Raw genomic sequence first — 922,746 nt, forward strand, 5'->3', positions numbered from 1 at the left:
ATGGAAATCGCCGACATGCCGAAGCCCAGCATCTCCAGGTCGGGCATGGTGGTGTACCCCTGGAAGTTGCGGTGCAGCCGATCGCGCGACAAGGCCTGGGCCAGCGGATCGCTCGGCTTGGCGAAGTGGTCCATGCCGATCGCCACGTACCCGGCCGCGGCGAGCGACTCGACGGTTTGCTGCAGGATTTCGAACTTTTGTTCGGGCCTGGGCAGATCGCTCTCGCGAATCAGCTTCTGGTGCGGCTTCAGCCAGGGCATGTAGGCGAAATTGAAAAGCGCGATTCGCTCGGGGGCCAGGTCGATGACCGCATCGAGGGTGTGTTTGAAACTCCCGGGCGTCTGCAGCGGCAGCCCGTAGATCAGGTCCATGTTCACCCCGGCCTGGGAAAGGGTTCGCCACGACTGCAGCAGGCTGGTGACCTTTTCCAGCGAGAGCCGGCGATTGATCGCTTTTTGGACCTTGGGATCGAAATCCTGAATGCCCATGCTGATGCGGTTGAAACCGAGGTCGTGACAGTGTTCCAGGCGCGCCTCGTCCAGCAGGCGCGGATCCACCTCGATCGAGATCTCGGCCTCGGGCTGAATCACGAACCGCCGCCGCAGGGTCGTCATGAGGGCTTGTAATTGTTGGGGGCCGGCATAGTTGGGCGTGCCGCCGCCGAAATGGAGCTGAAATACCCGTCGATCTCCGCGCAACCACTCCGAAGTCAAATCTATCTCGCGCTGGATCACGGCGATATGGTCGGCGATCTGGTCCGGCTTGCGGCTCACGCGCATGTTGCAGCCGCAGTACCAGCAGAGCTGGTGGCAAAAAGGGACGTGCACGTAGAGCGAAAGACCTTTTTCGGTATCGCAACGCTGGCCGAGGTGCTCGAGCACCTGGTCACCCTGAACGCCGTCGTGAAACTGAACGGCGGTAGGATAGGAGGTGTAGCGGGGACCCGCCTTGTCGTAGCGCTGAATGAGATCCCAATCCCAGGAGGTGGGGCCGGTCCCGGCGGCAGGCTGGGACGCGTTGACTTCTTGAAGGGTTTGCATATGCCGGGTGCCTCGCTTCGGTGCCGTTCGCACAAAAAAAACGGACCTCCCCAATCGTTAACCGCAGGTAGTCTCAAGTACTGCGAATTGGAAAGGCCCGGAAACCAAGGTTCTTCTCCCCGAAGGACATCCCGTTGGCAAGGAAACCCTACGGAACGGGCGTCTTAGGGAATCAGTGGTTACTCTGGGAACTGGCGCTCAGAAGAGACGAAATCCTGTGTGTGGGGGTCAGTCTCTACGTCTTTCCGACCGCCAATTACCGGGGTGCCACTAGTCGCGTTCGCTACACGGGCGACGTGTTTCGCTAGGGCAAGTTCGACGCCAAAATGGCAAAGCTTTGAATTACAGAAACTTACAATCGCCAGCCGGTTTTTTCGGGAGACCCGAAAGAAGCGATCTGAGAAATATTCCGCAAATCACCTCATGTCACTGCGAAATAGTTCGCAGTCACTCCCCAAAATATCGAAAAGTTCCGCAGGTCGCGCGGTCACGAAGGTCCGCGGCCCAGCAGACCGGCTCTCGCGAAGGGGCCCGCCAGTCTGCGGAATTTTCCCCAACTCGGCCGTTAGAACCGGCCGATCTTCCCGATTTCGGGTTCGAAACGCCCGCAAATCGGCGATCGACGCGCCTTTCGGGCGGTTCCGGGACAGGTTCTTCTTGAAGGGAAGCGATTGCATGGAGATAATACGAGATCAGCTCCCTTTCCGGCTTTCTACCTGATTGTAGATGGGTTTCCCCCAACATCCACGTTTCGAAAAGACCGCCTTTCGCGGCCCGTTCTCCCCTATTCGAACGCCTCTCGATGAAACGCACAGGAGTCATCCTCATTGATACTTTCGGTTGAAGACGTTTCCAAGACCTTTGGTGCCACCAAAGCCGTGAAACAGGTGAGCTTTTCCATACCCGAAGGCCGGATCTGCGGCTTTCTGGGACCCAACGGCGCCGGCAAGACCACCCTGATCCGCATGATCATGGACATCTACAAACCCGACGTGGGCACGGTCACGCTGGGGAAGGGCCTCGAAGACGCGAAGCGCAAAAACCATATCGGGTACCTGCCCGAGGAGCGCGGTCTCTACACGAAGACCAAAGTGCGCGAGACCCTGCTGTACTTCGCGCGCCTGAAGGGCCTCGATGCGGCCAAGGCCAGTGAGAACACCGATTACTTTTTGGATCGCCTGGGTATGACACCCGTGGCCGACACCCAAATCGAAAAACTGAGCAAGGGCAACCAACAGAAGATCCAGTTCATTTCCGCGATCGTCTCGCGCCCGCGCCTCCTGATTCTGGACGAACCCTTTTCGGGCCTGGACCCGGTCAACGTGAGACTGGTCTCGGAAGTGATCCGCGAGCTGCGGCAATCGGGCATCTCGATCGTGCTGTCGACCCATCAAATGGGTCAGGCGGAGACCTTTTGCGAGCAGATCTTTCTGTTCAACAAGGGAGAGCTCATTCTTTCGGGCGAGCTGGAACCCATCATCCAACAGAACAGCGGCGGATCCCTGATCGTGGAAACGGAACGGGAACTGGCCGCTTGCGATCTGTTCGACATCCTGGAACGGGAAGAACGCCGGACCAAGATCGAACTCAAACCCGACATTACCACCCAGGACCTGCTGCACTGGCTGGCGTGGCAGTCGGCCGGCCTGATCTCGCTGCAGCCCTACCGCGTACCCCTGGCCGATATCTTCATTCGTGAGGTCGCCGCCCATGGCTGATTTTGCCAAAGTTGCCACCGTCGCCAAGCGCGAGTACCTCATTCAGGTCCGCCGCTGGAGTTTTTGGTTGTTTACCCTCGGCATGCCGATCTTTTTCCTGCTGATCGGCGTGGTGATGTTCGCCATCGCCTTCTTCTCGATGCGCTCCCATATGAGCGGCGAAGGACCGGAGATACCGCGAGTGATCGGCGTCGTCGATCCGGCCACCTTGATCGACCTGGACACGCTCAACGCCCAGGAAATCGAGGAGAACAGCAGGGACGAACTTTCGGGGATCACCGCCTTGGTCCTGGAAGAATTCGAACTGCCGGAAACCATGGTTCAGGGCGCGACCGATGCCCTGGCCGCCTCCGGCTTGGGCGATGCCTTTCAATACAAGCCGATTGCCGACCTGGAAACCGGCAAGACGGCGCTCCGCGAGAAGGAGATGCGGGCCCTGCTGGTGCTCTCCCCTTCGTTCCGCGAAGATTTCGAAGCCCAGCTCTGGCGGTTGGACGAAGAAACCGCCAAACCCGTCTCGCTTCACGACGTGGAACAGCAACTGAGCCGCAAGTTCCTGCTCGAACATTTCGGGGAAGACGAAATCGCACATATCCTCGAGCCGCTGGACGAAGTGAAACGCACCTACGTTCAAGAACCCGAGCCGGAGGAGGAAGAGGAAGACGAACGAGCGCTGACCATCAGCCAGATCTCGATCGGTACGACTTACATGATGGCCTTGATGCTGTTGGTCCTCACCTCGACGGATCGCCTGCTGCGCGGCCTGGTGGAGGAGAAACAGAACCGCGTCATCGAGATCCTGCTGTCGTCGGTCACCGCCGATCAACTCATGGGCGGCAAGGTCCTCGGCCTGGGCGGGCTGGCCTTCACCCAGTTCGGCGTGTGGATGCTGATGGGCTTCATTCCGGGCGCCCTGTTGTTGCGATCCTTCGATATCGGTATCTTGTCGATGATCGGGTTCTCGCTGTACTTCGTGTTGGGCTACCTCCTGATCGCCACCCTGATTCTGGGCTTCGGTTCGTTGGTCAACACCTACCAGGAAGCGAGTCAATGGACCTTGATCATCGTGCTGGGCTTCATCTGCCCGATGTACGCCATCCCGCTGCTCATCAACGATCCCAGTGCCCTGACCGGACGCATCCTGACCTTCATTCCCTTCACGTCGCCCATCATGGCCGTCTTCCGGCTGGGCGCGGACCAGTTGCCCCTGTGGGAAGCCGCCGCCAGCCTGATCGTCCTGGCCCTGTCCATCGTCGTGGCGTTGAAGGTATGCGGCAAAATTTTTCGTCTCGGCATCCTGCTCACCGGGAAGCCACCCAACCCGGCACGCCTGTTCAAACTCCTGAGAGATGCCTAGGCATCGGCGGTGACCGCACCACCGTCCTCCGCGCGCAAATCTACATCAAGGAACCCAGAACCCATGCGTATCGGCGATTCCCTTTTTCACGCGTATCGACCCGCAACCGAAGCGGAAGGTGAGCGATGGCTCGCGGAACAGCCTTGCGCGGCCTGCGATCGCGCCGAACCCGACGCGATCGTCGAAAAGGGCGGCATGCTGAAACTCGGCAAACTGCTGTACTTCGAAGCGGTGAAGGAGTGTCCCTGCGGTTTCGCCAATCGGCTGTTCCTTCACGCCAACGACATGCTCCGAGCACGAGGCGACAGCGGGATCAAGTCCACCGCCGAGGCGTTCCGAAGCGTGTGCGATGCAGGGCTGGTGGAACCGGCCGAGCTACACGAATCGATCACCGATATCATGCTGGCGGTCTTTCGCAAGGATCCGGATTGCGCCCTGACCCGTGCGGTCACCTGCACCCAACGACTCCCCAAACACCCGATGGCCTGGTACAACCTGGGTTGGCTCTACGGTGAACTGGGCCGGATCTACGAGGCCATCGCCTGTTACGGGATCTGCCTGGACCTGGATCCCGAGCTGTTGGACGCCTGGTACAACCAAGCGGTCATGTCGGCCAAGCTGGGCTACGCCTCGATGGCGGTCAACCAATTGGGTCAGGTGGAAATGCTGGCGGAGAAAAAGGGGACGCCGATTCCGGGCCTGCAGAAACTTCTGGCCGATACGATCACGCCGCTGGCCTCCGAACCGGGCCGCTTCGGGCAAATCCTGATCGTGGAAAACGAATGGTCGCGCGAAATGAACATCAAGGCCCAAGGACAGGGCGGCAGTTACCGCACGCCCCCGGCCGCCAGCGTGAACCCCGAACTTCCCGAGGGACCGGGCCCGGTGCCCAACAGCTTTTTCAATATCGCCTGGTTCCTGCCGGCACTGACCGCACCGAAAGGCCGCGGGCTCTTCCTGGGCATGGGTCCCTGCGCGGGGCCGGTGGGTTTGCTGGCGAATTTCCCGGATCTACAGATCGATGCGGTGGAGGCCTGTCCGAACGTAATGGCCATGGCACGCCAGTGGTTCCCCCTCGTGGGCCACTACGAAACGACGGGCCGCTTGAAACTGATCGAGGCCGAGGCCGGCGCCTTTCTCGACGGTTTCGATCGGGAAACCCGCTACGATTTCGTGGTGTTCGACCTGTTCGACGGCGAGATGCGAACGCCGCAGGTGCTCGACGAACCGAGATTGCGCCGCCTGATCACCGCCTGTGACTCGATCTGGATGAATTTGATCGGCCGCGCCGTCGACGAGGAGATCAAGCAGACGGCCGAGCTGTTCGAACGCTGCGGGCTCCCCTGGCAATACCTGGCCTGTACCCTGCCCGATCACCTGATTCGCCTGACCCCGGCCAACTGGATCGCGGGCACCCGAACCGTCGATTCCGAATCGCTGAAATCCTTCGTTCCCTTCGCGGACGCCCCCGATCACGAATCGCTGCACCTGTTCCGCGCCCACTACGCGCTGTTGGGTGAATGGGTGGGCAATCGCGACATGTTGGACCTGATTCGCGCCTAGGCTCGACCGCCCGGCACCGGCATCTTTCAGCGGTCTTGCGGGCAGCCGGCCGAACGACGGTGCCGACCGGTGATCCTCTTTTTTCTGTGCTATAAAAGATGGCCAAATCACATGGAAACCAGGGAGCTCACTGTTGCGGCGAACACCCGACGATGCGGAACCGGGCCACCACACGAAACGGCTCGAAATGGAAAAATCCCGACTGGAGGCGATGATCCGAAAACTGGGTGAGGGCATCGTCCTGGTCGACGAGACCCACCGCATCGCCTTCGCCAACCCACGGTTTGCCGACATGTTGGGCGTGCCCTTCGAAAGCCTGGCCAACCACCCGACTTTGGACACGCTTCTCCCCCGCGATCAATGGCCGTCAGCCCTGCGCGACGTCGCCCAGCCTTCCGATGATCCGCAACCGGAGGAACGCCAATTGACCCGTGTGGACGGCTCAACCTTTTGGGTCTCCATCACCGCCACGGCCTTTCGCGTTCCCGGCCAAGAATCGGTCGGGACGCTCTGTATGTTTACCGATGTGAACGGCCGCAAACACCGCGAAGAGTACCTGGACCTGTTGATCGACATTTTCAACCGGTCGGCCGGTCCCGAGTTCTTCACCGACGTCACCCGCAAGCTGGCCAGGGCCTTCGGGGTCAGTATTTCCTTCATCACCGAATGCCTCGGCGATACCCGATCCGTGCGCACCATCGCGTTCTGGCAAAACGGCGCGCCCCAGAAAAACCGGGTGTACGACTTGAAGGATACCGCCTGCGAGGCGGTGGTCGGCCGCAGCCCGGTCTACTACGGGTCCCTGGTTCAGCAGCTCTTCCCCAAGGATCGCGAGCTCGAGGCGGCCGGCATCGAGAGCTACGTCGGCGTGCCGCTGACCGACAGCCGGGGCACCTCGCTGGGTCATTTCGCCTTGATGGACACCCAGCCGTTCCCCAACCGAACGGCGCTGCTGGACACACTCGAAATGATCGGTACCCGCATCGCTTCCGAAATCGAACGCAACCAGACGGAAGCCCAACTGCGCCACCAAAACGAGCGGCTGAGAGAAGAGATCAAGGCGCGCCAGCGGGCCGTGTCCACGGCTAATTACTATCGCGACGAGATCACGTCCTCCTACGACGTGCACACCATGATCGGCGAGAGCCCCGCCTTTCGCAAGGTGCTCGACAGCATTCGCCTCGTGTCGGGCACCGACGTGACGGTCCTGGTCACCGGTGAAACCGGTACCGGCAAGGAATTGGTCGCACGAGCCATTCACGAGGCCAGTCCTCGGGCTGGCAAACCGCTGATCAAGGTCAACTGTGCCGCACTCCCCCAGGAACTGATCGAGGACGAGCTGTTCGGCCACGAGAAAGGCGCCTTCACCCACGCCCAGGGCCAGCGCAAGGGCCGCTTCGAGCTGGCGGATCAGGGCACGCTGTTCCTGGACGAAATCGGAGAACTGAGCCTGGCGGCCCAGGCCAAGCTCCTGCGCGTGCTCCAGGAAAAAGAGTTCGAACGGGTGGGTGGCAGCAAGTCGATCAAGGTCGACGTACGCCTGATCGCGGCCACCAACCGCGATTTGGCGGCCATGGTTCGCGAAGGCGGTTTCCGGGACGATCTGTTCTATCGGCTCGAGGTCTTCCCGCTGCACATTCCTCCGCTCCGGGAGCGGATGGAAGACATCGAGCCACTGGCGCACTTCTTTCTCCGGCGTTTCGCCCGCAGCCTGGGCAAGGAATTCACGGGTATCGACGAGACGTCGCTGCACATGCTGCGAAACGCCTCCTGGCCCGGGAACATCCGCGAGCTGGAAAACCTGGTTCACCGCTCGGCGATTCTCTCGCCAGGCCCGTCGCTGCAGATCGCGGTGCCGATTCGGGAGGCCCCCGAGAAGGCGTCGACCTTGGATGCGGTGGTTCGGAACCACATCGTGTCGGTGCTGAATCGCGTCGATTGGCAGGTCGAGGGCTCCGACGGCGGGGCGAGCATTTTGGGCATGAATCCCAGCACGCTGCGCTCCAAGATCAAGAAACTGGGAATCTCCCGTCCCGGTCATTGAGGAAGCATCGCCCCAAAACCGCCCGCAAGCAGGCAAGCGACATCGAAACGGCGGTTCGCGGAATCATGAAGAGGGTTCAGGCTTCGTCCGTTTCGGCGCGCAGGCATGCCGCCCAAGTTCGCGCGTAACTTCCCAACGGGACCAGCAATCCGTACAGCTCCGCACCCAGGTCCGTCAGCTTGTACCCATCGGCGCACCGCTCGATCAGCAAGGCCTCCCGCAACTCCTTCAACCTTCGGTTCAAAATCGTCGGGGAAATGGTTTCACAGCGGGTTTGCAGTTCCCGAAAGGTACAGGGCCCTTCGCTCAGCCTCCAGAGAATGCCCATGCCCCAGCGGCGACCCAGCAAGTCGAACAACGCCATGATCGGCGCGCCGGAACGGGATCCGCGCACCGGACGCCCCGGTGTGGGAATCGCCATGTTTTCCTCCTTTACCCATTGCTACATTTAATGTAGCATAGCCGCTACAAGAAGTGTAGCACGCCTTCGGGAGGAGTCGGTGGACCAATCAGATCATCAACCACGGGTGGCGGCCGGCGTGGCTTTCGGCTTGACGACCGCCGCCATTTGGGGCGCCTGGCCGGTACTTTCCGGCTTTTCCATCGCTCGGGTTCTCAACGCCTATGACATTGCCGCCCTCCGCTTCGGGATTTCCGGCCTGCTTTTGGTTCCCTACTTGTGGCGCCACAAGTCGCCAGGCGTGGCACCCATCCACCTGGCGGCCATGGTCTGTGGTGCCGGCGCGCCCTACGTCCTGGCCTGCGTCTGGGGGCTCGGTCTGGCGCCGGCCGGTCATTTCGGCGTCATCACGCCGAGTTGCATGTTGACCTTTTCCAGCCTCGCGGCCTGGCTTCTGATGGGCGACCGCCCCACCCGTGTCCGCATTCTCGGGTGGTTGGCCATCCTGCTGGGCGTGGTCATGGTCGGGCTTCGCGGATTGACCAGCGGGGAGCCCTCGATGTGGCTCGGCGACCTGATCTTCATGGTCTGCGGCATGTGTTGGGCAACCTATACCGTCACCTTCAAAGCCTGTGGACTCAAGCCCCTGCATGCAACGGCGCTGGTCAGTGTGATTTCGATGGTGATCTACCTGCCCTTTTATTTCGGGCTGGGCTTGGGCAACCTGGGTCGGGCCCCCATCGAGGAAGTGATGGCCCAAGGCGTGTTTCAAGGCGTGTTGTCCGCCATCGTGGCGTTGGTGTGTTACAACAAGGCGGTTTCGATCCTGGGCGTCAGTCGCGGTTCCGTGTTCGGGGCCTTGGTCCCCGCCATCGCCCTGCTGTTGGCGATTCCCGTCCTCGGTGAGATCCCCAATGTGATCGAGGTCTCGGGCCTGGTTCTGGTCTCCGTGGGCATGGTGCTGGTCTTGGGGCTGGTGCCGCGTTTTCTCACGGCTCGTCGCAGTCCTGCCGGATAGGCGGCACGCGACACGCGCCAATCCTGCGGAGGAAAAAGTACCGGGATGACGTCTTTTGGAACCCTTCCCGGAATCCGCCTGGCCCGGTGATCGGCGATTTCAGGTGTGGATCCACTGGGTACGGTCAGGGGCTCGGGTTAGCGACCACTCCGCTCGAGGACTTACCCCAGAACTCGGTGCGTGGGTATCCCAGCCGAAATCGCCAAGTAGGTGAATGTGCCTTTCAAGACCCCGCCGTGAAATAAAACGGGCCCGCCGCGCTATATCGCGGATCCGGCAGCCAACCTGGTCAACAAACGCTGAAGAAATAACCTAACCAACTTCGTTAAAACGGGTTACATACGCTCTATCACACTGGTATCTCCCTTGCTCAACGGACGCGAGGCGAAGGAACTTCACCAAATTTTTTGGGAGATACACATGAGATCGATTCTTCTGGCCACGGTCATCCTGACCATGACGGCCATGGCGCCCCATGCCGATCTATCCGATCGAACCTACGACACCTGGGTGACCGACCGAGGCGAAATCTCACTGCCTCGGGATTTCCGCAAGGATTTCGCCCATCTGGGAAGCTGGTTCGTTCCCGAAGGTGACGCCTCGGGTTTTCACGACGTCTACACCCAACCCGAAGCCGTGGCCCACTACCGCAAGACGGGCACCTTTCCCGACGGTGCCGTCATCGTCAAGGAATTGCGGGCCAACTCCGGCAAACCCATGACCACCGGCCATCCGGAATGGGCCAACGATACGCTGAAGCAGTGGTTCGTGATGGTCAAGGACGGGAAGAACCGTTTTCCTGGCAACGCGAGCTGGGGCGACGGCTGGGGTTGGGCCCTGTTTCAGCCAGGCAAGAAGGGAAACCAATCCACCAATTACAAAAGCGATTGCCTCGGCTGCCACATCCCGGCAAAGGCCACGGATTGGATTTACGTAGAGGGCTACCCCACCCTTTCGGGCAACTGATCGGCGCGACTCGGACCCACGAAGGGCCTGATCGACCACCAACCCGGGCCGCGTTCCTGCACCGTCAGGGACGCATCCCGAAGCGCATATCACATTTTAGGAGAGGATCATGACAGTACAGACCCAAGAGACCCAAGTTCGCGACATCGCCCAACTGCACGAGCAATTGATCGATTACTTGAAGCAAGGCAAATTTGCCGAAGGCATCGAGGACTTCTACGCCCACGACGTGGTCGCCCAAGAGAACGGGAACCCCAGTCGCACGGGACGGGACGCCTTGGCCGCGGCCGAAAAGGAGTACCTGGCCGGCGTAACCCGCTACGACGGGATCGAGGTCTTCAACAAGCTGGTGCGCGACGATGGGGACGGCAATGGGCTGGTCATCTACGAATGCGCCATGAAGTGGCACCACCGTGATGGCGGCGAGGTCCACGTCCAGCAGGCGGTGGTCGAACACTGGCGCGACGCCAAGATTCAAAACATTCGGTTCTACGGCACCTTCATTCCCTGATTCGGCGTTTGAATTCACTTCGGGGCGCGGTCAATCCGCGCCCTTTTTTATGACGCAGGACCTTTCGATCGCTTCGACTGGTTGAGTAGGCGGGCTCGCCGCCTATGCTAGGTCGGCAGGCCTTACCGGCTCTGCCCAACGCCCCTCTCCCGATGCGGGAACTGTGGGCTTTACGGCTTCGTTGGCGCGCGGCCAGGGGGGTGACTGGCTTCGCTCTTTTTCGTAAGTTATTGTTGTTGCTTGGCTTGCTTCGATTGGTCGGCCCAGCGGGCCAACCTCCTTTCCGGGTCCCTGCCGCAAGATCCTCGCATGGATCGCCGAGGTGTACCGCGTCGAGGAAGAGGCTCGCGTTCAAAGCATGGACGATCAGGCACGCCTGCACCACCATCAAGCCTACAGCACGGTCCCGATGAACACCCTGTTCGCCTATCTGACAACGCTCCTGTCGGAGCGGAGGGTGGAGCCTGCCAATGGCTTGGGTAAGGCTGCGATCTACATCCTCAAGCGCAAGGAGTCGCTTACGCGTCTCCTGAACGTCCCCGGTGTGCCGCTGGATTCCAACGCCGTCGAGCGGGCCCTCAAGTGTGCCGTCGTCATTCGCAAAAACTCCCTGTTCTACCACAACGAAGTCAGTGCCTATCGGGCCGGGACGCTCATGACCCTCGCCGGTTCCTGTGTCGCTGTCGGCCGCGATCCCATCTCGTGCATGACCGCTTTGGTAGAGAACCGCAATGCCGTCGCCACGGCACCCGAGGACTGGCTCCCCTGGCGCCTGCCCGCCGCTCAGCTCGAAACGCTCGGTTGCTGGACCCGGCGCCATTCCGGCGCATAGCCGGCCGGCCGGGGATCGCCGTGGTAGAGCAACACCTGGAGATCGCGCGCCGAAACCTGCCCGCCACCTTCAACCGGCCACCATTTCAGTTTCCCACGCGAAGGACGCCTGTAGCACAGCCAGAATCCGGTGCCGTCATATAATGTTGAGCTCAACATTATACGATGGAACCGGGCTGTGTCTTCTCTACAAGCGTCTGGAAACGGGACAGTTCACGAATCTTTGGGATCCCGATCAGCCGCAGCGACTCTCGACGATGGAGTTGAGATTGTTAATCGAGGGAGCAGAACTCAAAGGGAAGTTGCCATTGACGCCGCCGGAGTTTGAGATATTGAAAAAATGTGAATTAATGGATATTGCATGATTTACCTATTTTAATGAATTCGATCATGCGGTAGTATTGCCTCATGATCAAAGAGGACGTTCTCGACTTTGTCGCCAAACAACCCGAACTCGCCAAGAAAGTGGTGCGCAGCCTCGAATCCGAGGTGGTTCGCCTGCAAAAGAAGTTGGCCAAGGCCACCGGCTACGACGGGGAAACCGGTCTTCTGGAAGAGGTCGCCGAGTGGTTGGTGGCGCGGGAACATGAGAACGAAATCCTGAAGGATAAGCTGTACGGCCGTTCCGCCGAGCCCCATCCCCATTCCGATAGTGCCGACCCTTCGCCCAAAGCTAAGTCGCCTTCCAAAAGGTCGCGCAAAAAGCCCCCAAATTCCGGTCGCCGTAAACACAGCGACGAGCTCCCTGTCGAAACCGAAGATTACACGCTGTCCAGCAGCCCTTGCGACCATCCCGCAGAGGCACCTGCCGACAGCCCTTGCCCTTGCGGATGTGCGCAACCCTTGAAACCCATGGGTCAGGCCGAAGTGACCTATCAGCTCGATTACAAACCCGCCCAATTCATCGTTCGCCGAGTGCGCCGCTGGAAGTACAGCGGGCCTTGCGGCACCATCCTCACCGCGCCGGGCCGCACCACCCTGGTCGACAAGGGTCCATACGGAATCGACCTTGCCGCCGAGATCTGCGTCCGCAAATATCATGATCACATGCCGTTCGAGCGACTCGCTCGGGCTTTTGCCCGCGATGGGTTCGCCATAGCGACCAGTACCATGTGGAACCAGTCGCGGCATGTCGCCGACGTGCTGAGCGACGTCTATGAGGCGATTCGTCGCGACATCGAGTCAGGATTCTTGAGGCATGCAGACGAAACGCGATGGCGGATCATCGAAGGGGTCGACAACAAGACCCAATACGTCTGGCTGTTCCGCAATCAGAACCACGCGTTTTTCACGGTCGAGGACACGCGCTCCGGCGAGGTGCCACGGCGCGTCATGGGCGGTGCCGCCGGGGCTCTGGTCGCCGATGATTATGCGGGGTACAACGCATTGGTTTTCGAAAACGAACTCCTGCGTGTACAGTGCTGCGCGCATACACGCCGGCGCTTTTATGACATCCGCGAATACTACCCGGCTGTCGAGATCTTCTTGGATCTGGTTGCCGATCTATACCGCCTGGATCGCGCGTTTCGCGCTGGAGCCCTTCAGACGGCCAAGCAACGTCGGCGTCTTTGCGAACCCATCATCAAAGCCATCGATGCGTGGCGAAAAAGCCAGACCTGCCTGCCGAAATCCAAAATGGGCCAGGCCCTGGCCTACATGAACGACAACTGGAACGGGCTGACGGCATTTCTGGATGATCCGGAATTGCCGCTGGATAACAATCCCGCCGAAAACGCCCTACGCCAGATCGTACTGGGTAGAAAGAACTTCATGTTCAACCGCTCGAAAGAGGTTGCGCGTGTGACAGCGATTCTGTACACCATTTGCGTTTCGTGCGCGATATGCGGGGTCAACCCCAAAGGCTATATCCGAGAGACCGTGTTGCGGATTCGCAACTGCCGTGGCTTCCAGCTTCCCATAGAGTTTGCCAATCAACGCGAACACTGCGACCTCATCTAAGCAAATCCGATCGCCGCGTCCAGTTCCGCTACCTTACCATCGACGACCTCGTCTCGCGGAGACGTGGTCAATGGTGGGTTTACGATTATTTTGATCAGAGCCAGCCTGGATATCCGCCAGTCTCGGGGTGCAACAGCTAGTCATCGCCATTGTTTCGGGAGGGTCTGTCAGGAAGCTCAAATTAATGGTCAAAGCCTCTCGCGATACGTTTGTCTAAATTCTTTGACGGAGTTTTTTGTTCGGTCACTCCTGGTGGTAAATGGTCGTGCGGGCGGTTGCGGTGACGTTTCGAATACTCGGTCGTTAAATTGGAGTCTCAAAAAAAACGGTTGAGATTTTGGAGGCGTAATTCAGATAATCATTTTTTTGTAAAATGGCTAATTGATCACTAGGGTATCTATTTTTGTTGTGTTTAATAGAGATGGTTAGTTAAGTAGGTCCGTGTAGTATGTGAGCTAGGGTGATAGAAAGCTGTCTGTTGCTATTGCGTTGCGAATTAAATTATCAAAGCTGTTTAAGCACATTTTGGTATTTTGGTATATTTCATCAAGGTAGTCTGGATTCATGTCTATTCTTTCTCCATGGGCGATTTTGTTTCTGTTCCCAAGCAGAACTTCGTTAATAAAAATTCTCTTGGTCTCTAAAGCGTTAGGGTCAACACCGATTACGCATGAAATATCTTGGAGAACTTCAAAGGATAAGTTTGATTTAGTGTCAATGATATCTGGGCTAAGAGAGAACTTGCACTGCGACGAAGTGCTAAGGTCTTGGTTGATCAAATGAGCCCTTTGTTCTAGGTTAATCGAAGTATTTTTTAATATATGTAGGATGTGTGCCGTTTTTATTTCTTCCGAGACCTTGGCAATCCTCAGTGACTTATTCGTTAGGTATGTTAAAAAATAACGAGAGCCATCTTTTACATATCCTTCCCAGTGGGCGTAGAAACATAAAACTGCTGCTCTTGCATGGTAATAACCATGGATACTTGGGTGGCTCTTGGGAACAAGCTGACAAAAAAAAGACATCTCCTTTTTTCGCCAAGAATAACTTGTGTCAAGTTTTTTAATAAGCTCTTCTTTACTGCGGATTTTCACTTTTAAACGCCTCTCTGCCTAGTGGCACAATTTTGGGCATCCGTTGAGGGGCGCGGTAACCAGAGCCAGTGTTTTTGATGAAAATTTGATTTCCCCAGACCTCTTTTACTCTGCTTTCGATTTGATCGGCTTGAACCAAGCTTTTATTTTCAATATTGTACCCAATGCCAAGAGCAACACACTCAAAACCTGAAAGCAAAAATCCACCTAGAAATTTATCCTTCTCAGAGCTATACCTCCGAAACGAATCAGATGATGTAGCACTGTTCAGGATAGAAAAAGTGTCCGAAAAGACCCGATATTCCTCTTGTATAATATTTAGCGAGTCGTCTCTTTGAGCAAGTTCAATCATCTTCTCTGTGACGAATTCGCTAACATCGCGAATGGCACGAAAATCATCAATATCCATTTGCCTGAAAATGACAAATCTCAATACCAGTTCTAAATCATATTGCTCTGCAAGTGCCTTGTCTGTCAAACTAGTGCAGTCTTTAAAGTCATCATAGTCAGCCATTTTTCTTAAGTTTCGATATAAATCAGGATTCATACGAACCAAAAGACAATTCCTGACTTCCTGGTCTGACAACGGGCTCCCTCCAGTATTGAGTCTTTGAAATAATTCGTATTTACTTGATTTGTCGCTTTCTTTTAGAATTATACTGACAGGAAGTTTTGCCCTTTTGATAAAAAGCCTCTCTGTTTGGGAAAACGCATTAAAAGGTTCCTGATCCTCATCCTGTTGCCATGTCTTGTTCTCGAGGGATGGAAGGTACTTGGTCGCTCCTAGTATTAAAGGTTTAACCTTGCCACCATTTTCATCTCTTAAGACTCCAGCAAATTCATAAATTGTAGACAGTCTCTGTAGCCCATCTACAACGTCCCAGACTCCATCGCTTCTTTGGGAAACAAAGATTTGAGGAAGGGGAATACCTAGTAAAATAGATTCAATCAAGCGAGACTTCTGCTCATTTGACCACCTGAAAAATCGTTGGAACTCAGGATGCACATCGATTTCATCATTCTCATATAGGTTTAACCACTCACCTATTGACATTGAGTAGTCATCAGTTTTAATTTCTGCTCGACCTTTTTCGATTTCTTCTCGTAGACTCACGTGCTTTCTCCCGAAAGGACTTTTGGCCATGGTATCACACTTGTACGCTGCTCCAATCGTACACTCTAGGGCACGTCTCTGGATTTCTGGTGGGTTGCCGTGCGCCGAAAAACGCACGTTAAATGACGTGATGAACTAGATGTAAGTTGTGCAAACGCTTTCAGCACCATCATTCTCTTACAAAGCCATCTCAGAATCAAATTTTCGAAGACTCATTGAATTCGAGGGCTTTTGATTCCAAGCCAGAAACAGTCATTATGAGGTTTTTTCACTCGAATAAGAGCCCTAACGGTCGGTACCCATCAGATCGCTTCTCTAGCCAACCCACCCCCAAAAAAAATCGGCCTAATCAGTGTGGGTCGTTCGCTTCACCGAAGAGCACCTGGGCACTAGACTCTCTGAAGGCTTCGATCTTTTTGAATTTCCCTGGCCTGATTGCTTGCTGAATTCTGTATTTAGCAACCAGCCCGAATCAAACGCGGGCGATCAAGCCCTTGGAGGTGGTTGTGCAGAAATATTCCGACGCGATGACCCCGGACGAAATCAAGGCCGAAGTTGGCGAAATTCTTATCCGTGGCTATTTGAGGTACCGCCTTGGCATTTTGCCTAGTGAGGATCGAGGCGAAGCGTGCATCGCGCATCAAGCCAGCCTAGCACCCGCGCAAAGCCAACCGGATGCCTTGTCGCAGGTTTGTAAACCCCAGAAAAGACTTGCTGCACGTTGATAAATAAGGCTCCATGGTCCTACCAAAAAAAACGTTAAACAAAATAAGGAGAGATATTTAGAATGCCTGACCTTAAAGAGCAGATTGAAAAGCTCGAAGAAATGACCGGCCCGGAACTAAAAGCAGCATACATGGCCGTATTTAAAGAGCGGCCACATTCGCACCGGCACCAGTGGCTCAAGAACCGAATTGCCTGGGGCATCCAGGCAAAGACTGAGAAAGGCATTTCGAAGCGGTTCATTAAACACGGACTCGAAAACGCCGACTTGTCGGAGCTGAGGGCGACAGCACCGCGAACAACGTAAGCGCTTATTGCGTCGCGTCGGGCTCTGCAGGGCTCGTGTTGGGTTCTGGAGCGCATGTTGGCAAGAGGCGTGCGATTTCTGCGTCGGTTTCGGCGGTAGGCAGGCGCTCGAACAATTGCTTTAAATAGGCGTACGGCTCCCAACCATTTAATTTTGCCGTCTCAACGATGCTATATATCCGCGCGCTCGCCTGAGCCCCTTCCGGGCTGCCGCTGAACAGCCACGCTTTTCGGCCAATCACGTAGGGACGAATGGCGTTTTCTACCAAAGCCGTGCTCATGGGGACCTCCGCGCGGTCCAAGAACAGGTCCAGTTTGTGCCATTGACCCAGCGCATAATGAATCGCCTTTCCCAGGAGGCTCTTGGGTGGGACGCGGCCTGCTAAATGATCCAACCAAGCTTTGAACGCGCCAATCTTCGGTCGCAACTTTTGATCGCGCATGACCAACAGCTCTGTGGCCGAGTAGCCCTTCTCCCTGGCCTTGCGTTCGAGTTCGTACATCTCGCCAATGAGCTTCAGGGCTTCATCCGCTTTGCCTGTTTTTCCGTCTTTGCCTTTTCGTCCCAAGGCTTTGCGGACGTCTGCGAACTTGCGGCGAACATGGTCCCAGTCGCCGGCATGCACCACCCCAGGTGCGCGACCCAAAAAGTCGTAGCCGGCATAGCCATCGGTTTGGACCGTGCCTTGAAATCCCTCCAGCAATCGGGCCGCCACTGAGCCCGATCGACTTGGATCATAATGAAACAAAACGATGAGTGTATCCGGTGGTCCACCGCGAATCACCCACATGAACGACTTCGTGGTGTTCTCTTTGCCGGGTTCGTTGAGGACTTGAACCGTGGTTTCATCCATCTGGAGCCAGGTGTGCTGCCTTGCCTGGGCAAGTAGCAGTTCCCACATCCGTTCCAAGCGGTTGCCTACATGGCGTGCCCAGTTACACATGGTTGCTCGTCCCAGCTTCACACCCAACCGACCCATGAGACGTTCCACCCGGTAGAACGGCAGGCCGTCCACGAATTTGGAGGCGATCACGAAGGCCAGCAGACCGGGTCCTGCCATACTGCCGCGAATCAGGCGCGGCGCGCGCGGCGCAGACCTGATCGGAGCCTCCAGGACCTCGTCGGCCTGCTTGCAAGGCGCACAGCCGTAGCTGTAGTGATGGTGTTCGACGACTTTGGCGACCGCAGGCTCGTACTCCAGCTCGCACGTGACATCCTTGCCGATCACGGTCATTTCTTCGCCGCAGCAGGTGCACTGCCGGTCTTCCGGGGGGAGTTCGTGCTTGTGAATTTCCCGCGGCAGGTGGTCCGGGAAGGGTTGTGGCCCGCGCTTTTTGCGACGCTTGTAGGTGATCGTCTCGCGCACATCATCATCCGAGGCAGACTCGGCGTCGGCGGGCTTCTCGTCAGCTTCAAGCGCATCCAGGTCGAACAACGCCTGCTGGCCGACCAACTGGCTCATGCGTTCGCTCTTGGGCCCAAACGCCTTGGCCTTTACAACCTTAGCTGCTCTTCCAGAAGTCCGATATGCTGGTCCAACGCCGCGATTTGCGCGTCCTTGCGGGCGAGCGCCTGCTGGAGTGCTTCGTTTTGTTCTGCGAGCGATACGGCGGCGTTGTTCATGATCCTTAGCCTAGCACAACCTACTAAAAACCAGAAGGCTACGTTGGCGATCCAAGGCCTTGATCTGCGGATTAGGTGCATGTCGTATACTGCAAGGTTTCGTGGGCCTGGTGGATATCCAAACCCTCCAGCAGCCAGGTGAGTTCGCGCTGGCCGATTTGAAGGACCTCGAGTTCGTTGGCGGGCCAACGAAACCGTTGAGCTTCCAGCCGTTTCATCCACAGGCAAAAACCAGAGGGCGACCAGTAGAGAATCTTCACGAGCGTGCGACTGCGGTTGCTGAACACGAATAGATCACCGGAAAAGAGCTGTCCCCCGAGTTCCTGCTCGACCAACAGGGCAAGCCCGTTGATCGCTTTGCGCATATCGGCGGCATCCAGAGCCAGAAACACGCGAGCGTCAGTGCGTACATGCCACATTATCGACCTCCCAGGACGTCCAAAATCGCGGCCAAGAGAGTGACATCGCTGCCCGACCCGATATCAAGGATGTAGCCGTGAGCGTGGAGGCGGATGGGTTCTCGGCTCTCCGAGGCGGCGCTGGATTCTTTTTCCATTTTGATGGGGACGAGCCGAAGTCCGCGACGAGGCTCGGTTTCATAAATGCGTCGCTTCCAATATTGACATTGCGGCAGCGCCAAGCCCTGTTGACGACAGTAGGCCGACTGATTTAATCCAGACGCCTGCCAGTCTTCAATGCGCGCCTGCCACAGCTCTCGTTTCTGGGCACGAGCTTCAGATAGATTATGCATGGGAACACCTCCGTTTCGAGATGCCTCACTATCTCAATCCCGCTTCACAGTGCCTACCCGCGACGGATTAAGCGCTTACTTTTTACTCACCGCGTGCCGTCACAATACTTGATAGCGGGTAAACGCCCACTACATTCACAGGCTGGTATCGAATCTGTGGTTTCATTCCCAAATTCTGAGAGAAAGTTGGGCAATCGGGTGAGGCATTTTCTTTTTGGCCTTTTCCAAAAAAGGGTCACGGTGCAAGAGGTTGCCGCATCCTCAAGTATTCTCAAGAACTAGGCCACTGCGACCTGTAGCGCAGACGACGGATATGCTTCCAAACCGAACCAGCAGTGGCTGGTGCAGCAAGGCGTACAAACGAATTCGTTCAGCGGTGCCAAGGGAAAGAAGATTGCAGGCGAGGAAGCGTGGGAAAGCAAACTCTACCGCCAAGCGCGGCGGATGCGACCTTTGGTGGAGGGGTTGATCGGCCAATTGAAAGCGCTGTCTGGATTTGGGCTGGTATGGCGGAGAGGATTGGAAGCGGTGAGGGCGGAGCTGACAGGCAAAGCGATCGTCAATAACCTCTACCGGTTACAGCAACTGACTCACCCTTACCAGTTCCGAATAACTATATTATATACAGCATTTTAGATCGAAGCCCCCTGCTCGATCCACATAATGGCCAACTCAGCATAATTGCGCATATCCGTCGCACCCAGGGCGAGGTAGATACGGGGGTGTTTTTCAATCCGCCACATGAATCCCTCTTACTCGAAGGGTGACCACCAACTGTCTCAACCGAATCGGGCTGATCTCGATGGGGACTTCCAAGATCAAGTGACCTATGTGGATTTTGATCGAGACCTCCGATGCTGGCGCTTTCGGAAGCGGGGTCACATCGGGATCGTCGGGCTCCTCGATAGGGACGAAACGGAGTTTGGCATCGGATTCCCGGGATTCAGCCAATCGTCACTTCCAGTAGCGGAAGGTGGGGAGCTTCAGCCTAACCCGCTCACAATAGGCGCGCTGAGTGAGGCCGGATTCGTCTTGCCGCGCCATGTGCCTTTGCCAGTATTCGTGCTTGGGCAGCGCTTCGGAGGGGCATGATCCCCAAGAGCTTGGCGGGGCCAGGCTTGTTGGCCGACGTGATCACCGTGAAATTTGCCAATGTGATTCCATTTTATCGCCACGAAAAACGCCTAGGCCGGCTGGGCATCGAGCTGTTGAGAACGGCAATGGGCCAATGGGCCAAAAATGTGGCGGATCGCTGCCGGCCCCCAGGAAGTGACGGGAATTAAGGCTTTAACAATCCTTGCCCCTGCCGAAAACTCCGTAGTATTGTTGCAGGGAAAGCGCCAAGGGGCACATGCCTGGACAGGCTGGGTGAAGCCATAAGGTAATTATTTATTTTGGTCATTAAGAAATACGGACTAAAGGACAGAAGTTAAGATGAAATGGATCTGGTTGGGTTTGTTTTTTTTGCTCGTTTTGGGGATATTTTTTTCTCGAAACATTGATAAAAAGCCGGACACTTCCGCCGCGGTCCCCTATACCCCGTTGCGTGAGATCAGGAATGAAACGAATCGATGGTCCAAAGAGCGACGGATTGCCTTTCCGCCCTCATTTACTTGGAAGGACGAGAGGTTTCATCGGGTGGTGAAGAGGGTGTGGGTAACCATCCCCCATCATAGGGTGAATCTGTCCTTATATACGCCTGAGGAATTTGCCCGGATTCGCGAGCACACTGTCCTCCAGGCCGCTCTGGACTATCATGAACAGGATAAGGTGGATTGTGTGGTCGCCGTACTTTTAGACGTGAAACCCGAGCTCGTGGACAACGTGATAACGTACAGCGGCGACTTCGTGGATAACTGGGATGCCGGCATCATCAAGGTAGTATACTCTCCGGACGGTGGCGGGGAGAGTGGAAAAGACAAGCTCAGTAACGGTATCTTTTCAGTGGAAATGGGCCCTATCAGGCCACCCAACGAATAAACGAGCATACCCCACTCGCCGAGTGAATCTGGTCATCCCTCGAAGGAATAAGAAAAGTAGTCGAGAGAAAAGCAGAAACAAGATTTCAGGTTAGTACATTCGTCGAATGTACCTTTCGATGTTGCTCAAATGCCTGAATCGAGGGTTCCTAGAATTTCCTGTTGACGCTCCCCCGAACGAACCCGGGAATTGCTTGGTAAAGGACCCTGGGTTCGTCTGTTGAGTAGGGTGCTCAAAGGCGGACCCGGCACCGGCACAAATAGATCGAACATATGAAAATGCCAGCTTACCGAAACACGGGAGCTCAGGCATGGCCAAACAACGGTGCCGTGGATGTCGTTGCTACTTCCATCGACGTCCCCAAAACCCCAATCAACGCTTCTGCAGCAAGTCTGAATGTCAACGACAACGCAAATCATACTGGCAAAAAGAAAAACGGAAGTCTGATCCTGACTACCGCTCCAATGATCGCGAAAGCCAACCTGTGTGGCGGGCTCGAAACCCCGACTATTGGCGCCGCCGCCAACGCCGGAAACGCGCACCGGCGGTGCTGTCGCCAGCCGCCAAGCCCCGCATGCGAACCGGAGCAGGCCCAGAGCCCCGCCACGCTCGCAGTGAGGACGTGTCAACGCCGCAAATCACTGTGAATATTCAGGTTCTGGGACAGCATAGGGAAAAATCATGTGTCGCCGAGGACGCGTTAAAGCGCCAACCCACTGAAGGTGAACACCTTATACGGGTCCACGTGGGCCACTTATACGGTGTCAATGAGGACTGGTGCCCATTCCTGACCGCAAGGTTTAGCCTGGCACCCATGACTGCCACCAAACCCCTTCACCGCGAATTGGAACCCCATCAACTGCAGCGGCCCTTCGCTCGCCACCGGATTTTCGATGGGGCAATCACCGATGCGCTTGCCCGTGATCTTGATCGCCGAGGCCAACTTGTCCCGGTCTCGGTGGCTCAGGATGCCGACGGCAAGCTGGTGTTGCGGGACGGCTACCGACCGGGTGGCTGCACGCGACAAACTGCGCCGTGACACGGTGCAGTGCGAAATCTGGCCAGGAGACCCAACCCAAGGGCTGTTGTCCCTGCTGATGCGGATGAGTGGCCGCTGCTGGGATGCACTCGAAGAAGACCTGACCCTGCTCAATCTCCACGAAGAACGGGGCCTGACTCCGGAAGCGATTGCGCAGCACACCGGCCGTAGCCAGAGCTGGGTGCGGAGCCGGTTGCGGTTGGTCTCGGAGGTCCCCGAGGAAGGCCGCACGGCAGTGATGCAGAGACGGCTTTCCCCCTGGGTGGCCGTTCGGGTGATCGCGCCGTTGGCCCAAACCAATCCCGCGCACGCGATCCAAGTCATCGAAGCGACGGCCAAGCATCGGCTCAGCAGCCGCAAGTGGCGGGATTGGTTCGAAGCCTACCGGAGTGCCAATCAGGTGGTGCGACAGCGTTTGGTCGACCAGCCGCGACTGTGGATCGAAGTCAAGCGAGAACGCGCGCTGGCTCGTGAAAGTCGCGAACTCGCCGAGGGACCCGAGGGCAAGTGGCGGACGACCTGTCGCCGTCTCACAAGTGGCCTTCGGGGTTTGCGTCAGCAACTGCCGAGTCTGTGCCGGGGCCTGGACCCTATGTGTCAGGACAGTTGTCGCCTAGCTTGGGCTAGATCTCTCAGTTTGAGAAGGAAGGCCGGATTTCGTACAGAGAAAGGCCGCACTTCCACAAATGTTACCCTCATATATCAAAATGAGTGAAGCGGGTTTTGACTGGATGGGAATCAGGTTGGTGACGTTGTTTCCTTGGAAACCGGCTCTCCATGTAAACAAAAGGTAAAACCAGCCGGCGTTCTGTAAAACCGGACCCGTTTTCAATTTTCAGCCCCAATGTCGCATATAGGTCGCAAAATAGGATTTCTCCCAAATTTCCTTCTGATATACATTGTTTAAATCAAACTACTTGAGCAATGCGGGTTGTCTTAATAGTAGCTCCACCTCCTGACCTTACGCCCCTCTCGCGATGCGGGGACTTTTGGCTTTTCGGCCTCGGTGGCGTGCAGCCAGGGGGGGTGATCGGCTTCGCTTTTTTGCGTAATTGGTTGTTGTTGCTCGGGTTGCTTCGAAGCGTCGGCCCAGCGGGCCAACCTACCAGCCTTACGCCCCTCTCACGATGCGGGGACTTTGGGCTTTTCGACTTCGAATTGGGGTCGTGAGGGAGACTCTGCGCTTCGCTCTTTGGTGTAATTTACTGTAGTTGCATGGGTTGCTTCGATTGGTGGAGCAAGCTGCTCCACCTACAGGCCTTCCGCCACTTACACACGCACGGGCACTTCGAGCCCCTTTCCTTCGGCGTGCCCGGCCAACCGTTCGAAGGGCCTGAGCCGGAGTGCCGAACATCACCCAATCTTGGCAAGCAAGGTGCGGAGCTGGTCCCGCTCCTCCTCGGTCAACTCGGAAAGCATGCGCTCTTCCGTGTCCACGTGGGAAACGACCAACTCCTCCGCGAGCGCGAAGCCTTCTTCCGTCAGCACGATCTTGAGGCCGCGGCGATCGTCTGGGTCCGAGGTGCGCTGGATCAATCCCCGCTTCTCCAAACGATCGAGTCGGTTGGTCATCGCCGAGGTGGACAGCATGATCTCCTTGGCCAATGCCGAGGGGGATAGAGATCGGCCAGGACCCTGGCGGCGAAGGGTCAGGATTACGTCGAATCCGGCGAGGTCCAGCCCGCAACCGGCCAGGTTGGCCTGCACGCCGAGACGCAAGCGCTCACCGGCACGCCAAACCTCGCCGCACACCGCCATCGGGGTCGGATCGATGTCGGGTCGCTCGCGACGCCACTGCGCGAGGATGGACGCCATGGGGGCACCGGAAGGCGCCCGATGTGAAGATTTCGGTTTTTTAGCTTGACTCATGAAAAGCACCAACCTAGATTATCCGACATCGAGTATTTCGATATCGAATTATCTGTCTTTCAAATATCCCACCCAAAGATATACCGAATCACACGCCGTGTAAAGGAGCCCATCATGATGACCACCCGTACCCCGGATCACCCCATTGCACCCATCTTCCTCGATCGCTGGTCGCCGCGCGCCTTCTCTCCCGAGCCAATCCCCCCGCGGGATCTCTTCACCATGCTCGAAGCGGCCCGCTGGGCGCCCTCGGCCTACAACGTCCAGCCCTGGCGGTTTCTGTACTCGATCCGGGGCGATGCGCACTGGCAGCAGTACCTGTCGTTGCTGGATACCTTCAATGTGGGCTGGGCCCGCCACGCCTCCGCCCTGGTGTTCGTCCTCTCGGATACCGTCATGCCGGGAAATGGTCGACGGGAGCCCAAGAGGTCCCGAACGAACAGCTTCGATGCCGGCGCGGCCTGGGCCCAACTCGCCCTTCAGGCGACGTCACTTGGTTATCAGGCCCATGCGATGGGCGGCATCGACTTCGCCCGATCACAGACCGATCTCGCGGTGCCCGACCACTATCGTATCGAGATAGCGGTGGCCATCGGAAAACCCGCGGATCCTTCGGTCTTGCCCGAGCCACTGCGCGCCCGGGAACGACCCAGCCAACGACTTCCGGTCCAAGAGATCGCCTTTGCCGGCGCCTTTCCACAGCAAGCGTTCCCGTGAACGCCAAAACGCCTTCGACGTGGCGCGGCGCATCCGACCGCATCTCGAAACAAGACACATAACCCACCACAACCAAACCATCCATGCCGAGCCGCCCATCGTTCCCAATCCGATTGCAGCCAAGAAAAGGAGTTCCCCACGATGTCGACCCTCACCCTGCAACGAACAGGTCCCACTCGATTCAGCGCGGCGGGGAACCCCGCGGTCCTCCTCCTCACCACGGGCACCCTGATCGGTTTCAACTTCCCGCTGGGGAAAATCGCCGGTGAAGCGGGCATCTCGCCCCTCGTCTGGGCGATGCTCGTGTCTCTGGGCGCATCCGGCGTGTTGCTTCCCATCCTGTCGGTCCAGCGCCGCCTGACGATGCCCAACCTCCGAATGGTGCGTTACATCGTCATTTCGGGCCTCGTGTCGTTCGTGATCCCCAACCTGCTGCTGTTCAGCGTCATTCCGAAAACCGGCGCAGGCTATACGGGCCTCATGTTCGCCCTCTCGCCCGTGTTCACGCTGACGTTGGCGGTTCTGTGCGGCTTGGAACGGCCAGACCGAATGGGGCTGTGGGGCATCGCGTTCGGATTGATTGGTGCGGCGACGGTGAGCCTGACGCGCGGCTCCGCCGCGGGTGCGCCCCCCACACTTTGGTTGGTCGCCGCCCTGCTCGTGCCGCTTCTGCTGGCCTGCGGCAACATCTACCGCACCTGGGACTGGCCGGACGGCGCCCAGCCCGACGTCCTGGCCTTCTGGAGCCACGCCTTCGCGGTTGTGGTCTTCGCCACACTCTCCCTGGCTTTCAACGCATCGCTTCCCTTGGCGGAACTGGCCTCGTCTCCCCTGGCCGCCCTGGCGCAGATGGCCGTGGCCGGCGCCACCTTTCCCGTCTTCTTCCGGTTGCAGCAACGGGGCGGGCCCGTGTTGCTGAGCCAAATCGGATACGTCGCGGCCGCCGTCGGCCTCATCGCCGCCACCCTCCTCCTCGGCGAGCACTATGGCACCGTGACCTGGATCGGCGCGGGCATCGTCGCCCTCGGCATCGGCATCACCGTCACCTCTCAATGGACTGAGGCTTGATTCCCCATTTTTTGCGAATCCGCATCGCCGTTCCGAGGTTTCGGTTGGTTCGCCCGAAACCAAAACAACATGCCGCCGGCGGAAATGGGACCGGTCGCACCCGCTGTCAACGGCCATGAACCTGGTCCTGCAATCGGTCCGGTTCGATCTCCACCACTTGACTCTCGTGTTTCCGTCATTAATTATTGGTTAATCAAAATTCTCTGTCATTGAATGATTCAAGCATTCCTCGAGGGCTCATGAACCATCCATCCTCCGACGGCTCTTTTCCAAACGCTCCCGAACCCACACGACAGCAGAGGAATGAAGCGCTCTTCCACCGCCTCAATGCGGAGAATCCCCGGGCCTTGGGGCACAGCCTGGAGAAGCTGGCCGCGAAAGAATATCCAACGGCCCCGCTGCAAAGTCCGTCGGGGCAAACAGGCCTTCCCCAAGCCGAAACGAAAGATTCAGCCGCGCCGCACCAGCAAATGCGACAGGCGTTGGTCACGCCCGATGCCGGTTTTTCTCCGAGATCGGCCACAAGAGAAACGACGGAGCTCGCTTTGGACTCGCTCTGCGGTCCCTTTCGCATCATCGACAAGCTGGGCGAAGGCGGCATGGGTTCGGTTTACCTGGCCGTCAGGGATGAGTTCCCCGACCTGAAAGTGGCCTTGAAAACCCTTTCTTCCTGGAATCCGCAGTCGAGATCCCGCTTCCAAAGAGAATGTCACATCCTTTCCGGCCTCAAACACGCCGGAATCGCCCATCTCATGGACGCCGGCGTCCTGCCCAACGGTCAACCCTGGTTGGCCATGGAGTACGTCCAGGGTGAAACGCTCGATGTCTGGCTGCGGCAAAACCAACCCGGCCTGAAGGAACGGTTGGCCCTGTTCCTAAAGATTTGCGACGCCATGAGCCATGCCCATCAACAAATGGTCATCCACCGCGATGTAAAACCCGGCAACATCATCATCCAACCCAATGGCAACCCCAAACTCCTGGACTTCGGCATTGCGGCGACCCTCGACCCGGATACCGGCGAACAGGCCATGATCACGGGCCAACTCGAAACGAGGTTGACGCCTCAATACGCCTCGCCAGAACAGATCAGCAGCAAACGACTCAGTGCTGCATCCGACGTCTACAGCCTGGGAGTGGTCCTCTACGAATTATTGACAGGGGCGCTTCCCTACCACCTCGAATCGGCCGATCCGTTCGAAATATACCGAATCATCAACGAGGCACATATCGTTCGGCCCAGTAAGCTGCGCGGGCAATCAGGTGGAACCACCGGCAAGTTTACCCAACAACTGCGCGGCGACCTGGATATCATCACGCTCAAGGCCTTGGAGCGCGACCCGGACCGCCGTTACTCCAGCGTTGAGGCCTTGGCCTCGGACCTGCGACTTTTCCTTCTCGGCCTGCCCATCAGGGCGCGCCCGGCCACGAACCGCTATCGCCTGCGCAAATTTTTGCGACGCCATCCTTGGCCGGTGGGGGTGGCCTTCGGTTTGGTCTTTTTCCTCTCCTATTTTGCGATTTATGCCCGACACCAAAGCGCACAAACCGCCCGGCAACGCGACTTGGCCGAAAGCCGGCTCGAGACCTCCGAACGCATGACCCAGTTTCTCGTCTCGATGTTCGAACAGGTGGATCCCGACTTGGCCCGCAACCGAGAGGTCAGCGCGCTGGAAGTCATGGAAAACGGGCGCCGCCAGATTGGAACGGGCCTGGCCGACGACCCTCGGGTTCAGGTATTGCTGATGACGACCATGGCTCGCGTCTATCGTTCACTGGGCCATTACGAGCCATCGCGCGACTTGCTGACCGAAGCTGTCGACAAAGGCGATCCCGACCAAGCGTTCCTTTCTCGATTGGAGCTGATCAGCACCCTTCAAAGCGCCGGTGATTACGACGCGGCCCAGCGACAATTGGCGATCGTCGAAACCGAAGGCCTCCCGGCAGACGACCTCCTGAACCAAACCCGACTGGATCACAGTCGCGGCAAAATGTGGTTCCTGCGTGGCCAATACCAAGATGCCAAGGAGGCCTTCGCCGAGGCCGCCGCCAACATCGACCTGCTGCCGGTGGCGGAACGGTCGCTGCTCCTCAGCGACCGCGCCGAATTGCAGTTGGAACTGGGCCACTACGAACAGGCCATCGAGCAACAAAAACAACTGCTGACCTTGCGCCAGGAACTCTACGGCGAGCAGCATTCCCAAGTGGCCGAAACACTGGCCGACCTGAGCATGATCTACACGGAAATGGATCAGTACGATCAGGCCGAAGCCTATATGAACCAGTCGGAAGAGATCTATCGTCAGATCTTTGGCGAGCGACATCCGCACCTGGTCAATTGCTTGCTGCGACGGGGATTGCTGGCCCGCCTCAAGGGAGAATCCGACCCCGCCGCCGAACATCTGAGAGAGGCCCAGGCCCTGGCCCGCGACCTGTTGGGCGAAGACCATCCCGTTACCGCCAATGTCCTCAACCATCTCGCGATCCTGCACCGCTTCACGGGCGACTACGAGGCGAGTGAAACGCTCTTGAAACAAGCGCTGGACATTCGCCGGCGGGTGCTTGGTGCAGATCACCCCCAGGTGGCGCTATGCCTCGATAGCCTCGCCTACTTGATGCTGGACAGGGACGACCTGGCGGCCGCGGAAGCCATGTTGCGACGCGCCCTCGAAATCAAGATCGCCCGGCTCGGTGAAAAACATCCCGCCGTGGCGGACTCGATCGAGGCCCTGGCCCAGGTGTACTCATCGAAAAACGACTTCAAGGAAGCCGAACCGCTGCTCCGCAAGGCGCTCGGCATCAAGATGCAAGTCATGGGAGAGAACCACAGGGTCGTGACGACGATGCTCAACAACCTGGCAAGCATCCTTCAGGACCGCGGTGATTTCGATGCCGCCGAGCCGCTCTACCGCCGCGCTTTGGCCAATACCAAAGAAACCCTGGGAGAAGAGCATCTCTACGTGGCGATCTACCAAAGCAACCTCGCAGGGTTGTTGCGCGACAAGGGCAATCATGCCGAAGCCCAAACCCTCTACCGCGAAGCGCTCCGTTTGATCCGCACCCAAATGGGCGAAGATCACCCCTATGTTCCCACTGCGATCAACAATTTGGCCAAGGTCCTTCATTACCGCGGCGATTTCGTCGGTGCCGAATCCCTGTTCCGCGAAGCACTTGCCAAAAGTATCGATTCCTTGGGCGAAGACCATACCCAGGCAGGGGCGTTGTCAGGCAACCTGGGCACCCTGCTCGTGGACACCGGCGACTACGCAGGTGCCAAACCCCTACTGCACAAAGCCTTGGAGATTCTCCAAGAAAAGCTTGGCCCCCGACACCGCAAGGTCAACCTAACCCTCTTGTTTTTGGGGCACCTGGCGAGGCGCGAAGGAAACCTGGATCGATCGGAACGATACTATCGCCAGGTACTCGAGTCCTACGAAGCGGTGGAGCCGGAAAACCGCCCGAATTTGGCTTCGGAACACATGGCGCTTGCCAGGCTCTATTTCCTGGGCGACCGCTTGGACGCGGCCCGAGCCCATCTCGAGAAGGCCGAAGCCGAGGTGGGCAAGTTACAACACGACAGTCCCCAGGCCGGCATTTGGTTTTTGCGAGCCCGCCTCCTGCGAAAAGAGGAGGAAAACGCGCAAGCTCAGGCCCTGTTGCACCAGGCACTGCAGCAAAGGCGCGAGCGCTTGGGAGACAGGCACCCGCTGGTCGCCGAGGTCCTCCTGGAACTGGCCCAGGTTTTGACGGCGACCGGACGACCCGACGAAGCCTGGCCCCTGGTGGACCAGGCTGCCGTGGCCTTGGCCTCGCTGCCGGCGGAACACGAATCCCACCAGGTGCTTTCCTCGGTCAAAGGTCTCATTCTGTTCGAACAGGGCAACGAAGCAGAGGGCGAAGAGCTGATGCGCGCGGCCCATCGCGCGCTTACGCAACACATGGGTGAGACCCATTACCTAACTCTGGCAGCGCAACGACGGATGCAGGCAAGGCGACCCTGAGCCAGGCCGCGAAGGACTCTTCATGTGACCACGCGCCTTTCACGCATGTTCGATTCGCTGGGTTCCCGGCCAACCCGACATCCTCGGGCCATGATCCACAGTGGGCCCGCACCTCGATTTCCGACGGGCCAACGGCACGTCAGACCAAGGCGAGCACTACAAGGCGTTCATTCACCGCAACACCCTGGTCGGCGGCAGCTCCTGGCTGCGTTTCATGGGTGCGGAACCCTACGTCGTCGAAGCCAACGTCATCAAGGGTGACAGCCTGACGCGCTGGGACCTGGCTTTCCAAGCGGGCGAGGTCTCCAGCGCGGTGGAGCCAAGGGACGCCGGCGTGACCGACGACGCGGGCAACCTGGCGGGTACCTACCGCGACCAGAGCCGGGGAACCCACGGCCACGAGGCCTTTCCCGTCGAGACCTCCTGCTACCTGGTCCCGCAGCCGGATTGGCTACGATCCTCGAGCACCGATCTCGCCGGTGCGGTAAGCGTTCTGGATTTCGTAAGCGTCTTCCAGGGACACTGCTCCTGCTGACGAAAAGCCACACCCGCTTCCCCCGGCATCCCTTCCCGGCAAAAGCCAGAGGCCCGACACCGGTTGGACCCCAGCCGAGCCGAATGAAAGTCCGGGAAGAAGGGACCCAAAGGGTTACCTTCGCCCCGGCACTCACAGCTCTCGATTGTTGTTTTTAGGGTTTCAGACGGTGACCAAGCGCAATCGTGGCCCCCACCTGCCCTTGATGGATCGAGTGGATGAAATCCGGTGCAATTTCGCCCAGCTCGCCTCCCAGGAAAAACGAGACTTCTGGAGGTAGGGAGACGAAGAGATGGATTTCGAAGTCACCCAACTCGTTCAGGAGCCGCAGCAAACATTGCCCAAGTGCCCGAGCCAAGCCGATTGCGATCTCGGGACAAGCAGCCTCATGTCGATCTATTTGTCCTCTTGGAAGCACAAAAGTGTAGGAGTCAAATTCGAGCCCCATCGCCAATCCCAATTTCTTCGGGTTCGAGGGCCGCCGGAGTGCCACGAAGACCGCTGCTCGATCTGTCGGTTCGTCCGCTCGCATGGTGACGATATCGCTGCCCATCGGAGAGGCCGGCCCTAGGCTGATGATATCCTCTTTGTCGTGGATTTCCTTTTCTCGTAGAAAGACCCGTTTGGGTACATCTCGGAACAGGAAACCCGTGGTCAGCCAAATCGAAGGTACGGAAATCCCAGAAACGAAGAGCGACAATCGAGCATGCTCGTCTCGTCGTTTGTATGCAATCAGCTCGTCGACCAGGTCTAACGGGCCCGAAAGACCCTTTTCCGCTCCGCCAAGCCTTGGTGTGAAGAAATCGGGGCAGATCAATCGCTCGGGATCGAAGTGCGGGCCGGGTGGCAGGCGCGATGGCTTTCCTGCTATCTGAAAATGAAGATGTTGCCTATCGCGGAAGAGTTGAGCGTGATCTGGATCGAGAAACAACACGGGATTGGCCCAAGCAAGGGTGTTGGGCGATCGATTGAGGATGGCTACACGAGACTCCCGAACCGCCTCGTCAATCGCGTCCCCACATCCAATTCGACGGAAGAACACCCGGGAAAAGGTCCGCGCGGCATCGTAGCTGATCTGGTATTGCATGGCCACCACAGCGGGGGTGCCGCCAAGGACCATATTCCGTGCCACGCCATTGAAGGGATTGTACCCATCTCCATACTGTAGTCTGGCGCCTTCACAGGAAATCAGGTTCACCAATCGTGGCGCGTGATAGGGATCGTCACACATGTTGGCCAAACGGGCACCGGTTACGTAATCACTCCTTCCCTCCTCATCTTCGAAGCAAAGCGACCATTCTCCCGTTTTGCCATCGACCCCGCCATGCCCGATAAATTGGAGAACGTGAACGGGTCGTTCCTTGAGATGGTCGCGCAAGTTTTGGGCGGTGGGTGGCTCGAGAAAATGGAGGTTGGCGATTTCGGAAGGTACCGCCTCTCGTAATTCCCGCTTGAACCGATCCGCACCGAAACAGTCCTCATCCGAAGGCTCAGCAATTATGGCCAAGATTTCGAGACGCGTCGGTAGCTCTTGCACCTGCCGAAACGACTGACGATGAGGATTGGCGCGAACGATTGCATGGTTGGTCCGCGCAAGGGGATGGGTGTCACGGGGGCGCCACATCAATTCCCAGGGCAGCTTATCCACATCCAGGAGATCGGGATTATATGGGTCGATCCGAAAGCAAAACAGAACCTGTTGATTTTCGGCCAGAATCCGGTCTACGAATTGATGAGCTTCATCCTGGAATATACTGGAGTAAAGCATCCAGCCAATGATTCGCTGCCTTCCACTGGGGGTATTGCAAAGAGAGCGAAACTCGCTCACAGAATGCAAGCCTATTCGCTCGGCGATTTCCACGAACCATGGCCCCAAATCTTCCTCTGCTTTCGGCTCGATTCCTCGAGCATCGGGTGAAAAATGCTTCATGCCTAGATGGGGCAGGATTGTTTGCAATTCACGGATCAGGAACGGTGGCTGAAAAGGCCGGATCAGGGTCTTACCATCGGCACTCAAGTGAACAGAGAGTGCGCTATTTGATTCCTTTTGAATTTCGATCACGACTTGCAGAGCTTTCATTTTCCCACCTCGTTACTACAGTCCATAAGGCAACAATCACAATCCCGAGGAGCTTGCCGCACCCATCCATGGGCCTGAAAGCTCTTCGGAAAAATGAGGGAACAATCACCGGTGTGACCCAACTCGCATCAGAGCCCACCTCCCTACACGAATTCCTAGAAGGGAAAACCACCACTATGAATCCCGCAGCTCGAAACAAGGACGATAGTCGTTGGTTTCTGTCACCCACTCGTAAGTATGGACGGCACCCACGTTGGGTAATTGCTGGCCGATTAGAATTGCGAATCCAGGTGGCCCGACGAGGAAGAAGTGAATCTTGGAATTCGGGTACCTTTTTCTGGTTTCGTCCAGTTCGTCGACAATGGCCACGGCCATGCGATGAGGTTCATCGCGATGCCGCCCCGTCAATGCGTTGTGGCTAGTACCACCAGTCGGTTCGTAGTATCGGGATACGCTCACCTCGATACCATTGTGATTGATCCAATTTTCGATCCCGGTCCTGACCGTATCGATCGCCCGCGAAACACACACGGCAACCACAACATCGCCATTCTCGTTTTCTTGGCTTTCAAATTGGCGACAGTCCCAAGCCTCCGGAAGTCCACGCTGCCGTTTCCGCGGTCCAACCCACACTTCCTTCGTATAAGGATCGACGACTTCGAGCTCATAGCCAGAATTGCGGCCAAATTGAAAGCCCAAGGCCAGCGCCATGGAAAGGTGGCAATGGGGAACTATTCGAATCCTGTGACCGGCCCAATATTTGTTGATTCCCTTGCATAAAGTTCGTAGAGCGGGTTTTAGGAAGCGATCGCACTGCGTAGGATTCGGCGGTTGGTTTTGAGTATCGCCGAAATCGACGGTCCAATCGAGGATCAGATCCAAGGCATGCCCCCGCAGCGCGGGTCCGCCACGTGTGGCTGCGCCCAGGCGTAGCACTCCTCCGGAAGGGTTCGTCTCCTTCAAAGTATGTAGAAACGAAGCGAAAACATCGTCAGCGGCCCGATCCAACTCGGCGAGCATGCGACCGTCTTTCATTTTTCTGGGGTCGATCACCGCGCCTGCGCGGTTGCTGACTTCCAACCCCATGTTGGTTCCCGGCTCATCCAATACTGTTCGAATCGTCTCGAGATCGTCGCGAAATACGGGAACGATTCCCAAGCTCGGATTTCGGCGGGCCGCACTCAATGCATCTTCCAACTCCCGATCACGAACCCATTCGCTTCGCGCAGCTTCTTGGCTCAAATAAAACACGAAGCCCGCGGCCTCTTCACAAGCTTTTCCGATTTCATGGGCGGTGACGCGGCCGCGCAGAAGGTTGTCTCGATCCCGCCAAAGAGGGATGCCACGGCGGCGAAGCGCCAGCTCGAACAGTTCAACCTCCCCGCTATCCTTGTGCGAGTAACTGAGAAACACAGATTTCGTATTCCTGACGTTCATCTCCATCTCCTGTATATGTTGTCGAGGTTTCGGCTGAGGGCAGAATGATCCCAATCCCGAAAAAAGTGCTTCGAGAAAAAGGGGTTGGTCATGATTGGCGAACTGGGTGCGGTTCAATTTTGGAGAAGAGGCGGATCCCTATGGAAACAACCGAGTCACCGACGGTCGAGTTTCTTTTTCAGGTCTAGCAGGGTGGCCATGTCGCCAGGTTTGATTTGGGTGGCTCGAACCTCCGGTTTGGATGGAGGCCTTTTGCGAACGGTGTGTGTCCCGCCGCTTGATTCTTGATCCCTTCGCAGCTTATCCCGCACCAGCAACATGCGACCCGTCCAGCCGAAAAGCCGGCAGAGATCCTGGTATTCCAGGTCGTCTCGATTCAAGACCTCGACCAGAACCTTGACGGCGAGACTGTATTGATTGCGAAACCGCGTACTGCGATCAAGATGCCCACCCACCCCCTTTCCAACCAATATCAGCGTTTTGATCAGTTTGGCTTTTTCTTCAGCAACGTCTTCTCCACCACTGGCGACGAACTCGGAGACAATCGAAAGCAAAAGATTTCGCGACACCAAGGTATCGCGAGAGTGAAGCCTCTCGGCCAATTGTGCGGCCTCTCGGACCAAAGCCGGTCGCGACATGGTCATGGCGCACTTCCTTGGTGGCTGGTAAGCTGGTTCACTATTTCCAAGGTCTGCTTGAATTGATGGTGCCATGCGGTGCCCATTGCCGAAATGATCCAGGACCTACAGCGTTCCCGACACTCTGTTTGGCCAAGGAATTCACGCTGGTGACCCAGGGTTCTCAACGTGTGCGGTACGAGACGCATCGCGCCGTGACCATCGTACTTGGCCCCGCCCAATCTTAGAGGAGCCACCATGTTCAACGACTTGTCGAATCCCATGACCAGCAACAGGCGCCCCAGTTCTTCGGGCAAAACATTCCGCAGTTGCATGGTTCCGCAAAAAGAACCGCGATAGAAGACGCGGGTCAGCATTTTGACGGGTTGGCCACGCGGAGTCGGGTAGTTGGCTGGCCGGCTGTCGTAGAGCCGAAACGCCTTTTGTTTTTGCATGTCGGAATGGCTCCACGGCATGGGTACCTGAGAAACGATCCGAGAGATTTCTCCCTTGGGAACCGCGTCTGTGAAGCTCACCCTACCCTGAACTCCCATGGTGCCGAAGAGGCCACAGGCTTCGCAGTATTGCCCCCGACAGGATTTGCCAGCGAAGGTGATGCAAGACTGTGAGAGCAATTCGTATCGACCACGCACCGCACCCTTGATGCCGGACCCGGGAATGACCGGCTCCCGGTTCCTGCGAGCCACGCCTTGGGCCACGCTTTTTGGCTGGTCGGTGAGTTCCAACCGGCCATTGCCAGGAGAGACCAAACCATCGCCAAGCGACTCATACATGAATTCCAATAGCCCCGAGATGGCATCTTCCCGAAACACGTCGTGGGAGGGAATATCTTCCCGACGATCAGGTCCGGCTTCAGAAGGGCGGCTAATATGAACGATGCCCATGTCACTTCCTCCTGGCTTCCAGAAATTCGGTCAACGCTTTTCGGGTCAAACGATTGAACAGATCATCGACTGCCACTCCACGGTATTTCACCATGCGGAAAAAACCGCGATTTTCCTCCTCGGCCGCATTGCCACAATCCATTTCATCGCAGTCCGGTAGATGATAGGTACGGCGGTTCTTCCCTCGATTTCCAACCCCTCTGAGTTTCCCGATTTCACGATCGAGAAATCGAAACGAAACGGACCAATCATCCAAGCGAACCGTGCCCATGCCGCGAGATTTGCAGCCGCCAATTTGGTAAAAGCCCGCATCCAGATCCTGTAGGGCTTGGCCGATCAGGCCCACCTGCCACAGGGAAAAATTCTCGCCGCTCAAACGCACGCCGAACTTGCCGTCGACGACCACTTCCGAGTCGTAGAGCACGCCCTGCACGGCCGAACCGTTCTTTCGACTGATGCCGACACCCGTGCGAACCTCGGTCCGATTGGCGGCTTCGAAGCCATCCACGGTGGGAAGGGCATCTCCAATTCGAAAACGACCGGCCATGTTTAGGCTGCCGAATGTGAAGCAGGCCGGGCACTGTCCGCCCAGGTCGGCTCCCGGTCGGTTACGTCCCTCTCGATGGTCCCGGCAACCACAAGCGTTCCGCTCATTCGGACGGGTCGGATCGCAGACGTGCAATCCATGAGTCCTCAGTAGCCGCTCGCAATGGGCGCGCACCACCCCCTTCAATCCGGATCCGGCCAAGAATACCGTTTCCCGGCCTCCTTGCCGGGTACGTTGAAAGGTGACATCGGCAATGCCAGGTTCGAGATTGGACCTTTGGGTACGCACAATAATGGGGCCCAGAGGTTTTAGGGTGAAATCGATGGTCACTCCGTTTTGAAAATCGGTGAACATGGCGCTACATCCTTTCCGAAGTCGAAGCAAACGCCTCGCGCAGTTTGGTGAGGTGGAGGTCGAAGGTTTCGGTGACGGAAGTAAACGCCTTCGAGTCGCTGGGTGGAAGTCCAGCCAAAATGTCCCGAGCCGTTTGATCCACCAGCGATGCCACCGAGACAGCGACCCATCCCAAACCGCGGGCTTTCTTGCCCCCCAAGAGAAGGAACCCTTCATCCAGCATCCAGAGGCTCTGAGCGATCAGGCCGATTTCGACATCGGAGGGATTGAGCATGCGAATCCGGCCTTCAAACACGGCTCCGGCCTGCACCACTTCCTTGTCGAACTTGCCGGCACCGCGCACGGTGCGTGTCTCGCGATCGATGGCAACGCCGTCGCGAATTTCGAGACGACATTGGCTGGGATCCACACTCATGAGATCCGAAAACTGGACCCGCGAACCGTAACTCGCACCAGACGCCACACCGAACAAGCGCTCCACCAAATCCAGCTCCTCCCACAATTCGTGAAAGGTCTCGAGATCGTAGGAACCACGAGGTCCATCTCCGCGCTCACGCGTGTTCCTATGTTCCGGATAACTCGCCTGCCCCAAACCGACACACAAGGATTCGATCCCAGCCCGTAAAACGCCGCGCAACGAGGATCCGGGAATCATGGCACATCCCTCGGCATCGCGAATCACGGGCAGATCGCTGCCCGAAAGGCCCTGATTCTTTCCCGCACCGATATGCAACCCGCTACGGGTGGTGATCCGCAGTTTGAAGTGAACGATTCTGCCGATTGCAGCGTGGTGACGTCCCACATTCGACGCTTGTCGGTTCATCGACGACCTCCCTTCCCGCGCCCACGCCCGTGCGACGATTTGTCTCGCATAGATTCGGATACGAATACATAGCGTCGAATCATGTAGCCGCAAAAGTGCTGGAACGCATAGCTTCGCGTTTCGGGCGTGTTGGCCTCGGCTGCCACCAGTGCCTTCTCGATGTCGCCGAATCTCTGAATCACCTTCTCATGAATGGGCTCCCAAAATTGTCCCGTTTCCTTTCTCGCTGCCTGGTAGTCGAGGTAGTTTTTCAAAACCAGGCGTTCAGATTCCTCGGTCGTGATCTGAAGTAAATTTTGTAACTGGGATTTCTGGTTGCGATGACCTTTCGCTCTGTCGATGATTTCCTCGGCCCATCCAACCATTTCCCGTTTCAGCTCCGGTTCCAACCGTACAGTCACGATGACACCTCCTCGAATAATTCGAATCTTCCACAACCGCTCTCGGTCGCTTTTCCGATACCGTTTCGCACCACGGGCAACGCCTCTGTAACCAAGGTTTCCAAGGCCTGGGGCTCGATCTCGTAGACGTAGACACTGCCCGCGGCAATGGCGGAGAAAAGCGTCTTCTGAGGACCTTCATTCGCGGTGCGCGCGTTTTTTGGTTTCTGGTTGTAGCCACCGACGACTTCACGGCTCACAAATTGAGTTGTCAATCTGGCTTCGGGCCAGCGGTGCAAGGGGTGCTGCTCGGAACCTTCTGAAACGAATGCACTACGCGCCACCAGAGCCAAGAGCATCCGCGGATTTGCGATTTTGGCCTTGTCCAAACCGACTTTGTCGGCCAGTTGGCCGCAGCGCTTGCGGACCCGCTTGGTGAGCCGGCGAACCTGGCCGGCCGGATCTCCAAATGGTGCATCGCCTAGGAACACCAGTGATATCGCCATGCGGCCCATGCCATGCGCGCGCCCGGCTCCGATGTACACCGGCACCTCGGTCACCTTGGCGAGAAGCCGAGCCGACGAAGGTCGAAGCCCTGAGATGGTGGCGCGAAAGGAAACACGCCTCTCCGATTCTCTCGTTCCGAACGGGTTTTCCATCCATGGCTCCACCTGTTCCTTGGTGAATAATTGGTGATTTTCGGCAGTGCCTGAAAAGCGATTGAGTGACACTCGGGTTCGCGCCCGTCGAACGATACCGTGTGCGCGGCGAGCTGGCAGCGAATCGGGCCGGTATCGATCCCAAGTTGGGGCCAGCCATCGACCACGACCCTTCAGTTCCCTGTTCACAAATACTCTGGCCAGTTCGTCCACCAAAAAATCCCTGGCTAGGTTGACACCGGAACGACTCGAGACACGCAGCTCTCGGACGGTTGCGGGACGAATGCTCGGTTCATGGTCCAAATCCCCCTGGGTCGGATCGACGAGCGGCAACGCATCACCAAAACGAGCCGGATCCTGCAAAAAGAGTTGTGTGAATTCATCCGATTCTGCTGTGGTCCGTTTCCCGTCGAGCAGAGCCCAGGCAATGGCTCCCCGCAAAGTCGAACCATGAATGAAAGTATGGGTCGCGTGGTGGTTCCCAATGGGCCTGCCTTTGCCGAAACAGGCAGGTTCCAACATGGTACAGGTGATCAGAGCCCGCGAGCTGGTCGAGGGATCGTTGCGGTATCCCCTATCCGACCAATGGTTGACCCTGTTCGAGGATTCCTCTGCGTCGATCCAATGGATGGTGACTTGCCCGCCGCCCGTGCCCTTGCTTCCACCGATGGCACCGGTCGAAGTGACCGCGGCTCGCAAAATGCGCAATTCATCATTGGTCAACCCCTCGTGTTCCAACGTGGCACGAAACAGCAGTGGTTCGCGCGATGCTCCGACCTCATGGTTGAAGAACAACTTGCGTGTTTCGGCACTGCCGGTGTAGGCGTCCAGCGTTACGCCGGCACGCGTCCGCATACGCGCCGCAGCCTCTTTGGGATCGACGGGAAGCGCATCCGTAAAACGGAGCCGCCCCTGATGGGAGTTCTCCAAATCACCGTCAACTGGGCTATTTCCAAAGAGTCGCGCCACCAGATCGGTGGGGTGCGACGGCTCGGCGTCCGCTGCAGCCATTTTGTCGAAAGACTCGGATCCCCCTATGTCTGCGGCCCGAATCAGAGGTGGACTGATGTCAAGTCCAGCCCCCCGCAACAGCGCTTCCGTTTGGATACGAATCGCACCACGCAGGGCCGTTCCAGGGATGTAAGGCACATCCAAACCTTGGATCCGGCGGTGAATCGTGGTGCGGTTCGCTTCGCCATCGGCACACTTTCCCCCGGCAATCATCAGGAATCCGTGCAATTCAATGTCGAGCTGGACCATGGTTGACTCCTTTCCGAGTTGCTTCGTTCGTGAGGAAGGGCAGCAATTGCACGACATCGCCGACCCAGGTTCCCCACGCGTTTTCACCCAAATGAGGCTGTCGGCTGACCAGGAAGCTCTCCAAATCGGCGAAACCTTCACGATCGAATCCCCTTGCTTCGAACAGAGCGGAATAGCTAGATCGATTTCGGGCGATTTGATAGCAGGCGTAATTCAGGAAAACGTCTTTTCCATCCGCAGTCCCTTTTTGCAACCCAACCAATTGAGATTTGGACAACTTCGAAAGTCCATGGCGCACCATGTCGATGCATTGGCCAAATTCATCCAGGGTGTAGGGGCGATTCGTGCCAAAGAAATGCGGGTCGGCCGTGCGCGTGGCCATGTTTCGAGTCGCGTCGAAATCGTGACCGAAAAAGCCGTCATTGGTGACGACCTCGAAGTCCAGGGCTGAGATACAGGCATCGGGTTGGGCGTAGTAGCGCCGTTTGGCACTCGCTTGAAGGGACCTGGCCAAGTCGTATTGGTAACGAACGGGATATTTGCTGTTGCACAGGACCAACCCGATGCCAACCGATAGCCCTTCGATGCCATTCCTTCGCAGCAGCCCGCGCAGGGTAGAAGAAGTATGATCTGTCAACCATGCAGGAATCTGGCAACAGACGTCCACGGCCATCTCGGCGGGAAGCATCCAGATTTTCTCGTCACCGCCCCCTAACAGGCTCAAGGGAAGTGAATTACCAGCTCGTTCTTCTCCTTTTTGATGGGCGAAGTATGATTTGACGCGCTGATCCACCTTTTCGAATAATTCGGCCACCGCAAGAGCCGCATCCCGGATCTCTCGAAGGCATTCGAGTTTGCCGAAGAAACGACCCATCGCGTTGCCGTCCGCATAGATAAACCCGATATATTGCGGTTTTCCGCCCAAGGAATCTTCCGGATCGAGCAGGTCATTGACACTCACGCCCCGAATGCTCCTGGCACCTACGACATAGCGACGGTGGCACGGCCCACAGAGGCTGCCCTCGTATTTTTCGGTAACCTCGACCTCGCCGGCTCGGAGCCCGCAAGATTTGCAACGCGCCACTTTTCCCATCACCGGAGGAGCGTTCATCCCACTGCGGTTCTTGAGCGAACGGAGCTGGTCCTGGAGGCGTGCCATGAGCGCCTGTGTTCCTGAAACGAGGCGATAATCACCTTCGGAACGAAGGGTCGCTGGTTCACCTACAAAATCGAGCGGTGACACTTCCAAAAAAGTGGTCGTCACCGAGAGTGCGCTCGCGGTGGTCTCGGCGAACAGTTTCTCGATTTGGCTGCATATCGTTTCGGGGAGGGTGGAGCCCAGGGGGTTCGGCACCAAAAGCAGCCCCTCACCTCCGCTGGAGAACACCACGTATCGCCCGAAATGCGGGTGATTCTGGATATGTTCGTTGAGTCCTTTGAGCAATTCGGAAGCGCCACAGAGGATCGGGGGACTGTAGGACTCGAAAACATAGCCTCCGATGCGGTCCGCATCGAAACGGATCAATGCGAGGGGTCGGGAATGGTTCCACGCTTTCATGGCCTGACGCAAACCGGTGCGTGACCCCTGTCCGGTGACGACCGCATCGACCCACGCATCCGGGATTTCGGAAAGGTCGAGCCCTTCGGATAGGGATCGACGCACGAGGTAGGGCAAATCACCGGAACGATCGTTTGTGCTCGGTTTCATAACGTATCCTTTCCATCGCTGAAATCGTGCTGGAGCGATGTTTTGAATAACAAAAGGCCGTTCAACCAAGCGGGTTCATTCTTTTTTGGATTTTTTTCTAATTTACAGAAAAGCAGGTGCCACTGCGCAAGCAACTCACCCACAGTCGACCAACGCGGTGGATCCAGGTAGCCATCACCCAGTTCATTTGCCGCAGAAGTCGTTGAGAATCGCCATACCTGAACCGAAGCGGGTCGCTTGCGAGCGCGCGCCTTCAGCGGATGGGGCTGTACTTGGCCGCCAGCTCCGACCGACCGGTTGCCTGGTAGAGCTCGGCCAACGTCTCGCCGATCTTCTCGCGGAAGGGACCCGCCATCGGCACCGCCTCCAGGCCTCGGTGCACCTCGACCAGGAGTGACTCCGCCTCCTCGAAACGTCCCAATCGGTAGTAACACTGTCCCTTCAGCCCCTTGAGCTTGAGCACGCGGTAATGCGTCGGTGGGTAGATCTTTTCGAGCAAGGGCAGGGTGCGTTCCATCACTTGCTGCGCCTCGGACATGCGGCCGTGATCCAACAACATCTGGGCCAGCGAGGTTCGGAAGACCTGCGTCATCGGATGCGCCTCCCCCAGCAGCTCGACCTGGCGTCGCAGGGCTTCGCGTTGGATCCGCACCGCCTCCGCCACATCGCCGGAAACCCAGTGGCAATTGGCCAGCCCGGAGTAGACGTGAATCAACGCGGCGTTGCGGGTGGCGCCGATCCGCTCGCCGATGTCGATGGCCCGCTGAAAGTATTGAATGGCGCCGTCCATGTCCCGCTTTCTCAGCGCCATCGCACCGAGCGAATTGAGGGAGTTGATCAAGGCGGGATGATCGGGACCCAATACCCGCTCGCGAATCGCCAAGACGCGATCCATGTCCGCCAACGCCTTGTCGATTTGGCCCATGTGGTAATAGGCCAGGCCCCGGTTGGAGAGGGCCGAGATGACGGTGGGATGATCCAGGCCATGGATCTTCTCGACGACCTCGAATGCCTCGGCCAAAAACCGCGTGCCTTCCTCGAATCGCTGAGTGTCCATGTAGAGTTCTCCCAGGTTGTTCAGCACCCCGGCCGTCTTCATGTTGGCCTCGCCCAACGATACCCGAAAGGAGGCGAGCGCACTGCGCATCAGGCGTTCGGCTTCCTCGTATTGACCGCGCTCCGACAAGATGGTGGCCAGGTTGTTTTGGGCGGTCGCGCGCTCGGGATGGTGCTCGGGAAACAAGGTCTCCCCGATCGCCAATGCCTCGCGATAGGCGGATTCGGCGCGGTCCAGGTCGTTCAACTGGCGGTAGGTCAGGCCCTTCTGGTTCAACATCGAGACAAAACCGGGGTGTCGGCTCATCCCCGCGGCCCGATAGATTTCGAGGCCGCGGTCGAATCGCTCGATGGCCTCGTCGCGACGGGTCAGGGCGTTGAGAACCTTCCCCACGACCATCATCGCCTCGGCCACGGGGATCGCCTCGGGCCCCAGGTGGGTGCGCCGCAACGTCAACACTTCCTCCGCCAAAACGAGGGCTTCCTCGTATTCGGCTACCTCCCGCAAATAATAGTTTCGGGTCGCCAGCAGGTCCGCGACCTGAAGCGGATCGGCGATCTCGCCCGCACGCACCCACCGAACCAGGGTTTGGGTCAGCCGATCGGCCTCTTCGAAGTGACCGAGCTTGCACTGGATACTGGCGAGCTCCGCGATCGATTGGGCCAGCTCGGGGGGCGGTGCAGCCTGCGACTCCTGGTACTGGCGCCATTCGCGCAGCGACGCCTCGGCCTCCCCATACCGACCCAAGGCATGATGAACCTTGCCCAGCACCGCCAACATGTTGGCGCGCACATCGGGCTGATCGGCCAATTCGGTCTGGATCGTCCGCTGACCGCGCTCCAACAGCTCCCGTGCCGTAACCTCGCGGCCCTGCGAGATTTCGGGATCGGAGGTCTCGAACAGGCCGATGAGAAAATCGGAGATCTGACGGTTGGTCTCTTTTTCGCGCCGAGCGATGTCGCGCTCGTTGCGGGCCTGGTTCCAAAGCGCCGTCATGGCCAGTGCAAACCCCAGGATCAACAGCAAAAAACTGCCGCCGACACCGGCCAAGACCCGGTTGCGCCGCAGAAACCGATCGGTCCGGTACCGAAGGGTCCGGGAACGCGCCGCGACGGGTTCTTGTGCCAAGAAGTGGCGCAGATCCTGGGCGAAGGCCTCGACGGAGGCGTAGCGATCCGCCGGTGATTTGGCCAAGGCCTTGGCCAGCACGCAGTCGAGATCTCCCTGGAGATAGGTCTTCAGCTTTTTGGGCGTGGTGCTCCTGGCCGCGGCAACCTGGGCCGAGACGGTGCATTGGCTGGCGGGCTGGGGCTCGCTCGTGGCCAGGGTGCGAAACATGTCGAACGTCGGCTGACCGGTGATCTCGATGGGCCTGGCCCCCGTGAGCAGCCGGTAAAGCAGACCGCCCAGCGCGTAGATATCGGTCGCCACCGTGATGCGACCCCCCAGCAACTGTTCCGGAGCGGCGAATTCGGGCGTCATCAACTTGTCGACGACGCTGGTTTCCTGGGCCTGGCGATCCCCCAAGACCCGCGCGATCCCGAAGTCAAGCAACTTGGCCCGGCCGTCGGCCGTGACGAGGATGTTGGTGGGCTTGATGTCGCGATGGATGACCAGGTTGGCGTGGGCGTATTGCACCGCGTCGCAGATCTGCAGGAACAGTGTCAGCCGTTGGCGGGGGGAGAGCCGGTGCTCGTCGGCATAGACGTGGAGCGGGAGCGCATCCAGGTACTCCATGATGAAGTAGGGCAGACCGTCTTGTGTGATTCCGCTGTCGTAGAGCGCGGCGATGTGAGGGTGATCGAGCCGGCCCAAAATCGACAGCTCTCCGCGGAACAACTCGATGTCCCGGTCGGTGTGGAGGCCGTGGGCCATGAGCTTGAGCGCCACCTGGCGAGAATACTGACCGTCGTCGCGCTCGGCCAGGTAGACCCGGCCCATCCCCCCGCGACCCAGCTCCGCGATGGTGCGGTAGGGACCGAATCGACGGCCGATGCGTTCGCCCTCGTCTTCGCCGAACAGGGCCGCCATTTCCGATTGCACCATCTGGGTGATCTCGAGGTAGGCGTCGGCGGTGGTGTTGAGCCGCAACAGGTCCTCGACGGCATGGCGCACGAGCGGTTGGTCCTTGCAGACCTCGTCCAGGAAAGCGACCCGATCGGCCGGATCCCGGTCCAGCGCCCGCTCCAGGATCGGATTCACCTTGGCCAAGAGTTCCAGATCCATATGCGTGGTCCCTCCCGATTGTCGTGGCGACGCCGGTACCGCGGTATTCGCTCATGATAAGGATAATCCCGGCCACACGACCACGTCGCTGGAGAAAGGACACCATTCGTCGTCGCAAGTGGGAGAAGAAAACCGAGCCCGCCCCGCGGCAGGTCGGCGCACCGTCGGCCCTGTGCCCTACCCTTCCTACCTGCTACGTAGTGACACCGCAACAGTTACAGGTGTGTTTGCCGGAGTGACGATCGGCCGCAGGGAACCTCGGTAAAACCGGCGCATCGGCCCGTAACCCGCCTGGCCAAGTTTATATAACGTGCTCATTAACAACAGATTAACGCGGCCATATCGGTTTCACCGGCGAATGGCGTATTTGTTGCCCAAAGCGGTTACCAGAGACCGCCTCATTGGCAGCCGGTTGGCCTTGTCGGTCAAAACCCCGAGTACGATGTGCTGCCTCGATTCCTGGTCACCCCAATTACATGTGAGGAGACTTCCCCTATGCAGATACATGAAGAAAACCAGTTGTTTCTCACTGCCATCACACGACTCGACGCCAATCTCGCCAACCATATCAGGCAATTGAACTGGGGTCATCTCAACAGTTTTCCTCGAGAGATTCGATGGAAATTTTGCTCGACCCTGAACAAGAATATCTGGGAAGAGGCCATATATTCTCGGACCTTGATCGATTTGGATCCAAGTTGTGGCCTTTCCAGCCAGGTCATCGCCGCGATTAAAAAGCGGGGCCATGAGTTTTTCTACGGCGAGAACTGCCTCTTCAAAGAAGACAACCTCGCCCATCTCGCGCGACTGCAGCCCGGCGATCGTTGGCGGTTCATTCGTCTTCTGGTTCCCTGGGGGCTGGATGGAACGTCCAATGGTTTCGAAATGATCAAAACGACGCTGTCCTTGAGTAATCTCAGGAGCGCCTTTCATGTACACCTGGATGTCCCAAGTCGGTTGGAATCCTTCAAAGGTACCCTGACGCGAATCATGAGAGAGGTACGCGGTCGCCATGACACCGCGATCCAGCAGGAGATGGAAAGCAAGAAGGCCCAGAACAACCTCGCCAGACACATGGTGGTCGGGATTCTCGGCTCGGTCTTCCCCAATTTCGTGACGATTCCGTTGCTGCACGTGCTCAATGCGCATTCCGGTCAGTGGTTCAAAACGTCGGGCAAAGATTCGACCGAAGAGGGACTCAACATCGAAGCCGATGGCAAAGGTGGATATAAGTTGGTCGCCAAGCCCAACACACCGGGAAAAGGAGATCACGGCACAGCTACCGGGCAAATTCTCGCCGAGGGTTGGACACGGACATTCAATGCTTCGGCCGGCGTGGTGGTTGCCCCGTTTCACGAACGGCTTCAAAAGAAAATACAGGACGGTTTTGCCTCGTGGGAAAAACACGGTGCCGGCAATCAGGACATTTTCAACAACCTGGAAATGCTTTCCGAGCGCATCATCGTGGCAATCGCCGATGCCTACGCGGAAGCGACGCGCGAATACCTGGACCAATGGGAAAACGATGCATTTCTGGCCCAAGAGCTGTGTGAGCGGGTGGTGATGGTCAACGATTACAACGGCCACACCAATCCATATGGGATGGACCTGGCCTCGACCATGCTGGGCTACATCAAAAGAAACCCCGACAATTACATGCCTCCGCCCATCGAAATTCCCCGGCTGGACGCTGAACAGATCGCCGTCATCACGGACTCGCTAAAAAAGCTGATCCTGTGGCAATGGTTCCGGGAAAACCGATTCTATTTCGTGCATCGCGGTGGGGACATCCGCGATCCCTATGATCTGGAGGCGAAGCACGAAATTGGAAGCGGTCCCCTGTACAAATATTTGCAGGAGCTGAACATCGTCGAGCCGAGAGAGAGCTACGTACTTCGCCGACCCGGAAAAAGCCGCGATCATTACGAACACGATTTCCTGCAAAGAAACCCTGCAGGTGAGCGCGAAGAGGTGCCGCTTCGGACGGGGCACCGAAACATGGGAGACCATTCCACCAAGGATCTGCTCAGCGAATGGGCCTCCCGAAAAAGTATCGGAACTTTCTATCTCCAAAACGCATTACAACATTTAGTGCCAAGCAGTGTTTCCCCCGAAGCGCGAACGTTGATCGTCAGGCAGAGCCGGAGAGTTCACCACGGCGTATGATCCGCTCGAACCCTGCAGACCGGGGCGGACACCACCGACCCGGTACCGAACCGGGTATCGCTCATGAGGCACTTGACGCACAGAATCATGTATAATGACAGGTTTGCGCGCCTTCGCCGTGCGGTCAGTTCAGTGTCAGGGGTTCTCATGAGCGAGCAGGTCCAACCCACATTCGCCTTTCACACCATGGGTTGCAAACTCAATTACTACGACTCGGAGGTCATGGCTTCCGAACTCCAGGGCGCGGGCTTCAGCCGTTGCCGCGAATGGATGGACGCCGACCTGGTGATCCTCAACACCTGCACCGTCACCAACAAGAGCGATGCGGAATCGCGCAACCTGATCCGCAAGTTCCGCAAGAACAACCCGAACGGGTTCCTGGTGGTCACCGGCTGCTACGCCCAGGCCAAAACCGACGACCTTCGCGCCATGGAAGAGATCGACCTGGTGACCACCAACGTCGACAAATACAATGTGGCCCCGATCGTCTCGGCCTACCGCGGCGCGGGCCGGGTATCCGAAGAACCGCACGACATCATGGAAAAACGGCCCGCCGAGTTTCGCCTGCTGGACCGCTTCGAGGCCAAGACCCGCGCTTTCGTCAAGATCCAGGACGGCTGCAATCTGCGCTGCGCCTACTGCATCATTCCCTACGTGCGCGGCAACAATCGCTCGATTCCGATTCCCGACGTGCTCTCCCAGTTCCGCCTGTTGGCCGAAAACGGCATTCGCGAGGTGGTCCTGACCGGCATCCACATCGGCACCTGGGGCCGCGATTTCCGCCCGCGCAAACACGTGACCGACCTGCTGCGGGCCTTCGAGGAAACCGACCTGGACCTGTGGGTACGCATCTCCTCGCTGGACTCGCCCGAGATCCCCGACGAGATGATCGACCTGATCGCGGCCAGCGAACGCATCGTCCCCCACCTGCACATCCCGCTTCAGGCCGGCGACGACCGCACCCTGCGCCGCATGCGCCGCATCTACAAGACCGGGCAGTACCGCGACCGGGTGGAAAAACTGCGCGAGGCCATGCCCGACATCTGTCTCGGTGCGGACGTCATCGTCGGCTTCCCTGGCGAAACCGAGGAGGAGTTCGAGAGCACGGTCGCCTTCCTCGAATCGATTCCCATGGACTACCTGCACGTCTTCCCGTACTCCAACCGCACCGGCACCGCCGCCTCGAAATTCGGCGAACAGGTCAACGGCCGCATCTCGCGCAATCGAGGGCGCCTGCTGCGGGAATTCTCGGAACGGCGCAAACGCGAGCACTACGCGCGACACGTGGGTCAGACCCGCCAAGCCATCGTGGTCAACAAACCGCTCGGCGGACGAACGCGGTCGGCCCTGACCGACAACTACATCGAGGTACCGCTCGATGCGCCCGAATCGCTGGTCGGTCAGCGCGTGGAAGTCACCATCGGCAAGGAAGTCCTGAACCGCTGGGACGCACCGATCCCCTGGGCGGTCTAGGAGATGCCTCGACAATCGGGGCTCGCCGTGGGCTGAGACCTCGCCCCGGTTGCCACGGCCTGCCAAGCCCGCTAAAGTAATTTTTGTGTACGCGTACACTTTATAAGTCGCGTCACCACCACCCACATCACGAGGCGCCATGGATCGCCGCTGGCTCAACCTGCTGTTCACCTTTTTGTTGCTGATGATCGCGGTGCTGTTTTGGCACCTGTTCGTCTACGCCAAGACGACCGCCGCCGCCAGTCTGATCATCAACATCCTCAAACCCCTGAACATTCTGCTGTTCTTGGTGTTGTTCTTCGTCATCTCGCGCAACCTGGTCAAGCTGTACCTGGGCCGCAAATCGCGCACCACCGGCTTTCGCCTGCGCACCAAGCTGATCCTGTCGATCCTGCCACTCACCCTGGCGCCCGGCCTGATCATCTTCTTCCTGGCCACCCGCTTTCTGGACGACATCCTGGTCAACCTGGTCATCGACACCAACGTGGGCAAAATCATCAACAACAGCGAAGCCCTGAGTCGCGAGTACCTGGCCGAAATCCAGAAACTCCACCTCAAACACGGGCCCAAGATCCTTCAGCTCCATCGCGAGGGCGGCGAGCGCGACATCCGCACCTATTTGGACGACTTCTCGCTGCAGGGTGCCGAACTGTACCGCGACGGTTCGCTGGAAAGCCGGGTGTTCGCCAGCGACTTCCCGCCGGACCTACAAATCCGCGCGGAGGAAACGGCGGGGCCCGACCGCTTTTTCGATATCGAGCACATCGATGCCGGCCTGGACGAAAACGAGCAACGCCAGGAGCCGGCCCTCTACCGCGACGGCCTGCTGATCACGCGCTTTCGCCATGTGGAAGGCAACCGGGCGGTGCACCTGGTCTACAGCAAGCAGACCCCGTTCACCGCGCGATTCCTCTATATCCGCGACAGCTACGCCTTCCTGCGCCACTCCCAAAAGGAAACCGACGAAGTGCGCGGCCTCAACAATTCCATCCTGCTGGTCACCACCATGGTCGTCATCTTCCTGGGGATCTGGATCGGCATGGCCTTCTCCAAGAACTTCATGTCGGCGTTCAACGTGCTCATCAGTGCCGCAGAAAAGGTCAGCAGCGGCAACCTGGACACCCAAATCACGCTGCAAACCGGGGACGAGCTGGACAACGTCGCCGGCGCCTTCAACTCCATGACCCGCACGCTGAAACGCAATCGCGAGGAACTGCAACAGAAGACCACGGATTTGGAGGCGATCAACGCCGAGCTGCACGGGCACATCCAATACAGCCAAACCATTTTGGAGAAATCCAGTGCGGGCCTGATGTCCACGGACGAACACGGCAAGGTGCAAACCTTCAATCCGGCCGCCTGCGACATCCTCGACGTGGCGCAACTGGTCGAGGGTACGCTGCTTTCCGAGGTCCTGGACGACAAGCGCCATCGGGCCCTGCTGGATCGCTGGCACGAGCACCAGAACAAAGCGTTCGCCACGGTGACCGCCCAGTTGGAAATCCCGGATCGGCATCACCTGAAACACAACACCGTGTCGGTCACCATCGTGGCCCTCAAGAACGAAAAGACCCGTTACGGCTCGCTCCTGGTCCTGGAAGACCTGACCCAGTTGGTCAACGCCCAGAAGGTGGCGGCCTGGCGCGAGGTGGCCAAGCGCATCGCCCACGAGATCAAGAACCCGCTCACGCCGATCCAGTTGAGCATTCAACGCATCCAGCGCAAGGCCGAGCAGGACAAACCCGATCTCAAGAAGGCGATCGCCTCGGCCTACGAAACGATCATGAGCGAAACCAATTTGCTCAAGGACCTGGTGAACGAGTTTTCCACCTTCGCCAAACTGCCCAGTCCGGTAAAGAAGGACACCCGCCTCGAAGAGCTGATCCGCAGCGTCTGTGAAACCTACGATCCGGTCTATCCCGATTTGAACGTGGTGCCCGACCTGCCCGGGGACGGCCCGGTGGAGATGCGTTGCGACGCGGCCCAGATCCGCCAGGTCCTCAACAACCTGATCCAAAACGCCGCACAGGCCTCCAGGGAACCCGGTGACATTCGCGTCTGTCTGCGTCGCAACGGGCGGACCGTCACGCTCAGCGTCATCGACCAGGGTGTCGGGGTGCCCGCCCACGACAAGGACAAGCTCTTCATTCCCTATTTCTCCAAATCACCCAAGGGCACCGGGCTGGGGCTGGCGATCGTCAAACGCATCGTCGAAGACCACGACGGGTCCATTCGCATCGAGGACAACCAGCCGCGCGGCACGCGCATGATCATCGATCTCCCCGTGGTGTAGAAGCGCGAATCGGGCATCGCCGGCGGGTGGGTGCAAAACATCGGCGCATGCTCGATTTCGGGGTGGTCGAGAGGTTTACACTCGTGGTATAAACGGTGTTCTGTGCGTTCGACCAAGTTCGACGCCACTTGATAAGGAAAAAAGGGAGATTCCGCATGGCTAATTACACGGGACCCAAAGCGCGCATGATGCGCCGGTTCCAAGAAGTATATTTCCGGTCACCGAAGTATCACGGCATCCAGGAGCGTCGTCCGAACCCTCCGGGTCAGCATGGTCCCAAAACGCGTCGCGGCAAAAAGTCCGAGTTTGGTAAGCGTTTGGAAGAGAAGCAGAAGCTTCGCTTCCGCTACAACATTCTCGAGAAACAAATGCGCCGTTACGTCAAACGCGCCTTCAACAGCAAGGGCGTTTCCGGTCACGTATTGCTTCAACTGTTGGAGCGCCGTCTGGACAACATGGTTTACCGTCTCGGCTTCGCCAGCACCATTTGGGCTGCACGCCAGTTGGTGAATCACGGTCACGTCCTCATCAACGGCAAGAAGGTCGACATTCCTTCTTATGAAGTTCGCGTCGACGAGGTCATCAGCCTCAAAGAAAAAATGACGCAGAACGCGCAGATCCAACAGTCCCTGGACTACTGCCCGATCTCCATGGTTCCGCCGTACATCGAGTCCGACCGCGAAAAATTTGCCGGTAAGCTGGTAGCGATTCCCGAACGCGACCAGATCCCGGAAAAAATCGACGAACAACTGATCGTCGAATACTACTCCAAGTACGTGTAATTCCACATCTTCTACTTTTTTCCGAATACGCTTTACAAAAAGCGCGGCTGCATGAAAGGGATCCGAATCCGGATCCCTTTTTTTCGTTCTTTTTGGAGGGAGATATCTCCATAGGAGCGGGGATCTTTATCGTAGGATTTTTTATTACCACCGAGTTCGCAGAGTTCACGGAGAAAAGCACCAAGACTGGGGAAAACGACATCACCCAAGCGGGAAAAAGGCTCGGGCGGTTTCCATGAAGCTCACCGAGGAGTCGAACCAGAAGGCCATAAGCCATAAACCATTTAAATCATGACGTTTAAAAAGCGCCAAGGTCACTCGCAAACATTCAGTCTATTTTTTTCATAAGTTCAGCGCTATGAACAAAAGTCTGTATAATTTTCTGAAAACCCAAACTTAAAATACTATTAGTTCATAACCAAACAATTTACATTAAATACGGTATCACTCCGTTTCCTCTGTGACCTCAGTGGTGAAAATCCGCAGTCACACCAGCCTGAATGGAACCCCGTCATTCTGCTTAGGCCAGGTCGGGATCCACCGGAGGTGCCGCCATGGTGCCTTGGTGGAAGCACATTTGCCAGGAACCCTCGCCGGATTTGCGCCAAACCGAACTGCGCAGCGAAACCCGAACCTCTCCCGATGGCGACCGCCGCGTGCAGCGATAGGTGGTCAACACCACGTTTTCCGCCAAGCGCTTGGCGATGAAGTCGCTGATGAAACGGGCGACACCCGGTTCTTCCTCTTCCGACACCACGTCGTCGATGATTTCCGCCCGTTGCCACACCCGCCCGGAACTGCCGAACTCCACGAAATCCTCCGCCAGCAGTGCGCCGAGCCTGGCCGCCGAACCACGAACCTCCGAAACCAAATGGCTCTCTTCCAACTTCCGTATTTCCGCGGTTACATCCATATCCACAACACCTGAACTCAAAATGGTGGGCACCCGTCGTCCCTTTCACCGCGACCTTTCACTCATAAAAAGACCGAAGCGCGACAGTTCCCACCAATATATTTAATTTCAACAAGTTACGCAATGCCTAAGGGTTTTACCGAAAACGCTCGACAAATTCCTCGCACAGCCTGGCGCGGTACTCCATGGCCAGGCCGCCGGCATAGGAACTGATCCCCATCGGACGCACCACACCGCCCATGGTCTGGATCGCGGTAAAACGATCCACCCAGACGCGAGGCAACGCTTCCATGTCCAGAACCGTTTCGTCGCCCCATACGTTCGGTTTCAACTTTTCCAGTTGGGCTTCCTTGGAAAGCAGGAAGTTCAGGGTGACCAGGGCACCGGCCACGGCATGGGAATCGCGGGCGACACTGAGGTAATGGGCACACTGGGCCGCAGGACAGGGCCAGACCCGACACTCGCTGGATTGCGGGAATTCGCCGCGCAAAATATGGCCCTGTGCCTCGGACAGGTTTCCGGCGAGTGTGATGTCGACCTCGCCACGGGCGTACAGGTCGTGAAGTTCCGCCATGTTCTTGGGGAACATGCGCCCTTCCTGCCACAAAAACGGCTTCAATTCCTCGAAGAAGTGCCACATCTTGTCGCTCACGGCCTCGTAACGATCGGCATCGAAGTCACCGGATACCGCGGGCGGACCGCCGGCCATATCGACCAGCCAGGCGTGCATCAGGCGCATGCCCAGTGGGCTCGTGTCGAAGGTGAACCGGCCGGGATTGGCGCGAATCCAGGCGGCCAGCTCGGCGCGCCCCGAGGGGGGCTCCGGAACCCGGTCGCGGTTGTACACCATGGTCAGGTGACCGTGCCCCCAAGGCACCGCGTAGCCGTTCATCGCATTCTGGCAATCGAGCTTCTTCAGGTACTGCGGCCAGTTGATCAGGGCCGCGTTGGGTAACTTGGTACCGATCGGGCCGCCCAACACATCTCGTTCCTTGAGGTAGCGGAAGGTATCGACGCTGGTCCAAAGCAGGTCCGCCTCGATACGGGCACCCTCTCCGCGACTGCGCGCCAGCAGGGCCTCGCGCAAATCGAACGCGTCGTGCCGAGTAATCTCCAAACGCACCCCGTAGCGCGTCTTCATTTGAGGCGCGACAAACTCTTCCAAATACCGAATCACCTGCCGATCGCTGCGCCACACGCTGAAGCGAACGACCTGCCCCAAAGCCTCCGCCTCGATCTCCTCCCACATCATGGCATGTACCGATTTGGGTTTGGGGTCGACGGGTTCGCGAGCACATCTGGGTAGCATGCCGCTCAATGTCAAAAGGAACACGATGAAAAGGTGTTTTTTCATGAAATCACTTGAATACAGGGCGTTTTGGCAGACGCCACCGGGCCTTCTCCGTCCGGCCCATGGGCGAGCGTCGTTTCTACTTTGCCATAACATTGACCATGGGAGCAGCATTCCCACCATTCTCAGGTTTCCGGTATTGACGACTAAAAGCCGGTTAAGCAGCTACAAGCATTTGCCTTACAGAAACCGCCTTGGCAGTTGAGCTTGAACCGCAGGCCGCCGTCAAGGCTCGGTCGGGCCCGAAACGCCGGTGTGAGGACCGGGCTGGCGACCCATCGCTTCACGCGCTTCGAGCGCAATGAAGCCGGGTTCGTTCCGACCGATCAATCCGCGGTCCCGTCGCGCCGGGCGCGATAGGTCAGGTGCAGCTCGCCATCGACGTTCTGGCAGTCCTCGAGCACCCAATCGGCGCGCGGCACCAAACGCGGCCCACGACACAGGCTGGGCGCATCGATACCGCCCAAAACCACCGGCGCCAAGGTCAGGTAGAAGCGATCCACCAGGCCCCGCGACAACAACGCGTGAACCATGGTCCCCCCGCCCTCGGCGAGCACGCGCCGAATGCCGGCTTCGTACATGCGGGCGAGTCCAAATCGCAGGGCATCCTCCGATCCCGATTCGAACCAGGCGAGACCGAGGCCCTCCATCCGGGCACGAGTCGCCTCGTCGACGCGTTCGGTCAGGATGAACATCTCCTGTTGGCGCTCCGAAAAGTAACGGCTGTCCCAGGGCAGATTCAGGGAGCGGGTCAGGATGGCCACGGCGGGATGGGGCGGCTTGCCCTGCGCCGCGCGCGCGGCGGCCAGCTCCGGCGTCCGGATCAAAGGCGCCAATTCCTCTTGGCGCACGGTGTTGGCCCCCACCAAGAGCGCGTCCGATTCGGCACGCAGCCGGAACAGTTTTTCCCGATCGAATCGCGACGTGAAATTGGGCGCGGCACCCTCGTGTTCGGCAATCTTGCCATCGAGGGAAGTGGCCAGGCACAAATCGAGGCGAGGTCGCGGCGGATGGGTGTCAGGCATCGGCGGTCACTCCCGGCTGCACCACGTCGCTGTGGTGTTGGGGCAGATCGACCTGGGTTTCACGGGGCCGAGGCGGGCCCTTCTTTCCACAGGCGAGGGTCGACAAGGCGATGACGAGTAGAAGGAGCCCGAATTTTTTGTTCATTTCGACCTTTCGTGGCATATCGGCGATGGATCGGCCCATTCGAGCCGTGGTCGAACCCGTGCATCCAAAAGCGTACGGGAGACCGCGGGACAAACACCCGAAGGACCGCTGGCGGAAGTGCGCAGGAATCGAACCCACCGTTCCAGAGCACCTCTGAAACCCACGGTTTTGAAGACCGCGGATGGCACCAGCCACCGCCCACTTCCACCCCAGATCTTAGCCAGTCTGTTCGCAGATACAATGGTTTTTTGTAGTTGCATGCCTTCACCGCCGGTCACCCGGCCGTCACCCGGTTGGCGGAGCGCAACGGCACGGGTCGCCCTTCGGAGCCACCGTTTTCGATCCCATCGGGACCGCCTGCACCTGAAACGCCGCCCAAACCGAATCCGTCCAGCGTGCACGCAACCCACAAGGGCAAGAGCGACAGCCAACGGCAGATCTTCGGCCTCCCCGGACAACGGGACCGATCATTCGTCCGAATCCTGGCAAGCTCATCGAAACGCCACGCAGGGCAACGGATATGTTTCTCCGAAGTATGCGTGTCCCGCGAGAGACCGGGGGTGCATCGCGCTAACGTGGGCACCGCAACCAAAAAAGGGCTCCGCAAGGGAGCCCCGTTTGGGTTGGTCGATGGTACCGATCAGGGTTGCGGGTTGAGTCCCAGCACCTCGGTGCCTTGTTTGAACACGATGTCGCGCGGGATGCCGGCGGTGGCCACGCGCGCCAGATCGTTTTTCAGGTCATCGGAAATGTGGCCCTTCTCTTTAAACCACTGGGTGACGCCTTCGTAATCGCCGTCACCCTGCAGCTTGAGGATCTTCTGGCTCAGGGCCGCGACGGCTGCCGGCATTTTTTCGAAATCGACCTTGTAGGTGTTGGTTTGCGCATCGCGCATGATGGCACCCTGCTCCATGAAGAAGTGGAAGCGCAGCATGTTGGCCTGGCCATGGGCGCTGGCGCCGCCAAACCGCATCGACCGGAAGATGCCGGCCACGAAGGTGACGTAGTAGTCCTTGATGTCGCCTTCCAGCTCGCCTTTCTTCAGCAATTCGCCGATCATGTACAGGCCGAGAATGTCCGCCTTGCCTTCCTCGATCGGGGAACTCTTCTCTTTGAGTGCTTCGCGCACGGTGCCCTTGCCGTCGATGGTGTTCTTGATCCCCAGGCCGTGGGCCACTTCGTGGAACATGGTATTGGCGAAAAAGGCATCGAAGGTGATGTGGTTGCGCTGGCCTTCGTCGATCAGCACGTCGGCCAGGGGGACCAGGATCTTGTCGAACTTGGCGCGCATCGCGTTCTTGAGTTGCAGGCGGCGCGTGCCTTTCTCGAGCTGAACCCGTTCGTCGTTGGGCAGGTTGATCGCGATCGTCTTCGACCCGGCGTTGCAGTCACCGGCGTAGTAGACCACGTCGTAGGCGTTGAGGTCGGAGTCGGTTCCCGGCTTTTCCTTCTTATAGGCGGCCTCGACCGGAATGCCGGCCTGCAGTTCGGGCAGCAGCGCCGCGTACTTCTCGAGGCGCTTGCTCCACTCCATGTCCTTGACCAGGATGTAGGCCTCGTGCGCCGATTTGTAGTTGAACAGCTTGTCTTCGTAGTTTTCGATCGGGCCGACCACGAAATCGATGGCATTGGTCTTCATGTCCATCCAGGCCATGTCCGAGGCCAGGTAGTCGTCGGTGCGCAACGCCTCGGCCCGCAGGGTCAGGTACTGCTTCAGGCCGGCATCCTCGGCCAGTGCGGCGGCCTCGTCGAGCTTGGCCGCGGCCATCTCGATGTCTTGCTTGAAGAATTCGCGGTAGGGAATCGCGTACAGGCTGCCGTCTTCCTTGCGACGTACCATGGTGTACTGACCGCGGACGGCTTCGTCGGCCTGTTCCACTTCTTCCTTGGTGACGTCGGCGGGATAGAACATGGCGCCGTCCGGTTTCGGACCCACGCCGGGCAGGAAGGGTTCGTTTTCCATGAGACGATCCCAGGGGCCGTAGTTGATTTCGGCGAAGCGACGGACGTCGGGATCCTCGATGCTTTCGAGCAGTTGCTGTTTGTCGCCGTAGGATTGGGCCCAAAACAGGCGATCCATGATTTTGGCGACATCCACCAGAAGCGGAATCATCTTGCGCTGGTTCTCGGTGAGTTTCGCGACATCGGTCGTGAGCGTGACCTCGATGTACATGTTCTTGCGCTCCGCGCTCAAGCCTTCGGTGGACTTGGTTTTCGATGCCGTGTCGGATGCGGGTTGGGTCTGGTCGTCCGTCCCGGACGTCTGGCCGCCCCCTTGATTACACGCGAGCGCAAGACACAGCAACACGAGCAGGGTCAATCGGTAGATCATATTTTGCCTCAAGTTAAGCTCCTCAAAACCTCAGGTGGGATACATTGATGGGTCGCGATCGTACGGAGACCAATCCACATGCTGTCTTTTGACCATCCCCGGTGACGCGGCGATGGGGTTGGGGGTCTCTGGGCAGAGAAATGAAGACACGGGCTCACACCAGGTGAACCGTGAGGTACGATCGGGACCGTTTTGGCAAAAGACGCCTCATTCTACAACAGCGGGGGGCCGCTTTTCGAAAAATTCGAAAAGCGGCCCCCCACGCCGTCAGGTATCAGGCTTCAGGTTTCAGGTAGATTTCTGGCGGGCTGGGTGATAGGGACGGTACTGGAAGACGAGCAAGCGATGAGCTGGTAGCGTGTGTTCCATCATTGCGTGCTACACCCAAACCGAAAGGGAAGGACTACCGACTCGGATCAGGGCAGATTTCGATATGGCCCACACGCCAGAAATCGCGAATCTCCAGCCAAGAAGGACCACATTCCCGCTCAGCTTGGGATCCATCGCTCCGTACGGTCGGAACGGCATAGACGTCCAAGTCGATCAGACCCGCTGTCGCGTTCCCAGGTACATCCAGGGTAATCGCCAAGGTGATGTCCTCGACCCAACCGTAATCGAGGTACAAGACCTCCGCGTTCCGGGCAAGAATCAAGTCGCCGACTCGTATCGTCCCTGCCTCCAGATCGGCGAAGGGGACGCTAAACCGGCCAGATAGGTGCCTCAACGCGTCAGGGGCCAAAAGAACCGTCCCCTCGCGACCGGATATCTCGGAAGCATCGAGCATCTGGCCGTTTTCGTCGGTCAGCACACGAAAACCAAACTCGGCTCCGGGTGGTGCTGTAAATCCAAAACGCGAGTCCCGGTCAGCTCCTCTTCTTTGATCGCACTGGATTTCGGTTTCATAGCGATTTTGGACACGCACCACCCCGCTCTGGTCACCGGGGCAGACAGGGACCGAGAGAAATGGAGAAAGCTCCGGCGACAAGGTACAATTTCCTTGGACACCGCGAGCGATAAAGATGTCATGACTTGCAAAGAGGGGGTAGAGGGAGCCACCGGCGATCTGACTCGGGTTCGCCAGCGTCGTAGGGTCCACATCCCTGTCTTGGAAGGCGCTCATTCGGATGTTGAGGCCACTGAGATCTTGTTGGGCGGGAAGTCCCTCCAAGTTCGATTGGCTCAAGTCCACACAGCACAGCGTCGAAACGGCATTCCCGGTATCGGAACCGGTGCTCGCAGGCTCACGGGTGGCGAAGGGTAGGTTGGACCGACCGTTCTCGAAATCTTCCAGGTATCGATCTCGAGACTCCTCCGCCGAAATCCCGATCAAGAAAGAAACCTCGGAGCCTGGGCTCGGGGCTTCGATGCCGATTCCGGTTTCGATCCATAGCCGAGTGGATCTCTGAATGCGCAACCACACGGTATCTTCTCCCGCGACCCATCGCAAGATCGAGAGGGTGTCGGTCGGGGCCACCACCCTTTCGATGATGCCACCTTGCTGGTTACCGAAATGGATTGGCAGGTAGATGGGTCGGTTTACCCGACCTTGTGACGGAACGTTCATGTCGACCAGGGTCTTGCCCAGCCGTGCACCGTGGTCGAGCCGAAGTTTCAGATAGACGGGGTTGGCGGGATCGACATGGGGGAAATCGTCTCTCGTCACGGTAAAAAACAGAATCCCCGCTTCCTCGCAGCTCCAGCCCAAAGTAATGGGGTTCACGGTGGTTCGGGTTTCGAGTGTCGCGAACAACGGTAGGGTCGAGAAGAGAAAGGCGACGAACAGCCGAGAACGACTCGAGACTTTGGATTTATCCGACCCCGGAATTGGAGCCCCATCCGTCGAGGAGGTTCGAAGATGGCTCATGCCGTTGGCATGCCGCCTCGGCGTGGCGTTCTCAACACAAAAACGCGTGCGACGCTTCACGGGCACACCTCGTACGGCGCCACCACACCATTGGCGCGATTGACCCAGGTGACCCAATCGAGAACCCCGGACGAGCCGTTCACCCAACGTTGCGTCGTCGACCCGAAAAACCAGTCGCCCTGCGGCCCGTAACGCAGAGTCCCACCGCCCTCGGACCAACGGTCGGTGAGTGAGGCGAGATCGCCGCACACCGCAATATCGAAATCGTTCAAGCGATTGTGCGACAAGTCCAGCGCGTGATCGCCGCCACTGCCGAGAAAAGGATGAGTGACGAAGGCCGACACTTCCTCGAGACAATTACCGGCCAGGTTGACCCGAGCCAATTCGGTCAGGCCGTCCAGGTCGGGTAAGATGCGGATCAGGTTTTGGGCCGCGTCCAGTTCGCGCAGGGCGCGAAAGGATTGAACACCGGTGAGATCGACGATGTCGAACGCCGATACGTCCAGGCGCTCGATGCGGTCGGCCTCCGCCAAACTGAGCTGCCCGTCCCGGTCCTGATCGAACTCGGCCAGGACGCGTTCGCGCAATGCGGGGTCCGGCATCGAAACGAAGCCGCAGGCCAGGAAGCCGCCTGGCGACCATTCTCGAATCAGAGGCTGACTCAGCAGCGGGCCACAGAAGAGAGCCTGATCCGGACCGGAAAAATCGGGGTCCGGATCGGCGTTGTCGTCGCGATTGGATGGCCGCACGATCACCCTGACCACCACATCGGTGGCCGGCTGGTCGCCATCGGTCCAAATGGCAAGGTCAAGCCTTGCGTTTTGCAGCCCGGAAGTTCCCGCGCCCGTGGTGGCCACCTCCGCCGTGCGGCTGAACAGACGATCACCCAGGGTGAACAGACTGTTGGCCTCGGCATAGGCCTGGCTGGTTTCGAGGTCCACCTGCAGGGCTCGGGGGTCGACGAGCACGGTGTCGGGCCGGCCGGATTCGGCGACGGCATCCACGGGTTCACCGTCCTGCAACAAGATCGGGAAGCCGTAATCGCTTTGGCTGGGCAGATGGACGGCAAAGGTAGAGCCGCGATGGAACCCCCACGGCGAAGCGCAGCCCGCCAGCAGATCCATGTGGTTCTCCAAGCGATACAAGCCGTCGGGATTGGCTTGATCCGGACAGAGCGATACCTGCGTGGGGGTGGTTGGCATTGCATCGAAGGTACACCCGACGTTCAATTCCCGCGCTGTGCCGATAACCGTATCATTTGAAAATGCAACAGGGGTCCATGTCCCCAAGAAAATGTCCGAAGTATTATGGGCCGTGGTAATGCCAACCGTTTCGGAATTGTAGGTGTTCGGCAAGAATTGGAGTTGGCTCAGTGAGGGCGGTGCCGGTTCCGGTTGCAGGCTGCTTTGGGTGACATCCACGCAGATCTGGGTCGAGACCGCATCCGCCCGCGTTCTGCCCTCGGGATCGCGAGTGGGTGCCGGTAAATTGGCCCTGCCCTCTGCATACAGAGGTTGATACAGGGCCCAATATTGAGAGGCCGCAATGCCCAAAGAAAACGACATGGTTTGAAAGCGGGTCGGCGGCTCGGTTCCGCCACCAGTTTGGATCCATTCGCTGCTCGAGGACTGGACGCGCAGCCAGATTTCGCCTTCACCGGCAACCCAACGAACGATGGAGAGGGTTCCCGGAGGGGCGGCGATTTGATCGGTCACGGCGCCGCTCGTGAGGAACAACGGCAAGAAAATGGGACGATGAACGCGACCGTTCTCCGGGTCGTCGATATCGACCAGCGTGTGACTGAGCACCACGTTCCGGATGATGCGAAGTCTTAGGTAGACGGGGTTCGCGACATCGGCATCCGCGAAATCGTCCCAGGTCACGGTAAACAAAAGCGGGGAAGCCTGGTTGTGTCGATTGTCCATATACAAATCCGGGATTTGGCCCCTGATCTCGATGGCCGCCAACCCTGCCTGGCTTCCGAAACAAATCAGGGCCATCACGGCCAAACGTCGCCAGGACAAACAAAGAGAACCCACATCTATCGCACGCCTCGACCGTTGTCCGGTCCCTGCCGCAGAAATCGGGATGGTCGTTTGCAAGTCCGTAGAAGTCTCCGACATGTGAAAAAATCGCGTTGCGCTCATGGACAGAACTCCTTGGCCCAATAGGGAAATAGGATCCAAAAATCGCCGTATTGGATGGTGCCGTCTCTTCGCCAGTCGCCAGGGCAGGTCACTCCGTCGGGGCAGCGCCCCTCATCCGTGATCACCTGGACCAGATCCAACACGCTGGTTGGGGCATTGCCAGACAACGAGGGCGGAATGCAGCCCAAATCCATGGAGGCCACCAAACCGTCGGCGATGCCGCGACCGAGGCTCGGTTCTCCTGGGAAAAGGGGATGGGTTTCGGGTAGGGCGCTCGAACCGGCTATGTAATAGGTGTCATCTCCGTCCCAGACGGCACTATTAACCCAGGTACCCGCAGGAACCGAACCTGCGTAGATCAAGTCGGACAGGTCGGCGCGTAGGTGGGTCAGGATTGATGGAAACGTTAAAAAACCACAGTTAGAGGGAAAGGGTACACCCGGTGTGAATTGTGGATTACAACCATCGGCACGGCCGACCAAGAGAATGCGATCTTCCCGGCCCATGAGGAGGTTCGCATCGGCATATTCACTCAATACGATGCTTCCCAGATAGGTACCCCTTGTGATTTCCGATCCGTTCGGATCTATTTTGCCCACGTAGGTGTGAAAGAAGCTGTAGGGGTGTCCCTGGCTGAAGGCCGCAGCACTTGCGGGGAGCTCGGTCGTTGCCGTTCGAATCGCCAGCACGGGTCGATCGTTGCGGTCCAAAGCCATGGCCTTCAAGACGTCGTGCTCCGATCCCCCCAAATAGGTGGCGAAGCGCAGGGACCCGTCAGAGATGGAAACCTTGGCCAGGAAACCGTCGCAATCCCCGTTGTAGCTTTCGTCGAAGACACCCGACGTTACCGGGAAATCCGTCGAGCAAGTGACACCTCCCACGTAGAGCCCTCCCTGAGCGTCCAAGGCCAGGTCGTGCGATGCATCGTCCTCGCTGCCGCCCAGGTAGGAGCCGAACTCGAACTCGGTGCCATCGGCACTGAGGGCGCACAGGTAGACTTCGCCGGCTTCTCCCTCGAACGCCGAATCGAAGGCGTTGGCCGTGGTCGGCAGGCCCCGTTGGCTGGTGCCGCCGGTCAGCCAGGTTCGGCCGCTCGGATCCACAGCCAGAGCGCGTGGTTCAAATCCGAAGCTATCGGGATCGTTGCCCGGGGGGAGGTAGGTGCTGAAGCCAAGCGTGCCTGTCACGGGATCGATTTTGGCCGAGAATCCAGCACGTGGGTGTTGCAAAGTGGAAAAGGCGGCATCGGCGGTCACGGGGAAATCGATCGAAGCGGTGGAACCGGCGAGATACAGGGTGCCACGATCGTCTAAATCGATGCCCGCGACTTTTTCGTCCAGGGTTCCGCCCAAAAAGGTGGTGAACAGCGGCTCACCCGTCGTGGGGTCGAAACGCATCACGAATGCTTCCACGCTTCGTGCGAGAAAGGTAGGGTCGGGTGCATGGTCGCTGACCGGAAAGAAGGCCGAATCGGTCAAACCAGCCGCGATCAACATACCGGATGCGTCCTGTTCGAGGTCTACGATGGTGTCCCAACCAGATTGATCCAGAAAGGTGCTGTAGCCCAGCGTTCCTCGAACCACATCCACATGACTGACAAATCCCGAACTGCTGCCTTCCAGAAACAAATCCTCGGCATCGTCGGTCACCGGAAAGTCGCGTGATGCGGTGCCACCCGCGAGAATCACCTGGCCGGAACCCAATGCGGCGATGCCTGCCGGATCATCCGCGTTCACGCCCCCCAGGTAGGAGGCGTAGTCGACATGTTTGACCGCGGGATCCCACCGTGCGAACCAGATGTCTTCTCCACCGTCCCTCTGGGATTGAACGCTGTTGGCGGTGACCGGAAAGTCGTCGGACTCACTGGTTCCGCAAAGCCATAGCCGACCACCTACGTCCCGGTGCAGGTCCTGTATCCCGTCATTTCTCGAACCCCCCAGAAAGGTGCCGTGAATCAGTGCGTCTCCGTCTCCCGATAGCTGCATGAGAAACCCATCCGAAATCCCGGAAAGCTGCTGTCCGAGTGCATCCGTAGTCGTCGGGAAATTCGGTGACCTGGTGGTTCCCACCACGAATAGGCCTTCTCGATTGACGATCAGGTTGCCCGGAACCTCTTCGTCCCATCCTCCAAAGTAGGTCATCCAGAGGAAGCGATGTTCTGCGGGAGAAAATTTCGCGAGAAACCCGTCGGTGCCTCCCAGTGCGTCTTCGGACAGGACGCCAAAAGTGGTGGGTAGATCGTGTGAACGGGTGCTGCCCAAGACGACCAGGTTCTCCGCTTCGTCGAGAGCCAACGCCACGCCATGGTCGTTCGAGATGCCACCCAAGAAGGTGCTGTATTGGAGATCCGTAAAATCTTTGTCGAAAATCGCCAAAAAGGCGTCCCGGCTGCCGTTGAAAGTCCCATCGAACGCGTCGTCGGTCACGGGAAAGTCTTCTCGCTGGGTCCAACCGGTGAGTGCGATTCGGCCATCTGCCAACTCGAGAATGTCGAGAGCCAGGTGTTCGGTCCAGCTTTCGCCCTCTTCGCCCGTGTAGGTGCCGGCCACGGATCTGCCGGTCTCTCCATCGAGGCGGCCTATGTAAAAATCCCCGCTACCCGAGCGGGTGTCGTAACCGCCGCTCGCGGTGGGGTGCTCTCCAAAAAAGAGACTGGTGGAGAAAATGGGATCCCCATCGGATGTAAGCGTCAGAGCGGTTCCTTCGCTGCCGACCAACCCGGAAAAACGGGAAGAAAAGACCAAGCGCCGCTCTTGGGTGTCCCATTTGGATAGGGTGACCGATTCCCAAGTGCCCGCGGTCGCCAGGAAGAAGCAGTACCTGTCCCCATCGCACACCATGTTCTGAATGGGATCGGGCGAGCCATGACCTCCGAACAGATGCAACCAGTTCAAGCCGAAGTCGATGTCCCAGCCCGTTTCGGGATCGCCACCCTCCACCCGCACGACGGCGTAGCGACCCTCTTGCACCTCGAAAGACAGTTTCAATTCGGTGCGTGCCGTGCCGCTTCCTTGCCATGCGCGTGGCTTCGGAATGACCAGGCGGCGACTTTCGAACGTGGCCTCCAAAGAGCCTTCAGCGTTCGATTTCAGCGCTTCGGCGCCCAGATCGAAGGCCCAGGATCGACCGGTAGTGCCGGGTCGGACTCGCCATTTCTGATACAAGCGATTGTCGCGTATTTCGAAGGTGACATCCACTCCCGGCCAGACTTGTTCGAACACCAACCCCTGGTGAGGGACCAATCCGGTCCGCCAGCGTTCGCGGGGACCGGAATAGAAATTCACCAAACCGGCTCCGGGAAAAACGACGTTCGGCGACATGCTTTTTGAGCGTTTTTCGGAGGCAATTGGTCGCCAAAGGACTCGATTCTCCACCTCGTTACGTCTCGTTGCCTCGCTCTCGATATAGAGCCCATCGCTGAGGATCCGGATCGGGCGATCCGTCAAGCCGAGCAACAGCGCTTCGGCACGTTCGTTGGGGAAAAGGTGGTGCCCGGATTTCGCCTCATCTCGATTGTCGAGGAAGAATACCGGTAACCCGTGCAGATTCGGTTCCCACTCAGAATAACCGAGCACTAGGTAGCCTGATTGAACCCAAAGCACAAAGGGAATAGCTAGAACACGAAGCTGAAACATCGTCATACAAACACCAAACAGAGTCATTTCAAGGTTTATAAGACTCTTATTTGACGAATAAAACCATCAAAAAGCATTCAACTCAACCGGTTTTTCCAGCTTAATCTCGTTCAGGCACGATCATTCCTGCAGACTCTGGCCGATCTGTTGAAACTCGTCCGGCATCGTGTTCGCCTAGGGAAAGGTGTCGACCAGTCGCCCAGAATCGACATGACACTGGTGCCGCGACCCGTCTGGGGAATCCGAGCCAACACTTTTTGTAGTGAACCGTCCATTGCCTGGATCGAGAACGGTTGGCTATACCCCCGGTCCCAGATACCGCCGGGCCTGCGGCCCGGCTACCTCATCTTGAGGACCAGCAACGTGACGTCGTCTTGCGGGGGCTGGCCCTGGGCCCATCGATTCCCGGATTCGATCAGCGCCTCCAGCGCTTCCTGGGGCGCCTTGGAGGCCACCCGCGAGAAGGCCTCGGCCACCGCGCCCGGACCCAGGATTTCGTCTCGGGGATCGAACATCTCCTCCAACCCGTCGCTCATCATCAACACCGTATCGCCCGGATTCAACGTGACGCTCACCTGATCGTAATTCGCCTCGAGCCCCGTCCCCAACGGCAAGCCCTGCAGCTCCAGGGTTTCGAGCGAATCGGTCGCGGCGCGATAGACCAGGGGGAACGGCATGCCGGCCGAAGACAGGGTCAGCCGGTTCTGATCCAACTCGGCGAAGGTCATCGCCATGTAGAGCCCCTCGAAGCCCATGGACGCCAGCCCGTCGGATGCGCGGTAGAGAAAATCGCGCGGTGTGTCGCGACCGGCGAGCGCGATGAACTGGCTCTTTGCCGCCGTGACCATGGTGCCCGCGTGCAGGCCGTGCCCGGTCGCGTCACCCAACGCGATCCACAGCCGCTGCGCGCCCTCGGCCTTGAAATCGTAGTAATCGCCGCCGACCTCGGTGGCCGGCTTCATGAACACCGCCAGGTCGACCTGGGCCATGCGCGGTATCTCCGCCGGCAACATCGACAACTGGAGCCGCCGCGCCTCCGCCAACTCGCGACTCTTGCGCGCGTTTTCGGCTTCCAGCAGCACCCGCTCCCGCTCCTGACGCAGGTTCTTCTCGGTCAACCGCTTCATGTAGAGGTGCAGGTTCACCCGCGAAATCAGCTCGCTCCGGCTGATCGGCTTGGTCAGAAAATCGTTGGCACCGGCGCTGAAACCGGTCACCAGATCGGAAACCTGGTTCTTGGCGGTGAGGAAAATGACCGGCACCTGGCGCACGGAAAACGAACCCCGAATGACGCGGCACACTTCGTAACCGGACATGCGCGGCATCATGATGTCCAACAACACCAGGTCGAACGGCGGGTGTTCGTCCACCAGTTCCAGCGCCTCGCGGCCGGAGGTCGCCTGAACCACCTGGTAATTGGCCAGGGTCAGTTGGTTCACCAACACCTGACGGTTGACCGCTTCGTCGTCGACCACCAGGATCGTGAATTCACCCGCGATCGGCGGAATCGTCTTCTCCTTCGGCGTGTCGTCCTGTTCGAGCGGTCGCAACAGCGAGGTGGATCGATCGCGATCGTACGTGGCCGGCTGCGCCTCCCGGTTCCCGCTGAAGGTGCCGGGCTTCTGGCTGATCGGCAGCGAGAACCCGAAGGTGGCCCCCTCCCCTTTCTGGGAATGAACCCAGACCTTGCCGCCGTGCAACTCCACCAGGCGCTTGACGATGGCCAGCCCCAAGCCGGTCCCGCCGTATTCCCGTTCGATCGACCCCTCGGCCTGCTCGAACGATTCGAAGATGTGTTGGTGCTTCTCCGGCTCGATGCCGATGCCCGTATCGCGCACGTGGATCTCGACCATGTCGGGTCGTTCCTTGTCGCGCACCGCCTCCACCCGAACCCAGCCGCGCTCGGTGAACTTGATCGCGTTGCCGACCAGGTTGATCATGATCTGCTGCAACCGATTCTCGTCGGCCCACACGGCCGGGGTTTCGGGCGGAACCTCGTTGATCAGCTCCAGCTTCTTGCCGTGCACCAACGGCGTGGCGATGCGCAACACCACATCCGTCAGGACCTGAAAGTCGACCGGCGTGCGTTGGAGTTCCAAATCGCGGTTGCGCAGCTTGGAGAAATCGAGGATGTCGTTGACCAGCGACGCCAACCGCCGACTACTGGAGGAGATCATGCTCAAGTCCTGGCGAGCCTTCTCCGGGAGTGGCCCGGCCACGCCGCTTTTGAGCGATTCGGCCAAGCCGATGATGCCGTGCAACGGCGTGCGCAGCTCGTGGGACGTGTTCGCCAGGAATTCGTTCTTCAGGCGATCCAACTGCGACAGCGCCAGGTTCTGCTCGCGCAACGTGGTCGCGTTGGCGTGGAGCTGTTCCCGAGCCTGGCGAATCGACTGCACCATGTTGTTGAAGTTGTCCGAAAGGAAGCCGATCTCGTCGAAGGCGTGAATCGGGACCCGCACGTCCCATTCACCGTGGTTCACCTGACGCACGCCGGTGAGCAGGTTGTCCAGTGGCCGAACCACGGCGTTTTGCAGCAGGTGCGGGAACAGCAGCAGCAGGACGGTCGTGAAGATCACCATCGCCAACGCCTGGCGCGAGCTGCCGTGATTCATGAAACGCCGAAAGTGGAGGTGGCTGAAGCCCACCTCGTAGATGCGTTGCCCGTGAAGGAAGCGATAGCAGAAGTAGTGGTCCGCCAGATTGACCAGATGGAGATCGGCCATGCGCTCCTCGCGCCGCATCAGCGTGGAAAGCGTGCGGGCGGCCTGGACTTCGGCCTCGCTGCCGGCGAGGTCACTGGAGAATCCCTGCAGAAACCGCAGGTTCAGCCGCCAGTACCAGTTCATCCGCGTCATGGTCTCGCGATCCCAACGCCGCAACTGTTCCAGATCGAAGTGTTTGTCCGGTGCCGCGAACACTTCGTAATCGTCGAGATAGCCGTCCTGTACGTGCGAGCGGGAAACCACGTAGCTCACCGTTTTCGGCAAGATGTCGGGCCGCTCCTCGATGACGGCACGGTGACTGGCGGCCACGTCCTCCAGGCGATCCGAGCGATAGATGCCGAAAGTCTCGCTCCAGGTCAGGTACCCCATGAAGGTGATGGTGGTGAGCAGCAGGAGCAGCGTGATGCCCACCAGCTTGTCCAGGAAGCTGGTCTGCTCGGGAATGTAATTAATATAGATAATGAAGAACACCGAGAACAGCAACAGGGTCATCACGATGAAGATGAAGCTCTGTTGTGCCTGGGAGATGATGCGGAACTGAACCATGAGCTGGGTCGGCCACATGAACAGGCCGATGAAAAACGCAACGAAAAACGCCCGGACGGATTTGCCGTGACGGGTGTGGGGAAACACGCAGCGGGCCAGCGCCGACCGACCGCCGTTTCGCGGTTCGAGGATGAGCATCTTGCGCACCCAGATGACCAGGAACCACAGGTACTGAGCCAGGCGAATCACTTGGACGTAGAGCAACGACACCAGGACCTTGCTGAAATCCTGGACCCAACCGTCGGCGTCCAGGTGCACGGCGTTGGGGATCAACACGGCGATCACGAGCGCATTGAGACCCGTCACCACCAGAACGACGTTGGATTCCACCGGGTGGTCGTTGCGTGGAAAGCGATAGGCGAACTGGATGAGCAGGGTCAGGATGATGTCGAGGAAAAAGAGCAGGTAGACGCCGAACCGAGTCCAGGACGCTCGCACGCTCAGCATGACGAAGGCGTCCGCCATGACGAGGGTGAACAGGCCGAAAACCAGCGTCAACAGCCAGGTGCTGGCAGTCTTGTGCTTGATGCGGAGCAGGAAGATGGTCAGGACGCTTCCCAGGAGGATCGCGGCCAGGCTGGCGACCGAATTGTAGGAGAGCAGCAATTCCATACAGGGCTCCGCAAAAAACTGGAACAAATTCTAGCCCGCATCGGACCAGAATTGTAGCTCGTTCGATGGGGCGGACTCGGAGGGGACGATCCACTAAGGAGCAGGGCGAGAACACCGCCTCCCGGTGGCGTTTCCAAGCCCAATCTGGCCGGTTTTCCAGGGCAAAAACATTTCCACTACTGATCACACGGAGATCACTGACATATAACTCACTGAATATCAACCAGCTACACGGATCGTTCAAGTCATGGTGCCCTGGAGCGCTCGATGGGAATCACGCGGCACCAAATCCAAAGCCGTGACCCTGCCCAGAGCCAACATCGCACTGAAGAAGCCGAACCGAACGACCCAAAACCTGGACAGACATCCTACCGGTATCCCGCCCATCGATCTGGAACGGGCTTCCTTGTTTCCCGAACTCCCGACCCGGAGCTCGAGCGGTGCGGCCACTTCTTGGATCGTGAAAATAAAAAAAAAGTAGGCGAACTCACGGTTTCATCTTATTTTTCGCGCGACATCAACCCTCCTCGCCTGACTCGATTTTTCGAGATTTATGGCCAATCCACCGCGCAACGGTTGGCTTTCGAGGCGATTCTCTCACTGCGGAAAGAGGCGTTTCGATGAAAAATGTCGCAATTACGACACAGCAATGGTCGGTCTCGAAACAACGGAACCAAACGGCTGCTCCGATAATCCTGTCAACCGAGTTCGCTCGGAAAATCTAACAGGAGGTACTCCCCATGATCAAGAAAGTCAAACAACGTCGTTGGGAAAAAGCTCTCGCTCCCAATGGTAACCACCACACTCACACCACCGCTGCGACCACCAGCCGCATCGCGTGGAAGTGAATCCTGAGCATTGAGGGTCGGCGCTGACGGCGACGCCCTCTTCACGCTCTCGACCACCGTGGCTCCAGAAGGGGTCACGGTGGTTTTCTTCGATCCCATGCCCAAACACAAGGAGCCGCCATGTCCCCTGCAACCCTTCCCACCACACCTCCTCAAGCAACGTTTCCCATCCTGCAGACCCTCGAACTACGCCGCCTCGAGGAGCACCGCACCCTGGTGCTGACACCCGACGACGCGATGTTCGAAGTGGACATGGAACCAGAGGCTCTGCGCGAGCTCCTGAAACTCTGTGACGGCACGCGAACCATCGATCAGATCGCGGAAGCGTCGGGTAGCCCGGCGGACTTCGTCGAGGTCATCGACATTCTACTGGAATCGGGCGCGCTGTCGATCACAGCCGCCGACGAACAGGCGGCCGCACCGCGCATCGAAGCGCCGATCGATCGAACCCTTTCGCCCAATACCGAAACCCGCCTGCTCCTCTGCGGCGATGAGCGACTGATCTCCATCTGTCGATCCCTCAACCTAGGCAAGGGCTTCGCGGAAGTCACCGTGATCGATCGCGAGCACCTGCGCCACGATCTCGACAACCTGGACCCCGAACGCGATCTCCCGCTCGTGCTCGAGCCCCATCTGGATGCCGCCTTCCTCGCCGAGATCGACGCGGCCTGCGCCGAACGCGGCCTGTCCTGGTCGCAGTTCCATCTCGATCGCGGCAAAGCCTGGCTGGGCCCCATCGTGATCCCGGGCCGCACCGCCGATTACCGGGACCTGATCGATCGACGCATGTGCTGTTCCGACAACGAAACCCTGTTCGCCGCGGAAATGAGCCTGCCCATCTACCCCAACCCGGATTGCCGACCGGTCCCCTCCCCGCCGGCCCTGGTCTGGTCACTCAGCCGGTTTTTCGAAGAAATCGAGCGCTGGCGCACGGGCCAGCCTTGCCGCCTGTACAGCACCGAATTGTCCGCCGACTTTCCGAATCGCGCCTTTTCGGAGTCCGCCATTTTGCCGATGCCCCATCGCCGCCTGGGTCAAGCGTTTCTGACCAGCTCCGACCGCTCCGGCGCCACCCTGGTCAACGACCGAACCGGCGTCGTCGTGCGCCACATCGACGTGGTCCATCACGAATCGGTACCCGAAACGCTGGTCACCGTGCAGGCCCACGTCTCCAACATCGCCCGCAAGTATCCCTGCGCCAACGACGTCATCGTGGGCGGCTCCAGCTTCAGCGATCCCCTGCAGGCGAAGCTGTCCTCGCTGGGTGAGGCCATCGAACGCTACTGCGGCAACTACATCCCCGGCGAAGAGACCCGCCGCGCCTCCTACCGGCAACTCGCCGCGGCCGGAGAGCACGCCATCGACCCGGAAAGCCTGATCCTGTTCGACGAAGCCATGTACCGCGAGCCGGGCTGCCCGATGATCCCGTTCAGCCGCGACCTGGAGGTGCTCTGGGTGCGCGGCCGTTCGCTGACGCGCAACGCGCCGGCCTGGCTGCCCGTGAGCCTGGTCTACGTGAACTGGCACACGGGCCTGCCAGGAGAGCCGATCACCAATTATTACTGGTTCCCGGGCATCGCCGCGGGCGTCAACCTGGACCACGCGCTGGTTTCGGGCCTCGAGGAAATCATCGAGCGCGACATCACCATGATCTGGTGGATGAACGCCCAACCGCTGCCGTCGATGATCCCGACCCCCGAGATGGAAGCGCTGTGGCGGGGACGACCGACAGAAATGGGCCAGCGTCCCTGGCTGATCCACCTGGACAACGAGTTCGACGTACCCGTCATCGCCGGTGTCCTCGAAAACACCGTCGAAGGCTATTTCAACATCGGGTTCGGGTGCCGGCCCGATCCGGTCGAAGCGGCCTTCAAGGCCTGGTCGGAAGCGCTCACGCTGCAGGAAGGCAGCCGCGACATGGACGACCCCAACGGCCTTTTGCGGACGTCGGTGGAAGAGTGGGGCCTGATCGACGTGCCCTACAAGCCCTGGCGTGCCGATCGCCGCTACCTGGACGACTACCGCGCGGACTTCCGCGACGTGAGCGATTTGCTCCAACAGCAGCAGGTCAATTTGGACCCGCGCTGCCTGGAGCGTGCGCGGGCCTTTGTCGACACCCCGCGATCCCGCCCGTTCTCGAGCCTGCCCAGCCTGCCCGACCGCTCGCTGCAAACCCTGCAGAAGCGGGTCGAATCCCGCGGCTACGAGATCTTCTACAAGGACATCACCACCGCCGACGTGGACCTGATGGGCCTGAAAGCGGCCCGCGTCATCGTACCGGGCCTGGTGCCAAACACCTCGGCCGCCTTCCCGCCGTTGGGCGGCGAGCGACTGCGCATGGCGCCGGTCGACATGGGCTGGCGCGAACGTCCGCTCTCCCCGGAGGAGCTCAACTACACACCACTACCCCACGCCTGAACCCGCATCGCGTGATCTCGCGATCCTGGAGACCCACATGATGTTACAACGCGATTTACTCGGGCTTGCGGCCCGCCAACGCAAAGGCCTAGCCCTGTGCGTGTTGCTTGGCTCGGCCGTCTCGGCGGCGGGTGTCGGCCAGGGGGTGTTGATTGCTTCGGGCATCAAGCGCATTCTGGAAGGCGCGCCCTTCGAGGCACTCCACGTCACCCTGGCGGGCATCCTGGTCCTGGTCGTGACCCGCGCCGCGCTGCTGTGGTGGCGCCGCCTGCGGGAAATGAGGGTGGCCGCGGCCATCAAACACGACCTTCGCGGCCGACTCTTCCGCCATCTGTTGAAACTGGGGCCAGGCTATCTGCAGCGGACCCACAGCGGCAAGGTCCAGGCGACCATGGTCGACGGCGTGGAAGCGCTGGAGGGTTACTTCGGCGCCTACGTGCCCCAATTCTTCGTCACGCTGGTGGTCTCCACCTCGATCCTCGCCTGGATCACGGCCATCGATCCGGCCGTCGGTGGCCTGGTGTTGGCCGCCCTGCTGATCGCCGCCTTCGCACCCAAACTGTGGGAGCGCTGGTTGGGCGACTACGGCGCGAGCCACTGGTCGGCCTACGAGGCGCTGAACACGCGGTTCGTGGACGCGATGCAGGGGATGACGACGCTCAAGGCGTTCAACGCGGCCGAACGGCGGGGCGCGAGCCTGCGTGCGGAGAGCCACCGCCTCTACAAGGCGACGATGGCCCAATTGGCGGTATCGATGCTGAGCACCGGCGTGGTGGGCCTCGCCAAGCGCGCCGGGACGGCCCTGGCCCTGGCCCTCGGTTCCGTTCGTTTGCTGCAGGGCGCCCTGACGCCCGCCGAACTGCTGCTGTTGCTGTTCCTGACGAGCGAGTGTCTCAGCCCCTTGGCCGAACTGGACGCGGCTTGGCACCAAGGGTACATGGGCATTTCGGCATCGGCGGGCATTTTCGCCATCCTCCGAGCCGAACCGGAGATTCCCTCGCCACCCGGCGCCTCGCTCACCGCCAGTCCCATGCTCGATCCCCACCGCGCGCCGGCCATCTCGCTGTCGGAGGTTTCGTTCCAATACGAACCGGGTCGCCCCGCGCTGGATCGGTTGAGCCTCACCCTGGCGCCCGGCGAGACGACCGCCATCGTCGGGCCGTCGGGCTCGGGGAAGAGCACCATCGTCGCCCTGTTGTTGCGGTTCTTCGACCCCAACCACGGCACCATCACCATCGAAGGTCACGATCTGCGCGACCTGAACCCGGACGAGCTCCGCCGCCGCATCGCGGTAGTCCACCAGGACACCTACCTGTTCCACGGCACCATCGCCGAGAACCTGAGACTCGGTCGGCCCGATGCCAATCCGGTCGATCTGGAGGAGGCGGCCCGAGCGGCCGGCGCCCATGACTTTATCTGCCATCTGCCCCAGGGTTACCAGACCCTGGTCGGCGAGCGTGGATTGACCCTTTCCGGCGGCGAACGCCAGCGGCTGGCGATCGCGCGCGCGCTGCTCCAGGATGCACCGATCCTGATCCTCGACGAGGCGACGGCCAACCTGGACGCCGCCAACGAGGCGACCATCCACGAAGCCCTGCAGCGTCTGCGACAGGGGCGTACGACCTTGGTCATCGCCCATCGCCTGAACACCGTCGCCCACGCGGACCGCATCGCGGTGTTGGCACAGGGCCGCATCGAAGAGATCGGAACCGCCCAAGACCTGCTCGACGAAGGCGGCGCCTTCGCCCGCATGGCCGCCCTCCAGGAGGTGAGTGCATGAGCGACGCCACGGCCGATACATCCGCTCCATCCCTCGCGGCCACGCCGGGACGCCTGCGCGACACGCTGCGTTTGCTCGCGGTGCTGCAAGGCAAGGGCTCGATCCTCGCGCTCGGCATTTTTGTCGGGGTGCTCAACCAAACCTCCGTCATCGCCTGCGCCGGTGTCGGCACCTACATCGTCGGCGCCGCCATCACCGGAACCCCCTACGAGCGATGGCAGCCGGCCCTGTGGACGTTGATCGGCCTGGTCGCCGCTTCGGCGCTCCTGGCATGGCTGGAAATGTGGCTCTCCCACGATTTCGCCTACCGCGTCTTGGCCGATTTGCGCAATCGCGTGTACGACGCCCTGGCCCGCCTGGCGCCCTTCTCTTCGGCTCGCGACCGATCCGGCAACACGACCGCGACCGCCATGTCCGACGTGGAAACGCTGGAATGGTTCTACGCCCATACCCTGGGTTCGCTGGTGGTCAGCACCCTGGTACCCGCCGCGGTCCTGCTGGCCTTGGGCTGGTTCCTGCCGGTTCTGTCCCTGCTGCTGGCACCGCTGGTCTTGGCGGTCGGCTTGGTGCCCGCGCTGCTTCAGGCCCGTGCCCGCCAACAGGGCGCGGCCCTGCGCCACAAGGTCGCCCAGGTTCACGCCGAAGTCATCGACGCCGTCCAGGGCTTGCGCGAGCTGGTCGTTTTCGGCGCCGGCGGCACCCGAGGCGAGCGACTCGACCGGGTCGGACACAACCTGATCGCGGACCAGATCGCCTACGGCAAACGCGCGGGCCTGGAACGCGCCATCGCCGGTGGCCTCACCGCCCTCGGCATGTTGATCGCCCTGGCGGCCAGTGCGTCCGCCGTCTCGCGAGGCGCCCTGGACCCGGAACTCTTTCCCGTCGCCGTCATCCTGGCGGGTGCGGTCTTTGGCCCGGTCGCCGGCCTGAGTGCCAACTTCGGCAACCTCGGCGCCATCGCCTCCGCCGCCGAGCGCGTCTTTTCCCTGATTCAACGCCCTTCACTGGTCACCGATCTAGGCACCCACCCCCTGGAGCTCGCCGAGCCACCCGCAATCGAGGTCGCCGATCTGTGCTTCCACTACCCGGAGGTTCCGGAGGCGGCCCTCAGCGACGTGTCGTTTGTCCTCCAACCCGGTGAGAACCTCGCCGTGGTGGGCCATTCGGGTGCGGGAAAATCGACGCTGACCCACCTGTTGATGCGGTTTTACGACCCAAATCGCGGCACCATCCACATGAACGGCATCGATGTACGGGAAGTCCCGGTCGAATCGTTGCGCCGCCAGATCGCCTGGGTGCCCCAGGACCTGTTCCTCTTCAACGACTCGATCGAAAAAAACATCGCGCTGGCCCGCCCCGGTGCGTCGCGCGAAGCGGTCATCGAAGCCGCCCGTCTGGCGATGGCCCACGAATTCATCGAGGCCCTGCCCAACGGCTACGCGACCACCGTGGGCGAGCGCGGCGTGCAGCTCAGCGGCGGCCAGCGCCAACGCCTGGCCCTCGCACGGGCCTTTCTCCTGGATGCACCAGTCCTGATTCTCGACGAGGCGGTTTCCAGCCTGGACAGCGAAAACGAAGCGCGGGTCCAAGCGGCATTGAACCAGCTCCGCCGCAACCGAACGACCCTGACGATCGCCCACCGCCTCTCGACCATCCTCACGGCCGACCGCATTCTGCTGCTGGATCGCGGCCGGGTGGTCGGCCAGGGCAGCCACCAGGACCTGTTGGCGCGCTGCCCGGCCTACCGTGACCTGATCGCCGGCCAGCACGACGGCAACCTGGGCGACGGCGTTTCCGGCCGCGTCCATCAACACGATTCGACGGAGTCCCTTTCATGACCACAACGACCTTCGAACCCCATGCCATGCCCCGCCTCGACCACTTGGAGATCCGCGGCGCGGGCGAGGACACCTGTACGGTGACCACCTCCGCCGGCGACCAGTACGAAGTGGCGATGCCGGCCGCCGACCTCGCGGCCCTGCTGCGCACCTGCGACGGCAGCCACACCCTGGACGATATCCTCGAAAACCAAGAGGACGGCGACGCGCTCCGCGAAGTGATATCGGCGTTGCAGGCGGCCGAGCCCGCCGATCGGGGCGACGCCGACCCCTGCGGGCAAGCCACGATCCTGCTCACCGGCGAAGGCGCTTTCTTCCCACTCGCCCAAACGATGACGAGCCATTTCGGCACGGTCGTGCAGGTTCCGGAAGCGCGACTTGGCGACGAGCTGGAACGCCTCGGCACGGACCATCTCTGGGTCGTCGCGTTCTTCTCCGCCGTCGATCGCGGGCGCATGGAATCCATCGAGGAGACGTGTTTCGACGCCGGGGTTCCCTGGCTCCCCTTCCACCTTGACCGCGGCCACGGGTGGCTGGGCCCCCTAGTCATTCCCGGCTCCACCGCCGATATCCGCGATCTCTTCGGCCGACGTCGTTGTACCGGCGACGAAGTGGAAGAGGCCCTGCTCTACCCGGCCGTACCCTGGTCCACCGAGCCGGGCAATCCCTGGCCGGACTTCTCCAACCAAGCCGTCGCCTGGATGGTGGCGCTGCTCTTTGGCGAACTCGAGGCCGAGATTCGCGGGCAGACCTGTCGTCTCCTCAGTTGCGAGCTGGAAGTGGATCCGAAGCGCTACAGAACCCGACAGCGCCCGTTCCTGCCCCTGCCGACCCGTGTCCCGAAACGCTTTCGCAGCAGTTGCGACCATCCCCGCGAACAGTTGGTGGGCAACCGCGCCGGGATCGTGCTCGACCTCCACCGCGTCGATCACCACCCCGATTTTCCCAGCGAGCTGATCACCATTCGGGCCCACAACGCCGATCTCTCGCGAATCTACCCCTGGGGCAACGATCTCTTCGTCGGCGGCAGTGCCTTCGGGAACGGCGAGGCGGCGGCCGGCGCGGCACTGGGCGAAGCCCTGGAACGCTATTGCGGCAACTGCCTGCCCGGCGTGGATACCGTCGTCGATTCCTACTCGGAATTGACGGCCAAGGGTCGTCATGCCCTGGATCCCGGACGCCTGAGCCTGCACAGCGAGGCCATGCTGGCCGAACCGGGCTGCCCGTTCGTGCCCTTCACCCGCGATCTGCCCGTTCGCTGGGTGTCGGGCCATTCCCTGACCCACGATCGACACACCCTGCTGCCGCTCTCGCTGGTCTACGCCAATTGGCTGGACGGCGAGTTCGCCGACGATCCCGTCACCAACTACCTGTACACGCCAGGGATGGCGGCCGGCCAAAATCTCGAACAGGCACTCGTGGGCGCGGTCCGCGAGCTGGTGGAGCGCGACATCACCATGACCTGGTGGCTTCACGCCCATCCCCTGCCCCGCGTGGCGATCCCGTCCGAGCTTCGCGACCGGCTCACCGGCCCGAGCCGGGAAACCGATTTGCGCTACGGCTTGATTCACCTGGACAACGAATTCCAGATCCCGGTGATGGCGGGCGTGGTCATCGACGAAGCGTCCAGCCTGGTCAGCATCGGATTCGGCTGCCGACCGGAACCCCTGGCCGCGGCCGAGAAGGCCCTGACCGAAGCCCTGACCCTGCTGGAGGGCAGCTACGACCTGCTGAAACCCGACAGCACTTTACGAAAATCGGCCGAGGAGTGGGGTCTGCTTCACGTGAATTACAAACCCTGGCGCGCCGATCGCCAGTACCTGGACTCGTTTCGTCCGGACTTCCGCGACCTGAGCGACCTCATGTTGCAGCCTCAACTCTATCTGGATCCGCGTGCCCTGGACCGCATTCGTCCCTTGATCGAGACCCCGGTCACCCGCGAACTCGGGGACCTGCCGTCCCTCCCCGACGACCGCTTCGAAACCTATCGCGAACGCATCGAGAGCCGTGGATTCGAGTTGCTGTACGCCGACATCACCTCGCCCGACGTGGCGCTCACGCCTTTCAAGGTCGTGCGCGTGCTGATTCCCGGCCTGGTTCCCAACATGCCCGCCGCGTTTCCGGCCTACGGAGGCCGGCGCCTTTACGAACTGCCGGTCCAACTCGGCTGGAGCGACCAGCCCCTGCGCGAGGACCAATTGAACACCTTCCCCATGCCGCACGCCTGAGCCGCGGCCCCCTACTTTCGCCGAAATCGGCATCACTCAAGGAGATTGCTTTGCGACGCCCGAGGACCTTCACGCACCTTACCTTCATCACGACCCTTCTACTCGTCACGCTTTGGACCAACCTGCTCGCCCAGGAACCGGCCTCGACCGAAGCGGCATCGGATTCGGACAAACCTGCCATTTCCGAATCGGTGGTCGTCACGGCGAGCCGCACGGAACAAACCCTGGAAGAGCTCGCCGCCGCCGTCACCCTGATCGACCGCGAGGACCTGCGGACCAAGGCCAGCCAGCTCGCCGGTGACGAGCTGCAGGGTATCGCCGGCGTGTTCCAGCGCCGCGAGGAAGCGGCCAACAACTTCATGCACGTCGTGTTTCGCGGGCTGACCGGCAACCACGGCAACGATACCTTCCTGGCGTTGGTCGACGGCATTCCCTTCGTTTCGGCCCATGAAGAAGTGCTGCTCGCGGAGGTCCCCTTCGGCGCCGTCGATCGCGTCGAGGTGGTTCGCGGACCGGTCTCGGCCCTCTACGGACGCGGCAGCCTGTCGGGCGCCGTCAACTACCTGACCCGCGACCCCGGCCCCGAGCGGCGCTACCGGCTCGGCCTCAGCGGCGGCAGCTACGGCTACGCCAAGCCCCATCTCAGCGTGGATCTGCCCCTGGCCGATGGCCGGCACCAGCTCGTCATCGACGGCTACCGCCAGGAGAACGACGGTTGGCGCGACCGCACCGAAGGCCAGGCGACCAATCTCTTCGTCAAGGATCACATCGCGCTCTCGGAACGCGCTTCCCTGACGCTCTGGCTGAACGCCCACGACGGCGACCAGGAGGCCGGCGGCGTGATTCCGATCCTGCCCAACGGCGACATCCCCGAAGTCGCGGGTGGACGCGAGGGATTTCTCGGCTACGGTCCCAACGAGTACCAACGCGAAACGCTCATGGCGGCGGCCAGGCACCGTTTGGCCATCAACGATAACCTTATGCTTATCAGCACGTTACACTACCGCCGCATTCAGGACGACAACGACCTGGCTTTCTACGATCCCTTTGGGTTCCAACCCGAGAACAACATCCTGCGCGTCAACGGGTTCGCCAACGATCGCGACACCCGTGTCTTCTTCGTGGAACCGCAATTGAGCTGGCAATCCGGTCGCCACAACCTGATCGCCGGCGCCACCCACGAGCAGGTAGACCTGACCGAAACCGACTGGTGGACCGGCCAGAACGGATTCGACGAGGAAACCTTCAACTACCACTTCTATGAAATCAACATCGACTACACCACGGGCGAAGTCATCAACCGCGACCATCCGTTGTGGGCCGACCGCAACGAAACCTACCGCGGCGATTCGCGCAACAGCTTCACGGCCTTCTTCGTCCAGGACCAATGGCAATTGAGCGAAGACACCACCGTGACGCTCGGTGCGCGCTGGGACCGCTTCGAACGCGATGCGACCATCGCCAGCGACGTGGATTTCGACGGCGTGATCGACGACAACGCGCCCATCGTCGATTCCGAAACCCACGTGAGTCCCAAACTCTCGATCGTTCATTTCTGGAAGCCGAACCTGAGCACCTATTTCAGCTACGGCCAGGGTTTCAACTCCAACTTCGGGGCGGTCTGGCAATGGGATCCCAGCCTCTACCAACGCGGCTCCGAGGTGAAGCCGTCGCGCGTGGACAACTACGACCTGGGCATCAAGGGCCATATCGGTGACCATATCTGGATTGGCGCCACCTTGTTCCATCTCTCCCAGCGCGATCGCCTGGTGTTCCTTTCCAACCCGGCCGGCCAGTTGCAGGCCTCGACCGCCGACCGCTTTCAGAGCCAGGGGCTCGAATGGGAGTCGCGGTTCCACCTCGTGCCCGGCTGGAGTGGCTACCTCACCTACACCTACACGGATGCGGAGTGGGAGGACTACCAGGTCAGGGGCGTCGATTACACCGGCAACCGTCCCACCGGGGTGCCCGAACACATGGGTTCGCTCGGGTTGCGCGGCAGCTTGGCACCCCGTTTGACCCTGGACCTGTGGTCGGATTACGCGGATGACTACATGGTCACGTTGGGCAACGATTTCGAAGGCGGCGGCTACACGCTGGTCCACGGCGGCCTGACCTACCGGCTGCCCGGCGATCGGGGCACGGTCACCTTGACCGGCAAAAACCTGCTGGACGAAACCTACGACAACCTGTTCGGCAGTCAGGTGCCGCTCAACGCCTATCCGGGATCGCCGATTCGGGCGCAGCTCGATATTCGCCTGGAATTCTGAGCGGTGGAGACCGGTCCGAAAAACTACTTGAAATGAAATCGCATTATCAATTAAGCTTTCAAAAACGATAATTCGGTCTCATCAGATATCACCTCAGCATCTTATCAAGGGTACACAACATGCTCGAAGCAAAGAACCTCTCCAAAAACTACGGCCACTACACGGCCCTTTCCCAGCTCAACCTTTCCATCGAAGCCGGTGAGGTTTTTTGCCTTTTGGGCGCCAACGGTGCCGGCAAGACCACCACCATCCACCTCTTTCTCAACTTCATCGAACCCAGTGAGGGCGAGGCCAGGGTCAACGGCCGCAGTGTCGTCGACGCCCCTCACCTGGCTCGGGCCGAGTTGGCCTACATTCCCGAGCGGGTCAACGTCTACGACCAACTCACCGGTGTCGAGAACCTGGACTTCTTCGCCCAACTGGGCGGTCAACGCCACGGTCGGAGCGAGCTCCTCGATTACCTCTCCCAGGTAGGGCTTCCGGCCCGAGCGGCCTACCAACGGGTCGCCACCTATTCGAAGGGCATGCGCCAGAAGGTGTGCCTGGCCATCGCCCTCGCCAAACAGGCGCGAGCGCTGTTGTTGGACGAACCCACCTCGGGGCTCGATCCCAAGGCCGCCAACGAGTTCATCCAATTGCTGGGCGACCTCGCCGAGCGCGGTGTGGCCATTTTGATGGCCACCCACGACCTGTTCCGGGCGCGCGAGGTCGGCCACCGCGTCGGCATCATGAAGCAGGGACACCTCCTGGAAACGGTGCCGACGTCATCCATCTCGGCCACCGATCTGGAAAAACTGTACTTGCAGCACATGCACGATTGAGGAGGCAGCGGTGAACACCATCACGACCATCGTGAAACGCGAATACCGCGAGTTCTGGCGGCGAGGCCTGCTGCGCTGGCTCCTGCTTCCGGTCTTGGCCCTGTTGGTCATGGCGACGTTGGTGGGTTTCCAACGCCACCATCGCTACCAGGCCGAAATGGCGGCGGGTACCGAGCTCTCCCGCCAGCATTGGGAAAACCAGGGGGAAAAGAACCCCCACAGTGCGGCGCACTACGGCATCTATCTGTTCAAGCCGCTCAACGCCCTGTCGTTTTTCGACTTTGGCGTCAACCCCTACACCGGTTCGGTCTTTTTCCTCGAAGCCCACTACCGCAGCAACGCGGCGTTCGCGGCCATCAACGACCGTTCCACCCTCGGCCGCTTCGGCATTTTCAGCCCCGCCTTCCTGTTGGCCTTCATCGCCCCGTTGTTGATCATTTTTTTCGGTCACGCCTCGGTCAGCGGCGAACGCCGACGCGGCACGCTGGATTTGGTAGCCGCGACCGGATCATCGCCCCGACATTGGCTTTTGGGCAAGTGGTTGGCCACGATGTCCCTGATTCCGCCGCTGGTGTTGACGGTCTTGGCCACCGCGGTCATCGCCGCGGCGATCCACGGCCCCATCCCCAGCGAAAGTTGGTGGCGGCTGGCGGGACTGGCACTGTTGTATGCGGTGTACCTGGGTGTCTTCGCCAACCTGAGCCTGATCGCCTCGGCACTCACCAAGCATTCGGGCGCCTCGCTGATGCTGCTGGTGGCGTTTTGGATCGGGTCGGGGCTGGCCCTCCCGCGTCTGGCGGCGAGCACTTCCGAACAACTTCACCCAACGCCCAATCAGGTCCAGTTCGAAAAGCTGATGAGCGAAGAGAAGAAAGCCGGCCTGCCCGGCGACGGCGACAAACAAGCACGCACGGAAAAATTGAAAGAGGAAACCCTGGCTTCCTACGGCGTCGACAAGCTGGAGGACCTCCCCATCAACTTCAATGCCCTGGCCATGCAAGCGGATGAAGAATATTCGGATCGCGTTTTCGACAAACACTATCGCGAGCTGTTCACGATTCATGCGAACCAGGACCGGATCCATCGGCTCTTTTCGCTCTTGTCGCCGACCCTTGCCGTGCGGCTGTCCTCGATGGCTCTGGCCGGCACCAGTCCCGAGGATCACCGCCATTTCAGCGGGCAGGCCGAGATCTATCGACGCGAATTCGTGGCCCTGCTCAACCACAACATGATGGTGCACTCGAAAACCGGAGATTGGGGCTACAAGGCCGATGGGGAATTGTGGCACGCCATGCCGACCTTCAAGTCTCAGCCCATGGACCCGCGCTTTCAAGCCGCTCGGTTCGGTAACCACGGCGCCATCCTGGCCTTTTGGTTCCTGATCAGCACGGCCCTGCTGCTGGGCTGGTTGCCGCGACGCGTCTTCCGTAGATCGACCGGATCGGGCCCGATTCGCGAACCACATGCCACGGATCCCAAACCCGCGCACGGAGAGGTCACCACCCCATGTTGAGATTGTTCATCCGCTTCGAGCTGCGAAGCCAATTGCGCGACATACGCTTCTACCTGGCGGCCCTGGCGTTTTTCGGCCTGTTTCTCGCCGCGGCCATCCACCAGCAAAAAACCCTCGACGCGACGCGTGCGCAGATCGCCACATCCCAAGCCGAGCGACGGGAAACCTTCGAAAAGAACCACGAGGCACTGCTCGCGGTGGAACGCGGTGAGGAATCCTACGACAGTTTGTGGGACGACCCGCGCGGGTACTACCTCTGGCACAAGACCGCCGCCGACTATCCGCTGCCGCCCCAGGCCTTCCTGTCCATCGGTCAGCGGGACCTCTTCGCACCGACCAACGGCATCGGCATTTACAGCGATGCCCAGGCGGGCGGCAACCCCATCGCCAACCCCGTGCCCCTATCCTTCGGCGGCTTCGACCCGGCTTTCGTATTCGTGTTCCTGTTGCCGCTGTTGATCTTGGCCGGCAACTACCACACGATCTCGCGAGATCGAGAGAGCGGGGTCGCCGCGCTGCTGTACAGCCAGCCGATCGACCCGTTGCGCGGCTATGCCCTGCGTGCCCTAACCCGCTTCGCGCTCTACCTCGTCGTGGTCGGCGCGACCTTGCTGGTGACCGCCGTCGCGACCGGCACGCTCGGCGCCTTCTCGCCAAAGCTCCTGTTGGGCCTGCTGTTCGGTGCGGGCCTGTACATGGGCTTCTGGTTTCTGCTGGCGTTTTGGGTCGATCTGCGCAGCGGTGATTCCCAACGCAACGCCCTGGTGCTCCTGACCGCGTATCTCCTGTTGGCCGTGCTGGTCCCGACGGGGGTGAGTTCGGCGGCCGAGTTCCTGTTCCCGACGCCCACCCGAATCACCCTGGTTTCCCAAGCGAGAACCGCGGCGGCCGAAGCCCAAAAGCGGGGCGACGAATTGCTGGCCGATTACCTCCGCGACCACCCACAGCTCACCCAGGATCCCAACGCATCGGCCGAATCGGCCCACGCTGGGTTCTTCACCTACTACCAGCGCATGTTCGCCGCCAACCGAGCCGTGGCACACGACATGGAACCGGCCCGCGCCCAATTCGACGAACGCCTGGCCCGCCAGCGCCGCATCGAGGCGATGCTATCGGTCCTGTCCCCGATCGTCGTGGCAAGGGCGAGCCTGGACGAAGTGGCCGGGGTCTCGGACAGCCACTTCCGATCCTATGCGCGGACGATCGCCCAATTCAGTCACGACTGGCGCGAATTCTTCGCCGCCAAGGCCTTCCGCCAAGAGTTGATCGGGTCGGCGGATCTGGCCACCCTGCCACAATTCCAGCTCCCCACCATGCGCGTGCTGCCGGCGAGCTGGATCGCCGTGGGTACCTTGCTCTGCGCCAATGTCCTGTTGCTCTTCGCCATCCTGTGGCGGGGACGACGCAAAGGCGCACAGGGTCCCGATGCCGGTTCCATCGTTCCCGAACCCAAGGAGGTTTGACATGATGCCGCGATTCTATAAAGGCCAGGTTGCCATGCTCCTGCTGTGCGCGATTCTCGCGGGTGTGATCGGCATGGGCCACGCCATGGCCGGCGGCCCGAAACTGATCCAGACCGGCAGTTTGGGCGGTGAGGACGACGATTGGTCGTTCACCGGAGGGACCCAAATGGCGGTGGACTCGGCCGGAGACCTGTACGTCTTGGATCCGGGCAATTACCGGGTCCTCCGGTTCGACAGCGATTGGCGCTTGAAGAAAGAGTTCGGTCGCCAGGGCAACGGGCCCGGCGAATTCGAGGAACCCAAATCGATCCAGATCACCCCAGAGGGACACATCGCGGTTTTCGATTCGACCCTGAAGCGCCTGACGCTGTTCGATGGCGAGGGCAAAGTATTGAAAACCAAGCGCTTGGAATCGAGCATCGTGGCGGTGTACCGCTCGGTCGTGCTGGACGGCGGCAAAGCGGCCTTCATCAGCGCCAAATCCAGCCAGGGCAAACCGATCTACGACCTCTCGATCTACGATGCCGACATGGCCGAGCAGATCTCGTTGGTGCGTTTGAAGGTGGATCCGCTCGATTGGTCGAAGGCCAACGAGACCGCGTTCTGGGTGGATTTCCTGCGCGAACGCATGGAGCTGTTCGCGGGCGGCATCCCGGTGTTGGGCAGCCTGAACGAGCGCGTGTTGGTGTACGGGCGCGCCAATCAATACCAATTGACCTTTGCCGACGGCGAGGGCAATTCGGTACGGCACATTTCGCGCGACCTGAAACCCAAACCCTTCACGGAGGAAATGAAGCGTGCGGCGTTCGAAGGGATCTGGGTGCAGCTCTGCGCGGATCCGTTCTTGGCGACGCGCCTGACCCAATCCGTATTCGAATCGGCCATTCGCAAGGCGGACATCCCGCCCGCGCTGCCCATGATCCACGCCATCGTCCGGCTCGAATCGGGCATCGGCGTGCTGGCCAATTACCACCCGGTCGACCACACCGGCGTCTTTGACCTGTTCGACGCCCAGGGTCGCCACCTCGCAAGTTGCGATTGGAAAGGTTCGGTACTCCAGATGATCGGTGCGGGGAGGCGCGTTTACACGGTGGGTTTCGATGCCGACGACAACATGGTGATCCGACGGTACCGTTTCGACGACGCCGGGTTCCCCACCCGTTGACCGCGCCTCGGAGGGAGATCGAATCGATGTTGGTCGGCTTCACGGTAGGAGATGCGTGTGGCGACGGCCGCGTCGTGTTTCGATTCAGCGGCTCGAGCCAGGCGTTGACCGCCATGCTGCAGGCCTTGAACGATGCGGGCCTGGCCTTTCAGGTCCACGCGGATCCCGATCCGGCGTGGCACCTGCTGCGGGTACTCGAGAAGAATGGACCGATTCCGACCCGCGAGAACTGGTCGGCCTGGAACCGCGACGGTCACACCGGAATGTACGCCAAGGCGCTGGCCTCCGGCGCCCGTTGGGTGTTCAGCGATCCCCTGGCCGTACCTGATCTGATCGACGCGTTGCAGGGGCTGGCCCCCGACGGCCCCATCCCGGAACGGGCCGATCCCCTGCGCGAAATTCGCCAGTACCACCGCGGCGAGCGCCTGTTCATCGAGCAGGAAAGCGTAGTGGAGATTTCGCGCGGCATCGTGCGCTGCACCACCCTGCATTCGGACGGGCACGAGGTGGTCACGGGTTTTTTCGGGCCGGGAGATTTCCTGTTCAGCCACCACGCGGCCCATTGCCATTCGGAAATGACGGCGCATACGCCGTTGGCGGTATCGCTATTGCCGTGGAAGACCGTGGTTTCGGTGCCGCATTTTCACGCCCGCCTGCGCGATCGGCTGTGTTTCATGGAGGCCTGGAGCGCCATGCAGGCGCGTCCGGCGATGCTCGACCGATTGCTGGGCATCCTGGAGGTATTGGCCAGCCGTTTTTCGGTGGTCCAACACGGCGAGCGGGTCTTTCGCATCAAGATCACCCACGAGCAGTTGGCCAGCGCGATCGGCGCGAATCGGACGACCGTCACGCGCCTGCTGGGCGACCTGCGCAAGTCAGGCAGGCTGGCGACGCGGAAAACGGCGGGCGGCGAGTTCTACGTCATGAAACAGCGCACGCCGGACGTGGATGCCGACGCCGGTTGAGCGGAGGAGGCTCGTGCTGCCCAGCATGGTTTTGGGGCGAGCGGTTTTTTTCACCACCGAGGTCGCGGAGGTCCCGGAGTAATCAGGGGTGGTAAGCCCGCTGGATTTTCTCGTCGAAGCGATCCATGTGAGGAGTTCCCGAATGTATTGAGGGTCGAAACCGCAGTAGGTTGGCCGGCCCGGCCGACTTTTCGAAGCAATTCATCCGCGCAGTTTCCGCATACCGAGAGCGCCGTTATGTATGGCCGGTAAGGCTGGCCCGGAAGGAAATCGATCATCGAGAGATCCATAGATTCGGCCTGTCAGCATCATTCGTTTACCGCTCGGTTTTGCGAAAAGCCCGGATCACTTCGGAAAGTCGGGCTGGCACCCCAAATGACCTCGACGACGCCTTTCTCGCGATGCAGCGACTATGAACTCAGCAACTTTGGTGGGTTGGGAGGAAACCTCCTTCGATCCTTGTTGCAATAGGCTGTAGTTACGTGAGTCGCCCCGAATTGCCAACCGGGCCGACCAAGTTACCGTGACGCCCGCAACACATTGCGAAGCTCCTGCTTCCATTGGCGTTTCGCTCTTTTAATTTTCGTATCCTGCAACCTTGATCGCTTCGGAATGTGCGACCAGCGGTCGCACCTACCTGGCACGACGCCTCCCTTACAAATGCGGGAACTCCAGGCAAAGGTCTCCGGGACCTCCGCGACCTCAGTGGTAGAAATTCCCAGTGGGAAGGCGCTCTCCAGCTAACCAGGACACCCCGGCTCCGAACCATTCGGAACCGGGGTTTGTGGAAATATCCGCGGCGGGACCACATCCCATCAATGCGCCGGAGCCGGCTCCTCCATCCCCAAGGGGATCAAGTCCAGCCCGGCCTCGGTCTGCCACAGCGAATAGACCTTCCCGTCGTGGGTGAGGAGCGCCGGTTGATCCACCAAACCCTTGGCGCGCCTCACCGTCGCAGCGGCCCGCCAGGTTCTGCCGCCGTCGTGGGAATCGCGGCGCAGGAGCGCCACTTCACCCGCATCGACCCGATCGTCGAGGTACACGAGCACCGTGGTGCCGCCCACCTCGGCCAGGTCCGGGTGGCGCGGCATGTGTCCCTCGATGACCAGGGGCCCATCGTGCAGCACCCCGTCGCGGTCGAAGACTCCCACCAATAGGCGTGGTTGCGCCTGTTGCATGGTGTACCACGCCGCGTGGGTTCGATGTCGCCGGCTCGCCAACAGCGCCGGTCCCTGGTGTGGGCAGCCCTGGATGCGCCAGCCGTCCTCGTGCGCGCGTCGCCACACCAACTCCTTGCCGTCCGCCACCAGGCGTCCGATGCCGTGATCGCGCACGTTGTCGCCGAAGATGTGGCGCCACATCAGGATCGGACGCTGGTCGGCGTCGAAGGCCATCGCCAACCGGCAACACTGGCAGGTGCCCTGAACCCATCGCCAGTTCGGGGCGAAATGGGCGCCGCCGTCTTTGGAGACCGTGCCGTAGATGCTGGAGGCCACCAGCTCGCGACCCTCCTTGCGGGCCTGTACCCGGTCGCGTCCATCCAGCCAGGCCAGGTAGAGGTGGCCCTGCTGGTTGAGCGCCATGACCGCGAACGCGTGGCCCGTGACATCCACGTCGTCGTTGAGGCGACGCGGTGCCTCGAAGCTCTGGCCACCGTCCAGAGAGCGGGAGAACATCAGGTTGCCCGACCAACGAGTCGGCAGTTTGCGGGTGTAGCACACGAAGACCCGACCCCGAGCGTCGACCGCGATCTTGGGACGGTTCTCCCCGCGCGCCGAAATGGGGCCGTCGTCGCGGTTCACCCTCACGGCGGGACCATAGCTCTTGCCCAGATCCGCGGACTGGGTCACGAAAACCCCACCGTCCTGCTCGAACACCACCCAGAGCCGACCCTTGGTGTCGAACGTCGCACTGGGCGTCTGCCCCACGTGGGGATTGGGCGTTTGGCCGTGAAGGGATGCGGCCGCACGGGGTTGGTCGACGGACGTTTCCATCGCGTGTTGGTGGCCGCCGAACGAGAGCGACCACACCAGGCAAAGAGCCCATGCCATCGGCGTACCCATGTGCATCACTCCCAAACGTAGCGCAGGCTGGCGGTGAAGCTCCGCGGTCGGCCCGGCGCGTATTCGGCGCCGCGGAACCGGTTGTAGGAGGCGCGCTCCGCGTAGCGCGCGTCGGCCACGTTGCGAACGGCGACGTTCAGGCGAAAGCCGTTCGAAAGCTGGTAGGCCCAACGCATATCGAGCAGATCGTGGCCGTCGTACTTGTGGCTGTTGGCGGGATCCATGAAATAGCTGCCCAGTTTGCGCCATTCGCCGCTGAACTGGTGGCCCGGCAGGACATCGGGTTTGAAGGTCATGACCAGATTCCCGATGAACCGCGGCGCGAATTCCATTTCGTTCCCGCTGTAGCCGGTGGTTTCGCTGAGATCCCAGGTATCGTATTCGTGTTTGGCATAGGATGCCGCGACGCCCAGCGAGATCTGACCCGTGATTTGGGCCTGGACATCCATTTCGACGCCTTGGTGCGAGGTGCGACCCGCGTTCACCGAGTTCCGAAAACCCGTTTCGGGATCCTCGTAGCGAAGAATGTCGTCCCGTTTGATAAGGCGATATCCCGCGAGCTGGAACGAGACCTTTTCGCCCCAGGCGCCGCGCAGGCCGAGGTCGCTGTTGGCGGCCTTGACCGGATCCAGTCCCAGTGTGTCGTGGGTCGAACCCTGGCGGAAAAGCTGGCCTTCGGATGGTGCGCGGAACGCGTGCCGGTGGGAGGCGAACAGGTTGAGGTTGGGACGCAACCGCCAGGTGACACCGAACTTGGGACTCAGGTGATCGAAATCGAGATCGGTGTTTTCGGGTCGGCGCCACCGGCCGCTCTGGGTGGGCGCCAGATCGGTCTCGTAGTCGTAGGCCATGTGGTCGTAGCGAAGACCGACCGAGAAGCCCAGGTTCTCCACGGGCGCGAATTCAGCCTGGACGTAGCTCGACATGCCGGTGAAAGTGACGTCGTAGTCGTAGAGCCGCTCCTCCACCGAGTAGTCGGTGAAGATGCGTCCTTCGCGAACCACGTCCAGGCGATGCTCGACCCGGTTACCGGGGCTGTTGTCGAAGTCCGCTCCGACGGAGATCTTGGTGTCCCAACGGCTCCAGGCGTAGGCGTACTTGACCAGGGCCCCGATGGAGTCGTTCTCGACCTCGTAGATGGTGGGATCGTAGGTGAGCGCCCAGTTGGGCAGCAGCTCCATGCTGTTGACCCGGGCGAAGGGAATCAGGCTCAGCACACCGCCGGCAACGAGGGTTTCCACGTTGACCGACAGGCGCAATGCTTCCACGTCCCGAAGCGAGATCGGGGTGTAGTTGATTTCCGGGCGATGGAGATAGTCTTCTTCGCTGATCGCCGAGGAGCCGGCCGTTGTTTGATCGATCTTGGAATAGGCGGCCAAGGCACGAACGGAGGTTCGGGCGAAGATACGCTCCCACTGAAGGGTGGCCGACTTGCGTTCGTAGTCGGTGTGATCGCGCCAACCATCGGATTCGGTGACGTTCACGTCGACCAGCAGACCGTTCCCCGCAATGCGATCCCCAATGGAAAACAGGCCGCGGCGCCAGGCGTTGTCTCCACCTTCGAGCGTGGCCTCGGCGCTGCGTTGCAACGGTGTGCGGCGGGTGTTCACCTGAACCACGCCACCGATAGCATCGCTGCCGTGAAGCGCGCTGCCCGGGCCTTTGATGACCTCGATGCTTTCGGCCATGGGTACGTTCACCTCGTAGAGCGCGTTGTGGTTGAAGAATCCGGTGGAGCGGGTGGGCACGCCGTTTTCCAGGTAGAGGTACACGGGGTTCGTGGTGAGTGGCTGGCGGATCGCGGTCATATGGCCTTCACCGCCGGTGATGTTGACCCAGGCACCGGAAATCCGGCCCAGCATTTCCGAGGGATGCAGCGGCTGGACCTCGGCGATCGCTTCCCGTTCGACGGCGTCGACCGCCAACGGGACTTGCCACCGCTCCCGCGCATCACGCGTGGCGGCGACCACCATTTGCTCGAGCACCGAGGGTTGCGTCTCGCTACCGGGGCCCACGGAGCCCAAGCTCAGAACCAGGGTCTCGCCGGCGGAAGGGGCGACGGAAAACGCCTGGCGATGACCCTCGTGGGCGACCTCCACCCTGCTGTCACCAGACAACTTGCCACTTAGGCGAAATCGGCCGTCTCGATCGGTATGGGTGGTTTGGAGCCGTTCGCCTCGCAACGTGACGCGAGCATGGGCGGCCGGGTGCCCGTCGGGACCCAACACGCGGCCCACGACCTGATCGGGAGCGGCTGAAGCGGCGGCTGGTTCGCCGGCCTGGATGAAGGATACCGGGATGAGGAAAGGGATCGATAAAAACAAGATCGAGCAAGCCAGAATGCGGCTGGCGCGCGACATGGCGCGAGTCGAAGCGCAGGCCTCCGCCAAATCGAAAACAAATGGGAACATGACATCACTCCTGTGTTCGGTTCACCAATGAGAAAATAAAAATTGAGATCCAAATCCAACGAGCGCGAACGGACGCAGGGCATCGCGCGCCCGTTGGGCACGAGGATTCCGGCCGGACGGGACCGGAATGGATGAAAAGCATGGTGATGGACCGCGGCGTGACGCTCGCGCTGCGATTCAAGTACCGGTTCCGTGGCGAATCGGTCGACGAAACGGGGGCCTGCAACCCGGTGTGGGGCGAAGGGAGATCGACAGCCCGGAAACGTCCATCCAAGAACGGATCGAGAACCATCGCTCCAGGGCTTCGCCTGGGCGCGTGGACGCAGGGACCTCCTCACGGTTCGAACGGATCGAGGTCGTCTCGCCTGAATCGGCGCTAAAACGATGCGGGCGTCAGAAACCGAAAATCCCGTCGAAACGAGCGTTCCTGGCCGCGGTCAGGCGTGATCGATGGGCACCTTGTCGGGTGGGTCGAGCGCCGGAGACGCCCAGCGATGGGCGGGGTGCCGCAGATAGTCGGGCCCACCGGCATTCTCTGGGCGAAGCCGGGGTTTGACGAGGTTGGGCACGGAGATATCGAACCCCACCAAAAGCGCCGTGCGTTCCTGGGGTCCGCGACACATGTCGCTCAAGGCCATATCGGGCGCACCTTCGGCGTCGTCCGAGGCGGGTTCCGACGCCTGGGGAAAGCAGCAACAATTGACCTTGCACTTGGCCTCGTCGCACCCACAATCGTGAGATTCACAAGCCCACCCCGAACTGGGCGGCTCGAGAACCTCGAACAGCAGGATCGGCGGGGTCGCGGAAAGGCATACAAGCAACAATCCCAGCAGCTTGGCAAGGAAAGCGAGATAAACCGGGCACTTCTTTTCGTTGCGTATTCCCGAGAGCATTTTCGACTCCACGCCAGCTTTATAGCACAATTGAGCGCGGAAGGAGGTCAGTACTTCATCCATGACGACCAGATGGGTGGCACCAGGGCATGGGACAAGGCTCAGTCCCTCTTCGGATGAGCTTGGGGGTGTTCAAACCGCCCCACGATGACGTCAAGTTTCCATTCTCACAATTCAACCTATTCTCTCATATGTTCATATTTTCAAGATTAAGAAAAAACATTGTTTTCACAACTTCACAATTTTCTCACCTCGCTCATCATGACCGGCACTATTTAAAATACACCCTCTTACCACTGGCACCATTTCCCCAACCCTGCACTCTTTCCTATCATATGAATTTAAAACATATTAGTTTTATTGCATTTATCACACTCACAAACATCTATTACTGAATATTGAAAAATTTTTAATGATTTTTATAAGCCTTCCCGATTAACCAAAAACATAGTCTCAAAATCAGTGCATTGTGTAAGTGGTGTGTGGTTTGGTACCAATCCGTTCAAAACCCAATACAGAGTTAGTTACCGGTAATTTAATGTTTTTGATTAAACTGCCTCTGTCTTTTTCAACCATACAACCATACTCGAATTTATCCAGATTCTCCCATTTCCTTGTACTGGAGCCGGAGATCCAGGATACCCGTTGCAAACAGGTGTGATGGGCAACCGAACCTTGGTTCGAAAATGACAAATTGATCCCCAAGAGTAGCTGCCATCGCCACGGTGAGATTCGGTAGTCGAAAAGGGGTGTGTGGGAACGCCCGGGAGGACGGCGATGAAGAGATTTTGGTTGATCCCCATGAGCATTTTGTTCGTTGCGAGTTTTGCAGAGGATGACCCGGACAACTTAATGCAAATGAGCTTGGAAGCTCTCCTGGATATGGAAATCACGACCGCCTCGAAAAAGGCCCAGAGCCTATCGGAGGCTCCAGCCGTCGTGAGCGTTTTCACCAAGGAACAATTGGCGCGCCTGGAGTTACGCAAACTTTCGGATTTCCTGGCATATGTGCCCGGCTTGGCCACGTTGGACACCTACTGGAAACCGGATATTGCGGTAGTGCGAGGGGTGCGCCCGACCGTCTACAACGACAAAGTCTTGATGTTGATCAACGGCGTGCCGGATTACGACGCCGCCAGCATGGAGTTCTTTTTGGACTCGATCCCGATCATCGCCGTGGAGCGAATCGAAGTAATTCGCGGTCCCGGCTCCACGCTCTACGGCACCAACGCCTTTGCCGGCGTGATCAACATCATCACCCGCCAAGACGACGAGAAGTCGTTTTACGCCACAGCCGGTTCCTTCAAGGCACAGGAAGTCGGGGGATACATTTCCGGCAAGGCCGGTGCGTTGAACGCGACACTGGCAGTGGAAATGCGCAACGACGAAGGGTATCGCAAATCTGACGTTATCGACGAATCGGGCGCGCTCGGCAGCATCACCTACGAACGCGACATCGAGAATGTGTTCCTGGACCTCGCCTATCGACAAACGAGAGTCTCCTTTGGCCATTCCTTCCAGCACTTCGGGAAATTCGGTCCCGCCCCCCGCCATGCCTGGGGTGAAAACGGCGACTCTGCCGGTGGGAAGGCCAGCCATCGGAAGTTCTTCGCCAACTTCCAATACGAGCACGCGATCGGCAAGCTTCAGTCCAAGTGGGTGCTGCACTACGACGATACGGACAAACAAACGGCGACCGGGGCCTTTGGCGCCGTCTATGTGGCCCTGGGCGCAATCGAGCCCGAGCAGGAACCGGAGACGGCCTATTACCGTTTCGGCGGCGAAACCCTCCAGGCGGAATGGCAGGGCCAATACACCTGGAAGTCTCTCAATTTCACGGGTGGTTTGGTTACCGAACGGCGCAAGGTGGTCAACTTGGGTGACATGGCCGATGGGTTGAACGGCAACCTCATCGCGCGAGGTTCCACCGAAGAGCTACCCTTTACGATTTCCGATTCGGGCGCTTATCTGCAGTTGGACGGAAAAACGGGAAAACTCGGCTATGTGGCCGGTGTTCGGGTGACGCGGCTGGGCATCGACGAGGAGACTTACTCGACCCCGCGCGGCGGTTTGGTCTACAACTTCGGATTCAACGCCGTCAAGCTTCTGTACGGCGAGGCGTTTCGTTCGCCAGGCCCCCACGAGCAGTATTATCGCGTCCCCGCTCTGATCTATGGTCCCGACCTTTTCGGCCGCTCTTTGAAACCCGAACGGATTCGCACCGCGGAACTCGCTTGGGATGCCAAGATCGGCGAGCGTCTCAAACTTCGCGTCAACGCCTTCGATACCGAAATTCTGGACCTCATCGGCCGGCGTGACTCCACCGCGGAAGAACGCGACATTCTGGGGAACAACGCCAAGGTATACGACAATTTAGGCACGCAGGAGACGCAGGGTCTCGAATTGGAGCTGCAAGGCTATCCCGCCGCGGCTGGTTTCGATTCGTACTTTGTCAACCTGTCCTACACCCAGGGCGAAGAGAACGACGGCAGCGATATCGCCTTCCTCGCCGACCTTTTGGCAAGTGCGGGTTTTCATTTTCGAACCTCATCGTTTTCCAAACTCTCTGTCTTTGGTCGCTATGTGGGCGAACGCGAGGGCCACATGACGGATGGTACCTTTGTCAGCGTCGACGACTACGCCTTGATGGACCTAACTTTCAGTTATTTTGTGGGCGACTCCATCACGCTGTCTCTCGGCGCCCACAATGTGTTCGACAAGATCTACACCTACCCCGAATTCGTGCGTCGGCGCATGGAAACCATACCCGGCGGGCCTGGCCGCACCATTCAGGTCACCGGTACCTATCGCTTCTGATCGCACTTTCGGCATATCGATCGTTCGTGCCCGGCCATCCAGGGAACGGCCGTCGTGGCCGGCTTCGTTGGGGTGGAGGACGCGCAACCGGCTCTCGAATCGATTCGGGGTGACGGTCAGCGCCTCCAAACCCAAGGGGCCCAGATCTTTCGCCAAAATACAAAACAAAAAAGCGTCAAATTTACGTTTTCCCTACAACAAAACGCGCGCAACTTCCGCCACTACTCATATGCGCGCCCTTTGGCTTCGCGCTTCGTCGTCACACCCCGAGACCCTTTTCACGTCACAGTGACCGCCCACCCGTCAGCCCCACTCGTGGGGAACGTGCGCACGGGGCGACACTGCGAGGTGGGCGACAACCGCGGCGGAGACCAGGGACAGGCCGGACCCGGTCGGTGAAGCATCCCTTCCCGATCGCGGTGCTCGGTCCCAACCATGAATCGTATCGTTCGAACGTCTAACGTATCCCCGACCTCAACCCACAAAGGAACAACGCATGATCGGCCGTTTCGCGCGAATGCGCGACGTCCACGGCCAGGCCCTTCGTGCGCCGCCATCGGCATATCGCCGACGCCCCCGAAGTGTGCCTTCCCATGCGCTTCGTTCGCACCATCTATGATTTTTTATGATTTTTAGGGAGAATGCATCGATGCACCACTGTGAAAACAAGCGTTCCCGAGCTTCCATCACGCGCCAATGGATCTGGGTGACGGCTGCCATCTTGGCGGTCGCCTCCCAAGTGCCGGCTGCAGCGCAGCCCGGATTCGAAGACTACTACTTCGACAGCCCCCTGCGACATTACCAGGGCGATGTCAGAACGCTGTATTTCAACGATCCCAAGGGATTCCGCGCGACCTACCTACCCAAAACGAGAATCCCCCTGAACACCGAAGACTACTTCGGGATTTGGAACTACCTGAACCACAAGGACTCTTGGCCGCGGTCGGGCGACCCCCTGATCCCCTACGACAACCATTCCCGCAAGAAAACCTATGTCACCGATCAGGGTAACCCCCATGACGCGGTGGACTGGTTGGTCAGCTTTCGCAACTGGGGCCAAAACGAAGTGATCAATCCCTTCCCTCGCGGTGCCGTCGTCGAGGTGACCTCGGTCAACGACGTCAACCCCGACATTCCGGACAACTGGAGTGCCGGCAACAGCTTGGACCTGGTTTGTTATCTCGACGGCGATGCCACCAACCAGAGTTCCTTCAACAAGTACCAAGTCTCGTTCTGGCACCTGAAGCAGCACTCCGTGTTGGTCCAACCCGGAGATTTCGTCCAGTTCGGTCAGGTTTTGGCCCAAGTCGGCAACAGTGGCTTGACCGGGTTGGAAGTCACCCACATCCACACGAGATACATCCACTACGGCACACGCCTCGATCCCTTCAAAGGCCGCTGGAACAAGAACATCCAGGAATCGCTGTTGTTCGATCAGGCCTGGGTCGAGCACAAGACCAACTACCACACCACCGAGAACCGCAAGCACCTCACCCTCAACGACGCCTTTTCCGTGGAAATGCCCAATCGCTCCTGGAACACCTACGTGTTCAAGGCCTTTTCCGAAATCGAGGCGATCCGGGTGGGCGACGGTCAGGGTGGCATCGAACCCGGTTACGACGTGCTCGCCAACCCCAACCTGAGAGATTTGAACCGCAAGACCTCGAACTTCATCGACAACGACGGGAAACGCCACACCTTGTACGAGGTGAGCTTCCGCTGGTACCAGGACGCCCACCCCTCGGTCATCGACAAGGACATCGAATTCCTGATCGAAACCCCGGACGGTGAACGCAGCAATCGCGTCTTCGTCGTGGTTCGCGACTGACACCGGCACCCGTGCCCGGAAGATCGGGCACGGGTGTTTCGATCGGAAGGTGTCAGTGACCGGCGAAATCTTCGGTCATGCCGGGCTTGTCGTGCATGGCGAACTTGTTCACGATGGTCGCGCTCGCTTCGGTGAGCCCGATGATCTCCGGTTCGATGCCTTCCCTGCGGAACTTCATCACGACCTTGTCCAGGGCGCCGACGGCGGTGATGTCCCAAAAGTGCGCTTGGGTGAGGTCGATGACCACCTTGTCCAGCGACTCCTTGAAGTCGAAGAAGGCCACGAACTTGTCGGCCGAGGCGAAAAACACCTGGCCGATGACGCGATAGGTGCGAACCGTGCCGCATTCGCTCAGGGTGGAGCTGACATCTTTGGTGTGGGCCACCTTGTTGACGAAGAACACCGCCGCGAGCAGCACGCCGATGAACACGCCATAGGCCAGGTTGTGGGTGGCGATCACCACGAGCACGGTCGTCACCATGACCACGCTGCTGCTGGTGGGATGTTTCTTCAGGTTGCGCAACGACTCCCAGTTGAAGGTACCGATCGAGACCATGATCATGACCGAAACCAGCGCGGCCATGGGAATCCTGGCCACCCAATCGCCGAGGAACACTACCATGATCAACAACATGATCCCGGCCGAGAAGGAAGAAAGCCGCTGGCGGCCACCGGATTTGACGTTGATGACGGACTGTCCGATCATGGCGCACCCGGCCATGCCGCCCAGCAGGCCGGCGGTGATGTTGGCGATGCCCTGACCGGTGCACTCGCGGTTTTTATCACTGGGGGTGTTGGTCATGTCGTCGACGATCGTCGCCGTCATCAGCGACTCCAGCAGCCCGACCACGGCCAGGGAGGCCGAATAGGGAAAAATGATGCTCAGGGTTTTCAGGTCGAGCGGTACGTTCGGGAACAGAAAGACCGGCAGGGTGTCGGGAAGTGCGCCCAGGTGACCGACGGTGCGGATGTCCAGATTCATGGTGATGGCGGCCAGGGTCATGACGATGATGGTGACGAGGGGCGAGGGAATCGCCTTGGTCAGCCGGGGGAACAGGTAGATGATCGCAAGGCCGCAGGCGGTCATGGCGTAGACGTGCCAGGTCACCCCGGTGAGTTCCGGTAACTGCGCCATGAAGATCAGAATGGCGAGAGCGTTGACGAAGCCCGTCACCACCGAACGCGAGACGAAGCGCATCAGGGAGCCGAGTTTGAGGAAACCGGCGGCGATTTGCAGGACGCCGGTCAGGATGGTCGCGGCCAGCAGGTATTGCAGTCCGTGTTGTTTGACGAGGGTGACCATCAGGAGCGCCATGGCGCCGGTGGCGCCCGAAATCATGCCGGGCCGGCCGCCGAACAGGGCGACCGTGACGGCGAGACAGAACGCGGAATAGAGGCCAACTTTGGGATCGACCCCGGCGATGACCGAGAAGGCGATCGCCTCCGGAATCAGGGCCAGGGCCACGACCAGGCCGGCGAGCAAATCGCCTCGGGTATTGCTGAACCAACTATTGCGCAGAGAAACAAACATCGATCATCCTTGGGGCGTAGAGGTGCCGTCCGATAACGGTGGTGGCGGAGAGAAAAGTCCGCCTGCCGATCGCTCCCATGACTCCGGCCGCCCCTTTGGCGGCTCGGTCTTCGAGAAAACGGCTGACGGGCGACTCGACTTCGAGTCGCCGTGCCGGGTGGCGTCGGGTGACGTTTATCGAAACGGTGTCGCTGAATTTTGTGGCCTCGACGCGGGGGTCGAAAAAGGCACAAGCGCGGATCCTAACACAGAGGCTTGCGGATTCGGCAATCCCTTTTTCGATCAGCGTGAAGGAAAATGCGTTCTTTTACTTATTTGTTTCCAATCTTTACACGAAGCGGTAGGGGCGAAGTCGCGGCTGTCGCCAAAGACCGCGGCTCGCCGCGCGGAATGATGGCGCCCGGGTGAATCCTCCACGGTTCAAGCCGTTTACACGTGACTGTCCCCCACATGCTCCGCCCACATGGCCACATGCTCCCCACCTCATCGCTTTCGGGTGACCGATCTCCGGGTGACCCACGCGTTTCAGCGTGATCGCCGCCTTCCTGGATTTCGGTCTCCCCGGGTTTTCGATTTTTTTCACAAAAAAACAACCCACTTCGCCCCTGATTCCCAATCAGGTCGTATCCATCATAATTCAAGCGACTTACACGTGACTGTCCCCTCCCCCGTGCCCTACCCAGCCACCTGGGTCGTCACCTCACTTTCTGGGCCGGGTGCTAGGGGCTTCCAGAATCATTGCTACAATGAGGAACTCTTCATCATGGAGCGCATGCGATGGAACCCCGGCCTTGGTACACCTACATACTTTTATCCAGCGACGGACACTACGTGGTTTCCCACACGGAGGATCTGGAACGCGTCGAGAAAAACCCACGCGACGGCATCCCACCCGGAGAGGTCGGCATGGGTGCAGCCTCCTACCAACTCGTCTTCGTGGAGCCCGCCCGCAACAAGCCGGCCGCGGTGTTTCGCGAAGCTCAGATCAGGCGATTGCCCGGTGCCAAGTTTCGGGCACTCATCGAGACACGCCCCTATCGGCGACCTGATCCGGAACCCGAAGTGCCGGCACCAAAAGCACCTCCGCAGGCCGAACGCCGCGTCTGGACCCGCGAGGACGTGGCGAGGCTGCAGGCCGAATTGACCGAATATTGTCACGCCTCGACCTTCGAAGAACAGGTCATCGGTCGCATCTCGGGAGTCTTGGAGCAAATGCGCAGCGCCTATCGCCAGCAGGCCGACCTGTTCGACGCCGCGCAGATCGAGCAACTCAAGCTTTGGGGCCACCGTATGGACCTGCTCACCCGGTTTTTGGAGTTGGTCGAGGATTTTGATTTGATTTCCGACCGAGCCGATTTCAACGACGCGGTCACCGAGCTGAAGGAGATTCAATCGGAATTTGCGGGCATGAAGCTGGAGCAACGCATCGCCAGGGAAATGCGCGCCCTCCAACAACAACTCCCCCGAATCCAGGCCCAGACGCGGAACAAAGGGCTCGCCGCAATCGAACGCCAAGCGCCAAAGTGCAAGAATAACCACCCGATGACCCTTCGTCAGGGCCCGGATAATTGGTTCTGGGGTTGCAGCAAGTTCCCCAACTGCCGGGAAACGCAGGAACTGAGTGAAGAACAACAAATCCAACTCGCGCAGTTGAATGGGTAGTGGCCCACGAGCCGCGTTCAGCCCCTTCGGCGATGGCGCCCCGGCAAAAGGCGCCGTGGTTCGGTCCCGAAATGATCGGCTCTCACGAGCCGGGGTTCGACGAGGATGAACGAGTCCTTTGGAGAGACATCATGCATACCGAAGGCGCGCCCTACGCCGTTCGTCGTTTTTCCCACGGCAAGGGCCAAGCCTGTGTCGAAATGTCCCGAGTCACGCTACCGAATCGAGCCTATCCCCTGCACATCCACCAGGCCTTCTCGATGGCCCTGGTCATCCGGGAACCGCAACTGTTCCAGGTGCGGACAGGACTCCAGGAAGCGCCCATCGGCAGCGTCATGTTCGCCAATCCCTGGGAGCCCCACCGCAACGTGGCCCAGGGGCCCGGCGGCGTGGCGTTTTTTTCGGTTCAATTCGGCAGCGAGGCGCTCGGATTTCGATCCTGGGGACGCGAGCCTTACTTTTCGCGGGCGGTGGTCCTCGACCCTGAATTGGCCCGACGCATGCTGGCCTTGTTCGACGTGTTGGATCGTCCGGATCGAACCTCGCAACGGGATGCGCGATTCTCGGACATCCTGGATTACCTGCACCTGCGCCAATACCTGAAGTCGCGCGGTTCACGGGCCAAAAGTGGGTCGAACTGTTTGGGTCGCTCCCTGGCCCTGATTCAGAACCACGATCACCGCATCCTGAGCCTTGCAGAGCTCGCCGCCCACGTGGATCGAAACCCCGAGTACCTGTGCCGGGCGTTTCGCAAACACCTGGGCATGGCGCCCCATCAGCTTCAGACCAGCGGCAAGGTCAGCAAGGCACGCGCGCTGCTGCTTCAAGGCCACAAGCCGGCGGAGGTCGCCTACGACCTGGACTTCTCGGACCAAAGCCACCTCATTCGCTGTTTCAAACGGGTGTTCGGCATCACCCCCGGCCAATTTCAAAAATCGGTCAATTTCGTCCAATACGCCTGACCGAAACGGGTACAGAATCGACGCGAATTCGATTCCAACATACGAGGTGTCTTCATGATCATTTTGGAAACGGAACGGCTGCTGTTGCGACCCTGGCGGCCGGAAGACTTCGAAGCGTTCGCCACCTATCTCGAGGAGGAGCGCTGGGCCAAATTCATCGGTGGTCCCTGTGGGAGAAGTGAGGCGTGGCGGCGTTTCGCGGCCATCGTCGGTCATTGGGTCCTGAGGGGTTACGGTTTTTGGGCCCTCGAAGAGAAACAGACGGGCGATTTCGTGGGTTCCGCCGGCTTGTGGTTCCCCGAAGGGTGGCCGGAACTGGAAGTCGGCTATTGGCTCATGCCGGAAAAGCACGGCCGCGGGTACGCCACCGAGGCGGCCGCCAAATCGCGGTCCTACGCCTTTCAGGTCATGAAGAGAGATACCCTGGTCAGTTACATCGCCCCCGACAACCAGGCCTCGATCGCCGTCGCCCTTCGCTTGGGCGCGGTTCACGAGGAAACGATCGAGTTGGACCGGTGCGGCGTTCACCGGGTCTACCGGCACCCGAGACCGGACGGCGGGTTTCTGAAGCCCTGATTCACCTGGCCGCCCGAGCGGTTTCCCCCTGTTTCTCGGGTCATTCCGGCTTTGTTTCGTTCGTGTCCCCCCAAGTGGTTCGTGGCGTGGTTGCTCTTTCTCCACGAATCACGCGGAGGGCACGAATGAGCGCCCTCTTCGGATCGCCGCGATCGGAGAATCAAAACTGCAGGAAGGCCTTGAGGTAAAAGGACCGGCGTTCATCCAGGAACTGGAGGGGATCGGTGCTCCGCGTGTTGGGCAACGCGTTTCGACGGTCGAACAGGTTCCTTCCGGACAGGACGATCTCGAGGTCGCCCGAAGCGATTCCCAGGTCCCGAATTCCGAGGTGGAAATGGACTTCGCGAAAATCGTCCAATTCGAAAATCGATTCGCCGCCCGAAGCATCGACCGCCCGGGTACTGGTATTCCAGGCGAGTCGGCCCTGCAGCGAGGCATAGAAGCGCCTGTCCGGTGACCAGGTCACTCCGGTAAAGCACTTGTATTCAGCCACATTCAACAATTTCTCCGAGGAGCGATCCTCGGTCCAGGCGGCGTTCACATAGCCGGTCCATTTCCGGTGCTCCCAGGTGTTGCGCCACTCGATACCGCGTTTGCGCGTCACATCGGTCGCATTGATGAACGAACCCGAGCTGGTGGAAATGATGTCCCCGGTCTGGTCGTTGTTCCAGAACACCAGACTGCCCACCAACCGCGACGGCACCACATAGGAAAAGGTGAGCTCGGTGGTCTCCATCTCGATCGGCGCCAGGCCGTCGCTATCGTTGAGTTCGAAAATCGTGGGCTCGCGGAAGGCCTCGCCGAAGTTGAGCCGCACCCCGTGGAGGTCGGTGAACTGCCACCTCAAACTGGCTCGAATGTTGGTGATGGAACCATAGGTGTTGTGATCGTCCAGGCGCCCCCCTACCAGCAATTAGAGCCGCTCGTTCATCAACGCTTGTTGCGACTGGACAAAGACGGCATTCTTGGTCTGGTTCAGCACGTCGTCGGAAAAATCGGGCGGCAGGTCGGGATTGGGAAACAAGGTCGGGTTCTCGGTGATGTTGAGCGAAACCGGATCGCCGCTTTCGAGTTCCCGTCGCTGAAGCCCGAAAATCAGGTAGTTCTTCAAAGCGGGTAGTTCCCAATCGACCTGCAGGGTGTAGTTCGTCAGGCGCGAGTCCTCCACGTTGAACACGTGGTTGTCCGGCAGCGGCACGGGATCGAGCGCCAGTTCCTCGTCGTCGGGATCGAGGATGAAGTTGATGAAGTCATCTTCGTGTAAATAGTGGTATTCCAGGTGAATCAGCAGTTCGTTGTGGGGCGCGTAGTCGTAACTGAAATAGTAGTGTTCCTGTTCCCGCCGATCGTGAAACCCCTCGAAATGCACCAGGTTCTGTTCCTGACCGCCACCGTCCTGATTCTTGAAAAACAGGAATCCGCTTTGAAAATGGTGGGCGAGGCTGGGCTGGTAATCTAAATCGATACTGATTTGCGTGCCCTGATCGGGGTCCACATAACGCAGGCCGCGGTCGCGGAAATCCTGCCGTACCTCGCGGTTGACGGGTGAGAACGCATCGGTGAGGGTGAAGTCCGACCCATGGCTGCGCTCGTGCCGGAACAACGAGGCCGCGGCCGCGAATTGCCATGGCCCGCCCAGGTAGTTTCCCAAAAAGCTGACTTCGCGTCGATCGCCCTCGCCGACCGCGGCGGTGACCTGATAGTCCTTGCCGTCGGTTTCCGGCGAGGTGGTGATGATGTTGATGATGCCCACAAAGGCATCTGCCCCGTACAGCGCCGAAGCCGGACCGGAAATGATTTCGATCTGACGCACGTTGTTGAGCATGAACTGATTGGAATTGAAGGCTTCCCCCGTCCACGGCACATTGGTTTCGCGACCGTTGACCAGCAGTTTGGTCTGGGCGAAGTTGGAGGCGTTGCCCCGCTGTCCTCCCTGCAGCCAGGAACCGGGAAACACCCATTCGACACCGATGATGTGCTTGAGCACGTCCTTGAGATCGCGGTAGTTGTAGCGCTTGATCTCTTCGATGGTCACCACGTCGATGGTGGCCGGAGCCTGAACGACCTTTTCCAAACGGCGGGTCGCGGAGATGACTTCGAGCGTGAGCAGATCCTCGAGACAGGTATCGAACTCTTCGTCCGCGAAGGGCTCCTCCTGCGCCAGGACAGGAAGAAGGAGCAGCCAGGTGAAAAGCAATGGTGCGTCAATGGCTCTCCTCAACACATCGCGGCTCCTAACGCCTTGCGGAATCAAAAATACCAATCCGCGGCTCTTCTCACATAACGCATGAATGGCGAGCCAAGGGATCGACCGGTGACGAGCCCGCCCTGAAACTGAAAACAGGGGCCCAATTGAGCTATTCCCTTCCGAGCGATCCGCCGGAGGCACCTTCGCGCCCAGGCAGCCTTGTTGGGTGACGGTTGATCAGGTGATTTGCTCGTGCCCGCCAAAACCGAATCATCGCCGACGCCCGGGACGGGATTCTGGAGGAACACACATTTGCGTCTCAGGTGCCTGGCTTCAGCAATACCAATATCTGCATGTATTTAACTCAAACCTGCCACCTGAGGGCCGCTACCGATCTGCATTCGGTGCCGGGTCGATTCAAGCGCGACATCGAAAAAAATCATCGTTTTCGGGCAGAGACTAAATATCCGTGTCGGAAAAAAATACGAGCAGCTTTAATCGACTGCGATCACCATCCATTTTCTATGCCGCCACCCTCGCGCCAGGGCTAGGCTTTTTCCGGATGGCCGGTGGATCCCGAACCAATTTCGAGCCTACTTTTTCGGAAGAATCGGCCGTCACCAAGCCCCAACGACCTGACCATCGACTTCGGTGATGGGTACCCTGTGAATTCGTTGTAGGGGAAAGTACGAATTTCCAGGTATTTCACTCATATCCATGCAACGGTGTTTCACGCCGTTTTCAATTGATTCCTATGTACCACTCCTTTCTCAATGCCTCAATCAACCTGAAAGGTGGTTTTTCAATGCTTTTAAGCTTGCTTGTCCTGCTCGGATCGATGAGCGTGAATGCTCCCATCGAGCGCTCCGAGCCGCTGGTGTTCAGCTATTCCCGGCAACCCACGGCTCACAAACGATCTCACCTGACCCTACCGGCGTTCCCCACGCCGCAAGGGGTGCACGACCTTCGCCTCAAACCGTTTCGCGTCTGGAAAAAGGACGCCGTCATCGAGGTGTTCCACCACACCGGGAAACGCAGGAGCGCGGCTCCGCAACACCGCTTTTTTTGGGGTGAGACCCCCGAGGGCCAATTGGTGTTCCTTGCTCGTCGTCCCGGGGGCACCTACCAGGGTTTCATCCGCTCGGCCAAGGGCTTCATGGGTGTTCAGTGGCGCAATGGCCGGCTTTCCTACGGCAAAGCCTCCGCTCGGCCGTTCGAATGTCGTTCCGGCGCATTGGCGGGACCCGCAATCGATGGCGCGGCCAAATCGGCCGCAGCCGTGAAGACCGATGACCAGGGCACGGCGGTGATCGATCTGGCCTTGGAAACCGATACCGATCTCTTTCAACGATTCGGCTCCGAAGAAACCATGACGGCGGCCGTCGCCGAAAGTGTGGCCGCCATTAGTGCCATCTACCAACGCGATTTCAATGCGGAACTGCGCATCGTCTACCTCGCCGCCTATCCGCAGGAGGATCCCTGGGAATACAGCGGCATCGAGGAAGTGCAGGCCCACTGGAACGATCCCGCCAACGGCAAGAGCGACATCCAGCGAACCCTGACCCACCTGTTCTCGGCCCAGGGTTCCTACGGCGTCGGGTTCATCGACGTGCTCTGCAACACGACCTGGGGTTACGGCCGCAGCTCGTTCTACGGCTCCTTCTTCGAGGATCCCAACGATACCTCCGACATTTTCCTGGTAGCCCACGAACTGGGTCACAACCACGGCAGTCCCCATACGCACGACTACCTGCCGCCCATCGATCGCTGCCCCACCTTTACCGGTGAGCTGCCCGAGGAGGGCGGCACGATCATGAGTTACTGCTTCATGCAGACCGCGGGCGTGGAGATCCTGGAGTTTCACGAGCGGGTCAGGGACCACGTGCGCGGGCGCATCGCGGCGCGGTCCTGCATCCCTCGTCGACAGGCGCCGATTGCCTTCGCCGATCCGGCGTTCAAGCAGGCATTGGTGGCGGATTACGACGACAATGGCGACGGGGAGATCGACATCACCGAAGCCGAAGCGATCACGGAGCTGGATGTTTCGGGCAGAAACATCACCGACCTGACCGGGTTGCGCTATCTGGTGAACCTGACGACCCTCGACGCCGCCGACAACGAGATCTCTTCGATTCCCGAATGGTTCTCGGCCAAACTGCACACGCTGGATTTGCGCGACAACCCGTTGGCGGCCTCCAATTGCGGCCGCCTGGCCAGTCTGCAAGCGCGTGCGTGGACCGCCTTGACGCTCGAGCCGGTCAAAGAAGGCGGCGACCTCACCTGCGCCGAACAGTTCATCTTCTTTGAAGACAACATTTTACACATGGCCGTTCTCGAGTCGGCCGATGCCGACCAGAACGGCGACCTGGACATGTTGGAAGCGGCCCGAATCACCTCCCTCGATCTTTCCGGACGGGCCATTTCGGACTTGACCGGCATCGACCGCCTGCCGAACCTGACGGTCCTCGACGCCGCCGAAAACAACCTGACGCGATTGCCGGCCATGCCGCCAAGGCTGATGAGGCTGAGCCTCGAGAAAAACCAACTGACGGATATCCAAGCCATCGAAGCACTGCGTCATCTCGGAAGCCTGAACGTGGCGGAGAATCGGCTCACCGCATTGCCGCGCATCAATCACCTGCTTTATTTGGAGCATTTGGACGCCAGCGGGAACCGACTCACTTCGGTGCCCGATCTGGTCGGGGAAGGCTTGGGGCTGACCAGTCTGAACCTGTCCGGAAACCTGCTCAGCGAGCTGCCCGAATTGCCGAAGTTGGTGTTCAACCTGAACCTTTCGGACAACATGCTGACCCGAATCCCCGATATCGGCCCGCTCAACTACACCCATGCGCAATCGGTGGATATCTCCCACAACCAACTGGACGAACATAACTGCACGTTGATCGCGACGCTGCTTGAACGGGACATGGCCTTTTTCCAGTTCCTGCCGCAGCGACCGGGTTTCGATCTGGACTGCCACCAGGCGGCGCGCCTGCCCGCCCAGGTGCGGTCCCTGCCTTGGGTGGTCTACAACGACCGATTCCAAAGCACGATCACGGTATGGAACGCTTCGGAAGAACCCCAACGCGTGGTGCTGCGGGCGGCCGGCGACGGCGGTGACGTCCTGAACGGCTTGGATCTCGACGCCCGCGAGCAACGCACCCTCAGCGCGGGCGACCTGTTCCCCGGCAGTGACCGCTACAGCCTGCACCTGCACGCCTACACGGTCGACGTGCATCTTTCCGCCCAAACCGCCAACGTGGCGGGCCCCTCGGCCGGCGCGGTCGGGGCCGTCAACGGCAGCAGCTTCAGCGCCATGACCAACAAAATCGCGTTCACCGGATTGGCGGGCACGGCGGTCGCGGTGGTGACGGTGGCCAATGCGACGGACGACGCCCAAACGCCGGTCAGCCTGGAACTGCGCGGGCCCGACGGCCGCATGGTCGGCGAACGGACGGTGACGCTCACCGGTGCGCGCCCCCATCCGGTGGTCATTCCGGCGACCTTCCCCGAGGCGATGGGCATGGACACGCTCTCGCTGATCGCGCGGGCTCCCGAGTACGCCCGGATCTGCGGCAGCCATTTCCGCTTCGAAGGTTGGGCCGAGCTGGCCATGACCACGGCACAGCCCTACTTCAGTTCCCCCTGGCTCTACGTGGCGCCGTTGGGGGCCGATCGCGCCGGCAGCGAGATCCACCTGTTCAATGCCGAGAACCGCAATGCGGCCTTCGAAATCACGGCCTTCTCGACCCAGGGTGGCGAGCCTCGGGTCATGGAGCGAGCGGTGGTCGCCAAGGGCTCCACCGTGATTCGGCCCGACGTCGACTTCCCCATGGAAGGGCCCATCACGCTGGTGGTGCAGGGTGGCGGCGCCTGTTTCGGATCGCTTCTGGTCCGCGACGCACGTGGCTCCGGCGGCCACTCACCGGCCATGTTGGCCCTGCCCAACGGCTTCGATACCGGCCCCTTCGCCCAATTCATCGACTTGGGTGAGGCCGAGAACACGGTGCTCCATTTTGCGCCCCTGTACCCGGAAAACCCGTTCGAGCTGACTTTGGAGTTGTTTGCGGCCGACGGCAGCAGCTTGGAAGTCAAGACCCTGCCCATGGAGGGTAACGGTGCCGGAGAATGGAAACTCTCCGAACTCTTCGAGACCGAAGATCTCACCGGTGCCATCCTCCTGCTCGATACCCCGGACACTCGGTTCTCGACCTACTTGCGCAAGTACGGCGAAAACGGACGTTCCTCGTTGCGCGGTCCTCAGTTCCCCTGATCGCCTGTGATCCCAAATTCGAACCGGCGGGGCGGCCTACGGCGTGCCCCGCCTTTCTTGTACAGCGAGCCTATTTCGCAGAAATCAAGCTGTGTTGGGTGCGCCACGGGCCCGGGAGCTGGTGGAGGGCTCGGGGGAGTGCTCGGTGACAGGTACGCACAACACCTTTCGATCGAGTCATTTATGGGGGACTGTCCCCACCTCCCCCAAATCCAAACCGGCGGGGCGGCCTACGGCGTGCCCCGCCTTTCCTTGTACAGCGAGCCTATTTCGCAGAAATCAAGCTGTGTTGGGTGCGCCACGGGCCCGGGGGCTGGTGGGGGGCTCGGGGGGGTGCTCGGTGACAGGTACACACAACACCTTTCGATCGAGTTATTTATGGGGGACTGTCCCCGCCTCCCCTGGCTACTCGGGCATGGGAAGATCGGGAAACGGGTTCTGGAGCTGTGCCCAGGCCCTGCTGTCAGCGGAGGCGAGGTGGTCGTCGAGCAGGCACGCATTGAGGCGGGCGCGCAAGACCGCTTCGTCCACCTTCTGGCCGATAAAGACGATTTGCTGGGGCGCTCGGGGACAGGTACGCACAACACCTTTCGATCGAGTTATTTATGGGGGACTGTCCCCGCCTCCCCTGGCTACTCGGGCATGGGAAGATCGGGAAACGGGTTCTGGAGCTGTGCCCAGGCCCTGCTGTCAGCGGAGGCGAGGTGGTCGTCGAGCAGGCACGCATTGAGGCGGGCGCGCAAGACCGCTTCGTCCACCTTCTGGCCGATAAAGACGATTTGCTGGACGCGATCCCCAAAGCGCGGATGCCAGCCCGGTTGCTCGTCCGGGCGCTGCCCCTTCGGGTGCGGCCAGTGCTCGCGGGGCATGGCCGCCCACCACATCCCGGCGGGATTCACTTTTCTGACGCCGCCGGCTTGAGCGAACTCGTAGGCAATCCGGTGGTCGGCGGCGACCCAGAAGAACCCCTTGGAGCGCAGCACACCGTGCCAGTTTTCACGATCGTGGAGGAATCCCCAAAGCTTATCGGCGTCGAAGGGGTGCGCCGTCTGATAGGTGAAGCTCGAAATCCCATAGGCCTCGGTTTCGGGCGTGTGCTCGCCTTGCATCTCTCGAATCCAACCGGCGGAACTCTCCGCCTTCTCGTAGTCGAACAGGCCCGTATCGAGCACGTACTCGAGCGGGACCTGTCCTAGGGTTGACTTCAGGATCTTCGCGCCAGGATTGAGCGCTTTGACGATGGCCTCGACCTCGAGTGCCTGATCGCCGTTTACGAGATCGAGCTTGTTGAGCACGATGACGTCGGCGAACTCGATCTGGTCGATAAGCAGGTCGGTCACCGTACGGTGGTCTTCTTCGCCTAGCGACTCGCCCCGGTCTTTCAACCTCTCGGCGGCGTTGTAGTCCCGCAGAAAGCTGGCCGTATCCACGACCGTGACCATGGTGTCCAGGCGCGAAACCTGGCTGAGACTCACCCCATTCTCGTCTTCGAAGGTAAAGGTTTGCGCAACCGGAATCGGCTCGGAAATCCCGGTGGACTCGATGAGCAGATAGTCGAAGCGCCCCTCCTGCGCGAGTCGTGAAACTTCGGCGAGCAGGTCGTCTCGCAGCGTGCAGCAGATGCAACCATTGGACATCTCGACCAGCTTCTCCTCGGTTCGGCTGAGCTGGGCGCCACCGCGTTCGACCAGGGCGGCGTCGATGTTGACCTCGCTCATATCATTCACGATGACCGCGACGCGGCGCCCCTCCCGATTGTTGAGCACCTGGTTGAGCAGCGTGGTCTTTCCCGCCCCGAGGAAACCCGACAAAACGGTAACGGGAAGGCGTGGATGATTGTTGGCAACGGCGTTAGGGTTCGCGTTCATGTTCGTCCTCGTCTGTTTCATTCTCAGCTTCGTTCCAGGATGCACGGATCCAGCGGCGGTACCGTCGATACGGCCTCAGCCGATGACGTAGAAACTCCGCGGCCGCGTGCACAAGCAGGATGCACTTGCAAGCCAATTGCAAAAACCATATATGCAAGTGGATTGCATATGCAAGTGGTTTCTTCTAAACTTCACGAGTAGACTTCTTTCCGAGTGGAGATCCGTCATGAGTCTCACCAAGGACGAGGCACGAAAGCTATTGCACGAGAGCGCCCTAAGGGTCACCGCCCCTCGACTGGCGGTGCTCCGCGTGCTCGCGGAAGCCCAGAACCCGCTTTCGCACACCGAGATGCTCGAACGCCTTGGCGAGACGGATTGGGACCCGACGACGATCTATCGCAACCTCATAAAACTCCGTGACGCCGGTGTCGCCACGGTGGTCAGCCGCGTCGAAGGCATTGATCGCTACGCGCTCGCCGGCGCGGGAGAGGACGGCCATCGTCACCCGCACTTCGTCTGCGAGGACTGTGGCCGCGTCGCTTGCCTGCCTGCGGAGCTCGCGGCACCGATGTCGATGGACGGTCCCTGGGCGACATCGATCCAAAAAGCGACGATCCAACTCCGAGGAGCGTGCCCCGACTGCCTCGAGCGCGCTTGCGAAGCTCCTCGATGAGCTAGAACAAATCGAGCAAATCGGCAAATCGGGGACAGGCACCCACAAGATCTTCAGATCAACGCGTTTATGAGTGACTGTCCCCACGGTTCTCTTCCTCGAAATCAAGTTGAGCGCACGCTCCGTTTTTGCGGCATTCTCTTGAAACGAATCCGCATGGAGTTCCCCAATGCCGAGAGATTCGCCGCGCCCAGTAGGTACATCCGCCGGATGTACTTGTCGAAGCGACCCAACTGAGGTGTTCCCGCATGCTATGAGTGTGCCTGGAGACAGGCACCCACAAAACCTCCCCTGGAAACAGGCACCCACAAGATCTTCAGATCAATGCATTTATGGGTGACTGTCCCCACCGGTCCTCGTTTTCGAATGGATCTTGGTTGGAGATTTCTCTGCGCGTTTCGGCGAACTGGAATACGCACTTGTGCCGGCCATCCTTACCCGGCCTCGCCATCCACGTTTCACAAGGAGCACACCTTGATCCTGCGTTTCTCACACGACGGCCTCCGTCTTTTCCCCCGTTCCCGCGGGTGGTCCCGCATCCTCCAACTCCTGACGCTCGCCATGATGGCCCTGGTCGCCCTGCCGGCTGCCGCCCAGCAGAAAGAGGGCTTTTTTCGCGACGTCCTCATCAACTCCGGCTATGGCCTGGGGTCCGGCAGTCCCCGTGACATCGCGGTGGCCGAGGGATACTCGGTACAATCGATGGCAACCCCGTTTCAGCACCAGATTCCCGAGCAAAACGCCTTTTTGGGCGGCTCCAGCATCGACACCAACGGCGGCCTGCTGTATCCCGACGGCTCGCCTCGATTCGCCCTGGCCTACAGCACCGGCGGCGATGCCCATGTATTCTGGACCAACTCCTCGGGGCACAATCATTGGGACACCTTCTACTGGAACGGCGGCAGCTACGGCGGGTCCTGTGCCGGCGCGTTCCTCACGGACAGTGGCTACATGAACATCTTCTCGGGTGACGTGTTGCCGACCGCCGCTTTGGGAAGCCATGTACCCGAGGATCACACGCTTCCTTCCGATTCGCCACTCCTGCAGTACGATCAGTTCGACGGTTTGACCAGCTTCTCCGGAATTGATCACCAGGGCGGCGCCTACATCCGCAATCCCGGCGATGGCGGCGTGCCGAGCGATGCCGAAGTCCTGCTCCGCTACGCCTCGCCCGGCTTTCCGGGTTATCAGCTCCCCAGCGTCTGGGCCCATCAGGACACCATCGGCGGAGCTCCCTCCAGCGGGCGGCAGGTCGTGACCGGCAGCCACCCCGAGTGGACGACTTCCGGTGAGATGGGTCACCGCATCGCAGCGGCCATGATCCACTACGCGATCGACGGCAACCTCACGCCAACCGTCAAGCACCAACTGCAAAACAACCAAACCCTCAGCATCGTGCAGGACACCAATCCCCACCGCCCGGAGCCGGTGCACAACCGATTCACTAAAATCGGCGACAAGCAGTACCACCATTTCAAGGTCGAGGTCCCCGCCAACCACGGTGGCTTCCTCACCATCGATCTCGATGAACGCCTGGACGTCAACGACAACCATGCCTACCACCTGAACCTCTACGCCCGGCAAGGGAACGATCTGGCGTTCGACAGCAACACCCAGCACAAGAACGTGATCGCCACCGGCAGCAAGAGCCTGTGTATTCCACTCCCCGAGGGCGCCTCCACCTGGCATGTCAGCGTCGAATGCGCCACGACCGTCGAACCCCTTCCGGGTGGCCGCGGCTACAGCGGCCCGACCCACGTACTCAACGGCGTCGGCTACGACATTCGCGCATCCTGGAACGGCACGACGCAAAGCCTAAGCCTCGTCCAACCGGACGGCGACATTTTCGAGTCCGGTCAAACGGTGCCAATCTCCTGGGATCACCAAGGCCTCGACACGGCCCTGGTCGCCCTTTCGCTGACCTATCCCAGTGGCGCCGAAATCCTGCTCGCCGAGGGCATCCCCGCCGCCAACCAGTCCTTTTCCTGGGACATTCCCGCCAACGCGGCTCAAGGCGTCTACACCGTCGAGATCACCACCCGGATCTGCGGCCAAACCGTTTCCGATCAGGCCTGGTTAACCGTCGAGGACGATCTCCCGGCAGAGGGCTATCTGGACCTGACCGACGCCACCAACATCTGCTACGGCGATGGGCTCGAGTTTCGCGTCGACTGGGAAACCAATCTGGAAGCGGGCACCATCCTCTTGGAAACCTACATCAACGGGCACCTGCACACATCCGATCTGGTGCCCAACACCGGCAGCTACCAACGCAGCTTCTACTACCGGTTCATCGTCACCTCGGCCGAGGTTCGCATCGGCAGCGCCAGTGTGGGCGATTCGTTCGCCGTCGACCACACGCCTGGCTCCTGTAAGTCCAGCCTCGGTCGCTGAGGAATAACGACGCCACGTCGGGCAACTTTAGGGACAGGCACCCACAAAACCCTTTGATCGAAGCATTTATGGGTGACTGTCCCCACCAAAGTGGATTTCGCGACAAACGGAAGACTGACGGGAACCTGTCCCGAATCGATCGTCAATATGGATGGGAACCCGCCCCGGGTCGCGCTGAAGGTGCGACCGGACGTCACTTTGGACCACCATTGATTTAGAACGCGGGCCACTGGCCCGCCACCAGCGGGCACCCCGGAGGGGTGACACAGTACAGCGAAGGGTGAGGTGCCGTTGAGGCACCGTAACCCTGGTCGTTGGGAGTCCCCGGTCCCCAGCCCTGTAGGGGCGGCTCCGCGAAGCGTCATCGGGAGTGACGCCCTGTCGGGAAGAGGAGGCTCCGGTCAGGACCAACGGAGGTGGTGTGAACGCCGGTGGGGCTTCGTAGCCCCGCTCCTTCAGAGCTCGATGGGGGAACTCCAGGCAACCAGGGTTACGCCGCCGTCCCGGCGTCTCACCCTTCGCTGTATTGTGTCGTCCCTTCAGGACGCCTGCTGGTGGCGCGCCTTCGGCACGCGTTTTAAATAAGTTGTGGACCAAACATGGGGTTGCTGCGCCCGCGGCCATCCCTCCAGGATTGGCCGCGAACGGCACGCATCCGGGCAGGGGTCCAGGTTCGGGAGCACGGTGGGCCAGACATGGGTCGCTGCGCCCGCGGCCATCCATACAGAATTGGCCGCGAACGGCACGCATCCAGGCAGGGGTCAAGGTTCGGGTGTTCAATGGATCCTGGATTTCGCGACAAACGGAAGACTGACGGGAACCTATCCCGAATCGATCGTCAATATGGATGGGTACCCGCCCCGGGTCGCGCTGAAGGTGCGACCGGACGTCACTTTGGACCACCATTGATTTAGAACGCGGGCCTCTGGCCCGCCACCAGCGGGCACCCCGGAGGGGTGACACAGTACAGCGAAGGGTGAGGTGCCGTTGAGGCACCGTAACCCTGGTTGTTGGGAGTCCCCGGTCTCCAGCCCTGTAGGGGCGGCTCCGCGAAGCGTCATCGGGGGTGACGCCCTGTCGGGAAGAGGGGGCTCCGGTCAGGACCAACGGAGGTGGTGTGAACGCCGATGGGGCTTCGTAGCCCCGCTCCTTCAGAGCTCGATGGGGGAACTCCAGACAACCAGGGTTACGCCGCCGTCCCGGCGTCTCACCCTTCGCTGTATTGTGTCGTCCCTTCAGGACGCCTGCTGGTGGCGCGCCTTCGGCACGCGTTTTAAATAAGTTGTGGACCAAACATGGGGTCGCTGCGCCCGCGGCCATCCTCCAGGATTGGCCGCGAACGGCGCGCATCCAGGCAGGGTCCCCAATCCGGGTGTCACACGGATGCTGGCGCGATCCCGCGATGGGCGCGCACATTTTTCCTATAAAACATGTCCGTGTTGGGTGTAAAATGTCGTGTAATAGACGTCTTGATTGAGGCTGTGTGTGTTTGTGAGACGTCTTGTTTGCCAACCCAACGGAATCCGCCGCACCCCCGCCTGTCTCATCTCCCCATCGACCGCAGATCACCTGGCGCTCCCTTTTTTGAGTGACGATCCGACGAACAGGCCGTCGTGCCAACCGCGAGATCACCGAGTCCGGAACCCAACGGAAACCCGCCTCTTCGAAACGAGCAGTGAGTGCCACGATGACCGAACGACCCGCCGACCCCGGTAGGCCGGACCCCGGTAGGCCGGACCCCGGATGGCCGGACCCCGATGGGTTGGGCTCCGAACCGCGTCCCGAACATGACACCCTTCGGCTCCTTCACTTCGTGCAGGCCCGGGATCCCGAGGCGCTGGCCCAATGGATGACGGCCTTCGGCGCGGTGAACGCCAGCGCGGCGAACGCCAGCCGCGCCGAGGCGCCGGTTCCGGAAGACGCCCGACCCCAGGATGCGAAACCGGAAGGGCGGCTCGAAGAAGCACCTCCCGTCGATGGGTTTCACAGCCAGGCGGCGTTGGGGCCCGGGGCGGTGTGCGGTCCCTTCCGCATCGAACGGAAGTTGGGTCGCGGCGGCATGGGCAACGTCTACCTGGCCACGCGCGCCGACGACCTCGATCTCCAGGTCGCGCTCAAGACCCTCCACTCATGGAACCCCAAGATGATGTCGCTCTTCCGCAAGGAGTGCAAAATCCTCTCGGGCCTGCGCCACGTCAACATCGCCCACCTGATCGACGCCGGCACCTTGCCCTCCGGTCAGCCCTGGCTGGCGATGGAGTACGTGGCCGGTCAAACGCTCGACGCCTACCTGGCACGCCACGACCTCGACCTCGGGGATCGCCTGCGCCTCTTCCTGAAGATCTGCGACGCGTTGAGTCACGCCCACCAACAGATGGTGATCCACCGCGATCTCAAGCCGCGCAACATCATGGTCGGCCCCGACGGCGAACCCAAGCTGCTCGATTTCGGCATCGCGGCCGTGCTCAACCCCGACACGGGCGAGCAGCGAACCGTCACCGCGCTCTCCACCCCGATGATGACCCCCGAATACGCCTCCCCCGAGCAGGTTAACGGCCAGCGGCTGAGTGCCACGGCGGACGTCTACAGCCTGGGCATCCTGTTCTACGAAATGCTGACGGGCCAACGGCCCTACCGCCTCAATCCCCGCAACTTGGCGCGTGTGATGCGGGCGGTCAACGAGGCTCCCATCACCAAACCCAGCCGGATGCGCGGCGCGGACGGCGAGACCACGGGCCGGTTCACGCGTCAACTGCGGGGCGACCTGGACACCATCGCGCTCAAGGCCTTGGAGCGGGACCCCAAGCGCCGTTACGCCAGCGTGGAGGCCTTCGCCGCCGACGTGCGCGCCTACCTGCGGGGGCTTCCGATCGAGGCCCGCCCCGCCACCACCCTCTACCGCTTCCGCAAATTCGTCCTGCGCAACCCGTGGCCGTTGTCGCTGATCACGGGCGTCGTGTCGTTCCTCGTCCTGTTCTCGGCCTACGCCGCACACCAGCAATCGGTCATTTCGCGGGAGAAGCGCACGGCCGAGCACGTCACCGACTTCCTGGTCTCCATGTTCGAGCAGACCGACCCCAACCTTTCCAAGAACCGTGAAGTGAGCGCGTTCGAGGTCATGGAGAACGGCCGCCGCCAGCTCGAAACGGGCCTGCTGGACCAGCCGGAAGTCGAGGTCCGCCTGAAGACGACGATGGGCAAGGTGTACAACGCCCTGGGCCACCACGAGCAGGCCCAGGAGCTGTTCGAAGGCGCGGTGACGAAGGGCGATCCGAGCGGGAAGGAAGCGTTCCTCACCGAGCTGGAACTGATTCGCACGCTTCAGCTCCGCGGAAAGTACGATGCGGCCCAGGCCCACCTGGACGCGCTGGCTGGGAGCACAGGAGTGACGGCGGAGGAGGGGGATCAATCCCGGCTGGCCCATGCCCAGGGGCGACAGTGGTTCCTCAAGGGCAACTACGTCAAGGCGACCGCCGCGTTCGAAGAAGCCGAAGCGGGACTCCCCAGCCGATCGATGGAGGAACGGTTCGTATACCTCCAAGAGCGAGCGGAGCTGGAGTCCGGTTTGGGGAACTACGACAATGCCGTAGCCGAGCTGGAAAGCCTCCTGGCACTGCAACAAGAACGCTATGGTACCCATCATCTGGAAATAGCCAAGACATACCAGAACTTGGGTCTTCAATATATCGAAAAGGGAGATTACGAAAATGCCGAATTAAATCTCGATCTTGCAGAAGCGAATGCGAGTCAATTAGTCGATAAATATCATCCAATTCTGTTAAAAATGAAAATGAACCGAGCGATGTTGCTCAGAGATAAAGGTGAATTTTATGCTGCGGGACGGCTGTTGCAAGAAGCTCTATTAATCGCTCGAGAAGAAAATGGCCGCAAACATCTGCTGGTCGGTGAGTGCAAGATGTTGTTATCTGGTATACTGCTTCATTTGGGAAGTGGCCAAACTGCTGAAGAACTGGCAAGAGAAGCCCTATCTACGTTTCAAGACATATATGGTGATTTTCATCCTAGGGTCTCTGAAGGATTAGCAGATTTAGCGAGACTATTAAGACGAAACGGACATTTTTATGAGGCTAAATCTATTATAATGAAAGCTATGGAGATTGATAAGGTAATATTTGAGAGAGGCCACCCTCACACCACTCATCGACTTGATTCTCTTGCAAGAATTCATATAGCGACGAGAGATTACGAAAAAGCATTGCCGCTCTTGAAAAACGCGATAGAAATTCAGCGCAATGCTTTTGGCAAATATCATCCGCATATAATTATACGGTTTAACAATTTAGCGACGTGTTATAGCAAAATTTATAAATTTAGTGAAGCTGGGGTGGCTTTTGATGAGGCCCTTGGAGTCATAGATGAATTGTCATTGGAAAACCATCCTCACTCCGTAGTTGTTTACAATAATATATCTCATTCAAATTTTAAAAATGGATTCTATAAAATGGCCGAGAAGGAATTCCGTAGAACTTTAACTCTTAGAATGGGGATTTTCCATCAAAACCACGTAGATATTGGTAAATCTTTGAGGAATTTAGGGAGGGCGTTGCATGCCCAAGGAAAGTACCTCGAAGCCGATGAGTCATTGCAGCACGCTCTTTCTCTGTTTTTAAAGACATTGGGTGAAAATCACTTGTTAGTTATGAGCTGCAACAAATTCATAGGAGATTATTACATCTCAGTCGGAAAGCTCGAAGAAGCAACCCAACACTACCGCACCTCGATGCAGCTCGCCACCGAACTACTACCCCAAGACCACGACGACCGTTTATTCATCCAATCAGCTCTCGCAGGCTCGCTCCTCAAACTCGGTCAACTGGATGAGGCACGAACCCTCCTCGATCAGGCCAAAAACCAGGCGCAATCTACCCAGGATCGACTCCTGCTCCCGGAGATCGGCCACCAGCGAGCCCGCCTCCTCCGACTGGAAGGGCTTCCCCAACACGCCGAAACCCTGCTTCGCGAGGTGCTCGCCAAACGTCGCGAGGTGCTTCGTCCCAAACATCCCTTGATCGCCGATGCGCTGATCGATCTCGCCGATGTCCTGGCCGATCTGGGCTGCGACGAAGAGGCGCTGCCACTGATCGAAGAGACCGCCGCGATCTACGCCGACTGCCTGCCGCCGGAGCACGAGTTCCATCGTGTCGCGGACTCCATCAAAGGGCAGATCCTCCGAGACCTTGGCGATTCCCAAAAAGCCAGAGCCCTGCTCGGTGATGCCTACCGCGCCATTGCCGACCGCCTAGGCGAAGACCACTACCTCACCCACGAGGCGGCGAACCGGTTGACGCAAGGCCGCAAGGATTGACGAACGAGCCAGTCGTAAGCGAATTACACGAACCAAAGGATTTCCACGGAATGATCCTCGAAGTGCCACCGGTCGCTCAAAAAATCGGGAACACGGGATCCGAGGATGATTTAAAAATTCGTGTCAATCTGTGTGATCCGTGGACAGATTTTTGAGGCCAAAGAGGAGCCAAGAGCGACACTCCGAGGGGACAGGCACGCATAATACTTTTCAATCAAGATACTTATAGATGACTATCCCTCTCAAAAAGTCGGCCCGGCGGGCCAACCTACTGCAAGGACGCCTCTTCCACAAATGCGGGAACTCCCGAGCGATTCGCTGCGATTCGTTTCCGACCCGGGAACCCTGTGGTCGCCCAACCAACCCCTCCTCCCCAATCTCTACGATCTCCTTGTTCCAAAGCCCCTTGGAGTGCCGGAATGCGGTTTCCGGCAATGCGCGAGAGACAGACACCCTCCGAGCGGATTCATTACAACCGGAAAGCGACACTCCGGGGGGACAGGCACGCATAATACTTTTCAATCAAGATACTTATAGATGACTATCCCTCTCAAAAAGTCGGCCCGGCGGGCCAACCTACTGCAAGGACGCCTCTTCCACAAATGCGGGAACTCCCGAGCGATTCGCTGCGATTCGTTTCCGACCCGGGAACCCTGTGGTCGCCCAACCAACCCCTCCTCCCCAATCTCTGCGATCTCCTTGTTCCAAAGCCCCTTGGAGTGGCGGAATGCGGTTTCCGGTAATGCCCGAGAGACAGACACCCTCCGAGCGGATTCATTACAACCGGGAATCCTGAATCGCCTTGACCGTCATGAAGAAGTTGTGGCGGAGCAGATGGTACACGTCACCGGGCCCGATCTTGTTCTTGGTCCTTTTCCAATTCTCGAATTGTCGCAGTTCCTCCGGCGCCAACTCATGGTCGCCCATCAGGAACTTGATCTCGCCGATGACGATCAGGGATATGTGGTACACGTCATCGGGGGTGATTCGATCCATCTGGGTGTAGTCTTCGAAGACGATGGGATCGTAATTCCGTTCCTTTCGATAGTGTTTCCCGATTTGGTGGTACAGGGTGCTCTGGAACGCGAAGATGTGGCGAGGCTTGACGTCGGGCGCGCCCTTGGCGCGGAAGACGAAGGCTTCCGGCGTTCCCCGCTTGCCCGTCACGAACTGGCGCAGAATGGGGTAGACCTCCCGAAAATTGAGCGCGAAGACCCGCTCGGGCGTGCCCCAGTTTACGGTGACGCCGCGCTTCGCCGCGAGCTGACGAAAACGCGCCGAAAGGTGCTGCAATCGATGGAACACATCGCTGGGAACCTTGGCCGACCGCGGACCCGCATCGGTGCGGTAAAAGCCCTTGGCCTGCATGGCGTCACGCAGGTGCCCCAGCAGCTCGAAAACGTCGTCGGGAGAGATGGACCTGGCCTCCTTGGCGTTGGCGGCATCGAGAACGGAGGCCTCGATGGAACCTGGAAACAGGGTCTCGAATTCGGACAAGGTACCCATCGCCTTTTGGAACACATTGCGGGGCTTGATGTTATGGGTCAAGTAGTCGATCGATTTGGGTTGGGGCAACTGGTATGCCTGCGCTACGGAGCTCTTCAGCGACTGGGCCAAGTAATACACGTCCGTCGGCGTGGCGGCCACCACCGGAACCGACATCGCCAAGGCACTCGCGAGCAACATCCATCTCGAATAAGGGCGCATGGAAGACTCCTTCGGCTGACGTCTATCGGGTCGGCCGGTAGTTCCAGGTCAGCAGGCCTTGCACGAACCAGAAATCGGCATCGGTGTCGCGGCCGCGCACACTTAGATAATCGCCGGCCAGGAAGCGGCTGTACCCCAGGGCCACCGTAAGCTTTTTCGGCAGAATGGGGAAAGAAAGGGTGAAATCCACCTCGTCACCGGCGTGATCCTCGTTGGCCTCGGGCCCCACGACCGGTGTGTAAAGCGGTGCCAAACCCGCGCTGTACCAGGCATCCTGGTCGGATTCCACCAGACTGAAACGATGCCAGGCCAAACGCCACTGGAGATTCCGCGGGAAGCGACCCTTTAGCGTGACTTCCCAGTTTTCGAGATTCGGTAACCCGAAAAAATCCATATAGCCGTAGTTGGCATGGTTCAGGGGATACAGGTTGTCGAACGTTTCGTGGTCTCCGTCCAGGGCATCGCCATCGCCGGAGGCCTGGATGTAGGCCACACCGATTTGGGAAAGCCCTTTCGTGGCAAAAGCATAGGTTCCGGCCAGCACGAAGGCGTGGGCTTGGTGATCCAACCCGTTGTAATCGCCGAACTGCTGCGATCCTTGAAGGTCCCAGGTCACCGGGCCGAACTTTTTGGTCAACCGTCCACCCAGGTTCCACACCTCGTCGTCGAGTTCGTCCTGTCTCCGATGGAACAGGAACAGCTCGTAGGAGCCTTGGTCGATCGTGGCCTTGTCGGTGAAGTACAGCGCGTAGAATTCGCTGTCGAAGTAGCGGTTGCCCACCCGGGCCCAATCGTTGGGATCGTCTGGGTTCACGGTCACGGGCTGTGACGCGATCACGTCCAGGGACCGCGCCTTGGGATCGCCGATGGTGAACCGAACGCCGTCGAACACCCGCGCCGTATTGGCCCACTCCAACGAGGCCACCAACCGTTTGTCGCCCAGGTTGAACTTCTGCCGTCCCACCTTGAGCCCCAGCCGTTCGCCGATCCGCCAGAACAGGTAGCCCTGGTGAACATCCAACTCGTCCACGAAGAAATTGGGCGTGACCTCTTCTCGCACGGCGGGAACCCCGGGATCGTCCTCGCCATGAACCCTGGCGTCCTGAAGTTCGAGAAAGGCGTAGCTGCCCCCCTCTCCCAACCGAACCTTGCCGGCAAGCCGTAGTCGGGTGAGCCCATAGGATTGGGAACCCTCCAGAAAATTGAAATCCTGTTTGTCCTCGTAACGCAGGCGCAGGTGGATTCCGATTTCGTAAGGCGCCGAATCCGCGGCCAAACAGGGAACCGGCGGCACACTCAACCATGCGAGCGTGACGGCCGACAGGACGATCATTCGCGCCAGGGCGCTTCGTTTCTGAGACATATCCGAACCTCGGTCATTGGGATGAAGGAAAAAACTGGATCGCGATCGATGGATGAAAGGTATTCCGGCACAACGGGTTGGAGCGACACAATTCAGGTCAGTTTGAATTTCTGGACGATTTGGCGCATGTCCACCGCGATCTGGGTCACGCTGGTGAGCTGCTCGTCGATCCGGATCAGGGCCTCTGAATTGGTTTGGACACTTCCGTCGATTTCACGGATGTTGTCCACCAGGTTCTGGTAGGACATCGACACGTGGGACAGCGACTCGGTAATGACCGCCGATCCCGATTTCGCTTCCAGAATGTTCTGGGCGATAAGGTGATTGGATTCGGTCGCCTGCTTGACCGACGTATCCATTTCCTCCGTCATATGGGAAATCTCCTGAAGACTGGAAAAGATGCCCTGGTTGGCCTCGACCGCATTGGCCATCTCCTCCTGAATGCGGGTCACCAGGCCGGCGATGTTGGCCGCCGCGTGGTTGGTCTGATTGGAGAGCGCCTTGACCTCGGTCGCCACCACATTGAAGCCGCGACCCGCCTCTCCTGCACGAGCGGCCTCGATGGCGGCATTCAGGGCCAACAACTTGATCTGCTCGGAAATATCCTGAATGAGGTGGACGACGCGTTCGATATCGGTCGCCGACTTGCCCAGGGAATCGATGGTGTCACTACCTCGCCGCCCCACCTCGTGGGCCCGCCGCGCCAGCATGGAAGCGCGGTCGGCGCGGTCCGAGACCTCCGTCATCAGTTGGGAAACCTGCGAGGCCGAAGACGAGACGGCGGTCATGGTGACATTGAACTCTTCCACGCTGGCCGAAATGTTCGACATCTGGTTCTCGACACTGGCGCTGGCCCTCGTCAGGCCGTCCGACGATTGCCCCAAAACCTGAACGGAGCCGGTCAGCGTTCCTCGGCTTTCCGCCATGTCCTCGAAGGACTGGGCCAGGGTTTCGGAATTCACGTGAATGCTTTGAATGATGTCCTTCAATTGGGTGATGAAGGCGTTGAACCAGTAGCCCATGCGTCCGGGTTCGTCCTTGCGCGACGCGTCCAATCGCACGGTCAGGTCGCCTTGCCCGTGGGCCAGGTCTTCGAAGGCCACCACGCTCTTCTTCAACGGGTCGATGACCGCACGGCCCAGCAGGAAACAACCCACACACACGATGCCAAACGCGAACAGGAGGCTCAGCCCCAATCTCGTGAACGAACCCTGGATCGAATGTCGAATCGCTTCGCCGGCTTCCCGTTTCATTTTGGAACTGGTGCGGTTGATGGTCTCGAAGGCTCGGATGGCCGGTTCGTTGTCCACGATGATCAGAAAATCGATGTCGCGCGGCATCACCCGATTCTCGTGCAGCGCCGACGCCATGACGAAGCCTTCCTGAAACGCCAGGATCACCTGGCGCAGATCCTCGAGCGCGCGGTTCTCGTCCGCGGTGAGGTTGCCCAGTTTCCGATAGTCTTCCAGAACCCCCAGCGCTTGGCTCAAGTTGGCTTCGCAAGCCGTTCGGCTGCGCGCGTCACCGCGCAGGATGTAGTTCTTGAGATGGTGGATGGCACCGCCGAAACCGAGGCTGCGGTCCAACTCCAACAGGTAGACCTCGCGTTGGGCCACGGTTCGATCGTAGCGTTCCCACTCCCTGGCGATCGGCGAGAGACCGACCCACATCAACCAGTACATCACCAGGAAGACGATTCCCACGAAGGTGGCGAACAACGTGAATTTGAGACCGATCGGAATGTCCGCGACACGAAAAATCATGGCAAAACCAATGACCAAGCAAATTTAATTCAAATAACTCTATTTTTGAGAAAGCATGGAAATCTCATCGGTCAGGGTGCTGAATAGTTTAAAACTGAGGCATCGCGGCTCAGCTACGGGAAAATGGCCGGATACCGCCGAAAACAGCCTGTTTCGGGCGGTATCCGTAGGACCGATTCACAGTTGGGGCGTGGCGATTCGGGGCAATTCCAGCAACCGTCCCTCCAGCATGACGCCCTCGATGTTTCGCAGCGCGTCCAGGTCTTCGAGAGGGTTGGCACCCAACAAGAGCAGATCGGCCCGTCGTCCTTCGCGAACCTGGCCAAATTCCTCGCCCTTCCGCAAGGCCCGTGCGGCGTGCCAGGTGGCCGCCATCAAGACGTCTTCGTTGCTGAAGCCCAGCGATTTGAAGTGTTTCATTTCATCCAGCATCGAGGTACCCGGCGCGATGAAGGGTCCGGCGCTGGCACTGACGAGGAACGCCACCTTCTCCTCGTGCAGGATTCGGCACAGGCGCCGATAGTCGGCCACCCGTTTCTCGAAGGCGGCTCGCTTGGCCAGGAAGTCCTCACCGCCCTTGCGCGCCTTCTCCGTGTATTCTTGCTGGTAGGCCGTCCAGTCCGCTTGGACCTGGGGCGGCAAGCCCGTGAGCGGCCTTTGTTTGGCGAAATCTTCCCCGCGCATCATCGGGATGTGGATCAGGTAGAAGTCCAAGGTCGGGCAAAAAAACACTTGGTTCTCCCGCATGCGTCGCGCCAATTTACGAACCCCTTGCTCGCCCTCCTTTTCGAGCAGCGTATCGAGGGTCAGGGGATGCTCGACGGTGCGTTGACCCAGGGCCACGGTTCGGTGAGGACCGACTTCCGGCATGATGTGCCCGGTGACATCGAGGCCGAGCTTTCGCGTCGTTTCCATCAGGGACCGGTATTGTTCGAACTCGATACCCGAAAGCACTTTCAGGAAATCGTACCCGGCACGGGCGTAACGCTCTGCCAGAACGTCGAGATCGGCGGTTGCCGCCTGATCGCGGTGGAACGGCGGAGCCGCCAGCACCAGATGGGGCCCCAAACGCTCGCCGCCGAGTACCTCCGCACGCCACGCCAACTGACGCGGATGCCCGCGCATCGATCGCACGGTGGTCACTCCGGCGGCAAGGCAACGAGCGAAATAGTCGTCGAGGTCCCAACTCTCTGCGCTGCCGTTGGGCAGGTGGGCGTGCATGTCCACCAATCCCGGCATCAACACCTTGCCACTTCCCTCGATGACGCGCGCACCCGTGTTCGTTCGATTCGGGTCGTGCGGCACCATCGCACGAATGCGACCGCCTTCGACGATCACGTCCATGCCCGCATTCAAACCCGTGCCGTCCATGGGAAGGACGTCGACATTTCGAAACAGAACGGGATTCGCGACCACCGTGGGAGAACCCGCCTCCATCGCGCACCACAAACCGATCAACACAAAAAATCCAAACATTACCAATTCTCCCGTTAACATTATTTTTTTCAAATCTCGAACCAGGCCCCGGTGTTGTGGCAAAACACAGAAAACCCCATGGCCTGCCGTCAGGGGCCTTCGGGGACGCGCCCAAGGGTCCCCCGCCCTCCCCCTTTTGCCCGTCTCCTCCGTCCCACGATCGATCTCGAAGCCCGCACGCGGTCGATCCAGAACGCGTCGCACGGCCGAAGCGTTTGCGGCGCACCAGGACGCAGGGTGAAAACGGCTCGCGATCACGGGTTCATCCAAGAGCGACTTCCGCCATGGTAGAAGGACCGATGGGTGCGGTAGGCCAAGGATTTGTGTGCGAATGCCGGCATTTATTTAGGAAATGTCATGGTTTTTTGAAGGGGTCGAGCCGACCGCTCGCCGGCATGGTCCCCAAGCGAAGCCCCGAGCCCCGGGTTGGAAGGGATCGGAACCAACTCGCCAGGTCCCACCAGATCCCCGACGAAACGAAAAGAAGGGAAGCCGCCCGAATTCAAGAACCAACGAAAGAGAGGAAAATACACGATCAGGCGTCAAAGAAAAAGCGAGAAAGGCGCATTTTATTATTCCAATTTAGTGATTTATGTTATCGTTAACATAAATCATTTCCCACATCTCATCAAAAACCATATCCAAAATGTATTATTTCCAGTATTTACACCATATTTTCGAGCAAACATCGCGAGTGATAGCGGTCACATCATTTTTTTCCGCTTTCTTCTTTAATCAACCCACGACGCGTTACCGCGGATTCGCCTTTCTTATCACCTTCATCACCTTCTTCATTCGATTCGGCGATTTTTTCCACTTCCTCGGTTTCGCTCATTGTCCACGTTTCCATTCGGCAGATCCATCTACGTCAAGTCAGGTTCATCGCTCGCGTTTGCCTCGCCTCATCCTCTCGTGGAGGCGGGGGCTCCGATGTCCGGTTTCCTCCCTCGGATCAGGGCTGCCACCGAATTCACTGCGCCCTTCAAAATGCCAACCCCCCACATCTAGATGTCTTGTCGCCTTCACCGGTCTTCGCTCGTGCCCGGTGGGCCGAAGCGGCATTGGTACCGCTTCGTTCGATCGATGATCTAGAGTCATGTTCTACCCGCGTTGTCCGTGTCCCGTCGGACACGGTTCCATCCCCTTACCCCAGGATGGGCCGACCGATTGGGCACGCGAACGGGTTTCGGGATATCCATTTCGCTTCTCGACAAGTTGCTTGCACCCGAAATTCGTTCATCGACAGACATGGCCCCGAGTGGCGAATCGCTCCCCAGGGCGCGCCGTTCAACCCACTTTCGTTTCCATGAAGGAGACGAGCCAGCCGGGTGGTGATTCGGGCCCGATGCCCGACCCCGCCCCAACCACGGACGACAGGAAACCTCCGAACCGACTTGCCCGGTAGCCCCGCGCTCGGCGAGCGAGTATCACCCCTGCCTGCACCGAGGTTTCCCGCGCACGTCCCGCAGCAACCCACCGGCTATAACCTCAAATCCTTCTTCGGGTCCGCCCTGCCCGGGCGGTCGAGGCCGGTGTTTGCCCAAAAACGGCGACGGATACCCACAGGAGCCCCGCAGATCCCACAGGATCTCCTGCCGCGTCGAGCGATTGAGGAACACGAACAAGTCGAAGGATTTGCACAAGTGACTCGTAGTTGAGGAGAGATACGATGACCACCCAGCTTTCCGGTGCCCCATCCCGGGCCTTCCGGAAAAACCAACGGCAACCAGAAGGACCTGGCCAGAGGAGGCAACAAGGTCTGCAAACCGGTGCCACCCCCTTTAAATTTGTTTTGATGACTTGGATGATTTTCGGGTTCTGCACCATGGCCCTGGCCGATTTCGGCATCCGTGCGACCAGTCCCACCAGCGGCGTCATCTTCTTTCAAGATCAGGGCTGGACGGGCTCTTGGAATTACATCTGTTTGGGCGATAACTGTGTATCCGGCTCACTGGTCGACGGTTATTGGGAACGCCCGATTGCCAACCTGGCCAGCGGCAACACCTATCAAATCCAGCTCAAGGTTCAAGACAACGCCAGCGGGCAGTACATCTCGCCCATGGAACCAGTCACGTTCGAATTCGGCGCGACCCCCAACGAGCCGCCTACCGTCACCGTGGTTCCGCCCTCCGGCGCGGTGACTGCGGGCGAATCCTTCACGGTGACCGCAAACGCTTCCGACAGTGACGGTTCGGTTGCCTCGGTCAGGCTGTACGCAACCCCGCCCAACGGTAGCGAAATCGACCTGGGAAGCGACACGGCGGCACCCTACTCCTGGACGATCGACAACGCGCAAGCCGGCACCTACCAGCTCCGCGCGGTCGCCACCGACGACGACGGCGCCACGGGCGAGGACACGGCTTCCGTGACCGTCAACGGGACGGGCAACAATCCCCCCACGGTCAGCATCGACGACATCTCCGGCAGCTTGGAAGTGGGCGGCACCATGACCGTCACGGCCTCCGCCGCCGATTCCGACGGCAAGGTCGCCTCCGCGGAACTGTTCTACACCGAGCCGGGCAGCGGTAAAACGAGTGCCGGCTCGCTGGTCGACACCCCCTTCACCTGGACCCTGTCGAGCCTGGTCGAAGGCGCCTACGCGCTACGCGTGGTGGCCACCGACGACGAAGGCGCCGTCGCCGAAGCACGCGACACCGTCGTCGTGGAAGGACCCGACGTCCCACCCACCGACGATTTCGGCGTGGAAACCCTGAACGCGAACACGGCACGCTACTGGTTCAAGGCCCAACCGGAGTGGCCCACCTCGGGCACCTTCTACAACTGTAAGGACCTGGAAAACGACTGTTACCCGGCCGAACTGAACAACGGTCGCTGGGAACGGGTGCACACCAACCTGACTCGAGGTCAAACCTACACCGCACAACTGAAGGTTCCCGGCATGAGCGCCGACGATTTCCCCCGCTACACCTTCACCTTCGGCGGCACCGGCGGCGACGGCGGCGACGGTGGTGACGGCGGTGATGGCGGCGATGGTGGTGACGGCGGCGATGGCGGCGACGGCGATCCCAATTTCGACCACCTGGATTGGACCTCCAACTCCCAGACCAATCACAATGTCGGTCCCCCGCCGCGCGCCAATCCTCCGGCCGCCCTGCGGACCCCGATCAACGGCGCCGCGCCCACCTCCCACGGTTTCGCGTTCGATCTCGCGGGCGACCAACTGACTTGGCGCTGGGGTCCCCAAATCATCAAGGCCCCGGGCGACGCCAACCTGGAATGCTGGTGTTCCGATGACGACAACGCGACGTTCAAAGGCATCAAGGTCGTGAACGGCCAAGCCACGATTCCATGCTCCGGGGAATACACCTACTTCTTCCGCTTCGAGCACCCCACGCATTCGCTGAACAACAATCCGGCGCACCGCTGGCTCTGGACGGGTCTCTTCACCACCGAGGGCCAACGCGTGGATCCGCACAACTACCCCTCCTTCACGGACGGGTCCGCCAACTGGATGCGTTTCCGCCACCCGGTATCCCATGACGGAACGACCGCGGCCATCCTCGACGCCCAGCACAACAACGACCTGCTGCGCAACCTCGACCGATACACCATCTGGGTCGATGACGAGCCCGGCAACGTGCAGTTGCGCTGGCAGATCGACGGCAGCGTGCTGCGGGTCGAATCCATGCGCAACACGGCAGGCGGCCCCAACGGCCAGCAGTTCTTCGCCCTGACCCAGAATCCCGGGTTCGACGGCGCGTACAGCTACGGCCAGGTCATCGCCTTCGAAGTCACCGCCGTCGCCGGCACCACCGGCGCCCAGACCTACAACGACTTCTCCTACTACACCGTGGGTCTCGGCTGGGGCAACTTCGGCGACCCGCGCCTGAATCCGGCCGGCAAGGCCTCCACCACCATGGTGCTCTCCGATGCCGGTGCCTATTCCGACCTGGAATACAACGCCATCTTCACCCAACCCTTCACCACGATCCACACCGAGGATCAGGTCGACGACTTCATCCTGGGCCACCACCTCTTCCACGGCATCGATCCCAACAAGCAGGGCTCGACCGATTTCGACGAAGTCAAGATCGGCGAATTCTCCTGCGGCGGCTGCCACTTCCGCGACGGCCGCGGTTCGGAACTCGTGGATACGCCCAACGGCCAACGCCTGCCGCCGCCCACGTTCGGCGTCAAGCTCCTGGAGATGATCGAGGGGCGCGAGGCCGGTTTCTCCTGGGACGGCTCGGCACCCACGGTCGCCCAACAGGTGCGTAACGCGCTGGTGAACGACCACAAAGTGGATCCGGACAAATTGCCCGGTCGCGTGCTGGAACTGATGACCACCTACACCGAACTGTTGACCGTACCCGCCCGTGACCCGGGCAGCTACGACCGTCCCGGCGTGGCCGAAGGCGATGTGTTGTTCAACGAAATCGGCTGCGGTGACTGCCACACGCCGGTGCAACGGACCCGCGGCGATGCGCCGACCCACCTGCGCAACCTGACCATCCGTCCCTACACCGACATGAAGACGTGGGACCTGGGCAAGGGCGACTTCCGCACCCCGCCGCTGTGGGGCCTGGGTCACAACATCCGCATGCTCGAGAAGAACGGTCGCGCGTTGTTGTTCCTGCACGACGCCAGTGCCTCCTCCGTCGCCGGAGCGATTCAGCAACACGGCGGCCAGGGCGCGGTGGTTCGCGACAACTTCAACAACCTGAGCGCCACCGAAAAGCAGAACCTGATCAATTTCGTGAGGTCGCTCTGATTCGACGCCCATCCCACGTCGGGGGATCTTCCAACGCGGAGAGACGCCGATTGGATGGGCCCACACCCGAAAACATCGCCCGGATCCCGAGGGGCACCTCTTCCCCGTCGGTCCAGGATCCGGGCACCCACTTCCTCTCGTGCAACATCACCCCTTGAAGCGTTGCATGTCACTCCAAGGCCTGGGCACGGCTCGGGCGACTCCGTGAAGTTCGCCCGAGCCATTTTTTGCCGAAGCCCTTCTTTGCGCCTGACCCAATCCCAGTCTCCTTCATTGCGCGGCAACGGCGTCGCGTGATTTCTCCAGACCTTTGGCCTGGCTCGACGAGTCGCAAGACCCGCGCGAGTCGGGCATTTTTTTGTTTGGTGGAGGGCATGTCTCCGGTGACGCGGGTGACTAACTCGGAGGTGTCGCGCACGACCAGGCTCGGTTCTGGAGCCGAGGAACTTTTTCACCACAGAGTCGTTGCCCAGGCCGGGGCCTGGGTTTCAGGTCAGAAACTAATCGAAGCGAATCGCATAGGTGTGCCCGCATCTACGAAAGGGGCGTCGTGCACGGCCGGTATGGCCCGGTAGGTGCGCCGGCCTTACCGGCCCTGCCATACCGGCCCTGCCATACCGGCCGTGCCATACCGGCCGTGCCCGCCGCACATTTTGAAGCCGGCTGTTTTAATCGCGCCGACCCTCGAAAATAGGTTGGAACTCCTCGCCTGGATTACTTCGACTAGTTCATCCGGCGGGCTTACCGCCCCTGATGCCCCTACCTGGCACGACGAATCTCTCCGCATTCGGGCGCTCCAAACGCAGCTTGTTCCAACAGATATTTTTAGCGTTACCTTCGAGCTTTACAGAGTTTGTTACATAATGAGGTCACGGAGCCCACCGAGAGGGAGCCGAACTCAGCCACCCAATGTTCTCCCAGGACGGCTGCTCGGACCCCAGGACCAGGAAGAGCGCATTCTATCGAATAAAAACCAAAATGCCGTGGCCGCCACCGACCTAAATTCATTGGTTGAACTTCCCTATCCGATCCTTCAGACATAACGCAAAGCCACCACTGGCAGGAGTCCATTCGTGCTCACCAACGCCATTTGCTTGCTTTCCCTTTATCTGATGTGGCAAATCGACCCGCTCAAACAAGACCCCCACGGCGAGCCACCCATCCAAAACGAGCTTTCGTTGGAAGACCTGCTGGAGCTGCGTGTGTCGGTCGCCTCCATCGAAGCGGAAGGCATCCTGGAAACCCCGGCGGTGGTCTCGCGCTACGAGGCCGAAGACATGCGCCGAATCGGTCTCACCACCCTGCGCGAAATGCTGTCCCTGATTCCCGGCCTGGTTCCGATCGACACCGAAATCGGCACCACCTCCCTGATGCTTCGCGGATTGGCCGAGTTCTTCAACCAGAAGATCCTGTTCCTCCTGAACGGGGTTCCCTACTGGCAACCCAGCCACGGAGACAACCCACTGTGGGGGATCCCGCTCGAGGCAGTCAGCCACGTGGAGGTCATTCGGGGGCCGGGTGCCGTGCTGTACGGCACCAACGCCACGGCCGGTGTGGTCAATATCGTGTTGGAAGAGATCGACGGCGGCCGGGCGAGCGCGACCCTGGGTAGCCACGCCCAACGAGAGCTGGGGTTCGCCTACGGCGGGGTGCCGCGCAGCCTGTCACAGACGAGGTACACCGTGGCGGGATCCTGGCGCGACGAAAAGGGCTATGCCGGCTTGTTCGAGAATCGGCCTCCTCCGCCCTTTTTCCCACCTGGATCCCCGTCGCGCGGAACCCTCGAGCGTTTTCACCATGCCAAATCGCTGCTGGCCCGCATGCAGATCGGCCGGACCGACTTCCTCGCCCACGCCTTCACCTCCTCCTCCAGTGGCCTTGCCGGTCCGGCCACGCCGATCAATCGTGCGGAGCTCCAATACGAGGGTTACCTGCTTCACGTCGCGCATCGCTGGTCGCGCACCACGTACGATCTGACGCTTTTCGGCGACTACAACAACTTTTTCCTGAAGATCCCCACCGACAATCTGATCGACGGCCGCTACCACGCCATCCAGGAGTTCTCGAACGACGGGAGAGACAACGCCCGTGGCCGGCTCGGCGCCCAGGTCAACCTGAACCTGAACGACTCGCTCGACTGGTTCAGCGGTATCGACTACGAACACCGGGAATCGGGCGAATACGGCAACACCCCCGCCGATCCGGCCCGGGATCGATTGGTCACCATGACGCCGCAACACCATGACGAACTCGCGCTCTACTCGCAACTGGACTGGAACACGGAACGTTGGCGGTTGGTGGTGGGCGCCCGCGCCACCCATCACGAGCGCATCGGCTGGAGAACCCAGCCGCGCATGGCCCTGATTTACCGGCCGACCACCGTGCACTCGTTCAAACTGCTCTACGGCGAGGGGTTCAACACGCCGAATTTCGTGCAAACCTCGCTCGTCATTCCCAACGTCGTTCTGGGCAACCCCGACCTGGTTCCGGAAACCGTGGCGACCTTCGACCTGGCCTATACCTACGCCACCTCCCATGCGCTCTTCGTGGCCAACATCTACCGATTCGAGGGCAGCGATTTCATCGTGCGTACGCCGCTGCCCGATCGAAGAGAGAGCATGTACCTCAACGCGCGGTCCTTCCACCGTACGGGCGGCGAGCTGGATTTCCAGTTCTCCTACCGAAAGTTCAAGACGATGGCGAGCGCAGCGTACAACGATGCCGGCAACCGCGAACTCGCCGACGACCCGACCGCCCTGTTCTCGCCACGATGGAACGGCTCGCTCGGCGTTCGCTATCGGCTGGGAGAACGCCATCACCTGGGCCTGTCCGCCCGGTACGTGGGCCCACAGGACACCGCATCGGACTACACCCTGGTCCATGCCGCCTACAGTTTCAGCTATCGGGGCTTTCACACGTCTCTCGTGGGCGGCAACCTGCTGGACCAAACGCCGCTGCACGCCGATATCGCCAATCAGGCCCGCGACCGCCTCAGCCCGAACGGCGACCCCTCCCCGTTCGGTCGCATCTCGTTCCGCATCGTGCTCGACGCGTTCGGTCGTTGATGCAGGCCGCGACTCGGCAGGGCAGGGCCGCTCCTTTTGCGGCCGACTCGTCTGCTGTGGTGGGTGTCGTCTCGGGTTTTCGATTTCTTCGAGCTGTCTCGCTTCGATTGGTTGAGCAGGCTGCTCAACCTACAGACATTACACCACTTATGTTCGTTCAGGGACTTCAGAACTGGGCTTTTCGATGATGTTTTGGTCGGATCGAGGCCATGCCTTTACCGGTCAACATTTCAGGTTCAGGTTCAGGTTCGCATCTGCGATTCCATCCAACTTTGGTCGGACATTTTGCGGTGGTGGGTGTCGTCTCGGGTTTTCGATTTCTTCGAGCTGTTTCGCTTCGATTGGTTGAGCAGGCTGCTCAACCTACAGGTATTACACCACTTATGTTCATTCGGGGACTTCAGAACCGGGTTCTTCGATGGTGATTCGGTCCAATCGCGGCCATGCCTTCCCCGGTCAGCGTTTCGGGTTCAGGGTCGTACCTGCGATTCTATCCACCCTTGGTCAGTGAATAAGCTTGGACAAAATCCGGACACGGGAGATTTTTGCGGTTCGTCAGCGGGCCAAATTCCGATGCAAACAAAGTTGTCAAGTTTGTTTTTTGTGACGTAGATCTCATAATACACCTTCAATCTATCCGGTATCGAGGTCTCAATGAAAGGAAAACCACGGTCGAATACACCGCTTCGACGCAAATAACTTTGGCTTCCTCAATGATTTATCGACCGGATGGTGGCACCGGGCGATCCAGGTTCAATGGTCTGTCTGCCTTCATCAGAATGTCATCACTTGGAAAAAACATAGACAACATCTTGACAGAACCAGTCAACCGTCGTAATTTGAGCATCGAGTTCAACGACACAACTTTTCGGCACGCGTGCACCGACCATGGAAACCATCCCTGACGAAGATGGTTTCCCGGCTCTCTTTGACTTGATCTTGGCGAGGCTACACTCTCAATCACTTCGCCCTGTCGTTACAGGGCACCGAAAGGAGCGTACTCATGTGGAAATCGAGCGCTTTCTGTACTGCGCTAGGACTCCTGGCTCTCTCGTTCTCATCACACGTTCGGGCTCAAGACGACATCGTGGATACCGCGGCAGCCGCCGGTGACTTCACCACCCTCTTGCAGGCGGCCGAAGCGGCTGGACTCGTGGATGCCCTGCGGGGTGACGGCCCACTCACGGTCTTCGCACCCACGGACGACGCCTTTGCGGCGCTTCCCGACGGAACGCTGGACGCCTTGCTGGCGGACACCGATGCGTTGGCCAACGTGCTGCTCTACCACGTCGTTTCGGGCCAGGTACTGGCGGCAGACGTGGTGACCCTGGACACGGTGGAAATGCTCAATGGCGACACGGTCACGATTACCGCGAACGACGACGGCGTCAAGATCAACGATGCCAACGTGGTGGCGACCGACATCCTCGCCTCGAACGGCGTCATTCACGTGATTGACGCGGTACTCATTCCGCCCACTCAGACCCAGGACGACATTGTGGATACGGCCGCCGCCGCCGGTGACTTCACCACCCTCCTGCAAGCGGCCGAAGCGGCCGGGCTCGTGGATGCCTTGCGGGGTGACGGCCCGCTCACGGTCTTCGCCCCCACGGACGACGCCTTCGCGGCACTGCCCGCGGGCACGCTGGATGCCCTGCTGGCGGATCCCGAGGCATTGGCCGACATACTGCTCTACCACGTCGTCTCGGGCCAGGTGCTGGCAGCGGACGTGGTGAGCCTGGACACGGTGGAAATGCTCAATGGCGACACGGCCACGATCACCGCGAACGACGACGGTGTCAAAATCAACGACGCCAACGTGGTGGCCACCGACATCTTGGCCTCGAACGGGGTGATCCACGTGATCGATGGGGTACTCATTCCGCCCGAAGATCCCGGTAGCGACCTGCCCGGCACCCAATACCGCGTGACGATCACCAACCTGACGCGCGGCCAGGTCTTCTCCCCCCCGATCGCCGTGGTCCACGCCGACGACATCTCCCTGTTCCAATTGGGCCAGCCCGCTTCCGGCACGCTGCGCACCATGGCCGAAGATGGAAACGCCCAACCGCTCGCCGACGAGCTGGCCCCGCTCGATCTCGTCTACGACGTACAGGTCGCCTCCGATCCGCTGCCTCCAGGCCAGTCCGTCATGATTCGGGTCACTGCGGCCGGTCGCTACAACTACATCAGCGTGGCCGGCATGCTGGTCAGCACCAACGACGCCTTTTTCGCAGCCGAAATTCGGCGCCCGGCCAGCTTCGACAACTACGTCAAGCAGGCCGGCGACCATCGTGCCATGGCGCACGCCCTGGCCTACGATGCGGGAACCGAAGCCAACTCAGAGAGTTGCGACTTCATTCCGGGACCACCCTGTGGCTCTGGCGGCGCTCCCGATCCCGGCGGTGCCGAAGGCTACGTGTACGTGAGCAACGGCATCCACGGCATCGGTGGCCTGGACCGTGCCACCTACGATTGGCGCGGCCCCGTCGCCCTCGTGACAGTGGAACGCATGGACTGAACACCACCCCCACCACCAGGGCCTTCTTCGGAGGGCCCTTTTTTCGTTTCGGCCCCTAGCCTTTGCGGATCTCGAAGCAGTGGTGGATGCGCTTGTTGCGCGCGAAATCCTGCGGAATCGTCTCTCGCGAGATATCCTTCACCGACAAACCCGCACCGCTCAGTTTGTCTTTGTTCAACTTGAACGATTTCAGATTGTTGGAGAAAAACAGCACGCCGCCAGGAGCCAACAGTTCGGCCGCCCGGGTCACCAGGAACACGTGGTCGCGCTGCACGTCCAACACCCGATCCATCTTCTTGGAATTGGAGAAGCTGGGCGGATCCAGGAAAATTACGTCGTAGGAGCCCTTGGCGCTTTGGAGCCAATTCATGCAGTCGGCCCGCAGAAACCTGTGCCGGGCACCGCCCAAACGATTCAAGGCCATGTTGCGCTCGGCCCAGTTGAGGTAGGTGTTGGACATGTCGATCGTCAAGGTCTCCCTGGCCCCGCCGGCGGCGGCATAGACGGTCGCGGTCCCCGTGTAGGCGAACAGGTTCAGGAACCGCTTGCCGTCGCACAATTCGCGAATCCGCGCCCGGATCGGCCGATGATCCAGAAACAGGCCCGTATCGAGGTATTGGTGCAGGTCGACCCAAAAGTGCAGGCCGTTTTCGACGATCTCGATCGGCGGCCCCTTCTCTTCCTGTGCCTGGTACTGGTTGTTCCCCTTCTGGCGCTCGCGTGTCTTGAGAAACACCCGATCGCGCGGGATCCCCACCACCTCGGGCGCCACCAGCACCATTTCCATCCAACGACGCTCGGCCTTGGCGGCCGGGATCTGGGCCGGTGCACGGTATTCCTGGATCAGCAGGTAATCGCCGTAGCGGTCGATGCAGGCGTTGTACTCGGGCAGGTCGGCATCGTAGATTCGGTAGCAACCGACCCCTTCCCGAGCGGCCCATTTGCCGATCTGTTTGAGATTCTTCTTGAGACGGTTCCGGACCATGGCCGCGCCTTCGGAAATCGGAAGACTGCCGCCGTCGTGCAGCGCCAGGCTCTCCTGGCGGCTGGGTCCCTCGTTGTCGGCCCGAATCGCGATCCGCAACATCTGGCAGGGAATGGTGCCGTTGTAGAGCTTGTAGACGCGATGCGCCCGCAGCCCCGTTTGCTTGCCCAGACCGCCGTGGGCCGTGAGCATCGCCGCCGACCATCCCGGAAACCGGGTCTTGAGCACGTGTCCCAACCTCGTGTAGAGCATCACCAATTCCGGCAACTCACCCAGGCGCGCGCCATAGGGCGGATTGGTGACCACCAGGCCGGAGGCGTTGCCGTCGAAGGGTTCGTCCGGCCAGTCGTGCAGATCCCGGCGCTCGACCTCGATGCGGCCGGCCAGACCCGCCCGAGCGATGTTGGCCCGTGCGGCGTACATCGCGTCGCGCGATCGATCGAAGCCGAGGATCGGCGCTTCGAACTTCGCGAGGCCCGCTTCGCGTCGCGCCTCGGCCTCCTCGCGCAATTCGGTCCAAACGCGCGGCTGGAAGCCCAGCCAGGCAGTGGGCACCTTCTGGTCGTGCAGCAACCCCGGCGCGATGTCCGCCGCCATCATGGCACCTTCGATCAAAAAGGTCCCGGACCCGCACAGGGGATCGATCAGGGCCCCGCCCTCCGCGGCGATTTCCGGCCATTGGGCCCGTTGCAAAATGGACGCGGCCAGGTTTTCCTTCAGGGGGGCCAGGCCGCCTTCGGGCCGGTAACCACGCCGGTGCAGGCTACCTCCCAAATCGATGCTCAGCGTGCAACGGTCGCGCTTGATGACCATGTGCAGCCGCACATCGGGGTGCTGTCGATCCACCGAAGGACGCCGATGAAGGCGTGCGCGGAATTGATCGACGACCGCATCCTTCACCCGCTGGGCCGCGAACTGGGCGTGGCCGATGCGCGAGGCACTGACCACCGGCTCGATCGAAAAAGTGTGGGCGAGGTCCATCTGTGCCGTCCAGTTGACGAGCTTGGCACCGGCATAGAGCTGATCGGGATCGCGGGCCTCGAACTCGGTCAACGGCCGCAACAGCCGTCCGCAGAGGCGCGACCACAGCAGGATGCGATAGGCCGTGGGCACATCGGCCAAAAACGAGACGCCGGCCTTGGTCAAACGAACCTCTCGTGCCCCGAAGCCCCGCAACTCCTCGGCAAGTTGCTCCTCGAGCCCCTTGGGCACCAAGGCAAAATAAGCATGCATGCACGATCTCCTTCGCGAATCACTCTACCGGCGGCAGGGGCGGGTTATCCTTGTACTTCGTGACGATGCGGTCATAGGTGCCGTCCTTTTTCAAGGTGTCCAGCGCGTATTGCCAGGATTCGACGACGGCTTGGGGCGTCTTTTTATTGAAGGCGATGTACATCTCGTTGCGGGCGATCGCCACCAACGGTTTGATCGACGTCACATCCAACCCGTTCATCTTGGCGCGAAACATCAATTCCCACTCGCTTCCGGTGGTCAACTCCAACCGGCCGTACACCAATTTGCGGTAATTGTTGAAGCTCAGGGGATGCGGCACCAGGTTGGTGAACTCCAATTGGCGGAGCAACAGCTCGGCCGAGCCACCGGAAAGCACACCGATCGATGACGCACGCCGCATCGCATCGAGATCCGGATATTTTTCGGCGTCTTCCACCCGTCCGAAGACGACGGATTCGAACGAGATCAGCGGACCGACCCACTTGAAATCGTTCTCGCGGGATTTGCGGCGCGTCACCGAGAACAACACGTGACCCGATTTGGTCTTGGTGTTGTGATAGGCACGCTTGAAGGGAACCAACTGAATCGAACACGGCTGGTTCGTCTTTTGGAGAATGGAGCACACGATGTCGGCCGAAATGCCGACCACCCGATCGCCAACCATATAACTGAAGGGCGGAAACTCCTCCGCCATGACGGTCAGGGTGCCGGCCGGTTGTTGGGTGGCGGCGACATCCGAAGGATGGGGACCCGTGACACCGTCTTCCACGACGATGGCGATTTCCGCACGAGGTTGTGGTGGTTCCGCCGCCATACTCCATGGGAGAAGAAAGAGGGCAAAACAGAGACCCATCAAGCCGTAGGTTCGTTGGTGGTTGCACCGGAGCGCTTGGATTGCGACCATTTTTTCGCCAGTTTTTGTCCTTGCTTGAGCTGCTCCACATAATAGGATCTGACTTTTTGCGGCTCGAATGTAAGAAAGGTACCACCCGAGGCAAAATGTTGCAAGAAGACCATGCCCAGGGCGTAAGTCGCGGCACCGGAGGTCACTGGCATGGACACGCCGACCGCCCACAAACCCAGTCCCGGTGCGACTTTGAGTGCCGATGAAACGACGGCGGTACCAACCGCGATCCCGCCCACCGTCCCGGTCAGGGAACCGATGAAGGAGAGCGCGGCCTGATTGCGGTAGTCGATTCGGTAAATCTCGGCGATGCGTTTGAGCATGCGGGTCTGAATCACCCAGACCGCGGCCAGGTCGAGCAGCGGTACGGGCAGAAAACTGATCCCCATGGACGCGAGTACGTGTTTTTGGATGGTCACCTCGGCACGCAGGTCCCGCTCCCGCAGCACGCGTTCGCGATCCTGCCAATCGGATGCCTGGGGCGCGGGTCCCGGCGCCTCGGCGCGAGCCGAAGCGTCGGCGGTCTTCTCCTGCGGCGCGGAACCCGTATCGAGGGGCGTGGCCGCATCGGTTTCGCTTTTCTTCCCTCTCGCCGTCTTGGTCTTGGCACGCTTCGCGGTCGCTTTGGCGGTCTTCGTCGAACGGGTCTTGCCGCGCCCGGTCGCGGACTTTTTGGGGGCGGCCGTAGTGCCGGATTTTCGCTTTGACGCGGTGCGGTCGCGGGGTTCGGTCGCGGCCTCGACCGGTTGCGGTTCGGCCTTGGTCACATCCGAAGCGGCGGGCTCGGGTGATGCCACATCCTGTTTCGCCGCCGTTGAAGGCTGCACCACCGGCGCCTCGACATCGGCCGATTCACCCATCGCGGATTCGTCTTCCGGCATTTCGTAGAGGCGACGTCGCTTGCGACGTACCTTGGGGGCGGGTTTGACGGAAGGGGTTTCCTCTTTGGAAGCAGCCGCTTCGCCACCGGGCGCGCCGGGCCCGGATTCTTGCGGCGTGCTCGGCTTTTCGGCATCCTGGGAACGGGGCTCATCACCGTTGGGAAACATGGCTGTTACCTCAATTCATCTCGATCGGATTTCACGCCAGGGTCAGTGCGGGGAAGGCAGAAAGAGGACGGTCGAGGATTCGGTCGAACAGGCCGCCACCTCAGCGATCGATGCCGAGCAGGTGACGAACCAGCGCATCGTAGTCTTCGCGCGCAGAGCTCTTGCGAGCGTGAGCGAACACCGTTTCGCCGCGCGCCAGGGATTTCGAGAATTCGGTGGTCACCCGGATATGGACCGGTACCGCGTAGTTCGCATAGGGGCCCGCCAGTTTTTCGATGGTCTGGGCCGCCAGTTTTTCACGTCGATCGTAGCGGGAGAACAGGACCTTGACGATCGGATGGGGCAGGCTGTAGGTCTCGCAAATGGCTTCGATCTCTCCCAGGGTCAGGTCGAGTCCCTTGAAGGAGAACGGATCGCCCGCCACGGGAATGACGATGACGTTCGCGGCGCATATCGAACTGATCACGGCGGTGCCCAGCGAGGGCGGGCAGTCGATCAGCACCAGGTCGAACCCCTCGTGCTTCAATTGTTCGCACACGCCGCGAACGGCGCGTTTCTGGTGTTTTGGATTGGTGAGGCTGGCATCCAGCAGGCCGTTTTCCAATGAGGAGGGCAACAACCACAGGTGATCGTCGATCTTTTTCAGGGAGCCCGGAAGCATGTCCGCGGGTTTGGCCCAGATGTCGTAAAAGATGGGTTCGTCTTCTTCCGGCAAGGAGTCGAATGCCATCGAGGCCGAGGCCTGCGAGTCCAAATCGAGCACACAGGTGCGGAACCCGTATTGAGCGGCCCGCGTGGCGATGGTGATGGTGCTGGTGGTCTTGCCCACCCCGCCCTTGAGGTTGATATGCGCCAGAATGCCGAAATCGTAGGAGACGCCGCGTCGCGACAGCTCGGCCCGCACGGCTTCCGGCCTCACCCCGAAACCGCGCCCGCCCATGTCGATCAGGCCGTCGTCGGATATCCGTTTGCGAAGGCGCGCGGCAGGCTCGCCCGTGATCTGGGCCAGTTCGGTAAGCGTCAACACATAACGCGGCAATGAGTTGGTTCTCGCATCCATGGCAACCATCTGGAGGTGTCCGGCACGCATGCCGGCTCACGGAAAAATTGGTGGGGAGATCTGAAGGCATGTTAGCAGGTTCGGATCTGTGGGGAAAGGCTTTGTCCCGGGTCTCGGCAATCGGGTCGGGGGCGCGTTTTTCATCATGGTGTCGCCGCTCGCACCGGTGGGTCTCGGGATTGAGACGAAACAAGACGTGCGGGTACTCCATGTCGGTTCGTTTCAGAACTGCCGCGGACCAGCGTGGTGGGCGGCCAGCTTGGTTTCGGGATGGAAACAACGCCATCTGAGTCGTTTCGAAGAGCCCGCACATGCGTAAGCGACGTAAAGCGTGTAAGTGGAGCAGGGCCGGTATGGCAGCTTGCCTTACCGGCCCTGCTCCACCATTCGAAGCGACTGAGCAAAGATCGAACTCGATCATCGAGAGATCTAGAGGCCCGACTTATTTGCTTCGCTCTTTTACCACTTGTTCTTGCGGAACCTGAGTCGCTTCGACGTGTCGGCCCAGCGGGCATACCGCCCGTGACCAACCTGTAGGATGGATGCGGGCGCAGCGACCCATGTTTGGCGCATTGTGTTCCCGAACCTGAACCCCTGCCTGGATGTGCGCCGTTCGCGGCCAATCCTGAAGGGATGGCCGACCCCATGTTTGGCCCACAACTTATTTAAAACGCGTGCCGAAGGCGCGCCACCAGCAGGCGTCCTGGAGGGACGACACAATACAGCGAAGGGTGAGACGCCGGGACGGCGGCGTAACCCTGGTTCCATGGAGTTCCCCCATCGAGCTCTGAAGGAGCGGGGCTACGAAGCCCCACCGGCGTTCACACCACCTCCGATGACTCTCCGCAGAGCCGACGGGTTGGGATAGACGTCACCCCCGATGACGCTTCGCGGAGCCGCCCCTACAGGGCTGGGGGCCGGGGACTCCCAACAACCAGGGTTACGGTGCCTCAACGGCACCTCACCCTTCGCTGTACTGTGTCACCCCTCCGGGGTGCCCGCTGGTGGCGGGCCGGAGGCCCGCGTTCTAAATCAATGGTGGTCCAAAGTGACGTCCGGTCGCACCTTCAGCGCGACCCGGGGCGGGTTCCCATCCATATTGACGATCGATTCGGGACAGGTTCCCGTCAGCCTTCCGTTTGTCGCGTAAATCCAGGATCCATTGAACACCCGAACCTTGACCCCTGCCTGGATGCACGCCGTTCGCGGCCAAACCTACAGCCGCGCCGACCCTCAAAACATGCGGGAACTCCTCGCATGGATCACTTCGAAATGTTCATCCGGCGGGGTGATTACGTGAAAGAAACCAGGCCCGCAACTCCCGGGTTCCAGACCCGCTTTCCGGTCATGCCGCGGGTCGCCGACGCAAGGCGGCAAGGACTTTCAATTCAGGGCGGTCGTGCTAGAATCGGGTTTATTTTTCGGAACCCCCGCCCTTTTCAATCCAGTGGTCCTCCCCACCGACAGTGGCCCCCCCCACTCAAATTTCCCCCCACAAGGCAGGCTCCTGATGACCGCATATGACATTCGTCCCTTTAAAAAAGTACTCGTGGCCAATCGGTCCGAAATCGCCATTCGCATTTTCCGGGCCTGTACCGAACTCGGAATCCAGACGGTCGCCATCTATGCCGACGAAGACCGCCTCAGTCTGCACCGCTACAAGGCCGACGAGGCCTACCTGATCGGCAAGAGCAAATCCGCGGTGGACGCCTACCTCGACATCGAAGGCATCGTCAATCTCGCCTTGGAGAAGGATGTGGACGCGATCCACCCCGGCTACGGGTTTTTGGCCGAAAACGCCGAACTGGCGCGCGCCTGCAAGCAGGCCGGTATCGTCTTCGTCGGGCCCCCCGCCGAGGTGCTCGAAGCACTGGGCGACAAGGTCAAGGCTCGGGCCATCGCCCAACGCGCCAAGGTCCCCGTGATCCCCGGCACCAAGGACGCCGTCAAGACCGACCAGGATGCGCTGCTGTTCGCCAAGAAGCACGGCTTTCCCCTGATCATCAAAGCCGCCCACGGTGGCGGCGGACGCGGCATGACCATCGTGCAAAACCGCGAGGAACTGCTCGACGCCATCGCCCGCTCGCGTTCGGAAGCCAGCAAGGCATTCGGCTCGCCCAAGGTCTTCATCGAACGCTACCTGGAACGGCCGAAACACATCGAAGTCCAAGTCATGGCGGACGCCTACGGCAACATGGTCCACCTGTTCGAGCGCGACTGCTCGATCCAGCGCCGCCACCAGAAGGTGATCGAGATCGCGCCCTCGCGCAGCATCAAACCGGCCGTCAAGGATCGCCTCTACCGCGACGCCCTGTCCATCTGCCGCGAGGTGGGCTACGTCAACGCCGGCACCGTCGAGTTTCTGGTCGACAAAAACGGCAAACACTACTTCATCGAGGTCAACCCACGCATTCAGGTCGAACACACGATCACGGAGATCATCACCGGCCGCGATATCGTGCAGACCCAGCTTCGCGTGGCCGAGGGTTACTCGCTGGACCACGACACCATTCGCATTCCCGGCCAAGAGAAGGTCAAGAAAAGCGGCTACGCCATTCAGTTGCGCATCACCGCCGAGGATCCCACCCAGAACTTCGCGCCCACCACCGGAAAGCTGACCGCCTTCCGGGCCGGCGAAGGGTTCGGGATTCGCCTGGACGCGGGCAACGGGTTCGAAGGTGCGGTCATCAGCCCGCACTACGATTCGCTGCTGATCAAACTGTGTAGCTGGTCGCTGGATTTCGACCTGGCCGTAACCAAGGCCCTGCGGGCGATTCGCGAGTTCCGCATCCGAGGCGTGCGCACCAACCTGCCGTTTCTGGAGAACGTGGTCGACCACGAGCGCTTCCGCAGCGGCGATCTTGACACGCGCTTCATCGACGATCACCCGGAACTGATGCGCTTCAAGCCGCGCAAGAACCGCGCGAACAAATTGCTGCGCTACTTGGGCGATCTGGCCGTGAACGGCTACGAGGGCATCGCCGCCTGCGACAAGCCGGTCCGGCTGAACAGCCCGCCGATCCCGTCGGTGCCGAAGACGGCACCCGCGGAGACAGCGGCCTACGAAGTCTTTCGAGAGCAAGGGGCTACGGGCTTATCAAAATGGTTACTTGAACAAAAACGATTGCTGATCACCGATACCACCACCCGCGACGCCCACCAGTCGTTGTTCGCCACCCGCCTGCGCAGCTACGACATGTTCGCCGCGGCCCACGCCACCGGGCACCTGTTGCCCGAACTCTTCTCGATGGAGATGTGGGGCGGCGCGACCTTCGACGTGTCGATGCGGTTCCTCAAGGAATGCCCCTGGGAGCGCCTGACCCGTCTGCGCAAGCTGCTGCCCGGCACCCTGTTGCAAATGCTGTTGCGGTCGGGCAACGCCGTCGGCTACACCAACTACCCCGACAACGTGGTCAATCGCTTCATCAAGGTATCGGCGGAGAAGGGCATCGACGTGTTCCGCATCTTCGATTGCCTCAACTGGGTCGAGAGCATGAAGCCCTGTATCGCGGCGGTGGCCGAGACCGGCAAGATCGCCGAAGCCGCGGTCTGCTACACGGGCGACGTGTCCGACACCAAGCGCGAAAAATTCAACCTGGCCTATTACCTTCAAAAAGCCAAGGAGTTGGAGGCTGCCGGCTGCCACATCTTGGCGATCAAGGACATGGCCGGCCTGTTGAAGCCGCGGGCGGCCTACATGCTGGTGGACGCGCTGAAGAACGCGCTCCAGATCCCGGTCCACCTCCACACCCACGACACCAGCGGCAACGGTATCGCCACCTTGCTGGAAGCCACGCGGGCCGGCGTGGACATCGTCGACACCGCCCTCAGCTCGATGTCGGGCACGACCTCGCAACCGTCGATGAACGCGCTGGTCACGGCGCTCTACGGTACGGAACGCGAGACGGGCATTCGCAACGCCTCGATCCAACAACTGGCCGACTACTGGGAAGTCGCCCGCGAAGCCTACGCCCCGTTCGAATGCGGCCTCAAGGCCGGTACCGCGGAGGTCTACCGCCACGAAATCCCCGGCGGTCAGTATTCGAACCTGCGGCCACAGGCCATCGCCCTGGGATTGGGACATCGCTGGAACGACATCAAGGTCATGTACCGCACGGTCAACGACATGCTGGGCGAGGTCATCAAGGTGACGCCCTCGTCCAAGGCGGTCGGCGACATGGCGCTCTTCATGGTGCAGAACGACCTGACTCCCCAGGCCGTGCTGGATCACGGCAAGGAAATGGCCTTCCCCGAATCCTTCGTGAACCTGATGAAGGGCATGATGGGCCAACCGGACGGCGGGTTCCCGGCCAAACTACAGAAAGCGGTCCTCAAGGACGAGCAGCCGATCACCTGTCGGCCAGGCCAACTGCTGGAGGATTTCGACTTCGATGCGGCGGCGCAAACCCTGGAGAAAAAGTTCGGGCGCTCCTTCAAGGAAACCGAACTCGTCAGCTATTCGCTTTACCCGCAGGTATTTACCGAATACATCCAATTTGTGAACGAGTACGGTGACCTCTCGGTACTCGATACGCCGACCTTTTTCTACGGGCTGGACGTGGACCAGGAAAAAGCGATCGCCATCGAAGAGGGCAAGACCCTGATCCTCAAACTGCTGGCACGCAGCGAGCCGCACGAGGACGGGTTCCGCGAGTTGTTCTTCGAACTGAACGGACGGCCGCGCAACGTGATGGTGCTGGACAAGGCCACGGGCATCGAGGTCAAGACCAACGAGAAGGCGGACCCCGACAACCCGAAACACGTGGCCGCACCCATGAGCGGCAAGGTGACGGAACTGCACGTAGCCCAGGGCGAGAAGGTCAGCGAAGGCCAGAAGCTGATGACGACCGAAGCGATGAAGATGCTGAACGTGATCGTCGCGCCGCGCGGCGGCAAGATCAAGCGCCTGCCCGTTGCGGAGGGGATGCAACTCGGTCCGGGCGACCTGGTGGCCGAGATCGGTTGAATCGCATGAGTGGCCGGCACCTGGGCGTTCGCGACGTGGGCGCGCCCAGGTCGCCGGTGCATCAAAAGCGGGTCTTGACGGGGCGTGAACCCGACGCGTGGTCGCCGGGTACGGCAATCGAGTATGTCCACGAATCACGCGAATGAACACGAATCCTCGGGAGCCCTTTGGGAGAGGTTCGGGGACACTCGGGTAAAGCCCTTTGATTTATTACCTTATGACCCGTTTTCCCCCAAGGGTGTCCTTTCGTGTGGGACCCATCGGGACCTGTCCAGTCGTGTCTTCCGTGTGATTCGTGGACAGTGTTTCTTGCTCGAACACATCGCCTCTTCCCGATGCGACCAAAACTGGGCAAGGGTCTTGGGAAGTGTCATAATGGGGCGCGTTTCAACCCGAGGACCTGTTCGGGAACCACCCAAACGGTGCGATGTACGGCGTCGCACCCGCATACTTTGGATTCAAGTCACCGACCCCAGTGGGGTCACGAGAGGAGTTTTCATGCTGCTGGCAATCGATGTGGGTAACACCAATACGGTCATCGGCCTGTTTCGGGGTTCGGATTTGGTGCATTCCTGGCGGCTCACCACCGCGCCCCAGCAAACCGTCGACGAATACGGCATTCTGTTCCGCAACCTGTTCGAACCGGCCGGCTTCCAGGCCAGCGAGGTTTCCCGGGCGATCATTTCCTGCGTCGTCCCCCCCCTACAGGAGACCCTGCGCACCATGTGCGCTTCCTATTTCGACATCACCGCACTGGTCGTCGGTCCCGGCATCAAGACCGGTATCGCCCTGCAGGTGGACCACCCCCAGGAGGTGGGTGCGGATCGCATCGTCAACGCGATCGCGGCCTTCAAACTCTACGGTGGTCCCGCGATCGTGGTGGACTTCGGCACCGCCACCACCTTCGATCCGATCGGCGAGAACGGCGCCTTTCTCGGCGGCGCCATCGCCCCCGGAGTCAACATCTCGGCCGAAGCACTCTACAAAGCGGCGGCCAAACTGCCGCGCGTGGAAATCCAGAAACCCAAACGGGTAATCGGCAAAAACACGGTGGAAAACATTCAATCGGGCCTGTTCTTCGGGTACGTGGGCCTGGTCGACGGCATCCTCTCGGCCATGAAGCAGGAGATGGGCAAGGAACCGGCGGTCGTGGCCACCGGCGGCCTGGGCGAGACCTTCTGCCGCAACTCGAACCACATCCAGCACTACAACGCCAATCTCACGCTGGTCGGGCTCCAACTCCTGGCGGAAAAGAACTTCTGACGCCGGCACTTAGATTCCGCCCCCGCGGCCTCCACGACCTCGGCAGCGAACATCCATCAACCGCGTTTGCACGCATCCATAGGGAGGCCCCGTTCCCCCGACCGCTTTGGAGAAAACCGACATGATCAAGTTCTTTCGCAGTAAAAAGAGTCCCGACAAGGCATCGAACCCCGGCGAATCGCCATCCGACCTGCCCAATACCGATCCCAGGCCCCGCCACTACACCTTCGGGCATTTGGTGATTCCACAAATTTCGATGCGCGACCCGATGACCTTCTTTGCCGCCCTGCGCATGGACACCCGCAATTTTCTCCAATATCTCTGCGACGTGAACGACGACATCACGAAGAAGGAAAAGGACCCCTTTTTCATTGCGCCGGACGACATCGAGGTGCGACCCACCAGCATTCAGCCCTTCCCCTGCGTGCTGCTTAAATTGCCGGAGCCGAAGTTCCCGGTGGAGGTCCATTTCGTGGCGGTCGTGCTGAAAGTGGCGCCTGGCATGGCGAGCGAAGCGCACCTTCAACAGGGTGAGAAACCGCCGATCCGGATTTTCACTTTGGAAAAAGCCCTGCCGGACCAGGCGGAAAGCGAGACTGTCCTGGGCGAGTGGCACGACGAGGCCCACCTGAACCACGGCCCCGGTCCGGCTCCCGTCGCCGATGACTTTCTCCACCGGGTGGCCGCCCTGATGGTTTCCGAGTAGACGCCCTTCGCACCCAATGGCGCGATCGCCATCCGGCGGTGCATCCGAGACTTAACCTTTGTATGGGGTTGAGCTATGCTGACGCCAACGAGCATACGATCATTCATGCAACACGAGGTATTTTCCATCGATGCGTCACACGATCCGACATTTTTTCACCACGAGCCCCAAGGTCAATCAGGGCCCTTCCCGTCACGTTCTCACCCAGATCACCACCTTGCTCTGCTTCGGCCTGTTCGCGATCTCGCTGCCGCTCACCGGCCAGGATCAGGCACCCGATGCGGCCAACGCCGACCAGGGCCGCGTGCAGACCACCACCCTCGCGTACGGCGCCGACCCGAACATCAAGATCGTGTTCAAGGGGCGCGCGGGGAATTTGGAGTTGAACCACAGCGGTGAGGCCGGCACCGGGAAAACCGTGACCGATTACCAAAAGGGTTCCGGATACTCCGATTACGACCGCGAACGACAAACCCTGAAGTGGGAAACGCGCATTCCCTACACCCTCAACCGCCTCTCCAAGCACATCCAGAAAACGGCGCCCTACATGCGCGCCGAGCTGCCCCAAGGCGCGGAGCTCGATTTTCAGTTGCGCATCAACTCCTTGGGTTACGGGTCCCTGAACTTTACCGATCTCAACATCAACCGCTTTCGCTGCAACGTCTCCTACGGCGACGTGGACATCTCGTTCCCCACCGAGAACCGCTCGATCGTGCGCGGCCAGGCCAAATTCCGCATGTTGGCCGGTGACTTGGAACTGAACCAGTTGGGCAACCTGAAAGCGGACAAGATCAAGATCAACGGCGGCGTGGGCGAATTGTTTGTCGATTTCGGTCCGAAAATCTATCTGGAGACCGAGGTCAACCTGGACATGGACATCGGCAACACCGAGCTGATCTTCCCCAAGGGCACCCACGTGCGCATTCGCGGGACCTCGCGGGACTTGAGCCCGTTCGACATGGTAAAGAAAGAGGAATACTGGGAACCGCGGGTGTTCCACCCCTCCAGTCCGGTATTGAACATCAAGGCCAAAGGGCCCCTCGGGGACCTGGTCATCACCTGGAAGTGAGGCTGGGTGCGGCGGTGCGCCACGCCGACGTGCGTGCACCTTCCCGCAAAGCACCTTTTTCCGAGCGCGGTGTCGCGGTAAGATGGGGCCTTTCGCCGGCCGGATCGCACACTCCGGCCCACTCCCCCCTTGGAGCCGCCCCTTGACGTCGAAACCCAAAACGGAACAGGTCGAAACCCGCGAATCGCTGAAGACGGTCATCATCGGCCTCATCCTTTCGGTGGTCCTGCGCCTGATCTACGCCAGTTGCCGCAAACGGTTCGTGAACCCGGAACACCTGACCCGCTACCTCGACGGCGACCAGCCGGCCTTGATCGCCGCCTGGCACAACCGCAACCTGATGGCGGCATTCGCCTATCTGGCCCACCGCCGCAAGGGCCGGCAGATCGTGCCGTTGGCCAGTGCTTCGCGCGACGGGGGCATGGCCACGTGGGCCATGCGCGGCCTGGGCATCCGCTGCGCGCGCGGCTCGTCCAGTCGCGGGGGGTTCGCGGCGCTGAAGACGCTGATGCGCGAACTCAAGGCCGGCAACGACGTGGCCATCACGCCCGATGGCCCGCGCGGTCCCGTCTACAGCATTCAGGGCGGCGTCATTACCGCGGCAAAAATGACCCAGGCACCGATCGTCCCGTTTTCGTGGCAGGCATCCAAACGCAAGGAACTCGGGTCCTGGGACCGCATGATCGTGCCGCGGCCCTTTTCGACCCTGGTGTTCGTCTATGGCGAGCCGCTGGAGGTGCCGCGCAATTGTCCCGCGGTGGAGATCGAGAACTACGCCGAGGAATTGCGGCGTCGCATGTTGGCCCTCAACGATCAGGCCGAAGCGGCGCTGTCGGGTTCGTGACGAGGGGCTGGCCAATCGCCCTGCGGGGATGGTCTCCGTTCCGGGCCAATCCTGGAGGCATGGACCTACCGACCATGCATGTCGGGTGAACCGTCTGGTCGGGATGATTGGCGTCGGGTGAACCGCCATGTTGTTACGATTGACACGGAGGAAACCGCCATGCGGGGATGGTCTCTGTTCCGGGCCAATCCTGGTGGGATGGCCAAACCGAATGTTTGGATGGGCACCGGACGCGGCCAATCCGGGAGGGATGGCAAAACCGAATGTTTGGATGGGCACCGTTCGCGGCCAATCCTGAAGGGATGGCCAACCGAATGTTTGGATGGGCACCGGACGCGGCCAATCCTGGAGGGATGGCCAACCGAATGTTTGGATGGCTATACATAAAAACGCGTGCCGTAGGCACGCCACCAGCGGGCGTCCTGAAGGGACGACACAATACAGCGAAGGGTTAAGGAGGCAGCGCCGACGCAACCCTGGTTGTTGGGGGTTCCCGATCCCCAGCCCCAACGGGGCGGAACGATGCGGGCCGTCGCGGAGTTGACGTCACCTTCGAGGAGCCCTTCGCAGAGCCGCCCCTCCAGGGCTGGATGCGGGAACCCCAGGCAACCAGGGTTGCGTCGCCTACGGCTCCTTAACCGGATCGCCGGACCGCCTTCGCTGTAATGTATGACCCTTACAGGGTCCCTGCTGGTGGCGGGCCAGAGGCCCGCGTTTTTATCAACAGTGGTCCAAACATGGGTTTGGCCATCCCTCCAGAATTGGCCGCGAACGGAGACCATCCGACCATTCGGCCGTCGCCGACTTCAGGTTTCGCCGCCAGCGGTGACCATCCCCGCTGACTCCCCCTGCCTACACACATCCCTCAGGGGACGTGCGATCCATCGAACCGGACGGGTCGCGAGTCGCCGAAACCCCTACGGGTTACGTCATTTACGCCGCATCGCAAAAGTACCTTGACGCCGCGCGACGAGGTCATCGTTCTTTGATGCTGCCTTCATCAATTCCTCACGATGGGTTTGGATACTTGCCTCGTTTCACCGGCTCTCCCCCGTTTGCGTCTCCGTCGATCGAATGCCACCTTCGTGGCGATCGCCCACACGGCTGAAGCCCGCATCGCGAGGCGCAATCACATCCTCGAATCAGGAGGGCGTCCGTCCAACGGGTCCGGCCCGCATCGCGAGGCCGAGCACGACCGTTCGACGTGCTGCGACCATGCGTGATGCCCCACCAGGGACTGCCGAAACCAAAGATTCGTTCCACTCGGAGATTGACCTATGAGATACCTCTGGCTCACGGCCGTCTTTTGCTCGCTCGGCACCGCTTCGGCCCTGGCCGGCAACGCCGTTTCCCTCGAAGTGCTGGGTACCTACGCCACCGGAACCTTCGATGAGGGTGCCGCCGAAATCGGTGCATTCGACCCCGCCACCGACCGCCTCTTCGTCGTCAACGGAGACACCGCCGCCATCGATGTCCTGGATCTCAGCGATCCCAACCAGCCGACCTTGCTGTTCTCCATCGATGTGACGCCCTACGGCGACCAGGCCAACAGCGTCGCCGTCCACGACGGGACCGTGGCCGCCGCGGTCGAAGCGGATCCCGCCACCGACCCCGGCAAGGCCGTCTTTTTCGACACTTCCGGTCAATTCATCAGTCAGGTGACCGTGGGCGCGCTGCCCGACATGCTGACCTTCACGCCCGACGGCACCAAGCTCGTCGTCGCCAACGAAGGTGAACCGAACGACGACGTCGATGTGGATCCGGAAGGCTCCATCAGCATCGTCGACCTGAGCGGCGGCATCGCCTCCCTGGACGATGGGGACGTGTCCACCGCCGGTTTCACCGCATTCAACGGCCAGACCCTCGATCCCAGCATCCGCGTGTTCGTGCCCGGAGCCACCGTCGCCCAGGATCTGGAGCCGGAGTACATCGCGATCTCGGCGAACTCGCAGACCGCCTGGGTCGTCCTCCAGGAAAACAACGCCCTGGCCGTGGTCAACCTGAACACCGCCACGGTGACCTCCCTGATCGGTTTGGGCTTCAAGGATCACAGCCAAGCGGGCAACGAGCTGGATCCCAGTAATCGCGACAGCGGCATCGACATCGCCAACTGGCCCGTATTCGGCATGTTTCAACCGGACGCCATCGCCGCCTTCGGCCACAACGGCACGACCTACCTGATTACCGCCAACGAAGGCGACAGCCGGGATTACGACGGTTTCAGCGAAGAGGAGCGGATCAAGGACATCACCCTGGATCCCACGGCCTTCCCCAACGCCGCCGCACTCCAGGAAGACGAGAACCTGGGTCGCCTGAACATCACCACGACCCTGGGTGACACGGACAACGACAACGATTTCGACGAGCTCTACGCCTACGGTGCGCGTTCGTTCTCGATTTGGAACGGCAGCACCGGCGCGCTGGTCTACGACTCGGGCGCCGACCTGGAACGGATGATCGCCGCCGAGCTGCCCACCGAATTCAACTCGAACAACGACGAGAACGACTCGTTCGACGCGCGCAGCGACGACAAGGGCCCCGAGCCCGAGGGCGTCACGGTCGGCCAAATCGCGGACACCAACTACGCCTTCGTCGGTCTGGAGCGGATCGGTGGCGTCGCGATGTACGACCTGAGCGATCCCACCGCCCCGGTCCTGGTGGACTACTTGAACAACCGCGACTTCACGGGCGACGCCGAACAGGGCACGGCGGGCGATCTCGGCCCCGAGGGCTTGACCTTCATCGCCCCGGCCGACAGCCCCACGCTGAAGCCGCTGTTGGCGGTGATGAACGAGGTGAGCGGCACGACCACGCTGTTCGAAGTGGGCCTGGATTGCGAGACGCCGCAAATCGCGGATGTGGCGCCGATCGGTCACACCGGCATCGTGATTACCGGTAGCTACGACTGCACCTACGACGTGCGCCTGACCGATGCCGACGGCACCGTGCGTGTCGTGCCGGTGTTGATCGGCAGCGACGGCACCGCCACCCTGAACGAGACGATCACGCCCGACCTGTTGATCGAGGTGGGCCCGTCCGGAACCGGCGTGTTCGTCGGATCGGTTCAGGCTGTCCCGACCCTGGGTGCATGGGGCCTGATGGCGCTGGTCGCCGCGATGATGACGGCGGCGCTGGTCGCCCGCCGCAAACGCACGGCCTGATCTTCGATCGGCCCCCCGTTTCCCGAAGCCCGCATCCTACGATGCGGGCTTTTTTCGTTTTGGGCGGGGATTCCCCCCGGGACGCCGTTTCAGGCCGGCGCCGACCCGATCACTCGCTCTGGTGGGCCTTTTCCCGCACACCCAGGGCTTCGAGAATCAGCTTCTCCTGAACCACGCGGTGGTTGGCCGCACTGCCCGTCGCCGGACTGGCCGCCTCCTGACGCGATACACAGGCCAAGGGATGGGTTCCGTTCCCCACGATCTCGTGGCCGAACCGCAACTTGAGGAAGGGCCAGGCACCCATGTTGTGCGGCTCCTCCTGAACCCAGACCACCGGCGTGTCCGGCTTGTAACGGGCCAGCTCGTCGTTCAGCATCTGGTGTGGGAACGGATAGTACTGTTCGAGCCGCAAGATCGCGACGTTGCGCAGGTCGTGCTTTTCACGCGCTTCCTCCAGCTCGTAGTAGACCTTGCCGCTGCACAACAGAATGCGATCCACCTGGTCGGGATCGCTGAAGGCATCGCCGATCAGCCGCAGGAAACTGCCGCCCGCCAAATCTTCCAGGCGCGACGTGGCCCGCGGATGGCGCAGCAAACTCTTGGGCGACATCATGACCAACGGCTTGCGCCAGGACCGCTTGACCTGGCGGCGCAGGCAGTGGAACAACTGGGCGGGCGTCGTCAGATTCACGACCTGAATGTTGTCGTCGGCCGCGAGCATCAGGAACCGCTCGAGACGGGCACTGCTGTGTTCCGGCCCCTGGCCTTCGAACCCATGGGGAAGGAACAGGCACAATCCGCTGAGTCGGCGCCACTTCTCTTCCGAACTGGTGATGAACTGATCGATGATGACCTGGGCCACGTTGCTGAAATCGCCAAACTGGGCTTCCCAGATGGTCAGGCCGTCGGGCGTGTCCAGGCTGAACCCGTATTCGAAGCCCAACACGGCGACCTCGCTGAGCGGACTGTTGAAGATCGCGAAGTAATTTTCTTCCCCCGCGAATTGGGAAAGCGGCGTGTACAGTTCGCCCGACTTGGCGTCGTGCAGCACGGCATGGCGGTGACTGAACGTCCCGCGCTCGGCGTCCTGACCGGTGACCCGCACCTTGTAACCCTCTTTCAGCAAGGATGCCAAGGCGAGCGCTTCTCCCACCCCCCAATTGAGGTTGGCGTTGCCCTCGGCCATCTCCTGCTGTTGTTTCAGGAACCGCTTGATCTTGCTGTGCGGGGTGAAGGTCTCGGGGAGCTGGGTGAGCTGCAACAGGGTCTGCCGCAACTCCTTCAGATCGAAGCGGGTGTCCACATCGGGGACCTCCGCTTCGAGACCGCCGCGATAGGGCTGCCACAACCCCTGGCCCATACCGATCTCTTCGTATTTCTCGTCCGGATCCTCGGCACGCGCGAACTCCGCCTCCAACCGCATCTTCGATTCCTGCGCGATGCGATCGGCCTCTTCGGCCGTCAACCCGCCCAGCTTGAGCAGGTTCTTCACGTAGGCCTCGCGCACCGTGGGCCGCCGCTTGATGTTCTGGTACATCAACGGTTGGGTGAAGACCGGATCGTCGCCCTCGTTGTGGCCGTATTTGCGGTAGCTGTACATGTCGATGACGATGTCCTTCTGGAACTCCTTGCGGAAATCCATGGCGATGCGAATCGCCCGTGCCACCGCGTCCGGATCCTCGCCGTTCACGTGGAAGATGGGGATTTGCAGCATGCGCGCGACGTCCGTGGCGTATTGGGTCGACCGGCCATCGTCGGGATCGGTGGTGAACCCGATCTGGTTGTTGAGAATGATGTGCACGGTACCGCCCGTGCGGTAGCCGCGCAGTTCACTGAGGTTCAACATCTCCTGAACGACGCCCTGGCCGGCGAAGGCCGCATCGCCGTGGATGAGCAACGGCAGGGCACGCGCCCGCTCCAAATCCCGGTAGCGATCCTGTTTGGCGCGGGCCCGACCGAGCACGACCGGTCCCACGAATTCCAGGTGGCTGGGGTTGAAACACAACGACAGGTGAACCTGCTTGCCGCTGGCGTTGATGTGATCGCTGCCGTAACCCAGGTGATACTTCACGTCGCCGCGGCCGCCGTGGGTGTCCGGGCTCTGATCCTTGAATTCGCGAAACACCTGGCTGGCCGGCTTGCCCATGATGTTGACCAGCACGTTGAGACGCCCGCGGTGGGCCATGCCGATGATAACCTCGTCCAGCCCGTGATCGCCGGCTTCCTCGATGGCGTTCTCCAGCAGCGGGATCAGGCTCTCGGCCCCTTCCAGGGAGAACCGCTTGGCACCGACGAACTTGCGGTGCAGGAAGTTCTCGAACGTTTCGGCGTCGGTCAGCTTCTTGAGAATGTGTTTCTGCTCTTCCAGCGAGAGCTGGGTGCGGAGGGCGGGATCCTCCATGCGCAGCCGGATCCATTCCTGAATGCCCAGGTCGTCCACGTGCATGTACTGGACGCCAATGGACCGGCAATAGGTCTCCTCGAGGTGGGTGATGATGTCGCGCAGTGAACGGCTGACCGAGGCCTGACCGATCTTGACGGTGAGTTTGAGATCCAGGTCCTTTTCGCGGAAACCGTAGTGTTCCAACGTCAACTCGGGATGTTCCATCTGGTCCAACAACCCGAGCGGGTCGATATGGGCCTTGACGTGGCCGCGTTCGCGATAGGCGTTGACCAGACGGTCGGCGGCTTCCTGACGGAATGCGGCGTCGCGCAGGCGGGCGGCCAACAGGTGCACCAGACCGAGATCCAAACTGCTGCGTTCCTTCATTAATTTATAAAGGTCCACGCGGGGCACGTGCAGCAGCACACACGGGCTGGCGGCCTTCATGGTGGCCGACCGAGGCCGATCGTCGAATACGGCCAACTCGCCAATCATCTCGCCCTTTTCCAAATAGTTGAGAATCACACCGCCCTTGATGATGGCGACCCGGCCCTCGATGATGTAGAAGAAATCGTTGGCGGCCTGTCCCTTCTGGGAAATGATGCCGTCGGTGTCGAATCGGACGAGCTGGGTAATGCTCGCGACGAGGCGCAAATCCTCGGCCGAAACCAATTCGAAGAGCGGAACCTGGTTGAGATAGGCCAGCACCTGGTCGGATTCGGCGAGCCGGGCACGCTCCCGTTCCTCGTGGACCCCGAGCGAGACCGCGGGTCCACTGGCCGCGGCGTCCGGTGCCGACGCGGCCCGAACCGTGGTGGTGGGCGATGGGGCCTGGGCCACGCCGGCGGCATGGCCCCCGGCGGGAACAGCGACGGACACCTCGCTTTCGGCCTGAAAGAAGTCTCGCCATCTGGGATCGACACTGGCCGGGTCCTGTTGGTACTGCTGATAGAGGGCTTCCACGAACACGAGGTTTTGGCTGTAAAACGGAAAGTCTGTCACTGCAATGAACTCCCACGCATATCAGAAATTGTTCTCCGCCGAGAAGGAGAAAAGGGTCCTATCAGTTTTTGCAAGGGGAAATGGTTTTAAGGTGCTTGAAGTATAGCGAATGGGCCACCAAATATCAACGAAGCCGAGTCGTCGGACGGCCGGGATTCACGCATTGCCACAGTCTCCGCCGGCCCCGCTGGAAATCGCGGACGCCGGACCGCCGGATCACCGACCGCCGCAATGCGCATGGCGGGATTCTAGCCGGTGGCGATTCGCGAAAAGATGATACAGAACATGGTCCTTCCCCTTTTTCACACGTGGCACGCGAATCTGGCGGTCAGGGCCCGATCCGATCGGGATCGGGGACCGGCCAGGCGCGAACCCGGGTGGCGCCGCCGATCTCATCGGCACCCAGGAGGACGGTTCCGTCTTCGCTGAAGCTCAAACCGGCCGGTGGCGTGTCCTTGCAGACGAAGCGCCGAAACGGCTGGCCGCGCTCCAGATGCCACAACTGGAGGGTGGCCTCCCCTGAGCCCGAAGCTTGGGAAGACACGGCGATCAGCGGGCGCCAGGGATGAACCGCCACGGTGATGGCCGCTTCGGTGGGTAGGGCCCGCACCAGTTTCGCGGAGTCACTCTCCCAGACCTGGATGCCGTGGGCGTCGTCGACCGTGACCAGGAAGGCGCCGGTGGGATCGAACACCATGTCGCGCAACCCACGCGGTGAAGCCGACAGGGCCTTGCCCTGGTTGAGATCCCACTTTTCGTTCATGCCCCAGTTGGGCCAAATCGCCAAATTGCGGTCGGTAGCGGCTACGCCGCGCCGATCGAAGGTGGTGCTTGCGGTGGCGATGCGTTCCTCGCGCAGGCTGTAGGCCACGTCCACCAGAACCGCATCGCCCTGATCCTGGGCAGGGTCTCCGCCGAACCGGCCGATCACGGTGCCGTCCTGACTGTCGTGCAGGTTGAAACCGGCGCTGTGACCGGTGGCGAAGAAATTGCCGCGAGGCGACCAACGCGGTGCCAACGCCCGCTTATCGGGAAGAGAAAGGTCGATTTGGAACAGGGGCGTGACGGGATAGATCTCGCGCGGTTCGGTATCGTAGGGCGGGACTTCCAATTGCCACAGTTGGAGTTGGTGGTCTTCGCCGAGGGTGAGCAGCCGGTTGCCCCGATCGTTGACCCAGGCGCCGGTGAGTGGCTGGTCGACGGTCACGTCGAAACGAAGAAAGGCATCGGTCTCACCGATCGGCAATTGGAGCACGCGAAGGCCGCGTCGGGACGCGTCCTGGAACTGAACCGTACTGAAATGCTGAATCCAGCAGGACCAATCGGTCAAGGGGTGCTCGTGTAGGGCGGCAACTTGTCGCGGCAGCAGCGGATGACGGGTGACTTTGCCGCCCATGGGTCGCATCAGCAGGGCCGCTTCCTTGCCGATCAGCGGGAACCCTCGGCCGAGCCGCGCCACGTGGGTGACGGTCACGTCCCGCCAGGAGCCCAGTGTTGGGATGGGCGGGGCCTGGGCGGCGAGCGGCGAACCCTGGACCATCGCGGCCGTCAGCAGCACGGCGGGCAGCGCGCGGCGGAAGCGACGGCCCACGCGCCGGATCAGGATGCCGAAACGGCGGAGCGAATCGAGAACGAGGGTGGGGATGGAAGACATGCGACCTCTGCATCGAAAACATGGCGTCGAAGCGTGCCCGGCTACGCGCGCATGTACCTTAACCTAGGCAACCTAAGGTGTCCACCAAAAGCAGGAAAGGTGTCCACTAAAAACACGAAAACACACGAAATGGATACTTTCGACATTCCCTGCCCAGTGATTCGATCGCTTCTTCGGAGGGTTCATTTTTTACCACAGAGGGCACAGAGAACACTGAGAAAGCAGAGTTAAAACATTATTATCATACTAACACAGGTCATTTTCGCTCCTATTCGATACATAGATATTCTCTTTATCTTTTAATGACAGGGAGATTCTTGCGACAACTAAGAAAAAAGTTCATAATTATTAGCGCATCAATAAATGCACACACCTCAAACCTGCCGAAAGTTCTTCCTCTATCCAGAAAAACCAAGTAGTACATTACCCCTAGGAGCCTTTCTGCTTCCTCTACGAACCAGGAAGAATCACACCTTTCTGGCTCATCTTTGATTATAAAAATTTACCCAAGACCTACAAGAGTCACACAAAATAAAAAGCCATTCTTGATCACTGGATATTACATCATTCAACCTGATTATATCACCAAAGAACACAGGAGCTATTTGCCCGAATCAACAAAAAGGGAAAATACTTTCACATAGTGGTTTACAGTTCAATAATAATTATAAATCTTCCATGTCCGCCTCGGTGAACTCTGTGAGCTCTTATGTAACAAACTCTGTAAAGCTCGAAGATAAAGATATAAACCTAAAAAGGCGGATGTGCGGGGAGTTCGTCGAAAAATGTCGGCCCGGCGGGCCAACTTACTGCAACGACGCCCCTCTCACAAATGCGGGAACTCCCAAACGATTCGCTTCGATTAGTTACCCACCTGAAACCCGGTGGTCCGGCAATCCGGCCCCCGGCCTGGGCAACGACTCCGTGGTAAAAAAACTAACACATAAACGGCCCTGCAACTATTGAGAAACCCTTCCCAAAGACCACTCGGCTGTTTCCTTCCGTTTTTGGGGAGATTTCGTCTTCTCGGTCACTCTGTAATTTTTCCCATATTGGAACCGACCAATTCCCCTTATCCGAACGGACGGCGAGGGACACCCATCTTCGCAATGTGTTTTTTTCGTGTTCTTTCGTGTATTTAGTGGACAGTTTTTGGTGGACAGGCCCGGTTGTGATCCGCCACCAGGTCGAGGACCGTCAGCTCCGGCCAGCGCGCCACGCGCTCCGCGATCTGTTCTCCCAACAAACAAAAGAAATCCACGTAAAACGCGTCCCACAGGTTCTGACCCACCACGCGATGGCCCTCCCCGGTCAGGTGGATACAGTCGCTATTGAAGAAGCGCATCGCCGGCCGGGGGCTGGGCAGGTCCAGGCGGCCCGGCGGCACCAACGCACCCGGCTCGATATCCAACTCGGGAAAGCCGTAGGTGAACTGCATCAACCCCAGGTGCACCACCAGGTGAACCCGCGATCGCCCTTCGAACGCCAGCCGCGCCCGTTCCGTGAAATCGGTTTGCAACTGGTTCAATTGCAATGAGCTGGGCTCGCCCATGTCGTCGTGGAGCGGCCCACAGAAAAAATCGGCCGCACCCTCGAAATTGGGATAGTCGTAGAGGCTGACGAGCACCACGATGTCGGGGTCCGCGGCGAGGATGTGGTCGATCACCGTCTCCACATCGCCCAGCACCCGGGCGAACAACTGCTCCTCTTCTTCCATGCTCAGGCCCGTATGCCAACCGCCACCCGAGGCGCCGGCCAGGATGTCGTTGCCACCCACCGTCAATTGGACCACCTGCAGGTCGGCCAGCCGCGCCAACTCGCCGTCGATGACCGCCAATCGGTCCGGGGCGGCCCATTCGGCCGCGGTGGTGCCGGCCTCCGCCGTCTGGGCACCCTCTTCGACGATGTCCGGCCGGCCGTTCTCGGCGAAGGTGGTCCGCATGGTGCGGTCCTGCCACATGAAATCGGCCCACGAATCGCCCACCATCAACACCCGCACCAGCGGGTCGCCACCGGCAAGCACCGGGAGTAACCATCCCAGCAACAGAAAAAAGATCGTGCGAACGCGAGCGAACACCACCGAGGCGACCTCCCTGGAATTCGGTGGACGATCCTCCAGCCGCCGATCACGTCGGTGGGATCGCCATCGGTTCAGGCTCGGGGTCGCCACCGTCACGATGCGACCCGTCCCTGAACCCGTGCCGGACCTGGCCCGGCGGGGTTCGGCATCACTCCTGGAAGAACGCGACGCCCAGGGCACCCTCGCCCAGTTGATAGCCGGCCACGGGACCGATGGTGCGCAGCGGCACCTTGCTGGTACTGAGCCGGCGACCCAATTCCAGCCGCAACGCTTCGCCCTGCTGACGGTTGCGCACGTGACCCAGGGACATGTGGAGCCCCGCTTTCAGGTCGATGCGGCGTTCCACCTGATCGGCGAGCACCGTCAAGGCGCTTTCCTTGCGGTCCAACCGCTGGACGACCTCGAATTCGAGCCCGTTCCAGTACATGATGCACTGGCCCTTCTTGGCCAGAAAGCCGCGCTCGGCGTTGACCACGAAAATCATGTGCAGTTGGGAAATGGCGTTGATCAGGCGCTCTTCGATGACTTCGGCCTGATGCCCTTCCTCGGCCAACTGCGCGGCGTAACGAACCAACAGGCCCAATCCCAGCGAAAAGCTGTGGCTGTTGATGGTGGTGGTTTCGTTGGCCAACAAGCTCTTGCCGTTGAGACCGGTAGCCTGGAGCTTGGTGACGTTGCCCTGGACCGTTTCGAACAAGGGCCCGACACTGGAGGCCATGGTGATCGCCAGACAATCGTGATTGGGCAACAAGCCCACGTACCGATCGAGGATCTCGTCGTTGGGAGGCGCCACGAGTTCGAGCGTTTCCAATTGTTTGGGTTTTTTGGTGTAAATCACGGACTCGGTTTGGGGATCCATCACGTCGAAGGTCTCCCCGCCCAGCTTGAGCGCGACGTTGAAGCTCACCACGCCCAAATCGTAGAGTTCCTCCTTGGGCAGGTCACAGGACACATCGGTCAAGATCTTGACGGGCTTGTGCTCGGTGACCAGTTCGATCAGGCCGCGCTCGAGGAAGGTGTGAAGGTACTCGTAACAAACCACATCTGGAAGATTGAGGCGATCGACGTAGGTCCCGATACGGGGGTATTTCTTGATGATCTCCAGAGCGGCGCGTACCTCGGGCTTGAAGTTGGTTTGGCTCAATACCTCCGGGTTGGCGATCCGCACGCGGAAATTGGCGTTGGGGAGTTTGTGCCAGTTGGCCATCAACTTCTCGTTGGAAACGCGTGCCTCTTCGAGCAGTTCATCCAGTTCGCCGTCGATCGAATGCTCGAGGATCTGACTGTCGGCCTGAAAATGGAACGCGGCTTCGGCGATGCGCAGGAGGCGAAACAGGGCCTTTTTGCCGAGGGTGATGCCGTGACGGGCGTGCACGATCTGGCCGTCGCGCAGGTGGATCTCCATCAGGAGCTGGCCGTCGATCGTGATGCAGCCGGAACTGTGCTCGTCCGACAACTGCATGATCAGATCCACGATCTTGAGTTTGGCCAATTGGCCCGAGATCCCCGCCGACGTCTTCTTGATGGCGCGACGATGGAGGTTCACGGTCTCCTTGACGCGGCGCAGCAGGGTGTTGGGATCGGTATCCTTGGGCATGTAATCGGCGGCGCCCAGCTTCATCACCATTTCCGTATCGGCATCGCTGGGATGACTGGTCACCACCATGACGGGAATCTTGTTGAGCGTACTCGCACTCTTGACGGTTTGAATGAGGTTGTCCGCATCCCCATCCGGCAAGTGCATGTCGCAAATGATCAAATCGAAGTCCCCCACACGCAGGGCCGCCAACCCTTCTTTCAAATTGGATACGGGCATCACCTCGTAACCATTGGAAAACAACAGGATAACCATCTTCTTTTTATCTTCGAAATGGTTATCCAGATAAAGGATGTGTGGAATCGGCATTGACCCCCCTTTCACTAGGATGTGGAAGTAGCAGGGACATTCTACTATGTTCCAGGTAAAGCTCGAATGCGTTTTTTTGGATATGACCCAATAAATGCGAGACTTAGGAAAGTTCGAGGTTAATTGTCAAGTCGATCGGTACGTGAATCCCCAAGGAACGGGGCGCTCACCGCGGGGGGCGAGGACACTCGGTCGAGACGGCTCGCGGCGCGGCGTCAGCGGCACCCCACCCCCTTCGCTCAGGGCGCGTCGCCAGTGGGAAACACCAGGCTCACCCGCGTGCCCCGCCCGGGGCCTTCGCTCTCCAGGTGAATCGAACCCGAGAGGGCCCGCATGGCGTTGGCGCAATAGTGCAGACCCATGCCCAACTTGCCGTTCTTGGTGGAAAAGCCCTGGGTGAACGCGCGCCGCAACCCCTCGTCGTCGAACCCGACGCCGTTGTCGCTGACCACGATTTTCACCGTAGCGGCTTCGCGACCGGTGAGGATCTCGATGCGGCCGTTGTCGATCAGCGCCGCCTCGATCGCCTCCCAGGCGTTTTTCAGCAACGACAACAGGATGCGCTTGAACTTGATGGCGTCCAGCGGCACCCGCGGCACAGGGCTCAGTTGGGTCACCAACCGCGCCGGCAGGTTCTCCAACAAAATGCGTTCTTCCTTCAGAATCGCGCGAATCAGGTCGTTGACGTCTTCCGGTTCGGCCAGGCCCGCACTGGGCTCGGCGTGCTTGCGCTGCTCGGCGAGCACGCTTTGGAGGGCCGACACGTGCTCGGCCATGCTTCGGGTCTCCTCCAACAACTTACCCTCGCGCTCCTCCATCAGGCGGTGAATCAGGAACAGGGCCTCGGAGATCCGGGCCGCGCGCGGATCGCTCGAAATCGTTCTCAGGTCCAGGTCGTCCACCAATTTATGGGTTTTCCCCAAGACGTCCAATCCGCGGTTTTGATTGAGCTGATGCTCCAACACGTCCACCGAGGTGCGCACGCTGTTGAGCACGTTGCCGGCGTTGTGCACCACTTCCACCGCGATCTCGGCCATGCCGGCACGGTGGGCCGTCTCGATCAGTTCCTTGCGCGACCGCACCAGTTGATCGATGATCTGGGCCTTGTTGACGGCGGACTCGGCATGGGCCCGGAACCGCGAGAGCTGCGCCAGGTCCAGATCGAGGAAGGCCTCGGGATCCTCGTGATGGTGAAATACCAGCACGGCGCCCAGCCGACCCTCCTCCGGCGCACCCGCGGTCGACATGGCGACGGCCACCACCGCCGCGGGAACCGAGAAGGAACCCAACCGCGGCACGGGGCCGCGTCGATCCGGCTCGCTCAGGAACACGCCTGGCATCGGCTCGGACAGCAGGGCCAGGTACCCGCGCGTCAATTGCGCGAACGACAGGCAGGTGGACTCGGGCGAGGCGATGCCAGGCGTGGTCGCCTCGGGATTGTCCGTCTGCAGCAATTCGAACCCGTCGGTCTGGGGTCGGTAGACCAGGCACAGCGCCACCTCGGCGGCCCGGATGAGGCGCATGCCCTGAACCAGCATGGCCGACAGCAGATCGTCGAAGTGGACCTTGCGGTTCATGGCCGCCACGATCGTATCCAGGGTCTCCAGTTCGCGGTTCTGATCGGCCATCAGCCGATTCTTCTCGGCCAGCTCGGCCGTTCGCTCGCGGACCTTCTGTTCCAGGTCGCGGTTCAGGTCGCGCAACATCAGGTGCATGCGCACGCGCGCCAGCAACTCGCCCTTCTGAATGGGTTTGGCGAGGTAGTCGTTGGCCCCGCTCTCGAAGCCCAGCACCAGGTCGGTGACCCGGTTCTTGGCGGTCAGGAAGATGACGGGAAGCTGGTAGGCGTCGTAGCGGGCGCGCAGGGTTTGGCAAAAGGTGAATCCGGACTGGCGCGGCATCATCACGTCCAACAACACCAGATCGAAAGGACCGACCGCGGCGTTTTCGCCCTGTTCGGTCGCGGCGCGATCGATCTCGTCCTGCGCGGCGAACGCATCGGCCACGAGGGTGAGTTGAAAGCCGTGCGGGGCCAGGTAGGCGCGCAGCACCTCGCGGTTCACCGGTTCGTCGTCCACCACCAGCACGCGGTACCCGGCCGTCGACACCACTTCCGAATCGAGCTCGGGCTCCGGCAGGACGTCCAACCCCGGCGTGGCCACCACGTGCGACACCTGCTCCGCTTCCGCCCGAGGTGCCGAATCCTCGTCACGCACCTCGCCGCGAAACACCGGCAGGGTGAAATGAAAGGTGGAGCCGACGCCCACTTCCGACTCGACCCAGATCCGGCCCTCGTGCAGCTCCACCAGCCGACGCGACACCGCCAAACCCAGACCGGTGCCGCCGTATTGGCGGGCGGTCGAGGCATCGGCCTGTTCGAAGGAACTGAAGATGCGGTCGCGGTGTTCCTCGGCGATGCCGATGCCGGTGTCGCACACGCTGACGCGGACCATGTCCCCCTCCGGTTCGGCCGAAATCGTAACGGACCCCTCGTGGGTGAACTTGAGGGCGTTGCCCACCAGATTGTGAAGAATCTGGATGACGCGATTTTCGTCGGCCCACACCATCATGCGATCGCCCGGGATGCGGTTGGCCAGGACCAGATCGGGTTTGGCCTTCAGGGCGGAGCTCAGTCGCACCACGATGTCGGTCAGCGCCTTGAGGTCCACCGGACCGCACGAGAGCGTCAGGTTGCGGTTTTTGAGGCGGGAGAAATCGAGAATGTCGTCCACCAAATGGTTGAGTCGCTTGGCACTGGAAACGATCAGGCCCAGGTAATCCTTGGCGGGATCGGGCATGCTGCCGGCGATGCCGTCGCCCAGCGATTCGGCGAGGCCCACGATGCCGTTGAGCGGCGTGCGCAATTCGTGGGAGGTATTGGCCAGGAACTCGTCCTTGAGCTGATCGACCTGCTTCAGCCGCTCGTTCACCGCACGCTCGTAGGCCAGCTTGCGGCGCTGCCCGCGCACGTAGAAGCCCACCAACCCCAGCAGGGCCAACCCGTAGGCGGTATAGGCCCACCACGTTTTCCACGGTGGCGGCAGGATGTCGATCGTCACCGAAGCGCCATCGCGATTCCAAACGCCGTCCTTGTTGGCGGCGATGACGCGGAACCGGTAGCGGCCCGCGTCCAGGTTGGTATAGGTCGCAAACCGGCGCCTGGCATCGGTTTCGGCCCAGTCGCCATCGAAGCCTTCCAACTTGTAGCGATAACGGTTGGCGACGGCGTCGGCATAGTGCAGCGCGGCAAAGTTGAAACCGAACACGCTCTGGCGGTGGTCGAGTTCGATGTGGGTGGTGAAGTCGATCGGCAGGTCGAGCGGCGAGGGCCGTTGGGGCGTGGACGGCGCGACACTGCGGTTGAGCACCAGGAAATCGACCAGCACCACCTGCGGCGGATAGGGATCCTTGGTGATGCGTTCGGGATGGAAGATGTTGAGGCCGTTGGTGCCGCCGATCATCATCTCCCCGTTGGGGGTCTTCCAGTAGGCGCTCAAGTTGAATTCGTTGCCCTGCAGGCCGTCGCTGGGGTCGAACAGGCGAACGGCGCCGGTTTCGGGATTCATGCGCACGACGCCCTTGTTGGTCGTGAGCCAGAGCGGGCCGCCCTCTTCGCTGAGGATGCCGAGAATGGTGTCGTTGGGCAATCCGTCGCCGCGACCGAACCGCAGGAAGCCGGTCTCTTCCGCGTTCATCAGGTTCAGCCCGCTCAGCGTGCCCACCCACATCCGGCCCCGCCCATCCACGTGCAGGGCCGTGACGTAGCTGTGGCTCAGGGTCTCGGCCCGATCGGCACGGTGAAGATAGCTGGTGAAGCGCTCGGTCTCCGGGTCGTAGCGATTCAGGCCCCCGTCGGTACCGACCCACAGCCGGTCGCGATCGTCGCGCATCAGGACACTCACCGAGTCGGAACTGATCGACCCTTCGACCTGGGGATCGTGGCGGAAGTGGGTGAACCGGCCGCTGTCCGGATCGCGTCGATCCAAACCATGACCGAAGTGTCCGACCCAAAGGTGGTCCTGGGCGTCGTCGAGCATGGTGAAGGGGTAGTGCCCGCTCAGGGCGTGGGGGTCGTTTTCATCCGGCAGAATCCGCTCGAAGCGGAACCGGTCGCGATCCACCAGGCGATTGATTCCGCAGTAGGTGGCGATCCAAATGTCGCCTGTTTCGGTTTGGTGAATGTCGTGCACGATTTCGCTGCACAGGGTGTTCGAACGATCGGGGTCGTGGCGCAGGTGCAACACGGCATCGGTGGCGCGATCGACCAGGGTCACCCCCGCGTTCTCGGTGCCGATCCACAGCAACCCGGACCGATCTTCCATGATGGCGCGCACATCACTGCCGCTGAGCGAATCGTTGCGGTCGGGCAAATGCTTGTAGTGCTGGAACTGGGTGCTGCGCGGATTGAAAAAGCCGATGCCGCCGCCCATGGTGCCGAACCAGAGAATGCCCGTGCGATCCTGGCAGATATCCCAAATGACGTTGTCGCAAATGCTTTCGGGATCGGCTCGATCGTGTTTGAACACCTCGAACGTCTCTTCGCGGCGATCGAATCGATTGAGGCCGCCATCCCAGGTACCGACCCACAAGTCGCCGTTGCGGGCCTCGTGAATCGAGAGCACGAAATCGATGCTCAGGCTGTCCATGCGTTGGGGATCGTGGCGAAAGGTCTTGAACGTCTCGGTCAGGGGATCGAACCGGTTCAAACCGCCGGTCGCGGTCCCGACCCAAATGATCCCCTTGGAATCCTCCATCAACGACCACACCCGGTTGCAGGCGAGGCTCGTGGGATCGCCGGGATCGTGGTGGAACCGGCGAATCCTTTGGCGGTCGGCGCTCAAGACGTCGAGACCGCGATTGGTGGCAATCCAGATTCGGCCCTCGCGGTCCTCCATCAGGTCGTGTACCCAGTTGTCGCTCAGGGTCCGGCCCGCGGGTCCCTCGACCACGAATCGGCTAAAACTGCCGTCGGCGTTCATGCGGTTGAGACCGCCGTTTCGCGTGCCGAGCCACAGCCGCCCGTCGCGATCCTCGAGCAACGTGTGGACATTGGCGCCGCCGATGCCGTCCTCGCGAGCGGGGTCGGGAAGGTAGTGTCGAAAGCGGCGTTGGATCGGGTCGTAGCGGTTGAGACCGCCGCTCCGGGTGCCGATCCAGATGGCGCCCTCGCGATCCTCGAGCAGGCACCAGATCCAGTCGTCGGAAATCGAATCGGGGTCGTCGGCCTGGCTGAGAAAGACCTGGAAGGCAAAGCCGTCGAAGCGATTCAAGCCGTCCTGGGTGCCCATCCACATGAAGCCGTAGCGGTCTTGGATCACCGAGTTGACGAACCCCTGCGAGAGGCCCTGGCGCTGGTTGAGGTTCTGGAAGCGCAGACTGCGAACCTGGCCCCAGGCGTGGCCGCCCGCCAGGATGGTCGCGGTCAGGAGCCAGCCGAACAGGGGCCATACGGCGGATCTCCGGTACAAGCTCTCGTGCCGATGCGACACACATCCCCCCAGGACTTCATCCACACCCGCCGGATCGCGAAACCGGCGGCCCCTTTCATGGTAAGACTCGGTTACCGAAACCAGCGACCCTCGCGTAAATTCGGACACCTCGGTCATCAATCATGGTTTTCATGGATTTATGAGTTACGAAGATCGACTGTTCAATTGATCGAGATCTGGGCGGGAAACCTTTATTCGGGGAGGCGTGAAAGCGCATTTCGCGCCACGAAACATCAGAATCTGTCCACTAAATACACGAAAAAACACGAAAGGGATACTGCCAGCATGGCCTGCCCAGTGTGGCGCCGCGTCACGGGCGACATTTGAAGACTTGTCCACGGATCACACAGATTCACACGAATTCGGACACAGCCATTCCGTTCGAGGCCTATTGCGTTGTTTCTCCCGGACCGGAACAAAAGCCCAGATGATTTAAAATCACAAAAAAATCACATAAACTATTGATATTTTTAATGTTAAATCTACCTCAGAGTACCTGTCGTGTGCCACCTATGGGTCCTGTCTATTCGTGCCAATCGGTGTGATTCGTGGACAAAAAGAATGTCGATCGCGATCCACCGCGGGGAGGAACCGATCCCTTCCCAGGTAGCTCGAGATTTTTCGTGGTTCTAGAAAACGTCCACTAAATACACGAAAAAACACGAAAGGGATACTGCCAGCATGGCCTCCCCAGTGTGGCGCCGCGTCACGGGCGACATTTGAAGACTTGTCCACGGATCACACAGATTCACACGAATTCGGACACAGCCATTCCGTTCGAGGCCTATTGGGTTGTTTTTCCCGGACCGGAACAAAAGCCCAGATTTTTTAAAATTACAAAAAAATCACATAAACTATTGATATTTTTAATGTTAAACCTTCCTCAGAGTACCCGTCGTGTGCCACCTATGGGTCCTGTCTATTCGTGTCAATCGGTGTGATTCGTGGACAAAAAGAATGTCGATCGCGATCCACCGCGGGGAAGAACCGATCCCTTCCCAGGTAGCTCGAGATTTTTCGTGGCTTCTCATGTCTTTCGTAGACAAAATCACGAAAAGACACGAACAAGACATTCCCAGCAGGTCCTTTCTAGTGACCCGATGGCCTCTTCATGGGATCCGGGAACACATTCTGTTGTTCATCGGTCCGTTAGCTCTCAGAACGAATACGTTGCCGAAAAGGCCGACGGGTTCGGTTCCCGTGTGGCGTTTTTGATAGAGATCCCCTGGATCGATCGGGTTTCCAACGCAAGCTGCAATCGGCATTCAGGTATCAGATTTCAGCCAATCACCTTCGAACAAGTATCTTGCTGAAGCCCGACACCTGATATCGTGCCCATCCAGCCGAACCATCTTGGGAGCCACGAGCGTTTCGTTTCTGGATGGGCACTATACTATTCATGTCAAGATGTAACCGACTGAGAAACAGGTAAATGTGCCCCTGAACCCCCTCATGGAAGTGTCCGGTTCACTGGGCAGGCCATGCCGGGCCTCTCTTTTTCGTGTTTTTTCGTGTATTTCGTGGACAAGGTAGGTGGCCCCCTTTTTGTGGACGGTGATTGGCCCCTACGGGATTGTGATATCCTTCCTGCGTTCGTTCCCCGTTTCCCCATTCCGGTCGATGCGACCTGTACCTTTCGGAGTCTTCGATGAACGCCACCCTCCCCTCCTTTTCCCCAAGTCAAGCGGAAGCACTGGCGGCCCGACATTACCGCCTCGAAGGGACCGCGACCCGTCTCGTGAGCTACGCCGATCAAAATTTCCTGATGCGCGACGCACAGGACGCCAAGACCGTCCTGAAAGTCTCGGCGGGCGACCAGGAACGCCGCGAATTGGATTTTCAACACCGAATGCTCGACCACCTGGCGCGCGAGGCGCCGGATCTGCAAGTCCCGCGACTGGTGCCCAGCCAGGAAGGCGAGGACCTGGTTCTCGTCCAGGGCGATGTCGGCGGTGCCTACTGGATGCGGCTGGTCACCTTTCTGCCCGGCCGCCTGATGGCCGACGTCGAACCCAAGAACCCCGCCTTGTTCACCAATCTGGGCCGCTTCTTCGGCCGAATGGACAAGGCCCTGGAGCCCTTCCGCCACGAAGCGATGCACCGCGAGCTGGCGTGGGACCTGGCGCGGGGCGAGACCACCTGTTCGGCGGGCCTGGACTACCTCACCGATCCCGAACGGCGCGCCCTGATCGAAAACCACCTGGCCCGGTATCGCAGCCAAACGGCGCCGTTCCTCCCCCACCTGCGCCGCAGCGTCATTCACAACGACGGCAACGACCACAACCTGCTGGTCGACGGCGATCTCATCATCGGGGTCATCGATTTCGGCGATGCGGTGTTCAGCCACACGGTCAACGAGCTGGCGATCGTCTGTGCCTACGCGATGCTCGGTCACGAGGATCCGCTGAAAACGGCGGCGCTGGTCGTGGGCGGCTACCACCAGGCCCATCCGTTGACCGACCTGGAACTGCGGGTCCTGTTCGACCTGATCCTCCTGCGCTTCTGCACCAGCCTGTGCCAATCGGCGCGCTCGCTGGCCGCCAACCCCGAGAACACCTATTTGGGGGTTCACGCCGAGCCGATGTGGCAATCCCTGGCCGAACTCGCCACGATCCCCCCCGGTCTGGCCGAAGCGCGCTTTCGCCACGCCTGCGGGCTGGAGCCCTGCCCCCTGAACCACCGCATCGTCGCGCGGCTGGCACAACGCGCCGGCAGCTTCGCCCCGGTACTGGGTGACGGGCTCGACGCGGCCCCCCGCACGGTCTTCGACCTGCGCCATCGCGGCACCGATTACGGCAGCGCCGAGGACCGTGTCGATACGGAGCGGTTCAGCCGCTTTCTGTTCGACCTCATGGCGATGCGCGGCACGCCGGTCGGCCTGGGCCGCTACAACGAGGACCGCGACCTCTACTGCGATCCCGATTACGACGTCCGCAATTCCGCCCGCCGGACGGTCCACCTGGGCGTGGACCTGTACGTGGCACCGGGGCGCACGGTGACCGCGCCGTTGGCGGGAACCGTTCATTCCTTGCGGGACAACGCGGCCCCCGGCGATTACGGACCGACCCTGATTCTCGCGCACGATCTGGGCGAGGGCCTGACCTGTTACACCCTGTACGGCCATCTCCAACGCGAATCGCTGAACGGCGTGACGCCAGGCGATGCGGTGGCCCAGGGCGATCCCATCGCGAAGGTGGGCGACCAGGACGAGAACGGGAGCTGGCCACCCCATCTGCATTTTCAGGTCCTTTGCGACCCGTTCGATTACGAAGGCGACTATCCGGGCATCGCGCGGGTCGACCAGCGCGACATCTGGCTCAGCCTGTGCCCCGATCCCAACCTGATTCTGGGACTTCCCGAATTGAGCACGCGCGATGCGCGGCCGGTGTCGGAGGCCATCCTGGCCAAACGACGCGCCCAAGTGGGTTACAACCTGAGTATCAGCTACCGCAAGCCGCTGCACATCGTGAAGGGTGAAGGGACCTGGCTGTTCGATGCCGACGGTCGCCGCTACCTGGACATGGTCAACAACGTCTGCCACGTGGGCCACTGTCATCCGCACGTGGTCGCCGCGGCGCAACGCCAGATCGCGACCCTGAACACCAACACGCGCTACCTGCACCAGAACCTGGTGGCCTACGCGGAGCGGTTGACGGCGACCTTGCCCGACCCGCTTTCGGTCTGCTTCTTCACCTGCACCGGTTCGGAGGCCAACGACCTGGCCCTGCGCCTGGCGCGCACTCACACGGGCGGTCGCGAGGTCTTGATCGTGGATGCCGCCTACCACGGGCACACCAACGCACTGATCGAGATGAGCCCCTACAAGTACGAGGGCCCGGGCGGCTTCGACAAGGTGGGTCACATCCACAAACTGCCGATGCCCGACGGCTATCGCGGCCCCATCAAGCACGACGACCCGAACTGCGGTCCGCGTTACGCGGCGTTCGCCGAGGCGATGCTGCACGACATGCGCGAACGGGGTGTGCAACCGGCCGGTGTGTTCACCGAGTCGCTGCTGGGCTGCGGCGGTCAGATCGTGCTGCCCCCCGGTTACCTGACCGAGCTGTACCGGCTGGTGCGCGCGGCGGGCGGCGTCTGTGTGGCGGACGAGGTCCAAGTAGGCTTCGGCCGCGTGGGCGAGCGGTTCTGGGGCTTCGAAACCCAGGACGTGGTGCCGGATATCGTGACGCTCGGGAAACCGATCGGCAACGGGCACCCGATGGCCGCGGTGGTCACCACGCCGGAAATCGCCGCCAGCTTCAACAACGGTATGGAGTACTTCAATACCTTCGGCGGCAACCCGGTCAGTTGCGCGATCGGCATGGCGGTGCTGGACGTGATCGAGAACGAGGGCCTTCAGCGCTACGCGGCGGAGGTGGGCGGCTACCTCAAAGCGGGCCTCGAATCGCTGAAGACGCGCCACGGCTTGATCGGCGAGGTGCGCGGCAAGGGCCTGTTCCTCGGGGTCGAGCTGGTGCGCGACCACGAGACACTGGAGCCGGCCGACACGGAAGCCAGCCAGATCATCGAGGCGATGAAGGACCGGGGCGTGCTGTTGAGCACGGACGGTCCGCTGCACAACGTGCTGAAGATCAAACCACCGCTGGCATTCGGCTACGCGGAGGCGGATCTGGCGCTCACCCACCTGGATGAGGTGTTGTCGAGTATGATCGGTTGAGGTAGTGTTTCATCCCTTGTGACGGTTACTGCGGTTTTCTACCACTGAGATCACGGAGGTCCTGGAGTATTACTGTATTTTTAAAAGTATATTGAGTTATATAGTCTTTTGTTCTCTGTTTTTCGCTTCCTTTTGTATCCTCGGTGGAACCGAGCAGAGTGAAGCCTCAGCCGGCAAACCAAGAGAAAGCAACATACATCTATAGAGTTAGGTCTCGGTCTAAACAACTAGACGCCAAACCCTCATAATAAAATAAACTCGCTCCTTGGTTAGACCATTGAGCGAGTTTTTAAAATACTTTTCCGTTCAGGTGCAAAGATCCATACCAAAATTACAGTAACAGATTCCTTATTTCAAAGCACCTGACTCCTCTTCTCAAGCTCATCTCTTTTTTTCTTTTCGGTTTTCTTTTCCAAGTTTAGGTCAGAAATCGTTTGAACCAGTTTTCCATGATCGATTTTCCAAATTGATCCGTCGGCAAGTCGGGCTCGTTCTACGAAAACGACACCAACGAGCATGATTACAGTTTCATTCTGAGAGTCATCCCAAGTCATTTTTTCAGTGACTTGTTGACCCGAGCTCAGAAAGACCCATTTATCTCCATAATAACCAGAGATTAACTCACCAAAAGGATTGAATCCTAAAAGTTTAAGTCGATAAGCATGTATATCCGTCTTAGTTTTCAAGGAAAACTTGCCAATAAGCAGAGCCGATCGATCCGTGCATAGGATTCGATATTCAGCATCGACGATTTTAATTGGGCAATCTTCTGGATTAACAATAAAAAGCTTCCTAGTCATCTTGGAACCTTTGTTCCGAACGGGCCATGATTTAACTTCAAAACCGCCAACTGTCACTTCTCGCATTGGGTAACTAGCAACGACAAGGAATATCACAGCAATCATATCTCTTCTCCAACACGCATCTGATTCTTCATTCAACAACTAGTTCACGGATTTTTTGAATAATATTTTGATATTCAACAATTTCTTCACTGAATTGCTCAATTAATTTCATATCGTTCTGTTCACCCGGCGTTAAAACCATAGAAATGAGATCTCCGATTTTTGTACCCCTCTTGTAGAGACGAACCTGTTCATGCTGAAAGGAAGGTAAATCCATGGGAACATGGCCTAAGCCAATACCTGCAAGCGCATCACTTATTTCCTTTCGGATGCGTACGCCTAGTTTGGCCACGCCGTGGGCATTCCTGAGCTGCTCCATTGAAAACGTCTGAATATTTCCATTTTTTTCAACATCATTTTTGATTTTTTCCCAATTCATTTCCATTCTCCTTTTTCCACATCTAGTACTCTAATTCGGATCAACCAGGTCATTCAAATAATCAAAAAACTAATTTTTCTTAAGTATATCCACATACCTGAAATGGAGAATTGATCGTTTTGCGATCTTGCGGGCCTGGAATGGTTAAATCGTCTGCCATCGTGACTCCTCAATGAGTTGCTTTCTTGTCCCTAGAACCCTGCGGTTCTACTTCCCTATGCGAAAAAGCGGAAAACATTGAATCAACGCACTTCACTCCAATTCGTTCGGCACGCGCAAACACCAGGTACCTCGGCGCCCCCTCCGTATGAGGCGTGTCCCTCCAAAAACTCCATGCCGTTCTTCCCTTTTGGGGATACACCGTCTCCTCAGCCGTGTCGTGCCGCTCTCCGTGACCTCCGGGAACTCGGTGGTAAAAATAAACTTATGCCCAACCAACCCCGCACCGACGGAGCCCCCCTCAAAACGTTGTAAAATGTCACGTTTCTGCAATGTCTTGTATCTAAAAACCGAGAGGTTGATCTTCTCCACATTTGTTCCAAATTTTCCGGATATCCTTCATCTCATAACGATGGGCATCAAACCCATCAGCCGCCGTTTTTCCCGCGGCTGCACGCACACCAGGCTCCGAAACCCGAGATCCTCTCCGGGCGCGATCTTTTCCCGTCCAATTCGGGTTTCCCCCAAAACACAAGCCCTCCGGTGCCGCGATCGTCGATCGTGGCGACCGGGCCAAGACGAACCTGCCCACTCGTGGGCGAAAGGATGAAAAACCATGTGTGAACACCAGGATCGCGTCAACCAATGGCTGTCGTCCTACAGCGGCGACGCCTTCGAAGCCCTTCGATTGGAAGAAGACGGCAGTTGCTCCCTCCATACCGATCAGGGTTTGGAATTGAGTCTCCACCTGCTGCCAGGCCATGTGGAACTCTATATCAACATCACCCTGAGCGCCTGTAACCTGGAGAACCGGGCCCAATTCTTCGAACAAGCCCTGACCCTCAACCACTACCAACATGACATGCACGGTGGCGCCATCGCCTTCGATCCCCAAACCTCGGAACTGGTGTTCAGCAGCACCATGACCATCGAAGGCGCCGAATTCGATGACTTCGATCGTGAACTGATGTGCCGCATCGAGGTCGCCGTCCGCCTGCGCGAACACCTGCAATCCCAACAACAACGTGCCGCGCAACCGGCACCGGTCTATGCCGATGGGGGCAACCAACCCGAGCGGATTTCGCCCGCCGGTGCGGCACCCACCTACGCCGAAAACAACCTCGCCTTCTTCATGAACATGGCCTGAGACACCGCAACCAGGCATCACTCCATCGACCGTTCCCGATCGGAGTTCGATCCCATACCCAGGAGGTTCCAACCCCAACATCCTTGCATGCCACGGAAACGGGTTTTGTACCGGCGACCGCCAGCGCCGGCCCACACCCGAGTGGAGCGATATCGTGTACGAACGCCCGCGTGCCACGACACGCATTTGGGCACCCCTCCCGATAGCTCCGCTGCGATTTCCTCTAGATGCTTCGACACCATGTCGGCCAGGTACACACATCGCTTCAACATGCAGGAGTGCACATTATGTCAGTAAGTAGAAGACAATCGGTCGACGGTGCCTCGTCGGCCCAGCTATCGAGTGCCGCACAGAAAAAAGGCCGAGCCGGCTTAAACAAAGGCCAAAAGAAAGGGGGATCTCAACCCAAAGAACACGTAGAGGCTTCCGTGGCGAACGCAGTGCCAAAAAGGGGTGCAAAGCTCGCCAAAGCTCGCAAAAAGGGCGTCGATCCCAAAGCTTCGGCAAAAGGCGCAAAAGCCCCAAAGGGCAAAAGAGCCAAAGGTGCCAAAAAAGCGCCGATCCAGGTCCACAAAGAGCGCATCAACAAGCGCATGCAGGTCGTTCAGTTCCGCGTCGACACGGTCAGCGAACAGGTCCTCGACAACAGCATCGACAGCCTGAGGAAAAAAGCGGATATCGTGTTCGACGCCTTTGCCGACCTCGTTCAGGACAACATGGTCGACAACCGCCCACACACCGTGAAGGTGTTCACCCTACCCGAATTCTTTTGGAGCAAGTTCGGCGACTTTTTGGATGAAGATACCCAAACCCAGTTGCTCGACTACATTCAAGATAAAGCGCAAAACGAGATATTCGAGAACTCGGTATTTGTCCTGGGAACCATGGTCGTCCAGACCGCACCAAATGCCCTGAGCAAACTCGAACGAGCCGACATCCGCGAGATCGAACGCGAACTGGGTCTGGAAGACGACGCCTTGATCGAGGAATTCGAAAGCGCCACCACGCTTTCGGAAGAAGACTATGCGAGACCCGACAACCCCCAGCGAAAACAGTTGGCCATGGTGGGCCATGTCTTCAATGCCAAATTGAAGAACCGCGATGCGTTCGACATGACCGCCGACGAAATGAAAGATGCCGAAATCGACCGCGGCGCCCTTCTCCAAGATTCCGCCAAAATGGTGAAGTTTTCACTGGAAAATCAGGTGGCGCTGACCAAGTCGTTCGGAATCCTGGCCAATGACCAGTTCACCAGGGCCGATTATCAGGCCTTCATCACCGCCGTGACCGATGAAAACGACGCCGAAGCGATACAGTTACTGACAAAAGCATTGTCACCGTTCGTCGAGGCCGGAGACGTCGCAAAATTCCAGAGGCAAGACCTCATGGCATTCAAGAAACTGTTCCAAGACGCCGGTACCTTTGCCAAACTCAAATCGAAGATCAAATTTTTCGGCAAACACGTGGCGCCATTCACCATGAGCGCCAGAGAAAAAAGTGACCACGCGCTGGGTGTGAAACGGGTGGATCAGGATCATCGCGATGCCCTGTCGGTCGATTACGACAACACCGACGTCAAAAACGTCCACAACCGGGCCTTGGTGATCGATGGTGGCAAGGAAGGCAAATTCAAGTTGATGGAAAAAGCGACCATGTCCGATATCGACATGCCCCACTACAATGAGGACGCCCACGAGGGAAGCGGATTCGACCGACACCTTAAAAAAGGGTTTCCCCATCACATGGCCAAATCGGGCCTGCTCGGTTCCCACCCCAATGAAGACCTGCCGCAAACGTTGCAACGCTCGAAGTCGGCGAACATCACCCCGCAAGATTATCAATTCGATTCCGAAAAAACGGGCGTGAGCATCGGGGTCGCCATTTGCAAGGATTACAGCAGTGAATGGTATTCGCAATTCGTGGACAGTGGCTTGAAAGCATCCCAGAAACCAGACCTCGGCGCCATAATTTCGGGTGGTGTCAAAGAATCGGACGTTCGGTCGAAATTCATCCGAAGCAGAAGCGCGGTCTCCATCAACGACGGTCACTCGGGCGATGCCGCCGTACGCGAGCTCAGCGGAAACAAGAAGTCCCTGAAACCCAAAGACGATTTCATCTTGAATCGCTCGGAAACAGGGTATGAGATCTTGATCAATACCGAAGCCCAACGACCCGAAAAGCTCCCCATCGGAAAAGTCCAAGGGTATTCGGTGGAAGTGGGTTTCACCATGCACTTGGAGGATGGCGCGGCCTCGGATGACGAGTCCTACACCGAGGAAACCAACAGCGGCACCGTCAGTCTGCTCATGGAACAGATCAAACCCCTACAGGCGCAAATCGCCGCAATCGATGAAAAACAAAAAGCCATCGGAGACCTGGTTCACGACCTCAATACGCGCAGGGAGCCGGCTCTAGCCGAAATCAACCAAAACCAGGGGTTACTCCTTGACGTCAATGGAGGCCAACCCTTTGAGTCCGTAGAAAAAGCCCGAAAGGGCCTCAATGCCTTTCGAGACAAACTCGAAAGCAGCAAACCCGAAGTCCAACTCCAAGATCTCATTGGCAAAGTCAACCATCTACTCAAACCGGAACGCCAATTCCAGGCCTTTGTATAAGCACGAACGGACCCGAAGCCCGCGCTTCGGGTCCGTTTTGCGTTACCAGCTCAGCGCGGCGCCGCTCTGGTACTCCAGCACGCGCGTCTCGAAGAAGTTCTTCTCCTTCTTGAGATCGATGATTTCGCTCATCCAGGGGAAGGGATTGACTGCGCCCGGATACAGCTCGTTCAGGCCGATCTGGCGACAGCGGCGATTGGCGATGTAGCGCAAAAAGCCGCCGAACATGTCGGCGTTGAGGCCCAAGACGCCGCGCGGCATGGTGTCCACCGCGTAGGCCTGCTCCAGCGCCACCGCCTGATCGATCATCTCCAGCACCTCTGCCTGCAGCCCATCGGTCCACAGTTGCGGATTCTCCTGACGGATCTGGTTGATGACGTCGATGCCGAAGTTGAGGTGCATGCTCTCGTCGCGCAGGATGTACTGGAATTGCTCGGCCGTGCCCACCATGCGGTTCTGGCGGCCAAACGACAGGATCTGCACGAACCCCACGTAGAAGAAGATCCCCTCGGTAAGTACGTAGAAGCCGATCAGGTTGCGCAACAGCTCGCGGTCGGTCTTCTCGGTGCCGGTGCGGAAGTTGGGATCGGCCAGCGCCTCGGTGAATTGCAGGCTGAAGGCGGCCTTGCGATGCACCGAGGGAATCTCGCGGTACATGTTGAAGACTTCGGCTTCGTCGAGGCCCAAACTCTGGATGACGTACTGGTAGGCGTGGGTGTGCAGCGCTTCCTCGAACGCCTGGCGCAGCAGGTACTGGCGACACTCGGGATTGGTGATGTGGCGGTAGACGGCCAGGACCAGGTTGTTGGCGACCAGCGAGTCGGCGGTGGAGAAGTAGCCCAGGCCGCGTTTGATGATGGTGCGCTCGTCGTCGCTGAGCCCGTCGGGCCGCTGCCAAAGGGCCACGTCGGCGGACATGTCGATTTCCTGGGGCATCCAGTGGTTGTTGCAGGCGGCCAGGTACTTGTCCCAGGCCCAGGTGTATTTGAACGGGATCAACTGGTTCAGGTCGGAGCGGCAGTTGATCATGCGCTTGTCTTCCACCCGCAGGCGGCCGGCGCCCAGGGCCACCTGTTCCAAGCCGGTGGCGCCGCCCTGGGCGATCTCGGGTGGCGGCGGGGTAGCCACCGCGGCGGTCGAGGCTGGACGGGGGGCGGGGTTAGGCATGCGGGCGGACGGCGGGCGTTCGGTCGGGGTCGGGTCGTTCCAATTCAGCATATTTTTCTCCTGTGGAACCGCTTTGGTTTGGTTCGGACGTGCGGTGATCGCCCGGGTCGAGGTTTGAGTTTCAGATGATGGTGCAGGCTGGCCAGGACGACGGCCTCGAGCAGGCGAGGCGACCCTCTTTGGATTCGGGTCCTGCCGAGGTGGATCGCTTCGAAGCGTCGGGCCGGCGGCCCAACCTACCGCCTCGACGTCCCTCTTTGGATCCGGGTACCACCGAGATGGATCGCTTCGAAGGGTCGCCCCCTGCCCCGTCGCCTATCCCGGGTAGCCTGGGACGTCATCGCTCACTGGCAGGCATCGCAGTCGGGGTCGTCGATACTGCAGACCTCGACCGCGTTCAGCGTGGCCTGCTCGACCGTCGCCTTCTCGGCATGGGTCGCGCCCATCGAACGCAGGTAGTAGGTCGTTTTCAGACCGCGTCGCCAGGCCAGCCGGTACATCTCGTCCAGCATGCGACCCGAGGGTCGGTCCAGGTACAGGTTCAGCGATTGCGATTGGTCCAACCACTTCTGACGGCGGGCGCCCGCCTCGATCAACCACCGCACCTCGATCTCGAAAGCGGTCGCGAAGCGGCGCTTGAGCTCCTGGGGAATGCGCTCGATCGGTTCGAGGCAGCCCTCGTGGTACTTGAGATCGGCGACCATGGTCTCGTCCCACAAGCCCAGCGCCGCCAGCTCGGCCACCAGGTGCGGGTTCACCACGGTGAAATCACCGGACATGTTGGCCTTGACGAACAGGTGCCGGTAGGTCGGTTCGATCGACTGGGACACGCCGCAAATATTGGAGATCGTGGCGGTTGGCGCAATGGCCAGGCAGTTGGAGTGGCGCATGCCGTGACGTTCGATCAAGGCTCGGATCGGCGCCCAGTCCAGGTGCATCGTGCGATCCACCTCCAAAAAGCCGCCGCGCTCCTGCTCGAGCAACGCCAGGGAATCGATCGGCAGAATGCCGCGCGACCACAGCGAGCCCTCGTAGCTGGGGTAACGCCCGCGCTCGGCCGCCAACATCGCGGAGGCCTCGAAGGCGTAGTAGCTGACGGCCTCCATCGATTGGTCGGCGAAGGTCACCGCGCCCTCGGAATCGTAGGGCAGTCCCAGCCGATAGAGTGCGTCCTGGAAGCCCATGATCCCCAGGCCCACCGGACGGTGGCGCAGGTTGGCGTTGCGCGCGGCGGCCACGGTGTAGTGGTTGATGTCGATGACGTTGTCCAGCATGCGCATGGCGGTGTGCACGGTCTCGCGCAGCCGGTCGTGGTCGATGGTGCCGTCGCGCAGGTGGTCCACCAGGTTGACCGAGCCCAGGTTGCAGACGGCGATCTCGTCGGCCGAGGTGTTGAGCGTGATTTCGGTGCACAGGTTGGAGTTGTGGATGACGCCCACGTGTTGCTGGGGCGAGCGGGCGTTGCAGGCGTCCTTGAAGGTGATCCAGGGGTGGCCCGTCTCGAACAGCATCGTCAGCATCTTACGCCACAGGCGCCAGGCCGGCATGCGCCGGAACACGCGAATCTCGCCGCGGTCGGCGCGCGCCTCGGCGGCTCGGTAACGCTCCTCGAAGTCCCGGCCGAAGCTCTCGTGGAGGTCGGGCACCTCGTCGGGCGAGAACAGGGTCCAATCGCCCTCCTCGCTCAGGCGCTTGAGGAACAGGTCGGGCACCCAGACGGCGGTGTTCATGTCGTGGGTGCGGCGGCGATCGTCGCCGGTGTTCTTGCGCAGTTCCAAAAAGTCCTCGATATCCACGTGCCAGACTTCCAGGTAGGCGCAGACCGCGCCCTTGCGCTTGCCGCCCTGGTTGACGGCGACGGCGGTGTCGTTGGCGACCTTGAGGAAGGGCACCACGCCCAGGGACTTGCCGTTGGTGCCCTTGATGTGGGCGCCCATGCCGCGCACCGGCGTCCAGTCGTTGCCGATCCCGCCCGCGAACTTGGAGAGCAGGGCGTTGTCGCGGATGCCGTCGTAGATGCGGCCCAGATCGTCGCCGATGGTGGTCAGGAAACAGGAGGAAAGTTGGGGATACCGCGTCCCGCTGTTGAACAGGGTCGGGGTGGAGCACATGAACCGGAAGGTGGACAGCAAATGGTAGAACTCGATCGCTTTGGCCTCGCGGTCCACTTCTTCGAGGGCCAGCCCCATGGCGACGCGCATGAAGAAGATCTGGGGCATCTCGCCGCGCAGGTCCTCGTGCTGGAGGAAGTAGCGATCGTAGAGTGTCTGCAGGCCCAGGTAGGTGAACAGGTCGTCGCGATCGGCGACCAACGCCTCACCCAGCCGCGCCAAATCGAACTGCGCCAGTCGCGGATCGAGCAGGTCCACCTCGATTCCGCGCGTCACGAACGCGACCAACGCCTGGCCATAATCGAAGGGTCGGTCCAGCACGGCGTTGCGCCGCGCCGTTTGGGACACGCCGAACAGGCGCACTTCGCGAATCAGGCGCATGCGCAGGAGCCGCGCGGCGACGAGGTTGTACCGCGGCTGGCGTTCGATCTCTGCGCGCGCGGCGAAGACCAGTGCCTGGTAGACCTCGGCGGTGGTGGCGCCGTCGTAGAGCGTGGCCAGCCCTTCCTTCAGCACGGCTTCGGCGTCGACGTCCTCGATCCCGGCACAGGCTCCGCGTACCAAGGCACGCCACTCGGCTGGGTTCATGGGTAGCCGGCGACCCAGTTCGTCCTGGAGCCACAGGCCGGTCTCGGCGTCGGCGGCGCCGTCCACGCGCGCCCGTTCTTCGGCACGTGCCTCGCGATACAGGACATAGGCGCGGGCGACCTTGTACTCTTCGGCCCGCATCAGCACCAGTTCCACCTGATCCTGGATCTCTTCCACGTGGATCTTGGCACCGGCGGCCTTGTGGCGGGTGACGGCCGCCGCCACCTGCGCGGCCAGTTCCGGCACGCGGCGGTGCATGCGTTCGTTCTCGGCGGCGGCATCGCCGTGCACGGCCAGGAAGGCCTTGGCCAGGGCGCGTTCGATCTTGGCGGGGTCCCACGCGGTGAGGCCGCCATCGCGGCGGATGACCTCGAAATCGGTGGTGCGCGGGTTCGGCTGCTGTTGGTTTTCGCTGATCTGCACGGTGGGGTTCACGCATCACCTCCCGCGTTGACGGCGACCGGGCGGCCCTGGTGGTTGAGCGCGACGAGCACGAAATGGCCGCGGGCACACAGGGTGCGGTCGGTGGACAGGGTGTCCTCGGAGAAGAGTTGGGTTTCGACCCGAATCGAGGAACGGCCAATGCCGGCAATTCGCGCGCGGACCTCCACCAGGTGGCCGACCTTGACCGGCGCGAGGAAGGTCACGTCCTCGGCCGAGACGGTGACCACGTGGCGGCGCGCCTCGCGGGTGGCGACCACGAAGGCGGCCTTGTCCATGAGCTGCATGACCTGTCCGCCGAACAGGGTGCTGTAGTGGTTGGCCTTCTCGGGGAAGACCATTTCGAACATCGAGAGCCAGTCGCGATCGGGGACCGGCGTTTGCGGAGACCGAGATTCCGTTTCTACCTGCACAGAGGCACCTCCCAAAAAATGAGGTGCCGAGCCGTCTCGGGGAAAAAACACCACGGGTCGGCCGGGAACATTCGGGCGGCCCGATTTCGTCGATGTTTTCCGAACGCCTTTGACGCGAAGGCTCGGACACCAGCCGCGGCGGCGGATCGCGTGAGGCGATCGGCGCGCGACTCGATTCCGGCAGGTCTTCGGACTCATGGGCGCGACCCCGTGGGGTCTCCTACCAGCCGTAGCTTCCCAGCGCCGTTGCGCCAGTGCCTCTCGAACGGCTTTCGTTCCCAAATACCGCTGCGCGACAGTCCCGGAATCTCACCGGGTTCCCTATTCACGTGTTCGCCGAACAGAAGCATTCGACGAATCAAAACCGAAATCTGCCCCAATATAATGCGGCCCACCTCCGGGGTCAACACAAGATATGGGTTTACGGAGAAATAACACGGTGAAGCGGTGTCCCCCATGCGGTTGCGTGGCGGGGAGGTTTCGGGTTTGCGGGGCGGGGGCTGGGGGTCGCGGTTTTTTTTACCACGGAGTTCGCGGAGGGCAAGGTGCCGGCGTCGATGAGGTGGGCGATGTTGACGTGGCGCAGGCCCGAGAGGATTTTGCACTCCTTGCGGAAGAGCGACATCATCTTGGGGTTCCATGAATGGAGGGTCTTGAGCGCGACCTGGAGATCGAGGTCGTCGGAGCGCGTGGCCAGGTAGACGTTGCCCATGCCGCCGCGACCCAACTTCCGTTCGATGCGGAAGGGACCGCACACCGCCCCGGGCCCCAACGCCGCCTGGCTGTGAAACCCATCGGCTGGGGGGGTTTCTTCGAGCCGCGCTTCCGGTTTCGCATCCTGGGGTCGGGCGTCTTCCGGAACCGGCGCCTCGGCGCGGCTGGCGTTCGCCGCGCCGCCGTTCACCGCGCCGAAGGCCGTCATCCATTGGGCCAGCGCCTCGGGATCCCGGGCCTGCACGAAGTGAAGGAGCCGAAGGGCGTCATGTTCGGGACGCGGTTCGGAGCCCAACCCATCGGGGTCCGGCCATCCGGGGTCCGGCCTACCGGGGTCGGCGGGTCGTTCGGTCATCGTGACACTCACTGCTCGTTTCGAAGAGGAGGGTTTCCGTTGGGTTCCGGGCTCGGTGATCTCGCGGTTGGCACGACGGCCTGTTCGTCGGATCGTCACTCAAAAAAGGAGCGCCAGGTGATCTGCGGTCGATGGCGAAATGAGACAGGCGGGGGTGCGGCGGGTTCCGTTGGGTTGGCAAACAAGACGTCTCACAAACACGCATAGCCTCAAACGAGACGTCTATTACACGACATTTACACCCGACACGGACATGTTTTATAGGGAAAATGTGCGCACCCATCGCCGGGTCGCGCCAGCATCCATGTGACACCCGGATTGGGGACCCTGCCTGGATGGGCGCCGTTCCCGGCCAATCCTGTAGGATGTCCGCGGGCGCAGCGGCCGTATGCTTGGACCACGATTTGATTAAAACGCGGGCCTTTGGTGCGCCACAAGCAGGGGCCTTGAAGGGACGACACAATACAGCGAAGGCGGTCCGTTGTTCCGGTGATGGACATTGTCCACGATCAACCGGATGCTTGGATGTGCACCGTTCGCGGCCAATCCTGGAGGGATGGCCAACGGAATGCCTGGACCACAACTTATTTAAAACGCGGGCCAACGGCCCGCCACCAGCAGGGACCCTGTAAGGGTCACACAATACAGCGAAGGGTGAGACGCCGGGACGGCGGCGTAACCCTGGTTGCCTGGAGTTCCCCCATCGAGCTCTGAAGGAGCGGGGCTACGAAGCCCCACCGGCGTTCACACCACCTCCGTTTGGTCCTGACCGGAGCCCCCTCTTCCCGACAGGGCGTCACCCCCGATGACCCTTCGCGGAGCCGCCCCTACAGGGCTGGGGACCGGGGACTCCCAACAACCAGGGTTACGGTGCCTCAGCGGCACCTCACCCTTCGCTGTACTGTGTCACCCCTCCGGGGTGCCCGCTGGTGGCGGGCCCGAGGCCCGCGTTCTAAATAAATGGTGGTCCAAAGTGACGTCCGGTCGCACCTTCAGCGCGACCCGGGGCGAGTTCCCATCCATATTGACGATCGATTCGGGACAGGTTCCCGTCAGCCTTCCGTTTGTCGCGAAATCCAGCATCCATTGAACACCCGAACATGGACCCCTGCCTGGATGGGCGCCGGTCCCGGCCAATCCTGAAGTGATGGATGCGGCCGCAGCGACCCATGTCTGGCCCACCCTGCTCCCGAACCTGGACCCCTGCCTGGATGTGCGCCGTTCGCGGCCAATCCTGAAGGGATGGCCGCGGGCGCAGCGACCCCATGTTTGGCCCACAATTTGATGAAAACGCGGGCCAACGGCCCGCCACCAGCGGGCACCCCGGAGGGGTGATACATTACAGCGAAGGGTTAAGGAGGCAACGCCGACGCAACCCTGGTTGTTCGAGGTTCCCGAACCCCAGCCCTGTAGGGGCGGCTCCGCGAAGCGTCATCGGGGGTGACGCCCTTTCGGGAAGAGGGGGCTCCCTCCTGGACCATAGGAGGTGGCGTGAATTCCGATAGCTTCATAGCCCCGCTCCTTCAGAGCTCGATGCGGGAACTCCAGGCAACCAGGGTTGCGTCGGCTCCGCCTCCTTAACCCTTCGCTGAAATGTGTCGTCCCTTCAGGACGCCTGCTGGTGGCGGGCCAGAGGCCCGCGTTTTTACATATGGTGGGCCAAACATGCGGTTGCTGCGCCCGCGGCCATCCCTCCAGGATTGGCCGCGAACAATCACCATCCAAGCATTCGGTTGACCACCAACAACGATCATCCCGGGTGGCGTCGGATTCGGGTGTGGGTCCCGATCCGATATCCGTATGTGTGGAACATGTGACGTCCGCTCGCACCTTCAGCGAGACCCGCAGCAGGTTCATGTCCATCGTGGCGTTCGATTTGGGACAGGTTCCCGTCGGCCTTCCGTTTGGCCGCCAACAAGCACCATCCAAGCATTCGGTCGACCACCCACAACGATCATCCCGGGTGGCGTCGTATTCGGCTGTGGGTCCCGATGCGATATCCGAATTTGCGGCATATGTGACGTCCGCTCGCACCTCCTGCACGACCCGGGACGGGTCCCCGTCCATCGGGACGTCCGCTCGCACCTTCCGCACGATCCTCGGCAGTGAGGCGACGCAACCGCCGATTCCCCCCCCGACACAATGGTTTCGAAGCACCACGACAGCCCTTCCCCACGACCCGTGACGGCGCGAATCCCGCCCAACGCCGAAGGCCCCGAAAAAAAACCGCGCAAGCCTCTTGGCACCCCCTTCCCCGTTTGTTAGAGTTCAAGCTAAGAACCTTGCTCCAACAGGTTTTCCGGCGCACTTGGGCTTCGCAATCACTACCTCACGCGGCCGGTGCCGGGCCCCTTTCCACGCGGCTCCCCTTCCCGCTGGAAAACTCGGTATGCGCCGACATCTCGTGTGCCGAGGCGTCCTTGCGCCGTTCGGCGCGGTTCTCGGGATTTCCCAATCCAATCCAAACCGCATCGAGGTACGACCATTGGCCCCTAGATCCGGTCATCCGCTCAGCCCCAACCAACGCGACGTCTGGTTCGATCAGTTGCGTTACCCGGATAGCACGCTTTACAACCAAGGCGGATTGATCCACATCGAGGGACCCCTCAAACCCTCGGTCCTGCGCCGCTCCCTCAAGCGTCAGTTACGCGATCACGACTGCTTCCAACTGGGCTTCCGCACCACCCGCTCCGGCCAACCACGCCAAGCGCCGATGGAACCGGAAAAGATCTCGCTGCCCGTCGTCGACCTGGCCGACGAAGGCCACTTTCAGGAAGCGCTCCACCAACGGGCCCAGCCGCTCTTCGACCAACCGTTCGATCTCGCCAAACCCCCACTCTGCCGGTTCATGCTGTTCCGCGAATCGGCCCAGAGCCACCACCTGCTGGTCGTCTTTCACCACCTGATCATGGACGGCTACGGCATCTTCCTCTTCGTGCAGCGCCTGTTCGACACCTACCGCATCATGCAGCGCCACCAAAAGCTGGATCTCCCGAAACCACCGCCCTTCCTGGGCCGCAAGGACGGCCCCCGGCCCGATCGCGCGGAAAAGAGCGAACAGTTTTGGCACGACCGCCTGAAGGAATTGCCGCCGCCCCTGCAGCCGCACCGTCGAAACATGCCCGCGCCCGCCGCCACCCAAGCCGACCTGAACGCCGGCATCCAGGAGCAAACCCTGCCGCGCTTCCTGCTCCTGCGCCTGGAACACGTGGCCCGCATTCACCGGCTCGGCATCTTCCCGATGTTCCTGACCGCCTACTCGGCCTGTCTGCACCACTGCTTCGGCGGCAACCGCACCCCGATCGGCGTCTCGCTGCTGAACCGGTCCGGCAAAAACGCCAAACAGACGCTCGGGCACTTCGTCGACACCTCGCTCGTCCTGCCCCACCTGGATGTGAACCAGCCGTTTTCGGCCTGCTGCGCGGCCATCATGCGCGAACTGCGCTCGGTCTACCGGCACCACGCACTGCCCTTCGCCGCCCTGGCCCAGATGGGCGCCGCCATGGACCGCGATCGGCTGTTCGACGCCTCCTTCAGCTACGAAACCCCGGGCTTCCCGCACAGCTACGGCAAACTGCGCCTGGACTACAAGGCCCTGCTGACCCGCCAACTCCAGCACCCGATCCACCTGAGCGTGCGCAATTACCGCGAGGACCGGGACCTGCCGGTCTACCTGGAATACCAGACCCACTTCATGGACGCGTTCGCCGCCCGGGAATTCGCCAGCCTGTTCTGCAAGGTCCTCACCCAAGCCAGCGAACACCCCGAACGCACCCCGGCCCGCATGCTCGCGGAAATCCGGCGCGAAGATCCGCGCCCCGCCCACTGGTCCGGCCTCGACGCGCCAACCCTGCCGCCGATCACCACCATTCCGCGCCTGTTCCAGCACCGCGCCACCGAACACCCGGACCACCTGGCCCTGATCGCCGGCGAGCAATCGCTGACCTACGGCGCCCTGTTCGACCGGGCCTCGCGCCTGGCGGCCCTGATCGCGACCCACTTCGGCGTTCGTCGCGGCGAAGTGGTCCCAATCCTGACCGATCACCCGGAAACCATGTTGACCGCCATGTTCGCCGTGCTCCAGGCCGGCGCGGCCTTCCTCCCACTGAACCCCAACGACCCGCCCGGCCGGCGGCGGCGCGTCCTGCAACAGTGCGGCGCCCACCTGATCCTCTGCGACGGGGAGAACCAGACCCGGATCGCGATGGAATCCGACCTGGAACCGGTGCGGGCCGACCGCCTCCCGGAACAGGTGCCGCGCGCGCCGATCCGCGCCGTCTCGCCCGACGACGCGGCCTACGTGATCTTCACCTCCGGCACCACCGGCCGGCCGAAAGGCGTCATCGTGCCCCACGGGGCGGTGGTCAACCTGGCCACCCAGTTCCTCAAGGCCGACCTGGCCGATTGGCCCAATCCCCAGAACATGGCGGTCATGGACGCCTTCTTTTTCGACGCCGCCTTTCACTCGCTCTTCGGCGCCCTGCTGCACGGCCACACCCTGCACGTCATCCCGCGCGAGATGGCCGCCCATCCGGATCAGGTCGCGGGCTTCCTGGAAAAGCACCAGATCGACGGCATCAACCTGGCGCCGCGCCTGCTGCGCGCCCTCTACGCCCACGCCGACATGACCGGCAAGACCTTGCCGCGCTCCTTCATCGATACCGGCACCGAGCCGCTGGAACACGAGGACGTGACCCTCGTGTTCGACGAGCCCGCCCGGGCCGCCCTGCGCCTGACCAACTACTACGGCCCCACGGAAGCCTGCGTCGAGGTGACCCGCTTCCCGATGATCGCCGAAACCCTGGCCCGCCTCGACGAGGTGCCCATCGGCCGTCCCAACGGCGGCATTCAGGTCCTGATCCTCGACGAACACATGGACTGGGCCCCGCCCGGCTTCGCCGGCGAGATCTACATCGGCGGGCCCTGCCTGGCGCGGGGCTACCTCGGCAGCTCGGCCCTGACCGCGGCGCGCTTCGTGCCGCATCCCTTCCGCCAGGGACAGCGACTCTACCGCACGGGCGACCGCGGGCGCTGGCTCGAGGACGGGAACCTGGCCTTCATGGGTCGCATCGACCTCCAACTCAAGCTGCGCGGCTACCGCATCGAACCGGCCGAGATCGAATACCACCTGAAGCGCCAGCCCGAGGTCAAACGGGCGGTCGTCGGCCTGCACACCCAGGATCGCGAGGAGCCCGTCCTGGTGGCTTGGCTCGAAGCACAGGGCGAGCTGGACACCCACGCGCTGCGGGCCCGCCTGACGCGCGTCCTGCCCCACTACATGATGCCCAGCCACCTGGTGACGCTGGAAGCGTTGCCCGAAACGCCGGGCGGGGCGGTGGACCGGGCCGCGCTGCCCGATCCCGTCGAGGCCGGCAAGGACCAGCGCGAAAAACGCAAGGGACGCACGCCCCGCAACGATCTCGAACGGTTGCTGGTCCGGATTTGGAGCCACGCGCTGGACCAACCCGAGATCGGCATCCACGACAACTTCTTCGCCCTCGGGGGCCAGAGCCTGACCGCGGCGCGGGTGCTCGCCGATCTGCGCGAGGAAGGCCTGAACCCCCATTTTCGCGACATGTTCGACTACCCGACCGTGGCGTCGCTGGCCGGCTATTTGCGCGACCACGTGGGCACGCCCGCACCACGCATGGAATCGGCTCCGGTCACCGAGTCCTATCCCCTCTCCCATGGCCAGGAACGGCTTTGGCTGCTGCACCAGACCGAACCGCACCCGGCCGCCTACAACATGGCCGGCGCCATCCTGCTGGAAGGTCCGCTGGACGTGGCCGCCTTGGGCGAGTCGATCTCGCTGTTGTTCCAACGCCACCAGGTCCTGCGCACGGCGATCCTCGCCGGCGGTACCGAACCGCGTCAGGTGCTGTTGCCCGTGCCCGAGAACCCGTTGCGCCTGCGCGACCTGCGCGAACGTTCCAACCCGATGGATTCGGCGCGACGGGCCGCGCTACGCGAGGCGATGATCACCTTCGACCTGGAACTGAGTGTGCCGTTCCACGCGCTGCTGCTGCAATTGAGCGAGGAAACCAACGTGCTGGTGCTCAACCTGCACCACATCGCCGGCGACGGGGAATCGCTGAAAGTCCTGATGCGCGACCTGGCCGCGGGCTATACGACCCAGACGGAAAACGACAATTTCGCCCTGGCCGATCCCGGCGTGCAATACCGGGACTTCGCGGTCTGGCAGCGGGGCGGTGCCAAAAGTGCCGCCTGGGATGCCGCCGCGGCCTTCTGGTCCAAGCACCTGGGCGACCCACCCGAACCGCTGTTGCTCCCGCTGGACCGACCGCGCCCACCGGTGCGCACCGCGGCCGGCGCCCGCCTGCGCCGCTCGCTGGGCAACGCGGCCGCGGTCGCCATCGACAGCCTCGCCCGCAGCGGGGCGACCACGCATTTCAGCGTCCTGGTGGCGCTGACCCAGGCCTTCCTCTACCGGCTCTGCGGCCAGGACGACCTCTGCCTCGGCACCCTGGTCTCGGGCCGCAACCATCCCGACGTGGGCGAAACCGTCGGGTTCTTCGTCAACACGGTGGTCCTGCGCGACCACGTGTGCGGCACGGCCCCGCTGTCGGTGCGCATCGCCCGCGCCACGGCGACCGTCACCAACGCTTTCGAGCACGGCGACTACCCGTTCGACCTGGTCGTGGGCGGCGTTTCCGCACCACGCGATCCGTCGCACCACCCGCTGTTCGACGTGCTGATCACGCTCGATACCGAAGACCCACCGGTTCCCGAGCTGCCGGGCATCCTCGCCACGCCGCTCGAGCTCTCGCCGCCGCTTTCCAAGTTCGACCTGTCCTTCGAGTTCCACCTCAACGAGAGCGGACTCGCCCTGGAGCTGGCCTACAACGCCGACCTCTTCGACGTGCCGACGATCGAACTGCTGGTCGCGCGCTTCGACCTGATGGCTCAGCGCTGGATCGAACGCCCCGAAACGCCGCTCTGTCGGCTGGACCTGCTCACCGAGGAAGAGCACCGCGCGCTGCACATTCCGCCACTGGAACCGCCAATGGCCGGCCGCGACCTGATCAGCCAATTCCGCGAACGAGTCCGCGCCGAACCCGAGCTGCCGGCACTGGTCTTCCGCGAACGGGTCACCACCCAGGCGGAACTGGAAAAAACGGCATCGCGCATCTGTGCCGCGTTGCAACAGGAACACGAGGTGAACCCGGGCGACGTGGTCGTCCTGGCGGCCGAGCGGGATCCGCGCATGATCGCGGCCATGCTCGGCGTACTCCAATGTGGCGCGGCCTATTGTTGGCTGGATCGCGACCAGCCCGCCAAACGCCGGGCCGCACTGCTGGAGGCGTCGGGCGCCCGACTGTGGATCGGGCTGCCGGAGACCATGACGCCCGCGGGCGACCCGGCCGGGGTCACCGCGGTCTCGGTGGACGTCCTGATCGCCACCGGTCGATCGAAGACCGCCCGCCAGGTGCCGCTCGCGCCCGACCTGCCCGCCTACCTGATCTTCACCTCCGGCTCGACCGGCGACCCCAAGCCGCTGTTCATCCCGCACCGCGCCGTCGGTGCCCTGGTCGCCACCACCCGCGACAGGCTGCCCGGGCGCAGCACGACGCCGGTGAATCTGGCCTGCTCCGGCGCCCTGATCTTCGATGCCACGGTCCACGAAATCTACCTGAGCCTGCTGATGGGGCACACCCTCTTCCTGGTGCCGGAGGAAATCGCCGGCGAACCCCACCTGCTGCTGACCTACCTGGAAACCCACCCCATTCAAATGATCGGCCTGACGCCAACCCTGCTCACGGCACTCATCGACGCCGGTCTCGGCCTGCGCCCGCTGACCATGGAACACTTGATCCTCGGTGGCGAGCCCCTCTCGCCGGAACAGGTGGGCCGGCTGCGCGAGCGACCGCACGCGGCGGCGATCGGCATCACCAACGCCTACGGTCCGACCGAAGCCTGTGTCGACGCCACCCACTACGTGCTGCCGCCGGGCCCGCCCGAAGAGGGTCCGGTACCGATCGGCACGCCGCTCGACCACGCGCGCGTCGTGCTGCGCGACCGCGACGGGAACCCGGTCCCCCCGGGCTTCACCGGCGAGCTCTGCATCGGCGGAGTGGGCCTGGCCCTCGGTTACCAGGACATGCCCGCCAAGACCGCGCACGCCTTTCGGCCCGACCCCTACCTCTCCGGCAGCCGCCTCTACCACTCGGGCGATCGCGCACGGCTGAGGCGGGACGGGAACTTGATGTTCCTCGGTCGCGGCGACGACCAGGTCAAGGTTCGCGGGTACCGCATCGAGTGCGGCGAGGTGGAGGCCGCCCTGAAAAAGCTGCCGGCGGTGCAGGAGGCCCTGGTCCTGCCGCGAGCCTCCCAAAGCGCCGGCACGGTGCTGGTGGCCTACCTGCGTGTCGACGGCGCCCGCGCCGGCGGCCTGCGCCAGGAACTGGCCCGCCTGCTGCCCACCTACATGCTGCCGGCCCACATGGTCCTGTTGGAATCGTTTCCGCGCACGGCCACCGGCAAGCTGGACCGCAACGCCCTGCCCGATCCACACGGCGCCGCGGCCACCTCGGCCGCGCAGCACGAGCCGCCCCACGACGGCTTGGAACGCGTACTGGCGGACCTGTGGCGCGAGGTTCTGGGTCACACCCGCATCGGCCGCCACGACAACTTCTTCGAGCTGGGCGGTCACAGCCTGAGCGCCACCCGCCTGGCCACCGCCATCCACCGCCGCTTGGACACCCGGCCCAGCGCCCGCGACATCTTCGAACACCCCACCATCGCCGCCCTGGCCAGCTACCTGTGCGAGCGCGAACCCACCCTGTTCCATGCGATTCCACGCCAACCGGAAGCACCCAACTACCCGGTCTCGCACGCCCAGAAACGCGTCTGGGTCGCGCGCCAGATGGCCGGCGATTCGGCCGCCTACAACATGCCGGAAAGTTACTGGCTGGATGGCCCGTTGGACCGCGACGCCCTGGTCACGGCCTTCGGCGAGCTCTACCGCCGCCACGAGGTGCTGCGCACCACCTTCACCTTCGTCCAGAACGAGGTCCGCCAGGTGATCGGCGAAGAGGAAGAACCGCCATTCACGCTGGTCGACCTGCGCGGCAGTCGCGATCCGGACGGGGCCGCGCTGCGCCTGGCCCAGGGAGAAACCCGCACGCCCTTCGACCTGGAAAAGGAACCGCCGATTCGGCTGATGCTGATTCGCGTCGCCGACCACCGTCACCTGCTGATGGTCAACCTGCACCACATCGCCGTGGACGGCTGGTCGGCCCGCATCTTCTGGCAATCGCTGGGCGAGATCTACCAGGCCGTGCTGCAAAAGGACCCCATGCCGCCGGGCCCGCCGCTGCAATACCGCGACTACACCGCCTGGCAGCACGAGCTGCTTTCCGGCTCGACCCTCGACAGCCACCGTCAGTACTGGCGCCGCCACCTGGCGGGCGACCTGCCCGTCCTGCAGTTCCCCACCGACGCACCGCGTCCCGCGTTGCGCACCTACCAGGGCGCCGAACAGCGCATCCATCTCAGCGCGGAAACCACGCGTGGCCTGCACAAGCTGGCACGCAGCCATGCCACTACGCCGTTCGCGGTCCTGGCCGCCACCGTGTTCACCCTGCTCTACCGCTACACCGGGCAACGGGATCTGATCTGCGGCATGACCGTCGCCGGTCGCCGCCACGCCGACCTGGACCGGCTCATCGGCCTGTTCCTCAACACCCTGCCGCTGCGCTGCCAGCCGGAAGGGCGCCAGCCGTTCGTGGAACTGCTCGCCGACGTGCGCGACACGCTCAACGATGCGTTGGAACACCAGGACTACCCGATCGACCTGTTGATCGAGGATCTCGGCGTGCGGACCGACCCGTCGCGCTCGCCGCTGTTCGACGTGCTGCTGGTCATGCAGAACCAACAGGACCAGGGCCCCAATTTCCCGGGCATCAGCGCCGAATCGCTGCCGCAGCCCAAAGGCGAAGCCAAGTTCGACCTCTCGTTCTATTTCCGCGAGGACAAAGGCCGCATGGGCATGGCCCTCGAATACAACGTGGAACTCTTCGACCAAGAGCGCATGCAGCGCCTGGCGGGTCACTTCCAGCGCCTGATCAACACCGCCGTGCGCGACCCCAAAACACCGCTGTGCCGCTTGCCGATGCTGGGCAATGCCGAACGGCACCGCTTGCTCGGCGGGTTCAACCAAACCTCGGTCCCCTTCGACAACGGCTACACCCTGAGCGAGGCCTTCAGTGCCTGCGCGGCCCTGTTCCCGGACCGGCCGGCCCTGGTCTTCGCGGGCCGCACCCACGGCTACGGCGAACTGGACGCGGTCACCAACAGCGTGGCCCGTGCCCTGAGCCAACAGCAGGCCGTGGCGCCGGGCGATTTCGTGGCGGTCTTCACCCGTCGTTCGGATTGGACGATCATCGCCATCCTCGGCGTGCTCAAGGCCGGCGCCGCCTACCTGGCGCTCGACCCCGGTCAACCGCCGGCCCGCTCGGCCTACATGGTCCGCAATGCCGGATGTAAGTTGGTCCTGAGCGACGGCACGCCCCTGCCCGCGGATCTGCTGGAAACCAACATGCGTACCGTGGACCTGCGGACGATCACGGCCGAGCCCGAGCACCTGCCCATGAAGGCCCCCTCGACCGCCCCCGCCTACGTGATCTACACCTCCGGCTCGACCGGCAAGCCCAAGGGCGTCATCGTCAGCCACCGCTCGGTCATGAACCTGGTGGCCGGCCTGGAAAACGAAATCTACGGGCATCACCGCCAACACCTGCACGAGGCCCTGATCGCGCCCTTCATCTTCGACGCCTCGGTCCAGCAGATCTTCGGTGCGCTGTTGCTGTGCCACACGCTGCACGTCATCGACGAGGAGACGCGGCGCGACCCGTCCACGCTGTGCGCCTACCTCGGGCGCCACCACATCGGCATCTTCGACGTCACGCCCGGCATGTTCCGCGCCCTGCTCGAACACGATTTCGGCAACCGCCGCACCGACCTGCGCCACATCACCATCGGCGCGGAAGAGGTCTCCACCGACCTGGTCGCCACCTGGCTCAACCGACCCAACAGCGGCGGTGTGCGGTTCACCAACACGTACGGGCCCACCGAGGCCACGGTCGAGTGCCTGACCCACACCCTGGCCCCGGACGAATCGCTCCAGGGTTCGTCGATTCCGATCGGCCTGCCCATGGCCAATACCCGTGTCTACCTGCTCGATCGCGACGGCGACCTGGTGCCCACCGGCGTGCCCGGCGAGATCTGCATCGCCGGCGAAGGCCTGGCGATGGGTTACCTGAACCAACCGGCCACCACCGCCGACGCCTTCCGACCTAACCCCTTCGAGGCCGGAGAACGGATCTACCACACCGGCGACCTGGGCATTCGCCGGCCCGACGGCGTGATCCAGTTCCTCGGGCGTCGCGACGATCAGGTCAAGATCCACGGCTACCGCATCGAGTGCGGTGAAATCGAGCAGGCCCTGCTGCGCCATCCGGACATTCGCGGCGCGCTGGTGCTCGCCAAGGCCTGGACCGGCACGGATACGGAGCTCGCAGCCTACCTGCTGGGCCCGGAACTGCCCACCAGCGAGCTGCGCGAGCACCTGGCCCGCTTCCTACCCGCCTACATGATTCCGCGCTACCTGGTCTTCATGGAGCGCTTCCCCCTGAACGCCAGCGACAAGATCGACCGCACCGCCCTGCCCGATCCGCTGATCCACGGCCGCCCCTCCTCGGCCGGCGCCATCGCTCCGCGCGACCCGCTGGAGTCGCGCCTGAGCGACCTGTGGCGCAAGGTGCTGCACATCCCGGAAAAGGCGGCGCTGGGCATTCACGACAACTTCTTCGAACGCGGCGGCCACAGCCTGACCGCGACACGGCTGGCGAGCGGCATCCACCAGGTACTCAGCGTGGCGCTGCCGCTGCGGGTGCTGTTCCAGGCGCCCACCATCGCCGAGCAGGCGGCGGTGATCCGCAAGCAGGAGCGCAGCGCCTTCGAACCGATCAAACCAGCACCCACCGCCGCGCACTACCCGCTGTCCCACGCGCAAAAGCGCCTGTGGCTGCTGCACCAGATCGAGAAGAACCCGATCGCCTACAACATTCCGGCCTTCACCCTGCTCAAGGGCGATCTGGACGTGTCGGCCCTGCGCCAGGCGTTCTTCAAATTGTTCCAGCGCCACGAAACGCTGCGCACCCATTTCGACATGGTGGACGAAGAACCCCGCCAATTCGTGCACCCCAGCCTGCCGTTGCCGTTCTCGCAACTGGACCTGAGCGACCTGCACGATCCGGAACTGGTGGCCGACGGCTACGCCCGCAAGGAGGCCACCACCCCGTTCGACCTGCGCCAGGGACCGCTGATGCGGATCGTCCTGCTGACGCTGGGCCTCAGACGCCACCTGCTGCTGGTGACCATGCACCACATCATCGCCGACGGCTGGTCGCTGGGCGTCTGGCTGAAGGAACTGGTGACCTACTACGAGGCGGCACGCGCGGGCCGATTCCCCCGGCTGCGTTCCCTGAAAATCCAATACCGCGACTACGCCATCTGGCAGAATCACCGCCTCGCCGGCGGCTTTTTCGAGCGCCAGCGCGCCTATTGGCACAAGCGCCTCGCCCCACCGATGGAACCGCTCGAGATGCCCACCGCCAAGCCCCGCCCGCGCGAACCGGGTTTCAACGGGTCCAAGGTCCACTTCCAGCTCGATCCGCCCCTGTTGGAAGGCCTGCACGAACTGGCCGGCCGTCACGGCGCATCGCTGTACATGGCGCTGGTGGCACTGGTCAAGGTGTTGCTCTACCGCTACACGGGCCAGTCGGAGATCCGCATCGGTTCGCCGATCGCGGGCCGCAATCACGCCGACCTGGAACACCAAATCGGCTTTTTCGCCAATACCCTGGTCCTGCGCGATTTCCTCAACGGCGACGACACCTTCGAGCAGGTACTCGGCTCGGTGCGCGAGACGACGACCGAAGCCTACGACCACCAGGACTACCCCTTCGACCTCCTGGTGGAGGAGTTGGCGACCGAGCGGGACCTGTCGCGTTCGCCGCTGTTCGACGTGTTGTTGGTGCTGCAGAACAACGAACTGGAAGCCGAGGATCCACCCGGCCTGACGCTCAAGCCGTTCGACGTCGACGCCACCGTCGCCAAGTTCGATTTGCTGTTCGATTTCCGCGAGGGCCCCACCGGCCTCGACATCACGTTGGAGTACAACAGCGATCTCTTCACCCGACCGGGGATGTTCCGCCTCGTGTCGCACCTGCTGGAGCTGACCAAGAGCCTGCTGTCCCATCCGCGTCGCCCGATTGCCCGGTTGGGCATGTTGACCCAGCTCGACCGCATCCAGCTCATGTCCACCTTCTGCCCGGACCAGCAGACCTTCTCCCAGACCGAGAGCGTCATCGAGCTGTTCGAGGGCGCGGCCTCGCGCATGTTCCGCCACACGGCGCTGGTCCACGGCGACACGAAATGGACCTATCACCAGCTCAACCAGGCGGTCAACCAGTGGGCCCACCAACTGCGCGAGGTGCATCGCGTCAAGCCGGGCGACGTGGTGGGCGTGCTGCCCAACCGCGATCCCTGGGCGGTGGTCGCCATGCTGGCGGTGCTCAAGTCCGGCGCGATCTACCTGCCGATCGATCCCGAGAACCCGACGACGCGCCGGGCCGCGATCATCGTGGACGCGGGCTGTACCCTGCTCCTGATCGGCAGCGGCCAGGACCTGCCGGAGCTGGCGATGGCCCCGCCGGCCTTCGCCATCGAGCGCCTGCCCGAGGCGTCCAAAATCAACCCCCAGGTGGTCAGCGTCCAGGAGGATCCGGCCTACATCGTCTACACCAGCGGATCGACGGGCTCGCCGAAAGGGGTGGTGGGCACCCACCGCTGCCTCTACAACCTGATGCAATGGCAACGAACCAGCCACCGAACCATGCGCGAAGCACGGACGCTGCAGTACGCGGCACTGGGTTTCGACGTGGCCGTTCAGGAGATGCTGTTCACCCTGATCACCGGCGGCGAACTGCACCTGATCGACGACGAGATGCGCTACGACATCGATCGCCTGACGCACTACATCGCCCAGCACGAGATCGAATCGCTCACCATGCCGTATTCGGTGCTCAACCTGTTGTTGCACGAGACCGCCGAGCTGGACAAGTTGGCCTCGCTGCGGCACGTCATCACCTCGGGCGAGCAGCCCTACCTGACCAAGGGCATCCGGCGCTTTTTGGCGTCCCAACCCGAAGCCCAGCTCCACAATCAGTACGGACCCAGCGAAACCCACGTGGTGACCTCGTTCACGGTCAACCACGAAAGCGAGATCGAGGGCCGCATTCCGCTGGGCCGCCCGGTCAGCAATACGCGGGTGTACGTCATGGACCGCTACGGCCAGGTCTTGCCGATCGGCTGCTACGGTGAACTGTGGATCGGCGGCGCCAACGTGGGCCTGGGGTACGTCAACCAGCCCGAACTGACCGATCGGCGCTTCGTGGCCCGCGACGACCTGCCCGACACCATGCTCTACCGCTCGGGCGACATCGGCCGCTGGAACGAGGACGGGCACCTGGAATTCGTGGGTCGCGAAGACGAGCAGGTCAAGTTGCGCGGCTTCCGCGTGGAAAGCAACGAGGTGCGGCGGGCGATGAAGGCCCACGCCTCGATTCAGGCAGCGGCGATCGCGATCTGGCACAACGACCACCAGGAGCCGGTACTGGCGGGTTACTACGTCGCCGAGCCGGCAGTCTCGCCGGAGGCGTTGCGGTCGTTCGTGGCGCGCCTGCTGCCGAGTTACATGGTCCCCAGTCACATGATTCCTTTGGAAAAGATTCCACTCACCCGCAACGGCAAGCTCGACAACGCGGCACTGCCCCGACCGGCCGCACTGGACCGCGACCTGGCCCGCCCGTTCCAAATGCCGCGCGACCGGTTGGAACGCGAGCTGGCCACGGTCTGGGCCGGGATCCTGGGTCGCGAGCGCATCAGCGTCGACGACCACTACTTCGAACTGGGCGGCACCAGCCTCGACGGCATGCGCCTGGTGGCCGCGGTCCAGCGCAACCTGGGCCGGGAGATGCGCCTGCGCGACCTGTTCCAAGCACCCACCGTGCGTCAATTGGCCGAGCGCCTGCGCGATCACGATACCGTGACCTACAGCGAAATCGAACCGGCCCCCAAATCTGAATACTACCCGGCCTCCCACGGCCAAACCCGGCTGTGGCTGTTGCAGCGCATGGATCCCGAGTCGGTTTCCTACAGTATTCCCGCCTTTTTCCGGGCGGTCGGCCCGCTGGATACCGAGGCGTTCCGCAAATCGATCGAGGCGCTCGTGGCCCGTCACGAGGCGCTGCGCACCACGCTCCACCGGGTGGATCACCAGATCTTCCAAAAAGTGCACAACAGCATGGCCGACGTCATGCGCCACATCGACCTCGGCGGCCTGGAGGCGGCGGAAGCCCAGCGCGAAGGTGCCGAATTGGCGCGACGCGAAGTCCTCTCCCCCTTCGACCTGGAACGGGGCCCCCTGCTGCGCGCGGTCCTGGTTCACCTGAACCCGGAAAACCACCTGATTCTGCTCAACATGCACCACGTCGTGGTCGACGGTTGGTCGATGCGCATCCTGATTCGCGAGCTCCAGGTACTGTACCAGGCGTTTCGCGAAGGCCGCGCCAACCCGCTCTCGCCCCTGACCATCCAGTACAAGGACCACACGATTTGGCTGGAGCGCATGCTGCACGGCGGCGACCTGATTCGCCAACGCGAGTTCTGGCTGCGCAAGTTGTCACCGCCTCCGCCCCCGCTGAACCTGCCGCTCCGGAGTAAACGCCCCAGTGTGGCGCGGGCCGAGGGCGCACTTTCGGAGTTTCGCTTCGACGCCGAATTGAGCGAGGCACTGCACGAGCTGGCGCGCCGCGAACGCGTGTCGCTGTTCATGCTGTTGCAGGCGCTGGTCAAGGTCTTGTTGCATCGCTACTCCGGTCAGGCCGACATCGTCACGGGCTCACCGATCGCCGGTCGCCTGCACCCCGACCTGGACCAACAGGTGGGTTTCTACGTGAACCTGCTGGTGCTGCGCGACACGCTCGATCCCGACACGTCGTTCCGCGATTTGCTGCGCCAGGTCCACGACACGACGGCGGAGGCCTTCGAATACCAGATCTATCCCTTCGACCAGTTGCTCGACGACCTGCCCGGGAACCGCGACCCGTCCCGCTCACCGCTGTTCGACGTGTTGGTGGTGCTCCAGGACGACATCAACGACGCCCCCGAACTGGAGGGCCTGAACCTTTCGCCCTATCCGCACCTGACGCTCGTCAGCCGTTTCGACCTGACCTTCAACTTCGCACAGGACCGCGAGGGTCTGCGCTACGATTTGGAATACAAGACCTCGCTGTTCCACGCGGGCATGATCGACCGCTTCAGCGCCCATCTGCAGACACTGGCCCGATCGGTGACGCGCGATCCGGCACGCCGCCTGGCGACGCTCGAGCTGCTGCCCCAACAGGAACTTCAGCAATTGCGGGGTCTCCAGGCGCAGGCTACCGACAACCAGCTCTTCCCGCACCTGGCGCGCGGTTTCGAACGCACCGTCAGCCGCGACCCGGAAGCGCCCGCCATCTACTGCTACGGCCGCATGATGCGTTACGGCGAGTTGAACGGCTACGCCAACGGCTTGGCCATGGAACTGCTGAAATACGACCTGTCCAGCCGGGAACCGGTCATCGCGGTGCTGACCGAACTGGGTGAACTCAGCACCATCGCGATGCTGGCCGTGCTCAAGATCGGCGGCGTCTATCTGCCACTCAGTCAGGCGATTCCCAGCGAGCGGGCCGAAATGATGCTGCGCGATGCCGGGGCCTCCCTGTTGATCACCCAGACCGAGCTGCTGAACATGCTCTTCGATCAGGATCCGCCCTGTGCGGTCCACCTACAGGATCGGCTGCCCAAGCCCGTGGGCCCTTCGCCCAACCGTCAGATCGATCCCGACCAGGCCGCCTACCTGATCTTCACCTCGGGATCGACCGGGCACCCGAAAGGGGTGGTCTGTACTCATCGCGGCCTGATCAACACCGCCGTCGACCAGGGTCGGGCCTTTGCGGTCACGCCGCGCGATCGCCTGCTCAAGCTGGCCGACGTCAGCTTCGACGCCTCCCTTTACGAGTCGTTCATCGCCCTGCTGCACGGCGCCTCGCTGGTCTACGTGGATTACGATACCTTCCGCGACCACGCCGGTTTCCGCACCTTCCTGGAGGAGCAACGGGTGAGCTGGGCGGTCCTGCCTCCGGCCTACCTGCGGCTCCTGGAGAAGGCTCCGCTGCCCAGCCTGCGAATCCTGATCAGCGCGGGCGAGGCCGCCCATCCCGACGACGCGCGCCACTACGCGGGCGAACTGGGCTTCGTCAACGCCTACGGGCCCACCGAGGCATCCGTCTGCGTGAGCAACCACTTCGCCGAACAGGGTCGAGCCTACGAGGAGGGCGTACCGCTGGGTCGCCCGATCGCCAACACGGAGCTGTGGGTTCTGGACGCGGCCTGGCAACCGGTGCCGCTCGGTGTCGAGGGCGAGATCGCCATCGCCGGCGTGGGCCTGGCGCGCAGCTACCTGTCCGCATCCCAGACCGCCGCCCGGTTCGTGCCGCATCCGCTCGAAGAGGGTCGCCGCATCTACCTGACCGGCGATCGCGGCCGTTGGAGCGAGGCCGGCGAGCTGATGTACCTGGGCCGTACCGACCACCAGGTCAGCCTGCGCGGCTTCCGCATCGAATGCGACGAGGTGCGCCACGCGCTGTTGCGCCACAGTCGCGTGCGCCAGGCGCACGTGATGATGCGGCGGGTGCGCGGCGAAGAAGCACTGGTGGCCTACATCGCCGGCGACGATCTTCCCAAGCCCCAGGCCTTGCGCGACTTTTTGGGACACCACCTGTTCTCCTACATGGTGCCCAGTTTCTTCGTGAACCTCGAGACCCTGCCGCTGACACCCAACGGAAAAATCGACATTCGCGCGCTGCCGGAGCCGAGCCGCGGCGGCATCGCCCCCGAGCGCGACGAGCCGCCGCGCGACGACCTCGAAAAAACCCTGCTGGGCATCTGGTGTGACTTGCTGGACCTGGACGAGATCAGCATTCACGACAATTTTTTCGAATTGGGCGGGCACAGCCTGACGGCGGTGCGTCTCAAGGCCTGCCTGGTTTCGGAATGGAATTTGGACCTGAGCGCGCGCGCCGTGTTCGAGCACCCCACCATCGCCGAGCTGGCCGCCCACATCGACCGACTCCAGATCGCCAACTACCGAGCCATTCCCCGGCGCGGCGAGGATCTGGGCGAAATTCCCACCTCCTACGCCCAGCGGCGGTTGTGGCTGCTGCACCAGATCGGCGACAGCGACCGGGCCTACCATCTCTCGGCCGCCTTCTGGATCGACGGCCCGCTGGATCCCGATGCGCTTTCGACGGCGCTCGAAGCGCTGGTCACGCGCCACCCCTCGCTGCGAACCACGTTCGTGGAACACGAGGGCGAGCCGGTTCAGCGCATTCTGCCGACGCCCGGTGGGTTCACACTGTACCGCACCGAACTGAAGGAGAAGAAGCCCACCGAACGCCAGGCCGCCGCGATCGGGCTGGCCCAGACCCACGATGCGGCCCCGTTCAACCTGGCCGAGGGGCCGCCGTTCCGTGCAATGCTGATTCAGGTCGCACCCGACCACTGGCTGCTGTCCCTGACCCTCCACCACCTGGTCGCCGACGGGTGGTCGGTCGCCATTCTGGTCCAGGAGTTGACCCATCTCTACGGCACCCAGGTGCGCGGCGCGACGTCGGATCTCCCGGCTCCGGAGCGCGACTACGCCGATTTCGCCCTGTGGCAACGCGACCGCATGCAGGACCCCGAGATGGCGGCACACCGGGACTACTGGCACAAGCGGTTGCATCCGCTGCCGCCCGTGGTCACCCTGCCCGGCGATTTCACGCGAACCGCGGTACGCGGGTACCGGGCCGTGCTTCACGAGCACCAGATCGGGCCCGAACTGATCGATCCACTCCGCAACCTGGCGGCCCGGTTCGATACGTCGCCCTTCACCCTCTGGCTCTCGCTGTTCGCCGTGGTGCTCTACCGCCACACCGGTCAACGCGACCTGAGCCTGGGCACCATCACCGCCGGACGCGACCGCGCCGAGTTGGCGCCGATCGTCGGCATGTTCGTCAACACCCTGGTGCTGCGAATCGGCTTGGACCCGGACGCCAGCTTCCGCGATTTCTTCCAGCAGGTGCGTCAGCGGCTGCGATCGGATATGGATCACGCCGATTACCCGTTCGACCTGTTGGTGGAAGAGTTGGCGCCCCCGCGCGACCTGGCCCACAACCCGCTGTTCGACGTGCTGTTCGTCTACCAAAACAACGAAGCGCCGCCGATGGACTTGGCCGGTGTGTCGTTGCGCCCCGCCGAGACCGCCGACTTCCACGCCAAGTTCGATCTCAGCGTGCAACTGGCGGACACCGAAGACGGCGGCCTGGTCATCCAACTGATGTACCGCGAGGACCTGTATCGCCCGGACCGCATCGCCCGCCTGGCCGCCCAGATGGAACAGGCCGCGCGCTCGATGCTGGCCGACGACGAGGTGGCGGTGGGCCATTTGGAAGTCCTGCCACCGCAGGAACGAGACCTGGTGACGCGCCGCTTCGCCCAAGCCCCCAGCAAACCCTATCCGCTGCATCGCACCGCGGCCGAATTGTTCCTGGAAAGTGCGGCGAAACACAATCGCGGGACCGCCGTGGTCGCCGGCGAGGAACGGCTCGGTTACGCCGACCTGGCGCGGGCCGTCAACCAATTGGGGTTCCGCCTGCGGGCGGCCGGCGCCGGTCCGGAGAGGGTGGTCGCCGTGGCCGTGCCGCGCTCCCGAATCGAGTGGATCCTGTCGCTGTTGGCGGTGCTGGAAACCGGCGCCGTCTACGTCTACCTGGATCCGGAAGCCCCGCTCCACTACCGGCGCCACATCGCCCAAAGCGCCCAATGCCGCCTGCTGATCCATTGGGGCACCATGGCGGTCGACGGCCTGGAGCTGCCACGCGGATGCCGCACCCTCGACCTGGCCCACCCCGAACCCGAAGCCTGGGAGACCGCGACCGAAGCGCCACAAACCCAAGCCCAGGTCACCAACGCGGCCTACCTGATCTACACCTCCGGCTCGACCGGACAGCCCAAAGGCGTGACCGTGACCCATCGAGGTTTCGTCAACGCGACCCTCGCCAAAATCGATCGCTACGGCGTCGAGCCAGGCGACCGCCTCCTCCAATTCGCGGCGCCCTCGTTCGATGTCAGCCTCTCCGAAATCTTCATGGCCCTGCTGAGTGGTGCGACCCTGGTCTTGATGGATCGCGAAGCGCTGGCGCCGCACCGCTTCCCGGACTTCGTCGCCGAGCGGCGCATCAGCGTCCTGACCCTCCCGCCCACCTACCTCCAATTGTTGGACAACCATCCCCTGCCCGGCTTGCGCGTCCTGGCTTCCAGCGGCGATCACGTTCACCGCGGCGACGCCGCCTTCTACAGTGGCAAAAAGCACTTTTTCAATGCCTACGGCCCGACCGAGACGTCGGTCTGCTCCCACCTCTACGAGGTACCGGTAGGTTTTGGCGCATCCCTGCCGATTCCCGTGGGACGACCGCTGGTCAACACCCTCACGCTGATTCTCGACGACACTGGTCAACCGGTGCCGATCGGCGTTCCCGGCGAAGTCTTCATCGGCGGCACCGGGCTGGGTCGCGGATATCACGCCGAACCGGCCCGCACGGCGGAGCGGTTCGTGCCCTACCCCCGTTCACTCGACGGCGGCGGCACCTCGCTCCAGGACCGGAACCTGTTCGCGGGGCAACGGCTCTACCGAACCGGCGACCGCGGGCGCTGGACCGAGGAAGGCATGCTCGAAATCCTCGGCCGCGACGACGACCAAGTCAAGATCCGCGGCTTCCGCGTTTCCTGCCAAGGCGTGACCGCCACCCTGCGCCGCCACCCCGGGGTCGCGGATGCGGTCGTGACGCCCTGGCGTGAGGCCGGCGGAGAAACGCGGCTGTTGGCTTTCGTGGTGTGGCATTCGCCCAAAGAAGAAGACATCGAAGTGCAGGTCCGCCACTACCTGGCCGAACAGCTCCCCGCCTATACGCTGCCCTCGCGCTTCATCGAGTTGCTTTCGCTTCCGCTGGGTCCCACCGGCAAGGTGGATATCGGCAAGCTGCCGGTCCCCTCCTCACCATCCCCGGAACGCGGGCAAAAGGTGGCGACACCACCCAGCGACCTGGTCGAGGCCAAACTCTCGCGCCTGTGGTGCGACCTGCTGGATTGCGCGCCGCCCATGTACGAAAGCCATTTCTTCGAATTGGGCGGACACAGCCTCAAGGCGGCCCTCCTGGTGGCGCGCCTGCGCCGCGACCTCCACGTGGATCTTCCCCTGCGCAGCGTGTTCCGGCACCCGACCTTCGGCGATCAACTGGCCCAGGTCCGCGCCGCGACCGGCCTGAAGCCGCGCCTCACCATTCCCCCGATCGAAGCGGCGCCGGAATCGAAGGATTATCCCCTACTGCCCGCGCAAGCACGACTCTGGTTCCTGGATCGGCTGGCCGAGGCGGGCGACGCGACCTACCTGATGGTGGGCGGCTACCGCCTGCAGGGCGAGCTGGATTCGGTGGCCCTGCGGCGCGCCACCTTTACGCTCGTGGCGCGCCACGAAATGCTGCGCGCCGTCTTTTCCGAACGCGAGGGCGCCCCACGGCTGCGGTTCCTGTCCGCCGAGGAGAGCCCGCTGGAATCGCACCTGATTTGGTGTCCCCAGACCAAAAAGGCCGATTTGGCCCGCGTCGTGGCGCAAAAGGTGACGGCGCCGTTCGATCTCGGCGCGGCTCCACCCTGGCGCGTGGTCATGGTGCCCACCGGCAAACGCAAGGTGCACCTGTACCTGGCCCTGCACCACATCCTCACGGACGGTTGGGGCCTGCACGTGCTGCTGGCCGATTGGGCCGCCTTGTACCGGGCCTTTGCCGCCAACCGCGAGGATCCGTTGCCCGCTCCGGAGGTCTCGTTCCGCGACGTCACGGTTTGGCAGGAGACCCAGGATTGGCAGGGCCAGCGTGCCTATTGGACGCGTCAGTTGGCGGCGATGCCCGACCCGCCGCCGATGCCCCACGATTACCCCTTGCAGCCCAACCAACCGCCCCGTGCGGGCCTGTTGACCTCGCATCTCGAAGCGGAGGTCACCACCCACTTGACCGAGCTGGCCATTCGCCGCGGAACCACCCTGGCCAACGTGGTGCTGGCCGGGTACTTCTGCCTGGTCCACCAGCTCACCGCGCGTCAGGACCTGTGGATCGGGATCGGCCACGCCAATCGCGATCGACCCGAGCTGGAGCGATTGGTGGGTCTGCTGGTGAACGTCCTCGTGATCCGCCTGGACCTGGACCCCGAGTGGCGCTTCGAGACCTTGCTGGACCGGGTGACGACCGAGGTCCAGTCGGGCATGGCCAACGGGGCCTATCCCTTCGAGCGGGTGGTCGAGGACGTGTGCGGCGCACGCGGCGGCGAACGCCAGCCGCTGGTGAATCTGATGTACAGCTTCCAAAATTTCCGGGACCTGCACCTGGGCGGTGTCCCGGGTACCCCGGGCGAAGGCGAACCGACGGCGACCAAGAAGGGCGCCCTGCGCATCGACCCGCTGGAGGAGGTCGAGCAGCCGACCGCCAAGTTCGAGCTGACGTTGTACGCGGCCCGCACGGAAGACGGCGGCCTGCGGTGCCAGTGGGAGTACGACGCCCGCCTGTACGCCGAAGAGACGATCTCGGACATGGCCGCCCAGTTGGTCGACGTATTGCGCGCGGTCGCCGGAACCACGCAGGAGGCGTGATTCGGACCCGCACTTCGGCCCAAAGCACCGTGCGCCAAGGTCCCCGCAAACGAAGAGATCCGTCGCGTCTGGCGATCATCGGAGCACCCTCGCTCACAGTGCCCCGGTCATCAGATATCCGTCGCGCCTGGCGATCATCGGAGCACCCTCGCTCACAGTGCCCCGGTCATCAGATATCCGTCGCGTCTGTTGGTTGGCCCGCTGGGCCGACGCTTCGAAGTAACCCAAGCAACAGCAATCAATTACGCCAAAGAGCGTCGCCGATCATTCCCCTCGCCACCCCAATCGAAAGCCGTGAAGTCCAGGTCCCCCCATCGTGAGAGGAGAATCAGGCCTGTAGGTTGGCCCGCTGGGCCGACGCGTCGAAGTAACCCAAGCAACAGCAACCAATTACGCCAAAGAGCGTCGCCGATCATTCCCCTCGCCACCCCAATCGAAAGCCGTGAAGTCCAGGTCCCCCCATCGTGAGAGGAGAATCAGGCCTGTAGGTGCAGCAGCTTGCTGCACCAATCGAAGCCGCTAGGCAACGAATCGAAAAGTGATTCAAGAGCGAAGCGACTCATCCCAATGATGCGATCAACGGGTGGGAACACGGCCCGCTGTTTGGCGCAATTGATTGTCGTTGCTGGGTTGCTTCGATTGATGGAGCAAACTGGCCTGGGCGATCCCCTCACCTACAAGCCTGATATCTCTCTCGTGATGCGGGATAATGGGCTTTGCAACTTCGTTGGGGCGCGACGAGGGAAGTTATTGGCTTCGCTCATTAGCGTAACCCACTTCCGTTTCCTGGGTTACTTCGACGCGTCGGCCCAGCGGGCCAACCTACGGGCACGACGCACCTCTCATGATGCGGGGATTTTGGGCCCTGCGACTTCGTTGGGGCGCGACGAGGGAAGTTTTCGGCTTCGCTCTTTAGCGTAACCCACTTCCGTTTCCTGGGTTACTTCGACGCGTCGGCCCAGCGGGCCAACCTACGGGCACGACGCACCTCTCATGATGCGGGGATTTTGGGCTTTGCAACTTCGTTGGGGTGTGACGAGGGAAGTTATCGGCTTCGCTCTTTGGCGTAACCCCCTTCCGTTACCTGGGTTACTTCGACGCGTCGGCCCAGCGGGCCAACCTACAGGCTCGACGCACCTCTCATGATGCGGGGACCGGGGGCCTTGCGACTTCGGGCTGGGGTCGCGAGCGAGATTCCGTGCTTCGCTCTTTGGCATTATTCTGGACCTTCCCGCTGGCCAGCCCACCCGGCGCGGTATCAAGCCGGGCGTCCCTCGATCAGTTGAGCCAGGGCCACGCTGAAGCCTAGGTCCGGCCACAGGATCTCCCAACCGTCTCCGCTCAACTCGACGCGGGCACGCCGTTCCTGCGCTGCCTCGGCCACCGTGGGAAACCACGACAGCGGCGCCGAAATGCTGCGCCCGTCTTCGAGTTCGGCCTGAAGCCGCGCGTCGACGACCGCGACGGCAGTGGCCTTGGGCGTGTGGAACAGCGCGGCCGCCTCGCGCTTGGCCTCGGCGACGTCCATGGTCGCCACGGTGCGGCCCTTGGCGAACTGCTTGTCGAAGATCCTGCCGATGACGCTCACCACCGCGACCGCCGTGGCGGGACGCAGGACAAAGGCACCGTAGACCCCGGCAACGGGCACCAACATGCTCAGGTAGCCCAGCACGTAGCGCGGAACCCATTCGGCATGGGCGCCGCCCAGCACCGCCGCGATGATGGCTTTGGTGCGGTAGAGTTGGACCTTCACACCGTAGAGGCGACCCAAATCGTAGATCATTTTGCCGAGCAGACCGCCGACGACGATTTGGTCGAACAGGGGTGCCGGAATCACCCCCACCACGCCGGCTGCCACGCGGTACTTGTGGATCAGGGCCTCGGCACGGGCCGGATCGACCGGGTGACCCTTCCCGGCACCTGCGGCGGGTCGGGCACCATCACGCTTCGTCATGAAGACCTCCTGAATATCGCACTTCGATACGAACGAAGGACATGCAGGTCACCTGGATCGAGTGGGTCGGGGCGATGTACCGGCCGAGCAACGAGCGGTGGTGACGTGCCACGCTCACTCGATCGACGAACCAGGACGAGGACAGAGGCCGAGAAAAAGTGTCGTTGCGGGATGCTTCATTATAAACGAGCTCGAAGATCTCGCCAGGATTTTGGAAGGCATCGCGAGGCCCCGACTCCCGAACGCCGATCCTGGCACGCGCGATCCATGTTTCAGATCAAGCACCAAAACAAAATTCGATTGTTTCACATTTTTTGGAAACTCATTTTTTTAATCTTTCCAACAATCGATGCGATGTATACTCGGGACATCCTCCCCACCACACAGATCACTCCATCGCATTTCAGCCGCCGATCGGCTATCGAGGCGTTTCTCAACCGCCACCGTGTCTTGCCGCACCATCCCAAGAGAGGTCCGCGATGCGCATTCTGGTAGGTAACAGTCTCTTTGCACTCGGGTTCCTGTGGTGTGCCTTTCCGCTTCTGAGTCAAACCACCTTGATCGACGACAATTTCGACGACAACGATACCGACGGTTGGTCGACCTTCGGCACGGTGACGGCCGCGGGTGGTTCGGTGGCCGTCACGAACGGTGCGCTGGTTCATCAAACGCAGATTCCCAATTCGGGAACGCTCCGGTTCCAAACGGACATTCGCTTCCCGGCACCCGGCGGCGGCATTCCCGAAGCACGGCTGATCTTTTCCCAGGACGCCCTGGCCGATCCAATCCAGGGCGACACGAGTTCCTATTCCTTCCTGGTCAAGGAAGAATTCGGCCAGTGGTTGATCTCGCTGGACCGCAACGACTTGTTCAACGAAACCATTTTGGCCACCAATACCATCGCCGGCGATTCCATCATGGACAACGTCTGGTACCGCATCAGCGTCACCTTCGCCGACGGTCAGATCGACGCGGCCCTGACCACCCTCGCCGGTGCCGAGATTCAGGCTTTCGAGGTGAACGACACGGCCAACGACGTCAACGGCACCTTCACGGGCCTCTACACCAACGGCGCCAGCCAGGTGGATTTCGACAACTTTTCGGTAGTGCTCGAAGGCGGCGGCACGCCCAGCGTGGCCTTTGCGCAGGCCACCGGCAACGGTGCGGAAACCGTAACCAGTGTCGACGTGGCGGTCAATCTCTCGGCGGCCTCGCAACAAACCGTCACGGTCGATTACGCGGTCACCGGCGGCAGCGCGGGCAACGGCGCCGATTACGATTTGGCGGCGGGCACCCTGACCTTCACGCCCGACCAGACGACGCGCAACATCTCGTTCACGGTTACCAACGACGCCGAAGACGAGGGCGACGAAACCATCGAGATCACGCTCAGCAATCCCGGCAACGCCATTTTGGGCAACCCGAGCGTGCACACCTACACCATTCTCGACGACGACGAACCCGGCGGCGAACCGCTGGTCCAGTTTTCCCAGAACAGCTCGTCGGGCTCGGAGGCCATCGCCAACGTGGCCCTGCCCGTCACGATCACCGGTACGCCCACCGGCACGATTACGATCGATTACGCGGTGACCGGGGGCAGCGCCACCGGCGGCAACGACTACACCTTCACGGCCGGCACCCTGAGCTTTCCCCAGGGAACCACGACGCAAAACGTCCCGATCGCGATCGTGGACGACGCGGAGGACGAGAACACCGAAACGATCCAGGTCACGCTCAGCAACCCCACCAACGCACAGTTGGGCAGCAACGACGTGCACACCTACTCGATCCTCGACAACGACGGGGGCGGCGGCCCCCTGGACGTGTCGGTCTTCGTCCAGGAAGCGCTGCCCGGCAACATCGCCACCGGCATGAACCGAACCGACGAATGGGTGCGCTTCGGCGTGCCGCTGCCCGATTCGGCCGATATCGCGTCGATCGATCAACTGGGCCTCAGCGGTGCCGACGACTACCAGTTCCAAATCCTGGCCACCCACGCCAGCGGCAACGCCCGCTGGGTCCTGGTCGACAGCCTGGTGGATTTCGATGGTGCGGCGGGGCTGACACTGCGGCTGACCGGCGGGGCGGGCAACGTGGCGGGCCCCGACCTGGCGACAGACAATGCCGGCGATGTGGCAATCGACACGGGTCCGATGGAAGTCACGGTGTCGAAAACGCGTGGCAGCATCGTGGAGAGCCTGACCGTGGACGGCCAGAACTACATCTCGAACCAAACCAACGAAAGCGGGGTCTGGATGCGATCGGCCGGCGGTACGGACTACTTTTCGAATCTCGACACGCCGGCTCGGACCCTGGCCGTCACCTTGGAAACCAACGGACCCGTGCGCGCCACCGTCCGCATCGACGGCTACCTCTACGACACCGGCGGCACCCGCTACCTGCGGTTCCGCGCGCGACTGCACTTCCTCAAGGGGGCCCGCCACTTCCTGGCCGAGGTCACCCTCGCCAACGACTACCAGGGCGGCACCGTGCAGGAGGTGGACGGCGCCCAACTCCGGCTGGACACGGTCATGGACAGCGGGGTGACCTACAGCGTCGGCGGCGTCAACAACGACCAGGACGAGACTTTCTCCAACCCGTTGAACACCGACCTGCACCTGGCCCAGGGTTACTCGACCTTCCGGAGTTGGGCCAACGACGACGGGCTGCAGACCCGATGGGTCAACTTCAACGGCTATCGAGCCTTCACCACCGACATCGCCAACCCGATCAACAACTCGGGCGATGCGGTCGACTACGCCCGCGGCTACGCCACCCTCGACGACGGCACCCGGCGCCTCCACCTGATCTACAAACAGCTCTCGGGCCACTGGTCGGGCGGCTACCAACTGGGCGCGGGCAACGGGACCTTCGCGTTCAATTTCCTCTCGGACCGGGTCACGCCGCAAGACCAAGCCAATTTCCGGTTCTCCTATTTCGCCCACGAAACGCGGGAGTTCCTGGTGGCGTTCGGCAACGGGCAAACCGCCGATTACTGGGAAAACCGGATGAACTATCCGCTCTTCGCGGTCTGCGACGTGGATCAGTACGCCTGCACCGGCGCAATCTGGAACCGCACCCGCCTTCCCAACAAGGCGCAGATCGACAATTATTACCTGAGTCTGAACGACCCGCCCACGCTCGACGATATCTGGCCCAACCTCCCGGAGAACCGCAGCGACGACATCTTCAATTGGGGTCGCCCCCAGGTGGCCGTGGTCAAGATCGGGTCCAGCTCGTCCGGCGGGCCCGACGGCAACTACGATTTCGTGTCCGACTACCTGATCCGCACGATTCTGGCGCGTTTGGGCTCCTATTACCTGCTCACCGACGCCTGGGTCACGGCCCTGACCGAACTCGCCATCACGCGCGGGTTCGACTACAAACCCGGCCTGGACACGATCGGGGAAAACAGCCTGGTCGAGCCGACGGCCACCGGCGGCGGCGCGGAAACCTCGAACGGCATCGGTGCGGGCATCAAGTTCTACGTGGAGTCGGAACACCCCCACTGGCTGGCGGTGCTGCCCTGGTACTACATGACGGGTAAGGAACGCTATCGCGACGCGATCCCCGACATCCTGGACCACCGCGAGTGGCTGAGCTGGGGCGGCCAGTTCCAGATGGACCTGTCCCAAGCGCCCGACCTCCAGGAACGCTGGTACACCTACGAACTGCGCAGCCTCAACTTGATGGGCTTCTTCGACACGCTGGGTCTCGCCGGCGGCGACGACACGTTGCTGCTCAGCCGCATGCAGCAGCAGGTCAATACCGAGGTCAGCGACGACGCCAACCAGAACGCGGCCGGTTGGGCACCCAATCGCGGCTTCTTCTTCGGCGGCGCGCCCTCGAACGACATCTCCACGCTCTTCTTCGTGGAAAAGCACATGGAGAACCTGTTGCTGGTGGCCCCGCTGTTCGCGCAGCTCTTCCCCAACGAGACGGACCTGCACAAAGGCCTGCGCGATCGCTTGCTCGGCTTCGCCTACTTCACCAATGTCGAGCTCTATCCGATCGCCAATGCGGCCGACACCTGGTTCGAGGTTCAGCTCTTCGTGCCGCCGCCCGACGATGCGACCGATCAGGGCGCCAACGGCTACATCACCAACAGCAACGGCATACTGGCCTACGCGTACGAACGCACCGGCAACGACGCCTTCCTCGACGACCACGGACGGGTCGTGCCGGAAGAGCTGACCATCTTCAACGGTGTCGGCAACGTACGCACCAACTTCCAGGCCCTGCGGTTCATTTACGACCTGACCCATCGCGACAAGGTGGACGTGGGTTTCCTGGACCTGGGCATCGACGACCAGGGCGGCGGTACCTATCGGTTGACCTGGACCAACCCCGCCAATGTGGACGTGGCCGAGTTGGTGCTGAAATTCAGCACCCGAACCATCGTCGAAAACCTGGACTTCAATCCCTGTGCGACGCTGTATTGTGGCGGCGGTACGCGCGGTTACGCGTTCGACCCGGCGACCAACGTAGCCTTCTGGGCCGCGGACGAACCCACCATCGGACCGGCGCCTGGCGACACGGAAATCACGCTGACGGGCCTGCCGCCTGGTTTGGGTGCCGACAACTTCCGGCTGAAGTACCTCAACCGGTTCGCGGTCACGGGCCTGGACAAGCGCGACGACGGGGGCAGCGAGACGACGGTCCAGTTCGCGACGGGCACCGGCACGGGTTCCGAAGCGACGACGGCGGTCAACGTGACGGTCACGCTCAGCGCCGCTTCCCAACAGACGGTGACGGTCGGCTACAGCGTGACCGGCGGGACGGCCACGGCCGGCGACGATTTCGTGTTGGCGGCGGGGACCCTGACGTTCGATCCCCAGACGACCACCCGCGACATCGCCCTGACCATCGTGGACGATCAGGTCGCCGAGCCCGACGAAACGCTGGTCATCGGCCTGAGCGATCCCACCAACGCGATGTTGGGCGCGCCGGCAGGGTTCACCTACACCATCGACGACGATGACGCCGGCGGCGATCCCTGTCCGTCCAGTCCGGTGATGGGCGGCGCCTCGGCCGACTGCGCGGACCTCGCGGCCTTGATCGCGGCCTGGAATACGGCGGCGGATCAAAACGAGACCTTCTCGGACACCACGGGCGAGGGCCGCCTGGACCTTCGCGAGGTGATCAGCCTGTTCAACTGCGTCGGTGCATGCGAGTGACTCGTTCGGGTGCGTCGCTCCGCGGTTGAACCATCTCTCAATCCAAAACGAGGAGGCTTCGGTAGGTGCAGCAAGCTGCTGCACCTACAGGTCTTGCCCGTCCTGCCCGACCCTTCCCCCATTCATGCTCAATCGCGCTGTGAGGTTCCACCGCGTTTGATAGTGAGGGTCAGATCCACTTGCCACCCCTCTTTCTCAATCTTCATCGAGGTTGGACGATCGAATGCAACCGGATAAGACCAGAAAAGTGCCCGTCTCCCATCACCCTCGATGAATGAAAAATGATAGAGAAGTTCATCGGCATTGATCCGTTCCAGGTACTCCAAGTCGATCCGGAAAAAGGACTGCCCCGCTTCCCCAGACCAGTGAGCCTGCCCCTGTTCGTGTATGGTCAGGGCAAGATGTTTTTTATCGAAGATGCGCTCTTGTCGATGGGAGACCGAGACGTCTCCGATCGCGATGGCCGTAACTTGCCAGTCACGCCAGAAGGCATCCGGGATTTCTTCTCGTAGGTATCCGGGTATCGCCGAAATGAAGCCGGCGACGACCGCCAAAGTCACCAGAATCCAGGGCCACGGTCTTTTAAAACGTGATGTCGCCGTTTCTTTTGCAGCCACCAGCACCGCTCGTTTGAGTGGCTGGAATACCACTTCAGCCAAGAGCAACCCGTAGAGCAGGCCCAACAACGCAGTGGCGATCGAGGGGGCGAGCCTGTCAGAATCGTTGACAGTGGCCAAAATTCGGATCAAGGAAATCACGACGAGAACCATGCCACCCGAATAAGCCAGTCGTGAACAAAAATCTAGATCGGTGGCGATTTCCGCTGGACGGCCCGGTCCGCGAAGTTGCTTTTTGGATAGGAGATCCCATATCTCGGATAAGGAGACGCGGGATCCGGTCATCAAGTGGCCGCCATACACGATGCCGAACACGATAAGTATCGATTGCATGTCGAGCAAAATAACGCGATCGAATTGGATACTGAAAAACAATGCAAAAAGAAGCACTGCCAACCCAGAGAGTTGCTTCATGAGTCACGCCCTTGGATATTTTGAGTAGCTCCGTTATCTGTCAGGGCGTCAAAAATCCTCGTCGAGGGCGGTGGGTTGCCACCACAAGGCACGTCTCTTGGCCAACCTGGAAGACGCAGGGGGAGACGCAGGGGGACAGTCAAATGTAAGCAACTGGAGCCGTTCGCTTTGGATACCTGGCCTTCACAAGGGGCCGTCGATTTGGATCCTGGGCCGATCTCTCGGTCGTCACCTTCGGATGACTCGCGGACCGCTCTTGTTGTTGCGGCAGGGCGCATTTCGGGATTCCGTCGTGGGGGGCAGGGGGACAGCCAAGTTCAAACAACTGCAAGTAAATCATTTGTATACGTTGCTCCGCTCTTGGGCTTCTTCTCGATTCGGGACTCTTGGGCTTCGATTGGTGCAGCAAGCTGCTGCACCTACCGGGCACCACGAATCTCTCAGCATTCGGGCTCTCCGATCTGGGAGTCAGCGATGCTCCCACGGTCGGGACATCGAGGTGTCTCCTCGACCGTTCTTTTGGTGGAGTGCGGTGCGTTGGGACACATCGAAACCATCGGTGATTCGAGGCCACTTACCCGCGTTGGCTGTGCCGTCGCGTATCCCACTGAAGCCACACGACTCATGCTAAATTGAAGATTCGAAACGCAGCTACCGACTATTCGAGACGGCGGCACGCATCCGACCTCCCGCCACTGAACGCTACTCAACGAGGATTCCCCATGCGCCACACCCTTTTACTTCCCCTGTTTTTCGCGTTGCCCTTCGTCGCCGCCGAAAACACCTACCTGGAATTGATTCTCGACGCTTCCGGCTCGATGTGGAACAAGCTCGACGATGGCCGCTACCGCATCGTCGCGGCCAAGGACGTGCTGGCCACCGTCATCCAGAGCCTGCCCGCCGACCGCGACGACCTGCACGTGGGTCTGCGCATCTACGGTTCCCGTGTCCCCCATCGCGAAGAAGGCGCCTGCGAAGACAGTCTGCTCGCCGTGAACCTGCGGGGCGTGGACCGTGACCAACTGCTGAAGGCCGTGCGCCGGGCTCGGGCCGTGGGCGCCACGCCCATCGCCCTGTCGCTGTTGAAGGCGGCCGAGGACTTTCCCGCCGAGGGCCGCAAGAGAATCGTGCTGGTGACCGATGGCCTGGAATCCTGCGACGGCGACTTGAAAGCGGCCGTCACGGCGCTGCGCGCCAATGGCGTCGAAATCGACCTGCACATCATCGGACTCGACCTGGACCCAACAGCCGTCGACGTCTTTTCACGGTACGCCACCATCGAGAACGTGACCAGCGCCAAGGCCCTCGCCGAAGCGCTCACCAAGGAGGTCGGTCAGTCGGTCGCGCTCGACGAAACCCACTACGACCTGCGCGTCGTCCTGAAACGCCAAGGCAAGGTGGAGACCACCGCAAAAGCGACGCTCGTCGATCCGGTCACGGAAGAGGCGCGCCATCTGGACACGAAAGAAGATCACTACCACATCCGCGCCAAAGCGGGCAGCTACCGCCTGAAAGTGGTCGACCTGCACGCCGGGACCCTGGAATTCAACGGCATCGCCGTCGCCGGGAACGCTTCCAATCGCTACGAATTCGAACTGGTCCCCGAGCGAAAGACCCACCTGGAAGTCACGCCGACAACCGCCACCGCGGGCGGGGAAGTGACCCTCCGCTTCCGCGGCGCGCCAAGCGAGGGCGAGCCCTGGGTCACCATCGTGACGGCCGACACACCGGACGGCACCCATGCGCGCTGGACCTACATCCAAGGGCCCGAAGGCGAAACGAAGCTACGCTGTCCCGACGAGCCGGGCCCTTTGGAGGCACGCCTGATCGCGACCCTGCCCAGCGGAATCGACACGGTGCTGGCACGGGCTGCGTTCACGGGAAAAAAGGCCGCAATCACGCTCGCGGCGACCGCTCCCAACGCCGGGACCCCCTTCCAGGTCGACTGGACCGGTCCGAACAATCCGGGAGATTACGTGACGATCGTGCCCGAGAACAGCCCGCCGGGAACCTATAAGAGTTGGGCCTACACCAAAAACGGGAGCCCACTGCAGTTGACCGCCCCGACCGCGGAGGGCCATTTCGAGCTTCGCTACGTCAGCGACGCCGGCACCACCCTTCATACCGTGCCGATTCGGATCAAGCCGCTGTCGGTCTCGCTGAAGGCTCCGGAACAAGTGAACGGCGGAGCCGCGTTCGAGGTGTCGTGGGAAGGGCCGAACGCATCCGGCGACTACATCACGATCGTGGCGCAGGCCAGCCCGCCAGGCAGTTACCTGAGCTACGCCTACACCAGGGCCGGTAAAACCGTCAGCCTGGAAGCGCCACTCGATGCCGGGCCCTACGAAATTCGCTACGTGAGCGACGCGGACAGCAGCACCCTGGCGAAGCGGCCGATCGAGGTCAAGTCTGTCGAAACGACCCTCGAGGTGGCCGACACCTTGACGGCGGGCCAACCCTTCCCGGTGCGCTGGCAGGGACCCAACGCATCCTCGGACTACTTGACCATCGTGCCGCGCGGCGCCGATGACGCCAGCTACGGCAGTTATGCCTATACCCGCCACGGAAACCCGCTCAACCTGACGGCCCCCGATGAACCCGGGGACTACGAGGTTCGCTACAACAACGAAGCCTCGGCTCGGGTCCTGGCCAGGGTGCCGGTGAAGGTGAAGTAGTTCCCGAAGGACGGTGGCGCGAGCCGTTTGCGTCGCCCCGCTCACCGTCGACAGGGCGCAACTCTCGGTCTAGGGGAACCGCGTCTCACCGTTCATCGATGGATGGAGAACCGGTGACCCGGGCCCTGCCTGTGGGTCAGTTGGGGGCCGTGGGTTCCGCCACTTCCATGGGCTCCGATGGGGCCAGGCAGGAATCCACGGTGGGCGGAGGCATCGAAACTCCGGGGGCCGTTCCCCGTTGGCTCTGGTCCGCAGGGTCCAGGTCCCAATGGGTTTCCAACGGCAGAAAGATCGCGAAGCAGGATCCTCTGTCCGCGCCTTCGCTGGTGATCTCCATGGTACCGCCCATGGCTTTCACCGTCTCCATGCAGTACTTGACACCGAATCCGTGACCCTCCCGCTTGGTCGTGAACCCGTAGGTTCCCAACTTCTTCAGGTTCTCGGGACCGATGCCCACCCCGTTGTCGCAGAAGCTCACCTTGACCCGTCGATCGTCGGTGAGTTCGATGCCCAGGAACAACTTCGGCTCGGGACAGGACTCCGAAGCCATCGCCTCCCGCGCGTTCTTGATGAGGTTCAGAAAGACGTGCGCCAATTTGGTGCGGGGATAGGGAACCAGTTGGGTGAAGGCGTAGTCTCGTTCGATCTCGATCGTGCGAGCCGCTCTTCCGCTGAACTGAATCTTGAGGGCGTCGTCCAGGACTTCGTCGAGCCGGCACTCGCCCGACCGCTCCACGGCAAACGTCTGTTGGGTTCGCGCCACCTCGCGAATCAGGCCGATCTGCTTGGTCAGCTCTTCCATCTCGCATTCCATTCGCTCCCGCTGCCGGTCCAGATCCTCTCCCGCCAGGCTGAGGAAATCCGGTAACTTGCGGCCGCGCTCGTCCTCGACGAGGAAGGTCGCGAGATGTTGGCGGTGCTGTTCCAGTAGGGCCAGTCCCCTCAACAGCGAGGGCAGTCTCGATTGCTCCATGACCCTTCGCAGGGATTGAGACCCCACCACCAGGCTGTTGACCACGTTCCCGATGTTGTGGACGGTACAATTGGCGATCTCACGAGCCATCGCCAACTCTTCCTGGGCGCGGGTGCGATCGGCGATCTCGCGCTGCAACTCGTCGTTTTTATCGTGGAGCTGGGCCGTGCGTCGCTTGACCCGCTCCTCCAGTTCGTCGTGGGCCTGCTGCAAATCTTCCTCGGCCCGCACGCGAACCCCGATCTCTTCCCGCAGTTCGGCCGTGCGCATCCGCACCACCCTTCGAAGCGAAAGGTTCCACAGCAGAATCAACGTGACCATCCCCGCGAACATCGGCAGCACGATCCGAAACAACGGCGACTGGTAGATGCTCGGCAGGCGCAACGAGATCCAACGACTGTAGATCGCGGAACCCTCCCTCTTTTCGAGATGCCTCATGGCCTTGGTCAAGATCGCGTGAAGCATCGGCTGGTCCTTGCGGGACGCCATGCCGAAATGGTAGGAAAAGTCCACATCGCCCGCGACACGCAGGTTGCCGAGCCCTTCTTTTTCGATCAGGTAACTCACCGTGCCCAGATCCGCCACATAGGCGTCCACTTCACCGAAGGCGACCATCCGCAATCCGTCCATGTCGCTGTCGGTCTCGATCAGGTCGAGCGTGGGATACACGGTTCGCAGATGTTCGGTCACCGCGAACGACTTGGCGGAACCCACCCGCATCGCCTCGAGATTGGCGATCTCCAGCGACGTTCCCGCATCGGCCCGGGTGATGATCACCGCCGGAAGGGAGATGTAGGGGTCCGTGAAATTCAGGTACTCGGCACGACTATCCATGTGGGTGATCGACGTGACGATGTCGAATCGCCCCTGCTTGGCGCCTGCGATGATCTGGGGGAATTCGAGCGGGTCGCTGAACCGGAAGCGAAGGTCCAATTCCCGCTCAAGCAGGCGCAGATAATCCGCGGAGACGCCGTGAATCTCGCCCTGTTCGTCGACGAACAGATAGGGCGGATAGTAGCGCTCCACCGCCACCAGGAGCGAATCGCGATGATTTGCCAACCACTCGCGCTCCGCATAGGACAGCGGAATGCCTTCGGAGTCCAACGAGCACCCCGAAAACGTGCATATCAAAAGAAAGGAAAGAACCGTGGAACTGTAAAAAAAGCCACGGCAACCAAAGTGAGCCGTCATGTCGATGTCCCCACCGAACGAACCTATCCAGCGTGATAGGCTCAAATCGCCCCGCTAGGGCAAACGGGTGAAAGGGAATGAGGGGGAATGTATTCACGACCGAATGCGATTTTTCAAGGATAATATGGATCACATTAAATTTACCAGGTGCCACCTTGTCATATTTTCACAAATCCAGTCATTTTCTCTGATTTTGTAGAACATCTAAAAAATTATACAAATTAACTGCAAAAAATACCAGATAATGTGGCGAACCTTACTGACACGGTCATCCAAAACCGGTTCAAAGTGGGACACTTGGGTCTGGTGGTCCCGTCGGGGATGCCCGTGCGTTGGCCGAGACCGTCCTCGTTGTGTATCGGATCGAGTGCGGCGGGCTGGAGCCAGGTCTTGTCGGGCTATGCGATCCACCAAAACCGGGCGGTGAGAAATCTCCAAATATCGCTAAAGATATCGGCGGCTCCGTGCGTTGTATTAGATAAATGCCAAGGTTCTGATATTCATGGCCTTAAAACCTAAAGTGAACGATTTGCGGCGGCGCCCCGATGCGGACGCCCGCTACCAACCTGTTGGGCCGCAACAGATCGGTACCATGCCCAGGATCCTTTCCCCCTTGGAAGACTCGCCCCGGACCGTCGCGATCCGAAAGCCCGATCGGAAACGATCGGTCACCCCCTCCACCCAATTCGCACACTCTAGGTCAAACTTCGCATACTCGAGGTCAAACAAGGTAAGATGGCACGTTGTCCCTTGGATCGACCCGCTATTCTGGGCATCTTCGTTCCCCCCTTCAACCTCCCAGACCCCGCCCGTTAGAGAACCTTGACCGATGATTCGTTGAGGGGCATCGGCTCATAAGCGGAATTCGAGTCCGGACATCGCGTTTTGGGAAAGCCCCTATGAAGTTCCCGGTTGCAAAAGCCACGTTGTTTTTTTTGTGCTTGGTGCTGGCGCCGCCCAACTGGGGTCCTGGACTCATGGCCCAGCAGAAAACGCTGCATTTCGCGCGCTACGACGACCAGGCGGGGCTGTCGCAGAACTCCGCCCTGAGCCTGCACCAGGATCGCAAGGGCTACATCTGGATCGGCACGCAAGATGGCCTGAACCGGTTCGACGGCTACACTTTCCGCACCTTCAAGAACGTGCCCGGAGATCCCCATTCCCTTTCGGACGACTGGGTATGGGTGATCGACGAGGATCGCAACGGCACCATGTGGGTGGGCACCCACTCCGGCGGATTGAACCGGTTTCACCGCGATACGGAGCGCTTCGATCGCTACCCGGCGGATCGGGCGAATCCCGACATGCTGGCGGACGCCGAAGTCCGGGCGTTCTACCAGGATCCACAAGGCACCATTTGGGTGGGCACCCGTCACGGCGGGTTGCACCGGTTGCGGGCCGACGGGCGCGGCTTCGATCGGCTGAACCGAACCGTACCCGGCGGACCCGACATGTCGCGGGCCTTCGTCACCGAGATTTTGGAGGACCGATCGGGCCTGCTTTGGGTCGGCAGCCACAAGGGACTATTCACCTTCGACTCCAGCCGCGAGATCCTGGTGCCCTACTTGGGTCCGTCGGAGCTGGACCAAATTCAGGTGACGGCCATCTTCGAGGGCGACGACGGCACCTTGTGGATCGGCACCACACAACACGGCCTCGTTCGCTTGAATCCGGTGACGGGCGAAGCCCGCGGGTATCGCCTTGACGACCAAATCTCCAATGCGGGCAGCGTCAACCACATCACCGGGCTCGTACCGGCTCGAGACGGGACCATCTGGTTGGCCACGCGAGTGGGTCTGCAACGCCTGACACCGGGTACGGAGTCGCTGGAAGCCTTTCGTCACGACCCGGGTGTGCCCGAATCGCTCTCGTCGAACCTGGTCCTGAGCGCGATGGAAGACAGCACGGGCGTGTTGTGGTTCGGCACCTTGGATCGCGGGGTCAACAAGTTCAACCCCAAAACCGAAGTGTTCGCCCACTACCAAAGCACTTCCGACACCGAACGCTCCCTGGGCGGCGACCAGGTGCGCTCGATGGCCCTGGACGCCGAAGGCCATCTCTGGGTCGGGCTCGGCGGCAACGGCTTGGATTTCGTCGATCGGCAAATGAACCAGGTCACCCACTATCGCAACGACCCCCAAGATCCGAATTCCCTCGATCACGACCTGGTGGAGGCGGTCTACGTGGATCGCGGCGGCTCGGTATGGGTGGGCACCTACACCGGGGTCAACCGCTTCGATCCGGAAACGAACGGTTTCGTTCGCTACCTGCCCGATCCCCAGAATCTCTCGTCGCCGGATCGGATCGGTGTCGATTTCGTGGTCGAGATTCTCGAGGACCGCGAAGGCCTGCTGTGGTTCGCCTCCTACGGCAAAGGCCTGGATGCCTTCGATTCGCGTACCGGTACCTACCGCCACTACGTCAGCAAACCGGATGACCCCACCACCCTGAGCAACGACACGGTGACGACACTGCTGGAAAACGAGGACGGCGATCTCTGGGTCGGGACCACCCAAGGCCTCAACCTGTGGAACCGGGAAAACGAGACCTTTCGACAATGGAGACACCAATCCGACGAAGACGGCTCCCTGAGTCACAACTCGGTGGTGAGCCTGTGCATCGCTGCCAACGGGGCGCTTTGGGTCGGAACCCACAGCGGACTCAACCGCTACCACCCGGAAACCGACCAATTCACCAGCTATTCGGAACGTTTCGGGTTCCTGAACGACAATTGCGTCGCCATGCTCGAAGACGATCAGGGCCGAATCTGGATCAGTACCAACAAAGGACTGATCCGATTCGAGCCGGAGACCGAGAAGTTTCGAACCTTCACCTACGACGATGGCTTGCAGGGCAATGAATTCCACATGGGTGCAGCCACCCGGAGCCCCGACGGCACCATGTTTTTCGGGGGGCTCAACGGCATCACGGTATTCGATCCGAATCTGATCAAGCCGGACAGCATCCCACCGAAGGTCGTCCTCACGGAATTGAGCCTGCTCAACAAACCGGTGGCCTTGTCCACACCGGCTCGACCCACGCCCCTGACCGTTCCCATCGACCGGATGAGCTCGTTGACGCTCGACCACACCCACAACGATTTCACCCTGACCTTCAGCGCGCTGCACTACGCCAATCCCCAGAAAAACCGGTTCCGCTACAAATTGGAAGGCTTCGACACACACTGGGTCAACGTCAATGCGAGCCGTCGCATCGCCACCTATACCAACCTGGATTCGGGCGAATACGTGTTCCGCGTGGAGGCCATCAACCTGGACGGGGTCGCCAGCGCACGGGGCCGTCACCTGGGAATTCGCATCACCCCACCGCCATGGCGAACCACCTGGGCTTACACTCTTTACTTCCTTGGAGGCAGCTTCCTTCTGATCTGGATCGTCACGGCCCAACGGCGCAAACTGGCGTTCGAACGCAGCGTGAACGAACGTCTCAAACAGGTCGACCGTCTCAAGGACGAGTTCCTCGCCAACACCTCCCACGAGCTGCGGACGCCATTGAACGGCATCATCGGCCTGGCGGAATCGCTCCGCGACGGTGTCGCGGGACCGGTCGCCGATCAGGTGGATGCCAACCTGGCCATGATCGTCTCCGGCGGACGCCGGCTGGCCAGCCTGGTCAACGACATTCTGGATTTCTCCAAATTGCGCAACCACAACCTGGAACTCAACCGCACGGCGGTCGATCTGCGCCCCCTGTGCGACGTGGTGGTGACCCTCTCGCGGCCCCTGATCCGTTCCAACAAGTTGGTCCTGGAGAACCAGGTGGAACGCGACATGATCGTGTACGCCGACGAGAATCGCGTCCTTCAGATTCTCCACAACCTGGTGGGCAACGCGATCAAGTTCACCGACGCGGGTTCCGTGCGGCTGCGGGCCGAACGCCGCGACGGCTTCATTCAGGTGGAGGTCAGCGATACCGGGATCGGCATCGCCCAGGAGCAGCAGGAACGGATTTTCGAGTCCTTCGCCCAGGCGGACGGCTCCGACGAGCGCAGCTTCGGCGGAACGGGCCTCGGTCTTTCGGTCAGCAAGGAACTGGTGGGCCTCCACGGCGGCACCATCGGGGTGCACTCCACCCGCGGTGAGGGTGCCACCTTCTTCTTCACCCTGCCGATCTGCGACGCGGCGCCCGAATCGATTCAGATCGGCCAGGCGGCGACCCAGGTGCCCCGACCGATCCCCGACCTCGCCGCCAACGCCATCGTTCGCCCGACCCGCGAAGGTAGCGATGCCCGCATCCTGGTCGTGGACGACGAGCCCGTCAATCGCCAGGTGTTGATCAACCATCTTTCGATGCGCGGATTCCACAGTGTCGAGGCCAGCGACGGACACGAAGCCTTGCGGCTCATTCGCGAGGAGACGCCCTTCGACCTGGTGCTGTTGGACGTCATGATGCCGCACCTCTCCGGTTACCAGGTGTGCGAAGAGATCCGCAAACAATTCGGTCCCCACCAGTTGCCCATCATTTTCCTGACCGCCAAGAACCGCGTCAGCGACCTCGTCTCGGGCTTCGCGATCGGTGGCAACGACTACCTCACCAAGCCGATCATGAAGGAGGAGTTGCTGGCTCGAGTAGACACCCACTTGGATTTGGCGCGTTTCAACCACGACCTGGAGAAGAAGGTCAACGCCCGCACCGCCGAGTTGCGGCTGCGCAACGAGGAACTGGAGACCCTGGACCAAATCGTGCGAACGGTCAACCAGCAGGTCCATCTCGGGGAGTTGGCGCAGACGCTGCTCGACCAGGCGATCGCCCTGGTCTATTCGGCCCGGAAGGGGTTCTGCCTGGTCTACGACGACACCGAACAGGTCTTTCGCTGCGAGGCCGCCAGCGGCTATACCGCCGGAGGACTCTATTTGGAGGAGCACGCGTTTCAGCAGTTGCTGAACGAAGATCAGTTGATGCCGCAACAGACGACCTCGGGCGTCTACACCATTCGCGGCGACCTGCAACCGCGCAACGGCATCAGCCTGCCGCTGGCGGCTTCACGCCTTCTGATCGCGATGCCGTTCGGCAGAACCATGGGGGCCTTTCTGGTGCTCGACCATCCGGAAACGCCGGATGCCTTCCGCGACACCGACATCCACATGCTGTCGCGTTTTCGCGAACACGCGGTGACGGCCATGACCAAGACAAAAATGATTCGCGACCTGGTCAAGACCCGCAAAGACCTGGTGGATTCGGCCCACGTGGCGGGCATGGCGGAGATCGCGGTCAACGTGGTCCACATGGTGGGCAATTCCCTGAACAGCCTGACCACCACGACCCAACTGCTCGAAACCGAGCTGAAAAACAACCGCAACCTGACCTTTTTCGACAAGCTGATGGGCAAGATGAACCCCGACGACGAGCACTGGGCCACCTTCGTGGAAAACAGTGAACAGGGTCAGAAGGTGCGCGAGATTTTCAGCCGCATCGGTGCCGGACTCCACGAGCACCAACAGAAACTGGCCCGGGAGGTGGATGACCTGTCCGCCCACGTGCGCAACATCCAATCGGTCCTACAGGACCAGGAACGCTACGCCGGTCTCGCCGAACACTACGGCGAGCGCGTACGTCTGCGCGAAGTGATTCGGGCCGCGGTCGACAACGCCTCCTACCTGTTCGAGGAAACGGACATCCACATCGTTCGCGAAATCGAGGATGTGCCGCCCGTCTGGCTCAACCCGGTCAAAATGCAACGCATCCTGCTGTGCCTGCTCAAAAATGCCTGGGAGGCGATGCTGCAAAGCCATCACAAGCAGATCACGATCCGCTGCAAGGATCACGGAGACGAGATCCACCTTTCGGTGAGTGATACCGGGAGCGGCATCGCCCTGGCCGAACACCCCAAGATTTTCGCGCAAGGGTTCACCACCAAGCAGGATGCCAAGGGATTCGGTCTTCATTATTGTGCCAACGCGGTCTCGGAGATGGGGGGCACCATCGAAGCCAACAGCTCGGGACCCGGCGCCGGCACCACCGTGACCATTCTGTTGCCGCGCAGGGAAGGTCCCCTGCCACAGGAGCCGGATGCCGCCGGAGAAGCCGAGCAGGCGACCAATACCGGCGAGATTCAGCGGGGTGTTGGCTGAATTTGTCATCGGACGGAGCGAATTCGTACCTCTGCCGGTGCGACGAAATCGAAAGGCGTTCCCAAAGTTTCGGGATTGAATCGTCTCATCCCCATCGACCCGAATCCAACGATGCGGGACCGCCGAATCCCGGCCAGGGTGAAATTTAACCTTGTGTCGAATCATAAATATGAATTAAAAAAATAAAGACTTCGTTAAACTTTATAGATAAACCAAGAAAAAAGAATCCCCGCCACTACCTGAAAAGGGGGATCGCTATGGGACCCTATCTTCGCCTGGTCACGATCGCGTTCTGTTTCACATGGGCGTTCGCGGACGACATGGACTTGATGGAGCTCAGCCTGGAAGAGCTGCTGACCATGGACGTCACCTCCGCCACCAAAACCACGGGGGTGACGCTCCAAAAGGCACCCAGTGTCATCCGGGTGTTCACCCGCGAAGATATCGACAAGTTCGGGTTCACCACGCTCTACGACATGCTTTCCAACGTGCCGGGCATCCAAATCCAGGAGTATCGTTCCGGCCACCAGTTGTCGTGGATTCGCGGGGTGCAGGCCCGCTACAACAACAAGATCCTCTGGCTCATCGACGGGATCCCCATTCGCGACAGTTACTACGGGCACAGCTTTCTCGACGAAGGCTTTCCACTGGAAATCGTCGAACGGGTGGAGGTCATCAACGGTCCCGGAAGTGTACTCTACGGGGCCAATGCCTTTTCCGGGGTGGTCAGCATCAAGACGCGGCAGTCCGGGCGCGAGGTCAAGGCCGGCTACAGCAGTCACTCCAGCCCGGAAGGGGCCCTCTACTGGACGGAAAATTCCTGGACCTTTTACGGGGGCTTCTTCGATTCCGAGGGCTTTTCGCCCCGTCTGAACAACGACGGCAATGCCTGGGAACACAATCAGGACCGCGAGCGCACTTCGGCGATGATTCGCTACAAAAAGGGACCCTGGGAAGCGGTGGTCAGCGCCACCGAATTCGAATATGCCGAGAACCACCGGGATTCCCGCAAGGACCGTTCGATTTCACGGGACCCGGCCTATGGTGCCATCAAGTACACCCGAAGCTACGACGATGCGTTTTCGGTCAACCTGGTGGCGTATTACGAACAGTATCCGCTGAGCAAGTTTCAACACCGGTTCGATGCCTCCGGCCAGATCACGCGCATCGAACGGGAAGTGTTCGATACCCTGATGTTCGGCACCGATTTGGACATCACCTATCGCACCAGGAACCACACGCTGGTGTTCGGCGCGTCTTTTCAACACGACGAAGACGACGGCATGTTCGCGGAAGACCTGTTCCCCGAACCGGAGCGCTCGAACAGCCTGGCGGTTTCGGGTGTGCAACGCGACAACATCGGGGTGTTCATTCAGGACATGTGGGATTTCGACGAAAAGTGGGCCCTGGTGACCGGCATGCGTTTCGACCATCTCTCCGATTTCGACAACGAGTGGAACTGGCGAGTGGGATTGGTCACCGAGCAGGCGTCGTTCTACGGCAAACTGTTGGTCGGCTCCGCGTACCGCGTCCCCTCGTACCGCGAGTACTTGGACGTGGCGGCATTCAACTTCGGCCTCGAGCCGGAACACATGACGACCATCGAACTTCAAATCGGCAAGAAGCTGGCACGCAGCGACATGAACCTCACTTTCTACCGGAACAGCTACGACGATTTCATCAAAGACCTGTTCGTCACGACGATCCGGGAACCCGACGGCGACCGCCTCATCGACGACGAGTACGCCATCAACGCCGAAAACCGGGAGATCACGGGCCTGGAAGCCAACATCCGCTACTTCCCGACCGACGCGATCACGGTCGGAATCGGCCTCGAGGCGGTCTTGGACGCCACCGAAACGATCGGCGACATCGACAGCGACATCATCACGTCGACGGAGAACGAGACCGCGGAAACGGACCTCTTTTTCCTCGCGGACTTCACCTTCAACGCCATGATCGGCTATCGATTCGGCAAGGGTCACCGAGTGGGAGCCAACCTGTTCTATTTCGGCGATCGCGATGTGCCGGAGGGCTATCAATCCGGCGTTCCGGTGGAAAACCAGGACAGGGGCCTGGCCGACGCGTTCTTCAAACTGGATCTGTACGGAAAGTGGTCCTTCTCGCAACGCCTGGCGTTCAAGGCCCACGTTTACAACGCCTTGGACGAGGAGATCTACTCGCCCTCGTTCGACGATCCCGCCAAATTCGACAACGAGTGGCCAGGGGCGGAGTTCCGCGGCACACTGACTTACAAATTCTGAGGGGGGTGGCGTTCGGTACATGACTCGGGGAGGCTGTTGCCGTCGTAAAGAACTTGAACCCCAGAGTCGCCACTCAGGTCGATGTGCTTCAAGTGGGTAACTCATCGAAGCGAGACGCAAGGGAGTTCCCGCATTTGCCGGAGAGGCGTCGTCGCAGTAGGTACCGGGCCCGCCCAGGGCGCCGGGCCGACTTTTCCAAGCGATCCAGGCAACGGGCGATCGAAATACCAATGAGCGAAGCCACTCGCTCCGTATCACGTCCATGTCGAAGTACGTTGCCTCCAGAGTTCCCGCATGCCGAGAGAGACGTCGTCGTCGTAGGTTGGCCGGCTCGGCCGACTTTTCGAAGCGATCCAATCGCGCTGTCGCCGCATGCCGAGAGAGTCGTCGTGCCAGGTAGGTCCATCGGCCCGATGGACTTTTCGAAGCGATCCATGCGTGGAGTTCCCGCATGTTTTGAGGATTGGGATTGCAGTAGGTTGGCCCGCTGGGCCGACTTTTTGACGCAAATTCCGACCAATGCACTAAGCCGGGATTTCTGCTCTATATTCGAACTTTACAGAGTTTGTTACATAAGAGCCACGCACCAGCGGGCTAACCCGCTCGATTTCGAGAATGAAACAAGGCGAAGTGAGCTAGCATGGTGGTCCCGGCTGCCTGAGAGGGTTGTCATGCCAGGTAGGTGCGACCGCTGGTCGCACATTCCAAAGCTCCTGCTTCTATTGGTGCTTCGCTCTTTGGCGTCTCGCATCTGCGGAGTGTGGATCGCTTCGAAGTGTCGGCCGGGCCGGCCAACCTACTGCCGCGCCGATCCTCAAAGCATGCGGGAACTCTGATCATGGATCGCTTCGACAAGTTCATCCGGCGGGCTTACCGCCCCTGATGCCCCTACCTGGCACGACGAATCTCTCGGCATTCGGGGACTCCAAGCAAGTTTGTTTCAAGAGAGCCACGAACAAACGGGGCGTATGCCCAGCTTGATTTCGAGAAAGAAACAACGCGAAGCGAACCAGTATGGTGGTCCCGGCTGCCTGGGAGGGGCGTCGGGCAGGGCCGGTAAGGCCAGGTAGGTTCGACCGCTGGTCGCACGTTCCGAAGCTCCTGCTTCTATTGATGCTTCGCTCTTTAGCGTTTCGTATCTGCGCAGCCTTGATCGCTTCGAAATGTTCAGCCGGCGGCTGAACCTACCGGGCACCACGAATCTCTCGGCATTCGGGCACTCCAATCGGATTCGTCGGAGGAGCGCAACCCATCGGCCGATCGAATCCGCCATTCCGAATCGGGTTGACCTCGGCGGTTCCGGTCAGCGTTTGAGGCCGCGCACCAGTTCGGCCAACAGGCGGTACTCGCCCTTTTCCAACTGCCATACCCTCAGGTAGAGGAACTCTTTTTCCGAGTTCGCGTAGCGGCCCGTGCCGTAGGTGAACCCCAGACTGCCCGAACCGTCGAGCTTGCCGCCCATGGGCTCCCAGGTGCCGCCGGCTTCGAAGGCCCCCTTGGCCACGGCCGCGTCGCGGCCCTGAATCGGTCGGGTCCCTCTGCGATACAACCGCACGTTTTGCGACGCCACTTTTTCGAAGGCCTGTTTCCAGCCACCTGATCGTTCCACCAGGCCAGCGTAGTGACGATCTCGTTCGGCGAGGATTTGCCATCCCTTCTCGGATTTGCGCGTCTCCTGGAGGGCGCGACCCTCCACCAGTTTCTCGGGCCAGTTGGCTTCCGGCATGTCGTCGTGGCTGACGCCGTCGTCGATCAGGACGCGCCAGCTTCCGTCCGCCTGCTTGCCCCACACCGACAGGAAGTGTCCGTAGTAACCCTGTCCGCCGGCCTCGTCGCGGAAGACGTAGGGGCCGGTCGAAAGGCCCATCGATCGATCGGCGGAGATGACCACATGGGTCGGCTGCCACCACAGAGTGGCTTTACTGGGCTTTTTCTCGCGGAAAAAGTCCGCCCCGTTCACGGGCGTCGGCCGAAAGAGGATGGAATCGTCGGCCACCCACTTTTTGAAGGCCTCGACGATGGTGCTCTCGCGGGACGTCTGGGCAAAGGCCCGTTCTGCCTCGGCAACCGGGTGCCACACCGGCTCGTGTACCAGGGTCGACAGCAGCCACATAGAAACCATGCTCATGGACAAAAACATCTCATCCCCCATTCGTGATCACATTTTTTTGTTGGTTCCTCAGCATACCTGAATCGGCGGATGACGGCACCCCAAGTCGGCGGAAATTCACCGGATGGCGGTTCGCATCGGGCGGTTCCGGAAAAATCCGGACCTCGCGGGTGGGTTTTGTCGTAACTTGTGGTAATTCCCCGCAAGCATCGGGTAGAAAATCCCAGGAGGCCTCAGTGCGTACCGTCCCAGCCCGTCGTTCGATCGTGATCTCGTTGTTTTTGTGTTGGATGGCTTTGAGTACCACGGCGGGAGACGCGCCCGAAGGGGCCGCCGACACGCCGCCCGCCCCCGCCACCGAAGCAGAGGCTGCCGGCACGGAAAGTCCCGCCCCCATGGTGGACGATTACCTGCGCGTCGTCGAAGAAAACCGGACCCTGGTCCCCAAGACCAACACGGCCGGGACCCGCCTGCCGCTTACCGTTCAGCGCACCCCCGCCAGCGTGGTCGTGGTCCCCGAGAAGGTCAACGACGAACAGACCAACCTGGTCCTCGGCGATGTGTTGCACAACGTGAGCGGCGTTCAGAGCCATACCAATTTCGGCGTACACGATTACTTCATGGTACGCGGCTTCGAATCGCTGACCGCCAGTACGGTTTTGACCGATCTGGCGCCCGAACCGGAAGCCACCTTCTACCACATGTACAATCTCGAACGGGTCGAGGTCATCAAGGGGCCAGGCGCCTTTTCATACGGCGCCAATCCACTTGCGGGCACCGTCAATCTGGTGCGCAAGCAACCGCTGTTCGACCGGTTCACCCAGCTCGAGGCAACCGGCGGAAGTTTCGGCCTCGGCCAACTGGCCCTGGACGCGAACGGTACCGCCACCCACCGCGGCCTGGCCTTCCGCATCAACGGGCTGTGGCGCGAAGCCGACGGCTATCGCGACGACAAGGACCAGGAAGTGCGCGCCTTCAACCCCTCGATCCGCTGGCAGATCGGCGCCCACCACGAGGTGGTGTTCAACGCCGAGATCGCCCGTGCGGAGTACACGCCCGACGCGGGACTCCCCTTCCTCCAAGGTGCGCCGGCCGATGTGGATCCGGAGACGTCCTACGCGCTGCCGACCGACCTCTCCGAACAGGACGTCACCCGCCTGCGGGTGGATTACCAATACCGGGCCCCGGCCGGCTGGGTACTGCGCAACCGCACCTATTTCAATGAGTTGGATTGGCAATCCGCGGGCACCATCTACACCGCGGTGGCGCCAGGGCCCACCGGGTCGCTCAACCTGCTCCGGCTCCAGACCCATCTCGACGATCACCAAAAATTCTCCGGGAACCAATTGGAGTTCTCCTGGTCCCGTCAGGGCGCGGTGGATCAGGTGTTCCTCGTGGGACTGGAGCTTCGTCGCGAAACCGACGTGTTCGATTTACGGCAGTTCGGGGCCCAACCCAGCGCAAACTTTCCCGTGCCGTTCATGCCGATCGACCTGTTGCAACCGCAGGAATTCTACACCGCGGCACCCACCTATCCCGTGGGCGGCCCCACCCTCTCCGACAGTACCCGAGAGACCCTGGCCCTCTACGCCGTGGACCATCTTCGCTTCGGTTCACGCTGGGATCTGATCATCGGGGCGCGTTTCGACCGCGTCGACTACGAGGCCGACATCAGCCTGGACCTGGGTGGCCTGCAGGTCCCGGCCCGCATCGATCGGCGCGACGAGGAAGTGAGTCCGTTCCTCGGTTTGGTGTTTGCGCCGAATGAACGGCTCTCGTTCTACATGAACGCCGCGACCGCGTTCGCACCGCCCAGCACGCTGGCCCTGGATCAGGCCGAGCCGGAAGAGAGCGAGCAGAACGAGTTCGGCGCCAAACTGAGCCTGTTGGATGGGCGCCTGAGCGCGAGCACGGCGATCTACCAGCTCGAGCGCCAGAACATCCTGATCCCCGACGAAACCGGGGTCACCGGGCAAAACGGGGATCAGCGATCGCGCGGGCTCGAGATGGACCTGATCGCGAGCCTCGATGGCGGCTGGAGCCTGCTGGCCAACTTCGCGTTCATCGACGCGGAACTGACCCGGCTCAGCCAATTGGACGCGTTCGGCATCTGGGAAGACCTGTCGGGCAACGAGCCGGCCTTCGTGCCGGAGCGGTCGGCCGGGCTGTGGCTCGCCAAGGCTTTCGACAACGGATGGTTGCTCAATGGGGGCGTGCGCCACGTGGGCGATCGCTACGTTTCCGTGTTGAACCGAGATGTGGCGGATGCCTTCACGCTGTTCGATGCGGGCATCGGCTACCGCCACAAGCAATGGCAGGCCATGGTGAATTTCAAGAATCTCGGCGACGAGTTCTACTTGACCCGCGGCACGAACACCCCGTTGGTGAGCGCGGCGATTCCGGGCAACGGCTTCGAGACCCGCGCCCGACTCGGCGTCAAGTTCTAGTGGGTGTCCATCCGGCCGGATCGGCACGGATTCGGGTTCCACCAAAGCGCTCGTTTACATGTGATTGGCCGGCACCTGCCGCCGATGATCACTTGGATGGTTTCTCCCACCCGCTCCACCCCGTTTGGCTGAAATCAAGCTGAAACCGCATTGCCGATCCGCGCCGTCGACCAAACGCGGTCGTGAAGGCCGTGTAGTTCAAAACCACCAAATGACACATGCGTCACTTTTCCTGAATATGTGTCTTGGTTTCAGTTGTCGCCTCTCCGCGGTCCGGTTTAAATGAGGGGATCCGGCTTCTACATCGCGGGCGGTGTATCGCCCTTCCAGCCCTACCCCCACGGGAAGGTACCGCCTGCCATGGGTTAGCCCGCCGAACCATTTTCGATGAGGAGAATTGGAACCATGAACATCGTGCTTCGCTTCCTGACGGTCCTCCTGTGTGTCTCGCTCAACCCACTCGCCTTCAGTGCAGATTTGGCGGCGGAGGAATCCGTGGATCCTCCTTGGACCCTTCGCGGCGACGGCTATATCATCGTCACCAAATCGTCGACCGCCCAGAACCTGGAGGATGCCGCCATTCCCGACGAACTGGTGGACAGTTACGTCAATGACATCAACATCACCATGCTGGTGGACTATCGCGATTCACCGGTCGGCCCCTATGGCGAGCTGCTGTACATGCCGGGGAACTTTCGCTTCGCGGACGGAAAACGACACTTCAGCATCACGAGGATTTACGTGGATTCGCTGGCCAGTCTGGAGGATGGCAGGCGCAACTGGGGCATCCCCAAGGAGTTGGCCGAATTCTCTTTCGAGCCCGACGGGCGTGACCGCGAGAAGGTGACGGTGCGCGCCGATGGGGAGGTGTTCGCCGAAATGCGGTTGACCACGTTCGGCCCCCCTTTTCCCGTGAACACCGTTTGGATACCGGAAATCTTCCGTACCCTCGGCGAGGTGCTGAACGGGTGGACCTACGTGTTCGCGCTGAGCGGCACAGGCCATGCGCGTTTGGTCCATTTCGAACCCCTGTACTTCGATCCGGTCTATTTTCCGGATATGAACCAACGCCATGTGATCGCCGCGTTTCGCGTGGAGAACTTCACCCTGGAGTTCCCGATCCCCGAGGTGTTCGAAACGCCTTGACCACAACTCTCGCTAGTTGGAGGCGAGCACCGGTCTTTCTGGACCACCGAGTGGTTGAGGAGACGAAATCTCCCTGAACTGGTTAGGGGTTTCTCTGTAAGGAACAGGACAATTTCGTCCACGAATCACTCGAATTACACGAATCAAAGTATTTCCACGAAATGGTTCGCGCAGTGCCGCCGGCCATTCAAAAAATCGGGAATACGGAATCCGAGGATGATTTTTAAATCCGTGTCAATCCGTATGATTCGTGGACCGTTTTTTTTGCCAAAGATGAGCCACAAGGGGATGGTTTGCTGAAAACGAGTGTCGAAGCTCCTGGAGCTTTCACTTAACGAAGGTCGTTTTTCTGGGGCGCACCCAATCCTGGCTTCATGGCGATCGTTTGTTTCCAGGATAGACAACATCAACGAAACCATAAACACATAGTTACAAGAGATTTATGACAAACGCACAAAACTCCGTCCCCTCTGTGACCTCTCTTGAAACAAAGTGGTGCATTCAACCTGATCAGGGTCTTGCCGTCGTCAAATCTTGATCAGGAAGGCAGGAATGATCGAAACCAGGAAAAGCAGGACCATGATGTGACACCAAATGCCGATCCTTTCCTGGTTTCCGATGTTCATGCGTTCCTGCTAAATTTTTCGGATGAACGACCCATGGCCCTTCGCCAGAAACCAGGTGTGCTGTTTCTTTCTCGAAATCGAGCGGGTTTGCCCGCTGGTTCGCGGCTCTTATGTAACAAACTCTGTAAAGTTCGAAGATAAAGATAAAAACCTAAAAAGGCGGATGTGCGGGGAGTTCGTCGAAAAATGTCGGCCCGGCGCCCTGGGTGGGCCCGGCACTTACTGCAACGACGCCCCCCTCACAAATGCGGGAACTCCCAAACGATTCGCTTCGATTAGTTACCCACCTGAAACCCGGTGGCCGGTGTGCCGGACCACCGGCAATCCGGCCCCCGGCCTGGGCGGCGACTCGGTGGTAGAAAACCGCAGTCACCGCTGCTCGGGATGGAACACGACTCCTTCGACTCACCCCTTGTCCGCAACCGAGGCTGGCGTGACCGGCCTCGGTCGCTTCGCACATCGGCCTTCGGACGGAAATGGTATGATGCCCGTTCGAAGGAGCACACATGATCATCTGGGTCGACGCCGACGCCTGTCCCCGCGCCGCGAAATCACTGATCTACGACGCAGCCGAACGCTTCAGCGTGGACGCCTGCCTGGTCGCCAACACCGATCTGCGCGTTCCCAACTCCGATTTCATTTCCACCGTGGTCGTCGGCGGCTCACACGATGAAGCCGACGATTTCATCGCCGAACACGTGGTTCCCGGAGACATCGTGATCACCGCCGACATCCCACTGGCCGCACGCGCCGTGGACGGTGGTGCGGTGGGCATCGATCCGAGGGGTCAGCTCTACACCGAAGAAAACGTGAAATCGAAGCTGGCCATGCGCAATTTGCTGGCCGGGTTGCGCGAATCGGGCATGCAGGGCGGCGGGCCGCCTCCCTACAACCAAAAGGACCGCCACAAGTTCGCCACCGCCCTGGATCGGCTGCTGACCCGCCAGCTCCAAGATCGCTAGAGGTGCGCCAGAAGCGGTAGTTCTCCATTCCGATCAGCGGTGACTTTCGAAATGCAACCACTGTTCGGAATCGGACAGCGGCGTTCGATGGCGAACGCCGCGATGGCGTCCCGTGGCAGGACGTTTTCTTCACTTACGGGGGACAGTCCCCCACAACCAACACGAATCAAACCACTTAAAGCGATACCCTCGCGAAGACCAGCGTGCCGCGAACCCTGCGCCAAAACCGGCACCGGGCTTGCCTTTCCCCCACCAAGGAGGCAAGTCTCATGGATCGACCCATTGACCCCGGCACGCGACGCAACCAGGCTTTTCGCAAGGCCGCCTGGGTGTTGCTCGGGTTCGGCGCGCTCGTGCTGGGCTCTTATTTGTTCCGACGCCTGCTCACCCCGTCCCTTTCGCTGCAACAGGTGCGCACCTCGGTGGTTCGCCGCGGCCCCATCCACGCGGGCATCCAGGCATCCGGCACCGTTCTCCCCCAAACCGAACACATCATCACCAGCCCGCTCGACACGCGCGTCACCGGCCTGCGCAAGAAGCCGGGAGAAGCGGTTCGCGCCGGTGAGCCGATTCTCGATCTGGACCTGGGCGACGCCCGCCTGGAGCTGGACAAACTCACGGAAAACATTTCACTGAAACGCAAGCAACGAGAACAAAAGGCGTTGGAATCGGAACACCGGCGCATCGAGGCCGACGCGGCCGTAGCACTGAAAAAAGTGGAGCTGGAAGGCCTGGAAGCCGTCGCCACACGCAAACAGACCTTGCTGGACAACGGGTTGATCTCCCAGGGCGAATGGTTGGAGGCACACCTCGACGTCAAGAAAGCCCGCATCGAGCTGAAACAACGGGAACGCTCACTGAGCCAGGTCCTGGCGGAGGCCGTCGCGGCCCACCAGGCGATCGACCTGGAAATCAGCGTGTTGCAAAAGGAACGACAACGCCAGGAGGGCCTGCTCGAACTGGCCACCGCCCGTGCCGATCACGACGGCGTCATCACTCAAATCGTCGAAAAGGAGGGCACCAGTGTCACCAAGGGCCAGGAGCTGGCACGCATCGCCGACCTGGACGCATTCCGCGTCGAAGCCGGATTGTCGGACCTCTACACGCAGCGGCTGAACCCCGGCCAATCGGTCCAAATCCGCGTCGGTGACCGCCAACTCACGGGCACCCTCTCGCAGGTCCTGCCCACCATCGAAAACGGCGCGGCGCGGGTCACCATCACCCTGGACGAACCGCGACAACCCGACCTGCACGCCAACCAGCGCGTCGACGTGCTGATCGTCACCGGCTCCCGCGAGGAGGCCCTGGTGGTCGACAACGGCCCCTTCCTCAACGGCAGCGGCACCACCGACGTGTTCGTCTTGCGCGACGGCCAGGCGCGTAGGACCGCCGTCGAGATCGGGCTGGTGGGTTTCGACCTCGTGGAGATCGTGTCGGGGCTGCAGGACGGCGAAACCATCATCACTTCCGACATGCGGCGCTTCGCCCACATGGAGCACCTGCCGCTGCAGTGAACCCCTCGGACCAGGGTCGCCCCACGCGGCGATCGCCATTACAAAGGAGCCACCATGATCGTCTTGAAGAATATCGAAAAAATCTACCGCACCGAAACGGTGGAGACCATTGCCCTGCACGGCATCGACCTGGAAATCGAGGAAGGCGAGTTCGTCTCGATCATGGGTCCCAGCGGTTGCGGCAAGAGCACCCTGCTCAACATCATGGGCCTGCTGGACGAGCCCAGTGCCGGGTACGTCCACATCGAGGGGACGCGCATCGACAGTTACAGCGACCGCTCGCTGGCCACCCTGCGCAACCACCAGATCGGCTTCGTGTTCCAGAGCTTTCACCTGATTCCGGACCTGAACATTCTGGACAACGTGATGCTGCCGCTGATCTACCGCAAGACCAGTACGAAAGAGCGACGGGAGCGCGCCCGAACAGCGCTCGAACGGGTGGGCCTGCAGTCGCGACTGCACCACTTCCCCCACCAGTTGAGCGGTGGACAACAGCAACGCGTGGCGATCGCCCGCGCCATCGTCGGCAGCCCGCGCATCCTGCTGACGGACGAACCCACCGGCAATCTGGACAGCCAGATGGGTGGGGAAATCATGAAGATCCTGCAGTCGCTTAAATCGGACAGCGGCACCACGGTGGTCATGGTCACCCACGACGAGGAGAAGGCCGAACAGACGGACCGCGTCGTGCGCATCTTCGACGGGCGCCTGGTGGCCTGATCGAACCTCCGCCATCCCGGGCAGGCGCCCGGCTCCCGCCAACGCCGACCCACACCTGATTTCAAAGGAACGCACATGTTTTGGAACTATCTGAAAATGGCCTACAAAGTGCTGCTGAGGCGGAAGTTCTTCACCTTCATCAGCCTGTTCGGCATCGGGTTCACGCTGCTCACCATGCTGGTGTTCTTCACCCTCGCCGACCACGTGGTCGACCCGCCCGGGCCCAGCTCGCGCGCCGACGGCCAGATCATCTTGAACATGCCCTACATCTGGCTGGAACACATGGAAAACAACGACGTCTACCACGGCGAGTTGGGCTATTACTTCATCGAGCACTACCTGTACGAGATGAAGACCCCGTCCGGCATTTCGGCCTACACCGGGACGCGCGATTCGGCCTGTTTCGTCAACGATCGCAAGGTTCGGGTCCAACTGCGCCAGACCGATGCCGCCTACTGGCGCCTGCTGGAATTCGATTTCCTGGAAGGCGGGCCGCTGACGGAATCGGACGACGAGGGCGACAGCCGCGCGCTCATCATCTCCCAATACCTGAAAAGGAAGGTGTTCGGGAACGAGCCGGCAGTGGGCAAGGAGCTGGTGCTGGACGGCCGTGCCTATCGGATCCGAGGCGTGGTGAAGAACGTGCCGTTCTACGACGACATCTCCTACGCCGACGCCTGGCAGCCGATCGACAACCTGGAGAGCGCCAATTACCGCAACCAGATGCTGGGTCGTTTCAAGGTCCTGTTCATGGTCGAGAACGCCAATCAGGCGGCCGCGTTCCAAGAGGAATTGGCGCACTTGTGGTCCAAGGTCCAGATCCCCGATCCGGAACAGTTCAATTTCGTGATCGGCCATGCCGAAACACCGCTGGAATCCATGGCCCGCGACCTGCTTCGCGACGGTAACACCGACGACAACGGCAAAAGCACCTTGGTCATGATCGTCGTGGCCCTGGGTGTGCTCTTCATGTTCCTGCCCGCCATCAACCTGATCAACATCAACGTCAGCCGCATCATGGAACGCGCCGTGGAAATCGGGGTCCGCAAGGCGTTCGGCGCGTCGAGTACGCACTTGGTCGGGCAGCTCATCTTCGAAAACATCTTCCTGACGCTGGTCGGCGGCCTGCTGGCCCTGCTCGCCACCCCGCTGGTCCTGGAACCCATCAACCAAAGTGGGCTCATTCCCCACGCCGACCTGACCATGAATCCCCGCGTCTTTCTGGGCGGCCTGCTGTTGATCTTCCTGTTCGGCGCCCTTTCCGGTATCTACCCCGCCTGGAAGATGTCGCGCCTGCACCCGGTCAGCGCCCTCAAAGGAGGTGACTCGTGATTCGCCAGATGCTCGTCCTGATTTGGAACCGCAAGCGGATCAATGCCCTGATCATGCTGGAGATCACCCTTTCCTTCCTGGTGCTGTTCGCCGTGGTGGTCTCCGCACTGTACGCCTGGAAAAAGTACAGTACGCCGTTGGGCTTCGATTACCGCGACACCCTTTCGGTGGTGTTGATCGGCCAGTGGGAGCCCCATCACGCGGGCCAGTTGAAACGCGCCGCCGAAGCGATGCGCACCATGCCCGAGGTCTCCTGGTGCGAGGCGTCCCACATGGATTTGTTCACCAAAAGCTATTGGACCACCGTGCTGCGCCACAACGACAAGCCCACCCAACTCATGGTAAACCGGGCCTCGGATCAGTATCACCAACTCGCCCGAATTCCGGTGATCGATGGACGCTGGTTCGGCCCCCAGGACACGGGTGGCGATTACGAGCCCCTCGTTCTGAACCGCAGGGCCGCGCAGAAGGTTTTCGGCTCGGAATCGCCGCTCGGCAAAGTGCTGCCGCATTCCCTCGGCAAGTTCAACTACAAGGTGGTCGGCATCATCGAGGACTACCGTCAGCACGGCGACCTGGATCCCCTCGGGGAGTACGGGTTCCGACGTTATGTATGGGAAGAGAATTCCGACACGCGCATGCGACAATTGATGGTGCGCTTGAAACCCGGCACGCCCCGTTCGATCGAGCGCGATATGCTGAAGATTCTCAAAACCAATTTGCCGGATTACGATTTCTCGATCTCGGAGCTGAGCGTGGCCCGCGAATCGTACATGCGCAAGTCGCTGATTCCCCTGATCACCTCGGCCATGCTCGCGGTCTGTCTGCTGCTGATGGTGGCCATGGGCCTGCTCGGGGTCCTGTGGCAGAACGTGGCCCAACGCACCCAGGAAATCGGGCTGCGCCGCGCGATCGGCGCATCGACCACGGGCGTGCTCGTCCAAATCAGCGGGGAGCTGCTGACGATGACGGCGTTCAGTGTCGCGATCGGCACCTTCCTGGCCCTGCAGGTTCCGTTCACCGGGCTGTTCGGCAACATCGAGGCCGACCTGATGGTGGGCGGCATCACCGGCGCCACCAGCGTGATGCTGGTTCTGGCGTTCGTCTGCTCGGTCTATCCGGCCTGGCTGGCGATGCGCATCACCCCCGCCGACGCCCTGCACTACGAATGAGAGAATGACCCCAGCGGGCCGCGAGTCGGCCCGTTCGATCCCGTCTGCCGCCTTCCCTTCTGGGGAGCGAGGCTTTACCATACGAACATCGCCACAAGCATCCGTAACCGAGGTTCCCATGGAGGCATCCGCCAAAAAACCAGGCGTGCTGATCGTCGATGACGACCCATCCGTCACGGTGTCCCTGTCGCTGTTGCTCAAGAACAACGGCTACCGGCCGATCGTGGCCCACACGCCCGATCGAGCGTTGGCAAGCCTTCGGGAAGAACGCGTCGAGGCCGTGCTGCAGGACATGAACTTCAGCCGCAAGACCACCGGCGAGGAGGGATTGAACCTGCTCGCCGACATTCGTGCCGAACAGCCGCAGGTCCCCGTCATCCTGATGACGGCCTGGGGCTCGATCGCCCTGGCCGTCAAGGGCATCAAGGCCGGCGCCCTGGACTTCCTGACCAAACCCTGGCAGAACGACCAGGTCCTGCGCCTCCTGGAAACCGCCCGCGAACTGGCCGCCGGCACCACGGACCCGGCCGAACCCTCCAGCCGTGAATCTCTCGACCAGCGCTTCGATTTCTCCCGAATCGTCGGCGCCTCCGACAGCCTGCTGCGCATTCTCGCCACCATCGGGCGCGTGGCCCACACCGACGCCTCCGTCCTGATCCTGGGCGAGAGCGGGACCGGCAAGGAGCTGATCGCCGACGCGATCCATCGCAACAGCAAGCGTGCCCGCGGTCCCTTCGTCAAGGTCAACCTGGGCGGCATCGCGGCGTCGCTGTTCGAAAGCGAGATGTTCGGCCACCTGCGCGGCGCCTTCACCGACGCGGTCAGCGATCGCAAGGGACGCTTCACCCAAGCCCACGGCGGCAGCATCTTCCTCGACGAGATCGGCGATCTGGATCCGGGCTCCCAGGTGAAAATGCTGCGCGTGCTGCAGGACCGCCGCTACGAGGTGCTGGGCAGCTCGCGCACCATCTCCGTCGATACGCGCGTCGTCTCGGCCACCAACCGAAACCTGGATGCCATGGTTCGCGAGGGCAGTTTCCGCGAGGACCTGTTCTACCGGCTCAACCTGATCACCCTCGAGTTGCCGCCGTTGCGCGAACGTCCCGAGGACATTCCGCTGTTGGTCAACCATTTCCTGGGACATCTGGCCCAGAGTTACGGCCTGGAGCGGCCGCAGGTAGCGCCGGCGGCGATGAAGATGTTGCAGCGCCATGCTTGGCCCGGCAACATCCGCCACCTCAAACAGGTGCTCGAGCGGGCGCTGCTGATCAGCGGCAAGGACATGCTGGAACCGGAGGATTTCCGCCAACACCAAACCGGTCCGGCGACGGAAACACCCACCGACGTGCTGCCTCCGGTGGGTGACATGACGCTCGAGGAAATCGAGAAGGCCATGATTCTCAAGAGCTTGAAACATTTCGAAGGAAACGTCACCAAGGTCGCTTCCTCCTTGGGGATCAGCCGTGCCGCGCTGTACCGACGCTTCGAAAAACACGGAATCTGCCCGTGAATGCCCGCGTCCAATTCCATATTTATTTGGTGTGCGTCCACCTGGTGTTCGCCCTGAGTCTCGCCCTCGTGCTTCCGGCGAACCGGCCTGCGTTCTTCATTTTGGAAGGATGTTTCCTCCTGTCGCTCTGGGTCGGCACTCGGCTCGTGCGCCGCATGCTGGCACCGCTGCGGTTTCTCGAGACCGGCGCGGAAATGCTCGAGGAGGGCCAGTTCGCCACCCGCATGCGCGCCATGGGCCAGCCCGAACTGGATCACCTGATTCAGGTCTACAACCGCATGGTCGAATCGCTCCACGACGAGCGGCTGCGCCTCGGCGAACAGCGCGGATTCCTGGAGAAGCTGCTGCAGGCCACGCCCGCCGCGATCATGACCTTCGATTTCGACAACCGCATTTCCATGGTCAACCCCAGTATGGCGAAACTGTTGGAGTGCCCCACCAAGGACCTGCTGGGAAGGGGTCTGGAGGCGATCGACCATCCACTGGCGCGCTCGTTGGCCTCGTTGCCGGAGGAGGCCTCCGTCGTCCTGAACCATCGCGGAGGCAGGCGCCTGAAGACCAGCAAGTCGCGCTTCCTGGATCGCGGATTCAAGCGCCGGTTCCTGATCATCGAGGAAGTCACCCACGAGGTGCGCCAATCCGAGAAATCCGCCTACGAGAAGCTGATTCGGGTCATGAGTCACGAGGTCAACAACACCATCGCCGCGGCGACGTCCCTGTTGCAGAGTTGTGCGGGCTACAGCCATCACCTTCCGGAAGGCGAACGCGACGATTTCTCGGCCGCCATCACGGTGGTCATCGAGCGCATGGAGAACTTGAACCGCTTCATGCGCGAGTACGCCAACATGGTGCGGCTGCCGGACCCGCGCAAAGCCGGGGCCGACCTGGCGGCGCTTGTGGACGACATCGCGCTCTTGGTTCGCCACGAGTGCCAGGCGCGCAACATCACCTGGCGGCGCGAGCAATCCGAAGCGCCGCTTCCGGCGGTGCGCATCGACCGCCACCTCATGGAGCAGGCCCTGGTCAACATCGTGGTGAACGCCATCGAGGCCATCGGCGAGGACGGAACCCTGACGGTGGTGCTGGAGAACCGCGGCGGCAAGGCGGTGTTGTGCATTCGGGACAGTGGCCAGGCCCTCACGGAGGAGGTGCGCGCCAATCTGTTCTCGCCCTTTTTCACCACCAAGGAGGACGGCCACGGGATCGGTTTGACGCTGGTGGGCGAGATCCTCACCCGTCACGGCTTCGATTTCGCGCTGGACGGCGGCCCGGGCCGCGACACCGAATTCACGATCCACTTCACTTGACGCCCGTTTCCCCGCTCATCCTCGAACCGGAGCCAGTCGGTTCGCAGTGCCCGCATGCTTTGAGAGTCGGCGCGGCAGTAGGTTGGCCCGCCGGGCCGACACTTCGAAGCATCCCCAGCAACGACAACCCATTGCGCCAAAGAGCGAAGCAGATAAGTCGGGTCTCTAGATCTCTGGATGATCGATTTCAATCAATGCTAGGTCGCTCGAATAGGTTGAGCACGGCCGGTATGCCACGGCCGGTATGCCACGGCCGGTATGCCACGGCCGGTATGCCACGGCCGGTTTGCCACGGCCGGTATGCCACGGCCGGTATGCCACGGTCGGTATGCCACGGCCGGTATGCCACGGCCGGTATGCCACGGCCGGTATGCCACGGCCGGTTTGCCACGGCCGGTATGCCACGGCCGGTTTGCCACGGCCGGTATGGCACGGCCGGTATGGCACGGCCGGTATGGCAAGCTGGAGAGCCTAAAAGAACAACGTCTCTCTCTGCATTCGGGAACGCCACTAGCAGATCACTTCAGTGGGGTGCGATCGGGGGAAGGGTGCGCTTCGCTCTTCAGCGTAACCCACTCCTGTTGCGAATGTTGCTTCGACGCGTCGGCCCAGCGGGCCAACCTACAGGCTTTACGACTCTCTCACGATGCGGGCACTTTGGACTTTACGACTTCGAATTGGGGTCGGGAGGGAGAGTCTGGGCTTCGCTCTTTGGCGCAATGGATTGTCGTTGCTTGGGTTGCTTCGACGCGTCGGCCCAGCGGGCCAACCTACAGGCTTTACGCCTCTTACGCGCATGCGGGCTCTTCAGACAAGTTCGTTTCGCGTTGTATCTATCGATTAATCAAACCGGGCACTCGCCCGCGGGCCCGTGCTCATACCATCCGAACCGGCGCCAATCGGTTCGGCGTACTGTGCTTCTCGAAAAATCTCCCGATCCTGGCCGCATTGACACCCATTGGGGAATTTGATGCTATGGTATCCGCGTTTCCCCTCGGGACAAGAGATGCAATCCACGAGCGAGTCGGTACCGCGTATCGCCGCATCGTCGGAAGGCCGCACGTTCACCTCGAAGCCATCTGCGCTTCGCATCGAACGCGCCGGCACCACCCGCGACGCCTCCGACGAACCTCGTTCCCCGTTCGCGTGACCGGCATTCCCGTGCGGTCAGCGCCGATCGGACGGGCTCGCGATCTCCCACACACCACATACCCGACGACCACGGTCGTCGCTCACGGAGGTTTCCACCATGTTTTCCATCCCTGGCCGCAACACCGCAACCGGGCTCATCCTGCTCACGCTGACCTGGCTCGGCGCCGCACCCCTCGCGGCTCAGTCATCCGAAGACAAGGATCCCAAAGCCCTGGTCGAGCGCATGGTGCGCACCATCGGCGGCAAGGATGCGCTCTACAAGTTGAAGGACGTCCAATACACTTATATCTATCAAGACGCCAAGACCGGCAAGCAGGACGTATCGACCGAGCGCTACATTTTCGACGGTGAATTGTCCTGGGCCGAATACCACAAGACCGACTGCACCATGCCCGATGTCAACGGCACCCTGGTCCAGTCCTACGACGGCAAGCAATCCTGGACGACGTTGGACGGCCAGCCGGTCGAGGATCCCAAGATGCAGAAGCGGTCCGATTTCCTGCGCAAAACCAACTACTACTGGTTCGCCATGATGTTCAAGCTGCTCGATCCGGGCATGTTCTACAAATACAAAGGCACCCAGCAAATCGACGGAATCACCTACGATCTCGTGGAAGTGGGCTTCGAGACCGGTATCGGCGACGCCCAGGACACGTACGTGCTCTACATCAATCCCTACACCCACATCGTGGATCAGTTCCTGTTCACCGTGATGGATTTCGGGGTCAAGGATCCGCTGTTGATGCGGGTCAAGTACCAAACGGTGGACGGCGTGATGCTGCCGAGCGTGCGCCACTACACGCCCTCGAACTGGGAAGCGGAGCCCGGCGATAAGTGGATGCTGGAAATCATGCAGGACATCAAGTTCAATAACGGCTTCAAGCGCGCGACCTTCAGCGGCCAACCCTAAAACCCGGAGCGGTCGGTCGCCAGCCCGGCCGCTCGAACCGCCCCATCGCGAAGCCCAGTGACATTCGCACGATATTCGATACAATAGGAGGCGTTCATCCCGATGCGTTTATCGCGAAACAGTGGCTATTTGATTGATGTCCTGTGAGCCGGCCTGACTCGATGCGGCCTGGTTTCGACCGGCGGGCATCGGGCTTCAACCAAACCTGAAAAACAAGGCCCTTGCCGAGGCACGAGACCTGGTTCGGTGTTCCTACGGCAACGACGGTTTGGGGAGTCCGTTCTCCCGCGACGCCATTTGGCCAGGCGCCTTCGTTGCCGGTTCCGGATGAACGCCACCCACGTCGCCATCCCATCACGGAGCACGCAAGATGTTGTTTTTATGGATGATGCTGTTCACTGGCCCCAGCAAGATCACCTTCACGCCCATCAAGACCCTGGCCCCTCTCCCCGAAGATCAGGACATCTACCTGCAAAACGTCATTCACGTGGAAGTCGACGAAACGGGTCGCTATTACGTTTCCGACTTCCCTTCGGCCAGGATCTATATGTGGAACCCGGACGGCAGTTATGCCGGGTTTTTCGGCGGCAAGGGCGAAGGACCCGGTGAATTCGTGTTCGCTGCCGCGCTGGGACCGCCCATGGGGCACGTGTACCAAACGGGCGAACGGACCTACGTCTACGACGGTGCCAACCGAGCGGTGAGCGTGTTCGACGCCGAGCGCCGATTCGTCGCGCGCGTCACGTTGCAGGGGCTGGGCGGCAAAATCAACGCATTCCACGTGCTGGAACGCGACCGTTTCCTGTTTTACGACAGCTACTTCTGTGAGGAGAAAGCGTGCCGCCGCATCCTCGAATACGACGGCAAGGGCAACCTGACGAAGACGTGGAGCACGTCCCCCGACAACACCTGGCAGCACGTCAAGGCCACGGGCAAGGTGAAGCTGTTCATCTGGGAGCCCATCCCGGTCGTCGACTTTTCACGCAAGCGCGGCGAGGTGGTGTTGGCACACTCCCAGGCGCCGATGCTCACGGTGTACGACCGCAAGGGCCGGGAAAAGCGCAAGGTCACGCTGGACATTCCCCGCAAGCAGGTGACCCGCGAGGACATCGCCGAATACAACGCTCAGCCCTGGCTGAAGGACGCCAACCACGTGGTGCCGGTCTTTCCCGACCAGAAGGATTACTTCGATCGCATCCTCACCCTCGATCAGGGTTATTTGCTGTACCACCTGTCGCCGTTCTACGGCCGGGCGAACGGCTACCTGGTCGACTTCGACGGGAAGTTGATGGGTCGCTTCGAGTTGGCGTGCGGCGAGGGCGGCGGCCTGTTCGCCCCCTACGGTCGCTTGATGGCGGCGCTGATCGACGAAGAGGGCGACATCAGCGTCCACGAAATGAAGGTCCACTAAATCTACGAACGCCCAACACTGTCCACTAAAAGCACGAAAAAACACGAAAAAATCGCATCCTTCCCTCCGCTGGGATCGCTTCAACCACGCTCCCCGTCACTGCCGAGTTTCTTTGGCCGGCCGCCGGGAAGATCTACCTCCTCAACTTTTTTAATGCCAACACCTTAATCTCGAAGAGTCTGCAACCCAAAGGAAGCTCGTGGGCAAGTCCCCAGCTTCCGACTTGTAACGCGCCGACAAACAGAAAAATGCTCTCCCCAAACCCTCGAAAAAGCGTTCACGTCACTGGGATGGCCATGTCTGGAGCATTTCATTTGGGTCATTCAAGCGATCGCCACACAGAGCAGGCAATGCTAGGAGCTTCCGATTTTCCTCCCTCACGCATCGATACACATCAACAAGCGTTCGGCAAGCCCACCTTTTTCACCTTTCGGAAGTGGCGTTCGCTCACTGGGAAGGTCATGACGGGAGTATCCATTTCGTGTTTTTTTCGTGTTTTTAGTGGACAAAGCCCGGAAACCCCGACCACTGGTCGATGGTTCCGGGCAGTGAAAAGACGAGGTGGAGTCCATGATGTCCGTTAACCGGCTGCTACCCTTGGCCGCGATTTCGTGGACTAGAAACGGTATCCGAAGCCCATGCTGGCGACGTCCCAATCGCCGTCCTCGAAGTGGTCCGACTCGTGGAGCGTCGACAGGGATTTGACCGAGGCGTAAAAAGACCAGTCCCGATTTCGGCCGAACTTGAGGTCCATACCGATGTTCACGCCGATCACCGAGGCGCCCTCCCAATCGTCGTGGTCGTAATGGCGGTGATCGTGGTCGTAATCGTGAAGGAAATCCTTGGGGATTCCGTGGTCGTGATCGTGGTCATGACGATCGTGCCGGTGGTCGTACCCTTCGCGCCCGATCACCCCGACCAAGGGGCCGACGTGCAGGTTGAAACGGCGCCCCGTGACGACGTGGAAGTTGGCCCCCACCAAAACCGCCGCCATGCCGTCGTCGTGATGATGGTCGTGATCGTGGTCGTGGTCGTGGTCGTGCCAATGATGATCCCAGTCGTCCCAGTCACGGTCAGTCGCCAAGATGCCCGTGATTTCGAGGCCGATCCGCCGCGAGAACCGCACTTCGCCGCTGATCCCGATGCCGCCTCCATCGTATTCGCCGTTGCGGTGGCGGTGCCGAAACGGATGATCGAACTCGTCGTGGTCGTGCCAGGGGCTGTCGCCATCTTCCCCCTCGACCCCCACGACGAACCCGCGCAGCGTCCAGGTGACGCGGTCATACTCCCCATCGCTTTTGCGAGCGGATCGCGTCGGCTCCTCGTCGGGCTCGTCCTGCGCGGCGAGCGGCGCCGAGAACGCGCTGACCAGCGTCAGCACAACCATCAATCCCATCAGTCGGTTGAACAAAATGTGTGCTCCAAATACCATGATCGAAACTCCTTCGAAATGTAGGCGGCACCGCTGGACGGACCAAGACCCTTCGCGGTCTCGATGAACCACGTCCCGTGGACCGGAAAAAACCTTGCCTTCCGACAACGCGTGGGCCAATCGGAAGGGCCAGGATCGAGAAACGACGCAATCCTGCACTCATGGGGTTTCCTGACTCGGTTTGGTCGCGGAACCCGGAGCGACAGTCGTCGCGATCACCTCAAAAAGTCGCGGTGTATCGCGGCGATGCGCCTCTTTGCCGGGTAGGAGTGGTCTGGCACCCAAAAACCTTCGATTTTTTTTGAAATTTGTCTCAATTATCTAAGTATAAACAGCTTATCACCAAACAACATTTCGAGAAAACAGACACTCGAGCGGCGTTCCCAGACACGTCGAGAAAGGGTATGCTTCTGCGGGAGCCGGTGGTTGCGGTCCCGACCTGGGCGTTTTTGCCACGCTGGGCCATCCTTGGAAAAAGTTTCATTTTTTTCAAAGGATTTCCCATCGATCCGCCCTCCAACTCGTAGAGTTAGCAAGGAAGGAGGCTTCGTGTTTCACCGAGGTCACGAGGATAAGAAACTGATTCGTCGCTTGCTGGCCGGACACGAGGCTGCGTTCGAGGAATTCTTTGGCGAGTATTTTCCTCGGCTTTACCGCTTTGCCCTGGTGCGGGTCGACAACGACCCCCAAATCGCCGAGGAAGTCACCCAGGCAACCCTTTGTGCCGTGCTCGACAAGCTGTCCACCTTTCGCGGCGAGGCCGGACTGTTCACGTGGATTTGCACCTTTTGCCGCCACGAAATCAGCGCCTATTTTCAAGCCAACCGCCATCGCCGGCGCGAACAATCCCTATTGGAAGACACTCCCGAGATCAGAGCCGTGTTGGAGTCCCTCGCCGATGAGTGCGAACACCCGTTGGAGTCTCTGAAGCGCAAGGAAGTCGTCCGGCTGGTCCAGGTGACGTTGGACCACCTGTCGCCGAAATACCGACAGGTCTTGGAGTGGAAATACCTCCAAGGTTGGCCCGTCCAACGCATCGCCGAACGACTGAACCTGAAACTGAAAGCCGCCGAATCGCTGCTGGTGCGGGCACGCCAGGCATTTCGCGACGGTTTCTCATCGCTTGCCGCGGAGATCGCCGCGCACGAGCGGAGCCTGGCTGGGGGTGCGCCATGAAAAACGAACGATCCGTCGATTCTTTCGGTCCCGAACCGCAACGGGAGACGGACACCATCGGACGCCTGCTGCAGATGGCGGGCGAACCCAAGGAACCCGAGCCCGAACGCAGTGAACGCGTCCATGCCGCCGTCAAGGCGCAGTGGCAGGCAGGCGTACGACGCCGCGCGGCCCGCGCGCGCCGGCGGACCGTGGGCTACCTGGCCGTGGCGGCCGTGATCCTTGCCGCCGCGTTGTTTGCCAGCCGTCGGCTCGGCTGGCTTCCCGCGCCCGGCCAGAACGGACCGCGCTTGGAGAAAGTGGTGGGCACCATGTACGTGCTGATGCCCGGCGAGGCCGAACACGACAAACGTCCCGCACGCATCGGCGACGTCATCCCCGTCGAAGCCTCCCTGATTTGCGAGGCCGGCAGCCGCGCCGCGATCCAGTTCGGACCGGACATTTCGGTACGCCTGAACCACGACACCCGCGTGCGGTACCAGGGACAGGACCGCTTGTTTCTCGAGCAGGGTGCGGTCTACATCGACGCCCATCCTCAGCGCGATCCGGGCCGAACCCTGGTGGTCGCCGCCGAAGAAGGCGCCTTTCGCGAGATCGGCACCCAATTCGAAGTGTGGCGCGGCCCCACGGGCGCCCGAGTCCGGGTTCGCGAAGGGCAGGTCGAGTTCCAGCGCGCCGAACAACGGCACCTGGCCAAACGGGGAACCGAGATGTGGGTGAAGCGCGACGGACACATCGAAACGAGCACCATCGCGCTAACCGGCGAGCCCTGGGAGTGGGTGCTCGAAGTGGCGCCGTCCCCCCCGCTGGACGACCGCACCCTGGCCGAGTTCCTTAGCTGGGTCGTGCGTGAAAACGGGTGGGAGCTGGGCTACGATGACGAAGATCTGGCGGCGGAAGCGCCGACCATCCGCCTGGAGGGCAGTGTCGAAGGCTTCACCCCGGCCGAGGCACTGGCGGCCATCCTACCCACCTGCGGCCTGGCATTCCACCGAGAAGGGGACCGATTGGTCATTTCGCGAATGGCGCAGAGGGGAGCGACACTTTGAGGAATCGGTTGAGGCGTCGAGGCATCGCCATACTCCTGATGTGGACGATGGGGTTCCTCCACCCCGTCGCGTTGGCCTCGGTGCCACCGCCGCCCCCCTACCTGGGCATGAAGCTCAGCGAGGCCCTGCGCGATCTGCGCGGTCGCGGTCTCAACATCATCTACAGCAGCCGGCTGGTTCGGGACGAGATGCGCGTCAAGGCCGAGCCCAAGGCCACTTCGCCGCGGGACATTTTGGTCGAGTTACTGGCACAACACCGGTTGCGGGTGGTGCCCGGTCCCGACGACAGCCTGTTGGTCGTCCGCGACACCCGGCCCACCTCGGCCCGCATCGATCTGCGCGGCGTCGTGGTGGGCATCGATACGCGCAAACCCCTGGCCGGTGCGCGCATCGGGGTGGCGGGCACCGATCTCCAGGCCGACACCGACGAACTGGGCCGGTTCACCCTGACGGTACCGGACAGCCAAAGCCGCTCCCTGACGATTGCCCTGGACGGCTATCTTCCCTACTCCGTGGCGGTGACGCCCGAACCCGACGCCGCTCCCACGGTCTTCGAGTTGATTCCCTTCCCCGTGCTGTTGGAAGAGATGGTGGTCATGCCGAGTGCCTACCGCCTGCTGCGCCAAGAGGGTGCTCCGGAGCCGCTGCTCTCCAACGAGGAGATCAATCGGTTGCCGCGTATTTCCGATGACCTCTACCGTGCCCTCGGGCGATTGCCAGGAACGGCGGGAGGCGACATTTCGGCCAATTTCAGCATTCGCGGCGGCGAAGAAAACGAGGTCCTGGTCGTGCTGGACGGGCTCGAAATCTACGAGCCGTTCCACCTCAAGGACCTCCAGAGCATTTTCAGTATTTTCGATTCCAAGGCCATCGGCGGGGTGAACTTCCTTTCCGGTGGGTTTCCCGCCAAATACGGCACGCGCATGAGCGGCGTCATCGAGATGGCCACCCTGGAACCGGACGAACGCTGGACCACCGAGCTGGGGGTCAGTTTCCTGCATGCGCGGTTGCTCAGTTCCGACAAGTTCGCCAAGGGCCGTGCCCGCTGGCTGGTGTCGCTGCGCGAGGGGTTTTTGGATCTGTTTCGCGCCGTCGAAAGTCCCGATTCGTTGACGAACCAGGCCGAAGAGGAGTTCATGTTCTCCGACGGCCAGTTCAAGTTCCAATTCAGCCCGAACGACCGTTGGCACTTCGCCCTGAACGGGTTGGGCATGGAAGACGCGATCCGTTTTACCGAAGGCGGCCTATTGGGATCCGATCATTTGGACGAGGACGAAAGCGTCGCATTGAAGTACCAGGACCGATACCTGTGGCTGCAGGCCGAGGTCCAGGCGACCGAGCGATTGAATGTGGCGACGCTGGTTTCGACGGGCAGCATTCATCGAGACCGTCAGGGCCACCAACTGGATGGGTTGGAATCCATCTTCGAAGTCCGCGACCTGCGGGACTTCGATTTTACGGGTATCAAGCAACAGTTCGAGTACGCGATCGGCGATCGTCACTTTCTCCAGTGGGGCTGGGGTGTCAAGCGCTTCACGGCGAGTTACGACTACGCCAGCCGCGTGTACGAGACATCGCCCCTGGTGGTGGGCAGTGGGCCGCCGATGGAGCGTTGGACCACGGTCGCGCTGGAGCCGGAGGGCAATCAGCACCACGCCTTCGTGTCACACCGGATGAAGCTGTGGGAACCCGTGACGGCCGAATTCGGCCTGCGGTGGGACCAACAGACCTACGTGCCGGGGGATCCCAGCCAGGTGAGTCCGCGCTTCAACCTGACCGCGAACCTCGGGCCGGGCACGAAAATGCGGCTGGGTTGGGGTCACTACCATCAGGTCCAGGGCATCTACGAGCTCCAGGTCGAGGACGGAATCGACGCCTTTCAGGACGAGCAGCGGGCCGAACACCGGGTGATCAGCCTGGAGCACGCCTTTTGGCGTGGGTGGTTCCTGAAATTGGAGGCTTACCAAAAGCTGTTTGTCGATCCCCATTTCCGCTTCGAAAATCGCTTCAATTCCGTGGCGCTGTTCCCCGAATCCGAGCCGGATCGAATCCGAATCGCCCCCGAGTCCGGCGAGGCACGGGGCATCGAGTTCTTTCTCAAAAGCAACCCTCAGCACGTGTTGAGCGCATGGATGGGTTATGCGACGGGCCGTGCCGAGGACCGCATCGACGGCGAATACGTGCCGCGGAACCGCGACCAACGCCACGCCATCCAGTTGGGGTTCAACTTCAGGCCATCGCGTTCGTGGAGCCTCAACGTGGCCGGTAGTTACCACAGCGGCTGGCCCACCACCCAGTTGCGTGCGGTAGCCGAGCGCGATGCGAACGGCGAGATGCGGGCGGTTCCGGTGTACGGACCCCACAATGGGATCCGCCTTCCCAGTTACCGCCGGATCGACTTGCGGGTGACCCACGAGCGGCCGGCCCGCGGCGGCGCCTGGACCTTTTTCCTCGAAACGACCAACGCCCGGAACCGCAAGAACGTGTGTTGTTTGGAACACGAGTTCACGGTAGACGAACAAGGTGAGGTGAAGGTCAGGACCGAAGAGGATCACTGGTTGCCGTTGATTCCGTCATTGGGCGTGACGCGTCGTTTTTAGCGCCGGAGAAGGTGCTCGCCACCGGCGAAAAATCAATCTACTACCCTGATTCAAATAGGCTTAACTGAGAAAGCCAGGACAAACCCGAGTTTTCCAAAAAAAGCATTGACAGGTTGTCCAAGGTCCTTCAGAATACGGATCTCATCGGCGAGCGAAATGCGTCGCTGGAAAAACTGATCCGGTGTAGCTCAGTTGGTAGAGCAGGTGGCTGTTAACCACCCTGTCCGCGGTTCGAGTCCGTGCACCGGAGCCACCATGAAGGCCGCGAATCGAAAGATTCGCGGCCTTCTCCCGTTTTAGGGCACACATCGCGCCGCTTCCATCGGGCTCCTGAATGAACTGCGAAGGGTGGACAGCGAGGGACAGGCATCTTCAACCTATTGGAAAATAATCGCTTCTAGACGAACGACGCCTTCGCTGCCCCCGTTTACTGCATGAGCTGGATGATGGTCCCACCCAGTATCATGGCCCAGAGAAGAAGGCCCAAGCCCATCCAAATCCAGTTCTGCCAGGTGAAGCGACGGTTGGCAGGATGATCCGGAACCTCGTGTTGATTGATCATGTTGGCGGAATGTTGCACCACCAGGACCGGTACCAATCTCAGCAAATCGAAGACGATAAATCCGAACACGTCGCCATTCGCATCCAAGACCCGATTGCCCAGCCAGAGTCCCACAAAGAGAAGCGCCCAACAGTACGAGGGTCCCGGCATCGGTTTTCCGTGTCTCGCGGCCCGCTCCCGGACATCGTGGAACAACGAAAAACAGAACAGCGGATGGAAGAAGGCACCGAAAATGGGATTCACACTACCGCCCCGCTTTTTGAGATGTTGAAAGTGTTTAAAAAACCAATAAAAGAAGTAAAAGTTGAACGTGACCAAGCTCAGGACCGTCAATTTGACAAGCCCTACCGAAAAGAAGCGAGGCTTCCCGTTGGTCTTCTTCTTTTTGGATTTCTTTTTTGAAGGCCCCATCATGGTTTTGGGTGGGGCGAACGGTTCCAATGTAGTAGACATGACATCTCCCAGAAATGAAGTCGTGATGAGACCGACCCATCCCATTGCGGGTTCCTGGCTGCGCCACGGCGCACGCGCGCGATCCGGCGAAGCAGTTCGCCCTCGTCTGGGAAAGGGTTGATCACTCATCGTTGGGGAAGTGTTGAAGCCATGCGTGCGAGGATTATCGCGGGAGGTCGAGACCCAACCCATCACGTAGTCGGGCCGCTAAAAAAGCTTGAAGCTGCATACTCGCCTGTCTCTTCGAAAGGCGCCGCACTTCCCTGCGAGACGCACTTCTTGGACAGTCTGCGATGGCGAACCAGCATCCATTCGGACGCGATCCAAAAAATCAGGCGCCAAAATCTCGAGACGAGGGCCCTCGATCGGGCCCGAATTACTCGTTTCGCTCCAAACAGGGATCTCAGCACTCGAGGAGCATGGTGATAGGCTCGATCAACAAGCTATAACCAAAAGACTTACCCAAAGATAGGCGTTCAGCCCATCTACAAAGACCTCGGGAGCCGGCCCGCCTGCCTACGAAAGTTCCGGAAAAATCCATGTCAACGCAACCCGGGGAGAACCAGCCATGGATGCCATCGCTCAAGGCGGATCTTCCCGCCTTGAGCCGCCCGAGCCGTCGTCGGAAACCGTGTCGTTTCGATTCAGCGCCACCCAATAGATGTCTTTGTTGCCGTTTTGGGGGCTCGCCAGGAAACGCTCCAAATCGGCCATGCCCAGTTTCCCCCGGAGCGGCAGCGACTTGGGACGACTCCACAGACCGCCATGATTGGGAACCAGGTTGGCGCTGAAATACAGGAATCGGCCGTCGGGCGAGATGCGCGCGCCATCATCGAGCGTCATGGGAAACGCTTTGGGCAACAGGGGTCTGGGGGGCGTCCAGTCCTCCTGGCCAAGACGTTGACTGATGTGGAGCACCATCCGGCCACCTTGTCCTGGCAACGCACGGGGAAACACGAGGAATCGATCGTCCGGATCGACCGCGGCATTGAAGCCGCGGTTGTCGCGATTGATCACGTCGGGTAACGCTTGCGGCGAGGCGTAACCGTCCGAGGTCTTTTCTGCTCGGTAGAGGGTGGCTCCACTGAAATCGGCAGCGTAGCGACTGAAATAGAGGGTCCCGTTTCGAGTCACCGAGGGAAAGTACTCAATTTGGGGTGTATTGATCGACAGGGGCAAGGCTTTGGGCTCGCCCCAGCCCTGTCCGCTGCGATCCATCACCCAGAGATTGCTGTCGCCGGCTTCCGCTCGGCCAGCCAACGGGCGGTTCGACACAAAAAACAAAGAGGTACCGTTGGGATCGACACAGGGTTCGAAGTCGCTGTATTCCCCCGAGAAGGATGCGACCCGAGGCGCCGACCAGCGCCCTTCGATCCGTTCGGAAACGAGAATCACGGTGTGATGGTGAACCAACACCCAAAAGTAGCAGAACCGGCCATCGGGGGTGAAACTCGGCTCGCGCTCGCTGAGCCCGGTGGAAATCAGGCCAGGCTCGAAGAGCTGCGGGCTTCCGACTGTCGAAATCGGAGGCTTCTGCTGGGCCATTGCAGGTTCACGAGCGGCGAGGAAAAGGCTCGAGCCGCACAGCGAAACGATGGCGACAAAAACGAGTGGATTGAGACTCATGCGCATGCGATAGATCATAGGAGGCATCCTAACCGATCGTTCATCGTGAATAAAAGCGTTTCATGGCACCTCGATCTCTTCCAGTGGAGCCACCAGGTCTTTGTCGCGTTCGAAAAATTCGATCAGTGTTCCCGCAGAAATCGAGGAAGCTGTGCCGTGATCGGGTCGAAACGCCCCCTATGGGCCAGGTGTGTGAACACAGCGACAGAAAATCTACGGAAACCAACCTAGCGCCATAAAGTTATTACTTCAAACAAATTACCCCACATCTCACACCAACTCGATTCGCATCTGGCGAGGACATGGTGCAAAAAAGGTCTTGATCTTGAACCATTTCATGGCCAAACTGTGCTTATTGTATATACACGGTGGTGCTTGGTGCTTCTGAGCCTTTCCCAACAATCGCAAGAAAGTCTTCATCAGCAGTTGTCACGGCAAATCCGGCGTTTGATTCTCGCCGGCGATCTCCCCCCAGGTTTCGGGCTGGACTCCATTCGCGCGCTGGCCAAAACGCATCGGGTCAGCGCGATTACCGTGCGACGCGCCTACGACGACCTGGAGCACGAAGGCCTGATTTACTCCCGGCCAGGAAAGGGCTACTACGTCGCCGAAGTTCCGGCCCACCGTAAATCCGACTTAATTTTTCAACGGCTCTCCCACCTCCTTCCTCCGATTCTCGGCCAGGCTCTGGAAGAGGGGTTGACCGAGGATGAATTGTTGGCATTCATCAAAAATCAAATCAAAACATTAGGAGGAGCCTGACTCATGGAACACCTCATGGAAGCGAGGAATTGGTATGTGGGCTACCGCGGTGGCTTCGAACTGGGTCCGCTCCATCTCCCTCTGAAATCCGGTCGGATCCTCGGCCTGGTCGGCCGCAACGGCTCGGGTAAAACCACCCTGCTCGAGTCATTGGTGGGGTTGATTCAGCCGTTTCATGGCGAGCTGCGTGTCTTCGGATCCAAAATGAAACCGGACGATTATGCCTGGAAGAAAGAGCTGGCCTACGTGCCGCAGATCCCCCAATTCTACAGTCGCTTCACCGTCGGCCAGTATTTAAAGTTTATGGCGGGTCTCTTCCCCACCTGGTCTTGGGAACGATGCCGGGACATGGTCGAAACGTGCAGGATCCCCCTGAAGGCCAAACCCGAGGCCCTTTCGAAGGGCCAGCGAACGGCACTGGCCACGGTGGCGGCCCTTTCCCATCAACCCCGAATCCTCATTTTGGACGAGCCCACGGCCGGCCTGGATCCGGTGATTCGAACCAAGATTCTGGACTGGGTACTCGATTTGGTGAATCGGCAGCCCGACAGCACCGTGCTGATCACCACCCACATCCTTTCCGACATCGCCAAGATCGTCGACGAGTTGGCATTCATGATAGACCACACCATCGATACCCGGCTGGATCGGGATCAGCTCGAAGATCAATGGCGGCGCGTGACCTTCCGCCACGAGGGACCCCGCTTGAAGCTTCCGGGCACCCTGGAGGTTCAGAGACAGGGGGACCTGTACCTCGTGTTGACCGACCAATTCGAGATTCTCCAGGAAGCACTGAAGTTGCACGGAATCACGCCCCGCGAAACCTCCAAGCTGAGCCTGGAAGAAGCGGCGGTTCACATCCTGGAAAGGAGTGGGGCATGAAGGCACTGATCATCGCAGAACTACACCGATATCGCTGGGGCATGTGGTTGGGTTTTTCCTTTTTCTTCAGCCAGCCCTTCAATATGGAAAGAGAAGCCCTCCAGTACGGCTATTTTCTATTCTGGTTTTGTCCCTTGCTCGACTTGATCAGCGACATTGGTTTAGCTCCCAAACCCCATCGGGGAGGACCTTTGCCACTTCCCTTGAAGACGGTCGCCTTCCTGAGTTATCTGCACTTCTTTTTGGGATTGACCCAAATGTTCCTGACACCCCTGCTGCTTTATGCAATCTTCGGATGGTCGACCTACCACGCCATCGGTTTCTTCCATGGTTATCTGGCGGGACTGAGTGTCGCTTGCCTGTCTCTGGGAATCAAAGCGGGCATCGGCCGCGGTAACCTCATCATCTTCGCGGTCCTTCTCGCCCCGGCCTATCTCACTTGGCAGGAGCCGGGTCGATGGAACGAAATTGGATGGTTGAGTCTTTGCCTAGCGGCTTCGCTGTTCCTGTGCTTCTGGACCTACCTGAAGTGGTTCGGAAAGTTTGCCAGTATCTGGAAACGCCCCAAAATCTTACGCCCACTAACGACCCTGCTACGAAACATGTCGCTTCGGTTCCGGCGCTACCGCTGGAAATGCGCCAAAATCTTACGCCCACTAACGACCCTGCTACAAAGCACGTCGTCTCGTTTCAAGCGCAACCGCTGGAATCGCTATATGGGAAAAAAACCATGGCCTTTGGTGACGTTGTACCAAAAGGAGTTCCGGTTTTTGCTGCACCTGGGTTGCCTTGCTTTGTTTATCATTGTCATGCTTTTTATCAAAACCAACGAGCCGAAATCCGGTATTGCAAATTGGGCCATGCTTTCGTTTTGGGCCGGGAGCCTCTGTAATATGACTTCAAAAAGAACTTTGGACGACCGTAGCCTCGTCCACTTACCTATCAGTCGATTTCAGATCGTCCGTACTTGGTTCGCCATGTACCTTACTTGGTTCATTTCCGGGTGGTTCCTCGCCATTACCCTATTTCGAATACCCATCATGGAGATCACGCCCTTGATGTTATTGGTCACCATTCAGACCCTGACCATCATGTATGCAAAGGAACGATTCTCGGGTACACGAGCCCATTCCGGCATGTGGATGGTGATCTCGGTCGGTCTGGCTTGGATCCTCGCGCCCAAAAATTTTGGTGTGCCCACCTGGCCGGAAATTTCACCGATCACCGGCTCGCCATGGATCCTCTGGGTCTTGATCCCGCTCACCCTGTTCGCCTGGCATCGATACGGTTCCCTGCCTTGGCCGGCCACCTGGAAGAGGCCAACGGAGGAGGAAGCCATTGCCGGGGATTTTTGAGTGCCCTTGCTATCGTTTCATCCCTAGTAGGGTTGACTGCGTTTTTTACCACAGAGTCCACAGAGGTCCCAGAGATTAACATAGTATTTTTAGATTGATTACCTGGCTTCTGGAGGCCAAAGCTCATACGATGACTTGAATCGAGAACCAGCCAACATCAGACATATCGATGAATGGAATATCCCGACTCCTCGAGAAAAACAATTGGGACCATCCGTACAAATGGTCCCATTCGTATCGTTCAGCTCGGTTCGCTTCTCTCGCCCCGGGATTTGCCGGAAAAGGGTGGTAAGGACGCCCCCCGGGATGGTTCAGGCGCCCGCCTCGGTTAAGGTTCGGTGGTGGGATCGAAGTCTTCGGTGAAACGCTCGGCCGTGGTCACCCGAAACTTGTCGATATAACCCTTGGCGTGTTCGGCATTGAAGACAGTGGGTTTCCAGCCGCCGATAAAGAAATCACTGCGGCCCTTCAGTTCGCTGCGATGGGGCACGGCGACGCGTTCCACGCCGTCGATGTAAAGCCGGGTGGTGGTGCCGGCACGGACATAGGCCACGTGATGCCAGCCGCCCTTGATGGGAGCGGGGACCAGGTACGCACTGTGGAGATGGTGATCATGAATCCCCACCTTGTCGTCAAACTGGTAGTGGTTGATGGCGGAGTAATCGTAGCTATTGGCCGCATCGAAGGAGAAGAACCATTCCCGGACCGCGTCGGCCTCGGAATACACCCAGAAATCGATGGTCACCGGACCGGCCCCGAAAATCATGGATTCATTGGCGGCTCGTTCGGCGGTTTCTTCGACGGGGATTTGCAACCAAGATTCTCCGTCCAGATAGAGGGCAGCCTCGCCGTTGTAAGCGTTGGTATTGGTGATGACCGGGTTACCCATCGCCAGGACTTCCTGGTTTTCGAGGGAGACATCCTTGAAATCGGTCGCATGATCGGCATCCTCGAAGTCCAACCACAGGACGACCTGTGCGCCGAAGGGGTCGTTCTCCAGAGGCGTGCCCGCCAACGGGTCGGGTGCATCGATCTGCAGGCTGTCGGCGACCTCGCCCTCGACGATGAGATCGAGGAAATAAGTGCCGTAGTTGAGCGCCTCGAACGCCGCGTTTTGCTCGCCGTCGACCGTCAGTTTATGACTGCCGGCACCGGCATCGGTTCTGACCTCCCAAGTTCCAGGCTCATTGATCGTCGAGTGGAACCGATGCGGATCGCGCAGTTCCGTCTTTACCGCGATGCGCGGTGTGTTTTCGCTTGGAATCGGAGCGATCTCAATGAACACGGTGGTGATGTTGCCAGCAGCCATGCCGTCGGTGGGACGGTAGGTGAACGAGTCCCAGGTCGTGTTGGAACCGTCGTGGGTGTAGCCGAAGGTGCCGTCACCATTCAGGAACAGGGTCCCATTTTTGGGATTGGCATCGAATTGAGCAACGATGCCGTCACCGTTGGGGTCAAGGTCGTTTGCCAACAGGTTGACCGACCCAACCTCGATGGAACCGCCGTTGGCAATTTCAAAACTGTCGGGAACGCCCTGGGGCGCACAGTTCAAGACCGCGGGATCAAGAGTGACGTCAATGAGCACGGTGGTGATGTTGCCCTCGGCCGTCCCGTCGAAGGCACGATAGGTGAAAAAGTCCATGGTGGTGTTGGAGCCGTCGTGGGTGTAGCTGAAAGTGCCGTTACCGTACATGAGCAGGGTTCCGTGCTTGGGATCGGTTTGCCGCCTGGCAATGATGCCATCGCCATCCGGGTCGATGTCGTTGGCCAGGACATTTTCCGACCCCAGTGCGATGGAACCGCCGTTGGCGATGAAATAATAATCGGGGACACCGTCCGGCGCTCCGTTCGCGAACGCGGATGTGACCGCAGCGAACATGAACGTTAAAACGCAAATACTCGTTTTCATGAGTGCTCCTTTTCTCCTTCGGCCTCTTATACTCATCTGGAATGGGGAGTTAAATCATGGTCGTAGAGCCTAAAAAGGCGAGTGACCGTTCTTGTTTTGGGACCGTTACTTCTACAAAACCCATCCGCGGTGGAGGACCGCCATATTTTTCCCAATTTTTTTGAAGGGGATTGCAACATCGGCGCACCGGAACCGGCCGTCGCTGGATCCAGGCAAGATCTTCGAGCCAGACCCGCGTCATCTTCGGTATCGTGACCGCCTCGGCCAAGACCAGATCCGCCTTGGCCGTCACCCAGGCGTCGGAATGTGTTGTGGCAGGGCCTGCCATATCGGCCCTGAACGAGACCGCTCTACGAATGCCGGGCCCTCCGAATCGGCTCACTTCGCGTTGTTTCTTTCTCGAAATCGAGCTGGACGGGCCCGGCACCTATCTTTGTCTAAAAAAGTCTGTCCACGAATCACACAGATTGACACGAATTAAAAAAACCATTCTTGGATCCTGTGTTCCCGATTTTCTGAAGGTCATTTTTACCAGGAACCATCCGATTTTTTTTACCCCTGATTCGAACAGTTCCCTCTACTCCAATCCCTCTGTGAACCAAAATAAAATTCACAAAAAACTAACTAAACGACAATTCCAACTCCGCGCCCTCTTATGTGACATAATTATGTAACAAACTCTGTAAAGCTCGAAGATAAAGATAAAAACCTAAAAAGGCGAATGTGCGGGGAGTTCGTCGAAAAATGTCGGCCCGGCGCCCTGGGTGGGCCCGGCACTTACTGCAACGACGCCCCTCTTACAAATGCGGGAACTCCCAAACGATTCGCTTCGATTAGTTACCCACTTGAAACCCGGTGGTCCGGCAATCCGGCCCCCGGCCTGAGCAACGACTCTGTGGTAAAAAAATAGTACCCATAACCAAATTAAAAATACTAACCCCAGTGAAGAAATCCCCTCCGACCCATCAGAAACCGGCGACTTTCTTCAGCAGGGCTTCGTCGCGGTCCAACAGGCCGCACTGCACCAGGCGCTCGGGCAACACCTTCCAATTCGGATCGGCCTTCATGATGTCTTTCCAGATGGCCAGGCCTTCGTCGGTCTTGCCCAGCTTGATCAGGTTGAACGCCTGCCAGAAACGCGGTTCCAATTGGCCAGGCAGCATGGCCACCGCCTCCTGCGACAGCTTCAACGCGCGCTGGGTCTCGCCGTGCTCCAGGGCCACGTCGCTCTCGTTCATGCGCTCGTAGGCGCGGTGCACGTGAATCAGGCGCGCCAGCTCGGCCACCGGCTCGGCGTGATCCTCGACACGCAGGTCCATGACGACGCCCTCCCAGGGCTTTTTGGGTTTGTCGGTCTTGACCACCAGAATCGAGGCGGATTGACGGCCGCGCAGATCACCGCCCTCGGCCTCGGCGGCCTTCAAGGCGGCGAGCAGCCGTTCGGCCAAGGGGCCTTTGGTCTCTCGGTAGGCCTTCAGCATGGCGGTGCACACAGTGTCTTTCAGCATGAGATTGGCCTGCACGCTCACCCCTTGGCCCTGCAGGTCGCAGGCGTGCTGGATGCAGCTCTTGCCGGTGTGGGCGGCGACCCGACCTTTGGTATCGACCATCGCCACCTGGCGGACCGCCCGTCCTTCGTCGGCGGCCGCCAAACGCGCCAGCGCATCGGCCGGGGCTTCGCCCTTGGCCATCGCTTCGAGGCCAAGCGGACCGTAGTCGATGCGAACCAGTGACTGGGTGGCCACCACCCCGACGCCGGGCTCACCCCAAATCACGGTGCTGCCCACCGAAAACCAGTGCGACTGTACCGCGCCACCCATCTCCCCGGTTTCGGGATCGACGGCCACGATCGAGTAGGTGTGGGCCAATTCGGAGGCTCGGAACGCGGAAGCGGTGGTGGGATCGGCAAAAAACAAACATAGAAATGCCTGGAAAATCAACATGCTGGGCTCCTGGGGAAGAAATGTGCACCCATTCTACCCGAGCATGTGTCGAGGCGGGTAATTTCCGGTTGGCGCTTCGTCGATCTTGTTCCCCGGCTTGGCACACCGCAAAACCGTAAACGCGAAGCGCCCGTTCCCATTCGGGCGTTTCGTGGCGGGTCGATCTCCGAACCCCGATCGCAGACTCATCCAAGGAATGGGCACTCTATGCGACAAACTGTGTAAAGTTCGAAGGTAAAGCTATAAACCTAAACAGTCGGATATTCGGAGAGTTTGTCAATAAATGTCGGCCCAGCGCCCTGGGCGGGTACGGCCGGTATGGCCCGGCACCTACCGGGCACGACGCCCCTCTTGTAAATGCGGGAACTCCCAAGCGATTCGCTTCGATTAGTTACCCACTTGAAACCCGGGAGCCCCGCCTGGGCGGCGACTCAGTGGATGTCGTGGAGATTCTCGTGTTCCACCACGAAGATGTGAGAGTACAGATTGGCGATGATCTGCTTGCCTTGCTGGGTCAACTGGAGATAACCCAGGGCATCCTTGACGTAGGGAAAGACGCTGTTCCAGTAGAAACGGGGGTAGTTCTTGCGGAGGTCGCCCGCATGCTCGTAGCCCAGTTCCTCGGCCACGCCGGTCTCCTTGAATTCGTAGAAAAGGCGGGTGATCTTTTGCAGGTAGCGGGGATCGCTGAGCTGGCCGATCAGGTCCGATGCCCGCACCAGGCCCGGATAGTTGTCGGTGGCCTTGTGATCGTCCTGGGCCGGCACCGGGAAGCGGGTCAGCTCGATGTTGGCCTTGATGACCTCGACGTCCATCAACTTGCTGCCGCCGAAGCGCTCTTCGATGAACAGCTTGCCGCGGTCCACGTGATAGGGCGTCAGGCCCGCGTCCGACGAACCCGGCGGCAGCTCGATCAGCTCGTCGCCGACGCCGGTGGCGTAGTGACAGTCGCCGTCCCGGCGGCAAACGCCGCGGCGGTAGCCGATATCGTGGCAGATCAGCGAAACGATGAAATGGAACCAATCTTTGCTGGAAACGCCGCCGACACTGATGTGCTTGCCCCGCAGGACTTCCTGGCCCACAAGGGTGACGAGCACCGTATGCTCCACGTCGTGGTACAGCGCGTCACTGTTGGCGATATTCTCCAAGGCCATCTGGGCCACCCAGCACAGAATCGTTTCGTAATGCGGGTTGTGTTCCCCGTAATTGCGGTGATAACCCTCTTTCAGCTTATCGATAAACGCGTCAATCAAAAGCTCGGTGGCGTTGAGCATCGTGTCCCCCCATTTCTCAGGCGGCGAGTAGGCAACGGCCTCGCTGGCGGCTCCGCATGGACGACCAACAGGCCGCGGGGCCTCGAACATCTAGGTGGTGCGGTTTGGTGCGGAATCCGGTGGAGCCGTCCCTTGCGGAGGTGGGCCGAGTTGGGTGGCCGTACAGGACGGGCGGCGAGTTGACCTTGTTTGCCCAACCTTATCCCTAACGGTGAGACAGGTCAAGAGTGCGGAGGTACAAGCCGCCAATCCCCCGACCCGGCACGGCCGACAAGCGAAACCGGCGGCGACCCACACAAGGGAGCCGGTCACGAATTGTGGAATTCGGAACGATTCTGTTAGAATCAAGTCTCTACCCCCTGACAACTTCCGGGCAACAACGCCATTTGGGATTCCGCGATGCAAAACCAAATCCTGATCGTGCACGCCGATCGCGATTTCGCCAAACAACTGGGCGGCGAAGTCCTCAAGGCGTACAAGATGCCTTGCCAACTCGCCACCTCGACCGATCAGGCGCGCAACATGCTCGATGCCTATGCCGACCGCTTCTACCTGGCGATCGTCGACGTGGACTTTCCCGACGTCTGCGAAACCGACATCGTGGATCTCATCTCGGAAGCCGGCGTGCCCAGCATGGTCCTGACCAACGTGAAAAACGCCGACCTGCGCCGCAAACTGTTCTCGAAGAATATCGTGGACTACTGGATCAAGGAATACGGCAGCAGCACGTCCTACGTGGTGAGCGCCATCGGGCAGCTCCGCCGCAACGAGGACGTCAAGGTGCTGGTGGTCGACGATTCGACCGGGTTCCGACGCCTGGTGCAACACCTGTTGATCCGCAAGAAATTCAAGGTACTCGAGGCGGAGAACGGCATTCACGCGCTCCAGCTCCTGATGGAACACCGCGACGTGCGCCTGATCGTCACCGATTACGAAATGCCTCAGATGAGCGGTTTCCAGTTGGTTCGCGAGGTTCGCAACCACTTCGGCAAACACAAGATCGCAATCCTGGGCCTCTCCTCCAGCGAGGAACACGGGGTCACGGCCAAGCTCCTGAAGGCGGGCGCCAACGATTTCCTCAAAAAGCCGTTCGAGGTGGAGGAGTTTTACTGCCGCATCGATCAGAACCTGGAAATCATCCAGATGTTCGAACTGATCGAGGAAACCTCCAACACCGATTTCCTGACCAAGCTGTTCAACCGCAAGTATTTCTTCGAGATCTGCCCCCCGATGTTCCAACGCGCCGCACGCGACGGGCAGACCTATGCGCTCGCCATGATGGACATCGACCACTTCAAGAAGGTCAACGACGGTTACGGTCACGACGGCGGCGACGAGGTCCTGCGCAAGGTCGCCGCCAAACTGAAGCAGCAGTTCCGGCCCCAGGACCTGGTGTCGCGATTCGGCGGGGAAGAATTTTGCGTGGTGTTCGGGCCCATCGATCACGATGCGGCCCTGGCCAAGCTGGAGAATCTGCGAATCGCGATCGCCGCCATGGCCATCCCCTTCGAAAAGGCGAACATCCAGATCACGATGTCGATCGGGATGTGTCTCAGCTCGGGCGATTCGGTGGAGGAAACGATTCGCACAGCCGACCAGCGGCTCTACCTGGCCAAGAACGGCGGCCGAAACCGCGTCGTGGCGCGCGATTGAGCCGGTTCAGGTACCGCCCCGACCGCGATTGAACGGGACCAGGTTGCCCGGCGGCTCCAATTCTTCACCCGATTTGGTCGGCACCGGCGCCGGTTGCACGGGATCCGGCAGCGAATCCAGGTGCAGTCGATCCTCCGCCGCCGCCGGTTCGTTGACCGAGCGGTAGTAGACCGAGTAGAGGGTCTGGATCAGGATCGTACCCATGGCGGCCAAATCACCCAGCGGCATGCCGTCCAAGATGACCCCCGCGTGGATCAGGAACTGCGACCACATGGCCTTGGGCTTGGGACGGTGGTACCGCAACCACAGGGCGGTCCACAGGAAACGCTCCATCCACAGGCGCCGATTGGGTTCGAAGATGTGGTGCAGCAGCACCTCGGTGGCTTCCTCGAGGTGTTCCAACCACTGGCGCGGCTTGCCGATCTTGGCGTGCAACACGGTCTCGACCATCTCGTCGTCGTCGAACCAGGTCTCCTGGAGCCCGGACCCGATCAGCCAGTTGGGATTCTGGTTGACCAACGAGGCCCATTTGGCCGGATCGCGAAGCCGCTTGGGCAGCGCGGGAATGTGCTCCCGTATCAGGTCGCTGGGCTCGCACAGGCGCGGATCCCAGCCTTTTTCACCCAGGTACTCGGCCAACCGCATCAGCTCGGGCGGCGGAACCTTGCGGTGCCCGTGACCGACGCCGATTTGGTGGCGAATGACGAGGTCCAGGTAGACCCGATCGACCTTCCAGAAGGTGATCTGGTTCTTGACCAGGTTCATTTCCTCGGCGAGCGCCTCGGCGCTGTTGAACTGGCTGCACCAGACGTCCTGAATCCCGCGATCCTGCTTGACCAGGATGTGGCCCATGACGTAGCGTCCCTCGTGATGAATGGCCAGCCAGAACCCCTGCGAGCCGGATCCGTCGATCAGGCTGGCGTAGATGTGCAGCAGGCGGCCCGGCACCAGTCCGGGAATGTCGAGCCGCGCCATGCGCAGGGCCTTGATGGTGCGATCGAGCTCGGATCGCTCCACGATCGGAAGCCAGTTGCGCAGCATGATCAGGCGCCGGAACGTCACCGGCGACACCTTGCCGGCGGCCATGGCGGCGTCGAGAATCGAAGGCAGGTAGCGGCGCACCTGGGGATCGCTGTGCAGGCACATCAGGCCGACCACCTCGCACATGACCTCGCTCTTGTAGTGGGCCAAATATTCCAGAATCGAAACCTGCCCGTCGATGGGCACCATTTTCAATTGGGGGATCAGGATCTCGGCGACCGCATAGGCGTCTTCCAGCCCGTGATCCTCCATATCCTGCAGCACGGCTTCCATTTCTTCATAGGAATCCTTGCCGGAGAATCGATTGTAGTAGTCGGCGAGGTTTTGGGTGGCCTCGATGATTTCGTCGTCCCACTCCAAATTGGAATCGCGCAGGGCCTCCATCACGTCCTGCTGGAGAACCTGGCCCACGTGCGGCACCAGAATCGAATCGGCGATGCGCGCGATCAGTTGCTCCTGGACGGGCGCGGCCCAGCGCCAGTGCCGATCCAGCGCGTAACACAGCTTGTGCAGGCTTTCGCAGAACAGGAAGTAGATGAGCTGGTAGCGAATGCCCGGCTGGGCGTCACCCTGGGGATATTCCCGCTGCATGAGTTCCAACAACAGCAGAGGGGCGATGTGGTGGCGTTCGAGAAAGCGCTCGGCGGCCTGGTTCAGAATCGGTGGAGACTGGCGGCTTTGCAGGCCCTTGGCCATCTCCTCCACGATGAGATCCAGCTCGTGCAGCATGTCTTCGGGCGAAGCCGGCGGGCGCGCCTCGTGAAAATCGGCGTCACCTTGGGTCACCACATCGGCATCGTCGCCCAACAGGGTGTGCAGGGGACCGTCCAGCAGTTGGTCCTCGGTCTGCTGGATCAGGCCGCGCAGTTGGTTGACCTTGCCACCGAGCCGACGCAACCACAGCAACGGATCCACCTCGTGATCGCGATCGACCGCCGGCACCTTGTCCGGCACGCGGGTGTCGATCTGCCAGCCCGGCTGGGGATCGAAGAACTGTCGGCCGTTGTAGGTGCGGCCGGTGACCTCGGATCGGAACAGGCGAAAATGTTCCTGGAGGCCGTGTAAAAACGAGGGATCTTCCTTCAAATCCTCGACGATCAGGCCCAACAGCGCTTCGGCATGATCGGACTGGGGAAAGTCGGGATGGAGGAAGACGCGGTAATCGGGGCGCTGGGGATCGAGCCAGATGTGGATGAAGGCCCAGTCTTCGCTTTGATTGTCGGGATAGAGTGCCAGCAGGACGCGCCGTTGATCGCGACCGGAATGTTCGGGATAGAACTCGAAACAATAGAAAGGGCAATGGGGCAGTTCGCCTCCAGCGGGCGGCAAATAATACCGCAGAGAGAACAGGTCCGCGGGAAACTGCTCAACGTATGCCTTGAATTTCATGGGCTACGGCCTCTTTCTGCAAGCTCGGCGGCTCTCTCTGGCCCTATCGCGAGCAGGACATCAGTGTTCGAACGTGCAGGCGCCGCGCGCCGCACATCCGCCGATGGGACTTGGGATTTCCGATCGGCGTGACGGTACGACAGGCCCGTCTGGGTAACAGATTGGCGACTTGGCCACACCGACGTTCGGGATAAGCCATCCAAAACTCATGCGGCGGATCGATGGAGCACGGTACCAAGCTCAACGATAACATGATTCGGCCCGATATCCGAACCCTTGGCGCGGGTCCGAAACCGGCGCTCAATCCCCTTCCGGCACCTGAAAAATCGACGATTCGGCCTCGAGCACCCCGGCCTGGAAATCGCGCTTCAATTTGCTGTACTGAATTTTGCCGTTGTGGGTCCGCGGAATGGTTTTGTTGCGAACCAGATGGACCTTGTCCGGACGGTATCCCAACACGTCGAACACGCGCTGAATCAGGCGCCGGCGCAGCTCGAGCAAATAGGTATCCTCGGGCTTCTTGCGATCGAGTTCGGCAAACAGGTGAATCTGCTCCCCTTGAATGTCGCGGGATGCCAGGCCGATCGCCGCGGAAAGCCGCACGCCCGGCAAATCTTCGGCGATCTCCTCGATCTCGCGCGGGGCCAGGTTGCGCCCGGCCTTGATGATGATGTTCTTGGCCCGACCGACGATGTACAGGTCGCCGGCGTCGTCCAGGTATCCGATGTCGCCCGTGCGCACCCAGCCGTCGCCGAAGTGCAGATCCTCGGTGGCCTCGGGGTTGAGGTAATAACCGCCGGTGACCGAAGGCCCGCGCATGAGGATTTCGCCGTGACAGCCGGGCTCGACGAGACGGTCGCCGTCGGCGATCGCCACCTCCATGCCGGGTATCGGCGCCCCGGCGGAGACGTGGCCCTCATCGTCGATCTTGCGTGCGGGCTCGTCCATGTGCCAAAAGGTGACGGCCACGGAAGCTTCGGCCAAGCCGTAGCCCGGCTTGAGCACACCTGTCAGGCCGAACTTGGTTTCGAACCGTTCGACCGTCTTGGGCCGGACGGGCTCGGCGGCGATCAGGGCCCGCTTCAGCGAGGACAGGTCGTAGGCGTCGCCGCCCTTGGAGAATTTGGTCGCGAATCGGTAGCCGAAATCGGGAGCCGCCGTCATGGTCCCGCCGTGTTTGCGAATCGCCTCGAACCAGGGAAACGGTTTGGGCGACACCGGCAGCAACACCAATTTGGCGCCCAGATAGAAGGGGCACATGGTCATGGTGATCAGGCCCATGTCGTGGTAGACCGGCAACCAACTGACGAAGACGTCTTCGGCCACGAAGCGGGCGGCCGGAATCATCTGGCGAATGTTGGCCAACAGGTTGGCATGGGTGAGCATGACGCCCTTGGAATCGCCGGTGGTTCCGGAAGTGTACTGCAGCATGGCCAGTTCGTCGCCGCGCGGATGGGCGCAGGGCACCGGATCGAAGTCTCGAACGCCGCCGCGCAAATCGGCGAATTTCAACTCCGGCAGGTGGGCCAGGGCCCGAATCTGCTCGGTCTCGCCGGCATCGAGCGCCGCGTCGGTGACGACGGAGTGGGCCAGGCAGGCGTTGGCGATGGTGCCGACGCGTTCGGGCGACGAACCGTGAAAGACGGGAACCGAAACGGCGCCGAGGTATTGAACCCCGTAGTAGGCCGCGAAGAAAGAAGCCGAATTGTTCAGGCGCAAAAGGACGCGATCGCCACGTGTCACGCCGTGGTCGGCCAGGTAGGCGGCGAAACGGCCGACCTGCCGCCACAGCGCCTCGTAGGTCAAACGGTCGTCGCCGAAGACGACCGCCGTGCGGTCGCCACTCAGCTCGGCGCGCCGCGCCAACATATCGATCAGGCCCGCGACATCGGTCATCGGATCCTGATCGGATTGCGGAAGTGAGTGCTGCGTCATGCGCATCGTGCTCCGGGATGGAATGATGGGTCAGGGTCGCGCAGGACCCCGAGCGGCACCGCCCTCATGGGGTCGGGTGCCGCGATGAGGCTTCGTCGCCGCGCGACGATCAGGCCGGCGAAGCGGGTTCGCGGTCGTGCACCTGAACCCAGGCGCCGCGCACCTGCTCCAGTTTCAACGGTAGGCCGGGCAGTACGCGACAACGGGTGTAGCCGTTGGATTTCCCGACCCAGTGGGCGGTCAGCGAATTGCGCGATCCGCCACCCTCGTACTTGGGTTTGGCGCTGCCGTGCATGCAGTAGGAAGAAAAGAAAACCACGTCGCCGGCCTTCAGCGGCGGATGGTAGGCCTGCAGTCCGGAAGCTTTGATCAGCTTGTTGAAGAGGCGGCGGGCCTTGGTCACGCTGGTCAGGGAGAACGACTTGCCTTCGATCTGATAGCCGCGAATCGTGGCGACCTGATGGGCCTCGTAGGCTTCGGCGATCTCGCGCGTTTCGGCGTCGAAGAGGGTTTCGTCGTAGATGCGGTGGCTCTTGGGGTAGACGGAGAATCGACCGGCTTCCTCGCCGATGTCCTCCAGCGCGATCCAGACGCCGGCCAGTTGCCCGAACTTGGTGGAATCGATGAAATGGGTGTCCATGTGCGGGTCGGTTCCCCGACTGCTCTCGAAATACATGGTCTGGACCATCAAGGGATCGTCTTGAAACAGTTCCGTCAGGGTGTCCACGATGTTCCGGTGCAGGAGCACCTCGGTCGCCGCATCGTAGAACTCGGGAAAAACACCGCGGCAGGTTTCGTGAACGTCGAGCATGGGATTGGTGATCAGCCCCTGCTCGCTGATGTTGTGGCGCTCCGGACGGCTGGTGGTCTGGCGCATCAGGCGGCCGTCGAACGGCTTGATATGGCTTTGAAAGGCGTTCAGGGTCTTGGCGCAGGTTTCCTCGGGAATGAGGCCGCGCGCCACCATGTAGCCGTTCTCGTGGTAGAAGCGGGCGGCTTCCACGGGTTGTTCGATGGGGTTGAACACGGTGGTGATGTCGTGATCGGCGCCGGGGTCGACGTGCATGGCTGCGGCCTCCGTCATTGCGCTTTCACCAATTGGTAGGCCTGACCAAGGGTTTCGATGTCTTCGAAGGGCAGATCGTCGAATTCGGTATCCAGCAGGGCCTCGACTTCGGCGACAATGTTGACCATCGCAATCGAATCGGCGCCCAAATCATCGGTCAAGTGGCTTTGTTCACTCAACCGTGCGCCGTCTACGCCGAGCTGCTCGGCCACAATTTTCTTGAATGACTCGAAGGTCAAATCGCTCATACTGCCCCCATTGGTTGAACCGGGCCCGTCCGCTGGGGAGCAGGCGACCGTGTTGCGCGAAATGTGTGCGCTTCGCTGCACCAACCTATTGGAAAAAGACGTACCTGTCAAGCGATTTGCCCGGCGGGATCGGCGTTTCAGCGCGCTTCCATGCGCGCCCGTTGCCAGTCGTTGGCGGGTTGGTTGAGCACCCGTCGCACCTCGATCAGGCCGTCCTCCTGATTGTAGGTGCGCTCGAAATCCATCTTCTCGGCGAGCCGCAGCATGGGCTCGTTCTCGGGCAGCACCGTACCGACCATGATCAACAAACCGCGATGGGTCGCGTAGCGGATGATTTTTTCCATCAAAATGCGACCGAGGCCCAGGCCCTTCAGGTCGTCGCGCACGATCACGGCGAATTCACCCGAGATGTTGTCGGCATCGATCCACATACGCACCACGCCCAGGGTTTCGTGGCCCAGCCGGCCGGGCCGTTTGGAAGAGGCGATGAAGGCCATTTCGCGGTGGTAATCGATTTGGGTCAAGCGAGCCAGCTCCATGTGGCCGATGTGGGTACGCGGGCCGAAGAAGCGGTAGCGAATGGATTCCGGCGACAGTTTGCCGGCGAATTCGGCATGGGCCGGTTCGTCCTCACCGCGGATGGGCCGCAGGATGACCTCGCGGCCATTCTTGAGCTCGACCATTTCGCGCAGTTCCTCGGGGTAGGCCTGAATGACGCTGGGACAGGGCGAGCCCAGGTCGACGGCCGCATCGAGCGCCAGAACCCCGGAACGATTCATCAGCAACGGGTTGATTTCCAATCCGCGGATGGTGGGGTTGTCGATCACCAGTTGCGACAGGTGGACCAACACCTTGCACAGTTCGTCCAACAGGCGCTGGCGATCCGGCCCGAAGTCTTCGATCAGGTTGTAGACGTGGGCGCTGCGCACCAGGTCGCGGGCCAGGGCGATGTTGAGCGGGGGCATCGCGATGCGGCGATCGGACAGCACGCTGGAGACCGCGCCCCCCTCCCCGAACAACACCAGGGGTCCGAAGATATCGTCGCGGGTGACGCCCACATTCAATTGAATGAAGCCCATGCCGCTGCGCATCGGTTGGACGGCGAACCCGAGGGTCCGGCCCGTGGTATAGCGTTCCCCGGCACGTCGCTTCATGCGCTCGGCGATGCCTTTCAGGCGCTGGGGCCCGTCGATCCCCAGGGCGACGCCGCGCCAGCGCTGGCCCGTACCGCGGCCGTAGGCGAAGGGGTGGCAATTGGCCTCGTGAATGACCTTGAGCGCGACGGGGTAACCGAACCGTTCGGCGCCGGCCTGAATCCCTTCCACGCTTTCGGCATAGTGGGTTTCGGCAAAGGGAATGTCGAAATGGGTCAGCAAATCGCGGACCTCGTAGGGCATCAGGTACCTGCGATCGGTGTTGGCGACGGCCTCGACCACCCGCGCCGCGCCGACCCGGTCCAGCACGCTCTTGTCGGTGAGTGCCGGCGGGGTCTCCATCAGCACTTCCTGGTGGCGGCGGTGTTGAACCATGTGGAGGAAGGCGCGCACGGCCTTGTCGGGGGTGAAATAGTTGGGCACGCCGGCGGCATCGAAGGCGGCCCGGCTCTCGCGCACGGAGGTCATGCCGATCCAACTGGTCAGCAGGTTGCGGTTGATCTTGCGGCCGGCTTCGATGACGGCGTGTGCCACTTCCAACGGTGGCGCGATCAAGGTCGGCACGTGCATGACGAGCAGGGCGTCGACGCCGGGATCGCGGCCCACGCATTCGACGACCCGGGCATAGCGTTCGGGTCCGGCGTCGGCGCTGACGTCGACCGGGTTGCGGTGGGTCCAGAAGGCCGGCAGGATCTTGGCCAGGGCTTCGGTGGTCTCGACGCTCAAATCCGCCAGGCGACCGCCCTCGCGGATGAGGCGATCGGTAGCCAGCACGCCGGGCCCGACGCCGTTGGTGATGATCGCCAACCGCTCGCCGCGCAAGGGCCGCATGTGGTTCAGGGTGGCCAGGGCGTCGAACAGCTCGTCCGTGCTGTGGACGCGCAGCACGCCCGCGCGGTGGAACACCGCATCGTAGACCTCGTCGCCGTCCAGGACGCCGGCGGGCGGGGTCTGCTCCACATCCTGGGATTGGGGCACCCGTGCCGATTTGATGGCCAGGACCAGCTTGGTACGGGAGGCGGCGCGCACGGCGGAGATGAACGTCTGTGCCGAGGTGATACGCTCGATGTGGAGCAGGATCGTCTTGGTGCGGTGGTCGCCGGCCAGGTAGTCGATGATGTCGGTGATCTCCACGTCGACCGAATCGCCCAGGGTGCAGAAGTGGGAGAAACCGATGCCGCGGCCGTGGGCCCAATCGATCATGGCCGAACCCATGATGCCGGACTGCCCCACGTAGGCCACCTCGCCGACCTTGGTCTCCAGGTGGGCGTAGCTGGCGTTCATGTGGTGGCCGGGCACCAGGATGCCGAGGCTGTTGGGACCCATCAGCCGCATTTGGTATTCGCGCGCCGCGGCAATGGCCGATTCCTTCAGGGGGCGGCCCGTACGGCTGCGGGTCCGGGAAAGGCCACCCACCAGGACCAGCACGGCGCGCACGCCGCGTTTACCCAATTGGCGAATGAGGCGCGGCACGGTCGCCGGAGCGGTGCAGATGATCGCGAGTTGCGGCACCGCCGGGAGCTTGCTCGGTTTCGAGAAACACTTCACGCCCAGGACGTCGTCGTAGCCGCGCTGGTTGACGGCGAACAGGTCGCCTTCGAACTTGGCGCGCAGCAGGTTGCGCAGCACCACGGTGCCCATGTTCTCGCGCCGGGCGGAGGCGCCCACCACGACGATCGATCTGGGCCGGAAAAAGGAACGCAGGTGACGTGTACTCATCGGCGGACTCCTCGCTGAAGGGCGGTCGAGGGTGTCGGGGTTACACGTTTTTACCATTTCTGCGCCGTGGTGCGGCAAAAATTAGATCACACTCCCCCGGTTCCCGCTATTCAAGCGGGGCGAGATACCGAGCTGGCCGGGCATGGTAACTGAAACGAACATGCTCGGAGTCCCCGAATAACGAGAGATTCGTCGTGCCCCGTAGGTTGGGCCGCTGGCCCGACGTGTCGAAGTGACTCATTCGAGGAGTTCCCGCATGTCGAAAAGGACGTAGTGCCAGGTAGGTACATCCGCCGGATGTACATTTCGGAGCCACCAAAGCGAGCAGTCCCCGCATTTCAAAGAGGGGCATCGTCGCAGTAGGTTGGCCGGCCCGGCCGACTTTTCGAAGCAGCCCATGCTTCGCAAGATCGTGTGGTAAAAGAGCGAAGCGGATAAGTCGGGCTTCCAGATCTCTCGATGATCGATTTTGATCTTTGCCCGGTTGCTTCGATTGGTTGAGCAGGGCCGGTAAGGCAAGCTGGCCCGACACTTCGAAGCGACAAGGCTTCGCAAGATCGAATCGTTAAAGAGCGAAGCAGATAAGTCGGGCTTCCAGATCTCTCGATGATCGATTTCGATCTGTACTCTGTCGCTTCGATTGGTTGAGCAGGCTGCTCAACCTACAGGCTTTACGCCTCTTACGCGCATGCGGGCTCTCCGAGCTGGCCCGACACTTCCTAGCGACAAGACTTCGCAAGATCGAATCGTTAAAGAGCGAAGCAGATAAGTCGAGCCTCCGGATCTCTCGATGATCGATTTCGATCTGTACTCAGTCGCTTCGATTGGTTGAGCAGGCTGCTCAACCTACAGGCTTTACGTCTCTTACGCACATGCGGGCTCTCCGAGCTGGCCCGACACTTCCTAGCGACAAGGCTTCGCAAGATCGTGTGATAAAAGAGCGAAGCAGATAAGTCGAGCCTCCGGATCTCTCGATGATCGATTTTGATCTTTGCCCGATCGCTTCGATAGGTTGAGCAGGGTCGGTAAGGCAAGCTGCTCAACCTACAGGCTTTACACCTCTTACGCGCGTGCGGGCTCTCCGAATCGGCACGCACCGCCGAGCGGCTTCGACCGATGGTTTCAGCTTTCGGCCTCGTCGGCCTCGATCTCGACCAGGAGCTGGCGGTCGGCAACCTGCTGGTCGACCGCCACGTGCACCGCCTTGATGCGACCCGATGCGCCGGCGCACATGCGGTGCTCCATCTTCATCGCTTCGAGCACCACGACCGTCTCGCCCGCCTGCACGGCCTGGCCCGCTTCGACGGCCACCCGCGCCACACGGCCGCTCATGACCGCCGTCACCTGCCCGCCGCCCGTCTCGTCGGACTTGGCCGGAGGCACCAGGCTCACATCCTCGCAGCGCCAACTGGCCTGGGCATCGCTGATCCAGACCGCCTCACCCTCGAACGCCACGCACACCCGTCGATCCACGCCGTCGCAGCGATAGCGCTGCAGGCCGTCGCGGGCATCCAACCACCGGAACCGGTGCACGGCCTCCCCGCTGATCACCTCCAACGCGTCGTCGCCCACCTCGCGTGTGGCGATCTCGTAGACGGTGTCGCGCACGCGAATCCGGCACGGCCGCAACGGCGCGTTGGCGCTGATCCAACCGCCCAGCTCGGCGGGAATGCCGGCGGCTCGCTGGGCCCGCTGCCGCCAGGCCAAAGCGGCGAGACCCAGGACCTGCGTGCTCGGCTCCTGGGCGCGGCGCCTGGCATCGGTAAACGCGTTGGCCAGGAACGAAGTGTCCGCAGTGCCTGCCGCGAAGGTCTCGTGGTCCAAGACTTCCGACAGGAAGGCGCGGTTGGTTCGCACACCCAGCAGGTGGGTTTGGGACAGGGCTCGCCGCATGCGCGCCAGCGCCTCCCTTCGATCGGTGCCGTGCACGATGATCTTGGCCAGCATGGGATCGTAGTGAGGCGAAACCGTCATGCCTTCGGCCAGAGCGTGATCGATGCGCACGAAGTCTTCGCCGCAGGGATGCCAACGCAACACGCGACCGGTCTGGGGCAGGTAGCCCGCCGCGGGGTCTTCGGCGTAGAGCCGGACTTCCAGCGCGTGGCCCTGGAGCGCGACTTGTCGTTGTTCCATCGGCAGTGCCCGCCCTGCCGCGATATCGATCTGCAGCGCGACCAAATCGATGCCGGTCACCAGTTCGGTCACGGGATGTTCCACCTGGAGCCGGGTGTTCATCTCCAGGAAATAGAACCGTCCCTCGCCATCCAGCAGGAACTCGACGGTGCCGAGACCCACGTAACCCACCGCCCGTGCCGCCGCGATCGCCGCCTCGCCCATGCGACTGCGCAATGCCGTGTCCACGGCCGGGGACGGCGCCTCTTCGATCACTTTTTGATGACGGCGCTGCACCGAGCAATCGCGCTCGCCCAGGTGCAGGGTCTTGCCGTTGCGATCCGCCACCACCTGAATCTCCACGTGGCGCCCGCCGACGATGGCCTTCTCCAAAATCAACTCGCCGTCGCCGAATGCGTTTTCGGCCTCCGACCGGGCGGAATCCAGAGCTTCGGCCAGCTCGGCCGCATCGCCCACCAAACGCATGCCGCGACCTCCGCCGCCGGCCGCGGCCTTGATCATGACCGGGTAGCCCAGCTCCTCCGCCGCCGATCGCACGGCTTCGAGGTGCGAACCCTCCAAGGTGCGGCCCGGTACACAGGGCACACCGGCCGCAACCATGCGCTCCTTGGCGATGCGTTTGTTGCCCATCAGGCGGATCGCCTCGGCGCCCGGTCCGATGAAGACCAGACCCGCACGGGCACAGGCCTCGGCGAAGGCCGGATTCTCGGCCAGGAACCCGTAACCGGGATGAACCGCGTCGGCACCGGTTCGCTGCGCCGCCGCGACCACGGCCTCGATGTCGAGGTATCCGCCGCTTGGGGTGTCGACCTCGAGCGAGACGGCCTCGTCGGCCGCGGCCACGTGCGGTGCCTCGCGGTCGACCTCGCTGTAGACGGCCACGGTTCGATGACCCAGTTGCCGCGCCGCGCGGGCAATGCGCACGGAGATCTCGCCACGATTGGCGATCAGGATCTTGGAGAAGGGCGTGGTCGGGGCGGTCATGATTGTCTCCCTGGGGTGCGTCGGTGAGGTGGAAGTAACTGCTGTGATGGAGGTTGCGTCGCGAAGGTCAAGTGATGACAAGTGGACGAGGCGGGATCGACTCGGCTCGGTGGCCTACGCCAACCCACGCCAGGGCCGAACGAAACGTCGACCAACCCGCCGAACCTGTCGCCACGCCACGGGAACCAAAAATCGCCATTCGGCTCGCTCCGATTCGTTCAGGACGACGGCGGAGGTTCAGCCCAGATGGGCTTGCGTTTCTGACTGAAGGCGCGCGTGCCCTCCTGGCCCTCCTCGCCGCGAATGCAACTGGAGAAGGCCCGGGCCGCGTCGTCCAGCAAGGTCTCCAGCGGCACTTGGCCCACCTGCAACATCAGGCGCTTGGTCACGCTGTTGGCCTGGGGACCACAATGACGAATGCCTTCGCACACCGCCTCCAATTCGGCCTTGAGACCGGCCTCGTCCGAGGCCACGCGGTGCACCAACCCCAACCGCAGGGCTTCCCTGCCCCGAAACCGAAGTCCCGTCAGGGCCAAGTAGCGCGCTTGCGTCAAACCGATCCGGCGCACGACGAACGGCGCGATCTGGGCCGGGGGAATGCCCAGCCCCGTTTCGGGCAACCCGAAGCGCGCCTCCACATGGCACAAGGCCACGTCGGACACACAGGCCAACCCGAAACCGCCCCCCAAGACGTTGCCTTCCAGGACCGCGATCACCACTTGGGGCAATCGATCGGTCAGGCAGAGCAGGTCGCCGAAGGCCCGATTCAGCTCGAAGAAGGGATCTTCGTCGGCGCCCATCTCGGCATGTCGCGAGCGGTCGGCCGCCGCGGCCATGTCCTTGATGTCGCCGCCCGCGCAAAAGTGCCCGCCGGAGCCGCGCAGGATGACGGCCCGAATTTCGTCACTCTCGGACACCGCCATCAGGACCCGGCTGAGCTCGCGCACCATCTCCAGGTTCATGGCGTTGCGCACGTGCGGCCGATCGAAATAGATGCTCAGGAACCCGTTCTCGCGCTGTAACAGCAGGTGTTCGCACTGTCCCAGTTCCATCACCGACCTCCCGGGGGAATCAGGCCCATCAACTTGCCGATGATGCCGAGCATGACTTCATCGGTGCCACCCCCGATCGAGATCAGGCGCATGTCCCGGTAGGCGCGCGTGACCGGGGTCTCCCACATGAAGCCCATGCCGCCCCAATACTGGAGGCAGGCGTCGGTGACCTCGCGCGCCAACCGGCCGGATTTCAACTTGGCCATCGACGCCAGCAGGGTCACGTCCTGGCCCGAGAGATAACACTCGCAACAGCGATAGACCAGCGACCGCAACGCCTCGATTTCGGTGGCGAGTTCGCCGAGCCGGAAGTGGATCGACTGGTTGTCCAGAATCGGCTGACCGAAGGCCTTGCGTTGGCGTGCGTATTCGATCGTGTCCAACACCACCCATTCCAAGCCTTTGAGAATGCTCGCCGCGGCGAACATGCGTTCCTCCTGGAACTGGATCATCTGGTACTTGAAGCCGTGGCCTTCTTCCCCGATCAGGAACCGCTGGGGTACCCGCACATTGTCGAAGAAAATCTGGGCGGTGTCGCTGCTGCGCATGCCCAGTTTGTCCAGCTTGGTCGAGAAGGTGACGCCGTCGGTTTTCAGCGGCACGGCGATCAGGCTCTTGTTCTTGTGGCTGGGACCGTCGGAGGTGTTGACCAACAGGCACACCCAATCGGCCTGGGTGGCATTGGTGATCCACATCTTGGTGCCGTTGATGACGTAATCGCCGCCGTCCTTTTTCGCGGTGGTCTTGATCGCGGCCACATCGGAACCGGCATGGGGTTCGCTGACCCCGATACAGGCGACGTACTCGCCGCTGATGCTGGGCTCGAGGAATTCGCGGCGCACTTCGTCGCTACCGAACCGGGCCAGCGCCGGGGTCGCCATGTCGGTCTGGACGCCGATCGCCATCGGTAGGGCGCCGCAGCGGATGGTGCCCAATTCCTCGGCGAAGGCCACGCCGAAACTGTAGTCCAGGCCGAGGCCGCCGAACTTTTCGGGCTTGGTGATGCCCAGCAAGTCCAGCTCGCCCATTTTGCGGAAGATGTCGTGGGCCGGGAACATGCCCTCCCGTTCCCAGGTCTCGACGTGGGGATTGATTTCTTTCTCGATAAATTGGCGCACGTTCTCTCTCAGTGCGTCGTGTTCCTCGGTAAACAACATGGGGTCACTCCTGGCGATGGGTTCTGAAATGGTGCGGTGCGCGGTGGCAATGTCGGTAAAGAGGCGTCAATGGGAAAGGTAGGTCGATTTCGAGGTGGCGGCGACGAGAAGGTCCTCGCCTCGGCCGGCTCGGCGCGCGTGCCTCACATGCGGGCCACGCCGAAACTGTTGGCATGCAACGGTCGGCTCTCCGATTCGGCACAAATCGAAAGCAGGAAGGCCAATACCTTGCGGGAATCGCGCGGATCGATGATGCCGTCGTCCCACAGGCGCGCCGACCCGAACATGACGTCCGACTCCTCGCGCATGCGGGCGATGATCTGGCGTTCCATGGCCTCCAGATGCTGCGGCGGCATCGGCAAGCCGCCGCGTTTGGCCTTGGCGGCCGTGATGATCGACATGACCTTGGCGGCCTGCTCGGCGCCCATGACGCCGACGCGTGCATTGGGCCACGAGAAGATGAAGCGCGGATCCATGCCGCGGCCGCACATGCCGTAGTTGCCCGCGCCGAAGGAACCGCCGATCACGAGCGTGATCTGGGGGACGGTGGCGTTGGCCACGGCCTGAATCATCTTGGAACCGTGTTTCACGATGCCGCCTCGCTCGGCTTCGGTGCCGACCATGTAGCCGGTGGTGTTTTGCAGGTAGACGAGTGGGGTCCCGCTCTGACAACACAGTTGAATGAACTGGGCGGCCTTGACCGCACCCTTGGTGGTGATGGGCCCGTTGTTGCCGATGAGCCCGCAGACCCGGCCCTGGATCTCGGCGCGTCCGCAGATCGTGAAGTGTTCGTAGGCCTCCTTGAATTCGGTGAACCGGGAATCGTCGACGATGCGGGCGATCACTTCGCGCACGTCGTAGCTCCGCTTGAAGTCGATCGGGACCACCCCCACCAACTCCTCGATCGCGTATCGCGGGGGTCGCGATTCCTCGAATCGGGGTGTCCCATCCGCTTTGGGCCAACCGAGGCCGGCCACCACGTCGCGAGCGATGCGGACCGCGTCGCGATCGTCTTCGGCCAGGAACTCCGCCGTGCCGGCCTCGCGACCGTGCATATCGGCACCGCCCAGGTCTTCGTCGGTGGCGATCTCGCCGGTGGCCGCCCGCAGAAGTGGCGGACCCGCCAAAAAGACCTTGGCCGCCTTGCGCACCATGATGACGTAGTCGGAAAGGCCCGGGATGTAGGCGCCGCCCGCCGTCGAGGAGCCGTGAACGATGGTGATCTGCGGGATGCCCGCGGCCGAGAGGCGCGCCTGATTGGCGAAGCCGCGTCCTCCCTCGATGAACACTTCCGATTGGTAGGTGAGATTGGCGCCGGCCGATTCCACCAGGAACACCAGCGGCAACCGGTTCTCCAGGGCGATCTGCTGACACCGCAGGTTCTTCTGCAGGCCCGCCGGCGATATGGCGCCGCCCTTGACCGCGCTGTTGCTGGCCATGACCATGCAGCGCACGCCGGAAACGTAGCCGATCCCGCTGATCACGCCACCGCCGGCCTCGCTGCCGTCGCGATCGTCGTGGCGCCGGTAACCGGCCAACGAAAAGAGCTCGAGGAACGGCGTGCCGGGATCCAACAACAGGGCGATGCGTTCCCGCGGCAGGAGTTGGCCGCGTTTGGCGAACTTCGGCCGCGCTTTTTCCTCTCGCGCGGTCAGACGCGCTTCCGCCTCGCGAAAGCGCGCGATCTCGGCGAGCATGTCGTCGCGATTCTGCCGGAACAGGTCACCGGCGACATCGATGTGGGAATCCAAAATGGTCATGGCATCATCCATCCGTCGTGGGCGCGTTTTGCTGTGCCCGGGCCGCCAACTCGGCCGGCAGCGGCACCGGCATTTCCAGCAGGATCTGGGCGTAGGCCTTGCCCTGGGGATCGGGCCGCAGGCTGGCCATACCGCCACCGCCTAGGCTCTGACCCAGCAAAAAGTTGAGACCGCGCACGCCTGGCAGGTCCCAGCGCACGACTTCACCGTCCATGAGGTGATCGAACCAGTGGCGCACGGCATCGGGCGTCAAAGCGGCGCGCAGGTAGGGCAGGTAGACCGGATCGCGGGCGATGACGCCGATGTTGGCGTGATCGCCCTTGTCGCCGCTGCGCGCCCAGGCGAGGCGAACCAGCGGCACCCGGGCATCGCAGGGATCGGTTTCGAGGGCTCCGTAGGTAGCCGGTTGAACGATCTCGGGGTCGAAGCCACCGCTGGTTTCGAGCGGGACCGCCCACCGTTCCTCGCCCAGGACCACTTCCGCGGCCACGCGATCCTTGGGCATCAGGAATTGGAACAGGCGGATCGCAGGCGTCGGATGTGGCCGTCCGCCGATCAGGCCGGTCAAGCCCGGGGCCATGGCGGTACCGGCCTGGGCGATTTCGCGGGCGAACAGGCCCAAGGCCTCCTTGCGTGGGTGCCGCACCGAAAGGCGAACCGTCACTTCGCGACTGTCGCCGCGTGGTCCGCGCGGTCCATAACTGTCCTCTGCGCCCAACACGGCCACTTCAGCCGCCTGAAAGTCGTCGAAGCCGAGGACCTGGAACATGCCGCGCACCTTGGCGATAATTGCCTGACCCACGCGGCGCCCTTTGGCCACCGCGTCCATGCCCATCAGCAGAAAGGCCACATCGGCGCGGTATCCGTCCAGGAAAGTCGCACACACTTTATATGTATCCGTCGGTGGATGACCCGAGGCGCCGCTGACCCGCACCCGATCCGGGCCGTCCTGATCGAGGCGGACCCGGCTGAAATCACAGACCACGTCGGGCAGGATGTAGCGGGCCGGATCGCCCATTTCGTAGACGAACTGCTCGCCGACGGTGGCGGGGGTGACCAGGCCCCCGGTCCCCGGGGGTTTGCTCACCACGAAGCCACCATCGGCGCCGCAGGTGATGACCGGGAAACCCATGTTCTCGAACCCCGGGACCCGGTGCCAATCGGTGAAGTTCCCGCCGGTGCAATGGGTGCCGCACTCGATGATGTGCCCGGCCAGGCAGCCGGCCGCCAGCAGATCGTAGTCATCCCACTTCCAGCCGAAGGTGTGTACGAGGGGTGCAAGCGCCAGGGCGCTGTCCACGCAGCGTCCGGTGATGACGATGTCGGCACCCCGGTCCAGAGCCGCCACGATGGGCGCGGCACCCAGGTAGGCGTTGGCACTCACGAGCCGTTCGGGTAGGGGCTCGCCCGTTTCCATGTCGCGGGGATCGACGGCACGCAAGGCCTCGACTTGCGACATCAGGTCGTCGCCGAGGACCACGGCGATGCGCAGGGAGAGCCCGGCCTCGTCGACGAGCGCCTGAAGCGCGTCGCGACAGGCAAGCGGATTGACGCCGCCGGCGTTGGCGACGACGCGAATCCCCTGTTCCTGAATGGCGGGCAGCAGGGGCCGCAGGACCTGAACGAAGTCGGGCGGGTAGCCGGCGGCGGGATCTTTGAGTTTTTTCCCGGCGAGCAGAGACATGGTGATCTCGGCCAAATAATCGAAAGTCAAGAAATCGACGGCGCGCGCACGCACCAATTGGGCGGCGGCCGCCTGGGAATCGCCCCAAAAGGCGGAAGCGTTGCCGATCCGGATCGTATCAGGAGAAACCATGACCACCTCTCCATATGGGTGACAATCAGAAACCAAGAAAGCAGAAAACCAAGCAAGTGATAGGTCGAGCTTGAAGGCATTCTAGCAGCATTTTCAGGATCGTTTCAAGTCCAAACCAAGCGCTTGCTTGGTTATCCTTTTACTGTTATCATGAGGGTGGCTTCCCCGCTCGCCGTCGTCCGCCGCTTTCCTCCCGACCTCACAGGAGACCGCCATGACCAGCCACGTCAAAGATCGCCGCCAAGAATTACTTCAGGCCGCCGCGCGCCTCTTCCGCGAGAAGGGGTTCGCCAAGACCACCGTCCGCGACATTTCGCGCGCCGTGGGGTTGCAGTCCGGCAGCCTCTTTCATCATTTCGCCACCAAGGAGGACATCCTCTACGGCCTGATGGTGGACGTGATCGAGCTCAACACCGCCCGCCTGCAACGGGCCTTCGACGAGGCGGACAGCGCCGCGAGCCGCGTCCTGGCCCTGATCCGGGCGGAACTGGAGGCGATCCACGGAGAAACGCGGGACGCCATGACAGTGCTCGTTTTCGAGTGGCGCCAATTGACGGAGGGCCGTCGCGAGGACGTCTTGAACCTGCGCGATCGCTACGAAGCCCTGTGGCTGCGCGCCCTGGAGGGCCTCGCGGCCGAGGGTCGCACGGCCGTGGAGAGTTTCACGTTGCGACGGCTGTTGGTGGGCGCCATCAGTTGGACGGTCAATTGGTACAAGCCCACCGGCAGCATGGATCTGGACACCTTGGCCGAGCAGGTCCTGACTCTGGCGCTCAAGAACCCGGAGGCTTGAGTCAATCGCCCTCGCCGGCGTCTCGCGCTTCGGATCCACGCCCTGCGTTTCCAGGCGAGGGATAAGTTTGCCCACGAATCACGCGAATTGACACGAATCAAAGCACTTCCACGTGACTGTCCCCGCAACCCTTGTCTGGCGAAGGGCCATAGGTCGCGCTTCTGAAAAATGAAACAGGAACCCATGAAGATCGGAAACCAGGAAAGAACAGGCCGTTCGTGGCACACCATGGCCATGCTCTTCATGGTTTCAATTTTTTCTGGCTTCCTGATTTTGTTTTGACGACGACAAGACCCATCTCGGGTTGAAAGCACCGTTTCAAGCAAGTGCGCAAAGGACGCGGAGGATCAGCCGCGGGCATGCCTGACGGACCGTCCTTGGTCCCCTTCCTGTTTGCCATCGATGGAGAAACGGGTCTCCCAGCCTGATTGCGTTGTCAAATGTTCCAATAAAGCGTTTAAAACAAAGACTTTATTCTTTCGCACGAGGAAGATCATCGGTCTTCGGAGGAGCCTGGTACGCGGAGCCCGAGAACGGCTTCAAAATTCGTGTCAAGCCGTGTGATTCGAGGACAGACATCTTCAAGCCAAAAAGGAAGGATTCCCTAAGGATTTGGTGCCTATTCCCCCCTGAGCCAATCCGTGGTTCGGGATTGCCCGACCGGGAAATCATTTCGGGCTGGACACGGCCCAGGAAAAGGGCACATATTACGAGGGATGTCCAGGATCCACACAAAAAAACTTCATTTAGACGTCAATCTCCTATTTTTCTCCACAATTACTGCAAATTAGGAGATCAATATGTAGGCAGACAACCGAATCGTACCCGAAAAGCAACCCCCTTTTCCGATCTGTAAGCGTACGACTCACCCACATGGTTCCGCCGGGTCAACCGCAGCCATATCGCTAGATACCCCGAGTCAAAACAGATATTTCGGTCCTTAACCGCACCTATTAGAGCGCAGCATGTCAAAAATAGACCAAGTCCAACATTTTATAGCCGAAGACCGGACGGAGCAGCCATCTCCATCGGTACCCAAGCGATACTTGGACCCCCTCGGACCGCCCGGCAGGATGACGCGACAAAAGGACCAGTTTAAGGTCGACTGGAGCCGACGAGCGCACCTGTTCTCCCACGAAAAAGGCCGCCAAAAATCCCAAGATCTCGATTTTGGGGCTCGCCATGAAGTTGTAAGCGCGTTAGAATGTGACTGATATCACACAGTTACCGCAACGACGCTTCCGTTTTCACCAAATAATCCACTTAAAGGAATTAGTACCCGATAAGTAAACTACGACTTCATGGAATTCCATCTGTTCCGGCACCCAATCGATCGTCGCCACTACCTCAGCGACGCGGCGGATTGTTCGGTACCCCTGGCACGAGCTCGATTATCGGCTTGGTGATCCACACGCAAAACGGTCGTTCGTCACGGCATCGTTCGAGGCACTTCTCGAGCAGCCCACCGGATTTCGCGACCGGCCCACGCACCTGGCCCTTTTCCCTAGCGACCACCATGACATCAGGAGAGAGACGATGAGGATTTTTAGCCGCAAAGTAACCACGAGCATACTGATAGGGATAGCCCTGCTCGCAGCAGGTCCCAATCTTACGGCCGCGGACGATTTCGCCGAATTGGAAGCTGATTCCGTCGGCATGACTTGGAATCTTTTTGAAAACTACGACATGGTTTTTCTGACCGTCAGCGGGCCGAACTTCTTCGAAGCGGAATATACCTTCGAACGCGGTGAACTCCCCAGCATCAATCTTTACGACGAGCGCGGCAACCTCTTGGAAGACGGCGTTTATTCCTACCAGTTGACGGCCTACCGCCTCAACAGCAGCCGGGTCTTCGACATCCTCGCACGGGTCCGCCAGAGCGGAGACCCCGAAGAAATGCGCCTGGCCCTGCGTACCTTTGGCGATCCGAGCTCGGTCGAAGTTCAATCGGGCACCTTCGCCATCGCCGATCGGGTCCCCTTCTCCCCTTATGATAACGAGACCACCGACCAGGACCAGCTCTCTCGCGCCAATGTGGTTCCCACCGACCAGGTCATTCAAGGCAGTGAATGCGTCGGGCTCGATTGCGTCAACGGCGAAAGCTTCGGATTCGACACCCTTCGATTGAAGGAAAACAACCTGCGCATCCACTTCCAGGATACCTCGAACTCCGCCAGCTTCCCGTCCGTCGATTGGCGCATCCTCGCCAACGAAACCACCAACGGCGGTGCCAACCTGTTCGCCATCGAGAACGCCGACGCCGGCACCCGCATCATGACCCTGCGCTCCGGCGCGGGCAACAACGCGATTTACGTGGACGATGCCGGTGACGTGGGCCTCAACACCTCCAATCCGATCGTGGAACTTCATGTGGCCGACGGTGACACCCCCACCCTGCGGTTGGAACAGACCGGCGCCAGCGGTTTCACCCCCCAGGCATGGGATGTGGCCAGTAACGAAACGAACTTCTTCATTCGCGACGTGACCAACGGCAGCGAATTGCCCTTCCGCATTCGCCCCGGCGCCGACGACAGCGCCATCGACATCCAGGCAAACAACCAAATTGGTTTTGGTACCAGCAGTCCCAACGCCTACCTGCATGCCAGAACAACGGCTGCCACCAACTCCATGCTGAGACTCGAATCAACCGGTTTCCCCCAAGTCATCTTCGACAGCAATGACACCACGAATCCAATTACCTGGACCACGGGCATGAATGCCTCGGACCAATCCTTCATCTTCGCGACAGGCGACCCCGCCTCACAGACCATATTCACGATCACCAAAGATGGCGACGCCACCCTTCTCGACGATCTGACCATCGACTCGCTGATCGCCACCAACACCGTGTTCGCCAACAACGTCAGCTCCCCGCTGGCGACCATTTCGACGACCCTTACCGCCCAGACGATCAACGTCACCACCGTGACCGCCACCGGGACCGTCACCGCCGATAATTTCGTCGACTCCAGCCCGAGAGGCACGCCTCGCTTGGTGGAAACCAACTTCCTGCTCGACCAAATCGAAAACATGAATTTCTACACCTATTCGTCCGAAAACGGCGTCGCCTTCGCGCCGAACGCGGCGGAATTCAACAGCTTGTTCGGCAGCCCCACCGCCAACGAAAGCAAAGGTGGCATTTCCCTCCTCAACCTGGCCTCTTCCGCCATGGCCGGTGTCAAGGAACTGGCAGAGCAGAACAATGTCCTGACCCAGCAACTGACTGCTCGCGACAAGGAAATCGCATCCCTGCAAGATCACGCAGCCGACCTGGAAAAACGCCTGGCCGCCATCGAAGCGCTCCTGAGCGAGAACGGTACGGTCAAGAAATCAACCGTAAAAGCTGAATAGTCCTCAGCAGACGGGTGCCTGGCGCCATCCACCTTCAATCGGGTGGGTGGCGCTTCGCCTCGTTTAGCCCGCATTTTTCACGAGGGTTCATCGGAGCTCCGCGCGAGCGGGGCGATGCAGAGTAGCCCGCATGTGCGTAAGAGACGTAAAGCCCTTCTCAACCAATCGAAGCGACTTAGCATAAATTGAAATCGATCATCGAGAGCTAGAGGCTCGACTTATTAGCTTCGCTCTTTTACCACTCGATCTTGCGAAGCGCGGATCGCTTCGATGTGTCGGGCCAGCGGCCTTACCGGCCCTGCCCAACTTACCTGGCATGACGAATCTCTCGGCATTCGGGCACTCCGAGCCGGTTTGTTTCATCAGGGAACGTATGAGACCTGGAGGCTAAGGGCGGGTGATGGGAACCCGCCAGGTGAAGGTCAACAACGGTTTGCGTTTCACCGATGTGGCCACCATCAGATTGATCAAACGGGCGCTCAGTCCGGGACCCGTCTGGCCGGCCTCGCCTTCCCTGCGCACCGAGCCCGTTCCGTCGTTTTGAACGCCATCCGGCGCCCTACCCCCTGCGCCGGACAACCAGAGTTGCGCACTGCTCTGTTCGTTCACGGAAAAGGGCACCACCTCCAGGCGGATCCGTGCCCGTGCGTGACTCGGCAAAACGCCCGACATTTCGGGCAGAACGTACATCGGCCAGGCACGCCACCAGGCCTTGAGTTCGTCCAAGTCGTCGAACATGTGCTTCTGCACCTGGCCGCTCATGTCCAACGCGGTCACCAGCAGTTGCTCGTCCCATAGTTCATAGCGAATATCGACCCGGGCGCCGCCGCGTTGTAGCCGACCCGCATCATCGCGCGTTTCCACCAGGATCAGCAGCGAGGTAGTCAGGCCCGACATCAGATTCTCGCGCACCTCGTCCTCTTCGAAGAGACTGTCGGGTAGATGGGCCACCACCCGAGCATCCGCCACCAGGTTCACCCGAGCCTCGACGGTGGGCGCAGGACGCACGCTCCAGAGGGAAATCAGCAACAACACGAGATTCACGCCGCCCCCTCCCCTCAGTCGTCCCAGGTGTAGTACACACCCAGGCCGAATACGCCCCAACTGTTGCGGAACTGGACCTGGGTATCGAGCCGATAGGACCGGTAGGAGGTTTCGCCGACATCGAAATCGCTGTGCACGCTTTCGGCGGAAAACAAGGCATCGAAGCGAAGATCGCCGTATTTGCGTGTCCGCTGGTTGCCCCACAGATCGTAGGAATAGCCGAATTCAGCCGTCAGCCCCGAGAGCACTTCATTGGCGCTTTCGCTCTCTTCGATCTCGTCGACGAGGCGGTTTTCTTCGAAAAGCTGCGTTCGCAAAAGGCGATCGTATTCGCTTCTGGACCAACGAAATTCACCGGCCCAACGCAGGACGTGCCGTTGGCGCCAGGGAATCTGTTTCTGATAACGGGACCACACCTTGTACTCGATGCGCTCGTCGCTGGTCCACAGGAGTTCGCGTTCCTGGAAGAAGTCGGTGGTTTCGAGCTTGAAGGAGAAACTCTCGATGCGGTTGCGACGCACATCCAAAAAGAAGGACTCGCCCTGGGTGGGGGCGAAGTTGTCGTCGGTCGTATCGTAATGCCAGGCCAGGGACAGGGTTTCCTGGTCCCCGTTGGGAAACGAGCGCTGCTGGGATTCGACGGTTTGAAAGAGGGTGTCCGACGCGTCCTGATCGGAATCGGTCAGCGAGGCACGCACTTTGAGAAAGTGATTCCCCTTGAGCGGCGCGCTGACCGTGAGCACCGGAGAAATCCGGAACCCGCTGAACAAGTTGAAGTTGAGGACCTCTACCGCATGATCGTCGAAGTACAACAATTGAAAGTCGAAAAAGACATGGCGCCGGAAGAGGTTGTAGTGGGAGTAACCCAGGGCGTAGCTCTCCTGACGGGACCTGCTGGCATCGGACCAGCGCCAATCCGGGGAGACGGTGGCATAAAGCAGGTTGTGGGCGCCGAAAAACCAACGCCCACCCAAGGTGGTGATGTCGTACGTTTGATCGGGAGCCTCACCCTGGAAATGTCGGAACTCCGTGCGGGCCTGGAGAAACAGGGATCGCGTTTCCTGAAGGTGAATCACCAGCCGGTAGGTGCCGCGTTTGCTGCCCCGTTCCAATTGAAAGCGCGACTCCAACACGAAGGGCAAGCGGTTGATGCGCTGGCCGGCGGATTTGAGCTGGCTTTCGGTATAGGCCTGGCCTTCGCGCAGCAGCGACTCGGCCAGAATGACCCCTTCGGGCACGCGACCCCGGCTCTGGATTTCGATCTGCTCGATGAAAAACGTCGGCTGATCGGCTTCCGGAGCCTTGAGCGGCCATGAGTCAAAGGGCCATCCGCACAGAATGGTGAACAGGATCAGGGTCATTGCCTTCCTCTCGGCGGCATTAGTACCACAAAGTCGCAGCCCTCGGCGAGGGTGTTGGCTGCAGGCGGGAAACGAAACGCCCCGAAGTGGCGCCCCCATCGCGTGCAAAGGAACTTCGCTACGTCAGCCCTCGAGGCTTCGCAGCTTGGATGGCGCAGATTCGTTCATCTGTGTGGCTTACCGACCCTGACGAACGAAACGGGCCACACCGGCTCGGCCCGACGGATCTCGCGACATGCGGACCCATCCATCGAGCGACCCGGCCACCGGCTCCCCGGATCGGAAAGCCGGCAACCTGGCGGACGGGCCCTCGCCGGGCCCGTCCGGTTTTCGCGAACGCATCTCAGTCGAACTCCCAAGTGAGTCCCAATCCGAATCGCCCCCAGGCGGTGCGGTAATCGAGATCCACCTCGAGCCCAAAGGCATCGTCGTCCGAGAAGGAGAAGAAATCGTAGGAGTTCGGGTAATCCGGCGTGTCCCACACCGTTTCGTCGTCGAATTCATAGCGTCTTGCCAGGAACCCGGTCCCCAAGCGCAGCTCCCCGGCGCGTTTGGCCCGCATGCCCCGGAAGAAGTCATAAGACCAGCCCGCACGGAGATCGTAGACGGTGCTTTCATCGACATGGGTTCCGTAACCGACAACCGTCCGGAACTCACCGCCTGGATCGAAACGGGTTCCTTCGAACCCACCGGTCTGCTCCAATCGGTTTCGCGAGGCGGCGCCACCGAAATGGAACACGTGCCCGGGGCGCGGGTTGATGAAGTGCATCGCCTTCACGTCGTAGTTGCGCACGTCGCCTTCGCGCGAGAAGGCCGGGCGGGTACTGCCATCGACCAGGGGAATGGCCTCCGAATCGGTGTCCCGATCGCCGAAGGCGGCGCCCGCGGAAATGCGCCAACCGCGGCTCGGTGCGAAGTCGCTATCGGTGGTGTCGTAATGCCAGCCGAGGCCAAAGCGCTGACTGGTGACCTCGGTTTCGTAGAGCCGATCCGGATCGAGCGTGTCCAAACCGAACGTGATATTGGTTTTGGAGGTCGCCTCGCGACGTGTGGCGGTCAATGTGACGTAATGATCGCCACCCAGCGCATAGCGCAGCCCGAGATTGGGAATGATTTCGCGCTCGTCCTCGCTCCTCCGGTTGGGACCGGTGAGGAACGAATAACCGAAAGTATCGTCCTTGAGGGCCAGGACTTCCAGGGTCAGCCGCAATTTCCCGCGCAGCAGGCCGTTGTGGCGGTATCCCGCGCGGATCGAAGTGCGGTCCGAGAAATCGTCGTTGTCACTCCAGGCCCAGCTCGGATTGAATTGGGTGTAGACCTCCTGAGCACCGCCGAAAAAGTAGCGGGCCCCCAGATTGGCCTGGTCGTTGGAACTGCTGTCGTCGTAATCCGACCCGTCGAACACGTCGGTCTGGGCCCGCACCCAATAGAGCCGGGCATCGCGGGTACGCAACACCAGGGTGAAACGACCGTCCTCACCGGCGGGTTCCAGCTCGTACTCGGCTTCCAGCACCGCATCCAGACGATTGATCCGGCGCCGGGCGCGTTCCAGGTCCTTTTTGCTGTAGCGCGCGCCCTCTACCAATTGCGATTCCGCCAGGATGTAGCCGGGCCGAATCCGTCCGCTGGTCTCCACGCGAATGGCTTGAATCCAGAACTCGTCATCGGATCCGGGATCGGCTTCCCGAGGCGGCGCTCCCGCTGGGGAGAAGCCAAAACTCACCAAGAAACCCAAAAATAGTGCAAGCGTTCGGATCATAAAACACTCCATTCTCGACCTTCGTTTCATCACCCGCGAACCGGGACATCTCCAGTCGGCAGGCGCCACGCAAACGGGGTCGGCAACATATCGAGTCATCGTGGTTCACCTCGCGGCGATCCCCATCAAAAAAGCCGTATCCGGGCGGACTCACGCAATGTGAGAAACCGATTCGGGGTGCCCGGATACGGGAGCCATGAACGGAGATTGCCGGGAGGAGAAGACAAGTCACCAAGGTGACGGCCTGTGCCTAGGGCAAGATGACTGCCAGCCGCGCGAGCATTCGCACCCATCCAGACGCACAAGTTAACCCTCTATTTTTCAAATAATTACAAGACCCACTCTAAAACCGGAGAACGATCGGGTCTCGACGAATTCTCTTTGCAGTGGATGTTTGTATGATTATTCAGACGAATTTTGTATGAATTTTCGAGACCGCTCGGGTATTCGAGGGGGCCAATAATTTTGGTGGCCGTTCCACATGAGGTTCGAAGTCGGGTGACCCGATCCGTCGCCGCGGTCGGCGGGTTGAATCGATACCGAACGAGCGGACCGGATCCTCAGAAGCCAAGGCCCGAATTCCAGGTCCAAAGCAGTGGCACAGGCGGCCTCATCTCCCCTAAAATGGGAGCATCTTCGAGATCCCACATCGGGGTCACCCATCATGGGGGGCGGCTCGGGCAGAGCCATTGGCGCGACAACGGGAATCGCTGCGGATTCAATCGATCGATCTACGTCATCACGAGCAGCCATCGTCCATCACATTTCGAACCGGAGCACTTTTTATGATTCATGACAACATTCTTTCTCTGATCGGCAATACGCCGCTCGTGCACATCAAGAACATCGATACCGGGCCCTGCGAGCTGTACGTCAAACTCGAAAGCCAAAACCCGGGTGGATCCATCAAGGACCGCATCGGCCTGGTCATGATCGAAGCGGCGGAGCGCGAGGGCAAGATCAAACCGGGGGGCACCATCATCGAGGCCACCGCGGGCAACACGGGTCTCGGCCTGGCCCTGGTCGCGGCCCAGAAAGGGTACAAACTCAAAGTGGTGGTACCCGACAAAATGAGTAAGGAAAAGATCGGCCACCTGCGCGCGATGGGTGCCGAAGTGGTCCTGACCCGGTCAGACGTCCAGAAGGGCCATCCCGAGTATTACCAGGATTTGGCTGAAAAACTCGATGCAGAAACCGAAAACTCCTTTTACATCAACCAGTTCGCCAATCCACACAACCCCAACGCCCACGAGAACTGGACGGCCAAGGAAATTTGGGACCAAATGGATCACTCGCTCGACGCGGTAGTCGTCGGCGTCGGTACCAGCGGCACCTTGACCGGCCTGAGCCGGTTCTTCGCCCGCGAAGCGTCGCACGTGGAGTTGGTCATCGCCGATCCGGTGGGCTCGATTCTCACCGAATACGTGACCACGGGCCACCTGAAAAAGGCCGGGAGCTGGATGATCGAAGGTATCGGCGAAGATTTCATTCCGCCCATCGCCGACCTGTCGCGGGTCAAGTCGGCCTTTTCGGTGTCCGACCGTGAAGCCTTTTTGGCCGCGCGGGAGCTGCTGGAGAAGGAAGGCATTTTCGGCGGCTCCTCCACGGGCGCGCTGCTCCACGCGGCCCTGACCTGGTGCCGCAAGCAGACCGAACCCAAACGCGTGGTGACCTTCTGCTGCGACAACGGCAACAAGTACCTTTCAAAGATGTACAACAACTTCTGGATGCACGACCAGGGTTTGATGGAACGCAAGCAGTTCGGCGATTTGCGCGACATCATCGGACGCCTGCACGACGAACGCGCCACGGTGACCATCAGTCCCGACGAGCCACTCTCGACAGCCCACAAACGCATGATCCTGCACGAGATTTCGCAGTTGCCGGTTCTGGAAGAAAACAAGCTGGTGGGCATCTTGGACGAGTCGGACCTGTTGCTGGCGGTGGTGCACGATCCCGGTGCGTTCGGTAAACCGGTCAAGGACCACATGGTGACGGATCTGAAATGGGTCCCGACCACGGCCACCATCGACGATTTGATGCCCATGTTCCGCAAAGGGCACGTGGCGATCGTGCGCGACGAAGAGGACCGCTTCTGGGGCATGATCACCCAGATCGATCTGATCAACTACCTGCGCCGCAAGTACTCCTGAGTTCGGCGGCCGCAGCGCCATCCGGTTTCTGCCGATGCCCGCCGGATCACGCGATTCGGGCGGGCATCGACGCCCGTGAACCGAGCACGATGGACGTGGCCTGATGGGGAATGAACGACCGGCCTCCCGCGTTAGCTAGCCGCGAGCCCGAATGTCATTTCCGCATGGGTGGTGTTCCGAACGAGAACCCAACCAAGAGCCAAGGATCGGTACTGAAAATCAAAAATTCGAAGTCACCGCGTTCCAGGGTGGTGTTTCGGCTACTCATCCGGCTTCTCGGTACCCACGATGCGCATCAATAAGGAGAGACACATGTCCCCATCCCCGATTTTGGGTGTCGTCGGCGACGACGGCACGAGCCACACCCCCAACCCCCTGGCTCACAAGGACGACTGGCGCCTTCAGGTGCTGGGCCTTCCCGACGAACGACAGTTTTCCCTGCAGGAGCTGGCGGAATTGGGTCATGTGCAGATGACCCTGCCGATCGTATGTGTGTCGGCGGGCTACATCACCGGGGCGAGAGACAAGACGGTGCGGTTCGGGGGCCTGCCGTTTCCGCAACTGGCGGCACGGTTGGGCGACCTCTCCCCGTTTCGAACCGTGATCTTCCGCAGCAGGGCGCGCGCCACCTGCGGCCCTAGAAACAAAAAGCACGAGACGGCCCTGGAGCTGTCCTATTGCCTGGAATCCGGCCACGTGATGCTGGCCTGGGAACTGAACGGCGCCCCCCTCCCCTACGCCAACGGATGGCCGCTGCGCTCGACGGTCGGCCCCGACCTGTTCTTCTACAAGTCGATGAAGTGGCTGGAGTGCATCGAGTTCTCACCGCTGCCGTTGGCGCAATGTCGCGGAACCTGGGAAACCTACGCGGGCTATCACCATCGCGGGCGCACCGAGCCCGACGAACGATTCGAACCGATCATGCGGCGGATCACGGGGATCGATACCGAGGGCAGCGACGTCAGCGAAGAAATACCGAGCTCGGCATGGCAGGAAACGTTAAACGACCTGGTGGCGCGCAAGGACCTGTCGCGCCTGATCATCGCCAAGATGGAGCGCATGGGCTTGGACCGCCCCAAGGACTACTCGGGCTTCTGTTTCAGCGAGGGTCCCTACCGCGCCAAGATCCGGGGCTCGGCCTTTCAGCGTTCCCTGTTTCACGGGGCGAACCTGCGCGAGACCAATTTATCCCTGTCCAAGTTCCCGCTGTGCGATTTTTCCGATGGCGGCAAGAACCCGGCGGACATGACCGGAGTCGACGCGGAAGGCACGGACTTCTCGGGTGCCGACCTGCGCGCTGTCCGCATGTGCGACGCCTTTCTGGCCGGCGCGGTGTTCTACAACCGCAAGCACGTGGCCGCGGGAACCAAACCGTCCAAGCCGGCAAAGGTCGAAGGCCTCGACCTGCGCGGCGCCAAGAACCTGCATCCACTGCAGGCACAGTGGTTGAAGGAGGACGGCGCCCTGGTTTGAGGCAGCCAGGTCAAGACCGGCCCATTCGGCCGTAATTTTTATCGGAACTCCATGTACTAGAATCTGGAAAAAGCCGTGGGATCTCAACCGGTAAAACGGGATGGAGCCTCGTGTCACGATTTTTCGGTAAAAAACGAAATCCTTGGAGTTCGACTTTGTGCAAGCCCGACCCAGGTTTCTCCCATGTAGAACCGGAGTTGACCACCGGTGACCTTGCGGGGATCACGGCGATGTTACAGCGCTGGACCTCGGGCGACCAGCAGGCACTCGACCAGTTGGCGCCAATGATCTACCAAGAGTTGCACCGCATGGCAAGCGCCTACCTCATCTCGGAGCGCAGAGATCACACGTTGCAACCCACGGCTCTGGTTCACGAACTGTACATGACGCTCATGGAAACCCAGAACGTCTCATTTGCCAATCGCAATTTGTTTTTCGCGTTTGCCGGCCACCTGATGCGGCGGATCCTCATCCAGCATGCAAGAGGTAAAGCATCTCAAAAGGCCGGCGGCAACCATACCCGGGTTCTCCTGAACAGTCTGAACGATCTCCCCCAGGTGCAACCACGATCTGCCGATGATCTTTTGGATTTGGACAAGGCGCTAAATCGATTGGGGAAAATCGACACCGTCAAAGAACGGATCATGGAGTTACATCTATTTGCGGGGCTGGGCGTGCGTGAAATCGCAGGCGGCCTGAACATTCCCGAGCGAACGATTTCCCGAAAGATGAAAGCGGCGCGGATTTGGCTGTTGCGATCCTTGAATCTGGATGGAACCGCATGAGCGATACGGAAAAACTCAAACGAATCGACAGGCTCCTGGAGCGAGTCGTCGAAACGCCGCCCGATGAGCGGGACATTTATTTGGACAAGATCTGCGATGACGAGGACTTGAAACAAGAGGTCCGCGAACTGTTGACCGCATACGGCAAAGAGGCTGAAGAACGCCAAGCGGCTTTTGGGAATCCGGGCGATCGACTCGGTCCATATCGCCTGGAAAACGTGATCGGTCAGGGCGGTATGGGCACGGTTTATTTGGCCGAACAGGTGGAAGGCGTCTCGCGTAAAGTCGCCGTCAAACTGGTGCGCTGGTCTCTCCACGAGAAAACACGATCTCGTTTCGATTTGGAACGGCAACTTCTCGCCAAGCTGAACCACCGCTACATCGCTTCCCTCATCGAAGTCGGCGAAACCCCCGACGGCTTGCCATACCTGGTGATGGAACACGTGGAAGGCCGACCGATCCACGAGTTCGCCGAAGCGGAACATCTATCCTTCGAAGAACGAATCAGGCTGTTCAGCCGGGTTTGTGAAGCAGTGGCCTATGCCCACGCCCGTGGCATCATCCACCGAGATATCAAGCCTTCCAACATATTGGTCACCAAGGAGGGAGGCGCCCCGGTTCCGAAACTGATCGACTTCGGGATTGCCCGTACCCTCGAGCACGGCGAAACCATATCCCGGGAAATTCAGGGAACGCTGGAATACATGAGCCCCGAGCAAACCGGTCTCTCGCCGAGCGCACAGGAAACGAGCACCCATTCCGATGTCTACGCACTCGGTGCGTTGCTCTACCGCTTGATCCTCGGTCGACCACCTCTGGTCTGGGACAAGCGAACCCCGCTCTCCCACGCCTTACGGGACATCGTCGAAAAGGACCCGCCGAGGCCGAGGTCCCTGTTCGGCCAACTCGAAACGGCCGCGAAGAACGGGCTCCGGAACAACCGAGTATCTACAGATTTCGACGCCATTGTGATGAAAGCTTTGGCCAAATCGCCGCGCGATCGCTACCAAACGGCTCAGACCCTGAAAGAGGATTTGCATCGGCTCATCCAGGCTTTGCCGGTTTCCGCCAGGCCCCAAACCCCGGGATACCTCGCCAGCCGCTACCTGCGCCGCCATTTTTGGCCGGCTTTGACCGCGTTCATGGTGATCCTATTGATTCTCGCCCTGCCCATCAGCATCGCCGTCACCCAATCTCGCGAACAAAAACGGACGGCGATGGAGCGGGATCGCGCAGAAGAAGTGATCGCGCTGTTCACCGAAATCCTGGCGAGCGGAGATCCGGCACTGGGCGGTGATCCCAACCTGGAGGTTCGCCAGATCCTCGACCGCACGCGTTCGGAACTCCCCTATCGCCTCAGAAACCGGCCGGAAATCCACGCCAGGTTGGAAGGGGTGCTCGGTGAAGCGTACTTGGCCCTGGGGCTCTATTCCGAAAGTGACTTTTTGTTGGAAAACGCCCGTGAATCCTTGATCGAACACCAGGGTGCCGGAAGCCCCAAACTGGTGCAGCCAACCGCGGCGCTCTTCGAACTGCGCATGACCCAGGACGACTTTGACCGGGCCGAACCATTCTTGGCGGAGTTGGAACACATTGCCGAACAACACGAGGATCAACCACTGCTGTTAGCCGAGGCTTTGTTTTCCCGGGGCCGGCTCTTGGCGAAAACCTCCAAGCACACCGAAGCCGTGACCCAATATCGTGAGGCTTTGCGGATCTTCGAAAGGCGACTCGGCAAAGACGCGCTGCAAACCTTGCGTTGCATGAAACTCCTCGGGCAATCCACCGAATACGCCGAAGGTTTGGCGGAAGCCGTGACCCTCTATCAAACCGCACTCGACATGGCTCGCAAAGGAAGTGTGATGGAAGGCGACCTGTCACTGAGTCTCGCGGTGGCCCTGTCGGCGGATCGGAGATTCCCCGAAGCGGAGCCTAATTACCGGCGTGCCCTGGAACTGTTCGACCGGCATTATGGCGACAAGAGCTTGAAATCGGCGGTGGTGCGCATTCGGTACGCGTATCGGCTGATTTATCACAAGAACGATTTGGATCGTGCCGAGCCGATGTTACAGATCGCGGAAAACACCATCCGCGAGAAGTTGGGCGAGCGTTCGACCCACCTGGCCGATGTGTTCCACAACCGCGGCATGGCCTCCTGGAACCGCCGCAACTACGAAGATGCCGCCTGTTTTTTCAGGGAGGCCGTGAACGTCGAACGCGCCGCGAATCCAGGTCCGTCGGTTCAGGTCACCAATGCCTTGAGACGCCAGGCCTTTGCCCTTTTGCGCAGTGGTCGCCCCGAGGAGGCCTTGGCCGTGGCACTGGAAAGTAACACCATGGCGCACGTGGTGTTCGCTGACAATCTCAGGTTTCGAACGACCAACGATTTCGAGTTCGCGCAGATCGCCATGGAGAACGGTTTCTACGCCGGCCTTCGACCCACCTGGGAAGCGATATTCGAGTTTTATGTCCAGCAACCCGAGCGGGTCAATATTTGGTGCCACGTCTTGGCGGCCATCGCCTATGGCGAGGCAAGATCGGGTCATTGCGCCGACGCATGGGAGCTGATGGATCACGCCTATGAAACGGTCGAAAGAGCGGGAGACCAAACGGTGGTCCCCTTGCGCGTGATTCAAAGATACCGCGAAAAATTGCAGCAGGTTTGCCCGCCAGCCCGCTGAAGGCTCCGATGGTTTTCTCGCGGTTATTGTTTTTTCGAAAAAACTTGGCGTAAATCGGACCCGCTTTTCACATGGCTCTCCGAAGGCGATTGCATTTCGCCGGACGCGGAGGTCGGCTGTCTTTTCACCACCTACAGCCGCCACCGTCAATCCCCACCAAATCCACAAGGAGAGGCCATGAGTCCCTTATTCCCGCGCAAATGGCGTTTGCGTATCCTGTTATGCTGCTTGGCTTTGGTCGCACATGCCCTGCACGCACAAGACGAATCCCTCGACGACCGCTTTTCGACCGACTACGAACCCTTTACCAGTGATTCCGAAAAACTGGGCCTCAAAACCGAGGCTCCCTTTGTGAACATCAATGAATTCACCGGCAAGGTCTCCATCAATCTACCGGGACTCGACCTCGGCGATTTTGGATTGGCACCACGCTACAACGGCCCCAATCGTTGGCCGATGGAACCCGAGGGCGATTTCAACTACGATTTCGGTGCCCGTGGCGATTACGAACGCTCCCCGCTGGGTATCGGCTGGCACCTGGGTTACGGTTTCATGGTGGCCAGACAAATCAACACCGTTGCACGAGTCTGGGAAAACGTCGGTTATGTTGACAACGGCGGAAATTTCTCGGCCTTCACTCGCGACCAGGTCTTCATGGAACCCGTCACGGATTCCGGGGAACTGCCGACCCGAGGCGTCCACTACATCAGCAACGATCTTTCGCGAATCACGCGCTCTCCGTCGGGCGCATTGCCCTTCCAAGGCGGGGCTTTTTACCTGTTTAGCGCCAACGGCAGAAAAATTAAGTTCATGCCCACGGCATACGACCCCAACGCGCACATTCTCTCTCAAACCAATTACCTCGAATATTTCTACTTCTATCCGGTGGAGATCACCCAACCCAACGGACGCAGGCTGACCATTTCCTATACCCAGGACCTGATGGACAACGAGCGTCCCTTGATCGACTACGTTCAAGATTCCCACGGTCGCCGTCTCTACTTTCGCTACACCACCATCCTGGGGAAACCATACCTGGAATCCCTGGTTTTGACGGATGGTCGCAGTCCGGACGAGCCCAAAGTCGACAAACGGGAGATTCGCCGATTTGAATACCTGACGCTCCGGGCGCCCGGCGATTCCCAGAGTCATGTCTATCTGGGTGCGGTCGTTTCACCCTTGGGCCATCGTTTCGAGGTGCAGTACCAGAGCGCGAAAACCCATCCGGACCAATCTTTCCTGATGGTCGACGGCTTGACGACGCCCGAGGGAGGTGAGATCGGCCTGACCTACATGAATTTCGAAACCACCCATATTCGCGCCATTCGGGACAAAGGCTGTGTAAACAAGTACGATTGCCATGATCCGGATCTAAGGGTCTACACCGAAGATTGGGTTCGGGTACGGACCCTTTCCCATAGCGGCGGTTCCTACCTGTTCAGTTACCGACAGGGCACCATCGAGTCGCCTTGGCATTGGCGGACCAAGGACGTTTCCGTGTTGGACGTCTCGGTCACCTTGACGAGTGGATTCACCGACAAGCCCTATCGCCGGACGACCACCTATTTCGGTCACCCCCGAACGGAACCTGCATACAAGGATGGACAAGCCCATGGGGATGCGTACGTCATGGGTCGCCCCATTCACAAGATCGTCAGCTACGGCGAGGGCGGGGATATGGAAACCGCCGAACAACGATGGGAATACTCCGCGAAACTATCCCCTCATCCGCATTACTACTACGGGGGGAATGCGGACTCTGGCCGGTTGTTCGAACCATACCTGATGAAACACAGCCGTTTGGAAGACGGCCAATGGGTGGATACCCATTTCGAGTACGAACGCGTCGACGCCGACCCCTCCGCCGGTTCCTTCCTGAACCCGATTCGCCAATTCGTTCAGGCCCGCGGTTTCGCACCTCAACGGATTCACACCACCGACTACGACCATCGCTTCACCAAATTGGATCGTTTCGAAAATGCGGTCGACGACGTGTACTTCATCGGTCTTCCCAAACTGGAGGAGGTTCGTTTCGAAAGCAGCCTCATCGGAAAAGTCAGCCGTACCTTTCATCCGCTTTGGCCGCTTCCAACCCGGGTGACCAAGCACTCCGGTGCAGGCTCCGAATCTCCGGACGTGGTGACCGCCATTGAATACTATGAAGGAGGTACCTACCTCGGCCTGGAAAAGTCCCGGTCGATACCCGGGACCCTCTCCAAAATCGAACAGGTGGCTTACCGGTGGGGCATGCCCAGCATCATTCGATATCCCATCGGCCCCGACCGGACGCGCTCGATCAATTTGGACGGCACCATCGCGACCGAGACCCAGAATGGCGTGACCAAATCCTTTGAATACGATTCGGACGGACGATTGGTGAAAACGGTCTTACCCGGCGGCATGCTCCCGGATGAAGTCCGCTACTCGGAGCCCGGAGCCCCTCCCTTCGAAGAATCTTTCCGGCGAAATCCGGACAATGGCAGCCTATCCGGGTTCAAGCGAGAAATCGCCTTCGGCAGCGACCGTGGCGATGATGACCGCACGGGTAGCGGCGATCTCGACTATGTCAGCCGAACACGGGAGAACTACGACGCATGGGGCCGCTTGGCGTCCAAAGAGTTGCGCGTCAATCACCTACAAGACGGCATCGTGGAAGAAACCCTGTACAACGCCTATGGACTGCCCCGGCTCAAAAAAAACCTGGTCGACGGCAGCCAAACCTCGATTGTCTATGACGTTTTGGGTCGGCCCGTGTTGGAAAAAACGACTGAAGGGAGCGTCGAACTTTCCGTAGCTCGTTATCGATACGGCTGGGACGGTGCGGGCCAACGACGCTTGGAAGTGATCCAAAAAAACAGGGACACCGACACGGAAAGCTACATCAGGGTCACCCTTTCCGATATGGCGGAGCGGATGGTTCGTGCCGAGGCGAACGGTCAAGGCACCAACTTTCAATATGACGGAGATCTCGTCACCATCCGTCCCGACCACCCCGATCCCGACTTCGAGGGTCACCTTCGCCGCCAGCGAGTGGATTCCCTCGGCCGCATGATTTGGGAGGAACAGCCCGAGATCAACGGTAGGATCAACTACACCTACAACGAATTCGGGAAAGTGGACGAGGTCGAAGGACCCGCGGGTCATTATCGTTCGACATATGACGCACTGGCCCGGCTTACCAAACAGCAAGTCAAACGCGACGGCCTTTGGGAAACCTTGTTCACCAACGTCTACGATTGGGATACGGGCATCCTGAAAACCAAATCGGCCAACGGCGTGATCGAAACGGTCGAAGAATCGGATCAGCTCAATCGACCCACCCTGGTTTCGCTGACCATTCCGGACCTGAAACCTGGTCCCGAGGTCGTGTACCCCCTGGCGAACACGCGGGTACCGCCGGGTTTGCTGCAGGCGGATTGGGAACCGGTTCCGGGCGCCGTGGACTATGAATTTGCCTTCGAGACCCAAGGCACTTCCGCCAAACGCTTTTCCGTTCAGGTCGGGAACAGTCATACCGACGTGCCCGTAGGCGTCGTGACCACCGATATGGAACATTCCTTATTTGTTCGGGCGATCGACGAGAACGGTGAACCCACCAATTGGACCCGAGTCGATTTCTCTGGTGGGGAAAACGGGCCATGTATCGCGGCCGACGTCGGGAATCTCGACTTCGGCACGGTGATCGTCAATCAAAACGAGAATCGGTCGATCGTCTTCACCAATACCGGTAATCAACCGGGAACCGCTGTGTTGACCACCATCAACAACACCTTCAAAATACTCGACGATTCGGGTGCACCGGTGACTTCCCTTTCCTTTTCGCTGAATCCCGGATTCTCGAAAACGGTGACTCTGCGGATGCGCGGCAGCACGCCCGGACTTTACGCGAGTTCGCTCAGGGTGGATGCCGAATGCGCCTCGGACATCGACTTGATCGGTCAAATCATTCCCGAACCCTCGGACATCCGCATCACGCCCACGACCTACGACTTTGGCGAAATCGACGCCGATCAGGTCGCCTTCGGCTTCATCGACGTCGAAAATATCGGGTCCCGCCTGTGGACGGTCACCCTACGGACATTGACGGAAAGCGGATCCTTTGATTTCTACATCGACCAAACCTGGACATCGGTCGGCGATATTCACGTGGGTGCCGGCAGGTCCAAGCGCGTGCAAGTTCGGTTCAACCCCAGTGAAGGCAGGGATTATCACTGCACCATTCGGGGCGATTCGGGTGGCGGTCACGCGATTGGGTATCTGATCGGCAAAGCCGTGGAAGACATCCCCCAATTCGACATCACACCCAGCTTGGCCGACTTCGGTGAGGTGCCCGACGGCCAAATTCGCCAATATCTCATCACGGTAACGAACCAGGGTGCCCAAACGGTCACGGGTGTGGTCAATGCCAGCGGCTCCGACTTCAGCGTTCACGCCGTGAACGGAGTGCCAGGCTCCAACGCGATCTCCATTCCTGCCGGCGGTTCGGCCCAGGTCACCGTGTATTGGCAGAAACCGAGCTGGGGCCAAAGCGGCCAAACCTTCTCCGGGGTGTTCGAGGCGGTCACGAACTTCGGCCGGAAAGCGATCACCCTCAGAGCCAAAGCGGCAAGCAAATAAGGAGGCACGAGATGAAGGACAGCATGAAAAAATTCGTTTTATGTCAGTGGGTTCTTCTGGTGGCCATCCTGCCGGCCGCCGCGGCAGATATCTCCCAGGTACGTTACCACTACGATACCTTGGGAAGAATTCACCAAACGGACTACCCCAGCGGTACCTCGGTCCAGCACAGCTACAACGCGATCGATGCCGGGATCACCACCCGCTACGGTAGCGAAACCATCGTCAGCGACACCGCCTACGACGACGGAGGTCGACCGGTCAGGCGTTCCTACGCGTCGTACCAAGGCGCGGGCCTGGCCTCCCTTCAGCGTACGTATGACGGCTTGGGTCGACCCCAAAGCCGAACCGTAACCGTGAACGGGCAGATTCAGTACCGGTATTGGAATGCCGCGTTCAACCCACGCGGTTTGATATCCGGCGCGATACGCAACGATCCTGGCTACAGCGCGGTCATGTCTTACGCGTACGACGGGCGAGGCCAACTGACCGATGTTCATTACGGCAACGAGCAACTTTCCTTCGCCTACGACGAATTGGGAAACCTCCTGGAGAAGTCCGGAATCGACTCCTCCCAGCACGATCTCTACATGCCATCCGTCCAGCAACATTTCAGTGCGGGCAATCCCTTTCATCGCGACGATTGGAGATACGACGATGCCGGCAGGCTCGTTCGGGACGATCAATACACCTACGAACACAATCCGGCAGGTTTGCTGGTCGCGATCAAAGAAAGGGGCACCCGCAAACTCATTGCGCACTACCTCTACAACACCAACGGCGAACGGGTGCGCGTGGTGGATGAAACCGGCGTGAGCTATTACCATCGCGACACGACCGGCAAGGTCATCTCCGTCAGGAGGGTCGACACCGTGGGCGCCGTCAGTGGGCAGGAGTACGTGCATCACAATGGCGACCACGTGTTTACCGCCTATTACGACGACGGTGCCCAGCAAATCGATGCGGATTTACACGCCTCGGATTATTTCGGTAATGCGGCCATTCGCTGGAAGCACGGCCGAGTCGACCGCTTCGAGTACAGTCCCTTCGGGCAGCAAATACACACGGGTTCCGTCGACCACGAGGGACCCTTCGGGTTTTCCGGCCACGAAGACGACGCCAGCGGAATCATTTATATGGTCAATCGCTACCAGGATCCGGTATCTGCTCGATTCCTGACACCGGATCCCGGCAGGGATTTCGATCCCTTCGTTCCCTCCAGCTACAACCTATACGTCTATGCTCACAACAGCCCGCTCAACTTCATCGATCCCAACGGCTTGGCGGATGAATTCACTTTCTCGATCACCAGCAAAATTTCGGTTGGCGGATCGATTCTGGAAGTGACGCGACTGTACAGTATGGAGCGCTACGCGACAGCCATCAGGATTCGTCTCGCCGCCGGCTTAACGATTTCAGGAAGTGGCGATCTTCCCGTTTCTGCCAACTTGGAAGTTCGCCACAGATCGGATTGGAGCGTGGATAGTTTCCAAATCGGAGGAGGCGCAGGCACTAAATCAGTGGGAGTGGAAGTCAGCACCCAATTCAGTATGGAAGATCTGTCCTCCAGCAATGGCGTGGTGGGCGTCGACAACGTTCAAATAGGGCCGGAAAAAATTACCTTCAATACCACCACCGGAGAGTCCCGGACTATCGTCATCGGTACAGGCAGCAACAGTCTCGGCGGGGATTATGGGGCTGCGATCACCTTCAATATCGCCGATACCCAGTTGCGGGGCAAAGATGCGGCGGCTTTTAGAACCAGCACGATGCTCGTGGACGGTACGTATGGTGATTTTCTTGCCACGTCCGCAGCCTATGGGCTGTATTCCAAGGGTACCCAAATCGCCAAATCCATCCACGATACGGCCCGGACTGCCGGAACCGTCATTGACCGAGCCTATCAAATCCACAGGGGCGTCCAAGATCTCAGGCGCCGTTTTGCCAGGAAAAATTTTGGATTCTGACCCAGGAAGGGCGGCATATGCCGCCCTTTTTCACCCCGAGAGAAAACCCGCAAACCTCGTCGCCAAGAACCGGCATCCGCTGCGGGCCCAGTGATTGAAGGAGGACGGCGCCCTGGTTTGAGGGGATCGAGACGGGCTCGAATCCTATCGCCTCACCAGACACATCACCTTCCGAGCTGGCCCCGTTTGCGCAGACCTTTGGCGGTCAGCCGATAGCGTTGGGTCGGACTGCGGGGTGCCTCGGGCACGGTACGTTCGACCCATTCGCCTTCCAGCGCCGGAGCCAGGTAGTTCTTGCGAAACGAGGCGCGGTGGGAAAGCCCCAGGGCCGACATGATCTCGGTACCGCTCAGCGGTCCCGACGAAAGCGACGCCATCAGGCGGATTACTTGGTCGCTTACTTGGTCGCTTACTTGGTCGCTTACTTGGTCGGTGCTCGAAGCCTCGAGGGCGGCATCGCGCAGAGCCGCCAACATAAACTCGATAAATGGAGTAGCATCCGCCTTGTTGTCCGACTCTGCGAGGACTCGATAATATTCCGCTTGTCGCTCGCGGATCACCGCTTCCACGGGCAAGAACGCGAGCAATGGTTTCCACTGGCGGAGAATCAGCGTCTGCCATAACCTGCCCATCCGACCATTCCCATCGGCGAACGGGTGAATGAATTCCAACTCGTAATGGAAGACACAACTGGCGACCAGCGGATGCTCGTCACAGTGTTTCAGCCAATCGAGAAGCTGATCCACCAGAAAGGGAACTCGATCCGCCGGAGGAGCCATGTGGAGGAGCTGATCACCACGGAAAATCCCGACGCCACCCCCTCGAAAAGCACCGGGCCGACCTTCGAGACCCGCCATGAGGATGCCGTGTGCCGCCAAAAGATCGCCTCGAGAGGTCGGATCCCATCCGCCCATAGCGTCGTATGCGGAAAAAGCGTTGCGGACTTCCTGAATCTCACGGGGATCACCCAACACGGCCTTGCCATCGATGACTGCGGTAACTTGCTCCAAGGACATCGTATTGTTCTCGATTGCGAGCGAGGCTTGAATGGTCCGAATTCGATTTTCCCGCCGCAAACGGGGGGTCAACTGGCTTTCCGCTAAAACGGTGAGTCGCCCGATCCACTCGCTGATCTCGGCAACGAGGCGCAACACGGTTTGCGTCAAAGCATTGGGCGGTTGGTATCGATCGTGATGACTCAAACGGGCTCACCTCATGTTCCTTCGGGTCCGGGCAACCTGGTGATTCGGTAGCTCATGGATACACCAAAAAAGAGACTCACTCAAGGCGATTCGCGTCATCGCAGCAAAGGAAAATTTTTGAATTCGGTCACAAGGAATCCAAGATCGTAGCCTGTCAATCTTGCCGGACGTCGTACATCCCGTGCCCCGGACTTTTTCCGAGTAACAAACAGCGTCACCTGAAATCCACCTTCGAGGTTGCGCGTGCGGCGCCTATTCGGGTTCCCATGGCATGACCAGGCACGACACCGAGAGAAAAAACACCAAGTTTCCCGGGTAGCCCACTCTATCCACGAGAGCCCGCGACCTCGATTGACAAAAATCCAGGAACTTGGGAGAATCACCGAAACCAACTTTTCATATTCAGGTGAGCCCATGCCCAGGCTGGATTTCTACAATTACGACGATCTCACGTTGTTTGTCCGCATCAAACTCACGGATCGCAGCCTCCTGATCGGTCGCTCCTCCGATTGCCATGTGCAATTGCCCAATGAAAAAGTTTCGAGGATTCACGCCACGATTTTGGTCATGCCCGAAGAGCGGTACTCCCTAAAAGATTGCAGTGCGAACGGAACCCGCGTCAATGGCGCGATCGTCGAGGGCGAGACCGAGCTCAACCCCGGCGATCGGATTTATATCGAGAACTACATCATCATCTATCAGCCCAAGGATGCCCCGGTCGAAGATTTGACGGAAGACCGCACGCTCAGGGGCTGAATCCGCCGGAGTCGCCTGCCCCGAGAAAGGGCCTGGGAATCGATACAGCTCGTCAAAAACAATTCGAAATACGTGTTCCCTGGCTTCCATGCTCCCCTGATTGCTTTTTTCCAGGAGCAAAGTGATCGGTTCGGCCTTGTCCACCACGTTCGTCAGATACCTTTATGGTCTTTCGTTCATTGCCCACATGAGTGTACCAGATAAACCGCCCCCTACCTCTTTGGGAGACGCGCGATTGTGGGGATGCCTGGCGTTCTTTGGATTTCCCATTGCGTAGGTAAAGGCGCAGTCATTTAGATGAACCAAGCCGGTGGAGCTCATGGTCGGATGGGCCGGGGTCTTGCCCGGGTTTAAACGAACACGTCATGCCTTCTCGGACAATGTCGTCTACATTGCAGGAAAGACCACGACCGCCCGCGCCGTTGTGGCTGCTCCTAGGGAATCTGCGCACAAGTTCCTTCCCAAACCTCAAAGCAAATGCGATTTCCGCTTCTCCAGAGCAGGCGGCAGCCGGTGGAGTACTCCCCACCGTAAACACAATGGCCTTCTTCGTTAAACCATTCGCAATCAAAACACCCGCGCGTCAGCGCCCAGGCATTGAACCCTACGATGAGCATCAATGTCAGCACAATGACTGTGAATTTTTTCAACATGGTTCTCTCCTTCTATTTCAGATCGATTCTCTTGAGTTCGATAACATCGGAACCATCCTTGGAAGAGCGTTTTTGTAGCAGCTCTCCATTGGGGCCCAGTACCACCGGCCCCACATCGGACTGCACCTTCCAGGGAGTCTTTGTTTGCTCCCGGTGATAGAGCAGAAACCTGTTTTCGCGGAAATTGCGATACGACACCAGCAGATCACCGGAGGGAGACACCGCGAATCCGGTGATGACTTGATACATGTCGTTCCACCAGTTCAACTCTCCCTTCCGAAACACGTCATCGAGCAGCGTTCCGGGAAAGCCGGGGTGAGTGATCGTATCTACCTGTTTCCCATGCAGATCGAACACATCAATGCGAAAACGGAACGCATGGACGAAGTAGATCTTTCTGTCCTGTACCGCTAAAAAGCCGGACTGCATACCAAACATTTCGTCCATTGGCTTCAGTGGATCTCCGAAGGACACCAGTTTCTTCCCAGAACGGGAAAACCGGTGGATCATTTTTTTGGTTTTTGGGTCAAAGCCCAATACAAACAGATCGTCGGGCATCAGCACCAAATCACTGCAGGGCATCCCCACTCGAATCTCTTGTCGAGGCACTAGGTCATGAGAAAAGAGAATGAGCGAACGCTTGCCAAAATCCGCCACGCCCACCTCCGACTCCGTGATCGCGAGATAGCGTAGCTTCTGGAACTCTTCGGGGCCTTGCCCTCTCTGGCAATAGGAGGACATGAGCACGCCAGTGTGATCGAGTTGGTACAGGCAATTGCTATTGCCATCGGACACAAAGATATGCTGCCGGGTGAAGCCGATATCCCCGGCACTGTTGATCGCTTTGTCCAGCCGGATCGGTGGCGAAAGGCTGAGAATTCCTAAAAGAGCAATCAGAGTCGAATGGCCCACATTCTCGTCCTTTCTTCCTCGTCCGAATGAATCTGCGCCAGGAATCGCTGGCCCACATGCCCGCGCAAGATAAGATCATCAATCCAGCGTTCCTCTACGAGGAGGCCATCTCTCAATTTCATCAGATAGGTTTTGTTGCGAAACACCATAGGCTTATTCCGATGTCCCCGGATTTCATAAGCAGCGTAGGTAATCCACTCTTCATCCCGAACCTTCATATAGATGCTGGGAGCAAACTTCACCACCGTGCCGTCATGCTGCACACCCAGCCGGATATTTGCCGCCCGATCTTCTTCCGGCGTCTCTGTGAGCGTATCGATCAACTCTTTGGGGTTCTTCCAATGGTAGTTCGGCTGTACTGGGTACTGCTCCAACAATTCCAATTGGTAATCCAGCACCATCACCTGCTGAATCGCCGGAACCCAGAGCTTGAGCTGATTATCCGTCACCAGGGGACGCAATGCCTTCAGGCAGTACTCGTACTGCACGATGGTGAGGGGGTATTTGCGGGAAAGCAGATGCTGCTGTACGGTGTCGTAGCAGTAGAGCAGCAACTCTTCCGTATTCAGCGAACCCACAAAGAGCACCTCGTGTTTCCAATGCGCGAACGCAAAATCGCCACTGAGGCCGGGGTTGACCTTTCGGATCAACTCATAACTCCGATAGATCAGAAAATCGCCCATTCCGGCGGGATCAAACAAGATCAGATGGTCGCCGGACTGAAAGTAGTGGGGGGCATCCTCACGAGTAATTCTAAGGCTATGGGTCTCCTCCCCCTGGTGGCAACGCCAGGTCCCGTCCTTGTCCACAAAGTAGATGAGCTCGGAAGGCACGGGCTGGGGCACTGTCAATTTGGCGTCTAGGGGAGTTCCGGAATGCGCTGGTTTTGGAGAAGAGAGCAAATCAGCGGAGGTATCGCTGCGCACCACAAGCAGAGATCCCACCACGAGGATCAGAATTCCCAGAATCACAAAGGCATAACGCATGGATTGGGTTCCTTGTCAATGATTCCTCCGGCAGCAAAATAAAGGAACAAGGAGACCGGAAGCTCTACGCAGGGCAGGGCAAATTACCTATCCCAGGTCACGAAAGTCAAGACTACACAGAAAGTATAAAATTCACACTAAAAAGTATGCCACAAGTTAATTGATTTTAGGATGAAATTTCCGAACATACATAACGTGCATCACGCCAACCGTGAAGCTGTCTCTCTCCCCCTGCATCCAGCGTCAACTCATTCAGCGTTTCCGGGAGTTAATACCTGAAATGCTAATGCTTTGCCAGGTATTTACGGATCGCTTCGGCGTTGACCATTTCACTCAGACCATCGCTGCACAGCAGAATCAGATTACCGGATTCCAGCGGTACTTCTCGGATTCAGACTCCAATTTCGCCCTGCCTGCATTGGCCATGCCCCACCCGGCTTAATCCGAGAAACACTTGAGCCTACCTTTGCCGGAATCAGCCACAAAAGCGACAGTACGCCCACGACTAAAGCACCTCGCGAGTTCGGCCAGAAGGATCACTTCAAATGGAGTGGCAATCTCTTGGTATCATACTTCGACCAAAAGGTTCGCTTACGACCATGGTCCCGAAATAATTCATCCACGAACCCTGTATGATGTCGAATATGTTTCCAATCAGTAATGGATACACTCAATTCGTCCAACTTTTTCAAATAACCAACACCATACGAATAGGATTTGGTTCTACCACATCGGAGAATGGAAGTCAGCAATCCACGGTAAATCACCGTTGATGCCAACAATCGTTCTTCTCTTTCCAAAAACTCGGCCAAAGAGAGAAGGTATTCATAGTTGGCATGTTCAAGTTCCTTCGCTCTATCGATAGTATAGAATTCCAGCGCGTCAACCTGGCCAGTGGACCGAAGAAACGCAACATCGGAACACCAAAAGTGCGGATTCTCGAGGATCAATGCCACTTCATTGGTGACGAGTTTCTCCCGCTCCCCCTGACCCACGACATCCAATAGTTCCTGCAACGCTTCGAGAGTACGATGCGACTGGAACTTCCGGTACAAGACCTCGGCCAGCTTGGTTTCATCGCCCAGCTTCCGGGAAACCTCGATCCACAACCGCTCCAGTTCACCGACCATACTCGTTTCCCCTTCCGGGATCTTGCGTAACCAAGCCGCGGCCGTCCGAACATCGCCTTTCACCAGGTAAACCCGGGCGATGTCGATGCAAGCAGCCGCCTTTGCCTTTCCATCTGTATATCCGAATGAAGCCAGCCGGGTTCGTTCATAGAGTTGGAGGTCATCTATCTGTAGAGCCAGAGATTGAACCAGCGTCAAGAGGTGGTATTTCTGGTGTTCATCCTTCTCACCATCCGCCCACTTCTGAAGCTTGGCTATCATCGTATCGATCATCGATTCCGGGAGCCAATCCTCTGCAAAATCGATCAAGGCATCCCGAACACCATAGCGATCCACGCGGCAAAGCCGAAGTATGAGTTCGGCAACCTTCTCTTTATCGGGACAGCGTGTGGCGTAATCCTCAAATACCGCTTGCGCCTCGAGACGAAACAACTCGATGACATAATCATCGGGAGCATCGCAGTAGCCCAGCGTTTTCCGGTCAGTTTCATAAAAAGTGGCGACAAGATCGAGGCCCTCAAAGGGATCAGTGACATGGTTCTCCAAATCCCTGAGTAACTGCTCCAATTCTTCAACATATGACCACGAATCTCTTGGAGAATCCTCGTAGTCCGACCAATCCAAACGGGCCAGTTCTTTCTTGATTCGAAGCACGTGCTCCTCCGGAGCTGCGGTCAGACACTCGACCGCCCGCGCCGCCTCTTCCGACCGCTCGGCAAGTTTCAATAGGGTCTCAGCCAGGGTCTCGGCGCCCAAAGCGATCAGGTCCCGTTTTCTATCTTTCATCACGGCACCACCTTAAATGATCTTAGGAGTGGCAACACATTGCTTTTAACACCGAAACGGGTTTACCCCTTAAGCAGGGCATAAATCGGAATTGTGACCCCTATCTCTGGAAATCGAATCATCCATGTTTCCATGAGGCGTCTGTCACTGGCCATTGGGATATCCCCAGTTTTCGTTCAAATTGACCCGCCGATCCGAATGGCTCTATTCGCTCAAAGAGAGTTCGACCAATTCTTTTTTGGCGGCAACCTCAACGGTCATCAATAGCTGCGTCTGATTTACGTCAGTTAAGTAATCGACTTCTGGCCCCACCTGTCCCAGGATGTTGAACGATTCACTTACAAGATCGTAGGACCACAGCCGACCTTCCTTGCTAATTCCATAAATCACATTGGCGTGCATCACGAACGATTTCGCTCTTCCGCTCTGCTTGTCCAAGACTTTAATACGTCGATCTTCAGCGGGCCCAGGTTGCCAAAATCGACCCATGGTATCTTTATAGATTAATCGACCATCTTCGCTCTTACGTGCCCATAACACTGCTCTATCTGTTAGTTCTCTCATCTCGAAGTTAGTCAAGTTGCACTCGACAAGTTTAAATACTCCTTGGATACGAACCAGCAATAAAGCGTTGTTGGCTGTGCTATCCCATTGATAAAGTAGTATTATAGGAAGATCCAATGGAAAGGATTTTTGATTTGAATCCAGAAATACCTGATAAAGGGCGGAATTCGCGTTCACTAACAGACTTTGTCCGTCTTCGGCCCATTCGATCCCACGAATATATGTATCCATAGGAAATTGGGTCAACTGGCGGGACTCCTGGCCATCGCTTATCCATACCTGTTCCTCACCTGAACGTCGTGACCAAAATGCAATGAGGTTACCGCCAGGTTGAAAAGTGGCATAGTCCTCACCGAGATTAGAGCGCTCGAAGCTTGCGTAAGGTTGGGATTGTTGTTCAAAACGATCGAGCTGGCGTAGCACGATATCACTATCGTACGGCCCTTTGAGCATAAGTAATCTTTTGCCATCCGGATGAAATTCAGGTTGCCCCACCCTATCGGCTAAGGGCGTATTGATTTTGGCGACCTCACCCTCGTAGGAGAGGGTAAAGAGTTGTTTACCGGTGCTAAAGATAAGTTGCTCGTCCATGGGAGCAAAATTCGGATAGATCGGCCGGTACTTAGGTATTTCCGGCGGGACTTTTATCGGGTGGCTGGATAAAAGTCGTCCGTCAGTGCTCAGCATGTCAATGGTCTGTCGGCCATCGTGCTGGAACCGGGTCACCGCGATCAGGTCATCTCTCGCGGAGTAACAATAGTCCACCAAGTTGCCGTCTTCGGCCTCGTATAAATCCTTGCATTTATTCTCGCTTACCGAGTATTTGATTAACTTCCAACGGCTTGATTTCAATTGCAACATCGCGATATCGTCGTTACCGATCCAAAGGGGTTTGGAGAGCACGGAATTTTCGCAGCGCAACATCAAGCTCGGCACTTGTGGGCTTTCGAGCGCCCTATCAAAATCGAGGCTCACCAAATCGTAGCAACTCGTCTGCGTACTGGAGTCCGTGCACGCTTCGGTCGCCAAGAACACCAATTTCTTGCCATCTTTCGAAACACTATGGCTTCCGTATGCACCCCAATCCAGGGTTAACTGGGTTTCTTTTTGCGTCTCAATGTTCTTGGCCCACACTTTGTTGACGCATAGTTTATCTAAGTAACGATGGAAAACGATGTATTGACCGTCGGGCGTATAGGTCGCGTCAAATTCTTTGTCGTCCGTAGCCGTGAGCGATCGTATTTGGCTAAAAGATATCGGCGAACTTGGCTTAGGTGCCAGGTACGGATATCCCACCAGAAGAATAAGACCGACGACAGCAAACAAACCCCAACGCAGAGGAACGGCTTTCTTTGCACTCGTATCGCGCTTGGGTTCTTGAACATCAATCTCATCCACCGCATTTTTTGGGGAATGCGGTTGGGGTGAGTCGGATGTCTCTACCTCTGGCGCGACCTGGTCTGGCGCGACCCGGTCTAGCGCGACCCGGTCTGACGCGACCCGGTCCAACGCGACCCGGTCGGCGGTTTCTTGCCATCGAACATCGCACTCCAGGCTATATCCCTTTTTGGCATGGGTCTTAATGTAGACCTGGACTTTGCCATCATCGCCCAGGGCCTTTCTCAACTGGGCGATGCTTTTTTGAAGGGTGTTGGGTGAGACCACCGTGTCTTGCCAAACATTCGCTAACAGGGCGTCGTGGCTGACCACCTTTCCTTGGTTTTCCGCAAGGAAAGTCAAAACAGCCAGTGCTTTGGGAGCGAGAGTTTGAGATTGCTGGTTTTGGGTGATTTGGTTTCTCGATAAATCGATAAAGAAACCACCGATCCAATATTGTTCTGCCATATCACTTCTTGCCAGGACGAAAACTGGTGCGCAATTGTGCGTCGAATCGAGAACACCGATCTTAACACACACTCTGAACACCGCTGAGCCTTCGCATATAACTAATTGATATAAGGCAACTTAATCGAGACCAGCCAGAAGTCAGCCAAAATTCAGCCTAACTTCAAGCATTTAAATTTCGATTTGCCTACACTTCGCTCCAATCAGGCAACTGAAAAAAGGGCGCGTTGAAAAGGAGTTGAGCGAGCATAGCAAGGAATTCGCTTCCCCCCTAAAAAACTAAAAGGAACAAACCATGAGCCGTGTCTATATTTTTTCAACCTTACTTCTCACCGCTCTGATCACCGGGAGCAACAGCTTTGGTCAAGACGAATTTCCACACCTGGAGGGTCCCTACATGGGGCAAAAGCCACCAGGTATGGTAGCGGAACCCTTTGCCCCTGGCATTATCTCCAAAGAAGGCTGGCAGCTCGAGGGTGTGTTCGCCCCCGGCATGAAAGAGTTTTACTTCACCCTGGACCGTGGCGCTGCCCCTAACTACAAAGTAACCGTTATCGGCTTCCGCCAGGAAAACAATGTCTGGAAGAAATACATTGAATTTAAGCGGCGCGGTGAAATCACATTCTCACCGGATGGCAGACGCATGTATATGGCGGAAGGCTACAAGGACCGCATCGGCGATGGCTGGTCAGAACGCAAAAGCCTGGGACCCATGATCGACCGCAAAGACTGGGGAATTATGCGCCTGTCGGCATCCGCCAAAGGCACCTTTGTTTTCGACGATTATAAGACCAAGGGCATCCGCATATCATGGTTCAGGGACGGCAAGCGCGAGGCCCCAAAAAAGATGGGCCCCGTGGTGAACTCGGGCACATTGACAGCTCATCCCTTCATCGCGCCAGACGAAAGCTACCTGATTTGGGATAGCGTGCGAGAGGGCGGCTACGGGGCATCCGATCTCTATATTAGTTTCCGACAAGTGGATGGTTCATGGGGCCCAGCCATCAATATGGGTGACAAGATCAATTCCGATAAAGAGGATGCCTTTGCAAGCGTCACCCCGGACGGCAAGTACATCCTCTTCAACAGATACGTCGATAAAGAAACAGATAATATGGATATCTACTGGGTGGACGCGCAAATCATCGAGCCGCTCAGACCCAAACCATAAACCACATCACGAGAACAATACCGCTGACATAAAAAGCGCTTTTCCGAATCCTCGAGCGTGCTGTCCGACAACGAAACAAGAGGTAGGCCTCATACCATCCATTTCATATTCAAAATCATGGTCATCATCGCGCCATTAAACGGTCCGGCCGGCTTTTTGCCATTAAAGAAAAGAAATGACTGAATTCAATCTCAAGAAACAAGGAGAAGCCCGAATGAACCCAATTAAATTTATCGGTGTCATGCTGTTCGCTTTTTCGGCGGCAACGATGGCAGCCGATGATGAGTGGCCACAATGGCGCGGACCAATCTTTGGCGGTAAAGCCGTTGACCTTTCATTTTCTCCAAAAAAAGGCAGCGACATTAAAACGATATGGAAAAAGGATATGGGCTCGGGATATTCGAGCATTTCTATCGCTAACCAAAAGGCCGTCACCATGTTCTCAGACGGAGAATATGACTACATGATCGCTTTCGACGCCCATACCGGCGACGAAAAATGGCGTTATAAAATAGACACAACATTCAAAGGAAGTATTGACGGGCCAATTTCAACACCCGTCATCGACAAAGAAACCGTCTACGGGTTAGGCCCCAAAGGCCAACTGTTTGCCTGCGAACTAAAAACCGGGAAAGAAAAGTGGAAGATAAGCTTAAAAGAGTTTGGTTCAAAAGAACCGAACTTTGGATGGACCACTTCGCCCCTGGTGATTGACGATTTACTCATTTGCCAGACCGGGGGAAACAACAAAAACGCGATTAGTGGAATTGATAAAAACAGCGGCGAAATCGTCTGGACGACGGGCGAATTTGCGGTGGATTACCAGTCGCCTTTTCTGGCAACCCTTGGAGGCCAAAAACAGGTCATTTCCGTGAGTCAAAATTTCATTACCGGCCACGAACCCAAAACAGGAAAGGTGATTTGGCAGTTTAACCACGAAGGAAATTGGGTCGTTATCGAGCCTGTGATGGTCGGTGATCATCAGATGTTTATCAATTATAAATACGACGAATGCATGCTCATCGACATCGATGTGGCTGACAACTATCGCGTTTCCACGGTTTGGAAAAACAGGCATATCAAAAATACCGAAAACCCGTCGGTGTATCACAAGGGATACATCTATGGTTACAGCGGGCAATTTTTGACCTGTGTCGATGCGAAAACCGGTGACCGCGTGTGGCGCTCACGTCAACCAGGCGACGGGTTTTTGATGATGGTCAACGACAAACTCGTCACCATCACAAAAAAGGGGACGCTCCATGTGGCCGATGTCAACGGTGAAGGCTACCATGAGCTGTCACAAACCAAGTTATTGGAAGGCCGAGGCTGGAACCCGCCCAGCTATGCCTACGGGAAAATATTTGCGCGTAACTACAAACAAATCGCCGCGGTCGCGGTCGGTAGCGACGTGAATGATCAGATGGTGGTACAGAAACGAGTTTTTGGGCAACTCCCCCAAACGAAGTTTGGCCAATTCACCTCGCGGCTCGCGTCAAGTCCCAACAAATCGGAGATGCTCGAGCGCTTTATGCGAAAACAGCCCGCATTCCCGATCATTGAAGAGAATAGGTACGTCCATGTTGTGTATCGTGGCGAAGTCGAAGATCTCGCCATTTCAGGGGACATGATCGAATCAGGAGAAAATCACCCGCTCAATCACGTCGAGGGGACAGACCTATATTACTATAGTTTCGAGTTGGTACCCAATGCACATATCACCTATGGACTATTGAAAAATTATGAAGAGAATATTACCGACCCCCTAAACCCCCATAAAGTACCAAGCGACAGTGGCGAATTGTCCAAAATTGCGATGCCCCAATGGAAGAAAGCCAGGCACCTGGATACACCTCAGGGCCCTCGTGGTGAAATGGATCGTTTTGAGTTCGAAAGTAAAATACTGGACAACAAACGCCAAATCACCGTTTACAAGCCAAATGGATACAATGAGAACGAGACATACCCTGTCATCTATTTCAACGATGGCCAACAGGCCCTAAAACTCGGTCTCGTTGACCACACCTTAGACAATCTCATCGGAAATCAAATAGAACCGGTGATCGCCGTGTTTATCGAGAACAAATCATGGTCCGAAATAGGAGGCAAGTCAAAAGATGACTATGTCGAAATGATCGCATCTGAACTCATCCCCTACATCGACGCCACCTATCCAACAAAAAACGAGGCTTCGGGTCGTGCGATCATGGGTCAGGGTACGGCCGGGTTCAACTCGATTTACACTGCGCTGAAATATCCGAACACCTTCGGTTGGGCGGGCGGTCAATCGACACGTGTCGAAGATCGCTTTGGCAAGCTACTCAACCAACTCATTCAAGAATCGACAAAGAACCCCACGACCCAGATCTATATGGATTGGGGCCTTTACGACAGACGCGGTTCAACCACGAATCGCGCGACATTGAACAAAGAGATCTTTCAGTTATTAAAGAGGAAAGGGTTCCGTGTTGCCGGTGGTGAACAGCCCACGGGTTACGACTTCGGTAATTGGCGAACTATATCGGATCACTATTTTCGAACCTTTTTTCCAATTCAGAAAAAAACGATCACAAATTGATCTGAAGCTCGACGCCAGCCGGTAAGGCTGGCGTCTTCCAGTGAGTGTATTTCTTTATTTCTTACAAATGTTCGGCTGTGCGCGTATTGCCGAGTCAAACACCTCGGGACGAAGTATTCCCTTCGGGTCAACATCAATGTTTGCAAGTTGCTCTCTCATGGACCCAAATACCCATTGGCTCCGCATCGGGAAAGGGCGCGAAGGTTTCGCCAACACCACTACGCGCTCATGATCGGTGCGGCCGAATGCCTGTCCCAAGAGATGGGCGAGATCCTTGACCATCTCGCCACCTGGGAGTACGGCCACCAAAGCCCAATGGAAAAAAGAAGACGCGGTGGTCTTCGGCTGTTCAAAATTGAAGCAAACGACGGAACATCGTGCAGAAAGCACCCTGAAGACCAAGCGGGCATTGAAAACAAGCCTGCAAAGCAAAAAATCACGCGAGACACAGGTTTAACTCGGGCTTGCACCACAATACGCGCTCCCTTTCGGACACGCGTCTAGCTAAAAAATAGAGGTCACCGAGATAAAAATGGTGGAGGCGCCGGGAATCGAACCCGGGTCCGAGAACCTTCCCTGCCAGCGTTTACGTGCGTTTCCCCAGTTATCGATGTCGGATGGGTGAGGCTAACCGGGGCCGAAACTCACACATCCCCACCAAGAAAAGTCTCGCGCGCCGTTCCCCTGGTCCAGAACGGGTTGCCAGCCCACTAAATATGACGATCGTTTCGGCGCTGTGAGCCTCACCTCACGATCGGCTACTGTTTAATTAAGCAGCGATTGCGTAGTTGTTGCCAACTATAACAGTGTGACGTTTTTACGAGCATCACCCCTCGACACGTGACTAACAGTTCTTGTATCCCCGTCGAAACCTTGTCGCCCCCTCCTTGTGGTCGTTTATCGCGCTTCGACCCGTTTCGGACCGAACGCGCAGAAGATCATTTTACCGATCTTTTCACGCCGATGTCAACTGCGCAACATCCGTCAGAAAAAGCTGACAACATCTTTTTTACAACATATTTAGATCCGACTAAACACCGCGACTCACCCCGCCGTTACCCAGACCGACTAGAATGAATTGCGATCCAATGCGTGTGCACCACCCTTCATCGTTCGATGAACAAGATCAAGGACTCAGTCATGTCGACATCTCGGTTCCCAACGCCGTCGGCGGCGTTGCTCCCGGCTCTCTTCGTGCTCGCTCTGGCCCCACTCCAGGCGGCCACCCTGGAACTCAAGGGGCTTCCCCTGCAAATGGAATGGTCCGACCTGGACGGCGACGGCCAGCTCGACCTGGTCGCGTTGATGATCGAAACCCGTGTGGAAGGCACTTTCGATACGACTTTCGAGGCCGGCGGCCTCCGCGGCTTCTATCAGGACCACACGATCAAGGAAAAGTACCTGGCGACCTATCGCAACACCGGTCAAGGCTTCGAGAAAGTGGATCACATGCCCCTGGAAAAAATGGCGGTTCTCGGGTTCGCCCTGGAACCGCACCCACGGCCGCGACTGGCACTCTGGACCCTGCCCGACCTGATCTACCACGATTGGCAGGACGCGACCTGGAAGCCCATCAACCGCCACGCCACACCCGGCTTCCTCTACCAACAGCCGATTTCCGGCCAACAGTTTCCTTTTTGGCAGTCGACGGCACAGGGACCGCTCTGGGTCGTGCCGGACCTCACCGGGATCCACTTCCTGGATCCCGACCGACAGTTCTCCCACAGCTTCTGGGACTACCCGCAAATCGACACCCCCCGCGACGAAGGCATGTCGGACAACCACCGCTTCAGCCTGCCACTCCCCTACTTCATGGACGTGGACGGGGACGGCCGCCAGGAAATGGTCTACCAGGAATCGAAAACCCTCTCCGCCCTGCGCCTGGACGACCGAAACACGGTTTACGAAGGCATGGGCGAAGGCCTGCTGGCGGACTTCACCGGCGACGGCCTGGCCGACCTGATGGTGATCGCCGACGAGACCGACGTGGACGGACCCAAGGACCTGAAAAAAGTCAAAAGCCAGGTTCACGTGTTTCCCGCCACGGCCCCGCTCCAATTCGCGGACACGCCGCGTACCGATCAATGGCTGCCCGGCTTCGTCATCAACAACGACAGCGATTTCATGATGCCCGATCCCTATTTGGACGTGGACAACGACGGCCTGCTCGACCTGGCCGGAATTTCGATCAAGTTTTCGCTCTGGCAGGTGGCCAAAGTCGCCACGCTCGGCCGCATGTCCCTCAAATTTCTGCTCTTTCTCTCGCGTCAGGATGAACACGGAAAATTCCACACCATTCCCGGCAGCCCCTTCGAAATGAGCTGGAAGATCAATCTGCGCAAACTGAAACTGCCCGAATTCGCCCAGATGACCGGTGACTTCGACGGAAACGGCTGGCGCGACATCCTGATCGTGAAAAACAAACGACTGGAGATCACCCCGCTGAGCAAAGCCGGCTTCGAATACAAGAAGACCTGGAAACACAGCCTGCCGCGGACCTTCCACGATCCGGACCAGGTGTTCGGCAAAGATCTTAACAACAACGGCCAGGATGCCTTCGTCGTCATCAAACTGGAAAAGAATCGCACCCATCTCGGCGTTTGGGAGGTGCAACCATGACCCTTCTCCTGATTTGGTTCACGGCTTTCTGGAACCCGCCCCAGGGTGAGGACCTGCACCTCAAGCTCGATCCCACCCTGATTCGGCCCAGGGTTCACTGGGAGGACCTCGATGGCGACGGCCGGCTGGATACCTGGGTTCGCGATCGCCACCCCAGCGAGACGCCGTACCTGCTCTACCGCCGCAATGCCGGCGACCGACAGACCGAATTCGAGCGCCTCGACCACGCGCCCTTCCCCTGGACGGTTCGACCGGCATTCATCGAAGGCAGCGTGCGCGCCACCGCCTACCATGACGGCGTTTTGTGGGTCTGCATTGACAAGGATCGATGGGAGCCGCTGCACAACTACCACCTCCTCGGTTCCGTCAGGAAGGGAATCCGCCCGATCACCCTCGATCGGTTCAAGCTGCTACCGACGGCCACCGGTTACCTGGTCATGAGCGAGGATTGTCCGGCCACCCCCCTGGACGCGCACCCTTCGGTCCACATCGGCCGGAAACGGCTGGAACTGACGTATCCGGTACCGCGCAAAATCGCGACCAACCGCTTGATGGCCTCGCCAATCGCCATGACCAACCAGGGAACCATCAGCATCTGGCAGGCAGCGCGGGAGCCGTCACCTTTGGCGCCTTGGACCTCGAGCCAGGTGCGACTGCAATTCCCCGAGACCCTCAAACCGGTGCGCCACCAAACAGGCGACCTGAACGGGGATGGTTTCGAGGACCTGGTGGTCCTGGCCATGCCGGCCAAGGACATGTCGATTTTCGAGGAGCTGAGCTTCCTGATCTACCTGGGGACCGCGGACAACACCTGGGAAACCCGCGCCAGCCAGGAGTTGAAATCGAAGCAGAATCTCTGGCAAACGGGCCCGATCGAAATGGACAGCAAGGGGCTTCGCCTCTATTACTACAAGGGCCTGATACGCTCGATCTTCAAGATGGACAGCTACGCCTGGGACTCTGCCGGCTTCATCTCACCCAAACCCAAGAGCCTGCGCTGGACCATGAAAAGCGCGGACCGCACCACGATCATGACCGACTTGGACGTGACCGGTGACGGCCGTGGTGACATGCTCCTCCTGGACGAACGGGGGTTGCACGCCTATCCGCGACTCCCGGAATCCTCGGCCCTGCCGTTTGACGAGGACAAGCGGAACCTGCTGAGCGGAGCCGGCAACCAGGAATTCCACTTCGATGTCCATATCGGCGAAGGCGCCGAGTTCACGTCGTCGACGATCTCCAGAAAGCGGCTCCGTCCCGGGAAAATCGCGCTAATTCGGCAAAACGACGGCTCACTTCACCTGTGGACGCTGAAACGCGACCATCGCGGCGATTGGGTATTGCGCGGTGAAAGCCTGGTGCAGGGCCATTCACCCAAAACCATGCCCTGATGGGCAAAATACCGCCAAACACTGGACGGTTTGCCCACCGCCCCCTCAAACGAAAAAAACCCAGCCGTTTGGCTGGGTTTTTTTGTAAGGGTTGTTCGGATAGCTTTAAGCTTTTTTGCGGCTGTACTTGCGACGAAAACGTTCCACCCGGCCTTCGGTGTCGACCAATTTCTGGTTGCCGGTCCAGTAGGGGTGGCTGTCGGAGGTGATCTCCAAACGGACTTCGTAATGCTTCACGCCGTCAATGTCGCGCTCGATGTCGGACTTCATGGTGGAGGCGGTAACGAACTCGGCCCCCGTGCTGGAATCCACGAAAACGACGGGATGGTATTCGGGTTGAATATCTTGCTTCATCAAAAATCCCCAATTCTTTCCATTAGGTTGATACTCGCGTTTGGATGTGACAGGCAGCGAAACAACGAGTCTACCTGGACGCGAACCGAAAGATTCTCACATAGTTCTCGCGCGCTGTCACTAAAAAAGTCGAAAAATTTCGATGTCCCAATTCCAACCCATCAAGCATCCAACCGCAATACAACGTGGGACATGTAAAAGTAGTAGACCGGCGCGGTCAGGAACACCGAGTCGATGCGATCCAAAATGCCGCCGTGTCCCGGGAACAGGGTGCCGCTGTCCTTGATGGCCGAGCCGCGCTTCCAGGAAGACTCGATCAGGTCGCCAAAAAAGCCCAATCCGCCGATGATGAGCGTCAGGAACAGGATATGACCGAAGGAGAGCTGGGGCAGGAACATGTATTTGGCCAGAAGTCCCGCGCAGAAGTTACCGAGCAGATTGGCGACAGTGCCTTCGTAGGTCTTGCCAGGCGACACTACCGGGGCCACCTTGTTCTTGCCGAAAAGCGACCCGCCCAAATAGGCGAAGGAGTCGCCGAACCAAACCATCATGATGAAAAACACGATCAACTGGCGACCAATGGTGCCGTCGTTGTTATCCTGGGCGGCAAAGACATAGGCCAGCGACACGAGCGCCAGTCCCAAATAGGTGCAAGCGGTCAGACATATGCCGACTTCGGGCAGGGTCTTCTTCATGTCGGAAGGTGGAATCAGCGAGGTCAGGGTGGCCATGGCAACGACCGCGAAAGGCAGCCAGTCAAGCCGGAAAAAGGAGAAATACAGGCTGGCCACACCAAAAAAAAAGGTGAAAAAGACGGGCAGCTTGTATAGCCGATAACCAAAGCCCTCGGCGATTTTTTCGAATTCCTGGACGCCGAGAATGCCGAGTCCAATCAAGGTGACGTGAAAGAAGACCTTGGGGAGATAGATGACCAGAGCGACCAGTACCAGGATCGCAACCCCGGCAGTAGCGGCGCGCTGACCGAGCTTTTTTGGGTCAAGCGCCATTCAGATGCCTCCAAAGCGCCGATGCCGCGCCTGGTAATCGAGAACCGCACGGTACAGATCGCCGCGTCGAAAGTCGGGCCACAAGGTCGGTGTCACCCATATTTCGGAATAGGCGATCTGCCAGAGCAGGAAATTGCTGATGCGCATTTCGCCACTGGTGCGAATGACGAGGTCGGGATCCGGCTGGCCCGCAGTCGACAAAAACGGCTTGAACGACTGCTCGGTCAGGCTTTCGGGATCGACCCCGGCCGCCATCGCGGTCTTGAAGCCGTGCAGGATGTCCATCCGCCCCGAATAGTTGATGGCGATGTTGAAGCACATCCCGGTATTTTTGGAACAACCGTCGAACACCGTCTTCAAATCTTTCTGGATCCCCGGTGACAGCTCGTGAATCGCACCGATGACCTTGACCCGCAAACTGTGTTTGCGCACAGCCTTGAGTTCCAAGCGCAGGAACTGGCGCAGCAACGCCATCAAGGTACCGGTCTCTTGCGGCGGGCGTTTCCAGTTTTCGGTGGAAAACGCGTAGAGGGTCAGATGCTCGATCCCGAGATCGACACAGCCTTCAACCGTTTGGCGTACGGCGGGAATCGCCGATTTATGTCCCTTGATACGCGAGAAATCGCGCTTTTTGGCCCATCGACCATTGCCGTCCATGATGATCGCGATGTGCTTGGGTAGATTCTGCTTGTCGATTTGGCTGTAGAGACTGGCCTCTTCGTCAGTTAACGCGAGCCTCGATTCGGCGGTTGGGGTTTGGGACAAAACATAATACCTTGGGGTGAGTTGAGAGAAGCGAACGACGCGAGCCGAGCGACTTCAGGCGGGTAAGGATGTGTATCTGATCCGCGACGGGAGGATTGTACCTCGAAAAATCCCGGAAACGCGATTCTTTTGGCACACTTTCGCGCCGTCTCGAGCCGCACGAAACCCACCAAACGGTCGGGTAACGGGGTCGCGGGTCGAAACCGACGCACCGTTGCGTCACACGCGGCACGCCCCAGCCGGACAACAGAGAATTTCTTCTGTATTTTCAGGGACTCGGCTAAAATGCGGATCGACCTCAACCTAGCGTACTCGGCCCGCGAATGCAACCCAAAAGGGAGAGGCGGAGACGGCCGCCTTCCAGGCACCGTCGGGATCGGGAAACAGGGTGTCCCAAAGTCGCGGCTCGACCTTGGGGCTTCGGGTCTCCAACTTGCGGAGCCTGGCACACTTCGATCGGTTCAGCCCGCGGACCTGCCCAGCTTGGTTTCGAGAAAGAAACACCATACCTGGTTTCTCGCGAAGGGCCATGGGTGGTTCTTCCGAAAAATGAAGCAGGAACCCATGAATGTCGGAAACCAGGAAAGAACCAGCATTTGGTGACACACAGTGGTCTTGCTTTTCCTGGCTTCGGTTTTTCCTGGTTTCCGGATATTGATTTGACGACGGCAAAACCTATCTCGGGTTGAATGCACCACTTTGTTTCTGGAGAGCCACGAACCAGGGGCCACACCCGCTTGATTTCGAATGAGAAACGACCAGAAGCGAGCCGGCACGGGGAGCCCGTATGCGCAAAAGGGACGTAAAGCCTGTAGGTTGAGCACTTTGAGGCTGTGTAAAAACGTCGTAAATGATCATAATCCGGCTTGACTGCATTATGTAAGCCCTTTAAAACCAACCCATTCAACCTGAAAACTTTAAACACGAGCCGCGTTTTGACGCGGCCTCAGCTTGCTCAACCAATCGAAGCAATCGGGCAAAGTTCGAAATCCATCACTGAGAGATTTAGAAGCCCAACTATTCTGCTTCGCTCTTCTACCACTCGATCTTGCAAAGCATGGGCTGCTTCGAAGTGTCGAGCCAGCGGCCCAACCGGGCGCCCCAAACTACAGCCGCGCCGATCCTCACAGCCTGCGAGAACTCCTCGGCGGAATCGCTTCGACAAGTTCATCCGGCGGATGAATCTACCGGGCACGACGAATCTCTCGGCATGCGGGCACTCCTAGCCGGGCTTTCTCGAGAGAAGCCGCGGAGAGCACGCGGGGTCAGGACGGCGCGTTGAGGTTCATGATGATCTCGCGGAAGATCTGAAGTGCACTCTCGTCGGGATTGACTGTGGTCATGATCTGGGAATGATTCAACAACACGCGGTGGGCGCACACGAAAGGCGTCAGCTCGCGCACATCGTCGGGAATCACGAAATCGCGTCCCCGCACCAAGGCCAGCGCCTGACAGGCTCGATACAGCGCCATCCCGCCGCGCGGCGACACCCCGACCAACACGCCGGCGTGCTCCCGCGAAGCCTTGACCACCCGGTAGATGAAATCCAGCACTTCGTCGGACACGTGCACCTCGCGCGACATCGCCTGAAGCGACTGCAGGTCCGCCAGCGAAAGCCGGGCGCGTGCCCCCATCGTCACTCGGTAATCGCCCTTGAGTACGCGCTTCTCGTAGGCCGGCGCGGGATAACCCAGGTGGATTTTCATGAGAAAGCGGTCCAACTGCGACTCGGGCAGCGAAAAGGTCCCGTGATTGTCCTTGCTGTTCTGGGTAGCCACGACAAAGAAGGGCTGCGGCAACTGGTGGGTTTCGCCGTCATGGCTGATCTGGGCGTCGTGCATGGCTTCCAGGAGGGCGCTCTGGGTCTTGGGATTGGCGCGGTTGATTTCGTCGGCCAGGAGCACGTTGGTGAAAATGGGGCCCTTCTTGAACTCGAACTCGGACCTGGCCTGATGGAACACCGTCACACCGATCAGGTCCGAAGGCAGGAGGTCACTGGTGAACTGGACCCGTTTGAACGAGGCCTTGACACCACCGGCCAGACTCTTGGCCAAGGTGGTCTTGCCCACACCCGGCACATCTTCGATCAACAAATGCCCCTCGGCCAGCAAACAGGTGACCGCGTATTCCAGCTTGCGTCGTTTCCCGAGGAGTAGGGTCTCCAGTTCATCGAGCAACGTCCTGATTTGGGACGTTTCGGGGGTCGTGGACGTCTGAGGTTGAGACATGCGCGCTCCTTCATTAGCGTTCGAAAAGTGTCGGAAAGGGAAAAGGTGGGAATCGAAAACATCGAAAAGCGACCCGAGACCACGCGGATGCTTGCAGGCGAACCATCTGTTCCGGCAATCCCATCCAAGAAAACGCATCGGCGATCCGACTCATTTCTCCAATCCTGTCTCGAGACTGCGTCATGACCGTTCCCGGAGGGCCGCTTTCGGAGGGCCGCTTTCGGAAGGCCGTTATCGAACGCCAGCGTTGGTACGTGATGAACCGTCCGGGTTCGAGGAACGGATCCGCTGTCGCCATCTCGCGGGCTCAGCGAAGAATCCTACCGTTGATCACGATTTTGGTTAACGGCTTTCCCATGAAGTAAGGTTTCAATGCGCGCACCGCCGTTTGATAGACTTGGCGCGCCCATTCCTGATCGGCGGCCTCGGGATCGAACCGCTTTCCGTTCAAGGCCGAGCCCACCACGCGCAGCAAGAAGCCGGTTTCGGGTTCCACCATGCCGTGGCTCTCCACCTCGAACTGGCCTTCGCCGGTGTCGGTCACCACACCGTTGATCAGCAACAAACCACTGTACATCAAGTCTTTACGGTCCTTGATCACCGTGGAAGGAAGCGGCCATTCCTGATTGCCGTCGATCGCCAACAGGCTGCGCGTGTGGTCTCCCAGAACGCACGCGCCATCGTTTCGCAACTGGATCTCGTTGCCGTCTTCCAGCAACAGGACCTCGCCGTCGTGCAACACTTCCCGAAGCCAGCGATGATGCTCGAGAAGCTGGTGGAATTCCCCGTGAATGGGTGCCGCGAACTTGGGGCGCACCAGGCTCAGCATGTAGGCCAAATCCTCGCGGTAGGCGTGACCCGAAGTGTGCACGGCGCGGGAGCGCGGAGTCCAGACCTGAACGCCGATGCGCTCCAGGCCCGACACGAGCAGGGCCAGGGCGCGTTCGTTGCCGGGAATCGCTTTCGAAGAAAAAATGACGGTATCGCCCGCGCTGAGTTCGACCCCTTGGAATCCGGTTTTCAAAATCCGAACGAGGGCGCTGCGTTGTTCGGCCTGGGAACCGGTCACCACGTAGATGATCTCGTCGGGCGCCAATTTCTCGGCGGAGTCGACGGAAACGAACACCGAATCGCCGTCGACGGGCATGTACTCCAAGGACGTACAGAGCTGGAAATGTTTGTGAAAACTCTTGCCGAGAAACGCGATTTTGCGGCCCAACCTGCCGGCGATCTCGCGCAACCGGCGAATGCGGGGCATGTGCGACGAAAAGGTGGTCAGAAAGACGCGGCCGGGCGCTTGGGCGATCAGTTCGGTCAAATGGGGCACGAGTTCGGCTTCACCCGGACAGAAGCCGAGTTTGGTGGCGTTGGTGGAGTCCATCAACAGCAGATCCACACCTTCGTCGCCCAGCTCCTGAAGGCGCTTCGATTGAAAGGGGTAGCCGTCCTGCGGCAAGGGGTCGACCTTGAAGTCCCCGGAATGGACCAGGCTCCCCTGAGGGGTGCGAATGTGCAGTGCGCAGGCCTGGACGATGCTGTGCGTCACGCCGATGAACTCGACGCTGAGATCGCCGTGATGGATCGGCCGGTTGAGCGCCACTTCTTCGATACACCGGTCGTCGGCCGCTTTGGGTAGCGAGGCGCGAATCAACCCCGCGGTATAGGGCATGGTGTACAACGGGATGGCAGGTGCGTCGTCGGCGGCGCGTTTGGCGAGCAACGGCAACAGAAAGGACAAGCCGCCAATGTGGTCCTCGTGTCCGTGGGTGATGAAAACCGCGCCGAGGTTCGGGAAGGTCTCCAACAACAGTTCCGGATCAATAATGTAGTAGTCGACACCGGGCTGGCGGCGATCCGGCGGAAACATGAGTCCGAAATCGACCAGGATCGTGGTGGTGGCGGTTTGGATGATCGTCGCGTTGGCACCGAACTCCCCCACACCACCCAACGGGATGATGCGGGTCGCCTCAGTCTCGAGATTCGCGCTCATGGTATTCCTTAGTGCGGCACAACCAGGCAGCGTAATCCTCTGGCGTGAGGTTCTCCGGTCTGACCTTGGTATCGAAGCCTAGATTCTGGAAAGATTCTAGCAAAGAGCCGCGGTCCATCCAATCGACACCGGCGTTTTTTAGATCGCCGCCGTGCTTTTTCAGGACGCCCGTCACCATTTTGCGTCTTCTGCCGAAAAGGGTGCGCAACAAACAGGTCAGGGGGCCGATGTCGCCCACCGTCAGCAGGGGCCGTTCGAGCCGGTGCATGCGAATGACCTGGCTCTGGACCTTGGGTGGCGGCTGAAAAGAACCGGGCGCCACGTTGAAGTGCATGTCGATGCGATAGAAGAGGCGCACCAGTACGGAGATGATGCCGTATTCACCCGTTCCCGGCTGGGCCCGAATGCGCTCGGCCACCTCTTTTTGGTACATCATGACCATCAACGGGATCTGCTGTCGGTAAGGGAGCAGGCGGGCCGTGATAGGCACGCTGACGTTGTACGGAAGGTTCGAAAAGACCTTGACCTGCGGCCGGTCGGCAAAAAAGGCGTCGAGATCGACGTCCATGAAGTCGGCTTCGATCAGTTCGAGCGGCGGATCGAAGTCCAGGCCGCGCAGGTAGGCCACCATCTCGCGATCGTACTCGATGGCGGTGAGCGGAAAACCCCGCGCGTGGAAGGGAATGGTCAGGGTGCCCGGGCCAGGACCGATCTCCAAAAACGCCTCGCCCGCTTCGGCTTCGAGTGCGTCCAGAATGCGGTCGACGATGTGGCGATCCTTGAGAAAGTGCTGGCCGAAACGCTTTTTGGCGCGGGGGGCGGTGCGGTCGGGGTCGGTCATGGGGCTCCTTCGAGGATGGCGGTCGCGGCCTGGCGCGTCGGGGACGGAGGCGGCGTGGGCGCACCGTAACGAGGCCGGGTGGGCACGCTCAATTCTAACCGCCACCTCCGCGGTTACGACGATTTTTTGAAACGACTCGCCGGTCCCCGCTCCGAGCGAATGCCGAGCCGTAGGAGGTCGCCGTTCTTACATCTCCAGCCAAGCCACTACGAATATGGGCTTTACGTTTGACTGTCCCCCGCCAAAGCCCGCGCCAACCCACCGCTCCCCGCCTCTCCCGCGTCCGCAAACGGGCGACACCGCCGAAGAGGGCCATCATGGCTGCTCGCGAGCGATGGGGAAACCCCGTCGAGATGCTCGTCGGGCCGGTGCTCTCCGCGGCTGCAACCCGGTCCGGGCGACCGTCGAATGCGGTTCTCCATCCATTGGCGCCCAAGCACTTTACCCCCCGTCGCCGCCCGGAACGACGCAATTTCCCTTTTCTCCCCTTTTCACCATTCCATTCACAAAAAGACATGTTAGACTTGGGGCGTTTTGGACGGACAAATGACAACAGTAAACAATGAGTATTAGAGCCTGAATATTGGATTCATATCGAACCGTTACCCCCCGATTGCACCCTTCGCCGGATGCGACCCGGAGAACCAGGCCCTAGTCCCGAGGCGCCCCGGTCGCGGCCATCCACGCGGCCCGGAATGCCTTCGTATGAAGCTGTTTCAATCGTTGTGTCAAGCATTGTTCCGGAGGGCAATTTTGAAAGTACACGAATTTCAAGCAAAGCAAGTCTTGGCCCGTTTCGGTGTCCCCGTGCCGAAAAGCGGCGTGACCGATTCGGTCGACGAGGCGGTCGAGATCGCCAAAGGTCTGGACGGTTCTGTTTCAGTCGTGAAAGCTCAGATCCACGCCGGCGGCCGTGGCAAAGGCGGCGGCGTCAAGTTGGCCCGCTCGCTCGACGAGGTGCGTCAACACGCACAAGCCATCCTCGGCATGACGCTGGTGACGCACCAGACCGGACCTGAAGGCAAGCTGGTCAACCGCATTCTGATCGAAGAGGGACAGAACATCGATCAGGAGTTGTACTTCGGGATCGTGGTCGACCGCGCCACATCGAGCCCGATCGTGATGGCCTCGCGCGAAGGCGGCATGGAAATCGAAGAAGTCGCCGCGGAAAACCCCGACGCCATCTTGAAGGAACAGGTTGACCTGGCCGTCGGCCTCACGGCCTTCCAAGCACGCCGGTTGGCCTTCGGCCTCGGCCTCGAAGGCAAGACCGTCAACCGCGCGGTCAAGCTGATGCTGGCCTGCTACCGCGCCTTCGAAGAGACCGATGCGGCCATGCTGGAAATCAACCCGCTGATGGTCAGCAAGGAAGGCGACGTTTTGGCGCTGGACGCCAAAATGGACTTTGACGACAATGCGCTCTTCCGCCACAGAGACATCGCCGAAATGCGCGACCTGACCGAGGAAGACGAGAAAGAAATCGAAGCCAGCAAGTTCGACCTGAACTACATCACCCTGTCCGGCACCGTCGGCTGCATGGTGAACGGCGCCGGTCTGGCGATGGCCACCATGGACATCATCAAGCACGCGGGCGCGGAACCGGCCAACTTCCTCGACGTCGGTGGCGGCGCGACCCAGGAGCGGGTCGAAGCGGCGTTCAAGTTGATCCTTTCCGACGAGAACGTCAAAGCGGTACTGATCAACATTTTCGGCGGTATCGTACGTTGCGACATGATCGCGCGCGGTGTGATCGAAGCCGCCAAGAACCTGCACCTGCAGGTTCCGGTAGTGGTACGCCTGGAAGGCACGAACGCGGACGAGGGTCTGAACCTGCTCGAGGAATCCGGATTGGGCCTGATTCCGGCCAAAGGATTGGCAGCCGCGGCCAAAAAAGTAGCAGAAGTGGTAAAGGGGGCTTGATCCATGAGTATTCTGGTCAATAAGGATTCCAAAATTGTCGTGCAGGGCATCACAGGAAGCCAAGGCACCTTCCACGCGCAGCAGTGTCTGGCCTACGGTACCCAGGTCGTCGCCGGCGTCACCCCCGGAAAGGGCGGTCAAACGGCGGTCGACGGACAGGTTCCGGTCTTCAACACGGTCTCACAAGCGGTCGCCAAAACCGGAGCCAACGTATCATTGATCTTCGTGCCGCCGCCCTTCGCGGCCGACGCCATCATGGAAGCGGCCGGATCCGGCGTGGAACTGGTCATCTGCATCACCGAGGGCATCCCCACCCTGGACATGGTTCGCGCCTACAACTACGTCAACGCGAAGGGTGTCCGTTTGATCGGCCCCAACTGCCCCGGCGTGATCACGCCCGGCGAATGTAAGATCGGCATCATGCCGGGTCACATCCACAAGCCCGGCAGGGTCGGTGTCGTCTCCCGCTCCGGCACCCTGACCTACGAAGCGGTCGGTCAGCTCACCGCGCTGGGTATCGGTCAGTCCACCTGCGTCGGTATCGGCGGCGATCCGGTCATCGGTTCGCAATTCGTCGACATCCTGAAGCTGTTCAACGACGACCCCGACACCGATGGCGTGATCATGATCGGTGAAATCGGCGGAACCGCCGAAGATACCGCGGCCCTGTGGGTCAAGGAAAACATGGAGAAGCCGGTAGTCGGTTTCATCGCGGGTCAAACCGCCCCCGAAGGCAAGCGCATGGGCCATGCGGGCGCCATCATCGCCGGCGGTCAGGGCACCGCGGCGGAGAAAATGAAGATCATGGATGAGTGCGGTATCCATGTCGTCGCGAGTCCCGCGGACATGGGCGCCAAAATGAAGGAAGCCTTGGGCCTCTAAGCGCACTCGACGCCGGTTGGTTTCATCGCTTCGGCGAGGGAAGCGACCGGCGACGCCAAACCGGCAGGCGATCCGCGACGTACATGCGGCGACCTGCCGACCGGGCACCGTTCCCGGACTCTTTACTTTTCATATTTCAGGAGAACGACTCATGAGTCTGCAACGTACCTTTGCCGTGATCAAACCCGACGCGGTCGCCGCCGGAAACACCGGCAACATTCTCGCCGAAATCGAAGCCGCGGGCTTCTCCATCGCGGCCATGAAAAAGATGCACCTCACCAAGTCCCAAGCTGAGGGCTTCTACTACGTGCACAAGGAGCGCCCCTTTTTCGGCGATCTGGTGAACTTCATGACCGAAGGCCCGATCGTGGCCCTGATTCTCGAGAAAGAGAATGCCATCGCCGAGTGGCGCAAACTGATGGGTGCGACCAACCCCGAGCAGGCCGAGGAAGGCACGCTGCGCAAGAAGTACGGCGCCAACATCGAGCGCAACGCGACCCACGGTTCCGATGCGGAAGAAACCGCGGCATTCGAAACCCGCTACTTCTTCAACGCGATGGAAACCGTATAAGCGTCAGCCATACCGCGTCACACGAAAAAGCCCGGGCGCCATGCCCGGGCTTTTTTGTTTTGAAGGTCCCCCCGGAGTTCCCACATCTTCGAGAGAGCCGTCGTCGCAGTAGGTTGGCCGGCTCGGCCGACTTTTCGTAGTCCCGCCTCTCGAAGTTCCTCCTATTCCGAGAGGGCCGTCGTCGCAGTGGGCGCCGGCCCCACCCAGAACGTTACGCCCGACGGGATTCTTGAAAATGACCGCTTCGCTCTCATGCCAAGGAATCGTCCATGGCTTGGTCACCTCGAAGCGTTCAGCGGGCCGCTGAACCTACCGGGCCTTACCGACCCACTTCGGCAACCGGGAACCCTCCGGATGCGTCGCTCCGAGATAAAAAAAGCCCGGGCGTTTCGGCCCGGGCTTTTTTTGGTTACCTTGTGGCTGTGCGCGGCGCGCTTACCAGATGACCACCCGCGTTTCGGCGGTGCGGTGCATGGGATCGCCCTTCTGGCAGCCGAACGCCTTGGAGAAGGTCTCCATGTTGGTCAGGGGACCGTTGGCGCGATACTGCCCCGGCGAGTGCGGATCCGTCTTCAGGCGCAACTTGAGCGTTTCGTCGCGGTACTTGCCGCGCCAGGCCTGAGCCCAAGACAGGAAGAATCGCTGCTCCGGCGTGAAGCCCTCGACCTTGACCTTGGGCTGGGATGCCAAGGCACCCTGCAAGGCCTCGAAGGAAATGATCAAACCGCCCAGATCGGCGATGTTCTCACCCAGGGTCAACTGGCCGTTGACATGGGCCCCTTCGATCGGCTCGTACTGGTTGTACTGTTCGACGAGTTTGGCGGTGCGCGCCTCGAAGCGTTGGCGATCGTCGGCCGTCCACCAGTTCTTGAAGTTGCCCTCGGCGTCGAACTGGCTGCCGCTGTCGTCGAATCCGTGCATCAACTCGTGGCCGATGACCGCGCCGATGGCGCCGTAGTTATCCGCGTCGTGGGCCTCCATGTCGAAGAAGGGCGGCTGTAGGATGCCCGCCGGGAACACGATTTCGTTCTGGAGCGGATTGTAGTAGGCGTTGACTACCTGGGGCAGCATCTCCCATTCGTTGTTGTCGGTCGGCTTGTTGATCTTGCCCAGATCGTACTTGCGATTGTGGGCGATGCCGGCCAGTGCGTTGGCCAAGAAAGAATCGCGACGAATCTTCATGTCGCTCTGGTCGCGCCAGCGGTCGGGATAGCCGATTTTCGGCTTGAAGGATTTCACCTTGACCAGGGCCAGCTTGCGGGTCTCTTCGCTCATCCAGTCGAGGCGGTCGAGGCGCTTGTGCAGGGAACCGCGCAGATTCTCGATCATGGTCATCATGCGGGCTTTGGCTTCGGGCGGGAAGGCACGTGCCACGAACAACTGGCCCACCGACTCACCCAGAGCGGCGTTGGTCGCCTCGATGACCTGTTTGTACCGCGGCTTTTGCGCCTGCACACCGCGCAGGGTTTTCTTGAAGAAGTCGAAATTGGCCTGACGCGTGTCGTCGTCGAGGAAATCGGCGGCACCATTGACGCTGTGCCACTTGAGGTAGGTTTTCCAATCGTTCAACGGACGTTCGGCCAACATCTTGTCCATGGCCGCGAAAAACTTGGGATGGGCCAGACTGAAGCCCTGGGTTTCGGCCAGGCCGAGCGTCTTGAAATAGGCGGTCCAACTGAAATTAGGGGTGGCGGCATCGGCCTCGGCCAGCGTCTTGTAGTTGTACCAGGTGGCGGGATTGCGCAGCTCCACCGCGGTCAGGGACGCTTCGGCCAGCGTCGTTTCCATGGCCAACACGGTCTTGGCACCGGCTTTGGCGGCAGCCGCATCGTAACCGATTTTTTGCAGCATACGCGCCACGTGGGCCACGTATTTTTCGCGCAACGCCACGGACTCTTCGTCCTTTTTGGTGTAGTAATCGCGCTCCGGTAGGCCCAGTCCGGCCTGAATCGTGTAGGCGATTTGCTTTTTCGAATCGTTGAAGTCCGAGTTCCCGAAGAAGCCAAACACATAATCGCGGCCCAAGGCGTGCGAGTTGGCGATAAAGGCGGTCAAATCCGCTTTGCTTTTCAGAGCGTCCACATCGGCCAAATAGGGTTTGAGCGGCTCGATCCCCAATTTGTTCAGACGTTTCGTATCCATGCCGCTGCTGTAGAAATCACCCACCAACTGTTTGAGCGAGCCGCGGGGATGGTCGCTCTTCTTTGCGGCTTCCTCCAATATATCCTGGAGGATGGCGAGATTGCGGTCCCGCACCAAATTGAACATCCCGTACCGACCCTCTTCGGCGGGGATTTCGGTCTCCTGCAGCCAGGTTCCGTTGGCATACTGGTAGAAGTCTTGACAGGGTTTGCACTCCTTGTCGAAGAGTGCGGGGTCGATCCCTTTCGTTTTGGGAGGCTCGGTCGCCATTAAAGTGTTCCCGGCCAACGCCAGCAACAGGCACAGCAGCCCCAAAACGCGTACTTTTTCTATGATCATGTAACTGTCACTCCAAAAAAAGTCAGAACTCCTCCGAAGAAAAGCTCCTCTCTCTGCCCTTTCCACCATCTTACGGGTTTCGCGGAATAAGGTACAAAAAAAGTGAACTTCGTTCGATGGAAGCGGCCCGGTCGGTGGCTCGATCGGTTTCCGCTGGCAAATTCCCGTGAGGGTCGATCCCATGGGAGCTCGCGAACGAACCACGTCTTGATTTTCCGAGGCTTTCACACTATGGTTGCTATCCGATCCATCAATAAGGATGCAGCACATGGAACCGTCTTCTCCCGACGCGCAAACGAACGAGGCCCTGGATTACCGAACCCGCCACATCACCGTGGTTTTGGAAGATGTCTACCAGCCGCACAATGCCGCATCCATCATTCGGTCCTGCGACAACCACGGCATTCAGGATCTTCACGTGTTGGAGGGGCGCAACGCCTTTTCCTTCGACTCCGAGGCCACTTTCGAGGCGGCGCGGCGCATCAGCCTTCATCGTCACCACGTAGACTCGCCCGACGACGCACGGGCCGCACTTCAAGCGCTCAAGGACGCGGGCTACCGCCTGGTGGCGACCTCGCTCCGTCCTGGCTGTATCAGCCTCGAAGAGCTGCCCCTGGATCACAAGGTGGCGTTGTGTTTCGGCACCGAATTAAAAGGCCTGAGCGAGGTAGTGCACGACATGGCCGATATTTACCTGCGCATCCCCATGTTCGGCATGACCCAGAGTTTGAACGTGTCGGTGAGCGCAGCCATTTGCCTGCACCGATTACGGACCCGATTGCAAGAGACGTCGGTGTCGTGGCAATTGACCTCCGAGGAGCGCGCGGCCCTGACGTCGGCGTGGAGGCCATAGCCCACGTGAACCCAGCACCTTGAAAGAAAAATTCTAAACCACGGAGTTCGCGGAGGGCACGGAGAGAAGGACATGGGTCGCTGAGGGTTTGGCTTGGATTCACATCCCGACTGGTCGTGGAGTTAATTTTTCTCGAGGATCTTTGGAGGGTGGGACTGATCGCACCTTTGCGGAAGAGAATCAGGAATCCAGGAAGGAACGAAGCCAGGATGGGATCCCATCAATTTCAGCCGGAGAAAGATCCTATGCCTGCCTTCCTGTTCTTTCGGGATTCCCGATTATTTTTTCGGGGCGCTTCGCCTTGATCCTTCGACAAAACCCAGCCCACTTCCTCAATCCCGAAAAATGAATGCTATCCTGAGCGGCAGGCTCCTCCGACCACAGCATCATCCCCCCGATCCATAGACATTCCAGATGCTTCTGCCCTGCTTCGCCTCCGCGGCCTCCGTGATCTTTGTGGTAAAAAAAATTCCTGGCAGTCAAACCCCTGCCTACCTTGGCAAGCCCCTCAACCCAACCAGGGATGCCCGAACGTGCCCGTGAAGACCAGGTCCTTCAGCGCCATACGCTGGCGGGGTGCCCGTTCGCGCTCCGCCAAATTCTCCGGCAGGCTTTCCGGTTCGGCCGCGTACCCCACGGCGACACCGGCCACCGGCTCGCAGCCCTCCTGCAGGGCGTAGGTCTGGCGAATTCGGTCCACATCGATGCCGGCCATCTGGTGCAGCGACAGGCCGAGGGCCGTCGCCTGAATGCCGAGCTGGCCCATGGCCAGGCCCACGTCGTGAAAGGCGTGGCGATTTACACGATCGTTTCGCTTGAAACGCGTTTGGGCCAAGCTCACCATCAGCAAGCCGGCATGTTGGGCCCATGTTTGGTTGCCCGGGAGCAAGCAACCCAACATGGCCTCGAAGGCCGCCGCATCGCCGCGTTCGGCGACCATCATACGCCACGGCTGCTCGTTGAAGCTGGAGGGCGCCCAGCGCACCGCTTCGAGCAAGGCACCGACCTGTTCGCGGGACAGGGCTTTGGGTTGGAACGCCCGCGGGCTCCAACGGCGAGCGATCAGGTCCTGAATCGGGAATTGGGTTTCTGCCGGCTTTTCCATAACGTCTCCGTTGTAACGAGATATGTGGATTCCCCGAGTTGGGCGAGAGCCCCCGCACAGGTCGCGACCTACCGACTCGGAAAACCCGTAATATGTTCGAGTCAACCGCTCGGTGGCCATCGGTTCGTCGTGTCGCGTGGAATCACGTTCCCAAACTAGCACAAAATGCTTCGGGACACCCCAACCGGTGCACCAAAAAACCCCAACCGGGCACTCAGGAAAAGAAGGGTCCGTTTCATGAAAAACCCATGGTCCGAAATCCAAGATAACGAAAAGGTTTTTGGTTATTTCATGAAGAAACCTCACAACTCAAAAGTTCCCCCCTGCTATAGTTAATGTCATTCCTACCGAAATTTCCTCCAGTTCTTTACAAAAATCTTACAGGGACCTCGCTCCTGAACGCGTATGCGGTATCAGTTCCTTGGTTTCCCAAGGGTTAGCCGCGTGTGAATACAATGGGAAGCCGATCACGTTCTGTGAGATTTTCGTTGCGAGCCCCTTCCATTGCGTCTAAAATTCGGGCTCTATCGGGTTTTACCCAGATTTACTTAAACCCAGCTCCTTTTCTCTACTAATCATTTTTTCGCAATACATTTCATTCTTTTTGATGCTATCGCTGTTTCACGAGGTAGATGTATGAAACATGGATCTGGACTCCAGTTCTGTTCTATTTTGGTTGACTTCGAAAACTTGTTCTTCTCCCTTAAAAATTACCGTCCTGATTTGAGCCCAGGCGGCGAATTGGTCCACCTCCTGGACAAACTCCGATACAAGATTCAGGAGGAATACGGCTACCTCCCCATCCTCAATCGCACCTATGCCGATTACCAAAAGGACTACGAGATGGCCGACGTCCAGGGCGACCTCCAGTTGGCCGGCTTCGAGCCCCAATTCATTCACTCGAAGCCCTCGAAGAATTCCGCCGACATCCTCCTTTCGATCGACGCGATGGAAATGATCGTCCTGCGCGAGGACATTCGCTGCCTGGTCATCTGTGCCGGGGACAGCGATTACCTGCCGATCATCCGCCGCATCCTGCAATACGGCAAGCAGGTGTTGCTCTGCGCCTTCAGTTTCAACATGTCGGGCGACCTCAAGCGCCAGGTCGGCGAACACAACATCATTCGACTCAACAGCTTACTTCCCAAGAACCGACTGCTCAACACCGGCCTCGGCTACCTCGAGGAAGAAATCGATTTCGGCCCCGAGGAAATGTGGGAATTCGAGATCGACGAAGAAGAAGAAAAGCTCCTTCGCGTCATCGTGCAGGAGCACGCCCGCCACGAACGCGAGGTGTGGGTCGGGCCTTTTTTTCGCGACATCGTGCCCAACGAAGCCGACCTGGGCCACCTGTCCCGCTTCGAGATCCAGAACCTGATCGATCGATTGAAGGGCAAGGGCGTCATTCGCGTCCGCAAGGTTCCTGGCAAACCCCACCCCTACTCGGTGTTCATCATCAATTTCGCCCATCCCAGCGTGCGCGACCTGGTGTGCGTCGCGTAACAGGGACCTGCCGCATGGGCGGATCCCGGATGGCCACTGAAGCCGGCGTTCCTTTTGGGATGGCCGGCTTTCCAATTTTTGGAGGGGAGGTGTTCACGCTTGCCTGGGTCTGGGGCGAGGACTTTTTTTCTACCACCGAGTTCACGGAGGACGCAGAGTCGAGCACACAGGGCCGGGCTTTTCAAACGTGATCGTTACATCCGAAGCAGGTGCCGGAGGAAGACGAGGAACAGAGAAGGATCAGGAAATCTGGGGCAAAGCGACCAACCTAGGTCACAACAACGTGCTGTTTTTCCACACAGTCGCCGCCCAGGTCGGAGGCCGGTGTGCCGGACCACGGATTGCCGATGGTCCGGCACACCGGCCACCGGGTTTCAAGTGGGTACCTAATCGAAGCGAATCGTTTGGGAGTTCCCACATTCGTGAGAGGGGCGCCGTGGCAGTAGGTGCCGGGCCATACCGGCCGGGCCCGCCCAGGGCGCCGGGCCGACATTTTTCGACGAACTCCCTGCACATTCGCCTTTTTATGTTTTTATCTTTATATTCGAATCTTACAAAGTTTTTTACATAAGAGCCACGCACCAGCGGGAATACCCACTCGATTTCGAGAAAGAAACACCCTACCTGATTTCTGGCGAAGGGCCATGGGTCATATATTCAAAAGATTAAGCAGAAATTCATGAAGATAGGAAACCAGGAAAGGATCGGCATTGGTGACATAGTATGGTCTTGCTTTTCCTGGTTTCCATCATTCTTGCCTTCCTGATCAAGATTTGACGACGGCAAGACCCAGCTCAGGTTATAGGTACCATTTGGTTTCAAGAGAGTCACTCTTGCAGAACGCTTCAATGCCTCACGACGAGTCAAGCGATCGATATGGTTTTCGAGTTTGGGCTCATCCGGAAACAGCGGTATTTTTAAAGGGAGCTTCGGAACCGGCAGGTTTTCCATGCAATCTGATAGTAGCAGCCGGATATTAGGTATCAGCTAATCACCTACGATCAAGTACTTTGTCGAGAGTTGACACCCGATAGTTGACACCCGGCCTCATCCAGCCTAACCACCTTAAGGAGTCACAACTATTTCACTATTGGATGCGCACAAGCTTGGATCCCTCGAGAAAGGGAATGGTTCGGAAATGTTTGGCGCCTCAGCCACTCCGCACATCCCTCCGGGATCTTTGTGAACTCCGTGGTAAAAAAGAACTTGGAAAAACCATGACCTCCGCTATGCGGTACCGAAGCCTTCGAGGGCCGCCCTCAGCTCATCCGGCATCGGCACCGACTTCCCCTCGCGATAATCGGCCCAGACCACCGCCGTGGTGCCGTCGGCCAACAAGCCGTCGTCGCCCACCTGGAAAACGGCGGTCTCCAACACGAAGCTCCGGTTGCGGATTTCCAATACGCGGGTACCCACTTCCAAATCGGCGGGATATTTGATCATCCGGCGAAAATTGCACGTGGCACTGGCCAGAACGGGTCCCTGCACGTCGCTCCAAAATCGATTGGCATCGATGTGGTCGAAAAACGCGATCCGCGCCTGTTCGAAATAGGTGAAAAACCGCGCGTTGTTCACGTGTCCCAAGGCATCCATATCGCCCCATCGCACTTGAATGGGTGTAAACAAAGGATAATTTTGCCGCACAAATCCACCTGACTTCCGCCCGTCCAAAGGAGCGAAACACTGAGATATGAATTCACTCGCCACCATCGGCGAGCACCACCTGCCGTCCGCTCCCAAATCACGAAGAACAACCAGGTTAGCGACGTGTCTCGGCGGGACCCCGGACCCATCGCTCGGAAGGCCGCGGCCGAAGAGGCGGCGATGCGTTCCGGTTCGAACCACCGGCAAACCGCCAGGCTCCTCTCGCTTCGGATGATCGGACGAACAGCCACCAGCATAACCCGTCCAACGCACATCGAACAAGATTCGATAGCTCCTGCCGACTCAAAAAGGAAGCCCCGCCTGTATGAAACCTGATGAACACAGACGAGGCTGCCGTGGAGTTTCGGGAGTCGGATACTAAAGAGCTAGGTATGTTCTGGAAACAACACTACTCTTTTCTGACTAAAATAGCAACAACAAAAACTACCGTTCTTTCATAGCTCCTCGTTTTTTCAAACACAGAAACAAAAATCGATCTTGGCGAAAAGAAAAAGGCGCCGTTCCCGCGGGAGACGACGCCTTTCGATTCACGACCTCGTACCGACGTTGCGGCCGAAGTCCCGGTTTGTCAGATCGGGCCGATTCACTCCATGGTGATGCGCAGCGAGAGTCCGGTGTAGGCGAGGTAGGCGTGCTTCATCAGGTAGAAGACCTTGCCGCCGGCGCCATTCACGGTGATGCGCTCGCTGTTGCCCTGGGCATAGGAGTGGTACTGGTAGTCGCTGGGGCTGGGTTGCGAACCTTCCTTGAGGTAGAGATCGCAATCGCCCGAGCCACCGGACGTCTCGATGGTGAGGGTCGCCACGTGGGCGGGCACTTCGATGCGGAAGTAACGCCCGGTGTTGCGGTTGCCCCACAGATCGTCGACGGCGCCGCTCTGGTCGACCGTGTAGACACCATCGGTGTTGACGGCGAACATCAGCCCGTCGAAGGCTTCGTAGGCATTGAGCAGCACGAAGTAGGTGCGACCTTGACGGCCGTTGATGTCGATGACCTCGCGGTTCCCGGGATTCCAGGAGCGATAGCCGTAGTCCGAAGTCGTCGGCAGTTCGCCTTCCTTGACGTACAGATCGCAGTCACCCGTACCGCCCAGCACCGCAAAGCGCACGAAGTTGTGGTTCGCGGGAACGGTGACCTTCAGGAAGAGCTGGCCGCCCTTGACCTCGGTCAATCCGAACAAGGTGGTGTCGGCATCGAGCTCGGGCACGCCCTGGTCTTCGATGACACGAATGGAGGCGGTGCTCTGAGCCGAGCCGCCCTGCGGATCGCTGACGGTCACCCGGACCTGATAGGTACCGGCCGCGGTGTAGGTGTGGGTGGCGGTGGCACCCTCGGTGGTCTGGCCGTCGCCCAGTTCCCAGGTCACGGTCAGGGTGTCGCCATCCGGATCCGAAGCGGTCACGGCCAGGGTCACGGCCTGTTCCACCTTGGCTTCGGCAGGCACGTTCAGGCGCTCGATGACCGGATCGCGGTTGGGGGCGGGATCGATCAGGATGCTCGCCCGTTCGTCGACACGACCACCCTTGCCGTCGGTCACGGTGATGGTCATGTCGTAGGTCCCGGCGTTGGCGTAGGTGTGATCGACGGACGCCCCTTCGGCGGTGTTCCCGTCGCCGAGATCCCAGGCGATCGTCAGGTCGTCGCCGTCGGGATCGCTGGCGTTGACGGTCAGGGTCACGGCTTCGCCGGCCACGCCACGACGCGGCACGACCACACTGTTGACGATCGGGTCGCGGTTGCTGTCGACCGAGACGACGATGGTCCCCTGGCGCGTCGCGCGCCCGCCGCGACCGTCTTCCACGGCCAACGACACCGAATAGGAGCCTTCACTGTCGAAAGTGTGCGCCACTTCCGAACCGTTGAGCGTGCTACCGTCGATGGTCCAGGTGAAGCTCAGGCGATCGTTGTCGGGATCGCTGGCCAGCGCGCTGAAGCGAACCGACTCGCCCACCTTGGCGCCGGCGGGCACGGTGAAGGTGTTGATCACCGGCATCTGGTTCTCCGAACGGACACCTTCCACCTTGAGCGTGATGTCGTTGAAGGCTTCATAGGCGTACAAGCCGATGAAGTAGACCTTGCCGGCGGAATCGTCGATGGTGATGCTCTCGCTGCCGGTAGCACCGCCACTGACGAAGTCGTAGTCGTCCTTGGTGGGTTTGGCGTCCCGTTTCACGTAGAGATCCAAGTCGCCCTCGCCTTTTTCGGTGAGGATGGTGATCTGGCTGTAGTCGTTGGTGTTCAGGCGGTAGTAGAGATACTCACCTTGCTTGGCGGTATTGTTGAACCGCGTCTGACCCGGCCAGATGTTCTGGAAGAAGGCGGCTTCCGTGCGCAGGGTGAAGCCGTCGCTGCCCTGCGGGCTGTGAAGCAGCAGGTAGTAGGTGTTCCCCGTCGCGTCGTCGAGTCTGATCGATTCGCCGTTGTCGGGACCCGCCGAACGGAAGTCGTAGTCCGAAGTCGTCGGGATCGCATCGGTTTTGATGTAGAGATCCACATCGCCGCTGCCACCCTCGGTGAAGATCGACAGGTGATCGAGATCGGGATTGGGGTTGAACTTGTAGAGCTTGGTTTCACCGGCCGCGAGAGACAGGCCTTCGCGGCTGTCGTTGGGCCAGATCGGTTCCGATCCGTCCGGTTCCAGAACCGTGACCTCCACGGATCGGTGGGCCATGCCTTCGGGACGGCCATCGTTGATGTTGACCGAGGCGTGCTGTCGGCCGGAGGCGCCGAACATGAACTTGACGGTCGTACCGGGAATGCTGCGGCCGATGCCGAAGCCGAAACGCCAGAACGCTTCGATCTCGTCGCCGTCGGGATCGTTGACTTCGACGGTGAAGGTGACTTCCTCTCCCCGCTTCGGGACCCGGGGCTCCCAGGTCACGTCGAGGATTTCGGGAATGCGGTTCGGCTGCCCGGAGGCCTGCACGACGAATTTGCGCTCGACCATGGCACCCACGCTGTTGGACACCTGGAGGGTGATCTCGTGGCTGCCGGCCTCGCTCACGTAGTGACGGCTGTTGGCATCGGTCGTTCGGTAGTTGCCGGGGAAGATCCACAGATAGCTCAACGACAGGCCGTTGGGATCGACCGCGGTGGCCGAGACATCGAAGTAACGATCCACACCCACGTTTTGGGGGACATCGACGCTGGTGATCTCCGGCAGGTAGCTGGAGTTGTCGTCGACGATTTCCACATCGTCCAGAGCCACGCGGTTGCCGCCACTGATGCGCGCACTACCGCGGAAGCGGAGACGAATGGATTTATCCTTGAACTGGGTCAGCGGCACCAGGTGCAGGTTCCAGGCGGCGTCGTACCGGCCGGTCGCGGGCGGCACCACATCGGTGTGCCACTGTCCGTCGGCCCAGACATCGACCTCGATCTTGGAGGTCACCGCGCCCTTGAGGTAGTACCAGAACTTGAGGCGCGGGTGGTCCATGCCGGAGAGGTCGAGGCAGGGCGACACCAGTTCGGCGTGCGTACCGCCGGAAATCGGTGCGTTGGGCAGGTACAGGTAGGTTCCGTCGCCGCCGTGATCGGTCGCGGGACCGGTGTCGTTGCCGTTCATGTCGAGCACGCCAGCGGTCGCCGACTGCCAGTCGGCCTTGTCTTGGCCCATGTTGATCCAACCGTCCACCAGGGAGCCGAGGGTTCCTTCGGGCAAGGCGTTGAAATCGTTGCGCCACGGGAACGAATCCACGCGACCGTTGACGACCACGTAGCCGGTTTCGGTCACACTGTCGTTGCCGTATTGGTTGGTGACGGTCAGGGTCACGTCGTACACGCCGGGTTGGGTGTAGGTGACTTGGGGATTGGCGTCATTGGACGTCGCCGGAGAACCGCCAGGGAAGCGCCAGTCGCGACGGGTGGGCTGACCGGTGGAACGGTCGTTGAACTGGAAACTACGTCCTTCGCACAGGAATTCGTTGGTCTCTTCGAACAGGACGATCGGCGCTTCGAACGCGGCGCTGTAGAGATCGGATTCCCACATGCCGCGCGAGAAGCTGGCGGCGCGCAGTTTCTTGGTGGGGTACTGGATTTCGAGTTCGTTGACGATGACCGGCGGCAGGCCCTGGTTGTAGGCGAGCCACTGGCTCATGCCCGGCTCGCGGTAGTAGACACCGAGATCGGTACCGACGTAGATGCGGTCGGGGCCGCCCACGTCCTGAACCAGGCAGTTGACCTTCACCTTGGGCAGGCCTTCGGAGAAGTTGACCCAGTTGGCACCGCCGTCGACGGAGTAGAGGACCCGCTTGTCGGCATTCTTGTCGCTGGGTTTTACCGCGATCCAGAGTTTGTCGCGGGTCAGGGCATCGGCCATCAGGTTCTGGACCGCGAAGCGCAGGCTCCCCTCCTCGGGAACCGTGACCTCCTGCCAGGTGGTGCCGCCATCGGTGGTCTTGTGGAACCGATCGGCATTCACCATGCCGGCGTAGATGAGCTTGTTGTCGCGGGGAGAAACGCTGATGTATCCCAGGTTCCCGGTGCTGAAGTCACTGATCTTGGTCCAGTTGTCGCCGCGATCGGTGGACTTGTAGACGCCGTTGTAGCCGGAGTACATGGTGCCGGGCTGGCTGGCGTCGAGCACGAAGGGCGTGACCCAGCCGCCTTTGAGCGAGCTGCCGCTTTCCGAGCGCGGCGTGATGCCACGGGACATGCCGGTGGCCAGATCGCGACGGTACAGGACGCCGTTCTGTTGGCTGTAGTAGACGGTGGTGTCGATGGCCGGGTCGACGGCGCACTCCATGCCGTCGCCACCGGCGAGGAATTGCCAGGTGCCGTGGTCGATGATGCTGGTGCCGTTGTCTTGCGAGCCGCCCAGGATGTGACCCGGACGCACCTGGCTGATACCCAGCCGGTAGAACTGCATGATGTTCAGGGTGTCGTTCAGGTGCTGGAAGTCTTCACCGGCGGCGGTGCCGCGGTAGATACCGCCGTCGCAGCCCACGTAGAGGACGCCGTGGTGGTAGCCCAGGTAGTGGACATCGGCGTGGATGTAGTTGGAAGAACCGGAGTAGCCGGCCTGGTATTTCCAGGTGGCGCCGCCGTCTTCGGTTTTCCAGAGGTTGATGCCGCCCACGAAAACCGTATTCGGATCGGTGGGAGAGACCGTGATCGCCATGTCGTACCAGGCCTGTCCGTTGGTGTCGGTTCCACTGGACCAGCGTCCCAGGACGTTGGGTTTGTCGGCGACCAGTTCGAAACTGTCGCCACCGTCGTTGGAGCGGTAGAAACCCTTGAAGTTCGCGCCGTCACTGGCGAGCACGTAGACCAGGTTGGGATCCGCCGGGGTCACCGCCAGGTGGGAGCGGTTGGCCTGCAGGTCGGCGGTTTGGGACCAGCTCGCGCCACCGTCGGTGGAGCGCATGATCAGGGCGTTGGTGGTCACCCCGTAGATCGTGTCGGGGCTGCCCGGCTTGAGGGCGATATCGCGCAGGGCGCTGTAATCGCGTCCCACCGTGTAGACCCGCTGCCAGTCGAGTCCGCCGTCGGTGGTCTTGTACACGCCCAGGTTGGACGTGAAGTACATGATGTCGGGGTTTGCGGGGTTGGTGACGATTTCGTACATCATCGTCATGTTAAGGAACTCGCGACGGGTCCAGGTCTCGCCGCCGTCGGTGGATCGCAAAAGGCCCACGCTGGTGGTGTGACGGGAGTTGGGATCGCCGGTGACCGCGTGAATGACGTTGCCGTCGCGCGGATCGATCACCAGACCGTTGGAGCCGAAGGTCGGCAGGTCGGCGGTCTTGGGTTCCCAATGAAGGCCGCCGTCGACGGACTTCCAGATGCCGCCGGCGGGGGTACAGACGAACAGGGTGTCGGCATCGTTGGGATCGGCGACGACCGCGTTGATGCGGCCCACGTCTTTCCCGTTGGGTCCACCGAAGGGACCCATCGCTTGCCAGTTACCCTGGAAATCGTCGGCTTTGAACAGGCCGTTTGCGTGTTGTCGTGCACGGTATTCGGCCCATGCGGCCCACAACTCCGGAGTGGGGTTGAAGCGGCCCTGGTCGTCGAGGCGCGATTCCACGAGATGCGCCCAACGTTGGAACTGTTTGTATCCGGGCTTTTTCCCTTCCACGGGACGTTTGGCCCAGTAGGACTCAAAGTGTTGCTTGACTTCTTCGAAAGTGACGTCCGGATCGGACATCAAGGTGTGCCAGTCGGTTGCCCAGGTAGCGGCGGGCAGTGAGACGAATAGGAACAACATGAAAGCTATTCTCATCGATGAAAACCCTCGATTTAATTTTTTAAATAAGAAAATTCAGAGACCCATTCGGGCCCCATAAATCGTGTTCACGACAGGTGCGTGACGAGAGTCACCGCAAAGCGGAAAATGTGCCCACCTGTGACGAGGGTTCCATCCACAAGCGGAAAAAAGGTTTGCGGGCTATGTAAATGCTTTGTAAGGCGCATTTATTGAGCTATTTCACACAAAAGCCGTGCAAACATCCACAAAAATCGAGAATCAAAGAAAATTAACAGAACAATCAAAATGCTACACAAACTAGACCGAAGACAAAATGATTGCCGCTAGACAATTCACCCAAGCTCGAAAGACTTCCTACCGCACGCCACGCGGTCAGGCCTGCTCTACGGAGCGCGTCGGAACGCCGACGCATCGGATACCAGCGTTTCAATCGGCGGTCTTCGCCTCGAGCGCCAATCTCGAACGATGGGAGCCCTGGCGTATCGTGAGAGCCACCAACAATCGGAGCGGACCCCCAGCTTGATTTCGGAATACTTCTTGGATTCGAGGGCCAACTTTTGTGGACGTGTGCCTGCCTGCGCCTAGGGCAGGAGCCCCGTGAGCCAATGCAGGATATTCAGCGCGAACTGTTGATTGTCGCAATGGGGATAACTGATGCCGAACCGATGCACCTCGCCTTCGCGGAAGCGTTGTTGGGCGGTCATCATCGCCGCCTCGCCCAGGATGACCACCCGTCCCTTTCCTTGCAGTAGCGTCAATCCTTGGACGCGTCCCGCCGCCGACTTGTAGACAGTTTCGGTGACGTCCTCATCCATGGCGGTGTCCGACAAGGTCAACAAGGGTTCGCTGTGGGCCGGGCCCTTCAGCGATTGGCCGGTGAAGGTCACGACCTTGTCGATCCGTTCCCTTTCGTGTCGACCCCGAGTGATGGGGTGATCGTTCAATAGGCCGCTCTCGCGCGTGAAGGCGAGATTGTACTTGCCGTAGCCTGGCTCACCGTGGTTTTCATCGTAGGTCCAGGTGTTCCGCATCTCTACGTCGAAAGCCGTCGCCAGGATTTGGCCGGCGGCCCCGCTTGGCGCGTGATCGGCGATGAACAGGAGGGCGCCTCCGCCTTCGACCCACGCTTTCACGACCGCCACCTCGCTCGGTTTGAAGGCCGGCTTGGCCAATTCGGCATCGGGATCGTCCTCATGGGTGCCGCCAGAAGCGTTCGAGATGACCAGGACGTCGATACCTTCGAGTGATTCAGGCGTGAATTCCCTGCGGTTGGACGTCACCCGGTAACCGTCGGATGTGAGCAGGTCCACGAACGGTTTATAGCGGCCCTCGGCTTTGTGGTAATTGTTGTGGGCTTCATCGATCACGACATGTGGGCCCTCTGCCTTGTAGGCCGGTTTTGCCACTTTGGGGACGAAGACCTCGTCGGCTTTCTGAATGTCACCCGTCGGCTGGTCCCGCTTACAGGACGTGAGGGCTCCCGTCATCACCAGAAACGAGAGTGGGAGGAGCAGGGAGACGAAAGGGGATAGCATGGAGCGAGCGCTGGATTGCTTCATGGGACGGCCTGTTATCTCGGCGGTGGATCGAGCACGACCCTGGCCGGGGAGCTGACCGACTCAGGTGGTGCTGAAACACGATGAGTTCATGAAATGGGTTGAGCATGCTGAATCATCCCCACCATATCATGGTATTGGGAGGGTTTTGAATGGTATTGTTCTGGCTTCGAGCCGGGGTGTTCGGATGATTGAAACACAGGGTTCACAGAATTCTCGGTGGCTGATATAAAGCTTCTATAACTATCACTATGAACACTGTAGGACAGACAAGGCACTCGAATATCGGTTCCAGTGGGTTATATGGGGAAGGACATCATGACGACCACCCGTCTGCACGCCTTGCTGCGCTAGCCACTGCTGGTCCGCCTCGGAAGCATATCCGTCGTCTGCACTACAGGTCACGGGCGTGGTCCCTCTCCGCTCGAATGCTTCTCGGCACGTCTGCTGGAACATGCTGGCACCCGCCTGATTGCCCTCGGGTACCGAGACTGCCACCACAATTTGACGAAAACCCGGGTCCTTGAAATCGGAGTGAACCCTTTGCTCGTGGCGGGCTCCATGTGTCGTGCGGCGGCGAGCCGTGTGTCGGCAATCGGCGCCCGAGGCCGCACACCATGGACCCGACGTGAAAAGGCGGATGATAGCGGCGGAACGCGAAGATCCCTCGCGTTCCGCCGACAATGGAAGCTCACCGTCACGCGGCGGCCTTGACCTCCTCGGGCACGGCTTCACCCGGCTTGGCGAACCACCGGTACAACGACGGCACCACGAGTAGCGTCAGCAGGGTCGAAGTCACCAATCCGCCGATCACGACGGTGGCCAGGGGCCGCTGCACCTCTGCGCCGGCCCCTTGCGACAAGGCCATCGGCACGAAACCGAGCGAGGCGACCAGGGCCGTCATCAGAACCGGCCGCAAGCGCTCCCGCGCACCGAGCGCCGCGGCATCGACGGCACAGCGGGTGTCGCGATGGCGATCCAGGATGGTGGACACCAACACGACGCCGTTGAGCACCGCGATACCCGCCAACGCGATGAAGCCCACACCCGCCGAGATCGAGAGCGGCAGGCCGCGCAGGGCCATCGCGGCGATCCCGCCGGTCACCGCCAACGGCACGTTGAGGAAGATCAAGGTGGCCATGCGGCCGGACCGCAAGGCGCTGTAGAGCATCAAGAAAATCAACACCAGCGCCACCGGAACCAGCAGCGCCAGGCGTCGCGACGCCTGCGCCAGGTTCTCGAACTGGCCCCCCCAGGCAAGGTACCAACCGGTGGGCAACTGCAGGTTGGCGTCCAGCAGCTCTTGAGCTTCGGCCACGAACGAGGCCAGGTCCCGACCGCGAACATTGGCTTCGACCGTGATGCGCCGGCTGAAATTCTGGCGGCTGATCTGGGCCGGGCCCTCTTCGATGGTCAGGTCGGCGAGTTGGGACAACGGCACCATTCGCGTATCGCCGTCGTCGAGCGGAACCGGGACCAGCAGGTCACCCAACTGGGAAGCGGTCGCCCGCGCTTCCGGATGTAACCGGAGCCGCAAATCAAAGCGTCGCTGACCCTCGAGGACCATGCCGACCGACTTGCCGCCGATGGTCTCGATGACATCCAGCACCTGATCGGCATGAATCCCCTGGCGGGCCATGGCGCGGCGATCGAGGCGAACCCGCAGCGTGGGCAGGCCACTGACCTGCTCGGCCTTGACGTCGGCGGCACCAGGCAACTCGCGAACCAGCCGCACTACTTCGTCGGCCTGTCGCTCGAGGCGGTCCAGGTCGTCGCCGTAGATGCTGATCGCCACGTCGCCCCGTACGCCGGCGATCAACTCGGAGACGCGCAGTTGAATGGGCTGCGAATAGCTGAACATCACGCCGGGCACGCTCTTCTGGAGGGTTTCGTCGATGGCCTCGACCAACGCCTCCTTGGAGTCGAAACGCCAGGTGTCGCGTGGCTCGAGCATGACGTAGGTATCGCTGATTTCGACCCCCATCGGATCGGTGGCGATCTCGGCGCGACCCGTGCGCGAGATGACGGTGTCGATCTCGGGAAAGGACGCCTTCAACACCGACTCGACCTTCGAGCTGATCTCGTTGGATGTCTCCAGCGAGACACTGGGCAGGCGCCAGATTTGGAGCGCGATCGAGCCCTCGTCCAATCGGGGAATGAACTCGGCACCGAGGAAGGGAACCAGGCTCATGCCGCTCAGGAACACCGTCATCGCGATCGCGGCCACGGTGCGCGGCGCCCGCATGGCGCGATCGAGCAAAGGCCGGTAGATGCGTTTGGCGAGGCGGAACAGCCAGGGCTCCGATTCGCGCACCCGTTCGAGGAACAGAACCGCCAGGACCGGCATCAGCGTCAGGGCGCACAGCAACGAGGCCATGAGGGCGAACACGACAGTCAACGCCATGGGTTTGAACATCTTGCCTTCGATCCCGGTCAGGCCGAGGATGGGAATGTAGACGAGAATGATGATGCTGACGGCGAAAGTCACCGGCCGCGCCACCTCCAAACAGGCGACGCGCACCTTGTCCGCATGACTGCGTGGATCGTCGCGATGTTTGTGTAGATAGCGCATGACCGCCTCGATCAACACCACGGAGCCGTCGACGATCAACCCGAAATCCAGGGCCCCCAGACTCATCAGGTTTCCGCTGAGACCCAAGGCGTTCATGGCGATGAAGGCCAGCAGCATGGACAGCGGAATCGAGAGCGCCACGATCAGGCCGCCGCGCAGGCTTCCCAGGAGAAGCAGCAACACCAGGACGACCAGCAGGCCGCCCTCGACCAGGTTCTTGGTGACGGTCCAGATGGTGCGATCCACCAGTTCGGTGCGGTCGTAGAAGGTGTCGATTTCCACGCCTTTCGGCAGGGTCTTGGCGATTTCCTGGATTTTGGCATCGACGTCGCGGGCCACGACCCGTGCGTTCTCGCCCATCAGCATCATCACGATCCCGATGACCGCTTCGCCTTCGCCGTCGCGGGTCACGGCGCCCTGGCGGATGACCGGCGCGAAGACGACCTCGCCCACGTCGCGTACGAAGATGGGCGTACCGCCGTGGGCATCGTGGCGCACGATGATGTCTTCCAAATCGGTGAGGCCCTGGATCATGCCCTCACCCCGCACCAGGACCTGTTCGTCGTTGTGGATCAGGTAGCCGCCGCCGACGTTGCGGTTGTTGCGCTCGAGGGCCTCGGCGACCTCGCCCACCGAAATGCCGTAGGCCGTGAGCCGATCGGGAAGCAAGGTGACCTGGTAGGATTTCAGCTCGCCGCCGAAGGCGTTGACCTCGACCACACCCGGCACCGATCGGAGCTGGTAGTTGATCGTCCAATCCAGCAAGGTGCGCAGCTCCATGGGGCTGTAGCCTTCGCCACGCACTTCGAACTGGTAGATTTCGCCGAGACCTGTGGCGATCGGACCCATTTCCGGCTGGCCGTAGCCCTCGGGGATGGCTTCGCGGGCTTCAGCCAGTCGCTCCGAAACCAGGGTTCGCGCCGCATAGATGTCGGTGCCTTCGAAAAAGACCACCGTCACCACGGACAGCCCGAATTTGGAGACGGAACGCACTTCCTCCACGTCCGGTAGGCCGCTCATCGCGGATTCGACCGGGAACGTGATGAGGTTCTCGACGTCTTCGGGCGGCAGGCCCGGCGCGTTGGTCATGATCTGTACTTGGGCGTTGGTCACATCGGGTACGGCGTCGATCGGCAGTTGCAGCATGGCTCGGAACCCGAGGCCTGCCAGAAGCAACCAGCCGACCACCACCAGCATGCGGTTGTCCAACGAAAAGCGAATGATGGCTTGAATCGGTGAAAACACGGCGCCTCCTCAGTGCGAATGGCCCGAGCCCAGCTCGTGCTTGCTCACTTGGGATTTGAGGATGAACAGGTCGCCGGTCGCGAGGCTGTCGCCCGCCGCGAGCTCGCCGCTCACCTCGGCCGCGTTGGCGGTGATGCGCAGAATGGTCACGGGAATCGATTCATAGGTTCCCTCTCCTATCCGCTTGAACACCACCTGGCCGTCCTTCACGCGCTGGATCGCGGCGGACGGCACGATCAGGCCACCCGAGGTCGCCGATTGGCGCGGCACCAGCACCGTGAGCTCGGCGAACATGCCGGCCCGCAACAAGCCGTCGGGATTGGGCAGGGTCAGGCGCGCCAGGGCGGTACGCGTTTCGGGATCCAGTTGACTGGATAGGTATTCGATTCGGCCGTTGAAGGCCGCGCCACCCAACGACTTGACGGTCACCAGTGCCTCGAGGCCCTCGCTCACCTGCGCCAGGTCGCGTTCGGGAACGCGGGCGTTGACCCACATCGAGCGCGTGTCGGCGACCACGAAGGCCGCATCGCGTTCATCCAGCACTTCACCCCGGGTGATGTGTTGCTCGATGATGCGCCCGTCAAACGGCATGGTCATGCGGTAGCGGTTCAGTTCGAGATGGTTCCCCTGCAGGCCCAACAAGGCCAAATCTTCCTCCGAGACCCCGAGTGCCAGCAGGTTCTGGCGAGCCAGGAGGACTTCGATGCGGCTCTCCTCCAATGCTTGGGCCGCCTCCAGGTAATCTTGTTCGGACGTGATCTGTTGCTTCCAGAGCCGCTCCTCACGGGCGAAGGTGCGCTCGCGAAGACGCTGCAACGCCAGTGAGGCCAAATAGTTGGATTTTGACACTCCCAGCTCGCGGCTTTCCAGGACCGCCAGTTCACTGCCGCCCTTCACCACATCGCCCAGCACGTGGTTCACCTCTCGAACCGTGCCCTGGACGCGCGGCGTCAGGTGCGCCACCTTCATCGGATCGAACTGGATTTCGGCGGGGAAGGAAAACCGTTCGGTGAGCTCACCGCGCGAGACCAGCACCGAACCCAACGAAAGCGATTTCATCTGGTCTTCGGTCAGGGTGACGATGTTTTCCTCGTGGGACTCTTCGTGTTGGTGATCGCCATCTTCTTCGTGATCGTCGTGATCCCCGACGGCGAGCGCCGGCGTCCCGCAGAAGATCGACACCAGCAATACCGTGTAAATCCAGGTGGGTGTTATCGATTCAGTCATGTTCACGACCATCCTCCTCGGGTTGGGAAACGGCGACTTGTCCGGTCAACCGCGCCAGTGCCGCGGTTTCGCGGTGCATTTCGACCAGTGCCTCGGTATAGGCGGCACGCGTCTCGAAGTAGTTGCGCTGGGCTTCCAGCAGATCCAGATAAGCGAACTTGCCTTCGCGGTAGCCGAGGCCGGCGCCCTCGAAAGCGCGTTTCGCGGCGGGCAAGACCTGATCGCGTAGGGAGGTCAGAGACGCTCGAGCGGCCTGGGCGCGGTAATAGCTTTCGGTGGCTTCCGCTACGAGGCGATTGCGCACCGCCTTCTCCGATTCGGCTACCTGGCGAACGGCCAGCACAGCCGCCCGTCGGTTACCGCGATTGCGATCGAAGAACGGCAACGGCACGGAAACGCCCGCGACCCAGGTGTTCTCGCCGGACTCCCGAAAATGGCGGTAACCGGCCTGCACGTCCAAGTCTGGAATGGATCGCTTTTTTTCGAGTACCAGCCGGGCATCGCTCGTCTCGCGTTCCTGCGCCCAGCGCGCCATTTGCGGATTCCGCTCGAGTCGCTCCAGCACCTCGGGCAGCGTGGGCATCGCGTCGACCCGTTCCAGGTCACCCGAGACTCGTATTTCGGTGGCGGGATCGCCACCCCACAGCGCAGCCAGACGGCCGCGCACCATGTGGAGCCGCGTCTCGGCCCGCGTTCGGGCCAGACGAGCCTGGGACAGGGCCACTTCGGCACTGACGGCTTCGAGCGGCGAGACCTTGCCCGCCTCCACGCGAGCCTGCATGGTCGCGTGGGTTTCCTCCGCCAACCGGAAGAGGTCGTCGTGAAGCGCAACCCATTGCTGGGCACCGAGCATTTCGTAAAAGGTCACGTAGGTTTCAAGGGCCACATCCAGACGAGCCGCCCGCGTGTCCCACGCCGCAAGTTGGCGCTCACCCTCGGCGACGCGAACCCGCAACTTCCGCTTGCCCGCCGTCTGCACGGTCTGGGAAACGGCGACGGTGGTTTCCGCCCGGTCCAAACCCGAAAAGCTCCCGCCGAAATCCTCCAACTCGACTTCCAATTCGGGGTTCGGCAGGCGACCCGCCTGGTCGACCAAAGCGGCCATCACCTGTTCTTGGAGCCCGTAGGCGGCCAGTCCGGGATGGATCGTTTCCACCCGTCGATAGACTTCCGCAAGGGTCAGTTTTTCGGCCTGATCGGCTGGTTCACCCGCGAACAAGAGACAGGGCGCCAGCCAGATGACACGGCACCACGCCGCGATCATTCGGTTCATACATCCTCCGCAAATTGCCTAAACAGCGTCCGTTTGATGGGTGTCGGCTCACATGAGGACACCCCGAGTCATTCCCGCGAACGGGAATCGGATCAGCGTTGCGGAGGTATCAAATCAGGAGGAAAACGGTGGTCAGCGCGGCCAGAATCGGCGCGGGACCAGGGGGTGGACGCAGACCGATGGGCCCGAAGCGGGCATGGCACAGGGCCCGGTTCATGGTCACGGGCGCCCAGGGTGGGGTCAGGAGCACGGGGCCGGCCGCAATCGTCCACTCGGTGTGGTGGACGCGATCCAAAGGCGCCAATGCCAGCGAGGTATCGACGCAGGGCCCGCAATGATCGCCTTGCTCGAGTTGTGGCACTTCGTAGTGCACGTCGCCGTCGAAACAGGAGACACAGCCGTCTTCGTTGGCGAGCTCGATGGCCACATGCCCGTTATCACCGCGGCAGAGCACGATGGTTCCGGGAACGCCACTGAAAAAGGTCAATACCAGAAACAGTCCGGTTCGACATGCCACATGCCACGTAGACCCTGGAATCGCCATACGCCGAGTACTCCACAGGATTGAAGGGCGGGAGGATCGAGTTCCCGCCGATGCGATGCGCGTGTCGCGCGATTGCAAAAACACTTCATCATATCGTTGAATATGGAATTAAGCCAGCGCCGAATGACCGTCCGGCTGGAATTTACCGCGTATTTACAGCTCGACCGCTCGTCGCCAAAGCGTACAAAGCACTCTCCCTCAACGAGATAGTGAACATACAGGCTTGTGGCGTCCCTCGAAACGCGGCCGCTATTCGGCGAAAGTGGACCCCGGTTTTTTGGCGAGGGGTTCCGATGAAAACAAGATCTTCCGCGCGAGATGTCGATGCCGGTCAGAAAAACGAAAAGCCGCATCGCGCCCCGTTGGTGCGATGCGGCTCTCTTTGGATGGCCGATCCGAATCGACGGCCGATTAGTTCTGGGCTTCCTTGGCGGCGCTGACCTTCGCGAAATCACCGGCCTTGAGCACCGTCATCTTGTTCACGTCGAGGTACTTCTTGACCACGAGATGAACGTCGCCGGGCGTCAACGCCTGGATTTTGGATTCGAACTCGGCATCCCACGCCAGGGTGCGGCCCTGGTGCATGTAGTTGCAGAGCAGGCCGGCCAGGCGGTTGTCTTGGGAACGCTGCACCTTGCGACGTTGCAGCATGCCCGATTTGGCCGTATTCAGCTCGTCTTCGGTCACACCGTCGGTCACGATGCGTTCCACTTCCTCGCGGAAGGCGGCCTCCAGCTTTTCCATGTTCTCGGGCGCCGCGATGGCATAACTGAACCACACGGAACGCGGCTCGTCGTAGCGAACCCGCTCTCGGGAACCGACCCCGTAGGACAGGCCCTCTTTTTGGCGGATCCGTCTGGCGAGGCGCGAGTTCAGCACGCCACCACCAAAGATGAAGTTACTGGTTCTCAGGGCCGCGAAATCCTCGTGCCCGGCGGTCATATCGAAGGTGAAACCGGCCATGAACACGGCATTGGCCTTGTCCGGCGTTTCGAAGGATCGATGACCCGCCTTGTTGGCGACGAAGGGATCGGCGAGCGCCTCGTAATTCTTCTTCGACTTCCAACCGTCCAGTTTGGCGACCACCAGGTTGACCAGTTCTTCTTTGTCGAAGTCACCGACCACCGCCAGGGTGGCGTGATCCACACCGTAGAACGCCTTGTGGAACGCCTTCAATTGATCGGTCGTCACCGATTGGATGGCGTCGATCTCTTCGTCGAGGCCGGGCCCGTACAGCGGATGGTCCTTGTGGAAGGTCGCAAAAGCGCGCGCCGATTCACGTTGGATGATGGCGGCCGGATCCTGCCGACCGGACTCCAGCACCGTGATGCTCTCCTGTTTGTACAGTTCCAGCTCTTTCTCGGGAAAGGCCGGCTCCCGAAGGATTTCCATGGCGAGTGCCATGGTGGGTTTGAAATGCTCGCGCACCGTCTGAACGGTCAATTCCACGCCGTTCGGCTTCGGGTTCACCTTGATGGTGGCCTTCAACTCGGCGAGTCGGGATTGAATCTCGTCGCGACTCAGTTTTTGCGTGCCCCGCATCAACATGTCGGCGCCGACCTTCACCAGCACCGACTTCTTGGCGAGGTTCTTCTCGTCACCGAAGTACAGATTCATGTGGGCGTGTACCGATTCGCCTCGGGTCTTCTTGGGTAACAAGGCCAGTTTCAGGCCGCCTTCCAGACCAAGACGCTCGGTTCGCGATTCAATGTTTTCGGGAGAGGGATCGAAGGCTTCGCCCATGGCGACCGCGGCCTTGCCCTTGTAGTCCTTCAGCATTTCCTGAACGTCGGGCGTGGCGGGGATCTCGGCTCGCTCCGGATTCTCGGTGGGAATGAAGCGGCCGACCGTGCGGTTGCTGGGACGGAGGTACTTCTTCGCCGCCGCCTGTACTTGCGCGACCGTCACCTGTTCCAGGCGATCGCGGTACAGGAAGAACAGACGCCAGTCGCCCATGCCGATCCACTCACTGAGAAACAGGCCGATCGTTTCGGAGCTGTTCATGGCGAGCTGGATGTTCTTGAGCATTTCGGCTTTGGCGCGAGTCACTTCGGCCTCGGTGACCGGGTGTTCCGCGATGTTTTCAAGCGTGTCCAGCAGCGCCACATGAGCTTCGCTCAGGGATTTGTCCTTGGGAACCACGGCGCCGAAGATCGAGACACCGGGTTCGGCCCACTGAAAATCGAGTCCCATGATTTGCGCGGCCAGGCCCTTCTCTACCAGTGCCTTGTGAAGACGACCGGACGTGTCGTCGGAGAGCAATTGGGTGAGCACGCCGACCGCGGCGAATTCGGGATGCGACCCGGCCGGAATGTGATAGGCGGCCGCCACGAGCTGCAGGTCACCGGTGCGGCGCAGGGTGATTTCGCGCTCGCCGTCCTGGGTCGGCTCGGTGGTGTAGATCTGGGGAAGCACCCGTTCGGGGCGCTTCAGCGGCGCGAAGTACTTGTGGATGAGGTTCAGGGCCTTGGCCTTTTCGAACTTACCGGCGACGACCAAAACCGCGTTGTCGGGCTGGTAATACTTGCGGTAGAACGCCTGGAGGCGATCGATGGGCACGTTTTCGATGTCGGAGCGCGCGCCGATCGTCGACTTCCCGTAGTTGTGCCACATGTAGGAACTCGACAGAATGCGCTGCAGCGTGATGCGAAACGGGTTGTTTTCGCCCCGCTCGAACTCGTTGCGCACAACCGTCATCTCGCTGTCCAGATCCTTCTTATAAATGAAGGAGTTGACCATGCGGTCGGCTTCCAGTTCCAGGGCCCATTCCAGGTTGTCGTCGGAGGCGTGGAAGGTCTCGTAGTAGTTGGTTCGATCCGTCCAGGTCGTTCCGTTGGGACGGGCACCGCGTTCGGTCAATTCTTCGGGAATGTTGGGGTGTTTGGGCGTGCCCTTGAAGACCAGGTGCTCGAGCAGGTGGGCCATGCCGGTCTCACCGTAGTTCTCGTGTTTGGAGCCCACCAGATAGGTGATGTTGACGGTAATGGTTTCCTTGGTCGGGTCGGGGAAAAGCAGGACCCGAAGCCCATTTTTCATGGCGTATTCGGTAATTCCCTCGAGCGAGCGCACCTCGGTCATGCTCTCGGGCGTTTGGGCCGACAGCGTCGGCACCAGGGCAAGCAAGGCACATAGCAGCGGAAACAAAGACGTTACTTTAGGTCGCATGCAGGTCACGGAATATTCCTCCTAAATCGCGCCGAGTATGTTCGTGAAATCCAAAATCGTTCACTCGGGCTCATTTCGATTCCTGGGTTCCTCATTATCACGCGGGAACGGCGAAGAAAGCGGATCACGTCGACCCATGAAACCTCGAAAATGATTCCGCACGGCGTCGCAGCCCACACCGAGAGCCGGACTGCCGACAACCGGGTTCTCAGGCTGAAACCAATCAAAGGGATTTCCATTGGGGAACCCACTGTCGGGCAAGTGGTCCTACCGACCCAGCCATACCGGCTGTTTCCAACGAATCTCTCCATAATCGGGCACTCCAAACGGGTTCGGTTCAAATGAGAGAGCAATTTTGTCCACGAATGACGCGAATGACGCGAACCAAGGCACTTGCACGGAATAGTCTCCGCAGTACCGCCGATCCTTCAAAAAATCGAGAACCCGTGATCCGAGGATGGTTTTTAAATTCGTGTCAATCGGTGTGATCCGTGGACAGACTTTTTTAGCCAAATGGGAGTTCCCGCATTTCCGGGAGGAGGGTTAAGAGTTTTCCGTTGCAGGGCATCGGGAGCCGGGTATCCGGCGTCGGGTTTTTCCCGGTTCCGGTTCGGCCCCTAATTCAATCCGTGCTCTTTCAACTTGTACATCAACGACCGCAGGCTGATGCCCAGATGCGCCGCCAACTCCTTGCGGTTGTGCGGGTAGACTTCCAAACCTCGCCGCAGGAGTCGTCCTTCCAGGACGTGGAGGTCTTCCTTCAGACTGCCGGTATTGGGCAGGTCGCCCACGTCCTCGTGGGGCGCCGCTTCCAGCGAGGGCAGCTCGGCGATCGGCAATCCCGTGATCATGGCCCGCATCATCACGTTGCGCAAGCCGTGGTAGTTGCCCTCCAGGGTCAGCTCCCTGGCGGCCTGCAGGTCATGGTCGTCCAGGTCGCGGGCGGGGTGCGGGACTTCCGTAGCCAGGTCTCGTTTCATCGCGGTGAACACGGTCTCGAAATCCTCGGGCCGGCCGTGGATATCGGGAAGCGGGACCTCGGCACCCAGGAGCCGGAAAAAGAAATCCTCGCGAATCGCCCCTTGGTCGTGCAGTTGGTTCAGGGAGAGCCGGCTGGTGAGGATCAATACTCCGCGAAACGCTCGCTCGAAGGTGGCACCGACCGGCCGATACGTGCGCATCTGAAGGAAACGCAACAGCTTGGCCTGGAGTTCCTGGGACCAGTCCTCCAGCCCCTCGAGCACCAGCGTGCCGTCACCGGCGACGCCGGCCAGTCCGATGAAATCCTTGGTCGCGCCGCTGAAGGCACCTTTGACGTGTCCGAACAACTGGCTCTCGAAAAGCCCCATACTGAGGGCGGCGGCATCGTGGAAAACGATGGGGCTCCGCGCACGCGAACCGCTTTCGTGAAGCTGGCGCGCCAAGTAGGTCTTGCCGCAGCCGCTGGGCCCGGTCAACACGAGCAGGCGGGCATCGCGCAACATTTGGGCGGCGAACTCGAGCTTGGATTGCAGGGCGGGATGGGCACTGAATGGGGACGTCACAAGCAGCCTCAAAGTAGTGAGTCAGGCTCCTGAAGCCAACAGCGAAGATAGGGCTCCCCTTGGGCGTTGCCTTGATAATACACCAGCAACAGGCGGTCGCGCACGGGCCCCAGGTCGGAATAGCCGCCGTCGTAGATGGAACCGGGAAAGGATTCGATCGTGACGATGGGCCGATCGTCGAAAGGCCATTCCAGACAGGTGGCGGCGGAGGGCGCCGCGGATGCGGCCTGTTCTTCGGACTCGGTGCCGCGATAGAGATGGCGGTAACTGACACAGACCCGATCGCGCCAGTGAATGGCCATCGGCGCGTGGGCGTCTCGAATGATGACCCGCGGTTCGGACCATCGATCCAAATCGGTGGAGGTCGCGTGCCAAAGCGCGAATGGCTGGCGATGGGCGCGACTGAACAGGTGGAAACGATCTCCGGCGCGGACCAGGGAGGACTCGTTGAGCTCGCGGTCCCGCGACCCGTTGGGAATCGCCGACCGAAGTCCCCAGGCTGTGGGATCGTGGCGCCGCTCGACCGGCACCGAGATCAACAGTGCCTGCATGTGGTCCTTCCCATCGAGGCCGCCGTAGGCCGGAAACACCAGGTCGTCGCCGACACGCAGCGCCTTGCCGTAAAAGGCGAACCAATGAACGCCGGGTACGGCGATCTCGATGCGCTCGCGGAAGTTCAGGTCGTGGGAAAAACCGACGAAGCAGCGCATGCGTTTTTCGCGATCGAAGTTGCGGGTGGCCAGGCAGAACAGGCCATCGCCGAGGTCGCTGACGATGGCGTCCATTTCGTTGCGACCCTTCTCGCCGTGGACATGGCTCTCGACGGCCAGTGATCCGATCTCCTCGCGTTCGGGATCGTCGCAGGCGACCACGAAGGTATCGAGATCGAATTGAAGGCGCTTGACCCGACCCCCATGACCGTGGGTTCCCCAACGCCCCTTGACACCCTGTCGAAAGAACACGAAAAGCTGGTCCCGGTGCACGGCGAACGTCGGAAAAGCGCTGTATTGATTTTCCCGGCGAGGCACCAGGGTTTTGATCATGGGTACTCCTTCCGCAACGCGGGAATAGCCTTCACGATACCCGCTCATGCGTGTGAATTCAACCGCTTCGCACCTCGATCCCGGCCGCGTTACGGCCCGGGGGACGGCTCGTCTCGGGACCGGTCCGAGAGTGCTCCGCCCGCCAGGTCCACGGTATGGGACGAGGTCTCCCATACCCGACTGTGGAGGAAACAGTCCGCCCTGCCCCAAGGGAAACGAGCGGAAAAACGCTTTTCCAGCTCGAGAAAATCGCCCTCGGGCCAATCGGTGAGCGGATAGCTGATGGTGATCACCTTGGCCCCGATCGGCAGGTGCCGCAGGCGCGTCAATACATCTCGAATGACCGATTCCTCGAAACCGGTGCCGTAGAGATAGACCGCGGTAGCCTCGGAGAAATCCATCTTGCGAATGTCGCCCCAACGAAAGCGAAGGCGTTCCCAACCGCTCACCTCCACCAACTTGTTGGCTCGTTGGATGAAGATGGGCACGTGATCGACCCCGACCACATCGGCGCCCAAGTAGAGATGCAACCACAGGCTGGTTCGGCCACGACCGCAACCGAGTTCGTAGATGGTGTCGCGCGATTCGAGGCCGCATTCGCGAACGATATGGTGCATGGTGGAAAGCGGTGTTTCACCGTAGCGATAGGGATTCTCGGCACCCTGCAACTTCAGGTAATCGCGACACTCGGCAAAGGCGCTCTTGAACCGGTACATGCCGGAGAGCCGCATATCGGCCACGGCGAATTCCGTCTTGCGATAGTAACGCAGCACTCGAAACGCCTCACCGCACTGGAACACGAAGGTGCGCAACCACACCAACGGCATCGACAACCATTCGAGCAACGACCAGCGCAACGACCACCTCCCGTCTTCATCCAACAAATCCTATCGGAAATCGCGATGTGGTGGTCGGTCAAATCGACAAAAGGCGAACACTGTTCCCAATACAGAATGGTCTGCGTACCGGACCCCGGACACCAGCCCCCCTCCCAGCCCTCAAATCCCCCGTGAACTACTGGTTTTAAATAATATGAGAACATGGAACGGGAATTGTAAGCGATCCCCACAATGATTCGCTCTTTCGAGTTTCCTATTCATATCAGTAAGGACGTGACGTGGCAGAACCAAGATCAAGGCAACGGCAACATCGACCCTTCAAGCCTGCCGCGCGCCCGCCACATCCAGGTATCCTTTCGACGTTGCAACACCTTCGCCCGAGCCGGGTTCACGCCAGGTTGGACGTGCATTTTCTCCCATCGGCCGCACGCGAACGAGCAAACGGCACCTCGGGCACCTGCAATGGGAACCGCACCGGTCGTTGGACTCTGGGAGGCCCATCCGGAATTCGATCCTGTCTCGGAAAAGACACCGACCGTGCGCAATCTGCCTGGAACGTCCACCACTGGAACCTCCACGTCACCCCGCATCGACTCGCGTATCCGCGCCACTTCAGTCAACAACCTTGCGATTTGACGCCAAGGGTCCCGATCGATCGAAACGGCCTCACGAGCCTCGAACACGCCACCGGGCTCGTCCCAAGGCCGAATCGACGGGGCAACTCCCCTCGGGCCTTCATTCCCAAAGAATCCATTTCAGGAATTCGTCGTTCCGACGGCAGGCAGACACACCTGTGTTCGGGAGGCGAACACTCCAGAAGGATCGCCGCGAAACGCGACGAGCTTCACCGCCGAAGCACCTCGTCGTTCCTTCGCGAGTGTCGAAACGTTCTCAACCGCTGTCACCAGCGACCATCACGATAGAAACGGAGAATCTAACATGGCAGATTTGGTCTATTATATTAACAAAGAATCACTCGAGTGGCCTTCCAAGAACAAGACTTGGAAAGCCGTTACGGGCCCCTGGAAAAAAGGCTCCTTGCCCAAGGGTTCCTACACGGTGAAGCGCAACCACATCACTCAGTACACCTCGGCCATCGGCGCCAGCTTCCAGGACGAAACCGGTCAGGGCTTTTTCCTTCCCATCGAACCGGATTTCAACACCATCCGTTCGGGGCTGGGCATTCACCCCGACGGCGGCGTCGCCGGCACGGAAGGCTGCATCGGACTGAAGGAGCGCGCTGCGGAATTCTACCGTGAAATCGCGGGAACGGCCTTCGGCACGCTCTCCCTCGAAGTACAGGACTGAGATCTCGATCGCTGACCTCGGGTCGCCCGTCAGGGCGGCCCATCTCCCGCCTCGAGCCCAAAGAGATCAGGGACGCAGCGCCCCATTCAGGGCTTCGCTCTCCAACAGACGCCACACGCAGGCCTCACCTACCTCGATTTCGATTCGCGTCACCGAGGTGTTGCCGATCGCCAGAGGCCGCGATTTTTCCGAGGGCGGCAGGGCGCGCCGCAAGGCACAACTGACACAACCGCCGTGAGTGACGACCAGCAATCGCTGGTTCGGATGGCGTTCGGCCAGGCTCTCGAGCCCACCGACGACCCGATCGAAAAACTGGCGATAGGATTCGCCGTCCGGGATTTCGAAATCGGGTTTCGTCGAAATGAATCGCTTGAACCAATCGGGGTGCTTGGCCCGCACGTCGGCACTCTTCAGGCCTTCATAGGCACCGAAATTCAGTTCCCGCAGCCGCTCCTCCAAACCCACCTTCAGGTTCAGGGCCTGGGCCGCCGGGGTGGCGGTATCGCGGGCGCGTTTCAAATCGCTGCTGTACACGGCATCGAACCGCTGTCCCCGCAGCCGCGTCGCCAGCCGATCCGCCTGCAGCCGACCGTTTTCGTTGAGATCGGTATCGGTGTGGCCCTGGATGCGGCCTTCCAGATTCCAGTCGGTTTCGCCGTGACGCACCAGCCAAATGTGACAACTCAAGCGCGACCCTCCGCGGTCTCGAACCCGAACCCCACCCGATTCCGGTTCGCGGTCCTTTGATTCGGCTCAACTTACCACGGGGTCGCCGCGAAGAAAACCGAATCAAAAAAAACCATTTTTTTTGAGCAAAAGTTTGTGGCGTCACGTAGAGAATCATTGGGAACGCTAGCTTTGTCCTGAGCAAAAGATAGCGTTCCTTGACAACACACAAGGGTTAGCTACCCGATTTTTCTCCTACTCGCGCCGGTATCGAATTTCTCGATACCGGCCTTTTTTTGTGGCTTTTCATCCGGGATCCACCGCATTCGACCCACTCGCGTGAACGTGGCGGGTCGAGATCGCCCGAAAACGGAGGTTCGAATCGAACAATTGCGCTTCCAGTCGCGGAATCCCCCGGTTTTCGCTTCCTCTTTGATCCAGGATGTCTGTTAGAATACAGGCTTTGCGTGGTCAAAACGCCCAGCTACCTCGCCTTTCGGTGGTTCGATGCTCAAAAAGGTTATCAGTTCGCATAAATTCCCCTACCTGTTGTTTCACCTTCCCACCGTGCCCTACATCGCATGGCTCTCGCTCAAAGCGCGATCACTGTTTTTTTACGGCGCCTGCAATCCCATCATCCACCACAACGGCGGCGGCAGTCGTGCATCGAAGACCTACATGCTGCGCAACGTGGACCGCAAGTGGCTGCCGACGACGATCCTGGTGGAGCCGGATCGTCCCATCGACCAAATCGAGACCGCCCTGGCCGCCAAGAACCTGAACTACCCCCTGATCGCCAAGCCCGACAGCGGTGAGCGAGGCAAGGGCGTCGTCAAGGTCCACAATCGAGATGAACTGCTGGCGGCGGTTCGCGGCAAGGTGCACAACGTCCTGATCCAGGAATACATCGACTACCCCTACGAATACGGAGTGTTGTACTGGCGCAAGCACGGCGAGCGGCAGGGACACATCACTTCCATCAGCCATAAAGATCTGTTTCACGTGGTGGGCGACGGCACCCGTTCCGTATGGGAACTCGCGAGTGCTCAAAAGGACAAAAAACCCTTTCTCGACAAGGCCAAGGAACTCAACAAGGATCGCCTGGACTACGTGCCCGTCAAAGGCGAGCGGGTCGTGGTCGATTTCGTGGGCCATCGCGGTCGTGGCACCGAAGTGGTCGACGCGGGCCACCTGCACTCGGCGGAAATGCTGCAGGTCTTCGACAACATCACCCGCGACATCAACGGCTTTTATTACGGGCGATTCGATTTGAAAGCCATTTCGCCGGACAGCCTGCAAACCGGTGAAGGTTTGAAGATCTTGGAATTGAACGGCACGGCCAGCGTTCCCATGCACATTTGGGATCCACGCCTGTCCACGTACCACACGTATCGCGAATTGTACCGTCATTGGAGAACCATTTACGAAATCTCACGGGACAATCACAAACGCGGCATCCCCTACATCAGCTTCTCGGACGCCATCTCCTACCTGCGCGGCTGGCTCAAATCGGACCAGCAAGAGCATGCCTGAGCCGGAAGGGCGAATATTACCCAGATCCGGACATATCACTCCATATCAGGTAATTAGCGAAGTTTACGGTTCATTTACCGAAACTTCGCTTTCCAATTTCGGGTAGAACATCTATCTTCATTAATAATTTTGAGGGTAACCACCAGGCCACAGAGAAGCCACTTCGCGTTCCAGGGAGCCTCGTTTGACGATTCCCATTCCGCTAAAAGAAAGCCTGTTCCGAATTACAGGTGACACGGTCGAAGGTTGGGATTCGTTTCTCGAGACGTTCTACAACACGTTCTTCGCGAGCTCTCCGGAAGTAGCGGCCAAATTCAAACGCACCAAGCTCAAGCATCAGCGCTTGCTTTTGCGCCGTTCGCTGGAATCGATATTGAAAATGGCGTGGTCCACCGAAATCCCCATCGGCCTGGACGAAATCGCCGAGCGCCACGACAGAAACAACCTGGATATCCGGCCCTACCTCTACGAGCTTTGGGAAGAGTCGCTGATCCAGACCGTTTCGAGAGTCGACCCATACTTCGACGAGGAAGTGGAACTTTCCTGGCGCATCGCCCTGGAGCCGGGCATCAAGTTCATGATCGACCACTATCGAGCCTCTTAATTCCCCAAACCGATTGAGCACGGAAAGTGCCCATCCAGGATCCGCATCGTTTTTCCTCGACCTTCCTGGATGGGCGGGCTTTCAGGCTATAGGGCGCGACTTGGCGCCGCTCAGAGCAGGGACTGGCGCGGTCGGTTGCGGTCGAACACCAGGGATTTCACGGTTCCCGTCACGTTGACGTTGACGGTGTTGATCTGATCGCCAAACAGGTCGAAGAACACCGAGTGGTGCAGAGCCAACCCCTCGATGCCCTGCGGAACCGGGATCTCGATATAAGCCCAGAGCTGGCGCACGTCCATCTCCATGCCGACCCAATTCGGCTTCAGCCGGGTATCGCCGATGCGGAACACGACGTGCTCCGCGAGATAGGCGGCCACGGCGGTTTCGTCGGCGGACTCCAATTGAAAGGGGGTCCCCCGGGATTTGGTGATCGCCGCTTCGAGATCGTCGGCGAACACGCGCACGACGACTTCCAGGGCCTTGCTCTCCGCGTTCCATTCGACGGTGGTCAGGCTGGCGTGGTACTTGTGGGCCAGGGCGGGTGCTGTCGCCAACAGCACCGCGCCCAAGAGAACCCAACGTTTCCAGTTCAAGGCCGATCCGATGCGCCGCTACCGGCATCCGAAGACACGGGCGGCTGCTTCTGCATTTCCTGCATCTGGTTGCGTTTATGCTTCTTGAACAGCCGGAATCGCGAGGGTACCGGTTTGCGCGGATAGTGGTTGTTTTCCACGTCGGCGTCGGCGGTTTCCCAGCGCGGATCGATCCTGAAGGACTTGATTTCCCGATCGGTGGCGATCAGCTTGGTGACTCGTTCCGGATTGCGACGCCAGATCTCGGCGGGAATGCGCTGTTCCTCGATCTCGCCGTCGGCATAGGTGATTTCTAGCAGCACGGGCATGACCAGGCCGCCGACGTTTTCGAAGGTCACCATGTAGTAGTTCAGGTCGGCTTCGAGCAGCTTCAGCTCTTCCGGTTCGAAGTGTTCGGTACGCTCGCGGAACATCTCTTCCTGCAGGGGCGTGGGGGTGAACGGATCGTGATCGTTGTAGAAGTCGCGCAGCGAGGCGTAGGCCTCCACCCGTTTGGGCACATTGCGGTTCCGCTCCTCCGAGACGGAGAGCGGCTCTTCCTCCTGATCTTTGCGTTGCAGCGGTCCTTCGACCTCCGGTTCGCGACTGCCGTTGCGGTAGAGCTCCACCGAGGCGATCGAGAGGTCCACGTGGTCGGTCGAGTAGAACCAGCCACGCCAGAACCAATCGAGATCCACCCCGGAGGCGTCTTCCATGGTTCGGAAAAAGTCGGCGGGCATCGGCCGTTTGAACTGCCAGCGTCGCGAGTATTCGCGAAATGCGAAGTCGAACAGCTCCCGGCCCAGGATCGTCTCGCGCAGGATGTTCAAGGCGGTGGCGGGTTTGGCGTAGGCGTTGTTGCCGAATTGCAGCAGCGACTCCGAGTTGGTCATGATCGGGACCTGGGCGTCGCTGACCATGTATTCGATGATGTCGCGCGGTTCACCACGACGCGAGGGGTAGCGGTCTTCCCATTCCTTCTCCGCGAGGAACTGAACGAAGGTGTTGAGTCCCTCGTCCATCCAGGTCCACTGGCGTTCGTCGGAATTGACGATCATGGGGAAATAGTTGTGCCCCACCTCGTGGATGATGACCGAAATCAAGCCGTACTTGGTGCGGCGCCCATAGGTTTTGTCCTTCTCGGGGCGCGGGCCGTTGAAGCAGATCATGGGGTATTCCATGCCGTAAACGGGGCCGTTCACCGAAATCGCGACGGGATAGGGATACACCAGGGTGTAGCGGTTGTAGACCGCCAGCGTGTGCACGATCGAATGGGTGGAATAGCGCTCCCACAAGGGATTTCCTTCCTTGGGGTAGTAGGACATCGCCATCACGGTCTCGCCGTTTTCCTGTTTGAAACCCCAGGCGTCCCAAATGAACTTGCGCGAACTGGCGAAGGCGAAGTCGCGCACCTCCTTGGCTTCGAACACCCAGGTGCGCGTATCCTTGGCCCGGCTCGACTCGTTGGCGGTCGCCTCGGCCTCCGTGATGACCATGACCGGCTCTTTGGCGGTGCGCGCCTTCTCCAAGCGCCGGCGCCACTCCGGTCGGAGCACTTCGTCGGCGTTCTGCAGCACGCCGGTGGCGGCCACCACGTGGTCGCTGGGCACGGTGATCGCCACGCGGTAGTCGCCGAATTCGAGCGTGAACTCGCCACGGCCCAGGAACTGTTTGTGCTGCCAGCCGTTGACGTCGGTATAGGCGGCCATGCGCGGGAAGAACTGGGCGATTTCGTAGAGGTAGTTGCCGTCCTCTTCGAAATACTCGTAACCCGCACGGGTTCGAAAATCTTTCTGGTCCACGATCGGGTAATCCCAAACCACCTCGAACGACATCTGTTCGCCGGGTTTCAAGGGCTGCGGCAAATCGACGCGCATCATGGTCTTGACGATCGTGTGACGCAGCGGCCGACCCTCGCCGTCACGCACATCTTTAATGTCGAAACCGCCGTGGAACTCGCGCCCGGCTACATAGGGCCGAATACTTCCGACCTGGACCTTCTCTTCGTCCGGCAGGTAGATCGACTTGCTGTGACTCTTGTAGAGCTTTGGCGCCGGTTCGGCCAGGCGCTGATCGCTGTCCGCGGCGAATCGGTTTTGATCGAGCTGAACCCAAAGGTACCGCAAGGTGTCGGGAGAGCGGTTGTAGTAGGTGACACGCGCCTCTCCGGAGATGTGCTGGCGGGTGTCATCCAAGACGAGATTGATGTCGTAGTCGGCGCGCTGTTGCCAATACTCGTGCCCCGGTGCTCCGGAGGCCGTGCGGTAATCGTTGGGCGTCGGCAAGATTTCTTCGAGCTGACGGAATTTGTCTTCGGGTTGATGCTTACCGCCGGCCATCAGGGCAGCGGAGAGCATACACGCTACAGAAAGAGCGGTACAGAAAAACCGTAGGCACACAATATTCTCCTAAAAATCGCTCCCGAACCACAGGTGGAATAAGGCGGCAAGCACCGAAACGACGACCCGCGCGATTCGGGAAAATCACCTTGCATGACGCACAAGGAATCACTGAAATATGTGGGGAGCCAGAAACCTGAGCCGCAAATAAATCCAAAACCGTGAGAAAAGAGTTGTCGACAGGCGCGGCAACTCAGCGGCAATCGTCGGTAATCATCAGTAATTAAAGCATCTAAACTTAGATGTCATGTTTCACATTCTTGGAGATGTAAATCGAGAAGTCAACGAAAAACTTGGTACATCACGTCACTTCGTGATCAGACGATCGCGCTCGGCGACCCACCGTGCCCAGGGTGGGAAGACCGGTCGAGGGTGTACCGTCGATCGAGCAACGGTGGCGATCTCCAGTTTATTCCAGGCATATACGGGTAAGACATCAGGCAGCGTTCATCCGAGAGATGGAAGGATCGGGACTACCAAGATGGTTCCACCCGGAATTCGGCGACCAGATCACTTCTCCGATGGTTCCACCCGGAATTCGGCGACCAGATCACCTCTTCGATGGATGGTTTCCATATCGGTAGACACCGGGTCCATTGTGATTGGGACATGAGGCTCCGGTTCGACCTGGAGTCGGACCCGCCACGATGCACTTCGCAGTGGATCGGGCGCCGCACAACGGTTGCAACGTCGAGCGGTTCCCAGTCGAACGCAATTGAGGCCGGGGAATCTCGGGACCCCGTGCCCCGGGGTTTCCCACCCTTCGAGGCACTGCCGATCGGGTTGTCTAGGACGAGGAAGGCAGCTTCGGGGCTTTGGAAAGTTCGCTCATGAGGGCGCTGAGAATCGACGCTTCGGAGAGGGGCGCATCATCCGGCAGACCGCCCGCGAGGTCACGCGCCTGAAGGCGCAACGTCTCCATTTGCGTTTCGTCCAGGGCATGCTGCGACAAGTCCTGCCATATGCGATCCCAAAAACGCAGCTTGGAGATCTTCTCCGCACCGCGGTAGAGGATGAAGATGTGATCCTGTTCGGGACCGCCTAAGCCTGGCCGAGCCACAAACCCCAAGAACGGCTGAAGTTGTTCCCGATCTTCATACACCAGGAGCAACTGCAGGTTGGCCGCGGAATCCGGGATGTACCGCACTTCGACGCCCTTGAAACCCGGCGACGTCATTTGGGCGTTGATCAGGAACTGAGTGCGGCAATCGGCGAGATCCTCGTCGGTGAGGCCCGGGAACACCAATTCGGGATGATCCGGACTGAGGCGGCTGATGCCGCGAACCACGATGAGTCGCTCATTGTGGAGCACGTCCTGTAAATAGTCGTAGTAAAGGTCGAAATCGATGACTTCCTCGAATCGCTTGAAATTCAGGCGAATGTACCGCGCCGCGCCGCGGGCGGTCGCCTCCTGGATTTTCACGATTTCGAAGGGCTGGCCGGGAAGTCGCTGCAATTCTTTGATGGCGTTGTTGATGGCACCCTTGACCGGATCGCCGGTGGCCTGCAGGTGCCCCTTGACGGCGCGAAGATGCGCGCCGAGTTCCTCCTCGGGAATGACCTCGTAGAGGCGCTCGAAGAGATACTCGAGCGCCTCGTACTGAATACCCCTGGTCTTACGGCCACGCGGCATGAGATCGCGCATGAGCTGCCAGGCCTCGATTTCCACACGGGTTCGCTTACGCGAGATACGTTGAAGCATATGCACCACTCCTGAAGCTATCCTATCGTAGCTCGGGACGTAATTTGAAAAAAATTTATATTTTTATAAATTAAATCATGATATTCTTCCTGCGTCCTCTACGGACATTGCCCTCTCCATCCTTCTTCACCCCCGACGGGGCGACCTCATCCGCACCGTCGGCTCCGCCTGGTCGGTCCCCGCTAGGGTTCCGGCCGGGCTCTTTTCATGTGGATTTCGAACCCACGGCACCGGCCCACGCGCAAACCCTCACGGCACTCGAATGCCGGGACCATTTCATCAGTCGGGCCACCCGGTCGCGTCAACGCTTCGATCCAAAACGTTCCCCTCGACCAACCATTCTTTGAAAGGAACCCTACATGTCACTGCCTTTGCTGCTGCTCGGCGGCTTTGTGGCAAGTGCGCTCGCACCGCGGCTCTGCAAAACGCTGCCGCGGCTGGGCGCCCTGTTGCTCGCGATCTGGCCACTCGCCTTCGCGGCCCATCTCTTCAGGCTCGCACCGGACATCCTTGCCGGCAAACCCTTCGAGCATGCCATCGAATGGGCGCCCGCGCTCGGTATTTCGCTTTCCTTCTACGTGGACGAACTCAGCCTGCTGTTCGGCTTGATGGTCTCGCTCGTCGGCGTCGTCGTGATGGTGTACGCCGCCTCCTATTTGAAGGGCCACGCGTACCTGGGCCGCTTCTACGCGATGCTGCTGATGTTCATGACCGCCATGAACGCCGTGGTGTGTTCCGGCAACGTGATCAGCCTGTTCATCGCCTGGGAGCTGACCGGGATTTCCTCGTACCTGTTGATCGGGTTCAAGCACGACAAGGAAGTGCCACGAGCGGCCGCGCTCCAGGCCCTGTTGATCACGACGGCCGGCGGTCTCGCCCTGCTCGCGGGCTTGGTGATGGTAGGTTCGATCGCCGGTACCTACGAGCTTCGCGAGCTGCTGGCGAACGGGGACCTGATCCGGAACCACGATCTCTACGGATGGATCCTGGTCCTGATCCTGCTGGGCGCCTTCACCAAATCGGCCCAGTTCCCATTTCACTTCTGGCTACCGCGCGCCATGGAGGCACCGACACCGATCAGCGCCTATCTGCACTCGGCCACCATGGTCAAGCTCGGCGTGTTCCTGCTGGCGCGCTTCTATCCGATGCTCGCCGGTACGCCGGAGTGGACGGCCCTTCTGACGTTTTTCGGTGGCGTGACGATGGTCATGGGCGCCTTGCGGTCGCCGTTCCAAGACGACTTGAAGGCGGTGCTCGCCTATTCGACCCTGAGCGTGCTGGGCATGCTCACCTTTTTGCTGGGATTGGGCGGCAAGGTCGCACTCAAGGCGGTGGTCCTGGTCACCATCGCGCACGCGCTCTACAAGGCGCCGCTGTTCCTGGTCGCCGGTACGGTCGACCACGCCACCGGCACCCGGTCCGTGCGATCGCTGAGTGGGCTACGCACCAAAATGCCATGGACCTTCGCGACCGGCCTCATCGCCGGCCTGTCCATGCTCGGCGCACCTCCCCTACTGGGATTCGTGGCAAAGGAGACCCTGCTGGACGCCTCGCTGGCCAGCGCCTATCCCATTCCGACCACCACCGCCGCCGCGATCACCGGCATCGGCCTGATGGCCGCCGCCTGGGTGGCCGGCATCAAACCGTTCCTGGGTGAACCGTCCACGGCCGCCCAACGCGCCCACGGGGTTTCTCCCGGTTTCTGGCTGGGTCCGTTGCTGCTGGCGAGCCTGGGCCTGGTTTTCGGATTGGTCACGGCGCTCGTGGCACCCTGGACCCTGGGCGCCACCGCAGCGATTCAGGGGGCACCGGCCGCGTTCAAGGTCGCCCTGTGGCATGGATTCACACCGGCGCTCGCCACGAGCGGGATCGTTCTGGCGCTGGGTACCGGGCTCATCGCGCTACGCGACCTGCTGAAGGACCGCCTCGACCGAATCGAGTGGCGCGGCCTGCCGAGACCCTCCACACTCTATCAGCAAGGGTACGAAGCCATGTTCGTGGTCGCGAGAGGTCTGACCGACCGCACCCAATCGGATTCGCTGCGCGACAACCTGAGCACCATTCTGTTCGCGTTCCTGCTCCTGGGCGGGTATACCCTCTACCGCTTGGGTGGGTTGCCGAGCCCGCCCACCGTCGAACTCCACTGGTTGGAGGTGGGGTTGGGCTCGATCCTCCTGGCCGCATCGTTCGCCGCCATTCGGGCCCGCTCCATGCTCAACGCAGCCCTGATGTTGGGCGTGGTGGGATTCGCCATGAGCGCGGTCTTCCTGGTCTACGGTGCGGTCGACCTGGCCATCACCCAAATCGTGGTGGACACCCTGACCGTGTTGCTCTTCGTCCTGGTGGTCCACAAACTTCCGAGGTTCGCCCGCCTGTCCACCAAAAAGACGATGATCCGCGACGCGATCCTGGCCAGCCTGGCGGGCATCTTCATGACCTTTCTCGTGCTCAAGGCCCATCAGGTCAACGTCCACGAGCCCATTTCCGGTTTCTTCGCCGAGAAGGCGGTCCCCGAGGCCTTCGGCCGCAATATCGTCAACGTGATCCTGGTGGATTTCCGAGCGTTGGACACACTCGGCGAAATCACCGTGCTGATGGCGGGCGCGCTGGGCGTGTATCTGCTCGTCCGTTCGGGTGAGGCCAAAGCCAAACCAAGGGAGGTCCAAGGCACATGAAAGCATCCTACCTACTCGAAATCGCCACCCGACGGCTCACGCCACTGCTGCTGCTCTTCTCGTTGTGGGCCCTGCTGCGCGGCCACAACGCGCCCGGCGGCGGCTTCATCGGGGGCTTGATGGCCGCCAGCGCCTTCGGTTTCTACTCCATCAGCTTCGGCCCGACCGCCACGCGGGCCTACCTGCGGGTGGACCCCTTCATGCTGATCGGCACCGGCGTGGCCACCTCGCTTTTCTCGGGGCTTCTGGCCTGGTTCTTCGGCAAACCCTTCCTGACCGGCCTGTGGACCAAACTCGACTGGGCCGGCGGACTGAAGCTCGGCACCCCCCTGCTCTTCGACGTGGGGGTCTACCTGACGGTCATCGGGGTCACCGTATCCCTGTTGCTGCACCTGGAGGAGGACTGAGATGGAATGGTTCTGGGCGATCATCGTCGGGGCGCTCTTCGCCACCGCAATCTTCCAACTGCTGCGCCGAAACCTCGCAAAACTGGCGATCGGCCTGATTCTGCTGAGCAACGCCGCCAACCTGCTGATCTTTTCCTCCGCGGGCCTGACCCGAGGGAAACCACCCATGGTCCCCGAAGGTGTCGAAACCCTGGCCGCCGGCCACGCCGATCCCCTGCCGCAGGCCCTGATCCTGACCGCCATCGTCATCAGTTTCGGGGTCATCGCCTTCTTTCTGGCGCTGCTGCGACTCGCCTCGCAGCGTTTGGGCATTACCGATCTCGAAGAACTCAAGGAGTAATGGATGAATCCCATGCTGATCCTGCCGATCGTCATTCCGCTGATCACCGCTCTGGCGTTGGTCCTCTCGGGGTGGAACGGCAGAAAGGCCGCGTGGCTGGCGCTGATCGGCGCCCTCGCCCATTTCGCGGTCAACATCTCGTTGCTCCTCGGGGTCGTGAACGGCGGCATTCAGGCCACCTACCTCGGCGATTGGTCGGCGCCCTACGGCATCACCCTCGTCGCCGACAACCTGGCGGCCGCCTTGGTGGCGGTCACGGGATTGATGGGCACCACCGTCTGCCTTTTCGGTATCCGCGACAACCTTGACGAGAGCTGCGGCCGCGGCTTCTTCCCTCTGTTTCACCTGCTGTTGATGGGCGTGACCGGCGCATTCCTGGCGGGCGACATCTTCAACCTCTACGTGTGGTTCGAAGTCATGCTGATCGCGTCGTTCATTCTTCTGGCCAAGGGCGGCTCGCGTATCGAGTTGATCGCCTCGGTGAAGTACGTGACCATGAACCTGGTCTCGTCGGCCATTTTCCTGGCCGGGATCGGTCTGCTGTACGCTAAGACCGGTACGCTGAACATGGCCGATCTCGCCCTGAAACTGAACGAGAACCCGGACGCCCGGCTGGTGCTTTCGAGCGGAGCCTTCTTCCTGACCGCCTTCGGCATCAAGGCCGCGGTGTTTCCGGTGTATTTCTGGTTGCCCGCCTCCTATCACGCACCGCCGACCGCCGTGGCCGCCATCTTCTCGGGCCTGTTGACGAAGGTGGGCGTCTATGCCCTGATGCGCACCTTCACCCTGATCTTCACCCAGGACCAGGAATTCGTGACGGACCTGTTGCTGGTGGTCGCGGGATTGACGATGGTGATGGGCGTGCTGGGCGCGGTTTCCCAAAACGACATTCGCCGCATTCTGTCGTTCCACATCATCAGCCAGATCGGCTACATGATCATGGGGCTGGCGCTGATGTCGCCATTGGCGATCGCAGGCGCGGTGTTCTACCTGATCCACCACATCATCGTCAAAACCAACCTGTTCCTGATCGGCGGCATCATCGCCTATCACGGCAACGGCAGCTACGAGCTGAAACGACTCGGCGGCCTGTTTCGCCATCAGGCGTGGCTGGCGGTGTTGTTCCTGATACCCGCCATGTCGCTGGCCGGGTTCCCGCCGCTTTCCGGCTTCTTTTCCAAATTCGTGCTGATCAAGGCCGGTATCGAAGCCCAGAGCTGGTGGATCGTGGCCGTCGCGTTGATGGTCAGCGTCTTGACCCTGGTCTCCATGAGCAAGATCTGGAACGAAGCCTTTTGGAAACCGCGTGCCGAGGAGAAGGGCGACGGCGCCACGCCGGTCGGATTTTGGATGCCGGCCTGCATCCTGGCCTCGGTGACCCTGGGCATCGGGCTGAACCCGGGCCCGTTGTTCGAATTCAGCCAGGAAACCGCAGCCCAGCTCCTGAACTCCGAACGCTACATTCGCGCGGTGCTCGGGGAGGTGGTGCCGTGAACATTGCGAAATTCACCTATAAATTTCTCTGCTTCCTGCCCTATTACACGGGTCAGGTGATCAAATCCAACTGGCAGGTGATTCGCGACGTGGTGACACGGGAGAACTACGCCCGACCCGCGGTCCTGAAGATTCCCATCTCGCTCACCCACCCGGGCGAGATCTTCATGCTCGCCAACCTGGTGACCATGACGCCCGGCACCCTGTGCCTGGACATCTCGGACGATCGCTCCTGCCTGTTCATTCACGTCATGTTCAACAACGACGAAGAAATTCGGCGCGAAATCGCGGACCTGGAACACCGCATCGGAGGTTTGTTTTCATGAACGGTTCCCTGATGGATGTCACCCTGTTGATCTCGCTGGTGCTGTTGCTGGTCTCGGCGGTGCTGGCGATGGTGCGCCTGGTGCGCGGCCCCTCCCTGGCGGACCGCGTCGTGGCCCTGGACCTGATCGGCATGATCCTGGTGGGCACCATGGTCATCAATGCCGTGCTCTGGCGTCAGGCGCCGTTCCTCGATGCCGCGCTGGCCTTTCTGATGGTGGCGTTTCTGGCGACGGTCGGCATCGGTCGCTACCTGGAAAAAAGGGGGCAGTCGCGATGAGTTACATAGCCGCGGTGCTGCTGTTGAGCGGCGCCGTGATCACCTTTCTGGCCACGGTCGGCGTGTTGAAATTTCGCGACGTGTTCCTGCGCATGCACGCCTCGTCCAAATCGGCCTCGCTCGGCGTCATCATCATGTTCGTGGGCACGGCCTTTCACTTCGCGGAGCTGGACGTCGCCTTCAAAATGGCGGTGGCCGTGTTCCTGGTCTTTCTGAAAACGCCGGTGGCCTCACAGTGCATCGCCAGGGCCGCCTATTTTCTCCACGACCAGAGCTTTTGGCACACGCTGGAACGCAACGAGTGGCACGGGACGGCGCCGAACGGAAAAGCCGAAGAGACCCCGACCCGGAACTGAAACGTCGATCGGTGTGCCGCGCCTCGGCCAACAGCAGGGGCGCGTCTCGCCACCCATGACCGTATCAGCCGTTTGGGAGAACCCACATGTCCACAGATCAGATCCTCGTCGTCAGCATCCTGATCGTCAGCCTGATCCTCTTCGTGATCGACAAAATCCGGGTCGATCTGGTGTCGATGGGGGTCATGGTCGCCCTGGTGCTGACGGGCCTGCTGTCCCCGGAGCAGGCCTTTTCGGGGTTCGCCTCACCGGCGGTCATCACCGTGTGGGGGGTCTTCATCGTGAGCGCCGGTCTCTCGCGCTGCGGGATCGACCGGCTTTTGGCGCAGGGGATGCTCGCGATCGCGGGCTCCCATCCCTTGGGACTGTTGACCACGCTGATGCTCTGTGCCGGGCTGATGTCGGCCTTCATGAACAATGTGGGAGCGGTGGCGATCCTGCTGCCGACGGTCATGGGCCTCTGTCGCGAACGGGGCCTGCCGCCTTCCAAGATGCTGATTCCGGTCGCTTTCGCCTCGTTGATGGGCGGCAACATGACCTTGATCGGCACTCCGCCCAACATCCTGGCGACGGACATCATGCGCCAATTCCCCGAGGTCCCGGGTTTCAGCTTTTTCGACTTCCTCCCGACCGGGTTGATCATCATGGGAACCGGCCTGCTGTATATGTTGTTGATCGGCCGCCACCTGTTGCCGGAACGCCAACCGGCCCTTCCCGAAACGCCTACCGACCCACGCAACCAATCGTTTCTCTCCGAGGCGGTGCTGACGGCAGAGGCGCCGTTGGTGGGCAAAACCCTGTTCGGAGTCCAGTTCGGGACGCGCTACGGGCTGAGCGTGCGCGACATTCGCCGCGACAAGGAATACCTCTCGGGTCCCTCCGGCGACGCCAACCTGGGTCACATCAAATTGAAGCAGGGAGACACCCTGGTCTTCGAGGGCCCACTGCAAGTGGTCATGGAGGCCTGTCACAAAGAGCAGTTGGACATGCAGAAGGAGCCGTCGCGTTCCACCAAGGCCCGCCTCCTGGGCGACGACGAACACATCCAGATGGCGGAGATCACGCTTTCGCCGACCTCACGACTGATCGGGCAATCGCTCAAACAAATCAATTTCCGCCAGCGTTTCGGCCTTTCGGTGATCGCCATCCGACACCAGGGTTCCTATCAAATGGCCCACCTGGCCGAAAACCCCCTGGATTTCGGGGACCTGCTGGTGGTGCGGGGCCCACGCGAGACCGTCGCCACACTGCGCTCCGAGCCCGAATTCCTGTTGCTGGAACCGACGCCGATCACCAAGCGATATTGGCGCAAGACGTGGATGGCGGCGACCATTTTCGGGGCGGCCATCACCGCCGCGGCCCTGGGCATCCTACACATTTCGATCGCAATTCTGCTGGCGGCTCTGGCCATGGTGGCGACCCACATCCTGAGCATGAACGACGCCTATCGCGCAATCGACTGGAAATCGGTGTTTCTCATCGCCGGCATGCTTCCCCTGGGCGAAGCCATGGAACATACCGGGACCGCCATGATGGCGGCACGGGCCGTCGAGGACATCCTGGGCCATCTGGGGCCCTGGTACATCCTGGCCGGGTTGTTCCTGATCACCGCCGGACTGACCGAAATCATCTCCAACGCGGCCGCGACCGTCTTGATGGTACCCATCGCCATCGACATCGGCCTCGCACTGGGGGTGGACCCGCGCGGTTTCGTGATGGCGACGGTGATCGCCGCCTCGACTTCGTTCCTGATGCCGATCGGGCATCAGGTCAACGTGCTGATCTACGGGCCGGGGGGCTACCGATTCGGCGACTTCGCGAGAGTCGGGTTCGGTCTGAACCTGTTGCTGTTCATCGTGGTCACGTTCGCGTTACCGTGGATCTGGCCGTTCTGAACATCGGCCGGTCGGGAGCGCATGGGACTCCGCAAAAAAAACGCACTAAACCCACGAGACCGGCGCGCGTACACAGCGGCGATCAAGAGAAAAAGGGCTCCGACCCACGCGGCCCATCCTCGGCAGCCGGAGTTCGCTGCATTTTGGTACAATCGCACCGCGTCCGCGAGGACCGCCGCCCGTCGAGTACAAATACAGGAGTGATTGTTTATGGCGAAATCCAAGGGTTCATGTGCAAAGCGTATTGCCATCGGTTGCGGTGGCCTGATCGCGCTCTTCATGTTGTTCGGAATGCTTGCCGCGGTCGGCGCCTTCCTCAACAAACCGGAACCCGCGGACATTCAGCCATTGAACATCGGAGCGTCCTTCGCGGCATCCGAAAGCGCCCCCTTCCCCGGCGTCGACGGTGCCGAGGGCCTCAAGAGCACCCTCGACCTGTCGATCGACGCGCAATTGGCCGAGGTCACCGTGATCGCGGGGCCCCCGGGCGGCGAGATCAAGGTCAGCGGTACCTACGACCGCAACAATTACGATCTGAAAACGGAACGCTCCAAGCCGGGCGAGAAACCTTCGTTCGACATCCTGTTCCGCAGCAAGCGTTCACTGCTCGGCTTGAGCCTGCAGAGCGCGGACGACGAAGGCATGGGCATCCGCCGCAACCAGGTGGAGAGCAACCAGGTCATCGTGGAAGTACCCAAGGACCTGCTGCTCAATCTCAGCGTGAAAACCAAAATGACCGAATCGGTGCTCGATCTCTCGGGTCTGGCCATTCAGAACCTGCGCACCCAGATGTCGATGGGCGACTTGATCGTCATCATGACCGAACCGAATCAGGTGCCGTTGCAACAGTACACGGCGAAATCCAGCTACGGCCGAACCGAGATCAGCCAAATGGAAAACCTGCGCCTGATCTCGGGGGACTTCAAGCAGGAATTCGGCGACTTTCGCGTGCGCAACAGCGGCAGCCTCCTGGAAGATGCGGCGTTGACCATCGCCTGTAAATTCGGATCGATGAGAATCGAAATCCCCGAGGACGCCCCGTTCAAAGGCGGCGCCAATGTGATCCTCGGCGGCTTCCGCACGCCGCGCAAGGACGATACCGAGCGCGGCGGCAAGTCCTTGACCGCGAAGGGAAGCGGCAGTTTCGGCGAGATTTCGTTCGAGCGGCACGAATCGCGCTACGCGCCCGCCGAACAGTACCTTGCGCTCTATCGCGTTCAGGGCAAAGAATATACGCTGACCCGCCTAAAGGAAACGATCGAGGCACACGGGCCCGAGACCTACCATCCCACGGATTTGAACTGGCTTGGCTACCAACTGCTGGGCTCCGGGGAAACCGACGGGGCCATCGCGGTGTTCGTCCTCAACGTGGAGGCACATCCCGACTACGCCAACGGCTACGACAGCCTGGCCGAGGGCTACGAACGCGCGGGTCAATGGCAGCTCGCCATCGACAACTACAAGCGGGCTTACGAGTTGGATCCCGATATTCGTCCCCGCACGCCGGAGATCCTCGAAAATCTGGAACGGCGACTCAAGGAAAACCCGACCGACACGGAGGTCAGAGCAGATCGTTGAGGTCTCGCTCCAACGCTTCCAGACTCCCGTAGCGCCCCTCCGGATCGGCTTTCAGGCAGCGCAACAGCACCATGCCCAGACGCCGGTCCGGAAGTTGCCCGATGCTGTCCGCCGGGACCACCACGTCTTCGGACTCCAGTTTTCCGGCACGGGCCCAGATATCTTCCACATCGCCGAAAGGCCCCTGTCCCAGGTACTTGCGGTACAGGAACGAGCCGATCAGGTACACGTGGGTTCGTACGTCGCCTTCCAGTTGGCGTATGTACTCGGGACTGGCGCCATCGAGAACCAGGTGGGGTTTGACACTCGGATCGCGCAATGAATCGACGAGCTCCAGACTGGGCGGATCCTGCATGGCGGCCATCGTGTCGGGGTCCACGTCATGCTCCTCCAGATGCTGGTAACTGAGGGCCGTCAAGGGTTTTTGGCGGCGACGCAGGCCTTCTACCAGGAAAAACACGGGGTGCCGCACCGTCGCCCGCTCCGGAGACCGAAGGGGGGCCTGTTTGGCGATCGGCAGGGATGTGACCGGCTCGGCCGAAACCGCCGCGAGCTCCTCCCCTTCCAAGATGCGCAGCAGAGGACTGATGCGGATGGAGTCGCCCTCCTCGGCGAGGAGTGCCGATTGGCGAGCGTAGGCGAAATTCAGTTCGTCCGGCTGGAGCGACGCCAGTCGGGTCGAGGCCAGACCGTCGCGCCACCAATGCCGCACTTCCTCCGGCAGGCAAAGGAAATTCGAGTTGTAGAAGTAGTGGCACACCTTGCTTTGTTTCAATTCGCGAATGACCAGTTCGAGATCGCCCAGCCGGTCGACCTGTTCGCCCAAAAGTTGGAGGAGATGGGGATTGCCCAGGGTCAGCCCGTGAATGCGATCGGCGACCTCCGCGGCCAAACCGTGGTGGGTCAACAAGGCCCGGGACTGCTCGGCCGAAAAGGGGCCCAGCAGGCGCGGTGGCAGGAAATCGGGCAGAAAGGGCGAAGTCCGGCTTTGGGATTCGTCCAATTCGTAGAGCCGCATGGAGCCGGCCATGATCACGGCCAGGTTGCGGCTCGAGTGGGTCAATTTGCGGAACACCGCCAACAGGCCGGGCTCCTGCGGCGTCACATCCACCAGCTCTTCGCACTCGTCGATGAGCAACATGCATCGCTTGTCCTTGCTGCCTTTGAGACGGCGGCGAAACCGATTCATGATTTCGGAAAAACCCAGGTCTTCCAACGCGTCCAGATCCAGGCCGAGTGCATCGACCACTTCCTCGGCGTCTTCCAGGGCCTCCAGAAACGAATCCTTGAGACCATCGACACTACCCGCACCCTGCAGATCCCAGTAGAGGGCCAGGTGATCGGGCCACAGTTCCTCGCGGCAGAGCCACTCCACCTGACGGAGCAGCGAGGTCTTGCCGACGCGCCGATTCCCGAGAATCCAAATGGGTTTGGTACCCGAGGTCCGGATCGCATCCAAGTGTTCCTCGCGACCCATAAAGTCTTTTCCGCGTACCCATCGATTGATGATGAAGGTCATAGGCTTTCCTCGATTTCAATCTGACAACACTCGATTTTCGCGCGCCTCGTGCGCGCGAAGGACATCCGCGACCGGGCGCCCGGCATCTCGCCCGCCGGCTGGGCGGGTCGTGTCGGCCTTCCCCCGAAGGGATTTGTTTCGCTTAGTCTGAAATAGGCCGAATCCTTGTCGCACAATGGCTCACGACTCCTTCGTTCTCGTTTCACGGGCTTGTGCTTGCAGCAATTGTTCCACGTCCAGCCGCGAAATCGAGAAATCGCCCGCACGCAATTTGATATCCACCAGCTTGATGCACAGTTTCTGGATCAGGTAGGGATGGCCGGCAGTGGCCTTCAACAGCAAATCCACCGCATCCGGTTGGTAGCGGAAGATACCCTGCACCGGTTTGAGCACCAGAGCCCGTGCAGCTTCGTCCGGCAGGGCGGCCACCGGTATCTCCTCGAAGAAGTTGTACCAGGGCGAGCCGCTGCTCTCCCACTCCTTCTTCAGGTGGATCCCGGCCATGACGCAACTGAGGTGGTCGGCGAAGTCCTTCATGAAGATGCTGCGCAGCTTTTGGTTGGTTTTGTCGCTGAACTCGTTCAGGACGTCCACTTCGTCGACGAGCAGCACGACCAATACGTGCTTGTCGGTGCGCGCGTCGAGGCGGGCGATGATTTTCTTGATGTCCTTGGAGAAATGCCGACTCTGATAGCCCTCGGCCCGCTCGTGGACCTCGAGATCGTCGGTGTCGATCTCCCACTCGGCCGAGTGAACCACCTCGACCATGAGATGGTGAAACAGATCCGTTTCGACGATGCCCTGGAGATCCACGAACGCGGGGAAGAAGGCGTATTCGGGCGAATCGAGACGGGCGAGGTTCTGCTTGAGTTGGAGCAGGAAACTGGTCTTGCCGATGCGGCGATCGCCGTGGATCATGAAGGAATTCTTGTGCAGTGAACCCTGGATCCGCCCCATCAGGGCATCGCGACCGAAAAACATGTCGGCCTGGCGTACCGGAGCCCCGGCGATGTAGGGATTGAAGTGGCGCAGTTTGGCCATTCGTCGACGACGCTGGCGCCGCACCGTCAACACCAGGCCCAGGGTCACGCCGATCCCCAGGAGCATCGCCGGATAGAGCGGATCGTTGTACCAGGGGCGCTGCAGTACCAGCACCTCGGTCAGCTCCAGTTTCTGGTCCAAGACATCGCGCAGGTGGAAGCTGACGCGGTGCTCCCCATAACCCGAAGCCAGCAGGATGCGGTTGAACCGATACCCCTCGTCGACGGCGCGAAGCTGGTCTTTGGCAAAGGGAACGGGCACCTCGTCGAGTCGGATTTCCCAGGCGGAGACAGGTTGGTCGCCCCTGATGACGACATCCGCCCGAATGCCCAACTCGCCTTCCCGCGAAAGGGCCATGATGCCGGCGGGCTTCAGGACCGGCGCGGGTGATTCGTCGGCGCGTTCCTTTTCGAGCTGATTCTGAAGATCCCGGTTGCGTTGTTCGATGACCTGAACGCGCTGCGTGAGGCTGCTCTTTTCCAGCTCCAGGTTGGTCAAACGCACCTTGAATGCCTGAATTTCCGCTTCGGCCGCCTCGGCTTCCGCCACCCGCGTCACCGAATCGGGATCCTGGGCATCCGAAGGCGAGTCGCGCTGCGCCTCGGCCTGTTTCAGCATGCGATCCAGCTCGAGGTAAACGGGTTCGGAGAGATCGCCGCGAAAGGCTTCCAACAGGGGCCGCGCCTGGTCCAAGGCGTCGCGCTCGATCAATTCCTGGATGCGGCGCTGCATATCGTCCCGCAGCCCGTCGAGCCGTCCTTCCAGGCCGCTGCGAAGCTGAATCAGGATGTCGATATCCTGGAAGGCGGTTCCGTCGGCGCCGCCGCCCACGAGTTCGTCCAATTCGTCGCGGGCCTGCCGCCAGAGACCGCGATCGAGCAGATCCAGCAGTCGTCGACGCTGGCGAATCCGCTCGTGTTCCGCGGCCACTTCTGCGCTGAGCGCCTGAACCTGACGTCGCCAAGCGTCGAAAATGGGGGCCAGATCGGCCTGCAGGGGTGGCGACTGCTGCACCACTTCGCCGCGAAAGGCGGCCTGCGCGAATTCCTGGGCCTTGGCCACATCACCCAGGTGGTAGTGACTGAGCGCCTTGAAATAAAAAGGCTTGTAATCGATTTTTTGCACGGCGCGGGTGAATTGATTGCGCTTGGGCGTCGGGGCCTGGGCCAACGCCAGGTCCATTTCACGCAAACACTCAGGGTACCGCGCCGATTCGTAGTGTTTGATGCCGCGTTCGTAGTGCTCGTACCAGGTCCATTGACGCCCTTGGAGCAGCAGCAGGCAAAGCAAAAGCGTCATTTCATTCTCCAGATCACCGAAAGCGTCACTTCGCGACCGTCCTGACGAAAGTTGGCGGCCGCATCCACCTCGAACCGGTTGTCCAACACCCAGCCGAGGCCCACGGTGACATGGTCTTCGTCGGCGGGCCGGGTTCGCGTAAACCGCTCGGCGATGAACGGATCGTCACCCACGTACGAAACGGTGTGGGGCGGATTCCTGAAGTACCCGGTGCGAATGGCCCAGACCTGGCGCTCGCCGGCCAGCAGCCATTCGAGACCCGCATGAATTTGATCGATGTCGCGTACCACGTAGTTCGCTGCTTCCTCGGTTTGAATCGATTCGGCGATGACGAAATCGTCGCCGATCATTTCACTGTAGAAAATCCTTTGCCAATCGAGCATGAACCGCAAATTGGGACGTGCCCGCCACTGAAGTCCCGTACCGAAGACGTCGGGCACCACGAAGGGGACTTCGAAATGTTCGATCAGGACCGGCTGTTCGTTGACGGTTTCCAGAACCGACTCGGTAAGTGTCAGTTTCGGGTTCTCCCGCCACACCATCCCCCAGGTGAAATTGGGATTGACCTCGTGCAGCAATCCCAGGTTGAATCCCAGGCCGGCATCGCGATCGTCGATGGTGGATTGGTACGCCAGGGTGCGGACGCCACCGTTGCCGAGACTGCGAATGAACCCGTTGCGAAAGTACTCGGTCTCGCCGGCGAGGCGCACGTAGTTGAAGGTCGCCCCCAGTTTGAGCGGGCCCAAACGTCGGGCCACACCCAATCCCAAGGTACGCCCCCGGAAATCGAGCCGTACCTCTCGCGATTCGACCCGCTGAAAGTTGCCCTGAAGCACTCGGGTATCGAAAAAGCGGCGCTGCTTCTCCCGCAGGTAGACGTGGTGATACACCCCGAAAAACCAACCGCGCCAACGGTAGTTGGCCGAAGCGAAATTCCACAGTCCGGTGCTGAGCGGATCTTCGGTGAAGACGATGTTTGAATTGGTTTCGCCGCCGATCGGCAGAGATCCCTCGTCACCCTCTTCCGACAGGCGGCGATATTCGAAGGTAAAGCCGGGATCCGTGAGGTAGGCCAGGCCGGCCGGGTTGGCGAAACTGGCGGTCGCATCGTCGGCGGTTCCGATGAAGGCCCCACCCATGCCCATGGCACGCGCGCCGGGTACGCTGAAATCGAACTGGAACTCGCGAAATACCTCTTCGTTGGTCTGTCCCAAGAGCGGCCCGCCCAGAAAGGCCAGCAGGATTCCGAGAAACCGCAGGCGGGGGCTCGGCCGGCTTTGTCTCCGCCTCACGAGACAAGGTTTTCCAAAACCAGAACGATCGAGTGCCGACAAAGCAGAAAACGAATGCATACCACTACCGGTAACTGAGATAGAAAGAGAAGAGCCAGAAAACGGAGACAGGAGACGATGCGCACCAGATCGACCGGGGCCCGCGGAGCCGGTGAGAAAGACCACCGGGACGAGAACGGCTTGGCGAATGTGGGGGAGGCCTTGCAAGAATGTCGCGAATATGTCGGAGATGCACGCCCAAAAAGAGGGGGAAGATCGAAGAGCTCGGCAGAGTGGGATGCTCCCATGGGTGGGGATTCCCTGGGTAACCATGTGACGGGCTTGCCATCCGGCTTCGCGCCAACGCGCAAATTAGCGCGATCATACACCAACGCCAGCCGAGAAGGAACGGCGTATTCGCGGATCGCCGAGTGGCGCCAGGTCAATCTGTCGCAGGAAACCCCGCAAGCGATTCGGCTCCGAAACGACCTTTGCCAGTCAATTCGTCGCCCAATCCGGTACCCGCAGCCTATTTTTCTCGCTTTTTTATTTAGGGAGGGCTAGGTGTGGAACCCGCCACATGACCCAACGTTGGCGATCGAGCCAAGGTTCTCCCGGTTTCTCGAACCCGGATTCGATCCTGGGAGCCCTACCAAGATCGGCACGAGACGGCACGAACTTCGCTAAGTTTCGCCGTGATCCACCCCACAAGGCGCAAGGGAAGAGTTCGTGACTCCATCCTTTTTTATAGAACCCTTGGCCTGGGGATTGCTAAAATATCGGTTTCAGGTTGTTCGATGGGAGTATGCACCGAATGAGTCATCAACATTTCATGGGAACGGGTTCCGTGATCGGCAAGATCCTGACGTGCCTTTTGTTCCTGATGGCGGCCCTGCCCGCCGCCGCCGAATGTCTCTCCGCGCACAAGGAAACCTTTTATGTTTCCGGCCGCTATACCGACGCCGCCGAATACGGCAGCTACCTGGTGTTGTCATCCGGTTACGGACTCACCTTCAAAGATCGCGACCTTCCCAATACAGCCGATCTCCACACGGCCCAGGTGCCCGGCGAAATCAACGCGCTCGTCACCGCGAACGGCTATCTGTACGCCGTCGCCAGGGATTCGGGCATCTTCAGCTACTACAGCGCCGATCCCGGTAGCGACCCCATTCACTTCCCCTCCCAAAATTACTTTTTCCCCATCGAAAATCTCATCTCCGCAGCCATTTACGAAAACGCCCTGTTCTCCAACGAGGGAGACCGGATTCGTCACTTCGGTCTCAACGGCGCTGAAAAGCCCCAGGAACGCGATCAGTGGAACATTCAGGTTTCCCAGGTGGTCGCCACTTCCCAAGCGGTCTTCGCGTTGACGAACAACGGCGAGATCTACTACCGCCTCTACAGCGAAAACGGGTTCACCGGCGCATCGCGCAAACTGACGGTGCTCGACCAAAGCGCGTTTTTCGGCATGCGCGCCGCGGGCGACCGCATCCTGGTCGACTCCATCGAGGGAATCAGCATCGCCGGCGTCTCCCAAACAGGTGAAGTGACCGACGCCGGCAGGCTCTACCAGACGGGCGGTGCCGAGTTGATCTTGAACTGGACCGCCAGCGAAGATTTCCTGTTTCTTCGCTTCAGCGACCGCCTCGAAGCGATTTCGACCCAGTTGGCGTCGCCCACCGCCTCGGCCAACCGCTCGGTCAGCATGCCGTTCAGCGAGATCGGCACCACGCGCCTGCGTGCCGTGGGCGATCGGGTGTACTTCATCAACGCCGGACCGGGCGGGCCCGAATGGAGCCTGAACGTCTACGAGGTGGAAGACACCTGGATCCAAGCCCGAGCCACCCTCGAGCCGAGTTTCGACGACGTCACCGGCGTAGCCATGGTCAAGGGTCATCTCTTCCTGGCCTCGAACCAGAAACTGTTTCACGGCGGCATGGCCGAGCAGTTCGGCCAGGGGGCACTGAGCGAAATCCGCAAATACGGCGCCCCGATTCAAGAATTGAGTGGCGACGGCAAAAATCTCTACCTCACGACCGCCGGGGACGACCCGAGCACCACGCTGCTGCACGGCTTCGAGGTCGACGAGAACGGCGCCCTCGGGCCCGCGTTCACCCGCTCCATGACGGGGTCCCTGCGCCAGCTCGACCAATCCGGCGACCATCTCCTCCTGGTGCAATACCTGCGAGACCGAGCGGGCGACCACTACACCCTGCACCTCTTCCAGTCGGACGACGCCTCGGCCGCCAGCCGCACCTTCGAACGCATCACGCTTTTCGACCGCGGCAATCCCTTCCGCGATCTGCAGATCACCGACATGGGCCTGCTCTATCACGACGGTGAAGAAATCAGCCTGCACCAGAACGTGGCGCGCCTCGAAGAACTGGCGACGCTGCAACTCCCGATCGACGAGGCCATCGTCGCACTGGTCGCCACCCAGAATCACATTTGGGTGGAAACCGAATCGGGATTGTACGTGGTCCGGCTCGAGAACCTCCAGCCCAACGTCGTGGGGTACTACCCCAACTGGGTCGACCTGCGCCAATTGGACGGCAATCACATCATGGCCCGCAACCGGCAAGACCCGGTACCCAGCCGCTATCACGCCCTGTATCTCGAGGATCGCGATCTGTTGGAGGCCCGCAATTCGGTTTCCACCTCCAGCCCGCCGATTTTTTCCACCTGGCTGTCCGACAGCCTCTTCGTGGTGGAACGCTCGGCCCTGCAAAACTACCGCGTCGAATGCCAACCGGCCCGGCAAACCTATCTGCTGCCCTTCATCGAAGATGCCGAACTGGAGATCAGCACCGCCCTTGGTGATTTCGATCAGATCCACTTCATCGTCTTCAACGTGGACGGCCAGGCCATCGGCACCCAGCACATGGACGTCGCCCAGATCGCGCACTTCAACGGCCGTCCCTTGGCCGATTGGCTCGTCGATTACAACCACTTGGAAGCGCCGTTTACGGTTCTGCTCTCCAGCAGCAGTCCCGTCGCTCCGGTCATTTCCGGACAGGCCACCGAACACCGCAATTCGCGATTCGCCTACCAGGTTCCCGAAAGTGAATTGACCGGTTCCGAAACCTACCTGCCCCACGTACCCAAAAACGACAATCAGTGGGCCACGAAATTGTATCTGCACAACTTCGTGCAGACCGACCTACTGGCAGAGGACAAAGACGTCGCCGTCAGCCAGGTCCTGGAGATGACGGTCGAGAACTCTTCCGGCGAGGGCCGCGATCACAGCATGCTTTCCGGTTCCACCGAGACCTTGACGCTCCAGGCGCAGACGTTCGAAACGCCCACATCCTGGGCCAAGATTTCCTCGGCCGACCTGACGACGCGGCTTGGTGGCTTCGGCATGTTTTCCGAGTCTTCGCAAACCCAAGCCGCCGCCGTTCCCCTAATCGCCAATCTCTCGGACGTGCTGGTCGTCCCCTACCTGGCTGGTCGCCAGCGGCCTTCCTGGTGGACCGGGATCGTGCTGGCCAACCCGCATTCGCGGCCGGTCAACGCGCGGATCGTGGGCTACGGGGTCGACGGACAGATCGTTCGCAACCAAACGGTGCCGATTCCCGCCAAGGACAGCCTGGTCGAGATCGCCGAGTCCTGGTCGGAGCGATTGAAGCAGGGCAAAACGGGTCCGGAAGTGCAGTGGATCGCCATCGCCTCGGAAAAACCGATCATGGGCATGCTGATGTACGGGGATCTGAACAACAACAGCCTCGCCGGCCTGCCCCTGCGCTCCAGCACCGGTTCGGAGCTGCTCTTCAGCGGCGTTCGATCCGACGTGGACTGGTGGACCAGCCTGGTCATCACCAACGCCCACACCGTGGCCACCGACGTATCGGTCGAAGCGCTCAACGGGCAGGGACAGACCATCGCCACCTCCTATTACAACCTGGAGAGCAAGGAGCACCTGGACGGATCGGTAAGGCAGTTCTTCCCGGAACTCAAACCGTCCCTTCGCGAATCGATTCAGACGATCCGCGTCCACAGCTACCCCAGCTACCTGTCCGGTTTCATGTTCCGTGGCCTCGGTGGAACGGAATCGTTGGAGGCCGCTTCCGCGCTGCACCTCATCCGGTGAGTGCCCATCCGACGGATGGGCACGGTATCGGCATCCGGGTCTCCGGTTTTTGGCAACCCGGGTCCTCCCTGGAGTCGATGCCCGCTCCGAACTCGGCGGCTTCGATTCCTTGTGGCTGCGACTCCTTCAGGGTGAACGGCTTTCCCTTCGCCAAGCCGCCTCTCCCGTGCGCGGCTGATCGCCCTGATACCTGAAGCCTGATACCTGACTGCGGCGTGGCCCGCGGCCACGCCTACATTTCGTTGGCGTACTGATGCAGGAGCTTGCGAAGATCCTCGTATTCCACGTCGAGCGGTAGGATCGCGATTAACTTCTGGTCGCGGTTGAAGAAGAGCAACAGCGGATGCTCACCCAAGTGCAGTCGATTCTTCAACTGACCCAATTTGTCCTGAAGGTATTCGCCAGGCACATCGTAGGAGGTCATCAACTCCGCGAATCCGTGGGCGCCGGTATCGTCGTTCAAGATCGAGAACATGCCCACTTCCTCGTAGACCTCGGAGAATCGCTTGAGGGGACCCAATCGCCGCAAACAGGACGTGCATCCGCTGAGGTCGCTGTAAAACACGACATAGCCGCGATAGCCCTCGGGAATCTGGTAGGTGCGCCCGGCCATGTCGTGAAACCCGATGCGCGTCAGATCGAAGCCACTGGAACGCGAGAAAAACACGCGAATCTGATGCTCGTAGGCGTACCCGAGAATGGCGACAGCGGCAACGGTGACCAACAGCAGGGCTTTCTTTTTTTCTTTCATGAAGACGACACCTTCTACCGATTTTCACGGCTCGAAATGACGTGAAGACGCATGGTTGGGTAGGCGGGGTTGGACGGAATCGCATAGGGTCCAACTGTCCATGTGCGGATCAATGCTCATCCCAAAAAGACAATGACATCCACGCAAGTATTTCAATGGTATGTAGTACATGTTCGAATTCGTTCTTCGTTTCCATCGATCACTCCACGATCGTCGGGCTCATGGCCCCATCTGCCGCATGCTTCTCGTATCCGGAAGATTCCCATCGGTTTGGCGCGCAGCTCCCCTGGCGTCGTCCACCCGGACGGCAGTCGACCATCGTTGTTGGTTCAATCACACACCGGGATCTCGACCATGCATCGTCGAGGGCCGACTATCCAGAAAAACCTTTGCTTAAAACTCCTGACCGAAATCATGAAATATGCAACGAAACACAATTTTGTGTAATTTTCTAAATAGTATCACGAATTGTCTCGATCTACAGAATGTCAATATGTGCCCCAATCGACGGCAGAACACGGCACCGACGAGGGGCTCGTACAGGCCCGAATCGAAACCCTCCAAATCAACTAAAGCTTCTCAATAATTTCTGACGCCGTACGATAAATAATTCAGTGCGCCACCTTTTACCCAAGCTTCTTCCTTTTTGAAAACCGCCCCCTCGAACCCGCTCGTCTCCAAAGGATCTCATCGATATGGAAAAGGGCGTCCTCAGTCAGAAAATCTTGGAACTGTTCAAACAAGGTGAGGACCAAACCCTCCAGGCACTTTTGAAAAAGGTTCTCGAGAGCTTCCGCGACAGCGCGCTCGAAGAGATCGCCGATTTGATGTCCCAAATCGACGGCAAGCTTCGTCTGAAGATTCTTTCCTACCTCATCGAAGATGGCCAAACGGATCTCATCCCGTTATTCGCCACGCGCATCCGAGAAGAGCGAAACACGCTTTACGCCAAGTCGATGCTGACCCTCTTCGGCAATTTCGAACAAAAGGAGGCCCTGAGGGCCTTGGAGGAAATCGGCGACCACCTCCACCCCGAACTCAATACCACCTACCACCGCATCGTCGGTCGCCTACGTGCACGACACCGCGAAACCTTTTACATGGACGAGTTCGAGTCGGGCAACGCCAAGCGCATGAAAAACGCGGCGGCGACCATGATCCGCGAGCCCCACCCGGACTACATTCCCTTTCTCAACGGGCTATTGAGCCATGGTGATCCCACGATTCAGATGGAGGCGGTCAACGTCCTGGCCGAAATCGGCGATGTTTCCAGTTTCGACGCCGCCTTCGATGCACTCGCCGACCTGAAATCCCAAATCGAGTGCGGGGATTCCTACCGAAGTTTTCTCGAGCAAGCGGAAGGCGTCAAACTGGACCCGACCAAAACGGTGAACCTCCTCTCCCAAACGACCGAGACCCCGGTGGAGGCGTTGCGGGAATGGTGGGACGATACCGGCCAGCCGCAAAAACTGGGCGAGCACATCAATCAAGCCTTCCGCCTGCACTCGCGCGTGATTTCGGACGACAACGTTTCGTTTTGGAAGAGCCTCGTCCTGGGGAGCCCCATGAGCCGATCCGATGTGGACCGGCTCAAGAGTGCCGTCGACCTGTACCAAAAACAGTTGCGCCACATCCAGCACGATACGCTGGTTTCGATCGGGCAAATCGCCGTACGTCACGACGTTTCGGACCTCATCTCCCGCCTGGACCGAATTCTCGATTCCAAGGACGCCTCTCGCGACGACCTGATGGTCTCGGTGTTGATGGGCCACCGCTCGGACGAGTCACTGACGCGCCTGATCGCCTACGTCAACGAACACCGCGATCCCAAGCTTTTGCGCAAGGTTCTCGAAGCACTGCACCGCTACAAGCTGCCCTCTCTGCCGGAAGGGGTGCGGCGCCTCGCCGGCGATACGGAACACACGGATCTCAGACATCAAGCCCAGCGATTGGCCGGCGAACAGGGATTCGGTGCCGAGCTGTTGGAGCCGCTGCTTTCGCAAAAGAGCCTGCTCGCCAAGGCCGAAGCCATTCAACTCATCGGTGAGTACCGCATCGACGGGGGCTACCAAACGCTGTTGAACCTGCTGACCCAAAAGGTGCCCGACAGCTTGCTCATCCAGGCACTGAAAGCGCTGTTGCCGTTCAAGCGAGACGAGACCGGTCCCGCCGTCAGCCCCTTCATCTCGAACCGTTTCAGTCTGTCCGTGCGCGATCAGGCCATGGAAACCCTTTTCCGTGGCGGTGGTTCTTCCCGATTGCAACGGATCGTGGACCACCTGACGAGTCTCGCCGAAAATAAAACGCTCGACGGGGCCGACAGCCTGCTGAGCCTGATGAAGGACACCCCGATCGAGGAATACGAAATGGAGTTCTATCCCTATCGGGATTTCTGGTGCACCCTTCTGGCCTGTGACCGGGAGCGCACCCGCGACAAACTGCTGACGGTATTCGAGAAATGTCATTGGCTGATCGAGGATCCACTCGAGTGGGTCAAGGCCTTGAACCACGCCAGTCATCAACCCCAGGCCAAGTATTCGGCCCTGGAAGAACGCCGTATTCGCGCCGTCGTGGCCAAACTGAACGCCAAACAGCTCAACCAGGACAAATCGACCCGCCAACAGAAGACCATTCTCGACATCTTGAACAACTTCCAAAAGCCGGATCACTACTCGCGGGTCCAGGCGATGCGCAAGCTGAGCATGGTCTACAAACCGACCATGGTGGAGCACCTGAAGGACCTGATGCCGAAACTGGTGGAAATGGTCCTGCTCTTTTTGGATTCGAACCAGGGAGCCCCCGACATGACCGCCTTGGCGATCACCGTCGCGGGGAAGATCGGCCATCCCAAGCTGAAAGACCGCATTCGCCAATACCTGAACAGCGACGACCCGGTTCTCAGCAAGGCGGCTGGAAAAGCGCTGCACCTGGAATTCCAGGAACCGGACCACGCCATTCACAAGATCCTGATCGTCGACGACAGCAAATACATCACGAAACAACTGGGCACGGTACTGACGAAGGCGGGTTATCAGGTCACTTTGGAGAACAACCCGTTACAGGCCCTGGAAATCATGTGCGGCGAGAGCTTTGATGCGTTGATCTTGGATCTGCACATGCCGCAACTGGACGGAACCGAAGTACTCAGCAAGGCCCGCGCAAACCACTCGGCCCCCAGCCACGTGCTGATCATCACTTCATCGCGGGAACGGGGCGAACTGGCGAAAGTGGTCGCTCTGGGCATCGAAGGCTTGCTGCTCAAGCCATTTCCCATGGCGGACCTGCTGAACAAGATCAAGGTCATGGAAGTGGAGAAGCACTGATCTCCAAACAGCGAGGTCACGCGCAACCCAGGGGGCCCGGCCACACCGATGCCCCCGCGAGGCGGGTTCGGGCGGCGTTTCAGGACGCTTCCGGTTGGAAATCGAGCAGGTGCACACCCTGATCCACCAGGTCATCCGCCTGGAAGTGGATGGCGGTGACGGTACCCGGTCCGGGCGCTTCGATGCGGTGCTCCATCTTCATGGCTTCCATCACCATCAAAACCTGGCCTTTTTCCACGACGTCGCCCTGGTTCACCAAGACCTTGATCACCTTGCCGGGCATCGGCGCCGCAAAACCGTCGTGGCTGTCGTCGGCTCCGCCCTTGCCCTTGCTGTTCTCGAAGAAAAAGGTTTCGCCGGCCAGCGTCACCCACACCCCTCCGGCGACCCCCGTAACGAAATAAGGAACGGTTCGATCACCCAGATGGAGCCGTCCGCTGCCGGAGGCGGGCGCAGCCAACTTGAACTCGCGAACCTCCTCACCCTCGTGGATGGTTCCGTGCAGAGGATGGATCCCCGTCCAATCGATCTTGAAATGCCGGTCGCCCAGCTTGAATTGCTTTCTCATTTGGTTCCCCTCCAGGCGGGTAAGGACGACCAGGGATCGTTGAAGGCCACACCACCTTCTCGCGAATTCGCTTTCCTGCCCGAGGCACCCAGCGCCGTCAACGCCAGCGCCTGGTCGATCAAGCCGTCATCGGCACGATAATCGGCGAAATGTTCGGCGAGGTAGTCGGTTCGCGTTTCGCCCTTCAGGAAGTGAGGTTCCTCGAGAATGGCCAGCAGAAAGGCGATGTTGGTACGCACGCCGTGAATGCCGTACTCCGCCAAGGCATTGCGCAGTTTCTCGCAAACCGTGCGGCGATCGGCTCCGCGCACCACGAGCTTGGCGATCATCGGATCGTAGTAGATGCTGATCTCGTCACCTTGGGCCACGCCGCTGTCGACGCGCACATCCAAGCCCTGGGGCTCGTGATACCCGACGATGGTCCCGGTTTGGGGCAGGAACCCGTTGGCCGGATCCTCGGCATAGATGCGGACCTCCATACTGTGGCCCCGCCCGCTGATTTCCTCCTGGCGCAGGGGCAGTGGATTCCCGCGTGCCACCTCGATCTGCCATCGGACCAGGTCCTGGCCAGTCAGCATTTCGGTGATCGGGTGCTCTACCTGCAGCCGCGTATTCATTTCCAGAAAATAAAAGGACCCATCCTCATCCAACATGAACTCGACGGTACCCGCATTCGTGTAGGACACGCACCCGGCCGCGGCCACCGCGGCTTCGGCCATGCGCCCACGCAGTTCCGGAGTCATGGCGGTCGACGGGGTTTCCTCCAGGATTTTCTGGTGGCGCCGCTGAATGGAGCACTCCCGTTCGAACAGGTGGACCAGATTGCCGTGTTCGTCTCCGAAGACCTGGAACTCGATGTGACGCGGACGGGTCAAATACTTTTCCAGCAGGACCGTGTCGTCCCCGAAGGCGGCGGTCGCCTCTCGTTTCGCAGCCTCCAACTCCTCCAGAAACCGATCCGCGGCGTGAACGATGCGCATGCCCTTGCCTCCACCGCCGGCGCTCGCCTTGATCAACAGCGGAAAACCGATGCTCTCGGCCTGCTCACTCAGATGTTCCGGATCCTGCTTGTCGCCGTTGTAACCCGGCACGACCGGCACCCCCGCTCGAATCATCTCCCGCTTCGAGGCCTGCTTGGAGCCCATCAGTTCGATGACCTCGGCCTGGGGACCGATGAACACCAAACCGGCGGCCCGCACGGCCTTGGCGAACTCGGCGTTTTCCGACAAGAAACCAAATCCGGGATGGATTCCATCGGCTCCGGTCGATTTGGCGGCCTCGATGATCGCCTCGGCGCGTAGATAACTCTCGATCGCCGGAGCCGGCCCGATACAGACCACTTCGTCGGCCATGCGCGCGTGTTTGGCTGCCATGTCGACTTCCGAAGCCACCGCCACGGTGCCGATGCCCATTTCGCGGCAGGTCTTCATGATTCGCACGGCAATTTCCCCGCGGTTCGCAATCAAAATCTTCTTCATATTCGTTCCTTCTCCTCCCCCTCGCTGCCGTTGAAAGGCGTCAACCTGCGCGACGGGGGACGACGAGCCCCCGCCCGAATTCGGCAGGCGCCATCACATGCGGAACACCCCGTATTTGACCGGACCGATCGGCTGGTTGTAGGCCGCGCTCAGCGCCAAGCCCAACACTTCGCGAGTTTGGCGTGGATCGATGATGCCGTCGTCCCAAAGCCGTGCGGAGGAATACCAGGCACTGCTCTCCACCGCGTATTTATCGAGAATCGGCCGCTTGAATTTCTCGGCCTCCTCGGAACTCATGTCCTGGCCGCGACGTTGAAGCTGTTCCTGCTTGACCTGGCAGAGCACGTTGGCCGCCTGTTCGCCTCCCATGACCGAGATGGTGGCGTTGGGCCACATCCACAGGAACCGGGGATCGTAGGCGCGACCGCACATGCCGTAGTTGCCGGCACCGTTCGAGGCACCGATGATCACGGTGAATTTGGGGACCTGGGCGTTGGAAACGGCGTGAACCATCTTGGCGCCATCCTTGGCGATGCCGCCCGCCTCGTATTTGCGACCGACCATGAAGCCGGTGATGTTCTGCAGGAACACGAGCGGTATCTTGCGCTCGTTGCACAGCTCGATGAAGTGGGTCGCCTTGAGGGCGGACTCGCTGAACAACACCCCGTTGTTGGCCACGATGCCTACCGGCATGCCCCAAATGTGGGCGAAACAGGCGACAAGGGAATTTCCGTAGAGTGCCTTGAATTCGTGAAACTCCGAGGCGTCCACCACCCTGGCGATGATTTCGCGCACGTCGAAGGGTTGGCGCGAATCGCTGGGCATGATGCCGAGCATGTCCTCGGCGTCGTAGGCCGGCTCCTGAACCTCTTTTTGTAGAGGCACCGGCTTGCGCGGCCGATTCAGGTGGGCGAAGATCTCGCGCACCATGTCCAAGGCCTCGCGATCGTCATGGGCATAGTGGTCCGCGACACCCGACTCGCGGCAGTGGACGTCGGCACCGCCCAGGTCCTCGGCGGAAACCACTTCACCCGTGGCCGCCTTGACCAGCGGCGGACCGGCCAAGAAGATGGTGCCGGTGCCCTTGACGATGACCGTCTCGTCGGACATCGCCGGCACGTAGGCGCCGCCCGCCGTGCAGGAGCCCATCACCGCGGAAATCTGCGGGATCCCCGCGGCCGACATCCGGGCCTGATTGAAAAAGATGCGCCCGAAGTGGTCGCGATCGGGGAAAACCTCGTCCTGTTTCGGCAGAAACGCCCCGCCGGAGTCCACGAGGTAAAGGCACGGCAGGTTGTTCTCTTCGGCAATCTTCTGCGCGCGAAGGTGTTTTTTGACGGTGATCGGCAGATAGGTTCCGCCCTTGACCGTCGCATCGTTGGCGACGATGACCACCTCGTGACCGGAAATGCGGCCGATCCCCGTGATGATGGCCCCCGCCGGATGGGGAAAATCGTAGAGCTTCCAACCCGCCAGGGCCGAGAATTCCAAAAAGGGACTACCTGGATCCAGGACGTAATCGATCCGCTCCCGCGCGGTCATCTTGTTGCGGTCACGATGAAGTTTGATCGCCTTCTCTCCACCCCCCAAGGCGACTTCGGCAAGCCCGTCCTGAAGCTGTCCGATCTTTTCCATCATGTATTCCCGGTTCGCCTTAAACGCTTCCGAGCCAGGACTTACCTTTGTCTGAAAGGTAGTCATCTACGCCTCCCGAATGTGCTGCTTGATGAAAGCTCCATCATAGCGTGGCCCTCGGAAGGGGGCAAACATTTCCCAGCGTCGGGGGCCGTGCCCGACCTACCGGCCACGAGGGTCGTGGCGACCGGTACGGCCAGGACACGCCCGGCGGACGAAGCACCGAATCGGGGCCCGGTGTCTCGCCACCGGGCCCCGAAATAGGTACGCAACTGTCGAAGGTGGAGGGACTCAGCCCAGAAATGCCTCAAGAAAAATACCGGGCAGTTTCAGGGGGCTGGGCGAAGCCTCGAAGTTCGTCAATTTCTTGCCGAGATAATGACTGGTCTTGTGCGTGGCGAACCAGGCCGGTTTCGGCCAGGGTCGGAAGGGACCGCGAACGACGCTTTTCATCGGTTTGTCGAACATGTAGCCGTTGTGGACCACATCCAATCCCGATTGAATGTCGTAGATGTCGTGCCCGGGATGGGCGCCCCAAGTGGTGCTTCCCATGGCATAACATACGGCGGCCCAGTGGTTGACCGAAATGGTGCCGTAGCGAAGATCCTCGAGCGCCTTTTCGAAGGCCGCTTCGACACCCTTGTCGGCCAGGGTCGAGGGGTGAATCAACATGGTCATGTTGAGTGTGCCCCACAGGGTTTCGTTGGCGAACTCGGTGGCCTTGACGATGAACTCGGCCGGGTCGGCCGCCTCCAGACAGGTTTCGCCGAAGACACTGCAAAACGCTTCGGTATTGAAACAGATGTCGTCCTTGTGGGCCGGGTCGAGACCGGGAATCAGGGTCCAGGGCAGTTTTTTGTCGGTCCGTTCCCCGATCAATTCCGCGTCCGGGTGCTCGGCGAGAAAGGCTTTGTGGCGATCGAAGGCACCCGGATAATATGCGTCGCGCTGCGGCAAAGTTTTGAACACGGCGCGGATTCCGTCGAGCAGGGCTTCGCGATGTTTCCAGCCCTTCTGCATGACGAGAACCCGCGAGGCATTGCAGTTGAAGCCTCCGTTGTTGGCCAGGGAAGACGCGATGTTGGCCGCCTGAAAGGCGATGTCCGACTTGGACCAGTCACCCGGCACGATCACCACCGGGCTCACGTTGCCGAGTTCGCTGGTGATCGGCTTGTTGAGGAAGGGGTCGCGATCCGCCTTGCGCTTTTCCACCTCGCCGCCGAACACGATCACGTCGTGGGTCTTGTCCGAACCCGTGATGTGGATTTCGCCGATCGAGGTGTGATTGCACAGATAGGAACCCACATCGGCCCCGCCGTATACGATTTGCAGGAAGCCTCGCGAAATCAAGGGCTGGAAGGCGCGCTCGAAAAAGGGGCCCAGATATTCGTTGACCGGGTGCATCTTGAGCAGCGCGACCTTGCGCTCGACGAACATCTTGTAGATCACGTCCATGGGCCCGATGGAAGCCACGTTGCCGGCACCGAGTACCAGACAGATCCGGCCGGATTCGGGCGGTTTGCGATAATACGCGCACATGGTTTCCTTGAGCCGGTCTTGACTGACTTCGGGTTCCATCCATATTTCGGCGGTGGTTCCCATGAAAAAGAGCTGATCGTACAAGTCGGTCGGAAAGACCCGAGCGCTCACGATACCGGAAGCACGGGTCCGCACGGGACCGGGTAGCTCGGGATCGCCTTTGCGGCGCAACGTATCCAGAGTCTGCCGGAATAGTCTCAAATTGCGGAGCAGGCTGTAGGGCCCACCTAGCCACTCCTCGCCGGCCGTCGCAGCCCGCGGGGAAATGCCTTTGGCCGCCAATGCCGCATCGACCCAATCCTTCGCGACCAGCTTGAATTCATCCATCAGCGAATCGATCAGGGCAACCAAGTCCACGAGGGACAGTTGGGCCCAGCTCTGTTTATTGTTTTGCAGGATGGCCAAAGCTGTATCGAGTTGCTCGCGGCTGGTGGTCTTCCCCTCTCGTCCCGAGGAGGAAGCAGCCGGCGGCGATTCAATCGTAGTAGTCATGCCTAGTCACCTCACTGTTGAAATGCGGGAACTCGAAAGCCGGCCTGGGTCCATGATCCACGGAGCAGTGCGGCAAGAACGAAGACGTCACGAAGACGTAAAAAGAGCCGAACCCAAGCAGCCGGTTCATCACAAGTGATCCATAAATACTGAAGGCATCATAACACAGGGGCGGGACGAGGTGCGGGTACTTTGACCACCTGCGGCGAGGGTCAAAGGCCCGAAGGCCATGGCGCACAAGAGAGGTGTGACAAGGGCTACGGTTGACAGCGGCATAAAATGCCGCAATGCGTAGAAAAGAATCCCGCATCCGCTTTTTTCACGATAAAATATTGCAACCATTGTGTTTCAGACTCTTTTGACGCAGTGTGTCAAAAAAATGCTTGCAACGTTTGCCGCACTGCGGTACCTTAACGATGTCGCCGGTGACGCGACGCGGCAAATGCGCTAGAGCATATCTTAAGGAGGACAGGATGACACGGCTCATCAAACGCTATGGCAGTCGGAAATTGTACGATACCAAAGAGAGCCGTTACGTTTCCTTGGAAGATATCGCCAAATGGGTTCGCGACGGAGAAGTGATCCAGGTGGTCGACAACGCGACCTCGGAAGATGTGACCGTTCAAACGCTGACGCAAGTCATTTCCGAGGAAGGTCGCAAGGGCGGCTCCGCATTGCCGAGTGATCTTTTGCATGATTTGATTCGAGTCGGCGGTTCAGCCGTTACCGACCGTGTGAAGAAAATCCAGACGGGCGTGGATACCTTTTTCAAGAAGTCCATCGATCGCTTGGTCCCTGTTTCCAAAGTCAGAGAGGAAATGGATCATCTCCGCCAGAGATTGGACGAGTTGGAAACGGCCATCTCCAGTGCCGAAGCCCACTCCCGGGTAGAGATGGAAGAGACGCCCGCCCCCGTCGAAACGACCAAGACGGAACAACCGGCAAAAGCCACTCAGGAACCCGCCAAGGAACCCCCCGCGGCCGAAAGCGAAAGCCCCAAGGCCGCTCAAGAGGCGAAAGAGACGAAGCCGACCACCAAACGTGCGTCGACACGTCGATCTTCCAAGTCAGGATCTTCGACCAGTCGAAGATCGCGTAGCAAAAAAGAACCCGAAACCCCGAAATCTCAGGCCAGCGATTCCTGAGACCACTCGACGATTCCAGGCTCGAGGCAGGCCCTGCCGACAGCCATCACGTTAAAGGAGACAAGCCATGAAAACGCTGTACACGATGGGCGACCAGGCCATGAAATCCGGTCGTACTTTTTACCTCGCCGGCCTCGGCGTCGCGGCAACCGTTCAAGAACAAACCAACAAGGTCTTCGAGAACCTGGTAGAAAAAGGTCGCACCGCCACCACCAAGGAAGCCGCCACCGAGAAAAAAACCGAAGGCCCGACCTTTTCCGGTCGCGTCAAGGACCTGAGCGACCAGGTCACCAACCGCGTTCAGGACGGCGTATCTTTCGCCTTCTCCCGCATGGGCATTCCCACCCGCCAGGAAATCCAGGATCTCACCCGTTCCGTGGAACAACTGACCGAAAAAGTACAGGCACTTCAAGCCTAAGACCAGACGGCGCGTGCATCCGTCACGCCGCGACGCACCGCGCGCGGCTCCTACACCGGTAAGATAAGCGCGCCAACTCGTCGGACCGAGCGGCCGGCCGCGAATGAAAACGAACACGTTGCTCGGAGCCGACCTCGCACCGGAAGACGGCCTACACAGTATCAGGGGGGTATCATGAGTATCAAAGATCGAGCCGAAAATCTGCAATCGGAAGTCAAAGACTCCGCACAAAAAATCTGGCTGGCCGGATTGGGCGCCATGTCCATGGCCGGCGAAGAAGGCAACAAGCTCTTCAAGACCTTGATCGAAAAGGGCCAGGAGTTCGAAAGCCGTCAAACCGCGGCACCGGTCGACGCCGTGAAGACCGGAATCGGCTCCGCCAAGGAACGCGTGGAAGACGTTTGGGGAAGAGTCGAATCCCTGATCAACGAACGCATCGGCCAGGCCTTCCAGACCTTCGGCGTCCCCACCCGCGACGAGATCGCGGATCTGACCAACCGCGTCGACGCCCTGATGGACGCCCTCAACAAATTGAACGCCGAAAAAGCCCCCGAGGCGACCGAAGAAGAAACCAAAGCCTGAGACCTTTCCACGCAACCAGCACGATACGTGCGTTAGCATCATTTCCCATCGATCGACATCGCTGGCGAAAGGTGAACCGGCTGTCCCACGACCGCCGGGATCGCCTGGATGAATTGTAGAGGCCTCGGTTCATCCATCCGGTTCCGGCGGAATCATATATAGATGTAACGAAGGTCGACGCGACAGGAAGGAGCCCGACCCATGGGGGGTATTCAGGAAAAACGTCCGAAAATTGGTCTGGCAATGGCAGGAGGCGGCCCGGAAGGTGCCGTTTACGAAATCGGAGCCATTCGCGCCCTCGACGATGCCATCGAAGGGCTCGACGTCAACGATCTGCACGTTTACGTTGGTGTCAGCGCAGGCGCGTTCGTCACCTCTTGCCTGGCCAACAACGTGACGTCCGCACAACTGGCACGCGCCGTCGTCAATATCGATCCTCACGATCACCTGTTCGATCCGAGCATGTTTCTCACCCCGGCACTGGGTCTGTTCGTCAAATCCGGCATGATGCTTCCCCGCCTGATGATGGAGTCCATTCGCGACTACATGCTGAATAAACACGAACAGGGGTTGGTCAACTCCTTCACGCGCCTCGGCCGCGCCATTCCCGTCGGGCTCTTTGACAACGAACCACTTCGCGAATATCTGGAACGCGTGTTCAACAAACCCGGTCGCACGGACGACTTTCGCCAACTGGGCAAAAAGCTGTTCGTCATCGCCACCGACCTCGACACCAGCCACGCGGTGGTCTTCGGACGCGGGGAATACGCACACATCCCCATTTCGCTTGCCGTCCAGGCAAGCACGGCCCTACCGGGTCTCTACCCGCCGGTAGTCATCGAGGATCGCAGCTACGTGGACGGCGTGCTGCGTCGAACCCTGCACGCCTCGACGATTCTCGACGAGAACCTCGACCTGGCTCTTTGCGTGAACCCCATCGTCCCCGTGGACACGAGCCGCTCCGTGGAAGAAGGCTACATGCGCCGCGGCAAATTGACCGACCGCGGCATGCCCACGGTTCTCTCCCAGACGTTCCGAACCCTGATTCACTCGCGCATGCGCGTCGGCTTCCGGCGCTACGACAATCAGTACAAGGGAACCGACCTGGTCCTCATCGAACCGGAACCCCACGACTACCGCATGTTCTTCACCAACATCTTCAGCTTTTCCAAGCGGAAAGCGGTCGCCGAACACGCCTACCGGTCGATCATGCGCCATCTCGCGAGCCGGCTCGAGGAGCTGGATCCGGTTTTCGAAAAACACGGGATGCGCCTTCGTCACGACGTCATTTTCCGGGAAGACCCCGACATTTGGAAAAGCGTGGACGCCACGCCCTACCGCAAAAAGGGCCCCGTCACCAGCAATCTGAGCGACGCCCTCGAACGACTGGAAGCCGTACTGGAGAAAAGAAAGGAAAAGGGCAACGACCACGAGCCGGAGCCCGAGCCCCAGGAAGTCGGCTGACGGCATCGCATCCCAACATTTTCGCGTCCTTTGGAAACAGGACCCCTTTGCCGCCGGGTCCCCCACCCGGCGGCATTTTTTCGAAGATTCTGCGTCCTTTGGAAACAGGACCCTTTGGCCGCCGGTCCCTTCCCCGGCGGCCTTTTTTCACCGCTTTCGCGTCCTTTGGAAACAGGACCCTTTGGCCGCCGGCCCCCACCGGCGGCCATTTTTTTTGCGCGACCCTTTCGCAACCAAGCGACCCGGTCTCAGTCGTGCTCTCCCGGAATGACGCTCTCTTCCGACGCTTCCACCGCATGATAGGTCTTCTGTAATTCGGCGACGGCCTGTACATTGCCCATCTCTTCATAAGTCGCGATCAGCAGATGGTAGGCCGGAAAATAGTTGCCACAATCGGCGAGTGCCTTGCGCAGGTGGGCGACCGCATCCTCGAACTGACCGGCGTTGAAATGGCCCAACCCCCGCGAGTAATGAACCCCACCACCGTAGTTGATGCGGCGCAGGATGCTGTCGTAATAATCGGCGGCCATATCGAGCTTTTTGGTCTTCGCGAAGTGGTTGGCCTTGTCCAATCCCGCGAATATCCGACCTTGGCGGTCACCACCGGTATAGATGCGGAACAATTGGTACAGGGCGTTGGGAACCCCCAAGAGGAACGGCAAGTTGAGAAAAAGCATTTTCCAGGCGTTGCCGCGCATACACGAATGACACATGTAGCGCTTGCCGTAGTTCCAACCGTAGATGACCAGCAAAAAGTAGAAGTAGAACACGGTGAAGTAACTGGGAACCGCGTAAAAGCCGCACTCGTCGCACAGACGCAGGTTCTCCTCTCCCTGTGGTCGGGCCTGGCCAAGGGTGTGAATCGTTTCACAATAGGTGCAATAGACCTGCGGGGATTGGGGCATGTGGGTCAAATCCACGGTGGCCTTGCAGTCGGGGCAGCGCGTGACCTTGAACGATTCACCCTTGCCCTCTTCCGCCAGGGCCTGCTTCCTGAGTTTGGCCCACCGTGCCGAAGAAACCCCGTTGATCGCGATGGAAAGCTCGCGAATGGGACCTTTCTTGATGGCCAGGGCCACGAACCCGGTTTCCCCATCTTCCTGGAGCAGTTGCAAGATCAAATTGTCGAAACGCCGATCCACTCTCAAAATCGTTTCGACAGGTAGGGTCGCTTCGTCGAGGGTCAGCTCGTTGCCGTCGAAATACCCCTTTTTGCTCAGAAAACTGGCTTCATTCCCGTCGTCGTCCAAAAACTTGAACTTGAAGGTAATCCCTTCCTTCATGGCAGCACCTCATTCCACGTTCATGGTTCGGGGTTTCTACCAGATCTCGGTCGAGGCGATGCGGATGTCGACCCGACTCCGCTGCGAGTACCGAAACCCGGCAGAAGGCACGGTTCTCGGCCAGGCCCCTTCTCCATCGGGGGCACATCACCACCCACGGAATCGGAGACCACCGAAGAAGCGATCTCCCGCGGCGAGCATTCGACGCAATACGCCTCGTCATAGTCCGGTATAGGTAAAAAATACCACTTTTTCATGGCACTTCTCTTCATTTTTTTTCGCTATAACCATTGAGATCAAATTTAACCACCGAAGAAACGACGGGCTTCACCAAACCCGGACAGCCCCCCGCTGTCGCGCTTGTGAGGTGGGTGATTTGACCCATCTTTGATTCCGAAAGATCCCTAGATTTTTGTATCGGAATCGAAGACGGAACGCACTTATAGAACGTGAGGTTGTTTTGTGTTTGGCGATTTCCGGTCATTCGGAATCTCGAACACAAGGACCGAAACCTGAATAACAGGTATCCCCTTCTCAATATCCCATGGATTTCCAAGGTCTTTGACTTTTGTCACAAAAAGTCGCGGCCTGTCCTTATCCCTCGCGATCGTTGTCCATCGAGTGAGCGCCCCACGGACGCTTCCAGGAGCGAATCGGCACATTCCGCAGTAATAAATGCATGCCGGCCTCGCTCTCCACAACTGGAACGCCATTTGCTTAACTCATCACCAGCGGTTGTCTCCTGGAGTTTGAATATGTGTGAAAAAGGCTTGAAAAAAACGCACGCTCCCCAGAGAAAAGAAGCTTTCTCCGGCGATGCGGAACTGGTTACGGTTTGCATGTATTGCGATGCCGTTCGCTCGAATCGCAACAACTGGGACCACACCAGTCCGGAAGTGGAACTGAAACAATTCGCACGCATCAGCCACGGCGTATGCCCACACTGCTATCGCGATGCCGTTTCGCTTCTCGTCAGAGAAATCAAGGTCCTCACGGCCTGATTCACTCCCCAACACCATCACATCGCTAAAGACACAAAAAAACCGCCGGTATTCTGGCGGTTTTTTTGTGTCTTCTTGTTTTTACCGGGACTCACAAACAGGCATCCGCACCTCACAAATCACTGGCCCCCACACCACACTTGTGGTAGTATGCAAATACGCCACAAGATATCGTAGTCTATATAGAAACATAGACATAACAACACCAGCCGGCATCAGGGCCGGCACTGTTTTTTTCGGTTGTGATATCTGGATGGGGTGTTGGGTTTTTCGGCCGATGTCAGCACATGGCCCGGCGCCGCGAGGTATAGTGCATGATGTCGTCGATGGCCACGCGTTTATATTCATGAAGAGGTAAGTCTTTCGCGAAGGCCTCCAGTTCGTTGAGTTGTTGTTCCGGGAGTTCTCCGATCGGCTTTAACTGGACCTCGTTCTCGTCGGTCAGGAAAAGATTAGCCACAAGATGTTGTGGTTTATCTAAATCAACGATCCCTCCTAACAAGAACGGTGGACTCAGTTCGGAGCCAGGAAAAAACTTGAACCGCATTTTCCCTCCAAACCATCAAAAGAGAATGGATTAATTTTTTTAAGAACAGTTACAGGCACTATAACGTTTTATCCGCACCTTGCCAAGAAAAAAATGCTGAATTTAGGAGATTTATCTTAGTTTTCCACAGGTAGAAGGCCCCCTGTGGAAAACGAGCGATCGAATGTAAATTCCGCTTTCCTCGTAGGCGTTTGAAATCTGTACTTCGAAACGGGCCGGAATCACTCGTTTTCCCCGACCGAATCGCTGACCGGCACCGAATGGGCCCGCTCCGATCCCGATCCGGCGAATTCCAACCGGAACAGCGCACCTTTGCCCTCCCCTTCGCTTTCCACGGAAATATCGCCACCCATCTGGCGCATGACGTCCAGACAGTAATGGAGCCCGAATCCGTGGCCAGTGCGCTTGGTGGTATAGCCATGGGAGAACACGCGTTTCAAACCCTGTTCGGAAATCCCGACACCATGGTCTCGAATCGTCAACACGGGGTTCGTCTCAGGGGCCGTGATCAGTTCGAGTTCGAGCCGGCGACGATCCTCCGGGGTTTCCTCCATGGCTTCGACCGCGTTTTTGAGGACATTCATGATGATCTGGATGGAGTGAATGCGCTGAGCTTCGACCATGACCGACCATTCGCGGTCAAAAGGAATTCGGACATCGATATTTCGGCGTTTGAAGGACTCCTCCATAATCCGGCAACATTCGAAGACGAGCGCCACCAAATCGAATCGATCGGACTTCTCGGTACTTTGCTTGGCGTGGCGCTGCTGCATTTCGATGATGTCCTGCATGAGATCGGTTTTCTTGTTCATGTCTTCCAACTGTTTGCTGAGAAACGCGTTTTCCTGACTCAAAATACTGCCGATCTTCATGAAGTAGGCGGGCAACAATTTGCCCTTGGGATCCTCGGCCATCCAGCGGGCCCAATCGTGCTCGTGCTCCTTCAACATGTTGCCCGCCTGTTCGAGGCGATGGACCTTGGAATATTCGAGTTTGTGCAGCGTCTGTTGCGCGGACACTTTGAGACTGTTCAATACGTTGCCGATATTGTGGAGAATCGAGGTGGCGAACTTGGCGTTCTCCTCGGCGAAGGCGCCCGCCTCGACCGCCTGCCTGGCCGAAGCGAGATCGCGCCGAAAATCGTGGAATCGGAGTTGGGTCTGAATACGGGGGATCAACTCTTCCTTGGTCACGGGTTTGGTGATGAAATCGTTGGCACCGGCCTCGAACCCGATGGCCATGTCGTCCACCTGACCTCGAGCCGTCAACAGGATCACCGGCAACTCGTGATGGTCGTATTGGTGGCGCAATTCGCGGCAGACCTGGTAGCCCGACATTTTGGGCATCATGACATCCAGGATCACCAGATCGACCGGTACGTTCTTTTGGTTCACCACCGCCAGGGCCTGCTCGCCGGAAGAGGCCTGAACGATTCGGTACTGATTGAGGGAAAGCAGGTTGACCAACACCTGGAGGTTGACCGGCTCGTCGTCGACGATCAGGATCGTGTAGTCGTCTTCCGCCTTTTCCAACTGGACACCGGTCCGCGTGTACTCGGCGATGACTTCTCCCTCGTGATCGCCGGCCTGAAGGTGTTTGAGATCGGCCAGTTGGGCTTCGATCTCCTCCATCTCGACCTTTTTCTCTTTAGAGAGGGGAACCGTGAACCGAAACGTGGCGCCCTTGCCCGCTTCGCTCTCCACCCAAATGCGGCCCTTGTGCAGTTCCACCAACTGCTTGGTGATCGCCAATCCCAGGCCGGTTCCACCGTGAAGTCGCTCCATCGAACCGTGCACCTGTTCGAACGAACTGAATATGCCGCGCTGCCGATCGGAAGGGATGCCGATTCCGGTATCGGCGACACTCACCAAAAGCCACGCACCGCTCACCTGGGCCGACACCGTCACACAGCCGCGATCGGTAAACTTGATGGCGTTGCCGACGAGGTTGTGCAGGATCTGCTGGAGCCGGTTCTCGTCCCCGGCGACCGGCACGAGGTCCACCTCGATGGCATTGATCAATCGCAACCCCTTTTTCTGGGCCATGGGTTTGCTGAGCAGCAGCACCACATCCACGAGCGAGTGCATGTCCACCGGTTTCAGGTCCAGTTCGATGGTGCGTTCCTTGAGTTTGGAGTAATCCAGGATATCGTTGACCAAATTGGACAGGCGCTTGGCACTGCCCAGAACCATGGAAAGATTGGCCACGGTCTTGGGGGGCAATTCGCCGGTCACGCCGTCGATCAGGGACTCGACGATCCCCATGATCCCATTCAGCGGCGTGCGCAACTCGTGGGACGTATTGGCCAAAAATTCGTCCTTGAGGCGATCCACGTGACGCAGCCGCTCGGCAACACCGTGTTCCCGTTCCAAATCGCGAGCCGCCAATTCCAAGGCCTGGCGGTGGGAACGTTCCCGTCTGAGGTTGTAGAGGTGGAAGAGCCCGAAGAGAGCCGTGCCCATGAGAATGAAATACAGAAAGAAGGCCAATCGCGTTCGCCACCAGGGCGGAACGATGACGAGCGACCAGGAGGTACCCACTTCGTTCCAAACGCCGTTGTTGTTGGCGCCCTTGACGCGAAACACGTATGTCCCCGGATCGATGTTGGTGTAGTTGATGCGCCGAATGGATCCCTGATAGTTCCATTCCTCCTCGAAACCCTCCATTTTGAAGGCGTATTTATTCTTTTCCGGGTCGGTGAAATCCAAGACGGCGAACTCGAAAGTGAAGGCATTGCGCGAATGGGGCAACACCAACTCCCTGCGCTCGGAAGGATGGAGCGGGACGGACAGGGGCTTGCCGCCCAAAAGAAACTTGGTGATCGCCACGTTGGGGACGTGGGTGTTCAGCTTCAGCCGCCCGGGATGAAAAAAGGTCAAACCCTCGACCCCGCCATAAAACATCTCGCCCAGGTGGTTCTTGAAAAAAGCGCCGGTATTGTATTCGTTGTGGTGAAGCCCCTCTTTGGTCGTAAAGTTGGTGAACGACTCGTTGAGGATGTCGAACCGGGACAATCCCTGATTGGTACTGATCCACAGGTAATCCGCCCCCTGAAACAAAAGCCCGCAGACAATGTCGTTGGGCAACCCGTCGTGTTCGCTGAAATGGCGATAGGTGCCGTTTTCCAGATCGAGCCGGTTGAGCCCGCCGCCCGCGGTTCCCACCCACAGGACCTCGTTCCCCAGGCTGGCCACGGCGCGCACGCGATTGTTGCTCAGCGAGGTGGGATCGTGGGGATCGTGGCGGTAGGTATGATGGCGGCCGGACTGGGGATCGAACAGAATGAGCCCGCCATCGCTGCCCAACCACAAGGTTCCGCGACGATCCTGATACATGCTGGAAATGCGGTTCGAGCCGAAATTGGCCAGGTCGGCTTCGTCGAAGCGATAGCGCGTGAAGCGTTCGTCGACCGAATCGTAGCGGTTGAGCCCGTTGGAGGTCCCCACCCACAGGTTATCTTCGAAATCGACGAAGAGGGATCGCACGAAATTGTTGCTCAAGGTGCTGGCATCCGTCGCCTGACTCTTGAACCAAAGGGTTTGACCCGATTCGGTTTCGATTCGCGTCAGTCCGCCCCCCCAGGTTCCGGCCCACAGGTACCCGTCCTTGTCCTCGACGATGGCCCGAACGAAGTTATGGCCCAGCCCCTTGTCTCCACCCGGCCGGTGTTTGTAGACGACAAGTTCCGACGTCTCCAGGTCGACCGAGCTCACGGGATCGCCACCCACCGGAATGCGATTCAAACCCTGGGTGGTGCCGACCCACAAATAGCCCTTGGAATCCTGGTACACGGCCTTGACGAAATCGTCGCTCAATCCGGGCGAACCCTCACGACCCTGGCGCCAATGTTTGAATTGGCTTTTCTTTAGATCGAGGCGACTGATACCGCCGGCGGAAGTGCCGATCCAAATCAGGTCGGAAGCGTCCTGGTACAGCGACAGGATTCGATTGGAGCCGATCGAGGTGGGATTTTCGCGGTGATAGCGGTAATGGTAGAAACGCTCGCGGCCGGTATGGAACAGGTGCAGGCCGCCGCCATCCGTCCCCACCCAGATATTGCCGTCGCGATCCTGTAACAGGGCCCGCACATCCTCGTGCTGGATGGAAAAGACGCGATCGGACTTTCGATAGGCGCGAATGTCGAGGACCGGCGCAGTTTGATCTTCGACTCGAAAGGCCACGCGATTGAGCCCACCTTCGAAGGTACCGACCCAAATGACGCCGTCACGATCCTCCAAAAGCGCACGAACCCGTTTGTCGCTGAGCAATCCCGGGCCTTCGCCGAACTGATGGAAATGGGCGTTGCCGGCGCGAACCTTGGCCAAGGAAGCGTGGGGCAACAGGCCGATGCCGTCGTAGGTGCCCACCCAAAGGTGACCGCGTCGATCGAACAGAAGCGTCCAAATCTCGTTGCTGAACAAGCCGCGGTCTTTTTGCTTTTCGTAGCGAATGTTCAGGAAGCTCTCGCCGCCGCGCATCAGGAGACTGATACCGCCGCCCATGGTCCCGATCCACAGGTTGCCCTCCCGATCGGCGGCGATGTGGGTCACGTAATTGTTGGAAAGGCTGTTCGGGTCGTCGGGATCGAATTGAAAGCGGACGAAGGAATCGGTTTGCGGTTCGTAACGGCACAGACCCCCGCCAAAGGTCCCGATCCAGAGCTGACCGTCCTTATCCTCGAAAAGCGCGTGGACGTAACTGTCGGAAAGCGAATCGGCATCGCCGGGATCGTATTTGTAGACGCGCATTTCGTTCCCGTCGAATCGGTTGAGGCCATCCTCGGTGCCGATCCAGAGAAAACCCCAGCGATCCTGCAACACCGTGTGCACGGAGCTGTTGGACAAGCCGTCCTCGACGTTCAGGTGGGAGAAGTGCAACGCGGGGTTCGAGGCGTGCAGCATCGATATGCCGCAGGTCGACAACAGCGCCCACAGAACACAAAGTGCGGATGAGAGGCCCATGCGAAAGAAAGGAGCCACCTGGCCCGGGCGTGGCATCGTCGCCGCGGGATGTTCGAGCATCCCACGGTGCCTCTCCCCTATCGATCCGGAAACTGAGGCCATGCCCACAACATCACGCTCTCTGCACCAGTGTAGAACCCAGTCACACGGGTCCGGACGAATCGCCTCCGCCCGAACCGCACCCTTTGGGTACAAATCAACCACGGGGTCTGGCCACCCGATGTACGGCCGTCGCACCGCAACGCGCGGCCGCGGGCTCGACCCGGTGTGGCGTGACCGTTCCAAGTGCCGACGCCCATCGATATGGCGGCGGAGCCAGCCACAAGAAACCTAGGTCTCGAGAAGATCGCACACAGATGAATGAATCTCTGCTCAACCGGCGTTTACCCCGCAAGGCACGACCCCGGCTCGACCCGGTTCCATCAGCCCGGTCACACATCCGACCACGCGAGTTCGGTGGCGAACCTGTTCCAATTGGACAATCAGACCAATGGTATTCTCCCATTCTACAAAATTTTTCAGAGAACCAAGGGTCTATTTACTGCGCGGATCCTTCAATCTATTCTGAAAAAAGCATGCTCGACAATTCCCTCGGCAATCAACCATCCCACATTGCACGCAACCTCGCCATTCGCGTTATGATGCTATTTTCTCGCATCGCACCGGTCCCGGTATCATCGCGTTCTCTCCCAGGAGCCATCCATGACCCAGCCCTCTTCGCCCCTTTCATGTGATCGAACCTATTTCGACATTCCCCAAGACATTACCTACTACAACTGCGCCTACCTCTCGCCCATGTGTCACCCGGTCCACGAAGCGGGCATCGCGGCCCTGAATCGGGAAGCCCGGCCCTGGACCATCAAACCCGACGACTTCTACGAAGATTCGGAGGTGGTGCGCGGCCTGTTCGCTTCCCTGATCGGCACCGAATCCCGGAACGTGGCCCTGATTCCCTCGGTGAGTTACGGCATCAATGTGGCGGCACAGGTCATCGAACCCGGCCAAGGACGTCGCATCCTCCTGCTGGACGAACAGTTTCCTTCCAACGTCTATCCGTGGCGAGAGGCGGTCAAACGGACCGGGGCCCACATCGTCCACGTCCCTCGCCCCCAAAACGGCGATTGGACCCGCGCCATCCTGGACCACCTGGACGAACGGGTGGCCGTCGCGTCCATGCCTCACTGCCACTGGACCGACGGCAGCCTGGTGGACCTGGAACTGGTGTCCGACAGATGCCGCGAGCTGGGCATTCCCCTGGTTCTGGACGTGACTCAATCACTGGGCGCGATGCCCCTGAACCTCGATCGAATTCGACCGGCCTTCTTGGTGGCTGCCGGCTATAAATGGCTGTTGGGACCCTACAGCACGGCCTATCTCTACGCGGATCCGCGATACCAGGATGGTCCCCAACTGGACCCCAACTGGATGACCCGCAAGGACAGCCGCAATTTTGCGGAGTTGGTGAACTACCGCGACGAATTGGAACCCGGCGCCCTTCGCTACGACGTCGGCCAACGCAGCAAATTCATTCTCCTACCGATGGCGATCGCGGCGTTTCGCCAAATCATGTCCTGGGGCGTCGCCAACATCGGCCAAGCCCTCGGAGCCTACAATCGCGAGTTGCGCGAGGGTGCCCGCTCCTTGGGATTCGAAACCCTTCCCGACAAATACGCGGCGCCGCATCTCATGGGCCTGCGCCACCCCGAGGGCATTCCGGTAGAACTCGTCAGGGCCTTCCAGGAACGGCAGATCGTGGTGAGCGTGCGCGGCAACGCCATCCGCGTGGCGCCCCATCTGTACAACGATGCGGAGGACCGGCGGCGCTTTCTGGAAACCGCCGCAAGCTGCCTGGGATGAACACTGCGGGGTGCCGCACCGACGCCCGGTATCCGCAAACATCGCCGCGCGCCGTAACCTAAATTTCGACACCGCGATCACCCGAATCACCCGGAACGGAGGCTCGAGCATTCCCCGTTCCGGGTGAACCCCAGGTGTCAGGAAGCCGTTTCGTCGCCTTCGAGCGCCTGTTCCTTCAAGCGCTGCCGTGCCTCGGAGTCACTGCGCGACCAGAATACGGGATCGTGGTTCACGAAATTCATGCGGCGCGCCCGATCCGGATACAGCGACACGGCGAGATCGTGCATCTTTTGGGATGTACGCCGATAGTTGGGATGGCCTTGAGGCGTGGTGCGCAATTCGAGCATGTGCATGAGCGCGCGATCGTTCATGCCCAACAACCACCGCATTTTGTGGCCTTGAAGGAAGGCGTACTCGCGCTCGGTGGGGTGATGCGCATCCAGGTAGGCGAAAAGTTCTTCGGCAAGCGCCACCGTCTCGCGGGCAATGTCCCCCAAACCGGCCTCTTCCAACTCGCCCGGCATGTGGAATCCCATGTCCGGCACCAGGGCCTGGAACTGGATGGAGCCCATCCGGTGACGCATCAAGTCCTTGTAGACCGCCCATTCGGTCACGAGATCGAAGGTGTAGGGGTAACCGAACTCGATGCCGCGTTCGGGGCGGTCGCGTCGGGTGACCCGCTCGCCATAGTAGGTGTCGTAGATTTCCAGGCGTTGTTCGCGTGACATGCGTCGCACCCGTTGACGAATCACCTCGAACGGTGCCCGAACGTAGGTGAACAGCAGGGAAGCCAGGAAACCACACTCCTCTTCGTCGGCCCAAACCTCGGACAGCCGTTGCGCCGAGACGGGTCCGTCGCCGGCGAGTGCACCCGCCATGTTTTCGAAATCGGGACGCAGCAACTGAATCCCCGAATCGCGTCCCGACCGGCACAGCTCGGGAACCAGGCGCGGAACCAGCCGTCGCATCTGACGCTCGTTGGCGGCGGTGTAGTCAAGCAAGCGCGCGCGCTTCACGTAGTGCGGAATCACCTTGGTCAGTTCCTCGAAGGCGCGGCGCCCCAAATGACTGGCCTCGGCCAGCGGAGCGGTCATCATCTTCGAAATCAGATGTTGGAAAAACCGGCCGTTACCGAACAGGCCCACATTGGCCCTGGTGGCCAATGGCAGGAAGCTGCGCAGAATGTCGCAGGCCTTGGTTTTCAAATCGTTGCGATAGGTGCGCTCGAACACCTTGCGCGCCTTGTCGTCGGCCATGTCGGCGTAGGTGCTGCCCATGTCACCCAAATCGTACACGGCCTCTTCGACCGGCTTGTGCCGCTCCAACCACTGGTTGAGCGGCTGCCACATGCGCCCGTAATTGGCGAACATGCGGTCCATGCGGTCGCGGAACACCGCTTCGCCGGGTGTGTCTTTCAGGGATTCCGGACAATAATAATGATAGCCCCGTTCGGGATCCTTGAAGTCGTAGCGAACGTAGCGGGTCGATTGCTCGATCGGCGAGCCGCCGATGCGTCGGTGCTCGATTACCTTGGTGGCCAGCATCGAAATGTTCTCGAACGAGAGGTGCGCGCCTTCCAGTTCGCCCACCGAGTCGTCGCCGTAGGCGATCAGAACCCGCTCGATCAATTTGTAGGCCTTGGCCAGTTTCAGTTTGTCTTCTTTGACGAATTCTCGCAGCAGCGTTTCGCGCAATCCGGTTTCGGCTCGACTGTACCGAGCCATGACCGCACCCACGACGCCCTGAAGATTTTGAATGGCAAATACATCGTCTTCCAAATTGGTGACGTACTGCGCCAGCAACTCGCGCACGTCACCGCCTTTACCGGACACGCTAGATTCCAAAACCACCGCTCCACCATCAGAAGGATCTGAGCCCGAACGAATCTCGACAATCGCACCCGGAGAAAGCGGGTCAACGGCGTCGCAGCAGGCAAAGGCCCACCCCTCCCAGGGAAAGGAAATGAGCTTCGAACCGTTGTGCCCCAAATGTCGTTCCAGGACGTCCGAGCGCGGATCACGCCGTTCGGGTTCATCCCGCCAAGGGCCCCGTTCCTCACGAAAAACGAATGCGAGGGCACGGCCGGTGGCGGAATCCCGCCAAGCATACCACTCAACCGCCACGGGAAAAGGACAATCTTTGGCGGCCGACGATTCCGGTCGGGCGCACCTTGGGCGAAGGTGCCGAACGGTCCGAACGTTCCACTCCGCGGCGTCGTTCCCAGCCCCCTCGGCGGGGCACCGCCGCAGCCACCGAGCCCGGAGGACCGAACCCGGGAACACCGACCGTAGCCCACCTGGAGCACCTGTCGAAAGGGCATTCCCCGAACCGACCGAGCCTCCCATAAAGGGTGGACTCGGCCATCGGGCTTGGACGCCAACCGATCATCCGCAGCGCCTGGCACGGCGTCCAAAACCCGCTATCGCGTCCGGCCCCACCGTTTCGGCAAATCCTAGGATTCCGTTTTTGAATGACCCCTAGTTGAAGTCCCCGTTCCAAAGGGTCCGGACCCAACCGGAGAAGATTTCCATATCGACCACGAATGCGTTGAGATCGGGGTCTTTCCAAATGCCGTATTCGGTTTTGGCATCGGGATTCTTTTTGGCGCGGTAGCGCAGTTGGTGGGGTGAAAAAGGAATCAGCTTACACACGGCGGTCAGTAAAAACAGGCCGCGCTGCTGCAAAAGCAGGTTTCCGTTCCAGGCGGGATCGACGGCGACAATCTTCGACTTGAAGTGTTGGCGGTAGTAGGGCGCGAACACGGCCATGCGGACGACCCAATGGGTCCACATCTTGCGGACCCCCATCACATGCCAGGGGTTTTCCTCCCGCTTCAACAGATCCCCGGCGCGGCGTTTGACTTTCAAGGGATCGAGCTTCAGCAATCCGACCACATCTTTCAAATAAAAAATACTGCGCTGGTTGAGCAGGGTATCCGAATCCCACTGAGGATCCACTTCGCTCAATTCCATTTCATCTTCCGCAAAGATGCGCTCTACCATCGATTCAGACCTTCCTTATCTTTTGATTTTCAATCGGTCACGGCCCAAAGATGTAATCTCGAAATGGAGAATTCACCGCACCCACGTGACAGAGAAGTCTGTTTGTTCATAATGAGTTCAAATCTTACTCACGATTCCAGCCAATTTTCAAGAAAAATCAGGGGTTCACTCAGATTCATTCCTGACATTTAATCCGTACACACTGTGCGTTTTCAAGCGTTTACAAATCTGCCCACCAACGCACAAAAGCTCATCGGATAGTACTCATTAATTCTTGAAAAAATTCAAGCACCAAGCAGATGAACTCTCGTTCGGAGAAATTTCAATAACGAGCACGCCTGTATCTTCGAAACATCGAACAACACCGTCATTTTTGCGCCATTGCAGCGCAACCGATTGCAGCGGCCGTTACGCCCCGGCCGTTGTGGTCCTCAGCTTTTGGGGAGATTGGAAACGACTCGGCTTCTTTGAGTTGGGGACTTCCCCGTGATGCCGTGCGAGGAAGGGGGACGCATCATCCGCCACTTGAAACCAGCAGGGCCGCTCAGTGCTCCCTGCCCCCATAGTCTGAATTCCATTTGTATCTCCAAATCTTCGAAACGAACCTACCAAAAACCTTCCCAAAAGACAACGCGGAACTTGGCAGGTAGAAGAATTTTCGGAAAATTACATCAATACTCTTTTTCCCATTTGGTATTAACCATTCATTCTCAACCACAGCTCCATCTCTTGGAACGGTTGCCGATTTGATGACGCAATGCGCATATGTGGCTGAAGACCGATCCCAATCTTAAAGAATCCAATCCAATATGAAATCTCAACCCTCTACGAAATTTCACTGCGCTACGATATTCAACAAAGATCCTCCATGGCAACTCCTGCTATTGGGCCCACCCTGAAAGGTTTCGATGGCTCCAATCGCAAGATGAACCATCTTCGGTGGCTGTCTGGAGGCAGGGCCACATGGTGTCCGTCGATTGCACGCAGCGAACCACAGTCTTGACCGAGCCATCGAGAACGCTAACGGCACGAACCACGTAAACATTTAAAAAAAATTAACTTATAAAAATCATGATGATACGCCGTTTCCTTGTGGCGTTCCGCGTCGAACAGCCCCACACACCGCGAATCGGGATAAAAAACAAACTTTCTGGCGCATGTCGAACTTGGGTACAATGTGGTGTTTTCCGCCCCATACTACGAATCCCGAATCGATCACACGACAGGAGCCGCGATTGCCCCAGCATACCCATCACGCCCCCAAAAACCAGATACCGGCCGCCGACCGCTTCCGATCCGCGCAATTCCCCCGTGTCGCCCACGATGAACCGGCCGGGATCTCCCTGTTTCTGGAACGCTTGGCTCATGCCGATGCCGATTGCGCGATTTCCGTCACGACCCTGAACCGACTCTGGCACGAATGTGAGATGGACGACATCGAGCCATCCGCCGAACAGAACGCCACGAATACCGGGTCCCTCACATGGCATCCCGCCTCGTTCTGTCGATTGGCGGAAGGGCTCGGCGCGCTCCTGGTTCGGCATCCCTCGATGGCCCTCGCGATCGAACACATCGCCTTTCGCATCGGACTCGGCACCAGACGCGAACCCGCAGCATCGGCCGAATCGGGATTTGGTGTGTTCGGCCGCCCGTGGCACGACGAACCCCTGACCCTGAGTCCCTCACCAACTCAGACGGGCGCATGGGTGCTCGACGGCGTGGCGGTGAACCCCGGCCCCACATCCACACCGATGCTGCTGCCCGTCACCTTCACCGACCATTCGGCCACGAAATCGTCCGAAGAACGCAGTGCTTGGTTGCTGGTGAAGCCGCCCGAAACCTGTCGGGCGGCAACGGAAGGCGACGCGCCGCTGGTGGGAACCGTGACGCGATGGCAATTCAAATCTCTGGCGATCGAGGGAACCCAGCTCGTAGCGACATGGTCCACGGGCGATCCGACCTTTCGAAACGGGGGGAGCGAGTTTTTGGCACTTTGGTGGTGTTTCGTCGCCTCGGGCATGGCCAGCCAGATCATGGCCAACACGCCTATGGGGCCGGCAGGCTCGGGCGCCAACTTCGAATGGGAGCGGGAATGGTTCGCGGCCCGCACCCTCGCGGACCTCGCCCTCGTCCGCACCCCCCTTCAGAATGATGGCGCGGAACCGCTCGCCACCGCCATATCCGATCTCACGCGCATGGCTGCCGACAAAACGAGGCATACGGCGATTTGGATCCTGAACCAGGTCCAGGAGACCACCACCGCCTGGCAAAAGGGCACGCGAACACTCATGGCCTCGAGCGACTGGCTGCGAACCTGGGTCCCCAGCTTCAGCCCCCAGGGTCCGTTTTTCGCGAACCTGCCCATCCCCAATGCGAAACCCGAGGTCGAGACGCCGATCAGGTCGGCCGCCACCCCGGCCCCATCGGAGCCGGACCTCGCAAAAGGGCCCTTGACGGGCGTGCGGATCCTGGACTTCACACGCCTTTACCCCGGCCCACTGGCCACGATGCTGATGGCCGAAATGGGAGCCGACGTCATCAAGCTGGAAGATCCCGCACGCCCGGATCACATGCGCCAATACCCACCGTTCGTGGGCGATCAGGCGGCGGGACACCTGGCGGTCAACCGCTCGAAGCGAAGTCTCGCCATCGACACCGGCAACGAACGCGGCCAGGCCGTGATTCGCCGATTGCTGCCCGAGTTCGACGTGTTCATCGAAGGCTTCAAACCCGGGGTCATGGCTGCCATGGGACTGGATTTCGAGAACACCAGCGCCATCAACCCACGCTTGATCCAGGTCTCCGTCACCGGGTTCGGGCACACCGGTCCCTATCGCGACAAGGCCGGCCACGACCTCAACTACATCGGGTACAGCGGTCTTCTCGACGGCAATCGCGACGGGAACGGCACGCCGATCCTGCCGGGCGCCCAGGTCGCCGATGTCGCGGGCGGGGCCTACATGGCCGTCATCGGAACGCTGGCCGCGCTGCGCGCGCGCGACGCGGGGGGCAAGGGCCAGCACGTGGACGTGGCCATGTTGGACGGTGTCCTGCCGCTACTGAGCCTCCAGCTCGCCCACATGCAAGCCGCCACCGGAGGCGAACAACGCCCGGTGGATCTGCTTTCCGGCGGGCTACCGGCCTATGGCGTCTATCGATGTAAAGACGACAAATGGATTGCGCTCGGCATGTTGGAACCCAAGTTTTGGAAACGCTTCTGCGGGTGCGTCGGCAAACCGGACTGGGTAGGACGGCATTTCGAAATGGGTATCGCAGGAAAAGGCCTGAGAGAAGAGCTGAGCGCCCTGTTCGCCACGCGCACGCGCGACGCCTGGGTGGCCTTGACCGAAGAGGCGAACGCCTGTCTCAGCCCGATCCTGACATCCTCGGAACTCGCGGCGGACGCCCAACTCCAGGCCCGCGGCATGCTGCCCGAACCGAGCCCGCCAAAGGGTCTTCGTTTCTTTGGCGCGGGTATTCCGCTGAAATTCTCAGGTACTCCCGGAACCATGCGCGGCCCGGCACCCGAATTGGGCGCCGACACCGAGGCGGTCTTGCGCGACCTGGGCATGAATCCCGAGGAGATCGAATCGTTGAAGCGCGACAAGGTGATTTGGACGGTGTGACGAACGGCCACGACGCCGCGAGCGGCAGGTGCCATCCGTCACCCATCCCGTTCAGCCCATGAACATGCCGGCGACCGTGGCCGTGGTCCAGGAAGCCAAAGCCCCGCCAAACATGGCGCGCAGTCCGACCCGGGCCAAATCCCCGCGACGCTCGGGCGCCAGCGCGCTCAGGCCGCCGATCTGAATACCCACCGAACTGAAGTTGGCGAAACCGCAGAGTGAATAGGTGGCGATGCGTGCCGCACGCTCGGGAAGCACACCTTCCTGGATGTAGTGCCCGAGGCTGCCGAAGGCGACGAACTCGTTGAGGCTCAGCTTCACGCCGAGGAGGTTGCCCACCGCGGGGGCGTCTTCCCAGGGAACGCCCATCAGGAAGGCGAGTGGTCGCAGCACGTGTCCGAAGAAGGTTTGAAGGGAACCCGGGAACCAACCCGCGTATTCGCCCGTCACCGGCGAGGAGCCGGTAAATTCATAATCGTAGTACTCACCGCCCAGGATGCGACCGTCGATGAGTCCGTCGAACAGCGCGAGAATGCTGTCCAACACCGCGATCAAGGCGATGAAACCGATCAACATGGCGCCGACGTTCATGGCGAGCTTGAAGCCGTCGCTGATGCCACTGGTCGCCGCCTCCAGGACGTTGTCGCCCACATCGATTTTGGGCAACGGTACGTCGCCGGCGGTTTCGGAGTGCTCGGATTCCGGGAAGATGATCTTGCCGATGACCAGCGCGGCAGGTGCCGACATCACGCTGGCCGCGATCAAATCGCCGGCGTCGACGCCCATGTTGATATATCCGGCCAACACACCGCCCGCGATCGTCGCGAACCCGCCGACCATGATCGTCAGCAGTTCCGAGTTGGTCATTTTCATCAAAAAGGGTTTGATCAACAGCGGGGCTTCGGTTTGCCCGACGAACACGTTGGCACTGCAGGAAAGGGTTTCGGCACCACTGGTTCCGATCGTCCAACGCATGAACTTGCTCATGGCCTCGATGATGCGTTGCATGATGCCCAGGTAGTAGAGCACGCTCATGACCCCGCCGAAAAAGATGATGGTCGGCAAAACCACGAAGGCGAACTGGAACCCGAATCCAGGGAACGGATCGGCCGGACCGAAATGGTTGCGATCGGCGAGGTTGCCAAACAGGAACTGGGCGCCGAAATCGGAAAAGCCCAGAAAGTAGGTGACGCCGTCGCTGAATTTGCTGAAGAGATCCTGACCGTACAGACGGTCGCCGATCAATCCGGAAACGAGAAGCGCGATAAAACCGGCCGAAAGCCAAGGCTGTATCTGTTCCCGTTTCACCACAAAAGCGTTGATCACCATGCCGGAAAGCAACAACCCGACCAGGATCCACACCGGGAACACCTGGTGAAGGTAGTACCCCGCGGTACCCAAAACCAGACCACCCAGACTGAAGACGGCGGCTTCCGTGGTGCGGCTGGCACCCTCCTGTCCCGCCTCGGCGCCACCGGAGCCGAGACTGACCTTGCGCAAACAGAAATTCACCAGCAACAGGCCCAAAAGGGCCATGCCGGCAAAGCTCAAGTCGTTTTGATTCAAAATGATCAGGGCAAAAGTGAACTGAAGTCCCATTCCCCACAAGATCGGCTTCACATTGACCTTCCACCGATCGAAAGAAAGCAGCCACGCAATGAAGAGCAGCGCGATCAACCCCACCAAACTCATCAATCTCATCGAGAAACTCCCAAATCTCCAGGGTCCAAAAGTCATCGATACAAGGACGGTTTCCGCCACGGAGCAATCGGCAATGACCAAACCTTGATGTCAAGTAGGTGGAGAGTTTACCCCATGGCCAAAGTGCTTGTCACAATGATTTTCCGCTGATGCCAACCCCTACGCGTCGGACGAGGCCGATCGGGGCGCGAGATTTGGGTGTTGGCAATCGGGGGAAAACCAACTAAAGTAGAGGGCTCTCGAGACCTAGCCCGGCGATCAGGACCCCGTCACGAAGCCAAGAGCCGCACGCGATTCGCGTTTCTCGGCACCCGGCATCGCTGTCGCCCGAGGCATCCGAACATCTCGGTCACTCGAGCTGAAAACCCGTGGGGACAAGGCACTCGGGGCGACGGGCCTCCCCGATCTGCCGCGAACGATCCAACGGTTCCAAAGGGAGAAGGTAGGAGGAAACCGGAAATGACGGAAACACAGGACACATGGCGGAAGGCAGAAGAAACGAAAGCCTTTTTGATGGAGAGGGTTCCCAATTTCAACCCGCGAATCGGCATCGTGTTGGGTTCGGGTTTGGGCCAATTTGCACGCCGCATCGAGGTGAACGCCACGATACCTTACGGAGACATTCCGCATTTCCGGCCGACGAGTGTGGCGGGCCACCCGGGCAATTTGATTTTCGGCACCCTTGCGGGTCACCAGATCGTTTGCCAACAAGGTCGCTATCATTATTATGAGGGTCACTCCATCTCGGAGACCATTTTCCCGATCCGCGTCATGAAGGCACTGGGGGTAGAAACCCTGATCGTGTCCAACGCGGCGGGCGGTATCAACCTCGACTTTCGCAAGGGCGACATCATGTTGATCCGCGACCAGATCAACTTTCAAGGAACCAACCCTTTGATCGGCCCCAACGCGGCCGAATTCGGTCCGCGTTTTCCGGACATGACCCACGCCTTCGACCCCGAATACGCGGAAGCGATGCTGGCGGTCGCCAAGGAAATGGGCATCACCTTGAAGCAGGGTGTCTACATCTCCGTAACCGGCCCCTCCTACGAAACCCCGGCCGAGATCCGCATGTTCCGCGCCTGGGGCGCCGACGCGGTGGGCATGTCCACCGCCAACGAAGTCATCGCGGCCAACCATTGCGGCATGCGCGTCCTGGGGCTGTCCTGCATCAGCAACGAGGCCGCGGGCATCACCGACGAAAAGCTCTCTCACGACGATGTGGGCGACGTGGTCAGCCGCATGAGTGAACGTTTCGAATCGCTGGTGGAAGCGTGGGTGAAGGCGCGATGAGTATCAAGGAAAGAACCCTGGTCAAAGCCGCCTGGCTGGCACGCGATCGCGCCCATGCCCCCTACTCCGGATTCAAGGTCGGCGCCGTCATCGAAAACGACAAGGGCCAAATGTTTACCGGCTGCAACGTGGAAAACGCCAACTATACCTGCGGGCTCTGCGCCGAGCGGACCGCCATCGTCAAGGCGGTCAGCGAAGGCGCCTTGAAGCCGGGGACCTTGCGCAAGGTGGTGATCGCGGCCAAGGCCGAGCGCCCGGCAGGTCCCTGCGGCAGTTGCCGCCAGGTGATCGAGGAGTTCGCGGCCGAAGACACGCTGATCGTGCTTTCCAACGAGCCGGGCAAGGTGGCCATGTCGATGCCGCATCGCGAGTTACTGCCCCACGCTTTCAATGGCCGTGACCTGGCCGACGCACCGAAATAGGCACCGCTACAAACGCATCCCGGCGGCGATCGATCCGCCGGCGGGCCCCGGCGCCCAGGTAGTGCCCATCCAAAAACGATAGAACGACAACGCCCAAGGTAGTTTGACTGGCTGGGCACGGTATCGGGTCTCAGCCGCCAGGCATTTGCAAGATACGTGTTCAAAGGTATTTAGCTGACATCGAATACCTGGCTGCCGATACCGGTCGGCGTTGACAAATCGGCCGATTCAAAGGCGCACTTCCAGAAAAACCCTGTTTTTGGATGAGCGCCAAGTCGCATTCGCGCGGGTCGCTTCGACGCGTCGGAAGCAGCCGACCGTAGAAATCCAGACCGGCTTGTCAGATCTGCCACGACCCGAACCGCGGACCCACATCCAAATTCTCACCTTTGATTGCAAAGCTCTCATCTCTCGAAATGAGCGGCGTCGTCACATCTTGTAATAAATAATCTCCAGACATTTTCCGATACCTAAAATATCACCACAAGCTACCTTTTCTACATTCCCGAGACCGGTGCCGCATCGGATTCGGCAACAGGATGGAGCCATGACCTGTCAAGCGCTTGTAAGGTATTGGGTGGTATCACTTTGCCTACTCATTTCGAGCCCCTCGATCGCAGCCGATTTCGAGGACGATTTCGCCGAAGTCGACCTCTCCCTCGAAGAACTGCTGACGCTTTCCATCACGACCGCTTCCAAAATCGCGGTGAGTGCGGCCGATGCGCCAGGCATCGTCTCGGTCATCACCCGGGAACAGATCCAGGGCCGCGGCGCCCGCACCCTGGCCGACGTGCTCAGCATGGTGCCCGGCATCACCGTGGCCCGAAGCCTTCAAAACGGGTACAACACCACGATTCTGGTGCGCGGCTCCTTCTCGCTGAACTCGGAAGATATCTTGATTCTGAAGGACGGCAAACGCATGAACGACGCCTTCACCGGCGGCGGTGTCACCTTCACACCGGACTATCCGGTGGGGCACATCAAACAAATCGAAATCATTCGCGGCCCGGGAAGCGCACTCTACGGCGCCAACGCCTTCGTGGGCGTGATCAACATCATCACGGACCGCGACCAGGAAGACAACCGCGTGTCGCTCCGTGCCGGTGATCACCGCGGCTGGTTCACCAGCGCCACGCTGCGCCGCCAGTTCTCGCCACACGCGCGGCTGGGCATCGACCTGGATTTCGTCAACAACGAGTTGGAAGACATTCCCGTAAACGGCTTTAGCCAGTTCCCGGAGGGTCCGGCGTTCGTGCCCTCGGCCACCTTCTCCGATAGGGTGACGGGTGACGCGAAGCAGATGTTCACTGTGGATCTGTTCCTGGAAATCTCTCGCTTCACGATCGGTTTCGAGTACGCCGATACGAAGCAGCGCAACAACTGGGGGCACGGCATTCCCAAGGATCCCCACATCGTATCCGAGGGTGTGGCCCTCGATTTGGGCCAGGACGTCTTCAGCAACCGCGACAAGGCCCGTTTCGTGCGCGCTTCCCTGAAATACGAGCGCGCCTTCTCGGATCGGCTTTCGCTCACCTGGCTCAGCGGTTACAACGACTTCCACAACTTCACGAACTACCGAATCGGCGCCAATGCCTCTCACGGCCCTTGGGTCTACAGCGGGACCGGCATCGGCGCGTCGTTCTTCTACGATCGCGACACCCAGACCACCTTTTCCGATCTGAGCCTGAGCTGGTTTCCCAGCGAAAGCCACAGTCTCGTCGTCGGTCTCGATTACCAACGGGACGAACAGGATGCGACCTTCTCGCACGTGACCTTTCCCCCGGTTCCGCCGCGGGACCAGGTGGTGCCCGCCTATCACAACGGCAGCGTCATTCTCCCCGGGACCCGCCGCATCCTGGCGGCCTACGCCCAACACACCTGGACACCGCACGAAAAACTGGGCCTGACGCTCGGCGCGCGTTTCGACGATTACGACGACTTCGGAAGCTCCTTCAATCCCCGCCTGGCCGTGGTCTATCACCTCAGCGAGGCGATCCACCTCAAGGCACTCTATGGCGAGGCCTTTCGGGCGCCCTCTTTTTCCGAGAAAAACCAATCGTTCACGATCTACATCCCCAATCCCGACTTGGAACCCGAGGAACTGGAAACCTACGAACTGCAGTGCAACGTGCAACCCAACAAGCATTGGTTCTTTTCCCTGACGGGGTTCCAGTACGACGTGGATCAGGTCATCAACCAGATCTCCACCAACACCAACCCGCAAAACCCGGGCGAGACCCAATTCCGCAATTTCGGGTTGCGGGAGGGCAAGGGCATCGAGGCCGAACTGCGTTATCAGGGTCGTCAGGGGCACGACTTCTACGTGAATTTCAGTCAGGTGGAAGTCGAAGACATCTTGGCGGGCGAGGCCTTCCCCGTCAGCGCCATTCCGGAGCGGAGCCTGAACGCGGGGTTTCAACTGCACTTCATGGAGAAGCGGCTTTCGATCTCCGCCAACATGTGGCACCGCACCGACTGGCAGGAACAGGATCCGACCAGTCTCCCCTTCCCCGGTATTCCCGGTGGGGTGCCATTTTTAGAAACGCTTCGCTTCGAGGATGCCACGGTGGTCGACCTCCACGGAGCCTACGAGATTCGCGAGAATGTGCGCGGCTCGCTCACCGTCATCAACGTCGGTGACGCGCATCCGCAATTCGGCGATCTGCACAGCTTCGCCCCGGCCGGCATCACGACCGAACGCCGCCAGGTCATCGCCGGCATCAACTATCGCTATTGACGGTACTCGTTTGAAACGAATCCGTCTGGAGTGAATTATTGTCAAGAGATTCGCGGTGCCCCGTCGGCGCAGCAGGGGCGGTAAGCCCGCTGACTGAACATGTCGAAGTGACCCATGATCAGAGTTCCCGTATGCTTTAAGTGTCGGCGCGGCAGTAGGTTGGCCGGCCCGGCCGACACTTCGAAGCAGCCCAGGCTTCGCAAGATCGAGTGGTAATAGAGCGAAGCAGGTAATTCGGGGCTCCAGATCTTTCGATGATCGATTTCGATCTTTACCCAGTCGCTTCGATTGGTGGAGCAAGCTGCTCCACCTACAGGCTTTACGTCTCTTGCGCGCGTGCGGGCTCTCCGAATCGGCTCGCTTCGGGTTGTTTGTTTCTCGAAACCGAGCTGGGTATGCCCGCTGGCCCGCGGCCCTCATGCTACAGACTCATAAAGTTCGAACATAGGGTCGAGATTTCGAATCGGCCCATTGGTCGAAAATTCCGTCATAAAGTCGTTCTAGCGCCCTGAGCGGATCCGGCCTCAAGGCGCCGGCTCGATCCGGCCGTTCCGAGCCATCGGCAGGGTCAGCGTGAACACGGCGCCCTTCCCCTTGCCGGCCGATTCGGCCGTCAGGGTGCCGTCCATGTCCTTCAAAAAAATATGGCTGGAGTGAAGGCCGAACCCGTGGCCGGTCTCTTTGGTGGTGAACCCGAATTTGAAGAGTCTCTCCCGTTCCGGAGCCGTGAATCCCACCCCGTTGTCCTTGACCGAGAGTCCCGCACGCCCCGATCTGGCCGTGAAGGTTGAAATCACGATCTTGCGGTGTCTCTTGTCCAGTGCGAGTACCGCTTCCTTGGCGTTCTGCAGCAGGTTGCCCAGCACCTGAATCATTTTGGCCTTTTGAACCGTGACGGGAATCTCGTCGCCGAAGTGACAGATCACCTTGACCCGATGCCGGTCCAGACTGCCGATCATCAACTCCAAGGTGATGCGTACCAGGTCGTTGAGATCGGCCGATTCCAGAAAGGCCGGTCCTTCCGCATAGGCTTGCTGGGTCTGGATCACTTGCGAGATGGTCTTGGTATGGCTGAGGATGATGCCCGACTCGTGACCGAGCAGATCGAATTTCTTGGAGAGCGCCAGCTCGAGCTGGGCCAAGCACTCCGTCACCAATGTCCCTTTGGTATCGTGATCCAGGAAGGAACCCAGGTCGCCTTTATGGGTTTCGATCATCTCGTTGATGCGGTGGATCAGCGGCAGGTGGGAATCGTCCACGGCGATCTTGATCAGGTCACTGGACACCCTCACACTGTTGAGCAGGTTGCCGATGTTGTGGAGCACGCCGGTCGCGATTTCGGCCATCCCGGCGCGATGGGCGATTTCGACCATTACCTTGTGGGTTTGTTCCAGCTCTTCGGTTCGCTTGGCCACCCGTTCTTCCAGGATTTCATTCAGCTTTCGCAGCCCGTCCATCGAATCCTGGCGCTCCAGTTCCACCCCGGCCCGGCTGGCGAAGAACTCGATGATGGGTTTGTGTTCCTCCACCCGGGTCATCGGTTTCGTGTCCAGGCAGGCCAGAAGTCCGAGCAAGCTGCCGTCGGCGTTGAGAATCGGACACCCGATGTAGGACACGACCCCCATTTCCTTCAATTCGTGATCGTTGGGAAAGGTACGGTGAACCGAAATCGGGTAGACACAGACGCGCCGACCCGAAAGCACTTGATCACAGGGCGTTTCATCCAACTGGTATTCGAAGTTCTCGACGAAGTGGTCCCCCGACCAGAGGGAAACGGTGCGCACGGTTCGCTCGCGCGGCGGGCTGAGGACGCGCCCGACGAAGGCGTATTTGTAGCCGAGCTTCCGGGCGAGATTCTGGACGATCAGCTTCACGTAATCCGTGCCCGTCGCCAGGCGACCCAAGCCCAGGATCTCGTCGATCACCTTCCGTTCCCGCTGGTCGCGATACTGCTGAAGGGCATTGCGGATCCAATGGCACAGCGATTTGGGGTGAATGTCGGCGCTGGCGCGCACATCGCTCACATCGTACAGTCGGAGCACCGCTTCCGGCGGGCACCGAACGGGATCGTCGAGAACCAGGCTGATGCGGGTGCCGCTGCAGACCGGGGCGTTGCGGATCACCTGAAGCTGGACGAGGGCCTTGGCCGGATCGCGCATCGCCAAAAAGAGCACAGGCCATTCACCTTCGGGTATGACCGCCAGCGGCGCCGACCATACCTCGAATCCCACCTCGAGATCGGAAACTTTCGAGACGGCTGCGGAGAGAGAGGCTTCCACATCGGGACAATCGGTGAGGAGGACGACCTTCAGGGTCGAGGGGCCGGGCATGGATAACTCCTAATGAGTTATGTCGGTCATTCCGCAAATTCGCTTACTTTTTGGTCCATTGTACTCGCTCTCGCCCATGGGGGTCAGGTAGAAAAGCCCGCACCGACTGAAGAGTGGCGAGGGGTGCGACCCTCGTCCGACAGGGCGCCGCCAGTCGAAAATCACTTTTTCCTTCGATTCCTTTTGGTTTGGCGGGGCGAGGGGATTCTATGGTTGAATAGCCGATACCCCGTCGTAAGCTTCCGCGACCTATTCGGTGCCGACGGATGGGCTCGGCGTTGGCCGAAGGCCCTCGAGATCGCTTTTATCTCTTATGACATCACCTTTCTCGTTCAGGTATGGAGCATCCCATCATGCAGTCTCCCAAGGAAAACCGTTTCGTACGGGCGGCGAGCCGTTTTCTGGTCGACCGCCCCTTCACATCGATGGCGTTGGGTGTGCTTCTCATCGCACTGATGGTCACCGGGTTGCCCCGCCTTCAGTCCGATTTCAGCTATCGCATGTGGTTCCGCGAAAGCGATCCCCTCCTGAAGACGTTCGACGAATTCGAACGCCAATTCGGCAACGACGAAACGGTTGCCCTTGCCCTGCACAGCGAATCCGGGATCTTCGACGTCGAATCGGCCGAACTGCTCCAACGCCTGACCGACGATCTTTGGCAGATTCCGGAGATGATCCGGGTCGATTCCCTGGCGAACTACAATTGGGTCCATGCCGAAGGCGACGACATGTTCGTCGACCCGTTTTTCCCGGACGACGAGCCGCTGACCGCCGAACTGTTGAAGCGGCGGCGCCAGATCGCGCTCGATCACGAGATCCTGCCGGGCTACCTGATTTCCCAAGACGGCCGTACCGCGCTGATCTTCGGCACCCTGAAACCCGCGATCGGCGGTACCCCGGATTTCGAAGTCGTGGTTAACGGCATTCGAAAGATGTTGCGCACCTATGCCCACAACCCCGAACTCACGGACGATTTTCTCGACGATTTGTACCTGCCCCATTATCGCGGGCCCGGCGACTACCAAATCTACGTGAGTGGCTCGGCGGCCGTGAATCAATCCTTCAAGGACGTGACCCAACGAGATTTGCGGATCATGGTGCCCATTCTGCTCGCCACGATCGTGCTTTTCCTGTTTTTTTCCTTCAGGCGGGTCTCGGGCGTGCTTCTGCCGTTCGTGGTCATTGGCCCCAGCATCTTCATGGCGCTTGGATTTGCAGGCTGGACCGGCTTCAAGTTCAACAACCTGACGGCCACCATTCCCCAAATCCTCATTTCCATCGCCATCGCCGATTCGGTGCACATCCTGGTCACCTACTTTCAATACCGCAAATCCGGGCTGGGTCCCGTCGACGGGGTCGAAAAAACCCTACTGAAGAATTTCACGCCCACCCTGCTGACAAGTTTCTCCACCATGCTCGGTTTCTTCAGCTTCGCCACGGCCGAACTGGTCCCGATTGTGGGGTTGGGCGTGCTGGCCGGCGTGGGCACCCTCTTCGCCTGGCTGGTTACCATTTTGATTCTCTGCCCGCTGCTGTCCTTGTTGCCGATCAAGGTCCGCGGCGACAGCGAACGCCACAAGCCCAACGCGCCCCACCCCTTGGCGGTGCGCTACGCGCGTTGGTTGCGCAACAACGGGAAGCTGGTGATCGCGGGTTACGGCCTGATCACCCTGGTCGCCCTGATCGCGGCCTTCCAAAACGATATCAACGCCAATGCCTACCATTACTTCGCGCCCGAAACCCACCTCCGCATCGCCAATCAGTTCATGGAAGATCGGGTTGGCGGGACTTCGGCCATCGAACTGTCGATCGACAGTGGCCAGGCAGACGGCATCAAGGACCCCTCTTTTCTGAAGCGGGTCGGAGAGCTCCAGGAATGGGCCGAATCCCGCCCCCAACTCACCAAGACCATCGCGATCACCGACATCATCAAACAATCCAACCGCTCCCTCCACGGTGAGGATCCCGCGGCCTACCTAATTCCGGAAGACCGGGAATTGGTCGCCCAGGAACTGTTCCTCTATACCCTGAGCCTTCCGCCCGGCATGGATCTCAACAACCGCATGTCCCTGGACAACCGGCGGCTGCGACTTACGATCATGACCTCGATTCACGAGACCGCACGCTCCCTGGAAGAGTTCGAGGTCATCATGGCCAAGGCAAAGGAGCTCGGTCTCGACGCGACGCTCACGGGGAAAATGCCGCTGTACAGCCAAATGAACGGCCACGTCGTCCGGGCCTTCATTCGATCGATCGGGCTCGCGGTCGTCCTGATCGCCATCCTCATGGTTTTCGTGCTCCGCTCGTGGAAAATCGGCTTGCTTTCCATGATTCCCAACACGATTCCCTTGATCCTGGGCGGCATGCTCATGACGCTGTCCTCCAAGCCCCTGGACATCGGAACGGTGTTGGTGTTCAGCACCTGCATGGGCATCGCGGTCGACGACACCGTACATTTTCTGACCAACTACCTGCGATGGCGGAAAGCGGGCCTGGAAAGCGATGTGGCGGTGGCTCAGGTGCTGACCCATACCGGGCCCGCCCTGCTGGTGACCACCCTGATCCTCGCGGCCGGTTTCGGAACTTTCGCATTCGCATCCTTCGTGCCCAACATCAATTTCGGGATCATGTCCGCGACCGTGTTGACCACCGCGCTGGTCACCGATGGGACGCTGTTACCGGCCCTGATGGTCGGCATGGGTGAAGCGGCATCGACCGCGGCCGCCCCCGGCGGAGAAGCCATCGACGCGACGGCCTGAACCCCGGGAAGACGCGCACAACTGGCATGCTTGAAGTGTCCTGGGTTTCGCCGGGTTCAGGCGGGTTTCGGGCAGCTCGAGGGCGACCCATTCGAAACCCGTTTCAGCGCGGGCGTGGGACCTCGGCGAGCTGTTTCATGTCGGCCAAGCGGGCGCGGGCGTCTCCGACCCAAATCGAGTCGGCGCCGTGCAGCTCCTTCAGTCGCTGAATCGCGGTTTCGGCCCGCGACAAGGCTTCGTCCAACCGGCCCTCTGCGGCCAAGAGCCGACCCGAGACCAATTGGGCCCGAATCAAGGCCGGATGGTTGGGCGAGCGGTGCTTCTCCAAAACCGCGCGGGCCTCGTCCAGCAGGCTGCCGGCCTCGTCCCAACGGTCCTGCCAAGCCGCGGCGTCGGCGCGATAGACCTTCAGCTCGGCGGTCAACATGCCGCTCTCGCGTTCCATCGCACGGTAAAACGGATCTGCCGCTTCGAGCCAGCGCTGGGCTTCCGCCGCCTCGCGTGTGGCCAACAGGACTCTGGCCAACGAGAGGTAGTCTTCGGCGAGATACGGAAAGGCCTCGCCGTACAGGTTGCGCCGTTCTTCGATCACGCGTTTCATGCCAGCCTCGGCCTGATCGAGGTCGCCTCGGTAAAAAGCGAGCCTGGCCTTGGCCGCGCGAAGGGTCAATGGCAATGCCGACTCGGTCGCATCGACCTCGGCCAATGCCCGCTCGGCGCCGGCCATGTCTTTCGAGGCCCGGCCCATCCGGCCCGCCAATCCTTCCATCAGTGCCGCCTGAACCAGGGGCTCCACCATCAGGAGGTGGTCTTCCTCGGTGATTCTGGCGACCATGTCCGCCGACTCCCTCGCCAAGTCGGCGGCTTCGGCGAACCGCCCCAACCGCGCAAGGATGGCTGCGCGCGTCTCGTACACCGACGCGACACCGAGGTCGTCCCGCTCGGTGGCGAAACGACGGGCCTCGGCCAGCACCGCGTCGTGCAGACGCAGCCCCTCGGCCGCCTCGCCGCGCAGATACCGCAGCTTGGCCACATCGTCCGCCAGCTTGAGCGACCGCAGGCGGGGCCGCTCCACCTCGCCTTCCGCCAGAATTTCGTCGAACAACGGTTCGGCCTCGGCCAGGCGCCCGGCGATGACCAGGTGGCGCGCCACATTCTCACGTGCGCTCAGCCCGTAATCGGTGGAGGCGCCGAAATGGGCCGCAAAGAGATCGCGCCCCTTCTCGCTGTAGCGCAGCGCCTGATCGAAGTCGCCGTTGACCTTGTGCACATCGGCGATGGAAAAGTAGACACTGCCGAGGTTGACGCTGTCCTCCCCCTCCTCGCGGTGAAAGTACTCGAGGGCCTGGTTCAACAGGCGCTCGGCCACGGACACCTTGTGCTGGGACAGGAGAACCCGGGCCAGCCGCAGCCGATCGGAGGTGACCAGGTGGTGTTCGGGGCCGTAGATGGAGGTGTTGACCGCCATCGCTTCGCGAAAGAGCTCCTCGGCGTCCTCGTAGGCACCGCGCGAGGTGATGACCCTCGCCAGGTCGGAAAGAGCCAGGGCATAGAGGTAGTGCTCCTTGCCGAATCGAGCCCCCATCTTGGTCAGGACCTCGCGCTGCAATCGCTCGGCCTTGGCCATGTCGAACGCCGACTCGGCGATCAACCCGGCGTTGCCGATGCTCTGCAACGTGTAGGGATGATCCTCTCCGTAGATTTTCTTCTTGGCCTCGATCACTTCCTCGATCAGGGCCACCGCTTCCTCGTAGCGACCCTGGTCGCGCAGCACCCCGCCATAGGCGTCTTTGTAGATGAGCAGATAGGCCCGATGCATGCCATCGGCCCCTTCCGCAAGCGCGACCGCTTTTTTGTAGTGATACTCCGCTTCCTTCAAATTGCGTAGGTAGTGGTTGTTGCTGCCCAAGTAAAAATGGACCGTGGCCACCTCGGGCTGGTCGGGCCCATAATGCTGCTCCATGACTTGAAGCGACTGCAGCAACCACGGCTCCGCCTCTTCGTACTCGCCCTGCACGTAGAGCGAAAAGCCCATGGACATCAGCGCATCGGCCCGTCGATCTTCTCCGACGGGATGGTTGCGCACGATGTCCATCGCCTCGGCGACACAGGCTTCCATCTTGTCGATCTGGTTCAGGTAGGAATAGGTGTGGACGGCGTTGGTCAGCACTTCCACCAGGTAGCCGTGGCGACCCGCTTTGCGCATCAAGTCCGCCGACTCGCGCAACATCCGCTCGGATTCCTCGAAATCGCTGAGCCCCTGGTAGACGACGCCCATGGTCATGAGCAAGCGACCTCGAACGTAATCGCGACCCTCCAACTCACCGGTCAGTCGGTCACGCCCCAATTCGAGCATGTCGCGGGCGCTGATCGTCTCGCCCATGTTGTTGGCCGGATCGGCGTATTTGAACAGCGAGACCATGTAGTCGGTGATCTCTTCGGACGTGGCGCGCTCCTGCTCGGCGAGGACCCGCTGGGTTTCGGTCCGTTGTTTCTCGTGCCAGACCACCCAGAGCGACATCGCCAGGATCAGGATGGTGCTCAGCCCGAAACCGAGCGGAAACCGATTGCGATGGACGTACTTGGCGAAGCGGTAACGCCAGGTGATCGGCCGGGCGCGAATGGTGTCGCCGGACAGCCAACTGCGCAGGTCCTGGGCGAAGTTCTCCACCGAGGGATAGCGCTCGCCCTTGTTCTTGCGCAGGGCCTTGCCCACGATCAAATTGAGGTCTCCCTTGAGCAACCGACGCATCTTGATCGGATCCACGTTGCGGTTGTCGGCGTGCATCCGGACCTGCCCCGAGGTGCCGGTGAACCGCGAGGCCAGACTGGGCACGTCCGATTCGACCACCATGTGATAGGCGGTGAGGGGCGACCGCGAGGTGACCTCGTAGGGAAGGGTTCCCGTCAGCAGCTCGAACAGCAGGACCCCGAGCGAGTACACATCGGTGGCGGCGTTCAAAGGCTCACCCAACCACTGTTCGGGCGAAGCGTAGGCCGGGGTCATGACCGGGCCGGCGGCGTGGGTGAGCGTTTGCTGGGTGCCCGTATCGGGGTTCAGGATCGCCGCGATCCCGAAGTCGAGCAACTTGGGCTCGCCGATATCGTTGACCATGACGTTGCCGGGTTTCAAGTCGCGGTGAATGATCAGGTTCTGGTGGGCGTGGCTGACGGCGTCGCAGACGAGCAGGAACAATTCGATGCGCTCGCGCACGTTGAGCTTCCGGCGATCGCACCACTGGGTGATCCACACGCCGTCGACGTATTCCAGCGCGAGCCAGGGACTGCCTTCCGGGGTCGTGCCCAAATCGTAGAATCGGGCGATGTTGGGATGGTCCAGCCGCGCCAGGATCATTTGTTCCTGGTCGAAACGACGCTTGATGTCGGGCTCGGTGATGCGCAGGATCTTCAAGGCGGCTTTCTTGTCGGCCACATCGGTTCGCTCGGCCAAATACACCAGGCTCATGCCGCCGCGTCCCACCTGACGCACGATGCGATAGGGCCCCAATTCCCGACCCGGACCGAATGCCGATTCGCACATGGCGTCCTCGTTCACGGGCGCCTGCGCGGAACCCGAAGCCTGAGCGCCCCTGGCCGCACCCCAAATCGGTACGGCAGCGAGGGTCGCCTTCCGCTGGTGCTCCTTCCCCTGCTCATCCGCCGTGGCATTGGTTTCTTTCTTCATAGGACCTCTGACCGATTGGCGCGGGAGACCTTGGCGTTCGACCGGACCTCGTCGGGCCGTCAACAAAACGAGCGAGAAGGGTATCAGGCTCGATGGGGCGTCCATTGCGTCGATCGCCGCCAAGGATTGGCCGGTCGAACCTCTTTGCATCGACTACCGAACGAACTGCCCACATTCTATCTCATACTTCGGCAACAAAAGGAGCGCCTTGAAATTGTCGCAACCAGAAAAAAAAGAGCCCGGCCGTAGCCGGGCTAAAATAATCAGAGGAGACTTACGCTTCAATCGTGGGAGTGTTGAAGCTTGAGAGTAGTCTGATTGCTTTGCTGCTCTGTGGTGAACTCGTACCCGTGAGTCCGGGTCGGCCTTGCTCAGGGGCTTCGCCGGGGGTTTGAGTTCCCGCTTTCGAGTGGGTATAAAGGCAATGGGGATGCCAAGGTAGCTGGCACAGCATAAGTTCTTTATTTCCAACACACGACTCATTATCCTGGACAAGAACCACCACAAAACTGGAGTTTTTCCCATCTTTTCCCAGGGCGTTTTACCCACTAATTACGTTTTTGGTAACTCCTAGACGACAGCATGCCAACTGTTGAACTCTTTTTCGGGTTTTTGCGCACATGTGGGCTTGACCACGAATGGTCGGCCGAGTCGGCTATCCGCGAGATATATCACTGTTCCCGGTGGGAAAGGTGGGTCTCTGTCGGGTGCTGGGTTCTTTCGGTCTGTGGCTTGTGCCCATCCTGGCACCTGAATCAGGAACCCAGGCAAAGCCGAAACGAGCGGGGAGAACTCGAGGGATTTCCTTTGGATGACACGGTGCCTGATCATGCATCTCTATCGAGAAAAATCTTCCGGAGTCCACTGCATCGAAATGGTTCCACAGGATCACTCATTTCAACCAAGCGTTTCCTGGTTTTTGAACTTTCTGGCTTCATGTTTCATTTCCCTAAACCCAACAGCGATAACGGGCGAAGCGCCAATCCCATCTTCGCAATTCCTAAAAGAAAAGAGCCCGCTCATCGCACTGCATGCGATGCCACGGGCTCTCGGTCGAAGGTTGGCTCAGCGGTAGAGGAAATCGGGATGGTTGAACAACACCCATAAGGTGTCCACCACTGCCTCGAGGGGCTCGGCACGTTCGATTCCCCGCAGCACCGCCTGCAATTCCCGCTCGGTAGCCGACCGGAACAGCACGTCCTCGAAGAGGTAGGTCGCCATCTGTCGTTTCGTGATGGCCTCCTCTGCCAATTGCCGGCTGAGCGTCATGACGAGCGGCGAGATCTCCGGATATTCCATGAATATCGCGATGGGGAACCCGTTCATCATCATCAGGGCGTTTTGGACCGTGCTCTCGTTGTCCCGCGCACGCGACAGGAAGTAGTCGCCGCGTCCGAACGAGATCTGAAGCTCCTGGGCCACGAACATGTAGAGGTACAGCTCTTCCACCTCCACCTTGCCCACACTCGGGAATTCCGCCGTTTTCTCGTCGCCTTCCTCGTAGTTCGGGAACAACGTCGCCAACGCCAAGGGGCTGGGTTCGGTCGGATCCGGCATGGCCCACGCGCTGTGGTAGGGGGTGCGCCCCATACCGGCCACCACGTAGGTCGGCTGACGACCCAGGACCTGCCAGATCCCGTCCACGATCGTCTCGGCATCCAACCGCCGCACGCGCTTGTTGTCGCGCCAGTAGGTCCAGCGCTTTCCGGACGGCGCGGTGCCAGGCTCGTAATCGGCGTAGTTCCACTGGTAGAGCTTGCTGTTGGCGATGAGGCGGACCAGACCGCGCAGGTCGTAACCGTGATCGATGAACCAGTCGGTCAAGTACTCCATGAGGTAGGGATCCTTGGGCTGCACGGTGGTGCCGTTGGCTTGGGCCACCTCCGGATCGAGTCGGGTGAGGTCGAAGCCGTCCAGAGGCTCGACAAACCCTTCGCCGAAAAAGTGGGCCCAAATCCGGTTCACCCAGTTGCGGGCGAACTGACGATCGGCGGTCAGGATGCGGGCCAGGGCTTCGCGACGCCCCTCACCGGCTCTGGGTTGCTCACCCGTGAAGGGATACTTCGGCGCGATGACGCCACCGCGGCGTGCCGGCCGCATGCCTTGTCCGGGCTGTGTCTCGGCATGATACTGCCCGTCGTAGAGCTTGGGGTCCAGGTTGTACTCGAAACTGTCGAATTCGAGAATCGGAAGCAGCGAGCCGGAGCGGGGATCGAAACCGGGACGATCCATGTCGACCACCTGAATCTGGCTGTAGAAACGGTGGATTTCGGCGAATTCATCTTCTTCCTCTTCCTCTTCTTCGCCCTCCTCACCTTCGTCATCTTCACCGTCGTCATCTTCGCCGTCTTCACCCTCTTCACCATCTTCCTCATCCTCTTCCTCGCCTTCCTTGGCCCATTTGGCCTCGTCATCCTCGAACTTTTCGGGATGGTAGAAATAGACGGAGGAGAGGAAGGCGGCCAGGCCCCAGAAGTCCTTGCGTTTCATTTGGGACAGACCCACGTTGACGGTCTCCAGGTGACCCTGCCCGTCGTGACAGGATATACACTCGATCTGAATGCCCAACATGGTTTGGCTCATGATGGCCGCGGTGTCGTCGATGTAATCGGGACGAAACCCTTCGACAAAGGCCTCCTTGGCCCAAAAGACCGAAGCCGACGCCGGCTCGTTGGCGAGACCGTGCCCCGCGATGATGCTCCGCATCATGGCATCGACGGGCGTGTTGGCCGCCACCTGATCGCGCAACAACTTGTGGAAGGCGTTGCGGTACATGCCGCTTTCTTCGATGAGCATGGTGTTCTGGAAGAGATCCCCGAAAAAGGTCGTCCAGCGCTCGGTGAAGGCCTGACTCGCAATGAGTTCGTCGATCAGGCGGGCGTATTTGTCCGTTCGGGTGTCGGCAAGGAAGGCGGAGGTGCGGGCGCGATCGGGCAAACGACCGGTGAGATCCAGCGACATGCGCCGAATGAAGGTGCGGTCGTCGATGGCAACCGCCTTGTCGCGGCGTAGGTCCTGGCTGGAAACGGCCGAGGCCATGACATCGGCCGCGGTGGGAACGCTCGGCGATTGACCGGCGCGGGCTTGAAAGACCCCGGCGCCCATCATCGCGACGCAGGCGAGAATCATCAGTCGGTGTACCAAAACGTGCATCGTATCCCCCCTCACGCGAATAGCCCGTCGATTTCGTAAAGCTGACCCGTGCGCACGGTCGGCACGATTTCGTAGAGACGCCCCGACGGCGTGTCGGTGAAGGATTCGGTCCAATCGACGCCCACCGCGGAATAGAGCGTGGCGAGCAGGTCGCCGATGCCCATGAGACGGTTGTGCGACCAGCCCTGGTCGAGGACGTAATCGCCGACTGCGCTGGTCGACCCGATGACCCGACCGGGTCGGACCCCGCCGCCGGCGAACAGGGCCGACATGGCGTAGGGATAGTGGTCGCGACCGGCGGAGCCGTTGAGATCACCGGTCGTTCGACCGAACTCGCCGGCAACCACGATCAGGGTTTCGTCCAGGAGCGTACCGGTCCCGGATTTGGCGGGTTTCGCTTCCAGACCGGTGATGAGGTGGGCCAGACCCTCGTCGAGGGCGCCGGCCAACTCGGGCAGCGCACCCTGCGCATAGATGTTGTCGTGATGGTCCCAGCCACCCAAAGCCATTTGAATTACGCGGGTACCCTTGTCCGCATCCAAAAGGCGAACGACCGCTTCGGCCTGGGCCCGGAAGGCACTGCTGTAATTTTCGTCTTCGGTCTCGAACTCCTCTTCGTTGACCGCGCCGAGCAGTGCATGGAGTTCGCGATCATTCATCAACCGTTGCGCCTGGCGCTGCACGCGAATGCGCTGTGCACGGGCGTTTTCGCCATCCGGTATTTCGGCCAACAGATCGTTCAACATCCCGAAACGCGCCTCTGGCTGCTCGATGAAATGCTGCAGGTTTTCCATCTGGCCCCGCTCATCGAGGGTCAAACCGCGATCCTCGATGGGAAAGAAGCCGTTGTCGGCGAGGGTGAATCCGAAACGAACCGCCGTGGGCAAGGTGTCGCCGGCCCGCCGCTGGTCCGCCAGCTTGAAGGACATCACCGAGGCGATATGGGGAATTTCATCGATGCGCGAGGCGTCCTGGCGGTGACCGGTCGTCAAATGGTAGATGGCCCGCTCGTGGACCGCTTCGATCGCCGTGAGGGAGCGAACCAGCGAGAATCGGTCGGTCAATTTGGAAAGCTTGGGCATGATGCCGCTGGGCCACATGAGGCCACCGATGTTTTCGGCCCCCAGCAAGGTGGGCGTGGATCGATGCAGTTTCAGATCAAACGTATCTACGTGGCTGGCGCCGCCGTCGAGCAGCAGAAACACCAGGTTCCGTGCGGAGTTGCGCGTGTTTTTCGCACCATGGGTGGTATGGGCGGGTCGCCAGGTTCGTGGGGAGGTCACGGCGCCCAGTTGATTGGTGCTCAGGAAGCTCAGTGCGGCGCCGGCACCGAGCGTGCGCGCCAGGCCACCGAGGAAGTCACGTCGATCCATCTTGCCCTCCAGGTCTTTGGGTGAATCAATAACGCAATACGGGCGCCGGCCAAAATTCCCCGACGAGCCCACGAAGCATCCTATTTAAAAAATAGGCCATGCCACATTAGAAGCACCGCTTTTTTCCGGGAATTCTCCGTGAATGGGGGAAGCACCCGCGAACGGCCCCTCGCAGCACCAAGGGTCCATTTTCCGCATCGGCCGAAGATGGTCCCGCCAGTCCGGTAATCGCGGCCGCACGGCGTACTCGCTCCAGGCTTGTGGCGGGAAAGCCGAGTCCTGAATGTCCCACCCGAACACGCCACACCGAACGACACACGGCTCGAGCCCATCCCCGCCAGTCCACCGACGAGCACCGACCATGAACCGGATCTCGGTCAGCCTGGCGGGTTTTCTTTTTTCGGGACGCGCGTCACATGGACAAGGCGGTCGTGAGCGTCTGGTCGGCGAGCAGCTTCGGCGGTCCCCGCCAAATGATCTTGCCGTCTTTGACCAAGGCCGCCGCCGGAACGCCGAAGACCCCGAACCGATCGCTCATGGTGCCGTCTTCCCTCGCGATGGAGAAGGTCAAATCGCGCTCGGTCAGGAAGGAGATCACACTGGTCACCGTCGACTTCTCCGTGATGCGCGTCAGCGCGACCACGTTGACACCCTTCTCGTGGTACCGCTGAAACAGGTCCTGAATGTGTCCGATCTCGTCGCGGCAATGGGGGCACCATTCCTCCCAGAAAAGCACCAGGGTCACCGGCGAATCCTCGAACTTGGCCTCGCCCTGAAACCACATCTTGACTTTCAGCGACCCGGCATCCTTGCCGACGAAGGTGATGTCCGAGGCCATTTTCTGAAAGGCCGATTCGCGTTTCACCTCGGGATATTCATCACCAAGCGATTTGAGTTGGGTCCGCACCTGTTCGAGCTCCAGCGCCGAACAATGCGCTTCGATCTTTTTGAATCGATCTTGAATCTCGCGTATCCGCCAATCGCCCGTCTGGGCTGAAACAGGCAGGCATCCGAGACCGATGAGGAAGAAAAACAGCATCACGCGCACAACATGTCTCACCCAACGCCTCCTGATTTCGATCGATCACCGCTGGTGCCACCCTCCAGGAGTACCGATGCCGGATGAACGACACCCAAAAACCTGATGTGGGGAAAGGAAGGTGAGCGACGGGTGATCCGATTTTCGGAACTATAGAGGTGCGCGCGGACGGCTGTCAAGATCGGCGCACGAGACGACCGGAAGTACCCGACCCCGAGCGATCGCGGGTTTCCGGAGGGGCATGGGCCCCGCGTTCGGGGCCCAAGACTCAGGTTCGAAGCCATCCGACCGATGCAGACACTGAAACAGGCGTTACAATGATCACGACATCCGTTCCGCGCCCAGACCGCCCAGACATTCCGTTCCCTAGGAACCTTCCGCCTATCGAAACCAGCAAGGGGTCCCCTCTCCTCATGTTGCCGCGCATCTTCCTCATGCTTCTGCTGTTCGGACCCGGTGTGCGCGGGTTCGCCTGGTACCAACTCCAGGACCCGGTGCGCCCACCTCTGCGGTTCGAGCACAGCACCACCAGCGACGGGCTTTCCCAAAGCGTGGTGACCTGCATGATTCAAGACCATTGGGGATTCCTCTGGATCGGTACCCAAGGCGGTCTCAATCGCTTCAATGGCTACGAATACCAACATTTTCAACACGATCCCGCCAACCCCCACTCGATTTCTGAAAACTGGGTGAGTTGCCTGCTGGAAGATCGCGACGGCCAACTCTGGGTGGGCACCCAGACCGGCGGCGTCGACCGCTTCGTCGCAGCCCGCAACGAGTTCGAAAAGATTCCGATCCTGGGCGAAGGCGAGACCCTCACCCAACCGGCCGTGTTCTCCATGATTCAGGACAAGGAGGGCGTGATCTGGATGGGCTCGGAGCGGGGCCTCTACACCTACGACCGATCCGAGAACCGGTTCCGCATGGTTCCCGCGAAAACGCCGACCAACATCTATTGCATGGCGGAGGTCAACAACCTCTTGGTATTGGGTACCGGTCAGGGCCTGTTCATCTACAAACCCTCGAGCCGGCACTGCTGGAACGCCAGCGAAGTGTTCGACGAGCCGGGCAACCTCACTCGGGCGGAAGTGTTGGCACTGCACATCAGCCGCAGTGGCGTGATGTGGATCGGGGCCATCGACGGGCTCTACCACCTCTACCCCAACAGCAACCGCCTGCGCTATTTCGGCCCGGGCCGCGACGGCTCGCCGGGCTTCACCGGTGGGGCCGTCAACGCCCTTCTCGAAGATCGCCGCGGCCGGCTGTGGATCGGCACCCAACGCGCCGGCCTGTACGAGTACGACCCCAAACACAACCGCTTCCTGAACCATCGCCACGATCCGGCGCGACCGGACAGCATCGGCGCCAATCGCATCGAAACCATTCTGGAAGATCAGTCGGGGCTACTCTGGTTCGGCCTCATGGGCCACGGGCTCAGCCGTTGGAATCCCCGACGTCGCTACTTCAACGCGTTCACCCACGAGCCCGACAACCCGAACTCGATGAGCGCCCCACAGCCCATTCCCCTCCTGGAGGACCACCAGCAACGCCTGTGGATCGGCACCGTGGGCGGCGGCCTCGACCGCTACGATTTCGAACGCAACCAATGGGTACACTACCACAACGATCCCGACGATCCCGACAGCCTGGCCCAGGACGAAATCTTCAGCCTGTACCAGGATTCCAGCCAGGTGTTGTGGATCGGCACCCAGGATCGCGGCCTCGACTGTTTCGATCCGGTGACCGAACGCTTTCGACACTACCGCAACGACCCCGACGATCCGCAATCGCTGGGCCACGACAAGGTGCGGGCCATCCGCGAGATCAGTGCGGGCATCCTGTGGATCGCGACCTTCGGCGGCGGCCTCGATCGCATGGACGTGGAAGCGGAGACCTTCACCCACTTCGAAAACGACCCGGACGAGATCACCAGCCTCAGCGACAATCGCGTGATCTCCCTGCTGGCCGACCGCAAGGGCCGGCTGTGGATCGGCACCATCAGCGGTGGCCTCAACCTGCTGGAGGATCCCACCCAGCCGCACCGCGCCGCCTTCCGCCATTTCAAGCAGGAGCCAGGAAACGGCGAGAGCCTGAGTCACAACACCATCACCGGCCTTTTGGAGGATACCGAAACCCAGGATCGCGCGCTCTGGGTGGCCACCTTCGGCGGCGGCCTCAACCTGCTCGAATGGTCGGGGGCCAGCTATCGCGCCCAGCGATTCGGTCAGCGGGACGGCTTGCCCAGCAGCAACCTGACGGGTGTCGTCCGCGCCAAGGACGGCATGCTCTGGATCGGGACCCAGAAGGGCCTGTGTCAAATGGACCCCAGCTCGCGTCGCATCCTGAAGCGCTACAGCCGCGAAGACGGCTTGCTCGATCACGAGTTCGTGCCGTGGTCCCAATGGGCCGGCGACTCGGGCCGCATCTATTTCGGCACGCCCAAGGGGGTGCTGTGGTTCGACCCACGCCAAATCGTGGAAAGCACCTATGTGCCGCCCATCGTGTTGACGGACCTCAGCACGGCGGATCCGGATTTTCAATTGGAACAGCCTCTCGGCGACCTGGAGGATCTGCAACTCAGCTACCGCAACACCCTACTTTCGTTAGAGTTGGCTGCCCTGGACTACACCCGTCCCCAAAAGAATCGCTACCGCTATCGGGTGGAGGGGCTGGTGGATCGCTGGGTGGACCTGGGCACCAAACGCAATCTGATCTTCACGAACCTGAAGCCTGGAGACTATACGCTGGTGGTTCAGGGTTCCAACGACGAGAACGTATGGCATACGCCAGGCCTGAAGCTCCATTTGCAAGTAGCACCTCCACCCTGGCTAACTATCTGGGCATACGCTTTTTATGTTCTATTGCTGCTTTCGGTACTGTGGGGTTACCAGCGGGTTCAGACTCGCAAGTTGAAGCAGGAACGCCGGCTGACCGCCAAGGAACGCGAGATCTCCGAACGCTTGCGTCACCTGGACAGGTTGAAGGACGAATTTCTGGCCAACACCTCACACGAGCTGAGAACGCCCCTGAACGGCATCGTCGGACTCACCGAATCTCTGTTGGACGGCGCCGCGGGTCCCCTGAACCGCAAGCTCTCCCACGACCTGACGATGGTCGTCTCGGCCGGCAAGCGCCTTTCGGGCCTGGTCAACGACATTCTCGACTTCGCCAAGCTCAAGAACCGAAGCCTGCAATTGGACACCCAGCCGATTCACTTCCAGGAAGTGGCCGGATTGGTCCTGGCACTTTCCCAACCTCTGGGCGCCGACAAGGACCTGACACTCGTCAATTCGGTACCCGACGACCTGCCGCCGGTGATGGCGGATCGCAATCGCCTGCAGCAGATCATGTACAACCTGGTGGGCAATGCCATCAAGTACACCGATTCGGGGAAGGTGATGGTTTCGGCCGACGTGCGCGGCGATCGGGTGGAAATCCACGTCAAAGATACCGGCATGGGCATTCCGGAAACGCTGCAGACGGCCATCTTCGAGTCCTTCGAACAGTTGGACGGCTCCCTGGAGCGATCGCGCGGCGGGGCGGGGCTCGGCCTCGCGGTCACGCGCCAACTGGTGGAACTACACGGAGGAAGCATCTGGGTGGCCTCCACGCCCGGCAACGGCGCCACCTTTTCCTTCACGCTGCCGCTCTCGGACGGAACCGAGGTAAGCGAAGAGCCCTTCCGACCCGAAACGGAGGTTTCTCCGCGAATACAGCCGGATTTCCGGCCGCGGGTCGGCAAACCGGCCGCGCAGACCACCGCACCCATGCCGGCCCAGGACGGCACCCAACCCCGCTTTCATCTGCTGATCGTGGACGACGAACCGGTCAACCGACAAGTCCTGGTGAACCACCTGAGTCCCGGCCCCTTCGAGTTGACGGAAGCGGCGAGCGGTCCGCAGGCCATCCGCGCCCTGGCGAACAGCGGACCCTTCGACCTGGTCCTGTTGGACATCATGATGCCGGAAATGTCCGGCTACGAAGCCTGCCGACTGATGCGCAAGGATTACTCGATCCTGGAATTGCCGATCATTTTCCTGACGGCCCGAACGCGCGTGTCGGATTTGGTGACCGGCTTCCAGGCGGGCGGCAACGACTACCTCACCAAGCCGATCTCGAAGGAAGAACTGTTGTTGCGCGTCCAAACCCACCTGCAATTGAGGGCCATCTCACGAGAGTCCTCGAAGGCGGAGTCCAGTTAGGCAGTGCGGGCCCCGGGCCATCGGATACACCCGTTCGACTTCGGGAACTCGCGAGAATGGCGACGCCTTCTCGGATTTACCGCGAGACGGCCCGCTTTTCACAAAAACGCCATGGTAGACTTGAAGCTACTTTTCTTTCTGCACCACGATTTACCGAGGCCATCGATCCATGACCATTCACGCCCTTCGTGGGGTGATCGCGACCCTGTGTGCCGCCTTGCTGGGCCTGTTCCTCACCGCCCTGATCGGCTTCCGAATGAGCCAGTCCGCCCTCTGTGACGCCGTCGGTGCCCACCTGCAAACGACCGCGCAACTCCAGATCAACCACGTCGACACCATCATCGAGCACAACCTCAATCAGCTCGCATTGGTCAACAGCCGCACCCAATTGCGGCTATCGCTGAGGGCCTTTCAGCAGGGCGAAGATCCCAGCGAGCGGGCGCGCATGAACAAGATCTTGAGGGATGCCCGCAACGCGACCTGGGAGTTCGAGGATATCGACGTCCTCGACCTGGACGGTGAAGTGGTGGCTTCCACGAAAGAGACCCACCTCGGGGACATGCGAAAGGACGACCCTTCGTTCCAAAAAGGCATCAAGGGCTACACCTCCCAGTTGGCCACCTTCGTGGCGGGCACGCCCAGGTTGGAGCTGTCGGGCCCGCTGATTCTGGAAGGCAAGACCATCGGTGTCCTGATGGTGCTCGCCAGGACCGAGACCCTGAACCAGGTCACCGCCGATTACACGGGCCTCGGCAAAACGGGTGAGACCATGCTCGTCATGCACCGCGAGAACGGCCCGCCCATCGCCATCACACCCTTGCGCCAAGATCGCGAGCCGATGCGAGCCGTCAAGATCGATCCGCTCGAGCTGAGAGACGGGGTTCTGACCGAAACCACCGATTATCGCGGCAAAAGCGTACTGGCGATGACCCGCAAACTGCCGCACCTGGACTGGAGCATCGTGGTGAAAATCGACGAGGAAGAGGCGTACGGTGCCCAAGCCAACCACATGCGCTTCATGTTCGCCTCGCTCACCCTCACGATTCTGCTGACGGCCCTGGTGTTCGTCGGCTTCGTGCGCAAGAACTGGGAACCCCAACCGGGGTTGGACCGCAAGACCGCCGGAACCCCCGTGGCCACCGAAACCTGAAGCGCGAACCAGGCCGCGAGCCAGGCGTTACGGCAATCTTCCTCAGCGACTTTCCCACGGCGGCAACACACCCAGCCGGCGCGCGACCACCACGGCCGATTGGGCCGCACTTTCCAGCAGCGGGATGCCAAATCCCGCATAGCTTCCACAAAACCAGACCCTTCGTCCCGGTTGGTCGTGGATGCGCATCAACTCCCGCCAGCCAATTTCGTTTTCGGCGGAAACCACGGGACGCTCGAAGGAAGACCTGCTGAGCACGGTTTCCTCCCTGGCTTCGACCAAGGGGTTCCAAGTCTGGAAAATGGGTTTCGTGTCTCGCAGCTCGGGCTGAACCCGGTTCATCCAGATGGTGGCCATCGGGCTCGCCTCGCCCTTTCGCGTCACGAAGTTGACGGGGCTCCAGTCCCGCTGGTTCGGCGTGCAAAGCGCCGGATCGGTGTGCATGACGACTTCGCTCCGTTCGTAGGTGAAGCGATCCAGGGTCTCGCGCTCGTCCTCGGTCATTTGCTGCATGATCTTCGCGACCTGGTTGGCCTGGGTCGCGAACACCACGTGATCGAAAAGCCGAGCCTCCTCGCCTTCACAGCTCACCACGACCCGTTCTCCTTCGCGCCTCACTTCCTGGACACTTCGGCCGCAGCACAGCTCCGCGGCGTTTTCCGCCAGCAGCGACACGACCTCGCGCGACCCCAGCCTGACTCGCCTGACCCCGGTGAACAAGACGCCTTTGGTCATGTAATCGATAATGATCTCGGCCGGATAGGCCCTGACAGCCTCGAGCGAACAGGTGCAGATCCCGGCGTAGGCGGTGTAGAGGAAGTCGGCAGCGAAATCGTGGGAATAACCGCGATCCTTCATGAACGCTTCGATGGTCATACCGCGCAGCGAGCCGGACTTCAGGGCCAGCGGCGCTTCGAGATAAAAGCGACACAGGTCGCGCAGGATGCGTAGCGAAGGTCGTTGCAGACTGGTCAAACCGCTCACGAAGGGAAATGAAACGGGCCCCATCAGCAAATTGTCGAAACGAAAATAGGGACGCCGATCGATCTTGCTGAAACTGGAAGCGTAATTGACTTTCTCGACCTCGATGCCCACCGCACGGTAGACCTTCAGAAGGGTCTGGTAGTATCCCTCGTAAAACACCCGCAAAGGCACGTCCACACGGGCTTGGACGCCGCCGTGATCGATGTCGATGCCGTGGGCGTCCATCCCCAGGATGGGATGGCGTTCGAACAGCGTGACGTGATGGTCCCGTCCCAAAACCCATGCTGCCGTCAATCCGGCAATGCCGCTTCCGATAACCGCGATACGCATTGGATTCATCATGGGGATCCCCTTCCGGATTTCGAATTCGAACGCAGAGGCGCCGCAAGATCGTGGATCGGCGGCGAGATGTGAAGCCTGAGAAGGGAGCGGATTCTCGATTGTGGCGCGCAGAATGATTCCAAGGCCACGGTCACGACATGCCCAAATAACGGAGCAACTCGCGAGGCTGATGAATCAAGGCCTCGGCCCCATCGCGATAGAGTTCGTCCTCGTCGCGAAAGCCCCAGGTCACCCCGACCACGAACGCGCCGGCGGACCGGCCGGTACGCATGTCGATCCCGGTGTCGCCGACGAAGACGACCTGCCTGACCGAGAGCGCCATGCGCTCGAGCATGGTGGTCAAGGTACTGGGATTGGGTTTCTTGGGCATGCCAGGCGCGGCGCCGCGCACCATGTCGAACGTGTCGCGCAGAAAAAACGCGTCCACACAACGATGGACAAAATCGTCCGGCTTGTTGGACAACACACCCATGCGGATTTGCGATCCGTGCAGGCGCGTCACCAGTTCGGGAATCCCGTGGTAGGGCTGAGTCGCATCTCGCCAGTGTTTCTCGTAAAAGGCCAGAAACGAAGCTTCACAAAAAGAAATGGTCTCCGGATCGCGCCGATCTTCGGGCAAGGCGCGCTCGGCGAGTTTGTAGGATCCCTCGCCCACGAACAGCTTGTAGGCTTCGGGTTCGTGACCGGGCAAACCCAGGCCGTTGAGCGCGTGGTTCATGGAGGTCGCGATATCCGTCAAGGTATCGAGCAGGGTTCCGTCCAGGTCGAAGATGACCGCTTTGTAGGCTGCGCTGAGTGTCATGAACCTTCCCACCGAGTAGATCGCGACGCCACCGGATGGGGACGCCGAAACGGGAGACCGTCTTTTTGGATTCGAAAGTAGGCATATTGTAACCCGAAATCAGGCGAAAGGCGATTTCCGCATTAGGCCCGGTGCGTTGCCAAACCGCGGCGGATTTGGGATCATGGTTGCCAACTGTTCCGATGGGTATCGCGAATCGGATCGCTTTTCACCGGGCGCGTATCGGTCTGCATTTGTGGATTTTCGATCCGGAACCCCCGAATGGGTCCCATGTCCCGGACACGGGAATCGCGAAGCGGCGAAAGGTTCGCGTCCTCGATCGATCCGTCTAATCAGAGAGTACCTATCCGGAAACCAGGGTTATTTGAAACGGTTTCTCGGCCATGGCCGGGTTCCCCATGCAGACAGGTTTCAGCCAATCACCCGAAGGTAACCTTGCCGACACCTGAAGGCTGATCGCGTGCCCATCCAAGCGAATGAACACGGCAATCGCGTTTTTCCCGTCTCTGGATGGACACTGTGAAGTCCAAAAACGCAGGATCTCATGACCGCCCACATTTCTCCCTCCCACCCACTCGATCGACCCATCACCTCGACCAAAAGCACCTGTTGCAGGCTGTTTGCCCTCGCGTTATGCATCCTCGGTCTTCCGGGTCTGACCCAGTCGACGGCACCGAAACCGGGCTCCTATGTCCTCGATCTGGGCGGTCACCGCTTCGATCCCCTCGAGGGCACTCCGGCGCCGCACGAGCAGGTATCCGCCAAAGCGGAAACGGGGCCCGACCTGCACCTGGTCCAGCTCCAGGGCGCGACCCGGCCCCAGTGGCTCGAGACTTTGAAAAACAATGGATTGCATCCCCTCCGCTACATCGCGCCCCACGCCTATGTGGTTTGGAACGAGCGGGGCGGAGAAGCCCGGACCGCCTCCCTACCCTTCGTGCGCTGGAGCGGTCCCTTCCATTCGGGCTACCGATTGCTCCCCGAGTGGCGCACCGAGCTGGAGCGCGCCGCGAGTGCGGAGGTGGTGCTGCTGGTGTACCGGGCGATTCGCGCCGAGACCGTCGGTCGCCGACTGGTCCAGCTTGGCGGGACGGTGAATCAGGTTCGAAAGGTCGGCCGCATGTGGCACTCGATTCGCGCCACCCTGCCGGCCTCGTCGATGGTGTCGGCTGCCGCCATACCTGGGGTCTACACGCTTCAACCCGTCGCCCGCGACGGCGGCAACCGCGGCGAATTGACCGCCCAGATCGTCGCCGGCAACGTCAACCAGAGCGACCTGGCCGACCCGGGTTACGCCGCTTGGCTGGCCACGTTGGGTCTTTCGGGTGACGGGATCGCGATCGCCTCCGTCGACACGGGAATGGATCAGTTGCACGGCGACCTGAGCGGCCGCGTGCTCCCCTGTACCGGCGAGACCTGCGGTGAGGAGAAGTTTTCCCATCACGGTACCCAAACCGCCGGGATCGCGGCGGGCGACGGCAGTCAGGGCGTCTTGGACGGCGACGACTTCAACCGCGGGCTGGGCGTCGCACCGGGTGCGTCACTCATCGAATTCTTCTACCTCTTCAAGGAAACGAACCTGTGTTGCCGGGACATCTCTCTGCTGACCCGCGAGGCGGTGCGCAACGGCGCGATCATCTCGAACAACAGTTGGGGACCCTCCCCCACGCCACGCGGCTACGACAGCGACACGCTCGAAGCCGATATCGCCGTGCGCGACGCCGATCCGGAGGCGCTCGGCGATCAACCGCTCCACTACGTGCTGTCGATCGCCAACGGTAACGGCGGCACCAGCAGCCAAGGTACGCCGGACGAAGGCAAGAACCTGATCACGGTCGGCGCCACGGTCGCCCAGGCCAACACGGGCCAGCAGATGGGCACGGCCACCCGCGACATCAGCGACCGCTCGGCGCACGGTCCCTGCCTCGACGGCCGGCACCTGCCGAACCTGGTCGCGCCGGGCTGCTACGTGGATTCGCCGCGCACGGGCGATACCTATGGTTTCATGTGCGGCACCAGTGCCGCCTCGCCCCACGTGAGCGGGGCCGCGGCACTCTTTATCGAACGGTACCGGGCGCATCCCGACAACGCCGGCGGCCAGGACCCTTCGCCCGCGCTCACCAAGGCGGCCCTGCTGGTTTCCGCAACGAGCCTGGCCGGGAACCAGGATGCGGACGGTCAGGTCATGGGTCAGCCCTTCGATTCCAAACAGGGTTGGGGCCGGTTGAATCTGGCCGCCCTGCTCGACCCCGGTGTTGCGGTGGTTTACTTCGATCAGGAAACGATATTCCGCGAGTCGAACGTCACCTGGCGAACACCGATGACCGTGGATCAGCCCGGTGAACCGGTGCGCGTCATGCTGGTCTGGACCGATGCGGCCGGCCACGGTCTCGGCGGAACGACCCCGGCCTGGAACAACGATTTGGATTTGAGGGTGCGTGTCGCGGGAGAGACGTTCAGCGGCAACCAGTTCGACGAAAACGGGTGGACACCGCCCGGCACCGCACCCGACACCCGCCACAACACGGAAGGGGTGTTTCTGGAAACGGTGGCCGGTGACTTCGATATCGACGTGTTGGCGGTCGACATCAATTCCGACGGCCTGCCCAACCTGCCCGGCTTTCTCGATCAGGATTTCGCCGTCGTCTGCTGGAATTGCCGCAAACGTCCCATCTTCGACATGATTCCTCGAGCCAACAAAACGACCGCGTGTGCCGCCGACCAAGCTCACTTCAACCTGGACCTGCTGGCATTGAACGGATTCGACCAAACGGTGACCCTGGAAGTCTCGGGCCTGCCCAAAGGTCTCTCGGCCCAGTTCGACAACGCCCAGGTGACACCGCCCGCCGCGGTTACCCTGACCATTTCCCAGACCGATGCCGTCGCACCGGGGACCTATCCGTTCTCGGTTTCCGCAGAGGGCGGCAACTGGTCCGAAAACATCGCGTTGAGCCTGGAACTGGTGGCCGAACCGCCACCGGCGGCGCATCCCGGCGAACCGCAACCCGACGCGCAGGACATCCACCTTCGCCCCCGCTTCACCTGGCAGGCGGCCGCGCTCGCCGAGTCCTACCGCATCGAGGTGGCCCTGGACGCGGCCTTTGAGCAGATGGTGCTCTCGGAATCCACCGAGGATCTTTTTTTCCTGTCGAATCAGGTCCTCGAACCCGACACGGCCTACTTTTGGCGCATTCGACCCAGCAACGCCTGTGGCGATGGGCCGGTCGGCGATACGAGCACTTTCCGGACGCGGACGCGCAAGCCGCTGCTGCTGGTGGACGACGACGATGATTTCCCCGATGTACGCGCGGCCTACACGGATGTGCTCGACGCCTTGCACCAGCCCTACGAGGTGTGGGACACCCAAAACAGCACGACGGAACCGGATGCCGGAACCCTTGCCGCCTACGAGTTGGTCATCTGGTTTTCGGGCGATGCGGTCGACGGGGTGGAGCCGAAAGCGGGTCCCCTTCCCACAAACGAAGCCGCCATCGTTTCGTTCCTGGAATCGGGCGGCATGTTCTGGCTGATCACCCAGGACTACGTGTACGACCTCGGCGGTCCCACCCACGACCAACCGACGCCCTTCATGCGCGATTACCTGGGCCTCGCTTCGGTGAATCCCGAGGTCGAGCACGAACGCATCGAAGGAACCGAGGCTCCCTGGGCGGAACTGGGCTCGCTACCCCTGGATTATCCCTTCATCAACTTTTCCGACGATTTGACTGCCACCGAATCCGCGCGCGTGTCGGTCGTGGGTGACCAGGGCGGCGCCGGCCTGGTTCTGGAAACCGAAACCTGGCGTACCCTGTTCTGGGCGTTTCCCTTCGAGGCGATGGTGTTCGAACGCCGAGTGCAAGTCATGCGCAATCTGCTCTCATCACTGGGGTTCCGCCACGATTGCGCCAGTGTGGAGGAATTCGAGAGCCTGTTTACGCTCTGGCCCGAGCCCCTCGATGTCTTGGATCTGATCACCTGCGAAGCATCCTATTAGGCCCGAAGGAGATGGTTTCCGGCATGTTTCGATACACCCGTCGGTCCAGGTGCTCGACCTTTACGCGGCCGGCGGATAGGCACCGCTTCGGTTGAACAACCGATCCAACTCCCGGTAGCGGAAATCGAAAATCCATTCGAGTTTGCGCCGAACGTATAGGCGATGCACCAGGTTCCCAATGATGCCGAACGGCATGGCGTAGGACACCCGATCCTTCATCAAGACACCCCCGTCCACCGGCGTGAAGGTATGGCGATGGAACCAAAACGCGTAGGGTCCCAGCCGTTGTTCGTCCACGAAACTACTTCGCTCGGACAGGTGCTTGATCTCGGTGACCCAGGTCTGCCACAAAAAAGGGATGGCCTTGACGCGATATTCCAAGATTTGTCCAGGAAACATCCCGTCAATGTCGGTGCTGATGATGCGAAATCGCAGATCGGGCGGCGTGATGCGATCGAGATTTCGGGGGCTCGAAAAAAAACGCCAAGCCTCGTCGAGGCCCACTGCCAGTAGCTGTTCGCGTTCGAGTTCGTGGAGCTTCATCGCGCACCGTCCCGGTTCCGATCGATCGTCATCGCCTCCATTTTACCAATCGGGCGTCGTTGCAACGCGCCGCGCGAGGGTTTCAGCCCTGCGAAAAGGAAAGGACAGTGCCTAGGATGGGCCCGGATCTCGCGGTTCGTTTTCGAAGCCGTAGTGTGCCGCAAGGTAGGCGCGGGTGGACCGTCCGATCGGGACCGAACCATCCAACCACCGGTAGCGGAACACCTCCGATTCCTCGGCTTCGACCACCACGCCCTCGTCCAGCCAATGGTTGAAGCGATCGAAATCGGCGGGCCGTTCCTGCGTATCGTGAATCAGCTCGAACGCGGATCCCAAGTCCCGATCGGAAACCAGCGCGAGCCCATGCTCGGTTTCCCAATAGAGCGCGGTATCCTCATCGATCCAGGTACGCGTCACGCGGGTGATCGGGAGACCGGTTTGGGTCCGCCAAGCCATCGCATCCTCGGAGATCCGGTGCACGACCCAGGGTGCGCCCGGCAGGGCGACAAACACTCGCTGGGGTCCGTTTTGAAAAAACCAGCGGCCGCGATCGTCACGGCTGTAGTTGGCGTTGACCGCCTGAAGAATGCGCGCATGCTTGATCGGCACACCGCGCAAAAGCCAACGACCGCCCCGATCCAAGGCCAGCCAACCAAATACCGACGGCACATTCGGCCAACGCGCCATGGCGCGCAGCATGTCGGCATCGAGATGAGGATAAGGCACGTCCGTCCTCCTCCACAGAGAAACGAGGTCGCGGTCGGGGGATCCCGCCACCGAACCACTGGGTTCATTATGCCGGGCGTCGTCGTCGCTTCCAAGGGGGGAAAAGACCCAATCGCGCAGGAGGGAAATGCCGGAAGCGGTGAGGGCCAAGCCCTTCCGAGGCCTTCCCGACATCGACGTCATCATGAAAACATATTCACTTTTTTACATTAACGTTACACCTTGTCGTTTTTTTGTGTTAGCCTCATCTTGCATTTCCGCATTTTTTCCATTCACTTCATCAAGTCCCGACGTGGACTTCTTTGGCCCCCGCACTTCCCTTCTACTCATTTCCGCGCGCGGTCCATCTCTCCCCTCCCCGGACCGCCGGACGGGTCGATCTTTCCTGTTTCCATTCGACTTTCCATACACGCTTCGCATCCCAGCCGTGCCCGACGGTGTGGGTGGGGTGCGCCTGCCGTCTGACGAATCGCCGCTTCGGCAGCGACTGGGAATCGGTCCGTCAACGGGATGAACACCGCGCCGGTGCGGGTGCCCGAGGCTCTTCGATTCACGCGGAACCATGCGTCCAGGCCCGAAAAGTCAGCTCGCTTTTCGCGGCTCAAATCATGACAGCAGTGGGAGATCCGAAGCCTCCGAGCACGGACTCCCAGAGGAGACGCGCAACATGAACTCATTTGTATTCCCCAATGGCGGCGCACATCGAGCCCGCCGATTCTTTTCCCCCGCCCTGCTCTTCCTGCTTCTTTTGGTGGGTGCCTCGCGGCTTTTCGCCGGCGGTGTCACCTATATCGACGGCATTTTCTTTCCCTCCGAGGACGGTACCGAAATCTCGGCGAACGTGTTCATTCCGGAAGAAGACGATGCCAACGCCCAGTTCCCGGCCATCATATTCGTGAACAGTTGGGCCCTGGAAAACCACGAGTACATCGTTCAGGCCGCCAAGTTCGCCCACGACGGTTACATCGTCCTCAGTTACAGCTCTCGCGGCTGGGGCTTCTCCGGTGGCCAGGTCAACGTGGCCGGCCCCAAGGACATGGAGGACCTCAGCGCCGCGGTCGACTGGCTGGAGGACCACACCCCGGTCGACGCCGCCAATATCGGCATTTCCGGGATTTCCTATGGCGGCGGCATTTCTCTCCTGGGACTGGCTCAAGAGCCGCGCCTCAAGACGGCCGTCGCCATGAGCTCCTGGGCCGACTTGCGCGAATCGCTGTTCGCCAACGAAACGCCGCGCCTGGTGTGGGGCGGTATCCTGGTGGGATCCGGCTACCTGACCGGCAACATGGACCCCATCATTCTGGAGATGTACACCAACGTTCTCACAAACCGCAATATCCCGGCCACCCTCGAATGGGCCGCCGGTCGCTCGCCGATCACCTATATCGACCGCATCAACGCCAAGGGCGCCCCGGTCTACATCAGCCAGAACTTCGGAGACGAACTGTTCCAACCCAATTCGCTGATCGACTTCTACCAGCGACTGGAGACACCCAAGCGGCTGGACCTGAGTCCAGGCATCCACGCCACGGCCGAATTGGGGGGCCTGATCGGCATTTCCAACTTCATCTGGGACAACGCGCACGACTGGTTCGACCATTGGCTCAAGGGCGAGGACAACGGCGTCATGGACCGCCCACCCGTGTCGATGGTGGTGAAAAACACCGACATCCGCGAACACTACGCGGCTTGGCCGACCGGCCCGGCCGAGGAAGAGCTGTTCTACATGGGCCCGCGCGGCACTTTTTCCAACGGCTCGCTTCGCGACAACCCCAACGGTACCACGCGCACCAACACGATCTACAGCGGCATCCTCAGCGGTGCCACCACCGGACTTCCGGTCATCAGTCCCATCTTCGAAGCACACCTGGAAATCCCCATCCTCACCTGGGTTCCGGGCATCAATCGCTTCTTGGCCACGGTCTACGAGTCGGGATGGCTGGACGAGGAACTGGCCATCCGCGGCATCGCCGAACTCGACATCTGGATTCGACCTTCCAAGAGCCAGGCCCAACTCGTCGCGCACCTGTACGACATGGATTGGACCGGCACCGGCAAGCTGATCAGCCACGGCCCGATCACCCTTCACGATGCCGTCCCCGGCGAAGACATTCGGGTCACGATTCCCTTCGTGGCCACCGCCTACGACGTGCCTGACGGCCACAAACTGGTGGTCGCCATCGACACCTACGATCCGCAATACGGTCCGCCGACCCTGAGCAGCTTCAAGGTTCGCTTTCCCCACAATGCGTCTCGGCAATCGGTGCTGAGCATCCCGCTGGTGGACTAAACCCTCCAAACGGAGGCGGTCGGCCCCTGCGCCGGCCGTTTCTGTCGGGAGCGCCCGACCCCATTTCCCTGCAGGCCAAAATCGACTATGCGAATGGGTTTCAATTCCAACTGAGAAAGAGATTCAAAACCCTGGTTTTATTGGAATTAGACCTCGACAAAGCTTGACCCCCACTCTATTTCGACGCTAGACTCGGGAGCAGTGAAACCGACGCATCGTCGGGTGACCTCGCAGGGCCGTCTCAGCCCGTCGCGAGGGCCCGTACCCGATTCGGCCCGGGAGCCTTCTCCCGTGCGAGTCCGGCGGTTTGATGGCCGAACGGATCTATTCTCACGCATGAGTCCACCCCTCGGTCAGATGGGCTCACACCCCGCAAGCGACAGATCCTCACTCGGTTCGAGAGAGGGATTCGCCTGCATTTCCTCGGGAAGTCTCGACCGAGGGTCAAGGTTTAAGGAGTGATCATGAAAGGAAACGCCAAGGTTATCAAGGTCCTCAACAAGGTCCTATGTAAAGAGCTCACGGGCATCAACCAGTATTTCATTCATTCGAAAATGTGCAAAGACTGGGGTTACAACCGGCTCGCCAAGCATGCATGGGACGAGTCCATCGACGAGATGAAGCACGCCGACGAGGTCATCGAGCGGATTTTGTTCCTCGAGGGCAAACCCGATATGAGCACCTACGACGTCATTCGGATCGGCGGCACGGTGCGCGAGCAGCTCGCCAACGACCTCAAGCTGGAACAAGCCGCGGTGGACAACCTGTTGAAGGGGATCGCCATCACCCTCGAAGAAGGCGACCACACCACGCGCAATTTGTTGGAATCCATTCTCAAAGAAGAAGAAGAACACATCGATTGGCTGGAAACCCAGCTCAGCCTCATCGAAGACATCAGCTACGAGAACTACCTCGCGGAACAGATGGGGAGCCACGGCAACTGATCCCCACCCGGTCCCCCGACCCACGTGATCGTCGGGAGACATCGGCAGCGGCGAGAACGCTGAATCGAAACAATCGCAATGAACGCGAAGGGGCGTCGATATCACTGAATGTCGACGCCCCTTCCCCTTTTTGCACTCCAGTGATGTGGATTACCGACCAAGCCCCATTCGCCGAAACGCGACGACCTGGGCTAAGATAGGAGCACCCAAACCCACTTGACTGTTCCGAGTGGCACTTCCCTCGTTCTGGATTGTTGCCCATGCAGCCGGATTTAAATCGAATGCGCGAAGTGCATCGCGTGTACAAGCAAGCGATCGCGATGCCGGTTCACGCACGCCTGAAATTGCTCGAGAGCTGGCAGGAGCGGGACCCCGACCTGTACGACATGGTCATGGCGCTTCTGGACAGCGCGGACCAGGTGGAGCGCTATTCGCGCGAGGCGTTGGCGCCGCCGCGTGCCGGCGATCGGCTCGGCAGCTACCGGCTCGAACAGGAAATCGGTCAGGGCGGTACCGGTCTCGTCTTCCTCGCCGTGCGCGAAGACGACACGGGTCTGCAGGTCGCCATCAAGATCCTCAAACGCGGCATGGATACCGAACACATCGTGCGCCGCTTCACCCAGGAACGACAAATCCTGGCCGCACTCAACCATCCCTCCATCGCCCAACTGTACGACGCGGGCAGTACGGCGGACGGTTTGCCCTATTTCGTGATGGAGTACGTGGACGGGGAACCCATCGATCAATACTGCGCGCGATTGGAGCTGAGCCGGGACGATCGCCTGAAGCTGTTCGCCAAAGTCAGTGATGCGGTGAGCTTCGCCCACCAAAATCTGGTGATCCACCGCGACCTGAAACCGGCAAACATTCTGGTGACACGCGACGGGGATCCGAAACTGTTGGATTTCGGCATTTCGGGCTTGCTGGACCCGACCACCGGCGCACCGCGAACCGCGACGGACATGAACGAGCGCATGATGACGCTCGAATACGCCAGCCCCGAGCAACTGCGCGGCGAGCGGCTGGGTACCGCGACCGACATCTTCTCCTTGGGGGTCATTCTCTACAAACTCCTCACCGGGCGCCGGCCATTCCGCTTTCCCAGCCGCGAACCCTTTCTGGCAGCGCGCCTGATCTGCGAAACCCCCCCGCTTCGACCCAGTGCCGTAGATCCGGAAGAAGATGGAGAATCCAAGGCGGATCCCTCCTTCGAGCCGGGGAAGCGCTCGCGTCTCGGACGCATGCTTCGCAAGGGCTCCGATATCGACAACATCGCGCTCAAGGCGCTTCATTCGGAACCGGGCGAACGCTATGCCTCCGTCGAACAATTTTCGGAAGACATTCACCGCTACTTTCGCGGATTGCCGATTCTGGCGCGAACCCGAAGCGTCTCCTACCGGATCCGCAAATACTTGGTGCGCAACCGCTGGGTCCTGGCCATGACCACCGCGTTCTTCGCCACGGTGTCGAGCTTCGCCCTGTACACGCTTCATCTCCAGCGGCAAACCGCACGGGAGCGAGACACGGCCGAGCAGGCCCTGCTCTTTCTGACGGAACTTTTCGAGGTCAACAATCCCGATCGATCCAAAGGCGAATCGGTTACGGCCAAGGAACTCCTGGACCGCGGTGCGGCAGAAATCCGCTCGGAAATGGGCGACCGCCCCCAGGCACGAGCGCGCCTGTTGCACTCGATGGGCACCGCCTATCACGGATTGGGCCTGTACCCCAGCGCGATCCAACTCTACGAAACGGCACTTCGGGATTTGCGCGGCGCCACCGGATCGAAGAACAAGGAGGTCGCACAGCTCTTGGAGGATCTGGCCTACAGCTACCGCCTGGCCAGCATGTTGGACCTGGTGGAGCCCACCTTGAAGGAAGCCCTGAAGATTCGCATCGCGCTTCACGGCGAGGCGGATCTGCGCGTCAGCAACACGCTCCATAGCCTGGGTTCCTTCAACCTGGAAATGAGCCGATTTCAGGAAGCGGAATCCTATTACACCCGCGCCTACGACATACGCCACAAGATCTTGGCCTCCGATCACCCGACACTGGGCGACAGCCTCAACGCCTTGGCCATCGTGGACACGATCAAGGGCGACTATCGCGCCGCGGAGAAAAAGTACCGCCAGGTCGAGCACATCGACCGCCAGGTCGGCGGGCCCTTCAGTCGCAATTTGGGATTGGTACTGGCCAATCTGGGTCTGCTCTACTTCGATCAGGGTCTCTACGATCAGGCGCTGAATCTCTTCCAGGAGGCGGTGGCGATCGACCGCAAGCTGCTGGACCAAAACCATCCGTACCTGGGTCAGTCCATCAGCAACCTGGGTCGCCTTTTGCGCGCGATGAAACGCTATCCGGAAGCCGAGCCGCTGCTGGAGGAAGCCCTCGAGTTGTGGACCAAACACCTGGAACCGGGACATTACTATTTCGCCATGGGCAAGACTCGGCTGGGAACCCTGTACATGGACACCCAACGACACGACGAAGCCGAGCGCCTGTTTCGCGAGGCGTTGGTGGTGGCGCTGACCCACTACGGGGAAGATCACGTGCGCACGGCGTACACCCAGATCCGGCTGGCCGAATTGCTCTACCTGCGCGGCCAATACGGCGAGGCCGAACCGCTGGCCCGTTCCGCGATGAGCATCTACCGTCGCTCGTACATCGGCGACAACTACCGCACGGCCAGTGCGGAAAACGTGCTGGGCGCCACCCTGGCCGGGCAAGGTCGTCACGAAGAAGCCCGACCGCTCCTGGAGCACAGTCATGAGGTCCTGAAGAAGGTTCAACCGAACGGCGAGGATACCGCCAAAGCCGAACGACGCGTCGCGCGCCATCTCGCCGATGATTCCACGCCGTAGCAACCGATAGCGACCGCCACGGCCTGATGATCTTTTCGGAAATGGGATGGAGCCCGAGACGGCCGGGTCTCGATCCGCTACCTGGGCGAGTCGCCCGGAGCCGAAGCCTTCGGTGAAGGTTCGACGTGGGTGTCGCCGCGGCCGATGGGTCTGCGCTATGATTCGGGCATCTTCCATCACTTTCACTTCGTGCGGATGGGCACGGCAAGAGGCTTGTACATGGCTTGGCTGGATTTTTTCAAGAGGGGTCGCGGTTCCAAATCCCGCAAGACCGAAGCGCGCGCCAAAACCAAGCCGAAGCCCGCCAAACCGCTCAACCTCACCGAACGACTGATCGCGCAAATGCTCGCCGACGGCATGACTTACACCGAAATCCATGAAGCCTTTCCGGAATTGGACGAGCAAACCATTCGCGCCGCGGCCAAGCGCGCGATGGCCAAAGTGCCGATGTTCCTCGACGGCGGCTGGGACGACGAACCCGTGCTCCGGAAAAAAAACAGGCCTCTTGATCAAGAGGCCTGAGAGGAGAGAAAAATGCTTCTGACAAGTTGTCGTTCTACTGGGAGTATAAAGGTGCAAGATCGGGTAAAAAAGTAAACAAAGAGTAAAACAAAGTTAAATAGACTTCTATCCGACCTATTTTTTCATTCAATCAATATCGTTCTGTTCTTTCCAAGCCGACTGCTTGTACAAAACGGGAATTTTGGGTAAGCGGAATCACCCGGATCAAATCGGGAATCCGCGTGCATGGTTTCGCCCGGGGCTCACTCCGTCGCCCGCTGGGCCTCCCTGTCCACATCTTCGAAGACCAAGGTACTCTGGCGCTGCCGATTCACGACCAACCGCGTCACATCGGGTCGGGAATAATGCCCGGCGGCATCGAAATTCTGGCGTTCACCACGGACCATGTCGTGGTGGATTTCGGCGCAGAACAGCCCTTCCTGATGGCATTGCGGCGGAATGACCCAGGATCCGTCGGGTGCGGCCAAACAGGATCCGCCATTGGCGAAATACTCGTGGCTGTCTTCGGCGACGAGGGCGTCGCGATGAGGCACCGTCTGGGGGATTTGCGACACTTCCAGCATGCCGCTGACGGAGAGCACGAACGAGCGTCCCTCGCGGGCAATGAAACGGGTGATGTCGTTCGTGTTGCGCAGCGAGCCCGGCCAGAGGGCCACGTGCAGGTCCTCTCCCAGTCCGTACAGCGCCGCGCGCGGCAGGGGCATCCAATTCTCCCAGCAATTCAAACCGCCCACCGTGAAGGGCCCCAGAGCGTGAACCTTCAGGCCGTGGCCATCACCGGGCGACCATACCAGCCGTTCTTCGTAGGTGGGCATCAGTTTGCGGTGAACCGATCCGATCTCGCCCTGTTTGTCGATGTAGACCATGCTGCAATACAGGCTGTGGCCACCGCGGTCCACCGGCCGTTCCACGATGCCCAGGTACACGGCGACACCGGCCTTGCGTGCGGCACGACACACGGGATCCAAATGCCCCGCTTCGAGACTTACCGCCTGGTCCAGGTAGCGCGAGAACCAGGTTTTTTGGTCCGGTGCGTCGAAGCGTGCGCCGCCGGTGCGTTCCAGCCAAAAAGGATAACCCGGCACCAGCGCCTCGCCGAAGGCGATCAGATCGCAACCCTCTTCGCCACCGCCCTCGATGTATTGGACGACCTTGTGCAAGGTCGCTTCGCGGTCCATCCAGACCGGAGTGATCTGTGCGGCACCGATCACCAGCGAATCTCTCGATGTTCCCCCATCTTTTTCGGTTTCCGTGTGACTCATAGGCCCATTCCCCTCCCTCAGTTCATGCCCATTGTACTCCCGAACCGGGAACTCAGGGTGACAGATTCACGCGAGGAGAATCGACAACTTCTTCATCCGGAGCCGATTCGGTAAACGCGTAGAGGCGTGATCGCGATCGACCCGAAATGGGAACACATCGGAATCCCTGAACATTCAGCGGCTTACCGAACCGGAAAGGGGGCCTCCTCGAACGCCGGCTCCAAGCCGCTTCCAGAAGGCCATCCCCTACAGGTCGGCGCCGCCCCACAGCACCGAATACTTCTCGCAGTGAACCAGGACCGCCTTGTAGCGACTCAAATCGATTTTTGCGGGCAACGGATAGGATTGGGTTCCCTTGGTCGCTTTGAGCGGGCCGACCACGAATCCACCCACCATCGCGTTTTTTCCGTTGGCTTCGGCAAAGGTTTTGGGAGAAAGCACGATCTTCAGGTCGGGCCCGTTCTTGGTCTTGAAATCACTGCCCAACCGGAGCACTTTTTTTCCACCGATGTCTTTGACCGTGAAGGAGCCGCGTATGTCTTTTTCTTTTTTCTTGAATGTCCCGGAAGGGGTCTGGGCCAGGGCCGTGGTGCCGAGAATCAGCAGCGAGAAAGTCGTCAGCCAAGTGTAGGGTAAAACCTTCATGCGTTACACTCCTTTTTCCCTATGGGTGGGTGTCGACGTGACCATGGGTATTGTCTCACGGCGATTGGATGTCGTTTCCCCGAACAGGACAAAAGACCCTCGACAAATATTCCCGGCATGGCGAACTTCCAACCTCGTGCGTGGCAGCCACCCGCCGGAGAAGATCCAACGAAACGAGGCGGGGCCACCTACCTTTATCACGCCTTTCAAGGTACTTACAAATACCACCAACAGCCGCCCCACTTCCCCTCCATGAACTGGAATTGCATTGCGTGACGTCGCCCCCTGATCCAGGTGTGCCTCCTCTGTTAGATTGAAAACAGAGGCGCATCCCCCGGTGCGATGGCCGGTTCCGCAACCACTCGTGGATGCTCCTCTATGTGAGTTTTTTGTGAGGAAAACATCAAGATATGAGCCGCGTTTGTCGATAGAAGGCCTATCACGACGTACTCACCAGCCCGTTCATCAAAGCGGTTCCATATTATCGGAACAGACCCGTCACGCAAATCCTACATGGGAATGCCACCATACTGATACTTCCCGACGGTGGGACACTCGCGCGCGCGACGCCCATAGATCACCCGAGATCCGAACTTTCAGCCAACCTTCCCTGACACCTGGTTCCGTCCCCGTTTCCAACACGTCGAATTCAGTCTGTACCATTCCACGAACTCAACCTTTCAGCCGCCAGTGAAGGCTTTGCCGGCCTCATCCACCGGCAGGACATAGCCGCGGGAAGCGATGTTACGGACATCCGTGCGATTTCGGAAACCGCGCGTCACACGCAACCACCAGACGTCAGGCACTCTCGGCCTCCGAACCCATGGGTCGGGCGGTCACGCCCCGCGTCGCTTTTGGAAGGGAGCTCCAAGTTGAAGGCAAGTATCTACCTGTCGATCGAATTCATCATCATTTTTTGGATTCTGCCGCTCCTGTACGTCATGGGCTGGCTCCCGCTTCCCGTGATTCCGACGCTGCTCATCGTGACGGTTCTCTGTTTCATCGTGCTCTACCGCGACGAGGGGTTCAATCTCCGCCGCCTCTGGCGCCCCGCCGCCCTTCGCAAGGTCGCCCTTCCGCTATTCGGTTTCTTCGCCATGAGCGCCATCGGCCTGGCCCTGGTCGTGTGGCTCTGGGAACGCGATCAGTTCTTTCACCTGCCCGCCCACAAGCCCTACATCTACCTGACCCTGATGTTTTTCTATCCGGTCTTTTCCGTGTATCCCCAAGAACTGGTTTATCGCGCCTTCTTCTTTAGGCGCTATCGACACATCTTTCCCAGTAAAACGATGCTGGTCTGGATGAGCGCCCTGGCTTTCGGTTGGATGCACATCGTCTTCGAAAACGTCTGGGCGGTCGCCCTCACGTTGGTGGGAGGATACCTGTTCGCCCGTACCTACCTGCGCACCCGCTCGCTGTTCTGCGTGGGTCTGGAACACTCGCTCTACGGATGCTTCATCTTCACCGTCGGTCTGGGTCGCTACTTCTTTTCCGGTAGCCTGGGATAGAAAAAGCGCATAATACTGAAGATACAGGTTCCCAAGAGGAGGCGGTTATGGGTCTGTTCACCATGGTGTTCTCGATCGTCTTGGTGGTGTTCGCGGCCGGCGTGGCCACCAGTTGGATCAAGGCACAAAAGGAAATCAGTGCGAACGATTCGGCATCCAGCCGGCGCATCCAGGAGTTGGAGCAACGGCTGGCCGTCATGGAAAAGCGACTGGCGAACATCGAAACCATCGCCACATCGAAAGAGTACTCGCTCGCCAAGAAGTTCGAAGAATTGGAAAAAGTCTGACACACGCCGGCACCGTCGTCTCGTCGCTCGATCCGCATCGGGGTGACCACGTCCTTTCGAAGCGGAAAACGCGGTAGGCCGCCGATCGACCAATGGGTCTTGCCATCGAGGCTCGAGTGCGGCACCCGAGCCGTTCCGGTTTCCCAGGATCACAGGCACATACCGACGGATAGGTGTGGCCGGAAGCCGCCCAGACAGGTGCATCAGGCGTGTTTGGGGAAGGCGAACACGGCGATGGCACCACCCTCGGGGTGGTTTCGCAGGGTGACGGCGGCTTGATGGAGTTCGGCCACCTGACGGACGATGCTCAACCCCAATCCCGAACTCTTCTTGCCGTTGTCCGGCCGCTGCAATGAATAGAACCGTTCGAAGATCCGGCCGAGGGCGTAGTCCGGAATACCGGGTCCGCTGTCCTGAATGAATACCTTGCGGTCGTCGAACCAAATGCGGATCGAGCCACCCTGGGGCGTGAATTCCTGGGCGTTTTGCAGCAGGTTGCTGAAGGCCAGGCGCAGCAGGAATCGTTCGCCGCGTACCTGAAACCCCGACTCGGGTTCGAACGCAATCCGGATCTGCTTGGATTGGATGCGGGGGCCCGCCTCGTCGAGGATATCCGAAAGAACCTCGACCAGGTCGACCTGGGCCAGATTGCGCAACGTACGGCGGTTCTCGATCGCCGACAGCTCCAACAAACGATCGACGATGTGTTGAATGCGGCGCGTCTCGCCCCTGATGTTGGCGATGAAGGCCAACCGCCGCTCTTCGGGCATCTCCTCTTCCAACAGTTCGGCCGCCCCGCGAATGGCCGAGATCGGGCTCTTGATTTCGTGGGTGAGCGTCTGGACGTACTGCTCCACGTAGCTCTTGCCTTCGATGGCGTCGCGCATCTCGTCGAAGGCCTTGGCCAGCATGCCCATGTCGCCCCGCCCGAGGTTGGGAACCGCGGCACGCCGGCCATCGCGCACGGCCAAGCTGTATTCCGTCAATTGTTGAATGGGGCGATTGACCCACAACCCGATCAGGAACCCCCAAAACAGCACCAACAAACTGGCGATCAGCACCCCTTGAAACGCTTCCTCGCGAACTTTCTGAAAGAAGCCGAACCCCTGGGTGGTGGGCTTGTACACGGTCACCACACCCAGGATGCGGCCATCCACCTCCACCGGCGAGGCGACGTAGAACATCTGGATGCGGCCGTCGGGCGAGTCCTGCCAGGTGGCCCGTGCGCCGTATTCCCCGTCCAGGGTTCGCGCCACGTCGTTCCAGCCGCTGTAGTCCTCACCGATCCGGTTGTGGTCGGTGCTGTCGAAAAGCACGATCCCGCGAGCATCGGTGACGTAGACCCCGAACTCCACACGGGTCTTGATGGCGTCGTAGATCAGTGCTTCGAAACGGCGCCAGATGGCGTGACTGACCAGCTCGCGAAAGCCCTCCAATTCGATTTCCCCATGTTGTGAACGACGCGCGATATCGCTGGAGAACACGGTCGCCAATTCCAGCATGTCGTCCTCGATGGACTCGAGGTAGATGGGCCGGACCGATTGGTCGACGCGATTCAGCAGGTACAGGAAGCCGGCGGTCACGGTCACGATGAAGGCGATCATGATGCGGGTACGGACTTTCATGACCCGTCCTGCTGGGTTTCCTTCAATGCGTAGCCCACGCCGCGAATGGTGTTGATGGGATCGAAGCCGGGCTTGACCGCCTTGAGCTTGGCGCGCAGAGACTTGATGTGGGCATCCACGGTTCGGTCCATACTGGCTTCGGGCTCGTCCCAAGCCATGTCCATCAACTGGTCACGCGTGAACACCTGACCGGGACGCTGCACCAGGATCTTGAGCAATCGGTATTCGTAGCGCGACAACTGCAATCTGCGACCGTGATAGGAAATGGCGAGCCGGGCCTCGTCGATCTCGAAGACGCGCTTCACCGGAGCCGCCGTCGGGTCGCCACCATTGGCTGGGGCCGCCTCGCCCACCCCAGCGCCGTTGGTGTATCGGCGCAGCACGGCCTTGACTCGAGCCGCGAGTTCGCGCGGACTGAAGGGCTTGACCACGTAGTCGTCGCCGCCAATCTCGAGGCCGACCACCCGATCGATTTCGTCCGAACGCGCGGTAAGAAAAATGATCGGCGTCGTGTGGGTCTGACGGATGCGCTTGCAGAGTTCGAACCCGTTGAGGTCGGGCAGGCCCACGTCCAACACGATCAGCGAAACGGGTTTCTCCTCGAGACGGCTCAATCCCTCGCTGGCCGTCCCACACCAGGTCCAGTTGAATCCTTCCGTACTCAGGGCGTAGGTAATGGTATCCGCGATCGAGGGTTCGTCCTCGATGACCAGAATGTGATCGCTCATAACAGCAGTTCCTCGATGGAAAGATGGAAGATGGTCGGGGGATCACACAGGGTTCCGCCACCCGCGAGGCCTGGCCGTGCATCGGTGCGGTACGATCCAACCCGACTTTCGGAAATGACTCGAACCGATCGAAATCGAGAGGCTTAACTTTAGCACGCCGCCCGCCCACCACAGGATGGCTTCCGTCGATAAACCCGGGCGATTTGGTGAAAAACCGCGACTTGCAGGAATGCGTGCCGCGCTTGTCTCGTTTTCAACCGCAAACGTTCTTTTTGGGAGATGTCCATGCGCCCCGTGATCTCACTGATGTGCCTCCTTTCCATGCCGTTTGCGATCGCTTCCGAACCCGCGAACGAGGGCAGCCGGTCTTCGACTTCCGCCCCGCCCTCCTTTGCGGTCGTCGAACTGTTCACCTCGGAGGGCTGTTCTTCATGCCCGCCGGCGGAGGCCTATTTAAACGAACTGGCCCGTCGTGCCCAATCGGAGGAACCGGCGATCTATCCCCTCGCCTTTCACGTGGATTACTGGGACTACCTGGGCTGGAAGGACCCGGCGGCTCGCCCCGAACACAGCCGGCGCCAACGGCTCTACGCCCGCCTTCTCGAGCCCAATCGGGTCTACACGCCGCAGATGTTCGTCAACGGCGGATCGGGGTTTGTCGGTTCCGACCGCGCGACGGGAGATCTGGTCATCGAACAGGCCCTGAAACGAACCGACCGGACTCCCCGGAGCGGAAATGCGAACAAACCCACGCTGTCCCTCGCAGGATCGACGATCGAGCACAGTGTCGAGATCCAATATCGGGTGGCGCACCTACCCAAGGGTTGCGTGTTGAATCTCGCGCTCGTGAGCGACGTGGACCCGCGCACCATCGGTGCCGGTGAGAACCGAGGCAGGAAGCTCCATCACGCCAACGTCGTGCGCAACTTCGCCCAAATCGAATTGGACGCGGCGAGCGCCAGCGGCAACACCGCCCTGAAACTCCCGAAAGACCTGAAGGGACGATCGAGTTCCGTCATCGGCTACATCCAGAACGCCGAGACCCTGGCCGTGGTGGCCGCCGCTCGCCTGACCTACTGAATCGCCGTGCCGGCCGTGTGCCCGATTAGCGGTGATCGGTTTCAGGCGCGGGCGCTGGCCATCCCTCGAAGCGCCTCAGCGACCCTAAACGGGCCTGACCGTCAGCCACAGCAGCAACAGGGCCCCGGTCAGCGCACTCGCGAGGAGGCCACAGGTGCCGAGTCGAAGCAGGAACATGATGCGTGGGTGACGGACCTTCTCGTCGATATCGCCTTCGGTGCGTTCCCGCACCACCCGTGCGATCCACATCCAATGGGAAAGGCAAAAAACGAGGAAATCATCGATCTGACCCAACCCCAGGATCACGTCAGGGATCAGGTCGGCCGGCATGACCACGTAGACCAAAGAAACCACCATCGCAAGCACCACGCGAAGCATCATGACTCCGGAGCGAAGAACCTGAACCCAGGCTTCCACAAGAAACCGGGTCAGGAGTCCGGCAATGCGGTCGATCAGCCGATCCCCTTTCCACCACAAAAGCGAAAAGGACAGCAACAGCACAGCGATCCAAATGACCGGGAACAGGGTCGTGTCCATGGGACGGGCCTCCGCTTGGGGCGTAATCGAAGACGCCAGGCTAGGAATCGTGACCGGGTGAACCGGGGCGGTGTGGGAAAAGGGATCGGAAGAGACCAGCGCGCGAAACGGTGGGACCAGAAGATCGGCAACCGTTTACAGTGTAGCCCGGGTGGCCGTCGTCGGGTGGTGAAGTTCGGGTTGCCGAGGTCGGGTTGCCGAGGTCGGGTTGCCGAGATCATCATTCAGGAACCACCCAAGGGTCCCTCTAGACAGTTCCGGCGCGAACCGGGCCCCGACGGGGACAGTCGGGCCGAACCATCCCACCGGTACCCGCGCTGCCATGGGCGTCAAAGGCTCCGACGGACGAGCCAAGGGCCTCAGCCGGCGAGCTGAAAACGGTTCACGATGTTTTCCAACTCCCCACTGAGGTCTTTCAGATCCATGGCTTGATTGTTCACCGATTCGACCGCATCGGCAAGGCCCCGCCCGCTGAGTTCCACACCCGCCACGTCCTGATTGAGACGCACCTGGTTGCCGGCCATTTGATTGACCAGCGTCTGAACTTCCTGGATGTTGGAAGAAACGCCACTGATCGCCTGGGACACCTCGGCCGTCGCCGCCTTTTGCTCGTGAACGAAAGAAACGATATTGTCGATCACCTTGTCCACGTCCCCAATGACGAAGGCGATCTGTGAGATTTCCGACGCGGAGCTTTCGGTCTCGACCTGAATGCTCTCCAGCTTTCCGCGAATCTGCTGAATGGCCCTGTTGGTCTGTTGGGCCAGAATTTTCACCTCTTCGGCAACCACCGCGAAACCCTTGCCCGATTGACCGGCGCGGGCGGCCTCGATGGTGGCGTTGAGGGCCAACAGCTTGGTCTGATCGGAAATGTTGACGATGACCTCGACCACCTGATCCATATGACGGGCGGAGTTGCGCAACTCGTTGACATTGGTCATGGCGGCAGTGGTCTGGTCGACCGCCCCTTTACTGGTCTTGACCACCAATTCCGAGCTCTGGGCGATGGCGGAACTGGCGACGGACATTTGTTCGGCACTGGAAGCGACGCTGGCGGACAAGTCGCCGGCCTCTCCGAATCGCCGGGACGCCACCTCGATGGTATTGGTGACTTCCTTGGAAAAGAGTCCCAATCCCTTCGCTTTCTCCAGCAGGCCCTTGGCTTCCGTTTGAAGCCCATCGGAAACGGCGGTGAGCTCGCTGGAGTTACGCGACAGGTCCTTGCCGTGCCGGGAAATCTCGCGCAGCATGATACTGAGATCCGCGCACATGGTGTTCAGGGCGCGGCACAGGTCGCCGACCTCGTCGCGATTGAACCGCTCCACCTGTTGGCTCAAATCCCCCGCCGACACCGCCCGAGCCAGATCGATGGCGCGCGCCAGGGGCTTCACGACGCGTTGGCGGCAAATCCAAAAGGCCAGGAAGGCACACAGCAAACTCACGATGAACCCGTAGGTCACGATCGATTTCAACGCCTGGACCTTGCCCTCGGAAAGCGACTGATAACCGCCGACGATGGCGTTCATCTCGGCCAGAACCTCCAAGTTGACGGTGCGCAGTTCCGCTTCGAGCGCACTGTCCAACGGGAGCCCCTCGCGGGCCTGAGAGATCAGGATCTCGCTGTCGGCGATCATCGTCCGCCATTTGGCGCGAACCGACTCGAGCTGCACCAGAAGCCCGTCATCGGTAGTGGCGGGAAGGGTGACCTCTTTAGTCGCGGCCAGATCGGCGTAGGTGGCCCCGCCCTTGGTGAGGGCCTCGAGGCTCCGCTCGAAAAGGGTGCGGGTGACGGCGAGTTGGGCCGTTCTCGGCTGGCCCTCACCGGTGAATTGGCCCGGATGCGTCAATTCGATGAAGACCTCTTTGGTGAATTTCTGACTGAGCATGCGCTGGCGACCCGCCACATTGATCACCAGGCCATCGTTCTTTTGATGTTCCAGGATTTGGAAGGCCGAAATGCCGACCCCCAAAAAACACAGCAACATCAGGATCACCGGACCTTGGATGTACCAGGTCAACGAACCTTTTCCCATATCTGCCACCCACTCCCTAAAAGACAGGATCCTCGACCATCTTCATCCAGAACAAGGATTGGGTCACACTGAAGAAAAAAAGCTGCGATACACTTCAGTGATTGATCTCGTCGCGATTTTTATACCGGGAGTCGGCAGGTTCCGCCCCAAACTTGAAAATGAAACGGAGGCGGTCGAAAAAAGATCGGGCCAAAAACGGAAAACGCCGTGACGGGATGATTCCCGTACACGGCGTTTCTTCAGGCGATCACTGTGGAAACAGTGGCTCGCCACCCCGAATTCCTAGGAATTCGGATCGGGTCTGGCTTACCAGGAACGTGCGGGACGCGGCTGACGCTCGCGAGCTTCGTTCACGTTCAGGGCACGGCCGTCGAGTTCTTTGCCGTTCATCGCTTCGATGGCGGACAGAGCGTCGTCGCGGTTGACGTAGGTTGCGAAAGCAAAACCGCGAGAACGACCCGTTTCACGATCGGTGATGAGGCGCATCTGCTCGATTTCGCCAAACTGCTCAAAGTGTTCCAACAGAGTGGCTTCGTCGGTAGACCAGGCCAGATTTCCGATAAAGATTTTCATGCTACATGTCTCCATTTTCAGGGTCTGCGGTGCGTGCCAACCCGAAAGTCGGTGATGGTGGCACCTGGGTGGGCAATTGGTTAACGGACTTTCAAAAAATTCACCTTGGTTGTGGAACCCATCATGGGTCCTTCCCTATGCCGCAGAGCCACTTGCCTGAAACTGGAAAAATGGTCTATTCCTACGAACTCAAAGAAGAATCGGAACACGCTGCACTTAACGGGAACGGGAGAGGTTTTTTGATCGAGAAACGCCATGGTGGCCTATCTCATATCAAATGTCGGGTTAAATCGGTTATAGAAACCAACTCACTCACAACACCGGCCATTCTATAGGACACCAGAAGGGGTAGCAACTGTTATTTTGTGAGAAAGTGATGATATACCAGTGAGAAAAACCCCAATAGCGATCCGATCGGCGAAATTTGGCGGAAAAAATGCCGGTTCATTTTCGGCGAGAGGTCGCATGCCATTAAAAATTCGGTCCTCGATTCACCGGAACCCGATAAAGGCCCAAGAGCGCGAGAAACCGGCCCGCAAGCGGAGGCCAGGTCCATCGATCTCACGGAAACCAAGTTCCCAGACCGCGGAAAACCCCACAAACACTCACAAATCCCACCCCCGCACGAATCACCCTAAGTCCCTATTTACTTTGATTTACATTTTAAAACCATTATAATTTCGAACTTTGACCCGCAAACATTTCAGTGGTGAACAATGACTTTTCCGCCCGGTCCCGCGCTACCCGAATCCGAACAGTTACGACTCATGCGCACGGCACCCATCGACTTCATCGAATCCTGTCATCGCGACTTCGGTTCGATCTTCACCTTGCAACTCGGCCGTTTCGGGAACACGGAGGTCACGGAAACGAACAACGGAAAGTGGGTCATCGTCACCAAGCCGGACGATGTCAAGACTTTGTTCAAGGCGGACCCGGATCGGGTGCTCGCCGGAGCCGCCAACAAGATCCTTTTCGGTGGAAAAACCCAAACGGGTGGGATCATCCGACTGGACGGAAGAGCCCATGCGGAGATTCGCCGCGTATATCAGCCCATTTTCACGGGTGCGAGCATGAAGGCCTACATTCCCGCCATCATCGCGGCGGCGGAGCGCCAGGCCAAGGCCTGGTCGCGAACCCGGCCCTTTCCGTTGCTGCCCGAACTGCAGCGCATCACCATTCGGGTCATCGCCCACTCGATTCTGGGTTTCCCCCGCGAAGAACTGGAAATCCTGTGCCCGCGCCTGATGTGCCTCGAGGATGCGGCCATCAAGGGCCAGCAACGGGTCATGGTCGAGCGGGAATTGAGCCGTATCGTGACCGACCACATCGAACGCTACGCCGGTGCGGACATGAGCCATCGGGTGGACGTCTTCGCCCGCCTGACACAGGTCCAGAAAAGCGATGGCCGACGCCTGAGCGCCAAGGAGCTGCACGACGAGCTGATCACCTTGCTGAAGGCCGGTTTCGGCACCACCAGCAACGCCCTCGCGTGGCTTTTCGGCTGCATCTTGCGGGATCCCGCCATCTACATCCAGGTCGTGTCCGAATTGGAACGCGTCACCCAGGGCGCGGCGGTGGCACGCGATCATGTGGAACGGCTGACCTACCTGGACGCCGTCATCAAGGAAATGCTGCGCCTTTGCCCTTCCATAGGCGGGTTCACCGGCGTGCGCTACCTGGCCGACCCTCTCGAGCTCGGCGGCTATCCCCTGCCCGCCGGCACCATGGTCGCGGTGGCCACCCACGTCCTGCATCGCGATCCCGATGTGTACGAGGACCCGCTCGTCTTCAGACCCGAGCGCTTCCTGGAACACAAAGTTTCGATCTACAGTTGGGCGCCATTCGGTGGCGGCAACCGCATGTGTGTGGGCAAGTCCTTCGCCATTCAGGAGATGAAGGTCGTGGTGGCAACCCTGCTGACACGACTGGAAATGCGCCTGGATCAACCGATCGGCAAACCCGAGGTCCAGGGTTTCTTCTGCGCACCGAGCGGACGGGGCCCCCTGGTCCGGGTTCGCGACCGCATCGCCGGCCTCACCCGCGGCTAGGTCGATCACCACGAAAAAAGGGCCGCCTTCCCAGCGGGAAGACAGCCCTTTCCATCATGCTTTCGGTGGTGGAACCGAACGACTTACTTGCCGGCGACCTGCTTGGCCACTTCTTCGGCGAAGTTGTCGACTTTCTTTTCGATGCCCTGACCCAACTCGTAGCGCACGAAACGGCGCAGGGTGATTTTTTCACCGATGTTGTGGGTGGTTTCCTTGATCAGGTCCTGAACGGAAACCTTGGGATCCTTGACGAACTTCTGCTCGAGCAGGCAGTGATCTTCGTAGAATTTCTCCATTTTGCCGGTCACGATCTTTTCCACGACCTTCTCGGGCTTGCCGCTGGCGATGGCACGGTCACGCGCGATATCCTTTTCTTCTTTGAGGATCTCGGGAGTGACTTCTTCGCGAGACAGGAAGCGGGGGTTGGCAGCCGCGATGTGGAGGGCGATGTCCTTGGCCAGGCTCTGGAAGTTCTCGTTGCGAGCGGTGAAGTCGGTCTCGCAATTGAGTTCCAAAAGAACGCCGATGCGGCCGTTGCCGTGTACGTAGGAAGTCACGGTTCCCTCGGCGGCGATACGCGCGGCAAGTTTCTCCACCTTCTTCTCACTACGCTTGCGCAGGTAGGTGACGGCCTCATCGATGTTGCCGTTGCACTCGACAAGTGCTTTCTTACACTCCATCATACCGAGGCCGGTACGCTCTCTGAGTTCTTTCACATCTTTTGCGCTAATGGACATGTTGTTCTCCTAATAACTTGTTCTGACAATTCTGCCAACGATTCGGCTCGTGAGTTCATCCGGTTTTCAATTCGCGTGATGGGAACGCCGCCGAGGTCGCGTCTCATCTGTTTCTTGTCCGGGACCCGGGGAGCGGGAAACCAGAAGCTCGTGGTCCGCTCGTGAAAACGGCCGGGTACGCCGGCATCACCATTCCGTAATCGCCACAATCCCGTATGTTTGCCATACGCCTGTGAGCCAAAGATGAGCAAACGGGGAGAAGGGTGACAAAAACGCTTCTCCCCGGTCTGGGTCAGCCGCGCGGGGAACCGAAACGGCCCGGCGGCGACCCGGTTGATACCTTAGTCGCGGGTGTCGGCGTTGGGCACGGAACCATCACTGTGGTATGCGCTGGGACCGGAAGTTTCCACAACTTCTTCCTCGTCGCCTTCTTCGCCCTCACGAGCGGCTTCGCGAATCTGACGGCCTTCCAAAATGGCGTCGGCCATGCGGGAAGTGAACAGCTTGACGGCGCGAATCGCATCGTCGTTGCCGGGAATGACGTAGTCCACGTTCTCGGGATCGCAGTTGGTGTCGACGATGCCCACGATGGGAATGCCCAACTTGTTGGCTTCGGACACGGCGATCTTCTCGCGATTGGGGTCGACCACAAAAATCGCATCCGGCAAGCGCGTCATGCTCTTGATCCCGGAGAGAACCTTGTTCAACTTCTCTTTTTTCTTCTCGACGTCGAGAATTTCTTTCTTGGTAAGCTTGTCGTAAGACCCATCGTGCGCCATGGCTTCCAAGCGGTTGAGCGTTTCAACCGACTTGCGGATGGTCTTGAAGTTGGTGAGCGTGCCGCCCAACCAGCGATTGTTGACATAGTACATGCTGCAGCGCTGCGCTTCGTTCTCGATGGACTCTTGGGCCTGACGCTTGGTGCCCACAAACAAAACACTGCCACCGTTTTCGGCGACATTCTGGACGAACTGAACAGCTTCTTTGAACTTCTTCAGCGTCTTCTGCAAATCGATGATGTAGATGCCGTTGCGACTGCCGAAGATGAACTTTTTCATCTTCGGATTCCAGCGTTTGGTCTGGTGACCAAAGTGGACGCCGGCTTCCAGCAATTCTTTCATGGAAATGTGAACCATGTGGAACCTGCCTTTTCATGCAACCCGTTTGAAAGCAACGGGTTTAACTTTGACATTCGGTTTGTCCGCCAGGTCCGCGGACAAGGTTGAGAGGGAACGGTCCGAGCCGGGGGCTCGAGGCCAAACACGCCTGTAGTGCTTGGACCCCGCTCAGCGTTTGGAGAACTGGAAGCGTCTGCGTGCACCACGCAAACCGGGCTTCTGACGTTCTTTCTCACGAGAATCGCGGGTGAGGAAACCGGCAGCTTTCAGCTTGCCGCGCAGTTCGGCGTTGAATTCGGTCAACGCGCGCGAGATGCCGTGGCGAATGGCGCCGGCTTGGCCGGTGGTACCGCCGCCGCTGACGGTGACGAAGATGTCGAACTTGTCTTGGGTTTCGGTCAGCGTCAAGGGCTGACGGATGATCATTTTCAAAAGATCGGTGGGAAAGTAGTCGTCGAATTCACGCTTGTTCACCGTGATTTTGCCGGTGCCGGGGCGCAGGAACACGCGCGCCACGGATGACTTCCTTCTTCCGGTGCCGTAGTATTGGATATCGGCCACGTTCAGTGCCTCCTCAGATGTTCAATTCAAGGGCTTCGGGTTGCTGTGCCGCATGCGGGTGATTGGTTCCCGCGTAAACTTTCAGCTTGCGGTACATGGCACGGCCCATTTTCGTTTTCGGCAACATCCCCTTGATGGCGATTTCGAGGGGACGGATGGGGTGCTTCTGCAAAAGGTGCCCGGCAGTGATGGTCTTCAGGCTGCCTGGACGCGAAGAGTGTCTGCGATAGACTTTGAACTGCAGCTTTTTCCCGGTGAAACGGACCTTGTCAGCATTGATGATGATGACGTGATCGCCCGTATCGATATGGGGGGTATAGATGGGCTTGTGTTTACCCATCAAGATGCGCGCTACAGAGCTCGCGACTCGACCAATGGGCTTACCTTCGGCGTCAACCACGTACCACTTGCGCTCTACGCTTTCCTTACTGGGGAAGTAAGTTGACATGCTCGGTACTCCTGTGTTGTCTGGAGGGAAGTCCCTCCGCTTATCGTATTTACCAGTTCCGCGCGAAACCGATCAGGGTATCCGCACGAAACCCTAACTCTACTATAGAACCAAAGGTAGGTCAAAAAGATTTTGGGGACCTCCCCGGAGGCGCCGAATGGCGCGCCACCAGGGGGTTTCCAGCGGTTCAGGTGCGGAACAGGACCTCTTCCCGTTGGAACCATTTGCTGCAAAAAAGAATGCCGAAAACCGCGATCAACAGGGTCGATGCGAAGATCATCATATAGTGCAACGGATCCAGGGTTCCCTTGATGATTTCCTTACTGGCCAGGCTCACGTTGAGCAGCGGCACCATCGAAGTGGCAAGGGTCAGTTTCACGCCGGGCAGGATGGAAAGCAGCACCGGGAAGATGACCAGGTAGGAAATGGGCACCCCATAGGCCTGGGCTTCCTTGTAGGACTTGGCGTAGATGCTGACGGAAAGCAGGAGCGCCGCGAAGATACAGGCCAACGGCAGGATCAACAGCCCGATCTTGAGAAAATCCATCAGGGCGATCGAGGAAATGAAGTTCAACAGATCTTGGCCTTCGCGACCTTCGAGATTGCGAACCATGTAGAGGGCGCTCAGGGCGGTACTGACGATCGAGAGTCCGGCGGAGATGACGGCCGCGCTGGCGACCACCAGATATTTGCCGACGACCAGTTGCCACCGCTCCACCGGGCTGATCAAGAGCGTCTCCAACGTGGTGCGTTCCTTTTCGCCCGCACCCAGGTCGGCGGCGGGGTACATGGCCCCCAAAAAGGTGAAGATTATAAATATGTAGGGAAGGAAGGCGCCCAGGTGTTCGCCGAGCCGTTCGCGCGTGGAGGCCAACCGGCTCTCTTTGGCCAGGATGGGTTCCAAGAGGGATTCGCGTTGCAGCGAGGCTGAAACGCCCAATTCCTTCAGGCGCTGATCGCGCAGCTCCCTGCCGTACTCCACCAGCGGCTGGCTGACGCGCCCATACACCATGTCGATACTGCTGGCACCGGTGGACTGAATGTCGACACTGGCCTGAAACCCCTCGTCCAGGAGTTCCTGGAAATCGTCGGGAACCAACAGGGCCGCATCCAGCTCGCCGTTGCGAATCATGCGGGCCACGGCGGAGGGGTTGACCTGGTCGATCAACTTGAATTCACTGTTGTCCCGATAAATATCGCGGATTTTCGGCCAGTTGCGTTCGCCCACCAGCGCGATCTTCAGCACCCGTTGGCGCTCCTCGGTGGTCACGTTCTCCATGAACTTGAACGTCCCGTAGAAAATCAACGGCATGACGAAGGTCGGCAGGGCGAGCATGAAAAACAGGGTCTTGCGATCGCGGATGGTCTCGAGGAACTCTTTGAGGTATATGGTGAAAATCAGCTTCATGCCGCGCCCCCTTCCAAGCGGTCGAGGGGCGCCGCGGCCCCGATGGCCTTCATGAAGGCCTGAGTCAAATCCTGGCTTCCCTGCAAGCGCTTGAACTCGGGAACGGTGCCGTGAAACTTGGACACGCCTTGATCGATGACGACGACTTCGTCGCAGAGCTCCTCCACCTCGTGCAGGCTGTGGGTGGAGAAAATCACGGTGCGTTGCTGGCGCTTGGAATCCGCGATGAACTCGAGCAGGACCTGCACGGACATGATGTCGAGACCGGTGGTCGGTTCGTCGAAGATCAGAATCGAAGGATCGTGGATCAGGGTCCGAACGATGTTGACCTTCTGCTTCATCCCGGTGGATAACCGGTCGTTGCGTTCATTGGCGTAGCCGTGCATGCCGAAACGGTCGAACAACTTGTCGACGCGCTCGACCAGTTCGGCCTGGGGTACGCGGTGCAGTCGACCGAAGTACATGACCATCTCGCGTGCGGTAAGGCGGGGGTAGAGCCCGGTGGTTCCGGAGAGGAATCCGATGCGCCGCCGAATCTCGTTGGGGAACAGGCTGAAATCTTCACCATCGATCATGATGCGACCGGCGGTGGGTTTGAGCGCGGTGGAAAGAACCCGCAGGGTGGTGGTTTTGCCCGCACCGTTGGGACCGACCATGCCGAGAACCCGGCCCTTTTCGCACTTGAAACTGATGCCGCGCAACGCGTGAAACAATTTCCCCTGATCGCGGGGATCGGCAACCTCGCCGCGATCCTTGGTCCCTCTGTTTTTTGGAACTTTGAAGGTCTTTTCCAAACCGATGGCTTCGATCATGAAATCCTCTCGAACGGTAAATTGATTGTGGTGGGCTCGAATGTTTCGACGCCGGCGCCGTGGTGAGCCGCCCGTGGGTCATCGCCAAAAACAATGCGAGCCAAGGCACTTATCGCGGGTGCCCTCCCTCTTCGTCGCTTTCAGTAACGCGGCACCGCATCATTCTTACACGTGAATGTCGCACACCCTCCAAAAACCCCGGCGCGGGTTCTCGAAGCGAGGGGCAACCCCCTCCGACAAGCCGCCCGAGCCATGGGCGAGCCGACCGCCGTACGGATTGCCGCATAACTCCGGCTTTTCGTTAAATCATCTATCCAAATGCGCTTATCCCAACCATGGCCGGCGGAAAGGTGCGCATGGCCACTTGAAAACCACGGGTATCACGCGGTATGGTGACCGCCAGGGGCCACTCGTTTCCACCCCGATCCCGGTCGATGCCGCTTTTGCTCGTCACAATCCATTCGAATTCGCGCCAAGGACCGTTCATGACCTCCCCGCTCTCCCGTAAAGTTTTCGATCGCCTCAAAGGTGGCTTGCGTTACGCCGGGCTCCTCTGGCGTTACCAGCTCCCCGTATTCGCCCTGGCCGTCTTGACCTGCTGGTATCTATCGATCTCGTTTTGGTGGCTGGCGGTGCTCGCGCCGATTTCGTTGCTGGCCAGCGAGGTCATTCGCCATATCGCGCAGACCCGCATGTTCGGACCGGTCATTCATCGGGTGGAGACGGACGAACCGATGGTCGCCCTCACCTTCGACGACGGACCCAATCCGCCCTACACCGGGCACCTGCTCAAGACCCTGCGGCGCCACGGCGCCAAGGCCACTTTTTTCGTCATCGGGCGGCTGGTGGAGCAATCGCCGGAGACCGTCAAGGAGATCCTCGCCGACGGACACCAGGTGGGCAACCACTCCTACCACCATCGCCCCATGATCGGCAAAACGCCGTTTGGGGTCGCGAGCGAGATCAAACGCTGCGATCGACTCCTGGAGAGCCTCGGCTGCCCTCCGGGCATCGTGTTTCGCACGCCCTTCGCCGCGCAGTTCCTGTCGGTGCCTTTCGTGCTGGCCCTGCAGAAGCGGGCCAACATCATGTTCGACGTCTCCCCGCGAGACTGGGAGCTCACCAACGCCAAAAAAATCGCCAAGCGCGTTTTGGAAGGCGTTTCGCCGGGATCCATCGTGCGGCTTCACGACGGGGGTGGCAACCGCAGCGCCACCTGCAAGGCGGTCGACATCATCGCGCGCGAATTGATCAAACGCGGATTCCGCATGGTGACGGTGGAAACCCTGATGGCAGCCCGCACGGTCCCGCTTCAGTCGGCCTCTTGAGCCCTCTCCCCCGCCTTGCCCGCCAGCGGGTCGACGCGGTCCGAGCGATCAGGGTCGATAGGGATCTTCCGAAGTCAAATACCCCAAAATCAACTGCTGGTGGGGATGCGCCTCGACCCAGGCTTTGATCTTCCGTAGCTCGGCGTAGTCGTCCTCGCCGAAACGATCGCGGTAGAGCTTGGCGAAATTGTCCCGCTGATCCAATTGCTTGAGCTTTTCCTGCCAGGCCCTGGTGAAGATCTTGTAGAACTCGTCGTGTAGATTCACCGATCGGAGCACCTTCCATTCGTCCTTGTCGAACCACACGCCGCCACATCCGCGGCAATGGTCCAAGTGAAACTGAATGTCTTGGCGAACTCGGTACTTGAACAGGATCTGCCGGCAGGTGGGACACAGCTTGGGAACCGGACTGTCCTGAATCTCGAATTGGGTCAACGGATGGGCGCTTTCTTCCGCGACCTCACGACTTGCCAACCAGTACTCGTAGTCGTTGGCCATGATCCAGTCGCCCTCGCACGCGCCACAATGGTACGCCTTGGGGCCGTCCTCCAAATTGACGGTGACCATCGACTGGTGGCGACAGATCGGACATTTCATGCAAGCACCTCGGTTCCTTCGATCATAGCGGAAATCATAGCATCAGGCAGCAGATGTCCCGCCGTCGAAATCGAGAGAGGTTCACGACCGGTTCGGCGCGTTTGGATCGCGTGCGGTCAGATCGTTTCCAACGAAGCCAGCATGGCGCGAAACTCGGGCTCGCCGCGCACACCGTCGAAATCGGGATCGTTGCGAATCTGCGCCGTGTACTCGCCTTTGCGATCGAGCTCGATCACTCGATCCAAGGCATCCATCACGCCCGCCACATCACCCAGCCGCGCGTACCAGCATCCCAGATTGTAGTGGGAAGCCACATCGCAGGGTTCCAGCTCGATCGCGCGGAGTTGGTCCTTCACGGCCTCCGCCAACCGGTCCTGATGGCCGTAGATCAGCGCACGGGTGTGAAAGAAATGAGCCCGGCCATCGTCCAGGGCGATCGCGCGATCGAGGTCCGCCAGCGCGCGGTTTTCGCGATGAAAGTCGCGCTCGATCAAGGCGCGGATGAAATAGGCGGTGGCGTTTCCCTCGTCCAGGGCCAGGGCCCTGAGACAATCCTGCACCGCCTGGTCACACTGACCCAATTCGTGCAACACGTTGGCGCGGTTGCTGAAGTAGTAGGTGCCGTTTGGATCCAGGTCGATCGCGGCGTTAAAGTCGTACAGCGCATCGTCGAGCAGGCCCAGGTGGAGATAGGCCAAACCGCGGTTGTTGTAGGCGGTATGGGCGCGCGGGTCGCGCGCCAGGGCCTTGGCGTAGGCATCGACCGCCAGCTCCCACTGCTCCATCGCGGCATGGGTGGCCGCCTTGTTGAAAAAATGGAAAAACTCGCGGTAATCGAGGGCGATCGCGCGATCGAAATCCATCAGGGCACCGAGATGGTCGCCCGACATCTTGCGCACCATGCCGCGCAGGTTGTGGGCTTCCGCCATATCGGGATGATAGACGAGCGCCCGGTCGCAATCGGCCAGCGTGCCCGCCCAATTCTCCATCTCGAAAAAGAGCTCGGCTCGCCGGAACAGGTAACTGCCGTTGCCGGGCTCCAACTCGATCGCTTCGCTCAAATCGCTGACGGCCAGGCTCAGGGCCCCCTGCCCGCGATGGCAAAGCGCCCGTTGGTGAAGCGCTTCGGCTCGATCCACATCGCGCTGCAACAGGTCGTCGAAGACCTCGATGGCCGCGCCGTACTGCTCCAGGGTTCGCGACACGATCCCCTTGTTGAACAAGTTGCGGGTGTCGTCGGGCTCCAACTCGACGGCTGTCGAGAAATCACACAAGGCTTTCTCGAAATGGCCCAGGAGATAGTGCAGGTAACCGCGCAATCCATAGGCGGCCCAACATCCCGGATCCAGGGCCAGAGCCCGGTCGCAATCCTCCAGCGCCGCTTCGCGATGGCCCATGTTGTCCCGATTGTTGGCGCGGTTGACGAGGAACCCCGGTTTTCGAGGGTTGCAGGTGACCGCGCTGGAAAAATCACTTTCGGCCGCGTTCAGGTGACCCAGGCGCGCGTGGGCCCAACCGCGCAAATCGAAAAGCTCGCCCCGGAAGGTTCGGTGTTCGAGGGCCTGGTTACAAACCCGAATGGTCTGGTAGGCGTCGTCCATTTCTTTATGTACACGCGCCAGGTTCATCAGGAAAAGGGGGTTCCCGGGCTCGAACGCCAGTGCCAGGCTCAGGTTTTCCAGTGCGTCGCTCCACTCGCGGCGTCGACGGTGGAACAGGGCCTGAAGATGGTAGGCCTCGGCCATGTTGGGCATCAGGGCCAGGACGCGGTAGATATCGTCGAAGGCCTCGGAATGGAGATCCAGATCGAACCGGGCATGGGCCCGCAGCAACAGGAGCCTGGCCACCGAGTCACGCAGTGCCTCGTGTTCCAACGTGATGATTTCTTCACGCGAAGGTCCGGCTTCGAAAAAAAGGAGCACCTGGTTCAACAGTTTCAAAGCCTGGTCCGGACGTTCCAGATCCAACAGGCACTGGGCCGCCAAGGAGGCGTGATTCGGGCAAAGCGGATCCAGGGCGCGGGCGCGGTTGGCTTCCTGCAACGCGGCTTCCGGGCGACCCCGGCGCCACAAAGCTTCGCCATGGCGCGCGATGATCTGGGCCAGCGTGGCGTCACGTGTCTCGGCATCGTTCGGCGTGGCCACGGCCTTGGTCGTGAGCCGGTCTTTCCGACCGCCGTCGGTCTCGGCACACTCCACCAGGGCCATCACTTCCCGAAAAGGACCATCCGGCTCCGTCCCCAACTCGGGGGAGCCGTTCCAAGGGTCTCGGCCATCCATCCGGTCTACCAACTTCATATCTCCTCAAAGTGCCCTTTGCCATAACCGTTGTGGATATATTAAAGATAACACTAATTTGTGGAAAAACACTCGATTTGCACGTGTTGACCCAGACTTGCCGGTCACGCGATCTCCATCGAGGCCCTTTTCGGTTCCGCCGGGAAGCACGCATCCGGCGCGAAAAGGCAGCGCCCTCGGTTCTCGCGAGGGAGCGATAGGGAGTCGCGGGACCTCCCCAAAGCCGGCGGACCCCAGAAGAACGGCGGTCCGGCCAGCGCGAATAAAGCGGCATCCGTTAATTCCAAGAGCAAGACAAGAAGCGATTCAAAACAAGGATCACAACAATCTTCTCACACAAATTAATTATAAGCATTAGGTTAAAACAAAATATTTGAAAATTAACCAATTTCAAACCTATACTTGAGAAACTGATTCACGTTCTCAAAACACAACCCCTCTGCATCCTTTCGAACCAAAGGATCAACCCACTCATTTTGTGGAGGTACCACCATGAGTAACCCCGGTGACTTCCTAAAGATGCTCGACACGGGCCACGCGATCGTTCTCAAAGAATTTCCACAAGCCCAGCTATACGAGGCCGATTGGAACCGAGGACAGCCCGAACTCTGGCGTTTCGTGTACAACGATCCCGCCACCGTACCGAACAGCACCATCATTCTCAACAATGTGAAGGGACAATTCGAGCCGCCGCGCCACATCGACTCTCCGTGGCTGGAAGACCGCGTCATTCCCTTTCCGGTCCCCATGAATCTGACCGTCGCCGAAGCCTTGGCCAAAAAGGCGGGCTTCGACGGCGACATCGCAGCCATTACCCTGCGCTGGCCGCTGTACCCCGAATCCCACGAGCCTTGCTACATTCTCGGGATTCCCTCGCAGCACGTTCACGTCTTCGTGGGCGTCTATACCCATCAGGTTTCCACCTCACCGCTAAGCACCTGAGGTCGTAATCCAGGCCGTCGCCTCGCTCCTGGTTCGACCTGGGGGGCAGGAGTCGCGCGACGGCCTTTGAAGCCGAGAAGGCAGCCTGCCTTTCCCACGAGGAAGATTGGTGTAGACTGAAGCATACTCCCCAATCTGTCGGGGCAGCACCGATTCCCTCGTTCAAAGGAAGCACGCATGCAGGCCCAACCCCTTCTCATCATAGGTAATTACAATTATTCGAGCTGGTCCCTACGTCCCTGGCTGCTGATGCGCCACTACGACGTTCCCTTCCAGGTCGAACGCCTTTTGCTCGGTACCGACTCCTTTCACTGCGAAGTGCGCAAGTATTCACCCAGCGGGAAAGTCCCCGCGCTGGTTCACGGCGAAATCGACATCTGGGATTCGCTGGCGATCTGTGAATACGTCACGGAAACCTTCGATCAGGTCAAGGGCTGGCCGTCGGATGTGCGAACCCGCGCCGAAGCCCGCGCCGTCGCCGCGGAAATGCACTCGGGGTTCCTCACCCTGCGGACGCTGATGCCGATGAACGTGCGCCAGACCCTGGCCCCGCGCGGCCCGAACGCGGAACTCCAGGCGGAGATCGACCGAATCTGCCAACTGTGGCGCGACCTGCGAAAAGCCCACGGCGCATCGGGACCCTTTCTCTTCGGACCACACCTCACCATCGCCGACGCGATGTACGCGCCGGTCGTGTACCGGTTCATCAGCTACCAGACCGAGCTGGACTCGGTTTGTCGCGAGTACGTGAACCACATGAAGGGTTTGCCCGCCATGCGTGAATGGCGCGAGGCCTCGCTGGCCGAAACGGAAGTCCTCAGCATCTACGAAGAAAACGAAGGATAGAGAATCGGAAGGTATCAGGCGTCAGGTTTCAGGTTTCAGGTCTCAGGTTTCAGGTCTCAGGCCTCAGCCAATCAATTCGAGGCACCCGTTTCATGCCGACCCGACACCTGATATCCGAAACCCGATGCCGTGCCCATCCAGGCGAACCGCCCCTGTCGTGGACATCGCCACGCTCCTGGATGGGCACCATTCCAAGGCGGTGGCGTTCTAGTCTCGGGCAGCCGCCATCCACGTCCGGACACCTACTGCCTGACACCTGACACCTGACACCTGACACCTGGCACACGATACCCTGCCCATCCAGGCGAACCGCCCCTGTCGTGGACGTCGCAACATTCCTGGATCGGCACTAAGTTTATGCGCGAGAGCCGATCGACCGATTCCTTCCCTCGGGGCCGGCGACGGCCGCGTCTGCGTGCTCCTGGCGCACGACGGCCGCGGGTGCCGGCCGCAGGATTTGCCGCGCGTGTTCAGCCAGGGGTTCATGGAGCGGCAGATCGGTTTCGACCTGCACTTCTGCGCCATCGCGATCGAGGAAATGGAAGGACGATTGGAAGTCCATTCGGACGGCGAAAATCAAGGCATGCAGTTCGAGATCCTGTTGCCGACCGCCGAGGGCTGAGGCAGGGGAGGCATCGCACCCAGCCCCTGCACGACATCGCTTTCGCGGGTTTTTCAGGAACCGTTTCAGGGAGATGCAGCGGTGGATTTCCCGAAAGAAACGCACCCGAAGAATAGCCGCAAGGGCTTGATCTTTCGACGACTTGTCGGATCTCTCCACGAGCCGCCAAAATTTACCCACCATTCTCCTTTTTCAAAATTTAACCTTTAGGTCCATCCCTTTTTGCGGTATCTTGAAGGCGCCCGGTGTTTAATCGCGGTGGGACGTGCTCAACTAATGAATCAAGACCTGATGACGATTCTGGCCTGGATTCTTATCGTACTGTTCGGAATCGGCTCCCTTATATTGATGAAGCCAAAAGAAGAAGCCCCAACCAAAAAAAACAAAGACCGCGAGCCCGAGGTCAATCCCGAAACTCAACGGGATTTTTTCGACAGTGTCGCTCGTGGTGAATTGGATGTCGTTCGCGACTACGTCGAGCACGGCTACCCAGTCAACCAGCCCTACCCCACCGGGAAGCGACCGCTCCTGGTCGCGGTGGAATGCGGTGACTTGGCCATGGTCCAGTACCTGGTGGAGCAGGGCGCCAAACCCGATCTACCGGACACCAACGGCTGGACTTCGCTGATGTGGGCCGTGCGCAAGGGCCACGAAGACCTGGCCGCGTGGTTGATCGAACGCGGCGCCGGCCTGGATCGCCAAAACAACCAGGGCCAGACCGCCCTGATGCTGGCCGCGGCCTATTCCAAACAAAATCTTCTGGAGCGCTTGCTGAAAGCCGATGCCGATCCGTCCTTGAAGGATGCCGCCGGTTGGGACGCGCTCTTTTTCGCCATCGACGAGAGCAACCGCAAGGCCATCGACCGCCTGTTGGCGGCGGGCATCAACCCGCTCAGCCCGGACACCGAAGGCCGAACGGCCATCAGTTTGGCCAGGGAAAAGGCCGAACGTCGCCCGGAAGTGTACGAACCGTTCAAATCGTGGCGCTCGTCCGAGCCGGAAACCACGCCGCCGGTGCGCCGTTGCGACGACGAGCCCTGCGACAACAAAAGAGGTTCGTTGAAGTGGCTCGCGATCCTGTTGGTACCGCTGCTGGTGGCCGGCGCCTGGTTCGGTGTCAAATCGGATCTGTTCCCGCTTCCGGGAGGAGCCGAGGGAGGTGCCGCCGGTGTGGCCGGCACCAAAGCCCCGCCCGACGAAGCGCTGATTCCCGCGGGATACGCCCATTTCGCCGGTGGACCCTTTCAAATGGGTTGCTCGCCGTTCGACCTGCTGTGCAACGACGACGAATCGCCGTCCCATACCGTCGAGGTCGACACCTTCCTCCTGGGTAAGCGCGAAGTGACGCGAGCCCAATACGCGGCATTCATCGAAGGCGGCCACCCGCTTGCCGAAGGACGGGTGATGCCGGAGGTTGCCGGTCTGGACGAAGATCATCCGATCACCCACGTCACCTGGTACGACGCCATCGCCTTCTGCAATTGGCTGTCCCTCACCCAGGGCCTGACACCCGCCTACAGCCACGAGGGCTCCAGCGAGACGATCCCCATCGTCACCGATCAGGATTGCGTCGAAGATTGCGCGGTGAAATTCCCGATCCTGACCGACATCGAGGCCTCCGGCTATCGATTGCCCACCGAGGCGGAATGGGAGAAGGCGGCACGCGGCATCACCCTGGAAAACACCTATCCCTGGGGCGCCGATCCCCCCATGAAGGACTCGATTCCCCGCTGCAATTTCGACAGTGACGGCCCATTGCCGGTGGGCACCTTCGCCTACTATCGCGGCCACGGCGATACGGTCGACCTCGCCGGCAACGTTTCGGAATGGGTACACGACCTCTACGCCGAGGATTTCTACACCCGATTGGCGGGGCGGAACCCGGTCAACGAATCGTTCGGCGAGATGCGGGTCATTCGCGGCGGTCACTTCGGCAGTTCCGAAAACGGCGTCCGCGTCTCGGCGCGAGACTTCGCCTATCCGTCGGCCGGTCACGCCAACGTGGGATTCCGCATCTGTCGCCGTTTCTGAGCGGGGCGCCGCGGGGTGCGAAGCCCCGCTGACGATCGGTGCGAAGATCGCGCTTTTTTTGCGAAATAAGGTGATGGGCGAGTGCGTTAGGTTTTTCAAACGCCGCCCGCCGCCCTGCCGACGGAAGGTCGGATCGCACCGCCCGGGTGGTCGTGAAAGGGTCTCCGTGCGCGCCCTCCAAGCCATGCGAAGCGCTTGTGAAAATACGGAAGAAGGGGTAAGATGCCAGTATCCAAACTGGTTTCCCGATATGTTTCGTCGCCATTCGGCACCAAGCGAAATCATTACATTTTTTCATCTTTTCCTTTCGCGCACACAGACTATCTCCTACCCTTCAAGGATCTCACCTTGCTTTTCTCAAACCCATTTGGGTTCCCCTCTCAGGGAGGTCGACACGCATGGAAATAGGCTTGCGCAAGCGTATCGAACGGTTAGAGCTGTTGCATCGAGTCGCGATCGCCCTTTCCGCCGAACAGGACAAGGACCGTTTGGTGGAAATGATTTTGGAAGAGGCCAAGAAGCTCTGTAATGCCGATGCCGGCACCCTTTACCTGCGAACCCAAGACGATCATCTCCGTTTCGCCATTTTGCGCACGGAGAGCCTGGGCCTCTCGCTGGGCGGGTCCACCGGAAAACCGATCGACCTACCGCCCATTCCCCTCTACGACCCCGAATCGGGGAAACCCAATCACCGCAACATCGCCTCCTATTCGGCGCTGGTCAAGCAGTCCATCAACATCCCCGACGCCTATCACCACCAGGGCTTCGATTTTTCCGGCACCAAGGCGTTCGACTCCCACAACGGCTACCGCTCCACCTCGTTCCTCACCATTCCGCTGGTCAACTACGAGGGCCTGGTCGTGGGTGTCCTGCAGTTGATCAACGCCACCGACCCCCAGAGCGGTACCGTCATCGCCTTCAGCCGCGAACTTCAGGATTTCGTCGAAACCCTCGCCTACCAGGCCGCGATCGCACTCGACAACCAGTTGCTGCTCGACGGCCAGAAAGCGTTGATGGAGAGCTTCATCAAGTTGATCGCAACCGCCATCGACGCCAAGTCGCCCTACACCGGCGGCCATTGCGAGCGGGTCCCGGTGATCACCGAAATGCTGGCCAAGGCCGCCTGCGACTGTTCCGAAGGGCCCTTGTCGGAATTCCACATGGACGAGAAAGACTGGTACGAAATGCGGATCGCGGCGTGGATGCACGACTGCGGCAAGGTCGTCACCCCGGTCCACGTGATGGACAAGGCGACCAAGTTGGAAACCATCTTCGATCGCATCGACATGGTCCGCGCCCGTTTCGAAGTGCTGCGCCGCGATGCGGAACTGGCCTATCTGCGCGCCCTCCACGCGCGCGAGGGCGATCCGGATTCGTTGCGTGCGGCCTACGACGCCGAATTGAAACGCCTGGACGACGACCTGGCCTTCCTCGAAAAGGCCAACGAGGGCGGCGAGTTCCTGGCCAAAGAGGTTCAGGATCGCATCCGCGAAATCGGGAACCGGCCCTACAGGGAGGGCGGCGAACTGCGCACCCTGCTCACGAAGGAAGAAATCGAGAACCTGTGCATCGCCAAGGGCACCCTCACCCCGGAAGAGCGCATCGTGATCAACGGCCACATGGTGCAAACCATCAAAATGCTGGAAGCACTGCCCTGGCCGCGCTACCTGCGCCGGGTTCCCGAAATCGCGGGCGGTCACCACGAAAAGATGGACGGGTCCGGCTACCCCAAGGGCCTGTACGCCGGCGACATGTCGATTCCCGCCCGCATCATGGCCATCGCCGACGTGTTCGAAGCGCTCACCGCGCAGGATCGCCCCTACAAAAAAGGCAAGACCCTCTCGGAAACCATGCGCATCATGGGCTTCATGAAACGCGACAACCACCTCGACCCGGACCTGTTCAATCTGTTCGTCCGCAGCGGGATCTATCGCGAATACGGCAATCGCTACCTACCGCAGGAACTCATCGACGAGATCGACGAAACCGCCCTGCTCGCCATCGAACCCAAACCCTTCGAGTTACCATCGAAGGATGAGCGTTTCAAACGCCGCGATAGCTTCCTTCCCGAGTACTGTTTTTGATGGTTTGGCGCCTTTCGGGCATCTGGCTGTGGTTGAGCCTGACCCCCCTGTGTCTGGCCTACCGTTTTCCCAACCTGGAGCCCATCAGTACGCAACTGGAAACACTGCGCGGGTTGAACTTCCGCAAGGAGGTCGTGGCCCAACGCCAGAATCGCGTCGATTTCTCGGCCTACGTGACCCGCCAATTGGCGACCGTCTATCCCGTGGAAAGCTACGATCGGGTGGCGGAGGGCCTGGCACGTCTGGGCATGATGGCCCCGACCCGAAACCTGCTCGGCCAGGTCAAGTTGCTCATGGAAACCCAGGCGGCCGCCTATTACGATCCCGAAACCGACAGCTTTTTCGTGCTCGATTCGGCGGGCCAGAACCCCGACACGCTGGCCTCCTACGCCGCTCACGAACTGGTTCATGCACTTCAGGATCAGCATTTCGACCTGATGGCCCTGGTGGCCGAAGTGGATCGGGACTATCGCAACGGCTTCAGGGACGAGGATCGCATCATGGCTCTGCGGGCCTTGGTCGAGGGTGAGGCCAACTATTTGATGACCCTCTGGGAACTGAACCGCGAGTTGGGTTCCTCATCCGCAGAGGTCGGGTCCCAAGGGTTGGCGATCACCCAATCGATGTCCCAAATGAATCTTCCCCAAATGCTTCAGATGGTGCGCGATTCGGCCCGACATTCGGCCAAGCGCGCGGGACTGGACAAGGCCCAGTTGGACACCATCGGACGCATCCCCGGCTATTTGGTGCACCCCTTTTACGCCGCCTACCTCAAGGGTGCCTGGTTCGTCGCCTCGCTGCGGGTGGAACACGGCTGGGACGCGGTCTCGCGGGCTTACGAGGACCCGCCGCGCAGCAGCGAACAAATCCTTCATCCCCGCAAGTACTTCGGCGAACCGGAGGAGCGCGACCTGCCGACCTCGATGCGGTTCGAAGCACCCAAGTGGCTGAAGCGCAAGGGCTGGCAGGGCATCGACGAAGCCATCCACGGCGAGTTCTATCTGCGCATGTGGCTGGAACGCCTCGAGGTGCCCGCCAAGTCGGCGATCGCCGCGGCCGCGGGTTGGGACGGAGACTATTACCGCGCGTGGCGCCGCACCAACGGCGAAGTGCTGGTGGCACTGAGCACGACCTGGGACGATGCCCACGAGGCCACCCAATTCACCACGACGTTGCGCGACACCCTGACGACCCGCTATGGTGCCGGGCTGAAGGAAGCCGCACCGAAAACCCAGAACGGCGCTTGGCGATTGCGTTACGAATGCGGCGAGGGCCTGGGAACCGGCCTGATCGTTCGGCACAAGCGCGAGGTTTTCATGGTGGAGGGCGCCGATCTTCAAACCGTTCAGCGCCTGATGCGCTATCTCACGCGCCAGCCCATTTTCCATGTTCGTTGAGTATAATGGGTTACGATTCCAAACAACGTGAACCTACATTCACATCATATGAATACCCCACTCCATGAGGACCTGAACATGAAAAAACTCGGTATCCTGGTTTCGCTACTCGTCGCCACACTTTTCGTCGGATGTGAGCAAACTGCCAATGTCAGCTCACCCACCCTCTACGAACTCCAAAACGTCCGTTTTTCCCATCCCGACAATTGGAAGGTGACCGAAGACGTGGAGGAAAACGGCTTCCGCTATATTTTTGTCGAGACTTCCGGCGATGCCATCTTCATCATCCAATTGTTCGAGGGTATGGAAACCCTGTCCCTGGAAGAGTTTTCGAAAGAATTCTCGAAAAACTTCTCGAAAGGCATCCAACAGGAGTTGGAAGGTGGCGAGTTCACCGATAGCACCTATTCCGAAGTCGAACACGCCACGGCATACGGCAACCAACAGGGCTTCCTGGAGAAGTTCACCTTGACTTACGCGGGTCAGAAGGTGCCGCACCTGCGGGAATACTACGCCATCGAGACCGGTAACAAAGTCGCCTTCCTGATCACGCAGGTCGCGACGGCCGACGCCTCAAAGGTCAAACCCGGCTTCAGCATGATCTTGAAGTCGATCGTTTTCGATTGACCCCGGCGAAGTGATCCGGATCCACGACCTTGGGCGGTCTCGACGGACGCGTTCGATCCGAAGCGTGGCCGCCCGCCACAGGCCACCGCGCGTATTTTTCCGGCCGAGCGAAGGTTCGGGAGTGATCAAAATCATCCTGACGAATCAACTTCGCTTTATTCTGGCCTCGACTCGGGCTTTCCTCTAGAATGATCCCATTCCCTCCCTGGGGCAGAACCCCGTTTTTTCCGGTTCAGTAAGGTATGGTCCCGCCCGGGCCGCGCATTCCCGTCCGCCGCTGGTGTATTCCCCTCATTCGCGTGAGGAAGCGGCTCCCACCTCGTCCTTTTTCCCTTCTGGTGAGTCCGCACGCTCGGCGCATCCCATTCCCACGCCCACTGGATCGCGGCTGCATATCGATATGAATGTAAGGAATCACCATGCGCTTGGCTGACCTCGGCCACCGATCCGGCGGAACTCGTCGACCTGCAACACCTATATCCAAATCCGGACCCTCCACCGACCCCGAATCGCTACGAGAACCTTCGCCCCACCTGCCTTTCCTTTGGACCCGAACGGTGCGCCGACATGGCCAGGCGACCGCGCTCGTGACCGATGGCGATTCGATGGATTACCAAACCCTGGATCGCGAGGCCCAGCGCATCGCCGGGTTTCTCCGCGCGCGTGAGCTTCCTGCGGAGACGGTGGTCGCGCTGTTTCTGGAACGGGGGCCACACCTCCACGCGGCGCTGCTGGGCACCCTCCAGGTGGGCTGTGCCTATGTGGCCCTGAGCCGCGAATTGCCGCGGGGCCGCCTGGTGGACATGCTCCGGCAGAGCGGGGCCCGCGTGCTCGTCTGTGCCCAACCCGACCACGCCGTTGCGGAGTCCCTGCTGTGGCGCTGCCCCACCCTGTCCCACCTGCTCACCCTCCCCTCCGCCGTTCGCGAGCCGATCGACGCCGGTGATCGCCCCTTGATGAACCGAGAACTGTGGGAGCACGTGGCGACCACCGCCCGCGACGACATCGAGGCCGGTGGTTGGATCGACAGTTTTAGCGGGAACCCGCTGCCCGCCGAGGTCATGGCGGACTATGCCGCCAACGTCCATGCCCGTCTGGGCCCGCTGCTGTCTCCCTCCCTTCGCGTGCTCGAGATCGGCTGTGGTTCGGGTTACACCCTGCGCGCCCTGGCCCCCCATGTGGGCGGCTACGTCGCCACCGACCTGAGCGAGGCCATGTTGGCCTGGAATCGTCGTCAGTGCCGGGAGCGCGGCTGGCATCACGTGCGGTTCGCCCGCATGGAGGCCGCCCACATCGACATGCTGCGCGAGGATCCCTTCGATCTGGTGGTGCTCAACAGCGTGATCCAATGTTTCGGGGACTACGATTACCTGCGCCAGGTCCTGCGCCTGGCCATGGCCGCGATGGGCCCTCGCGGCCACCTGTTCCTCGGCGACCTGATGGATTTGGATCTCGAGGAGCCCTTGCTGGCGGCGCTGCACGCCGCGGCCATCGAAACACCCTCGGTCAAGACGGATTTTTCGAACGAGCTCTTTGTCTCGCGTGCCTTTCTGGAAGACTTATGCGCCGAAACGCCCGCCCTGGTCAGGGCCGATTTTCATCACAAGACCGGGACCACCGACAGTGAGTTGACCCGTTACCGGTTCGATTGCCTGCTCACCGTAGACGAGTCACGTGCCACGAGCCATGACCCCTGCGGCGAACCGCGCCACAAATACCGCTGGTCGGGTTCGCGCCCCGATCGGGATCCCGGCCGAGCCACACCGGCGATCCACCCCGACGCCTTGGCCAATTTGATGTTCACCAGCGGCTCCACCGGCCGCCCCAAGGCCGCCATGATCACCCATGCGGGCATCGCCGGGCTCGCCCTCGCCACGGGTCCCCAGGCCATCGTACCGGGCGACCGCGTCCTGCAAATCAGTTCCGTTTCCTTCGACGCATTCACCTGGGAAACCTTTGGCGCCTTCGCCAACGGCGCCTGTCTGGTGACCCTGCCAAAATCGGAACTTCTCGATGCCGACCTGTTCGCCCAGGCCCTGCGCGACCACCGCATCACGGTCGTGCTGATGGTACCCAGCCTGTTCAATCCCCATTGCGAACGCGACCCGACCATGTTCGCGGGCCTGCGGCTCCTGATCCTGGGCGGAGAGGCGGTTTCGGGTCACCACGTGGACCTGGTCATGCGACAGTGTCCCGATCTTCTGGTGGTCAATGCCTATGGACCGGCCGAAAACACGGTGATCGCCACCACTTGCGAGCTGCGAGGTCGCTACGCCAATCCGCCGATCGGCACGGCCATCCAAGGTGCCGAAGCGCTGGTCCTGGGAGATGACGGAACTCGGAAGGCGCCCGGCAAACCGGGCGAACTGTGTTTGGGAGGATCGGGTCTCGCCCGGGGCTATCGCGGTCGGCCCGGCCTGACCGCGGAACGCTTCCTTCCCCATCCCCATCGACCGGGCGCACGCCTATATCGAACCGGCGATCTCGTGCGACGTGGCCGACAGGGCGATCTGGAGTTTCTCGGCCGAGTCGACGATCAGGTCAAGATTCGCGGCCAACGGGTGGAGCCGGCGGAGATCGCCCGGGTGATGTCGGGCCTCGCGGGCGTTCAGGAGGCGAGAGTGATCGCCATCCCGCGTGAAGAACGCGACTGGGCGTTGTGCGCCTATTTCCGCAGCGCGGAGGCTTTGGACGTCCAGCGCTTGCGGGCGGAGTTGGTTCTTCGCCTGCCCGCAGCGATGATTCCCTCCTGGTTCATGCAAGTCCAAGCATTTCCCCTGACCGCCAACGGCAAGCTGGACAAACGTGCGTTGCCGCAGCCCAGTGCCCACTTCCGCGCCACCCGACGCAAGGAGGAAACGCCGTCGCCCGGCCTGGAATCCACCCTGGCCGAGATCTGGAAAACGTTGCTGCCGGGAGCGGATCCCGGTCGCTTCGACGATTTTTTCCGACTGGGGGGCCACAGTCTCAAGGCCACCCGTCTCTTGAGTCGCGTGCACGCCGAATGCGGCACCAAGGTCCCGCTGCGGGCCTTCATGTCGCGGCCCACCCTGGCCGCCCTGGCGGAGACCATCCGGGAGCTTTCGGGCCCCCAACCCACGCCGATCACCGCCACATCCGACGCGGACCACTACCCCCTGTCGCCGGGCCAGCACCGGCTGTGGCTGTTCCAGCAATGGCATCCCGACAGCCCCGCCTACCACGTGCCGGGTCTGTTTCGCGTGGACGGTCCCTTCGACCTGGACGCCTTCGGCGCGGCCCTCCGATACCTCGCCCAACGCCACGAAGCGATACGGACGGGGATTCTGTCCCAGGGCCACCAGCCGCGCCAGTTCGTTCTCGACGAGGTCCCGCTGATCCCGGAAGTCGTCGACCTGCGCGACCGGCCCGATCCGGAAACGGATGCCCTCCGAGCCGCCGAAGAGGCTGCCGCCCGCGCCTTCGACCTCGACCGTCCGCCCCTGCTCCGTTGTCACATCTACCGCCTCGCCGATCAGGCATATCTGGTGCTGTTGAACATGCACCACCTGGTCTGCGACGGTTGGTCCATGGGCCTGCTGATTCGAGACTTGGAGCAGGGTTACACGGAGGCCCTGAACGGCGGCGCCCCGCGGCCCGAAACACCGGCCGAGGCCCCGCAATACCGCGATTATGCCCTTTGGCTGGATCGGTGGTTGCGGGACGATGCCGGGCGAGCCCAGCGAGACTTCTGGCTGGCGCACTTGAACCCGCTGCCGCCTCAACCGGACCTTCCCAGCGATCGACCGCGATCGCCACGACAGACCCACGAGGGCCGATCGCTTCTGTTTCGCCTGGATGCCGCGACCAGCACCCGTCTGCGCCGATGTTGCCGGGAGTGGGGCATCTCCCTCTTCAGCGGCTGCCTGACCCTGCTGGAAATCTTGCTGTATCGCTATACCGGGCAACGCGACCTGGTGGTGGGCACGGCGGTCGCGGGCAGGACACGCATCGAGTGGGAGCCGTTGGTCGGATTCTTCGTCAACACCTTGGCCCTGCGTACCCGCATTGAGGGTCGGCCCACCTTTGCGACCTTGGCCCACCGGATCCACCAGACCTGCGTGGCCGCCTACGACCATCAGCTCTACCCCTTCGATCGATTGATCGAGGACCTGGGGGTCCCACGCGACCCTTCGCGCCCACCCCTGTTCAACGTCATGGCCATCATGCAGAACAACGAGGGCCACGGATGGCGCGTCCCGGAGCTCCACATCGAGCCGATCGTGCGCGAAGAACCGGCCAGCTTGTTCGATTGGAGCTGGCATTTCGCGGAAACGGGCGCGACGCTCACCATCAAGCTGATCTACAACCGAGCGCTCTACGGGCCGGCCAGGATGGCGCGCGTCGCTTCTCACTTCCAGAACATCGCCCAACAGGCCACGTCGGATCCCACGCTGCCCATCTCCGACCTGGTCATGTTGACCGCGTCGGAACGCGCCGATCTGCGTCGTTGGAGCAAACCGGTGGGCGCCGTCCCCACGGCGCGAACCCTCGCCGAATTGTTCCAACACAGCGTCTCGCGATTTCCCCAACGCCCGGCCCTGATCGAGGACGCCGGCACCTTGACCTACGCCGAGCTCGATCGAGCGGCCAACCAGCTTGCCCACTGCCTCGCCGCACGAGGCGTGGTCGCCGGTACCCGCGTCGCCGTCAATCGCGCGCGCGGGCGGTCCTGGCTGACGACGATGCTGGCGCTTTTCAAATTGGGCGCGGTCTATCTGCCGCTCGATCCGTCCATCCCGCTACAACGCCGGCGCACCATGGCCCACACCGCTCGCTGTGCCTTCCTGATCGGCGAATCGCTGGACGACGATTTCAGCATTCCCACGCCAAACTCCCGAGATTTGGCGTCCTTTCCCACCCATCTGCCCGACTTGCGGCCCAGCCGCGATCTCACCGCCTACATCATGTTCACCTCGGGCTCGACCGGTGAGCCGAAGGGCGTCTGCCTGGCCCATGGCGGAGTGGTCAACATGGCCGTCCACAGCGCGGCCCTGTTCGGTATCGAGGCCCGCGATCGCGTGCTTCAATTCGCCAGTTCGGCCTTCGACATCTCCATTGCCGAAGTCTTCCGCGCCTTTGCCGCCGGTGCGGCCTTGGTCCCGGTACCCGCCGGTCTTCGTCTGAACGCGTCGGCGTTCATACACTTCGTCGCGCGTCACGAGGTGACGGTCGCGGTGTTGCCGCCCGGCCTGATCCGCGTGTTGGGCGACCAGTTGCCGGCCTCGGTGCGCATCCTCAACAGCGGTGGAGACACGGCCTTTCCGGACGACGCCCATCACCACGCCGCACGGCGACGGTTCATCAACAGCTATGGCCCGACCGAGGGCTCGGTTACCGCCACCTGCCATCTCGTGACCGAGGAAGAGGATTCGGATCGCGACATTCCCATCGGTCGTCCCTTGGCGAACGTGGCGGTCCACGTGCTGGACCGCGATCAAAACCCCTTGCCGATCGGCGTGACGGGTGAGCTGCATCTGGGCGGCGATCTGCTGGCCCACGGGTACCTGGACGACCCGGGTCGCACGGCCCGAAGCTTCGTGCCCTCCCCTTTCGAAACGGGGGCGCGCCTGTACGCGACCGGCGATTTCGGGTATTGGGACGACCGGGGACGGCTCCACATCGTCGGCCGCCGCGACGATCAGGTCAAGGTACGCGGCTTCCGCATCGAGTTGGGCGAGGTTCGGTCGGCCTTGCTGAAACTGGCCGGCGTGGCCGATGCCGCGGTGTGCTGCACTCGCGACTCGGAGGGTGAAGCCACCCTCACGGCCTTCATCACCACCCGAACCGAGGCAGCCCCGTCGAGCGAGATCGAGTTCGGTCGACGGTTGCGCCGCCAACTGAAGGACCGATTGCCCGAATACATGGTGCCGACCCGTTTCCAGATCGAGTCGGGGTTCCAGCGAACCACCAGCGGCAAAATCGACCGTGCCGGTTTGGTGCGGCGTGCCGACGACGAGCGCCGAATCACCTCGCCGGACACCTGGGAAGCACGCCTGCTTCCCCACTGGCGCGACATTCTCGCGAAGCCGGAATTGGATGTGATGGACGACTTTTTCGCGAACGGCGGTAGCTCGCTGAAAGCGATGCGTCTCCTGACTCGGCTCGAGGTCCACCTGGGCTTGGTGCTGCCGCCGATGGCACTGTTCGGCGCGCCCACCGTCCGCGAGCTGGCCCATCGCCTGGGCAATCCGACCCGTCACGTGGAAGAGATCACGGTCTTCAATCCCACGGCGGCGCTGCCGATTTTCTGCTTCCCGCCGTCGATCGGGTTCCCCAGTTGCTACCGAAGCCTGGCGGCGGCGCTGCCGGAATATCGCCTGATCGGGTTCTCGTTTCCGGCCGCCCATGACGACCCCGCCGCTTGTCTGGCGGATCTGGTGGCGGACATCCCGACCGAAGGCCCCCGCTTGTTGCTGGGCTATTCGGCGGGGGCTCATTTGGCGGCACAGGTCGCCCAACGCCTGGGTGGCGAGGTTGCCGTTTTGTTGCTGGATCCGCGTCTGGAGGACGCCTCGGTGCCTCGCACCACATCGGAAGTGGACCATGTCTTCGCTTCGCCACGGCTGGCGGGCTGGCTGCCGCCGGGCCGAACGGGCGATCAGATTCGCGAAACGGCCCAGGCCTACGCGCGCTACATCGCGGAACACCGCATCGCGGAAGTGGATCGCGATTATTGCCACCTCATCGAGGCCGAAGACCAGTGGACGGGATTGCCGGAAGGGCGGAAGCGACATCGCGCCGCGGGCACCCACTTCGAGTTGTTGGAGGCGCCGTACCTGGCCCACAACGCGGCCTTGATCCGGAGGCTGTGCGCCTCGATCCTTGGCCACCCGGAGGTTGGAGAGCGCATCCCATAGAGACAGTCTTCCGGGGCAAGCGGGAACACTTCTTCACCCCCGAGTCGCCGCCCAGGCTAGGGGCCGAAATGCCGATGGCCGGATTGCCGGACCACCGGCACACCGGCCACCGGGTTTCAAGTGGGTAACCAAATGAAGCGAATCGCTGGGGAGTTCCCGCATGCACGAGAGAGGCGTCGTGGCAGTAGGTTGGTCACGGGCGGTATGCCCGCTGGGCCGACATTCATTGACGAACTCCCCGAACACCCACCTGTTTAGGTTTTTAGCTTTATCTTCAAGCTTTATAGAGTATGTCACATAAGAGCCGCGAACCAGCGGGCATACCCGCTCGATTTCGAGAAAGAAACAACCCTCTCTGGCAGCCGGCATGCTGTTCCCGGCTGCCAGAGAGGGTTGTCGTGCACGGCCGGTATGGCACGGTAGGTGCGACCGCTGGTCGCCCATTCCGAAGCCGAATGCTTCAATGCTCCCGCAATGGGCTGTGCATCTCTCTTTCAATTCCCGAACCTGCGATGCGCGGATCGCTTCGACAAGTTCATCCGGCGGATGAACCTACCGGGCACGACGAATCTTTCGGCATTCGGGAACTCCAAACGGATTCGTTTCAAGGGAGCCGCGAACCAGCGGGCATACCCGCTCGATTTCGAGAAAGAAACAACACACCTGGTTTCTGGCGAAGGGCCATGGGTCGTTCATCCGAAAAATTTAGCAGGAACGCATGAACATCGGAAACCAGGAAAGGATCGGCATTTGGTGTCACATCATGGTCCTGTTTTTCCTGGTTTCGTTCATTCCTGGCTTCCTGATCGAGATTTGACGACGGCAAGACCCAGCTCAGGTTGAACACACCACTTCGTTTCAAGAGGATCCCGAAGATCGCGGAGTCGAAGGTCTCGGTCACCAATCGGTCGTACAGGCTTCGCCAGCACGAGCGATCGCCATTCAGGGAGCGCCCGTTTCGGGCACCGTCTGGGCGATGTAGGTGGCGACTTTCTTGGCCTCGAGATCCGCCATGGTGCGAATCTTCAGGTGCCGGCGGTGCTTCCCCTTCCCTTCCAAGAAACCGTCGGGATCGGCGAACCCAGCGCCCACGCTGAACTCGATGGAAAGGTGTTTTCGATACACGAAAATGCCGCCGACGAGATCCTTGCCGCTCATGAACACCAGCCCACCGTATTTGATGGTCTCACCGAAGGAGGCATCCGCCTTCCGAAACATATCGCGAATCGCGATGATCAGTGCGTGGTTTTCGGGTGAGACCAACTGGGTATCGCGCAGAAACGCATCCACATCGGTTTTTTGGTTATCGGTCATGTCCATCCTCTGCGGTGCCCATCAAAAAACAGGGCCCCTTGGAAATCGTTCTTCGGAATCGGCCGGCTCCCAGCGCTGACCGGCCGAAGCCCTTCACGTCAGGGCTTCGGCTAATCACCTAATGATAAAGATCTTGCCGAGACCTGGCAACCGAGAGCCGCTAGCCTGTCCAACCAAGCGAGCCAACTTGGCTGTTGCGATCATCCCGATTCCGGACGGGCAGAAACAGGCCGCAGCCGCGGCCCGGTTTTCGCGATTTCCCATCTAGCCCGGGGAAGCCCGCGGGCTTGGTCCGGTTGGGCATGCCGTCCTGAAGACACGCTTCGCGGCATGGAGCCGGGACGTCCCTTGTGTCTCAACCCAAACTCGGGTCATTACCATCGAACTTTCTTTTGCCATGGGAAAACCCTATATCCATAGGATGGTGATCCTATGAGGGTTGAGATAAGTTTATAACCATAGAGCGCTGGCGCCTATCGCTTCAATCATGACTCTTTGATAGTGAGGTGCCTTTTGGTTGTTTTCCGATTATGTAATTATAGAAAGATCTCTTCCCACACGTTTCATACACTCATCGGGTTGCTGGCGATCTCGATGGTTTCAACCGCCGGGGCCTTCGCCTGGACCGATCCCGAGCAGGGTCGACCACAAACCGGCGTGGTGTATTTTCACCCCAACCACATCGGATCCACCGCCCTGACCACCGACGAGCACGGCCGGTTCCTGGCCAGTTTCGTCTACGAGCCGTTCGGAACCATCCACCGCGCCTCCAGCCAGGGACCGGATACCGTTCGCCCCAAGTTCACGGGTAAGGAGTTGGATGCCGACTCCCAGCTCTACTACTTCGAGGCCCGCTACTACGACCCGCATTCCGGCCGCTTCACCACGGCAGACCGCGGTCTGGGTGCACCGGTCGCCCATCCCGCCGCCCTGCATCGCTACGCCTATTCCGCCAACAACCCGATCAATGTCACCGACCCCAGCGGGCGGCGGATCGATATCGGTTCGGTTCCCGAGGACATGGCCCGTCATGCAGCCACGCCTTCGGTGCCGGAACAGCCGCAGGCGCCCGCCGGAACCCATGCCCAGGTGCAAATGACCCCCGTTGCGGAAGAGCAGGACCAGGTATGGGGCGCGGAATTCGGCTTCACCGGCGGCGGTATGGGATTCGTGGTGAAGGAAGACGGCAGTGTCGAGATCACCTGGTTCGAAATCGGTGGCTCCGCCTACGCCGTCGGGGGCGGTGGCTCCAGCATCAGCCTGAAACAACACCAAGGCCATTTCTACCTGGAAATCGCCGGGGAAGTCGGCATCGGCGCGGGGGGTGAAGCGGCCGGAACCGGGGTGGAAGTGGTCCCCGTGGGCATCGAGGTCAAGGTCGTCGTCGATTTGGGCACCGTCGAGGAAGTGTTGCCGTATCTGGAGGGAAATCCCGGAGCCGGTGTCGGGTACCGCGTCGCCGAAATCCTGGCGAAAGGTGAGTTGGAGCGCTTCGATTTGCAGGGCAGCCTCTTCTCTTCCTACACGGCCTGGGTGGCCACCGCCAAAGTGGAAATCTTTTTCAACGAAGCGTCGCGTGAACGCTTCGAACGGTACATGTGGCCCGGAAAAGGCGAACCCCATGCGCCGCCGGCCTGGGTCGCCAAAGGGTACACCTACGAACAGTATTGGGCCGTGCGCAACTACCTCTTCCCGCTTCCCGCGCCGGCCGACGAGACGGTGCTGTACCCGTTCCGTATCAATCACTTCGATGAGAACCCCGACCAATACGTGAACGGGATCCAATGGAACCTCACGAATCTCCTGTCGAACGGAATGGAAAACGGTTTGAGCAACGATACCTTCACGGAAATCCCCTATCACGATCCATTCTCACAATGATTTATCGCATTTATTAGATTTTTCCATTCCGTCTTCAAACGCAACTTTGATGTTCCATAGATAAAGGAGTACCTATGCCTATGTCCTCCAAGCGAGCGATGGCCACGCTCTGTCTCCGCGTGTCCATAGTATGCTTTTTTGTGTTTCCCGCCATATCCCAGTTGAGCGCCGGCGAATTGGTCGGGCAATTGCCGGGCACCATGAGTCAAACCGCCGGCGGGGCCGCCACCTACCGACTGACCATCGACCTGCCGCCTGCACCGGCCAGCATCAAACCGGGTGTGGCCCTGGTTTATGATTCCGATGCGGGGAACGGGCCGGTGGGCCGCGGCTGGCGCCTCGAGGCCGGCTTCTCTCAAATCACTCGGGTCGGACAGACCTACGATCTCGACGGACGACGAACCACCGTGGCGCTCGACCCCCAGGGTTCGTTCGCCACCGATCGCCTTGCGCTCGACGGGAACCGCTTGATGCTGGTATCCGGCAACTACGGTGCGCACCTGTCCGAATACCGCACCCGCGTGGAGACCTACCAAAAGGTGGTGGCGATCGACACCAACCTCGATCTCCCGGGCCCCGAACGATTTGAAGCGCACATGCGCGACGGCTCGTTGCGCGTCTATGGAAAATACATTCACCATCGCATTCAAGTGGGTGGCACCCACTCGCCCGTCTACAGTTGGCTCTTGAGCGAGATCGTCGACCGCCACGGCAATACGTGTGCCTTCGATTATTATGGGTGTCCCGACTCGGGAGGCGCGTTCTGCGCCGAGACGCTGGGTCGGGAATACCTACCGAAAGGGGTCTCGTACGAAGGGCGAACCGTGCTCTTCACCTACGAGACGCGACCCGACCGTGCCCTGACCTACCGTGCCGGGCTGGCCTTCAGCCAAACCTACCGACTCGACCGGCTCGATATCTACGTCAATGCCGACGGTGACGCCGACCACGCGGAGCAGGAGGATTTTGCCTATGGCTACGATCTGTCCTATGCGGAACCGGCCGACACGGTGACCGCCCAGAGCCGGCTGACCTCGATCACCAAAATCGCCGCCGATGGGTCCACGCTGCCGCCAACCCGCTTCGAATGGCTCGGCGACAACCGGGCCGTGGGATTCACACCCTACCCCGGATACACGGACAGCGCCGTTCCGTTGTTCGCCAAGGTGCGCAATTGGGCGAACCAGACCTACAACGGTAAGTACAACGAAGGCACACACATGGTGGACCTGAACGGCGACGGCCTCCAGGATCTGATCCAAGGCGTCTACTACCTCGAAGATTCCGATGGTGACGGCCAGGAAATCAAACGCAAGGTGCTGCTCAACCGCCTCACCCATTGGGAGAAGTTGGAAGAAGATCATCCCTACCTGGCCGACTGGGCCGCGGCGGGTTCGAGCGCGCTTTTCTCGGTGCGCAGCAACATGGGCGGCGACCATCCCGGCGGCGACCTGGGCACCCGTTTCGCCGACCTGAACGGCGATGGCCTGATGGACCTCATCCAATTGGCCGACGGCACCAAATCCGAGCACGACGACCTGTCCAAGCCCGATACCCGGATGCGCATCCTGCTCAACGAGGGTGAGGCCGGCGGCTGGTTCCTGGTTCCCGACGATCACCCCTGGATCGCCCAAATGCAGAAACTGCCCAACGGCGATCCGGCGCTCTTCACCACGAAGCTCTATCGAGATTTGGTCTACCACATCGGCACGGAAAATGGCGGCACGGTCCTGGCCGACCTGGATGGGGACGGACGCACCGACTTGTTGAACCTGCTCAACATCGGCGGCGGCCTTCATTACGACGCCTATCTGAACAAGGGCGAGCACCCCGAAAACGGTGGCTGGCGGAAGACCAACGCCTATCACGCCAGCCTGACCCACCTGCTCAACCCGGAAACCACGTGGAACGAGAAATCCTATTTCGCGGAAAGCCTGACGCACAACCAGGGCCGCGGCGCCTGGCGCAGCGATGTGGGCCTTCGCCTGCGCGATCTCGACGGCGACGGCCTGCCCGACCTCATCGTGCTGAATCACGGTCACGACGATTATCCGACCATCGCCCAGGTGGCGCTGAACAAAGGACCCGAGAACGGCTTCGAATACGATGCGGCGTATTCGAACAGTCTGCCCACCGATGACCAGGCCCCCTTTTTCACGGAGTGCCATATCTGGAACGTCTACCACCGGCTGGGAACCCGTCTGATGGACATCAACGGCGATGGCCTCCCCGATCTGGTTCGGCTCTACAACGAAACCTACGACGGCACGCCCATCAAGCGCGTGTTGCTCAATACCGGCAAGGCGTTCGTGGCCGCCGACGATTGGGCGATGCCCGCCGACGACGTGTTTTTCAGCTACTACCACCAGGGTGAGGGCGTCCGCGACGGCGGCACCCGCATGGCGGACATCAACAGCGACGGTCTCATGGATATGCTGACGTTTTTCTACGACGAGAACGGGCAGCATCGACGCTCGCTATACCTGGGCGAACAATCGGAGGGCTTTCGCGGATGGCGCCTGGCCCCGGATGTCCAGGGCCGCAACGACTGGTGGACCGGCATCCCCGACGATTTCTACTTCATCGGTCGCGACGGCGACGAACTCTTCGACATGGGCACCCGCATCGACGACGTCAACGGCGACGGTCGTCTGGATTTGATTCAACTGGCGGAGATCGAGGGTCTCTACACCGAAAAGCGGTTCCTCTTGGGCAGCGGCGCCCTGGTGGACTATGTCGACGGTGGATCCGTCTACCAAACAGGGGTAGACCAGATCTGGCGCGTCCGGGCCGGGCTCGGCGCCATCACGGAGATCGACTACGGTCCGGCGAGTCTCGGCGGATTCCTGTACCGCAAGCGGCAGGACGCGGCCTATCCCATCCGGGATCTGACGCCCTACAAGCAACTGGTCGCCCGCATCCTGGAACACCAGCCGCTCGGCAACAGCGCGACCAGCCAAACCAAGATCAAGCGTTTCTCCTATCGTCACTTTCGGGCGGCACACGACATACCCAACGGCGGGCAGCCAGGCAATGACGGTGCGGGCGTTCTGGGCTTCCGGTATATCGATGTGGTCGACGATGCCACGCAGATCACGACGCGCACCCACTACGCGCAGGACAACTGGCGTTATTGGGGAAGACCGTCTCAAATCCGCATGTACCGAACGGGGGATTACGACCATGTCTATGGTCGTCAAAACGTCATGTACCGGGTCGATGACGACATTCTCGGCAGGCCGGGGTTGACCTACCGCGTGGATCGCATCAGCGAGGACAACCTCAACTTCGAGGATGGGCAGTGGTACCTGACGACGCGGGTCGAGTGGGATTTCGACGATTTCGGTAACCTGATCGGTGAATTCCACCTCGGCGATCCCGACAATGGGGCCGACAATCGCTTTATCCACTATTTCTACCAGAACGATACGGCGGCATGGCGCTTGGGTTGGCGGACCAGAGAGGTTCACGCGACCTCGAAAGACCCACATGCCACGGCATCCTACCGCAACGACATCGCCTACGGGTACGACGGTCGGGACAACCTGGCCACCAAGACCTGGCGGAACATGGAGCATCCCGACGAAAACGCGGTGACGACCTTCTTTCACAACGCCTCGGGGAACTTGATCAGTAAAATCTCGGCGACCGGCGAGGTCACGGAATACGAATACGACCCAGTCTTCAACTTTTTCCAAACCGCCGTGATCAAGGACCCGGACGATGCGGCCCATCGAATCGAGTTCCGGTACGATCCGACATTTGGAACCGTCACCCATTTCTGGGACCCACACGGCATCCTGACGCGGACGACCTATGACGCCTTCGGCCGTAAGGCGGCCCTCTACCGCGAGGAGCCCGATTCGCGCATCGTCACGATGCGGGAACGGTACCTCTTCAAGTGGGCCGATACCGCGCGCAAGCTGGGCTCCTATCAGGAATTGCTGCTACGCCAGACCTGGGACGCCAACATCAACCAAGTGCGGCTCCAAAACCGCATCTATCGGGATTGTTGGGATCGCCCCTACCTTTCCTGGACGCGCGGCAGCGGCGACGCGATGACGGTCCACGAGCACACGCGCTACGATGCGGCGGGTCGCGTATCCCATAAATCCCAGCCCTATACCGACGGCAACCCATCCTACATTCGGATTTACTACGACGTGTTGGGTCGTCAGACCCGGACCGTTCATCCCGTGGCCTCGGCGGACGACGTGGCCGAGGAGGAATCGTACAGCTACGACTTCGAGATGGTGGACGGGAAGAACTACCCCGTCACCCGCTTCGAGGGTCGCCATGTACCGGGGGCCGAGCCGGGGAAGGTCACCATCAGCCGCTACGACGGTCGCAAGCGCATCGTGGAACGGCGGTTCGTCGAAGATGACGGCAGCGAGGCGAGCACACTTTTCACCTTCGACGGCTTGGACCGGCCGATCATGGTCACCTCCCAGGAAAACCGCGACGGCCAACGGGTGCGCACCGTTTCCAGTTGGGATAGTCTCAACCGTCGGTATCGTCAACAAGAGCAGATCGTCAGCCAAGAACCCGATGGTTCCTGGACGGTTCACGAGTCGCGCACCCATCGCTACGAATTCGACCTGGAGGGTCGAATCACCCAGTACCGGGCACCGGCGGGCAATGTGATCGACCAAACCTACGACATCTTCGGACGCAAGGAAACCATGGAGCTGAGCCCCTCGTTGCCCGACGGCCTGGCGCGGATCGGGTTCACCTACGACCAGGCGGACCACGGTATCGGGAAACTGAGCGGCATTTCCGGGGAGACCGGGAATGCGGCGGTGCTGTTCCGTTACGACCTCGGCTACGACAAATTCGGCAACCTCGAAACGGAACGGGTTCGATACGACCAACAGGGTCCCTGGACCTTCCAGTACCGTTACCGTCCCGATGGCCTCAAATCCACGACGACGTATCCCGACGGGGCCGTCCTCGCCCGGGGCTACACCAGCCTGAATTGGCCGGCCTCGCTTCGGCTCGACGAACCGGGCGAGCCCGGCAGGATCACGGTCACCTTCGAAGACCACCACCCCCACGGAGCGCCAGGCCGCGTCGTCTACGGGAACGGTGCGGTGACGGAGTACCACTACCGCAGCCACGATCTTCGACTGGAAGGGATGGACGTCTTCGACGGTGCCGATCAAGCGATCGCGATGAAAACCTATGGCTGGACCACGCGCGGTCAACTGGACTACATCTACGACCAGGTGGCGCCGCAATTGGACCAGGATTTCTCCTACGACGCCCAGCTCCGGCTGGCGGCGGCCGACGGGGTCTACGGCTCGAAGGACTACCATTACGATCCCATGGGGAACCTGTTGACCAAGGGAGACGTGGAGATGCTGGACTTCCGCGGCTACCGCCTGACCCGTGCCCGGGACCATGCGCGCGATGTGGTGCTGGATTTCGACTACGACACGAACGGCAATACCACGCTCAAAACGACCGGCGACCTGACGGAACATTTCGATTACGATGCGCTCGACCGGATGATTGGTTACCGACGGGAGGCACCCGACCAGGCGACTGTCAGGAATGCCTACGCCTACGACCACTCCGGTCGTCGATACAAAAAGGTGGACTCGGATGGCGGTACGACCTATTACGTCACCCCCTCCTACGAGACCTTCCTGATGGGGGATCTGCAACGGGAAACCAAATACGTGGTCGGTCCGGAGGGCAAGCTGGCGCAGAGCACGCGGTTGACAGCGCCGGACCTGGTGGTCCGGATCGTCGATGTCCAAGTGCTCGAGTACGATCGAGTCCGGGTTGCCTGCGCGATGGAAAACGTGGGAACCGCGGCCTCGGGTGCCTTCGTACTCGGTCTTCACGCGCCGCGCGGAGAAGCCAGCCACACGATGGATGGATTGGCGCCCGGAGCCGTCGGCGAGGTGGTTCTGGAAATCCAGGCCGGTTTCGGTGAACGGGTGACGGCGGTGGCCGATGACCTGAACCAGATCGTGGAATTGGACGAAACCAACAACAGCGACCAGGACAACGTCCATGTCGGACCCGATCTCGTCCTGAGCCGTGCCGAAGCCATCCCCATCGGCCCCGAATCCTTCAAAGTGAAAACCGAGATCCGGAATCTGGGCTCGGTGAATGCGCCGACCTCCCTTCTGGCACTGTTCCTGGACGACGAGGTACTGGGCTATTGGCCCATGCGCGACCTGCTGCCGGGGCAGAGCGACACTTTGGAGGTGACCATCGACGCCCGCGAAGGGCAACAGGTCGCCTGGCTGGTCGACGCCAAGAACCACGTTCTCGAATCCTCGGAATCCAACAACGACAGGATCCGCGAATTGGGTATCGCCGATTTCCGGGTGGTGGCCATGGAGGCCGAATTCGACCCGGACAAAGGAACGGTCGCCGTCTCGGTAGGAATCCAGTCCAATCGGCTGGTCGCCATGAACGGGATCCCGGTTCACATCACCAACTTGCAAACGCGTGAACGAATCGACGGGTTGGCCAAACTGAACAAGCCCAGCCAGATCTCCTGGTTCGCGGCGCACCTCGAGGGGCAATCCGGGGACCGATTCCTTGCTACCGTCAACCCTGGGCGGGAGGTGTTCGAACCGAATTACGCCAACAACTCGGGTTCCCTGACCTGGACGGCCGATTTCGACTTCGAGCCTTTGGCCATCGGCGGTTTCGAGCCGGGATCCTGCCTGGATCTCTTCACCCTGAGCCTGGCCAATCACGGCTCCAAGGCTGGCGGCCCCGTGTCGGTGCGCGTGATGGTGACGCCGAAAGTGGGCAGCGGCAGCGAGTCGTTCGAAATCCAAACGGTGACGGCGGATATCGATGCGGAGGGTACGGTGAAGGTACCGATCTACCTGCAGCGACCTTGGTGTCCGAGCCTCCGGGTCCAGGTAACGGTGGATCCCGAAAACGCCTGGCCGGAGTCGGACGAAACCAACAACGTGCGAACCTTCGACATCGAGACCTGTCCGTCTTGTGGCGAAGCACGAACACCGACGGGACCGGCACCCCGGGATTGATCGCCGAGAGACGCCGGTCGCCATGGCCGGCGTCTTTAGGGGACGTCTTTAGCGTCTTTAGAGGGGACAGTCAAACATAACTTTCTTTTTTATACATGGTTAACCTTCACTCTTCGATTTCCCCTCATTCTTTTCGGGTGGGTCCCTGGCGCCTCAAGTACAGCCTGGGCGATCCTGGGTCTTTAAGGGGGGACAGTCAAACATAACTTCTGGATATCAGTGGCAAAACCCACTCCTCCCTCGTTCGCGCTACCAGCGAGCCGAAAGCCCCTGCCGATATCATCGCGATCGGCGTAACCCTTCCCGCTCCACGTCGAAAGGAACCTCGAAACGGGCGATGATATTGGTTCCGAACAAACCGACGCTGGCCCCTTCAACCCATCTAGGAGTCAAGACAACTCCCTCCGGAGCCAAAAAGACCTGGATCGACTCCGCGGGTTCGTGCAGCACCCCTGTGCGTCGCTGAAAAGCCGTTATCTCGCGTATCCTCGAAACCGCGATCAGGACCTCATCCCGATCGCGGTGAAAGACAGTCACGGGGATTTTCCTGCTCACGGTCAATTTTAGCCTTTTTCCTCCCTCGAGGATCCGATATCCACGGATTTGTACCGAACGATCTCCGCCATACCCGTAATTCAGGACCATATCGGAACGAAACGGCCCTTCGTCGATGACATAGGGTTGTTCCACCCTCATTAGGACTTCGCCCGACAAGGACGAAGGGACCTCCATGCCCTTTCCCCGGTACAAGCGAAGACTTTCTCCGTCGTATTGCCCATTGGGAAATCCATTGAGATTGAAAGGCGAAATGGGTTCTCTCGGGTGGCGAATCAGGTGACGTTTCTTCTCGATGTGGCCATCGTCAAAGCGCGCAGTGAAGGTATACCCCTCCTGACGTGCATATGGGACGCCGAGTGCGTTCGGCATCGGGGGCAGGGGCAAGCCTCCCCTCACCGCTGCGGTAATGGTGGTAATGCCATGATTTTGGTGAAGATTACTCGTTTTTTGCCAAGAAGAATCGAGCATGGGATGATGGGCGATCAAGTCCCTCACCGGCTGCTCCCATTCGGGTGCGGGTGCCACGATTCGGTTGGCCGGATGAATGTCGTATAGGAAGGGGTAAGACCAGAAATGACCCACCAGCAGGGCGATCCCCCCGCAAGCCAAGGAGCCCAGGACTCTTCTTCGTCCACTGGGTCGTTCACGCGTCACGTAAAGAACGATCATGGACCCACAAGCGAATATCGAGGCCGCCACCAACCGCGCGGATTGGAACACCCAATCCCAATGGGGATCTCTCCACCAGGGAATCGACCTGAACGTCAAACTCGCAACGCCCGAGGTAGATTGGGTGCTGACGAATGTCAGGAACCAGAAAAAACCGAAAAGCATCAAACCGATGCGACTATGGGCCGCGAGGAACATGGGGCTGAGGAACAGGGCGAACATCAAATAGTGGAAAAGGAAGGCAGGAAGATCCAGACTGTACCCTGTTCGCGGTCCCACTGATCGAAGGATCGCTACGCTTAGAAAGACAACCGTCCAGATGACCACGAAGACCGACAGGCGGGTGGTCAGCAATTTTGCGGAATCGATGGGACGGGTATGAAGAAAACCCGACAGATCCCGATCTCCATGCCAGCCCGAGATTCGGCCCATGAGCACCAGAAGCGCGAACCCGGCCGCATACGACAGGACTCCTGCCCCTCCGGAGGTTGGCTCAAGGGCGATCAGGAAGAACAACAATCCAAACAGACACGATTCACGCAAACAGTGACGCAAGCATAGCCGGAACAGGCTCGAGCTGATAATTGGATTGAATAGGTTCATGATCTTCGCTCCTGGGTAAGCGCCAAAAACAAGTCGCGAAGGGATATCGGAGAAACCTCGATGTTCGCCTTCGGCAAGATCTCGCGAACCTGTTCGACACCGTTGGCTGACCCTCCTTGGTCCAGCAGACTGAAAAACGAGACCAGGTGGTCCTGTTGCGTCATGGCCAGGGATCCTTCGATTTCGAAGGAGGTGGGTAACGGGTCCGGATTGGTCACGAAAACCCTATGTGCCTGGGATGCGATGCGCTCCAGGGAATCCTGTAACGCCACCTGGCCGTCGTGAAGCAACACCAGATGATCGGCAAGGCGTTCGACCTCTTCGATTGCGTGGCTGGTGAAAAAAATCGTCGTCCCGCGCTCCGCAGACCCCAACATGAGATCCAACAAGATTTCCCTGCGTGCCACGTCCACTCCTTCGAATGGCTCGTCCAATATCAGGAGATCCGGTTGGTGGCACACGGCCAACAGGATGCCCGTGAGGAGTCGTGAGCCGCGCGACAATCGACCGGTTTTCTGATTGAGGTGGGATTTGAGACCCAGATCCCGGGCGACTCGCGTTTCAAGCGTTCGGTCCCAATGGGGATAGAGATTGCGGGATACGGTGAGCAGATCCATACCGGTCAGCCTCGGGGGAAGTGGCTGATCGTGACCGGCGAAGCCGATCCGCACCCAATCGGAGGGCTTCAGTCGATGGCTGGGGACACCCAACAATCGAGAGATTCCGGATGTGGGCTTCTGAAAACCAAGCAGGTTGCGTATGAGTGTGGTCTTGCCGATGCCGTTGACCCCCAGTAAGCCCGAGATCGATCCTTTGGGAATTTGAATATCCCAACCCGAATTCCTGGGCGGTGTCCAACGCGGGAGAATGAGAGATTCGGTTTCGATCGCGTGCATCATGGTTCTTCCTGAAACGACTGCCAAGAAATGGCCAGTAGTCCTTTCACTTCTGAGAGATCGAGGTCCAGTTCGTGTGCCATCACGACAAGCTGCTCCAGTTGAGGTTGAAGGGTTTCGGCTATCTGGTCATGGGAAGGGGTTCGAGGCCGACAAACGAAGGTACCGCGACCGGTGTGAACCTCCAGGAAACCGCGAGTCGTGAGCTCCGAAACAGCTTTTTGGGCAGTATTGGGGTTGATCTTGAGTTCCCTACTGAGCTGGCGCACGGAGGGAAAGGGATCGCCGGGCTTCAGTAAACCCTTGGCGATGGCCCTGCGAACGGCAAAGGTGATCTGCTGGTAGGGTGGCGCGCCAGGTCGAAGGGACACAGGGAAAGGGAGCATACCTACCTCACTAGGTGTACTAGTTACAATAGTACACTTAATTCACACGGGCAAGGTAAATTGAGAGGGAGGCATCGCTGGCCTCCAGACTCAGAGGGGTTTGGAAGGGGGCAGGCAGAAGGGTTCAGGAGACAGTCAAACATAACACTCTATCTTTAAGCACTTTACCTTCCGTTTAGCAATCCTCCAACCACTCGCTTCCAATGTGCCCCATTCGTCTCAGGGACAACCAGGGCGATCCAAGAACGCTAGGTAATCGAGGACATTCGGTCGGGCGTTGCCACAGAGTTGATGATCTGAAAGGCCCCACATCGCCCAGTTTGGTGCGGCGATCTTTTCGTCGAGACCGATGTCGGGAGCTTGGCCCCCGTATGAGAGACTCACTCCTTGGCCTTGGACCCACTCCAATGGTCGACTCAGGGTGATCAGGTGTTGGCTGTAATCGATTGCCAAAATTTCGGCGATCAGCGTGTCTCCCTCCAGTTGAATTTTATCGCCGGAGGCACCCTCGATGCCGAATCCATCGCGGAAATAGAGCGCATCCTCAACGGACATTTGGGTTCCCGAACCCGCGTTGGCGGTCCGCGTCAAGAATACACCTGCATCCACCATCGGACTGCTTTCGCGCAACCGAAAATCGTAGGCCGTTTCATCCCGGAACTCGGGCGGGGCTTCGATATTGCCAAAGAAGACCTCGGGATGGCTGCTTTCGAAGTCGGCAAGAGATCCGCCGGAGTCAAATTCGTTCTTGATCACATCTTCACCCGGCTGCTGGCCGCGAATATTATTGGCTTCGAACAAGAACTCTTGCAGGCCGTTTCGGTACACGATCTGGGCCGCGCCCTCGCCAAAGCAATCGCCACCCATACCGCGATTCGCGTAGATGACGTTGTTTTTGAACACATTGTCCACACCATTGCCACGCGGGGAAATGCCCGCACAATCATTGTCGTAGAACACGTTGTGGTAGACCCGATTGTGATGGTTATACAACGCCTCATCCGAGTAAACCTGCATGCCCAAGCCCACATTGTTGCGGTAAAAGGCGTTGTGACGAATGATGCCCTCTTGCCCGGCGTACTGAATGCCGTTGCCACCGGATGTGCTGTAGTAGGAACTGGATTCGACAAACAGGTTGTGTTCGAAAACATTGTGTCTGGTGGCGTCGAATGCGTTGGGTACGGCACTGGTGTCGTCGCCGCAGTCGTACACCTCGGCTATTTTCTGGCGGGTGTTGGAAAACACGTTGTTCCGGAACAGGTTGAAGTTCGAGCATCGCAAGCTCAACACGCTATGGCCGCCCTCGCGGAAACTGTTGTCGGAAATGAGGTTGTAATCGGAATCGATGAGGGTGAGGTTGTCGTTTCCTTCCTCCAAGACGTTGCCGACGATTTGGTTGTAGTCACTGCTGATAAACCGGACATTGCCCGTGGTTCCCGATGCGGGCGTTCGTAGGAACTCGTTGTTGCGGATGACGATGTGCCGAACATTGACGGCTTCCAACCAGCGAGCGTCCCGAACGCGAAACCCCTCGATAACGAGGTACTGGACGTTGTCGAGATGCATGGTCGCCGGACTGAAACTCCCCGTCAGGCTGACCAGCTCACCGGGATAGGCGCGATAGGTAATGGGTTGGTTCGCGGTGCCGGATTCCCGAGGGACCATTTGTTCCTGGTAGGTTCCGGCCCGAACGAGTACCTCGTCACCGGCCCTGGCGACCGCGACAGCGCCCGCCAGGGTCGAGAAGGCTCGCGCGGTGCCGGATCCGCAGTTGCGTGAGGCAGGGCTGTAGGTGTCGCAATCGGAGCTGGTAAGGTCACCATCGACGTAGAAGGTCTCGGCCCATAGCATAGGTAAAACCAGGAGGAATGAACCAAGAAAAACCATTTTCCCTTGATTTAATCTTTCTGAGGTAATTCCATATTTCGCTACTGATTCTAAAATATGCCAACAGGAGTATAACTTCATAGGGTTGCTCCCCTTCGTATATATGGCCACGAATACGTGGATCATAGTGAAACGTGAATAAAATACAAATAATCTTGGGATTCATCATAGTCAGCGAGATCCCCGAAGCTTCTCCAAAAAAGCCGTTCGTGATAGGCCGCACATTCCAAGCAAGTTGCCTCTTTCCAAGATTTATTGCCAGGCCATGAAGACTCCAAACCCGGCCGTAACCCCATCGTGAGTGGTACCCAGCAAGGGCTTTCGAAAAGGTTATCCAGTGTTAATTGTGCGTTTTAGGTGAGATCCTCTCATCAATCATCTAAGGGTCCAAAGGTTGTAACGGGGACGGCACACCAACCTCCGGCTGATCTAGATGAGACCTCTGTTCATTTCCATTTTTATGATTAATCTTTTTTTCAGACCGTCTCATTTTTCCATAACTTTCGTGCTAAGCTGTTCTTCCCCCTCTCCACTCATGACGTGCTTACCAAACACACGGGCCCCGGACCGACGGCCACACGCCGATGGTCGATCCCGACTTACTGCTTCCATCAATAGGAGAGTGAGCATGACGCGACCCCTACCCAACCAGATTTACAAATATGAATTCATCGAGACCTTTACCGGGCGAGTGCTGGGACACATGAGTGTCCGGGCGGACAGGGTGGAGCTCCGGCGGGCCCCGCTTGGAGCCTGGACGAGCACTCGGGACCTCACCGACATTCTCGAAGGCGGCGTAGACGGTGGACTGACGTTCGCGTTTCCCGATCAGGGTGCGGAAGAACCGAGCTATGGAAGAAACGTCAAATTTGAATCCATGTACGGCGCCGCATACGGTTCGCTGGATGGTAAGACGATCAACCTGGGATGTATTAACGGCATGGTGGAAGGCTTCGCCAGCGGCAACAGCCTCATGGTCCTGACGTTTACGCCGAATGGTCTGGATTGGCCGAGTTATGGGAGTTCGGCAACGACCATGCTCAACGACGCCATTCCTGGCGGTACGGGCATCATCCAACGTAGCGAGAACCCAGAAGAGCACGCCGACAAATACGTTTATTTCGGCACTTGGACACTCGCAGAAGAATAGAGTCGGATTTTCTTCCCCCTGGATCTGCGACTCGTCAGGAGACATCCGCCCTTTCGAATCGGCGAGTTGCAAAGTGCTAATGTTCCACGCGACTCCCAATTTCCTCTTGGCCCAAATACTTCTCGAATCAAGTTTGGCTCAGGTTCGGAACTCCCGACACCACGATGATCTAACCAGCCTAATTTAAGTGTTTTAAAGAAGCCTGTCCCCCTCTTCCCGCTTGATTCAGGATTCAGGGATTGACAAAAAGGCGTTCTTCCGCTGTGATCAACCTGTCAGGCCTCGACTTCCATATGGAGTCGAGATATGAAACCAAATCGGTTCATCATTTCCGAGATTTTTTCTGATTGCCACACTTGGCTCGAGCCACAACGATCGTTTTGGGATTTAACGCTCACTGCTGGGCTTGAGACCGGTTCTGGCTGCAGGAATCTCCGACGGGTTTTTTGTGTTCTCAGTCAGAGGTTTTCTAAGAGCTTAAATGCTCGGCAACGAGGCAGATATCGGCGCCAGAGTGACAGCGCCATCTGCCGAGAGTGCCAAACGCCCGCAGTTCCTGCAACCAGGGCGGTCGACCGTGTTTTTCCTGGCACCCGACTGGGGCTTGCTCTGGTTTCATCCAAGCCAAGGTTCTCACAAAACCTTTTCATCTCAAATACTTTACGCACCAACACACCGGTGGTAACCCATTTTCGAGCATGGGGGTCGCCATGAGCAGAAGACCTCGTATCAAGCTCGATCGACCAGTCACCCACTACCATGTCATGACCCGCACGGCGCAACAAGCCTTCTATCTCAGCGACAATTATGTGCCGGGGTTCAAAAGCCAGTGTCGGGGCATCATCGAGTCCATGGCGGACATCTTCTACGTGAAAATTCTCGCCTGGGTACTCATGGACAATCACTACCACCTATGCCTCGAGATCCGTCGGCCACCCTTGGATCCCTGCGATATTCAAGCACGCTACGAACGCCTACAAGAGCATCTCCTGACGAAACGGCCCTGGCGAGAAGCCTATACATCGCGTTTCTACGACCGTTTCACGGATCTTTCGAAGTTTATGGCCGAAATCAATGCTCGTATGGCCCGAGCGTTCAACAAGGCGAATGGCACCAGCGGACACATGTGGGGTGGGCGATTCAAGAGCAAGGTCATCGAAAACGAGCAAAGCTTGATGCGGGTGATGACTTATATCGAACAAAACCCTGTGAGAGCGGGTCTTTGCGAGTGTCCTTCCGACTATGCCTGGTGTTCGACAGGCCAATACAAGCGCAACATTGAGGCAAGGCGACCCGTGTCCCTTCCGGAAGTAGGTTTCTTGCGCCACATTGCAAAGAAGGACCGCGCCCAAAGCTATGTCACATGGATGGATTTCCAGGCGGTGCGGATCCTTCACCCGGAAAAGAAAGTATGCCTGCCAAGAGCAATGATCGCATCACATTGTTTGCGGGATGAAACCATGACCGAATGGCGTGAAGATTTCAATGCCAAACGACCCGTGGATTGGCGCAGCCAAGCCTACGGTTCGGAGGAGTTCCACCAGCACATCCGCCAAGTGGAGGAACAGCGAAAGCTGGAATTGGCGAGAATCAGACACAAATCCCATCAACGAAGGCATGCCCGTTTAAAAAAAGAAATTTCCGTTTGCGCCCTCTGTTCAGCAAAGGGAGAGGAGCGCCAAGTACACACGGACATAAGCACGATTAAAAATTGAATCGGTAACATTTCCCATTTCAATACTAATTTCCTAAGGGCTCCCCTCGAATCGGGTGCGTGGAACGGAAAGGAGTTAGAGGGGACAGTCATATTTAACCCGCTAGGTTTTTGGGATTTTCGGCAATGAGTTAGAGGGGACAGTCATATTTAACCCGCTAGGTTTTTGGGATTTTCGGCAATTATCAAAACTGGCCCTCACACAGCCAGAGCAGGCATCAGAGGCAGTCACTGGCAAAACCCCCCAAAGCCGCCTCATCAAAGTCGTATGGAGAACCTGCTCTTGGCCAACAATAACCTAACCTACTCGTTTAAAACACCTTGGTGTTCCCTGTCCCCATGAAATCAACACTGGCCCTCACACAGCCAGAGCAGGCATCAGAGGCAGGCACTGGCAAAACCCCCCAAAGCCACCTCATCAAAGTCGTATGGCGAACCTGCTCTTGGCCAACCATAACCTAACCTGCTCGTTTAAAACACCTTGGTGTTCCCTGTCCCCATACCATGCCGAGTCCCATGCGCGGCGAGGTCCCGCCTGGGCCGATCTCACCCGAAGAGCCGGGAAGAGCCGGCACACTCGGGTCACCCTGTCCGCTGTTTGCCGATCACGAGACGCAAGGCGGACAGCCGCTTGCCGTGCCCCATCCCCCCGCCAGCCCGGCCGAATCCGTACGAAAAACCGAACGACAGCGCCTGAAAAAGCGCGCCTGCCAACGAAAAAATCACTTGACAGAGGCGGGGCCGAGTCCTATCGTATGGATAAAACAAAACGAACATTCTGTTTTTTAAAGTTGGGGAGCCTAATGAAACAGGAATTAAAAACTCAGAGATCCCGCGAATTGATTCTTCGCGCCGGCCTCCGCTGCTTCTCGCAAAGCGGCTACAAGGCCACCTCCATCCGCGACATCGCCAAACACGCCGGTATTTCCATCGGTCGCGTCTACCATCACTTCTCCAGTAAGCTCGAAATCTTTACGGCCCTGCTCGACCAATATTGGCGCCGCCTCGAAGATCCCGAGCTGCCCCTCAACCAAGTGGTCGCCCAGGCGCGTTTCCCCGAAGACATCGCCGACATCGCCGCCGCGATTCGCGAAGTCGTCGTGGAGAACCGCTCCTCCATCATGCTGATCTACATCGATGTCATCGAATTTCAAGGCGAACACATCCAACGCTTCTACCGCAACATGGCCGCCAACTTCAAGGCAGCCTACGAATCTCGCTTCACGGAACTCCACCAGGAAGGGCGCCTCAACCAACAGGCCGACCCGCTCTTCGCCGTCATGATGATCTTCCGTTTTCTCTTCCAATACTACATGGTCGAGACCAGCTTCGGCGTGGAAGATCACTTCGGCTTCGATTCCGATGCGGTTGCCGGCAAGGTTCAGGACCTGATCCTTCACGGCCTGCTGAATCCCTCGACCAGCGAAACCACGACGACCACGCCCACTTCGGCCGAGGCTTGAGTCCGACCATGAACCCCCGGCTCCAACCGAACCCGGTTTCGCCCGCCACCCTCGCGCTTCACTACGATCTGCTGGGCAGCGGCGAACCTGTCCTGGTTCTTCCCGGTTTCGGCTGCGCCAACTGGATCTTCAAAGACGCCGCCACCAAGCTCGGCGGTCGCTACCGTTTCGTCCTGCCCGACCATCGCGGGATGGGCGCCTCGCAGCACGCGCCCGGCCCCTACACGATCGCCGACATGGCCGCCGACGCCCTGCGGCTCATGGACGAGCTGGGCTACCAACGCTTTCACGTGATCGGCATCAGCATGGGCGGCTTCGTAGCCCAAAGCCTCTGCCTGCAAGCCCGGAACCGCGTGCAACGCCTGATCTTGATGTGCACCACCTCCTCGGGCCCGGATTTCCTGCCCCTCACCCCCTTCACCGAAACCCAACTGCGCGAGGCCTTTGCCATGACCCCCACGGACATGATCAGCCAAAGCATGGCCGCCACGGTCCATCCCGCCTTTCGCGCCCGCGATCCCCAACGCTTCGATCGCCTCTACCAACTTCGCCTGAGCCATCGGGCCGATTGCGAGCAGGCCGTGCTTCAGTTGAAGGCCGCCAACGCCTTTCTCGACACGCCCATGCCGATTTCGGAAATTCATTGCCCGGCCCTGGCCCTGACGGGCACCGAAGACCGATTCGTGCCCCCCGAAAACGCGGCCATCTTGGCCGACACCCTGCCGCAAGGCCAGTTCCAGCTCATCCCCGAAAGCGACCACTGGTTCTTTTGGGAACGCGAAGACGAAACCTGCGAAAAGATCACCGCCTTTCTCGGCTGATCGGGGGGGACTCCCCCGGGTCCCTCATCCCCGATTACACGTCGAGCACCCCACCCCCACACCGCGAGTCTTTCCATGAACATTTCCCTCAAACGAAGCGCCGTCTGGCTCCCCGATACCTTCGAAGACGCGGGCCACATCTCCCGGGCCGCCGACATACCCGAAAACGTGGTTCGCGAAAAAATGGGCATCGTGCGCAAGTGTCGCGCCCCCAAGGATCTGCACCCGAGCGAATTGGCGGTTCGCGCCGCCCGGCTGGCCCTGGAAGACATCGACCCGGAAAGCGTCGACCTACTGATCTGGACCGGTTCGGAACACAAGGACTATCCGGTCTGGTCGGCCGGCATCTACGTCCAGGAACAACTGGGCCTGCGCCGCGCCTGGGCCTTCGACATGTCCTCGCGCTGTTCGAGCAACGTGGTCGGCCTGCACGTGGCCAAATCGATGATGACCGCCGACGCCCGCCTGCGCCGCGTCCTGTTGTGCGGCGGCCACCGCACCGGCGATCTCGTCAACTACCGCGACCCGTCCGCACGGTTCCTCTACAGCCTCAGCGACGGCGGCGCCGCCCTGCTGCTGGAGCGCGGGGACACCAATCCCATCGGCGCGGCCTCGGTCATCACGGACGGCCGGTACAGCGAAGACGTGATCATTCCCGGCGGCGGAACCCGTCGCATGAGCCGCGACGGCCTGGACGAAGAACAGACCTATCTCACCGTGCCGAACATCGCCGGCATGCGCGAACGGTTGGGGCGCGACTCGATCCCCAACTTCACCCGCGTCATTCGGGAAGCGGCCGAAGCCTCCAGCGACCGCCCGATCGATTTCCTGGCCCTGCTGCACGTCAAGCGCTCCGCCCACGACGGCATCCTACAGGAACTGGGCCTGCGACCCTCGCAAAGCATTTACCTCGACCACTACGGTCACTTCGGTGCCCCCGACCAGGTCCTTTCCCTGGGACTGGCCGAGCAACGGGGCCTTCTCAACCCCGGCGACCACGTGGTCCTCGCCAGTGCCGGCATCGGCTACACCTGGTCCGCCCTGTCCCTGCGCTGGGACCAACCGACATTCCGCGGCGAGGGATTGGTGACCTGATCCCCGCCCACCACAAGCACCACGATCTCCAGCAACCGTTCACCCAGCCTCCCCAAGGCCAACCCGCCCCCAGCCGGCCGCTCAAGCAGCCGCCAACCGAACATTCGGTCTCTCCACGGCCAACTCACGTTTTCTCACCACCAGCGCGACCTTCATTCCTTCACGGCCTCGCGCCCGGGATCACCGATCCCAGGCCCTTCGATTGGCCGGCTTCGGCGCGTATGGTTTCTCCCCAAGCATGACTTCATCGATTCACTTGGGTTTTTCAGGCTGCACCGCATCGATTACCGGGCCCCGCATTTCCAACTGACATTCCTGTTTCCAAACCGAACTCGCCTCGCGGACGTGCCGCGAACGCAGGAGTTCGTCGCAACCGATTTCATATTTTTCCATGCTCTACTTTCCACAACCGATCGTACGCCATGCGGCGTATCCCAAGCCCCGTGAAACGCTCGTCACGCGGCACCGAACGCGGTCCCTCGACCGTGCCGACGGCTTTCGGCCCAACTGTGACCGAAGGCCTGTGCTCCTGTCCAGGGGAGCCCCGGCACGGCAGGGATTCGGGTGTCCCCGTGTCTCCGCGAGCCTACCCGCGGGACCACCGATCGGGAGCCACAACCCGGAGGAACCAACGTGAACGGACTCGAGAACAAAATCACCATGATCACCGGAGCCGGATCCGGCATCGGCCGCGCCACGGCCCTGCGCTTCGCCCAGGAGGGCGCACGACTGTGCCTGGTCGATCGCGTCGCGGTCGACGCCTTGGAAGGCGAGTTCCCCAACGGAACCCAATTCCTGCAGGCCGACGTGAGCACCCAGGCCGGCATCGACACCTGCGCTTCGTTCATGGACGAGCACGGCATCGACGTGCTGATCAACAACGCCGGCATCACCCGCGACAAATCGATCGGCAAGATGTCGCGCGAAGATTGGGACCAAGTCATCGCGGTCAACCTGACCGCGGTCTTCGAGCTCTGTCGCGCCGCCGCCCAGCGCATGCGGGAACAGCAAAGCGGGGTGATTCTCAATGCGGCTTCGGTCGTCGCCCACTTCGGTAATTTCGGACAGGCCAACTACGCGGCCACCAAGGCCGGCGTCATCGGTTTGACCAAGACCTTGGCCAAGGAACTGGGCCGTTTCAACGTGCGCGTCAACGCGGTCGCCCCCGGCTTCATCGAAACCCCCATGACCGCCGCCATCCCGGAGAAGGTCCTGGACCAGATTCGCAGCAAACCGCCGCTCGCCCGCATGGGTCGATCCGAGGAAATCGCCTCGGCCTACGCCTTCCTGGCCTCCGACGACGCCAGCTACATCACCGGCACCACGCTCAACGTGGATGGCGGCCTGGTGTTGGGTTAGTATCATGACCGCCGCCGACCGAACCCGAGCCAAACTGCCGTACCGCATCGAAGGCAACCCGCGGGGTCCCGCGCTGGTGCTGCTCAACGGCCTGTTCGCCGACTACACCAGTTGGGACGGAGCCATGGCACACCTGGAGGACTATCACGTGTTGCGCTACGACGGTCGCGGCCAAGGGGATGCACCCAAACCCCCCGGCCCATACGGCCCGGAGGTGCTGGTCGCGGACTTGAAGGACCTGCTCGACGCCCTCGATTGGCCACCCACGGCCCTGCTCGGCATCAGCAACGGGGGACGGCTCGCGCTGGCCTTCGCGGCGGCCTACCCCGAACGGGTTCGGGCGGTGGTCGCAGTCGGCTGTTATGCCGCACCGACCCGGCTGTTGCGGCTCAAGCTGTCGAGCTGGCTGGCGGCCCACCGCGTCGGCGGTCCGGAACATCGTTTCGACGTGGCCGCCCCCTGGATCTGGAGCGAGGCGGCCCTTTCGCTGGGCGCCGACCTGGTACAGATGTACCGCAGCCGGGCGGCCCTGCTCGATCCGACCGCGGTCGAGGGTCTGATCGAGGGCGCCATGTGCGGCGATGTCGATCTCACCGCCATTCAGGCGCCGACCCTGCTGGCCGCCGGCGAAGACGATCTGCTGACGCCGCCCGCCGAACACCGCGACTTGGCAGCCATGCTGGCGCACGGCCAATTCGCCACCCTGCCAGGGGCGCACGCCGGCTTGCTCGAACGTCCCGACCTCGTGCGCGAACACATCCTCCCCTTCCTGCGTGCCCAGGGCACCATCGGAGAAGCAACCACACCCGCCCGTGGAGATACCTGTCATGTGGGTTGATTTTTTACATCGCAACGCCCAGCGCTACCCCAACCGAACGGCGCTGACCCTGGTCGAGCGAGACCACGACGTGAGTTATGCCGAGCTGAACACGCTGGCCGCACGCTGTGCCACCTGGCTGTCCGACCGCGGCGTGCGGGCTGGCGATCGCGTCGCCATGCTGGCCGTCAACCGCCTGGAACATCTCACCTTCTTTTTCGGCTGCACCAAGCTCGGCGCGATCTTCGTGCCGCTCAACTTCCGCCTCGCCGAACCCGAACTGCGCGCCCAATTGCATCGCCTGGAACCCAAAGTCTTTCTCACTGCCGGTTTTCCCGCCTTTGCCGAGGAATCGATCGACCTGGATCGGTTGACCCTCCCGGACAACGCCGACTATCGACCCCACGACGTCGACCACCGCGACACCTTGATGATCCTGTTCACCTCGGGTTCGACCGGCGAGCCCAAAGGGGTGATGCTCCACGCCGGCATGCTCCTCTGGAACATCTTCAACACCCGCACCGAATGGGATCTCGGCCCCAACGACGTCAGCGCGGCCCACGCGCCCTTTTTCCACACCGGCGGCTACAACGTCTTCACCCTGCCCTTGCTGCACGCGGGCGGACGCCTGGTCCTCACCGAACAGTTCGATGCGGAGCACATGGTGCGCCTGATCGAAAGCGAAGGCATGACCGTGTTCTTCGGCGTGCCCACCATGTTCGACATGATGCGCCGCTCGAAAGCGTTCGATCGCGCCCGCTTCCCCCAATTGCGATTCATGATTTCCGGCGGCGCCCCCTGCCCGCTCACCTTGAGCGCGGCCTGGCAAACCAAGGGCGTCCACTTCCGCCAAGGGTTCGGCATGACCGAGGTCGGCCCCAATTGCTTCGCCATCGACGAGGAGACCGCCCTGAACCACCCCCAATCGGTGGGACGTCCCATGTGTCACAGCCAGGTGCGGCTGATCGACGAACAGGGCCGCGAAGTGGGCCCGAACGAACCGGGCGAACTGTGCATTCGCGGACCCCACGTCTGTGCCGGGTACTGGCGCGACGCCGACACGTTTCGCGAAACCTGCCCCGACGGCTTCTTCCGGACCGGCGATCTGGCGATGCGCGACGAGCGAGGCCTGTTCACCATCGTCGGCCGCAAGAAGGACATGTACATCTCGGGCGGCGAAAACGTGTTTCCCGGCGAGGTCGTGCGTCACCTGCTGGCCTTGCCCGGCGTGCACGACGCCCAGGTCGTGGCGGTTCCCGACACCCGCTGGGGCGAGGTGGGCTTCGCCTTCCTGGTCGCGGACCGGGAGATGACGCTCGCCGAACTGCGTACCTTGCTGGAACCCCATCTTTCGCGCTACAAACATCCGCAACACCTGCGCTGCCTGAGCGAGTTTCCGCTGCTCGCCAACGGCAAGGTGGATCGCGCGACACTCACGGCCTGGGCCGTGGAAGGGGTGCAACATGTCGGCTGAAACCATGGTTTCCGCATTTCCCTTCATCCTGATGGCGCTCTACGTGGCCCTGACCTATTGGCTCTCGTTCCTGGGCATGCGCAAGACCCGCGGCCTGGCGGGCTTCTCGATCGGCAACCGCGACATGAATCCGGTGCTGGTGGGCCTGACAATGGCTTCCTCGATCGCCTCCACCGCCACCTTCGTCATCAATCCCGGTTTCGTCTACACCCACGGCCTCTCGGCCTGGCTCCACTACGGCGTGGCCGCCACGCTCGGCATCGCCGCCGCCCTGCTGCTGTTGTGCAAGGGCTTTCGCCGCATCGGTGCCGCCAATGCCGTGCTCACCATTCCCCACTGGATCCGCGAGCGCTACGGCAGCCGCATGCTGGCCCTCTTCTTCGCCTTGATCAACCTCCTGAGCATCAGCTTCGTGGTGCTGATCCTCGTCGGCTGCGCCATTCTCTGCAGCCAACTGTTCGGGATTCCCCGGCAACTGGCGCTGACCCTGGTCCTGCTGTTCGTGTTCAGCTACGTCCTGCTGGGCGGCACCTACGCCCATGCCTATACCAACACCTTTCAAAGCATCTTGATGATCGCGATTGCCGTGGTGCTCTTCGTAGGCGGCCTCAAGTATTTCGACGGTGGCTTCCTGAACGCGTTGGGCACGGTCTCGCCCGAGTACGGCGCCCCTTTCAATGCCCAGAGCCCGCTCTACCACGACTTTTTCTCGGTCCTCGGATCCAGTTTCCTGATTACCTTCGCGCTGATGATGCAGCCACACATCCTCACCAAAGCGCTCTACCTCAAGAACGATCGCGACGTGAACCGCTTCCTGGTGACCACCATCGTCGCCGGCGTGATTTTTTCGCTGATGTTGTTCGTGGGATTCTACGCGCGCCTTTCCGGCTTGGAGATCGCCGAACAGGACCGCGTGGTGGCAACCTATATCGGAGCGGAGATGGGCGGCACACTGGGGGGCCGCCTGTTTCTGGCCTTCATCACCGTGGCGTTGCTGGCCGCGGGCATGTCGACCCTGGACGGCATCTTGGTCGCACTGTCGGCAATGGTCGTCAACGATCTTTACCTGCCGTTCCGCCGGGAAAAGCCGGACGAGAAATCGGGACTGGCACTGTCCCGATGGGTGCTGGTCGGCGTGGGCCTGATCGCCTTCGCCCTGGCCTGGGACCCGCCGCGCCTGGTGGGCCTGTTCGCGCAGAAAGGCGTGTACGGCCTGGCCGCGGCCTCGGTCGTGCCCATCGTGTTCGGCGTGCTGTCATCCAAACCGGTACCCGCCTGGATCGCCGGTTGCGCGGCCGCCCTCGGCATCGGCGTACACCTGTTGCTGCACTTGGGACTTGGATTCGCAAACCCAAGCGTTTCGGCGGGTTACGCCATCATCACCGCATTCGTTTTTGCCTCGGTCTGCCTCATCGGGCACCGGGTCCTGTTTCCCGCCAATGAAGATTCGGCGCCCGCGCGCGCCACCTTTCAGCCCTAGTAAGGAGGGATCCCATGAAAAGGATTCGCGAATCAAAAGCTCCGCGACACACAGATACCGCGATGGATGCCCAAGTCAGCCCGCGACGGGCTCGGAACCGCCGCCCCCACGCACACCCGCACCGATTGCTCGGGTGGTTGATCGTCGCCCTGTTGTGGCTCACGCCCCACCTTTCAGCCCAGGACGAGAAGAACCTGGACAAACCGGCCGAGGACGAAACGACGATCGAGGAATCGATGGTCGTCAGTGCCTCGAAAAAACCGGAAAAGCGCATGGAAGCGCCCTCCACCATCGAAACCGTCACCAGCGAAGCGCTGTTGACCAGCCCCGCCACCACCTTCTCGGGCGCATTGGCCCAGGTCAAGGGCGTCGATTTCGCCAACGGCGGAATCAACCTGCAAAAGGTGTCCACCCGCGGTTTCAGCTCCTCCTTCAATTCTCGAATGCTCTCGTTGGTCGACGGCAGGTTGTCGACCCTTCCCGGAGCGGGCCTGCCCCAAGGCGGGCTCGCCCCGGTTTCCTCCCTGGACATCAAGTCGATGGAGCTGGTGCTGGGACCCGCCGGCGCGCTCTACGGATCGAACACGACCGCCGGCGTGCTGAACATCATCACCAAGACGCCCTGGGACGAGTCCGGCTTTACCGCCGCGCTCAAGGGCGGCCAGCAATCGTTGGTCGACGCCCGCATCCGCTACGCGGAAACCGTCGGCGACCGCTGGGGTTTCAAGCTGACCGGTGAGTACCTGCAGGCCGACGAGTTCGATTCGGACAACGTGTTCAACACGGGCGGTGCCAACCAAACCAGTTACACCGATCCGGCGGCGCTGGAGGCGGACATCGCCAACGGCGTGGCCTTCCGCGAAGCCGACCTGGTGACGGGTGATTTCGACGTGGTCTCGGCCAAGTTCGAATTGACGGGCTACGCCAAATTCGGGGAGACGACCCTCTCGACCATGGTCGGTTGGTCGCAGAACGACGGGTTCGGCGTCACCAACGTGGGTCGCAACCGCATCGACGGCTGGGAGATCGGTCACGTGCAGTTCAAGGCAAGCGCACCGCGTTGGTATTTCCAGTTCACGCGCACCGGCGAGGATGCCGGCGACACCTACAGCATCCAGAACGTGCCCGCGCTGCTGGCGGCCGGCGTCTCGCTCGAAGCCGCGGCCGACGCGGCCCGTTTCATCAACAAATCCTACCTGAACGACACCGAACTGCAGGGCAACTGGGAGATCGGCTCCCTGTACCTGGTGGGTGGCCTGAGCTACCGCGAATACCAACCCAACTCGGAGGGCAGCTACCTGGACGACTTCGCCGATGCGAACGGCAACGTACGCGACATCTCGCGCGAAGAAAAGAGCGTCTACCTGCAGGCCGACTACCGCATGATGTCCGATCGGCTGCGCCTGGTGGGTGCCGCCCGTTACGACGACTTCACCGAGTTCGATTCCCAGTTCAGCCCCAAATTCGGGATCACCTACCAACAGGGGAACCACCATTTCCGCGCCAATTACATGAGCAGTTACCGGGCTCCGGAAATCATCGAAACCCACCTGTTCTTCTTCAACGGCGCGGCCCGCGGCAACCTGAACGGCTTCACGGTCTTCAGCGCCGACGGTACCGAGCTGACCCACTTCCAGGGCCTGGAACCCGAAGAGGTCACGACCCTCGAAATCGGCTGGCGCGCGATTTTCGGCTCCTCGATCGCGGTCGACGCGGTGGCCTACAAGTCGGATTACGAGAACTTCATCAGCCCCTTGCAGGTGATCGCCACCCCGGTCTTGGGCACCTACGCCCAATCGGCCGACGGCGAAGTGATTCCCTTCCTGTTGACCTACCTGAACTACGGGGAAGCCGAAATCGAGGGTATCGACCTGGGTATGGACTTCTATTTCAGCGATGAGGTCAGCCTCAAGACGAGTATCGGGTACACCAAGCTGGACTCGTTCGACAACAACACCACCATTCCCGACATCCCCTTCAACACCCCGGAAATGAAATACAAAGCCAGCCTGAACGTCAAGGACCTGCCCTGGCGCGACAGCTTCTTCAACATCAGCGGCCGCAGCACCGACGCCTACGACTACCTCTCGGGCAACTGGTCCGGTCGCCTGGAGGAATCGTTCGTGACCGATTTGGCCGTGGGCTACCGCCTCGCCCAGACGGACACGCTGTTGAAGCTGAGCTGGTCCAACGTGTTCGACCAGGACAAGACCGAGCTGCTCGGCACGCCCGCCGTTCCCAGCTTCGTCACCTTCGAAATCTACCAAAAATTCTGAACCACGACAGGAGTTCCCTGTGATCACGCTTTTGGTGCAGTTCACGCTGTGTCATCTCCTCGGTCCGGGATCGGTCCTGGCCCTCGCGGACCAGGCCGATCCGAAAACCTCCGGCTCGCCGGCCTTGTACGCGGAAGCCAGTGGCTCCGGCGAGCCGCTTCTTCTGATTGGCGGATTGGGCAATCGGTTGGAGGTATGGCACGACATCCGCCCTCACTTGGCGAAGCGATTCCGCGTGGTGGTCTTCGATCACCGCGGCCTCGGGCGCAGCCCGGATCGCGAGGGCCCGGTGACGGTGGCGACGATGGCCGAAGACGCCGCCGAAGTCATGGCCCGTCAGGGATTCGAGCGCTACCACGTGGCCGGGATCTCGCTGGGCAGCTTCGCGGCCCAAGCGCTGGCACTGGCCCACCCGGATCGCGTCCGCAACCTGGTCCTGATCAGTTCCAGCATGGGCGGCCCCACCCACGTGCCACCCGATGCCGAGGTGCTGCAGTTCTTCCAGACATCGGCCACGATGCCGCGGGAAGAGGCGGTCCGCAAGGGCCTGGCCCTGGCCCTGCACCCGAGCTTCGCCGAAGCGGCGCCGGAACGGCTGGCGGCCCTGGTCTCTCGGGAAAGCAGCTACACGCCGCCGCCGGCCGTCATCCAACGCCAGGTGATGGCGGGCCTGATGTTCAACCACATCGACCGCGTCGCGCAAATCGCGCAACCCACGCTGGTGATCCACGGCGACGGCGACCGCGTGGTACCGCCGATCAACGGCGAAAAGCTGGCCAAAGCGCTGCCCAAGGGACGCTGGTTGGTTCTGGAACGGGGTGGGCACCTGTGCATCATCGACCAGGCCGAACCCCTGGCCAACGCCATGATCACTTTTTTGGAGGAGTCGTCCCAAGAGGACCCTGCCACCCACTGAGTTCGCCCCTATGGCGAACCGCCCCTGTGGTGGCCACACAACTTGAAGGAAGCCCGAATTGGTAGCTTCGGCTGCCTTTTTGGGGTATCGGGATCGGGTCCGTGGGCCTCCTCATCGGGTCCGATCCCATTTTTTTACGCGCCCGCATTTCTCATGGGCTTCCCACTACCAAGACGCATGGGACGTACGGGTAAGCGCTATCTTATTGGAGGTATCCATGAAGAAGGTCGCCCTTTCCTGTATCTTCTTGTCCTTGAACCTATCTATCCTTGCCCAAACCATCGACGTACTGGACCATCGCGAAGTGCCCGACATCCACGCGATGGCGGTCGATCCCGACTTGGAAATCCCCGCCAAGCGCGCAACCATGCCGCCCCCGGGGTTCACCAGTCACTTCAGTCAGTGGCTGGCGACCAGCGCCTGGTCCGGGTTCGACTTCGAGCGGACCGACCTGACGGGTGGCAGTTACGGAGGCCGCGCCTTCGCCGGCCAGTCCGTGAACCGCGATCCGGTCATCTTCATTCACGGCAACTCCGACAAGGCCTTGGGAGACACGTTTGGCCAAACCGGTTGGAGTGCCTCGGTCAATCACTTTCTGTCGGAGGGCTACACCTCGGCGGAACTCTACGCCACCACCTGGGGTCCGGCCAACGCCGGCCTCGCATCCTATCAATACCACTCACGGCTGTACCTGGAGAAGATCCGCGGCTTCATCGAGGCCGTGCTGGCCTACACCGGTGCCGAACAGGTGGACCTGATCACCCACTCGATGGGGGTCACCCTGACGCGCAAGGCGATCAAGGGCGGTTCGGCCAACGACGCCCTGGACGGGGGGGCCTACAACCTGGGCGCGCCCCTGACCGCCTCGGTCGATGCGTTCGTGGGTATCGCCGGTGCCAACCTGGGCCTGGTGTCCTGCTACCTCAGCGGCGGCAGCACGCCGACCTGCGGTGCCACGAACGGCCTCTATCCGGGCTACACCATCGGCATCTGGGGCCCTTACGGGGTCAGCGACATCCTGGTGGATCTCAACGCGACAAGCGGCTACGAGGGTAGCCAGGTGTACACGATCTGGTCGACGGTCGACGAGGTCATCGGCTACGGGAACCTGGTGTATGGAGACTACACCTCGCGAATCGCAGGTCAGACGGACGAGGCGGTGTTCAGCCAGGTGCCGTACGGCCACTTCAACCTCAAGGACCTGACGGCCGAGATCCAATACGACATGGTCAACGGCCTGTACTAACCATCTCCGGAGTTCCCGTGACCGTTCCTTCGGTAACGGGAACTCCTTGTTCGCGTTGACGCCACATCGCGAAGAAGCCGAGGCAAAGGACAGGCACTTGGTTGCCCACCATGACCAGGTTCATCCTGGTTTTCGACATTCCCGGGTTCCTGATGGAAATTTCCCGACGGCAAGACCCATCTCAGGTTGGTTGCACCACTTCGTTTCAAGAGAACACGATGGCCCGATCGATCCACGACCGCGGGGCTTGAATTTGGCGTGAACCACGAAATCGCCGTGCAACCGCGCACCTCAAAACCAAGGTCATCTTGGGGAGACAGGCACCGAGCATCCCCGTACACCAGGCCAACCAAGTCACACAAGCATTTACTTCACAGATAGTTAGAAACACTTCTCACTTTATTCCATTTTTTTTCCGGTTCGTGAGCCCTCCGCCCCTTTTTGTCGCTATTCAGGGTAGGCACACGAAAATCGGACGCATCTTCCTGAAGCGCCGCCCGCGCACCGTCCGTTCCTTTCTGCCCTGAACTGCTCTTGAACGGACGAATCATGACCGCAAACCGGGAACGCCTCAAACAACTCCTTCAGCAGAAGCTCGCCGATCGAACGGGACCCCAACCCACTTCGTGGGGACAACGCGCGCTTTGGTTTCTTCAAAAACTGCAACCGGATTGCGTAGCCTACAACGTAGGTGCCGCCATCAAGCTTCATTTCGAGCTGAACCTGGACGCCTTCGAAACGGCGCTGGATCAGGTGGTGACGGCTTTTGCGGTGCTGCGCACCCATTTTCAGGAAACCGCTTCCGGCGGCGTGGAACAAGTAGTGGCATCCCAGATTCCAAGGTGCCTGGAACGGATCGATGCGCGTGCATGGGAGCCGGAACACCTGCGCCACACCATCGACGAGGCCATGAACCAGCCTTTCGATCTGACCACCGCACCATTGATGCGGATGCGCCACTATCGGATCCCCGGCGGAAAAGGCGTACTGACCTTTTCGATTCACCACATCATCTGTGATTACACCTCGATTCGCCTTCTGTTCGATCATTTGACGAAGGCCTACCAGCGCCTCGAAGCCGGCGAATCCGCCCGGGTCATGCCACCGCAACACAGCTATGTGGATTATTGCCGCACCCAACGCAACCTGTTGGCCAGCGACCGCGGCAAGGCGTTGGAGTCGTTCTGGCGAGAAACCTTGGCCGCCCCCGGTGGCAGCGGCAGTCTTCCTTGGGATCATCCGCCCAAGGCGATGCCTTCCTATCGGGGCAGCTCGGTTCACTTCACCATCGAGACCATCGCCTTGAAACGCATCCGTCAGATGGCCGTGCGCTGTGAAACGACCCCGTTTGTCCTGTTGCTCACGGTGTACGCGATTCTGTTGCATCGCTGTTCCGGCGACCGACACATCCGCGTGGGCGTGCCGACGATGGGCCGAAACCGTCCGGAATTCGCCGACCAAATCAGTTTCTTCGTGAACCCCGTCGTGATGCACGTCGACTTCGAAGGTGGGCCCTCGTTTCGATGTCTCGTCGAACAGGTCCGCCAAACGATGTTTCGGGCCATGGCCCACAGCGACTTCCCACTCCAGAAACTGGCCGACCTCCGTGTGTCCAGCGCCGGGCGCCAACCAGGTCACCTGTTCTCCGCCGATTTCAACCTGATCGGAAGCCGTGACGCCGCGGGCCCCTCGCTGATGCAGGCGGTCGCCGCATCGGAACCCCACCGTTTCGACTGGAACGGCTGGCTCGTGGAGACCTATCCGTTCGAAGAACGCGGCGCCCAACTCCCGCTGTCGATGAACGTGGAGTTGGCGGCGAATCGCGGTTACGGCCGGCTGGTCTATGCCGACGACCTGTTCGAGAAAGCCACGGTCGAAGAGATCGCGGCCCACTTCCAAACGCTGCTGACGGACGCCCTGACCCACCCCGATCGAAGCTGCGTCAAGCTACGGTGTTGCCATCCATCCACCGCCCAACGACATCTCGTCGATTTCAATGCGGCACCCCAACGCGAAACCCAACCCGAGCCCCTGCTGGACGCCTTCGCCCGCCAGGTGGCAACCCGGCCGCAGGCGATCGCACTGGAGACGGAACAGGAGCACTGGAGCTACGGGGAATTGGACGCCCAGATCCATCACCTGGCCGACCGTCTCCGAACCTGCGGCATCCGCCCGGAAGATCGAGTCGGCGTCGCCGCACCGCTTTCGGTGACGTACATGGTCGCGGTCCTGGCGGTGATGAAAGCCGGAGGCGCCTATGTGCCCCTCGATCCCAAGGCTCCCGAGGGCCGCCTCCGCCACCAAATCACCGACAGCGGCATGAGCCTGATCGTTACCGATCCGGAGCACGCCCCAGCCGTCGCGGATCGGTCCGTGCCGGTCCTGACCTGGAACACCGACGAGGCCCGAGCCCTATCCCGAACCCTTCCCCAAGTACCCAACCGCGCACTTGCCGGCAACACGGCCTACCTCATCTACACCTCCGGCACCACCGGCCGTCCCAAGGGCGTGGCCATCACCCGCGGTCAGTTGGACAGCTACCTCGCCCGTTGTGCCGTCCACTATCGCCGGGAGGCGGGCTACGGCAATCCGGCCCACGCGGCCGCGACCTTCGACCTGACCATCACGTCCCTGTTCCCCCCATTGATGTGCGGTCAAAAGGTCGTGCTCTTCGAACACAACCGCCTGTGCATGCCCCTCGGCGATTACCTGAACCGACATCCGAACTTCACGGCTTTGAAACTGACGCCTTCGCACCTGGCCCTGCTGGCCGAACACTGGCGACCCGAATCCATCCACCGCAGCCGCGGCAACCTGGTGCTCGGCGGCGAACCGTTGCTGGCCGAACACCTGACCCACCTACGCAACTGCGGCCCCGAACTGCGTTTTTTCAACGAGTACGGACCCACCGAGGCCACGGTCGGCTGCATGTCGTTCGAAGTCCCAAAACATCTCGACGAGAAGGGCGCCGTCCCGCTCGGTCGTCCCATGGAAGGCACCCGCATCTATGTGCTCGACGCGCATCTGCAACCAACGCCCACCAATGTGGCGGGTGAAATCTTCATCGGCGGCAACCAGGTGGCACGCGGCTATTGGCGGGCGCCCGCGCTCACCGCCGAGCGATTCGTGCCCGACCCGTTCGCGAAGCGACCCGGCGCGCGCATGTTCCGCACCGGGGACTTCGCTCACTTCCGCGCAGACGGCCACTTGATGTTCCAAGGCCGCCGCGACGACCAAATCAAAATCCGCGGTTATCGCGTGACCCGCGGCGAGATCGAAGACGGTCTGCGCCGCCTGCCCGAGGTGCGCGATGCCCGCGTTCTCCTCGACAGCGATTCGCGGGGCAAACGCTTGGCGGCCTATCTCGAAACGGATCATCCTTTCGAGATCGACGAACTTCGCCGGCACCTGCACGCCAAGCTTCCCGAATACATGATCCCCAACAGCGTCCACACGATAACGCGATTCCCGCTCACGACCCACGGCAAGGTCGATGTGGCCAAACTGGCCGAACTCCGAGAAGCCCCGCGCCAACCCGTCGCCCACCCGCCCGGCTCCCAGGAAGAGCGAATACTCGCCGAAGTGTGGTGCCGGGTGTTGGATCGCGAACAGGTGGGCATTCACCAGAACTTCTTCGACTTGGGCGGCCACTCGCTCCTGCTGCTGCACATGCAGGCCGAACTGACCGATCGATTCGCATTCAAGCCTGCATTGATGGACTTCTTCCGCTACCCCACCATCAGCACCTACGCCAGGCACCTGGCCCAGCGAACCCTTCCGAAAACGACGACCAACGCCATCGCGGCCAGAGCCCAACGCCAACAACAGGCTCGTGCCCACCAGCACCGACCGGCACTGCCGGCATGGAGGAATGCGACCCCATGATCGACCTACACGACCGCATCGCCGCATTGAGCCCCGATCAGCGGGCGGCCTTGGCGGAGCGATTGGCACAGCGCAACGTGCACGCGGATCAACTGGACCTCCTGTTGAAACAACGCAAAAGCCACTACCCCCTGTCCTTCGCCCAACAACGCATGTGGCTCCTGGAACAATTGCAAGGCCCTTCCCCGACCTACCTGATTCTCACCGCCCTGGATTGGCGCGGTCCGCTCGATCACGAAGCCCTTCACGCCAGCCTGGAAACCCTGGTGGCACGTCACGTCGGCCTGCGCACCCGATTCACCCTCGACGCCGACGGCGCCCCCCGCCAAGAAATTCTCGACGATTTGCATTATCATCTGGAACGGCAGGACTTCAGCCAAGATGCTGCGTCGTGCTCCGCCGTGGATCGCCACATGGCGAACGAAGCCGCTCGGGGATTCGACCTGACCCAGGGGCCGCCTTTCAAAATTCTGCTGTACCGGCTCGGCGACGATAGATGGCGGCTGTTGTTCAAAGTCCATCACATCATTTTCGACGGCTGGTCGGAAGGTATCCTGTTGGCGGAGCTGACGCGATCGTATGCGGCAACGATCGCGGGCCGCCGCCTGACCTTGCCGGATCCGACGATCCAGTACGGCCAATACGCCGAGTGGGAACGCCACCAACGACGCCAGGGACGCTTCGAAAACGCGTTGACCTACTGGCGTGGCCAATTGGCGGATGTGGCGCCCTTGGCACTCCCTCACGACGGCCTGCGCCGCCCGCGCCCCACCCGTCCCGGTCGCACCTACGCCTTCACGCTCGCACCCCATCTGACCCGCGACCTGAACACCTTCGCCCAAACCCAGGGCGCCACCCTGTTCATGGTACTGCTGGCGGGGTTCAAGGCACTGCTGGCCCGCGTCGGCGGTGGCGACGACATCGCGGTGGGCACGCCGATCGCCAACCGACGCCGCGCCGACTGCGAGTCGGTGATCGGCCTGTTCGTCAACACCTTGGTGCTGCGCACACGGCTGGATGAACGAGCGACCTTCCGCGAACTGGTGGCACGCGTGCGGCAAACGACCCTGGCCGGTCTGAACCACGGCGCGGTTCCGTTCGACCACCTGGTGGAGGCCCTTCGGCCCCAACGCGACCCGTCTCGATCGCCGTTTTTCGACGTGTTCTTCGCCCTGCAGAGCATGCCGATCGAGCCGTTTCACCTGGAAGGCGTGCAGCTCACCCCGAGGGAAGTGGAACCCGACACGACGGCCAACGACCTGACCCTGTTGTTGCACCCGATCGGCGAGGGCGTTCGCGTGCGCTGCAAGTACGACGCGGACCTGTTCTCCCAATCACGCATCGACCAGATGATGCACCATTATCGGCACCTGCTGGAACAAGCGGTCCGAAATCCGGAGATCGCACTCTCCTCCCTGCCGCTGCCCGGCGGCGCCGAATCGGTAATCCGCGGCGACACTTGGACGGGGGCCGATGGGCAGTCGCCCCAACCGGTGCATCGGGACTTCGAGGCCCGGGTTCGATCCACCCCCGACCACCCCGCGGTCTGTACCGAGCGCGAAACCTGGAGCTACACCCACCTGAACGCGGAGGCCGACCGCATCGCCGACCGCATTCGCCAGGCCGGGATTCGGCCCGAAGCCCGCGTCGCGGTGTGCATGCCGCGATGTCCCCACCTGGTGGCCTCGGTGCTGGGCATCCTGAAGGCGGGCGCTTGTTACCTTCCCATCGATCCGGAGCAACCGCCCTCACGTCGCACGGCGATCCTGGCGGAGAGCGGTGCCGTACTGGCGTTGGTGGACGACGAAGCGCGAATCTCCCACCCAGGTGCCGCCCACTTTCAAGTGATGGTGGTGCAGGCCGGGCCCGAGCCCGCCCAATCCCAGGCCGCACCGGCGAATTGCGTGCTCCCCATTCACGGTGACCAGTTGGCCTACACCATTTTCACCTCCGGTTCCACCGGTCGACCGCGCGGCGTCATGATCACCCACCAGGCACTGGCCCGTCAGGTGGCCTGGACCCGCCGCACGCTCGGGGTGGGCCCGGACGACCGCATGCTGCAACAGGTTCCCACCAGCTTCGACCCGTCCCTGATCGACCTCTTCGTTCCTCTCACCTCGGGCGCAACGATCGTGTTGGCCCGTGCCGGCGGACAGCGCGACCTACAATACCTGAAAGGGATTTTGGCGTCGCAGCGTATCAGCCTGGTCCAGATCACCCCCTCGGCGATCTCGATACTCCTGGAACTGAACGCCTTCCACCAACAGCCCCGATTGCGGGCCCTGATCGCGGGCGGCGAGCCGCTGCCCCCGTCCGTGGTGAACGGCGTGCAGCGCCAATCACGGGGCCGGATCGCCATGTTCAATTGCTATGGACCTACCGAAGCGACCATCACGGCCACCTTCTGGCGCTGCCCACGCACCGAACCGGTGAGCCGCACCTTCATCGGGGTGCCGGTCGACGGCATGCAGGCCCTGATCCTGGACGCCAGCTTGCAACCCGTGCCCCGCGGCGCCGGCGGCGAACTCTACCTGGCCGGCCCTCAGTTGATGCGCGGCTACCTGAACGCCCCCGCTCGCACCGCCGATCGCCTACGCCCCCATCCCTTTTCCAAGCAGCCAGGCGCGCGCATGTACCGTACCGGCGACCGTGCCCGCCTTTCACCGGACGGGCACCTCAACTTCCTCGGCCGCCTCGATCGCCAGGCCAAGATTCGCGGTTTCCGCATCGAGACCGGCGAGGTCGAACGCGCCATCCAAGACGCGGTGCCGGTCCGTGGTTGTCGCGTGCTGGTTCGCGGTGAGGGCCAAAGCGCCCAATTGACGGCCTTTCTGGCGACCGCGGGCAAGCCGCCGGACATCGCCGAACTCCGTCACCGGCTGGGCGAACGGCTCCCCACGTACATGATCCCCACCAGCTTCGCCTTCCTCGACACCCTCCCCACGCTGCCCAGCGGAAAAGTGGACGAATCGGCATTGCCGAGCACCGCCGGTGTTCCCGAATTCCGCCTTCAGCCTCCCGGCTCCACCCTGGAACGCCAAGTGGCCGCCATCTGGAAGAAACACCTCGGCCTGGAGGAAATCGGGGTCAACGCCAACTTCTTCGACTGCGGCGGCCATTCCCTGCTGCTGGTCCGCATCCAAAAGGAACTCCAGGATCTGCACGGCCGCGAGATCCCGCTCATCCACCTGTTCGAACGGCCCACCATCCAGGCCCTCTGCCAATACTTGGAACGAAAGCCCGAGACCCCGACCGCACCACCCTCCCTGGATCGTCGCGTCGCCCACCAGCGCGGGCGCCGCGCACAACGCCAGGCCCGCGCCCGCATCCCGGCTCGTTGAGTTTCGGGTCCAACCGCGATCGATCACCACGCCCACCCGTCGCCCCAACGCCATGCAAGGAAGAACCGCACTCATGACTGACACCGCCCCTCACCACCACGCGATCGCCATCGTCGGCATGGCCGGCGAATTTCCCGCCAGTCCCGATCTCACGACCTATTGGGAGAACCTCACCCAAGGCAGGCATTGCCTGACGACCCTCGACGACGAGGCCCTGCGCCGAGACGGAATCGACAGCGCCGCCATCCAGAACCCCAACTACGTCAAGTGCAAAGGCATGCTGGACCGACCGGAGTGGTTCGACGCCGCCTTTTTCGACATGCCGCCCCGCGAGGCGGCGCTGATGGACCCGCAACACCGCCGTTTCCTGGAAGTCTGCCACCGCACCCTGGAACAGGCCGGATACGATCCCGACCGCTACGACGGGTTGATCGGCGTCTACGCCGGACTATCCTTCAATTCCTACCTTCAGAGCAACCTTCTGCAAAACCCGGAAGCGCTGCAGGCCCAGGACATCATGCAAACCCTGATCGGCAACGACAAGGACTTCGTGGCCACCCACATCGCCTACAAGCTGAACCTGAAAGGACCGGCACTCACGGTACAGACCGCATGTTCCACGTCGCTGAGCGCGGTTCATATCGCCATTCAGAGTTTGCTGGACTATCAGTGTGACATGGCCCTGGCCGGCGGCGTCTCGATCAAGTTCCCCAACCGGTCCGGCTACTTCTACCGCGAGGGCGGCATTCTCAGCCGTGACGGTCACTGCCGGGCCTTCGACGAGGCCGCCACCGGCACGACCATCGGCGACGGCGCCGGGGCGGTCCTGTTGAAACGGCTCGAGGACGCCCTGCGCGACGGCGACACCCTTCACGCGATCATCAAGGGTTCGGCGATGAACAACGACGGCCGCGACAAAATCGGGTTCACGGCGCCCAGCATCGAGGGCCAAACGAACGTGATCGCCATGGCCCAGGCGATCGCCGGCGTGTCACCCGAAACGGTGAGCTACGTGGAAGCCCACGGCACCGGCACCAAGCTGGGAGACCCGATCGAAATGGAGGCGCTGACGCGTGCGTTCCGCATGGGCACCGAGGCTCGCGGGCGCTGTGCGGTCGGTTCGGTCAAAACGAACATCGGCCATTTGGACGCGGCCGCCGGCATCGCCGGCCTGCTGAAAACGGTGCTGATGCTGAAACACCGAACCCTGGTCCCGTCCCTCCACTTCCAGGAGATCAACCCACAAATCCCGCTGGCCGAGAGCCCGTTCGAGATCCAGACGCGGTGCGAAGCATGGTCGGCCGGGAGCACCCCGCGCCGCGCGGGCGTCAGCTCGTTCGGCATCGGCGGCACCAACGTCCACCTGGTTCTGGAAGAAGCGCCCGAACCCAAACCCGTCCAAGAGGCAAACGGTCCCTGGCTCCTGCCCCTTTCGGCCAAGACAGCGAGCGCCCTGGCATCATCGGCCACCGCCTTGGCCAACCACCTGCGCGCCCTGCCGCACCTGAACCTCGGCGATGTCGCCCACACGTTGCGCGTCGGCCGCCAGCCGTTGGCTCATCGTGCCGTGGCGGTCGCCGCTGACCGCGACCACCTGCTCGCCCGCTTGGACCGCATCGGTTCGGGATCATCGGCAGCGCTCCGAACCTCCGAGAGCGCGCCGGCGCCGATCTTCCTTTTCCCCGGCCAAGGCACCCAGTTCGCGAATATGGCGCGCGGCCTCTATCGCGACCGGCCCCTGTTCCGCGACATCCTCGACCACTGCGCGACGCGCATGCGCGACGAGCTCGGTCGCGATCTCCGCGACCTTTGGTTCTCGGACGAATCCAACCCCGCCATCAACCAAACCCTGTACGCCCAGCCGCTCCTGTTCACCACCTGCTACGCGGCGGCCCGCCTGCTGATGGATGAAGGCCTGACCCCGGCGGCGATGCTGGGTCACAGCATCGGCGAATACGTGGCCGCCTGCCTGGCCGACGTCTTCTCCCTCGAGGACGGGATCCGTCTCGTCTGCCGGCGTGCGCGGCTGATGCAGGACGCACCGACCGGGGCCATGCTCGCACTTCAGTTGCCGGAATCACAGGTGCAGGACCTGCTTGGTGACGGCCTCGACTTGGCCGCCGTCAACGGGCCCGAGTCGTGCGTGGTATCGGGTCCGGCACCCGAAATCACCGATCTGGCCGGGCGCCTCGAACGCGAAGGTCTCGCCTTCCGCCGACTGCACACCTCCCACGCCTTCCACGGCCGCTCGATGGCTCCGGCCGCCGAACAGTTGGCCTCCTTTCTCGAAGACTTCCCCCTGCAGGCTCCCCGGATTCCCCTGATCGCGAACCCGACGGGCACCTGGCTCACGGCCGAGGAGGCCGTGTCGCCCCGCTACTGGGCCCACCAACTGCGGTCCACCGTTCGCTTCGCCGAGGGCATCGCCACGGTGTCCGACTTGGACGACGGAGTCTTCGTGGAAGTCGGGCCCGGGCGCACCCTGACCGAACTGGTCCGCACGCAGAGCGACCGCCCCAGCCTGCGAACCATGGCCCACGCCAAAGGACGGCAAGACGACGCCCTCCTCTGGCAGCGGGCCTGGGGCGAACTCTGGTTACACGGAGCCACCCTGCCGCCGTCGCCATCGGCCAAGCGCATCCCGCTGCCCACCTATCCGTTCGAACGCAAGCAGTTTTACGTCGCGCCCAATCCGGGAGCCAAGTCGGGGATCGAAAGTCCCGGCGAGCTTGCCGCGGACGCACCCAGTTGCCTGATTCCGCGGTTCGAGGAAGTCGTGCCCACGGCACCGGCACCCATCGACGGCACGCAAACCTGGTTGATCTTCGAGGAGCGGGAGTCCGATAGTCCCAATGCGTTTCAACTCCTGCTGGAGCAGCGTGGTGCCCGGACGATCACGATTCACCCCGGACCTACCTTCGAAAGCCATGAGACCGGTTTCCGGCTGGATCCGCGCCAGGAAGACCACTTCGCCCTGCTGTTTCAACACATGACGCGGCGGGGATGGCAACCCCAGCGCGTCCTGTTCGATTGGACCCCCCACATCGGCTCGAATGCCGGCGGCGCGGGCCGGCTGACCGGCGAAAATGTCATGCGTGCGCTGATCAATGTGGGCCGAGCCTTGGCATCGGAACCAAGAACGGAACCGATCCGCATGGCGGTCATCACCCGCGGCGGCACCGCCTTCGGCGACGAACCGGTGATTCCCCAGCGCGCGTTGGTGCAGGGTACGGCGCTGGTCCTGCCGCAGGAAATCGATCGCGTACACACCACCACATTCGATATCGGCACCCATACCGAATTGGACGCCACCACGGCGGCACTGGTGCTGGACGTCGTGGAAGATGAAGGCCACGGCGGCATCCTGGCGGCACGCCATGGCCGGCTGTGGCAGACGGGCTACCACGAGGTGGCACATCCATCGGAACAAGGGGCTGCCGACGCGTTCGAGAAGCGGGGCACCTACCTGATCACCGGGGGATTGGGCCACATGGGCTTGGTTCTGGCCGAATACCTGGCCGAAACGTACGACGCCAATCTGGTGCTGATGACCCGGCGGGAGATCGATGCCCAGGGCCGCCCGGTCGGAGATGTCGACCCCGCTCTGGACCGCCGCATCGAGCGCATCCGATCCACCACGCCGGGTCGGGTCCTCCTGCTTCAGGCGGACCTGACCAACGCCCACCAGACAGCCGCGGCCCTCGCCACCGTGGAATGCACCTTCGGGCATGTGAATGGGGTGTTCCACGCCGCCGGTTTCACCGGGCCGGCTTCGTTCTGTGCCATCCGCGACATGCACGACGCCCACATCGACGCCCATCTCGGCCCCAAGACCACCGGTACCGCGTTGCTCGCCGCCTGGATCCGCCGTGCCCGCCCCCGATTCTGCGCGGTCATGTCATCCCTGGCAGCGCATTTGGGCGGCCAAGGCTTTGCCGCCTACGCCGCGGCCAACCGGTATCTCGAGGCCATGGTTCAGCGCGAGAACCAGTGGCACGCCGCCAACCCGGCGCCCACCACGGAGACAGCCGACTCCCGAACCACGCGCTGGCTGAGTTTCGCTTGGGATCGCTGGCGTTACGACGAGAGCCCATCGAGCGGGATGCAGGGCGCAGCCGCCGCCATCCGTCCGGAAACGGGCCTGGCAATCCTGACGGACTTGGCGCGACTCCCGCCGGGGATCGACCGCCTGGTCGTGGCCTGCGGCGACTTCGAGAAACGGCTCGAACGCTGGGTGACCGACCGGGACGAGGACCTGCTCGAGGCGCCCGCACCACCATCGACGCGCCACCCCCGCCCGGACCTGGACCAACCGTTCGTGCCGGCGCAGACCGAACGTCAGCGAGCCATCGCGGCAGTCTGGGCCGAACTGCTGGGCATCGAAGAAGTGGGCATCGACGATTCGTTCCTGGAGTTGGGCGGTCACTCGCTGCTGGCCATGCAAATGATCAACCGGCTGCGCGAAAAACACCACATCGAGTTCACGGTGCAAGACCTGTTGGAAGCCCAGACCGTGCGCCTGCTCGCGGAGAAACGCCGCGACATGGAGATCGCCCCCGACGATTTGGACACCATCCACCGCCTGCTCGCGGAAATCGAGGGCATGGACCCGATGGCGCCGACCGACGCACAAACGCTGCCCGCATTGGAGGTGCCCTCATGAGCGAGCTGTTGACCGAACGCATCGGTGCACTCTCACCCGAACAACGGCGCCAATTCGAATCCCTGCTCGCGCAACGCGACATCCAACTGGGGCGCCTGGGGATCTTTCCGGTGGACCGCGACAGGGGCCGCTTCCGGCTCTCGTTCGCGCAACGCCGCCTCTGGTTCATTCACCAGCTCGAACCCGAAAGCACCGCGTACAACCTACCCTCGGCGGTCCGCATCGAGGGCGACCTGGAACCGGATCGGTTGGCAAAGGTTCTGGGCGAGATCATCCGGCGCCACGAATCGCTGCGCACCCTGTTCGACCAAGACGACGACGGCGAACCCTACCAATACCTTCTCGACCATCTGGAGGTGCCCCTGGTCCAGGAAGATTGCCGCGACGCACCGGATCCGGAAACCGCGGCCCGCCAATTCGTCGAACGCACCCTGAATCGGCCCTTCGACCTGACCACCGGCCCCCTGATTCGCGCGGTGCTGGCCCGCCTCGGCAGTCGCGAATGGATCATGGCGGTCGCCATGCACCATATCGTCTCCGACGGTTGGTCGCTGGGCATCTTCTTGAACGAGTGGATGGCCGGCTATACCGGATCGATCCCAGAGGAAGCGCCCGCGTCGCGAACCGGCATCGGCTACGTGGATTTCGCCGAATGGCAGCGCCATCGGCACGACAGCGACCGCATGTCGGATTCGGAAGACTTTTGGCGCGCCGCGCTGATGGGCGGCCGGCCACCGAAACTCCCCTGGTCCCGAACGCGATCGGCATCGAACGAGGCCCGGGGCCTCACGGTCGCCACCCAGATCCCGGCCGTGTGTCGCGATCGGCTCAAAACCCTGGCCCTGGAGACGGGCACCACCTTGTTCGAAGTGCTGACGACGGCCTTCACCGTGCTGATGCACCGGTTAACCCACGAGACCGACATCTGCATCGGCACGCCTCTCGCCGGTCGCACCCGTCAGGAAGTGGAACCGCTCATCGGCCTCTTCGTCAACACCCTTCTCCTGCGAACCCGAATCGATGGCCTGCCCACCTTCGCGGAGGTGCTGGCTTCGGTGAGCCGCAACCATCGTGCGGCACAGCAACACGCCGAGCTCCCCTTCGAACGGGTGGTCGAGACGCTTCTCGAGGGTCAAGCCCGCCACGACACGCCGCTGAACCGCATCAATTTCGCCTTTCTGGCCACGCATTTCGAGTCTCGGGAACGCGACGGCCTGCGCATCACGCCCTATCCGGTGGAGCCTCCCGAGGTGGCGGGAGACCTGACGATTTATGTCAACGAAGTGGCCGACGGGCTGGCGATCCGGTTTCAGTACCGCGAGGCCGCCTTCGAACCAGGCGCTTTGGAACGTTTGGGCCAGGCCTACCGGTGTCTCCTCGAAGCCGTACCGAACCAGGCCGATCGCCCGATCCACCGACTCCCGACGATGGATTCGGACCAATCGGCCGCGATCCTCGCCGCCGGCGAGGCAGATCGCCCGCCGCTGGACCTGGGCCCCGACCCGCGTCTTCACGACATGGTCGCCGAGCAAGCCCGCCGCACACCGGACCGAACCGCCCTGCGCTATCAGGGCGAGCGGCTGAGTTACCGGGAAATGGCTCACCAGGCCGACAACCTGGCCCGGGTCTTGGCGGGGCACGGCGTCGGAACCGGCTGCCGCGTGGCCGTCCACCTCGAACGAAGCCCGGCCTTGCCGATCGCCATCCTGGCCGTGATCAAAACCGGCGCCGCCTTTCTGCCGATGGACCCCGGCTACCCGGCCGCCCGCCGCGCCTTCATGTTGCAGGATTCCGGTGCCCCCCTGTTGTTGGTCCATCGCGATGTGGACCTGGACTTCGCGGTCGCCCCGCAGGTGACCGTTCTCGCCGTGGCACCCCTGCTCGAAAACGATTCGGCTTCGGTGGAACCCGCACCGTCCGGCGCCCTCGACCGACCCCATCCCGACCATCCCGCCTACTTGATCTACACCTCGGGTTCCACCGGGAATCCCAAGGGCACGCTCGTCAGCCATCGCAATGTGACCCGACTCGTCGCGGAGCTGAATCGAGCCCTGGACATCGACCGCGAGGACACCTTTCTGCTGAAAACCACTTGCAGCTTCGATCCCTCGATTTGGGAAATGTTCGGTCCGCTGACCGTGGGGGCCAGCCTGGCGATTCTGCCGGAGGGAACGCAGGCCGACACTTTTTCCATCGCCGAGTCGGTGCGTCGCTATGGCGTGACCGTGCTGCAGGTAGTCCCTTCCATTCTGGCGCTGATGGTGGAAACCGGTGACCTGAGACGTTGCGAAGGCCTGCGCCTGTTGTGCAGCGGCGGCGAATCCCTGAGCGCCCAGCTCGCCAATCGGTGCCGCGCGCAGTCGCCGGCCCGGCTGGTGAACCTCTACGGCCCCACCGAAGCGACCATCTGGATCACCACCTGGGCCTGCCCCCCAGACGGCGATTGCGAGCGGGTGGCCATCGGTCGCGCTTTGCCTGGCAATCGCACCTACGTGTTGGACACCCACCTGAACCCGGTCCCCGCCGGAATTGGCGGCGAGCTGTACCTGGCCGGAGACCAAATCGCCCAGGGCTACGCCAACCGCCCGTCCGACACGGCGACCCAGTTTCGACCCGACCCCTTCAGCGGCGTACCGGGCGCGCGCATGTACGCCACCGGGGATGCCGCCACCATGACGTCGATCGGTGCGCTTCATTTCCATGGTCGCCTGGACCGCCAACTGAAACTACAGGGCGTTCGGATCGAACCGGGCGAGATCGAGAATGCACTGGCGCGCCACGACGCGGTCAGCCACTGCATCGTGGTCGTCCGCACCCGCACGAACAGCCAATCCTCGTTGGCGGCCTACTATCAAGGTCGCGAAACCGCACGCGACGACCTGATCGCCCATCTCGAAGCACTGCTGCCCGCTGCCATGATTCCCACGTCCTTCGTCTACATGGACGCATTCCCGCGCCTGGGCAACGGCAAAGTGGACCGACGCGCGCTTCCCGATCCCCGCCCGCAGACCGCCGACCCGAACCGCCCGCTCCGTGCACCGCGCACGGACGCCGAGCGGGTGACCGCCGCAATTTGGGCGGAGGCGCTGGGTCGCGAGGAGATCGGCATCCACCAGAATTACTTCGAGCTGGGCGGGCACTCGCTGATGGCCATGACCATCGTGGCGCGGATGCGCAAAGCCTTCGATCAACCCCTCCCACTGAAAGCCCTTTTCGATCATCCCACCATCGCCACGCTGACAGCGCATGTCACGAGCAGGGCAAACACAGCGGGCGCTGACGAAGCGGGGATCGACGACACGATTGAACCCGACCTCGAAAATCGTGGGTCGCCCTTCCCGCTCAACGACGTGCAGCAAGCCTATTTCGCCGGCCGTCAGGGCGCTTTCGAACTGGGCAACGTGGCCACCCACATCTACCTTGAACTGGATTGTCGCGATCTCGATACCGACCGATTGAAGCACGCCCTGCAACAGATGCTCGAACGTCACGACATGCTGCGTGCGGTCGTGCTCCCCAGCGGCGAACAACGCATCCTGGAACGGGTTCCCGACCTCCAGCTTCCGATCCTGGATCTATCGACCCTGCCCGGCGCCGAACGCGAAGCGGCCCTGGCGGAGATCCGAGACCAGATGTCCCACGAGGTCATCGACATCGGCGCCTGGCCGACCTTTCACGTCCGCGCCTCCCGGCTCGACGGCCGCCTCGTGCGGCTCCACCTGAGCCTCGACATCCTGTTCCTGGACGCGTGGAGCATTCGCCTCTTGGGCGGAGAACTCTACCGGCTCTACCGCAATCCCGAATCCGAGCCGCCACCGTTGACGCTTTCCTTCCGCGACTACGTGCTCGCGGAAGAGCGGTTGAAGCGAACGGAAGCCTACGAAGCGGCGCTTCGCCATTGGCAACGGCGGGTGCGGACCCTGCCCGCGGCACCCGAACTGCCCTTGGCCAAAAGCGCCGCCACGGTGGATCGACCCCATTTCGAACGGCGCCACACGGAGCTGAGCGCGGGTCAATGGCGGCACCTCCGTCAGTTGGCCGCGGACGAGGGCGTCACGCCTTCGGTGCTGCTGTTGACCGTGTACGCCGAGACCCTGGCGCGTTGGAGTGCCTCGCCCCACTTCACCCTGAACCTGACCGTGTTCAACCGCCGCCCGCTCCACCCCGAGGTCAACGACCTGGTGGGCGACTTCACCTCGCTGACCCTGGTGGAGGTGGACCTGGGCGACCCGTCCCCGATCGGCGAGCGCATGCGCCGCGTTCAGCGAACGCTCTGGGACGAAATGGAATACGGCGTGGTGAACGGTGTCCAGGTTTTGCGGGAACTGGCCCGCGCCCGCGGCAATTACGGCGCCGCCCAAATGCCGGTCGTCTTCACCAGCACGCTGACCGGGCAATCCTCGGCCGACGCCGAACTCGCCGAAGATTTCCAAGTCGGATACACGATCTCACAGACGCCCCAGGTGCGGCTGGACTGTCAGGTGGCCGAAGTCGACGGCAAGCTGGGACTGGTCTGGGACGCGGTCGAAGAACTGTTTCCGCAAGACCTGCTGGACGACATGTTCCACGCCATGGCCCAGCGGCTCGCGGTGCTGGCGGAACACGTCCCCGCCGTCCTGGGCGCCAGAGACGCGCTCCCCTTGCCGGACCACCAGCGACGGTTGATCGCCGCGGCCAACGCCACGGAGACCCCGATCCCCGAGACGCTGCTCCACCTGGACTTCGAGGCTCAATGTCGAACATCGCCAGAGGCACCGGCGATCATCTTCGAGGACGAAACCTGGACCTACGATCGTTTGAACCGCCTGGCCAACCAGTTGGCGGAAGTCCTGGGCGAACGCCGGTCGGATGAGCTGGTGGCGGTGCTGCTCCCGAAAGGCCCCGTGCAAATCGCGGCGGTCCTCGCGGTGCTCAAAGCGGGTGCCGCCTATCTCCCGATCGACCCCACCCTTCCCGAGAACCGCATCGCCCATTTGCTCGAGGTCGGCCTGGTGCGACGGGTGCTGTGCCAAGCAGGGATCCAGCTTCCTGACGGCAGTGAAGCGCAAGCGGTCTTCGTCGACCGGTTCGATCCCCTGTCGGACGGCGCGGAAAATCCCAAATCGCGCGTTCGGCCCACCGATCTGGCCTACGTCATTTTCACCTCGGGCACGACCGGCTTCCCCAAGGGCGTGGTCATCGAGCACCGCGCCGCCAACAACACCCTACGCGACATCAACCAGCGCTTCCAGGTCGGTCCCGAGGATCGCGTCCTGGGGCTTTCTTCGCTGAGTTTCGACCTGTCGGTTTGGGACATCTTCGGCATCCTCTCGGCGGGCGGCTGCCTGGTGCTGCCCGCGCCGGAGCGCTCGCGGGACCCCGGCCATTGGCTGGAACTGATCGAACGCCATCGCATCACGCTCTGGAACTCGGTGCCCGCCCTGATGGACATGCTGGTGGAGTTCGCCGAGGCGATCGGCCAGGAGCCGCGCGACCTCCGCGCGGTCTTGATGAGCGGCGATTGGATTCCGGTGAACCTACCCGACCGGATTCGCTCACTGAACCCGCACACGCGCATCGTCAGCTTGGGCGGCGCGACGGAGGCTTCGATTTGGTCGATCTTCTACCCCATCGAGCGGGTGGACCCCACCTGGAAAAGCGTGCCCTACGGCAAGGCCCTCGCCAACCAGAGCTTTCACGTGCTGGACGCGCGGCTCGACCCCTGCCCGGTGTGGTGCCCGGGACGGTTGTACATCGGCGGAATCGGCGTGGCCCGCGGCTACTGGCGCGATCCGGAAAAGACGGCCGCTTCCTTCATCGTTCACCCCACCACCGGCGAACGGCTTTACCACACCGGCGACTGGGGCCGACTGCTGCCCGACGGTAACATCGAATTCCTGGGCCGGCGCGATTTGCAGGTCAAGCTGCGCGGGTTCCGCATCGAGTTGGGCGAGATCGAATCGACCTTGGCCCGCCATCCCGCCGTCGAATCGGCTACCGCGCTGATCGTGGGCGATGGGGACGGCCGCCAACTGGTCGCCTGCATCGTGCCCCAGGACAAAGGCCGCGCCACCACACCCGCCAAGGAGCTGGAGACCGGCGAGGACGGCGTGATCCTGGATGCCGAGGCCCGCGCCCGATTCAAAAGGGGCCGACCCGGACTGCGCCGGTTCCCCGCCGATCGGCCGCGCACGGCACTGGCCAGACCGGAGCTGACCGAAGCCTTCACGCAACCGTTCCTTCGACGCCGGTCACAGCGACGGTTCTCGGAGGAACCGGTGACGCGGGCACGGCTCGCGGGTCTGCTGACCTGCCTGCTGGGCCTTCAAAACGGCGATACGGTCAAGTACCGCTACGGCTCGGCGGGCGGGCTGTACCCGGTGCAAACCTACCTTCACCTGCGGCCCGGACGCATCGAGGGGCTCGCCCCGGGAACCTATTACCACGATCCCGCAACCCATGAGCTGGTGTTGCTGACGGCCGATGTGGACATCCCCGAAACGGTCCACACTCCGTGGATCAACCAGCCCATGTACCGCTCGGCGGCCTTCTCGATCTTCCTGGTGAGCGACCGCAGCGCGATCGCGCCGCTCTACGGCGGGGACGCCGAACGGTTCGCCCTTCTGGAGGCAGGGCTCGCCACCCAACTGCTGGAGACCGAAGCACCCAACCATGACCTGGGCCTGTGCCAAATCGGCGCGCTGTCCTTCGACGCAATCCGCCCCCTGCTGCTGCTCGGCCCCGATCACGATTGGGTTCACTGCTTGATCGGCGGCGTGGCGGCGCCCGTTCCGGCGAAGGCACCATTCACCTTCGCACCGTCCGTCCCCGCCGGCGACAGGGAACACACCGGACCCCTGGACGCGCAGTTGACCGATTACCTGAAAACCCAATTGCCGGACTACATGGTGCCCAATCGCATCGAGTTGATGGCCGACCGGCCGCTCTCCCCCAACGGCAAGGTCGACCGCAAGGCGATCGTCGCGGCGCTGCGTCACACCGGGCCGAAGCGAGACAGCGCACGGCCGCGCTCCGGCGAAGCGGGCCCGGTGCAAACCATCCTGGCGGTGATGCAGGAGATTCTGGAACTGGACGAGGTCGACCGCGACCGGAACTTCTTCGAAATGGGCGCCAATTCGATCCAGATGATTCGCGTCCATCGGCGATTGAGCGACCTCCTGGCCCGCAAGATCCCCCTCGCCAAACTCTACGAGCATCCCAACGTGAACCTGCTGGCGGCCTACCTGGCCGAATTCGATGCCGCCAGGCCCGAACCCGGATACCTACCCGAAACCCGAGCCGCGTCACGCTCCGAGCAGGAGCCGGATTACGGCAAACGCCGAAGACGGATTCGCCAGCGCCGCCGCGACCAAGCTGGCTCCCCCTCCCGCTAACCGCCCTCCTCCGAACCGCCCGGCACCTGCCGACCAGATAGCCCGAACCACGCGCATGACCGCCGGTTCTCCACCGGAACGGGATCGGTTCGCCCAAATTCCACACCCACCCATTCTTCCTGCTTGGAGCATCGTTCATGAACCAACCCGTCGAACACGACACCGACAACCACATCGCCGTCATCGCGATGGAGGGACGCTTCCCCGGCGCCCCCGATCTGGCCGCCTTTTGGGACAACCTTCGCCGGGGGGTGGTGTCCCTCCGTTATCGAGACCCTTCCTCCGAAAACGCCGACGGCCCGTCGCCGGACGCGCCGGGAAGCGACCCCTCCCACCCGACACCCACCGGCGACTTCGTGCCCGTCATCGCCCCGCTGGCGGACAAGTATCGCTTCGATGCCGACCTCTTCGGCATCCCCCACCACGAAGCACTGCTCATGGATCCCCAGCTCCGCACGATGCTGGAACTGGCCTGGGCGGTGTTCGAACAGGCGGGTTACGCGCCCGGCAAGGTTCCCGGTCGGGTGGGCGTGTTCACGGCGTCCAGCTTCAGCCAATATTTCACGGGCTCGCTGGCGGCCCATCTGGCGGGCAGGAGCGGCAGCGACTGGCTCCAGGCGCTGCTCGGCAACGACAAAGATTATTTCCCGTCCCAAATCGCCTACCGCCTGGACCTGTGTGGCCCGACCCTGGCGGTCCAAACGGCCTGCTCCAGCGGGCTCAGCACGGTCCATTCCGCCATCCAGAGCCTGCTCAGCGGTGAATGCGACATGGCCCTGGCCGGCGCTGTCTGCCTGAGTGAGCAAGCCGACCGCGGGTACGGCTACCAGGAAGGCGGCATCAACGCCGCCGACGGGGTGGTGCGGCCCTTCGACGCCGATGCCGACGGCACGGTTCCCAGTCAAGGGGCCGGCCTGATGCTGCTGAAGCCCTTGGCCCAGGCCCGCCGCGACGGTGATCGGGTTCGCGGCGTGATCGTCGGTTCGGCGGTCTCCAACGACGGCGCCGGCAAGGCGGCCTTTTACGTGCCGGGCGGACGCGGGCAGAAGCAGGCCTTTCGCGAAGCGCTGGAATTCGCCGACCTGCCCGCCGCGGACCTGGCCTTCATCGAAGCGATGGGCAGCGGCACCCCGGCCGGCGACGCGATCGAAGCCCAGGCGCTCACCGACGTCATACGCACGGAAACGTCGCGAACCGGATTCTGCGCGCTGGGTTCGGTGAAAGCGAACATCGGCCACCTGGAGACTGCCTCGGGTGTCGCCGGCCTGTTCAAGGCCATCCTGGCGCTGGAGCATCGATTCCTGCCAGGCAACCCCAACTTCCGCAGCCCAAACCCGGAGCTGGACCTGGCCGAAGGTCCCTTTTTCGTCAACCACGATCCGCTGCCGCTCGAGGCCGGCACCCGCCCGCTATATGCCGGCGTCAACGCCTACGGCATCGGCGGCAGCAACGCCCACCTGCTGCTCGAAGCGCCGCCGTCCCCACCCACCGCCGAATCCCACGAAGCGCCGCGATTGTTGGTGCTCTCCGCCGCCACCGAAACGGCGTTGGCAGCGCGCGTCACCCAACTGGCGGATCACCTGAACGACCGCGGCGAGACCGGCCTGGAAATGGCTCCCGACGATCTGGCCTTCACCTGCCAGGAGGGACGCAAGCCCCTGCCATTCCGCATGTTCACCGTTTTCGAGAGCCTCGGCGGGTTGGCCGCGATCCTGGCCGATCGAGACCATCCCGACCACGCTGTGGATCACGCCGCCGGAAGAGCCGAGGTTCGCTTTCGGTTCGGCGCCCCGTTGGTCCCGTCCATCAGGGGCGGTCGCGAACTGTACCGCCGGCTGCCGGGGTTCCGCGAGATCGTGAACCACCACCTGGCCCTGCTGAGCCGCGACTTCGATGGAGACCCGAGGACCGCGTCGGGCGGTCGTCTCGATCCCAAAACCCTGTTCGGCGACGGTGACGAGGCATCCTCGCTTGCGAATTTGCTCCTGGGACATCCCGAAGTCGCGCAACCGTTGTGTTTCATTCTCGATTGGGCGTTGGCCCAGACCCTGATTCGCTTGGGCATCGTCCCCAACGAAGCGGTGGGCCAGATTCATGGAAGTGTGACGGCGGCCTGCGTCGCCGGTGTGCTTTCCAGCGAGCATGCCCTGCGGTTTCTGCACCTACACGGCCGGGCCCAAACCGCCGGAGGAAGCGCAAACGAGGCTGGAAACCACCATTGGCAGGCGTTTCTGCGCTCGATCCCCTGGCGGGCCCCAGAGTTCGGGCTGACGATCGGAAACGTTCAGGTGACGGCAGACCGTGCCCGTGATCCGGAGTTCTGGATCGCCACCATGGATCGCACGCACCCAACTCGGGATGTTGCCGCCGAGGCCGGTGCAGCCCCAACCGACTTGGACCTCGATTTCTACGCGGGCGCCGTCCATGCGAGAACCGACGACGACCATTCCGAAAAAAACCACGCCTCGTCCCCGCCGGACCGGACTCGACCATCGGATGGTGCCGCGTTCAAAGCCTTTCTCGAATGCCTGGGCCGGTGTTTCCTGCTGGGTTTGCCCATCGCCTGGGCCGAACTTCACCGGGGCCAGGTGCGCCGCCGCGTTCCCCTGCCCAGCTATCCATTCGAGGGCAAGATCCTCTCGGTTCCGCGAACGGCTCAGGCTGAATCCGTTCCAAAGAAGGCCGCCCAGGTTTCCGAACGGCTGCCCTTTCACGACTGGTTCAGCACGCCCGAATGGGTCCAGGCCCCACTCGCCAAGACACCTCGGGAAGTCACGCCCGCCGAGCCGGTGCTGGTCGCTTTTGGCGAGGAGAAACACGCCCACCTCCTGTGTGACGCACTGGCCTTGCGCGGGGCTACGGTCGTGCGCCTGGTGGCGGGCGCCGGTTTCGAGTCGCCCGGCGACGGGCGGACCGCCTTCCGCGTCGACCCGGACGACGAGGACTCCTGGCGCGCACTCTTCGACGACCTGTCCGCCCGCGATCTTCGCGTCAGCCGGATCTTCTTCCTGGATCCGCCCGGTTCGGAGGGCCCACGCCCAACCTTGGATTGGGCGACGCGGCAAACCAAACGCCTGGTGAATCTGGCCCGCGTCTTTTCGGCGCATCCCTGCCACCTGAATGTGGTGAGTCACGGCTTGGTGGACGTCGCCGGCGAGTCCCAACGCCACCCGGACCAGTCGTTGACGTTGGGGCCTATCCTGGTGGCGCCGTTGGAGTTCCCCCATCTCACCTGCCGCGCCATCGACCTGCCCAGCGGCGGCCCGGGCGAGTCATCTTGGCTCGATCACCTGTCCCAAGTGGCCGACGAGTCCACCGATTCGGACGATGCACTGGTGTGCTACCGCAAGGGCCGGCGCCTGCGACGCATCTACCGCGCAATTCCGGCCCTGTCCGAGCCGGCCCCGGCAGCGCCCACCGAGGGCCGCACCTACCTGGTGACCGGCGGCCTGGGCGGGATCGGTCTCCTGATGGCCGAAGCGCTCGCGGCCCGGCCCGTCAACCTGGTGTTGACCGGACGCACGGCGTTCCCGGAGCCCGACACCTGGACATCCCTTCGTGCCGATCCCGAAACGCCCGAACCGCTCCGGGCCAGGCTGGTGCGGCTGTGCGCCCTGCGCGAGCGCGGTAGCCGGGTGGCTGTCTTTCGTGCGGACAGCGGCGACCTGGAGGCCATGACCCGAGTCGTGATGGAAGCCGAAACTCGCTTCGGTGAGATCCACGGCGTGATTCACGCCGCCGGTGTGATGGCCGCGCGCATGTTGGCGTTCCGCGATGGCTTTCACTCGGCCGTCTATGCCGCCAAGGTCCAGGGCACGCGAATCCTTGGCCGCCTCTTCGCCGACCGCCGCCTGGACTTCCTGATGCTCTTCTCCTCGGTGACGGCCCTGCACGGCTACTACGGTTTGAGCGACTACGTCTCGGCCAACGCCTTTCAGGATGCCTACGCCGCCGAACTGACTTCGCGAACGAGCTTCCCGGTGATGACGGTGAACTGGGACGCCTGGCACGGCGTGGGCATGACCGACCGATCCGAACCCGGTGCGACGAATCCGAACCCCACGCTGGCCCAGGATCGGGGCGCGGTCGCCATTCGCCCGCAAGAAGGCCAGGCCGCATTGGCGCGCCTGATCGCCCTGCACGGGTACACCCAGGTCTGCGTCGCCACCACCGACCTCAATCGAACCAGGGCCCTGCCACCGCTCCAAGTGGATACCTTGCAGCGTCTGGCCCACCTGACCATGCAGCGCGACACCGTCGCAGAGCGCAAGCTGGATCGTCCCTATCGCGCCCCCGAAACCGAACTCGAGACCCAGGTCGCGGCCATCTGGGCAGAAGTGCTCCAGGTTCACCCCGTCGGCCTCGACGATCCCTTCCTGGAGCTCGGCGGCCACAGCCTGCTGGCGCTGAGCCTGACCGCCCGGCTCGTCGAGGCCTTCGACATCGAACTGCCGATCCGCACCCTCTTCGAGGCGCCGACGCCCGCCCTGCTCTCCGCCGCCATCGAAAACCTGCTCCTGGCGGAAATCGACGCGCTCAGCGACGACCAGGCGCTGTCCCTGCTCGACCACTGATCCCCTCCCCCCGCACGAACACCGGCCCAGCTCCACGCCACGAGAAGGTAGACCATGAAGCAACTGACCAGCCGCGACAAAGAACTCAGCCAAGCCAAAAGGGAACTGCTCCGCCGCAGGTTGCGAGGCAAACTCCACCAAGTCATTCCCCAGCGCCCGGTCGACGTGCGCACCCCACTCTCGTTCGAACAGGAGCGCCTGTGGTTCATCGAGCGCTACGAGGAAGGCACGACCGCCTACAACCTGGCCTCCGGCTCCCGCATCCGCGGCGTCCTCTTTCCCGATGCACTGGCTCGGGCGCTGACGGGCGTCGTCGCGCGGCACGAAATCCTGCGCACGGTGTTTCCGGCCGAAGACGGGGTCCCCTTCCAGGTGGTGGTCGACCCCGAACCCCTGATCCCGTTGTTCTACGACCTGACCGAGGAGCCCGAAACGCGTCGTGAGGCGCGCTTGGCGGAGATGGTCCGCCTGGAGGTCAACGAGCCCTTCGACTTGGCGAACGGTCCCGCGTTTCGGGTCGCCCTCTTCAAAATGGCGGACCGCGACCACGTGTTGCTGCTGCTGGCGCATCACATCGTGGTCGACGCCTGGTCGTTTTCGCTGCTGCACCGGGAAACGATCACCCGCTACGTGGCCGAGCTGGAAGGTCGTGCCCTCAACCCGGCCCCACTACCTCTCCAGTACGGCGATTACGCCCACTGGCAACGCGATCCGGCACGCGACCGAGCGCGAGCCGGCCTGGTGACCTATTGGAAGGAACGCCTGGCGGGGCGCCCGGAACGGCTGAACCTGCCTGCCGATTACCCACGCGACGGCGCCGCCGGCACCAGTGCCTCGCATCCCATTCGATGGTCTCCCGAACTGTCCCGCGCGATCGGCGACCTGGCCCAACGCGAGGGCGCCACGCCGTTCATGGTCCTGTGGAGCCTGTATTCGTGGCTGCTCCACCGCTTCAGCGGCGATCGCGACCTGTTGGTCGGCACGCCGGTAGCCAACCGCAACCGGCCGGAACTGGAACCGTTGATCGGCTACTTCGTCAACACCTTGGTGCTGCGCAGCCATCTCGAGGATCGGCAGGACTTCCTGGGCCATCTACACAGGATCAAGACCCAGACCTTGAGCGATTTCCAACATCGCGACCTGCCTTTCGACCTGCTGGTCCGCGAACTGAACCCCAGCCGCACCGGGCGACGGTCACCGCTCTTCCGCGCCATGTTCGTTCTCGAAACCGCCGCCGTAGAGCAGCGCATCGAAGACAGGGAATTCGCGGTTCGGCCCTATCCGGTCGAAGCCGATACGGTGCAGTTCGACCTGAGCCTGGCCCTTTGGGAAGGCAGCGACGGCTTCCACGGCCAGTTGCAGTACGACGCGACCCTGTTCTCTTCGGAAACGGTGGCCGGACTGGTGGCGATGCTCGAACGGTTGGCGCAGTTGGTAGTGCGCGATCCCCGGCACCGTCTCGACGGCCCGCTGGTGGCGGATGCCTCGGCTCGCGAGGCCATTCTGGCGATCGGTCGCGGGGCCCGCCGTCAAATCGACGGTCACGAGGCCCTTCACGCGCTGTTCGAACGCCAGGCCCGGCGCACACCGCACCAGGTGGCCGTCGTGTTCGAAGACGAGAAGTGGACCTACGAGGCGGTCAACCTGCTGGCGAACCGGGTGGCTCACGGCCTCATGGCGCGCGGTGTCGGGCCCGATCGCCTGGTGGGCGTCCACCTGGACCGCTGCGCCATGTTGCCGGTGGTCCTGCTCGGCATCCTGAAGGCGGGCGCGGCCTACCTTCCCCTGGATCCTGACTACCCCGCCGCCCGGCTACGCTACATGGTCGGGGACGCGAATCCGATCCTGATCGTCGGCGAAAGCGACTCCATCGATTTCGGGGATGTGCCGCTCGTCGATCCGGCCGAATTGACCACCACGACCGAATGCGGTGATCCGGAGATCGACCACCATCCGGAGCTGTTGGCTTACGTCATCTACACCTCCGGCTCGACCGGCAGACCCAAAGGCGTCATGAACAACCACGGTGCCATCGTCAACCGGCTCGCTTGGATGCAGCACGCCTTCGGCCTGACCCAGTCCGACGTCTGCGTCCAGAAAACGCCGTTCTCGTTCGACGTCTCGGTGTGGGAGTTCTTCTGGCCGCTGCTGACCGGGGCGAGCCTGGTCGTGGCCAAGCCGAAGGGCCACATGGACGCCCGCTACCTCTCCGAGCTGATAGATCGCACCGGCATCACGACCATCCACTTCGTACCCTCCATGCTCGACCGGTTCCTGGCGGCGGGCGACGTCGCCCCGCACTGCACCTCGCTCGAGCGGGTGATCTGCAGCGGCGAGGCCCTGTCGCCGGCTTCGGTTTCGCGTTTCCACGACCTCCTGTCCTGTGCGCTTCACAATCTCTACGGCCCCACCGAGGCGGCGGTGGACGTGACCGCCTACGCCTGTCGCAAGGACGAGCGGCGGGGCAGCGTGCCGATCGGCAGGCCCATCGACAACACCGACCTCTCGATTCTCGACGAGGAGGGCCACCTGGCACCGATCGGTTTTCCGGGCGAGCTCTACATCGGCGGCGTGCAATTGGCGCGCGGTTATCACGGGCGGCCGGCCTTGACCGCCGAGCGATTCGTGCCCAACCCAGCTTCGTCCGAGCCCGGCGCGCGCCTCTACCGCACCGGTGATCGCGCCCGGCTCCTCGGCGACGGCAACGTGGAATACCTGGGCCGCCTGGACGGCCAAATCAAGCTCCGCGGAGTGCGCATCGAACTGGGCGAAATCGAAACGGTGCTCGGCGAAGTGTCGGAGGGTCGTAGCTGTCGGGTGTTGTTGCGCGAGATTCGGCCAGGTGAGCCCAGCCTGGTCGCCTACATTCAGGGGGCGCCGTGCGACACGCGAACCCTGCGCGAACGGCTGGCGGATCGCCTGACACTCGGCATGGTTCCCGGTCACTTCGTCTTCCTGGATGCATGGCCGCTGACCCCCAACGGCAAACTGGACCGGAGCGCCTTGCCCGAGCCGATGGCCCCCACGGGGACGGACGGGCCGGGCTATCAGGCCCCGTGTACCGATCTCGAGCGAAAGCTGGCGGCCATTTGGGCCGAAATTCTCGATCGAGCCCAGGTCGGCATCCATGACGACTTCTTTGCCTCGGGCGGTCACTCGCTCGCCGCGGCCCGCGTCGTCGCCCGCATCGAAAGCGACCTGGGCCTGCGCCCGCCGGTGCGCTCGCTCTTCGACAACCCGACCATCGCCACTCTGGCGCAGGCGCTGGCCGATGCCCACCCGAAGACCCCAATCCGGCAGTCCTTGATGCCCGTCCCGCGCGACGGTCGGCCGCCCCTTTCGCCCGCCCAGCAACGGCTCTGGTTCCTCAATCAGTTGGACCCGGAAAGTACCGCTTACAACATGCCGGTCGCACTGCGCCTGACGGGGCCGCTGAACCCCAATCGCTTGGCCGAAGCCTTCACTTCACTCCGCACCCGCCACGAAATCCTGCGAACGCGGTTTCTCAGCGAACTGGGCGAACCCTACCAGGTCATCGACGACCCCATCCCGGTCGCCCTTTCGACGGAAACCCCGCCCCCCGAAACCCGGGACGACGACCGCGCGGCCTGGATCCGCAACCGGATCGAATCCCTCGCGACCATCCCCTTCGACCTCGCCAAAGATCCATTGTTGCGGGTCACGCTGTTCCCGCTTGGCCCCGACGACCAGGTGCTGTTCGTGAACACCCACCACATCGTCTCGGACGGCTGGTCCCAGGGCATCCTGGTCAAAGAAGTGACCGCCTGGTATCGCGCGCTCGGGGCGGACCGCAGCCCCAACCTGGCGAGGCCGACGCTCCAGTTCGCGGACGTGGCGGTGTGGCAGCGCGATCGACTGAAAAGCGCCGCGATCGCGCACGAGTTGGCGTTCTGGCGTCACAAGCTGGCTGGAGTGCAGCCGGTCGGTTTTCCTCCGGACCACGCGCGCCCCGCGTTGCGCACACCGCGCGGCTCGGCAGAAGCCTTCACCCTCCCCGCCGAACTCAGCGCGGCCTTGAACGCGCTCAGCCGTCGCGAGGGGAGCACGCTGTTCATGACCCTGCTCGCCGGCCTCAAGCTGGTGCTCGCCGCGCGGGCCGGTGTGGACGACATCGCGGTAGGCACCCCCGTCGCCGGTCGCGACCACCGCGACACCGAGTCGCTGATCGGGCTTTTCGTCAATACCCTCGTCGTCCGCACCCGAATCGGCGGCACCGACACCTTCCGAGAGCTTTTGCGACGCGTCCGCCACGAGTGCCTGGAGGCCTTCAACCATCAGCAGGTGCCCTTCGACCAGGTGGTCGACCACTGCGACCTGCCGCACGTAGGCCACGCCAACCCGTTGTTTCAGGTGATGTTCGTTCTGCAAAATGCCGTATCCGAGGCGGACACCGCTGCTGACGGACTGAAGATCGAGCCATTCCCTTTCGAGACCGGCGCCACCCAAAACGACGTCACGCTGCACATGACCGAAGAAGACGGCACCTTACGCGGGCGCTTGGAATACAACCGCGACCTGTATGCTGCCGCGTCGGTCGTTTCGTGGATCGAGGATTACCGCGACTTGCTGACGCGATGGGCGGCCGAGCCCGATCTGCCGCTGGCATCGATCGCATGGTTTCACCTGGATGCCCTGACCCCGCCGACGGAACCTGGCGGTGCGGCGGCCATGGGCGCCGGCGCGACGTCCGACCCCACGGGGCTGCAACCATCGACCGAGCGACGCTCGGCGAGAGCGACCCGATCGGAAACCACGGCGGCCGCGCGCCAAATCCAGGCGGCCGATTCCGCCCAGCCACAGGAGCCCGCCGAATCGACGATCTCGGAGACGGTGGATTTTTTGGTGACGGTCTGGCAGGCCGTGCTGGGTCGGGACGATATCGATCCCCGCGACCATTTCTTCGATCACGGCGGTAACTCCCTGAGTGCCGTCCGGGCTTTTTCGCGGATCCACCAACGTTTTCCAGGCAAGCTGAAGTTGCCGGAATTTTTCGAACACCCAACGCCCGTGGAACTGGCCGCCTTTCTGGAGCGCGGCACCGATCGACCCGAAAGCGATGCGCCGAAGTTTCGCATCGAGCCCCGATCGCCTGGGTCGCCGATTCCCTTGTCTTTCGCTCAAGAGCGGCTGTGGTTCTTGGACCACCACAGTCCGGGCAGCAGCTACCACATCCCCGTGGCCTTTCGGGTGATCGGCCCCGTGGACCCCCCTCTACTTTCGCGGGCATTGGCACAGGTGATGTCCCGCCACGAATCCCTGCGAACCTGGATCGAAGAACGCGACGGGGTCCCTCACCAGCGCATCGTCCCAGTTCCACCGGATCCGCTGCAAGTCGTCCGGCCGGCAGGCACCGACCCGAACGCATCGATTCGGGCGTACATCGTCGAAGACCTGGCGCGCCCCTTCGACCTGGCGCAGGCACCCTTGGCCCGTTTCGTCCTGTTTCCCATCTCGACCGGCGAGCACGTCCTTTATGTGAACCTGCACCACCTGATCGGTGACGCCTGGTCGCTGGAACTCTTGGTGCGGGAATGGGTGGGTCATTACACGTCATTGCGACGGGGAATCACCGAACAGCGCCCGGCCCTCGCGGTGCAGTATGGCGACTTCGCCTTGTGGCAGCGCCAGGCGGCGGCGGAGGGCGCCTTCGAAGGGCAACGGGACTACTGGCGCCGTAAATTGGGCGGGGTCGCCCCGACCACCATCCCCGGCGACCATGCCCGTCCCGCGGTTCAGACCTTCCGCGGCCGCCGGATCTCCTTCGACCTGCCCGGGACCCTCCAACGGGAGATGGCCGCCCTGGCCGAAACGCAATCGGCCACCCCGTTCATGGCCTGGTTGGCGGTTTTCCAATTGCTGTTCCACAAGGTTTCCGGCCAGGCCGACGTCACCGTGGGCACCCCGATCGCAGGACGCACCTCGGTGGAAACCGAAGACCTGATCGGCCTCTTCATCAACACGCTGGTCATCCGCACCCAATGGGCGCCGCAACTGCATTTCGGGCAGTGGTTGGAGCGGCTTCGGGAGACCTGCCTGGAGGCCTTCCAACACCAGGACATCCCGTTCGAGCGGATCGTGACGGACCTCCAACCGCAACGCAGTTCGGCCCATTCACCGCTCTTCCAGGTGATGTTCGTCTACCAGAACGTCCCGGCGGCCTCGCCCGACGGTCTGGACGAGATGGCCCTGGAACCGTTCCCGTTCGACCAAAACACTGCCAAATTCGACGTCACCCTGACTTTGATCGAAGGTTCGGAAGGCCTGTCCGGGGTCTTGGAATTCAACGCCGATCTCTACGAGACCGACACCATGCAAGCCCTCGTGGCGCGGTTCGAAAATCTGGCGGGGACCCTGACGAGCCGACCCGATCAGCCCCTGTCCCGTATTTCGCCCCTTCTGCCAGGCGAGAGGGCGAATTTGGCCGAATGGCACCGCACCGCCGTGGATTACGGACCCGATTTCGGTGGCTCGATCCCCGCACGATTCGCGGCACAGGCGGCGCGGACACCGGACCTTCCGGCGGTCCGGCTCGACCATAGGGAGCTGAGCTATGCGGCGTTGGGGGACCGCGTGAATCGGCTCGCCCGAGTGCTCGTCGAGCTGGGCGCCGGGCCAGACATCCCGGTCGGCGTGTACATGGGTCGCTGCCTGGAGTGGCCGGTCGCCCTGCTGGCAGTCCTCCAGTCGGGATCCGCCTACGTGCCGCTGGATCCGGGATATCCGGCGCCGCGCCTGGCCGCGATGATCGCGGACAGCGGGCTCTCCCTGGTGATTTCGGCCGATGGGTCACCCTTGCCGGCTGATCTGGCAGCACCGAACCTCGTGCAGGTGAACGCGGCCAATCCGCCCGCACCGACGCGCAATCCGACCACCTTGCCCAAACCCCACGCCGAACAACTGGCCTACATCGCCTACACCTCGGGTTCCAGTGGCACACCGAAAGGCGTGATGGTCACCCACGGCGGGTTGGCCAATTACGTCAGCACCTGCCTTCGCCGGTACACGACCGATGGCGGCAGCCTGATTCACTCTTCGCCGGCCTTCGACCTGACCGTCACCGGCCTGTTCCCGATCTTGCTCGCCGGCAAGACGGTGACCCTGGTGGGTGAAGGGGAAGGCGATCCCACGCCCGCCGACCTGGTGGCGCGCGGACAGCGTTTCGGCCTGCTGAAAATGACGCCGACCCACCTCACCACGCTGCGCGCCCAGATACCGGCCGAATCTTGGACGGACGCCTTCGAAACGATCGTGCTCGGCGGCGAAGCCTTAACCGTGGAACAAGCCCGCTTCCTGGAAAGCCACGCTCCCTCGACGCGAGTTCTGAACGAGTACGGTCCCACCGAAACGGTGGTGGGCTGTACCGTCTTCACCTGGGACGGCGCGACCGAGAGTACCGAGGTCTCCATCGGACGCGCCTTACCCAACTGCCGCATTCATCTTCTCGACGACCAGCTCAACCCGGTCGTCCCGGGAACGCCCGGCGAGCTTTGGATCTCCGGCGACCAACTGGCTCGCGGGTACCACCGCCAACCCGCCCTGACCGCGGCACGGTTCGTTCCGGATCCCTTCTCACCCGAGCCCGGCGGCCGCATGTACCGCTCCGGCGACCTGGCCAGGTACGGTAAGGACGGCCACATCCAGTTCATGGGCAGACGCGACGCCCAGTTGAAATGGCGGGGCTACCGAATCGAAGCCGGCGACATCGAAACGGCCTTGACCGACCTTCCCGCGATCGCGTCCGCCCGCGTGCGGATCATGGACGACGCCGAAGGCCGAACCAGGCTGACCGCGTACCTCGTTGCCGCGCCCGACGTCGACGCTTCCGACCCCACGCTCCGAGACGAAACCCTGCGCAGCCGACTCGGCACGAGCCTGCCGGCCTATATGGTGCCGACGGCCTTCGTCCGGCTGGACGCCCTGCCGCTCACCGCCAACGGCAAGCTGGACGAAGGGAGGCTGCCCCGACCGGGCCGCCGCGAATCCACGAACGACGGGTACGCGCCGCCGAGCACCGAGACCGAGCGGATCTTGGCCGGCCTGTGGGCCGAGGTGTTGGGGGTCGATCGCGTCGGTCGGCACGACAACTACTTCGATTTGGGCGGAGACTCGATTCTGTCGATTCAGGTGGTGGCCAAAGCGGCCAAGCAGGGGATCGCACTCCAGGTTCGCGACTTGTTCGAGCACCAGACGGTGGCCAGTCTCGCGGCCGCCGCGACCACGGGCGACACCGCACCGGAGATCGCTATCCACGGGGGCATCGCCGAAACCGCGGAGCGCATCTTGTCCACCGATGTGCCCTTGGCCTCGATGAACCAGGGCCAGCTCGATGACCTGAACCTGGATCCCAAAGCGATCGCCGACCTCTATCCGCTCTCGCCCCTGCAGCAGGGCATGTTGTTCCACGCGTTGGAAGGTGACGAAAACAGCCCTTATTTCACGCAAATGGTCTTCGAGATCACGGGCCCGTTCGACCTCGACCTGTTTCGGCGCAGTTGGCTGGTTCTGGCCGAGCACCACCCCATCTTCCGTACCTCGTTCGTCTCGAGCGCCAATCATCCCCCACTCCAAATGGTTCATCGCCGGGCGGAAATCCCGATCGACTTCATCGACGAACCCCTCGACCCAGATAGTATGGAGGTATTCCTAGCCGAGGATCGCAATCGCGGGTTCGCGTTGACCCGACCTCCCCTGATGCGTTTCACGGTCAGCCGCCAAAGTAGCGGTCGTTATCGGGTGATCTGGAGTCACCATCACTTGCTGTTGGACGGCTGGTGCATCGGCCTGTTGCTCGACCATTTCGGGCGTGTCTATGGGGCTTTGGCAGATGGCCGGACACCCGAGCTGCCACCCAGCCGCCCTTACCGCGACTTCATCGCGTACCTTGCCCAGCGCGACTGCGGTGCCGAGCAAACGTACTGGCGTGGATACCTCTCCGGTTTCACCGACCCGACGCCACTCCCCCACGCAAGGCCGACCGACCAACCCGCCGCCATCGAGAACCTTCGCCACCGGCTCCCCGCCGACTTGACCGAGGGCCTGCAGACCCTGGCCCGTCGGTTGCGCATCACGCCGGCCACCTTCCTCCAATGTATGTGGGGATTGCTGCTGGGCGGCCTCACCGGCACGCGTGACGTCGTCTTCGGCACGGTCGTGTCCGGCCGCCCAGGTGATCTCGTCGGCGCGGACACCATGATCGGGCTGTTCATCAACACCTTGCCGGTCCGGATCGATACGAGCCAACCCATCTCACTCGAAACCTGGCTGCAGGCGCAACAGCGGGCGAGTGCGGACCAACGGGATTACGAACACACCCCGCTGGCCCGTATCCACGGCTGGAGCGAGGTGGACAGGGACCGACCACTGTTCCAGACCCTGTTCGCCTACGAGAACTTTCCCTTTCCCGCCGAGTCGGCCGCCACACCCGGCGAGGGATTGCACATCTCGGGATTGCAGGAGCGGTCGAGCACCAATTATCCCCTCTGTTTGGCCGCGGTGCCGGGGAACCGGTTGTCCCTGGACCTTCAATACGACGCGAGCCGGGTGGACGAAATCGGCGCCGGCGAGCTGCTTCGACGCTTCGAGTGGTTGGTGCGCCAGGCCATCGCGGATCCACGGCGACGTTTGGATCGATTGCAGTGGCTGACGCCCGAGGAGCACCGCCACCTCTTCGCTGAGACGGAACGCGTTCCTTCCGTTGCGCCGCGATCCGACCTGGCCGACCTCTTCGAGCGATCGGCGGCCCAATCGCCAACTGCCGTCGCGCTGGATTTCCCCGGCACCACCCTGACTTACGCCGCATTGAACGGTCGCGCCAATCATTTGGCAGCCCGGTTGGCAAGTCACGGCGTGACCACCGAAACCCCGGTCGCGATCTGCCTGCCGCGTTCGGTCGAGGCGCTGGTCGCCATTCTGGCCGTCGTGAAATGCGGCGCCGCCTACGTCCCGCTCGATCCCGAAAGCCCGTCCCGGCGACTGGACCAGATGATCGCGACCCTCGACATCCACCACATCCTGTGCGGCCCGGCACAGATGGCTTCTCTCCAAGCGCATCGCGACCACCTCCTGGTATTCGAGGACCGTGGCGACACCAGTGAAATCGCCCCGAAACGATATGTACCCATCGATGCTCTGGCCGCCGTGTTCTTCACCTCCGGATCCACCGGCGGCCCCAAACCGGTCGGTGTCACCCACCGGGCCATCGCCCGACTGGTCCTCCGGAACGCCTACCTCGACATCCATTCGGCCGACCGCATGGCCCTCGCCGCCCATCTCGCCTTCGATGCCGCCAGTTTCGAGATATGGGGCGGCCTAATGCACGGCGCCACCTTGGTGGGCATCGACGCGGACACCTTGTCTTCCGCCGATCATCTTGCGGCCGAACTCCACCAGCGCCGGGTATCGATCCTCTTCCAAACCACGGCCCTGGTGCACCAAATCGCGCAACTCCAGCCCGAGGCCTACCGACCCTTGCGGGTGCTGCTCTTCGGCGGCGAAGCCGCCGTCCCTCGACTGATCGGCCGCGTCCGCTCGGCCTGTCCCGATACCGCGCTGCACCACATGTACGGCCCCACCGAGTGCACCACCTTCGCCACCTGGCACCCACTGGGGCGCACCCTCTCCCCGTTGGAGCCACCCCCGATCGGCAGGCCCATCACCGGCATGGCGGCGCTGGTTCTCGACGCCCACCTGAGACCGGTTCCCGAAGATACACCCGGCGAGCTGTACTTGAGCGGACCCGGTTTGAGTCGCGGCTACCTGACCCTGCCGTCCCGCACCGCGACATCGTTCCTGCCCCATCCCTTCGCGACCGAGCCAGGTACGCGGATGTACCGCACCGGCGATATCGTCAAACGGGACCGGGCGGGCAATTTGGTCTTCCTGAACCGCCGCGACCATCAGGTGAAACTACGCGGCTTTCGCATCGAGACGCACGAAATCGAACAGGCACTCGAAACCCTCGACGGCGTGCGCGACAGCCTGGTGACCTTGATCGAGGATCGGCCAGGCGAGAAATTCCTCTGTGCGTACCTGCTTGGCGGACTCCAAGAGGTCGAGCCGATCCGTCGCCATCTCGCGAACCTGTTGCCCAAGTATATGGTTCCCGCCGCGTTCGTCTTTTTGGATGCCTTCCCCCTGACGGCCAACGGCAAGGTCGACCGGCGCGCGTTACCGCGGCCGGAACGCGGCACCGGCGAGCTCCCGACCGAAACCATCCTGCCCGAAACGGATGAACAACGCATCCTGGTCGACGTCTGGCAGCGCACCCTGGGCATCGCCCGTATCGGCATCCACCAGAACTACTTCGATCTCGGTGGCGATTCGATCCTCTCGATTCAAATCGTGGCGCGTGCCAAGGCGGCGGGGCTCCACCTCTCGCCCGGAGACCTGTTCCGTCACCAAACCATCGCCGAGTTGGCGAACGTGAGCCGCCGGGCCCTCGCCATGGACGCCGAGCAAGGCCCCATCGGCGGGCCCGCGGCACTCACCCCGATCCAGTTGTGGTTTTTCGAGCGGGACCTCCCCGAAGCCCATCACTTCAATCAGTCGATGATGCTGACCTGCGACGACCTGGACGCCGAGATCGCGGAACGGGCCATTGCCGCCCTGGTGGATCACCACGACGCCCTGCGCCTGCGCTTCGCACGAGACGAAGACGGCAGATGGACGGCCCGGCACGGGGAACCGATCGCCGACCGACCGGCGGAGAGACAACGCCATTTCAGGGTGGCGTCCTTGAGTTCGGAGGGTGATTCCGACGAGCTGATCCGCACTCGGGCCGACATCCACCAGGCCGGGTTGAACCTTTCCGAGGGTCCGCTCTTCAAGGGCGTGTTGTTTCAAAATCCTTCGGGCCAGGACCACCTATTGTTGGTGTGCCACCATCTCGTCATCGACGGCGTTTCCTGGCGCATCCTGCTGGAGGATCTGGAATCCGCGGTGGCGTCGCTCACCGAAACCGGCACCGTGACGCTCCCGGCGAAATCAACCTCCTGGCAGAGCTGGGCTCGCCGCCTCCATCGGTTCGCGCGCCAACAAGTCCCTGGCGCGGCGCCTGTCTCGGATCTGCCGGCACCCGTCCCGGTCTTCCCCGAGTTGGTCGACCCGGTGGCACTGCGTGACCTGAACCTGGTCGGTCACGTGCGCACGGTGCATCGAAACCTGGACGGCGCCACCACGCGTGCCCTTCTGCAAGAGGTGAACAAGACTTACCGTACCCGAATCGACGATCTGTTGCTCACGGCACTGGCCGGCGCCTTGGCGACCCGGGTGGGTGGCGAAGCCACATCCGTCACCCTGGAAACCCACGGCCGCGCCGAGCTGTTCCAGGACGTGGACTTGTCGCGCACCGTCGGTTGGTTCACGGCGATGGTCCCCGTTTGCCTGAGTTTGCGGGAAAAGGACCAGATCGCCCGCCTGAAACGCATCAAGGAAACGTTGCGCGAGATCCGCAACGCGGGCATCGAACCCGGCCTAAGTACCTATCTCCGTCGCGCGGACCAAAATGTATCGACACCGCATCCCCAGATGAGCTTCAACTACCTGGGACAAATGGACGGCAACCTTAACGACTCCAGCCTATTCCGTGTTCCCGACCAATCCTTGAAGGGCACCGAAATCGATGCGTCCCAGCCGCGCGCCCATCTCTTGGACATCGTCGCGATCATCGTCGGCGGGCAATTACACGTCTCGTGGTCCTTCGTGCCCCAACTGGTTTCCCAGGAGCGAATCGAGGCCCTGGCCGACGCGTTCCACGCGGCCCTCGCGGACCTGATCGCCCACTGTGCCACCGCGACGAAACCAGGCTACACGCCCTCCGATTTTCCCCTGGCCGGTTTGGATCAAGCATTCCTGGACCATCTGGCAGCTCGGCAACCCCCCATCGCCGATGTGTACCCGCCAACCCCCTTGCAAGCGGGCATGTTGTTCCATACCTTGTCCGCACCCAAATCGGGCCAGTACATCACCCAAATGTGTTTTCGATTGGCCGGACGACTGGACCCGGCAACGTTCGAAGCCGCCTGGGCGACGTTGGCCCAACGCCACGCGGTCCTGCGCACCGCGTTCCTGGACGACACACCGGTCGGCCCACGTCAGATGGTCCTGGAAGAGGTCGCGCTGCCGATTCGCGTGATCGAAGCTTCGGCCATCGAGAATTGGCAGGCCTTCCTGATGGCGGACCGATGCCGGGGATTCGACCCACGCCAAGCGCCGCTCATGCGCCTGACGCTGGTTCCCGAGGAAGAGGGACGGACCCGCATCTTGTGGACCCACCACCACGCGCTGATCGACGGTTGGTGCCTGGGCCTGATCCTCGACGACTTTGCCAGGATCTATACCGCCCTGTTGGCCGGTGAGCGACCCGATTTGCCGACCGTGCGGCCCTACCGCGATTTCGTGGCCTATCTCGCCTGCCGCGACGAGGAAGCGGCCAAGGCATTTTGGATCGACAACCTGGCCGACTTCACCGAACCCACCCCGCTTCCCATGGACCTCCGCCCCCCAATCACGAAGGGTTCCTCGGCCACGACCGACACGACCCGACGCCTTTCTCGCGCGACGACAGGGGCGATCGACCAATTCCACCACCAGTATCGCATCACCACCGGCACCCTGCTCCAAGGTCTTTGGGGCTTGGTCCTGGCTCAGTTCGCCAATCGCGAGGAGGCCCTGTTCGGCTCGATCACCTCCGGGCGTCCCGCCGACCTGGAAGGCTCGGAACGCATGATCGGCCTGTTCATCAACACACTCCCCCTGAGGATCCGCATCGCTCGGGACCGCACCTTATACGAATGGTTGGGCACCCTGCAGGAGACGTTGGCGACCATGCGCGAACACGAATCCTTGCCCCTGAGCCGGATCGTCCAGTGGAGCGAGGTACCGACCGGCACGGAGCTGTTCCACAGCTTGTTCGCCTATGAAAACTATCCCTTGGACACCTCGGCCCTGAGCGGGCCGGACCAGGCCTTTTCCCTGGTGGACGTCGAGACGAGCGAGCGAACCAACTACCCGTTGGTCCTCGCCGCCGGACCCGGTGAAACCCTGACCCTGCGTCTCCAATACGACGGCGATCGGATCAGCTCCACCCAGGCAGACCTGTTGCTGGATCGGTTCACGACCCTGATCGAAGCGGCGGTCGCCCACCCCGAGTGGACGGTGGACACGTTGCTGGCACCGGATCCCGAGACATGCCTGCGACTGGCCCGAGTGCTGAACCCCGAACTGGTCACATGGGAGGGTGAGGAGAACCTGGTCACGCGTTTCGCGTCCATCGCTTCCCGTCATCCCCGCCGAATCGCGCTGTCGTTCGGCGATTTGGCGCTGAGCTACGAAGACCTCGACCGGCAGGCCAACCAACTGGCCCACCATCTCATGGCGCTGGGCGTCGGACTGGAAACCGCGGTCGCCGTGGGCCTGAAGCGCGGTCCGCAGTATCTCGTCTCGATTCTGGCGATCCTCAAAGCCGGCGGCGCCTATGTGCCCATCGATCCCGACCTTCCCCCAAAACGGATCCAGACCCTACTCGGCGAGTTGGACGTCCCGATCGTGATCACAGGAAGTGACGCACCGATCGAAGGGTGCCCGTCACGGCGCCAACTGGTTTGGGAACCCGACCGCTGGAGCGACCGGCCCCACGACCGACCGTGTCGCAGGGTACCCGGCCAAGCCCTGGCAAACGTGGTGTTTACATCCGGGACCACGGGGAATCCCAAGGCCACGGGCATCACCCACACGGCCATTCTGCGCACGGTCGATCGCAGCAATTACGGGCAGGTCGAACCCGGCGACCGGGTGGCCCACCTGGCCGACCAGTCCTTCGACGCGTCGACCTGGGAAGTTTGGGCGGCACTGGCCAACGGCGCGACCTTGGTGACCGGCGGGAGATCGGCATCCCACCTCGGGCACCCCGACGCGATCTTCGCCGCCCGCCCGAATGTGATGTTCCTGACCACCGCGCTGTTCAACCACTTCGCGCGAAGCGAACCTCGAGCCTTCAACGACCTGCGCCTCCTGCTCTTCGGCGGGGAGCGGGTCAACCCGGACCTCGTCGGCCGGGTGATGGCGGCGGGTGGACCCGCGCAACTCGTCCATGTCTACGGCCCCACCGAAACCACGATCTACGCGACCCGGCACCGCGTGAGCCGCGACGATATCCACCGAAACACCATCGCCATCGGGACCGCGCTTTCCCAAACGCAGGCCTATGTCTTGGATCCGTGCCTGAAGCCCGTGCCCTTGGGCCACATCGGCGAACTGTATCTCGGCGGACCTCGCCTCGCCCGAGGTTACCTGGGTCGTCCCGGTCCCACCGCCGAACGCTTTCTCCCCGATCCCTTCAGCGGAGTGCCAGGTGCGCGCATGTACCGCACTGGCGACCAAGTGCGCTTGTCGGCCCTCGGGCAGCTCGAGTTCGTCGGCCGCTTCGATCACCAGGTCAAACTCCGCGGGTTCCGCATCGAGTGCGCGGAGGTGGCCACGGTCGTTTCGCGCGTCACCGAAGGTCGTCAAGCGCTCGTGGTCCTCGACGAAGCGGACCCTGCCGACCCGTTTCTGGTCGCCTATGTCGAGGGCTCGCCCCTCGATATCCCGACCCTGCGCCAACGCCTGACGCAATGGTTGCCGGACTACATGATCCCCTCCCAGTTCCTGTTCCTCGACCGTTTTCCGCTGACCGCCCGCGGCAAGGTCGATCGCCGCGCGCTGCCCATACCCCAGCGTTCGCGCTCGATCACGGACTCGGCGTTCGTGCCGCCCCGGAACGAGACCGAAGCCGCCCTGGCGGCGATTTGGGCCGAGGTACTGGGCCTCGAAAGCGTGGGGGTTCACGACGATTTCTTCGCCTTGGGCGGTCACTCGTTGAAGGCCATGCGTGTCGCGAACCGCGTAGCCTCCGACATGGCCCTTCAACTCCCGATCGCCGACCTGTTCGCCCACCCCACGATTTCGGCACTGGCGCCCCGACTGACCGCCCGGCCGATGTCCGCCCTGCCCTCACTGGTGCCGGTACCCGGCCGCACCGAGGCCTCGCTCTCTTTCGCACAGGAGCGGTTTTGGTTCCTCGACAAACTGAGCCCCAATCGTTACGCCTACGCCATGCCCCTGGCCCTGCGCTTTCGCGGTCCCTTTTCGGCCCAAAGAATGGCCGCTGCCATGACGGCCCTGGTCACCCGCCATCAGAGCTTGCGAACCCGATTCCCCGAGCGGAACGGCCACCCGGTTGCCGATGTTCTCGTGGATCCGGCATCGGCCCTGGAATTTAGGGTGCTCGACTGGCGAACCGCACCCGCCGGCGAACCCGAAGCGCGCGCCTATGTGACATCCCAAGCCAAGCGGCCCTTTGACCTGGCCGAAGGCCCCCTTGTGCGGCTGCACACGGTTTCGTTGGCCGACGACGACCACGTGCTGTTCCTCAACCTGCACCACATCCTCTCCGACGGCTGGTCCCAGCGCATTCTCGCGCGCGAGTTGGTGTCGCTCTACCGTGACCAGGACACAAACCGCTCCCCTCGCTTGACGCCACTCCCCCTGCAATACGCCGACTATGCGGCTTGGCAGCGCAATCTGGTACACAGCGCTGCCTTCGACGAACAATTGGATTTTTGGCGGCACCAGTTGGCGGGCCTGACCCCGGCCACCTTCCCCACCGACCGCGCGCGCGGCGGTTTCCAAACCTATCGAGGCGGCACTTTGCCGTTCTCGCTGAACCCCGTCACGAGCGCCAAAGTGGTGGACTTCGCACAAGGCGCCGGCGTCACGCCCTTCATGGTCCTTTTGGCCGCATTCAAGGCACTGTTCCATCGCCTCTCGCGATGTGACGATCTTTCGGTGGGTACGCCGGTCGCCGGGCGACGCCTTCAGGATCTCGAACCCCTGATCGGCTTGTTCATCAATACCCTGGTCGTGCGCACGCGATTCGATGGCTCGATTCGGTTCACCGATCTGGTCGACCTGGTGCGGCGCGAATCCCTGGCCGCCATGCACCACCAGGACGTTCCCTTCGAGAAAACCGTGGCCGAGCTTCAACCGGATCGGGACACCAGCCATTCCCCGCTGTTCCAAGTCATGTTCGTCTACCACGCGGCGGAGGACGAGCCCGGCGCGATGCCCGCCCATGTGGATCCCTTCCCCTTCGAATTTCCCACGACCAAGTTCGACCTGACCCTCACCTTCACGGAATCGTCAGGGGATTTCCACGCGGTCCTGGAATACAACCGCGACCTCTATCTGCCGGAAACGGCGCAGCGCCTGGCGGCCCAGTTCCAGGTTCTGACCGAAGGGCTCTTGCGCCGACCCGACCTGCCCCTGACCCAGCAGGCCCTCATTCCGGAGGACGAGTTCCCGAGATGGGTCGCCTTGGGATCCGGGCCCCGGCGCCGCCATCGTTCGCGACCACCGCTCGCACGCTGTTTCGCCGACCAGGTCGCCCGCACGCCGAACACCACAGCCTTGGTCGTCGGCTCTCGATCCTGGACCTACGCCGAATTCGGGTTCCAGGTGGCCGCGCTGGCGCAGCGGTTGGTGGAAGCCGGTGTTGGGCCGGAAACCCGCGTCGGCATGTACCTGGGTCGACGTCCCGAGTGGCCGGTCGCCGTCTTCGCGATCCTCGCGGCGGGCTGTGCCTTCGTGCCTCTCGACCCGGACTACCCCGAACGCCGGTTGGCCCATGCGATCGCCGATGCCGACATCGACCTGGTGATTTCGGCTCGGGGGCAGCCGCTTCCCGAAAGTCTGGGCACGGACGTCGAGGAATGGGCGATTTCCACAGACGAGGCTCCCCGCCCCAAGAGTCACCTCCCCGATCCACATCCGTTACCTGAAAGCACGGCCTATGTCCTGTACACATCCGGCTCGACGGGCCTTCCGAAGGGCGTCATGGTGACGCACGAGGGTTTGGAGAACTATCTGGACGTCAGCCTGGACACCTATCGCTACCACGGCGGCGACAGTACGTTGATCCACTCCTCGCCGGCCTTCGATCTCACCCTCACTTCACTGCTGCCGCCCCTGCTTTGCGGCCGATCGATCACCCTGGTAGACCATGCCGACCCGGTCCAGGGCCTGGCAGAACACTTGACGAGCGGCCAGGCCTTCAGCTTGGTGAAACTCACCCCGACCCACCTCGACCTGCTCCGCGATTCGGTTTCGCCCGAAAAACTGGCTGGCGTGGTAGGCGACATCGTGATCGGCGGCGAGGCCTTGACCCGCGACCAGCTCGAATGGCTTCATGGACATGCTCCCGACACGCGTCTGATCAACGAATACGGACCCACGGAAACCGTCGTCGGCTGTACCACGTTCGTTTGGGGCTCGGATTCCGTAACCGGCAGCGCCGTGCCCATCGGCAAGGCCACGGCCGGAACCGAGCTGTACCTCCTGGACGACCGGTTGAATCCCGTTCCGGTAGGCGTGCCGGGCGTGCTGTACATCGGCGGCGCGCAACTGGCACGCGGCTACCAGGGCAATCCGGCCGAGACGGCGGCCCGTTTCGTGCCCAATCCCTTTTCCGGCACACCAGGCGCCCGCATGTACCGCTCCGGTGACGTGGCCAAGTTCCTGCCCGACGGGAACATCCTGTTCGAGGGGCGCTGCGACCAGCAGTTGAAATGGCGTGGCCACCGAATCGAACCCGGGGAGATCGAAACCGTCCTGGCCCGACATCCGGGCATCGAAACGGCCCGTGTCCTGATTCGCGACGATGCGGAAGGTCGCCCCCACCTCGCGGCCTATGTGGTGATGCATACCGAAACCAAGCGCGATCGATCCTCCTCGGTCGACTGGGATCACCTTCATCGCTGGCTGGGCGAGCGGCTGCCGGCCTACATGGTGCCCACCGACATCGTGACCCTTGCCGCGCTGCCCCTCACCGCCAACGGGAAACTCGATCGAAATGCGCTCCCACGACCGAATCACGAGAAAGGGTCTCGCCCGGCGCGTTCCAGCCGCGCACCATACATGCCGCCACGAGACGTTACGGAGCGGAGGCTCACCGAAATATGGGCCCGAGTCCTCGATGTGGCGCGGGTCGGTGTGGACGATCATTTCTTCCAACTGGGCGGGCACTCCCTCATGGCCGTGACCCTCGTGGACCGAATCCAAACCGCCTTTGGCCAGGCGTTGCCGCTGGCCAAACTGTTCAGTCACCCCACCGTCCGCCAAATGGCATCCCTTCTCCGCTCGAATCAGGGGCTGGCGGTCTCGTCCCCCATGCAGCCCTCGCGGGAAAGCGACCTGGATGGGTCGATTCGCCCCTATCGAACGCGGGGCAGTGCGCCGCCTTTGTTCCTGATCGCCCCGGGCGGCGGAGGTTTGGCGGAATTCGAGCACCTTGTCGCGGCGCTTCCGACGGATCGCCCCTGTTACGGCATCTCGTGCCCCACGCTGCTCGACCCCGCCATTCGCTTCGAGTCGGTTCAAGACCTTGCGGCACACTACATCGCCATCCTCGAAAACACCAGGCCGGAGGGCCCCTATGCCCTGCTCGGCTGGTCGTTCGGGGGCCTGGTCGCCTTCGAGATGGCCCACCAACTGTCCCGATCCGGTGCAGCCCTGGAACAGGTGGTATTGGTCGATGCTTCGGTGACGCCGCGGTGGTTGCCTGTCGAAGGTCGACGGGCGCGCTATCGCCGATTGGTCGCGCCGCTCGACTACCACACGATTCTGGGACGGGTCGGGGATCGCGAAGCACATCCCGATCTCGAAACCTTCATCGACATGTCGGAGGACGAGCGTTTGACGGCACTCGTCCGCTTGGCCCAATCCGATCTCGGAGCGGGAAGCGACCAAGACATGAATCAACTCCGCGCATTCCTCCACACGTCTCGGCAATCCGGCGAACTCGGGTACCGATACACGCCGCCCAAACTGGGCGTTCCTTTCGGTTACGTCCGGGCCGAAATCCCACCAAGCCAGGCGTACTTGGATTTGATGTACCGAAGTCCCATCCCCGATGGTTCCCGTGCCCTGGCCGAAGTCATCCAAGGCACCGGCTTGGAAACCGACCCTTCCGATACGCCCTCGCTCGATCCCCGCGATTGGTCGGCCTATGCCGGGAATGGGATGCACCTGCTTCGCCTGCCCGGATCCCATCGAGACATGCTGCTTGGACACAACGCGGTTCGGATTGCCGAATGGATCGGGTCAACCCAGCCGAACGGGGAAACCGGCGCTCCCGAGGAGGTCACTCCATGAAACCCGCCGCCGACCGGGTCGACCGGTCCCTCACGGGAGCCTGGACGCCAACCGGCGTGTCCACCAGGTTGTTTTTCCTTTTTGCGGGTGGTCAAGCCGCCAGCACCTTCGGTTCCAATTTGACCGGCTTCGCCCTGAGTATCTGGATCTACCAAGAGACCGGATCGGCCACGCTGTTCGCCATGGCCATCTCTGCGGCGTTCCTGCCCTCGCTCCTGTTGACACCGCTTTTGGGTGGCGTGATCGACCGAGTCCCCAAAAAACGGGTGATCCTGGTCTGCGATTCGGGCTGCGCCCTGGTTGCCGGCCTCATCGTCTTCTGCTTTATGACGGACCGCCTCTCTCCCGCCTTGTTGTTCGCCCTGATCTTGGTTCAGTCGGTGTTTTCCGGAATTCAGGGACCGGCGGTCCAGGCGAGCGTGGTCAGCCTCGTCAACGACGATCATTTGGTGCGCATCAACAGTTTGCTTCAAACCGGCCATTCGGTGGCGGGCATCGGCGCGGGCGTCGCCGCGGGGGTTTTATTCGAAACGATCGGGATCGCGGGCATTCTGGGTGTGGATTTGGTGACCTTCCTTTGGGCCACGGCCACGCTGTTGCCGTTGAGGATTCCCGAAACCGGGAACGAGGAGGCAAAAGGAACCGCCTCTCCGACAGTCCCCAATCATCATTGGCGCGACATGCTTTCGGCCTGGCACTGGATGCGCAGGCAGCGCGGGGTGATGCCGCTTTTGGTCCTCAATTGCATGGTGTCCGCGACCCTGGGATTCCTGTTCGTGATCATGCCGACCCTCATCTTGGATGCCACCTCGCCGCAGGTGTTGAGCCTCGCGTTCGCAGCGGGCAGCGCAGGCGTGCTCTGCGGCAGTCTGCTGTGCATGTCCACCTGGATCCAGCGGCACACGGTGCTTCTGGTGCAGCTCGCGAGCCTGGTCATGGGCCTGGCCCTCTGTTTCGCCTGGGTCCCACCGCAGCCCGCGTTGACCGCCGGAAGCGCCTTCCTTTTCTCGATCGACATGGCGGTGTTCGGGGTGCTTTCCCTCACGCTGTTCCAGCGGGCCGCCCCACCGGACATGCTGGGCAGGGTGCTGTTGCTCAAACAGACCAGCGGCAATGGCTGCCAGGCGCTCGGGTTTTTGTTGGGTGGCCCTTTGGCGGCAGGTATCGGGGCCTTGATCGCGGTACCGAACCCGGCGCCGGTATCGGCCTTCGCCGGCGATCTCCTCGCGGGTTTCTCCAACAAAGGCGGCCCGGCGTTGCTGCTGCTCTACGGATCCGGATTGGCCGTGCTCGCCGCTTTCTACCTCCTTGCTGGGAGGCTCTCCGGGCTTCAGTCCCCATCTTCGGAAGAGGAAGCGCCAAACATCCCACAGGGACCCGCCGTCTCTGGACCGCCCATCCCGCCCTGCACGACCAACGATCCGGAAGGAAGCGACCGTACGAATCGGGTCCCTGTCCCAACGCCCTCCTTCCCCTGTCCCGACATCGACCACATCCTCGACCGCTTCGCCACCGAATTGCTGCCCGCGCAAGAATGCGAATCGCGCCGCCGCATCATGCGGCGGTTGATGGGCGGTTGGTGCCGTCTCGCTGGAGCCCGGAAGCGCCACCAGGCGTTTCAGATTCGCTTGGATCAAGGCCACTCCGTCTACTCGGACGACGTGCAAGAGAGGCGGTGGCGAAGTTTGTTCCTCCCGGAGAACTCGTTCACGATTGGATTGGCGTTCGACCCCAACACCGACCTCGTCGAACGGGCGGCCGTCCTGACCGCCAACGCGCTCTGGATGCGACGGCTCATGCGAACCGACCGTTACCCGGTTGAAACGGATCGCGGGATTGCCCTGGACATGTCGGGATACGACCGGCTGTTCGACCACACACTCGGCACCATCCCTCTGGGAAAAAACCGTTTCAAGCTGGCGTTCCGGCGCCACACCGGCCCGGGATCGGTCGTTTTCCTGATTCGGGGGCACATCTACCGCGTGGCATTGGATCGAGACCTGAGTGTGTCCGATTGGAAGCGTTTTCTAACCCACGCCATCGATCACGCGCGGGCCCAGGGTGACTCACTTCCCGTGATCGGATCGGTCACCACCCTGCTTACGGCCGAGAGCGCCCGCCATCTCGCCGATCTACGGAGTCGCGACGGGCGCAGCGTCGAAACCCTTTTGGACGAGGCTTCGCTGGTGGTGGCCCTCGACCTCGACGGGCGGCCACAATCGGAAGAGGCCGTCGCCCGTTCGATCCACATTGACCGATATTCCAATCGCGATTACCGCCAGCCCTTGCAATTGTGCCTCTCGTCCACGGGTCAGGCCGGTTTGGTCTTCAGTCATTTGATGGGCCTGGACGGGGTGGTGGCGGCACGCTGTGCCCACTTGATGGCGACGCACACACCCGAAGAATCCGGATCCGACATTGCCCCGAACCTGCCGGCAGCCGCGGCGGCGTTCGTCACCATCGACCCCGCTACGGTTCCGGAGGCGAATTGGCTCACAAGTCACCTCCGCGAGATCGAGTCCCGGCGCGTGAGCGAAGACACCCCGACCGTCCATCGATCCGATGTCTTCGGCATGGAGCTCTGTCGCCGGCATGGACTGAGCCCCAACGGCATCGTCTCCTGTGCCATGGCCCTGGCCTTCTCTCGCCTGCGCGGGCACACGCCGACCATGGGCACCTTCACCCATCTCCGGCATTGCCGACACGGCCGCATCGCCCGCCTCCCGATTCCTGCGGAAGCGCTGGGTGCGTTCGTGGCATGCCCAAGTTCCGAAACCCTGTCGGCCGCGTTGACGGCCTATCGTCACCAGGTTCGCAGCGTCAAAACCGAAAACACCGCGCTGAACCAGGTGTTCTACATCCTTTGCGGCGGTCGCATCGACTTGGGTTTCCTGGGTTTCGCCCTTCTCGCCAAGCTCTTCGCTCCACATTTCGTCAAGCGCCTGGTCGCACAGGACGTCTGGATCTCCAACATTCCCGCCTTGGAGGGCCTGGCCTTTGCCGGGCGCCCGGGCACCCGCCTGGGATTCGTCCCGAAGGGTGCGCTTGCAGGCCACGTCATGTTTTTTCCGAACCACATGACGTTGTGCTTCGGCAATCGCGGGGTCGGCGCGGACGATCGCGGACCCTTGTTCCGCGAACTCGACCGGGCGCTGCGCGATATCGCGACCCTGCTGCCCGAATCATCCGTGGCGTTCCACCGGGAGAAGCGCCACACCCGGGCTGAAGACCCACCCGACCCATCGACACGCGGCACCATCGACCGCCTCCCCATCCCAGCGAACGACGCCGAGAGCGCGTCTACAGCGCCCCATCCGGCATCACCAAAGCCATCACACCGAGAGGAAGTAAGCATATGAACGAACCCATCGCCATCGTCGGCATCGGCTGCCGATTCCCAGGTAACGCCAACTCCCCCAAGACTTTCTGGAACATGCTACGCGAGGGCCGCGACGCCATCGAGCGCCTGCCGGACGACCGTTTCGACATCGAGGACTTCCTCGCGGGCGGCACCGAACCGGTTCCCGGCAGAATCGCTTCGCCCTACGGGGGCTTCATCGACCACGTCGACAAATTCGATCCCTTCTTCTTCGGGATGTCCCCTCGCGAAGTGGAAAGCATGGACGTACAGCACCGCCTGCTGCTGGAAGTCGCTTGGGAAGGCATCGAGGATGCCGGCTTGGTCCCGGCCGGCCTGACGGGTCGCGCGGTGGGCGTGTTCGTCGGCCTGATCACCGCCGACTACGCCGATATGATGCAGTACTATCGAAAGGTCACCGATATCGATCTCTACTCCGGCGCGGGCGGGGCCCGCAGCGTGGCCTCGGGCCGGATTTCCTACGCGTTCGGGCTGGAGGGACCCAGCATGACGATCGACACGGCCTGTTCGTCGTCCCTGGTCACGGTCCACCTGGCCTGTCAAAGCCTGCGCAGCGGCGAATCGGAATTGGCGCTGGCCGGCGGCGTCAACCTGGTCCTGGTCCCCGAGACCAGTTTGGGCTTCTCCCAGGCGTCCATGCTCGCCCCCGACGGACGCTGCAAGGCCTTCGACGCCTCGGGCAACGGGTTCGTACGCAGTGACGGCGTCGGCATGCTGGTCCTGAAGCGCCTGTCACAAGCCGAAGCGGACGGCGACGCGATCTACGCGACCATCGAGGGTTCGGCGGTCAACAACGACGGTCGCGGCGTGGGCCTGATGACCCCGCGTCGCGAAGGCCAGGAGGCCGTGCTGCGTCGGGCCTGGCGCAACGCGGGCATCCGCGGCGGCGACCTGGGTTACGTGGAGACCCACGGCACCGGCACCCGCGCCGGCGATCCCGTGGAGGTGGGCGCACTGGGCGCGGCCCTGGGCGACGGCGACGGGCGCGAGCAGCCCTGCTTCATCGGCTCGGTGAAAACGAATATCGGGCACACCGAGGGCGCGGCCGGCGTCGCCGGTTTGATCAAGACGATCCTTGCCGTGAACCACGGCACGGTTCCGCCCAACCTCCATTTCCGCGACCCCAATCCGGCCATCGACTGGGACCGCCTGCCGGTCCGGGTGCCGACGGCACCGACGCCCTGGCCCCTGTCCGGGCGCCCGGTGGCCGGCGTCAGCTCCTTCGGGATCAGCGGCACCAACGCCCACATCGTCGTGCGGGGACCCGAACCGGTGCACGCGAAAGAAGGCTCCTCGCCCTCCGAAAACGACGCCGACGGCCATCGCCTGGCGGTGTTCTCGGCCAAGACTCAGGACGGCTTGGCGCGATTGGCCGCGGACTATGCGGATCACCTGAACGACCAGAACCAAATCACCCTGCGCGACCTGGCTTTCACCCTGGCCCGCAAGCGGACCCATCACCCTCACCGACTCTGTATCACGGCCGAGAACGAGACCCACCTGGCCGAACAGTTGCGCGACTTCGTCGACGAAGGTCCCCGCGCCGGGATCCGCAGCGGCACCGCCACCGGTCATCGCGGCCTGGTCTTCATCTGTTCACCGACCGGTGGCCAGTGGCAGGGCATGGGTCGCGACCTGTTTGCCCGAGAGCCGGTGTTCCGCCAAAAAATCGAGGCCTGCGATGCGCTGTTCCGCGACCACGTGACTTGGTCCTTGATCGAGGCGCTCCATCAACCGGAAGACGCCTCGCGCCTCGGTGAGATCGACGTCCTCCAGCCCACCCTGTTCGCGATTCAAGTGGCGCTCGCCGACTTGTGGCGTTCTTGGGGCGTCGTGCCGGATGCGGTCATCGGTCACAGCATGGGCGAAGTGGCGGCCTGCTGCATCGCCGGGATCTTGAGCCTTGAAGACGCCGCCAAAGTCATTTGCCTGCGCAGTCGCCTGGTCCGCCGGCGCGCGGCCGGCAAGGGTCGCATGGCCATCGCGGAACTGTCGGCCACGGAGGTGGCCCGCCGCATCGAGGGGTACGGTACGGCGGTTTCGGTCGCGGCCTACAACGGGCCCCAAACGGTGATTCTCTCGGGCGAAGAGGCGCCGATCCTGGAACTTCACCAAAGCCTGGAAACGGAAGGGGTGTTCTCGAAGCTGGTCAATGTGGACTACGCCTCCCATAGTTGCCACATGGACCCCTTGCTGCCCGAGCTGCGGACCTTGCTGGCCGACATCCAACCCCGGCCCCGCCAAGCACGCATGGTCTCCACCGTCACCCGTACCGATCTGACCGGCGAAGAACCGACCGCCGACTATTGGGCCGACAACCTGCGCCAACCGGTCTATTTCGAGCCGGTCGTCCGGAGCCTTTTGGCAGGGGGAGTCAGCCACTTCGTGGAGTTGAGCCCCCATCCCAACGTCACCAACGCGGTCAACCAGGTCGTTCGCGCTCACGGCGGTCCGGCGTCGGTCCTGCCCTCGATGCGCAAGCAGACCGCCGATCGCGCCGTGATGTACGACAGTTTGGGTGTACTTCATGCCGAGGGCTGCGAGATTGATTGGCCCACCGTCTGCCCCACCGGCGAAACCCTGCACGCCCTGCCCCGCTACCCCTGGGAGCGGGAGGTGATCTGGCCCGAGAGCGCCCCGTTGAAGCGACTCGCCACGTTGCGTGCCGCCGGCGCATCCTACGAGGGCGGTCATCAGGTAGAGGGCTCGCCCCTGCTGGGCACCCCGATTCACACGCCCGATGGGTCGACGCACCTCTGGCAGAGCCGACTGGACGCGAAAACGCAGGCCTACTTCACCGATCACCGGGTCCAGGACGCCGTAGTGCTCCCGGGTGCCGCCTACCTGGAGATCGCCCTTTCGGCCGCCAACACGCTCGTCACGAACCCGAGATTGGAAGCGGTTCGGTTCCGCCAGGCCATGTTCCTCGAAAACGACGAGGCCCGCACGGTCCAAACCATCTTGAGGCGATGCCGTCGCGGTCGCTTCTCCTTCGAAATCCGCAGCACCACCGACGAACGACACTGGATCGAGCACGCCGTCGGCTTCGTCCACCCGGCGAAGGAAGACCTCTCCGAGCCCTTGATTCCGGATCCCAAGCGCCGCATCGCGAATGCGGAACACAGGTTGACGGGATCGGACCACTATACCGCCATGGACCGGCGTCGCCTGCAATACGGGCCCGCCTTCCAAGGCATCCAAACGTTGGTGCCCGGATCCGAGGCGTCGGCCAGCCGTCTGGCGCTGCCAGCCTCGGTCGCGGCCGACCTGGGGCGTTACACCCTGCACCCGGCCCTGCTCGACGCCTGTTTCCAGACCATGGCCGGCATCATTCCCAGCGAGGGCGCCGATCGCTCGGACTCCGACACCTACATGCCGGTGTCGGTCCAATCGCTGAGGGTCTTCGGCCCGATTCCGGCGACGGGCGACTTGTGGGGCCAGGCGACGGCCAGGTTCGATGAAAGTGCGGATCGGATCAGCGCGGACATCTATCTGTTGGATGACCGCGGTGACCTGCTGGCCTGTCTCGAGAACCTGACCATCCAACGCATCGAAGGCGGCCACGTGGCGCGACGAACCGTCGATCAGGTGTTGTACCGCATGGACTGGGAGCCCGGGGCGATGGCAGCCATCGACGGCCCGCAGGCATCCCTGGGTAGGGTCTTGATCGTGGGCGACCGCCTTGGCCATGCACAGGCCTTGGCGGACCAACTGAGGGGTTCGGCCGAGGTCCTGTTGGTTCAGCCCGGCGAGGAGAATCTTCGGTTGGCCGAACGGCATTACGAATGGACCTGGCGCGATGCGGACGACATCGACGGATTCTTCGAACGCGCCTACGGTGGCGAGCTCCCCGATCGGGTGATTCACCTGGGCAATCTGGATCAGGGCATTCACCCGGAATGGGAGGCCCAGGCCGTGGAGACCGCTCTCGAGCGAGGCACGATGTCGGTGTTTCACCTGCTCCAGGCCCTGACGCGCAGGGAAGACGGTGTGTTGCCCATGCTTTGCGTGGTGACGGCGTCGAGTCAAGCGGTGACGGGCAGCGAACCGATCGCGCTGGGTCAAACGCCCGTGTGGGGTCTGTGCCGGGTGGCATCGCACGAGCACCCCTCGCTGACGATCAAACTCCTGGACCTGGATACGGATTTCACCGCCGACGATTTGGATTTGATTCGTCGCGAATGCCTTTGCACGGACGACGAAACCCAGGTGGCTTGGCGCAACGGTGAACGCATGTTGGCGCGCATGGTCCGGGACACCCCAACCGACAAGCGACCGATCGACCGCGAGACGGTGGAAGCCCTTCCCCGCGAAACGCCCATGGCGTGGAGGGTGGCGGGCGCGGGTGATCCAAACCCGCAGGCATTCGTTTCGATCGACTTGGATTCACCCGATGCCCACGAGATCGCCGTGCAACTGGAGGCGGTGGCTTTGGACGAGACCGGCCAGAGCGGATCCCGCTTCTGGGACGACGGCACGCTCGACGGTGCCGGCGTGGTCACCGCGGTGGGCGCCGATGTGGTCGACCTTCAACCCGGCGATCGGGTGATGGTGGCGGGCCTGCCGTATCTGGGCACGCATGCGCATGTGGCCCGAACGGCTGCCGCCCGCCTTCCCGATACCGTTTCGTTCGAAGCGGCGGCGACCCTGCCGACGGCCATGGTCACGGCCCGGGCGCTGATGCGATTGGGCTCGCTCGACGGAAACGCGCGCCTGTTCGTACATGGGCTCGAGACCCGTTTGGGTCGCGCGGTGGCTCGGGTTGCGCAGGCCAAAGGCGCCACCGTGTACGCCGAATCGACATGTGCGCAGGAATCGCAGCGTTTGGTCGATCAGGGTGTTCGCCCCGTACTGACCGCTTCTGGCCGGCAACTGGTCGACCAGGTTGCCGACCTGACCGGAGGCCGTGGTTTCCACTGGATCGTGGACGCATTGGATGGTGATCTGGCCACCGAAGCCGCCTCGATGCTGGCCCCCTTGGGCCGCTACGTGGCGTTGACCGGCGACGGCGGCAGGCCCGCGGCACCACTTTCGGCCCGGATCGAGCCAGGCACCACGTGGCAGGCCATCAGTCCCGGCCAGCTTCGAACCCAGCTCGGCGCCGCCTATCAAGATCTGCTGGCGGAAACCGCCGCTGCCGCCGGCGCGGACTCCCTCCAGGACCTGCCGGCACAACGGGTGACCTTCGCCGAGCTCGTGAACGGCCGGCCTGGCACGGACGGGGCGGGACGCCCCCGGACCTGGGTCGTGGCGCCCGGCGATGCGCCGGTACCGCTCCATCGCCAAAACCGGTCCGAGGCCACCGTAAAGGCGGACGCTTGGTACCTGATCGCCGGCGGTCTCAAGGGGATCGGTCTCGCCACGGCGAGCAGGTTGGCCGCGATGGGTGCCCGCCACCTGATCCTGCTCGGCCGGAGCGGGCCGGATGCGCAGGGGGCGGAGCAGATTCAGGCGCTGCGGGACCAGGGCGTCGCCGTGCACGTCAAGCGCATCGACATCACCGACGAACAGGCGATGGACGCCCTGTCTGCCGAGATCGAAGCGGCACGACCGCCCTTGCGCGGCGTGATTCATTCGGCGGTGGTCATCGACGACGGGCTGTTGATCAACCAAACGCCGGAGCGCTTCGCCCGGGTGTTCGGGCCCAAGATCTGGGGCACCCTGAACCTGCACCGCCTCGCCACGAACCATGCGTTGGATTTTTTCACGGTGTACTCCTCAGCTTCGTCCCTCATCGGGCCACCTTCGCAGGGCAACTACGCCGCGGCCGGGAACTTCGCCGATCACTTGGTGCTCGAGCGACGGCGATTGGGCCTGCCGGGCCTGACCATCAACTGGGGACCCTGGTCGGATATCGGGATCGCGGCCGAGAAGAACCTGACGGAGGATTACGCCCGCAAAGCGGTCATGATCCCCTTCGAGCCTGCGTTCGGCATGGACGTCGCCACCCACTTGTTGGCACGGGCACAGGGCCGGGTGCTGGCCTTCGACCCCAACTGGACCACCTATCTGGAGTTCTTCGGGATCGGCATGTCGAAGCGTCTTTACGCGCACATGGCCCAGGCCCGCCAACAGACCGGCGTGGGTTCCGGCGGCGACGGGTTCGACCACGAACACCTCACGGCATTGGACGAAGCAGCGCGGGTGGCCTACGTCGTCGAGCGTTTGAAAAAAGTGGCCGGCCGCATCTTGGGATTCTCGCCGTCGCGATTGCAGGACGCGACCCCCATCAACCAGATGGGCCTGGACTCTCTGATGGCCGTGGAGATGCGCAACTGGATCGAGATCAATACCGGCGTTCCGATTCCGGTGGTGCACTTCCTCAGCGGCGATTCGATCGCCCAAGTGGCTCACTTGATCCTGGCCGGCTTGGACGACGCCCCCCCGCCCGAGGTGGCGGTCACCCCGGCTCCGGAGGTGGCTGATCCCGAGGCGTTGGCGACGCTGCTGGATCGCGTCGACGACATGGACGAGTCCGAAGTGGCGCGATTGCTCGCCCAAATGGAGGAGGGCTCCGGCTGAGCCCCTCGGGGCCAGCGGTGTTTTGAAAACAGACCTACCCGGGGTACCCCTTGCCGAAGTGAGTCAGCCGAGGGGTTCCCGCATGCTTTGGGGGTCGCCGCGGCGGTAGGTTGGCCCGCTGGGCCGACACTTCGAAGTAACCCACGATTCGCAAGATCGATGAGTAAAAGAGCGAAGCAGATAAGTCGGGCCTCCAGATCTCTCGATGATCGATTTTATTCTTTGCTTGATCACTTCGATTGGATGAGCAGGGCCGATAAGGCAAGCTGCCATACCGGCCGTGCCATACCGGCCGTGCCATACCGGCCGTGCCATACCGGCCGTGCCATACCGGCCGTGCTCAACCTACAGGCCTTACCTACAGCCTGTCTGATACCGCTCTGACGATGGGCCGAGTGTAGAATTTGCGGCTTCGATGACGCGCGGCGAGGGAAAGTATCGGCTTCGCTCTTTGGCGTAACTCTATCCTGTTACATACGTTGCTTCGAAGCGTCGGCCCAGCGGGCCAACCTACAGGCTTTACGTCTCTTACGCGCATGCGGGCCCTCCGGAGGGGCTCGCTTCGCGTTGCTTGTTCGAGGCGGCATGGTTCACGAACTCGAATCTTACAGTTTCATTGCATCGAAAATGCATTAAATGCCACAACGCACGTCCCGTCCGTTTTTACAAAGGTTCCCGACACCAGAGCCAAAGACACTGTACACCAACGGTGAGACATATGTTTACTACCACTGAGACAGAATTTACGCGAAAAAACCATCATTTTTCCTGCAACAAAAAACCCATCCCCACAAAAAGGTGACAACTTGCCAACTACATCATAACCCACTGCTATTTAATAGTTTTTGTGAATTATTCACTCATTTTTCTTGGCAAGCGACTTGCTCTCCGGACGATTGCTGAATTGGAGTTATTCAGACATTTCATCTCTGGAGTAAGTTATGGAAAAATCATTCATCCACAACTGTTTGCTCTTCTTGTTTTGCATCTCCCTTCCATTATATGCTCAACCTCAACCCAGACCTTCGCGCGCTGATTTAGTACTATCAGGCAAGACGCGCGATCTCCCCCCGAATCATCGACCTCACGCCGCTTCGACCCAAGCTCCGGAAGCCGCCGACCTGATCGGACGGCCCCGGTCACCCGGAGCATCGGCGACCCAACCGTCGCCGCGATCCGTCGTCGTCGTGCTGGAAAACGACCGCGCCACCAAGGCCCATGACCTGAACGCGCTCACGTCGCGCTTCGGCGGAACGGTCCAGCACCGTTTCACCTCGCGTCACGGGCAGACGTTCGTCTTGGTTTCCTTGCCGGAGGATGCCGATCCCGCGCAGCTCGAACGGGTTGCCGGCAAACGAGGCATCGCCGTCCACCCCAACCATACCTATCAATTGTTTGGCGACGCGACGGCCGTGAACGATCCGGACTTCCCCGTCCAGTGGGCGCTCCACAACGATGGTACGCCCTTCGATGCCGGCCATCCCCAACCCCTGGCCGACGCGGATATCGATGCGCCCGAAGCCTGGCAGATTTCCGTCGGCAGCCCCGAGGTCGTCGTCGCCGTTCTCGACACCGGCGTGGACTACACCCACCCCGACTTGGCCGGCAACATGTGGCGAAACCCCGGTGAAATCCCCGGCAATGGACAGGACGACGACGGCAACGGCTTTGTCGACGACGTGCGCGGATGGGATTTTCCGGGCAACTCGCGCGGCTTGCCCCCCGACAACGATCCGTTGGACACCCTCGGGCACGGTACGCACGTGGCCGGCATCATCGGCGCCGTGACCCAGAACGGCATCGGCATCGCCGGCACCGCACCTAAAGTGAGAATCATGCCGGTGAAGGTCTTCAACACCTTTACCTCCAGCGATTACTACCTTGCCGCGGGTATCGATTACGCCGTGGCCAACGGCGCCCACGTCATCAACGCGAGCTGGGGCAGCCGCCACCGCAGTGAACTTCTTTACCAGGCCATCGAAAGAGCCCGCGAGGAAGGGGTTCTGTTCGTATGCGCGTCCGGCAACGACAGCCTGCAATTGGGCAACGACATGTGGGGTGAAAACATCTATCCCGCCGCATTTCGCCATGACAATCAGGTGACGGTCGCCGCAACCGCCCCAGACGATCGCATGACCGATTTCTCGAACTTCAGCGAGTTGCACGTGCACCTCGCGGCGCCTGGCGCCTTCATCCGCAGTACCCTTCCCGGACGTCAGGTCCTTTTTCACACCGACTTCGACCAAACGCCGGAGGGATCCCTACCCGAAGGTTTTCGAACCGAGGGGGAACCTTCCTACTGGGGCGTGGCCGCCACCACCCGCGGCGGGAACGCCAACCGCGCCCTGCGCGCGGATGCCGGCGCGGCAGCCCCCTACCGGCCCGACGGCGACAGCACCCTCTACCTGCCCCCGATCGAGACCGCGACACCGTCGACCAACCTGTTTCTGGACGTGGATATCGCCGCCCAACTTGCGCCAGGCTCTCAGCTCAGCCTGGAACGCTACCGCTCGGACGAATGGCAGGAAGTCTTTCGTATCTCGGAGAAAAGCCAGTTTTTCGAGGAGCGCGTCTTCGCCAAAGTGGAAGGCCTGAACCTCCAATCCGATGGAAACAGCAGCATTCAACTGCGCTTGCGTTGGCGTGCTTCGGCGGCGGGTCCTCAGCACTGGGGCGTCGAGGTCGACAATTTGGTGCTTTACCATCAAATGGAGGATGAAACCGACCCGTCCGTCATCAGCCACGACCACGCCTACGGGTTCAAAAGCGGTACCTCCATGGCAACCCCCTTCGTGGCCGGCGCGGCGGCCTTGCTCAAGTCCCACAAACCCGCGTGGAGCATGGATGCCGTGCGCATGGCCCTGTTGAACTCCGGTGATTTCGTGGCCCATCTCCAAGACACCACGATTACCGGATCTCGGTTGAATCTCAACAACCTGTTGCAGGTAGAAGGCGGTCTGGCGATCACCACCGCGTTGGCCGGCCGCAGCCTGGGTGCCGGCGACAGCCTGCCCTTGATTTGGCGGAACTACGAACATGCCGCCGCGCCCACCACCATGAGCCTGCTTCAGGACGGTGAGTTGGTCGAAGACAGCCACATCGATCTCACCCATTCCGCCGGCCTGTATCATTGGACCGTGCCGCAAGTCACCCCAGGTGATCGGTACCAGTTACGACTGCAGGCGGGCGGCGCGACCTTTACCAGCGAAACCTTCGCCATTCGGGCCATGGAAGACCTGACCCCCGAAGACGAGGACCTGGCCCATTACCTGTTGCTTCAAGTGGATGTCAACGAGGACGGCATTTTGGTGGCCTCGGAGCTGGAGCGTTTTCGCGGCACCATTCGGTTGGAGCGTTTCGAAATCGACGACTTTTCGTTCCTGATGCGGTTGACCCATGTCAAGGAACTCATTCTCGTCGGCCAAAAGCAGCTCGATCTACCCGACTTGAGCACCTTTCAGCATTTGGAAGTGCTGCTCATCAATGAATGTCGGGTCGACCGAATCCCGACTCTCCCACCCACGTTGCGCGAACTCCTGATCATCCACGCGAAGCTCGAAGAGTTGGGAGAGCTGCCCGAAAACCTGCGCGAATTGGTGCTTGTCGATTTGCCGCTCACCCGCATTGATTACCTGCCACCCCAACTCGAATACCTCGAGCTGGTCGATCTCCCGATCACCGAGTTGCCGCCGCTGGGCGAAAGTCTCGAGGACATCTGGCTCAACAGTTTGCCGATCACCCACATCCCGGGCATTCCCAAACAGGTGAAGGTCCTGCATCTGAAACGGCTCGGGGTATCGTCCCTGCCGCCGATCGAAAGCGATCAGTTATGGTGGTTGGTGATCGACCATTTGCCGATCAAAAAGCTCGCCCCGCTGGAGGCCACACCAAAACTGAGTTGGGTCATCATCAACGACAATCCCTTGCTCGAAGAAGTGGGACCCATTCGCAGCGACAGGCCCATCAATTTGGATCTGGCAAATAACGCGCTGACGGAGCTGCCCGAAACATCAGTCCTTCGATCCCTCAAAGCGCCAAACAACCGATTGGGGAACATCTCGAGCTTGGACCCGGGTTTGAGCGACCTCAATTTGGCGTTGAACCAAATCGACACCCTTCCCAGTTTGCCGCCCAGCCTCTACCTTCTCGACGTCAGCTACAACCGCATTCACAGCCTGCCGCCGCTGAAGCCCTTGGATCGATTGCTCGAGCTCCGAGTGCAAAGCAACCTGTTGCGGGAACTGCCGGAGGTTTCGGATACGGTGTACTCCATCTGGGCGAACAACAACCAGCTCACGTCCTTGCCGCCCTATCCCGCGGAGATCAACCACCTCGATGTCTCCTACAACCAGCTCACCAGCATGCCGGACTTCGGCGATCAACGGCGAAGCATGATCTTTGCCTCGGGGAATCGGCTCGAGCGGATTCCCGACCTGGGCGAGAACCTTTTCAGCTTGGCCCACTTCGAAGGAAACCCCTTCGATGAGAGCGCCATGGCTTCCATTGACGCCTTGATGAGCCTGAACCTGCCGGGATTCAATTCCGGTTTCCCGCCCGTGTTGTCGGACGTTCTGACGGGTACGCTATTCGAACCCCGCAAGGACGGCAGCTTCATCGATCCGCTGGGTTTGCGAAGTGATTTCCCCGTGGAGCACGCGAACGTGCAACAGGCGCCCAACGGCCAGACCCTGGTTTCCTGGCGCAAAGGCATTCCCGCCGGACACGCGCTCGCCGCCTATCGCATCTACCGCGGGGCCCACATCCTGACGGAAACGCCATCCACCGAAGCCATCCTGGATTGGCCGGCGACCGTTGCCGGCCGGACCGAGCTCGAGATCGTGCCCGTTCAGCGCGACGGCCGAGAGCGCCGCGATTTGGCCGCCACGGTCACCGTGCCGAAACCGGATTTCCCGGGCATGTTCCAGGAACGCCACTTCCCGGCGTTCGACGCAATGGGCTTCGGTTGGACGGAATTGATTCTGTCCGACGCCAAATCGACAATCGGCGCAACGATCACCGCATTCGACGCCGAAGGCGAGGTACTGGAAACCGCACATCCGACCCCCGGGGCCGGCTTCGCGGGAAGGGTCCTCACCACGAGCGAACTCTTCAGCGAAGCGACCTTGTCACAGGTGGCTCGATACCGTCTCGCCACCTTGCCGTCCGCGACCATTCAGGTCCAGACGGGAGATCCCGAATCCGCTTCCGCCATCGAGCCCGCCCAGTTCGGTCGTTACGAGGGGCAAATCTACCAACACCGCTATATCGATGAGCCATTCACCCTCACCGCGATCAACATGAGCGACACTGACGAAGGTTCCGTGTGGTTGGCGTTTTTCAACCGGGACGGCGAATCGGTCGGCGAGCAGGCAATCGACCTCTCCGCGGGGCAAACCCGCATGGTTGCACTGACGAGCTTGATTCCCGACTCGGTGGATCCCGGAGACCTGGGCCATATCGGCTGGCAAAGTGAGGTGCCCATCGCCATGTGGTCCCACTATCGCGAGGAAAATTTCGGTACCTCCCGGGTTTTTCTGCGCGAAACCCACCGACCTGGCTCCATCCGCGGTCTCCTGCCTTCCCCGGGCCGTACCCTTTTCCTGCAAAATGGTGAAGACAACGATGCAATCGTGCGTTTCTGGGCCTATGCCGAGAACGGGACCCTGCTCAGCTCGATCAGCGCATTGGTGCCCGCCAAGCAAACCCGATGGTTCGATGCCTACTCCTTTTTGTTGGACAAGGTGGGGGATGACTTTTTCGACAATTTCGGCTGGTTCCGGTATGAATCGACCCACCCGATCAACGTCGAGTTGCTTCAAAACCCCTGGTATTTGGGCGGAGGTAACAGTTCGTTCGTCACCTCGGGCGAACTGATCAAACCGGAAAGCCCCAGGAGCACGATACTGCAGGCTCCCGACTGTCGCTGGCGTTTCGACTACGAAACCATGCTGCACCTGATCAACGAGAACGCCCGTGCCGCGACGGTGCACGTGAAGCTCCGCGACCAACGGGGGATCACCGTGGCCGCCAAGACCCTTCGCATCGAACCGAACGCCAAACTGTATTTGGACGCCAAGCGGTTTGCCGGTTGGGATGGTGCGCTGGACTTGGAAACGGTCAAGTCGGTGCAGTTCATCACCAGCCCATCCACGCCGGTGACCGGCTACAAAATGCAGCACCACAAGTGGGATAACCGGTTCACGGTGCATCCCTTGGTGTCCGAGTTCTAGGCCGTATTGGCGCACAACCGGAAGGGAGTCCTGCGGGGCTCCCTTTTTTTGTGAATCCCAAGCCTGGCTCCGTTCCGCCGAAGGAACCCGTCCCCCCTTCCGAAGTCGTGGCCCCAAATCGCATACAATCGCAAGCTGTTCCATTCAAGCCGCTTGCGGGGGACTGTCCCCGCATTCCCTTCTCTGATTTTCTAAGCGGCCAACACGAATCCGTCGAGAGCTCCGATCATTCATGCGGTTTCTTGCTTCGACCAATTCATCATGAAGCCAGGAAGTTCCGAATCCAGGAAATCGGCTTGGTCGATCCTTCAAAGCCGACGCCCTAACGGTGCCGGAAACGTTCCCCGGATTTGCGACGCAAACGCAACTCCTTCTATTCAAGTCGCTTGTGGGGGACTGTCCCCGCATTCCCGCATTCTTCTAAGCGGTCAACACGAATCCGTCGAGAGCTCCGATCGTTCATGTGGTTTCTTGCTTCGACCAATTCATCAGGAAGCCAGGAAGTTCCGAATCCAGGAAATCGGCTTGGTCGATCCTTCAAAGCCGACGCCCTAACGGTGCCGGAAACGTTCCCCGGATTTGCGACGCAAACGCAACCCCTTCTATTCAAGTCGCTTGCGGGGGACTGTCCCCGCATTCTTCTAAGCGGTCAACACGAATCCGTCGAGAGCTTCGATCGTTCATGCGGTTTCTTGCTTCGACCAATTCATTAGGAAGCCAGGAAGTTCCGAATCCAGGAAATCGGCTTGGTCGATCCTTCAAAGCCGACGCCCAAACGGTGCCGGAAACGTTCCCCGGATTTGCGACGCAAACGCAACCCCTTCTATTCAAGTCGCTTGCGGGGGACTGTCCCCGCATTCCTCCCCGCATTCCTCCTGCGACGCGGGCAACTGTTTCAAACCCAGTGGAGAGCCCTCTCAGCGGGGCTTTCCCTCAACGTTGAAAGGTTCCGCGATGATCAAAGACTCTTCGCGCGAAGGGAGCCCAAGGCGACGTGCCCGTGGGTGAGACCACACATCCGCCAAGCCCTCAGGTGGAGGGTGACACGACGAGACGACCGGGCACGTTGATGTGTGTCCTTGATTTCATCCCTTGGCTGTTGCTACGTTTTTCAGGATCATCGAAGCCGCCAAATCCAACGACAGGGGACACCCACCTGTATAATCCATATAATATGAACGGTTTGCTTCGTGCCGAAGAACCCGCTGATTTGGTGGCCCTACTGCGCATCAAGAACCCCGTCTCCCGACCACGTGGAACCCTTGTGAACACAAATAGCAAAAATTTCCATTTCTTGACAATAAACCCACCAATTTCCATATAGAGAAAAAATAGCATAGGAATGAATAATGACTCACATGGCAACTGTCAGTATTGACGTATCGGACATGAACCAGGCGTTGAATTTCTACACTCAGGCCTTGGGTTGCGAATTCAAGAAAAAATATTCGGACGAATGGCAAGTCATAGCCATTGGTGCGTTAGATATCCATTTGCAGCAAAAAGCCGCGGGAACCGTTGCTGCGGGGGAACATCGACGCGATTATCGGCGACATTGGACCCCGGTGCATCTTGATTTCATTGTTGAGGACATCCGCCCGACCTGCTCGGGCATTGAAGCGCACGGAGGGAGTGTCGAAAAACAAACCTATGCGGAACAAGCCGACATTGCGTATTGTGCTGACCCGTTCGGCAATGGCTTTTGTGTGATCAGGGAGTAATCACCGGTACAAGCCGCTTTCGGATAGGCTGCCTCGAGCACATCGAGTTTCAATCTCGACCAGCACAAGTACGATGCCTATCTAACCCTCTCCAGTTCGAGGTAATTGAAAGTGACTGTCCCCACCTCATTTGCCTCCCTGGCCGGATTCCATCCTGGCTTCCTTGCTTCTTGGCTTCCTGATTTTTTCACGGACATTTCAATCAGCCACCCTCGATGAGATTCCAGCAGTTGGGGACACTCGCCTAGTGCCGCCAATCTCAGGTGCCAATGGTAATCGGCTCGTTTCAGTGGAAATACTGTAAGTTCTTCACGCCACCGCGGTACTTTACCAAGTATGTTGCATTGCCGGCCCCATCAGTCTGCTCCAGGAGGATTCCATGCATCTCATCGTCCCCTTAGCATTGGCCGCCCTTACCCATCTGGGTCCTGACGACCCACCCACCGATCCCGTCGGCGCTGGAATTGCGCTCGAAACCTGGGCCCTCCTGATCGGAGCGGTCTTGATCCTCATGCTCTTCGCTGGGCGCCACCTTCGGGGAGTGGCGCGGGAGTAGCCCACCCATCGGCGCACCCACAGTCATTGTGGCGTTGCGAAGCGTTTTTTTCATTGCCTCCAGGTTTTCAACATTCTCGTGCGCACATTTCAGGGTTTCCCCCTCACAAGATCCCCATCTCTGTGACTTTCGGGGGCATTGCCAAGTGCTCGATCACCACCGAACCCGCTTCGTTCGGCTGGGTTACCGCAAGCAACTCCAGCTACCATCTCGACCCCGGCAGTTCTGTCTCTCACCTAACACTCTCTTTTCAAGCTGCTTGCGGGGGACTGTCCCCACTTCCCCCAGCTACCATCTCGACCCCGGCAGTTCTGTCGCTCACCTAACACTCTCTTTTCAAGCTGCTTGCGGGGGACTGTCCCCACTTTTCCCCACTTTTCCACTTTTCATTCGGTTTCTTTCTTCGATCAATTCACCAGGAAGCCAGGAAGTTCCGAATCCAGGAAATCGACTGAGTCGAGCTTTCGAAAACGACGCCAAGAGGCCAAAAGGCGTAATCTCGCCGGTCTCCATCCTGGCTTCCTTGCTTCTTGGCTTCCTGATTTTTTTCACGGACGTTCCAAACAGCCCCGTAGATTCGGTTCCAAAGGTTGGCAATACCCACCTTGTTGGTCATGAGTACTCATGTGCAGCACCGGTCCTCTGAAGTTCAATTACGGATGCCCGATTCCCAAAAAAACACAATCCCTTTTATTCAAGCTACTTGAAGGAGACTGTCCCCTACATGCTTCCTGTGGTTTTCGGTGGCATTGCCAAGTGCTCGATCACCACCGAACCCGCTTCGTTCGGCTGGGTTACCGCAAGCAACTCCAGCTACCATCTCGACCCCGGCATTTCTGTCTCTCACCTAACACTCTCTTTTCAAGCTGCTTGCGGGGGACTGTCTTCACCTCCCCACCTCTCATTCGGTTTCTTTCTTCGATCAATTCACCAGGAAGCCAGGAAATTCCGAATCCAGGAAATCGGCTGAGTCGAGCTTTCGAAAACGACGCCAAGAGGCCAAAAGGCGTAATCTCGCCGGTCTCCATCCTGGCTTCCTTGCTTCTTGGCTTCCTGATTTTTTTCACGGACGTTCCAAACAGCCCCGTAGATTCGGTTTCAAAGGTTGGCAATATCCACCTTGTTGGCCATGAATACTCATGTGCAGCACCGGTCCTCTGAAGTTCAATCATGGATGCCCGATTCCCAAAAAAACACAATCCCTTTTATTCAAGCTACTTGAAGATGACTGTCCCCAGCACGTCCCCAGCACGTCCTTGCCCAGCACGCCCAGCACGCCTCCCCAGCACGCCCCCAGCACACCCCGTCTTTCCTACGGGGCCCAGGGGATCTTCGGGTGTTATGATGAAATGGAGTCCTGCATGAGAAAATCCGCGGTCACCACGGATCCGGATGGACAACGATCTCGTTGCCGCCCGTCCAGATAGGCCGCCGTATTCGACGATTCGCCTACCCAAAGAGCCAACGATGTCTTGTGAAAGAGGATCTTCCGATGAAAATACCGCATAGTCTGATGATGTTTGGCCTGCTGATCCTACCCGGGGTCGTATTGTCGAAGGAGAACCAGACCGGTAAGCGTCACAAGGTATCGTCGTTGAAGGTCACCTGTTTATCCACCATGTTGGCGGATCGCGGGATCGGCGAGTGGGGATACGCGGCACTGGTGGAGGTAGACGGCCAAAAGATACTGTTCGATACCGGAAACAGACCGGATACCGTATTGAAAAACGCCGAAACATTGGGCGTTGATTTAACGGACGTCACCCACGTGTTTTTAAGCCACAATCACCGCGATCACGCGGGCGGACTGGTCGCGCTCAGGAAGACGATGAGCAAGCATAACCCGAAAGCTTTCAGCAAAGTGCATGTGGGCAAGGGAATTTTCAGCGATCGCGTGAGGAAAAGAAATCAAATATTGGAAGTGAAAGCACAGTATGAAGCCACGGGTGGCGAGTTCGTGATTCACACCAAAGAACACCAACTGTTTCCCGGCGTTTGGATCACGGGCCCCATCGAACGAATCCACCCGGAACGAAACTGGGGCGGCAGCGGAAAAATCAACACGGCCCAGGGCCAGGTCGAGGACAACATTCCGGAGGACCAATCCCTGGTCATCGACACCGAGCAAGGCTTCGTGTTGATCTCGGGATGCGGTCATGCGGGCATGATCAACACGATGGAGCACATCACCTCGAAAATCCATCCTGGCAAGATCACGACGGCCATCGGCGGCTTCCACCTGGTGCGGGCCACGGACGAACATTTGGCCTGGACGGCGAAGAAACTGAAAGCGTTCGGTGTATCGAAACTGATCGGCGCTCATTGCACCGGCATCCACGCCTTGTACACGCTGAAGGATCTCATGAAATGGAGCCGAAGCGACGCGGTAGTCGGCTCGGTCGGCGACAGTTTCGAACTGACCAGCGGCATCAACGCCGGTTACATCGCCCGCTGAAGTCGAACCCTCTTGAATGGAACTCGCTTGCGGGGGACTGTCCCCGCGTTGCCCACGCCTGGCTTCAATCAGCGATGGAAACCTGTATTCCCTAGTCGTGCCACCAGATCACCGCACAAATGCAAACCCTTCCATTCATGTCACTCATGGGTGACTGTCACCGCATTTTTCTAAGCAGGCAACACGAATCCGTCGAGAGCTCCGATCGTTCATCCGGTTTCTTTCTTCGATCAATTCATCAGGAAGCCAGGAAGTTCCGAATCCAGGAAATCGGCTTGGTCGGTCATTCAAAAGCGACGCCCAAACGATGCCAGAAGCGTTCTCCAGATTTGCAACGCAAACGCAATCCCTTCTATTCAAGTCGCTTGCGGGGGACTGTCCCCGCATCCACCTCGAGAGCTCCGATCGTTCATCCGGTTTCTTTCTTCGATCAATTCATCAGGAATCCAGGAAAATCCGAAACCAGGAAATCGACTTGGTCGGTCATTCAAAAGCGAAGCCCAAACGATGCCAGAAGCGTTCTCCAGATTTGCAACGCAAACGCAATCCCTTCTATTCAAATCGCTTGCGGGGGACTGTCCCCGCATCCCCCGCATCCACCCCGTATTGAAAAACGCCGAAACATTGGGCGTTGATTTAACGGACGTCACCTACGTGTTTTTCCCGCATCCAACACGCACCCTCGGTCAAATTCATTAGGAGACCAGGAAAATCCGAAACCAGGAAATCGGCTGAGTCGAGCTATCGAAAATGACGCCAAGACGCCAAAAGGCGTAATTTCGCCGGTCTCCATCCTGGATTCCTTGCTTCTTGGCTTCCTGTTTTTTTTCACGGACGTTCCAAACAGCCCCGCAGATTCGGTTTCAAAGGTTGGCAATACCCACTTTGTTGGCCATGAATACTCATGTGCAGCACCGGTCCTCTGAAGTTCAATCAAGGATGTCCGATTCCCGAAAAATACACAATCCCTTCTATTCAAGCTACTTGAAGGGGACTGTCCCCACCACCCTCCCACCACCCTCGATGCGATTCCACCAGTTGGGAACACTCGCCCAGTGCCGTCACTCTCAGATGGAACCCGGGCAGCTTAGGTCCAGATTTTGAGTGCATCCGGTTTCCTTTCACACACAATCCTTTCTATTCAAGTCGCTTATGGGTGACTGTCACCGTATTTCTCGAACTGACCAGCGGCATCAACGCCGGTTACATCGCCCGCTGAAGTCGAACCCTCTTGAATGGAACTCGCTTGCGGGGGACTGTCCCCGCGTTGCCCACGCCTGGCTTCAATCAGCGATGGAAACCTGTATTCCCTGGTCGTGCCACCAGATCACCGCACAAATGCAAACCCTTCCATTCATGTCACTCATGGGTGACTGTCACCGCATTTTTCTAAGCAGGCAGCACGAATCCGCCGAGAGCTCCGATCGTTCTCACCGCATTTTTCTAAGCAGGCAAAACGAATCCGTCGAGAGCTCCGATCGTTCATCCGGTTTCTTTCTTCGATCAATTCATCAGGAAGCCAGGAAGTTCCGAATCCAGGAAATCGACTTGGTCAGTCATTCAAAAGCGAAGCCCAAACGATGCCAGAAGCGTTCTCCAGATTTGCAACGCAAACGCAATCCCTTCTATTCAAATCGCTTGCGGGGGACTGCCCCCGCATCCCCCGCATCCACCCCGTATTGAAAAACGCCGAAACATTGGGCGTTGATTTAACGGACGTCACCTACGTGTTTTTCCCGCATCCAACACGCACCCTCGGTCAAATTCATTAGGAGACCAGGAAAATCCGAAACCAGGAAATCGGCTGAGTCGAGCTTTCGAAAATGACGCCAAGACGCCAAAAGGCGTAATTTCGCCGGTCTCCATCCTGGATTCCTTGCTTCTTGGCTTCCTGTTTTTTTTCACGGACGTTCCAACCAGCCCCGCAGATTCGGTTTCAAAGGTTGGCAAATACCCACCTTGTTGGCCATTAGTACTCAAGTGCGGCACCGGTCCTGTGAAGTTCAATCAAGGATGTCCGATTCCCTTTTAAAACACAATCCCTTCTATTCAAGCTACTTGAAGGGGACTGTCCCCACCACCAACTTGCCCACCACCAAGAGGCCAAAAGGCGTAATCTCGTCGGTCTCCATCCTGGCTTCCTTGCTTCTTGGCTTCCTGATTTTTTTCACGGACGTTCCACACAGCCCCGCAGATTCGGTTTCAAAGGTTGGCAATACCCACCTCGTTGGCCATGAATACTCATGTGCAGCACCGATCCTCTGAAGTTCAGTCATGGATGCCCGATTCCCTTTTAAAAACACAATCCCTTCTATTCAAGCTACTTGAAGGGGACTGTCCCCACCACCCTCGATGCGATTCCACCAGTTGGGAACACTCGCCAAGTGCCGTCACTCTCAGATGGAACCCGGGCAGCTTAGGTCCAGGTTTTGAGTGCATCCGGTTTCCTTTCACACACAATCCTTTCTATTCAAGTCGCTTATGGGTGACTGTCACCGTATTTCCCACCGTATTTCCCCCAGGAACCTAAATCTATTTCCCGGGTTTTGGGCCGTGCGGTTCCCGCAGCGTGAAACGCGCCTCGCGCAGGTCTCGCGAGTTGGGTCCCACAAAGACCAGGAACTCGCCCGGTTCGGCCTGCCACTTCTTCCCTCGCGTGTAGAAGGCCAAAGCCTTCGCATCGAGCGTGAACGTAACCTTGCGGGAAGCACCGGGAGCCAGCCTCACTTTTTGGAAACCCTTCAGCTCCCTGACCGGGCGCGTCACGCTGCCCACCAAATCGCGAACATAGAGTTGCACGATCTCCGTGCCGGCGCGCGCACCCGTGTTGGTCACCGTCGTATGAACCCGAAGCTCGTCTGCGAACCCGATTTCCGCGGCGCTCACCGTAACCTGGGAATAGGAGAAGGTGGTGTAGCTCAGGCCGTAACCGAAGGGATAGCGCGGCGTGTTCCGTTCATCGGTGTAGTGGGACCAAAAGACCATGTCGTCGGGCAGCGGATCCGGCCTGCCGGTCTTTTTGTGATTGTAGTAGAGCGGGAGCTGCCCCACGTGGCGCGGAAAGGACATCGGCAGCTTGCCGGAAGGGTTGTAATCGCCGAACAGCACGTCGGCGATCGCGTGACCCGCTTCGGAGCCCAAATGCCAGGCCTCGACGATCGCCGGAACCTTGTCGGCCATCCAATCGAGCACCAGCGGACGGCCGTTCATCAACACCACGACGACCCTGGGGTTGACCTCGAGGACGGCTTTCAGCAGATCCATCTGCACGCCCTTCAGCCGGATATCCACCTGGCTACGCCCTTCGCCGGTTTGAAACGCCTCTTCACCGATGGCCATCACGACCGTCTCGGCTTGGCGCGCCGCCTCGATCGCCTGCGCGAATCCGGAACGATCACCGTGGTTGAGCACCATCTCGTTCATGAAGTTACCCGGACCCAGCCCGAGCGGCGCCCCCTGCGCGTGACGGACCGCGACGCCATCGCCCACCGCGGCCTGAATGCCCTCCAGCAGCGAGACGGCGGATCCGGCAATCGCCTTGGCACGCCAATTCCCCAACGGCACGTCCTTGTCCGCGGCCAGCGGGCCGATCACCGCGATCGAGCCCTTGGTCTTGTCGAGTGGCAGCAGGTGGTTCCGATTTTCGAGCAACACGATCGATTTGCGCGCCACGTCGCGCGCGGCAGCGCGGTGCTTCGGACTGAACAACAGCTTCTTTTCCCGCTGCGCGTCGCAGTAGCGATAGGGATCCTCGAACAGGCCCAGCCGGCTTTTCAGGGTCAGAACCCGGCGCACCGCGTCGTCGATGAGCGCCTCCGGAACGACACCCGACCGGACGAGGTCGACCAAGTGATTCACATAGGCACTCGACTCCATGTCCATGTCGCTGCCGGCGGTCATGGCGAGCAGGGCCGCCTGTCGGAGGTCGACCGCCACGCCATGCGGCACCAGCTCGCCGATGGAATTCCAATCGGAAATCACGAAGCCCTGGAACCCCCACTCACCTTTGAGGATACCGCGCTGGAGAAGCTCGCTCGCGGTCGTGGGCACGCCGTCGATGTCGTTGAAGGAATTCATGACGGTCGCCACGCCGGCCTCGACCGCGGCCTGGAACGGCGGCAACACCGCGTTTCTCAAGGTGTGCTCGGAGATGTCGACCGTGTTGTAATCACGGCCGGCCTCGGCGAAACCGTAGGCCGCGAAATGCTTGGCACAGGCCGCCACGGTGTCCGTCGCCTCGAGGTCCTCGCCCTGGAAACCGCGAACCCGCGCCGCCGCGATCACCGCATGCAGGTAGGGATCTTCGCCGGCGCCCTCCATGACCCGGCCCCACCGCGCGTCGCGGGTCACGTCGACCATCGGCGCGAATGTCCAGTGCAAACCGGCGGCGGCCGCCTCGGTCGCCGCGATTCGCGCCGACAGCTCGATCGCTGCCAGATCCCAACTCGCGGCTTCCCCCAGGGGAATCGGGAACATCGTCCGATAGCCGTGAATCACATCGAAGGCAAAGAGCATCGGAATGCCCAGCCGAGAATGTTCGACCGCCAGTCGCTGGGCCTTGCGGGTTTCTTCGGCACCGCACACGTTGAGCAGCGAGCCCACGAGCCCGTCGCGAACGCGCTGCAATCGTTGGCGATCGGCCGCTTCGGTTTGGGCAGGCCCGGTGACGTCGAACGTGTTGCTGTACTGGTTGAGCTGCCCGATCTTTTCTTCAAGTGTCATGTTCTTCAAGAGCGTCTCGACACGCATGGCGTCACCACCGGGGTTGCCCGCACGGACATGCGGCGCGATTGGGAAAACGAAAAACAAAAGCAGGGCAATCGTGGTTTTCATGGCATTTCCCGAAGCAGGGCGATCATCCGCGACAGGTCCGCACCCCGGGCCGAATCCGGACATCCCAGGTGCGACGGGGTCCATCCCGAATCGAGGTCCGCCGCAACGGACGCTCCGACCACCGAACGCATCATGCCGCCCGATCCAGCGGCAATCCGAGCCGCGAGCCCGTATCCGGATCGAAGAACACGGCCTTTGACAGGTCGAACATGAGCTCCATGTCCTGACCGAGTAGTCCGGCGGCGTCGGGACGAACCCGGGCCAGAACCTTGGTTTGGTTCAGGCTGGTGGTCACCAGGGTGTCGGGGCCCGTTGGCTCGCAGAGATGGACCGGGCACGTCGCCGCGCATGTGAAGGGTTCTTCCAGATGAGAGGCCATCACGTGGGTGATCTGCTCGGGGCGAATCCCCAGAATCACCGTTTTTCCAATGCGGGATTGCAAATCGGCACCCGTCTTCAACACGAATTCGCGACCCTCGCTCACCATCGTGAGGCCGTAACCCGAAACGGGCGAACCGGTGACCTCACAGGGAATGAAATTCATCGAAGGCGACCCGATGAAACCGGCCACAAAGCGGTTGGCCGGGTTTTCGTAGATGTCGCTCGGGGATCCAAATTGCTGGACTTCACCGTTGTGAAGCACCGCGATCCGATCGCCCAAGGTCATCGCCTCGATCTGATCGTGGGTGACGTAGACGATGGTCGTGCCCAGCCGCTGGTGCAACTCCTTGATTTCGGCGCGCATGTTGACCCGCAGCTTGGCGTCCAAGTTACTCAGCGGCTCGTCGAACAGGAACAACTTGGGGTCGCGGGCAAGCGCCCGGCCCATCGCCACCCGTTGCCGTTGACCGCCGGAAAGCTGGGCGGGCTTGCGGTCCAGCAACGGTTCGATTTGCAGCATGCGGGCGACCCGATCGATGATGCGGTCCTGCTCGCCCTTGGGCACCTTGCGCATCTCGAGGCCGAAGGAGATGTTCTTGCGCACGTTCATGTTGGGGTAGAGCGCGTAGTTCTGGAACACCATGGCGATGTCGCGATCCTTGGGACCGAGCCGATTTACGTTGCGGTCGCCGATCCAAACCTCTCCGGTGGAAGGGGTCTCGAGGCCCGCGATGATGTTGAGCAGCGTCGATTTTCCGCAGCCGGAGGGCCCCACCAGGGTCAGGAACTGGCCGGCCTCGATCGACAGGTCGATGCCCTTCAGGACCTGGGTCGAGCCAAAGGACTTTTTGAGATTTTTGACGGTCAGCGAACTCAAAGAAAACTCCTTCTCCCACGGTGGGAATCGGTTGCGATCATCCCTTGACGGCACCCGCCGTCAGGCCTTTGACGAAGTACTTGCCGGCTAGCACGTAGACGATCAGGGTCGGTAGCGCGGCCAACAGGGCGGCCGCCATATCCACGTTGTATTCCTTGACACCGGTGGACGTGTTGACGAGGTTGTTCAGCGCCACCGTGATCGGCTGGCTCTCGCCCGAGGAGTAGGCGACCCCGAACAGGAAATCGTTCCAGATCTGGGTGAACTGCCAGATCACGCAGACCACGACGATCGGCGGCGAAAGCGGCAGCACGATGCGCCAAAAGATGGTGAAGAACCCGGCACCATCGATGCGCGCGGCCTTGATCAATTCGTCGGGAAGGCCCATGTAGAAGTTGCGGAAGAACAGCGTGGTGAAGGCCAGCCCGTAGATCACGTGCACCGCGACCAGGCCGGCGGTGGTGCCGGCCAATCCGAACTGGCCCAATGCGCGCGCCATGGGAAGCAGGATCGCCTGGAAGGGAATGAAGCAACCGACGAGCAGCATCCCGAACAGCGTTTCGCTGCCGCGGAAACGCCACTTGGTCAGCACGTACCCGTTGAAGGACCCGATCGCGGTCGAAATCGCCACCGCGGGGACCACCAACAACAACGAATTCCAGAAAAAGCCGCGCATTTTCGCCCAGGCCTTGGCCCAGGCCGCGAGGGTCGGTTCCAGGGGTAGCGACAGCAGGTTGCCGTCGCGAATTTCGTCCATGCTCTTGACCGAGGTGAGTGCCATGACCAGCAGCGGCGCCAGAAAGTACATGGCGGTGCCCACCAGGCAAGCGTAGATGGCCGCCCTGGCCAAAGGCTGCGATGCTTCTCCCGGAAGTCGATCAATCATGGCGTTTCCTCCCCAGTTCCGAGTACAGATAGGGCACCACCACCGCCAGCACGCCGCCCAACATGACCATCGCACTGGCCGATCCCAGCCCGATCTGGCCTCGGGTGAAGGAGTAGGTGTACATGTAGGTGGCCGGCAGGTCGGTCGCATAGCCGGGTCCGCCACCCGTGAGCGCCATGACCAGATCGAAACTCTTCACGGCGATGTGGCCGAGGATCATGAAGGTGGAAAAGAACACGGGACGCAGGCTGGGGATCACGATGCGCAGATAGATGCGCCACGGGCCCGCCCCGTCGACCCGGGCGGCCTTGATGATGGCGTCGTCGATGCCGCGCAGCCCGGCCAGGAACAGGGCCACGACGAACCCGGTCGACTGCCAGACACCGGCGATGACAATGGTGTAGATCGCCATGTCGGGATCGATCAACCAGTCGAAGGTAAACGTCTGCCAGCCCCAATCGCGCATCAACTTTTCGAGTCCCAGGCCTGGCGTCAACATCCACTTCCAGGCCGTGCCCGTGACGATGAACGACAGCGCCATCGGGTACAGGTAGATGGTCCGCAGAGTGCCCTCCAGGCGAATTCGCTGGTCCAGGAGGACCGCGATCAACACGCCCAGGATCAGGCAGATCGCGATGAACAGGCCGCCGAAGATCAGCAGGTTCTGGCAGGCGACCCACCAGCGTTCACTGGCGAACAATTTCTGGTACTGAACCAGGCCGGCCCAATCGTTCCGGGGCAACAGCCGCGACTTGGTGAGGGACAGCCAACCGGTCCACAGAATGAAGCCATAGACGAAGATCAGCGAGCAGAGAAAGGTCGGGGCGACCACCAGGCGCGGCAACCAGGTTTCCAATCGATAGGCCCACGCCGGTCGCGCCGCGAAGGCCGCCTTGGTTTGGGTGTCGACGGAATTCTCGGCGTATTCCGGAACGGTGTCGATGTCGAGGTTTTCGTGGCGGGACATGTGTTTCTCCGGGGCTTTGCCGAGCCGCGACGCCTGCGCGCGAAGCGACGCGCTGGGGCGGCGTTCAAAGGCTGGCGCGAACTTCGAGGACCAATCGCTTGCAGGCTTCGGCCGAGGACATTTCGGAATTGTAGAAGAGGGTGACCACATCGTAGATGGCACCCTTGGTCGAGGGGCTGGTGGCCATGTCGTGGGCCATGCTGGGCACCAGGGTGCGGTTTTCGGTGCTGGTGGAGAAATCCTTCAGCGAGGCGACCGCGTACTGATCGAACTTGTCCATCGGCATGTTCAGGCGCACGGGAATCGAACCCTTGTTGAGGCTGAACACCTCCTGGAATTCGGGCTCCATGATCGTCTTGGCCAAATCGTTTTGGGCGAATTGGATCTCTCTTTTCGTTTGCTCGAACATCGCGAAGCTGTCCACGTTGTAGATGAACATGCCTTGGGTTTCCGGTACGGGGAAACACAGAAAATCGACGCCGGGTTTCTGGTTGGCGTTCAGGAACTCGCCCTTGGCCCAATCGCCCATGAACTGCATGCCGGCCCTGCCGCTGATGATCATGGCGGTCGCCAGGTTCCAGTCGCGGCCGGGTGCATCCTTGTCGGTGTAGCGCTTGATCGTTTTCAGCATATCGAAGGCCCGCGCCATGGTCGCACTTTTCAGGGCTTCGGGCTTCAAGGCGACGAAGGCCTCGCGGTAGAAGTCGGCCCCGCCGATCCCCAGCACGACCGACTCGAAGACCGTCGCTTCCTGCCAGGGCTTGCCGCCGTGGGCCACCGCGATGAAACCGGCCTTTTCGATCGCCTTCGCCGCGACCTCGAATTCGGCCCAGGTGGTGGGGATCTTCGCGCCGGCTTTCTCGAACACCTTGGGATTGACCCACATCCAATTGACGCGGTGGATGTTGACCGGCACGGCCACGTAGTGACCCTCGTATTTCATCGCATCCCGAATCACGGTGGGCAGCAGGGCGTCCCACCGGCCGCGCGCCGCGATGGCGTCGAGGTTGGTCAGCACGCCTTCGTAGGCCCATTCCTTGATCAACGGCGCTTTCATCTGGGCCGCGACCGGCGGGTTGCCCGCGAACACGCGCGATTTGAGCACCGTCATGGCGCTGTCACCGCCGCCGCCGGCGACCGACAGGTCCTTCCAGGTGTGACCCTGGTCTTCCATGAGCTGCTTGAGCACCGCGACCGATTTGGACTCGCCGCCGGACGTCCACCAATGCAGGACCTCGACCTCGCCGGCCGAAACGGGCCCGGCCATGCAGACCATGAATCCAAGTAACGCGATCCGAAAACGCATCGCCTTCCTCCTTCGTGCGTGCAGTCCCGATCGTCGAAACGGGTGGGCACATCGACATGAAGCCCGACCGATCGCGAGCTCGACGAAGCTGGCATAGAAAAGATCCGAACGGGTGCACACTGTTCGCATTTACCCATCAAAACGCAAAACGGGTCGGCGGCCGTGCAAGTGAATCTTCAAAAAAACGATTTTTGTTCTCGAGGTACCGCCTGGTAGGGGTTCCATCGCGATCAGCGGTGACTCCGAATTTTTACCTCAAAGGCCACGGAGGAAGCGGAGCGGAACATGGCAAATCATTCCGTCGGTTGTCTTGCTCCGGTGAAATCCTCGGGAAGCCGGCAGCCATCGAAACCAGGTCACGCCTGGCCGACCGCCCGACAACAACCTTCTGTAAAAAAAAGACTTACCGCGCCAAATAATTCAACAGCCAGGTGTGGGCAATCTTCAGATGGGTCGCCACGGTGCGTTCGGACAAGCCCATCCCCCTGGCGATTTCGGCATTGGTCAGCCCACCGAAGTAGCGGAACTCGATCATGCGGCAATGCTTGACGTTGATTTTCTCCAGCGCTTCGAGCGCGTCGGCGACCCGCGAGGGTTCGTGCACCGCGCTCCCCGCCAGGGACTCGTCCAGGGAAACCGCTTCCCAGTCGCCGCGCCGCTTCTGGCACCTTCGCCTGCGCGAATGGTCGATGAGCAGTTGCCGCATCGCTCGGCAAATGAGTGAAAAGAAATGAATGCGGTCCTGAAAGAGAATGTCCTTGTCGGCCAGCTTGACGTAGGCCTCGTTGACCAGGGCCGTGGGGCTGAGCGTATCCAACGGGTTGGCGCCCAGCTTTCCCGCCATCTGTTGCAGCTCACCGTAGACCTGCGAGATCAACTGATCCCGCGCCTGGGCATCTCCTTGGTTGATCCGTTTCAACAACCGTGTAACCTGTCCGTATACCGGTGACTCTGCAACCAATCCCTGAACCTCGGCTTTTCGCGTCTCACGCATTTTTCGATATTCTGCGTTGCCATCGGGCACACCGTCAAGCCTCACCCGCTGGTGCCCAGTGTCGCACGCCCAAGAGCCCACCCATTTCCGGCTCACCATTGACTAATAGAAGTTTGTCCACGAATCACGCAGATTGACACGAATCTAGGAAACCATCTTCGGATTCCGTGTACCAAGGTTTTTCGAAGATGGGCAATGGCACCGATGAAAAATAATTTATTTAATACAAGTAGTTTATGTGAAAAATCTTTACGACGTAATCAGGCAAGGAGGACCCTTGCCCGTCTCATGGGCAATCAGGAAAGGAACCAGAAAAGGTCCATCAAGTACCTTCTCCGTCATTCCTCAACGCCCTCCGCGAACTCTTTGTTTTTAAGTAGTTTATGCACCATTACCCCTGCATCTACGGAAAAATCTCCTCCAAGAAACCACTCGAGCCCTTCCGACCTGTTTAGAGAGGTATGATTTCCTCGGCGCCTCATGAGTTCAAAAAGACCCCGGTTCACGGGGCGTGCGGCCGAGATCACATCGGCGGCCTTGGACGATTGTCCCCCACCCGATAACGAGATACCATGACCCTCGAATACCGACTTCGACATGGCATCGTCACCCAATTTTGGGCGACGCGGACACCCCCGTGGACCTCCAGAGGAGGGGCTCGTGGACCTGGACCGAGAGAAAGCGATCTACCGCATCATCGAAAACGCCTATGCGCCGTTGCCCCAACTGCGAGAAGCCTATCTCCAGGCGGAATGCGGCGAGGATGCGGCACTCTTGCGGGATCTCCAGGCGTTGATCGAAGCGAACGAGGCGGACGAGGAAGCGGTGGCGCGGCAGGCGGCTCGCTCCCTGGGGACGTTACTGGCGGATGCGGCCGCCCACGACGACCTGTCGCGCGAACTGGACACCACCGATTGGGGCCGCCGGATCTATGGGCCCCTGGAGCCCGGTTGCCGAATCGGCCCCTATCTCCTGGAAAAGCAAATCGGCGAAGGCGGCATGGGTCTCGTGTTCCTGGCCGTTCGCGAAGACGCCTTCCAGATGAAGGTCGCCCTGAAGCTCGTCAAGCCCGGCATGGACTCGCAGGAGATTTTGGAGCGTTTCCAGCGCGAACGGCAGATCTTGGCGAACCTGAAACATCCCAACATCGCCCAGCTCTACGACGGCGGCGCCACGGATCGCGGCCTGCCCTACCTGGCGATGGAATTCGTGGACGGCGTGCCCCTCGATCGCTATTGCCAAGATCACGACCTGAGCATCCGCCAACGGTTGGCACTGTTCTGCAAGGTGTGTGACGCCGTCAGCTTCGCCCACCGCAATCTCGTCATCCATCGCGACCTGAAGCCCGCCAACATTTTCGTGACGCGCGACGGAGAACCCAAACTGTTGGATTTCGGCATCGCCGGCCTGATCGACGCCCAGGCGAGCCAACCCAAACGATCCACCACCCGGCCGATGATGACGCCCGAATTCGCCAGCCCCGAACAGGCCCACGGGGAGCATCTCACCGTGGCGAGCGACGTCTACTCGCTGGGCATGATCCTCTACAACCTGCTCACCGACCAACTCCCCTACGCATTGCCGCGCCAGGATCCGGTCCGATTGATCCGCGCCATCTGCGAGAGTCCGCCGGTGAAACCCAGCCAGCGCATGGCCCGGTCGATCGACCCCAACCAACTCCCCTACCTGGATGCCGGCGAACGGCGTCGTCGCCGCAAATCGCTGCGCGGTGATCTCGACGCCATCGCGCTCCACGCGCTCCAAAAAGACCCCGGCGACCGCTACCCGTCCGTGGAACAATTCGCCGAAGACCTCCGCCTCCATCTCGCCGGGATGCCGGTTCGGGTCCGCACGCGCACGCTGGGGTACCGCTTGGCCAAATTCGTGGCGAGGAACCGCATCGGTCTGATGACCAGCTCGGTGTTTGTCTTGCTGCTGGCCGGGTTTTCCCTGACCTCGGTGTACCAATACCGCCAGACCCTGCTGGAGCGGGATCAGGCCCATCGCGTGACCGAAATCCTCATGTCGCTCTTCGAAATGCCCGATCCCGCCTGGACGCGGGGCGAGTCGATCACGGCCAAAAGGCTCCTGGACGAGAGCGCGATCAAGATCCAGCGCGAGCTCGGCGATCAGCCCAAGGCCTACGCGAAGTTGCTGGGCGCCATGGGCCGGGTCTATCACAAAATCGGAAGCTACGACGAGGCCCAGCAGTTGATGGAGGAATCGCTGGCGACCCACGCGGCGTTCGACCCCACCCCCCTGGAGCATGCACAGGCCGTCGACGATCTGGCCTGGCTGCTCTTCGAACGGGGTCACTACCGGCGCGCCGAACGACTGGCGCGTCGGGCGCTGGACATTCGAACCGAGGAATGGGGTTCGCATCACATCGAAATCGCCGAATCGTTGAGCGAGGTCGGTTGGATTCTGGCGCATTTGGGCGATTTCGAGACCGCCGAATCGCTATTGCAACAGGCCCTGACCCTCCAGCGGCAACACACCCCAGCTTCCGTCGCGCTGGCTCGGACCCTGGGCTATCTGGGTCGGCTCGATCTGCAGCGCGGTCTCGTGGGCCTGGCCGACCTGCGGCTCGGCGAATCGCTGGCGATCCGCACCGACCTCTTCGGCGACACCCACCCGCAGGTCGCCGAAATGCTTCACAGTCTCTCCATGCTGAAGGCGCGTGGTCGGGATTTCCGGGGCGCCAAACGCATGTGCCGCGAGGCGTTGGTGATGCGACGACGGCTTCTCGGCGACAACGACCCGGTGGTCGCCGCCAACCTGGCCGATCTCGGCCGGATCTTCGTCGCTTCGGGTGAAATGCCGGAAGCGACCCTGATCTTCGAAGACGCCTTGGCCATCCAGCGCCGCATTCTGGCTCCGGATCACCCGGAAACCCTGCGCACGCTGTCCGAGTTGAGTCGATTGGCGATCGCGCGCGGCGACCTCGCAGACGCGGATCACCTGTTTCGCGAAGTGCGCGACACCGCCCCGGAACGCCTCCAGCAGGCCCCGTATACTCTCGGCAGCCTGTACGCGGGTCATGCCGCGTCCCTTCTCGAATCCGGCAACCGAGCGTCTCTCCCCGAAGCGGAGGCCCTGCTCCAACGCGCGCTGACCTGTTTTTCCCAGATCGTTCCCGAGCACCATCCCCAAGTGGTGGATACTCGGCTCTACCAGGTAGCCTGGCTCAGGATGCAGAGGCGTTTCGCCCCCGCCGCCGACATCCTCGAGGATCTTCATCGCTTGGCGACCCAATACCCGAACCACCTGAGAGCCCAACGGGATCGATTGGACCAGGCCCGCGGCGCACTCTACCGAGCCTGGGGCAAACCCCTGCCGTCGGGTCTCGAATCTCGCCAGGGCAGGCCGCCCGAGACGAGCCGAAACGACCAGGCCAAACGCGGTTTGCAGTAAGCTGGGCACTATCGAGAATCAGTGCCGCGACCACGACCCACATCATCGATGAAGTTCGCGCCCTCTCACCGACGGGACATCTTCGAGTGGCGCGCCATAAAGGGCCAACTTTGTGGGGGCGACCATGCAAAAAGGGCGAGGACGTTTTTCCCGTCCCCGCCCATGCGGAAGCTTGATTCAGATGACCGTCATGCGGTCGGGAGGGTTGTTTCGATCAAAGCTCGCCCAAGCTGACGACGGCGACCGTTTCGTCGTTGTGGTTGCCGTTGCCTTTTTCCTGCTCCTGGACTCGCACGCGAACGGAGCTGGTGGACACGCTTTTTTGGCGGGTGACGATCGCGCTGCTGCCTTCGGTGGTTTGGCTCTGGCTGAACACCACTGGTGTCGCACCGAAGCTCTCGGCAAAGCGCACGGTTTCCAAATCTTGGTCGACGCTTTGGGTTTGGGCCTGCAGCGTCAGACCATTGTTCAGGGTGTGCACGCCGGCTTCCAGGATCATGTAGGACATGATTTCTTCACCGTGGGTACCGTCCTGGTAGTCCCACTCCTCGATTTTGTACTGGAAGGATTCGTAGGTCACCGAGCGCAGGCGAACGTGGGCCGGGTCACTGTCGTTTGCGCTGTTCAGCTTCATCAAGACGACCGGGTTCTCGTACTCGCCGATGAAGTTGCTGATGGTATGCCAGGTACCCGCATTGTTTTGCCGTTTTTCCACCAGTCCCACTTCGCCGATCAAGTCACCTTCGGCGTTGTAGATGGCACCTTCGGTCATCGCCATGTATCCGATGGTTTCCGAACCGTGGTCGGTTTCCTTGTTTTTCGATTTCTCTTCTTCAACCCAGACATCGAAGCCGTCCACGTCCACATTGTTCAGACGCAGACCCGCCGGATCGCTACCGGACATGGTTTGCATGTCAGCGAAGAGCACCGGGTATTCGGGCAAGGGGCGGGTGGAGGTAAAGTACACCACGTCGACATCATCGTCGACGTTGTTTTGGGTACCGTATTTGATTTTGCGTTTGACGCGAAGGAATGCCGTCACGGGAGCCGAGGAGATGCCCGAAGCGTTGGTCACCACCAGCTTGGCGATATACAGGCCGGGCACGTCGCCGGTGATACGCGGCTGAAGGGCGGAGGTATTGTCGAACGAGGCGTTGCTGCCGAAGGGTTTTTGCAACAGGGTCCAATCGAACGTCAGGGGACCGTCGCCGTTGGGATCGGAGCTGTCCGATCCGTCGAAGTAAAACCTGCTGCCTTGGTAGTTCGTGAGATCCTCGCCAGGATCCGCGGTCGGCCGGTCAGGATTGATCGTCGGGCTGATCACTTCGAAGAAGGTCCAGAGGGCTTCCGTAGATTTGGTGTCAGTCAAGACAATGTTACTTTCATAGAGGTCGTCAATCTGACCCTTCCAGTATTTGCCGGTGTTGGTTTTAATATAATAACTACCGTTTGCCTCTTCTTCCAAAATGAAGCGGCCAGTGTTGCCCAGAGTTTCCGAAGCGACGACTTTACTGTTGTCATGGGACAGATAAAGCCGCCACAACTTTATGTAAAAACCGTTGTCGAAGCCAAAGGAAAAACGAGTTGGGTATCCGCCGAGGCCGTAAACACGATCGTAGTGAAAGGTAGATACTTTGGGATTCGCATTGTGGGAAGTGATTTGAACGATATTTTTGTGTTTCAAGTTGGAAATGACGACATGGATGGCGGGGCTTTGCGAGGGGTGGTAGGTGGTCAGGAAATACCACTCTGCGGCTAAGGATTTGTTCCAGGATTCGGCCACGTCGGCCCACCCGGATCCCGTGCAGCTCAGATAGGAGCCGCGCCAAGATTTGATGAAGTAACTTTTGTCTTCCTTTTCCAAATAGAATTTTTCGTAACTGGTTTTGGCGGTCGTCAGGCGAACGTTGCCGTTGGCGTCGACGCCCAGGTATTTTCCGTCCAATTGAAAGGAATGGGTCTCATCCGCGTTGCGGATCAAGGACCATCGGGTCCAGTAACTTTCGGGGCCGTACTGTTGATCGTAGGGGAAGGTCTGCACGGTGTCGTCATCGAGCTGAATCAGGATATTCTTGGACATCCGGCTGCTGATGTTGACGTTGTTGACGCGCTCCAATTCTTGAGCGGAAAGAGGAACCAGCGAAAGACCTAACAAAGCGACAGAAAACAAAACACGAAAGAAGTTGCTGCCGTGGAATTGAGAATTCATCATGCTCTCCTAAAAACGATTAAAAGGCGAAATCAGCCACCCCTAATAGGACGCACAGAGACGGACAACCGACCCGGCAGGGACATGCCGTTGACAGGGAGAACTCTATTGATGAAATGTGGAGGAATTCGCAAGCAAATAAGGAGGACACCCAAGCGTGAGATAGATCACGTAAGATCTCGACTCACCTACCAAAAACCGCCTTACTTTCAATGCTTAACGCGCCCCTGCGTGCTCCGGTCGATTTCATGGTGGCACACTTGAATCCTCGATCTCGGCGGTAACTCGGTGGAGGGTACTTTGTGAGCGCGAAAATCAATCCACGGATCACACGGATGGACACGAATTAAAAAACCATGCTCGGATCACGTGTTCTCGATTTTTAAAGGACCGGCGGTACTGCGGGAACCGTTCCGTGGAACGATGGAAGTGCTTTGAGTCGTGTCAATTCGGGTGATTCGTGGAAAAAATGGCCCTCTCCCAAGAAGCCAAACAAGCGTTTCTTCCGTTTTTTGGACTTTGCCTCCTCGATGACTCCGTGGTGAACATCCGCTGGTACCGCTGATCGGGATGGAAGCCTACCTTTCGGGCGCGCGTCGGGCCAGAACGCGAAAGGGCGGCCTCTCCCCCGCCAGGCGACCTACCGGCCACACCGGTTTAGGCTTCGCACCTGTCGGGATCGTCGAGGCCACCTGTCACAGCGCACATCACGATCATTTAGATAAAGAAAGATAGCGTGTCGATCTTCAGCGGACCGGTTGGTTCGGCGAGAAGGAACGGGTTCCGCTCATTTGATTCATTTGTCATCCACATTCATGAGCGCCTCGTTGGCCAGCTCCTCGGCCGCTTGCTGGGCCTTGGCCGCCGCTTCCTCCGCTTTCTTCGCGTTACCGAACGCATCCTCGGAGAAGGCCTGGTCCGCCAGGGCGTCGGCAGCCTTTTCCATGTCGGCCGCCGCTTTTTCCATATTCTTCACCTTGCCGTTGGTGCCCTTGGCGAAGGCCTCGTTCGCCAGCGCATCGGCGGCCTTCTCCATGTCAGCCGCCGCTTTCTCCGCGTTCCGGACCCGGCTCTTCGCGTTCGCAGGGAGGGCGTCGACGCCATCGACCAACTCGCTGGTGGCGCCCGCCTTGGCTTTGGTGGATTGTGCGCTGTCGGATTTTTTGGTGGCATCACCGGTGGCGGAAACACAGCCGATGGAAATCATGGCGCCGATCACCAGCAAGCCAAAAGTCGCTACGAAAAGGGAGTTGATGTCTTTGATCTTTTTCATGTCACACCTCAATAATGTTGATTTGAATCCAGCGTGTCGCCGTTCCTTTCGGGCGGCATACCGCGATTCGGTTGTTTGATTCTTGATTCGTTCAAGGAACTAAAATTGCCAACCCTGACAATTTAATTTTTCTCAGATTGGCGACACCCGGTGTTCGATCACCACCGCCTTGGGATTCCCGGAGCAGCCCGACGTGTAGCTCAGATGGAGTGCTCGGATTCAAAGGGCTGCGAATGACGGTCGAAGCGAAGCGGCATGCCAAGGTCGTCAGCGAAGGGTGACGTGCCTCCAAGGCCTGGGTGACGCCGCTCGTGTGTTCGGGGAGTTCGACGTTGCCCGCTCTCAACTAGGTCTAACCAGGAAGGCCCGCAAAACCTCTACATTTTTTCTGAAATAGTTTGGAACATTCTCAGAACTCTTTCTTTTTCAGCTCATTACCAAACCAAAAAACTAAACCGGCTCATTCTCATGCGAGATTCCGCCGCCCTGAGCGATGGGTGTTCCTATCGACCATGCGGAGATCTTCCTGCGGTCGATTCACCAGGAAACCAGGAAGGACCGAAACCAGGAATTCCACTGCGCCGACCTCCTCAGGCGAATCTCCCACGACACCTAGGCGCCCATTCCCTGGCTGCCTTCCTGGATTCCATGGTTCCTGGGTTCTTGATTTTTTCTCCGCAGTTCAAGAACCTCCCGCGTGAGTTTGGGACACCCACCGTTTTTCGTTTTTGTGAGTTTGGGACACCCACCGTTTTTCGTTCTTGATGGGTGTCCCATGTGAGTTTGGGACACCCACCAATGCCGCACCGTGAGTTTGGGACACCCACCGTTTTCCGTTTTTGATGGGTGTCCCCATATGAGTTTGGGAGTTTGGGGGATGAGTTTGGGGTGTCCCCATATTGTGGATGAGTTTGGGACACCCACCAATGCCGTTAAGTCGTGAGTTTGGGACACCCACCGTTTTCCGTTTTTGATGGGTGTCCCTGTATGAGTTTGGGAGTTTGGGACACCAGAAGCTCCCGCGTGAGCTTGGGACACCCACCGTTTTTCGTTCTTGATGGGTGTCCCAGTTCGTTCCAGTTTGAATTCCCCTGTTGTTTTTGATGGGTGTCCCGGTTTGTCCAAGTTTGAATTCCTGCTGGGTGTCTCGGTTCGCATTTGGTGGGTGTCCCGACATTGAGTTTGGGACACCCACCGTTTTCCGTTTTTGATGGGTGTCCCCGTATGAGTTTGGGAGTTTGGGGAGTTTGGGACACCCACCGTTTTCCGTTTTGATGGATGTCCCAGTTTGTTCCCTGCCGTCGATTCACCAGGAAACCAGGAAGGACCGAAACCAGGAATTCCACTACGCCAACCTCTCCAGGCGAATCTCCCACGACAACCAGGCGCCCATTCCCTGGCTGCCTTCCTGGATTCCATGGTTCCTGGGTTCTTGATTTTTTCTCCGCAGTTCAAGAACCTCCCGCGTGAGCTTGGGACACCCACCGTTTTTCGTTCTTGATGGGTGTCCCAGTTCGTTCCAGTTTGAATTCCCCTGTTGTTTTTGATGGGTGTCCCGGTTTGTCCAAGTTGGAATTCCTGATGGGTGTCCCGACATGGATCCCTCCCGGTTTGGCTTTCCCGGCTTGCCTTGGTTTTGATGGGTGTCCCAACTTGGATTTTGAGGGATGTCCCAACTTGGATTCGCGCGAGATTCGGCCACCACGAGCGATGGGTGTTCACATCGTCCATGTGGATGTCATCCTGCCGTCGATTCACCAGGAACCCAGGAAGGACGGAAACCAGGAATTCCACTACGCCGACCTCCCCAGGCGAATCTCCCACGACAACCAGGCGCCCATTCCCTGGCTGCCTTCCTGGATTCCATGGTTCCTGGGTTCTTGATTTTTTCACCGCAGTTCAAGAAGCTCCCGCGTGAGCTTGGGACACCCACCGTTTTTCGTTCTTGATGGGTGTCCCAGTTCGTTCCCCCGGCTCGCCTTGGTTTTGATGGGTGTCCCGACTTGGATCCGACTTGGATCGGTTTTGATGGGTGTCCCAACTTGGATCTGGCTCTCCCGGCTTGCCTTGGTTTTGATGGGTGTCCCGACATCATTGATCCCTCCCGGTTTGGCTTTCCCGGCTTGCCTTGGTTTTGATGGGTGTCCCGGTTTGGCTCCGGTTTGGCTTTCCCGGCTTGCCTTGGTTTTGATGGGTGTCCCGACTTGGATCCGACTTGGATCGGTTTTGATGGGTGTCCCAACTTGGATCTCCAGTTTGAATTCTCCTGTTGTTTTTGATGGGTGTCCCGGTTTGTCCTCCCAGTTTGTCCAAGTTTGAATTCCTGATGGGTGTCTCGGTTCGCATTTGGTGGGTGTCCCGACATGGATCCCTCCCGGTTTGGCTTTCCCGGCTTGCCTTGGTTTTGATGGGTGTCCCGACTTGGATCATGGGTGTCCCGACTTGGATCCATGCCTTGGTTTTAATGGGTGTCCCGACTTGGATCTCCCGACTTGGATTTCCGACTTGGATCATGGGTGTCCCGACTTGGATCCATGCCTTGGTTTTAATGGGTGTCCCGACTTGGATCTCCCGACTTGGATCCAACTTGGAACTTGGGATGGCCGCTGCCGCTCAGATCTTGGCGGTTTCCTCGATCAGACGCTGTTTGAATCGAGCCATGATCTCCTCCACCATGTCCGGGTTCAGCAGGATCGGGTTGTAACTGACGAAGATCCGGTAGGCGCCACGGCGCGGCACGATCATGACCCCGAGTGAGGTGTCCCTGGCTTCGGCCACCAGATCGGGAATGAGGGCCGCCCGGGCCTCGCCCAGCGAGAACCCCTCGTCCAGCGCTTCCGATTCGATCCCCATCCGGAACGTCAGGCAGGGTCGCACCGGCTCTTCCGGTCTGGTTTTGTTCATTTCTCGAAGCACGCGGGCCAGGGAAATGCTGGGATTGGCGATCACGCGGTTGAGCTCCGCGCCCACCTTTCGGCAAGCCTCCGCGAAATCTCGATCGGGCGTCACGGCCACCCGCAGGCCCATGTGCCTGAAGAAGGGCCCGATGGCGCGTTCGACCTCGGGCATGAACCGGCCCGTAACCGTGGTCGACACGAGGAAGTCGCGCTCTACCGTGTAATCCGAGAGCACTTCGAGAAACGCCGCCTGCAACACCGCCATGTTGGAGACGAGCTGATGACGACGGCGGAAAACGTCCACTCTCGCGACGACATCGGCCCTCAGTGACCCCTGCCACACGGGATTGGGCAACCGTTCGGTACGCAGGCCCGGATGGTGGCGATAGAACAGGTGGCCAGGCACGCCTTCGAAATGACGAACCCATTCGTCCAATTCGCGACGCCCGCGCGCCGAGTCGAGGAAATCCGCTTCCCATTGCGCGAAGTCCAGGAAGTCCAAAGCGGGTGTCTCCGCGACCGGGTGACCGGGCAGATCCGCCCCACGCCATTCCAGGGCCGCCGCATAGGCCTGGCCGAGTTCGTCCACCAGTACCTGAATCGACACACCGTCGAACACGCTGTGGTGGATGACCAGCAACAGCAAAGAGCTCGAGTCCGAGAGGCGCAGCAGGCAAGCCTTGAACAACAGGTCGCGGAACAAATCGAAGTGGGTGCTGAAGTAGTGGTGCTTGATGTCCTCGATTCGGGCGAGCTGGGTCTCCGCATCCAATCGCGTCAAGTCGCGAACTTCCAACTCGAACCGGTCGGCGGTCGCCTCGACCACCTGGACGAGTTCTTCACCTGCGCGACGGAAGTGCGTGCGCAGGATCGGATGCTTTTCCAGGCACCGAGCGAAGGCGCCGGACAGTGCCGCCTCATCGACCGAGCCGGATACCTCGATCGCGCTGGTCATGTTCAGGCGGGCACCGTCGAGACACCGCTCGATCATGCTCACCTGGGTGGCGGTCGCCCGTACCGGTGCCGTACCGGTGCGGCGACGCAACGGCGGCAGCGGGGACGAAGCGATGGATGCCGAATCCGAGCGCCCGTCGTGGCTGAGCGCATCGACCAGGCGACCAAGGGTCTGGTGAGCGAAGAGTTCCTTGGCGTGGAGCGCGATCCCCACCTCCTTGGCCCGCGTGACCACCCGCATGGCCGTCAACGAGTTGCCGCCCAGGTCGAAGAAGTTGTCGTCTAGGCCGACCCGCGACAGGTTCAATTCCCAAGCCCAGATTTCGGCCAGGCGTCGTTCGAGAGGCGTCGTGGGGCGACGAACCGGTCGGTGATCCCGGACGAATGATCCGGGATCGGGCAAGGCCTTGCGATCTACCTTTCCATTTGCATTCTTCGGCAGCGAGGCGATCGGCACCCAAAGGCTGGGAACCATGTAGGCCGGCAATCGCGCCGCAAGCGCGGTCCGTACCGTCTCGAGCCAGGCGGCCTCCTCCCCTGCATCGCCATGTTCGGGCACCACATAGGCCACCAAGTGTTTGTCATCACGGGCGCGGGAATGAACGACCACACAGGCCGCCGCCGTGCCCTCGGTTTCCAGCAGGGCGGCTTCGATTTCGCCCAACTCGATGCGAAAACCCCGAATCTTGACCTGGTGATCCAGGCGTCCGAGGAACACCAGCCGCCCGTCCGGGTCGCGGCGCACCAAGTCGCCGGTGGCGTAGAGCCGCTCTCCCGGAGCCGTGGCATACGGATGGGGGACGAACGCCGCCGCGGTCAGAGCCGGCCGGTGATAGTAGCCCCGCGCCAGACCGAGACCACCGATGTAAAGCTGGCCGGGAACACCGACGGGAACCGGATTGAGGGCGTCGTCGAGCACATGGAACTCGGTGTTGGCGAGCGGCAGGCCGATGACGACCCGATCCTGCTCGATTTCCTGGAAGGCGGCCCAGACGGTGGCTTCGGTCGGCCCATACGCGTTGAGGATGGAGGGGATGCCGGCCTCGCGCAAAGCCGCCGCCAAGGAGGCGGACCAGGCTTCGCCGCCGATCACGATTTGCCGAAGTGCGCCAAGCGCACGGCGGCCATCGGCGCTCTCCAGGATGGCCTGCACGTGCGCCGGGGTCATCTGCAGGTGGGTTACCTGGTGACGAAGGATCTGGTCATGGATTTCAGGAGCGGACGGCTCGTCCAAGAGGGCCACCGACGAGCTGTTGCGCGAGAGCGACGTCCCATCGCATCGCATGGTCGACGAGGTCGATACCGGGGCGTGGGGTGCCTGCCCCGTGGAATCCATTTCCTCATGCTCCGGTTGCAGGATGACGCGGCAGCCTCGGGTCAGGTTCCACAGCGTCTCGAAGATCGCGATGTCGAAGCCGACGCTGGTCGTCGCCAGCCAGGTTTCTTCCTGTCGACGAGCGCCTCCCACCCGCAGCTCGCGATCCAAAGCGTCGAAAAAATGAGCCACGCTGCCGTGCTCGATGACCACCGCCTTGGGGTTGCCGGTGGATCCCGAGGTGTAGAGCATGTAGGCCGCGTGACGCAGGGTGAGGTCGGTCCTGTCCGGTGCATGGGTCGGCCCGACCTCCAGTGTGTCGATCACCTCCGAATCGTCCAGGTCGATCCAGGCATCCGACGACAGATCCAGCCAACGGGCCAGTCGCGCCGTCGTCAGGACCGTGCCGAGTCGGGCGTCTTCGATCATGTAGGCCAAGCGGTTCGCGGGGAGGCTGGGATCCAGCGGGACATAGGTTGCGCCGGCCTTGAGCACCGCAAGCACGGCCACCAACTGGCGGGACGAGCGGGGCAGGCAAATGCCGACCCGGGTTTCGGGGCCTACCCCCTGCGCGATCAGATAATGGGCCTGGCTGTTGGCCCGTTCGTCCAGGTCGTCGTAGCGCCAAGCCTCGCTGCCGTCCTGCAGGGCGATACGCGACGGGAACTGTCGGGCCCGAGCTTCGAAGCGACGGTGAATGAAGTCACGCGTGCCGGCGGACTGACGCGAGCCCTGCCACTGAATGAGCTGTCGCCCCTGCTCGAGATCGAGCAGACTCAACTGACCAAGGGTGCGTCGCGGCTCGCGAATGACGGCATCCATGAGGGTTTCGAAGTGGCGCGACCAGCGTGCGATGGTGCCGGGGTAGAACAGGTCCGGGTTGTAGGTCCAGGCCAGGGCCAGGCCGTCCGGTCCCTCGTGTATGTCCAGACTCAGATCGTAATGCGCGTGACGGACCTCGCTGGGCACCTGGGTGACCTCCAGCCCGGGCAGGGCGGGCAGGGCGGTCTCGCGATTCAGGGTCATGAGGATCTGGAAGAGCGGCGCATGACTGAGGCTGCGTTCCGGTTGCACCAGGTCCACGACCTCATCGAAGGTCACCCGTTGATGGGCGAAGGCGTCGAGTGCCGTCTCACGGCAGGCGGCCAGTTGGTCCAGGAACCCGGATCGGTTGTCGACCGAAGTGCGCAGGACCAGGGTGTTGACGAAGAACCCGACGACCTGCGCGAGTTCAGGCTGCTCGCGATTGGCGACCGGCGTCCCCACGACGATGTCGCGTTCACCGCTCAAGCGAGCCAGCAAAGCGGCGAAGATGGTGTGCAGGCCCATGAACAAGGTCGCCTCGGCACCGCGGCAAATCGCGTCGAGCTCGGCGACGGTGGCGCGGTCGATCCGGCTACGAAATACCGCACCGCGATAACTTTGGACGGCCGGTCGCGGACGATCGGAAGGCAGGTTGTGACAGGCCGGAATACCCGCCAGTTGGTTTCGCCAGAAGGCACGGCCCGCCTCGTTCGAGGCTTCCGCCTGCCTCTGGCGCCGCCATACCGCGTAATCGGCGTATTGGATCGCCAGGGGCGCCAGCGAATGAGCCACACCCTGCGCGTAGGCACCGTAGAGTTGGCCCAACTCGGATGCCAGAACCTCCATCGACCAACCATCGACGGCAAAATGGTGAAAGGCCAGGGCCAGCAGGTAGTGAGCTTCCCCAAAGCGGAACAGACAGGCGCGCACCATCGTATCGCGACGCAGGTCGAAGTGGTGTTCCCCATCGCGGGTCATTCGCTCGCGCCAGGCCCGCTCACGATCGACCTCGCCCAGGTGACTCAGGTCGACCATGTCCCAAGGGGCCTTGGCCACCGATCGAATGACCTGTACGGGCTGGTCCTCATCGTCGGTGCCCACGACCGTTCGCAGACTCTCGTGACGCTGGACCAGTCCCTGGACGGCCCGTTCCAGTGCACGGACCTGGAGCGGTCCCCGCAGATCGAAGGCGGCGTCGATCACATAGGCCGCACCGGCCGCTTCGATTTCGGTCAACACCCACAATCGCTCCTGGGCGGGGGAAAGCGGGAGGAACCGATCACGAGGGACGGGCTGAATCGGCACACGGGTCTGGGTGCCGTTTTCGGTCAACGCCTCGGCGAGAGCCGCCACGGTTTGAGATTCGAACAGCACGGGCAACCCGAGATGTACGCCCCAGGTTTCGGCGATTCGGCCGGCAATCGCGTTGGCGAGCAGGGAATGCCCACCCAGATGGAAGAAGTTGTCGTGGATGCCGACGCGATCGATTTCCAGCACGTCCTGCCAAATCTCACAGAGCTGACGCTCCACCCTGTTGCGCGGCGGCTGGAAGTCATCCCCCGCGTCGTCCTCGCCGGAATGGGTCCCCACCGTGCCGGCCGGTTCGAATCCGTCCTCCTTACCGTCGTCGAACCATTTGACGTTCAAGAGGTTTGGGTAGGCTTTGTCGGACTCGAAGGCCGCCCGGCAGGCGCGTCGCTGTACCTTGCCGCTGGTAGTCTTGAGCACCGCGCCGCGGCGACCCACGATGACCCCACGACAGGGAAGCTGGAGCTGCGCCAGTACCGCGCGTTGAACCGCGTCGGCCACCGCCCCCCAATCCGAAGCGGCGACTTCACTCTCGAGTTCCACCACGACCATCAGGTGTTCGAAGGTCGATTGGACCGCGCCGGCCTGACCGCGGTAGCCGAAGGCGGCCAGGCCGCCGGGCCGAATCGAGGGATGGGCATGACGGGCCACTTCCTCCACATCTTGGGCGTAGATGTTCCGGCCGTGTTGGATAATGACGTCCTTGAATCGTCCGGTCACATACAGCTCGCCTTGGTAAAGCACACCCAAGTCGCCCGTGCGCAGATAGGTCCGCGCCGAACGGAGCAGCTTCGCGCGGAACGTTTCCTCCGTGGCGGCCTCTTTCCGGTAATAACCGAGCGCCTTGCTGGGTGAATCGACCCAGATCTCGCCCACCGTACCCTCGGCGACTTCGGTGCAGGTGGCCGGGTCGACGATGCGCAGGTCGACGTCCGGCGGTACGCGACCGCAGCCGATTTGGACCACGGCGTCCTCGGCCGTCGACGGCACGAACCGACCGCGCTGTTCCAAAGCGGCGCGATCGACCCGGGCGGTGTGCCGGCCGCCGATGGTGATCCCCACCGTGTGCTCGGCCAGTCCGTACCCGGGCCAAAACGCCTCACGCCTGAATCCGTGTGGCCCGAAGGCTTCGCAAAAAGCGTCGACGGTCGCCAAACGAATGGGTTCGGCGGCGCTCAAGGCTACCTTCAAGCAGCTCAGGTCCAGCTTCTGCCGTTGCGCCTCGCTGGTTTTGCGGACCGCGAGGGCGAACCCGAAATCCGGTGAACAGGTGTGGCTGATGCGCAGGCGGGAGATCACTTCCAGCCATAGATGCGGCCGACGAATGAAGGAAAACGGCGACATCATGAAGACGTGGCCGTTGCCGCACACACCGTTCAAGATGCCGGAAATCAAGCCGAAGTCGTGGTATTGCGGCACCCAGATAAAGGCCTTGCAAAAGCGATCCAAACCCAGGGCCTCCGCATTGAAGGCCGCTTGGTGCAAGACGTTTTCGTGGCTGATGGCGACGCCCTTGGGCGCCGAGGTGGATCCGGAGGTGTATTGCAGGAAGGCGGGTTCGTTGGCGCCCACCTCACCGCGATAGGGCCGCCAACCTTTGGACCCGACCTTGTTCGTGCAGACCCATTCCAGGGCGGGCATGCCGCCCTTGATCAGCATGTTGCGCACGCGGGCGAGTCGGCGAACTCGGTTGTAGCGATCCTCGGTCAGGGCGATCCGCGCTTCGCAATCTTCGACCACCTGGCGGAAGCCCAGGGCCTCCCGGGATTTGGGGCGCATGGGGTCGGGCGGGTAGCAGGGAATCGGGAGGGCGCCCGCGTACATGCAGCCCAGAAAGGCCGTCACGAACTCCAAACCGGGAGGATAGGCCAGAACCACCGGTTCGCCGGGTTTCAGGCGACACTTTTGGTGGAGGTACCCGGAGAGCGCTTCGACGCGCGCCAACAACTCGGCCGCCGTCCATTGTTCCTCGAGGTCTCCGTTATCGTCGATCCATGAAAAAAGGAGGTCGTCGGGGTGTTTTTCAGCTCGCTCAATAAGTAGATCAATCACGGTAGCTTGAGGCAGCATTTCATCCTCGCTTGTTGCATATAGTCTTCATTGCGAATGCAGATCTCGCGGTCGGACGCACGGAGATCCAGGCCAGGCAGGGCAGGCAGAGACAGGTGGGCAGACGCACGTCGGCCAGGGAATCCGAGCTCGCGGAAGTGGCTGGGGGGTGCTCGGATTCAGGGGTTTCGGCAGTCGGTCAAAGTGATCCGCCAAGTGGCGGGCGTCGCCCGCAAGTGGGGCGCACGCATGGCAGGGTTGTCGCCGGTTATCTGTTCGGGAACGCGACGTTTCCCGCTCTCAACAGGGAGTAACCGGGAAGGCCCCAGAAATCTCTACTTTTTTCGGCAAAAAAGATGGAGTTCACTCACAACCCTTTTATTTCAAATGCTTAAACACTTGAGTAATAGACCTCTCGTTGGGTTGTCCGGGTGGAGGTCTTGCTTCGGTCACTTCATCAGGAAGCCAGGAAGGATCGAAACCAGGGAACGGATGGCCTCGACTGATCAGGACCTTTTGATGGGTGTCCCGATCTGGATCGTGGGTGTCCCAATTGTCCGGATCGTGGGTGTCCCAATTGTCCGGGATCTCGAGCATCCCCGCGAACGCCTTTCTCCGGTCGATTCATCAGGAAGCCAGGAAGGATTGAAACCAGGAAACGGATGGCCTCGACTGATCAGGACCTTTTGATGGGTGTCCCGATCTGGATCCCCGTTACCGCACAGGCACCAGCTCCCCGGCCTCTTTCCTGGATTTCGTACTTCCTGGATTCCTTATTTTTTCACGGGAATTCAGGTACCGTCAGGCCGATTCGATCTCATGGTTCCATCTCAGCCCGATTTGATTGTGGGTGTCCCGATCTGGATCGTGGGTGTCCCAATTGTCCCCAATGATCGTGGGTGTCCCAATTGTCCGGATCGTGGGTGTCCCAATTGTCCGGGATCTCGAGCATCCCCGCGAACGCCTTTCTCCGGTCGATTCATCAGGAAGCCAGGAAGGATTGAAACCAGGAAACGGATGGCCTCGACTGATCTAATGAGAGGTTCGTTGCCGCACAGGCACCAGCTCCCCGGCCTCTTTCCTGGATTTCGTACTTCCTGGACTCCTTATTTTTTCGCGGGAGTTCAGGTACCGTCAGGCCGATTCGATCTCACGGCTCCATCTCAGCCCATTCCCTGGAAAGGCCTTCCACGATTCACACCACCGTTCGAGCGTCGCAATCCACCCGGCGACCGGCGCAGACGATTGGAGACGATTGGGACACCCACCGTTTCGGCATCGGACGGTTCGCTCTCGATAAGCGAATCCCTTCGGTGGGTGGCCTGGTGTAGGTCTCGACCGGACGGGGCGGGAATCGCAGGACCTGACTTAATACCAACGGCAAAGAACCTATACTCACCGCCTTAACTTATGTATTTAGCGACATTTCGGAAAAATCAGAATTTTCTTGGCGGTTTTCGCGAGCCTACGGGATTTCTCAAATAGAGCCTGGACGGCATAGGCCGCCCAGCGCGACAAGAATTCATGACTGCCGACCGAGAGCCGAATCGGGATGGCCTCAAAGGGCCCGGGGTTCTCGGCGGAATTGGAGTGTGTATGTTCAAATTATTTTTCCTCCTGGCAACGGTCTGTTCGATGGGCCTGCAAATGTTTGCGATGCATCAAGTCGTCGAACAGGCAGACGCCAAGGTCGAGATCGTTTCCGTGGCACAACAAGATTCGACCATGGACCAGGGCCAGGTCGCCACCGTCCAGGTGGAAAACGAAGTACAACAAGCGGCCATCCCCCTGAGTGCCGGCGAAATGGAGCAGGTCCAGGGTGGCATGGTCAAGCTCGAATGCGAGAAGTGCAGATGTAATCCCCAGGGCAATACCTGCGTGTGCACCGACTGCACCATCGTCCCATAGTCCCCCCACCAATCCCTAAATAACACTTGCCCGCGAGACCACCTTCGGGAGGACTTCGCGGGCAAGTCTTTCAGGAGCGAAGATGTACACGTTTCTCTTGACGCTGTGCCTGCTGGTCAATCCGGTCACCGTCGACCATCCGGTCCAGGCTACAGTGGGCACCTCCCCGCAAAAACGACTCTTCATCTATTTAAATGAAGCACAGGCCGCCAAACCCAAAGACTATGCGTTTTATGCCGACATTCAGAGCGCCGCCGTCGATATCCGTTTCGTCCTGCGGGCCACGCCTGAACGACTGGAGGCCCTTCAACGCGAAATCGCCCCCGTTTTCGAATTTTCGGCCACACCGACGCCGCCGTCGCCCGAAGTGGGCTACCAATTGGTGGAAGGTGAGGTGGTCGTCACCCAGGGACCTGGGCTTCCGTCTGTGGAGGATGTCTTTACCTGGGCCGTGGCGCCGCTGTTGACCGAAAACCGACTTTTTTTCCAGCTTGGAAGCGACTATGCGGTCTTGCAACCCACCAAAAATGCCTGCGGCGTGGTGGCCACGGAAATGCTCCTGCAACGCTCGGGTTATCCGGTTGACCAGGATACCCTGTACGATCTTCTCGATTTTCAGGACAAACCCATATCGCTCTCGACCATTCACGAAGCCGTTCAAAGCTTGGGCGTCCAGGCCAACGGTTATCGCGGATCTCTCGCCAATCTGAAAGGAAAAGAACCCGCGATGCTGCATGTGGACCATTCTCATTATGTGGTGTTGTCGAAAGTCCTCGAAAAAGGCGTCATCGTTCTCGACCCGGCGGTGGGCAGGGCCTTTTGGACGCATCGCCAACTCGAACAGCGCTGGCACGGCATTTTTTTCCTGATCGAATAACTGGTTGGAGGCCCATCGTGATCCCCTTGTTGCTCCTGCTCTGTACACAGGCTCAAGTTTTTGAGTTGCGCTTCGAACCGCCCTTTCTCTCCAATCTCGATGTCATTCCCACGCAGTTCGTCGAACATAGCTTTGCGGCATATGCCCCATCCCACTCGAAAACGCCTTATCGGCATACGTTTAAAGTGGAAAAGATCATTCAACGGGACGGCAAGCAGTTTGTCGAACTGTCCATCACGCGCGACAAACCCCAGAAAACCACCTTGCATCTGACCCTACCCATGGAGAACCAGACGCTCGCCCATGCGGTGGAGGCCACGATTCAGGCACCGTTCGGAAGCTTCAGCATCGGTGAATTCGACACGCATGGCTTGGAAACCACAATTTCCCGGGTGAGAGAAGAAACGGTCGAGTTCCAAGGCCGTGAAGTGGACACCGTCGTGTACGCCCTCCGTTACGCCAACGGGAAAGAGGGACGGTTGTGGATCAACGAGGCATACGGCCCCTTGGGAGTGCTCAAGGCCCGGGTTTGGAAGGGCGACGAGGCCCACGAATTTTCCCTGATCGATTTCGGTAAAGACCCATGATGGTCATTCTTTGGATGCTGACGATGGCCGGCCCGGGGTTCACGCGCTCGGGTCTCCGCCTGGAGCACGAGGATTTCATCAAACCGGTCGCGGTGGTGAGTGCAGAAGAACCTGGCGCGTTCTATGTGCTGGATCGTGGTGCCCACTGCGTCCATCACCTGAAACACGGAGCGCTCCTCCATACGATTGGAAGGCAAGGACGCGGACCTGGCGAGCTCGTCGATCCGATCGCGATGGGGTTGAAGGACGGGTTGATCTGGGTTTACGATGCAGGTAGTGGCAAAATCGTTTCTTTCGAGACCGATGGAAAGCTCCACGCCGAAAGGAAAACGGTTCGCGCCGCCACCGCCTCTTTCGAAGAAGACGCCATCATTCTGCATACCCCCCTGGCAAGCACCCTGTACCAAGTGATCGATTACCAGGGAAACCTCCAGGCGGAATTCGGTCGCGGCATGCAACAAGAGGTGGACTTCCAAAACCTCGACCGGTTCCTTCGGGTTCACACACGGGACGAAACGTACCTATACAGCCTGAAAGTGGACGGATCGGAATGGGTTCGATTCTCCTGGGCCGAACCTGACCGGGCCCAATCGGTACGGATGGGGTTTGATCCGTCGTCGTTTTCCGCCGAACGAAAGATCCAGGCCACGGGAGAGAATGTCTTCACCATTCGCAATGGCCAGCCGGTCAAGGCCGCCCAGATCCGCGAAGGTATCCTTTGGGTCCTTTTGGAGAATGAAAACGAGGAGGAATCGAGTTCGATCCTCGGATTCGATGCCCAGGGGCGGCTCCGCCACCGGTTCCCCACGAAAAGTTACTATCAGAACTTCATCATACAGGGAAGCCTGGCTTACGGCTTCAATTACCTGGATGCCTTCATCGAAGTTTTGACTCTTTCAAATTAAATTGAAGCAGTGATACTTGAACTTCACAATCTCAGGTTCGATTGGAATCATACTAACCTTTTGCGAAGTGAACGGTTTTCCGAACAGGAACGTTCCGGAACAGGCCACTTCATTTTTTCGATCGGGGTGTGGCCATCCCGAGCCTCGTGGGTGTCCCAACCATCCCTCCAACCATCGGTCCGGACGCCTCTTTCCGGTCGATTCATCAGGAAGCCAGGAAGGACCGAAACCAGGAAACGGATGGCCTCGATTGATCGAGAGCTAGGTGCATTGCCAACACGGGCGCCATCTCGACTGCCTCCTTCCTGGATTCCGTACTTCCTGGGTTCCTGGTTTATTCACGGGAGTTCAGGAACTGTCCCGCCGATTCTAAGTTGCGATACCATCTCAGCCCATTCCATGGCAGGTCTTCCTTGATGCACTCCCCGTTCAAGCACCGCAATTCACCCGATGGCCAGCGCAGACCATCGTCTTTTGATGGGTGTCCCAATCTAGACCGGTCCCAACCTAGATCGTCCGGAGCATTGGGAATCCGGAGCATTGGGACACCCACCTTTCTTGCTTTTTGATGGGTGTCCCAATCTGGATTCTTATGGGTGTCCCAATCTGGATTCCCCGATCTGGATTCCCCGATCTGGATTCGATCTGGATTTGATAGGTGTCCCGATCTGGATTATGGGTGTCCCAACCATCTCCCAACCATCTCGGGCGCCATCTCGACGGTCTCCTTCCTGGATTCCGTACTTCCTGGGTTTCTGATTTATTCACGGGAGTTCAGGAACTGTCGCGCCGAGTACCCAACCTTGACCAACCTAGATCGCCTCGACACGGCATCCACCTCCCGTTCCCGGCAACAACCGCAAAGGCCGGTTCCAAGCGAGCAGGCCTTTTGTCCACCAAGTTTCCGCCTGATCTATTAGGTGAGCAGATCACCACGCGGGTATTTTTCACCCGCAACACGAGGGTTTGGCATTGCATCGCAGAGACCCTCGAAGTTCATGATAAAGGATCGATTAGATGAGTCATGCAAACCCCTTTGAAAGTCCTAAATCCAACATTACCAGCGAGGTCACAGATGTCGACGAAATCGCTGCCGTTCGAAAGGCCCTGCTCCCGATGTGGATCGTCATTTTTAGTTGGCTGTTCCTGATTGTGGGCGTCGGTACCGCCTTGATTTGGCTATTCAGCGCGATTTCGGGCGGTCAATTTTCTTCCTCCTTCTTCGGGTTCGAGGCCTCGGCTCCAGCATTCCATCCGTATTCCCTCGGCCTGCTCGGCCTTTACACCTACGCCGCGGCATTGGCTGGCGGACTGCTCTTGAAACTACGATGGGCACCCAAAGCGGGTATCCTGTGGTGCCTGGTCGGGAGTACGATGTGCATCATCTCGACGGTGCTCAGCCAGTTCACCGTTTTTCGACTCGAGATTCTCGTGTTGATCGCCTTCCTCATCAAACTGAAGGCCATCAGACCGGTGTGGGAGAACGGACCCCAATTGGATGTGGACCGCGATACTTATGACGCCCTCCCCGGGGGAGAAACCGGGCCGGACGCCAACCCCACGGGCAACACCAGCGCCAACCCGATCCCCTGATGCGTTCTCGCCATCTAAGCGAAGGTCAAAAAGGTCGTTTTTCATACGGATCGGGGGTATCTGCGATTTTTTACCACGGAGCGCACAGAGGAAACGGAGTCGGAAAATTCCGACCCATCTCCCTCCTGGTTTTGGTGCTTTCTGGGTTTCTGAGTTTTATGCTACCCTTTCGCGGGGCCTTGAGCCATCACCAGATTTGGAATTTACATGGCTCGGTCTTTTCTTAATGATCCGATTCAAGAGCTTGAGAAGTCAAATCACGATTTCATGTGAGTTTGACGGTTACCAGTTCCCATTCAGTGCGGATAACGATTGGCAAACGAACAATTGGGTTTATTTAAAACTGATTGTCATGAAAGGAAACGAACGTTTTTCCAATACCTTTGCAGCCATGGATACTCACGAAATCATCCGAATGTATCAATGGTTCAGGTGCATTTCTGAAGGACGCATCCCAAAATGGACGAAGCTTGGTTTTATCGAACCAAATATCAGTCTTCACTTGCAAGGATGCCAAGACAATGTGTTATGGACCAAACTACATTTATCTCATGAATTCACGCCAGATTTCCCATCGGGAAACCCGGACCCCGATGACTGGTTCGTTCATATTACACTGGATCTCCGAGATATTTCGGAGATCCTAAGTTATTTATCCTCGACTATGAAGCGCTACCCATTACGCGGCAAAAAACCTCCACAATTGCTAGGCCAGAGGAGAGCGCCGATCCGCTAACTAAGCGCTACTGGAAGAAAATAAAAGACTACTAATCCTGGCAAGTCGATGACGTGAATGGGCACCAGAGCCCATTCACCAGAACACAGCCAATCCTGAACTCGCATGAACCAAGGGTTCCAGGGAACGCGCGAAGCATGCGCGTCACCGTTCGAGCTCCGCGATCCATTCGATAAGGATCGTGGTCTCTCCTGCGCCCTCCGTTTATGGCCACGGATCCAGAAAAACCTCAAAGGCCTCCATCACCAGATGGAGGCCCACCCAAACTCAATGGTTAACCCAACTCAAAACCGAAGATCTCCCACTCCGTCGCCTCCGTGACCTCCTTATGGAATAAACTCTGTAAAGTTCGAGTATAAAGTTGAAAATCTAAACAGGCGAATATTCGGGGAGTTCGTCAAAAAATGTCGGCCCAGCGCCCTGGGTGGGCCCGGCACTTACTGCAACGACGCCCCTCTCGTGAATGCGGGAACTCCCCAGCGATTCGCTTCGATTAGTTACCCACTTGAAACCCGGTGGTCCGGCAATCCGGCCCACGGCCTGGGCGGCGACTCGGCGGTAAAAAAAACGAAGTCACGGCTGGCCGAATCGAAGACCCCTCTCCTAACCCGGCTTCCCGTCGACCCGGGGCCGGGTCAGGATGGGCCAGTACACGGCCGCGAAGATGCCGAAGCCCAGCAGCCAGGCGCCAATGCTGAGGTTCAACAGCAGTGTCGTACTTTGGGGCAGGATCCAGGTGAACAGGACGCGGATCAGGGCCGCAGCGATGAGAAAGAGAAACGCCAGCGACATGATCGGATGCGGTTGCAGCTTGCGGCCCGTATGCCCCAACGAAACGCGGGCCACCATCGCCAAGATCATGTTGCCCATGGCGCCGACCGTCAACATGTGAATCGCCGACGAAGCGTAGGGATTGCCCTGTGCATAGGCCACGGCGAACAGGATGAGTCCGAAGGGAATGAACAGGTACCCGGCGTGCAGGGACCACAACAGCGGAACCCGCAAGGTGGTCCAGGTCTTCCACCGCAGGGCGCGGACGAAATGGCACACACCGGCGAAGGCGAACAGCCCGCTCATCACCCCGTCGGGCAAACGGAAGAGAGGCGCCAGGAAGAACAGGAACGTCAGCAGCCACACCGAACCCAGGCTGAACCACTCGAGCAGCGGAATGGGTGCCACCTTTTGGACCCCCAAACCCCTGGCCGTGAAAAAAGGAATCACCCGGCCACCGATCACCACCATGAGCAGCACCACCAGGAAAATGGCGGCAAGGTAGGCCTGCTTCACCAAAATGGGGTCCTGGCCCAGCAGGCCCGCGTAGGACATCAGGTTGGTGCCCGCGAAGAGCAACAACACCGGCACAAAAAACAGGTTCCGCGCATTCCAGACCTTGAACAGCGGATAGGCCAGCGCGATCCCCGCGACCGGTAGAAACGAGACATCCGTGGTGACCACCAGCCAAGCGGGCAGGTCCCAAAAACCGAGCAGCAACAGGCGGCCCGCCGCCCAGAGCAGGACCAGGAGCAAAAGCGGGATCCCCCGCAGGCCCGGCACACCGGTCCAGTTCTGGACCGCAGTCAACAGGAACCCCACCACGATCGCCCCGCAGAAACCGAAAATCATCTCGTGCGGGTGCCACCAAAGCGCATGGCCGAACGGCTCGAAATGGATGGTTCCCGAAAGGGCCAAACCCCACAAAACCAGGGACAACATCCCAAATGTGCATCCCGCGAGAAACAAGGGCCTGAATCCCAGCCCCATGATGGCCGGGATCTGTTTTTCCACGTGCGGATCTGCCATGACCTTCACCTCCAAGGTGCTTCGATCACACGATCGAAGTCCTTCCTAGAAAATCACTGACCCCCACGATGATTGTAACGGCTAAAGCCGGTTAGGGATTCGCGAGCTTGATCCACAGGTCCTGTTTTCACATTTTTGTCACATGTTCGACACATATCCGCCACCCCGTCTCGTCGAATCGACGGTGACAGGCCGAGGGCCACCCGATGTGACAGTCCATCCCGGTATTGCCGCGATTCGCCAAACGGCTACTCGGTCTGGGCCGGCAATCCCGCGAATTGCTCGCCCAAGCCGTCCTGGCCGAAGGTGCCGAACAACTGGAATCCCGTCAGGCTCTTGCTGTCACTCACCGCTTGGATGTAGCCGATGCGGCCGGTCAGGCCCGGATCCGGGAACAGGGCGGAGGGCAGCGCCACCAGCTTGGTGTTCGGGGCCAGGTCGCGCTCGGTCGTGGCCAGAAGCTGGCCGGCACTGCTGTAGGCCTCCAAACGCACCTTCACCGTCGTCGCGCCCACGTTCAGCATCGCGATGCCCGTCCAGGTCTTGCCGGGCTGGTCGGTCACGTGCGGGAAACACATGCTGTTCGTCAGGAACTCGGCGGCGGGGAATCCGGCCAGCCGTTTCCCGGTGGGATCGCCGAACAACTCGAATCCGGAAATGCTCTGGTCGGCTTCCACCTTCAACCAACTGATCCCGTGATCCGCACCGAACAGCGAGGACACGGTGCCCAGAAGCTTGCCGCGTGGCGCCAGGGTTCGGGCCTCGGTCTGCTGGACGATGTCGCCCGCGTCGTTGTAGCCGATCATGCGGTAGCTGGCCGTCGCTTCGGAGCGGTTGATCAGGGCGATGCCGGTCCAGAAGTTCACGGTATCGGCGGCCACGTGGGCGAAAAAGATGGTGTTGGGTTGGTACACGAAATTGGGGTTGGCCGGCCGCGCCTGGGCCATTTCCAGGCCGGCCATCTGCGCGAAGCCGTCGACCCGACCGAAGATCTCCATCCCGGCGATGCTCGCACGACCGTTGCCGTCGACGAAGCGCCCCCAGTCCGGGAGTTGCTGGAATTTATCGCGAAAATGGAAATCTTCCTGGCCGTTGATTTGGGTGGTCCCGATCCGGATCGGTTCGGTTTGGGTCACGAAATCCAGGGTCTGCGGTTCTTCGGACGCGTTGACCACGACCGCCCGCGTGTACCACTGCTCGGTACGGGCCGCGATGTGCGGCACCACCACTTCCTTGGACAGGCTGCGCACGGCACCCACACTCATCAACTCGCGACCGTCCACCGAGGCGCCGTTGTAGTAACCCACCATGCGCCGCGAGGAAAGCACCTTGACCCAGCGAACCGTACGCGACAGATCCACGTTCCCCGACCTGCCGAAAATGGCGGTCGCCTGCTGGTGGAACCGTTGGCGCGGCAGGAGTTCGATGCTCTCGGTTTTGACCGTCTTGCCGCTTTCGTCCAAACCCACGAGCGTGATTTCCATCGCTTCGGCGTTGGGATTGACCAACCCGATACTCGACGTGATGTTGCCGTCCTCCACCAAAAAGGGCAGAAAGAGGCTGGGCTGACGGGTCTCGACGGTAAAGCCGTAGGGCAGGCCCTGTTTGGATCGTTTGGTGGCTTCGTCCGCCTGGAACACGAGCGCGTAATTGCCGACCACCAGATCTTCGAGCACCAGCGAACCGCGCGACAACCGGTCGCCGGCGATCTCGATCAATTCGAAACGGTCGCCAACTTCACGGTACAGTTCGAACAGCAGCGTGCCCTCGGTTTCCAGACCCAACGCCAGGTCACGACCCTCTTGGGTCACGGCGAAGAAGAAATAGTCGAACGGATCCTCGGCACTGAGTTCCAAGCCGCTGTAACGCCCGCCGGCCAGGGTGCGCGCCTCGCCGAACCCGTTGTTGGGTTCGAAATCGGAATCGTCGAACGACTTGACGTGAAGCAGGCGGGTCGCCGGCTGGACCGCTTCGGTCACGGCCGTGCGGACCGTGACGCTGATGGTGTGGGGCGCCTCGTCGGGCGTCTCGACCGCGAACAGGATCGGACCGGCCTCCCGGCCCTGCCAGGTGGCGGGCGAGGCCCCGGGCCCGAAGTCCCAGAAGAATTCCATGTCCAAATCGTTGGGATCGTGGCCCACGGCCTCGAAATACACCGGAACGTTGGGTTCCACCACATAGTCGCCATCCGGCTCGATGATTTCGGCCTCGGGTTTCAGGTCGGGGTCGTAGACGTGAACGATGCGGGCATCGATCAGTCCATCGCAATTGTCCAGGGCGTCACAGGCTCCGAGAATCAGGGTGTATTCGCCGACACTGTCGAAAACCAGGGGCTCGGGCTCGGGCTCGGTGCTGAAGGGTTCGCCCTCTTCCTCTTCCTCCTCGACGTCTTCGTCGAGGTCGAGCGTCCAGCGCAGGGCGAGCGGCAGGTTGCCGTCGGGATCGGTGGCGGTCCCGCGAATGGCCAGCGGCTGATGGATGTCGTGAAGCAGGTAGCGTCGCTCGAAGTCGTCGGTGCCCGCCTGCAAGGCCGGCTGCAGGATCTCGGCGATCGGGGGGATGTTGGTGTCGTCGTAGATCACCACGCGCCATTCCCAGGGATAGGGCGACCAGATCCCGGCCTGATTCTGGGCGTGGAGCCGCACGTAGTACTCGCCCGCCTTGGCGAATTTCACGTGGCCGGGTGTACGGGTCGTGGCGGTACGGCCGTCGTCGAAGTCCCAGGACCAGGCCTGAATCGAACCGCCCAGCGGGTCCATCGCCTCGGCCGAAAAGAAGAAGCTGGCGCCCTCCGGTCCGAACAACTGGAAACTGTCGGGGCTGATGGACGAAAAGTAGGGGGCGTCGTCCTCGTCGAAGTCTTCCGAATAAACATTGACGAACACCTTGGAACAGGTGGTCGCGGCGCCTTCGGCATCGGTCACGGTGAGCAGGATGTCGAACAGGCCGGGCTCGTCGAACCGCACGATTTCCACGCGCTCACCGCTGAAGGCACGGCCGTCGGAAAGCTGCCAGGCGTAGGTGACCGGGCCTCCTTCGGGATCGCAGGCCTGCGCCACCAGCGAAAGCGTGTTGCCTTCGTCGATCAGCAAATCGAATCCCGGCTCCAGCACCTCGGCCTCGGGCGGTTGGTTGTCCTCGCCGACAAGCGTCAGGCGCGCCGGGATGGGATCCACCAGTTCCGGATTGTCGCGCGGACGTACCGCGAAGAAGACCTCGTGATCGCCTTCCTGTTCCAAGGTCAGGGACAACGCGAAACCCGGGTGCTCGGTGGTTTGCCCCGAAGGATCGCGGACCACCCAACCGCCTTCGAAATCGGCCGGATCACCGTCGTCGGCCAAGCCGCCGACCAGCGCGACCGGTTCACCGAGCCGAACCACGATGAAGGGGTCGGCATCCAGTTGGCTGTCGGGCGGCGTGGGGCTGAGGATTTCGCTGTCGGGGGGTCGTTGGCCCTCGTAGACGAACAGTTCGATGCCGTCGTAGGCGCGCGAGGTGACACCCCGCTCGTCGCGTGCGAAGAGTTGCACGAAGTGGGGTCCGGCATCGAAAAAACACTTGGTGAGATCGTCGGGACCGGAGGTGACGGTGCCGTCGTCAAAGTCCCAAAACAGCGTCAACTCGGCTTCCTCGTCGCTGTCGTAACCGAATCCCAGCATGTCGAGCGGTTCGCCGAGTTCGATCATGATGCCGGTCGCGGGCGCGAGAATGTGGGCCGAGGGTTCCGCGTTGAAGGGGTGTGCCGCCAAATCGTTGACGAACAGGTAGTGGCGATAGGGTTGGCCGGTAGAATCGCCGTCGGTATCCAGGCCCTCCAGGGAAATGACGTAAACGCCCGGTTCGTCGTAGGCTACCTCGAGCGAGGTCGTGCTCGCCGTGCGGCCGTCGCCGAGATCCCAAACGAACTGAAGGTCATCGCTGTCGCCCTCTGCCTGGAGCAGGACCCTGTCGCCGACTTCCACGACCGACTCTTCGAGGGAGAACCAGGCATTGCCGAGCTCGGGGTCTTCACTTTCGTCGGCCGCGAAGACGATGGCCGAGAACAGAAACATCCAAAGCCATAGAGTCCGTGGGACATTGAAAAACCGCACAGTTTCCGTGATAACCAAGGCCGAGCCTCCGTGAAAGCATGTGCCGCGCCGAGGGCGAGCAGATTGGGCGGGATGGTAGGGGGATTCGCAAATCCCTCCCCGAGAGGGCGGTTCACACATCGTTCGGGCGTGATTCGACCCAGGGACAAGAGGGCGGATGGATGTAAAACATTACGTTATATTACGTCGCTTTCACCGACTCGGGAACAAAAAGGGTCCCGATGCCGTGCGGATCCACTATTCATGATCCAGGAAAGCTTTATAATACGCGTTACACACAGGTAAGCCAGGTTCGGAACGGTCACGACGGCCCTCCCCCATCTCGGTCCCTTTCCGGAGCGCGCCAGTCCCTTCGCAACCTCGAAGCTTCGAGATTGCCTCCGCGGCAGCAGGTCGTGGAAGCGTCCCCTGACGGGCCGGGCCATACCGCCAGCATAGGTTTCCATATTCGCAACATGAAGGATCACCCTCATATGAAACACTGTCTGATTGGTGTTCTGGCGCTGCTCTTCTTCGGACCGTCCATGGCCGGATCGGCACACCAGACCCGACCCGTCGAGGGGTTGCACCAAAACCCCCATCGCGTTTTCGCCCTTACGGGCATCACCCTGAACCCCACCCCCGAAGAAACCCTGGAACAGGCGGTTCTGGTGATTCGCGACGGGATCGTGGAAGCCTACGGCCCGCGCGATTCCGTCAAAATCCCCGCCGACGCCGTGGTTCTGGACATGGCCGGCAAACACGTCTACCCCGGGTTCATCGACCTGTACAGCAATTACGGCCTGCCCAGCGGCAAGAAAGGCGGCTCGGGCAAACCCGGCGCGGCCAAGTCGTCGAAAGACACCGCGAAAGGGACCGGCCACGCGAGCCCCGAGGTTCGCGCCGGGCTGCGCGTCCTCGACAGTTGGTCGCCGAACGAGAAGCAGGCCAAAAAGTGGCGCGCCGGCGGCTTTACGGCGATGCTCAGCCTGCCCGATACGGGCGTCGTGCGCGGCCAGAGCGCGTTGGTCCTGCTGGGCACCGACCACGCCAACGACCTCGTCCTGGACGGCTCGACGCCCCAGGTGCTTTCGTTCCAATCGGGCGTCCCCATGGTGTATCCCGACTCCTCGATGGGCGCCATGGCGATGATTCGCCAGACGATTCACGACGCGCGCTGGTACCTGGACGCCCACCGCGCCTATCAGGCCCATCCCGAGGGACAGGCCCCTCCGGCGCTCGACACGGACCTGGCCGCCCTGGCGCCGTTCGTGTCGCACAAAAAGCCATTCCTGTTTGCCGTGCGCAACCACCAGGAAGCCCTGCGCGCAGGTAAGCTGATCGAGGAATTGAAACTGGATGCCTGGGTCTTCGCGGGCGACGACGCCTACCGTCGTGCCGAATCGTTTCGCAAACGGAGCATGCGCCTGATCCTCCCCCTCGACTTCCCCGAGGCGCCCGACGTGGCCGACCCCGCCGTGGAGGCCACCCTGGACCTGCGCGACCTGCGCCACTGGTATCTGGCACCCGCCAGCCCCGGAATCATGGAAAAGGCCGGCCTGTCCTTCGCGCTGACCGCACATGGCCTCGAAAAAGGCGGCGAGGTGCTGGATCGGTTGCGTCAGGCTCACGACCGCGGGCTCTCACGCACGACCCTGCTTTCGGCCCTCACCACCGTTCCGGCCAACTGGCTGGGCCTCGGCCAGACCCTGGGCACGCTCGAAACCGGCCGCATGGCCAACTTTTTCATTACCGACGGCGATCTGCTGACCACCAAGTCCAAGGTCCTCGAATCCTGGGTCAAGGGGCGCCGCAAGGTGCTGGTGGAAACCGAAACCGGCGATCTGCTGGGCGATTACAGCCTCAAACTGGGAAAAAAGAAGACCACCCTCAGCCTGGCCGGCTCCGCTAAAAAGCCGACCGGCAAGCTGAAGCAGGGCAAGAAGGAAGAGGACCTGAAGAAGATCACCTTCACGGGTCACCGCATGACCGCGGTGGTACCGGCCGACCTACTGGGCGGCACCGGCCAGGCACGGCTGACCGCCACCATCGAGGGCGAAACCCTGAGCGGGGTCTTCCTGTTGGCCGACGGGCGCCGCCAAACCTTCGAGGCGACGCGCACCAAGGGTCATAAAAACGGTCCCAAACCCCATAAAAAGAAACCGATACTCGAACAGCCGCTGCCGGTTCTGGTGCCCGACGGCGCCTACGGCCGTGCCAACCTGCCCACCGGGCCCAAGGTCGTCCTGGTGCGCAACGCCACCATTTGGACCGCCGGGCCTCAGGGGATCCTGGAAGGTGCGGACCTGCTGGTCGAGGACGGCAAGGTCAAGGCCGTGGGCAAAGGGCTGCAAGCCCCAGGCGACGCCACCGTGATCGACGCCGCCGGCAAACACGTCTCGCCGGGACTGATCGACGAGCACAGCCACACGGCGCTCAACTCCGTGAACGAATGGACCACGACCAATTCGGCCGAGGTCTCCGTCGGCGACGTCATCGACCCCGACGACATCAACCTCTACCGCCAGCTCGCCGGCGGCCTGACCATGGCCAACCAGCTTCACGGTTCGGCGAACCCGATCGGGGGCCGCAACTCCGTCATCAAGTTGCGCTGGGGCGGCCATGCCGACGACCTGCTTTTCGACGGCGCCATGCCGGGCATCAAGTTCGCCCTGGGCGAAAACGTCAAACGCTCCAATTCGCCGGATTCCTGGCAACGCTACCCCTCGACCCGCATGGGCGTCGACCAATTCTTCCGCGACCAGTTCAAGGCAGCGGCGGCGTACCGCAAGGCCTGGCAGAAATGGCGCAACGACCCCAATGCCGACAACTTGATCCCCCCGCGTAAGGACCTCCGTTTGGAAGTGTTGTTGGAGATCCTCGACGGCAAGCGTCAGATCCACTGCCACTCCTACCGCCAGGACGAGATCCTGATGTTGATCCGCGTGGCCGACGAACTCGGCTTCAAGGTCGACGTCTTCACCCACATCCTCGAAGGCTACAAGGTCGCCGAGGCGATGGCCGAACACGGTGCCATGGGCAACACCTTCTCGGATTGGTGGACCTACAAGGTCGAAGTCCAGGATGCGATTCCCCACAACGCCGCCCTGATGACGGGCATGGGCATCGCCGTGGGTGTCAATTCCGACGACGACGAGCTCGCCCGCCGGTTGAACACCGAGGCCGCCAAAGCCGTCAAGTACGGTGGCATGACACCGGAGGACGCCATCAAACTGGCCACCATCAATCCGGCCAAGCAGTTGCGGATCGACGATCGCGTCGGCAGCCTGGAACCGGGCAAGGACGCCGATTTCGTCATTTGGAGCGGTTCGCCGTTGTCCACCTTGTCGCGCTGTGAGCAGACCTGGATCGACGGCGTTCGCTACTTCGACATCGAAACCGATCGCGCCGCCCGGGAATCGTGGCGCACGCAACGCAACCAACTGGTTCAACTGGCGCTGTCCCAGGGCGACGCCAAGAAAAAGGGCAAGGGCAGGCAGTCCAAGCCACGGCGCGGGCTGCACTGCGACGACGTGGACGCCTTCGAATACGGTTCGCATGATCACGCATGGGGAGGTCACCATGAACATCGTTGATGAGTTCGGTCGCAATCACGAGAGGGTGGTAGGAGCGACGAACCCGCCTCGGGTGATGTTCTCCGATAACCACCCGGTCGCATCGAGGAGCGCCGCAACCCGCGTCGGCACGCTTCGGTCGATGACCTGGAAGTATCTGGCGTTGCTGGTGGCGCTTGCCTTCGGTGGCGTGGCGTTGGCCCACGACATGATCCCGGCCCCGGCCCAAACGCGACCGATCGCCCTTCGCGGCGCCACGATCCACACCATGGCCGGTGCGCCGATCGAGAACGGAACCATCGTCTTCGATGCGGGCAAGATCGTCGCACTCGGCGCGGACGTTCAAATCCCGTCCGGCACCCAGTTGATCGAAGCCACCGGCAAGCACATCTACCCCGGTTTGATCGCCTCCAATACGCGGCTCGGCTTGGTGGAGACCAATGCCGTCAAGGCCACCGTCGACTTCCAGGAGCACGGCGACCACAACCCCAACGTTCGGGCGGAGCGCGCCATCAACCCCGACAGCGAACAGATTCCGGTCACGCGCACCAACGGCGTGGCCCTGGCGATGGCCCGGCCCTTCGGGCTGCTGGCCGGCCAGGGCGCGGTCATTCGCCTCGACGGCTGGACCTACGAGGAAATGACGCTCCAGCCACGGGCCGCGATGTTCATGGACTGGCCGAGATCGGATTTCTGGTCACCGCCCTGGTTGCCGCCCAAAAGAAAAGAAGAATTCAAGAAAAAGCGGGCCAAGCGTTTGAAGGAACTGGATGCTTTCGTGGAAAAGGCCAAAGCCTACCACCAGGCCAAAAAGGCCGCGGAAGCCGGTGGCAAATCACCCGAGTTCGATCCTCGCCTGGAGGCGATGGGCGCGCTCTTGCGTGGTGAGCAACCGATCTGGATCACCGCCAACCGTGCCGACCAGATCCACGAGGCGCTCGACTTCACCGCGCGCCACGGCTTGAAGATGGTGTTGGTCGGCGGCGACCAGGCCATGACCGCGGTCGAGATCCTCGAGGCCCGCGACATTCCTGTCGTGCTGCAACGGATCAATGCCCTGCCAGTCCGCCGTGACGATACCTACGACGAAGCCTTCACCCTGCCGAACCGGCTCCGCGAAGCGGGCATCCGTTTCTGCATCGCGGTCACGTCGCGCATGGGCAACACCCGCAACCTGGCCTACGAAGCGGCCGCAGCGGTCCCCTTCGGGCTGCCCGAGGACGAAGCGCTCAAAGCGGTCACGCTCTACCCCGCCCAGATCATGGGGATTGCCGATCGAGTGGGTTCCCTGGAGAAAGGCAAGGACGCGACGTTGATCGTGGCCGACGGCAACATCCTGGAAATCCCGACCCAGGTGGAGCACATGTTCATCGAAGGCCGCGCCATCGATTTGGACAACCGCCACCGCCAGCTCTACCGCAAGTACAAAACCAAGTACGACCGGATCAAGGGCGAGTGAACGACGCGGCCCGATGCGGTGCATCGGGCCGTTTTTCCCGTGCAGGCATTTGGATTCGGGGAGCCGCCAACCGCCCCGGGTCGCGCCAATGGTGCAACCGGACGTCCCTTCGGATGGACATCCATACCGGGTCGCGCTGAAGGTGCGACCGGACGTCTCTTTGCACCCGCACCCGCCCCGGGTCGCGCTGAAGGTGCGACCGGACGTCCTTTTGCACCCGCACCCGCCCCGGGTCGCGCTGAAGGTGCGACCGGACGTCCCTTTGGATGGACATCCATACCGGGCCGCTCTGAAGGTGCGACCGGACGTCTCTTTGCACCCGCACCCGCCCCGGGTCGCGCTGAAGGTGCGACCGGACGTCCCTTTGGATGGACATCCATACCGGGCCGCTCTGAAGGTGCGACCGGACGTCTCTTTGCACCCGCACCTGCCCCGGGTCGCGCTGAAGGTGCGACCGGACGTCCCTTTGGACCACAAATTATTTAAAACGCGCGCCTTGGCGCGCCACCAGCAGGGACCCTGTAAGGGTCACACAATACAGCGAAGGGTAAGGTGCCGCAGAGGCACCGTAACCCTGGTTGTTCGGGGTTCCCGAACCCCAGCCCTGTAGGGGCGGCTCCGCGAAGGGTCATCGCAGGTGGCGTGAACCCCGAAAAGGCGGCTCCGCGAAGGGCCATCGCAGGTGGCGCGAACTCCGAAGAGACGGCTCCGCGAAGGGCCATCGCAGGTGGCGTGAACTCCGAAGAGCTTCGTCGACCCGCTCCTTCAGAGCTCGCTTCCGGGCACTCCTGGGAACCAGGGTTGCGTCGGCGTCGCCTCCTTACCCGGATCGCCGGACCGCCTTCGCTGTTTTGTGTCGTCCCTTCAGGACGCCCGCTCGTGGCGGGCCTTCGCCCCGCGTTTTTATCAATGGTGGGCCAAACATTCGGTTGGCCATCCCTACAGGATTGGCCACCAACGGTGAACCATTGAGCGTTCGGTTCACCCCGATGGTGTACATCCCAACCCTACACCAGGCTGGATTGATCCTGCCTCGGCTCCCTCTCGGGCGGCTCCGCGAAGAACCATCGCAGGTGGCGTGAACTCCGAAGAGCTTCGTCGACCCGCTCCTTCAGAGCTCGCTTCCGGGCACTCCTGGGAACCAGGGTTGCGTCGGCGTCGCCTCCTTACCCTTCGCTGTCTTGTGTCGTCCCTTCAGGACGCCCGCTCGTGGCGGGCCTTCGGCCCGCGTTTTTATCAATGGTGGGCCAAACATACGGTTGGCCATCCCTACAGGATTGGCCCGGGACCCACCCCATCCAAACAGGGGTTTAATGCCAGGGCGTTCTCTCTCCAGCATTGGCCGGGGATCCACCCTGTCCGAACAGTCAACCATCGAACGCTTTGTTGACCGCGATGGTGCGCATCCCAACATGACACCAGGGTGGATTGATCCTGCCTCGGGTCGCGCTGCGGTCACGCCGCGAGACCTACCGCTCGGCAGCCAAATCCTGGACAGCGGCCTGAATCGCGCGGGCGATGCGCTCGCCCAACTCCGGATCCTCGACGGCCCGCGCCAGGGTGACGCCTCCGCTGAGCAACGCCAAAAGCGCCCAGGCTCGATCCGTATCCGGATGTCCCTCGCCGTCCGGCAACCCGGCCGCAAAGGCCGCGACCGCTTTCAAGAGCTCCTCGCGAAACAGGGCTTGCGTGGACTCGTCGGCGCGACCGACCTCCGGGGTCAGGATTTGTAGCGCGCACCCTTCGGCCAATTCACAGGTTCGCCGCTCACCCAGGTAGAACTCGGCAAAAGGCCCCAACCACTGGTCGCCATCCCGCTCGCGCGCCGCGACGATCGCCTCCGTGAGTTGGCTCATGCCCGCCATCAACGCCTCGCGAAAGGCACCCGACTTCGATCCGAAATGGGCGTAGAACGCGCCCGAAGTCACTCCGGCATCCTTGGCCAAGCCGTCCACACCGGCCCCGTTGTAGCCACGACGGCGGAAACCCCGGCCGACCGCTTCCAACATGCGCCGTCGCGTCTCTTGTTTTTTCTGTGCCTGTTTGGTCTTTGCCATGACGCGACCATTCTAGCCCGCAACAAAGCGATTGACAATATAGCGATCGTTATTTTAAAAATATAATGACCGTTATATAACGATCACTATTCAAAACCCGACGTGCGTCGCGACCACCTCGGCACCTTCCCATCAGGAGTGAAACCATGGCCCATCAAGCCTTTGTCTACACCGAGTTACAACTTTCCGTCCCTTTCGATCAGGCCCCCTGGCGCGAAGTCAATCGCGCCTTGCTGAAACAACCCGGCCTTCGCAACAAAACCTGGCTCGCCGGTTTGGGGAATCATTCCCTGGGCGGCCTCTATACATTCGACAGCCTCGCCGACGCCACCGCCTTCGTGACCGGATACTTTCCGGCGGAGGCGGCCAGGTTCGGCACGGCCCAGACCACCCGGGTCTTCGACGCCACCGTGGTCGAAGAAGCCAGTCGCCAAATGGATTCGCCTCATTTCGGCCATCGACTGGAACAGCGGCCAGGTGCCTTTGTCTACACCGAGGTCCAGATCAGCGTCCCCTTCGCGGAGGCCCCCTGGCGAGATCTCAATCCCATGCTGAAGCGACAGCCCGGCATTCTCACCAAGACCTGGCTCAGCGGCTACCGCACGAACTCGGTCGGCGGGTTCTACGCCTTCACCGACCTCGATAGCGCCACCGCCTTCGCACATCACCAGTTTCCCAAGGAGGCCGCCACCTTCGACGCGGCCTTCTACACCCGGGTATTCGATGCGGCCCAAGTGGCGGAAGCCAGTCGTGAACTCCACTCTCCGTTCTTCGTGAGCTGAAGCGGCATGATGGGCGGCCATCCCACCCAGGGTGGCCGCCTTCCCTGCTCGACCCTCCGGTACGTCGGTCAGGCCCACACGGATCGAAATCCCGCGGCCGCCATCGAATCCGAACACGAGTGAGAGGATCGAGACCCTAGGTTCGTTGTGCTTCCGAAGATCACGCACGGCCCCTTCCCGATCCGGCGCCATCGGGCCCGTTCCCCGAAGGCGGTCCCCCGAAGCCGGTCCCCCGAAGGCGGTCCCCCGAAGCCGGTCCCCCGAAAAACAGGTCGTGCAAGAAATCATGGAGAAGCATATGAACACCCTGAAGAACTTATGGATATTGCTGTTACTCGCCGTTCCATCCGCCTTCGGTGCGGGGGACGCGGGCCTCACTGGCAGCGTTTTCGGCGTGCGCGAATCGATCGACGGAAACCTGGAAACGATCGACATCGCGGGCCGCAACGGCTCCCTGAACCCCCGAGCCGACGAACGGGACGGCGAACTACCCTTCGTCGAACTCGCCACCCTGCACCTGCCCAACGGCAACCACGTCGTCTTCGCCGTCAACCTCGACGAGGGCGATCTCTCCTTCATGGAGGCCGGCATGAACGAGGAAACCTCGCCCGCCTTCCCTGCCGATCCCCGCATTTCGATTCTCGAAAAGTACCTGATGCTGACGGACGCGACCACGCCCGTCCCCGAGCTTCTCGTGGCACTCACCCCCGATGACGACGATGCCCACGCCATGATGGGCCCACGCCGCATCGTGGATCGCATGGAATCGCCGATCCACGTGGCGGAAGCCCGCATGGCGGACCTGCCGACCCCCTTCGACAAAGCGGCGGTGACCTACAACTGCTACGGAAGCGACACGGCCGCCAACTTCGAAGCGGTTCACTGCAATTATTCGGGTTCGGCGGTGGATTACTGCGATTCCGGCAAATGGTACTACCTGATCCGCACGTCGCCACTCAAGGCCAAGAACTCGTTCTCCCGCACCACCTATTGCGGCGAGGACACCGGCAAGGCGACCCACCTGCGCTATTCCGCCACGAACAAGTGCTGCAACTTCCCGGGGATCAGCACGGCGTCCTATGGCCACAATTCCTGGTTCTGGAAGCACGTCTCCGGCCCGCGCCGCTACCGTCGCGTGTTGCAGTACCGCGGCCCCTATCCTCCCTGGAACCACTACCAGCACGCCGACGGCTACGTCCGCTGCTTCACCCTGTTCTTCGACTGACCCTCCTCCGCCTCCGGGATCTCACCCAACTGAGCCTGGGCTGCCCGGCCCGCCTGCGCAGTCCAGACTTTTCTCGCCCACATCGAACCCGCTTCACCACGCGAGGCTCTGGTTTTTCGTGGTCGGCACCGCTATGATGAGAACAACCACGATTTACGTCATTCTCGCGGTAGCAAACGATCATGAGTCTACCTACACCAGCAAAATTCCGCGTCAATCTCACACGCTCCAACATCTCGTGTTTGCGCGATGAATGGACGAGCTGGTTTGCGCAGATCCGCGCCGCCGACGAAGACGGCCGCCACCACTCGCGTCTTGAAGCGCTCGAGAAGATACTGCACAAGGCCGCCGGAACCCTGAGCGAACACGCCTCGACCCTGCCCGCGGTCGCTCCCTGGCAACCCTGCACCACGACCGACGACCGAACCCTGTGGCTGCGCAAGGTTTGGGATTTTTTTCGCGAAAAACTCGATCAGCGGCGCGGGCCCGCCAAGGCCCTGCTCGACGCGGCCGACGAGGTCTGCTGGAGCTGCTTCGGACCGCCTCTGGCCAGGGCCGCCGGCTGGAGCCGGAACGTTGCCAAACGTCCGCCGCCACTGCCCTACCTCGACGCCAGTTTCTACCCCGCCACGCTGCCCAACGAGCGCATTCCACGCGGCCTGATGCGCGACCACGACCGCGCATTTTTGGACGAGCACCTGGGCACCATTCCGATCCCCGTCCTGCGCCTGCCGGCTGCCTGCCTCGCCGCGCCCTGGTGGCTGGTGCTCATCGGGCACGAATGCGGCCACCAGATCCAATACGCCCTCGGACCCGAGGGCCGACTGGTGACGGACATCGAGGATTCGGTGCGGGCGCTCGTCCTGCGGGAAACCGGGGACGACGGGCGTGCCGAGGATTGGGCCGCCTGGTCCCAGGAGCTGTTTGCGGACCTTTGGTCCATTTGCACCATGGGCCCCAGTGCCATCGACGCCATGCGCCTGCTGGAGTGGCACACGACCGACACCATGAACCGCGCGAGACGTCGCTACCCCGCGCCGCGGGTGCGGCTGGCCTTCATGGCCGAGGTCTGGCGGATCTGGCTGGCCCGTGCCGGTGAGCCGGTTCCCGAATCGGCCGAGCTGCTTCCCGGCATCGCCAACCCGGAAGCCCCAGCGCTGCCAGCCGATACCCAGACGGATTTGGCCCTGGTTCGGCCGATGGCGGAACACCTGCTCGGTCCCCTGCCGGGCTTCGAATTCGACCTGTTCAAGCTCAGTGGCCGCGAACCGCTCGATTTTCAGGACGGGGGCCAGGTGGATCTCTGGAATCACGACCTTCGTCGCGGCAAACAGCCGTTCGCGACGACGGCGCCGGCGGCCGCCTTCATGGCCGCGGCGGTATTTCGTTTCTGGTTCCAAGAACCCCGCCCGGCGCCCGACGCACCCGACACAGAGACGGCCGAGCTACGGCTGCAGCGGTGCCTGAATTCGATAACGGCCTGTAGCCCTCCCGGCACGCGCGGCCCTGTCGAGCCCGAACTACCAGACCTGGGCAAGGCCCTGCTGGAGAACCCATTACCGGAGACCGAGCCATGATCGAGTGGAGCCTGTCCGCCGTCTCGGATGGCCGGAACCTGACCTTGACTCTCGCAGACGCCGATGGCCAGGTTCGCGGCAGCCGCCACTTGACCTGGGTTCGCGCCGGGAGACTGGCCTATCCCTGCCCGCCCTCGGAGGAGATCGCCGGATTGGCCCAAGACCATCCAGCGGCCGAACTCACCGCCACCCAAGCCGCCACCAAACTGCTCCAGGCATTCCGCGATCTCAGCGACGGCACCAACGAGCCGGATCTGGTCGCCCGCATCGGGGCCTGGCTGTTCGCGATGCTGTTGGGTGCCGACCAATGGGAGGCGATCCGCACCGAAGCCGCCGGTCAGCCGATTCACTTGCGCCTGGTCACCGAAGATGCCCGCATCGCCGCACTGCCGTGGGAACTCATGCGCCACGAAAACAGGTTCCTGCTGGAGGCCGGCCTTCAAATCAGCCGCACGCTGCCCCACGACCCGAACAGTGAAATAGCCACCCGTTTGATCTTTCCGGTGAAGGTCCTGTTCGTCATCGGCAGCGATCTCAAGGACAAGCGGGTTCAGGCCGGAGCCGAGTTCCTGGGCCTGATCCAGCGCGTCGCCGCCTCCCAGTTCGCGCTGCAACACCGGCTACTGCTGAACCCCAACCAGGACCGGTTAAGGGACGAGGTTGCGGCCTTTCAACCCCACCTGGTTCACTTCATCTGTCACGGCGATTTCAGCCCGGACGGCTGCATCTTGGAGCTGCGCAGCGAGGAAGGCACCGAGCGCCTGTCGGCCGAAGCGCTCGCCCAAATCCTGACCCGTCCGCAAGGCACCGCGATCGAAGCGCCCATGGTGGTGTTGAACGCCTGCCATTCCGGCGGCTACCTGGGCGGCCTCCACGTCTCGACGCCGATGGCCTGGACCCTGGTCGCCGAGGGCCTGCCCCTTGCCGTGGGCATGAGCGGCAGGGTCGCCGACGACGCCTGCCGCCGGTTCACATCCAACTTCTACAAGGCGATCCTGCTCGGCGAGGCGCCGGAGCACGCGGTGTGGCTGGGTCGTAGCGCCACTTTCGGCGCGGGCCACGATCCACTGGGCTCGTTGGACTGGGCCAAGCCGGTCCTGGTCTGCCGGCAGGGATTTCGAATCGGCATCTGCCCCGATGCCAAGGCCGACGCGGAGAAGCTGCTGGGTCAGGCACGCCGGTTGACGGCCCGCAGGGAAGACCGGCTGGGTTTTTACGGCCGCGATCGCGTGTGCCGGGCCGCGCGCCAACTGATGACCGCACAACAAGGGGTGACACGCACGCTGCTGGTGGTGCAGCCCGCGAGTCCGCTTCGCACAGACGACAAATTCGGCCTCTCGCGAACCCTGCGCGAGCTGGCGCACCGCTTCATGTTCGAGGGCCTCGCACCTTGCCTGCTGGACGATCGACTGATCGCCAAAGCCAGCCGCCAGCAACCGCCCGACGTCGGGGATGCGTTGACCCTGGCCTATTACCTGGTGCAGTCGATCCGCGAAACGGGCAAGGTCATCGGCCTGCCCCTGGCGAAAAGCCGCTACGTGAATTACCTCATCAAGTGGGCCCGGGCCGGTGCCCAGCCGGAGCAACTGCCGGACGATCTGGCCCCCTTCATCGAGGATTGGGCCGACGAGGTGACGGAGACCATGGTCGCCGCGGCCGTCCGGCTGGAGTTCAAGGCCTTCATGGCTGCCTGTGACCGCCTGCCGATCGCCCTGATCGATTACACCCATCTCAAATGCGACAACGGTCTGACCTTGCTGATCGAGTTCCTCGACGACTTCGGCCTCGGCGACCACGATCAACCGATCCCCGTCGTCGTGACGGTCGACCGCACCAGCGGCAATGCCGATCAGGGCCCCCGTCTGGACCGCCTCAAAACGTGGAAGGCCGGGCTGGGCGAGCATGCCCTGACGGTGGACCTGACGCCCTTCGCCGACGCCGAGGAAGCGCTGGCCTACAAGCGCTACCTGCTCGATCAATCGCCGCCGCTGGTGCCCGACATGGCCCGGCTTGCCGATTGGGAGCAAGGCTATTTGCTGACCATGCAGCAACTGGTGGAAGGCGTGCCCTCGCGATTGGCCATGGACACACCGATGCCGGCGGTCACGCTGGCGAAAAATCTCAACATCCTGCGCGAGGCCGATCCCGCCGACCTGCTGCCCTCCTTCGAAACGGTGGAGGCGGATGGATGAAACACCTCGATCGATATCGTCATCCCGAGAGGGACCGATCCGAAAGCCGGACAGCGCATCCCGAGGAGCCGGTGGGAACCTACATCCTCAAGGCGCAGGAGTACGCCTTTCCCGAGTTCTATGACGCCGGCGGTGGCGGCGGCCCAGCCATGTTTCACGCGCCGGTCCTTTCACCGGCGGATCTGGCCCAGGCGCGCGAAACCCAGGTCCAAACGCGCCGCGACGCCTATCTCGCCCAGGAGGATGCGCGGTTCTGGCTGCGCCTCGCCTGGCCGCCCTACTGGACGCCGCGCCTGCTGGGTTCGGTCCTCGCCCGCGACAACGTCACCCGCAATCCAGGCATGGTCACCCACCGAGACCCTGCGGAGGCCGCCAGCCGGCCGGGCCAGCTCCCAACCGATCTCGGCGGCATCGACGACTTGATCCAGCGTTGCGAGCACCTCGATATCCTGGAACGCTTCGAAACCCTGCCCGGCCTGGACGAGATCGAAGCGCCCGATCCCGCCGACGACCGCATCGAGTTGCTGCCCCAGGCCCGCGCCTTCATCCTCGAAAAGCTGGACGAGACCCCCGGTCAGATCGCACGTCTGACCCAGGAAGCGATGTCGGTCGCCGAGCACCTTCTGGCCGCGAACCCGGCGATCCTGACCAAGGAGCCGCGCATCGCGCGCTGGGCGGAACTGGCGAAATACCTGCACGACGTCAACGGGTTCCGCGAGTTCCTGCGGGACCGGTTGATCGCGGCGATGGACCGCGACGACCTCACCGCGGCCATGGCCTGGATGCGCGAGGCCCGCGCCCTCGCCGAGCCGCTCGGGGGCCGCCTGGCTCCGGCGGTGGAGGGCAACGCCCGCTACCTGGAACTGCGCCAGCGTACCCAGGACGACGAGCGCCGCCTGTGCCATTTCCTCGAACGGGAAGAGCAGATCGCGGCCTTCGACCGGTTGCTCGACGGCCACGGCGACTCGAACGATCCGCCCTGGTCCCTGCACTACGTCGGCCCGGGCGGCATCGGCAAAACCATGCTGGTGCGCCACCTCGTGAGCCGCCACGTGCCCCGGCTCGGCGGTGTGGCGGCCCGCATCGACTTCGACTTCCTCGATCCGGACTACCCGGTGCGGCGGCCCGGCCTGCTGCTGGAACACCTTGCCGAGGAACTCCGCCTCAAGGACACCGAATCGCGCTCGGAGGAGAACTACTACAGCTTTTCCACGGCGCTGATTCGCTTCAACGAGTGGCTGACCGGCGAAGCCAGCGAGCAGGAACGCGAGCGCCCCCTCGAAACTGGCTGGTTTTCGTCGCTGTTGGACGCCTTCGCGGGCATGATCCGCAACCTACCCGAGCCCGTCGTGCTGGTGCTGGACACCTGCGAGGAACTGGCGCGGCCAGGCCCCACCGGCAAACCGACGCGCGCCATCGCCGATACCTTCGCGATCTTCGACCAACTGCGCGACATGACCCAACATTTCGTGCTGGTACTGGCGGGCCGACGACTCTTGGCGGGCAGCGGCCACGGCTGGACCCGAATCGGCGACCCCACCCACGAGGGCCTGCCCGAGCGCCGCCACCTGTGCCTCCACGAGATTCGCGGATTCCGCCGAGGCGAAGCCGAACGTTATCTGAATCTCGCCGGCGTCTCCGCCAAGAAGATGCGGCGCACCATCCTGAATCGTTGCGAAACCGACGCCCGCCACGCCGTCCGCATCCGGTTCGACAAGTCGGCCACATCGGAGAAGAACGTTCGCGGCAAGCGCTACCACCCGTTCGAACTGGACCTCTACGCGAAATGGGTGCGCGAGGACCCAGCAATGAACCCGGAGCGCCTGACCCGCTCGGGTTCGGATCGCTACGTGGAAGAGCGCATCGACGGCCGCCTGCGCCACCCGGAGCTGCGCCGCTGGATGCCGGTGATCTCCATGCTGACGCGCTTCGACGACGAGATGCTGCGCGCAGCCCTGGGCATGTCGCGCCACGACGAGGGTTTCGATGCCATCTTCCAGGAGTTGGCGCGCCAGGAGTGGATTCTGCGGGCGGACGGGTTCCTGGGCATCCAGCCGTTGCTGCGCGAGCGGCTGCGGCGGTTCTACCACGAGCGCTCGGCGTTGGTACGAGACCGCGCGCGTTCGCGGCTGATCCCGCACCTGATGGCCTGGCTGGAACGCATCCCGGTAGCCTCGATTCACGAGGTTCAGGTCACCGCCTTGTTCGAGCTGACCGCCGGCCACGCCGAGCTCCAGCTTCAGGCGTGGCGCACCTTGCGCGGGCGTCTGATCGCCGCCAAGGACTGGTCGCGATTGTCCCGGCTGGCCGATCGGCTCTGCACCGGTCCCCTGGCGGCGACAGAAGGCGCCCCGGCAACCGCGGTCCCCCCCGCACGCCTCTTGGTCTTGGCCGATTACGTGGCCGCCACCCGCCACCTGCAACTGGTTCCCGACGCCCTCAGCTTTTGGCAGTTGGTATTGAGCGGTTTACCGGTACTGGCAGAGGGCCTGGAACGGGAACGGCTGCGCATTCGCGCACTGGCCGGTTTGGTGGTCGGCGTGGCGCTGAACCACGGCGACACCACCGCCCTGAGTTTCTCCGATTCGTTTTGCTACTGCGCCACGGAATGTCTCGAGGGTCCCGAAGGTTTCTGGGACGACGACATGATGGCCTGTGCCATCGCCACCTGCGAGCACTTGGTGGAAATCATCGAACGCCAACGGGAAAACGAGTTCGGCCTTCACCGGATTCACACATCACTGGCGCCCCTGTTGGCGGGTCTTCGCGCGCGGGCTACGGCGCCGGTGCTCCAAACCTACGCGGAAGCGTTGCGGGTGCGCGCATCGCTGTGGCAGGATCCGCCACCCGAAACGGCGGAAGCGTTTCGCGGCTGGTGGGCCAAGGCGGAGGCGCTGCCGGCCGAAACCCACGCCTGGCTGGATTGGCCCGCCCCCAAGAATCTCCGAACCAAGTTGAAACTGGAGGCGCTGTTCCACGGCTGGCCGCGATTCCTCGATAGCTCGTGGATCTTGGACCGTTGTGCGTTCAAACCGGATTTGAAAATTCGGGACACCGCGCGGGATCGCCTGCAAAGCCTGCTCGGCAGGATTCATATCACCCTGTCGCAAAGCGCCTTCCCCATTCGTGACACCGCCATCGCCTTCGTGAAAATCAAACCGGAGGACGTTCCGTCGAACGACCAATACAATAGCCTGCGCCGCATTCCCCCGCTGGTGTTGACCCTGATCGAAGGGGGCGTTTCATTGTGGAACCCCAACGATGTGTTGACTCCTTTGCTCAAGAAGGCGGTGTCCCTCGGGCTCAACCACTTCTGGGTGACCCAGGCCGAGCATCTCCAGGCCAAACTCGCCCTGCCCTCCCCCGGCTCCCTTTCGGTCGGTGCCGGCATCGAGCCACCGGACCTCGACGTGGGCCTAACGCCGGAGAAGTACAGCCAGGTAAAAGATGGCTTTTCTTTTCCCGGCCCGGAAGACACCGATAACGGGGGATCCTTGGGCATCGAACCGGACGATCTCTTCGATCCGGACGATGACGAAATGGAACCGGAACCGCCAAAGCCGGTGGAGCCCACCCAGAGCAGTAGCCCGATCGATGCCGGGAAACCGCCGCGATCGGGCCCGAGCCAAGCGCCCCAAGACTCGCTCCCCGGTGACGAAGGGGGTGGTGGCGGCCCGCAGACAGATCCGTGGCAGCCCGAAATCTCGCTGAACCTTCGGGTGCGGTCACCGATTTGGCCGATGGGCATCAAGGACATGAGCGTCGACCTCGAATGGTTGCCGCGTGGCGCAGAGACACATTGGGCGCACCGCCAGAGCCTGAAAGGCGCCGATTTGGACCGAATCCCCGAGGTGCTGTTGCTTCCCGATGCCACCCTCCTTCGAAGCGGGTTCGATACGGCGCCGACCGCCGCGCTACGCCTGGTCGCGCAACCGGCCGTCCACCATTGGCCACCCTGGGAGCGGTTCATGTGGCAGGCATTCGATCGCGCGGCACGCCAGGCCGGGAAGCGGGATCCGGAAGCGAAAGGTTTGGAAATCGTGCGTCTGGTCGAGCCCGAGCGCCCTCCACAAACCGCACCTGCCACCTACCAGGACTTCAGCGGGATTTTCCTGCTCTGCGACGACAAGTATGCGATGGATCTGACGGCTGCGGAGTGGGACCAACCGCCCTTCCAACTCAGCCACGTGGGTTCGCTGGACAGACCTCCGGATACCAAGATTCCGCGCTCGGTCGTCCACTTGATCGGGCGACCCTTCGAACTGGCCGAGGAAGTCGGATTCTCGCCTCACTTCGAATCCAAGGGGATGTCCAAACAACGGGCGGCCCAACCCGGTGAGTGGTTCGACGCGGGCGAACTCAGCCGTTGGTTTCCCGAGACCGCGCTGTTCGTGCTCCAGCTTCCGCCGACCTACACGACCCCCGACCCGCGCGCCACCGCCTTGATGCGCGTGCTCGGTGCCCATCTCACTGCGCAAAGCGGTGGGCAGGTGATCGTGGTGCCGCCCCTGCCCATGGATGCGTCCGGTAACGCGGCGCGATCGATAGCGACTTCCCTACGGGCATGGATGCGCATTCGAACGCGCGACGAACCCTGGAACGACGCACACGCTTGCCACTTGACCTCAGCCCTGAAACAAGATCTGATGACGCTGCACACCGGAACGAAAGCCCCCGCCGACGACCCGCCGCTCGCGTGGGAAGTCACCCTGTTCGCAGCCGACCCCACCCCGCCAAGGAGCCGATCATGAGTCGATGGAATTTCATTACCAATTTGTTCAACACGCCCAGCCAACAGTGGCAGTTCGAGACCCTTCCCGCCGATCGCGTGGAGGGCGGCACACCGTCGATCGAGGCCAAGGCGAACCAGCACTACTTCCGCCTGACACTGGCCGAGATGTTCCTGGCCGACAGCCAGAAATGGGGCACCACCCGCCACCCCATCACCCACTCGCTGGTCAAGCTGAAGTTCGGTGCCGGCGATGCGGTGGAAATTCCCTCCATCGCCGGCAAGATGCAGCTCCGGGGGTTCGAGTCGGCCGGTCAGGACAGCGTGATTCGCCTGAACTACCCACTGACCCCGCGGCTGCCGTTCTCGGGCGGGATCGTCACCCTGGAAGCGGGGTTGATGAGCCTCCGAAGCGACAACCTGCTGGCCACCTACGCCAAGACCCTGGGCGATTTCGCCACCCTGCTGAACGTGCCGGCGGTGTCATCCGCGCTCCAGATCGCACAACCCCTGGCCACCGGCCTGCAAGAGCTGCTCGGCGCGGGCGAGGCCGAGGTCCGCCTGGGCCTGCACCAGACGTTTAGCGGCCAAAGCGACGGCGCCCCCCTGACCAGCGGTTACCTGGTGACCCTGGCCGCCACCGAAGACGAGTTGCCGCCAGGCCAGCTCTGGATCCGCAACGGCCGGCTCCATCGCGGCACCACCATGGCCGACAGCACCCCCATGACCGGGGTGGACTACCTGCTGTTCCGACTGGATGTCTTCGCCGAACGCGACGATTGGCGCGCGTTGGAGTACATCAAAAAACCTTGGCAATCGGCCATGACCTATCGCCGCCAAGGTGAGCGGGAGACGGCCAATGTCTATTTCAATTCCGCGCAGACCGCGGTCATCGAATCGCACGACCTGACCGAGGTCGACAAGATCCGCATTTTAAACGGCATGGACAAGGAGTTCAAAAGCGGCCAACCCAGCGATGGCTTTTTGAATGTGGCGCCCGAGCCCCGCGACGGCGCGCTGTCGACGCCCATGGCCGACTCCGATGAAACGGCGGCCTCGTCGACGACACCGAAGGACGAGTTGGCGCGTTTGGCCGGTACGATGAGTTACGCGGATGCCATGCGTGAAATGAGACGGGGCACGAACCCGGTGAACATGTTGTCTCGATCGCGGGCCCCGGAGCTGGATGACGAAATCGAATGAGTCCGGGGAAGACGGCGACGAAGCGACCGTCCGGCGGAGACGCGCTCCGTCGTCCGGTCGCGGTGGGGTCAGGCGTCAGCGAACTTCCAAAAGCTCGATTTCAAAGGTGAGCAAGGCGTGCCCGGGGATGACGCCGGGGTACCCGCGCTCGCCGTAGCCCAATTCGGACTTGATGTAGACTTCCCATTTGGCGCCTTCCTTCATCATTTGCAGCGCCTCGGTCCAGCCGGCGATCACGCCGTTGACCGGAAATTCGGCGGGCGTGCCACGACGGTAGCTGGAATCGAATTCGGTGCCGTCGAGCAGGCGGCCGGCATAATGGACGCGAACCACATCGGTCGCGGAGGGCGATTTGCCCTTGCCGTCGACGATCACTTTGTATTGCAGTCCGGATTCGGTGGTGTTCACATCGTCCTTTTTGCCGTTTTCGGCGAGGAAATCGATGCCGGCTTGTTTGTGGTCGGTCATGGGTATTCCTTTGTGTGCTGTGTATTTCCGATGAAGGGTCACCGGATGGGCGGCCACATCCGCGGCGACGGACGGACGCCGAACGGGGCTACCATACCACGGCTGGCCAATTTTCGCCGAAATCCGATGCCCCGACGTCACGCCTCGTGGCGATCTCACGCAGCCGTGTGGCCGACTCGACCGACAACCCGCACCGAAACGCCAAACGGCGCCCGGAACCCGAGAGGCGGTCCCCCGATCCCCAATTGGTGCCAAACAATCGCGAGAAGCGGCTCGTAGGAGTTCCTTATTCGGATTTCTTCAATTCAATCCATGTTGAGATGCCATCGATTTCTAAAGAATGACCAGAGGTGCCAAACGGTCAGAGCTGCTTTAGAGCGAGCTATTTTCGGAATGGGAACAGGTGTTTGATCAAACGAGAGAAAGGGTACTCGATCGCATGCGTCATCCGCTCGAAACCCTAACGAACGCAACGGCTCCTTCCGCTTTGGCCCACGTTTTCGATTCAATTTGTGAATTAGGAGCTCGTTAATCATGATTCGCTTGATATTGGTTTTTTTATTGGTTGCACCATTCTCGGCGGCGCTTGCCAAAAACAAACGAGAAGCAGGTTCGGCCTCCCCGGCAGTGAACGGCGAGTGGCCCTGTTTTCGGGGACCGAGCCATGACAGTACCGTTCGCGACAAAGAAATTTTTTCACAGGGATTCGGATTGGAACAGGCCTGGAAGAAACCCTTGGGTTCAGGATATTCCTCGGTTTCCATCGGTTCGGGTATCGCGGTGACGCTGTACGGCGGCGAAACCCGCGATTACGCCGTGGCCTTCGACGCCCTCTCCGGTGACAAGCGCTGGTCCTACGACATCGGCGAGGCTTATAAAGGCGTGGGCGGCTCCTATGACGGACCGCTGGCCACACCGCTGATCGACGGCGACCGGGTCTACGCTTTGGGCCCCCGTGGCGATCTGTTCGCTTTGAACGCCCAATCGGGCAAAGAAATCTTCCGCCTGAATATCAAAGATTTGGGCGCCAACGAGCCCCGTTTCGGGTTTACGTCCTCCCCCTTGGTGGTCGGCGAGGTGCTGATCGTGCACGTGGGCGGTCCCGAAGCCAAAGCCGGCCTCATCGGCTTGGACAAACGAACGGGAAAGCAGCTCTGGGCCGGTCCCGCCTTCTATACCACCTACGATACGGGTAGCATGGTCCGTCTCTTGGGCAAGGACCAATTCGCCGTATGCGCCGATAAAAAAATGGTGGGCGTGGATCCCCAAAACGGGCAACAACTCTGGGAATTCGAGACGGACCTGAACTATGGCGGTCACATCACCCAGGTGTCGGACGACAAATTGTATATCCATCCCAGTGATTACCAGGCCGAGGGGATGTTGCTCGAGGTTTCCCGCGAGAACGATACCTACGGCTTCGAGATCCTGTGGAGAACTCGCGAGCTGGGAAAAGGGTTCGGTATGGTGCTTCACCACAAGGGCTACCTCTACGGCTATAGCGGACGGTTCATGACATGTATCGATGTGGCCACCGGTTCGCGGCAATGGAAATCGCGTCCGCCAGGTCCGGGTTTCCTGATTCTGCTCGACGATCACCTGGTTGCGGTGACACGCAAGGGCAGCGTTCACCTGATCGAGGCGACCCATGAAGCCTACCGGGAAAAAGCCAGCCTGGAAGTGTTCGACGAGGTGGCCTACAACCCGGCCGCCTTCGCTCACGGAAAACTGTACGTGCGCTCGATGAAATCCATCGCGGCACTGAACGTCGGCAACCGAAAGGAAAGCGTGATCGCCGACAAGGGCGAAGGAACCCTGCCGAACTCCCGGTTTGCCGCCACCGTGAAGAAATTGGAAAAGGCCACCGATCAAAAGGCCGCGATCGACAAGTTCATGGCCAAGCAAAAGCGGTTTCCCATCATCGAGGGCGATGACACCGCCCACGTGATCTATCGCGGCCCGGCCGAGGATGCCGCATTGAGGGCCCAATCCCTGGGACATGGCCGGGAAATCCCCATGCGACGTGTCGGGGACAGCGACCTGTTTTACTATTCCTTCGAATTGGACCCCGCCGCTCACATCACGTACTCCATTTCCACCAATTTCGGCGAAGCGACGGTCGATGCCCTCAACCCCCACAGCGCCAAGCTCATGTGGGATGACGAGAGCCTATCGATCCTCGCCATGCCGCGGTTTTCGGACAGCAATCACCTGGCTGAAACTTCACTTGCCGATCCGGCTGCCAAGGGTCGTATCGAAGAATTCGAATTGGAAAGCGAACACACCGGCCACAAACGCAAATACAAGGTGTATTTGCCGGCCGGCTACGACACATCGGAAACCCGCTACCCGGTGGTTTATGTGGACTACGGTTTTTCGGCCTTGGACAAGGGGCTGATGGCCCGGACCCTCGACCGAACCATCGGCAAGCGGATTCAACCCTTGATCGCCGTGTTCGTCCCGCCCCAGCCCAATCTCTATGCGGAGCGGGATTTGGAGAGCGGCAAGAAGTTCGCCGCCATGTTGGCCGAGGAGTTGGTGCCCCACGTCGACAAGACCTACCGCACCCGCGCCGAGAAGTCGGGCCGCGGGCTGATCGGTCACTATGGCTTGGCGCCCGCGACGCTCTATGCCGCCCTCGAATACCCTGACCGGTTCGGCAAGGTGGCCACCCAATCGGGCCTGTTCGAACAGGAATTTCAGGACATCGTGCTGACGGCAGCGGCCAAGATCGGCGGCGACAAACCCGATATCCTGCTGGAATGGGGTAGCTACGATCACCTGAACGACAGCCGTCGGGATGTTTCGGGCTGGCATGGGAAACTGGCCAAGTCCCTGAAGGAAAAAGGCTTGACGGTTCAATCCGTGGAAACCCCCATGGGCGTGGGCTGGGGCAATTGGCGCACGCGCCAGGACGACCTGCTCAAATGGTTGTTCCCGATCGAACAGAACTGATGCGACGTCACGCCCAATAACGTTTACCGGACCTCGGCGCCTTGGGCGCCGAGGCACCCGGCGTTCGATGACACGAGCGCATGAATCCCGGCGCCACGACAGCTCTCGATCCAATGGACCGAATCCAAGCTGGTACCCATCCCGAAGCAAGATCGGTGATGGGTATCGCTGCGTCTTGACGAAGCGTTGGGGGCCGAGGCGCCACGAGGGAGCGATTGGGCGAGGTCCCTTCCGTCCCAAGGCTCAGGGACCTCGCCCCAGGCACTTGACGTCACCTTCTTGCCTTTTTGCCGCGAAATATTGTCTATCGGACCACCTATTCCCTTGCCTCGCACTACGGTTTCCCGTAACATCTCGTTCTGTGTTAAAAAGATTTATCATTCAATGATTTCTAGTGTGTTCCTTTTGTGAACCATTCCCGCCCTTGGGAATAGAACTCTCGGATCACGTTCATCGCAATGGTTTGGGCCCGCCTCCGCGCGCGTCATTGCGAGAGCCCGATCGGTTCCGGTGGTTAGGGTGTATCGAAAGTACCTTTTGGGATAACCAATCGAACTTTGACCGGCGCGGTTACCGACGCCGGCACCATACAGGAGAACATGAGATGAAAAATTGGCTCGCCATAACGGCCGCGTTGGCGCTGATGACGATCAGTGTCGGTTGTGGCTCCAGTGCGAACGTCGAGGTCATCGATCTCAACACAGTGCTCGACGTGATGGTCCAGACCATGGATCAGCTCGCGGAAACCCCGGTGGAAAATGCCACCGAAGGTGAAAACCCAGAAGATGTGGTCGCGGTTGCCGAATCCGACAACGCCGAAGTGACCCACACCTTCCTTACGACTTATGCAAAGAACCTCAACGACGCCAAAGTCATGTCGAAGCCGGTCGGTATCTCGATGCGCGCCGACGGCGCGATCGAAGGCTTCACCGACGCCGATGGCGACGGCGCCATGGGAAGCAGCGACAAACAACTCTTCACGGTGGAAATCGATCAGGAACGCAGTCGTCTGATCGCGACCGATACGCAGAACAGCTACCACCGCGATCACGGGTTCCGCATCAGCCCCGGCGGCCTGTTCATGGGCTACATGCTTGGATCCATGCTGCATCGTCAGCGCGCGTCCGGCATCGCCCCCAGTCGTTTTTCCAACATGAAAATGAGTCCGTCCAACTACCACAGTTCCGCGGTCTCCAAGGCGCGCGCCCGCTCTTCGGGCGGTTCGCGCAGTTTCAGCAGCGGCAAGTAACGATGTGACGGACATCGGGGCCCGACCCACCCTGCGTTGGGTCCCGGTTTCGCGCCGTCGCGATCTCCCGCCTCCCGCCAGGCAGGCTCAGCAGGTCGTGCCATCCCGAGGGCCTCGATGGACCCACCCCTGTCACCCAAAGCCAATGCGGGGTCAACCGATGGGCCCGGTTGACCCATCCCTCGCGTCCCGAGCACGGCGCATGACTCGCCGTGTCCAGCCTCGCCCGCGCGTCCGATGCGGCAGAAGCATGCCTCCTGCCCGTTCGCGCACACTCGCTCCAAGCATCTGAGATAAAAGAGGAAAGCATGTCGCAATCGGAAGCCATCCAGGAAATCCCAGCCGGCGGGTTCGCATCCCCGCCCGACAGCGAAACGCCACCCACCGGGTCGATCGACGAGAACCTGAACCTCGATGCCGGCCAGGTCGGGGTGTTGCTGATTTCCATCGCCATCGTCGCCCTTTGCGGCATCGCCTACGAATTGATCATCGGCACGGTCTCCAGTTACCTGCTCGGCAACAGCGTCTACCAGTTTTCCCTGACCATCGGCCTGTTCATGTTCGCCATGGGCATCGGTTCCTACCTTTCCAAATGGCTGATGCGCGACCTGGTCACCAATTTCGTGCTGGTGGAAATCATCATCTCCCTGGTCGGCGGGGCCACCAGCATGATCCTGTTCCTTTCGTTTCCGCTGGTGATGGCGCTGTACCAGGTCATCATGTACAGCCTGATCCTGATCATCGGCTCCCTCGTCGGTCTCGAGATCCCGCTGCTGACCCGCATCATCAGCCGGCGCGACAGCCTGCGGTACTCGATCGCCCACGTGCTCTCGCTGGACTACATCGGCGCCCTGATCGGCTCCGTATCCTTCCCGCTGATCCTGCTGCCGTTTCTGGGGCTGATCCGCTCCTCTTTCGCCATCGGCCTGCTCAACATCGGGATCGCGATCATCAACGTCTTCGTGTTCCGCAAGTACCTGCGGTACCCCCGCTTGATGGGCGCCTTGGCGGTGTCCACGGCGGTGATGCTGATCGCGGCCATGGTCGGCGGCTCGCGGCTCACCAGTTTCGCCGAGCAATTCCTCTACAGCGACCAGATCGTGTTCAGCAAGCAGACGCCCTATCAGCGCATCATCCTGACCCGTTCGTTGCAGGACGGCGATTACCGCCTCTACCTCGACGGCCACATCCAGTTCAGCCAGCGCGACGAGTACCGCTACCACGAGAGCCTGGTCCATCCGGTCATGTCTTTCGAAGGTTCGCGCGAGCAAGTGCTCATCCTCGGTGGCGGGGACGGCATGGCCGCCCGCGAACTGCTGAAGTACGAGGACGTGGCGGAGATCCACCTGGTGGACATCGATCCCGAGATGACGCGGCTGTGTCGCGAGCAGCCCACCTTGCGCGCACTGAATGGCGGCGCCCTGAACGATCCACGCGTCAAGGTCTTCAACCAGGACGCCTTCACCTTCGTCAGGCAGCCGGGCATTCAGTACGACCGGGTGATCATCGACCTGCCGGACCCTCACAACGAGGCGCTCAACAAGCTGTACGCGCGCGAGTTCTACACCATGCTGGAAGCCCGCATGAAGCCGGACGGGTACCTGGTTTCGCAGAGTTCGTCGCCCTACTTCACCCGCAAGAGTTACTGGTGTATCGCCGAAACCATGAAGGCCGCGGGGTTCCATCTCTACAGCTACCACGCCACGGTACCCAGTTTCAGCATCTGGGGTTTTCACATCGCAACGCCCCGAGGTCCGATCCAACCGCCCGAAGATATCGAGGTACCCACCCGCTACATGACCGGCGACATGCTGCGCACGGGGTCGGTGTTCCCGCGCGACATGGGGCCGCTGGAGGTGCCGGTCAATACGATCATGCACCCCAAGTTGTACCATTTCTACATGCAGGAGCTGCGGGCGCCGGTAAGCGAAAGGGCGGAGGCGCTTCAGTTTTAGTGGGCTAAGTGTTGAGTCTGAATGAGGTCTTTTTTTTACCACGGAGGGCACGGAGAACGCAGAGAGTCACATGCGTGCGCTTCCCCTATGGTACCTACCTGGGTTTGAAAGCCCACAGAGCCTTCATGAGATAAAAACGCACTCGGCTCAATCGACAGGGCCAGTGTCAACATTTACATACTGCTTCTCCAGACCTCCCCAACGATGAGTGTCTCAATCAACGAGAACGCCAAATCAAAATAAGTGCAATATTATCAGCGACCTCCGCGAACTCTATGGTAAAAGAAATCTCCTCCCCCCTAACGCAAAAGCATACTATGCGCCCTCTCCCTCCGAACCAATCCCCAGGCTGAGCAGCGATTGCCCCTCACGCAGCATCAGCCCCGCCGCGAGCGGTTCCCTCAACCTCTCCAGGACCTCCTCCTCGCTGACGGGACGCCCCTCCGCCTCCGCCGCGACCCCGCACAGGTGTTTCAACCCCTTGATCCCGTCACAGGCCAGGTACAGCGCTCGTTGCGTCGCGTCCAACGTGTGCAGCGGCAAGGTCGCGTTGGGTCGGCGATCGAAAATCATCATGTGGTCGCCCTTGTCCAATGACAAAAGCATGCTGGCCTCCGCATGGTCCTTCCAGAACGCGATCGCCTCGCGCAACGGCTGCGCCTGCGCCTCGGGATCACGGGCCGCCCGGTATTCGTAATCGAAGTAGTAGGCCAGGTTGGAGAGCGTATCCGCTTCGAACGGATAGATGTGCCCGTAGGATGCAGCCGGCTCGACCGCCGCGAATCCCAGGGCCTCCGCCTCGTGGAAATTGGGGCTGAAGCGATCCATGCGAATACGGGTCACGGTCAGCGGCGGCGGCAGGTGCACGATGGTCGGCAAGATGCGGAGCAGTTCGGCATAATCTTCGTTCGTCTCGCCTGGAAACCCGTAGAGGAAATTCCAGTTCACCTTGATCCCCAGCACGCGACACCACTTGAGCAACTGCACGTTCTGAAGCGCCGAAACGCCCTTTCGCATGATGTGCAGCACGTGACTGCTGAGACTTTCGATGCCCGGTTGAATCTCGCCGATCCCGGCCTTCTTGAGCAGTCGAAGCTGCGCCTTCTTCATGTTGGCCTTCACCTCGTAGAACAGCTCCAATTCCAGATCGCTTTCGGCCAGACGCGGCAACAGGTTTCGGAAGTATTTCCAATCCAGAATGTTGTCCACCGACACCACCGGTCGATCGGGGTACAGGTCGGCCAGCCGCTTCAGCTCGTCGATGGTGCGGTCGGGCGATTTGGAGCGGTAGGTCATGCCGAGCCCGTTCATGCCGCAGAAGGTGCAGTGGTTGCGCTCACCCCACCAACAGCCGCGCGAACTCTCGAACAACAGTTTGAGCCGAAGCTTGGCGCGCCCCGGGAAATGGCGGCGCCAGCTCCGAAAGAAGCTGTCGAAGCGCGGCAACGGTAGGTCGTCCATCCGACGCACCAGGGGGGCCGAAGGTGGGTTTTGCGGGAGCGCGTCGCCGGCCTGACGCAGCCACGCTCGGGTGAAGACGCCCGCGATGCCCTCCGGCTCGCGCCCTGCCATCACGGCCGAGACCAGGTCGCGAACCACGTGATCGGCTTCGCCGTTGACCACCGCATCGATAAAGGGGAATTGCCGCAGGGTTTCGAGACCCATCACGCCTTCGACGTTGGCCCCGCCGAACAGGATGTACAGATCCGGTCGGCGTTGGGCGAGTCTTTTGGCCAGGGCGAGCGAGGCCACCTGCTGCTGAAAAATGGAGGTGAAGCCGACGATCGTCGGGCGGCGCGCGAGTATCTCCTCGGCGCACGCGTCCAGGAAGCCATCCAGCAGATCGGTAACGGCCGAGATGTCGCGAAACACGTTGTACGGCAGCAGGGGCACATCCGCGTTCATGGCCCTGAAAAACGCATCGCCTGGCCGCGTTCGGTCGGGAAAGAGACAGGGTCGAAAAAGCCACTCGGCCAGCAGCGTCTTGTTCTCGGGTTTCCCGAACGACAACCACTGATAGGTTTCCAGGCCGAGCAGACGGGCCAGGTGAATGGAAAAATGCTCGATGACCACGTCGTACGGGTCGAGCGCGGATTGGAGCAGGGACAAGCCCAGCGACGGCCAGCGCACGGAGCCGAACGGCATGTTGACCAGTACCACGTCGGCGGGATCGAGCGCTCCCGATTCGATTGGCGCGGGTTCGCTGGCGGGCGGGGTGGGTACTTGGAGGCGGAGCATCACGGCGTGGGGATCCGCCGCATCCGCGAACAGCAGGTCGGCGACCTCTGCCGCGGGTGTGCCTTCCCAGGTCAACAACAGGGGTTTTCGTTCACTGAACGCGCGGCAGAACGGCAGGAAGAGCGTCACCCCTTGCCGGGCTTCCTCGTCGGTGACCAGGGCGCGCACGGGGCCGATGCGGCAGTGTACCCGCTCGCCCTCTTCCAGCGCGGACAACCGGCGCGCCAAGTGACCCGCTTCGCAGCTCAATCCCCAGATGACGCGTGGATCCAGGGAGGTACGGCGCAACGCCGCGGCCAGACGGTGCTCGAAGACCGAGATCGGTGCGTCCAGGCGAAGATCGCAGGCGACCAGCGCACCGACCTCCGATTCCAGCTCCCAGGCGTCCAGAGGCCAGTCGTGTCCCATCCAGGCATGACCGCGCTCTCGAGCGGCCAGAATGGTGTCGGGATTCAAGTCGGAGAGCACGGCATCGGCGGCCGGCTTTTGGCCCGACGAGGCGCGCGGGCGAGAAAAAAGGTGAGACGCGGAATTCATAGAAAAACCTACAATGCGGTGGACCGAGCTGTTTCCAGAAAGGGCCCTTTTCGAGGTGAACGCGTCGAATCGACGGGTCAGCGATCGGAGCCGCTTCCAACAACCGGGTTTCGAGTTTCGAGTAAACGCTTGTCGCCGCTTTTCTTGTCGAAAACGGTCATTCGAAACCCGATGCGGTCCTCATTCGTTGGGCCGACAGCACACTTCGTTGCGGATGCGGATAGGTCTCGAATTTTCAGAGTGTGAGATAAAGCACATTATAGCTTGACTCAAAATATATTTTTTGGGAATCTAAAATTGTCCCCATTTCATAGGCTTACCCACGCAACGCACCTTGAGCGACGTGTGGCAGTGCGTCGTGCCATCGGGTACGAGCAAAACGTTGGGGAGACCCGATCGTCGTCCGCTCCGAGCGGCGGCGGACGGTTTCTCGGTCGATCGGTCGAAGTGTTTCCAAATCAACGGGTGGAGGTCCTTCCATGGCATCGAATGTAGATCGTCTTCATGCAGCGGGTGTTATCGACAAATCGAAATTGAACAAAGATCAAAAAAACGCGATCAACGGCTTGTCCGAAGAGGAATGCAACAGCTTGATCGTGATTTCCAGTAAACTCAAATCCGAGATCACCGATCCGGACGACCACGAGTTGACCTTCTTCTCTTGACCATGAGACGCGAAGAACCATCCATGAACCATGCGAACCGACTCGCCGAAAAAACCAAGTTCATGCGCGCGAGGACCTTTCACGTCACCACCCAGTTCCTGCGCCACGACCACCTGGCCCAATTGTTTCCCGAATTCCTCTTTCGGAGCCAGTGCATCGTGCGTGCGATCGTGCCCCTGATGGAGGAAGCGATCCGGGTGGCGCGCCAGCATCCGGAAGACCCGGTCAGCACCCCCTTGATCGACTACCTGCTTCAACACATCGAGGAGGAGCGCGATCACGACGAGTGGTGCATTCGGGACCTGGGCGCCTTGGGCATGACGCGCGCCGAGGTCTTCGCCCGCATGCCGCCACCCAACGTGGCCGCGATGGTCGGCGCCCAATACTATTGGGTTCGCCATCACCACCCGATCTCGATTTTGGGTTACCTGGCCTCGATCGAACTCTACCCGCCTTCGGTCCAGCAGATCGAGGAGATGATCCGGGCCACGGGCCTGCCGCGGCCGGCGTTCGAATCGATGCTGGTGCACGCACGCATCGATCAGGACCACAAAACCGAGTTGATCCAACACCTGAACGCCATGCCGCTCACCGAGGAACACCACGCCGTTTTGGAGCTGAGTTCCTTCCACACGTTTCGCTATTTGGCGTTGATCCTGGAAGACGTCCTCAAGCTGGCGCCGACCACGGAACCGGATACCGAACGGGAGCCCACGCCCGTCCAGGGGTGAGTGGCTCCGCGGAAGGCTCCTCAAACGTGACGGGCACTCCGCAACCGCCCGCATAGTTCCGCTTCCGTTGGCCGCGAACGGTGACCATCCACGCATGCGTCCGGCCACAGGCAAGGCCCATCCCAACATATCGCAACGCTGGGATGGGCTCGCCCCGGGTCGCGCTGGAGGTGCGACCGGACGTCACTTTGGACCACAACTTATTTAAAACGCGCGCCTTGGCGCGCCACCAGCAGGGACCCTGTAAGGGTCACACATTTCAGCGAAGGCGGTCCGGCGATCCGGTTAAGGAGCGAGCAGCGACGCAACCCTGGTTGCCTGGGGTTCCCGCATCCAGCCCTGAAGGGGCGGCTCCGCGAAGGGCCCCTCGAACATGACGTCAACTCCGCGACCGCCCGCATAGTTCCGCCCCGTTGGGGCTGGGTTCGGGAACCCCAAAGAACCAGGGTTGCGTCGGCGCTGCCTCCTTATCCCTTCGCTGTATTGTGTCGTCCCTTCAGGACGCCCGCTGGTGGCGCGCCTTCGGCGCGCGTTTTCATCAATGGTGGTCCAAACATTCGGCTGGCCATCCCTCCAGGATTGGCCGCGAACCGTGACCATCCACGCATCCGGTTGGGCTCGGACGATGACCATCCAAGCCTTCCGTTGGCCGCGAACGGTGACCATCCACGCATGCGTTCGGCCACAGGCAAGGCCCATCCCAACATATCGCAACGCTGGGATGGGCTCGCTCCGGGTCGCGCTGGAGGTGCGACCGGACGTCACTTTGGACCACAACTTATTTAAAACGCGCGCCTTGGCGCGCCACCAGCAGGGACCCTGTAAGGGTCACACATTTCAGCGAAGGCGGTCCGGCGATCCGGTTAAGGAGCCAACGGCGACGCAACCCTGGTTGCCTGGGGTTCCCGCATCCAGCCCTGGAAGGGCGGCTCCGCGAAGGGCTCCTCGCACGCCACGTGACCTCCGCAATAACAAAAAAGACTTTTCCACCAGCACTTGAGCGAAGCCACCACCTCTCCCCCGGCGGTGATCCGCTTTTTTTCGAGACGCGACAACGAAACCCGCCACACCAGGGGATTTCCTCCCCGGGCCGGCTCGCGGTAGAATACCGCATCCTCGTTCCTCCCCATGTTTTTCCATTTATGCATTCCCGCTCGCGTCACCCATACTTCCTTCCCACCGAGAGCGAGCGTCTTTTCACTACCTTGATTCAAAATCAGTCCCAAGGATGTAAGCTGAACATGGTTCAACATCATAAGTATCTCGTGCTCAAAGGCACCTTCCTTCTTTGTCTGCTCTTCTCTTCAACCTTCTCCCCAGCTCAGACCAATCCGGACTGGACCACCCACGGCCTGGAGGGTGAGTTCCACGATCTCGTCGCCGGCGCCAACGGGTACGTCCTGGTCGGCGAAGACACCAGCGGCACCGGCGCCATCTGGTACAGCGGTGACGGCGAACTCTGGGGCGACCCGGTGACGACCACCGATCAACGCCTCGAACACGTGGCCTGGAGCGGCACGGCCTACGTGGCCGCCGGCCGCAACGGCATCCTGTCCAGCTCCGACGGCGAAGCCTGGCTCGGCCGCCCCTTCGGCAGCGAAGGCATCCAAAGCCTGATCTGGGACGGCTCGCGCTTCCTCGCCCTGCTGATGAACGACGCGGTCCTGAGCGGCAGCGCCAACGGGCAGAACTGGTCGCAAATTCTGGATCCTCCCGGGTTCAACCTGCTGGATATGGCCAGCAACGGCAACCGCATCGTGTGTGTGACCCATGGAAACCTGTTGGTCGGCACGCTCGACGGCCAGTGGCAGACGCTCCCGATCACCGTCGAGGACCAGCGCGATCAGTTCCTGACCATCAACTGGAACGGCAGTCGATTCCTGGCTCGCGGCGAGGACGGCCTGACCGCCACCAGCGAGGACGGCCTCAACTGGTCGGTCTTCGACAACGAGAATGGCGATACCTCCAGAGCCCTGATCTGGGACGGCCAGAAATACATCGAAATCGACACCACGTCCCTGCGCGTGAGCCTGGATGGCGTCGAATGGACCAGCAGTCCCTTGCCGTTGCGCGACCAGGAATCCCCGCACAACCTGGTTCGCGCCGGCGACCGTTACTTCTTCCTGGCCGGCAGCGAGCGCCTGCTTGCGAGCGAAGACCTACAGGACTGGCACCACGTCTCTCCCAAACTCACCACCGACTACCGTGGTAAGTGGTTGGATGACCGCTTGTTCTGGATGGGAACCAACATGCTCAACACCACCGATGCGCGCACTTGGTACCCGCTCGACGCGCGCGTGGCGATGCGCGACGTGACCACCAACGGTACGCGCTTCGTCGCCGTCGGCGACAGCGGGACCGTCTATCTCTCCGACAACACCATCGATTGGCGCGAATACAGCACCGGCAGCGCGCTGAACCTGACCTCGGTCGTGTTCGCCGACAACCGCTTCTGGGCGCTCGGCGGCGACGCGGGCTACCTGTTCTCCAGCGCCGACGGAACCGCCTGGCGTACCGAGAACCAACGGTTCTCCGCCAACAGTTGGCTCTACCATCTCGACGACACGGCCACCGTGGTCGACAGCAAGGGCACCTGGCGCCTGAACAACGGATCCTGGCAGCTTTCGGCCCAACCGGCCCGCATGACCGCGACCCCCTTGGGTAATGGCCTCCACTACCTGGCCCTCGACGACGAGGACCTGGTTTTCAGCCGCGACGGCCGCCGCTGGTCCAGCGCCCACCTGCCACCCGAGGCCGACTCGGTCACCTCGCTGTGCCGCATCGACAGCGCCTTTCTGATCACCACCGACGCGGACATTCGCTACAGCTTCGACGGGCTTGCCTGGCAGACCCTGACCACCGACGTGCCGCCCTTCACCCCGATCTGGCTGGGCGCCATCGGCGACGCCAGCATCGCCGTCGACGCAACGGGCCGCTACGCGATCCACGAGTTGACCCTCACGCCGCCACCGGAACTCATCGAACCCACCCTCGTCGTCCCCTGGATCGTCAACAACGAACAATGGTCCAGCCGAGTGGCCTTTTTCAATCGCGGCGACACCTTCCGCGAAGTGTTGTTGCGGGCCGTCACCAGCGAAGGCCTGGTCCGCGAGGCCACGCTCGACATTCCGGCCAAGGGCGTGACCGCCCGCACGGCCGACATGTTGTTTCCCGAGCTCAGCGGCTACAGCCTCTTCGTGGTCAGCGAATCGTCCCTCATCACGGCCTCCTTCCTGACCTTCAACAACGAAGTTCAGTCCGGTGGCGAGTCGCCCTCCCAAACCGTCGGCCAGCCCGTGGACAAGACGACCGACACCCTGCTGTTCCCCTACCTGCCGGGTGACCAGGTGGCGGCGGTCGTTTTGGTGGCCCCCGAAGCGCGCGCCGATCGAACCCCGGTCCTGCTTCAGCGCTACCGATTGGATGGAACCCTGATCGACGAAGCCTCGATCGAGCTGACCGGAAGCCAACCCACCGCCCTGCTCATGTCGGACACCTTTCCCCAGGCGATCGACGACGACGAAACCGAGTTCGCCGTGCGTGCCACGGCCCGCAATGGCGCGCTGCTGAGCGGAACCACCTTCGTATTCAATCAGAATCGCCAGCCTTCGATGGCGGCCGCCCTTCCCTTGGAGGTGACGCCATGAGCCCTTTCATCCGACGTCACCACGCATCGCATTCCCTTCGCGAAGGAGTCCGTTCCACCATGCCCCATCGATCGAAATCCCGAACCGGCGCCAGTACACGGCGCACGCCTTCGGCAACCCTGGCCGTGGCCATCATGCTCTGCACCCTGCCCCTGTTCGCCATCGAATGGACACCCGTCGGCAACCCCTCCGCGATGGTGGGTGCCACCCGCTGGCTCGGCAGCCTGATCACCGTCGGCAACGACGACAGTCACGGCTGGATCAGTTCGAGCTTCGACACCCGCAATTGGGAACTGGAGGCCGCCGGCCCGCTGCAAACCTTTTCCTCCCTCGCCGTGGGGAACGGCCGCATGCTCGCGACCACCGACCACGGCACCGTCTGGTCCAGCACCAACGGCAATGAATGGTCCCAATACGCCACCGGCTTCTCCTCGTTGCGCAACCTGTTGTGGGCCCGTGGCCAGTGGTGGGCCCTGGCGTCCGATCGACTGATCGCCAGCGAGAACGGGCAGACCTGGGACGAAGTACCGCTCAACCTGGGCTTCGGAGAACCGGATTTCCTGCTGGACACCGGCCCGGCGCTGGTCATCGTCACCGACTTCAAAGAGGTCTACACTTCGGAAGACGGCAGTGACTGGACCCGTCAAGGCATCAGCGGCGACGTCGATCTGAACATGATCCTCCAGTTTCGTTGGGTGAACGATCGCATCGTCGGCATCGGCGGCCAGGGCGGAATCGTCACCAGCGAAGACGGCATCACCTGGACCCGGCACACCACCCCGACCAACGCCATCCTGCACGACGCGGCCGGGAACGATACCCTGAAGGTCGTGGTCGGCGACCAGGGCACGGTGCTGTACAGTGAAGACGACGCCACCTGGAACGAAGTGGAACTGCCCGGCGCACCGGACCTGGTGGCGCTTTCGTGGACCGGCGTCGAATTCGTGGCCGCGACCGGGGCCGGCGAGCTTTGGGTTTCGGGCAACGGCAGCACTTGGTCGGCGCGCGGGATCAACCCGTCCGCCCAGTTTCTCGACATCGCCGAGGGCGACGATACGCTGTTGGTTCTGGCCAGGGACATGTCGGGCGATCAACACCTGCTGCGCAGCGAGGACGGCGTCGAGTGGACGCGGCACGGGTCACCCTTGACCAATCAGGCGCAGGCGCTGACGTGGACCGGTCGCGGCTTCGCCCTGTTGGGCACCCGCGAGTTAGCCGTCAGCGAAGACGGCTCGGATTGGACCCGCGGCGCCTTCGGCAGCGGCGCCATGCAGGCCGTGGCCCAAAACGAGGAAACCTACCTGGCCATCGACACCCAAACCCTGTGGCGCAGCACCAACGCGGTCTCGTGGACACGTGTCTCCTCCGAGGACGCCCTGATCGACGACGCACGCGTGGTGTGGGACGGCGAACGGTTCGTACTGGTCTCGCGTTTGGGAACCGCCACCAGCAGCGACGGCGCTCAGTGGGCCACGCAAACCCGCACCGAATCGTTCACCCCGATGGAATTGCTGTACAGCGGCAGCCGGTTCCTGGCCATCGGCAAGAACGGCAAGATCAGCACCAGCACCAACGGCACCGACTGGACCACGCGCCGCTACCTCGGCGGCAATCGCGAGTTCCAATCGATGGTGTGGACCGGTTCCACGTTCCTCGCAAGCAGTGACGACGGCCATTTCCACGCCACGACGGCGGCCGATCACTGGACCTCGTGGCCGATGGACCTGAACGACACGACCTCCGCCTTCGCGTCCCACGAGAATCAGGTGATCGCGGCGGGCGCGGACCACCTGTGGCGGACGACGCAGACCTTCAATCCGAATCAAGCGGCGTTCGAGGCCCAGGTCGTGGTGCCCTGGGTCGTGGACAACGACCAGTGGACCAGCCGCATCGCCCTGACCAATCTGGAGCCGAACGGGTCCCTGGTGCGGTTCCGCGCCACGACCGGCCTGGGTGAGGTCGCCGAGCTGGAGCGTTGGTTGGAGCCGGATCAGGTGCGCGACTGGCAGGCCGAGGAGCTCTTCCCCGGCATGACCGGATACGCCCTGTCGGTGAGCACCTCCGAAACTCGGATTTTCGGTTCCTTCCTCACCTTCAATACCGAAGAAGCCAGCGGCGGCATGTCGCCCTCGCAAACCACGGCCTCGTCGATCGAACCGCTGACCGACAGCCTGGTCTTCGGCTATCTGCCGGCGGATCAGATCGCCGCGGTGGTGTTGGTCGCGCACGAGCCGCTCTCCACCCAAACGTCGGTCACGCTCTCGCTCTTCGGCGAGGGACAACAGGTGATCGCGGAACGAGAGCTGTTGCTCCAGGGTGAACGGCCGCGCGCGGAACTGCTCACGGGCCTGTTCGCCAACGTGGAAATCCCCGTCAACGCCTCGTTGATCGCGGTTTCGGCCAACGGGAGCCACATCGCGGGCACGACCTTCGTCTTCAACCAGCGACGCCAGCCCTCGATGGCGCGCGCCCTTTCCGTCGATCCCGACACGCTCCCCTAGTCGGAGGGATCCCGCCAGGGGCCACCCGCGCGACAATGTCGGCGCGGGTACCCACGGCGGGATGCCCCGTTCTGCCGGAACGGTAGACGCGAACCCATTTCCAATCCAAAAGGTGGACCTGCCATGATTCGCACACGCAACTTCCTGAATTTGCTGGTGATCCTGTCGGCCTTCGGGCTGACGGGCTGCGCCTCCGTCAAGCGCGTCACTTTCGAGACCGACGACCGTGGGGTGGTCGAGGCCGACATCTACGGCAAAGGTCCGCACGGATTGGTCCTGGCCCACGGCGGACGCTTCACCAAGGAGAGCTGGAAAGACCAGATCGATCCGTTCGTCGCGGCGGGTTTCCGCGTCGCGGCCATCAATTTCCGTGGACGCGGCGCCTCGCGCGGCGGGCCCGGCCCCAAATCGGAGGAGCTGTACCACCTGGACGTCCTGGCCGCGGTTCGCCACTTGCGCCAGACCGGCGCCGAAACCGTGTCGGTCGTGGGTGCCAGCTTCGGCGGCTGGGCCGCGGCCAAGGCGGTTGCCACCGACCCCGATCAGGTCGACCGACTGGTGTTGCTGGCTGCGTCGATCGACGACCCCGAGAAGGTGACCGGTCCCAAGCTGTTCATCCTGGCGCGCGAGGATTTCCGTGGCGGCGGCATCCTCCGGTTGCCCGAGATCCGCGACCAGTACGAGCGGGCGCCGGAGCCCAAGACGTGGGTGGTCCTGGAGGGCAAGGCCCACGCCCAGTTCCTTTTCGAAACCGAGCAGGGCGAGCGGGTGATGACGGAGATTCTGGATTTCCTGACGGCGCCGTGAGGGACCTCCACGCCAGGTCCGGCACGACAAGCCGCGGGTCGCGCTGGAGGTGCGACCGGACCTCTCTTTGGACCATCCCTACAGGATTGGCCTCGAACATCGAACAACCAAGCATCCCGTTTTTTCGAACATCGCCAAACCACACATCGATCGATCCGAACACCGGCCATCCGTTCAGGATGGGCCGCGACCGCTCGGCCACTAATCCGCGCGGGATCTCGATTTACTCCGATTTCCACACGCAAATCGTGATCGCTCAGGTGCCCCCCCGCGCACCCATGATCACGCTTCCTGCGCGGCCCGTACTCGGTCCAACTGGTGCGGCGGCACCGCGAACAAGTCATGGGCGGCCAGGATCGCGTCCTCGTCGAAGCTCGGCCGCCCCTTCCCGTCCAACGTGAAGACCGTCCAGTCGCGCTCCTTGAAGAAATCACGCAACGGTTCGATCGGCGTGTCGGGCAGGCGCTCGAACAGGACCAGCCTGATCGGGGTTTCGGCCAAGCAGGCCACCGCGCCGCGCAGAACCTCGATCTCGAAGCCCTCGACATCGATCTTCAAAAACTCCAGCCGGGCCTTTTCCTCCGCGGTCAGGGCCGTGTCCAGCCGGGTGATCGGCACCTCGATCAGGTTGCCCGAATGGTTGTTGCCGCTGCTGATCTTGTTGGTCTTGCCCGTGTCGCCCATTTTCTCGAAGGTCACCGTGCCTTCCGTGCTGCCCAGCGCGGTCTTGGCCGCCCGGTAACTTTCGCCCAAACGGTTCAGGGCCAGGTTCGCCACCAGGATCTGGTGCGACAGCTCGGTGGGCTCGAAGGCCACTCCGCCGCGGAAGTGTTTGGCCAACAGCAGCGTGTAGAGCCCGATGTTGCTGCCCACGTCGACCAGCACGCCGTCGCCTGAGGAGAAGCGGCGAATGAAGGTCATGAACTGGGAGTCGTAGAGGCGCACGTAGATCGGGTAACAGCCGCCCTCCGACCAGGGATAGACGATACAGCGAAGTCCGTTTTCCAACGGTGCGAGGATCGGTAGGCCGATGAGGCGTTTGAAGAGCTGCCAGGCAAAAAAATAGAAAATTCGACGTGTGCGTTGGCCGCGATTGGATGGCTCTTCCAGGATGTAACGCACGGTTTTGTACAGGTCGGACATGAAACGAGACATGGGCATCCTTGGGCGACGAAGATCGGTGCGATGGCGTCAAGTGATGGAATAGGCGGATTATAGCCCAAAGTCCGAGATGCGCTCACCGGTTTTCGAGAAGATCCGCGATCCAATCAGGCACGGTTTCGCGGTCCCCGTTTCAGCCCAATTCCACCGGTCGGGCGAACCAAAAATGGTGCAGGATACCGCCGTGATAATCGGCGGTCGTCCCGCTCAAAACCGCGAGAATGCTGTGGTCTTCGTCCAGCTCGGGGAAGAGATCGAAGGACAGCGAAAGATTGCCGGAAACCTCGCCGCCCGAAAAGCCCGGCGGCAACTCCAGATCGTTGCCGTTGAGCGGCTCCAGCAACACACCCTCGCTGGCGACCACGAAGGCGGTGGTGAGTGAGCTGAGCTCCTGACCCGAGGACTCGATCGTCACCATGTAGGACGCGGTGACCTGGTCCCGTGGCTTGACTTGGATCTGGAAATCGACCTGGACCACGGAGGTCTCGTTGTCGGCCTGTTCCAAGTTTTGCCCTTTAAAGTCAGCTAGTCTCAAAAATCACCTCGAGTTCGCTTTGTCCACCCCAGGGCGGAACGGGATGCGGCCGGCGGTGCCGTCGCGCTTCCATCAAAAAAACTAGGATATTAAGGAGAACGGGGGCGCTTGTCAACTACGCTTTTGGCAACCTCGACCCGTGCCGTTCAATGCGGAGGATCCGCCCCGCCACCTCGGCGCCGTGCACGCTCCTCGAATTCCCGATAGAGCCGCAACAACACCTTGGCGTCGTGCTCCCAGTGGTAGCGGGCGAATACCGCTTCCTGCCCCGCGAATCCCATTCGGGCACAGAGCTCGGCATCGTCCATCAGGCGCTTCATGCCACGCGCGACGGCCCGTGCATCGTTGGTATCCAGCAGCAGGCCCGCCTCCGAATCGCGGGCCACGCGGCGGACGTCGGGGGAAAACCGCGGCGCGATGAACGGCAGCCCGGCCAGCATGTAGTCGAACATTTTGTGAGGCATGCCCAGGATGTTGTTTTCCAGTTTGCGACGACCGAGGTGGCTCTGGAACAGAATCAGGCCGCAGTGGGCGGTGCGCACCCATTGAAAGGCCTGTTCGAAAGGCAGCCACTCGTGCACTTCCAAAAGATCGGCGACGCCCTTCCGTTGCGCTTCGGCCAGGAAAGCCTCCAGCGGTTCGTCGGCGATCCGGCCGATCAACCGCACCCGAAAGGGGGCCATGGCGCGCTGCCCGCCCTCGCCGTCATCCACCGCGGCGGTTTCGGTCTCACACAGATCGGCGAGATGACGCATGGCTTCGAGCAGGACGCGCGATCCGCGTTCTCGGCGCATCACGCCGAGGTGCACGAACACGAAGGGACTGTCGCGGAACCGTGCCGGTTCGGGCGCGCCGGCATGACGCACCGCGGGCAGGTAGCGCAACGAGGTGGTGTTGAGCACCAGATGGCAGCGCCGCGCGGAAAAGGCGAAATCGCGAGCCAACGAGAATTTGGCCAGAATCACGGCATCCGTGAACTGGGCCAGCAGGCCTTGATAGAGGCGATAGAGAAAGGCGCCCAACGTTCTCGCGCCCCGGGGCAGCCAGCGCTTGACCTGACCGGCATAGTGCTCGTGACAATCGAACACCACCCGCTTGGAGGAAAACAGGGTCAGGCTCAGGCCCACCAGCCAACTATCCGGCTCGTTGCAGTGGTAGACGTCCGCATCCAGTCCCCGCGCCAGTTTGCGCAACCGCGGCAGGAACCACAGGCGTCGCCACTTCCCCTTTTGCCGACGATAGGTGTGAATCGCGATCCCGTCCCGTTCCTCGACGCCCTCGGCCTCACCGCGACACAGGTGGGTGACGGCGTAACCCGCCTCACTCAAACTGCGCGCCTCCTTGTCGAAAATGCGCTTGTCGGTCGCCGGATGCGCCGCGGACAACATGCAAATGCGCAAGCGATGCGGTTGATTCATGAATGACCCAAGCATGGAGTGAAACGTGGAGCCGGCGCACCCAGCCATCGCGAAGTCCGGGTTCGGCGTGAAGCCCGGTGGGGAATCGAGATCAGTCTGCTTGGGTCCGCTCCAGGAATTCTAGGATCTTTTCCACGCACGCGTCTATGCTCAATTGGGTCATGTCCAGGTAGACGTCCGGTTCGTCGGGCGCCTCGTAGGGACTGTTCCACCCGGCGAGATTTTGGACCAGCCCCTCCCGCGCCTGACGGTAGAGTCCCGTTTCGTCGCGGGCCTCGCAATGGGCCGGTGTCGCGTCGACGTGCACCACGGAAAATTGGTCCGGGCCCACGATCTCCGACACCTGTTCGCGCAGTTTGGCGACGGGCGACACGAACGAACAGATCGCGATCAGGCCCGCCTCGTTGAACAGGCGCGCGGTCTCCGCGGCACGGCGCAGGTTCTCCGCGACGCCGGCACTGCCGAATCCCAATTCGCGGCTGAGCCCCCGCCGCATCTTGCCGCCGTCCAGCACCGTGGCCAACTTGCCGCGTTCGAACAGTTTGCGCTCCAAGGCGTAGGCGATCTCACTCTTGCCGGAAGAAACCAGGCCGGTCAGCCAGAGCGTGCGCGGCCGCTGGTCGAGGCGGCGCGCCACCTCGTCGCGGGTAACCCGGCCCTGGCGCATCGGTCGCCGGCTGATCGGCGCCCGCGTGACGTCCATGCTCGCGGGAAGCTGGTCGCTGGGCTGGCGGTCGATGATCATGCCGGCCGCGACGGTGCGGTGCGTCAGCGGATGGATCAGGATCAGGCTGCCGGTCCCGCGATTCTTGTGATAGGCATCGAAGTACAGGTCCTCCTGAGCCAGCAACACGACCCGACCAATCTCGTTGACCTGCAGCGGTGCGGCCTCCTGGCGGGTCAAGTTGTCCACATCGACCCGGTAGCGTACCTCGCTGATCAGGGCGGTGGTGGTGCGGGTCGTCTGCTTCACCAGGTACCGGGTTTCCGGGTCCAGCGGCATCTCGTCCATCCACACCATCATCGCCTCCAGATGGCGATTGACGGTCGGCCGGTTGTGGGGATGGATCAACATGTCGCCGCGGCCGATGTCCAGCTCCCGATCGAGCGTGACGGTGATCGACATCGGCGGTGCCGCCTCGTCCAACTCGCCGTCGTAGGTCGTAATCGACGCCACGTGCGCCTGCTTGCCGGAGGGCAGCACCTCGATCTTCGAACCCTTGCGCAGGATGCCCGAGACCATCTGGCCGCAATAACCGCGAAAGTCCTGGTGGGGCCGGTTGACGTACTGGACGGGCAGGCGCAGGTCGACCAGGTTGCGGTCGCCCGCCACGAATACCGACTCCATGATCTGTAACAGCGGTTCGCCCCTGTACCACGGCATGCGATCGCTGGTGGCGACCACGTTGTCGCCGACCAGCGCGCTGATGGGCAAAAAGCGCAGGTCGGGAATGCCGAGGCGCGTGGCGAACGTCGAGAACTCGTCGCGGATCCGCTCGAACACCGCCTCGTCGTAACCGACCAGGTCCATTTTGTTGACGGCGACGACCATGTGGGGGATGCCCAACAGCGCGGCGATGAAGGCGTGCCGTTTGGATTGGCGGCGCAATCCCTTGCGGGCATCGACCAGCACGATCGCCAAATCGGCGGTGGAGGCGCCCGTCGCCATGTTGCGGGTGTACTGTTCGTGGCCCGGCGTGTCGGCGAGAATGAATTTTCGGCGGTGGGAGGAGAAGTAGCGATAGGCCACGTCGATCGTAATGCCCTGTTCCCGCTCGGCTTTGAGTCCATCGGTCAAGAGCGCCCAATCCACCTGGCGCGAGGCGGAACCCCGCGCGCTTTCGTCGGCCAACGCGTGGAGTTGGTCCTCGTAGATGTTCTGGGTATCGTGCAACAGGCGCCCGATCAGGGTGGATTTGCCGTCGTCCACACTGCCGGCGGTGGAGATGCGGACCAGCTCTTTTTCACCTTCTTCGGCCAGGAACCGGGTCAACTCGTCGGAATGGGTTTTTGGTTCGCTCATCAGAAATATCCGTCTTTTTTCTTTTGCTCCATCGAGGCCTCGCCGTCGTGGTCGATCACCCGATTGGCGCGCTCGGAAGTGCGGACCTCGATCATTTCGGCGATGATCTCGGGCACGCTGGTCGCCGTCGAGCGAATGGCCCCGGTGCAGGGCGAGCAGCCCAGACTGCGGAAGCGGCACATCAGGCGCACCGGCTTGCGGCGCAGCCGGTCGGGAAAGGGAAAGCGCTCGACCGGAATCAAATGGCCGTCCATGTCGACCACCTCGCGCTCGGCGGCGAAGTACATCGGCACGATGGGAATCTTTTCAAGGTGGATGTAGTGCCAGACATCCATCTCGGTCCAGTTGGAAAGCGGAAAGACACGAATCGTTTCGCCGCGCTTGACCCTGGCGTTGTAGAGGTTCCACAGTTCGGGCCGCTGGTTCTTGGGATCCCAGCCGCCGTCGCGATTGCGAAAGCTGAAAATGCGTTCCTTGGCACGCGACTTCTCCTCGTCGCGTCGGGCCCCGCCGAAGGCCGCGTCGTACCCGCCGGCGGCCAACCCGTCCAGCAGGGCGCGCGTCTTGAGGAAACCACAGCAGGCGCCGGTTCCCAGATCGTAGGGATTCGCCTTTTTGGCCAGGGCCGCCTCGTTGCGGTGAACGACCAAATTCAGCCCGGCCTCTTTCGTGAACGCGTCGCGAAAGGCATACATCTCTTCGAACTTGTAGGAGGTGTCCACGTGCAGGAGTGGAAAGGGCACCGGGGCCGGGAAAAACGCCTTTTGGGCCAGGCGCACCATGACCGAGGAGTCCTTGCCGACCGAATACAGCATGACCGGCCGTTTGAATTCGGCGGCGACTTCGCGCATGATGTGGATGCTTTCCGCCTCCAGGCTGCGCAAGTGGCCAATATGGTAGTGGTTCTTCTCGTGCCGCATCGTCACCTGTTCGATTCGAGGGAACAACCCATCGGGGGTCTCTATCAACATATCGCCTCACCTGACTTTTTCCTTAGAGCGCGGCTTTCGAGCGCGTTTCCGATTCGCGTGGGACAAACGAACGAGCGGGACATCCACACCTCAGAGCTGTTTCACGCAACGGAGGATGCGCGTCACGGCCTGATCGACCGATTCGCGGCGCGTATCCACCACCATTTCCGGTTGTTTGGGGGCTTCATAGGGATCGTCGATGCCGGTGAATTGCCGGATCTCGCCGCGTCGGGCCTTGGCGTAGAGGCCCTTGACATCGCGTTCCTCGCAGGTGTCCAGCGGGGTCGCCACGTGGACCTCGATGAAGTTGCGACACATGGCGCGAACGCGGTCGCGCGTTTCGCGGTAGGGCGAGATGTAGGAGGCAATGGCGAATATCCCGTTGTTCTCCAGCGTCTTGGCGATGAAACCCGCTTTGAGCACGTGGGCATCGCGTTCCTTTTTGGAGAAACCCGTCTGCGGCAGGATATTGCGGGTGACGTCACCATCCAGCCAATCGACGCGAAATCCCTGGCGCCGCATCTCTTTGGCCAGGGCCTCGGCGATCGTCGTTTTCCCCGATCCCGAGAGTCCCGTCAACCAGATCACCCCGGAGGGCAGGGCTTTTTTTCCGAAATTGACCCGGTCCCAGGCGCGTTCGTGCACGAAGTAGAGCACCATTTTGATCGACATTTCCAAGGTTCCGGCGGCCATGGCCAGCTCGACCTTTTCGGTCAGTAGATAGACGAGGGTCACGGTGGTCAGCGTCGCCAGGGCGCGCCAGGAGAAGGACTTGATCGCGGATCGGGACCAGGACTCTTGATACGACAAAGATGGCGTCTGCATGGGCATCGTCTCGGCGTGAAGTTTTGGCGACACCGGTCCCGACACAACCGGGGAACGGGCCTTCGCCATTCCAGGGTGGTTGCGCAACTATAGGCATCGGAGCAGGTTGGAGCATGGGTCGATGTCACTGGAAATCATTCTAACCATGCCCGATTTGGGCGGTCAATGCCTCGACGCGGCAAATTCCGCCGAGCCCACCAAATTTCATTTGCATTACACCGAGGGTTCATTTCCGGGGTTTGGACCGGGCCCGCTGACGGTCGGCCGGACGAAAACGGCACCCCAAACCACATCTCCGCTTCGGTTTCAGGGGGGTCGTTTCAGTCTCCGATTCAGCTTTTTTTCAGGTTGTCGCCCACCCTGGGCGCCGGTGCCGAGCGCGTCATCGACAAAGCACCGGAGATCCAGGGCGAACACCAACCAAAAAAAGAGCCCGCCACCGCCGAAACGGTAGCGGGCTGAATGCCACGGAAAGAATTGGTCGTCCAGAAAAAAATGCCCGCCATCGCCGCAACGATAGCGGGCCAATGCCACGGAAAAACTCATTGTCCGGTTGAAAAAAGATGCTCGCCGCCGACGTAGCGACGGCGAGCCAATGCCACGGAAAAACTCATTGTCCGGTTGAAAAAAGATGCTCGCCGCCGACGTAGCGACGGCGAGCCAATGCCACGGAAGAAATCGTTTCGAATGGAAAAAGAGGTCCGCCGCCGACGTGGCGACGGCAGACCAGAGCCACGGAAGAAAGTGTCGTAAGGGGAGACTGCCGGAAATCGCCGATTCGCCGGCGGGTCGGCGATCGGGAGGTGGAATCAATTTGGAAAAAAGGACCCGCCGTCGCTGGTTCGGCGGCGGGAGGAAACCACATCGAAGAGAAAGCTGGGAAGGAACGGTTCGTAATTGGGTAGTTCGAGCGGATGGCGAGGCACACCTCGTCCACCCGAGGTGGTTCGGTGATCGAATTCGCGGTGACGGTCCCGAGGCTCGGTAAGGGAGGCCCGGTAAGGGAGGCCCGGTAAGGGAGGCCCGGTAAGAGCCACACGAAGGCCGATCGCCGGGATTCAGGCTGGCCGCGATGGGGATTCGGCGACAAGGCGATGGCACGTGGTCGCGCCGGAAACCGGGGCTTTGGGTTACATGTACAATCTAGTTAAAAGAGTGGAAGCCTCAAAAGCTTCGAAAATTCGAATCAGCGACGCTTGGCCGAGCGTCGTGGTGGCCGGGGCATTTCGTCCCGGTCGATCACCCCGTCGCCGTTGCGATCGACCTCACCGAACACATGGGTCAGGTCGGCCACTTCCAGCACGCCGTTGTGATCGAAATCAAACGCATCGGCCGGAGGCGATGGCCGGCGGCCGGAGTCGCGTTGGCCGTCCCCGCTTTCTCCCTGCCGAGACCGATGGGCCTCGAGGAATTCGACGATGCTCTCGTTGGTGAGGGTTCCGGCTTCGTTTTGTAGGCCCGCCACCAGGGTGGACCACTCGTCCTGGGTGACCTGCCCGTCTCGGTCACTGTCGGCGATGCGGATCAGGTGGAAGCCTGGATTGTGGCGACGACCTTCGCGACGCTCCTTCGATCCATAATCGGCATAGCCTTTCCGTTGGGCGAAGGCGATCGTGGAGATCATGGCGATCAGTGCGAGTATCATCATTTTTTTCATATCCAGGACTCCATTGCGGTAATGGGACCGGAGCCCGCCGCCCTGCTTGGCGACCACCCCGTCGACACCACCAAAATTACCCTCCGAAAGTGGAGAAACTGTGGAGAAATCCGACTGAGATGTTTTGTTACAAAGTCGGATCGCAATCGACCATTCGACTTCTAAGTCATTACCTTTCAAGGGTTTTCTTTGTAACTGAAAACTGAAACCCAAAATTTCAGCCCCGAACCGCCCATCTGAAACAGAGTTTCCTTTGACCCCCTTTCGGGGAGCGCGTTACGGTGTGTTCATCCAGAAACGAGGGTTTTTTGAAAAGGCTCCCCTGAATTGGCCGGATGTCCAATGCCCGTGGGCACCGGCAGCAAGGTGTCATCTAATCATCTAGAAACAATAATCTTGCTGAAGCCTGACACCTGATACCGTGCCCATCCGGCCAAGCCGCCTGGGAGTGGTGATCCTTCCGTTTCTGGATGGGCAGCGGGTTGTTGCCCAGCTCGAAGACTTTGCCAAACGGCCGATTCCGCCAGGGAGCCCGACATGAATGAAGCCACATGCGACCTCCATCCCGTTTTTGTGCTGTGTAGTCCTCGCTGCGGATCTACCTTGCTCCGCGTGATGTTGGCGGGGCATCCGGGTTTGTTCGCACCGCCGGAACTCCATTTGTTGCCCTATCGAACCATGGCCGAACGTGCGAACACGCCGGGCATGAGCGAGTTCATGGGATTGGGTCTGGTCAAGGCACTGACCGTCCTGAGCGACACCTCGATGAAAACGGCGCAAAAGGAGTTGCGCGCATGGGAACGCGATGATCGGTCGATTCCCGATGTCTACCACGCCTTGACGACCGCGGCCGCGCCGCGCATGCTGGTGGACAAAACGCCCACCTACGCCGAACACCTGGAGCATCTGGAGCGGGCCGGCGCCTGGTTTCCCAAGGCGCGGTTCATCCACTTGATTCGCCACCCCTTGGCCGTGATGGATTCGATCATGCGTTTGAATCGGAAGCCGATGGTCCGCGATTTCGTTTTTCGCGGCGAGGTGGACTCGTGGCGCGCGGCGGAGACGATTTGGGTTCGCCACAACCGAAATAGCGCGCGTTTTCTCGCCACGGTCGCGCCCGATCGGCAAACAACGATCCGCTACGAGGACCTGGTCACTCGGCCCGAAGCGATGATGCGCGCCGTTTGCGAGATGTTGGGATTGACCTTCGATCGAGGCATGCTGGACCCCTACCAACCGGGTCGCATGACGGAGGGCATCGCCATCGGCGACGTGAATTTCCGCAACCACAAGGGCGTCGACCCGGCCCTCGCCGAGGCCTGGCGCGACGTGCGCCTCCCCCACCCCCTCTCGGACGAGGCCCAAGCCCTGGCCGCCGCGTACGACTATCCGGTCCCGGTGGCAACAGCACAATGACGGCAGCAACCCAAGCCCCCTGGTTGGGGACTGGTTGGGGACACCCACCAATTGGACTGGTTGGGGACACCCACCAATTGAACGTCGGCTATTTCGGTCACCGCTATTTCGGGACACCCACCAACTCCACCGCCGGGGGGATGGTTTGGTTCGGGACACCCACCAATCTGGTTCGGGACACCCATTAACTTCACCGCCAAACATCGGCTATTTCGGGGTTGAGGACACCCACAAACTTCACTGCCAAACATCGGCTATTTCGGGAGCCGGCTATTTCGGGACACCCACAAACTTCACCAATCCGGTTCGGTTCGGGACACCCACCCGAAAAAGGCGCCTTATTTCGGTGGACGAGCCGAATCTGGTTTGGGACACCCACCAACTTGGCAATCTGGTTCGGGATCTAATCTGGTTCGGGACACCCACAAACTTCGCCGCCGATATTTTTTCGGGACACCCATTAACTTCACCGCCAAACATCGGCTATTTCGGGGTTGAGGACACCCACAAACTTCACCGGTTCCGGTTGGGGACACCCACAAACTTCACCGCCAAACATCGGCTATTTCGGGAGCCGGCTATTTCAGGACACCCACCAACTTCTCCAATCCGGTTCGGTTCGGGACACCCACCAACTTCACCACCGACAATCTGGTGACTGGTTAGGGAGCTATTTTTTTCGGGATTTTTATTTCGGGACACCCACCAACTTCACCGCTGATTTCCGGTTCGGGACACCCACCAACTTCACCGACGATATCGGGCGGAGATGTGGAAAAATCGTTGCTTCCGGATAGGCGTCGATCTAGTGGGTGAACATCAACGGCGCCTTGGGGCTGTGATTCGCGTGGGTACCGATCCCTAGCCCGCCTGAAATCGTTGCTGAAGCCAACGTCGCGCCACCTTCCAATCTCGAATCACAGTCATTTCAGACACTTGAAGCAGCTCACCAATTTCTCGGTTGGTCAGTCCGGCAAAAAATTTCATCTCCACCACCTTCGCGGCGCGTGGGTCCATCCGCGCAAGCGTGTCCAGGGATTCATTCAGGAACTCCATATCGATGGATAGCTGACCTCCCTCTGAATCCGCGTCCTGTAAGGTCACCCACTCGACGCCTCCACCTCGCTTTTCAGCCTTTCGAGCCTTGGCATGGTCGATCAAAAGGTATCGCATGACCCGGGCCGCGACCCCAAAAAACTGGCTGCGACACGAAAAAGGCGCCTTATTTCGGTGGACGAGCCGCAAAAAGGCTTCGTTGACCAATTCGGTGGGAACCCAGGTATGGTTTTGGCGCTCACGCATCAGCGCATTGCGGGCGATTTGACGTAAATCTTGAAAAATCAAGGGGAACAAACGGTGGAACGCTTGCTCGTCTCCCGCGTACCATTGCGCCATGAGTTCCGTGATGTCCTGGTCGGATTCCTGTTCGTCCGAATGTTGCCCGTGAGAAGAGGCAGATTCTGCCATTCCGTAAATCCTTTTGCCAAATGATCGCCCCGTTCAATATTATCCCAAACAACGTCATTCCTCGATACCCGGTGGGTTCGGTTTGGAGTGGGAGGATTCGATGAACACCGACGCGAACAAATCACACCTCCCTCCCAGCCGCTGGATGAAAATCAAAGAAATCGTCGCCGATGCATTGGACAAGCCCGAGCCGGACCGAGCCGCATTCATCGAGCGAGCCTGTGAGGGAGATCGCGATCTGCAACGCGAGGTTGGCGAACTCGTGTTCCTCGACGAATGGGATCCCCGCATTTGGGAATCGCCCCTTTCGTCGGGCTGTCCGGAAGGCGGAGCACCCCCGCTATTTTCAATGGCGTCGGAAACGTTTATCGGGAAACAGATTGGCTCGTACCGTTTGGTTCGAGAACTAGGCACCGGAGGCATGGGTCACGTTTTCCTCGCAGCGCGCATCGATGCGGAGTACCGGGCACAGGTCGCCATCAAGATTCTCAAACCGGGAATGGGAAGCGCCGAAATCCTGGCTCGCTTTCGCAGGGAACGCCAGATATCGGCCGATCTCGATCACCCCAACATCGCGCGCCTTTTCGAGGGTGGAACCACCCCGAACGGCCTACCCTATTTCGTCATGGAGTACGTGGTCGGCGTCCCGATCACGCGGTATTGCCGAGAACAGGCGCTGGGCGTGAAAGCCCGACTCCGGTTGTTTCGCAAGGTGTGCCTCGCGGTCCAGGAAGCACACCAGAATTTGATCATCCACAGGGATATCAAGCCGGGCAACATTCTGGTCAAAGACGACGGAGAACCCAAATTACTCGATTTCGGTATCGCCAAGGTCCTCGATGCCGATGCCACCGATGCCTCCAGCCACACCCGCACGGGACAACGTTTTTTCACGCCGAGGTACGCCAGTCCGGAACAGGTCCGAGGAGACACCCTGACGACCGCCAGCGATGTCTATTCACTCGGCGTGCTGCTTTACGAACTGCTCACGGGCCAATGCCCGCCGATCCGGCCCTCTGCGGACGGAGACAACGCGACGTCGGCTCGAGAGGGCGAGCCCGTGAAACCCAGCACGGTCCTCGAGAGAGACCCGAAGGCCGAGCACGGCGCGGATCCCCTCGGGAGCGTCAGTCCAAAGCACCGGCGTCATTGGAAGCGCGAGCTGCAAGGCGATCTGGACACCATCGTGCTCTGTGCGTTGCGAGACGACCCGCACCGGCGTTATGGGTCGGCAGCCCAACTGGGCGACGACTTGGCCCGCCACCTGAGCGGCCGACCCATAAGCGCTCGCCCCGAATCCTGGTCGTACCTTTCGGCCAAATTCGTGAAGCGTCATCGCGTCGGGGTGGCGATTACCGTCTCGTCGTTCCTCATATTGGTTACCGCGGTCTTTGGCTTGTGGCGCCAGCGGGATATGCTGAAACACCAACGCACGGAAGCGCGGGCATTGAAGGTCATCGCAGAGGACGAGCGGGACCACGCGCAGGCGATATCTCGATTTCTGGTCGACAGTTTCGTCGGTGCGGACCCCTATGAACGGCGAACCAAGGCCGCCTCACTCGAAGAAATTCTCGACGACGCTCGATGGCGCCTGCTGGCGGATACGGAGCTTAAGCCCCTGGTTCGCGCCGAACTGTGTCACGAATTGGGCAACGTCCTCAACAATCTGGGGCAGTTCGAGCCGGCAGAAGCAATGATGCTGGAATCGCTGGAATTACGTCGAGACCATGGCGCAAGCGATCGAAAGATCGGCGAATCGCTCGAAATCCTCGCTTCGCTGGATTTGGCCCGCGGCCAGTATTCGGCGGGAATCGCCCGCTACGAGGAAAGCCATCGGCTCTACGGCACCCTGAACCGGGAGAACGCACATGCCATCGCGGCGAATCGCATTCGCTTGGGCTTGACGCACAACCTGACCCAGGACTATCGCTCGGCCGAGGCATCCTTACGTCGTGCCATGGACATTTTCGGGAGACATCCCACCACGGAGACCAACCATCTCGCCTATGGCTGTGCAGAATTGGCGATGGCCCTGATGGGCCAGGGGAAACTGAGCGAGGTCCCGTCCCTGATAGATCGGGCTGAAGCCATCGAAGCAGAACTGAGGGAACCGCGCCCGGCTCTTCGGGCATCAATCTGGTTCTATCGAGGCATGTACCTACGATGTACGGGCCGGGTCGACGAGGCCGTGGCGCTCCAGCGTTCCGTGCTGGCCACATACCGCGACCAGTTCGGGGCCCAGCACTGGCGGATCGGCCAGGTTCTCCACGAAATGGCGCGCTGTGCATGGACGCAGGGTGAGTGGAACATGGGCGATCGACACCAGGCGACGGCCCTGGAAATCCTGCGACAGACCTTCCCATCGACTCATCGCCTGGTGATCGATGGTGCGCTTTTGAAAGTGGATTTCTGGGAACAGTCGGGTCGGTTGCCAAGGGCACTGACCGAATTGGAAGCACTGGTCGCAACCTATCGGCAACGGTTGCCAGAGGATCAAGCCCTGTTCGGTGCGCTCGCCCACGCTTTGGGCTTCCATTACTTGAGGTTGGATTACAATCGGGAGGCAGCGGCCATTTACGAACATTTGGTGCCAGCGATGATCACCTCGATGGGCGCCAACGACACCCGAATCGCGGCTGCACGCCACAATTGGGCTGTCGCCTGTCGCCGCCTCGGCCAGTTCGAAAAAGCCGCCCACATCTATCGCGACCTGGACAAGGCCCCACCGGACAACCTCCTTTCCCGGCTCATCTATGAATTGGGAAAAGCCGATCTCGCCTTGGCCAACGGGGATCGAAGTGGTCATGAGTCTCAAGTAGCGGCAATCACCGTTCGGCTTTCCGACCTGGATCCGGAAAGCGCCGTACTCCTGGAATGGCGCCTGCTTTCGAGTCGATCGCGTGGCGCGCATGCCCGCGGAAATCTGATCGAGGCCGGTGAGCTCCTCGATCGAGCCCTTTTCGTTCCGGTTCCCACGTCCGATCCATTGGAGGTCCGGTCCGTTCGGTTGATGTTGCGCAGAATCCGGCTTCACCTCGAACTGAACCAGCAATCCGAAGCCCTGGCCAAGAGCGAATCGCTGCTCGACCAGTGCCTCCCGTTCTTTGCGAACGAAACACCGCTTTTTCGCCAAGTACTGGCCATCCGTGTCGAGAGCCTTCGCCTGGCGAATCGTTTCGATGAAGCCCGGACTCTCGAGGCCCGCTTCTCAACCGAATGAATGCACCGTCAAGCGAGCTCCAGGAATTCGGGTTGGCCCGCGATCGGAGTCGCGGATGAATCGGATTTCCCACCAGGTTTCGGCATTTGAATGGTAGGCCAAGCGCATGGCTTGATGGGCCGCGCATACGGCGGTTTGCAACGAGGTGCTGTGGCCGAAAGTAAGGGGAGGACACCCATCGGGGTCCGAGCCGTTCACAGCGCCCGCAGCACCACGTCACACTGTCCGGCGGTGTCTCCCGACATGTTGGCCACGAACACCGTCGAACTGCCCCAATTGAATTGGTAGGTATAGGCGTTACTGGTGGTCGTGGCATAGTATCCCTCGGGCGGGGTGTTGCCCGTGCCGGGCCCCGTGTTGGCCGAGTAGTTGACCATGATCGGATAGCTGTTTTCGCCGTTGGCGTCCAGGGGACCGCCGATAATCACCAGCACCCCCAGGTTCCCACTGGAACAACGCAACACCACCTGCATGTAGCGCGGTTCGGCCAGGCCCTGGGCGGTTTGCCCGGGTGCCATATTCACGGTCTGCCCGATCGGTAGTTCGAGCGGATTCGTGCCCGGCATGCCGGGACCCACCGCCTGGATGCGGATTGGCGTGTTGCTGTTGGCGCTGATGTTGGTCACACTCAGGTTGTTCCCGTTCCAATTGTTGACAATGATGCTCGGTTGATTGGTCAAGGCCGGCACCTGCTTCTCGACCGGAACCGAGCCACCCGAGGTGATGGCGATCGAACCCTGGTTGTTCTGCAGCGCCTCGTTCTGGTAGGCGAACACCACCGACCCAGTGGGCGTCTCCGGCAGATTGGCGTTCTGATTGGTTTCCAGGATCATCGGCGCGCCGTTCCAAGACGCATCGACGACATTGACCCCGATCATTTCGTAGGGAACCGTTTGGGTGGACTTTTCAAGTTGTAGCATGCAATCTCCCATCAACAACGGAAGGATCGAATCGATGAAACGCAACCGATCAGGCGAGCCGTGCCGGCTGGAAAGCCCGAAGCGCCAAACCTGCTCGGGGCTTTCTTCCAAGCGGTAACCGTCGCCCTGTCACAGCTTTGTCAACGTAACCGTCGCCTGGGCCGGCGCCACCGGCGAGAGATTGACCACGTACACCGTCGAACTGCCCCAGTTGAACTGATAGGCGTAGTTGTTTCCGGTCGTGGTCGCCGTGTAACCGTCCGGCGGCGGGTTGCCGGTGCCTGGCCCGGTATTTTCCGAAGCGTTCAAGGCAAACACGTGGCCGTTGTCGCCTTGTTCGTCGGTGGGCCCGCCGATGAGGCCGAAAATCGTGAGGTCGGAGGATTGGGAGCGCATCGCCAACTGCATGAACTGAGGCAGTGCATTGCCCTGGGCGGATTGCGTGGTCGACAGTGGCAGCGTGGCTCCCACCGACAGCGGCAGCGGAAACTGACCGGGAATGCCCGGCCCGTACGCCGCGATCCAGATCGGTGTGTCGTCGGCGGCGCTAATGTTGGTCACGCTCAGATTGTTGGCGTGCCAGTTGTTCATCAGAATCGACGGCTGGTTGGCGCCGAAAGGCACCGTGGGAAACAGGGGTTCGCTTCCGCCCGAGCTGATCGCCAGTTGGCCCTGATTGTTGCGCGTCGCCTGATTGGCATAGGCGAAAATGACGGTACCGTTCGGGGTCTGCGGCATGTTCACCGATTGATCCTTGGCGAGCACGGTCCCGATCCCATTCCAATCGTTGTCCACCGAATTCTGGTTGAGTACATCGAACGTCGTCTCGGTTGGGGGCCTCATGAAATCTCCTTCGAGGAAAGGCGGTCCGGTACGCCCGAACCGAAGCCATCTGTGTTGTCGGTTGGTGCCAAAGGCGGCGTGAAACGCCGCGTGCGAATGTTGAAGCCCGATCAGTCATTGCAGCGTCGGCAAGTGTCCCGAATCCTGTCGCTCGGGAAATTGCTGGGTGTCCCCATTCGGACGACTCGAATTGGTGGGTGTCCCCGTTCCGACCAGGGCTTGCAGCCGATTATGGGTGTCCCCATTCGAATTGGTGGGTGTCTCCATTCCGGTCTGCCACTCGAATTTTTGGGTGTCCCCATTCCAGGCGGCCGGCCAATCAGGACTTGCAGCCGATTATGGGTGTCCCCATTCCGCCCATTCCGATGTTCCGAAACTATGGGTGTCCCCATTCGAATTGGTGGGTGTCCCCATTCCGGGCTTGCAGCCAATGATGGGTGTCCCCATTCGGATTTGGCGAATTCGGCTGCCGGGCTTCCGTATTTTTGGGTGTCCCCATTCGAATTGGTGGGTGTCTCCATTCCGGTCTGCCACTCGAATTTTTGGGTGTCCCCATTCCAGGCGGCAGGCCAATCAGGACTTGCAGCCGATTATGGGTGTCCCCATTCCGATGTTTCATTCGGCCAATCAGGGCTTGCAGCCGATTATGGGTGTCCCCATTCGAACTGGTGGGTGTCCCCATCCCGACGTCACTCGAATTTATGGGTGTCCCCATTCGAATTGGCTGCCGGGCTTCCGTATTTTTGGGTGTCCCCATTTGAATTGGTGGGTGTCTCCATTCCGGGCTTCCGCAGCCGATTATGGGTGTCCCCATTCGAATTGGTGGGTGTCCCCATTCCGGGCTTCCACTCGAATTTATGGGTGTCCCCATTCGAATTACCCATTCGAATTATGGGTGTCCTCATTCCGGCGCATTGGGCTCCGAATTGGTGGGTGTCCCCATTCCGGGCTTCCGGGCTCCGAATCGGTGGGTGTCCCCATTCCGGGCTCATTCATTCCCATTCGAACCCCATTCGAACCAGGTGGGTGTCCCCATCCCGGGCTGGGTACCAACCGAACCGGGACTGGAAGGCCTCCCGCTCGGTTCGGTTGATTCCCTGTTGGTCGAATTACAGCGCCCGTAGCGTGACCTGAACGGGGTTGGCCGTGCTGGGCGACAGGTTGGAGACGAAGATCGTGGACGAGCCCCAATTGAAGGCGTAGGTGTATGCGTTACTGGTCGTGGTGGCGTAGTAGCCCGGAGGCGGCTCGTTACCCGTGCCCGGTCCGGTGTTGGACGTGGCGTTGACCGCAATCACGTAGCCGTTGTTGTTGTCTTTGTCCAGCGGGCCGCCGATCAAGCCGACCACACCGAGCGTCGGCGTGGTGGAGGTGAAGACCAACTGCATGTATTGGGGGCTGGCGTTGCCTTGGGCGGCCTGTCCCGGCGTCAGGGTCACCGGCTCCTGGGTGGTCAGGTTCTGGGGGTTGATGCCGGGGATGCCGGGTCCCACACCCTGGACCAGGATCGGGGTGTTGTCGTTGGCGCTGATGTTGGTGAGGCTGAGGTTGTTGGCGTGGTAGTTCTCGATGAAGATCGTCGGTTCGTTGGCCAATGCGGGAATGTTGGGGAATTCGGGCTGACTGCCTCCGCTGGTGATAGCCAGCGTACCCTGGTTGTTTTCGGTTGCCTGATTGGTGGCCGCCAGGATCATGGTGCCGTCGGGCGTCTGCGGCATGTTGAGGTTCTGATCCTTCAACAATGAGGTGGGCTGGCCGTTCCAACTGTCCTGAACGGAATTTCTACCTAGAACTTCGAAGCTAAAATCTGAATGATGAGGCATGTTACCTTCTCCTATGGTGAAGTTTAATCCGCCAGATCCGGCGGAGAATCAGTCAGTTACGTCGGAAAGGTTCAGGAAGAGGTCGCGCAACCGCAGCACGGGCGTGTTCAACCCGCTCAATTGCGCATAGAGGGTCATGTCGAAGACGATCTGCCCGCTGGCGGGCTGCGGCGTATTGCCGAACACGACGCCGTTCCGTTGGGCCCAATTCGCCACGGCCAGCGCCAGGCTCTGGGCCAGATCGTCGAGCTGTGCGTCGGACGCGGCATCGATCACGAAGCTGCGCGCCAGCACGATGGGATACACCGGCAAGATCGGGTTCTGGCCCGGTTGGCTGCCGGCGGCGTCGTTGATGGGATAGCGGAAGCTGGCCGCGATCTTGACCCGCCGCGACTGGTCATCGGCCGCACCGGCATTGACCTGGGCCTGGCGCAAGGCCGCCGATTGCCCGGGGTCGGCCAGCAGGTCGTAGACCATGGTGTAGATGCGCTGGCACAGGCAGGCTTCGCCGGGCACGTCGCTGCTGGACGGACAGCCCGTGCTGATCCCCTGGTTGGGAAGCTGGGCGATGTCGATCGGGTCGGCGTTGTCCACCAATGGCGTGGACGGCGTCGTCGGCCGCACCACCGGGGTTTTGTAGACGAAGTTGTTCTGGCTGTACCAAGTAGTGCCGTCGGGCCCCTTCATGGCGATCAGGTTGCGTTCCACCTGCACGCCCGGCAGGGCGTTCTCGGCGGAGAGCACGTTGAGGTTGTCCACCTCGATACCGTGGATGATCCAGTCGTCCACGATCGGCGGCTGGGCCGTGTAGGTGGTTTGAAGGCCGTCGGTGATCGACGTCTGCACCTGATTGGGATAGGGTTGGCCGTCGGGTGCGATGGCGCGGACCTGTAGGGTGGCGTCCGGGAAGCTGGATTCACCCTGCTGGCTGGACCACGTGAGTTGGATCTGGCGTTGATCGCCGCTTTGGGCGGTATCCAACACGGTGTAGCTGTCGGTGATGTTTTGCAGCGTCGCCAACAGTGCCTGGGCGCCGTTCGTGTTCCAATCGCTGTTGTTGACGACCTCGGTCACGCGATCGGCGAAGGACTGCGCGGCCGCGGCCCAATTGGGATCCTGAAGGTTGCTCAGGATCGGGCGCAGGACCGTCCAAGTCGCACTGAAGCGAGCGAGCGCCTGGAACAAGGTGAAGACCTGGTTCTCCGCGATGGCGGCTGCGCGAAGCTGACCGCCGCCGTTGGCGCTGAGGTCGGTGTTGTAGGTGATCGAGGTCAGGATTTCGTCGTGAACGGTGAACTGACCCTGGTAGCTGTAGTTGAAGTGCCAGGCCGCAGCCGCTACCAACGGGTTGTCATCGAGCGCGGTGCTCTTCGATGCGGCGCCTCCGGTGGCGGTCTGGGTGATCAGGGTCGGCGGCGTGGGAAACTGGCGGAAGACCAACGGGATTTCGGTCTGCGTGTCGGTGGGTCCCACGTGCGGCACGCCATCCGGGTAGGGATTGACCAGTTGCAGCCAGATGGAGGGCCGGGCCTCGCCCGCCGGCACCTGCTGCGACGATTCAGTGAAGTACTGCACGTGGGTCACGTTGAACTGCAGGTCCAACGAAACCGAAGCGGTGTCCTGAATGTCGGCGACCCCGAACAGGAAGGTCAGCAAGCTACTGCCATCCTGTTGGACCGGCACCTGGGCGGTGCTGATCGTAAAGCCCTTGGGCAGGTCGCCCACGGTCGGCTGGACCTGCCCGAACAGGGCGTAGTCGTCGCTGACGTCGGCGGGTACCTGACTCCAGGTGACGCCATACTGAACCACGGTGTCCACCAGGTAGGCGGTCATCAGGGCCGCGCGCATCTGTTGATCGAAGGCCTCGCGGCCCTCGTTGAGCTGGTCGCTGTTGCCCGTGAAGGGTGCCTGGGCCGAGAACAACCACTCGATCTCGTGACGCGAGTATTCCTCGGCCAGGGACTGTCGGCCCTCGGCAATGGTGTCGTAAGCCGTACGCGCCTGTTCGAAGGATTGCGCCGCGGAGGGTGCCGCGAGCATGCCGTCCACGGCTTGGAAGAAGGTCGCGTTGAGCTGATCGAGGTCTACATCGGTGAAGGTCTGGCTTGCGGCCCAGTTGGCCGGTTGGATGGCCTGGGGTAGTTCGGGCAGCGGCACGGTGCCGCTATCCAGGGTGTTGTCAAGCGGTTGCGGCGACATGTAGTAGGGGCCCGTGTCCTTGCTCTGCCCCACCTGGATGTCGATCAGGCTGTGTTGCACGGCCCACAGCGACTGCGGACCGGGCCGACCGCTGCCGCTGCCGTCACCGGGAACGCCGTTCGCCTTCAGGGCCTTGCGTCGCAGGGTCGCCGTCGAATCGCCCGGCTCGTCGGCGTCATTCAGTCCCACCGAGAGCAGCAGGTCCGGGAAGGCCTTCACGAAGTCGGCGGCGAATGCCTCGACCGTGATCGGCTGACCGTCCGGCAGGTTGGCGTTGACCGTCGCGGGCACGTTGCTGGACACGTTCTGGGCGGCCGGGAAGGTCACGTTGTCGTGGGCATCCTTCAACAGCGGCGAAATCAGGTTCTTGTCGCGCTCAATGCCGATCAGGCTGGCCAGTTCGAAGGCCGGCGGCAGGGTACCGCTGCCGGTCACGGCGACGGTCAAGGTCACCTCTTCCACATCGAAGGAAGGCGCCTTGCCCTGAGCCAGGTCTTCCAGGTAGGTCACCATTTGACCGACCATGGTCACGATGGCCTGCTGCTGGTCGCCACTCAGTTCCACCTTGACCATGGAACCGTCGTCGTCGAGGACCACATTGGTTTCCACGTAGAACGAGATGCCGGTCGCGGTGATCTGATCCTGGATCGTGTAGTAGTGTTGCAGCGCCGCTTGGGCTTCGTCGTTGGACATGCCACTGAAGGCCTGCTCGCTGGGCTCCAGGTACACCGAGAAGCTGCCCTGCACCGGCGTGGTCCCCGCGAGGAAATCGAAGGCCAACACGATGCCTTGCCACTGGTCCACGGGCACGATGGGATCGAAGTAGTAGTTGGTTCCGTCGAAATCGAGCACGTTCGGCATTTGGTTTCCGAAGGCGTCGTTTTGGAAAAAGTCGACGGTAAACGGCTCGCCGATATCGGCATAGCGGTTAGGCGGCCGGTCGCCACCGTCCTGGTTGGCCTGGGCGACGTTGTACAACGGCACGAAGACCCGGTAGTCGCGGTTCTCGTCGGTTTCCTCCGCATCGTCCGGTTGTTGCGGTTGAATCGGCGTGGAAAGGTTGCTCTGGATGAAGCCGGTCGTTTTTTGGACCTGGTACGAGAGCAAACTGTACAGGCTGTTGAGCTGTGCCACACCGGAACCGGCGCTGGCCGCCATCTGGAAGATGCGGTCGAGATCGGTTTCGCCCGAGGCCGCGATCTGCGACATCAGGTCGGCGGGCGAGATCGGTCCGTTGGGCGCGATGCCACAGGACTTGAGAATCGCGTGATCGGCGGCGATCTTCATGCTGCTGTCGGACCGCGTCAGCTCTGCGCCGACGGCACCGGCCGCCACCGCGCTGTACTGGGTATCCAGGGACGGATCGGTGGTTTCGCTGTAATACAGCAAGCTGCCGTCCGGCTTGTCGAGCACCAGCGCATTGAAGAAGGGCTGCACCGTGGTCGGCGCGGTGGCGCTGTTGCTCTGCACGCTGTCCTTGTACTGGACCAGCAAGGTGATTTGGCCGGGCGCGGAGGGGAACAGCTTCTCGGGCAGGCTGTTGCCGTCCGTCTCGATATAGCGCAGGTAGTAACCCGGCGCGTTGGTCACCGCGGCCTGCTGGATGATTTGCAGGAAGTCGGCGAACTCGGCGATGGTCGCGCCGACGGGCACACCGGAATCCTCTTCGAGCAGCGCGCGGAACACGAGGTTGGGACCGGCCGGCGGCGCCGACACGGTGGTGGTGTTGGTGCGCAGCGCGAAGACCTGGCTGGTGTCCACGGTTCCGGAATTGAGACCGGCCGCACCCGATTCTTCCTGGTAGAGAACCTGGATGCTCTCGATCTCGATCTGGCCGCTCTCCTGGGCGCGGATGATCTGTTCCAGCAAGACCTGGTTCTGTTCGCTGCTGCCACTCAGGGCGAAGGTGTCTTTCAGGAAGGTGCCGCCCGTGCCGGCCGGGATTTGCGAAACGGCCAGTTCCACTTCCGTGGCCCAACTGAATTCCGAGGTATCGACCGGGGTCCCGTCCGGCAGGAAGGGGGTCCCGGTTTCGCGGGTCATCACCAGCACATCCATCGCGCCGGCCAAGGCCGCTTGGAGCGCCAATTGGTTGGGTGGGAAGGCCCGGATTTCGACCGAATCGCCACCGGCCTGATTCCAGGTGACGGAATTCTTGTAGGAGAAGGACTGGGGACCCACATTGGTGAACGGCAACTGGCTCGGCGTGCCGGGCGCGGCCAAATCGCCGGCCTTGATGCCTTCGTAGGCGCTCAACCAGGACTCGGTCAGGTCCCAACTGGCGGAACCACCGACCCAGTCCTCGGTCGAGGTAATGTTCACGGAGTACAGTTTCGCATCGCCGTCACCGCTCAGGTCACCGACCGCGAACTCCTGCCAGGTCAGCGCATAGAGCGGATTGGTGGTGGTCGAGACGGTGCCGGTGGGAATGGTCAGCCCCTGGGTGAACGGCAGGCGCGGGCCGCCGCGGAAGTAGCCCGACATCTGTCCGGCCAGATTCGCGAACTGACCGGTGCCGACGGCTTTCTGGATCAGGGTGTCGATCGGCGAGGATTCGCTGCCCTCGTTCTGCAGGGTCTCCAGCAGTTGGTGCACACCGCCGCGGACGAGCCCCGTGAAGTAGTTGAGGAACACCACCTGGGCCAGGGGTGTCGACGTATCCGCCATCGCGGTCTTCTGGTTGTCGCTGTCGCTGAATTGGTTCACCAACAACTGACTGAAGTACTCGTCGATTTCGTCGATGAACTGATCCGACACCAGGTTCTTGCTGGAGAAGGTGTAGTCGAAGTCGTCCTTGTTGCCCTGACCGTCCAGGCGCCCGCTGGTCTTCAGGTTCAGGAACGGGAAGACCGGGAAGGTCGCACCGTTCAAGGTATCGCCCTGGGCGGGCTGGGGCGGCATCATCAGGGTGATGGTGAAATTTTTCAGTTGATCGATCAGGTCGTCGTAGGTGATCCAGCCGACCAGCACGTCCGGTTCGCTGTCCAGGGTCGTGAGTTGCTCGAGCGTGACATCGAAGGTGGTGCCGCTTTCCTGGAGCACGTGGCCCAGGGCCCAGGTGACCAACTGGGTGGTGATCGCCTCGAAGGGTTTGTAATCCGAAGGCTGCACATCGGCGCTGGGTTGCGGATCGAACTCGATGCCGAACGACGAGACCAGGTAGGGCGTGCCGTCGTCGCTATCGTTGGTGAATACGACCGTGGCCTCCGGCAGGAACCAGACCGGCGCGGTCGTATCGAGGCCCGGCACCAGCGCGAGCGCGATCGGAGCCGTCAAGGCCCGGACCCGGAAGTCCTCGATCAAATTGGAGCTGCTGCCGGAACCCACCAGGTTCCACTCGAACCGGAACGAGGCGCTGAAGCTGAAACTGATCGAGACCGAGAAGAAGCCGAAGCCGATCTTGACGCTGACACTCAGCTTGACCGAAGCCTGCACGTAGAGCAGGATGCTGCCGCTGTCGGGAACGCTGCGCTCGAAGGCGAGCTGGACGCCGATCGAGGCCTGGATGTTGACGTTCACGCTGGCTTTGATGATGACGAAATCGACCGTGCCGTAGAGCTCGCCGATCACGCCGAACTGACCCTTCAGGGAAAGGGCGTCGGGCGATTGGAAGATGTTGTCCGATCCGGAGGAAAGGTAACCGGCGGCACCCTCGATGATCCCGAAAAAGGTCAGGCTGACACCCGCTTTCAGGGGACCGGCGGTGAAATCCTTGCCCACCCCGACGCGCGCGGCGAACCCGAACGCCAGAATGCTGGGGTAATCGCCCTTGAAGACATCGCTCGTGGCGGAGCTGAGCGAGGCGAGGTAGAAACCGCCCGAACCGGTGACCGGAATCGGACCGGCGAAAGCCTGCACGCGGAAACTGTTGGACCAATCGTCTCCCTCGGGAAAGCCCACGTCGACCTTCCAGTTTCCGTTGGTGTAGACACTGACCGCCAACGACGGCAAGGTCAGCGATGCCGCGCCGACCTGGAAGGTCCGCAGCGAGTCGGGCAGGCTGAGCTTGGCGAAGAAGAGGCCGATGCTGTCGCTGATCTTGGTGTAGGTGATTTCGAAATTGAACAGCTTGGTGACGTTGAGCGTCAGGCTGTAGAACGGCGTGACGTCGTAGAAGGCGAAGCCGACCTCGATGATGCCGAGCAACTGGAAATCGGAGATCACGAGCCATTGCCCTTCGGGATGGTAGACCTTGTCGAATTCGTTGTTGCTGAAGTCATCCCAGAAGGTGGTGGTCATGAACTTCAGGAAATCGGCGAAATTGGTCGGTGGATCGGTGGGATCGGGACCGACCCGTTGACCGCCGCCCAGGTATTTCAGTTGGAAGACGGGACTGCCGTCGCCATCACCGTCGCCGCCTTCTTTGGTCGGGGCCTTGCCGCGGGTGCCGGCTTTGCCGGCGGTCGCCACCTGTTGGCCCGCACGGGATTTTTTGGCGATGTGCGGTTGGCGGGCGATGTGCGCCTGGTGCGCGATCATCGCCCGGTTGCCGGGATCCGCCGCGGTACTGGTCAGCAGGGCGACATCTTCGTCGCCGCCGGTGTTGTTGATGGCGGCGATCCACCCGATATCGGAGCTGTTCTCGGCCGGTGCGAACAGGGCGAAATCGAACAGTGCAGTGCCCGGCGGGAGGCGCTGGCCCAGCAGTTCCAGGTAGGAGTTGTGCAGGGCGAGCACCAACATGTCGCCCGATTCGTTCTGCACGTACTTCAACACAAACTGTTCGATGACGAGGTTCAGCACGCCTTCGATCCTGATCTGCAGGCGGCCGTCCGCCTCGGGCAATTGCACGCCGAACGCGATCCCGCCGTCCTCACCGCTGAGCCAGCCGATGATGAAGCTGAACTTGAACGCCGAAAGGTCGCCCACCAGGGCACCCAGCGAACCCAGGTCCATGTCGAAGATGAGCGCGAAGTTGAAGGTATCGGAAACCGAACCGAGTCCGGGCACGGCACTGAGCGCGTAGTAGTTGAGGCTTTCCAGCGTCTCGTCGGCGTGCTGCGAGTACAGGAAGGATTTCAACTTGAACGGCAGCAGGCTCAGCAGGCTGGTATCCCCTTTCTTGGGTGGGCTGTCGGCCACATCCAGTCGCAGGTTGCCCGGTGCGAAGCTCAAGCTCAGGTCGGACGTCGTCGGCGGGTCGGGCGGCGCGGGAATGTTGAGGTCGAAACCCACGCTGATGCCCAGGTCGGCGAAGGTCAGTTTCTGGAAGGAGAAGATATCCAGCACGTCCAATTCTTTGAACGTCATGTTGCCCCACAGCGAGAAACCGGCGCTGATGTGCGAGCTGGTATCGCTGTTGGGGGTCTCGTTGTCGAAGCTGAACTGGAGCTTGGTGAGCGTGATGTTGTCCAGATACGGGTTTTGCCCGAAGGTGAAGACGAAGTTCCCTTCCGCCACGAAACTGTAGAGCCCCTCGCCGGAACTGCTGTCGTCGCCACTTTCGGAGTGGGCCTGATAGGAGCCGGTGATGACGATGATGTTGTCGTCGCCGTCCTGGTCCGCCACCAGGCCGCTGGTCTGGTCGTTCAACGTCACGGTCGTGTCGAACAGGTTGTTGATCGTCAGGTTGATCTTGCACGAAAAACTGCTCAACTCGGAATTGGTGAACAGGGCACGCAGGAACTCCACTTCGAAATTGTAGAAAACCTCGACACCGTCGTTCACGGCATCGCCGGCATCGCCACTGGGTTTTTCGTAGTCGACCAAACCGAACAGCGAACTCTGCGAGAGCTGCGGGGTGGCGGATTGGGCATCGGTATCGTTGATGGCCACGCCCACGTGGTGCACGCGAAACGCCTGGATGTTGCTGACCGGGCCATCCGGCCCGGGCACGGTCATCCCACCCGTCACGGCCTTGATCGCGGTGGGCAGCGCGTTGAGCTCCATGTTGGCGTTGACCGCCAGAACCCCGCTGAACTCGGGATCGGTGACGACCTGGTAGAAGTTGTAGTAGATGGAGTTGGTGTCGGGGGTGCCGCTGGGCGTCCCGTCGGGACAGTTACCGGCGCCGTAGACGGCTTCGCAGGCATTCTGGATCAGGCCCTGCAGATAGGTCTGGGCCTGCTCGGCGCTGAACTTGGCGCTGTCGTTGAAGGTTTCCGACTTGGACCACAGGCTCAGGTCGTCCACCAGGTCCTTGATGGTCTGGCCGGGGAAGAATTTCAACAGCACGATCGGCGGCGTGTGTTCCTCGTCACTCGCGGGCGTGCCCTCGGGCGAGAGCAGGAAGGGCCAACCGGCGATGTTGATTTGCTGGTCGGTCCCGCTGAAGTCGAACAGCGGTTGGCCGCTGCCGTCTTCGGTCGTGCTGATCACGGCGAATATCTGGTTCTGCTGCAGGGTTTGACGGATTTTGGTACCCATTTGGGTGAATTGCAGGGTGATCTGTTGCGAGGGGTCCTCGAGCGAATCGGTGATTGCGAATTGGGTGGTGGTCCACACCTGGTCATCGCCTTCCAGGCCGGCGAAAAAGCCCTGCGGGGTCATCGCGATCTGGAGGTCGTTGTCGGCATCGAGCGCCCGCAACTGGGCCTCGGCCACCTCGCTTTGGGCATTGCTGAAAATGGTCCGACGGCTTGGGTTGAGGGCGCCCGACTCCATCTCCAGGAAGGGCGTCAAGTCCGTCAGGGTGGGGATGCCGGCATAGGGCGCCATCGGGACCAGCGGGGCGGCGGTCGCTGTCGCCTTGGCTTCGTCGCCGGTACCGCCTGGCGTCCAGGTCGCCAGTGGCAGGAAATCCAACAGGTAGAGATCCAGTCCACTGGAATCGCCGAGATTGGCCTTCGCCTCCCCGTTCTGCTGGTACAGCGGTGAAGCCTGCGGTTGCGAAACATAGGTTCCCGCGCTGGTTTCGAAGCTGACCCAGGAGGTGGTGATGTTGCCGCTCTCGGAGCTCAGAAACAGGGGGTCGTCACCGCTGCCGCCGGTGATGCGGTAGGCGGGTTGATCGGGCTGGAAGAAGAGGCCGTCCACGCCGGCCGAGGCATCGTCCGATTTCGCGGCGGAGAGATCGACGCTCAGGAACTCCGTGCCGGTGACGCCGCACAAAAGCGGCACGTCGGTGCTCTCGCCGTTGGCACCCACCTTGGCGCCATCGGTCGAGGCGAGGCTGAAGGCACCGGCGAGGGTCAGGTAGTAGGTTCCGGTTTGGGTCGGTTCCTGGATCGGCCGATTGGCCAGCACGAATCGGCTGGTCTGGTCGGACACGCCCTGGTCGGTGGTGCCCAGGGTGAAGCTGCGGCCCGCGTTGTCGGCGAAGTAGGAACCGATTTGGGTGTCCTGGAATTGGAAGTAGGTGCGCGTGCCGTTGAGGGTCTGGTTGATGTCCAGCCAGGCCTGGAACCCGATGTTGGAACCCGAAGCGGGCTGAACCACGGGATAACTCAGTGCCACCACCAGGCCTTGCTGCGGCGGGGCGAAAAACATCAGGCCCGCCTCGAACGCGCTCAGGTCGTCGATTCCCATGCTGAAGGTCAAGCCGATGCTGCCCGCGTTGGCCGTGCCGCCGCTGTCCATGGGTACCGTCATGGTGTCCGAACTGGAGGAGATGAACTGCTGCCCTCCTCCCGGCTTCACGACCAGCAACGAAAAATTGGTTTCCATCTTGGCGGCGAACTGGAAACGGTTCTGGGTGTCGTCATAGCTGATCGAAATGATTTCGAACGGGCTGGCCTGAACGTTCAGGGTAATGTTGCCCATGGCCAGGTTGAAGGGCGTCTGGACACTGGGCGTCGCGGTCCCCTGGCCCTGCACGAGCACCAGCGTTTCGGCCTTCACTTGATCGCCGGAATCGTCGAACCAACCGAATTGACTGCTTTCGGTGGCTTGGAACAGCGCACGGGCCTGGCTGGCGAAGGTCGACCAATCCCGTGAGTCCGAAGGCGCGAAAAACAGAAAGTAACCTTGTTGACCGGAACTGGTCCAGGTGCTCTGGCTGAGGTCGAAGGTCGGATCCGTGCGGCTTTCGCTTTGGAACATGAAAGCCAGTGTGGCCTTTTGCGGCGTAGGGAAATCGGGCTCGGCGAGATACAACCCGCCCTCGAAAAGCTTGAACGTAAGCATGGTCGCTCCTTGGCTGTGGACACAGAGGGACAGCACACGACCCAGAAACGGACGAGCGTCGACAGGGATCGCCAGGCTAGCGATGGCGGGCAAGCGCCCATGCGAAGATGCGAGCGGAGGCACGGCGAGCCGCGCGAGGCGGGCGCTTCCGCTCGTTGGACATGACGGGGAGATCCCGTGGGACAGCCTCCTAGGCGGTCCTGATCGATTGGCCCCACCTCAGGGGACCACCTGGTAGCATTACCTCGGCGGCCCTACCAAGGTCACTTCGCTCCAATTCTTGGCAAATCTCTTTCACACGCGTCGCACACTTCAGGTCAGAAGGGAAGGAAGCCGGCATTCAAACAGAAAGAGGAGTAATTGGGAGATATAGACAATCATCTTTCTTTAGGTAAAAAGTGTCAACAACGAAAATTAACTTTTTTCAAATCTACATGTAAACCCAGATACCTATCCAAAAAATTACTTCCCAAGCTTTTTCAAGACAAACCACATGGGCCATTTTGCGATCGGAACAAGACTTCCCTCGGAGGTGTTTCATCACCTAGACTTGACCTCGTGGGCCGCCGCGTGGCGGTCGTCACGTTGGTGGCGTTTGACCAAAACCCTTGTGCGCCTTGGCTTGACACCCGCTTTTCGGCAAAGGGAGATCGCGGGGAGATGGTCGAGAATTTGATGCCGAACGGGTGAACCCGCTGCGTCCGAGGTAATCCGCATCCTGGGAATCCACCATTTCCGTGAAGGGCGGACGGAATCATCCACCCAACTCAAAACGAGCCCGAGGAAAGATCACCGTGAGCGAAAACCGACCCACCGCGCTATTCACGTTCGGTTGTTCCACCCACACTTCGGACAGCCTGGTGGCCCTGCTGCGGAAACATCGAATCACCGCGGTGGTGGATGTGCGCTCGGTGCCCTTCAGCCGGTTCACCCCGCACTTCAACCGCGAGGCGATCCAGGACAGTTTGATCCGCAATCGAATCCACTACCTCTGGATGGGTCCGGAGTTTGGGGCTCGTCGGGAAGAGGCGGAAGCCTATCGCGAGGGCCGGGTCGATTTCTCAAAAGTGTTCCAGCTCGAGGCATTTCAGCGCGGCGTCGCACGACTCCGGGTCGGCTTGGCCAAGAATTACCGAATCGCCTTGATGTGCACCGAAAAGGATCCGGCCAATTGTCACCGAACCATCATGGTGACGCGGTACCTCTCGAACGTGTTGGCGTGGCAGGTGGCGCACATTCACTTCGACGGCACCGTCGAAACCAACGCCACCTTCGAAGCCCGCATCCGAGCCCTGGCCGAAGTGGAAGACGACCTGTTCACGAACGACCCGGCGGACCTGACCCGCCAGGCCTACCAATGGTTCGAAGCCCGCGCCGCCTGGCGCGGTGAATCCCGATGATCGAACGGTACGGTCGTCTTCCTTCCCTGGGTAGTGCCCGTCCAGAAACAGCGAGGTCGTCGTTCTTGAAGGGGCCAACTGTAAACAAAGACCTATAGGGAAATAGCTACATCAAGATAAATTCCTACTCTAAAATAACTAATCTGATGTCAGCGATTAAAGCAGCTTTCCTCCCGAAACGCGCTCTTTTCGAGCCAAAGATCGGGAAGCGATCAAGCCGCCGCGATGGATGGGCGAAGGGGTAGAGGAACTTGGAGAACGCAGCAACGGCGCGATCACGTTGGTCAAAAATCCGGGCACTGCTTGACTCAGTAAGGACGCACCCGGCCGAGCACCGCCGATCTCGATTGATCGATCTCTGCGGAGATGATGCCGCGCTACTTCAGGAAGCGCTCGTTCAAATGGAGATGGACGACCAGTCCACCTGTGATAGCGCGACACCACGGGCAACCTCGTCGCAATCGGATCCCTTCCCCGGCATGCAGTTGGGCCCCTGGCGCCTGTTGGAGCCTCTGGGCCAGGGCGGGATGGGCGCGGTCTGGCTGGCGGAACGAGCCGATGCGGCCTTCGAAATGCGGGTCGCCGTGAAACTGATTCGCGCGGAGCGTTCTTCCGAGGCCTTGCAGGCCCGATTTCGGCGCGAGCGCCAAATCCTCGCAGACTTGAAACACCCCAACATCTGTGGGTTGTTGGACGGCGGCACCACCCCCTCCGGTCTCCCCTACCTGGTCATGGAGTACCTCGAAGGCGATACCATCGATCAATGGTGCCGTACGCGGCAACCTGGCCTACGACAGGTGTTGGAGGTGTTTCGAACGCTTTGCGTGGCCGTCACGTACGCCCATGGCCTGGGCGTCCTTCACCGCGACATCAAGCCCAGCAACATCATGATTTCACCCACCGGAAGCCCCAAGTTGCTGGATTTCGGCATCGCCACCCACACGGCTTCGTCTTCACCCCGTCTTACCGATCTGGGGGGCGAGCCGATGACGCCTGAATTTGCCGCTCCCGAGCTGATGCTCGGCCAGAGAGCGAGCACGGCGAGTGATGTCTATTCCCTCGGTTTGGTGCTGTTCTACCTGCTGACCGGAAAGCGCCCGCGTCAGGCCGGGGGAAAACCGGCGGGCCAACTCCGTAGTTTCGCCGTGGATGAGCGGGAAAGGGCGCTTCTGGATCAGGTCGCCGACCTGCTGGAGCGCGTACTGGAAGGGGATCCCGCCAACCGCCTGGATTCGGCCGAAGTGGTGGCGAACCGGATCGATCGGATCTTGGCGGGCAAGACCGATCGGCTGCGTCCGCCGCAACAGACGCGTTACGATGCCCTGCTCTGGTGCCATACCGAATCTCGTGAGCGCGTGGTCCCGTGGGCGCGCCGTCTCGAGGAGGAATTGGGTTTGGTGCTCTGGTTCGAATCGGCATCGTCGGAACCAGTCGCCCCCACCGAACTGGCCGAGAAGCTGGCCGCATGTGCCTGCCTGGTGGTGATCAAGGGAGAAGGCGAACCCTGGCTGGAACCGGCGCGATTGCAGGCGGTGCACCACCAGTACCGAAACAAACCGGTTCGCGTGGTGCCCGTGTTGTTACCGGGAGCCGAGCATCCGACGCGCGAGAGCGACCTCCCCATCTTTTTGCGACGGCGACCCTGGATATCCCTCGATGCGCATGTCGAGTCGCTGATCGAAACGGCACGTGCCATTCGCGGCGGCGGCCTTGCCGCGGGGGCGCCGGGATCCCCGGAAACCTGCCCCTTTCGCGGTCTGAAAGCCTTTCGCGAGGAAGATCGGGATTTTTTCTTCGGACGCGAGGCCATGGTCCAACGACTGAACCTACACATGGAACGCTTCCCTTTCCTGGCGTTGCTGGGTCCCTCGGGCAGCGGGAAATCGTCGGTGATCCATGCCGGCCTGGTTCCCTTGTTACGCGAACGGGGCCACCGCATCGCTTCCTTCACGCCCGCGTCCAACCCGATCGAGGAATGTGCCTTGGCACTGTGTTCTCTGTTGGCCGAGGATGGCGGGAGCGCCACCGATTTGGCGAACCTTCGATCTCGTCTGACGACCGACCCCGAGGGATTGCACCGGGTCCTGGCCGAGGCGGCGGGGTCCACGCCGCGAACGGGCTTCATCCTGATTGTCGATCAGTTCGAAGAGCTGTTCACCCAGACCAGAGACCGACAGGCGACCGATCATTTCCTGGCCATATTGCTCCACGCCGTCGAACGCCGGACGCTGGCCGTGATCCTCACCATGCGCTCCGATTTCCTGGGTGAATGTGCCGGCAGGCCCGACCTCAACAGTTTTGTGGGGGACCACATGGTGCTGCTGCCGATGATGGATCGCGAAGCGCTGAGCCAGGCCGTCGTGGAACCCGCAAGCCGCACCGGCCTTCACTTCGAAACGGGGTTGGTCGAAAAGATTCTCGATGATGTCCACGGCGAGGCGGGTAATCTCCCGCTACTGGAACACGCACTCCTGGAGCTCTACGAGCGACGGCGAGGCAAGCTGCTGACGGCTGCCGCCTACCACGGGATCGGCGGCATCGAAGGGGCGCTGACCAAACGTGCCGAGGCGGTTTTTCAGAACCTGACGCCCGCCGGCCAGATCGCGTTGCGCAAGATGTTCACCCTGTGCCTGGTCCACCGGAACGAGGCCGCGAACGTGACCCGGCGGCGATCGACGCGGGCCGCACTGATTGCCGCCGCCGAGGATCGGGCACTCGCGGAAGACCTCTTGCACCAATTCGTTTCGGCCCGCTTGTGGACCACCTGGCGCGACGAAATCCGCGGTGGGGAATTGGTGGATGTCGCCCACGAGGCACTGATTCGCAAATGGGAACGCATCCGCACCTGGATGGCCGAGGACCGGGAGATCATTCGCCGCCTTTCGAACCTACGCCAACTCGCCGCACGCTGGCAAGAGGCCGGCCGACCCAGGGACGACCTGCCGCGCGGAAATGGCCTCTTCCGAATGTTGGAGGTGGCCGAGCACCGATTGGTCTCGTTGGGTGAAGTGGAGCGCGCCTTCCTCGCCGAGGCATGCAAGCAGAGAGACCTGCGAAAGAACCAAATCCTGGCGGTCAGTGTTTCGGGTTTTCTGCTGGCGCTCATCGCCACGGTGCTTTTTTTCCAGGCACGTTCAGCCAACCAACGGGCGTTGCGCGAGCAGGCACGGGCCAGGCAAGCGCAAAAAGTCGCCGAACAGCGCACCAGGCAGAGCAATTACAATCTCGCCGAAATGTTCAATCGGGCCGCCGGTGAATCTTTGGAGCAGGGCAAGGCCCCCGAAGCGCTGCTCTTCGCGCTTGCGGCACTCTCACGCGACATTCCGTCGGGTTCGGCGGTGCCCGAGGCGCTGGGACGTTTCGCCGATGCGCGGATGATCGGCGCCGAGTCGCTGCTGTACACTTCCCCGGTCGCGCCCGAAGTATTGCGGGTGGCCTTCGCACCCGGCGATGAGCTGCTGGCGATGGCGTGCACGGACCACAAGATTCGCCTGCTGGACGCGCGCACCGGTCGCGCCGTCGGCACGTTTTCGGGCCACGTGGATGAGATTTCGGATATGGCCTTTAGTTCCGATGGTTCGCTCCTGGCCTCGGTCGCCATGGACCGAACGATTCGACTCTGGCACCTTGCCGACGGACATGACAGGACGGGGTCGGGCACCGAACACCGCTCCTTCGAGATGGACTTCCCTCTCCGGAACGTCGCGTTTTTATCCGGGGATCGAAACCTGCTCGTCCGTGATTCGGATGGGTTGCTCCATGAATTGGCGTTGGATGAAGACAAACCGCAGGTTACGCCTTATGGATTCACCTCGAAGGATTCGATTCTGGCGGTGGATGGTCTCCTGGTTTTGGCGGGCAAGGCCGATTGGAACGGATCGCGGAATCGGTCTCGAAGGTTTCTACCGGCGGTTTTCGATTCAGGATCGGACCCGACGAAACGGACACCGCTCCCGAAGCGGAAGGACCCCAAACTCATCGCTGTCACTTCGGCAAGGCGCGCCAACCTGATTTTCGGCAGTGAGCAAAGCGGGCGGATCGTCGCTTGGGATGTGAATTCGGGAGATGTGAACGCTTCCCTGGAAGTGCCTGCCATGGTGACGTCGATGGCGGTAGACGCGCAAGGGCGCCTCCTCGCCGCTTGCGACGAACGAGGTTCACTGAACCTGTGGCGGGTTCCGGCCTTCAGCCCCATCGAAGTGAATCCTGGCGACGGCGCGCGGGCCGGTGCGCCCCGATCCTATCGCAGCGTGGCCGTCAATGAACGGGGCGACCTGTTGGCGGCCGCCACCGAAAGCGGTGAATGTCTGGTCTGGCAGATCTCGGATGAAGATGTGGCACGGGGTCGCCTCGGTGCGCCGCGCGCCCTGCTGGGTCATCGAGGGGAAGTGGAAAACGTGGTCTTTTCGCCCGGTCGCCGCCTGGTCGCAGCGCTGGGCGATCGGGGCGTCAAAGTCCTGGAAGTCGAAACGGGCCGGGAGCGGTGGTTACCGGCGACTGCCGTACCCGGTCGCGGACTGGATTTTTCCCACGATGGCCAGTGGTTGGCGGCGGGGTATGCCGATGGCGTGGTCCGGATCTGGCGAATGGCCGACTCGGAGGTGCCCATTTCGTTTGAAGGTCACGCCAAAGCGGTTCAGGTCGTCGCCTTTTCGCCCGACGGCGCATGGCTGGCCTCGGGTTCCGCGGATCGGACGGTCAACCTGTGGGACGTGCGCACCGGAAACCTGATCACCACCTTTCGGGGCCACGAAAAATCGGTGAAGGGCCTGGCATTTACACCCGACGGCACATTCCTGATTTCCAGCTCCGACGACCACCATCTCAAATTTTGGGATCTCGAAACGCGAGCCCTGTCGCGTACGGTTCGGGAAGAGGTCGGGCGACTCTTGGATGTGGCCGTGTCTCCGAACGGCGATCTGTTGGCGATCGCGGGCAGCGAGGAAACGATCGCGATCCGAAGCCTTCCCTCCGGTGATCGTCTTTTCTCCCTACCGGGACATTCGGCCAGGATTTTGGACGTGGCCTTTTCACCGGACGGGGCCTTGCTGGCCTCGGGCTCCTACGATCAGACCATCGGACTGTGGCAAATGCCCTCGGGCGAGCCGCTACCGCCCCTTTCCGGGCACGCGAGTGCGGTGAACGGCGTCGCCTTCTCGCCCGACGGAGAGCTGCTGGCCTCGGTGTCGGTCGACAAGACGTTGCGGCTCTGGAAGCGCCCCTCCGCCCAGGCCGATGCGGGTTCCTTGGATCATTCCTCCGACGTGTTCGGTGTCGCCTGCGCACCCGATGGTCGCCTGTTGGCCACCGCTTCCGGAGAACGCCGAATCAACCTTTGGCGCCTACCCGAGGCCACGTTGGTCGGCAGCCTGGAAGGCCATCACGAAACCGTGTGGGGCCTGGCCTTCTCGCCCGATGGCCGACTTTTGGCCTCGGCAGGATTCGACCATATGGTCCGGCTCTGGCCGCTACCTGCGGAAGCCGACAGCACAGATTTCTCGGCCGTGACCTCGACCATGCTTCGCGGCCACGAGAGCCCCGTGTATCGGGTGGCGTTTTCGCCCGACGGGGCGACCCTTGCCTCCTGCTCCTACGACCGAACCGTGCGGCTCTGGCATGTCGCTTCCGGTCGACAACTCTTCGTCCTAAGCGATTTCGGGGATCCCGTCCGCGGCGTGGCCTTTTCACCGGACGGCAGCTTGCTGGCCTCCGCGAGCAAAGATCGAACGATTCAAATTCACGATCCGGTTTCGGGGAAACGGGTCCGTCGCTTGACGGGCCAGAGCCCCTTTTACGACGTCGCCATCTCACCCGATGGCAGCATGTTGGCTGCGGCCGGTGCGCCCTCGATCAAATTGTGGCGGCTTCCTGAATTCGATGCGCCGCGGTCGTTCACGGCCGGTAAGACCTTTATCCTGGGCGTGACTTTCTCCGCCGACAGCCGGCGGCTGATCTCCGCCCACGGCGATAAGTCGGTGTGCGTCTGGGACCTTTCCTCGGGAAAGCTCCTGGCCACCCTGAGCGGTCACGGCAACGAGGTCAACCAAACGGCGTTCGTTCCCGGTAGCGGGTTGTTGGCCTCGGCATCCGACGACCGCAGGGTCCTGTTGTGGCATTTGGACAAGGTGCGTTTCTTCGAACGCCGCAATTACGACCAGGTCGCGTTCGCATCCCTTTTCCAAAACGCGCTCACGCATTTCAACTTTCGCCTGGATGGATTTAGGCTGGTGCCCGAGCCGCGATTCGGCATGTTGCCCATCTCTGGAGCGGCTGCTTCTCCAAGCAGGTCCTCTCACCTGGGGCGTCCGGTGCACGCGCCTTTGTATCCATGGCTCGAGAAAGGCGATTCCGGTTTTCCAATCGAGCCTCCAGAACGCTACAAGGATTGAACGTGTTCGGCCTACCTCGAACCGTGCCGAACACGTTCCGAAAGCGCCGTACCGGGGCGAGTTTTGAAAAGTAGGTGTTCCAAAGTCCCGCCGCCGGCTGTCGCGCCTGAGCCGTTATTGTTCGGTTCCCTGCAGATTCAGGCTGATTTGGGTGCCGTCGGTCAATCTGACGACCAGGAAGGAGTCGCCCGCCTCGAGCGACTGAATCGCCGAACCGGTGTGGGTTTGGGTGTCGAGCGACCACAAGACCCGTCCTTCGCTCCAGGTCCCGGAGTTGGCCACATACGAGAGCTTGTATACCGTGTCGTCATCGGCGGCGAACAGCCAACCCCACTGGATGGCGAGACCGGTGAGTGCCACCGAGTGCCCCTTGTGGTGCAGGGTGGGATCCACCCAGAAGGTACCCTCATAAGAGGGGGTCGAGGCCGGTCGTCGGAAGATCGCGCTGCCGTGGGCCCGGAACACGTATGAAGTGCTCCCGATCTTGTGCGCCAGGGTTTGGGCGTCTCGGTAATGGGAAACGCGCGAGTAATCGCCGCCGGTCGACCATCTCTGAATGCTCGAGTTCATGAAGTAACTGGGATCATTGGTATCGCCGACGACGCGACGGGCACCCCAAATGGCTGCTTGGTAGTCGGATTGAACCGGCCAGAAGCAAGGGCCATAACCCGCGCTGCCGCTGTGAAGAATCGCCCACATGCCGCTGGGGTCTCCCCGAAAGGAAGAGTAATGGGGCGGGATCTCATCGAAACCATGACCGAAGCGTTTGCCGACCCAGATCGACGCATGCTCCACTTTGGGATCGTCGATCGCTGCATCCCAACTGTAGTAAACCAGGTCTCCGGGGCGCAATGCCTGCGCCAGCACGGTATCGCTGATGGGGCCGACGTACGAACCCTGGTCGTCGAACACCGAGAGGAACGGCTGCGCCGATGGACTGTCATCGGTACTTCCATCGATGCGGACCAATTTTCCGGCGGCGCGTTCCTGGAGAGCCCGAGTCGTCGCCGACTGCGTGTTCGGCGCATCGTAGCGAACACCGTCCCAGGTCTGACCGGCCTGGGCCCGGACCGCCGAGGTGAAGCGATATCCCAACGCGTAGGTGTAGACCAGCGTGGTGAAGTTGCTGCAGTCCACGCCACGTACCCCGTTCCAATCATAAGGCAGGTGGTGGAAGGCAAAGTCGTACCCGCGAGTCGTCATGAATTCCCCAACCGAAAGCAGGTGGTCCCGGACCCATGCGGTGCTGCGCCAATCGGGGGTGGCGTCATGACCCCAAAACGGGGTGTGGGGGTATTCATCGATCCATCCTATCAAGGCCGCATAATCGGCACTGAAAAAGGGCACGGCACCACTGATTTCATCATGCCATGGAGCCACGCGCACATCGTTCAGGTTGGGTCCGTACGAGTCGTAGCTCATGGTGTACATCCCTTGCGGCATCCAATCGGATTCGACGGTAGGCTGCCGTTCCGGCGGCGTTGCTTCGGCAACGGGATCGGTGAACCCGAGGCTCCAGGTCAGAGTCGTCAAGATGGGCAACAAGGCAAGCTTCATTTTCATGGTATTGGCTCTCCTGAGGGCAATCTGGATTTAGGGAGAGCAGGCTGACCCGCTCCGATCTTCCTCACTGCAGCGCTTGTGCCGATCTCACTACATTGGAACAAAACCCCGTTATATGTTTTTTTTCAGGTTTTTGCGATATTCTCTCGACAGAGGGAAAACCAAGTTGACGCGATGTGGGCGCGCCACCAACGTGTAGGACAGAACCCGGCAACGTGTTGGTTCCTGAGATCCACTGGACACGATGGCCCGGGCTCCGCGCCCATCGCGTTTTGGTGGGTGTCTCTCTCAATGACAACGTGCTTGAATCACACCATTTCTGGGGACGCCATGGATGTTTGGGAAGACTTGGATGATGTGACCACCTTTCCCGGCCGTCATAGCCGGGCAAAGAATGAACAACGGGAGTTGGTGCCCACCCTGACCATCATCAACCACCCGATCATGAGCAGAATCGGTGAAGTTGCCGATCTGCCGGCGCTGAAGGGAGCCGGGGAAGTTGGTTTGTCGCGGGTTTCACCCGATTTCGCGCCCCCGGGCCAAAGCGGCGGTTTTCCACTGAAAGATCCCTTCATCAGCCGTCAACCCGTCTACCTGCGCGCGGCCAGGGGTACGGTGACCATCGAAGGCAATGATCTGGCCACCGAACTGTGGATCAATGGCCATCCGATGACCGGCTCCCGATCCTTTCGCACCGAGGCTCTGTTCGAAGGCGTCACCCTCCAACTGGGGGAGCGCGTGGTGTTGCTGTTGCACTTGCGCGAGGCGAGCGCGCCGCAACCGCAAAAATTGGGCATGTGCGGCGAGAGCGACGCAATCAATCGCGTTCGCGGTGCGATCGAGCGGATTGCCGAACGGGACGTTCCCGTGCTGATCCGCGGTGAAACCGGCACGGGTAAGGAACTCGTGGCGAGAGCCATCTTTGCGCTCAGTTCGCGTGCGAAGCGACCGTTCGTCACGGTGAACCTGGGGGCGCTCCCCCCCAATCTGGCGGTTTCCGAACTGTTCGGCGCGGTCAAGGGATCGTTCACCGGTGCGGTCCATGGTCGCCAGGGGTATTTTCGCGCGGCCCACGGCGGTGTCTTGTTTCTCGATGAAATCGGCGAGGCCGATGCCGAGATTCAAGTGATGCTGTTGCGGGCCTTGGAAAGCGGCGAGATTCAACCGTTGGGACAGCACACTCCCTTGCGCGTGGATGTGCGTTTGATTGCGGCCACGGATGCGGATCTGGCCGAAAGAGTGGCCGCCGGCACGTTCAAGGAGCCGTTGCTGCATCGCCTGGCGGGTTACGAAATCCATCTGCCGCCACTTCACCGGAGGCGCGATGACATCGCGCGCCTGATCCGGTTGTTTGCCGAGGAGGAGCTGTCCAAAACCAACGAGTTACACCACATGTCGGGCTGGGACCCGCGCAAACCGGCCTGGCTGCCGGCGGACCTCTGCACCCGGCTGACGCGATACCGTTGGCCGGGAAATGTGCGCCAGTTGCGCAATGTGGTGCGGCAATTGGTGATCGACAGTCGCGGCCTCGAGACAATGGTGGTTTCCGATAAACTGCGTCGCATGCTCGCCGACGACACCGCCGAAAATGGTGCCGGCCAGGATGCCCAGGCCCTGCGCCTCCCCTCCGAAATCGACGAGTCGCAGTTGGTTGCGGCATTGAAGGCCAATCGTTGGGAACCCAAGGCGACCGCCGATGCCTTGCGCATCAACCGAACGGCGGTGTACGCGTTGATTGCCCGCTGCGAAAGTGTCCGAACCGCGATGGATCTGACAGCGGAGGAAATCCGCACGAGCTGGAAGAACCACGGCGGAGATCAGCAGGCCATGGTCGACGACTTGTGCGTCTCCGAACGAGGCCTGCGACGCAGACTGAAGCAGATGAAGCTGATTTAACACGGCACCCATGGTCAACGGCCTGGCCGAGGGGCAACATGCTGCGGGCCTTTCACCAACATGTCGGACCTGAACTTAGCCGATACGCCCTTCGCTCCCATCAGGGGTCCATGGAGTAGGCAGGCTGAAGCGAAATCGGCCGCGGAATCGGGGACGGAATCGGGAGCCGCGGAATCGGGCCGCGGAATCGGGACACCCATCATTTGGCCTGCCGGCGGAATCAGAATCGGGACACCCATCATTTGGCCCGGAATCGGGACACCCATCATTTGGCCCGGAATCGGGACACCCATCAGAGGGAATCGGGACACCCATCAGAGGGAATCGGGACACCCATCATTTGGCCTGCCGGGGGCCGCGGAGTAGCGGAATCGGGACACCCATCATTTGGCCTGCCGGGGGCCGCGGAATCGGGACACCCATCATTTGGCCTGCAGAATCGGGACACCCATCATTTGGCCTGCAGAATTGCCGAGCGGAATCGTGCCGAATCGGGAGTGGAGTAGGCAGGCTGAAGCGAAATCGGCCGCGGAATCGGGACATGCCGCGGAATCGGAATCGGAGGAATCGGGACACCCATCATTTGAATCGGGGAGGGCGGAATCGGGACACCCATTATTTCGGGCAAGAGGCCGCGGAATCGGGACACCCATCATTTGGCCTGCCGTTGAGGAATCGGGACACCCATCATTTGGCCTGCAGAATCGGGATGCAGAATCGGGACACCCATTATTTCGGGGGCGGAATCGGTAGGGCGGAATCGGGACACCCATTATTTCGAGTGGCAAAGGGCTGCATCCGACTCGAACATGATGGGTGTTCCAATCGTCGGCTTCGAAACATCGTGGGTGTCCCGATCTGTTTGATCTGTTTTCGTGGGTGTCCCGATCTGTTTCCCGATCTGTTTCGTGGGTGTCCCGATCTGTTTCCTGTTTTGGGTGTCCCGATCTGTTTCCAACCTGTTGTGGATGTCCCAATCTGCTACGATGGTGGGTGTCCCAATCTGTCTGACTCGAAGAACATGATGGGTGTCCCAGATTTCTGTTTTGTGGGTGTCCCAGATTGTTTTCCCAGATTGTTTTCTGGCACCCGAATTGCCTCCTATCTCCTTCATTCCGTCACATTTGACGCGCTTCGTGATGGATTTCCACGAATGTCGAATCTGGCCTTCGGGTCACGCTCCCTACGCGGAGCCAAACGCAGATTTGCCGGTCCGATCCGGAATTCGACCCGGATCTCCCTGTGGAAAGCTCTCCCCTGCATCGAATATCTGTCTTGGAGGATCCCGTGTGTGTTTCCCATCGACGATCGATCTCTTGCCTTTTGGCGATGCTCGCAATCTGTGTCTGTCCCTTCGCGGGCGCCGTAGAGTTCATTACCAGCATCGGCGAGGTGTGCGCCCGTAACGACACCCAACAGGCCGGCACTCTGGATATCCGCATCGACGGGGACCAATTTGCCGACGCCTCCTCCCAAACCCCGCATTACCTTCAGATTCGCTTCGATCACGCGGTTCTCTTGGCCCAGACCCTCGTGGATATCGAGGGCAGCGACGCCGGCCATATGCCCATCAATCTGGCGGCGAGGCTCGATTCGAACGCTCCCGCGAACGCACTCGAACTCAACATGCTCGAGAACGCCATTCAAATCGTTCGCTGGCGTCGCGGTGAATCCTCGATATGGATCCGCATCAACCACAGCAGTTCCCAATGGCTGTCTCAGGGTGGCGCGACACGTTCGCCCAATCACGAACATCGCATCGTTTTCAGTATCGGCATCGGTAGTGAGGCTTCGCGGGATCAAAACGAACAGGTTCTTTCCAATCTGGACGCCAACCGCAGGGTCGACGGGGCCCTGGTGACCACGGAACTGATGGTCGACACCCGCAGCAGCGCTCTTTTCCCGCTGGGGTCGCCTGAGGATCGCAATGTCAACATCGAGCCGGAGCATTATGACGACCAGACCCGGTTGGTGACCACGGCAATCCATGAGGACCTCATCATATACGGATCTCCGCAACTCGTTCGGTTTGCGGTGGACATTCCCATTGGTCGCAGCAACGTCTGCGGGCTCATGGAGTACCAGGAAGTCGCGCTCGTCGGCCCCCTACCCGAGGGGCGCGCCGCGAGCGGATCCCTGATCCTGGTGAATCCGTCAGAATCCAAGAGCTGGGCCGAAATCACCTGGTTCACCGCCGATGGTACGGAGCTGGGAACCATGGATGTGGGCCTTCCCTACTCGGGCGAACCGGTCACCCTGCCTCTTTCGGAGTGGAATGAAATCGAAGAGGCTGCGTCGCTGCGGGTTTACGGCGAAAGCGATCTTCTGGGAACGCTCGTGTTCGAAGACGGCAGCCAATGGTCCCTCCAAGTCTTCTCGCGAGAAGGAACCAGCCGCATCGTACGACCGCGCCCTCGGGGAACTCGATAAATCGAGGCGCCGAAACTGGCGGACGTGGGCCTCACCCGTGCAGGATCCAACACGGCGCCCACCAAATGCGGAAGAAAGGAAACGCCAACCGAAAGGCCCACACACAACCGTGCGGGAAGCCCGCCCTGAGCCGTCGTAAGGTCGCTCAATGTGGGTTTCTCCGCACCCTGTCGTTGCGGCGTGGGCGAGATATCCGTCACCGACCCTGGCGCCACCATAGATAAGTATCCGCCCATTGATGAGCAGGCGGGATCAAAACGGGAACGGGAGTCGATCCCCTAAGAAGCGCGTAATGATCACGCAAGTCATCGCGGTGTTTTGGGCCATGGAGATTCGCACGAACTCACTGCCGCAACCAGGTGTTTTCCCGCCACCGACGCGAGCGCCCCAAACAAAGCCGATGCCTCGGAACCTCGGCGACAACCAACTCGAGAAGGCACAGACCGAAAAGCGCGCCCGATTCGGGATGTACCCCGTGCCGAGCCGACCACAGGATTCCGTGGGAGTCGCATCACTCACCGGATGATCTTGAACAACCCACAATAGGACGATACTTCAAATCGCGGTCGTCCGACTCGGGACCAGGATGCACGGCCGCCGCGTTACCGGCACGCCGGACGGCCAGGGCCAGCATGGACATGAGACGATCGGCAGGCCTGTGGAAGAAGACAACGGTCAGGCAACGACACTTAGCGGGAGCCTCGGTCGGTACTTCGATGCACTATTGATCGAGAAAATGCATTCGAGAGCGATCGCGAAGCAGATCTTCTTATCAAAGTATTGCCAATTACGTCCCTGGTGCTGTCCAACGACACCCTTGCATTGCGTACCCTCGAATTGTTGACACAGCCATACTTCGCGTCCTTACAATCACTACAGGACGGCAGCAAAAGTATATTCAAACAAACCACTTCCAGACTTTTATTGTCGAAATTCATGAACACATGGAATGGTTCCAATCCGCCATTAACTTTAAAGACAGGATCGTCCCCCGTACGTCCTCAGCTTGCGTGACGGTCGAATGACTCAACCATCGTAGGGCACCATAACGGAGGAATACCTTGCCAAGAAAAGACCGCAAACTGTTGTTGATTGCCATGAGTGGCGTACGGGTCAAAGACCGGGAGTTGCTCGAACTCGGCATGACCCTGCCTGGATTCGTCGAGCGCAGCCAGGTGATCGCCTCCTTGCCGAGCTTGTCGCTGCTCACCGTCGCGGCCCATACGCCGGCGAACTGGGCGATCACGTACCGCGAGGTGGACGAACTGAATCTCCCCAGGCTGAGCTCGATTGCCGATGAAGGATTCGACCTGATCGGGATCTCAGCTTTCACAGCCCGTATTTTGGATGCCTACGCCCTCTCGGACCAGCTCCGCGCCCTCGATCAGGTGGTCGTTCTGGGCGGCTTGCATGTGTCGGTGCTGCCGGAAGAAGCCGCACGTCACGCCGACGCCATCGTGGTCGGGGAGGCCGAAGCGGTCTGGAACCGTTTGATCGACGACTTCGAAAGCCAAACGCTGAAAAAACGCTACCGCGCCAGCGAGGCCCGCCCCAAATACCATCTCGGTCGATCACGGATTCCACGCTACGACCTTCTGGATGTGAAAAAATACAACCGTCTCACCCTGCAAACGACGCGGGGCTGTCCCGTGGATTGCTCCTTCTGTGCCGCTTCGCGCCTGATCAGCAACTACAAGGTGAAACCCATAGACCTGGTGCGGCGGGAGTTGGAAGCGATCATCGATATCTGGCCGAAACCCTTTATCGAACTCGCCGACGACAATACCTTTTTCAATAAAAAATGGGGCCGGCATCTGGCACAGTTGTTCTCGGAGTACCGCATCAAGTGGTTCACGGAAACCGATATTTCGATCGCAGACGATGAACCGTTGCTCGAGCACCTCGCCAGATCGGGTTGCGCCCAGCTATTGATCGGGCTCGAGTCCGCAACCCCCGAATCGCTGAAGGAAATCGATGCCCGAAGTTGGAAACACCGGCAGTACGAATCCTATCTAAAAAGCATCGAGAAGATTCAATCTTATGGAATCTCGGTCAATGGATGTTTCATCTTGGGTTGGGATTCGGATGACACGAGCATTTTTGAATCGACTGCACAATTTGTTTCGGACAGTGCACTTGCCGAAGTGCAAATCACCTTGCTCACTCCCTTTCCTGGCACCGATCTCTATCGCAGTTTGCATGACAGTGGTCGGTTGATCTCCGAACGATTCTGGGACAAATGCACCTTGTTCGATACGACCTTTCACCCCAAACGCATGTCGGCCGACGAGCTTACGGCCGGTTTTAGATGGCTCATGACCCAAATTTACACGCGGCAAGAACACCAAAAACGAAAGCAAAAATTCAGATCCTGCATGCGTGCCGCTCGCATCACGCGGCAGTCTGAAGCACGGCAATCTGCGAGGTTGGCATGAATGATTTAAAGTCGCTTTTTTCGTCAAATCTAAAGCTGCTGTTTTTCAAAACCAGCAAGAGAGATTTCGATGCGTTTTCGCTGGATCACCTGAAATTGGGATTGTTCCTGACCTGGATCGTCGGCATGGGTCGCTGGTGGGATGACCCCAACGCCAACATCCTGCAACACTTGGGAATGGGTTCGGTCATCTACATCTTCGTTCTGGCCGGGATCATTTGGTCTGTCGTATGGCCCCTGAAGCCGCGCAACTGGTCCTATCGCCACGTGTTGACCTTTGTTTCGTTGACGTCCCTGCCCGCGTTGCTCTATGCCATTCCCGTGGAACGATTCGTTCCCATCTCCACGGCCATTTCGTTGAATATTGGATTCCTTGCGGTGGTGGCGGCATGGCGCGTGGCGCTGTTCTTTTTCTATCTGAGCCGCCACGCCGATCTTCACTGGTTCAAGACCATGGTGGTGGGGCTACTGCCACTGAGCGCGATTGTCTCGTCACTGTTCTTTTTGAACTTACACAACGTGGTCTTCGATATCATGGGCGGCCTGCGGGACGAGGGTCCCTCGCCCCACGAGGGCGAATATTCCGTTTTGATGCTTCTGACCATGCTTTCCGTGATGTTGATCATTCCGCTACTTTTGACCTATGCCGGTCTCATCTATCACGAGCACAAGGTCAAACCCAACCGGACGAACGCTCTCTCTAGGGAGCAGGTTGAACCGGACGCGTCGTTGGACCTCGACACGCCAAACGAAGTATTCCCAAATCATCGGGAAAAGGCCTCATAGGACGACACTGGGATAGGACGACACTGGGGTCCAGGCAACACTGGGAAGGCTACACTGGGACGACACTGGGACACCCATCAAATCATCGGGAAAAGTCCTCGCGACACTGGGACACCCATCAAATGAGACACAACACTGGGACACCCATCAAACCATCGCGCGACACTGGGACACCCATCAAATCATCGGGAAAAGTCCTCAAAGCAACGCACCCAAAACTCCATTTGGGACACCCATCAATGACCACACTGGAAACTGGGATGGAAACTGGGACACTCAACATTTCCCGGTTGATCATTGTGGGTGTCCCCAATTTTCCCCTTTTGATCGCTCAGTCATCTTCTGAATTCAACTTGGACAGCGCGTCCGAGGCGGCGGCGTGATCGGGCTTCAACTCCAGGGCCTTACGAAAGGCCTCTTCCGCACCGGCCTTGTCGCCCTGCTCGGTCAAAGCGCGTCCAAGGGAGAAGTACCCATCGGGTAGTTGTGGTGCCAGCTCGGTCAGGATTCGAAGCACCGCCACTCCCCGCTCCGGCATGCCGCGTTCGTGCATCTTGCCGGCAAAGTGTATCAGTCGCTTCGGTGTCCAGGATGCGTTGGCTTTCATGGCAGCCCGGTAGGAGGCTCGCGCTTTTTCGAGTTCGGGGCCGACGTACATGTGGTAACAGCCGATGACGAAGTGACTGTAGTCGTGATTCGGGTGGAACTCGAGATTGATCTCGTGGGCCCGCTTGGCGTCGGCATAGGCCTCCTTGGCCGTGAGTCGATCTGCAGCCGCGCCGAGGGCCGCCCAAGGTCCAAAATTATAGCCCCCCTTGCCATAGTACTTTTGGCGCACCTCGCGGTACTCGGCCTCCAAACCTTCGATTCCCCGCTCCTCATACACGGCCATCAATCGATCCTCGAGTTTTCGTGGGTCGTTCGTGCCGTCGTGGCAGGTGTAACAACCGATTTGTTTCTGGTGCGGTTCGAAGAATTGAGCGTTGATTTCCTCGAGCATTTTGAACATGCTCCGCGCGATTTTTTTGGTCTTTTTCTCGTCGGAGGCGAAATCGAGATCGTTCAGCTTCTCGGAAGTACCCGCATGGCAATGAGCGCAGCGAACCCCGAGATCCATGGACCAACTGCGCATATACCCCATGAGATCTTGTTTGGAGATGTCCTCCGGCAACACTTTCAAATTGGTGAACTCGTCGGGTATCTGGGCCGAGACAAGGGGACCGCTAAGCACGAAGACGCAAAGAAAGGCACAGCGCATGGTGGGCTCCTTTTGAAATCGGTTGTGGGTTTTTCCCTGGAGTTTAGTAGGTGGCGAGGCTCGTTTGGACCGGGCGTGGAAAAGGTTTTGTCAGGAAACGGTCAAGATTTGGAAGGGTTTCGTCCACCTCGGTTCCCTCTGTCATTGGCGCCCTGCAGACACACCATGACCCAATCACTCCCCAGAGCTGACGCGCCCACGATCCGACCTCTCACCTAACCAGCTATATATATTTATGTTACACATCCCGCTGATTGGCTCATCGGAGCCTTCTACTTCCGAAGAATCCTTCTCAAACGTGAATGAGGCTGCCGATTCGGAACCAGGTGGCGATCAATTCCCGCGGTTTGACCGTTCGCTGTCGCGCCGATTAAAGTGGGTAGAAGTACCACCGAATCTTCCTAGGAAGCCCATGAAACGATTCCGCTTCGCCATGCCTTCCCGCTTCGCGGTCGTCATCTTCCAATTGACGGTCACCATGGTCTTGATCGCCATTCTCGCCTTGCAGGCCCAGTATGCGGTCCAGTCGCACCAGCTCACGGCGGAAAAGGTGTTGGCCGACTATGCAAAACTCGCTTGCCGCGAATTTATCAGCGCGGGCTCTTCGAGACTGGGTTATTACGCCCTCAATCCGGTGATGCGACAGTTCAAGGATATGCCCTGGCCAGAGTTGCCCAACCCCTTTTCGGCCTCGACAGTGAACCTGAGGGTCGTGGGGATCGAAGCCCTGCCGGCCACGATGCAATTTTCCTTCTGCCGTTTCGACCTCGATACAAAGACCGTCTATCATCAAGAGCGACATGCGCGGTCAGTTTTCGAAGGCTACCTGAACGAACTCGAACGCGTTCAATACGATCCAAATTGGCCTTTTGCACTCTGTTTCACGAAAGACGCACAGACGGTGCTCGCCTATCGACGCGCCGGCATGGGCAACCGCTACGAAGGATTGCTCTTCGACCGTGCCCTGCTGACGTTGTTCTTCGAAAGCATACTGTCCCACCGCAAATTGATCCCATTCGCGGAGGGTGATGCGGCCACGGCCAACAGGAATTTCGATCTTCGCGTTTCGGTCGCCGACGATTTGCTGTTTCACGCCGGGCCGAATACCCGAGGAATCGGGTCGGCGATGCATTTCGATTATGGGTTTCGGGAGATGCGGGTGAGCGTGGCTCTGGCGGAGGCCCAAGCCGGAAACCTGATCATCGGCGGCCTGCCCCGATCGCGCCTACCACTGTTGCTGTTGCTCATGACCCTGGCCCTCGGCCTGGTGGCGATCAGTCTGTGGCAGCTCAAACGCGAGCACGAACTGATCGTGCGCCAAACGGACTCGATCGCATCGATTTCCCACGAGCTGCGCACTCCCCTGGCCCAAATCCAGATGTTCGCGGAAACCTTGCTCCTGAACAGGGTGCGATCACCCGAGGAAGCCCAGCGCGCGCTCGAGATCGTCTGCCAGGAGAGCCGCCGTATGGGGGATCTCGTGGACAACGTGATCCGGTTCTCCAGTTCGTTGCACGGCATGAACAAGCCCCAACTGACAGAGTTGTCGCCGGCGTCGTTGCTTCGAGAGCAGGTCGAACATTTCGAACCGCTGATCGCCCATACGGGGACGATCTTCGAGGTGGAAGTCCCCGAGACCCTCGCCATCCGAGCGGACCCGCGTTTCATCCGCCGCATCCTACGCAATCTCATTGACAACGCCATCAAGTACGGTCCGGTGGGTGCGCCGATCAGCCTGGGCGCTCGCCGGGAGAAGGGTCAGAAACGAAGGGTTCTGCTATGGGTCGAGGATCGGGGCGAAGGTGTACCAGAACGGGACCGCCAGCGGATTTGGCACCGTTTCGAGCGATTGAACCGGCACCGAAACACGGCGGTGGCCGGCACTGGCATCGGCCTGTGGCTGGTGCGCGAGCTGGCGAGGGTCCAGGGCGCACAGGCCTGGGTCGAAGAGAGTCGTCGGGGCGGGGCACGCTTCGTGGTGGCCTTCGAGGCCGCGAGCGACCGTCACGAGGGTATGGCATGAGCATCAAGATCCTGGTGGTCGAGGACAACGAAAACATCGCTTACGGGCTAAAGAACAACCTGGAGATCGAAGGGTACACGGTCACGATCGCCGGCGACGGGAACTCGGCACTGGAGCAGGAAGCCCGTTGGCGACCGGATCTCGTCGTGCTGGATCTCATGTTGCCGGGTCTGGATGGCTTCACGGTGCTGCGCAAATTACGCGAAGCCGAGCGACCCACGCCGGTCCTCATCCTCAGCGCACGGGACGAGGAGATCGACAAGGTACGGGGCTTCCGATTCGGAGCCGACCAATATTTGACCAAACCGTTCAGCGTTTTGGAGTTGCTGGCCCGGATCGAGACCTTGCTACGGCGCACCGAGGCACTGCGTCGCCTCGACGACAAGGAGCATCGGCCCTGCCTGAGCTTCGGCCAGGTGGAAATCTACCCCGAGGCTCGCGAAGTCAAGCGGAACGGCGAAACGGTTGCGCTGGCGCCCAAAGAGTTCGACCTGCTGATGGCGTTATGGGCCAGCAGGGGTGCCGTGGCATCACGCCTCGATTTGATTCGCAAGGTTTGGGGCTACCCGGGCGATGTGCTGACGCGCACGGTGGACACCCATATCGGCGAGCTGAGACGCAAGTTGGAAGAGGATCCAGTCCATCCGCGCCACATCCTAACCGTCCGCAAGGTAGGTTACCGCCTCAAGGTAGATTAGATTGGATCGATTGGGATGGATTGATTGGGACACCCACGATTAGGGGAGATCAGGAGGCCAGATTGGTTAGATTGGGATTGGGACACCCACGATTAGGAGATTAGATTGGGGAGATTAGATTGGGACACCCACGATTATGGGGAGATCAGGAGGCCAGATTGGAATTGGGATTGGGACACCCACGATTATGATGTCAGATTGGTAGCAGGCCAGATTGGGACACCCCATATTCTTGATTCGATCAGATCGGCAGGTCAAATTTTGTTTTGTTTTGGAACACCATTTTCAAGCCAGCAACACAAACACCCAGATCACTCTCTTTGCCAGCTAAAAACAAATGCAACCATCGTAAAAAATCAGTCAAACCCAAAGAAAAACACCCCCTCTGACAAGGGCTGTCCCAAGGGCGATATATGGTGACAAGGAGGGATCTTTTTTCTTTGGAGGGAACCATGACCACAGCCCGTTCAAGCATTGTGAAAGACGGAATCGAGGGCGTCTACCACTGCATTTCGCGTTGCGTCCGACGTGCTTTTCTGTGTGGAAGAGATAGCATCACCAACCGCAACTTCGAACATCGAAAACAATGGATTCATCAACGATTGGTGGTACTCGCCGACATCTTTCTGATCGATGTCTGCGGTTATGCCATCATGGACAACCATCTCCACGTCATTTTGCGCAACCGGCCCGACCTCGCCGCAGACTGTTCCGATCAAGATATCGCAAGCCGCTGGTGGCGCCTCTTCCCCAAGCGTCGCAACAGGTGGCACCAACCCGAACAGCCGACCGAAGAAGAGCTGGCAGCCCTTCTCGCCGGCCAGGATCGAGCTGCGGAATTGCGACAACGCCTCGCGTCGATTTCTTGGTTCATGCGCTGCCTGAAGGAGCCCATCGCCAGGCGAGCAAACGCCGAAGACCAATGCACGGGACGATTTTGGGAAGGCCGCTTCAAAAGTGTCGCGCTCTTGGACCAGGCCGCGATCTTGACTTGCTCGGCCTACGTGGATCTCAACCCGATCCGAGCCGGCATCGCCCCCACTCCCGAGGCCTCGGCCTACACATCCGTCCAAGAGCGGATTCAGGCCCGCCAGGCAAGGAGAAAACGGAATGCGATCGAGAGCGCCCTAATTTCCAAGCAGGTTGCCAACGGTGATTCGAACGAAGCCAAAAAGCTCCCACGCGATCACTGGCTATGTCCGTTGCGAGACGAGGGAAACCGCCGCGGCTATTTGAACATCGAGCTGGATGACTACCTCGAATTACTGGACTGGACGGGCCGCCAAATCGTGGAAGACAAGAAGGGCGCGGTCCCGGCGCATCTGGCTCCAATTCTGACGCGGCTGGAGGTCGATCACGAGCAATGGCTCAGGAGCAGCAGGAAATTCGGATCGATGTTTTACCGTGTGGCCGGTACCCTGTCGCGGATGACCCAGGCCGCGCTGGGCGCAGGCCAGCAATGGCTGAAGGGAATGCATGCGGGCCACATCGCATTCCTAAATGGATAAAAATCCGGCCATTCCCTTCGCACGCAACTAGGACAGAAGAGGACATCCGTCAAAGGCTGCAGGGAATGCATGCGGGACAGAAGAGGACATCCACCAATTCCGGTGTGGTTCGCGCTTGGCGAGGAGAAACCAGGAGCGAACACACAGCAAATCAGGGTATTGAGTTTCTCAATTTAGTTGATGGGTCAGCCACGACATTACTCGAAACGGCTTTCTATGGGTGTCCTTACACGCACACGCACGCACCTACATGCATGAGGATTTCCAAGTATGGCTGCGCTGATGAGGGCTCCAGTTCGATTCTCAAGCTATGGGTGGGGTTTTTTGTGGGTGTCCCAGTTTGGCTCGCTAGCGAGAATGTGTTGTTCGAGGGCGCTAATCGCAGCGTTGTCGGGCAGGTTTTTGCGCTTCACCAACACCACCGGAATGGTCGATTCGAGCTCAGGAATCGGTAAAATTCGCAACGAGCCCAGCCGCACCTCTTCTTCGATACTGGTGATTGGCACCAGCGATATTCCGAAGCCCGCCTCGACCATTCGTTTCTGGGCCGTCAAACTGTCGATGACGATCCAATCACCCCCCATCAAACCATTGCGGCGCAACAGGAGTTTGATCGATTCAGCAAACGGCTCGCCGGAGCTTCCAAGCGGGAATGTGATCCAGGGAATGCCCACCAGATCCTTCGCCGTGAGGTTTTCGTCCTTTGGCAGGTTGGCGTGAGGCGCACAAATGACAACCAAGGCCTCTTCTCGGCATGGTATCCAAACCAGGTCGGGATTTGGATCGGGAAAGTAGCGCAGGCCCAGATGCGCCTCGCTGGCAAGAACCAGTTGACTGACTTCGGCACTGCGAGCCGTACGCAGCACCAACCGGTTATCCGGGTGTTCTCGGCGAAACGTGATAAAGGACTGGGCGAGGTCCGTACTGGCCAGGGTACCCACCATGGCCAAGCGGAGGGACACTTGCGCGGGATGCACATGAGTCCGCACCGCTTCGACCGCGTCCCGCGTCGCTGCTGTGATCGCGAGCGCGTGGGGTAATAAACAGGCTCCAGCCGAGGTCAAATGTACCCCGTCTCGCTCACGATCGAACAGGGCGACGCCAAGCGTTTCCTCCAGCATCGCAATCCGCCTGCTGACTGCGGATTGCGATAGGTGCAGCATCGTGGCCGCATTGGAAAACCCACCTGTTCGATGTACGGCGAGAAAAGCTTCTACTTGATGGAGTTCCATTCGTTTCCCCAATCCCAGCTATCGATTCTTTGCATTTTCCATATCATCGCCACCCCCATATGATGAACACAAGGCGAGACAAAAAGCGACCGGGTCGCAGGGCTTCTCGTACATTCCGCCAAATTGGAGATGAGACCCTTGGACCTTCTCACCTACCTTTGCCATCACTTTTTTACCCGTGACCAATTGATCGCTCGTTCCGATCTCTCCGAGACCGAATTCGAACATTTTCGACAGATGAAGGTCATGCCGGCCTGCTCATACTCCTTGGAAGGACCCCTCCTGTGCCGGTCCTTTTTTGGGGAACATTCGTTCCGTGCGCGCAGTGAGTTCTACGCCAAGGGGTACGTCTCGTGGTTGACTCGCCTGCCCTCCTTCGAGAGCCCACCAGAGGTCAAGGCCTGGTTCAAAACACGCTATCGAGCACGCTTGAGGCAACTGGAACTGGAGGGCTTTTCCGTGAACCATCCAAAACTGACCACGGAACTGGAGACCCATCTGGAACGCGAGTGGTCTCACTTCCTGGACGGGACCTACGGTCTTTGCACGAGATCGGGTCTGCCGGAGGATATTGCGAGCAAAGAAGCCGCGATTCTAATCATCGAGGAATGGATCAAACAGGAGCCGAACCGGGACGCCGAAAAAGAAACGTTGCGACGAGCGGTAGATCTGCTGGACGAAGCCAGCGCCCCATTTGCCCACCACGAACGTGCTCGCAGCTCACGACATCGACTCGTGAATGAAGTTCGCCGCATTTATTCCCTGGAGTCGCCCCCATCCAGGCTGGACTTCTCTCCCTAACAGGAAATTCGGGCAATTCGGGACACCCACGGTTGGTTCGGGACACCCGCAAAAAACCAAGGCGATTTATGGGAGAAATTCAGGACACCCACAAAAAACCAAGGCGATTTATGGGTGTCCCAATGGTAGGTAGGTAGGCAATTAGGCTAGGCCATCCAGGCACACGGTGGCGCCCGCATCCTCGGACGAGGATGGTGGGTGTCCCGATTAGGGGTTTCCCAAGGATGGTGGGTGTCCCGATTAGGAGGGGTAGGTAGGGGTTCGCCTCCGGGGGGGTACGGGGCACCCACAAAAAACCAAGGCGATTTATGGGTGTCCCAATTAGGCTAGGCCATCCAGGCACACGGTGGCGCCCGCATCCTCGGAGGAGGATGCTGGGTGTCCCGATTATGTCAGGCACACGGTGGCGCCCGCATCCTCGGAGGAGGATGCTGGGTGTCCCGATTAGGCACGGGAGGAGGATGGTGGGTGTCCCGATTAGGGGTTCGGAGGAGGATGCTGGGTGTCCCGATTAGGCACGGGAGGAGGATGGTGGGTGTCCCGATTAGGGGTTGGGGTTAGGATGGTGGGTGTCCCGATTAGGGGTTCGATTAGGCAAAGGCCAGGATGGTGAGTGTCCCGATTAGGGGTTCTTAGGCCAGGATGGTGGGTGTCCGAATCAAGTCGGAATCCCCGATCAAGGATGGTGGGTGTCCCGATTAGGGGTTCTGGGGTTCTTAGGCCAGGATGGTGGGTGTCCCGATTAGGTAGGGGTTTGCCAAGGATGGTGGGTGTCCCGATTAGAACCAAGGCGATTTATGGGTGTCCCAATTAGGCTAGGCCATCCAGGTACACGGTGGCGCCCGCATCCTCGGAGGAGGATGCTGGGTGTCCCGATTATGTCCCGATTATGGGTGTCCCGATTAAGGGTTTCCCGATTAAGGGTTTCGTCCCGATTAGGCATCCCGATTAGGGGTTTTCGTTGCAGGTGTCGAAGCTGCCCGTCACCGTTGCTGTGCCCGCGTTTCTGGCCTCGATGAAGGCATCCACCGTCGCTGCGTTGGCGGGCCCACCGATGTCCTCGATGTTGAAGGTACCGGTCGCCCCGCCAATGAGAATGAGGCCATCCGTGGTGTTGGCGTTGGCGCCCACGTTGGCTGAATTGAGGTCCAGGCAAACGGTGGCGCCCGCATCCTCCGTGTCAATGTCGAGCGATGCGGCACCGGAACCCGAACGGCTCAACGTGTTGCCCAAAATGGTCAGGTTCAGCGTCGTCGAATCCTCGATGTCGATGTCGACGGTTTCATCCGACGTGGAGTTCATGACATTGGTGACGCGGTTGCCTTGCATCAACAAGTTGGCGATTTTGGCATTCTCCTGAATGCGAACCTCGATACCTTCCCGACCGGAAGTCACAGCTGGGGACACCTGACCGATGTCGTTGCCTTGAATCAGGATATCGGCCTCCTGACCCGAGGCCGCCGGCACCGCTTCACCTCTGACGAGAACGGAGATCGCCTCCCGGTCGGTATCGTCGATGGTGTTGCCGGTGATCGTGATGTCGAAATCAACGACCGGATTGCCGGCGATATCGTCGGTCACCGCCCGAATGCCACCTCGCCCATCCGTGTCAACGAAAGAACAGTTGTTCACCGTCGCATCGTAATCGGTGGTCCCGCCGGCGAACAGGGTCACCATGCCGCCATTGTTGACCCCATTTGGAAAAAGATTGTCGAACGTGCAGCCGTCCACATTGTTGCTCATGACCCCGCTGCCGGATCCGGCCAGGTCGACGCCGCCGAGTCCCCCCGGATCGATGGAATCGCGGAACGTGGAATTGGTAATCGAGGTGTTCAAGGTTCCGCCGCCATTCTGTAGCACCTGGACGCCCATCCCCGACAACGACGAGAAATCGCTGCGATTGCTGGGATTGCCGACGGCAAACAGCGATTCGACCACCACCGAACCGTTCACGGTCCCGTGGGTTTCGACCAGGATGGCGTCGTCGCCCAACAGGCTCGCATCGTTGAAGAAAGTCGTGTCGGTGACGCGAATCTCGGTGAAATCGGTCCCCTGGTTTCGAATGAACACGCCGCGACTGTTGGTCCCGGCCGCCGCTCCGTCCTGGAACCTCGAGATGGTGCCGTTCCCAATCGAAATGGTGCCGCCCACATCGATGCCGTACACACCTGCGTTGTCGGCCGAGGCGGCGGCCTGATTGGACGTACCCACATTGTCGATGGTCACCCGATTCAAACTCAAACCACTGGAACGAATGAGAGAGATGCCGTCACCCTCGACATTTTGAATGGTTCCGCCATCACCTTGCAGGCCAGTCCCCGTAATGGTGAAACCACCACTGTGATCGGCCAGGAAAATCCCGTTCCCGTCGAAGGTCTCGTTGTCGGGCACGCCGTTGGCGTCGCCGTCGGCGCGATTGACCGTGACGTTGGTACCACTGGCGTCGAGGCTATCCAATTGAATCGATCCGGTCGAAGCGCCCCCACCCGAAATGGTGACGTGGACGGCATTGCCACCGGCATTGTTGGGATTGGCAATATCCACATCCCCAAAGGTCAAGCTGGTGCCCTCGTGATCCCGCACGAAGATGCCCGTGCCGTTGCGATTGGTGACGGCCGTATTGGCGAAGCTCAGCGTGCCGGCATCCACATCGTCGATGTTGAGGCCGAAGTTGGTCGGGTTGTCCACGGTCGTCGCCCCACTGGTGAAACCGGTCGATCCAACCGGCACATTGCCGAGACTGACGCCATGGCCCGCGGAGTTGGTGCTGTCCACCGAATCGAAACGCACGTCGATGATGGTGTTGTCGATATCCACGGCCGGTCCGCCGATGGCATCCACATCCGTCACCGCACTGTTGTCGCTGTCGATGACCACGGTCCCCGCAGAAGAAAGCAGCAGGCCCGTGCCGGCGCTGACATCGATGTCGAGCGCGTCGAAGGTGAAGGTCCCAGTGGACGCGGTGATGTCGATGCCCGTCGTCGTGGCCGCCAAAGTACTGCCGTCGACCGTGAACGAACCGGAGCAATTGTTGATATCGATGCCGCGCGTCGCGCCGCCCCCGGTGGCGTTCAAGGTACTCAGGTTGACACCGAGCGTCATTCCGTCCAGGTTGACGGCGTCCGATGTCGCCTGAATCGAGGCGGCGTTGGCATCCCCGCTATCGATGTCGAGCGTGCCGCCACCCGCCGCGACCAATCCGGCACCGGTCACGTTGACATCCAGGTCGGAGAACGTGACGGTCCCGGTATTGGTGTTCAGGTTGATCCCCGTGGTGACCGTCCCCGAAATCGACGCCTGGGCGAAACTGAACGAGGCCGAAGAGGTGGCGATGTCGATCCCGTTGGCCGCACTCCCCGCCAGGGTCACGATGCCGCCGCTGAAGCCGTTACCGCCCAGGGTGTCGATGTCGATACCGTCGCCCGTGGTGGCCACGGCCCCGGTGATCGAGGTAAAGGTCAGATTGTTCGCGCCCACCGTGGCGCCGTCCAGGTCGAGAAGGTGGGTCGCCGCGCCGGAAGCATCGAGCGTATTGTCGGCGCCGGCCGGATCCACCAGGTTGAGCGTACCGCCAAGCGCCTGGAAGCCGGTGCCGGTGGTCGTATCGATATCGAGTCCGCCGTTGAAATGGACCGTGGCGGTCGTCCCGCTGGCCGCCGTGAAGGCCGTGCCGGTCCCGGTATTCAAGGTCACGGTATCGTTAAAGGTGAAAGTCCCGGTAGAGGCGGCACCGATGTCGATGCCCTCGTCGTCATTGCCGGACACCGAAACCGCGCCGTCAAAGGTGTAGCTTCCATCCGCCGCGACAAACTGCAAACCGGTCCCCCCGGTAGCCTGGAGCACGGCTCCCGACTCGAACGTGACCGTGCTCGCATCCGCGTTTTCGGACAGCACCAGTGGAACCCCCGCAGTGCCCTGGGTGAGGGTACCGGTATAGGTCAAGGTCACCGCCGACCCGATGAGGCCGATCACCTCACCGTCGACATTTTCGATGGTGCCGCCATTGACGTCCACAGTGCCACCCACGTTGTTGGCGATACCCATCCCCACCAAACTACCCGCACCGGCGTCGATGTCCAATTGAGTGAAACTCATGGCATGCCCGGTCGTGATCACGGCATCGTCGAGAATCACGCCCCCCACGCCGACCGTATCGATGTCGACCGTGGCGAAGCTCACCGTCCCGAAGTTGTCGAATCCGAAAATGCCGACCCCCGTAGAGTCGTCGATATCCAACGTGCCCATGAACGCGACGGTCCCGGTAGGCGAAGTCGCACTGGGACCGTTGAGTTCGACCCCCACATCGCCCGCGCCGCTCAGGGTGACCGTGTCGGCAAAGGTAAGGGTCGTACCGAAGCATTCCTGGATATCCAAACCGTCGTCGCCTGGCATCGTCACCGAGATCGTGCCGTTGAAGTTCACGGTCCCGGTCAGCTCGTTGAGGTCGATACCGTCGTCGCCCACCATGTTGACGGTGACGGCCCCGCCGAAAGTCAGGTCGGACGAGGTGTTGGCGAGGTCGATACCGTTGCGGACCATATCGGAAATCATCACCGCGCCCGTCACGCCAAAGGCACCGCCGGACACCCCGTCGAGCACGATGCCGTTGTCACAGGTGGCCGAAGTCACGGAATCAAACGTGACCCCCGAAGCGCCGATGACCGTGTTGAAGAAATTGAGCGTCTCGCCGCCGGTGGTGTTCAGCGTGTTGGTCCCGGTGATTTCGAGCGAATCGGTGTCGGCCACGGTCAATCCGAAGCCGGAGCCCGAGCTGACGTTCAGGTTGGTGAACAGATGCGTGCCCGTGTTGCCACCCAGGAAGACGCAATCGCCCATGTCGGTCACCGTCAAATTGGTCACGGTCAGATCGGCCATGCCGAATTCGTAATCGAGCCCGAAGGACGAACCGCCCCCCGGACCGGTGATGGTGACGTCGGTGATGGTCAAGGTCCCCTCTTGACCCAGGATCACCAAACCGTCGCTGGTGTTGTTTTGGGGATTGATGTCCACGTCGGTGATGGTCGTGGTCCCGCCGGCCTTGGCACGCGGTTCGACCGCCAAATCGAGCTCGTCACCAAAGGCCGCGTACCAACCCGATCGCGCGACCCGGGTCACCGACGGCTCCTGAACCGTTCTCGAGAGGTGCCACGGCTGGCCAGGCTCGCGATCACGACCCATTCGAGCCGCGCCTAACCCAGTCGACCTTGCATCCGGCGCCTCCTCGCCACGCTTCATGGGAACGATGCCGATGGCCGCAATCCCGGCCGACGCCTGGGGCTGAAGTTCCAACCCTTCGATGGTGTTGTCGTCGGCGAGCACGACCACGTCGCCCATCGTGTTGGTGAGAACCGGTTTGGTCATGGAGGCCGCCACCAGTTCGATCGGCGCCGTCGGCCCCATGCCGTCGACGTCCACGCTCAAACCCACCGGCTCGCCAAACAGTTCCTGGCCATTCTGGAGCAGGATCCCGTCTTCCTGACCGGTGGTGGTCCCGTCACCGACGAAGATGAAAATCGTCTCGTTTTCGCCGGCGGCAGCGGTCGCTTCGGCCAGCGTATCGAACGGGTCCGCCTGAGAGCCGTCGTCCGTGCCGGAGGCATTGGTGTTGTCGACGAACCAAACCACCTTTTCGTAGATGAAGGTGATGACAGCGGTGTCGGTACCCATCACGTCGTCTTCGATTTCATAGGTGTAGGTATCGGTTCCGGCGATCGCCGGCGGAACCGCGGCGCCGGGCCCGGGCGTGGTGTAGCTGAAACTGCCGTCGGCCGCGATGGTGATCGAGCCGCCCATGTCGGTGGCGAAGGTACCCGTCGTGGCCGCGATGGTGCCGTCATCGGTGTCGTTGGCGAGCAGGCCGATGCCCGCCGGCACGGACACCGTGGTGTGACCGAACACCGTGTAGCTGTCGGCCATCGCCATCGGATCGGGGCTCACCGTGATCGACACCGTGGCCTCGTTGGAGGTGCCGCCGCGCGTATCCATCACCGTGTAGGTGAAGCTCGTGGAGCCCGTGAAGATGCCGGGATCGTAAGTCACCGTGCCGTCCGCGTTCACCATGGTCGTGCCCTCGCCGCCCGGCACATCCGTCACGATCGAGACCGTGGTCACGTCGATCATGTCGTCGGAGTCGGTATCGCCCGTGAGTACGGCGATCATCTCCGCGTCGGCTTCGGAAACCGCCACCATGTCGTCGTCGGCCATGGGCGGGTCGTTGATGACCACGAACACCGTCGCGCTGTTGGAAGTGGCGCCCATGTCGTCGTCGATGGTATAGCTGAAGGTGTCCGCACCGATTTCGGCGGCATTGGCGGTGTAGGTCACGATGCCGCCACCGATCGCCATGACGGTCCCGCGCGTGCCATTGGTGGGCACGACGGAGGAGAGATCGATGGTGCCGTCGCCCTGGGCGTCGGTGTCGTTGGCCGCCACGTCGATGTTCAGGAAGGCGTCGCGCTGCACGACGAACGGGCTGCCAACCGAACCATCGTCGACGGCCGTGGGCGCATCGTTGATGGTCAGGCTGACGGTGGCGGCCGGCGAATCCACCGTGCCGTCGCTGGCCGTGAAGGTGAACGAATCGGTCGTGGTGAGGGTGTTGTCGTGGGTATAGGTCACCTGGGCCGACGTGGCGGTGATCTGTGAGATCGTGCCGAGCGAACCGTTGTTGGGCGAGCTGTCGACCGCAAAGGTCAAGCTTTCCACGTCCACGTCGCTGCCGGTCAAGGTGATGACCACCATGCCACCCCTCGTGGTGGTTTCGGTAGTCGCGTCGGCCACCGGCGCATCGTTGGCGCCATTGACCGTGACGTTGACCGTCCCCGTATCCGTGTCGCCGTCCGTATCCTCGGCCAGGTAGTCGAAACTGTCCGGAGCGCTCTCGCCGTCGTCCAGGGCCTGGAAGGCGGCCACACCGGTGGGATCGAAATCGAAGGTACCGTTCCCATTGTTCGAAATGGCGGCGCCCGCGGCCGAAGCCGCGTCGACCGACTGAACGGCCAGACCGCCATCGGGCGCATCGTCGTTGGCCAGCACGTCCCCGGTGGTGGCCACCGCATCTTCACCGGCGGTCAGCAGGTCGTCCTGGGCCGTAACCGGATCGTCGGTGTCGGCCACCGTCACGGTCACCGTGTTCGTATCCGTCAGGCCGCCGTCCGTCACGGTGTAATCGAAGGTTTCGGTCCCAACGAAGTTCGTCGCCGGCGTGTAGTCGATGCGGGTCCCGCCGCCGGCAACCACCGCCACCCCTCCGTTGTCGGTCGGGCCGACACTGTCGACCGTCAGGGTCTCGCCCGTATCCGGAGCGATCTCGTCGTTGGCCAAGACGTCCAGATTGTTTGCCGTCGAGTCCTCGTCCACCGTAAAACTGTCCGCGTTGGCCACGGGAGGATCGTTCAGGTTGTCCACCTGCACCGTGACGGTGCCCGTCGCCATGCCGCCGTTTCCGTCCGAGATGGTGTAGGTAAAGGTTTCCACAGCCATGAAGTCCATGGCCGGCGAGTAGGTCAGGGTGGTGCCGCCTCCCGTGATCGTCACCGAGCCGCCGTTATCCGGCGTGCCGGTCGCCGTGATGATCAGGGTCTCGGCCGGATCCGGTCCGGAGCCATCGTTGGCGAGCGGACTCAGCACGACATCTACCGCGTCCTCGGTCACGTTGAACATGTCGTCGACCGCAACCGGGTCGTCGTTCACGTTGTTGACCGTGACCGTCAGGGTGGCCGTGTCGGTGCCGCCGTTGCCGTCGCTGATGGTGTAGGTGAAGACATCGGTCCCGAAGAAATCCGGATCGGGGGTGTAGGTCAGCGTGGTGCCGCCACCCGTGATATCGATCGTGCCGGCCCGTTTCGGAGCCATCACCACATCGGTGATCGTCAGGGTTTCGCCGCTGTCCGGGGTGATGACATCGTTGGCCAACACGGAAAAGACGTTGTCGACCGAATCCTCGTCGACGGTTTCCGCATCGTCGTTCGCGGTGGGATCGTCGTTCACGTTGCTCACGTCGATCGTCACCGTGGCGGTGGCGGTACCGCCATTGCCATCGCCGATGGTGTAGGTAAAGGTCTCGGTGGCGGCAAAATCCGCAACCGGCGTGTAGGTAAGGCTGGTGGCACCGGGCGCGATCACCACGCTGCCGCCCTGGTCGGGTGTGCCGACCGCGGTGATGGTCAGGGTTTCACCGCTATCGGGGGCATCGGAATCGTTGGCCAGCACGGCCAGGCTGTTGTCCGTCGAATCTTCCTGCACGGTGAGTGCATCGTCCACGGCGGTGGGATCGTCGTTGGTACCGGCGACGGTGACGGTCGAGGTGGCCGTGTTGGAGGGCGAAGTGCCATCGTTCAGCACCACGGTCACCAAGCGGGCCGTCTCGTCAGGATCCTGATTGGCGTTGTCGTAGGTCAGGGTACGCAGCACGATCTGGTAGTCGGCCGCCGTGTCGGCGCCGGTCAGGGCCAGCACGCCCGTACCCGGATCGTAGTTGGCGGCGATCGCCGTGGCCCCGGTGGTGACCGCCAGCACCTCGTCGGTGCCGTCGAGCACGTTGGTCAACGAGACGGTCGCGCTCTGGATGTCGACCACCACCGTTTGGTCGATCGTCAGGGTGCCGACAATCGCCACCGACCCACCGTCCTCGGTGAAGGAAGCGGCGAAGTCCGTGCCTGGCGTGGCATCGTCCAAATCGAGATCGGGTCCTTCCACCACATCGGTCACGTTAACCGTGAATGTTTGGGTGACGATGGCGCGACGGGCCTGATCGTCGGATTGCACCAAGATCGATAGGCTGTTTTGGGTTTCGAAATCGAAGCTGGCCGCGGTCAAGAGCCGATCGCCGCTGATGCTGAACGAGGCGTTGTCGTCGTCGCCCGGGCCACTGACCAACGAATAGGCGAAGGTCTGGCCCGGATCCTGGTCGGTCGTCGTCAGGGTGCCCACCAAGGTGCCGAGCGGTTCGTTTTCGGCCACCGATGCCGCACTGAGTTGGATGGCCGTGGGTGGATCGTTCTGGTCGAGCACCCTAATCGTGAAAGCCCGTTCGAAACTCAAGCCACCGCTGTCGGTGGTGCGCACCCGCACGCTTCGGGTGGCGCCCGCCTCGAAATCGAGCATCGCCGCCGTTTCGAGGCGATCGGTCGTGATCTGAAAAGAGCCGTTGTCGTCGTCCCCGGCTCCCGCGACCAGGCTGTACGTGAAGGAATCGCCCGAGTCGGGATCGGTGGTCGACAAGGTTCCGACCAAGGTGGCGACCGGCTGGTTTTCCAGAACGCTGTCGTTGTCCAGCGCCAGCGCGGTAGGCGGGTCGTTTTGTGCCCCGATGGTGACGGTGACCGTCGCGGTGGCCATGGCGCCCGCCGGATCCTCGATGGTATAGGTGAAGGTGTCCTGCCCCTTGTTGTTCTCGTCGGGGGTGTAGGTCACCGTTTGGCCGCCGCCGTCTCCCAGTTGGGCCGCTCCGTCGATGGTGACCGAACCTCCATCGGGCTGGGTCACGGCCACGATGTCGAAGGCGTCGCCGTCGGGATCGCTGTCATTGGCCAGCACATCGACGGTGACGGGCGTATCTTCGGGGGTCTGGGCGACGTCGTCCACCGCCAACGGTGCATCGTTTTCCAAATCGACCACGTCCACCCGAACGAACAAGCTGTTATTCCAGGGACATACAAACACGGCTAGGATGTCGGTCGCATCCGTGACGCCCACCTCGCCCGAGGGATCGGTGATGAGGGGATCGATGCCGGTCCAATCATCCACTTGCCCGTCCAATTGAATCACGCTGTCGACGAAAGCGGCGAGCAGGAGGGCCGCCACCAAAAGCATCGCCAGGGGCCCGGCCTTGTCGATATGATTCCGGCGGCGGATGGCCACGATACCGGCGATGGTGAGCGCCGCGATCAGGGCGAACATGCCCCAAAAGCCCAAGGTGGGAATCGGCGCCGCGAAGGTGAACAGCGCCGCGTTGGTGTCGTCTTGCCCGTTGGCATCGGTGGCGCCGGCACTGACGAGGATCGCCTGGGTCGGACCCAGCGCGTCCAGGGGCAGAACCGCCTCGATCACGTCGCCACCCTGTAGGCCGTTGTCGAGGCCCACATCCCAGCCGCCGCCCAGGTCGATGCCATTGCCGAAGCCCCCGCCGGAGCACGATTGAAGCACGGTGGCCAAGACCATCGGTGGATTCGCGTTGCTGTCCACCGTCATTTCGAGAACCACGTCGACGCCGGCCTGAAGCACGCCGGTACCGGGGTCGAAATCGCAACCCGTCGCGGTGTCGTTGTCGCGGTCGATACCGATCCGAACGACCGACAGCCCGGCCCGATCGGGAACCTGGCCGAACAAGGGGCTCATACTCAGCGACAAAAAGAGCATCAAACACGAACGACGGACAACGCACCACATGACGACCAACCCCACCAATAGCCCAAAAGGGAAAATGTCTCCAGATAAATCCATGCACCGGAAAACTGGAGAGAATGACGTATCCTAGCACAGCGATAATTTGATAAGAGCCTGATCGAACCGCTTAGATCAAATGGGGTTCAGTTCATTTTTTCAAACCAAACCCTGTTTTCTCCCCTACCCCAAATTACCAATAAACAGAATTACGCGACAGCTTTGGAACCGCGTGTCGACCAAAGAAATGGGCCGTTTCTGGTAAGGCACCCGTTCGGGTTCGAAACGCGCCGGCAGATCGGCCGGCGGCCTCAAGCGTCGGCACCCTGGGAGGGGATTCGCTTGCTCAGGAACATTTTGGCCTTGGCCAGGTGGCGTTCGATCGTTCGCGTCGACAATTTCAGGGCGGCCGCGCATTCGGGCACCGTGAACCCGGCAAAATACCGACACTCGACGACGGAAACCATCACCGGATCCACCTTGATCAACGCATCCAGCGCCTCGTGCAGGAGCAACAGGCGCGGCTCCGGGGAGGAGATGCCGTCGCGTTCCTCGTCGAGCGGCACGCGACCCACGTCGCCGCCGCGTTTCCGGCAGGCCTTGGTGCGGGCGTAACTTACCAGAATCTGGCGCATGATTCGGGCCGACAACGCCATGAAGTGGCCCTCGTCCTTGATCGATTGGTGACGAGCGGCGGCCAATTTCAGCCAGGTTTCGTGAACGACCACCGTGGTCGAAAAGGTCTGACCGGCATGCGATTGACGCAACAGGCGACGCGCCACGGTCTTCAATTCGTCGTAGTAGCGGAGCCAGAAATCACGATGCTCCGTCAATGCATCTCGATCCGAAGAAGCCTGAATGACCTGTTCCACCGCTTCGGGTAGCTCGCTCATGCGCATCGCCTCCGGTCGGCCCGCCGAAAAGGAAAATGACCGAACACAGTTCCGGGCCGGTAATCTTGAATTTTGCTGCAAACGGGGACCGGTCTTCAAGGAAAAGCCCCGTAGGGTGGGCGCCATTCGTGGTCGCCGTCAAAGTTCTCCACCGAGACAGGACGGGATCAAGCGGAGTTACGCTTCACTCGGCAAATTGGTTCCAAGGGATGCGCCCGCTTTCGATTCAACCCGACCACGCAAGCGGCACATTGGGGCAACGCTCGGCTTCGTTCGGCTTTAGAGGAACGATCGGGCCCGAGAACCATCCAAAAATGGGCATCGTTAAAAAAAATGGTACTCGAACCACGGTCAGGTCCCGCCTTGTAAGATAGGTACAGGTGGAAACCCGCGAAGCCAAGCTCAAGGGACCGACCTTTGATACCAAGTATCGTGGTAAGAAGCGAGGGAACCATGCAAAACCCATATGAAGTCACGGGTGAATCCGTGACCCAAGACTATTCGGTAAGCGTTGCCGACGACTACATTACGGCCTCGATGGGCAGGCGATTCGGCAACTTGATTCTCGATGGGATCTTTCTCCAATTCGTCCAATTCGTCACGTTCTTCATATGGGGCGCGATCCTCTCGCTGCTTAATGAACACGGCGCTCAGGATCTGTCGATCCAAGCCGGATTGGGTTTCTTCAGTTTGTTTCTTATGATCGCCCCCTACTTTCTCTATTACATCGGTTTCGAATATGGGCTCGGCCGCACGCCCGCCAAATTCATCACGGGCACTCGGGTCGTAGATGAACTCGGCAACCCGCCTTCACTGGGGAAAGTGGTGGGCCGCACCTTTTGCAGATGGATTCCCTTCGAGGGGCTCTCGATTCTGTTCTCGGATACAATCCGCTGTTGGCACGACTCGCTTCCCAAGACCAAAGTGGTCAAGGTCCGTTAGGCAGGGCCGATCCAGAATCACCGATGGGGCGACATGGTTCCCCGGAATCGGCGGGTCGGCAGGGCAAACCCACATTGGCTACCCAGTTTCAGGCGTCAGCCAATCACCCACGAACCGGTGGGGCCGCGCTCCCCACAAAGGAGCCCCAACTCAACGGATCCAGGCTTTCCTCTTCATCGCGAGAACACGAACGAGGTCACCGAATGTTTGGGAAAGCGGTACTCGAATACCTTCCCCGCTTCGACCTTACCCAGGCGAACCCTTACGTTTCGATCGCGGTGTGACCCCTTGGGATCGCGAATGGGATCTTCGTAGGTGATTCCGGGCACGATGACGCGCCCTGTTCCCGTGTAGGCCGCCAAGCCCGACCCGGTCAAGGTTCGCGTCACGGCTTCGCCCTTGGGCTCGAAACCCCGCAACCGGACGCTTGTTTGGATCGCCGCGGAGAAGGATTTGTTGATCGCGATGAGGTACAAACGCTTGCCGTCGCCCGAAAGGCTCGCCGTGACCTCCAGCAACGGTGCACCTTCGACCGGGGTGATCCAACCGGCACCGCCCGCGGAAAAGGTAGCCACCTCGGTGCGAGACGCCACCAGGCGTTCACCAAAATGGCGCGTGAAGAACTGGAACGCGAAATAGGACGGTGCGGGTTGGAACCGATAGCGTGCGGTCTTGTCGACCCGCGTCCCCTCGGGAATGCCGAGAAGGTAGAGAAAATCCGGATCGGTGAGCTTGAAGTGCATGGCCAGCCCCACCTGGGGTGACTCGACGAAGGTCCGCAGCATGCTGGCCGTGAAGAGCGCGGATCCCAGCGTCTTCGAATGATCGGTCCACTTGAAACGCGGAAATGCGTGGAACAGCGGCGCCCATTCGGTCACGGCGATGGGGATTCGGTCGGCTCGCTTCGGCGCCCAGCGTTCGATTTGGGCGGTGACGGTGGCGAGGTTCTCCTCGATGAGTTTGGTGGAAGCAAGCAAGGTCCGATAGCCGCGCTCGAACGGGACGTGATCGGCCACGGCGACCGGTGCGTAGCCGTTGTGCTGTGAAAAGAAATCGATCCGGTCGCCGATCGAACGCAGGATGGTCTCGTTCCAGCGCGGGAAACTGTTGAATCGACCCGCCCCGAGGTTGTGCAGTCCGATCGCGCCGATGCGAATATCGGGATCCACCGCACGCATGGCCTTTTCGAATCGCAACCACCGCCGCGCATACGCCTCGGGCGTCAGGTGTACCCTGTCCTGGCCGGGACCGGGTTTGTGGTAGAGCTCGTTGCCGATCTCCCAGTAGGTCACCCGGTATTCCGGATGTTCCGCCGCCTTGAGGACGTTGATGTAGCGAACCCATTCCGCCGCCATCTCCGGTGTTCCCGTGCCGCAGTTCACCACGATCAGGAGACGGGCCCCGATCCGCCGCGCGAATTCGAGCGCCTCGTCCGTTCCGTAGGTCGGGATCTCCGGCTTGCCGGTGCCTGGCACGATGGAGGTGGGCGGCCTGCGCTTCTGGGGCCCGATGCCCTTGCGCCAGTCGTAGTAGTCGGCCAGGGTCCCGCCGGGAAAACGCACCAGCGAAGGCGCCAACGCCTTGGTGTGGCGCAACACGTCGGCGTTGTACTCCAGGGTCGCGGGAATCCAGAGCAGGGTCCCGTTCCAGCGCCACGGCGTGTTGACCCCGAAAAGCTCCTTGGGAATCTCACGAACGATGCGGCGTGCATCGATCTCCACGGTGGCCGTCTCCGTCTCACGGCCAAGCACCGGAAAGACCACCCAAAAGAGCAAGGCGCCCGAGATCCAGAAGTTCGATCGAGGTTGGTATCGCATGCCTTCATTATCCCGCCGATCGGGCCCGTCGAGCCAAACATTTGCCCACGATTCACGCGAATGATCCCCAAGGTCGAGATTTCGGGACGCGGTGGTCGACACGGAGCGGCCAAACCTCGAAGCGACCGTGGCTGCACCTGGTCTCGGAAAGCACAGCCGCTCGACCACGGAAAGACCGGCCGATATCCGAACTCCGTGTGCTCGGCGAGATCTCCCCAAACGAAATAATTAAAGTAATCATTACTTTAATATAAAAGTGCCAATCCACTATAAACACGCACGTTGATGCACCCTACACGCCGAAGCATGACCTGTGCGATCGGCTACCAAGAAATTTTTGGCTTGCTCGACGTGCGCCGAACAGAAAGTTATCTCTTCCAACCAATCGTCACCGCTGGCTTGAAAGAACGACTGCCTTTCGCGCTTGTATCGAACTCCGATGTGGCCGTTTCCGGTTGGACCTTATTTCCGGGGCGGCTCGTCGAAAAGTGGCACGTAGTTCATGAAATCGCCTTTGAGGCCAAGGTACCGTGAAGGCGTCCAACCCGCGAATGCCTTGAACTCCTTGATCAGGTGACTTTGGTCGAAGAATCCGAACCGGTGTGCGAGCGAGGCCCACGATGCGGGCGGCCCGCACTCGAGGGTTTGCACGATTTTCTGGAAGCGCACGATCCGCGAGTATCGCTTGGGTGGCAAACCCAGGTATTTATCGAACAGGAAGATCAGGTGTTTGCCGCTGTAGCCCAGCTTTTGGGCCAGCTCCTTCATGGACATCGGCACGCCTGGCGCCCGGATGGTGCCCACCGCATAGTCGATAAAGGGGTTGAGTTCCATTCGTGAGGAGATCCAGTTGGCCAGGAACGCTTCCAGGCGATGGAACCGGCGGTCCACGGTCGGTTCGCTCAGCAGCATCTCGCGGAGTTCCCGGAAGGCGCGGCCCCAGATCAAATCCATTTCGACGACCTTATTGCCCAACTCGGCCATGGGAAACCCAAAAAAGGCCCAGGCGCCGCCCGGCTTGAAACTCACGACGATCATCGGCTCGCCGGTCCCCGCTTCGATGGTGATCGGTTCCTGGTGCATTCCACTGATCCACCCGCCGCAGAAAGACTGGGCCGTTTTCAGGGAATCGTTGTGGTACGTGCGTTTCGCCCCGTCACCTAAATCGATGATCAGGTTCACGCCACCGTCCGGTAGCAGCCGTTCCTTTTGGTGCGGTGGCCGATACCCGCTGTGGTAAACCACATTTTCGATGAAGTGGCACAGGGGCGCCGCGGGTGTCCGAACCTCGATGAGCATGAAAAGTCCTCGGTGGGTTTGAGCTCAGTATACCAAGACCAGGTGCAACCACGGATTTCAAACCGTGCAACCGTGGGGTTCGCCTTCCTTGCCGGCTCCTCTGGATCGATTTCCGGCGGTTTTCATGCCTTCCGGGGTTCAGGGATTGGTGACGCTCGATACCGCGCCGGTCCCTTCACGGGAAGTCGTCTTCGAACACGGTGCGGCCGATCCCGTCTTGCAACCGGACCCAATCTACCGCCCCACATCCGAAAAACCGAAACTGCAAGCCCTTGATGAGGCCTGGGCGCTCCGCCGTCCGGTGTGAAAAAATGGGTCGATCATCCACGAGAATCGTCGTCTCTCCCCCGTCTGCGACGATGCCGAGCTTGCGCCAATCGGAGAGATCACAGCCGAAGGCCGAAAGATCGTGGTCCCTACCCGCCATCCGCACTTCCGGCATGCGCAGGGTGATTTCGCTGACACAGCCGGGATAGGCCAGCGGCACCAGGAAAAATCCGTTTTCGCAGATCACGAACACTTCGCTCTTTTGGCAGGTCAACCCGCCTTCTTCCAGCCGATTGCGTAGCCGTGCCTCGAACCGAAAATCGCTGCCGGTTGCCTGGCCGAAGTCGCGCACATTGTAATAGCTCACCCAGTACCGGTTGGTCGATAGATCGAGGCGCGCGTCGGCCAGCACTTCCGGCGAGACATGCAGCATGCCGTCGTGAACCGCTCGTTCGGCGGGCAGGTAGAAGGGCGTCGGATCTCGGAGCTCGTAGCGCGCCAACGGGAGCCAGCCGTCGGTGGTGACGTGGACGCGTCGATCGGCCACGATTTGTTCGTTCACCAGCAAGCGTGCGCGATGGAAGCCCGGATAGTAATACACGGCGGAATGGTGGCGGTGCGACGGCGAGAGCCGTACCCGTTCGGCCGGGTTCCAGGACTGTTGTATAAATACTTCGCGATCCCCGAGCGCGCTGATGTCGAAATCGAAAATGACGGTATTTGGCAGTCCCTGACTGACGGTTTTACGATGGGAAAACGGGACATCCGGCAACGCGACTTCGCTGGTCGACGTGACGGTGCTCTGGTTGAACGCGAGATAGACCAGCACGAACAGCATGGTGGTGGCCAGCGCCAGAATCACCCGCCGCATGCCTACGGCCGGAGGTGGCTGACGGACGAGGGGATCCGGTGTCGTTTGCGGAGAGGGGTCCGCCTCGCACGCCACACCGGGGAGATCGTGATCGTGATCGTGATCGGCACCGACCGGACCTCGTGGAGGGTCGCGAAGCATATCGGTTTGTGCCGTGGCGGCGGACGCGGCGACGACGGAAATTTCCGGTGCCGGTACGACCCGTTCGTCGAACGCCTCCCGCGGTTCCTCTTCCCGTGTGTTGGCTTCACGCTGCAACTCGTGCCAGCTCTCGTAGCCTGCGAATCGGGCCAAGGCCTCCAGCGTGCTGGGATGCGGGGTCGCTGCGTAATTCGGTTTCCAGATGCGTCGCAGGGTCGAAAGGCTGAGGGAAATGCCGGTCTGTTCCTGAATGAGTTTGCTCAAGCATTCGTAATCGCGTTGTTTCCAACTGCGAACCTCGCCCCAACCGAGCTTTTCCTCGATGGCGGTTTTACAGGAATCCAGCAACTGGCTTAGGGGTATCGGCATGAACGCACCGCTTGAACGGGATTTGACACGTAAGTGATTGGCATTTGAACGACTTTGTTTCCAAAGGCTTACGTATGCTTTTACGAAACGGAACACAACGTTTCTCGATACTTCGAATCTTAACACTGAAGTACCGAATTTCCTGAGCGATGATGCGCATCCCCTTCTCGACGGACATCGCGTTCGTGGATTCCCACCGAGCTGTCTGGCCCCGTTGGGAGTACCGAAAAGCATGTTCCGCCGATGCGGGGTGCCGAACCGGCTTGGGTTCGGAATGGGAGGACTTTTTAATGAATGGGTCGAAATTTGGGTTCGTGATGATGCTTTTGGTTGGCATCGTGCCGGCGCTGGCGGGCGGGATCCCGTTGGATGCCGAACATTGGAATTTGGAAAATGCGGAGTTGGGCGAATTTCTCGGCCGGAAGGCCGTGACCGGCAGGGCGATTCTCGAGAAAGGCGAACTGCGCGACGGTGTCATTCAGGTGGATCTGGCAGCCACCGGTGAGCGCGCCTATCCTGGCATCATCTTTCATCGGGAAGGGGACCGCGACTACGAGACCCTATACGTGCGTCCGCACAAGTCCAACCTGCCCGACGCGGTACAGTACGCGCCGGCGTTCAACGGCATGGTCGGCTGGCAGTTGTTCTGCGGGCCCGGCTACACGGCCAAGGCGGTAATCCCGGCCAATAAATGGAACCGCATGGAAATCGAGATCCGCGGGCCGAAGGCGATCTTTTCGATCAACGGGGAACGGGTTCTCGAAATGCCGTTGAAGCGGGGTAGCCAGGGGGGCGGCATGGGCTTGAACGCCTTCCCCAAGAACCAGGCCTGGTTTTCCAACTTTCGGTTCACCCCCGCCAAACCTGGCAAAACCGAGCCGGTGGCGACCCCGGAAATCGCATCCGGCACGATTCTCAACTGGCAACTGTCCCCGATTCTCGCCACCGAATCACTCGATACCGAGACCTACCCCGCCAACCTGAAGACCTCCGAGTGGCAGAAAGTCACCGGAGAAGCGCCTGGCTTTTTGAACATTTCCAGATATTTGGCCAAAACCCAGCGTTGGAACACCGTGATGGCGCGCGCGGTGGTCACCGCCGACCGTGCCAAACGCGTCCGTTTGAATCTCGGCTACAGCGATCGACTCGATCTGTTCGTCAACGGGCAAAAGGTGTTTCACGGCGACAGCGAGTTCCAGGCCCGCGACGAGACCTTTTTGGGCATCGTGGGCCTGAACGACGCCGTGTACCTCGATTTGAAGCCTGGCGACAACGAGATCCTGGCCATGATCTCCGAGCGCTTCGGCGGCTGGGCCATCTGGGCCAAGGTCGACGAGTTACCCAGCGAAGCGATTCGCTGAACGTGTCCTTGATCGCCGCCGGTGAGGGGTGATCGCGCCCGCAAGGCGCGGTCGACCGCCGCCGATCCAATCGCAGCTCTCCGCGAAACGATCGGCGGTTCATGCACCGTCCGGCGATCGGCTCCACCTCCAAGAGACCCATCGCGCCCCCGCACTGCCAAAGGCATGCGTTGCGATGGGTCTCCTTTTTTTGGTGGGCGTCCCCATCCGCCCCTCCGGTTTGGTGGGTGTCTTCATCCGCCTTCCCCATCCGCCCACGCCGGCTTGGTGGGTGTCCTCATCCTGGATCGCGACGCTGCTCCAACGGTTTCGTGGGTGTCCTCATCTGGATCCTCCTCATCCTGGGCCGCGACGCAGCTCCCACGTTTTCGTGGGTGTCCTCATCCAGAATCGGGACGCCCCTCCGCTATTTCCTGGGAGTCCTCATCTGGGCGGTGAGCACTGGGCTTCCCCATCTGGATCCTGGGCTTTCGTGGGTGTCCCCATCTGGGCTTCTTGATCCTGGATCGCGACACAGCTCCCACGGTTTCGTGGGTGTTGTCATCTGGGCGGTGAGCACTGGGCTTCCCCATCTGGATCCTGGGCTTTCGTGGGTGTCCCCATCTGGGCTGGGTTTCCACATCTCCGCTTTGGTGGGTGTCCTCATCCTGGATCGCGACGCTGCTCCCACGGTTTTCGTGGGTGTCCACATCTGGGCTCCCGGTTAACCATCTGGGCTTCTTGATCCTGGATCGCGACGCTGCTCCAACGGTTTCGTGGGTGTCCTCATCCTGGGGATCGGGAAGCAGCTCCCGCTATTTCGTGGGTGTCCTCATCTGGGCGCTAGGGACCCACCTCCCGCTATTTTGAGGGTGTCCTCATCTGGTCCGCTCTTGATCCTGGATCGCGACGCTGCTCCAACGGTTTCGTGGGTGTCCTCATCTGGGCGGTGAGCACTCATCGTGGGTGTCCTCATCTGGGTGTCCTCACGCCAACGGTTTCGTGGGTGTTCTCATCCTGGGGATCGCGACGCACCTCCAACGGTTTCGTGGGTGTCTTCATCTGGGCGCTAGGGACCCACCTCCCGCTATTTCGTGGGTGTCCTCATCTGGTCCGCTCTTGATCCTGGATCGCGACGCACCTCCAACGGTTTCGTGGGTGTCCTCATCTGGGCGGTGAGCACTCATCGTGGGTGTCCTCATCTGGGCGCTAGGGACCCACCTCCCGCTATTTCGTGGGTGTCCTCATCTGGGCGGAGCACTCATCGTGGGTGTCCTAATCTGGGCGCCACGGTTTCGTGGGTGTCCTCATCTGGGCGCCGGTTTCGTGGGTGTCCTCATCTGGGCGGTGAGCACTCATCGTGGGTGTCCTCATCTGGGCGCTTCATCTGGGCGCTAGGGACCCACCTCCCGCTATTTCGTGGGTGTCCTCATCTGGGCGTCCTCATCTGGGCGGTGAGCACTCATTTGGGTTGTGCGGGGCCTGTCGCATCCTGGACAGGCCGCGTCTCGCGCATCGTGACGGCTTTGCCGTGCGGCCTTTTCGCGCTCGTCATGGGAGCCGGCCTCGTGCGCCCCCGGAGACTTCGATCACCCTGTTTTTTTACACGTCGTTGATATTTTTTTGGTACAAGTTGTAAAATACCCGAGTTTGACCCACTCTATCCCCCCTCTTACATCTAAAATTCTAAAAAGCTACCCCTGGTAGCTGATTCAAGGAATAAGAATGCGTATTTTTCTTCCGTGTTTCTTACTTTGTTTACTGCCTGTTCTAGGTCAACCTACCCTGAATCGAGACCATTTCTGGCGTATTGGAGACAGGTTTTATTTAAAGAACATCGATGCCGACCCTCTTTCGCCCGGCCCTTCGGGCGCCAATCAATCTTGGACCGTGCCCGTCACACACCTCGAGTCCAATGATCGCGTCATCGATATCCTCGAAGTGGGCGACACGCCCAGAGGTGCCTCCTTTCCCGGCGCGAACGCCGCCTTCGTCACCACCGAGGCGGACGTAACGGGGTACACCTACTACGACATGACCGCTTCCGGCATCGATTACTGGGGAGTCTCCGCCCTTCAGGACGGCCAGGAACTGGTTTCGGTGAACGACAACGGGGCCCTGCTGCTCGATTTTCCCCTTTCCTACCAGAGCACCAGCCAGAGCACCTATACCTCCACCTTCGATTTCAGCGGCATCAGCACCCGCCGCGAGGGGACGATCGAAAGCGTTTCCGACGCCTATGGCACGCTGACGGTGGGCGAGGAAACGTTTTCGAACGTGTTGCGCGTCAAAACCACGCAGGCCCACACCGACACGGTCGAAGTCTCGGGGGTTTCGGTCACCGTCGAGACGGAAGTGGTGAGCTACAGCTACTTTTCGGAAGCGTACCGCTATCCGGTGTACGTGTATTCCGAGGTCACGGCCATTGCCTCGGGTGTGCGGACCGAGGCGAAAAACGCCTATGTGCTGGTCACGGGGGACGGTGGCTCCGCCGTCATGGCCAACCGATACGTGCCGCATGTCACGCGACCCGGTCAAGGCTTCGAAAGCTCGCTGATCTTGAACAACCAAGGGGATGCAACGGAAGAGGTGGAGATCGTGGGTTTCGACAATGGCCGGACCCTGGGCAGCCAGCCATTCACCCTGGCCGCCAAGGAGATCCGCACGGTTCCTTTGGGTGACGCCTTTCCCGAGGAGCCGCCGACCAACCTGGCGATCACCGGCTCCGAACAGGTCCGCGTGTCCATCGCCTACCGCGCATCCGTGGATCAGGCCGCCAGCGCCCACCTGGCCGAGCAGCCCAATCAGGGCCGCACGTTGTGGGTGTACCCCGGCAATTGGGATTTGGTCTTCGATGGGGCCGCCATCGTGAATGTGGGCAGCAATGATACCGACATCACCCTGACCGTTTACGATGCCACCGGGCAGCTCGTCCAGGAAACGGAGGTCGCCGGGAACCTGGCGCCCGGCGAAAAGTTTCTGGCGACCTTCGACTCTCTCTTCGACCGAGTCCCCCAAGGATTGGTGAAGTTCAGTGCCACCCAAAACATCAGCGCCATCTTTCTCAAGGGGTCCTATCCCGGACAAAGCCCCAACTTCCTGTTCGCGAACCAACCGTTCACCGATCGAGACATCACCCAAGCGGACTTTCGTTGGTTGCCCCACATCACCGCACCGGGAGGCGGGTTCGAAACCGAGGTGCTGCTGATCAACCGCGGTTCGGAGAGCCAAACCATTCAAATGGTCGGGTACCGAACCGATGGCAGTATCGTGGGGAACCGAAGCGAAACCCTGGCAGCCGGTGCCACCCTGCGCCTGGGCCAGGACGAGGTGTTCGATGGCGACGAGTTCAGTCACATGTCGACGGTCGGAGGTGCGTCGATCACGGTCTCGGTAGGGTATCGTGCGATCGCCGATCAGGCGGCCACCGCCTACGTCCACGAGTCGACCGCCGAAGAGAACTCGGTTCAGATCTATCTCGGAGAGGGAGATCTCGTGTTCGACGGCATGGCCCTGGTCAATGTGGGCGCGGCACCGGCAACCGTGACCGCCACGCTGTTGGCTGGAGATGGCCAGGAACTGGACACCCTGACGTTGGAAAGCGACTTGGCGCCGTTCGCCAAAAAACTCGCGGTATTCAACAGCACCTTTTCGAGTCAAGGCGGGGTGGCGGTCCGCGTTCAAAGCGACCAGCCCTTCCACGCCGTGTTCCTGCGCGGAACCTACGTCGGCGCCGAACCGGCCTATCTCTACACCAATCCGGCATTCTCGGATTAACCGGACGAAGTCGCATCCGAGCGAGGGCACCCCGACCCGGTTGCCCCGTTCGGATGTCTTCTCCGATCGCCCTTATCCAACCGGCCTCCCGAAATTCGCGGTATACGAAGGGTGGATGTCCCCACCGGGGATTTCCCACCTGGGATTTTTTTACCGCAGAGGGCACGGAGTTCATAGAGAAAGAGGCCTGATTTTTATCATTTCATTTCTATGGTCAATAAGGGTTGCCGTTTTTAATGAGATTCCAATCTTGGATTCATGGAATGGTGTGGGGTACAAGAGCCAGCCTGGCTGGTATCGTCTACAATTTAACTCCAGTAATAGTTTGTGATGTTTTTAAAAAATTTCTACTGGCGTCAATGGAAAAAAACTCTCTACATACCGACCGGATACTATTTATATTCATTTTCAAACACATATCCACAATTAAAATACCACCTCAAATATATATAAATTATAACCTCACAGAGCTACGTTTCTATCAACTCATTCTATGCGATGGAATGTGCAAACTTACCCCCTCAAAACTATAGAACATATCTCCGCATTCAATCCAACGATGCATGGAGATGTCGAAAAACCTAATGTCTCCGCGTTCTTTGTGTCCTCTTATGTAACAAACTCTGTAAAGCTCGAAGATAAAGATAAAAACCTAAAAAGGCGGATGTGCGGGGAGTTCGTCGAAAAATGTCGGCCCGGCGGGCCAACTTACTGCAACGACGCCCCTCTCACAAATGCGGGAACTCCCAAACGATTCGCTTCGATTAGTTACCCACCTGAAACCCGGGCCCCCGGCCTGGGCGGCGACTCTGTGGTAAAAATACGACCCCTCCCCCATGGCAGGAGACACCTGGCCTAGTACGCCTTGCAAAGATTCCCCAAACGCTTTTTCGTCACTCACTCAATGTTTTCCGAATGTGCGGCGACCATAATGCGGGTGTGCTCTCACGATAGGCGCCCCTTCCCAGGAACACCATGTCCCGGCTGCCCGATCGAGGCGTTCACGACAATCGGCCGACACGCGGTCACTCGGCCGATCCCCGACCAATTTTGCTTTGGATATTTCTTCTCGGTTTTTTGCGAACGCCTATAGGACCTCGATCCAAAACGCGAAACAACCTCAACCCTTCTCACTTTTTCCTTGAACGAAGGAGGAAAAGCATGGTCCGTCCGTTTTTCACCTTTCTGGCGACACTCTCGCTCGCGGCGACGAACGCCTTCGCCTACACCGAAATCCACTTTGTCGACAACGGTTCCGATACCTCCATCATCTCATCCAACAATGGCGGGGACACCCAACTCACCAACGCGATCACCTTCTTCATCGACACCATCGAGACCAGCACCGGCGCCACCATTCCCCACAACACGGGGTCCAGCAACCAGCAGATCCACATCGGGGTGACCACTTACGTCGATTCCCTGGTGGACGACGGCACCATCGACCTGGGTGACCTGAAGACCGACGGATTCCACATCGAGATGTTTACCGTCGTCACCAAAATGGCGACCGAGTACCGGCTGGTGGTGGTCGGTCCCACGACCGCCGGCACCAAGAACGGGGTGGTCCACCTGCTGGAGCACCCCGATTGGTTGGGCCTGCGCCTGTTGATGCCAGGGGATGACGGCACCGTCATTCCCAGCCTGACGGACATCACGTGGGACACCCTGGATGTCATTCACGAAATCCCCGATTTCGGCGTGCGGCGTCAATCCTATGGCACGGCCAGTACCGATATGAACGATTGGATGATTCGCATGCGCCTGGGTCCGTTCAACAAATCAAAACTGTTCGCCCACAACCTTTACACGCTATTTCCGAAGACGGTGTACAGCACTTCGGATCCGGAAATCTACCCTCGCGTCAACCCCGAAGGCACCACGCGCTACATCCCGGTCAGCGACACCGACGCCAAGTGGAATCCGGTATTCACCGAGCCGAAAACCCTGCTGTACGGGGTGCGGCAAGTGCGCTCCCACTTCGACACCAACCCCACACAGAACGAATTCTCCCTCGGCGCAAACGACTCGGCCCGTTACGACCAACCCGAATACCTGGCCCAGGACGAACCGCGACACACCTACCATGGACTGGCCAATTACGCCGACCTCTACTTCAACTGGGTCAACCAGGTGGCTGACCGCATCAATCGGCCGCGCGATACGCGCATCGACGCACACTACACCTTCGAAACCTTCGTAGACGCCGACGAGGACACCCTGCCCGACGCTTCCGGCTTGCTCCACAATCTCGACGAGCAGGGCACCCTCACCCTCGTCGACGAAGACGCGATGCCCGGCAAGGTGGGTCAATTCGACGGCAGCACCACGGCCCTGGTTCTGCCCGATTCCACCAACGCACCCATCTTCCACGAAACGACCGGCTTCTCCGTAAGCTGCTGGATCAAAACCGATTCGGTCAGTGCACTACAGTACCTGCTGGACAACAAGGAGGGAGCCACCACCAGCGCCACCGGTTACAACCTGCGCATCACCGCTTCCGGAAAACTCGCCGCGACGCTGGTAGCCGATCACAAGACGCTTTCGGAGGAGGTAACCACCGAGCTGGAAACCACCCAAGGCATGCAAACGGGCGAATGGTACCTGGCCACCCTCACCGTCGATCGAGGCACCAGCACCGCGAAACTGTACCTGAAAGGGGAAGGAGATACGATAGACTCCGTGGATACGGAGACCCTCGATACCAATTTCGATACCATGACCCCCACCGACCCGTTTACGATCGGCGCCCACTCGAATGTGAACGGTGATTACTTCGACGGCCTCATGGACGGTTTCATCTTCTGGGACGAACCCCTGACCAGCACCGAGGTCGAGGACCTCTACGATTCGCTCGTCCCCCTTCGGGACGCCTCGATGCCCGCCTATTGGCCCATGGACTTCGCCGGTTTTTCCGACCAGGGCCCTTACAGCGTGGACTGTTCCTCCAACGATCACCACCTGGCGGTCACGGAATACCCCAATATGTCGGGTACGATCGAATGGGTCCCCGACGGCATCGTCGGCGGCGCCATGAAGTTCGACGACGGCTGGCTGGTGCTGCCCAGCTCGACCACGATCGACATCCAGAAACTCAGCTTCTCGGTCAGCCTGTGGTTCAAACCCGACGGTACCGGACTCCAATTCCTCATCGACAACAAAAGCGGCAACTCGGGTGGCCAGGGATTCAACCTGAACATCAACGCCAACGGTTACTTGGCGACGCGCATCGTCGGTCAGCACAGTTCGGGGACACCCACCTACATTTTCGACCTGAACACCGACGACGGAAACGCCGGCACCGACACCGACGAGATCACCACCGGCGAATGGAACCACGCCGTCTTGGTCGTCGACCGGACGGGGTCCACGGATACCGCGAGCCTGTACCTGAACGGCAGCTTCATGAAATCCGGGAATCTCGACGCGAACCTCGACAAAATCGTCGCACTCCTGCCCATGCACCTGGGCGCCCTCTCCGCCGATCCCGACGACACCGATTTCGTCTTCAACGGGTTGATGGACGAGGTGCTCATCTTCAACCGGCCGCTCACCTCCAGCCAGGTGTCCGACCTCTATGGGAGCGGCGCCCCCGATCCGTTTTTCGAGCCGCGTCAATTCGGGACCTACGCCTACAACCAGACGGTGGAGCCACCCAGCGACTTCTACCTGCACCCCTACGTCATGACCTCGGTCACCCACGACCTGTCGATGCCGATCCCCTTCGTGGGACGCCAGAGCCTGTTGGACGCCTGGGCGGCGCGCGCGCCGGAACTGGGCTGGTACGACTACCGCTACGGCGCCCCCTATCTCATCCCCAGAATCGATCTGGCATACTATCAATCGCAGCTCAAGACATTGCGCGCTGCCGGTGTCGACTACCTGTTCACGGAGCTCTTTCCCAACTTCGGCGAAGGCCCCAACCCCTATCTGACCATGCGCCTGATGTGGGATGTTGATTTGGACCTGGCAATCGCCAAAACCGCCTGGTACGAAGACGCCGTCGGATCCGGAGATGCCGCCACGAACCTGGCCGATTACTTCGCGATCTGGGAAACCGTGTGGGCCGACTACGTGCCGCTCACCGTCTGGTTCCAACCACCGACGACCTTCCTGCGCTACTTCCTGCCCTACTACCTGGAAGCCACCGACCTGGCGTTGGACTTCGACGCGGCGCGCACCGCGATCAATGCGGTCGTCACCAACACCACCGAGCTCACGCCGGAACGCACCCGCGCGGAAATCCTCGAAACGGCATTCGACTACTACGAAGCCTCCGGCAAGCTCTACCACGCAGAACGAGACATCTACGGGCCCTCGTTGCCGACCGCCTCGGATGCGGACACCCTCCTCACCACCATGGCCAATTTCGAAGGCGATCGGGCGGTTTTCGTGGACGACAACGCCTCCGACATCCACCTGAAGCATCGGTTGGACTTTCGGACCTGGCCCCGAATCGACAACTACAGCGAAAACAACATTCTCGGGTTGCGTCCCTTTCTGGAGCCGCCCATCGAAGACGCGACCTTGGAAACCAATTTGGAAGGCGAGCGTGACGATACCAACAACCGCGATTCGGTGCGGTTCCAAGCCAAGGCGGTCCTGAACCAAACCGATGGCGTGTCCACCCCGATCAACAGCAACTCGGACTTCTCATCGGGGTTGACCAATTGGAATGTCACCGCGCAAAACTCACCGGAAGTCGATTCGGGGGTCATTCGCTGGGATCAGCCCGAAAACGAAGCCCTGACCCAGGGTTTCACCGCCACCGCAAACAACTGGTACGCCGTGACCGCCCGCATCAAGGCCGAAGACCTGCCCTTCGACACCGACGACTATTACGTCCAAGTGCGACTCTTCGGGTCTTCGGACGCATACATCAAACAGGTCAAACCCTCGTTCGACCGGTGGATCGACATCGGCGTGGTGGGCAAGATCACCACGACCTCGGCCACCATCTCGCTCCAGTTCTTCCATTTCTTTGACGAGGCCATGGTCTTTCCGGTGGTCGTCGATCACTTCGAGGTATGGGACCTGGGCTCCGCACCCTGAACGAGGGCGCACCGCCCGACGACATTAACCGTGAAACCCGGGGAATGGCCACCAAGTGGCTGTTCCCTTTTTTGATGGCGGCGCACCGGAACCACAGGCAACCTGGGTTGCCGCCTGCGCCGCTGGCGGAGGAACCCTATCGATCGAGCAGGGAATTCCGTTTTAGGTTTTTTTTACCACGGAGATCGCAGAGTTACTGGAGGAGGTATCGACTTTGTCGATACTTTTCTTTCAATCCAAACGGACCACTGAACAAATCTGCGCGTACAACCCATCTCGAATCATTGATTTCAGTTTTTTTTCACAGGGTGTCTGAAAATACTGAACCTTCTTGCACAAAGTAGAAACCATTGATTGGTTTCTTGGTCCAGGACAATTTTGTCCACGAATCACACGAATCACACGAATCACACGAATCACACGAATCACACGAATCAAAGGAATGCCATGTAATGATTCTCCAAACGCCACCAGCCCTTTTTTAAAAATCGGGAATACGGAATCCAAGAATGTTTTTTTAATTCGTGTCAATCGGTGTGATTCGTGGACAAACTTTTTTAACCAACAGTGAGCCACAAGAAAGTGGTTCCTTGGAAGAAAACAGAATATTTTTTTCAAAACGGTAAATACAGCTCTCTAGATACAATAAATCACTATGACTGAATCGCGATCAAAAACCATTGGTTTTCGATCGCGATTCTACATGGTAACGAGGGCTAATTATTCAATGGGGACGCCACCGCCGCCACCGCCGCCGGAGCACTTGGCGTTTCTCAAGGTCGTATAATAACTAGATCCATCATCGAGCTTCACTCGAACGTTCAGGGTATCCGCGATGGGATAAAAACTCACGCCAATGGTTTCCGAGTACGGGCCGGAATAAATCAGGTGTTCCGCATAATCAAGAGAGTTATCCGCAACGAACACTTTCATCGTTGAGGCTCCCGCCGCTACATTGGCACTGACCGCAATCAATTGTCTATTTTGGTTACAACCAAGGCGTTCAATACTGACGCTTTCGGGATAAGGTTGAATCGGTCTTCTCGTGGTTACGGTGGTGTATTCCACATCGTAATCCACGTATGGCAAAGTAATTCGGCACGCTCCAGGCGTTTGAACCGGGTGACCCGTGGGAAGCACATTTCCCCAAGGATCCCGATGGACGTATAAGCTTTGAACGGGGTGCCGACTGGTGTAAAAATACAATGTATCCCACTGGTCAAGACTGTAGTCATAATATTGACATGATGCTTCCCCGTAATAATAGGGGTAATAGGTAGGAATGGTCTCAGTCACTATCTCCCAATCTTCATACCAGCCTCCCGCGAATGCGGAAGTTGAAATAAAACAGAGGCAAATAAATCTAATGATATTCACTTAGGTCTCCTTGTTTTTTGACGCGATGTGCATTTATCTGCAAAACGATTTTCAATTACCAAAAGTGTGCGATTCGGGGGGATACGATCGGATGGCCGAACCCCGTGCATGATGTCGGAGAGGCCCGCCCAGGGCGAAACGTGTTGGGGCGAGCGTGGTCCGGCAATCCGTGATCCGGCATTCCGTGGTCCGGCAATCCGTGGTCCGGCACTCCGGAGGCGAACTTGGAACGTCCGGGGGGTCCGGCTATTCGGCCGCCACCGGATATTGCAGCCCGACAGGTTGTGCGGCGTTCGGCCTTCCGATGGTGCCGCCAAGAATCATTCAATTTAGGAGTTAAGGCTTCGAGATACTCGGGCGTTCAGGCGACCGGGCTCACGGGGTGTTTCTCACGTGATTCCTGTACCGGCCACTTGCTCATTGCCCTCTCAACCGGCCCAGTTAACCTGATAAGCAATAGAATTCGAGGTTCGGGGTCAAAAAAAATAATTTCCCGGGAAATCCAACCCGGGCGGCTCTCCGGGGCCGTCAGTAAATCACTGTACTTAATCAATTTATACTCGGTTTCTTATCTAATGAACCGCGAGCGGGTTTTTTGATCGTATGGAGAACGAAAGCCTCACCAGGATACCGGACCATATTAGGCGCGCCCCTCCCCACTTCGGGTAGGACCGACCCCGAGCGACATCGGGATCGGCCCTGCGTTACAGCGGAACCCCTACCTCAGGTCTTGCAGATCGACACGCCTCCATCCACCAGGAACGCCGTACCGGTCACGAAGCTCGAGGCATCGGAAACCAGGAACAGCGCCGCCCGGGCGATTTCCTCCGGTGCCGCGATACGCTTGACCGCGTGTAACCCCTCGACGAATGACTGGACTTCCGGTCCCGCATCGGGCGCGTTGGCCAGGTTCATCGGGGTGTCGGTCCCGCCGGGCAACAGCGCGTTGACCCGAATGCCCGAAGCCCCGTAGGCCGCAGCCAGGGTTTTCACCAGGCCGATCTGGCCCGCTTTGCTTGCGCCGTAGGCCGCCATCCCGGGAATCCCCGCCGTGTATCCCACGAAACTCGATGTGAAGACCAGCGAACCGGCACCGCGCGTCAACATCGCCGGAATCTGATACTTGGCTCCAAGAAAGGCACTGGTGAGATTGGTATCGACGATGTCTCGCCACGCCGCCATCGACAGGTTCGTCACGGGTTGCATGTCCCCGATGATCCCGGCATTGTTGAAGGCGATATCGAGCCCGCCGAACCGATCCACCGCCGTCACCACCAGGGATTCGGCCAAGGCTTCGTCCTTCACGTCGCCCGGAACGCCAAGCGCCTCGCCGCCGGCCGCTTCGATGTGCGCCACCAGCGCGGCGAGCGGTTCGCGACGTCGGCCGTTCAAAACAAGGCGTGCGCCGTGCTGGGCGAACAGAAGCGCCGTGGCATAACCAATGCCCGAGGTTGCGCCCGTCACGATTGCCACCTTATGCTTGAGTGTCTGCATGTCATGTCACCTCAAAAATATCCGTGTTTCGGCCGCAAGGGCGGCACTGGCCTCCAACGATGCCCTCGATCCGCTGCCAAATCACTCCGGTTCTTGCGCTTGAATTCACTTTCCCGAGCGGCATCGTGCCCGCAGAACGGGGCGGTTCCCACGAAAAAATTTAAAAGCAAGGAACGAAGTGTCGCCCTGCGACGCGACCGCTAAGATCCGAGTTGTGGCACGGCGGTTCAGCCTCCGTCCACGAAACCCACGACTGCGATCGCGCAGGTAAGGAGCGCAACCATGGTTCCCCAAATCGACGGACACACCCGCCCCACTTTTTCCTCGGACGAGGCGCGTTGGGAGGCGCTCGTGCAACGCGACGCCGCCGCGGACGGCGTGTTTCTCTATTCAGTGCGCACCACCGGTGTCTATTGCCGGCCCTCGTGCCCCGCACGTCTGGCCCAGCGGGAGAACGTCCAGTTCCACGAGAACTGCGCCGAGGCCGAGCGGGCTGGATTTCGTCCCTGTAAACGCTGCCGCCCCAACGAGGCATCACTCTTGGAACGCCAGACAGCCGCAATCGCGGCAGCCTGTCGCCTCATCGAGGAATCAGAAGAAACACCCGACCTGGCGACCTTGGCCGAGGCGGCCGGCATGAGCCGCTACTATTTCCATCGAGTCTTCAAGGCCCGGACCGGGGTCACCCCCAAAGCCTATGCCGCGGCCCACCGCGCCAGCCGGGTACGCGACGAATTGACCCAGAGCACCACGGTCACGGAAGCCATCTACGACGCCGGCTACCAATCGAGTGGACGGTTTTACGCCCAATCCTCGAAAGTGCTCGGCATGACGCCCAGCGAATTCCGCAAGGGCGGCTCTGGTGCGCAGATCCGGTTCGGCGTGGGCGAATGCTCGCTCGGCGCCATCCTGGTCGCCGCCAGCGACAAAGGGATTTGCGCCATCCTGTTGGGCGATGACCCCAACGCGCTGGTGCGCGATCTCCAGGATCGATTCCCCAAGGCGGTGCTGGTGGGCGGCGACAACGAGTTCGAACAGTGGATGGCAAAAGTGGTAGGCTTTGTGGAAACCCCACGCATCGGACTCGAGCTGCCGCTCGACGTACGCGGCACGGCCTTTCAGCAACGGGTCTGGCGCGCCTTGAGCCACATCCCGGTGGGCTCGACCCTCAGCTACGCCGAGGTGGCGGAAAAAATCGGAGCACCGAAGGCCGCGCGGGCCGTCGCACAGGCTTGTGCGGCCAACGCGATCGCGATCGCCATCCCCTGTCACCGCGTCGTCCGCACCGACGGCTCGCTTTCCGGTTACCGCTGGGGCATCGATCGCAAGAGTGCACTTCTGGAACGCGAGGCAAAAGCATGACGATCCCTGCAAGCACCCAAAACCCCGTCCATCCACCTGCGCACCTCGCCGAACGCATCGCATCATGGGATGCGTCGTCCCTGAACCGGGACCTCGACACCCAGGGTTATGCGCTCATCGAGAATCTGTTGAGCGAAGAGATGTGCGCGGACATGGTGGGCATCTACGAAGACGACGCACGGTTCCGCCGTCGGGTGATCATGAGTCGCCACGGCTACGGCCAGGGCGAGTACAAGTATTTCGCCTATCCCCTACCCGGGCTGGTGGCGTCCCTTCGGAATGCACTGTATCCCGTGTTGGCAGAGACCGCCAATCGCTGGAACGCCTCCTTGGGCATCGACACCCGCTACCCGGCGACCCACGCGGCATTCCTGAAGCGGTGCCACGAGGCGGGTCAATGCCGACCCACGGCCCTGGTGCTCCGCTACGGTCCTGGCGATTACAATTGTCTGCACCAGGACATCTACGGCGACTGCCTGTTCCCGCTCCAAGTGGCGGTGCTGCTCTCGCAGCCGGGCAGGGATTTCACCGGTGGTGAATTCCTGCTCGTCACCCAGCGGCCGCGACGGCAGTCCTGGGCGGAAGTGGTACCGCTCGAACGCGGCACCGCCGTCATCTTCCCCGTTCACCAGCGCCCGGTACCCGGCGCTCGCGGCGCGGTGAGGGCGAACATGCGCCACGGGGTGAGCCGCATCCGATCGGGAGACCGTCACACCCTCGGCATCATTTTCCACGATGCGACCTGACGCTGGGCGGGCGATCGTGCGACAATGGCTCGGTCGCGTAAAATCCTGATAGAACGCAAGATCGAGGAACGATTGTCGAGGAGTGTCCGTCCATGACCGGATTCCGCATGCCTACCCGGATCCTGATCGAACCCGGGTGCCGCCACCGCCTTTCGGAAATACTGGCAACCCACGGTTGGAGCCGCGTGTTGTTGATCGTCGATCCTGGACTCTCCGCCACCGTTTGGCCGCAAGACCTTCGCGATCACCTGACACAGGCCGGGGCGGCGGTCGAGGTCTTCGACGCACTGTTACCCAATCCACGCCTGTCCTCCGCCAAATCGGCGGCTGACCTGGCCCGCGACCATCGAGCCGACGTGCTGGTCGCGCTGGGCGGCGGCAGCGCGCTGGATACGGCCAAAGCCGCGGCCATGTTGGCCACCAATCACGGTGACCCGCTCGAATTCGTCGGTAAGAACCGATTCGCGACGGATCCGTTGCCGATGATCGCCTTGCCGACGACCTGCGGGACCGGCTCCGAGGTGACCTGGGTCTCGGTGCTGACCGACCCCGATGCGCATACGAAGGTCAGCATCAAGGGCGACGGCATGTTCCCCGATGTCGCCCTGGTGGACTCGGATTATCTGGAAACCCTGCCGCCCTCGCTGATCGCCGCAACGGCGATGGACGCCATGACCCATGCGGTCGAGGCCTACATCGGGACCGAGGCCAATCCGATTTCGGACGCCCTGGCCGAAAAGGCGATCGCGCTGCTATGGCACCATCTGGCGCCCTGCTACACCTCGAGCGGTCGAGACGGCGAGGCACGCAACCAGGTGGCCAGGGCTTCGACGCTGGCGGGCATGGCCTTCGGCAATGCCGACGTCGCGGGCGTGCACTGCCTGTCCGAATCGTTGGGTGCGATGTTCGATGTGCCCCACGGACTGGCGAACGCGATACTGCTGGTACCGGTGCTCCGCTATCAACGAGCCGTCATCGTGGCGCGCCTCGATCGGCTCATGCGCCGCGTGGCCCCTGGCTTCACCGGCGATGCGGAAACGGGGGCGACGGCGTTCTTGGAAGGCCTGGCGGCCTTGGGCTCCCGCGTGGACATTCCGCCCTTCGCGGCGCTGGACATTCCGGGCGAAGCCTTGGGCCAGGTGGCCGAGAAGGCGGAGGCCAACGGTTCCAACCCGTCGAATCCCATGCCGATGGCGGCGGAGGATTATCTGCACATTCTGCGCGCTTTGCTTGGGTGACGGTGTTAGTATTTTTTCTACCACAGAGCACACGGAGTTCGCGGAGGAGAAAAACAGTATCATTCCTTTTCACTCACTCCCCACATTCTAATTTTTCTGTATTTTTCACCACAGAGTCGCCGAGAAGACCGAGTCTCCCTAAACTAGGGAAGAAACACTTGATCGACTTTTTGGAGCAGAACAATTCTGTCCACGAATTACACCGCTTATACGAAACAAGGCATGCCCACGATATTGTCCTCACAGTACCCCCTGCTTATCAAAAAGTCGAGAATAAGGGACCCGAAGATGGCTTGTCAATTCGTGTCAATCGATGTGATTCGTGGACAGACTTTTTCAGTCAAAGATGAGTTATAGGAATTGACTTCCTGGAAGCACACAGAACCAAAAAAAATAATCAAAGAACATTTTCCCAACCCCACCTTTCCTTCACAACAAAGACACCCAAGTCGCACGAGAACATTTTCAACAAAGAATTTTATAACACTCACAGCAACTTGCGATACGCCTACGTTTAATGATACAAAAGCAAACTCAAGAAATGCCCTCCGTTAACTCAGTGGACTCTGTGGTAAAAAAGAAACCTCAATATACACGAACACAATCATCGAAACCCCACACTCCGAGGAGAGAAAAGAATGACATCAGCCGTTCTGGTGATCGACGTGCAACGCGGTATTTTTGATCGAGAGCCGAAACCCTTCGAAGCCGAACAGGTGATCGAGAACATCAACACCGTCACCGCCCGCGCGCGGGAAGCCCAGGTACCGATCCTTTTTCTGCAACAGGAACTGACATCGGGCTGGATGGCCTACGGTTCCGAAAGCTGGCAATTGCAGGCCCAACTCGAGGTAGATGAAGGAGATATCGTCATCCGAAAAACCCGAAGCGATGGCTTTCTCCACACAACGCTTCACGAGACATTGACCTCTCGGGGCGTAAGCCGACTGATCGTTTGCGGCTTCGCTTCCGAATTCTGCATCGATTCGACGATCCGTCGTGCATCGAGCCTGGACTATGCGATCCACATCGTTTCCGACGCCCACACGACCCACGACAAGGAACACCTCACGGCGGAACAAATCCGCAACCACCACAATGTCACGCTTTCCATGAGTCCCACGATCGAGGCTACCCCGGCTGCGGAGGTGACGTTCACCGATTGAACCTCATTGAACTTCGTTACTATTTTTTTACCACAGAGGACACAGAGAACGCGGAGAGGCAGCGGCTCCTCAGTCCGTCTCTTATATACCCCATTTTTGACCAGAATCTTTAAATACCACCACAAAGAACACGAAGCAGGTAATTATCGTTTGGATAGTCATTCTATTACCTAAACCTGACCCAACCGGATCATTTCATCATACACTAGGAAATGAACAATATGTGGCCCAGTCATTTAACCAAAGTACCAAACAGGAACCATGGACATCGCTCTCGCAAATTCTGTGTCCTTTCAAAAAACCACTTCGTTCTGGCTCACCTGTGGCAAAAAAGTCTGTCCACGAATCACACAGATTGACACGAATTGTTAAAGGCACCCTCGGATCCCCTATTCTATTTTTTGAAAGACCGGCGGTACTGTGAGGACGATACCGTGAACTGCTTTGATACGTGTCCAGTCGTATGATTCGTGGACAAAATATTCCTGGTCCAAGAAACCGCCCAAGTGTTTCTTTCCTACCTAGGGAGATTTGATCTCCTCCGCCACTCGATGGCAGAAACTTAATAGGTCCACGCGCTTGCGAACAACTGCCCGCCCGGGTTTCGTCACATTTAAGGTTCAGAATCCATTGACTTGTTTACCTCAAAAAGCAGGGTGTTTTCGAAGTGGTTCCTCGGATTCAGCAGTCAGGCATCAATTTTTAGTTAACTCATTACCAAATAAACACTTTGCCGAAATCACGGCACCTGAGAGTTAATACGATGCCCATCCGGGCGGACGAACTCACTCATCACGATCATTGTGTTTTTGATGGGCACGGCCCTCAATGACACGCTTCAGCCCATAATGAAACAACAGCACCGCCTCCGTTGACTCTGGGCACTCTGTGGTAAAAAATACCTAAACTCAACAACTTACGAAAACCTACCACCAGCACGCCCACCTCCGCAAAAACAAGGAAACGCAAGACCCGGAGAAAAATATCGTTTTTGGTTGAATTCACCGCACCGAAAAAGTCAGAATAGGGGCGCACTCCCTTTTTTCCATTTCGACGTCCTTTCTCAGATCCGTGCGGCTCCCAAGACGACTCGGAGGGTCGAACCTGCCTGCCCACCGGACCGGGTTGGCGACCCATCGCCCTCGCAAAGGCGAGCCTGCCACGCCGAGGACCGCCACAGCCATCTTCGCCGGGACTTCACGAGCCCGAGTCCCCCAGCGGCCCGCCACGCCCTTTTCACGACCCCAATCGATTCGAACGACTGAGATCCTCCACCCTTCATCGCATCAAAAGGAGAGAGTATGACCAGAAAGTTCCGCGGTCGCGCTGCATCCGCTCGTTCTCGCCTCGCATCTCAACAAGACCTGCAACGCTTCCTGGAGCGCCCCGGAAGCGCCGAAGCCATGGGCAAAGCCGATCGCAAGCCCGTGAAAGACACGCAGCTCCCGCCTCAGGAACCGCCGTTCCTGGGTGACATGCCGCCCGTGGGCGTCGTGTACGAACCCCAGCAACCGGCCACCAAGCAGCTCAAGCGCATCATCGATAAAAACTACTACAGCGCCAACTTCGAAAAGGCGATCGAAGTGGTGCACGCCCAGAAGATTCCCGAGCTGAGCCGCATCAAGACCCTGGATCAGTTCTACTACTACGTCGATGCCCTCGTCACCTGGATCCCCGAGATTCGCGTCTGGGATTGGAACGGCGAAATTCTTCACGAGCGCACCGTCTATCTACGCATCACCCAGTTCTATTATTATTTCAACCAGCCCACCCTGGAAGCGCTGCAAAGCCCGATCGAACCCAAAGAAGGCCAGGACCTCTCGCCGGTTTCCAAGTGGCTGCGCGAGTTCGCGGTGGAATGGGGCTCGTTCCTGGACACCGCCGAATCCCGCCAATACCTGGAAACCTTCAAATACGCGCCCGAATACGCCTGGCAGGAATTCGAAAAGCCGCCCGAAGACTACCCCTCCTTCAATGCCTTTTTCGCACGGACCTTCAAGGACATCGCCGTGCAGCGCCCCGTGGCTCAGGCAGCCGACGATCGCGTGATCGTCTTCCCGGCCGAATCCACCTTCGTGGGTCAGTGGGCCGTCAGCACCCCGGTCGGGGAGCCGTTGCCGGCACCGGCCTCGATCGTCGTCAAGCACATCGAATGGCCGATCGACGAGTTGCTGCAGGATTCCAAATACGGCAACGACTTCAAGGGCGGCATGTTCTGCCACAGCTTCCTGAACACCTATGACTACCACCGCTTGCACACCTCGGTGTCCGGCAAGGTCCTGGAGGCCAAGTTCATCCCCGGCCAGGTCTATCTGGAAGTGAACCTCGAGAGGCAAGGCGACGAAGTGGCCGACGGCGACATCGCCAACGCGGTAATCCCCCAGCGCTACCTCGACGCCGACGATCCGACCGGCTACCAGTTCGTTCAGTGCCGCGGCCTGTTGGTTCTGGAATCACCGATCGGCAAGGTCGCGATCCTGCCCATGGGCATGGCCCAAGTATCCTCGGTGGTGTTCGTCACGCCCAAGAAGGAAGGGCAACAGCCCATCATGCTCACACCGGAAGAGAAACAGGGCCGGGACTACCACCAACAAGTGGACCTCCTCAACCAGAAGATCGAAAAGGCTCTGGTCGGCAAGCACCTGGAAAAGGGCGAGATGTTCTCGTACTTCCAGTTCGGTGGCTCCGACTGCGTGGTGGTGTTCGAGCGCAAGGCGAACGTGGACGTCACGGCCAAGGTCAACACCCACTATCCCATTCGCAGCCAGTACGCGATCGCCAACATCAACAACTGAGCACGTGATTTTCGAATCAGCGAGGGTTGGCCCGGCGGTCCCGCGGGGTCACGGCGCCAACCCGTCCACCGCCCAGATGTCAGGGCGGTTCGACCAATCGAAGCCTCAGTCGGCAGCGTTCCCGTGCTCCAAGGCGGCCAGCCAGGCGGCGGCCTCCTCGATCTGCTGCTCGGTAAAGACGCGAATGTCGTGGGATTCGAGCAGGCTGGCCGTCACGCCCGATCCCGGAATCAGGTTTCCACTGAAGCTGCCGTCATAGATGAGGCCGACGCCGCACGATGGGCTCTTGGCTTTCAATACGGCCAGCCGTGCGCCCTGATCGACCGCGAGGGCCAGTGCCTGCTCGGCGCCCTTGGTGAAGGGCTCGGTCACATCCGTGTCGTGACGATTGCGCACTTTCGCTTCGCCACGCCATACCGCGTCGCCGTCGCCGTCGAAGATCTCCGCCGGGGGTCGCGGCGTGGGCAGCCCACCGGCCACTTCCGGACAAACCGGCACGATGCGACCTTCTTCGCGCCACCGCGCCAACACCGGGTGATCGGAAAGTTTGTGGCGGCCGTCGTGGCGTACCTTTTCGCCCAGAAGGCACGCACTGACAAGGATTCGGATCATGGGGAACCTCCCGGGATTCGGTATGGTGGAGATACGGGATATTCGGATGCGGGGCCTGGATCGCACCGGTCGAAAATGGCAGGGCGTAGGGTACCAGCAGGTATCACCCTTTTCAATTTATATTTTTTACCGAGGTGCACAGCCTAAGCTTACCCCTCATTGCAAAATTTGTATTTTTTTTACCACAGAGGACACAGAGAACACAAAGAATTCACATTGAAATTTAATTATCATCGCCAACCAGAACACCAAGTGACATTTAATAGATTTTATTAAAAAACATCAGAACACAAGAGGCTAGCGAGTATTATTTTCAGTTTGTATTTTTTACCAAGACGCACAACTCAAGTTGCATTTTCATTTTTAAATTTTAAGTATTTCTACCACAGAGATCACAGAGGATACGGAGAACACAAAGAATACCTCTCACTATTAAACTATCAATACCATCAATCTCCATGTCAAATAACATTTCATAGATATTATGAAAAACATGTTATCTAGTGTCCATCCAGAAACAGGGTTTTTATGAAAATGCTCCTCTGAATCGGCAGGGTTGCCAATGCCAACTGGTATCAGCAGCCAGGAATCAGATATCAGCTAAATATCTTCGAACACGTATCTTGTTGATACATAACGCCTGATACCTAATACCGTGCCCATCCAGTCAAACCACCTTGGGAGTTGTAATCCCTTCGTTTCTGGATGGGTACTATCTAGCATCTGTCCAAAGACGGAATCATCCCATTTATTTAAATGAATTATTTTAATGGACTCGATATCAGCACCCCAAGCACCATTCATTTTAAAATAATTTTTTCAGGCATTTAATCAAAAATCAACATCAGATGTCTTACGCCAGTTAACTTGGAGAGATTCGTCAAATTTTGAGTTTTTCAAAACAGAGATCGTGTTTCCGGATGCGTAGGATCTGGACAAGAAAAACCAAAATCATATAAAACCATCTATGGAAAGAATCAACCGATACGGAATCACACCTCTCCCTCCGTAAACTCTGTGCCCTCTGTGGTAAAAAAAATGCCTAAAACCCATATCCAACAAGCTATGAAGACGCAACCCTCCGCACCTCGCGGTCGATAATCATGCGCACCAAGCCTGGCAGGAAACGGTTTGCCCACCAATAGAACTTCCCCTCCCAGCCGGGAATGATCATGAACGAACCGCGCCGCACGCCTTTGAGAAGATCTCGGGCCACCTTTTCGGCCGTCAGCGGCACGCCCTTCCCCGAGATCGCCGCGGTTTCGGGCGGTTTGGTCAAGTTTTCCTCGTGGAGTTGGGGCGTGTCCGTATCGACGGGGCACACCACCGAGACCCGAACCCCACGCGGCGCCAGTTCGCAGCGCAACGCCTCGGAAAAGCCGATGAGGCCAAATTTCGAGGCACTGTAGCCGGTGTATCCGAAGATCCCGATCAACCCCGCCAGCGACGAAACATTCACCACGTGGCTCCCCCGACCCATGTGGGGCAGCAGGGCGGTCGTGACATGGCGCGGCCCGCAGAGATTCACCTGGAGCATGCGCTCGAACAGCCCGCTGTCGATATCTTCGAAGTAGTGCGTATGGGCGATGCCGGCGTTGTTGACCAGCACATCGGGCGATCCGAATCGCGAAACCGCCTCTGCCATGACGCGGCCGACGGCCGCTTCGTCGGACACGTCCAGGGCCTCGAAGAACACCTCGAGCCGCTCGGAGGCATCGCCGCTGTCGCGAAGCGCCGCCACGGCTTCCTGCAAGCGCTCCTTGCGACGGGCGAACAGGGCGAGTCGAGCCCCTTGGCGCGCCAGCAACCGCGCCAAAGCGAGCCCGATCCCGCTGAAGCCGCCCGTGATGTAAACCGCGCGCCCCGCAAACGAAGTTTTGGCCAAACCAGCCTCCCGCTTTCGTGTGAATACCCATTCATAGCAAATTCACGGAGGGTCGGCCATGGTGGCGCCAAAAAAGACGCATCCATTTTGAAAGATCCGGCACACGAGGCGCCGCCTACTCGACCTCTTGGGACAACTTTTGATCCAGGAAACTGCGGATTTTTTCCAGCATGTTCGGGTCGAGATCCTTCCCTTTCGTCTTGGCCTTCAGCTCTTCCAACAACCGCTCGGCTTCCTGCAGCGCCCCATCTTCGGCCAGGAAATGGATTTGGTAGATCAGGTAGCTGGGCGATCGATCGGAATGGGTGAGCGCCGTGTCCATGGCCTCGCGCGCCTCGTCCCACCGACCGGCGCGACGAAACCCCAGCGCTTGAAAAAAATAGGGAAGCGGGTTGCGGGGTACCCGTTTTGCCAGCCTGCGGGCCACGCGGAGACAGGATTCCCAATCCACGCTCATACAGTGGATGTAACCTGCCGCGGCCAGAACTTGGGCACAGTCGGGATCGATCCGCAACGCATCTTCGACCAATTGCAGCGCGTAGGACGTCTCTCCCTTATCGGTCAACAGCATCGCATAGAGCCCGCGCAGGCGAACGTAGTTGGGTTGCAGGGTCAACACCTGCTCGAACAACGCCCGAGCCTCGGTTTCCTTTTGATCCAGCAACCACAGCAACACCGCGTGCTGGCCCAGGATTTCCGGCTGTGAGGGGTCGATCGCCATGCCCTTGTCCACCCATTCGCGTGCTTCGGCGGCAACTTTCGCGAACCCAACCTGGCCCTGACTGACCCCGTAGAGTAGCAACTCCGACAGGCCGGCATAGGCGGGCACGAAACCCGGATCCAGGTCGATCGCCTGCCGAAAGGCGACCTCGGCGGCATCGCGGGTTTCCGAATCGACGCCCTGATCCAATAGATGGTGTCCTCGAAGATAGGCCTTGAAGGCATCGGCATCGGTCGTGGCGGCTCGGGCAAGGGCGAAGCGATCTTCCGGAACCAGGGTCAGCGCCAAGGCCCGGCTGATATCCACGGCAATCTTCGACTGAATATCGGTCAAGTCGGTTAGGTTCTGCCGATAGATCTGCGACCAGGCCAGTTCCCGCGAGGGCAATTTCAGCAAACGCACCGAAATGTCGAGGCTCTCGCCAATGGTAGCGAGTTCGCCTTCGAGCAGGTAATCGGTCTCGTTCATATCGAAAAAATCCCGAGAGACCTGCGCCACCCCGTCGATGTACATGACCAGGTCGTCGGGACGATCCAGATCGCGCACCACGGCGACGTGATGCCATTGGTCGTCGTCCAGGTCAACGAACAAAGGATCGCTCGGATCGTCGATGGAGGCCAGAGATTCGCCATTGTCGCGGCGCTGAAACACGAGCTGGCCGTCCCTCATCATCAGGAACCAACCCAAGTTGGCATTGAGCGGCGCTGTACGGGAGACGAGAAAGCGGTCGTGGGCGAATTGGCCGCTGGTCTTGAACCAGACGCTGAGGGTGTAGGCGCTGCCGCCAAAGCTCAGCGCATCCAGCTCGTGGGGATTCACCGAATGCAGCAGACGTCCCGCATCGTTGGTGTGAAATTCGAAATGTTGACCGCCGACGTCGAAACCGCTGTCTGTGGATCCGGTGCCGATTTCGAAGGTCAGGGCCGGCAACCGCCCGGTCGTTTCCGGAAAGATGATGGTGCTCTGGCCGTTGTCGTCGAGGGGAATATGAACGTAGGGATCGAGGTGGGCGAAAGCGGTCAGCCCGCTGATCAGGGTGCAGAAGAACATCGCGTGACGTAATGAGATCTTCATAACGGTCGGTCTCCTTGATTCGAGGATTGGATTCACCACGAACCGGAAGGACCCTTGCCCGTTATCTCGCCGCATCGGTTCCCACCAGCGACAAGGAGCACATCGTCCTCCCAACTCGTGACGATGCGTTGTTCGCTGCGTCGAGCCCCGTTGTTCCCTCACTTCAGACGGTTTCAGATGACTTGATTACTTCATTATTATCAGACCTTTAGACACCCACCTAACGAGCTTCCCCTGCTAACTGTCACGAGTTCCTCGAAAGGGATTCAATCGGCAGGACAAGCCAACCCGAAACCCATCACGAGCGGAAACCGAAGCCTTTCAAAATCGCCCTGGCCTACCCCCGCACCTCCAGCCGTTCGCGATACCGGCGCGCCTTCTCCGGTTTGCCCCACTGCTCGTACAGGAGGATCAGGTCCTTCAGCGGCATGGTCACGAATCCGTCGTCGTCGCCGAACCGTTGGCGCAAGCTCTGGTAAGCCTGGCGCAAGAGGACCTCGGCCTCTTCGTACCGCTTCTGACCCGTGAGGCTCCTGCCCAGCAGGGCGCGGGCCTTGTCCACGATCCAATGGCCGTCGGGAAAGCGTCGTTCCAGAATCGCCGTCGCTTGGCGACACAGGGATTCGGCCTCCAAATAAGATTCTCGATCGTTGGCCACATGGGCCAAGCCCATCATCGAGACGCCCACCTTGAAATGGTCCGGGCCGAGCTCGGCCGCGAAGATGTCCCATGCCTTCTGGTGGGCCTGTTGGGCATCGTCCAGGCGTTTCATCTTGCGATAGACGATGCCGAGGTTGTTGAGCGCGCCGGCCTGTTCGGGATGGCCCGGCCCGAACAACGCCACGAACATGGCGATCGCTTCCTTCAAGATGACCTCGGCCTCCACGTGGTCGCCGTTGATGTTTACCTGACGACCCAGGTTGATCAGGTTCTTGGCGAGAGGCGCCGTGGGGCCGTCGTTGTGACGGCGTCGAATCTCGACGGCCTCCCGCAGCATCCGCTCGGCCTCTTCGTCCTCGCCCATATCCTGGAGCAGCACCGCCAAATTGTTGAGGCCGTTGGCGATCGTCGGGTGGCTGTCGCCGAAACGCTTGCGCTTGAGTTCCAATGACCGGCGGTACAGGGGCGCGGCCCGGGTGAAATCGCCCACGCCGTGGTAGATCGCGGCCAGGTTGTTGGTCGCCGTGGCGACGTTGGGATGGTCCTCGCCGAGACCTTCGCGCTGCAGTTGCAACGATTCTTCGAACAGCGGCACGGCGCGCTCCATCTCACCCTGACGCCGCAACAGCATTCCCAAGGTATTGAGCGTATCGCTCAGCTCCAGACTGCCCACGTTGGCAGCGCGCTGAATCTCCACGGCCCCGCGCAGCATCTCTTCGGCTTGGTCCACGGCGCCGGTCGACACCCACAAATTACCCAGCCCCGCCATGGTCAGCGCCGTTTCCGGGTGCCCCACCCCCAAGGACTCGCGCTGGTATGCGAGCACTTCCTTCATCAACCGCTCGGCACGCGGATAATCGCCACGGGCCATCAGCACCTTCGCCAACTTGCGACTGCGCTCGGCCTGCGGCAGGCCCATCCTGCCGTGCCGCGCCCGGGTCAACCGCAGGCAGGCATCCAGCAAATCGACGCTCTGGTCGTAGTGACCCAGGTGATGGTAGACCTGGCCTAGCGCCAGCATCATTTGAATTTTGGTTTCCGGCTGGTCCTTCAACTCGTCGTTGATCTTCTTCGAGGCGCGGTCCAGCACCTGCTTGACCGTGATGTCGCCGGTGCGTTCCTGGTAGGGGTCGTTGGCTTCGAACATGTCGATCATCAGGTTGGTGATCTGACGGGCGCTGTCGCGTTCGCGCTGGGCTCGGTCCCGTTCGCGCAGCGAATTGCGATGGGCGAACACGAGGCTGACGGTGAACCCCACGGTCAGCAGAAACACCGAGAACACGGCGATCACCGGCATGCGATGGCGACGCACGAATTTCCCCAGGACGTAGAGCGGGCTGGGCGGCCCGGCCTCGATCGGCAGGCAGGTCAGGTGCCGCAGGAGGTCCTTCTTGAATTCGTGGGCCGACTGGTATCGCCGATCCGGCTGTTTCTCCAGCGCTTTGAGAACGATCCAATCCAAATCACCGCGCAGGTTCTGAAACAGGGTGCTGGCATGGATGTCACCGCGGTACCGCACCAAGGTGTTTTTGGTTTCCTCGTCCAGGCGCATCCAGCGATGGGACGGCTTCTTGGGGGCTTCGAGGCAAATTTGGCGACGCGCGTCCAGAACCGGCGAGTCGTCGCGCAACATCAGCGGCGGCACACCCACCAACAACTCGTAGAGCAGCAGGCCCAAGGTATAGATGTCGGAGCGAAAATCGGGGTCCAGCCGGTTGCCGGCCGGATCGGTGAGGCCGGCCTGCTCCGGGCTCATGTAGCGCAGCGTGCCCGGCGGGGTATCGTGGCGGGTCAGGCTGCTGCCATCGAGCGTCTTGGCGATCCCGAAATCGATGACCTTGGGGGTCGGCACCTGGTTCTCCATGATGACCAGGATGTTGGAAGGCTTGATGTCGCGGTGGATGATGCCCTTCAGGTGGGCATGCGCGATCGCCCCGCAGACCTTGATGAACAACTCGAGCCGTTCGGTAATGGTCAACTGGTGTTGGTCGCAGAATTCGGTGATGGACAGACCCTCGATGAACTCCATGACGAAGTAGGGAAACCCCTCTTCGGTCATGCCGGTCTCGTAGAGTTTGGCGATGTAGGAGTGGGACATGCGGGCCAGCAGGAGCTGCTCCACTTCGAATCGCTTCTTGCGTTCCTCGTCGAAGGCCAGCGAGCCGATGAACTTGATCGCCACCCAGCGGCGAACCCCCTCCACCTGTTCGGCCAGGTAGACCGTGCCCATGCCACCCTGTCCCAGCTTGCGCACGATCTCGTATCGACCCAAGCGCTGGCCCGGCTTCAAACTGCAATCGAACAGCGGCTTCCGAAACACCGCCAATTCCGCCTCGCCGATCGCCAGCAACGACTCCACTTCCGCGCGCAGGGACGCGTCGCCCTCGCAGGCTTCGTCCAGATAGGCGGCCCGTTGCTCGAAAGGCAACTCGCCCGCTTCCCCAAAAATTCGCTCGACCTTCTGCCACAAATGAGGATCCATGGTACCTACCTTTTCAATCGGCTAGTCCCACCGAATCCGATCCCGGCACCGCACCCTTCGGTACACGGATCCGGATGTGGCGCGTCGTGCGCCATCACGCGCGCTTTTCCGGTGGAAAACTGTTGTTGGGGGGAGACCAAGGTTCAGGCAAGGCTCATCGACGCGTCAATTCGCGCGCCAACCAAGCCTGGGCCGTCTGCCATTCGCGCTTCAACGTCCGCGGCGACACGTTCATCACCTTGCCGATTTCTTCGAACGAGAGGCCCATGAAAAACCGGAGTTCCGTCAATTGGCGCTTGCGCGCGTCGAACTCACCCAGCTTGTTCAGCGCCTGATCCAACGCCACCACCGTTTCCGGATGGACGAAGAAATCACCGATCTTCATGTTCTCCTGGAGTTCTTCGGTCGGGTTTGGCCCACCGCGCTTGAGCGTCCCACGCATCCGGGCATAGCGAACCAGAACCTGGCGCATGATCAGCCGCGCACAACGAAAAAAATGGGTCCGGTTCTCGAAAATCAGGTCGCCGCCACCGACCAGTTGCAGGTAGGCCTCGTGAACCAACTCGGTGGGCTGGAGGGCCAGGTTTTGATGGTCGGTGCTTAGATAGCGGCGGGCGGTGAGGCGCAACTCGTGATAAACCAGAGGGATCAATTTTTCGAACAGTTCCACGTTGCAATTCCGCCACTGTTGCAAAATGCCCGTGATATCCAGTGGTTGTTGCGACGCCAGAGGGGAAAGCGTTGTTGCATTCATAATGGAAGTAGACTCCTGAAACCCAAAGTAGAACCCGAAGTCGTCGCACATCTTCCGACGCACCCTGAATCCCTCGATCGAGATCCGGGACCACGAACATGCCGCGGGACCCCTACTCAGGCCGGTGACACCGGCGGTGAAAGGCGAACGAGGCGTGAACCGCCGTGCGTTTCACCGATACCCGAGTCTGGATCGCTCGCTCCGGGTCGAAGACACCACCTCCCCAACCACAACCTCGATTATAGAAGACTCCAGGTAAAAAAGCACAAGTAAGAAATTGATCAACGAATATCTAAAAAATGACACTCACGTTACTTTATCCCGCAAGGGATCGTCAACATCCATGGCCCACACCAGCTCACACAAATCCAACATCGAGATAAATCATCGGCGCATCATGTTTTCTCGAAACATCGACCTTTTTCATCCAAAAAGTTACCACCTTCGTCCAAACACGAGTACCGCTCGACAGACCGTCTCCTCCACCGGAAATCACACTTCTTCATCGCCTATCTCAAACAACTCAAATTGAACAAGTTATAAAATTGTTTCGAAAAATATTCGGTTTTTTTGGAAAAGGATGTCACTTTTCCCCTCGAAATTGCCTAGTTACCAGTAGAGGCACTTAACGATCCTCGATATCTCCCCAGTTTTCGCATTTCCCTTAAAGCCAGGAGTATTCTTACCTAATATATTTTTATCAGGCATCGACAGCAGCACGATCGATGATGCCCGCATACACCAATTCACCGCTGATCATCCCCCGGCAATCATCCTTCCCCGTTTCGGATCGAGGGGTCGGTACCCGAGGCGGTGCATGGGTTTCCCGCCGGCTTCCCCACGCATCATCGCGCTCGCCTGTCGCTCGTGTCCAGGCTCCGCCGACCGCGCGGAGTTGGCCCTAATACCATCAAAAGCCATCGATGCGCACTTGCCGAGCCCGCTCGTTCGGGTCATCGCCATAGGTGTGCCCGAATGGAGATTCACCCGCAAACGCGGGAAGGGCACCGCCATGCCCGAAACCCAGATCGATGCGCCCCATCCGGGCGAACCGCGGGTGAACTCACCCAGGACCTTCTCTCGATGACGTGACCTACATCTCGATACACCGCCCCATTCGCGGGCACGGACCAGTTACCTAGGAGTTTTCGTGAATTTCCCACAGCCCCTTCATCGCCACCTTGCGTTCGGTTCCATCTTTGCCTTCATGCTGTGCGCGCTCACCCCGACCTGGGGTCAGGAGTGCCGCGACACCAGCGTCAACCTCTCTTTCGACGACATCATTTTCGAAATCCTCGACGACAACGGGCCGGCCCGCATCACCCCGCGCCGCCTGGTCACCAACCAATCCGGGACCACGGGTTTTCCGTTCCGGCGCCTGTTCTTCCAGGTCACGCCCATGGACATCGACCAGGTCACGTTGAAATTCTACAAGCGGGGCGGCGGCGCTCGCACGACCATCACGGTTTGCGCCACGGATGAACAGGGCGCGCAGGACGTGCTTCACCACTTCGATGTGCCCTCCGGCTCCGGCGACGTGAACCGCTTGTGGAACCTGACCTGCACCGGTGTGAAAAACAAGCGGTTGTCGATTCACCTGCAGCCGAAATCCTGGTTCGCGACCCTGGACTACGAGATCCTGTTGGTCCGTCCCGACGAAGGCCAGGTGTGGCAACCGGATGCCTACGACTACGACGAACCGGTGCAGGGATTTGCGGACCTGCACGTGCACCAGGCCGCCGACCTGGCCTATGCCGCCGGTTGGTACCACGGCTCCCACGAGGCCGGCCATCCCTCGCAAACGCTACCGCCCTGCGAGGGCGACGACCACGGCTCGCTTCAAATCGACGGGGTCGACCTGTTCAACGTGCACGTGGGCGAAACCAGCGGGTACCCGGATTTCGAGCACTGGCCCGCCTGGGACGACATCGCCCACCAACAGGTGGCGGCCGACTGGCTGAAGCAGGCCCACGACAACGGCCTGAACCTGATGGTCGCCAGCGTGGTCAACAACGAATGGCTCTGCGCGGCCACCGTGGCGACAGGCAACTACGACCGCGATATGCACTGCAACGACATGGAGAGCGTCAAGCGCCAGATCTTGGCCCTGAAGCGGTTCGATGCAGCGCACGACTGGTATCAAATTGTCCGCGATCCCTGGGAGGCGCGCCGCGCCATCGAGCAGGGCCGCCTCGCGGTGGTGCTTTCGGTGGAAGTGAGCGACCTGTTCCCCACCAGCGACGGCGACTACCTGCGCCAACTCCACGAACTGTACAGCATGGACGTGCGGTCGATCCAATTGGCCCACGAAACCAACAACGTGTTCGCAGGGGCCGCCTACCACCGCGACATCTTCGAGGTGATGAGCCAGATCAAGGCCTGGTTCCGCGACGACGTGGACTACGTCTCGGACGGCGACGGGATCCACAACCCCATCGGCCTGACGGAGGACGGCGAAGTACTCGTGGACGAAATGATTCGTCTGAACATGCTGATCGACCTGGCCCACCTGTCATTGGAAACCCAACGCGACCTGTTCCAGATCGTCGCCAACCAACACGACTACTACCCGCTCTACAATTCCCACACACGAATCTCGAACCTGCTCACGACCCAGGATGCCGCCGTGCTCAAGGAGCACGTCACCACCGATGAAGTCCTGGGCTACGTGCGGCGCACGGGCGGCATGTTGGGCCTGAGAACGGGCGACAACGCGATGCTGGATTACGTCGGCAGCGAGGTACCCAACAATTGCGACGGTTCGGCGCGCAGTTTCATCCAGTTCTACGAGTACGCCGTCGATCAGGGCGTGTCGGTCGGCTTCGGCAGCGACCTGAACGGCTTCATCACCCAAATGACACCGCGCTTCGGCCCGGAGGCCTGTGCCACGGCGGATGCCGACCGCGCCAGCCAGGCAGCGGCTCAAGGCGCGCAGCCCACCGGACCGGACCACTACCTGGAATACCTCCACAAGGGTCTGGCCCATGTGGGGTTGCTGCCTGCCGTCGTGCACGACATGCAGGTGCTGAACGTGGACGCCACTGCGCTCGATCAAAGTGCGGAAATGTTCCTGAAAATGTGGGAACGCACCTACGACGCCGGACGCGGCCCCCTTCCTTGAGTCGTGCCCGAGCCGGTTTTTTCGGTTGGGTGGAGGTTCTTTTTTTACCACAGAGGACACAGAGAACGCGGAGGGTTATCAGAACACAATATTAGATGGCGTTGACTTCCGCACAAAACTCTTCGTTTCTTCACAACCCAGCAAGGAACCTTGAGTTACTATATGTATATCGAACTGAAATCATCACTTCGATGGTTCCAAGCAAAAGTATTTAAAAATCAGTCATTCCAGTTCAGGCACAAAAATCATACATTCTTCTCCTGCTATCTCCGTGTTCTCCGTGATCTCGGTGGTAAAAATTTTCTTCACCATCTCTATATCTTCACAGGTATTTAACCTCCAAATATCGACGGCACTCTTGCGTCTTCCAATCACACGTATCATTACACAACAAATTTATTTCAAGTAGTTTAGATATCTAAAACTCATCCTGCTCTCATTCAGTTACGGTCACTCAAAATACTACATTTAGGTTTTGACAACTCAGAAAACAATCGGTAGTATCTTCATAGAGCAGTACTAATAACCTGAAATCTTTCACCAAATCATTTCACCATTTTTTTCATCACTCTCTTTTCCACACAGCATAATTAACACAATTTTACGGCACTCAATTACATCGGTGAAAATCGATGTTTGTTTTCGATTAGCACCGATGATTTTCCAAGCACTTCGAGTCGGTTATTCCCTGAATCTATCTGGCATTCTTGCGCCTCCATTTCTCGGTAATACTATGGCTCAAATCATTCATTCAACTATTATCTGGGGTTCGTACAATGGTTCCTACAGAAATCGGAAACGGTCCCGCTGGATCCGGCCGGCGCGGACACGAGGCGGCCTCCGCCCTTCGACTTCCTCTGACGCCACAACAACGGCAATTGGTGGCGCTGTTCACGGATCAGCCCGAAGCCGTGCGCGCCTATATCGAAACCCTGGTGGTCGATCTCGTGGGTCCATTGGACCTGAACGCGCTGAAGCAAGCCCTGTCGACGCTGGTCGCACGCCACCCCGCACTACGCATGCGTCTCGATGTGGATCACGCTGCACAGATCGTCGAGCCGGTCCTCACACCGCGGCTGGATATCGAGCATGCCGGCGACGAGGACGAGCCTCGCGAAGCCTTTCTGGAGCGTCTTTTGCGGCAATCGATGGACCTGACACAGGCGCCGCTGGTGCGCTTCGCCCTGCTGCGCATCGATAAGGAAAGGGCGGTACTGGTGTTCCGCCTCCACCACCTGATGTTCGACGGCGAGTCGGCCAACGTGCTGCTGCAGGAACTGTTCGCCCTGTACCGCGCGGCCTGCGCGGGCGGTTCGGTCACATTGCCGAACGTCACCGATTACCAGAGCTTTTGCACCGCCGAAGGGAAAACGCCGCCACCAAACATTCGCGAATATTGGCGCGCCAGCTTCACCGACGATCTGGATTCGCTGACGACGGCATTGGGCGGCACGCCCCGTTCACATGCCGGTGATCAAGTCGGCGGCAGTTTCAAGATCCCCCTGCCGCAATGGCTTGTGGATCGCCTGGAAACCGTCGCCACCCATCAGGGCAAATCGCGGTTCACGGCATTTTTCGCGGCCTGCACCGCCTATCTCCACCGGCGTAGCGGCTTGCACGGCCTGCGTCTGGGGTACCCGGCCTCACGCGGTCGCAAGAAGGATCGTCGTGCCCTGCTCGCCTTCGCGGTCGACGTGCTTCCGCTGGTATCGCGTGCCCTCCCGGAGGACACATTCGAAACCTGCATTCAACGCGTGGGCGGGACCTTGCTCGCCCACCGGCGCCGCCAACAGGCGCCCTTGGCCAGCAGCGTGCCGGCGGCGGAGCCCTTCGAAGTCACCATTTCGGCCAGCCCGCTGGACAAGGCCCCCCAGGCCGCCGACGGCCTGCAAGCCCGCGCCGAGCACTACTTCAATGGAGCGATCAAGTACGATCTGCAAATTGAATGGGAAGCGAGCGAAAACGGAACATCACTCCGTTTCGACTACGCCCGAAGCAGTTTCGCTGAAGGCCAGGTGCGTCATCTGGCGCGGGGCCTGTGCGACTTTTTAAAGGGGCTGTGCGACGCTCCCCAACTGCCGCTGAACCGGGTGCCGCTCACCACCAAAGGCGACTACCTGAAGCGCATGGCCTGCCTCAACGACTCGTTCATGACGCCGCCACCCTTCACCCACCTGATCCAGGGTTTCGAGGAAATGGTTCGGCGCCATCCCACCCGTCCCGCCGCGATTTTCGGGCCGGACACCCTTAGCTACGCGTTGCTCGACAAGGCGGCGAACGCACTGGCCTGCCGTCTCTCACGCCGCGCCATCGGCCTGGAAACGCCGGTGGCCGTGCTCGCGGGCGTTTCGGCCGAATACCTGGTCGGCATCCTGGCCGTCCTGAAACGGGGAGGAACCTACGTCCCGATCGATCCCGAATTCCCTCCGGAGCGCATCGCGTTCATGGCCCGCGACAGCCGTGCAAGTTTGGTTTTGCACGCGACCGACGTGACGGTGCCGAGTGATTTCGAAATCGAAACCCTTCAGCTTCCTTCGATCGAAGACCTGCTCGCCCAAGACGTCGGCGATGCGATCCACCCGCCACCGGCCTGCCACGGCGACAACGCGGCCTACGTCATGTACACCTCCGGCTCCACCGGAACGCCCAAAGGAGTCGTCGTCACCCACCGCAACGTGCTGGGCCTGGTCTTCAACCGCGGTGCGCTCGACATCCAGCCCGGCGATCGGGTGGCCCACTTCGCCAATACGGCCTTCGACGCCACCACCTTCGAGATCTGGTCACCCCTTCTGAAAGGTGCCGCCCTGGTGGGCTTGACCAAGGACGAGGTGCTCGATCCGCACCGATTCGCCGCGGCCATGCGCAGGTTCGCCATCGACGCGATGTTCATCACCTCGGCCCTGTTCAACCGCACGGTGGCCAAGGTGCCGGATGCCTTCGCCACGGTGCGCGCGCCGATCGTCGGCGGCGAGGCCCTGGTGCCCACGGCGGTGCGCACGGCGTTGACGCACGGCACCGCGCGCATCGTGAACGGCTACGGGCCCACCGAGTGCACCACCTTCGCGGTCATGGCCGACCTCGTCCAGGTGGCCGAGCAGGCCAAGGCGGTGCCACTCGGCACACCGATCGCCAATACCCGGGTTCACCTGCTCGACACCGACTTCGCCCCGGTCGGCGCGGGCATGATCGGCGAGCTGTGCATCGGCGGTAACGGTGTGGCGCGGGGATACCTGCACCGCCCTTCGTTGACTGCCGCAGCATTCATCCCGGACCCATTCGCGGACCAACCCGGCGCCCGCCTCTACCGCACCGGCGACCTGGCCCTGCTCGACGACGCGGGACAGATCCACTTCAAGGGCCGCAGGGATCACCAGATCAAGCTGCGCGGGTTCCGCATCGAGTTGGGCGAAATCGAAAACGTCTTGTTACACCACGACAGGGTGGCCCAGGCCTACGTCGCGGTCGAAAAAGCACCGACGGGCGACCCCGTACTCGTCGCCTGGATCGCCGGCGACAACGAGCTGGCCGAAGCCGAGGTGCGCGTCTACCTGGCCGGCAAACTGCCAGGATACATGCAGCCCGGGATCATTCTGATCCTCGACGAACTGCCCCTGGGGCCAACCGGCAAGCTGCACCGCAAACTGCTCCCCAACCCCGGTTTCGAGAACGGCGGGGAACAGGATGGGGCACACACGCCAATCCAACGGCGTATCCGCGACCTGTTGGCAGACTTGCTGGAACAGCCGAACCTGGGCCTCCGGGATCATTTCCTGGCGATGGGCGGCCACTCCTTGCTGGCCGCACGGGCCGTGGCCCAGATCCGCCGCGAGTACGGCATCGCGTTCAACCTGCGCGACTTTTTCGAGGACGCGACGGCAGCGGCCATCGCCGCAAAGGTGGCCGTCGCGCAACGAAACAAGGGCCTCCAAGACCGGCCACCGCTGCAAACCGTGGCGCGAGACCAGAGCCTGCCGCTATCCCATGCCCAGCAGGCGATGTGGTTCCTCAACCGCCTGCATCCCGAAAGCGCCATGTACAACATGCCCCTGCGCCTGCGCATGCCGGCGGACGTGGACCGGGTGGCGCTGGAACGCGCGCTGGGTCGCTTGTGCACACGCCACGAGGCTCTGCGTACGATCTTCCCCGCCGAGGACGGCAAGCCGCGCCACGTCATTTGCGAACGTCTGACGCCGCGCCTCGAACTGGTCCGCATCGATCGCGGCCGGTCGCGCGCCGCGGCGCAACACCGGGAAGGTCGCCGTCCCTTCGATTTGGAGCGGGGCCCGCTGATTCGAGCCACGCTCTACCGAGGCGACGACGACGCCGAGCTGCTGCTCAACCTCCATCACATCATCGCGGACGGCGCCACCCTGCGCATGCTGGTGGACGAGCTGGTCGTCTTCTACGAAGCCGAGATCGAGGAACAGCCCGCCAACCTGGCGCCCTTACCCCTGCAATACGCCGACTTCGCCGCGCACCAACACCGGTCCCTGACGGGCGAAAACCTGGAGCGCCAACTGCAATATTGGCTGGCCCATTTGGAGGGCCCACGGACGGCGGTCGACCTGGCCCCCCACAAACCGCCTTCAGGCGACGGCCACCTGGCCGGCACCTACGCCGAGCTGACCCTGCCGAACACGCTGAGCGAGGCGCTGGACCGCTTTTGCCGGCAACGGGACCTGACCGCCTACCACGTCTGTCTGGCCGCCTACGTGGCGTTGCTCCACCTCCAGACCGGTTTGGAAGACGTGATCGTCGGCACGCCCTTCTCGTTGCGCAACGCCGACGAGGCGCAGGGCGTCGCCGGCTGCTTCGTCAACACCCTGGTCCCGCGCTTCTCGGTTTCGAGCGATCAACCCTTCGACAGCCTGCTGCGCACGGTACGCGACACCAGCCTGGCCGCCCACGACCACGGTGAATTGCCGTTCGAGGTGCTGGTGGACCGACTCCCGGGAGCGCGGGCCACGGGCCGCAACCCGCTCTTCCAGGTCCTGTTCGACTTCCACCCCGACCTGGGTGCGGTACACCGCGCCGAGCCGGTGGACCTGGGCGCGGTCATCTGCGACTTCAGCCTGAGTGTCTGGGGTGCCGGCGGTGATTTCCGCCTGCGCGCCGAATACACGCGCGACCGCTTCGACGAGGGCACGGTCCTGGCGCTGCTACGTCGCTACCGTCGGCTGCTGGCGGCGGCCATCGCGGAGCCCGCGACCGCACTCGACAAGCTGCCCGTGCTCGACGCGCGCGAGGCCGGCATCGCGGCCATGTGGCCATCGCGCCTGCCAGGGGTTTCGCCCCCGCGCCCCTACGACGATTTTCTGGTCGCCGGCGGCAGCCGGGATCATCTACGCCTGCTTTTCGCCGAGCTGAAACGGCAAAACGCGGCCATCGAGACAGATTTCGAGCCATTCGCCGCGCAACCCACCTTTGCGCACTGCTTGGCAATGCTCCATCAAACAACCTGCACCACACACGAGGAGGACCCCATGCCCAACGAGGCACCTGCCGCCGTCAGGGACGCATCCCGGCGCTCGGGCGACGTTGCCGTGATCGGGATGGCCGGCCGCTTTACCGGAACCCGCAACATCGAGGAATACTGGCGCGACGTCCTCGACAAGATGGACAACATCACCCATTTCACGGAGAAAGAACTGATCGCGGCGGGCGTTCCGCGCGAAGTGGTCGCGGATCCCAATTACGTCAAGGCCAAGGGCAAATTGGACGACGTCGACGCCTTCGATGCCGAGTTCTTCAACATCCCGCCGCGCGAGGCCCAGCTCATCGACCCCCAACAGCGCCTGTTCCTGGAGCACGCCTGGACCGCGCTGGAAAAGGCCGGATACGATCCCGACCGCTATCCCGGCACGGTGGGCGTCTACGCGGGTCGCAGCCCCAACTACTACTTCACCGAGAACCTGATTCGCAACCCGCTGCTGGCGACGGTGGACTCGATGAAGGTCGACTTCGGCAACTTCTCGGATTTCGTGGCTTCGAAGGTTTCCTACGTGCTCGACCTCAAGGGTCCCTCGGTCAACGTGCAGGCCTCCTGCGCCACGGCCCTGGTCGCCATCGGCCAAGCCTACTTCTCGCTGGTCTCGCGTCAGTGCGACATGGCGCTGGCCGGGGCCGTCTCGGTCCTGTTCCCGCACGTCGCCGGGTACGACTACCGCGAAGGCAGTATCCTCTCCCCAGACGGCGCCTGCCGCGCCTTCGACGAGAAGGCGCGCGGCATGGTCATCGGCGAGGGTGTCGGCGTGATCGTGCTCAAGCGCATGGAGGACGCCCTGCGCGACGGCGACCAAATCCTCTCGGTGATCAAGGGTGCCGCGATCAACAACGACGGCAGCGACAAGGTCGGCTTTACCGCGCCGGGCACCCGAGGCCAGTACGAGGTGGTGCGCGCGGCCCTGAAAAACGCGGGGGTCGATGCCCGCGACATCGGCTTCGTCGAGGCCCACGGCACCGGCACCGTGGTGGGCGACCCCATCGAAATGGAGGCGCTGACCCAGGCCTACCGCAAAGATACCGCCGCCCGCCAGTACTGCTGCATCGGCTCCGTCAAGCCGACGATCGGCCACACCGACTCGGCCTCGGGCGTGTCGGGCTTCATCGCCGCGACCCTGTGCCTGCGCGACAAGGTGCTTCATCCCACCAACCACTTCGAGAAACCGAACCCCAAACTGAAGTTGGAAACGAGTCCGTTCTTCGTGGCCACGGAACCGACCCCCTGGCAGATCGAGGACGGCCGCCAGCGCCTGGCCGCGGTCAGCTCCTTCGGCGTCGGCGGCACCAACGCCCACATCATCCTCGGTGAAGCGCCTCCCCGTGAAGCGGGCTCACCATCGCGCACCCGCCAGTTGATCCCGCTTTCGGCCCGCACTGCCGGCGCCCTGGACCAGATGACCGACAACCTGGCCGAGCATCTGGCCCGCACCGACGACGACCTGGCCGACATCGCCTACAGCCTTCAGGTGGGTCGCAAGGGCTTCGAGCATCGCCGCTTCCTGATCGCTTCGAACCCCGAGCAAGCCGCCGACATCCTGCGGCGCCGCAGCGGCAAGGACCTGTTCAGCGCCAAGGTCGCCTCGGGCAGCCGCACCCTGGCCTTCATGTTCTCCGGCCAGGGCAGCCAGTACCCCGACATGGGTCGCGAACTGTACGAACACGAATCCGTGTTCCGCGAAACCATCGACTACTGTGCCGACCACCTGCTGCCGATTCTCGGCCTCGACATGCGCGACCTGCTCTACCCCCGCGCCGATCGCAAAAATGCCGCCGACAAGCTCAACGAGACGCGCTACACCCAGCCGATCCTGTTCTCCATCGAGTACGCGCTGGCCCAACTGTGGATCTCCTGGGGCGTCCTGCCGCAGATGCTGATCGGCCACAGCATGGGCGAGTATGCCGCCGCCTGCGTGGCCGGGGTCATGAGCCTCGAAGACGCCCTCGCGCTGGTCGCCGAACGCGGTCGCCTCACCCAGAGCCTTCCCAACGGCGCCATGACCACCGTATCGCTTCCGGCCGAACAGGTCGCGCCCCTGCTGAGCGACGACATTTCGGTCGGGGTCATCAACAGTCCAGACAATTGCGTGGTCTCCGGCATGAAAGCCGGGGTCGAGGCCTTCGAGGCCAAACTGACCGAGATGGGCGTCGACTTCCGCCGGCTGCGCATCTCCAACGCCTTCCACTCGGTCAGCATGGAACCGGTCAGGGAGGATTTCCTGGCGGCGGTCGCCCGAGCCGACCTGAAGCCACCACGCATTCCCTTCATCTCCTGCCTCACCGGCGACTGGATCACCGAGGAACAGGCCACCGATCCCCAGTACTGGTGGGAGCAGATGAAGGGCTCGGTCCAATTCGCCAAGAGTATCCAAATGGTCATGGAGACGCCCGACCTCGTGCTGCTGGAAGTGGGCCCGGGCCGCACCCTGACCACCTTGACACGGCGCCAGATCAACCGCGACAACCCGCCCCAACTGCTGACAAGTGTGCGCCACCCGAAAGAGGAACAATCGGATGTGGACTTCCTGATGATCACGCTGGGTAAATTGTGGTTGGCCGGCATCGACATCCCTTGGGAGAAGCGCTTCGAGGGCGAGCGTCGATTGCGACTGGAACTGCCCACCTACCCGTTCGAGCGCACCCGCTACTGGGTCGATCCCCCCTCCGACGAACCCGAGGAGGAAGAGGAACCCAAGCTGCGCAAGGATCCCGACCCGGCCAACTGGTGCTGGGTACCCAACTGGACGCGCAGCCCGCGCATCTACGATGGGGAACTGGACCCCGACCAACCGGAAGCCTGGCTGCTGTTCCTCGACAACAAGGGCGTGGGCGCGGCCGTTCGCGATCGACTGCTGGAGGCCGGCCAACACGTGGTCACGGTGACCCCGGGCGCGGGCTTCGCGGAACTGGATTACGGCGAGTACACCCTGCACCCCGCCCGGCCCGAAGATTACGAGATCCTGTTCGAAGAGTTGAGCGAGCGCGAGCACACACCGACCAGGCTGTTGCATTTCTGGAGCGTGACGGGACCCGGCGGTCCCAAGGACCCGGCCGTCCGGTTCGAAAAGCTGCAGGAACGCGGATTCAAGAGCCTGCTCTACTGCGTGCGGGCGCTCGATCTGCTCCGAGCGGAGACGGACCCGCGCATCACGGTTTTCGCCAACCACCTGTTCGAGATCGACGGCGAGGAACCGCTGATGCCCGAGAAGAACACGCTGCTGGCGTTTTGCCGGGTCCTCTCGCAGGAACACCCGCATTTGCGTTGCCGCGCCGTGGAACTGGAACTTCCGGAAGAGGGCACGTCCCCCGCATGGACGCAGGAGCTGGTGGCCGAGGCGTTTTCCGAGGCACCGGAGCCGGTGGTCGCCTTTCGCGGCGGCCTGCGCTACGCCGAAGATTTCGCACAGATCCACCTGGGCGAGCGGTTGCTGGCGCGCACGCCGTTCAAATCGAAGGGCGTCTATTTCGTGACCGGCGGCCAAGGCTACCTGGGCTTCGAATTGGGCGCCCTGCTTGCGGAGAAGTACCAGGCGCGGTTGGCCCTGGTGGGCCGCTCACCGCTGCCGCCGCGCGCCGAATGGGACGCCTGGTTGGCGGACCACGCCGGCGAGGACGACAAGGTCAGCTTCAAGATCGAGCAGATGCGGCGCTTGGAGGCACTGGGCGCCAAAGTCCTGATGGTGACCGCCGATGCCGCCGACCCCGCCGCGATGGCCGCCGCCATGACCCAGACCGAGTTGCGGTTCGACCACATCGACGGCGTGCTGCACGCGGCGGGCATCACCGACGAGAGCCACTATTTTCCGATCAAACAGACCGACGACGCCAACGTCGCCTTCCACTTCGCGCCCAAGGTCGGCGGGATTCAGGTCCTGGATCGGCTGTTGGCCGAACGCCAGATGGACTTCGTGCTGTGCTTTTCGTCGATCGCGGCCGTGTTGGGCGGCCTGGGCTTCATCAATTACGCCGCCGCCAACCTCTACATGGACGCCTTCGTGCACCTGCGCAACCGCGACTCGGCGTTCCCCTGGATCAGCGTCAACTGGGACGGCTGGCTGGTGGGTGATCTGGAAGAAGAGGCCGCGCGCGCCGCCGAGGATTCGCTGTTGGCCCTCGCGATGACGATGCCGGAAGGCTTGGACATCACGGAGCGCATCCTGGCGCAGGAAGGACTCAGCCAAGTGGTCACGTCCACCGGCGACCTGCGGATGCGCATCGACAAATGGGTGCGGCTGTGCAGCCTTCGGCACGACGCGGATGATGGCGACGAGGTAGAAGGCACGGGAGCCGAGCAGGCCGACCAGGCACCGGCACCCAGCGGACGTCACGCCCGCCCCGACCTGTCCAACGCCTACGAAGCGCCCGAAAACGCCTTCGAGGAAAAAATCGCCGAGATCTGGCAGGACCTGCTGGGCGTGGCCCAGGTGGGCATTCACGACAATTTCTTCGAACTGGGCGGCGATTCGCTGCTGGCGGTTCACCTGAGCTCGCGCATCCACAAGGCGCTCGGCGTCGAGATGACGGGCGGCAGCCTGTTGGCCGCACAAACCGTCAGCGAACAGGCCGACCTGGTGATGGCCAAGGTCGCCGAGGAAGCCGACCCCGAGCTGTTGGCCGAGTTGAGCGGTCAGTAACCCTTCGGGCGTGCGACCCGCACCGTCGCACGCCTCCCCCACGGCACCAATACCGCTGCGTCCAACGAAGCGATGAAAAGGATAGGCAAATGACGGATGTATCGAAGCGAATCGCGGAAATGTCTCCCGAACAGTTGGCGGCCTTCATGGAAAAGGTGGCCAGGCAGAAAAAAGTGAAGCGCGCGGATTCGGCCCTCGAATTCACGCCGCGCGCGGCCGGCCAAACCCGGTTCCCGCTGTCTTTCGAGCAGCAGCGCCTGTGGTTCCTGCACCAGCTCAACCCGAACGGCACGGCCTACAACATCGCCAACTACCTGCCGATGATGGGCGCGCCCGACCTGGACGCGATGCGCCGGGCATTGGACCTGGTCACCCGCCGGCACGAGATCCTGCGGACCACCTTCACGACCGTGGAGGGGGAAGCCTGCCAGGAGGTCCACGAACGCATGGCAATCGAGCTGCCGGTGCAGGATCTCTCGGACCTGTCCGAAACGGACATGCTTCGCCGCGGCGCCGACCTGGTGCTCGAGTTCGCCAGCCAGCCGTTCGACCTGGCGCGCGGCCCTCTGTTGCGCTCCTGCGTGATCGTGGGACCCGAGCGATTTTTCTGGGTGTTCACCTATCACCACATCGTCTCCGACTGGTGGTCGGCCCGCATTTTCTACGGCGAGGTCGTGGCCGCCTACGAAGCGTTTTGCGAAGGTCGCGACCCGGCGTTCGCCGACCTGGCCTGGCAGTACGCCGATTACGCGGCCGCCCAGCGCAGGCACCTCACGCCGCAGCGCCTGCAGAAGCACATCGACTACTGGCGCGATGCCCTGGGTGAGGAGCCGCCGGTGTTGTCGCTGCCGACGGACCGCCCGCGCACGGCCGAAAGCGTGAACAGCATCGCCGCCAAAGTGCGCAAGTCGCTGCCGAAATCCTTGGAAACGCGGGTTCGCTCCTTCGCCAAACGCGAGGGCGCCACGCTGTTCATGACGATGATGGCGGGACTCGACGCCCTGTTCCATCGCTACACCGGCCAGACCGACATCGTGATCGGCTCACCGACCGCCAACCGCGACCGCGCCGAGGTGCAGGATGTTTTGGGGCTGTTCGTCAACTCACTGATCTTCCACGCCAACCTGGACGGCGAACCCGGGTTCCGCGAGCTGCTGGCTCGGGTGAAGCGGAGCTGCCTGGAGGTCTACGCCCGTCAGGAAATGCCCTTCGACCAACTGGTCGCCAGCCTGGCCCCCAATCGCGATCTGAGCCGGAACCCGCTGTTCCAGGTCATGTTCACGGTGGAAACCGATTTCTCGATTTCCGATAAGGTCCAAGAGAAGAACAAGGTCACCAAGGACTTCGACACCGACGCCAAGTTCGACCTGATCGTTCAGGTCCACGAGTTGGCCGACCAGGTTCGCGTCGACTTCGAATACAACACGGGCCTGTTCGACACCAAGACGATGCACCGCTGGATGGATCACTACCTCCGGTTGCTGGACGCGGCGACGCGCGAGCCCGAAACCGCGATCGCGCGTTTGGACATGCTGGGTACGGCCGATCGAGATACCCTGCTGCGCTCGTGGAACGACACGGGGCGGCCTTTCCCGGCCGAGAAGCCGGTGCATGCCCTGTTCGCCGAGCGGGTGGCCCTCGACGGCGACGCGCCCGCGATGGTCTTCGATATTGCGAGCAGCACCCATCACTACAGCTACGCCGAACTCGACAACGCCGCCAATGTGCTGGCCCGTCGACTGACGGAGGCCGGTTTCGACGGTAAGGCGCCGATCGGGATCCTGGCGAAGGCCGGACCCGAATTCATCGCGGCCCAGTTGGCCGTGCTCAAAGCCGGCGGCGCCTACGTGCCCCTCGACCCCGAGTTCCCGCTGGAACGAATCCACTTCATGATCGAGGACACGGCCTGCCCCTTCGTCTTCACCGCGGACGCCCACCGTGACCAGATCGAGGGCACCGGGACGAGCGCCCTCCCGCTGACCTTGAACGACGCCGACTGGCGAACGTCCACCGGCTTCCAAAACGCCGAGAACGATGCCGAGTCCACGGCCTACATCATGTATACCTCGGGCTCCACTGGCCGCCCAAAGGGCGTGGTCATCTCTCACCGCGCCATCAACCGCCTGGTGTTCAACACCGATACCCTGGCGTTTCACCAGGGCGAGCGGGTCGCCCACCTCGCCAACGTGGCCTTCGACGCGACCACATACGAGATCTGGATGCCGCTGCTGCACGGCGGCGTGCTGGTGGGACTCGATCGCGACGAGATTCTCGACATCGACCGCTTCGTCGCACGTCTGGCGGCCCACCGCGTGGATCGCATGTTCATCACGACCGCCCTGTTCAACCGCATCGCCCGCGAACGGCCCGACGCCTTCGCCACGCTGAAGGCCGTCAAGTTCGGCGGCGAGGCCTGCGATCCCCACAGCATCCGCAAAGTCTTGGAGACGGCGCCGCCGGGGTCCCTGATCCACGCCTACGGACCCACCGAGTGCACTACCTTCTCCGTGATGCACCCCGTCACCTCGGTCGCGCCCGACGCCGAGACCGTGGCGATCGGCAGGCCCATCGCCAACACGACCTGCTACGTGCTCGATGCCCACATGCAACCGCAACCGATCGGCGCCGTCGGCGAGCTCTACATCGGCGGCCCCGGTTTGGCTCGGGGCTACCTGAACCGGCCCGAACTCACCGAAGCCGCGTTCGTCGCCAATCCCTTCGCGCCGGAGGACGCGGACGCGCGCCTGTACCGAACCGGTGACCTGGTGCGTTGGAACACCGACGGCGACCTGGTGTTCGTGGGTCGCGTCGACAACCAGGTGAAGATTCGCGGGTTCCGCATCGAACCGGACGAGGTCACCGCCCGCCTGCTGGAATGGGACCACATCGAAGAAGCGGTGGTCGTCGTGCGCCAGGACGGCGCCTCGGAGAAACGCCTGGTGGCCTACGTGGTGGCGGCGAGGGATGTCGACGTGGATCCCGCGATCCTGCGGCACCGATTGGCCAAGAGCCTGCCGGACTACATGATCCCCTCGGCGTTCGTCCTCATGGACGCGCTGCCGCTGGGCGCCACGGGCAAGATCGACCGGCGGGCATTGCCAGCTCCCGACGCGGAGGACCTGGCCCGCGCCGCCCAGCGCACGTCCGCCCGCGACGACAGCGAACGCCTCGCCTGCTCGCTGTTCGCCGAAATGCTGGACATCGAAACGGTCGGCATCGAGGAGAACTTCTTCGCCCTGGGCGGCCACTCGCTGCTGGCCACGCGCCTGATCTCGCAGCTTCGCGAACGCCTCGGCGTGGAGATCCCGTTGCGCGATTTCTTCTACAAGCCGACCCCGAAGGCGCTGGCCGAGCGCTTGGCCCAACAGGCCGATGCCACCACGGCACCGCCTCTGGTACCCGTCACGCGCCACGAGGCGATGCCGCTTTCGTTCGCCCAGCAGCGCCTGTGGTTCCTCGATCGATTGGAACCGGGCAGCAACGCCTACAACATGGCCGAGACGATGCACTTCCACGAGGAGATCGACGTGTCGGCCCTCGAGCGCGCCTTCCAGCGGCTGGTGGATCGCCACGAATCGCTGCGCACCCGTTTCGAAAACCGCGACGGCGAGCCGGTTCAGATCATTCGCGATACCCTGGCCTTCTCGCTGCCGTTCAGCGATTTCAGCGAGGTGGCCCCCGATGAACGCGACGCCCAAGTCGGCGAACTGTTGAACGAGGAAGGCCGGGCGGCCTTCGATCTCGCCGAGGGCCCCCTGTTGAAGGCCCGCCTGTACAAGTTCGCCGAGGCCGAATACCTGCTGTTCGTGAACATGCACCACATCATCTCCGACGGCTGGTCGATGCGCATCTTCACGCGTGAACTGTTCGCCTTCTATCGCGCCGAGTGTGAAGGCGACGAACCCCAACTGGCCGATTTGCCGGTGCAGTACGCCGACTACGCCGATTGGCAGCGCCGCTTCCTCAGTGGGGCCAATCTGGAACGCCAGATGACCTACTGGACCGAGCGCCTGAGCGGCGAGCTGCCGATTCTGGAGCTGCCGACGGATCGCCCTCGACCGGCGACCCAACGCTTCGAGGGCGCCATGCTCTCGCGGCAGGTCCCAGGCGAGTTGGCCCAGGCGTTGGCACGCTTGAGCCGCGAAGCAGACGTCACCATGTTCATGACGCTGCTGACGGCTTTCTACAGCCTGCTCTACCGCTACACCGGCCAAGAAGACCTGATCGTCGGTTCGCCGATCGCCAACCGCAATCGCGCCGAGACGGAACACATCATCGGCTTCTTCGTCAACAGCCTGGTCCTGCGCACCAGCCTGGCCGGCGCCCCCAACTTCCGCGAACTGCTGCAGCGCGTGCGCGACACGACGCTTGGCGCCTTCGACCACCAGGACGTGCCCTTCGAAATGCTGGTCGACCGACTTCAGACCGAGCGCGATCTCAGTCGGAACCCGCTGTTCCAAGTCCTGTTCGACTTCCACACCGATCTCGACGGTTCGGCAGCGAGCCCGACCGACGGGAACGCCCGCTTCGAAGTGGAAATCGATTCGGCCATCTGCGATCTCAGCCTGAGCGTGTTCGAGACCGGCGACGGCCTCCTGCTCGGTGCCCAATACGGCACCGCCCTGTTCGACCGTGCCACCATCGAGGATCTGCTGGATCACTTCGTCACCCTGCTGACCCACATCGTCGCGACCCCCGAGTGCCCCGTCAACGCGCTTTCCATGCTCGACGAAGCCTCGGTTCAGCGGCTCCGCGACGGCTGGAACGACACGGCCAAGGCCTATCCCGCCGACACACCGGTCAGCCGCCTGTTCGAGGCCCGCGCCGCGCGCACCCCCGACGCGGTGGCGTTGGTGATGGACGAAGCGCACATGACCTACGCCCAGCTCAACGGACGCGCCAACCGCATCGCGCGCCGCCTGCTCGAGTTGGGCGCTGCGCCGGAGACGACGGTCGCGATCTACCTGGACACCGGCTTCGACGCCATCTGCGCGGTTTGGGGCGTCCTGAAATCCGGCGCGCGGTATCTGCCCCTGGATCCCGACTACCCCGTCGATCGGCTCCAGTTCATGATCGCCGACGGCGACGTGAAACTGCTGATCAGCGACCGCGCCTTGGCCGAAAAGCTGCCCCACGAATTGCCGCAACTGCTGCTCGACCGCGACGAACTACCTTCCGACGAGACCGATCTCGATCTCACTCCGGCCGCCGCCGATGCCGCCTACATCATCTACACCTCGGGCTCGACGAGCCGCCCCAAGGGCGTCGTCATCGAACACGGCGCCCTGACCAACTACGCCACCGACGCCGTCGACGGCCTGCACCTGAGCGAAGCGGATCGCGTGCTTCAGTTCGCCTCGCTGAGCTTCGATGTGACGGTCGAGGAGATCTTCCCCACCCTGCTGGCCGGCGCCGCGCTGGTGTTGGTCGAGGATCTGAAAACCCTCGACTACGCCGGCTTCAACGAGCTGATCGAGCGGCACGGGATCACCGGCTTCGAACTGCCGACCCACTACTGGTCGGAGTGGATGGCCACCCTGGAAAGCGAGGGTATGGACCTGCCGGCCAGCCTGCGCTACTGCATCATCGGCACCGAGCGGGTCAAGCCGGAACGCCTGGCGATCTGGGCCGCCTTCGACCGCCAATTGTTCCATGTCTACGGCCTGACCGAGGCCACGGTCACCTCGCTGGTCTACCCGTTCCGCGATCCCCAGGCCACCTTCGGCGAGCACTTCAACCTGCCGATCGGCGTGCCCCAGGCCAACACCCAGGCCTACGTGCTCGATCGCGACGGCCAGCTCCTGCCGCCCGGCATCCCCGGCGAGCTGTACATCGGCGGCGACAGCCTGGCCCGCGAGTACTACAAGCGACCGGAACTGACCGCCGAACGCTTCGTGGCCAACCCCTTCGACGGCGGTACCACCCGCCTGTACCGCACCGGCGACCTGGTGCGCCGCCTGCGCGACGGGAACCTGGAGTTCCTGGGCCGCATGGACCACCAATTGAAGATCCGCGGGTTCCGCATCGAGCCGGCGGAAATCGAGGCGGCGTTGATGCGGCACGAGGCGGTCGCCGAAACGGTCGTGGTCGCCCGGCCCGACAAAGCCGGCAACAAGCGCCTGGTGGCCTACATCGCGCCGCCCGAGGGTCAGTCGGCGGCCACCGTTTCGGCCCTGCGCGGCTTACTGGCCGAGCACCTTCCCGAACACATGATCCCCGAGGCCTTCGTCACCATGGACAAACTGCCGGTGACGGCCAACGGCAAGCTGGATCGCCGCAACCTGCCGGAACCCGAGGGCGACCGCCCGCACCTGACGGCCGAGTACCTGGCGCCCACCAGCGGGTTGGAGCGCAACATCGCTTCGGTCTGGCGCCAGGTGTTGGATGTCGAGGAAATCGGCGTGCACGACAATTTCTTCGAACTGGGCGGCAACTCGATGCTGATCGTCCAGGTCCACGCCCGCCTGCGCAAGGCGATCGACCGGGAGATCACGCTGCTCGAGCTGTTCAACTCGCCCACGGTCGCCAAGCTGGCCGAGTTCTACAGCAACCAGGCCGGGCGCGAGGCCGCCGACAAGGCGATGGCCTTCACCACCGCGGCCGACGTCTACGAGGACACCCACGTGGCCGTGATCGGCATGGCCGGGCGCTTCACCGGTTCCCACAGCCTGGAGCACTTCTGGCAGAACGTGCTCGACGGCAAGGAAACGATCAAGGTCTTCTCGGATGAAGAGCTGGTGGCGGCCGGTCTGGACCCCGCGATCATCGCGCGCCCCGACTTCATTCCCGCCAAAGGCGTGCTGGACGGGGCCGACCAGTTCGACGCCGGCCTGTTCGGCATCCCGCCGCGCGAAGCCGAGCTGCTCGATCCCCAGCACCGCATCTTCCTGGAACACGCCTGGATGGCGCTGGAACGGGCGGGCTACGATCCCGAACAGTTCGAGGGCACCATCGGCGTCTACGCCGGCGCCAGCCCCAACTACTACTATCGCGAGAACCTGCTGCACAACCCCGCCCTGGCCGCGATGGACATGTTCAAGATCGAGTTCGGCAACTACTCCGACTTCCTCCCGGAGCGCACCTCCTTCCTACTCAACCTGCGCGGGCCAAGCGTCAACATCCAGAGCGCCTGCTCCACCTCGCTGACGGCCGTGGCCGAGGGCTATCACGGCGTGCTGACCGGTCAGTGCGACATGGCGCTGGCCGGCGGCGTGACGGTGTTGTTCCCGCAAACCAGCGGCTACTTCTACCACGAGGCCGGCATCTGGTCGGCGGACGGCCACGTGCGCTCCTTCGACGAAAAGGCCACCGGTCTGGTGGTTGGTGAAGGGGTCGGCATCGCGGTCCTGAAACGCCTCGACCGGGCCCTTGCCGACGGCGACAACGTCTACGCGGTCGTACGTGGCGCGGCCATCAAGAACGAGGGCAGCGCCAAGGTCGGCTTCGCCGCACCGGGTGTGGAAGGCCAGTACCAAATGGTGCGCCACGCCCTGGAGATGGCACGCGTCGATCCGCGCGACATCGAGATGGTCGAGGCCCACGGCTCGGCCACCAAACTGGGCGACCCGGCCGAGGTCGGCGGCCTGACCCGCGCCTATCGCTGTTACACCGAAGACCGCCAGTTCTGCGCGCTCGGTTCGGTCAAATCCAACATCGGTCACGCCGACATCGCCGCGGGCGTGGCCGGCTTCCTCAAGACCACGCTGAGCCTGCACCACGAAGTGATTCCGGCGAGCCTGCACTACACCACGCCCAACCCGGGCCTGGAGCTGGACAAGAGCCCTTTCTTCGTGCCGACGGAAAACCACCCCTGGCCACGGCGTACCGACAAGCCGCGCATCGCGGGCGTCAGTTCGCTAGGCGTCGGCGGCACCAACACGCACATGATCCTCCAGGAGGCGCCGCCGGTCCCAGACTCCGACGCACACGCGGGCGACCAGGTGCTGGTGCTTTCGGCCCGGACGCCCACCGCGCTGGACAAGATCGCCGCCAACCTCGCCGATTGGCTGGAAACCCATCCCGATGCGAACCTGGCCGACGTGGCCTTCACCCTCCAGGTGGGCCGTCGCGCCCTGGGCTGCCGCCGCAGCCTGGTCTGTGCCGACGTAGTCGACGCGATCGCCGCCCTGCGCGGCCGCAACAAACGCCGCGTGTTCGCGGGCCAATTGGCACCGCGCCAGTTGAACGCCAGCCCCAAGGTCGTATTCATGTTCTCCGGGCAGGGTGCCCAGTATCCCAACATGGGGCGCGGTCTCTACGATCACCTGCCGGTCTATCGGGAGACGGTCGACCGGTGTCTCGAGCACCTGCGCGATCTGCTCGACGTCGACCCCCGCCCCCTGCTGTTCCCCGAGGCCCACCAGGAGGCGACCGCCGCCGAAGCGCTCAACCAAACCAAGTACACCCAGCCGCTGCTGTTCGCCACGGCCTACGCCATGGCCCAGCAGTGGCTGGCCTGGGGCGTTCAGCCGGATGAAATGATCGGCCACAGCATGGGCGAGTACGTGGCCGCCACGCTGGCGGGCGTCATGACACCGGCCGAGGCGCTGACCTTGACGGTGGCGCGCGGCCGGCTGACCCAGAGCCTGCCCGACGGCGCCATGACCTCGGTCTCCATGGGCGAGCGGGACCTGCTGCCGCTGTTGGGCGAGGACATCTCCATCGCGGCCGTCAACAGTCCCCACAACTGCGTGGTCTCGGGCGCGCCCGAAGCCGTGGCCGCCCTGGAAGCCCTGCTGGACGACCAGTTCACCGACTACCGGCGCCTGCGCATCTCCAACGCCTTCCATTCGGTGACCATGCAGCCGGTTCGCGAGGCCTTCATCGCCGAAGTCGCCAAGGTGGACCTGAAAGCGCCGCGCCTGCCCTACATGTCCAACCTGACCGGCACGCGCATCACCGCCCGGCAGGCCACCAGCCCCGAGTACTGGGCCGACCAGATGATGAGCCCGGTGCGTTTCGCCCAAGGCATCGGCGAAGTGCTGGCCGGCGGCCCGGTCTGCCTGCTGGAGGTCGGCCCCGGCCGCACCCTGGCCACGCTCACCCGCCAGCAGATGGATCGCAAGAACCCGCCGACCCTGCTCACCAGCATCCGCCATCCGCGCGAAGAGCAGGCGGACCTGAACTTCCTGCTGAGCACCCTCGGTCGCCTGTGGCTTGCGGGCCTGAAACCCCGGTGGGCGCAAGTGCACGCCGGTACCCGACGCCGCCGCGTGGTGCTGCCGACCTATCCCTTCGAACGCGCCAAGTACTTCGTCGATCCGCCCGATTGGCAGGCGCTCGAGGCGGAGCACGCCCCCAAACCGGAGCTGTTCAAGAACCCCGACATCAGCCAGTGGTTCTACATTCCGTCGTGGTGCCGCACGGCCCACGCGCCGCGCCTGACCCTGGCCGACCCGCCCCAGCGCTGGCTTTTGTTCCTGGATCACCTGGGCTTGGCCAGCCGCATGGCCACCGCACTGGAGAAACAGGGCCACGAGGTCATCGTGGTTCGGGCGGGGTCGGGATTCGCCGAGACGGCCCACAACGCCTACACCCTCGACGTGCGCCGCGCCGAAGACTACGCCGTCCTGTTCGAAGAGCTGGCCGAGACCGACCGCTGCCCCGACCAGATCGTGCTGGCCTGGAGCCTCGGTGATCCCGAGCGCGATCAGCCCATGGAGACGCGCTTCGCCCAGGCCCAGAATCGCGGCCTCTTCGCCCTGCTGCACATCGCCAAGGCGCTGGACGCCCTGAACGACGAACGGGCGGCGCGGTTGACGGTCCTGACCAACAACGTCCACCAGGTGACCGGCAAGGAAGCGCTGGCCGCGGAGCAGGCGACCGTCATCGGCTTCAGTCGCGTCTTTCCCCAGGAGTACGGCCGTTTCTGCCGCTGCATCGACATCACGCTTCCCGAGAAACCGGCGCGGGCCGATCACCTGGCCCGCCGTCTGGTGGCCGACTGCGCCTTCCCCGGCGAGGACACCGTCATCGCCTACCGCGGCGCCTACCGCTACGTGGAACACTACGAGCGCGTGCGGCTGGGCAAGAGCCAGGAGCAGCGAACGCGGCTCCGCCAAGGTGGCGTCTACCTGATGACGGGCGGGCTCGGCTACCTGGGTTTCGAGCTCGGCATGCAGCTCCACCAACGCTACGGGGCCAAGCTGGCCCTGGTGGGTCATCGCCCGCTGCCGCCGCGCGAGACATGGGATCGCTACTTGGCCGAGCACGACCCCGAGAACGACAAAACCGCTTGGAAAATCAAGTGGATGCGCCGACTCGAAGCCGCCGGTGCCGAGGTCCTCGAACTGGCCGCGGATGCCGCCGACAAGACGCAGATGGCGCATGCGATCGCCAAGACCCAGGAACGCTTCGGCGCGCTGCACGGCATCTTCCACGCGGCGGGCATCACCGACGAGCGCCACTACCACCCGATCAAGGAAACCGATCTCGAGAACCTGGCCTTCCAATTCGCGCCCAAGGTGCAGGGCCTGCTGGTGCTCGAAGAGCTGAGCCGCGATCTGGCGCTGGACTTCGTGCTCAATTTCTCCTCGATCGCGGCCCTGTTGGGCGGCCTCGGCTTCGTGGGCTACAGCGCGGCCAACAACTTCCTCGACGCCTACACCCACCTCCTCAACAAACGCGACCGCACGACCCATTGGCTCAGCGTCAACTGGGACGGCTGGTTGCTGGAGGACCTGGAGGAAGCGGCTCGCGAATCGCAACCGGATTCGCTGCTGGCCCTGGCGCAAACCCTGCCGGAGGGCATGAGCGTGACCGCACGCCTGCTGGCGCGACCCGACCTGGGCCAGGTCGCCATGTCCTCGGGCAAGCTCGACCTGCGCATCGACAAATGGGTCAAGCTGAAGTCGCTCCAGAAGGCCGAGGAACCGCGATCCGAGGAACCGCGAAGTGACGCGTCGTCGAGCGGTGCGGCCCACGCCCGCCCCGATCTCTCCAACGCCTACGAGGAACCCTCCAACGAGGTCGAGTCCGTCATCGCCGGGGTCTGGCAGGACCTGCTCGGCGTCGATCGCGTCGGCGTTCACGACAACTTCTTCGAGCTCGGCGGTGATTCGCTGCTGTCGGTCCACCTCTCGACCCGGCTGAACAAGGCCCTGGGCGTCGAGATGACCGGCGGCAGCCTGCTCGCGCTGCAAACGGTGGCCGAGCAGGCCGAGGCGATCTTGACCCGGCTCGTGGAAGAAACGGACGACGAGATGCTCTCCGAGATTTTCGAACAGTAACCGCTCCCGAACCCGTTCGGCGGCCACGTGCGGCCGTCGACCACACTTTGCTTTTGAGGATGTCGCTCATGTCCAAAGAGAAAACCGATGCGTTGAAAAACCTGTCGCTGGAGCAATTGACCGCGTTGCGCAGCAAGTTGCAGGCACGAAAGAAGGCCAAAAAGAGCGGAGAGCCCAAAACCCTTCGCCTGCGCCGATTGCCGCGTGATCAACGCGGATACCCGCTTTCCTTCGCCCAGGAGAGCCTGTGGTTCCTGCACCAGGTCGACCCCGAGCGCGTCGATTTCAACCTGTTCACCAGTTTCGAAATCGGAGATGCCTTCGACCGCGGCGTCTTCCACCGCGCGCTGACCACGGTGGTGGCGCGTCACGAAACGCTGCGCACCACGTTTTCGATGGAGGGCGAACAGGCGGTTCAGGTGATCGGCGAGGCCCGCGTGGCGGAAACGCCGCTGCTCGACGTCACCGGCGCGGACGCACCACCGATGGCGGATTGGATCCAGGCGCAGATGATGACGCCCTTCGACCTCGAGACGGGCCCGCTCTTCCGATTCTACGCGGTCAAGGAACGCGACGACCTCTACCTGCTGTACTGCTTCTTCCACCACACCATCACCGATCTGTTCTCGATGGAGATTTTCAGCCGCGAGCTGACCGAGTGCTACGACGCGATCACCGGGGGACGGTCGCCGCGCCTGCCCGATCTGCCGTTCCAGTACCTGGACTTCGCGCATTACCAGCGCCTGCGCCTGCAGGGCGACGAGCTGAACCGGCTGCGCGGCTATTGGCGCAACAAGCTGGGCATCCGGCCCGAACCGCTGGACCTGCGGCTGGACCAGCCGAGACCGCCCCGCACCGATGTCCGCGCCGCCCGCGAAACCTGGATGCTCGACCCCGCGCTGTTCGCCAGCCTGCGGTCCCTGGCCGCGCGCAGCGGTGCGACGCTGCCCATGCTGCTGTTGACCTCGCTGGCCATCACCCTCGCCCACTACAGCGACCGGCAGCGGGTCCTGATCGGCACCACCAACGCCAATCGCGACCTGGAGGCGGTTCAGGGCATCATCGGCTATTTCGTCAACGTGCTGGTCTACGCCATCGATCTGGAAGGCTGCGGCAGCCTGCGCGCGGCACTGGCGCGGGTCAAGGAAACCTGTCTGGGCGCCTACGAACACCAGGCCCTGCCCTTCGCCGAATTGGTCCATCTCTTGGAATTGGAGCAGGGCTCGCAGCGAAACGAGCTGACCCGCGCGATGTTCAACTACATGCCCTACCTGGGGAACGGCGAGGAGGCCGAGATCACCTCGGAAGCGCTGGAAGACGCGCCCGCCGAAAGCGAAGCGGAGGCCTTCGACTACCTGACCTCCTCCTACGAGATCGCCGTGATGGTGCAGGAATGGCCCGACACGCTGTGCGTGGACGTGGAATACCAAACTGCGATCTTCGAACCCGAGACGATTCGAGCGATGCTGAGCCTGTTCCGGAAATTGGTGGTCACCCTGAGCGAAGACCTGGATCGCGGCTACGCGGATCTACTGCCGTCCTTGCCGCCACGAACCACGGCAACACCGGCCCCGGCCGAGACCGCGCCTACCGGCAACCTGCAGTGGTGGGACCGCGAGCAGCCGCAGCGACTCGAGGGGCCGGCCCTCGCCCGGGCGGTCCAGGTGCTGCGCGACGATTTGGCGGACCGAGAGGCCGAGGTCGCCGGGGCCATGTCGGTTTCGGCCGAGTTGCTGGTGGCCTACGAAGCGACACGCGCCGCGGGGCGGACATTGACCCTGCTCGATCCCCGCCTGCCCCTGCCCGTGCTGGCGGAACGCTTGGAAGCGGCCGGCGTGGGATTGGTCCTGGTGCGCCGCGGTGAGCAGGTCACCCTACCGGAGGGCACGGCCACCCTGGAACTCGCGGCGTCCGACTGGCTCGACCGCTCGCACAAGGCGGAGGTGGTCGCGGCGAAAGCGGTGGCCTACGTGGAACCGGTCGGCGACGACGAGCGCCGATTGGCGGCCTGGTGGGCCGACGTGCTCGGCCTGAAGGGGCGCAAGATCGGTCGCGACCACGACTTCTTCACCCTGGGTGGACACTCGATCCTAGCCACGCAGATCTGTGCCCGCATCCGACTGCACTGCGGCGTCTCGTTGCCGTTGAGCGACTTTTTCACCAACACCAAACTTCGTGACATGGCCGCCTGCATCGAAGGCCTGCGCGAAGACGCCAACGAGGCGGCCGCCCTGCCCGTCCTCGATCGCGCCGAGGGCCTGGGCCCTTGGCCGCTCTCGTTCGCGCAACAGCGCCTCTGGTTTCTCGATCGCCTCGAGCCGGGAAGCCCTCGCTACAACATGCCCGAAACCGTGTCCCTGGCCGCCGACACGGACCTCCAGGCCCTGGAAGCCGCGCTCGGCGACCTGGTCGCGCGCCAGTCATCCCTGCGCACCCGGTTCGGCCAGCGTGACGGCCAACCGGTGCAGATCATCGATCCCCCGCGCGCCATGGCGCTGCCCCGAGAAGACCTGAGCGACCTCCCCCCCGAACAGCGCGGTCCCACGCTCCAGAAGCGGATCGACGCCTTCGCGCAGCAACCGTTCGATCTGGAGAAGGGTCCGCTGTTCCGCACCAAACTGATACTCGGCGACGAAGACCACCTGTTGTTGATCAACATGCACCACATCATCAGCGACGGTTGGTCCCAGGAGATCTTCAACCGTGAACTGGCGGCCCTGTACGAATCGCGGTTGATCGATCGCGCCCCGAACCTGCCGGCGCTGCCCGTCGCCTACCACGATTTCGCTCAATGGCAGCGGCGTTGCCTGAGCGGCGGGGCGCTGGAGCGGCGACTGGCTTTCTGGACCGTGGAACTGGGCGGCGAACTGCCCATCCTCCAGATGCCGTTGGACCGCCCGCGCCCCGCCATTCAGAGCTACAACGGCGCGATCAAGCCCTTCGAGATGCCGGCGGAGGTGCGGCGCGCCCTGCTCGACATGGGTGAACGCGCCGACGCGACGCCCTTCATGACCCTGCTGGCCGTGTTCTTCGTGCTGCTCCACCGCTACAGCGCCCAGACCGACATCATCGTCGGCAGCCCGGTGGCCGGCCGCGATCACGGCGGCTTGGAGCACCTGATCGGCTTCTTCGTCAACACGCTGGTGCTGCGGCTGGACCTCGACGGCCAGCCCAGCTTCAGCGAGGTTCTGGATCGGGTGCGCACCACGGCCTTGGCCGCTTTCGACCACAGCGACGTGCCCTTCGAGATGCTGGTCGACAAGCTCGAAGTGGACCGCGACCTGAGCCGCAACCCGGTCTTCCAGGTGGTGTTCAACCACCAACGCGGGCAGGCCGAGGAACTGGCTGTAGAGGGCCCCGAGGCCAACTACACCATCGCCAAGTTCGACCTGACCCTGCACGTGCGCGAAACGCCCGACGGCATTCACGGCGGGCTGGAATACAACACGGACCTCTTCGACGAAACGACCGCGGCCCAGCTCATCGATCACTATCTGTTCCTGTGCCGCGCGGTCGTCGAACAGCCAGGGGCGATGATCGGCCGACTCCCCATGATGGGCACGGTCGACTGCGAGCGGGCCCTGCAGGTCATCCACGACCAGGTCCGCACCTTCCCCCAAGAGGAATCCCTGATCGCTCGCTTCCAAGCTTCAGTGGCGCGCTTCGCCGACCAGCCCGCCTTGATCTGGCAGCCGCCGAAGACACGCGAACGGCTCGCCGGTCCGCGCCGCGAAATGACCTACGGAGCTTTGGACCGGGCGTCCAACCGCCTGGCCCACGCCCTGTTGGCGAACGGCGTACGGCGCGGTGACCTGATTGCCATCAACCTGCCGCGCGGCCTGGACATGGTCGTCGCACTGCTGGCCGTACTCAAGGCGGGCGGCGTCTACCTGTACCTCGATCCGGCCTATCCGGAAGAACGGAAACGCCTGCTGCTGGAGGACGCCGCGCCGCGTGTGCTGATCGGCGACGGCACCGGCATGGGCGACATCCGCGTGGTTGCGGTCGACGACCGATCTTTGTCCACCATGCCCGAAACACCACCCGATGTCGCGCTGAGCCCCGATGACGGCTGCTACGTCATCTACACTTCGGGCTCGACCGGCAAACCCAAGGGCTGCCGTATCCTGCACCGCCACGTGGGTCGCCTGTTCGACGCAACCCAACACTGGTTCGGCTTCGACGCGCGCGACACCTGGACCCTGTTCCACTCGCTGGCGTTCGACTTTTCGGTGTGGGAACTGTGGGGCGCCCTGCTGTACGGCGGACGCCTGGTGGTCGTGTCCTACGAGGACAGCCGCGCACCGGCCGCGATGCTCGACCTGCTGCAACGCGAACGGGTGACCGTTCTGAACCAGACGCCCTCCGCCTTTCGCCAACTGGCCGGCGAGGAGGCCCGCAACCGCCGCGAGGATCTGGCTCTGCGCTACGTCATCTTCGGCGGCGAAGCGCTGGACCTACCCGGCCTGCGGCCCTGGTTCGAGCGCCACGGCGACGCGAAGCCGCGCCTGGTCAACATGTACGGCATCACCGAAACCACGGTGCACGTCACCTACCGCCCGATCGGCCTCGAAGACACCGTGGCGGGGACCGGCAGCCTGATCGGCACGGCGATTCCCGACCTGTCCCTCTACCTGCTCGACGAAAACCTGGCCCTGCTGCCGGCCGGCGTGCCAGGCGAGCTGTACGTGGGTGGGGCGGGTGTCACCGGAGCCTACCTGAACCGACCCGAGCTCAGCGCCGCGCGTTTCCTCGACCATCCCTACGCCGGTACCGGCAAGCTCTACCGCACGGGCGACCGGGCCCGGCGGCTGCACCACGGCGAACTGGAGTTCCTGGGCCGGGTCGACGGCCAGATCAAGCTGCGCGGATTCCGCATCGAGACCGGCGAGATCGAGGCCGCCATCGCCAGGCATCCCCAGGTGGCCGAATGCGCCGTGCTGCTCATCGGTTCCGGCGACAACGCCTACCTGGCCGCCTACTACACCCAGACCGAAGCGGACCGCGACCGGGCGGTGCTGGACCTGCGCGCCTTCCTGGGTCCGCACTTGCCGGCCTACATGGTGCCGGCCCGCTTCGTGCGGCTCGAGCGCCTGCCGCTGACCGTGCACGGCAAGCTCGACCGGCGCGCCCTGCCGAAACCGGTCGACGAGTTGCTCAGCGAGGACACCGGTTTCGCCGAACCGCGCGACAGCCTGGAATTCGAGTTGATCCAAATCCTCCAAAACATCGTCGACCATCGCCCCATCGGCGTGCACGACAACTTCTTCCGCGTCGGCGGGAACTCGCTGCTGGCGGTCAAACTGATGAACGAGATCGAGCGTCGCTACGACCGCCGCCTGCCCCTGACCATGCTCTACACCGAGGGTTCGGTGGCCCACATCGCCGCCATCCTGCGCGGCGACCGCATGCTCAAGAAGACCGATGCCCTGGTGACCCTGCGCGGCAGTGGCTCCCGGGTGCCCATGTTCTGGATTCACCCCACCGGCGGCAACGTCTTCTGCTACATCGAGCTGGCCCACCGGCTGGGCGACGACCAGCCGTTCTACGGCATCCAGTCGCCCTCGCTGGACGGCACCATCGAAACCTTCGGCAGCAACGAGGCGACGGCCACCCACTACATCGAGCGGATCCGCAGTGTGCAGGCCTGCGGACCCTACCGCATCGGCGGATGGTCCTCGGGCGGGGTGCTGGCCTACGAGATCGCCCGCCAATTGCACGAGATCGGCGAGCGCGTCGAGATGCTGATGATGTTGGACACCACGGCACCCCAGGCCCACCTGCCGTTGGAGGACTGGGAGGTCACGACCTCCTTCCTGATCGACTACTACCGCGGCGACCTGCAGCTCGATCCGCGCCGCCTCAAGAAACGCAGCTTCCGCGAGAACGTGCGCGAAATCAGCGAGATGGCGGCGGCGAAGGGGCGCTACGTCAACACCAATCTACCGCAGTTGGCGCAACTCTTCGAGGTCTTCACGAGGGACATCCGTTCCTTCGAGACCTACGACATCAAGCCCTTCGACCAGACGATCGAGCTGATGATCGCCCGCGACTCCGAGGAATCCAAGCGCGACCCCAACCTGGGTTGGACCGAGTTCCTGCCGGAGGAGCGAATCGCGACGACGATCGTGCCGGGCGATCACTTCAGCGTGCTGAAACCGCCCTTGCTCGAGAACCTGGTCGAGACCATCCTGCGGCTGCGGGACACGGCCGACGCACGCCGCGCCCAGCGAGCGGAGGCGCCCGCTGCCCCGTAGCCCCACCGCCGAAGTCCCCGCATTCAGTTAGATACGTCGTAGCAGTAGGTTGGCCTGCTAGGCCGACACTCGAAGCGATCCATCAAACCCAACAACCCAACCCCAAGATCGAACCCATTCCACCCAAACGCCCATGCCGAAGCATCAATCTCCAAAGTCCCCGCATTCAGTTAGATACGTCGTGGCAGTAGGTTGGCCTGCTAGGCCGACACTCGAAGCGATCCATCAAACCCAACAACCCAACCCCAAGATCGAACCCATTCCACCCAAACGCCCATGCCGAAGCATCAATCCCCAAGGTCCCCGCATTCAGTTAGATACGTCGTGGCAGTAGGTTGGCCTGCTAGGCCGACACTCGAAGCGATCCATCAAACCCAACAACCCAAGCTACAGAGCGCACTCATCCCCCCAAACACCCACCTCGAAGCCGCTTTCTCCACTTCCCAGTATTCCCCAAAAAGGGTTGAGCAGGCTGCTCAACCTACAGGCTTTCCGTCACTTTTCGCAATTCGGGCTCTTCGAAGGATTTGCTCTTTCGAGCACCTGATCACCAAGCACCCTGGCCGCTTTCTCCACTTCCCAGCATTCCCCAAAATGGGTTGAGCAGGCTGCTCAACCTACAGGCTTTCCGCCACTTACCGCGATTCGGGCTCTTCGGAGCAATCTCCCTCGGGAGTGACTGCAAGCGAGCCCGACCTACAGCCGATGAAACCCATCAACCCCCAAACACCCACACCCTAGTCGCTATCTCCGCTTCCCAGCATTCCCCAAAATGGGTTGAGCAGGCTGCTCAACCTACAGGCTTTCCGTCACTTACCGCAATTCGGGCTCTTCAAAGGATTTGCTCTTTCGAGCACCTGATCACCAAGCACCCTGGCCGGTTTCTCCACTTCCCAGTATTCCCCAAAATGGGTTGAGCAGGCTGCTCAACCTACAGGCTTTCCGCCACTTACCGCGATTCGGGCTCTTCGGAGCAATCTCCCTCGGGAGTGACTGCAAGCGAGCCCGACCTACAGCCGATGAAACCCATCAACCCCCAAACGCCCACACCCTAGTCGCTATCTCCACTTCCCAGTATTCCCCAAAATGGGTTGAGCAAGCTGCTCAACCTACAGGCTTTCCGCCACTTACCGCAATTCGGGCTCTTCAAAGGATTTGCTCTTTCGAGCACCCGATCACCAAGCACCCTAGCCGCAACCCCCGCTTCCCAGCATTCCTCAAAAAGGGTTGAGCAGGCTGCTCAACCTACAGGCTTTCCGTCACTTATCGCAATTCGGGCTCTTCGGAGCAATCTCTCTCGGGAGCATCTGCAAGCGAGCCGAACCCTCTCGGGATCGCACGATCACCGAAACCAAACCGCCATCACGAAAAAGGAGCCCCCCATGCAACTGACCCGCGTACCCCTCGAAGACTGGATGCGCCATTACTATTTCGACACGCCGATCGACCTGGGATCCAGCGGGGTCTATCCCTACAGCTTCGCCGAATTCAAGCGCATCACCGGCTTCCGCGACGAAGCGCTCGACGCCCTGGTCTTCGACGACAGCGATACCATGGGCGCCGTCGGTTTGCGTGCCGCGATCGCCGATCGCTGGGGTGACGGCGATCCGGACAACGTGATGGTCGCCAACGGCTCCAACGACGCCTCCTTCCTCGCCATGGTCGGCCTGCTCGAAGCGGGCGACGAGGTGGTGGTCCTCGACCCGATCTACCACACCCTGGGTAGCCTGTTGGTTTCGATCGGCTGCCAGGTCAAAACGGTGCCCCTGCTGTGGGAGAACCAATTCGCGCCGAACATGGACGACATGCTGGCCGCAATCGGGCCGCGCACCCGCATGGTCGTCGTCAACTTTCCCCACAACCCCACCGGCGTGTCGATCAGCCGCACCCAACAGCTCCGGTTGATCGACGCCTGCGACAAGGTCGGCGCCTACCTGGTCTGGGACGGCGCCTTCCACGATCTCACTTTCGAGGCACACCAACTGCCGCTGCCCTTTCCCGAATACGAGCGGGCGATCGTCATCGGCACCATGTCCAAGGCCTACGGCATGCCTGGCATTCGGGTGGGCTGGTGCATCGGGCAGGCCGCCCATTTGGCGCCGTGCATGCTGTGGAAGGACTACACCAGCCTGTACGTGTCGCCATGGGTCGAGATCGTGGCCCAACACGCGATCGCCCACGCGGACGCCCTCTGCGCCCCACGCAAGAAAGAGGCGTTGGAAAACTTCGCCTACCTCGAACGCTGGCTCGACACCCAGCGAGAACACATCGCATGGACGAAACCCCAAGGCGGGGTGACGGCCTTCATCCGCTTTCACCACATCGACAACACGGAACCCTTTTGTCGGTCGCTGGCCGAGACGTGCGGCGTCATGCTCGTGCCAGGCACGGCCTTCAACAATCCCAAGCATGCGCGGCTCGGCTTCGCCGGACCCTCGAAGTCCTTCCGCAAGGGCCTCGAGCTCCTGGGAAGCCATTGCGCCGCGTCGTGCCCGACCCACTCCCCCGGTTAGCCACCAAGTAAGGACGAATCGCCACGCCAGGAGTCGACATTCACATAAACCACTTAAGTTATGGCGCTTGTCGCAACCTGTCACCCAAGCCCCCGATTCGCCCGCATCCGCCAAACGCGTCCGCGAGTCGGCACGCCAGAAATGCCGAATGGGCCCCGAGGCCTTCGGGACGCCCCCGCTCTACAAGTCACTGATTCGAGTCAGACCCGGCGTGAACGGACCGGGCAGATGGCTCCCGCCGCGATGGGGGCCCCGCCGTCGTGCGGGCGCTCCCCGGGCGGAGTCTGCCCCGAGCGACGTTCGAACCGGGTCAAAGGGAAGGAAGAAATGTACCGAATAGATTTGGAACCGCATGAGGTCCGCCAGGTCGAAGAACTGATCGACGGCGTCATGCTTCGATATAAATCGGTGGAAGATCCCGATTTTCTGGACGAGGTCAACGTCATCGCCCACGAGTTGCCTCGCCGCTTGCGCCACACATTGCACCGCTTCAAGCACTTCGAGGACTGTTACGGCACCTGCGTGGTCGGTGGCCTGCCGGTCGATGACGGGCAGATCGGGCCGACGCCGCAACACTGGCGCTACCGTCCCGAAGTGTCGCCCACCCTGCGCGAGGAGATCTTTTTCGTCTTGTGCAGTTCGATCCTGGGCGACGCCATCGCCTGGTCCACCCAGCAGGACGGCTACCTGATGCACGAGGTCGCCCCGATCAAGGAACACGAGACGGATCAGCTCGGGTTCAGCAGCCAGCAATATTTGGAATGGCATACGGAGGACGCGTTTCATCCCTACCGCGCCGACTATTTGGGGCTGATGTGTTTCCGCAACCCCACCGGGACATCGACGACGGTGGGCTCCGTGACCGATCTCGACCTGGAGGATCCCAAGTTCGACCATCTGTTCGACAGCCACTTCACCATCAAGCCGGACGAGTCGCACTTGGAGAAGAACCGCGCGTTGCACAAGGTGACGCTGGCGGCGACGGCCCAACCGAACGGCAACCCGGACTACGACGAAATCAACCTGATGAACGAGCGTCCCGACACGATCGCGGTCCTCTTCGGGGATCGCAAAAGCCCCTACATGCGCTTGGATCCCTACTTCATGGGTGAGGTCGCATCGGATTCGGCGCGCGAAGCCCTCGACGAGTTGATCGAGCAAATCGAGAGCAACCTCAAGGAGTTCGTGTTGAAGCCGGGCGAGATCTTCTTCGCCGACAACTACCGCGTGGTGCACGGCCGCACCCCGTTCAAGGCCAAGTACGACGGTCGCGATCGCTGGCTCAAGCGCCTCAACATCGTGCGCGATTTGCGCAAGTCGCGGGACAAGCGCGCGCGTCCCAACTGCCGCAAAATCTCCTGAATCGGGAGAGGGCCGGGTGCCTCGGCATCCAGCTCTTTTCCGTCTCCGTCTCGGAAGGAACCCGAACATGTCGCTGAAGGACCGCCTGTTTCGCACCCTCGATGGAGGACTGCATACCGTCGAGCATGCCTTGTCCAGCATTCATCAATTTTTCGTGAGTACGACCTACGCCATGCGGGCCATCCGCCTGGTGTGGGAAACCAGCCGCAAGATGACGGTGAGCCTGCTGTTTCTGGCCATTACGGCCGGGTTGCTGCCCTTGCTGCAAATCGTCATCGCGGCAAAGATCGTGGACCAGGTGCTGCACGCCATCGCGACCGGCCAACCGGAGGACTTCCAGTTGGCGCTCGTCCTCGTCGCCGCGGAGGGTCTGGCCCTCATCGCCGGTCAGGCCTGCGAGCACATCATGCTCGCCCTGCGCGAAATCCTGCGCTCGCTGTTGTCCTTCCGCATCAACAAGCTCATTCTCGAAAAGGCCCAATCCCTCGAGCTGGCGCAGTTCGAGGATGCGACCTTCTACGATCGCCTGCAGCAGGCACGGGAAGGCGCCTCGGAGCGCCCGCTCTCCCTGATCGAGAAGAGCTTCGGCATGATTCGCGACGGCACCGGGCTGATCGGCATGGCCGTTTCCCTGTGGTTTTTCTCCCCCTGGGCCGTGGTCGTTTTGGTGGTGGCCAGCCTGCCGGCCTTCCTGGTGGAGGCCAACTTCGCCAACCAGGCGTTCCACCTGTTCAAGTGGCAATCGCCGGAACTGCGCATGCAGCAGTATTTGGAGACGGTTCTTTCCCGCGAGGACTTCGTCAAAGAGGTCAAATTGTTCGATTTGGCCGGCCATTTCACGAAGCGCTACATCGCCATCTTCAAAAAGGTCTTCGCCAAGGAGAAGAGCCTGGTGGTGCGGCGCGAGGTGTGGGGTTTCCTGTTCGGGATCCTGGGCATCGCGGCACTCTACGGCACCTACGGGTGGATCGTCTACGTGGCGGCCATCGGCGGCATCACGCTCGGGGAGATGACCAAATACATCGGCTTCTTCCGCGAGGGGCAGCAGGCCTTCTTCGTGACGATGGAAGCGATCGGCGGCATGTACGAAGACAATCTCTACATCACCAACCTCTACGAGTTCCTGGAAACGCCGGTGCCGCCGTGCGAGGGCCAGGCGCTGCGCGGACCCAAGCCGGCGGACGGCCTGCGTTTCGAGAAGATCTGGTTCACCTATCCCGGTGCGGACAAGCCGGCGCTCAAGGGCGTGTCCTTCCACGTGCAGCCAGGTGAAAAGTTGGCCCTTGTGGGCGAGAACGGATCGGGCAAGACGACGATCGTCAAGCTGATGACGCGGCTCTACCAACCCGAATCGGGGCGCATCACCCTCGAGGGTCTCGACATCCGCGACTGGGACGAACAGGCGCTACAGCGTCGGTTCGGCGTGATCTTCCAGGATTTCGTACGCTACCAACTGAGCGTCGGCGAGAACATCGGCGTGGGTGACGTGACGGCTCTCGAGGCTCGCGATCGCTGGACGGAGGCGGCCGAGAAGGGCATGGCCACGCCGATCGTGGCCGCCATGGAACAGGGCTACGACACGCAATTGGGGCGCTGGTTCAAGAACGGTCGCGAGCTGAGCGGTGGTCAATGGCAGAAGATCGCCCTGTCGCGGGCCTTCATGCGCCGAGACGCCGACATCCTGATTCTCGACGAGCCGACGGCGGCCATGGACGCCCAGACCGAGGTCGACATTTTCGACCGATTTCGCGAGTTGACCCGCGAGCAGATGGCGCTGATCATTTCACACCGTTTCTCCACCGTACGCTTGGCGGATACGATCATCGTGATGGAGCACGGCGAGATCCTGGAGCAGGGAGACCACACGAGCCTGCTGCACCACGACGGGCGCTACGCCAGCCTGTTCCAGCTCCAGGCCGCGGGTTACCAATAAACGTCCACGAACATGGTCCACGAAAAACCGGGAGCCTTTTTTGTCCACTAAAAACACGAAAAAACACGAACAACTGGGTTTTCCGGTACAACACCACGAATGCACGCTTGCCCCGATCCTAGATTTAAAACACTATTCTGTCCACGGATCACACAGATCCACACAGATGATCAACTGGTGCCCGTCCGGAAACAGCGGTTTTTTGAAAGGGTTCCTCCGATTCGGTAGGTTCTCAATGCAACCTGGTCTCAGCCGTCAGGCATCAGGCTTCAGTCGATCATCTATGAATCAGTATCTTGCTGAGACCTGATACCGTGCCCGCTCAGGCGAACCAACTTGGCTGTTACGATTTTTCCGTTTCAGGATGGGTACCCATTATTCGTCACTCAGAAAATGATATTGATTTTATGGCGCATTTCTCGGCATGCACATACCCGTTCTTCAAAAGATACTGTTCATCATTCGTGTGAATCGGTGTGATTCGTGGACAGACTTCTTCTCTCTTAGCATTGCATTGATCATAAAGGGTGCATATGAGTGACGAATGAGATACTGATGATGATTATTCGACGTCCACAAGGTTTAAATAGGTTACCGCTGTGAAAATAGACGCTTCTTATATTTATGCCAACTCGAGTCATTCGTGGACATTCCTGACGAAGGAGACGTAAAGCCTAGGCGCAGGCGAACAAGGTTCGTAAGTGGTCTTTCTTTTTCGTGTCTTTTCGTGGATTTAGTGGACAGTTGTCCTGGGCCGCCGTCAGTTTCGTGGAACCAGGTCGAACGCCGTGCGCGCGACTTCCCTCCCGTTGAGGTGAATGGCCAGCAGGTGCTCGCCAGGATAGTAGGTGCGCGTCGTGATCGCCTTGAACGAATGGCGCTTCGAGATCGGTACCGGCTCGCCGGTATGACAGATCCCGGTTTTGAGCTTAAAGACCTTCTCCGAACGCTTGCCGTTCTTTTTGACGAAATGGATCGCGTAATCCAACACGTATTTCTGATGGTCCTTCGACGCGTCCAAGACAAGCTGAAACGCGATCTCGCCGCCAAGCGCCACCTCGCTCGGTTCGAGCCGTAAATCCCGGATCGCGATGTGGGGGTCGTTGTCGTAGCCCAAGAGCGGAAAGACGCCAGGATGACCCATCTTGACCAGGGTTCGCGTGGCATGCTTCACGATCCACTGGAGATGGTCGGGATCGCCAACCTCCTGGTCCAACCAATCCTGGCAGAGCTGAACGACCCGATCCGGATGGTCCTTGCTGATGTCGTTCACGTGATTGGCGACCGAACGCCGCACGTAGAGACTGGGATCCTGCCTGAGTCGATCCAGAAACGGAATCGTGGGTTCGGGATCCCGGATGAAGTCCTGGAGCCGCATGCCCCAGGGAAGCCGAGGGCGCGTCCCCTCCGAGACCAGGCGCCGCACGTGTTCGTCGGCGTGATCGCACCAGGCCTCCAGTTGGCGATAGGTGCGATCGTAGTGTTGCTTGATGAAGGGCCGAATGGCGAACTCGGCACTGAACAGATGGGTCAATCGCTCCATGACGGCGAAGGCGGCGTCCGGGTGGTCGAGCCCGTAGGCGGCCACGTAGTCGGTGACCGGCCAGATCGCGAAACCGCGAATGGGGTCGTCGGGATCGCCGTGGTCCCACACTTCGGGAAGCCGGCACAGGGCCTCGGCCGCCGTCTCGAACCGGGACGGTAAAAACCCGTGCATGACCTCGATGAGATGGCGCACACGTTCCTTCAGCTCGAGGGCCTCGAGTCCGTCGAGCGCGGCCCGTTTGAAACCTCGGCTGTCGAAGTCGGGCAACACGGCGTTCAAACCGGAAACGATGCGGTCGATGGCGGCCTCACCGAGACCGTCTTTCATCAAGGATTGGCTGGACATGCAGATCACCTCGGCCGGAAAGGGTAGAACGGGGCAGGCGAAAAGTGTCTCAGAGCCAGGGCGAAGTTGCAACCAACAACATTTCCAGCGCATTACTTACTCTCAGATTCGCCGAGAAAAAGCCCACGAATCACACGAAATGGCTTCTTGGGCGGGAGTCCTCGGCAGGCGCATTTGGTGTCACACATGGTCCAGCTTTTCCTGGTTTCGATCATTCCTGCCATCCTGATCGGGATTTGACGACGGCAAGACCCAGCTCAGGTTAAACAAGCCACTTTGTTTCAAGAGAGTTCCCAGAAAACGCGTCCAATGAGCGGCAAGCGAACCTGGTGGGCCTTCCCTGGGTACCTGTGAGGTGGGCAAGCATTCTCCCAAACAAACGACACACACCCTGTAATTTAGTTAAACAACCTGGCTCAAATGACAAAATATCGATAGATTAAAATAATACGACTCCGTTTCCTCTGCGAACTCCGTGGTAAAAAATCATAGTATGATACGGCATTTCATCACCCATTGGATAAAAAGCGTTGCCAAAGATCCGTTTCCGCGGCGGTCTTGATCATGGTGTTCCGTTCGCGGAGTAGCCGGGTCATGTAGCGTTTCAGGACCAGCCATTCCGCCAGCCGTCCCAGGGGGCCCAGCGGTGCGTCGAAGTCAAAGACGTCCGTCATGACGGTGATCCCGTTTTCGTGCTCGAAGAGGTGGTCGTGATCGAAACGTTTGAAGATGCCTCGTTCCTGCGAGTCCCGAAAAAAGTGGGGCGACTCCATGGCGGTGATCCGGGTGGTGAGCCGCTGCCGGATGCCGAAGTGAACGGCACTCCAGGTAACCGTCTCCCCCAGGGTGATGAGTCCGGAGGTTCGACCCGCAACCGCTCTTTCCCGATGGGTCGATTGACTGCCGATGTGGAGATCGATGCTGCGCGAAAGATCGAACACGCGCTCGATGGGTGCCTCGATCTCGGTGGTGATGTGGAGTGCGGTCATGGTCCATCCATGGAGAATACGCCAGGGTGAAACGAGTCGATCCGCTGGCCACGGAACAAACGCCCCAAGGCCTGATGGATGCCCTAGCTGCGGTTCGCCTCGGGATCGAACAAAGGCTCGATGTCAAGGAGCGATCGGTGCGAGATATCGTTGCGTTGGGGATATGCGAAAAAAATCACATTTCCTCCCAAATTCCTCCACAATCGCCCCGCGATAATCGCACCATTGCGAGTTTTGGCGAAATCTCTTTTTGAGATGATAACGGTTTTTTACATGCCACGAAAGCTCAATATATTCTCGTGACCAAGGCCCAAAGTCTAAGACGAGAACGCCAAAGCTTTCCAATTTCCTTTCTTCATTGAATTTTCACTTCAACCAAACCCCTTTTTGAGGTTAGACATCATGCATTCCCACACGGAAACACTTGCTTTCTACACACCTAAGCTGGCGCGTACGTCCCTTGCCGCTGTGCACACCCTCCTCCTGCTGGGATTTGTGTTTACAGGTTCCCTCTCGGCACAGGACGAGACCCACTGGGTCAAAATCAAGACCGCGGGTACCCCCGATTCCGGCTCTCTCGGCCAACCGGTGAAGGTCTATTTACTGGACCAAAACGGCCACCTTTTCCTCTCTGAAGGCCAACCTCTGGTCACCGCGGGCCTGACCCGCGTGAACCTGAGCGGGCCCTTTCTCTATTCCGGCAGTGATTTGCGCCCGGGCAACGTGGCCCTGCACAATACCGCGGACAATCCGGTACGCATCACGAGAATGACGACCTCTCTGAAACCCAATAAGCACTATACCGACTTCTTCCACCACGTCAACGAGCAGAATACCCCAAACCGCTGCAATGAAACGCTTTGGGGTAAGATGACGATGCGCCCCGGCCAAATCAAACGCTTTATCGCAAAAAAGCCGACGCACCATTGTGGTTTCCATGTCTACAAGGTCAAGCGCCTGGCTTCCTCTCCCGCCGACGATATCGCCATCGACAGCGACGGCGACGGCATCGAAGATTCAGTCGATAACTGCCCCAACATCGCCAATCTGGACCAAAGCGACCTGGACGGCGACGGCGAGGGCGACCTTTGCGACGACACCCCCTACGGTGAAGACAGCGATGGCGACGGGGTCTACGACTACCAAGACAACTGCGTCAGCTACTTCAACCCGCTCCAAACGGACAGCAACGGCGATGGTCTCGGCGACGCCTGCAGCTCGCGCACGATACAATTCACCAACGACGACCACGACAACTACCAATTTGCCACCTATGACGATGCCGCCGTGGTCATCGACGGTTTCGGTGAAGAGGTGGCCTTGGAATCGTTCGAACTGCTCACCGAACCGCAACGCGGCAGTTTGGCCCTTTCCGGTAACGAGCTGGTGTACACGCCCGACGGCGGTTTCGAAGGCCTCGACCAGTTTTCCTACAGCTTGCGCAACAACGAGAACCAAGTCGACGAGGCCCACATCTTGGTCAACCTGATCCAGGGAGATTGCAACACCGCCAACTTCAGCGGCACCGCCGACGGCTTGGTCACGTTGATCCCCAACCACGTCATTTCGCAAGACTTGATCGGCAACGTCACGGTCTACGACCAGCTCGACGCCGCCCGCGACACGCCGACCCGCGCGCACATGGAACAAAAAACCATGGTGCTCCAACTGGAAGATCTCGTCCTCGGCAACGACGCACTGACGCTGTCCTTCCTGACCAAACCCAACACGTTGGGAGAGGTGCAGGTGCTCTTGGAATCCAACGGCCTGCGAATCTACCAAGAGGAAGATCGCCTGTTCTTCGAATTCATCAACGACGGCACGGTGACCACCCAAATCGCTTCCGCCCGACTCCTCAACCAGTTCAGTTGCAACCACGTTGCCGTGCTTTTGGGCGGAAACACGGTGAGCACCCTGGTCAACGGCGAACGCCAAGATACCGCGCTCGAGAGCGCCCCAGACGACTTGATGGAAACCCTGCGCTTCCCACGACACGAGGGTGCACTTTGGAACGTGCGGATCTACGACCGCCTGCTCGGTGACGAAGAACTGGCGGTTCTCGGTGAAAACTGCACACCCGACTCGGCCGCGGCAGAACGCTATCCCGATTACCCCAACTTTATGTGCGGCATTTACGTGTGCGAGTACTGGGATAGCGAGATCGTCGCCGGTCACGAAGAAAGTCTCGACTACTACGTGCACAAGCAGGACGAGGTCTACGAAGAGAACGTCTTCGATCACGGCATGTCGCCGCGCGGGAACCTCTGCGATTACATCGACAACGGTTCCGGCAAAGACCTGGTCCTCAGTCAAGGCATCTTCAACACCTTCGTCAGGCCCTACAGCTTCAGCAGCCCGCTCACCCAGGTGAACGGCCAGTTCTGGCTGCACGAAAACTTCCACTCCTTCCAAGGCAAGCTCAAGAATTACAACGGTTTTGGTGGGAACAAGTACTTTTTGGAAGCCTCCGCAAGCTGGCAACCCTTCCGCAACATCCCCGCCGTTCGCGACACCTTGATCGCCTTCTACACCGCGATTCCCCACCTGCCGATGTGGGTCGTCAACGGCTCGCCGACCGAAGATCGCGCCGGCCACGACAAGCAGGGCGGTCACGCCTACGGCGCCTCGATTTGGTGGTTCTACCTCACCGAAACCGTCGCCTACCCGCGTTTGATCGGCGATATGTTCAACGATCGCCGCGTTGCCAGTGAACCGATGGCGGTCGCCAAGGATTTGGTGGAAGCCGAGGGTTACGACTTCGCCGAAATCTTCGCCGACTTCGCCGCCGTGGCCACCACCTGGGACATGGAACACGAAGCGTTGTGGCGCGAATCGGAGGAAGCTTCGCTGCGCCGTATGGCCGGCGGCGGCGACATCGACGCCGTCAACCACAAGTTCACCGCAAACATGGACAACAGCGCCACCTGCGGCGAATGGACCGACGTACCCACCGCGTACTTGCCTGGCTCCTGGGCCAACAACGCATACGAGGTCGCACCGCCCACGGTGAACGAAACCTATCGCGTCGCGGTGTTCGCCGAGTCTGCGACCCTGGATCCCAACCTGTTTCGCGGCCGGTTGGTGGTCTACAACAGCACCACCGGCGAACGCCGATACACGCCAATCGCGGTTTCGGACGATCTCGACAACGCGGTCGAAGTCGACGTCGACGTCGCCGCCGGTGAAACGCTGTATTTGGTGGTCGCCACCACGCCGGACGTCTTCTCCGGCTGGGACTTCTACAACTACAGCTATCGCATTGAAGCGTTGGGCCAAAGCTGTAACGAAAACTAGCCAAAACGCGAACCGCAAAACCAAGGCGCGGCCGACAGCAACTGTCGACCGCGCCTTTTTTCGTTTGCCACCCGATGGATTGCCATGAAGCGACCGAGCGGGTACGGATCGCCTCTCCTGCCAGAGGCGCAGGCATCGAGAGTGTGACACCAAAAATCCAAACGGCCAGGGCCAGACGTATCTGTTTCCGAAGCCACATGCACATCGAGTTTCGAATTTTGGATTCGCAAAGCAACGGAACGTGCCATCCATGGCCGACAGGGCCCTCGCCTTTTACGGGCGTGGCAGACCAAGCACACCTGACGTTGCCGTTCCGTGGACCGAGGTCACCGGCTCGATGGGCCTCGCGCTTCGCCCCTTTCGATTCCACCCGTCCCTACCGTCGTCACCAACACCCATTCGCCGCTTTCGAGGGAGGCCCGATCACGATCCGGGCGTCGGGCTCCCACCCACTCGGAACAATGGCAGCCTCGCCCCCATCAAGCGTGTCTCTCGAAGGTGTCCCTCATGCCTACTTCACCTGCCGCGTCACTCGTCCTCGCCGTTTTCCGCCTCCTGGCCAGCGCCCTCCTCTGCACCACGACCGTCGTCTTCGCACAAACCACCGGTGGTGATGACGACGCGTATCTCTCATCGTCCCAAAGCCAGGAAGTACGGCGGGTTTGCCCCAATGAACCCAATATTTTGTGCATGGACCCCTTCTCGCCCACTTACGTGGTTCTGAAGGGTTGCGTCACCGGTGGGCCCAGCGGGTTCCCCGCCTTCACGGCCAACGTGCCGCCCGGCCAACCGCTCGTCTTCAACGTGCTCGGCGGCTCCGAGTCGACCTTCCGGACCTTTGCCATCGTCAGCGAAGCGGTCGCCAACGGCAACGGCGTCAACCCTTGCGTGGGCGGGCCGGGCGTGTTCGTGGGCCCGATCCCCATCGATTTTACAGATTCGCCGTCCCCGACTCTCTACACCGTACCCAGCGCCGACGTGGACCAAATCAAGGCCGCCGTGGACGCCGACGGATTCGTGGTCATGCTCGCCATGGACTGCATCAACGGGCCACAATCCTTTGCGGGATTGGGCATCACCCGCGATCCGGCCGCCTCCTCCACCGACCTCAGCCTGGACCTGACTTCCGCGCCGCAGAGCGGCTTCATCGGCGAGGCCTTCGATGTGGAGATCCTCCTCACCAACAACGGCGACGAAAACGCCGAGAGCCCCATCGTCTCGTTCGATTTGCCGCTCGGTACGGATTTGGTCTCGGCCGTCCTCGATGGTCAGGATTGCGTGCAAACCGGGAACCGCGTCAACTGCAACGGCAGCGATTTGGGCCCCGCCCAAAATCATTCCGGCTTCTTCCGATTCGAGCCGCAGATCGGCGGCGTCCTGAATCTCGACCTGTCCGCCACGGCCAATATCTGTGACGCCGACACCGCCAACAACGATCTCGATATTACGGTCCCGTTCCTATGCCCGCCGGATCTGGATTGCTTTTTCGGATTCGGGCAAAACGGCAACGGCACGCAAAGCCAGATCTGGGTGTCGAACCCCAATCCCCTGCTCGATGCCACGGTCACCATTTTCACCACCGATCCCAACGGAAGCCCCGTGGGCACCCATCTGGAGGATCCGGGGTTCATCCAAGCCACCGTTCCCAGTGGCGGTCGCTTTGCCGTGAACACCAACGGCACGCCCGCGGAAGAAGACAACATCCTGTGGTGGTTGACCTCGGACAACCCCGACCTTCAAGGTGAGATCCGCAACTTCCAGGAATCGGACGGGCCGAACCCGAAATTCCTCGGCTCCACCAACCGCCTGTTCCCCGAGTCGTCCGTGGACGATTTCGATACTGATTACCCGATCCCCTTTTTCGATATCGTGGATGGTGCCAACCAAACGGTGCACCTGGTCAACCTGACGCCGACACCGCAGTCGACCACGGGATCGTTCCGGGACATATCGACCGGCATCGTCTCGACGACCATCACCCCGACGCTCCAGCCCTTCGAAATCCAAACTTTTCCCTTGGACCAACTGGGCCTGCCAGGCACGGATCCGCAAGGCTTCTGGAAATCCGGAGAGGGTCCCATCGTGACGATTTTCGAATTCGATAGCCCGGACACCTACCAACTATTCACGCCCATCCTCCCACCGGACCCAATCGACGGCCCCATCTCCCAGCCAGTGTTTCGCCCCGATCCCGAGGACCCCGAATACGACCCCTCCGAGCTGGAGCTATTCAAATACAATCCCACGGGCGATGCAGTGCCCGGGACGACCGTCACGTTCGAGTTCGACAACACCGAATGCGGGCCAGGTACAAATCAAACCAACGATTTCCCGCTAACCGGCGGCGAGCCGTTCACCCCCATCTTCCTTCCGATCGACATCGATGACCAGCTCGGCGGCTTCGGCGACGCGCCCCTCCCGCCACCGACCGTTTCGACAGTCCGTTGGAAGGAGGGAACCAGCGAGATCTGGATCACCGCTAAACAACCGTCCCAAAACGCCTTAGTACACATTCCGAAGCCCTCGGGCTCGGGTACGGGTCAGCCGGCGCAGGTTCGGTTGATGATTCGATCCGAGGCCGACCGACGCGTGCCTACGGCGTCTTTCAATGAAGACGGCAATCTTCTCGACTTTCGATTCCTGGACGTACCGCAGGGATCGCATCTCTACTGCCTGGACGATGTCACCCAGGATGACGAGCTGGATTTCCTGGAGTTCCAAGTTCCTCCTGGCGGCTCTGGCGACGTGTGGTTCAACGCCATCGCCGACGAACCCGACCTGCAATACAAGGACCAATTGCCGCTACATGTGCTGGAGGATGGGCAGTCTCGGGTCGGCGAGTTCACCAAGGTACTCGAGGCCTGGAACGGCAATGGCGGTACCAGTTGCCTGGGCGATGCTCCCGACATTCTGGACATCGTCAAATTCATGAACGACGGCCTCAAGTGCCCGTAACTGTCGGGGGCTTGTTCCACCCGGGTTGCGGGTCCACCAAAAACTGTCCACGAAAAACACGAAAAAACACGAAATGGAAACTGCCAGCATGGCCTGCCCAGTGAGGCGATCGCTTCTGCGATGGGTTTCCGGAACACGTTCTGTTGTTTTTCAGTCCGTTCGTTCCCAAAACCCAAACGTTGCCCAAAAAGCCGAAAGGTTCGGTTCCTGTGTGGCAACGCGTCACTCGAGGCAATTGATGACTTGTCCACGGATCACACCGATCCACACGAATACGGACACCGTCACTCCATTCGAGGCCTATCGGGTTTGTCCCCGAACCGAACACAAACCCACATGATTCAATATGAAAAATAGATCTGCATAAATAGTTGTAATTGATGGCCTTAAGATCGCGCTCTGCTCGAGGCAACTGTCGTGTGCCACCCATGGGTCCTGTTTATTCGTGTCAATCCGAGTGATTCGTGGATAGACAAAAAATGTCGGTCGCGATCCACCTCGAAGAGCCTGTCGCGTTCGCCCCAGATTTTTTCGTGTATTTTCGTGCTTTTAGTGGACAGTGCCTTTCGTGGATGCTTTTCGTGGACACCCAATCCAACCGATCATTGGGCGTTTTCCACTACCAAGTCGTCTGCATCCTGTTCGGGATCGACGCCCTGTGAAGTCAAGCGGAACCACGATCGCTCCTGCTCGGCCGGTTGGCTCGTTTCGTATCGCAGCGGCCTGCCGAAAGCGTCCTCGGCAATGTCGACCTTTCTCTCGCCACGCCCTATGTGATAGAGGATCAGGTGACCTGACGGGTCTGGCTCCGGATAGGTGCCGTGATCCTGATAGTGACGGTGGAGATCCGTGCTCAGTTCCTGAAGCAACGCTTCCGTTTTTTCGATTTTCAGGCGGTTCGGGTAGCTCTCCGTGTGCATCCCGATCGACGCGCCGACCACCACGCCGAGCCACAACCCAAGCCAAAACGACCGGTTCTTGTTGAGCAGGCGGTACACCCCGATGATTCCTTCGGAGGTTTGCATCGTCAAGAAATTTACCTGTACGAGACCGACCAAATTCAGCAATGCGGTGATAAAGGTCACTGCCTGAAAAGCGAGCGGCACCAGGACCACGGCGATCATGCCCATCACGATGTGCCTGGCCAGGTCCGGCGACTCGGAAAGGAAACTAACGGCAAAGGCCCCCAGCGCAGAAAGCAGGAGCGTCGCTGAAAAAATGGCGAATCTCCGCATTCGGGATGGTTTTTTGGGAATGGGAGGAGGCACGGGTGGTGGCCGCTTCGGAATCGGCGGTGGAGTGGTCGTGGTGGTATTCGGAATGGGTGGTGGTACATTGGTTTGCATGGAGTCCCCCGGTTCATCAATATCGGGAGATGGGGCGGCGGACAAACCATTCAGGGGTCATCGCTCAGGGATCTTTCCTCCAGTTTGCCGACGATTTGACCCGTCGTCCACGAAATACACGAAAAGCCGCCCAAGCGAACTCGGGAGAAACTTCCAGGAAATCAGAGGTAACCTACTGATAAAAAATAGAATGAGCTGGAGAGACCATCGAAAAAGCGATCACGTCACAGGGCAGGCGACGCAAAGAGTAACCTGTTCCCGTTTTTGTCCACGAAATACACGAAAAAACACGAAAAACTAACCAAGCGAACTCGGGAGTAACATCCAGGAAATCAGAGGTAACCTACTGATAAAAAATAGAATGGGTTGGTGGAACCATCGAAAAGACGGTCACGTCACTGGGCAGGCAATGCCAGGAGTAACCTGTTCGCGTTATTGTCCACGAAATACACGAAAAGCCACGAAAAACCGCCCAAGCGAACTCGGGCGTAACGCCCTGGAAATCAGAGGCAATCTACTGATAAAAAATAGAATGGACTGGTGAACCCATCGCAGAAGCGATCGCCTCACTGGGCAGGCCATGCTGGCAGTTTCCATTTCGTGTTTTTTCGTGCTTTTCGTGGACTAGAATTGGCGACTCACCCCGAAGATCACGCCCCGTCCCAAGCCCAGCGTTCCCCGATCGGCCCAGGCGTTGTTGGTCGTGGTGGGGTAGCGGATCTCTTCATCCAACAGGTTGGTGAACTTCAGGTTGAGGTTCAGGCCTTTCATGAAGGCCGATACCCGCAGGTGGGCGTTGAGGTTCCAGTACCCATCCACCCGCTCACCGATCCGCCCGACGGGTCGATAATCGGGATCGGTGGGATCCAATGCCGGCGAGTCGGGAGCGGGTCCGTTGTCGAACTCGGCCTCCATGTCGTCCACATAGTATCCGCTCAAGGCCACCGAGCCGCGTTCGAACCGGTAGTATCCGTTCGCGGAAAAGAGCCAGCGCGGAGAGTATCCCAGGCGGATGTTCGCGAATCCTGGCGTCTTGTTCTCGCTGTCCTGATGCGAGGCGTTCACCTCGAATTTCATCGTGTCCCCGGACCGAGCCATGAGGCCGAACTCGACGCCTTCGGTTTCGAGGCGGCCGACGTTGGCCGCGAAGGTGAAAAACTCACCTGCCTGGTCGATGCCCGAAGTCCGCGAGATGAGCCGATCCAAATCGTTGCGGAACACGCTGACGTTGGCGATTATTTTGGGCGAGAGGGTGCCCGTGTAGTTGATCTCGTAGGTCTCGATGGTCGACGGTGCCAGTTGCGGCACATCGGGCTGTGCGATCAGATCCAGGTTCTGGCCGAAGGTGGGGTGCTTGATGGCCTTGCCGAACAGCAGCTTGACCACGTGCTGCCCCGAGAAGTCGAAGATCGCCGCCACCCGCGGCACCACATTCACGCTGTCGTCGTCGTACACGTCGTGGAACCGTGCGGACAACTCGGTGTCGTAGGCCTGAATCAAATCCAGGCGGTAGGGCCGCTGTTGTTCGAAGCGCACACCGGTGACCAGTCGAAACCAATCCACCGGGTGCCAATTGGCTTGGGCGAACAGGGCATAAGTGGTGATGTCCTCGTCGCGAGGTAGCCAGGCGGTGTAATTTTCGAAACTCTCCCCAAAGGCGGGCGCATCGAAGGCGTTTTCCAGCTTGAAGGCCGACCGCCAGGAGGCGCCCAGGGTGAGATCCCAGTGAGGATTGGGATGGTAGAAGCCATTGACTTCCATTTCGAAGCCGTTGGCCGTGACGTGGTCGTTGGTGAAAAAATCTTCGAACAGATACTCGTATTCCTGCAGGTAGCGGTAAACGGCATAGTGTCCCTTGAACGCCATATCCCACTGTTTGGTCACTCGTGTCCGATACTCTAAAAAGAAATTGGTCGAGGCGCTATTGCCGGTGGAGCCCGGGCCGATACTGGGCAAACCGAAGGTCATTTCCTTGTCGGTCTCGATATAGCTCAACCCAAAGGTGTACTTCTTGAAAAACCCGGTCACGTCGAAGTACTTGCGGCTCTCTTCGAACATCTTCTCGGTGCGGCTGTCCACCGCCAGGCCCACCGACGGCAACCAACTGGGATCACGAACCATGTCGCGGTAGGGCACGTCCAGGCCCTCCGTCTCGAACAGGCCCATATTGACGAAATAACGCAGGGTATCGCCTTCTCCGGACACGCCGTAATAGAGCTCTTTGGTCGCCTCCGAACCACCGCGCACCGAGAAGCGTCGATAGTAGATATCGTTTTCGTGGGTGGTAATGATGTTGATGGCGCCAAAGAAGGCCCCATCCCCGTAAATGACCGACAGCGGACCGCGCACGATTTCGATGCGTTCGATGGCCTCGATCGGCACGGCGATCTTGTTCAAAAGGTACTGATTGAAATATCCTTCGTTTTGCTTGACCCCATTGACCATGATAATGATTTTGTCGAAGGCGCCCTTTTCCAAGAAACCGCGCACACCGAAGTTCTGGGTTCCCGTCCAGGCGAAGTCGTCCAGCATGTAGAGTCCCGGGACATGCTGAAACACTTCCTGAAGCGAGTGGAACCCGAACAGTTCCATCTCTTCGCGCGACAAAATGACCACGCTGGCCGGTACGACGGCCACTTTCTCCAGTTTTTTTCCCGCAGTGACGATTTCGATATCCAACAAATCCTGGAGCGACAGATCGTCCATCCGAAGACCAGTCCCCAAATCCGTATAGGGAGGCCGACCCCAGAGCGAACAGGTGCCCAGCATCAGGAACCCAAGACATAGCCCAAGCCATGCCCGGACGATCCGAGCCCAAAACAGAGGAAGGAGCATGACGTTCATCATCTCTCGATCCCTATTGGTGATTAAACTTATCTTATCCTCCAATAATCACTCGAATTAAACAAGTTCATTTTCGTTTTAACTTACAGAAATGAAATAACCTATATGGATAATTCACCCAACGAGCCCTATAAAAAACAGAACACAGAGTTCCGTCCACTAAAAACACGAAAAAACACGAAATGGAAACTTCCTGCATGGCCTACCCAGTGAGGCGATGGCTTCTCCGATAGATTTCCGGAACACATTCTGTTGTTTATCAGTATGTTAGATCTGAGAACTCGAACCTTGCCTACATGGCCAACAGGTTTGGTTCCTGCCTGGTAACGCGTCACGCGCGGCAGTTGATGACTTTTCCACGAATCACACCGATCCACACGAATACGAACATAGCCATTCCATTCGAGGCCTATTGCGTTTTTTTCCCGGAACGGAACCCAAGCCCAGATGATTCACACGACAAATAGATCTGCGTAAGCGATTGATACTTTCGATGTTAAGTTCAGACTCTTCTCAGAGTACCTGCCGTGTGGTGCCCATGGGTCCTGTTGATTCGTGTCAGTCTGTGTGATTCGTGGACAAAAAATCAAGGTCGTTCGCGGTCCACCGCGGGAAGGAACCGACCCTGCAGGGATCTGCTTTTTCGTGTCTTTTCGTGTTTTTCGTGGACAAAAACACGAAAAAGATCATCCCGGCATTCCCTGCTCCGTGAGCCAATCGCTTCTTCGATGGGTTACAGGAACACATTCTTTTGTATATCAGCAGGTTAAAGTTGGGCACTAGAACGTTGCCCAAAGGGCCGACGGGTTCGGTTCCCGTCTGGCGACCGTCACACGCGGCAGTTGATGACTTGTCCACGGATCACACCGATCCACACGAATACGAACACAGTCATTCCGTTCGAGGCCTATTGCGTTTTTTTCCCGGAACGGAACCCAAGCCCAGATGATTCACACGACAACTCAATCTGCATTAGCGATTGATACTTTTGATGTTAAGTTCAGACCCCTCTCAGAGTACCTGCCGTGTGGTGCCCATGGGTCCTGTTGATTCGTGTCAGTCCGTTTGATTCGTGGACAAAAAACCAAGGTCAATCGCGATCCACCGCGGGGGGGGAACCGACCCTGCAGGGATCTGCTTTTTCGTGTTTTTTCGTGTTTTTCGTGGACAAAAACACGAAAAGGCTTCGTTCCAAGTGGCCTACCTCAATCTGGAAGATATGCAACATGGGTGAACGACGGAATTCGGACATTTACCCTTACCCCTTGGAATAGATAGTTTTGCCTTTGGACCTATGATCCACGCGTGGTCGAAGTCCGGGATTCGAAGGAAGGAGCGCGTTCGCGTTCGTGCCTTTTCGTGTATTTCGTGGACAAAACCGCATTGACGGCCGTCTTTTTGGCTTGCCGATGCCGCTCCATACCGGAAAGGGGTTGACAGACGATCACAAAGTGCTAATTTTTTAACACTTCACCGAGGAGGTCAGCCGTGCAGGGACTCAGCAAACGGGAACGGCAGATCATGGACGTCGTCTACGAGCTCGGCGAGGCCACCGCCACCGACATCCAGAATCGACTGCCCGATCCGCCAAGCAACTCCGCCGTGCGCACCCACCTGCGTATCTTGATGGAGAAGCAACACCTCCAGCATCGCCGCGAAGGGAAAAGCTACGTGTATTTCCCCACCCTCGACCCGGAAAAGGCCAAAAAGCGCGCCCTCAAGGACCTGATCAAAACCTTTTTCTCCGGTTCGGTGGAACACACGGTCGCCACCCTGATCGGCATGTCTCGCGACGAACTCAGCGACGAGGATCTGGACCGCTTGAGCACCATGATCGATCAGGCCAGAAAGGAAGGGAAGTGATGCTGGTTTTTCTCATCGATACCACCCTGAAACTCACGCTCATCTTCGGCCTGGCCTGGCTCGCCACCCACCTCACCCGCAAACAGGCATCCTCCCTGCGCCACTTGATCTGGAAGGCCGCCTTCCTCGGCATGGTCCTGGTTCTACTCGGGTACTTCTTCCTGCCGCGCTACGAGCTGCCGCTCCTCCCGATCCCCACTGCGGCCGAAACGGTGGTGCCGGCCACCATGCCCGCCGCCCTCCCCCATGAATCGCCGGCGGTCGGCCACACCACCCGAGCGATTTGGCCCTGGCCAGCCATCCTGCTTAGCCTGTGGGGGTTGGGCGTTTTTCTGGTGACAACCCGGTTCGCGGTCTCCCTCGTCCAATTGATGGTGTTGGTGAAAAGGGCCCAGAAGTGTGAGGGTCCGCAATGGCGCGAGCTGGCCTACGAACTGGCGAAAACCTATCGACTGAAAAAACCGCTCGACGTGCGCATCGCCTCGCGCACCATCACCCCCATGACGCTGGGCACCCTGTATCCCATGGTCCTCCTGCCGCAGGAGGCCCGATCATGGTCGGACGAACGACTGCGCCTGGTACTCATCCACGAAATCGCCCACATCAAGAACAAGGACTTCCCGATTCAGCTCCTGGTCCATGGGATCTGTGCGCTCTTCTGGTTCCATCCTTTGGTTTGGCTCGCCGAACGCCACCTGACCCGCGAACGGGAACACGCCAGCGACGATTGGGTGGTTTTTTCGGGATACAAGGCCAGCACCTATGCCCAACACCTGCTGGAGATCGCCCGGGTGTTGCGTTCCGGACGACCGACCCCGGTCGGCCTGGGCATGGCCAAAATCTCCGAACTCGAGGGCCGCATGATCGCCCTGTTGAGCGATCGTGCCGATCACGGCATGCTTGGTTTGAAGACCCGAATCCAGACCTGGAGCCTGAGCCTCCTGGTTTGCCTCCCACTCGCCGACATCACACCGCTGGCGTTGTCGACACCCTTCCCCTTGCAGGCCATGGAAGGAAGCAGCGGCCTCATTCCCATCCAGGATCCACGACACGTCTGCATGTTCGCCGACGAGGTCATCGAGAACGGCCCTCGAGTCAGCAGGGTTCTGGAAATCGACGGGCATCGCTACTACCTGGCCACCAAGGAATGCCTCGAAAGCATCGCGCGGCACTCGGAGATTCGGTTCGCCAGGGATCCCATGTCCGGTCGTGAGGTCGACAAGGCCAACGCCGTGCTGGCGGTGTACGCCGGCTCCTCGCGCGTCGCCTATTTCGAAAACGAGGAAAACCTGGCTGAATACAACCGTCGCAAAGCCGGCATGACCCAGCCGGAACGAGATCACGCCGAACGTCCCTAATCCCGTCCCCACATATCAACCCATCGCCGCAACCCAGCCGGGTTGCATGGCGGAGCTGCGCCCCGATCCACCGGCCACGCCCACCCCCTCGTTTTCCCAAATCAACGGGTTCCGCCCGTCAGGGGATCGGTGTGTCCGAAGGTCGACCCCCCACCCATCATTTCAACCACGCCAAGGAGACACCATGACCGTTCGTCGCAATACCCGAACCTGGGTCCGAATCATCCTGATTTTGGGACTCGCGCTGTCCGCGGGCGCCTCTCTCGCCGGAGATAAGTACCAATGCCCCCCTTGTGGCTGTGCCAAGGATGCGATCCTCTTCGACATGGCCGGCAATTGTCCCGATTGCTCGATGCCGTTGGTGAAGGCATCCGTCCTGAAGGAACAAAAGCAGCAGCAAAAGAACATGGCCGTTCTCATTTTCGACGGCATGGAAACGCTCGACATGACCGGGCCCTGGGAAGTGTTCCACCACCAACCGGAACTGAACCTGTTCACCGTTTCCCACGACGGCAAGCCCATCACCTCCATGGGTCTCAAAATCGCCGCCGACTACAGTCTCGCCAATTGCCCTCCGTCTTCGTATCTCCTGATTCCCGGCGGCGGCGTAAACGCCATGTTGCGGAACAAGACCGTCATCGAGTGGGTGAAGACCCGGGCCGAAGCCGCCGAGATGGTGTTTTCGGTGTGTAACGGCGCCTTCATCCTGGCCGAAACCGGGTTACTCGACGGCAAGAGCGCCACGACGTTCCACAGCCTGCTCGACGACCTGGAGCGGGACTACCCCAAGGTGAAGGTCCACTTCGATCGGCGCTGGGTCGACAACGGCAAGTACATTACCTCGGCCGGCATCGCATCCGGCCTGGACATGTCGTTCTACGCGGTCCAGAAGTTGTTCGGCAAGGACCGGGCCGAAGGAACCGCCGGCCATATCGAATACTATTGGAACCAGGACCCGAAGGTGACAATCCACGCCCGGTCGCTGCTACCCGACATGGACTTCCCCGAGGGCACCGATTTCGAGGCCACGACGGACACCGGCGACGCCGGCCATTGGCGGATCGAGGGTATCCTGACCCTGCCCAAAACCCACGAGGAGCTGCGGGCCCACCTCGGCGCACAAATGGTGAAAAACCAATGGAAGCCCACAAAGGGCAAGCCCAACCAGGCCGAGCATTGGCAGTTCGAGGATCGAGCCGGTCAGTCGTGGCAGGGCAGGATCCAGGCAGAACCGGTCGGTCGGCACCGCTTCAAGGTATCCCTCGAGATACAACCCAAGTCCCGTTAGAAGACCCTAGCGGACCGAGCCAAAGGGCCAAAACCTCCACCAAAAGCTGTCCACTAAATACACGAAAAAACACGAACACGATCGGGGTCCTTCATCCGAATCCCTCACTTCGACCAGGCTTGGCTCACGGGTCCGAAGGGAAAAAACCCTTCCTCGACGCTCGCGTTCCCAGGCCGGAAGGTCGACTGGTGGGAGCTGATGAACGACTCTTGGCCTGTCAGACGTAATATTCTGAGAAATAATGAGATGTTCACTTGGTAATAAATCGTGGAAACGCCCAATTCACAGGGTAGGAAAAACCTGGAGCCTGCTCAGATGTTACGTGCCGAGGAACCCGAAACCCATCGAAGAAGCGATTGGTGCACTGGGCAGGCAATCTAGGAACTATCTCGTTCGTGTTTTTTCGTGTATTTAGTGGACAAAAAATTTCCGTGGATTTCGTGGACGGTCATTGGAGCAGGTCGATGCTCTCCCCCGTCCCATCGATATCCACCGAAAGCGTCGCAAACACCCAAGTCCCCTTGTTTTTCGTGGCATCGACATAAATCGTCGCGCTGCCGTTCGGCCCCGAAATGGGAATCGCCAAACCGGCATCCCCCGACGGGCCCGAGACATTGATGGACCCGGAAAGGAACATGCCTTCCTCGATGGGTGTCCCCAATGCCTCCTGCACGGCCGTGTGGGCCTTGGCTTTTCGAACCGCTTCCTTGTAGACATCGGACGACTTCATCGCGCCGAACACGATCGCGAGGATGCCCCCCAGGAAGGCGAGGAAGAGCAGGAAGGTGCCGAGACATCCCACCGGTACGAACCATTTCCAATTACGACTCATCCACGATCTGTTTTGCGATGTCATGGGCTGCCACCTTTGGTCGTTCGAGCGTTGCGGTCGGTCAGGGCGCGAGGCATCCAGATAATAAAGGCGAGGTCTTCTCTTAGGGATCGGCAAAGTGGCGGCAAAGCCCTTATTTTTTCCCCGAGGCCCGAAATCACCGAATTCGTGAGCCGAGCAGATCGCCACCTAGCCGAAAGCGGAAAACCCCTTTTGTGGACCGGATCGGTCCAGATACCGGTTTTCGGTATGACAAGGGTCATAAAGGGAGAGCCGGCCCAGGGCCTATTTTTAGAGCACCGCTGAAGCGTTCTTCGTCGATCTGCCGGGAAGGATCCCCATGCGAACCCGCGATGATTCGCTGCCGAGACCTGCATGTTCCCGTCTTTTCGCCGCGGCACCCACCTCGTGCCGTCGGTGGTTTCTCGATCGCTCGGCGATGCCAAGGCCTCTACTTCCCCGTCACGGTTGCGCCGCCGGGGGTTTCGGAAGGAGTCAATATGCTATCCAAGTCTTCCGCTCGCCTCTTTTTCATCGGAGGCACAACCTTTTTCTCGCTCACGTTTCTGGCGCTCACCTGGGATACCGTATCCCAGGTCCCCGAACGTTCCAACGCCCATGAGATGAACGAGTCCGTGACCCGCGGTCACGACATCTGGAACGACAACAACTGCATGGGCTGCCACACCATCCTGGGTGAAGGCGCCTACTACGCCCCCGAACTCACCAAAGTCGTGGAACGACGCGGCGAACCCTGGATTCGGGTCTTCCTGAAAGATCCCCAGGCCATGTTCCCGGGCCGCCGAAAAATGGTGCAGTACAACTTCACCGAAGATCAGATCACCGACCTGATCGAGTTTTTCAAATGGATCCAGAACATCGACGCCAACGGCTTCCCACCGGAACCCGATCTGGCACCCAAGGTCCAAAACGCGATGGTCTCGGATCCCAGTGTGGCCGGCGCCACCAGCGGCACAGCCCACGTCATGCCGGAGATGATGAAGACGATTTGTATCAGTTGCCATGCGGTCGGCGGCAAAGGCGGCAAGGTGGGGCCGGCATTGGACGATGTGGCCCAGCGCTACAGTCGCACCGAACTCGACCGCTGGCTGGCGGACCCGCAAGGCGTCAAGCCAGGCACCGGCATGCCCGATCTCAAGCTCTCCGATGAGGTGCGGCGCGAGTTGGTCGAGTACTTGTTGAACCTGAACGGCGGAGGAAATCAATGAAATACCAATCTCAAAAGGTCGCCTACCTCTTTTTTGCCACCAGTCTGCTGCTTTTGTGCCTGCAGCTCGTGTACGGCTTCATCCTGGGTTTCGCGCACATGGGCTTCGACGTCCTACACGATTGGATCCCCTTCAACACGGCACGTGCCACCCATACCAACTTGCTGGTGGTCTGGCTGCTGTGCGGCTTCATGGGCTCGGCCTATTGGGTGATCCCCGATGAGTCCGAACGGGAACTGGTCAGTGTGAAGTGGGCGGTCATCCAGTGGGCTTCGTTCGTGGTGGTCGGGGTGATCGCCCTGGCCGGGTTCCACATGAATTGGTGGGAAGGCCGCAAGTTTCTGGAAATTCCCCGCCCGTTGGACTACTTCGTCGTGATCAACGTGCTGCTGTTCCTGGGCCTGATCGGAGCCACCGCCTGGAAGGGCAAACGCTTCACCACGACCGGGATCACCCTGATCATCGGCTTGGTCTCGGCGGCCCTGCTGTACCTACCGGGCATGATCCACTTCGACAACCAGGTCTTCGACTCCTACTTCCGCTGGTGGGTGGTCCACCTGTGGGTCGAAGGTGTTTGGGAGCTGATCATGGGAGCCCTGCTCTCCTACCTGCTGATCAAACTGACCGGAGTCGACCGCGAGGTGATCGAGAAGTGGCTGTACGTGATCGTGGGGATCACCTTCCTGAGCGGGATTCTCGGCACGGGTCACCACTACTACTACATCGGCGCTCCCGAGTACTGGCTGATGATCGGTGGCATCTTCTCGGCCCTGGAGCCTCTGGCATTCCTGGGTATGGCCATCTTCGCCATGGCCATGAGCCGCAAGGGCGGCCGCAAACACCCCAACCGCATCGCGCTGCGCTGGACGCTCGGTTGTGCGGTGCTCTCGTTCGTGGGCGCCGGATTCCTGGGCATGGCGCACACGCTGCCCCAGGTCAACCTGTGGACCCACGGCACCCTGGTCACCGCCATGCACGGCCACCTCGCCTTCTGGGGTGCCTACGCGATGATCGTCTTCGCGATGATCATGTACGTGATGCCGCAAATGACGGGCCGCAACCTCTACAACGGCTGGCTGCCGGAATGGGCCTTCCTGCTCAGCAACATCGGCATGATCGCCATGACCGGCGCCTTCGCCGTGGCCGGCATCGCGCAGGTCTACCTGGAACGCAAGGTGGGCATGGACTTCCTGGACGTGCAGGAGTCGATCGAGGTCCACTTCCTCGGCCTGGTCCTGGCCGCCGTGCTGTTCACCGCGGGGATCTTGATGTTCGTCTGGAACTTCGTGCAGTTCGGCATTCCCCAAAACGACGTCCTGACTTCCGATGACGAAGAAGGCGTCTACGCCGAGGCGACGGCATGACCGCCATGGCCACGCTTCCCGAGACACCCTATTACCGCGCCACCGGTGGGGAAGTGGCGCTGTTCGAGACCTGTTTCGAACGGCGCCTGCCGCTCCTGCTCAAGGGTCCCACGGGCTGTGGCAAGTCGCGCTTCGTGGAGCACATGGCCGCCGCGCTGAACCGCCCGCTGATCACGGTCGCCTGCCACGACGACACCACCGCCACCGACCTGCTGGGTCGCTACCTGATTCGCGGCGATGAAACGGTGTGGTGCGACGGTCCCGTGGCCCGCGCCGTGCGCGAAGGCGCCATCCTGTACCTGGACGAAATCGCCGAGGCCCGCCCCGACGTGGTCGTGGTGGTTCACCCGCTCACCGACCACCGCCGCGAACTGTTTCTGGAACGTCACGACGAAGTGTTGCGGGCCGGTCCGGAGTTCATGGTGGTGGCCAGCTACAACCCCTTCTACCAACGGGGGTTGAAAGAGCTGAAACCCTCCACGCGGCAGCGCTTCGTGTGCCTGTCGTTTCAATACCCCGCACCCGCCGTGGAACGCGAGATCCTGATGGGTGAAACCGGGATCGACGCGGCGACCGCCAAAAAGCTGGTCGCCCTGGCCGGGAAACTGCGCCAGGCCGAGATGCTGGGCATCGCCGAGGTCCCCTCCACGCGGCTGTTGGTGGATGCGGCCTACCTGCTTTCGGCGGGTCTGCCGCCGCGTCTGGCCTGCCGCACCGCCATCGTCGAAGCGCTCACGGACGACCACGAAACCATCAAGGCCATGTGCGACATCGTCGCCCTGTGCTTCTGAACGGTGCCCATCCCGCGCCGAGACGCCGCCATCACGCGAGGATCGGTGCGCTGGATGGGCATGGTTTCAGATCTCGCGAAGTTGCCCGGCCCAACCTACCGCGGCGACGCCCCTCTCACAAATGCGGAACTTCCAAGCAATTCGCTTCGATTAGTTACCCACTTGAAACCCGGTCGCCGGTGTGCCGGCCCACGGTCTGAGCAACGACTCTTGTAACAAACTCTGTAAAGCTCAAAGATAAAGATAAAAACCTAAAAAGGCGGATGTGCAGGGAGTTCGTCGAAAAATGTCGGCCCGGCGCCCTGGGTGGGCCCGGCACTTACTGCAACGACGCCCCTCTCACAAATGCGGGAACTCCCAAACGATTCGCTTCGATTAGTTACCCACCTGAAACCCGGGGCCCCGGTCTGAGCAACGACTCTGTGGTGATCTTAAAAAGGAACCTGGCGATGATTTCCTTTGATTGGGAAGAAGGCGTGTTCCGCGGCCTACGCGGCACTTGGCAGTACCTGTTCCACCCGAAAAAAACCGATATCCGCCAAGAGGGCGGCGTGCTCCTGGCTGACCAGGAGACGCAACTGGAAATCCTGGCCAGGCTCGTATCGGGGCAGCCCCTCCGCGTTCGCGAATCGGAACTGCTCGGCGGTCTGCGCGGCCGGATCCTCCTGTTGCCCAAACAGATCGCCATCTGTGACGATCCCGCCGTCAACCGCCACTTCTTTCTCATCCGAACGCTGATCGGTGCCGAAATGGCGCGTCAAACCGGAGCCATCGGCGAATGGGACATTTCCATGGCCGGCCGCATTCGGTATCTGTTCGCCGTGGCTCGATCGATCTCCTCCTTGGCCATCACGTTCGACCGCTTCGCATGCATCTATCGCGATTTGTTCCGCTTGGAGCGAGGCACCCGCAAGGACCAGACCCCCAAATCCAAAGCCGCCCGGTGTTTTGAAACCCTGCGGATCTCGGTGTTGACCGATTGTCTGGTAGACCCCGTACGCTGGGACGAGGCGACCCAATTGGAACTGTTGGGTTCCAGCCCGGTGCCCGACGACCTCGCGCCCGGGTTCATGCTGAGCGGTGACGTCCTGACGCCGCAAGACGCGGAAAAGGCGGGCGATGCGGGAGACCTCCAACAGGACCGGAACCCGGGACGCGGCACCGAAATCGAGTCGCCGGCCAAGGACCACATCCACCGCACCTTTTTGGAGAAGGTGGACGAAATCGACCCCTTGCCGATGCACACGTTCGAAAAGACCGAAACTGCCGACAACTACCGCGGCGGCTCGCGGCAGGTGGACGGCGACGACGAGCTGGAAGAACACCTGGAGGCCCTCCAGGATCTGGACCTGCGCGAGGTCATCCGCGGTGGTCGTGAAACCAAGAGTATCTTCCGGGCCGACATCGACCTTTCGGGCGGCATCCCGGACGTGCACACCATTCTCCCGGAGGAAAAGGGCATCCCCTACCCCGAGTGGAACTACGCCAAGAAAAGCTACCGACCCGATTGGGTGACCGTGTACCCCACCAACGTGATCAAACCCAACGCACCGGCTGCGGCCAAAATCCTACAGCAGCGGCGGCTGCTCATCGAGGAACTCACCAATCGGCTGCTCGCCCATCGCACCCGCCACAACCGCTTGAATCGCCGGAACCAGGGCGAAGAGATCGACCTGGATGCGGTGGTGGAAGCCTATGCGGACCGACGCGCGGGCCGTCCGCCCTCGGAGAAGCTCTACAGCACCATTCGCAAGACGCGCGAACCCACGGCGGTGACCCTGCTGTTGGATGTCAGTCTTTCTAGCGGGAGCTGGGTCGAGGGCAGGCGCGTCATCGACGTCACCCGCGAAACGGTGATGGTTCTCGGAGAGGTGGCCGAGGAGCTGGGCGACCTGGTACGCATCCTGTGCTTCGCGGGCAATACGCGCAATCACTGTCGGGTGTTCGAAGTCAAGTCGTGGCGCCAGCCGTGGTCTCAGGCCCGCGACCTGATCTGCGGCCTGGAGCCACAGGGCTACACCCGCATCGGGCCGGCCATTCGCCACGCGGTCGCGGGCTTCGACGACGCCCCGTCCAGTAAGCGGTTACTGCTCCTGATCACCGATGGTAAGCCGACGGATTACGATCGGTACGAGGGGATCTACGGCTTGGAGGACGTGCGCATGGCGATCAAGGAAGGAACCGAGCGGGGCATCTACGGGTTCGCCATCGGTTTGGACGCCCGGGCGCGATCCTCGCTGAGTGCCATGTTCGGGCTCAACGCTTGGCAGGTGCTACGCCACATCGGCGATCTGCCGGAATGCGTGGTGTCCGCCTACGGCCGCTTGATCGACTAAATCCACGAATCTGACTTGTCCACTAAATACACGAAAAAACACGAAAAAACACGAAAAAGATATTCCCGACATTCCCTGCCCGGTGAGCCAATCGCTTCTTCGATGGGCTTCAGGAACACCTTCTGTCGTTTATCTGTATTTTAGATCTTGGAACTAGAAAGCGGCCAAAAGGGCCGACGGGTTCGCTTCCGGTGTGGCGACGTATCACACGCGGCATTTGATGACTTGTTCACGAATCACACAGATCCACACGAATACAGTCACAGTATTCTATTTGCGGACCCTGGTGTTTTTTCTCGGAATGGATCACGAATCCAAATGATTCAATAAGCCAAGTAAATCTGCATTAATACTTGATACTGTTTTACTTTAAATTCGATCTCATGGCTGAATACCTTTCGTGACCGCCCATGGTTCCCGTCTATTCGTGTCAATCGGTGTGACTCGTGGACAAAAAAATGTCGATCGCGATCCAACGTAGGGAGGAACCGACCCCGTCGGACCTTTTCTTTGTCGTGTCTTCTCGTGGCTCTAGAAAATCACTGCGTTCTACAAACATGTTCTTCCCTTCCCCAAGAAGTGTCCGTCTCACTGGGAGGGCCATATCGGGAAGTTCCGTTCGTATCCTTTCGTGTTTTTAGTGGAACAGAACACAAACCCAAATGATTCAATAAACCAAATGAATCTGCATTAATACTTGATACTGTTCCAATCAAGATTCGATCTCTTGGCTGAATACCTTTCGTGACCGCCCATGGTTCCCGTCTATTCGTGTCAATCGGTGTGATTCGTGGACAAACAGAAAATGTCGATCGCGATCCAACGTGGCGAGGAACCGACCCCGTTGGGCCTTTTCTTAATCGTGTCTTCTCGTGGCTCTAGAAAATCACTGCGTTCTACAAAACATGTTCTTCCCTTCCCCAAGAAGTGTCCGTCTCACTGGGAGGGCCATATCGGGAAGTTCCGTTCGTGTTTTTTCGTGTTTTTAGTGGACAAGATCTAGAGCCCTTCGAAGAGTGACGGGTCGTGCTCCAACATATCGAGCAGCAATGTCAGCGATTCGTGGAACGCCTGCATGCGTGAAGGCCCGAGGCGCTCCGTGAGCCGCGTTTCCAACTCGCCCAGAAAGGCCAGCCCGGCGAAGAGCCCGAGACGCCCCTCCTCGCTGAAACGCACCAGCTTGGCGCGCCCGTCGCGGGGATCGGGCACCCGCTCCAGGAAACCCATGCCCACCATTTCCTCGACCAACTGACCCACCGCCTGCTTGCTGATCCCCATCCTCGCCGCCAACTCGGTCAGGCGCGTGCCCTCCAAGTCGATGTGGGGGAACAACGCCGTATGGGTGGCGCGCAATCGCGACTCCCCGGTGCGGCGGCGCAAGATGGCGATGGCCGACTCGTTCAGGAGCCGCGCACTCTTGAACAGGATCTGGGCGGTACTGTCTCGCTTGGCCCGCTCCAAATCGTGTCGGAAGGCTTCGGTCGTCATGGACACCTCTCGTGGACATCATGGCCATCTCGAAACTTGGCTCGAGTTGAATATCGATGGGATCCAACGAGACGACCGCTATTTAGTAAACCACTCTTGACTATCTTCGGCAAGTGACTCAGAATTTAGTCAACCCCACTTGACTATCTTCCAGGAGGACACCTTGCTTACCCCTATCGCCCCCGACATCTGGCACTGTCAAAACGAATTGGTGATGAGCTTCGGCATGCACTTCCAGATCCGCATGACGGTCGTGCGCCTGACGGATGGAAGCCTGCTGCTTCACTCGCCGATCCCCATCGACGACGACTTGGCCGCGAAACTGGCCGAATTGGGGCCGGTCGCCTACCTGGTGGCGCCCAACTGCTTTCACCACCTCTACATAGGTCCGGCAAAGGAACGGTATCCCCAGGCGACGGTGATGGGCGCGCCAGGCTTGGCCGAGAAACGGCCTGACCTGCACCTGGACGGCGTCCTGGGTCGGGACACGCCGGAGGAGCTGGAGGCCGAGTTCCGGTTCGTCATGATCGAGGGCGCACCTCAAATGAACGAGGTCGTCATGTTCCACCGCGCCAGCGCCACCTTGATCGTGTGCGACCTCATTTTCAACATTCACGAGGTCAAAGGCCTGGTCACCAAGGTCATGCTGTGCTGCGCCGGTGCCCACAAACGCACGGCGCAGAGCAGGGTCTGGCGCATGTTGACCAAAAACCGAAAGGCCGCGGGTCGGTCGGTGGCGAGCCTTTTGGACCTACCCTTCGATCGGGTGGTCCCGTCGCACGGTCTGCTCGTCGAAACCGAAGCGCGCCAAACCCTTGCGCAGGCCTGCCACTGGATGCTGAAGGCGACTTGACGCACATCTCGCCGTCCTCCAAAACCCGGGCTCCGGGAGGACGGCGAGACGCTGGTGGTAGGAATGGAATCAACCGATCGCACCAACCGGGCTCGGGCTGAAATGGGGGCGGCCTGACGGATTTCGGATTTGCCGGCGCCCAGGTATCGCCGAATCGCCGACCTGCCCGCCGTGGTGGTCGTAGTTCTGGAGGTTGACCATGACCGCCTCGATGTGGAGCGGTGAAGGCTCTTCCTCGAGCATCTGAGCCGCGTGTTTGAGCCGCCTACCAAAATGCGAATCGGGGTCCTCGGCATCGTTGGCCGGTTGGTACTCGTCGAGATTGCGGCTCTTGAAGGCATCGAACATGTTCAGGAGGCCGTGGATCGTCTGCTCGAGCAGCCGATGGTTCCTGCAGTCGGCATCTTCGGCCAAATTGCGCACCATCTCCAGGTAACGTCCCCGCTCCGACTCGGTTAGATGGACTCTCTGCCGAGCAGGCTCATCAAACCCGGACGGGTGCGCAGGTCCTCCGGGGTGCCGGCGGCCCGAACCATGCCGACCGCGAACGCCAACGGGGTTTTGACCTTGTTGAAGCAATACTGTGGATCTTCGAGGAAACGCGGGTGAAACAGGATGGTGCGTACCACCTCGCGGATGTTTCCATCGGTTTCCATAACCCGATCGCGGACCGCCAACAGGATCCACGCGGCGCAGCGGAAGCGAGATCAGGCCAATAGCGTCGTATGTGCGGGCATGGATTTGGCGCGAAGGAGGCTGGTGGGCTGGGGCTCTCTGCGCCACCACCAAAAAAACCGATACACTTCGATCGCGTTTCCCGCCTGTTGAAACAGGGAAACTCGCCATCCCCGATCGGCCCATCCCGCCTCACAAGGGTTTCCTTTCACCATTCGCACCGACCCGTACTTCGTTGGAGATGATATGAGTGTTCTTTCCATGGTTCTTATCGGCGTCTTGTCGATCATCGGTTTTTGTGTGCTCTTTTTTCTGTCGCTCTACGGGTTTTCCTTTCGCATGCGACGCACCTCGGCCACGTTCATCAACCATTTGATCGAACACGACTGGCCCGCCGCCTATCGCCTGCTGGCCACCCCAATCCAAGACCAGGTGAACTTCGAGGCGTTCGTCAAAGACATGACCCGCAGGAACCTCGACACCATCGCGGGCATCGACTCGATGAGCAATTTCTCGATCGGCATCAGCAGCGGCTCGATCGAACCGGGCCTGCGTCTGGAAGACGGGATTTATCGCCAGATCGAATTGCATCTGTACAAAGAATCGGGTGCTTGGAAAGTGATCGGCATCGAAACGGGTAGCGCGCCGTTCCCCCAGAACCTGATGAAGCGAAGGGTGCGATCGCGAGAACCGCTCGACGACGCACCACACGTCCACTGAATTATTCTTCCTCGAACCACCAAGCCAATCCCGACATGGGCCCATAACCTGTCCACGAAAAACACGAAAGGACACGAAAAAGCAGTTCCCTGCAGGGTCGGTTCCTTCCCGCGGTGGACCGCGAACGACCTATGTTTTTTGTCCACGAATCACACGGACTGACACGAATCAACAGGACCCATGGGCACCACACGGCAGGCACTCAGAGAGGGGTCTGAACTTAACATCGAAAGTATCAACCGCTTATGCAGATTGAGTTGTCGTGTGAATCATCTGGGCTTGGGTTCCGTTCCGGGGAAAAAACGCAATGGGCCCCGAACGGAGTGACTGTGTTTGCATTCGTGTGGATCGGTGTGATCCGTGGACGAGTCATCAAATGCCGCGTGTGACGGTCGCCAGACGGGAACCGAACCCGTCGGCCCTTTGGGCAACGTTCTAGTTCCCAACTCTAACCCGCTGATAAACAACAGAATGTGTTCCTGTAACCCATCGAAGAAGCGATTGGCTCACGGAGCAGGGAATGCCGGGATGATCTTTTTCGTGTTTTTCGTGGACAGTTTAGGGCCATCCCAGTGCATTTCGTGGATCCAAGGTGGGCACTACCCCTTTCGTGGATCGGTTTTTGCCGAGCGCTTTTCGAGATAGGCCTCCAGCCGCTCGCGCGTTTCCTCCGAGGCCCCTGGCCCGGCCCGCAGCTCCAGCTCGCGCGGGCCGATCGGTGAACCGTCGCTGCGTCGGATGCGCACCGGTTCGATGGGTTCACCGGTGGTGCGATCGACCACGATCAACGGCTCGTTGCCTTCTCCGAGAATCCAGCGATCGCCCCACTGACGGAGCGCGGTGAGCACGGTGGTGAGGTCTTTGCCCATATGGGTCAGCCGGTACTCGAAGCGCGGGCCGTGCCTGCCCACGTCGATCTTCTCGAGCACGCCATGGTCCACCAGGTGCTGAAGGCGCTGGGAAAGCACGTTCTTGCTGATGGCGAGCCGGGCCTCGAAGTCCGCGAAGCGACGCGTGCCGAAAAAAGCCTCGCGCAGGATGAGCAACGTCCAGGTGTCGCCCAACACGCCGAGGGCTCGGGCGACCGAGCAATTCTCCTGGTTCCAGTTTCGCTGACGCACGGACCCTCCCCGAAGAATCTAGTTGCAAAAAGAGACCACATCACTTAATTTGGATTCATGAACCACCATTCACAAACCCCACCTTGGAAGCCGACGGCTTGCATCCTTTGTGAGTGTAACTGCGGGATCGAAATCCAACTCGGCGGCGAGGACGGTCGCCGACTCATTCGCTTTCGAGGAGACAGAAAGCACCCTGCATCTCGCGGATACGCCTGTGAAAAGCCCCACCGGCTCGATTACTACCAAAACGGGCGCGACCGGCTGTTGCAGCCGCAACGTCGTCGCGCGGACGGGACCTTTGAAACCATCGACTGGGATACGGCCATCCGCGAGATCGCCGTTCGGTTGTCTCGGGTGCGCGACAGCTTCGGTGGCGAATCCATATTTTACTATGGCGGCGGCGGCCAGGGGAACCACCTGCCAGGAGCCTACGCCGCGGCGACACGCCGAGCCTTGGGTTCGCGCTACCGCTCCAGCGCCCTGGCCCAGGAGAAGACCGGCGAGTTCTGGGTGAGCGAGCGCATGCTCGGCACCTACACGCGGGCCGATTTCGAGCATTGCGACGTCGCCTTCTTTCTGGGCAAGAACCCTTGGTTTTCCCACTCGATTCCCCAGGCCAGAGTCACGCTCAAGAACATCGCCAAGGATCCGGACCGCAAGATGATCGTCGTCGATCCCCGCCGCACCAAGACGGCGGAGCTCGCCGACATCCACCTCCAGGTCCGGCCGGGCACCGACGCCTGGCTGCTCGCCGCCATGTTGGCGGCACTGGTCGAAGAGAACCTGATCGACCAGTCCTTCCTGACCGCACACACGACAGGTTACGAGGACGTCCGCGACATGTTGGCACGAGTGCCGATCGCGACCTATTGCGAGCACGCAGGTGTTTCGGAGGCTCTGGTTCGCGAGGCAGCCCGCGTGATCGGTCGCGCGGAGCGCCTGGCCACGTTCGAAGACTTGGGCGTGCAGATGAATCGCCATTCCACCCTGGTCAGTTACTTACACCGACTGGTGTGGCTGCTCACCGGGAACTTCGGCAAGAAAGGCACCCAGTTCGTGCCCACTCCCTTGTTACCGATCGCCGACGGCAAGCACAAGCGGGACTCCCCCGTCGTCGGGGCACGGATCATCGGCGGCCTGGTGCCGTGCAACGTCATCGCCGACGAGATCCTGACCGACCACGAGAAGCGCTACCGCGCCATGATCGTCGAGTCGGCCAACCCGGCCCACTCCTTGGCGGACAGCAAGCGCATGCGTGAAGCATTGAAGTCACTCGACACTTTGGTGGTGATCGATGTGGCCATGACCGAAACGGCGCAACTGGCAGACTACGTGCTGCCGGCAGCGACCCAGTTCGAGAAGGCGGAAGCGACCTTCTTCAATCTGGAATTCCCCGAAAACTATTTCCACCTACGGCCGCCGATCCTGCCCGCCCCCGAGGGACCCTTACCGGAAGCGGAGATCCACGCGCGGCTGGTGGAAGAGCTGGGGGCGCTGGATCCGGCGCTGATCGAAGCGCTGCAAGCCGCGGGGGCCAAGGGCAAGGAAGCCTTCGCCATGGCCTTCCTGGAACGCGTCATGTCGCAACCGGAGGTGGCGGGCCTGGCGCCGGTCATCCTGTACCGAGTCTTGGGGCCCTTCCTACCCACGGGCCTCGATCAGGGCGCGGTGCTGCTGGCGTTGGCGTTCCGCTGCGCCCTCAAGCAGCCCCGATCACTGGCACGCGCCGGCTTCACGGGCACGCCGCCGGAGGCCGCGGGCAAACTCTTCGAGGCCATCCTGGCGAGCCCTTCGGGCATCGTGTTCGCGGTCGACGATTGGGACGAGGTGCTCGCTCGGGTGGGCACCGCCGACGGCAAGATCCGCCTGGCCCTTCCCGACCTACTGGAGGTCGCAAAGGGCCTGTGCACCGGCCCACGCCTGTCGAACCCCGCATTCCCGTTCGTGCTTTCGGCCGGCGAGCGCCGTTCCTTCACGGCCAACACCATCTTCCGAGATCCCAACTGGCGCAAGAAGGACGCCGACGGCGCCCTGCGCATCCATCCCCACGATGCCGCCGATCTGGGCGTGGCATCGGGAGACTCGGTGCGGCTGACGACGGCACGCGGTTCGGCGGTGGTCGCCGTCGAGGTGACCGGCACCATGCTTCCGGGCCACATTTCGCTTCCCAACGGAACGGGCCTCGCGAATCGGGAGGTGGATACGGATCAGGGCGACCCAAGCGGCGGCATCGCGCCCAACGAGCTCACCTCCGTCGAGATGCGCGATCCGTTCGTGGGCACGCCGTGGCACAAGCATGTCCCGGCCCGGCTGGAGGCGGTTTGTAACCAATCAGGTCCCCCCAGTTGAGCAGGTAAGCGCGCTTAGAAGGCCCGAAATCGTTCCGTTGGGTGTGACTCTCCGCGCCTTCCAATCCGAAGTATTCCAGTATCTTGAATGTTTCAATGTATTCATTGAACCTTTATGTTCAACAAGGTCTAGCATAAACCAGTTATTTCAATCCAAACCTCACCTGAATCTTTTCCAGTGACTTTAATAAAATTTCTGCAGACTCAATAACCGTTTGCCATGATGGTTCTTGGAAAATTAACGGAACATCGGGCACCTCCTGCCCGATTGATTCTCTAAACCGCATCACTGAGTGGTGAACTAAATCAATATCATTAATCTCATTTTCTAGAAATAAAGACCCAAACCACTCTTTTTCTTTAACTCTTCTGTAATGATCACTCCATTGCTCAAGCAGCTCAGTCGGAACATGAACAAAGGCCACATTCGCTTTATAAGCTTCCTGATTTTTCCTGCTTGACATATCTTCCACAGTTCTTTGCATATTGACAATTGAATTTTTTACTAGTTCATTCAGCATGCTATCTCCCTTTCACGACTCAACCATATCGGAAAGAAACGCTTCTCATGACTCACTGAACACCTGAATATGGAATATGAGTCAAAAATTGAAAGGCCTCTTTATCATCAGGGCTCACGACATTCCCAAACTCATCCAGAAATTCCCCTTTTTCATTTTTCCATCGCCAGTATCCGACTTTCTGCCTCTGCCACTTGGGTATTCCTTTTTTCACTTTCTTCATAAAACGAATTCGCTCTTCACCTGCCTCATCCAACAATTTCCACCCATTTCCTTCGGCAGATACTTTTCTCCAGCTTTTCGGCTTTGCCCGGAGCACTTGCTTCTCTGTTTTCCCATGTAATGACTTAATCCTGACTTCAGATTGAGGCGTTACTTCTGGTACCTCATTTGAGCCATTACTTTGTGAAAAAGAATTATAAAGATCTTCTGCTGATTCGACCACCCATCCCGTTAAGTGTTTTGCGCCATTTAGAGACCCCACTGCTCCACCTGCCACCAATACGCCACCAACAGGTACCGCGGTTAGGCTTACACCCCCTGCGGGAGATAAACCTACTCCACCAATCATCATCCCACCGCCTGTGGAAATGGCTGCGACACCGAGATAAATGGAAAGCACGTCGCCATAAACTTGTGCAGCCTCTCCAAAATCAGTCTGAGGTTGGGCTCTATCAATCAAACCATTTGTAAAATTCGAGGCAATACCAGAACCTAGTGAGTTAACAACGTCTGCAAGAATAAACCAGCCATCTTCACCGTAAAGACCTGTCGGATCGACCATGTTCACGGGATCGTTGCCGACGTAACTGTAGGGGTTCCAGTACTGATCGGCGGGATCGACCTGGAGGAAACGGCCGACTTCGGGGAGGTACCAGCAGCCTCCCATGTAGTACATGCCGAAGACTGGTTCTTTTTCCTGGCCAGTGAATAGGTGGGGTTCTTTCTCGTTGCCCGACACCGCCGTGTTCATCGCTTCCCGTAACGTGATGCCGAAGGGGTCCGTGTCGCTTTGGGCCATCACGATTAGGTGCGACAGTTCCACCTCTCCCCCGCGGGCGTAGTCCGGGGCGGACTCGGCTCCTTCGTTCAGGCCAGCCAGGTAGGCCGATTGGATTTCTTCGGCAGTGGCGGCCCGCTTCAAGACCTGCACCTCGTCCAAGCCGCCGTGCCAGCGGTAGAGGTACAGCGGGAGGTAGCCCATCGTCAGACCTGCCGCCGGGTAAAGGGCCCCGATCGTCACAGCCTTTGCGTCGCCCACTTGGATGCCGTCTTGGTAGGTCGTGACGTGCTGGCCGTCGTAGGTTACGGCCAGGTGGGTCCAGCGCCGGTAGGAGATGCGGTTGCCCACCGTGATCCACTGGCGGTCGATGCCGTTGCCCAAGCTCACTGTCGGGGTTTTGTTGTCGTCGATGTAGAACAGGAACGGGGCCAGGCGGGTGTCGCCCGTGGCGCCGGCGTAGACCAGGGTTCCGCCGTCGTCGATGCCGTCGTCCTCGTCCTCGTCGTAGAGCCATAGGCTTATCGTCCAGGCGTTGCCCAGGTCGTCCATGTCGGCGTGGTAACTCACGTCGATGTCCTGCTTGCCATTGAGCCACAGGGCGCGGTCTCCGCGACGCGAGGTGAACGTCGGCACGCTGCCGTCCACCATCCAGCCGTAGCCGCTGGTGCCGCCGTTGGTCAGGTCTCCGTTGAAGGAGAAGGCTGCCACGACGTCGCCTGACAAGCGGGCCGGGGTCGGCGGTGCCGATCGGGATTCGCCCGCGCGGTTGCGGTACATGGCCACCACCATGCGCGTGCTGCCCAGGTGGTCTTTCACGTACAAGCCTGCGTGGCGCTTGGACTTGTAGCCGATCCGGTCACCGCCGTTGAGCAGGTAGGCCCGCTTGATGCGACCGAAGTCGCCCAGTTCGGCGTGGTTCTCCGTGCCTGCCGGGACGAAATAGGTTGTCTCGGATGCCGTGTTCTGGCCTTCCTCGAACTTGCTCCGCCGGACACGGGTTCCACTGTGATCATAGGCAAACGCTGCCCTGACAGTGGGATACCGTTCGGATTCGGACAAGGTGCCCACCTGGTCGATTTCGGTGGGCAACACGGGAAAGCGCGGATCGCCGTATGCCAAGTTTCGCGTCACCGACTCGCCCACTTGGTTTTCTTTTTGAAGGGTGACATTTCCCAAGACGTCGTAGTCGAAGTACAGATGCGCATGCTCTGCTGGATTGCTTCCGCCCAGCAATTCATCCCTGTCAACATATGCCAGCATGTTCGTGCCCTGCGCGATTTCGTGATCGAGCGACGCGTCATAAGTCCCGGTTTCCCCGTCCCGAAACGCTCGGGTCCGGGTTTCCTGGGTCCGGTTCCCGTTGCGGTCGTAGCTGTAGGTCAACTGAATCTCTTGATCCCAGCTCGAACGGGCTTCCGTGAGTTGGTTGGCCGCGTCGTAACGATACCGATGCACGAGATCGAATGTGGCCTGCTCGGGAGAGGCACCGCCTGCCTGGCCCAGGTGGTAGATCTCCCGCAATCGGGTGATGGTGCCGTCGTATCGGAACGGGGACGTATCCCCCGCGTCGAACATGTCGCCGTTATCGCCGAAATAGTCGAGGTGGGCGCTGAACGCCTGCTGGCCACCGAGCTTGGTTTCGTGGTCCAGCAGCCAGTCGCGCACGTCGAAGCGGTAGTCCGTCGTCAGCCAGGCACCACTGTCCTGCCCCAACGCCACCTGGCCGACATGGCCCGTCGGCGTGTGCGTGAACCCGCCCACCTTGCGCACCGAGCTGCCGTAGGACAGCGTGCTCTCTTCGTCGATCATTGAACCGAGGGCGGCAAAAGTAGTCTGCCCCTCGCCGCCGTGTTCGCCGGCATGTTTGCGGAAACCAATGTGCACGGTCATGCGCTCGGACAGTGGGGCCAGGTCGCTGGTCGTCACTAGGCGGTCGAACGCGTCGTAGGTGTAGCCCAACGCCAAGTGGTGGGTCCGGTTGATGGAACGGACGACCCGGTCGCGGTTGTCGTACTCGACCCAGAAGATCTGCGGTTCCAGCACGCCGCGGATCAGGTAGACCCGGCACACGACGCGACCCTTGTGGTCGTAGAAGAAGCGCTCGGCCGAGTTGGGGCCGACGATCTCGACGGTCTGGCCGATGGGGTCGCCGAACTGGAAATCGGGATCACCCGTGGGGTTCTGTTGTTCGAGTTCAGTGAGCGTCGGCCAGAAGTGGGGCTTCTCGTCAGCACGCGCTAAGTACAGCTCGGTGTCGATCCAAGGGCTGGGTCGCCCGGTGCCCTGTCCTCCCGCGGAGCCGAGATCGTAACGGTCGAAACGGGTCGACACCGTGGTATTCGTGGTGACTTCGATGTGGTTGAGATCGGTGTGGTTCGTGTCGACCTTTTGTTGTAAGGCCGGGCGGTTGTATTTGAGGTACCCGGAACCGCTGGAATGCTTGAAACGCACCTGGCGCGAGGCGATCACGCGGTCCTGGTCGTCGTAGACGGTTTCGAACCAGAAGCCGATGCCGGCCTCGCCCTGACGCTCCTTCGCGTTGCGGCTGAATCGCAAGCGACCGTGGCGATCGTAAACGAACTCGGATATGCCGAATTCGGGCTCGTGAGTCTCAACGACGCGGTCGTAGGCATCGTGGACGTGGCGCGTGAGCAAGCCGTGCGGCAAGCCGTCTTCATCCAAGACGATTTCGTTGTTTGCCGTCACGAACTCATCCCGATCGAGGGAGACCGTCCAGGGCCCATCGGCTCCAGGAGCAAGGATCGCTCGTGGGGGGTACACCGCAATGAGTCGACCGAAGCGGTCGTACTGGTTGTAGCTGACCAGATTGCGCGTGGCAGCGGTGAGGCCGGTTTCGTAGCCTGTCGGCAGGTAGACCTTGTGATTGGTGAAGGCGCTGTTGCCGGCACTCAGGTCGGGGGCTTCGCCGGTGACCACGTCCAAGTGCCAAGCCCGCATCCACTCGATGCTGGGATTGGCGATCGTCAGCAGCGGCCGGTCGGCATCCGCGCCCGTGAGTGTGACGCTGACCGCACCGTCGGGATCGATGGCCATGGCGCCGTGCACGCCAGGCACGAGTGCACCATTTTGTTCCACCGGCACCAAGTGCGACATCATCCCGGGCAGATCCACGACCAACCCGGGGTCTCCCACGACAATGGAGAAGTAGTGATAGCGGAAGTAGCGCAACGGATCGTCGCTGTCGCGGGCTTTTTCGCCGAACGGCAGTTCCGGCATGACCCGGCCTCGTGCCGGATCGTCCTCGTAGAAGGTGTTGGTAAACGGGTTTTGGTCGGGCTCGATGTGGTTGCGACCACTCCTTCAGAACATCAACGGCCAGGTCTGAATCCCGATCTGCCAACTAAAACTGACGCCTTAGAAGTCGAGTTGAACGAGGTAGGCAACCCAGAGTCCTGAAGCACAGCTCAAATGAAGGTGCATAGTTTTTTTAATCTAGTGAGCTTAACTATCAAAAGCCATCAAAATAGAACTAAGTCTGTGAGGATCTTTCTCGATCACTTCAAGTACATCTTTCGCTGCGTATCTTTCCCCAAACATCATCTCCTGGTACAAAATCCACAATCCTTCTCGTGCCTTTTCCCTACACCTTTCCCCTAAATCACGATTGCCTTTGCTTATCTCTTCTTCATGTGGTTCGCCTGAAACAATCTGGAACAAAAGCTCCAAAATACTAATCTTTACCCACTTTTGTTGTTTTTGAAGCAGAGAAGTTAACAACACAGGCACAACATATTCAGCCGACTCAAAAAGTTGCCCCTGTACAACTACGTGATTTTCGATTTTCCAATAGGCATTTTCTGCTTCATCAGGTCTAGATGATTTAAGTAACTCTAATATTGCTGAAGGTATATTATCAGCTATTCCTGACGCTTCTCGAAGTTCAGCCCAATGATGCCGAGCTAATTCGATTTGGTTTAAATATTTCATCTTCCCCACGCTCCACCTGGTTCTGCTTTAACATCATCCGGAAATTGACCTGGGCTATACTTTCGTTGGCAATTTTTACACACTGGAATCTCCGCCCATTCTAATTCTCCGGTGGTTTTATTTCGCCGCCACCCATGGGCTTTAGTCATCTTGGCATCAGAACCTAATTGTCTGGCAACATCATCTTCTGCACATCCAGCAGGATTCCTTGAACACCCAGATACAACCTTTCCATTTTTATGCCCACCCACGTATGTAGCATGTTTCCGTTTAAGCCTTTTACCAGCTTCATCTCTGGCATCTTCAGCCTTCCTTACGAAATCATCGGTACTCTTTGATCCCTCAGTGTACGAATTATAGAGATCTTCTGCCGATTCGACCACCCATCCCGTTAAGTGTTTTGCCCCATTTAGAGATCCCACTGCTCCACCTGCCACCAATGCGCCGCCAACAGGTACTGCAGTTAGGCTTACACCCCCTGCGGGAGATAAACCTAATCCACCAATCATCATCCCACCGCCTGTAGTGATGGCGGCGACACCGAGATAAATTGAAAGCACGTCGCCATAAACCTGCGCTGCCTCACCAAATTCCGTCTGAGGCTGGGCTCTATCGATCAAACCATTCGTGAAATTAGAGGCAACGCCGGAGCCTAAAGAGTTGACAACGTCTGCAAGAATAAACCAGCCATCTTCACCGTAAAGCCCCGTAGGATCGACCATGTTCACGGGGTCATTGCCGACGTAGCTGTACGGGTTCCAGTATTGGTCTGCGGGATCCACCTGCAGGAAGCGGCCGACCTCGGGGAAGTACCAGCGGCCGCCCATGTAATACATGCCGAAGTCCGGTTCCTTTTCCTGGCCGGTGAATAGGTGGGGTTCCTTCACGTTGCCCGACACCGCAGTGTTCATCGCTTCTCGCAGCGTGATGCCGAAGGGGTCCATGTCGGTTTGAGCCATTACGACCAGGTGCGACAGGTCCACTTCTCCCCCGCGGGCGTAGTCCGGTGCGGACTCGGCTCCTTCGTTCAGGCCAGCCAGGTAGGCCGATTGGATTTCTTCGGCAGTGGCGGCCCGCTTCAAGACCTGCACTTCGTCCAAGCCGCCGTGCCAGCGGTAGAGGTACAGCGGGAGGTAGCCCATCGTCAGACCCGCTGCCGGGTACAGAGCCCCGATCGTCACAGCCTTTGGGTCGCCCACCTGGATGCCGTCTTGGTAGGCCGTGACTTGCTGGTCGTCGTAGGTTACGGCCAGGTGGGTCCAGCGCCGGTAGGAGATGCGGTTGCCTACCGTGATCCACTGGCGATCGATGCCGTTGCCCAAGCTCACCGTAGGGGTTTTGTTGTCGTCGATGTAGAACAGGAACGGGGCCAGGCGAGTGTCGCCCGTCGCACCGGCGTAGACCAGGGTTCCGCCGTCGTCGATGCCGTCGTCCTCGTCCTCATCGTAGAGCCACAGGCTGATCGTCCAGGCGTTGCCCAGGTCGTCCATGTCGCCGTGGTAACTTACGTCGATATCCTGCCCGCCATTGAGCCACAGGGCGCGGTCTCCGCGACGCGAAGTGAACGTCGGCACGCTGCCGTCCACCGTCCAGCCATCGCCGCTCGTGCCCTCGTTCGTCAGGTCGCCATTGAAGGAGAAGGCCGCCACGACGTCGCCCGCCAGACAGGCTGGGGTCGGCGGCTCCGATCGGGATTCACCCGCGCGGTTGCGGTACATGGCCACCACCATGCGTGTGCTGCCCAGGTGGTCTTTGACGTACAAGCCCGCGTGGCGCTTGGATTTGTAGCCGATCCGGTCACCGCCGTTGAGTAGGTAGGCCCGCTTGATGCGGCCGAAGTCGTCCAGTTCGGCGTGGTTCTCCGTGCCTGCCGGGACGAAATAGGTTGTCTCCGATACCGTGTTCTGGCCTTCTTGGAACTCGCTCCGCCGGACACGAGTTCCGCTGTGATCATAGGCAAACGTTGCCCTGACAGTGGGATACCGTTCGGATTCGGACAAGGTGCCCACCTGGTCGATTTCGGTGGGCAACACGGGAAAGCGCGGATCGCCGTATGCCAAGTTTCGCGTCACCGACTCGCCCACTTGGTTTTCTTTTTGAAGGGTGACATTTCCCAAGACGTCGTAGTCGAAGTACAGATGCGCATGCTCTGCTGGATTGCTTCCGCCCAGCAATTCATCCCTGTCAACATATGCCAGCATGTTCGTGCCCTGCGGGATTTCGTGATCGAGCGACGCGTCATAGGTCCCGGTTTCCCCGTCCCGAAACGCTCGGGTCCGGGTTTCCTGGGTCCGGTTCCCGTTGCGGTCGTAGCTGTAGGTCAACTGAAGCTCTTGATCCCAGCTCGAACGGGCTTCCGTGAGTTGGTTGGCCGCGTCGTAACGATACCGATGCACGAGATCGAATGTGGCCTGCTCGGGAGAGGCACCGCCTGCCTGGCCCAGGTGGTAGATCTCCCGCAATCGGGTGATGGTGCCGTCGTATCTGAACGGGGACGTATCCCCCGCGTCGAACATGTCGCCGTTGTCGCCGAAGTAGTCGAGGTGGGCGCTGAAGGCCTGTTGGCCTCCGAGCTTGGTTTGGTGGTCCAGCAGCCAGTCGCGGACGTCGAAGCGGTAGTCCGTCGTCAGCCAGGCTCCGCTGTCCTGCCCCAACGCCACCTGGCTGACATGGCCCGTCGGCGTGTGCGTGAACCCGCCCACCTTGCGCACCGAGCTGCCGTAGGACAGCGTGCTCTCTTCGTCGATCAGCGAACCCAGGGCCGCAAACGTGGTCTGCCCCTCGCCGCCGTGTTCGCCGGCATGTTTGCGGAAACCAATGTGCACGGTCATGCGCTCGGACAGCGGAGCCAGGTCGCTGGTCGTCACCAGGCGGTCGAAGGCGTCGTAGGTGTAGCCCAACGCCAAGTGGTGGGTCTGGTTGATGGTACGGACGACCCGATCGCGGTTGTCGTACTCGACCCAGAAGATCTGCGGTTCCAGCACGCCGCGGATCAGGTAGACCCGGCACACGACGCGGCCCTTGTGGTCGTAGAAGAAGCGCTCGGCCGAGTTGGGGCCGACGATCTCGACGGTCTGGCCGATTGGGTCGCCGAACTGGAAATCGGGATCACCCTTGGGGTTCTGTTGCTCGAGTTCGGTGAGCGTCGGCCAGAAGTGGGGCTTCTCGTCAACACGCGCTGGGAAGAGCTCGGTGTCGGTCCAAGGGCTGAGTCGCCCTGCGCCCTGTCCTCCCGGGAAGCCGAGATCGTAACGGTCGAAACGCGTCATCACCGCGGTGTTCTCAGTGACTTCCAACTGGTTGAGATCGGATGAGTTTGCATCGACTTTTTGTTGTAGGGTCGTGCGGCCATATTCGACGTACCCGGACCCGTTTGGATTTGTGAATCGGACCTGGCGCGAGGCGATCACGCGGTCCTGGTCGTCGTAGACGGTTTCGAACCAGAAGCCGATGCCGCCCGCTGCCGGACGTTCTTTCGCGTTGCGGCTAAACCGCAGGCGGCCGTGGCGATCATAGACGAACTCGGACATGCCGAATTCGGGCTCGTGGGTTTCGATCACGCGGTCGTAGGCGTCGTGGACGTGGCGGGTGACTAGGCCGGACGGAATACCACCCTCGTCCACCGTGACTTCGGCATCATTTAAACTCAGGGTCCAGGGCCCATTGGGTCCAGGAGCAAGGATCGCTCGGGGCGGGTACACTGCGATGAGCCGACCGAAGCGGTCGTACTGGTTGTAGCTGACCAGATTGGTGGTCGAGTTGTTGAGCCGACCTTCGTAGCCTGTCGGCAGGTAGACCTTGTGGTTGGTGAAGGCGCCGTTGCCGATACTCAAGTCCGGCGCCTCGCCTGTGACCACGTCCAAGTGCCAGGCCCGCATCCACTCGAGGCTGGGATTGGCGATCGTCAGGAGTGGCCGGTCGGCATCGGCACCGGTGAGCGTCACGCTGACCGCGCCATCGGGATCGATGGCCAGGGTGCCGTGAAGGCCCGGCTTAAGCACACCACCGTCTTCTACCGGCACCAGGTGCGACATCATTCCTGGCAGATCCACGACCAATCCGGGGTCGCCCACCACAATCGAGAAGTAGTGGTAGCGGAAGTAGCGCAACGGATCGTCGCTGTCTCTGGCTTTTTCGCCGAAGGGCAGTTCCGCCATGACCCGGCCTCGCGCCGGATCGTCCTCGTAGAAGGTGTTGGTGAACGGGTTTTGGTCGGGCTCGATGTGGTTGCGGCTCGTCTTCCAGAAGGCCTCACCCGCCGTGGCCGATTCGTCGCGGGAACCGGCCGCCATCAGGCTCGACCATTCGGCTCCGGATGGCGCGGTGCCGTAGAATCCTTTGCCCGCCGAGACCTGGCGGCCCAAGGCATCGTAGGTGGCGAACCCGCTCACCAGGTATTGATGCTTCTGCGCTACGGGCGCATAGCTGCCCATGGCGCGCGTTTCCTGACCGTACCCCTTGAGATCGGAAAACGAGACCTGGTAGATCTTGTGGTTCGGGTCGTCCGGGTCGGGATAGTTCACCGAGATGATGCGGTTGTGATGGGGATCGGCCTCAGCCGCCCAGTCGGTCTTGCCGTAGATCGCACTTTGCGGCAGTGGCGTCTTGGCCAGACTGGGGATCGGGTTGCGGCGAATGCGGGACGCGGGCACGAAGACACACACTTGGAATTGCCGCTTCTGCGGATCGGTTGACGACGGGACGTAGCGGTAAAAGACATTGCCGGCTCGGGTCCAGTTCGCCTGGGTACCCAGCACGACCGCTTCGCGTGAATCGTAGTTCCCCCAAGGTTGGACGGAATCGAGGTGGTCGGGATAGGGCACCAGGAACGCCTGGATCCCCGCCAGGTCGGTTTGCGGGTCGAAGGGCACTTCCAACCAGGCGTACCAGTCCTCGTTCGGCAAGGGACCGGTGGGGATTTGGGTGAGTTGACCGGGATCGATGGTCCCCGCCGAGAGCACCCAGGTATGGGTGGCGCTGCCGGTGATGTCCTGCGATGCCAAAACAAATGGTTCGGGCGCATAGGATCGGTTCAGAGCGTCTCTCAGCGCGCCATCGCCGACATTCCGAAGCACATCCAGTGGGTCGGAGAGCTCGGCACTGGCAGACAGATTGAGGCCGCTGTTCAGGCCTTTGGGCGAAACGATCGCATCGGAAAGCGTTTCGAAGCGCTCGAACGTGATCTGGGATGGGGCCTCACTCGCGTTGATCGTCTCGTTCAGGTGGTAGCGAACCTCGAGTTGGACCGTGCGACTGCTGGCGCCATCCCAAAATTCGGGACCAAAGAAGCTGTGGGGGATTTCGGCACGGATCCGGATGCGGACATCTTCCGGGTTCTCCAAACCGACCTGCGCAGCCTGGAACGGGAGTGCATCACTGCCCAGGGTCTTCCATCTGGCGGGATCGGTAGCACCCTCGACCCACTGACTGCCGCTCCAATACTGCGTGCCGGAAACCCAAGCCCACTGAAAGGCGCTCAGAGCCACGGCTTGACCGGAGAGCAGGTGGGCCGCATTCCCCGTCGAAGAAGTCGGTTCCAAGGCTTGCTCGATCGCCACTGAGCCCGTTTGGCCTTCCTGAACCGTGACCGATTCGGGCGTCACGTCGAGGTAATCCATGCCAATCAGATTGGCGGCCCCCACGTCGCTTCGCTCGAAATACAACGGAATGCCCTGGCCTTGGGTCCCAATCTGGCTGCTGTGGACGAGATCCTGGCCATTTCTCGAGATGAACAGGTGGACCCGGTATTGGTGTTGGGCATCGGTAAAGTCGATTCCGAAATCCTGCCTCAATAACGAGGTGAAGGTCTCCATCTCGTGGAAGCTTTCCAGGCTGAGATAGTAGCGTTTGTTCTTTTTTAAATTGTTCGGATGGTCCTGGTCGTAATCCGATTGCATGGCGAGAAAGGTGTCCAACGCCATGTCCGCCTGGTAGCACTCCAGTCCACCCGGAGCGCAGGTATTGACATTCTCGGGTTTCCCCATGAAAAAGAAGATCCGCCACGCACTGTCCGGTGCCGCCAAATATTCAGCATCGGGATAGTCCTCGAGCGAGAACGGGATCGAAATGTTCTGGAGCAGAAGGTCGGGTTGTTGGATGTAGGGCCAAACCAATCGATCAGCCTGATCATCATGCGCCGTCCCATCCAGGTGAACCCGCAGTTCCCGCCCTTGGGGCTCCGCATATTCCGGTACGAGGGTGTTGGGCGTGCAATTGTTGCCATCGTTGAGGATGATCGGGTTGCCGTGTGCATCCACACCCAAATCATTGGTTAACGTGCTACTGTCAAAATCGATGACGGCCTTGTAGTCCCGGGTATCGCCATTTGGTGGATACCACGTCAATTCCGACCAAACATCCTTCACCTGATGGAATTCGAGTTCGATGGGGTAGGGAAAAACATTCTCCACCGAATCCCAAGGGTCGCACGCCGACAATTGATAGTTTGCTTCCAACGAAAGCGGTGCTTGCTTGGAGAGCCCCGCCACATCGGTGGTCTGCGTATGGTTATGGGAATGATTCTGGGAAATGCCCAGCGGATATTTGAGGTGGTAGTCGACTTCCACGCCGGGGAAAAGACGAGATGTATCCTCGGCATCCGCGGTTCCGTTGACGCCCAGAACCTGCAACTTCCAACTGTGGTCGTCGCGCACCGTGGACAGGCGGGAGGTGTAGCTATGCACCCCATGTGTCAATTCCGCTTTGTATTTCGCGGTGTGGTCGTGATTGTCGCCAAAGGTGAATTTGAAGATGGGCCCCGCAATACTCCGAATCGAACCGAAATCTTGGATGTATTCGAACGGCACCCCGTAACGATCTTTGGCCGACAGGACCAAGCGGTAGTTCTTACCCGGCTGATACATGTCCCCGAGCTTTAGAGGCGTTCCTTCCGGGCCGCTTTGTACCACCGCCCCCGTGGGATTGCCCTCACCGTCGAGTTCGACCATCTTCCAGGAAGAGCCGTACCGAGTCCCGCTCTCCGACACCCAATTGGGGCTGAGCGTGTCGTCGTGGTTGGCCGCGGCTCGGCCGTTCAAGTCACCTGGCGTCAGGAGATCGCGGTCGGCTCTTTGATCATGCTTCAGGGTGATCGGAACCCCATCCTGCAACGCCACCAACGTGCCGCTGCGGTAAATGAACGGAACGCCTTGGGCCAGGACCGACTCCTGATCCTCGCGACTCAAGGGTTGCCGGATCACGCCGTTGATCGAGAGCGAGAGCGACCAGCCCTGCGGTGATCGGAAGGCCTGCCAGTCGGTGTGATCCCGTCCCGGCACGCCCGGATCATGGGTCAGGAAGGCCGCGATGTAATAAGGGTTGGCCTCCGTGCCCTGATCGAGGGTGATCGGCGCCCCCTCGTGCAGGAACAAACTCCGGAACAGGTCGCCCACCTTGCTGGTATTGAGGTCGGCCAGGGTGATCGCTTCGCTGGTTCGGATGCGGACCGGGTCGCCCTGGGCATTGGGTTCGTAGAGGCCCAGCGCCACAAACATCTCGTCTTGGGCCACGAAGCCCTGTTGCGCCGTGAACTGCCCGGAGGCCTGGGCGGCCTCGGGAACCATCGTCTCCGGGGTGTGCACCAAATACGGCACCTCGGCGCTGGCCGGCTGAAGCCCCCAATAGGAGAGCCCGACCCTGGCCGAGAAGAAACCGCGCTGATCGACGAACTTGATAGGGCCGATGCCACCGCCGATCAGGCCAATGACATTTTGGTCCAAGGATCCCTCGGCGCCTTCGGTCCGCTCGCTGACCGTGCCCGACCAGGCGTATTTCACGAACACTCGGATGTTCCGAACCACGCGGTCGTTGAAGAACAGCCCGCTGTTCTGGCTCAACCGGTAGCTGCCATCCAACCGGTATCGGTTGTTGCCCGTAGCGACCTTGTCCACCTCGAGCCCTGGCCACCAGGCCTTGTCCGGCCCCAAAACTTGGGTCCAGGGTGGCTGGTCCGTGGCCGGCACCCATTGCTGGCCGTTCCACAGCTCGCCTGTGTCTTCATCGCGCCACAACCACCACAGCAGGTCGGGGTCAACCGAGGGCACCTCGACGGTCAGGCTGAGGCTTGTCGGACTGAAGGCATCGGTCACGCCCACGATGTCGTCCCAAGCCACGCCAAAGTCACGGGCCGTCACCGGCCAGCCGGGCTGAATGGGCACATCGATCTGATCGCGAGCACCTGTAACCGTGGTGTACCGCACTCCGAGCTGAACTTCGTTGAGGGTCTCCCGCCAAAACGGCAGGCACTCCGACCGCGTCAGGGATTCGACCCCCATCCATCCCAGCGAAATCAGATGGCTCGACGTGGCGCTGTCGTAGTGGTAGTGCACTACGTCGAAGATGCCGCCCTCGCGCTGGTCGGTCAGGCTCAACCAGAGATTGCCGGATAGCCCCGAGTCGATCCAGTCGGAGCCGTTCCAATACTCCCCGCGATCGTTTTTCAGGAAAAACTGCAGGTCACTTTCGTTCAGGCCGCTGTTGGGAAAGCCGGTCGAGAAATCGGCGGTCAGCCCCACGTAGTTGTCCCAGTCACCGGACCCGCTGCCTGTCAGCGAATCGGGTGCTTCCAGGTTCCCGCTGACCAGGCTCAGTTGGCTGGCATCGCCGGTGCGGCGCACCGTGCCCACCACCACTTCCGGCGACCGCACCAGGTAATTACCCGTCATCATCACGATCTCGTAGGTTTCGCCGAGTTCCAGCTCGCGATCCGGTTGGTAGGACGCCAGTTCCAGCGGGTTCTGACGCCAATCGGGATCCAGCCAGTGCCCGCGGCTGTCCCGCAGCCCGACGAAAAAGACCTTGGCGTTCTTGACCGGTGACCAGGTGAACGTGGGTCGCGCCTCGATCAGGTCGCCCGCGGGGGTCACGGCCACGGCGGTCGTGGGCGGATCGGCCTCGGGCGGCAGGTAGGCCAGCTCGCGGGTGCGGACGTGGGTGGATTTCCCGGCCCGGTTGACGGAGTAGACGTAGAGCCGGTAGCGCTTGCCCAGCTCGAGGGCCTCCGGGACCTGGGCGGCAGCCTGTGTAATAACTACGTTTTCCCAATCGAGATCGAGAAAGACGCGATCCTCGTGGCGCATGATGCCCAGGCGGTAGCTTTCGGCGCCTTCGACGGCCTCCCACCAGATGGTGGGCCGCGAGGAGGCCCAGTTCTCGGGGAAGAAGGAAAGCGCGGCCGGCGCCTGGGAGGGCTTCAGCACGACCGGCAAGTCGATCGGGTTGCCGATCAGGTATTCGGTCTTGTTCAGGTAGCGCGGCACCAGCTCGATGGTGGGGTTCTGCCCCTGCCAGAAAGCGTCGGTGAAGGCGTCGGGCTGGAAGTAGGCAGTCAGCGTGCCGGCCTGCTTGTCGACGACGGTGTTGTCGAAGAAGCCGGCTCGGGTTTGGGTGTCGTCCAGGCTGTGAAAGACCTCCGAGGCCACCCACTGGCTGCCGTCCCAATAGGTATTGGATCCGGCAAGCCGCCAGGCCCAGGAAAGGTCGGCGACCTGCCAATCCTCGGGATTGAGTTTCTCCATGAAGAAGGAGAGCTTCAGGGTCAGCGGCTCGCTGTCGGATCGATCGACCTGCAGGCTGGGCCCGGTATCGAACAGTCGCGGTCCTGGCCGAACCTCTTTGAACGTCAGCTCGAAGGGCGCGGCAAAGTAGTTGGGGGTCGAGGGAATGCCCAGTGTGATCCGGACGCGCTGTTCGCGGGCGCCTTGCCAGAAGGTCGGCGTGAACAGGGGCTGTTGGATTTGGAAATCCACCCGGACATTGCCGCCGGCCGGGGAATTGAACAGACTGCGGCTGCTGTCGACCCAAAACGGATGCGTATTGGTTTGAAGCGTGTGAAAGCCGGCATCGCTGGTCCAGGCCTCACCGTCCCAATAGGTGCCAGGCCGGTCGATGTCTTCGAAGCGGGCCAGGATGCCGCTGGGGAAGACACCGTGAACCCCCATGTCGACGGTGAAGGCGGCATTGCCGGCCGTCGTGGGATCGACTTCCACCGTGCCGGTCGAAACCTGAACCACATTGACGTCCACGGCCATGAGGGGTCCGCAGAGGGCCAACCCGATCAACAGAGTCAAAACATTCCGAAATATGGCGTTACACTTCATCACATCATCCCTTGTACAAGCAGGTCGCGGGGTTTCTGACAGTCGGAGGCCTGATCGCGGGCGGGTTCGGGACACACCTCGCGATGGGCAGGGCATGGAAGCCAGCGGCGGTTATGGGGTGGGGAGCTCGCCGTACTCGACGCGGTAATGCTCGGATTTCAGGATGCCGCCGGGGAACACACCACAAACCCCCATGTTGACGGCGCAGGAGGCATTGCCGGCCGTCGTGGAATCGACTTCCACCGTGCCTCCAGAGTACTTATCTATATCAGGCGCGACTTTTTACAACCAAGAACGCGCGATTCGGGTGGATGTTATCGTGCAAGATGTTGGAGCGAAACGTGTTGGGGCGAGCGGAGGCGTACTTGGAAAGTTCGGGGCCGCCACCGGATCGAGCATCGCTACGATACGTTGCAGCCCAACAGGTTGTGCGAAAACGCCACCAAGAATCGCTCTATTTAGGTACAAGCCACCTAAAAGAAATGTGCGTGTTTGGTATTGCTAAGTTGCTCCTCGGACCTTTCTTCTACGTTGGTCCCGTCCAGTAAACCTGCTACTTACTCCCCTCATTTTGCTCGCCACTTTTCTAGCCTTTCCCCATTTTCACTAAGCTTTTGGACCCTCAGGAAGGAAATATCTTGACAATAACAACTAAAACCCTCATCAGGTTCAACCAAATAGTATTTAATTCCTTCTAGTCCAAACGACTCTACGGACTGAACCTCCAACTCCACAAACCCAAACCACCGACCTCCCAACTCAGGCAGCTTCAATTGAGTAACTCCGAACAAACCAATTGTCAGAAAAAACTTTCCTTGATCAGTCGGAACACCAACCTCTAAAAACACATTCATTTGCGGAGGATCCAAGTGGTAATCAAAATTCACTTGGAACTCCAAGATCTCATCAAGGTCAAAAAAGTCAAACAGAGGAATAAACTGTTCTATACAACTTTGATTTTTCAACACATCAATAATCCTTACTTCCCGGTCGTCTAGCTTAACGCACCCCCGAGAGAGTTCGCGCCAATGCTATGGTCTAACTTAATTGATTAAAACCTTAACCATACGCAAGGAAAAGCTAATTTTATATATTATTTACTTTTTGAAACAAGCTTTCAATTTTTTTCTCCTCGCAATTAAAATTCACCAACTCTTCCTCGCTTTCCAACTCGAGAACAAGGACGTCTATATAGCCGGTAGACCATATTGAAACAACGCCAACTACTTTTTTCGTTTCAAATTCAACTGAAAAACTTCCATTTGGATGCTCTGGTGACTTGAAGGCCACAGAGATGCTATCATACTTGTCTTGTATCTCTTTTACTGCCGAAACAATCAATCCAAAATCAATTTCCATTATTTCACCTTCAACGGCTCAGATAAATTCTGAAACTCAGGTAGCTCCGGCTCTGGAAGACCCTTTTTTCTGGCCAATCTCCCTCTGGGGCTGCCAGGTCTATGAATTGTTTTCCAACCTTCAGTACCACCTGGGTTTAATGAATGAGTGGGTACATCTCGCACTACTCCAAAAAGTGATTGAGCCTCTATTGGCTCAATCACCCAACCAGCCTCGGCAGCATCTAACCCTCTAAAAATGTTCCCACCAACCATTCAAAGATAAGGCGAGCGGAACTTTTCTACATACAAACCATCCGGCACCACTAAGTTGATATCAATCTCAACAGCACATCCAAAGTACATATAATAATCATAACCAAAATGCACAAATGCTCTATTCTTATATTCCAACTTACACCAAATCAACTCTCTCAATATAGCTCGAGCACACAGCCCAGCTTCATCTATACTAATCCAACTTAGGTTTTTCAAAAAGCTAATATCGATAGGGAGTAGATCACATTTATTGGCACCACTGTCTTCTAGAAATTCATTCTCTAAATCTACCACCTGTACATAGCGAGCCTCGAAATGTTTAAAAAAACGAAGCACAGCTTCCACATAAAAATTTTCAACCTTCAAATAATCCTCCAAGTCAAGCTTTCGACCATTATAAACACCTCCAACATCAGATACACTTGTCCAATCTTCCGCTAGATAGTGCCCTTGCTCATTTCGATCATGAGGGTTGTATTTGGTGACTCGAAAATAATTCACAATCATTCTCCAATTCTTTCAAGTTTCTCATTATATGTACCACTTCTTGTCGTCTTCGACTTCAAGCTCTTAATAGAATCACCCATTTTAAAAGCGCCGCCATTATGAGAGTCAACATCAATAGTGAGATACCTTTTGCCATCTGTATACACGGCTTGACCGTGTGAACGATAATTTGTTTTACGAAACCCCTTCTCTAACGCTATATTTTCCAACCGTTGCTTCCGTGTTAGAGCTGGGCCTAGTAATAAATCCTTTTGGGAGGGCTTGGAAGCTGCGACCAATTCGTCAATTTTATCTACAGCCCTCCTCCTGGCCCCACCCTTTACTACATTTAAAACAAAAGGGTTAAGCGCGTATCTCGCCCTTCGGAGCAACATAAAATCCAAAACAAAAGTCGCCTCCTTGTTAAAATCATACAATCCTTCAATATTAACCGCTCTCCGAGAAAGCAAAACTTTACTATCAAATAGAAAATCAAATCGCCAATAGTTCTTATTGCTTACAAAATCCCATTCCCATTCCTCACTCATACCTACAATACTTGCAGGTACGGTTGTACCTTCACTCATTAAGCCTAATACTGTGTATTCTAAGTTCACCTCCCTGTCGAAAGGAAAGATTTGCTGAGCAAAACTGTCCATTTTTGCATCTGCTACGGCCAATGAGGCGGTGTAGCTGCTAAAGATTGATTCCCCAATCATACCACTTGGATCGACCATGTTCACGGGGTCGTTGCCGACGTAGCTGTAGGGGTTCCAGTACTGATCCGCGGGATCGACCTGGAGGAACCGCCCCACTTCGGGGAGGTGCCAGCGGCCGCCCATGTAGTACATGCCGAAATCCGGTTCTTTTTCCTGGCCAGTGAATAGGTGGGGTTCTTTCTCGTTGCCCGACACCGCCGTGTTCATCGCTTCCCGTAACGTGATGCCGAAGGGGTCCGTGTCGCTTTGGGCCATCACGATCAGGTGCGACAGGTCCACCTCTCCCCCGCGGGCGTAGTCCGGTGCGGACTCGGCTCCCTCACCCAAGCCGGGTAGGTAGGCCGATTGAATTTCTTCGGCAGTGGCGGCCCGCTTCAAGACCTGCACCTCGTCCAGGCCACCGTGCCAGCGGTAGAGGTACAGCGGGAGGTAGCCCATCGTCAGACCTGCCGCCGGGTACAGGGCGCCGATCGTCACAGCCTTTGCGTCGCCCACCTGGATGCCGTCTTGGTAGGCCGTGACTTGCTGGCCGTCGTAGGTTACGGCCAGGTGGGTCCAGCGCCGGTAGGAGATGCGGTTGCCCACCGTGATCCACTGGCGATCGATGCCGTTGCCCAGGCTTACCGTCGGGGTTTTGTTGTCGTCGATGTAGAACAGGAACGGGGCCAGGCGGGTGTCGCCCGTCGCACCTGCGTAGACCAGGGTTCCGCCGTCGTCGATGCCGTCGTCCTCGTCCTCGTCGTAGAGCCACAGGCTGATCGTCCAGGCGTTGCCCAGGCCGTCCATGTCGCCGTGGTAACTCACGTCGATATCCTGCCCGCCATTGAGCCATAGGGCGCGGTCTCCGCGACGCGAAGTGAACGTCGGTACACTGCCGTCCACCGTCCAGCTATCGCCGCTCGTGCCCTCGTTCGTCAGGTCGCCGTTGAAGGAGAAGGCCGCCACGACGTCGCCCGCCAGACGGGCTGGGGTCGGCGGCTCCGATCGGGATTCACCCGCGCGGTTGCGGTACATGGCCACCACCATGCGTGTGCTGCCCAGGTGGTCTTTGACGTACAAGCCCGCGTGGCGCTTGGATTTGTAGCCGATCCGGTCGCCGCCGTTGAGTAGGTAGGCCCGCTTGATGCGGCCGAAGTCGTCCAGTTCGGCGTGGTTCTCCGTGCCTGCCGGGACGAAATAGGTTGTCTCCGATACCGTGTTCTGGCCTTCTTCGAACTTGCTCCGCCGGACACGGGTTCCGCTGTGATCATAGGCAAACGTTGCCCTGACAGTGGGATACCGTTCGGATTCGGACAAGGTGCCCACCTGGTCGATTTCGGTGGGCAACACGGGAAAGCGCGGATCGCCGTATGCCAAGTTTCGCGTCACCGACTCGCCCACTTGGTTTTCTTTTTGAAGGATGATATTTCCCAAGGCGTCGTAGTCGAAGTACAGATGCGCATGCTCTGCTGGATTGCTTCCGCCCAGCAATTCATCCCTGTCAACATATGCCAGCATGTTCGTGCCCTGCGCGATTTCGTGATCGAGCGACGCGTCATAGGTCCCGGTTTCCCCGTCCCGAAACGCTCGGGTCCGGGTTTCCTGGGTCCGGTTCCCGTTGCGGTCGTAGCTGTAGGTCAACTGAAGCTCTTGATCCCAGCTCGAACGGGCTTCCGTGAGTTGGTTGGCCGCGTCGTAACGATACCGATGCACGAGATCGAATGTGGCCTGATCGGGAGAGGCACCGCCTGCCTGGCCCAGGTGGTAGATCTCCCGCAATCGGGTGATGGTGCCGTCGTAGCGAAACGGGGACGTATCGCCCGCGTCGAACATGTCGCCGTTGTCGCCGAAGTAGTCGAGGTGGGCGCTGAACGCCTGTTGGCCTCCGAGCTTGGTTTCGTGGTCCAGCAGCCAGTCGCGGACGTCGAAGCGGTAGTCCGTCGTCAGCCAGGCACCACTGTCCTGCCCCAACGCCACCTGGCTGACATGGCCCGTCGGCGTGTGCGTGAAGCCGCCCACCTTGCGCACCGAGCTGCCGTAGGACAGCGTGCTCTCTTCGTCGATCAGCGAACCGAGGGCGGCAAAAGTGGTCTGCCCCTCGCCGCCGTGTTCGCCGGCATGTTTGCGGAAACCGACGTGCACGGTCATGCGCTCGGACAGCGGGGCCAGGTCGCTGGTCGTCACCAGGCGGTCGAACGCGTCGTAGGTGTAGCCCAACGCCAAGTGGTGGGTCCGGTTGATGGAACGGACGACCCGGTCGCGGTTGTCGTGCTCGACCCAGAAGATCTGCGGTTCCAGCACGCCGCGGATCAGGTAGACCCGGCACACGACGCGGCCCTTGTGGTCGTAGAAGAAGCGCTCGGCCGAGTTGGGGCCGACGATCTCGACGGTCTGGCCGATGGGGTCGCCGAACTGGAAATCGGAATCGCCCGTGGGGTTCTGTTGCTCAAGTTCGGTGAGCGTCGGCCAGAAGTGGGGCTTCTCGTCAACACGCGCTGGGAAGAGCTCGGTGTCGGTCCAAGGGCTGAGTCGCCCTGCGCCCTGTCCTCCCGGGAAGCCGAGATCGTAACGGTCGAAACGCGTCATCACCGCGGTGTTCTCCGTAACCTCCAACTGGTTGAGATCGGATGAGTTTGCATCGACTTTTTGTTGTAGGGTCGTGCGGCCATATTCGACGTACCCGGACCCGTTTGGATTTGTGAATCGGACCTGGCGCGAGGCGATCACGCGGTCCTGGTCGTCGTAGACGGTTTCAAACCAGAAGCCGATGCCGCCCGCTGCCGGACGTTCTTTCGCGTTGCGGCTAAACCGCAGGCGGCCGTGGCGATCGTAGACGAACTCGGACATGCCGAATTCGGGCTCGTGGGTTTCGACCACGCGGTCGTAGGCGTCGTGGACGTGGCGGGTGACCAAACCGGAGGGAATGCCATCCGCGTCCACCGTGACTTCGTCATCTTTTAAACTCAGGGTCCAGGGCCCATTGGGTCCAGGAGCAAGGAACGCTCGGGGTGGATACACCGCGACGAGCCGGCCGAAGCGGTCGAACTGGTTGTAGCTGACCAGATTGGTGGTCGAGCCGTTGAGGCGACCTTCGTAGCCTGTCGGCAGGTAGACCTTGTGGTTGGTGAAGGCGCTGTTGCCCATACTCAGGTCCGGCGCCTCGCCAGTGACCACGTCCAAGTGCCAGGCCCGCATCCACTCGAGGCTGGGATTGGCGATCGTCAGAAGTGGCCGGTCGGCATCGGCACCGGTGAGCGTGACGCTGACCGCGCCATCGGGATCGATGGCCAAGGTGCCGTGAAGGCCAGGCTTAAGCACACCACCGTCTTCTACCGGCACCAAATGCGACATCATTCCTGGCAGATCCACGACCAACCCGGGGTCACCCACCACAATGGAGAAGTAGTGGTAGCGGAAGTAGCGCAACGGATCGTCGCTGTCTCTGGCTTTTTCGCCGAAGGGCAGTTCCGCCATGACCCGGCCTCGCGCCGGATCGTCCTCGTAGAAGGTGTTGGTGAACGGGTTCTGGTCGGGCTCGATGTGGTTGCGGCTCGTCTTCCAGAAGGCCTCACCCGCCGTGGCCGATTCATCACGGGAACCGGCCCCCATCAGGCTCGACCACTCGGCTCCGGATGGTGCGGTGCCGTAGAATCCCTTACCCGCCGCGACCTGGCGGCCCAAAGCATCGTAGGTGGCGAACCCGCTCACCAGGTATTGATGCTTCTGCGCTACGGGCGCATAGCTGCCCATGGCGCGCGTTTCCTGACCGTACCCCTTGAGATCGGAAAACGAGACCTGGTAGATCTTGTGATTCGGGTCGTCCGGATCGGGATAGTTCACCGAGATGATGCGGTTGTGATAGGGATCGGCCTCAGCCGCCCAGTCGGTCTTGCCGTAGATCGCACTTTGCGGCAGTGGCGTCTTGGCCAGACGGGGGATCGGGTTGCGGCGAATGCGGGACGCAGGCACAAAAACACACACTTGGAATTGCTGCTTCTGTGGATCGGTTGACGACGGGACGTAGCGGTAAAAGACATTGTCGGCTCGGGTCCAGTTCGCCTGGGTACCCAGCACGACCGCTTCGCGTAGGGCGTAGTTCCCCCAAGGTTGGACGGAATCGAGGTGGTCGGGATAGGGCACCAGGAACGCCTGGATCCCCGCCACGTCGGTTTGCGGGTCGAAGGGCACTTCCAACCAGGCGTACCAGTCCTCGTTCGGCAAGGGACCGGTGGGGATTTGGGTGAGTTGACCGGGATCGATGGTCCCCGCCGAGAGCACCCAGGTATGGGTGGCGCTGCCGGTGATGTCCTGCGATGCCAAAACAAATGGTTCGGGCGCATAGGACCGGTTCAGAGCGTCTCTCAGCGCGCCATCGCCGACATTCCGAAGCACATCCAGTGGGTCGGAGAGCTCGGCACTGGCAGACAGATCGAGGCCGCTGTTCAGGCCTTTGGGCGAAACGATCGCATCGGAAAGGGTCTCGAAGTGTTCAAACGTGATTTGGGGCGGCGTCGAGGTCGCGTTGATCGTCTCGTTCAGGTGGTAGCGAACCTCAAGTTGGACCGTGCGACTGCCGGCGCCATCCCAGAACTCGGGGCCGAAGAAGCTGTAGGGGATTTCGGCCCGAACATGGAGGAGGATCTCATTCGATTCGCGGGTCAGAGTGGCTCCCGCGAACTGAAAGGGCAACTCGCCAGTTCCCACGGTTTTCCATTTTTCAGGATTTGAGACGCCTTCCAGCCACTGGCTACCGCTCCAATAACGCGTTCCGGACACCCAAGCCCACTGGAACGCAGTCAGGTCTACAGCCAGGTTGGAGAGTGGGTCGTGCGGATCTTGATTCGCAACGGTGGCAAGCAAGTTTTGCTCGATCTCTAAAGAACCCGAATGGCCGTCCTGTATCGTGGCCACTTGGGGTGAATGGTTCACATAATCGAGACCGGACAGGGTCGCAGGGCTGGTATCGTGGAGCTGAAACCAGAGGGGTATGCCCTGTTGTTGGTCCGCGACGGTCGAGCTGTGTGCCAACGCTTCTTCTGCATTCGGGCGAGTGATGTACAGATGGAACCGGTACTCCTCTGCCACATCATAGAATTCAGGACCGAACTTGGCCACCAGGGCCGCCTCGAAGTCCGCCATCTCCTGCATGGACGCCAAGTTCAGCAGGTAACGGTGATCCTCACGAAGGTCGTGAATGCCGGGGCCACAATCCCGCACCGTACCCTGGGTTTCCAAAAAGGCGTGCAACGGCATGGAGAACTGGAAGCACTCGCGGTCATCGATCTCATCGGTGTTGGAGAGCCCGCAACCGTTCGGTGCGTCCTTATGCCGAATATAAAAATGCAGATTCCAATCACAGTCCGAATAGGCGTGGTACTCGCTATCGGGCACGTTGTCTACAGTGAACGGGATCAATAAATCACGCAGCGCCAAGTCGGGCTGCTGGACATAGGACCAAAGGAACTGTTCCCGATCATCGTAGTGAATCGAGATGCGCCGTGAGATATCCGGGTCGGAACCATATGCACCGCAGGTATTGGGAGTACAAAAATCCGCGTCTTCACCGCCATGCGGCATTTCCAATCGATCGGTTTCGAATTCAACTCTTGTTTGGTAGGTTTCCGTTTCGGTGTAGGCATTCCATCTATATCCGGACCACTCGTCCTGAATGGCCTCAAATTCGACAGCAATCGGGTAGGGCGGGATAAGTCCGGCATTATGCGTTCCCGTAATGCACACCTGAGGGCTGGCATCCACGTCCAATTGGTTCGGGGGTCGTGCGGGAAGCCCGAACTTATTGGTGACGGCCGTCCCAGCCTCCTCAACTAGGTGAACCCCGTTCGTGGATCCTTGGGTTTTTCGATAAAAAGAATAGTTGTAGGTGATTTTCGTGCCGGGAAAGATCTCAGACAGGTCGGCCGCATTAGATTGATGATCGGCACCAAGGACTTGCAAAAGCCACCCACTAGAAGTTCGGACTTTGGAGAGGCAGGAGGTAAATGTCTCGGGGGTGGTACCTAGAGTCGCTCGGTGATGGCCATTGTGGCCCCCTCCATCGCCAAAGTTGAACTTGAACACAGGCTCCCGAATATTTCGAATCGAACCGAAATCCTGAATGTACTCGAACGGCACGCCATAGCGGTCTTTGGCAGAGAGGATCAAGCGGTAGTTGGTGCCCGGCTGGTACACACCTTCTAGTTTTAGGGGCGTCGCCTCACTCCCACTCTGAATCACCGCACCCGTTGGGTGATCTTCCGCGTCAAGTTCCACGACCTTCCAGGTCACATCATACCTGGCTTCTCCACTATCTTCCCACGTGATCGTGAGTTCGTCGTCATGGTTGGCCGCGGCACGCCCACCTAAATCGTCGACCATCTTGAGTTCACGCTGGTAGTCTTCCGAAACTTTGATGGCGAGAGGGTCTTGGGAAGCGAGTTCCAACAAACTCCCACTTCGATAGATGAACGGAATCCCCTGAGCCACCACCGATTCCCGGCTCTCTCTGCCCAGGGCTTTTCGGGTGACGCCATTGATGTTCAGGGATAACGACCACTCCTGGGGCAAACTCGCCGGCTCCAAGTCCGGTCCGCTCAAACCCCCGAACCCACCATCGAGCGTGACAAAGGCGGCAAGGTAATACGGTCGGTCCCCGTCGTCTTCATCTAGAATGAGGGACGCACCTTGGTAGAGAAACAGGCTTTCAACGAGGTGGTGGACGCGTTCGGTGGTGATTTCCGAGAGACGGATCGCCTGACTGGTTCGTAACCGAACCATCTCGTTCTGCTGGTCCTCTCGAAAGAGCGCCAACGCCACGTACAGCGCGTTCTCCGCCCCAAAATCAGGGCCTTCCGCCAAGTGACCACTGACCTGGGCTTCCGTAGGAACCAACGTTTGCGGTGCTTGCACCAGATACGGCACAGCCGGATCCGGTGCGATGATGCCCCAATAACTCAAATTCACGCTGGCCGAAAAGGACCCGAGTTGGTTGGTGAAACGAATCGGGCCCACCCCATTGCCGAGCGTTCCGGGTATGTGGAAAATCTCCGAAGGACCACCGGAATATTGATAGCGGAAAAAGATGCGTACGTCGCGCGTCAGGTTCCCATTGAAAAACAACTGGGATTGCTGACCCAGCGCGTAGGAGGCCTCCAAGCGTTTGGTGGATTCGCTGGCCTGAAGGGTCGCCCCCAACCCCGGCCAATGAAGCAGATCTTCGTCGCCAGGGACTCCGGCAACCTGCAGCCAGGGCGGGATATCCGTTGCCGGCAGCCATTGCTGACCATTCCAGAACTCACCGGTTCGTTCATCGCGCCACAGCCACCACAGGCGGTCGGGCGTGACCGAGAAAATGTCGAAATCGAAGGCCAAATCAATGGTTCGGAAGGTGTCGGCTACTTCGACCTCGGAGGCCGACGACGACGCGAACTCCCGTTCAGTGACCGGCCAGCCTTTCTTGATCTCGACCTCGGCGGCATGTTCCGCACCGGCCACCAAGTCGTATTTCAGTCCCACATCCAGCGTCGTAATCGGATCCTGCCAGAACGGAAAACAGGCATTGCACAGATAATCATCCTGAAGCGGGTCCCAACCCAGCGTGATGCGATGGGTGTCGGTGGCGCTTTCGAAGGTGTAATCAAGCGTGGTGAAGATGCCGGATTGTTGCTGTTGGGTGAGGTCCAGCCAGGTGACATCCGTTGCCGACCGGGGAAGTCTCCATTGCGCACCGTTCCAATACTCGCCACGATCGTTTTTCAGAAAAAATTTGAGATGATCGCGATCCAGTTCGGTACCGGGGAATCCAGTGGAAAAAGTGGTGGTTAGCCCCACAAAAGCAATGGCCGATCCAATGATGCCCTCACCCCTGGCCTGGGCTTCTTCCACCACGATCGAGTTGACCTGGAGTTTGGACACATCGCCGGTGCGGCGCACCGTGCCCACCACCACTTCCGGCGACCGCACCAGGAAGTTGCCGGTCATCATCACGATCTCGTAGGGTTCGCCGAGTTCCAGCTCGCGATCCGCTTGGTAGGACGCCAGTTCCAGCGGGTTCTGACGCCAATCGGGATCCAGCCAGTGGCCGCGACTGTCCCGCAGCCCGACGAAAAAGACCTTGGCGTTCTTGACCGGCGACCAGGTGAACGTGGGTCGCGCCTCGATCAGGTCGCCCGCGGGGGTCACGGCCACGGCGGTCGTGGGCGGATCGGCCTCGGGCGGCAGGTAGGCCAGCTCGCGGGTGCGGACGTGGGTGGATTTCCCGGCCCGGTTGACGGAGTAGACGTAGAGCCGGTAGCGCTTGCCCAGCTCGAGGGCCTCCGGGACCTGGGCGGCAGCCTGTGTAATAACTACGTTTTCCCAATCGAGATCGAGAAAGACGCGATCCTCGTGGCGCATGATGCCCAGGCGGTAGCTTTCGGCGCCTTCGACGGCCTCCCACCAGATGGTGGGCCGCGAGGTGGCCCAGTTCTCGGGGAAGAAGGAAAGCGCGGCCGGCGCCTGGGAGGGCTTCAGCACGACCGGCAAGTCGATCGGGTCGCCGATCAGGTATTCGGTCTTGTCCAGGTAGCGCGGCACCAGCTCGATGGTGGGGTTCTGCCCCTGCCAGAAAGCGTCGGTGAAGGCGTCGGGCTGGAAGTAGGCAATCAGGGTGCCGACCTGCTTGTCGACGACGGTGTTGTCGAAGAAGCCGGCTCGGGTTTGGGTGTCGTCCAGGCTGTGAAAGACCTCCGAGGCCACCCACTGACTGCCGTCCCAATAGGTATTGGATCCGGCAAGCCGCCAGGCCCAGGAAAGGTCGGCGACCTGCCAATCCTCGGGATTGAGTTTCTCCATGAAGAAGGAGAGCTTCAGGGTCAGCGGCTCGCTGTCGGATCGATCGACCTGCAGGCTGGGCCCGGTATCGAACAGTCGCGGTCCTGGCCGAACCTCTTTGAAGGTCAACTCGAAGGGCGCGGCAAAGTAGTTGGGTGTGGAAGGAATGCCCAGTGTGATCCGGACCCGCTGTTCGCGGGCGCCCTGCCAGAAGGTCGGGGTGAATAGGGGCTGCTGGATCTGGAAAGCCACCCGGACATTGCCGCCGGCCGGTGAGTTGAACAGACTGCGGCTGCTGTCGACCCAGAAGGGATGCGTATTGGTTTGAAGCGTGTGAAAGCCGGCATCGCTGGTCCAGGCCTCACCGTCCCAATAGGTGCCAGGCCGGTCGATGTCCTCGAAGCGGGCCAGGATGCCGCTGGGGAAGACACCGTGAACCCCCATGTCGACGGTAAAGGCGGCATTGCCGGCCGTCGTGGGATCGACTTCCACCGTGCCGGTCGATACCTGAACCACATTGACGTCCACGGCCATCAGGGGGCCGCAGAGGGCCCACCCGATCAACAGAGTCAAAACATTCCGAAATATGGTGTTACACTTCATCACATCATCCCTTGTACAAGCAGGTCGTGGGGTTTCAGACAGTCGGAGGCCCAATCGCGGGCGGGTTCGGGACACACCTCGCGATGGGCAGGGCATGGAAGCCAGCGGCGGTTATGGGGTGGGGAGCTCGCCGTACTCGACGCGGTAATGCTCGGATTTCAGGATGCCGTCCGGGTCGTAGGTGCGGAACAGCTCGCCCTTACGGTTGTACTCGAAGCGCGCGGTGCGCCCGCGGGCATCGGTGATCGAAATGACTTGGTGTCGGTGGGGGTCGTAGCCAATGATCGACACCTGGGCATCGGATTTCTCACCGGCAGCGTCGGCGGCCGGGTAGACCGTGATCTCGTCGAAGTAGGCGGTGTCACTGCCGTTTGGCGAGCTGCTATCGCTTTGAACGGTGATTTCATAATTCAGGAGTGTGCTGGTCCGGTGCCGCACCAGATACCACCCGTTGTCCACGGCGCGAATCCAAACGGGATCGTCACTGGAGGATTGAGGTCGCCTCGGCTGGACACCCAAGTTGATACCCGGCAGGGTGATTTGCGTGCCAGGCCCATTGGGTTTCACGTAAAAGCTGACCCAATATTCCGCACGCGGATCGCGCACGGTGGGGAAATAGGCGTTGCCAAACGCAGCGGGAATCGTGAACGAGCCCGACTTGGCTTGGGTCCCCACGTAGGCGTGGCGGAACTGGTGGAGATAGGTGGCGGCGTTGGCAGGGATGGTGGGAAAGGCGGTGTTGGCATACACCGTCGGATCCGCACCGGCATCCAGGTCCTCGAACCCCTGATAGTAGACTTGGCCCAACTGCGCGTTGGAGAAACTGGCCTTCAGGCGAATCCCCTCTTGATCGTAGACGGCCGCGCTGAAACGGTCCTGGCGATCGCGGTACTCGACGACGTTGCCCTGATGGTTGTACTGAAGGTTCTGGCCAGGCGCTTCCCAGCGACCCGAGCCGGTGTCCCAACTCAGGTTCAGCAGGTTTCCGCCGATACTGGGCACCTTCAATTGCAACCAGCCGTTGCCGGTCTTGGCCGCATCCGGGTGGACGAAGGCAAAGGATGCATCCTGAGCCCAGGCGGTGTCTCGGCCCGCCAGGCGCTTCTGACTCCAGTGATCCAATCTGGCACCGAGGATGTGGGTACCATCGGCGGTCAAAGCTCCCAAGAGCCCGTTTTCCAGATTCGGCTGCGTGAGGGGCATGGTTCTCAGGGCCGCCACTGCGAGTCCGGGTTGGGCTCGCATGTTCTGATCCAGCATGCTGAGTCGCCATTCCTGGCCGTCGACCTGACATTGGCTTCCCGGTGGATTCCCAAAGGGTTCGGTGAAGATGCGATAGGCCGGAACCTGAAGATCGTAGCGATATTCAATGCTCCCATCGCCATCCATGGTTTGAGTTTGCGAAAGGGCGATGCCACCGGTGCCCGCATCGAAGGCGAGCACTTCCTGGTGGGAGACCTCTTCGATCGTGCGATCGTGAAGCGGGCTAAAGCTTCGAGTGGTCGTCTTCACTCGCCGGAAGGTGTTGAAAATTTCGTCCTGCATGCGGAACCCGACGCGGTACTCACGTCCGTTTCCTTCTTCATTACCGATACCATCCAGATCGGAAGGCGCCACGGCGATCATCATGTTGCGTTCGAAGGAAACACCCTGATACCAATGACGGGTGAAGGGGCGTCCGTTCGGGTACGTGGCATCTTCGGTGCCGGGAATGGTTCCCTCGGTCAAGGTCCCGGTATCCGGAGACATCGAGAGGTGCTTCAAGAGATAACTTTGGTCCGAACCAGGGGTGTAGGAAGGCTGATAGGTATGCATCGCTTCCCTGATTTTCCGTTGTCGGCTGTCCCAAACCTCTTCTTTTTTGATCGTACCGATCAGGGAGGTATTGTTCAGGACGCGCTGCACCGACTGATACTCCAATGAGAACTTGGCCGGATACTCGTTGTTGAGGTAATCCACTTCCCATTCCGGCTGATCCGCGTTGTTTTCCCGCTTCAACTTCCATTTCACCAAAGGAACGTCGCTCGCGCTCAACTCGACCAGGCTGTCCAGTGTGTTTACCGTTTCCTCGACCATCGGTGAGGCGGTGACCGTTTCCGAGGGGATCACATCCTTGAACGGCTTGTGGATCACGGCATCGCGGGCCGTGTGGAACTGGAACTGGGTGTGACCGGTATCCAATCCTTCCGACACCGTCTGAACGCGAACCCAGCCATAGGTCACTTCCGAACCCGGCATATTGGCATAGGGATGGGCTTCGCTGCGCAGGACGCGGCGGTCGCCTCCGCTACCGGAGTTGTTCAAAGGTGGATCGAGGAAAATGGCGCCGCTGTCCATGCCCGTTTCGGGATCCGTGTAGCTGTATCGCACCCGTTGCACCAATTCCGGCGGCGGCTGGACGGGATTGGGAACACTCGTGGCACCGGGATAACTTTCGGGTTGCGAGACGAGTTCCGCAACCCGCAGTCCCCCGGCAAACTCGCCCACGTATTCGGGATCGGGCAGTGCCGGCTGAGATCCGCTTTTCTTGGGAATACCGTGAAACGAAAAGCGATCCACCACCGCGTCCTCTTGGGACATGTACCAGAGCCAACGCACGAACTCGAGCGTGGCCGGATGGGTTTTATCGAGTTTGGTGGGATCGTCCTGTTGGGTTGGCAGGATGAAACGCACCTTCGATGTAGCAGAATTCCCGTCATCGCAGATACCACACCACCACGGCGTGTTGGTTTCATCGCAGTTTTGGGTTGGAATCGTACCGAAACAGGCTCGTGCTTGGACGACCACCTGCTCCTGCCAATATGCGTCCGTTTGCGTTTGCCCGTTCACCTCGGTCGAGGTGTTCCAATTCAGGGAAACGGCTTGATACACATCGTCGACCAGAGTCAGGAATGGCAGTACATCTCCTTGGTCATCGCGTACCAGGTGGTACATGGGCTCGGGATGATCGATTTTGAAAAGTGAAACCTCTTCCCCGTTTTCACCAGGACGTCCACTGAGACCAAAGGCTTTGTCCTCTCCCTCGCCGTCTTCTCTCACCAGTGCCACCCGATCCTGAACGTAGGTATACCGGTCTCGATCGTAAGTAATGGAAAGCCTGGTGCCTACCGGGGTCAAGACACTCTTGAGACTGTAGCTGGCCTGAATCGGATTGATTCCGTCAGACAACAATGACTTGGCTACGAAACTGCGCTCCGCCGTGCTGCCCAGGTTGGGATAACCCCACGGATCTCGGTGATAGTATTTAAATACCGAAGGACCATAGCCCTCATTGCTGTAAGAGGTCGAATCCGCATAGTATTCGAACTCGTAAGGATGACCGGCGAGAACGTCACTGGGATGTTTGAACGAAACCTTGGTCAGAAAGAGGCGGCGCCCATTCTCGGAGTTGGGCATATGGGGATAGTCGAGATAGTCGTATTGAAACTCGACCTTGCTCTGGTAGTCATCGCCCCAAGCGTCTTCTTCCGGATTCTGATCCACAGGATACTTCAGCAGGTGGTTGATATCGTAGGTGATCGTGGTCAATGCACCCCGATTCCCTTGGAGGATGGCGGGCACGTCCTCCAGATCGAAAAGACGAATACTTTTCAGATATACCGAGCCATTGGGACCCAGCAGGTAATCGGGTGGATTCCCCTCGTTCGCTCGATTGAGATCCACATGAATGGAACTGAAGATGCTGCCGTCGAAAATGCGGGTTAGCCAGGCATCGCTCAAAGGTGCCTCGACATGAAACAGGTCGTGATCCCCTTCTCGCCAGGTGCCCAGATACTCGAACGGTGCTTCGAATTGATCCAGGGATTGAGTGGGATTCACTTGGGCAAAAGAGCCTCGGAACACGGCTTGGATCGACTGACCCATATCCAGGTCGAGGCGACGCGCCGTGCCTCGTGGCATCAACAGCAGGAAATGACGTTGGATGTCGCCGTCACCCGCGCTGAGGTTCTCCTGGGCGTAGAGGTCCAGCAAATCCTGATGAATGTCGGTGGGGGCGTTTTGGGGTCGGTCGTACATGGGATCGGCGGCCGGTTGATAGTGTAACCCCGGAAAAAAGACGATCTGATTGCGATCGACGTTGGCGGGGTCCCAGCGCGTTTCAGGCGGCAGATAACTGCCTTGCGGCACTTCCGCCGTCAAGTGATCCTCGCGATCGAAACCGAAATCGAAGGCGGCGAAGTGAGTTCGGGTACGCGCATAGGTGGGAAAATACAGTTCCTTCACACCGCGCCGGCGCTCGTAATGGTACTTGTCTTCATAAATGCTCTTGCCGAGGAACAGGAAATCGGGCTCGCCGTCACCATCCACGCCACCGCCGGAAAGGGGCATCATCCACTGCATCGATGGGTTGGCCAGTTGGTAATGAAAGGTGACGTAATCGCCGTAATCTTCAGGGCCGATGTGACCGCAGGGCGCCGCATCGTAGTAGTCCGGCGACACGACGGCCGCCAGATACCAGGCATAGGCATAGGGTTCGGCGACATAGGTGGATTTGATGGAATCGGGATCGGCCGCACCAGGTTCGGAAGTCACACGGAAGTGAGACTGTTCGCCGTAATTGTGGGGGCGTGCGCCGGCCGTGACATGGCCTCGCTCATTGGCCATGACACCGAAGATGTACTTCACCCCGTTGGGATTGGTAACCTCGATCCGGCCGATTTTGCCCCAATGGTCGAGCACGTAGCGAATGCGCTGGGAGTACTGATGGCGGCGATACGCGAGTGGGCTCTCGTCTGCAGGTGAAAAAGGGCGGTAATCCTCGCTCAAGCCGGGATCGGACAGGAACACCATATTGTCGGCCAATTCGGAGCGCCATTGGATGTCTTGAAAGTACCTGGTGATATCCACCGGAAAACGGCGCGGCTCGGTGGGTTGGGGGTCATCGGGATCAGGTTCGCCATTGAGCAGCATCACCAAGTTGCGGTACGGGAAAAAACGCCAGTCGGAGCCATCGACCGATACCTGTGAGGTTTGGTCCTGTGGGACCAACAGACCGCGTTTTGAAAGAACGGGCTTGGCGACGCCACTGATGCCCTGGGCGGCCACATTGTAAATGTCGAAATTTGCGTTGGCATAATTGGTGTCGAATGCATCGAATTGATACTGGTCGGCACTACCCGCATAAGCGTTGTTGAAATCCTGAAAATAGCCATCCAGCAGCACGGCACGATGGTGGTAATTGCGGTAATAGGTTCGATCCACATCGAGCGCGTCGACCTCCGCCTGCAGGGAAGCGACACCTGCCGCATCAAGTCGATCGAGACCGGTGACATTACTGCCGCCAGCCACGTCGGGATATGCCGCAGGGGACTCGGGAATCTCGTCACGAAACGGGTGATCCTGTCGTGGGAGGTGAAGATAACCATACGCGTCGGAGTATTGTTTGCGATAACTGTAGGACTTGGAGAAACCGAGGGATACAAACAGGATGTTGACGTTGGCTTCGCCAGTGCGGGTCACAAACGGTGAGTATGCCGGTGATTTGGAGAGGGAGTGACTGCCTCCGGCAAACGAGAATCCGACATTGCCCGCCGAGCTCAGCGACAGGCTGGCCGCGTTCCCGGCTGATACGGATGCGGTTGCCGAAAACCCTTGGCTCCCGTAATGGGCACCAGCGGTGATTTGGCTGCTGACGGAAGTGCTGATCCCCACCGAGGTGGAGGACTGATTGTCGGCGCTCCGGTAATAATTGAAATTGGAATTGGCATTCGCATAGCTCAATCCCACGCTGCCTCCCAGGCCACCATGGTTGTCCCAACGAACGGAAGCACTCCAACCGGCATACCCCAAACCAACGTGGTATCCATGCACCGAGGGCAAGGTTTCTTTCGAGAAAACCGTGGCACCGCGAAAGTCATCGGGATGGGCACGCACCGCTCGCGCCACCGAACCCGGCGACAGGTTCCACCCCAGCCCGACCCAACTGGCTTCCTGGCCGTGCTTGATCCCCGCGACGTAATTGAGCGAAAGCGGGTAGCCGCCGCCGGGTGCGCCGGGAATGGTCATCACCGGCAAGGCGTAGGTGAAATCGCCGGTGGCGAGGTTGACCAGGTCGGTGATGTCCACCGGCTCGAATTGGGTCACCTCGGGCGCCGTGGCACCGGCCGTTTGGGCCATCGCGCGCGGCAGCACCGCACTTGCGATCAGTATCGTCGAAATCCAGAAATATCGGGACAGGCTCATTTCCATCTCCACCAAATGGCTGTGCGCACAAGAGGATTGCCCCGCCGTCGGCGGGTCTCGCGCGAGTTGGGGTTGCTCGGCTGCTCAACCTTCTTTTAGGTTCACGACTGTCGTGCGATGGTTGAGATATGTCGTTTCTCCACCAATCCGGACTACACGGAATGGTGGCCACGAGGGGAAGGCGGAACTCGTGACGAAACAAAGCCAGTACAGTCTGGCCCAGGCCTTCCGATTAGTTGGAATCGCATAAATATGTCCCACTCCAAGAAACGGAAACGTCAACTTGCAGCCATTCACGGAGTGGACAATCTGCATTTTAGACCACACATCAATCAAGTAAAACACATTTTTTAGTTTTTTTATCGTCTTTTAGACATTTCATGATACGTTGAATAGGCCATATATGCCGAGCCCTCATCAACGTCATGGAGATGATGCCGCTCGAGCATGGGACATCGAATACAAAAGGTTTTCACACCTGAATGCCGCTATTCACCTTCTCTGCAATCAATGCCTCTGGTCGCGAGGTTTCGGGCTGGACACACGCCGCGGACAGCGCAGCTCTGCAGCAGCGTTGTCAGACCAAGGGCTGGTCCCTGCTGTCCGCTCGGCCTTTGACCTGGCGCCAGGGTTTGGACCTCGACAAAAAGTGCCGCCTTTTCTCGGAACTGGGTGCGCTTCTGGAGGCCGACGTGGCGCTCAACGATGCCCTCGACCTCCTCTCCCTGGAAACGGCGCAGGAACAAGGACTCCTCCAAACCTGGAAAACCGGCATCCAGGCGGGAAAACCCCTGTCCCGCTGCATTCGGGAGAGCAACCCGCACGAAGATCACCTGGTCCTGAAAATGTTGGAGGTCGGCGAAGCCTCCGGCGAGCTGGGCACGGCCGCCCTCCAAATCGCACGGTACTACGAGGCCCTTTCCCGCATCCGTTCGAAAGTGGTCACCGCACTGATGTATCCCTGCCTCGTGCTCGTCGTTACCATCGCCGCAGTGGCGGTGCTCACGCTGTACGTCATTCCGATGTTCCTCACGTTGTTCGCCCGCTATCTGTTGGAACTCCCTCTGGCGACCCGAATTCTCACGGCCACGACCGATTTCTTCGGCTCGGGTGGATGGCTGATATTGCCGGCTTCGGCAGCTCTCGTGCTCTTCGGCCGCCATCGCGGCTGGCACCGCCGCCCCTGGTTTTTCCAGGTGATCGACCGGATTCCCTTCCTGGGCCCCTTTCTCCGCACCCTCCGCATCCTGAACGTCACCCAGAGCCTGGCCAACCTGTTGACCGCCCAAGTGCGCATTCACGAGGCCGTCCACCTGCTCGTGGGCCTGACCCCCGACCCGCGCCTCGACCGGGAACTCTCCCAGGTCGCCGAGCGCGTGCTCAAGGGCGACGCGCTCTCGGCGGCGATGCGTGGCCGCAACCTGCTCCCCGAAAGAGAGCTGCGGCTCGTCCGCATCGGCGAGGAAACGGGGCGGCTGGCCGACCCGTTCCACTTCCTGGCCGAGCAATACCAAAACCGGCTCTGGCGCTCATTGGACCGCTTCACCAGTTTGTTCGAACCGCTGCTGATCGTTTTTCTGAGCTTGGTCATCGGCGGCATCCTGATCGCACTCTACGTGCCACTTTTCGATATTCTCAGCGGCGCCACTTTCCGCCATTAAGTCATGAGGGCGCCTCTGTGCCGTCGGTACATCTTGCCGATCGGCACCGGCACCGCCCGCCCCGAGGAGTACGACTCATGTCCCAAGGTCCCTTTTCCAAATCCCGTCGTCAGCATCCGATACTCGGATTCACGCTCACGGAGTTGCTGGTGGTCATCATTCTGGTCGGGCTTTTGGCGGCCCTGGCCATTCCCAAATTCGGCAAAACCACCGATCAGGCCATGGAACTGGAGGCCCGACTCGCCCTTGAAAAGGTCTACCAACTCCAAAATATCCATTACCTGAAGAACAAGAAGTACAGCGCCGACCTGGACCAACTGGGCTTCGAGCAAGAGGAACTGATCGACGACCAGGGCAACGGCCGGGCCCGGTACCTGATCGTGATCGAACGCGCCGACGAAAACAGCTACACCGCCAGAGCGCTGCCCCAGGTCAAGGACCTCGCCGCGTTTTCCATGGACCACACCGGCAAGATTCAAGAAGAGGCCCGATGACCACCGATCTCACCCAGATGTTCGCGCCGGGCTTTCTGGAAAAACACCGCCTGAAGCTCCATCACACCGACGCGGGGCTGCACGCCTTTGCCGTGAACCGGCTCTCCGAACCGCTGGAGCACTGGCTGCTCTTTCTGTCCGAAGGCCGTTTGGAACTGACCTACCTGGACGAAACGGCCTGGGCGCGCATCGATCACCCCGAAGCGCAGGAATCCCATCAGGATGGCGACGAGAAAATCGTGCGCTGGGTCCAGGAACTGCTGACCGAAGCCGTCACGACCGGTGCGAGCGACATCCACGTCGAGCCGCGCACCCACCGCGTCCAGGTCCGCTTCCGCCAGGATGGTCGGCTGCAGGTGGTGCGAGACTTCGGGCTGGAGTATCGCGATGAATTGATCTCGCGCGTCAAGGTGCTGGCCGACCTGGACATCGCCGAAAAACGCCGCCCCCAGGACGGCAAAATTCAAATCACCGTTCGTGGCCGGGCCGTGGACTTTCGCGTCTCGACCATACCCACGGGAAAAGGCGAAAAGCTGGTGATCCGGGTCTTGGACCAAAGCCAAGGGCAGTGGCAACTGGAAAAGCTGGGCATGCCGGAGCCGATCGAAGCGGCCGTTCGCGAGGGCATCGGACGCCCTCACGGACTCGTGCTGGTCACCGGCCCCACCGGTTCCGGCAAAACCACCACCCTGTACGCCGCCCTCCAGGAAATCAAGAACGACCAGCTCAACATCATGACCATCGAAGATCCGATCGAGTACCAGATCGACGGGCTCAACCAATCCCAAGTCAGGCCGGCACTGGGTTACGGGTTCAGCGACGCGCTGCGCAGCTTTCTGCGCCAGGATCCCAACGTCATCATGGTCGGCGAGATTCGCGACGGGGAAACCGCCGACATGTCGATTCGCGCTTCGCTCACCGGTCACCTGGTGCTCTCGACCCTTCATACCAACACGGCCCCCGGTGCCGTTCCACGGCTGATCGACATCGGCGCCGAACCGTACCTGGTGGCCTCGGCACTCCACCTGGTGGTGGCCCAACGCCTGGTGCGGCGCCTTTGTCCCGACTGCAAGGCCGAGGATACGCGCAGTGCCGACACGATCCGCAAATACGACTTGCCCGCGGAAGCCTCCGAAACCTTTTGGAACGGAAGAGATTGTCCGCGGTGCCAACAGACTGGGTATCGAGGCCGATGTGGCGTATTCGAAGCCTTCACCATCAACGACGCGATTCGCGACGCAATTCACGACCGCAAGCCGGAACCGGAGCTTCGACGGCTTGCCTCCGATTACCAACCCATGGTGAGACACGGCCTTGCACTTGCCGCCAGGGGCTTGACCAGCCTGGACGAACTGTTGCGCGAAATCGTGCTGCTGTAGACCCCAATGCCCGACCGTTTCCGATCAAGAAGGAAGTTGACACGATGATTTGGCTCCTGCTCATGAGCTGCCTGGGGTGGCAAAACCCTCCGAACCAAGCGGTGACCGAGGTGCACCCGTTCCTCCCGCCCGAAACCAACCAGGAATTCACCCTGGAAATCCGGGGCAAGGGCAACGAGCGGCGCTTCCAGATCATCGCCGAATCGCTGCGTAAGAATTTCGCGCTCAACATCGTGGTGGAAGACAGCGCCAACGTCGTGGTCACGGGGAACTTTTCGGATATTTCGGTCAATGAATTTCTGTCGTACGTCTGCGCCACCTACGGCCTCACCTGGCGCCAAACCGGGGACATTTTCCACTTCTACAAGCCCTCGGCACCGGCCTACCAGCTTGAGGTCCGCTTCGATTCGGAAGCCGGGCACCTGAGCGTCGACGCCAAAGCCGCCCCCCTGACCACCCTGCTCCGCGAGGTCACGCAAAAAACCGGCACCAACCTGATCACCATGCCCAATCTGGACACGGCCATCACGGGGTTCGTGGCCGACCTGCCGCTCACCACCGCCTTGACCGCCCTGCTCCGGCCCTATCAGTTGGTCGTCGTGGAAGAGGAGGGTTTTTTCCAGGTGATCCGCGATTCGGATCCTCCACCCCAACGTGGACCTCGACCCAAACTGGAAGAGAAGCCGCCCGAGCAAGCCGCACCCGCGGTGACGTTCGACGGCCGGTGGTTTCAGGGTCGGCTAGAGGCACCATCGCTGAGCGAAGCCCTCGAAGCCGCTTCCCGCTTGGCGGAATCTTCGGTCAAACAGCTCGATGCTCCGGAAGGCGGCGCGGTCGCGCTGACACTGCGCGACGCCAGCTACGAGGATGTGCTCGCCAAGCTGTTTCTGGGCACGCCCTACAGCTACAAGTTGCGAGACGGCATTTATCTGGTCGGTGCCAAATCGCGGCCGGAACTGACCTCCTCGGAAATGATCGTGGTTCACCACATGAACGCCCAGAACGTGCTGGCCTACCTGAGCGGCGAAGTGGGCCTCTTCCAGACCTTCGCGCTGCCGGACCGGCCGTCCTATTTCGGCAGCCAGACCCAGAACCGGCAAACGCCGTTCGAGCGCCAGAACCGGGCACTCCGATCGGGGCCAGCGACCTCGCCCGTCGTCGGAACGGGAGCCGCGACCCAACCGCGGGTGAGCCCGCAAGCGCGCAACACGCCGCAGAACATCCGCACCAATTTGGAGATATCCGAGTCGGTGAGCGCCCAGATCACCCTGATCCGCGAGCACAACGCGCTCCTGGTGACCGCCACTCAGGACGTGATCTCGGAGATCAAATCACGACTGGCCTGGCTGGATAAACCGGTGCCACAGGTGCTGATCCAGGCCCTGGTGGTCGACTTCAAGACGGACAACGCCACCGACCTGGGCCTGTCCATCGCCAACGGCGACAACAGTTTTTTCCCGAACCTGGACGTGACCGTCGAGGGCAACCGCGAATCGGACGGGAACTTCCGCATCACGCGGCTCCCCTCAAATTTCCTGGTGCGCATCCAGGCCCTGGCGACGGAGGGCAAGGCCCAGATCATCTCCAAACCCCACATCGCCACGCTCAGCGGTCACGAAGCCTACATCGAAGTGGGCGAAACCCAGTCGATCCTGCTGAGCAGCGAAACGCTGGTCGGGGACGAAAGCCCCATCACCCAGGTCACCCAACGCATCGAGACGGTGGAGGCCAACATCTCGCTGCGGGTGATTCCCTGGGTCACCGCCAGCGGCGAGATCACTACTTATATAGAACCCGTCTTCAACACCTTTCTCGGCCAAGTGAACGACAACGTGCCGCCGCCGATTTCCACCCGGCGGTTGCAGTCGACGGTGCGCCTCAAAAACGGCCAGACCATCATCCTCGGCGGCCTGATCGAAGAAGCCCTGCGCCGCAACTCCACCGGCGTGCCCGGACTCTCGCGTATCCCCTGGTTCGGCCACCTGTTCAAGAACATGAACCGGAACTTCACCCAATCGGAACTGGTGATCTACCTGACGCCCTACGTCTACTACGGCGACGAAGAGTCGGTCACGATCATCAAGCATCGCGAAGGTTTGGATTATCCCCTGGACGTGCGCGAACAGCAGGAACTGATCAAGAAGAAAAAAACCAAGTGGTGGCAGCGCAAGAAGAAAAAGGGCCCACCGCCGACCACCTCGAATACCGAGGCCCCGACGGAAGCGCCGACCTCGAAAAAGCCCGCCTCGGAAGAGACCGAAACCGCCACGGGAGAGAGCAGCGATGACGCGCCTACTGTGGATTGATCGCAACGGTTGGTCGATCCCGGGTACGGAAGTGGCGGGTTCCTTTTGGGAGGTCGATCCGCTGACCGGGCTCGAGGACTTGATCGCGCACCAATGCGACGGGCAGCACCTACAAGTCGTGCCGGCGCCGGAGTTTTACGTGAGTCTGATCGATGAAACCGAACCTCCGCGCCCGCCGATGGACGTGGCTGCCGAGGAGCTGGGCCTGCAACCGGGTGCCTGGCGATTTCAGCGCATCATCTTTGAAACCAGGCAGTTCGTTCTCGTGGTGGCGTCGCCATTCGCCGCACAGATGGAAGCGCTCCAGGAAACCTACCCGGCGACCCTCACGTTCGCCTGGCTCCCGCTGGAATCTCCCGATGGGCCCCGTGACCAGGTACTGGCCTGGCGCGATCATTCGTTGCGCGTCACCTTCGATGAGCACGGTTTGCTCCGAAAGTGGTCCTGGAGTCAGGCGGCCGCACCGCCAGGTTCGCAGCGACTGGAAGACTGGGTTTCCGAATTCACAGGAAGCTGGTGGACGTTCGAAGGGCCCGCCACCACGCTTTGGTCACGCCTCCAACGTACCCAAACCATCCTGGTCCGATCACTGGCGGCGGCGGTCGTGCTGGCAGCCATCATGTGGCTCTGGAGCGGGCGCGCCACATCCAAACTGCGGGCGGAACAAACCGCAGCCGAACAGTACGTGGCCGCCCACAGTGCGGAACTCCAGCACATCGACGCCCTTCAGGAACGCGGCAACACGACTTGGGGCCGGCTGTACCGGATCCAGCGGTTCTCCCGACGCAACGCTCCGATCTCCAATTGGGTCACCGTGTTGGCCAACGAGGCCGCGGAACGTCACATCACGTGGCAGCGCCTGGACTGGCAGGAGAACCGCTTCACCCTGGAACTCGAAGGCACCGACCCCACAACTCTGCTCGACTACACCGACCGCATCCGAAACCTCGCCTGGCTGCGCAGCCTCGCCGTCGAGGAATTGACCACCGAGAGCCGCCGCTCCGGCACCTCCACGACCGCGGTTCGGCTAGAAGGGGTCCTGCGATGATGCCGGCCACCCGTCCTTTCCAGTTGCTGACCTTGCGCCTGGTCGGGCTGTTCGCCCTTCTGGCGCTGCTGGTGTGGTTCGGCATCGTGCAGCCGATCCGCCAGGTTTCGGAGCAGCGGGGCCAAACCTACGAAGCCCAAGTCAGGCAGGCCGAAGTGGCCCGGCAACTGGCCGAGCAGGAAGTGTGGGAAACTCTGGACAGTACGCTTCGGGATCAATTGGCCACGGTTCAGGCGGAGCTGTCGTCCTTCCACCACGAGCAGACCTACATTCGCGATATCCACCAACTCTCGGACCGCCACCAAGTGGCCCTGCGCAAGGTCCACGTGCGCGAGGACGCGGCGGGCATCGAGCTCTCGTTCGACGCCGAGGGCTCCTTTGCCGCGCTGGTCGACTTCTGTTACGAGGTGGAAACCCACGCCCTGCCGATCCGCATCGATCGACTGCGGGTCGAGCCCAAAGACCGCGCACTACTGGCCCACATGGACCTGCTGATGTGGCAGGAGGCCCAAAAATGAACGAACGGGGCCGCATTCTCCTCTTGATCTTGGTGGCTACCGCGGTATGGGGCTACAACATGCGCCTGCTGTGGACGGACCCATCGGAATCGGAAGACGAAATCCGCACGGACGAGGCCGCTCCCGAACACGCCTTGCCGGATCTGCACGACCGCATTCGCCTCCTGGCCCAAACCCAGGCGGCGGCAAAATTGGGCGCCACCTGGGAACCGTTTTTCCGACAGGATTTGACCGGGTCGGCCGAACCGCCGGTAGAGGAAGAGAAACCCGAAGCGGCACCGCCTCCCAAACCGGTGCCGCCGTTCCGTCTGGAATACACCGGCTTCATCGAAGGCGACGTCAAGGGCGACGCCCGCGAGCTGTTCATCCTGCGCAGCTCGGAAGGGCTGACCTTCCTTCATCTGGGTGACGAGATCGGCCCCTGGCAACTCGTGGCCCGCGACGAAGAGAAACTGGTGTTCCAGGACGAGGCGGGCAACCGTCGGGAGTTGCTGCGATGAGGCGGCCCGGCTTCACCCTGATCGAGCTGCAGACTGCGCACTTCCTGGGCTTCACCGTGCTCCTGCTGGCCGGGCTGCTGCTCTTCTACGAAACCGAGCGCCAGATCCGGGTGGATCGCGAGGTGAAGCTCCGCCTGGCGCTGACGCGCGTCGATGCCACGCTCCAGTGGCAGCTCTGGCGGGCGGAGTCCGTCAGCATCGCGCCCCAAAAGATCACCATCGACCTGCGCGACGAAACTTGGGCATTCGGCGGCGACGGCGTGTTCGCCGACGGCATCGACCAATTCACGGGCGAGCCGACCTTGCGCCTGATCGACACCGAGATCCGGGACGACACCTTGGTGGCATCGTTTACGGCCACCATCGGGGAACAGGCGACCACGGCGCGGTTCCAGTACTACCTGCCCAGCGGGAGTGCGCCATGAGACCCGGTTTTTCCTATGCCGTCGTGCTGGCGGTCCTGTTGCTGCTAACCATCTTTTCGTTCCTGATGCTGGGCCAGTTCCGCATGGTGCACGAGGTGGAATACCGCTGGTGGGCGCTGGAGCAGGCGACACTGAACAGCTTCAACGCGGTCAACGCCTTCACGCGCGACCTGAACCGAGGGCGTCCCCGCTCGAAGGGCACCCTGACGTTCACCCCCGAGAACGGGTTCGCATACGAAGCGCTTCCCTTCGGCCCATTTTGGCTGGTCCGTTCGCGGGGCTATGCCGGCGGACAGGACGTCACCACCGCGCAAGTAGTCGGCAGCGGTTGGCCCCAATACGCCGAAGTGGCGGCCTCGTTGGAGATGGACCCCGAGCAGGTGCGTATCGGCGGTCAAGTGCGCACCCGTGGCCGTTTCCTGTTCAGCCGTCCGATATCGGAGGATGCCAGGGAGCGCCTCGTAACGCTGGATTCCTTGGGTCAGGGCTCTATCGATCAGCCGGATCGGTCCAGGCTGGCCGAACATCTTCAGCGCCAGGACCAACCGGATTGGTTGGAGACGCTTGCGACGTGGTTTCCCGACATCCAGCACCGGGATCTCTCGGGAACCACGCAATTGCGCAAGTTGCCGGAGGAAACTGAACTATCTTTGTTCGAAGCTACGGATGGGACCAAGATCACCGGAACCGTGAACATCGGCGGCATTTCGTTCTGGCATATCGACGGCGACTTGGTCCTCGAGCGGACCACCGGCTGGCGTGACGTCTGGATCGTGGCCAGTGACGCCATCCGCATTCACGGATCGTTCGAGGGCAGCCAGGTTCACTTGGTGGCGCCGGTGATCGACGTTCAGGCCCGCGACTTCGCCTGCGACTCCTGCAGCTTCACCGCCTTCGATTGGCAGTCCGACGGCCGCAGAGCCGGCGGGCTGAGCCTTTCGGGTGAGGGTTCGTTTTCCGGAGCCCTGGTCGCCCTGGGTCCCGCAGGGCATCTCGATGGGCGCAAGGCCGGCATCCTGATCTCGCGAAACGTGGACACCCAGGGCCTGATTTGGAGCGCGGGCCGGATCGGCATCCGCGGGCGGCACCAGGGCGCGATCGTCGCCGATCACTGGGTCACCCAGGACGGCTCCACCAGCTTCCAGGGCCTCGTCAAGGAAATCACCTTGGAACCCTTGCCCGGCCTGTGGTCGCCCTGGCTGCCGGTATCCCGGCCAACCAGTCGCGTAGTGACCCACTGGGAGGTGTCGCCGTGACCTCACGCGCCTATGCCCTGATGGACATTCTGGCCTCGCTACTGTTGATCAGCCTGGCCATGACCCTGATTTTCCGGTTCCACCACCACCTCGAACGGGATCTGTACCGCTCTCCGGAACCCCGCAACCAGGCCCGCTTCGCCGCCTGGTCGCTGGCACACGGAGCCTCCCTGCCACCCGACTGGTCGGGCACGGTCACGCCGTTATCCCAGCACCGGCAGGTGTGGCAGGTGGAGGTCGAAGGCACCGTTTTCTACGTTCTGCCACCGGAGGGAACCCGCCTCCCGGTTGCCGATCAGCCGCCGGATCCCTTCCCGCCGCTGCCCGAGTTCCTGCCGAATCCGGAAGACAACCCCTCATCATCACAGTAATTTAGGAGAAGTCACATGAAATGGATCGCCCCCCTCAGCCTGCTGGTCGCCCTGGCCGCCCTGTTCATGGCCCTACAGCGTCCCCCGCAAGGCGGTGAGACCCTCAAGTTGGGGTTCGTGCGCACGGCCGAACTCCTGGCCCAAACCGATTTGGCCAAGGAAGCGCGCGAGAAGCTGGACGCCGAGAAGGCATCCGTGGACGAGAACCTGCGCGCGATGCAGAAGGGCATGACCGAAGGCCACGAAACCTTCCTCAAGGAACAGGAGGGTTTGAGCGCCGAGGCACGCAAGAAGCGCATCCAGGAGTTGGCCAAGCTGGAAGGCGATCTGAACCGCTACGAAACGGCCGCCGTGACCAAGCTGCGCCAAAAGGAACAGGAAATCATGCAACCGGTCTTCGAGATCCTCAACAAGCGGATCGCGGATTTCGCGGAAAAGGAAGGCTACACGCTGATCTGGGGCACCTTGGCCGAGGGCAACATCCTGTACGGCACGGACGCGGTGGACATCACCGACACCTTGATCGAAGAGGTCAACCGACAGAAATGAAGTACATCACGCACGGGTACTGGCTCGGGCTCGTTCTCCTGCTGGGCTGCCAGTCGTCGCCGCAGCCGAGTTTTCGCCAACACCTTCAGTCATTGCAGGCCGCGCCCTATCGCCTGGTTCACGACGAGGAGCCGTTTCGCTTACAGCTCGATTACCAACCGCCCTGGCTACAGGCGGCCCGGGAACTGTTGGAGGGCGCCAAGCAGGAGAAACCGATCGATCCGGCCGCCGTCGAGGCGCAATTGAGGCAGTACCAGGGAACCGCCACCTTTCTGCTCACGGTGGCGCCGCACCCTTCGTTGCCGCCGGAAGAGCGAAAGCGAGGGGACATCGTGGCGGCGCATCCTGATCGCGATACCTACGCCAACTGGCTGAACCACCTGATGTACGGGATGCATCGGTACATCTACCTGGTGACACCGGAAGGCGAAAAGGTCCCGGTCGGGGTGTACCACCTCGATCGCAACTGGGGCATGGGCTTCACCAATCGCCTCCTGCTCAATTTCCCGCTGGAGTCCGGCTCGGCAAAGCTGATCGAAGCGGCCTCCCTCGAATTGGTGGTGCAACGCCTCTATCCCACCTTGCCCGAAGTGCGCTTCGCGTTTCCGGAGAACCCGATTCGGGTCGGCAACCTCTCGGCAGAGGAGATCGCCGCTTCCCTGACCCGCCCGGACGACCCCAAGGCAGCGCCAAACGATGCGACGCCGCCCGCTCGATGAACTGAGCCGGGCCTCCCGACAATGCGTGACCACGCCAAACCCGTTTCTTTTTTATATGCAAAAAGGTCGATTGCCATGAAGGAATCTGTTTTCTCGTATGCCCCACGTTCGATGCCGCTGATCGCGTTACTGCTGGCCGTCGCATCGCTGTTCCATTGCGCCAAAGGCGAGCCCTCGCTCGACGAGGACAACGTCATCCTCACGATCACCGCTTCGCCGTCCACCATTCTCAATTTCGGCGACACCTCGGTGATCACGGTTCAAGCCGTCAAGCAGGACGGCCGGCCCGTGCTGGACGGCGCGCGCATTCAGTTCGCGGCCACCGGCGGTTCCATCGCGCCCGAGGCCACCACCCAAGACGGTCGCGCGGTGGTGGTGTTCACCAGCGACGCCACCATCGGTTCGTTCACGATCACCGCCAGCTCGGGCATCATCGGTGCCGACGGCAGCGTGGCGGTCACCATCGAAGTGGTCGACCGCATCATCGAAATCAGTTCCGCCAACCTGTCGCTGAATCCCTCCAACGTTCCCCGCAACGGCGGCCAGGTCGAAGCCTCGCTGGTGGTGCTGGGCCCGGCCGGCGAGCCTCTGCCCAACAAGGCCGCCGTGTTCTCCACCAGTTTCGGGCGCTTGGCCAGCAATGGCAGCACCCTGTTCACCAACGAGGTGGGTCAGGTGCGCGACGTGCTCTTCCTGGGTCCCATTCCCGAGGACATCACGAACGTGGACGTCACGGCCCGCGTGGGCACCCTGAGCGAAACCCAGCCCGTGACCGTAACCAGCAACGTCACCCCGACGCCGGTCATCCAGATCAGCCCGCAGGCGCCGATCGAGGGAGAGACCGTCTTTTTCTCGGGCACCGGATCCACCGACCCCGACGGCACCATTCTCGACTACGAATGGGATTTCGGCGACGGGACCTTCGCTGCCGGCGCCACGGCCGAGCACCGCTACGAACGCTCGGGCACCTTTGTGGTATCGCTGCGGGTGCGCGACAATCAGGGGGCCGCGGCTTCGCTGTCGCAAACCTTGACGGTCGGCGCCAACCAGCCGCCGGTTGCCGAGTTCACCTTTTCCCCGAGTAACCCGCGCGTGGGCGACATCGTGTTTTTCGACGCGACGGGCAGTCGCGACCCCGACGGCAGCATCGAGTCTTATTCCTGGTCGCTAGGCAACGGAATCACGCGCAGCGGGCCCACCATTTCCTTCGCCTACCCCGGTGCCGCCGAGTACACGGTCGTCCTCACCGTCACCGACAACGGCGGGGCCAAGGCCTCGAGCAACCAAACGATTTCGGTAGCGGGCAACCAGCTTCCCGAAGCGGCTTTCACTTTCACGCCCACCTCACCGCGCACCGGAGAGCGCGTCGTGTTCGACGCCACCTCCAGCACCGATGCCGACGGCAGCATCGAATCCTATGTCTGGAACTTCGGGGACAACGACCCTTCGGTCTCCGGACCCACCGCGGGCCACAGCTACATTCGGCCAGGCACCTACCAGGTTCTGCTTACCGTGACCGACAACGACGGCGGCCAGAGTTTCGCCACCAACACCATCACGATCAGCGATTTCACCGCGCCCACGGCTTCCTTCACCTTTTCGCCGACCAATCCGCGCATCGGCGATGCCGTGCGCTTCGATGCCAGTGGATCCAGCGCGCCCGACGGGTCCATCGTCGCCTACACCTGGGACTTCGGCGACGGCGGCGCCGGTACGGGCGAATCCGTACAGCACAGCTACCTGGTCAGCCGCAGCTTTCTGGTGACCCTGACCGTGCGAGACAGCAACGGCAAAACCGACAGCACCAGCCGCGAGGTCACCGTGGGCACCGGCGGCATTCCCGTCCCATCGTTGCGGCTGGATCCCACCTCGCTGCCCGCGCCGGGTGGCACCGTGCTCCTGGACGCCACCGAGTCCACCGATCAGGAAGACGGCCTCTCCGATTTGCGCTTCGACTTCACGGCACTGCCGCCCGAAGGACGCGACATCGACCTTCCTGGCGGCCGATCGCCACTGCGCCAAATGACCGTCGCCGACGCCGTGCTCGGCGATCGAATACCGGTCACGGTGACCGTCACCGATACCGACGGCAACGAGGCGAGCACCACCCAGATCCTGACCATTACCGACACGCAGGAGAATCAGGCGCCCGTGGCCGATCTCACCGCGGAACCCAATGAACTGCGAGTGCCGGGCGGCACCGTGATTCTGGACGGGCGCGGCAGCAGCGACCCGGATCACGCGTTCGAAGAGCTCGAATTCGATTTCGGGGTGCAGAACGTGGGCAACGTGGAGGCCGAGCTCGAAGGCGACGGCCCCTTGCGCACCGCATTGGTGAGCAACGGCCAGGTGGGCGATACGGTGACGTTTCGACTGACCGTGACCGACCCGGTGGGCGCCCAGAACACGGCCTTTCAAATCCTGACGGTGACCGAGAGCCCCTCCAACACCGCACCGATCGCCCGGCTCAGCAGCCTGCCTTCGGGAGAGATCACGGCCCCGCCCTCACCGACGGACCCGGTGACGGTAACCCTGAGCGCCATCGACTCCTCGGACGCCGAGCAGCAGACCGCCGATCTGAGTTTCACCTTTCGCGGGTCGTCCACCCGCCAGGGAACGGAGTTCACGTTCGATCAACAAGGTAACCCGAGTCCGTTCATCGCGGTCGCGACGATCGTGGGCGTCGAGGCGGGCGACCAAATCACCCTCATCGTGCGGGTGGTCGACGAGGGCGGGCTCAGCGACGAGGCGGCTCTTTTGTTACCGGTGGTGCCTTGAGGGCCCGAGCCAGGACCTGGGCGTTGCGTGCCGCGCGTTCGACGTCGGGATCGGCGATGGCGGGGACGGCGTCGATCGCGGCGACGTACGCCTCCGGGAAGCCGTGCTGACGGGCGCCCTCCAGGACGAAAGCCTTGTACCAGCGGTACGGCGGGAGCTCGGGGTTCATGTAGGCCGGGTCGACGACGTAGGTGAAGACGGTCACCGCACCGGCCGTCGTCTCCACGTCCACTTCGATGACCTCGTAGCCGTGGCCGACCCCTTCGATCTCGTCCAGCACATTCCGGTCCGCGTCGCTCAGCCGGTACAAAACGCCGTATACCAAATCCGTTTCGTCGCCCGTTTCGAAGGCGTCGCATTTGGCCGACGCGTCGGTGCCGATCTTGTGGAACTCGAGGCGAAAGCCTCGCAGGATGCCCGTGCCGGCCTCCCCCGCCGAAGGGGTGCGGGCCTGGAGCCGTTCGATCAACAGGTTGGATCCGTAGGCGAAATACAGCATGAACGCTACTCCCCCGCTTTCTCGGATGATGATTTGTCGAAAAGTTCCCGCAACCGGACGCGACCGCGATCGCCGTAGACGTGCTTTTGGAGCTCGGCCAGGCGGCCTTCCCAAGGGCCGATGGTCCAGCAGTCGGACTCGTCCAGCTCCTCCAGGGGTGGGCCCGGCTCGTTGAGAGGACAGATGTCGCGGTACTCCAGCCAGCCTTCCTCGTCCTCCTCCAGCCAGCGTAGCGGCAAACCCTGGGTACGGCACACGTAGGGACGCACCTCGTAAATGCGGCAGCCGCCTTGGGCGTCGAGAAAGGCGCAGGCGCCCTCGCGTCCGGGCTCTCCCGCGCCGAGCAGGTCCGCAAAACGTTCGCGAATGAGATCGGCCTCGATGCGGAACACGGTCAACCCATCGACACAGCATCCGCTGCAACCGCGGCGACATTGGAGCCGGTCACGATGGACCGTTGCCACGGCCGCGGCGGCAGCCGTCACCTCGGCGTTTAGGTCCGTCAATCGCGCCAAATCGTCGGGAGATGGACCATTCTTCGATCGCACGTCGCCCCGCTCGACGGCACTCCGGGCTTTTATTGTGTCACCGGCCAAGATCGGACCCTCTCTCATGTGTTGGCGGGGTTTGGGTCATACCGTCCAGAATCCCCATCTTCGCGTCGTCACGGGCGCCTCATCGATCGTCATCGGTAAATGGCCCCGGCTCCGCCGATTCTCTCCCCCAAAAAAGACCAAGGCGGCGAACCGTGTCGTTCGCCGCCATGCTCTCAAGGACGGTTGTCTGTCGTGAATCAGGCATCCTTGATTCGGAAGTTAATCCTAAGGGTCACTTGTACATCCGCCGGTTCGCCGTTCACTTTCCCCGGCTTGTATTTCCATCTCCTCACAGCGCGAAGGGCAGCATCCTCGAAACCGTAACGTCCGCGCCCCAATGTTCGAATCACTTCGAGACCCTCTATACGTCCGTCAGCGCGAAATACACCCTGAAGCAACACATAGCCTTGAATGCCAAGTCCTTTGGCGGCCTCGGGGTATTTGGGGTAAACCATGCGGGTTACGATTGGTTTTTGAACACCCTCCTGTCCTACGCGGGGAATCGCAGTCTTGTGGGAAATCACGGCGGAGGTGTTGGCGTAAGAAACAACAGCGCTCAAGAGAAGAAGCTTGATTAGCATGGTAGCTTCGCTCCTTTGCCGTCTCGGATTGATTTATGAAAGAACCATATCCGGTTCTCACAGAGAACCGGTACCCCACCTACTAACCTATCACAGACCAAGAGGAAATTGGAGACCTCTTCAAAGCCCATGCGGTCCGAACGCCTTCGCCACCGGCATTCGTGACGTCGCACACACTTCTTCATCCTGTTCTCGATATGGTGGACTTTTGGCAAAAAAATTACTGAATGGTAACGGCTCGTTGACAGCAGCTTCGGCGTTCCCCGCACCCATGGGTGCACAAGCCCCCCTTCTCGTTTAGGAGGGCATGCATGACCGGAACGCGGTTCATGTCGCGATCACGCCTCACGGCAGGGCTCGCATCTTCGGGTTCACCAACCTATACTATTGAATGTCCAACCCGAAGGTAAGAAAATGATGGGTAAAGATCAGGAAAAAGAGGGGGAGAATTTTTTGAGTAGCGAACACACCAATCAACACAACCCGTTCTGCAAGAACAACTTAGTGAGACAAACCACATACAGGCACATACGTGGAATCGGGCGGCTTCCGCTGGTTCTGTTATTGCTGGGTTGGACCGCGGTTCTTTTCGCGCAGTCCCCCGACAGTGCCTCTTTCTGGCAAGACATCAGCGAACGGGATCTGGACAGTCAAATCGACCGGGCGATCGATGCGGAAGAAAAGCGACTCACCATCCTCTCCGTTCCCGATCTTCGCGACCATCTCGCCCGCCTGGACGAAGTGGCTCGCGGCCAGGGCACCCTGCAACTGGCCGTACCTCATCCCAGCGGCCGAATGGATCTGTTCGAGCTCACCCCCGGGAAGACGATGTCTCCGGAGCTGGCCGTGCGTTTTCCCGAGATCCAAACCTTTACCGGCCGCACCGCCGACGGCCGTTCGATTCTCTACGGCGACCTGACCAGCCAGGGCTTCCACGCGATGGTTCGGCAACTGGACGGCGATTTCTACTACGTCGATCCGTACATCCGCCACCAGGACGATATCTACACCAGTTACTACCGTCGCCACTTCATTCCGGTCGACAACGACTTCATCTGCCATGTCACCGATCTCGACGGCGCCTTGCCGGATGTGGCCCCCCGCGACGATGCCGCGCGCATTCCCATCGAGGGCGAGATGCGCACCTACCGTCTGGCCGTCGCCTGTACCGGTGAATACGCGACCTTCCACGGCGGCACCGTGCCCCTGGCCATGGCGGCGATCGTAACCGCCATCAATCGCGTCAACAGCGTCTACAACATCGACGCCGCCGTTCACATGGAACTGATCCCCAACAACGAAGACATCGTCTATCTGGACGCAGCTACCGACCCCTACAGTAATAGCAATCCCAGCCTGTTGCTGTCGCAGAACCAGGCCAACCTGGACAGCGTCATCGGGTTCGAAAACTACGATGTGGGTCACGTGTTCACCACCGGTGGTGGCGGTCTCGCCGGTCTCGGGGTGATCTGTACGTCGGGCAAGGCCCGCGGCGAAACCGGGCTGAGCAATCCGATCGGCGATCCGTTCTACATCGACTTCGTGGCCCACGAGCTGGGTCACCAGTTCGGGGGTAGCCACACCTTCAACGGTACCAGCGGTAACTGCTCCGGCGGCAACCGTTCCGGCGCCCACGCCTACGAACCCGGCAGCGCCTCGACCATTCAAGGCTACGCGGGGATCTGCAGCGGCCAGAACCTGCAGAACAACAGCGATCCCTATTTCCATATCGAGAGCATTCGCCAGTTTTACGAGACGACCCACCGCAGCGGCGATTGCGCGCAGGTGGCGGTCATCGACAACGCGGCACCGGACATGGAGGCGGGCGACAGCTTCAACATCCCGGCCCGAACACCCTTCACCTTGACCGCCGGCGGCACCGACAGCGACGGTAACGACATCACCTACTGCTGGGAGCAATTCGATTTGGGTCCCGCCTCCGCGCCTGGCATCGACGATGGCGAAGTCCCCCTGTTCCGCAGCTTCAACCCGACCACGAATCCCAGCCGCACCTTCCCGCGCTGGAGCGACCTGCTGGCCGGCACCACCAACATCGGCGAACACCTGCCCACCACCACCCGTGAATTGACCTTCCGCGTCACGGGCCGTGACAACGTGGTCGAAGGCGGCGGCGTGGATTTCGACGAGGTCGTGCTGCAAGTCTCCAACACGGCAGGCCCCTTCGTCGTGACCTCGCAAAGCTCTCCCACCCAATGGGAAGCCGGCTCACAACAGACGGTCACCTGGAACGTGGCCAACACGGACGCGGCCCCGATCAACGCTACGACCGTCGACATCCTGTGGACGGACGACAATGGCCAGACCTTCATCCCAGTCGCCACCAACGAGCCCAACGACGGGGAAGCCACCATCACCGCCCCGATCGGCTGTAATCAGACCGGCCGCATCAAGGTCATGGGCACGGGCAACATCTTCTTCAACATCAACAGCAGCGACATCACCCTGTCCGGCGAAGGCCTCGGCCCCTGGCAGGAATGGAGCCTGGACGCCGATGAGGCGGTCACGCCGGATCGCGATGGCGACGGACGGATCGACATTCTCGACCTCCTGCGGTTCTGCACCGGGTAAGACCTGCCGATACGTCGCCCATCTCCACCCAAGCGGAACCAAGACTTGGGTATTGGGCTTCACCAGCCGACCGCTATAATAAGAGGCCTAGTGCCGCGGAACCCCAACGGGCCGGAACTACCTTCCGGCCCGTCATCGGCACCGTCTCCATTTCATTCATCCGGTCACTCCTCATGCCAGCAGCTTCCACCGAACGCTATATCGAACGTCGCGATCGGCAACGCAAGGTCTTGTTTTTAATCGCGTTGCTGCTTTTTCTATCCTTTGTCGCGAGCACCTTGTTCGGGGATGCCGGACTCCTGATGAACATGCAGGTCAAAACCGAATACCAGCAGTTGATCGAGGAACGGGACGAGCTGGAGACAAAAAACGCCCAGCTCCGCCAGGAGATCCAGGCGCTGAAAACGAGCCCGCGCAAGATCGAGGCGATCGGTCGGGCCGAATACGGGTTCGGTCGGCCGGGCGAGGTGATCTTCTATTTCCCGCCCAAGGAAGAGGAACCGGTTCTCAAGTACGATCCCGCCCAGTCTCCGGAGGGGCGTTCTCCGTAGGCGCAGGGTTTTTGATTCATAAGTCTTTTTTTACCACCGAGTTCCCGGAGTTCCCGGAGGTAAAGACAAAGAGCCGGAGGAAGCTCTGTTCGCCATATTCTGGAAGAATGACCCAGGTGGTTTCTCGGAAGTTCACCGAGAAAGGCACGAATCAGTCAAAGAGACAACCTCTCACCAGAACAAAACAACCTGGTTATTCTCTTATCTTCGATGCGAACAAGGACTATCTAGATAGTGTCCATCCAGAAACAGGTTTTTTTGATAGAGATCCTCTGGATCCTTCGAGTTTCCAATGCAAGCTGTAACCAGGCGTCAGGTATCAGCTAAATACCTTCGAACAAGCATCTTGCTGAAACCTGACGCTTGATCGCGTACCCACCCAGTCGGCCCACTTGGATTGTAGAAATTGGCTCGTTTTTGGATGGGCATTAGATAGTTTCAACAAGACACCCGGATCACAAAGCCCTACCCCGAAAGCCTCCACTAGAAAGGTCGCCGATCTTGGAAAAGCCATTATGCGCAGGATCCGAAAATGGGTTCCGAGTTCGTGTCAACCTGCGTGATGCACGAACGAATTCCGCATCATCAAAGGTGAGCCAGGATGGGATGGTTTCTTGGAAGTTCACAACAAAACTTCCAACAGCCTACATCAATCATTTAACTGCGTTTCCTCCGTGACCTAACAAGGAACCGCTCGAGCCTTTCACCCCTGACAGGAAAAAAGCACCTCCTCAAACAAAGTGTGACTCTCTCCGTGATCTCTGGGGACTCTGTGGTAAAAAAGAACTTACGCCCGAGTCCCCTGCAGCTACGGAGCCTCCCCTCCAAATTATTAGAACTTGTAGTTAAGGCGCACGTGCAAGAACTGACCGAGGGTCTGATGGCCGTTCTCCGCGTTCCAAACCGAGGGCACGAAATTGTCCTGATCGAACAGGTTCCGAATGGCACCCTGGAGTTGCAGTTTGTCGTTGGCCGTCCAAGTCACGCTCAGGTCGGTAGCATAGAAATCGTCCAAGTCCCTGGGATTGGGCACCAGCCCCGTCGTCGGCCCTTCCGTGGCGTCGAACCAGGCACGGTTGGTGAGATAAAAATCCAGGTTGTGCTTGGGCAACACATAGCCGAGGTTGAAGTTGACGAGCGATTTCGGGAAGGCGTCGTACCCAACCGCGCCCGACGCGAAGATCGCTTCACTTTCCACGCGCGACCCGTTGAGGTCCCATCGCCAGTTCTTCTGCCCCCCCTTGAAGGAGATCTCGAAACCGTCCGACTCGTTCTCACCCACGTTCTGATACTCGTTGGTGAAGATCGGATGCTCGATGGGCACCAAAATGATGCCGTCGGTCCACTTGCTTCGGAAGGCCGTGATGTTCAACTTCCACGAATCCGACTGGTACTGGAACACGGCTTCGAAGGTCTTGATGACTTCCGGCGCGAGATCGGTACTGCCCCTGAACAGGATGGTGCCGCGGAATTCGGCAGCGGTCGGCGCGCGAAACGCTTCACCGTAGAGGGCCTTCAACGAGGATTTGGGCGTCGTCATGTAGATCAGGCCGAAGCGCGGCGAATTCTGGCCGCCGAAATCGGAGTAATCGTCGTAACGCCCGCCGAACAGGACCTGGAACTTGTTCTTGAGGAACTTGGCCTTCGCCTCGTAGATCAAACTGTTGATATCGCGATCCACCCCTTTGAGGAAGATCGGCTGTTCGCCGACCCGAATGCGATCGGGTCCGGTGGTAAAGTAACTGACTTCCTCGGGTACTTCCATCGTCTTGTAGCTGTAGCCGATGGCCCACTGGAGGTTCCAGGGATTCTCCGACTGCTTGACGACCAGGTCCACACCGGATTGTTCTTCCTCGACGATGTTCTCACCGCCCAAGCCCACCGTGGGAATCGTCGACAAGTCGGTGAAGGTCTCGACCTCGTCTTCCCAGGAATACAGTTTCCCCTGCACGTTGACGCTGTTCTTCAGGTCCCAGTTGAAACCGACCTTGGCGATGACGGTATCCTGAATCCCGTCGGTGATGTCGCGATCGAGAAAAATGCTGTTGCCCGACAGGCTCTGTCCGCCGCTGACACTCTCCACCGAATCGTGACCCTTGAAATACACCGCGTAATCGGTGCTGAAGGTGTCCTTGTGCTTGGCCCGTAGCTTGACGGCGGCCGTGTAGGCCTCGAAGCTGTTTTCGCGATCCGAGGTTTCCACCATTCGCGTAAAGGGCGAGGTATAGTTGTATTCGATGCCCTGATCGCCCTGGTCGATGCCCGCGAGAGACAATTCGAAGGTATAGCGGTTGTTGAAAACCCGGGTGAACCCCAGGTTGACATGTCGGAATTCTTCGGACGAAAGACTGATACCCGCTTCCAGGTTGTTCTGGTCCGAGGAATAGGTCTTCATCGAAATCACGCCGTGAAAGGCGTCCGATCCATACAGTGCCGAACCGGGACCCCGAATCATCTCGATCTGGTCGAGACCCTGGATGGCCACGCTTCGGATGTCGTACAGACCCGTTCCGTTGCGGAGGGAATTGAGGGGGATCCCATCCAGTACCGTCGCGATGCCACGCACGGAGAGGCTCGAGGTGTAGCCGCGAATCGCGACGGCCGAGCCACCCCAGGCGGTGGGGTACACCATGACCCCCGGCTGGTGACCGATCACGTCACCGAGGTTCTCGGCGCCGTAATGGGACCACTGTTCCTTCGTGATGACCTCGACCGTGGAACCCGATTCCAACTCGGTTTCCTTGAACTGCGAGGCGACGCTCACTTCGATGTTGAGCAATTCATCGAGCGTCAAGTCGGTCAAATCGAGATCGATATCCGTGGCCATCGAATCGACGGCCGAAAAGGTGGCCGCCAGGCACAAAAAGAGGCAAGGTAGAGCGAGTTTCATGGTTTTTCCTTACGAATGGCGTCAAGAAGTCATGCCGACCACCTGGAAGCGCGGCTGTATAAAAAACACATAGATTATTTTTATTATTTACCTAATTATACACCCAACCTCGCGCTTTGGTATGATTTTTAAGAATTTATAAGCCGTACACTTTTCAACCCCGAACCAGAATACATCGACCGTACAGCCGTTTATTTTAAATTCGCCCTCCGCAGGCCGACCATTCCGTCCCATCCCCTCCATCCGATCCAATCGGTCCGGAACGCCCTTCACCGAGCGAGCACGGCGCCCACCTGGCAAAAAAATCAAGATTTTGATTGACTACCTACCAATCGTTAGGTAGATTGCATGTCAGTTCGATTCAATGGAGGTTCGATATGATCGTGGATCATTTGAGTGTCGGTGTGTCCGACATCGACGAGGCCGCACGCTTCTACGATGCAGTGCTGGCATGCCTGGACGTCAAACGAATGGCCAAGATGGACGGCCTGGTCGCCTACGGCACCGATTTCATTCAGTTCATCGCCATCCTGCCCTACGACCAACAAACGGCAACGCGCGGCAACGGTACCCACATCGCCTTCCGCGCCAAGGACAAGACCCAGGTGGATGCCTTCCACGAAGCGGTCCTGGCCCACGGTGGTTCGGACGACGGCGCCCCCGGCCCACGTCCCTACCCGCACCGCGAAGTCTACGCGACCTATGTGCGCGATCCCTTCGGCAACAAACTCGAAGCCCTCACCGACGGCTTCTCGATCTGATCACCAAAGACTGAAGAGGAGACATCTCCATGGAACATAAAGAAGTATTCTGGCTGGGCATGACCGCCGCAATGACCGCCATCGTTTGGGTCCCCTACGTTCTCAATCGCTTCGTGGAACTCGGCATCTGGTCGTCGATCGCCGATCCCGGTGCCGATCTCACCCCCAAGGCCGTCTGGGCCGGCCGATTGATGAACGCCCATAAAAACGCCATCGAAAACCTGGTCGTGTTTGCATCCCTGGTACTCGCTCTGGCAGTATTGGATGTCAGTACACCAGCAACCGGAATGGCGGCGATGATCTACTTCTACGCACGCCTGGGACACATCGCCATGCAGACCTTCGGCGTCCCGGTCGCGCGAACCCTGATGTTCCTGGCCGGGTTCGGCGCCCAGATGGTGCTGGCCTTCGCATTGTTGGGAGCCATTTCATGAAGAACGCCGTCATTACGGGTTTCGGTCAGGGACTGTCCGAGTTCCTGGCCCGACGCCTCTTGGACCGTGGATATCGGGTCACCGGCCTGTCCCGCGGCGGGCGGGGCCTGGCCGAATCCCCCTCGGGCTTCCTGGCCCTCGCCTGTGACGTGGGCGAACCGAAAGCGGTGAGCGAGGCCTTCGATCGAATCCACGCCGAGCAAGGACCGACCACCCTGCTGATTCACAATGCCGCCCAGCTTCTGCTGGACGATTTCATGCAAACCACACCTCAGCAGTTCGAGTCGGTCTGGCGTACGGCCTGTCTTGGCGGCATGCTGTGCACCCAGGCCGCCCTGCCGAACATGCTGGAGGGCGGCGCAGGAACGCTGCTGTTCACCGGAGCCACGGCATCCGTCAAGGCGGGAGAGAAAAGTGCCGCCTTCGCGTCGGCCAAGTTCGGCCTGCGCGGCCTGGCGCAAGCCCTGGCGCGACAGTACGGAAAGCAAGGCATTCACGTCATCCACACCGTGATCGACGGCGTGATCTGGGGCGAGCGCGCCGAAAGGGTGTTCAAGATGGATCCGAAGCGGTGCATGGATGCCGAAGCCATCGCGGATGCCTACCTGCACCTGATCGACCAACCACCGTCCTGCTGGACCCACGAAATCGACCTACGCCCCAACGTGGCCACGTTCTGACAAAGGAGAGACCATGGCATCGATTCACATGGACCTGACGGAAGCCGTCAGCACCCACACGGATGAATTGGACTGGGTCGCCTCGCCCCAACCGGGCGTGATGCGCAAGCGGCTGGAACGCGAGGCGGCGGAATCGGGTCGGGCGACCACCATCGTCCGCTACGATTCGGGCGCCGCCTTTCCCGCCCACCGCCACCCGGGTGGCGAAGAGTATTTCGTCCTGCAGGGAACCTTTTCCGACGAAAACGGAGATTTCGGAGAAGGCACCTACGTGCGCAACCCACCCGGCTCGCGCCACGAACCGTTCAGCAGGGAGGGCTGCACCATCTTCGTCAAGCTGGGTCAAATGGCCCCGACCGGCGAGCCGCAAGTCATGGTGGACACCCACGCCAGGGCCTGGGTGGCGACGGAAATCGAGGGCTACTGGCGCATGCCGCTCTTCACCAGCTCGCAAAACTCGGAGGAAGTGACGCTCGAGCGCCTGGAAGCCGGTGTCACCGTCCCCGCGAACGCGGTCGAGGGGGGCGAAGAAATCCTGGTCCTGTCCGGGGATCTTCGGGTGGACGACATCCCCTACCCGACCCATAGTTGGATCCGCCATCCGGCAGGTAGCCATCGTTCCATCGTCGGCGGAACTGACTGCGTTTTCTGGGTTAAACGTGGTCATTTGCGGCAAGGAACGCTACAATGAGCCCATGACCGATACACGCACCCGCATCTTGGATACCGCACAGGAGTTGATACAAACCCGTGGATTCTGCGCCATGAGTTTTCAACATATCGCGGAAATCGTCGGCATCAAGAAACCCAGCATCATCCACCACTTCGCCAGCAAGTTCGAGTTGGGAAAAGCGGTGATCCAGCGTTATCACCAGTACTTCCTGGGTGCCATGCAGGGCATCCAACACGACCCGAACAAGTCCAACCGCGACGCCCTGGAATTCTACTTCACGCCGTACCTCGATTTCGGCGAGAGTGGCGACAAGGTGTGTCTCTGCGGCGCTTTGGCCGGAGAGTTCATGGCGTTGGGTCCGGAGATGCAGGCCGAGGTGCGGGAATTCTTCGCAGCCCACGAGCGCTGGCTGGAAGAAATCCTGACGGCGGGCAAGGCTGCCGGAGAGTTCCGGTTCGGAGGGACGTCCCACCAACTGGCGCGCATGTTCCTGAGCGCGCTGCAGGGAGGACTGCTGGTGAAGCGCGCCACCGGCAGCACCCACCAGCTTCTGGATGTGATCGACGTGATCCGCAAACAGGTCCACTAAAACCTGTCCACTAAAAACACGAAAAAACACGAAAAAGGTACCCCCGGCATTTCCTGCCCAGTGATGCAATCGCTTCTTCGATGGGTTTCTAGAATACCTTCTGTTTTTTTATCAGTACATCTGGTCTGAGAACTAGATGGTTGTCCAAAGGCCCACGGATTCGGTTCCTGTGTGGCGACGCGCCACACGTGACATTTGATGACTTGTCCACGGATCACACAGATCCACACGAATACGAACGCCGTCATCCCGTACGGGGCCTATTGCGTTGTTTTCCCGCCAACGAAAACAAGAATGCGGGGACAGTCACGCATAAGAATTCTTGATATTTATGCTCTTTGTCACCGCTGTGGTAGCCCGTTCTCCGACATCCTCAAGTGGGTGCATATTCGTGTTCATCCGTTTGATTCGTGGGCAGTGACTTCCCGGTTCCCGAGAACCACCTCCGATGACCTGCAGATCGGGGCCGGGAGTATCTTTTTCGCGTTTTTTCGTGTTTTTAGTGGACAGGGACTGCGGGAGGGACTGCGGGGACAGTCACGCATAAGTATTTAAAATTCTTGATATTTATGCTCTTTGTCACCGCTGTGGGAGCCCGTTCTCCGACATCCTCAAGTGGGTGCATATTCGTGTTCATCCGTTTGATTCGTGGGCAGTGACTTCCCGGTTCCCGAGAACCACCTCCGATGACCTGCAGATCGGGGCCGGGAGTATCTTTTTCGTGTTTTTTCGTGTTTTTAGTGGACAGGTGATTCGTCCGCGAGGGTGGCTCCGGCGACCCGGTTGTCCGCCCGGTTGGCTTCGAGCATCAGCCCGCGTGGATCCAACACCAGAGCCGCCGGCTCTTCCTCCAGCTCGATGCGCACGCGACTCCGCACCTCGGCCAGGCTCACCCGGTGCGCTTTTCCGATCAGGCTTCCGTCTTCCCGATACGCGGCCAGTTCGAGCCATTCGGCCACCGGACCCTGCCGCAAGCCTTCCGTATCCACGCCTTCCACCCGAAGCGCCCAAATATCGGCCTCCACTTGGTAACGACCCTCGGGTAGCGCCTCGACCGCGTACCCTTTCAACTGGAGATCGAACGTCACCACCCGCTCGAAGAGGTCCCGAAGGCGGACGTGCAGATCGGCCGGCGCATGGTCGTAGAGGATCCGCAGGAAATCGGTGCTCGTCGGTCGAGCCGGGTACCGATACCGTTGGAAAAAGGTTTGCAGCACCTGATTGACTCGACCCTCGCCCAGCAATTCGCGCAGCACGTGAACCGCGTGACCGCCTTTGAAGTAATAGACATAGGGTTGGAATCCGACGCGGTTCAGGGGATTCTCGGGCTCGGTTTGGTAGCCGCGATAAAAGAAGTACAGATCCACCATGTCGGCCAAGTAATCGTCTGAGGCCGATGGCCCGAACGCGGCGTCGTAGGCTACCATTTCCGCGTATTTGGCCAAGGTTTCGGTGAGCATTCGGTAGCCCTCCGCGGGGGCCGGTTCCAATTGGTCGCCCCACCACTGGTGGGCGATCTCATGCGCCGTGCGCCGGTAGACCAGGTTGAAATCTGCCGGATCGCTTTGATCCATCAGGAAGAACCGGTCCTCCACCGCGAAAATGGTCGTGGGGTAGGAAGTCGCCGCAAAAGCCCCGGAGAAGGAGGGTACCTCGACAATCCGCAACACGTCGTAGGGATAGGATCCCCATTGGTCCTGAAAGTAATCCAGCGAGGCCTTGGCCGCTTCGAGAACCGTGGCCACATTGGCCTCGTGCCCCTCCGCGGTCCACACCGAAATGGCCACATCCCGATGATCGGTCCGCGCCTGCCGGTAGCGTCCTACCGCCACGGCGAAGTGGTTGGCGGTTTCCCGAGCTATGCGATAGTGGAAGTAGCGCCGCCCGTCGCGATCCCACGCCCGCACGAGGCGACCCAGGGTCACGGCCGCCAGGCCGGGTGGCGTAGAAAGTACCGCTTCGAAACGAAGGTGATGGGGACGCACTTCCGGCACCGCTTCGAGGGTCGCCATTTCCCGGTAGGGCCCCAATCCGCGTTTCGCGCGCTCGTGAGGGTCCGCCAACTCGACCGACCGATCGTATCCAATCGCCGGCAGGTATTTGTTCAACTCGACGTACGCGGCACCTGGCAGTACGTAATTTTCGGGATCCAGATCGGTGAACCCGGACTTGGTAACCTCCAGCTCGAAGGTCAGTGATCCCTGGTCACCCGGCCGCAAGGGGTGGTCGAAGGCGTAGGTTTCCATGGAGAACGTCTCATCCAAACCCACCGTCGTAGCGTGCGCGACGGTCACGCGTGCCTCGCGTCGGTTTTGGTGGGGCACCCCGATCACTATCCGTTCGATGACGCCACCCGTCTCGTTGACGAAGTCGTAGCGACCGACGACGCGGTAGCGCCGCTCATCAGGATAAAAATCGACGTTCAACTGGATATCGGAAATCCGCGGTGCCGGCTCTTCGGCCAAATACTTGTAGGTCCGCTCGTATTGGGCGCGCCAATCGGCGTCCCGCTCCTCGCCACGAAAGGTATTGAGGTAGTTCACCCGATAGAAGACGTAGCCCCCCGTGCCCAGGAACACCAGCGTGCCAAGGGCCGCGAGACCCACGGACCCATACGACAGGCCACCGGTACGACGCCGCGCGCCGCGCCGCCAGAACACCAGGGTCAGGGCGCACACCATGCCGGCCAAGCCCACTCGGAACAGCATGTTCCAATGATCGGCCGCCCCGCCATAACCCCTGCCGATCATGTCCGACACGTTCAGGTCGGGAAAAAACACCGGGCCGAACAGCGGGTGGTCGAGCCCGCTGAGACGGCGCAGGACCCCTCCCGAGAGAAGGACCATCACCCCAAAGATCATGCCCAGATACTTGTTGGGCGAAAGGTTCTGGACACACAGCACCCAGGCCGCATAACACAGCAACGGCAGGCCCGCCGCATAGAACAGGTTCAGGTAGAGTTCCGGCCGCCGCGGTACGAACCCGTTCAGAAGCTGGAAGGCGACGGCCACCAGCACTCCGGCCAGAATCAGCACACCGATCAACATCCCCGACACCAGCAATTTCGCCAAGAACATCGCCCCGCTGGGCACGGCCGTGGCATCGACGATCGGCGCCACCCCGCGACCACGCTCGAACCAGGCCAATTCGGAGACGAAAAAGAGCACGACCAGCGGACCCAGTTTGCTCAGGGGATCCTGCAGAACCGGCAGGATCAGGCTGGTCAACGGGAGATAGGGCGTGTTCAGCTCGCCGCGGCTGATATCGTCGTAAATGGTGACGGCCACGAAAAAGACGCCGAGCAGCAGCATGACGACGAAAGGAATGCCCCGCACCATGACCTGTGTTTCCACCGCCACTTTCGAGAACGCGGCGCGAAGATGCGCCCCCCATCGGTTCACCGTGACCGGCACGGGCACATAAGGACCGAGTGGTAGGGGAGCATCGCCCGGGATTCCCATCGAAGGTCCCGCCTTTCGGGGGCGTGGCTTGCGGAAGGAGAACCCCTGGTAGACGTAGCAGAACAAGGAAAGCGAAAAGGCGGTCCACATCATGCGGTTGAAGAGGAACCCTCCCTCGAGCGCGAGGAGCTGGGTGTTCTTCTCGACGAAACTCCAGTACCGCGTTTGTTCGAACAGGGCGATCATGCCGTAGGGATCCATCAATACGGCCGGCGCCATGTCTTCCGGCGGCAGGATTTTGGATTGCGCCATGAGCGGCGAATTACCCAACATGGAACCCAGCATGTACAGAAGGTAGAGGGTCACCGCGGCCACGTAGGTCGCCGCATTGCTGCGCGTCAGCGCCGCGGCGGCAAAGATGGCGGCGGCACCGAAGAGCACGTTGGGCAGCCCGATCGTCAACCATGCCTGCAGGTAGGGCCATATCCGGTGCGGGCCCAGGCTTTCGGGATCTTGATTGGGCAGCAGGGAACCCAGGAACAGGCCGAGCACCCCGCAACCGAGAACCAGACCCGCCACCACCACCAGCCCGGAACCGCGGCTGACCAAGTACTGGAAGCGAGTGACGGCGGTTGCATAGACGATTTCCTCCATGCCGTGCTCGCGATCGCGCAGGATGGCGTTGCCGGCGAAAACTGCCAGCGCGAAGGGACTCGCCAACGAGAGAATGCCGGTACCGAAGGCGATCGAAAAGGGCGCGTTCAACCAGACGTCGATGCCGCCGTGAAGTGAGAAACTCATCAGCGCACCCAAAAGGAAAAAGGCGAGCGCGCTCAAGCGCACGGCGGTCTGGCGAAGGTGAAGTTCGATTTCGAAGCGAAACAACCGGATCAGCACGACGACACCTCTTCCCGAACCTCGGCCAACGCGGCGAAAAAGACGTCCTCCAGGTCCGGTTCGTGGGGTACGAACGCCTCGTCGGGCGGTCGATCGGCCAGCACCCGCACGTGGGTCCGCCCGGCGACCAACCGTTCGCAGAGCACCTGACAGTGCCGGCGAAGCTCGGGCAGGTCCGCTCGCGAGATTTCCCGACGCCAGATACGTCCGGAAACTCGGGCGATCAAGGTTTCGGGTCGCCCCTGCAAGAGCACCCGCCCCTCGTGGAGCACCGCCATCCGCGAACAGAGCTGGCGCACGTCTTCGACGATGTGCGTCGAGAGGATCACCACGATGTGCTCGCCGATCTCGCTGAGCAGATTGTGAAAGCGGTTGCGCTCCTCCGGGTCGAGCCCCGCGGTCGGCTCGTCGACGATGATCAGGCGAGGATCGCCGAGCAGGGCTTGTGCGATGCCGAACCGTTGCCGCATCCCGCCGGAAAAGCTTCCGACGGCTTTCTTGCGAACCTGGTACAGGTTGGTACGCTTCAACAAGTTGGCCACCTGCTCGCGGCGGGCGGCCTTGTCCATCACCCCCTTCAGGATGGCCAGATGGTCGAGCAGGTTCTCGGCGGAAATCTTGGGGTAGACGCCAAACTCCTGGGGCAGATAGCCCAGCACTTCGCGCACCGCGTGGGGATAGCGCACGATGTCGGTCCCATCCAACAGGATGCGGCCGCTGTCCGGTTCCTGCAAGGCCGCGATGGTGCGCATCAAAGTCGACTTCCCCGCCCCGTTCGGCCCCAGGAGCCCGAACATGCCGGTACCGATCTCGAGGGTCACGCCGTCGAGCGCGACGACCCCGTTCCCATAGGTTTTCGAAAGATTGGTGATGGTGAGCAACTGAACCTCCCGTGCCGCTGTTTCTGGAGCCAGCTTAGAGGCTTTTTCCCGCCCATCGGCGCGCCAATGGACCAACGACCGCCAAAACCGGATGAACGGCGGCCGTCCACCGTACTTGCTGGGAAATCCCGGAGGGACGGGATTTCTTCATGGTTTTTGGCGTTTTGGGCTTTTTTTCTACCACAAAGTTCGCAGAGGACACGGAGAAAAGAACACAGAGCAGCCGAGAACAATCCTCACTATCGCATCAGAAGCTATTTGGGAAAAATGATATTCAAAAACGGACATACTGCTCTAATTCATAAACCACTTATAAAATACAACTTACCTCGCTCAGTACATCAATCGATTTCATCATTTTGTTAATACATCTTGCTCATTTCACATTAAACCAAAACCTGAAAGAGGGGCCATCACCGAAGGTAATATAAACAAGTATCGATGCATAAAGGAAACATTGAATCATCAAATGACATGGTTTTGTAAACCTACCAACTGGATGCGTGACCCTGGGTGTCGATTACCCTCTTTGGCGACCTAAACCCTTTCTAAACTACTGATGTCAGGATTACCCACAAATACGAACACAGTATTAAAACCATCATAACCTCACAATATCAAGACATTTACAACAAGCAAATCACAACTCAGCGTTCTCTGTGAACTCAGTGGTAAAAACCGCAGTCACCGCCAGCCGGGATGGAAAACCACCTCTTCATCTCACATCCAACTCGAAGGCGTTCGTCAACTCAGGCGGTCGTTCGTCCTTCGCCTTTTTGCGCTGGCCGGGAATCCCATTAAAATAAGCTCAGCCACAGGGCCATTCCCAAGTCACGGATGCGGTCGATGAAACGGTTGATTCTGTTTTTCTGCGGAACCCTTTTGTTTTTTGCTTCGGCGATCCTATTGAACCGTTACGGCAATCGCGACCTGATGACCGTCTTTCTGACACTGACCCTGGCCGCACCGCTCGGCTACCTGATCGCGGTCCGTGCCAGCCAGCGTGGCCGGTTGCTGCGGCTGCGCGAGGAATCGCTGCGCGCGGAACTGCTGCTCCTGAAGAACCAAATCAACCCACACTTCTTCTTCAATACCCTGAACAATCTCTACGGGCTGGCCCGCGAGAAATCGGATCTGGCGCCGCTCATGATCCTCAAGCTGTCCGACATGATGCGGTTCACGATTTACGAGGGCCGTAAGGACCAGGTGTTCCTGAAGGATGAAATCGAGTACCTTCGAAATTACATCGAACTCAACGAGATCCGATACCGCGAGGAAGTGGAGATCCGCTTCGAAGAAGAGATCGAGGACGAATTGGTGCGCATTCCCCCGCTGATGTTCATCATGCTTTTGGAAAACGCCTTCAAACACGGCGCCTCGACCCTCACCGAAGGGGCCTTCATCCACATCCACCTCCGAGCCGACGGTACGGACGTCGCTTTCCAAGTCACAAACAATTACGATCCAGCCGGAACGAGATCCAAACCCGGCATCGGCATGATCAACCTGCAGCGACGGCTGGCCCTGCTCTATCCGGACCGTCACCGAATGACCGCGATCGCGGAGGACGGCGTGTACACCGCATCGTTGCAAATCGGAGCCTTATGAAGTACCTCATCGTGGACGACGAACCCATCACCCACCAGATCATCGAAGACTACTGCCGCGAGTTGGATTTCCTGTCCTGTGCGGGCAACTGCTACGACGGCCTACAGGCACTCAATCACCTGGATCGCGAACCGGTGGACCTCATCTTTCTGGACATCCAAATGCCCAAACTCCAGGGCTTCGACTTTCTCCAAACCCTGAAACGGCCTCCCCAGATCGTGATCATTTCGGCCCATCGCGAATACGCCCTGGAGAGCTACGACTTCGACGTGTGCGACTACCTGCTGAAACCCTTCAGCTTCGAGCGCTTCCTTCGGGCGGTCCAGAAGGCCCGAGCGCGTGGTGACGAAGAGGCACCGACCGCCTCGACCGAACGGGAACGCCACGAAACGATGTTCATCAAGGACGACAAGAAATACCACCAGGTCAAATTCGACGAAATCTGCTACGTCGAGGCCTGTCGCAATTACTGCATCGTGCACCTGACCGGACGTCGCATCATCACGCTCGAAAAAATATCGGCGATGGAGACCAATCTGCCGGCCAAGTCCTTCCTTAGAATTCATCGCTCCTACATCGTCGCCGTCAACCGAATCTCGGAAATCGCGAACGACAGGGTCCACATCGGCGCGGAAGAGATCCCCATCGGACGGACGTACAAGGCCAAGGTCCACGCGTTCCTATCCGGCGCCCATCCAGAAACGAATTAGCTGCGACTCCCAGGGTAGCCAGCCTGGATGGACACTCGGTCCGCACGGGCAAAGGCGACCCCGCCAGACGACGGGGACCCCTCGGGCACAAGCCCTTTCACATGACTCAGGCTTCCGGCTTGCGGAACAGGAAGGTGAAGCGATCCGTGTTGCCGGTGACCGTCTTTCGGCCTACCTCGTAACGCAACTCGTCGTCGGGACGGAAGAACATGTCGGAGTAGTCCACGAACTCGAAACCCGCATCCAACAAGTGCTTGATGATCAGGACGGGGTCGCGGCGACGCCCGTTTTCGCCGCTCTCGGCTTCCATGTGACGGCGGGTGTGGTCGATGATGGCGTAATAGCCACCCGGCTTGAGTGCCTTGAAGACCTGCTTGTTGAAAACTTGGGCGCCTTCGTTGGAAAAGCCGTGATATTCGCGAATGGAAAGTACCATGTCCAAATCGGCGACATCCAGCTTCATCTTGCTGGTATCGAAACAACGGTTTTCCCGGTCCCACCCAATGCCGTTGTCATAGACCTTCACGTTGGAAAAGTTTTCGGTTTTCAGCAATTCGTTCAGGTTCTTGGGGATCCAATTGGGATTGGTCGCGACGATCAGCTCGCCCTTTTCGTTGAGGAGCGGCCCCAGGATTTCGGTGTACCAACCGGCTCCGGGCATGAACTCCAGCACTTTCATGTCCTCGCGAATTCGGAAGAACTCGAGGGCCCGCACCGGGTTGCGGTTACGGTCTCGGTCTTTGCTGGCCTGGGAGCGATGCTCCATGTTCATGATCTCTTGAACCCGCTTCTGCAGGTCGCTCATTTGGGGACCTTGAGCCAAGGCGGACAGACTCAATCCCAGGCACAAAATTAGGGAAAATGGTTTCATGACAATGCTCCAAAAAGATGATGGATGTTGGTTCTTATGGGGAAATCACCTAGATAGTTTCACCCTATCGACCGGAACGAAGCTTTTCGCCCCACTGATTCCAAAAACCGAAACGACCTTCTCCTTTTCAATCGAACCAGATCCCACAGGCCACGCCTGACCCGGTGATTTCCCTTGGTGACCCCGAGGCCAACGATGGCGTTCGAAACCCGCCCCGGTCCGTGAGCGGACCCCTGCCGGCCCCTCCGAAACCAGAGCGGAAGGGCGGGGCACCAGAAACCATGAGGGGAGATTACAAGGGAAGGGCACCAAACACCACACCAAAAACAGAACGTTTTGTTTTTGGCTTTTTACCCAAACATGGAAAAAAGTTGTCGTTATTGGGACATCATTTCTCAAGAATTTCTTCACCTCGTGCGATAGGGTACTTTGTCCAAGGGCATAATAGCGTCAATAAAAAAACATATTGACAATCACATGCCTTTGTGAGCCACAAAATCCAAACTCTTTATTTGGATTTTTGCCGAAAGAACGACAGAAACAACAAGAACGCGAAAATTTAAACTAAAAGGAATTTAGCGCATGTCTGAACTTAGAATGAGCGATCTCTCCAAAATCGACGGCCTGATCGGAGGGTGTCTCGTAGATGTAAGTAGTGGAATGGTTTTGGGTCAAATCATCATCAACAACAAGCTCGATATCGAAGTGGCCGCAGCCGGGAATACGGCGGTTGTCATCGCCAAGCGGAAAACCATCACGAGCCTCGGCCTGGAAAACGACATCGAAGACATCCTGATCACCCTTTCGGACCAGTACCATATTATCCGTCCGCTGCAAGGAAACGAAGACCTGTTCCTCTACATCGCCATGGAGCGCGACAAAGCGAACCTGGCCATGGCGCGGCACAAATTGAGAGGTTTCGAAAAGTCGCTGGATTTCAGTTAGTATAATTTTTTCGCCAGAATCTCACTACCACTTTCAATCGGATATACGCATTCCATATATGACATAATGCCCATCCAGGATCATTCCATCCTCCGTGCACAGGGGGCTGGATGGGTACCGTTCGGACTTCGGGTGTCGGGTCCCGGCCAAGCCATGCCCGCGCACGCTCCGCCGGAGCCCCGGCTCACGGGGCCGGCCCGTGCGCGTGGCGACCCTTTATCCCCATTATTATCGCATCCCCCGCTTTGCATCACAGAGCCGCCGCTCTGGCCAGCCAATGCCTTGATGATAAACCCAGCCGATATCGACCGCATTATCGACGACCTGTTGCGCGAGGAAGAACTACTGGTGCTCGCGTCGAAACCAGGCTGTTGAGGGTCCCGCCAACCTCGCTGGACACGGGATAGTTTCGGCGGGCGCTGCTTTACGGGATCGATCTCGGAGCGCGGGTCAGGCTGGCCTTTCCGGCCCAACGGGCGACGAACTTGACCGCCTCTATGATCTTGATCATATTCGCGTTACCCGTCGGGTGGTTAGAGTCGGGCCCGAATTGAAAACGATGGAACGAAGGTGGTTGCCCGTGGCATTCGAGATCAAGGTTCGCAAGACGTTTTCCGCATCCCATCAACTGCGCCATGCCAGTGGTGGCTGCGAACGACTCCACGGCCACAACTGGGTGTGCCTCGTCTACGTGTGTGGCGACACACTCGACCGGAACGGCCTGCTCGTGGATTTCCGCGACATTCAGGCAGCGTTGACCGGCGTCATCGACGAACTGGAACACACCCACCTGAACGATCTGGCGCCGTTCCGGATCCTGAACCCCACGGCAGAGAACCTGGCCAAACACGTATTCGAAGGCGTGCAGAAGGGTTTGGACGAGAACCGGAACAATCGCGCTCGCGTCAGCCGGGTCGAGATTTTCGAGACGGAAGACTGCTCGGCGGCCTACTTCCTGCCGCAGGAGGCGGCATCCGGGATCGCCACGTGACCCAGCGCGGGCACGTGGGCATCGCCGGCGCGGGTCTGGTCGGCCGCATCCTCGCCTTTTCCCTGCTTCGCCGCGGCTGGCGCGTCACCCTGTTCGACCGGGACCGCCTCGACGGCCGCGAAAGCTGCGGCATGGCCGGAGCCGGCATGTTGGCGCCTTTCGCGGAATTGGAACACGCCGAACCGATCGTAAACCACCTCGGGTTGGAAGGCCTTCACCTGTGGCCCCAAATCCTGAGCGCCTGCAAAAAGCCGGTGTTTTTTCAGCAGGAAGGCTCGCTGATGGTGGCCGAACCAAAGGATCGGCCGGACCTGGCGCGTATTCACCGGCGCGTTCTCGCCAAGATCGAGGACGCACAAGATGTCATCGCCGTCGACAGCCACGCCATGCGCCATTTGGAGCCGAACCTGTGTGGAAGGTTTGGTGCGGGGCTCTACTTCCCCAGTGAAGGCCAACTGGAAGGCTGGGAACTGTTCCCGGCCCTGATGCACGAGATCCTCGATCGAGGCGCCCGGTGGCACACGTGCACCGAGGTCCGTCACTTGGGTGCACACCGCATCGAAACCCAAGACGGTGCCCACGAATTCGATTGGGTCATGGACTGCCGGGGGCTCGGTGCACGACCGGACCTGAAGCGGTTGCGCGGCGTGCGCGGGGAGCTGATCGCGGTCGAGGCGCCGGACGTGCGCCTGACCCGACCGATTCGCCTGATCCAGCCCCGATTTCCCGTGTACGTGGTGCCCCGCCCCGACTCGATCTACCTGATCGGGGCCACCGTCATCGAAAGCGATTCGCTGGCCCCACTCAGCGTGCGCGGCGGTTTGGAGTTGCTGGCCGCCGCCTACCACCTGGACCCCGGATTCGCCACGGCCAGGATCTGCAATGTCTCGATTCACTGCCGGCCGGCATTCCCCGACAACGTGCCGAGGGTGCTGCACCGGCCAGGCCTGATCCGACTCAACGGATTGTATCGCCACGGATTCCTGGCGACGCCGGCCATCGTCGCCGACGTCCTGGCCCACCTGGCAGGCGCGCTGGACGACATCCAATTCCCGGAGTTGTGGCATCGCGAATCGGAGTGACGCGGTTCATTCCGCAGCCCAGGGTCACCTCATCCATCGACCGTCCCTGGAGGATGCCCAGCGCCCACGAGGCGCCAGCCCACCCGTTCCCTCCTTGTTCCCGTAATTCATGATTCCCCGGTTTTTCACGGGTGTACCCCATCGCCAACACCCCGAACATGACCGAGCAAGGATCAAAAATCCGATGTGCGTGTCATTGTCCGGGTCTTTTCACGCCTTGTCCTATGGGGACCCCACACCGCCCGCTCGTTGAATCAGAGACTCCCCTGATCATGCTCATCCCTAAGCGGCGGTCTCGCACTACGCCCGCCTGACACCCAATCCCGCGTGATTCCGCCATCGAGAATGGGACTTTGGCACATACCTTCCAAAGCAGTATCGCTGACACCTGAAAGCCGATACCGAGCCCAACCAGACCCCTTCGAGGGCGCTTTCGTTTTCGTTATTGGATGGGCAAGAATCCGTCGTCCTTCCTTTTCTGAGGACCATTTTTCCCAATTTTTCCGTTCTTTTTTAAACGCGCCACCAGCTCTCAGCGTAAGGACCCAAAGTCGGAAAAACATGACCCGGAGCCTCTTCCAAATCCGCCGACAACCAAGATTTACGAGATTTTGACACAACTCGTGGCTCGCTGCGTTGACAGCAAAAAAAAACTGGATCACAATTTTCTCGAGTCGCTCACAACGGAGGGTAGATGTATAACCCCATCGCACGTGGCATGGCGCCTGGTGACATCACCAACTTACTCAACGACCCCAACAACCCCGAGGCCTTGAACCAGGTCATTCCACTGGTTTATCAGGATTTGAAGCGTATCGCCGGGAACTACTTGAAAGGGTCTCCCGACCATACCCTGCAACCCACGGCCCTGGTTCACGAGGCCTATCGCGAGCTGGCCTGCAAAAAGGAACTCCAATTCAAAAACCGCGAACATTTTTTCGCGTGTTCGGCGCTGATCATGCGCCACCTATTTTTCAAATACGCGCGCGACATGAAGCGCCTCAAACGCGGCGGCGATCAGATCAAGGTTTCGCTCGACGAATGCCTGGTCGGCGCCAAGTCGCTGGACCCTGACAGCTTGCTGAGCCTTCAATCGGCTTTGGACAAGCTCAAGCAAATGGATCCCTCCAAACACCGCATCGTCGAGCTGCGCTCCTTCCTCGGCCTGAGTATGGCGGAAATCGCCGCCGTCACGAAAGTGGCCCTGCGCACGGTCGAACGCGAGTGGCAGTTCTGCCGCGTGTGGCTCGCTCGCGAGCTACAGGCCTGACCAGGGTGAACGACGCACCGCAACCACTCGATTTGAATCGGGTTCAAGCCATTTTCGAAGCCGCGCTGGACCACGCCGAATCGGCGCGTCCGGCATACCTGGACGAAACCTGTGGCGGCGATGCCCGCCTGCGGGAAGAGGTCGAGGCCCTGTTGGCGATTCAGGCCCAGGGCGACCTCTTTCCCGATCCGCCGCTGCTCGAACCCCAGGATATGGTCGGCCGCGAAATCGGCCCCTATCACCTGGTGCGCTGCCTGGGACACGGCGGCATGGGTTCGGTGTACCTGGGTCGACGTATCGACGACGAAGTGCAGATGTCGGTGTCCATCAAGCTGGTGCAACACCTGTTCACCACGCCCGACATGCTGCGGCGGTTCCGCCGTGAGCGGCAGGTGCTGGCCGATCTCAAACACGCCTACATCGCCATGCTGCTGGATGCGGGAACTACCGAGGAAGGCTTCCCCTACCTGATCATGGAGTTCATCGACGGCGAAACCATCGAAAAGTGGCACAGGGCCCGGCAGCCATCTCTTTCGCACCTGTTGCGGCTCTTCCACAAACTGGCCACCGCCGTCGGATTCGCCCACGCCAGCGGGGTCGTTCACCGCGATATCAAACCGGGCAACCTGATGGTGACCCGCGACGGGGTCCCGAAGCTGCTCGATTTCGGCATCGCCACCCTGCGGTCCCTGGAACACGACGCCCCCGCCCACCAAACGGGACCGGGCGGCCCCATGACCCCCATGTACGCCTCCCCGGAACAGCTCCGCGGCGAATCGGTCGACGAAACCACCGACATCTATTCCCTGGGTCTGGTTTTGCTGCACCTCCTGTGGGGATCCCCGCCGAACACCTGGGACGAGCCACCGCTGGAAACGGTGACGCGGCTCACGATTCACGGGCGAAACTACCCCACCCGCGCACCATCCGACGACGAGCGTCGGTCGCAAGAGGAGGCCCCTCGCACCGAGGAACCCCGCGAGCCCGTGCCCGAGGCGCTGGGTCACGTGTTGCGCATGGCCCTGGCGGAGAACCCCCGTTCTCGATACCAGACCGCGAACGAATTCCTGGCGGATCTCGATCGCGTCCTGGCCGGCCTTGCGGATGAGGAGCCGGACCGCGTTCGCAGCACCCCCCGTCACGACGCCTTTCTCTGGCACCACCCCGACGACGCGCAAGCGGTGGCACACCTCGCCCGCCTCCTGACTGACGCGGGCATCGACCTGCACCCGGGCTGGGAGCCAACTTCACCCGAAAAGACCTCCGGCGACGGCATCGGCGACGCCGCCCAGACGAGCGCCACCTGCCTGGCTTGCCTGGGTCCCGGCCATCAGGCCCCCTGGCAATCCGATCCGGCCACCAGCGACATGCTCGCCTTTCGCGCCGGCGAGCTTCGCTTCCTTCCCCTGTTGATGCCCGGGGCCGCGTTCCCCAATCGCCAAAGCCTGTTGCCCACCTACCTGCGCGGCCAGACCTGGACCACTTTTCCCAACGAGATCGAACCGTCCCAGGTCGCCGTCCTGGTGGAAACCATCCGCGGTCTTCCCACCGGCGCCGACGCGGACATGAGCCACGACGGCACCTGCCCGTTCCGCGGCCTGGAAGTGTTTCGCGAGGAGGATCGCGCCTTTTTCGTCGGTCGCGAAGCCGCTTCCCAACGCATCGTCGAATACCTCGCCGAACACCCGTTCATCGGGGTGCTCGGCCCCTCCGGCAGCGGCAAGTCCTCGGTCGTTCAGGCCGGTGCCATGCCGCCGCTGCGCGAACGAGGCTTCGCGGTGTCCCTCTTCAAACCCGGCTCTTCGCCACTGGAGGAGCTGGCCTTCGCACTGGCGCGCCTATTCGAGGAGGCGGGCCTGACGCGTGCCAGCACCGATCTGCTCGCCCGCCTTCATAAGGATGTGGCGGCCCTTCATTTCATCGCCGAAGAACTGGTCCAGGCGCGATCGGGTCGGCCCCTCTGCCTGGTGATCGATCAATTCGAGGAAGTGTTCACCCTGGCCGAAGACCCCGTGGCCTGCGAGCGATTCGTGGCCAACCTGTGCCACGCCCTCGAACAGCGCCAGCATTTCGTCTCGGTCGTGCTGACGATGCGCTCGGATTTTTTGGGGATGTGCCCCACCTTTCCCGCACTGGACACCATCCTGCTCGATCACGCCCTCCAACTGGGTCCCATGCGCCGCGAGAACCTGGCGCGGGCGGTGGCGGTGCCGGCGCGCCTGGTCGGCCTGACCTTGGAGCCCGGGCTGTTGGTGCGTATTCTCGACGACGTCACCGGCGCCTCGGGCACCCTGCCCCTGCTGGAACACGCGCTACTGGAGCTGTACGAACGCCGCAAGGGCAATCTACTGACGTTGGAGGCCTACCAGGCCATCGGCGGCATCGAGGGCGCCCTGGCCCAGCGCGCCGAAACCGAGTTCGCGGCACTCGACGAGCGGGCCCGCAATGTCCTCCGCAAAATGTTCACCCACTGCCTGATCTATCCCGGCGAGGGCCACGAACACACCCGTCGCCGGGCCACGAGGGAGGAACTGCTGAGTGTCAGCGGTTCCCCGGACATCGTCGCCGCCCTTCTCGCCCGTTGGACGAGCGCGCGTTTGCTGACGGGCTTTCACGACCAGGCGCGCGGCCGCGAGCTGGTCGACGTTGCCCACGAAGCCCTGATCCGCAAGTGGCCACGCATCGCCGAATGGATGGCCGCCGATCGCGAAACGGCGCGGCTTCTGGGCAGCCTGCGGCTTCGCGCCCAATCTTGGGACGAAGCCGGCCGCGACGAAGACCACCTGCTCCGCGGCGCACTGCTGCTCCAGATGCGCACGACGCTGGCCAACGACGAGGTGCATCCCGGCACCCTCGAGCAGGAATTCGTGATCTGCAGCATCGCCCTCGAAACCCGTCTCCAGAAGGCCGAGGCCGCGGTGAAACAACGGCTGCTGCGGCGCAGGAACCAGGCCTTCGCCACTGGAGCCGTGGCCCTTTTTCTGGCGACGGTCGCGTTCTTCATGTATTTCCGGGCCGATCGCGCCGAGGCGACGGCCCTCCTCGCGAAAGGCGAAGCCGTCTCCCAAACCCGCGAATCCAACTATCTTCTCGCCAAAATGTTCGAAGAGAAGGCAGGCACCGAACTCGACGAAAACAACCCCGAACGCGCCTGGCTCTTCTCCCTGGCCGCGCTTTCCCGCGACATCCCCGCGGATAGAAAGCTGCCAGGCGCCATCGGCCGCTTCGCCGACCCGCGTATGGCCGACGCCGAAAACCAACTGTGGTCTTCTCCGGTCGCGGTGCCGGGCTCGTTGGCCACCTTGGCTCCCGACGGATCCCGGCTCGCCCTGGCCTGCCGAGACTACACGATTCGCGTGGTGGACACGGCCACGGGCCGCTCCATCGCAGCTCTGTCGGGCCACCGAGACAGGATCGAGGGCCTCGCCTTTCGTCCCGACGGCGGCCTGCTCGCCTCGGCCTCCGTCGATCACCACCTGCGTTTCTGGCAGAAGGATGGCGATCACTGGCGGCCTCGGTTCGAGGAGCAGGCCAAAAAGAATCACGGCGAACCCGTGCACGCCTTGGCATTTTCCCCCGACGGCCAGCTCCTGGCGACGGCCACCGCCGGTGGATCGGTTTACCTATGGGAAGTGGCTTCGGGCGATCGCCTGGCGCGTTGGCCCGTCGCCAAGGCGCCCCTCACCAGCCTGGCCTTCGCACCGGATGGGAGGTCCCTCGCGCTTGCCGCTGAAGACGCCACCCTCGCCACACTCGACGTTCGGTCGGGGGCGCGGCACCCGCTCACGAACGACCTCGCGATCCACCAACTCCATTGGATCGAGGACGCGCTCTGGGGCATCGATACGGACGGTCGCATTCTCCGGTGGGAGTACCCGCACCGCTCGGGTGCCGTGCCCCGCCATTTCCCGGCGGAAGTCCATCACGGCCGAACCATCGCGATGGATCGCCTGCCCGGCGACGACGGCCTGATCTTTCTGGACATGAACGGACGGATCACCATCAGGGACGGACAGAGCGGCATCGTCAACGAGAGCTGGCAGGCCTTTCCCGAGGGAAGCCGCGAAGCCAGGGGCAGCGTTTCCGCGAGAGGGTCGGCTCTCTCGATCGCGCTGGCGGGACAGATGCCGCAAATCCGATCGATACGCGACAAGGCCTCGATCGCCACCCTCGCCGGGCACACCGATATCGTTTGGTCGGTGGCTTTTTCTCCCGACGATCACTCCATCGCATCGGCCTCCAACGACAAGACCATCGCCATCTGGGATCGGTGGAGCGGAAGTCAGCGCGCCGTCCTCTGCGGCCATGAGGGCCGGGCCAGCGACGTCGCCTGGTCGCCCGATGGGCAAGCCCTCGCCTCGGCTTCCTTCGATGGGACGATCATCCTCTGGGATGCGCTGACCGGCCGGGTTCGGCGCAGGTTGATCGGGCATCGGGACGCCGTCTATTCGGTGGCATTCGCTCCGAATGGTCGCCTGATCGCCTCCGGATCGATCGATCGTTCCGTGAAGCTGTGGGACACGGCGACAGGCGAGCTGGTGACGACGCTGTCGGGCCATCGCGACAAAGTAGGCCAGGTGCTCTTTTCTCCGGACGGCCGCTTCCTGGTATCTTCCTCCAAGGACGAGAGCTTCAAGATCTGGAATGCCGCCACGCACCGCGAAGTCGCGACCCTGAAACAGACGGGCGTCTCCAGCAGGTCCATGACCTTCGCACCGAACAGCCACCTCCTCGCTTGGGGAACCAAGACCCACCACATCAAGTGGTGTGACCTTTCCACCTTTCTGGAAACCGGTACGGGTACGGACGGGCCCTGGCCGGAGCAGAAGCGCACACGAGTCCCTCACGCCATCACCATCTCCAGCCTGAGTTTCTCAGCCGACGGCACCACCATCGCCAGCGCCACCACGGACGGGACCATCGGGTTTTGGGACCTGTCCAGCGGGCGCTTGGTCGACACGCAACGCGGTCACACCGCCGATGTGACGAGCGTCCAATTTTCCGGCGACGGCCAACATTTGGCCTCGGCGTCCTACGATCGAACCGTGCGTTTGTGGCGTGTCGATCAACGGCGCAAACCCGCGGAACTCGCCGGGCACGATGCCACGATTTACGGGGTGGCCTTTTCACCGTCCGGAACCGAGCTGGTGTCCGCCTCCCACGACAGGACCATCAAGGTCTGGGATCCGGCCAAGGGAACCCTATCCTACACTCTGGGTGGTTTCGACACGAACTACCACGAGGCGGTCTACTCGCCGGACGGCACCATGCTGGCCTCGGCCTCGCGAGACGGGCTCATCCGCTTGTGGGATCTGGCCAACCGCAAGGTGGCCCAAACCCTCGAAGGCCACGACAGCGTGGTGTATTCGGTCGCCTTCTCCCCCGACGGACGACGGCTCGTTTCCGGGTCGGCAGATACGACGGTCATGTTGTGGGACGTGGCGACCGGCCGTCCACTGACGACCTTCCGGGGCCATCGAGAGCTGGTTCGCGGGGTGGCCTTCTCGCCGGACGGGAGAACCCTGGCTTCGGCTTCCTTCGACCAAACCGTCAGGCTCTGGGATTCGGAAACGGCAAGCGAAATGGCCACGATGACCGGCCACACTTCCACGGCTCACACCGTGGCATTTTCACCGGACGGCCGGATCCTGGCATCCACGTCCTACGACAATACCGCGCGGCTCTGGGACGCGACCAGCGGCAAGAGCCTGGGTATCCTCGCAGGCCATCGTTCCTCAGCCGAAGGCGTGGCTTTTTCCAAAGACGGCGCCTACATCGTCACCTCGACGGCAAACGGGATCATCCATCTTTGGGATGCCGTCAGCCACCATCGCCTGGCCACCATCGACAACTCCGGGTTCCTGACCTATCCCATCGCTTTTTGCCCCGACGCACCGTTGCTGGCCTCGGTCGGCACCAACCGCCGCATCCGTTTCTGGCATTTGGATCGTCTCGGGTTTTTCCTGGATCGGAAACGAGAACCCGCCGACTACCTACGCCTGTTCGACCGTTCACTCTTTCATTTCGGCTACCGCCTCGAAGGTTCCCGCCTGGTGAACGAGCCACGGTTCGGTTTCGAGCAAGGCGCGAACCGCGCCAACCGAGACGACCACGAGCTCGTGGAATCGAGTCAACCGCAAGCCAGAACCGAGGGTCTTCTGCACTGGCTGGAGCGCTGAGGCCTTTTCTTCCCCCAATCTGAAAAAAGTTGGCGGATCGCGCGCGCGGATGGGACTTGCCAGTTAGAAGCACCGCCGCATCCTGATACCATCCCACTCGCGGCGGTATTCTACCAACCACCGGATCACCGAGTCCGGATCCCAACCGAACTCGCGAACCGAGTGATCCACGGTATCGGAGTCCCGTCCGCGGGACTCCTTTTTTCCAGCCAGTCTCCATCCAGGAACAGGGTTTCCATGAAAACACGCCTCTGAATCGGCAGGATTGCCAACGCCAACCGGTATCGGCAGTCAGGTATAAGGCACCGGCGAATCTCCGATGAACACGTACCTCGCCGGTACCTGACGACTGGGACCCGATCCCGGACCCATCCAGCCAAACCACTTTGGGAGTTGGACTCCTTTCGTTTCTGGAGGGGCACCAGGTAGGCAGTCGGTTCTCCGGCAAACCAACGAATCGCGGTGCATCACCGCGTCGGCCATGACGACCGACAGGTAGGCAGCATCCACAAAATCGAAAAAAAGAACGATAAGCATGACACTTTTTTCCAGCAAAAAGCCTAATACCGTACGAGGAGCAAATCTACTGCACCCGTCCTCGAGACGTATTGATGATTAGAAAAAAAGGCAAAGATTCCCCATATGCTGAAGGAGACCATGAAAGGATGCAGACCCAAACCCTCATTTTCCCCATCGCGACGGGCCCGGCACAGGTAGGCATCATCGTGAATCGGTTTTCCCGACTATTCCCCGCGACCATGCGCAGAATGGATCGCCCCGTCGACTGGACGACCATGCTCGAGGCAACCCACCTGCTCGAACAGTCATGCACCGCGACGGAACGGGCGTTCCTGATCGGTCCCCTGCGGGAGCTGGCGAGCCTGCTTCGCCACCACGAGCTCCTCGAATGCGAACCTCTGGTATCTTCGGTGGCGGTTCACGAGATGGGCCGGGTCCTGGTGGCTTTGATTCACTGGGGCCAGGAAGGTCGCGACGACGAATTCGACCCGAAGCACCTACTGAATCGATTGTCGCGCATCAGGGAAGTGGCGCAGCTTTCGTCGAACCCACACGGCAACCCCCGGGCAAAGAACCGGAACCACGACGCGGCGGCCGTGATGGGTCACATCGAAGCCTTCATGATCGAGGTTCGCAGCCTGGCGCAAACCTGAACGCCCCCTGCAACCAACGACGAACAGGGACAGCCTCCGGCCACGACACCCACTCGCATGGTTCGCCGCTCGAGCCACGAGTCGGAATCCCAAGGCTCGGTGAACCAGTGGCTGAAGCGGCGAGATTTTGAATTGCCTAGGCGCGATCAGCTTCGCACAGGATCTTCCGGAGAGAGCGGAAGCCCACTACCTTAGGGCTAGGGCCATCCTGACGCGATTGGGACCCACCAGCGTCTCCCTGCGCGACAGCTTGATGGGTTTGGCCGATGTGGCTCGAATCCGAGGTTCGCGCGTCCAGGCCCGCGCCCACTACCGCCAGGCACTTTCCACCCAGGAACAGGTCCCCCCTCGCAGCGCGGACACGCGGGTGTTGCTGCGCGAACGCGCCACCGAAGGCTTGGCCAAGCGAATCTCGCGTCATAGCGACATTTTGCACTTTGCCTGTCACGCCTACACCGATGAGCGTGATCGCTTGAATTCGACGCTGGCCCTGACCATTCCCGAACGATTCGAGCAGGGCCAGGACAACGGCATCCTGCAGGCCTGGGAATTGATGGTAAGCGCGAGACTGAAGCCGACCTGGCGATGCTCTCCGGGTGCGGCAAGGGCACCGGGAAGATGATCGACGGCGAGGGCCTGATCGGCCTGACCCAGGCGTTTCACTGTGCCGGGGGGCGCTCGGTGGTGGATCGCTCCGACGGCGTTGATCATTGGAATCGCATGCAGGGCGTCCGCTTTTTCCCGAATGTCGGTCACCTCCGCGGCGATCGAGGCAACTGTGTAGGGGTCCAGGTCCTGGTAAAAGTACCGTCACCCGCCTGAGATGAGTTAGCCGTCGTCGAAAGGAAATCAGGAACCCTGGAAATAAGGAAACCAGGAAAAGCTGGGACAGCCTCTGGCTCCAAGCGCCTGTTCTTTCCTGGCTTCCGACCTTCCGGGCTTCCTGATCCATTTTTCCGAGAATGACCCATGACCCTTCGCAGAACCCAATTGAGCAATTGTTCCCCAACCCGCAAGGCGACATACTCGAATTCCATTTCCCTCTGCCGGACCGGCCGGAGGGGTCGATTCCGTTTCACCTAATGACGCGGCATTCTTTCGCTCCGAAGGAAGACATCGACGTGGCGACCCGAAAAAAATGGCCCGAGCGCTCCCGGTTCGGAGCTCGGACCATGGTTGATCGACGTTCGCGGACCACGGTGGCAGTCGCGAACGCCGGATCGCCGGATTTTCGGTTCGTGGGTTTAGGCCTGCAATTCGGCAAGCAGCTCGGCCAGCAGTTCCATACCGGCGCCCCAACCCTTGTCCAGGCCGGCCAGTGCGGCGGAGAAGCAGTTGATTTCCGCGTCGGTCGCCTCGTGAGGCACCCAGGTCAGGCGAAGCTTGGTCTGGTCGCCATCCTCTTCGAAGATCACCGTCGTCAGCAGCACCCGTGGCCAACCCTCCATCATCGGATTGGAAATGATGTTCCAGTTCTCGTCCGAAACGGAGTGCAGCCAAACCAACCGCTCCGGCGGTGTCACCTCGGTGAACTCGACGCGTTGGTAGTTGGAGTTGCCTCCCCATTTCATTTCGCCGAGCCACAGCCCGCCTTCCTTCAACTCGTGACGATGCACGATCGTCTCGACCCGCGGCCCGTACCAGCGCGTCAGCAGCTCGGGCTCGGTCCAGGTCCGCCACACCAGGTGACGCGGTGCATCGAACACCCGCTCCAGCACATAGGTCGGCAATTCACTCATGTCGTTCCCCTTTCTTTTCAACCTTTTTCAACTCTTCCAACAAGTCATCGAGTTGATCGAAACTCGATGACCAAAACTGTTTGAACTCCTCGAGCCAACGCACCGCCGCCTCCATCGGCTCGGCCTTCAGCCGCGCCGGCCGGCGCTGTTTGTCGACGTTCCGCTCGATCAACCCAGCGCGTTCCAGCACTTTCAAGTGCTTCGACACCGCCGGCTGACTCATCTCGAACGGTGCGGCAATCTCGTTCACCGACGCCTCGCCGGTGGCCAATCGCGACAGGATGGCCCGCCGGGTGGGATCGGCCAACGCGGCAAAAACCACGTCGAGGTTTTGAGATTGCTGTGTATAACCAATTCGTTCCATAACCCAATGGTTATATATCAAACACAACCTGTCAACTTTTTTTTGGGCACCGCAACCGGCTCCGGCAGGAAGACCGATTCGGGTCAGGCTTGGCGAAGGATACAAATCGGGGCTTGGCGGGCCGGTTCACGAGGGTTGCGGGAACCGAAACTTGCGAGCTGGCTCAGAGCCCAACCCGATCGGAGGTTCGCGATTTCACTCACGCTCTTTTTCGCGAAAATCCGACACTCCAAGCCCAACGCGATCGGCTATCATGGATGGCACCACCCTTCTCCATCCATCTCGAAAAACCGCGCCAAGGAACATGCCCATGACGTTCAATTCCCATTTGGAAAAGTTGCACGACCAGCCCATCGAGAACTACGACCCCGAAAAAGGCATTCAATCGACGACCCACGCCATCCGAGTTTCCATCGATTGGGACCTCTACGAGGACGGTGTCACCATCCTCGATCGCTTGAGCCACCTGCTCAAAGACAAGCGGGTCCGCGAAATCAGCGGCCTGGTCATCGGACCTTGGGACTTCGAGAGTTCCGAATCTTCCGCCGGCATCGTCTCCTTCCTTTGCGATCACGCGGCTGAACTCCCCCAACTCCGCGCCCTCTTCCTGGGCGACATCATCTTCGAAGAACAGGAATGCTCCTGGATCCAGCAAAGCGATGTGAGTCCCCTGTTCGCGGCGTTCCCCAATCTGGACTACTTCGGCGTCCGCGGCGGGACCGACCTCTCCCTTTCTCATCCGAAACACGACACGTTGAAGCACTTGGTCATTCAAACCGGCGGCATGAGCAGCGAGGTCCTCGGCCAGATTCGCGACGGGCATTTCCCTTCCCTGGTCCACTTGGAACTGTGGACCGGATCCGACAACTACGGGTTCGACGCCGATACCGCCGACATCGATAAGATTCTCGAACTCACCACGATGCCCGAACTCCGCTACCTGGGCATTCGAAACTGCGAGATCGCCGACCAGGTGGCGGCCGCGCTGAAAGACGCCGCCATCACGGCCCAACTGGACACACTGGATCTCTCGATGGGCTGTTTCGGCGACGAGGGCGCCGCGGCGCTGGCGGCCAATCCGGCGATTTCCCGATTGAAGCACCTGAACCTGGAGCACCACTACATGACCGAAAAAGGCATGGCGCTGATCAAGGGGCTGGGCATTTCCGTCAACTGCGACGATCCCCAAGAGGAGGACGTGGACGAAGACGATCGCTACCGCTACATCGCGGTTTCCGAATGAGGCCCTCCTGAGTGCGCTGTCTGGTAATCGGCAATCCGGAGAACCGACGGGTGGCGTTTTTTCAGCGGGCCTTGCATGAACGGGGTTTACCGGCCGCCCAGGTTTGCTCCTACCTGGATCTGTTGCGCGGTCGCGTCGGGCCCGACTTACCACCCGCCGATTGGGTCCGGATCGAGTCGCCAGGAGAATGTTTCGAGGTGGAACGGGCCCTGATCGGATGGGGTCTCGAGGAGGCGGACGAACCTGCCACCGCCGACCTCGAGTCCGAGCCCGGCCGTCATCGCCACACCCGCGCCTGTCACCTGGGATTCGCACGGCTGCTGGCGCGATTGGAGGCCTGCAACCCCGAGGCGCGGTGGATGAATCCCCCCGCCAGCATACTGGCCATGTTCGACAAACACGCGGCGCACCAGCGGATGCGCACCCAGTCGACACCTCGCCCCGAATACCACGGCCTGGTGACCGGCATCGACCGGTTGCGCGCGATCAGCGCGCAACGCGGCCTTTCGCGGCTCTTCCTCAAACCGCGTTTCGGCTCGTCCGCGGCCGGGGTGCTGGCCTACCGGCGACGCGGTTCGGAGGAACGCATCACGACCACGCTGGAACTCGAACGCCCCAGCGGCAAGCTGTACAACCACCTCAACCCGCGCACCTACCATCGCGACGCGGATATTCGCCACATCCTCGAAACCCTGCTGCCCGACGAGCTGGTCGTGGAATCTTGGCTGCCCAAGGCCAATTGGCGCGGTTACAGTTGGGACCTTCGGGTCCTGGTCATCGCCGGTGAGGCCCGCCACGTGGTGCCGCGCATGAGCCGCTCGCCGCTCACCAATCTCCATCTGGGGAACCGGCGCGGCGACCTCGACACCCTGAGCGCCCACATCGGGGCCTCACGGGTCGCGGAGATGTCGGCGGCGGCCGAACGGGCGGCCAGGGCTTTTCCCGACTGTCTGTACGTGGCGGTCGACGTGGCGATACGATGCGATTTGAAGCGGGTGGCAGTGCTGGAAGTCAACGCGTTCGGTGACTTGCTTCCCGGCCTCCTGCACCGCGGTCGCGACAGCTATGCGGCCGAGGTCGCCGCCCTCCTGGAGGTGAACTGAGATGCGCGGCGGGTTCGAAGCACTGTGTTTCGATCTGGACAACACCCTGGTCGACCGGAACCGAGCGTGGCAGGCGTTCCTGGAAGGATGGCTGCGCGATCGATTCCCCCATACGCCAGCAACTTGGCGAAAACGGACGCTGGCCGAGCTGGTGGCTTTGGACCGGCACGGTTGGGCGCCGAGCGAGGATGTGGATGCGCACCTCGTAAAGGCGTTGGGCCTCGACGATCGTGAGGTGAACCGGCTCCGCATCCAGTGGCGTGGCGCCATTCCGCGCCTCTTCACACCCGATCCCGCCGTCACGGCCACTCTGGCCGCAATGGCGCCGCAGCTTCCCATGGCACTGGTCAGCAACGGCTCGGGAGAGAACCAGCGACGCAAGTTGGCGGCCGCAGGCCTGATCCCCTTCTTTCCACCCGAATTCATCTTCATTTCCGGCGAGCGGCGTTGCGCCAAACCCGGGCCGGGCCTCTTTCAGGCAGCCCTGGCCGCATTGGGCACCCCCGCCGCGGCGACCCTCTTCATCGGCGACGACCCCGTTCGCGATATACTTGGAGCCCACGCCGTCGGCATGGCCACCTGCTGGATCTCCAACGGACGCGCCGACGTTTCCCTGCCCCAATCGCCCGATATGATCATCTCGTCGATCCCCGATCTGGAGGGTTTCGTTCATGCCCGACATGAACCACATACTTGCCACGCATGACCTCTTCTGGATGACGCTGGACACCCTTCGCTACGACGTCGCCGACCGGGAAATGCGCGCGGGACGGACACCGGTCTTCGCGCGGTTGTTCCCCGAGGGATGGCAAAAATGCCACTCCCCCGCCAGTTTCACCTACGCCGCCCACCACGCGTTTTTCGCCGGGTTCCTACCCACCCCCGTCGCCAACCCGCGCCAAAACCGCCTGTTCGCCATGGCATTCCCCGGCGCGACCACCCAGGATCGGCACACCGCCGTGTTCGAGGCCGCCGACGTGGTCAGCGGTCTGCGCGCCGCCCAATGGAAAACCTACTGCATCGGCGGGGTCGGCTTCTTCAACATGCAGACCCCGCTCGGTCGGGTGCTGCCCGACCTGTTCGAACACGCTTATTGGCGGCCTGAATTCGGGGTGACCGAACCCGAGAGTCCCCGTTTCCAATTCGGCAAGGCGGCCGACCTGCTGGAAGGCCTCGACGTCGAGCAGCGGTTCCTGATGTTCATCAACGTCGCCGCGATCCATCAACCCAATCGCCACTACCTGGCCGGCGCCGATCGAGACACCCTCGACAGCCACGCCGCCGCCCTGCGATACGTGGATCGCTGTTTCGAGCCTTTGCTCGACTCGCTCACCCGGCGCGAGCGACCGGTCTTCCTGCTGATTTGCTCGGACCACGGGACCGCCTATGGCGAGGACGGGTACGTCGGCCATCGCGCAGCCCACGAAACCATCTGGACGGTCCCGCTCGCCTTTCGATCGACCACGGAGTTGCGCCGATGAACCTGAAAGAACGCCTACGTGGCTCCAAATACCAGGGTTATGCCTATACCTATCCCCACAAATCGGCCTATCGACCATTCGCGCCCCTCGATTTGGATCACGTGTGGCGCGAAGAGGATCGGCGCGCGCTCTTTCTCTACATCCACGTTCCCTTCTGCGAGATGCGTTGCGGATTCTGCAACCTGTTCACCTACGCCAACCCCAAGGAACGCATGGTCGACCAATACCTGCGCACGCTCGCCGTGCAGGCCGGCACCGTGCGCGACGCCCTGGGCGGGTCGGCCCGTTTCGCGCGACTCGCCGTCGGCGGCGGCACGCCCACCTTCCTCGAGGTCGCCGATCTGGAACGTCTGTTTCGAATCATCGCGTCGTTCGACATCCCGCTGGATCGCGTGCCGATCTCTTTCGAAATGTCGCCAGGCACGCTCACCCGCGACAAGGTGGCCGTGTTGGAAGATCACGGGGTCGACCGCGTCAGTATCGGGATCCAGAGCTTCATCGAACGGGAAACCAAAACCTTGGGCAGACCCCAACCGCCTGCCGAAGCAAGGAGGGCGTTGGCCCTTCTGCGCGAAGGGTCCTTCCCCACTCTGAACATCGACTTGATCTACGGCATCCACGGGCAAACCGAAGCCTCCTGGCTGGCATCACTGGAAGCGGCGTTGGCCTTCGCACCGGAGGAACTCTACCTCTATCCTCTGTACGTTCGCCCGCGCACGGGCATCGCCGGCCGCCACGAGCTGATCGTCTCGGACCACGCGTTCGGGTTGTACCGTCTCGCGGTCCAATTCCTGGCCGAGGCGGGCTACCGCCGGGCCTCGATGCGCCTCTTCCGCCGCCACGACCAAGACCATGCACCCGGGCCGATTTACTGCTGTCAGGAAGACGGCATGGTGGGTTTGGGACCCGGCGCCCGATCCTATACGCGCACCCTTCATTACTGCACCGAATACGCGGTGACCCGACCGGGCGTCAAGGCGATCCTGAGCGACTACCTTCGCCGCGAGGCCGCCGATTTCGCCAGGGTCGATTACGGGTTCAAGCTGAGTCGTGAAGAGCGGTTGCGGCGGTACGTGATCAAATCGGTGGGCCACGCCGGGGGCCTGGATTTGGGGGCCTGCCGGGCCTGGTCGGACATGGAGGCGATGGCGGCCCTGCCGCTGCTGGGCGAGGCGACGGCGCTCGGTCTGCTCGAACGGGTCGGCGATCGCCTGGTGCCGACATCTTCGGGATTCGATCACGGCGATGTGTTGGCGCCGGCACTGTACTCCGAAGCGGTGCGTCAGTTGATGGAGGCCTACGAATTCGCATGAAACGCACGATTCTCTACCGCGGATCCTTGTCGAGCTGCAACTACGGCTGCACCTACTGTCCGTTCGCCAAACGAAGGAACAGCCGCGCGGAACTGGAGGTCGATGCCGCGGGACTGCGACGCTTCGTCGCGTGGATCGGCGGACAGACCGGGTCGCGCCACCAGCTCCTGTTCACGCCATGGGGCGAGGCCCTGATTCGCGACTACTACCGCAAGGCCGTGATCGCCTTGAGCCGGATGCCCCAGGTGGTGCGGGTGGCCGTACAGACCAACCTTTCCTTCCCGATAAAAACCTTACGCGGTGCGGATCCCCGGCGGCTGGCCCTGTGGGCGACCTACCACCCGGGTGAGACCGATCGGGCTTCGTTCTTGGCGCAATGCGATCGAATGGAAGACCTGGGCATCCCCTACAGTGTCGGGATGGTGGGCCTTCACGCGTACCTGGACGAAATCGAGGAGATGCGGGCGGCTTTGCCGGCGCACCGATACCTGTGGGTCAACGCCTACAAACGGGAACCGAACTACTACACCGAGGCGATGGTCGCTCGTTTGAGCGCGGTCGATCCCTATTTCCCGATCAACAACCGCCGGCACACCAGCGAAGGTCGCTCCTGTCGCGCGGGTCACACCAGCTTCACGGTGGACGAGAAGGGCGAGGTGCGCCGCTGCCATTTCATCCCGGCGGTCGTCGGCAACATCGGCGACGGCGATATCGCGGAAAAGCTGGTCAAGTCACCGTGCACCAACGCGTCCTGCGGGTGTTACATCGGATACATCCATTTGAATCACTTGAACTTGGAGTCTGTTTACGGAGACGGGCTGGTGGCCCGCATTCCCCGAAGCTGGGCGGTCTGATCCCGTACGAGGGTGGCCACCAGGGGGAAAACCCCGAGACGCCCGAACTTCGATCAGTACCGCCGTCCGCGCACCACGGGCCCGCCTTGCCGTTCGGCCGTCTCAGGCTCGATCGAGGTAGAACCCACAGTCCGCACACTGAATGATCTTCTTGCGAAGTACCAAAAGGAACCCGACGATGAGCGTCGGAATGCTGGCAAAGAAGAGAACCATCGCGAAGGTACCCCCGACAAAAGCAAAAAGGCCCGTGCCGATGGCGACTCCGGCAAGGCTGGCAGAATAGGACGACACGGCCCTCTCCACATCTCTTCTCGTGTCGCTCGACAGGCCGGCCAGGGTTTCCGGTGAGACGGCCGCGGTTTCGGCGAACTCGTGGATCACCGCTTGGGGCGCCTTGATTTCTTCGAGCTCTTCCAAGGTCGACGCTCGCGCTTCCGCTTCCATTTCATCCGAAACGGCAACGGAACTCCCCGTTCCCACCAGGGTGATGAACCCAACCATGCCGATACAGCCCAACGAGATGACCAAGATCAGGAAACCAAGTGACACGAGACACCCGGAAAGCCTGAAGATCTTCGCGGGAAACATATCTCCGCCACACTTTTCGCAATTCATGCTCGCTCCTCTTCGATGCCCACCTTACGGAATCCCAAGGAACCCATGGGCTCTATTGCCTAATGCGAAAAAGCGAAACAGCGTGAATCAACTTTTTCGGAAGGGCTCGATCTCGGAGGGAAAAGATGGGATAAAGCGAGAACAAGAGCAGCGAACGGACGCAAACCATTGGGGGAACGTGTCCTTCTCAGGGTGTTGATCGATGAGTGTCAGCATCCGTCTTCGTTCGATCGATTCATCAGGAAACCAGGAATTCTAAATACCAGGAAACCGGCAGGGCCAATCGCCGAAGGATCACGTCCCACAGCGGCACGCCAAAATCTCCTCGAGGTCCTTCCTGGATCCCCGTTTTTTTCGAGGCCAAGATCCAAATGCCAAAAGTTCGACACACCATGCAAACCGGGACACCCGCCCATCTCGCTACCCACGCGAAGGTCGCGGCGGGTGTCCCGATCGGCGCCAAATCGGCGCGTTCCAAGACTGGCGGCGCCTGATCGCACGCAGGCCCGCCTGGGCCAGGAGGTTCCTCAGCACCAGCCGGGATTCCAATACCATCGGTAAATCCACGTCGAGCCGTTGTAGACGCGGGATCCGGCGCACTGGGCCAGGCCCGTGATGGTGCCGCCATCACACTGCGTGTGAACATGAACGCCGTCCGAACAGCCGCAATTACAGTCGGTGGGCAACACGCCCAAGGTCAAGGTCCGGGTGTTGTGAGTCCCGTTGGCCACCCAATTCCGGACATGCCCGTAGGAAACCGATCCGATATAGCACTGTGCGTTGAGTTCGGCGTACATGTCGACGATGACGCCTTGGTCCCAATCACCGGTTTGCGTGGCGCATACGTCGGCGCGACGGGTGCGGATGCTCTTCACCGAAGAACTCGCCTTGAACCGAATCGAGGTTCCCGCGCTGACGTCGCCGATATCCATCGGCTGGTTGCCGCCCATGTTGTTCACGATGGTGTGGGCTGTGCCGTTACAGTACGTTTGCTTGCCCCAGATTTCGCCCGAAAAGGGGGCGTAGACATATACATATGCCATGTTCGTCTCCTTCTGTCCTGTCTATGATTCGATGCCGTCAACCGACGACCAGCGCGTCGACCAACATTTCCGGATCCGACAACGCGTCGCTGATTTGGATGTCCAGGGTGTACAGAATGTCTTCTTCGATCCAGTGGTAGACGATGCCACTCGACGTGGCCACCCGAACCCCTGGCTTGGGCAAATGGGAGACTTTCTCCAACACCACCCCGGGTTCGCCAGGCTCGGTCGACGCCGCGGCCCACAAAGGGTAGGGTCGGGCATAGGCGACCTTGCCGAACAGGCTGACGCTGGTCACCCACTGGCCCAGATCGTGGTCGAAGGACTCGAATCCGATGGAAGCGTGGATGATCCGACCGGCGAGATGGCGGCGCACGTGAAAGTGCCGCGCTTCCAAGCCACCGGGAAGATGGCTCAGGCTGTACATGGGGAAGGTCAGCGCGCCGAGGAAGGCATCCTGGGTTTCGTAACTCTCGAATTGGGTTTCGGCTTTTCGCGCACCTGCCGTCGCCAAACCACAGCCCAATGTTTCCGCCAAGGAAGCGGTCTGTACGTAGTCCGGAAGGGCATCGTGCTCGTTCAGCAGCACGAATCCGGCGAAAAGTTCGCCGGCGCGAGCCTGGTCGCGGGGCAACTGGGGGCGCTGGGGCCGATCGGCCCCTTCCAAGGCCTTGGCGCCCACCATCATGGTCGGTGCGCCCACGGCCGCCACCCCCATGACTTTCAAGAAGTTCCGACGAGCATTGTCCTTTTTCATGGTGATACCTCCAAAAATGGGGTGATTCAAAGCGCAGGAACCTCTTCTCGAGCCACGAGCCTTCGGCCTTGGCGACTGCCGGCTCCGGTCCGAGCGAACCGATGGCTTACGACAACCCGCTCGAAGGGAACGGGTTGCCCTTTGGGTTCCTGTTTCGATTGATCCGTAGACGGCCTTCAGGTCACAAGACCGCTCTACCGTTGGGATGGGTGCCGGAAACACCGGTCCGAGATGTCATGGGACGGGCGGGAAGCACACGCGACCGATGGCCAAACCTCACGGGATCACCCGGAAGGGAGACTCGGCAACCCGTCGGAATGGCCCGGGTCCAGGGCTGGCTTCCCGTCGAGAACGACTCGGCCAATGCGGCATGATCGTTTGGTACTCGCTAGGGCATCTGTCAAAATCGTTTTTCTAAAAAATTTACTATTGTGTTGAAGTAGCTTTTTTACTTGTTCGAATGAACAATCATTGCTTCCCGAAATATTACTCACACACCGCCCGAGAGACCATCCTATAAAAATAGGATTTTTCCGTGAGCGCATCGTTTTTACAGACCAAACAGTCACGCCCATCGGTTACTTGGGTACCGAGCGCGCCGGCATGCCCCTCCTTCAGAGAGAGACCCTGCAAGGACATGACGTCATCTCCGCAGGGGAGCGATGGGGATGGGGAGCGATGGGGACAGGTGGGGAGCGATGGGGACAGGCACCCCTAACCCATTGGAAGCAGACTATTTTGTCCACCAATCACACGAATGGACACGAATCAATTCATTTTCACCGGGCTGCCAACGCGGTGCCGCCGCCAATTCAAAAATTCGGGAACACGGGAGCCGAAGATGGTTTTTAAATTCGTGTCAATCGGTGTGATTCGTGGACAGACTTTTGTGCCAAAGATGAACAAGGAATGGCTCCTATGAAGGTCGCAGAAGAATCGCAGGGAAGAAAATCATGGAGAGCTAGTTCCAGCAACGGCCACCATCTCGCCGGCCTCCATACGGGATTCCTTCCTTCTCAGCTTCCCGGTTTTTTCTCGTTCACGCCTTTCTTTGTAACTGCCGGCACCCACACCGACCCCATCAAGCCTGGCGTTCTTCGAGCTCGAAGCCGGTTTTTCCCTGATCGAAGCGTGACTCGGCCCTTTCTTCGCCCTCCGGACACCGGACCGAGCGCAAAAGGGCTTCGAAAAAAACCCAACAAACTGCATGATGAATTCAGAGATAGCTCGGAGCGGTTCGATTCGAATGCTTCCGAAAGTCACGGGAGGTTGCGTCCTTGGAAATTTGGATGATTCTCGGCGCGTTGGCGCTCGTCGTGGCTGTCGGAGTCGGCCCAGCCCTTTCGAGCGGGTTCCTCAACCGGAAAGGCCGCAAAAAATGGAGATCGGGCCTGAAAGATCTGGGCTTTCTCCCGGAAGGGGACGGCGCTTGGTCCGGTACCTTTCAGGGTTCCAAGTTCCGCTACGATCCCAAAAAAAACCAACTCCAATTGACCTTCTCCCACCCGATGTCCCTACCCTTCGAATTGAAGCCGGTGCGGCCCGATCGTTTGCATCTTCGAAAACCGGGGCAACGGCTCACGGGTGATCCGGAATTCGACCACGCCTATACCCTCACCACCCAGGATCCCTCTTCCGTGATCTACTTTGGAGAGCAGGTGCGGGATACCTTGAAGTACTGGTCCAACTTCTGGTTGGATCATCAAATCATGGTGGTCGTCCCCTCCCACGACATCATGGATGCCCGGTTCCCGGTGAGCGCCCAACTCACCAGGCTTCACGAACTGGACCGCGTGCTGGGCTCCGATGCGAGCCTGGCCAAGCGATGTATCCACAACCTCGCCACGGACAGCCTGACGGAATTCCGCACCATCAATGCCCACATCCTGCTCCAGATCCCCGTGGCCACCACGGATGTTCAATATCTCCAGGAAATGGTCGACATCCATTGGCACCTGCCTCTCCGTTTGTTTCTCGCGCTGTTCGACGCCGCCGACAAGGTCGGTGCATTTCGCCCATTGGTGCGGGAATGCACGATCCAGACGGAGGACCTGCTGTGGCACATCCTCGAGAAGCTGGAATTGTCGGACCGCCTGCCCTTGGTTCGCGAGGCGCTGGAGAATCCCGACCTGGTTCGTGAGGCGCTGGCCAGGGTCGTCGCCCATCGAGACCACGATGCCATTCCCGTCATCCTTCGAAATTTCGACACGCCGTGGTGGGGCGACTACCGGCGCGAGGCCATCGAGGCGCTCGCTCGATTCGAGGACCCGCGCATCGGTCCCTTTTTGGCGAAAGCGCTGGACGGTGCGTGGAAAACCGAGCAGATCGAAATCGCGAAGGCCCTGGGCAGGTGCGGCGGCTTCGCCCAAATCGAACCATTGGCCCTCGCCCGCGAACAGGCACGGGGCAAGTACCGGCGAATTCTCGACGAAGCCATCGCCCGGATTCAGGACCGCGTGGGCGCCGGTGACCAGGGATGGTTGACCGTCAGCCCGATGAGCGACGATCGCGGCGCGCTCAGTCCCGCGGACGACTCATCGCGGGGTGACCTGAGCCCGGTGGACCACGAAGCGAAGTGAAAGCGATGGCAAGGAAAGCGATGGGGACAGCCACCTGCAAAACTTTGGTTTCATGAGCGATGGGGACAGTCACCTTCAAAACTTTGGTTTCATGTAGTTTATATGGTTTCCTCTTTGAACACTCAATCAGGAATCCTGGAACCACCGAAACCAGGAATCGGTTGGTCGATCCTCCCGAACGAGAAACCAAGCGACAACAGCCACCACCTCGCCGGCCTCCATCCTGGCTTCCTTCCTTCAGGGCTTTCTGATTTTTCCCATGGGAGTCCACAAAAACCAGCCAGAGTTTGGGTTGTTTCGATACCCACTTGCTTCGCTCGAGCATGTTGGGCGATTCTCATGTAAATTCCTGGGAAATCATCCTCACAACAAGTTCAGGCAACAGGGCATTCCACGCTAAAATAATCGCAATGGAGCGTGCCCATGAGTAAGACCACACTTTCAAATCTAAAGGAAATGAGCGTCGCAGATCGGCTGCAGATGATTCAACTGATTTGGGACAGTATCGAGTCGACCGAAAGAGGATTACCCCTGACACCGAGCCAAGAGCAGGAGCTCGATCGGCGTTTGGCAAACTATGAAGAGAATCCCGATCAGGTGACACCCTGGTCTGAAATCAAAAACGACTTGCTCGGTAATCGATGAAAAAAATCGTCTTCTATAGGGATGCCAAGAGGGAGACCCAAGAAGCATATAAGTGGTACGAGGAGAGAGCCGTCGGTTGGGGGCCAAGTTCATCCAAGCCTTAGATAGAACACTTTTGAACATCAGCGAAAACCCGGAAGGCTTTCACCCGATTCGAAACCCAATCAGGCAAGCGCTATCGAAGCGATTTCCTTACGCCATTCTATTTAAAGAGGAACCCGATTCAATTGTCGTGATTGCGGTTTTTCATCAAAGCAGAGACCCAGAGACCTGGAAATCCCGCGGATAACACCCATCAACATCCGCAGAACAGAAGTGCCTGGAAAACGGTGCCCAGCAACAGCCACCACCCCTCCGGCCGCATTCCGGGATTCCTTTCTTCATGGCTTCCAGATTTTTTCCCTGCGTGCGCTCCACTCAAAAAAGGCGGCCTCTCGAGAGACCGCCTCGCGTTGCGACTCACTCGGCCGGAA

503 protein-coding genes, 2 tRNA genes, 1 other RNA gene and 1 riboswitch (2 of these 507 cut by a window edge) are annotated in these 922,746 nt (G+C 60.5%); of the genes, 274 read left to right on the forward strand and 232 right to left on the reverse strand.

Annotated features, from left to right (window positions below):
- Positions 1 to 1,040, reverse strand: partial view of an oxygen-independent coproporphyrinogen III oxidase gene (gene hemN / locus J3U87_RS29410; RefSeq protein WP_237379364.1) — the 5' portion only. Its footprint begins 382 nt before the window's first position; only the first 1,040 of its 1,422 coding nucleotides appear in the window; it begins with the start codon at positions 1,038 to 1,040; its stop codon lies off the left edge, out of view.
- Positions 1,041 to 1,867: 827 nt separating this feature from the next.
- On the opposite strand from hemN, the gene J3U87_RS29415 reads away from it, so the two are divergent.
- From J3U87_RS29415 to J3U87_RS29430, 4 genes are all read left to right on the forward strand, one after another.
- Positions 1,868 to 2,758 carry an ABC transporter ATP-binding protein gene (locus J3U87_RS29415; protein ID WP_237379365.1) on the forward strand — a complete coding sequence of 297 codons (891 nt, stop codon included), beginning with the start codon at positions 1,868 to 1,870 and terminating at the stop codon, positions 2,756 to 2,758.
- A complete protein-coding gene (locus J3U87_RS29420; RefSeq protein WP_237379366.1) occupies positions 2,751 to 4,115 on the forward strand; it encodes an ABC transporter permease in 1,365 nt (454 codons plus the stop codon). Before J3U87_RS29415 ends, J3U87_RS29420 begins: the two co-directional genes overlap by 8 nt.
- 63 nt (positions 4,116 to 4,178) lie before the next feature.
- Complete coding sequence (locus tag J3U87_RS29425; RefSeq protein WP_237379367.1) at positions 4,179 to 5,678, forward strand: spermidine synthase; 1,500 nt, start codon at positions 4,179 to 4,181, stop codon at positions 5,676 to 5,678.
- A gap of 133 nt (positions 5,679 to 5,811) precedes the next feature.
- Positions 5,812 to 7,722, forward strand: a complete 1,911-nt coding sequence (locus tag J3U87_RS29430; protein WP_237379368.1) for a sigma 54-interacting transcriptional regulator — start codon at positions 5,812 to 5,814, stop codon at positions 7,720 to 7,722.
- Between the two features lie 76 nt (positions 7,723 to 7,798).
- Here J3U87_RS29430 and J3U87_RS29435 read toward each other — a convergent pair whose 3' ends face one another.
- Entirely contained in the window at positions 7,799 to 8,143 is a 345-nt protein-coding gene (locus J3U87_RS29435; RefSeq protein WP_237379369.1) for a winged helix-turn-helix transcriptional regulator, read from the reverse strand.
- Positions 8,144 to 8,222: 79 nt separating this feature from the next.
- Here J3U87_RS29435 and J3U87_RS29440 point away from each other — a divergent pair, with 79 nt between their 5' ends.
- The 6 genes from J3U87_RS29440 (at position 8,223) to tnpC (J3U87_RS29460) (ending at position 13,407) form a co-directional block, all read left to right on the forward strand.
- Entirely contained in the window at positions 8,223 to 9,140 is a 918-nt protein-coding gene (locus J3U87_RS29440) for a DMT family transporter (RefSeq protein WP_237379370.1), read from the forward strand.
- 420 nt (positions 9,141 to 9,560) lie between these two features.
- On the forward strand, positions 9,561 to 10,106 hold the full coding sequence (locus J3U87_RS29445) for a cytochrome P460 family protein (protein WP_237379371.1): 546 nt from the start codon (positions 9,561 to 9,563) through the stop codon (positions 10,104 to 10,106).
- 109 nt (positions 10,107 to 10,215) lie between these two features.
- The gene (locus J3U87_RS29450) at positions 10,216 to 10,617 is read left to right on the forward strand and encodes a Cif family virulence factor (protein ID WP_237379372.1); all 402 of its coding nucleotides are present in this window, start codon (positions 10,216 to 10,218) and stop codon (positions 10,615 to 10,617) included.
- 301 nt (positions 10,618 to 10,918) lie between these two features.
- On the forward strand, positions 10,919 to 11,449 hold the full coding sequence (locus J3U87_RS29455) for an IS66 family transposase (protein ID WP_272932526.1): 531 nt from the start codon (positions 10,919 to 10,921) through the stop codon (positions 11,447 to 11,449).
- 142 nt (positions 11,450 to 11,591) lie between these two features.
- On the forward strand, positions 11,592 to 11,813 hold the full coding sequence (gene tnpB, locus J3U87_RS35420; RefSeq protein ID WP_420038231.1) for an IS66 family insertion sequence element accessory protein TnpB: 222 nt from the start codon (positions 11,592 to 11,594) through the stop codon (positions 11,811 to 11,813).
- A gap of 43 nt (positions 11,814 to 11,856) precedes the next feature.
- Complete coding sequence (tnpC, locus tag J3U87_RS29460) at positions 11,857 to 13,407, forward strand: IS66 family transposase (protein ID WP_237379374.1); 1,551 nt, start codon at positions 11,857 to 11,859, stop codon at positions 13,405 to 13,407.
- A 455-nt stretch (positions 13,408 to 13,862) separates the two neighbouring features.
- Here tnpC (J3U87_RS29460) and J3U87_RS29465 read toward each other — a convergent pair whose 3' ends face one another.
- Both J3U87_RS29465 and J3U87_RS29470 read right to left on the reverse strand, forming a co-directional pair.
- On the reverse strand, positions 13,863 to 14,501 hold the full coding sequence (locus J3U87_RS29465; RefSeq protein WP_237379375.1) for an MAE_28990/MAE_18760 family HEPN-like nuclease: 639 nt from the start codon (positions 14,499 to 14,501) through the stop codon (positions 13,863 to 13,865).
- On the reverse strand, positions 14,485 to 15,615 hold the full coding sequence (locus tag J3U87_RS29470; protein WP_237379376.1) for a DUF262 domain-containing protein: 1,131 nt from the start codon (positions 15,613 to 15,615) through the stop codon (positions 14,485 to 14,487). The genes J3U87_RS29465 and J3U87_RS29470 overlap by 17 nt, the downstream gene beginning before the upstream one ends.
- Before the next feature lie 506 nt (positions 15,616 to 16,121).
- Here J3U87_RS29470 and J3U87_RS29475 point away from each other — a divergent pair.
- The gene (locus J3U87_RS29475) at positions 16,122 to 16,340 is read left to right on the forward strand and encodes a hypothetical protein (protein WP_237379377.1); all 219 of its coding nucleotides are present in this window, start codon (positions 16,122 to 16,124) and stop codon (positions 16,338 to 16,340) included.
- A 62-nt stretch (positions 16,341 to 16,402) separates the two neighbouring features.
- On the forward strand, positions 16,403 to 16,645 hold the full coding sequence (locus tag J3U87_RS29480; RefSeq protein ID WP_237379378.1) for a DUF2924 domain-containing protein: 243 nt from the start codon (positions 16,403 to 16,405) through the stop codon (positions 16,643 to 16,645).
- 4 nt (positions 16,646 to 16,649) lie between these two features.
- On the opposite strand, the gene tnpC (J3U87_RS29485) is transcribed toward J3U87_RS29480, so the two are convergent.
- The 4 genes from tnpC (J3U87_RS29485) to tnpA (J3U87_RS29495) form a co-directional block, all read right to left on the reverse strand.
- Positions 16,650 to 18,098: an IS66 family transposase gene (tnpC, locus tag J3U87_RS29485; RefSeq protein ID WP_237379379.1), complete on the reverse strand. Its 1,449-nt coding sequence runs from the start codon at positions 18,096 to 18,098 to the stop codon at positions 16,650 to 16,652.
- Positions 18,099 to 18,139: 41 nt separating this feature from the next.
- On the reverse strand, positions 18,140 to 18,268 hold the full coding sequence (locus tag J3U87_RS35080) for a hypothetical protein (protein WP_272932396.1): 129 nt from the start codon (positions 18,266 to 18,268) through the stop codon (positions 18,140 to 18,142).
- A 71-nt stretch (positions 18,269 to 18,339) separates the two neighbouring features.
- Positions 18,340 to 18,687 (reverse strand): IS66 family insertion sequence element accessory protein TnpB, encoded by a 348-nt coding sequence (gene tnpB, locus J3U87_RS29490; RefSeq protein WP_237379380.1) that lies wholly within the window; start codon positions 18,685 to 18,687, stop codon positions 18,340 to 18,342.
- Positions 18,687 to 19,019 (reverse strand): IS66 family insertion sequence element accessory protein TnpA, encoded by a 333-nt coding sequence (gene tnpA / locus J3U87_RS29495; protein WP_237379381.1) that lies wholly within the window; start codon positions 19,017 to 19,019, stop codon positions 18,687 to 18,689. Before tnpA (J3U87_RS29495) ends, tnpB (J3U87_RS29490) begins: the two co-directional genes overlap by 1 nt.
- Positions 19,020 to 19,361: 342 nt before the next feature.
- On the opposite strand from tnpA (J3U87_RS29495), the gene J3U87_RS29500 reads away from it, so the two are divergent.
- Entirely contained in the window at positions 19,362 to 19,655 is a 294-nt protein-coding gene (locus J3U87_RS29500; RefSeq protein ID WP_237379382.1) for a transposase, read from the forward strand.
- Positions 19,656 to 19,973: 318 nt separating this feature from the next.
- Here the strand turns inward: J3U87_RS29500 and tnpA (J3U87_RS35425) are convergent, their stop codons facing one another.
- Positions 19,974 to 20,135, reverse strand: a complete 162-nt coding sequence (gene tnpA, locus J3U87_RS35425; protein WP_420038332.1) for an IS66 family insertion sequence element accessory protein TnpA — start codon at positions 20,133 to 20,135, stop codon at positions 19,974 to 19,976.
- Here tnpA (J3U87_RS35425) and J3U87_RS35430 point away from each other — a divergent pair.
- The 3 genes from J3U87_RS35430 to J3U87_RS29510 all read left to right on the forward strand — a co-directional run bounded on the left by J3U87_RS35430 (position 20,108) and on the right by J3U87_RS29510 (position 22,753).
- The gene (locus tag J3U87_RS35430) at positions 20,108 to 20,302 is read left to right on the forward strand and encodes an IS66 family transposase (RefSeq protein WP_420038232.1); all 195 of its coding nucleotides are present in this window, start codon (positions 20,108 to 20,110) and stop codon (positions 20,300 to 20,302) included. The genes tnpA (J3U87_RS35425) and J3U87_RS35430 overlap by 28 nt on opposite strands.
- Positions 20,303 to 20,453: 151 nt before the next feature.
- Positions 20,454 to 20,999 (forward strand): hypothetical protein, encoded by a 546-nt coding sequence (locus J3U87_RS29505; RefSeq protein WP_237379383.1) that lies wholly within the window; start codon positions 20,454 to 20,456, stop codon positions 20,997 to 20,999.
- Positions 21,000 to 21,967: 968 nt separating this feature from the next.
- Positions 21,968 to 22,753, forward strand: a complete 786-nt coding sequence (locus J3U87_RS29510; protein ID WP_237379384.1) for a hypothetical protein — start codon at positions 21,968 to 21,970, stop codon at positions 22,751 to 22,753.
- Between the two features lie 638 nt (positions 22,754 to 23,391).
- Here J3U87_RS29510 and J3U87_RS29515 read toward each other — a convergent pair.
- Complete coding sequence (locus tag J3U87_RS29515; RefSeq protein ID WP_237379385.1) at positions 23,392 to 23,853, reverse strand: MarR family winged helix-turn-helix transcriptional regulator; 462 nt, start codon at positions 23,851 to 23,853, stop codon at positions 23,392 to 23,394.
- Between the two features lie 171 nt (positions 23,854 to 24,024).
- On the opposite strand from J3U87_RS29515, the gene J3U87_RS29520 reads away from it, so the two are divergent.
- From J3U87_RS29520 to J3U87_RS29535, 4 genes are all read left to right on the forward strand, one after another.
- Positions 24,025 to 24,624, forward strand: a complete 600-nt coding sequence (locus tag J3U87_RS29520) for a nitroreductase family protein (RefSeq protein WP_420038333.1) — start codon at positions 24,025 to 24,027, stop codon at positions 24,622 to 24,624.
- A gap of 141 nt (positions 24,625 to 24,765) precedes the next feature.
- The gene (locus J3U87_RS29525) at positions 24,766 to 25,692 is read left to right on the forward strand and encodes a DMT family transporter (protein WP_237379387.1); all 927 of its coding nucleotides are present in this window, start codon (positions 24,766 to 24,768) and stop codon (positions 25,690 to 25,692) included.
- Between the two features lie 545 nt (positions 25,693 to 26,237).
- Positions 26,238 to 29,693, forward strand: coding sequence for a serine/threonine-protein kinase (locus tag J3U87_RS29530; RefSeq protein WP_237379388.1), 3,456 nt, complete (start codon positions 26,238 to 26,240; stop codon positions 29,691 to 29,693).
- Between the two features lie 100 nt (positions 29,694 to 29,793).
- On the forward strand, positions 29,794 to 30,228 hold the full coding sequence (locus tag J3U87_RS29535) for a hypothetical protein (protein WP_237379389.1): 435 nt from the start codon (positions 29,794 to 29,796) through the stop codon (positions 30,226 to 30,228).
- A gap of 154 nt (positions 30,229 to 30,382) precedes the next feature.
- Here J3U87_RS29535 and J3U87_RS29540 read toward each other — a convergent pair whose 3' ends face one another.
- From J3U87_RS29540 to J3U87_RS29585, 10 genes are all read right to left on the reverse strand, one after another.
- On the reverse strand, positions 30,383 to 32,308 hold the full coding sequence (locus J3U87_RS29540; protein WP_237379390.1) for a CHAT domain-containing protein: 1,926 nt from the start codon (positions 32,306 to 32,308) through the stop codon (positions 30,383 to 30,385).
- Positions 32,309 to 32,482: 174 nt separating this feature from the next.
- A complete protein-coding gene (locus J3U87_RS29545; RefSeq protein ID WP_237379391.1) occupies positions 32,483 to 33,745 on the reverse strand; it encodes an SAVED domain-containing protein in 1,263 nt (420 codons plus the stop codon).
- Between the two features lie 155 nt (positions 33,746 to 33,900).
- A complete protein-coding gene (locus tag J3U87_RS29550) occupies positions 33,901 to 34,458 on the reverse strand; it encodes a hypothetical protein (RefSeq protein ID WP_237379392.1) in 558 nt (185 codons plus the stop codon).
- Positions 34,386 to 35,267, reverse strand: a complete 882-nt coding sequence (locus tag J3U87_RS29555) for an RAMP superfamily CRISPR-associated protein (protein WP_237379393.1) — start codon at positions 35,265 to 35,267, stop codon at positions 34,386 to 34,388. The genes J3U87_RS29550 and J3U87_RS29555 overlap by 73 nt, the downstream gene beginning before the upstream one ends.
- 1 nt (position 35,268) lies before the next feature.
- Entirely contained in the window at positions 35,269 to 36,168 is a 900-nt protein-coding gene (locus tag J3U87_RS29560; RefSeq protein ID WP_237379394.1) for an RAMP superfamily CRISPR-associated protein, read from the reverse strand.
- Positions 36,169 to 36,172: 4 nt separating this feature from the next.
- Complete coding sequence (gene csx7, locus J3U87_RS29565; protein ID WP_237379395.1) at positions 36,173 to 36,991, reverse strand: type III CRISPR-associated RAMP protein Csx7; 819 nt, start codon at positions 36,989 to 36,991, stop codon at positions 36,173 to 36,175.
- The gene (locus tag J3U87_RS29570) at positions 36,988 to 37,380 is read right to left on the reverse strand and encodes a hypothetical protein (protein ID WP_237379396.1); all 393 of its coding nucleotides are present in this window, start codon (positions 37,378 to 37,380) and stop codon (positions 36,988 to 36,990) included. Before J3U87_RS29570 ends, csx7 begins: the two co-directional genes overlap by 4 nt.
- Before the next feature lie 8 nt (positions 37,381 to 37,388).
- Complete coding sequence (locus J3U87_RS29575; RefSeq protein ID WP_237379397.1) at positions 37,389 to 39,290, reverse strand: RAMP superfamily CRISPR-associated protein; 1,902 nt, start codon at positions 39,288 to 39,290, stop codon at positions 37,389 to 37,391.
- On the reverse strand, positions 39,271 to 41,067 hold the full coding sequence (locus J3U87_RS29580) for a hypothetical protein (RefSeq protein ID WP_237379398.1): 1,797 nt from the start codon (positions 41,065 to 41,067) through the stop codon (positions 39,271 to 39,273). Before J3U87_RS29580 ends, J3U87_RS29575 begins: the two co-directional genes overlap by 20 nt.
- A gap of 184 nt (positions 41,068 to 41,251) precedes the next feature.
- Positions 41,252 to 44,281, reverse strand: a complete 3,030-nt coding sequence (locus tag J3U87_RS29585; protein ID WP_237379399.1) for a serine/threonine-protein kinase — start codon at positions 44,279 to 44,281, stop codon at positions 41,252 to 41,254.
- Positions 44,282 to 44,776: 495 nt separating this feature from the next.
- On the opposite strand from J3U87_RS29585, the gene J3U87_RS29590 reads away from it, so the two are divergent.
- The 4 genes from J3U87_RS29590 to rpsD all read left to right on the forward strand — a co-directional run bounded on the left by J3U87_RS29590 (position 44,777) and on the right by rpsD (position 50,995).
- Positions 44,777 to 46,447 carry a hypothetical protein gene (locus tag J3U87_RS29590; RefSeq protein ID WP_237379400.1) on the forward strand — a complete coding sequence of 557 codons (1,671 nt, stop codon included), beginning with the start codon at positions 44,777 to 44,779 and terminating at the stop codon, positions 46,445 to 46,447.
- 147 nt (positions 46,448 to 46,594) lie between these two features.
- Complete coding sequence (mtaB, locus tag J3U87_RS29595) at positions 46,595 to 47,920, forward strand: tRNA (N(6)-L-threonylcarbamoyladenosine(37)-C(2))-methylthiotransferase MtaB (protein ID WP_237379401.1); 1,326 nt, start codon at positions 46,595 to 46,597, stop codon at positions 47,918 to 47,920.
- Positions 47,921 to 48,059: 139 nt separating this feature from the next.
- On the forward strand, positions 48,060 to 50,213 hold the full coding sequence (locus tag J3U87_RS29600) for an ATP-binding protein (protein WP_237379402.1): 2,154 nt from the start codon (positions 48,060 to 48,062) through the stop codon (positions 50,211 to 50,213).
- Positions 50,214 to 50,368: 155 nt separating this feature from the next.
- Positions 50,369 to 50,995, forward strand: coding sequence for a 30S ribosomal protein S4 (rpsD, locus tag J3U87_RS29605; RefSeq protein ID WP_237379403.1), 627 nt, complete (start codon positions 50,369 to 50,371; stop codon positions 50,993 to 50,995).
- A 520-nt stretch (positions 50,996 to 51,515) separates the two neighbouring features.
- Here the strand turns inward: rpsD and J3U87_RS29610 are convergent.
- The 10 genes from J3U87_RS29610 to J3U87_RS29655 form a co-directional block, all read right to left on the reverse strand.
- Positions 51,516 to 51,908 (reverse strand): nuclear transport factor 2 family protein, encoded by a 393-nt coding sequence (locus tag J3U87_RS29610; protein WP_237379404.1) that lies wholly within the window; start codon positions 51,906 to 51,908, stop codon positions 51,516 to 51,518.
- Between the two features lie 136 nt (positions 51,909 to 52,044).
- Positions 52,045 to 53,262, reverse strand: coding sequence for an ABC transporter substrate-binding protein (locus tag J3U87_RS29615; RefSeq protein WP_237379405.1), 1,218 nt, complete (start codon positions 53,260 to 53,262; stop codon positions 52,045 to 52,047).
- A gap of 323 nt (positions 53,263 to 53,585) precedes the next feature.
- The gene (locus J3U87_RS29620; protein ID WP_237379406.1) at positions 53,586 to 54,284 is read right to left on the reverse strand and encodes a RibD family protein; all 699 of its coding nucleotides are present in this window, start codon (positions 54,282 to 54,284) and stop codon (positions 53,586 to 53,588) included.
- A complete protein-coding gene (locus J3U87_RS29625; protein WP_237379407.1) occupies positions 54,277 to 54,429 on the reverse strand; it encodes a lipoprotein in 153 nt (50 codons plus the stop codon). Before J3U87_RS29625 ends, J3U87_RS29620 begins: the two co-directional genes overlap by 8 nt.
- 109 nt (positions 54,430 to 54,538) lie before the next feature.
- A tRNA-Sec gene (locus J3U87_RS29630) sits at positions 54,539 to 54,635 on the reverse strand.
- A gap of 434 nt (positions 54,636 to 55,069) precedes the next feature.
- Complete coding sequence (locus tag J3U87_RS29635; RefSeq protein ID WP_420038334.1) at positions 55,070 to 56,761, reverse strand: dipeptidyl-peptidase 3 family protein; 1,692 nt, start codon at positions 56,759 to 56,761, stop codon at positions 55,070 to 55,072.
- Between the two features lie 403 nt (positions 56,762 to 57,164).
- A complete protein-coding gene (locus J3U87_RS29640) occupies positions 57,165 to 58,181 on the reverse strand; it encodes a hypothetical protein (protein ID WP_237379409.1) in 1,017 nt (338 codons plus the stop codon).
- 500 nt (positions 58,182 to 58,681) lie between these two features.
- Complete coding sequence (locus J3U87_RS29645) at positions 58,682 to 60,550, reverse strand: leucine-rich repeat domain-containing protein (protein WP_237379410.1); 1,869 nt, start codon at positions 60,548 to 60,550, stop codon at positions 58,682 to 58,684.
- A 218-nt stretch (positions 60,551 to 60,768) separates the two neighbouring features.
- On the reverse strand, positions 60,769 to 64,056 hold the full coding sequence (locus J3U87_RS29650; protein ID WP_237379411.1) for a DUF7948 domain-containing protein: 3,288 nt from the start codon (positions 64,054 to 64,056) through the stop codon (positions 60,769 to 60,771).
- A gap of 689 nt (positions 64,057 to 64,745) precedes the next feature.
- Positions 64,746 to 68,291, reverse strand: a complete 3,546-nt coding sequence (locus tag J3U87_RS29655; RefSeq protein ID WP_237379412.1) for a SpoIIE family protein phosphatase — start codon at positions 68,289 to 68,291, stop codon at positions 64,746 to 64,748.
- Between the two features lie 267 nt (positions 68,292 to 68,558).
- Between J3U87_RS29655 and J3U87_RS29660 the strand changes: the two genes are divergently transcribed.
- The 11 genes from J3U87_RS29660 (at position 68,559) to J3U87_RS29710 (ending at position 85,600) form a co-directional block, all read left to right on the forward strand.
- Positions 68,559 to 68,915 carry a hypothetical protein gene (locus J3U87_RS29660; RefSeq protein WP_237379413.1) on the forward strand — a complete coding sequence of 119 codons (357 nt, stop codon included), beginning with the start codon at positions 68,559 to 68,561 and terminating at the stop codon, positions 68,913 to 68,915.
- A 344-nt stretch (positions 68,916 to 69,259) separates the two neighbouring features.
- Positions 69,260 to 71,557, forward strand: coding sequence for a YcaO-like family protein (locus tag J3U87_RS29665; RefSeq protein ID WP_237379414.1), 2,298 nt, complete (start codon positions 69,260 to 69,262; stop codon positions 71,555 to 71,557).
- Between the two features lie 37 nt (positions 71,558 to 71,594).
- Complete coding sequence (locus tag J3U87_RS29670) at positions 71,595 to 73,337, forward strand: ABC transporter ATP-binding protein/permease (protein ID WP_237379415.1); 1,743 nt, start codon at positions 71,595 to 71,597, stop codon at positions 73,335 to 73,337.
- Positions 73,334 to 75,175, forward strand: a complete 1,842-nt coding sequence (locus J3U87_RS29675; RefSeq protein WP_237379416.1) for an ABC transporter ATP-binding protein — start codon at positions 73,334 to 73,336, stop codon at positions 75,173 to 75,175. The genes J3U87_RS29670 and J3U87_RS29675 overlap by 4 nt, the downstream gene beginning before the upstream one ends.
- Positions 75,172 to 77,403, forward strand: a complete 2,232-nt coding sequence (locus J3U87_RS29680; RefSeq protein WP_237379417.1) for a YcaO-like family protein — start codon at positions 75,172 to 75,174, stop codon at positions 77,401 to 77,403. The genes J3U87_RS29675 and J3U87_RS29680 overlap by 4 nt, the downstream gene beginning before the upstream one ends.
- Before the next feature lie 50 nt (positions 77,404 to 77,453).
- The gene (locus J3U87_RS29685; RefSeq protein ID WP_237379418.1) at positions 77,454 to 79,673 is read left to right on the forward strand and encodes a TonB-dependent receptor; all 2,220 of its coding nucleotides are present in this window, start codon (positions 77,454 to 77,456) and stop codon (positions 79,671 to 79,673) included.
- Positions 79,674 to 79,792: 119 nt separating this feature from the next.
- Complete coding sequence (locus J3U87_RS29690; RefSeq protein ID WP_237379419.1) at positions 79,793 to 80,494, forward strand: ABC transporter ATP-binding protein; 702 nt, start codon at positions 79,793 to 79,795, stop codon at positions 80,492 to 80,494.
- Positions 80,495 to 80,504: 10 nt separating this feature from the next.
- Positions 80,505 to 82,007: an ABC transporter permease gene (locus J3U87_RS29695; RefSeq protein ID WP_237379420.1), complete on the forward strand. Its 1,503-nt coding sequence runs from the start codon at positions 80,505 to 80,507 to the stop codon at positions 82,005 to 82,007.
- Complete coding sequence (locus J3U87_RS29700; RefSeq protein ID WP_237379421.1) at positions 82,001 to 83,470, forward strand: DUF3526 domain-containing protein; 1,470 nt, start codon at positions 82,001 to 82,003, stop codon at positions 83,468 to 83,470. The genes J3U87_RS29695 and J3U87_RS29700 overlap by 7 nt, the downstream gene beginning before the upstream one ends.
- Position 83,471: 1 nt before the next feature.
- The gene (locus tag J3U87_RS29705) at positions 83,472 to 84,635 is read left to right on the forward strand and encodes a 6-bladed beta-propeller (RefSeq protein ID WP_237379422.1); all 1,164 of its coding nucleotides are present in this window, start codon (positions 83,472 to 83,474) and stop codon (positions 84,633 to 84,635) included.
- Between the two features lie 26 nt (positions 84,636 to 84,661).
- Positions 84,662 to 85,600, forward strand: coding sequence for a Crp/Fnr family transcriptional regulator (locus J3U87_RS29710; protein WP_237379423.1), 939 nt, complete (start codon positions 84,662 to 84,664; stop codon positions 85,598 to 85,600).
- 815 nt (positions 85,601 to 86,415) lie between these two features.
- On the opposite strand, the gene J3U87_RS29715 is transcribed toward J3U87_RS29710, so the two are convergent.
- From J3U87_RS29715 to J3U87_RS29725, 3 genes are all read right to left on the reverse strand, one after another.
- Entirely contained in the window at positions 86,416 to 87,663 is a 1,248-nt protein-coding gene (locus J3U87_RS29715; protein ID WP_237379424.1) for a sialidase family protein, read from the reverse strand.
- A 5-nt stretch (positions 87,664 to 87,668) separates the two neighbouring features.
- Complete coding sequence (locus tag J3U87_RS29720) at positions 87,669 to 90,074, reverse strand: TonB-dependent receptor (RefSeq protein WP_237379425.1); 2,406 nt, start codon at positions 90,072 to 90,074, stop codon at positions 87,669 to 87,671.
- Positions 90,075 to 90,511: 437 nt separating this feature from the next.
- Positions 90,512 to 90,967, reverse strand: coding sequence for a hypothetical protein (locus tag J3U87_RS29725; RefSeq protein WP_237379426.1), 456 nt, complete (start codon positions 90,965 to 90,967; stop codon positions 90,512 to 90,514).
- 777 nt (positions 90,968 to 91,744) lie between these two features.
- On the opposite strand from J3U87_RS29725, the gene J3U87_RS29730 reads away from it, so the two are divergent.
- On the forward strand, positions 91,745 to 93,784 hold the full coding sequence (locus J3U87_RS29730) for a TonB-dependent receptor plug domain-containing protein (RefSeq protein ID WP_237379427.1): 2,040 nt from the start codon (positions 91,745 to 91,747) through the stop codon (positions 93,782 to 93,784).
- Between the two features lie 649 nt (positions 93,785 to 94,433).
- The gene (locus J3U87_RS29735) at positions 94,434 to 95,612 is read left to right on the forward strand and encodes a M23 family metallopeptidase (RefSeq protein WP_237379428.1); all 1,179 of its coding nucleotides are present in this window, start codon (positions 94,434 to 94,436) and stop codon (positions 95,610 to 95,612) included.
- Positions 95,613 to 95,664: 52 nt separating this feature from the next.
- Here the strand turns inward: J3U87_RS29735 and J3U87_RS29740 are convergent, their stop codons facing one another.
- Positions 95,665 to 97,143, reverse strand: a complete 1,479-nt coding sequence (locus J3U87_RS29740) for a SulP family inorganic anion transporter (protein WP_237379429.1) — start codon at positions 97,141 to 97,143, stop codon at positions 95,665 to 95,667.
- 777 nt (positions 97,144 to 97,920) lie between these two features.
- Between J3U87_RS29740 and J3U87_RS29745 the strand changes: the two genes are divergently transcribed.
- The 3 genes from J3U87_RS29745 (at position 97,921) to J3U87_RS29755 (ending at position 100,343) form a co-directional block, all read left to right on the forward strand.
- The gene (locus J3U87_RS29745) at positions 97,921 to 98,805 is read left to right on the forward strand and encodes a hypothetical protein (protein WP_237379430.1); all 885 of its coding nucleotides are present in this window, start codon (positions 97,921 to 97,923) and stop codon (positions 98,803 to 98,805) included.
- 131 nt (positions 98,806 to 98,936) lie between these two features.
- Positions 98,937 to 99,767: a helix-turn-helix transcriptional regulator gene (locus J3U87_RS29750; protein WP_237379431.1), complete on the forward strand. Its 831-nt coding sequence runs from the start codon at positions 98,937 to 98,939 to the stop codon at positions 99,765 to 99,767.
- Positions 99,768 to 99,821: 54 nt separating this feature from the next.
- Positions 99,822 to 100,343 carry a GNAT family N-acetyltransferase gene (locus J3U87_RS29755; protein WP_237379432.1) on the forward strand — a complete coding sequence of 174 codons (522 nt, stop codon included), beginning with the start codon at positions 99,822 to 99,824 and terminating at the stop codon, positions 100,341 to 100,343.
- A gap of 160 nt (positions 100,344 to 100,503) precedes the next feature.
- Here the strand turns inward: J3U87_RS29755 and J3U87_RS29760 are convergent, their stop codons facing one another.
- On the reverse strand, positions 100,504 to 101,256 hold the full coding sequence (locus J3U87_RS29760; protein WP_237379433.1) for a TonB-dependent receptor domain-containing protein: 753 nt from the start codon (positions 101,254 to 101,256) through the stop codon (positions 100,504 to 100,506).
- On the reverse strand, positions 101,257 to 102,564 hold the full coding sequence (locus J3U87_RS29765) for a TonB-dependent receptor plug domain-containing protein (protein WP_237379434.1): 1,308 nt from the start codon (positions 102,562 to 102,564) through the stop codon (positions 101,257 to 101,259). It abuts the gene before it with no gap.
- An 811-nt stretch (positions 102,565 to 103,375) separates the two neighbouring features.
- Here J3U87_RS29765 and J3U87_RS29770 point away from each other — a divergent pair.
- Positions 103,376 to 106,804 carry a M12 family metallo-peptidase gene (locus J3U87_RS29770; RefSeq protein ID WP_237379435.1) on the forward strand — a complete coding sequence of 1,143 codons (3,429 nt, stop codon included), beginning with the start codon at positions 103,376 to 103,378 and terminating at the stop codon, positions 106,802 to 106,804.
- 405 nt (positions 106,805 to 107,209) lie between these two features.
- On the opposite strand, the gene J3U87_RS29775 is transcribed toward J3U87_RS29770, so the two are convergent.
- Positions 107,210 to 107,386: a GTP-binding protein gene (locus J3U87_RS29775; RefSeq protein ID WP_237379436.1), complete on the reverse strand. Its 177-nt coding sequence runs from the start codon at positions 107,384 to 107,386 to the stop codon at positions 107,210 to 107,212.
- 50 nt (positions 107,387 to 107,436) lie between these two features.
- Positions 107,437 to 108,672, reverse strand: a complete 1,236-nt coding sequence (gene zigA, locus J3U87_RS29780; RefSeq protein WP_237379437.1) for a zinc metallochaperone GTPase ZigA — start codon at positions 108,670 to 108,672, stop codon at positions 107,437 to 107,439.
- Between the two features lie 226 nt (positions 108,673 to 108,898).
- On the opposite strand from zigA, the gene J3U87_RS29785 reads away from it, so the two are divergent.
- The 3 genes from J3U87_RS29785 (at position 108,899) to J3U87_RS29795 (ending at position 117,065) form a co-directional block, all read left to right on the forward strand.
- The gene (locus J3U87_RS29785) at positions 108,899 to 109,345 is read left to right on the forward strand and encodes a Fur family transcriptional regulator (RefSeq protein ID WP_237379438.1); all 447 of its coding nucleotides are present in this window, start codon (positions 108,899 to 108,901) and stop codon (positions 109,343 to 109,345) included.
- A 474-nt stretch (positions 109,346 to 109,819) separates the two neighbouring features.
- Entirely contained in the window at positions 109,820 to 111,739 is a 1,920-nt protein-coding gene (locus tag J3U87_RS29790; protein WP_237379439.1) for a GPI anchored serine-threonine rich family protein, read from the forward strand.
- Between the two features lie 1,687 nt (positions 111,740 to 113,426).
- A complete protein-coding gene (locus tag J3U87_RS29795; RefSeq protein ID WP_237379440.1) occupies positions 113,427 to 117,065 on the forward strand; it encodes a tetratricopeptide repeat protein in 3,639 nt (1,212 codons plus the stop codon).
- Between the two features lie 777 nt (positions 117,066 to 117,842).
- Here J3U87_RS29795 and J3U87_RS29800 read toward each other — a convergent pair.
- The 5 genes from J3U87_RS29800 to J3U87_RS29820 all read right to left on the reverse strand — a co-directional run bounded on the left by J3U87_RS29800 (position 117,843) and on the right by J3U87_RS29820 (position 124,224).
- On the reverse strand, positions 117,843 to 118,772 hold the full coding sequence (locus J3U87_RS29800) for a hypothetical protein (RefSeq protein WP_237379441.1): 930 nt from the start codon (positions 118,770 to 118,772) through the stop codon (positions 117,843 to 117,845).
- Between the two features lie 22 nt (positions 118,773 to 118,794).
- Positions 118,795 to 120,135, reverse strand: coding sequence for an alginate export family protein (locus J3U87_RS29805; RefSeq protein ID WP_237379442.1), 1,341 nt, complete (start codon positions 120,133 to 120,135; stop codon positions 118,795 to 118,797).
- Positions 120,136 to 120,227: 92 nt separating this feature from the next.
- Positions 120,228 to 121,898: a methyl-accepting chemotaxis protein gene (locus tag J3U87_RS29810; RefSeq protein ID WP_237379443.1), complete on the reverse strand. Its 1,671-nt coding sequence runs from the start codon at positions 121,896 to 121,898 to the stop codon at positions 120,228 to 120,230.
- Positions 121,899 to 122,075: 177 nt separating this feature from the next.
- A complete protein-coding gene (locus tag J3U87_RS29815) occupies positions 122,076 to 123,374 on the reverse strand; it encodes an amidohydrolase family protein (protein ID WP_237379444.1) in 1,299 nt (432 codons plus the stop codon).
- 709 nt (positions 123,375 to 124,083) lie between these two features.
- Entirely contained in the window at positions 124,084 to 124,224 is a 141-nt protein-coding gene (locus J3U87_RS29820) for a hypothetical protein (RefSeq protein ID WP_237379445.1), read from the reverse strand.
- A gap of 945 nt (positions 124,225 to 125,169) precedes the next feature.
- Between J3U87_RS29820 and J3U87_RS29825 the strand changes: the two genes are divergently transcribed.
- The 3 genes from J3U87_RS29825 (at position 125,170) to J3U87_RS29835 (ending at position 133,692) form a co-directional block, all read left to right on the forward strand.
- The gene (locus tag J3U87_RS29825) at positions 125,170 to 128,106 is read left to right on the forward strand and encodes a family 31 carbohydrate-binding protein (protein WP_237379446.1); all 2,937 of its coding nucleotides are present in this window, start codon (positions 125,170 to 125,172) and stop codon (positions 128,104 to 128,106) included.
- A gap of 1,073 nt (positions 128,107 to 129,179) precedes the next feature.
- The gene (locus J3U87_RS29830) at positions 129,180 to 131,171 is read left to right on the forward strand and encodes a TonB-dependent receptor plug domain-containing protein (protein ID WP_237379447.1); all 1,992 of its coding nucleotides are present in this window, start codon (positions 129,180 to 129,182) and stop codon (positions 131,169 to 131,171) included.
- A gap of 1,087 nt (positions 131,172 to 132,258) precedes the next feature.
- Positions 132,259 to 133,692 carry a fasciclin domain-containing protein gene (locus J3U87_RS29835; protein ID WP_237379448.1) on the forward strand — a complete coding sequence of 478 codons (1,434 nt, stop codon included), beginning with the start codon at positions 132,259 to 132,261 and terminating at the stop codon, positions 133,690 to 133,692.
- Positions 133,693 to 133,747: 55 nt separating this feature from the next.
- Here the strand turns inward: J3U87_RS29835 and rlmKL are convergent, their stop codons facing one another.
- The 4 genes from rlmKL to J3U87_RS29855 form a co-directional block, all read right to left on the reverse strand.
- Positions 133,748 to 135,910 (reverse strand): bifunctional 23S rRNA (guanine(2069)-N(7))-methyltransferase RlmK/23S rRNA (guanine(2445)-N(2))-methyltransferase RlmL, encoded by a 2,163-nt coding sequence (rlmKL, locus tag J3U87_RS29840; protein ID WP_237379449.1) that lies wholly within the window; start codon positions 135,908 to 135,910, stop codon positions 133,748 to 133,750.
- 19 nt (positions 135,911 to 135,929) lie between these two features.
- Positions 135,930 to 136,724, reverse strand: a complete 795-nt coding sequence (locus tag J3U87_RS29845) for a substrate-binding periplasmic protein (RefSeq protein ID WP_237379450.1) — start codon at positions 136,722 to 136,724, stop codon at positions 135,930 to 135,932.
- A gap of 38 nt (positions 136,725 to 136,762) precedes the next feature.
- Positions 136,763 to 137,863, reverse strand: a complete 1,101-nt coding sequence (locus tag J3U87_RS29850) for a YcjF family protein (protein WP_237379451.1) — start codon at positions 137,861 to 137,863, stop codon at positions 136,763 to 136,765.
- 100 nt (positions 137,864 to 137,963) lie between these two features.
- Entirely contained in the window at positions 137,964 to 138,923 is a 960-nt protein-coding gene (locus J3U87_RS29855) for a ParA family protein (protein ID WP_237379452.1), read from the reverse strand.
- A 1,510-nt stretch (positions 138,924 to 140,433) separates the two neighbouring features.
- On the opposite strand from J3U87_RS29855, the gene J3U87_RS29860 reads away from it, so the two are divergent.
- The 6 genes from J3U87_RS29860 (at position 140,434) to J3U87_RS29885 (ending at position 150,932) form a co-directional block, all read left to right on the forward strand.
- A complete protein-coding gene (locus tag J3U87_RS29860) occupies positions 140,434 to 143,889 on the forward strand; it encodes a pyruvate carboxylase (RefSeq protein WP_237379453.1) in 3,456 nt (1,151 codons plus the stop codon).
- 498 nt (positions 143,890 to 144,387) lie between these two features.
- Positions 144,388 to 145,152, forward strand: a complete 765-nt coding sequence (locus tag J3U87_RS29865) for a type III pantothenate kinase (RefSeq protein WP_237379454.1) — start codon at positions 144,388 to 144,390, stop codon at positions 145,150 to 145,152.
- 121 nt (positions 145,153 to 145,273) lie between these two features.
- Positions 145,274 to 145,858 carry a hypothetical protein gene (locus tag J3U87_RS29870; RefSeq protein WP_237379455.1) on the forward strand — a complete coding sequence of 195 codons (585 nt, stop codon included), beginning with the start codon at positions 145,274 to 145,276 and terminating at the stop codon, positions 145,856 to 145,858.
- A gap of 130 nt (positions 145,859 to 145,988) precedes the next feature.
- Complete coding sequence (locus tag J3U87_RS29875) at positions 145,989 to 146,927, forward strand: hypothetical protein (protein WP_237379456.1); 939 nt, start codon at positions 145,989 to 145,991, stop codon at positions 146,925 to 146,927.
- Positions 146,928 to 147,069: 142 nt separating this feature from the next.
- Positions 147,070 to 147,771: a lysophospholipid acyltransferase family protein gene (locus tag J3U87_RS29880; protein ID WP_237379457.1), complete on the forward strand. Its 702-nt coding sequence runs from the start codon at positions 147,070 to 147,072 to the stop codon at positions 147,769 to 147,771.
- Between the two features lie 1,277 nt (positions 147,772 to 149,048).
- Positions 149,049 to 150,932: a choice-of-anchor I family protein gene (locus J3U87_RS29885; RefSeq protein WP_237379458.1), complete on the forward strand. Its 1,884-nt coding sequence runs from the start codon at positions 149,049 to 149,051 to the stop codon at positions 150,930 to 150,932.
- 109 nt (positions 150,933 to 151,041) lie between these two features.
- Here J3U87_RS29885 and J3U87_RS29890 read toward each other — a convergent pair whose 3' ends face one another.
- The 5 genes from J3U87_RS29890 to J3U87_RS29910 all read right to left on the reverse strand — a co-directional run bounded on the left by J3U87_RS29890 (position 151,042) and on the right by J3U87_RS29910 (position 165,446).
- Positions 151,042 to 154,317, reverse strand: coding sequence for a 2-oxoglutarate dehydrogenase E1 component (locus J3U87_RS29890; protein WP_237379459.1), 3,276 nt, complete (start codon positions 154,315 to 154,317; stop codon positions 151,042 to 151,044).
- A 328-nt stretch (positions 154,318 to 154,645) separates the two neighbouring features.
- Positions 154,646 to 155,971 (reverse strand): WD40 repeat domain-containing protein, encoded by a 1,326-nt coding sequence (locus J3U87_RS29895; protein WP_237379460.1) that lies wholly within the window; start codon positions 155,969 to 155,971, stop codon positions 154,646 to 154,648.
- 1,138 nt (positions 155,972 to 157,109) lie between these two features.
- Positions 157,110 to 158,051 carry a hypothetical protein gene (locus J3U87_RS29900; protein WP_237379461.1) on the reverse strand — a complete coding sequence of 314 codons (942 nt, stop codon included), beginning with the start codon at positions 158,049 to 158,051 and terminating at the stop codon, positions 157,110 to 157,112.
- A 148-nt stretch (positions 158,052 to 158,199) separates the two neighbouring features.
- Positions 158,200 to 159,957 carry a DegV family protein gene (locus tag J3U87_RS29905; protein WP_237379462.1) on the reverse strand — a complete coding sequence of 586 codons (1,758 nt, stop codon included), beginning with the start codon at positions 159,955 to 159,957 and terminating at the stop codon, positions 158,200 to 158,202.
- A 239-nt stretch (positions 159,958 to 160,196) separates the two neighbouring features.
- A complete protein-coding gene (locus J3U87_RS29910; protein ID WP_237379463.1) occupies positions 160,197 to 165,446 on the reverse strand; it encodes a two-component regulator propeller domain-containing protein in 5,250 nt (1,749 codons plus the stop codon).
- A gap of 1,648 nt (positions 165,447 to 167,094) precedes the next feature.
- Between J3U87_RS29910 and J3U87_RS29915 the strand changes: the two genes are divergently transcribed.
- Positions 167,095 to 170,124 (forward strand): aminotransferase class III-fold pyridoxal phosphate-dependent enzyme, encoded by a 3,030-nt coding sequence (locus tag J3U87_RS29915; protein WP_237379464.1) that lies wholly within the window; start codon positions 167,095 to 167,097, stop codon positions 170,122 to 170,124.
- A 353-nt stretch (positions 170,125 to 170,477) separates the two neighbouring features.
- Here the strand turns inward: J3U87_RS29915 and J3U87_RS29920 are convergent, their stop codons facing one another.
- Both J3U87_RS29920 and J3U87_RS29925 read right to left on the reverse strand, forming a co-directional pair.
- The gene (locus tag J3U87_RS29920; RefSeq protein ID WP_237379465.1) at positions 170,478 to 171,029 is read right to left on the reverse strand and encodes a hypothetical protein; all 552 of its coding nucleotides are present in this window, start codon (positions 171,027 to 171,029) and stop codon (positions 170,478 to 170,480) included.
- Between the two features lie 28 nt (positions 171,030 to 171,057).
- Positions 171,058 to 171,408, reverse strand: coding sequence for a hypothetical protein (locus tag J3U87_RS29925; RefSeq protein WP_237379466.1), 351 nt, complete (start codon positions 171,406 to 171,408; stop codon positions 171,058 to 171,060).
- A 775-nt stretch (positions 171,409 to 172,183) separates the two neighbouring features.
- Here J3U87_RS29925 and J3U87_RS29930 point away from each other — a divergent pair.
- Together J3U87_RS29930 and J3U87_RS29935 are read left to right on the forward strand one after the other, a co-directional pair.
- Positions 172,184 to 172,714 carry a CesT family type III secretion system chaperone gene (locus J3U87_RS29930; RefSeq protein ID WP_237379467.1) on the forward strand — a complete coding sequence of 177 codons (531 nt, stop codon included), beginning with the start codon at positions 172,184 to 172,186 and terminating at the stop codon, positions 172,712 to 172,714.
- A gap of 428 nt (positions 172,715 to 173,142) precedes the next feature.
- Positions 173,143 to 175,329 carry a hypothetical protein gene (locus J3U87_RS29935; RefSeq protein WP_237379468.1) on the forward strand — a complete coding sequence of 729 codons (2,187 nt, stop codon included), beginning with the start codon at positions 173,143 to 173,145 and terminating at the stop codon, positions 175,327 to 175,329.
- A gap of 42 nt (positions 175,330 to 175,371) precedes the next feature.
- On the opposite strand, the gene J3U87_RS29940 is transcribed toward J3U87_RS29935, so the two are convergent.
- The 4 genes from J3U87_RS29940 to J3U87_RS29955 form a co-directional block, all read right to left on the reverse strand.
- The gene (locus J3U87_RS29940; RefSeq protein ID WP_237379469.1) at positions 175,372 to 176,547 is read right to left on the reverse strand and encodes a ribonucleotide-diphosphate reductase subunit beta; all 1,176 of its coding nucleotides are present in this window, start codon (positions 176,545 to 176,547) and stop codon (positions 175,372 to 175,374) included.
- Between the two features lie 293 nt (positions 176,548 to 176,840).
- Complete coding sequence (locus J3U87_RS29945; RefSeq protein ID WP_237379470.1) at positions 176,841 to 179,630, reverse strand: ribonucleoside-diphosphate reductase subunit alpha; 2,790 nt, start codon at positions 179,628 to 179,630, stop codon at positions 176,841 to 176,843.
- Positions 179,627 to 180,049, reverse strand: coding sequence for an acyl-CoA thioesterase (locus J3U87_RS29950; RefSeq protein ID WP_237379471.1), 423 nt, complete (start codon positions 180,047 to 180,049; stop codon positions 179,627 to 179,629). The genes J3U87_RS29945 and J3U87_RS29950 overlap by 4 nt, the downstream gene beginning before the upstream one ends.
- Before the next feature lie 162 nt (positions 180,050 to 180,211).
- Positions 180,212 to 180,433, reverse strand: a riboswitch (cobalamin riboswitch).
- Between the two features lie 37 nt (positions 180,434 to 180,470).
- Positions 180,471 to 181,118 (reverse strand): protein kinase, encoded by a 648-nt coding sequence (locus J3U87_RS29955; RefSeq protein ID WP_237379472.1) that lies wholly within the window; start codon positions 181,116 to 181,118, stop codon positions 180,471 to 180,473.
- A 2,389-nt stretch (positions 181,119 to 183,507) separates the two neighbouring features.
- Between J3U87_RS29955 and J3U87_RS29960 the strand changes: the two genes are divergently transcribed.
- A complete protein-coding gene (locus J3U87_RS29960; protein WP_237379473.1) occupies positions 183,508 to 203,985 on the forward strand; it encodes a non-ribosomal peptide synthase/polyketide synthase in 20,478 nt (6,825 codons plus the stop codon).
- A 1,258-nt stretch (positions 203,986 to 205,243) separates the two neighbouring features.
- On the opposite strand, the gene J3U87_RS29965 is transcribed toward J3U87_RS29960, so the two are convergent.
- Complete coding sequence (locus J3U87_RS29965; protein WP_237379474.1) at positions 205,244 to 205,939, reverse strand: DUF2442 domain-containing protein; 696 nt, start codon at positions 205,937 to 205,939, stop codon at positions 205,244 to 205,246.
- A gap of 479 nt (positions 205,940 to 206,418) precedes the next feature.
- On the opposite strand from J3U87_RS29965, the gene J3U87_RS29970 reads away from it, so the two are divergent.
- Positions 206,419 to 211,116 carry a Calx-beta domain-containing protein gene (locus tag J3U87_RS29970; protein WP_237379475.1) on the forward strand — a complete coding sequence of 1,566 codons (4,698 nt, stop codon included), beginning with the start codon at positions 206,419 to 206,421 and terminating at the stop codon, positions 211,114 to 211,116.
- A gap of 128 nt (positions 211,117 to 211,244) precedes the next feature.
- Here the strand turns inward: J3U87_RS29970 and J3U87_RS29975 are convergent, their stop codons facing one another.
- Complete coding sequence (locus J3U87_RS29975; RefSeq protein WP_237379476.1) at positions 211,245 to 212,147, reverse strand: hypothetical protein; 903 nt, start codon at positions 212,145 to 212,147, stop codon at positions 211,245 to 211,247.
- A 722-nt stretch (positions 212,148 to 212,869) separates the two neighbouring features.
- Between J3U87_RS29975 and J3U87_RS29980 the strand changes: the two genes are divergently transcribed.
- A complete protein-coding gene (locus J3U87_RS29980) occupies positions 212,870 to 214,822 on the forward strand; it encodes a vWA domain-containing protein (RefSeq protein WP_237379477.1) in 1,953 nt (650 codons plus the stop codon).
- Between the two features lie 136 nt (positions 214,823 to 214,958).
- Here J3U87_RS29980 and J3U87_RS29985 read toward each other — a convergent pair whose 3' ends face one another.
- Positions 214,959 to 216,899 carry a transporter substrate-binding domain-containing protein gene (locus J3U87_RS29985; protein ID WP_237379478.1) on the reverse strand — a complete coding sequence of 647 codons (1,941 nt, stop codon included), beginning with the start codon at positions 216,897 to 216,899 and terminating at the stop codon, positions 214,959 to 214,961.
- A 986-nt stretch (positions 216,900 to 217,885) separates the two neighbouring features.
- Between J3U87_RS29985 and J3U87_RS29990 the strand changes: the two genes are divergently transcribed.
- Complete coding sequence (locus tag J3U87_RS29990) at positions 217,886 to 223,078, forward strand: two-component regulator propeller domain-containing protein (protein WP_237379479.1); 5,193 nt, start codon at positions 217,886 to 217,888, stop codon at positions 223,076 to 223,078.
- A gap of 257 nt (positions 223,079 to 223,335) precedes the next feature.
- A complete protein-coding gene (locus J3U87_RS29995; protein ID WP_237379480.1) occupies positions 223,336 to 225,342 on the forward strand; it encodes a TonB-dependent receptor plug domain-containing protein in 2,007 nt (668 codons plus the stop codon).
- Positions 225,343 to 226,645: 1,303 nt separating this feature from the next.
- On the opposite strand, the gene J3U87_RS30000 is transcribed toward J3U87_RS29995, so the two are convergent.
- Entirely contained in the window at positions 226,646 to 227,470 is an 825-nt protein-coding gene (locus tag J3U87_RS30000; protein ID WP_237379481.1) for a Cif family virulence factor, read from the reverse strand.
- A gap of 218 nt (positions 227,471 to 227,688) precedes the next feature.
- Here J3U87_RS30000 and J3U87_RS30005 point away from each other — a divergent pair, with 218 nt between their 5' ends.
- The 11 genes from J3U87_RS30005 to J3U87_RS30055 all read left to right on the forward strand — a co-directional run bounded on the left by J3U87_RS30005 (position 227,689) and on the right by J3U87_RS30055 (position 243,661).
- The gene (locus J3U87_RS30005) at positions 227,689 to 229,899 is read left to right on the forward strand and encodes a TonB-dependent receptor (RefSeq protein ID WP_237379482.1); all 2,211 of its coding nucleotides are present in this window, start codon (positions 227,689 to 227,691) and stop codon (positions 229,897 to 229,899) included.
- 405 nt (positions 229,900 to 230,304) lie between these two features.
- A complete protein-coding gene (locus tag J3U87_RS30010) occupies positions 230,305 to 231,045 on the forward strand; it encodes an acetoacetate decarboxylase family protein (RefSeq protein ID WP_237379483.1) in 741 nt (246 codons plus the stop codon).
- A 1,132-nt stretch (positions 231,046 to 232,177) separates the two neighbouring features.
- Complete coding sequence (locus J3U87_RS30015; RefSeq protein WP_237379484.1) at positions 232,178 to 232,633, forward strand: YaiI/YqxD family protein; 456 nt, start codon at positions 232,178 to 232,180, stop codon at positions 232,631 to 232,633.
- Positions 232,634 to 232,902: 269 nt separating this feature from the next.
- On the forward strand, positions 232,903 to 234,147 hold the full coding sequence (locus tag J3U87_RS30020) for an efflux RND transporter periplasmic adaptor subunit (RefSeq protein WP_237379485.1): 1,245 nt from the start codon (positions 232,903 to 232,905) through the stop codon (positions 234,145 to 234,147).
- 54 nt (positions 234,148 to 234,201) lie between these two features.
- Positions 234,202 to 234,867, forward strand: coding sequence for an ABC transporter ATP-binding protein (locus J3U87_RS30025; protein ID WP_237379486.1), 666 nt, complete (start codon positions 234,202 to 234,204; stop codon positions 234,865 to 234,867).
- 75 nt (positions 234,868 to 234,942) lie between these two features.
- On the forward strand, positions 234,943 to 236,199 hold the full coding sequence (locus J3U87_RS30030; protein WP_237379487.1) for an ABC transporter permease: 1,257 nt from the start codon (positions 234,943 to 234,945) through the stop codon (positions 236,197 to 236,199).
- A complete protein-coding gene (locus tag J3U87_RS30035; protein ID WP_237379488.1) occupies positions 236,196 to 237,371 on the forward strand; it encodes an ABC transporter permease in 1,176 nt (391 codons plus the stop codon). Before J3U87_RS30030 ends, J3U87_RS30035 begins: the two co-directional genes overlap by 4 nt.
- 118 nt (positions 237,372 to 237,489) lie before the next feature.
- The gene (locus J3U87_RS30040) at positions 237,490 to 238,881 is read left to right on the forward strand and encodes a sigma-54-dependent transcriptional regulator (protein WP_237379489.1); all 1,392 of its coding nucleotides are present in this window, start codon (positions 237,490 to 237,492) and stop codon (positions 238,879 to 238,881) included.
- Positions 238,878 to 240,188 (forward strand): sensor histidine kinase, encoded by a 1,311-nt coding sequence (locus J3U87_RS30045; RefSeq protein ID WP_237379490.1) that lies wholly within the window; start codon positions 238,878 to 238,880, stop codon positions 240,186 to 240,188. The genes J3U87_RS30040 and J3U87_RS30045 overlap by 4 nt, the downstream gene beginning before the upstream one ends.
- 1,249 nt (positions 240,189 to 241,437) lie before the next feature.
- A complete protein-coding gene (locus tag J3U87_RS30050; RefSeq protein ID WP_237379491.1) occupies positions 241,438 to 242,250 on the forward strand; it encodes a hypothetical protein in 813 nt (270 codons plus the stop codon).
- A gap of 370 nt (positions 242,251 to 242,620) precedes the next feature.
- Positions 242,621 to 243,661 carry an NHL repeat-containing protein gene (locus J3U87_RS30055; RefSeq protein WP_237379492.1) on the forward strand — a complete coding sequence of 347 codons (1,041 nt, stop codon included), beginning with the start codon at positions 242,621 to 242,623 and terminating at the stop codon, positions 243,659 to 243,661.
- Between the two features lie 616 nt (positions 243,662 to 244,277).
- Here the strand turns inward: J3U87_RS30055 and J3U87_RS30060 are convergent.
- Complete coding sequence (locus J3U87_RS30060; protein WP_237379493.1) at positions 244,278 to 245,093, reverse strand: hypothetical protein; 816 nt, start codon at positions 245,091 to 245,093, stop codon at positions 244,278 to 244,280.
- A 549-nt stretch (positions 245,094 to 245,642) separates the two neighbouring features.
- Between J3U87_RS30060 and J3U87_RS30065 the strand changes: the two genes are divergently transcribed.
- The 4 genes from J3U87_RS30065 to J3U87_RS30080 all read left to right on the forward strand — a co-directional run bounded on the left by J3U87_RS30065 (position 245,643) and on the right by J3U87_RS30080 (position 250,171).
- Entirely contained in the window at positions 245,643 to 246,269 is a 627-nt protein-coding gene (locus tag J3U87_RS30065; RefSeq protein WP_237379494.1) for an RNA polymerase sigma factor, read from the forward strand.
- Positions 246,266 to 247,318 (forward strand): FecR domain-containing protein, encoded by a 1,053-nt coding sequence (locus J3U87_RS30070; protein WP_237379495.1) that lies wholly within the window; start codon positions 246,266 to 246,268, stop codon positions 247,316 to 247,318. Before J3U87_RS30065 ends, J3U87_RS30070 begins: the two co-directional genes overlap by 4 nt.
- Positions 247,315 to 249,918 carry a TonB-dependent receptor gene (locus J3U87_RS30075; protein ID WP_237379496.1) on the forward strand — a complete coding sequence of 868 codons (2,604 nt, stop codon included), beginning with the start codon at positions 247,315 to 247,317 and terminating at the stop codon, positions 249,916 to 249,918. The genes J3U87_RS30070 and J3U87_RS30075 overlap by 4 nt, the downstream gene beginning before the upstream one ends.
- Positions 249,919 to 250,095: 177 nt before the next feature.
- A tRNA-Asn gene (locus J3U87_RS30080) sits at positions 250,096 to 250,171 on the forward strand.
- Between the two features lie 174 nt (positions 250,172 to 250,345).
- On the opposite strand, the gene J3U87_RS30085 is transcribed toward J3U87_RS30080, so the two are convergent.
- Entirely contained in the window at positions 250,346 to 250,630 is a 285-nt protein-coding gene (locus tag J3U87_RS30085; protein WP_237379497.1) for a hypothetical protein, read from the reverse strand.
- A 36-nt stretch (positions 250,631 to 250,666) separates the two neighbouring features.
- On the opposite strand from J3U87_RS30085, the gene J3U87_RS30090 reads away from it, so the two are divergent.
- Positions 250,667 to 250,882, forward strand: coding sequence for a hypothetical protein (locus J3U87_RS30090; protein ID WP_237379498.1), 216 nt, complete (start codon positions 250,667 to 250,669; stop codon positions 250,880 to 250,882).
- A 633-nt stretch (positions 250,883 to 251,515) separates the two neighbouring features.
- Here J3U87_RS30090 and J3U87_RS30095 read toward each other — a convergent pair.
- The gene (locus J3U87_RS30095) at positions 251,516 to 252,577 is read right to left on the reverse strand and encodes a TolB family protein (RefSeq protein ID WP_237379499.1); all 1,062 of its coding nucleotides are present in this window, start codon (positions 252,575 to 252,577) and stop codon (positions 251,516 to 251,518) included.
- A 360-nt stretch (positions 252,578 to 252,937) separates the two neighbouring features.
- Between J3U87_RS30095 and J3U87_RS30100 the strand changes: the two genes are divergently transcribed.
- The 3 genes from J3U87_RS30100 to J3U87_RS30110 are packed head-to-tail and all read left to right on the forward strand — an operon-like array spanning position 252,938 to position 255,558.
- Positions 252,938 to 253,321, forward strand: coding sequence for a GntR family transcriptional regulator (locus J3U87_RS30100; protein WP_237379500.1), 384 nt, complete (start codon positions 252,938 to 252,940; stop codon positions 253,319 to 253,321).
- A gap of 3 nt (positions 253,322 to 253,324) precedes the next feature.
- The gene (locus J3U87_RS30105; protein ID WP_237379501.1) at positions 253,325 to 254,203 is read left to right on the forward strand and encodes an ABC transporter ATP-binding protein; all 879 of its coding nucleotides are present in this window, start codon (positions 253,325 to 253,327) and stop codon (positions 254,201 to 254,203) included.
- A complete protein-coding gene (locus J3U87_RS30110) occupies positions 254,200 to 255,558 on the forward strand; it encodes a hypothetical protein (protein WP_237379502.1) in 1,359 nt (452 codons plus the stop codon). Before J3U87_RS30105 ends, J3U87_RS30110 begins: the two co-directional genes overlap by 4 nt.
- A gap of 328 nt (positions 255,559 to 255,886) precedes the next feature.
- Here J3U87_RS30110 and J3U87_RS30115 read toward each other — a convergent pair whose 3' ends face one another.
- The 3 genes from J3U87_RS30115 to J3U87_RS30125 all read right to left on the reverse strand — a co-directional run bounded on the left by J3U87_RS30115 (position 255,887) and on the right by J3U87_RS30125 (position 260,684).
- Positions 255,887 to 257,467, reverse strand: a complete 1,581-nt coding sequence (locus J3U87_RS30115; RefSeq protein WP_237379503.1) for an Ig-like domain-containing protein — start codon at positions 257,465 to 257,467, stop codon at positions 255,887 to 255,889.
- Positions 257,468 to 258,432: 965 nt separating this feature from the next.
- Complete coding sequence (locus J3U87_RS30120; RefSeq protein ID WP_237379504.1) at positions 258,433 to 259,410, reverse strand: DUF1028 domain-containing protein; 978 nt, start codon at positions 259,408 to 259,410, stop codon at positions 258,433 to 258,435.
- 431 nt (positions 259,411 to 259,841) lie between these two features.
- Positions 259,842 to 260,684, reverse strand: a complete 843-nt coding sequence (locus tag J3U87_RS30125) for an Npun_R2479 family HD domain-containing metalloprotein (protein WP_237379505.1) — start codon at positions 260,682 to 260,684, stop codon at positions 259,842 to 259,844.
- Between the two features lie 399 nt (positions 260,685 to 261,083).
- Here J3U87_RS30125 and J3U87_RS30130 point away from each other — a divergent pair, with 399 nt between their 5' ends.
- Positions 261,084 to 262,337: a GGDEF domain-containing response regulator gene (locus tag J3U87_RS30130; protein WP_237379506.1), complete on the forward strand. Its 1,254-nt coding sequence runs from the start codon at positions 261,084 to 261,086 to the stop codon at positions 262,335 to 262,337.
- Between the two features lie 6 nt (positions 262,338 to 262,343).
- Here J3U87_RS30130 and J3U87_RS30135 read toward each other — a convergent pair whose 3' ends face one another.
- The 10 genes from J3U87_RS30135 to J3U87_RS30180 form a co-directional block, all read right to left on the reverse strand.
- A complete protein-coding gene (locus J3U87_RS30135) occupies positions 262,344 to 264,767 on the reverse strand; it encodes a hypothetical protein (protein ID WP_237379507.1) in 2,424 nt (807 codons plus the stop codon).
- A 300-nt stretch (positions 264,768 to 265,067) separates the two neighbouring features.
- The gene (locus tag J3U87_RS30140; protein WP_237379508.1) at positions 265,068 to 266,702 is read right to left on the reverse strand and encodes a class I adenylate-forming enzyme family protein; all 1,635 of its coding nucleotides are present in this window, start codon (positions 266,700 to 266,702) and stop codon (positions 265,068 to 265,070) included.
- Between the two features lie 109 nt (positions 266,703 to 266,811).
- Positions 266,812 to 267,768, reverse strand: coding sequence for a phytanoyl-CoA dioxygenase family protein (locus J3U87_RS30145; RefSeq protein ID WP_237379509.1), 957 nt, complete (start codon positions 267,766 to 267,768; stop codon positions 266,812 to 266,814).
- 14 nt (positions 267,769 to 267,782) lie between these two features.
- Positions 267,783 to 268,016 carry an acyl carrier protein gene (locus tag J3U87_RS30150; protein WP_237379510.1) on the reverse strand — a complete coding sequence of 78 codons (234 nt, stop codon included), beginning with the start codon at positions 268,014 to 268,016 and terminating at the stop codon, positions 267,783 to 267,785.
- A 137-nt stretch (positions 268,017 to 268,153) separates the two neighbouring features.
- On the reverse strand, positions 268,154 to 270,889 hold the full coding sequence (locus J3U87_RS30155; protein ID WP_237379511.1) for a bifunctional acetate--CoA ligase family protein/GNAT family N-acetyltransferase: 2,736 nt from the start codon (positions 270,887 to 270,889) through the stop codon (positions 268,154 to 268,156).
- A 1,122-nt stretch (positions 270,890 to 272,011) separates the two neighbouring features.
- Entirely contained in the window at positions 272,012 to 274,006 is a 1,995-nt protein-coding gene (locus J3U87_RS30160; protein ID WP_237379512.1) for an acetyl/propionyl/methylcrotonyl-CoA carboxylase subunit alpha, read from the reverse strand.
- Between the two features lie 218 nt (positions 274,007 to 274,224).
- A complete protein-coding gene (locus tag J3U87_RS30165; protein ID WP_237379513.1) occupies positions 274,225 to 275,058 on the reverse strand; it encodes an enoyl-CoA hydratase/isomerase family protein in 834 nt (277 codons plus the stop codon).
- Positions 275,058 to 276,215 carry an acyl-CoA dehydrogenase family protein gene (locus J3U87_RS30170; RefSeq protein ID WP_237379514.1) on the reverse strand — a complete coding sequence of 386 codons (1,158 nt, stop codon included), beginning with the start codon at positions 276,213 to 276,215 and terminating at the stop codon, positions 275,058 to 275,060. Before J3U87_RS30170 ends, J3U87_RS30165 begins: the two co-directional genes overlap by 1 nt.
- A gap of 143 nt (positions 276,216 to 276,358) precedes the next feature.
- On the reverse strand, positions 276,359 to 277,975 hold the full coding sequence (locus tag J3U87_RS30175) for an acyl-CoA carboxylase subunit beta (RefSeq protein WP_237379515.1): 1,617 nt from the start codon (positions 277,973 to 277,975) through the stop codon (positions 276,359 to 276,361).
- A 4-nt stretch (positions 277,976 to 277,979) separates the two neighbouring features.
- The gene (locus tag J3U87_RS30180) at positions 277,980 to 279,791 is read right to left on the reverse strand and encodes an acyclic terpene utilization AtuA family protein (protein WP_237379516.1); all 1,812 of its coding nucleotides are present in this window, start codon (positions 279,789 to 279,791) and stop codon (positions 277,980 to 277,982) included.
- 214 nt (positions 279,792 to 280,005) lie between these two features.
- On the opposite strand from J3U87_RS30180, the gene J3U87_RS30185 reads away from it, so the two are divergent.
- Both J3U87_RS30185 and J3U87_RS30190 read left to right on the forward strand, forming a co-directional pair.
- Positions 280,006 to 280,584 carry a TetR/AcrR family transcriptional regulator gene (locus tag J3U87_RS30185; protein WP_237379517.1) on the forward strand — a complete coding sequence of 193 codons (579 nt, stop codon included), beginning with the start codon at positions 280,006 to 280,008 and terminating at the stop codon, positions 280,582 to 280,584.
- Positions 280,585 to 282,240: 1,656 nt separating this feature from the next.
- Entirely contained in the window at positions 282,241 to 283,935 is a 1,695-nt protein-coding gene (locus J3U87_RS30190) for a tropomyosin (protein ID WP_237379518.1), read from the forward strand.
- 387 nt (positions 283,936 to 284,322) lie between these two features.
- Here J3U87_RS30190 and J3U87_RS30195 read toward each other — a convergent pair whose 3' ends face one another.
- The 3 genes from J3U87_RS30195 to J3U87_RS30205 all read right to left on the reverse strand — a co-directional run bounded on the left by J3U87_RS30195 (position 284,323) and on the right by J3U87_RS30205 (position 288,099).
- The gene (locus J3U87_RS30195; RefSeq protein ID WP_237379519.1) at positions 284,323 to 284,979 is read right to left on the reverse strand and encodes a hypothetical protein; all 657 of its coding nucleotides are present in this window, start codon (positions 284,977 to 284,979) and stop codon (positions 284,323 to 284,325) included.
- A gap of 14 nt (positions 284,980 to 284,993) precedes the next feature.
- A complete protein-coding gene (locus J3U87_RS30200) occupies positions 284,994 to 286,340 on the reverse strand; it encodes a BamA/TamA family outer membrane protein (protein ID WP_237379520.1) in 1,347 nt (448 codons plus the stop codon).
- A 343-nt stretch (positions 286,341 to 286,683) separates the two neighbouring features.
- Positions 286,684 to 288,099 carry a BamA/TamA family outer membrane protein gene (locus tag J3U87_RS30205; protein WP_237379521.1) on the reverse strand — a complete coding sequence of 472 codons (1,416 nt, stop codon included), beginning with the start codon at positions 288,097 to 288,099 and terminating at the stop codon, positions 286,684 to 286,686.
- A 785-nt stretch (positions 288,100 to 288,884) separates the two neighbouring features.
- Between J3U87_RS30205 and J3U87_RS30210 the strand changes: the two genes are divergently transcribed.
- The 6 genes from J3U87_RS30210 to J3U87_RS30235 all read left to right on the forward strand — a co-directional run bounded on the left by J3U87_RS30210 (position 288,885) and on the right by J3U87_RS30235 (position 301,775).
- Entirely contained in the window at positions 288,885 to 290,252 is a 1,368-nt protein-coding gene (locus tag J3U87_RS30210; protein ID WP_237379522.1) for a pyridoxal-phosphate dependent enzyme, read from the forward strand.
- Between the two features lie 312 nt (positions 290,253 to 290,564).
- The gene (locus J3U87_RS30215; protein WP_237379523.1) at positions 290,565 to 291,725 is read left to right on the forward strand and encodes a molybdopterin-dependent oxidoreductase; all 1,161 of its coding nucleotides are present in this window, start codon (positions 290,565 to 290,567) and stop codon (positions 291,723 to 291,725) included.
- Positions 291,726 to 291,955: 230 nt separating this feature from the next.
- The gene (locus J3U87_RS30220; protein ID WP_237384545.1) at positions 291,956 to 292,510 is read left to right on the forward strand and encodes an ECF-type sigma factor; all 555 of its coding nucleotides are present in this window, start codon (positions 291,956 to 291,958) and stop codon (positions 292,508 to 292,510) included.
- Positions 292,507 to 295,191 (forward strand): serine/threonine-protein kinase, encoded by a 2,685-nt coding sequence (locus J3U87_RS30225; RefSeq protein WP_237379524.1) that lies wholly within the window; start codon positions 292,507 to 292,509, stop codon positions 295,189 to 295,191. The genes J3U87_RS30220 and J3U87_RS30225 overlap by 4 nt, the downstream gene beginning before the upstream one ends.
- A gap of 177 nt (positions 295,192 to 295,368) precedes the next feature.
- Positions 295,369 to 299,808, forward strand: a complete 4,440-nt coding sequence (locus tag J3U87_RS30230; RefSeq protein ID WP_237379525.1) for a hypothetical protein — start codon at positions 295,369 to 295,371, stop codon at positions 299,806 to 299,808.
- Positions 299,809 to 299,819: 11 nt separating this feature from the next.
- On the forward strand, positions 299,820 to 301,775 hold the full coding sequence (locus J3U87_RS30235; RefSeq protein WP_237379526.1) for an RHS repeat-associated core domain-containing protein: 1,956 nt from the start codon (positions 299,820 to 299,822) through the stop codon (positions 301,773 to 301,775).
- Between the two features lie 164 nt (positions 301,776 to 301,939).
- Here the strand turns inward: J3U87_RS30235 and J3U87_RS30240 are convergent, their stop codons facing one another.
- Entirely contained in the window at positions 301,940 to 302,977 is a 1,038-nt protein-coding gene (locus tag J3U87_RS30240) for a Fic family protein (RefSeq protein WP_237379527.1), read from the reverse strand.
- A gap of 414 nt (positions 302,978 to 303,391) precedes the next feature.
- Here J3U87_RS30240 and J3U87_RS30245 point away from each other — a divergent pair, with 414 nt between their 5' ends.
- The gene (locus J3U87_RS30245) at positions 303,392 to 303,733 is read left to right on the forward strand and encodes an FHA domain-containing protein (protein ID WP_237379528.1); all 342 of its coding nucleotides are present in this window, start codon (positions 303,392 to 303,394) and stop codon (positions 303,731 to 303,733) included.
- Positions 303,734 to 304,167: 434 nt separating this feature from the next.
- Here J3U87_RS30245 and J3U87_RS30250 read toward each other — a convergent pair whose 3' ends face one another.
- The 5 genes from J3U87_RS30250 to J3U87_RS30270 form a co-directional block, all read right to left on the reverse strand.
- Complete coding sequence (locus J3U87_RS30250) at positions 304,168 to 304,386, reverse strand: hypothetical protein (protein WP_237379529.1); 219 nt, start codon at positions 304,384 to 304,386, stop codon at positions 304,168 to 304,170.
- A gap of 12 nt (positions 304,387 to 304,398) precedes the next feature.
- Positions 304,399 to 305,298 (reverse strand): 6-bladed beta-propeller, encoded by a 900-nt coding sequence (locus J3U87_RS30255; RefSeq protein ID WP_237379530.1) that lies wholly within the window; start codon positions 305,296 to 305,298, stop codon positions 304,399 to 304,401.
- Positions 305,280 to 306,284: a hypothetical protein gene (locus tag J3U87_RS30260; RefSeq protein ID WP_237379531.1), complete on the reverse strand. Its 1,005-nt coding sequence runs from the start codon at positions 306,282 to 306,284 to the stop codon at positions 305,280 to 305,282. Before J3U87_RS30260 ends, J3U87_RS30255 begins: the two co-directional genes overlap by 19 nt.
- Positions 306,285 to 306,820: 536 nt before the next feature.
- Positions 306,821 to 308,200 (reverse strand): DUF6880 family protein, encoded by a 1,380-nt coding sequence (locus J3U87_RS30265; RefSeq protein ID WP_237379532.1) that lies wholly within the window; start codon positions 308,198 to 308,200, stop codon positions 306,821 to 306,823.
- A gap of 204 nt (positions 308,201 to 308,404) precedes the next feature.
- Positions 308,405 to 310,609, reverse strand: coding sequence for a winged helix-turn-helix domain-containing protein (locus J3U87_RS30270; RefSeq protein WP_237379533.1), 2,205 nt, complete (start codon positions 310,607 to 310,609; stop codon positions 308,405 to 308,407).
- A 295-nt stretch (positions 310,610 to 310,904) separates the two neighbouring features.
- On the opposite strand from J3U87_RS30270, the gene J3U87_RS30275 reads away from it, so the two are divergent.
- Both J3U87_RS30275 and J3U87_RS30280 read left to right on the forward strand, forming a co-directional pair.
- On the forward strand, positions 310,905 to 311,780 hold the full coding sequence (locus J3U87_RS30275) for a TolB family protein (protein WP_237379534.1): 876 nt from the start codon (positions 310,905 to 310,907) through the stop codon (positions 311,778 to 311,780).
- Positions 311,781 to 311,955: 175 nt separating this feature from the next.
- Positions 311,956 to 314,358 (forward strand): outer membrane protein assembly factor BamB family protein, encoded by a 2,403-nt coding sequence (locus J3U87_RS30280; protein ID WP_237379535.1) that lies wholly within the window; start codon positions 311,956 to 311,958, stop codon positions 314,356 to 314,358.
- A 533-nt stretch (positions 314,359 to 314,891) separates the two neighbouring features.
- On the opposite strand, the gene ssrA is transcribed toward J3U87_RS30280, so the two are convergent.
- Positions 314,892 to 315,242, reverse strand: a transfer-messenger RNA (tmRNA) gene (ssrA, locus tag J3U87_RS30285).
- Positions 315,243 to 315,498: 256 nt separating this feature from the next.
- On the opposite strand from ssrA, the gene J3U87_RS30290 reads away from it, so the two are divergent.
- A complete protein-coding gene (locus tag J3U87_RS30290) occupies positions 315,499 to 316,977 on the forward strand; it encodes a hypothetical protein (protein ID WP_237379536.1) in 1,479 nt (492 codons plus the stop codon).
- Entirely contained in the window at positions 316,974 to 318,368 is a 1,395-nt protein-coding gene (locus J3U87_RS30295; protein WP_237379537.1) for a hypothetical protein, read from the forward strand. The genes J3U87_RS30290 and J3U87_RS30295 overlap by 4 nt, the downstream gene beginning before the upstream one ends.
- 105 nt (positions 318,369 to 318,473) lie before the next feature.
- Here the strand turns inward: J3U87_RS30295 and J3U87_RS30300 are convergent, their stop codons facing one another.
- The 6 genes from J3U87_RS30300 to rsmA all read right to left on the reverse strand — a co-directional run bounded on the left by J3U87_RS30300 (position 318,474) and on the right by rsmA (position 325,553).
- Complete coding sequence (locus J3U87_RS30300) at positions 318,474 to 318,722, reverse strand: type B 50S ribosomal protein L31 (protein ID WP_237379538.1); 249 nt, start codon at positions 318,720 to 318,722, stop codon at positions 318,474 to 318,476.
- 161 nt (positions 318,723 to 318,883) lie between these two features.
- Positions 318,884 to 319,729, reverse strand: a complete 846-nt coding sequence (locus tag J3U87_RS30305; RefSeq protein WP_237379539.1) for a phosphatidate cytidylyltransferase — start codon at positions 319,727 to 319,729, stop codon at positions 318,884 to 318,886.
- Positions 319,730 to 320,494, reverse strand: a complete 765-nt coding sequence (uppS, locus tag J3U87_RS30310; RefSeq protein ID WP_237379540.1) for a polyprenyl diphosphate synthase — start codon at positions 320,492 to 320,494, stop codon at positions 319,730 to 319,732. It abuts the gene before it with no gap.
- A gap of 1,265 nt (positions 320,495 to 321,759) precedes the next feature.
- Positions 321,760 to 322,722, reverse strand: a complete 963-nt coding sequence (locus J3U87_RS30315; RefSeq protein ID WP_237379541.1) for an AAA family ATPase — start codon at positions 322,720 to 322,722, stop codon at positions 321,760 to 321,762.
- A 307-nt stretch (positions 322,723 to 323,029) separates the two neighbouring features.
- Complete coding sequence (locus tag J3U87_RS30320; RefSeq protein WP_237379542.1) at positions 323,030 to 324,712, reverse strand: ribonuclease J; 1,683 nt, start codon at positions 324,710 to 324,712, stop codon at positions 323,030 to 323,032.
- Entirely contained in the window at positions 324,690 to 325,553 is an 864-nt protein-coding gene (rsmA, locus tag J3U87_RS30325) for a 16S rRNA (adenine(1518)-N(6)/adenine(1519)-N(6))-dimethyltransferase RsmA (protein WP_237379543.1), read from the reverse strand. The genes J3U87_RS30320 and rsmA overlap by 23 nt, the downstream gene beginning before the upstream one ends.
- 753 nt (positions 325,554 to 326,306) lie before the next feature.
- Between rsmA and sucC the strand changes: the two genes are divergently transcribed.
- The 3 genes from sucC to ndk all read left to right on the forward strand — a co-directional run bounded on the left by sucC (position 326,307) and on the right by ndk (position 328,926).
- Positions 326,307 to 327,473 carry an ADP-forming succinate--CoA ligase subunit beta gene (gene sucC / locus J3U87_RS30330; protein ID WP_237379544.1) on the forward strand — a complete coding sequence of 389 codons (1,167 nt, stop codon included), beginning with the start codon at positions 326,307 to 326,309 and terminating at the stop codon, positions 327,471 to 327,473.
- A gap of 3 nt (positions 327,474 to 327,476) precedes the next feature.
- Positions 327,477 to 328,355: a succinate--CoA ligase subunit alpha gene (sucD, locus tag J3U87_RS30335; RefSeq protein ID WP_237379545.1), complete on the forward strand. Its 879-nt coding sequence runs from the start codon at positions 327,477 to 327,479 to the stop codon at positions 328,353 to 328,355.
- 157 nt (positions 328,356 to 328,512) lie between these two features.
- Positions 328,513 to 328,926, forward strand: coding sequence for a nucleoside-diphosphate kinase (ndk, locus tag J3U87_RS30340; RefSeq protein WP_420038335.1), 414 nt, complete (start codon positions 328,513 to 328,515; stop codon positions 328,924 to 328,926).
- Positions 328,927 to 329,361: 435 nt separating this feature from the next.
- Here the strand turns inward: ndk and J3U87_RS30345 are convergent, their stop codons facing one another.
- Complete coding sequence (locus J3U87_RS30345; RefSeq protein WP_237379547.1) at positions 329,362 to 331,407, reverse strand: M13 family metallopeptidase; 2,046 nt, start codon at positions 331,405 to 331,407, stop codon at positions 329,362 to 329,364.
- 268 nt (positions 331,408 to 331,675) lie between these two features.
- On the opposite strand from J3U87_RS30345, the gene J3U87_RS30350 reads away from it, so the two are divergent.
- Positions 331,676 to 332,260: a TrmH family RNA methyltransferase gene (locus tag J3U87_RS30350; protein ID WP_237379548.1), complete on the forward strand. Its 585-nt coding sequence runs from the start codon at positions 331,676 to 331,678 to the stop codon at positions 332,258 to 332,260.
- Positions 332,261 to 332,768: 508 nt separating this feature from the next.
- Here J3U87_RS30350 and J3U87_RS30355 read toward each other — a convergent pair.
- Positions 332,769 to 333,365: a nitroreductase family protein gene (locus J3U87_RS30355; protein WP_237379549.1), complete on the reverse strand. Its 597-nt coding sequence runs from the start codon at positions 333,363 to 333,365 to the stop codon at positions 332,769 to 332,771.
- Between the two features lie 636 nt (positions 333,366 to 334,001).
- Between J3U87_RS30355 and J3U87_RS30360 the strand changes: the two genes are divergently transcribed.
- Entirely contained in the window at positions 334,002 to 334,868 is an 867-nt protein-coding gene (locus J3U87_RS30360; protein ID WP_237379550.1) for an NYN domain-containing protein, read from the forward strand.
- Between the two features lie 657 nt (positions 334,869 to 335,525).
- Here J3U87_RS30360 and J3U87_RS30365 read toward each other — a convergent pair.
- From J3U87_RS30365 to J3U87_RS30420, 12 genes are all read right to left on the reverse strand, one after another.
- Positions 335,526 to 335,819 carry a hypothetical protein gene (locus J3U87_RS30365; protein ID WP_237379551.1) on the reverse strand — a complete coding sequence of 98 codons (294 nt, stop codon included), beginning with the start codon at positions 335,817 to 335,819 and terminating at the stop codon, positions 335,526 to 335,528.
- Between the two features lie 276 nt (positions 335,820 to 336,095).
- Positions 336,096 to 336,578, reverse strand: a complete 483-nt coding sequence (locus tag J3U87_RS30370) for an acyl-CoA thioesterase (protein WP_272932433.1) — start codon at positions 336,576 to 336,578, stop codon at positions 336,096 to 336,098.
- 538 nt (positions 336,579 to 337,116) lie between these two features.
- A complete protein-coding gene (locus J3U87_RS30375; protein WP_237379553.1) occupies positions 337,117 to 342,741 on the reverse strand; it encodes a PKD domain-containing protein in 5,625 nt (1,874 codons plus the stop codon).
- Between the two features lie 581 nt (positions 342,742 to 343,322).
- The gene (locus J3U87_RS30380) at positions 343,323 to 344,300 is read right to left on the reverse strand and encodes a type 1 glutamine amidotransferase family protein (protein ID WP_237379554.1); all 978 of its coding nucleotides are present in this window, start codon (positions 344,298 to 344,300) and stop codon (positions 343,323 to 343,325) included.
- Between the two features lie 694 nt (positions 344,301 to 344,994).
- Positions 344,995 to 348,114 (reverse strand): efflux RND transporter permease subunit, encoded by a 3,120-nt coding sequence (locus J3U87_RS30385; RefSeq protein ID WP_237379555.1) that lies wholly within the window; start codon positions 348,112 to 348,114, stop codon positions 344,995 to 344,997.
- Positions 348,115 to 348,123: 9 nt separating this feature from the next.
- Positions 348,124 to 349,341: an efflux RND transporter periplasmic adaptor subunit gene (locus tag J3U87_RS30390; protein WP_237379556.1), complete on the reverse strand. Its 1,218-nt coding sequence runs from the start codon at positions 349,339 to 349,341 to the stop codon at positions 348,124 to 348,126.
- Positions 349,334 to 350,614 (reverse strand): TolC family protein, encoded by a 1,281-nt coding sequence (locus J3U87_RS30395; protein WP_237379557.1) that lies wholly within the window; start codon positions 350,612 to 350,614, stop codon positions 349,334 to 349,336. Before J3U87_RS30395 ends, J3U87_RS30390 begins: the two co-directional genes overlap by 8 nt.
- A 109-nt stretch (positions 350,615 to 350,723) precedes the next feature.
- Positions 350,724 to 351,131: a hypothetical protein gene (locus tag J3U87_RS30400; protein WP_237379558.1), complete on the reverse strand. Its 408-nt coding sequence runs from the start codon at positions 351,129 to 351,131 to the stop codon at positions 350,724 to 350,726.
- A gap of 438 nt (positions 351,132 to 351,569) precedes the next feature.
- A complete protein-coding gene (locus J3U87_RS30405; RefSeq protein WP_237379559.1) occupies positions 351,570 to 354,323 on the reverse strand; it encodes a M16 family metallopeptidase in 2,754 nt (917 codons plus the stop codon).
- Positions 354,324 to 354,940: 617 nt separating this feature from the next.
- A complete protein-coding gene (locus J3U87_RS30410; protein WP_237379560.1) occupies positions 354,941 to 355,867 on the reverse strand; it encodes a sigma-54-dependent transcriptional regulator in 927 nt (308 codons plus the stop codon).
- A gap of 8 nt (positions 355,868 to 355,875) precedes the next feature.
- The gene (locus tag J3U87_RS30415; RefSeq protein WP_237379561.1) at positions 355,876 to 356,910 is read right to left on the reverse strand and encodes a sialidase family protein; all 1,035 of its coding nucleotides are present in this window, start codon (positions 356,908 to 356,910) and stop codon (positions 355,876 to 355,878) included.
- A gap of 89 nt (positions 356,911 to 356,999) precedes the next feature.
- Complete coding sequence (locus J3U87_RS30420; RefSeq protein ID WP_237379562.1) at positions 357,000 to 357,767, reverse strand: class I SAM-dependent methyltransferase; 768 nt, start codon at positions 357,765 to 357,767, stop codon at positions 357,000 to 357,002.
- A gap of 921 nt (positions 357,768 to 358,688) precedes the next feature.
- Here J3U87_RS30420 and J3U87_RS30425 point away from each other — a divergent pair.
- On the forward strand, positions 358,689 to 359,057 hold the full coding sequence (locus tag J3U87_RS30425) for a L,D-transpeptidase family protein (RefSeq protein ID WP_237379563.1): 369 nt from the start codon (positions 358,689 to 358,691) through the stop codon (positions 359,055 to 359,057).
- A 66-nt stretch (positions 359,058 to 359,123) separates the two neighbouring features.
- Here J3U87_RS30425 and J3U87_RS30430 read toward each other — a convergent pair whose 3' ends face one another.
- Positions 359,124 to 359,744: a histidine phosphatase family protein gene (locus J3U87_RS30430; protein WP_237379564.1), complete on the reverse strand. Its 621-nt coding sequence runs from the start codon at positions 359,742 to 359,744 to the stop codon at positions 359,124 to 359,126.
- Positions 359,745 to 360,230: 486 nt separating this feature from the next.
- Between J3U87_RS30430 and J3U87_RS30435 the strand changes: the two genes are divergently transcribed.
- Together J3U87_RS30435 and J3U87_RS30440 are read left to right on the forward strand one after the other, a co-directional pair.
- Complete coding sequence (locus J3U87_RS30435; protein ID WP_237379565.1) at positions 360,231 to 361,256, forward strand: hypothetical protein; 1,026 nt, start codon at positions 360,231 to 360,233, stop codon at positions 361,254 to 361,256.
- 184 nt (positions 361,257 to 361,440) lie between these two features.
- Positions 361,441 to 361,860, forward strand: coding sequence for a globin (locus tag J3U87_RS30440; protein WP_237379566.1), 420 nt, complete (start codon positions 361,441 to 361,443; stop codon positions 361,858 to 361,860).
- A 110-nt stretch (positions 361,861 to 361,970) separates the two neighbouring features.
- Here J3U87_RS30440 and J3U87_RS30445 read toward each other — a convergent pair whose 3' ends face one another.
- The 3 genes from J3U87_RS30445 to J3U87_RS30455 all read right to left on the reverse strand — a co-directional run bounded on the left by J3U87_RS30445 (position 361,971) and on the right by J3U87_RS30455 (position 366,533).
- Positions 361,971 to 362,453 carry a DUF6702 family protein gene (locus J3U87_RS30445; RefSeq protein WP_237379567.1) on the reverse strand — a complete coding sequence of 161 codons (483 nt, stop codon included), beginning with the start codon at positions 362,451 to 362,453 and terminating at the stop codon, positions 361,971 to 361,973.
- Entirely contained in the window at positions 362,450 to 364,789 is a 2,340-nt protein-coding gene (locus tag J3U87_RS30450) for a M1 family metallopeptidase (protein WP_237379568.1), read from the reverse strand. Before J3U87_RS30450 ends, J3U87_RS30445 begins: the two co-directional genes overlap by 4 nt.
- An 829-nt stretch (positions 364,790 to 365,618) precedes the next feature.
- Positions 365,619 to 366,533, reverse strand: a complete 915-nt coding sequence (locus tag J3U87_RS30455; protein WP_237379569.1) for a hypothetical protein — start codon at positions 366,531 to 366,533, stop codon at positions 365,619 to 365,621.
- Positions 366,534 to 366,892: 359 nt separating this feature from the next.
- On the opposite strand from J3U87_RS30455, the gene mbhE reads away from it, so the two are divergent.
- The 9 genes from mbhE to J3U87_RS30500 all read left to right on the forward strand — a co-directional run bounded on the left by mbhE (position 366,893) and on the right by J3U87_RS30500 (position 375,882).
- The gene (gene mbhE / locus J3U87_RS30460; RefSeq protein WP_237379570.1) at positions 366,893 to 369,208 is read left to right on the forward strand and encodes a hydrogen gas-evolving membrane-bound hydrogenase subunit E; all 2,316 of its coding nucleotides are present in this window, start codon (positions 366,893 to 366,895) and stop codon (positions 369,206 to 369,208) included.
- Positions 369,205 to 369,615 carry a Na+/H+ antiporter subunit B gene (locus J3U87_RS30465; protein WP_237379571.1) on the forward strand — a complete coding sequence of 137 codons (411 nt, stop codon included), beginning with the start codon at positions 369,205 to 369,207 and terminating at the stop codon, positions 369,613 to 369,615. The genes mbhE and J3U87_RS30465 overlap by 4 nt, the downstream gene beginning before the upstream one ends.
- A 1-nt stretch (position 369,616) precedes the next feature.
- On the forward strand, positions 369,617 to 369,955 hold the full coding sequence (locus tag J3U87_RS30470) for an NADH-quinone oxidoreductase subunit K (RefSeq protein WP_237379572.1): 339 nt from the start codon (positions 369,617 to 369,619) through the stop codon (positions 369,953 to 369,955).
- A gap of 3 nt (positions 369,956 to 369,958) precedes the next feature.
- On the forward strand, positions 369,959 to 371,449 hold the full coding sequence (locus J3U87_RS30475; RefSeq protein ID WP_237379573.1) for a proton-conducting transporter transmembrane domain-containing protein: 1,491 nt from the start codon (positions 369,959 to 369,961) through the stop codon (positions 371,447 to 371,449).
- Positions 371,446 to 371,775 carry a Na+/H+ antiporter subunit E gene (locus J3U87_RS30480; RefSeq protein ID WP_237379574.1) on the forward strand — a complete coding sequence of 110 codons (330 nt, stop codon included), beginning with the start codon at positions 371,446 to 371,448 and terminating at the stop codon, positions 371,773 to 371,775. Before J3U87_RS30475 ends, J3U87_RS30480 begins: the two co-directional genes overlap by 4 nt.
- Positions 371,772 to 372,053 (forward strand): MrpF/PhaF family protein, encoded by a 282-nt coding sequence (locus J3U87_RS30485; RefSeq protein WP_237379575.1) that lies wholly within the window; start codon positions 371,772 to 371,774, stop codon positions 372,051 to 372,053. The genes J3U87_RS30480 and J3U87_RS30485 overlap by 4 nt, the downstream gene beginning before the upstream one ends.
- Positions 372,050 to 372,409, forward strand: coding sequence for a monovalent cation/H(+) antiporter subunit G (mnhG, locus tag J3U87_RS30490; RefSeq protein ID WP_237379576.1), 360 nt, complete (start codon positions 372,050 to 372,052; stop codon positions 372,407 to 372,409). Before J3U87_RS30485 ends, mnhG begins: the two co-directional genes overlap by 4 nt.
- A gap of 86 nt (positions 372,410 to 372,495) precedes the next feature.
- Complete coding sequence (locus J3U87_RS30495; protein ID WP_237379577.1) at positions 372,496 to 374,304, forward strand: SLC13 family permease; 1,809 nt, start codon at positions 372,496 to 372,498, stop codon at positions 374,302 to 374,304.
- 210 nt (positions 374,305 to 374,514) lie between these two features.
- Positions 374,515 to 375,882 carry a tetratricopeptide repeat protein gene (locus J3U87_RS30500; protein WP_237379578.1) on the forward strand — a complete coding sequence of 456 codons (1,368 nt, stop codon included), beginning with the start codon at positions 374,515 to 374,517 and terminating at the stop codon, positions 375,880 to 375,882.
- Here J3U87_RS30500 and J3U87_RS30505 read toward each other — a convergent pair.
- From J3U87_RS30505 to J3U87_RS30515, 3 genes are all read right to left on the reverse strand, one after another.
- A complete protein-coding gene (locus J3U87_RS30505; RefSeq protein ID WP_237379579.1) occupies positions 375,866 to 377,401 on the reverse strand; it encodes an AAA family ATPase in 1,536 nt (511 codons plus the stop codon). The genes J3U87_RS30500 and J3U87_RS30505 overlap by 17 nt on opposite strands.
- Before the next feature lie 180 nt (positions 377,402 to 377,581).
- Positions 377,582 to 379,741: a hypothetical protein gene (locus J3U87_RS30510; protein WP_237379580.1), complete on the reverse strand. Its 2,160-nt coding sequence runs from the start codon at positions 379,739 to 379,741 to the stop codon at positions 377,582 to 377,584.
- Entirely contained in the window at positions 379,738 to 381,033 is a 1,296-nt protein-coding gene (locus J3U87_RS30515) for an OmpP1/FadL family transporter (RefSeq protein WP_237379581.1), read from the reverse strand. The genes J3U87_RS30510 and J3U87_RS30515 overlap by 4 nt, the downstream gene beginning before the upstream one ends.
- A gap of 793 nt (positions 381,034 to 381,826) precedes the next feature.
- Here J3U87_RS30515 and J3U87_RS30520 point away from each other — a divergent pair.
- Positions 381,827 to 385,102, forward strand: coding sequence for a hypothetical protein (locus J3U87_RS30520; protein ID WP_237379582.1), 3,276 nt, complete (start codon positions 381,827 to 381,829; stop codon positions 385,100 to 385,102).
- Positions 385,103 to 385,334: 232 nt separating this feature from the next.
- Here J3U87_RS30520 and J3U87_RS30525 read toward each other — a convergent pair whose 3' ends face one another.
- On the reverse strand, positions 385,335 to 385,853 hold the full coding sequence (locus J3U87_RS30525; protein ID WP_237379583.1) for a hypothetical protein: 519 nt from the start codon (positions 385,851 to 385,853) through the stop codon (positions 385,335 to 385,337).
- Between the two features lie 695 nt (positions 385,854 to 386,548).
- Here J3U87_RS30525 and J3U87_RS30530 point away from each other — a divergent pair.
- Positions 386,549 to 389,176 carry a response regulator gene (locus J3U87_RS30530; protein ID WP_237379584.1) on the forward strand — a complete coding sequence of 876 codons (2,628 nt, stop codon included), beginning with the start codon at positions 386,549 to 386,551 and terminating at the stop codon, positions 389,174 to 389,176.
- Between the two features lie 79 nt (positions 389,177 to 389,255).
- On the opposite strand, the gene J3U87_RS30535 is transcribed toward J3U87_RS30530, so the two are convergent.
- The 4 genes from J3U87_RS30535 to J3U87_RS30550 all read right to left on the reverse strand — a co-directional run bounded on the left by J3U87_RS30535 (position 389,256) and on the right by J3U87_RS30550 (position 394,888).
- On the reverse strand, positions 389,256 to 389,744 hold the full coding sequence (locus J3U87_RS30535; protein WP_237379585.1) for an acyl-CoA carboxylase biotin carboxyl carrier protein subunit: 489 nt from the start codon (positions 389,742 to 389,744) through the stop codon (positions 389,256 to 389,258).
- A complete protein-coding gene (locus J3U87_RS30540) occupies positions 389,741 to 391,222 on the reverse strand; it encodes an acetyl-CoA carboxylase biotin carboxylase subunit (protein WP_237379586.1) in 1,482 nt (493 codons plus the stop codon). The genes J3U87_RS30535 and J3U87_RS30540 overlap by 4 nt, the downstream gene beginning before the upstream one ends.
- A 93-nt stretch (positions 391,223 to 391,315) precedes the next feature.
- Complete coding sequence (locus J3U87_RS30545; RefSeq protein ID WP_237379587.1) at positions 391,316 to 392,923, reverse strand: carboxyl transferase domain-containing protein; 1,608 nt, start codon at positions 392,921 to 392,923, stop codon at positions 391,316 to 391,318.
- A 225-nt stretch (positions 392,924 to 393,148) separates the two neighbouring features.
- A complete protein-coding gene (locus tag J3U87_RS30550; RefSeq protein ID WP_237379588.1) occupies positions 393,149 to 394,888 on the reverse strand; it encodes an aldehyde dehydrogenase family protein in 1,740 nt (579 codons plus the stop codon).
- Positions 394,889 to 395,304: 416 nt separating this feature from the next.
- On the opposite strand from J3U87_RS30550, the gene J3U87_RS30555 reads away from it, so the two are divergent.
- From J3U87_RS30555 to J3U87_RS30570, 4 genes are all read left to right on the forward strand, one after another.
- On the forward strand, positions 395,305 to 396,033 hold the full coding sequence (locus tag J3U87_RS30555) for a polyhydroxyalkanoate synthesis regulator DNA-binding domain-containing protein (RefSeq protein ID WP_237379589.1): 729 nt from the start codon (positions 395,305 to 395,307) through the stop codon (positions 396,031 to 396,033).
- Positions 396,034 to 396,100: 67 nt separating this feature from the next.
- Positions 396,101 to 396,451: a phasin family protein gene (locus tag J3U87_RS30560; RefSeq protein WP_237379590.1), complete on the forward strand. Its 351-nt coding sequence runs from the start codon at positions 396,101 to 396,103 to the stop codon at positions 396,449 to 396,451.
- A 174-nt stretch (positions 396,452 to 396,625) separates the two neighbouring features.
- The gene (locus J3U87_RS30565) at positions 396,626 to 397,033 is read left to right on the forward strand and encodes a phasin family protein (RefSeq protein WP_237379591.1); all 408 of its coding nucleotides are present in this window, start codon (positions 396,626 to 396,628) and stop codon (positions 397,031 to 397,033) included.
- A 201-nt stretch (positions 397,034 to 397,234) separates the two neighbouring features.
- Positions 397,235 to 398,497: a patatin-like phospholipase family protein gene (locus tag J3U87_RS30570; protein ID WP_237379592.1), complete on the forward strand. Its 1,263-nt coding sequence runs from the start codon at positions 397,235 to 397,237 to the stop codon at positions 398,495 to 398,497.
- Positions 398,498 to 398,745: 248 nt separating this feature from the next.
- Here J3U87_RS30570 and J3U87_RS30575 read toward each other — a convergent pair whose 3' ends face one another.
- Positions 398,746 to 399,780, reverse strand: a complete 1,035-nt coding sequence (locus tag J3U87_RS30575; RefSeq protein WP_237379593.1) for a tetratricopeptide repeat protein — start codon at positions 399,778 to 399,780, stop codon at positions 398,746 to 398,748.
- Between the two features lie 755 nt (positions 399,781 to 400,535).
- On the opposite strand from J3U87_RS30575, the gene J3U87_RS30580 reads away from it, so the two are divergent.
- Positions 400,536 to 400,781 (forward strand): hypothetical protein, encoded by a 246-nt coding sequence (locus J3U87_RS30580; RefSeq protein WP_237379594.1) that lies wholly within the window; start codon positions 400,536 to 400,538, stop codon positions 400,779 to 400,781.
- A gap of 280 nt (positions 400,782 to 401,061) precedes the next feature.
- Here the strand turns inward: J3U87_RS30580 and J3U87_RS30585 are convergent, their stop codons facing one another.
- Complete coding sequence (locus J3U87_RS30585; protein WP_237379595.1) at positions 401,062 to 401,328, reverse strand: hypothetical protein; 267 nt, start codon at positions 401,326 to 401,328, stop codon at positions 401,062 to 401,064.
- Between the two features lie 221 nt (positions 401,329 to 401,549).
- The gene (locus tag J3U87_RS30590) at positions 401,550 to 406,289 is read right to left on the reverse strand and encodes a two-component regulator propeller domain-containing protein (protein WP_237379596.1); all 4,740 of its coding nucleotides are present in this window, start codon (positions 406,287 to 406,289) and stop codon (positions 401,550 to 401,552) included.
- Positions 406,290 to 406,991: 702 nt separating this feature from the next.
- On the opposite strand from J3U87_RS30590, the gene J3U87_RS30595 reads away from it, so the two are divergent.
- On the forward strand, positions 406,992 to 408,146 hold the full coding sequence (locus J3U87_RS30595) for an aminotransferase class V-fold PLP-dependent enzyme (RefSeq protein ID WP_237379597.1): 1,155 nt from the start codon (positions 406,992 to 406,994) through the stop codon (positions 408,144 to 408,146).
- A gap of 137 nt (positions 408,147 to 408,283) precedes the next feature.
- Here the strand turns inward: J3U87_RS30595 and J3U87_RS30600 are convergent, their stop codons facing one another.
- A complete protein-coding gene (locus J3U87_RS30600) occupies positions 408,284 to 409,978 on the reverse strand; it encodes an FAD-dependent thymidylate synthase (protein ID WP_237379598.1) in 1,695 nt (564 codons plus the stop codon).
- A 645-nt stretch (positions 409,979 to 410,623) separates the two neighbouring features.
- The gene (locus J3U87_RS30605) at positions 410,624 to 411,148 is read right to left on the reverse strand and encodes a hypothetical protein (protein ID WP_237379599.1); all 525 of its coding nucleotides are present in this window, start codon (positions 411,146 to 411,148) and stop codon (positions 410,624 to 410,626) included.
- Positions 411,149 to 412,383: 1,235 nt separating this feature from the next.
- Here J3U87_RS30605 and J3U87_RS30610 point away from each other — a divergent pair.
- A complete protein-coding gene (locus tag J3U87_RS30610) occupies positions 412,384 to 414,774 on the forward strand; it encodes a CaiB/BaiF CoA transferase family protein (protein ID WP_237379600.1) in 2,391 nt (796 codons plus the stop codon).
- 51 nt (positions 414,775 to 414,825) lie between these two features.
- Here J3U87_RS30610 and J3U87_RS30615 read toward each other — a convergent pair whose 3' ends face one another.
- A complete protein-coding gene (locus J3U87_RS30615) occupies positions 414,826 to 416,475 on the reverse strand; it encodes a NupC/NupG family nucleoside CNT transporter (RefSeq protein ID WP_237379601.1) in 1,650 nt (549 codons plus the stop codon).
- 459 nt (positions 416,476 to 416,934) lie between these two features.
- Between J3U87_RS30615 and J3U87_RS30620 the strand changes: the two genes are divergently transcribed.
- From J3U87_RS30620 to J3U87_RS30630, 3 genes are all read left to right on the forward strand, one after another.
- Positions 416,935 to 417,768 carry a purine-nucleoside phosphorylase gene (locus J3U87_RS30620; protein ID WP_237379602.1) on the forward strand — a complete coding sequence of 278 codons (834 nt, stop codon included), beginning with the start codon at positions 416,935 to 416,937 and terminating at the stop codon, positions 417,766 to 417,768.
- Positions 417,765 to 418,190 carry a cytidine deaminase gene (cdd, locus tag J3U87_RS30625; RefSeq protein ID WP_237379603.1) on the forward strand — a complete coding sequence of 142 codons (426 nt, stop codon included), beginning with the start codon at positions 417,765 to 417,767 and terminating at the stop codon, positions 418,188 to 418,190. Before J3U87_RS30620 ends, cdd begins: the two co-directional genes overlap by 4 nt.
- Before the next feature lie 547 nt (positions 418,191 to 418,737).
- Positions 418,738 to 420,927, forward strand: coding sequence for a TonB-dependent receptor plug domain-containing protein (locus tag J3U87_RS30630; RefSeq protein ID WP_237379604.1), 2,190 nt, complete (start codon positions 418,738 to 418,740; stop codon positions 420,925 to 420,927).
- A gap of 524 nt (positions 420,928 to 421,451) precedes the next feature.
- Here the strand turns inward: J3U87_RS30630 and J3U87_RS30635 are convergent.
- Positions 421,452 to 423,257: an ATP-binding protein gene (locus J3U87_RS30635; protein ID WP_237379605.1), complete on the reverse strand. Its 1,806-nt coding sequence runs from the start codon at positions 423,255 to 423,257 to the stop codon at positions 421,452 to 421,454.
- A gap of 353 nt (positions 423,258 to 423,610) precedes the next feature.
- On the opposite strand from J3U87_RS30635, the gene J3U87_RS30640 reads away from it, so the two are divergent.
- A complete protein-coding gene (locus J3U87_RS30640; protein ID WP_237379606.1) occupies positions 423,611 to 426,016 on the forward strand; it encodes an efflux RND transporter permease subunit in 2,406 nt (801 codons plus the stop codon).
- A 103-nt stretch (positions 426,017 to 426,119) separates the two neighbouring features.
- Here the strand turns inward: J3U87_RS30640 and J3U87_RS30645 are convergent, their stop codons facing one another.
- From J3U87_RS30645 to J3U87_RS30660, 4 genes are all read right to left on the reverse strand, one after another.
- Positions 426,120 to 429,701, reverse strand: coding sequence for a serine/threonine-protein kinase (locus J3U87_RS30645; protein WP_237379607.1), 3,582 nt, complete (start codon positions 429,699 to 429,701; stop codon positions 426,120 to 426,122).
- Positions 429,702 to 430,766: 1,065 nt separating this feature from the next.
- A complete protein-coding gene (locus tag J3U87_RS30650) occupies positions 430,767 to 432,854 on the reverse strand; it encodes a DUF1549 domain-containing protein (RefSeq protein ID WP_237379608.1) in 2,088 nt (695 codons plus the stop codon).
- A gap of 11 nt (positions 432,855 to 432,865) precedes the next feature.
- On the reverse strand, positions 432,866 to 434,227 hold the full coding sequence (locus J3U87_RS30655; protein ID WP_237379609.1) for a DUF1501 domain-containing protein: 1,362 nt from the start codon (positions 434,225 to 434,227) through the stop codon (positions 432,866 to 432,868).
- A gap of 412 nt (positions 434,228 to 434,639) precedes the next feature.
- Positions 434,640 to 435,287, reverse strand: a complete 648-nt coding sequence (locus J3U87_RS30660) for a peroxiredoxin family protein (protein WP_237379610.1) — start codon at positions 435,285 to 435,287, stop codon at positions 434,640 to 434,642.
- A 392-nt stretch (positions 435,288 to 435,679) separates the two neighbouring features.
- Here J3U87_RS30660 and J3U87_RS30665 point away from each other — a divergent pair, with 392 nt between their 5' ends.
- Positions 435,680 to 439,468, forward strand: coding sequence for a hybrid sensor histidine kinase/response regulator (locus J3U87_RS30665; RefSeq protein WP_237379611.1), 3,789 nt, complete (start codon positions 435,680 to 435,682; stop codon positions 439,466 to 439,468).
- 169 nt (positions 439,469 to 439,637) lie between these two features.
- The gene (locus tag J3U87_RS30670; RefSeq protein ID WP_237379612.1) at positions 439,638 to 440,618 is read left to right on the forward strand and encodes a cache domain-containing protein; all 981 of its coding nucleotides are present in this window, start codon (positions 439,638 to 439,640) and stop codon (positions 440,616 to 440,618) included.
- Between the two features lie 42 nt (positions 440,619 to 440,660).
- Here the strand turns inward: J3U87_RS30670 and J3U87_RS30675 are convergent, their stop codons facing one another.
- The gene (locus J3U87_RS30675; protein WP_237379613.1) at positions 440,661 to 441,944 is read right to left on the reverse strand and encodes an FAD-dependent oxidoreductase; all 1,284 of its coding nucleotides are present in this window, start codon (positions 441,942 to 441,944) and stop codon (positions 440,661 to 440,663) included.
- A 130-nt stretch (positions 441,945 to 442,074) separates the two neighbouring features.
- Positions 442,075 to 442,746 (reverse strand): HAD family hydrolase, encoded by a 672-nt coding sequence (locus J3U87_RS30680; RefSeq protein WP_237379614.1) that lies wholly within the window; start codon positions 442,744 to 442,746, stop codon positions 442,075 to 442,077.
- A gap of 544 nt (positions 442,747 to 443,290) precedes the next feature.
- Between J3U87_RS30680 and J3U87_RS30685 the strand changes: the two genes are divergently transcribed.
- Positions 443,291 to 446,740, forward strand: a complete 3,450-nt coding sequence (locus tag J3U87_RS30685; protein WP_237379615.1) for a S8 family serine peptidase — start codon at positions 443,291 to 443,293, stop codon at positions 446,738 to 446,740.
- Positions 446,741 to 446,800: 60 nt separating this feature from the next.
- On the opposite strand, the gene J3U87_RS30690 is transcribed toward J3U87_RS30685, so the two are convergent.
- The gene (locus tag J3U87_RS30690) at positions 446,801 to 447,283 is read right to left on the reverse strand and encodes an SRPBCC family protein (protein ID WP_237379616.1); all 483 of its coding nucleotides are present in this window, start codon (positions 447,281 to 447,283) and stop codon (positions 446,801 to 446,803) included.
- A gap of 111 nt (positions 447,284 to 447,394) precedes the next feature.
- Complete coding sequence (locus tag J3U87_RS30695) at positions 447,395 to 448,009, reverse strand: DUF2946 family protein (RefSeq protein ID WP_237379617.1); 615 nt, start codon at positions 448,007 to 448,009, stop codon at positions 447,395 to 447,397.
- 667 nt (positions 448,010 to 448,676) lie between these two features.
- On the opposite strand from J3U87_RS30695, the gene J3U87_RS30700 reads away from it, so the two are divergent.
- From J3U87_RS30700 to J3U87_RS30715, 4 genes are all read left to right on the forward strand, one after another.
- Complete coding sequence (locus J3U87_RS30700; protein WP_237379618.1) at positions 448,677 to 450,299, forward strand: alpha/beta fold hydrolase; 1,623 nt, start codon at positions 448,677 to 448,679, stop codon at positions 450,297 to 450,299.
- A 464-nt stretch (positions 450,300 to 450,763) separates the two neighbouring features.
- Entirely contained in the window at positions 450,764 to 451,243 is a 480-nt protein-coding gene (bfr, locus tag J3U87_RS30705; RefSeq protein ID WP_237379619.1) for a bacterioferritin, read from the forward strand.
- Positions 451,244 to 451,503: 260 nt separating this feature from the next.
- A complete protein-coding gene (locus J3U87_RS30710) occupies positions 451,504 to 454,101 on the forward strand; it encodes a serine/threonine-protein kinase (RefSeq protein WP_237379620.1) in 2,598 nt (865 codons plus the stop codon).
- 219 nt (positions 454,102 to 454,320) lie between these two features.
- Entirely contained in the window at positions 454,321 to 454,623 is a 303-nt protein-coding gene (locus J3U87_RS30715) for a DUF433 domain-containing protein (RefSeq protein WP_237379621.1), read from the forward strand.
- Positions 454,624 to 454,865: 242 nt separating this feature from the next.
- Here the strand turns inward: J3U87_RS30715 and J3U87_RS30720 are convergent, their stop codons facing one another.
- Both J3U87_RS30720 and J3U87_RS30725 read right to left on the reverse strand, forming a co-directional pair.
- The gene (locus J3U87_RS30720; RefSeq protein ID WP_237379622.1) at positions 454,866 to 455,885 is read right to left on the reverse strand and encodes a carbon-nitrogen hydrolase family protein; all 1,020 of its coding nucleotides are present in this window, start codon (positions 455,883 to 455,885) and stop codon (positions 454,866 to 454,868) included.
- Between the two features lie 246 nt (positions 455,886 to 456,131).
- Positions 456,132 to 456,530, reverse strand: a complete 399-nt coding sequence (locus J3U87_RS30725; protein WP_237379623.1) for a DM13 domain-containing protein — start codon at positions 456,528 to 456,530, stop codon at positions 456,132 to 456,134.
- 872 nt (positions 456,531 to 457,402) lie between these two features.
- On the opposite strand from J3U87_RS30725, the gene J3U87_RS30730 reads away from it, so the two are divergent.
- Together J3U87_RS30730 and J3U87_RS30735 are read left to right on the forward strand one after the other, a co-directional pair.
- Positions 457,403 to 458,038, forward strand: coding sequence for a CPBP family intramembrane glutamic endopeptidase (locus tag J3U87_RS30730; protein ID WP_237379624.1), 636 nt, complete (start codon positions 457,403 to 457,405; stop codon positions 458,036 to 458,038).
- Between the two features lie 47 nt (positions 458,039 to 458,085).
- Entirely contained in the window at positions 458,086 to 458,325 is a 240-nt protein-coding gene (locus tag J3U87_RS30735; RefSeq protein ID WP_237379625.1) for a hypothetical protein, read from the forward strand.
- A gap of 203 nt (positions 458,326 to 458,528) precedes the next feature.
- On the opposite strand, the gene creC is transcribed toward J3U87_RS30735, so the two are convergent.
- Together creC and creB are read right to left on the reverse strand one after the other, a co-directional pair.
- Positions 458,529 to 459,950 carry a two-component system sensor histidine kinase CreC gene (gene creC / locus J3U87_RS30740; protein ID WP_237379626.1) on the reverse strand — a complete coding sequence of 474 codons (1,422 nt, stop codon included), beginning with the start codon at positions 459,948 to 459,950 and terminating at the stop codon, positions 458,529 to 458,531.
- Positions 459,947 to 460,678 carry a two-component system response regulator CreB gene (gene creB / locus J3U87_RS30745; RefSeq protein ID WP_237379627.1) on the reverse strand — a complete coding sequence of 244 codons (732 nt, stop codon included), beginning with the start codon at positions 460,676 to 460,678 and terminating at the stop codon, positions 459,947 to 459,949. Before creB ends, creC begins: the two co-directional genes overlap by 4 nt.
- A gap of 285 nt (positions 460,679 to 460,963) precedes the next feature.
- On the opposite strand from creB, the gene J3U87_RS30750 reads away from it, so the two are divergent.
- The gene (locus J3U87_RS30750; protein ID WP_237379628.1) at positions 460,964 to 461,758 is read left to right on the forward strand and encodes a DUF1223 domain-containing protein; all 795 of its coding nucleotides are present in this window, start codon (positions 460,964 to 460,966) and stop codon (positions 461,756 to 461,758) included.
- 84 nt (positions 461,759 to 461,842) lie between these two features.
- Here the strand turns inward: J3U87_RS30750 and J3U87_RS30755 are convergent, their stop codons facing one another.
- The 3 genes from J3U87_RS30755 to J3U87_RS30765 all read right to left on the reverse strand — a co-directional run bounded on the left by J3U87_RS30755 (position 461,843) and on the right by J3U87_RS30765 (position 464,901).
- Positions 461,843 to 462,295 carry a DUF1232 domain-containing protein gene (locus J3U87_RS30755; protein ID WP_237379629.1) on the reverse strand — a complete coding sequence of 151 codons (453 nt, stop codon included), beginning with the start codon at positions 462,293 to 462,295 and terminating at the stop codon, positions 461,843 to 461,845.
- Between the two features lie 359 nt (positions 462,296 to 462,654).
- Positions 462,655 to 464,328 carry a methyl-accepting chemotaxis protein gene (locus J3U87_RS30760; protein ID WP_237379630.1) on the reverse strand — a complete coding sequence of 558 codons (1,674 nt, stop codon included), beginning with the start codon at positions 464,326 to 464,328 and terminating at the stop codon, positions 462,655 to 462,657.
- Positions 464,329 to 464,634: 306 nt separating this feature from the next.
- Positions 464,635 to 464,901 (reverse strand): RNA recognition motif domain-containing protein, encoded by a 267-nt coding sequence (locus tag J3U87_RS30765; protein ID WP_237379631.1) that lies wholly within the window; start codon positions 464,899 to 464,901, stop codon positions 464,635 to 464,637.
- Between the two features lie 716 nt (positions 464,902 to 465,617).
- On the opposite strand from J3U87_RS30765, the gene J3U87_RS30770 reads away from it, so the two are divergent.
- Complete coding sequence (locus J3U87_RS30770) at positions 465,618 to 466,952, forward strand: cytochrome P450 (protein ID WP_237379632.1); 1,335 nt, start codon at positions 465,618 to 465,620, stop codon at positions 466,950 to 466,952.
- A gap of 83 nt (positions 466,953 to 467,035) precedes the next feature.
- Here the strand turns inward: J3U87_RS30770 and tsf are convergent, their stop codons facing one another.
- The 6 genes from tsf to J3U87_RS30800 form a co-directional block, all read right to left on the reverse strand.
- Entirely contained in the window at positions 467,036 to 467,689 is a 654-nt protein-coding gene (gene tsf / locus J3U87_RS30775) for a translation elongation factor Ts (RefSeq protein WP_237379633.1), read from the reverse strand.
- Positions 467,690 to 468,030: 341 nt separating this feature from the next.
- The gene (rpsB, locus tag J3U87_RS30780) at positions 468,031 to 468,825 is read right to left on the reverse strand and encodes a 30S ribosomal protein S2 (RefSeq protein ID WP_237379634.1); all 795 of its coding nucleotides are present in this window, start codon (positions 468,823 to 468,825) and stop codon (positions 468,031 to 468,033) included.
- A gap of 150 nt (positions 468,826 to 468,975) precedes the next feature.
- On the reverse strand, positions 468,976 to 469,368 hold the full coding sequence (rpsI, locus tag J3U87_RS30785; RefSeq protein ID WP_237379635.1) for a 30S ribosomal protein S9: 393 nt from the start codon (positions 469,366 to 469,368) through the stop codon (positions 468,976 to 468,978).
- A gap of 13 nt (positions 469,369 to 469,381) precedes the next feature.
- Entirely contained in the window at positions 469,382 to 469,816 is a 435-nt protein-coding gene (rplM, locus tag J3U87_RS30790) for a 50S ribosomal protein L13 (RefSeq protein ID WP_237379636.1), read from the reverse strand.
- A 187-nt stretch (positions 469,817 to 470,003) separates the two neighbouring features.
- Positions 470,004 to 471,224: an ABC transporter permease gene (locus J3U87_RS30795; RefSeq protein WP_237379637.1), complete on the reverse strand. Its 1,221-nt coding sequence runs from the start codon at positions 471,222 to 471,224 to the stop codon at positions 470,004 to 470,006.
- Positions 471,221 to 472,036 (reverse strand): ABC transporter ATP-binding protein, encoded by an 816-nt coding sequence (locus J3U87_RS30800; protein WP_237379638.1) that lies wholly within the window; start codon positions 472,034 to 472,036, stop codon positions 471,221 to 471,223. Before J3U87_RS30800 ends, J3U87_RS30795 begins: the two co-directional genes overlap by 4 nt.
- 485 nt (positions 472,037 to 472,521) lie before the next feature.
- Between J3U87_RS30800 and J3U87_RS30805 the strand changes: the two genes are divergently transcribed.
- Complete coding sequence (locus tag J3U87_RS30805) at positions 472,522 to 473,364, forward strand: polysaccharide deacetylase family protein (RefSeq protein ID WP_237379639.1); 843 nt, start codon at positions 472,522 to 472,524, stop codon at positions 473,362 to 473,364.
- A 48-nt stretch (positions 473,365 to 473,412) separates the two neighbouring features.
- Here the strand turns inward: J3U87_RS30805 and J3U87_RS30810 are convergent, their stop codons facing one another.
- Both J3U87_RS30810 and J3U87_RS30815 read right to left on the reverse strand, forming a co-directional pair.
- On the reverse strand, positions 473,413 to 473,961 hold the full coding sequence (locus J3U87_RS30810) for a zf-TFIIB domain-containing protein (protein WP_237379640.1): 549 nt from the start codon (positions 473,959 to 473,961) through the stop codon (positions 473,413 to 473,415).
- Between the two features lie 116 nt (positions 473,962 to 474,077).
- Positions 474,078 to 476,258, reverse strand: coding sequence for a tetratricopeptide repeat protein (locus J3U87_RS30815; protein ID WP_237379641.1), 2,181 nt, complete (start codon positions 476,256 to 476,258; stop codon positions 474,078 to 474,080).
- A 492-nt stretch (positions 476,259 to 476,750) separates the two neighbouring features.
- Here J3U87_RS30815 and J3U87_RS30820 point away from each other — a divergent pair, with 492 nt between their 5' ends.
- The 8 genes from J3U87_RS30820 to J3U87_RS30855 all read left to right on the forward strand — a co-directional run bounded on the left by J3U87_RS30820 (position 476,751) and on the right by J3U87_RS30855 (position 491,685).
- Positions 476,751 to 477,200: a hypothetical protein gene (locus tag J3U87_RS30820; protein ID WP_237379642.1), complete on the forward strand. Its 450-nt coding sequence runs from the start codon at positions 476,751 to 476,753 to the stop codon at positions 477,198 to 477,200.
- Positions 477,201 to 477,377: 177 nt separating this feature from the next.
- Entirely contained in the window at positions 477,378 to 478,046 is a 669-nt protein-coding gene (locus tag J3U87_RS30825) for a glutathione S-transferase family protein (protein ID WP_237379643.1), read from the forward strand.
- A 379-nt stretch (positions 478,047 to 478,425) separates the two neighbouring features.
- Positions 478,426 to 478,668 (forward strand): ATP-binding protein, encoded by a 243-nt coding sequence (locus tag J3U87_RS30830; RefSeq protein ID WP_337249580.1) that lies wholly within the window; start codon positions 478,426 to 478,428, stop codon positions 478,666 to 478,668.
- Between the two features lie 276 nt (positions 478,669 to 478,944).
- Positions 478,945 to 480,699 carry an SUMF1/EgtB/PvdO family nonheme iron enzyme gene (locus J3U87_RS30835; protein WP_237379645.1) on the forward strand — a complete coding sequence of 585 codons (1,755 nt, stop codon included), beginning with the start codon at positions 478,945 to 478,947 and terminating at the stop codon, positions 480,697 to 480,699.
- A gap of 398 nt (positions 480,700 to 481,097) precedes the next feature.
- Complete coding sequence (locus tag J3U87_RS30840; RefSeq protein ID WP_237379646.1) at positions 481,098 to 482,783, forward strand: HD family phosphohydrolase; 1,686 nt, start codon at positions 481,098 to 481,100, stop codon at positions 482,781 to 482,783.
- Positions 482,780 to 484,180, forward strand: a complete 1,401-nt coding sequence (locus J3U87_RS30845; RefSeq protein ID WP_237379647.1) for a hypothetical protein — start codon at positions 482,780 to 482,782, stop codon at positions 484,178 to 484,180. Before J3U87_RS30840 ends, J3U87_RS30845 begins: the two co-directional genes overlap by 4 nt.
- Before the next feature lie 78 nt (positions 484,181 to 484,258).
- On the forward strand, positions 484,259 to 484,807 hold the full coding sequence (locus J3U87_RS30850; protein ID WP_237379648.1) for a hypothetical protein: 549 nt from the start codon (positions 484,259 to 484,261) through the stop codon (positions 484,805 to 484,807).
- A gap of 557 nt (positions 484,808 to 485,364) precedes the next feature.
- Positions 485,365 to 491,685, forward strand: a complete 6,321-nt coding sequence (locus J3U87_RS30855) for a non-ribosomal peptide synthetase (RefSeq protein ID WP_237379649.1) — start codon at positions 485,365 to 485,367, stop codon at positions 491,683 to 491,685.
- Between the two features lie 942 nt (positions 491,686 to 492,627).
- On the opposite strand, the gene J3U87_RS30860 is transcribed toward J3U87_RS30855, so the two are convergent.
- The gene (locus J3U87_RS30860) at positions 492,628 to 492,999 is read right to left on the reverse strand and encodes a DUF1801 domain-containing protein (protein ID WP_237379650.1); all 372 of its coding nucleotides are present in this window, start codon (positions 492,997 to 492,999) and stop codon (positions 492,628 to 492,630) included.
- Positions 493,000 to 493,593: 594 nt separating this feature from the next.
- Here J3U87_RS30860 and J3U87_RS30865 point away from each other — a divergent pair.
- Both J3U87_RS30865 and J3U87_RS30870 read left to right on the forward strand, forming a co-directional pair.
- Positions 493,594 to 494,880 carry an RHS repeat-associated core domain-containing protein gene (locus tag J3U87_RS30865; RefSeq protein WP_237379651.1) on the forward strand — a complete coding sequence of 429 codons (1,287 nt, stop codon included), beginning with the start codon at positions 493,594 to 493,596 and terminating at the stop codon, positions 494,878 to 494,880.
- Positions 494,881 to 494,960: 80 nt separating this feature from the next.
- The gene (locus tag J3U87_RS30870; protein ID WP_237379652.1) at positions 494,961 to 501,899 is read left to right on the forward strand and encodes a CARDB domain-containing protein; all 6,939 of its coding nucleotides are present in this window, start codon (positions 494,961 to 494,963) and stop codon (positions 501,897 to 501,899) included.
- 279 nt (positions 501,900 to 502,178) lie between these two features.
- Here J3U87_RS30870 and J3U87_RS30875 read toward each other — a convergent pair whose 3' ends face one another.
- The 4 genes from J3U87_RS30875 to J3U87_RS30890 all read right to left on the reverse strand — a co-directional run bounded on the left by J3U87_RS30875 (position 502,179) and on the right by J3U87_RS30890 (position 506,862).
- Positions 502,179 to 502,943: a hypothetical protein gene (locus tag J3U87_RS30875; protein WP_237379653.1), complete on the reverse strand. Its 765-nt coding sequence runs from the start codon at positions 502,941 to 502,943 to the stop codon at positions 502,179 to 502,181.
- Between the two features lie 782 nt (positions 502,944 to 503,725).
- The gene (locus tag J3U87_RS30880) at positions 503,726 to 504,628 is read right to left on the reverse strand and encodes an ABC transporter ATP-binding protein (protein ID WP_237379654.1); all 903 of its coding nucleotides are present in this window, start codon (positions 504,626 to 504,628) and stop codon (positions 503,726 to 503,728) included.
- Complete coding sequence (locus J3U87_RS30885; RefSeq protein WP_237379655.1) at positions 504,625 to 505,011, reverse strand: GntR family transcriptional regulator; 387 nt, start codon at positions 505,009 to 505,011, stop codon at positions 504,625 to 504,627. The genes J3U87_RS30880 and J3U87_RS30885 overlap by 4 nt, the downstream gene beginning before the upstream one ends.
- A gap of 219 nt (positions 505,012 to 505,230) precedes the next feature.
- Positions 505,231 to 506,862 carry a right-handed parallel beta-helix repeat-containing protein gene (locus tag J3U87_RS30890; protein WP_237379656.1) on the reverse strand — a complete coding sequence of 544 codons (1,632 nt, stop codon included), beginning with the start codon at positions 506,860 to 506,862 and terminating at the stop codon, positions 505,231 to 505,233.
- A 664-nt stretch (positions 506,863 to 507,526) separates the two neighbouring features.
- Here J3U87_RS30890 and J3U87_RS30895 point away from each other — a divergent pair.
- From J3U87_RS30895 to J3U87_RS30915, 5 genes are all read left to right on the forward strand, one after another.
- On the forward strand, positions 507,527 to 508,048 hold the full coding sequence (locus J3U87_RS30895) for a hypothetical protein (RefSeq protein WP_237379657.1): 522 nt from the start codon (positions 507,527 to 507,529) through the stop codon (positions 508,046 to 508,048).
- A 710-nt stretch (positions 508,049 to 508,758) separates the two neighbouring features.
- Positions 508,759 to 509,763 (forward strand): transposase, encoded by a 1,005-nt coding sequence (locus J3U87_RS30900; RefSeq protein WP_237379658.1) that lies wholly within the window; start codon positions 508,759 to 508,761, stop codon positions 509,761 to 509,763.
- 802 nt (positions 509,764 to 510,565) lie between these two features.
- The gene (locus J3U87_RS30905; protein ID WP_237379659.1) at positions 510,566 to 511,225 is read left to right on the forward strand and encodes a TetR/AcrR family transcriptional regulator; all 660 of its coding nucleotides are present in this window, start codon (positions 510,566 to 510,568) and stop codon (positions 511,223 to 511,225) included.
- Between the two features lie 8 nt (positions 511,226 to 511,233).
- Positions 511,234 to 512,046 carry an alpha/beta fold hydrolase gene (locus J3U87_RS30910; RefSeq protein WP_237379660.1) on the forward strand — a complete coding sequence of 271 codons (813 nt, stop codon included), beginning with the start codon at positions 511,234 to 511,236 and terminating at the stop codon, positions 512,044 to 512,046.
- A gap of 75 nt (positions 512,047 to 512,121) precedes the next feature.
- A complete protein-coding gene (locus J3U87_RS30915) occupies positions 512,122 to 513,141 on the forward strand; it encodes a 3-oxoacyl-ACP synthase (protein ID WP_237379661.1) in 1,020 nt (339 codons plus the stop codon).
- Between the two features lie 252 nt (positions 513,142 to 513,393).
- Here J3U87_RS30915 and J3U87_RS30920 read toward each other — a convergent pair whose 3' ends face one another.
- Complete coding sequence (locus J3U87_RS30920) at positions 513,394 to 513,534, reverse strand: hypothetical protein (RefSeq protein WP_237379662.1); 141 nt, start codon at positions 513,532 to 513,534, stop codon at positions 513,394 to 513,396.
- A gap of 240 nt (positions 513,535 to 513,774) precedes the next feature.
- Here J3U87_RS30920 and fabG point away from each other — a divergent pair, with 240 nt between their 5' ends.
- From fabG to J3U87_RS31015, 19 genes are all read left to right on the forward strand, one after another.
- Positions 513,775 to 514,500: a 3-oxoacyl-ACP reductase FabG gene (gene fabG, locus J3U87_RS30925; RefSeq protein WP_237379663.1), complete on the forward strand. Its 726-nt coding sequence runs from the start codon at positions 513,775 to 513,777 to the stop codon at positions 514,498 to 514,500.
- 4 nt (positions 514,501 to 514,504) lie between these two features.
- The gene (locus J3U87_RS30930) at positions 514,505 to 515,338 is read left to right on the forward strand and encodes an alpha/beta fold hydrolase (protein ID WP_237379664.1); all 834 of its coding nucleotides are present in this window, start codon (positions 514,505 to 514,507) and stop codon (positions 515,336 to 515,338) included.
- A complete protein-coding gene (locus tag J3U87_RS30935; protein ID WP_237379665.1) occupies positions 515,328 to 516,791 on the forward strand; it encodes a class I adenylate-forming enzyme family protein in 1,464 nt (487 codons plus the stop codon). The genes J3U87_RS30930 and J3U87_RS30935 overlap by 11 nt, the downstream gene beginning before the upstream one ends.
- Entirely contained in the window at positions 516,781 to 518,271 is a 1,491-nt protein-coding gene (locus tag J3U87_RS30940) for a sodium:solute symporter family protein (RefSeq protein ID WP_237379666.1), read from the forward strand. The genes J3U87_RS30935 and J3U87_RS30940 overlap by 11 nt, the downstream gene beginning before the upstream one ends.
- Before the next feature lie 14 nt (positions 518,272 to 518,285).
- Positions 518,286 to 520,547: a TonB-dependent receptor plug domain-containing protein gene (locus J3U87_RS30945; protein ID WP_237379667.1), complete on the forward strand. Its 2,262-nt coding sequence runs from the start codon at positions 518,286 to 518,288 to the stop codon at positions 520,545 to 520,547.
- A gap of 19 nt (positions 520,548 to 520,566) precedes the next feature.
- Positions 520,567 to 521,463: an alpha/beta fold hydrolase gene (locus J3U87_RS30950; protein ID WP_237379668.1), complete on the forward strand. Its 897-nt coding sequence runs from the start codon at positions 520,567 to 520,569 to the stop codon at positions 521,461 to 521,463.
- A gap of 217 nt (positions 521,464 to 521,680) precedes the next feature.
- Entirely contained in the window at positions 521,681 to 522,709 is a 1,029-nt protein-coding gene (locus J3U87_RS30955; RefSeq protein ID WP_237379669.1) for a lipase family protein, read from the forward strand.
- Positions 522,710 to 523,258: 549 nt separating this feature from the next.
- Positions 523,259 to 526,594, forward strand: coding sequence for a non-ribosomal peptide synthetase (locus J3U87_RS30960; RefSeq protein WP_237379670.1), 3,336 nt, complete (start codon positions 523,259 to 523,261; stop codon positions 526,592 to 526,594).
- Positions 526,591 to 529,935, forward strand: coding sequence for a non-ribosomal peptide synthetase (locus tag J3U87_RS30965; protein WP_237379671.1), 3,345 nt, complete (start codon positions 526,591 to 526,593; stop codon positions 529,933 to 529,935). The genes J3U87_RS30960 and J3U87_RS30965 overlap by 4 nt, the downstream gene beginning before the upstream one ends.
- Positions 529,936 to 530,008: 73 nt before the next feature.
- Entirely contained in the window at positions 530,009 to 534,598 is a 4,590-nt protein-coding gene (locus J3U87_RS30970) for a type I polyketide synthase (RefSeq protein WP_237379672.1), read from the forward strand.
- A complete protein-coding gene (locus J3U87_RS30975; RefSeq protein ID WP_237379673.1) occupies positions 534,595 to 541,971 on the forward strand; it encodes a non-ribosomal peptide synthetase in 7,377 nt (2,458 codons plus the stop codon). The genes J3U87_RS30970 and J3U87_RS30975 overlap by 4 nt, the downstream gene beginning before the upstream one ends.
- A gap of 137 nt (positions 541,972 to 542,108) precedes the next feature.
- Positions 542,109 to 546,545 carry a type I polyketide synthase gene (locus J3U87_RS30980; RefSeq protein WP_237379674.1) on the forward strand — a complete coding sequence of 1,479 codons (4,437 nt, stop codon included), beginning with the start codon at positions 542,109 to 542,111 and terminating at the stop codon, positions 546,543 to 546,545.
- Positions 546,546 to 546,599: 54 nt separating this feature from the next.
- Positions 546,600 to 566,753, forward strand: coding sequence for a non-ribosomal peptide synthase/polyketide synthase (locus J3U87_RS30985; RefSeq protein WP_237379675.1), 20,154 nt, complete (start codon positions 546,600 to 546,602; stop codon positions 566,751 to 566,753).
- A complete protein-coding gene (locus J3U87_RS30990; protein WP_237379676.1) occupies positions 566,750 to 570,112 on the forward strand; it encodes a choline/carnitine O-acyltransferase in 3,363 nt (1,120 codons plus the stop codon). The genes J3U87_RS30985 and J3U87_RS30990 overlap by 4 nt, the downstream gene beginning before the upstream one ends.
- The gene (locus J3U87_RS30995) at positions 570,109 to 576,654 is read left to right on the forward strand and encodes a type I polyketide synthase (protein ID WP_237379677.1); all 6,546 of its coding nucleotides are present in this window, start codon (positions 570,109 to 570,111) and stop codon (positions 576,652 to 576,654) included. The genes J3U87_RS30990 and J3U87_RS30995 overlap by 4 nt, the downstream gene beginning before the upstream one ends.
- Positions 576,655 to 577,841: 1,187 nt before the next feature.
- Positions 577,842 to 582,884, forward strand: coding sequence for a S8 family serine peptidase (locus J3U87_RS31000; protein WP_237379678.1), 5,043 nt, complete (start codon positions 577,842 to 577,844; stop codon positions 582,882 to 582,884).
- 1,349 nt (positions 582,885 to 584,233) lie between these two features.
- On the forward strand, positions 584,234 to 584,605 hold the full coding sequence (locus J3U87_RS31005; protein ID WP_237379679.1) for a VOC family protein: 372 nt from the start codon (positions 584,234 to 584,236) through the stop codon (positions 584,603 to 584,605).
- 379 nt (positions 584,606 to 584,984) lie between these two features.
- Positions 584,985 to 585,161 carry a Sec-independent protein translocase family protein gene (locus J3U87_RS31010; protein WP_237379680.1) on the forward strand — a complete coding sequence of 59 codons (177 nt, stop codon included), beginning with the start codon at positions 584,985 to 584,987 and terminating at the stop codon, positions 585,159 to 585,161.
- A 1,492-nt stretch (positions 585,162 to 586,653) separates the two neighbouring features.
- Entirely contained in the window at positions 586,654 to 587,616 is a 963-nt protein-coding gene (locus J3U87_RS31015) for an MBL fold metallo-hydrolase (protein ID WP_237379681.1), read from the forward strand.
- Between the two features lie 2,532 nt (positions 587,617 to 590,148).
- Here J3U87_RS31015 and bglX read toward each other — a convergent pair.
- The 6 genes from bglX to J3U87_RS31045 all read right to left on the reverse strand — a co-directional run bounded on the left by bglX (position 590,149) and on the right by J3U87_RS31045 (position 597,959).
- Positions 590,149 to 592,449 (reverse strand): beta-glucosidase BglX, encoded by a 2,301-nt coding sequence (gene bglX, locus J3U87_RS31020; RefSeq protein ID WP_237379682.1) that lies wholly within the window; start codon positions 592,447 to 592,449, stop codon positions 590,149 to 590,151.
- Between the two features lie 130 nt (positions 592,450 to 592,579).
- On the reverse strand, positions 592,580 to 593,707 hold the full coding sequence (locus J3U87_RS31025; protein WP_237379683.1) for an ABC transporter ATP-binding protein: 1,128 nt from the start codon (positions 593,705 to 593,707) through the stop codon (positions 592,580 to 592,582).
- A gap of 37 nt (positions 593,708 to 593,744) precedes the next feature.
- A complete protein-coding gene (locus J3U87_RS31030; protein WP_237379684.1) occupies positions 593,745 to 594,593 on the reverse strand; it encodes a carbohydrate ABC transporter permease in 849 nt (282 codons plus the stop codon).
- Entirely contained in the window at positions 594,586 to 595,560 is a 975-nt protein-coding gene (locus tag J3U87_RS31035; protein ID WP_237379685.1) for a carbohydrate ABC transporter permease, read from the reverse strand. Before J3U87_RS31035 ends, J3U87_RS31030 begins: the two co-directional genes overlap by 8 nt.
- A gap of 64 nt (positions 595,561 to 595,624) precedes the next feature.
- Positions 595,625 to 596,866 carry an ABC transporter substrate-binding protein gene (locus J3U87_RS31040; RefSeq protein ID WP_237379686.1) on the reverse strand — a complete coding sequence of 414 codons (1,242 nt, stop codon included), beginning with the start codon at positions 596,864 to 596,866 and terminating at the stop codon, positions 595,625 to 595,627.
- Between the two features lie 403 nt (positions 596,867 to 597,269).
- Positions 597,270 to 597,959: an ECF-type sigma factor gene (locus J3U87_RS31045; protein WP_337249545.1), complete on the reverse strand. Its 690-nt coding sequence runs from the start codon at positions 597,957 to 597,959 to the stop codon at positions 597,270 to 597,272.
- A 561-nt stretch (positions 597,960 to 598,520) separates the two neighbouring features.
- On the opposite strand from J3U87_RS31045, the gene J3U87_RS31050 reads away from it, so the two are divergent.
- On the forward strand, positions 598,521 to 601,274 hold the full coding sequence (locus tag J3U87_RS31050; RefSeq protein ID WP_237379688.1) for a serine/threonine-protein kinase: 2,754 nt from the start codon (positions 598,521 to 598,523) through the stop codon (positions 601,272 to 601,274).
- A 214-nt stretch (positions 601,275 to 601,488) separates the two neighbouring features.
- Here the strand turns inward: J3U87_RS31050 and J3U87_RS31055 are convergent, their stop codons facing one another.
- A complete protein-coding gene (locus tag J3U87_RS31055; protein WP_237379689.1) occupies positions 601,489 to 603,483 on the reverse strand; it encodes a hypothetical protein in 1,995 nt (664 codons plus the stop codon).
- 796 nt (positions 603,484 to 604,279) lie between these two features.
- On the reverse strand, positions 604,280 to 604,756 hold the full coding sequence (locus tag J3U87_RS31060; protein WP_237379690.1) for a hypothetical protein: 477 nt from the start codon (positions 604,754 to 604,756) through the stop codon (positions 604,280 to 604,282).
- A 1,653-nt stretch (positions 604,757 to 606,409) separates the two neighbouring features.
- Here J3U87_RS31060 and J3U87_RS31065 point away from each other — a divergent pair.
- Entirely contained in the window at positions 606,410 to 606,640 is a 231-nt protein-coding gene (locus tag J3U87_RS31065) for a hypothetical protein (protein ID WP_237379691.1), read from the forward strand.
- A gap of 729 nt (positions 606,641 to 607,369) precedes the next feature.
- Here the strand turns inward: J3U87_RS31065 and J3U87_RS31070 are convergent.
- Positions 607,370 to 614,104 (reverse strand): condensation domain-containing protein, encoded by a 6,735-nt coding sequence (locus J3U87_RS31070; RefSeq protein ID WP_237379692.1) that lies wholly within the window; start codon positions 614,102 to 614,104, stop codon positions 607,370 to 607,372.
- 1,575 nt (positions 614,105 to 615,679) lie between these two features.
- On the opposite strand from J3U87_RS31070, the gene J3U87_RS31075 reads away from it, so the two are divergent.
- From J3U87_RS31075 to J3U87_RS31100, 6 genes are all read left to right on the forward strand, one after another.
- Positions 615,680 to 615,991 (forward strand): hypothetical protein, encoded by a 312-nt coding sequence (locus J3U87_RS31075; protein ID WP_237379693.1) that lies wholly within the window; start codon positions 615,680 to 615,682, stop codon positions 615,989 to 615,991.
- A gap of 82 nt (positions 615,992 to 616,073) precedes the next feature.
- The gene (locus tag J3U87_RS31080) at positions 616,074 to 616,868 is read left to right on the forward strand and encodes a cysteine peptidase family C39 domain-containing protein (RefSeq protein WP_237379694.1); all 795 of its coding nucleotides are present in this window, start codon (positions 616,074 to 616,076) and stop codon (positions 616,866 to 616,868) included.
- A gap of 17 nt (positions 616,869 to 616,885) precedes the next feature.
- Positions 616,886 to 617,455 (forward strand): hypothetical protein, encoded by a 570-nt coding sequence (locus J3U87_RS31085; RefSeq protein WP_237379695.1) that lies wholly within the window; start codon positions 616,886 to 616,888, stop codon positions 617,453 to 617,455.
- A complete protein-coding gene (locus J3U87_RS31090) occupies positions 617,452 to 618,360 on the forward strand; it encodes an NHL repeat-containing protein (RefSeq protein ID WP_237379696.1) in 909 nt (302 codons plus the stop codon). The genes J3U87_RS31085 and J3U87_RS31090 overlap by 4 nt, the downstream gene beginning before the upstream one ends.
- A 1,017-nt stretch (positions 618,361 to 619,377) precedes the next feature.
- A complete protein-coding gene (locus J3U87_RS31095) occupies positions 619,378 to 619,953 on the forward strand; it encodes a hypothetical protein (RefSeq protein WP_237379697.1) in 576 nt (191 codons plus the stop codon).
- Positions 619,954 to 620,197: 244 nt separating this feature from the next.
- Positions 620,198 to 620,689, forward strand: a complete 492-nt coding sequence (locus J3U87_RS31100) for a WapI family immunity protein (RefSeq protein ID WP_237379698.1) — start codon at positions 620,198 to 620,200, stop codon at positions 620,687 to 620,689.
- Positions 620,690 to 621,292: 603 nt separating this feature from the next.
- Here J3U87_RS31100 and J3U87_RS31105 read toward each other — a convergent pair.
- Positions 621,293 to 622,489 (reverse strand): NnrS family protein, encoded by a 1,197-nt coding sequence (locus J3U87_RS31105; protein WP_237379699.1) that lies wholly within the window; start codon positions 622,487 to 622,489, stop codon positions 621,293 to 621,295.
- A 248-nt stretch (positions 622,490 to 622,737) separates the two neighbouring features.
- Positions 622,738 to 626,541 carry a PKD domain-containing protein gene (locus tag J3U87_RS31110; RefSeq protein ID WP_237379700.1) on the reverse strand — a complete coding sequence of 1,268 codons (3,804 nt, stop codon included), beginning with the start codon at positions 626,539 to 626,541 and terminating at the stop codon, positions 622,738 to 622,740.
- Between the two features lie 512 nt (positions 626,542 to 627,053).
- Here J3U87_RS31110 and J3U87_RS31115 point away from each other — a divergent pair.
- Both J3U87_RS31115 and J3U87_RS31120 read left to right on the forward strand, forming a co-directional pair.
- Complete coding sequence (locus J3U87_RS31115; RefSeq protein ID WP_237379701.1) at positions 627,054 to 630,155, forward strand: amidohydrolase family protein; 3,102 nt, start codon at positions 627,054 to 627,056, stop codon at positions 630,153 to 630,155.
- Entirely contained in the window at positions 630,142 to 631,593 is a 1,452-nt protein-coding gene (locus J3U87_RS31120) for an amidohydrolase family protein (RefSeq protein WP_237379702.1), read from the forward strand. The genes J3U87_RS31115 and J3U87_RS31120 overlap by 14 nt, the downstream gene beginning before the upstream one ends.
- 1,469 nt (positions 631,594 to 633,062) lie before the next feature.
- Here J3U87_RS31120 and J3U87_RS31125 read toward each other — a convergent pair.
- Positions 633,063 to 633,650: a TetR/AcrR family transcriptional regulator gene (locus J3U87_RS31125; protein ID WP_237379703.1), complete on the reverse strand. Its 588-nt coding sequence runs from the start codon at positions 633,648 to 633,650 to the stop codon at positions 633,063 to 633,065.
- A 146-nt stretch (positions 633,651 to 633,796) separates the two neighbouring features.
- Between J3U87_RS31125 and J3U87_RS31130 the strand changes: the two genes are divergently transcribed.
- The 6 genes from J3U87_RS31130 (at position 633,797) to J3U87_RS31155 (ending at position 645,358) form a co-directional block, all read left to right on the forward strand.
- Entirely contained in the window at positions 633,797 to 634,432 is a 636-nt protein-coding gene (locus tag J3U87_RS31130; protein ID WP_237379704.1) for a YdhR family protein, read from the forward strand.
- Positions 634,433 to 634,730: 298 nt separating this feature from the next.
- Positions 634,731 to 635,657 carry a hypothetical protein gene (locus J3U87_RS31135; RefSeq protein WP_237379705.1) on the forward strand — a complete coding sequence of 309 codons (927 nt, stop codon included), beginning with the start codon at positions 634,731 to 634,733 and terminating at the stop codon, positions 635,655 to 635,657.
- Between the two features lie 182 nt (positions 635,658 to 635,839).
- The gene (locus J3U87_RS31140) at positions 635,840 to 637,234 is read left to right on the forward strand and encodes a hypothetical protein (protein ID WP_237379706.1); all 1,395 of its coding nucleotides are present in this window, start codon (positions 635,840 to 635,842) and stop codon (positions 637,232 to 637,234) included.
- The gene (locus J3U87_RS31145; RefSeq protein ID WP_237379707.1) at positions 637,231 to 639,426 is read left to right on the forward strand and encodes a CHAT domain-containing protein; all 2,196 of its coding nucleotides are present in this window, start codon (positions 637,231 to 637,233) and stop codon (positions 639,424 to 639,426) included. Before J3U87_RS31140 ends, J3U87_RS31145 begins: the two co-directional genes overlap by 4 nt.
- Complete coding sequence (locus J3U87_RS31150; protein WP_237379708.1) at positions 639,423 to 644,177, forward strand: ATP-binding protein; 4,755 nt, start codon at positions 639,423 to 639,425, stop codon at positions 644,175 to 644,177. The genes J3U87_RS31145 and J3U87_RS31150 overlap by 4 nt, the downstream gene beginning before the upstream one ends.
- The gene (locus tag J3U87_RS31155; protein ID WP_237379709.1) at positions 644,174 to 645,358 is read left to right on the forward strand and encodes a hypothetical protein; all 1,185 of its coding nucleotides are present in this window, start codon (positions 644,174 to 644,176) and stop codon (positions 645,356 to 645,358) included. The genes J3U87_RS31150 and J3U87_RS31155 overlap by 4 nt, the downstream gene beginning before the upstream one ends.
- A 75-nt stretch (positions 645,359 to 645,433) precedes the next feature.
- On the opposite strand, the gene J3U87_RS31160 is transcribed toward J3U87_RS31155, so the two are convergent.
- Positions 645,434 to 645,826 carry a BamJ family beta-barrel-assembly machinery protein gene (locus J3U87_RS31160; RefSeq protein ID WP_272932435.1) on the reverse strand — a complete coding sequence of 131 codons (393 nt, stop codon included), beginning with the start codon at positions 645,824 to 645,826 and terminating at the stop codon, positions 645,434 to 645,436.
- A gap of 735 nt (positions 645,827 to 646,561) precedes the next feature.
- Here J3U87_RS31160 and J3U87_RS31165 point away from each other — a divergent pair.
- From J3U87_RS31165 to J3U87_RS31175, 3 genes are all read left to right on the forward strand, one after another.
- The gene (locus J3U87_RS31165; RefSeq protein ID WP_237379710.1) at positions 646,562 to 648,781 is read left to right on the forward strand and encodes an outer membrane protein assembly factor BamB family protein; all 2,220 of its coding nucleotides are present in this window, start codon (positions 646,562 to 646,564) and stop codon (positions 648,779 to 648,781) included.
- A 604-nt stretch (positions 648,782 to 649,385) separates the two neighbouring features.
- Entirely contained in the window at positions 649,386 to 650,030 is a 645-nt protein-coding gene (locus J3U87_RS31170) for a hypothetical protein (RefSeq protein WP_237379711.1), read from the forward strand.
- Between the two features lie 308 nt (positions 650,031 to 650,338).
- Entirely contained in the window at positions 650,339 to 651,985 is a 1,647-nt protein-coding gene (locus J3U87_RS31175) for a polyamine aminopropyltransferase (protein ID WP_237379712.1), read from the forward strand.
- 315 nt (positions 651,986 to 652,300) lie between these two features.
- Here the strand turns inward: J3U87_RS31175 and J3U87_RS31180 are convergent, their stop codons facing one another.
- Positions 652,301 to 654,760 (reverse strand): RiPP maturation radical SAM C-methyltransferase, encoded by a 2,460-nt coding sequence (locus J3U87_RS31180; protein ID WP_237379713.1) that lies wholly within the window; start codon positions 654,758 to 654,760, stop codon positions 652,301 to 652,303.
- Between the two features lie 479 nt (positions 654,761 to 655,239).
- On the opposite strand from J3U87_RS31180, the gene J3U87_RS31185 reads away from it, so the two are divergent.
- The 5 genes from J3U87_RS31185 to J3U87_RS31205 all read left to right on the forward strand — a co-directional run bounded on the left by J3U87_RS31185 (position 655,240) and on the right by J3U87_RS31205 (position 663,111).
- Positions 655,240 to 655,425, forward strand: a complete 186-nt coding sequence (locus J3U87_RS31185; RefSeq protein ID WP_237379714.1) for a hypothetical protein — start codon at positions 655,240 to 655,242, stop codon at positions 655,423 to 655,425.
- Between the two features lie 23 nt (positions 655,426 to 655,448).
- On the forward strand, positions 655,449 to 656,156 hold the full coding sequence (locus J3U87_RS31190; protein ID WP_237379715.1) for an iron-containing redox enzyme family protein: 708 nt from the start codon (positions 655,449 to 655,451) through the stop codon (positions 656,154 to 656,156).
- Between the two features lie 1,241 nt (positions 656,157 to 657,397).
- On the forward strand, positions 657,398 to 659,803 hold the full coding sequence (locus J3U87_RS31195; protein WP_237379716.1) for a hypothetical protein: 2,406 nt from the start codon (positions 657,398 to 657,400) through the stop codon (positions 659,801 to 659,803).
- Between the two features lie 59 nt (positions 659,804 to 659,862).
- Entirely contained in the window at positions 659,863 to 662,304 is a 2,442-nt protein-coding gene (locus tag J3U87_RS31200) for a hypothetical protein (RefSeq protein WP_237379717.1), read from the forward strand.
- A gap of 123 nt (positions 662,305 to 662,427) precedes the next feature.
- Complete coding sequence (locus J3U87_RS31205) at positions 662,428 to 663,111, forward strand: alpha/beta hydrolase (protein ID WP_237379718.1); 684 nt, start codon at positions 662,428 to 662,430, stop codon at positions 663,109 to 663,111.
- A 282-nt stretch (positions 663,112 to 663,393) separates the two neighbouring features.
- Here J3U87_RS31205 and J3U87_RS31210 read toward each other — a convergent pair whose 3' ends face one another.
- The 7 genes from J3U87_RS31210 to J3U87_RS31240 all read right to left on the reverse strand — a co-directional run bounded on the left by J3U87_RS31210 (position 663,394) and on the right by J3U87_RS31240 (position 671,701).
- Positions 663,394 to 664,266: an FkbM family methyltransferase gene (locus J3U87_RS31210; RefSeq protein ID WP_237379719.1), complete on the reverse strand. Its 873-nt coding sequence runs from the start codon at positions 664,264 to 664,266 to the stop codon at positions 663,394 to 663,396.
- 139 nt (positions 664,267 to 664,405) lie between these two features.
- Positions 664,406 to 664,807, reverse strand: coding sequence for a hypothetical protein (locus J3U87_RS31215; protein WP_237379720.1), 402 nt, complete (start codon positions 664,805 to 664,807; stop codon positions 664,406 to 664,408).
- Between the two features lie 146 nt (positions 664,808 to 664,953).
- Positions 664,954 to 666,225 (reverse strand): glycosyltransferase family 4 protein, encoded by a 1,272-nt coding sequence (locus tag J3U87_RS31220; RefSeq protein WP_237379721.1) that lies wholly within the window; start codon positions 666,223 to 666,225, stop codon positions 664,954 to 664,956.
- A gap of 91 nt (positions 666,226 to 666,316) precedes the next feature.
- A complete protein-coding gene (cysN, locus tag J3U87_RS31225) occupies positions 666,317 to 668,248 on the reverse strand; it encodes a sulfate adenylyltransferase subunit CysN (protein ID WP_237379722.1) in 1,932 nt (643 codons plus the stop codon).
- Positions 668,248 to 669,168, reverse strand: coding sequence for a sulfate adenylyltransferase subunit CysD (cysD, locus tag J3U87_RS31230; protein WP_420038336.1), 921 nt, complete (start codon positions 669,166 to 669,168; stop codon positions 668,248 to 668,250). Before cysD ends, cysN begins: the two co-directional genes overlap by 1 nt.
- 141 nt (positions 669,169 to 669,309) lie before the next feature.
- A complete protein-coding gene (cysC, locus tag J3U87_RS31235; protein ID WP_237379724.1) occupies positions 669,310 to 670,044 on the reverse strand; it encodes an adenylyl-sulfate kinase in 735 nt (244 codons plus the stop codon).
- Between the two features lie 1,186 nt (positions 670,045 to 671,230).
- On the reverse strand, positions 671,231 to 671,701 hold the full coding sequence (locus J3U87_RS31240; RefSeq protein WP_237379725.1) for an EF-hand domain-containing protein: 471 nt from the start codon (positions 671,699 to 671,701) through the stop codon (positions 671,231 to 671,233).
- 537 nt (positions 671,702 to 672,238) lie between these two features.
- Between J3U87_RS31240 and J3U87_RS31245 the strand changes: the two genes are divergently transcribed.
- Positions 672,239 to 673,117 carry a sulfotransferase family protein gene (locus J3U87_RS31245; protein ID WP_237379726.1) on the forward strand — a complete coding sequence of 293 codons (879 nt, stop codon included), beginning with the start codon at positions 672,239 to 672,241 and terminating at the stop codon, positions 673,115 to 673,117.
- Positions 673,118 to 673,978: 861 nt separating this feature from the next.
- On the opposite strand, the gene J3U87_RS31250 is transcribed toward J3U87_RS31245, so the two are convergent.
- Positions 673,979 to 674,584 (reverse strand): ECF-type sigma factor, encoded by a 606-nt coding sequence (locus J3U87_RS31250; protein WP_237379727.1) that lies wholly within the window; start codon positions 674,582 to 674,584, stop codon positions 673,979 to 673,981.
- 100 nt (positions 674,585 to 674,684) lie between these two features.
- Here J3U87_RS31250 and J3U87_RS31255 point away from each other — a divergent pair, with 100 nt between their 5' ends.
- Positions 674,685 to 677,804: a serine/threonine-protein kinase gene (locus tag J3U87_RS31255; protein ID WP_237379728.1), complete on the forward strand. Its 3,120-nt coding sequence runs from the start codon at positions 674,685 to 674,687 to the stop codon at positions 677,802 to 677,804.
- Positions 677,805 to 677,998: 194 nt separating this feature from the next.
- Here J3U87_RS31255 and J3U87_RS31260 read toward each other — a convergent pair whose 3' ends face one another.
- From J3U87_RS31260 to J3U87_RS31275, 4 genes are all read right to left on the reverse strand, one after another.
- Complete coding sequence (locus tag J3U87_RS31260) at positions 677,999 to 678,724, reverse strand: hypothetical protein (protein ID WP_237379729.1); 726 nt, start codon at positions 678,722 to 678,724, stop codon at positions 677,999 to 678,001.
- A gap of 129 nt (positions 678,725 to 678,853) precedes the next feature.
- Entirely contained in the window at positions 678,854 to 679,567 is a 714-nt protein-coding gene (locus J3U87_RS31265; protein WP_237379730.1) for a hypothetical protein, read from the reverse strand.
- Positions 679,568 to 680,676: 1,109 nt separating this feature from the next.
- Positions 680,677 to 681,390 carry a hypothetical protein gene (locus tag J3U87_RS31270; protein ID WP_237379731.1) on the reverse strand — a complete coding sequence of 238 codons (714 nt, stop codon included), beginning with the start codon at positions 681,388 to 681,390 and terminating at the stop codon, positions 680,677 to 680,679.
- Positions 681,391 to 681,438: 48 nt separating this feature from the next.
- The gene (locus J3U87_RS31275) at positions 681,439 to 691,653 is read right to left on the reverse strand and encodes a hypothetical protein (RefSeq protein WP_237379732.1); all 10,215 of its coding nucleotides are present in this window, start codon (positions 691,651 to 691,653) and stop codon (positions 681,439 to 681,441) included.
- A 794-nt stretch (positions 691,654 to 692,447) separates the two neighbouring features.
- Between J3U87_RS31275 and J3U87_RS31280 the strand changes: the two genes are divergently transcribed.
- Positions 692,448 to 693,053 carry a DUF488 domain-containing protein gene (locus tag J3U87_RS31280; protein WP_237379733.1) on the forward strand — a complete coding sequence of 202 codons (606 nt, stop codon included), beginning with the start codon at positions 692,448 to 692,450 and terminating at the stop codon, positions 693,051 to 693,053.
- Positions 693,054 to 693,400: 347 nt separating this feature from the next.
- A complete protein-coding gene (locus tag J3U87_RS31285) occupies positions 693,401 to 699,442 on the forward strand; it encodes an nSTAND1 domain-containing NTPase (RefSeq protein ID WP_237379734.1) in 6,042 nt (2,013 codons plus the stop codon).
- Positions 699,443 to 699,556: 114 nt separating this feature from the next.
- Here J3U87_RS31285 and J3U87_RS31290 read toward each other — a convergent pair whose 3' ends face one another.
- Positions 699,557 to 701,005, reverse strand: a complete 1,449-nt coding sequence (locus J3U87_RS31290; RefSeq protein ID WP_237379735.1) for a hypothetical protein — start codon at positions 701,003 to 701,005, stop codon at positions 699,557 to 699,559.
- A gap of 330 nt (positions 701,006 to 701,335) precedes the next feature.
- On the opposite strand from J3U87_RS31290, the gene J3U87_RS31295 reads away from it, so the two are divergent.
- From J3U87_RS31295 to J3U87_RS31310, 4 genes are all read left to right on the forward strand, one after another.
- Positions 701,336 to 702,901 carry a sigma 54-interacting transcriptional regulator gene (locus J3U87_RS31295; protein ID WP_237379736.1) on the forward strand — a complete coding sequence of 522 codons (1,566 nt, stop codon included), beginning with the start codon at positions 701,336 to 701,338 and terminating at the stop codon, positions 702,899 to 702,901.
- Between the two features lie 1,287 nt (positions 702,902 to 704,188).
- Positions 704,189 to 705,331 (forward strand): hypothetical protein, encoded by a 1,143-nt coding sequence (locus J3U87_RS31300; protein WP_237379737.1) that lies wholly within the window; start codon positions 704,189 to 704,191, stop codon positions 705,329 to 705,331.
- A gap of 1,061 nt (positions 705,332 to 706,392) precedes the next feature.
- Positions 706,393 to 707,766, forward strand: coding sequence for a B12-binding domain-containing radical SAM protein (locus tag J3U87_RS31305; RefSeq protein WP_237379738.1), 1,374 nt, complete (start codon positions 706,393 to 706,395; stop codon positions 707,764 to 707,766).
- A complete protein-coding gene (locus J3U87_RS31310) occupies positions 707,763 to 708,551 on the forward strand; it encodes a hypothetical protein (protein WP_237379739.1) in 789 nt (262 codons plus the stop codon). The genes J3U87_RS31305 and J3U87_RS31310 overlap by 4 nt, the downstream gene beginning before the upstream one ends.
- A 331-nt stretch (positions 708,552 to 708,882) precedes the next feature.
- Here the strand turns inward: J3U87_RS31310 and J3U87_RS31315 are convergent, their stop codons facing one another.
- On the reverse strand, positions 708,883 to 709,809 hold the full coding sequence (locus J3U87_RS31315; protein WP_237379740.1) for a c-type cytochrome: 927 nt from the start codon (positions 709,807 to 709,809) through the stop codon (positions 708,883 to 708,885).
- A gap of 412 nt (positions 709,810 to 710,221) precedes the next feature.
- Here J3U87_RS31315 and J3U87_RS31320 point away from each other — a divergent pair, with 412 nt between their 5' ends.
- The 3 genes from J3U87_RS31320 (at position 710,222) to J3U87_RS31330 (ending at position 714,038) form a co-directional block, all read left to right on the forward strand.
- The gene (locus J3U87_RS31320; RefSeq protein ID WP_237379741.1) at positions 710,222 to 711,832 is read left to right on the forward strand and encodes a sensor histidine kinase; all 1,611 of its coding nucleotides are present in this window, start codon (positions 710,222 to 710,224) and stop codon (positions 711,830 to 711,832) included.
- Positions 711,829 to 712,530 carry a response regulator transcription factor gene (locus tag J3U87_RS31325; RefSeq protein ID WP_237379742.1) on the forward strand — a complete coding sequence of 234 codons (702 nt, stop codon included), beginning with the start codon at positions 711,829 to 711,831 and terminating at the stop codon, positions 712,528 to 712,530. Before J3U87_RS31320 ends, J3U87_RS31325 begins: the two co-directional genes overlap by 4 nt.
- Positions 712,531 to 712,982: 452 nt before the next feature.
- Positions 712,983 to 714,038: a transposase gene (locus J3U87_RS31330; protein WP_237379743.1), complete on the forward strand. Its 1,056-nt coding sequence runs from the start codon at positions 712,983 to 712,985 to the stop codon at positions 714,036 to 714,038.
- A gap of 308 nt (positions 714,039 to 714,346) precedes the next feature.
- Here J3U87_RS31330 and J3U87_RS31335 read toward each other — a convergent pair whose 3' ends face one another.
- A complete protein-coding gene (locus J3U87_RS31335; protein WP_237379744.1) occupies positions 714,347 to 715,270 on the reverse strand; it encodes a LysR family transcriptional regulator in 924 nt (307 codons plus the stop codon).
- 138 nt (positions 715,271 to 715,408) lie between these two features.
- Here J3U87_RS31335 and J3U87_RS31340 point away from each other — a divergent pair, with 138 nt between their 5' ends.
- Positions 715,409 to 716,071, forward strand: coding sequence for a DUF6058 family natural product biosynthesis protein (locus J3U87_RS31340; RefSeq protein WP_237379745.1), 663 nt, complete (start codon positions 715,409 to 715,411; stop codon positions 716,069 to 716,071).
- Positions 716,072 to 717,019: 948 nt separating this feature from the next.
- Here J3U87_RS31340 and J3U87_RS31345 read toward each other — a convergent pair.
- Together J3U87_RS31345 and J3U87_RS31350 are read right to left on the reverse strand one after the other, a co-directional pair.
- A complete protein-coding gene (locus tag J3U87_RS31345) occupies positions 717,020 to 726,421 on the reverse strand; it encodes an Ig-like domain-containing protein (protein ID WP_237379746.1) in 9,402 nt (3,133 codons plus the stop codon).
- Between the two features lie 344 nt (positions 726,422 to 726,765).
- Positions 726,766 to 727,347: an ECF-type sigma factor gene (locus J3U87_RS31350; protein WP_237379747.1), complete on the reverse strand. Its 582-nt coding sequence runs from the start codon at positions 727,345 to 727,347 to the stop codon at positions 726,766 to 726,768.
- Positions 727,348 to 727,800: 453 nt separating this feature from the next.
- Here J3U87_RS31350 and J3U87_RS31355 point away from each other — a divergent pair, with 453 nt between their 5' ends.
- Positions 727,801 to 728,289 carry an RDD family protein gene (locus J3U87_RS31355; protein WP_237379748.1) on the forward strand — a complete coding sequence of 163 codons (489 nt, stop codon included), beginning with the start codon at positions 727,801 to 727,803 and terminating at the stop codon, positions 728,287 to 728,289.
- Positions 728,290 to 728,462: 173 nt separating this feature from the next.
- Here J3U87_RS31355 and J3U87_RS31360 read toward each other — a convergent pair whose 3' ends face one another.
- From J3U87_RS31360 to J3U87_RS31370, 3 genes are all read right to left on the reverse strand, one after another.
- Positions 728,463 to 730,106, reverse strand: a complete 1,644-nt coding sequence (locus tag J3U87_RS31360) for a hypothetical protein (RefSeq protein ID WP_237379749.1) — start codon at positions 730,104 to 730,106, stop codon at positions 728,463 to 728,465.
- Positions 730,107 to 730,568: 462 nt separating this feature from the next.
- A complete protein-coding gene (locus J3U87_RS31365) occupies positions 730,569 to 731,405 on the reverse strand; it encodes a helix-turn-helix domain-containing protein (protein ID WP_237379750.1) in 837 nt (278 codons plus the stop codon).
- A gap of 175 nt (positions 731,406 to 731,580) precedes the next feature.
- Positions 731,581 to 733,053 carry a hypothetical protein gene (locus J3U87_RS31370; protein ID WP_237379751.1) on the reverse strand — a complete coding sequence of 491 codons (1,473 nt, stop codon included), beginning with the start codon at positions 733,051 to 733,053 and terminating at the stop codon, positions 731,581 to 731,583.
- A 290-nt stretch (positions 733,054 to 733,343) separates the two neighbouring features.
- Between J3U87_RS31370 and J3U87_RS31375 the strand changes: the two genes are divergently transcribed.
- The 3 genes from J3U87_RS31375 to J3U87_RS31385 all read left to right on the forward strand — a co-directional run bounded on the left by J3U87_RS31375 (position 733,344) and on the right by J3U87_RS31385 (position 743,222).
- Positions 733,344 to 734,414 (forward strand): DUF1080 domain-containing protein, encoded by a 1,071-nt coding sequence (locus tag J3U87_RS31375; RefSeq protein WP_237379752.1) that lies wholly within the window; start codon positions 733,344 to 733,346, stop codon positions 734,412 to 734,414.
- 1,869 nt (positions 734,415 to 736,283) lie between these two features.
- Positions 736,284 to 738,170 carry a hypothetical protein gene (locus J3U87_RS31380; protein ID WP_237379753.1) on the forward strand — a complete coding sequence of 629 codons (1,887 nt, stop codon included), beginning with the start codon at positions 736,284 to 736,286 and terminating at the stop codon, positions 738,168 to 738,170.
- Between the two features lie 1,161 nt (positions 738,171 to 739,331).
- A complete protein-coding gene (locus tag J3U87_RS31385) occupies positions 739,332 to 743,222 on the forward strand; it encodes a DUF4838 domain-containing protein (RefSeq protein WP_237379754.1) in 3,891 nt (1,296 codons plus the stop codon).
- A 231-nt stretch (positions 743,223 to 743,453) separates the two neighbouring features.
- Here the strand turns inward: J3U87_RS31385 and J3U87_RS31390 are convergent, their stop codons facing one another.
- The 3 genes from J3U87_RS31390 to J3U87_RS31400 all read right to left on the reverse strand — a co-directional run bounded on the left by J3U87_RS31390 (position 743,454) and on the right by J3U87_RS31400 (position 746,093).
- The gene (locus tag J3U87_RS31390; protein ID WP_237379755.1) at positions 743,454 to 743,753 is read right to left on the reverse strand and encodes a hypothetical protein; all 300 of its coding nucleotides are present in this window, start codon (positions 743,751 to 743,753) and stop codon (positions 743,454 to 743,456) included.
- Positions 743,754 to 743,942: 189 nt separating this feature from the next.
- Positions 743,943 to 744,599: a hypothetical protein gene (locus tag J3U87_RS31395; protein ID WP_237379756.1), complete on the reverse strand. Its 657-nt coding sequence runs from the start codon at positions 744,597 to 744,599 to the stop codon at positions 743,943 to 743,945.
- A 723-nt stretch (positions 744,600 to 745,322) separates the two neighbouring features.
- On the reverse strand, positions 745,323 to 746,093 hold the full coding sequence (locus tag J3U87_RS31400; RefSeq protein ID WP_272932436.1) for an SDR family oxidoreductase: 771 nt from the start codon (positions 746,091 to 746,093) through the stop codon (positions 745,323 to 745,325).
- A gap of 282 nt (positions 746,094 to 746,375) precedes the next feature.
- Between J3U87_RS31400 and ada the strand changes: the two genes are divergently transcribed.
- From ada to J3U87_RS31420, 4 genes are all read left to right on the forward strand, one after another.
- On the forward strand, positions 746,376 to 747,455 hold the full coding sequence (gene ada, locus J3U87_RS31405; RefSeq protein WP_237379758.1) for a bifunctional DNA-binding transcriptional regulator/O6-methylguanine-DNA methyltransferase Ada: 1,080 nt from the start codon (positions 746,376 to 746,378) through the stop codon (positions 747,453 to 747,455).
- A 2-nt stretch (positions 747,456 to 747,457) separates the two neighbouring features.
- Positions 747,458 to 748,201: a 2OG-Fe(II) oxygenase gene (locus J3U87_RS31410; protein WP_420038337.1), complete on the forward strand. Its 744-nt coding sequence runs from the start codon at positions 747,458 to 747,460 to the stop codon at positions 748,199 to 748,201.
- Between the two features lie 92 nt (positions 748,202 to 748,293).
- Positions 748,294 to 749,439 carry an iron-containing alcohol dehydrogenase family protein gene (locus tag J3U87_RS31415; RefSeq protein ID WP_237379760.1) on the forward strand — a complete coding sequence of 382 codons (1,146 nt, stop codon included), beginning with the start codon at positions 748,294 to 748,296 and terminating at the stop codon, positions 749,437 to 749,439.
- A gap of 638 nt (positions 749,440 to 750,077) precedes the next feature.
- Positions 750,078 to 750,605, forward strand: a complete 528-nt coding sequence (locus tag J3U87_RS31420; RefSeq protein WP_237379761.1) for a cysteine hydrolase family protein — start codon at positions 750,078 to 750,080, stop codon at positions 750,603 to 750,605.
- 825 nt (positions 750,606 to 751,430) lie between these two features.
- Here J3U87_RS31420 and J3U87_RS31425 read toward each other — a convergent pair.
- On the reverse strand, positions 751,431 to 751,640 hold the full coding sequence (locus J3U87_RS31425) for a hypothetical protein (protein ID WP_237379762.1): 210 nt from the start codon (positions 751,638 to 751,640) through the stop codon (positions 751,431 to 751,433).
- A 266-nt stretch (positions 751,641 to 751,906) separates the two neighbouring features.
- Here J3U87_RS31425 and J3U87_RS31430 point away from each other — a divergent pair, with 266 nt between their 5' ends.
- Positions 751,907 to 753,400, forward strand: a complete 1,494-nt coding sequence (locus J3U87_RS31430; protein WP_237379763.1) for a phosphatidylserine decarboxylase — start codon at positions 751,907 to 751,909, stop codon at positions 753,398 to 753,400.
- A gap of 105 nt (positions 753,401 to 753,505) precedes the next feature.
- Here the strand turns inward: J3U87_RS31430 and J3U87_RS31435 are convergent, their stop codons facing one another.
- The 5 genes from J3U87_RS31435 to J3U87_RS31455 all read right to left on the reverse strand — a co-directional run bounded on the left by J3U87_RS31435 (position 753,506) and on the right by J3U87_RS31455 (position 761,588).
- Positions 753,506 to 754,012, reverse strand: coding sequence for a 2-thiouracil desulfurase family protein (locus tag J3U87_RS31435; protein WP_237379764.1), 507 nt, complete (start codon positions 754,010 to 754,012; stop codon positions 753,506 to 753,508).
- Between the two features lie 1,063 nt (positions 754,013 to 755,075).
- Positions 755,076 to 755,897 carry an SDR family oxidoreductase gene (locus J3U87_RS31440; RefSeq protein WP_237379765.1) on the reverse strand — a complete coding sequence of 274 codons (822 nt, stop codon included), beginning with the start codon at positions 755,895 to 755,897 and terminating at the stop codon, positions 755,076 to 755,078.
- A 115-nt stretch (positions 755,898 to 756,012) separates the two neighbouring features.
- Positions 756,013 to 757,692, reverse strand: a complete 1,680-nt coding sequence (locus tag J3U87_RS31445) for a tetratricopeptide repeat protein (protein ID WP_237379766.1) — start codon at positions 757,690 to 757,692, stop codon at positions 756,013 to 756,015.
- A 337-nt stretch (positions 757,693 to 758,029) separates the two neighbouring features.
- Positions 758,030 to 760,834 carry a serine/threonine-protein kinase gene (locus J3U87_RS31450; RefSeq protein WP_237379767.1) on the reverse strand — a complete coding sequence of 935 codons (2,805 nt, stop codon included), beginning with the start codon at positions 760,832 to 760,834 and terminating at the stop codon, positions 758,030 to 758,032.
- Between the two features lie 154 nt (positions 760,835 to 760,988).
- On the reverse strand, positions 760,989 to 761,588 hold the full coding sequence (locus J3U87_RS31455) for an ECF-type sigma factor (protein ID WP_237379768.1): 600 nt from the start codon (positions 761,586 to 761,588) through the stop codon (positions 760,989 to 760,991).
- 1,150 nt (positions 761,589 to 762,738) lie between these two features.
- Between J3U87_RS31455 and J3U87_RS31460 the strand changes: the two genes are divergently transcribed.
- The 7 genes from J3U87_RS31460 to J3U87_RS31490 all read left to right on the forward strand — a co-directional run bounded on the left by J3U87_RS31460 (position 762,739) and on the right by J3U87_RS31490 (position 798,135).
- Complete coding sequence (locus J3U87_RS31460; RefSeq protein ID WP_237379769.1) at positions 762,739 to 764,709, forward strand: membrane dipeptidase; 1,971 nt, start codon at positions 762,739 to 762,741, stop codon at positions 764,707 to 764,709.
- 776 nt (positions 764,710 to 765,485) lie between these two features.
- Entirely contained in the window at positions 765,486 to 774,842 is a 9,357-nt protein-coding gene (locus tag J3U87_RS31465; protein ID WP_237379770.1) for a non-ribosomal peptide synthetase/type I polyketide synthase, read from the forward strand.
- An 89-nt stretch (positions 774,843 to 774,931) separates the two neighbouring features.
- On the forward strand, positions 774,932 to 786,070 hold the full coding sequence (locus J3U87_RS31470) for a non-ribosomal peptide synthetase/type I polyketide synthase (RefSeq protein ID WP_237379771.1): 11,139 nt from the start codon (positions 774,932 to 774,934) through the stop codon (positions 786,068 to 786,070).
- A 68-nt stretch (positions 786,071 to 786,138) separates the two neighbouring features.
- Positions 786,139 to 792,327, forward strand: coding sequence for a non-ribosomal peptide synthetase (locus J3U87_RS31475; RefSeq protein ID WP_237379772.1), 6,189 nt, complete (start codon positions 786,139 to 786,141; stop codon positions 792,325 to 792,327).
- A gap of 1,382 nt (positions 792,328 to 793,709) precedes the next feature.
- A complete protein-coding gene (gene vioD / locus J3U87_RS31480) occupies positions 793,710 to 794,840 on the forward strand; it encodes a capreomycidine synthase (protein WP_237379773.1) in 1,131 nt (376 codons plus the stop codon).
- A gap of 327 nt (positions 794,841 to 795,167) precedes the next feature.
- Positions 795,168 to 796,202, forward strand: a complete 1,035-nt coding sequence (gene gntD, locus J3U87_RS31485) for a guanitoxin biosynthesis L-enduracididine beta-hydroxylase GntD (RefSeq protein WP_237379774.1) — start codon at positions 795,168 to 795,170, stop codon at positions 796,200 to 796,202.
- A 67-nt stretch (positions 796,203 to 796,269) separates the two neighbouring features.
- Positions 796,270 to 798,135: an ABC transporter ATP-binding protein gene (locus J3U87_RS31490; protein WP_237379775.1), complete on the forward strand. Its 1,866-nt coding sequence runs from the start codon at positions 796,270 to 796,272 to the stop codon at positions 798,133 to 798,135.
- A gap of 760 nt (positions 798,136 to 798,895) precedes the next feature.
- Here the strand turns inward: J3U87_RS31490 and J3U87_RS31495 are convergent.
- Together J3U87_RS31495 and J3U87_RS31500 are read right to left on the reverse strand one after the other, a co-directional pair.
- Complete coding sequence (locus J3U87_RS31495) at positions 798,896 to 800,026, reverse strand: DNA alkylation repair protein (RefSeq protein ID WP_237379776.1); 1,131 nt, start codon at positions 800,024 to 800,026, stop codon at positions 798,896 to 798,898.
- Between the two features lie 509 nt (positions 800,027 to 800,535).
- Entirely contained in the window at positions 800,536 to 801,015 is a 480-nt protein-coding gene (locus tag J3U87_RS31500; RefSeq protein WP_237379777.1) for an SRPBCC family protein, read from the reverse strand.
- Between the two features lie 26 nt (positions 801,016 to 801,041).
- Here J3U87_RS31500 and J3U87_RS31505 point away from each other — a divergent pair, with 26 nt between their 5' ends.
- From J3U87_RS31505 to J3U87_RS31515, 3 genes are all read left to right on the forward strand, one after another.
- Positions 801,042 to 801,269, forward strand: coding sequence for a hypothetical protein (locus J3U87_RS31505; protein WP_237379778.1), 228 nt, complete (start codon positions 801,042 to 801,044; stop codon positions 801,267 to 801,269).
- A 241-nt stretch (positions 801,270 to 801,510) separates the two neighbouring features.
- Positions 801,511 to 804,309, forward strand: coding sequence for a thrombospondin type 3 repeat-containing protein (locus J3U87_RS31510; RefSeq protein ID WP_237379779.1), 2,799 nt, complete (start codon positions 801,511 to 801,513; stop codon positions 804,307 to 804,309).
- A 507-nt stretch (positions 804,310 to 804,816) separates the two neighbouring features.
- Entirely contained in the window at positions 804,817 to 807,264 is a 2,448-nt protein-coding gene (locus tag J3U87_RS31515; protein WP_237379780.1) for a DUF11 domain-containing protein, read from the forward strand.
- A gap of 602 nt (positions 807,265 to 807,866) precedes the next feature.
- Here the strand turns inward: J3U87_RS31515 and J3U87_RS31520 are convergent.
- Together J3U87_RS31520 and J3U87_RS31525 are read right to left on the reverse strand one after the other, a co-directional pair.
- Positions 807,867 to 808,499 carry a hypothetical protein gene (locus J3U87_RS31520; RefSeq protein ID WP_237379781.1) on the reverse strand — a complete coding sequence of 211 codons (633 nt, stop codon included), beginning with the start codon at positions 808,497 to 808,499 and terminating at the stop codon, positions 807,867 to 807,869.
- A 735-nt stretch (positions 808,500 to 809,234) separates the two neighbouring features.
- A complete protein-coding gene (locus J3U87_RS31525; protein WP_237379782.1) occupies positions 809,235 to 811,316 on the reverse strand; it encodes a TonB-dependent receptor plug domain-containing protein in 2,082 nt (693 codons plus the stop codon).
- 1,626 nt (positions 811,317 to 812,942) lie between these two features.
- On the opposite strand from J3U87_RS31525, the gene J3U87_RS31530 reads away from it, so the two are divergent.
- The 3 genes from J3U87_RS31530 (at position 812,943) to J3U87_RS31540 (ending at position 815,963) form a co-directional block, all read left to right on the forward strand.
- Positions 812,943 to 813,317: a BlaI/MecI/CopY family transcriptional regulator gene (locus tag J3U87_RS31530; protein WP_237379783.1), complete on the forward strand. Its 375-nt coding sequence runs from the start codon at positions 812,943 to 812,945 to the stop codon at positions 813,315 to 813,317.
- Complete coding sequence (locus J3U87_RS31535) at positions 813,317 to 814,675, forward strand: M56 family metallopeptidase (protein ID WP_237379784.1); 1,359 nt, start codon at positions 813,317 to 813,319, stop codon at positions 814,673 to 814,675. Before J3U87_RS31530 ends, J3U87_RS31535 begins: the two co-directional genes overlap by 1 nt.
- Before the next feature lie 184 nt (positions 814,676 to 814,859).
- Positions 814,860 to 815,963 (forward strand): DJ-1/PfpI family protein, encoded by a 1,104-nt coding sequence (locus J3U87_RS31540; RefSeq protein WP_237379785.1) that lies wholly within the window; start codon positions 814,860 to 814,862, stop codon positions 815,961 to 815,963.
- Positions 815,964 to 816,411: 448 nt separating this feature from the next.
- On the opposite strand, the gene J3U87_RS31545 is transcribed toward J3U87_RS31540, so the two are convergent.
- Positions 816,412 to 816,819, reverse strand: a complete 408-nt coding sequence (locus J3U87_RS31545; RefSeq protein WP_237379786.1) for a cytochrome c oxidase assembly factor Coa1 family protein — start codon at positions 816,817 to 816,819, stop codon at positions 816,412 to 816,414.
- 476 nt (positions 816,820 to 817,295) lie between these two features.
- Between J3U87_RS31545 and J3U87_RS31550 the strand changes: the two genes are divergently transcribed.
- The 4 genes from J3U87_RS31550 (at position 817,296) to J3U87_RS31565 (ending at position 822,515) form a co-directional block, all read left to right on the forward strand.
- Positions 817,296 to 818,024, forward strand: coding sequence for a c-type cytochrome (locus tag J3U87_RS31550; RefSeq protein ID WP_237379787.1), 729 nt, complete (start codon positions 817,296 to 817,298; stop codon positions 818,022 to 818,024).
- Entirely contained in the window at positions 818,021 to 819,388 is a 1,368-nt protein-coding gene (locus J3U87_RS31555) for a cbb3-type cytochrome c oxidase subunit I (RefSeq protein ID WP_237379788.1), read from the forward strand. Before J3U87_RS31550 ends, J3U87_RS31555 begins: the two co-directional genes overlap by 4 nt.
- Positions 819,385 to 820,179 carry a CbbQ/NirQ/NorQ/GpvN family protein gene (locus tag J3U87_RS31560; protein WP_237379789.1) on the forward strand — a complete coding sequence of 265 codons (795 nt, stop codon included), beginning with the start codon at positions 819,385 to 819,387 and terminating at the stop codon, positions 820,177 to 820,179. Before J3U87_RS31555 ends, J3U87_RS31560 begins: the two co-directional genes overlap by 4 nt.
- 449 nt (positions 820,180 to 820,628) lie before the next feature.
- Positions 820,629 to 822,515 carry a nitric oxide reductase activation protein NorD gene (locus J3U87_RS31565; protein ID WP_237379790.1) on the forward strand — a complete coding sequence of 629 codons (1,887 nt, stop codon included), beginning with the start codon at positions 820,629 to 820,631 and terminating at the stop codon, positions 822,513 to 822,515.
- A 999-nt stretch (positions 822,516 to 823,514) separates the two neighbouring features.
- On the opposite strand, the gene J3U87_RS31570 is transcribed toward J3U87_RS31565, so the two are convergent.
- On the reverse strand, positions 823,515 to 824,003 hold the full coding sequence (locus J3U87_RS31570; protein WP_237379791.1) for a MarR family winged helix-turn-helix transcriptional regulator: 489 nt from the start codon (positions 824,001 to 824,003) through the stop codon (positions 823,515 to 823,517).
- A 163-nt stretch (positions 824,004 to 824,166) separates the two neighbouring features.
- Between J3U87_RS31570 and J3U87_RS31575 the strand changes: the two genes are divergently transcribed.
- Entirely contained in the window at positions 824,167 to 824,856 is a 690-nt protein-coding gene (locus J3U87_RS31575) for a DUF4336 domain-containing protein (RefSeq protein ID WP_237379792.1), read from the forward strand.
- A gap of 69 nt (positions 824,857 to 824,925) precedes the next feature.
- On the opposite strand, the gene J3U87_RS31580 is transcribed toward J3U87_RS31575, so the two are convergent.
- Together J3U87_RS31580 and J3U87_RS31585 are read right to left on the reverse strand one after the other, a co-directional pair.
- Complete coding sequence (locus J3U87_RS31580; protein ID WP_237379793.1) at positions 824,926 to 825,282, reverse strand: hypothetical protein; 357 nt, start codon at positions 825,280 to 825,282, stop codon at positions 824,926 to 824,928.
- Between the two features lie 29 nt (positions 825,283 to 825,311).
- The gene (locus J3U87_RS31585; RefSeq protein WP_237379794.1) at positions 825,312 to 825,512 is read right to left on the reverse strand and encodes a DUF1800 family protein; all 201 of its coding nucleotides are present in this window, start codon (positions 825,510 to 825,512) and stop codon (positions 825,312 to 825,314) included.
- A gap of 265 nt (positions 825,513 to 825,777) precedes the next feature.
- On the opposite strand from J3U87_RS31585, the gene J3U87_RS31590 reads away from it, so the two are divergent.
- Positions 825,778 to 826,251 carry a hypothetical protein gene (locus J3U87_RS31590; RefSeq protein ID WP_237379795.1) on the forward strand — a complete coding sequence of 158 codons (474 nt, stop codon included), beginning with the start codon at positions 825,778 to 825,780 and terminating at the stop codon, positions 826,249 to 826,251.
- Positions 826,252 to 826,850: 599 nt separating this feature from the next.
- Here the strand turns inward: J3U87_RS31590 and J3U87_RS31595 are convergent.
- Positions 826,851 to 827,372, reverse strand: a complete 522-nt coding sequence (locus J3U87_RS31595) for a winged helix-turn-helix transcriptional regulator (protein WP_237379796.1) — start codon at positions 827,370 to 827,372, stop codon at positions 826,851 to 826,853.
- 57 nt (positions 827,373 to 827,429) lie between these two features.
- Between J3U87_RS31595 and J3U87_RS31600 the strand changes: the two genes are divergently transcribed.
- Positions 827,430 to 829,721, forward strand: a complete 2,292-nt coding sequence (locus J3U87_RS31600) for a molybdopterin-dependent oxidoreductase (protein WP_237379797.1) — start codon at positions 827,430 to 827,432, stop codon at positions 829,719 to 829,721.
- A 142-nt stretch (positions 829,722 to 829,863) separates the two neighbouring features.
- Here J3U87_RS31600 and J3U87_RS31605 read toward each other — a convergent pair whose 3' ends face one another.
- The 11 genes from J3U87_RS31605 to J3U87_RS31645 all read right to left on the reverse strand — a co-directional run bounded on the left by J3U87_RS31605 (position 829,864) and on the right by J3U87_RS31645 (position 863,683).
- Positions 829,864 to 830,241, reverse strand: a complete 378-nt coding sequence (locus J3U87_RS31605) for a hypothetical protein (protein ID WP_237379798.1) — start codon at positions 830,239 to 830,241, stop codon at positions 829,864 to 829,866.
- A gap of 52 nt (positions 830,242 to 830,293) precedes the next feature.
- Positions 830,294 to 834,481 (reverse strand): LamG-like jellyroll fold domain-containing protein, encoded by a 4,188-nt coding sequence (locus tag J3U87_RS31610; RefSeq protein WP_237379799.1) that lies wholly within the window; start codon positions 834,479 to 834,481, stop codon positions 830,294 to 830,296.
- Between the two features lie 225 nt (positions 834,482 to 834,706).
- A complete protein-coding gene (locus tag J3U87_RS31615; protein WP_237379800.1) occupies positions 834,707 to 835,192 on the reverse strand; it encodes a hypothetical protein in 486 nt (161 codons plus the stop codon).
- Entirely contained in the window at positions 835,189 to 845,259 is a 10,071-nt protein-coding gene (locus J3U87_RS31620) for an RHS repeat-associated core domain-containing protein (RefSeq protein ID WP_237379801.1), read from the reverse strand. The genes J3U87_RS31615 and J3U87_RS31620 overlap by 4 nt, the downstream gene beginning before the upstream one ends.
- A 141-nt stretch (positions 845,260 to 845,400) precedes the next feature.
- Positions 845,401 to 845,532, reverse strand: a complete 132-nt coding sequence (locus tag J3U87_RS35085) for a hypothetical protein (RefSeq protein ID WP_272932437.1) — start codon at positions 845,530 to 845,532, stop codon at positions 845,401 to 845,403.
- Between the two features lie 323 nt (positions 845,533 to 845,855).
- Positions 845,856 to 846,257, reverse strand: a complete 402-nt coding sequence (locus J3U87_RS31625; protein WP_237379802.1) for a hypothetical protein — start codon at positions 846,255 to 846,257, stop codon at positions 845,856 to 845,858.
- A gap of 118 nt (positions 846,258 to 846,375) precedes the next feature.
- On the reverse strand, positions 846,376 to 846,648 hold the full coding sequence (locus tag J3U87_RS31630) for an immunity protein TriTu family protein (protein WP_237379803.1): 273 nt from the start codon (positions 846,646 to 846,648) through the stop codon (positions 846,376 to 846,378).
- The gene (locus J3U87_RS35435; protein ID WP_420038233.1) at positions 846,648 to 846,902 is read right to left on the reverse strand and encodes a TreTu family toxin; all 255 of its coding nucleotides are present in this window, start codon (positions 846,900 to 846,902) and stop codon (positions 846,648 to 846,650) included. Before J3U87_RS35435 ends, J3U87_RS31630 begins: the two co-directional genes overlap by 1 nt.
- Entirely contained in the window at positions 846,903 to 847,406 is a 504-nt protein-coding gene (locus J3U87_RS31635; RefSeq protein ID WP_237379804.1) for a hypothetical protein, read from the reverse strand.
- Between the two features lie 2 nt (positions 847,407 to 847,408).
- Complete coding sequence (locus J3U87_RS31640) at positions 847,409 to 857,470, reverse strand: toxin C-terminal domain-containing protein (RefSeq protein WP_237379805.1); 10,062 nt, start codon at positions 857,468 to 857,470, stop codon at positions 847,409 to 847,411.
- A 141-nt stretch (positions 857,471 to 857,611) separates the two neighbouring features.
- Positions 857,612 to 863,683 carry an RHS repeat domain-containing protein gene (locus J3U87_RS31645; RefSeq protein WP_237379806.1) on the reverse strand — a complete coding sequence of 2,024 codons (6,072 nt, stop codon included), beginning with the start codon at positions 863,681 to 863,683 and terminating at the stop codon, positions 857,612 to 857,614.
- A gap of 482 nt (positions 863,684 to 864,165) precedes the next feature.
- Here J3U87_RS31645 and J3U87_RS31650 point away from each other — a divergent pair, with 482 nt between their 5' ends.
- The 13 genes from J3U87_RS31650 to J3U87_RS31710 all read left to right on the forward strand — a co-directional run bounded on the left by J3U87_RS31650 (position 864,166) and on the right by J3U87_RS31710 (position 877,687).
- Positions 864,166 to 865,344 carry a type II secretion system F family protein gene (locus J3U87_RS31650; RefSeq protein ID WP_237379807.1) on the forward strand — a complete coding sequence of 393 codons (1,179 nt, stop codon included), beginning with the start codon at positions 864,166 to 864,168 and terminating at the stop codon, positions 865,342 to 865,344.
- Positions 865,345 to 865,421: 77 nt separating this feature from the next.
- Entirely contained in the window at positions 865,422 to 865,838 is a 417-nt protein-coding gene (locus tag J3U87_RS31655) for a type IV pilin protein (protein WP_237379808.1), read from the forward strand.
- A complete protein-coding gene (locus tag J3U87_RS31660; protein WP_237379809.1) occupies positions 865,835 to 867,217 on the forward strand; it encodes a GspE/PulE family protein in 1,383 nt (460 codons plus the stop codon). The genes J3U87_RS31655 and J3U87_RS31660 overlap by 4 nt, the downstream gene beginning before the upstream one ends.
- 44 nt (positions 867,218 to 867,261) lie before the next feature.
- Positions 867,262 to 869,523: a hypothetical protein gene (locus J3U87_RS31665; protein ID WP_237379810.1), complete on the forward strand. Its 2,262-nt coding sequence runs from the start codon at positions 867,262 to 867,264 to the stop codon at positions 869,521 to 869,523.
- On the forward strand, positions 869,501 to 870,571 hold the full coding sequence (locus J3U87_RS31670) for a hypothetical protein (RefSeq protein ID WP_237379811.1): 1,071 nt from the start codon (positions 869,501 to 869,503) through the stop codon (positions 870,569 to 870,571). Before J3U87_RS31665 ends, J3U87_RS31670 begins: the two co-directional genes overlap by 23 nt.
- Positions 870,568 to 871,089 (forward strand): hypothetical protein, encoded by a 522-nt coding sequence (locus tag J3U87_RS31675; RefSeq protein WP_237379812.1) that lies wholly within the window; start codon positions 870,568 to 870,570, stop codon positions 871,087 to 871,089. Before J3U87_RS31670 ends, J3U87_RS31675 begins: the two co-directional genes overlap by 4 nt.
- A complete protein-coding gene (locus tag J3U87_RS31680) occupies positions 871,086 to 871,589 on the forward strand; it encodes a hypothetical protein (protein ID WP_237379813.1) in 504 nt (167 codons plus the stop codon). Before J3U87_RS31675 ends, J3U87_RS31680 begins: the two co-directional genes overlap by 4 nt.
- Positions 871,586 to 872,014: a hypothetical protein gene (locus J3U87_RS31685; protein WP_237379814.1), complete on the forward strand. Its 429-nt coding sequence runs from the start codon at positions 871,586 to 871,588 to the stop codon at positions 872,012 to 872,014. Before J3U87_RS31680 ends, J3U87_RS31685 begins: the two co-directional genes overlap by 4 nt.
- Complete coding sequence (locus J3U87_RS31690; protein ID WP_237379815.1) at positions 872,011 to 873,270, forward strand: hypothetical protein; 1,260 nt, start codon at positions 872,011 to 872,013, stop codon at positions 873,268 to 873,270. The genes J3U87_RS31685 and J3U87_RS31690 overlap by 4 nt, the downstream gene beginning before the upstream one ends.
- Positions 873,267 to 873,641 carry a hypothetical protein gene (locus J3U87_RS31695; RefSeq protein ID WP_237379816.1) on the forward strand — a complete coding sequence of 125 codons (375 nt, stop codon included), beginning with the start codon at positions 873,267 to 873,269 and terminating at the stop codon, positions 873,639 to 873,641. The genes J3U87_RS31690 and J3U87_RS31695 overlap by 4 nt, the downstream gene beginning before the upstream one ends.
- Positions 873,642 to 873,656: 15 nt before the next feature.
- Positions 873,657 to 874,190: an OmpH/Skp family outer membrane protein gene (locus tag J3U87_RS31700; protein WP_237379817.1), complete on the forward strand. Its 534-nt coding sequence runs from the start codon at positions 873,657 to 873,659 to the stop codon at positions 874,188 to 874,190.
- Positions 874,187 to 874,909 carry a hypothetical protein gene (locus tag J3U87_RS31705; RefSeq protein WP_237379818.1) on the forward strand — a complete coding sequence of 241 codons (723 nt, stop codon included), beginning with the start codon at positions 874,187 to 874,189 and terminating at the stop codon, positions 874,907 to 874,909. Before J3U87_RS31700 ends, J3U87_RS31705 begins: the two co-directional genes overlap by 4 nt.
- Before the next feature lie 75 nt (positions 874,910 to 874,984).
- A complete protein-coding gene (locus tag J3U87_RS31710) occupies positions 874,985 to 877,687 on the forward strand; it encodes a PKD domain-containing protein (RefSeq protein ID WP_237379819.1) in 2,703 nt (900 codons plus the stop codon).
- Here the strand turns inward: J3U87_RS31710 and J3U87_RS31715 are convergent.
- From J3U87_RS31715 to J3U87_RS31725, 3 genes are all read right to left on the reverse strand, one after another.
- The gene (locus J3U87_RS31715; RefSeq protein WP_237379820.1) at positions 877,647 to 878,186 is read right to left on the reverse strand and encodes a gamma-glutamylcyclotransferase family protein; all 540 of its coding nucleotides are present in this window, start codon (positions 878,184 to 878,186) and stop codon (positions 877,647 to 877,649) included. The genes J3U87_RS31710 and J3U87_RS31715 overlap by 41 nt on opposite strands.
- 5 nt (positions 878,187 to 878,191) lie before the next feature.
- Positions 878,192 to 878,692, reverse strand: coding sequence for a YkgJ family cysteine cluster protein (locus J3U87_RS31720; RefSeq protein WP_237379821.1), 501 nt, complete (start codon positions 878,690 to 878,692; stop codon positions 878,192 to 878,194).
- Positions 878,693 to 878,979: 287 nt separating this feature from the next.
- Positions 878,980 to 879,363: an energy transducer TonB gene (locus tag J3U87_RS31725; RefSeq protein WP_237379822.1), complete on the reverse strand. Its 384-nt coding sequence runs from the start codon at positions 879,361 to 879,363 to the stop codon at positions 878,980 to 878,982.
- A gap of 564 nt (positions 879,364 to 879,927) precedes the next feature.
- Here J3U87_RS31725 and J3U87_RS31730 point away from each other — a divergent pair.
- On the forward strand, positions 879,928 to 881,952 hold the full coding sequence (locus J3U87_RS31730) for a reprolysin-like metallopeptidase (RefSeq protein ID WP_237379823.1): 2,025 nt from the start codon (positions 879,928 to 879,930) through the stop codon (positions 881,950 to 881,952).
- Between the two features lie 173 nt (positions 881,953 to 882,125).
- The gene (locus tag J3U87_RS31735; RefSeq protein WP_237379824.1) at positions 882,126 to 882,503 is read left to right on the forward strand and encodes an FtsB family cell division protein; all 378 of its coding nucleotides are present in this window, start codon (positions 882,126 to 882,128) and stop codon (positions 882,501 to 882,503) included.
- An 832-nt stretch (positions 882,504 to 883,335) separates the two neighbouring features.
- On the opposite strand, the gene J3U87_RS31740 is transcribed toward J3U87_RS31735, so the two are convergent.
- Positions 883,336 to 885,393, reverse strand: coding sequence for a TonB-dependent receptor plug domain-containing protein (locus J3U87_RS31740; RefSeq protein WP_237379825.1), 2,058 nt, complete (start codon positions 885,391 to 885,393; stop codon positions 883,336 to 883,338).
- A gap of 377 nt (positions 885,394 to 885,770) precedes the next feature.
- Between J3U87_RS31740 and J3U87_RS31745 the strand changes: the two genes are divergently transcribed.
- The 5 genes from J3U87_RS31745 to J3U87_RS31765 are packed head-to-tail and all read left to right on the forward strand — an operon-like array spanning position 885,771 to position 888,530.
- Positions 885,771 to 886,154 (forward strand): VOC family protein, encoded by a 384-nt coding sequence (locus J3U87_RS31745; protein WP_237379826.1) that lies wholly within the window; start codon positions 885,771 to 885,773, stop codon positions 886,152 to 886,154.
- Between the two features lie 29 nt (positions 886,155 to 886,183).
- Positions 886,184 to 886,588, forward strand: coding sequence for an MAPEG family protein (locus J3U87_RS31750; RefSeq protein WP_237379827.1), 405 nt, complete (start codon positions 886,184 to 886,186; stop codon positions 886,586 to 886,588).
- Positions 886,585 to 887,268: an SDR family NAD(P)-dependent oxidoreductase gene (locus J3U87_RS31755; RefSeq protein WP_237379828.1), complete on the forward strand. Its 684-nt coding sequence runs from the start codon at positions 886,585 to 886,587 to the stop codon at positions 887,266 to 887,268. Before J3U87_RS31750 ends, J3U87_RS31755 begins: the two co-directional genes overlap by 4 nt.
- Before the next feature lie 13 nt (positions 887,269 to 887,281).
- Complete coding sequence (locus J3U87_RS31760) at positions 887,282 to 887,959, forward strand: cupin domain-containing protein (protein WP_237379829.1); 678 nt, start codon at positions 887,282 to 887,284, stop codon at positions 887,957 to 887,959.
- Between the two features lie 4 nt (positions 887,960 to 887,963).
- The gene (locus J3U87_RS31765) at positions 887,964 to 888,530 is read left to right on the forward strand and encodes a TetR/AcrR family transcriptional regulator (RefSeq protein ID WP_237379830.1); all 567 of its coding nucleotides are present in this window, start codon (positions 887,964 to 887,966) and stop codon (positions 888,528 to 888,530) included.
- Between the two features lie 737 nt (positions 888,531 to 889,267).
- On the opposite strand, the gene J3U87_RS31770 is transcribed toward J3U87_RS31765, so the two are convergent.
- The gene (locus J3U87_RS31770) at positions 889,268 to 892,828 is read right to left on the reverse strand and encodes an ABC transporter permease/M1 family aminopeptidase (protein WP_237379831.1); all 3,561 of its coding nucleotides are present in this window, start codon (positions 892,826 to 892,828) and stop codon (positions 889,268 to 889,270) included.
- Positions 892,822 to 893,709 carry an ABC transporter ATP-binding protein gene (locus J3U87_RS31775; protein WP_237379832.1) on the reverse strand — a complete coding sequence of 296 codons (888 nt, stop codon included), beginning with the start codon at positions 893,707 to 893,709 and terminating at the stop codon, positions 892,822 to 892,824. Before J3U87_RS31775 ends, J3U87_RS31770 begins: the two co-directional genes overlap by 7 nt.
- Before the next feature lie 846 nt (positions 893,710 to 894,555).
- Between J3U87_RS31775 and J3U87_RS31780 the strand changes: the two genes are divergently transcribed.
- Together J3U87_RS31780 and J3U87_RS31785 are read left to right on the forward strand one after the other, a co-directional pair.
- Positions 894,556 to 895,317 (forward strand): sensor histidine kinase, encoded by a 762-nt coding sequence (locus tag J3U87_RS31780; protein WP_237379833.1) that lies wholly within the window; start codon positions 894,556 to 894,558, stop codon positions 895,315 to 895,317.
- The gene (locus J3U87_RS31785; RefSeq protein ID WP_237379834.1) at positions 895,314 to 896,027 is read left to right on the forward strand and encodes a LytR/AlgR family response regulator transcription factor; all 714 of its coding nucleotides are present in this window, start codon (positions 895,314 to 895,316) and stop codon (positions 896,025 to 896,027) included. The genes J3U87_RS31780 and J3U87_RS31785 overlap by 4 nt, the downstream gene beginning before the upstream one ends.
- 106 nt (positions 896,028 to 896,133) lie before the next feature.
- Here J3U87_RS31785 and J3U87_RS31790 read toward each other — a convergent pair whose 3' ends face one another.
- Positions 896,134 to 896,898, reverse strand: a complete 765-nt coding sequence (locus tag J3U87_RS31790; protein WP_237379835.1) for a class I SAM-dependent methyltransferase — start codon at positions 896,896 to 896,898, stop codon at positions 896,134 to 896,136.
- A 582-nt stretch (positions 896,899 to 897,480) separates the two neighbouring features.
- Between J3U87_RS31790 and J3U87_RS31795 the strand changes: the two genes are divergently transcribed.
- From J3U87_RS31795 to J3U87_RS35440, 8 genes are all read left to right on the forward strand, one after another.
- Complete coding sequence (locus J3U87_RS31795) at positions 897,481 to 897,843, forward strand: hypothetical protein (RefSeq protein ID WP_237379836.1); 363 nt, start codon at positions 897,481 to 897,483, stop codon at positions 897,841 to 897,843.
- 580 nt (positions 897,844 to 898,423) lie between these two features.
- Entirely contained in the window at positions 898,424 to 898,834 is a 411-nt protein-coding gene (locus J3U87_RS31800; protein ID WP_237379837.1) for a 6-pyruvoyl trahydropterin synthase family protein, read from the forward strand.
- A complete protein-coding gene (locus J3U87_RS31805; protein ID WP_237379838.1) occupies positions 898,831 to 899,916 on the forward strand; it encodes an FAD-dependent oxidoreductase in 1,086 nt (361 codons plus the stop codon). Before J3U87_RS31800 ends, J3U87_RS31805 begins: the two co-directional genes overlap by 4 nt.
- A 694-nt stretch (positions 899,917 to 900,610) precedes the next feature.
- A complete protein-coding gene (locus tag J3U87_RS31810; RefSeq protein ID WP_237379839.1) occupies positions 900,611 to 901,186 on the forward strand; it encodes an ECF-type sigma factor in 576 nt (191 codons plus the stop codon).
- 5 nt (positions 901,187 to 901,191) lie between these two features.
- Complete coding sequence (locus tag J3U87_RS31815) at positions 901,192 to 907,365, forward strand: nSTAND1 domain-containing NTPase (protein ID WP_237379840.1); 6,174 nt, start codon at positions 901,192 to 901,194, stop codon at positions 907,363 to 907,365.
- 665 nt (positions 907,366 to 908,030) lie between these two features.
- Positions 908,031 to 908,537: a hypothetical protein gene (locus J3U87_RS31820; RefSeq protein ID WP_237379841.1), complete on the forward strand. Its 507-nt coding sequence runs from the start codon at positions 908,031 to 908,033 to the stop codon at positions 908,535 to 908,537.
- A 127-nt stretch (positions 908,538 to 908,664) separates the two neighbouring features.
- A complete protein-coding gene (locus tag J3U87_RS31825) occupies positions 908,665 to 909,159 on the forward strand; it encodes a tetratricopeptide repeat protein (RefSeq protein ID WP_237379842.1) in 495 nt (164 codons plus the stop codon).
- On the forward strand, positions 909,156 to 909,359 hold the full coding sequence (locus J3U87_RS35440) for a hypothetical protein (protein ID WP_420038234.1): 204 nt from the start codon (positions 909,156 to 909,158) through the stop codon (positions 909,357 to 909,359). Before J3U87_RS31825 ends, J3U87_RS35440 begins: the two co-directional genes overlap by 4 nt.
- Positions 909,360 to 909,781: 422 nt before the next feature.
- Here the strand turns inward: J3U87_RS35440 and J3U87_RS31830 are convergent, their stop codons facing one another.
- The gene (locus J3U87_RS31830) at positions 909,782 to 910,276 is read right to left on the reverse strand and encodes an SRPBCC family protein (RefSeq protein ID WP_237379843.1); all 495 of its coding nucleotides are present in this window, start codon (positions 910,274 to 910,276) and stop codon (positions 909,782 to 909,784) included.
- Positions 910,269 to 910,640: an ArsR/SmtB family transcription factor gene (locus J3U87_RS31835; protein ID WP_420038235.1), complete on the reverse strand. Its 372-nt coding sequence runs from the start codon at positions 910,638 to 910,640 to the stop codon at positions 910,269 to 910,271. Before J3U87_RS31835 ends, J3U87_RS31830 begins: the two co-directional genes overlap by 8 nt.
- A 310-nt stretch (positions 910,641 to 910,950) precedes the next feature.
- Here J3U87_RS31835 and J3U87_RS31840 point away from each other — a divergent pair, with 310 nt between their 5' ends.
- From J3U87_RS31840 to J3U87_RS31865, 6 genes are read left to right on the forward strand one after another with little or no spacing between them, the layout of a single operon-like run.
- Complete coding sequence (locus tag J3U87_RS31840) at positions 910,951 to 911,883, forward strand: STM4015 family protein (RefSeq protein ID WP_237379845.1); 933 nt, start codon at positions 910,951 to 910,953, stop codon at positions 911,881 to 911,883.
- Positions 911,884 to 911,894: 11 nt separating this feature from the next.
- Complete coding sequence (locus tag J3U87_RS31845) at positions 911,895 to 912,986, forward strand: STM4014 family protein (protein ID WP_237379846.1); 1,092 nt, start codon at positions 911,895 to 911,897, stop codon at positions 912,984 to 912,986.
- 1 nt (position 912,987) lies between these two features.
- Positions 912,988 to 913,692: an HAD family hydrolase gene (locus J3U87_RS31850; RefSeq protein ID WP_237379847.1), complete on the forward strand. Its 705-nt coding sequence runs from the start codon at positions 912,988 to 912,990 to the stop codon at positions 913,690 to 913,692.
- On the forward strand, positions 913,658 to 914,467 hold the full coding sequence (locus J3U87_RS31855) for an STM4013/SEN3800 family hydrolase (RefSeq protein ID WP_237379848.1): 810 nt from the start codon (positions 913,658 to 913,660) through the stop codon (positions 914,465 to 914,467). The genes J3U87_RS31850 and J3U87_RS31855 overlap by 35 nt, the downstream gene beginning before the upstream one ends.
- The gene (locus tag J3U87_RS31860) at positions 914,464 to 915,780 is read left to right on the forward strand and encodes an STM4012 family radical SAM protein (RefSeq protein WP_237379849.1); all 1,317 of its coding nucleotides are present in this window, start codon (positions 914,464 to 914,466) and stop codon (positions 915,778 to 915,780) included. The genes J3U87_RS31855 and J3U87_RS31860 overlap by 4 nt, the downstream gene beginning before the upstream one ends.
- Positions 915,777 to 916,634, forward strand: coding sequence for an STM4011 family radical SAM protein (locus tag J3U87_RS31865; protein ID WP_237379850.1), 858 nt, complete (start codon positions 915,777 to 915,779; stop codon positions 916,632 to 916,634). Before J3U87_RS31860 ends, J3U87_RS31865 begins: the two co-directional genes overlap by 4 nt.
- Positions 916,635 to 916,736: 102 nt before the next feature.
- Here J3U87_RS31865 and J3U87_RS31870 read toward each other — a convergent pair whose 3' ends face one another.
- The 3 genes from J3U87_RS31870 to J3U87_RS31880 all read right to left on the reverse strand — a co-directional run bounded on the left by J3U87_RS31870 (position 916,737) and on the right by J3U87_RS31880 (position 919,049).
- The gene (locus J3U87_RS31870) at positions 916,737 to 917,249 is read right to left on the reverse strand and encodes a hypothetical protein (protein WP_237379851.1); all 513 of its coding nucleotides are present in this window, start codon (positions 917,247 to 917,249) and stop codon (positions 916,737 to 916,739) included.
- Positions 917,250 to 917,776: 527 nt separating this feature from the next.
- Entirely contained in the window at positions 917,777 to 918,292 is a 516-nt protein-coding gene (locus tag J3U87_RS31875) for a hypothetical protein (protein ID WP_237379852.1), read from the reverse strand.
- Between the two features lie 37 nt (positions 918,293 to 918,329).
- Positions 918,330 to 919,049: a hypothetical protein gene (locus J3U87_RS31880; RefSeq protein ID WP_237379853.1), complete on the reverse strand. Its 720-nt coding sequence runs from the start codon at positions 919,047 to 919,049 to the stop codon at positions 918,330 to 918,332.
- 1,277 nt (positions 919,050 to 920,326) lie between these two features.
- On the opposite strand from J3U87_RS31880, the gene J3U87_RS31885 reads away from it, so the two are divergent.
- The 3 genes from J3U87_RS31885 (at position 920,327) to J3U87_RS35445 (ending at position 922,562) form a co-directional block, all read left to right on the forward strand.
- Entirely contained in the window at positions 920,327 to 921,628 is a 1,302-nt protein-coding gene (locus J3U87_RS31885; RefSeq protein WP_237379854.1) for a HEAT repeat domain-containing protein, read from the forward strand.
- A 423-nt stretch (positions 921,629 to 922,051) separates the two neighbouring features.
- Complete coding sequence (locus tag J3U87_RS31890; RefSeq protein ID WP_237379855.1) at positions 922,052 to 922,273, forward strand: addiction module protein; 222 nt, start codon at positions 922,052 to 922,054, stop codon at positions 922,271 to 922,273.
- A gap of 52 nt (positions 922,274 to 922,325) precedes the next feature.
- Positions 922,326 to 922,562 carry a type II toxin-antitoxin system RelE/ParE family toxin gene (locus tag J3U87_RS35445; protein WP_420038236.1) on the forward strand — a complete coding sequence of 79 codons (237 nt, stop codon included), beginning with the start codon at positions 922,326 to 922,328 and terminating at the stop codon, positions 922,560 to 922,562.
- A gap of 170 nt (positions 922,563 to 922,732) precedes the next feature.
- Here the strand turns inward: J3U87_RS35445 and J3U87_RS31895 are convergent, their stop codons facing one another.
- Positions 922,733 to 922,746, reverse strand: the final stretch of a protein-coding gene (locus J3U87_RS31895) for an Ig-like domain-containing protein (protein WP_237379856.1). Its footprint extends 1,720 nt past the window's final position; 14 of the gene's 1,734 nt are visible here — the last part of the coding sequence; its start codon lies beyond the right edge, outside the window — the gene reads right to left on this strand; its stop codon occupies positions 922,733 to 922,735.

The organism is Sulfidibacter corallicola (assembly GCF_017498545.1).
Taxonomy (GTDB): Bacteria; Acidobacteriota; Holophagae; order Acanthopleuribacterales; family Acanthopleuribacteraceae; genus Sulfidibacter; species Sulfidibacter corallicola.

What these genes read in the sequence shown, in the direction of transcription:
- J3U87_RS30200 (WP_237379520.1), bottom strand. Translation starts at nt 286,340, where the DNA reads ATGACCCTGATCCTGTTCACCATTCTGTGCGGATGGCCCTTTGACTCA.
- J3U87_RS31365 (WP_237379750.1), bottom strand. Translation starts at nt 731,405, where the DNA reads ATGCTCATCGAGGTTCGGACACCCGCGGCGCCCCTGTGCCACTTCATC.
- J3U87_RS29990 (WP_237379479.1), top strand. Translation starts at nt 217,886, where the DNA reads ATGAAGTTCCCGGTTGCAAAAGCCACGTTGTTTTTTTTGTGCTTGGTG.
- cysC (WP_237379724.1), bottom strand. Translation starts at nt 670,044, where the DNA reads ATGCAGACGCCATCTTTGTCGTATCAAGAGTCCTGGTCCCGATCCGCG.
- J3U87_RS29800 (WP_237379441.1), bottom strand. Translation starts at nt 118,772, where the DNA reads ATGCGCCCTTATTCGAGATGGATGTTGCTCGCGAGTGCCTTGGCGATG.
- J3U87_RS30220 (WP_237384545.1), top strand. Translation starts at nt 291,956, where the DNA reads ATGTTACAGCGCTGGACCTCGGGCGACCAGCAGGCACTCGACCAGTTG.
- J3U87_RS30835 (WP_237379645.1), top strand. Translation starts at nt 478,945, where the DNA reads ATGAATCAAGACCTGATGACGATTCTGGCCTGGATTCTTATCGTACTG.
- J3U87_RS30620 (WP_237379602.1), top strand. Translation starts at nt 416,935, where the DNA reads ATGACGGAAACACAGGACACATGGCGGAAGGCAGAAGAAACGAAAGCC.
- J3U87_RS31830 (WP_237379843.1), bottom strand. Translation starts at nt 910,276, where the DNA reads ATGAGTGAATTGCCGACCTATGTGCTGGAGCGGGTGTTCGATGCACCG.
- rsmA (WP_237379543.1), bottom strand. Translation starts at nt 325,553, where the DNA reads ATGACCGACCCCGACCGCACCGCCCCCCGCGCCAAAAAGCGTTTCGGC.
- J3U87_RS30390 (WP_237379556.1), bottom strand. Translation starts at nt 349,341, where the DNA reads ATGACTGAATCGATAACACCCACCTGGATTTACACGGTATTGCTGGTG.
- zigA (WP_237379437.1), bottom strand. Translation starts at nt 108,672, where the DNA reads ATGAACGCGAACCCTAACGCCGTTGCCAACAATCATCCACGCCTTCCC.
- J3U87_RS29975 (WP_237379476.1), bottom strand. Translation starts at nt 212,147, where the DNA reads ATGAAGCAACTCTCTGGGTTGGCAGTGCTTCTTTTTGCATTGTTTTTC.
- J3U87_RS30865 (WP_237379651.1), top strand. Translation starts at nt 493,594, where the DNA reads ATGGTTTCAACCGCCGGGGCCTTCGCCTGGACCGATCCCGAGCAGGGT.
- J3U87_RS29690 (WP_237379419.1), top strand. Translation starts at nt 79,793, where the DNA reads ATGCTCGAAGCAAAGAACCTCTCCAAAAACTACGGCCACTACACGGCC.
- J3U87_RS31210 (WP_237379719.1), bottom strand. Translation starts at nt 664,266, where the DNA reads ATGTCTCGTTTCATGTCCGACCTGTACAAAACCGTGCGTTACATCCTG.
- J3U87_RS31890 (WP_237379855.1), top strand. Translation starts at nt 922,052, where the DNA reads ATGAGTAAGACCACACTTTCAAATCTAAAGGAAATGAGCGTCGCAGAT.
- J3U87_RS31360 (WP_237379749.1), bottom strand. Translation starts at nt 730,106, where the DNA reads ATGCGATACCAACCTCGATCGAACTTCTGGATCTCGGGCGCCTTGCTC.
- J3U87_RS30000 (WP_237379481.1), bottom strand. Translation starts at nt 227,470, where the DNA reads ATGAGCATGGTTTCTATGTGGCTGCTGTCGACCCTGGTACACGAGCCG.
- J3U87_RS31650 (WP_237379807.1), top strand. Translation starts at nt 864,166, where the DNA reads ATGCCGCTATTCACCTTCTCTGCAATCAATGCCTCTGGTCGCGAGGTT.
- J3U87_RS31645 (WP_237379806.1), bottom strand. Translation starts at nt 863,683, where the DNA reads ATGAGCCTGTCCCGATATTTCTGGATTTCGACGATACTGATCGCAAGT.
- J3U87_RS30525 (WP_237379583.1), bottom strand. Translation starts at nt 385,853, where the DNA reads ATGAAAGAAAAAAAGAAAGCCCTGCTGTTGGTCACCGTTGCCGCTGTC.
- J3U87_RS30245 (WP_237379528.1), top strand. Translation starts at nt 303,392, where the DNA reads ATGCCCAGGCTGGATTTCTACAATTACGACGATCTCACGTTGTTTGTC.
- sucD (WP_237379545.1), top strand. Translation starts at nt 327,477, where the DNA reads ATGAGTATTCTGGTCAATAAGGATTCCAAAATTGTCGTGCAGGGCATC.
- J3U87_RS31350 (WP_237379747.1), bottom strand. Translation starts at nt 727,347, where the DNA reads ATGAGCGAGCTACCCGAAGCGGTGGAACAGGTCATTCAGGCTTCTTCG.
- J3U87_RS30135 (WP_237379507.1), bottom strand. Translation starts at nt 264,767, where the DNA reads ATGAAATTCAAGGCATACGTTGAGCAGTTTCCCGCGGACCTGTTCTCT.
- J3U87_RS29865 (WP_237379454.1), top strand. Translation starts at nt 144,388, where the DNA reads ATGCTGCTGGCAATCGATGTGGGTAACACCAATACGGTCATCGGCCTG.
- J3U87_RS31175 (WP_237379712.1), top strand. Translation starts at nt 650,339, where the DNA reads ATGTCGCAATCGGAAGCCATCCAGGAAATCCCAGCCGGCGGGTTCGCA.
- J3U87_RS31250 (WP_237379727.1), bottom strand. Translation starts at nt 674,584, where the DNA reads ATGGCAGAATCTGCCTCTTCTCACGGGCAACATTCGGACGAACAGGAA.
- J3U87_RS30570 (WP_237379592.1), top strand. Translation starts at nt 397,235, where the DNA reads ATGGGGGGTATTCAGGAAAAACGTCCGAAAATTGGTCTGGCAATGGCA.
- J3U87_RS30030 (WP_237379487.1), top strand. Translation starts at nt 234,943, where the DNA reads ATGTTTTGGAACTATCTGAAAATGGCCTACAAAGTGCTGCTGAGGCGG.
- J3U87_RS30185 (WP_237379517.1), top strand. Translation starts at nt 280,006, where the DNA reads ATGACCAGCCACGTCAAAGATCGCCGCCAAGAATTACTTCAGGCCGCC.
- J3U87_RS30320 (WP_237379542.1), bottom strand. Translation starts at nt 324,712, where the DNA reads ATGAGCGCGAATCTCGAGACTGAGGCGACCCGCATCATCCCGTTGGGT.
- J3U87_RS31740 (WP_237379825.1), bottom strand. Translation starts at nt 885,393, where the DNA reads ATGAAACTCGCTCTACCTTGCCTCTTTTTGTGCCTGGCGGCCACCTTT.
- J3U87_RS31265 (WP_237379730.1), bottom strand. Translation starts at nt 679,567, where the DNA reads ATGAGGCCCCCAACCGAGACGACGTTCGATGTACTCAACCAGAATTCG.
- J3U87_RS31435 (WP_237379764.1), bottom strand. Translation starts at nt 754,012, where the DNA reads ATGATCCGAATCCTTGTCAGTGCGTGCCTTCTGGGCGAAAAGGTACGC.
- J3U87_RS30850 (WP_237379648.1), top strand. Translation starts at nt 484,259, where the DNA reads ATGAAAAAACTCGGTATCCTGGTTTCGCTACTCGTCGCCACACTTTTC.
- J3U87_RS31370 (WP_237379751.1), bottom strand. Translation starts at nt 733,053, where the DNA reads ATGCCGATACCCCTAAGCCAGTTGCTGGATTCCTGTAAAACCGCCATC.
- J3U87_RS30715 (WP_237379621.1), top strand. Translation starts at nt 454,321, where the DNA reads ATGGCTTGGCTGGATTTTTTCAAGAGGGGTCGCGGTTCCAAATCCCGC.
- J3U87_RS30305 (WP_237379539.1), bottom strand. Translation starts at nt 319,729, where the DNA reads ATGGCGCTTGACCCAAAAAAGCTCGGTCAGCGCGCCGCTACTGCCGGG.
- J3U87_RS29805 (WP_237379442.1), bottom strand. Translation starts at nt 120,135, where the DNA reads ATGTCTCAGAAACGAAGCGCCCTGGCGCGAATGATCGTCCTGTCGGCC.
- J3U87_RS30250 (WP_237379529.1), bottom strand. Translation starts at nt 304,386, where the DNA reads ATGTTGAAAAAATTCACAGTCATTGTGCTGACATTGATGCTCATCGTA.
- J3U87_RS31515 (WP_237379780.1), top strand. Translation starts at nt 804,817, where the DNA reads ATGCCTACTTCACCTGCCGCGTCACTCGTCCTCGCCGTTTTCCGCCTC.
- J3U87_RS29450 (WP_237379372.1), top strand. Translation starts at nt 10,216, where the DNA reads ATGACAGTACAGACCCAAGAGACCCAAGTTCGCGACATCGCCCAACTG.
- J3U87_RS31160 (WP_272932435.1), bottom strand. Translation starts at nt 645,826, where the DNA reads ATGACCGACCACAAACAAGCCGGCATCGATTTCCTCGCCGAAAACGGC.
- J3U87_RS30725 (WP_237379623.1), bottom strand. Translation starts at nt 456,530, where the DNA reads ATGAAGGTTTTACCCTACACTTGGCTGACGACTTTCTCGCTGCTGATT.
- J3U87_RS31795 (WP_237379836.1), top strand. Translation starts at nt 897,481, where the DNA reads ATGTCTGAACTTAGAATGAGCGATCTCTCCAAAATCGACGGCCTGATC.
- J3U87_RS30945 (WP_237379667.1), top strand. Translation starts at nt 518,286, where the DNA reads ATGAAAAGGATTCGCGAATCAAAAGCTCCGCGACACACAGATACCGCG.
- J3U87_RS31080 (WP_237379694.1), top strand. Translation starts at nt 616,074, where the DNA reads ATGTACACGTTTCTCTTGACGCTGTGCCTGCTGGTCAATCCGGTCACC.
- J3U87_RS31400 (WP_272932436.1), bottom strand. Translation starts at nt 746,093, where the DNA reads ATGCAGACACTCAAGCATAAGGTGGCAATCGTGACGGGCGCAACCTCG.
- J3U87_RS29555 (WP_237379393.1), bottom strand. Translation starts at nt 35,267, where the DNA reads ATGGGCATCGTTCATATTAGCCGCCCTTCTGAAGCCGGACCTGATCGT.
- J3U87_RS31750 (WP_237379827.1), top strand. Translation starts at nt 886,184, where the DNA reads ATGGAACATAAAGAAGTATTCTGGCTGGGCATGACCGCCGCAATGACC.
- J3U87_RS30300 (WP_237379538.1), bottom strand. Translation starts at nt 318,722, where the DNA reads ATGAAGCAAGATATTCAACCCGAATACCATCCCGTCGTTTTCGTGGAT.
- J3U87_RS30155 (WP_237379511.1), bottom strand. Translation starts at nt 270,889, where the DNA reads ATGAGTACACGTCACCTGCGTTCCTTTTTCCGGCCCAGATCGATCGTC.
- rlmKL (WP_237379449.1), bottom strand. Translation starts at nt 135,910, where the DNA reads ATGCATGCTTATTTTGCCTTGGTGCCCAAGGGGCTCGAGGAGCAACTT.
- J3U87_RS31615 (WP_237379800.1), bottom strand. Translation starts at nt 835,192, where the DNA reads ATGAAATATTTAAACCAAATCGAATTAGCTCGGCATCATTGGGCTGAA.
- J3U87_RS30435 (WP_237379565.1), top strand. Translation starts at nt 360,231, where the DNA reads ATGCTCAAAAAGGTTATCAGTTCGCATAAATTCCCCTACCTGTTGTTT.
- J3U87_RS31445 (WP_237379766.1), bottom strand. Translation starts at nt 757,692, where the DNA reads ATGAAGATCTCATTACGTCACGCGATGTTCTTCTGCACCCTGATCAGC.
- J3U87_RS31155 (WP_237379709.1), top strand. Translation starts at nt 644,174, where the DNA reads ATGAGTCGATGGAATTTCATTACCAATTTGTTCAACACGCCCAGCCAA.
- J3U87_RS29785 (WP_237379438.1), top strand. Translation starts at nt 108,899, where the DNA reads ATGAGTCTCACCAAGGACGAGGCACGAAAGCTATTGCACGAGAGCGCC.
- J3U87_RS29540 (WP_237379390.1), bottom strand. Translation starts at nt 32,308, where the DNA reads ATGAAAGCTCTGCAAGTCGTGATCGAAATTCAAAAGGAATCAAATAGC.
- J3U87_RS31205 (WP_237379718.1), top strand. Translation starts at nt 662,428, where the DNA reads ATGATTCGCACACGCAACTTCCTGAATTTGCTGGTGATCCTGTCGGCC.
- J3U87_RS29845 (WP_237379450.1), bottom strand. Translation starts at nt 136,724, where the DNA reads ATGGCGGCGGAACCACCACAACCTCGTGCGGAAATCGCCATCGTCGTG.
- J3U87_RS31200 (WP_237379717.1), top strand. Translation starts at nt 659,863, where the DNA reads ATGCCCCATCGATCGAAATCCCGAACCGGCGCCAGTACACGGCGCACG.
- J3U87_RS30215 (WP_237379523.1), top strand. Translation starts at nt 290,565, where the DNA reads ATGTCCCCATCCCCGATTTTGGGTGTCGTCGGCGACGACGGCACGAGC.
- J3U87_RS31535 (WP_237379784.1), top strand. Translation starts at nt 813,317, where the DNA reads ATGCTGGTTTTTCTCATCGATACCACCCTGAAACTCACGCTCATCTTC.
- J3U87_RS30115 (WP_237379503.1), bottom strand. Translation starts at nt 257,467, where the DNA reads ATGAAAACGAGTATTTGCGTTTTAACGTTCATGTTCGCTGCGGTCACA.
- J3U87_RS29965 (WP_237379474.1), bottom strand. Translation starts at nt 205,939, where the DNA reads ATGACGAAGCGTGATGGTGCCCGACCCGCCGCAGGTGCCGGGAAGGGT.
- J3U87_RS30230 (WP_237379525.1), top strand. Translation starts at nt 295,369, where the DNA reads ATGAGTCCCTTATTCCCGCGCAAATGGCGTTTGCGTATCCTGTTATGC.
- J3U87_RS31500 (WP_237379777.1), bottom strand. Translation starts at nt 801,015, where the DNA reads ATGACCGCACTCCACATCACCACCGAGATCGAGGCACCCATCGAGCGC.
- J3U87_RS30165 (WP_237379513.1), bottom strand. Translation starts at nt 275,058, where the DNA reads ATGGAACTGGGACAGTGCGAACACCTGCTGTTACAGCGCGAGAACGGG.
- J3U87_RS31605 (WP_237379798.1), bottom strand. Translation starts at nt 830,241, where the DNA reads ATGCTGAATGAACTAGTAAAAAATTCAATTGTCAATATGCAAAGAACT.
- J3U87_RS29710 (WP_237379423.1), top strand. Translation starts at nt 84,662, where the DNA reads ATGTTGGTCGGCTTCACGGTAGGAGATGCGTGTGGCGACGGCCGCGTC.
- J3U87_RS31130 (WP_237379704.1), top strand. Translation starts at nt 633,797, where the DNA reads ATGGCCCATCAAGCCTTTGTCTACACCGAGTTACAACTTTCCGTCCCT.
- J3U87_RS30560 (WP_237379590.1), top strand. Translation starts at nt 396,101, where the DNA reads ATGAAAACGCTGTACACGATGGGCGACCAGGCCATGAAATCCGGTCGT.
- J3U87_RS30655 (WP_237379609.1), bottom strand. Translation starts at nt 434,227, where the DNA reads ATGGATCGACGTGACTTCCTCGGTGGCCTGGCGCGCACGCTCGGTGCC.
- J3U87_RS30205 (WP_237379521.1), bottom strand. Translation starts at nt 288,099, where the DNA reads ATGATCCGAACGCTTGCACTATTTTTGGGTTTCTTGGTGAGTTTTGGC.
- J3U87_RS31180 (WP_237379713.1), bottom strand. Translation starts at nt 654,760, where the DNA reads ATGAATTCCGCGTCTCACCTTTTTTCTCGCCCGCGCGCCTCGTCGGGC.
- J3U87_RS30010 (WP_237379483.1), top strand. Translation starts at nt 230,305, where the DNA reads ATGAACATCGTGCTTCGCTTCCTGACGGTCCTCCTGTGTGTCTCGCTC.
- J3U87_RS31270 (WP_237379731.1), bottom strand. Translation starts at nt 681,390, where the DNA reads ATGCCTCATCATTCAGATTTTAGCTTCGAAGTTCTAGGTAGAAATTCC.
- J3U87_RS30870 (WP_237379652.1), top strand. Translation starts at nt 494,961, where the DNA reads ATGTCCTCCAAGCGAGCGATGGCCACGCTCTGTCTCCGCGTGTCCATA.
- creB (WP_237379627.1), bottom strand. Translation starts at nt 460,678, where the DNA reads ATGAGCGATCACATTCTGGTCATCGAGGACGAACCCTCGATCGCGGAT.
- J3U87_RS31675 (WP_237379812.1), top strand. Translation starts at nt 870,568, where the DNA reads ATGATGCCGGCCACCCGTCCTTTCCAGTTGCTGACCTTGCGCCTGGTC.
- J3U87_RS30060 (WP_237379493.1), bottom strand. Translation starts at nt 245,093, where the DNA reads ATGGTATTTGGAGCACACATTTTGTTCAACCGACTGATGGGATTGATG.
- J3U87_RS31125 (WP_237379703.1), bottom strand. Translation starts at nt 633,650, where the DNA reads ATGGCAAAGACCAAACAGGCACAGAAAAAACAAGAGACGCGACGGCGC.
- J3U87_RS30050 (WP_237379491.1), top strand. Translation starts at nt 241,438, where the DNA reads ATGTTTTCCATCCCTGGCCGCAACACCGCAACCGGGCTCATCCTGCTC.
- J3U87_RS30935 (WP_237379665.1), top strand. Translation starts at nt 515,328, where the DNA reads ATGTGGGTTGATTTTTTACATCGCAACGCCCAGCGCTACCCCAACCGA.
- J3U87_RS30605 (WP_237379599.1), bottom strand. Translation starts at nt 411,148, where the DNA reads ATGGTAGAGCGCATCTTTGCGGAAGATGAAATGGAATTGAGCGAAGTG.
- J3U87_RS30895 (WP_237379657.1), top strand. Translation starts at nt 507,527, where the DNA reads ATGACGCGACCCCTACCCAACCAGATTTACAAATATGAATTCATCGAG.
- J3U87_RS29920 (WP_237379465.1), bottom strand. Translation starts at nt 171,029, where the DNA reads ATGATTGCTGTGATATTCCTTGTCGTTGCTAGTTACCCAATGCGAGAA.
- J3U87_RS30555 (WP_237379589.1), top strand. Translation starts at nt 395,305, where the DNA reads ATGTCGCCGGTGACGCGACGCGGCAAATGCGCTAGAGCATATCTTAAG.
- J3U87_RS30940 (WP_237379666.1), top strand. Translation starts at nt 516,781, where the DNA reads ATGTCGGCTGAAACCATGGTTTCCGCATTTCCCTTCATCCTGATGGCG.
- J3U87_RS31655 (WP_237379808.1), top strand. Translation starts at nt 865,422, where the DNA reads ATGTCCCAAGGTCCCTTTTCCAAATCCCGTCGTCAGCATCCGATACTC.
- J3U87_RS30315 (WP_237379541.1), bottom strand. Translation starts at nt 322,722, where the DNA reads ATGTCTCAACCTCAGACGTCCACGACCCCCGAAACGTCCCAAATCAGG.
- J3U87_RS31735 (WP_237379824.1), top strand. Translation starts at nt 882,126, where the DNA reads ATGCCAGCAGCTTCCACCGAACGCTATATCGAACGTCGCGATCGGCAA.
- J3U87_RS30260 (WP_237379531.1), bottom strand. Translation starts at nt 306,284, where the DNA reads ATGCGTTATGCCTTTGTGATTCTGGGAATTCTGATCCTCGTGGTGGGA.
- J3U87_RS29815 (WP_237379444.1), bottom strand. Translation starts at nt 123,374, where the DNA reads ATGTTTGGATTTTTTGTGTTGATCGGTTTGTGGTGCGCGATGGAGGCG.
- J3U87_RS31710 (WP_237379819.1), top strand. Translation starts at nt 874,985, where the DNA reads ATGAAGGAATCTGTTTTCTCGTATGCCCCACGTTCGATGCCGCTGATC.
- J3U87_RS31610 (WP_237379799.1), bottom strand. Translation starts at nt 834,481, where the DNA reads ATGCCGGAACTGCCGTTCGGCGAAAAAGCCCGCGACAGCGACGATCCG.
- J3U87_RS29970 (WP_237379475.1), top strand. Translation starts at nt 206,419, where the DNA reads ATGCGCATTCTGGTAGGTAACAGTCTCTTTGCACTCGGGTTCCTGTGG.
- J3U87_RS31290 (WP_237379735.1), bottom strand. Translation starts at nt 701,005, where the DNA reads ATGAAAATGAAGCTTGCCTTGTTGCCCATCTTGACGACTCTGACCTGG.
- J3U87_RS29740 (WP_237379429.1), bottom strand. Translation starts at nt 97,143, where the DNA reads ATGTTTGTTTCTCTGCGCAATAGTTGGTTCAGCAATACCCGAGGCGAT.
- J3U87_RS31335 (WP_237379744.1), bottom strand. Translation starts at nt 715,270, where the DNA reads ATGGAACTCCATCAAGTAGAAGCTTTTCTCGCCGTACATCGAACAGGT.
- J3U87_RS30105 (WP_237379501.1), top strand. Translation starts at nt 253,325, where the DNA reads ATGGAACACCTCATGGAAGCGAGGAATTGGTATGTGGGCTACCGCGGT.
- J3U87_RS31455 (WP_237379768.1), bottom strand. Translation starts at nt 761,588, where the DNA reads ATGAATGCAACAACGCTTTCCCCTCTGGCGTCGCAACAACCACTGGAT.
- J3U87_RS29600 (WP_237379402.1), top strand. Translation starts at nt 48,060, where the DNA reads ATGGATCGCCGCTGGCTCAACCTGCTGTTCACCTTTTTGTTGCTGATG.
- J3U87_RS30275 (WP_237379534.1), top strand. Translation starts at nt 310,905, where the DNA reads ATGAGCCGTGTCTATATTTTTTCAACCTTACTTCTCACCGCTCTGATC.
- J3U87_RS30355 (WP_237379549.1), bottom strand. Translation starts at nt 333,365, where the DNA reads ATGGAAAAGCCGGCAGAAACCCAATTCCCGATTCAGGACCTGATCGCT.
- J3U87_RS31560 (WP_237379789.1), top strand. Translation starts at nt 819,385, where the DNA reads ATGACCGCCATGGCCACGCTTCCCGAGACACCCTATTACCGCGCCACC.
- J3U87_RS30270 (WP_237379533.1), bottom strand. Translation starts at nt 310,609, where the DNA reads ATGGCAGAACAATATTGGATCGGTGGTTTCTTTATCGATTTATCGAGA.
- J3U87_RS30820 (WP_237379642.1), top strand. Translation starts at nt 476,751, where the DNA reads ATGAGTAACCCCGGTGACTTCCTAAAGATGCTCGACACGGGCCACGCG.
- J3U87_RS29660 (WP_237379413.1), top strand. Translation starts at nt 68,559, where the DNA reads ATGGGAATCACGCGGCACCAAATCCAAAGCCGTGACCCTGCCCAGAGC.
- J3U87_RS31260 (WP_237379729.1), bottom strand. Translation starts at nt 678,724, where the DNA reads ATGCTACAACTTGAAAAGTCCACCCAAACGGTTCCCTACGAAATGATC.
- J3U87_RS31060 (WP_237379690.1), bottom strand. Translation starts at nt 604,756, where the DNA reads ATGAAAAAGATCAAAGACATCAACTCCCTTTTCGTAGCGACTTTTGGC.
- J3U87_RS29995 (WP_237379480.1), top strand. Translation starts at nt 223,336, where the DNA reads ATGGGACCCTATCTTCGCCTGGTCACGATCGCGTTCTGTTTCACATGG.
- vioD (WP_237379773.1), top strand. Translation starts at nt 793,710, where the DNA reads ATGCAACTGACCCGCGTACCCCTCGAAGACTGGATGCGCCATTACTAT.
- J3U87_RS31630 (WP_237379803.1), bottom strand. Translation starts at nt 846,648, where the DNA reads ATGGAAATTGATTTTGGATTGATTGTTTCGGCAGTAAAAGAGATACAA.
- J3U87_RS30040 (WP_237379489.1), top strand. Translation starts at nt 237,490, where the DNA reads ATGGAGGCATCCGCCAAAAAACCAGGCGTGCTGATCGTCGATGACGAC.
- J3U87_RS30470 (WP_237379572.1), top strand. Translation starts at nt 369,617, where the DNA reads ATGGAATGGTTCTGGGCGATCATCGTCGGGGCGCTCTTCGCCACCGCA.
- J3U87_RS30465 (WP_237379571.1), top strand. Translation starts at nt 369,205, where the DNA reads ATGAAAGCATCCTACCTACTCGAAATCGCCACCCGACGGCTCACGCCA.
- J3U87_RS30345 (WP_237379547.1), bottom strand. Translation starts at nt 331,407, where the DNA reads ATGATCATAGAAAAAGTACGCGTTTTGGGGCTGCTGTGCCTGTTGCTG.
- J3U87_RS30765 (WP_237379631.1), bottom strand. Translation starts at nt 464,901, where the DNA reads ATGAAAATCTTTATCGGAAATCTGGCCTGGTCTACCGACGAAGCCACT.
- J3U87_RS30735 (WP_237379625.1), top strand. Translation starts at nt 458,086, where the DNA reads ATGGGTCTGTTCACCATGGTGTTCTCGATCGTCTTGGTGGTGTTCGCG.
- J3U87_RS30070 (WP_237379495.1), top strand. Translation starts at nt 246,266, where the DNA reads ATGAAAAACGAACGATCCGTCGATTCTTTCGGTCCCGAACCGCAACGG.
- J3U87_RS31470 (WP_237379771.1), top strand. Translation starts at nt 774,932, where the DNA reads ATGACGGATGTATCGAAGCGAATCGCGGAAATGTCTCCCGAACAGTTG.
- J3U87_RS30685 (WP_237379615.1), top strand. Translation starts at nt 443,291, where the DNA reads ATGACCGCCCACATTTCTCCCTCCCACCCACTCGATCGACCCATCACC.
- J3U87_RS31325 (WP_237379742.1), top strand. Translation starts at nt 711,829, where the DNA reads ATGAGCATCAAGATCCTGGTGGTCGAGGACAACGAAAACATCGCTTAC.
- J3U87_RS31030 (WP_237379684.1), bottom strand. Translation starts at nt 594,593, where the DNA reads ATGATTGATCGACTTCCGGGAGAAGCATCGCAGCCTTTGGCCAGGGCG.
- J3U87_RS30210 (WP_237379522.1), top strand. Translation starts at nt 288,885, where the DNA reads ATGATTCATGACAACATTCTTTCTCTGATCGGCAATACGCCGCTCGTG.
- J3U87_RS30805 (WP_237379639.1), top strand. Translation starts at nt 472,522, where the DNA reads ATGACCTCCCCGCTCTCCCGTAAAGTTTTCGATCGCCTCAAAGGTGGC.
- J3U87_RS30015 (WP_237379484.1), top strand. Translation starts at nt 232,178, where the DNA reads ATGATCATCTGGGTCGACGCCGACGCCTGTCCCCGCGCCGCGAAATCA.
- J3U87_RS30365 (WP_237379551.1), bottom strand. Translation starts at nt 335,819, where the DNA reads ATGGAAAACCTGCCGGTTCCGAAGCTCCCTTTAAAAATACCGCTGTTT.
- J3U87_RS30800 (WP_237379638.1), bottom strand. Translation starts at nt 472,036, where the DNA reads ATGATCGAAGCCATCGGTTTGGAAAAGACCTTCAAAGTTCCAAAAAAC.
- bfr (WP_237379619.1), top strand. Translation starts at nt 450,764, where the DNA reads ATGAAAGGAAACGCCAAGGTTATCAAGGTCCTCAACAAGGTCCTATGT.
- J3U87_RS30955 (WP_237379669.1), top strand. Translation starts at nt 521,681, where the DNA reads ATGAAGAAGGTCGCCCTTTCCTGTATCTTCTTGTCCTTGAACCTATCT.
- J3U87_RS31220 (WP_237379721.1), bottom strand. Translation starts at nt 666,225, where the DNA reads ATGAATCAACCGCATCGCTTGCGCATTTGCATGTTGTCCGCGGCGCAT.
- J3U87_RS29480 (WP_237379378.1), top strand. Translation starts at nt 16,403, where the DNA reads ATGCCTGACCTTAAAGAGCAGATTGAAAAGCTCGAAGAAATGACCGGC.
- J3U87_RS30150 (WP_237379510.1), bottom strand. Translation starts at nt 268,016, where the DNA reads ATGAGCGATTTGACCTTCGAGTCATTCAAGAAAATTGTGGCCGAGCAG.
- J3U87_RS29725 (WP_237379426.1), bottom strand. Translation starts at nt 90,967, where the DNA reads ATGCTCTCGGGAATACGCAACGAAAAGAAGTGCCCGGTTTATCTCGCT.
- J3U87_RS35430 (WP_420038232.1), top strand. Translation starts at nt 20,108, where the DNA reads ATGATCCCCAAGAGCTTGGCGGGGCCAGGCTTGTTGGCCGACGTGATC.
- J3U87_RS30110 (WP_237379502.1), top strand. Translation starts at nt 254,200, where the DNA reads ATGAAGGCACTGATCATCGCAGAACTACACCGATATCGCTGGGGCATG.
- J3U87_RS29870 (WP_237379455.1), top strand. Translation starts at nt 145,274, where the DNA reads ATGATCAAGTTCTTTCGCAGTAAAAAGAGTCCCGACAAGGCATCGAAC.
- J3U87_RS30160 (WP_237379512.1), bottom strand. Translation starts at nt 274,006, where the DNA reads ATGACCGCCCCGACCACGCCCTTCTCCAAGATCCTGATCGCCAATCGT.
- J3U87_RS30575 (WP_237379593.1), bottom strand. Translation starts at nt 399,780, where the DNA reads ATGAAGGAAGGGATTACCTTCAAGTTCAAGTTTTTGGACGACGACGGG.
- J3U87_RS29520 (WP_420038333.1), top strand. Translation starts at nt 24,025, where the DNA reads ATGACCACCCGTACCCCGGATCACCCCATTGCACCCATCTTCCTCGAT.
- J3U87_RS30635 (WP_237379605.1), bottom strand. Translation starts at nt 423,257, where the DNA reads ATGCCCGGCCCCTCGACCCTGAAGGTCGTCCTCCTCACCGATTGTCCC.
- J3U87_RS30425 (WP_237379563.1), top strand. Translation starts at nt 358,689, where the DNA reads ATGGCAGATTTGGTCTATTATATTAACAAAGAATCACTCGAGTGGCCT.
- J3U87_RS31475 (WP_237379772.1), top strand. Translation starts at nt 786,139, where the DNA reads ATGTCCAAAGAGAAAACCGATGCGTTGAAAAACCTGTCGCTGGAGCAA.
- J3U87_RS30880 (WP_237379654.1), bottom strand. Translation starts at nt 504,628, where the DNA reads ATGATGCACGCGATCGAAACCGAATCTCTCATTCTCCCGCGTTGGACA.
- J3U87_RS29620 (WP_237379406.1), bottom strand. Translation starts at nt 54,284, where the DNA reads ATGCCTGACACCCATCCGCCGCGACCTCGCCTCGATTTGTGCCTGGCC.
- J3U87_RS31430 (WP_237379763.1), top strand. Translation starts at nt 751,907, where the DNA reads ATGACCAGAAAGTTCCGCGGTCGCGCTGCATCCGCTCGTTCTCGCCTC.
- J3U87_RS29705 (WP_237379422.1), top strand. Translation starts at nt 83,472, where the DNA reads ATGATGCCGCGATTCTATAAAGGCCAGGTTGCCATGCTCCTGCTGTGC.
- J3U87_RS30415 (WP_237379561.1), bottom strand. Translation starts at nt 356,910, where the DNA reads ATGATCAAAACCCTGGTGCCTCGCCGGGAAAATCAATACAGCGCTTTT.
- J3U87_RS29810 (WP_237379443.1), bottom strand. Translation starts at nt 121,898, where the DNA reads ATGATTTTTCGTGTCGCGGACATTCCGATCGGTCTCAAATTCACGTTG.
- J3U87_RS31120 (WP_237379702.1), top strand. Translation starts at nt 630,142, where the DNA reads ATGAACATCGTTGATGAGTTCGGTCGCAATCACGAGAGGGTGGTAGGA.
- J3U87_RS30140 (WP_237379508.1), bottom strand. Translation starts at nt 266,702, where the DNA reads ATGACGCAGCACTCACTTCCGCAATCCGATCAGGATCCGATGACCGAT.
- J3U87_RS31055 (WP_237379689.1), bottom strand. Translation starts at nt 603,483, where the DNA reads ATGAATTCTCAATTCCACGGCAGCAACTTCTTTCGTGTTTTGTTTTCT.
- mnhG (WP_237379576.1), top strand. Translation starts at nt 372,050, where the DNA reads ATGAGTTACATAGCCGCGGTGCTGCTGTTGAGCGGCGCCGTGATCACC.
- J3U87_RS30475 (WP_237379573.1), top strand. Translation starts at nt 369,959, where the DNA reads ATGAATCCCATGCTGATCCTGCCGATCGTCATTCCGCTGATCACCGCT.
- J3U87_RS31745 (WP_237379826.1), top strand. Translation starts at nt 885,771, where the DNA reads ATGATCGTGGATCATTTGAGTGTCGGTGTGTCCGACATCGACGAGGCC.
- J3U87_RS30085 (WP_237379497.1), bottom strand. Translation starts at nt 250,630, where the DNA reads ATGCCGGGACCCTCGTACTGTTGGGCGCTTCTCTTTGTGGGACTCTGG.
- J3U87_RS31140 (WP_237379706.1), top strand. Translation starts at nt 635,840, where the DNA reads ATGAGTCTACCTACACCAGCAAAATTCCGCGTCAATCTCACACGCTCC.
- J3U87_RS29885 (WP_237379458.1), top strand. Translation starts at nt 149,049, where the DNA reads ATGAGATACCTCTGGCTCACGGCCGTCTTTTGCTCGCTCGGCACCGCT.
- J3U87_RS30565 (WP_237379591.1), top strand. Translation starts at nt 396,626, where the DNA reads ATGAGTATCAAAGATCGAGCCGAAAATCTGCAATCGGAAGTCAAAGAC.
- J3U87_RS30755 (WP_237379629.1), bottom strand. Translation starts at nt 462,295, where the DNA reads ATGGACACGACCCTGTTCCCGGTCATTTGGATCGCTGTGCTGTTGCTG.
- J3U87_RS31850 (WP_237379847.1), top strand. Translation starts at nt 912,988, where the DNA reads ATGCGCGGCGGGTTCGAAGCACTGTGTTTCGATCTGGACAACACCCTG.
- J3U87_RS29505 (WP_237379383.1), top strand. Translation starts at nt 20,454, where the DNA reads ATGAAATGGATCTGGTTGGGTTTGTTTTTTTTGCTCGTTTTGGGGATA.
- J3U87_RS30900 (WP_237379658.1), top strand. Translation starts at nt 508,759, where the DNA reads ATGAGCAGAAGACCTCGTATCAAGCTCGATCGACCAGTCACCCACTAC.
- J3U87_RS30500 (WP_237379578.1), top strand. Translation starts at nt 374,515, where the DNA reads ATGGCGAAATCCAAGGGTTCATGTGCAAAGCGTATTGCCATCGGTTGC.
- J3U87_RS31600 (WP_237379797.1), top strand. Translation starts at nt 827,430, where the DNA reads ATGAACCACCATTCACAAACCCCACCTTGGAAGCCGACGGCTTGCATC.
- J3U87_RS30710 (WP_237379620.1), top strand. Translation starts at nt 451,504, where the DNA reads ATGCAGCCGGATTTAAATCGAATGCGCGAAGTGCATCGCGTGTACAAG.
- J3U87_RS30025 (WP_237379486.1), top strand. Translation starts at nt 234,202, where the DNA reads ATGATCGTCTTGAAGAATATCGAAAAAATCTACCGCACCGAAACGGTG.
- J3U87_RS31545 (WP_237379786.1), bottom strand. Translation starts at nt 816,819, where the DNA reads ATGACATCGCAAAACAGATCGTGGATGAGTCGTAATTGGAAATGGTTC.
- cysN (WP_237379722.1), bottom strand. Translation starts at nt 668,248, where the DNA reads ATGAGCGAACCAAAAACCCATTCCGACGAGTTGACCCGGTTCCTGGCC.
- J3U87_RS30545 (WP_237379587.1), bottom strand. Translation starts at nt 392,923, where the DNA reads ATGACTACCTTTCAGACAAAGGTAAGTCCTGGCTCGGAAGCGTTTAAG.
- J3U87_RS29980 (WP_237379477.1), top strand. Translation starts at nt 212,870, where the DNA reads ATGCGCCACACCCTTTTACTTCCCCTGTTTTTCGCGTTGCCCTTCGTC.
- J3U87_RS30530 (WP_237379584.1), top strand. Translation starts at nt 386,549, where the DNA reads ATGGAAAAGGGCGTCCTCAGTCAGAAAATCTTGGAACTGTTCAAACAA.
- J3U87_RS29425 (WP_237379367.1), top strand. Translation starts at nt 4,179, where the DNA reads ATGCGTATCGGCGATTCCCTTTTTCACGCGTATCGACCCGCAACCGAA.
- J3U87_RS29855 (WP_237379452.1), bottom strand. Translation starts at nt 138,923, where the DNA reads ATGGATGCGAGAACCAACTCATTGCCGCGTTATGTGTTGACGCTTACC.
- J3U87_RS30910 (WP_237379660.1), top strand. Translation starts at nt 511,234, where the DNA reads ATGAACCCCCGGCTCCAACCGAACCCGGTTTCGCCCGCCACCCTCGCG.
- J3U87_RS31865 (WP_237379850.1), top strand. Translation starts at nt 915,777, where the DNA reads ATGAAACGCACGATTCTCTACCGCGGATCCTTGTCGAGCTGCAACTAC.
- J3U87_RS31420 (WP_237379761.1), top strand. Translation starts at nt 750,078, where the DNA reads ATGACATCAGCCGTTCTGGTGATCGACGTGCAACGCGGTATTTTTGAT.
- J3U87_RS30585 (WP_237379595.1), bottom strand. Translation starts at nt 401,328, where the DNA reads ATGCGGTTCAAGTTTTTTCCTGGCTCCGAACTGAGTCCACCGTTCTTG.
- J3U87_RS30120 (WP_237379504.1), bottom strand. Translation starts at nt 259,410, where the DNA reads ATGTTGATTTTCCAGGCATTTCTATGTTTGTTTTTTGCCGATCCCACC.
- J3U87_RS30265 (WP_237379532.1), bottom strand. Translation starts at nt 308,200, where the DNA reads ATGAAAGATAGAAAACGGGACCTGATCGCTTTGGGCGCCGAGACCCTG.
- csx7 (WP_237379395.1), bottom strand. Translation starts at nt 36,991, where the DNA reads ATGAACCGACAAGCGTCGAATGTGGGACGTCACCACGCTGCAATCGGC.
- J3U87_RS31355 (WP_237379748.1), top strand. Translation starts at nt 727,801, where the DNA reads ATGCAAAACCCATATGAAGTCACGGGTGAATCCGTGACCCAAGACTAT.
- J3U87_RS30915 (WP_237379661.1), top strand. Translation starts at nt 512,122, where the DNA reads ATGAACATTTCCCTCAAACGAAGCGCCGTCTGGCTCCCCGATACCTTC.
- J3U87_RS31035 (WP_237379685.1), bottom strand. Translation starts at nt 595,560, where the DNA reads ATGTCCCGCCACGAAAACCTCGACATCGACACCGTTCCGGAATACGCC.
- J3U87_RS30985 (WP_237379675.1), top strand. Translation starts at nt 546,600, where the DNA reads ATGAAGCAACTGACCAGCCGCGACAAAGAACTCAGCCAAGCCAAAAGG.
- J3U87_RS30020 (WP_237379485.1), top strand. Translation starts at nt 232,903, where the DNA reads ATGGATCGACCCATTGACCCCGGCACGCGACGCAACCAGGCTTTTCGC.
- J3U87_RS29820 (WP_237379445.1), bottom strand. Translation starts at nt 124,224, where the DNA reads ATGGAAACGTGGACAATGAGCGAAACCGAGGAAGTGGAAAAAATCGCC.
- J3U87_RS30825 (WP_237379643.1), top strand. Translation starts at nt 477,378, where the DNA reads ATGCAGGCCCAACCCCTTCTCATCATAGGTAATTACAATTATTCGAGC.
- J3U87_RS31105 (WP_237379699.1), bottom strand. Translation starts at nt 622,489, where the DNA reads ATGGCAGATCCGCACGTGGAAAAACAGATCCCGGCCATCATGGGGCTG.
- J3U87_RS31045 (WP_337249545.1), bottom strand. Translation starts at nt 597,959, where the DNA reads ATGGTGAGCCGGAAATGGGTGGGCTCTTGGGCGTGCGACACTGGGCAC.
- J3U87_RS30980 (WP_237379674.1), top strand. Translation starts at nt 542,109, where the DNA reads ATGAACCAACCCGTCGAACACGACACCGACAACCACATCGCCGTCATC.
- J3U87_RS31580 (WP_237379793.1), bottom strand. Translation starts at nt 825,282, where the DNA reads ATGGTGCGCAATTTGGCCGAAGATGCCGACTGCAGGAACCATCGGCTG.
- J3U87_RS31715 (WP_237379820.1), bottom strand. Translation starts at nt 878,186, where the DNA reads ATGCTGTATTTCGCCTACGGATCCAACCTGTTGATCGAACGGCTCCAG.
- tnpA (WP_237379381.1), bottom strand. Translation starts at nt 19,019, where the DNA reads ATGCATAATCTATCTGAAGCTCGTGCCCAGAAACGAGAGCTGTGGCAG.
- J3U87_RS35435 (WP_420038233.1), bottom strand. Translation starts at nt 846,902, where the DNA reads ATGGTTGGTGGGAACATTTTTAGAGGGTTAGATGCTGCCGAGGCTGGT.
- cdd (WP_237379603.1), top strand. Translation starts at nt 417,765, where the DNA reads ATGAGTATCAAGGAAAGAACCCTGGTCAAAGCCGCCTGGCTGGCACGC.
- J3U87_RS30680 (WP_237379614.1), bottom strand. Translation starts at nt 442,746, where the DNA reads ATGACACTCAGCGCAGCCTACAAAGCGGTCATCTTCGACCTGGACGGA.
- J3U87_RS30930 (WP_237379664.1), top strand. Translation starts at nt 514,505, where the DNA reads ATGACCGCCGCCGACCGAACCCGAGCCAAACTGCCGTACCGCATCGAA.
- J3U87_RS29860 (WP_237379453.1), top strand. Translation starts at nt 140,434, where the DNA reads ATGACCGCATATGACATTCGTCCCTTTAAAAAAGTACTCGTGGCCAAT.
- J3U87_RS30280 (WP_237379535.1), top strand. Translation starts at nt 311,956, where the DNA reads ATGACTGAATTCAATCTCAAGAAACAAGGAGAAGCCCGAATGAACCCA.
- J3U87_RS29545 (WP_237379391.1), bottom strand. Translation starts at nt 33,745, where the DNA reads ATGAACGTCAGGAATACGAAATCTGTGTTTCTCAGTTACTCGCACAAG.
- J3U87_RS31315 (WP_237379740.1), bottom strand. Translation starts at nt 709,809, where the DNA reads ATGCGCTGTGCCTTTCTTTGCGTCTTCGTGCTTAGCGGTCCCCTTGTC.
- J3U87_RS31555 (WP_237379788.1), top strand. Translation starts at nt 818,021, where the DNA reads ATGAAATACCAATCTCAAAAGGTCGCCTACCTCTTTTTTGCCACCAGT.
- J3U87_RS30990 (WP_237379676.1), top strand. Translation starts at nt 566,750, where the DNA reads ATGAAACCCGCCGCCGACCGGGTCGACCGGTCCCTCACGGGAGCCTGG.
- J3U87_RS31040 (WP_237379686.1), bottom strand. Translation starts at nt 596,866, where the DNA reads ATGCGTTTTCGGATCGCGTTACTTGGATTCATGGTCTGCATGGCCGGG.
- J3U87_RS30750 (WP_237379628.1), top strand. Translation starts at nt 460,964, where the DNA reads ATGCGCCCCGTGATCTCACTGATGTGCCTCCTTTCCATGCCGTTTGCG.
- J3U87_RS31310 (WP_237379739.1), top strand. Translation starts at nt 707,763, where the DNA reads ATGAATGATTTAAAGTCGCTTTTTTCGTCAAATCTAAAGCTGCTGTTT.
- J3U87_RS29645 (WP_237379410.1), bottom strand. Translation starts at nt 60,550, where the DNA reads ATGGACAATCGACACAACCAGGCTTCCCCGCTTTTGTTTACCGTGACC.
- J3U87_RS29615 (WP_237379405.1), bottom strand. Translation starts at nt 53,262, where the DNA reads ATGAAAAAACACCTTTTCATCGTGTTCCTTTTGACATTGAGCGGCATG.
- J3U87_RS31565 (WP_237379790.1), top strand. Translation starts at nt 820,629, where the DNA reads ATGATTTCCTTTGATTGGGAAGAAGGCGTGTTCCGCGGCCTACGCGGC.
- J3U87_RS29875 (WP_237379456.1), top strand. Translation starts at nt 145,989, where the DNA reads ATGCGTCACACGATCCGACATTTTTTCACCACGAGCCCCAAGGTCAAT.
- J3U87_RS29550 (WP_237379392.1), bottom strand. Translation starts at nt 34,458, where the DNA reads ATGGCACCATCAATTCAAGCAGACCTTGGAAATAGTGAACCAGCTTAC.
- J3U87_RS30760 (WP_237379630.1), bottom strand. Translation starts at nt 464,328, where the DNA reads ATGGGAAAAGGTTCGTTGACCTGGTACATCCAAGGTCCGGTGATCCTG.
- mbhE (WP_237379570.1), top strand. Translation starts at nt 366,893, where the DNA reads ATGTCACTGCCTTTGCTGCTGCTCGGCGGCTTTGTGGCAAGTGCGCTC.
- J3U87_RS35080 (WP_272932396.1), bottom strand. Translation starts at nt 18,268, where the DNA reads ATGAACAACGCCGCCGTATCGCTCGCAGAACAAAACGAAGCACTCCAG.
- J3U87_RS30190 (WP_237379518.1), top strand. Translation starts at nt 282,241, where the DNA reads ATGACTTGGAATCTTTTTGAAAACTACGACATGGTTTTTCTGACCGTC.
- J3U87_RS30975 (WP_237379673.1), top strand. Translation starts at nt 534,595, where the DNA reads ATGAGCGAGCTGTTGACCGAACGCATCGGTGCACTCTCACCCGAACAA.
- J3U87_RS31190 (WP_237379715.1), top strand. Translation starts at nt 655,449, where the DNA reads ATGAACCATGCGAACCGACTCGCCGAAAAAACCAAGTTCATGCGCGCG.
- J3U87_RS29960 (WP_237379473.1), top strand. Translation starts at nt 183,508, where the DNA reads ATGCGCCGACATCTCGTGTGCCGAGGCGTCCTTGCGCCGTTCGGCGCG.
- J3U87_RS30650 (WP_237379608.1), bottom strand. Translation starts at nt 432,854, where the DNA reads ATGCACGTTTTGGTACACCGACTGATGATTCTCGCCTGCGTCGCGATG.
- J3U87_RS29930 (WP_237379467.1), top strand. Translation starts at nt 172,184, where the DNA reads ATGTGTGAACACCAGGATCGCGTCAACCAATGGCTGTCGTCCTACAGC.
- J3U87_RS29590 (WP_237379400.1), top strand. Translation starts at nt 44,777, where the DNA reads ATGCAGATACATGAAGAAAACCAGTTGTTTCTCACTGCCATCACACGA.
- J3U87_RS29575 (WP_237379397.1), bottom strand. Translation starts at nt 39,290, where the DNA reads ATGGTCCAGCTCGACATTGAATTGCACGGATTCCTGATGATTGCCGGG.
- J3U87_RS29525 (WP_237379387.1), top strand. Translation starts at nt 24,766, where the DNA reads ATGTCGACCCTCACCCTGCAACGAACAGGTCCCACTCGATTCAGCGCG.
- J3U87_RS29720 (WP_237379425.1), bottom strand. Translation starts at nt 90,074, where the DNA reads ATGTTCCCATTTGTTTTCGATTTGGCGGAGGCCTGCGCTTCGACTCGC.
- J3U87_RS30145 (WP_237379509.1), bottom strand. Translation starts at nt 267,768, where the DNA reads ATGCACGTCGACCCCGGCGCCGATCACGACATCACCACCGTGTTCAAC.
- J3U87_RS31185 (WP_237379714.1), top strand. Translation starts at nt 655,240, where the DNA reads ATGGCATCGAATGTAGATCGTCTTCATGCAGCGGGTGTTATCGACAAA.
- J3U87_RS30920 (WP_237379662.1), bottom strand. Translation starts at nt 513,534, where the DNA reads ATGGAAAAATATGAAATCGGTTGCGACGAACTCCTGCGTTCGCGGCAC.
- tsf (WP_237379633.1), bottom strand. Translation starts at nt 467,689, where the DNA reads ATGTCCATTAGCGCAAAAGATGTGAAAGAACTCAGAGAGCGTACCGGC.
- J3U87_RS30960 (WP_237379670.1), top strand. Translation starts at nt 523,259, where the DNA reads ATGACCGCAAACCGGGAACGCCTCAAACAACTCCTTCAGCAGAAGCTC.
- J3U87_RS30455 (WP_237379569.1), bottom strand. Translation starts at nt 366,533, where the DNA reads ATGCTTCAACGTATCTCGCGTAAGCGAACCCGTGTGGAAATCGAGGCC.
- mtaB (WP_237379401.1), top strand. Translation starts at nt 46,595, where the DNA reads ATGAGCGAGCAGGTCCAACCCACATTCGCCTTTCACACCATGGGTTGC.
- J3U87_RS30700 (WP_237379618.1), top strand. Translation starts at nt 448,677, where the DNA reads ATGAACTCATTTGTATTCCCCAATGGCGGCGCACATCGAGCCCGCCGA.
- tnpB (WP_237379380.1), bottom strand. Translation starts at nt 18,687, where the DNA reads ATGTGGCATGTACGCACTGACGCTCGCGTGTTTCTGGCTCTGGATGCC.
- J3U87_RS30505 (WP_237379579.1), bottom strand. Translation starts at nt 377,401, where the DNA reads ATGACCTTCATCATCAATCGATGGGTACGCGGAAAAGACTTTATGGGT.
- J3U87_RS31550 (WP_237379787.1), top strand. Translation starts at nt 817,296, where the DNA reads ATGCTATCCAAGTCTTCCGCTCGCCTCTTTTTCATCGGAGGCACAACC.
- J3U87_RS31245 (WP_237379726.1), top strand. Translation starts at nt 672,239, where the DNA reads ATGAATGAAGCCACATGCGACCTCCATCCCGTTTTTGTGCTGTGTAGT.
- J3U87_RS31095 (WP_237379697.1), top strand. Translation starts at nt 619,378, where the DNA reads ATGAGTCATGCAAACCCCTTTGAAAGTCCTAAATCCAACATTACCAGC.
- J3U87_RS31330 (WP_237379743.1), top strand. Translation starts at nt 712,983, where the DNA reads ATGACCACAGCCCGTTCAAGCATTGTGAAAGACGGAATCGAGGGCGTC.
- J3U87_RS29795 (WP_237379440.1), top strand. Translation starts at nt 113,427, where the DNA reads ATGACCGAACGACCCGCCGACCCCGGTAGGCCGGACCCCGGTAGGCCG.
- J3U87_RS31870 (WP_237379851.1), bottom strand. Translation starts at nt 917,249, where the DNA reads ATGAATTGCGAAAAGTGTGGCGGAGATATGTTTCCCGCGAAGATCTTC.
- J3U87_RS29510 (WP_237379384.1), top strand. Translation starts at nt 21,968, where the DNA reads ATGCCGACGGCAAGCTGGTGTTGCGGGACGGCTACCGACCGGGTGGCT.
- J3U87_RS29755 (WP_237379432.1), top strand. Translation starts at nt 99,822, where the DNA reads ATGATCATTTTGGAAACGGAACGGCTGCTGTTGCGACCCTGGCGGCCG.
- J3U87_RS30405 (WP_237379559.1), bottom strand. Translation starts at nt 354,323, where the DNA reads ATGCGACCTAAAGTAACGTCTTTGTTTCCGCTGCTATGTGCCTTGCTT.
- J3U87_RS30055 (WP_237379492.1), top strand. Translation starts at nt 242,621, where the DNA reads ATGTTGTTTTTATGGATGATGCTGTTCACTGGCCCCAGCAAGATCACC.
- J3U87_RS31590 (WP_237379795.1), top strand. Translation starts at nt 825,778, where the DNA reads ATGAGTGTTCTTTCCATGGTTCTTATCGGCGTCTTGTCGATCATCGGT.
- J3U87_RS30905 (WP_237379659.1), top strand. Translation starts at nt 510,566, where the DNA reads ATGAAACAGGAATTAAAAACTCAGAGATCCCGCGAATTGATTCTTCGC.
- ada (WP_237379758.1), top strand. Translation starts at nt 746,376, where the DNA reads ATGGTTCCCCAAATCGACGGACACACCCGCCCCACTTTTTCCTCGGAC.
- J3U87_RS30510 (WP_237379580.1), bottom strand. Translation starts at nt 379,741, where the DNA reads ATGACGCTTTTGCTTTGCCTGCTGCTGCTCCAAGGGCGTCAATGGACC.
- J3U87_RS31810 (WP_237379839.1), top strand. Translation starts at nt 900,611, where the DNA reads ATGTATAACCCCATCGCACGTGGCATGGCGCCTGGTGACATCACCAAC.
- rpsB (WP_237379634.1), bottom strand. Translation starts at nt 468,825, where the DNA reads ATGGTTCACATTTCCATGAAAGAATTGCTGGAAGCCGGCGTCCACTTT.
- J3U87_RS30615 (WP_237379601.1), bottom strand. Translation starts at nt 416,475, where the DNA reads ATGAGATTGATGAGTTTGGTGGGGTTGATCGCGCTGCTCTTCATTGCG.
- J3U87_RS30580 (WP_237379594.1), top strand. Translation starts at nt 400,536, where the DNA reads ATGTGTGAAAAAGGCTTGAAAAAAACGCACGCTCCCCAGAGAAAAGAA.
- gntD (WP_237379774.1), top strand. Translation starts at nt 795,168, where the DNA reads ATGTACCGAATAGATTTGGAACCGCATGAGGTCCGCCAGGTCGAAGAA.
- J3U87_RS31680 (WP_237379813.1), top strand. Translation starts at nt 871,086, where the DNA reads ATGAACGAACGGGGCCGCATTCTCCTCTTGATCTTGGTGGCTACCGCG.
- J3U87_RS30175 (WP_237379515.1), bottom strand. Translation starts at nt 277,975, where the DNA reads ATGACCATTTTGGATTCCCACATCGATGTCGCCGGTGACCTGTTCCGG.
- J3U87_RS30795 (WP_237379637.1), bottom strand. Translation starts at nt 471,224, where the DNA reads ATGAAGCTGATTTTCACCATATACCTCAAAGAGTTCCTCGAGACCATC.
- J3U87_RS31145 (WP_237379707.1), top strand. Translation starts at nt 637,231, where the DNA reads ATGATCGAGTGGAGCCTGTCCGCCGTCTCGGATGGCCGGAACCTGACC.
- J3U87_RS30495 (WP_237379577.1), top strand. Translation starts at nt 372,496, where the DNA reads ATGTCCACAGATCAGATCCTCGTCGTCAGCATCCTGATCGTCAGCCTG.
- J3U87_RS31820 (WP_237379841.1), top strand. Translation starts at nt 908,031, where the DNA reads ATGCAGACCCAAACCCTCATTTTCCCCATCGCGACGGGCCCGGCACAG.
- J3U87_RS30995 (WP_237379677.1), top strand. Translation starts at nt 570,109, where the DNA reads ATGAACGAACCCATCGCCATCGTCGGCATCGGCTGCCGATTCCCAGGT.
- J3U87_RS30965 (WP_237379671.1), top strand. Translation starts at nt 526,591, where the DNA reads ATGATCGACCTACACGACCGCATCGCCGCATTGAGCCCCGATCAGCGG.
- J3U87_RS29750 (WP_237379431.1), top strand. Translation starts at nt 98,937, where the DNA reads ATGCATACCGAAGGCGCGCCCTACGCCGTTCGTCGTTTTTCCCACGGC.
- J3U87_RS31375 (WP_237379752.1), top strand. Translation starts at nt 733,344, where the DNA reads ATGAATGGGTCGAAATTTGGGTTCGTGATGATGCTTTTGGTTGGCATC.
- J3U87_RS31110 (WP_237379700.1), bottom strand. Translation starts at nt 626,541, where the DNA reads ATGTTTCTGTTCTCGGCCATCGTCTTCGCGGCCGACGAAAGTGAAGAC.
- J3U87_RS29715 (WP_237379424.1), bottom strand. Translation starts at nt 87,663, where the DNA reads ATGGGTACGCCGATGGCATGGGCTCTTTGCCTGGTGTGGTCGCTCTCG.
- J3U87_RS30665 (WP_237379611.1), top strand. Translation starts at nt 435,680, where the DNA reads ATGTTGCCGCGCATCTTCCTCATGCTTCTGCTGTTCGGACCCGGTGTG.
- J3U87_RS29445 (WP_237379371.1), top strand. Translation starts at nt 9,561, where the DNA reads ATGAGATCGATTCTTCTGGCCACGGTCATCCTGACCATGACGGCCATG.
- J3U87_RS29610 (WP_237379404.1), bottom strand. Translation starts at nt 51,908, where the DNA reads ATGGATGTAACCGCGGAAATACGGAAGTTGGAAGAGAGCCATTTGGTT.
- J3U87_RS30225 (WP_237379524.1), top strand. Translation starts at nt 292,507, where the DNA reads ATGAGCGATACGGAAAAACTCAAACGAATCGACAGGCTCCTGGAGCGA.
- J3U87_RS29895 (WP_237379460.1), bottom strand. Translation starts at nt 155,971, where the DNA reads ATGTCTTCCATCCCCACCCTCGTTCTCGATTCGCTCCGCCGTTTCGGC.
- J3U87_RS29655 (WP_237379412.1), bottom strand. Translation starts at nt 68,291, where the DNA reads ATGGAATTGCTGCTCTCCTACAATTCGGTCGCCAGCCTGGCCGCGATC.
- bglX (WP_237379682.1), bottom strand. Translation starts at nt 592,449, where the DNA reads ATGAAAACCACGATTGCCCTGCTTTTGTTTTTCGTTTTCCCAATCGCG.
- J3U87_RS29735 (WP_237379428.1), top strand. Translation starts at nt 94,434, where the DNA reads ATGCACCACTGTGAAAACAAGCGTTCCCGAGCTTCCATCACGCGCCAA.
- J3U87_RS31780 (WP_237379833.1), top strand. Translation starts at nt 894,556, where the DNA reads ATGAAACGGTTGATTCTGTTTTTCTGCGGAACCCTTTTGTTTTTTGCT.
- J3U87_RS31570 (WP_237379791.1), bottom strand. Translation starts at nt 824,003, where the DNA reads ATGACGACCGAAGCCTTCCGACACGATTTGGAGCGGGCCAAGCGAGAC.
- J3U87_RS29675 (WP_237379416.1), top strand. Translation starts at nt 73,334, where the DNA reads ATGAGCGACGCCACGGCCGATACATCCGCTCCATCCCTCGCGGCCACG.
- J3U87_RS31585 (WP_237379794.1), bottom strand. Translation starts at nt 825,512, where the DNA reads ATGGAAACCGATGGAAACATCCGCGAGGTGGTACGCACCATCCTGTTT.
- J3U87_RS31860 (WP_237379849.1), top strand. Translation starts at nt 914,464, where the DNA reads ATGAACCTGAAAGAACGCCTACGTGGCTCCAAATACCAGGGTTATGCC.
- J3U87_RS31015 (WP_237379681.1), top strand. Translation starts at nt 586,654, where the DNA reads ATGAAAATACCGCATAGTCTGATGATGTTTGGCCTGCTGATCCTACCC.
- J3U87_RS31275 (WP_237379732.1), bottom strand. Translation starts at nt 691,653, where the DNA reads ATGCTTACGTTCAAGCTTTTCGAGGGCGGGTTGTATCTCGCCGAGCCC.
- J3U87_RS31665 (WP_237379810.1), top strand. Translation starts at nt 867,262, where the DNA reads ATGATTTGGCTCCTGCTCATGAGCTGCCTGGGGTGGCAAAACCCTCCG.
- J3U87_RS31685 (WP_237379814.1), top strand. Translation starts at nt 871,586, where the DNA reads ATGAGGCGGCCCGGCTTCACCCTGATCGAGCTGCAGACTGCGCACTTC.
- J3U87_RS30645 (WP_237379607.1), bottom strand. Translation starts at nt 429,701, where the DNA reads ATGAAGAAAGAAACCAATGCCACGGCGGATGAGCAGGGGAAGGAGCAC.
- J3U87_RS31790 (WP_237379835.1), bottom strand. Translation starts at nt 896,898, where the DNA reads ATGAAACCATTTTCCCTAATTTTGTGCCTGGGATTGAGTCTGTCCGCC.
- J3U87_RS31785 (WP_237379834.1), top strand. Translation starts at nt 895,314, where the DNA reads ATGAAGTACCTCATCGTGGACGACGAACCCATCACCCACCAGATCATC.
- J3U87_RS29730 (WP_237379427.1), top strand. Translation starts at nt 91,745, where the DNA reads ATGAAGAGATTTTGGTTGATCCCCATGAGCATTTTGTTCGTTGCGAGT.
- J3U87_RS31010 (WP_237379680.1), top strand. Translation starts at nt 584,985, where the DNA reads ATGCATCTCATCGTCCCCTTAGCATTGGCCGCCCTTACCCATCTGGGT.
- J3U87_RS30290 (WP_237379536.1), top strand. Translation starts at nt 315,499, where the DNA reads ATGTCGACATCTCGGTTCCCAACGCCGTCGGCGGCGTTGCTCCCGGCT.
- J3U87_RS29700 (WP_237379421.1), top strand. Translation starts at nt 82,001, where the DNA reads ATGTTGAGATTGTTCATCCGCTTCGAGCTGCGAAGCCAATTGCGCGAC.
- J3U87_RS30595 (WP_237379597.1), top strand. Translation starts at nt 406,992, where the DNA reads ATGACCCAGCCCTCTTCGCCCCTTTCATGTGATCGAACCTATTTCGAC.
- J3U87_RS29515 (WP_237379385.1), bottom strand. Translation starts at nt 23,853, where the DNA reads ATGGCGTCCATCCTCGCGCAGTGGCGTCGCGAGCGACCCGACATCGAT.
- J3U87_RS31520 (WP_237379781.1), bottom strand. Translation starts at nt 808,499, where the DNA reads ATGCGGAGATTCGCCATTTTTTCAGCGACGCTCCTGCTTTCTGCGCTG.
- J3U87_RS29925 (WP_237379466.1), bottom strand. Translation starts at nt 171,408, where the DNA reads ATGAATTGGGAAAAAATCAAAAATGATGTTGAAAAAAATGGAAATATT.
- J3U87_RS29825 (WP_237379446.1), top strand. Translation starts at nt 125,170, where the DNA reads ATGACTTGGATGATTTTCGGGTTCTGCACCATGGCCCTGGCCGATTTC.
- creC (WP_237379626.1), bottom strand. Translation starts at nt 459,950, where the DNA reads ATGAAAGTCCGTACCCGCATCATGATCGCCTTCATCGTGACCGTGACC.
- J3U87_RS29680 (WP_237379417.1), top strand. Translation starts at nt 75,172, where the DNA reads ATGACCACAACGACCTTCGAACCCCATGCCATGCCCCGCCTCGACCAC.
- J3U87_RS30360 (WP_237379550.1), top strand. Translation starts at nt 334,002, where the DNA reads ATGAAACATGGATCTGGACTCCAGTTCTGTTCTATTTTGGTTGACTTC.
- J3U87_RS30350 (WP_237379548.1), top strand. Translation starts at nt 331,676, where the DNA reads ATGGAACCGTCTTCTCCCGACGCGCAAACGAACGAGGCCCTGGATTAC.
- J3U87_RS30380 (WP_237379554.1), bottom strand. Translation starts at nt 344,300, where the DNA reads ATGAAGCAATCCAGCGCTCGCTCCATGCTATCCCCTTTCGTCTCCCTG.
- J3U87_RS31725 (WP_237379822.1), bottom strand. Translation starts at nt 879,363, where the DNA reads ATGCTAATCAAGCTTCTTCTCTTGAGCGCTGTTGTTTCTTACGCCAAC.
- J3U87_RS29585 (WP_237379399.1), bottom strand. Translation starts at nt 44,281, where the DNA reads ATGGATCTGGAACTCTTGGCCAAGGTGAATCCGATCCTGGAGCGGGCG.
- J3U87_RS31495 (WP_237379776.1), bottom strand. Translation starts at nt 800,026, where the DNA reads ATGTCCAGCCAATCCTTGATGAAAGACGGTCTCGGTGAGGCCGCCATC.
- J3U87_RS29940 (WP_237379469.1), bottom strand. Translation starts at nt 176,547, where the DNA reads ATGCTGAATTGGAACGACCCGACCCCGACCGAACGCCCGCCGTCCGCC.
- J3U87_RS29905 (WP_237379462.1), bottom strand. Translation starts at nt 159,957, where the DNA reads ATGCCGATTCCACACATCCTTTATCTGGATAACCATTTCGAAGATAAA.
- J3U87_RS31465 (WP_237379770.1), top strand. Translation starts at nt 765,486, where the DNA reads ATGGTTCCTACAGAAATCGGAAACGGTCCCGCTGGATCCGGCCGGCGC.
- J3U87_RS30590 (WP_237379596.1), bottom strand. Translation starts at nt 406,289, where the DNA reads ATGGGCCTCTCATCCGCACTTTGTGTTCTGTGGGCGCTGTTGTCGACC.
- J3U87_RS31705 (WP_237379818.1), top strand. Translation starts at nt 874,187, where the DNA reads ATGAAGTACATCACGCACGGGTACTGGCTCGGGCTCGTTCTCCTGCTG.
- J3U87_RS30485 (WP_237379575.1), top strand. Translation starts at nt 371,772, where the DNA reads ATGAACGGTTCCCTGATGGATGTCACCCTGTTGATCTCGCTGGTGCTG.
- J3U87_RS29850 (WP_237379451.1), bottom strand. Translation starts at nt 137,863, where the DNA reads ATGTTTCCCAACGGTGATGAGCCCCGTTCCCAGGATGCCGAAAAGCCG.
- J3U87_RS30450 (WP_237379568.1), bottom strand. Translation starts at nt 364,789, where the DNA reads ATGCTCTCCGCTGCCCTGATGGCCGGCGGTAAGCATCAACCCGAAGAC.
- J3U87_RS30770 (WP_237379632.1), top strand. Translation starts at nt 465,618, where the DNA reads ATGACTTTTCCGCCCGGTCCCGCGCTACCCGAATCCGAACAGTTACGA.
- J3U87_RS31835 (WP_420038235.1), bottom strand. Translation starts at nt 910,640, where the DNA reads ATGGAACGAATTGGTTATACACAGCAATCTCAAAACCTCGACGTGGTT.
- J3U87_RS31755 (WP_237379828.1), top strand. Translation starts at nt 886,585, where the DNA reads ATGAAGAACGCCGTCATTACGGGTTTCGGTCAGGGACTGTCCGAGTTC.
- J3U87_RS31090 (WP_237379696.1), top strand. Translation starts at nt 617,452, where the DNA reads ATGATGGTCATTCTTTGGATGCTGACGATGGCCGGCCCGGGGTTCACG.
- J3U87_RS31415 (WP_237379760.1), top strand. Translation starts at nt 748,294, where the DNA reads ATGACCGGATTCCGCATGCCTACCCGGATCCTGATCGAACCCGGGTGC.
- J3U87_RS31070 (WP_237379692.1), bottom strand. Translation starts at nt 614,104, where the DNA reads ATGCTGCCTCAAGCTACCGTGATTGATCTACTTATTGAGCGAGCTGAA.
- J3U87_RS30540 (WP_237379586.1), bottom strand. Translation starts at nt 391,222, where the DNA reads ATGAAGAAGATTTTGATTGCGAACCGCGGGGAAATTGCCGTGCGAATC.
- J3U87_RS31840 (WP_237379845.1), top strand. Translation starts at nt 910,951, where the DNA reads ATGACGTTCAATTCCCATTTGGAAAAGTTGCACGACCAGCCCATCGAG.
- J3U87_RS30520 (WP_237379582.1), top strand. Translation starts at nt 381,827, where the DNA reads ATGAGTCATCAACATTTCATGGGAACGGGTTCCGTGATCGGCAAGATC.
- J3U87_RS31075 (WP_237379693.1), top strand. Translation starts at nt 615,680, where the DNA reads ATGTTCAAATTATTTTTCCTCCTGGCAACGGTCTGTTCGATGGGCCTG.
- J3U87_RS30840 (WP_237379646.1), top strand. Translation starts at nt 481,098, where the DNA reads ATGGAAATAGGCTTGCGCAAGCGTATCGAACGGTTAGAGCTGTTGCAT.
- J3U87_RS30095 (WP_237379499.1), bottom strand. Translation starts at nt 252,577, where the DNA reads ATGATCTATCGCATGCGCATGAGTCTCAATCCACTCGTTTTTGTCGCC.
- J3U87_RS30125 (WP_237379505.1), bottom strand. Translation starts at nt 260,684, where the DNA reads ATGCTCAACGCCACCGAGCTTTTGATTGACGCGTTTATCGATAAGCTG.
- J3U87_RS29560 (WP_237379394.1), bottom strand. Translation starts at nt 36,168, where the DNA reads ATGTTCACCGATTTTCAAAACGGAGTGACCATCGATTTCACCCTAAAA.
- J3U87_RS31765 (WP_237379830.1), top strand. Translation starts at nt 887,964, where the DNA reads ATGACCGATACACGCACCCGCATCTTGGATACCGCACAGGAGTTGATA.
- J3U87_RS30690 (WP_237379616.1), bottom strand. Translation starts at nt 447,283, where the DNA reads ATGAAGCTCCACGAACTCGAACGCGAACAGCTACTGGCAGTGGGCCTC.
- J3U87_RS29435 (WP_237379369.1), bottom strand. Translation starts at nt 8,143, where the DNA reads ATGGCGATTCCCACACCGGGGCGTCCGGTGCGCGGATCCCGTTCCGGC.
- J3U87_RS31525 (WP_237379782.1), bottom strand. Translation starts at nt 811,316, where the DNA reads ATGGACGATCTGTCGCTCCAGGATTTGTTGGATATCGAAATCGTCACT.
- J3U87_RS31255 (WP_237379728.1), top strand. Translation starts at nt 674,685, where the DNA reads ATGAACACCGACGCGAACAAATCACACCTCCCTCCCAGCCGCTGGATG.
- tnpB (WP_420038231.1), top strand. Translation starts at nt 11,592, where the DNA reads ATGTTGAGCTCAACATTATACGATGGAACCGGGCTGTGTCTTCTCTAC.
- J3U87_RS31135 (WP_237379705.1), top strand. Translation starts at nt 634,731, where the DNA reads ATGAACACCCTGAAGAACTTATGGATATTGCTGTTACTCGCCGTTCCA.
- J3U87_RS30370 (WP_272932433.1), bottom strand. Translation starts at nt 336,578, where the DNA reads ATGGTGGCGAGTGAATTCATATCTCAGTGTTTCGCTCCTTTGGACGGG.
- J3U87_RS31880 (WP_237379853.1), bottom strand. Translation starts at nt 919,049, where the DNA reads ATGAAAAAGGACAATGCTCGTCGGAACTTCTTGAAAGTCATGGGGGTG.
- J3U87_RS31295 (WP_237379736.1), top strand. Translation starts at nt 701,336, where the DNA reads ATGGATGTTTGGGAAGACTTGGATGATGTGACCACCTTTCCCGGCCGT.
- J3U87_RS30815 (WP_237379641.1), bottom strand. Translation starts at nt 476,258, where the DNA reads ATGAAGTTGGTAGACCGGATGGATGGCCGAGACCCTTGGAACGGCTCC.
- rplM (WP_237379636.1), bottom strand. Translation starts at nt 469,816, where the DNA reads ATGTCAACTTACTTCCCCAGTAAGGAAAGCGTAGAGCGCAAGTGGTAC.
- J3U87_RS31195 (WP_237379716.1), top strand. Translation starts at nt 657,398, where the DNA reads ATGGTTCAACATCATAAGTATCTCGTGCTCAAAGGCACCTTCCTTCTT.
- J3U87_RS31875 (WP_237379852.1), bottom strand. Translation starts at nt 918,292, where the DNA reads ATGGCATATGTATATGTCTACGCCCCCTTTTCGGGCGAAATCTGGGGC.
- J3U87_RS31115 (WP_237379701.1), top strand. Translation starts at nt 627,054, where the DNA reads ATGAAACACTGTCTGATTGGTGTTCTGGCGCTGCTCTTCTTCGGACCG.
- J3U87_RS29665 (WP_237379414.1), top strand. Translation starts at nt 69,260, where the DNA reads ATGTCCCCTGCAACCCTTCCCACCACACCTCCTCAAGCAACGTTTCCC.
- cysD (WP_420038336.1), bottom strand. Translation starts at nt 669,168, where the DNA reads ATGCGGCACGAGAAGAACCACTACCATATTGGCCACTTGCGCAGCCTG.
- J3U87_RS31385 (WP_237379754.1), top strand. Translation starts at nt 739,332, where the DNA reads ATGGTCCGTCCGTTTTTCACCTTTCTGGCGACACTCTCGCTCGCGGCG.
- J3U87_RS30860 (WP_237379650.1), bottom strand. Translation starts at nt 492,999, where the DNA reads ATGACCGATAACCAAAAAACCGATGTGGATGCGTTTCTGCGCGATACC.
- J3U87_RS31490 (WP_237379775.1), top strand. Translation starts at nt 796,270, where the DNA reads ATGTCGCTGAAGGACCGCCTGTTTCGCACCCTCGATGGAGGACTGCAT.
- J3U87_RS31240 (WP_237379725.1), bottom strand. Translation starts at nt 671,701, where the DNA reads ATGAAAAAAATGATGATACTCGCACTGATCGCCATGATCTCCACGATC.
- J3U87_RS30810 (WP_237379640.1), bottom strand. Translation starts at nt 473,961, where the DNA reads ATGAAATGTCCGATCTGTCGCCACCAGTCGATGGTCACCGTCAATTTG.
- J3U87_RS30235 (WP_237379526.1), top strand. Translation starts at nt 299,820, where the DNA reads ATGAAGGACAGCATGAAAAAATTCGTTTTATGTCAGTGGGTTCTTCTG.
- J3U87_RS31450 (WP_237379767.1), bottom strand. Translation starts at nt 760,834, where the DNA reads ATGGATCCTCATTTGTGGCAGAAGGTCGAGCGAATTTTTGGGGAAGCG.
- J3U87_RS31670 (WP_237379811.1), top strand. Translation starts at nt 869,501, where the DNA reads ATGACGCGCCTACTGTGGATTGATCGCAACGGTTGGTCGATCCCGGGT.
- J3U87_RS30630 (WP_237379604.1), top strand. Translation starts at nt 418,738, where the DNA reads ATGACCTGTCAAGCGCTTGTAAGGTATTGGGTGGTATCACTTTGCCTA.
- J3U87_RS31690 (WP_237379815.1), top strand. Translation starts at nt 872,011, where the DNA reads ATGAGACCCGGTTTTTCCTATGCCGTCGTGCTGGCGGTCCTGTTGCTG.
- J3U87_RS30640 (WP_237379606.1), top strand. Translation starts at nt 423,611, where the DNA reads ATGCAGTCTCCCAAGGAAAACCGTTTCGTACGGGCGGCGAGCCGTTTT.
- J3U87_RS30170 (WP_237379514.1), bottom strand. Translation starts at nt 276,215, where the DNA reads ATGTTGTTTACCGAGGAACACGACGCACTGAGAGAGAACGTGCGCCAA.
- rpsD (WP_237379403.1), top strand. Translation starts at nt 50,369, where the DNA reads ATGGCTAATTACACGGGACCCAAAGCGCGCATGATGCGCCGGTTCCAA.
- J3U87_RS30885 (WP_237379655.1), bottom strand. Translation starts at nt 505,011, where the DNA reads ATGCTCCCTTTCCCTGTGTCCCTTCGACCTGGCGCGCCACCCTACCAG.
- J3U87_RS29955 (WP_237379472.1), bottom strand. Translation starts at nt 181,118, where the DNA reads ATGACCGAACGACCCGCCGACCCCGGTAGGCCGGACCCCGGATGGCCG.
- J3U87_RS31320 (WP_237379741.1), top strand. Translation starts at nt 710,222, where the DNA reads ATGAAACGATTCCGCTTCGCCATGCCTTCCCGCTTCGCGGTCGTCATC.
- J3U87_RS30535 (WP_237379585.1), bottom strand. Translation starts at nt 389,744, where the DNA reads ATGAGAAAGCAATTCAAGCTGGGCGACCGGCATTTCAAGATCGATTGG.
- J3U87_RS29670 (WP_237379415.1), top strand. Translation starts at nt 71,595, where the DNA reads ATGATGTTACAACGCGATTTACTCGGGCTTGCGGCCCGCCAACGCAAA.
- J3U87_RS29625 (WP_237379407.1), bottom strand. Translation starts at nt 54,429, where the DNA reads ATGAACAAAAAATTCGGGCTCCTTCTACTCGTCATCGCCTTGTCGACC.
- J3U87_RS29420 (WP_237379366.1), top strand. Translation starts at nt 2,751, where the DNA reads ATGGCTGATTTTGCCAAAGTTGCCACCGTCGCCAAGCGCGAGTACCTC.
- J3U87_RS31855 (WP_237379848.1), top strand. Translation starts at nt 913,658, where the DNA reads ATGCCCGACATGAACCACATACTTGCCACGCATGACCTCTTCTGGATG.
- J3U87_RS29915 (WP_237379464.1), top strand. Translation starts at nt 167,095, where the DNA reads ATGAACGCCACCCTCCCCTCCTTTTCCCCAAGTCAAGCGGAAGCACTG.
- J3U87_RS31150 (WP_237379708.1), top strand. Translation starts at nt 639,423, where the DNA reads ATGAAACACCTCGATCGATATCGTCATCCCGAGAGGGACCGATCCGAA.
- J3U87_RS30675 (WP_237379613.1), bottom strand. Translation starts at nt 441,944, where the DNA reads ATGATGAATCCAATGCGTATCGCGGTTATCGGAAGCGGCATTGCCGGA.
- J3U87_RS31760 (WP_237379829.1), top strand. Translation starts at nt 887,282, where the DNA reads ATGGCATCGATTCACATGGACCTGACGGAAGCCGTCAGCACCCACACG.
- J3U87_RS35440 (WP_420038234.1), top strand. Translation starts at nt 909,156, where the DNA reads ATGATCGACGGCGAGGGCCTGATCGGCCTGACCCAGGCGTTTCACTGT.
- J3U87_RS30670 (WP_237379612.1), top strand. Translation starts at nt 439,638, where the DNA reads ATGACCATTCACGCCCTTCGTGGGGTGATCGCGACCCTGTGTGCCGCC.
- J3U87_RS30720 (WP_237379622.1), bottom strand. Translation starts at nt 455,885, where the DNA reads ATGAGTCACACGGAAACCGAAAAAGATGGGGGAACATCGAGAGATTCG.
- J3U87_RS31540 (WP_237379785.1), top strand. Translation starts at nt 814,860, where the DNA reads ATGACCGTTCGTCGCAATACCCGAACCTGGGTCCGAATCATCCTGATT.
- J3U87_RS30375 (WP_237379553.1), bottom strand. Translation starts at nt 342,741, where the DNA reads ATGTTGTTCCTATTCGTCTCACTGCCCGCCGCTACCTGGGCAACCGAC.
- J3U87_RS29745 (WP_237379430.1), top strand. Translation starts at nt 97,921, where the DNA reads ATGGAACCCCGGCCTTGGTACACCTACATACTTTTATCCAGCGACGGA.
- J3U87_RS31170 (WP_237379711.1), top strand. Translation starts at nt 649,386, where the DNA reads ATGAAAAATTGGCTCGCCATAACGGCCGCGTTGGCGCTGATGACGATC.
- J3U87_RS30890 (WP_237379656.1), bottom strand. Translation starts at nt 506,862, where the DNA reads ATGCTATGGGCCGAGACCTTCTACGTCGATGGTGACCTTACCAGCTCC.
- J3U87_RS30550 (WP_237379588.1), bottom strand. Translation starts at nt 394,888, where the DNA reads ATGACTACTACGATTGAATCGCCGCCGGCTGCTTCCTCCTCGGGACGA.
- J3U87_RS30295 (WP_237379537.1), top strand. Translation starts at nt 316,974, where the DNA reads ATGACCCTTCTCCTGATTTGGTTCACGGCTTTCTGGAACCCGCCCCAG.
- J3U87_RS30130 (WP_237379506.1), top strand. Translation starts at nt 261,084, where the DNA reads ATGCAAAACCAAATCCTGATCGTGCACGCCGATCGCGATTTCGCCAAA.
- J3U87_RS31005 (WP_237379679.1), top strand. Translation starts at nt 584,234, where the DNA reads ATGACTCACATGGCAACTGTCAGTATTGACGTATCGGACATGAACCAG.
- J3U87_RS30180 (WP_237379516.1), bottom strand. Translation starts at nt 279,791, where the DNA reads ATGGTTTCTCCTGATACGATCCGGATCGGCAACGCTTCCGCCTTTTGG.
- J3U87_RS31700 (WP_237379817.1), top strand. Translation starts at nt 873,657, where the DNA reads ATGAAATGGATCGCCCCCCTCAGCCTGCTGGTCGCCCTGGCCGCCCTG.
- J3U87_RS31660 (WP_237379809.1), top strand. Translation starts at nt 865,835, where the DNA reads ATGACCACCGATCTCACCCAGATGTTCGCGCCGGGCTTTCTGGAAAAA.
- J3U87_RS30395 (WP_237379557.1), bottom strand. Translation starts at nt 350,614, where the DNA reads ATGAACCGAATGATCGCGGCGTGGTGCCGTGTCATCTGGCTGGCGCCC.
- J3U87_RS30970 (WP_237379672.1), top strand. Translation starts at nt 530,009, where the DNA reads ATGACTGACACCGCCCCTCACCACCACGCGATCGCCATCGTCGGCATG.
- J3U87_RS29635 (WP_420038334.1), bottom strand. Translation starts at nt 56,761, where the DNA reads ATGATCTACCGATTGACCCTGCTCGTGTTGCTGTGTCTTGCGCTCGCG.
- tnpC (WP_237379374.1), top strand. Translation starts at nt 11,857, where the DNA reads ATGATCAAAGAGGACGTTCTCGACTTTGTCGCCAAACAACCCGAACTC.